This is a genomic window from Paenibacillus xylanexedens (assembly GCF_007676705.1).
Lineage (GTDB): Bacteria > Bacillota > Bacilli > Paenibacillales > Paenibacillaceae > Paenibacillus > Paenibacillus xylanexedens_C.
This window is the reverse complement of sequence record NZ_VEBF01000001.1, coordinates 1382856-2227573: the sequence shown is the minus strand read 5'-3', so window position 1 is coordinate 2227573 and position 844718 is coordinate 1382856. Positions and strand designations below refer to the sequence as shown.

The window sequence follows — 844718 nt, the reverse complement described above, 5'->3', positions numbered from 1 at the left end:
GTGGAGGCAACGTTGGGATACCACCCTGATCGTATCTAGGTTCTAACCTGGTACCGTAATCCGGTGCGGGGACAGTGTCAGGTGGGCAGTTTGACTGGGGCGGTCGCCTCCTAAAGAGTAACGGAGGCGCCCAAAGGTTCCCTCAGAATGGTTGGAAATCATTCGAAGAGTGCAAAGGCATAAGGGAGCTTGACTGCGAGACCTACAAGTCGAGCAGGGACGAAAGTCGGGCTTAGTGATCCGGTGGTACCGCATGGAAGGGCCATCGCTCAACGGATAAAAGCTACCCTGGGGATAACAGGCTTATCTCCCCCAAGAGTCCACATCGACGGGGAGGTTTGGCACCTCGATGTCGGCTCATCGCATCCTGGGGCTGAAGTAGGTCCCAAGGGTTGGGCTGTTCGCCCATTAAAGCGGTACGCGAGCTGGGTTCAGAACGTCGTGAGACAGTTCGGTCCCTATCTGTCGTGGGCGTAGGAAATTTGAGAGGAGCTGTCCTTAGTACGAGAGGACCGGGATGGACGTACCGCTGGTGTACCAGTTGTTCCGCCAGGAGCACCGCTGGGTAGCTATGTACGGAAGGGATAAACGCTGAAAGCATCTAAGCGTGAAGCCCCCCTCAAGATGAGATTTCCCAGTATGTAAGACCCCTTGAAGACGACGAGGTAGATAGGCTGGGGGTGGAAGTGCAGCAATGCATGGAGCTGACCAGTACTAATCGGTCGAGGGCTTATCCAATAGCAAGTTGTAATTCGCATGTTTCGTTTCGAATCTAGTTTTCAGAGAACAACAACTCTGAAATGTAAGCTAAGCTATGCGTTTGGTGGCGATGGCGGAGGGGTTCCACACGTACCCATCCCGAACACGACCGTTAAGCCCTCTAGCGCCGATGGTACTTGGACCGCAGGGTCCTGGGAGAGTAGGACGCCGCCAAGCAACACAGAGACACACTTGAATGATTTCGAGTGTGTCTTTTTTATTTTTATTATATTGTGTATACCGCGTTATTTTAATAGATAGAAACTAATTACGTATGTGACAGAAGGTTTGCAATCGTATTGGTTCCGATTTGACTTGTTTTATACATAAAATACTGGCGTACCAATCCTTAAAGCTGTGATACAATAGGTGAGGTCTATATAGAAACGGAAACACGCATAAGTACGAGGAGGAACAGTGAACACGATGAAATCAGCCCCGTTTATTGCCGTGGAAGGTCCGATCGGAGCGGGGAAAACAACGCTGGCAACGATGCTTTCCCATGAATTGAACCTTCCGCTGGTTAAAGAAATCGTAGAAGAGAACCCATTTCTGGCTTCCTTTTATCAGGATATCGACGAGTGGAGTTTCCAATTGGAAATGTTTTTTCTGTGTAATCGGTTTAAACAACTGGAAGACACGGGGGCTCACTACGTAGAGCAGAATACCCCTGTTATTTCGGACTACCATATCTATAAAAATATGATTTTTGCGGATCGTACCTTAAAGGGAACGAAACGGGATAAATACCGTCAAATCTATCATCTGTTAACGGATGATCTGCCGAAGCCCAATCTGGTGCTCTATATTGAAGCTGAACTCGATACGTTGATGTACCGCATTAACAAGCGTGGACGCTCATTTGAGCAGGATATGGACCCGGCATATATGGAACAACTGATCGTCGATTACAAAACAGGCATGGACTATCTGGCCAAAAGCTCGAATCCGCCAGTAATCATTAAAGTCGACGCGGAGCAACTCGATTTTGTAGAACATCCTGAGCACTTCAGGCAGATTGTTAATCAGGTAAAGGAGTATATCATATGAATAACTATGGCATTCCATCGAATGCATTAATTACGGTAGCAGGTACGGTTGGGGTGGGTAAATCCACGTTAACAGCTGCACTTGCACAGCGTTTGAATTTCAAGACTTCTCTGGAACAAGTTGATCACAATCCTTATTTGGAGAAGTTCTATCATGATTTCGAGCGTTGGAGCTTTCATTTGCAGATTTATTTCCTGGCAGAGCGCTTTAAGGAACAGAAGAAGATTTTTGAACTGGGTGGAGGATTCGTACAGGATCGTTCCATCTATGAAGATACGGGCATATTTGCACAGATGCATGCGGATCAAGGGACCATGTCTGCTACCGATTTTGAGACATACAGCAGTTTGTTTGAAGCGATGGTGATGACACCATATTTCCCACATCCAGACGTACTGATCTATCTGGAAGGCAGCCTGCCGTCGATTTTGAGCCGCATTACAGAACGCGGCCGTGAGATGGAGATTCAAACGGATCGTTCATACTGGGAGCACATGCATGAGCGCTATTCGGTATGGATTAATCAGTTTACGGCCTGCCCTGTGTTGCGCCTGAACATTGATGAGTATGATGTGCATGATCCGGCATCGGTAGATGCCATTTTGGCACAGATTTCAGCTGTCATTCAGCCTTCCAAGGAAGCTCAAATATAAAGATAAGATGCAAACAAAGACAAACATCCCTTTTACGGCTATTAGGCTGCTAAAAGGGATTTTTTTCGTATCATGAGAGTGCCTGGGATGAATGGTCACTAAAAGTAGAAAGTTGTTGAAAAATAGGTCTTTTTGTGGTTTCATAGGAAAGGTGATTTCTGGAAAATTAGCATAAGCATGACTCAGGAGGGAAAGACAACGTGGAAGAGAAACAAGGAATTAAAATCGGTATGCCGATCATTGGTGGCTTAATTGCAGCCATTCTGGGAGGCATTGTATGGGCAGCTATTGCTGCAATGACCGAGTATGAGGTAGGACTCATTGCCATTTTGATTGGAGCGCTCACGGGCTACGCAGTTGTATTGTTCTCGAACAAACAAATTGCGACAGTACATAAGATCATAGCCGTACTTTTTGCTCTCGTAGGCATTTTGCTGGGTAAATATCTGACGGTGGTATACTTTACTTCGGAACTGTTTGGTGATGTAAGTGTAATGGAACTCGTGTTTGATAGCGAGATGATCAGTGCGTTTGTGGAAACCTTCCAGGATTATTTCAGTCAACCGATTGATTTGTTATTCATTGTGCTTGCGATTGTGTCTGCATGGCAGATTCCCGGCCGTATGGCGAGAACCAGCCTGGCTTCGGACGCGTCGTCATCGGATCACGCACCTAGAGCTTAATTCGATAGACGTTGGACGTTGGAAGTGGAAGAAAAACGTAGTAAAGAGCAATCTACTTTATGCTGCCACTTGTCGTTGGCAAGAACAACGGAGAGAGCGTAAAGGTAACAATAGCAGATATTCATAAAGTGCTCAGAGTGAACACCAATATGAGTTGTTCACATTGCGGCTGAGTTACTTGGATACATAAAGGGACGTGACGCCTGAGGGCGTACGTCCCTTTTGTATATATATGTGCGGCAATGTCGGAAATATTGATATCATGTGCATGATTATTGAAACAGCATGAATCAGGACGTCTCCCTTGATGACTATGGAATTGAATATGGACATAGAGATGAATAATACTGCAATGGGCTCAGACAGTCTATATTATTTGTTTTGATCCGCAAATACAGCCATGGCATCTCTCATAAATACTGCCAAACCATCGCCAAACTGATCAATATTGCGTGTGAAGCGTTCATCGTCCACGTACATTTGACCGAGTCCTCTAAAGGCTTCAGGTGAGTAGCTTCCCATTTGGTTCAGCAAAGTGTACCACTCTTTGATGCCAGCCTGTGCTTCCGCAGATGCTGGTTCTGTGTGACGAAGTGCAGCCAGATGTTTGTAGATTTCGTTCATTTGATCGGATAGAGCCTTCTGCTTCTCACCCGACTGACTGTGCAGCTTCTGGTTTGCCTGATCAACGGCATGGTCTCCCCAGCGCTCCCGCGCTTCCTGTTCGTACGGATTCTGGCTAAAATCAAATCCTTCGAATTGTTCTTTGGCTGTCATTTTAATTTCTCCTCTCACGTGTAAAACTGTTTTATCAATGGTAGCAATCATCTGGTCCAAGCGTTGACGCTTTTCCAATAGAATTAATCGATGCATATTTAGCGCTTCCTCCGGATCGAAGGAGGGGTTGTTTATAATTTTTTTGATCTCCTTCAGAGAGAAGTCGAGTTCCTTGAAAAACAAAATCTGCTGCAACCGTTCCAGATTGGCATCTGAATATAATCGATATCCGGCAGAAGTCACTTCGTCCGGGGTTAATAATCCGATCTCATCATAGTGATGCAGTGTGCGCACACTGATCGAGGCAAGTTCGGCAACTTCTTTTACCTTCATGGCCATGTGTAAAACCTCCTTACAACACCGATTGTACAGTGTCACGTTACGTGAGAGTCAACAATTGAAAATGAAAAAACAAGATGCAAGCATGGAGGCTGCATCTTGATCATGGATTAGGGAGCTAGAAGTGACTAGATTATTGTATTAGTCACTTTAGGGGAGCGGATGCGCTTCTGAGTCGAAGACATAGACTGCCGTACCGCAGGGGTGTTGTGAGGCTCCTCTGTTATGGAGAGGAGAGCGAGCAGTTGTGTGGGCTGCACATATGCATTCGGTGCAGCCCACGGGCTGGCAGTGCAGGGAGAGCATGGCTACGCCTGCATCCCGCGCACTGCCGCAGCGAACTGCGCAGCCGCTGCGCGCACATCGGCCGCGCCCGCGATGGCGGAGATGACGGCTACGCCGTCGGCTCCAGCCGCCATCACGGCGGCCGTGGTATCGGGCGTAATGCCGCCGATACCCACAATCGGAACTTCGATGCCTGCGGCGCGCAGTTCCGCCACCCCTGCGGGGCCCAGCACAGCGTGGGCATCCGCTTTGGAGCGCGTCGGGTACATGGGCCCGACGCCAAGATAGTCGGCGCCCGCTTGCACCGCACGGCGCGCCTCATCCACGGAGTGGGCGGATACGCCAAGCATCCGCCCATCTCCAATGCGGGCGCGTACCAGCGCCGCGTCCGCATCTTCTTGGCCGACATGCACGCCGTCGGCCTCCACCGCTACAGCCAGCTCCACATCATCGTTCACGATGAACGGGACCCCGTGCTGGCTGCACACCTCGCGAAGCTGCATCGCAAGCGTGATGCGAGCTTCGCCAACCAGGGCGCCAGTTCCCTTTTCACGGAACTGGAACAGCGTGATGCCGCCAGCAATGGCCTGGCGCAGCACTTCCACCGGGTCTTGCGTCGTATTGACGCTGCCCATCACCAAATACACCTGCATCGCGCGTCGCACGGCTTCTGCATCCCAAGGGCGCATCACTGCTCACCCCGCTGTCTGCGCTGATACGCAAAATGATTCGTCGGCCCATGTCCGGCCCCAATCCCCAGCTCATCTTCGATGGCTGCCTGAATGAAGGCTCGCGCGGTCGTAACGGCAGCCAGAACCGATGAACCCTTAGCTAACTCTGCGGTGATGGCAGCAGAGTACGTACACCCTGTTCCGTGCGTATGACGTGTTACCACACGAACATTTTCCAGATAATGAAAAGACTGTCCATCGTAGAGCACATCCACGATCATGCCACTTCCTTCATCATGACCACCTTTGAGCAAAGCATACGTCGAGCCCATCTGCACGATCTGCTTTGCGGCTTCTTCCCGGGCGCTCAGATTCGTAATGGACATCCCGGTGAGCAGTTCTGCTTCCGGAATATTGGGTGTTGTGATCAGGGCATAGGGCAATAGCTCTGTGACCAGCGCCTGTACAGCTTCCTGCTGAAGGAGAGGAGCACCACCTTTGGCGACCATCACGGGGTCAATGACCAGATTAGACCAACGATATTGTTGCCATTTTTCAGCGACGAGCCGAATAATCTCAGCACTATATAACATGCCGGTCTTCGCCGCAGTTGGCTGAAAGTCTTCCCCGGTCGAGTCCAATTGCTGGGCAATGCCATCATAAGGGATGGGAAAGACGCCCTGTACACCTGTTGTATTTTGGGCAGCAATAGCCGTGATAACGGTCATGCCGTATACCCCAAGCTCCTGGAACGTTTTCAGATCAGCCTGAATGCCTGCGCCGCCCCCGTTATCAGAGCCTGCAATGGTTAGCGCTTGAGCAATGTTCATACTGCACCTCCACGGACCTGACGTATCTGTGCGTGCTCTGCCAAGAGTTCAGGTGTCACTTGTGCCAGTTGATTCAACAACTCAATCTGGAAGCTGCCTGGCCCCTGATGTGCCGTGTGCTCTGCCGCTAGTTCAGCCGCTACGCCATAAAAAGCGAGCGCTTCAACAACGCTGCCAAGAAGATCAGCTTCCGATTCCGCTATGGCTGTAAAAGCGCCAATCACTGAACTTAGCAGACAGCCAGCACCCGTGACCTGAGTGAGCAGGGCATGTCCATTACTCGTGAGGAATGTGGATTGTCCATCGGTAATGATATCTTCTTTCCCCGTAATGACCACGACACAGCCGAGCTTATGCGCTGCCTGCTCCGCAATGCCGATTCGGTCACCCTTACCTGATCCTGCGTCCACACCTTTGATACTCCAGCTCTCACCGATGACATTAGCGACTTCCGCCACATTGCCGCGCAGTACTGTGAGGCGTAGTTCACGAACGAGCATCTGAACGGTTTCTGTACGATAGGCGGTTGCACCTGCACCGACGGGATCAAGCACAACAGGCACGTGATGTGCATTAGCTGATTGACCAGCCAATCGGATCGCCTGAACGACTTTGTCATCGAGTGTACCAATGTTAAGTACCACGGATCCTGACATCTTGGCGACATCGGCAACTTCCTCATGAGCATAGGCCATAAAAGGGGACGCACCAAGTGCGAGCAGACCATTGGCTGTAAAGGGAGCCACGACAAGGTTAGTGATATTGTGTACCAACGGGTTTTGCGTACGAACACGTTCCAAATAAGACATATAATTTCCTCCTTGTTTTGTATGCGTTCCTGAATCCTTTGACCAAAAAGCTGTAAACGGCTGTTTATTCGGATATGCGTGTCTCAGGTTCATGTTCATTAGATTTCTGAGACCGCTTCAAATCCTTCAAATCCTTGATTAGGACGCCTCAGATTCGTTAGCACTCGCTCCATGCTCTATTCCAGACATGTTATGGCGCATATAACTTTGCTTTCATTCCCCTTGCTCTTCTTTAGTTACTCTCCGTGCAGATTAATAAAAGCATCCTCGGCTTTCACTGATTCAGGAATCAATTCGTTTTCAACGAGCCATGCACGTACATTCTCCCACGACTCCATTTCCTGCCGACCAAACGATTGACCTTCTTCATTCATAAGTGGCAGTAAAATAGCCAGACTTTTGGTTTCGATCTCGGCGTCCAGCGGAGACGTTTCATTCTCATGGGCAAGCAGAATATTCAAGGCTTCCTCTGGGTGTTCCGTTACATATTTCTGCCCCTCCTGAATCGCTTTGACGAACCGGGTAAGTTGGTCCTTTTTCGATTCAATGCCAGCTTCACTTGCGGTCAGGACCAATTCATAATAATCAGGCACACCATAATCGACGGGGTTAATCGATTTCATGGCATGTCCTTCTTTCTCCAAAATCAATTGTTCATGGTTAATAAAACCACCCATTATCGCATCCGCCTGTCCGGAAGCCAGCGAAGGAATCAGATCGAACCCGACGTCGACCAGATTCATGTTGTCGGGGTTGCCGCCATCGTGGCTAATCATCGTACGCACCATCGCTTCATACAGGGGAATCGAGGAATAGCCGACAGTCTTTCCTTCAAGATCTTTGGGTGAATTCACGTTACCATTGGCTTCGGTCAACAGATGCACAAGCGGATGCCGAACAACAGCAGCAATGGAACGTACAGGAATGTTCTCACCACGCGCGAGCAAGATTTGGGGCTGGTAGCTTAGAGCCAGATCAATTTTCCCGGCAGCAACAAGTTTGAGTGAATCATTGGTATCCGCAGGCATCTGAATTTCGACATCGAGACCTTGATCTGCAAAGTATCCTTTTTCTTGAGCAACGTAGATGAAGGAATGTACTGCATTCGGGTACCAGTCGAGCATGATGGACAGTTTATCTATGGCGACTGATGCTGGTTCTGTTACAGACGAGTCTGTTTGCTGTGCATGGGTTGCCGAATCTGTTGTTGGCTTGTTTTTGCTAGCACCCGTGGTGCCACATCCGCTAACGATCAGCAACAGGCTTATGAGCATGATAGGAAGCAGGGAGTATATGCCTTTGTTATTCATAAATGAAGTTCCTCATTTCATCGTTTGGATTTGTAGAAAATGGACAGCAGCATGTTAACGGACCATGTGACAATGTACTGATTGAAGTTTGCTGCTGAAATGGTGCATAAGGTATGTTCTGAAAATCGTAACTCTTATTTACATCTAATTTCTCTCTAATTTCTCTCTAATTTCTATCCAGCTATTTTTTCTCTCCATGACGCCGTATGCTAAATCGTTTCTCCAGCCAAGCAATCAGTGCAAACAAAATGATTCCCAGCAGGGATAACAGCACAATAGCGGCGAACATCGCATCCGTATTCATGTTGCTGGACATGCGGCGGCTGAAGTAGCCGAGCCCTTTACTGCCACCAAGCCATTCTCCTATCGTTGCACCAACCACACAGTACACCACAGACATCTTTAGCCCCGAGAAAAAAGAAGGGAGTGCCAGCGGAACCTGGAGTTTTCGAAAAATATCCCATTTGCTAGCGCCCATGGTGAGCAGCAGTTCACGCTGCTCCGGATCGCCTTGGCGGAGTCCATCGTAGGTACTGACCACGATGGGGAAGAACGCGATCAGGAAGACCACGGCGACTTTACTCCACAGCGTGTAGCCGAACCACAGGATGAATACGGGGGACAAGGCAATCAGCGGTATGGTCTGACTAATCACGATGAAGGGATATAAGGCCTTTTCAATCGATCGGTTCATATGCATGCCTGTCGCCAGCATAATTCCGGTCACTATGGACAAGCCAAAACCAACAGCAACCTCCATAAAGGTAGCAGGCAGATGTATGGTCAGCAGCAGACGACGATGCTCAACCAGTGAGCCTGCGATGGCTGTGGGTGCGGGAATGATGAAGGATGGCACCCATCCCATACGTACAATCGTTTCCCAGATCGCCAGTAATAAGAGCATGAGCAGAATGAACAAACCATATTGGGAAAGCCACTTCGAACACCACGTCCAGACGCTAACCTCAGCTCTATCATTTTGCATGCAATTGTTCCTCCAGTTGTTGCCTCATCTGCACGAGAGCCGGTTCGTAGATCAGGTCCGAATGCCTTGGACGTGGCAAAGGAACCGTCATTTCCTGCAGCTGCTGATCTTGCCCCCCTGGAGGTAACAGAATGATGCGGTCACTTAACAGCAGGGCTTCTTCAATGTCATGTGTAATAAATAAGACGGTTTGGCCAAAGTCCTCCCACAGCTCCAACAACCAGCGATGCATTTCTCGTTTGGTTAAGGCGTCGAGTGCACCGAAGGGTTCATCCAGCAACATGAGCTGCCCGCCTGTAAGCAAGGTACGAAGCAGTGCCACCCGCTGCCGCATGCCGCCGGACAATTCATCTGGATAGGCCTGTTCATAACCCGACAGGCCGAATTTTGCTAATCCTGCCATGATATCGGCTCGTAGTTTGTCCATGTCCTGTCGGCCTGGTGCCAGCTCGGCAGGCAGCATGCAGTTCTCCATGACGGTACGCCAGGATAACAGCAGATCTTTCTGCGGCATATAAGCGACTCGTCCGAGCCGTTGTCCTTGCGGTACATCGGCAATGTCGATGGTGCCGACGGTAGGTTCAAGTAAGCCTGCGAGCAGCTTGAAAAGCGTGCTTTTGCCTGATCCGCTGGAGCCGATGAGCGAGACAAATTCTCCTTGTTGAACCTGAAGCGACACATTGGCAAGCACGGGGGAATCCTTTTTTTCGGGAAAAGCGAAGCTTACGTTGTGAATGGTTACATGGTTGTTCATCTGATCCTCACCCCCTTGATGTCAGACTGCTGGAATAACAACGGCATCTTATACTCTGCAAAAAGAAACAAAAAAGACCCACCCATTTCCGGAGAAATGAGTGGGTCTGTAAGTTAGATCCGCAATTTATCTTCACATATACATGATAAAATTCCGCTTACTAAAAGGCCGCTCCACTTCCCTCCGCTGGTATGATCCAGATCAGGTTCAAAGGGTCCGAATAGTCATATTCGTCTCAGCCGCAGGGCTCCCCTAGTGCAAATGTACAAGATATGCAGTTGTGTGTTCAGCATATATCACTTGAACATGAACTGTAAAGAGGCAGCATGATGGAATTCTTGAGGTGAACTTGGAGTCAGATCTGAGAGTGAGGTTGTAATCATACAAATTTCAGTTGGAATGACTTTCTCTTGCCCCTTGTTGTGCTTCGAACAACCGAACAATTTACCTCGGCTCACGAACCCGATATAATAGGGATGGCGCATATTGGCCGGATCACAAATGCAGGTGGGATTGCTCCCTCCGAAGCAGAATGGGGACCCGAGTTGAAAACGTTCAAAAAAGTATATATTGAGATCACAAGTATCTGCAATCTGGCATGCAGTTTCTGTCCGCAGACGCAGCGTGCCAAAGGATTCATTGACCCTGAAGTCTTCAACAATATACTGGATCAAGTTAAACCACATACCAACCATATTTATTTACATGTCAAAGGTGAACCCTTGTTGCATCCCAAAATAGATCTGCTGCTTGATTCCGCACATGAGAAGGGACTCAAGGTGAACATTACAACGAATGGTACGCTGCTGCCCAAGACTCAGCATAAATTGCTTGGCAAACCGGCGCTGCGGCAGATGAACTTCTCCCTGCACAGCTTCGACGGGCATGAAGGTTCAACTGACCGTGACGGATACCTGAGCAACATTCTGTCTTTTGTACACGAAGCGGTGAAGCACAATGTCATCATCTCATTCCGGCTGTGGAATCTGACGCAGGATAACTTCACGAATGCTCAGATGAATCGAAATCGGGAGACCCTTGAAGTGCTGGAACGTGAGTTCAATCTGGACTTCCGCATTGAGGAAAAAGTGGTTCCAGGCAGCGGGGTCAAAATTGCCCCGAATGTATACCTGAACCAGGATCATGAATTCCAGTGGCCGAGTCTGGATGCACCGGAAGATGACGGAAAAGGCTTTTGCCATGCACTACGGGGTCAGGCGGCTGTACTTGTCGATGGAACGGTGGTTCCATGCTGTCTTGATGGTGAGGGTGTCATTAACCTCGGTAATGTGCACGAGAAGTCATTCTCGGAGATTATTGAGGGTGAGCGAGCGAGCAATCTGGTGTATGGTTTTTCCAAGCGGGAAGCTGTGGAAGAGTTGTGCCGGAAGTGCGGTTACCGTCAGCGGTTTGGAGCCTAGAATATATAAATTTACTTAAAAACGAACCTACCGAAAATATTTGTTTCGGTAGGTTCGTTTTGTCTTTATTGCGAAATTACTTAGATAATAAGAATTGAAATCAATTCAGGATAACAACTTTTTTGTAAAATCATAGTTTATTAATCTTGTTTTTATGAATTTGCATGGTATTATTATCCTATTGATTAGGAGGTGTGTTAGTTCTTAAGATTCATAAATTAGTAAATTTACCTACCAGAAGCCTACTGAGGAGTGTGTTTTAGTTTTGAATTCAAAATGGAAAAAGTTTAATCACAAGCTATCGTTAATGCTTTCTACGTCGCTGATTGTCTCTATGTTATCTATCAATTTATCTGTATCGGCAGAATTGGCTACATCTAAAACTTCTTTTACCGATATTGATAATTCGTATGCCAAAACCGAAATCTCCAAATTAGTGGAACAAGGAATACTCACAGGATTTTCAGATGGGACATTTAAACCTTCCGATTCGGTAACACGAGCTCAATTGGCAAAGATTATGGTCGGTGCGCTTAATTTAAAGCCTGATAATGTCGAAGCAAGTCAATTCAAAGATGTAAAGGCAGACCAATGGTATGCCGGATATGTAGGCGCACTTGTCAAATCTGGCATTGCTCAAGGTACTTCCAAAGATAAATTTTCACCTAACAAAAATGTGACAAGAGAAGAGTTAGCTGTATTTTTTGTTAGAGCCTTTGGTTGGGAACATCAAGAAATAACGAGTCAAACTTCCAAACCTCAACTCTCAGATTTGGATCAAGTATCTAACTGGGCGAAAGAATCCGTGTCTCTTGCCTATCAATCTGGTTTTATCAAGGGGTCAGTTCAAAACGATGGAACAGTAAAATTTAATCCATCAGGCATAGCAGATCGACAGGCACTAGCGAGACTTGCATATGAGTTTGTAAATAATAAGTCTACATACGATAGTTACATGATTCCTGTCAAGACAGAGGTTGATACCGAAGATCCTACTGAAGCAAAACCGGAAACAACAAAACCTTCTGAAGGTACCAGTAAGGGAAATAGCGGTAGTACCTCTGGAGATAAAGGGAACGGTAGTAACAATGGTGGAAATAACGGAGGTGGGGAACAAGCTCCTAGTAATAATCTCACATCTCCAGGTACATATACTCTTGGTAATATAACTGGAGATGTAACCATTAGTTCTCAAGGTGTCGTTCTAAAAAATACCAAAGTAAATGGTAAGCTGAAGATACTTGAGTCCGTAGGAAACGGTGACGTGACTCTTGATAATGTTAGTGTTACGGGAACTACTGAGATTCAAGGCGGAGGACCAAATAGTATTCATGCAGTGAACTCAGTTCTTGCAACAGTGATTGTTGACAAAGCGGATGGTAGTATTCGTTTGGTCCTTGAAGGTGGAAGTGATGTCCAACAGATTGAAATTAGATCTGGTGCGATCGTACAGAATGTCTCCACGGGTGATGTCGGACCGATTGAAATAGCAGAGTCGATTCCTCATAATGCTTCGGTAGTACTTAGTGGAAGCTTCGACTCTGTAATGGTTCATGCAGAGCAAGTTTCAGTGGAATTTGGAGATAACTCCACCATTGGTAATCTCGAAGTGTTCCAAGATGCATTGAACACCGTGTTTAAAATTAACCATGGTGCTGTAGTGAATCGGGCCATACTAAATGCAATTGTACAATTTTCTGGAGCTGGAACGTTATCCTCGGCTCTGGTCAATGCAGAAGGCATCGATTTCAGTCAACTTAGTCAACTCCCAACTATTGAGGCAGATCCTACAGTTACTAGTGTAGTTTACGCTCCTCAAGTAACAGAGTTGTCGGCAATTGATTCGACCCGTCAGATCGTATTCACGGGGATCGCTTCCCCAGCGAAGAAAGATATCACTTCCTTTGCAAAATGGGATGTTGAGAATAGCGCCATTGCCATTGTTGACTCAGGAAAGATTCAAGCTAAAAGCAACGGTACGACAGTGGTAAAAGCCAAATACGGAAACTTCGAAATCAATGTTCCAGTAACCGTTGCAGTCTATAACGAAGGAACAGTCTATCCGACACTCAAAGGGATTCAAGTTACAAATGGAAGTGCAAAGTTGAATTTTTCTGAGGGTTTTGATGTTTCTGAACTGACTGCAAATGATTTCATAGTTCGTGCCTATTTTGATGGGGCAGAACAACAATTGAATAACTTGGAGTACCGCAATGGCGAATTTACTTTTGATGCTATTGATAGCTATGGAACTACATTGTACATCACTGTGGAGTCAGATGTTAATAAAACACATTTTGCAGGAAGCCAAAGTGGTGCAATCAAACTTACAGGATTCGGTGGGCACATCAAGGATGTAGCTGGAGCACCGGTTGCAGATTTAAGTATTTCGTTTAGAAAAGGCTTGGATAACAAAATAGGTGAAATCGTTGGATCTGTAACAACGGATACTTATGGAGACTATTATATTAATCTTCCCCCAGGCATCTACACAGGTGAACTTGGAGGTGGAGATACAAAATATATTACAACTTATCTCATTGGTGTCTCAGCAGTAAATGTGGAAAATAAGCGTGAGAATCAAACTGCTATAGAAATACCTACACAAGATGAAACTCGCTTCGTACTAACTTGGGGTAAAGACCCAGTGGATCTGGATTCACACCTCGTAGGACCTGCAGGTGATGAGGGAATGTTCCATACGTTCTACTCTGATAAACAATATTATAATAATGGCGAACTTATGGTCGATTTGGACTTGGATGATGTAACTTCTTATGGACCTGAAACGACAACCATTCGTCACTTACTTCCTGGAACGTATACATTCTATGTTCATCATTTTTCTGGATCAAGCACAATCAAGAAATCTGGTGCAAAAATTGATGTTTTCCATGGTGCTGTAGCTACTCCAAGTGCAACGTATACTGTAGCAGATGCCAGTGGTAATGAAATATACTGGGTCGTTCTCAGAATGATCGTTTCTGAAGAGGGCGTGGTTACTTATGAAACAGTAAATGAATTTACCAATGTTGACCCACTGACTTTACTTCAACCATCGGATGAAATTAACGAAGATGAATTGGAACCTCTAGAATAAATAGAGGATGTAGATTAGTTTTAAATGTATCATGTAGAAACCCTGTCTTTAACAAGACTAAGGGTTTCTTTTTTTTTGTGTCTAAATCATTTGGTGAATGTAAATAGAGCATATCCGAAGTTAATATCGGTACATAACAAGTAAACATGATACTGCAAAGAATGCTTAGACATCAGGTATTATGCTGAAAAATGAAACATGACCTAATGATTATTCTCGTAACATTCCCTTTTTTGGTAGGATCAGGGTAGGTTCTGAACACAGAGATTTCTCTCTAGTGTATATGAAGACAAGTCTCTGCTTGAACCCATTCAATCCAAATAAGGGAGGATGTTTATTGATGAAAAAGATGTTGACGGTAATGTTGTCGGTTGGTCTGCTTGCTTCTGCATTTGGTGCAATTCCGGTGTCTGCGGCTCCCGAGATTGTGAAGACAACAATCATTGTTCCCAAAGGAACAACGTATGATGGTAAAGGCAAGAGTGTTGCCGCAGATCCCAAAACATTAGGAGATGGCAGCCAGGCCGAGAACCAGAAACCCATTTTCCGACTGGAAGCAGGAGCTACGTTAAAAAATGTTGTGATTGAAGCACCAGCGGCGGATGGGGTGCACTGTTATGGCAACTGTAATATTGAAAATGTAACCTGGAAGGATGTTGGTGAGGATGCGCTCACATTGAAATCCGCAGGGACTGTGAACATTACAGGTGGTGCAGCATACAAGGCCTATGACAAAGTGTTCCAGATGAATGCCTCCGGTACGATCAACATCAAAAATTTCAGAGCGGATGATATCGGCAAGCTGGTGCGTCAAAATGGCGGAACATCCTATGCAGTCACAATGAATGTGTCCAATTCGGACATTTCCAATGTGAAGGATTCCATTTTGCGGACAGATAGCAGCTCAACTGTAGGAAAAATCACGAATACGCGGTATTCCAAAGTACCAACGTTGTTCAAGGGGTTTGCTTCAGGGAAAACGAGCCAGTCCGGGAATACGCAATATTAAGGCATTGCCACAAATACCCATCTGATGTACATTAGAAGCAATGAAATAAAGTGAACCGGGAGCTCAATGAAGTTGGGCTGAGAGAGTGGCCTTGTGCCGCTGACCGTACATCTGATCTGGGTAATGCCAGCGTAGAGAACATGGATTTACAATATGTAGGGTGAAATGTGCAAATTAACGGGGGATAACAACAGGACTTCTTTTCAGCTGTGGTGAATTTTTTGCTACAACGGAGAGAGAAGGATTGATATTCCGTCTTTGCGTCAACCATCCAATACATGATTGTGAGAATTGTACACTGTACGTAAGGCCTGCCCGGAACCGGGGAGGCTTTTTTGTTTACTTTTATAAACCCGATGGGGAGCAGAGGAAGGAAGTTGAGAAGATGGCAACAACAGCAGGCAACAAGCGATTGAAACTAACAGATATTCTGGTAACCATCGTGATCGCAGTGGTGTTCGGAGTGATTTACAAGATATGGGGACCTACATATGACCTGATGAAACCATTTGGCGTTCATGCGGAGCAGATGATCTATGGCATGTGGTTTATGGCGGGCACGTTTGCTTTTGTCATCATTCGTAAGCCGGGTGTGGCGATTCTTGCTGAGGTTGCAGCTTCAACGGTGAGTGCTTTTCTGGGCAGTGAATGGGGCATGTCCACACTGGTGTATGGTCTGTTGCAAGGATTGGGAGCCGAGATATTCTTCGCCGCATTTCTGTATCGAAAAACCAGTCTGTTCGTCACCTGTCTTGCAGCCATAGGTGCAGCGGCGGCTTCGCTTGTGCTGGATTACCAGTACGGGTATATTGATTCACTCTCGGCATGGAATTATACGTTATTTATCGGATTCCGCTTCATTGGAAGTATCCTGATCGCCGGAGTGTTCGCTTATTATCTCGCCAAAGCCTTGGAACTGACAGGTGCAACCCGCTCGCTCAGACCGGTATCCAAACAGGATTATGAGGCTCTGGATTAGATGAACGGGGAAGGGAATTCGCAAGTGGTAAGTGTAACGAATCTAAAATGCAAGTTCCCGGGAGAGAAAGCCTTGCTATTTCAAGGCTTGTCTCTCTCTGTGCGTCAAGGGGAGAAAGTGTTGCTGCTTGGTCCGAGCGGCTCCGGTAAATCGACGTTGTTACAAATCCTGAGCGGTCTGATTCCACGTTCGGTTGAGATCCCGATGAAATGTGATGATATTCAGGTTCCTGGCAAAGCCGGAGTGGTCTTTCAAGACCCGGATACCCAGTTCTGTATGTCCTATTCGGACGAAGAGATTGCATTTGTTCTGGAAAACCGAAATATACCGCGTGAAGAGATGGCGGATCTAATTGAATATTATCTGAAACAGGTCGGATTATCCTTTGAGCAGAATCGAACATGGATCCAATCCATGTCTCAGGGCATGAAGCAGCGTCTTGCAATTGCATCGATGTTGGCCATGGACCCGGAGGTGCTATTTCTGGATGAGCCCACGGCATTACTGGATGATGAAGGAACTTCCCAGGTGTGGGATACCGTCAAACGGATTGCCAGTGACAAAACATTAATCATTGTTGAACACAAAATTAATGAGATTGTGGATATGGTCGACCGAATTATTGTGTTATCTCCTGAGGGAAAAATCGTGGCGGATGGCCCATCGCAGCAAGTATTTACGGAGGAAAGAGAAAAGTTGAAGGCTTATGGAATTTGGTATCCAGGCGTGTGGGAAGAGCGGGATCAGGAGCAGGCAACAAAGGAGGAAGAGGGAAGTATTGCTGGAGAACTCCGGGCCTGTGAGGATCAGGGCTTTCTGAGCTTGGAAGTACAGCAAGCGTCTGGTTTATCCGAAACAACGACCACATTCCCCATATCTCACGTATCATCCTTATCCCCTGTATCATCGTCACATCAGCCTGCACTGGCCTTACACCAGTTCACTGGATGGCGTGGGAAAACGCCCTTCATTCAGGTGGAACAGGCCAAGGTGTGGCATGGGGATTGGATTGGTATTGTCGGAGCCAATGGAGCTGGCAAAAGTTCGTTGTTATTATCCCTGATGAATATTCTGAAAACGACAGGTGATTATCAGGTTGATGGTCAGCCCTCCGGTAGGACGGAACAACTCGCAGATCGAATTGCATTTGTATTTCAGAATCCGGAATTTCAATTTGTGACCAATACCGTCGCGGAAGAAGTGGGATTCTCCTTGCTTGGAGGAAGGCTTACAGCGGAAGAAAGACGTATCAAAACGGATCACATGCTGAAGCAATTTGGACTAATCGACCTATCCGAGCGTCATCCCTACCAATTATCCATGGGACAGAAACGCCGCTTGAGTGTGGCTTCCGCACTGGTCAGAGAGCAGCGAATTCTGCTGCTGGATGAGCCTACATTTGGGCAGGATGCCCGCAATACGTTCGCCATGTTAGCACAACTGGAGCAATTGCGGCGTGAAGGAACAGCTATTGTGATGGTTACCCATGACCGTGAGATTGTAAAAAGATATTGCACCCGAATCTGGACGGTGGATGAGGGGAGGTTATCTGATGCAGCTGTCGTTTCCTCATCGTGAAACCTGGCTTCATACCGTCAATCCCGGATTGAAAATGATTATTCTGACGATGATGTTTGTCATCGTTATCCTCATTCATAACCTGAATGTAATGGCCAATGTTGCTGTAGCTATGATTCTGTTACTGTGCTGGACTGGTCACCCGTGGTACAGATTGATGCTGTATGCATCACCATTCATTCTGGTATTTATCTCCACATCTACAGGTATGATGATGTTTGGGAAGGGAGAGACCACATGGTATAAGTGGGGACTGATTCATATTACGGAAGAGAGCTTCTATCGCGGACTGCACTTGGGATTTCGCTCGCTGAGCATGGCAGCGGCTGGCTTGCTGTTCGGACTGACAACGAAGCCGGTAAGACTGTTTTATTCCCTAATGCAGCAGTGGAAGCTTCCCGCCAAATATGCCTACAGCTTTTTGGCCGCGATGCGTATGATCCCGATTCTGCTGGATGAATTCCAGACGCTCCGTTACGCCATTCGTATTCGTGGAACAAGGCAACGCGGCTCACGCTGGAATGTGTATGGTACACTCAAGCGTTACGCTATTCCGCTGCTGGCCCAGAGTATTCGCCGTGCACAACGAATGGCGGTAGCGATGGAAGCGAAGGGGTTCGCGGATGGCGCGCGTCGAACATATTACATTCAGATCGGCTATTCCCGGGCAGATCTGTGGTTCGTATTTTATTATATCCTCACCTTAACAGCTGCTTATTACATGGGGGTCACCTTTCCTTATCATGCTACGATGTTGGATGTAAGGTAATACTGGAATATAGCGAGAAATATATTGAGGTGAGAGGTAACTTTTTCCTGTTTGCGACGTCTATATGGAAATAACTTCTAATGGATGGGGATGAATGAGAGTGAAGACGGGTCCTGACTGGCAGAGAATAGGCTACAAATGGATTACCTTGACTGGAGTATCTGCTGTGCTGTTGACGGGATGGATGCTGCTGGATTCCAAAATGGTCGCCCTTGGAGGACAAGCTTCGGCTACAACGCCACAAACGCTGGGGGCAAGTTCCCAAGCCTTAACTGCAAAGTTGGCTTACAAACAAGGAGATACCGTTACGCTCATGAATGACATCCCTCTGTTCAAAAACAGGAGGGACAGCAGTGTGGCTGCTGACCAGATGAGGGTTGAATATTATACGACGAAAAGCGAAAAGTATACGTTTGCTTCGATTCGTGGCGAGTGGGTACAGCTCCAGTCATCTGAACATGGAGACTTCTGGCTGCCAAGTTGGTATGCACTGAAGGAGAGCAGAAGCATGACGAAAATGGCTCCCCAGAGCTTCACGCTCCAATCAGGCAGTAAACTGTATCTGGCTCCAGACAGTTCTACAACCTGGTCTTTTGAGAAAACGCTAACAGATAAGGCTGTTATTGTTGCGAAGTGGAAAGGATGGTATGGGGTCTCCATTGCCCCGCGAACTTGGAACAAGGAATCCTCCACGTATCGCCCTGTACTGCTCTGGATCAAGGAAAAGGATATAGAACAACGGATGAATGTGGCTGATGGTTGGTTCCAACAGGATGCAGCGCTGCCGACTTCGGCGATTCGGCATTTGACGGATATCAAGTTGAATCCAGGAATCGTCTCCAAACAAGTCGAACAATGGCTTGGTGAACCGGATTGGAAAGAGAATTCGGCCAATTTGAATGACACGGGTTATGCGATGAGTATCGGCCAGACCTGGAGATATGAGCGGGAAGATGCGCAGTATCTGGTCACATTCAACAAGAATGGCAGACTGGTCAGAACACGCTGGAATTTAGCACAGGATAATCGAAATGCTGTCGTTTCCGATTGGAACATCAGTCGGGCGGATGAATATGGGTTCACAACAAAAATCTATGGCACAACACTGCCGACGACAATCCCTTGGAAACCGGTATGGACCAACCAGGGGGATATTAACTACACTTTTTTACAAGCAGCCACGGATGATGTACTCCTGATGAAAGGGGATGACGGTGGATTTAGCGGGGATTACTACGAAGGTTCCATATATGCTCTTGACCGACATTCGGGCCAGAAATTATGGGGGAATAATGGGGGCTTTGGAAGACAGCAGGCGGAGGTAGATACAGGACGCCAATACGTTACAATCTACACCGATTATGACCCTGACAAGAAAAGATACGTGGATCGTATTCGTCATCTGAACTTGAAGAACGGAAAGGTCACGTGGACGTACACCCCTAAGCAAAATTTTAGACTAAATGGCATCACCGCTGCTAAGAACGTTGTGGTTGTGGATAACCCGGTTATTGAGAGCTCAAGCAACAGTTGGTTAACGGTTCTGGACAGCGCAAACGGAAAAACATTGTGGACGCGAAAACTGGCTACGGGTTATGAATTATTGAACAAGAGTGCAGATGAACCTTATGTGTTGTATTGGGAAAAGAATAAGCTGATTGCAGCCGATCCGCAATCAGGCCGAACCGTATGGAGCTTGAAAGCTAAACGATCCACCATAGAACAACTTGGGAATGATCCATATTTTGATGGAATTGAACGCCTTGATCCATTTGCCACCGCGAATACGGAAAGGTGGCTGTCGCTAGATAATCAGTGGCTGCTGCTTGATCTGAACACAGGTAAGAAGCTTGCACAATTCCCTGCTCGTGCAGGGCAGAGATTTGAGGAGCTGAATGATGGCATGCTGTTGATCCGTGAGAACAAAAACGGCGATCATTACGGAAAATATGAAGATTTTACAACCACCCTGTACGATGCCAAGACAGGCAAAACACGCTGGACGCTCAAGGGAAAGATTGAACGAGGGCTGGTGGAAGATGATCAGTTGTATGTGATTAAGAATGGCTACCCGGCGGCTTTGGATTATAAGACGGGGGAGACGCGTTGGAATGCCAAAGATACGATTGCAACTCTGAGGTATCCAACGAATCAGGGAAGTTATCTGGTCATTGATGATCAGTTGCTGCTGCCCATGGATGAGAATCTGCTCGTATTGAACAAAAAGGATGGAGTGCTGCTGGGGCGTGTACATGACGTTGTGATGGGAAGCCCGGAGCACCGGGAGCGTGATGCGAAGAATGGAATGATCAACCGAATCGGAAATGAAGTGTATGTGGGGTCGTCCAACGGACGTTTTCGTCTGTATGAAGCTAGCCATCTGCAGGAGGCAATCTCACCTTAAAAGCTTGTCTCGTATGGAATGTTGATTTATTATAAATGAACAGGCTTGCTCGCGCTCCGGTTATCGGCTGTGCGGGCTTTCTTCATGTGTTCTTGAAGAACCATGCATGATCATTCACGGGAGGACTCTCCATGATCTCATTATATGGTGTAAGCAAATGTTATAACGAGCGCGGTTCCCGTGCAGATCAGGGATTCGAAGCATTAAGCTCGGTGTCCCTTGAAGTGGGACAAGGAGAAATACATGGCATCATAGGATCCAGTGGTGCAGGCAAATCCACGCTTCTGCGGATGCTCAACGGATTGGAAAAGCCGGATGATGGTGAGGTTGTTGTGAATGGGCAGCACCTGACCCAGATGAATGAGCGGAGTCTGCGTCAGGCACGAAGATCCATTGGCATGATTTTTCAACACTTCAACCTTGTCAGTAACCGAACGGTGAGTGGCAATGTCTGCATGCCGCTGGAACTCGCGGGTGTATCCCGTGTGCAGCGAGTCGAACGTGGACTTGAGGTGCTGAGGTTTGTTGGACTGGAAGACAAGGCAGATCAATATCCTGCACAGCTTAGTGGAGGACAGAAGCAGCGTGTGGCCATTGCACGAGCGCTCGCCAGTCGTCCGGATGTGCTGCTCTGTGATGAACCGACGTCTTCGCTTGATCCACAGACCACGAACGGCATACTGGATGTGCTGCGTCATATCAATGAAACGCTGGGCGTGACCATTGTCGTGGTGACACATGAGATGGAAGTGGCTCGCAGACTATGTCACAGGATATCCGTCATGAAGGATGGGAAACTCGTTCGAACATTGTCTGAGGCGGAAGTGAGCAGTATCCCCGCTCCGCAGCCTGATCTGCTGACCTCTTTGCTTGCAGGTGACGAATACGGGATGACAGGTTCATCTCTATCACGTCAGGCAGAACAGGAGGACAAGCCATGAGGTTACCTGAGTCTGTGCTGAAGTATCAGCATGAGATATGGCAGGCGATTGGAGAGACTTTTGTCATGGTGGGCATTTCCATTGCGGCAGCTGTTCTGATTGGGTTACCTCTGGGTACACTGCTGTACCTATTCCGCAAAGGACAACGGTATCAGAATCAAACGCTGTCTTTTATCCTCGGAAGTGTCGTCAACATCGTTCGTTCGTTTCCGTTCTTACTGCTGGTTGTATTCATGATTCCATTCACACGAATCGTCGTGGGAACGTCCATCGGTACACTGGCGGCAACCGTTCCACTCTCGGTCATTGCGATTGCTTACTATGCCAGACTGGTGGAGCAAGCGTTGCTCGATGTACCCAAGGGAGTGGTTGAAGCGGCCGCATCCATGGGAGCATCGACGATGCAGCTTGTCGTGAAATTCCTGTATGTGGAGGCAAGGTCTGGCCTTGTACTGGGACTCACGACAGCGACCATCAGCTTCATCTCTTACTCGACGGTGATGGGCATTGTAGGTGGCGGCGGGGTTGGCGATTTTGCCATTCGCTATGGTTATCAGCGCTTCGAAACGGAGATTATGGTATTTACGATCGTCATTATGATTATCCTGGTACAGATGATCCAATTCACGGGTAGCAGACTGTCCCACTGGCTGGATCGCAGATCCTGAACAGGGCTGAATTCAATCAGGCTAAGTACAGTAGTCGGTAGCAAGACTCAGAAAGACCAATACAGATGACATGATAAGGGGTAGACATGAAATGAAAGCAAAAATGATGCTTATGTTGCTCGCAGTGATGCTGGTTGTAGCTGCTTGTGGCCAAAAAGAAGAAACACCTGCGGCAGAAGGAACAAAGGAAGATACTCAGGCAGGACAAGAAGTTACGTTAAAAGTAGCAACGTTGATTCCACCGATGACAGACGTACTGGATATTGTAAAACCGTTGTTGAAGGAAGATGGCGTCAATCTGGAAGTTGTCGTATTGTCCGATAACGTTCAGCCGAATACGGCACTGGCAAACAAGGAAGTAGATGCAAACTTCTTCCAGCACGTTCCCTACATGACCCAATATAATGAAGCAAACAATGCGAATCTGGTGGCAGTACAACCCATCTATAACGCCATCTATGGAGGTTACTCCAAGAAGTACAAATCCATTGATGAACTACCAGAAGGTGCAACCATTGCGATTGCGAACGATCCTTCCAACATTGGTCGCTCTCTTGTGATGCTGGAGCAAAACGGATTGATTAAGCTGAAAGACGGCGTAGGTTTTAACGCCACACAGGCAGACATCACCGAGAATACGAAGAACTTCAAGTTCGAAGAAGTGGATTTGCTGATGCTGGCTCGCATGATGGACGATGCCGATCTGGTAGCCATGACTCCGGCATATGCCAGTCCGCTCGGTCTTACACCGAAGAAGGATGCACTGCTAACCGAGAAGGATGATTCCCATTTTGCGATCACCATGGTTGCCCGTGAGGATAACAAGGACTCTGAAGCCATTCAGAAGTTGGCTAAACGTATGGCAGGCCCAGAGGTCAAAGCCTTCTTTGAAGAGAAATATGCAGATATTGCTATCCCGGCATTTGAATAGTGTATATGTAGTCCTAATGTGAACAGCTTTTGAGATCTGAGCGATAACGCTTGGATCTTTTTTTTATGGAATCCGCAGGCTATTAACAATTGTTTAGAAAGTTAACAATTTGGTCATACCCCTGGCTTACTTTATTTAATAGTTTTTTCGTATAATTTGTTTGAAAGTAGTTCTTTAGGATTATAAATTAAGAGATTTAAGTAATATTTTTAGCGCGAAAGATGTCTTTTACGAGAGGCAGGACCTACTTTTTAATATCTTGAGGAAGGAGGGCTCTGTACTCTAAGAGAGCTAGAATAAGTAAAACTAAATTAATCTGGAAGAGGTAGAGAAATTTGTTCCGAAAAAATAGCAAATCGAATTGGTACAACAAGCTCCATAATAACTTTAAGACGAAACTGGTCGTGTCCTTTATTGCTTTCTTGGCAATTCCATCGTTCAGTATTGGAGTCTTGTCTTATAACAGTGCGAAGAATGAAGTTGAGAAACAAATTCTACATAGTGCGATGGAAAACGTGAATCTTGCCAGTGCAACCATCGATCTTTCGATTAATGCCAAGCGCGACCACATTGAATACTATGCAAATGCGCTCGCAGAGGAATTGCGTCAAGAAGATGCAGAAGTTCGGGTTGTGAACGAATTGAAGGGGTACGCTGCACAGAACAAAGACATCATCACCATAGGTGTGGGAACAGAAACCGGTGTGTATCTGATGTCCTCTGATGCAGAGATGCCTAAGGATTACGATCCCCGAGTAAGACCATGGTATACCGAAGCAATGGGAGATCCAGAGCAGGTAATTGTTACAGACCCTTATATTTCTGCCGAGACAAACGAGATCACCATCACCATCGCGAAGGCATTGAATGACCAATCTGGTGTAGTCCAGCTGGATCTGAATCTGTCGAATATCAGTACCTTGGTGAGTGGAATTAACGTGGGGGAACAGGGATATCTGATTCTATTGGATGCCAGCGAAAAGTATATCTACCATCCCACGGTAGAACCCGGGACAGATGCAACAGAGGATTTTTGGAAACCGGTGTATGCGAATGAATCGGGCAACTTCAACTATACCTTTGATCAAACGGATAAAGTGATGTATTACGCTACTAATGCATCCACCGGATGGAAGGTCGCTGGCACCATGTTCTCTTCTGAGGTAGACGATGCGGCAGCGCCTATTCTAAATCGAATGATTATTGTTATTGTCTCCTGCCTCGTCGTTGGTATTGTGATTATCTGGCTTGTCATGCGATCCATCATTAGACCCATTCGTCAGTTGAAGGATCAGGCGATCCAGGTGAGTGAAGGGGATCTAACCCAAACGATTACCAGCACAAGCCATGATGAGATTGGTGAACTGAGTGATGCCTTTGGCAAAATGCAGCATAATCTGCGTGTGCTGATTCAAAATGTGGAGAACAGCACAAGCCAGGTTGTCATCTCGTCGGATGAGATGACTCAGAGTGCGGAATCAACCAGTGCGGCCAGTGAGCAGGTCGCGCGAGCCATTCAGGAAATTGCGAGTGGTGCCGAGAAGCAGACCGAGGGTATTGACCACAACCATCAGGCCATGAATGAAATTACGATTGGGATAACACGAATCGCCGAACGTTCCATACAAGTTGCTGATTTGGCTAAACATACAACGGTACAAGCGGAAGAAGGTGGCAACACCGTGAAGCAGACGGTGGGCCAGATGCACTCGATTCAAGAAACGGTAGCTCAGACGAATCAGATGATTCAGGCGTTATATGAACGATCACACCAAATTTCAGCCATCACGGAGTTAATCGGAAATATAGCCAAGCAGACCAATCTGCTCGCGCTGAATGCATCCATTGAAGCTGCTCGTGCAGGTACGCATGGGAATGGATTCGCCGTTGTAGCAGCGGAGGTACGCAAGTTGGCAGAGCAATCAGGGCAATCCGTCAATGAAATTACCGTGCTAACTACGGCGGTACAGGAAGATATGGCTGCTTCCGTTCGCATGATGGAGAAAGTGACCACAGAGGTTGGAGAGGGTATGGAAATCTCAACAGAGGCCATTCGGAAGTTTGAACGCATTCTGGAAAGCATGCGGGAAACGACACCTCAGATAGAAGAAATTGCAGCTACATCGCAAGAAATCACGGCAGGTGTACAGGAAGTATCCGCTGTGTCCAATGAACTGGCAGGTATTGCTTCAGGCAACGCCGCGGCCTCCGAAGAAGTTGCTGCTTCCTCAGAGGAGCAATTGGCAGCCATGGAGCAGATCTCTGCCTCGGCTCGGGGCCTGTCCTCCATGGCTGAACAGCTGCAGCACCTCATTAGACAGTTTAAGTATTAAACGGAATTAAACAGAGATTACCGCACAGAGACGCTTCACATCATGTTTCATCAGAGGGAGTGGACAACCATGCAACTAGAACTCAAGGCCTTCTTATTGCTGACGGATGCGGTCATGATTACAGATGAAGATGGTGTGATTCTGGATGTGAACTCCGTTTATGTAACGAAAACAGGATTTTCACGGGATATCACCATAGGTCAGCCTGCCCGATTGCTGATGGATACCCACTGGAGAGGGAACCAGACCTGGTCCGGCGTAGCCAAACTAATGAAGGCTGATCAGGAAGTATGGGAAGCTCAGGTCACCATAACATCGGTACATTTGGATGATTCTCTCTTTTATATCAGTATATTTAATGATGAACTTTCATGAGAAAAAAACGTAATCTTGCGATAAGTGTATGTTAGCTGAAAGGGTCAGATGTTTTCAAAAAAATGGTCAATATCGTCGATTGAATAAGGGAGCTTGGCATACTATGATTTGAATACTGGGGAACTGCGGCCGTGAATCCGGCAATATTCATTGAATGCATGAATTCCTGAATTCGTAATGTGGACGGTGACCATTTGCTACGGGATCTTGTACTAAATTTTACGCTGATTTTGAGCATTCTTTTCCTGATTCATCACTATCTGAACCAAACAAGTACCACGCGTACATCTTCCATTACGACTCGAATGATTATCGGCATTGCACTGAGCATGCTGGGTACTGCGTTATATTATTTCTCCATTGTGTTAAGTGATGGGACCCTGTTGAATTTCAGAGCCATTGTTTATCTGCTAGCCGCTTATTTTGGTGGATTTATTTCCGTATTTGCTACTTTTGCAGGCATGTGGATTTTCAGGATTGACATGGGGGTTTATCCCTTGTTTGAGAACTGGCAGTACGCATTGTTAGAGCTGATGTTTGTTGTCGCAATAAGCTTGAGTTTTAAGTATATTAGGGGATTTATACTCAAATGGGTATTGGGAGCGTTGCTGCTAATTACTGTTTATGAGTCGATTGTGGTGAAGACATATTCTCCTTCCCTTTCAATCATGGGGATAATTATGCTGTTTCAGTGTATTTGTCTCTTTGTGGTTGTCCTATTTCTGTACTATCTGAATCAAAATCATCGATACAGGCACCTGGTCATTCAAAGGGATCAGGAGATGCTGGAAATGCTTCGTATGCAGCCCGGGTTCACGTTTAAAATCCATAAACAGAATGGAAAATTCGAATATCTTCTGCTTGAAGGGCAGATGCTCTCTCAACTGGGACTAGATATGAGTAGTTTGAAGCAAGATTACACGTTGGGGACGTTGAACATTTTACCTCAGGAGAAGATAGAGTTTCTGCGAAAGCAGTTCGACCGGGCATGGAAAGGGGAGTCTTTTTTTTACGAGATTGAGCATGGAGGTTACTATTCACTGGTAAAGCTTCGTCCGCTGCGAGAAGAAGGTATGGTGAAGTATGTCATAGGATATGGACTTGATATTACGGAACACAGAGCAGTTAAACGAAGGATTCAAGAGAGTGAGGAACGATACCGTACACTTGAACGAGTGTCGACAGACTGGTTTGTCGGTTTGGATGGCAACAGATGTGTGGTGTCAGTTAATCAGAAGTTTCTGGATGTTCTTGATCTCGACAGGCATGAAGTCATGGGCAGTGAGCTTGAAGAATTGATATTCATTGAGCAGTCGGCGAACTGGGTGTTATCTTTTCAAAAAGTCTTACACCACAACGTACCTCAGGATACGGAATTGAGTCTCATTGTTGGGAAGGGGAAAGAACAGCATGTTCGGGTTCACCTATACCCTGTAAAGGCCCCTAACTCGTGCGAGAAAGTCAAGGCAGTTATTCATGACATTTCGGATCAGTACCGACGTGTCAAGGCGGACAAAGCCAGTCAGGCAAAGAGTGAGTTTCTTGCATTCATGAGTCATGAGATTCGTACCCCACTGAGCGGAATTATCAGCTTTTCGTTGTTGCTGCAACGGACAGATCTAACCTCACAACAATTAGATTATTTGAGTAAAATCAATGCGTCCTCACAAACCTTGCTTACTCTGGTGAATGATATTCTTGATTTCTCGAAAATGGAGGCAGGCAAACTGATTTTGGAGAAAGTACCCTTTGCACCAGAGGATGTGTTCAAGCGTGTGGCAGATCAGATCGGTGTGGCCCTCGGGTACAAGGAGATCGAAGTCATCTTCAAGACCGACCCTGATCTGCCATTAACGGTAATTGGTGATCCCTTTCGACTTGAGCAGGTGTTATTGAATCTGCTCAGTAACGCGATTAAATTCACAGAACATGGATATGTTATCTTGCAGGCAGAGGTAATTTCAATGGAGGCCGAGCGAGTACAGGTTCGTTTTGAGATAGAAGACACGGGGATTGGAATTTCACCTGAACAATTGGAGCATATTTTTGTCCCGTTTACGCAAGCAGAACCTTCAACTTATCGAACATATGGTGGCTCTGGACTTGGGCTGGTCATCTGTTACCTTCTGGTAACCTCCTTGGGAGGAAACCTGCGGGTGGACAGCGTGCTTGGAGAGTACAGTCTATTTTCATTCGACTTGATATTTGAACTTTCGGATTCGGAAGAAGAAGAGAGTTTCTCCCTGCAGACACACCCTCTCCTATATGGTGCGAATGATGTGGTTATCATTGAAGATGATGAACGAATGGGCGAAAACCTGAAGCAGCTGCTCTATTCATTCGGGATGAATCCGACGTTGTATACTTCCTTGAACCATATGATGGAGAGTGATGGGTATACTCCTGAAGTCGAAGGGACAAGTTCGATGTTGATCATGTTGGATATGGATATAGAGGACACAGTCAATGGTTCGTTATGGGACAACTTCATGAAGCGATTGGATCGAACGAAAATTCAGGTGTTGGGGTACACACGGGCATTTAGCGAAAATGCGCTGTGGATTGAGGAGAGATCCGTGCACCCTGATATCATGATGGTCAAACCGATTACACGTCTGGGATTATTCGAAGTCATTCTTGCACTTCAGGGTGAAGGGCCGCTGGCAAAAAGTCAGTTGGCTGAAGGCGACGACCCCTATTCGCTTGATCAGAAAGGACATATCCTGATAGCTGAGGATCATGAGATCAATCAACTGGCGATTCGGGCGATGCTGGAACATAAGGGGTTCCAAGTGACGCTGGCAGCCAGTGGCACAGAGGTTCTGAGAAAGTTAGACGAACAAGTATGGGAACTGATTCTAATGGATCTGTACATGCCCGACATGAATGGAGTGGAAGCAACGCGACATATTCGCAAGATGAGGGAATACGATCGTACGCCCATAATCGCGCTTACAGCAAATGCCCTACAAATAGATCATGAGAGATGTATGGAAGCTGGGATGAATGCCATCCTGACCAAACCCATCCATGAACAACAGATCGCAGACATATTGGCAACATGGATTGATCTGAAAGGTATGCGGAAAATTAGCGGAATTGATGCAGATAAGGCGATCAGGCAGATGGACGGCAAGCCACATATTCTGCAATATGCGCTCACGAAATTCAGAATGGAGTATAACTCGTTTCAGAACAAACTGACCACTCAACTTCGCCAGCAGCAGATTGCTGGTGCGATCCGCAGCGTTCATTCTCTCCGAGGCGTAGCTGCCAATCTGCATGCAGTGGAGCTGTTACGTCTGGTTCTTCAACTGGAATCGCTTTTGTCCCGATCGTTATTTGAAGAAGAGGAACTGAGTTCGGTATTGGAGAAGGTGCAAAAGGAGATTGATATCATTACCGGGTCTCTGCCCTGGTGACATGAATGAAACTGATGTGTTAAGGTGTGAACTTATATCCGACCCCCCAGATGGTTTGAATATATTGGGGGTTTTTCGGGTTTTCTTCAATTTTTTTACGAAGCTTGGTAATGTGCACATCGATGGTGCGATCATTAATATAAGCATCAATACCACGAATGGCTTCAATCAAGGCGTAACGACTGTAGACCTTGCCGGGATTGAGGACAAATAGCTTCATGATCTCAAATTCGGAGAATGTCATCTCCACTCGCTGGTTATTCAACAGGATGGATCTCCGAGCCAAATCGAGAGAAATTCCGGAATCCTGTACAGTGACAATGGAGCTGTTCAATATGGAGTAACGACGCAATACAGCCTCAATACGTGCCTTCACTTCCTGCATGCTGAAAGGCTTGCATACATAATCATCAGCTCCATCTATTAATGATCGAATTCGCTCCGAGACTTCGGTTAACGAAGAGATGACGATGATGGGGATTGCCGTATGTTGACGCATAAGAGAGCAGGGATTCTTGCCTTCCGAATCAGGGAGCAACAGGTCAAGAAGCAGGATATCAGGCCGCGCTTGAAGTTGTAGAAGACCATCTCTTACGTTAGCGACACGGATAACATCATACCCCTCACCTTGCAAATATAGGGATAATGTATCTCCTAACATGTTATCGTCCTCAATGATAAGCACTTTGGTCATGATATTCCTTTCTGAATCCACTTCGTGTAGAAGGTCTAGGATCCATGGGTTAGCTTAATATACTTGATCATGTATACCCTGATAAATAAAATATGCAACAAAAGGATGTCAGGATTCTAACAAGATTGGGCAAGACCTGAGAGATTCTGAGTCAATGCTTGCCAAGATGTGAATCTGCTTCACGCTCGATCAGGCGCATCAGTTTACGCTCGGTAGCGGTCTCTGGTGCCGGCGTGTAGACACTGCAACGCAGATCGGAGCTGCCTTGAACCTGCAACGAAGTCAGATCAAACAACATTTTGCCTGCTTTGGAATGTCTGAATTCGATTAAGACATCCGGTGCACTGCTGACACTGCTTTGTTTCCAAAGGGTATGGAAATCGGGATGTTTGTTCATCATGTCATCCAGAAATAAATTATACCACTCATCATCGACATACTGACCATAATAGGCACGGAAAATCGCCAGAAATCCGCTAACAAAATCCTCCCAGTTCACCGCAAGCCTGCGAAATTCCTTTCGATCAAATAATAGACTGATCATATTCCGCTGTTCGGGGGGAATCTGTTCAAAATCCATAAAAACATGTCGGGCTGCGTCATTCCAGCCGACGATGTAACAACGCCGATCCGAAATCACCGTAGGGCAATATTGAAGTTCCTGCAAAATTTTCCGCAAGGAAGGGTGAAGTTGAACAGGTTCTTCTTCCAGCGTAGGGAGCTCCGAATGATGCTCCATGGCGAGCGAAAACAGATATTTTCGTTCATCTGCAGTAAGCCTTAGTGCTGAAGCAATGTTATCCAATACGGAATGGGATACCTGAATATCCCGACCTTGCTCAAGCCAGGTATACCATGTTGTGCTCACCCCTGCCAATTGGGAGACCTCTTCTCTCCTCAGACCAGGCGTTCTGCGCCGACTTCCTGTGGGTAAACCGACCGATTCCGGAGAAATTTTGGAACGCTGTGTTTTCAGAAAAGTGGACAGGGCATGTAACCTGACATCGTAGTTCAATCCATCACCTTCGATCCTCGTTATCATGGTAGTCATTATACTATTATAATTGACAACTTGTAATAGGATATTCGAAAGTGCACTATTAGTAGCAGAGCGTAAGCGTAAGGTAGACAACAGCACTGAAGGAGGATGAAATGGACATGGAACGAGTCGTGATTACGGGAATGGGAGTTATCTCTCCTTTGGGAAATGATGTAGATACATTCTGGAACGGATTGATTGAGGGTAGATCAGGGATATCACATATAGAACATTTTGATACAGCTTCGTACAAAACGAAAATCGCTGGTGTGGTCCGTGACTTTGATGGTGAAGAGCGTTTTGGACGCAAGGAAGCAAGGCGCATGGATCGATTCGTTCAATTTGCTGTTGCTGCTGCGGATCAGGCTGTATCGCAATCAGGCCTTGTGATGGACGAACTGGACCGCGAACGCGTAGGGGTATATATTGGTTCAGGCATAGGCGGCATCCAGACATTGATGGAACAAGGCAAGGTTCTGTCCGATCGGGGACCTGCGCGAGTCAGCCCAACCCTGGTACCCATGATGATATCCAATATGGCTGCAGCTATGGTCAGTATGAGATTCGGCTGTTGGGGGCCGACATTGTCGCCCGTAACGGCTTGTTCCATTGGCAATACAGCCATAGGAGAGGCATTCCGGTTAATCCGTCATGGCGGAGCCGATGTTATTATTGCTGGGGGGACAGAAGCTGCTGTAACAGAGGTGTCACTGGCAAGCTTCGGTAATGCGACAGCGTTGTCTACACGAAATGAAGCGTTCCAAGCAGCAAGCCGTCCATTTGATGCGGGGAGAGACGGTTTTGTCATGGCGGAGGGCGCTGGAATTCTGATCGTTGAGTCACTATCTCATGCACTGGCAAGAGGGGCGAATATTCTTGCCGAAGTGATTGGATATGGTGCCAGTTCAGATGCGTATCATATGGTAGCTACCCATCCGGAAGGCCGGGGTGCATATCTGGCGATGAAAGCATCACTGAGAGAGGCTCAGATTGGACCCGAAGAAGTTGATGTGATTAATGCTCATGCCACCAGTACAGAGGCGGGTGACCTGTCCGAGACGAGAGCGATTAAGCAACTTTTCGGGACAGCTGCCTATGACATACCGGTTACGGCGAATAAATCCATGACGGGACATATGCTTGGTGCAGCAGGCGGTGCGGAAGCTATCTCGCTTATTCAAACCCTGCGGCATGGTATCATTCCTCCAACTATCAATCAAGAGCAGAGGGACCCCGAATGTGATCTGGATTACGTGCCTAACGAGGCAAGAAAAGCAGAGCTGCGGATTGGGATGTCTAATTCCTTTGGATTCGGGGGCCATAATGCCGTTATTGTCCTTCAAAAGTATTCATCTTAAGCAGAAAGACCGCCGTAACCAAAAGAACAGTGCTGCCTGATGGGGCAACGCTGTTCCTTTGGTTACTTATGGATCACCCGTAAACACTGTACCTTGGTTAACAGCCGAGTTGTTGTAAGCCTTACGAAGAGAGGGACGTCGATTCCGCCATGCCTTTGTTGCCTCGACTCAACCAGCTCACACGCCAGCGGGATTGCATGAAGAGAACAAGGATTAGGGAAGCTGCTGCAATCAGGCTAAGAATAACAAAGCCTGGTGTATAGGATTGATAGCTGCTATACAGTTGACCGAGAATCAGCGGCAGTGCATACCCGCCCAATCCGCCAGCGGCACCTACAATGCCTGTCATCAGACCGATCTCGTTGCCAAAGCGTTGGGGAACGAGTTGGAACACGGAACCATTTCCAGCTCCCAGACACATCATGCCGAGGAACAACATGATGACTACAACAGGCAGCGGTGGCATGAAGGATACACCGATTAGCATGATACAGGCTCCTGTGTAAAGAAAAGTCAGCATACGTGTTCCGCCAATTTTGTCCGCCAGATAACCCCCGACAGGCCGGAAGAAACTGCCTGCGATCACACAGAAGGTGGTAATGTCAGCGGCACGAACAGGAGAGAGCCCGTACTGGGTGTTGAAGAAGATGGTGAGATAGTTACATAATCCAACGAAGCCGCCAAAGGTTACACAATAGAAGGCACAGAATACCCAGGCATCTTTTTGTTTAAGCAGACTTCCGTATTGGGACAATTTCTTGGGTTCAGGCCGGTTAGGGCTATTCTTGGCAAAGATAGAAAAGAGAATAAATACGAGAGCGATCGGTATAATAGCAAGTCCGAACACGACTTCCCAGCTGCCAAAATGCGTAGCCAAGCGATTGGCAAACAACGTCGCGAGTACGGTTCCACTGTTACCCGCCCCGGCAATACCCATGGCCAGACCCTGATGCTCCTTGCCATACCATTGACCCGCCAGAGGTAGCGCAGCGGCAAAGGAGGCACCTGCAACACCAAGCAAGAGTGCTACCACGTATAGTTGGCTTAAGGAGTCAACCCATAACCAGCCGAGTAATAAAGGAACCAGCGTGACGAGCATCCCGATCTGTGCGGTCAATTTCGGACCAATATAATCAGACATGAAGCCAAGCACAAGCCGCAGGATGGAGCCACCAAGGATAGGCAACGCGACCAGATTGGCCTTTTCCAGCGGAGTCATCGGATAGTCCAATGCAATGACAACTGCGAGTGGACCAAGCATCCCCCATATCATAAAACTGATGTCAAAATACATAAACGCCCCGAAGAGGGTGGGCTTATGCCCGCTTTTCCAAAAACTTTTGCTCTCCATCATCCATCATCGCTCCTCATCCAATTGAGATCTTCGTGATTTGTCTATGTGCATGTTGAGGCAGAAAAAGGCCGCAATTCGTCCAGATATGAACGATTTGCGGCCCCGTTGCCGACAGGCGGTACACGTCATTGTGTTCCCGCATCTGAGTTGATCACAGCACTGTGATTTTGATTCAAATTATAATCAAGAGAAAATAGAGATGTCAACAAAAATTACACGTAATTTTAAATAATTCATTTTTAAAGCGTGGTTCGGGTTTTTCGTGTTAATTATGTTGACATACGATTGAGATTCCCTTAATCTGAATCTAATATGAATCCACACAATGGCGTGTGGATTCCGGAGGCAACGGTGCCCTTTTCCGAATCATGGAGAAGGGATTTTTCTGTTTATTTTCAGGAGTGAGAGAGATAGGGGGCAGCCCATGAGCAGAAGCAAACTGGTGATTATCGGGAATGGCATGGCTGGAGTGAAGTGTGTCGAAGAGATTATCGCACTGGAGCCTGATACGTATGAGATTGTAATTTACGGCAATGAACCCCGTCCCAACTACAATCGGATCATGCTATCGAAAGTATTGCAGGGTGAGCATTCGTTACAGGATATCATTATCAATGATTGGACCTGGTATGCCGAGCATCATATACGGCTATGTACAGGTGAGACGGTGCACCGCATTGATACCCGTGGAAAATATATAGAGACGGAATCCGGAATAAAAGAAACCTATGATGTTCTGATTCTGGCGACAGGGTCTTCACCGTTTATCCCACCGATTCCGGGAATTGATAAAGAGCGGGTCATGTCCTTCCGAACGATTGATGATTGTTCGCGCATGTCTGATTATTCCAAAGCATATCGCAAGGCCGCCGTTATTGGTGGTGGATTGCTTGGACTGGAGGCTGCGCGTGGGTTGCTGCATCTGGGCATGGAAGCTGTGGTGGTCCATAACGCCCCTTACATTATGAATCGGCAGTTGGATCAGAAGGCTGCCGCGATGCTTCAACAGGAACTCGAAGGGCAGGGCATGTCCTTTCTTTTGGCCAAAAATACGCAGAAAATTACCGGGCGATCACAGGCCCAAGGGTTGCTATTCACAGATGGTTCCAAGCTTGAAGCTCAGGTTGTCATTGTCGCTGTAGGAATTCGGCCGAATGTGGACCTCGCCAGACGAAGTGGAATCGCCACGAATCGGGCAATTATGGTGGATGATTATATGCGCACCAGTATACCGGATATCTACGCTGTTGGAGAATGTGCTGAACATCGGGGAATCAGTTATGGGCTGGTGGCCCCCTTATATGAACAGGGGAAGGTGCTCGCACGTACGCTCTGTGGAAAGGAAACGACTGAATACAAGGGTTCAATTCCTTACTCACAACTGAAGGTATCAGGAGTTGATGTTTTCTCGGCGGGTGAGATTAGCGGAGAAGGCATGCAGACTGCAATTCAACATCTGGATGGCATTCGGGGCACATACAAAAAAGTACTGATGCAGGCTGGCAAAGTACGCGGCGCCATTTTATTTGGAGATACAGCTGAAGGAACGGCATTGCTTGGACTGGTGCAACGGGGTGCAGATGTAGCGGAATTAGCTCCGCGTGAAGGGGCCCCGGACCCAGCTGAGGTGGCTGCTGCGGCATTACCGGCTCAGGAGACCGTATGTGCCTGCAACAATGTGACCAAGGCTGCCATTATGAAGGCTATTCAGGAACAGGATCTTGAGACTACAGATCAGGTGAAGGAGCAGACGAAGGCTTCTGGTTCATGCGGTGGCTGTCGCCCGATGGTGGCTGCTCTGTTGAAACATACGCATAACCTGAAAAAAAGCGGCGGTGGCGCAGTGGCTACACCGGATAAACCTGCTTCATTGCCGGTCTGCAGTTGTACGGAGCTTGGGCATGCAGAGCTAAAGGAAATGCTGGATGACATCGTTGTTATGATAGGGCTACCAGACATATCTTTGATCTTGAAGAAGCTGGGTTGGGGTTCGGAGCTTGGCTGCGCGGTATGTCGTCCTGTGATCCACTATTACTTACAGGTATCCAATCGATCGATTAATGACAGAGAGATCATGAACACGGAATATCGGATAGTTAAACGGAATGGAAATCAGGCTGAACTTTCAAGGGATGTTGAGATCGAAGCTCACTCACAGGTTCAGGTGCGCTGGGATGATCATATCCCATTGTCATTCTATGCAAGGGATGCAGGGAGCTTGGCTGCACAACTTCGTATGCGTTGGATCGGTGCAGCGATGCCGTCATCCGTGAATATAGGCGTCGCACCAGGACCGGGATCCTTGGTGAGTGCACTGGTGCAGGATATCGGCTTGCTGGCTTCACCAGCTGGGTGGGAGATCTATGCAGGCGGTCATGCAGAGCATCCGGTCAAGGAAGGTGGCTTGCTCGGAGTGGCTGAAACGGAGTGGCAAGCGGCTATGCTTGCAACAGCCTGCCTTCAGTGGTATCGCCAAACGGCCTGGTATGATGAGCCGTTATGGGCATGGACGGAGCGATTGGGATTCATGTCGATTCGGGAAACGCTGCTGGATGATCAGTTGCAGAAGGAACTTGCAGCTACACTTCAAGCTGATATATAGATGAAAGGCGGGGATGGAAGATGGGATTATCCGTAAGTTCAGAACCAACAGCCACCAAGCTCTATGTAAAGGAGACCCAGTGTCCGTATTGCAGTGTGCAATGCAAGATGACTGTTGAAGAACTGGCTGCACCTGTTGCAGGGCAGCGTCGTGGTGAGTATACGGTTCAGGGCGTTCCGAATGAAGCCTCTCAGGGCAGGCTGTGTGTCAAGGGTATGAATGCTCATCAGCATGCGTTCAGTGGTCAACGATTAATGCATCCGCTGATTCGTCGCAATGGCGAGCTTGAACCCTGTTCCTGGGATGAGGCCATCCAGACCATCGCAGAGCGGTTTCAGGACTTGAAAGACTCTTATGGAGCAGATACGGTCGGGGTGTACGGAGGCGGATCGTTGACAAATGAGACGGCCTACCTGCTGGGCAAGTTCACGAGGGTTGCGTTGGGGACGAAATATATCGACTATAATGGACGGTTCTGCATGTCCGCTGCGGCTTCTGCCGGAAGTAAAGTATTTGGAATGGACCGCGGATTGACGTTCCGACTGTCTGATATTCCCAAGGCAGGCTGCATTGTACTCGCAGGTACGAATATTGCAGAATGCCAACCTACCCTTCTGCCGTACTTTAATCAGGCGAAGGAGAACGGAGCTTTCATTATTGTTATTGATCCACGCAGGACGGCAACCGCAGCAATTGCCGACCTTCACTTGCAGGTGAAGCCCGGCATGGATGCTCTGCTGGCAGATACCATGTTGAAAGTGATTATGGATGCCGGATTGGTGGACCCTCATTTTATAGGCGAACGAACGCACGGTTACGAGCAATTGATACAAGGGTTGGCTGATCTGCAACTCGAACTGGCGGCACAAGCGTGCGGGGTTGATCTGGCGCTGATTCGTCAGGCAGCGATGGCCTATGGTGAGGCAGAGACAGGCATGATCATGACAGCACGAGGTGTGGAGCAGCAGACGGATGGGCATATGGCCGTAAGGCACTTTCTGAACCTGGTGTTGGCGACTGGAAAAATCGGCAGAGAAGGCTGTGGATATGGCGCCATCACAGGTCAGGGGAACGGGCAGGGCGGACGAGAGCATGGGCAGAAGGCTGATCAGCTGCCAGGCTATCGATCCATTGATAATGAAACCGATCGTGCCTATGTGGCATCCGTCTGGGGTGTGGACCCTGCAAGTCTTCCAGGGAAAGGGGTGTCTGCCTACGAGATGATGGAGAAGGTCCACGATCAGGAGATTCGGGCGTTGCTCGTAATGGGCTCCAACCCGGTCGTATCCAATCCCAATGTGCGTTTGGTGGAAGAGGGTCTGCGCAAGCTGGACTTTCTGATCGTGGCAGATATGTTTCTGTCTGAGACAGCGCGCATGGCGGATCTGGTTCTGCCAGTTACATCTTATATGGAGAATGAAGGCACACTCACCAATCTGGAGGGGCGTGTTCTACTCCGTGAACAGGGGCGACCTGCGCCGGGAGAGACGCTCGATGATTGGGATATATTATGCCGAATTGCTGCAAAAGTGGGCAAAGCCGCTTACTTTCAATATGACACTGCTGAGGATATCTTTAATGAGCTTCGTGTGGCGAGCCGTGGCGGAGTGGCAGATTACTATGGTATTACCTATGATCGTTTGCGTAACGAGAAAGGTGTATACTGGCCGTGTTCTGCCCCGGAGGAGCAGGGAGAAGGACTGCTGTTCAGTGAACGATTCGCCCACCCGGACGGCAGAGCGGCATTCACATTTGAATCCAGCCCGGGATGGGATGGTGTATCTCCGGAATTCCCCTTGATTCTAACCAATGGCCGTGTGCTTCCTCATTATCTTACTGGAGTGCAGACACATCGTAGCCCGGCACTCGCAGCCCGTGAATTGGAGAACTTCGTTGAGCTTCATCCGGCTACCGCTGCCCGTCATCGCATTCACGATGGGGAGTGGGTAGAGATTCAATCGGTGTACGGAAGCTTCACGGTTCGTTCGCGAATCAAGGATTCCATACGGGAGGATACCTTATTCGTGCCGATGCATTGGGGCGGCGTTCAGAATGTGAATCGGGCAACCCGACCGGAACTGGACCCGTTCTGCCGGATGCCTGGGTTCAAGACAGCGGCCGTAACCATTCGACCGTTGCGATTAGCCAAATGAGCTGTTCTAATGGTAGCTTAGCGGCTGCGCAGTCCATATTTATATGAGACTGTGCGGCTTTTTTTTTGCGTATATGTACGCAAGTAGGCCATAGTTCCGTGGTTCCACGTAAACATGAGCATTGGCTCATGAATATGGATTGAATTTTAGTTATGATGTTCATTAGGGGTACATATGTACGTATTTTTTGTTTTATTTTGAGGCAGACCGTCATTTAGAGTTTAGGTTATTCCGCATCGTGGTATAGATATCGGGGCTTATGGAAGCTTCTTCAAATAGGGCAGGACAGAGGGGGCAAGACAATGAACGTATGGATAACGGTAAAAAGTCTGGGTAAGCGCAAGCCGGTACTCGCCAAACAAGCTGTCGAACTTCCGGAAACAACTCATACGCTAAGGCAGCTCATTGAGAATATGGTGGCTCTGCAAGTGAAAGCTCTTCAGGACAAGAAGCAACAAGCAGAATGGCTTGCCTACTTGATGCCGGATGAGATTGAGGCACAGGGAGCGGCAGGGAAAGTCGGATTTAGTACAGTTTACAACGAGGGCGTTCCTGATCTGGTGGTTGCGGTGGAGACAGCGATAACTGCCTATGAGGATGGATTGTACAAAGTGTTTCTCAACGATGAAGAATTGCAGAAGCTGGACGAGTCACTTGTTGTAAAAGATGGCGATAACGTGGTATTTATCCGTTTTACAATGCTTGCCGGACGTCTGTGGTAGAGAGCAATCAAGGAGGAGAACAGGATGAATAAGGAAGAGCAAGTACAGGTGTATATGGATGGATTGCAGGAAAGAGCCAAGTCGTTAACAGGGGTACAGCTTGAGTTGGCAGGCTATGTTGCAGAGATCGCCGGGTCTACGTATTTGCGTGGAGACGAGAAGATGTTTTTGAATACAGAAGGGTTGCTTGGAAGGCTGGCCGCGGAAACGCAAGAACCATTATTCCAGCCACTATTGGATGTACTCCAACATCTGGCGAGCGAGTCATTGGTTGAACGATTCCGTTATATCGCAGAGCGTGCAACACGTTTTCCATACAGTAACAACTATGAACGCAGACCTTTTCGCACATCCGATCCGGAACAGCATGTTGCACAGGTCATCCGCAAACTGATGGGATTGTTCCGAATGGAGATGCAGAATTTCTCCCTGAGTGAATATGTATCACTTCGTGAGTACAAGCTGGATTATCTGCATGAGATCCGTTCGGTACTGCCGGATTGCATTGCATATGAACTGGACCATCCGGGCGGGGATATGAAGCAGGCACTGCACGATATTATCTATGGTGACAATCAGACTGCGCTGTTAACCCATGAAATGATCAAAGGTATATTTATGAGTGATCAGGCAGAGGCATATCAGATGGTAGGTGAGCTGCTCGTTGCAGCAAGGTTGCAGGAAGGGCTTCGCCAAAGCATTGTGGAGCGGATGGATGAAGGAACACTGGAAGCCTATATTTACATATTAAAAATTATCATCGACAACAACCTGATTCGTTTCAGTTCAGTGGTAAGAGCGCTCGCCGTATGGACGGGGATCGGCATAGAAGCAGCCAACCAGCGTGTTGCCGCGCAGCTGATTGAACAGGCCTATGAGGCGCTTGAGCAACCAGAAGTACGCGAGGCCTGGCAGCAGGAAGCGAATGCCAACAAGCTCTTTATCAGTCTGTGGGCGACAGCGGTCATTGAAGAGAATGAATTGAAGAGCAAGATAATCGAGATTATGGATCAAGGTCAAATATATCAGAAGATTGTTGCTCAATACGTACTGGCTAACAGCCAGAACAGAGAGCTTCGATTGGACATTGCGCGTCGTTATCTGGAGGCTCAGGATACCGAGTTGATGCACTGGATTGTAACCAACTATGATGCCATGTATATGTACAACTGGAGTTTCGAGAATGGAGAAAATCAACGTAGCGTCTACGTGTGGCCATTGCCTGCTCTTGGAGATAAGGCCTTGCGGCGTCAGGACTTTGATCGGTTCAAACAGATGCTGGCTGCCATTCCAAAAGGCGGGTCAGGTGGACCATCGGGTGTACTTGAGTATGTTCACTACCGGATTGATACGGATGATGTAGTCAAGAAAATGTTATATCTGGCCGCATATGATATGGACCCGGAATGGATTGGTGAAGTTATCGCAATTAAGGACCGTTTAAGCCCGGAACTGCGCGGAGAACTGCTGTCCCAGTTTGTTCAGCATCCCGAGAATGAGGTGCAAAGACAATTTGTGTTTGAAAGTTTGTCTGATAAAAGCATCAGTAATCGGGAGAGTGCACTCGCCAAGGCGAAGCTGCTCACGTTGACGGTTGAAGAGATGAAACAGATGGAGGCGTTGATGAAGCTCAAGACGGGCTCACTTCGTCAGAAGGTCATCCATGTATTATTACTGCAACCCGTGGACCAGTTGAAGGTCTCACTGAAGCGAGTTTTGCAGGCCAAGAGTGAACTGCAGCGTCTGGGCGCGCTAGAATTGCTGACCGAGATTGCGGCAGATCCAGAACGGATAGTTCAGCAGGAGGCATTGCAGCCATTGGCGCAGCTGATTGAGACACCCACTGCGAAGGAACAGAAACTGTTGGATAAGCTGACAGATCAGGGGAGTCGTTACACAGTCTCTAACGGATTTGGTTTATTCGATCCGAAGCGACGTGAGCCATTGCTGGATGAGAAGCGTGACCTCAAAGGCCATACTCCGAAGGATATCTTTACGCTCTCCCTGGATAAGACCCAACCATTCCTGGAGGGACTCAGTGAATTGGTGCATGAACACAGAGATTATGAGTATGAAGTGGAGTACTACGCTGGCTACAAAGACACGTTGCTAGTTGGAGCGAATCTACGTTCAAGGGTTCCGTATGCAGAGCGGAGTGAAATGAAGCAGTTGGAACAATTCCCGCTACATGATGTATGGGAGAACTATATTCAACAGGGCGGTTTGAGCAGTGTGGAGTTAATGCAGTTGTATATGGGGATACAGCTCCGGGAATTCAATGGTAAATTGAGTGATCATTACAGTTATTTCCGTGAACAGTACGACTATGAAGAACTGCAAAAGATTCCGTTACTGGAAGGCTGGCGCAAGTCATTTGCTGAACAGACCTATCCTCTGGATGATATCGAAAAGCTGCAGCAGTTGCTGGATTCGTTACCGTATAAGGATCAGGTAGTGGCGCTGGTATTGGCGGCATTCCTGGATAGTGACCCGATGGACACGTTTGAGATAGCTGAGAGAACCTGGGCTTCTATCATCGCGAGTATGCCTGCTGATCAACTCGAGAAGGAGTCAGGCATGCTTCATATTCTGACTGGACCTTGGAATTATGTGGTTCGGGGCAAAATCCATGACGATAACAGCTTCAAACGGTTCTTCCAGACGGCTTACCAGTTCACCAGTCTTGTAGAGAGTAGTCAGCCGCTGTCTTTACTGTCAATTGAAGATTTTCTGCGTGCGTACCAGTTGAACCTGATTGATGAACAGGAGATATATCGCCAGCTGCTGGTCGGTGCGAATCGTCTGTTGTTTATTAGAGACATAACATCCACTCGTACAGAAGGGATCGCAAGTGATCCGAAGCTGATTCACTTACGAGATACAGTCGTTAACCGGATTCTGGAGATCGAGCTTACTCGGGGTGAACTATCCACAGAAGTAAGTACACTTGCCATGAAACTGAATCGAATTGAAGGCATGGAACACTGGGTACATCTGGTCTCTGCGATGGATCAGGATACATTTGTCCGTGGATATATCTATAGCTATGGAGACAATACAACACGTAAAGAGACGTTCAGCTATCTGATTCAGAATTGTCATCCACGGGATGGAGAGGACGAGAAGCGGCTTGGGGAGTTGCTCCAGAAGTATCCGGTTAATGAGAAAAAATTGCTGGAAGCAGCCATGTACGCACCACAGTGGATGGAGATTGTTGCAAAGTATCTGGGATGGGAAGGTCTACGCAGTGCAGCCTGGTACTTCCATGCTCATATCAACGAACGCTTCACTGCGGAGAAAGAAACCATCGTGGCCCACTATTCTCCAATCTCGCCACAGGATTTCAATGAAGGTGCGTTTGATATCGCTTGGTTTGAAGAAGCCTATGCTGCTGTCGGGGAGGAACGGTTCAATCTGTTATATGATTGCGCCAAGTACATTTCCGGGGGAGCTAATCACCGCAGATCCCAATTGTTTGCGGATGCTGCACTTGGCAAGCTTCGTCTGGACGACATGCGAGAGTCCGTGTCAGATAAGCGAAACAAGGATCATTTATTAACCTATAGCCTGATTCCATTCGCAGTGAATCGGGAACAGGATCTGCGTGAGCGATACGACTTCATCCAGAGGTTTCTGATGCAGAGCAAGCAATTTGGCGCACAACGCCGCGCCAGTGAAGGTGTGGCAGCGCAGATTGCACTGGGCAACCTTGCCCGTAATGCAGGCTATGCCGATGTTACGCGGCTGATGTGGGACATGGAAGCACGCAAGTTGGATGAGATGAAATCCTTCTTTGAACCTCATGCATTGGGTGCTGACACAACAGCACAATTGGTCCTCGATGAGGAAGGCCAGCCGGATCTTGTTATTATCAGTAAAGGGAAGACACTCAAGTCTGTACCTGCCCGGTTCAAAAAAGATGGATATATCGCTGAACTGAAAGAGCTCAAGTCGGATCTGGTGGATCAGTATCGACGGGCAAGGCAGGAGCTGGAACGTTCGATGACTGCTGGAACATCCTTTACACGTGAGGAAATTGCCAGTCTGATGCAAAATCCGGTTATACATCCACTGGTAAGAACGCTTGTATTCCAGTCAGGTGACAAGACGGGACGATTCGATGTATCATCCAATGGTTTGGTTGCACCAGGACCGGAGGGTACGGTCCATGCACTAGCGGAACAGGATCAACTGTTGATTGCTCATCCACTTCATCTGTATCAGAGCGGAAGCTGGAGTGAATTCCAACGGGATCTGTTCACCCGTCAGGAGCGTCAGCCGTTCAAGCAGGTATTCCGTGAGCTATATCTTCCTAATGAGGACGAATTGGCTAATGGCACGGTGTCCCGCCGCTATGCCGGTTATCAGATTCAACCGAAAAAAGCAGTGGCTCTGCTTAAAGGACGCCAATGGACGGTCAGTTATGAAGAAGGTCTACAGAAGGTTAGCTACGAGCACAATCTGATCGCGAATCTCTATGCCATGGCGGATTGGTTCTCACCTGCAGATACCGAGGCACCAACGCTAGAAACGGTACAGTTCTACGATCGTAAGAGCTACAAACCGGTAGCGCTGCAAGAAGTGCCGCTGACGTTCTTCTCGGAAGTCATGCGTGATATCGATCTGGTGGTCAGCATTGCACATGTGGGTGGCGTAGATCCGGAAGCCAGCCTGACAACAATCGAGATGCGTCACGTTATTGTGAACGAGTCGTTGCGTCTGCTGAAGATCGACAATGTACGTCTGGACGGGAATTACGCACGGATTGATGGTGAATTGGGTGAGTATGCTGTTCATCTGGGTAGTGGCAATGTGCTCAAACAAGCCACAGGTGCACTTCATATCATACCGGTACACAGTCAGCATCGGGGTCGAATCTTCCTGCCATTCCTCGATGAAGATCCGAGAACGGCTGAGATTCTGTCCAAGGTGATGTTGCTCGCCGAAGATAAGAAGATTAAGGACCCGCAGATTCTGGCACAGATACAGAACTAGAAGTGAATCGCCCCTCTTGGGGCGGTTTTTTATTTGTTACTCTGATTTTCAATGTAACTCGGAATCTCAATATAATGAGTGTAGAACAAGAATCAGGGATGAAAATTGAACAATATGGAGAAATCCAAACATAAAGGCAACTGAGGAACCTGTTAAAAGGGACTTCAGTTGCTTTTATATTTTTGGATATTGCAATGGGCCGGATTGGTTCCGGTTTCAAATAGTCTTAGGACCCAAAGCATCTTAAGATATTCCTTAATCTGATAATTAATTGAATTAACTGGTTGATCGGGAGTGGGTCGAACTGACTGTTTTTAAAAGTAAATAATTTGTTCTCAAGTAGTTACGGAAATGTAAATAATTCGTTTTCTTTCTCTGTTATCTGAATTCAACGAGACATGATTCCAAAGAACTAGGCTCGTTCCAATCGAGCTTTTACCAAATTTAAGTGGATGTAATTCATGAACAGGTCGGCTATCGTTAGGAAGCGAAATCTGCTGACTTGCTTGCAGGCTGCAGTTTCCGAAGCCATGTGCAGGACGACCTGAATGCTTGAAAGGCTGGATCAAAACCAGTATGCATTCCCTTGTATACATGTATTCAGGATGTATGCGAGAAAAATGATCAAGAGAGAAGGAGAGCTTACAACATGAACAGAAGACTCAATCTGATTTTCCTCAAACGATGGTTTATGCTATTAATCATCGTGGCGGTTGCGGCTATGCCGCTAAACGCCTTCGCCGCGGAGGCGGAATCCGGGGCCGATCGGCCATGGATGAACACATCTCTATCTGCGGAAGAACGCACCGAGCTGTTGCTCAAGGAGATGACGCTGGAGGAGAAAGTTGGATTCGTAACTGGTAAAGTAAATAACTATTATGGTTTCTATAATGATGGATTGGAGCGCCTCGGCATTCCGGCATTACAGATGGCAGATGGACCTGCAGGGGTACGTGTGGCTAACCCGGATGTGCAGGACAAAAAGTCCACGGCATTGCCTGCCCCCATCGCGCTTGCCGCTTCCTGGGATACCAATCTTGCCAAGAAATATGGCGATCTGATCGGTCAGGAAGCACATGATACAACACATAATGTCGTTCTGGGTCCTGGACTGGATATTGCACGTACGCCATGGGGTTCCCGTAACTTCGAATCCCTTGGGGAAGATCCGCTACTGGCTTCGGGCATGGGTGCAGCCTATGTGAACGGGATTCAAAGTAATCCGGTTATCGCTACAGCGAAACACTATATCCTGAACAACCAGGAGACGGAACGTTTCACGACCAATGCTACAGCGAGTGAACGTGCGATTCAGGAAGTCTATGCTCGTCCGTTCCAGGCGATGGTCGAAAAAGCGGATCTTGGTTCGGCTATGTGTTCATTTAACCAGGTGAACGGTACATATGCTTGTGAGAACAAGGAGATGCTGACCGATGTCCTCAAGGACCAGTTCGGCTTTGAAGGGTTCGTCATGAGTGACTACGGCGCAAACTTCAGCACGGCCAAATCTGCTAATGCGGGTCTGGATCTGGAGACACCTGGAGAGCCTTACGGCAAATGGGGAAGTAAGCTACTGGAAGCCGTGAATAATGGCGAAGTGAGCGAGCAAACCATTGATGAGAAAGTTAGACGCATTTTGCTTCAAATGTTCGATAAAGGGCTGTTCGACAACCCTGTAACCAATACACAAATCAATGCGAAGGCAGATGGGGCTAAAGCACGTGAGTTTGCGGAAGAGAGCATGGTTCTCTTGCAAAATAACGACAACATGCTGCCACTGTCGAGCAAAAATCTGAAGTCCATTGCAGTGATCGGACCCGATGCGGATACCGCATCCGCAGCCGGTGGTGGTAGCAGTCTCGTTAATCCGACCTATACGGTGAGCCCGCTTGAAGGGATTCGTAACCATGCAGGAAACGGTGTAGATGTGCAATATGCAGCCGGAACCGATCCGATCTCGGCAGGAGATGCGTTTAACGGACCGTCCGCGGTACCATCCACGCTCTTGTCTCCAGCGGGTGATAACGAAAGTGGTTCAGACAATTCGAAAAACGGATTGCGTGCCGAATACTGGACAAACAAAGATATGGAAGGCAATCCTTCTCTGGTTCGTACAGATAATCAGGTTAATATGAATCTTGGATTCTACAACTATGAAGGTTTTAACGCACAATCTTCCAAGCTTCCGGTGACACCAACGGAGTTCAATGCCAAGATGTCTGCTCGTTGGACAGGTTCCATTAAGGCACCGAAAACAGGTGATTACAAACTGTCTCTGACCAGTCTGGGTTCTGCAAAACTATACGTGGATGACCAGCTGCTGGTAGACAATCAAGGTACGACACTGAGCACTACAAAGAAAGAAATTACACTTAAAGAAGGCGAGTCTCACAACATTCGGATTGAATATCGTACAGATTTCCCGGTACAATCCAGTAATGACATGGGAGCCCAAGTTCGTTTCGGCTGGGAAGCTCCTGAAGATGCTGTGGATGCCAAAATGCAAAAAGCAGTCGATCTGGCCAAAAAATCAGATGTCGCGGTTGTCGTGACACGTACGTATGACAGTGAAGGTTATGTAGACCGTTCCGATCTGGAACTGCCAAATAACCAGGAGCAGCTGATTCGCGAGGTAGCGGCAGCCAATCCAAAAACGATCGTGGTACAAATGAGTGGTCGTGCTGTTGAAATGGATTCCTGGCAAAAAGAAGTACCATCCATCGTTCAGGCTTGGTATGCAGGTCAGGAACAAGGTAATGCAGTGGCACGTGTGCTATTCGGTGATGTGAATCCATCCGGTAAGTTGCCGGTGACGTTCCCATCAGATGATTCCCAGACCCCGGTATCCACTGCGGAACAATTCCCGGGTGTGAATGGGGTGGGTAACTACTCCGAGGGTATCTTTGTAGGATACAAAGGATATAACAAAGAAGGCATGACACCGGCGTTCGCCTTTGGACACGGGTTGTCATATACCGATTTTAATTATCGTAATCTGCATGTGAAGAACACTGGTAAAGGTGATAAGGAAACCGTAGAAGTATCCCTTAACCTGCGTAATACCGGTAAAGTTTCAGGTGCGGAAGTTGTACAGGTCTATGTCGGCAATCTACCAACCAAAGTTGAAACGCCAGAGAAGCAGCTTGCTGGCTGGGCGAAAGTCGATCTCAAAGCAGGCAAGCAGCAACGGGTCAACATTCAACTGGATCGCAGCGCATTGTCCTATTGGGATGAAGCATCAAATGAATGGGTAATGCCTAAGGGTAAAGTTCAAGTGTATGTCGGCAGTGCATCCGATGATATTCGTCTGACAGGTAGTGTGAATATCGGAAGCAAGTCTGGTAAATAATCTGTGCGAAATGCAGTTTGTTCTAATTCATATATATAGTGAAAATGAGTCGTGGCCTAATGGCCGCGGCTTTTTCCACAATGGAAGGAGAGTGAAGCGTGATGAACATAGGCTGGCGAGAGCATCCCAAACGATGGATCATCTTGTTAATCGCTGTGTGTTGTATCGGTGTAGGAATCTGGCTTAGCCTCAATCGAAGTGAACAACCCGTTCCGCCACCGGTTGCGGAGAAGCAGGCAGAGGCAGAAGCAGAAGTATGGTTAACCACGGGAGATCAGCAAAATCTGCTTACACCACAGAAGCCCATTCCAATTACAGATCAACATGATGCAGACACAAGCTCTTCAGATTCTACAACGCCGGAGTCTGAACCTTCCCCGTCGGAGTTTACCATACAGATTGATTCGGACAAGACCTATCAGACCATGGATGGTTTCGGCGCAGCGATGACGGGTTCATCTGCGCATCTAATCAACCAGCTTCCAGAGGAACAGCAAGAACAACTATTAAAGGACCTGTTCTCGACGGAAGGGTTGAACATGGATATGGTGCGTCATACGATAGGTGCCTCCGATTATTCAGTGGATGAATCAGGTGAGGCTTCAAGTTATACCTATGATGATATCGAGTCCGGCACGGATTATGACATGGAACACTTTTCGATTGAAAAGGATCAGGAAGTTGTGAATATGCTGGAGCGTGTGACTGGGCTGAAACCGGATCTTAAAGTGTTGGGTACCCCGTGGACGGCCCCTGCATGGATGAAATATGGGGAGAAGACGACTAACGGCTGGTATCTGGATTACAACGATCCCCAGGTGTATGAAGCGTACGCGAGATATTTTGTGAAATATATTGAAGCTTATCAGGCGAAGGGCATTCCCATCTACGGAATAACGTTGCAAAATGAACCGGAGTTCACCTCGGATAAATATCCGAGTATGAGTATGGGAGCCGAAGAACAAGCCATGTTCATTCGGGATTATCTTGGCCCGGCGCTACAGGATGCGGGACTGGATACGCGAATCATCGCGTATGACCATAACTGGGATCAGGCGGTCGAATATACCAGCAAGGTGCTCGGTGATGAGCAGGCTGCTGCCTATATCGATGGATCTGCTTTTCACTGTTATGCAGGTGATCCATCTGCCATGTCGGAAGTGCATGAGAGCTTCCCGGACAAAAATATCTATTTTACCGAATGTAGTGGTGGGGAGTGGAGTCCTGATTTTGGCGAGAATCTGAGCTGGCAGATGTCCAATCTCATCATTGGTGCACCTCGCAACTGGGCGAAGAATGTGCTGCTCTGGAACATTGCACTCGATCCGCAAGGTGGACCCACGAACGGCGGCTGCGAGAACTGCCGTGGGGTTGTGACGATTGACCCGGAGAATAATGAAATCACTAGGAATGTCGAGTATTATGCGTTAGGTCACATCAGCCGTTATGTGCGCCCGGGAGCTGTAAGAGTGGATTCCACGCAAGAACAGGGTCAGATCGAGAACGTAGCCTTCCGCAATTCGGATGGAACGATGGTGCTGGTTGCGGCTAACACGGGTGAGGCTGAAGTTTCCTTTGATGTAGTCATGGATGGTGATTCGTTTAGATATGTACTGCCTTCCCAATCGGCAGCAACCTTCCGCTGGAATCCGAAAACGGGGGTAGAGCGTTGACTCAAGATTGGAAATTATGGATACAGATTGAATGATGGACATGGTAAAATATACGTAGAGTTATTTCAAATTTGATGTGTTAAATAAGTCCGATCTCAGGATCGGGCTTGTACATAGCCTTTTACTTTTACTAGAAAAGGGAGAATACATTGGACATGATAATCGTTGCATATCGGGAACAGGATCATGACAAGTTGGTCGAGATCTGGGAGAGTGCTGTTCGGGCAACACATACGTTTTTGGAAGAGCATCACATTCAGTTCTATCAACAAGTGGTGAGCCCTTCAAAATCAAAGGTCGTCACCTCAAGGTAGATGTCAATGAGCAGAATAGTGGAGCAACCCGATTCTATCAAAAGATGGGATTGGTACAGATAGGGCGGTCCGAGTTGGATAGTTCCGGTCATCCGTTTCCGCTATTGCATCTGGAGATCATATAGGAACTGGTTGAGAGAGAGCGTCATTGGTTGACCACAGGATGTTAATGAACACGCAGAGGAGTGTACAGGATGACACAGATCAAGGTGACACCGGAACAACTGGAGAAGGTCAGTGGGCAGTTTGCTCAGGCGCATCAGCAATTATCGGGATTCATGTCCACATTGGATAGCAAGATGAGTGTCATGCGCAGCAACTGGGATGGCATGGAGCGGGAGCGTTTTTACAGCGATTATTCAACGGCTCAAGGCACAATGAAATCTGTTCTGGAACTGGTTCTGTCCATCCAATCAGAGCTAAAGAAGATTGCCGAGCGTTTTCGTACAACAGATGAAGATGCAGTGAGCAAGGCGCTTATGGCGGCTTTGACCGCTGCACAGACGATTACAACCATGGGTAAACAAAAAGGCGATGTTCTAGGCAAAACGTCAGGCCCACCGAAAAACATGGATGAATGGGATGAGAAGGATGCCGAGAAATACCAAAACTATGAGGAAATGCTGAAGAAAGCCAAAGAGATGGGTGACGAAGAACTGGCGCAGCAGATTCAGGCCAGCATGAACATCATTCGGCTTCAGTATGAAGATGTAATCTATCAGACTGACCCCAATACGGGCAAGACGGTGAAAATTACCGAGGATTCCATCGTGGGTACGTATCAGGTGAAAAGCGACAAGGGCGAAACGACCACCATCAGTCTGGATAAACAGGGCAATGTGGTGGACTATAGCAAGGATACGGAAAAGTATAAGTATTCGGAGCAAACGCACACAACCAGTCAAGGCGAGCATCTCTTTGGCAAAGTGGCACAAACGGCTACAGCTTACGGCATTGGTCTGCTGCTCACAAGCAAGACGGGCTCTGCCTTCACCGAACATGCGACAGGACTCGGTTCATCCCTCGTCGCGGACAAGTTCCTGTTCTCTGTGCCGGAAGAAGGCGAGACACGTACGATGATCTACCGTACCAATAAGGAAACGGGCAAAATGGAAAATATGATCGTGGTCACGCGCGGCGACAACGAAATTGAATATACTCCGTGGCGGGATTACTTCTAAGCCACGGATGGGATTGGCATCCGTGAGCCTGCCCGAAGAGAAACACCCCGGCAATCTTCTCCCTGAGATGGGAAGATTGCTGGGGTGTTTATGGTTTGGCTTACCGAGCAGCCACGGTCGATGGACCGGGCTGTAAGGAAATCTTTTTTTGCCAAAGATTAATGTGTCTCTTCATCCAGAAACGGTTTGTTCACCGCATAATACATAAAGCCCATCAGCAGCACACCGCCCACCAGATTACCCAAAGTCACGGGAACCAGGTTATGAATCACGCCTTCAAATGAGATCGTCCCCGGATGGTTCAGCACGAGCGCAATTGCGAACGTACACATATTAGCGATGCTGTGCTCATATCCCGAGATGAAGAAGCAGAACACAAAGAGCATCATGGCAAACATTTTCGCTCCATTCTCCTTCATGAACATCGGCACAAAGAACGCCATACATACGAGCCAGTTACACAATATCCCCCGGAAAAAGAGCTGCATGGTCGGAACTTCCATCTTGTGTTCCACCACGCTTAACAGAAACCCATTCACCTCAGACGAGTCGAACAATCCCGTCAGGTAGATTAACAGGGCAAATACGGCTGCGCCCATCAGGTTACCGCTATAACTCGCAATCCACAGCTTGACCACTTCGAACCAGCGAAGTTTCTTGCGCAGCGCTGCATACGTGTAATAGAACGTATTGCCTGTGAACAGGTCACCGCCACCGTACGCGATCAGAATGATGGCTGCGCCAAACGTAATTGCTGCCATAGGATAGGTGAAAGGGGACTGCTCCATATAAAAGAAGTTACCTGTCTTAAACGCCACGATGACGCCGAATCCGATAAACATACTGGCCAGCATAGAGCGTGCAAGGTACCTGATTAAGCTTTGTTTATAAATCTTGTGTTTCTTCAGGGCTAGTTGTTCCACGTTGCGTAGAGCTTCCGTTTCCATAATTATCCTCCAGTGTGTTATGAGTGAACTAAGTTTTCTACATTATAACTGTATTTTGATTTGAGGGTTTACAGAATTTTGAAAATTGAATATAGTAAAAAATAAAAAAACCTTTTTATGTATAAAAATCTTCTTTATTCCATGTAATTTACATTAAATGTACCGTTGATTTCAAGAACCGATACGACAGAAACTTAACTCCTGCACATCCTGCGTCTATTTACTCTCAAACTCTTCCAATGAATGCAATGAGCTGAATCATTCTAACAGTCACCAGCCCTGAAAGTGAGGTGCTTCAGCATACAAACAAATCACAAGCTCTCTTACCCTTTAACCGTTGAAGTGTTTTCAACCGAAAGATTCTCCGATCAAGCCGAGATTACACGGTCTTGGGCAGCGATTGGTGTTCAGGTTCAGTGGATTTGGAGGTTGATACCGGAACTTCCGTCGATTCGGATTCTAGGCAAGGAAATTCGCATTGACAAAGCAACATTAATCCATTCAAGAGAAGGGGCAGTTCAGATCATTCTTTGCGAAGCCATATCTAACAATGGACAAGCTGTACAAGAAGTCATTCTCGATGAATTTTTTTATGATGCCGAATGGAGAAATCGTATTTTACTAAGTGGAGAACGTATTCTTGAGAATCTCGATAGAAGCGAACTTGGAAATATTTTAGCCCATGTCATTTCAGGAGTGAACTACATGGGTACCCGTACGAATACCGCTGAGCAGCGATACAGCTTGTACAATCCAGGCAAGCTGTTGCTCACCCCATCTCAGCAATTGATGGCGCGTGATCGTATTTTGTTTGAGTTTCAATCTCCGCCAGTTCAGCAACGGGGAAGGATATTATGGATTTTTGCTAATCCATATACGGACCTGATAGCAGGTCCGTATGGTCTGGATATATTGAACGGCATTAGCCGTGAACATGGGTATCAGACGCGGCTGGTGAATCCTTTTTTGGAATATCTTGAACCGGAGCAGGGGTTGAAGGAGATCATCAGGGATTTTGAACCTGATCTGATAGGGCTCTCTCTTCGCAATATGGATGATGCTCTAATCATTCACAGTCTGGATGGAGATTCGAACGCTGTGGATACTCAGGATTTGCTGAGAAGTGTTCGAACATTGGTGGAAGGGGGCATAAGAGGATACGATGGACCTGTAATCATGGGAGGAGCTGCATTCGGCACGGCGCCTAAACTGCTGCTTGACTATTTCGGACTGCATTATGGTGTTATCGGAGCCGCGGATGAGGCGATTGGTCAGTTGTGTTCCATGTGGAGACCCTGTGATGTTCACGAGAAGGAACATCGTTGGCAAGCTGGTTTTCATAATATATGGAGGAATTTACCTGGTGCAGTCTGGACGGAAGGCAACGAATTTCATCATTGTCCTGCGAGTACATCCCGTGTACTCGATCAGTCCTCAAGAATACGCAGAACCTTGCCATATACCCTGATGAATCGAAAAGAATGGATGCCTGAACCGGTAAGAGGTGCTCAGGGCTGTGCGTTAGGCTGCAGCTACTGTTTGGAATCGGTGAATCGTAAAGTCATGAGTTGGCGTAGCGTGGAAGACGTCGTGGATGAAATGGAATTCTCGTTACTGCATTACGGGATACAGGTGTTTCATCTTGCGGATTCTGAAGCGAACCTGCCCTTTCGGAGGCTTACCGATCTTGCCAAGGAGATTCTTCGTCGTGGGCTTGAAAAATATATTCTGTGGACGGCTTATCTAAATGTCAAACCGTTTGATACGTCAGCGATTCCTTTATTGATTTCTGCCGGATTATACCGATTCAAGTTCGCCATTGACCATTTTCACAATAATATGTTAACCAGCTATAACAAAAATTTTCGTGAAAAGGATATTGAAGTGTTGCTTGACAAGTTTCAGCCGTTTTTGAATCAAACGCAGTTTTATGCAGGAATATTGTTGGGTGGACCGGGCGAGAACGAAGAGACTTTGAATTACGCTGCACGCAGAATGCAGGATTATACGGCTAGAGGGTTTACATTCTATTACAACGTAGGTGTGAGAATTTATCCAGGAACCCCTTATGCTGAGCTATGGAAAAAAAGTCGGGATAAGCAGGGCTATTACGGTCCAGGACAAGCGGATGAAGCTTTATCCCCGCTGGTCTACTGTGCCCCTGAAAGTCCTAGAGTGCTGGCAGCAAAACTGGAGAAACGGTTTGAAGATGATCCTAACGTATTTCGCATGAATCAGGAAAGAGTTCCATTGGTTGGCTACGAAGCTTATCGAAAATATCTCGTCGCTTGGCAAGCCTGGCTTGTTGGCAGGGAGGAAGAGGCCGCCTCTATTTTGGACAGTATCCCAAACTTGAGCCTGCTGAAGAAGGGTGAGGCATTGCGCCGATTACTGCGAATGCGTTCTCGTAACCTTAATAAACACCAAATGAACTAGAGGGGAGATACGGATATGAAAGTCTGTCTGGTTAGGCCGCTATTATCGTCAAATGCGTTTAACGGATATCCGCTGAATCTGCTTATTCTGGCTTCAGCCATCCGGGAAAAGGGGCATGTCCCGGTCATATGTGATTATGATTTTTACAAGGAGATCGATCCCAGTTGGATATCTGAGCCGTTTGCAGTCCGGGCTGCGGAAGATATTCTTGCCCATGAGCCGGATATGGTAGGAATTACGGCAATGTGCAGCAATTATGTACTGGCTGTGGAACTCGCTGGTGAGATTAAGCGCAAGGCTCCACATGTACATATTACATTTGGAGGACCCCACGTATCTTTATGTCCCGTCGAGACTCTGGACAGCTTTAAGGCTGTTGACTCTTGTGTCGTTGGAGAAGGAGAGGTAACATTCCCTGAGTTGTTGGATGCACTTGAACATCACGCAGACTTGGAGGGTATACAGGGAGTTCATTATCGCGATGACCAGGGGAACGCAATAAGCAACGGACCCCGCCCACTTATTAAGGATATTATGTTATCGCCTCGTCCTGCTTATGATTTGATTGATATGAGAGCATATATCGAGCATGCTGAAGATATTTACATGCAGGTATACGCAGGTTCGGGTTGTCCTTTCGACTGTTCCTTCTGTTCTACAAGCATCGTATGGGAACGTAAGTATCGTGTCATGGGTGCTGAGCGAGTTGTTAACGAAATTGAGTATCTGCATCGCACGTATGGCGTCACTCATTTTAATCTGGTACACGACAATTTATCTTCCAATAAACCCTATATTCACGGGATAGCGGAACAGATACTCGAACGAGGGCTTGATATTCGTTGGGGATTCTCCTCACGGATTGATACATTGGATGAAAAAACATGCAGGATCGCCAGTGCGGCTGGCTGCAACTATATATTTTTTGGCGTGGAGAGCGCTTCGGAGCATATCCAGCACACGATGGGTAAGCGTCTCAAAATTTCTAAAATTCATCAGACCATCCGAAATTGCCTTGAACATGGCATCATGCCGACGACCTCATTCATTCTCGGCTTTCCAGAGGAACAGCAGGAGGACATTGAAGCTACCATTCGGCTTGCTTTTGCCTGCAAAGTTGTTGGGGCATGGCGTTCGTTCATTAATCTGTTAAGTCCGTACACAGGCACGCGGTTAATGAGAAATTCTGAAAAACTGGTCCTGGACTGGGAAAACGTTAATACGTCGATGGTCATTTTTCTTGAGGATCAGCATAAAAAAGAGATTGAAAAAAATCCGCTTATCTATGCCAACTTTTACTTCCTCGATTACTCCCGTTCCTATATGCAGGAAGGAGGATACTCCAATATCGTTGATTTTTACACCATGTGTCTCTTCAAATATCCGTATACCATCCATTATCTAATTAACGATCTGCAGCTCTCACCACTCGATATCTATGAGTTCTTCCGTGAACAGGTGACGAAGCTTACTCCAGCCCAACGGGACCAACTGGACATTCAGATTACGGAGGAAGATTTGATTGGATTGGCAGGGGAACATTACGCCTACAATCTGGTGAGCTGCCTTAGGTACGATCAATCCATTGTTTTTGCCTCCAAAGCCGGATACGAGGGCCAGGTTTTATATAAAGGTTCGCTGTATTTACCGGATGACATCGCACCAAATCTGCTGGAACAAGAAGTGATTTTGCCAGGTATACGTTACTTTCTTCATGAGAACAAAAAGGGACATTTGGCCACATACGAGCTAACTCCACAGCAATTCGCTGCGTTTGAGCAGAAGGACCTGTCTGTGTATTACCCGGAGAGATGGGAAATGAATGTGGATCTATCCTATCAGGATGGAGGAAAACGTCATGCTTAATCCGGTAATCAATCCGCGCAAGTCTCTGCTCAAATTCGATTTTCAATTACCTGTGTACAACTGGTACTATCCATTTCCAAATGAAGAGGATACCGTGATAGATACTACCGAAGCTTTGGAAGCGATGCCCCCTTCATCCACCCAAGGCCGGAGGGCGCTGTACTTTCATATCCCATTCTGTGACACGCTGTGTACATTCTGTCCTTTCTTTCGGTCAAGTCACTACACAGCCCAGGAAAAGACGGATGCGTATATGGATGCACTCATTCGTGAGATGAAATGGAAGGCGTCTTTTTCCGGTATTGGTCAAGTTCCCGTAGATGTCATATCCGTCGGTGGAGGAACACCATCCGTGTTGACTGTAGAGCAAATTCTGCGCTTCGGAGAGGCGCTGCATGGTCTATTTGACCTGTCCCGGTTACAGGAGTTCACCTTTGAGCTGGAAGTTAAAAGTGTGACAAGGGACAAGCTGCAAGCGATGAAAAGCATTGGTGTGAACCGAGTAAGCTTCGGCATACAAACATTTCATCCGGTGTATCGCCAGGTGTTCAATATAACATCTACCGTGGAGCAGGTGCGCGAGGTTGCCCGGATGGCTATGGATATATTTTCATACGTTAATGTGGATATGATCTTTGGTTTAGCTGGTCAGAGCCTCGATGATTTGCTGAAAGAAGCAGATCAGGCGATGTCGCTGAACACAACAACCATTGATTTTTATCCATTAAACTACATGTCAGCCAGTCTTAAGATGCATCGATTGTTCAAAGAAAACCATTTGCAGCCCTTATCACCAGCGACCAAGATCAGTTACCGAATGTTTCTGGATGAGTATATGCGTGCCAAAGGATATATTCCGATTAACGGGTACAGTTATACGCTCGATCGCAAATCGCACAGTCAACGTGTGTTGATCGATCGTGATCCGATTTTCAAATATCATGATCTGCTCTATGGATATGAAACGGATGAGGTTATCGGTTTTGGAGCCAGTGCTGTAACACAGACCCTTCATTTCAGTTCCTACAACTCAAATACCCTCAAAATTTACATGGAAGAGACGTACCAGGATCCCTTACAGCTGTCTCCACTGACACTTGGCAATAAGGAATGTCCCGAAAAAGGGATCGTTTATTTTCCTTATCGCGGCGTGCTGGATAAATCCAGAATTGACTGGGAACGGGTACCAGGCGAGACGTTGGAGGCACTGTCGCTTGCTGTAGCAGAAGGGTTGGTCGAAGAGACGGATAATCAGTATGAACTGACTCCGGCGGGATGGCTGTCCTATGTCAATTTGGTTTATTACTTAACCCCAGACTCGGGAAAAAGGTGGCTAAATGAGCGTATAGAACAGCGCATTGCCGAAGGTAGAGAGCGGGATGAAGTCCAACTATATGAATCGGTTCAGGAAGGGGTTGTAGCAAAATGAATATGATTTGGTGGGAGGATATGGTACTGGAAGGTGAGCGAAAAACGCTACATTTCCTGACACAGGTACCTCCATTAACGCTGGACCCCATGGAATCTTTTGATATCGTGACACGAAATGTGGTATCCAATCTCCATGAGGGGTTGGTTACACAAGAGCCGCGTACCCTTGAACCGCAGCCTGGCATTGCTTATTCTTGGGATGTCATAGAGCCTGGGGCAAGTTATCTGTTTTATTTACGGACGAACGCACGCTTCTCAGACGGGGAGCCGATTCTGGCGGACGACATCATCTTTTCCATTCAACGCATTGGACAGTTTCAGGGAAGTGAATTGGTCGCTACCCCAGGTGTGAACCCCAGAACGGTGAGGTTGGATATCTCTCCACCAGTGCAAGGGATTTTGGATCATCTAGCAACACCGCCTTTCTCCATTGTTTCACGTTCTGTTGTGGAAAACTATGGTTTTGCTCCAGATCATTTGGTTAGCTCAGGTCCATTCAGACTTAAGAAGGTGGGAGCATCAAGCATCAAGCACCCCTCGATCAAGTTACTGGAACGAAATCCCTACTACTGGGATCAGAAGGCTGTCAGGATTGATCAGGTGGCCTATATTCCAATTATGGATGCCGATGAGAGATTGCGTGTATTTCAAACCCGTTATTCTGCCGCAGGCAAGCGACTATACTATTTTCTTAATCATGGACCTGTGATGCGATATGAAGAATTGAAAAATAACCCTGAGCTTCAACCTGCACCAGTACATGCAACCATTGTGCTTACGCCCAACTTCAGTGTCACGCCTCTAGGGGATGTGCGTGTTAGACGCGCCCTCTCTCTGGCAATTTCCCGTCAGCGGATGTTGACGGTCCTTCCCCATGTACAGGTGGCCGATGCATTAGTACCTCGGGATATGCGTGATTATCCTGAACCAAGAAAAATGCTTCAAGAGGATGAATCTGAGGCAAGACGCCTCATGGCTGAAGCGGGGTACCCGGGAGGGCAACATTTTCCCGAACTCACATTAACATTGTTTGATCATGATTATCAGGAGCGGATGATTTTATATCTAATAGAAGATTTTAAGCGTGTTCTGGGTATTAAGGTGAAGTGCCGCAGGCTTCCTTGGAGTGAATATTTATTGCGACTGGAGTCTAGGGATTACGAATTGCTGTATGAGACGTGGCATGCAGATGTCCCCGATCCTGGTGCCTTCCTGATTCCTTTATCGACAGATCATCCGTTTAATACGCCGGGGTACGCCAATTCAGAATTTGATCACCTGATGTTACTCTCCCTGGACGAGGTGGAAGTTCAACAACGAACAAAGCATTACCTGAAAGCAGAGTGGCTTTTGCTTGATGATATGGCTGTCATTCCATTATTGTACGACTCCCATTTTGTAATGATCGATGAAGGTGTAAAAGGAGCCCATTTAAATAAGGCCGCTGTTCTGCCACTTAAAAATATTGAACTTCTATCATGAAAGGAGGTGAGAACGATATGTCGAAAGTATTAAATACAACTCAAGTAGAAGAGGTTGTGCAACAACCAGTGGAAGAAACGGTAGAAGCTGTACTGGATAGCGAAAAAGTAACCGATACATCTGCACTTACACCTAAACGCCTGACCCGCGTTGTTACAAGCCGAGTTGTATCAGAATGGTAATTATTATGTGTTTGAGCGAGTAAAGCATGGAACGGGCTGTCTTTCACGAGAGAGCCCGTTCTGTTATTACAGCATCCAACACCTTACATAGGAGGCATCACATAGTATGAAAAACAAGACAGGCTTCAGGCAAGTCTTGCGTAATCGGAACTATATGCTGTTATGGATAGGGCAGACCGTCTCCCAGATTGGGGATGCCGTGACGCTGGTGGCGCTGCCCCTGCTGGTCTATGAATTAACACAGTCCGTTATGGGGCTGACGCTGACATTTATTATCGAAGCCATCCCCTGGATTGTGGTGGGGCCAATCGCAGGTGTATTTATAGACCGGATGAACCGTTTTGTTCTGTTGGTAGCAACTGATATCTTGCGTATGCTGCTCATCGGTGTAGTCTTTTTTACCGATCACGTCGGTGTAATCTATGGTATTGCTTTTCTGATGCAGGCCATGGCAGCAATTAATACACCTGTACGTTCCTCGATCATACCGGATTTACTGGATAAGGAGCTGTACGTCAAAGCTATTGGCATGTCTCATACAACTTTTCAGACTGTGCAGGTAATTGGTCCGCTGGTGGCGGCTGCAATTCTGTCGATGACCGGCGGCCCCCGACCAGTATTTCTGTTAGACAGTTTAACCTTCATGCTCTGTGTAGGAGCGGCCATTATGATGAAAATCCCTCCCCGAACCGCTCAGGTCGAGCAGCGGAAAGATGGGCGTACGGCAGAACCCCCTCTGGTTACCTTTGGGCAGATGTTCAAAGTAGGTGCATCGTTTCTTTTTACGAATCGAGTGATGCGCTATGTGACTAGCATTAATCTGCTAAAGTCGGTTGTGCAATCGCTGGTGCTGGTTGGGACACTGCTCTATGTGAAGAGTACGATGGATCTCACTGCGAGCCAAGGAGATCGTATCTACAGTTTGGCGGTTGCAGCGATGGCGATCGGGGTCATCTCGGGCACGATCCTTATTACTGCTTTTGAGAAAAGAGTCCAGCGCCGTTATCTAATTACAGGCGGACTTTTTCTTCAAGGCGTAATACTGATCATGATGCAGTTTCATCCGCAGACTATCTGGTTACTCATCCTGCTGCTAATCGCTGGACTCGGGGCGAGCGGAGCGATGGCTCCTTTATCTGCATACTACGCAGAAACGACGCCGAATGAAATTCGGGGCCGAGTGTATTCTGTGACCAATTCAATGCTTCGTATCGCCGGGATGGCAGCTTATGTGCTCGCCGGTCCTGTAGGGGAATGGTACGGACCAGAAACCTTGTTCCTTGTAGTATCCGTGTTGCTGCTTGTAGGTATGCCGATCTTGACGCTATGGCTGAACGGATTATATGTACTGGCACCGAAGCCGTGCATTCCTGTTGAATCCCCTGTCCGGGATACGCACGCCTCACAGGGATGAAGAGAGGAGGAGCAGTTAATCCACTGGCGTTACTTTTGTATTTCATGAGTCTATTGGAAAAGGGAACAACTCTGCAAAATATCAGCCTTTTGCTCAGCAGACATAAGTATTCGTTTGCCCCTGAATGGAGTTTATAATTGGGTTGGAAGCAGGATGGGACGGGCAGCCAACGCTTCCTCCACAATCTGTTCAGGCGTCAAGTCTCGATCATCCCAGAAGATCAGATTACTGATGTCTGCATGAGGTACCTGCTGCTGTAGCTCCATCAACATGTCATCCAACTCCGCTTCCGTTCCTTCGGAGTCCATTAGTTTGCGAACCAATTCGACCAAATGCAATGGATTGTCCATATCCATACCTCCTGAATGATTAATAGCGTGAACAAAACTAGTCTTTCATGGGCTGATCTAATGGATCATATGTAACCATAATAGGCAATAATTTTGGTTCAAGCATCAGGTGAATGGGTGTTCCGTCTTGATCTGCATAAGAAATGATATAGCTTCCGAAATGAGATTCGTAGATGAAATCATGGAATTGAAAGGAACGTTGGGGATACTTCATCTTCACATATATCGTAGTTACTCCTCGGGCAAAGGTTTCTTTCAACATAGGAATTTGGGCCAAAAGCATAATAGAGACAACTACAATGAGTGTACGTTTAACGATACGGATCAGTTGAATTCACCCCATTCATCTCAGACAGATGTTACTCCATAATTATAGCCAGATTGCCAAACTGTGCACCCTTTTCCATACGCTTGAAAGCTTTCACTGTGTCCTGTAACGGATATACACCATCAATGACAGGATGTATGTTATGTTGCTCTACCCATTGCAGCATCTGGACAAACTCTTCACGGCTGCCCATAGAGGTGCCGATCAGACTTACCTGGGGGAAGAAGATAGAGCGAATCGGAACGGTCAGATCATCCCCTGAGCTTGCACCATACATCACGATACGTCCACCTGGTCTAATTATATCAAAATATTTCGGAAACATGGCTTGTCCGATGCTATCCAAGATCATGTCCACAGGTTCCATATTGCTCTGCAAACTCCAATCGCCATGACTATCCAACGCATGGGAAGCACCCAGGCGCAGCGCCTCTTTTCTTTTGGCTTCACTTCTGGAGGTGACGGTAACCTGGGCACCCGCGGCTACGGCCATGAGCAGGGCATAGGTCGCTACACCGCCGCCAATGCCGGGAATGAGGATGTGTTCACCTTGTTTCAGTTCACCGCGAGTTAACAAAGCGCGATAGGCGGTCAACGCCGAAAGAGACAACACGCCTGCTTCCTCCCAGGATAGATGGGCTGGCTTAGGCAGAGCATTTTCCGCAGGCAACGTAATATATTGTGCGAGCGTTCCATCCGCAGGACCACCCACAATATCAGGAACGATGGGTACGTTATCCGCAAACTCCCAACCGAGCGTAGGATGAATAATAACTTCATCACCTACTGTGAATTCTCTTACGCCTTCGCCAATCTCAACGATGATACCTGCCCCATCCGAACCGGGAATGAGAGGGGCATCCTGACGCGCTCGTTCTGCCATGATGAACAGATCACGATGATTAATTCCAGCAGATTTCAGTTGAATTTTCACTTCCCCTGTCTCAGGTGTGCGAGATGTTGACTCTGTATATCGAAGACCTGCAAGGCCGCTCTGGCCAGAATGGACAATAGCTTTCATGATCAATATTCCTCCTGTCTATGTAGCTGTACTTCACTACTGAGCCTCATTGTACAGATGGAACAGATTCACGTAAAATGAACAAAAATGAATGTCAGTATCATTTAAAATCATAGATATCAAGCAGGTGATCAGGGTATGGATGCAGGTGATCTGAAAATATTTCAGGCGGTTGCCCGCGAAGGTAGCATCAGTAAAGCTGCGCTCTCACTCAATTATGTGCAGTCCAATGTAACAACACGGATTAAACAGTTGGAGACTCAACTGCAAGTACCGCTATTTCATCGTTCCAATCGAGGGATGTCGCTCACACCAGCGGGCGAGAATCTGCTTGGGTATGCGGATAGAATATTGGAATTATTATATGAAGCAGAGCAGGCCACGCAAGTGGGGAACCCACCAGCTGGCCTGCTTCGTCTGGGTGCCATAGAGACAGCAGCTTCCACTTTTCTGACGCCGCTCTTGGCTGAATACAGTTCATGCTACCCGGAAGTACAGCATTCGCTTGTCACGGGTGGGACCCATGAACTGAACCAGAAGGTCATTCAACATGAATTGCATGGTGCCTTAATATATGGCCCAATCGATCATCCTGATCTCAACTATATGAAGATGTATGACGAAGAATTGGTGTTGATCGCCGAACCTGGAGTACATCAATTAAACACGTTATTGTCCAGACCGATGTTGTTCTTTGAGATCGGATGCACACATCGCACTCAGGCGGAATCCTTTTTGAAAGATCAGGGTATCCACACGCTTAACATCATGGAATATGGAACACTGGACACGATTCTGAATGGGGTATCTGCCGGGCTCGGTGTATCATTGCTGCCACGTTCTTCGGTTACCAAAGCAGAATTAAGAGGCGAGATCGCGGTGATGTCTTTGCCTGATCCCTATTGCCGGTTGGAAGTAGGATTTGTGTATTCTCGTGGTGAACATATATCTAGTGCGCTCAGCGCTTTGGTGGAGATCATTACAGAACCAGAACTATAAGAGGTTGTTCAAAAGTCCGTTTACGAACATGCACTATAAGGGAGTGAGTGATTTTGAAAGAAACTGCGTTAACGTTGGCTGATGCCTTTAATCAGGCAGAATTTATTGTAGGGGGTCATGGCAGTCGCCAAGTGAAGGTGCTTCAGAACGTACTGGAGCAGATCGATGGGGAGATGTTCAGTGACCACTACGGTAACGGCCCCATCATTGAAGAATTTCAGCAACAGATGGCTGACGTTCTCGGCAAGGAATCGGCTGTATTTTTCCCGAGTGGAACGATGGCACAGCAGATTGCATTAAGGATCTGGTGTGACCGCAAAGGGATAAAGCGTGTAGCTTACCACCCTCTATGCCATCTGGAAATCCATGAGGAAGACGGACTGAAAGAGTTGCACCAGATTGAATCGATTTTGCTAGCGGACAAGGACCGATTGATTCGATTGGAAGATGTACAGGCGCTTGATCAGGACGTTGCCTGCCTGCTGTTGGAATTGCCGCAACGCGAGATTGGCGGGCAATTGCCGGCGTATGAAGAACTGGAAGCGATCTCGGCCTATTGCCGTGAGCGCGGGATTAAGCTGCATCTGGACGGGGCGCGCCTGTTTGAGATTACTCCCTATTATCAGAAGACACCTGCGGAGATCTGCAGTCTCTTTGATAGCGTGTATGTTTCCTTTTACAAGGGAATCGGAGGCATTGCGGGTGCTATATTGGCGGGTGATCCGGATGTGATGCAAGAATCGAAAGTATGGAAACGTCGGCACGGGGGCGATCTGATCGGTCTGTATCCGTATATTCTGAGTTCCCAGTATTATTACAATGAACGGATTGGCAAAATGGAACTTTATTACGAGCAAGCTCAAGAACTCGCTTCCTTGTTGAATGCCTGTCATGGGATACATACTTTGCCCGAGGTACCGGTATCGAATATGTTCCATGTACACTTTGCGCTCGCTTCTGCCGAAGTAGAACCAATTCTGGTGCAAATGGCTCAGCAGTATGGCATAGGAATGACTTCATATCTAAACAAGACGAGTGGGAACAGCTGTGCCTTTGAATTTTCTGCGGGCGATCGGTATGAGCAAGTTCCTCCAGACAAACTGCGAGCAGCATTGGAATGGCTGGATCAGGAGTTACATAAACAGGTGTGATTATAATGCTCGACCTGAAAGAGGTTGTTCATCACGTATTTAAAGGGGGAGTTCAAGTGAAGTCGATGGAATTGGAACCGATTCGTAATCTTTTGGTGAAAGCTTACGATACGACAATGGGAGAAGGGTGTACTCCTGAGACACAACAGGGCATTGAGGAATTCGAGCAAAAGCATAACGTGAAACTGCCCGCAGCGTATCGTGCGCTTCTACTCGAATTCGGTGCGTGTAACTTCGGCGATCCTGCCCTGTATGCTGTGAAAGAACTGAACTGGGCTTATCCCGAGTTTCTGGAAGTATACCGAGAAGTTGAGAAGGAATACGAACTTTCAGCTGATCTCCAACCGTTCCCGATTGGTGGTTTTGGCGAAGGCAGTATGGCTATACTGGATCAAAGCTCAGGCAAGATAATGATGTTGATCCACGATGCAGGGGAAACGCCTCTGAAGGAGATTGCTGTGGATTTTAATGAATTGATGACGATGCTGGCTGAGTCCGCAATCTGGGTTCAGGAACAGATGAATTAACAGGGTAGACGGAAGGAAGCGCAACAGACTTATGGATATTCGAAAGTTAAGATACTTTATTACCGTGGCGGAAGAACTTCATTTCCACCGTGCAGCGGAGAAATTAAACATGACGCAGCCACCGCTGAGCCAGCAGATTCAGAATCTGGAAGAGGAGCTAGGCGTGAAGTTGTTGGAACGTACGAGAAAAATGGTCCGTCTCACCCCGGCAGGAGCCGTATTTCTGGAACAGGCCAGACTGATCATGGCCCAGCTCGAACGATCCATCCAGCTTACGCAAAAGGCAGATCAGGGCATCATCGGGCATATAGCCGTAGCCTTCGTGGATTCGGCTTCAGGGGGCATCATGGTGGATGTACTGAGAAAATTTCGCGCTGCATACCCGCAGATTGAACTGACGTTACGTGAGATGACTTCGTCGCAACAATTGCAGGCACTGGAAGACGGACAGATCCATATTGGATTTCTGCGATATCAGGAAGATACTCGTCATGTCTTGTTCCGCCCCTGCCAGATGGAAACGTTGATTGCCGTATTGCCAGATTATCACCCGATGTCTTCTCAGACTCAAGTTTCAATTCGAGAACTGGCGGATGAAGATTTTATCTTATTCCCACGGCATCTGGGCTCTCCATTTCATCGACTGGTTCTGGATTATTGCAGAGCACATGGCGTAGACCCCCGAATTACGCAGGAAGCCATCCAGATGTATACGATTGTGAATCTCGTTGCAGCGGGCATGGGGATTTCCATTGTTCCTTCTTCAGTGGATGTGTTTCAGCGGAAGGGTGTTGTGTTCCTTCCATTACAAGAAAATCCGCCACCCGTTACGTTGTATACGGCATGGCGGACGGATATGAATCAGGAAGTGGTATCCCGTTTTATGAGCATTGTTGATGAATGTGTTTAACCCGTCTTGGCTGGATCACGCTCAATCCACGGATTCAGTATTTCATCAATACGAGTCATGATCGCAGGTTCCAGTTTCACACCAGAAGCTTTTACATTCTCCAATACCTGCTCCGGCCTTGATGCCCCAATAATGACGGAACTGACATACGAATGCTGAAGAACCCACGCAACAGCGAGTTGGGGGAGCGTTAGACCGACCTCTTTGGCCACTGGGACAAGCTCTTGCACAGCGGTCAGAACATCTTCACGTAACCATTGTCCCGCTAATTTGTTGAAAAAGGGTGCCCCTGCTTCCCCAGCAGCACGTGAACCGGTGGGCAACGCTTCGTTAGGTGCATACTTGCCTGATAGTATGCCCTGAGCGAGAGGAGACCATGTAATCTGTCCCAGACCTGCTTGGGCACTTGCAGGAACAACTTCTTGCTCAATCACACGCCATAACATCGAATATTGAGGCTGGCTTGCAATCAAAGGTACGTGAAGTTCGCGTGCCAATGCGGCTGCTCGTGCAATCTGATCTGCGTTCCATTCACTTACACCAATATAGTGGACCTTGCCCTGACGGACCAGATCGGCAAATGCCAAAAATGTCTCTTCCAGCGGAGTGTTGTTATCATAACGGTGAGCGTAATAGACATCGATATAATCCGTCTGTAACCGACGTAATGAACCATTACAGGCTTCCATAATGTGTTTACGGGAAAGTCCTCGGTCATTATGACCCGAGCCGGTGGGGTGACAGACTTTGGTGCACAGTTCAATACTCTCTCTGCGTATATCCTTAAGAGCCTGTCCCAGCACGGATTCTGCCTTGGTATTGGAGTACACGTCTGCGGTATCGAATGTGGTAATGCCTGCATCCAATGCGGCTCGTACACAAGCTTCTGCTGTTCCATCATCCACTTGCTCTCCGTGCGTAATCCAGTTGCCGAGTGAAATCTCACTGACGGTTAATCCACTGTTTCCTAATTTGCGATATTCCATTCATGTCGCCTCCCTAAGTCATCTGGACTCCATTGTAGCAATGGCAGATTAATAGGTGAAATATCTTTTAACCCCATATTTGATACGAAAAAGATATCAGTGAATCTTCTCCTGAATATATTTGCGATAGAGGGCGGGCGTAATCTCCTCGAACTTTTTGAATATTTTGATAAAATATCCCGATTCATTGAATCCCAGTTCATCACTGATCTGTGATACAGGCATGTCGGTGACTTCCAGCAATTGCTTGGCCCACTTAACTTTGAGTTTAGCCAGGTAGGTTGTGAAGTTTTCACCCGTTTCCTTGGCAAACAGCCTGCTGAAATAACTCGGACTCAGGTGGCATAGATCGGCCATTTGTTTGAGCGAAACTTGTTCGCTTTTGTGACTGTGAATATATTCAAAAGCAGGCTGAAGCACCGGGCTGGAGCTTTCCATGTCACTTGGGCTATTTTTGAGATAGGCGTCCGCAATCGCATTCGTCATCTCTTTTTTGATCGACTCAATATTACGAATGGAGTAACCCGGCAGAATGGTGGAGAGGTTCAGTGACTCCTGATGACCTGAAGCTTTCTCGAACATTTCGACTAACAGATTTTTGTTGAGCGCTTCTTCTACAATGTAATTGCAGAGCAGGGATAACATGTTGGAGATTTTCACAATCTCTTCATAGGTCATCACAGGCAGCTGGGCGTAATCATCCTTTAATTCCTCCAGCTTGGCTGCATGCAGGGGTACGTTCTTGGACGTAACAATCTGCTCCAGATCACTACCCTTGTCCGGGTCGGCGAGTTTCACTTGTCCTGCCATCACGGCACCGATATATTTGCCATCAATCGTAATCGGAATCGCGATATCAATAATATTGAAATGGCATAGATATACATAGGGCTCATTCAACCGAACCGCTTCCAGACCACCGCGCGAATCACATTTTTGGCAGTAGGGGAGAAGCTCGGGGTCTTTGCGTACATTCTGGCAGAAAGCCTGACAGCTGCTGTGACTGGTTATGGGAATGCCTTTATAGTCAACGGTGAGGATCGCGAGTTTGGTAACTGTAGCAAGAGAATCCTGTAGGCGCTTCCATTTATTAAGATCCAGAATTTTATTGATATGCAGATATTCTTTAATCATTGGATGAGACCTCCATAGCTAACCTGATTCATGATTTAGGCCGTTAAAAGTTAGCAAGTTGTACATATTAAGATGTAATGATGACGGGTAATGTATTATGGGAGGTCAAAATTCAACCATCTCATGACAATAACATACCATGATTGCACTAAAAAGCAAAAAATTACGATTGTAAATTATAATAATTTGTTATCAAAGTCCACTGTAAACCAGCTACTCATGCGTTATATTAAGGTCAATTGCAAGAAATAAAAATTTAATGTATCTACTACACCATTTCATATCCTTAGGAGGCACATATTAATATGAGAAAAGCATTTATCAGCCCAACCAAATATGTACAAGGCGAAGATGAGTTGTTGAACCTGGGGTACTTTGTTAAATCCTTCGGAGAATCTGCCTTGCTGATTGCACATCCGGATGATGTACAGCGTGTCAAAGCAAAGCTTGATGCAACAGCTGAGAAATTCAATATTACGTTTGTTGAAAGCGGTTTTAAAGGGGAATGTTCCCGTGAGGAAGTTGCGCGTCTGCAAGAGATTGCGAAGGAAAAAGGATGTCACTCTACCATCGGTCTTGGTGGCGGTAAAGCGATCGATGCTGCCAAATGTGTAGCTGAAGGCGAAGCATTGATCATCTGCCCAACCATTGCGGCAACGGATGCACCAACAAGTCACTCTGCTGTATTGTACACACCAGAAGGTGCTTTTGATGACTATGCTTACTTCAAACAAAGCCCAAGTGTGGTTCTTGTCGATACAACGGTAATCGCCAATGCACCAACACGTTTCCTCGTATCCGGTATGGGAGATGCGCTCTCTACATACTTCGAAGCAAGAGCAACAGCGAAATCCTATTCCCGTGTAAATGCAAGTCTGCCAATGGGTTCCCGTGAAGGATATACTCCATCTGCAGTAGGGACGAATGCGGCACTTGCACTGGCAAAACTGTGTTATGAAATGCTGCTGACTGACGGTGCAAAAGCGAAAGTAGCGAGTGACAGCAACGTCGTGACGCAAGCGCTGGAAAACATCGTTGAGACCAACATTCTGTTGTCTGGTCTTGGATTCGAAAGTGGCGGTCTGGCCGCAGCACATGCAATCCACAACGGTTTGACTGTTCTGGAGGGAACACATCACTTCTTCCACGGTGAAAAAGTATCCTTCGGTACGATCGCACAACTCGTGCTCGAAAATGCACCAACCGAAGAGCTGCACGAAGTCATGGACTTCTGTCTAGAAGTGGGACTGCCTATCAGCTTGGCGGATATCGGTGTAGACACGATTAGTCAGGAAGAGTTGTTGAAAGTTGCAGAGATCGCTTGTATTCCGGAAGAATCCATTCACGCGATGCCATTCCCGATCACCGTTCCTGAAGTGGCTGCTGCCATTGCAGCGGCTGACCGCATGGGCCGTGAGTACAAAGCAGCTCGTCGGGAGGCAAAATAATGAAGAAAATTATTAACCAAGCAGAACATGTTGTTATGGAAATGTGCAACGGAATCGCGCTCGCGCACCCGGAGCTGGAATTCCTGAAAAAATATAAAGTCATCAAACGCAGAGAGATTCAGGCGGATAAAGTCAGCCTGATCAGTGGCGGCGGCAGTGGACATGAACCGGCTCACGCAGGTTATGTGGGGAAAGGCATGTTGGATGCAGCGGTATGTGGAGATGTGTTCGCATCTCCTTCCCAAATCCAGGTGTACCAAGCGATCAAGGCAACAGCCAGCAACAAGGGAACACTCTTGATCATCAAGAACTACAGCGGCGACATGATGAACTTCAAGAATGCAGCGCATCTGGCTGAAGAAGACGGCATTGACGTACAATATGTGCGTGTTGAGGATGACATCGCTGTACAAGACAGCTTGTATACCGTTGGACGTCGCGGCGTTGCCGGAACTGTACTGGTTCACAAGATTGCCGGAGCAGCAGCTGAAGAGGGCCGGAGTCTGGCAGATGTGAAATCCGTTGCCGAGAAAGCAGCTCAGAACGTACGCAGTATTGGATTTGGATTCACATCCTGTACCGTGCCCGCCAAAGGCACGCCTACATTCGAGATTGCTGAAGATGAAATGGAATTCGGCGTAGGGATTCATGGTGAGCCAGGAATTCGTCGGGAGAAAATCGTATCGGCTGATGAATTGGCAGGGCGTATGATCGAAGCATTGCTTGCCGATATGAAGCTGGATACGGATGCTTCTGCTGAGATTGCCGTGCTGGTGAATGGGTTTGGCGCAACACCTTTGCAAGAACTGTACTTGCTCAACAATTCCGTGCAGCGTGAGCTTGCAGGACATACAGGTCTAAAGGTCGCTACAACGTTTGTCGGCAACTACATGACAAGCATCGATATGGCGGGTGCGTCGGTTACGATCCTGAAACTGGATGATGAGTTGAAAACTCTGTTGTTCAAGGAAAGTGATACACCTGCGTTTAAAGTATCCGGTCCTCCAGTGGCACAAGTAGCGTATTCCGAGGCTCTGGAAGCTGTCGTAGGTGAAGACGCTCCGGTATCTTACGAAGTGGAGACGCCTGCAACATCTGCAGTGATTAGCAACAATCAATTCTCGTTGGACAATATCGTCTATCTGATCGATAAAATGGGCGAGATCATCATCAAGAATGAAGTACCATTCTGTGAACTGGACTCCCATGCAGGTGATGGCGATTTCGGTATGAGTGTGGCGAAAGGCTTCCGTCAGTTGAAACGCGAATGGAATCATATCATTAATGAAGATAAAAAAGATATCGGTTCGTTCCTCGATGTATGTTCCCTGGTTATCATGGAATACTGTGGCGGTGCCTCCGGTCCAATCTGGGGGTCGGCATTCCGTGCGGCTGGCAAAGCAGTAGGGGATAAACAGCAATTGAACGTTGCTGAATTTGCAGAAATGTTACATGCAGCCGTGCAAGGTATTCAGTCTACAGGAGAGCGATCCTTCGGACGTGGTGCCGTTGTAGGCGACAAGACCTTGATCGATGCACTCGTTCCATGTGCCGATTCCTGGACGCAAAGTGCGGAGTCTGGAGATGACTTCAAAACCGCATTTGCCAAAGGTGCGGCAGCAGCCGTTGAAGGTGCGAAGAAAACCGAAGATATCGTGGCACGGATGGGCCGCGCGGGTACCGTTGGCGATCGTAGTCTGGGCTACCCTGACGCTGGCGCATATGCGTTAGGTGTTATTTTCACAGAGCTGTCTGAGTCAATGAAGTAAGAATGTTGTGAAAAATTTAGATCATTTCGATGAGAAATATAAATGTATAAAGTGTTCTTAATGCCAAAGAAGTATCACATAGTGATACTTCTTTTTGTTGTAGAAATGTCGGTTTTTATGCATGAAAATACATAAAATTGAATCTTTGGTTCATAATTTCGCCATGAATTAAAACGATTAGGTTGTTGAAAATACCTGCTAACTTGTTATAATATAAACTATTGATATTGATAATCACTATCATTTGTTGTTTTTGTCACTAGATTACGCCTGAGGAGGTATATGATACTGATTTTATCCAATACAATAGGCTGCGTTTGAGTCAAAATTTTCTAAATTCTAGGGGGATATAAATGAAATGAAAAAGTCTATTTCTTCAAAATTAATGTTAATCATGGTTGCAGCTTTAACTTTGGTGTTGGCAGCATGTTCAAGTAATGAACCTGCTACTTCTGGTACTGCTAATACAGAGGCCGCAACTTCCGATGCTGCTACTACAGCTACAACCGTTGAAATTACGGATGCTCATGGAAAAGTAACTGTACCTGTAAATCCAACGAAAGTCGTTGCTCTGGATAACAGAACATTTGAGACTCTGTCCAATTGGGGAGTCAAACTAGCAGCAGCGCCGAAGGATGTAATGCCAGCAGATTCACCATATGTGGCGGATGAATCGGTACAGAATATTGGAAATCATCGTGAACCAAATCTTGAACTTTTGGCATCTATACAGCCTGACCTTGTCATTGTTGGTCAAAGATTTGCTGGCTTTTATGAAGACATCAAAAAATTAGTGCCTAATGCAGCAGTAATTGACCTTAATATTGAGCTTGAAGAAACAGCAGCACCTGGAGAAAACTTTGTTAATGGTCTTAAAGATGCAACAACCAATCTAGGTAAAATTTTTGAAAAGCAAGAAGAAGCTACTCAATTGATTGCTGATTTTGATAAAGCTATTGAAGAAGCTAAGGCCGCTTATAACGGTGAAGATAAAATTATGAGTGTTGTCGTTTCTGGTGGAAACATTGGTTTCTCGGCTCCTCTTACTGGACGCGTGTGGGGACCATTGTATGACATTTTCGGCTGGGTTCCGGCACTAGAAGTGGACAAATCTTCTTCTGATCATCAAGGTGATGATATTTCTGTTGAAGCGATCGCCCAAAGCAATCCGGATTGGATTTTCGTACTGGATCGTGATGCAGCTGTATCTGCTGAAGAAGGTTCGGTTCCGGCTCAGGACGTTATTGATAACTCACCTGCTCTGCAAAACACCACTGCTATTACTAAAAAGCAAATCGTCTATGCTCCAAACGATACGTACACTAATGAATCTATCGAAACTTTCTTGGAGTTGATTAACAACCTTACGAAAGCTTTAGCTAAACAGTAAAAGGAGCATACTGCAGTGCTGAAAAATTTAATACCCAAAATAGCCGGGGTTGAGAATTCTCAACCCCAGCGTCATAATCACAAAAGGTTATGGACCCTGCCTTTTATCATTGCGATTATAGCCACCATTGTTTTAGGCATTACATCACTGCTTATTGGAGTCTATGACATACGGGGACAAGCGGATGGAATGGAGATGTTCTTCATCACTCGTGTCCCAAGAACTGTTGCATTGATGCTTACCGGTGCCGCAATGGCCATGGCAGGACTGGTCATGCAGCTTATTACACAGAATCGCTTGGTGGAACCTACCACAACAGGAACAATGGAATGGTCAGGTCTGGGGATCATGTTTATTTATCTGGTCTTTCCTGCCCCGAGTCTAACACTAAGAATGACCGGCGCAATCATTTTTTCTTTTATAGGAACGATGATTTTTTTTATGTTTCTAAAGAAAGTTAAACTCCGTTCGTCTTTAGTTGTCCCCATTATTGGGATGATGCTTGGAGCAGTCATTTCTGCATTTTCAACTTTCGTTGGGCTTGTATTCCAAATGACTCAAAATATCGAAAGCTGGTTTGCAGGCTCCTTTTCATCTGTGCAAATTGGCAGGTATGAATATCTCTGGCTCATTGTATTGGTGACTATTCTTATTTTTGTTTTTGCTGATCGGTTGACTTTGGCCGGACTAGGGGAAGATGTGGCTACCAGTCTTGGCGTAAATTATGACAGGATCATTCTTATGGGGACTGCGCTTATTTCACTAGCCGTTGGAATCGTTGCAGCTGTCATTGGGAACCTGCCTTTTCTTGGGTTAATTGTCCCCAATATCGTTTCCATGTTTAGAGGTGACGATCTCAGGAGCAATCTGCCATGGGTGTGCTTATTAGGGATGGGCAGCATTATTGTGTGTGATATCCTGTCTCGAGTCATTATCATGCCTTTTGAAATACCTGTCTCGATGATCCTTGGAACAGTGGGAGCCGTCGTATTTATTGTCATTTTGTTAAGACAAAGGAGGTCAACAAGGAGGGTAAGATGAGCGACTTAGCAAGTAGAAATCCACTAAATATCGAAATCGATTCTAGCCGTCGTCCTAAAAAAAGATCAGCTAGAGCCTTCCGTACCAAGAAAGAAGAAAAGCGTTATTGGATTTTGCTGATAACATTGATTGTTCTGGGCGTTTTTGCATCAATTGGACTACTGGTTTATAACAATCCGGTCCCGGTATCTTCTCCTTCTTTTATACCTGTCGTTACAAGAAGAGTAGTCGCTCTGGTTTCAATGCTTATCGCTGCAATTTGCCAAAGTTTATCTACGGTTGCTTTTCAATCGATTACGAATAACAAAATTATAACTCCGTCCCTTTTAGGTTTTGATGCTATTTATTCAACCATTCATACGAGTACTATATTTTTCCTTGGTGCTACAGTATTTGTGAATTTTAGCGGTGTTGATTCCTTCTTATATCAAGTTGCTGCAATGGTCATCATGTGTTTAATCCTCTATGGATGGTTGCTTTCCGGAAAGTACGGCAATTTACAACTTCTGCTTCTGGTCGGTATTATCATTGGGACCGGGCTGAGGTCTGTATCCTCGTTTATGAGAAGACTTCTTGCACCGTCCGAGTTTGATATTTTGCAGGCAAGAATGTTTGCTTCCGTGAATAATGCGGATTCTGCTTATTTCCCGATTGCGATTCCTATCGTCATCATTGCAGCAATCCTGCTGCTTGCTAATGCCAAGAGGTTAAATGTACTGTCGCTTGGTAAGGATGTCTCGACTTCCTTGGGAACTAAACATCAAAGTAGTGTGATTTATACGCTGGTCCTGGTTTCCATTTTGATGGCCATTTCGACGGCTTTGGTTGGACCCCTTACATTCTATGGATTTTTGGTTGCGATTTTGAGTTATCAGGCAGCGCAAACCTATGATCACAGATATGTTTTCCCAATGGCTCTTGCTATAGGGTTTGTGATCTTAACCGGTGCATACTTTATTATGAATCATGTCTTCAATGCCCAAGGTGTTGTTTCCATCATTATAGAATTGGTTGGCGGACTAACATTTTTAATTGTGATTTTAAGGAAGGGTTCTTTATGATACAGATCAATAATGTCAAAAAGTCCTATGCAGCCGAGGTAGAGATAGGCCCTTTGAATATTCATATACCCAAAGCCGGTCTTACTTCTTTAATTGGACCCAACGGTGCGGGGAAGTCGACGACACTTCTGATGATCGGGAGACTTTTGGATTTGGATGAAGGTCAAATTAAGGTTGCCAATATGGATGTTTCTACGACCAAGTCAAAAGACTTGGCTAAAATAGTAACGGTTTTACGACAAGAAAATCATTTTGTCACAAGGCTTACCGTTAGACAACTTGCTGGGTTTGGACGTTTTCCTTATTCTAAGGGCAGATTAACGGATGAGGATGAAGCTATTATTTCTAAATATATTGATTTTCTAGACTTAACTGCTCTGGAAAATAGATATCTAGATGAACTTTCTGGTGGTCAAAGGCAAAGAGCCTATGTCGCAATGGTGTTGTGCCAAGAGACGGAATATGTACTTTTGGACGAGCCTCTGAACAATCTGGATGTAGCTCGTTCTGTTCGGATGATGGAGCATTTGAGATATGCCGCTAACGAATTTGGAAGAACCATTCTGACGGTTATGCATGATATCAATTTTGCAGCCAAATATTCAGATCGAATATGTGCGATGAAAGACGGACAAATCGCCGCTTTTGGAACCGTAAAAGAAGTGATGGACCCCGAAATTTTAACAGATATTTTTGAAACGAAAATTGAAATTATTGATGGTCCGTACGGACCAATAGCGATCTATTAGATACAGGGCTTCATAAAAAGTTGTTTGTTAAAACAGTTTTCAGAAAGTAGAGTGATTAATCACTCTATTTTTTTTTGATAAAATTCGAGCATCCTCCTGCAACGTTTCTTTCTCGATAAATAGCTATTTTCGCTCACAGAGCGGTCTTTTGGATATGAAGTGCAATCTTCCATGCCATAAATTGGCTTGACGATGCCAGATAGTGTAATCTGGAGATTATATAAATCCATTTGAAACGAGAAGGGATCGGGATCATCAATGACACAAAAATTTTATTATGACTCTGCTTACACCAGAGAGTGGCATACAACGATTACAGGCAGAGTGGACAAGGAAGACGGCGTATATGTCACGCTGGCGGAGACTGCTTTTTACCCGCATGGGGGTGGACAGCCTTGTGATCTGGGACAAATGGGCGGCATCGCTGTTCTGGATGTGAACATTGAAGATGGCGAGGTGTGGCATAAGCTGGAACGCGCGCCTGAACAGACTGAAGTACATTGTGAGCTTGACTGGGAGCGAAGATTCGATCATATGCAGCAGCATACGGGACAGCATTTGTTATCGGCAATCACGCTGAAGCTGACGGAAGCGATGACGCTCAGTTTCCATCTTGGTACGGAGTATGACACGATTGATGTGGCTGCGGCTGAACTGGGAGCGGATCAATTGACCGCCATTGAACAAGAGGTGAATCGTCAGATCTATCGTAACGCTCGGATCAACACTTCATGGGTTACAGCAGAAGAGGCCGCACAATTGCCACTGGTGAAGCAGCCTACGGTAACGGAAGACATTCGCATCGTTGAGATCGAGGGTGTGGAGTATAATGCTTGCGGCGGAACCCATGTGTCGGCGACAGGCGAGATCGGCATCATCAAACTGTTGAAAACCGAAAAAGTGAAGGGTGGCACTCGCATTTATTTCAAATGTGGAACAAGGGCGCTGAATGAATTCACATCCACACAAAACGTGCTCAATCGCATCATGGTTAAATTAAAGACCAGTAAGGATGAGTTATTGGAGCGCATTGAGAAAATGGAAATGGAGCAAAAGCAGCTGCAAACCGAGCTGAATGCAGTGAAAACAACCAATGATGCCTATTATGCGGAGGAACTTCTGGCTGCTCGGCAAGGGTTGGTTATTGCTCAGGTCTTTGAAGACAAGTCGCTCAAGGATATGCAGAGTCTGGCTACCAAGCTGACAGCAGAACATGAGGGGCTTGTACTGTTCGCCAGTATCTCGGAGGCCAAAGTTGTTCTGGCACAGAATGGACAACCGCCTGAATGGGCTTGTGGACCTTTCTTCAAAGGCAATCTTGGAGCCTATCAGGGCAAAGGTGGAGGCAGTGAAAAAATGGCTCAGGCAGGCTTTGCGAGCAGTGAAGATGCGCTTGCCTTTTATGAGTTCACCAAGGACCAGCTGGGACATCACTGATCTTCTTATTTAGATAAGGGACGGGTATCAAGTGTACGATCATGAGACAAGCACGCCACGATGTGGCGTGCTTTTCATGGCATGATGAAGCGAGCAGACAGCAGAGGAGGTGGAGGGATGACAGAACGAATTCCGTGTATACGGGAAGGGTGTACAAATACCATTTTACCAGCAACAGCGGCGAAAACAGGTGGATACTGCATGCCTTGCAAGCAGGAGATGGAGCGCGAAGAGCGTCAGAGATACATTGAAGCCAATCGGCGTGACGTGAACTTGTATGAGGGCATCACAGACCCGGTGGAAGTTTTGAAAATCATGCACGAACCTCAGGTTCGCGATCCATTAATTCGCTATGTGCCATATGAACAATCTAAGGAACAGGTGTATCTGTCTTTGTCAGCTGAACAACAAGATGAGATGAAGGATTATGCGATGCAACGGATTCGTACAGGCGATGAAGATACCGGCAGAGATATCCTGTTGTATCTGGTCTGTTACCATGATGTATCGTTGACTGCCGAAATTCCTGAGTTGTTGGAACAGGAAATCTATTATCCGGCCATTTTGTATAAAAGTGCCTCGGCAAAAGTGCGTAATCATCTTTTGCAGCAGGTGAACACTGATGACGAGAATCGTAACCACATTTTGCTCACGCTGGCCCATATCGGGGACGATGTTGTCGTGCAGCAGTTCCGGCAGTGGAGAGAGACTCTGCCCTCTTGGGCAAGCGAATTGTACGTGACACCAGAGCATTACACCACGGAAGCTGGCTGGGAGCTCACGAAAGACGGGCAGCGCAGAGAATTATTCACCACCCCAAGTTATTCACTCTATAAAGTAAAAGAGAGTGAAACAACTAACGTGGCAATAACCGGAGACTCAATCTCGATGCTGACCTCGAGCACCAATTGCTGTCCATGGTGTGGTAGTTCTTTAACGACCTTAATTAATCTGGATGTTAAGCATCCAGCTCTGCAGGACGTGTCTTGGCATACCCAGCGACTTCACATACAGACTTGTGTGATATGCAGCAGTTACGGTGTGGTTTACATGGAGAAGGATGCAGCGGGGGAACCGCTATGGAGTTCACATAATGTCATGCCCGTGGGAGCGGACGACATTGACCCGGAGGACGATGTAAAACTTACACCAGATGTGGGCCGACAGTTTCGGATTGCAAACGCACCACGTCATGTATTCCATGCCAGTGAGTGGGCGATGGAGCCATCGCTATCTCAGATCGGCGGCCATCCGGGATGGGTTCAGGATGCGGAGTACCCAACATGTCCACACTGTTCCACGAGAATGAAGGCTGTCGCACAACTGGACTGGGGCGAGGTTGAGGAATATGGTGAGGGGATGTACTACATGTTCATATGTGAGCCATGCCAGATGACCGCCGTATCCTACCAGCAATCTTGATGGTTGAAGCAATGAGGCATCCCGTAAGTTCTTGAACTTCATGGGATGCCTTTTTAATGTACGTCAGATTTTCCTACAATTCTGCAGATGCCTGCTTCAGCAGTCCCGCCAGCCATTCATAATCGGGTGTATCTTTTTCCTTGAGCTTGATCGTTTTGCGCTCTTCCGGGCCTTCGAATATCCCATCGGGCAGATCGAGTCCGGTTGCATGGAAGATGGTGAAGGATACGGCCTGTTTGGATGGCGAGATGACCGCAGCGTACTTTCCGTTTTTCAGAAAATGAGGCTTCTTGTATTGCACGCGTTCCTGAACGTCAGGGATGGTATCATGCACCAACTGACGCAGTTGTTCAGCGATTTGTACTTGCCAGGGGATCTGAATCTGTTCAATAAACTCAGTGACTTCTGCATTCTTGGTCATGCTTGTTCACCCTCCGTTTGGATCTGATTGTGTGCTTCCCATTCTGGTCTTAGAATTCCCATCATCAGGCGGTCGTAACGCTTACCATCACGGTATACAGCTGAGCGTGCCCGACCTTCCAACTGAAAACCAGCCTTCTCATAGGAACGGATTGCTTTGGCATTGTAGGCGATGACATCAAGGCCAACCCGGTCCAGATTCATCTCATGGAATGCATATCGTAAAATAAGATTCAACGCTTCGGTGCCATATCCCTTGTTGCGATGTTCGGCAAGGCCGATGCCAATGGCGAGCTGTCCACAGCGGTTATTCCATTCAATGCTATGAATGACGACAAAACCAATCAGGGTATCGTCTTCATGCGTGCGAAGTCTGAAGTACACTTCCTTGTTCTTCGTTTCTCCCTCATCTTCCAACTGTTTCTCCGAATAGGGGATGGCCATATCGGTATCCACATTTCGAAGATATTCCGGGTCTTCGTTCCAGAGCAGCATCGTTTGCACGTCTTCAGGACGTGGTGGCGTCATTTTCAATCGTGTGCTATAGAACAGGTTATCCGTTGTTAGTGTCATAGGGGCTCCTTTTATTGTTATGAATAGCCCCATCATACTGGAAATTATAGGTGAACCACAATAGCGTATTTCAATGGATATAAGTAGCCTCTTGTCATGAAACCTAACACGGTAGTAATATGAAATAATCGATATACTTTCAATGATAGATACAATAAAAATGTCGGCAGGAGTGATACGTTTTGGAGATCAAAGTGGATGATTTGAGTGGAATACAGGTCAAAGCGTTAATTGCAGAGCACTTGCAAGGGATGGCAGCGGATTCGCCTCCAGAGAGTATTCATGCGTTGAATCTGGATGGACTCAAAAAGCCTGAAATTACATTCTGGTGTGCATGGGAAGGGGACGACTTGCTCGGATGCGGGGCTATCAAAGAACTGGATCCAGAGCATGCAGAGTTGAAGTCGATGCGTACCGCTTCGGCTCACTTGAGAAAAGGCGTAGCGAGAAACATTTTGGCCCATATTATAGAGGTTGCCACAGACCGTGGTTATAAGCGAATCAGCCTGGAGACGGGTTCAATGGATTCATTCATCCCAGCACGGAAGCTGTATGAAGATTTCGGATTCGAATATTGCGGACCATTCGCAGATTATATTTTGGACCCGAACAGCGCGTTTATGACAAAGACAATCTAAATGGATTCGCATGAGAAACCGGTATTCTGTTGTTACAGAATGTTGGTTTTTTTATTTGCAACATATCACACATATTGAAGTTTGGAAAAAGAGTAAAATAAACTCAATGATGTAACATGGACCATGCTATGAAAAGGGTGGAGGGAGTCATGCATGATATATTGGTGGTTCGATCATATGAATCCGCTGTTTGCCGTCTTGGTGTTATGTCCAATAATTGCTGTGGTGCTTGGATGACTGTACATAGATTGCTTGATGCCATTGTAGGGTATAAAACATAGGTTATGTCCTTATACGTTTGGGATGAATTGGCCATAAGGAACTTCTGGGCTGATTGATGGACAATAGGGTATACTGGACATTATGTTTATGAGATTGTGCAAAAATATGAAACAAGACAGCATTACAGACGTTTTTTACATCAGGAGGACTTGAATTGGCTCAGACAGAAGGAACACTACAGAAGAAGCTTAAACCAAGACACATCAGTTTTATGGCTATGGGTGGTGTAATTGGAACGGGAATTTTCAAAGGCAGTGCAGAGACGATCGGACTCGCAGGTCCAGGCGTGATCGTCACGTACATTTTTGCCGGATTATTGCTGCTGGTTGTTATGGCCGCGATGGCGGAGATGGCTACGGTGTACAAGAACAAAAATATGAAAGACTTCGTACAAGAAGCATTCGGTAGCAGAGTGTCATTTGTAATGGGATGGATGTACTGTTTCCTATGGTTATCGGTGTGTGTCATTGAGGTGATTGCCGCCGGGAGCTTTTTGCAGTATTGGTTCAGTGAAGTACCGCTGTGGATGTTGAGTCTGGCTTGTGCAGCGTTTATTATACTGGTTAATCTGCTCAGTGTGGGTGTGTTCGGGGAATTTGAATTTTGGCTGGCTGGGATCAAAATCGCCATGATCATTATTTTTATTTTTCTGGGCGCAGGATTGATCTTTGGCATTATTCCAAGTGATAACACTCCTTATCTGCAAAATTATACGCAAGCAGGCGGGTTCTTCCCGAACGGGTGGTCATCGATCTTCTCGGCACTGCTAGTGGTCATGTTCTCTTATGGGGGATCGGAGCTGATTGGTCTGACCCTGACCGAGACGGAAAATGCAGAAAAAGTCATGCCCAAAATCGTAGGCAATTTCATGCTCAGAATTATTCTGTTCTTCACGTTGCCGATTCTCATCATCTGTGGACTCATTCCATGGAATGAGATCGGGCCGGAAAGCAGTCCGTTTGTACAGGTACTCGCATCTACGGGACTACCGGGAGCGGCACACATTATGAACTTTATTTTGGTGACGGCGGTTCTGTCTGCTGCGAATTCAGGTATCTATGGTGCATCCCGGATGATGCACTCCATGGCAGTGGGCGGGGAAGCTCCGAAGGCGTTGTCGCAGACGAATCGCAATGGCAGCCCTGTTAACACACTTCTGGTGTGCTCGGTCGTCCTGCTTGGAGGTTCCTTGCTTGGCCTGTTCGCGCAGGATCAACTGTTCCGCATATTGCTTGCGGTTCCGGGGTTTGTGGTAATCCTTGTGTGGATCTGTATTGCCTCATCGCAGCTAAAACTGCGGAAGAGATATCCGGTTCAACCGACATTCAAAGTCTGGGGATTTCCTTATATAACCGGAGTCGTCGTGTTGTGTCTCAGTGTCATTGCGGTGATGTTTGTGTTTGATGAAGGTAATCGGTTCAGCATTAGCATCTGTCTTGCCGTGCTCGCGTTACTGATGATCTGGTCCCTGATTCGATTCAGGAAGAAGAATTGAGCCGAAACATTTCTCTGAAATTAAGCCTAAGATTTTGGTTGAGAATTGGCGGCTAAAAAATGTCCTCTCCGTTATCGTGTAAATGATTCGTGCAACTTATATAGTTGACATTTATAAACGTAAAACAGACCGTTCATGATGATGAACGGTCTGTTTTTACGTTTCATTCTCTGCTCACGGCTCGCGGGTTGCTGTTAACCTCCACTAGGAATCATAACGGTAGCAGATCGCCTTGCCCCCGCTACTCTCGGAGCTGAATTCTTCATCTTCTTTAAAACCGAAACGCTCATATAAACGAATGGCGTTGACCATCTGACCACCCGTATATAAGTACACCGTATTTTTGCCCATCTCTTTGGCAGAATTTACGCATTGCTGGAGCAATTCTCTGCCGATTCCGTGGCCTCTCCATTGTGGATCGACACCCAACAGCCGAATAAACGGATAATCAATTGGCAATTCAAAGTTTGGATAAGCCTTATGCGCGGTTTCGAACAATTGAACGGTCCCCACAATTTGATCCTCAATCTTGGCAATCCACAATTGTTTGAGATGCGGGTTGTCCAGAGACTCTCTAATGTCTTTCAGGTAGGCTTCCCATCGATCATTTTGTTCAAATGTTTCCCGGTACTCGGCGTAACTTGCAACAAGAATATCAACAATCTCTGGATGGTCAGCTTCTGTGGCAGGTTGAATCGTAACGGCAGCCGTTGTCATCGTATAATTCCTCTTCTCTTATAGGTTAAGTATGGAATATAGTTTTCTTGCATTTTACCATAATTGACTCCATCGGATTAATTCAAATTTTCTATAGTTAACTCAGTCATTTCTATGGATCAGAGCACATCAGCGATTGAGCTGTGTGGAATACAGATGATTGCGATATTCGGTTGGCGTATTACCTTCGTATTGCTTGAACATGCGCAGGAACAGCTTGTAATCGGAGAAGCCGCACTGTCCGGCAATTTCTTTTACACTGGCATTGGTATTCAGCAGCAACTGTTTCGCCCGGCGAATTCGTTCTGTGAGGATATAGGTTTTGAGTCCAGTACCTTTCTCGCGTTTCACCATTTTGGAGATATAGTCTTTGTTAAAATTAAAATTTTCTGCAATCTGACTCACCGTAATGTTCGTATGCAGATGAATATCGACCCACTTGCAGATATGGTCCACAATCGCATTATGGGGGCGATAATCCGCCTCTATATTACGCTCCAGCTCTCTGAACAACAATAGCAAAGCTGCGTCTGCTTCCTCCGGTGAAAAGGAGGACACATGCAGCAATTGCTTGAATAACTGATGGGCCAGGGAAGGCACCTGAATGGTGGCATGTGTCCTAAAGCGATTGAATTCAGCCTGCAAGGCATCATAGTGAACCCAGTAAAAGCTAACGGGTGCGTCGCTAATCCGGTAGCCATAGTGGGTGCGATTTGCGCGCAGAAACAACAGATCGTTGGCACGAACCACATATTGTTCCTCTTCTTCCGCGATGAACATCTCACCTTCCAGCATCAAAATAATCTCGTGAACAGGCATGCTGCGTCTCATGTGGCTCCAGTTCCCTTCGGATATGAACTTGCCGCACAGGTAATGTTCCAGTGGCTTTTGCATAGGACGGATTTATCCACCTTTTCTTGGATTATGAGTCTGATGTAATTGTATTTTATTTGATAATATGAGGATATTCAAGCTCTGCAGTGGATTGATGAGTATTAGTCTTGTATCTAATAAAACGGATTTTACCCCTCAAGAATGAATGGATATCTATATAAGTTGAACTAATCATTTACATGATAACGGAGAGGACAGAAAAAACCTGAAAAAGCGGAGCGTTCGCCTTTATCCCTGGACTTTCCCTTGAGAAAGGGGATCAAAAAAATCTGGGGATAACAGCGATTGGAAGGTTATTCTGTCATCGTAGTGTCAGTGTAAATAATCTTTAGTTCAACTTATGTAGTACATCCCGAGAAGGAGTGAATGTAATGATTGATACGAAAAAAGGATTTCTGGGACCGGAACATGTAGATCTGTTAAATGGTGTTTTTCAAACATCACAAGAGGTTGGGGAGCGTTACCTGTTATCGCTGGATATTGATCGATTCCTGGCTCCGTGCTTCGAAGCCCATGGGTTACCGGCCCGAAAAGAACGCTACGCGGGGTGGGAGGCACGTTCCATCAGCGGGCATTCCCTCGGCCACTATCTGTCAGCGCTCGCTGTAACGTATCAAGCCACCGGAAATATCACATTAAAAGAAACGTTGGATTATGCGGTTACCGAACTGGCGAGAATCCAGCAGACTACGGGGAGCGGATATATCGGCGGTTTGTCCGAAGAGGCATTCCACATCGCATTCCGCGCCGAACATATTGGTGGATTCAACATCGGTGAATACTGGGTTCCCTGGTATAGTGTGCACAAAATCTATCGTGGTCTGATTGACGCCTATAAACTGACTGGCAACGGACAGGCACTTGAGGTGGTTACTCGATTTGCAGATTGGGCAGTAGAAGGTTTGCTCCCGATGACAGAAGAACAGATGCAGACGATGCTTCAAAGTGAACACGGGGGCATGAATGAAGTATTTGCACATTTGTATGGAATCACAGGCAAAGCCTTATACCTTGAGATCGCTAATAAGTTTACCCATCAATTGATTCTCAGACCATTGGAACACAAGCAGGATGATCTTCAAGGCAGACACGCCAATACCCAGATTCCCAAAGTGATCGGTGCAGCCGAGATCTACAACCAGGATCACTCCCATGAGAGTTACCGGACAGCGGCAGAATTTTTCTGGGATACGACCATTCATCATCGTTCCTACGTCTTTGGCGCGACGAGCATATCGGAGCATTATGAAGCGAAGGGTATGGAGAGTCTCGGGATCAAGACAGGAGAGAGCTGCTGTACCCACAACATGATGCATCTGACGAAACAACTTTTCGCCTGGAATCACGATAGCGCCTACATGGACTATTATGAAAACGCCATCTACAATCACCTCCTGGGCACGCAGGACCCGGATACGGGGAACAAAACGTATTTTGCCTCAACGCTGCAAGGTCACTACAAAATCTATGGTACACACGATACGGCTTGGTGGTGCTGTACAGGATCAGGCATGGAGAACCCGGGCAAATATGCCGAGGCCATCTATTTCGAAGACGAGCAAGACCTGTACGTCAACCTGTATATCGCTTCCCAGCTGGATTGGATGTCTCAGGGGATATCCCTGAAGCTCGAAACCGACTTTCCTTATTCGGAAAAGGTAACCCTGACGATCACCGGAGGCAGCGCCTCGGCCCATCTAAGACTACGCGTGCCCTCATGGCTGCAAGAGCCAATGACGGCAACCGTCAACGGGGATACGGAGCATCCGTATACACGGATGGAACCCGGCTATCTTTCCATCGACCGCACATGGACAGCGGGCGATGTCATTACCATCACACTGCCGATGTCGCTCCACCAGTACACTTCCCGGGATGATGCCCACAAAGTGGCCTTCCTGTACGGTCCGATTGTACTCGCCGGTGCACTTGGAAGCGAGGGTCTGCCTGAGGATACGATTGTGGACGAAACAGCACTGAATCCCAAGACTGCACCCGTACCTGTGATCTGGACGGAGCAGAAGGATGTACGGGAGTGGATCAAGGTCGTGGATGCAGGCACGTTAACATTTGAACTTAGCAAGGATGTCACTTCCACGGGCGAAGCCGTGAAGCTTGTTCCCTTCTATGATGTGCATCATGAGTTCTATACGGTGTATTGGCCGTTTAACGATGAAGGTGATGCACTTGAAAAAGAATTAAATGATATTACGATCGACAGGGTTCAGGCGGATGGTCAGCAGGATGAGATCGGACATCAACTGGATAGCAACTGCCGTGGGGAGCATCACAACGGGTCGTATACGGACAGTCGCAACAAGCTGCATATGTGGCGGGAGGCTTTTGGTGTCAGCGGGGCTTATTTCAGTTACCAACTGGCAGTGGATCGAACGGCATCCAATTATCTATGCGTGGCCTATTGGGGCGGAGATCATTCCCCATTTGAGAGGGAAGGTACGTTATATGATAGACGATTCAGCATTACCGTGGATGGAACTGTTATCGGAGAGCAGCGAATTCACATGAACAAAATCGGCGACGTATTTTATGTAACCTATGATATTCCTGAGTCCGTTACATCGGGAAAAGATAGCGTTACAGTGGTGTTCCAAGCGTTGGGTGACAACGGTTGCGCCGGAAAAGTCGTTGAGGTACGCACCACGCGGAGCAAACCGGAATCCATCTTTTCATAATAAGAGGCATGGTGTGAAAAGGCGCAAAACACAATGTTATAATGAAAATAAATTACGGTTAGTTGGAAGAGGAGGATGGAAGTGTGGCAAAACCCGATAATAAAGGTACTTATAACTTTCAGGATTGGTTAACATGGGAAGGATCTTGGGAATTAATTAACGGCAAAGCTTTTAATATGTCGCCAGTACCTACTTCATCGCACCAGTTTATTGTGGGTGAGCTGCACTTCTCCTTGCGGACTTTTTTTCAGAATCGAAAATGTTTCGTGTTTGTAGCCCCTTTCGATGTGTATTTTAGCGAAAACGAACAATATGATGTACCAGATCAAATTGTACAACCTGACCTATCGGTGGTGTGCTCGAAAGACCAGATTTCCAAAAGTGGCTGCCACGGTGCACCTTCTTTAATTATAGAGGTGTTATCGCCTTCTACTGCGTTAAAGGATTTTAACGAAAAATTTAACTTGTATCAGAAATATGGCGTGAACGAATATTGGATTGTTGACCCCGGCAATCAAACTGTCCATGTGTACTCGCTTGAGGATGGCAGTTACCAGACCCGTCATCTGTATACAGAACAGGAAACGATTCAATCCGTCGTGTATCCTGACTTGCGCATTTCGCTGGATTCGTTGTTCAAACTGAGGTAGTAGAACACAAAAAAATGATGAACCAACGCATAAGTGACGAAACGGGATGATCAACGTTTCGTCCCTTTTGCATTGCTCTTTTTTCAGACAAGTCTTATATAAAAAATGACACGCATAGATATTTTCCACGTATTACCTGATAACATTTCTTTTTCCATAAAATTTCCTGCCAAGTTCCACGTTGTCCCTGAAAATATGAAATGGGATAAGCCCAAACCACGTATATTATGAGTATCCGAGTATCCAATGTTATCCACCTGAGAGCGTTAACATCATGTACAATAAGAATAAGTTGAATAGGAAAATTACGACATAAAGAACTAATATATAACATAAAAGGAGGTCGGATGATTGAACATGATCAAGTACATAAAATTATTGGGGCTGATCTTCGGTATTGTGGCTGTGAATGTACTGGCATTCTCACCCGGCTTTATCGGGCTGAATTTCGAGGAGGGTGCATTCACAACTGCGCTATCCGTTACCCTTCTGTTCGGCAGTGCCATGGCACTCTTATATGGCAGTTACACCTTGCTGTTCAGACAGCCGGTAGTCCTGCCTGTGAAGCATATCGAAACACATGAAGATTATGTGGAAGCACTATCTTTCTATAGACGCATCAAAATCCTCGAAGAAGATATCACGCTCGGGCTGTCCCAACTAAGCCGGATGAAAAAGAAAAAAGAAACACTCCTGAACGTGCTTCATCAACGCTTTGATCCAGGGGAACTGAGCTACAAGAAATTCGCTTCGGTCACATTGGAAGTGGAGAAGCTGTTGTACCTGAACATCCGCAGTGTGCTGAACCGGTTGAATGTATTCGATGAAGCCGACTATGCCAACATGATGAAATCCAAGTCCTCCACACTTCCCCAGAAGCTTTTTCAGGAAAAAACCAAGGTATACAACGATTATCTGTCTTATGTGAAAAATTCGCTTCACACCAATGAGGAAATTTTGCTCAAGCTCGATCAGTTGTTATTGGAGATTTCACGCCTCGACAGCTTCGAAGCCGGAGATATTGAACAGATGCCTTGTATGCAGGAGATTGATCAGTTAATCAAGCACACCAAATTATACAGACAGTGAGGGGTTGCTCGTATGGCGAAGAAGGGAAAGTTTTTTTTCATATCGATTGTAATGCTGGTACTCGTATTCGGTCTGGTCTATGCAGGAATTACACTAACATCGAACTTTGGCAAGTCGACCACACAGGTGAGCACAGAGAATGCAGGTAAAGCGCTTGGTAAATTGTACTCGGATATTGCGCCAGCAACGGCGGAACCCGTCAAAGGGCAGATTGATCTCGACCCGGTCGATGTGGCAGAATCACTGCCGGATATCTCGAAATTTCCGATTGCTGTAGAGAATACAACGAATGATTACGTCGAAATCTTCTCTTCCACAGAGAAGTCGGGCAGCGGGGTAGACGGCTGGTTAACCGAGGTGGGTGAGGAGTTCAACCAAGCCAATATTACCGTTGGTGGCAAACAGGTGTCGGTCAAAATCCGCAACATCGCCTCCGGTACGGCTACCGATTATATCAAGTCTGGCAAGTATATGCCGGATGCATTTACACCTTCTAACGAACTATGGGGCGAGATGGTTGAGGCCAGTGGGGTGAAGACAGAGATGGTATCCGAGCGACTGGTCGGGAATGTTCCGGGTATTGTCATCTCCAAAGCCAAATATGATGCACTGGTTGATACGTACGGCTCCGTTAATGTAAAAACCGTAACCGAAGCCATTGCCAACAATGAACTCGCGATGGGATATACCGATCCATTTGCCAGCTCCACAGGACTGAATTTCCTGGTGACCGCACTGAATACGTATGATAGTACCAATCCACTCGGCGAGAAGGCCATTGAAGGATTCGAAAAGTTCCAGACCAATGTACCGTTTACCGCTTCAACAACGATTCAGATGCGAGAAGCTGCCAAGTCAGGCAGACTCGATGCCTTTGTACTCGAATACCAGACGTATGTGAATACCGCTGATCTGAAGAGTGGTTACGTCTTTACGCCATTTGGCGTGAGACATGATAGCCCGCTGTATGCACTCGGTCAATTGCCGCAGAACAAACAGGAGATCATCCAGAAGTTCGCGGAATTCGTCACTCAGGCGAAGTACCAACAATCGGCGGAAGAGTTCGGTTTCAACGGGCTACAGGATTACAAATCCGAGCTGGCTACCGTGGATGGCGGCACGTTGTTGTCTGCGCAGAAAGTATGGAAAGAGAAGAAGAACGGCAGTAAACCCATTGCCGCCGTGTTCGTGACGGACGTATCCGGAAGCATGGACGGTGAGCCGCTTAACCGACTGAAAGAGTCCTTGCGCAAAGGTCAGAAGTACCTGGGCACAGAGAACAGTATTGGATTGGTTTCTTACTCCAGCGGGGTAACTGTGAATCTGCCAATTGCCAAGTATGATACGAACCAGCAGTCCATGTTTGTCGGAACAGTCGATAGTCTGCAAGCTGGTGGCGGTACGGCGACTTTTGATGGGATCGTAGTGGCAATGAAGATGCTGGAAGATTATATGGCTGCTAATCCGAACGTGAAGCCGCTGATTTTTGTCCTGAGTGATGGCGAGACCAACGAAGGTCATACCCTCAAGGATATCCGGGATCTGGTCGAGACGTACAAAGTGCCGATCTATACGATTGGATACAACGCGGACATCAAGGCTTTGGAGAGCATCTCCAGCATTAACGAGGCTGCAAGCATCAATGCCGATACCGACGATGTCGTATACAAGATCGGTAACCTGTTTAACGTACAGATGTAAATTTATTAATACGAAGACGTAGAGTGCAGAACCGATCTGAAGAAGCATAGCGTTCGCCTTTATCACTAGATTTCAACCGATTAAAGAGGAAGATGAAGAAATCTGGGGATAACAGCGATCGGAGGATGGTACTGCAATCGGAGTCACTCGCGTGGCATATCAATCATTTTACAGCACGTATCTAAAGGGGGAACTGCAGATGTCATTTTCAATGGAGATACCGAGCCAGAAAGAAATTCAGAAGGTCATTGAGGAAGAAGTGAAACCCGTGCCCGCCGAGGTCGCGGAGCTTCAACAAGTGGCAAATGCCAACGTAGAGATGATCATGACACTGGATCTTGAATCCCTGGAGAAGCGCAAAGAGATTCTGCAATCCATTGACGGCTTTGGCATGAACACGATGAGATCCTCTTCCGAGAAAAACGCCTTGCTTCAAGTCTCCGTTGGACATCTGTCCAAGACGGGAGACGAGGGCGGTCAGGTCGCCAAAGGCTTGACCGAGCTGCATATGCAACTGAAGGATCTCGACCCGAGCGTGGTCGATTTCGCCAAGACCGGTTTTCTCGGGAAATTGTTCAATCCGCTTCGCGCTTATTTCCTGAAATATCAGAAGGCTGACGCAGTCATCGCTGACATCGTAACCTCCTTGGATAAGGGCAGATCCACACTCCGTAACGATAATACAACGCTGGAGATTGAACAACAGAACCTGAGAGAACTCACCAAGCGACTACAAAAGGAAATCCAGCTTGGTGTGCTCATGGATGAATCCATCGACGCCCAGATTGAAGCGGCGAAGGTCCGCAACGAGGACCCCGAGAAAGTTCGTTTTATCACGGAAGAAGTACTGTTCCCTCTTCGCCAACGGGTCATGGATCTGCAGCAGATGTTGGTTGTGAACCAGCAGGGTATCATGGCGATTGAAGTGGTGATCCGCAACAACAAGGAACTGATCCGAGGGGTAGACCGGGCGAAGAATGTAACGATCTCGGCACTGAAAATTGCCGTTACTGTAGCGAGTGCTTTGTATAACCAGAAGATTGTATTGCAGAAGATTGAATTGTTGAACCAGACAACCAACGATCTGATCGCAGGTACTTCCAAAATGCTCAAAGATCAGGGGATTGCCATCCAAAAGCAGGCGTATGAAGCCAGCATTTCCGTGGATACGATGAAACAGGCGTTCACCGATGTGTTGTCAGCGCTCGATTCAATCAGTCTTTATAAGCAGGAAGCTCTGCCAAGAATGCGCGAGACGATTAACCAGTTCCGTGAACTTGCGGATACCGGAGAGCAGCAAATTCAGCGGTTGGAGAAGGGGCAGAAGCTGGGGCTGTGATCAGGAGAGAGAGAAATAAATACGTATTAGATTGTCCTCTTTATTTATAATTAGAAAAAGCGACCTTTCTCCATTAAGTATGGGGAATGGTCGCTTTTTGGGCTTCTATAAAGATAGGTACTAGTTGTCATACCCCAAACTTCTTGCATAAGCGTATAACTGTTGTTCGCATTGGTTCATTAGAACACCAGCGGTGTTTACTTTGGCATTACCCTGTTTTAGTAACGTGTAATTCACTTTGTTCTTGGATACTGCTTTTTGGTACAAGAGGTACCCTTCGAGCTGAGTGTAACTTGCCTTGATAAATGTGGCGTGGATTTTCTTAAGTTTCGGGTTGGTAGGCTTGATTTGTTTTGCCTTGGATACCAATTTTGTATAATTGGGGATCACCGTATTCGTAAGTTTAAGATACATGGACTTGCGATTCGTTGAAGTTACCTGTGTATCGATGCTTTCCAAAGCGGTAAAAGCTTTGGCCTCATAAGTTTCAAGCGCAAATAACTGAGTAGTGTACTCCTTAAATTCTTCATAACTCTGATCTGAATATGTAGAGGTTGCTACTTTGGCTGCATCGGCAGAAGCGGCTGGAGAGAAAAGCACTCCGCCAAGCAAAACAAAACTGGTAATCAATGATATAATCCACGACTTCTTCAAATGTAATGTCATCCTCCTTTTGTTTGTATTCCATTGGATAATCTAACATATCAATACCAGAAATTACAGGAATGTATTTACATTATTATGGTGATAAACCTTTCTTAAAATCCCTCTCAATGACGATGCTGTATGGTGTATGACGATTTGAATGTTCAGTCTTTCAACACGACATTGTCAGGCCTGTAATGAATGATCTTGAACAATTCCTCAGCCATGTAGGCGGGGCTGTGCTTGAAGTCTTGTCTGATCCACTCCATGATCATGCCGAATATCGCATGAGACTGGTAACTTGCCAGCAGTTCATGGTTAATGTGCTGCGGGAAGATTTGGTTCAGGTCCTGTAAGGAGAGATCTCGAAGAACATCACAGATCATGCGCTGGAAGTTGGAAGAAGCCTCGGATTGCACAACCAGTGTGTAGAATTGTGCGTGTTGGTGAACATGCTCAAATATAGTGATTGCCGAAGAGGGCATCAGACCAACCTCGAACTCTTTCAAGCCTTGATAGGGTTTGCGAAAAGAAGTCACCAGATCCTGAATCACATCATCAATGATCTCGTTGAACAGGTCTTCTTTGTACTGATAATGTCGGTAGAAAGTTCCCCGATTCAGGTCGGCACGCTGCACAATATCCGTAATCGATATTTCTTTAAAGGGATGTTTTTGCATCAAATGGATGAGTGCATCCTTCAGTGCAGCTTTTGATTTTTTAATTCTTCGGTCCATCGAATTCGGAGTTTCAGACATCTATTTTCCTCCTCGCTATATAAGTTGAACTAAAGAATATTTACACTGGCCACTTCGATGACAGAACAACCTTCCGATCGCTGTTATCCCCAGATTTTTTGATTCATTTATAAATGGTAAATCCGGGGATAGCATATGCTTCCGATGCAGCTTTCTTCCAGAAAGCTTTTAGGCGAACGCTTGCGCTTCTTCAGGTTATTTCTGTCCTCTCCGTTTCGTGTAAATGTTTAGTTTAATTTATATAGTTCGCTTTATTAGTTAAAGAACAAAAAGGCTTATTAGTGTTGTTTAACGTACAACTGGACAAGCTTTTACTGATTGAAGTGAAACGCTATGACTTATTATACTAAGGATAGGAGTTAATGAACATTTGTTTGTTAACTTATTGTAAACGAATACACAAAGGAGGATACATGGAATGAAACTTCAAGATAAAGTTGCAGTTGTTACAGGTGCTGGTTCAGGTATGGGGAAAGCAATTGCCACGTTGTATGCTCAAGAAGGCGCGAAAGTCGTCGTATCGGATATTAACGAAGAATCCGCACAAGCGGTAGTCAATGATATTAAAGCACAGGGCGGAGAAGCGATTGTCGTTCTGGCCAATGTAGCCAAAGAAGAAGATGTGCAAAATCTGGTTGATACGACGGTTAGCACATACGGTACAGTAGATATTCTGGTTAACAATGCGGGAATTATGGATGGCATGGAGCCGGCAGCAGATGTAACGGATGAGAAGTGGGAGAGATTGTTCGCTGTGAACACGACCAGTGTGATGCGGACAACGCGTAAAGTATTGCCGATCTTCCTGGAAAAACAAAAAGGTGTTATCGTGAACATTGCTTCGGCAGGGGGCCTACACGGCGGACGTGCAGGAGCAGCGTATACGGCTTCCAAACATGCGGTCGTGGGCTTCACCAAAAATACAGGGTACATGTATGCTGAGCAAGGCATTCGCTGTAATGCGATCGCTCCAGGCGCTGTGGCAACCAATATCAGCTCCTCCATGACAGGTATTAGCCATTTCGGTGCAGGGCGGCAACAGCTTGGGATGGCAATCAACCCACGCATCGGGACGAGCGAAGAGATCGCCAAAGTGGCGTTGTTCCTTGGATCTGACGAGTCCAGCTTCGTGAACGGAACTGTCGTTACAGCAGATGCTGGCTGGAGCTCTTACTAATCCATTCAAGTGCAGTCGAGCATGGAGTACGGAAATAATGTGTAAATTCAGGAAGCCGCATGAGTATATGCGGCTTCTTTTTTTTGCACCTATGCACCTACGTACTGTGGATAACAACTCATAGTTCGTGTAGGACAAACGTTTGCATTACTACACGGATGCTCGAAATGAATCAATCTGAGGGTGGCTTTGGCTTGGAAAAGAGTGAGGATTCACGCACGATCAGACGATGGGGAATAATGACCGGATTATGAGGCTGTGATTCCCCGCTTAGAATTTTCAACAACACCTGAACGGCTGTGTAGCCAAGCTGATAGGTTCCGATATCTATAGAGCTTAGTGGGGGTGAAGCCAGTTCTGATAAAGCAATATTGTTAAAACTGACGACACTGATATCTTCAGGCACCAGATAATGAAGCTCGGCAAGAGCTCTCAATACCCCGAAGGCCACGTTGTCATCAATGACAACAATTGCGGTGGGTCTGTCCGGTAAGGACATGAACAGCGACATGGCTCTGAATCCACTTTCCTGGAGGAATTCGCCTTCCACAATCCAATCACTATTCGCATCCAGCCCGGCTTGGGCGAGCGCTTTTTGGTATCCTAGCATGCGATCATGCGATAACGTAATGTCCGGTGGTCCGCTGACAAATCCAATTCGAGTATGTCCCTGGGCGATCAGATGATGCGTCGCATCATAAGCGGTCTGCACATTATCGTTATCCACCATGGGGGCATTTGGATGAGCTTCACTGCGACCGATTAACACAAAAGGAAACTTTTCCGCTTCCAAAAATGAAATGATAGGATCGTCCCGTTTGGACCCAAGCAGCAGAATGCCATCCACCCTACGACCATGCACGAGGCGGGATATCGCATGCAATTCATTGTCTGATGATGTTTCGGTTGTTAGCAGCAATTCATAATTCATACGGGTGGCATGCGTAATAATACCTCGCAGCAATTCTCCGAAAAAGTAATTTTGAAACAACTCTTCTGCAGGACGCGGAAGCATAATCCCAAGGGTATGTGTTGTTTTAGACACGAGGCTCTTCGCCATGATGTTGGGATGGTAGTTCAATTCTTTCATGATTTGCTTCACTTTGAGAGACGTCTCGGTGCTGATTCTGGGATGGTTGGAAATCACCCGTGACACTGTAGAAGGGGAAACACCCGCCAATTTGGCAATATCCTTGATCGTAATCATGTGAAAAAATCCCTTCTGAACAATCGTATAAATATTCTCCTATGGTAATCCAAAGGATATGAGAAATCAATTGCTAACTGCCGAGTAAGGGATGCACGTGAAGTAAAATTAAGGAAGAAAGAGTCAGAACAAGGAAACAGGAAATTACTGTAGATAGAAGAAAGAAATTGGTTGAAATTGAACAAATATGGCTTGTGCAAACGTTTGTGCAAAGAAAGTGCAGTATTGTATGATGTGATTGTTATTGTAGCGCTTACATCGGTGGAATTACATACTTCTTGACTTGTTTCTCCCTACATATTGAACGGATAGGTAATCTTGTCTTCCATTTGAGCAAACGTTTGTACAACGGTGATTATGGAATGCGAAACCTGACAACATACGCAGACAAAAGGGTGAAAAGCGCGAACTTTGTTGGACCAAGCAGAGGGAAGGGGACATTTTACATGAGAAAATGGCAAGGGGCAACATTGTCCGTCATGATGGCTTTTACACTGGCTGCGTGCTCTACGGGAGGTGGAAGCACATCTCCAACAACGGCAGGTGAGAATCCGGAGGAGGTTGTACAACTGACAGCCGAGAACCTGCAGCCTGAAGAAGGCGCAACCCTGGTGATCTGGGAGGACAAAAATCAAAGCAGCTTTATTGAGCAAAGAGCCAAAAAATTCGAAGAGAAGTATGGGGTAACCGTCAAAATGGAGGAGTTGCCTCCAACCGATCAGGTAACCAAGCTGACCACGGATGGCCCGGCGGGTCTGGCGGCAGATGTTGTCGTTTTCCCACACGATAAGATTGGTAGCGCTTCAGAGGCGGGACTTATTCTGCCCAACGACATATTCGAAGCAGAGACCGTAGAGAACACCAGCGACAACGCACTGAAGGCGGTGACGTTCAAGGATATTCTGTACGGCTATCCGTACAGCGTGGAGACCTATGCCCTTTTCTATAACAAGGCACTCTATCCGGAAGCTCCGAAAAACTTCGATGAGATAATCAGTTTCGCCAAGACGTTCAATAATGTGAAGTCCAATCAGTATGCGTTGATGTGGGAATTGCAGCAATTTTACTATAATTATGCGTTCCTGGCTTCGCAGGGCGGTTATATTTTCGGGGACAACGGGATGGACAGTGCAGATCTCGGTCTGAATAACGAAGGAGCCCAGAAGGGTGGACAGTTCTTGCAGACGCTGAAGTCGGAAGTGCTGCCGCTTAAGATGGGTGACGTGAACTATGATATCAAAAAGGGATTATTCTCCAGCGGCAAGCTGGCTATGGACATTAACGGTCCATGGACCATTGCTGATTATCGCAATGCAGGTATTGATTTTGGCGTTGCTCCGCTTCCTGCAATCGATGGCAAACCGATGACCTCCTTCTCAGGCGTTAAAGCCTATTATGTGAATGCATTTACGCAATATCCGAATGCGTCGAAGCTCTTGGCAGCGTTCCTTTCCAATGAAGAAGCTCAGATGGAGAACTTTGACCTGAACGGTACACTTCCTGCGAACAAGAACGTGGCTGCTGATCCGAAGCTGCAGGAGGACCCAATCAACAAGGCGTTCTTGGAACAGTTCAACAACTCAACACCGATGCCTTCGCTTCCTGCCATGGACAGCGTATGGGGACCGATCACTTCGGCCATTACGGATATATGGGATACCGATAAGGACGTGAAGGCATCACTGGATAACGCTGTGAAACAGATCCAGGAAAGCCTTGCAACCGTCCAATAAGGACGAACGACCAGGTTAGCAATAGGCGGGGAGGAGAGAGCGAATGCAACAGCAGCATGTCCCGGTGCCTGTTGGACCGAACAGGGAAAGACAACATCGGATGACAGCGGCCATATGTTCCATCATACTGCAAGGTCTTGGACAGCTGTACAATCGACAATGGATTAAGGGGATTTGTCTACTGTTACTGGAGGGGGCAGGGCTTGCGTACCTGCTTCCTCGCCTGTCACAGGCCGTATGGGGCATATGGACACTGGGGGAAAATACACAGCGTTTTGTCAAAGTGAATGGTTCCACTGTACTTCAAAGGGGAGACCATTCCATCTTTTTGCTGCTTGATGGCATTATCGTACTGCTGGTGTTTTTTGTGTTTATCCTAATCTACATCCTGAATATTCGGGATGCATACGTCACGGGGCTCGCGAGGGAGGAAGGCAAGCAGACCCTGGGCGCAGCGGCATCGCTTCGGAACATGATGGACAAAAACTTTCCGTATCTGTTCCTGTCCATCCCGGCACTGGGTATTCTTTTCTTCACCGTTATGCCCATCCTGTTTACGATCACGATCGCGTTTACCAACTATTCGGCCCCGGATCATATTCCGCCAGCAAAACTCGTGGACTGGGTAGGCTTCAAGACGTTCAGTGATCTGATCCAACTGAAATCCTGGAGTCAGACATTCTACGGCGTTCTGACCTGGACGGTCATCTGGGCCATCCTTGCGACAGTCACCACCTATTTTGGAGGCGTGTTAGTAGCACTGTTGATTGAACAGCGTGGCATACGCTTCAAGAAGCTGTGGCGGACGATCTTTATTTTGCCTTATGCGATCCCGCAGATCATCTCCTTGCTGCTCATGCGAAATCTGTTCAATGGTCAGTTTGGTCCGATCAATACGTACATGAGAGCGTTTGGGCTCGAGGGATTACCCTGGCTGACAGATCCGTTCTGGGCTAAGGTCACCGTTATTGTCGTCAATATGTGGATCGGTATTCCGGTCAGTATGGTGCTGATTCTGGGTGTATTGACAGCCATCCCTCGTGACCTCTATGAGGCTGCCGAAGTGGACGGAGCATCTGCGTTTCAGAAATTCCGGATCATTACCATGCCGTTCATTCTTTTTGCCACAACCCCGGTACTCATCATGCAATTCGCCGGAAACTTCAACAACTTCAATGTCATCTTCCTGCTGACCAACGGGAATCCGCTGCGGGGAGACTACCAGTACGCAGGGGCAACGGACCTGCTGGTGACCTGGCTCTACAAGCTCACACTCGACAATAACAAATTCAACATGGCTTCAGCAGTAGGTATTATCATCTTCCTTATTATCGCTTCATTCTCTATCTGGAACTTCCGCCGCTCCAAATCATTCAAGGAGGAGGACATGATTCAATGAAGACACGTAATAATCCGCTGCGTTTGGCCCTGAGTTATGTGCTGTTGCTGATCATCGCCGTTGTCTCCATCTATCCGGTACTCTGGATCTTTCTCTCTTCCCTGAGACCCGGTGCGGCATTATTCAGTGAACGGTTATGGCCGGAAGCTTTCACGCTGACCCATTACGGCGAGCTGTTCAATAACCCGTCCTTTATGTACGGCAGATGGTATATGAATACGCTGAAAATCGCCTTTTTCACAATGATCTTCTCCACGTTGATGGTGACACTCGGGATGTATGCCTTGTCCCGCTTCCGCTTTCGTGGACGTAAAACGATTCTCTCCACCATGCTAATCCTCGGCATGTTCCCGAGTTTCATGAGCATGATTGCAATCTATATCATTTTGCTGCAAATTAAATTGCTCGACACCCACGCTGCGCTCATTCTGGTCTATTCATCAGGAGCGGTACTGGGCGGATTTATCGTCAAAGGTTTCTTTGACACCATCCCGCGCAGCCTGGACGAAGCGGCGCGCATGGATGGTGCGAGTCACCTGCGGGTATTCACCAGCATCATCCTGCCCTTATCCAAGCCAATGCTAACTTATGTGGCGCTGACCAGCTTCACGGGTGCGTGGATGGACTTTATTTTTGCTCGATTGGTGCTGCGGACAAAGGAAAACTGGACGCTTGCAGTAGGCATGTGGGATCTGGTCAACCGGTATCAGGACAGTAACTTTACGATGTTCGCTGCGGGTGCAGTTCTGATCGCCATTCCAATTACACTGCTGTTTGTTTTCCTGCAGCGATTCCTTGTTCAGGGTCTGACGGCAGGAGCCTCTAAAGGGTAAACCGTGCCATAACAGCATAGTCAGCCGCGATACTTGCGGCACTCCAACCAGGCACTTCCGTGATGTCATGTCTTTGTCGACTGGCACTGCAGCGGAAGTGCCTGGTTCTGTATGGGCTCGAATCATGATTAGGGAGGAACGTGATGTATGGGCATGAACCCGTCCAGTGAGCCTGAGGTTATGGGATACCAAGATGGACAAGCTGCGTTGCATAATACCAAAGCTCCGCGAACACTATGGCATAATGTCACTTTCCGCAGGATATTGTACGGCTACGGGATCTCGGTCTTTGGGGATTGCTTCAATGGGATTGCGATCAGCCTGTGGGTGCTACAGACCACCGGGAGTGCGAAGAGTATGGCGGCCGTACAGATCTGCAATATGGCCGTCAGCTTTCTGTTTGGATCGGTGGCGGGTACGGTCGCGGACCGATTGGATCGCAGGAAGCTGATGCTGGCCTCGGATGTATTTCGGGGCGTAATGGCTGTACTGATTGCGATTAGCTTGTTCGGTTGGCATGCGCCGTTCCCGGTGGTGCTGCTGTTGCTTTCGCTATCCATGTTTTCAAGTCTTTTTCAGGCACCTGCATTCCACGCCTCTGTAGCAAGTATGGTAGGCAGGGAGCATATTCAACAAGCAACCGGAACCATTCATATGGTAGATAATCTTGCCCGGATCAGTGGATTAGCCGCTGCGGGAGTGGCTGTTGCTGCCTTTGGCGGATTCGTTGCCATATTAATTACAGGGGCAACCTTCCTGTTGTCCGCAGCCTGTGTAGTGATGGCGGGCCGCTTTCCTGAGGTACAGCGATCCATTAATCAGCAGACCACGTTTGCTCAGGAGTGGCGCAGTTCGTTTGGCTACATCTATCGGAACCCTTTGATCCGTTCAATCGTATTGCTCAATCCGGTGCTGATTTTGTTTTTCATGTCGGCCATGATGCTGGTTCAAGTGATGGCGGTCAAGGTATGGGAGGCGAATCCGGTGCAGTTTGGATTAATTGAAACCTGTATTCCACTCGGATACATGATTGGCTCTGCAGTGCTGATTGCTTCAGGAAAACGATTGAAGCGAAGAGGGAGATGGGTGTTTATCGGTCTGATTGTGTTGGGACCAATATATATTCTTCTATCGAACATATCCTCGCCAATGATGGCACTGCCGTTCATCGTGGGCGGAGGCGCGATGTTCGCCTGCTGCACAATGCTCACCCAGATTATGCTGAGGACAGCGGTTCCGGACGAACTGCAAGGAAGAGTCTATGGCGTGGTGGGCACCATTACCAGTACGGCGCCCATTATGGGATTGACGGTGGTCTCCATATTGGCAGATCAATGGGGGGCAGCTTCTGTACTGCAAGGTGTGGGCATACTGCTGCTGGCAACAGGGATTCTGGCAGCGACAACATTGAAGTCGATTCGAACCTATCATTAGAAATGTGAGAAACTTATATAGCTAATCCAATAGCAAAACCCGGAGCATACGCTGTGTTAGCGTAACTCCGGGTTAGCTTATAGACGGATTATCTTATTGCCAGTTTACATTAACTGTGGCTGTACCGCTGGCTGGTGTGGTGAATGTGTGGTTGGAACCACCTTCCCACGTAATGGTCGCACCATTTTTCTTGAAGAATTTGAACTCCAGTTGTTTCCCGGCTGGCACGCTCACATCATAGTACCAAGTTGGGTAGGCATGGATAACCTGATTGAAAGCAGGCCCAATAGCTGTTGCACCTGTACTCCAGTTGCCGAGTTCTGCCACGTTACCTGTCAGATAGATGTTCTGACCCAGTGTGGTGGAAGCATTGTTAATGACAAATCGTACAGTGACCTGATCACCCGTAAGGATGGTGAAGTTGTTATACGCATTGCTGTTGACGCCATTCGCAGCTACTTTTACAGCATAATTGCCTGCGGCAACAGCTGGGATCGTAACTTTAATCTGTGTATCTTCCCAGGATGTAATGGCTGCACCGGTAACGGCTGATGTACCGAAGTATACCGTGCCTTTGGTGGAACCGAATCCGCGTCCGCTAATCGTAACGACATTACCCGGTTTGCCCATGACAGGACCCACATGCCCGATGGTTGGTGTCGTTTCGCTCGTGGTATACTGCCAGACCGCGGTTGCTCCGGCAGCCAGCGTGAATGAAGAGACGTTGCCGTTGGTGGAAGTGATGTTATTACCGTTCAGCGCGCCGCCCAGTACATCGGTGTAGTTGCCTGTTGGAAGTGAAGTACTCAGATTCGTGATACTTGTTGAATTGGAGAGATTGCGATTCACTGCAACCACGGCTACACTGTTACCGAATTTGCGTTCATAGACGTACACATCATTACTGATCCAGCGCTGCTGGGTAGATCCATACGCGATAGCCGGATTCGATTTACGCAGAGGTGCCAGCTTGCTGATCACGTTGAAGGCAGTGGTTGTTTTGGAGAAGGATGGCATTTTGGCCCGATTATCAGGATCCCCGTTACCCGTCAGATACTGTTCGGTACCATAATAGATGGCAGGTACGCCGCGTGAAGTCAGCGTGAAGGCCAGCGCCTGTTCCAGACGACGATTGTTCACGGCACTTGTTTTGAACCGATCCATATCATGGTTGTCGATGAACGTAACTTGATCATTCACCTGATTGTAATCTGCGGCTGTGCCTGTAATCATCGAATCCAGAGCATACATGTTGGATGTGTTATCCCGGAAGACGTTACGTACAGCAGAGTTAAAGCGGAAATCAAGCAGGCTCATTCCGGATTCATTGGCAAATTCCGTGTTATCCGCATCGGATGCAGCAGATCCCAGGAACCATTCACCGAAGGTAAATACAGGTTTATGTGCATAGATGGAGGACATCCAGCTCTTTTGCCAGCCGAGAGGCATATGTTTCACCGCATCAACACGAATGCCGTCCACGCCCATATCAAGCCAGAGCTTGATCGCATCTTTGAAATATTGATCAATGGTACTGTTATTGTGATTCAGGTCAGCCAGGTCATAGAGGTTTTTGTAAATACCATTCTCCAGGGAGGAAAAATCGGAGCCGCCGTTGTGATGGAAATATCCATTCGTATCATTCGTGTATCCGCCAACAAGATTACCGTTATCGTACAACTTGCCATTCTCAGCAAAGGACGTGTCGGTTTCCATGGCAGGAGACGTATGGTTCGGTGCAAAGTCAATTACGATCTTGATACCTTTGGCATGAGCGGTTGTAATCAGATTTTGAAAGTCAGCCATTGTTCCGAAATACGGATTGGTCTTCTTGAAATCACGTGCCCAGTAGCCATGATACGCTGTGTTGATCACGCCGCCGTAGTTGATGGTAGCGAAGATATTTTCAACCGGTTGGGAGATCCACAATGCCGTAACGCCCAAATCGCTAAAATAGTTATCGTTGATTTTGTTGATCAAACCCTGCCAGTCGCCGCCACAATACAGCTTCAGGTTGCTACAAGTGGCATCGTAGGCAGCTCCGCTGGGGTTGTTGGAAGGGTTGCCGTCCAGGAAGCGGTCCGTAAAGATCTGATAGATGACGTCTGTACTAAAGTTCTGCTTGTTGGTAACCGCGGTATCTGCATCGGCATAGATCGCGGAAGCAGGCAGATAGGGAAGTGCGCCCCCTGCAAGTAAACTGAGTGTCAGTGTTGTGCTGAGGAGTACGCGTTTGGCCATTTGAAACATAGTAATCCACCCTTCTCGTGAATGTCGTAGTTTAGATAAACAACCAACCTAGCTCTTGAATAATAGCGCTTTCAATACAACGGGATGATATGCAGTGGATTGCAGACTTCCCTCCTTTTGACACGCCAACAACCCCGGTATCTCCTTCGGGAGTTACCGGGGTTGTCCTAAACCGCTCTGGTTTAAAAGCATGGCCCTCGAGTTATGATCACAACGCTATCGTAAGAAATATTGGATCTTATGTCAATAACTTTTTTGAGAGCATTTATTTTCTATTTTTATGTTTACAAAAGCATGTCCGGGGATTTAAACTATTCGCAGATTCACAATATAAGGGCTATGTATTCCAGGGACATTCACGTGTTCTGGGACAACCCCGTCTCTTCTGAGGCGGGGTTATTTGTCTATGATGCAGTCGAATCGGGAGAAGAAAGGCGGTTGATGATCAGTTGAGTACCCATTCTGTCATTGAATGTTTGGAAGGCGTTCAGGCCTCGCAGCTCGGCAATATTCGCAACATCTATGTGTACCTCCCGCCAGGTTACCATGAGCAGACAGACCGGCAGTATCCTGTGCTGTACGTTCATGCAGGGCAACGGGCTTTTGGTCCATCTGGGCCAGGCAATGAAACGTGGAATATGGATCAGGCAGCGGACGGTCTTATTGCCTCCGGGCAGGTTGAATCACTGATTATTGTCGGTATTGCGCATGTCCGTCCAGTCACGCACAACGAATTCTACCACTTCATCGCTCCTGAGAGAGAGGCCGTGAGTGTGGGGTGCTCAGGCATCGCCTATGAACATTTCATCATTCATGAGCTTAAACCGCTCATTGATCATCGTTACCGTACACTGCCGGACAAGTCGAATACCGGGCTGTTGGGTTCATCTGCCGCGGCACTTTGTACCTTGCACATGGGGATGCGAAATCCGGATGTTTTCGGAAAACTGATCATGATGTCTCCATTCTATGTGGATGTGCAGCTGGACGAAACGTCGGATAGCGGACTGTTGGAAGAAAACATGTACCGTCTGCCAGAGGAGGTACCCGCCGTTCGAATGTGGATGGATATTGGAGATACGGAAGGTTTGTTTCTGCCCTCCCAGGTCAGAAGGGTGGCTCATCAATTGCATGAACGGGGAGTCAGGTCGGGTGAGGAGTTGGCATTTCTCGAACAGCCGAATGCATGTCACCAGGAAGGCGACTGGGGAGCACGCGTTCACCTCCCGTTACTGTACATGTTCGGTCACGTGGGTAAGCCATCTTCGCTCGAACTGCTTGGTAGGGATGTCATCGGGCTACAGGGTGGAATGAATGTCTGCATTAATGCACGTATTCATTACGAAAGCGGATTGGTCCAGAGTCTGTTGCAAGGAAACTATACATCGAGTGCCCCGGATGTACTTCAGGTTCTTGCGAGTGGAGAGTTAATTCCGGTCGGTATTGGAAGTGCATCCATCACTCTGACTGTGGGGGAACTGTCTACTACACGCATCTATACGGTCATTCCTGAATTGTCTACGCACGTAGAGGTGTGCATTCGTGCAGAAGTAGCTCCCGATGAAGATTCGGAGGAAACGATATATGGCGGCATGGGCATGAAACTGGTTCGTTCCGGTAAAGGTCGATATGAAGGTTGTTACCGAGTCCCGCGCGATAGTGGGTTCTCCTTCCGGTTTACACGTGGTTTCCGGCGTTTTGAGACTAATGTGGATGGCAAGCCTATTGCCAATCGGGTATTTCGAGCAGCAGATGATATGTCTGTGCATTACCAAATCCAGTCATGGGGCAGTACGTCTGCCAAAATGGGAACAGGAGGCCAAAAATGATCATTCACTCATTCGCTCCGGTGCTGGACATTCCCTATTATTATCCCTGCAATTTTCCTCTGATTCATGAAGTGCTCCAGCGGCAAGGATCCATCACAAGTCTGGCACTGCTAGCGGCAAGTCGATTGTACAGCCTTCCTTCGTGCGGGGATAACGGACTGGTGAAGCCTTATTTTCACAAGCTCGATTATGTAGAACCGATCTGGGAGATGTATGGTCAGCGGGAGCTGTGCAGCTTCGAAGAGGGGAAGACGCTGATCCGGCAGCATATCGGCGAAGGTGGGCTTTTTTTGGCTACAGGAACCAGTTATCATCTGCCTTACTGTGAGGATTATCAGAATCCCCAGTACATTCGCAAACACGTGAAGCAAGGCTCCCGACTGCATCTGGTAGACCATTGGATTGCCGTGTATGGTATGGAAGATGAGCATGTCCATGTCTATGATCCCGTTCCCTCCAAATATATGGGGAAGGTTGCTCAAGCGGCCTTTCATGACTTCTGGAAAGGTAACCAAAGCATCCCCGAGCTTGCACAGGCCAAGCGCAAAGAAGAACTTCGGACGTATGGCACCATGGACATTCGGGCGACTGTGAAACTGGACTTAGCGGGTTATCGCGAGATGTTGACCCAGGCGCTGACAACACAGATTGAAGAATTTCTGGCAGGCAGGACGATTACACAAGGAGAGCGCAATTATTATTTTGGACATGCGGTATCGCTGCAACTGTTACATGCACTGCATGAGGCGAATGAAGGGGAGCAGGGCAATGAAATGCTGATATCCGGTCTGCTGTTTGATATGCGGTGGAGCCGATATTTCCTCCGGGATTTGCTTGAGGAGTCTGCCTTATGGCTAGGTTCTCCTCTTGATCGATATGCGAGAGAATTTAGCGAAATTATCATCCGGTGGGAGAAGGCATATCATAGGCTTCAGGTCAGTCGGATGAAGCAGCGTGAGCAGTGGAAAGTACAGCTAACAGGTGTAATTAAAATGTTGGTTACCGATGAATGGCAATGGTATGAGTCACTTCGACAGTCCATACCTCAGGCAGATTGCTTCCAACGTCAGACCGTGCCGATGATTGGACAAGAACACAGGGAGGCTTTGCTCCGAATCGTGTTAGATAGTTGCCAGGAGTTGAATGCATACCATAATACATCGATTCCACTTGGTGAGGGTGGTAACGTTCCGCTGTACGGACGAAGTGGGCAATTGGATTCGCTCGAACTCGTGTCATTGCTTGCAGTAGTAGAGCAGGGAATTGAAGATCGATGGGGTACGGGTATGGGAGCCGCTCTGGCGGAGATGGCAGCTGCTTCTTTGCCGGAAAGCCCCTATCAGACCGTAGGTTCCCTGGTTGATTATCTCGCACAGCAATGGTCGCCTGCCCGTGAGGAGGATACAGGATGGTGAACCAATTCTTGCTTGAGCGATTCGCAGAACAGGGAGAGCATCCTGCGCTGATCTGGAAGGATCGGGAGTACAGCTACCGTTGGTTGCTGGAACAGGTTGGCATCATGAGTGCGTGGATTAAGGCAGAAGGGCTGACAGGGCAACTCGTCACGCTGGAGGAAGACTATTCCCCTTATGCCGCGGCAGCTTTGATTGCTTTGCTCGGACAAGGTTGTATCGTGCTTCCGATGGATCGGTATCTGGTTGAAGTCAAACGACAGGAATACATCCTGCTGGCACAAGTGAAGTGGCGTTTGGGTGTTGAAGAAGGCAAGTTGCGCATTCGGCAAACGTGTGACTCCTCTGGAGAAGTTCCTTTGTTGTTATCGTCACTTGAACAGGAAGGCGTAGGGGGACTGGTACTCTTTTCGTCTGGATCAACCGGAGTAAGCAAGGCGACTGTTCATCGTGCAGACCGGCTATTACACGGTTATCGGCGACAGGTTCGGCCTTTGCGAACGATTCCATTCATGATGTTTGATCATATCGGCGGTGTAAATACCATGTTACAGACCCTGTCCAGTGGGGGTTGTCTCTGTATCATTGCGGATCGATCACCTGAAGTAGTGTGCCGGACGATTGAGAAGTTTCGTGTGCAGGCCCTGCCAGTCTCCCCAACATTCATGAATCTGTTGCTGCTGGGCAGAAATGATGAGGGGTACGATCTGTCCAGTCTCGAAGTGGTGTCGTACGGATCGGAAGTGATGCCAGAAGCTGTTCTGACAGCCTGGAACCGGAAATTTCCCCAACTAAGGACGATACAAGCCTATGGCATGTCTGAACTTGGCATTCTGCCGACCCGCTCCAAAGAGCCAGGTTCGTTACTATTCTCCATTCAAGATGATGGGGTCAAGTGCCGGGTCGTGGAAGGAGAATTGCAGATCTATACGGAAACCGCGATGATCGGTTATCTGAATGCACCATCCCCTTTTACAGAGGACGGGTGGTTGCGTACAGGCGATGAAGCCGTGCTGGAGCAGGGATACATTCGTATTCTGGGACGTCGTTCCGAGATCATTAATGTGGGTGGACGGAAAGTGTATCCTGCCGAAGTTGAAGGTGTTCTGGAACAGATGGAATGTATAGAAGCAGCGGTCGTTTCGGGAGATCAGAGCGGTATCACTGGTCAGAGGGTGAAGGTGACCGTACGACTGGCTACAGAGTGTACTCTTACAGATCTGCGGCGATCCATCTGGGCATATTGTCGGGACAAGCTGCCTTCATACAAAATCCCGCAGAAAATCGTGATTACACAAGAGGTGCTCGTAAATTCGAGAATGAAGAAAATACGAAAACCGATGATTCCGGTGCCTTTCTCCTCGTCTGGGGAAGAGGTCGCGGCCACCACTGAACATCAGGCTGGAGAGTAGAGAACCGCATCAATACTTGTAAGACTCCAAATAGGCTGTCCCTGGTCGTCAATATGACCTAGGAGACAGCCTCTTTGGAGTTATATTCCCTTGTTAGCCGTATTCATATCAGGCTTTCGCAGGTTGTTTGATCTCCATTTGCAGTAAGGAGAATCCGTATGCTTCCAGATCGAGAGTCAGTTTATTTTGCCGAGCTTGCACGGCGTTTGATGTGAACAGATTCCGCCAGATGTTACGATCTCCCAAGGGGAGTTCAAGGGTGCATGGTTCATCACCAGCATTAAGTACAAGAAGCATACGCTCGCCCGAATTCGAATCCAATCGTTCGATGGCAAGACAGGGATCTCCGGCTTTCGCATATACGATCTTCAGTTCCGTGCTGCGTAGAGCAGGGTGCTCTTTACGAAGGGCAATGGTATGGGTGAAGAATTCCAGAAGCTCACGATTCTGCTTGGTCTCATCCCACTCCATACACTTGCGGCAACCCGGATCATATCCCCCATCAAGTCCCACTTCGTCTCCATAATAGATACATGGCACGCCTGGATACGTAAGTAGTAACGTAACGGCAAGCTTCATCTTGCGCTCATCTCCATCACACAAGGACAGCAGTCTGGGTGTATCATGACTTCCGAGCAGATTGAAGGCGGCTTCCGTTACAGGCTGTGAATAGGCTGCAAGCAGTTTGCCGATCTCATTTGCGAATCCAAGTCCATCGAGCTTGCCATGCACCGTATAGTCCAATACCGAATTGGTAAAAGGGTAATTCATCACGGCATCGAACTGGTCTCCCTGAAGCCACATGAGCGAATCATGCCAGATCTCACCGAGCAGGTAGGCGTCGGGCTTGATGGCTTTTACCGTCTGACGGAATTCGCGCCAGAACTGATGATCCACCTCGTTGGCTACATCGAGCCTCCATCCGTCAATGTCCATCTCCTCAATCCAGAAACGTCCTACCTCCAGCAGATATGCCTTCACTTCAGGGTGTTCCGTATTTAGCTTCGGCATGAGAGGTTCAAAGGCAAAGGTATCATAAGTCGGTATACCATCCTCCACACGTGGCGGCCAGTCTTTGATATAGAACCAGTCTGCGTAGGGGGAAGAGGCTCCATTCTTCATGACATCGACAAAAGGAGGGAACTCTCTGCCGGAATGATTGAATACTGCATCCAGGACAACGCGTATACCACGCTGATGACAGGTATCCACAAAGGACTTGAACTGTTCATTGGTTCCAAAGTGAGGATCAACTTTCATGTAATCGCCTGTATTGTATTTGTGATTCGTCGTGGCCTCGAACAGCGGACAGAAATAGATGGCATTGATGCCAAGCTGGCTTATATGATCCAGATGATCCAGCACACCTTGGAGGTCGCCGCCGAAGAAGTTCACCGGTGTAGGCTCTCCTCCCCAGGGTTCAGCATTTTTGGGACTGATGGAGGGATCACCATTGGCATAACGTTCAGGGAAAATCTGATAAAACACGGCGTCCTTAACCCAGGCAGGCGGTTCAAAAATGTCGACTGGATTCATAAATGGAAAATCAAAGAATTCAAGTGGATGATCAGGCAGCGCCTGCTCGAATCCGCGCTCCGTCATCCAGACCGATTCCTCTCCCTGAATCAATTGGAAACCATACCGCAATCTGCGATAGGGAGGTGAAGTCTCGGCTTCCCAATAATCGAACATTTCGTCCCGGGCAAAGATGTGCATAGGGATATGTGTGATCGTCCGATCCCAGGCATATTTGTCACCGGTAATGGCAATCACCGCATCCAGGTCCCCGCGTTTGGACCGAAGTCGGAGGTGCATGGTCGAGCGGTCATAAGCATAAGACCAATTGAGTTTTGGGCGATGGTAAACGGCTTCAAGAATCATGTGAATCACTCCTCATTAGATGATGAAATTCAGATAAATGCGGCCATTAAACGCAAAAAAGGCACAACCTCAATTGTTCACGAGGTTGTACCTTTCGGCAGCATAGCCTTTTGATTATAGTGCTATTATACGAACTAACTCAGCAAAAGAAAACACTTTTTTTTCTTAAATTTCAAAATTATTTAAAAAGGATAAAGTGGTGATTCCATTCACACGGTGAACGCCAGAAGGAGTGCAATCTGACGTTATACATGTGTGGCTGTTTTACATTTGGTAGCCGAGTTTTTCGCCGTAGGCTTTGATTTCAGCATGATATTGTTGGATGCTTTTGATTCCTGTTGCAATCTTGTCATTACCTTGTTTAAGGAGATTGCTGTTTACTTTCGTTTTGGCAACAGACTTTTTGAACAATTGATATCCTTCAAGCTGAGCATAGCTGCCTTTGATCAGTTTGGCATGGATTTTTTTCAGTTCAGCGTTCTCCGGTTTGATCTGTTTCAGCATGGAAACATACTTGGTGTAGTTAGGGATGGCTGTATTGTTCAGTTTCAGATAGAAGGATTTGCGATTGGAAGATGTAATGTACGTACTGCCACCTACTGCATCCAATGCTTTCTTCTCGTAAACGGCAGGAGTAGTCAATGCATCCAGATAGTCCAGGAATTCTGCTTCCTCTGCTGTAAGTTCCGGTTCTTCTTCTGTCGTGTCAACTTCATAGTATTCGTCTTCCGAATATGTAGTGGTTGAGTCATCCGCAGCAGAGGCATAGGACCCTGCAGGTGCAAATACCCCGCCAAGCAAGACAAAACTCATAATAAATGATAAAATCCAAGACTTTTTCACGTTATAATTTCCCCTATCTATAGATGTGATTTTATTCCAATGGATAATCTAACATAGTACGACAAGAAATTACAGGAATTGTTTTACAGTAAAAATCGGTTGAGTGTATATGAATGAATAATGATTCATTAGTGGAAAAGGACATGTATTAGATGAAGCTAAAAGTAAGAAGAGAAATGTGCATGTTAAGTTAGAGAGAAAAAATTTACATATATGGTTTATGTGAGAACGTATTGTATCGATATATATTATATTGGTTTAGTTAATATATCTCTATTTATTGTTGTTTTAAGAAGTCACAAGGTTCGACATGGAGTGAGGAGTTTATCCAAATAAAATGCTTGTATATTGAATTCATCTCCATTACAATACAATTGATAATGAGATTCAATATCATTTACATAAAAAAGGGGAGACGGATTTCATGTATAAAGTAAAGAAAAAGCTATACATTTATGCAGCACTTATTCTGATGATTTCACTACTTGCTGGTTGTGCTTCGGGTGGAAGTGCCGAGATAACGAATACGTCCAGCCAAGCTGCAAGCAGCAATGAGAGCAATAATGAAAGTGATACAACCGCCAGTGCGACTGAAGATCAGACCCGAGTGATCAAGCATGCCATGGGCGAAACCACAATCACGGGAACCCCGCAAAAGATCGTGACACTGTTCCAGGGTGCGAATGATGTCGTTGTTGCACTTGGTGTGAAACCGACAGGCGTGGTGGAATCATGGGTTCAGCAGCCAGTATATGAATATCTGAGAGCAGATCTGGATGGAGTCCCACAAGTAGGTCAGGAATCCCAGCCCAATCTGGAAGAGATCAACAAGTTGAAACCCGACTTGATTATTGCTACGAAGATCAGACATGAAGAGATCTATGAGCAATTGTCCCAGATTGCACCAACGGTAGTGACGGAGACGTTGTTTGACTGGAAAGAAACGGTGAAAACTGTTGGTGAAGCGATGAATATGGTTGAGCAATCGGATAAACTGTTGTCTGATTGGGATGGCCGTGTAGCTGATTTCAAAGAGAAAATGGGTGATCGTCTGCCAATTGAAGCAACCATTACGAACTTTAGAGCCGATCAGGTTCGTATTTTCTACATGGGATACGCAGGTAAGATTCTGAATGAACTCGGGTTCACCAGACCTGCCGGACATGACGCAGACACATGGGGAGTTGAATTGACTTCCAAAGAGAACATTCCGGATATGAATGCAGACATGATCTTCAACTTCAACTCAGGCACAGAAACCGATGCCATTCAGAAGAATTATGATGATTGGACCAGCAGTCCACTATGGAAAAATCTTGATGCAGTCAAGAACAACCAATTGGTTCAGGTCGATGAAGTGGCCTGGAACATGGCAGGTGGATACACATCGGCCAACATGATGCTGGACGATCTATATAAGCAGTTCAACCTGAACTAACTAACAAGAGCAGGACCTGCCATGCACCAGGACATTCGTTAACGAAGTGTATGGGCAGGCAGGTCTTTTGTCATTTTACAGATGAAAGAGTGAGAGTATGTTTCCCCTTTTTACAAAGGCAAGCGCCAAGATCTATGGACTGGTTGGTTTATTCATATTACTTCTACTTGCTTGCCTAGCCAGTATGATTCTGGGACGTACGCATATCACGTTTCAGATGGCATGGGAAGCACTGCAATTCTATGACGAGAGTTCTGTGGAACATGTGGTTCTAATGACTGAACGGTTGCCACGTACGGTTATTGCTGCTGTCGTTGGTGCAAGTTTGGCCGTGGCAGGCGGACTGATGCAGGCATTGACACGTAACCCGCTGGCATCACCAAGTGTGTTCGGGATCAATGCGGGTGCAATCTTTTTTATTGTCATTGCCATTGTGGTATTGTCCGTATCTTCGCTCACCACCATGATGTGGTTTGGTTTTGCCGGAGCTGCCGTTGCCGCGGCGATTGTATATGCACTGGGTTCACTCGGTCGTGATGGCCTGACACCGATCAAAATTGTACTGGCGGGGACGGCCATCTCAGCGTTGTTCGCCTCGTTCACACAGGCCATTCTGGTGCTGGATGGAACCGGATTGCAGGATGTATTGTTCTGGCTTGCCGGTTCAGTTAGCGGGCGGACATTGGATATGTTATATCCTGTTCTGCCTTACATGACAGCCGCAGCCATTGTCTCTCTGTTCATGGGCAGAGCCATCAATCTGCTCTTGACGGGTGATGATATCGCCAAAGGCATGGGACAGAATGTAATTCTGGTCAAGGTGCTCATGGGAATTGTTACGGTATTGCTGGCGGGTGGTTCGGTTGCCGTAGCCGGTTCGATCGGGCTCGTTGGTCTGGTTGTCCCACATATCATGCGTGCACTGGTGGGCAATGATTACCGATGGCTCGTTCCTTACTCTATTGTAGGGGGAGCGATTCTGCTGTTGTCTGCGGATGTGGTTGCAAGGCTGGTGATTATGCCGCAGGAAGTTCCACTCGGTGTCATGACTGCACTGATTGGCGGACCCTTCTTCGTGTATATTGCCCGCAAGGGGGTGACGAAGATATGAGGAAGCTGTTGACTTTCCGCAACAAAAAAGACACCGTTTCGGTGCAAATGGAACAAACATCACTGGTTGTCATCGGTATATGTATCCTCTTGTTCCTGATGGCAGGAGTGGTCGGTAGCAGTGTGGGCAGTGACTTTATCTCTCCGCTGGATGTGCTTCGAACGATATTCGGTCTGAATGAAGGGGAGCATGACTTCGTCGTGCTGACCTTAAGACTGCCACGGGTGTTATTATCTCTGCTCGTAGGAGCAGCCCTCGGTATGTCAGGCGCACTTCTGCAAGGCATTATCCGTAATCCGCTGGCCTCACCGGATGTCATCGGCATCACTGGCGGCGCGGCCGTTGCAGCTGTAGGTTTTGTTACGTTGCTGGGTGGAGCGGTAAGCATCAAGTTGTTACCATTGTTCGCCATCGCTGGCGCAATTGTGACGGCATTGATCATCTACGTGCTTGCCTGGAAAAAGGGAGTCAGTCCGATCCGTCTGGTGCTGATCGGAATTGGAGTGTCAGCCATTACGGGGGCCGGGACGACGTTTATGTTAATTCTGAGTCCGTTCTATACGGCAGGTCAAGCCTATATCTGGCTGACTGGAAGTGTGTACGGCGCATCGTGGACCGATGTCCGAACCATTCTCCCGGTTATTATTATCGTTGTACCTCTGGCGATCTGGTTCGCTCGCAGCCTGAATGCACAGGAGTTCGGGGATGATCTGGCTACGGGGTTAGGTGTTACCGTTCAACGGCATCGTTCGGCGTTGTTGTTATGCAGTGTACTGCTGGCGGGAATTGCGGTCGCGGTTGCCGGAACCATTGGTTTTGTAGGCTTGATCGCTCCACATATTGCCCGGAAAATGGTTGGACGCATGTTCGGCAGTATGTTGATCGTGTCAGGTCTGGTCGGTGCTTTGCTTGTATTTGCAGCAGATTTGATTGCCCGCACCGCTTTTCTACCGCTTGATGTTCCCGCAGGGGTATTCACCGCAGGTGTAGGCGCACCATTTTTCTTGTATCTGTTGTTCAAGAATCGAAATCAGTTTTGAGGAGGAGAGAGCCGTGAGTATTCTGGAAGCCAAGGAGCTTACTATCTCCTATGGAGCAGATCCCATTATTGAGAATTTGAACCTGACCATTCCCAAGGGTCAGATCACCGTCCTAATTGGCAGCAACGGCTGTGGCAAATCCACGCTGCTGCGCACGATGGCCCGGTTGTTGAAATCCAGCTCAGGTTCGGTGCTGCTGGATGGTGAAGAGATTGCGAAGCTGCCCACGAAGGAGATTTCAAGAAGGATGTCCATCCTGCCACAGGGTCCTACCGCTCCGGAAGGCCTGACGGTGAATCAACTGGTCAAACAAGGACGTTATCCGCATCAAACATGGCTGAAGCAATGGTCTCGTGAGGATGAGCGCATGGTCAAGCTGGCACTGGAATCCACACATCTGACTGACCTCGCGGATCGGCCTGTGGATGCACTGTCCGGTGGACAGCGTCAGCGTGCCTGGATTGCCATGACACTTGCGCAGGGCACCGAAACGCTGCTGCTGGATGAACCTACAACCTATCTGGATATGACACATCAGATTGATATCCTTGATCTGCTGTTTGAGTTGAACGAACGGGAAGGACGTACCATTGTCATGGTACTTCATGACTTGAATCTGGCATGTCGGTATGCGCATCATATTGTGGCTGTTCACAACAAGTCGATCTACGCGGAAGGTAAACCAGAAGATATCGTTACACAGGAGATGGTCCGTAAAGTTTTCCAGATGGAGTGTGAGATTGCGGTCGATCCGTTGTTCGGTACACCAACTTGCATCCCGCATGGAAGAGGGAGGAAGCTGAATGGGGAACAGCGTTACACACAATTGGCTTGAAGATCAAAAAGTCCGCTCTTGATTCGTTCAATAATTATTCAGAACTCCACATCGACTCCATTGCATGGGCATACAGATAACAAATTAGGCAAGCTATTGGTTAAACCATGTCCCAGGCTTGCCTGGTTTGTTGTGCCTATTAATCGATCCCAAACCACATACGGCGACTCAAACCCACATAAAATACAATCTTATTTTTCCTTAAAAGTTTATTATTGACAATATAACTCAAATTGCCATAAAATAGATTTTGTATGATATTGATAATCATTATCAATATAAAATTACAATAAAAATTGATGAAAGTATGAGCAATATAAGTTGAATTAATCATTTACATGCAACGGAGAGGACAGAAAAAACCTGAAAAAGCGAAGCGTTCGCCTTTATCACCGGATTTCCCCTTTGTATAAGGGATTCAAAAAAAATCTGGGGATAACAGGGATTGGAAGGTTGTTCTGTCATTGTAGTGTCAGCGTAAATAATCTTTAATTCAACTTATATAGGAGCGAGTACCTTCATTCGATCGAGGAGGATTTTCAGTGTTTCCGAAAGGGATTCATAATCTGCAAAACCGACTCATTATAAGCAAAGCGAGAGAAATGGGCATCACTTGTGAGCCCCTTGTCGAAGGATGCGAAGATTTTCTGAAGCTGTCTGTAGGGGACAAGGAGATCATCATTAACAAAACCAGATCTCATCGTCTGCCGTTAATCGCTGGACTGCTCGCGAAGAACAAGCAGGCATGCAATATGTTGCTGCATGAGCAGGGGATGCCTGTACCATCGTTTATCGTGATCCCGGCGATGGGGAGCAATGCAGCAGATTTTCTAAATAGATACGGCTCCATTGTGGTGAAACCGCTGGATGCGAGCAGCAGCATGGGAGTAACGCTGGATGTGCGTACCGAAGATGAACTGGAGGCAGCCATTCATCTTGCGAGTGTCCACGGCAGCAGCATCATGTTGCAACAATATGTGACCGGAATCGATTACAGAGTGCTGATCATCAACGGTGAAGTGGCGGCTGTGAATGAGTATCGGCCTGTCTATGTTGAGGGAGACGGGACTTCAAACGTTCGGGCGTTAATCAAACAGTTGAATCAGGATCGAATTGAGATGACGTCCATTGGCGAGTATGAAGCATTTCCCGAAGTTGATGCAGAAGCTGAACGTCTGCTGGAGGTATTGCGTGCACAAGGGACAACACTGGATGAAGTACCTGCCGCCGGAAAAGAAATCGAGCTATATGATCTTCGTAACTCAGCCGCCGGAAAAATCAGCGAATTCTACAAAGATTGTACCGAAATCATTCATCCCGAGAATGCGCGAATGATCATTCAAGCGGCCAAAACGCTTCAGATTGATGTAGCAGGCATCGATGTTCGTTGTCGTGATATCCGAACTCCGATCTCTGGAGAACAGGGGGGCATTTTGGAAGTTAACGCTTTGCCGGATCTAACCCACCACGTCTTTCCCCATGGTGGAACAACTCGTGATGTAGTTCGGTTATACCTGGAATACCTGTGTCAGGAGCAACTCGAATATAAGACGTATAACAACGGCTAAAAGATGCAGAACAGAGTTACAGGCAGCTGGTTCAGCCTGAATCGATTATAAGGAGCGTTAGAGGGCTATGTCAGTAGAGGTGCAGACGGAATATCTGAAGCTGCAAAATGAGAAGGAATCCAATGCAAGATCGTACCCCAGACATTTCCCGCTAGTCATTAGCAAGGCCCATGGGGTGAAGATTACCGATACGGAAGGCCGCGTATTCTACGACTGCCTGGCTGGTGCAGGAACATTGGCGCTGGGACATAACCATGACACGGTGATCAACGCCATTCGCGATGTCCTGGATCAGCAGATTCCGCTACATACACTGGATTTGGCAACGCCGCTGAAGCTTTCATATATGCAAGAACTGTTCTCCATTCTTCCAGCAGAGATGCGAGATAAAGCCAAAATCCAGTTCTGTGGTCCAACGGGGGCCGATGCAGTAGAAGCAGCCATTAAGCTGGTCAAACATGCAACAGGTGGCAAGTCTATTCTTGCCTTTCAGGGAGGTTATCACGGTTCGACCCAAGCGACGATGTCGATGAGTGGCAACCTGAGCAAGAAACAACATCTGCAAAGCCTGCTGCCGGATGTTCATTTCCTGCCGTTTCCTTATGAATACCGCTGCCCATTTGGTGTTGGTGAAGGCATGACGGCCCGGTTAAGTTCACAGTATATCGAGAACTTGCTCGATGATTGCGAGAGCGGTATTGCTGCACCATGTGGGGTCATTGTGGAGACGGTGCAGGGAGAGGGCGGAGCGATTCCGGCGGATATCGAATGGCTCAAGGAGATGCGCCGAATCACGGCAGAGCGAAGCATTCCGCTCATTATTGACGAAGTGCAGACAGGCATCGGACGGACAGGGCGAATGTTTTCATTTGAACATGCTGGAATTGTACCCGATGTAATCATCTGCTCCAAAGCGGTTGGCGGAAGTCTGCCGATGTCTGTCGTCATCTATAAGGAGGAGCTGGATCAATGGCAGCCTGGTGCACACACCGGTACGTTCCGTGGCAATCAGCTGGCCATGGCAGCGGGACTTGCTACATTTCGTTATATCCGGGAGCAGGATATTCTACACAACGTGCATCTGCGCAGCGAGCAATTCATGAATCAACTGAATGCATTGAAAGAGCGATATGCAGAGATTGGTGATGTACGAGGCAGAGGGTTGATGATTGGCGTTGAGGTGGTTGATCCAACAGGACGCAAGGATCGTCTGGGACATTATCTGCCAAACGGGGCGCTGGCCGAGTCTATTCAACGTGAATGCTTTAAGAATGGCTTGATTGTAGAACTGGGTGGGCGTCATTCAGCTGTTGTTCGTTTTCTGCCGCCATTGAATATTACAGAGCAAGAATCGAGCGCGATCCTGGCCATCTTTGAGAAATCGGTAGCTGAAGCCATTGCCTTAGCAACGGCGGCATGTTGAAGCTGTCACTGATGAAGAGGCATGCAGTATTATTCGCGATTCTGCTCGGTGCCTTTTCGCTGGTGCTGACCAACAGTGCATTTAACCTGCTGCTGCCTTATTTCGTGCAGTACTATCAGATCTCTACGACAGCAGGAGGATGGATCATCGCGCTGTACATGCTCGCCATGACGTTAACGATGCCGCTGGCTTCCCTGATTGTGGACCGACTGGGACGTAAGCAGACGTTTATGCTGGGGATTAGTATCTATGGACTGTTCTCGGTGGCAGGTGCGTTGTTATATCACTCCATCGAAGTCCTCTTGCTGGTTCGTTTCATGCACGGCGTTGCCGCGGGGCTAATGATTCCGTTATCACTTGTGCTGCTGTTTGATGTATACGGACCGGAGGTGCGAGGACGAATTACTGGAGCGTGGGGCTTGCTGCTTATGCTGGCTCCGGCTGCCGGGCCTACTCTGGGTGGATTCATCATTCAGTATGGACGGCTTGAAATGTTGTTCTGGCTCAATGTGCCACTGGCAGTGTTCTCGTTCATTGGGTGCGTTCGAGTCATTCAGCCCTATATCCCTGCCCGCAGGAAAAAATGGCATCCATCCAGTGTGATAATGCTGATCAGTGCTGTAGGTGCTCTTAGTCTGGGGGTACAATTGTACGCGAGTCCTGTTGTGGTGGTATGGGTACCTTGGCTGCTGATTGCACTGGGTGTGCTATTACTCATTCGTTTTATCCAGACAGAGAACGGTCGCAAGGAACCATTGATCCGATACCAGTTGCTGCGGCGTAATGCTGTATTTCCACTGACCGTGCTGATCTCGACGATTCAGGATTGTGTGATGTTTGGCGTGATCTTTGCATTGCCGTTGTTGTTCCAGGATGTCTTCCACTTGTCACCAGCCCTATCCGGTGCGCTGTTCATTCCCTTATCCATCTGCACAAGTCTGTTCATGTGGATTGGCGGCAGCTTGCTGGACCGAGGTCGGTCCATACATTTTATCGCATGGGGCACGTTGCTGGTGTCGATATCCATTCTGTCGTTTGCGGTTCTACCCATGGGAGCATCGATCTGGATCATCGGTATGCTCATGGCGTGCCGGGGAATTGGCGTTGGTCTGTCAGGCATGAGTATCTCTGCTATTGGTTTACAGGCTTTACCGGAGGAAGACATGCATGAAGGCTCGGTGTTATCGACCACAATTGAGCGGCTCGCTTCTTCGTTTGCGGTGATGGGCATGACCTTGTATTACGATATGCGCTGGCAATGGCTTGCCGGGGCAGGAACGTCCATGGAGATGGCCAAATGGGGAGCGCTCAAAGAGATCTGTATCGGCCTTGGATGCGCCATTCTGCTTACACTTCCCCTGGTCTTACTTATAACCCGAAAGAAGGTTGGCATCATTGTTCGAGATGGAAAACAAGCTCCGGTCTGAAGCTGAGCAGCAGGCTCATGAACATTCATGCAAACTGCTGCTGAACTGTTATATCCGTGAGCTTGCGCTAGAGAAGAAAAGCGATCTTCGGATCAATCCGACTACGCTGACGTACGCTGTTGCTTTTCAAGCCAGCGGGGTGACGGTGACAGGACGGCTATCCTATTACTCGGTCATGGGGGAGCATGAATACCTCAGCATGGAATCTGACGGAGAAGCGGTGCATTATCGCGACCTGGTTCGCTGGATCACATGTGAGCTAAGTGGAGATGGGGCACAGGGAGCGAGTTCGGATCAACATGGAATGCTGAAGAGTGCGATAGAGATGAAGAGTTCACTTGAGGTGGATATTGCACATCCATGGGGTGAGAATACGAATCGTGTAAAGGCAGCGTATGCCAGAGATTTTGCACAAAAGGTAGATAACAGTGTGCGTAACCTTACGTTGTATATCGAACAAGCAGCCGGACTCGACATTCACGATTATCGCACATCGGAACAGTCTCTGTTGTATGGTCATCCGTTTCACCCGTTCCCGAAGAATTCCAAAGGCTTCAGCGAGCAGGATGTTCAGAAGTACAGTCCGGAGCTACGCACATCGTTTCAACTCTGTTATATCGCCGTGAGGCAGGACGTCTACGTGCAGGAATGGGTGGATGACGAGGCGGTAATGGATTTGCATGATCTCCTGCGGAGCCATGTGGAGCCTATCTTAAAAGAAAAGAGTGGAATGTATGGGCTGCTGCCCGTCCATCCATGGCAATATGCGTACATATCACAGTTGACCGAGGTACAGTCTTATATTCGAGATCAAAAATTAATTCTGCTCGGCAGTGCGGGGCCAACCGTCTATCCAACTTCTTCGGTCCGTACAGTCTATATTCCGGCATGGAACTGCAATATCAAGCTGTCACTGAACATGCAGATCACCAACATGATCCGCACCAACAGTGCTGAGCAGATGCGCAGAACACTGGATGCCTCCAGATACGTCAGCCAGCATGACTGTTTCGGTGCTGAACCGCACACCCATATTGCGTATGAGACAGGTGTAGCGACTTGTGCTTTTGATGATGAAGAGTTAACCAGTCTGTTTACGATAGCTTATCGTCCCATTGAGTTCGACCCTGCGAATACGTATGTCTTATCCAGTCTGGTTGAAGCACCGCTTCCTGGGATGCGGTCGCGACTGATGACGATGCTGGGTGGTGGACGTGACATAGCTGAGCGCTGGCTGGATCGTTATCTGGCATGTTCTCTGCTGCCGATTGTACGGGCGGCGGGTGAGAAAGGCATTCATTTTGAAGCCCATTTGCAGAATACCCTTGTGACATTGGAGGATGGGTTGCCTGTGGATTTTATCGTCCGCGATCTGGAAGGGGTCAGCGTGGATGAGGAACTTATCCGTGAGCAGGACCGTGAAGCATCCGATCTGTTGTTCTATTCACGAGAGAAAGCCTGGGCGCGGACTTCTTACTATTTTATCGTCAATCATCTGGGTTCTCTGATCCATGCAATGGCGCGAGATGTGAACGTACCGGAGGAGCATTTTTGGAAGCAGGTACGTGAGGTACTTGTAGATGAACTGGAACGAACGAGCAATGATTATGTGCGACATCTGCTGACGACGGATGCATTTCTGGCCAAACAGAATTTGGTGAGTTGTCTAAGAGGTATCAGCCAGACCCCGGCATACGTGCCGGTGAGCAATGTAATGAAACGAATAGGGAGTGAAGTGCGTGGGAGTCGTGGGATACAGGGCTGAAGCAGGCGGCAGGACAGAAGCAGTCTACGTGGGTGTACAGGAACGGATCATGCGGCAGACACTGGAGGCGATGTGGTTCGAAGGCATCTTGGACAGTCATGTAAGCGGGAGCGAATGGCGAACCGAGGGACTTACATCGTCAGGAAAACCTGTGGCGTACACGTGTGAAGCCGAGCGGAAGTTTTCATTTGGCCGGGTGAAGGTGAAGAAGGGAACGATTCAAAGGGAAGGCGTCCGCTGCACCGATCTGGATCTGTTTTTGGAAGAAATTGTGCTGAACGCGTTGAAGGGTGCGAATGTGACGGCTTTTATCCAGGAACTACTCGAAACGATGGCAAAGGACAGCCAGTGCCGGGCTATATTGCCCTTGAACATTCCGAGTAAAGATCGTCATTATGATGCGCTCGAAAGTCACATGACCGACGGTCATCTGTACCACCCGAGCTATAAGTCGAGGTTGGGATTTTCCCTGAAAGATAATCTGGCTTATGGCCCTGAATTTAACTCGGAGGTTGCATTAGTCTGGGTTGCTGTGAAAAAAGAATTCGCTCAGACCGCTGTATCCGCGGGGTATAGCTCTGATGAACTGGTGGGGCAACATCTGACCGCAGAGGATATGCAGCGATTTCAACAGATCCTGCAACAAGATAGCTTAGTAGGCTCTAGCGTTGGTGGCAAAGGCAGCAAGGTTGATGGGGAAATAGGAGGTTCTGACGCGGATGATCGCTATGTATTCATTCCGGTTCATCCATGGCAGTGGGAGCATCAGTTGGAATCGGTATTTGCCCGTCAACGGATGGATGGGGACATCGTGTATCTTGGTCCATCGTCTTCGCCCTATCGTGCGCAGCAGTCGATCCGTTCGCTGTCGAACCGGGTGAACCCGGAAGCCCCATACATCAAGCTGGCACTCAGTATTACCAACACGTCGAGCACACGTATTCTGGCACAGCATACGACCCAGAACGCACCGCTGATCAGCGATTGGCTGGAAGAACTCGTTCGTGAGGATGAGCTGTTGCAGCAGGTGCAGTTTGGCATTTTAAAAGAAATCATGGGACTGTCATTCCGTTATGAGCAGTTGCCTGCAACCCAATATGGACGAGCCTACGGCACACTTGGTGCGATCTGGCGGGAGAATGTATCGGTTCATCTGAAGGAAGGTGAGACGGCGTGGCCGCTCAATGCATTGATGTTGGTGCAGCTGGATGGTGTTCCATTTATTCAGGATGCTGTAGAACGACATGGTGTGGAGAAGTGGAGCGAGGCCCTTGTTCGCACGGTTACACTGCCGATTATACATTTGCTCTACGCACACGGGATTGCGCTGGAATCCCATGCCCAGAATATCATTTTGGTGCTGGAAGGTGAACTGCCGAAACGAATCATGATCAAGGATCTACATGATGGTGTTCGCTATGTGCCGGATCAACTCTTGTACCTGGAAAGAGCACCAAAACTGAATCCAGAGCCGGAAACTCATCGCAAGTTCAATCGGTATTCATTCATCTATGCCGGCGATGTGTCGGAAGTCCGTGACTATACGTATGATGCATTCTTTTTTATCTGCATGACAGATATTGCATTGGCCTTTGAGAAGTTTGGTCTGTCGGAAGAAGCGTTCTGGCAGCTATGTGCAGGTGTGATTGTGGATTATCAGCGAGAGCACCCGGAATACGCAGAGCGGTTCATTGCATTTGACCTTTTTGCCGAAGATGCACTGATCGAAGAGATGACCAAGCGCCGTCTGTATGGGGATGGGGAGTTATATTTTCGCAAGGCGAGCAATCCACTCAAGGTATCAAAGGATGCACTTGAATCAAAGAGAACACCCGAATTAAAGGGAATCGTCGAATGAGAATTAACACGCTGAAGGAAAAAATTGCACGCAAACAGCCCGTATATGGCCTTTTTGTATCCATACCACACCCGGTCATCATCGAGATGATCGGACATGCGGAATATGACTTTGTCATTATTGATCTGGAACATGCCGCAACATCCATGGAGCAGGTGGAAGAGTTGGTTCGTGCGGCGGAACTGGTCGGCCTAACCCCGCTGGTACGTATCTCGAAAGTGGAACGAGCGGAGATTCTGAAGGTGCTGGACTGTGGCGCACAAGGTATCGTCATTCCGCATGTCGAGCAATTGGAGCAGGTGGAGGAAGCGGTTCGTCACGCCTACTATCATCCGGTTGGCACGCGTAGCTTGAATAGCGGTCGTCCCGGTGTATTCGGGAAATATCCGCTCACGGAATACATTGGGGAAGCGAACGAACAAGTGATGGTTGTACCCCTGATCGAAAGTGTGAAGGGCGTTCGGCAAAGTGCACAGATTCTGTCTCACCCTCAGGTGAGTTTTGTATTGGAAGGGGCGGCGGATCTGTCGCAATCCCTCGGTGTGCCATGGCAGACGGAGCACCCGGATGTGAGACGTGCGCTGGATGAATTACATGCTACCGCCCAGCAGTGCGAAGTACCTTATGCTACGGTCACTAGAGGCGTAGAAGACATGTCCCTATGGGCTGAGCGGGGAGTACATATATACGTGCTTGGTGATGATCGGAATACGGCTTTTCGGGCTTATGCCCAAAAACGGAATGACTACAGGAATGCGGGTGGGCAGATATGAAACCTAGTGTATGGCATGCGATTGATGAACTACAACGCGGGATGGAAGAACCGGTATGTGCGTACGTCTATGATCTGGCTGGAATTCAGGAACAGGTGCGTCAGATGTTGGGCAGCATGCCCCGGAACACACAATTGTTCTACGCGATCAAGGCGAATCCAGATCCGCGAATCATTGAGGCGTTGCTTCCATTTGTGAAGGGTTTTGAAGTGGCTTCGATTGGAGAGCTACTCAAGGTTAGAGCTGTAAGCCGAGAGGTTCCGATTCTGTTTGGAGGTCCGGGTAAGAAAGAGAGCGAGCTTCGGCTGGCAATCGAGCATGGCGTGAGCTACATCCATGTGGAGAGTCTTTTGGAGCTGCGGCGCATCATTGCGATTGCGAAAGAGCGAGAGAAGGAGCATGTGCACAAGCAACAACAGGGTCAAGCGCAGGAGGTTCGCATTCTGCTCCGTATCAATCTGCGGAGCAGTACGTTGCCTCGGACGAAGATCGTTATGGGCGGTGGGCCAAGTCCTTTTGGCATCGATGAGGAGGCAGTGGAAGAAGCCATTGAACTCATTCGTGTGGAAGGCGCGGGTGTGGTTCGGCTGAGCGGATTCCATTTTCATTCCTTGTCCAACAATATGGACGCCAGGCTGCATGCCGAGATGATTGAGCTGTATTTGCAAAAGGTGGAGCAGTGGCAGCAGCAGTATGATCTTCCTGTGGAAGTGGTGAATGCAGGAGGCGGATTCGGGGTGACTTACGACGGTAGCCCCGGATTCGACTGGCCATTATTCACTTCCCTGCTGGAGCAAAGTGAAGCCAGACAGCGCCTTGTTTCACGCGGAGGCCAGCTGTATTTTGAATCGGGTCGACTGCTGGTGGCAGACCACGGGTATTATGCAGCAGAGGTTACGGATATCAAAACTTCTCATGAGCAGTATTTTGCCGTGTTAAGGGGAGGTACGCACCATAATCGTCTGCCTGCTTCATGGGGACATAACCACCCGTTTCAGATTATGGCGACAGATCGCTGGAAACACTCGTTTGCCCGGCCAGAGGTAAGAGATCGTCGAGTTCATGTGGTAGGTGAGCTATGCACACCCAAGGATCGCATGCATTCCGATGCGGAGGTAGCACTGCTGCGCGTGGGAGATATTGTTTTGTTTGAAAAGTCTGGAGCTTATTGCTGGACCATCTCGCATCATGATTTTCTGGGGCATCCGCACCCGGCATTCCATTATCTAACGGAGGACAATAATCATGTCAACACTGATGAAGCGTTCCAGTCTGCAAGCCGCTGAACGCCGGATTATGGCGGATCTGATGAATTCTTTCTTGGCGGAGCAATTGCTTCCTCTGGAGGGTTATCCGTTCATTGATTTTGCTACGGCACCTGCACCGTTCCGTCGATTGTATAAAGAATATGACAGCGAAGAGCACAATCATAATGTAGCTTCTCGCTATAGATTATACACTCAAGGCGTGCTGTGTTTGGTTGAAACAGGAGTAAGACAGGAGACTCAATGGGTTCAGGGTTCACCATTCTACGAGGAGAAACCAGATGGAAGCTGGGTTCTTCTTGATTCTCCGGTAGAGGTTGGACGTGCCGTGTTACAGAAGGCTTTGTCGGATGAAGCCTATGCGCAGCCTGGAGTGGCGGAGTTCCTTGCTAGTCTGGACATTGCTGTGGAGCAGTATGCTCTGGGCTGGGAACAAGTCCAGTATCTGTCCACCAACGTCCCAGCTTCTGCTTATGAATGGTTTATCAAGGGTGAACGCGTTGCGGCATTGCGTGATCGTCCATTTCACCCATCGTCCAAAGCCAAAGTGGGATTCAATGCAGAGGATGTCACACAGTATGCAGCAGAGTTCGGGAAGGGAATCTCACTGCGCTGGGTGGCTATACGGCTGGATGCCACGCAGCAAGGTTGTGAAGATGGATTGTCCATTTTGGACGTGTTAGACGATGTTCAGCGTGGAGTAGTGGAAGCCGAGTTTGCCCGCAAAGGGATCACGTTGGACGAATATCTGCCGATGCCTGTTCATCCGTGGCAATTGCAGCATGTGATTCTGCCCCGCTTCACCGGAGAGGTCGAGGAAGGCAGTATCATTGTATTGGATGTAGAAGTGGGAGAGGTACAGGCTACATCCTCTCTACGCTCGATGGCCCCGTCAACCGAGTCCACTCGGATGCTCAAGCTTCCGGTTAGTGTGCTGTCGCTGGGGGCAGCTCGTTATCTTCCGGTAGTGAAGCTGCTGAATGGTCTTGCTGGAGAACGTATGCTAAGGCAAGCTGTAGCTTGTGACGAGACGTTGAAGGACAAGGTGTATATGTGCGAAGAGCAGAACTGGTGGGGTTTCATGCCAGAATCGATGGGACTGTTCGATGATCATCCCCGGCATCTGGCTGCACAGATTCGTGTGTATCCCGCTGAATTGCTGGGTGAAGTCTACAAAGTAATTCCAATGGCCGCACTGGGTGTGAATCTGGAAGGGCATCATCTATTGACGGAGATCCTGGGTGATAACCTGAGCAGCACGGATGTTCTCGACTTCTATACCAGTATAGCTACTACGTTCTATGATATCGTGATGCGTCTGTTCAAGGTAGGCGTTGTGCCTGAGATTCATGGTCAGAACTGCTGTCTGGTGTTACGGGATAATCAGGTAAAGGGTCTTTTGTTCCGCGATCATGATTCGGTGCGTTTGCATCAGCCTTATCTGGACAAGCACGGCATTGCAGACCCTGCCTACCATATTCGACCTGGCTACTCGAACAGCTTGTATAATGAGACGGTTCAGAAGCTGATCTTCTATGTGCAGTCTTTGGGGACGCAGGTGAATCTGGCTGCGATCATGGAGGCATTGAGCGAGGTGTATCACATCCCGGAAACGAAGTTATGGGAGATCACGGAGCAGGCTTGGAAGGAAGCGCTGCAACATGTGCAGCTTCCCGAATCCGATCGGGCCGCGCTCGCTCATGCGATATTTGAGAGCAGGGAGTGGCCCGTGAAGTTAGTTGTCCGTCCGCTGCTTGAAGCGGATGGGGTGCCAGGCGCGATGCCATCGGGCAAAGGCATAGGGTGGAACCCTTTTTACAAGGGATAGAAGTAGAGTATGGTCGGTGTAGGAGTGTAGAGAGAAGAAGTGGCGTGCTAAAGGATCGATATAGAAGGTGACCCGTTTGAGGGGTTGCCTTTTTGCTTTGTTGTTATTGAGTTCGAATGCCAGAAGGGAATAAAATGTTCATCATTATGGCTAAAAAATCTTGCGAAATGGAGGTACAGGGAAGAGACTGGTGGTATAATCGGGTTATGTGTTACAGTCATACTTGAATACTTCCGAAAAGGTTTTCGTAAAAAGCGATATTTAGTGTTGTAACCGTAATCATAATTTACTTGAAGAAAGTGAGAATCTACCATGAATCAGAAGAGGCTTTTTAATAATGGATGGCAATTTGCGAAAAGCAAGCTGGATGTTACGGAACCTGCGGGTCTGGTATATGAACCTGTGGAACTTCCCCATGATTGGCTGATATATAATACGCTTGAACTGTATGAAGACAGCATTGGATGGTACCGTAAGACGTTCCATTACACGAAGGATGAGCAGCAGCTTTTGCTCTGTTTTGATGGCGTATACATGGATTCTTCGGTGTATGTGAACGGGCAGTTGGTTGGGGAGTGGAAGTATGGCTATTCTGCTTTTGAACATGAGATCACGAACGCACTGGTGGAAGGCGACAATGAGATTGTGGTCAAAGTGGTGCATCAGAGCCCGAACAGCAGATGGTATTCCGGAGCCGGAATCTATCGCCATGTGTGGCTGAAAACGAGAGACCGCAACCATATTGTTACGGATGGAACGTATGTATCGATTCAGCAGCAGCCGGATGGCTGGCAGGTGGAAGTGGATACCGAGCTCAACCTGGAACAGAATCAGCAGGCAGAGCTGGTGCATACGATCTTGTATGAAGGTCAGGTGGTGGCATCCAGCCAAGCGAATGTTACGGCTTCGGTGGTTGAAGAAGCGGTTGTAGCGACAGATAGCCAACAGCTTATTGTTGTGAATCCTAACCTGTGGAGCCCGGATGCACCGCATCTGTATGAACTGGTGACGGAGCTGCGATTGACCTCGGATGATCAGGAACATCGGACAGTGGAGTCGGTATCACAGCGCATTGGATTCCGGGATATCAAGCTGGATGCCAATGAAGGGTTCCACCTGAACGGGGTCAAGATGAAGCTGAACGGTGTGTGTGAACACCATGATCTCGGGGCGCTGGGAGCGGCGTTTAACCTGACGGCACTACGCAGAAGATTTGTTTTGCTCAAAGAAATGGGCGTTAACGCCATCCGCACCGCGCATAATATGCCTGCCAAAGAGTTCATGGAACTCGCCGATGAGATGGGTATGCTGGTTGTATCGGAAGCCTTCGATATGTGGGAACGTGCGAAAACGCCATACGATTATGCGAGATTTTTCCCGGAGTGGGTGCATACCGATGTGAAGAGCTGGGTGAAGCGCGACCGTAACCATGCCAGTCTGATCATGTGGAGTATCGGGAACGAAATCTACGATACCCATGCGGATGAGCGTGGACAGGAAGTAACTCGGATGCTGATGGATTATGTGCTGGAATTTGATCCAAAAGGTAATGCTGGCGTGACGATTGGTTCGAACTACATGCCTTGGGAAAATGCACAAAAATGCGCAGATATCGTGAAGCTGGCAGGTTACAACTACGCGGAGAAATATTACGACAAACATCATGAAGAGCATCCAGACTGGATCATCTATGGTAGTGAAACGTCTTCTGTGGTGCAGAGTCGTGGCATTTATCACTTCCCATTCGAACAGCCGATTCTGGCAGATGATGACGAGCAGTGTTCGGCTTTGGGTAACAGTACGACGAGTTGGGGCGCGAAGTCGGCAGAATACTGCATTTTGGCAGAGCGGGATACGCCGTATTCACTGGGTCAGTTCCTGTGGACTGGATTCGATTATATTGGAGAACCGACACCGTATCATACGAAGAATTCGTATTTTGGACAGCTGGATACAGCAACGTTCCCGAAAGACTCCTATTACATCTACCAAGCGGCTTGGACGGATTATAAGAAAAGTCCGATGGTTCACCTGTTCCCTTATTGGGATTTCAGCCCGGGTCAGATCATTGATGTACGCGTGTGCAGCAACGCACCTAAGATTGAGCTGCAACTCAATGGCAAAACCATTGGCACGTACGATATCGATCATGCCAATGGAACACAGCTGTCTGGCTGGTGGAAAGTGCCGTACGAAGAGGGTGAGCTAAAAGCGATCGCTTACGATGAGAACGGGCAGATCATTGCAACCGATGTGCAAAGATCCTATACGGATGCGAAGAAGATTCGTCTGAAAGCGGATCGGGAGCAGCTGCAAGCCAGTGGCACAGACCTGATTTTTGTAGAAATTGATGTGGAAGATGAAGCGGGTAATCCCGTGCACAATGCGAACAACCGCGTGCAAGTTCAGGTGACTGGTGCAGGACGATTACTGGGTCTGGATAACGGAGATAGTACGGACTATGATCCATACAAAGGGTTGAGCAGAAGACTATTCAGCGGCAAACTGATGGCTATCATCGGAGCGACAAATGAACCTGGAACGGTGCGGATTGAAGTTTCTTCCGAAGGGTTGGAAGGAGCTACGGCTGAATTTGAATCTCTAGTTGTGGCGGCTGAACTTAATGATGAGAAAGAAGTACAACCTGTCTTCATGAACAATGAAGAACGTCCGGTGCTAACTGGCAACGCTCAGGAGATTCCTTTGCGGAAAATTGAGATCATCAGTAAAGCAGGACAGTTGCTCGATCCATCTAACCCGGAGCTGGTCGTAACCGCCAAGCTGTATCCGGAGAACACTTCCTACCGAGATATCGAGTGGGCTGTTGTGAATGATGCGGGGATCGAGTCCAACATTGCCAAAGTGGAAGTTGTTCAAGCAGAAACGGGCGACAATGGTGAGCATCAACATGCGGTGAAGGTATCGGCTATAGGTGACGGGGAGTTCCGGCTTCGCGCAACCAGTACCAACGGTACGGATAAAACGAAACTCATCTCCCAGCTGGAATTCAAGGCGGACGGTCTCGGCACAGCGTACAAAGATCCATACGGCTTCATCACGGGCGGACTGTACGATTACACCAAAGGTGAGGTTGGTAACGGCAATGAGCGTGGGGTAGCGACAAGTCGGGATGGGGAAACCCATGTGGGCTTCCGCAATATTGACTTCGGGCCATATGGCTCCGATACGATTACCATTCCAATCTTTACGTTGTCCACGGAGGACTACTTCATTCAGATCTGGGAAGGTATGCCGGATGAAGAAGGAAGTACGATGATCGCGGATGTAGTGTATGACAAAGAGTCCATCTGGAATGTGTACCAGGAAGAGACGTACCAATTATCCAAACGTCTTAGCGGAATTACGTCGATCTGTTTTGTGCTGAAGCAGAAGATTCATATTAAAGGCTTCTCCTTCGAACGTCAGAGTCGTGCCTTTGAACAGAACGCGGCTGCATCCTGTGACCATCTCTATGGAGATACGTTTAAAATTGAGGGTGACCGTGTTGAAGGCATCGGGAACAATGTATCACTGGAGTTTGAAAACATGGACTTTACGGCAGAAGGCACATCGAAGCTCGTGATCTACGGCCATTCACCGATTGATAAGAATACGATTCATATTCGCTTCGCAGGTGCGGACGGACAGAGCAACCAGTTGGTTGAGTTCACACAGTCGAGTGGATACGAAGAACGGGTGTTTGAGCTTGAGCAGGTGAAAGGTGAGCAGAAAGTAAGCTTTATCTTCCTGCCCGGCAGTCAGTTTGACTTCGGTTGGTTCCGATTCGAGAAATAAATGTGATGGAAATATAAAGACCCTTCAAGCAGGCATCAGTTCATGGGAACGTGGATCTGAATCGCTTGCGTGAAGGGTTTTTCTTGTATGTAGATGTAAGAGACAACATCAATGAGACTGCTCAGCTTCAATTGAGAGATCTAAGTGATGACCTATTCTGCTATAGATGTACAACTTAATATCCGTGTCTTGTAATGCAAGCAGATTAATCGTTTTATCACTATTTCTACGGATAGATGTTTCCATGGGTTCACTTACTTCGTTTACATACAACTTCACATATACCTTGTGGTTGCTGTTGTTTTCAATCGATATGTTGGCATGTGTCCCATTGGAAGCCACCATTGTGAAGCTGCCGTCGTATGCGGAACGACCTTCATGTTGAGTTGGGGCAATGAGCAGAACAGGTGTAGATGTTAGGAAGGAGCGCTCCATGTCATGAGCTAGTCCGGTTGATTGCCACTCATTTGTTGAAGTTAGAGCCGCTGTATTTGCAGAATGGGTTGATAGTAGTACAGATAGAGCGAGTGCTACACCGAGCATTGTTTTTAACGTCATTAAATTAACCCCCTGCTGAATGATAAATCACTAAAATTTTGGTTCCTGTTACCTATACATTTCTATGATTCTAAACGTTCGGGACAACGAGGGAGTTACGGATAAATGACAAATTAAGCATAATCATGTAACAAAGGATAGTATTGAACCGTTTCATAGATGAGGTGATAAAATGAAAAGTATGCTTATCCTATCGTTAGCTTTAATGCTATTAACTGCCTGTCAGGCAAATGATCCAACAACGAATGCTTCCGGAATTACGCAAGCTTTTCCAGAAATTATTGAGCCGCATAATCCAGAGCAAGCAGAGCAAAGCGGGGATGTGGTTGTGCTTCATGGAGGCATACGGAACGAAGATAAGTGGAACACATTTATGAAAAATGTGGAGAAAAAACAGCAGGATCAGGTTCGTGTAACGATGTATACCATTGAAGGTGGGCCCATTATCCATGAATTGATCTATGATGGTACAGCTATTCAATCGACTTACGATAACTCAAGGGATGCCTATGGCTCCAAAGAGGGAATGAAGACCGACACCTGCAAAGGGATCGGGACAATGAAGAGTGAGCAGGGACATATTTTTTACGTGTTAACCGGGTGTGAGAAGGAAGAGAACCCTTTTTGGATGCCTAAGCTTTAAATGAGATGTATCCATATTTTAAGCAGAAGTAAGAGTCCAAAAAAACGTGCACGAATATGCAAAATATCTGGCTAATGAATGTTTCCTGACTATTGAATCTTTAACGAGAAAATGAATCCTCCGTTTGATTCCAATCGGACTCTTCACTTGTTAAAATTTAGGTATAACTACTACGGTCAGGTTGGCGGTGATAAGGAAATGCAGCGAATCGAGGTACATCCCGATCTATTGGAGGAAAAGGCCCGGTTGGTCCAGCAGAAGAAACAGGAACTGGAGCGAATGGTCTGGGAACTGGAGAAATCCATCTATATGTTGCAATCCGATTGGTCGGGTGTGACAGGAGAGCGTTTCTTCTGGGATTTTATGCAGGTGAAAGAAGTGTTCCCGACTACACTCGGGCTGTTGGACGAAATCCAGAAAGAGTTTACGTTTATCGCCATGAACTTCAGAACAACGGATGGCACAGGAGAGGTTGCGCTATACATTCCAGAGGAGCTAAAGCGAAATTTCGCTGTAGGGCTGCTTGATAAATCAGTAGGAGAAACAATAACGGGAATGGGCCAGACGGCAGAAGCTTTCTTCGATAACCCGTTCAGTACATTAAGCAGTGTGGCATATGCCATGACAGTGGGCAAAGTTGTAGACGTTGGGCGTGGTATTCAGTTTGCATGGGATACCGCCTGGGGCACGGGAACGGCGAGGTCAGATATAGAGAAATTTGTAGAAGAGCAGAAGAAGCAGATCGATGAGAGTGGAGCAGGGTATTACGGTGGAGCGATGACGGGGCAGGCTCTGGCGTATGTTTTGTTTGGCAAAGCATTTCGTTCGAAGGACGACATTGGATCATCAGGTGGAGGCAAGCCGGAGAAAGGGAAAGGAAATGAGGGGGCAGGACAAGCTTCGAATGTCGGTAGTATAGTTAGGGATGGAAATAAAACAAAATATACGAATATGGCTAATAATGAATTAACTTGGGTTGATCAGCATCCCAAGAATATTAATCGTGATATTGATAGCTTTTTAGATAGCTTGGATGTTGGCAAGGCTACTGAAGCAAAAGTTGCTGATTTCGTAAGAAAAGAGCAGGAGGTTACGGGTTTTGGGCAAAAAGTTCTAAAGGAAAATGGCGAAGCTGCTGGAGATTTAGATGTAGTGACAAAAAATGCAATAATTGAGGTAAAAGCATCAATTAAGGCAGTAAAAGAAGATCAGTTTAATAAATTGGTAAATGAAAATCATGATTTCTTTTTTAATCCAGAACAAAAGAAGGTAATCCTTTACATTGATAAACCATTGATAAATTTGAGACCAGAGAATGCCAAGATGCTAGAAGACATTAGAAAGCAAGGAGTAACAATTGTTAACTCATTAGAAGAGCTAAAGGGGATAATAAATTAATGGGAACTTCAGCATATATCTTAATGGATCACAGAAAATATACAACTGAAAAACTATTGGCTGATTCAATAGTTGCAGCATTTAATGCTGATGCAATGCTCAACTTTTACAACAGTAAAAATTATTCAATGGATGGTCAATTTCTATCTACTACAATGAATATTAGTCATAAATTGGTTAAAGAAAACGGATGTTCATTTATATATTACGTAGATGCAACAGATAATCCGAGTATAGAATTTTACTATAATGAGGATGTTGGATTAGAACAAAATAGAAAAATTTGCAAAGTTGGTTGCATTGAGGAAATATACGGCGTTCAAGAACTTATTTTTAATTTTATTTACGAATATCTCAAGCTAAACCCCGAAGATTATTTTTGGGTCACAGATTATGATTGGGTCTACAGTTGGGAAGATATGAAGAAATTAAAATCGTTACCGTATCACCCAGATTGGTGCTATAAGAACCCAAAGCTTGATTCAAATGAAACGTAACAAACAAAGTTAAGATTAAAGTTATATAGTCATTTCTACCAGACGAAAAGTAGAGTTGCTTGAACTAAAAGGTAGGTTAAACATGAATAAAGATTTTCTTTACACTAAGCCCTATGATCCGGGGATAATAGACGATACACCAGTGGACCTCGAATCGTGGTTTCTAGATGATTCAAGAGAGAGGATGGAAGAGAAATTAAGAAACATTTCTCTGAATGACCTAATCATTGAGTTAATTAATATATTTAAAGACGGCGATCCGAATTATCAAGTTCTCTTAGGGTTAATAGGAGAAAAAGTAGTTAAGGAGGCTAGAGAAGACAATATTGTCTATTATCTAGGTGATATTTTGCGTTCTGACGACGATATAAAGAGAATTGAGATTGAAATTGATGATGAGGATCAGAATATAAAGAAGATGAATATTTTTGTTATGCCAGCCGCGCTTTTGGTACTTCAAAAGGAGATAACTAGCCTGTGTGTTGATATTCAAACTCAAAAAACAAGCAATTACTTATCAATCTCTATTAAAGATAAGATGATAACCTTATTTTCAATTTAAGAGAGAAGACTGTCATACTAACTTATAATCCTAATTGATAAAGTGAAAAGATGGTATGAGTTGCACATATCTATGCATGATTTAAAGTCATATCATTAAGCACTTCTACCAGACCACAAGTAGAGGTGCTTTTTCCTATGAAATCAAACAAATAATGAAATCTTCCACAGATTGGTCGATAATATAGAAGAAGCAATTTTCAGCTCACCATATACATAGAGAACGATCCACAACCATCCTACACCCACACGAGGTACATTCATGAAACAAGGCATATATGAACAGCTTATCAACACCATCACCAGACAAGAGATTTCGGCGCTGGACCCGGATGTGTATCACATTGGGACCGAGAAGCTGGATGCAGAGGAAGCACGCAAACTGTTGTCCACGTATTTGGCGGCGGTGACCCGGCGAGCGCTCAAGATTGTACGGGAACAGACAGAAGATAAGACAGCAGTGTTGGCGCAGATTCGAACGTGTAATGAGATTATTGCTACCCTGAAAGGCACGCTTGGGGAAGAAGAATACAACGAATTGCAACTGGATGAGCAGGGGGAAGTGTTGACCCATGTGTATTCCAAGCTGAACAGCATTCGTGCGGTCCGGGATACCAAAATCGTTCGTCCAGATACGCCGATCTCCCAAAGCTCTTTATTCACAGGTGCGAAGTCCGAGCCGAGTATGTTATTGGAGTTGCAAAAGGAGATCGTGACAGCCGATAGGATCGACTGGCTGGTATCATTTATCAAGTTCAGTGGGCTTCGCCTACTTCTGGAAGCTGGTCTCGGAATTGTAAAATCTCAAGGAAGAAGCCAAACTCAGTCCGGGCTTCTTTTATCTCTGTAAAGATTGGATATAAGAATGATTAAAATACCAATGACCATTATAATAATATTTATTGTTTGGTATGGAGTGAATTCTTCAATAGTAATAAAAGCTAAACCTATAGCAAATACTATAGTCCCAAGAAACATAAGCCATTTTTTTATGGATGATCTGCACATAATTTTCATCGCCTCCTTGCTTGAATATATTGATGTTATAACAATTAATGGAATTTACTTAAATTATAACCTATGATTGGTACACCCAGAAGTGACATGAGGTAATGATATATCCTGAAATGAATTGTTTACTGTTTTTTTAACATTATATTACTGTATATGGAGGATATCGTTTTGAAAAAAATTATCATTGTTACAATGGTAGGAACCTTGTTGTTGTCTGGATGTCGAGTTAATAATCAGTCTTCTAGTCCAGCCAAGATTGAGGAGAACACGTCTAAAGAGAGTGTGTCAACATCAGTTGAATCTACTCCCAATACACTATTATCCGAGACTTCAGATAAGAAAGTCGCTGTTTATGGTATTCAGGAGAAAGGGGACTTGTTCTCGTTACTTGATGTAGTCATAAATGGAGAAACGAAAACATTTGATTGGAGTAATGTAACAAATCCCTCTTTTTATCCTCAAATTTCTGTCACTGATTTAAATGGAGATGGAGAAGATGAGATTGTTATTGATGTAACCAAAGGTACAGGGACTGGAATACACGATTCAGAAGTACATGTCCTTAAAGAAGACTTCACAGAAATCCCTGTAACGGATCCGAAAGAATTCGTTCAAAACAATATTAAAGTTGATCTAAAAACTGATAAAGATATTCGGCAATACACTGTTTCGGTTGATGGACAGGAGTATTCATTTGAATTTAGTGAAAGTGACTCAAGCGAATGGTTTGAACAACCAACGGTTCAAAATATAATACGATACGGAATTAAGGATAATGATCTTATTGCAGAGCTACCTATTCAGATTTCTGCAGGAAACTATTTAGGAGATGCAATCGTTAGATATGCGTTGGTTAATGGAAAGTTAGAACCATCCAAAATAGAGATTTCAAAAGAAGGAAGCTCATTATGAGCTTCCTTTTTGTTGTATTGGATCATTAATATCCTTCTACTCTGTAGAATGAATGGTCACCCAATAATTTCTTTTCAAGAATTTTTTGTTACCTGCTCCAAAGTTCCAATACTCTGGTACCAGACTTGATTAACTTTAGACGCAAAGTAAGTATTCGTGACAAACCACAAGCATTTTCCGATAGGGTAGTAAGACATGAAGAAGCAAGTGCTTGTTCATATGAATCACTCCAAGTGGTACTTGAAGTTTATGGCTGACGGGCATTAATGCTTTGTCATACCTTCAAAACCATTTGTTTTGAGGATAACACCTTTAATTGGAACTGGAGATCGGGAGATTACCATTGTCATGTACCCCAGTGATCCGTGAATGCGATGCTTGTTAAACCAGTTAATGTAGTCGTATAATTCCAATTCCAAATGATGAAGGCTAAGAAATTCCATCTGGTAGATAAACTCCGTTTTCATGACCTTGTAGGTGGCTTCAGCCACGGCGTTATCGTAGGGACATCCTTTCTTGCTGAGTGAACGGTGATACACCTGAATTGCGACAATCTGTCGATAACAGCATAAAGAAACTAAAAAAGAGTTTCCGGATTACAAATTTAGCGCAAATTTCGGAGGGGATTAAGTAATGTCTATCAGTGCTGTAATACTTGAACCACAAAATGATTTTGAAAAGAGTTTTCTTGTTCCAGTTGCAACAGAATCTTTTTTTAAGGATTGCTGGAGACCCGCTGTTGAAGTAATAGATTTAAAATGGATAGATCTCTTTTCAACTGGTGTTGATGTAGAAGAGGAAGATGTGCCGATGATTATTGAGGAACTACTTCTGGTCAAGGAATGGGCTGTAAAGAATTTAAAAGATGAGCAAAGGGATAAAATAGTCGAAAGAATAGAGGGACTTCAAGAAAAGTTGCCACTTGCATTTCAAAGACAGGACGCAATTGTTTTTATAGGGTAGAGGGTCTATATTTTAGGAGTTACTCAATCAACTTTGAAGACGGATTATGAGAGCGGTAAAGCTAATCGACAAGAATTGAAAGAGGGCTGTTTGAGATGAGTTCTTTCATTTTCCTGAAAAAGATAGAAAACTATTCCCCTGAAAAAGCCATTGAGGATTTTAAGAAAGCAGCGCAAAAAGCGAACATGTTCTGTATTTTGATAAAAGATAAATACCGTGATGATCTCTTTATATCTGCTGAAGGAACACTATCAGAAGTTGATGAATTTACTTTTAAAAACATGGATAATAAGGACAACTTAAAGTACTTCACATTTAATGTTAATCAAGTAGAAGAAGACTCGATTGATAGTTTCACTTGGCTTACTCAAGACGAAAATTATTTCTGGGCTTTAGATATTGAAAATATAAATCATGAGTACAAGTTTATATTTAGATTTCTTGTAGAGTATTTCAAAGATAATGGTGAGGATTATTTATGGTTTGATGATGCCGAATGGTATTACACAGCTGACGATATTTTAAAATTAAGTCAGATGCCATATGATCCGAAGTGGTGCAGTGAAAAGGTTATATGAGTTTTAGGTATCTATGAATAAATTTAAATTGAAAGAAAATAGGCACTTCTACCAGATCACAAGTAGAGGTGTTTTTTCTATGAAATCAAGATGACTATATGGATGAATATTGAGATAAAACCTTAGAAAAGAGAAAAAATATGTTTGGTGATTATTACCTTGGAAGTTAATTTGAATACAGTGAATTAAAAAATCCTTTAACAAGGATAGACGGTATCTGGATTGGGACGATAAATATATAAGCAAACAAGCACAGGGATGGAAATAGAGCTTATTTTAAGAAATGATAAGATAATCTCAGCATACCCAATATACTGAATTGGAGATAGATTAGTGATGATAAAATATAATTATAAACTGAAATATTTGGATGAATTTAATATGGTTGTATTGGATTTTGACGAGGAAAAAACAATAGAGTTCGCCAGTATGATAAGTGATCCCTTAGGATCTGATATACCTTGGAGATTTGAAGATTTGAAGAAGGATATTGAGAATTATCTTGATTTGTTAAGGGGGAGGATACCCGAATACAGACATGGAGGTAATGCATCCAGCGTTATATCACATAAAGACTATACAATAATTGAAGATCCATTTTACGATGAGGAAGAAGATGAAGTTGAACCGATCTGTAAGTTAGAGACGGTTGAGTTTGTGAAAATTATATTGCTATGGGCTTATGAAACTTACAAATTTAAAAGTAAAAGGGGAGTAATTGCTCGAGAGGAGGCAGAAATGGTTATGAAATGGGTTGAACAAAAGATGTTAGAAGTTGAGAGTATAGAAAATGGATCTATGCAATAGTTGGTTTAAGTTCATTCCTAATCAAGGTTGGCAAACAGTGAAAAGTTGTATCATCATTATTGTTGGGAGATTTAATTCATGGGGATATCATCTTTTATACTATTTAGACATGGAAAGAGCATGCCGACTTATCTTTTATCGAGTGCTGCTCGGAACATATGTAAAAAAGAGAAACTTTTCTTTGATACTGATGAAGAAACTTACAATAGCGAAGGTGCATTAAAATATACTCGACTATATATAACCGACATGCCATTCAAGGAGAATTACTCAAGGATGCTTAGCTTTAGTGTATATGATGAACCTTATGAATTTCAAACCGTTACTTATGATTGGGATGATACGCAAAATGAATATTTTAAAGCAGTAGTTTCTGATGACTTTGATGATAATGAGGATTTGTTATTTAAATTCTTTTTTGCTTTTCTGAGCGAATTTCCCGATGCAAGAGTATGGATTGAAGAAGATTGGTTTTACAATTTGGAAGATATGAAAAAGATAAAGGCATCCTACAATAATAATTGGTGTTATATAGATCCAAAAACATTTAAGTGAAACACAATAATTAAGATTCAGGCACTTCTACCAGATCACAAGTAGAGGTGTTTTTTCTATAAATTGAAGGATTGTGGCTTTCAAAATGAAGATCTCGCCCATTCACTCGATCTAATGAATCACAGATCACAAAAATGCATGGGTTGGAGAACCCTCACTAATCTTTAACAGAGGAACTGTCGCATTCATATTACAATCCGTCAAAAGGAAAAGGATTTTCGTATGTTGCTTTTTACAATATTTGTTTGTTATGCTTAACTACATAGAAATGCATAGTAGGTGGTGTGTGAAGCTGAGAAATGAAATGATCAAAGGATACATCGATGGAATTGTATTGTCTGTACTGAGTAAGAAGGACGCATATGGATACGAAATATCCAAAACGGTGCAAGATGAGACGAACGGTCAGTTTGATCTGAAAGAAGGTACGCTGTATCCTGCACTGAAACGAATGGAGGCTAACGGATACATAGAAGGTTATTGGGGAGAGCAAGTGGGTGGACCGCGGCGGCGATATTACCGCATCACCCCTGATGGGCAAACTCAACTCGATACATTGCGGTCATCATGGACCGAGAACATCAAGATTATCAATATATTCTTGGGAGGGGATCTTCATGAAAGTCATTGAGCAATATTTGGATAAAGTACTTCGATTTACGTTTTTGACCAAGAGGGAAAAAGCAGAGTGGAGAGAAGAAATGGCTGCTCATCTACATTCCTCGGTGGATTATCTAAAGCGTGAGGGATTGTCTGAAGTTGAGGCCATTGAAAGCTCCATTCAACAATTTGGTTCCATCTCAGAACTGCGCAGAACGATAACTAAAGAAACGTATGGATTCAACATGAAAACGATTATTGGGTATGCCTTGGCAGGTTTGATCCTTTTCATTGTATCACTGGTTGGTGGACTAATCGCGAATCAATATGTTGTGCATAACCGTTATATCGAACTGATACCTATTCTTTGGATTACGGTGTGTGCATTAATTGCCTGTCTTGTGTTTACACGCAAAAGAGTGGATCGTCTCTGCCTGTTATCTGTGCCCCTGTTCTTCACTTTAGGGTATCTGCAAGCTTATTTTCAGGTGATGTACTATTATTGGGGTGAAGGATTTACATTTAACATGTTTGAAAAATTGTTTTTTAGTGGCGTGTTTCATACGTCAGGTGGAATTGAGTTCACATTGATCGCCGCTGTGTTCTTGGCTGCACAGGCACTCATCATTTTTGTGATAAGTAAAAATAAGTATATATCCATTCTTCCATTTGTCTTTTCCATCTTATATACCTTTGTTCATATGCTGATGTTTAGTCTCTATTATGCATGTTTTGGGTCAGATCAGTTTAGTTCCTCGGTCACTCAGGGGTACAGCGTTTTCCTGGAAGGGAATGTGCAGCGTGTGATGGAGATGGGGATGAATTTGGCTATGGCTGCATTGTTATTTGTATTATTCAAAGCTTGGGGTTATTGGGCGGCAAAAAGGAAGTTGAGCTCTGCGTCATAAGTCAGTGGATGCAGAGATGATGGCGGATGAACATGATAGAGTTAACATTATGCAGGCACTTCTACCAAATGAAAAGCAGAGGTGCTTTTTCCTATGAAATCAAACAACTAATGAAATCTTCCACAGATTGGTCGATAATATAGAAGAAGCAATTTTCAGCTAAGCATATACATAGAGAACTATCCACAACCATCCTACACCCACACGAGGTATATTCATGAAACAAGGTATATATGAACAGCTTATCAACACCATCACCAGACAGGAGATTTCGGCGCTGGACCCGGATGTGTATAACATTGGGACCGAGAAGCTGGATGCAGAAGAAGCGCGTAAACTGCTGTCCACGTATTTGGCGTTAGTGACCCGGCGAGCGCTCAAGATTGTGCGGGAACAGACGGAAGATAAGACGGCAGTGTTGGCGCAGATTCGAACGTGTAATGAGATTATTGCTACTCTGAAAGGCACACTGGGGGAAGAAGAGTACAACGAATTGCAACTGGATGAGCAGGGGGAAGTGTTGACCCATGTGTATTCCAAGCTGAACAGCATTCGTGCGGTCCGGGATACCAAAATCGTTCGTCCAGATACGCCGATCTCCCAAAGCTCTTTATTCACAGGTGCCAAGTCCGAGCCGAGTATGTTATTGGAGCTGCAAAAGGAGATCGTGACCGCCGATCGGATCGACTGGCTGGTTTCGTTTATCAAATTCAGCGGACTTCGCCTGCTTCTGGAACAGCTTCAACAGTTCACGGCTGGTGGCGGGAAGTTGCGGATCATCACGACCACCTATATGGAAGCGACCGACCTCAAAGCCATTACTGAACTCAGCAAACTACCTAACACGGAGATTCAGATTTCCTATGATACCAAAGTGACTCGGCTGCACGCCAAAACGTACATTTTTCACCGGGATACTGGATTCACTACAGCCTATGTCGGCTCTTCCAACCTATCCAACCCGGCGCTGACCAGTGGTATGGAGTGGAACCTCAAGGTGACGGAGAAGGATTCACTCGACGTGCTGCGCAAGATTGAAGCGACCTTCGAAAGTTACTGGAATGATCGCGAATTTACGCGGTATGTGGCTGAGGATGAGGGAAATGAGGCACAGTTGAAGGCGGCTCTGAATCGCAAAAAAGATCAGTCCAACCACTTTCACCTCGACATCCAGCCTTACGATTATCAAAAAGAAGTACTGGAACAGCTTCACGCCGAGCGTACGCTGTATGGACGAACCCGTAATCTGATCGTTGCCGCCACAGGCGTTGGCAAAACGGTCATTTCTGCCTTTGACTACAAGCGATTCCGGGCAAGCCATGCGGGAGCAAAGCTGCTTTTTGTTGCCCATCGGGAAGAAATCTTGAAGCAAAGCCGGGACACGTTCCGGTATATCCTGAAGGATATGAACTTTGGCGAGCTGCATGTCGGGAATCACCGAGCGGAGGCGCTGGACCACTTGTTTGTTAGCATTCAGAGTCTTAACTCCATGAAGCTGACGGAGATCACCAGCCCAGACTATTACGATTACATCATTGTGGATGAATTCCACCATGCCGCAGCGCCTTCGTACCAGAAGCTGTTGTCCCACTATGAACCGAAGATTTTGCTGGGACTCACCGCGACGCCTGAACGGATGGATGGCAAAGACATTACCGCCTACTTCGATCATACGATTGCCGCCGAGATCCGTTTAACCGATGCAATTGACCGGAAGCTGCTGAGTCCTTTTCAATATTTTGGCGTCACCGATACTGTCGATCTATCTCAGGTGAAGTGGTCGCGTAAAGGCTACGACCTGAATGAACTAGAGAAGCTCTATACCCATAACAAAATCCGTGCTAACCAGATCATCCAAAGTCTGAACAAATACGTAACCGATCTGGATGATGTGAAGGGACTCGGTTTCTGCGTCGGGGTGGATCATGCGATGTATATGGCAAAAATATTTAACGATGCCGGCATTCCATCCATGGCCCTGCACGGTGGGTCGAGCGAACAGGAACGCCATTCTGCGAAAGGACAGCTGGTGAACGGGGAACTGCGCGTGATCTTTGTCGTTGATCTGTACAATGAGGGCGTGGATATCCCTGAGGTGAACACCATTCTGTTCCTGCGTCCTACCGAGAGTCTGACCGTATTCCTGCAACAGTTGGGACGTGGACTACGGATGGCGGAGGGCAAAGAGTGCCTGACCGTGCTCGACTTCATCGGACAAGCGCATCAGGAGTACAGGTTCCAAGATAAGTTCCGTGCTCTGATTGGCGCCACTAAACATTCCATCTCATACTACGTCGAGAACGGCTTCTCGAACCTGCCACGCGGCACGTTCATTCAATTGGAAAAGCAAGCGAAAGAATACATTATGCGCAACTTAAAGCAAATGAGTCGTAATCGCAGAGCGTTGATCCAGAAGCTTCAAACGTTCCAGCAAGACACCGGACTGCCGCTGATCTTGGCTCATTTTGTGGAGCATCACGGGATGACACTATATGAATTGTATGGTGGACGTACGGGGAAAAGGTATTTCCGCGGCATGTTGGCCGAAGCTGGATTAACAGCACCCATTGAAGATGAACACGAGGAGTACATCCGCAGACTACCGTCTGTGCTGACGATTAACTCCCGAAGCTGGCTGACGTTCCTGATTGACTATATCGAAAAAGGCAAAGAACCTACTACCGCCGATGAACGGCGCATGTTCATGATGTTCTATTACACTTTCCACCGGGCCGCACCTGAGAAACTAGGGTTGAGCAGCATTGAAGAGGGTGTGCAGCGTGTGCTGTCTTGTGAGGCATTCCGAGCAGAGCTTGTGGATATTTTCAAATATAATCTGGCTCATCTACGCTTTGTGGATAAAAGCAATTCGTTCCCATACACTTGTCCACTGGATATCCACTGTATGTACTCTATTGACCAAGTGCTTGCCGCCTTCGGCTACTGGAACGCTGAGCAATCACCCGCCTTCCGTGAAGGCGTGAAGTATTTTGCAGATGAACAGACGGATATCTTCTTCATTACACTGAACAAATCGGACAAAGATTTCTCACCATCTACGCTGTATGAGGATTATGCGATCAACGAGCGTCTCTTCCATTGGCAGACTCAGAGTCGGGTGTCGGAGCGCACCGCTACCGCGCAGCGGTATATTCATCACCGGGAGACAGGTAACCGGATTGCCTTGTTCGTGAGGGAGTATAAAGAGGAACATAACTATACGTCTCCATTTGTTTTCCTGGGTGAAGCCGATTATGTGAGTCATGAGGGGAACAAACCGATGAGCTTTGTGTGGCGACTGCGGGAAGAGATGCCTGCGAAGATGGTGGCGGTGGCGAATAAGTGTATTGTTTAAAAACTAGTAGTATCAGAATATGTATGGAGGCAAGGTCATGTGGGATAGAATTTTGGATGGACAATTTATATCTAAATTAGGGGGAGTTGGCGGGATTGTTGCTCTTCTTAGCTTTATGTGGACTTTTTTTAAGAAAAATCAGGTAATTACTTCGTTAACTTCTTCCAAGTTCGAGTAGAGAGAAACCCTATCAATCCATAAATGGACGGATAGGGTTTGCCATTTTCACATCAATATTCCTTTAATAACATTTTTGGCTACACGAATATTATCAGGAGAAGAATCTCTTAGCAGTTGTACAATTTCTTTGATTTGTTTCTCATCTTCAGTTACCTCAAACTCTTCTTCTATATAAGCAAATAATTGAATCAAATTAACATCCAGTGACTCAGCGATCTTTGCCAAGTTCACCAAAGAAACATTCTTTTCTCCACGTTCGATCTGTCCTATGTATGAAAAATGAAATCCACCTTTTTCTCCGAGGGATTCCTGTGAATACCCTCTTTCTTTGCGTAGTGCGCGAATTCTGGCTCCGACTAGCTTCAAAACTTCTCTGTCCTCGTTCATGGTATTCACCTCTCTATGTTCAAAAGTGTAGACAAGTTTCCTCAAGGTAAACACCAAACGAAGAATACAAATATTTTATTTGATTACTATATGTATCATTTTATTGTATAATACTGGTATTAACTCTTTGGAGGGATGACAATGGCAAGAAATTGGTCCATAACCGAAGCACATTGTAATCACCAAGTAGATTTTACCCCACGTTTGCAAGACCATGATATCTCCACACAACCTAGGTCCAAACATATTCCTGCTTATCATATGCTACGTACCAAAATAATGGACTATCACCAACATGCTAAGTATCATCTCAAACTTGCCGCAATCATGCGTAATCACAATCAGTTCAAAGCCTGCCTGATTCTATGTGATTGGGCTCTAGCCTCCATGATTAAGGCGCTTTATATCCATAAGTATCATTCGGTTCATCCACCCAAGGAACTCACCATGAATGAAATCTTGCCTTTAGTGCATACGGACACTGAACCCGGATTGGATATCGCTTTGTTCATCTGCACGATGCAACATATGTCATCTTTTGAGGAATACCAAGAGAATCAATATTTAGACCTTGATAACATCGAAAAGCTTCATCAACGAACGGAAGACATATTGGAGGAGTTAGCCACTCGATTGAATGATAATTCAACAAAGTTTTCCTGATATAAGGCATGCCATGATGATCTGGAGGTTCCTTTCCCAGGAATGGGACTGGAGGATTATAAGTACTGAAAGGTACTCATTTGAAGAAAGGGAAAATCAGGATAATGGGTGGATGTATTGGCTACAAACTTCTGCTAACATTGTAAAATCCTAATTCTAACGGCGGAGAATGATATGAGTACAATTAAAGTAACACCGGAGGAGCTGCTGCATGTATCTAAACAGATTGAGCAGGGCAGGCAGCAGTTGGAAGGTATACGTAATGACCTGACTGCAAGGATCGGATTCATCCAGTCTCAGTGGGCGGGAGCAACGCAGGAACGATTTTTCTTTGATTTTCAGCAGTCACGTTCAGTACTTGATCGAGCACTGGAAAGTATGTTTAAGTCGTCCCAAGATCTGTTCTCGATTGCCGAGAGATTCGAACAAGCAGATCAGGAACAGGTGAGCTTGGGAGCCGTTGCTGGACAGATTGCTGCCCATACAATGATGAACCATAATATAGGTAACACAGAAGAACAAAGACGATTGGTATATAATCCTTTGTTTGGAGTTAACATGCCTGCCAGTGAAGCAGAGGATGGAATGCCAGGGCAAAAGCAGTTTGTTAAGTATTGGGAAAATGGTGGCACCTATGAAGAAATGAGAGCCGGACCGAAGCAACCGGAGTCTGGTGGTGAGGATATATATGATGAACAGATTAGTGCATTTAAGGAAGGTCATCATCCCATAACTGGAGAATCTATACCAGCATGGCAAGCAGCAGTTTCTATTGGAGGTTTACAGACTGCTAAGCTCGTGTTGGCTTTTACAGGAACGTATAATAGGGGTTATAAGGTTCCGAAAGAAGGATTAGGAATCCCAAAAGGTATGATCGGTGGAAAAATTACAGTAAGTAATGAAAGAATTCACCATGCTTCACTTGGAGACTTCAATTCTAAAAATAGATTGATCAATGGTGGTCACGGTCAAGATAATATTAATTACTTACTTAAAAATAAGATCGCATTTAACATTGCTAAAGAATATGAAAACGGTGTACGGGTTGGTAATATACCTAATCACAAAAATAAAGCAAAGAGAAGTGGAGAGGGCCAAGCATGGTTCCCTAAGGAGTGGACATCGGAAGATATCAAAAAGTCAGGTGAGTACGTAGCAAATCTTCCCAAGAACAGAGTTAAAGGTGACGGTGAATGGATGTTTGGAAACTATAATAACGTTAGAGTAGGAGTGATCAAGAACGATGGACAGATCGGAACGATTACTCCAGATAACTCAAGACAACCGTGAGGAGAGCGAACCATGATAGACTACAGTGAAAAAGTTATCTCATTAGTAAAGAAGAGAAAAGATTTACATCCCGACGATCCAACTATTCAAACGATATGGAAAGAGATGGTAGACATTCTAAAAGAGAATGAGCAGAGTGCCATATCATTTCTAAATCAATGCGGAGAAGAAGATTTGTATTGGCTCAGTGAGATATTTGAAGATCTATCTTCTGAATTCCAAAGTCGAGCATTTATAGATTGTCTTCTTCAATTGCAAAAGAAGTATCCTGATCTGGATATGGAGCAGGATATAGAATATGCGATTCAATCCATTGAGGAATAATGTTAAAAACATAAGCCTATTTCAACTCCTGTACGGAGTAGTCATGGGCTATTTTTATCTCCTCAATCCAATCCACTACTTTACAAAATCAACCCATCCCTCCCCATAGCAAATGGTATAATGGCAAAAAGGGAGATTCTTGCGCAAGGCTCGAAGGCTCTCACAGCAGAAAGGATGTTATACCACATGCCTACATACAACAAATTGGTGCGGGACAAGATTCCGCATATTATCACATCCAGTGGTAAGGAATGCCGGACGCGCATTCTGGACCCGGAGGAATATAAGCAAGAATTACGAACGAAGCTGAGTGAAGAATCGGAAGAATACATGAGTGCAGGAAGCGATCAGGAAGCGTTGGAGGAACTGGCCGACATGTTGGAAGTGATCCGGGCGCTAGCAGAGGTACACGGTGCGAATGCGGCGCAGCTCGATAAGCTGCGGTCAGACAAAGCGGAGGCGCGTGGTGGATTCCAAGAACGGGTGTATCTGATCGATGTCGACGAAGCTTAACGTTAAACTCATTACAGTTAACTTGGCAGACGAACTGATTACCCGGATATTTTGAGCGGGGTATAGAAGCATAGAACAGAGAAGAGAAGCTGCAGCGATACCCACTTGGGGATCGGGCAGCTTTTTTTGCAGTGCGGGTAGTTAGGGTGGATCTCTCGGAGCAAGGGAATCCTTCCCAATAAAATTGCGTTTAATGGTTGATTACGGACAGGAATTTTAAATTATTCTGGTCTATGTTTATTGGTCAGATGTAATTTTAGATATTTCTAATGCGATTTCCTCCAGACTATAATTTCTATTCAAGCCTTTAATACTAGAGGGGAATTTTCCATCCGATTCTTCGAGTAATAAGTTTTCAGATTTTTGGGTGTAGTAAGAACCTGTATTATCTAAAAACATCACATATTTGGACCCGGATTTCACATAGTAGTCGGGATCAGAAAGATTTATGTGGGTAGCTGAAGACATATGTAAGGCCCTAAATTATAAGGATACCAAGCAAGCGATGGATAAGCTCTATTATGAGAAAAATTCTCATTGTGGTGACTGTCATTGGGGAAATCAAGAGTTGATGACAATTGTTAACGAGATAGGGCTGTACTCACTAATTTCGATGACAACAAGGAAAGCTGAAGCTAGGGCATTTATGCGGTGGTTGAATAAAGTTTTAATACCTTCCATTCTTGAACAAGGTGGTTATATAATACGAGAAAAAATTGAAAAGGAGTTAGAAAATGAAAAAGCAATAAGACGGCTTATTATTGAACTCGTCTTAAAGAACGAGATGTAAGGATCTTTTGAAGTAAGACCACTGCAAAAGTCGATTTTTAAGAAAATGAAAATGACCAAAGAACACGAGCCTCTAGAATCACTGAAGGCTCGTGTTAATTATGTGCACAACAGTACGAAAACGATTGTTTATGAAACGTTTTTTTAGATGCTATTTCTATGGAGAATAACCCATTGAATTCAGTACGAAACTCGTTTCGAAATCATATTTACGAAAAGGTATGTTTTTGGTAGAGTGTAAATATTGAAATGACAAAGGGGAACATCAATGAAAATAGCTTAAGCAAGAGTACCAACCGCTACCAGTCGCTCATTTCACAAATGGATGCACTAGAAAAGTTCGGGTTTGACAAAATTTATTATGAGAAGGCGAGCGGTGGCAAAGACGACCGCCCCGAACTAGAGAGGGTTTTAGATACGCTTGTGAAGGTGATACTTTCATTGTATTCAAACTTGACCGCTTGGTACGTTCGACATTAAAGCTAATAATAACACTTGATCTAGTGAAAAGAAGGGCTTTGAGTTCGTTAGCCTCTCTGATAACATTGATACCTCTACGGCCGCAGGTAAGGCAATGTTCGGCATGATGACTGTATTTGCAGAGTTTGAGAAGTCAATCATCCATGAACGAACTGTAGCAGGGCTAGAAGCGGGTAGGCGCGTGGACGGAAGGGTGGTCGTTCCATGACAGATAAGAAGAAGCTAGACAAGGCAGTTAAGCTATACGAGAGCGGAGAATTTACAATAGCGTAGATTCAAGAAATGACTGACGTAAGCAAGGGTTCACTTTACTGTGAACTAAATCGGAGGAAGCTAGAAGCAACTAAAGCGGGTGAGAGTAATATTGAGCCATTTAAGACCGTTAGCACAGTCTGAGAGCGCTGAGAGGCTATATAAGTGGATGTTAAGACAGAGCCATCCCATGATAATGGTCAGGATGGCTCATTTCTATGCCTTAGAAGGCTTAGGCTTATATGGTTTTGTGATTAGATCCACCCAGTGCCGAATGAATCGCATTATGTTGTCAAGGTAAAGTTTACCCTCGTTTGTTCCGTACCATATTTCTTGAAATGATTGTACGCACAGGTGCAGACCTAGGATACAGATATTATTCTACGAATTTATGAAGTGAGTTTTGATGTCTTTTCGGGTAAAAAACAAAAACTCAATATCTTTGATACTTTGATATAATGATTAGGGAAAGAATAAGGACAACTAATAAGGTAGTTGCATAAATGGAATAGGGCAAAGATTTATTCGAAATGTAATCTACAGTGATGAAGAGGTGTAGTAAAAATGGCAAGAAGTCAACATAATGCGAAAACATCAAAACAAGACGAATTTTATACTCAATTAACTGATATTGAACGGGAACTAAAACATTACAAAAGCCACTTTAAAGATAAAGTTGTTTACTGCAATTGTGATGACCCACGAGTAAGTAATTTCTTCCATTATTTTTCATACAATTTTAATAAGTTAGGTCTGAAAAAATTAATTGCAACTTGTTATAAAAATCAAGAAATGGACTTGTTTAGCCAAAATGAATCCGAACAAGCCATTTATTTAGAATATGAAGGTGATAAAAGCGGAAAGAATGTACCTGACCCAGAGGATATAGGCATTAAGTACTTAAACGGTGACGGAGATTTTCGTAGTGAAGAAACTATCGAACTTCTAAAACAAGCTGATATTGTCGTAACAAATCCACCATTTTCATTATTCAGAGAATATATAGCGCAACTTATGGAATATGATAAAAAGTTTTTAATTATTGGAAATCAAAATGCAATAACATATAAAGAGATATTTGCTTTACTAAAGGAAAATAAAGTATGGCTTGGTAATAACAGCGGTGATATGGAATTTAAAGTTCCTGATTATTATGAACCAAGGGAAACACGGTTTAGAATTGGTGAAGATGGAATTAAATATCGTAGTTTAGGAAGTATATGCTGGTTTACAAATATGGATTTATCAAAGCGACACGAGGATTTAATACTTTATAAGCAATACAATCCCGAAGAATATCCAAAGTATGAAAACTTCAATGCCATCAATGTAAATAAGGTTAAAGATATACCGATGGATTATGAAGGTGTTATGGGAGTACCTATTACCTTTTTAGATAAACACAATCAAAACCAATTTGAAATTATTGGTCTAGGCATATCTAATTCAGGTTTAGAAGTTGGTGTTCAACCATACAAAGAAGAACATAAAAGATATCGGAAAGAAATTCAAAAAAGGGGTGCAGTTGATGGTGATTTATATATGATTACAGATGGAGTTGTTGATGTTCCTTACGCTAGAATACTTGTCAGAAATAAGAGAGTGGGAAATTAATATGAATATAGAACTTAAAGAAATTACAGTCCGTGAGTTGACAAATGGCTATCAAGATAACGAAGAACATGGAGTTGTTGGCTATGAGGGCAAATTGGATATTCGTCCACCATACCAAAGAGAATTTATCTATAAGGATAAACAAAGAGATGCTGTTATTGATACCATCACAAAGGATTTTCCACTTAATGTAATGTATTGGGCTGTACGTGAAGAGGAAAACTTTGAGGTTATTGATGGACAACAACGTACCATATCAATTAGTCAGTTTGTAGAAGGTGATTTTGCCTATCAAAACAGATACTTTCATAATCTACAAAAAGATGAACAAGAACAAATTTTGGACTATAAACTAATGGTATATTTGTGTAGCGGAACGGATAGCGAAAAATTGGAATGGTTCAAAACAATTAACATCGCTGGTGAAAAACTAACAGACCAAGAATTAAGAAATGCAGTTTATTCTGGTTCGTGGGTTTCTGATGCTAAAAGATATTTTAGTAAGAACAGTTGTCCAGCCTACGGTATTGGAAGCGATCATTTAAGTGGAACACCAATTAGGCAGGATTATTTAGAAACCACGATAAAATGGATAAGTAATGATTCCATTGAGCGATATATGGCTGAACACCAACACGAGCCTAATGCTAATGAATTGTGGCTATATTTTCAAAGTGTAATTAATTGGGTAAAAGCTGTATTTCCAAAGTACCGCAAAGAAATGAAAGGTATTCCATGGGGGTTTCTGTATAATGAATTAAAAAGTAAAAATTTTGATTCTGCTAAACTTGAAAAAGAAATTTCTGAATTAATGCAAGACGAAGATATAACAAATAAAAGAGGTATTTATACTTACGTCTTAACTCGAGAAGAGAAACACTTAAACATCCGTGCCTTCACCGACAACCAAAAGCGAGAAGCATACGAAAGACAACAAGGAGTCTGCGTTAAGTGTGGAAAGCATTTTGAACTTAATGAAATGGAAGCAGACCATATAACCCCTTGGCATGGAGGTGGTAAAACGACTGCTAATAATTGTCAAATGCTATGTAAAGATGATAATAGGAGAAAATCAGGAATTTAAAAAAAGCCTTGATTAAATTACAGAGAAAATACCCTCTACATAAACATAAAGCAGCACGAAGAATAAACAGTTGTAGCCCTCTAGGATTCGTTCTAAGGGTTTTCTGTTTAGCTAAGTTCAGATGCTAATTCAACATAGTAAGAGAAAAGTTCTTAGCGAATACTGTCACATCAGAAATTGTCCATTTTACGCAACCCACACATCTCCTTTATATAAGTTTGATAATAGAAAACAAAGTGGAAGAAGTAGGTGATATCAACTACTTCTCCATTTGAAAATTAATTCTAACTAGATTGTTCACTATCAAAAGCTGATTCAAAAGCTTTTAATTCTGTGAAACTTCCTTTGAAATTTGGGATGTTACTAGTATATAGACCGTCTACTTCTTTGATGACTATGTGTTCCCTTTTTCAACATAATCTAGAGCTTGATCCAAAACAATTTTATCATGTGAGTGTCCCTTGATTGTATCAAGAATTTCCAATGTAGCCAGTTGTGCTTGTGGCTGCCCATCAACATGTGGTTTCGCTTGTGTATCTGAACTTTTACATGTACTACGATATCCGATTGTTCTGTAACTAAATCCTCAAAATTGAATTCTGGCCAATCAGCATGTGATATTGGATTATAGAGGTCGGATTCAGATGTTGATGATGCACTATTTCTATATGATTTTATATCGTTGATATCATGGGCTTGCGGAGTGGGGCGAAGGGCAGTATGGCGCGGTTCGAGGATGGCGTGTTCTCGCTGAATGTGCAGGTGCAGGATGCAGAGGAACGGGCGTTGCTGTATCGTTGGACGAAGGAGATTTGTTTGTATCGGTTGCATGCGTATTTTGAGCGAGGGACAGGGAAGTAGAGAAGAAGCTGCAGCGATTCCAATTTGGGCTGCTACAGCTTTTTTTGAGTACATTTAGACCTTCAAATTGAGTCTTTTCAATAATAATAATTGTTTTAATCATTTTGTCACTGTGAAATAACTTCCCTTGCCGGAAATAATAGTGAGTTCATCAATCCTTACATAAAAGTTCCAGTGAAATGGGGTGTTATCTGGATAGACAATAATATATTGTGGATCATTGAAGGAGTAACGTTGTTGCAAAGAATAACTTATTATTGCATTAGAAATTCCTAAGCTTACAACAAATGAAGCCGCTAGTACTAATGAGACTATTGCAATGGGTTTAACCTTTTTATAGATTAATGTGATTGTAGTGGCGATGGCTAACAAAGCAGAAATGATGAGTTCATTATTTGATCCTAAGATTGCGAAATTCTGTTCTTGGTTCGTAAAAGGATAGAACAAATTAATTCCATTACCAAGAAGGTCTATAAGAAGATGCCCGATGAATAATGTGGCCATCGTACTTATCCATGCCCAGAAGAACCGAACGTTTAAGGTTTTATAGATGATCCAGCCATATGCAGCTCCAATTAAGGGAACCATAGCAAGAGAATGTAACAATATATCACCAAAGTACTTAGTGATGTCAGGAGTGATAGCAATAATAGATCCCAAAACAATAGTGATTATATAGTCTTTAGTAAGAGATAACCGCTTATTTAGAAAAAGTAATAGAATCGTTCCGCCCGTAATCAAGTGTATAGCCATATGAAGAAACATTTGCATCAAGTTACCTCCTCACTCTCCACATAAACCATAATCGCTTCATACAAAAAACTCAAAAAATCCTCATCACCAAACTGATCAAAATAACCCACGTAGCGACGATCTGTCGTATAGGTCTCCGCGATACATCTCAGAATCTCTGTATCACAGACCATAAACTGCTCCAGGCAACCCTTCCATTCACACACTAACGCTTGTACCTCACCAGAAGCAGGAGACAGATCCTGGTGCTTCGCCAATTCTCGAAATACCTGCTCCATGTTGACCGAGAACTGCTGGTAGGCTTTTTCTTGCTCTTCCACAGACAGCTCGCTCACATTAGCTTCAAATTCCTGATATTTCTCGGTATCTCCATATACAAACTTCGCCTCGGATTCATATTGTTCTTGAATGGACAGAATGGAAGAGTCGTCAAACAGATGAAGATGAGAGATATCCGTCCCATCCACATACTCGTCCAACTGGTCGATGATGGTTTCGAGCTTTTGTTTGCGTTGAACGAGTGTACTGCGATGCTCTCTCAGGATATCTTTCTGTTCTTCTTTGGAGAGTTGCATCATGGCTGCAATGTCTTTCAATGTGAAATTCATTTCTTTGAACAAAAGAATCATTTGCAGATTCCCCAGTGCCTCTTGATCGTAATAGCGATAGCCGTTGTCCTCAACTTTGCTTGGTTTTAATAGATCCGTTTTATCGTAATAATGTAATGCGCGTTTGGTGATGCCTGTAATCTGAATGATATCTTTAACGGTGAAATAGGGTGTCTTCATTCCAAAAGTCCTTTGTTTCAGCAAGGATAACACTTGCCGGAGTGATGGTTGCTTCGGTGATCGGTGTACCTGTTTTGTTCAGGTAATATTGGATTAAGTGATAGCCGCAGGCATAGCCAGCCGCATAGGGCATACCTACAGGCGTGAAGTTTTGCATTATGGCAAGTTCATCGCCGTATAGATACGGATTAATCTGGTCAAAACCGGTGACATGCAGCTGGTCTTTAATCTTGGGTTTGATTAAGGTATTCAATGTCTCCATGTCCGTTTTGGCTACCCAGGGGCCTAGCAACTTTTCTCCATACAGGGATGTCGCAAAACTCTCGGCCAGCCCCTCGCTAACAACCATCTCGCCAAGCGTAATCTGAGGATTCCACTGGATATATTGATACCTCACGTTATGATTGCATTCATGGGCCAACACGGATTGCATACGAGGTAGAGTATACCTATTGGGGATCAGGTTCGCAATAATGTAACCCGGGATTCCACCATCTCCGCTGATGCCTTCGTTCATATTGAGTGAAGGGCTATTCTTGTCGCCTAACAAAATCGTATATAGATATTCGGAGACCGATAGCTCAATTCCGTGATCTGTGAAGGTGGATAGACTCGTACGAACAGCTTCATGACACTGTTGCCAAAATGATTCAGAAGAAATCGCTGCTAACGATTCGTTAATTTCAGGTGTAATATCTGCTGGAGCGATATTCATAAAGTTATTCATCATGATCACATCGAAGCCGTGAGGCTCTTGAGATTGAAACGGGATTTGTTGTATGTTCCATTTGTTCATGAATGGACTCATCATAAGCTCGCGGTATAACTCTAATTTCTCATCGATTGCAGCCTGGATGATCTCCTCATAGATTTGATCTGAGCGTAACGCGGTAATTTTCATCCTTAATCTCTCCTTCTTATAAGCTTGAGATCATTATCAAGTATGACCTAACGTAACAGTCAAGCGTTGATGTTACGCTGCTGGCTATCTGAATGATTCTGCATCTTCATAGCGAATATCAGACCAGACAGGATATAGATCAGGCTTAACAAGAGATAAGGAAGTTGGAGCGAGAATACACGATCAAAAGTCGTTTCACTAACCCGCACCAATAATCCGCCAAGAAGCGTACCAATGGCACTGATGCCAAAGGATAGAAAGCGAAACACGCTTCCGACTCTGCCAAGCATCTCATTAGGAACGGAACGTTGCAGAATGGATGAACGGGTAACATTGTAGACAATGATGAAAAATGCAGCACAGAAGTACAGTCCGCCTACCATATACGCATTTGTAGTAAAACCCACCACACCGTAGATGATTCCCATGCACAAAATGGAGGAGATAATCAATTGTTTTGTGCTCCATTTGTTACGCATATAAGCAACAGCTTGGCTCCCCACAATGCTGCCGATCGTTGCAATGGAGATGAGGATACCGAATGCAAAAGCATCCAACTGAAGCACATCTCGTACAAAGAAGATCTGAGTAGCCAGGATGATCGAATACATCAGCGTAATGGTGACTGACAGAATCGCTAGTCCGCGGAGAAAACGATCACGATAGACATATTGAATACCGGACCACATCTCTCGTTTCCAATTCTTCATCGGGCGAGTTTCCTTCTTGGTTGTTTCCGTATCCCCGGGGTAGAAGTTTCCCTTCAAACTGATCAAAAAAAGCAGAGCAACTACAGCCGTTACAGCGTCTATGGCAAAAGGAAAAACAATATGCAGGGTTATAATGAACCCTCCCAGAGCAACGCCCAGAATATCACTTGTGATTAACTGTCCCGCGGTGAATTGCCCATTGGCTTTTTCTAATTTACTTTCATCTACAAGTTGAGGGATGATCGTCTGCACCGTGCTGTCGAATACGACTCGGCTCAGGCCAATACCAAACATGAACAGAGCCAGAATCGGAATACTCACCCATCCTCCCCAGATACATAACGTCAGTCCAAGGAGAAGGATCATTCGCGTAAAGCCAGCCCCAATCAGCATATGTTTGCGTGAGTATCGGTCGATGAGAACACCCACGGGCAGACTGAAGAGAAGCCATGGTAAACGAAGTGCCGTCATAGTGACAGAGGCATACAGCGTATCGCTCGTTAGTGTGGAAATTAACCAAGGGACCGCTGCAAGTGTAAGTCCATCCCCCAGAAATGTAAGCGAAAATGCACCGAATAACTTGGTATAGTTCGACTTCATTTTCATCGTTCCCTCCACCAATAAGATGTAATGTATGGCGACATTAGGGTTGGAAAATAATGTGTTTTTACTTAATGCAACTTTAAGTTATTGTAAAATGGTTTTCAATCCTATTTTTACAACAAATAACTTCACAAAACGCTTACAAACTTTTAATTCTACCCTACCTTTTCCGCTACGAAGCTGAGATAATGGGAGAGGAATAAGGCGTGAAACAGACGCGACAACCATGTTCACCGACAGTCTAAAAATAAAAGCTGCATATCCATAGGAGGATTATTAATGACGACACAACCATTGAATCTGATCCAATCCACGGAGGGCCAAGCGTTGCTTGCCCAAATGTATGGACAATCACAAGTAGAGGAACAGACTGCACGGTACACGAAGCTGAACGCAACGTTCGAAGAGCACTTTGGCGCGCAAGAAGGAAGCGAGTTGTTCAGCGCTGCAGGACGCAGCGAGATTGGTGGCAATCACACGGATCATAACCATGGTAAAGTGCTGGCGGGCAGCATTACGCTGGATACGATTGCAGTGGCAGCACCAACTGCGGAGTCGGTTATTACGTTTTACTCAGAAGGCTATGACAAGAAATATGTAATCGATCTCACAGATCTCACGCCAAATACGGAAGACGATGGCACAACAGCATTGATTCGCGGTATGGCTGCAGGATTTGGAGAATTCGGATATAAGGTAGGCGGCTTCCAGGCGTACCTCTCAAGTAACGTGTTCTCGGCATCAGGGGTGAGTTCCTCGGCGTCATTTGAGATGCTGATCTGTACGATTTTGAATCACTTCTATAATGATGGAGCATTGGATGTTGTAACCTTGGCCAAAATCGGTCAGTATGCGGAGAATCACTACTGGAACAAACCTTCCGGTCTGTTGGATCAGATGGCTTGTGCGTACGGAGGACTGATTGCCATTGATTTTGAGAATCCTGCACAGCCGGTTATCGAGCCTGTTCAATGGGATTTCCAACAGAACGGTTACTCATTGGTCATTGTGAATACAGGTGGCAACCACGCCGATCTGACGGAAGATTACGCTGCTGTGCCATATGAGATGAGAGCGGTTGCTCAGGCACTGGGCAGCGAGTATGTTCGGGAAATTACAGCTGACGCAATCTATGCCAACCTCAAGAAGGTTCGTGAAGCTGCTGGGGATCGTGCCGTGCTGCGTGCACTTCATTTCCTGGAAGAAAATAATCGTGTCGATGGTCAGGTTCAGGCGTTGCGGGATGGACGTTTTGCTGATTTCCTGAAACTGATTACAGCGTCTGGTAACTCCTCATGGAAGTGGCTGCAGAATGTATATCAGAGTGGTGCTGTGAAGGAGCAAGAGATTGGCATTGCGCTGGCTGTGACGGAGAATTATCTGCAAAACCTGGGTGATGGCGCTTGTCGGATTCATGGTGGCGGATTCGCTGGGGTTATTCTGACGATCCTTCCGAATGAAAAAGTAGAAGAGTATATGTCCTGGATGCACGACATGTTGGACACGCCGATTATCGTCGTTAATGTGCGTGCACAAGGCGCAGTATGTCTGAATGCTTTGATCCCTAACGCGGGCTAAAAAGCACCTAGATAAATAGTTCTAACATGATTCAACGAAGTCCGGGCCATGCCCGGGCTTTTTGGGTTTTTCATTTTTTGATAAACTCCAAACTTTGAAGGTCCTTACCGTGTTAATTAAATAGTGGCTGTATCTCAATAATGTTCTCATGGGAGGAAGGATCAGATGACTATACCTACAGCGGCTGGGCAGGAAGAGGCTCAATTATACGAGGAGTTGCGGCGTGCGATCAATGAATTCGAAGAGGGTGAGCAGCGGCAAATAGTTCTCAATCGGATGATCAGACAACTCAGGTTCGCCAAGTGGCGCAAAGATCGGATGCGCAAGGTCGATGCATACTGCCAAAGGATCAAGCCCGCGACACTTTGGATCATCCTAACCACAGGTGCACTTACGCCGGTCTTGTTATTTAGCGTGTTCATCTGGGTGTCGTTGTGGGTGGGATGAAGCTGTAGCGAAGGGGTATAACATTATGATATTAATAAAAAAGAACCGCTAATCATCGGATTTTAACGTTCCGACTTTCACGATTCTTTGAACTATTTTAGATTAGTTGGACATTTGCATAGATTTACGGTCTAAAGATTGTACTTGTCCCTGGACGTACTGGTGGTAATCGCGGAAGCTGCTGATGTGATGCAAAGAATCGGAGTTCTCAGACTGGATCTTAATTTTACCGTCCTGAGGCAAATTTTTCATCTCAGCAATGACGGATTTGGAACCTTGGATATCACCGGACATCTCCTGAATTCGCTGTAATAGTGCTGGATGCCCTTCATGCTGGAGCATCTCAGCGAGGGGTCTCATTTCCTCCAACTTTTGGCTCGACCGTTCAAGCGTAGTCATCACTTTGTCTCCATCTATACTTGCGCTAAGCGAAACCATCCGGTGAATATGATCTTTCTCCATACGCTCAAGCGCCTCAAGGTGGGAAGCTTCCAGTCGTTTGGGATCGTTCCAACTTTCAGACCGAACAGTGTCATTTTGCTGCTGGGATACATTACTCGCAGTGCCGTTACCACATCCCCATAACAAAGTTGAGCAAGTTAACACGGCTCCAACGGCGATGATACTTTTTAACCTCATGCTGTCACTCCTTCGATAATTTACTTATGGTAGTATGAGCCGTAAATTGGTAATTATGCATGTAAATAAAGCGAAGAGTAGTGACTAACATTAAGGATTATTAATTCTTAGGGGAGTATTAAGGCCAATGGTTGGAGGTCTTTTTAATAATCAATAAGGAACGAAGGATTTATATTTCCATATATATACTGTAAAATCTTCTGATAAAGCTTATTAAGCTGAGCGATACGATCAGGAAATCAGGAGGGTACATGAGTAAGAGGAAGAATGAGAAGCTGTTCAATTATTTATTGTTATTTTTAGTTTTGTATGGAATTAGTTTGTTAATTTGGCCTATAGCTCTTTTCGGACTGGGTATGTCTCTAGCTGCACCGTTTCCGCATACATACGATACTTCCCGTGATTTATTAGGTAAAATTCTTTTTACATATCCTTTGGGCGTATTATTTGCAATTTTCTATTGTGGGATTAGTTACGAGAACGGACGATTCAAAGCACCTTACTGGGTTGTTCATGTTCCATTACTTTGGCCTGCTACGTGGATCATAGTCGAATATTTAGGATTAACATTTGGTTTTTAAAGAAAAATGGATTTTTCTCTTATCAAAAATTAAAAACACAAACACCCCTTATCCGGCTCCAGACGGACAAGGGGTGTTTCGCGTTCTTGTTACACTTTTCTTTTATATTTCCCTGTATACGGGATGGTGAGATGGATTTTCAGATCCTGGATCGAGTCTTCGGTAAGCATCATCTTGCTCCCATTGTTTGATAACTTGCGCCAGAGCTTTGGATTTTTGCGATACAACTTCTCCTGAAGGCCATAGATATCCACACCACGCTCAAGGCCGTGACGATAGGTCTGCATGATCTGCTCGCGCAACTTCACTTCACTAATCTGGATCATCTCTTCATAAGAGGTGGGTACCAGATATTCGTACAGGGCAGTTAGATATTTGGCGTCAATGTTGAACTTAACCTCTTCACCCTGAATGACAGGTTTGATTTTGATCTTCGGCAATCCTACACTGAGTGCTCCATAGATCGTTCCATCCTTCTGCACAAGCAAGGGGGCACGCCGCATGTCCTTAATTAGCCAGTGATAACCGGGGAGCTGACTGCGTGGCAGGAACTCAAAGTCAACACTTGTCCTTTCAAAAAAGGCCCCTTCGATCAGAAACAAATCATGTTTCTTCTGGTTCTCTGACCACTGGGTATTGTTCAATGCAATACTTGGCAGATATGTCGTGCTAGCTGGATCATTATGCGTTGCAATAAGCTTGAAGCTAAGCACGGGCGGATACAACGATTCTTCCATATAAGTCGGGAGCGGATTGTGAAGAATGCTATCCAGCGGCGACATATTATAGATGGACGTCGCGCTCAGAATTTTCTCCAGTGGTTCGCGGGTTCCGTACACCCAGGTTGTATAACGGGATTCTGGGAACCGTCCCAGCATGTCGAAGACTTCTTTGATATGTTTGCTGGTGAGCACCCCTTCGGCCATGACGATGGCGGTAACATGCCCCCAAGCCATGTGCAGTTGAGCCGTACGGAACAGTTCGTTCAGCGCCAGACTCATGGTTTTCCCTTCGGCATGTCCGACCCATACAGGCGGCGTATCTGCACTTTTGGTAGAACTCTCACTTTTGGCAACACTCGCAAAATCCAGTGTTTGTACATACAGATGATACATGCCATCTTTGTAATCAATGCCAAAGGCTTTGGCGTAGTCCACCTGTTGAATCTCAAAAGCACTCCAGCATCCGCTCGTCATCACACACATCGATAGGCTTAACACACCCAGTATACATCGCCGCCACAAACGCTTCATCGTCCGTTCCCTTTCTTGCGAGGCTCCTGGGTTTCGAGATAGACGGGTCTACGTTTACCGAGTCCTTTTGGCAGTTTGAATAATGAAGCTATCGCTTGTTTGAAATGAAGGGGTGTTAACGGCGTGAGATACGGAATGCCAAATGATTTGAGATCGGTCAGGTAGATGAGGAACAGAATCAACGACAGGATGAACCCAAAGATGCCGAGGGAAGCTCCCAGGACAAAACAAAGGAAGCGCAGGATCAGCACGGAACTGGTCATCACCTGGTTTACAATGGTTGCTCCCGCTACAACAGTGACTGCGATGATGACAATCATGAGTGGAGAGACCATCCCGGCTCGAATGGCGGCATCTCCGATAATGAGACCTCCAACGACAGTCAGTGTCTGGCCGATGGCACTTGGTAAACGTACCCCTGCCTCACGAAATAGCTCCATCAGCAGCATAATGAGAAACATCTCCATCCCCGATTCCATCGGAAGTCCCATGCGTCCAACCGATATCGTTGCAACCAGAGGAAAGGGGATCTGATCCATATGAAAAGATGTCAGCGCAATATAGAATCCGGGCAGGAACACGGTGATTATCAGACCCAGAAAGCGGAGCATCCGCCCCACGTTCACAGGGAGGAACGGAAAGCTGGCATCCTCCGGTGATTTGAGTAAAAGAAACAAATTGACTGGCCCAATAATGGCGCTGGGATTGCCGTCCACAATAAGAATGAAACGTCCGTTCAGTAGACATTCCGCAGCAAAGTCAGGTCTGCCCGTATAATGGGTGACCGGAAACAAAGTAATCTTCGAAGGCGACAGCAATTCTTCCAGTTCATTGGCAGTCAAGATGCGTTCGGTCTCTATCTTGCGCAACCGGTCCTGGACATCTTCGATCAGCTCCGGATTGGCGATATTCTTGATATACATCAGGGCTACTTTGGTTGCGGAACGTGAACCGATCAGTTCGATATTGCAGGCAAGCTGGTTCGTACGCAGACGTGTGCGTATCAGAGCGATATTCACGGCAAGCGGTTCAATGAACCCGTCTCTCGCTCCGCGAATCGAAACCTCGGTGGTCGATTCCTCCGGCGTTCGAGTGGGGATGTTGGAAATATCAATACTCCACATGGCTTGAAGGGAAGGAATACAGATCAACATATGACCTTCAAAAACACGGAGAGACATCAGCTCGGTTCCGAATGCCGGATCTTGCAGATCCATCCGGGTCCATTGCAGGCTGATGCATTTCTCAATGTCGGACGTACGGAAAAAGTGTGTGTGCTCATACGTTCGTTTGAGTTCCGGGAGAATAATATCATAGATCGCTTCACTATCCACCATACCGCTGCAATATACCATAAGGATCTGCATCGGAGATTCTCCGATCATGTGACTATTAATGATGACGTCGTCAGATCCGGCAAAAAAGGTGTTCAGGTTATGCTCGTTCATTCGGAACGGTTCAACGTCAGGATTATTCTTGGGCTGGGTTGAGATCGGCATGATCGGGAGCCTCCTTGTCCTTTTTATGGATTAATGCGGCAATGGTCAATATTACGGTAACGATGGAGACATAGGCGAGCATGACCGGGAACTGAATATGATCCACATAATAATCCACATAATCAATGCGCCACCATTGCATCGCCATGAAGCTCATGATGACAGTGATGGTGAGAATAGCGATATATCGTTTCTTCGGCCTGCGGAAATTCAGCAGATCCACGATGAGATACATAGATATGGCCACTCTTGCGAAAGAACCACTAAGCCACTGATAGATGGACAAAAAATCAACGTGTTGCAGCAGCTTGCCGAGATTCACAAGTTTCCATTGCTCATAGGGACTGTTTCGTTGTTTTGCTGCTTCTTCAGGACCGAATTCCACAATGGCTCCGATGGTTGGTCCGATAGCCATACTGAGCATGAAAATGCCGAGGATCAGAATATACCACCACCGAATTTTGCCTCTGACTTCATGTTGGAACAACATGAGAATCCAGATTTCCATAAGTCCGGCAAGAGAATAGATCATGCCCCGCCAGACGGGCCCCATGCCGTTCTCCATGATCGGGAACAATAGGCTGTAGTCTTTATATTTCATATTGGCGGACATTACAAAATAACCGAGCAGAACTACAAAAGGCAGTAGAAGACTGGAAGTCATCGCAATGGAGCGTATACCTTTAGCTGCCGCCCACGCGGCAACCAGTGCTCCGCCACCGGCCAGAACGTAGGGAGGCGTGAATTGAAGATATGTAGACACGGTCCAGTTAGTTGTCTCATACAACGTATGTGTGCCAAGCGTGAACAGTAGAATGGAAGCGGAGATCCGGAAGATCCAGGAAGGAACAGCACCGAATTCTCGCGTAATCCAATCTGTTAATCGCTGTCCACGTACACGCCGAATAATGATGTACATCATACCTAGAAACAACATGAAAAAGGGGCCAGCCGCCACAACAGATAACCATCCATCCCTGCCTGCAGCTTCGAGAATCGCTGGAACAGACAAGACATGAGAGACGAGCCCGGCACTTAATAAAATGATGGAAAAGGACAACCAAATGGTAATTTGACCTTTTTCACGACTCATGGGAATCCTCCTTTCCAATGAAGGAAGTTTCCGTTAGGTTGTACAGCATATAGGAAGTTGATTCCTTTTTCAGTTTTTTTGAATCAAAAAACTGAGCAAAGTAGCAACCGGACAATTATTGTCTGCCATATCTGGCGTGTATGCCTTCATACTGTTCATTGGCTCTGTAGAACAGACATATATTTCCTAACCGATTTCTGCAAAAAATGTCCCTACTGTGCCTGTCATCCAAGGTATACGGTTAAAGTACATCGCAGACAAGAGGAGGACGATGCGAATGAACTGGTGGTCTTCAAACCGGCTTCGCCTGATTCAGAACAATCTCCGTGAGATCGATGCGGGGATGAATGTGGACCTGTTGATGAAAGAACTTCAGGAGTTTCAAGCCAATGTGTTGATGATGAATGCGGGAGGCATCTTTGCCTTCTATCCTTCCACATTGGAGCACCAATACGTCACACCTTATCTTCATGCGGATGTGCTTCAGGAAGCCGTCACCAAGGCACATGAGCTGGATATGAAGTTTGTTGCCCGCTTTGATTTCAGCAAAGCCCATGAATCGCTTTTTGAAGCACATCCGGAATGGTTTTATCGTGATCGTGAAGGACAAGAAGTGAATTATTTTGGCATAGTGCACACATGTCTGAACGGTGCGTATCAGCAGGAAAAATCGCTCGAAACCATCACGGAAGTATTGGAGAAGTATCCGGTGGATGGCATTTTCTTCAATATGTTTGGTTATCAGCACTGGGATTACAGTGGTAACTATTATGGTCCTTGTTACTGTGACAATTGTCAGCGTCGTTTCAAAGAGATCTGCGGGAGTGAGCTACTGGACTATACAGGCCCTGAGCATGAGCTGCATGCAGCGTATCTTCAATTTCAGGAGTTCACTTCCAGAGAGATTCTCAGCAAAATCCATGACTTGGTCAAATCCCGCTGGCCTCATGTGGCAATCAGCACCTACCATCCTCACCAGGTCGATATCATTCGTAAGGAATCCAACACATCACTTACTCGTGCCTTGCCTTTATGGCAGTACTCTGCTTCTGAAAATGTATCTTCTGTCGTACAGAGTTGGGATAACAAGCTGATCAGCAATTGCAGCATCAATGCCATCGACCTGACCTACCGGTTTACAGGTGTTTCTCCGTATGAGACTGAAGTGCGGTTACTTCAGAATATCGCGAACGGATCAGGGCTGGACTTCTGTATCATTGGGGCATTTGAGGGATATCCGGATCGAAGGAACTTTGCCGTGGCACAGCGTATCTTCCGCTATCATGCAGACCATGAACATATCTATGGGCCTCTCGCTTCCATGGCAGAAGTCATTTTGATCAAACCGTCAGCGGCTGGGGCGGGAAGGGAATATCTAGGACTTTTCAAAATGTTAAAAGAAGCCCACATACTGTTTGATGTCATCGTGGAAGAACAGATTGCAGCCATGGCGCATAAACTCGCCGCAGTGAAAGTAGTGATCTTGCCCGGGTTGCAACGTCCTGAGCCACTAACATTAGAAGCATTGAAAGAAGTGCAAAGTCAGGGAGTAGCGCTGCTTGCTACAGGCAATGCCTTCAAGAATGATGCGCAATGTTTGCAGGAATGGTTTGGGGCTGTCCACTCAGGGGATGTTGATATGCTGCCTGCCGCCTACTTGCATGTAGGTGACAACGATCTCTTTCCCAGTCTGAAGGATCGGGAGTGGATTACGGTCAGCGGCGGTTTTTCGCGGATACAGTTCAATCCATCGCATACGGAGCGATATATGCCTTATATCGAACCAGCCTCTTTTGGTCCACCGGAGCGGGCCTATGGTCATCAGATGGGAGAGAGCTACGGATTGGGGATCACCCAATATGTAGATCGTGGGGCAGGCATCTATTACGGTTGGAATCCAGGTGCGTTGTATTACAAACACGGTTTCGAAGATCACAAACATGCAGTGACGGATATCCTCGATCGGTTCATTGGAGAACGCTCATTGAGAACAGACCTTCCAGCCAGTGTAGAGCTGTTCCTGAACCAAATGGAAGATGGCAACCTGTTGGTTCAGCTATTGAACTTGTCCGGTTTCAATGGCACGACATATATGGAAGCGTTACCGCTATACGACCTTGTAATTGAACTTAACAACATCGGCACATCCATACATGCGTACTCCCTATGTTCGTCCAAGGCTGTTCCCATCAAGCAAGAGGCAAGTGTAACAAGGATTAGCCTCCCTATGTTGGCACGGTATGAGGCCATTGTAATGGACATGGATCATGCCTCGAAGAGAGAGGTGACGTAGACCGATGAACACCCAGTTAAAGACAATAAGACGCTCAAGTGGCAAGTTGGAATCCGGCAGTCTGCTATCGCGCATGTACAAACACCGGATGATTTATTTACTTATTCTACCGGGGCTGTTGTACTTCTTATTATTCAAAGTCGTTCCCCTCTGGGGACTGCTTCTCGCCTTTCAGGATTACAATCCATTCCTTGGATTTACGAGCAGTGAATGGGTGGGATTTAAGCATTTCAATGAACTGTTTGGCAGTTCCAACTTCTATATCATGCTGCGCAATACACTCGCCATCAATCTGATCGCGCTGGTGTTCCATTTCCCACTGCCGATCCTGATGGCACTGATGCTGAATGAAATCCGTCATGAGACGTTCAAACGCATTAATCAATCCATTGTATATTTACCGCATTTTCTGTCATGGGTCGTTGTTGCAAGCATGACGTTTTTCCTGCTCTCCACCGACGTGGGCATTGTGAACAAACTGATTGCGCAGAGTGGGAAAGACACGATTTCGTTTTTATCCGAACCTAATTATTTTTGGGGTTTACTTACCGCCCAGAGCATGTGGAAGGAAGCCGGTTGGGGGACGATCATTTTCCTTGCTGCGATGGCGGGGGTCGACCCTCAGCGTTACGAAGCTGCGGTTGTGGATGGCGCCGGACGTTTTCGGCAGATCTGGCATATTACCTTGCCGGCCATTCGGCCTACGATTATCATTTTGCTCATTCTACGCCTTGGGAGCATGGCGGATACCGGTTTTGAACAGATCCTGCTGATGATGAACCCTTTGGTGCGCCCGGTAGGGGAGGTATTCGATACGTATTCCTACACGTATGGCATTTTGCAAGGCAAGATCAGCATCGGAGTTACCGTAGGACTGTTCAAAGGGCTGGTCGGATTGTTCCTGATTGTGGCTGCCAACAAAATTGTGAAAAGACTTGGACATGAGGGAATCTATTAACCCGGAGGGTCGTTGTTCTTTTTGGACAGGAGGATAAGAAATGAGCTTTGTTGTGCAGAAAAAAGGTCTGACACTCTTTGACTGGATCAATTACAGCCTGGTTGCCTTGATCTCGCTAGCCTGCATTTTCCCGTTTCTGTACGTGTTCAGCGTATCGTTTACCGATCCGAAAGTGTATGTGCCGCTGAAGTTTTATCTTTTTCCGGAAAAATGGTCGCTGGAGTCGTATCGTTACATTTTATCAACGAATAGCTTCCTGAACGCTTTCAAAAGCACGTTGTTTATTACGGTGGTTGGCACCATACTGAATATTATCGTATCCTTCACGATGGCCTATGGTTTAACGAAGAAGTCGTTGCCCGGTCATAAGTGGATCATGGGGCTGGTCATTTTCACCTTGGTGTTCAGTGCCGGCATTATTCCCAACTACTTGCTTGTGAAGGAATTGGGGCTGTTGAACTCATATTGGTCCATGATTCTGCCTGGACTGACGAATGCATGGAGCCTGATTGTGATTAAAAGCTTTCTGGAATCGCTACCCTCCGAATTGGAGGATGCGGCACAGATTGACGGATGCAGTGACCTGACGGCGTTCATCCGCATCATAATCCCGTTATCGATGCCAGCCATCGCGACGTTTACGCTGTTCTTCGCAGTGGGGCACTGGAACGCCTATTTCAATGCACTGATCTATCTATCCGATTCTAGCAAATGGACACTTCAGCTGCTTATCAAAACTCTTGTAATCGATTCGAATTCGGTCGCCGTGGCTCAGGCGGGAGCCAGTGACGAAAGTGTTGTGCCGCAGGAGACGATTCGAATGGCTTCCATTGTACTGGCGATGGTACCGATCCTGATCGTATATCCATTTTTGCAGAAGCACTTTGCCAAAGGGGTCATGATTGGTTCGGTCAAAGGGTGACGGTTACAAAGTGAATAAACAAAATGTTTATCAATAAATATGCAAACGCTTACTAAAGGATTTTAGGGGAGGAAAATAACAATGCACAAGCTCAATAAACGATGGACGACTTGGCTCTGCATTCTTTTGACCGTTTCCATGCTTGCCGGGTGCAGCGGGAGCAGTGGATCGGGAGAAGCCACTAATCCAGGTACAGGGGAATCTGGGGGAGATCAGACGCTGAATATCAAGATGTTTGCAGGCTTATACAATGAGATTCCCGATATGGACAATGAATATTGGACCGAATGGGAGAAACGAACGAACGCCAAGTTGGACATCGAATGGGTACCGTCGGGAGATCTGGATACGAAGCTGGATCTGCTGCTCGCTTCGGGTGATCTGCCCGAAGTGGTGGCCTACCAGAATCAGATTCGTCCAACTCTGATTACTGCCATTCAAAATGGTGCGTTCTGGGATTTGAAGCCGTTCCTTGGAGATCTCAGCGAATATCCGAATCTGAAGGAGAATCTGGCACCCGATGCCCTGAAGTATCTGACAGTCGATGGAGGAATCTATGCGGTGCCGCGTTCCCGCTCTCGTATTGATGGAGGGCTGAAGATTCGGGAGGACTGGCTGAAGAAGCTGAATCTGCCGATTCCCAAGACATTCGAAGAGTACAGGGAAGTCCTGAAAAAGATCGTGGATAGTGATATGGACGGCAACGGAAATAAGGATACCGTCGGCTTATTGTTCATCAACAATCCACCAGCAATGTTCCAGGCGGGATTCGGAGCTTATAATCCCACCTATGATAATGACGGCGGGCTGATGAGCCCCGGCTTAACACCTCAGTATATCGAGATGATTGAGTGGTTCCGTGAACTGTATGCGGATGGATTGTTATCAAAAGAGTATGCCGTCATGAAAGAAAGCCAGGCTGAGGAACTTTTCAAGACCAACCGGGCCGCTTCCTACGGACGTCCAATCTGGTGGGATCACGAATGGGAGCAGGCCATGAAGAAATCCGGCCAACCGGATGCGAAGATTCTGAATCTGTCCCTGACGGGTCCTCATGGAGATGCGGCAGTCGGGCTGGAAACCGGCGTAGCTGGTGGATTCTATATTTCGAAAAAGGTGCCGGAAGAGAAGGTGAAGCAGCTTCTGAAGTATTTTGACATGACGGCTTCTCAGGAGATGACGGATTTCTCTTACTATGGAATTGAAGGTGTTCATTATACAGAACAGGACGGTCAGAAGGTTCTGACGGAACAGGGAGTTAAGGAAGTGAATACGACCAGCAAAGGGGCGGGTGTGCTCGCTTACGCCAAATGGGGCAAGGTGATCAGTGCTTCTGGTGACAAGGCTTATAATGATGCCAAAATCAAGGAAGTCGAGAACTTTGATGAGATAGGCAAGATTGATTTCTATCGAGTCATCACTTCAGAAGCATGGAGAGAAACATGGCCTAAATACGCAGACGAATACAGTTCCATGCTAACCCGGACGATTGTCGGTCAAACCAGTGTGGAACAACTCAGAGCCTATGTAGACCAATTGAATAATCAGCCTGACATCAAGCAGGCGTACCAGGAAATGGCCAAAGCGTACGATCAATTCAATCAACCTACAATAACGGAATAGAGGAGAAGCGATGAAGAGCCCAATAACTGAGCAGGAACATCGTCCCTGGTGGCAGCAGCCGCTACGTATCATCCAGCCGAATATGCAGGTCAAGGATACGGCTAAGATTAATCCCGAAAAGCTTGCAGATCAGATCATGGAGATGGGCGCCAATGCGATGGTGTTCAATACCGGTGGGATCTATGCCTGGTATTCATCCCAAGTGAAATATCATGTGCATAATGACTATTTGCCCCGAGACAGTGATCTGCTGCGGGAGTTGATCGACAGTTGTCATCAGCGGGGAATTCGATTTATCGCCCGCTTTGATTTCAGCAAGGCAGAGGACTCCGTCTATCTGCAGCGGCCCCAATGGTTTGCACGTAAGGAAGGAGGGCAACCGGATATTATTGGGGCTACACGCCCGGGTGCTTGGCCGCTTCTCATGTCGACCTGCATTAACGGGGGTTATCGGAACGAGGAATTGGCTGTTCCAGTCATTCGGGAGGCGCTGGAACGTTATGAGATTGACGGTGTTTTCTTTAACGCCCCCGGTTATGTCTTCTGCCAATGCTCCAAATGTCAGGAGAAATACAAAGGTCTATATGGTGCGGACCTGCCTGGAACATCTGCCGAGCTCGAGCACGATTTTGCTGCACGTTGCTTCGATGATAATCTGGGACGGATGTATCAGGAGATTAAGGAGATCCGTCCAGAGATACCAATGATTCTGTACTATAATCTGCACCGGGATCATCTGGAGAAGAGGGTTTCCATTACGGATATGCTCTGCACGGAGCCCCAGGATGTTCTGTCACTGGGACATACGCGCATACCGGAATTTTGGCAGCCGGCGCTTAGTATCAAAGTAGGGCGCTCCGTTCCTGGACGTCCGGATCCCTTCGGAATCATTCATTCCTGTCCGGGGATGGACTGGCGCCACACGGGGCTTCCACCAGCCGAGTACCGGTTCTGGCTCTCACAGATTCCGGCCAATGGAGGCCAACTCTGGCACTCCCTGACCGGGATTCCGGATACGATTACGGATAAGCGAATCTTGCGTACGGTGAGAGAAGTCAACACGGATGCAGCAAAACTTGCTTCATATATGGACGGTGCACAGCCAATATGTCAGGTAGCATTACTATGGAATGCGGATCGTTCTGCGGAAGGTCTGGCTGAAGCGCTGATTCATAAGCAAATTCCGTTTGAGATAATTCTGCCGGAACAGTTGGCAAGCGTGGATCTGCATCGGTACCAGGTCATTCTTTTGCCTGAAGGATGCACGTATCCGCCTGATTTTGCAAAATCATTACATGAATATGTGAGTCAAGGAGGGAGTGTGTTTGCAGAAGGGCAGTTGCCCATGGAAGAAAAGCAGAGCAAGTCCCTTTTGGCTGATCTGTTCGGTATTACCGGGGAAATGCAGGAAAGCGAGTATTTATTCGCTTCTTACTTGCGCTTCGAATCTTCGGCACCTGTAGGCAAAGACATACCTAAGGGTACGAACCCATTGCAGCGTGAACTGGAAGAGACTGAACTTATCCCCCATCGCGGCAAGGTAATGTACTGCCAACCGATCGATACAAATGTACAGGTGTTGGCAACATTGGTGCCTCCATTTTCTCCCTTGGAAAGTGTCGGCGCACCTCCTGAACGGGCTTCACTGGCTGTGAAGCAGACGGATCTGCCGCTGGCACTGCTTCGTACACTTGGAGGGGGGAAGGCGTGTTATCTCCCTTTTTCGCTTAGCAGTCTAATCCAGGAATTTAAGCTGGAGGAACATTTCAGACTCTTCGCTAACGCCGTAGACCTTCTGCTGGATGGAAAGGCATTGGTATCCGTAACAGCCATTCCGGGACTACAATTAACGGTTTTTCGCAAAGATGACGAGCTGCTTATTCATCTGGTCAACGGAGCAGGACGCAGACCATTGTCTTCCGTCCTTCCGCTCCATGATATTGGGATTACGGTGGGCTCTGGTGAGGGGAGACCTGCAGGAGAAGCGGAAGCCCTAATTACCGGAAATCTTCTGAAAACGCAATGGGTTGAAGGTGAATTGAAAATAAACGTTCCCCGATTGGATGTTTGGGAGTGTATCCGCATACCGCTCTTGATATAATGAACCCTAATAGTTGAGGGTAATGAGCATAAGGCAGCACACGGGGGTGATTCCATGAGACGTATCATGCATACCGTCCAATCCATATTGGATCGCTGGTTCGCAACGAATGGGTATTTGAAAAGGCTGATCTGGCTGGGCTGCATGTCGGTGGTCATTCCGGTGGTGCTTGCCGGAAGTGCGTATTATCATTTCTCCATGATCAAGTTGACCGGGCAGTTTCAGGATAACAACATGGCCTCTCTTAATTTGCTCAAAGACCGGGTCGAGAATATTCTGACCAATATTGAGCATGAATCAATGCAGCTCGCCAGTGGTCCCTTGATGCGTAATGCACTGGGGAATGCCAATTATGAGAGCGATTACTTTCTGCATCTGGATCTGCTGGAGTTGTTTCAACTTCACAAAAACACCAATAATCTGATTGAAGAAATGATCTATTTTGACGGCAGAACGGATATGGTTTTATCCCATTACTATGGATTGGTCCCGTTGGTAGATTACCGAGAGAAGCAGGATATGAAGGTCGCGCTTGAAGGAAGCCAAGGGGCAGGATGGATGTATCTGCCTGGGTCCGGAGAGGCGGGTTATATCTCCTATGTGAGACAACTGCCGATCATGGGTCAGGGGCCACCCAGTGGTGTGATCATTCTGCAGATGAAAGAACAGGCATTGCGAAGTCTGCTACGAAGTTATTCCGTTAGTCTGGAAGATCAGTCCCTGGCGATCTTGAATTCAGAACAACGAATTATTTTGCATACAGACGGACCCAAGGCAATTGGTACAGCGGCGTCTGATGATGCCATATTACAGCAGATTGCGTATCTGGAGGGGAGGGAAAGGTCAGGGCATGACGTACTGAAGGGAGAGCAGGGTAATGAACTTGTGGCTTATGTGGGAGCATCCATGGGAAGAACCTATGTGTCCCAGTTGCCCGAGCGGGAGATGATTGCCCAGTTGAACTGGATTCGCGTATTAATCCTGATCTGTGTGTCCATCTTTGTGTTCGTTGGATTATTGCTTACCTGGTTCAGCTCACGGCTAGCCTATAATCCAATTCAACAGTTGCTGCGTTACGGAGAACATCTGCGCAGAAATGGGCAGGAGTCAGCTCCCCAAGGGAACGAAATTGAATATATCAGGTCTTCACTTAGTTATCTCAACGACCAGACGGAGAAGCTTAACCGTTATATTGAGGGCATACAACCTGATTTGCGTGATCGTTTCTTTCAGAAGCTCTTGCAATTCAGCGGTTCATGGAGAGGCACTCCGTTTGCTGAGGAATGCGCCAGACATGATGTTTCAACCGAAGGACAGTACATTGTGCTGGTGGTGAAAGTAGAGAATCTGGTGAAGAAGAAACGTTTTTTACCAAGTGAAGGTCCCGTCATTGTTTTCGCTTTGAAAAATGTAATGGATGAACTGCTCAGTCAGAATGATGATCTTAGAGGATACGTGGTGGATAAAAATGATAGTGACTCCGTAGCAATATTACACTTTGATGCAGAGATGTCTTCTGTTGATATAAGGCAAAGGGTATGTCGCTATGCAGAGGATATTCATGACGCTCTGAATCAGTACCTCTCCTTCTCTGCTACGGTTGGTGTGGGCCGGTCAGTTCAACTTGAAACTGTAGCAGAGTCGTTCAGGGAAGCACAGCTTGCGCTGCAATACCGATTATTTGACGATGCGGAGAATGTACTGTTCTACGAAGATATTGTAGCGATCGAGCGAAATCCGGTGTTTATGTATCCGCGAGAGATGGAGACGGAGATGATGGAGTCATTATGGAATGGCACCCTTTCCGAAGCTGAAGATGTACTTCACAGGTTTTCCAAAAGGGTCCGTGGTTCCGAATCGTATACAATCATGATCCAGGGCTACCACATGCTGTTGTCGGCCATTATTCAATATATGGAAACCAAAGGACCAGGCATGCTTGAACGGCTTGGTGGGAATCTGTTCGATCAGTTGCAGGAGAATCAGACGTCACGAGAGATGCATGATTGGTTTATCGGTGTGTTGTTTCCGCTATGCATAGAGATCAGTCAAGATCTCCGTACACATTCATCCCGTCATATTGTGCAGCGTGTATGCGAGCACCTTAACCTTCAGCCTGAAGGTGTTCAATCCCTCTCGGATTGTGCGGAACTCGTGAACGTCAGCCCCTCCTATCTGAGCAGGCTCTTCAAGAAGGAGATGGGAGTATCCTTTATCGAATATCTGATGAATATGAAAGTGCAAAAAGCAAAGCAACTGCTAAAGGACACCGATTGTACCATTACGGAAATTGCCGAAAAGGTAGGCTATTCTGAACGTAATTTGAACCGTGCGTTTCAACGTTTCGTTCATATGTCCCCGAACCAATACCGCATGTCAGTTCGCTAGATTTGGAGACAAAAGATAGACGGCGGGGTACGAAAGCTTTAACATACAGATATAGCTATCGATCTCAGAACAAACACCTCACAAAACTTAGAGAAATAGGGAGGAAACCTGCGATGACAAATACAACGAAGGCACCTGGAGAGACGAAAGTTGGCTTTATTGGTACAGGCGTGATGGGTAAAAGCATGGCTGGGCACATCCAGCAAGCAGGATACCCGCTGCATGTCTACACGCGAACCGCTGCCAAAGCGGAAGCGTTGGTGAAGGAAGGTGCCGTATGGCATGACACACCAGGCAAACTGGCTGCCGCGTGTGATGTCATCATCACAATGGTGGGTTATCCAAAAGATGTGGAGGAGATTTATCTCGGGGAGGATGGTCTCGTAGCCAATGCCAAACCGGGTTCATATCTGATTGATATGACGACATCCAGTCCGCTACTGGCTGCACGAATCTTTGAAGCTGCTGAAGCCAGAGGATTGCATGCACTTGACGCGCCTGTGTCGGGCGGCGATATCGGAGCGCAGAACGCCAAGTTATCCATTATGGTTGGTGGTAGTTCGGAGGCCTTTGAAGCCGTTCATCCGTTGTTTGAGCAGATGGGCACCAACATTGTGCTGCAAGGCAAGGCAGGAGCCGGGCAGCATACCAAAATGTGCAACCAGATTGCCATTGCCTCTGGCATGATGGGCGTATGCGAAGCACTCGCCTATGCCAAGACGTCTGGTCTGGACGCAGAGACCGTGCTGAAGAGCATTGCTACCGGTGCAGCCGGAAGCTGGTCGCTCAGCAATCTCGGTCCGCGCATGATCGCAGGCGATTATGAGCCTGGATTCTATGTGAAACATTTTATCAAAGACATGGGAATTGCACTGGAGTCTGCAAAAGCGATGGGCATGAAAACGCCTGGGCTGGCTCTGGCCGAATCCCTATATCAGGAAATAGCGAATAATGGTCTGGATGAGAAAGGTACACAGGTACTCTACACCTATTATCTTCAGGCTTAACATCCAAGAGAACAGCAGCGTAATTCTTTTTCGATTCAGAAAAGATTGCGCTGTTTTTTTTCAATTTCCGGCCTGTTTATGCGTCTAAAGTCACAAAATTGGTTAAATGTTCATATGTACTTTGCATAATGGAGAGATTTTGATCGTTTTCCCTTTATTTTTCCCCCTCTTTATCCGACATAAGTAATAGAAGTTTACATAATGAATGTGTCAAAGGATGTTATTCCTCCTGTAATGGTCACCCGTAACCCACACTACAATAGAACGGAGCTTGCCCATGTTCAAGAAAATCCTGTCTCTGTTCAAGACACAGCCAGAGCTTGCGAACCAGATTACAGCCTCCGCTTCAGCGTTACCATCGACGACAACCATTCCCCCGCGTATGGTCCGTAGTAAGCGCAAGAAAAAAGCGGAGGGGGAATGGACACGCCAGCCGGAGGAGCCTAGTACATCAGATCAGCTGATTGGTCTCCCAAGTGAATATAAAGTGTTGAACGACTTACTTGTTACCAATCCGAAGTCACGCTCCGGTTATTCGCAGATTGATCATGTCGTGATCGGTCCGCGGGCAATCTTCGTCATCGAAACCCGGAATCTGACGACAGGTGAGATCCGCGGCGGCCGAAGAGAAGCCAATTGGTCGGTCAGCAGCAGCCGGGTCAAAATGTACAATCCGCTCATGCAGCATCGTGCCCATGTTGAAGCGATTCATGCACATCTCGGAGATTACAAAAGAGTACGTCTCGTCTCCATGGTCACCTTCACGAACCGTTGCCGTATCAGTGTTGATCCTGCTGTGAGATATGTGAATTCGGATGAATTGATCATCTACGACCATGAATTGGTAGAGACCATTCAGCGTAAGACAGAACGACTTGAGACTGAAGTTCCCGAAACAGTCTTTCAAGAGAAGGATATTCAGGCGATCTACGCTCTGCTCTCATCGGTCAATTCCACGGACCCTCAGATTCGGTCAGAACACATGGAGAAGGCCAAAGGTATCAAATAATCTTGCTTCACGAACACTGTTGTCCATATGGGCGACAGTGTTTTTGTGTTGCGGTGGTAGTTAATATAGGGATAGTAAAAGGCTTTAGACACAGGTATATCGTCGTATACAACCGATTTTCTACTTGTGATAGAATGTAGACCATGTCCAGTTGTGAATCAAGCATGTTATCTGAAAGGATATTGTTGTAAGTTATACAACCGATAAGGGGAAGATCATACGATGAAATGGAATGATATGATAAAGACACTCACTGTCATGGTCAGTTTGGCAGCGATTTTGACAGCTTGTGGTGGTGGAGCTAAAGAGACGTCATCGCCAGAGTCTGCTTCGGGTACAGAAGTTACTTCGTCGGAGACAAGCAGCTCGAATGCTACTGTAACAGAAACCGCAGCAACTGGTTCGAGTGGGAGTGAGGAGACAGGTTCAACTACAGAAAAATCTTCTTCAGCTGACGACGGCAAGATTGGAAAGGACTCCACACTGGAAGAGTTGAAGCAGCAGTATGCCGATAAGCTTGGTTATATCCGTATCCCGCTTACGGATCATCCGGTGCGTCGGGTCAGTGAGGAAGGTTCCAAAAATATTAATGTGGCCAACTATAGCGATGCCGTTGTGGACATGAATGCGGGGGTACCGATTCATTCCGATTCGCAGCGATTGATTGATGATGCCTTTCCTTTTTTCACAACCGTACAAGCACCTGACGAATCTTATGTAACCTGGGAAGAAGCAACGAATCTGGAACGTGCCATGGTGAAAACGCTATTTATCGCCCGTGAAGGTCTGCTGATTACCGAAGATGCGATGAAAAATAAGGATTACAGCAGTACATCGTTCCAGGATTCCAAGGATTTCTTCAGCATTACCGCGAAATTTGAATCCATGGCACCTGTTGCACAGCATCCTTATGACATCACATTGACTACCCTATACGATAAGGCTCGCACTTCGTGGGGCAAGCTTGCTGAGATGGACCCGGAGCAGGATGAAGCGGCGTTTGCTGAGATGTACAAGACTACGAGGACTGATGCCAATAATGTCATGGGGTTGCTTAATGTTGTGTTGTCTACAAATGAGGAAGAACGGATCAAAGAGATTTACGGGGAATAAAAATGCCATGATCCAGAGTTAATCTGGATCATCCCGGGAACATGTCTGGATCACATGCCTTCAAACTCTGACTACCGATTGAAGCGGGGTCAGGGTTTTTCTGGTTTTTTCCAATAGGTGTATGATATGTTTTTAGGAGTAAGACATGTACGGAATATAGGTGAGGTGCGTGAAAGATGTGGTGGATGAACTTTTGTAAACGCTTTAAATTTAAAACAAAGCTAATCTTGTTTTTATCTACCGCAACGGTCTTAATCTCCGGAATCACAGGGTTGATCACCTATCGCATCCATATCGACCTGTTCAATGAAGAGGTCAGTCGCCAGTATAGTCTTACCGCAGAGCAGATTCTTGCACGTCTGGATTCCAGGGTACACGACATGTACAAAGTCACCGATTATATCACACTGAATCCCTCCGTGAAAAATGCCATCAAAGCACAGACCTCAGGCATCTCGTCCTATGATCAGATGAAGCTGGAAGATGAACTGGATGATCAGTTGTATCAGGTAAGGCTGGATGCACCGGAGATCATGGGGCTCCGCATATATGATCTGAAGGAAAACATATTTAATCTCGGCGCCTTTGCTGGCTCGTTTCAACAGATGGACCCTTCCTATCTTGCAGAAATGGTTCATAGACTGGAAGGAACGGGCGGCGAATATGGTTGGAATCGTTTGGGGCCGGATGCCTTCTTGCAGGAGGAACAATCCAATTGGATTCTGGCGGGACGATTAATGCGGTCTGTTGATCTGGAGACCTATGGCGTCATGTTAATTCTGTTTAACACCTCGTTGTTCGAATCTTATCTCAAAGATCTGCGACTGAATGAGGAAGTGGCTGTCTACTTGTTTGACGCAGATGGTGAGCTTCTTTATGCCTTTCATAATCAGGATGCAGATCCACCACCGCTTACCGAGCTAAGCCTAGGGGCGACCGAGATCAGGGACGAGCTGGGAACAACCCACTTGTATACGAAACAAACGTCAGACAAAGCGGGCTTTACGTTGGTCAGCAAGGTCTCACTCGCTCAGATTCAGAACAAGGGAAAGATCATTGTAAAAGTTGCCGTGTTCTCTGCGGTAGCGAGCGTATTATGCTCATGGCTTATCATTACCGTAATTAGCGGCAGACTGTTGCGTCCACTGGCGAGTCTGGTCAATGCGATGAAAAGAGTCCGTGATGGACAGTTTGATACACGGGTAAGGATTGAGACCCGGGATGAGCTCGGCTTCATCGGTGAACGATTCAATGCGATGGCGTCCCGGATTGATACGCTGATCCATGAAGTGTATGAACGGGAACTCAGTGAAAAAGAAGCCGAACTCAAAGCCATTCAGGCCCAGCTGAATCCCCATTTTCTGTATAACACACTCAGCATGTTTTTCTGGAAGTTCTATATGCTTGGCGATGAAAAATCGGCTCGCCTGGTCACTGCATTGTCGGAGATGCTGCAGTATACGCTGGAGCCCGTGCAGCGACTAACGACCGTACAGGATGAGATGAAGCAAATTGATCATTACCTGCAGATTCAGCAGGCTCGGTATCAGGAAGCTTTGTCGATAGAAATTACCGTTCCTAATGAATTGCTTCGCTGTCAGGTGATCCGACTGTTGCTTCAGCCCATCGTGGAGAATGTTTTTGTTCATGCCTTCTCGGACAAAAGGAACAACCGTCATCTGGCAATTCGTTGCTCGCGGCAAAACGGGCATGAGGGAGAACCGGATCTGCTCATCATTGAGATCTCAGATAACGGCTGTGGCATGTATGTATCGGTCATTGAAAACATTATGACGCCAGTGGCACATGTGGATGACGAACGCCAGCACATTGGTATGCGGAGTGTACTTCGAAGAATTGAGTTGATTCATGGCGAACCCTACGGTGTACAGATCGAGTCGACTGTGGGTGAGGGTACGCTGGTGCGTCTACGTTTGCCTTATCAGATTGGTGAGGGACTCATGCCGGGAAATTCAGGTGACTGAGAGGAGTAGGTTCTGTGAATGGACGTATGCTTGTGGTGGATGATGAAGTATTATTTCGTCAGGGGTTGATTCATCTGGTTTGCAATAACCCCCTCGGCTGGGAGGTCGTTGGGGAAGCGGCCGATGGAGAAGAAGCGATACAGGCTGTACACAGCTGCACACCTGACCTGATCATTACGGACATCAATATGCCTGTGATGGATGGTCTGGACCTTGCCGAACGCATATACGAGAGCGGACTGGACATCATGATTATCATTTTGACCGGATATCGTGAGTTCGAATATGCACAACGTGCCATCCGTTATGGGGCGATTGAATTTTTGTTGAAGCCGTTCTCGCTCGATGAAGTATGTCAGGTGTTGCAAAAGGCACATGAACGATATCGCCGGAAACAGTCTGACATTCGGATCAGGGAACAATACAGCCAGGTGGACCGTACCGAGAGACTGCGAGAGGAACTGACTTCACTGGTGCTTCATCATCAATTCGGAGAGATAATGAATCGGATCGAGATATTGCTGGAAGAAGTGTCCGGGATGAGCTTGTCGCAAGGCAAAGCGGAGATTCATATGCTTATGAAGGTCATCATGGACTTGATGGTACAACAGCTTCAGCCTCAGGAATCCGGTGGGATGGACTCAACTGCCCCAGATCCACTACTTTGGATTCATACCATTCCTGAAGTCATCGCTTGGGCCCGTTGCAAGAGTGAAGAGTGGGTGGATATGCTGATGCGGCTAACTCAGGAACAGCAGGATCATGTCGTTACACGAGTCATGCAGTATATTGAAATGAACTATTCCAGCACCTGCACTTTGCAGGCCGTGGCTGCCCATGTTCATGTGACACCCAACTACTTGAGCCATTTGTTTAAAAAAGAGACAGGACAAGGCTTCAGCCAATATGTCAGTAAGCGCCGAATTGATAAGGCTAAGCTGCTACTGCACAGCACTCGGCAGAGCATGGCAGATATAGCGGAACTGACCGGGTTCGATAACTCCAGTTATTTTACAACCGTATTCAAACAGATGACGGGGGTATCGCCCCGCGAATATCGCAAGCAAGTAGCCAAGTGAAGTGCCTGGATTAGTGATGTAGCAATCCCTCTTGAACTGCTGCAGGGTCAACCCCACCATGTGGGGTTATTTTTGCGTAGAAAATTATAAAAGGATCGTTAAATAACAAATGTTTACGCTTACATTTTTATCTAAAATACAACTATAGTACATCAACAGCAGAGAGGAGTGATGGATGTGAAGGGGGAACTGACCGCAGGTCCGCCGTCTGGATTGCAACCGCCGGACAGTGAGATGAAGCATCGGATTCGGCAACAGCGACTGCGACGATTCAAGATGAATATTCCGTTAATCTTGATGTTTGTGCCAGTGATTATGTTCTATCTTACCTTTCGTTATGCACCCATCGGAGGTCTGGTCATGGCCTTCAAGGATTACAACTTCTATGACGGTCTATGGGATAGTCCATGGGTGGGCTTTCAGCATTTTCAGACACTGTTCAGCGATCCGCGCACGGTGGAGATTATTCGCAACACCTTGTTCCTCAGTCTCTTAAGCATTATTATCGGATTTCCCATTCCGATCATTCTGGCCATCATGCTCAATGAAGTGCGAAACATGGCATTCAAGCGAACGGTACAGACGGTAGTCTATATGCCACATTTCTTCTCCTGGGTCATCATTGCGATGATGATCATGACGGTCTTCTCTTTGGAAAATGGGATCGTAAACCGCTGGGTTGAGGCCTGGACGGGAGCGCCTTATCCCTTCATGTACAACAAGGGCTCATGGGTTGCGGTATTTGTCGGCTCAGGGATCTGGAAAGACATGGGCTTCAATGCCATCATTTTTCTCGCGGCACTAACGACCATTGATCCGAGCCAGTATGAGGCTGCACAGATGGATGGAGCCAGCAAAATGCGTCAGATCTGGCATGTCACCCTGCCCGGTATACGCTCCACCATTATTCTCCTGCTGATCCTGTCGATGGGAAGAGTGATGGAGGTCGGATTCGATCAGGTATACATGCTTCAGAATTCCAATGTCAACGAAATAGCGGATGTCATCAGTACGTATATCTACCGCACGGGTCTTCAGGGAGCACAGTTCAGCCTGACGACGGCGATGGGATTGTTCGAATCCCTGGTTGCATTTATTCTCATTTTCAGTGCCAATTATATCGCACGTCGATTTAACGAAGGTTTGTGGTAGGGAGGGAGAGCAACATGAGAAAAACCAAAGGTGAAAAAGTCTTTTACCTAATCAATTATGTATTGTTGTCACTGGTTGCCATCAGCTGTATCCTGCCCTTACTGAACATCGTTGCCTTGTCATTTAGTGATGCGAGAGCGGTCGTTTCAGGTCAAGTGGGGTTATGGCCCGTCGATTTCACCTGGTTCTCCTACCACAGCCTAATTACGGGAACACCAATTCTGAATGCATTCTGGAATAGTGTGGAGATCACATTGATCGGTACAGGGCTGAGCATGGCGGTGACGATTATGGCGGCATATCCCCTGTCACGCAGACATTTTTACCACCGGCGCTTTTTTACGATGGCGATGGTATTCACGATGATTTTTAACGGTGGACTCATTCCAACGTACTTGGTCGTGCAAAATCTCGGTCTTGTGAACAGTTACGGTGCGCTTTGGCTACCGGGCCTGGTGAGCACGTATAACATGCTGATCATGCGATCTTATTTTGAAAATCTCCCGGGAGAAGTAGACGAGGCCGCGCGCATCGATGGTTGTGGTGAACTGGGGCTTTTGTTCCGAATCGTGTTGCCATTATCCAAACCTTTACTGGCGACTATTGCCCTCTTTTACGGCGTAGGTTACTGGAATTCGTTCATGAGTGTGATGATTTATATCAATGATACGTCCAAATACAACATGACCGTGCTCGTCCAGAATATGATTATGTCCAATCTGAATGTACAGGATTTTACCGATCCAACGATGATATCGAATCTGACCCCGGAAGGCATCCGGGCAGCGGCTGTCATTGTGATGGTCATACCCATTTTGGCGGTGTATCCATTCTTGCAGAAGTACTTCGTTAAAGGGGTCATGCTTGGATCAATTAAAGGTTAAGGCAGGCTGCAGGTTAACCCGCATGGGTTCATATTACAGGAGAGAAAGAGGGTCTTATCTATGGCGTTAACGATGAAGGCATGGATGAAGTCGGGTCTCGTTCTGGGCTTGATCGGTGGTTTACTGGCGGGATGTACAGGAGATAACGGTAGCGAACAGGCGGAAGGCGAAGGCAACAGGGGGAACATCACGTCAACGATCTATGATCGGGGCGCGGTCCCAAGCGGCATGGGTACGATCGAAGATAACATGTGGTCCAAGTGGATCAACGAGAATGGGCCGGCTAATGTAAAATATACAGCAGTTCCCCGCTGGGAATCCCAGTCCAAACTTAACGTATTATTCGCTTCTGGCAGTGCACCGGATATTATTTTTGAATTCGGTACGCCCATCCGTAACACACTGTTTAATCAAAAACAACTGATGCCGCTGGATGAGTTGATCGAGAACTCGAGCGTGGAGTACAAAGCCTTGATGGAGAAATATCCCCAGCTCAAGAAGGCCGGCATCAAAAGCGATGGTAAGCTCTATGAAGTGGGACGTATGAACGAGGTGTTTCCACTGACGAGCTTTTTCATACGGGAAGACTGGCTGGAAAAGTTGAATCTGGAGGTACCGACCAATGAGGAAGAGATGCTGGCGGTAGCCAAGGCCTTCACGGAAAATGATCCCGATGGAAACGGAGCTAAGGATACATACGGCATCGGTGGATTTCAGTTCGGCGATACAGCGGGTCTATTCCGCTATATGTACAACGCCAACTGGGTCAATGTGGAGGACGGGGAGATGGTAGTCGGTCCCAATAACATGAAAGAAGCCACAGCATTCAAACGTGCATTGTATGAAGCAGGCGTGGTGGATAAGGACTTACTGACCGACAAGGATGGGGCCAAGGCGAAGCAGGATTTCCTGAATGGAAAAATCGGTATGTACGCGGCCATGACTTCGGATTATACCGGGTTTGCAGCGAAGGAACTGGATACACTGATGCAAAATGTTCCTGAGGCTAAATTAAAGGTCATCGCTCTGCCAACCACGTCCGTAGGGCAACACACGATGGTGTGGAATAACCCGGTTCAGATGACTGCAGCTGTGAATGCGCGAGCCAAAAATCCGGAAGCAGTCATGCAATATATCGATTTTCTGACCAAAACAGAGTCAGGCCGTACCTTCAAAAATGGATATGAAGGCACGCATTATACGTTGAACGATCAAGGCTGTCCGCGTATCTCGGATCAGGAGAAATACAAGCAGGAGATCAGCTGGGCAGGCGATTACGCCATGCTGTATAGTCGCTTGGAGGAAGGCAAATGTGGGTACACTGAAATGTTGTTCAGCGAAGAGATTCCGTCGCAGAAGGAAGGACTTCGACTTTTTAAGGAAGCGCGTGAGGTATACATGACGGATCTTCCGGTGGGAGAGGGCGTTACCCATTCGGAACATATGCCGCAATTGCCGAAGGAACTCCAGGTGAAGCTGACCAATGTGACGACAGCCATTAACGATATCTTTACCCGTTCCATCATTGGCGGAAGCAAATATACAGTGGAACAGGCTGCTGCCGAAGCACAGCAGAAGTGGGAACAGGGCGGTGGCCCGGAGATTGAAGCATGGTACAAAGACTGGTGGAGCAAGGAAAAGGATAATGTACTGGTCTGGGACGATTTCTATGAAATCTATGAACAGCAACAGGCTGATTTTGAAAAATCGAAGTGAATTCAAGAATTCAAATCATTCATAAGATTTATAATTTTGGTGTTGGTAGAAATAAGCGCTCTGATCCCTTGATCAGAGCCTTTTTACGTGAATATTTGCCTGAAAAATGAAGTGAATAGGAAGTTCTCGCATCTTCCTTGAAACTATATCCAGAACGATGCGTATCATAAGGTATTAATTGTTTTTTAATGTAGAATATTGCCGTATTTCAGAGTATAGTTAAGGAATAATTTAACTTATATTCAATCATGATGTAGGGATGAAAATTACTGAAAATCATGAAAAGGTGGAAAGAACAGCATGTATGAAACTATTGGAGGTTGAGTATGAGTTCATTTAAAGGCTGGTTAAATTCAACAAAACAAGGACTTGAAGAGCAAGTCAAAAAGTTTAAAAATAAAGATTTTATGGACGCCGTAGTTGCAGGTTGTGCACTGGTTGCTTTTGCGGATGGTTCCATTGATGAAGCCGAGAAAAACAAGATGGCCGGCTATATTAAACTGAGTCAGGAATTGAAAGTATTCGACATGGGAGAAGTGATTACACGCTTCAATCATTACGTGGCGAACTTTGAATTCTCTCCGGAGATCGGGAAGCAGGAAGCGCTGAAAGCTATTGGGAAATTCAAATCCAAGCCGGATGTAGGCCGCGTTATTGTAGGCGTGTGCAGTGCGATTGGTTCAGCTGATGGCAACTTTGATGATCAGGAGAAAAGAGTCGTTGCCGAGATATGCAATGTGCTTGGTCTGAACCCGGGTGAATTCAATCTCTAAGTAGCTATTTTACATGTGAAGGGAGGTGAAAATCAGTGGCAAGCATTAATTTGGTCAAAGGACAGAAGATTGATTTAACCAAAGGCAATGCAGGACTTACTGAGGTGATTGCTGGTCTCGGTTGGGACCCGGTAACTGCCAAAGGGTTCTTCGGAAGAAAGAAACAAGCGGATGTCGATTGTGATGCATCGGCGATCATGTTGAATGAAGAAGGCAAGTTGGTGAAGGACTCCAACCTGGTTTGCTTCCACAACAAGCAAAGTGCATGTCGTTCGGTTATCCATTCAGGTGACAATCTAACAGGTCAGGGAGACGGTGACGACGAACAGATCAAAATGGATCTGTCCCGTATTCCTGCTGATGTTCATAAAGTATTAATCGTTGTTAATATCTACGATTGCGTCAATCGCAAACAAGATTTTGGCATGATTGAGAAGGCTTATATTCGTATTCTGGATGGTAAAAATTCCAGTGAGCTGGTGAAGTTCAATCTATCCGATAACTACACAGGTTCAACAGCGTTGATCTGTGGTGAATTGTATCGTCATGGAGGTGAATGGAAATTCTCGGCAATTGGAGAGGGTTCCCATGCGGTACATATCAACGAACTCGCTCGTAAGTACTCCTAAGTACAAGATTTAATCTAATTCGACAATAATCCTAATATTCATATGTAACGATAACTACAATAAATTATAAATAAGCGAGGATGATCAACGATGGCAATTAATCTCTCCAAAGGTCAAAAGATCGATCTGACTAAAACGAATCCAGGTCTGACTAAAATTACAGTAGGTTTGGGCTGGGATACCAACAAGTATGATGGCGGAAAAGACTTTGACCTGGACGTATCGGTATTCTGTGCCAATGCAAACGGTAAAGTAGAAGGCGAGAAAAACTTCATCTTCTTCAACAATCCACAAAATGAAAATGGTTCTGTTGTTCACACCGGTGACAACCGTACAGGAGATGGCGATGGTGATGATGAGCAGATCAATATCGACCTACCTAACGTACCCGCCAATGTAGAGAAAATTGCATTCGCCATTACGATCTACGAAGCTACGGAACGTAGCCAGAACTTCGGACAAGTCTCCCGTGCTTATGTGCGAATCGTCAACGAAGCAAACAACGAAGAATTGATTCGTTTCGATCTGGGAGAAGACTTCTCCATTGAAACGGGTGTAGTTGTTGGTGAATTGTATCGTCATAGCGGCGAATGGAAGTTCAGTGCCATCGGTAGTGGTTACCAGGATGGATTGGTTGGATTGACACGCGACTACGGTTTGCAATAGGACGTACAGTACGACTTACAGGATGGGAAGAACCGTCTCCTGGACGGTTCTCCTTTTCATTTAATCACATATCTTGGAAAGGTGGAAAAACAAATGACGATCAGTCTTGCCAAAGGACAACGTATTGACCTGACTAAGACGAATCCGGGCCTTACCCGTGTCGTGGTTGGGTTAGGTTGGGATACGAACAAATATCGTGGTGGAGTCGATTTTGACCTGGACGCTTCGGCTTTTTTGCTGTACGAAGATGGCAAAGCCAAAGGTACGGATGATTTTGTTTTTTACAACAATCCAAGCGGTGGTGCGGGTTCGGTCACACATACCGGTGACAATCGTACGGGTGAGGGTGACGGCGACGATGAGCAAGTTGTCGTTGACTTCAGCAAAATCCCTGCGCACATTCACCGGATCGGGATTACGGTAACGATCTATGATGGAGATGGACGAGGGCAGAATTTCGGACAAGTCTCCAACGCTTTTGTTCGTGTTGTTGATGCTGCAAGCGATCGGGAAGTGCTTCGTTTCGACCTGGGAGAAGACTACTCCACGGAAACAGCTGTGGTGTTCTGTGAATTTTACCGTGCAGGTGCGGACTGGAAATTCCAAGCGGTAGGCAGCGGCTTTACAGGCGGACTATCTGCTTTATGCAAACATTACGGACTGGATGCACAATAACTTGGCATAAGAAAGGTGAGTCTGCTATGGCGATTTCTGTCGTGAAAGGCCAGAAGAGTGATCTGACCAAAACCAATCCGGGCTTGTCTCGTTTAACCGTAGGCATTGGTTGGGAGGCAGCTTCCGGAGTGGAACTGGACACATCGGCATTCCTTCTGGGTTCAGACAATAAAGTAGCTGGAGATGAGGATTTTATCTTCTATAACCAACCTACTACCTCGTTCATCACGTATATGGATGGTGGGCAGGTAGGTGGCGAAAAGAAACAGTTCGCCATTGATCTTGGCAAAATCCCTGCCCGAATTGAGAAAATCGCCTTCAGCCTGACGATTCATGACGGTGAAGCACGACGCCATGATTTTGGACAGGTACAGCATGGTTTTCTACGGTTTGCCGATGCAGCTACAGGTCAGGAAGTGATGAGATATGATCTGGGAAGCGGTTTTACAGTGGAGACCGCGATTGTCATCGGTGAATTGTATCGCCATAACGGAGAATGGAAGTTTAATGCTATAGGATCGGGTTTTGCAGGTGGCTTGAATGCACTATGCGCCAACTTTGGTGTGGATGTGGATGGTGGATCAGATTCTGCGCCAAGCACATCAACCATTCCCCCGACAGCTGCCCCGACTCCACCACCCCCGGTACCCGTACCTGAGCCGACGCCTGCTCCTGTGAATTCGATCAATTTCAGCAAAATTGAATTGAAGAAGAAAGGTGACACCATTAACCTCAAGAAAAATGCAGGGGGACTTGGTGAAATCCTGATTAACCTGAACTGGAATCAACAGGGTGGCAAAGGGTTATTTGGTCGTAACAAGAGTATTGATCTGGATTTGGGTTGCCTGTTCGAGATGAAGGATGGTACAAGGGATGTGATCCAGGCCTTGGGACAAACATTTGGTTCGCTGAACCGTTTTCCTTATATTGCTCTGGATGGGGATGACCGGACGGGATCAGTTAAGACGGGAGAGAATCTACGGATTAATGGTGGCCGTATCTCGGAAATTGAGCGCATCCTGGTATTTACCTACATTTATGGCGGCGTGGCCAACTGGTCTCAAGTAGACGGTGTGGTAACCATCCAACAGAAGGATGGTCCAGATATCATTGTCCGAATGAATGAATACGGAAGTCCACTCGGCATGTGTGGCATTGCCATGTTACGCAATGTGAACAATGAGACATTCAGTATTGAACGAATTGTGCAGTTCTATAATGGGCATCAGGCGTTAGACGAGGCCCATGATTGGGGAATGCAGTGGGTTGCTGGAAGAAAATAATCATTCGTATTTATTCAATCCCTCCAGATTAAGGAGGGATTGGTTTTTATGCCCCGACAGCTTGAATCAATTCATGCAGATTGGCTATTGCCAAAGGTGCGAGGAGGAGACAATCCTGAAATATTTTAACTTTTTGAGTCTGGAAGAAGAAGATACTTTATTTTTCTCTTCACCCGTCTCGTTCAATCACCGGACTTCCAAAGATTTACTGGCATATGCTGTTGGGGCTGCTTTATATATGCCCGCGACGCGCACACATATCGCGGACGACATTATAAATGGTAAGCATGAAGGTCTGACGACCATTATTATTGATCTGGAGGACGCTGTGGGTGACGACCAAGTGGAGTTTGCCGAACAGTGTCTGGCACAGCATCTAACTCAACTGATGACTTATATGGAGACAGGCATGCTCAGTCAGGATCGAATGCCTCTTCTGTTTGCTCGTGTACGTTCACCCCAACAGTTGGAACGTCTGATTGATGCGTTGGGAGAACTGGTATCCATGCTGACAGGCGTGGCATTGCCTAAGTTCTGTGTGGGGAATGGAAGAGCCTATTTCGACCAGATCCGCAAGTATAATCAACTGAAACCGGATCATTATCCTGTTCTTTATGGAATGCCTATATTGGAGACTGCTTCGATAATCTATCGTGAGACACGTTGGGCGACCCTGCTGGACCTTCGAAACATCCTCGATGAGAGTTATGAATATGTCCTCAATGTACGCATTGGTGCGACCGATTTCTCCAGCCTGTTTGGACTACGCCGCAGCCCGGAATTGACCATATACGATATCGCCACGATCCGTGACTGCATCTCGGATATTATTAATCTGTTCGGTCGGATGGACAAGCCGTACGTGATCTCGGGTCCAGTCTGGGAATATTTTAGCCAGCGGGAGCGCGTGTTCAAGCCACAATTACGACAGACTCCATTCGAAGAAACTCTCGGCAAATCAGGGTTGCATCTGAGAATGAAATATATTACGAACACAATGGATGGATTGATGCGTGAAGTCATGATGGACAAGGAAAATGGAATTGTAGGCAAAACGATCATTCATCCTTCTCATATCAAGCCAGTACAAGCGATGTACGTTGTTACACATGAGGAATATTCTGATGCCCAAGACATCATCGCTCGTAATGACGGTAGCCTGGGTGTGTTCAAAAGTAATTACTATAACAAAATGAATGAGATTAAACCACACTTGAGTTGGGCAAATCGAATTCTAATCCGATCACAAATATATGGGGTGTTACATGAACAGCAGCATTTTGTCGGGCTCTTGCCCAAGCACGAACAACAAGACAACTACGTTCCCAATTCTTGATCAATTCAGTCTGCACGTTCAGGTCACACATAATCCGCTGCAACTGCCACTGGAATCATTATTTTCAATGGCTGCACGAATCAATAAGAAACGTTCTTTTCTGTTTGTAAGCAGACTGCTGGGCAAGCATATCCCGGTTAACCCGTATACCTCGCTTCTGAGCGGTGCTGCATTGGCTGTTCTGTTATATGAGCACCTGACTGAAAAGACGGAAGAGACCAAAGATCAGATCACCGAGTGGAAACGGGAAATGGTCGAAGGATTGATTGATCCCAAGCAAGCCCGGCAAGTGTACAACATGTTGTTGCAAGAAAAATTGAGTTTGCCAGAAACGATTCGTTTTGTTGGTTTTGCCGAGACAGCGACAGCGCTGGGCCACAGTATGTACGAGATGTTTGCTGATCATGCTTCCTACATTCACACCACTCGCGAATATGTCCCAGCGATGCGTCCGGATATCCAATTTGAAGAAGAACATTCCCACGCGATGGCTCATCGCTGTTATGCGTTGGATCACGAAGCTTTTGCAGGAGAGGGTCCTATTGTTCTGGTGGACGATGAGATTACGACGGGCAAAACGACGTTGAATATCATTCGGGATATTCAGGCCCGATATCCCCGGAAGCAATATGTGATTGCTTCACTGCTGGACTGGCGTACGGAAGCGGACGAGAATCGATTTGCCGAACTGGAAGTTGAGCTTGGGATTACCATTACACCATTAAGCCTGTTGAAGGGCCGCATTGAAGTGGTGGGTACTCCACAGTTGGAAGCAACACAGCAAGATGAGCAGCTGTCCCATACTGCCGTAACATTTCAGACATCTACCGTTGCCGATGCCTTCGATCAGCTTCATGCAACTTCGGAGGATGGTGAAGGTAAACGTAGCACAGCGAGCTACGTCAAGCATACGGGCAGGTTTGGCATGCAATCCCGGCATAATGGCGTATTACGTCAGGAGATTAGCAGGATTGCAGAACGACTTCGCTCGCAGCGTACGGGAGAACGGACTTTGGTGATGGGAACAGGGGAGTTCATGTATATTCCGATGCGTATTGCTGCCGAGATGGGAGAAGGCGTGTTCTATCAATCCACTACCCGCAGTCCAATCCATACACATCCGGCTCCAGGATATGCTGTTGTTAGTGGTGCCGGATATGCCTCACCGGAAGACGCATCTGTTCGTAACTTTATCTACAATATCGCCCCGGGACAATATGACGAGATTTTTGTTCTGCTGGAGAGACAGATGTCCGAAGAACGAATGGAACCGATGGTGAAGGTACTGGAGCAGCTGGGATGCGGACACATTCATATCGTATATTGCGGCTTGCCAGAGAAGACAGGGGACAACGAGCAATGAACTTAACTACACTGAAGCTAATCAGACAACGTGAGATTCAGTCTCCCGAGCCGATGGGCAGTTATGCTGCATCCGACGTTGTTTTCCTATTGAAGGATATCAGCCATGTGGATCTGGAAAAGGGAACAGGTGAACGGGAGCAGGCGATCCAATCGGGGGTTCATTATTCGGAGATGTTACCTGTGGAATATCAGCCCACAGCCGAATACATCGGGCTGTTTCACCAGACGTTGGAACAATCCGCTGCAAGAATAGCACTTCATACCGCCATCGTGGCCGAGAAGATCGTAGAGCGCAGAGGCCTGAATCTTGTGCTGGTATCATTGGCTCGAGCGGGAACCCCTGTTGGCATCCTGATCAAGCGTTATATTGAATTGAAATACAAGGTGACGATTCCGCATTATAGCATTTCCATTATTCGTGGCAAAGGTATGGACGAGAACGCAATTTTATATATTTTACAGCAGCATGGGCTGGAAACAGCCATTCAGTTTGTAGACGGTTGGACCGGCAAAGGGGCTATTCGCAAAGTGCTGAAAGAATCCTGTGACCAAATGGAACGGACTTATGGCGTAAACCTCGATGATGATCTTGCCGTGTTGGCCGATCCGGGGCAATGTTCAGGCACATTTGGGACAAGAGAAGATTATCTCATTCCTAGCGCTTGTCTGAATTCCACCGTCTCCGGACTGGTGAGTCGTACAGTGCTTCGGGATGATCTGATTGGGCCGACAGATTTTCACGGAGCCAAATGGTATCGTGAATGGTCCTCTGACGATGTGTCGAACCAATACGTGGATACCATCGCTCAGCATTTTCCACAGGTGATGAACCAAGCGGAACTTCGTACGGACACCAATGCTATCGGTACTTCGGAAATCACCTGGAAAGGCTGGCAGGATATTGAGTCCATTCAGCAATCCTTTGGCATTGCCAACATCAATCTGATCAAACCTGGAATCGGAGAAACAACCCGGGTGCTACTGCGCCGGGTCCCTTGGAAGATTCTTGTGGACCGTCTGGATAATCCGGATTTGCAACATATCATGATGCTCGCCAGAGACAGAAATGTGCCGGTTGAGGTATATCCGGGATTAACCTATTCCTGTTGCGGCATTATTCAATCCCTGGGAGGTGGCGGAGAATGATGATCTACGCAAGTGATCTGGACCAGACGTTGGTGTACTCCCGTCGTGCGCTCCGTATTCCCGAAGATACACCGGGACTTGTTCCCGCAGAGTGGATTAACGGCAAGTTGTCCGCTTTTATGTCAGCATATGCACTGGAGCGGTTGCAGTCTTTGCCACAAGACATTGTATTTATGCCTGTGACGACACGTACTGTGGAGCAGTACCGACGCATTCATATTTTTCAGACCGAATGTATTCCGAAATATGCGGTGACGAGCAATGGTGGCAACATCATTGTCGACGGTCAGGTAGACGATGAATGGAACCTGCATATTCGTTCTTTGCTTCGTCAGCAGGCAGCCACTCCCGAAGAGGTCCTGGATTTATTTGACGACGTACTCAGCCCGGAATGGGTGATTAATCAGCGATTGTGTGATGAGCTGTTCTATGCACTGCTAATCGAACGTGACAAGCTTCCGATGGAACGCATTGCTGAGAAGATTCGGGTGTTAGAGACGCTGGGATGGGAGAGCTCGATTCAGGGTCGGAAGCTCTATCTGGTGCCTTCGGCCGTGAACAAACGAGCTGCAGTGGAGCACATTAGGCAGCGCATTGGCGATGTGCCTGTGATTGCTTCGGGCGATTCCTTGCTGGATCGCTGTTTGCTGGACTTTGCGCAGCATGCCATTGCTCCATCTCATGGGGAGCTGCATGTGGAGAGACAGCGTGTACCCGAGCAGGTACCGTATCAATTTACGGAACAATTCGGTGCTTTTGCAGCAGATGAGATTCTCGATTACGTTCACCGTATCCATAACGATCAACAGATCCAGATAGACCATGCCGAGATAAGGGAGACCGTATAAATGAAAAAAATGAAGATTTACTTCAACCGTTGGTTCTCTGTAACGTATCATTATATGAATGCAATTCGGGACAATGAGGATGGGTTGGAATTTGAGATCTACGGTACTCATCCTGATCCGGGACACATGGCATTACAGGGATGTGATGTTGCAGAAGTTGAACCGCGTGTAACGGGCCGGGAATATGTTGATTTTTGCCTCGACTTTTGCCGTCGTCATCAGATTGATGTCTTTATTCCGCGCTGGAACATGCTGGACATCAGCAGACATATCTCCTTGTTCGAAGAGATCGGTACACGGGTTATCGTATGCTCGGATACGGAATTGCTGGAACAATTGATGGAGAAAGATCGCTTCTATGAATCAGTGCGTGAGAAGGGCATTATGGAGATTCCGGATTATTTCACGGTCAGTAATGCTGCACAATTCCAGCAAGCCTATGAGGCGCTGCGTGCACGTGGACACGATGTATGCTTCAAACCATGTAATGGGGAGGGCGGCATGGGATTCCGGGTGATTAACAATGAACGTGATCCGTTGCAGGAGTTGTTCGGGTATGCGCTTAACTCGATTTCATATGAAGATGCCCTGCGTGCGTTCTCTTCTGCTCCGTCCTTTCCCAATGTCATGGTGATGGAGGTGCTGGAAGGATATGAATACAGCATTGATTGTCTTTCGGACCGCGATGGGAAACTATTAACGGCTATTCCGCGTAGAAAAGAAAGAGGACGCTTACGCTTGCTCGAAGAAAACGAGGAATTACTGGCAATTGCCCGTAATGTGGCAGAGGTATATCGGATTCCTTATAATTTTAATATTCAGATGAAATATCGCAAGGATACACCGAAGCTGCTTGAGATCAATCCGCGTATGTCGGGTGGGTTGCACATGTCTTGTCTGTCCGGCGTGAACTTCCCTTATCTGGCGGTCAAGTCTGCACTTGGCCATGATATTGGACCACTTCATCCGAAGTTTGGCATACTGGGAAGTCATATTGAACAGCCATTTATAATCGACGTTCAGAAGGTAAGCGGAGTACATCACGTCTAGCTGAGAATTTCCCTCAACATTGACACCTTCTGGATGGTTTTTTTACAATACGGATAAGTGTTGTTACAGGCAGGAGGATAAGTAATGTTACGGAAAACGAAGATAGGTATAGGCGCACTGGTCGGTTATGGTCTCGCGGCGATCTCGAGTCCCTTTCTACCGGATGTCATCACGTGGGCGATTCCGGCACTGGCAACTGTGGTGGGGGGACTGATTCCTTCACGTTCCACGCCACGTACACAGGTCCAGGGTTCGTCATCAGCACCTGTGCCCATTACAGACATTGGAAATGAAACATCTCGCTTGAACCGTGGACAAGCGCCGAGCGCAGTGCCAGCAGGGACTATAGAAGCTTCTCCGGCACAGCCTCATTTGAGTTCCGCTCCGGCTCAACATGCGAACTCAGAACAAGCGAAGCCTTCCCGGACTGAACCAGATCCTGTATTTGATCCGGTGATTGAGTACCTGGAAGTTCTGGAGGACATGATCATCTCCGAAGGTCAGAAGAACGAGCTGGATAATGAGATCGTGGAGAAATCACTGGCGTTGTTTGCCCGTCTGCAGCGTGTGATTCCTTCCCTTCAGGAACTGAACAACGGGGATATCAACCATACGGTGCGCAGACTGATTTTGAAAGACCTGAACGGTTTTATTAATCCATTTCTACGTTTAAGCGGAGAAGCCAAACGTAACAATCGGCGTATGCTTCTGAATGGTCTTCGAGACGTGGATTCCAAGATATCGGATATTGTATCAACGATTGAACATAAAGACTTAATGGAGCTCCAGAACAAAGCGGAACTGATACATCAACGGTATAACAGCTCTGAATTATAGGAGGGATTGGCATGGCAACGGAATGGGCTCAGTTGAAGCAGGAAGATGAGCAACGGATTAACCAGGAAGCAACGCAGCTTATTCAGAAAGTGTCCCAAAGTGATCCGGCTCACCTGGATACCTTAATGGATGATATCGGCAAGTTGGGTGTGAAAACACAAGAGAGAGCAGGACAGACCCTCAAGCTGCTTGATCGTCCAGTCAATGAACTGATGTCGGGGAATCGGGCTGAGGTATCGAACATGATCCTGAAGCTCCGTGATGAATGTGAGAGTCTGCAGCAGAGTAAAAATGTGAGTTTTGTCGGGAAGTTGTTACGTAAAAGCCCGCTGAAAAACTACGTGTACCGTTATCAATCCGTTCGCACGAACATTGATGCCATCATTAACGGGTTGCGCGACGGTAAGGATAACCTGGAAGAAAGTATCGTGAACATGCGTCAGCTGAAACGTTCTTCGATTCAGGAGATCTACAACCTGCAGACCAAAATCTCCTTTGGTAATCAGTTAAAAGCATTGTTTGAAACCGAGATCGCCAAGCCTGAGAACGAGAATCGCAAAGCACATCTGGAGCGTGGGTTGCGCAAAGTGGTAACACGTACCCAATCCATGACAGAGATGATCATGCTGTACAATCAAGCGATTGCAGCTACCGACATCATTAATGATAACAATGACAAGTTGATTGATTCAGTGAATAACGCCATTGATAAAACAGCGAATCTGATCACCGTTTCGGCCATGATTGCGATGGCACTTAATGATCAGGAGAAGGTCATTTCTGCTGTGGAAGCTACGAATAAGACGATTGAAGATCAATTCAAGGAGAACGCCAGATTGTTGAAGACAACGACAGAGAAAACGAATGAGCTGTTGTCCAAACCGGCCATGTCCCTTGAAGCGGTCAATCAGGCGATGGGTGATCTGATGTCTGCGCTGGATCTGTCCGAGCAGTCCAATCGCCGGATTATCGAGAGCTGTAATGACTATACCAACAAGATGACAACACTTAACGCCAAAATGAGCGATCGACTGGGTCTGGAAGGGCCGAAAGCTGCTGCCATTCCGGAGAAAAACAAACCGGATTCCAGTGCATTAGGATCTTTCCTGGATTAGGGTAAGACTCGCTGCATATCGTATCGAGATTGCTACATGTATTTATTTTCTACGAGGGACGCTGAGTGCGTCTCTTTGTTTCATTTATTTGATAGAATGAGGGTAAAATCTGGGGTTGTGCGAAGGAGCTTGCTGAACATGCTGGACTTTTCATTCGAGATTATTGATGAGACCAAGATTAATATTCAATACAAATATGGCAGTGAGTTCTTTAACTTTAACCTGTATTATGCGAACGGGAATTGGACACTGCATCCTTTTGACGGCATACTGATCCAAAATCGTGAAATGTGCAGTCTGATTGTATCGGAGCTGCTTCGTAACAAAGATTTTCATGTCATGTTGGCCAAAGAGAAAATCATCTTATCTCAACTCCGCACCAGTGTTAACCTCCAGTCCAATGAGCCGGATGAATGGGTTGCAGATCGAAGAAACGCAGATTATTCCAGTCCTGATGATGAGTTGATGGATTACATAGGGAACCATAGCTTCGAGGAAGTATTGAAGCTTGAGCAAGAACAGATGGAGGCCAGAGTACAGTTCTTCCAACAGATCATTCAGAGAATGTTTATGGAGGGGCTTGGGCCAGACGATGCCGATTTTATCAAAGTTCAGGCTGTGATTCGCATATATAAGGAGACATACGATCGTCTGGGCGAGTTGAATGATCACAATCAGGGTGATCGTGGACGCAAAAGATGGTAGAGAAAATCCCACTCGGTATGTAAACGGATAACTATATTTCTGCGAAGTTAGGCAGATCATCCTGATTTGCAGGTGTCATGAATGCTTTTACAGAGAAGCGGATTGTACCCTTGGTGAATCGGTTGTACAATGACATTCGTGAAGATCAGCTATAAGTACCTAACTAGCGTGTGGAAGGGAGACCTTCCTTTTTTTACTGTCAAAATGTTGATAAGTTTATTGTAATGGGAAAAGTAGGGTAATAAGAATAGAAGCGGGATTGTAAAATACGCTATAATAACCATATGTGTACATAGAAATGATTACATATTGGACGAAGTGGAGAAATCAACATGTCTAATGGAGACTCTGAGCTGGAACGTGCAATCGGTTTAGGGGGCTCCGAGCCGGAGGAATGCTTATGATCAAGCTGTTGTATCACCTGAAGAAGTACCGAGTTGCCGCAATTGCAGCCTTGGTCATGATGTTAATTGAGCTGACGGTGGAGTTGGCTCAGCCTTACTTGATCTCCAAGATCATTGATAACGGCATTCAGCAGGGAGACCTGTCCGTCGTCTGGTTGTGGGGCGGCGTGCTCGTGGGCAGTGCTGTGGTGGCTTTTGCTGCCGGAATTGCAAGTTCGTTCTTTGCATCCCATGCGAGTTTGGGGTTCGGATACGATCTGCGCGAGAAGTTATATGAGAAAGTGCAAACGTTCTCTTATGCCGTATTCAATCGTTTTGCAACGTCGTCTCTGATTACGCGATTAACGGGGGATGTGACCCAGGTACAGGACACCGTCTTCATGAGTCTGCGCTTCATGACGCGTGTACCGCTGGTGGTGATTGGTAGCATGATTATGGCAGTGATCGTGAACCCGAGGTTGGGTCTGCTGCTGGTTGTCATGGTGCCTGTACTGCTCATTGTTGTGGTGTGGATGATCAAAAAGGCAGCGCTGCTGTTCCGCAATGTGCAGCTCAGACTGGATGCCGTCAACGGAGTCATCCAGGAGAATCTGACAGGCATTCGGCTGATCCGTGTCTTTGTACGGATGGGCCACGAGATTGAACGCTTTGCCGGTTTCAGCGGCAAGCTGATGAAAGGCACGATCTCCGCGCTACGCCTGACGGAGACGACGATGCCGTTCATGCTGCTGATGATGAACGTTTGTATCATCGCCGTGCTATGGTTTGGACGAGTAGACATCGCCTCTGGTAATGCTACTGTAGGTGAAGTGGTTGCCGTCATTAACTATCTGCTTCGCACAATTGGTGCCATGTCTGCGTTGTCATGGATTTTGGTAACCTTTTCCAGAGCAAGCGCTTCAGCGCAACGACTGAATGAGGTGTTTAATACGGAGGACACATCGGAGACTGAACAGACGAAGGCGTTATCAACGTCTGCACCATCTGCTGGATCTGTGAAATCTACGCACTCTCCGCAATCGGTATACTCAGTGAAGAAACAGCGCGCTGTGCAGGGAGCGGTTGAATTCCGTAGTGTAGGCTTTAGTTATCCGAATAGTGATATTACAGTACTGGATAACATCACCTTCACTGCAAAAGCGGGGGAGCGCATTGCCATTATGGGAGCAACAGGCTCAGGCAAATCCTCGCTGGTACAGCTCATTCCGCGGTTATATACAGAGGATCAAGGAAAGGTACGGATTGATGGTGCCGATGCATCAGAGCTGGATCTGTCCATGCTGCGTGGTTCGATTGGTTATGTGCCGCAGGAGGTCATCCTGTTTACGGGTTCTGTACGGGAGAATATTGCCTGGGGCCGGGAAGATGCGACATTGGAGGAAATCGTGGAGGCCGCGAAGCGTGCGCAGATCCATGAAACCATTGAAAATTTACCAAACGGTTATGATACATTGCTGGGTCAACGGGGAGTTAATCTCTCCGGTGGACAGAAACAGCGACTTTCCATTGCACGAGCACTGGTACGTAGACCAAGAATTCTGATTTTGGACGATAGCACGAGTGCGCTGGATGTAGCTACGGAAGGCAGATTGCTGGATGCACTGGAAGAATTGTCGTGTACCACGTTTATCATCACCCAGAAGATCAGTTCGACGACATCGGCGGACCTGATTCTGCTGCTTGATGATGGACAACTCATCGGACAGGGAAAACATGAAGACCTGATGGAATCGTCAGAGTTGTATCGTCGAATCCATGAATCACAATACGGGGAGGGTGCACAGCATGTTCAAAGCATTCATTGAGCCTTTCCGTCAGCCACCGCCACCGATTGATCCTGAGACGTTACGGTCAGGTGGTGGCCGCAAACCCAAGGCAAGAGCGAAGAACTGGTCCGGTACATTAGGCCGGATCTGGACCTATCTGGCAAGGCGTAAGGTCAAGCTGTCCATGGTACTGTTGATGGTGTTTGCCAGCTCTGCACTCGCTTTGCTTGGCCCCTACATGGTGGGGGTGGCCGTGGATGATTTCATCGCGGGCGAAGCCGGCTCAAGCTGGACTCGGTTTCTGATTGCATTAACGGCCGTTTATGTCTTATTCTCACTCACATCCTGGCTCCAGAATATATGGATGATCGAAATTGCACAGGAAACCGTATACCGCATGCGGTATGATCTATTCTCCCATCTGCACAAATTGCCGATTCCATTCTTCGGTAAACGCCAGCAGGGTGAGATTATGAGTCGGGTGACCAATGATATCGAGAATGTCAGCGGTACGCTGAACAGCTCGGCCATCCAGATTTTTTCGAGTGTATTGACCCTGCTTGGGACATTTGGCGTTATGCTGTGGCTCAGCCCACTACTGACCCTGCTTACCTTTATCGTTGTACCTTTGATGGCCATCGGCATGCGTTGGATTACGCGGAGAACCGGACCGCTCTTCAAGGAACGGCAACGCAATCTGGGTGAACTCAACGGTTATATCGAAGAGACGTTATCCGGGCAGCGGATCATTAAGGCATTCTCCCAAGAGGAGCGTGTGATTCGCGGTTTTGAGGAACGCAATACCCGCATCCGGATTTCCGGTTTCTGGGCACAGACGATCTCTGGTTTTATTCCGAAACTGATGAATGGATTGAATAACCTGAGCTTTGCGATTGTTGCGGGCATCGGTGGTATTCTGGCTATTCAGGGTTCGGTTACGGTTGGGGTGATTATTATCTTTGTGGAATATGCCCGTCAATTCACACGTCCGCTGAATGATCTGGCGAACCAGTGGAACACGTTATTGTCCGCGATTGCGGGGGCTGAGCGTGTATTCGAGGTACTGGACGAAGATGAGGAAGCGAAGGATGAAGGGGCAGCGGTATCTCTGGATAAGGTGGAGGGATCTGTTCGTTTTGACAAAGTATCCTTTGGATACGATGAAGGACGTAACATTTTGCATGAAATCAGCTTTGAAGCCAAACCGGGGGAGATGATTGCCCTTGTAGGACCAACCGGAGCGGGGAAAACGACCCTGATCCAGTTGTTATCCCGTTTTTATGATCCGACGGGTGGCACGTTAACGGTAGATGGACGCGATATGACCACCATTCGGCGTGAGAATCTGCGGTCCCATATGGCGTTTGTACTGCAGGATTCATTTCTGTTTCAGGGCACGATTCGGGAAAATATTCGGTTTGGCCGTCTGGACGCGACGGATGAAGAGGTGGAAGCAGCCTCCCGGCTGGCAAATGCTCACTCCTTCATCGTGCGGATGAAGGACGGGTACGACAAAGTGCTCCAGGCCGACGGAAGCGGCATTAGTCAGGGGCAGAAGCAGCTGCTCGCCATTGCCCGGGCAATTCTGGCCGACCCTTCGATCCTCGTTTTGGATGAAGCAACCAGCAGTATTGATACCGTCACAGAGATCAAAATCCAGGAAGGGCTGCAACGTCTGATGCAGGGGCGAACCAGCTTTGTCATTGCCCACAGACTGAATACGATCCGTCAGGCGGATCGAATTCTGGTACTGAAGGATGGGCATCTTCTGGAGCAAGGCTCGCACGATGCCTTGCTGGAACAAGGCGGTTTCTACAGCGAGTTGTATTACAGTCAGCTGCGTAAAAAGGCTCAGTAGTCATTTTGGATAATATGTGACATGTATTAGAAAGCTTTGTAGGTATGTAAAAAGAGCAGGGATGAGGGCACGATGCTCCTCACTTCTGCTCTTTTTGCATATATTATTGAGGAAACGTGGGAAATGGAACTGTGATTGTGTGTTAAAATATGGATATAATGGAATGGGTTCGTTTTTGGAAGGTTGCCAGACGTATGCCTTTAGTCAGTCAAGTGATGTATTAAAAGAGAGGAGGGCCATGCAGAATGGAATTCAGATTTGGGAATGGTGCTATTCTTCTACCCCCTGTTCACATTACGATTATCGCAATAATTATTCTTTTCTTTCTGGTAAGGTGGAGCAAGCAATTAGAAACAAGGCGTTTTACGGTTTTCTTTTACTTTTTGATTAGTACGTTCAATACTCCAATTTATTCTCAAAGTACAACAAAAGGTGTCTTTGAGTTATGGATCCCTGCAGGGTTTATGGTGGTTTTCTTTTATTTGTTTCGCAGCGAAAGAAATCATCCATCTAAAATGAAAGCAAGTATTTTAGGGTTTTCCATAGCCTTATATCAGTTAATTCTTCAGTATGTCGGATAACGGGACAGATAGAGATAGTTCAATAAGAACAAGTAAGCAGCCGGTCAACCAACCGGTTTCTGATTTCAAGTACATTTACTTCATGATTAGAAGTTACTGTTTACAATACGATAAATATTGAATATAGTTATAAAAGAGTCTTTATATCTTTTATTGAGAGGTGAATTGATATGAATCCAAAATTGCAGAAAAAAATTAACAACCTAGAGAATATTGAGAGATTTCCAGCAGAAGAATTATTTGAGTTCTTACCTGTCAAGAAAGACGACAATGTATTGGATCTTGGAGCGGGTACCGGCTATATTTCACTTTCGATTGCGGAACGAGTCAAAACCGTATATGCATTCGATTATGACAAAGATATCCTTGAATACCTTGAATCACTTGCGAAGGAAAGAAACATGGCAAACATCAAATCCGTTGTAGGACACTTTAATGATATTCCGTTAGATAACCAGTCTATTGATATAGCTATTGCTTCAATTTCCTTACATGAAGTTCAACCACTTACAACAGCTTTGAAAGAGCTCAACAGAGTTATGAAAGACAGAGGCTTGTTCTTATGTATAGAGTTAGAAAAGACGGAGACTTCTACTGGTCCAAGAGTTTCTTCGACAGATATGGAAGTTGCAATACTGGATGCTGGATTTTCCATTGTGAATAAAATCTACCCATCAACCAAAGTTGCTAACCAGTCTGTCTATATGATCCTCGCCGAGAAGTAAAAAACGAAATATATAGGTTAAAAACAAAAGAGCAGATCTTGTGTTCAGGATCTGCTCTTTCTCATTTAACCGCCAACAACCTTCCAATTATCCGCCTGCTCCACTGTAAGTGGTTGATGTCTGCGAATATAATCCTCCACCAGTGCGGCCATGTCCGTAGCACCCTCGTGCAGTACCTTTTTGCCTGGATACATCGCATAATCCCCGCCGCCAGCAGCGCGGTAGCTGTTCATTACTACAGAGTACGTGCCATTCATGTCCATGGGTTTGCCTTCACGTTCCAACTTCACAACTCGACTGCCCACAGGTTGGGAGATATCCAGTTCGTACTCTAGGCCAGCCCACATATCGTAATTATAATGCTGCGGTTTGGGCTCCATATAGGCAGGATTCACGGCGACTTCACCAGAAGCATTCACTTCAAAGTAACGAGCCGTTTGTTCCAGCGCTTCCCGGATATCTTGACCGCTCAGCTCCAGTACTGTAAGCGTGTTGGGATAGATGAAGTTGGATAACACGTCCCGAACAGTGATATGGCGTCCGAATCCCCGAGCTTCTTCACTCAGCATCGCGGTATTGGACAGCTCAGCCCCGGTCGCTTCCATCTGCACTTGATGTACAAAAGCAATGAATGGATGTGCCTTGAGTCGCAGGGACGTAGCATTGGTGATCGACAAATCCCCAGCCACCTCGCCAATGGGTTGATCAAGCCATGCTTGTGCCTCAGTTTCCAGCTCATCCGTAAGTTTCAAGACTGTCGCATCAGGCTCAACTTCACTATGTTCATCCAGAAGTAACAATCGAGCCTTCTTATCGGTAATCTGCCACTTCCCGCCCGATGATTGTTCCAACTGAACAGATACATGCCCCGCACCGTTACCACTGAATCCCGGCTGAATGACGGTTACGCCATGAATATTAGCGGTAAGCTGACGATGTTGATGTCCGGTAAGCAGCACATCGATGCCTTCGATGTCCCGGCAGATGGCATAGCCTTGATTTTCTCCAGTTAACCGTTCAGCAGGTTCTCCTGTCTCCAGATCACTCTCAAATCCGCCATGATAACTCACTACCATGACATCGGGTTGTTCATGCTCGCGTATATAGTTAACCCATGTACGAATGGTCTCCAAGGCATCAAGGAACTGTAAACCCTCAATATTCTTGGGGTGCTCCCAGTTCGGTATGTAATGCGTGGTTGCGCCCAACAGTGCGATTTTGACGCCAGAAGATAGGGTTTTGATTAGATATGGAGGACCGAAGGCAGGTACGTCTGGATGCTCATCTTTTACAATATTGGCAGACAGCCAAGGAAAGTCGGAAGCTTCAACCGCCCCGCGTAACAGATGCTGACCATAGTTAAACTCATGATTGCCCATTACGGCAGCATCATAACCCAGTTCATTCAGAACGGTTATAAATGGATGCACTTCGTTTTTGGAAACTTGTGAAGCTGCATAAGAGGCCAAGGGTGATCCTTGCAACAGATCCCCGTTATCCACCAGTATCAGTTCAGATGAACGTTCGCGTTCCTTACGAATCAGCGAAGCGAGCAGGGCAAGTCCTGCCGGGCGGTATGCATTGGTATTGTAGTGAATGGGGCGGATCGCACCGTGCAGATCACTGGTGAACAGGATGTCGAAGCTTGCCGTATGGGGGGTTATGGATGTCATTTTACAATCTCCTCTAATATATAAGTTCAGATATATGGAATTACTATAAAACGGAGAAGACAGATTAGCATGAAGAATCGAAATATACGCTGTTATCCCCGATATTCTCCCTATATCTTCAACCATAATGAGCCTATTCTAACAGATACAAGTCGCGCTGACAGCCTGACAGGAAACTTTACAAAACTCCAAATTCCGTTTCACATCGCGCTAATATTTGGCAACTATAGTAGATAAGTACTGAAAAATAGAAACTCTTTGGAGGGTGTTCGTTTGAAGAAGTCTGCTTTATTTTTACCATTGTTGATTTTGGTTATGTTTCTGAGTGCTTGTGGGTCTAGTAGTACAACTGGTTCGGCTAACGGGGATAATACGAGTTCCAATGCATCCGGTACGTCTACGACAGAGACAGAGAAACCTGTCGAAGGTTATGTGCCAACTGAACTGACGGTTCAATTCGTACCTTCCCAGAATGCAGACACGCTTGAAGCTAAAGCGAAACCGCTTGAGAAGTTGCTTGGTGACAAACTGGGCATTCCGGTAAAAGTCAGCGTATCCACCGACTACAACACGATTATTGAAGCAATGGCTTCCAACAAAGTGGACGTTGGTTTCTTGCCTCCGACAGCTTATGTACTGGCAAAAGAAAAAGGCGCTGCACAAGTTATTTTGCAAGCACAACGTTTTGGTGTAAATGATGAGACAGGTGCTCCAACCGAAGAGTTGGCGGATTCCTATAAATCCATGTTCATTGTAAAAAAAGATTCTCCGATTCAATCCATCGAAGAACTTAAAGGTAAAAAGGTTGCTTATCAAAACGTAACGTCTTCCGCAGGTTATGTATGGCCAGCAGGTCTGTTGCTGGACAGAGGCATTGATCCATTGAAAGATGTATCACCTGTAACGTTGAAAGGCCATGACCAGGGTGTTATCGCTGTATTGAACGGTGACGTTGACGCAGCAGCTATTTTCCAAGATGCCCGCAATACGGTAGCGAAAGACTATCCGACTGTATTTGAAGATACACGAGTACTGGCGTTTACTGAGCCTATTCCTAACGATACCATCGCCGTTCGTACAGACATGAATGCAGATTGGACTGCGAAGATCAAACAAGCCTTCATCGATATCGGTAAAGATACTGAAGGTCACCAGATCATCAAAGAAATCTATACGCATGAAGGTTATGTAGAGTCCGATGATAGCAAGTTCGAGATCGTTCGTCAGTATGGCGAAAAAGTGAAAGGTGAGTAAATAAGATCCAAACGTAGTTCGGGATCTGTTCACTTTGTAATAACTCTCTTGGATGGGAACAGCTTAATCGTAGCAATGGACAGGCCAGTTCAGCGTGATCTACGCTGCGCTGGCTTGTGCCATTATAGCAAGGACTTAGGTATGTATGATCATTATGAATGAAAGAAGGATTATTGCCATGATTGAGCTTCATAACGTTACCAAAACTTACGCTAACGGCACCAAGGGCCTGGATAATATTAATCTGAAATTTGAGGAGGGTGAATTCATTGCTGTAGTGGGTCTGTCCGGTGCGGGTAAATCCACCCTCCTGCGCTCCATTAACCGACTGCACGACATTAGTGAGGGCGAGATTCTGATTAACGGAAGCTCCATTACGAAGGCACAAGGCAAACGACTGCGCATGATCAGACGCGACATCGGCATGATTTTCCAGAGCTTCAACCTCGTGAAACGGTCCAGTGTACTCCGTAATGTACTCGCTGGACGAGTTGGATACCATTCCACCATGCGTACCATTCTCGGGCGTTTTCCAAAAGAGGATATTGAGCTGGCATTCACTGCGCTAGATCGGGTTAACATCTCCGAGAAAGCCTATTCCCGTGCAGATCAGCTGTCCGGTGGACAACAACAGCGTGTGGCTATTGCCCGTGTACTGGCACAGGAAGCGAAAATCATTTTGGCCGACGAACCGGTTGCTTCACTTGACCCGCTTACAACGAAGCAGGTTATGGATGACCTGAAACGTATTAATCAGGAACTTGGTATTACGACCATCGTCAACCTTCACTTTATTGATCTGGCCAGAGAGTATGCGACCCGTATTGTCGGATTACGAGCAGGTGAGGTGGTCTTCGACGGCCCGGTGGAAGAGGCAACGGATGAACGCTTTGCAGAGATATACGGCAGACCGATTCTGGCTGACGAATTGCTGGACAAGCAGGCTGTGCATGAGCAGGGAGAAGTTGTGGTATGAAGGGGCAGTCCAACGTTCCACTTCAGAATTCAGGCGGAGTGGGGAAGGAACCTGGTTCCAGCCCGGCTCAGGTTGTAAATCGCCCAAAACCGCCTGGGCGTACGAAACATCTGCTCACTTTAGTTATCATTCTGCTCCTTCTATGGGCGAGTGCCAAGCAGACCGATGCCGGCTTCACAGAGTTATTTCAGGGATTCCCTGAAATGTGGAAATTGTTAAAGGATATGTTCCCACCCCGGTGGAGTTACTTTGATAATATCGTTCAAGGCATGCTGGAGACGATCCGAATGGCCTTGATTGGAACAACGATTGGTGCCATTATTGCCATTCCAGTCTCGATCATCTGTGCCGGTAACTTGATGCCGAGTCGCTGGATCTACTATCCGGCACGCTTTCTGCTGAACCTGATTCGGACCGTGCCGGATCTGCTGCTTGCTGCTTTGTTCGTTGCCGTATTTGGTCTGGGACCTATTCCCGGAATCTTGGCACTGGCTGTATTCTCCGTAGGTCTGATTGCGAAGCTGACGTATGAGACGCTAGAAACCATTGATCAGGGGCCGCTGGAAGCGATGACGGCTGTCGGTATGAACCGAATTCAGCTGATTGTGTATGGCGTGGTGCCGCAACTGGCTGCCCAGTTCACATCCTATGTGCTGTATGCCTTCGAAATTAATATACGTGCTGCTGCCATTCTGGGATTGGTCGGAGCCGGAGGGATTGGACTCTACTATGAGGCTACACTTGGATTCCTGGAGTATGACAAGACCAGCGTAATCATTCTGTTTACCCTCGTCATTGTTCTGGTCATTGATTATGTAAGTACTAAGCTGCGGGAGAAATTGCTATGATGAAAAATGAAACAAGCCGCATTCGGCCAAAACCACGGAAGAACCCGCTACGCTGGGTTATTGTGTTACTGCTGATCCTTGTGTATGCCTGGGCCCTTGCTGGTGTACCGTTTACTGGTTTCAAGGAAACCGCTGCTCAGATTATGAAGGCTATTGTAGCCGGGATTTTCTCACCGGACTGGGATTTTGTATATCTGCCTGAGGGAGAAGACTTGCTGCGAGGTCTCCTGGACACGTTGGCAATCTCTGTGCTAGGTACTGTAATCTCAGCTGTGCTCTGTATCCCGTTTGCATTCTGGTCTGCCCGCAATATGAGTGGACATCGCTCCATCTCGGGTGCAGGTAAAATGGTACTCAGTTTCATCCGTACGTTCCCCGAGATTATCATGGCTTTGATGTTCATCAAGGCAGTGGGCCCCGGATCGTTCGCAGGGGTACTCGCCCTTGGATTGCACTCCATCGGCATGTTAGGCAAATTGTACGCGGATGAAGTTGAAAATATCGACTATGGCCCATCTGAGGCGTTGCTTGCCTCTGGAGCCAATCGCATGCAGCAGTTGTGGTTCGCCATCCTGCCGCAGGTTATGCCTGGATTCCTGAACTATACGTTGTATCGTTTCGAGATTAATGTACGTTCTGCGACCATACTGGGTGTAATCGGAGCAGGGGGGATTGGTACCCCGCTGATCTTTGCACTTAGTACACGGAACTGGCCGCGAGTAGGTATTATCCTGCTGGGTATTATCGTGATGATCACGATTATTGACTTGATCTCGGGGTATATTCGTAAGAAGTTGGTGTAGAGTTAATGTGGAGCTGCGATTATATTAGATGATAGAGTAAGAGGAGAGGGGCTATTCGGTGCCAGAATATTGGCAGGGATAGTCTTTTTTTTGTGTGTCAGACAATAAACAAAGTAGCGTTCTTGATGGTCTGCTAACGGCTGAGGAATAAGAGTATTCCAAGAATATGTATAATAATGATTGAATAATTTTCCAATTACATATAAGATTAATATGTTTCTATATAAAGGGAATTAAGGATATTAATTAATACTCTTTATAGATACCGATACAAGAAGTGAGCTTTAAAAGGAAGGTGACCTATGGAATTATTTTATTTTATATGGATTGGGTTTATGGTACTCCTATTGCTATACAGAATGGTCTTTCAGAAGTTTAAAAAACATAACAGAGAAAATATTGGACTCAGTGCAGTCCTGATCATATTCACGGGAAGCGGTTATACATTTACACAGATGAACTTGATTTTTGTCATTAGTGTCATCGCCATGGCCGCCTATTCTGCTGTATGGAACAGCATTCTATTTACAAGAAATGGATATGTGCCGGAACGTTTGAAATGAATGAAAAAACCGAAACCATGTTGCCCTGTGAATCACGCAATGTTGGTTTCGGTTTTTTATATGTTTGGTTAAACGTTAGGCTTCTTTACTGAGACTTAGCTAGCCAAAGGCAACGCTTTGGTCACTTGAACCGTAATTGTCTCGGTGCTGGTTACGCCTGCGGCGTTGATCAGCTCAGCACGGTACGTGTACGTGCCGTTAGCGCGACCCGATAAGTCCGTTGTAGCGCTTTGAGAAGCTGGTGTTGCTGCGTTCAACGCTTGTGTATCAATCAATACATCATTCTCATAGAGACGGTATTCAGTTGCGTTCGTACCCCACCAGAGGTTCATGGATACGTTGTAGTTGCCATCACCATCCCAGTTGTTTTGGGACAACGTAGCTTTGCCTGGAGCGGCATTGGTTACTTGTACGGTCAGCACGTCGCTGCGTGTTGTGCCTTTGTCATTGGTCAGCTCGGCTATATACGTATACGTGCCGTTGGCTTTGCCTGTAATAGCCGTTTTGGAGGACTGAGCCGATGGTGAAGCAGCAGTCAACTTCTGCGTATCGATTAGAACGCCGTTTTCATACAGTTTGTACTCGGAACCATTTTCGCCCCACCAGAGGTTCATGCTTACGTTATACGAACCTTCGAACAGGCCAGTTGTATATCCATTATCAGAAGAAAGCACCGGTTTACCCGGTGCCCCCGCAGCTGGAGTGGAAGGCACTTCGCCTCCACCTTGATCTTCAGCAGGTACAAAATCATTCAAACTTCTTGGTTTCAATTGATATACATCTTTGAAAATAGCGGAAATGCCTGTGATACTGATCTTGTCCCCTGCAACATAAGGGAAGGAAGTATCTGTCACACCTGTACGGGTGTCTACACGGATATGCGTGCTTGTTCCGTCTGCTGCTACCGCGTCGAATTCAAATGATCCAACTGGTGTAGCACTGATGATATTCTCGATTGTTACATCCTTCAATTGAACCAGTTGACCTTGGTTCGCATCTGTAATTGCTGTAACTTCGATTGGAGCAGGTACGGAAGCTGTACCTGTTTTCTCAATCGCAACGATATCGGTAAGCTCGAACTCGCTGTTATAGATGGTTGTTGCTGCCGTTACTTTAACCTTGTCACCAGCATGGAAGCCGCTAGTATGCTGGAACACGTAGATTCCGGCAGTTTCATCTTGAAGATAGAAGGCTTGTCCACCAAATGCACCCGGCTCTGTCGTCACAACACCTTCAATCGTTACGGTAGTACCAACCGCTTTGGTGCGTGCTTCAGCCACTGTAATAGCTGCTGGGATCGGTCCTTCTTCTTCCGGAAGCTGTTCTGCTGGCACATTGCCAACGGTCACGGCATTGGTGATCAGGTTGCTACCATTCAGACGCAGACGCAAGCTGGCAGCGCCAGTTGTACCTGGTTTGATGCGTACGTTCAGGTCTTTGATCGCGCGACCTTTGCTGTCTGAAGTTACACTGAATGTGGAGCTGTAGCCGTACGAAGTCGGCCAAGTACCACTTTCATTCTGGATCATGGCGACCTGTGTTCCGCCAGTCAGATAGATACCGGCACTATAACCGGATACGGTTGTGTTGGGTGGCATGTTCTCCACAACTACACGAACCTGGAAGTCTTCTGCATTTGGGAGAGTATCTTGTTTCACGAAGCTGTAGGCAGCATTTGCACTGGATGCAGGGCCGCCGTAAGAACCAGCCTTGAACGTGGAACGATCATACCACTTGTATCCGGCAGCAGGTGCGGACCAAGGTTCAGCCTGTGGTTCTGTGGAAACAGCCGGCTCTTCGAATGGCAACAACGCTGTAGCTGTGTCCAGTTCAAGTCCGTTCACTTCAGTCAGGCTTGTGTAGTTCTCTTGCGTAGCGAGCCAGTTCACGGTATTCACGAGCAGCACCGCATCATCGGCTTCTTTGAAACCGTCATAAGTCGTTTTGCGTGTGCCAGTCTCTTCACGCAAGTATTTTGGTGATGCATCTTCTACTGGAGAGGAGTCGCCGATGAAAGCAGCCTTACCTGCACCCAGCTTGGATACGGCTACGTAAGGACCTTCTTCGATCCCGCCACCGTTGTAGACGCCTTGGTCCACTGCGTTATTCCATTTTGCATTGGTTTTTGGCAGGTACACAATGCCTTTTGCTTTTTCCGGATCGGTGATTGCGAGTGTTGAACCGGCGTGCATGGCTACAGCCGATACCCCTTCTGTGATGCCGAAGGCTTGATCTGCCGGTACTACGATATTGGCGTTGATATCGCCAAGTGCGTTATAGCGGAATCGTACGCCAAAGTTATCGGACAACCAGTCCGAGCCGGTTACATTTTGCATGGCTTCAGAATTACGCTCATCGGTGCTCATACCTTTGGCCGGATCTTCAAAAGCTCCCCGACGATAGCCGTTGATGACTTCAGAGCCATCCCAGCGGTTTTTATTACGGTCGGCATTATAGTGATCTCCAACGAAGAAGATACTGCCGCCAGTTTCAACATATTGTTTCAGTGCTGCCTGTTCGGATGTTTTGAAAGGAATTTGAGGCTCTGCAATAACGAATACGTTATACTCTTTCAGATCATCATAGGTAAATGGTGTCGTCTTGCGAAGTTCTTTGACATAATAACCATCATTCGCGAGTGCATTACCGAAGTCGGAGAAACCTCCATCAATGACCCAGTCTGCGGCTCCAGCCGTCTGGCCGTGAGAGTTGTCGAACAATACTTTCTTACCTGCATTTTGGTTCACAACCTTGGCCTGGATGAACGGCGCCGGGTCTGTCGGTCCTTCCGCATGAACCGATGCATCTCCGTTCCATAATCCGATCTGAAGCGGCAAAGCCATGGACAATGCGAGGAGTGATTTTAATAATACTCCTCGCATACCTGTTAATTTACCCAACCAAATCCCTCCCAAATATTAGTTGATTCATAAGTTCGTCCATATTCTACCACATGAAAATCTCACATAGTCATAACAATTTGTAAAAATTAACTCGATATTTGTAAAATTGGGTCTTATGACATATCCATAGGTGTTTCGGTCTGGCTTCATTTAATTTTTTTTGCCATCGCATATCGATTTTGCGTAAACAAAAAGCCACCTCTTATGAGATGACTTTGGCCCGAATTCGATTGACGGCATGGAAGACAGAGGATTTAATCATACCTTCACTGCGATTCACCAGTTCTGCCGTTTCCTTGATGGAGTATCCGTGGATGAGACGCAGCTCCAATATTTTACGATGTTCGGTGTTGTTAATATGGGAGACCAGATCATGAACGCCTTCATTAATTTCAAGATGGGGTGTATCGAGGTGATGGGTAGGTACTTCCAGACGACTGTCTCGTCTGAGTGTACGGGTCCGCCTACGGAAACTGTCCATGGCAAGGTTACGGGCAATGCGTTTGAGATAATAGAGAAGCCGATCTTCAGGGATATCCACGGTGACGTTCATTAGTCGAATGAAACAATCCTGAGCCAGATCTTCTGCGTCTTGCGGTTGTTTGACGATATGGGATAGATACCTTGTGATTTCTGATTTATAGTTGATATAAGCTTCATTAATTCGTGTGCTGTTCATATGATGTGAATCCCCCTTGGATACAGATCAGGCTTGGGTCCGGTCTGGTATGAGTCTCTTATGATCCAAGTATATCGGGAGGTTGTTTCCAAAAGGTTCAGAGTTGTATCGGAGTTGTAACATTTCGTGCTTCCCTCTATTCAAGCATACGGCTTGGGATACAAAATATAGGCAGATGAAATTCATAGAGCAGGGAGATTACGAGGGTATCATGAGACAAAAAGAGATTTTGATTATTGAGGACGAGGAGTCCATTCGCGATATTTTATCCTATTCGTTACGTAAAGAAGGATTCGGGATCAAGGAAGCAGCTACGGGTAAAGAGGGTCTGAATCTGCTTCGGGATTCGAAGCCGGATCTGATCCTGCTGGATCTGATGCTGCCAGACATGAGCGGTTTTGATGTGTGCAGACAATTATCTGTGAACTCCAAGATACCCGTCATTATGATCACGGCCAAGTCAGACATGCTGGATAAAGTACTTGGCATGGAACTGGGGGCGGATGACTATATCACGAAGCCTTTTGATATCCGTGAGGTGGTTGCGCGCATTCGGGCGATCTTTCGCCGGATTGATCTCATCAGCGAGACACTGGAGAATCAGTCCTATGAGGTGGTCAGGCTCGGCAAGCATATTGAGATCCGCAAGGATGAACGGGAAGTGTGGAAGGACGGGGAACGTGCAGGACTCACGAATAAGGAATATGATCTGTTGTTATTCCTCGTGACCCATCATCGGAAGGTGCATACACGTTCTGAATTGCTGGACAAGGTGTGGGGATTTGATTTTGCAGGGGATACCCGAACCGTGGACATTCACGTGCAACGGATTCGCAAGAAATTGGATAGTGGTGTGCAAGGCATTTCGATGATCGAAACCGTATTTGGTGTGGGGTACAAGCTGAATATTCAGGTGCAGACATGAAGTGGACGATCCAGTTCAAAATGGTGGTGTTATTCTCGGTCATCGTCTTTATTGGATTCTCGGCTCTGCTGATTCTGTCCAATAAGGTGGCACAGGAGAATATGTACCGGGAAGTGCATGAGGACATGGTGCAATCCAAAAGAAATCTGGACATCGCACTGAACCAGTACTTCCTGATTCATAACAAACGTATGAGCAGAGACTCGCTTGAAGCAGGGAGCCGAGAGCTTGCGGAGCAGATTGGTTCAGCCGTTGGCGGGGAGGTTACAGTATATCGTCCTGATGCTTCGTCATACGGATCGGTCGGGAACGAGGTTAACGTGACTAAGCGTTCTGACCATCCTGATATGGAAGAAGCCAAACACTCCCGAATCGCGTACACCACAGTTGTGGATAAAGGCCAGGTCACGGCCAGTCTGTCCTTCCCGCTTCAGATGGATCAACAATTGATTGGAATCGTACAGATGGAGAAGGATTATACGGATTTGTTCAAACGCAACCTTCGTTTTCAGAATACGATCAAGCTGTTTGCAGCGGTTATTTTCGTATTTGTATTTATCGCATCCATCTTTATTTCCCGGAAAATTACACAACCCATCCGTGTACTGACAAAACGTTCTGCGGAAGTGGCCCAGGGAAGTTTGAATGCGGACATTCAGATTACAACCAAGGATGAGATCGGTGAATTGGCTTCAAGCTTCACCGTCATGATTGATCGGGTTCGGGAGCAGATTGATGTGATTGAGCGAGAGCGGGACGAAGTGAAGCAAGTACAGGCGAGAAGTAAAGTCTTTTTTGACAATGTGACGCATGAATTGAAGACACCCTTAACGACGATTCTGGGATACGCCCAGATTTTACGGGATAACGGGTTTACCGACCAGGACTTTTTTGACAAGGGCATGAATTATATCATCAAGGAAAGCCAGCGTCTCAACACGATGGTTGCGGATATTCTGGAGGTCTCGGTCTCCTCTGCGGTCATTCAGGCGTACCGGTTTGAACGTATTGATATATCAGATATTATTCGTGAAGCTTGTGAGGACATGTCGATTAAGGCGGGCAAGTACAATATAGGCATCCACTATGAGCTGGAAGAACACCAGTATCTACAGGGGGATCGGGATAAGTTGAAGGAGGTCTTCCTTAACGTTCTGGATAACTCGGTCAAGTACAGTGATGTGAATTCCATCATCGAGGTGCAATCTTTTCGATTGGCTGATGTCATAGCTATCGTAATTCGTGATCAGGGAGAGGGAATTGGTGCCGAAGCACTTCAGCATGTATTTGAACCTTTTTACCAGGATAAAGAGATCAATAGGGCGGAGAAAGGCAGCGCGGGGCTCGGCTTGTCTATTGTGAAGAACATCGTTGAACGTCACGGAGGAACAGTGGAGATGAAGAGTATCATGCGTCAAGGGACACAGGTAAATATCAGTCTTCCGGGGGAAATGAACGCATGAGACATCCCGGATTTTGGCGTAAAAACCGCGACAGATTGATGCTGTCAGGGCTGTTAATCGCATTTGTCAGCGGAATCTTCGGGATTGGCAGCCTGTTCAGTATCGCGAACCTCAAACCAAGAACCGTAATTTTGCCAGGTGAGCAATTCAACAGCCGTCTGGCGCCGCCACCGAGCAGTACAATTCAGATCGAGTCAGCTACCAAGATTCCAAATGACTTTCCGATCTTTGATTTTGAAGTGGTAGACCGGAACACGATTATATTAAATCAACTGGAATCTTCCTATTCCAGGCTTCAACTGTCTCTCTTGCATCTGGATGATAATGAAGTGAAGAGTATTGCGAGTAATACGGATTACGGTGTAGCGATCAGCCCGGATCACAAGAAAATCATTTACTCCCAGTACCGGGCGGGTCAGACGCAGAAGACGACGTATGAGTATGTGATTGAGAGTGGGGAACGTCGCAAGCTTCCGAACGACAACTCCTATTATAGAGTGTTTGTAGGGAACGAATCCTACATCGGTCAGGATGATCTCTTATTCAAACAAGTAGATCTGAACCAGGGGACGAGTCAAGTCATCTACACATATGATGAGCTGATGGACATGTTCACAGGACCAAGACAAGGGAAAGGTTCGAATGATACGTTTATCGTTATGGATGTCTTGCAGGTCAGTGAAGACCTGAAGCAGTTTTATATGCTGGTGATGCTCAAAGACAATTATGCCATCTATCGTGTATCGCTTGAGGACGAGCATGAAGTGAAGGCATATGCTGCAATGGAAGACATTCAACAATTCAAGTTACTGAAAAGTGGTGACATGCTCATCCAGGGAACGATGAATAAGGTACAGGGGCTGTATCGGTATCGTGCAGCACAGGAGCAGTATGATCTGGTATTAAAAGGTTCCATCTGGAACTTCGAACTGGATGCAGAGGAATCTCGAATTGCTTACTTTTATCCGATGGATAATCAGAATCAGAAGAATGAGTTGCATATTGCCTACCTGAATGACAGCAAGCTTTCGTCGGATACGGTGATCTACCGCAATATTGATAACTTCATCAATCTGAAATGGAATGATGATGAGCTATTTGCAGTGGGCAGCACGATGGATAAAAGTGAGATGTACCGCTTTAGTTTTAGAGCCTGGTAAGCCGCGAAAGGTATACGAATATAGGACCTCGGTCTGGATGGAGCTGGCGACAGCTACTCTGCAGACAAGGTCTTTTTGTTATGACATTTTACAAGTTGGATACAACTCCGGCCAGCCCGGATACATCTCCACCCTATAATAAAAGGGAATGTGCGACGCGAATCCATACGTACAAGTTCAAAAAAGACCGGTTTTCAGTACCGAGAAGATGGGATGAAGCTAGAAATGGAGTAGCAGAGCGTAGGGAAAACTACGTGAGCAACCGCAATGTTTCCGAAGGAAACATACTTCGTAAGCCCCCACTTATTTCGGCTGAATTCTATATTCGATGTTGATGATGTCATTAGACATCCTTCGTAATCAAAAGCGGACTTTTTGAACAACCTCTGTACATATTTAGCAAGTAGAAAGGAAGACATGCAGTAATGCTTCAAGTTGAACAATTATCTCACTCGTTCCGCAATGGCCAGGGAACCGTGCCGGTTCTTCAAGATATCAACCTGACGATTGGAGAAGGCAAGATGGTGGCCCTGCTGGGCAGTTCGGGTTCAGGCAAGTCTACACTGCTTAATCTGATGGCAGGGCTGATGAAACCGGATCAGGGCAAGATTCTAATCGCGGGACAAGATATTGTACGTTTCAGTGAGAACCGCCTGGCTGAGTTCAGGCGCAGTCATATCGGGTTTATTTTTCAATCCTATGAGCTGCTGTCTAATCTTACGATCCGGGAAAATGTAGAGTTACCCTTGGTGTTCATGGGCATAAGCCCTTCGAAACGCAAAGCAAAAGCATTGAAGCTGTTGGAGCAGGTTGGACTGGGTGAAAAAGCAAACTTGTTCCCGTCTCAGTTGTCGGGCGGTCAACAACAACGTGTCAGTATTGCACGCTCGCTCATTACCGAACCCTCGGTTATCTTTGCAGATGAGCCGACAGGAAATTTGGATACCGAGACGGAGGAAGAGATTATTGCGATTTTGCAGCAGCTTAACCGGGATATGAATACAACCTTCGTCATTGTGACACATGAAGCAGAGGTCGCCGAGCAGATGCAGGTTGTGCTTACCCTGCAACATGGAATATTGGTTGAAGAGGCGTAAGGGAAGTTTGAGGCAAAAGGAGAGGAAATGTGAGAATACGGGATGTAGCGCGTATGGCTTGGGGACAGATCATTCGCAGGAAAATGGTCACACTGCTGTGCATGATGGGGCTGTCCATCGGCTCTGCCGCCATGATCATTGCACTTAGTGTGGGGCAGTCCGTGCAGACCTATAGCGAGAGAACATTAAACGATAATTACAAGATGGATGAGATTACGATTACGCCCAACGAAGGCATTCGTACGGGCAACGGCAAGGGGAGCGGTCAGACATCGAAGTTTGAACGGGGCGCGTTGACGTTGGAAAAGATTCAGATTATCCAAAGGCTTCCCCATGTGATTGCCGTGGCTCCCATGTTAAAGCTGGATTCGCTGGAAATGGTGCTTCCAGATGGTCGCAGTACTTATGTTGAAGTCATTGGTACACAGCTTGAGACCCTGGGCGGGTTTGGATACAAGTATGCTGAGGGGCGTGGTGCGGAAGATGGTCGTATGGCAGTGACCAGTTATGGGGCCGCATTCGGACTCGTAGATCCCAAAGTAACTCAGAAGTTATTCGAGCAGTTGAATGCTGATCCATATAACAATGCGCTTTTGGAAGAGTATATGGCGATTGCATCGAAGCAAGATCAGCTCGTCCAGCAGCATGTTCAGTTTCGATATGAAGACTTTGTGAATGCGGGCAAAACCAGAATGAGCGGCTCCATACGTGTATCTGGAGAACTAATGAAACCTTCCAATATGGATGATATGACTGCTCAGGGTGACAAAAAAGTATATCTGCCACTCGATACAGCTCGTGCATTGCAGGATGAGCTTGGATTGCAACAGGCAGACAATAGTTCGGCCAAACATCTTAACTCGGCCTTGGTCAAGGTAGAGGATAAACGCTATGTATCTCAGGTGGAAGAACAGATCCAAAAGCTAACGTTAAACACACAGAGCAATCTGTTCCAGGAGGAAGCGATGGCAGGCCAACTGGCGATGTACCAAAAAGCGGCATTGGGCATCGGTGGTTTTATCATGCTGCTGGCCTCGTTGTCCATTATTGTGGCAATGATTATGTCTACGCATCAGCGGCGTAAGCAGATTGGTGTGATGAAGGTGCTGGGTGCGAATCTGTGGCAGATCCGCCAGATGTTTATTACGGAAGCAGCGATGCTCGGATTGATGGGTGGCGTGGCTGGTGTCGGTATTGCCTTTGCTGCCCTCGGCGGGGTAAACAGCCTGTTGGCGAGTCAGATGGCAGACCAGATGAATGGTACGATGACCGTCGTTATTCAGCAGTCTGCTCTGCCACTGGGTATCGTTTTTGCTGTTTTAGTCGGTATTATCTCTGGGATCTATCCGGCAATCAGCGCATCCCGAACCAATGCATTAACTGTGATCAAATCGATGTAATTTTATCAGTGAAAGGGAAATTGGGCACATGAAGAAATGGATTAAAATCATCATCACCGTTGTACTTTTGGCAGGTGCGGGGTACTGGCTGTATGAAAAGTACAAGCCCAAACCGGAGGCACCTGTTGAGATCCCGCCCCCGATTACCTTTGATGTCACACAGGAAACGATGACGCAAACGATACAGGTGAAGGGGAAATCCGTATACACCGATCAGACGGATATCTTCGCTCCGTATGCTTCCAACATCAAGCAGTGGCACGTGAAAAGTGGTGAGTCAGTGAGCAAAGGCGATATCCTGTTTACCCTTGATACTTCCACGTTACAAACAGAAGTAGAACAGTTGCAGAGTGATCTGGAGAAAGCTCAACTGGAAAATAAGATGAATCAGGTTAGCCTGGATCAGGCGAATATGAGCGAGTCGCTTGGCGTGACAGAAGAAGAGCGCAAGAAGGCATTTGCAGACCGGGAAGGCAAACGGCTGACGAATGAGTTGAATCAGAAAGCGCTGGTCCTCAAGGAGAAAGAGATACAGAAAAAGCAGGCAGTAATAAGCAAGTCTATTGTCTATGCTGCTGCTTCCGGTATATTTCAGATGAATGAAGAGGACAGCAAGACACGTGCGGTGACGGAAGGACAGCTAATTGGGTCTATTACGAACATCAGCAAACTGAAATTCATGACGATTGTTGGCGAAGAAGAGATGTTCAGGCTCAAGGTGGGAATGCCGGTTAAGGTGCGAATGACAGCGCAGAAAGACCTGCAATTCACCGGGAAGGTGAGTAAGGTGTCCAAATTCGCGCGCAAGAGTACCGATGCGGACCTCAAGCAGGCTTCCCAGTTTGACGTGGTCATTGATCTGAAGCCGGATGCCAGAATGTATGGAGGCGTGAGTCTGGAAGGGGATATCGAGACGATGCGGAAGGATAAAGTGACGGTTGTGTCCAGCCTGGCGATTATGCGGGATCAGACTGAACCTTATGTTTTATTGGACAAAGGGAACGGACAGGCAGAGCCACTGACCATCCAGGCTGGAATGGAGTCGGGGGACAAGACGGAGGTGGTTAGCGGGTTGAAACCGGGAGACATTGTCGTTCTACCCTAGACGTAGGAATTTAAGAACAAGGCATTATATGTAATGACTATCTAGACGAACGGTCGATTCGACCTTGAAAAACACGAGGTTCATTGTGGCATATAGCCATGATGAGCCTTTGGTGTGGTTAGGGGCAAGGGATGTCCAGATTCCTGCCTGAATTATGGAAAAAAATATAATTAAATTTATATAATTCAATTTACAGTAATATTTACATGTCGTATAATCAGAACATAAGGAGGTGACACCGAACATCATGTTTGTAGATGGATAGGCGAAGACCTTTTTTTTAACTGCTTAAAGAAAGCGCTTACCGAATTTAGGATTCAGACATCCCGTAAGTCATTTTTCACACTTCTTCATGTCTAACACACGTTCAATCACACCCACCATATTATACTCATTCACATGATTCGCCCTCACACACAATTTGTTTGCTCAAGATTCCAGCTACACAACCATTTCTTTTGGAGGTGATACAACCAACTCATCCGAACGTTCTCTTCGTGCTAAGCATCATAATGACACAGAGGATCAGACATGAGTACAACCCAATCTAACTAAAGGAAAGGTGGAACTATGAAGACTAAATTGAAAACCAAATCGAGAGGTAAGAAGATCCTGCGCAAAGGTGTAAAACAAATGCTGGCAGCAACGCTGCTCGCGGCGGGGATTTTCCCGGGAATGTCTCCAGGTCTGACTCAGGCTGCTGAAGCACATGTGGATAATCCATTTGTGGGAGCGACGGCTTATCTGAACCAGGATTATTCGGCTCTCGTGGATACGTCCATTGCGCTTACGAATGATACATCGCTGAAGGCAAAGATGGAGACGGTCAAATCGTATCCAACGGCAGTGTGGATTGACCGTATAGCTGCGATCTATGGCGGCGCAGACAATGCTGGTCGCAAAAGCGTTGAGCAGCATCTTGATGCCGTTCTCGCCCAAAAGAAACCTGGGACACCAATAACCGCTTCATTTGTTATCTATAACCTGCCAGGTCGGGATTGTCATGCACTTGCATCCAATGGTGAACTTCCACTAACACAGGCTGCGCTGCAGACCTACAAAACGGATTATATTGATGTCATTGCAGATATCTTCGCAGATCCGAAGTATCAGGATATTCGTATTGTAACGATCATTGAGCCGGACAGCCTGCCTAACCTTGTGACCAATTTGAGTACTCCCGCCTGTGCGCAAGCTAGCTCAACAGGTATCTATGAAGCTGGGGTCAAGTATGCTCTGGACAAGCTGCATGCCATTCCCAATGTGTACAACTACCTGGATATCGGCCACTCCGGCTGGCTCGGATGGGACAACAACCGTAGCGGTGCGATTGCCCTGTATACTGACGTGGTAAATGATACAGCAGCAGGCTTGCAGAGCGCAGATGGTTTTATCACCAACACTGCAAATACGACGCCTACCCATGAACCGAATCTGCCTAACCCTGATCTTAATATCGGTGGACAACCGATTAAATCTGCCAAGTTTTATGAGTGGAATCCTTATTTTGACGAAACCGATTTCACCGCTGCGCTGTATGCCGATTTCGTACAAGCTGGCTGGCCAAGCAGCACAGGTTTCCTGATTGATACTAGCCGGAATGGGTGGGGCGGGGTAGACCGTCCAGCATCTGCTACGGGCAGCAACATCAATGATTATGTGAATTCTGGACGTGTAGATCGCCGGGAGCATCGGGGGAACTGGTGTAATGCCAGTGGCGCAGGTATTGGTGAAGCACCTAAGGCTGCACCAGGACCAGCGCATCTGGATGCTTATGTATGGGTGAAACCTCCGGGTGAATCCGATGGATCCAGCTCCGAAATTCCGAATAACGAAGGCAAAGGTTTCGACCGGATGTGTGATCCAACCTTCATCACTCGGGATGGTGTATTAACAGGTGCATTGCCTAATGCTCCGGTATCGGGTCACTGGTTCCATGATCAATTCGTGGCACTGGTGAAAAACTCATTCCCTGTACTGCCTGCCAGTAACGGTGGAGGCAATCCTCCGGGGGGAACAACAGCTCCGGCAGCACCAGCAGCATTGACGGCTTCTGCCGGTAACGCCCAGGTCTCCTTGACGTGGACTGCTTCTACAGGGGCTACAAGTTATAGTGTTAAGCGGGCACTGAGTGCATCAGGTCCATTCACAACGATTGCAGCCAATGTAAGTGGAACATCTTACAGCAACACCGGCCTGATCAATGGTACAACCTATTATTATGTGGTAACGGCAACGAATGCAGTAGGTGAAAGTGTTAACTCTGCAACAGCAACAGCTACACCCGTTGCAGGTGTAACGGCGCCAGCTGCACCGACTGCTCTCACAGCAACCGCAGGCAATGCACAGGTGAGCCTGACGTGGACCGCTTCTACAGGTGCGACAAGTTATAATGTGAAACGGGCGCTGATTGCATCAGGTCCGTTCACAACGATCGCGGCGAATGTGAGTGGTACGTCCTACACCAACACTGCCCTCACGAACGGCACAACGTATCATTATGTGGTAAGTGCAGTGAATACAGCAGGGCAAAGTGCCAATTCCGCTGTAGCTTCCGCGACACCTCAAAGTGTCGTTGTACCGACCAGTGATCTTGTCCTGCAATATCGTGCTGGAGATACCAATGCTCAGGATAGCCAGATCAAACCGTATTTCAACATCAAAAATCTGGGCAGTACTGCTGTGAATCTGAGTGATCTGAAGATCAGATATTACTTCTCCAAAGAAGGCTCGGCTGCGATGGATTCTGCCATCGATTACGCTCAAGTTGGCGGAGCCAATATCCAGCGTACCTTCACAGACTCGTATGTGGAGTTGAGCTTCACATCTGGCGCTGGCAGCATTCAGGCTGATGGACAGACTGGAGACATCCAGCTTCGCATGTACAAAACAGACTGGTCCAACTTTGACGAGAGTAACGACTACTCCTTCGATCCAACCAAAACATCCTATCAGGATTGGAACAAGGTAACGCTCTACCAAGGTGGAAACCTGGTATGGGGCATTGAGCCTTAAACTTTACTTGTAATTGTCTTAACCGCAATCCTCAGTCTCTTAGAGGGTTGCGGTTTTTTGCTATTCATTACAAGAGTCATTCACTCCTAAAAACACTGATTATTGATCGTTTTAGACGGATATTTGCCTAGGGTCTGGCAGGCAGGATGTCTATAATAGAACCCGATGGGCGGGATCGCCTCGCTCGGATTGGAAAGAGAATGGAAGGGGGACCGTGCTCTGGTAGTCGGGCAAGCTGATTTCTCTTTTTTAATTTTGTAAGCGTAATCATTGTGAGTTTGAACCTTCTTTCGAAGAAGGTCTGTGTGAATTATCGAACGTCCAATCATCATCGATGTGTATATGCGTCACCTATTCTGTCTCAAGGAGCGTGAAGGTGGATGAACTCAGAAACAACAGCGCCGGTACATAAGGGATCGGTGTCAGGTCGGCAATCAGGTCGCAGGAAGGCAAGTATGCCACTTGCAGCCAAGGTGCTCTCTTCGGCACTCAGCGTAGCTCTTCTCATTGGAGGAACGGCTGGTGTTACGGGAGCAGCAGCTTCGAACGGTAATGGGTCGACGGAGGCCAGCCTGCAATCACATAAGGGAGGCGGTCACGTGAAAGAGATTCAACTGGAATATCTGGATCGGGGACTGGTGGCTGCTTCGACATCTGAAGGGGTGTTTCTCAGCTGGAGATTGCTTGGTGACGAGGCCACAGGGTACAGCGACAAAGGGCTGACAGGTACGGACTTTAATGTCTATCGTGATGGCAAAAAGATCGCAACCGTCACGGACAGCACCAACTATGTAGATGCCACAGGCAAATCATCGTCTCGTTATGAAGTGGCAACGGTGAACAAGAAGGGCAAGGAGAGCAAACGCAGTGCATCTGTCAAACCATGGGCGAACGGCTACGTGGACATTCCACTGCAAAAACCGGCTGATGGCGTGACGCCAGCAGGAGAGGCCTATACGTATTCCGCCAATGACATGAGCGTGGGCGATGTAGACGGGGATGGCCAGTATGAGTTTTTCGTGAAATGGGACCCATCTAACGCCAAGGACGTATCTCAAAAAGGGTACACCGGTAAAACCTACATTGATGCTTACACCCTGGATGGACAATTGCTGTATCGGATCGATCTTGGGGTTAACATCCGGGCGGGTGCTCATTATACTCAGATGCTCGTTTACGATTTTGACGGGGATGGCAAGGCCGAGATGATGTTCAAGACCGCTCCCGGTACGAAGATTATTAAATACAACAAAAAAGGAAAAGTGACATCCGAGAAATATATCACGCTTCCCAAGCAGGATCGCAAGGCAGGGTACTCGAACGAAGATGATTATCGTTTGAGTGCGGATGGTTACTACGATCACGTGGTGGATATGTTCAGGAACTGGGATAAACACGACGAGGTTGTGAAGGGCAACTGGCCTGCGACATTGGAAGAGGCTTTTGGAATGGAGAAAAAATATAACTACCCATTATCTCAGCAGGATGCCGAGAGCCTGGCCGACTACTTCATTGATGTATATGCGGTAGAACGCAGCAACCGAAATGAGCTGCGCAAGTTTGAAGGTTTTATCGTGGATGGACCCGAGTACGTTACGGTATTTGAAGGTAAATCAGGTAAAGAGCTGGAGACTATCCCATACGAACCTGAACGTCATGATGACGGTCTGATGTGGGGCGATTATGCCATGGCACGGATTGAACCGGGCAATCGGGTGGACCGTTTCCTGGCAGGCGTGGCGTATCTGGATGGCAAGAAACCGTCTGCTATCTTTGCACGCGGATATTATACACGTTCGACGATGGTTGCCTACAATTGGGACGGCAAGAAGCTGAAGAAGGAATGGAAAGTGGACAGCGGCTGGACACCGATGAAGAACCCGTTCAATGACGGGCCGCATGGTGTAGATGGTACAGATCCAGAGTACGGCTCCATTACCACTCAAGGTGCGCACTATTTCAGTGTGGCGGATGTGGATGGAGACGGCAAACAGGAGATTATCTATGGTTCCGCTACGATTGATCATGACGGTAGCGTGCTTTACAGCTCCACAGACCTGATGCCTGCCGAGAGTGCTGCACCGGGAACCATTGCTCGTCTGGGTCATGGGGACGCACTTCATGTGGCAGATATCGACCCGGATCGTCCGGGACTGGAGATTTTCATGGTTCACGAGGGTGGTCCGTGGGCGCCATACGGTTATTCCCTGCGTGATGCGAAGACCGGAGAAGTCATCTATGGTGGGTACACGGGGAAAGATACCGGTCGCGGCATGGTGGGGGATGTCGATCCGACTCGTCGTGGGCTGGAGACATGGGCTGTAGGATTATGGACAGCTAAGGGTGAGAAAATCAGTGATCAGATGCCGGGTACAAATATGAATATCCGTTGGGCTGCCGATATGACGACACAGATCGTTGATGGTGCGATTGATGTTACTCCAACCATCAAGGATTGGAGTCGTGGCACGTTGCTGACCGCAACAGGCACATTGACCAACAATCACACGAAAGGCACGCCGTCTCTCGTAGCTGATATCTTCGGGGATTGGCGGGAAGAGATGCTGGTGAGAACCACCGACAGCTCAGCGATCCGGATCTATCTGAGTATCGAGAAGACAGACCGCAAGCTGTACACGCTCATGCATGATGCGATGTATCGTGTGGGCATTGCCGGACAGAACAGTGGATACAACCAGCCTTCCTATCCGTCCTTCTACATGGCATCGGATATCGACTGGTCCAAAGTAACGCTGCCTAAGTTCTACACGCCAGGTAAGGGCGGAAAGTAAGCAGGCCGGGTTAGCGACAGTAACAACATAACAACATCACATCGGATCAACCTGTAACGTAAAGCAGCACCAGTTCTTAAGTGTTGGTATCGAAGCTTAGAAGCTCTGGAATCCCAATGTGTCTCGGCACATGGAGGTTTCAGAGCTTTTTTCACATTAGGATCTGCGGATAGAGCTTGGCGTGTTCCCAGCGATCCATGTTACGTCATTCTTTTACATCGTTGGAGTCCAGATCTCGGTAGCATTTATCTAATTTAATAATGCAATGATGGTTTTAACGAAGACAGTTTATATTCAACCTACAGAATTGCTACAATGGAGAAAAGTGAGGATCGATCGTTGTAGGAATGGAGGTATGGATATGAGTGTCATGAAGCGCTGGACAGGAAGCCTGTATCAGGAGGGACTACGAACGGAGGACTGTGGACCGCGTTTCTATGCTTACTATTACAAGCAATGGGACAACTACCGTATGTCCTATCACCAACATGATTCCACGGAGATCATGTACATTATTTCGGGAATGTGCCGGGTGGATGTGCAGATGCCAGATGGGAGTTCAGAGCAGACTATTTTGAAAAAAGGACAGTTCATCATGCTCGACGCAGGTGTCCCGCACCGTTTGCTGGTGGTAGATGGTGTCCCTTGCCGTATGCTCAATGTGGAGTTTGGATTCTCAGGCTCGCCTCCCGGACAGCTATCCATCCGTCAGCTCGCGTTGGAAGAGGAAGAAGTCCATACTCTACTCACTAATGCTTCGCCATATTTGGTACTGCCTGATCCGGAAGAGGTGTACCACATTATGAAGAGTCTGGTGCTGGAACTCGATCAACGCGGTCTGCTGGAGCAAGGAAGATCGACTGTGCCGATGAAGATCATTCCATCAGAGGAAAGGTCGCATCACCGCGAAGCCCGGAATCTGACGTCCCCGGAACAGGGCATGCTGGTACGTACACTGTTTATCCAGTTGCTGGTCCGTGTTGCACGTCTGCGCGGAGAAATGAGCCGGAGTGCGCCAGATCAGGCGGAGCTGTATGTCAAACGAACCATTGAATTCATGCATCACAATATGGATCGCAACATTCAGATGAAGGATATCGCAGCAGCCGTTAATCTGCATCCGGGCTATTTACATCGTATTTTTCGTCAGCACACGCAGCGAACACCTACCGACTACCTGACGATGCTTCGAATGGAGAAAGCCAAGATGCTGCTTCAGCAGACGAATATTCCGATCTCGGAGATCTCCGACTATGTTGGAGTAGGCAGTCGTCAGTATTTTCATATGTTATTCAAGAAATATACAGGCTCGACGCCAGTTGAATTTCGCTCCTCTATGGAACGGCATGTTAGTCAGTACCCGTCGGATGAATGAGCCGATTGCAGTTATTTTCGAATACATATCGATTAGTGGAGCTGGCGTGTAAAAGTTAGGATTTTTGACAACAAGATCTTGAACAGGTCATGATTTTGATAACGCTTCCCCTTTTGCCGTTGGTACAATGATTTCATGAAGAGAGTCATTAACCGAAGTGAAATATTCGGATTAGGGGAGGATATATGCATGTCGTTTAAAGTGGCATTTATCGGGGCAGGAAGTATCGGATTTACAAGAGGGTTACTGCGGGATTTGCTAACCGTACCAGAATTCAACAACATCGAGATTGCGTTCTGCGATATTAACCAACACAACTTGGATATGGTGACTGAGCTGTGTCAGCGGGATATCCGTGAGAATGGATTAAATATTCAAATTCAGCCAACGACGGATCGTAAAGAAGCGTTGAAAGATGCGAAGTACGTACTGTGTACGATTCGTGTCGGGGGACTGGAAGCATTTGCAACCGATGTGGATATTCCACTGAAATATGGGGTAGACCAATGTGTTGGCGATACGCTGTGTGCAGGCGGCATTATGTATGGACAACGCGGAGTCGCCGAGATGCTGGATATCTGTAAAGATATTCGTGAACAGAGTGCACCGGATGTGCTGCTCCTGAATTACTCTAATCCGATGGCAATGCTGACTTGGGCCTGCAATAAGTATGGCGGTGTGCGGACGATCGGACTGTGTCATGGCGTACAGCATGGTCATCATCAGATTGCGGAAGCTTTTGGCTTGAAAAAGAGTGAAGTGGATATTGTCTGTGCCGGCATCAACCATCAGACCTGGTATATCCAGGCTTCTCATGAAGGTAAGGACCTTACAGGTGACCTGCTCGAAGCCTTCGAGAAACATCCGGAGTACAGCCGTACTGAGAAAGTGCGGATCGATATGCTGCGCCGCTTTGGGTATTACAGTACAGAATCGAATGGTCATCTGAGTGAATATGTGCCGTGGTACCGCAAACGTCCGGAAGAGATCAACGAATGGATCGACCTGGGCAACTGGATCAACGGAGAGACGGGTGGATATTTGCGGGTGTGTACCGAGGGGCGCAACTGGTTTGAGACTGATTTTCCTAACTGGATGAAGGATGAACCGATGCAATTCATTCCGGAGAAACGCGGCGAGGAGCACGGTTCGTACATTATTGAAGGGCTGGAGACGGGACGTGTCTATCGTGGACATTTCAATACCGTTAATAATGGAGTAATCTCGAACCTGCCGGATGATGCGATTATTGAGGCACCGGGATATGTGGATCGCAACGGGATCTCCATGCCGCATGTAGGTGATCTGCCCCTTGGCCCGGCTGCCGTATGTAATGTGAGTATTTCCGTGCAACGTCTTGCGGTTGAAGCAGCGGTCAACGGAGATGATAAATTACTTCGTCAGGCGTTCATGATGGACCCGCTCGTGGGTGCCGTGTGTAATCCAAAGGAGATCTGGCAGATAGTCGACGAGATGTTGGTTGCCCAGGCCCAATGGTTACCGCAGTATGGTGAAGCCATTGCTGCCGCAGAAGCGAGACTTGCTGCAGGTGATCTGATTCCGACGAAGGAATATGAAGGAGCGGCACGCCTCAAAGTGAAAACGGTGGAAGAGATGCGGCAGGATCGGGATGCCGCCAACAAAAACGCGGGTGAATCCGATAAAGGCAAAGATCGCGAGAAAGTGCAGCAATAGATAAAAGTGAGTAAGGGCTTCTCCAATGGAGGGGCCCTGTTTGTTTTTTATTTTTCCGTCGACACCACTGATAACAAAGACTCCATATCTTCCAGACGAAAAGCGAGAGAGGAATATTGCTCATTGCAATACATCATTACCATATGATACACATTACCTTTACAGACATAGTAATATGTCTTATAGTATACACAGGACGGAAGAAAGTCGGTGAAACTCGTAGATGGATGTGCAAGTGATTAATAGTGATCTGATTCGGGGCAACATTGACCCCATCATTCTAAGTGTACTTATACCAGCCGATAACTATGGCTACAGCATTATTAAGGAAATCTATCGCAAGAGCGGAGAACAGTTTGAACTGAAGGAACCTACGCTTTATTCCAGTTTGAAGAGGCTGGAGAAGAGTGGATATGTGGAGTCCTACTGGGGGGAAGAGACGCAGGGAGGACGACGCAAATATTACCGAATTACAACGCAAGGCCTCGAAGCCTATAGAGAGCAGGTTCATGCTTGGCAAGCAGCCAAGGCACTGATTGATTGCATGATTGTCACTGGAGAAAAAGGAGATGAAGACCTATGAGATTGGAAGCTCGCATCACCCGTCATGTGAATCGTTTGTTCGCTCACGCACAAGATACATTAGACAATCGAGAATTAAAAGAAGAGATTCACAGCAATCTCGCTGCGCGGATTGACGATTATATCTCGCAGGGGATGAGTGAAGAGAAGGCGTTCCATACCGCCATTAAGCATATCGCTGGTATGGATGAAGTGATGAGTGACCATCGAAGGGTACAACGTGTTCCTTACTGGACAGCGTTGTTGCAGTCTGCTCTGATTTATAGCCTCATAGCCTGGATCATTACCATTCCAATGAGAGTGCTGATGCAAGGCTCCGCCATAAACAATCTGCTTATGATCGTGAGTCTCATTGTTGGTGGCACGTATGTATTGTATCTGTTGATCAACAAGACGAACGATTCTGCAACTTCCGTGAAAACCACGGTTATTCGAATCCCTGCCTTAGTGCAGTGGAATCGCAGAATATGGTGGTTGTGGGCGGCATTAATACTCGTACTATGGGGAATGCAGGCAGCGTTGCGATTCGGAAGCAACATCTGGTTTAATCGGCCCATTCAGGTGGATGGACCCTATCAGTTTGCTGTGATCGTCATTGCCTTTGCCATCCCATTACTGAGTGTTATTATTCCTTTGGTTGTGCATCGGGCGTATCGGATCGTTAGTAAGTATGAAGTGAGTGGTGCGTTATGAGAATTAGAAACATATGGATTATAACACTTGTTGTGTTGGGCATCATTGGCTTAGTGATTGTTGAAGGCTTCGTTAATCCGAAGATCGAGGCGAAACAGGCTCGGTACGAGGAAGAGCAGAAGAATCCGCTGACACATGATTTTGCCGCTTTAGCCAAATATCGCAGTCCCTACATGGGTGATAATTCAAACCTTAGTCATCTGAATCAGGCTTTACCTTTACGTGAAAGATTGAATGGTTACCAACTGTACCCGGAGACGTTCACGGTCCAAGTGAATTATAGCTTGGATACGCGTGAGATGGATGCAGAGGAACTTGAGCGGATACTTGTATATAATGCGGTTGCGAACTTTGTTATGATCGATAATCTGGAGCAGATCGTCTACCAGTTTGAGAATACCAGCCATACCTTACGTCGTGAATCTGCCCAACAATGGACAGGTACGGAATTAAAGGAGCTTCAGAACACGGAGCTATGGAATTCGATTGTACGCGAGAAGCTGGTAGAACCGGCACAAGTGAAAGAGGCTTTTTCACAGATTGTTGACAATTAAGCTGTATGAAATAGAAGGAAATAGGCAAGATACTCGACTCTTCTCCCATGCTATGTTATTATAAGTCTCTGATAACGTGGTAACGAACTAAAGCGTTTGGGTTTTGGTTATAGACATGGAGGGGTTCGAGAGATGAGAAAAAAAGCGATTCTACTATTATTCATCAGTATATGTGTGTTGATTGTTGCTGGTTGTTCCAGTTCCGCAAGCAAAGACGATAACACGATTGTTGTAGGAATTGATGATAAGTTTGCTCCAATGGGCTTCCGAGACGAGCAGAATGAAATTGTAGGTTTTGATATTGATTATGCAAGAGCTGCAGCGGAGAAAATGGGTAAAGAAATCACATTCCAGCCGATCGACTGGTCTTCCAAAGAATCAGAGCTGAACAGTGGTCGGATCGACATGATCTGGAACGGGTACACCATTACAGATGAGCGTAAAGAGAAGGTGCTTTTCACGAAGCCGTATCTGGAAAACAGTCAGGTAGCCATTACATTGGCAGACTCACCAATTACGAAGCTGGATGAACTCGATGGCAAAAATGTGGGATTGCAGGCATTGTCCTCTGCGGCAGATGCACTGGCAGCGAGTCCCCTGAAGGATAAAGTAAAAGCTTCCGAATTCAAGGATAACGTGCTTGCACTGACGGACTTGAAAACGAAACGTCTGGATGCGGTCATCATTGATGAAGTGGTAGCGAGATACTACATGTCCAAAGAAGAGGGAACATTCAAACTGCTGGATGAATCTCTTGCACCGGAACAATATGGCATTGGTATCAAAAAAGGCAATGAAGAGCTTCTGAATCAGCTGCAAAAAGCACTGGATGAGCTGAGTGCAGATGGAACAGCAGCTAAAATCTCCACCCAATGGTTGGGTGAAGACAAGGTTCTGAAATAGGCAGGTTACACACCTGATATATAGTTTGAAACAAAACGGACCCCGTATTCCATGCTGGAGCGATTCATGCCCCAGAGGAATGCGGGGTTAACAGATTAGAGGAGACAAAATAATGAGTTGGGATTATCTATCGACCATTTTAAAACCTATGCTAGAAGGTGCACAGACCACGATTTTCATGTTCTTGCTCGCCATCGTGCTCTCTGTACCGCTTGGATTTGCGGTAACGCTCGCCATGAGAAGCCAGATTAAACCGCTGGCATGGATTGCTCATACCTATGTATATGTGATGCGAGGAACACCGCTACTGCTCCAAATTCTATTCTTCTGCTTCGGTTTACCGTTGCTTCCGGTGATTGGAGAGTATCTGGTGTTTGATCGCTTTGTAGCAGCGGGAATTGCGTTCATCCTGAACTATGCGGCGTACTTTGCTGAAATCTTCAGGGGCGGACTGCTGTCCATTGATAAAGGGCAACATGAGGCAGCAAAGGTACTTGGATTAACGAAATGGCAGACGATGACCAAAGTCATCATTCCGCAGATGATTCGTGTAGTATTGCCCGCAACGGCCAATGAATCCATTACGCTCATCAAGGATACAGCGCTGCTCTATGCCGTAGCTGTACCTGAGCTGTTGTATTACGCCCAAGCGGCGGTGAATCGCGACTTGCAGCTGACCCCTTTCTTTGTGGCAGCGATTATGTATCTGCTCATGACACTTGTACTTACGTTGTTGTTCAAGGCACTGGAGAAGCGGTTTTCATTTGAATAAATTAAATCTGATCAATCAAAGGACTGTCTGCATATGACACATATAATAGAAGTAAATCAGTTGAGAAAATCATTCGGTACACTTGATGTGCTGAAGCAGGTATCCTTCAACGTGGAACCAGGCGAGGTGATTGCGGTGATTGGGCCTTCCGGTTCGGGGAAAAGTACGATGCTGCGCAGCCTGATTCATCTGGAGGATATTTCGGGCGGAACGATTCGCATTCAGGATCAGACGTTGGTCGATAATGGCCGCTACGCAGGTGCTTCGGATATTCGCAAGATGACGGATCGTATGGGTATGGTGTTCCAGCATTTCAACTTGTTCCCGCATCTGACCGTACAAGCTAATCTGGAACTCGCACCGAAGACTTTGAAAAAAGAAAGCTCAAGCGCCATTAGGCATCGCAGTCTGGAATTACTCGGCAAAGTAGGGCTGTCGGACAAGGCCGATGCCTATCCGGCCAATCTGTCCGGTGGACAGAAACAGCGTGTTGCCATTGCTCGGGCACTGATGATGCAGCCGGACATTCTCCTGTTCGATGAGCCAACATCGGCACTCGACCCGGAGCTGACCGGGGAAGTACTACGCGTAATCAAACAACTTGCACAGGAAAATATGACGATGATGATTGTTACGCATGAGATGGGCTTCGCCCGTGACGTTGCGGATCGCGTATTCTTCATGGATAACGGCGAGATCGCTGAGGCAGGTCCACCAGAACAGATCTTCGGGAATCCGAAGCTTGCACGTACCCGGACATTTTTGCAGCGGGTGGAAGTGGAGAGATAGAAGGTAGACATTCCAAATCTAAGAAATGTCGAAAGAACGCAATCCTATGAGAATAAGGGACTGCGTTCTTTTTTCTTTTTAAAATAATGGCTTATGTCCACAGATATATGTTCCAGACAATCAATACTAGCGTCAACACGATATAAGTGATTACATTCCAAAGGGTTCGAATTCGAAAAGTCGTATAACTCATGATTCCAAACAGAACAATGCTAAAACATAGTACAGCTACATTATTTCGATAAACAGCGATGACCACAAGCATCAAAATCATAAGTATATTCAGTACCTTATCTATTTTCATAAATGTCGATCCCCCTAATATGATCCAGAAAGATATTACTACTATAATAGTATCTGTATGTTAGAAGAATTATCTGATTGGATCATTGTAGTGATAAATGGATTCTAAACTACATACTCTTGTGGAAACTTATACTTCAATTTTTGTGTACAGATGATGAAAATAAAATAAAACTAATAATAATTCATAGTTTACAAATTATGGAGGTGACTATTTCTATTAAACTATTATAATGAAATTACTTAATAAATAGGGAGGATTTACCTTGGAACATCGCGAGAATGAGGTGAATCGTTATTATAACGATTCACCACCACCACCTTATGTAGTACCAAAAACCAATAGCAAATCGATTGCAGCTCTTGTCTTGGGCATACTGTCCATCATGATTCCATACGTGGGATTATTGATTGGTATTGTTGCTATCATCATTGCCTCCGTATCGCTCAAAGAAATTAAGAACCGCATGGAGCAGGGGAGAGGATTAGCCATTGCTGGCCTTGTCTGTGGAATCATCAGTGTAGCGTTATACTTATTACTGATTGCGTTCGTGCTGTTATTTACTTTCGCTATCTCGAGTTCTGATATGTACTCTACATACTAGGAAAAGGAATAGGAATAATATCGATGCTATTCATCACTAGAAAATCTATAGAACGTTTAACGAATTCTTTTTATCAATGCATTTTCCTCCAAAGTTGTAGAAACGGTTGATTTTGCTTTAGCTGATCTGCAACATCAAAAATTAAAATCTGGAATGCTGCTCTCCGCTATATGGTCGTTCCAAATCAACGGTACCCATTGGCGATTTAGCATTATCAAGAAAATGCTTACCCTTGGCTCCATGCAAGGTGATTTTCTTAGATTTTTAAACTAACAAAAGCACAAAGGCATATCTCTTTACGCCAGACTTGCTGTCATTCAGCGAGTCAGGGCAGGGGATATGCCTTTACCTATTTTAATTTATCTGTATCCGTACTATGCGTGAAGCGCGACTTCACTGCTGACGTTTGCGTTCTCCGTGGTGCGATGCATCAGGAAATACGTTAAGGTTCCTCCGAGACCAATCACGGCGAAGATACACAGAATGCCGATCTGATCCCAAGCCACGCCGAACTGTCCACTTGAGATGACTGCTTTATACCCCGTTACCGAATAGGTCATAGGCAGCCATGGGTTGAATACTTTCAGCCAATTTGGAATTAGTTCGAGCGGGAAGGTGCCCGCGCTGGTAGTAAGCTGGAAGATCAACATCAGAATCGCGAGGAATCGTCCCGGGTTCTCCAGCCAAGTCACCAACGCCTGAATGATGTACATGAAGCTTAGACTGGTAACAAAGCTGAACAAGAGGAACAATGGAACGCTCTGAACATCCAGACCCAAACCGGATAAGACCAGCCATGAAGCAAGCAGGGACTGTACAGCACTCATCAGTGTGAAAGCCAGCGTTTTACTCACAAAGCGATTCCAGCCACTTGCCTCGCTAACCGTACTACCGCGTGTGGGTACAACTAACGTAGCAATCAATGCGCCGACAAACAGCCCGAGTGACAGAAAGTATGGCGAGAATCCTGTACCATAATTAGGAACCTCGTTATATTTATGCTCATCGACCTGAACAGGCTCTGCATACATGGTTACCAGTTCATCGGTCTTTTTCACACTACCCGTCTGCTCAGCCGTCTCATTCAGCTTGGTGGCAAGTTCGCCAGAGCCGTCTGTAAGCTTGAGCGTACCTTCTTTAAACTGACCAGCACCGTCATCCAGCTTATGTGAGCCATCTGCAAGGGTTGAGATTCCGTCTGTAAGTTGGCTTACACCGGCAACCAGCTTGCCTGCACCAGCATTCAATTGACCTGAACCATCCGCAAGTTTGGCTCCTCCAACGGCTGCTTCGGATAATTTGGAATTGAATTGTTGTAAACCAGTCGCAAGCTTTTCATGTCCGGCGGATAACTGCGTAGCTCCTTGTACCAGTTGTTGTTCACCCTGTACCAACTGACTGCTGCCTTGATGCAGTTGCTGTTGTGCTGCGTATAGGTTTTGACTGCCAGCGACCAATTGCTGCCCGCCCTGATACACCTGTTCGCTGCCTGCCGCTACGGCCTGACTGGCTGCCAGGAGCTGCTGCACAGCCGGACTTGCGGCAAGTTCCGGACTGGCTTCAGCTAATTGGGCGAGGCCTTGTGCAACCGCTTTGGCACCTTCGCTTACTTTGCCACTGCCCTCAACAGAACTTTGCAGCCCAGCAGTCAGCTTCGCACTGCCTTCCTCGGAAGCCGCCAGTCCTGCATCCAGCTTAGCTGCGCCTTCCTGAGCAGATTGAAGACCAGCCTGTAGCTGTTTGCTACCTGTCTCAGCCTGGGTTGCTCCATCACTCAGCTTCGTGCCTGCTGCTGCCAATTGGGATAGTCCACTGGACAGGGCGCTTGCACCAGTATGAAGATCACCTATGCCTTGGGCGAGAGTGGACGTACCTTCTTTTAACGGAACTACGCCCGTTTCGAGCTTGTCTGTGCCTGCGGCCAGTTTGGACAGATTCTCTTTTAATTTAGCAGCACCCTCATCCAGCTTGATCGCACCATCATGAATCTGACCTGCGCCATCCCCGGCATCCGCCAATCCTCCAGAGATTTTTTCTACCTGATCCAATAGCGTTTCGGTATATGATTCTGTGACTTTGGCAGCGACTTTGGAGCGAATTTGTTTGACTGCTGTCCCGCCAATCTGACCTGCAAGGAAGTTGTATCCTTCATTGGGTTCATAGATCAGATCTGCCGGCTCAGGGTGTTCATCCATCAGGGTCGTTGCTTTGGCGGAAAAGTCCTCCGGAATCACAATGGTCATATAATACGTGTTGTCTTCCATACCTTGTTCTGCTTGTTCGCGAGTGACGAATTGCCAGTTGAAATCATCACTTTTTTTCAATTCATCGACCAGATTCTGACCGACCTCCAGTGATTTGTCGTTGTAGACTGCGCCCTGATCCGTGTTGACCACGGCTACAGGTAATTCATTCATTTTGCCATAGGGGTCCCAGAATGCATTCAGGAACAGGCCGCTATACAGTACCGGTATGAACAGTACGACAAGAATCGGAATAAATACTTTTGGTTTTTTGAAGGCGGACTTCAGATCCTGCCCAAATACGTGGAATGATTTCATCATGTTCTCTCCCTATCCTTACGCTAATCCGTTTGTTCTATCTCTATTATGTTTTGAATCTAGTGGCATGCCTTTCTCTACGTGGGGGATAAGCCATTCTTGAGAAAGAGGCCCACAAAATCCTTGATCTGATCTTTGTGCAGTGTAGGATGCGCTTTGTTCCAATCCGAGGTTAAGGTGACATACAGCTTCAGCAGGACAAAAGAAACCAACTTGGGATCATCCCTGCGAATCTGCTCTAGCTCCATGGCACGGCTCACTTGACGCTCCAAATATTCGAGAATGGCTGTCTCCACTTTCTGCAAACCTTCCTTGGCCTGCGGCGTGCCGAACTCGTTGACCTCCTGAAAGAGCTTGATTAACAGCTCATGTTCCTCCCGGTACTCCAGTAAAGAATCCATGCTCATATGCACGTTATCCAGAAAGGAGTTCTCTTCCTTCACTGTCTGCTCCGTAATCTGTCTCATATCCTCAATGATCGAACGCAAAATCTCACTGAATAATTCTTCTTTATTCTCGAAAAAGGTATAGATCGTTCCCTTGCCTACATTGGCAAGTCTCGCAACCTGCTCCATCGTTGTGGCTTTGTAGCCAAACAGGGCAAAGGATTTCTCGGCAGAGTCCATCACTTGTTGCCTTCGATCTATCGTTTTCATGACATATACACCTCCTTGTAGGTTGAAAGACTAATAGTAGGGTAAACTCTTTGGTGACCGATTTACCATTACGGTCAGTCGGTCGTTGATAACTGTAGCACTTGAGGAGGGGAGGTGGATGTGATCATTGTCATAAACGGATGGGGCTTAGAAATCAAAACAATAAATGAGTAAAAAAAGTACGGATGAGAATTTACTATAATATGGAAAAGTGTTTAAATATATCAGTTACAGAGTTGAATAGCTATAATAGCAAAGGGGTAGCGAAGAAACAGTGAATTATAAAATTCAACAAAGAATGAGGAATATGTATGGAACACGTTTTATGGACGATCTATCTTGGGTTGCTGGGCACAGCATCACTCTCGTATTTTTTAAAAGGGATGTACGAGTCAAAACTTAGCAAAATAGATTTTGTCGTATCCGTCATTACATGGATAGGGCTGCTAGGATATGTTACGGAAACGGCTATTCTAAATCCTGCTGTGTGGAAATTTATTACCGTGGCAGCTTTGTTATGGGATTTATTATTCGCGATGCTTTTAAAGGATTACGAAGGGATAGAAATTTTGGGTGGATTACCGATTATGATGAGGAGAGTTTTGATGTTGATAACATTAGTTATCGGGATTGGACCTTTATACTATGGGCTGTTTAGATATGCTTTCTCTTAAGGGAAGAATTTTCTATATTTTCTGAACAATGTAACTTGTTGGTACGATTCTACGTCCAAAATCTAAGAGCCAAATTCTTAATCAGAATGAAAGGAGGTCTAACCTTGAAACATTTCTCCTATATCCTTATGATGTGTCTTGTCCTACTCGGTTGTTCAGATGCCTCACTGGAAAGCAACGATACAGCACCAGACCAAATTCAAAGAGAAGGACAGACGATGACGGCAACCAGACAACTGGGTGAATATGAACTTCAGTTAATCGTCCAACAACAAGGCGAACCTACCTTAACATTTCAACCGGGAATAAAATATATAGGCCAAGATGCCATCAATGAGATATATCATTCCAAAGAAGTGTTTGATATAAATCTGCAAATGAATGGAAAGACGATTCTCCCGCCGAGGTCGAGCACCAGTGAAGAATTGGTAACAGAATTAACGAAAGATCGTTGGTATTCGGAAGAATTTGAAATAACACTCACACCAGAGCAGGTTCAATATATATCGAATGGTGAGGTCGATCTTGTTCTTAATGCCGGATTTCGATCCGAACATTCCGGCTACAGTGACGAGAAGAAGATGACGATAAATGCAGAAGAAATACTGTCATTTAAATGATACCGGGAAAGTACAGAACTTACTCTGGTAACAACAAAAAAACCAAGGCTTTGAGTTCAGTTACTCATGAGCCTTGGTTTTTTAATGTATCTATGACTTTTATCTGTGTCCTATTAATTCTATTCTGCTCGTACTTTAAAGAACGAAATCAGTTCTTGCAGTTGTTCGGATACAACCGAGAGCTCGTCAGAGGCACTTACAATGGCTGCCATGGAGGCTTCCTGCTCTTCAATTGATTGCTCAATTTGTTTGCTGCTGTTGGCTGCCTTGCTGACATTGGCAGAGAGCTCATCGGCCGTGGCAGACATTTCTTGGGTGCTTGCAGAGATCTCTTCAGTAGAGCTGGAGATATCCTGAATCTGGTTTGCAACTTTGTTCGTAGCATTCAGAATGTTTTCGAAGAATACGCCAGTCTCTTGCGTAACTTCCAAGCCTTTGGTTACTTCCTTGGAACCTAGCTGCATCGCCTCGGAAGACTGGATGATATCCCGCTGAATTTCCTCAATTAACTGTCGAATTTGCTTCGCTGATTCCTGAGATTGCTCTGCCAGGTTACGTACCTCGCCTGCAACCACGGCAAAACCTCTTCCTTCTTCACCTGCACGGGCGGCCTCGATCGAAGCGTTGAGCGCCAGCAAGTTGGTTTGTCCGGCAATCTCCGTGATCAGATTGACAATGTTGCTAATCTGGTTCGAGTTATTCTCCAAAGACTGGATGGAGTTTGATGTATTTTGCACCGCACCGGAGATCAGGCGCATCTGCTCAATAACTTGCTGCATTACCACATTACCCGTACTTGAGCGCTGCTCCATGCTGAGGGCTTCGTCTGCCACATCAGCTGAACTGCTGGCGATCGTCTGCACTACCGTTGACATCTCTGTCATGGCGCGTGCATTCTCCACAGTGGCTTTGTCCTGTGATATCAGTCCGGTGGATATTTCCCGGATGTTGTGGCTGATGGATTGAATGTTCACATTATTTTTCTCGGAAATGCCCAGTAGTTGTTTGGAAGATTCCGAGAGGTGATGAGAAGTATTCTGTACTTTGTAGATGGTTGTATTGAAACGATGAATCATGGCATTGAACTTATCGTTAATGACACCCAGATCATCTCGTCCTGTATCAATGGTGACATCCAGATTGCCTGTGCTGACTTCCTCGATTCCCTTCATCAGGTTGCGAATCGGCAGCAACGTTCTTTTTAGCAAAATGAATTGCAACACCATGAACAGGATCAGGAAACCGACAAGGAACATCAATCCGTACGTAAGTAATTCATTTAGTCCTTTTGGAACCGCACTTGCATCGACATCGAAGAAAAGAGCAGCGTACATGGAGCCATCTGCGTTATTAATCGGATAGATTAGTGTAGTCCAAGTTCCGTAGTCATCGGTATAGAAATCACTGAAGGCCGGCTTTCCGTCCTTCTTCATCTGTTCCAGCACTACAACGTTATTCTCGGGCAGCGAGTACATGGCACCTGCGAGCAGATTGTCTTGCTCGAATGGCTCCAACAAGTTCGTTGGAATCGCGATGATGGACGTTCCGTTTCCTTGCTCCAGTTCTGAACCGAAAATGTACGCTTGCGCGATGTTTGGATAGAACTCATGGATGGAATCGAGATAAGCCTTCATTTCCTGCTGTACAGGACCGGCGTAGCTTTTTTCACTGGCGGCTTGGGCGACTTTGGCGATGTCCAGATCGTTATATGATTTCTGGGTGATGACAGTGGCTTGGTCATGCAACTGTTCTACCAGAATGTTCTTTTGCAGCTGGTAAGCCGCGGTAATCAGGATAATACCAATCAAGGTGATGCTACCGAACGAGATCACCAGATTTTTAACAAAGAAAGGCATGGTACTCCAGCGAAGCTTATTAAACAAGGTTGTTCACTCCTTCTAAATTATGAAAATGTACTTGACCTGGACGTTGTGTACACTATGTAATCTAACGTCAATATGGTGGTTAATAGAAATCGTTCTGTTTCTAAAATGTTGGGTTCTCCTATTTTTGCGAATGGCATATCTCCGATTCATGATCCTTCTTCATGGTTCTACAAAGGTTTTTCTACTTCACGCATAGGAAATCCAGGTAAGTTACTTCCTAAAATATATCGTTATAAAGTCATATTAATGTTAGCTTTACAACCAAAAATGGTTCTTAGGTACCGGTTCCTTGGGCTGGTTTTTCGTTTTTCCTTCATTATCTCGTTTATTGGTGCAATAGCTTACTCCAGCGAAACGGATGACAGGCCAGCTTATCCATGCAAGGAATTGCTGTATATCTTCAAGCCCCTATTTCGACCTAAAGAAAACACAAGTGAACGAAAAGACAGTCCATTGTTACCCTTCAGAGGGAAGGATAAGATAAAGACGTTAAAGCGTTTACATTATGTGGTGAAGGGAGCTTAACTCGGATGCCAGAAATTACGATCAGGCTGTATGAAGGCAGGACGGATGAGCAAAAGCAGGAGATAGTGGAGGTGTTCACGCGCGAGCTCTCGCGTATTATCGACCGTGAGCCGGAGTACATTTCCGTTTCCTTCAATGAGATCCCATGGGACGAGAACGTTCCTGATAATTTGAGAATCATGCAATCACAGAAGCAGGGAGGGGAGAAGACGTGAAGCCCGCGGACATCGTTCCGTCAAGCCGGAGCTCAACCGAAGTGCACCACTCGTCCAGCCTGAGCGCTCGGCTCGGGGATGCGGGGCGTTACTTATGGCGATACCGGATACTTTATCTGCTCTCGGTACCGGGCATACTGTATTTTTTCCTCTTCAAGTACGTGCCCCTGTTCGGTTCAGTCATTGCTTTTCAGAACTACAACATTTTTAAAGGCATCACCGGAAGTGATTGGGTAGGTCTGGAGCATTTCCAGAAGATGTTCAGCCATTATGATTTTTTGCGAATTCTCAATAACACCCTTCTGCTCGGACTATATGATCTGGTGATTGCATTCCCGGTACCAATCGTGCTGGCGATTCTGCTAAATGAAGTGCGGATGATTGTGTTCAAGCGAATGCTGCAAACGATCGTATACATGCCTCACTTTTTGTCCTGGGTCGTCATTAGTGGTATCTTCATGGGCATTTTCTCGATGGATGCCGGGGTGGTGAACAAGGCGCTCGGATTTTTGGGGATGCAGCCGATCTACTTCCTTGGAGAAGACTCGTATATTCGTTCCATTTTGATTGGTTCCGGGATCTGGCGCGACTCCGGATACGGCACAATCATTTTTCTGGCTGCTATTGCGGGCATCAATCCCGATCTGTATGAAGCGGCAGAGGTGGATGGAGCCGGGCGTCTGAAGCAAATATGGTCGATCACGCTGCCATCATTGCTGCCAACGATTATGATCCTGCTGCTGCTGCACATCGGGAAGTTTCTGGATCTGGGCTTTGAGCGTGTGTTTGTATTCCTGAATCCGCTCAATCTGGATTCTGGTGAAATCCTGGATACGTATATTTACAAAGCCGGGCTGCTCTCGCAGCAGTACAGCTATACAACGGCCATCGGGTTGTTCAAGTCTGTAGTCGGATTGGCACTGATTGTACTCGGTAATTTTATCAGCAAAAAAACAACCGGCGAAAGCCTGTATTAGGAGGCGAGATCATGCGTACCCCCAGTGTCCGCTACCGTATATTCCGCATTGGAAATCTCGTGTTTCTTACGCTGCTTTCGTTGACGATGATTCTGCCATTCATTAATGTCCTGGCCCAATCGCTCAGCAGCTCGGAAGCGATAATGGGCGGTAAGGTCAGCTTCTGGCCCGTTGCTTTTACCTGGATCAACTATGAATATGTATTCGGAGATGCAGCATTCTGGCGGGCATTCGCAGTATCGGTTGGCGTGACGCTGTTCGGCACGTTGGTCAATCTCGCCGCAACGGCATCGCTGGCTTATCCGGTTTCCCGTCCAGAGTACAAAGGGCGTTCCCTGGTCGTCATGTTTGTCCTTGTGACCGTCGTATTCTCGGCACCCTTGATTCCGAACTTTATCTTGATGAAGGAGCTTCATCTCGTAAACAATCCGCTGGTTCTAATTGTTCCGGGAGCCATTAACGCATTTAACTTTTTCGTCATGCGCTCGTTCTTCGCACAGCTGCCGGGTGAATTGATTGACGCCGCCCGCATCGATGGCTGCGGGGAATTCGGCATCATCTGGCGGATCGTCATCCCGCTGTCCAAACCGGCTATGGCATCACTCGGCATTTTCTATGCGGTGGGGCACTGGAACGCTTATTCCACTGCGCTCTATTATCTGAATGATCCGGCCTGGTGGCCGATCCAGGTGACGCTCAAGAAGCTGTTTGAGAGCGACGATATTTCCGTCGATCCCGGTTCCGCCGTCTACAGCACCCTTGCACACACCTCGCCGGAAGGCATCAAAATGGCGACCATCATCATCGCCACTTTACCGATCATTATCATTTACCCTTTCCTGCAACGGCATTTTGTAAAAGGAATCATGGTTGGTTCCGTCAAATCTTAAGTACAAGAAGCACACAGATCTGACGGAAACGGGGGATGGCGATGTTCAGAATCTTGATTACGGATGATGAACCGATGATTCGGATGGGTCTGGCGAAAATGATTGAGCAAGCGGGACTGTTGGACTGCGAGATCCGGCAGGCTGCGCATGGGGAAGAGGCCCTTCAGGTGGTGGAGGCATTTCAGCCGCACATCCTGTTTACGGATATTCGCATGCCAACGATGGACGGCATCGAATTGTGCCGACGCTTATCCGAGCAAGGCAGTGCAATCCGCATTATTGTTGTCTCGGGTTATTCAGACTTTGAATACGCAAGAGCCTGTATGGATTATGGTGTAAAGCGTTATCTGTTGAAGCCTGTAGGGCGCCAGGAGCTTCATGAGCTTCTTCTTAAATTGCGGGCATCGGATGATGACAAGCCTACCGTATCGCTTGTACCCGTGAGGGAGCTGAATGATTGGGCTATGCGTCTGGAAGATGCCATATGGGAGCTAAGACAGTCTGATGTGGCGGAACTGATGGAAGCATGGTTAAGAAGGTATCCGGCGTTTTCCCTGATGCCTGAGCAGACCGCAGAGCTTTTTCAGGAATTGCTGGAACTGATTGTGGTCCGAATGAATGCACGTGGCAACGGAATGGTGAATCTGTCTCACGACACAGTTGTAAGCGCTTCCCCTGAGGGGTGTTTCGATGCCCTGGTCAGTGCCGTCGACTTGTTGATGAATAGGATCAAGGAGCGGCGCAGCGGCAAGCGGAAGCATCCGGTAGAAGAAGCAAAAGCCTATTTGGAGGAGCATTTGCGCCGCGAAGTGTCACTGGACGAGATCGCTGCCAAACTGGGGCTTAACCCGTCCTATTTCAGCCAACTGTTCAAGCAGACGACAGGTCAGACCTTTATTCAATACCGGATACGCAGCAAAATGGAACTGGCCAAGCGAATGCTGGAACAGCCGGGAAACCGGATTACGGATATCTCCTACGAGGTGGGGTATGCGGATCATCCCCATTTTACGAAGACGTTCAAGAAAATCACCGGACTGACACCGTCCGAGTACCGCAATCGGTTAGGCATTGAATAATGAAGCGCAGCCTGTCGATCCGCCTGTTCTTTCATTTTGCTGTGGTGATTACACTGTCGTTGTCAGCCATTGGCTTGTTTACCTATACCTATGCCTCTACGGAGATGAATGACCAGCTTGCGGGCAACATTGCCCAGACGATGCGCAACACCGCGTACCAGACAGATCTGTATTTGCAAAATTATGATCGGGCAACCTACTCCATTCTCTCGAACGGAAGCGTCAAGCATTTTCTCGACATGAATTCGGAGGATAGTTATGCCTATTACGAGTACAGCCGTCAGATTAAAAGGAACGTGTTCCCGCCCGTTTTTATGTTATATCCGCAGATTAAGTTCCTGTATATTATTGGAGAAAATGGGCGCGTTGTTGTCGATGACAGCCAGAATTCCGCCGGTATACCGGATATCGACGCGCCGCAACAATATAAGGAACTGCTGTCCGCAACGCCTGCAAACGGTGAATCGGTGCTGCTTACCCGCAGTATTCGCGGTGGACAGAGTGCAAACGTGATTACGATCGGCCGCCGGATCAGGGGATTGTCCTCCTATACGCCAAGCGGAGTACTGGCGATGGAGGTTAATGTGCTTGAACTTGACAACATCTGGGGAGAACTCGACCTGGGTCAGGGCGGCTATCAGTATGTGATGGACCAGAACGGAACTGTAATCTACACACCCGGACAGGAAGAGGCACAGGCAGCCATGCCGTCCAGTACCGTAAGCAGGCTTATGCATATGGATGCGGGATCACTGGAGCTGAATACGGATGGCACCAAGCGGCTGTTCATTTCTGAGCTTTCTGAGTATTCGGGCTGGCGCTTTGTCGCTTCCGTGCCGCTGTCGGAGTTACAACGGCCGATTGCGACGATCCGCTCGGCTACGCTATGGGTTGGCGCAGGAACTTTGCTCGCTGCACTTATCGTGGCCTACCGGATTGGAGCATCTCAAGTGGAGCCGATTCGGGTGCTGATGAACGGGATGAGACAGACCGAGAAGGGAATCTGGAACAAGGTGGAGATGAAGGAAAGGCGCGATGAAATTGGTGTGCTGATCCGCAGTTATAATCTGATGGTCAGCCGCTTGTCGGACATGATTGAGAGTGTATACGAGTCGGAACTGCGCCGCCAGAAGTCGGAGATCGAGCTTCAGCAGGAGGCGCTGGAACGGCACCGTGCGGAATTTCAGGCACTTCAATTGCAGATCAATCCGCATTTTCTCTATAACACACTGGAGACGATCAAATGTTACGCAGTCGTACAGGATTCGGAAGAAATTACGCAGATGGTGGAATCCATGGCGCATATGCTTCGTTATTCCATTCAGACGAATCTGGAAGAAATTACGGTGGCCAATGAGCTGAAACATGTGCTGGCCTACCTTTCGATCATGAAACATCGCATGGATCGGGAACTCGAGGTTGAGGTGATTATTGCGCCGGATCTGCTGCTTGAAAAAATGGTTCGACTGACACTTCAGCCGCTTGTGGAAAATGTGATCCAACATGCGTTTCCGCAGGGCATGGAGCCCGGCCACTTCATCCGCATCGATGCAAGGCGGATTCAAGATCGCTTTCTTGTCATTGTCCAGGATAATGGCATGGGCATGAGCGAGGGACGGCTGGAGAAGCTGCGCCGCCGTCTTGAACTGAATCGCCTTGCGGGCGGGGATCAGGATAATGTCTATCATCGCGGGGGTATTGGACTCATGAATGTCCATCGCCGGATTCAGCTTGTGTTTGGAGAAACGTATGGCTTGATGATTGAGAGTGAGGAAGGCATGGGAACCACTATTACGATGGCGCTTCCGGCGGATCAGCACAGCAAGCGAATTTAACTCGGGTTACAGGGAGGAAGATTGAAGATGAATATTAATTTGCAGAACAAAATTGCGCTGGTGACGGGCTCAAGTGGAGGCATTGGCGCTGCCATTGCTGGGGGATTGGCTCGCTGCGGGGCCAGGGTGGCCGTGAATGGCCTGCATAATATGGAGCGGGCCGAGGAGGTCGTGGCCGCGATCCGTGCTTCCGGGGGTGAAGCAGCGGCGTTCCGGGCAGATGTGACGGATACGGCGGCCATTGAGTCGATGATTGGGGATATCACTTCCCACTTTGGTGGACCGATTGAGCTGTTGGTCAATAATGCGGGTCATCTGGTGGAGCGAAGTCCGATTGAAAGAATGAGCGAGGAGCTTTACAGCCGTATTATGGATGTCAATCTGAAGAGCGCCGTGTTTGTCTCCAAAGCGGTCATTCCAGGCATGAAAGCGGGCGGAAGTGGCCGAATTATCAATTTGACCTCGGTAGCGGCTCATAATGGAGGCGGTCCGGGTGCGGCGATATATGCTGCCTCCAAAGCGGCAATCATTGCGTTAACCAAAGGCCTGGCCAAGGAACTGGCTCCTTCTGGTGTTACGGTCAATGCCCTCTCGCCGGGCTTCATCGGCCAGACGGCATTCCATGCTACGTTTACCTCGGAGGAAGGACGATCTTCTGCCGTAAGCAGCATCCCCCTCGGACGGGAAGGGAATCCGGATGATGTGGCTGGGGCGGCGCTGTATCTCTGTTCCGAGCTGGGCGCTTTTATTACCGGAGAAACGATTGAAATCAATGGCGGAATGTATATGCGTTGATGCCACACCACTTGCGAAAAGGAAGGGGACGATACGATGGAAGTTAAGCGGATACCCGCAGAAAGACCGTTATACCAACCGATGAGCGGGCCGTTCCATGTTGACTATGCACCTGACGAACACTCCGTTCTGCAAGAGAATCCGCCGAGATTTACATGGATGGAGGCACAGCAGGAGGATGAGAATGCTTATATGCTGCAAGTGTCGGCTGGGCCTTCTTTTCAGGAAGAAGAGACGATGACGTTTGCCCCGCTCCCCTATAACTTTTTCACACCGGACCGGGTATTTGAAAAAGGGGATTATTACTGGCGTTATGCCTTGCTTTTGGAGCATCCGGTGCAGGAAGGAACGGAAGTTGAAGCGGATGCCTTGGAGGGCAAGCAGAGGGAAAAGTCGGCATGGAGTGAGGTGCGAAGCTTCACGGTGCCTCCCGGCCTGCCGGAGACGCCATTACCGTCACGGTCGCAGCGTTACGCATCCACAGATACGGCCCATCCCCGGCTGTGGCTTGGAGAGACTGGACTGAAGGCACTTGCGGAAGGTGTGGCGTCCGACTCCACGTATTGCGGCTGGGATGCATTTATGTCGAATTCCGTGGAACCGTGGGCAGCCCGCGACCCGATCGGCGAACCGCTGCCTTATCCGGATAACCAACGTGTCGCTGTGTTATGGCGGCAAATGTATATTGACTGTCAGGAAGTATTATATGCCATTCGTCATCTCAGTATCGCCGGACGAGTGCTTGGTGACGCGCGGCTGCTTGAAGCCGGGAAAAGCTGGCTGCTGCATGTCGCGGGTTGGGATACAGAGGGAGCGACATCCCGCGATTATAACGACGAGGCAGCCTTTCGGGTTGCTGCCGGGCTGGCTTGGGGCTACGACTGGCTGTATGACGAGTTGAACAGCGAAGAGCGAGATGTGGTAAGACGCAGTTTGCTTCGCCGGACGGAGCAGGTGGCACAGCATGTTATGGTCCGCTCCAAGATCCATCATGTGCCCTACGACAGCCATGCGGTGCGTTCATTGTCCTCCGTGCTAGTACCTTGCTGTATTGCCTTGTTGCATGAGGAACAGCAGGCGGCGCAATGGCTGGATTATGCCGTCGACTATTACGCCTGTCTATACTCTCCGTGGGGAGGCAGTGATGGCGGCTGGGCGGAGGGCCCGATGTACTGGACGACAGGCATGGCGTATGTGACCGAGGCGATGAATTTGTTGCGAAACTATGCGGGTATCGACTTCTTCCGTCGTCCGTTCTTCCAGCGTACCGGGGATTTTCCGCTCTATGTGTACCCACCTGATGCACGGCGGGCCAGCTTCGGTGATCAGTCTACCCTGGGCGACCCGGTAAACTTGAAAACCGGTTATCTTGTCCGCCAGCTCGCCGGTGTGACGGGCAACGGTTGGTACCAGTGGTACTTTGAAAATGTGCGGCGCAACGACCCAGGGACCGAGGGTGCTTTCTATAACTACGGCTGGTGGGACTTTCGTTTTGACGATCTGGTATACCGCCACGATTATCCGCAGGTGGAGGAGGAGCCCCCTGTAGGCATCGAGCCGCTCAAGTGGTTCCGGGATGTGGGATGGGTGGCCATGCATCACCGGATGGATGATCCGAAAGAGCATATTATGCTGCTGCTCAAGTCGAGCCGTTATGGTTCCATCAGCCATAGCCATGCGGATCAAAACAGCTTCACACTGCATGCGTTCGGCGAGCCGCTTGCGGCCGATACCGGCTATTATATCGCCCACGGCAGCTCTTTCCACCGGGAATGGAGAAGGCAGACACGTTCCAAAAACAATGTGCTGATCGGCGGAGCAGGGCAGTATGCCGAGAACAACAAGGTGCTGAACATGGCCGCAACCGGGCAGATCGAAGAAGCCTATTGGCGGGACGGCGATGGTTATGTACGTGCGGTAGCGACCGATGCCTACGCCAGCACTGTACCGCATGTACAGCGGGTTGTGCGGGAAATCCATTTTCTGCAATCGTCATACGTTGTCATTGTGGATCACATTGACCTGGAAAAGCCGGACAGCATTCAGTGGTTGTTCCATGCATTGCACCCGTTACAGCTGAAAGGACAGAGTTTCCGTGTAAACGGAAGCAAGGCGGGGCTAGAGGGTACGTTTGTCTACGCTTCCTCCGGCGAGCTGTCGCTCAGCCAGACGGATCAATTCGCAGGTGTGGACCCGGCAGAGTACGAAGGACTGGCGAGGCACTATCATCTGAGCGCGGAAACAAGGCCTGCCTCAAGCCACAGGATTGTAACGCTGCTTGTGCCGTACCGGAGTGAGGAGCCGAAGTATGTGCCCTATTTCATTGATGACCAGGACCACGGCATCCATCTCTACTTTACCGACAACGGTGTAACGAAGAAGATTGAGGTATCCAAAGCGTACTAGTACTCTACCTAAAGAAAACGCAATCTTATCTAAAACATCCCCATTGTTGCAGGCGGTGGGGATGTTTTAACATCTATTTGAAAGCGCTTCACAAACGGGTGGTACCTAAATCTAAATCAGGATGAAAAGAGGGGTAGCATGAAAAAGTGGATGGTCTCAGGTTTGGCGCTATTGCTGGCGGCAGCCGTCATGACGGGATGCAACAATGGGAGCGGAGCGGCATCTGGTAAGGGTGGGGGAGACGGCAAAACGAAATTCTCCATGTCACTGCGTACGCTGGCGTATACGTATGTGGAGAAGTCGCCGGACATCAACCAGGATAAATGGGTGAAAAAGCTGGAGGATCTGACCAATACCGATCTGAAAATCGTCTTGGTGCCTCATAAGGAATATGAGCAGAAAATGGTCCAGATGTTTGCCACCAATGATATTCCTGATGTTGTACAGGGCGATGGCGGCGTCAACGGCAAGGAGATGGCCGGCTCGGTCGAAGCTGGTGTATTCCAGCCGCTGGATGATCTGCTGAAGCAGTATGGGCCAGACTTGCTCAAGACCGTGCCGAAGGAAGCCTGGGATCAAGTGACCCATGACGGCCAAATTTACGCCATCCCTGAATATTTATCGAATCCATCTCGCCGGGCCACCTGGATTCGCAAGGATTTGCTGGAGAAAACCGGATTGCCGGTGCCCACAACGGTAGAGGAAACACTGGAGGTTCTGCGCGCCTTCAAGAAACTTGGGGTGGAGAATCCCTATATGGGGCGCGAAGATTTCAAATATGCAGATACGTTCTTCGGAGCCTATGACGTGCAGCAGTTCCTGTCCATGATGGAGCAGCAGGGCGATCAGATTGTACCCAAATTCATGGATAACGAGAATATGCAGCAAGCGCTGACTGTATACAAGACGATGTACGACGAAGGGCTGATCAACAAAGAGTTCGCGACTATCAATTCAACGGTATTCAAAAATACGATTCTTTCCGGCAAGGCGGGCATGTGGTCCATGAACGCAAACGAACTGATCCAGTGGGAGAAGCAGATTAAAGCGTCGGTTCCGGATGCAGAGATCGAGATTATCCCTTCGCCCGTCGGTCCGGACGGTAAGGGTGGTTATTACCTGTACGGTCCGGTGACACGTGCCTACTTTATTAATAAGGATGCGGCTGACCCGGCTTCAATCATCCGTTTTTTTAACTGGATGGTATCAGATGAAGCGGAGAAATTTTTCACGTACGGCACGGAAGGGGAGACATACACGGAGGATAATGGCGAGATTTCGTACACCGCCCCGACGGACTCCGCTGGTGTGGACGAAGAGCGTTACCGCCAGTCATTCTTGTGGCTCGTACAGGACACAACGTACAACAAAGGCTCGTTATCGCTGACGGAGGAAGGCAGGAAGCTGATGAACATTTACGACACCATTTTGGCCAAAGAGGGCCGGGATGGCATCACCTTTGACCCGCGTCTGGAAGCCTTTGTACAGAATCCAGATATTGCGCCCAATTCGGATACACCTCCCCAGGTACTGCTCACACACATGATCAAGATGGTTTACGGTAAAGAGCCGATTTCCGACTGGCCTAAGGTGGTTGAGGAATGGAAAGCCAAAGGTGGCGATCGTGCAATTGAGGAAGCTACGCAGAAATTCAAGGATGGCGAAGGGGTATCGGCACCGCGTCGCTAGATTGGCGGGATGTAAGGGTAGCAGTGCAGTCAGGTGAATATGGAGGGGATACAGGTGAATGACTTGTTCAAAACGTGGAAGAAGCGGGTTGTACTTGTTGCCATGTCTGTAATGCTTATTAGCGGTACTACCATTCCCGTGAATGAAGTCCAGGCGATGGAAGACACTGTTTCTCATCCGATCCTAAGCGCAGCGCAGGAAGGGAATATCGCAGATCCGGAGGGGCCTGAGCTGGAAATTTACGCGGAAAACTTCGATGACCCGGACAATTTTGGCTCTACTGGCGGAATTGCGCTGAAGGCTCCATGGATACAGGAAGGAGAAGGAGGAAGCAAGGCCAAAACGTCTTCCTCGACAACCGCACCATCGCTGCCCAATATGATCAAGATTGATGGAACGGATGCACTTGCGCTGCCGCTTGACCTGACGGGATACGGAAACATCCGGCTGAGCTATTACACCCGTGCCTCTTCCTATATAAGCGGAAGCGTCATTATGGAATGGTCCAAGGACGGTGGCACTTCCTGGACGACGCTGGAGACCTTTGAACTTCCTCCAGGCACCCCGGACCTGAAAAACAAGGAAGGCAATACGCTTAAAAGCTGGCTGCTGGGTTCGGAAGCGAACAATAACAGCACGGTTAAAATTCGTTTTCGGACGGGAGATGCCATGCAGGCCAACATGTATATCGACAATGTCGCCATCTTCGGTCAGGCAATTCCCGGAATAACCCCGCCTCCGTCCCCTGTGCCACCTGCAGAGGAGAACACTGAATTTACGCCTCCACAGGGGGTGACCTTATATGAGGATGTGGAGATTGGCACGGCCGGCGGACGGGCGATGTATTCATCCATTGCCGTTCCCGAGACGCCCGCGTCTGAACCGATGCCAGTCATGGTCTACATCCATGGTGGTGGCTGGAACCACGGGGATCGGAAGCAGGCACTTGGCTCAATCTGCAATTATGTACTCAAACGTGGTTACATCGGCGTGTCTCTGGACTACCGACTGACACCTGAAGCGCCGTTCCCTGCGCAGATTCAGGATGTGAAGCTCGCTATCCGGTATTTGCGGGCGAATGCGGCCCAGTACAATCTGGACCCGAGCCGTATCGGAGTTTGGGGGTCGTCCGCAGGCGGCCATTTGGCTGCATTGCTCGGAACAACAGGGGACATGGTTGCCGGCGACACCGTGGAGCTGGATACAGGAGCAACCGTACAAGTACCTGATCTTGAAGGCTCCGGTGGATGGCCTGAGTATTCCGACAAGGTGCAGGCGGTAGCCGACTGGTATGGTCCAGCCGATTTTACGACTGCATTTGCCAATAACTATAGCTCTGTTACCGCCCTGCTTGGGGGTAATCGAGCATGGGATGTACCGGAACAGGCCAGACTTGCGATGCCGGGCACGTACGCTTCACCAGATGATCCGCCGATCTGGATTCGGCATGGTGATGCCGACGCCACTATTCCCTATACGGACAGCGTTACATTGGCGAGCCAGCTTCAATCCGCGGGTGTACCGGTTGTGGATCTGAAAATCGTAACCGGTCAGGGTCACGGATTTACGGGAACTGCTTCCGAGATTGCCAATGCAGAGGCGTGGGCGTTTCTTGATGAGCATGTGAAGAACCGGGTCGTAACTGAGCCGATTATATTCAAAAGTGATCGGGAAGACACTACATCTGGCGAGGAAGAGGATGAAGAAGATCCGCAATGGATTGAGAAGGTTATATCCAGCGAGCTGCCAAGTGACGATGCGGCAATAGACAGTGGCAAGCCGGATCTTAATTTCAATCAGGCCACGGGCTCCAGCACCGGATTGCTCAGCATTTCCTCCACTTCGTCCACCAAGAAATATGTATATTTCAAGTTCGATATGACCGGAAATGAGAGCGAAGGAGATCGATACCGACTGCAAATTGCCGCCAAAAAAGGCACGTCGAATACAGACACGGAACTGTCCCTGTACGGTTTGGAAGCAACCGACTGGAACGAATCATCGTTAACCTGGTCAAATGCCCCAGTCACGACCCTCAGCGAGAGTGCGCTTCTTGACACATTCCAGGTCACGGCGGATCGCAGCGGTAGCCCGGCGGTCTATGAAGTCGATGTGACCGATTATGTGAAGAGCCGTCCGGATTCCACGCAGGTGGCGTTTCTGCTCGGAGACGCCGCGGATACAGGTGTCTCTGTAAATGTGTATACCAAGGAAGCTAACGGAACGAGCAATCCTCGCCCACAGTTATCTGTCATTGCTTTAACTGAAGCTGGCAGCGATACGAAGGCGCCGGAATGGGAGCCGGGAGCCGAGCTGGAGGTTCGCAATTGGGGAACGGATTTTGCGGAACTGAAATGGCCTGCTGCAAGCGACGATACGGCTGTAGAAGCATACCGGATATACCGGGATGGCACATTGCTGACTGAACAGGAGAAGCTGTCGTTCCGGGACAGCGGACTTGCAGCCGGAACGCCCTATACGTTTCAAGTAAAGGCGATTGACAAGGCAGGCAACGTGAGCAGTGAGTTAACGACCGATCTTACCACGCTTGCCGTTCCCGTATCGCCGCTGTCGGTTGTTTCGGTCTCGGCCAGCGGCAGCGACGGCAATCTGGCGACCAATACAATCGACAATAACAGCTATACACGCTGGTCAGCTGCCGGAGATGGGCAATGGATTGCCTTTGATCTGGGCGAGGAACAACAAGTCGGATATGTTGGCATCGGCTTTTACAAAGGGGATGTGAGGCAGACCTTCTTTGAGGTGGAAACGTCTGTTGACGGCGAGCTGTGGACACAGGTGTTCAGCGGGGAAAGCAGTGGGGATACCACAGATATCCAGGCGTTTGATATCCCGGATACTTCTGCACGTCATGTCCGGATCACCGGGCACGGCAATTCGGATTCCAGTATCTATACAAGTTTGACCGATGTCCATCTGTATGCGCCCTTTGCAGGAGGCGGAACCCCTGTTGCCCTGATTCCCTACGTCGAGCCGCAAGCGCCGGAGGGTACGGTGCCATTTATCGCTCCCGGCCTGACCGAGACAGATGGAACGCCGCATGCGGTCCATTCTCCACATGCCGTAACCGGACGTACGATTGATGTACGGGATTACGGGGCAAATCCGACTGACAATACGAGCGATGACCGACCCGCTATACAGGCAGCCATCAATGGGGCAAGTGAAGGAGATGAAGTGTTTTTGCCTGACGGTGTGTACAATTTGTTATCCGGACCGGATGAGATCACCAACCTGATGCTCAAGTCAGGGGTAAACCTTAGAGGAGAGAGCAGCGAAGGAACCGTGCTCAAGACATCGCTGGATCAGGTTAAGGGCAGCGCTGTCCTGAAAGCCTCGGCTCAGCATAACATTCTGGTGTCCAATATGACGGTTACTTCATCCTGGTCAGGCAGTTACACAACCGATCACAAATCCAATAATCCCACCGCGGGGGGACCGGATAGCATGATCCACATCGCCAACTACGGCGAGGCCCCATCCTATGAGATTACAATTGACGGAGTGATTGTGGAAAAGTTTAAACGGATGGCTATCCGTATTGAGCATAGCCGGGATGTCGTTGTAAAACATGCAACGTTCCGTAACGCGACTGACCTGGGGCCTGGAGGTTCAGGCTATGGTATTTCCATTCAGGGGACGGCCAAAACGGACCGGCTCGGCTTTGACAACGATACGTTATGGAATGTGGTGGAGGACAGTACATTTGAGGGTCCTTATCTCCGGCACGGGGCGCTGATCCAGTTTGTGGCCCACAACAACGTGCTGCGTGGGAATACATTTAACGGGACAAAGCTGGATGCCATCGATCTTCATGGCGAACTGGAATATTTCAATGAAATCTCAGGCAATGTGATAAGGGATGTACTAGTAGGAGCTGGGATTGGACTCGGCAATACAGGAGGTTCAGCACCCAGCAACCACAGCAAGTCTGGCAAAGGAAACTATATCCATGACAATATCATCATGAACAGCCAAACCGGGATTTCGGTGATCATGGGTACGCCAGATACATTAATTGAGGATAATCTCATAGAGAACACAACGACAATCGCGGATGCGGCAGGAATTAAGGTACTGAACGGACCTGGCACGGTGATTCGTGGCAATGTGATCCGCAACAATACTGCCAGCGGTTACTGGGCCGTGCGGCTTGATCACGACAACGGTGATGCCGGAGCGGGCAATGTCGGCCAAGGTGACCCCGAGAACGTCCAGATTGAGAATAACCGAATTGAAGGTAATACGAACGGGATCGGTCTATTTGCCGGCGTCGGCATTTTGCTGAAGGCCAATATACTGAGCAACTTGAATGAGGATTATTACAAGGCGGCGGGTGTGACCGTAACCGAACTGTAACATTCGGAAAAGTAGCCTGTCAGGTGTCTGGCCTGACGGGCTACTTTTTGTTGGTCTGCTATTCCACATGTTCCATACCATCGTCTAAATTTCGTCCATGTATCCCAGTGAGGGCCAATCAGGCCGATTGCACTTTCAGCAAAATTCGGCCACGTCCATGTCTGGACTCACTTTTGGCATGCGCTTGATTCGCTTCACTTAAAGGAAAGATGGAATCAATCTCTGAACGGAGGGAGCCGTTAGCGATAAGCTGAGCGATTGTGTACAGATCCTCTGATGTCGGAAATTTGGAATTAAACTTGGCGGTAACGCCATACTGCTCTGCTTTTTCGGCAGAAGGCAGTTGAGTTAACGATACCAGCTTGCCTCCAGGTTTCAGAACACCCCATGAGCGGTCTTCGATCTCTCCACCAACAGCGTCAACAACCAGATCGACATGACTTACCAGCTCTTCAAACAAGGCTGTCTTGTAATCAATCACTTGATCAGCACCCAAGGAAGCAACAAAATCAACATTGGCACCAGACGCGGTAGCAATAACGTGAGCGCCTTTCCATTTTGCGAGCTGCACCGCGAATTGTCCGACACCACCGGCAGCCGCATGGATCAGTACCGTTTGTCCTGCTTCCAGCTCACCTTCGGTGAACAGCACCTTCCATGCAGATTCAGCTCCGCCTTTAATGGTCGCAGCATCCTCAAAACGTAGGTCGTTCGGCATATGAACCAAATCTGTAGCAGGAGCAATGCCATATTCAGCATAACTTCCGTTCACATTACCGAAGACGCGATCTCCTGGCTGGAAGGTACCGACACCTTCTCCCACGGATTCAACGATACCTGACATGGCCGTTCCGGGTGTATAAGGCAGCTCTTTGACAAACACGTTCTGCAACCAGCCATTACGAATCTTCCAGTCCAGCGGAATGGCTCCTGCATACTGAATGCGTACCAGAACTTCTCCGGCAGCTGGATGGGGCATATGGACTTCCTGTTCGAACTGTAATGTCTCTGGGCCTCCGTATTGATGAACTTGGATAGCTTTCATACTAGTTGTATGCATTATCTACACGCTCCAGTCGTTAAGGGAATAGGTTGAAGATGAATCTATCTTTTCGTCTTTATTCTTCTGTAGATGTCATACTGTGCTCAAACTTTCTTAATTATGTTGTCGGCAACTAAAATATATCATTATTTTATGTGGTTGGCAACATAATATAGATATTTATATACCGATAGTCGTTTTAAATTTCCAAACCGAAGGACATTCTCACATGATTATGGAGAAAACGTAAAAGATTAGATCTTAAGAGGGTTTTTTTGTGACAAAAGTCACTGCATCATTATAAATTATGTGATCTGTCCTACCGATAAGACTATATGTGATATTCGAAACGGCATCGAAATCGGCTTGAATATCCCCACAATTACATAGGGAAAAGGGTGGCTCACACACATGCGAAGCATGAGCATCGGTACCAAAATTAGTTTGATCGTTATCAGTATATTTGTCGTCTTCTCCTCAGCTGTGGCGGTAAGTGTAATCCTGGAGATGAGACAGGGGATTACGACATTTGCTACAGAGAAGGCGAAGCGAGATCTGGCGATGGCGAATCATATCATTACATATAAGCATCCAGGAGACTGGGCCATTAAGGAAGGACAATTATTCAAGGGAGATACCGCGCTGGAAGGCAACTTTGAACTGGTGGATGAGATTGGAGAAGCTTCTGGTGACACCGTGACGATCTTTCGAGGTGATGAACGTGTCGCAACGAATGTCATGGTGGATGGAAAGCGTGCTGTAGGCACGAAGGTGTCCGAAGAGGTCGCTCAGACCGTTTTGCAGCAAGGGGAAAGATACTTTGGTGAAGCAGTGGTTGTAGGTCAGAAATATCAGACGGCCTATGAACCAATCAAGAACGCATCGGGAGAGATTATCGGAATTTTCTATGTAGGCGCTTCTCAGTCGTTAATTGATGTGATTATCTCCTCGTTCCTCAAGACGTTCCTGATTGTATTCCTGCTCGCGATGTTGGTCGCGATTACCCTGATCCTGTTGTACGTTCGCAGGGTAAGAGTAAGGATCGAACGGGTATCCATGGCGATTAAGCGTGCGGGCACGGGCGATTTCACACAGCCGGTTGTGGACGACGTCCAAGACGAGATCGGATTGCTGGGCACGGGATACAATGAGATGAGAAGTAATCTGCAGGTCATCATTCAAGGTGGACTTCAGGCTGCGGAGAAAGCAGAACATTCGACTGGGCTGCTACTGAAGATTGCGGACCAGACAGCCAATGAATCGGCCCAGATTGCATCTTCCGTTGAACAAGTGGCTCAAGGAGCCGAGAGTCAGACGATTAGTACGGAAGAGAATCTGCAGGCGATGGAAGAAGTAGCTATAGGTGTACAACGTATGGCAGACAAGGCCTCGAGCATCTCCGATTCAGCATTGTATTCCCGCAAACAGGCAGAAACCGGAGGAGAAGCTGTGCAACTGACCGTTCAGCAGATGTCTACAATCGAATCCTCCGTTACCACAACGGATGAAGTCATTCGTATGCTGGAAGGGAAGTCGGCACAGATTAGCCAGATGGTTTCCACGATTCATGAGATCGCGAATCAAACGAATCTGCTTGCGCTCAATGCATCCATTGAAGCGGCAAGAGCAGGGGAGCATGGCAGAGGATTCGCCGTGGTGTCTACGGAGGTACGCAAGCTTGCTGAACAAGCTGGAGACTCTTCGGATCGTATTGAAGAATTGGTTCAAGCCATGGAACAAGACATGAAGCAATCCCTATCGGCCATGTCGAGAGTGAAGGACGAAGTGCAAGAAGGGCTACGTTTGACCCGCGAAACTGAACAAAACTTCAGCCTGATCCGGGATACGAACCTGCGCATGGCCGTAGAGATTGAGGACATGGCTGCGACGAGTGAAGAGATGTCCGCAGGCGTGGAGCAGATCGTTGCTTCCGTACATGAGATCGCTCGCCATGCGCAGACGGCTAGTACCAATTCACAACAGGCAGCTGGATCTGTCCATGAACAGCTTAAGTCGGTAGAACAGATCAAGGCATCTGCGGCTATTTTGTCCGATGTGTCGACAGAGCTGCAGACCTCACTTAGTCCGTTTAAGATTTAATATCTGTTACAATAGGGAAAAGGAGGGACTGCCTATGGCCCCTGATAAAACAAAACTTTTCCCGAACGAGAATATCCGCACCGTATGTTACATTCAAAACCTGCCGCCTCGTTCCAACGTGGACATTGGTGATTATACGTATTATAGCGATAACACGAATCCGCCAGAGCAATTTTATGACCGGATACAGCATCATTATGACTTTATTGGTGATCGTTTGGTCATCGGCAATTTTTGTGCGATAGCAGAAGGAGTGACATTCATCATGAATGGCGCCAATCACCGGATGGAGGGTATGACGACGTATCCTTTCAACATATTCGGTGGGGGATGGGAGCGCGTGACACCCACTCTGGAGCAACTTCCATATAAGGGTGACACGGTGCTTGGGAATGATGTCTGGCTTGGACAACATGTGACGATCATGCCTGGTGTAACCATTGGAGATGGCGCCATTGTCGCTTCCAATTCGACCGTTGTTAAGGACGTTGAACCTTATACGATTGTTGGCGGTAATCCAGCCAAGACTGTCAAAAAGCGCTTTGACGAAGAAACAATTGCGCTGCTGCTCGAACTAAAGTGGTGGGAGAAGGATGAGGTATGGTTGGATACTTATCTGGAACGCCTTGTCTCTACCTATGATTCACAGACATTGCGCGAACTTCTGAACAGCAAGTAGCACAGGTGTGAAAGAAGACAAGAAAATGGCTGATTCCTGAAGGAGCCATTTTCAAGCAAATCAGGCCCTGGACCGTTTTGAGCGGATCAGGGCCTCTTGTTGTCCAAGATGAAATGTTAATTTAGCGGGTGGGTGGTCGTAGGGTACAATCGGCCTTTGTTGATGATGGGGACTTAGAGTGAGTGTGATCTTCTGTATGATCCGGGTTCGTCTGCTTACCTGAATAAAAGTTAATGATATCATCAACGGTAGAAAAGACGACATTTACATCCATATTATCATTGTGTGTTTGAATAAAAACCTCTTTTCAATGGGTTGTTGCGTTGTTTAATTTAAAGCTTCTTTCATGCTTAAGCCTGCTGTGAATACAGGAACTTTACCTGCAGGTAATTGAATTTCTTTGCCTGTTTTCCGGCTTCTTCCGGTTCTTGCTTCACGCTTCTGCACTTCAAATTTCCCGAATCCAACCAGTTGAACTTCTTTACCTTCTTTGAGAGCTTCGAGAATCGAGTCCAGTACAACGGTTACAGCCTTTTCAGCATTCTTCTTGGAGAAACCGCCAGCCTTAGCTACTTCTGTGATCAATTGTTCTTTATCCATGGGGAATACCTCGCTTTCATTCTTGGGATGTGGAATCTTTACTGTGCAAAATATGAGTAAATAAAAAGCTGCCTTATTAATAAGGCAGCTTTCATATAATTAAAGTTTAGTAACGTTCTCAGCTTGTGGTCCACGGTTGCCTTGAGTTACTTCAAATTGAACGCGTTGACCTTCGTCCAAAGATTTGTAACCTTCACCTTGAATTGCACTGAAATGAACGAATACGTCTGTTCCTTCTTCAGTTTCGATAAAGCCGAATCCTTTATCCGCGTTGAACCATTTCACTGTACCTGTTTGCATGTGATTCCTCCAAAAAATAAGTTTTTAGCCGATCATTATGAGACGAGTATAAATTAAAAATTGACACTCACCTGGTGCATTTAAACCACAGACTTGATGTCCGCTAATGTATCGATTAATATGATAATACCATGTCCGCTAATATAAGTCAAGATTTGGAGGTATTTTCTAATGAATCATTCATCAGTGCTATCGGTGCAGCGGAAACCGACGATAGAAGAATTCGTACATGTGCTTGCCAATGAGGGAGATTTGCATCCCAAAACCGTGAAGGAATACGCAAGTGATCTGAAGCACTTTATCGAATGGTATAAGGAAAGCACCACGCTCGGCGAAGAATTCACATTGCGAATTGAAGACGTGAACACATCCACTTTAGTCAATTATCGTGAAGATTCACATAAAGTTATGCTTTTGAAGCCGGCTACCATTAACCGGAGATTGATTACGTTGAAGCGTTTTTTCAAATGGGCTGTCTTGGAAGCCGGGCTCCGCAGCGATCCTTCCAAGGCATTGAAATTCATTCCGGAAGACAAAGTCAGTCCACGCCGAATGACAGTCGAAGAAGAACAAGCATTCATCTTCGCGGTGGAGTGCAGCAACTCCCTTCGGGATCAGACCATTCTTACCCTTATGTTTCACACAGGCTTGCGCACGATGGAGGTATGCAACCTCACGCCTTATGATATCGAGCTTGGTCAACGGAGTGGTCACCTGACAGTAAGAGCTGACAAGCGCAATGGACAACGAAAGATCCCTTTGAATATGCAGTGTATCGTAATATTGACTCAGTACTTATCCGGACTTGCTAGCGACAGTTCTTACCTGTTCCCTTCCGAGAAGACAAATGATCGTTTAACGGAGAGAGCACTGCGCCACCTCATTAAAAAAGTCATGATTGCAGCAGGGCTGGAAGGACTGAGTTCCCATGATCTGCGCCATCGTTTTGGTTATGCCATGGCAGAACATACGCCGTTGCACCTTCTGGCGGACATGATGGGACACACCAATCCCGATACGACAATGGTTTATGTTAAAGCTTTAAATGCGAATCATCATTGAAATCAGAATGAAGGATCAACATTTTAGGTAGAAACAAAACTCCTCTTATTAGAAGTACTTCGAAATTTACCGTGTTTGTATTACTTTAACCTACCCTTAGCATTCATATACTACCCTTAACATGTCACAGAGGCACTGCCCGTCAGGGTTGCCTTACCTCTAATGAAGAAAGCGATTACATATTCCCGATAATATTGTATATTATGATGGCAACCCTGGAACGTATCAACATGAGCATTTTGCATAAGTCCCGTGAGCGATGAATATCAAATGATGCAAAAGCTGAGATCTATATTATTAATCGGGTGTTGGGCCCGTCATATAAAAGGGAGGAATCCGCACATGTACCGGGTACTGCTGGTGGATGATGAAGAAGATGTGCGCGAAGGGTTAGTGGTGGAGGTCGATTGGGAAGCGCTCGATCTGCGGATTGTCGGTTTGGCTGAAAATGGGCGGGAAGCATTGGAGATGGCGGAGCGGGTAGAGCCGGACATTGTGGTGACCGATATCAGCATGCCGTTCATGAATGGTTTGGAACTCGCACAAAGATTGCGGAAGCGAAATCCACTCGTGAAAGTGGTCATTTTGACCGGATATGATGAATTTGATTATGCCCGGCAAGCCATCTCGCTAAGTGTGGATGAATATCTGCTGAAGCCATTCTCGGCAGGGCATCTCACCGAATTGCTGACAAGGCTGCGTGCCCAGATGGCGGCAGAAGTAGCTGAGCGTGAAGATGTACAGCAGCTGCGTGAGCATTATCATACCAGCTTGCCGTTACTACAGGCAGATCTGATGGCGACCTTGCTCCACCGACAGAAGTCTTCCACATACATTCATAGTAAAGCCAAACAATGTGGGTTGGATCTGACAGGAGAACGCTATGGCGTATCTGTATTGACACTGCACATGGACGAAGATGCTGAACTGAAACGGTTTGCTGCACTTAACATTGCAACAGAAGTATGGGCGGAACACAGCGCTGGTCATGCGTTTATGCATCAGGAGACGATCGTCCTGCTCTATGTGGACCGATGGGGAGGTACAGATGGAGCGAAGCGACAACAGAAGGCATTGGAAAATGTCATGCGAAGCATCAACCACTATTTGCGCATCCCGGCGACGGTGGGATCTGGGCAGATCGTGAATACACTTGCAGATGTGAATCATGCCTATGAAGATGCCATGCTGGCACTGGATTACCGTCTTGTACCCGGAACGGATTCTATTATATATATTGCGGATGTGGAGCGTCAGACGGCTGGCAAGCTGCGGTTCGACGAGTTGAAGCAGCAGACGCTGACACGTTGTCTGAAGGCAGGTACGCAGGCGGAGCTGGAGGAAGGGCTAGAGATCATTTTCCGGGAAATTACGGTCGAACATAGTCGAAGTGATATTCAACTGTATCTGATTGAAGTGTTAACGACGGTATGGAAGGCAGCGCAGGCATCAGGAGAAGAGATGGAAGATATCTTCGGTGCAGGGTTCCAGTTATATGCGGATCTGTTCCGACTACCGGGACTTGCTGAGGCACAGAGGAAGGTGCGTGAGGTCTGTCTGCTTGTACAACATCGCATTGCGAGCGGACGCCAGCATGTATATAAGGATATTGTCGAACAGGCGTTAGTCTTCACGAAAGAGCATTATGCTGACCCGGATCTGTCCATTCAGAAAGTGTGCGGACATCTGCACATCAGCTCCGGTTATTTTTGTGGCATTTTCAAAAAAGAAGTGCAGCTTACCTTCCTGCAATACCTGATGCAGATCCGGATGGAGGCAGCCCGGGAACTGCTTCGCTCGACAGAGCTGAAGTCGTTTCAGATTGCGGAGCAGGTTGGCTTCGCCGAACCGAATTATTTCAGTTTTTGTTTCAAAAAACATATCGGTGTCTCGCCCAAAGAATATCGTAAACAGGCTTCTCTGGCAGCAAGTGAAGGTTCAATCCGATGAGATCAGTTGTCAGATGGGTGAAGTCTATCGGACTTCAGTTACGCTCTCGTCTGCGTTCATCCAGGGTCAGCAGTATCCGGTTTATTATTACATGGTCCTTCTCCGTCTTCATCGTCTTGGTGCTGACCATCATGGCGTTGCTTCTGCATGACAAGTTCACTCAGACTGCCGAGCGAAGTGCGGAACTGACGACGAGACAGATTGTGGATCAGGTTAGCTATAATCTGGAGGATTACGTCCGCAGCATGTCGCATCTGTACCGTGCCATTGAGGAACACATGCTGCGTGATGGGACATGGGAAGGGGAGCAGGTAGATAAACAGCTCGACACACTACTCAGCAGTCGTGAGGATATCATCTCCATAACGCTGCTTGATTCCAAGGGGCAATTGCTGAAGAACAGACCTACAGCTGAATTAAAAACCAGTGCCCATGTGACACAGCAAGGGTGGTTTCAGTCTGCGCTCCGCGTGCCAGATCATCTTAGTTTCTCGTTACCTCATATTCAGAACATGTACACAGGCCCATACAAATGGGTCGTTTCCATGAGTAAAGGTATAACCATACGGCAAAATGGTCAGGACCGACAGGTCATCCTGCTGGTCGATATCAATTTCAAACAGATGGATGAACTGAGCCGCAGGGTCAGTCTGGGACAACGGGGATATGTCTATATCATCGATGAGAGCGCAGGCAATATTGTGTATCATCCGCAGCAGCAATTGATGTATATGGGGCTCAAAAGTGAGAATATCGAACAGGCTTTGGTGGCTACCGGCAGTTATGAAGATGAGGCAGATGGGCAGAAAAGGTTGAATACCGTGAAGTCCGTTGCCAATATTGGGTGGAAAATCGTGGGTGTCGCCTATCTGGATGAGATTATGACCACCCGTCAGGAAGTGAACGGATACCTCATTCGTGTCCTGGTCGTTGTCCTGGTGTTGGTTATTATCGTGTCCCTGTTTCTATCCTCCAGTCTGACTCGCCCAATCCGGCGAATGGAACGTAAGATGAAGGCCGTAGAGCGTGGGGATTTTAACGTAGAGTTGCCTATTGAAGGACCGCTGGAGGTGGAACGTCTATCCCGTCGCTTTAATCTGATGGTCAATAAAATCCGAACCCTAATGGATGAGATCATCCATGAACAGGAGCAGAAGCGGCGTCTGGAGCTGGAGGCTTTGCAGGCTCAGATTAATCCACATTTCCTATACAACACCCTGAATTCTGTGGTGCGCATGGTAGGCATGAGCCGTAATGAGGAAGTGATTACGATGATCACGTCACTCTCGCGCCTGTTCCGCATCAGTCTTAGTCAAGGCAAAACAATTATAACAATCAGGGAAGAGCTGGAGCATGCGCAGCATTATTTGACGATTCAGCAGATGAGATTCAAGCGCAAATTCAACTTTACGATTAAGGCCGATGATACACTTCTGGATTGCCTGACATTGAAGCTGGTGCTTCAGCCCTTGATTGAGAATGCTATTGTTCACGGTATCGAGTACCACATGGATGAGGGATGTATTGAGGTCGATGTCTATCGTGAGGATAACAAGCTGGTGTTTCGCATTACAGATAATGGGGTTGGCATGACGGAAGAGCAGATGTCGGGATTATTAAGTGGTAGTCCGGTTGTCAAAAGCGGTGCAGGATCAGGCGTAGCTGTCCGCAACGTACATGATCGAATTCGGCTCTATTACGGGGAGGCATATGGCCTTGAATTTGCAAGTGAGTTGGAAGAAGGCACCACGGTCTGGATGCGGATTCCCATTCAATTGCAGCAGAAGGAGGGCGAGCCTGATGATCGACAGCCAAGTGAATAGGAACGATGCCCATAGCGTTGAAGGATTGAACTTCCGTACGTTTTTGAAAAAGATTGGTGCGAGCTTCCGGCGAATTCGGAAACGTCGGTTGGTAATCCTGACAGCTGCAATCTGCTGTCTGCTACTATGCGCGGCCTGTGGCATACCGAGTCCCGATGACCGTACATTACCGCCACGTATCGCGCTAATTACGCCAGCTGGGACAGGGGAACTTGCGGAAGCCATCCGGCTTGGAGCCGAGGCGGCTGCCAAAGAGAGCGGGGCAGAACTAATGACCGTGGAAGCCTACCCTTCCGACGGTAATGTGTACACGCCCTCCATTCCAGACTCCGTTGGCAGTCAGATACAGTTTAAGCAGGCCCATGCAGACCGCCGAACGTTGTCTCGTAGTGCGCGAGAGCAGGCTCAGGTGGAAGCCGCCGCCTTGGCTCTGAAGCAGGGAGCATCAGCTCTGTTAGTCGATCCCCTGAGCGAGACGGCGCTCAGCGACATTATTCAGGAGGCGCAGACAACGAATTCCGATGGAGCCATCGTTCCCGTCATTGTGCTTAACGATGAATTTCCCGTGAAAGGCATAACCAGTGTCATCTCCATGGATAATGTGGAGGCTGGACGGCAAGCAGGGCGGGCCATGGCGGAGCTGCTGGAAGGACGAGGGCATGTGGCTTTATTGGGTCCAGATCCTCTTAATTCCGGTCTGATTCACAGAGAGCAGGGTGTGATGGAAGTCCTGGAACAGTATCCTGACATCCAAGTGGAACCCAAATCGGTATGCAATACCCGGGACGGGTGTTGGCAATCGGCGAAGCAGCTGCTGGACCAACAGCAGGTAGACGGCTTCATTGCCCTTCAAGAACCGGCTTCTCTGGGAGCAGCCGATGAACTGCATCGACGCAAGTCTGCGGATAAGGTAAAGATTGTTGGATTCGGCAGTGAACAACAGCAATTGGAGCAGCTGCAGGAAGGGGTCTTTGAGCATCTCATCGTCCAGAATGGATACAGTGCAGGTTATCTGGGATTGAATCAAGCCGTTGCGCGGCTGAACAATCAACAGGTACAGGCGAGAGTGTTACTTGAGACAAAGCTGGTTAGTACCGAAAACATGTTCTGGATGGATAACCAGAAGCTGCTGTTTCCTTTTGTACAATGACGAATACGGAATGATGAAATGAATCCATTTCTTAACTTGAGGAAGATTTCGATAGAACAGGTGAAGATATTGTATTCGAATTTAATGTAAACCCTTTCATAATAAAGACATCGGTGAAGCCGAATGAACTTGGGGGAGGTCATTAGGATATGAAGAAGACATGGATGACACTGTTGATTACGGCATGTATGGTTGTGGCGGCGGGTTGTAGCAGCGGCGGAGACAGTGCAGGTGGAAGTACGGGAACAGATACAGGCGGTCAGACAGCAGCCGGGACAGAAACACCGAAGATTGGTGTCGCTATCTACAAATTCGATGATACATTCATGACGGGTGTACGTAATGCGATGAACGCAGCAGCAGAAGGTATTGCAACCCTGGATATCGTGGATAGTCAGAATGCACAGCCCACCCAGAATGAGAAAGTCGATCTGTTTGTATCCAAGAAATATAATGCAATGGCTGTGAATCCGGTAGATCGCACGGCGGCGGGCGTCATCATTGACAAGGCCAAGGCAGCGAACATTCCAGTCGTGTTTCTTAACCGTGAGCCAGTGGCGGAAGACATGAACAAGTGGGATAAAGTGTACTATGTAGGAGCAAAAGCGGAAGAGTCTGGTACGATCTCCGGACAGCTGATTGTGGATTACTGGAAAGCACATCCGGAAGCAGACAAAAATGGCGATGGCAAACTGCAATACGTCATGCTGAAAGGGGAACCGGGTCACCAGGATGCAGAGCTTCGAACCAAATATTCGGTTCAGGCGATCCAGGATGCCGATATCGAAGTGGAAGCACTGGCGGAAGACACGGCGATGTGGGACCGCGTGAAAGGTCAGGAGAAAATGCAGGCGTTCCTTGCTTCCCATGGCGACAAGATTGAAGCCGTTCTCGCAAACAATGATGACATGGCGCTTGGAGCCATTGAGGCATTGAAAGCAGCTGGATACTTCAAGGATGGCAAATCAATGCCGGTGGTAGGTGTGGATGCAACAGCTCCTGCCATTCAGGCTCTACAGGATGGTACGATGCTGGGCACGGTACTTAATGATGCCAAGAATCAGGGTGCTGCCACAGTTGCTCTGGCTTCTGTCCTTGCCAAAGGGGAGACACCGACGAAGGAAAATACCAAATATGATATTACAGATGGGAAATACGTCTGGATTGCATACAAAAAAATTACGAAAGACAACATCGCCGACGCCCAATAACAGCAGTAGACAGGGACGTCCGTCATTCGGGTAGCGTCCCTTTTTTGCCGGTCATATGGAAGGGGAGGATACAAGATGGAATCACCTTACCTGCTGGAGATGAATGGAGTTTCCAAAGCATTTCCGGGTGTGCAGGCACTAAGTCAAGTCACGTTGAAGGTGAAGCCGGGAACGGTTCACGCCTTGATGGGAGAGAATGGAGCGGGCAAATCCACGCTGATGAAATGTCTGTTCGGCATGTATCGACCAGATGAAGGAACGATACGCATCGAAGGAAGGGACGTGGATATTCCCAATTCCAAAGCGGCACTTCAGCAAGGGATATCCATGATTCATCAGGAGCTGAATCCGGTCCCGCATCGTCCGGTGATGGAGAATATCTGGCTGGGTCGTTTTCCGATGAGGGGAATACTCGTGGACGAGAAAAGGATGTATACCGATACACTGGCTCTGTTCAAGGACTTGAACCTGGATATTGATCCGAAGGCTCAAGCTGGAACACTGTCTGTATCCAAGATTCAATCGATGGAAATCGCCAAGGCCGTCTCTTTTCAATCCAAAGTCATCGTCATGGATGAGCCCACTTCTTCCCTGACAGGCAAGGAAGTGGACCAGCTCTTCGCCATTATTAATGAACTACGCAGTCGCGGTGTATCCATTATCTACATTTCCCACAAAATGGAGGAGATCCTGACGATCTCGGATGAAGTCACGATCATGCGTGATGGCTTCGTTGTTGGTACATGGGACGCCGCGGATTTAACAACAGATCTGATCATCACACGCATGGTGGGTCGTGACATGGACGAACGATTCCCGGAACGGACGAACGTACCCGGTGAAGTCATACTGAAGGCAGAGGGTCTGACATCGAATCAGTCGAAATCGTTTCGGGACGTATCCTTTGAGCTGCGAAAAGGCGAAGTGCTCGGCATTGGCGGCCTGGTTGGAGCACAGCGGACAGAATTGATTGAGTCTTTGTTCGGACTGCGAGGTCTCGCTTCAGGTCAGATTTCAATCCATGGACGCAGAGTAAAGATTAATTCTCCAGCTGCCGCAAAGCGTCACAACATTGCGTTGCTCACGGAAGAACGAAGGGTAACAGGGATATTTCCTGTGTTGTCGGTGTATGAGAATACCATTATCGCAAGTCTTGGCCGTTACAAAAATCGCATAGGTTTGTTGAATGAGAAAAAGGGCCGCGAGGAAGCAAGGGAGCAGACAGAAAAGTTTAGAACCAAAACGCCTTCGGTTAACACGCTAATTCGAAACCTGTCCGGTGGTAATCAACAGAAAGTTCTACTGGCTCGCTGGTTGCTGACCGACCCGGAGATTCTGCTGCTGGACGAACCGACGCGTGGAATCGATGTAGGGGCTAAGTTCGAGATTTACACCATTATTACGGAACTGGCTCGTCAGGGCAAAAGCATTATCATGATTAGCTCAGAGATGCCTGAGCTTCTGGGCATGTCGGATCGCATCATGGTGATGAGCGAAGGACGTCTCACCGGAATCGTGGACGGAGCCGAGGCAACCGAGCAGGATATTATGAGGCTGGCCGCGCAGCAGCGGATGGCTTAGTCAGGAGGGAAACAGATGAACACACAGGTAATCAATCAAGTGAAACAATATGTAACACAGCGAGCCATCTTTATCGTACTGATTCTGCTCATTATTGGTATTGCCATCGCTGATCCGAACTTCCTTGCATTCTCCACACTACGGGATATTTTACAGCAGTCCTCCACAAGAGCCATTATTGCACTCGGTGCAGCCTTCATCCTGGTTACAGGAGGGGTCGATCTGTCCGCTGGTCGGGTTGTCGGGCTGACGGCTGTCGTATCGGCCTCCATGCTTCAGATTGACGAGTATGCGAACCGCTTCTTCCCTGATCTGCCACATCTGCCGGTGTTACTGCCGATTCTGGTTGGAATCACAGTTGGCCTGTTCGTGGGATTGGTGAATGGTCTCATTATCGCCAAATTGCATGTGCCTCCTTTTATCGCAACGCTGGGTACGATGGTTGCCGTGTACGGACTAAACTCCATTTATTTTGATACGGAACCCAATCAGTCGCAGCCAATCGGAGGATTGAGACCCGACTTCACCGTCATTGGTTCTGGATACATTGATCTGGGCGGTGGATATTCCATTCCGTATATCGTCCTGATTGCTATTGCGGTGGCGTTAATCTGCTGGGTGATCTTTAACAAAACCCGTCTCGGCAAAAACATGTACGCCATTGGTGGTAATATTCAGGCAGCGCATGTATCCGGAATTCATGTTGCACGTAATCTGGTTGCCCTGTATGCCATTGCGGGTGCATTGTATGGTCTGGGTGGTGTGCTTGAAGCGGCTCGGACAGGTGGAGCTACGAACAATTACGGTAACATGTATGAGTTGGATGCGATTGCTGCATGTGTGGTAGGCGGTGTATCAACGGCTGGTGGTATTGGAACGGTACCTGGTGTTATGGCGGGGGTACTGATCTTCGGCGTCATTAATTATGGTCTAACGTTTATTGGTGTGAGTCCATACTGGCAGTTGATTATCAAAGGATTGATCATTGTTGCTGCGGTGGCTTTTGATATCCGTAAGTATATGGCGAAGAAATAAAAAGGATATGAGATGAACGTGAAAAGGTTACACCGTTGTACTCCGAGTGCAGTACCATCTTCCGATCGCTGTTATCCCCGGATTTTTTGATTCCCTTCTAAAGAAGTGAAAATCCGGGGATAAAGGCGAGGTGTATGCTTCCGAAGTAGCTTTCTTTCAGAAAGCTTTTAGCTCCGCTTCTTCAGATTGGTTCTGCACTCTACGTTATGGTGTAAATAATTTGTTATCTTATATGGAAGAGCAGCAAAGAAGCCAGCCCTCGGATATAGAGAGCTGGCTTTAAGCGTTATGCATTTACAAACCAATCTACAACAGTAATAATAGGGCCAATAATACAAAATACCAGCATAAATGCGGCCACATTACGGGCAACACTTGTGCCATAATGTGAACGATTTTTTTGGGCTATCCAGAGGGTAGGGATCCAGAAGAGGGCTGCTACCACAAAAGGAATGTGAAGTCCTTGAGTTCCATTGCTATAAATAGGTATGTTTAATACGTTGAAAAGGTAATGACTGATCATAAAATCTGCTTTTCCCCATGGGAAGTTAAAGGCGAATCCCATCGCCAGTACGAGTAGAGAGAGCGTACCGAGGCCCAGTTGTTTTCGTTGTATTGTCATGTGTTTTCCTCCATAACCAAGATTTTATTCTAAATTAATCCATAAATGTATTGTAGCATAATAGTGATTCTTGCGTAGAGGAATTGTTTCACTTTTGCGTTTACAATTCATGCATATGTCCTATTGCCTTCATAAATTATACATTCGTGCGAATTTGACGAGCCTCCACTAATCGACAACATCAGCTAATCATAATCGATATAATACATGTACATAAGTTGTTAGATGTGAGTTTTGTCAAAGGGGGCGAGGCTATTTGCTAAGTTACACGATGAAAATGGTGATATTCCCGCTGGGCTGTCTGCTTGTCATTTTGTCCTCTTATGTTCTAAGGCTTACCCCCAATCTGGCATTATTGTTGATTTCAGGTGCCCTGTTGGTTGCAAGTATCTATGGGGAGAAAAGATATCCTGTGCTGCGAAATGTTCATTGGATTTTTCTCGGAATATTCCATTACTTCAGTCAACTGAACTGGTGTAACATGTTGTATTATATGCTGATCATTTCAATGATTCAGGACAAACAACGTGTGGCACAAACATTACCGATCTCACTACTGTTCATGCTGCAATATACAGTGATTCGACTCTCCTACGTGCCCATAGATACATATACTTTGCTGGTTTCGTTATTCGATCTGTTAACCTCGGTTGTCATTATTTTCTTGTATCATACCTTGATTAACAGTGAGGTTGAGAAGCGCAGACTTCGGGAAAAAAATCATCTCCTTACTCTTCACGACCCGCTTACCGGGTTACTGAATTACGAGGGATATATGAACGTATTGAAGGAAACGGCGGACGAGCAACGATCATTTTTACTGATTATCTTGAACATTCAGAACTTCAATGGGTTTGACAAAGAGGTTGAAGACAACTGGAGTAATATAATCAAAGCCACAGGCGAGAGTGTGTCGAAACAGTTTGCAGATGCGTATGGTGTATCCCGATATGCGGGGGATCGGTATGCTGTGGTTTTGCCTGAAATACAAAATATCGAAGAGCGTATGGCGTCACTGTTGACCGGGGAGTTAAGGGGGCTGCAGGTAAACTACATTATTTCCTTATATCCGGGAATGTCCGAGACGTTGCAGCACTTTATTACGGTGGCAGAGGACAGGTTGTTTCAGCAGCAACGCAGGAAATGGTTAAAAAACGGAGAGGAGGTCTTCCGTTCCGAAAGACTCCGGGCTGTTGGTGAGCTGGCCGCGGGCATGGCTCATGAAATTCGCAATCCCCTGACTGCCATTCGAGGCTTCCTGCAGCTTTCTCGGGGACAGGATTTCAATATCGCTCCGTGGTATGAGGTCATTATGGGTGAGGTAACACGGGTAACGGATCTAACGGCCGAGTTTTTACAGTTTTCCAAACCGCAGGCCAATCACATGAAGCCCGAACGAGTGGGGCATTGTCTTGAACGAGTCATGTCGTTAACTGAATCGGATGCGGCATCGCGCGGGCATCGGATTACACTTAAAATTACTGGTGAGCCAGTTGTGGTCAACATGGATCGTGACAAGATCGTGCAGGTTCTAATTAACCTGATCCGCAATGCTTTTGAAGCGATGGCAGAACCCGGTGAGGTGCATATTGATCTGTTGCAAGATGGAGACCAGGCGCTTATCTCCATTACCGATACGGGCATCGGCATTCCAGAGAATTCGCTGGCAACGATCTTTAATCCTTTTTATACAACCAAGGAAGAAGGTACTGGACTTGGGCTCGCACTCTGTCAGAAAATTGCCCAGGATCATCATGGCAAAATTACCGTTCATAGTGAAATGGGAATTGGCTCTACATTCACCCTTCATTTACCCATGGGGGCATAATTCCAACAAACAAAAACGCTGAACTTCTCCCCGTCAAGTAGACAGTTTTTAAAGAAAAGTTTTGTTTAGAAACCTTAGCTCGGGTGACGTGCTGAGGTTTCTTGTTATGCTGCTCTTCGGTATTCGTTCGGAGACAGACAGATCAAACACTCCGTATAGCGCCTATTATTGTACTTTTGGTTCAACTATCGATTGAATTGGTTGCACGTGCCTCCAAATATCGACAACATCAGCTAATCATAATCGATATAATACATGTAAATAGGCTCCGGATGTGAGAAATATGTCAAAGGGGGCGAGACTGTTTGGTGAGTTACACGATAAACAGGGTGGCCTGTTCCATTATTTCAGTAGAATAATATTCAATTAAAACGGAGGAGATGCTATGTACCAAAAAACGATTCGTAATAGTTTTACATTAGACGGCATTGCTATACATAGTGGTAATTTGTCAGAGATAACTCTGCATTCTGCACAACCAAACACAGGTATTGTTTTTAGAAGAGTGGATGTACATCCATATGAAATTATTGAAGCTAAAATCGATAGTGTATCCAATACGGAACGTTGCACACAACTTAAAAACATGCATGGATACGTTGTATCTATGGTTGAACATACACTGTCTGCTGTCCGAGGGATGGGCATCGATAACGTGATTATTGATGTTAATGGTGAAGAATTACCTATTTTTGATGGCAGCGCTACCGATATTGCAGCCAAGATTTTAGAAGTTGGCCATGTACAGCAAGAAGTCAAAAAAACGTACCTTCATATACAACAAAAAGTTAGAGTTGAGCACGGTAATTCTTTTCTTGAAGCTCATCCCTCCTCCATGATCTCCTATAGTGTGTGTTTTAAAAATGAACATAAAATGGCCTATCTCTCGGATCAGACCTCCAATTTTAATTTTATAGAAAACGATTACATCACTGATATTGCGCCAGCTAGGACCTTTTGTTTTGAAGAAGAAGTGATGTACCTAAAAAGCAAAGGTTTAATCCAAGGAGCATCTTTAGATCATGGAATAGTCATTGGTAAACAGAAAATTTATCCCAACTTACGTTTTCAGGATGAATTGTCTCGTCACAAGCTGCTGGATCTTATTGGTGATTTAGCTTTGATTCCTTCTTTTCATGCAACAATCATAGGATCGGGAACCTCTCATTACTTGAACACTCTTTTTGCTAGAGAACTATTAAATAATCTAATCTAAATAGAAAAGGAGACGGTATTATGCCATGTAATTTAAATGAAATTTCTGAACAGTTAAATGGGATTCTAATAGGTGACGGTAATGTCGTTATAACAGGTGTAGGCTCAATATATGCTGCTAAAGAGGGAGAAATCGCTTTTGTTACGGATAAAAATCTAAATAAATTAGATCAATGTTATGCTTCAGCTTTCATTGTGCCAGAAACGACAATAAAAGAATTCAAAGTACCTGTTATTAAGGTGAAAAACCCCAGACTCGATTTTATTCGTTTAATTGAAATGTTTAGTGAGAAAACCAAAAGTAGTGGCGTAGTATCGTCAGCAACAATTGAGCCTTCGGTAACATTAGGCTACCATGTTCAGATCGACAAGTTCGCGGTAATCAAAGAAGATGTTTCGATTGGGGATCATACCATTATTTCCACGCATTCATTTATTGGTAGAAATGTGACCATTGGAAAGAATTGCGTGATACACCCTAATGTCACTGTTTTACATGATACTATCATTGGAGATCATGTCATCATTCACTCTGGCGCAGTGATTGGCGCTGATGGGTTTGGTTTTGAGTGGGATGGGCAAAAACAAGTGAAAATCCCCCATATTGGAAATGTCATTATTTTTGATGATGTTGAAATTGGGGCAAATACCACTATTGATCGCGGAACGATTGATTCAACAACCATTGGTAGAGGAACCAAAATGGACAACCTTATTCAAATTGGTCATAATGTCCAGATTGGTGAGCACTGCATTATCGCAGGTACAAGTGCAATCGGGGGATCATCGAAAATTGGTAATCGCGTCATAATGGCTGGTGGAAGTGCGGTTATTAATAATATTACCATTGGAGACAGCTGCGTTGTTTTAGCTAGAGCCATGGTGACTAAAAACATGCCCGAGAACTCAATGGTTTCGGGATATACAGCTCGTTCACATAAGAGACAACTACGAGAATCGGCTGCACTTTCCAGACTCCCAAAAACGATAAAAAAACTAAATGAAAAACTGGATGAACTTTCCAAAACAAAGGAAGGTGCTAAATGATACATCACACAGCGATTATTCATCCTACTGCAATAATTGGGAACGATGTCGAAGTCGGACCTTTCAGTATCATTGAAGAGAATTCAAAAATAGGTAGCGGGTGTAGGATTGGAAGTCACGTTATCATAGGGGCTAACACGATATTGGGGGGGAATAACTATATTTCACATGGTGCCATTATCGGTTCGGATCCACAAGATAAAAGTTACCAAGGCGAAGAGTCGTATCTCATTATTGGAGATAATAATACCTTGAGAGAGTATGTCACCATATGTAGAGGCACATCAAAAGGAGATGGTTTCACGCGAGTAGGCAGTAACAACTTTATTATGAATTATGCTCATATCGCACATGATGTATTGATGGGAGATCACAACGTTATCGTCAATAATGTTCAAATTGGCGGACATGTTCATATTGAAGACTATATCACTTTTGGTTGTGGTTCTGGTGTACACCAATCATGTAACATCGGAAGATTTGCAATGATCGGAGCGGGAAGTAAAGTTTCCCAAGATATTGTTCCATATTCTTTAGCAGATGGTGCACGTTCGTACATACATGGTATTAATACCATTGGTCTGAGAAGAAATGGATTTTCAAATGAAGAATTAAGCATGATAAAAAAGATTAATACCATTTTATTTCGCCAAAAACGAACTCTCGATCAATCTATTGAAGAAATAAACAACTTACCTCCTTCTGAATTTAAAGAACACACATTGAATTTTTTAAATAAATCTACACGCGGAATTGTACGAATGAAACGATAAAATGGAAACGCCGCAATCGGGTTCCGGAAAACCGTTTGCGGCGTTTTCGTCTTGTCTTCAAGGGCAGGGAGGGTTAATTTTGTTGTCCCTGATGTAACTGATAGTAGAAACCTTGCTGCTGCATCAACTCGTCATGGCTTCCCCGTTCAGCGATCTGTCCATCATCAATGACGAGAATCTGATCGGCCTCACGGATTGTGCTTAGCCTGTGGGCGATGACAAAGCTGGTACGGTCTTTCATCAAGGTGCGCATCGCTTCCTGAATCTGCATTTCGGTCCGTGTATCTATGCTGCTGGTCGCTTCATCCAGAATAAGAATGGCTGGATCGGCAAGAATTGCCCGGGCAATGGTTAACAGTTGCCGCTGTCCCTGACTCAGATTGCTTCCCCCGGAAATGATGGGCGTATCGTAGCCTTGGGACAGTTTGCGGATGAACGAATGTGCATTCGCAAGTATAGCTGCTTGCCTGATCTGTTCATCGGTTGCGTCAGGCTTGCCGTAGGCAAGATTGTCGCGAATGGTACCCGAGAACAAGTAGGCATCCTGAAGCACAATGCCAAGTTGCCGCCGTAACGGGTCCTTCTCCAGTTCCGAGATGTCACATCCATCGATGGTAATCCGTCCGCCTGTAATCTCGTAGAAACGAGGTAATAAGTTGATAATGGTCGTTTTACCTGCACCGGTCGGTCCAACAAGTGCAATCATCTCGCCAGGTTTGGCGGTAAAGCTGACCTTCTTCAGAATATCTCTCTCGGCACTGTACCCGAAGGAGACGTCTTCAAATACGACTTTACCCTGAATCTGATCCAGCTGTTTTTTCTGTTCCTCCACATATTCACCAGGTGTATCCATGATGTGAAACACGCGTTCAGCACCTGCAATGGCAGCCTGAATCAGATTGTATTGATTGGCCAGATCGTTGAGCGGCCGTTCAATCTGGCGGGAGTATGCGAGAAAACTGACGATTAGTCCGATAGACGTCAGATCATGATAAGCCATCCATCCACCTACTGAGGCGAGTATGGCAAACCCGATATTATTCATCACGTTCATTGTAGGGCCAACCAGACCCGAAACGGTCTGGGCTTGTGTGCTGGATGTGCGTAGTTTCTCGTTCAGGTTCTCAAAATGTTGATGTGCCTGATCCTGTCGGTTATAGGCCGCCACGACTTTCTGTCCAGCAATGGTCTCCTGAGCATATCCATTAAGTTCACCAAGTAACTTCTGCTGAGCAGTGAAGTGTTTGCGGGTTCTCGAAGCGATCAGGCGAGTGGCGATGGTGATTAAGGGTACCGTCACCAGACTGAGCAATGTAAGGCGAACATCGAGCGCAAACATGATTGACAAGGAGCCGACGAGCAGGATGGCACTGGACATCAATTGGGTTACACTTTGATTCAGCGTTGTGGATACATTATCGATATCATTGGTGGCCCGGCTCATCAGGTCCCCGCTTTGATTTTTATCGAAAAAGCTTACAGGCAGCTCTTGCAGCCGCGAGAACAATGCATGTCGCAGATCCTTGACGGTCAGTTGGGACACACCAATCATGACATAGGATTGAGCCCACATCAGGAGCGAGCCAAAGACATAAACACTCAGCAAGAGGAGACATTCCTTCAGCAAGCCCGCTGTTACTTTGGGAACGATATGTTCGTTAACGGCACGTCCGAGAAGGTAAGGTCCTGCCAGATTGAGCAGTGTTCCGAGAGCAGTCAGCACCAATGCAGCAATAACTCCTTTGCGATGACGTCCCATGTACGACCATACCCGAATCAGGGCATGGCGAGCATTTTTGGCTCTGACTTTGGGGACAGGTCCTCTGCCCGCTGGTCCGGGTCTTCCAATCGGAGGAACGACGGTTTGCTGAGGGGAGGAAGATGCAGGTTTAGCCAAATTGAACATCCTCCTTCCGTTGCTGCGAATAATAGATGGCTTGATAGTGTGATGAATGAGCCATGAGATGATCATGTGTACCGCTGGCAACGATCTGCCCTTCATCAATGACATATATGCAGTCGGCATCCCTCACGGAAGAGATCCGCTGTGCAATCAAAAAGGTCGTGCTGTCTTTCATCAAGGACTGCAAAGCCTTCTGAATGCTGGCTTCCGTACGCAGATCGACCGCACTGGTGCTATCATCCAGAATCAGCACTTCCGGCCGCATGAGCAGGGCGCGTGCAATGGATATACGCTGTTTCTGTCCACCGGACAGATTGACCCCGCGCTGACCCAGCTCCGTGTCATAGCCATCCTTCAGTTTCATAATAAAATCATCCGCCGCCGCAGCTTGAGCCGCAGCACGCAATTCAGCATCCGTTGCACCGGGCCGGCCGAAGCAAATGTTATCCCGGATGGTGCCGCTGAACAGGATGGATTCCTGCAGCACAATGGATACACGGCTGCGAAGATTCTGAAGATCCCAGTGACGGACGTCCACTCCGTTCACGAGCACTTCACCCTGCGAAGCATCATACAGACGGGGAATCAGCTGCACCAGCGATGTTTTGCCTGATCCTGTTGAACCGAGCAAAGCCACTTTTTCGCCGGGTCGAGCGATCAGGTTAATTCCGGTGAGAGTGTGTTCTCCGTCATAACGGAAATATACGTCTCTGAACTCCACTTGACCCATGGCGTCTGAGTGAAGGGAAGACGGATGGTATGGAGAAGGATCAAGGGTAGTCTGGTGTGACTGTACATTCTCGGAGTTATCGGTTCCCGATCCCGATTGAATATCCGGCTGTGTATGTAGCACCTCGTTGATCCGGGCAGCAGATACCTTGGCACGGGAGAAGCTCATCATCATCATGCCAATTGATGTGAGGGACGAGAGTACAACCGTGACATAGTTGATAAAAGCAATCAGATCCCCGGCGGCAATATCGCCTCCCACTACCTGGAAACCTCCGAACCACAACACCGCTACAATAGTAGCGTTCAGCATAAGGCTGAGCACGGGTGCATTCAGTGTGACGATCCGCCATGCTTTCACGGCAGTTGAGGTGTAATCTTCATTGGATTGTTTGAACCGTTTTTTCTCCAGACGCGCACGTGCAAATGCCTTGACGACACGGATGCCGGCAAGATTCTCCTGAAGAACGGCATTGACCTGATCAAGCTTGCTCTGCACGCTGGCGAACAGTGGATAGGAAGCTTTTATCAGGATAAATAAAATAATAAACAGTACCGGCACAGTCGCAATAAGAATCAAAGCCAGCTTCACACTGATCGTAAACGCCATGATGATACTACCGATGATCAGCATCGGCGAACGGATAAACATCCGCAGCAGCATCTGCACAAAGGTCTGCATCTGGGTAATATCACTGGTTAGACGAGTAATCAGAGAACCTTCCTGGAACGTATCGAGATTACGGAAGGAGAAGGTTTGAATATGGTCAAACAACTCCTGGCGCAGGTCCGTGCCGTATCCAACGGCAGCCTTGCTTGAATAGAGTGTACAGCCTGCGCCGCCAACCCAGCCGATTAACGCAACAAGTAGCATGATCAGACCTGTAGTTACGATATGGGACAGGTTCCCTGCAAGCACACCATTATCCACGATGCTGGACATCAGCTTGGGCTGAAGCAGGTCCATGGCAACCTCAAGTACCATGAGCAGCGGGGCGAGGATCGCCGCCGACTTATACGGGGTCAAGAATCGTTTTAACGTCCACAATAGGAAATCACCTCAGTTTTAATTGCATAAGCAAGTTGTTGTTAGCAAGGTCGAGAGTCTGCATCGCCTCAGGCTTCACGCAGGTTTTGAAGCATACGCTGTGCGAGTGCAGACATGATCCGGGATTCTTCCGGGGTAAAATCTTTCTGGGCCTGCTGTTCCAACTCCTGAACCACTTCTCTCAATTCTTTTAGCGCGGAGCGCCCCTGATCTGTCAGGTATACCCGCAGACTGCGCAGATCCTTCGGGTCGGCTTCGCGTCTAATATAACCGGATGTTTCCATACGCTTGAGCATCACCGTTACCGTTGCGGGACTGCGCTGAAGTTGTTCGGCCAGCTTTTTCTGGGATTGACCATCTTCCCGTTCAAGCTCAAACAGCAAAGGGGGCTGCCCTGGGTATAACTCGGGGTGGTTCACAAGTTTCTCATGAACCTTGTAGCGTTTTAGCTTCACAAGTTCGGATAATTGTCCCATTAACCGATCATTCTGGACTGGGTTCATATATTCCGCTCCGTTCATATCCTTTTAGTTAGTCGACTAACTAAATCATAAGTTTGATATGACATATCGTCAAGCAAAACGATGTATTTATTTCTGTTCAGATGTAGGACGAAAACGTTTTCTGACGTGAGCGTTTCTTTTTGGTAAAATAAAGGGGATACCATGTTGGTCTGATCTGAATCATAACCTTTTAACTCAATTTGCAGTAGGGAGGCTTTAATATGACAGCAGTAGAAGGACGGAACAAAGTACGTTGGGGCATTATGGGCACGGGATGGATTGCATCCCAGTTCGCAAGAGATTTGGAGCATGCAGGGAACGCGGAGAAGGCAGCGGTAGGTTCGCGGACAGCGGGAAGCGCGGAGAAGTTTGCAGCTGAATATGGTTTTGCACGCGCTTACGGCTCGTATGATGAAATGCTGCAAGACCCTGAGGTGGATATTATCTATGTGGCAACACCTCATCCTGTACATAAAGAGAATGTGATGGCTTGTCTGGAGGCAGGGAAAGCGGTTCTCTGTGAGAAGCCATTTACGATGAATGCGCGTCAGTTGGAGCAGCTGGTGGAGACTGCGCGAGAGCGCAAGCTATTTCTGATGGAGGGCATGTGGACACGCTTCTTGCCGCCAATTGCCCAAGCCAGAGCATGGATTGAAGAAGGGCGAATTGGTGAAGTCCGTTTGGTCCAGGCAGACTTTGGATTCCGTATCGGCTGGGAGCCGGAAGGTCGCTTGCTTAACCCGGATCTGGGTGGGGGTGCTTTGCTGGATGCAGGGGTGTACCCGATCTCCTTTGCTTCGATGATCTTTGGCGAACAGCCCCAGCATGTATGGAGCACAGCCAATATCGGTGAGACGGGTGTGGACGAGCAATTTTCCGTATTGTTGTCCTATTCCGAGGGGCGTTCTGCATCACTGAGTGCTGCTATTCGTCTGAACCTCAGCAATGAAGCGGTCATATACGGTACAGAAGGCAAGATTCGTCTACCTTTATTCCTGGCGGGTAAAGAAGCCTATCTGCATGTGAATGGTCAGGATGAGCCCGAGAAGTTCATGGATGATCGAACATGTATTGGTTATGCTTTTGAGGCAGAAGAAGCGGGACGCTGTATCTTGGAAGGCCGGACGGAGAGCAATACCATTAAACTGGACGAATCCCTGGAAATCATGAAGCTGATGGACACGATTCGGGGGCAGTGGGGCTTGCGTTACAAATCGGAGTAATCAGACAGGAGTGGACGTGTGATGGTGAAGATTCTGATATCCGGGTTTGAACCGTTTGGCGGGGATGTGGTGAATCCAACGGGAGCGTTAATGGAAGCTCTTGCGAACGAAGTGATGGAGGGTGCTGAGCTAAAAACAGTACTGTTGCCTGTGCACTTCAATGAATGTGCAGACCTGCTGATCGCAGAGCTGGAAGCTTATCGGCCCGATGTGGTCATCGCCTGTGGGCTAGCCAAGGGCAGAACTTCCATCACGCCGGAGCGTATTGCCGTTAATGTTAAAGACATTCCTCCTGGCTCCTACGCGGATAACCAGGGGCAACGCCCGGTGGACGAGCCGATTGTGGAAGGAGGTCCGGACGGCCTGTTCTCCACCTTGCCCATACGTGCCATGGTGAATGACATGTCCGCTGCAGGTATTCCGGCTACGGTGTCCAATACAGCAGGCACGTATATATGCAACAACACGATGTACCGGGTGCTGGATCACATTCGAGTAGGACAGCTCCCGATCCGTGCCGGATTTGTACACTTTCCAGCCTCAACAGAGATGGCGGTGCTGCAACCCTCCGTTCCGTCGCTGCCTATTCCCATGATGCTGGATGCGCTGTGTATAATGATTCGCGCGGTTGTGGCAGATTCGTAGGGGATGATTGCGAGAGTAGACACAGTTGTGCTGAATTGTAGGTGACGGTTGGATTCGTAGACCACAGTTGTGAAAGGGAGAGCAGTGGATTGGGAAGGAGTGAAGTAGATAGGTTTCTTTCTGCTTCGATCTTGGGTTGGGTAAAGTGATAGATATGAGTATAAATATGAAGTTGAAATATGAAGTAAAAAAGAGCTGTCCTCTCGTCATGAGTCTGACGTTAGGGGACAGCTCTTTCTATTTCGTGTGTCGTGTGTAGTCCAAAATGGTTAGTGAGATTACTAGTTTGCAGAAAGTATCTAGATGCAAGTATTTCGTCTAGTTAAAAATTAGACTCTAAAATTCTAAACTCTAAAACGCTGAACCGCAAACCGTAGACTAGGTAAGGTTCAGAGATTTTGTTGGAAAGTAGAGATCGGTGAAATAGGGTGTGGTCGGTTTAGCGGGCAAACTCCGATTCGTGAATATCCTGAGTACGACCGTTACTAACCTTAAATCCCAAGCCCCCTAAAAAACAAGACGCAAGGACACTACGATCATCCTGGCTAGCTAAGAAATTTCTATCCCCGAAGGCACCCTATGCAGGACTCTAACGAACCGAGCACACGCTATTCGCTGACAATGCGCACATACCAATTTCTAACGAATCGTAGAAGCGTTATTGTATGGAATTAAGCGAGTTGGTCGGCGATATGGCCCATTTCCAGCTGAATAGAGTGTCTGGGATTCGTTAGAATTTTTGTAGCATGATATTCGGCTGAATAAGGTGCATTAGGTTCGTTAGATTTAGAGCGTACGGACTTAGCTGAAAAAAATTAAATGTTTTAAATAAATACATGTTAGATCCGCAACAAATCAAGATCGAACTCGGGAACGAGTCCTTCTTTCATCGCACGCCCAAGCAGTGCAGTAATCGCACCATAACCATCATCACCCAGGTTGGCGCTGAATTCATTGACGTACAGGCCGATATGCTGTGCAGCTACGTCAGGGTCCATTTCTTGTGCGTGTTCCATAACGTATGCTCTCGACTCATCCGGGTGCGCCCATGCATATTCAACGGAGGCACGTGCCCAGCCGGCGAGGGCGTGAGCATCCATGTTGCGACGTGCGATGATCGCTCCAAGCGGGATCGGAAGACCTGTGTCACTTTCCCACCAGTTCCCGAGATCTGTCATCAGCTTAAGATTATAGTTCTGGTACGTGAAGCGTGCTTCATGGATGACAAGTCCGGCATCGATCTTGCCGTCTCGAACAGCAGGCATGATCTGGTCGAATGGCATGACAACAATTTCGCCTACACCGCCAGGAACATTTTGTGCTGCCCACAGACGGAATAATAGATAAGCTGTTGAGCGCTCGCTCGGCACAGCAACCCGCCGTCCAGACAGATAGCTGGGATCCGTGGTACCGTTAGCAGTCAGAACCAGCGGACCACATCCTCTGCCGAGTGCGCCTCCAGCGGGTAGCAGAGCATAGTCAGACAGCACGTATGGCAATGCTGCATAAGATATTTTCATCACTTCAGGTGTATCTGGTCCATCCGGATTCGCCGCCAGGCCATTGGTAATATCAATATCAGCATAACGGACATCCAGCTCAGGTGCGCCCGGGATCAATCCGTGCACCCACGCGTGAAAGATAAATGTATCATTTGGACAAGGGGAAAATGCAATTTTCATGATGTAATAACCTCCCGTAAAATGGAACTTGCAGCCTGAAGCGCATCGAGGGCATCCTTGATGCGCCAAGCGTCGCGGTCGCGTGGACCGACCGCGTTGGAGATGGCCCTCAGTTCGAGTGCTGGCACGCCGAACTGCTGGGCAGCCGTTGCCACGCCGAAGCCTTCCATACCTTCGGCGGCAGCATCCGGCACGCGGCGCAATAGCTCCGCTGCCGTCTCCGCGGTTCCGGTCGCCGTGGATACGGTGACCGCAGTGCCTCCGCTGACAGCGAGCCCGGCCCGCTGCAGCTCATGGCGCAGGCGAGCGGCAAGCTCCGCGTCCGCCGCCACAATGGACGAGCCGAATCCGAGCTCGTCCACACGAAGGAAGCCGTCTGGCGTCTGCGAGCCCAGATCGGCGGCAACCATGGCGTCGGCTACCACGAGGGAGCCGACGTCTGCCCGGCCGGGGAACCCGCCGCCGATGCCGGCACTGATCACCAGCATGTAGGCTGGTGAAGATCCGGCTCCGGCAAGGGGCCCCGGCCTTGAAGATGTGGCAGATGTCTGTGCCACATCGGATGTGCTTGGCGCGGTGGCACCCTGCGCCAACGCACTCGTGCTTGCAGCCGCTACGGCATATGCCAATGTAGCGGCTGTACCCGCTGCGGCCGAGGCTGGGCCAACGCCCGCAGCAATGACGTCAAATCGTTCCGCGCCCGTGTCTCCCAAACCACGGAGGACCGCATCTTTCTCCGCATCAACCGCGGTTACAATTAACACACGTTGTGACGAACTTGCTTGGACTAGACTAGTATCTGAAATTGTTGCCCCGCTTAATTCTTCCTGTTGTTCACTAGTTTCAAGTGATACGTTTGATTTGTTATTCTGCTCTTTATCCTGTATATGTTCATTCATCTCGGATTCTCCTTATGAGGTATTAGAGGCGTAGCGGATGCTTCCGAAGCATCTTGCTTGAAGAAAGTTGTTGCTCCGCATCTTTCGCTTAGTTAAGCCTCATACATTTCGTGAATAGTTTAACTTATATGAATTAAATTCGATAATATAATGTCCTTGTGAAAAGGACATTTCTCGCAATTTTGTCTTTCAAAGAGTGGACACTTTTTTCTAAAAAGGCACTATCTCCATTCAAGAAAATGAAACACTATATATAGAGAATATATGGTTATAACGTTATGAATGATCTATATGTAGAATATCAATTCCAGGTTGAGTTCTCATGTCCGTGTCCACCTTTTGAAAGACATATCTACAATATGTATGCTCAGTGCGGACAGTAAGAGCTTGCACTTCAAACGAAACGAACAGATTAACGATTGAAAAGGCTGAGGACTGCCTCGACGCCATCAACGCTAATCATATATCGGCCATCGGATTTTTTACCTACAAACCAAATGAATAACGGGCCGAGTCTTTCACCCGATCCCTGCAGAGTAGCTCGTTTGTGCCCCGAACTTAAAGCCAGTGATTATCGAACAATATTCCATCTCCATCATAACGGAAGGGGAAAGACCTGAACAACCTTTGTGTGTAATCCTGTCAAAAGCGGTAAAGCAGCAAAGGTTTCGGGTAGACGTATCACTTCAAGTAACCGCATCGCTTCAAATACCCCGTTTTGCCTCATCTGATGTGAATACGACCCTGATCATGATCATCCCCCGGCCTTAGCCGAAATGAATCTAATCCAACTAGCTCGATATGTCTAATTAACCATATGTTCTATCTCTCTTTAACGTACTCCGAATAAAACCAGAAGTCAAAGTCAACTGTTGACAATCTGATTTAACTGTATTAATAATAATAGTACAGTTAATACACCTTGAAGTTGGCTACACAGATCTTGGCTATTACCTTATTACTCTACACCTCAGATATTTGCACATACACCTCAGATACAGTCATTTAAACCCATAGGTTATTTCACACATGTACAGAAAGGAGGTGCGGGATGTTCGAATTAGATGTACGCAGCCGTAAGGCGATCTACGAGCAACTGGTGGACAAAGTCAAAGAAATGATCGTATACGGAATTCTCAAGCCCGATGAGCAGCTTCCTTCCGTTCGTGCATTATCTACGCAGCTGACTGTGAATCCGAATACGATTCAGAAGGCATATCGTGAGCTTGAACGTGAAGGTTACATCTATTCTTTGCAGGGAAAAGGGAGCTTCGTATCATCATCTGTGGAACATCCGAATGAAGCTATGAGAGATGAGATCAGAGAATCTCTGGTGAAGCTGATTGCAGAAGCTTCGTATTCCGGTTTGACCAAGGCGGATATGATGCTTTTGTTTGAGGAAGCGATGGCCCGTATAGAGAAGGAGGAGCCTCATGATTGAGCTGAATCAAGTCGTCAAAGCGTTTGAACAGGAGAAGGCAGTGGATGGCGTAACGATGCACATACATAAGGGATCGATCTATGGTTTGCTCGGTTCCAACGGGGCAGGCAAGACATCGCTGCTCAAAATGATAGCTGGTATTTACCGTCAGGACAGCGGAACTGTTCGTATCGAGGATACTGAAATTTATGAAAATATGGATCTCAAAGGCCGCACAATTTTTATGGCAGATTCGCCCTACTTTTTCCCGCAATCCTCAATTACTCAGATGGCTGCATTTTATCGTTCTGTATATCCGCGCTGGAATGAGGAACGGTTCAAACAACTGGCTACCGTGTTCAAACTCGATGTGAAACGCAAGCTGCATCGCATGTCCAAAGGCATGCGCCGTCAGGCAGCCGTATGGCTGGGACTTAGCTGTATGCCTGAAGTGCTGCTGATGGATGAGCCGATAGATGGCCTTGACCCTGTCATGCGCCAGCAGATTAAAAACTTGCTGTTCCAGGAAGCGGCTGAGCGTCAAGTAACCATTGTCATCTCGTCGCACAACTTGCGTGAGATCGAAGATCTATGTGACCATGTGGCGATTATGCATAAAGGCCGAATTATAGTAGAGAAGGATCTCGATGATCTGAAGGCGGATACGCATAAAATCCAGGTTGCTTTCCGCCACCCGGACCATGCCAAAGCCATGGAGGAGCAGATTGATATTTTGCATGAAGAGAAACGGGGAAGCGTATCCCTGTACATTGTCAAAGGCAACCGACAACAGGTAACGGATCAATTCCGTATACATGATCCGTACCTGCTGGATGTACTGCCTCTGACGCTCGAAGAAATCTTTATCTATGAAATGGAGGACGCAGGGTATGATATTCAACCGATTGTTCTGTAACCGGGGCATCCTGATCCAAAATTTCAGACAGCATGGATGGATAGGCATTTTATATCTCATCACATTGTTGTTCTCACTTCCGTTATATATCGCTACCGAGTACAGGGATGTGCCACAACAGATTACAAGTTTGTTTCAGGCTAATGGTGAAGTGCAGATTTTGTTCGCCATTACACTGCCGGTAGCTGCGGGTATCTTTCTTTTCCGCTATGTTCAATCTGGTGCACCTTCGGATCTGTTCCATAGTTTGCCGTTACGTCGTAAACATCTGTTAACGGTGAATCTGTTGACCGGATTTGCCATGATCCTGATTCCAATCTGGATTACAACTGCGATTACCGGCTTGGTATGGGCGGTACTGGATCAACCTGCGTTTCTGTTCGATGGCAGTACAATCTGGATGTGGGGCTTGAGCATGAGTATCTACTCGCTGTTTATGTTCATGCTAACTGTGGCGGTCGGCATGTGTATTGGTCAATCTGTATTGCAGGGACTCACCGTGTACGCGCTCGTCTTGTTACCTGTTGTCGTGTGGTTCATTATGTCACTTCATCTCCAGCATTATTTGCTCGGATATGCTTTTGAAGAAGTGGGCTTTAATGCGGAGAAACTCTCACTTGTCCTGCGCGTGGGTTCGATCAGTATCCTCCCTGTAATCCGTCAGGAGTTAATTATCTATGCGATATTTGCAATCCTGTTTATTCCGCTGACTTATGTGCTCTATGCGAGAAGACAGGTTGAATCTGCTACGCAAGCAGTTACGTTTAAGCTTATAAAACCTATATTCCGCTTTGGATTGATGTTTACATTGGTTCTGATTGGCGGAGGTTACTTTACAAAGATTGCTCCAAAAGGATCAGCTGGATGGGGAACCTTCGGATATATCCTCGGCGGAATTGTAGGTTATATCGTTGCCGAGATGATTATTCGCAAAACATGGCTGATCTGGAGCAGCAGGCTGCTGCCCAAGCTGATTCTATATGGTATCATCGCTGGTCTGATACTGTACGTACCTATTGCCGACTGGAATGGATACGCCGCTCGAGTGCCTGAAATGAGCAAGGTGAACAGCATCAAGCTTGGTGGGGAAAGTTATACCTACAGTAACGGTGTCAGTCAGAAAAAGGGCGATGCTCACCTCTATTCTAATGATCCGGAATACATGGGGGCAGTTATCGCTCTTCATCAAAAAATTGTGGATTCCGATCTTCCTTTACTGAATGATCCGATCAATACAGGTATGCGTAATGATGAGTATATATTTATTAACTACAAGCTGGATAACGGCAAAGTGATGAAACGTAAATACTATATTCCAGAAGCCGAATTCCATCAGGAATTAATGGCTCTGAAACAGTCCCAGGATTACAAAAGAGTCGCCTTTGAAACGTATAAGCTGGATGAAGATGCATTAAGTTTCGGCATTCGCTCTGCCATAAGTTCATACCGGAAGGTTTATATTAGCAATCCGGAGCAAGTCCGTGAGTTCAAAGCATTGTTGAAACAGGACATTTTGGATCAGACCTATGAAGAACAGCGCTCCCCGTGGCAGTCGTTTGCCTACGCGGAGATGAATCAGGATTCGTCTTCAAAAGATCCATTTCAACCGAAAGAGATGTGGAATTTTGAGATCAAACCTAGCTATGATCGGGTGTTGGCTTGGCTGAAGGAGAACAAATTATACGATCAGTTGCTTGTCCAGGCAGACGAGATTGTCTCCGCTCAGTTTGTGAAGCAAGAGATCAACAGTCCGGGTTCGCTTCAGTGGGCCACTCCGCAGTCAGAATATATCGATGGGAGTCTTAGCATCAAGAAGCAGGTCGCGACCAAAAACAAAAAAATCATTAGCGATCTACTCAATCGTCAACGTTCTGGTTATCTAACAGAGAAAGATACCATCTATCAGATCAAGTTGAATGTAACTCGTGGCGAGAACATCTATATGATGCTGAAAGAAGAGGATCTGACCGAGGAAATGAAAGCTATTTTGGTCAATCAATAAGTTGAGCTGTATCAGTTGTTAACTATAAGCGGAAAGGGTTCTCCCGTTAATCGAAGGTGGATATTCAACCAGTGAGACCAGTACGACTTGACCAGATACAGCGAATGGAATATATTAGAAAAAGGAAAGGTTCGAGCGACTCGTTCAATCGAATCTCATATGGAACGGCTTATGAGGGAAGCACCCGTAAGAGCAGGCAAATGCCTGACTTGCGGGTGCTTTTTTGTCGTTCGCTAATTTCGATAGCTATTTCTGCTGCAAGGAAATGGACGTGGAATTGCTCGAAATGCACAGCACAGAGGATCAGACGGCTTAATATCTTCCAAATATTTTGAAGAAAGGGTGTAGGAATGCATGCAAACAAAAGTGTGGAAGGGAACGATAAATGATCAGGAGGGAAAAGCATGTTGCCATTCTTCCCTATTAGCACGAGCTGGAGGACATGACTTCATCCCATCCTCATCCACTTCTCCAGTAGCAGCTAGCCATAGTGACATGTTGGATCATAGGAAAGGCAAACATGGTAAGCGATCATTCACCCATCTTATAGTGAGGTCACGCTTTCTCCTAGGGCTTGTGATTCTGTTCAGCGCAGGCACGGTGTATTTTGCTTCGGCAGCCGAGGCTGCGAGCATTGATCTTGGGGTAACAGCGCAGAAAGCATGGGATACCGTTCTGAACAAAGCCGATACACAGACCAAGTTAACTCTGCAACGAGCGTACGAGAAAGTAGGGAACTGGAAGACACAAGAGCAGGCTTGGGAGCAAAAAATAAAGACACTTCATGCCGGCAATACCGCGGAATTGGAGCGATTACGTGTAGAAATAAGACAAACCGATGACGCGAAGGTCGCAGCTCTAGCTGAAAAGGTAAAGCAAACACAAGCCCGATATGAACCACTATTCGCCCTCTATAGTTCAGTCAATAGACAGTTGGATGCAGCCAAAGCCATCAAAAATAAGGAATGGAGTGCAGCGATCCGCACACAAGCAGAGACGTTGAGACCGGTTGTGAAGCTTGCCAGAGAAGACATCCGAATCAAGAAAAAGGAACTTGCTGAAGCACGTAAACGGAAGAGCACTGAAATAAAACGTTTACGAGCTATGCTAGCAGGGGCCGACTCCGCGAAGAAACAGATTCAAACGGCTAAAAAACAGGCGAGTCTGGCTAAAGAACGATATTCCAACGCTCTACAACAGTTCAAACAGAGCACGAAGCAAGGCCAAACGTCACGTGTACTCAGCTCATTGAACGCCTTGGCTTCTGCAGCGGAGAAGTGGGCAGGCTCAAAACAACATATCCACACACTGGAGCAAAAAGTATCCACTACATACATGAAAGTCAGACAGGAAATCGCCAAGAGACCCAAATAATAGGAAACCCGGTTCAATCCCTAACGTACACCACTTTAGATGTGAAGACGCTTCAATGATGATGAAATGAGGTGAAGCTATTGCAGCCAAAGTTGGAAAAGAAACGTGCGGGGACGAGAGGTTTTATACGTAAACGGTACTGGATTCCCAGCGTTGTACTAATCTTGATCATAGGTTTTATTGGAGTTGGTACACAGTGGACACCGAAAATAACGGTATTTTTACTAAAATCATTCATTGAGACTGCTAGTCGGGACACGAACCGCAAGGACGCTATGATCTCGGATGGAATAACTCATGTTGCGGATCTACCCTATGCAGACGAAGGTCGTAATGACAGTACGCTGGATATCTATTATCCTTCCGTAACAACGGAAACTTTGCCTGTAGTGCTGTGGGTTCATGGCGGTGGATGGGTCTTGGGTGACAAGGAGGACATTACAGATTATGCGATACAACTAGCCAAACAGGGTTATGTTGTCGTCAGTATGAATTATGCGCTCGCACCGGATACGAAATATCCCATTCCCGTCATTCAGACGAATCAGGCTTTGACTTACGTGAAGAACCATGCCGATGAGTTTCAGGGTGACCCGGAGAACATATTTCTCGCAGGTAATTCGGCCGGTGCCCAGATTGCAAGTCAGACCGCAGCCGTGGTGACAAATCCATCTCTGGCTAAGCTGATGAATATAACGCCAACCGTTGATCCGGAAGAGTTACGCGGGGTTCTTCTATTCTGTGGTCCCTATAATCTGAGTACCGTAGCCAATACAGGTTTTCCGCTCATACGGACCTTTCTCTGGTCATATACAGGAATCAAAACATTTGAAGACTATCCACGTTTGGATGAAATGTCGACGGTGCTTCAAGCCACAACAGAGTACCCGCCTGCATTTATTACCTCAGGTAATGATGACCCGTTGACCAGTCAATCGGTTGAACTGGCGCAAGTCTTGAAGCGCCTTGATGTCGATGCGGAAACCTTGTTTTTCTCAACCTCTTCGGAGAAGCTGGGACATGATTATCAATTTGATCTGGAGAGTGAAGCTGGACAACAGGCAATGCAATCGGCTGTACGTTTTATGCAACAGTATAGTCGATGAGCAGACAAGTCTGTGGTACACTCGAAGCAAATGAGGGCGCAGGAGGAGAGGCATGGCAGACAAAGAAGATTTGACCCGGTTCGGGGTGGCGTTTCCTACACCTCTGATTGAGCAGTTTGACCAGTATATTGAGGAACAGGGATACAAAAACCGATCTGAGGCTTTCCGTGATCTTGTTCGCAAAACTTTACTGCAACCTTCTGCATTACAATCCGACCAGGATGTGGCAGGCACCATTGTGATGGTCTACGATCACCATATCAGTGATCTTCCCATTCGTTTGATGGAGCTGCAGCACGAGGCGCATCATGATATTATTTCCAATATGCATGTGCATCTGAATCATGACCAGTGTCTGGAAGTTATTGCTGTACGGGGAAACCTGGGAAGGCTGCGTCATCTTCATCAACAGATTCAGGTGCAAAAAGGTGTTCTGTATGCGGAACTGTCCGTGACTTATGTGGATGAACTCAATAAACTGGCTCATGCTCATAATCACGGTCAGGACCCTAATCCGGGTCAGCACGGTCATAATCACAATCATCATCATAATCGATCTGCAGATTAGGAAAATTACGAGTACGATTTTCAAAAAAATAGCGAATGTAATCAAAACAGACGGTTGGTTAGATACCAACCGTCTGTTTTTTGCTATTTGTTATAATACCTGACTTTAGAGGGTGATTAAGATCCTTAATAATATATATATTAGGTTTTTCATCTGAAATATGAAAATATATGGATTATGAAGTGAACTTTGTTGACATACGGTTTGTGTTTTGTGCTACAATTTCTGTAAAAAGTAACACGAAATGAATGAGGGCAGCACAAATGTAGAGGGGGAACGACCCGTATGGGCGGATTTTCATGGAGATGGGGAGAACGAAAAGTTAGAACAGGATTAGGTATCCTGCTTATATGTTCCATTGGATTATCTGGTTGTGCACAGGGGACAGCGCCAACAACTTCATCAGCAGTGAATGGAGAACCTGGGAATACCCCGACCAAAGACGAATTGGTACTTGCTGTAGGTACGGAGCCGGAAGGCGGGTTTGATCCGACAACTGGATGGGGGCAATATGGTTCGCCGCTTTTCCAGAGTACTTTGCTCAAGAGGGATGCCAAGCTGCAACTGGTTAACGATCTGGCAACTACATATTCTGTTAGTGAAGATGGTCTGGAATGGACAGTTACGCTTCGAGATGATGTGAAGTTCTCTGATGGCGAGCCACTCACAGCAGAGGATGTTGAATTTACGTTTGATACAGCTGCCAAGAGTGGGTCTGTTATTGATTTAACGAATATGGCTGATGTGCAGGCACCCGATGATCGAACGGTCGTATTTACACTGAAGTCGCCGCAGTCCACGTTTATTAGTCTGCTGACGACCCTTGGCATTGTGCCTGAGCACGCCTATGGTGCCGATTATGCGGAACATCCGATCGGTTCGGGACCGTACAAGCTGGTTCAGTGGGACAGGGGACAACAGGCCATTGTTGAGGCCAATGAAGAATATTACGGAAACAAGTCCATGTTCCACAAACTTACGTTCCTGTACCTGGATGAAGATGCAGCCTACGCCGCTGCGCAGGCAGGTACGGTGGATATTGCTGCTATTCCGGCAGCGTTTAGCAAGCAACAGGTGAATGGTATGACATTGGAGGCCGTGAAGACTGTAGATAACCGGGGCATCATGTTCCCCATGCAGCCTGCTGGTGCCAAATCGGGCGAGGGTCTTCCCGCAGGGAATGATGTGACGTCCGATCTGGCGATTCGCCAAGCGGTGAATGTCGTGATTGATCGCAAGGCTTTGGTTGAGGGCGTACTGGAGGGATACGGTCGTCCAGCCTATTCCGTCAGTGATGATCTGCCCTGGAGCAATGCGGAAGCTGTATTTACGGATGCGAACCTCGAAGAAGCGAAGCGAATTTTGGCGGCTGGCGGCTGGGTAGATACGGACGGTGACGGTATCGTCGAGAAAAACGGCGTCAAGGCTGAATTCAATCTGCTTTATTTTGCAGGTGATCTAACAAGACAATCTCTGGCGCTGGCTGCTGCGGATATGGTTGCCCAAGCGGGAATTAAAATCAATGTTGAGGGCAAAAGCCGTGAAGACACGAAAAAGATGGCATACTCCAACGCTGTATTATTTGGCTGGGGCAGCCATGATCCCTTGGAGACCTATAACCTTTATAGCAGCACCCACAAGGGAGAAGGATATTACAATGTGGGACTGTACAGTAATCCTGTCGTGGATTCATGGATGGAGAAGGCCCTTCAGGCAACCACTGAAGAAGAGGCATTCCCGTTCTGGCAGAAAGCGGAATGGGATGGAACAACAGGTTTCAGTTATCAGGGGGATGCGCCATGGGCGTGGCTCGTGAACATAGATCATCTGTATCTGGTTACGAATGGCCTGAACATTGGTGAGCAACAGATCCATCCCCATGGTCACGGCTGGCCGGTGACAACCAATCTGGAGGAATGGTCGTGGGATAACAGTACGAAGTAGGAAACGATGCGGTGAGCTTTAGCCTGAATTGGGGAGAGATTGGGATGACGGGCAGGGATGGATGGGCCAGATTTATTGGTTTTAAAATGTTGCGACTCTTATCTCTATTGGTTGGAGTCAGTGTATTGTCTTTTATATTAATGCAATTCTCTCCTGTGGATCCGATCGAGGCCTACATTGGTGGAGACATGATCCGGGTAAGCGCCGAACAGCGCAGTCTTATCGAAGAACGATGGGGATTGAATGAATCCCCTACAGAACGATTGCTAACTTGGGGACAAGCGCTGATTCAGGGAGATCTGGGAACATCAATGATTTACAGACAACCTGTAGCAGATATCATTCAGGAGCGATTCATGAATTCTGTAGCGCTTATGGCTGTAGCCTGGCTACTATCCGGCATCATTGGGTTCACTCTTGGCGTAGTTGCTGCCATGAGACGGGATTCGAAGCTGGATCGCCTGATCTGCTGGTATTGTTATACACTGGCCTCCACGCCGGTATTCTGGATTGCGCTGTTGCTGCTCATGGTATTTGGAGTATGGCTCGGATGGCTTCCGGTAGGGCTTGGAGTACCCGCAGGGATGTCGGCTGATCAGGTGACATGGGGAGATCGGGCTATTCATATGATTCTGCCAGCGTTGACCCTTAGTTTGACCGGGGTAGCTTCCATCGCTTTGCATACCCGGCAGAAGCTCACCGATGTGCTCGAGTCAGATTATATTCTGTTCGCGAGAGCACGGGGTGAGCATGGATTTCAGCTGTTCCGTCGACATGGGTTCAGACATGTTGTTTTGCCGGCTATCACACTGCAGTTTGCTTCGTTCAGTGAATTGTTCGGGGGAGCTGTGCTTGCAGAACAGGTATTCTCTTACCCCGGACTGGGTCAGGCAACGGTCCAGGCGGGGTTGCGCGGTGACGTACCACTGCTGCTCGGACTTGTGATGTGCAGTGCAATCTTTGTTTTTACAGGTAATATGGTGGCCGATATTCTGTATCGTATGATCGATCCACGGATGAAGGAGGAGCTGATGTCATGAAGCAGACGGTAGAACGCTTCTCCGAGCAGACGGCAGAAACAGCCGAAGCACAGAAAGTGAAAAAGGCGAATCAAGAGGTACGGTACAACATTAATCCGGAGTTGTTGCAAGCGGGGGCTGAAAAAGAAACAAGCCAAACAAGAAAAGGTTATGCGGGTATCAGCAACCAACCTTTTCGCAATTCTCGCCAAAGGGCTGTGATTTGGGGTAGCTTTGCCTTGATCTGGATTGTCATCGTGTGGTTGACGGGCAGGCTGCTCCCCGCTGGTTCTACCCTAACCTCATTAATGGATCGGAACCTGTCTCCTGCCTGGGCACATCCCTTTGGGACAGACTGGCTCGGAAGAGATATGTTCATGCGCACGTTAAAAGGATTGGCAACCAGCATTCAAGTGGGATTGCTTGCAGCTTGTGGTGGCGGACTGATCGCACTACTGCTGGGTCTGGGGGCGGCTTCTAGTAAGGCTGCTGACCGGGTAATCTCATGGATCATTGACCTGTTCCTGAGTGTGCCACATCTGGTATCGCTGGTCATGCTGGCCTTTGTATTCGGTGGAGGTCTGGCAGGAGTGGCGGCAGCGATCGCGTTGACGCACTGGCCAAATCTGGCTCGGATTGTCCGAGCGGAGATGATTCAACTGAAATCCGCAGAATATATTCAGATTTCACATAAGTTGGGCCGATCTCGATTACGCATTGCCATGCAGCATATGCTGCCGCATTTAGTTCCGCAGCTGTTCGTGGGCGTGCTGTTAATTTTCCCTCATGCGATTCTGCATGAGGCAGCCATTACGTTTCTGGGGCTGGGGTTGTCCCCGCAACAACCGGCCATCGGAATTATTTTGTCAGAGTCGATGAGATATTTATCTGCTGGCATGTGGTGGCTTGCCTTTTTCCCGGGACTCGCGCTGTTGCTGGTTGTTCGTGCGTTTGATGTATTGGGCAATAGTCTGAAGACATTAACGGGTACGGGTAGTTCAAGGGAGGTGAGGTAAAAATGGCTCTGCTTGATATTGAGGGAGTGTCGGTGTCATTTCGGCGTGCTCGTGGATGGTTTGGGCATGAACAGACGTATGTCATTCAGAATCTGGATCTTTCCGTACATGAGGGAGAGATTATGGCTGTTGTAGGCGCAAGCGGATCAGGCAAAAGTGTGCTGGCGCAGGCCATTATGGGCATTCTGCCTGCCAATGCCGGGTTGGATGGGAGAATTAGCTATAGTGGCGAGCCCTTGTCCCCAGAGCGGCAGCTTCAACTGTGTGGTGATGAACTGGTGTTAATTCCGCAATCCGTCAGTTATTTGGACCCGTTGATGAAGGTAGGAAGGCAAGTTCAGCCGGTAACCCGAGATTCGGGACGGAAGCGCAGATTCATGACTCGATCCCACTTGAAAAAGTCGGAGCAGGAGCTGACCGAGCGGTATCGTCTTCCTCAAGGAACAGCCGGGAAATACCCGTTTGAGTTGTCCGGAGGTATGGCAAGGCGTGTGCTGATGGCGACAGCGACCACGGGTCAGCCCAAGCTGATCATTGCCGATGAGCCGACACCAGGCATTCATCCCGAAGTGCTGGCCGAGACAATGAAGCAATTTCGCGAACTTGCAGATCAAGGTGTAGGCATTCTGTGGATTACTCATGATATCACGACGGCCCTGACGGCAGCGGATCGCATCGCTGTGTTTTACGCGGGGGCCAATGTAGAGACGGCGCAAGTAGATGATTTTACGGGGAATGGAGAACGTCTGCGTCATCCATATACGAAAGCGCTGTGGAATGCACTGCCGCAGAATGGATTTCAGCCGCTTCCAGGCTCTCAGCCGTTGGCAGGTCAAGAGATCACAGCAGGCTGTTCATTTGTTCCCCGATGCAACGCAGCAACCGCTGCATGTACTCGCGAACGTCCAGAGCTTCGTAAGATACGAGGCGGAGAAGTGAGGTGTTTCCATGTCACTTGAAGCACGGGAGGCGAGTTATCGTTACGATCAGAAATCATGGGTATTCCAACAGATGAACATGCAGGTGCAACAGGGAGAAGCGGTTGGCTTGTGGGGACCTAGTGGTTGTGGCAAAACAAGCCTTGGACGCATCCTTGCAGGATATGCCGAACCTGTGGCAGGACAAGTGCTACTGGATGGGAAACCACTCCCTCGCACGGGAGCGTGTCCGGTTCAACTGGTATTTCAGCATCCGGAGAAGGCGGTGAACCCACGCTGGCGAATGCGCCGCGTGCTTCAGGAGGCGGCTGTGCAGGATGAGCATTTGCTCGAAGCTTTGGGTATTCAGCAAACCTGGCTGGATCGCAGGCCGGGTGAATTATCCGGTGGAGAACTGCAACGTTTCTGTGTGGCGCGGGCACTCGGCACAGCGACACGTTACGTGATCGCAGATGAGATGACGACGATGCTGGATGCGATCACTCAGGCACAGATCTGGCATACCGTGATGGGGGTGGCTCGACAGCGTAATCTGGGGCTATTGATCATAAGCCATGATCGGGATTTACTGGACAGGCTGTGTGACAGAATTGTTCCGATGCCCACGTCACTGTAGCTTTTTGAGTCTATACAGTCATTCAATACAAAAAAAGGGTGTCCCTGAAGTCATTAACCATGAAGATAAACATGGATATGACTATGGGGGCACCCTATTTCCCATTCATGAGCGCTGTACATAGATATGACGTACAGCTTAATTGTCCGACAGATTGCTAACCAGCACAGATAATCTCCGCATCGCCTCTTCAACCGTAGAACGTGGACAGGCTACATTAATGCGCATGAATCCTGTCCCTTCTGTTCCGAAGAAGCTTCCGTCATTGAAAGCAAGCCCCGCTTCATGAAGCAGCATGTTGCATAGTTGTGCATGTGGGATATTCAGCTCCCGGAAATCCATCCATAACAGATAGGTCGCTTCGGGCAGATGCATTTTGATCTGTGGCATGTGTTCTGTAACATACTGTTGTACATACTCCATATTTCCACGGATATAGGCAAGACACTCATCCAGCCAGTCCTCGGCACCGTTGTATGCAGCTTCGGTTGCGACGGCGCCCAGCGTACTGATACTGGCAAGTCCCATCGTTTTCACACCCTGCGCGAATGATTCACGCAACTTGGCATTAGGGATGATGATATTGGATGTGCAGAGGCCAGGAATGTTGAACGTTTTGCTTGGAGCCGTACAGATGATGCTTAGATCAGAGACGGCGTCCGAGATCAGGGTCAGCGGTGTATGAGCTCCGCGCTGATGAACAAGATCAGCATGGATTTCATCTGAAACGATCAGTACGTTATATTGCAGACACAGTGCTGTAAGTCCTTCGAGTTCCTCACGAGTCCATACACGTCCAACCGGATTATGAGGACTGCACAGAATTAGCATCTTGACCCGACCCGTCTGCAAGCTGGACTCCAGTTGCTCCAGATCCATCGTATAATGACCATCATTCTCTATCAAAGGATTTGTGATCAGTTCACGGCCTTGACCACGTACCACCTCATAGAAGGGAGCATACACCGGAGTTTGGATCACCACGGCATCTCCCGGATCCGTGAATCGTTGTACAGCAATGCTGAGTGCTGGCACAATACCTGGAGTGAATACGATCCAATCATCGTTAATTTTCCAGTTATGGCGCCGTTCCATCCAACCTGCAACGGCTGCATGATATGCCCCTGTCCGCACCGTATAACCAAAGATTCCATGCCCCATACGTGTTTGCAGGGCCTGAATGACTGACGGTGGAGCAGCAAAATCCATATCGGCAACCCACATCGGAAGCGCATTAGCAGCGCCGAAAATATCCTCAAGTGCATCCCATTTCTCAGATCCGGTAGAAATCCGGTTAATAGACTGGTCAAATGTACTGTTATTGTTGTTCATCGTATGAATCCCCCTTGAATTTCCGTTCCTTCGACCACAATCGACAAATAATTATCTAATACATTGGTAATTTTCGCAACTCATGAACGTGCATGTTTAGCTTCATATGTATGATCCGAAATTCGGGACTTTATTCATATAAGAACAACTTAACGAGCGAGAGAACTGCGGGAATACGACAAAGACTAATTTTGTACGCCCCTGGGCCTGTTTTGCCCATTTATCGTTTACAACCTCTCACCAGATGCTATTATATTGCTAACATTTGATGGAACAACGGGCTGTTATCCGAATAGGCTCGTACCCATACATGATGAGCATAACACTACACTGGGTCTTTTGCATAAATCGAAAGAGCGTCTTGAACGGTATTATGCAAAAAGCCGACATTTGAATTCAGGAGGCGTATAGGGATGAAAAGCAAAAAGTGGTTGATTGCTGCTGGGGTGTTTGGCATGGTGTTGACGGGGGCGGCAGGTGTATATGCAGGAACTCAACTGGAGACGATCAAAGCTTACCTAAACCATGGGCTCGCCATCGAAGTGAACGGACAGAAATTCACACCGACAGGTGACCAGGGCAAACTTGCACCAATTACGTATCAGGGCAGTACATATCTCCCCGTTCGCTCCATTGCCGATGCGCTGAAGACCGAAGTGAAGTATGATTCCCAAAACAATAAAGTAAGCATCGGTTCCTCAAGCTCCTCCGGTGGGTCAACATCCACAGGTAACAGCGGATCAACATCGCCATCTACAGGCACGAACACACAAGCGGCAGGCGTGAAGTCCAAGTATCTTCCGGCTGATTTCCCATTACCGAAGGATGCGAAGGCAATCAGTCTCATTGAGAGCAATGTAGACGGCGACAATAAAAAAGTAGTGCTCACGTACACCACCAAAGAAACGTTGCTAACGATTGGAACATCCTACAAAGACTATTATCAGACCAAAAATCTGAGCCAAAACAGTCAGGATATCCAGGCAGACGGCTTCAGCATCGTAGGTCGTGAAGATGGGAAATATGCCGTGACGATCACAGGTGCTGTGTCTGCAACCAACAAGGATCTGAATGAAATCACCGTGGTATGGGGCGAAGAGTAATCTTCCCTTCTATAAAAAGTGAACAGCAAAAGCCGCCCAATGAAATCGTAACAGATTTCATTGGGCGGCTTTTAGGGTTGAATCCATATCTGGTTCTATACTTTGAATTAATAGTCCGTTACAGGTACTCGTTAAACCATCCGGCAATATGCTCCAGGCGGCGTACTCTCAGGTGAGGATGACCTCCACGGGACAACTCATGGTTGGCGCCTGGGAAACGAACGAGCCTTGTGGTCTGCTTACGCCGTTTCAACGCAATGAACAACTGCTCGGCCTGTTCAATCGGGCACCGCAGATCCTGTTCGCCATGCAAAATGAGCAGCGGCGTGTTCACGTTGCCGACATAAGCGAGCGGAGAGTGCTTCCACAGTTTTTCCGTGTCATCCCACGCGTTGCCGCCAATCTGGTCTTCCGTGAAGAAATACCCAATGTCACTTACGCCATAGAAGGATAGCCAGTTGGAGATGGAACGCTGGGTAACAGCGGCCTTGAAGCGATCGGTGTGCCCAACAATCCAGTTGGTCATGAATCCGCCATAGCTGCCCCCTGTTACGCCCAGTCTGGATTCATCGATAAACTTATACTGGGACAGGGCATAATCCACACTCTCCATGAGATCGCGATAATCGCCGCCGCCATAATCTCCGCGACAGGCGTTTACGAATTGCTGCCCGTATCCTAGCCCTCCGCGTGGATTAATGTACACAACAGCGTAGCCTTGTGCAGCGAGAATCTGGAACTCGTGCATAAATGTAAAACCATACATCATGTGTGGGCCGCCATGAATCTCCAGAATGGTCGGGATTTTAACTCCGTCGACCATGCCATGAGGTTTCATGATCCACCCTTGCAGCCGCAGGCCATCCGAGGAATTAAACCAGAAGGTTTCCGGTGTACTAAGGTGGATCTCATCCTCAAGCTGTGGATTGCTGCGGGTGAGCTGAATTGGCTCTACGCCGGAATCACCCGGTTGTTCATACACATAGAGGTCACCGGGGCTTCGCGTATCGGCAACTGCGGCAACGATCTGCCCGTTTTCCAACTCGGCAAATTGATAAATCTCCCGTTCGTCAGGCAATATATACTCGGAACCGCTGCCGTCTCGTGCGAATTTGGCGATGCGTACACTACCATGGATAGTCGCCAGACAGAAGATTGAAGTACCATCCCTGCTGAATACAGGCCCCGTAGTTGTCAGATGTGATCGCATGTCGCCCACAATGCTGTGATTCAACTGTACATCCCAATCCGTGCTCAGACATACGGGTTCACCATCTGATATAGGAAGGGTATATAGCTTCACAAGTGTGGCATTTCCATAAGAACGGTCACTGGCGAGCAGTGCAAGAGATTGTCCATCCGGTGCAAATGTAAGTCGGCTGAACGTATATCCTTCCGGGGTCAACTGCTGCAGATCCGATCCGTCTGCTTTGGCAAGGTACACATGATTAGTCAGGGTGTAATCATTATGGTCCTCGCCTTCTTCGGGCATCTGCGCAATCCAAGCGATGGATGTTCCGTCCGGGGACCAGGCGTAGTCTCCAACGTCATAATGACCTGTAGTTACAGGAAGTGCTTCCGCATCGATCGGTGCGAGAGCGAAGAGGTGGGAACGTCGACCGTTCCATAATCCACTGGCATCTGACTTCATGCGAATCCGGTCCACGACATGTTCTTGCAGCAGTTTGGGTTTATCGTCTATAGGATCTGTATGTTCTGATTCTTCATCTCCGCTCATATCCACGGATGATTTCACAAGTATGGTATGACCCTCTGGTGACCAAAGCAGGGAACTGACGCCATGTTTCAGGTGACTGATTTGCTGTGCTTCTCCGCCATCTGATGCGATGATCCACACTTGGGATTTCCCATCAACCTCTCTTAAAAAGGCCAGCTGGGACCCATCGGGTGACCAGGCAGGGGAATGATCCTTCTCACCAGAGGTAAAAGGTCTGTCCTTTCGACTCCCTAGATGCAACAGTCTCAGGTGAGAACAATAACCGTCACGTGCTTCATTCGTTTTCCGGCTTACATAGACCAGTTGTCCGCCTTGAGGGGACGGAGTTGGATCGTTAACCCATGTAATCTGATAAAGATCTTCCGATGTTATGCCGCGCAGACTGTTCATTGTTTGTCCTCCCACCATGAATTAGAATTGCTTAATTTCCTAACCTTTCCATTTATATTAACGGAAAGCAAGGGACAGGACAATAAGCGTAATAAAGGAGAGGCAATACTTTCTAACAATGTATATAAATTAAATTAAACATTTGCACGTAACGGAGAGGACAGAAATAACCTGAAGAAGCGGAGCGTTCGCCTAAAAGCTTTCTGAAAGAAAGCTGCATCGGAAGCATAGGCTATCCCCGGATTTTCACTTTGAAAAAGTGGAATCAAAAAAATCTGGGGATAACAGCGATCGAAAGGTTGTTCTGTCATCGGAGTGGCCCGTGTAAATATACTTAGTTCAATTCATATAGGTATGTTAAAAGGATTTGCTCGAAGGATGACGAATCCTAATGTTGAATAACCGCTGAAATGACGAAAAATGGTCTTTATCTAATGTTTAACACAGGTGAATTTTGTTTAATGTACAATGCTATTCCTGTTGTACATTCAGGTATTCGATTCATAGCATTTCGTTTATATATAACGCTTATCATTCAGTCGCAATGAAGGAGGAACGTCACGTTGAGCACATCCTATGACCAGCATGTGGAATATCCAAACCGGAAACGAATGGCGTGGCTTACGGCAGGGGCTGCACTTTTTGTGGGAGCCGGATTTTTTTTGATTTTTGATGGTTCCTCAGTTACGGATGATTCCATCCTTTCGGGTGTGATTGGACTTCTTTCTATTTTGTTTTTCGGGCTATGTTTCTGCTACAGTCTGGTAAAGATGATTAAGAAGGAGCCTTCTTTTGTAGTCGACGAGCGTGGGTTTGTAGATTCATCTTCTTATACTGCAGGAGGAGCAGTGGCATGGAGAGACGTTGAGAATATTTTTATGTATGAATTAATGGGACAGAAAATGATCGGGATCAAATTGCGGGATGAGAAAGCTTTTTTGGATCGCCAGAACGGGATGAAACGCAAGTTGATGACGGTTAACAGCAATATGGTCGATGCGACGATTAGTGTTGCCCAAAGTAGCCTGACTTTGCCACTGGATCAATTGTATATCATGATGATGAGCCACTGGAGACATGTGAGCGATAACATGATTCATGATTCGTATAGTCGTCGTTAGAGAGGTCGCAATGTCCATAAAGTCTTCAGAATGGAGGAATATAGATGATGCATGGTAATCAGACACGCACAATTCTGCTTCCAGATGGAACGGCCTTGCCTGCGATAGGACAAGGTACATGGAACATGGGAGAGAAGCAATCCAGTCGGGAAGAAGAAGTAAGGGCACTGCGTTCCGGTATTGAACTGGGAATGACCGTGATTGATACGGCGGAGATGTATGCAGAAGGCGGGGCGGAAGTCGTTACGGGGAAGGCCATCTCGGGCTGTCGTGACGAAGTATTTCTCGTATCCAAAGTGTATCCCCATCATGCGGATCGCAAGCAGATGATTACGGCCTGTGAGCGTAGTCTCACGCGTCTTGGTACAGATCGTCTGGATCTGTACTTGCTCCACTGGCGTGGAGGAGTACCGCTCGAAGAGACGGTTCAGGCCTTGGAACAATTGAAGCAATCCGGTAAAATTTTGCGGTGGGGTGTCTCGAACCTGGACACAAGGGATATGCAGGAGTTATGGAGCTTGCCGGAAGGTTCGCATTGTATGGTGAATCAGGTGTTGTACCATGCAGCTTCTCGTGGTATTGAACACGATCTACTTCCTTGGATGCGGGAACGACGTGTTCCGATCATGGCGTATTGTCCACTGGCCCAGGGTGGCAGACTTCGAAATGAATTGTTGGAGCATCCGGTTATTCGAGAGATTGCACAGGACCGAGGGGTCACAACTTCCCAGATCGCATTAGCCTGGGTGATTAGGGACGGAGACGTGCTGGCGATTCCCAAAGCGGTACAGCTGAATCATGTGGCTGACAATGCGGCAGCAGTGAATACCGTTTTGACACAAGAGGAGTTAACCCGGTTGAATGAGGTATTCCCTGCACCTAAAGGCAAGGTACCTTTAGATATCGTGTAGAATAAGACGGAAATACGAATAGTAAGTCATGCGGAGCAGATCTACACGATCTGTTCTTTTTTTGTCCATGCTTATATGCAAAGTTAATCAAATTAACAGATAGCCGAAGTTTCCGCATGACCGAAGAAAAAATATGTTTAAACAAATGGGCTTTACAATGCTATTTCACTAGTGTACTATGTAACTAACACACCAGTACAGAGAGGAGCGAGAGCTTTGTGACTATGGAATTTGATAATAACTTACCGATTTATCTGCAGATCATGCAGTACATCAAAAGACAGATTGTGACCGGAACACTTCAGGCGGGTGACAAAATTCCTTCGGTTCGTGAACTGGCGGCCGAACTACAGATCAATCCCAATACAGTACAACGGACATTTCAGGAGCTTGAGCGGGAAGAAGTGGTTGAAACCAAACGGGGCTTGGGCAGATACGTGACCAGTGAGGAGCGGAAGATTATGACGATCAAAAAAGAGATGGCCGGTGAATTGCTGAAACGCTTTCTGACCGGAATGCAGGAGCTGGGGATCGAAGAGAAGGATATCTTATCCATCGTAGCCGATGCCGTTGCGGAAGGAAAGGGAGGAACAACGCATGAGTAACATCCTTGAACTGAATCAGATTAACAAGACATATGGCAATAAGAAAGCGCTCAGTAATATTACATTGGATATTGCTCCTGGCCGAATCGTAGGTCTGCTGGGTAGCAACGGCAGTGGCAAGAGTACCCTGATGAAGCTGGTTGCAGGTTTGTTGCATCCTAGCAGCGGAACGATTCAAGTCACAGGCAAGCCTGTCGGTCTGGAGACGAAGGCACTGGTTTCATTCATGCCGGATCGTCCATTGACCGAGAAGTGGATGAAAGTGCGGGATGCGATTGCGTACTACCGCGATTTCTATGCTGATTTTGATGAAGAGAAGGCACGGGAGATGCTGGACTTTATGAACCTTGTCGAGAGTGACCGGGTACGGCATCTGTCCAAAGGCATGAATGAACGACTACAACTAACACTGGCGCTATCACGTAAGGCTCGTCTATATTTGCTGGATGAACCTATTGGCGGAGTAGACCCGGTTGCGCGTGGCAAGATTCTGGATGCGATCGTCAAATTCTATGATGAAAACAGCAGTCTAATCATTTCCACACATCTGGTGAATGATATCGAACGAATTTTTGATGAAGTGGTCTTCATTCGTGAAGGTCAACTGGTGATGCGGGAAGAAGTGGAAACGCTCCGTCTGAAATATGGAAAAAGTGTGGATGAGATGTTCAAGGAGGTCTATGCGGAATGATGACATTATTGAAGTATGACTTTAGAAGAAATTGGAATGTGCTGCTGGCTGGGCTAGTCATATTGATTATTGCTCAAGTGGGAATATCCCTTTTCATGTCTGAGGTCACAGGGCTTGTGATTGGCATCATGGGTTATGTTGGAGTAGGTGTGGCTATTTATGTGAAAATGATCAAAACATATTCGTCCAATATTCGCTCGTATAATCGCCGCTTATTACCCGTAACAGGCCTGTCACATGTGTTGTCTCCTTTGATCTTTGGAGCCCTCTGCGGGTTGGGGCTAGTCATTGTATGTGCAATTCATGCCTACATCTATATCTCAATGAAGCTCGGAATAAACATGGCCACCTATATTGATTTCTCACGCATACATGTTTCGGATGTTCTTACTTTGTTGCTGTTTAGCGCATGGGTTATGGTATTCATGACCGTCATCATCTTCCTTTCGATCTCGATTGCAGGCAGCTTCCGTTGGAAAACTGGGCCATGGATCGGAATCGTTGCATTCTTGGTCCTCGTTAATCTGATTGGCTGGTTGGAGAATATTATTATGACAGGGCGCTTTAATCCAAACGAGGTATTCCAGTACACGGAAGAAAGTACAGGGATCTCGATCACAGCCAATGGTGTATTATGGTCGGACGGCATGTGGGGAAGTACTATATTTGAAATCATCGTAGCCGTTATCTTGGTGTGGGCTACCATCTACCTGAACAACAAAAAAGTTGAAGTCTAATAAAAGGGTCACATGATGCGAGCAACCAGGGTTGCTCGTTTTTTACATCCAATGATAGTTCACTTTTTGATGAATCGAATCCCGCTAATTATACGTAAGTTTAGATATAATGTGTGTGAAAGTACGATTGAATAGTTATGTTTAGGGAAAGGATCATTGAACTGGGAAAGGAGAAATCGTTATGGAATTATACTTCAGGGATAACTTTTTTAATGCCGGTTACACCGAGATTATGAATCCGAATCAGGAACAGGCAGGGCATCTGGATTTGAAAAGTGTCTTTGGCTCTTCGCTCGATGTATCAGATAACTCGGGATTGGTTTGCAGCGGCAAATTCCGCATGTTAACCAATCGCTGGGACATCACTGCAGCAGATGGGCGACATCTGGGTGTGCTTCGGGCGAGGTTCAGTTTCTTTAGCAAAAAGTATGAATATGACGCAGGATCACGTGGAATGTATGATGTGTCTGCTCCAACATTTTCGCAGGAATATGATATAAGCGGCAGTGGTGGCCGCATCATGGCCAGTTTCCGTCGCACCAGCGGCTGGTTTAGTTCCGGGGCATTCGTATTAGACAACCAGTCGGAACAACTGGACACGTATGAATTAATTGCGGTGGTCATGGGCGTACACGCGATTAATAAAAGACGGAATTCGGCTGCCAGCAGTGGTGGAACGTAATGCAGAATCATGGGGTTCACGGCAGTTAGGTAGTTCTACAGGAATAGAGGAATAAGGTCTGGATGATATCATCCAGACCCTATTTGCATAGATGGGTTTGCTTTTGACCAATAGGCGTAGTTAACCCACTCTAATAAAATCAATGGCCATCAGCGTTCACGCGAGGTTCTTCATCATGCTGGTGCGATATGATGCCTCGTGTGCGTTCAGAATGCTGATCAGGTTCAGCTTGCGCATAACGGGCTAGTGCCTTTGCAGCGGTCTCGGACATGCGCTCACGCAGTACCGTGTGGTCCGCGATTCGAACCCGTTTGCCCAGAAAACGCATCTTGGATAAGACATAGTCCATCTCATTCCGCGGGACGGTCAGCTCGATCCGATATGTCTGCTGGGCTTCCATGTACTCGACCTGCTTCTCAAAGCAGGAGAAGGCATAGAGGATTCGGGACAGCTCCTGATTGAATTCGGGCAGGACTTCAATGGTGATGGTCGTTTTACGCTTCTCCGTTATCGCAGCAATTCGGGCAGTATAGCCAGAAGCGGTATCCGGCTCAACCTGCTGGGCTTCCACGGTAACGATGCTGTGCAGCTTGGTAGACATGAGTTTGTCGAAGCGAGGGGCATACCAGAGCACATACCATTCTTTTTTGACCATGGAATACTCCAGTTTATACGGGAAGCCGAATTCATCCTGACTCGTGCGTCCATTGCGGACGCGACCGATCAGTCGAAATCCCTGGTGATGGAGAATAATTAGCCGTAACTGTCTAAGCAGTGGGTGAGAGACGCTGTTTTCTTCGCTTTTGGCTTTTTCGGTCAGGTAATCCTGAAGGTTCAGGTCCTGCTCACCATTCAGCATGTTGTGCATTTTATCCAACGTTACAGGGCTCAGCGCTTCTCTCGCAGCAGGGTGATTCAGCATCATGCGAAGCCAGGCCCTTTCCTGTGAGGTCCAGGTGAACAGTCCGGTTTCATTCAATCGCGTCATCATCTGGTAATTGAACATCTTCTCGAACAGGTTCATAATATTCTGCAATCTCCTTCCATTCCTTGATCATCTCCTGGCGTAGTCTCTGGGGCGCGATTATCTCGCAGCTTGAGCCAAAACTCCGCAACCACGGTTTGATCTCGGTGGTACCGTTGACCTGAATTTCGTAGAGAAAGGTATGGTCTGTTTCGGGCATAATCTTGCCCCATTGACCTTGCAGACGAACCCGATCCAGGATGAAATTGCGCTGACCACGCTCCGGGTGGAAAAAGCGAGCTTGAACCGTCACGGTATTGCCCGTATCCACGAGCCAACTGTAGCGACTGATGTCAGTCCATTGTTGCTTCAATTCGAGCATATATTCTTCTTCTATTGAATCTTGTTCCTCCAGCTGTGTGATGCCTTCCATGCGGAATTTCACAAAGCCGCGGCGGCCCTGATATCCAATCACATACCAACGACCATACTGATGGTCATAGACCACTTCAAGGGGCACGATCAGGTTGGATCGTCCGCCTGCTTCCCGTTCAAAACGTGGATTCGTATTTTGTGAACTGTAGCTGGATGGTTTTTTGGGTGAAAAGTACAAGAACTGCACACGTTTGCGCTGGCGAATCGCACCAAGCAGCGTGTAGAGATGAGCTTCATCCAGGATACGAGAATAATAGTGATACTTATAGATAAAGGGTTCGGTAGCTTCTTCTTGCGGATAACTTGCCGTAATGGCTTTCTTCAGACTATCCCGCAATAAGTACCCCTGTACGGAAGGCACCTGAGTGTTCGCCATCATATCCACAAAATCATATAACTCCAGCTGTTCCTCCACCGTTAATTCGGTAAGGACGTCCTGTTGCAAGGCATAGCGATACGGTCTGCCACCGGGCTCTTTTCGAATAACTCCAACCTCTTCCAGATACTTCAGATCAGAGCGAATGGTTTTCTCGTCAGGTAACGCCAGATCTTCCGGCAGATCAGCACAGCAGGCATCCAGCAGCTCCATAGCGGTCAGGGCTTTATCTTGTAAGGTATGCAAAAGCACAGAGAGTCGCTGAACTTCAGTCTCTTTCATCGACTTAGCGCGGAAGAGGAAGAGCAGCATCGGTTCAGCGGATTCTCCATACTGGAAGCGGACGAGGTCCGCCATTTCCCGGCTAGCTTCAGCACCTGAACGTTGATCAGCGACGCTCTGCATGATTTCTTTTAATCTGCGATTGGTTTTATCAAAGGTATGTACGGATATGCCAAGCCGCTCGGCATACTGTTTGCGGTTATACGCACCGCTTGTTAGGGATAACATGCGTAAGAACTGAATTTCTTTGTCAAAACTCTCTCTTGCCATGAACATTCACTCCTTGTTATCCCTTCATTGTAGCAGGAAGAGTGGCCGGTTTCATTTAAACTTATGAAGGTAAACGATAATTTAATGAGTTATGAAAGTGATTCGTCGCCATACTTCTGCCATGTTCGTATGATCATGCTTGGGTCATAATGAGGGTATGAGCGAGGCAGGGACACGCGTTTAATCGATCTGGTGAACAATGCGAGAAGGGAATAGGAATCCGTGATACATAATGAAATTTTCTAAAAGGAGGCGACTGACATGACTCATGTTCATGAAGAAATGAGAGATACGATTAGACAACAGCTAAAGCAGATTGAACAGGAGGAGCAGGTACGGATTATCTATGCCTGTGAATCCGGCAGTCGGGCGTGGGGGTTTCCTTCACAGGACAGTGATTATGATGTGCGTTTCATATATGTAAGACCGCTGGAATGGTATTTGTCGATTGAGGATAAAAGGGATGTGATCGAACGCCCAATCAGTGATCAGCTCGACATCAATGGTTGGGATCTGCGCAAGGCCTTGAAGCTGTTTCGCAAATCCAATCCACCGCTGCTGGAGTGGTTGCAATCACCCATTCAGTATGATGAACAGTATAGCGTGGCACAGCATATTCGTGCACTGTCGCCTTTGACCTTCTCGCCCAAATCCTGCATGCATCATTATCTGAATATGGCAAAGGGCAATTTACGAGATTATTTACAAGGTGAGCAGGTGAAGATCAAAAAGTATTTCTACGTGCTGCGCCCCTTGCTGGCCTGTGGCTGGATCGAACGTTACGATGCGATGCCACCGATGGCATTCGAAGAGCTGGTGCAAGAACTTGTACCTGTGACTACACCGCTGTATACGGAGATTCATGAATTGCTGCGCCGGAAAAAGGCGGGCGAGGAACTGGATCTGGAGCCGCAGTTGCCAGCAATACAGGCTTTTTTGGTAGAGAAGATCGAGCATGTTGAACGACTGGCCGGCCAGATGGAGAATGAGCAAATAATTCAATTTGAAGAATTGGACCGGATTTTTCGCTCTGCATTGCAAGAGGTGTGGGGAACTAATTAGGGCTTGATGACAACGGAAATCGTGAAAGAGAATGGAATTGATCCGAAGGAGGAGAACCGATGCATCTAATCTTGAAAGCAAGCGGCGCTGACGCGGGAGTTGTATCCCATCTGTTAGCGAAGAATCCGCTGAATATATATGACCGCGTAGACAAAGGTGTGCGTGTAAGAATGGTGTACACTGCGGCTACAGAGAACGAAACAGAAGTACTGATTCATGCCGAGCCTGATCCTGTGGATCTGGTCAGAGGTACACCTGATGGATATGACATTACGCAATATATTAACGATCGTGAGTTCGTGACCAGCAGTCTGTTCTGCTCCTACATACGTGCGGCGCTCGGGACGGCCCTGAATGGTAAGCCGAAGGAAGACTATGTGCAGTGGGTGAATCATGCCTTCGAACTGGAACTGAAATTTGGCCCAGTGGCTTCCGATCTGCCCGATAAGGTTGTGGAGGAATTATTCTCGCCATTAGGATACTCCGTTTCGGTGGAACGTGGAGAGCTTTCGTATTCATTTGATCTGAAAAATAGAAGCACGGTTCGCCATATCATCCTGCGTGGTCGTAACACGGTACAACATGCGCTGCGTCAGCTTTTTCTGCTGATTCCAGTGCTGGATAATTACAAACATTATTTCATCAGTGAAGATGAGATCGATAAAATCAAACGATATGGTGAAGGGTGGCTGGATGCTCACCCACTGAAAGAACTCATTGTGAAGCGTACGTTGCGTTTTGCCGAACTGATCCGACAGTATGAGCGACAAGAGGGTGCTTTGTCTGCGTCTTTTGGACAGGAGAGAGGAATAGGTCACATCTCGGAGGCGGTTATTCAGGAGGTTAACGTGGAACATCGAGAAGACGGAGAACAAGAGCAACGTGGGTCCGAGTCTGTTAGCGATGGCAGCCAGTCAGAACCTCCTGTGAGGTTAAACGAGTTGCGTTATCGTGCAATCACAGATGTGGTTGCAGCGTTACCAGTGAAACGGAGCATTGTAGATATGGGAGCCGGGGAAGGCAAGCTGTCTGCCCGGTTGGCGTACATTCCTGGTGTGGAGGCCATTCTGGCCGTTGAACCTTCCGGTCAGTCACGACTTCGGGCCATGGAGCGCTTCGCGAAGCTGGAGGGTCGTTCTGGACTAGTGGCTATGCCGGAGCCGATCATCGGTTCATTGTTTTATTTTGACGAGCAGCTGCAAAACCAGGACGTTATGATTCTGTGCGAAGTGATTGAGCATATTGAGGAATATCGGCTGAATGGAATTATGGATACGATCATGAACGAATATCAGCCAGAAGTGCTGCTGATCACTACACCGAACAAGGAATATAACGAAGTGTACGCTATGGAGCAGGAAAGTTTCCGTCACCATGATCATCGCTTTGAGTGGACCCGTGCGGAGCTGGCTTCCCGGTGTGAGGAATGGACGCAGCAGGAGAACTATGGCTATGAAATTAAGGGTATCGGTGAGCAAATAGAAGGCTATGGACAACCTACCCAACTGGTCATTTTTGAGCGAAGAAAGGAGAGTCATTCATGAGGAGAAAAATAAGACCTAACGAAATATCGGATACAGGCAGGGGACAGCAGGATCGGGAAATGGGGACGGATGAAAGACAGCGTGAGATTCATCTGCCACATGCAGGTATTGTCGTTCTCGTCGGCCCGTCCAACAGTGGCAAAAGTACGTTACTGGATCGTCTTGTTGCTGAAAGCGTCATTCGCCGCACGGAAGCAGTCTCGTCCGATCAATTCCGCATGTTGGTTGGGGATGATGAGTATGTGGATTGGAAACATCGACCCCGCAGCGAAGCGGATGTGATCTATGCGGAGTATCAGCAAGTATCGGCTAAAGCATTTGAAGCGATGGAGGCGATGCTGGCAACCCGCTGCCGTCTGAACAAGTTGACCTGGGTGGATGCGACACATCTGTATCCCGAGGATCGCGAGCGCCTGATTCAGGTGGCAAGAAAAGCTCATGTGCCTGTAATTGCTGTGGTACTGGATATCCCTGAAAAAGAACTGCTGGAACGTGATGCCCAACGGGAGTATCCGCGTGGACGTCAACGGGTGAAGCAGCAGGTGCAGCAGTTCAAGCGTACATTACGCTCCATCCGTGAGGATGGCTTCGATGCCAGCTATGTGCTGAAGCAGCCGGATGAGATTACATTTGTCCGCACATCCAATCCGCTGGTGATTGATATGGGTACAGGTATTGATATCATCGGAGATATTCATGGTTGTTACGATGAAATGATGGAATTAATCGTCCGTCTAGGGTATGTGGACGAGGATGGAACTGGTCTGTACCGTCACCCCGAAGGACGCAAATTGGTCTCCGTTGGTGACGTAACGAGCCGTGGGCCAGAATCGTTAAAATGTCTGTTGTTCTGGCAACGACATTGTGCCGCCGAGCTTGCCTATATGATTGACAGCAATCACGGCTGGAAGATTGCACGTTATCTGGATGGTCGAGACGTGTCGCTGAGTCACGGTGACGAACGGGTGGAGATGGAACTACTGCAGCTTGAGCAGGAGCAAGGTCAGGAGACAGCAAAGCGAGTACGTGCAGAGCTAAGGACCTTTCTGCTTGATGCACCATCTCATCTGGTCTTTTCCCGCAACGGGGTAAGACAAGTGGTTGTTGCACACGCAGGGATTCGAGATCATTTTATCGGAAAACATTCCAAACGTATTCAGGATTACTGCCGGTATGGCGATGTGGAAGGAACGGATGAGCAGGGGCGGCCTGTGCGCAAAGATTGGTACGTGGATCACAATTCGGGTGAATGCATTGTCTGGGGACATGATCCCCGTCCATACCCTACGATTGTGAATGATACGGTCAATATTGATCAAGGCGTCGTTTTTGGTGGCATGCTCACTGCATGGCGAATGCCAGAACGTGAGGCAGTCAGTGTTCCGGCCAAGCAGGATTATGCGGGAGATCCAGATAGCCCATTAAAGCGCTGGGAACAGCGGCGTTTTGCTCCACCCAACATACGTAAGTTCAAGGAGGGCTTCACGGTTCAGACAGCATCCAAACTTGATGTATCTGTGCACGGTGAGGTGGCGAAGACGGCGATTGATACGTTTTCCCATTATACTGTGCCGCTGGAAGAACTGATCTACATCCCGCCTACAATGAGTCCTCCGCCGGGTGTATGCTCCGTAGAGGGATACCTGGAGCATCCACAGGATGCGTTCCAATATTATCGCTCACAGGGCGTTACCCGTATGGTTGCCGAGAAGAAACACATGGGCAGCCGGGCCATTTTGCTTCTTTTCCGCGATGAGCAAGCTGCGGTGCAGCGAGTGGGCCGACCGATGGTGGGTAACATTGTGACCCGGACGGGCAGATCCTTTTTTGACCCTTCGACAGAGCAAGATGTGCTTTCCAGATTACATGCGGACTTGACCACAGATGGTTATTTTGACCGTCATCAGACAGAGTTCGTACTGCTCGATGCGGAGATTGTTCCTTGGAATCTAAAAGCGCGTGAGCTGATTGCTTCACAGTATGCACACGTGGCCGAAGCCTCGCTCATGGATCGCTCTACGGTGCTGGACAAACTGCGTGAAGCTGAAGCGGCAGGCCGGAATGTAGATGAGTGGTTACAGGAAACAGCAGGTAAACTCGCTAATGCCGAGACATTCCGCGATGTATTCCAAAAATACTGCTGGGATGTGGAGGATATCGGGGACATACGGATTGCACCGTTCCACACACTGGCACATAGCACGGGAGCATTTTGGGAGCAAACACATGAATGGCATATGGAACAAAACCGTGAGTTCGCTCGCATGTCGACCATGATGATGGAGACAGAATATCGCGTAATCGCAAGTGAGGCAGATGAAGCGGATGTCATTCGTTGGTGGGATGAGATTACGGCGGAAGGACACGAGGGTATTGTGATCAAGCCCGAAACGTTCCGCACCTGGAACGGAAATAAAATCATCCAGCCTGCGATTAAAGTACGAGGACGTGCATATTTGCACATCATCTATGGGATGGATTACCTTGCACCCGAGAATCTGTCCCGACTTCGTAAACGCAAAACGTCCAAAAAAGAACGCCACGCCTTAATGGAGAGTGCCTTGGGCTTGGAGGGGATTGAGCGCTTTATACGCAGGGAGCCAGTGGAACGAATTCACGAATGTGTGCTTGCAACGCTATCGCTGGAGTCGGAGCGGGTAGACCCGCGTTTGTAAATTGTTAAATAAAAGAATAAATGATGAAGCAGGTTCGGAGTTTATCCGACCCTGCTTTTTTTTGTATATGAACTTCGTTATAGTGAGTAATTTATCAGGTCGTTTTTCTTAGTGCTGGAGCGTTAGGGATTTTCCGAATCAGTTGGTATGTGCAACAGCGCGAATCTCAATCAGTTGATGAGGGAAGGCGAGCCCCGATGTGCCAACCATCGTAACAGCCGGACGATGAGTACCAATATACTCTTTATACACAGCAACACATGGCTCAAGATGCTCCTGTGGATGAACCAGGAAAATCTCCAGTTCCGCAATGTTCGACTTGGTCACATCGAATGCGGCGAGCACGCGATCCAAGTTATCGAGTGTCTGGCGAACTTGTGCTTCAATATCACCCTCACCGATAAACGTTCCCTGCATATCATGCGAAAATTGTCCTGCAATGTAGATCGTACCGTTAACGCTGTATCCCTGAGCCACGCTGAATGCTTCTTCCCACGGGACACCGTGGCTATAGATTTGAGCTTTAGACATATGTATCTCTCCTTTGGAATTCAAGATAAACGGAGAAAAATAACTTGGGCAGTACGCACTTTCATGACAGTGACTATCTATAAGGATAGTGTGAACACGGTGTTTGTGAGCCTAACGACTCATTTCAGAGAATCTTTATATCAGGATATTTAATTTTGGTATAACTAACTTAAGTCCTATATCCTTCCACTAGAATGTGGGTAATAATTATAGTAGGCAAGCGATTACTGGAATCTCATAACGTAACGATAGGGGGTAACCTGTATGGCATCTATGATTCTTCTGGTGAAACAGACGGAGGACGATGAGAAGGTTATTTATCGATTCGGACCGAATGAGCGCAAGATGGGGCTCATTGAGATGAATAAGATCAAGGAAAGTGTGAGGGAACTGGAACCTGTCCAGGTGGATGGGGTAAGTCCGAGTTTTTTCTTTAACCGAGCCGCGCAGCGACTGGTACGATGTTTATTCAGGGAAGGCGGCAAGTTCCCGGAACGAACGACGTTTGAATCATAGTTTTAGCACTTCAAAAAACAAGCCCACAACCCTGTTCATGGGTCATGGACTTGTTTTTTTATGTTCAGAACGTTTTGGCATAAGAGATCAGTGCCGTAATCGTAATGATATTGAGCAACGTTGAGATCAGTACTGTCTGGGCTGCAAAATCGGGTTCATTATCGTATTCTTCCGCCAGGATGGATGCATTAACACCAGTAGGCATACCTGAAGCGATAATGAGTGCCTGTGCAGCGATACCTTCCAATCCAAGCAGAAGCACAATCGAAATCCCGATAGCCGGGCCAATCAGAAGACGCAAAAATGTGCTAATATACACATCAAGACGATACAATCTGATGGGATATTTAACAATCTGTGCTCCGAGTGTCAGAAGCGCCACGGCAACCATACTTTGCTGCGCATAGGTCAGCGGCATGGACAGGAACGTAGGCAAGGGAACCTTCCACATGTGGAACAGAATCCCCAGCAAGAGTGCATACGGAACGGGCATTTTAAGAAATCCAATAATCACCGCACGGTAATTGCCCTTGAGCTTCGCTCCCTGTATGGACAATACGCCATAGGTGAAGGTCAGTAATGCCTGCAAAGACATCACCAATGCCTGAATGGAAGAGGCCAGTGGATCACCGCGGAATACGAGTGCATTGATGGGCAGACCATAGTTGCCTGCGTTATCCAGCATAATACTGTTGTTGAAGGCAGCCTTCATGCCTTTATTCATCCGAAGTGAACGCGCAAATATAGAACCTACAATATAAAGAATCAATACATATATTGCGTAAAAGAGTGTCACGGTCCCGAGCAGTTCGCCCGACATATCCGAGTGATACATGCTCATAAAGACGGCTGCGGGGGTAATACAATAGAAATTGATTTTGGCGAGTGTGTACAAGTCCAGCTTGAACACTTTTTGCATCCAGGACCCTACGGCGATCAGGAGAAAGACGGGCAGGACGACTTCTAGCATGATGTCTGCAATCATCAGTTTCAGCTTCCTTTTTCATGAAAATTTCAATCCGGTTTCGAAAATGCTTTGCTCATTATATCATTTTATAGACGAGCATTTTGCATAAATCCAAAGAGTGACTTTCAATCAGCAAGATATCGATCGAAATGCTAAAAAAGATAAGGGGGTCTCCCATTATGATTCCAGATCATCTGGATATTGGTTTATCCATTCTGTTTATCGGATTTAATCCGAGCATTACGTCAGGTGAAACCGGACACCACTATGCCTACAAGGGCAATCGCTTCTGGCGCATTCTTGAACGGTCGGGATTGACCCCGCGTTTATACGATGCACAGGAGGACGGCGAACTGCTGAAGCTGGGATATGGATTTACTAATATCGTGGCCCGGCCCACCAGAGGCATGGAGGATATTACGAAGGGAGAGTACGCAGAAGGACGACAGATTTTACGGCAAAAGCTGGAGAAATATCGACCGGATATCGCCTGTTTTGTTGGGAAAGGGGTATACACCCAGTACAGCAAGCGCGCCAAAGTGCAATGGGGATTCCAGGATGAACCGGTCGTCAAGGAGATCCAGGAGTTCGTCGCTCCGTCGTCCAGTGGACTCGTGCGCATGTCGATGGATGAGATTGTGGCTATCTATTCACAGCTTGCTGATTTTGTTGCGGAGAAGAACAGGGAAGATTAAAGGCAAGAACAAGTGCAGCTCCAAGGTCATCTATAGAGAGAATCGTGCTTCGGAATTAACATATGTGTATTCAGAGTTCACCCAGTCGGCTTCGCCGATAAGGGCGAATTCTTTTTTTTGGATAAAGTGAGAGGTTTCGGGAACGGCTTCCGTCTATATAGTACAGAACCATGCATGGAAGCTGTAGAGAAGGGGGATTACATGACTCAACAGATACCGGAGGAGGAGCTTATTCAGCGCATTGTTGCAGGGGATAAGCAGTTGTTCTCCGTGCTTGTGGATCGATATAAAAATAAAGTCTACGGCATCATGCGCGGAATGGGCGCGAGTCATCCGGATGCACAGGATCTCGCTCAGGATACGTTTATTCGCATCTATCGCTATCTCCCGTCGCGGCGGGAGGGAAGTCGTTTCTCGTCGTGGGTGTACACCATTGCGGTGAATCGGATGCGGGATTTTATACGGGAAAAGAAACCCGTCATGTCTCCGGTCGATCAAGGGATCGAACCTGTCAGTAATGAAACACCGGAAAAACGTGTGCTGCATAAAGAGATGCAGCGTGAAATATATCGACAGCTCGAACAGTTACCTGAATCGTATCGCCTGGTGTTATTACTGAAGTACACAAACGAGTTGAGCTATGAAGAGATTGCAGACATTACAGGCATGAGTTCAACCAAAGTGCGCAACGCCCTTTATCGCGGAAAAAAAACGCTGAGGAAGCAAATGGAACGCAAAGGAGGTTTAGCTACGTATGAAGCCTATTTCAAAGGATGAAGATCGGTTGTGGGAAGAGCATTTGTATCGAGAGGAGCCGGATGCGGATTTTACGCTTAAGGTCATGCAGAAGCTGGATGGCGTGTCTATGGAAAGTGGAGAAGATCAGTATCCATTCGTGAAAAAATCCATGAGAGCGCATTGGATGCGCCGGACTGGAATCGCCGCAGCGGCAGTTGTGATTCTTGCGGGAGGGGCCTGGTTTGCTTTTGACCTTACGACAGAGCCATCCTCCCCCTCAGTGAGCGCTGTGGATCGTCCCCCGCTACCGAACATGCCTGTGCCGGAAGAGTTGAAATATTCCTATTTTGCAGATGATTATAAACGTCTTAAACCTCTCGGACTTGTGGTTAATCCGGATATCAATATCAATGACCAGGGCTACACGCTTAAAATTGAAGACGTGCTTGTAGACCGATCTCATATGGTAATGACCATGCAACAAACAACACCTGATGGATTAGGGTTATCACGGTCACTGTCTGCGATGGGGAGAATTCATGTTACGGATGAAGAGGGGCGACAGGTTGCTACTCTTGCAAGAGATACCAGAACTAAGGGTTCCGTAACTGAACGATTGTTATTCCAGTTCCATGATGAAATTCCGGATCAAGTGGTCGTGCGGGGTGAACTTCGTAATTTAAATGTGGGCAGATATTATGATTACGAGAAGAAATCCTACGAAGATAGAGATGTTACGGTGGATTGGAGCTTCAAATTCAATATCGATATGACCAAAGCCAAATCATTGGCTGTTGAAAATTCTATGGATAACACATATACGACGCCAGAAGGGCTAAAGCTCGATATGACCCAGCTTGTACGCACGCCAAACGGAACCCGGCTTGACCTGAATGTGAGTCTGGATGATGAACTTCGTGCCAAAGTTGATGAGGATTGGGCGAACTATATGAGCATCATCTACCATCTTGAGGTTCCTGAAACAAATGAATACCGAATTTTCAATGGGATAAGACCAGATGCCCGTCAAGCCAAGTTTCGGCTCCAAGATCTGAGTGAATTAAGGAATGGTGGGCCGTTGAAGTTGTCGGAGACATGGGACCCTGCATTAGTAACGGTAGATGCGAAGGATATTCGCTTTGTTTTGGACGGTTACACGATTCCTGTGAGGGAAGAGAAATCAGTGGAAGTTGATTTGGGAAAACTGGAAAAAAGGCGTAAGGACGACACTAAATTTTATACTTTTGTAGCATTTGAACAGCTTGGAGATAAAATATTAATCTATGATTTTGATTACGAGCCAGTGATGGAATCATATGATCCTCCGAAGATTGATGTAAAGAAAGGGTATTCACTAGTTCTAAAGGGAAGTGGGACGTTCCGAAATGCCTTCATGGGTGATCGCTGGATGGCAGTAGATTCGGAAGGAAAAGAGTATCCTGTTGAAGTGATCGGTCATCCGGATCAGCCTAATAATAACGGTGAATACGTTGAAGATGACCTGCAATTGAAAATTCGGGGTTTTAACGAAGAAAAGGGTACAAAATTCACTTTGAAAAGAACGGTGGTTAATCGAGAGTATCGGGATGTGAATTGGGAAGTGGATCTTCCGTCGTACAGTAGTCTGCCTTGGTTGAAATAGCAATTAGTACTTTTTAATCCTCAGCCATGAGGTAAATGAAGCCTTGAATGAATGGCATAAGTATGGATCAATAGATTGGATTCTGGAAGTTTAGATAGACATATAAAGTATACGAAAAAGGCTCTGCAAAATGATATGCGGGGCCTCTTTCGTATGGTTCAGATTGAGGAAGGAAAGGAAGTATCCAATGAATATGTCCATCCAAAGAGAGCTTTTATCCTCTCCAGTTAAGCCGATTCCCTTGGAATCAACGTGGTCGATAACATGACGGTTTCCTTCGGCGTTCCCGGGCGTTCGATCCGACGTTGTAAAGCCTCGACGGCGCGCTGTCCGAGTTCCTCTTTGCACAGATTAACTGTGGTCAGAGGCGGGGAGGACGTAACTGCAGAATGTACATTGTCGATACCGATGACAAGGCAATCTTTAGGCGTGGAGATGCCCATCTCCTGTAATTTGTGCATCCACTGCAAGGCAATATCATCATTAACACCGATCCAGGCATCAGGGCGCTCGTCATCTGGCATATTTTGAATTGTAGTAGCCAACGGGTTAACCCATTCTCCGTTCTCATAAGGAATATTCCATTCCCTGAAGCTGGTAGTGTGACTGGTGTCCACATGAAAATGGTTCAGAGCCAGTTCAATGCCGATCTTCCGCTGCGCGAAGCTGGCAGCACGACCATCATCTGTGATTAGGCCAATTCGTCGGCAATTCATAGACATTAGATATCTCGCCACGGTGATGCCAGCTTCCAGATTATCATGGCTGATCGTATCACAATTCAGCAGTGGTTCCTGATGATCTACCAGAATAATAGGACGGCCGGTCTGAGAGAGTCGTTGCAGAACCGGATGAGGAAAAGCGCCCATGACAATAATGCCGGCACAACGTTCCCAGTCCAAATGTGGAGCAATAGCTTTTTCGGGAGAGGTGTTCTCATCCGTCACTCCGAGTGAGGGAGATACAATCGCATGATGCCAACCGCGTTCATTACAGGCGGAGATCATGCCTGACAGAACACGCTGCCAGTAGTGGGGTTCACCACGGTTGAGCTGATTCATGCATATGAGAGCGAACGGTGGATCGGACGGATCTGCATGGTTTGCAGCAGCAGGACTATTGCTAGTACCTGGAGTGCTTTGGCGATACCCCAGAGCCCGAGCGAGTTCCAGTACCCGTGCGCGTGTCGCTTCACTGACGCCCGTCTTGCCGCTGAGTGCACGGGAGACGGCATATTTGGATAATCCGAGCTGGTCAGCCAGCGTCTGAATGGATACTTTACGTGACATATCATTACTCCTTTGTATGTAAGCAATTTGCATAAATCGAATGAGCGGCTTGATGAATGATGCAAAATGCAGATATAAAAAATGGATTGAATTGTTCATTGAGATGACCTTTATGAATTGACGATCATCTTCTGACACAGTACACTTACAAATAATAATGTTATTATAAATTATCATAACAAAAATAACAATAGAGTTAGGGTCATATAGTCAATCTAAACCAATCTATATAAGTTGAACTAATCATTTACACGATAACGGAGAGGACAGAAAAAAATTGAAAAAGCGAAGCTAAAAGCTTTCTGCAAGAAAGCTACTTCGGAAGCATACGCTGCGCCTTTATCACCGGATTTCCCCTTTTCAAATGGGAATCAAGAAATCTGGGGATAACAGCGATCGGAAGGTTATTCTGCAATCGGAGTGCTGGTGTAAAAAATTATTAGTTGAACTTAAATAAACCAATTCAAAGGAGACGACATCCATGGAACAGTTCAGATTACCGAAGATCGCCATGCCGCATCTGGAATTGCCGCAAGCTGTGCAGGATATTCTGACTGAGGCAGACGAGCGTTTGCAACATAGGCCGAGATTGCTGGCCCAGTTTCGAAATTGTTTCCCCAATACGCTGGAAACGACCACGAAGCTGCTCGATGATGGGACAACATTTGTGATTACAGGAGATATCCCTGCCATGTGGTTAAGGGATTCAGTAGAGCAGGTTATGCATTATGTTCCGCTTGCGAAGGATGATGAGAAGTTGCAGCGTATTATCGGAGGCCTGATCAAACGGCATACATTCTACGCTGAGATGGATATCTATGCAAATGCGTTCAATGAAACAGCGAATGGATGGCATTGGGATGCCAATGATGAGACGGAGATGTCACCTTGGGTGTGGGAGCGAAAGTTTGAGCTGGATTCCCTTTGTTTCTCCATGAAGCTGGCTTATACATATTGGCGGGAGACGGAACTGACGGATATATTTGACGAGCGCTTCAAGAAAGTGATGGAGAATATCTTACACCTGTGGGAGACGGAACAGCATCACGCAGAGCGTTCACCTTACCGGTTCATGCGCCGTAATTGTCCAGCCCATGATACGCTGCGTAATGAAGGATTGGGTATGCCTGTGAATTATACGGGCATGATCTGGTCCGGTTTTCGTCCGAGTGATGATGCCTGTGATTTTCATTATAATATTCCGGCGAACATGTTTGCTGCGGTAACATTGCGCCAGATGGGAGAGATCGCGAAGTGGGTGTTCAGAGATGAACAGTTGGTGAGTCGAATGGCTCGTTTGGAAGAAGAGATACGACACGGTATTTCTCTGTACGGTACATACCGTCATCCAGAGTATGGGCAGATTTATGCTTATGAGACGGACGGTTACGGTAACTTTTGTCTGATGGATGATGCGGGCACGCCTGGGCTAATGTCCATTCCGTATATGGAGTATGCTTCGATCGAAGACATGGTGTATCAGAACACGCGTCGATTCATTTTGAGCAAGGAGAATCCGTTCTACTATGAAGGGCAGGTAGCCAAAGGCATTGGCAGTCCGCATACCCCTCCGGGATACATCTGGCACATGGCGCTATCCATGCAGGGCTTAACCGCAGACAATGACGAGGAAATGCTGGCCATGATTGAGCTGCTGGAAAACACGGACGCAGGTACCGGATATATGCATGAGGGCTTCCACGCCGATGATCCCAATACGTTCACCAGACCATGGTTTGCTTGGTCCAACAGCCTGTTCTCGCAACTGGTGTACAAGGCAATGAAAAAAGGAATTCTATAAAATGATGAAAGTTCAAAAAAATTGCTCACTGCTCGCGAAGCAGCCGTTCCGGTTACGAATCGTTCTTTCGATCGCTGTTATTCCCGGATTTCCTGATCGACTTTTGTAAAGTCGAAATCCGGTGATAAAGGCGAGCACTTCGTTTCTTCAGAATCGATTTCGTCCCCTGCACTACTTCGCTTTTTATCAGAAACTTTTTTAGAACCTTGTATAGGAAAGGGAAGTGGGTAAAAAACAAGAAAGCCCAAACTGCTGAACTTTGCAGTTTGGGCTTTGTTTATACCGAAAAACACATGTGCTTCGCTATGTGTTTTTCAGCAGATCGGCGATGAACACTTTCTGTCCTGTACGGGCGCTTTCGAGTGATGCGAGGACCATGGCCATACTAAACTGGTTATCACTGCAATCGGTCTCAGGCAATCGCCCGGATTCCAACGCAGCGAACATGTCTTCGAGACAGCCGTGATGTCCTGTTTTGTCCATGACAGGCAGTTCCGCTTCAATCCGCTCACTTGGCTGGAAAAAGGATGGTTTGCCGTCGGCATCCAGGTGTTGCGCAGCAACCACCTCAGCATAGATATCATCATGACCATCCCAGATGGCGGTTCCTTTTTCACCCGTTACGCGCCAGCTTGCTTCCCATGATGTGGGTACGCCCTCTGCGCACCATGAGCCACGATAGTTGAACACGGACCCGTCAGACATCTCAAATATGCATAATGCCATTGCATTGCCCTGATACCAGGAACCTGGAGGGTTGAACTCATGGCAGTAAACCGATACCGGATTGGCTCCGAGAATGTACCGTGCCTGATCGAACGTATGTATCGCCATATCGAGTAGCAACGGACTATCCATCAGATCCCGGAATCCGCCGAAGTGTGGCCCGAGGAAAAAGTCAGCCCCGGCATAACCTACCTGCCCTATAGCTCCGCCGGAAATGAGATGCTGATAGGCACGGATACGCGGATCGAACCGGCGATTTTGCATCACGGCTTGAATGCGTCCTGTGCTGTGAGCGGTTTGCACAATATCTGTGCAGTCGGAGAAGGACTCCGCAAGGGGTTTCTCGCCAAAGACATGACACCCTTCCTTCAGCGCTGTCATGGCAATGCCGTAATGACTCGCCGGAATCGTGACATCGAATACGATATTCGCACCGGTCGCTTGAATGGCCTCACGGATATCGGTGAACGTAGGACAGGTGAGACCATGTCTTGCAGCGAAAGCAGTGGCTGTCTGTTCATACAGATCAACCAGCCCAACGATTTCCGTATCCGGTCTTTGCAAAGCATAGTCTGCCCACGTATTGGCCATGGCGCCACAGCCAGCGATAATTACCTGATAAGCATGACTCATCGTCTCATCTCCTTCGTATGGATTGTGTTTATACAACTTGAATCGTGCATTACAAGGAGTGTTCAGTGAGATTTCCTACACTGGGTTTGGCACAAAATCGCCACCACGGCATTGCTTCAAATATCGTAATGCATGCACCTGTCCGGTCATTTCGAGTTCATCTTTGTACACCGGATCATGCCAGCCTTCAATATCAATCGTGCCCTGGTAGCCGTTCTGACGCAGAATGGTGATAATGTCTGCCCAGTTACTATCCCCGAAGCCCGGAGTGCGGTGCCAGACAAATTCACGTGGTCCATGTACTCCATATTCCTTGACGATATCCCAAGCAATCGTGGCATCTTTACCATGTACGTGGAACACTTTGTGAGCCCATTTACGCAGCTGTGGAAGAGGATCGATCAGGCTGGACATTTGATGGCAAGGCTCCCATTCCAGACCCACATTTTCATCCGGAACAGCGTCGAACATCATCTCCCAGGTTGTCGGGTTATGGGCAATGTTCCAGTCGCCCGTCTGCCAAGTTCCACCCATATCACAGTTTTCAAAAGCAATGCGTACACCCCGGTCTGCTGCCCGGCGCGCCAGTTCACCAAATACTTCTTTGAAACGGGGGATGGACTCGTTAATGGGTTGATCGGTCAGACGTCCGGTGAACCCGGAGACGATATCTGCACCGAAGAGCTGTGCGTGGTCGATGACTCGCTCCCAGCTCGCCAGTGTATCGGCATTGTCCCCAGCTCCAGTTAGCGGGTTACCAAACACACTCACCGCGGAGATGACAATGCCTTGTTCATCGACGATTTCACGAACACGTTTCGCTGTCTCGGCCAGATCCAGATCGCGTGTCGTTTGCCAGAAAGTCAGATTGAATGATTCGAAACCGTGTTGCATGATCTGCGGGATCACTCGGACGGCATCCTGCCCGCCTACAAGGGTACCGATGCGTAATGGATTTTTCATGGTTGTAATTCACTCCAATATTGGCTTATAGTACTTCGTGACACTCATTATAGACGGGGATTAACGGGATGGCTCTAAACAATCTTGTGTAATATTAGTCGGATCTTGTGAAGAGGGGGAAGAAGTCGTGCTGGATCTGAAAGCGCTTCACGAAAATACCCGAATTGATCATAAATCGCACCCGTTTCAGTTGTTCCGAAATCGGTGTTCGGATATGAAAGCCGAAGAATGCATTCTGTATTTGCATTGGCATGAACATTTTGAACTGATTGTCATGCGAAGGGGCAGTGCGTTATTTCATATCGATAGCAAACCTTATGTCGTTCGAGCGGGTGAGGTCATCATCATTCCCGGAGGTGCGTTGCATGTCGGGTATGCCCTGGATGATGGGGATGTGCATTATGATTCCGTCGTGGTTAACCGTGCACTGTTTTATGATTTCACCCATGATCCCGTGCATGAGCAATATGTCGCACCGTATCTGGAAGGCAGGGTGAGATTTCCGGTCAAACCGGCAGAGGAAAACGTAGCCTGTGTAGGCTATTATTCTTTGCTGAATGAAGCTGTAGAGGAAATGGCATCACAGCCCCCGGCTTATCAGCTGGTAGTGAAGTCCAAGCTGCATGCTTTGTTCACTCTGCTTGCTCGTACCTTTATGCCACAGCAGTTGCCGGATAGATCGGTTGGGTCGTATTTTCCTAATCGTGAACGTTTCAAACAGTTGATTGCGCAGATCGAAGCGGACCCCACCGGAAAGATGTCCGTTACGGAAGCGGCAAGCCATGTGGGACTGAATGCGTATCACTTCTGCAAAATGTTCAAAAAGCTGACCGGACGTACCTTTGTAGAATACGTGAACGGGTGCAGGATGAGTGAGGCGGAAAAACTACTGCAAGGCAGCAGTCTGACCATTACGGAGATCGCCGCCAGAGTCGGCTGTGAAAACGCCAATTATTTTACGAAACTGTATAAACAATACAAGGGCATGACTCCCTCCGAGGGGCGGTTGAAGAAGGAAGGTTGAGTCACAAAAATGCTCCGTTCATCGTCATGTATGCATCAAGCGGAAGGGATTGATATACATGATACAGAATCACAATAAGCCGATATGGGATGTTGTCATCGTGGGAGCAGGCATTGCCGGATTAACCGCCTCGATATATCTGGCACGGGCGGGCCAGACTGTACTGTTGCTCGACAAAGGAAAACATCCCGGAGGCCGGGCTATTTCGACTGAGATCGCAGCCGCACGCGTAAACTTGGGAGCCCATGCTCTCAGTAAGAGTGCGCTTCCCATTCTGCAAGAGGTAGGCGTCACACCTACCGGAGCAGTACCGAAACCGCCAGGCACATTGGTGTTCGAAGGAACAAACGGCGGTTATAGGGCGATTCCTCTAGCTCAGCTCTTGCTCGGATCGTTCTTGAAGTGGCAGGAGAAGTCCCAACTCCTTCGGTTCTACACTTCCCTAAGCAAGACAGACACATCTGCTCTGTGTAAAGTTAGTCTGCAGGCTCACTTGGAAGCCCAGATTTCCAGTCCACGTGTGCGCAGTGTCGTGCTTGGTCTCGTTCGTTTGAGCACGTACTGTGATGCTCCCGACCAGCTAAGTGCTGGCGCTGTCATCAAGCAGCTCAAGCAGAGCCAAGTGCTGTATATAGATGAAGGCTGGCAATTCCTCGTCAGCCGGCTAACAGAACAAGCTCAGCAGGCTAACGTGTTAATCCGCACGAGCTCGGTTGTACTGGGCATTGCCGGGAGTTATCCGCAAATGATGGTCACTTTAAAAGATGGATCACAGTTGACGACTCGTCACGTGATATCCACTGCCGGTCCAATGGATACGCTAGCTCTCCTCAATCCCGCTCTTACACCCATGGAAGCGGAAGCCTATAAAAAGTTAACTCCTGTTCGTGCCGCGTGCCTGGATCTCGTCGTATCGGGGATGCCTCAACCAAAGACGAAATTTGTTTTAGGCGCCGATTACCCGTTGTACTACTCCAACCATTCTGCCGCGGCTTCCTTATCAGAGAACCCGGCAAACGAGGTTGTGCATGTCATGAAGTATTTGTCGGCTTCAATCCATTCGGACCCCAGGCAGGATGAACACGAGCTTAAAGGCTTTCTTGATTTCATTCAGCCGGGGTGGCGCAAGCACGTCATTCAGCAGCGGTTCCTTCCGCGAATGCTTGTCTCGCATGGCATCGTCACCGCGGCGAACGGTGGCCTCCCGGGCAGGCCTGGACCTGCGGTCAAAGGAAGACCCGGACTCTATGTTGCTGGCGATTGGGTAGGAGCTGAGGGGATGTTGATTAACGCATCCTTAGCGAGCGCGAAAGAGGCTGCTCAAATGATAATAGCAGGTAGAGAAAAAGATAAGGAAGGGATGTATCATGGAGCTTGACTTGGTATACAGAACGTACAGACCTCTTCTTCTTTCCATCGCATATCGTATGTTAGGATCTGTCACTCATGCTGAGGATTTGGTGCAGGATGCATTTGTAACGGTACAACAGCAGGATATCCATAAGGAGGGTGGCCCTGTTCGTAACCTAAAAGCGTACTTATGCAAAATGGTTACGAACCGTTGTCTGGATTACTTGAAATCAACACGTAAAAAAAGAGAGGTATATATCGGGCCATGGCTGCCGGAACCTCTGGTGCAAGACTATATGGTCGCTCCAGGATCGACTTCAGCAGCGGGACAGGACCCACTCCAAACGATTGAACTGGAAGATACGATCTCGTACGCCTTTCTTGTCATGCTGGATCGGCTAACTCCTATTGAGCGCGCGGTATTCGTTCTACGAGAAGCCTTCGAATTTGATTATTGCGATATTGCAAACTTCGTGAACAAGACGGAGCTGGGATGCCGCAAGATTTACAGTCGTCTCAAACGTAAAATCCAAGACGAGCCGGAAGTCGAGTTGACCCCCAGCGCACAGTCTGAGCAGCTTGCACTTCGTTTCCTCCAGGCCACCTCTACTGGTGATATGGAAGGGCTCTTCAGAATGCTTTCGGACGATATCGTGCTATATAGTGATGGTGGGGGTAAAGTCATGGCAGCAATTAAACCCGTTACATCAAGCCAGCGAGTTCTTGCGTTCATTCAAGGGCTTGTATCCAAAAGTGACAGCACGGGGGCTGTGCGGCTCGTCAAGATCAACGGACAACTTGGATTTGTATTAAGCAGCCCCTCCGAGGCATTCCCAACTGTTGTCAGTCTTGCGTTCAGAAACGACCGCGTTCAACGGATTTATCTCATGCGTAATCCAGATAAGCTGCGGCATTTGAATTTAGGGTAAGATTAATTTGGGAGAGATGGTATTAGACAAACAAAACCCGGATGATCGCCAATCTCTGGCGATCATCCGGGTTATTTTATTGAAGTGAGTTTGCAACATGCTTATTTCATAAATCTGGAGAACAATCTATTCGCCTTTTTGGAGAGGTCGTCTATTTTGACATTGGCATGATCGAGTTGATTGTATCCCCATTTGATCGTTTGCAGCATGCGTGGAGATATAGGGGTTCCTTTGATCCGCGGATAGATATTGTGATAAGCCCAGACAAGATGTTCCCAGCGATTGTCATTGCCGTCCTGAATGTACTCGGATACGTCGAGCACTTTCCCGCGTCCGTTCTGGAGAAGGACATTCTTCAAATGAATGTCGCGAGGGTTCAGCCCGCGGCTGCGAACGGCCTCTCGTGCTGCGTCCACATCGAGCATCACCTGCTCGGGGACGGGGATTCCTTTTTCCAAACACTCCAGCAGGGTATCTCCGGGTTCAAAACTGATCACGAGGACGTTCCGGCCGCTGCCGTAATAGGTAGGGAAGTATGGCAGGCCTTTAAGCTGCTCGTATACCTGCTTTTCATTTTCGAGTTTGTCCAAGGCATGATCCGAGTACATCTTGAAGGCATACTGCGGCAAGCCGTCATACTTAAATACAGCCGCGTCCGTACCCGTGCCAATGCAATTCAATCCTTCTACATCGCCGATGATGTTCACGAGCTCATTCCGGTCGCTTCCGATGACTTGGATCTGTTGTAATGCCTCTTCCGCCTGGAACCAATCCGGTCGATTCATGGGTGGTGCCTCCTTTTAGGATATGCCTGTACAATTTTTTTATAAAATAATTACGTTCTACAACCCCAAAAAAGACTAATTAGCGTGTCTGGAGATCGTTAGATTTAATAAAACCGCATTATGCACGTGGATAAGGTGTGTAAGATACGTTAGTTCCGGTCCCGCCCTGGCACATACCAGCATCCCGGATTCTTTGTCCTCTATGAAGTATATTAAGCGTTCTGCTCCGCAATTTCATCTTTTGGTGATGTTACTATATAAACGATACGGATTGAATCGGAAACGGTTGCGTCAGAAGAAAATAACGGAAGCATGCTTGCGGCGAGGTTGCCCTGGCTTTATACTGTGAGCAATAAGGGATCTCAAGCAGATCCGGCATATAGAAAGGCAGAAGTTCTTATGGCACAATACCCGCAGTGGTCTTATTCGCAGTCGCGGGCGAGTATGTTCGATGAGTGCCTGCGCAAATATTATTATCATTATTACGGTGCCCATAATGGCTGGAAGACAGACGCTGCGGATGAGATGCAGGTTCGTCTGTACCGTCTGAAACAGCTTAGCAATCTGTACCTTGTCTTCGGGGACCTCGCGCATCGGATGTGTGAGTCGGCGGTACGCAGCAGGGAAGAGGGCAAGAATAAACCGCGTGAACACTTTCTGGAACAGACGATACGCAAGCTGCTGAATCAGGCGTATGTGGAATCCATGGATGCGGATCAGTGGCGGCTGAACCCCAAGAATCGAACGATGCTGTCCGAGATTTATTACGGGGATGATACGTTGAATGACCGGATTGCCACGATTAAGGAACGTGCTTCGGCCTGTGTCGGTAACCTGTACCAGACGCTTACGTGGGAGGATTTGTCTCGGGCAAGCACGGACATTCTGGAGATTGAGAAATGGGATACCATGATGCTGCACGATACGCGCGTGTATGTGAAGATGGACTTATTGTATCGACGCAGTAACGGCAACATTGTCATTGTGGACTGGAAGACGGGCAAGGAAGATGACTTCTCGGATCAGTTAATGTTGTACGCATCCTATGTGAGAGAGCACTACCGAATTCCTTTGGAGCAGATTGAGCTGCGAGTGGAGTATCTGTTAACCGGAAAGCACCGAGAGTTTACCGCAACGGAAGAGGATATACAGAAGGTAGAAGAGAACGTAGGGCGTTACATCGAGGAGATGCGATCCTGCGTGGAGGATGAGTATTACAACCGTCCCAAGGACGTCACCTACTTTACGGCGATGCCTTCGCACCGGTCCTGCAGGGACTGCAACTTCCGCGAAGTGTGCAGCGAACGTGCGGTCTAGAGCACCAAAACCAGAGGAACATCAGGCCTTATACCAACGAGTTATTTCATATGTGAAAAAAATCAAGAAGCGCAAGCCGGGAACATCATCTCACCGACTTGCGCTTCTATTGCGTTCCACAGGCCTGGCGACAAGGCGCCGGGTGGAACGATCATATCAAGATCACTGGACAGCGGCGGTATTCTCCAGCGCCTGTCCCGCAGGAACGTAGGCATGCCCGAGGTCCCGGGCAACCGCCTCATACGTGATGTGTCCATTCAGCACGTTGACCGCGCTGCGAATGGACGAACTGCCGCGAATCGCGGCGGCTGCACCGTGGTTCGCCAGCTGCAGCGCATAAGGCATGGTGGCGTTGGTCAGCGCCACCGTGGACGTACGCGGCACGGCGCCCGGCATGTTCGCCACCGCGTAATGCACGACGCCATGTTTCACATAGGTCGGTTCATCGTGGGTCGTGATATGATCAATGGTCTCAACGATCCCGCCCTGATCAATCGCCACATCCACAATGACCGAGCCCGGTGCCATGGTCTTCACCACCTGCTCGCTGACAAGGGTTGGCGCCTTGGCGCCCGGAATCAGCACCGCACAGATCAACAGATCTGCCGCCGCAACAGCTGTTGCAATGTTGGACGGGCTGGATACCAGCGTGTGGATCTGATTGCCGAAGATATCATCCAACTGGCGTAGACGGTTCAGATTCAGATCAAGGATGGTCACATCGGCGCCAAGACCAATAGCAATTTTGGCTGCATTCGTTCCGACTGTACCGCCACCAATAATGACGACTTTTCCCCGACTGACACCCGGTACACCGGACAACAGGATGCCCTTGCCACCTTCCGTCTTCTCCAGTAACTGTGCTCCAATCTGAGATGCCATGCGTCCTGCGACTTCACTCATAGGGGTGAGCAGTGGCAGGGTATTGTTGACCTCCAGCGTCTCATACGCAATGGCCGTTACCCGACTTTCAATAAGAGCTTTTGCAAGCTCTGGTTCCGCTGCGAGGTGCAGGTAGGTGAACAGGATCAGCCCCGGACGAAAATATCCGTATTCACTGGCAAGTGGTTCTTTCACCTTAATGATCATTTCGGCCTCTGTCCAAACGGACTTGGCATCATTCCGAATCTCAGCACCCGCAGCTTGATATTCATCATCCGTGAATCCACTGCCGATGCCTGCGCCTTGTTCGATCATTACTTGGTGACCGGCTCTGATGAAATCAGCAGCCCCGGCCGGAGTCATTGCTACACGATTTTCATTATTTTTGATTTCTTTGGGAATTCCGATTCTCATCGCCATGCACCTCGTCCATTTATTGGTTGTTAGCTTATACTACAAGTTTATGACCTGGATAATCGTTTTGCACCTTACCTGATGTCTAATTTTTAGGAATACAACTCAACATAATGTCGAAAAAGACTGTTCAGGACATTTGTCCATGGATTATAATGTAAGAAAAAATAACACGAAGAGGGATCGCCATTGCAAAATGATCGCGTGTTTACCATCAGAGATATCCTAGCACGTCCGGTATTTGGCCGCGCAAGGCTTGCGGCAGGGAAGGATGGAGTGAACCGGCAGGTTGGCTGGGTTCATGTTCTGGAGATTACGAATGTATCTCCATTCGTAAGCCCCCATGATCTTATTTTATCCACTGGGCTGTGGCTTCAATCGGAAGAAGGGCGTGAAGAGTATCTGCTCCAGCTCATTGGCAGTGAGGCTGCGGGGCTGTGTGTGGAGTTTGGTACCAGCATCAACGGAATTCCCGAAGAACTGATTGAACTGGCGGATAGACACCAGTTTCCGCTAATCGTGTTTGAACAACCGGTCCGTTTTGTCGAGATCACACAGGATATTCACTCTCTGCTTATTAATCATCAGCATCAACTGCTGAAAAGTCTGGAAGCTTACTCCCGTCAGCTTCAGCAGCGAACATTACAGAGTACGGATATGTCTGCAGTGCTCAACCTGCTGCATGAGTACGCTGCTAAACCGGTGGTGTATATCTCGTCCATGGAACCCGGCAGATTTGTACCTGAACTGGCTCCAGAGATGGAACAAACGATCTATACCTGGTATGAACAAGAGGTAGAGCACCTGGATCTGAATGATTCTGACACCGAATTATGGTTCCACATGGATGAAGAGAAGGTTCTGCTATGCCACCCGGTCGTCTGTTTCGGGCAGGTGTTCTCCGCTGTAGGCATGATCGTGCATCCGTCCGCTCCTGTGGAGTATCTCAAGCTGTTGCTCGATTATACAGCGAAGGCAGCGGCAGCCCTCACACTTCGTTCCCAGTTCCTTGAAGAGAAGATGGTCCGCAATCAGAACGAGTTGATCCAGGATCTAATGAATGGCAACATTCATCAGGAGGAGCAAGCTCAGACCAGAATGGGACTTCGTTTATTGGTGAAGGGACAGTATTGGTTTGCTGGAGGGGTTATAGAGATTGAGCATCGGTTGAAGGGTACAGGCCGGGAGCGGATGGAAGCCAATCATCAGGATATTCTTGTCCTGCTTCGATCTTTGCTCAAGAAGAATAATCTGCCCAGCCTGATCATGCTGAAGAACAATCAGGTGTACCTGTGCTGTGCGAAGGAAGCCGTAACTGCTAATGCGCGTCATCAACTGCTGCGCTTGCTGGAAGGAATCACGCTGGATGTGAACCGGTTTGCCAGCCGTAACTTGAAACAAGTCACCATCCATGCGGGATTTGGCAAGTTACGCAGCCGTTTGACCAGCTTGCCGGAGAGTCTTCAGGAGGCCCATCAGGTGATTGAAGTTTCGAGATCGGTAGATCAGATGGGAAATGTTCACTTTTACGAACGTATGGGTATATATCAAATGTTAAAAGCCTTACCCCAATCCTTCCTGCAACCCTTTGTCCAGGATCACTTGGGTGTGCTGATTGAACATGACCAGACGAATCACCTGCGATTGGTAGAAACGCTGGATGCCTATCTGCAGAATTTTGGTTCCAAACGGGATGCTGCTGCCCAGCTGTTTGTTCATCGGCAAACGTTGTACAACAGACTCGAGAAGCTGGAAGAGCTGATGGGACCTGATTACATGGACCAGGAGAGAAGAATCTGTCTGGAGATGGCGCTACTCGCGCATGCGATGATTGAGAATGGACAGTGGCAATCCTCTTGATGGGGTGTTGTGAGATGTAAGACAGACTGTGCATCGTTACACTACCTCGTGCACAGTCTAGCAGTTTTTGCTGATCCGCCGAGTACGTTGTAACGAGGCGGGCAGGTGTTGCAGGGTGGGAGTAGAACGGCGTCCTCGATATAGTTTCGTTTGACCGGAGGATGGTGCCAGTGATAAAGAAGAAGGAGCAGCCAGCCGATATGGGGGTGTTGACCGGTCGGAGCGCTCTCCCGGTTCAGCCTCATTGGCTGCCATTGAAATACCGCTTTGGAGCAGCCATTCATTAAGTCGTTTGGGATTGATTCCGAGTTGTCCGCTCAGATTACAGATATCGAGGTTTTTTCTCACACAAATCCGCCTTTCCTGGAATATCGGGCTGGTAGTAAGGACTGAAAGGGAAGCATGAATTCGAGATCGGTAAATGCTCATGTACATGTTGATTGTAGCTTGATCGGCGGAATGATCCATTATGATAAGAAATAGTGCGGAGGCGTTTATGTATACCTTGTTATACGTTTCCATGTCCGCTGTTTTGAATATTTCCATTAAATTGGCTTTTAACAAGATTCTATCACTTCACATGCAATTGCGCGTCTCAATATAGTCTCATTTTTGAGAGGGCATATTGTATATTAAAAGTACCAGTATCTAGTACGGAGGACATATATGGGAAACAGTAGTGAGGCGAAATACGACAAATATGCTAAGGATGGGAAACGTTTCGTTGGTCGAGCCAAGGAACTAACGGCACTGGAGGCGTGGTTCAATCATCCGGAAGCCCCATTGACCATATTTTCAATTACGGGTATGGGGGGCATCGGTAAATCCTCCTTACTATCAGAGATGTTATCCATATCTCGAGATCAAGGTGCAACGGCAATATGGATGGACGGCCGAGCATGCGGTGCGACCCCTTCCGTCTTTATGGAATATTTGTCCTCTACACTGGGGCTAGAGATACTGGATGGTGAAGGATACCCACGACCACTGAGCCTGCTGAGGAACACTTCAATCGAGAAGCGAATAGTCCTGGCGGTGGATAATTATGAAGAACTCGCTCTGTTGGAAAGTTGGTTCATGGAAGTCTTCATATCCAAACTTCCGTTAAGAGGGATACTTGTCATTCTTGCCTCACGTCCGGAACTGGCATCCGCCTGGCGGACACATCCCCGATTGTATCAGCGGTTTGTACCGATGAGGCTTCAACATTTCACAACGAATGAGATCACGGAGTATATCACGGTGGCGGGTTTACTGAATCGGGGCATGGCAGGCACTATTACGAGAATGACCGATGGACATCCGCTCGGCCTGGCTCTTGCGGTGGAGGCTGCGGATCAGAGACGGAATCTTCCTCAGGCCGAATGGGCTGAGCTATCACACATGATCAGTGCACGATTATTATTGGAACTGACGAATCTCCGTCTACATCCCATGGTGGAGGTACTGACACTGATTGAGACAGCCAATCAGGAATTGTTATCATCTGTACTGGACATGACTGTGACGCAAGAAGACTACCACATGCTGAGACAGATGTCGTTTATCCGTTCCGGCCCAGATGGTCTTGGACTGCATGACATGGCCAGGGTGCATCTGTTGCGGGATTTTCGCCAGCGTGAGCCACATCGGTTGCAGACGATGCGTATCAAGATCGCGAAGTTGCTGAAACCGCTGCATGAACAGGCAGGGGCTCATGAGCGTCGCCAAATCGCCCGAAAGATGCTGCTGCTCTGTCAGGAATCGATGCTTCAATACCGCAAGTACGCAGATGTGTCTCGTGATTCCTTGTTCTCGTCTCTTGAGACGATGAGAAAAGAGGATCTGCCCGCTCTGCACAGCTTGTTACAGCAATGGTGCGAGTACAGCGTGGAACCATGGCAGGCTGTGTCCTATGGCCCCTTTCTGGATGAATTGGCACATCGTTATCCCGAAGGAATCGTATTGATGCGTGACAAGCTTGGGGAGACGATCGCCATGTTCATTACGGTACTTGTGGTAGTAGTGAGCTACTTTTGAAATATTTCCCGAATGAGATGCATGAATGCTTCACTCCACAGGAGCTTGAGAATGACCCGGATCAGAGTGATACTCACTTTGCATTGCTGGCTGCGGCAAGAAACGACGTGCCTGGTTACACACGAGAAGAACTGGTGGGATACATGGCACTGGACCGACTCTCTCTGTTGGGTGATGGCGCGAGAGCGATACTGGTAGCAACGAATCCTCATCTGAAATTGTTCTTGCAGAGCATTGGGTTTCGAATGCGAGGAACACGTACTCGTGTCTGTGACAGATATGAAGATCAGGCTCATGTGCTTGATTTGGATTTGCGTAGTGGGCAGTTCGGAGCCTGGGTCATGTCCCTGCTTGATCCCGAAACCCAAGAGGAACTAATACGGACAGAAACATCGGAGGCAGATCGTGAAGTTTGGACTGAACAGGATGTTCGCAAGATGTTGGGGCATCTTCGTTCTCCGGGAGAATTGCATGAATATGCTAACAGGATCACAGGAGTGAATGATGGTATCCAGTTACAATTGTACATACTGGACTTGCTGGAAGGCAGAGTGCATGGTGTGTCACCGCAGGATCAGATGCTGCTCCATGCAGCCTATTGGACACATGCTGGCAATCCAACTGCCGCAGCCCAGACATGTTCGATGAGTCGGGCGACATTTTATCGCCATCTACGAACAGCGCTGATCCGCCTAGCACGGATTTTGTAGTTTTTTCGATCCATTATAATGACAAGAAGAGGCTGGTCATAGACCAAGCCTCTTCATGCGATTATAGAGCGTTGCCCTGGAGATGCCGAGTTGTTTCGCAAGTGTTCGTTTGTTGCCACCTGCGGCTTCCAGATATTGAATTAGAAGTTGCGCTTCATAGGTGTCCATTTTTTGCTGGTAGGTATCATCCGAATCTCCCACATTCGCAGCAATTCGAGAGTCTTGTTCCGTTTCCGTTGAATATTCCCGTTCCTCGTGTTCGCTGTTGGGATGTAAATGAATTCTCGATGTCAACTGCACTTCGGGCTGTTCTTGCAGGTCGATGGAAGTGAGGGTATCAGGCAGGTATTCCGACTTGACCTCCCCATCTGTGGTCAGAATGGTCAGGCGTTCAATTACATTTCTTAATTCTCGTACATTGCCCGGCCAATCATACTGGAACAACAGCTTGAACACTTCGGGTGGAACCAGTTCAATATGGCGGTTATAGAGCAACGAGAACTCTTGTAGGAAAGTCTGGGTTAATTCGTATATATCTTCCTTGCGCATACGCAGGGGAGGGATGATGAGATTGATGACGTTAAGCCGATAATACAGATCCTCACGAAATTGATTACGGGCAATCATGCTGAGCAGGTTCTGATTGGTTGCTGCAATAATACGGCAGTCAGCCTGCTTCATACGTGTTCCCCCCACAGGAAAGTAACTTTTCTCCTGCAATACCCGAAGTAGCTTCACTTGTAGTTCCAATGGCATCTCACCGATCTCATCCAGAAAAAGGGTCCCCCCTTCGGCAAGCTCGATCTTTCCCTTTTTGCCTTTGGGATCAGCGCCAGAGAATGCGCCTTTCTCATAGCCAAATAACTCACTTTCGAACAAGGAAGCGGGAATTGCTCCGCAATTAATCGCGATAAATGGTGCCGTCTGCAATTCACGAAGATCATGAATAGCTTTGGCGAATAACTCCTTGCCTGTGCCGCTCTCTCCGAGAATGAGTACGGTTGCTGAGGTGGTGCTAATCTTGCGGATGGTATCCAAACACTGATGAATCACCGGGCTGCTGCCTTTGATGCGAGCAAATGGATCTGTGTCAGGGCGTAGTCTGGCAACGGCTTTCTCCAGATGTTGAACTTTGGATGTCATATGTAATAATTCCTGATGCAGTCGAATCTCCGTTGTAATATCCACTTCTGCAGCTACTGCGCCCACAATGCGTCCATCCAGTTGAACCGGGCGGGCATTGATCAGAGCGAACAGATCCGGTCTCGGCTGATGTTGTTTGCGATAGACCGTTTCACCGGTATATAACGTCTTGAGGGACTGAAGTCGGTCGGGCGGAAAAAAGTTTGCGGCAGGCTGTCCGATAATATCATGTTTGCTGATTGAAAATACATGCTCCGCACCAGATGTCCAGTAGGCCACCTTAGCTTCTTCATCGATTAAGGTCAGGGCTGAACCTGCAGTTTCCAATGTAGTCTCAAAATAGGCTTCCATCAGCTGATGCGCATGCATCATGGCATGCAGGACATCGGACACCACGATATATCCCAGTATGGGTCCTTCATCCTGAATGAGCAGATAAGAAGATGTGTCGAATAAGGAGAGGGCATCTACCAGCGATGTTGATGAAGGGATGCAGGGCGTGGGGAGACCTGTATCCAGAGTACCCATATCTGTACGCAATAAAGACATTAAATCTGGAAGTAGATGTTTCATCGGTATCACCTCAGTTTGAGCATGACTTTCAGAACTATATCTGTTACAGGGAATTCTTACGATATGAGTAAATGGAAATATCTGAGTGAGATAGTTATCCATATTATAGCTTTCAAAGTGAAGAGTGTATAGATTTTTTGACATGAATCATACATAATGCAATCGAAAATAGTGGTTGATTTTGTTTTGTACAACTAGAATGCGCTTTCAATTTTATTATATGAGTTTATTTTATGAATGATAATAAGTAAATGGGATTACGAGTCAGGTATGAGTTGTTAAATCTGACATTCAATTTGAAGCGAAAAGTTACTTTTTTTCAAGATTATAAGTACAGGACTAAAACATTCATGAACGTGACAACATCAGTTCGTTAATCTCATCTCGTTTACTGGGTAGGAATAAGTGATTCACGTATTGCCCCTCAATTTGTCCACACCATTAGTAATCGTCTGAATAATACTATTTAATAAATGAATTCAATCAAAGGAGAGTGAATTATGGCTATTCTCTCAACTGGACCCATTGAGAATAATATTTCAGGGATAACGGGTATCCGACCGACTCAATTCGTTACAGTCAAAATCGATAATCGGAATGCGACAGATGTCTTCACAGTACTTCTTTTGGGCTATTACCTTAATGGGGTCAGGACGTTATATGTAGAAGAAATGCTCACTGTATTGCCTAACCAGGTCATAACCAAAGACTATGCTGGGAATTTTGACGCTTTCGAGTTTGTATTTTCAACCGCAGATGCGGCTGCTCTGGAAGCGCAAATTTCCGTTTGGGGCAAGAATTCCGAAGGCGAGTTGGTGACCGCTCACCGATTGGTTTCGCAGGAGTTGCTGGGTGAAACTATAGGGGCGGTAGGCGTAACTGGTGCTACCGGAGCAAGAGGTGTCACCGGAGTTACAGGAACGACAGGCGTCAGTGGAATAACGGGATCAACGGGCGCTACTGGAGTAACGGGAACGACAGGTGTCACTGGAGTAACAGGACCGACAGGTGTCACTGGAGTAATGGGACCGACAGGTGATACCGGGGTGACTGGACCGACAGGTGTCACTGGAGTAACGGGACCGACAGGTGATACCGGGGTTACCGGAGCAACAGGGGTCACTGGAGTAACGGGAGCGACAGGTGATACCGGAGTTACCGGAACGACAGGTGCCAGTGGAGTAACAGGAGCGACAGGTGATACCGGAGTTACCGGAGTGACAGGTGTCACTGGAGTAACAGGAGCAACAGGTGTCACTGGAGTAACGGGACCGACAGGTGATACCGGGGTGACTGGACCGACAGGTGTCACTGGAGTAACGGGACCGACAGGTGATACCGGGGTTACCGGAGCAACAGGTGTCACTGGAGTAACGGGAGCGACAGGTGATACCGGGGTGACTGGACCGACAGGTGTCACTGGAGTAACAGGAGCAACAGGCGTTACTGGAGTAACAGGGCCGACAGGTGAAACCGGGGTTACCGGAGCAACAGGCGTCACTGGAGTAACAGGAACAACAGGTGATACCGGGGTTACCGGAGCAACAGGCGTCACTGGAGTAACAGGGCCGACAGGTGATACCGGGGTTACAGGAGTGACAGGTGTCACTGGAGTAACAGGAGCAACAGGCGTTACTGGAGTAACAGGGCCGACAGGTGATACCGGGGTTACCGGAGCAACAGGCGTCACTGGAGTAACAGGGCCGACAGGTGATACCGGGGTTACCGGAGCAACAGGGGTCACTGGAGTAACAGGAACAACAGGTGATACCGGGGTTACCGGAGCAACAGGTGTCACTGGAGTAACAGGACCGACAGGTGATACCGGGGTTACCGGAGCAACAGGGGTCACTGGAGTAACGGGACCGACAGGTGATACCGGGGTGACTGGACCGACAGGTGTCAGTGGAGTAACGGGAACGACAGGGGTCACTGGAGCAACCGGAGCAACAGGTGTCATTGGAGTAACGGGAACAACAGGTGATACCGGGGTGACTGGACCGACAGGTGTCAGTGGAGTAACAGGAGCGACAGGTGATACCGGGGTTACCGGAGCAACAGGGGTCACTGGAGTAACAGGAGCGACAGGTGATACCGGGGTTACCGGAGCAACAGGCGTCACTGGAGTAACAGGGCCGACAGGTGATACCGGAGTTACCGGAACGACAGGTGCCAGTGGAGTAACAGGAGCGACAGGTGATACCGGGGTTACCGGACCGACAGGTGTCACTGGAGTAACAGGGCCGACAGGTGATACCGGGGTTACCGGAGCAACAGGCGTCACTGGAGTAACAGGACCGACAGGTGATACCGGGGTTACCGGAGCAACAGGTGTCACTGGAGCAACCGGTACAGCTGGGCAAGGGTTGTCCTCGTACGCCTATATTTTTAATACTTCAGCTCAAACTGTAGCTATTGAAGCGGATGTAATCTTCGACAGCAACACAAATCTTACGGGTATTACTCATACGCCCAATACCGCTGGAATTATTATTGGCAATGCTGGGGACTATGCGGTGTTTTTCAATGTTGCAGGTGTGCAGGCAAACCAGTTCACCCTTTATCAAAACGGAGTCCCTTTAGGTGGTAGTGTCTACGGTTCAGGAGCTGGCACTCAGCCGAATCCAGGAATGATCATTATCACTGCCGCTCCAGGCGATATCCTGACATTACGGAATCATTCCAGTGCATCAGCTGTTGGTCTGCAAACACTAGCAGGTGGAACACAGACCAATGCTAATGCTTCTATTCTTATTCAACAGTTAAGCAGTTAAATCAATCGGTTTATCTATGAAGCAGAACAAGGAATTGACTGCCTGAAGGAGGGGGTTATATGGCTGTTCTATCAACGGAACCTATTGACAATAATCCGGTCCTTGGTGTGTATCCATCGACGGTGAGGAATGTGAATAGGGACTTGGTTAATAGCTCAGATCCTTCAAATATTCGGCTATATTTTGAATGGCGGTAGAACGTTGTATGTAAATGAGTTAATCGAAGTTTTGCCTAACCAAGTAGTCACCAGGAATTATACTACAAACTTCGTTGCCTATGAGTTCTTATTCAACGTCAGTGGTCTAGCTGCCAATGTGACTGAGATTTCGGTATGGGGGAAGACATCTTCCGGTGAACTGGTAGATGCGCATCGATTCGTATCTGCGGAGCCATCAGGTTCGGGAGGATGAGAGATTAAGAACGTTGGCGAGACAGCTCAATGGAAAGTGATTCCATGTAGCAAGGGGATTCCGAGCTTCCAATTGAAGTGTCCAGAAAAATAGACATTCAAATTAAGGATGCTTATTTTTTAGACATTAGTAAATCGTAGTGCGAGAGGGGACATTCCTCTGGACTGCTGTATGGACAGTAAAAACCATGTTGCCGAAAATGGCAGCATGGTTTTATTTTTATCGTTGTAAGTTAGTTATATTAATACACACCGCAATTAGCGGAACATGTTCTTAACGACCATCCAGAGATTAGCCGGTTTCTCGGCCAAACGGCGGGTGTAGTACGGATACCACATGGTGCCATAAGGTACGTAACAGCGAATGCGATAACCTTCTTTGGCGAGACGTTCCTGTTCACTCATACGCAGACCGTATAACATCTGAAATTCAAAGGCTTCCGGCGAAATTCCCCGATCCTTGGCGTATTGTTTCGTCCAGTTAATGATGTGATCGTCATGCGAGGCAACCGCTGTGTAGACGCCCTGATCGAGATGATGGCGAATCATCGTTTTGAATTGATGAATGACTTCAGAAGCATTCTGATAGGCAACAGATCCAGGTTCCTTATAAGCTCCCTTGACCAGACGCAACCGGATGCCTTCCCGAATCATATCACGCGTATCTTCCTCCGTACGATGAAGGTAAGCTTGCAATACTGTGCCTGTATTGTGAAGTCCTTCGGCGTGCAGTCTGCGCACAATGTCCAGAGTCGCTTGAGTAAATGGACTGTCTTCCATATCGATTCGGACAAACAGATCATGCAGCTTGGCTTGTGCAGCTACCGTACGGATATTTCGATAACCCTCTTCAGGGTCGAGTGCGAGGCCCATTTGGGTAGGTTTCAGCGAGACGTTGGAGTCGGCCTTCTCACGTGCAATGCCTTCGACCAGTCGTACATACTCGTCTCTGTATAATGCCGCTTCGCTTAAACGGGTAATGCCTTCGCCCAGATGATCGAGCGTAGCCATAATGCCTTTGTGGTTGAGTATGCGGATCTCTTCGAGAGCTTCCTCCAAGGTATTGCCTGCGATGAACTTGCCTGCCAGCTTTTTGCCGTATTTGATGGACAGGTTCTCCACAGCTTTGTTGCCTGCCACAGTCAACAAGGTTTTACGATATATTTCCGTTCCTACACTCATCTTTGTTTCCTCCTTGTGCATTGTGCATCATTCGATTCAACTCGGTTGAATTCTGCTTTTTGTATTTCTTTATAGAAGCAAGAAGCGTGCCAGAACAGCGAAGATCCCATTTTTATTTTCCAAAGAAAATATTTCAGTTCCAAACGGAGTTGGCACGGATTTTGCTACATATATTTGATGATGAGTAACATGCATATCAATTCAGGCGAGCAGCCAGTGAACCCAACATCCTGAAGGAGGAATCATTTATGAATATCCCTTTTGTTAACGAACCATTCACACCCTTTGCGATCCCGGCGAACCGGGAAGCATTCGAAGACGCACTTCGTCAGGTAGAAGCTGAACTTGGGCAGGAATATCCAATTATTATTGGGGGGCAAAAAATAACAAGTAGCCGCACGTTAACGTCCGTGAACCCGGCAGCCAAGAATCAGGTTGTCGGAACCATTCACCAGGCCGATCAGGAATTGGCTGAAAAGGCCATCCAGACCGCGGCGGAGACATTCCACACCTGGAAACATACTGACCCGAATGAACGGGCCCGTTATCTGTACAAAGCAGCTGCTATTATGCGTCGTCGCAAGCATGAGTTCTCGGCATGGATGGTCTATGAAGCTGGCAAGACCTGGCCTGAAGCAGATGCGGATACAGCCGAAGCCATTGATTTTATGGAATTCTATGCACGGGATATGCAGCGACTGAGTGAACCGCAGCCCCTCGTGCGGATTGCAGGGGAAGATAACGAGCTGAGTTATATACCTCTGGGCGTTGGTGTTGTCATTCCACCTTGGAACTTCCCGCTGGCCATTATGGCAGGCATGACTTCGGCTGCACTGGTATCTGGCAACACGGTGGTCTTGAAGCCTGCCAGCACAACGCCGGTGATTGCGGCAAAATTCATGGAACTGCTCGCAGAAGTTGGCTTGCCGGATGGTGTAGTGAACTTTTTACCTGGACCAGGCAGTGAAGTTGGCGATTATCTTGTGGATCATGCGCTTACCCGATTTATCAGCTTCACCGGTTCCAGAGATGTAGGACTGCGAATTAATGAACGTGCAGCCCGTACTGCTCCGGGTCAGAAATGGATCAAGCGAGTTATTGCAGAGATGGGTGGCAAAGATTCCATCGTTGTAGACAGCGACAGCGATCTGGAACTGGCTGCAGAGTCCATTACCGCTTCGGCATTTGGTTTCTCAGGACAGAAATGTTCGGCGTGTTCCCGTGCCATTATTCATAAGGATGTATATGATGAAGTATTGCAAAAAGTGATTGTACGGACACAGAAACTGACGATGGGCAGTCCACTTGAAGTTGGCAGTCAGGTCGGGCCGGTTATCGATGACAAGGCATATGCGAAGATCACGGAATATATTGAAATTGGCAAGGGTGAGGGGCGTCTTGTGCATGGTGGCGGTACAGGGAACGTTGAAGGGTATTTCATTGAGCCAACCATTATTGCGGATGTGGACCCGAAAGCACGAATTGCTCAAGATGAGATTTTTGGACCGGTACTTGCTTTCATCAAAGCAGAATCCTTCCAGGATGCACTGGATATAGCCAATAATACGGATTATGGCCTAACTGGCGCGGTGATCTCACGTAATCGTGAACATCTGGAACAGGCAAGACGCGAGTACTTCGCGGGTAATCTGTACTTCAACCGGAAATGTACCGGGGCACTGGTAGGCACGCATCCATTCGGCGGGTTTAACATGTCGGGCACGGATTCCAAGGCAGGTGGAAGAGACTATCTGCTGTTGTTTACACAAGCGAAGCTGGTATCGGAGAAATATTAGAAAGATTATTATAATTCAGCTAAAAGAGTGCTTACAATCGCTTGAATAGTATGCTATTATCCCTGCAAATACTTTTGTGTTCGTATAAGAAAAACAGAGGTTTATTGCCCAGCAATGCTTAAGGAGGGACACGGATGTTAGGTGTTCAGTTGGTACAGGAACAACGTATTCGGCTGTCCATCACGCCGGAGATGAAACAATCCTTTCATTTGCTAACCATGTCTGGTCAGGATCTGACCCGTTATTTGCAGGATGCCGCAGATGAAAATCCAGTGCTTGAACTGGAAGAACAAGCGGCGCCCCTTGCCAGGATCCCGCGGCGAATGGATCAGCGTAGTTATGCTTCCTATGATCCGTTGCTTCAGGCCAAAGGTGCCGAACCTACACTGGAACAATTGCTGATTGCACAGATTCGGATGATGACCATCCCAGATAAATTGGAAAATATATCAATATACTTGGCAGGGTGTGTTAATGATGATGGGTATCTGACGGTTGAGCTGTCAGAGGTGCAAGCAGCGTTTGGACTGCCTATGAATGAAATTACAGCGGGACTAGAACTTCTCCAGTCGCTGGACCCCGCAGGTGTAGGGGCGCGGAACCTGCAGGAATGTCTGCTGCTCCAGATCAGGCGTGATCCATCGGCTGTTCTGTACGCTGAACACATGGTAGAAGCGGGATTGGGATCACTGGTTCCTTTTCACCCAGGTAGAACAGGAAATCGATTAGGAATGACTTCACGTGAAGCCCAGGCTGCCTATGACTATATTACACGTCTCGACCCCAAGCCTTGCCGATCCATCGGATGTACGGAACGACCGCATTACATTATTCCGGATGCCATTGTTGGATTGCGTAATGGTGAGGCCCATTTCAGTCTGCATGCGGCAGGTAACCCTCGTGTATCCATGAATGAAGCCTGCACCCGCTGGATCAGGGATGAGGCACCGGACGAAATCTGGTCTACCCGTGCGGCAGAGGCGAGGGCGATCATTCGTAGTGTGCACCTGCGGCGCAGAACATTAATGCGTGTGCTGGCAGCCGTGATGGAAGAGCAGAAGCGCTTTTTGACCAGTGGACCTTCCGCGATAAGACCGCTTAATCTGGCTGTTATTGCCGAGAAGATTGGCATGCATGAATCAACGGTAAGTCGTGCGGTCAATGGTAAATACATTGACACTCCGCATGGTGTATATGAACTCAGAGCTTTTTTTGCCTCGGGAATCGGCACAACGTCAGGGGATAAAACATCTGCCTCAGCGGTGAAACGGAGATTAAAAGAAATCATTCGCACGGAACAGACGCAGCGGCCGTACTCGGATCGTCATTTGGCCACACTGCTCGCCGAGGAGGGAATTGTCATCTCCCGCAGAACGGTTGCCAAGTACAGGGAGGAGCTTCAGATTCTGCCTTCCCTTGAGCGTAAACGATGGGATTAATGGAGTAGCTGGCGTCATATCATCTCTGAATACAAGAACCCCCGCGAACCGGATGAACGGTTTGCGGGGGTTCTTGTTATATTATCGCTATTCAGGTTCCTGTATTAGATTATCTAATTTCCTACAAGCGTTCCATATTACGCAGGAAGTGTTCTCCGGCAATACCTGGTGTCGTCATCTGTTCCGGATGAAGGATCTCTTCCAGTTCATCCAGAGTCAGCAGTCCGCGTTCCAAAATAATCTCCTGCAAGGAAAGTCCAGTCTTGAGCGCTTCCTTTACGATGGATGCTGCCACATTATAACCTAAGTGCGGGTTCAACGCCGTAACCACACTGAAACTTTGCTTCATGATTAATTCACAGCGCTCACGGTTAGCTTCCATCTCTTCTACGGCATAACGTGTGAAGACATCAATGCCGTTATTCATAATTTTCAGCGATTGCAGCAGATTGAATGCAATAACCGGGCCCATAACATTCAGCTCGAATTGGCCAGCTTCACACGCCATGCAGATCGTATGGTCATTACCCATCACCTGGAAAGATACCTGGTTAATGACTTCCGCCATAACAGGGTTAACTTTGCCCGGCATAATGGACGATCCTGGCTGACGCGGTGGCAGACGTAATTCATTAAATCCTGCACGCGGACCTGAAGCCATCATGCGAATATCATTACAGATTTTGGACAGGCTGACCGCACATACCTTCAACGCCGCCGAAAGTTCCAGATAGGCATCCGTATTCTGCGTTGCATCCACGAGATCTTCAGCCGTTTGTAATGGTAGTCCGGTAACGTCGGACAGATGTTCCGTAACTTTGACGATATATTCGGGTTTGGCATTAAGTCCTGTGCCGACCGCAGTTGCACCCATGTTAATGGTAAGCAGGCGGCGATTAGCGAATTCAAGACGCTCGATATCCCGTCCAATTACGCGGGCATAAGCTCCGAATTCTTGTCCAAGGCGAATAGGCACCGCATCCTGAAGATGGGTACGGCCAACCTTCACCACATCGTTGAATTCCACTTCTTTTTTACGGAACGCATCCTGTAGTCTTTTCATCGTTGCCAGTAACGTCTCGGACAGTCGGTACGCCGCAATACGCAGTGCTGTGGGCACCACGTCATTAGTCGATTGGGACATGTTCACATGATTATTGGGATTGCAGTGGAAGTAATCTCCCTTATTCTGCAATAACAGTTCGAGTCCGCGATTGGCCAAAATTTCGTTCATATTCATATTCATGGAGGTGCCTGCACCGCCCTGAATGGAGTCTACAATAAAATGATCATGATGATGGCCTTTCATCATTTCTTCAGCTGCCATGACAATCACATCGCCAATTTTGCTTGGTAGCATTTTCAGTTCCATATTCGTAACTGCCGCTGCTTTTTTCACCGCAGCCAAAGCTGTGATCAGCTCCCGGTGTACCGGCACGCCGGTAATTGGGAAGTTTTCCACGGCCCGTACCGTCTGAATTCCGTAATAAGCATAAGCCGGGATTTCTTTTTCACCGATAAAATCTTTCTCCGTCCTTGTGGACATTGTAGACATTTCGTTCGCCTCCAGTGGCATCCAATAAATAGGTCAGCTCCGGCTATGCCGAAGCGCACTCAGTATATCATTTAAGCAAAATGGATGCCAAGCTAAATCATTTTGTCTGATTTGCCGATAATAATTTAAATTAGGGATTTACTTTACACGCAGTCATCATTAAAGGGGGCTGAAAAGCTTGTCTTATCCATTATGCACTACATGGTAGAGAAGTCATGCATGGACCATAAGCAAGGCGTAGATAGAACGTTTTCAGTGATGTATGTCACATGATATTTGGTACATGATTGGTAAAATAGGAAAAAAGGACTACGGGGTGTGAATATGAAATGGACTTTAGGCGCAAAGACAGTCGCGGGTTTGGTACTGATCTCAATTATTACGTACGGAACTAGCGGCTTTTTTATATTTTTCCTCCAGGACTGGCTCTCATTCAACATGCCAAGCTGGTTGTATATCTCCATCATCCTTGTTATGGGGGTGTGTTGGAACGGAATTCTCGGGTGGTTCGCCTCTCGCTGGCTGACTCGCCCGATTGTTCAGCTTTCTCGTGCGGCACAACAAGTTTCATCCGGGGATCTCACAACCGAGATTCCGCAGCGACGTGCGCAGGATGAACTTACTGTATTATATGATGCTTTTCGCGTAATGGTTTCTAATCTCAGAAGTATTGTAAACGATATTGCGGACAGTACACGGACCACATCACAGAATGCCCAGTCCCTTAGTGAAGCGATTACCCAAGCTGCCGAGCAGATCGAGATGATGTCGGAAGCGGTAGATCATATTGCGGTGGGAGTAGAAGAGCAGAAAGTCACTTCCCATCAGTCCCTGATCACTGCGGATGAGATGTTGAACGATTTCCAGCGTATGCACAGCCAATCCATGGGGATGACAGAGATGTCTGGTCAAATGGAACGATCGGTGGATCATACGAAGCAGACCTTTTCATCACTGATGAAAGGAATGGACGAGCTGGCCGAATCTCACAATCGTTCCCGCGACATTATGCTGTTGCTGGAAAAGGAAGCTTCCGATATCGAAGTGATTACCCAATCTGTCAAAAACATTGCTGAGGAAACAGGACTGCTTGCCCTGAATGCTTCCATTGAGGCAGCACGAGCCGGCGAAGAAGGTTCAGGTTTTGCAGTCGTGGCACAGCAGATCCGTAAGCTGGCAGACGAGAGTAAGGAATCGGTGCATCGTATTAATGAGCTGATCAGTCGTGTGCAGCAGCGGATCAGGGAGACGGCACAACTGTCTCATGAGCAGCATGGTCTGGTGGTTAATGAATCGGAGCGGACCATCTCTGTGGATCAGACGTTGCATGAACTGACAGGTACGGTGGAAGTATTCATGAAGGGTGCACATGATATTGGTTCCAAGATTGCAGAACAGACAGGCCGGGTGGAACAAACGCATGGTCATGTGAAGAAGATCCAGGGTAAAGCCGGATCGTTCTCGGATGAGGCAAGACGAATCATGGATGCCGCACACGAAGAGACAGCCATCATGGAGGAGATTTCATCCTCGGCTGAAGAACTAAGACAGTTAACCGATCGATTAATGGACAAAACCAAAGCATTCCGGATGCAGCCTTGAGCTGTGTTCGGAATTTTTTTTGCTTTGTGAGAACCATTTTGACTTAGGAATTTGCTTATTCTGGTTAAAGCCGAACGTTCTTTCGTGAAAACAGAAATTTGTAAAGATTTTTTTTTGAAAGATTAACAAATTCGCAACTTGCAGGCGATAAATGAAGATATAATAAGATTATCACAACAGAAGAAGGAGCCCAGTATATTGAAAACTTGGACAGGTATCCTGCTGATGATTATTTTGGCGGTAGCTACGATTAGTACAACTTCAGCTGCCAGAACCATGAATGAATCACAAAAACAGCTTAACATAGATGATCAATCCAGCCAGACCGAAGTGGTCGAGGCTTCTAATATAGATAATATGCATGACACAGCGAAGACAACGAAGGAATCAATTCCCGTGAAAGAGGAGAACGTTTCGGTTGCACCTGAGAATGAAAATGTCAGATTATACCCTATGAAAGTTGAGGGTTCAGGATATATATATAACGGAATGATTTTGGAAGTGGACGGCAAGACGCGAGAATTCAGTGATTGGCAGGGAGAAGGTGGGTCTTACAAACCCGAAGTACACGAGCTGGATCTGAATGGAGACGGCCAGAAAGAGATTGTTGTTTTGTACACGGAAGGTCATGGAACAGGTATTTATTTGGGACAAGCACGTATTGTTGATCCGGTGACGCTGGATGAGATGGAGATGCAATCTCTGGATGAGATTGTGAAGGAGCATGTGAATTCGAGAATTAATGTTACATCCAATCGGATCGACATTGACGTTACCGTTGACGGAGTTCCGGCAGAACCCTCTTCGATGGAGGAAGACACGAGTGACGGCGTGTATAACGAAGAACTTAAGTTTGGTGGAGTAACGTATTATAGTCTGGAGAATGGCAAGCTTGTTGTATCGGCATCGGGTGCTTACGGTATGGGGCTGTATGCCGGTGATCTCACATTCGCTTATGAATATAGAGATGGCGAGTGGAAGGCTGTAGATTTGAACTACAGTATGGAAATGTACGAAGAAGAATATTATGAATCCTTTGATTGATATCGCAGTATAGACACCTAGTGTGGCGGGGATTGGCAGTTCTCGTGGTGAAAGTGAAGTATTGCCAGTAAGCAAGTGAAAAAAATATCTCCCTTTCTGTTTTGACGGACAGAGAGGACAGGGCGAGGCTGAAAAAAATCGAGACATACAGCCTCGTTTTGTGCTGCCCAGAGAAAATATAAAATAGATCAAATCAAAACGATTACCGGCTCTGCCTTACCCGGATCATCTCCGGAATGCATAAGCGATAATCGTTTTTATTTGCTTGTACAGATGTATAGAGAACGCTAGTCAGATTCGCTTAGCGGATGACGGTGTCCAGCGGTTTGAGATTGGCTTCAATCTCGGCACGGCGACCTTCAAGGAATGGTGGCAAGGCAAGCGATTCTCCCAGATGTGCCAATTCTTCGTCTGTATCGAATCCCGGACCATCGGTGGCCAGTTCGAACAGTATACCGTTTGCTTCACGGAAATACAGGGAACGGAAGTAGAAGCGGTCTACAAAACCGGAGTTAGGGAATTGGAAGTTATGAACCCGTTCCACCCATTGTTTGAGTTCTTCCTCATTATCCACGCGGAAAGCAACATGGTGCACACTGCCACGTCCAGGACGTTCTTGGGCAAGGTCATTTCGTTCTTCAACATGTACTTCGGAGCCGCTGCCACCTTCGCCCGATTCAAAGACCAGTACATCAGGTTGACCTGGAGTAAAGGCAGGGTAGCTTCCTTTCGCTCTGAAACCAAGCAGTTCGGTAAGAACCGGAGCGGTAAGGGAGGCGTCTTTTACCGTAAGATGGATGGGGCCCAAGCCTACAATGCCATATTCAGCAGGTACAGGGCTCTGATCCCACGGTTTGCCACCAGCAACACCTGTATTGTGCTCATCCGAGACCAGAATCAGACGTTGTCCTTCAAAGTCTGTGAATGAGAGCGTGGCACGGCCGCCCCGTTGAACAATCTCTCCATGATCAACTTCGAATTCGTCAAAACGCTGTTGCCAGTACGTAAGAGCCTTATCATTAGGAACACGGAGTGACGTTCCTGATATACTGTTCACGCCTTCACGAGTCTGTCCGGCCATCGGAATCTCGAAGAAGGTAAGCTCGGTACCCGGATTGCCTTTCTCATCACCATAGAAGAGATGGTATACGGACACATCGTCCTGGTTGACTGTTTTCTTAATGAGGCGAAGCCCCATGATATTAGTGTAGAAATGATAGTTCTGATCGGCGTGTGCGGTTAGTGCTGATACGTGGTGAAGTCCTTTGATTTGCATATAAATTCCTCCTGGATGAAATGATTTAGTGTAAACGTGTAGCTGAACATCATGTGAGTGTGTTTTTAATTTATTGTCTATTGAGAAAGTTACTAACTTTTAGTGTGTTTTGTTCCTGAATTTATCTTAACATAAAGATATTTAAATTACAATCCTTATTTAGAATTCCAACTGGACAGTAATTTCATTCAATGGCAAAATGAAAAAGTTAACATTAAAGAGAGATAATGTTGGTGAGATGATTACAAAGGAGAGAAGAGATGCATGACGTATCCACCATGGCTGGACCCGTATGATGCTGAGCTGTTTATTCTGTTCTCCACTTCACATATCGTAACCATTAGCTTAATTGCAGTACTGATTGCGCTGTTGTTTTTACTTCGACACCGGCTTCGATTGTGGTCAGAGAGGGCACGCCTTACACTGCGGATTGTTCTCGCTTGTATCATGTTGGGTTGTGAAATCGTGCTGCAACTCTGGTACATATATGGCGGTGTGTGGAGCCTGCAGACATCACTGCCACTCGAACTATGCAGTTTGTCTTTGTTATTATCGGGGGTGTTATTACTCACACGCAGTCGTTGGTTATATTCGGCACTGTTGTTCGCAGGCATCGCAGGAGCCCTTATGGCCATTCTTACTCCTAATTTGGGCTATGCGTTTGCACATTTTAGATTCATTCAATTTTTCGTCGCTCATGCCTGCATCATTCTCGCTTTACTCTACATGACGTGGGTGGAACAGCTGCGACCTAGCTGGAGATCTGTAGCGGGATCGATGATATTTATGAACGTAGCAGCACTGTTCGTATATATTGTAGATATTCTGCTCAATGCGAATTATATGTTCCTGAGATACAAGCCGAGTACACCTTCGGTCCTGGATATGCTGGGGCCTTATCCCATGTACATCCTTGGGGAAGAGGTTCTGGCACTGGTGTTGTTTTCGCTGATGTATGTTCTGCTTTTTGCCATTCCGGACCGGTTGAATCATCGTATGAAAAAGGGGAAAAGCCCCGCGGTTTAGAGATAATCCTTGTAGTTGCGCCTGCTCCGTATGATTACTAACTGTGCATAAATAAAACATCCCGCAGTAATCTGATTCGTTCAGATCGCTTGCGGGATGTTCTGCTGTTGTCCCTGAAACGGGACAACTTTATGTTGATGTTAACCGCGGAGCAAAGATTCTGCACCATCCACGTAGATTCGTGTACCTGTAACATGGGAAGCTTCATCGGAAGCGAGGAACAGTACCAGGTTAGCCACTTGCTTCGATGTTCCAGGTTCGCCCTTGAGCGGATGTTCATGTCCTTCAGGGAATTCAACAGGAATCTGTACTTCTTTCAGATCATCCGACGGATAGGTGTTATCATCGATGTTGGTATCGATAGCTCCTGGGCAGACGGCGTTTACGCGAATCTTATAACGAGCCAGTTCCAGTGCAGCCATCTTCGTAAATGCGGTTTGCCCTGCTTTGCTGGAAGCGTATGCAGAGAATCCGATCCCTGAGAAGACCCGATTACCGTTAATGGAACTGGTGATAATGATGCTGCCGCCATGTTCTTTCAGATGGGGAATTGCATATTTGACGGTTGCGAAGGTTCCGCGCATATTGATCTCCATCGTCTGGTCCCAGTCCTCAATTTCCATCGTTTCGATTGGGGCCATCGTGCCGTTAATGCCGGCATTTGCAAATATGATATCCAGTTTACCCGCTTCAGCAGCGGCCTGATTGATCGCCTTCTGTACATTGTCCGGTTTGGAGATGTCACACTCGATCACATAAGCTTCTCCACCAGCTTTTTCAATCGTCTGCTTGGTTTCCTCTGCATTTTCGGGTGTACGATCCAGCATGTACACTTTGGCCCCATGCTCGGCGAAACGAATAGCGGTAGCCTGACCAATACCCGATCCACCTCCGGTTACAATCGCCACTTTGCCTTCCAAACGTTGTTCTGTCATCTCTGATCCCTCCATGAGTTAGATTATCGTTGTACGCTCTACTTCTAACATACCCGGCTCAAGACGCGTGAATCATATGTGTATATATCAAAAAGAACAGGACCGCAACGCGGCCCTGTTCTGGAACAGATCATCTTCATCATCTGTCTGCTGTGAACTTATTTTGGCATGTGAATGGTGGGAAACTCATTGAGGTCATGCCCGATACTTACTTATGTTTCTTCCAGTCCATTGCGCTGTTATTGAGCAAATATTCGAAATCGTTATCCCGGCGCTTCTGCTCCGCTTGGCGAGCTTCTTCTGCCTGCTGACGTTCCTGCTCTTTAAGAGCCGCTTCGGCAGCCTTGGCTTCATCCGCCTGAGCTTTCAGCTTCTCCAGCACATCACTGCTAAGCAGATCCTTCAGTGTTGTGGGTTTATCCTGTGCTACTGCTGCTTTGGGAGCAGGCGTGCGTTTTTTGGATTTTGCCATAGGAAAATCTCCTTTCCAAACATGAATCAGGTTCCATTTATCGTACAGTAGTCATAGTATATCAGGTTCCCGTAAAGCATTCCATGAATCTGCGGAACAAAAGCAGGAAAACGAGGGTTGCGTGACGAATGAAAACGGGTATAAAATCATATACTATTACCGATACTGCGACTATTCCCTGGAGAAAGGAGTCGTTGTTCGTGGAAGTAAACCGTGGTTTACTGAAAGGGCTTGCATGGGGCGTTGCCTTCAGCTGCCCGTTATGGATTGCGATTATCGGCTGGTTGCGTTTGATGGGATGGATGTATTGAGGATGATGCCGGAAGAGGTCATTTTTTATAAAGTCAATTATGTAACCGTTATCATTAAATAAAGCTCTGCCTTGCGACATTCGCATAGGACAGAGCTTTTGTTTGTTTGAACAGTTCAAAGCAAGCTTTGGGCCTTGGATTTTTATCCAATAGGTAGGGATGTTGATTAAGGCATTTTTACCGGCTCTGGATACTCCAGACCATGGGTATCTACCGTAACTTTTTTCATAACTTGATCGGTATCGGGTTTGTCTTTTATATTGCCTATTTTCTGAGCTGCAATACCATCAACGACTTCCATGCCTTCCGTTACTTTACCGAAGGAAGCATAGGCATTATCCAGATGATCCGCGTCAGCTAACATGATGAAGAACTGGGAGCCTGCCGAGTCCAAATTATCTGTACGCGCCATGGAAATAACTCCGCGAGTATGATTCAGGTGGTTTTTGTGACCGTTGGATGTAAATTCACCCTTAATCGTGTATCCCGGGCCGCCCGAACCTTTCCCATCTGGATCACCACCCTGAATCATGAAGCCCGGAATGACACGGTGAAAGATCAGGCCGTCATAGAAACCCTGATTCGCTAGTGAAATAAAATTGTTCACCGTATTGGGTGCAATTTCCGGATATAGCTCAATGACGATCTTCTGTCCATCTGCCATTTCAATAGTAGCTACCGGATTGGGACCTGTTGGTTCAACTGGAGCTGGTGTTTCCGTAGCCCCGCTCGAAGGGCGTCCACAACCACTAATGACGATAAGCAGCATCGCGAGTACCAGCGAAACTACTGTGTTTTTTTTCCACCGTAAAGACATGAAAATGTTCCCCCTTGCATCTCTGCATGATATATTTTCTCCAAATCTTATTTGGATATTTACCCAACTATCATACCGTTTTTGTGGACAGGATGGCAATGCAGTACATGTGGTTGTGGTGAACAAGGGATGGTCTTCATGGAATCATGGGTGTAAAATAAGGAAAATGCTTCCGCATCGGGGACGTACGGGTCTGTTCCGTCCGCTCCAATACACGGCAGTCCCGGCGTCAGTAACGGAAAGGACGTGTGGGCATGAACTTCTCGTGGAAGCGCAATTTGGTGATATTGTGGATTGGTGTATTTTTTTGCAGCACCGCTTATTCGATCTCGATTCCTTTTTTGCCCCTGTTTCTAAGTGCTGATCTGGGGGTTCGTGATCATTTGGAGTTATGGTCAGGATTGGCCTTCGGTATTACGTTTCTGGCGAGTGCTCTCGTGTCTCCTTTCTGGGGGTCACTGGCTGACAAATACGGACGTAAGCCCATGCTCATCCGGTCGGGATATAGTCTTGCCGTCTTGTATTTAATTAATTACTTCGTGCAGGACCCCTATTCACTGATTGTTGTTCGATTGTTCCAGGGTCTGCTTGCAGGGTTTGTTCCAGCAGCGATTGCCCTGGTAGGCACGAATACACCGGAAGAGAAGACAGGGTATGCACTGGGCATTATGTCTACTGCGGGAGCTACAGGTGGTATTATTGGACCGTTAATCGGTGGCGTGGTGAGCCACTATTATGGCAACCGGAATGCATTTTTGTTTTCGGCCATTGTGGTGCTGGTCTCTGCGATCATTGCAACCTTCTGGGTGAAAGAGGAAAACTTTAACCGGAACAAGGCACGTTCCCACGTCATGGATGATATACGTGAAGCGCGAGCGAATCGGTTGTTTATGACTGTGCTTGGCATGATGGGCATATGTACATTCTCGGTCATGATTCTGGAGCCATTATTGACGGTCTATGTGATGGAGATGGGTGTGCAACCTGATCGTGCCTCACTCAGCTCGGGTATTATTTTCTCGGCGGTAGGTGTAGCAACAGTCATCATGGCACCGCGCTGGGGCAAGATTGGTTCAAGGATTGGATATGGTAAAGTGCTGATCATTGGACTGGTTGGCGGGGCTGTAGGGAACCTTCTGCAGTTCTTCACAACAGGGTATATCGGATTTGGCATATTGCGGTTTGTGTATGGTTTATTTTTTGCAGCTGTATTTCCGGCAATTAACGCCATGATTGTGCAGGCTACCGCATCGAGTTTCAGGGGAAGGGCATTTAGCTTGAATCAGTCTGCTGCCCAAATTGGGACGATGGCGGGGCCGATCATTGGTGGTGTTCTCGGTGGTTGGCTGCCGATTCGCTGGATTTTTATCATTAACGGAGTTGCATTGTTAATCACTGCAATTGTAGCGAAGTGGTCTGGATTGGATCACAAGCTGCCTGGAACAGGTAAGGTTGCTGCAAAGCGGTGACGCTGAATTGCGTACAGAAAGTGGACTGAAGGGTAACGAAAAAAGATGACGCTGTGAAGTTACAGACGTCATCTTTTTTAAGTCTACTAGGGATGGTCATCCGAAGAGGGCCTACGGGAAGTCTTCTCTTTGGGAATGGCATGTTCAACAGCATCACGCTGATCCTCGTCCTCAAGCGCATCTGGAAAAGAATCTTCTGTGAAGAGCCCGAAGTCTGGATCAATATCCCGTTCCGTTACCAGATTATCCGGTTCGTGCTCATGCTCTTTGCGTTCATCTTTCATCGTGTATGCACCTCCTTGTTCAGGATGTCATTACAACTATTAGCGTCGTGGTGGAATGTCGTTCTCCGGTTTGGCGTCTGCACCAGCGCCATTGAGCAGATCCGTACCATGCAATGCATCTGGATCAGGTGCAGCAGGATCAACCGGGCTGTTCGGTTGCAGCAGATCTGCATCGGGTACGGATTCCAGCGGCGTCTCAGCCAAACGTGAATCCAATTCCGGCTCGTCCACAGCCGTTGCTGCTACCGGTGGCAGATTCGAATCTTCCGTGACAATCCGTCTGCCGGAAACCTCGTCAAATGTATCCATATCACCTTTCGGAACTTCCGTCTCTGGTGGAATATCGCGGGACCTCTGATAACGGTCGTAGTAGCGGTCACTTTCTTCGTTACTGATTGGTTTGTCAGACATGAGTAACACTTCCTTTCATTTTGAGTTGCCCAAAAGCTTATTACCCCGTAGTTACCCAAAGCGCTGTATTGTAATCTTGCAAAGGTTATTATCTCCGGGTGTCCACTACGATATGAATGCCTTAGAATTTGGGAAATACATACTTGACCAAGAAGTATAAAAATCCAAAAAAGATAATGATATACGCGGCATATTTAATAAATGTGGAAGCGACCTTACTTGAATCCGATTTATGCTGGACATCCTTATGTTCTACCTCAACTGTACGATGTGGCTCATTCATTGAAATCATCTCCTTAGGGTGTGTGATTGCTTTGAGAAACCATTACACCCGAAGGAAAGGATTGAATCGCAGCGACCGTTTTTGCAGCTTTTCATGTTTTGCCTATGTTATGATGAAGCATGAATATGTAAGGGAGGGATTCATGTGGACTGGTTCACATTGGGCAATATGATCACACGTATTCGTATCGGGCAAAAGGCGTCCACACCCGGGTTCTCCCGTACCGTTATCCGTCGTCCGGATGGTTTGTTTTGGGTAGGCGGTATATGGTCTGGACAAGTTGTCCAGCTGCGTGATTTCCTTTTTTTCGATATATGGACCATCTATGATGATGAGGAAACAGAGCAGTGGCTTGAATTCCGCAGTCAAGTTGAACAAAAAGAACGTGAAATGATAGTGAATCAGTTCGAAGATCTCCGCGATTAACCGGATGATTTTAACAATAAAATGGAAATAAGACTATAAATCGACTTAAATGTGAAATTTCATTTTATCTCAAGAAGGTGACGTGACAAAGTGTGGCGAATGATAGATGAGAGATTCTAATATAAGGAAAATAAACACTTTGAGGTGCTGTGAATGAAAAATGTGCCCAAAGCTATCATCATCTTATGGATGAGTGTAATGATTATTCTATGCATGCCGCATGGGATAGTTTTTGCAACTACAGGAGAGGTTCAGCAGCCTGTATCCATTACAGGATGGGAAGTAAAGTGGGGGAATGTTGACGATCAAGGGTTCATCAGTGAGGTTAAGGGAGCAGACGAGATATGGGAAAAGCAAGGCGTCGATAAGTTAGAGTACAGCAATACAGATCGATCGAGTTCCTTATGGACTCGCCTGACCATCCCTGAATTGAGTGAGGAAAGCTCAGCCATTCGATTTGAGAACATCAAAGGCAATCATATTGTTATCTATCTGGAGTACCGCAAGGTCTACGAGAACTACCATTACAATTATGATAATAATGCTGTGTTGCTGCCCTTATCCAACGAAAATTCAGGTGACACGCTCTATGTATGGTCGCAAAATGAAAAAGGCCGTCTGGGCGTACAAGGCACCATTCAGGTTGGGCCTTATGTCATGTTACAGGAGAAATATATTCATAATGGGCTTATTGATGTAATCTTGGGCGCGACCTTTGTCTTCACAGCCCTTACGATGCTGAGTTGTACGTTCTTTCTAGGCAAATTCCACAAGGGATTGTGGATCTCACTATGCATCGTGATGGGGTCCATCGGCACGATGATCATCACGTACTCGCAATTTTTGTATACGTTCTATCAGGTGAATGGTGACCTGTATTCCGTAGTCTTTGATCTGGCAATGCTGTTGGGTATGCCAGCGCTCTGTTATTTCTTCGAACAGATTATAGGGCCAGGACTGCATGGAATCTTCACCAAACTGCGAAAAATACTATTCATATATTCAGTTGTCGCCGTATTCTCTCTATTTATCTATGTTATTTCAGGCGGGCAATGGGATGTGCTCTACAATCTGCTCGTACAGCGTGTAGTTGGCATGGTGCTGGTCATTCTGCTGACGATCCTGTTAGTGGGCACTATCGCCAAAGCGCTACAACGAAACCGGGAAGCGATGCTGCTTGCGACAGGATTCGGTACATTTGCCCTGATTAGTGTGGCTGAACTGTTATGGTACTATCAGCGGAATGGTTCGTATCATCTGTTATGGTGGAAATGGTCGATGGTTGCATTTGTGATCTCGTTAATTGCCATTCTCGGAAGTCGCTTTGCCGAAAAACATACCAAAGTTCTAGAGTACTCCAAGGAACTGGAATTATTTAACAATGAGTTGCAGCGATCCGAGAAGATGGAGATTATTAGTGAACTGGCTGCTTCCGTTGCCCATGAAGTGCGTAATCCGCTTCAGGTGACAAGAGGGTTCTTGCAGCTTATGACAGAACAGGAAGATAACAAAAATAAGGGATATGTTCGAATTGCACTGGAGGAACTTGATCGGGCTTCCGGCATCATAACGGACTTTCTTACCTTTGCCAAACCTGAGTTTGACCATATCATCTCGCTCAATATCTCGGATGAATTCAATCATATTGAAGGTATTCTTGTACCGATGGCTAATCTGGAGGGTGGCAAGATCACAACGGACATTCCGCCAGATCTGTATATTCGGGGCAATTCCTCGAAGTTCAAACAGGCTTTTATCAATATTATCAAGAACAGTATCGAAGCCCTGCAAGGACAAGGCCAGATTGATATCTGGGCGTATAAGCAGGATGGGATCATCAAAGTGCATGTCAGGGATAACGGAGAAGGGATGGACGAGGAAGCACTCTCCCGGTTGGGCGAGCCTTATTTCTCCAATAAAATTAAAGGCACAGGTCTGGGCATGATGGTTACTTTTCGAATTGTAGAAGCGATGCAAGGGCAGATCAGTTTTACAAGCACCAAAGGGGTAGGAACAGAAGCGGTTGTATCTTTTGCCGAGTTCGTCGAATGACGAACTCACAGAAGGATACAGCGGCTTTTTTTTGTTCCTACCCCTGACTTCTTGCACTACAAAGTTAACTTACCCGATTTAGCTTCTCCAAGGTCCACAATTCACATCATAATTTACCTTGGAAGGATTGGGAGGTATGACAAGAACATAGTCATTCTGCTGTTCCTCAACGGTACGTACCTTAATGTGTTCCGGGATTACGATGCCGAATGCTTCACGAAGCGCTTGCTTCGGATTGGAGTGCAATTGTTGTCTGAAGTGCTCGTCGCTCCAAGCCTTTTCAATAATATCCTCATGCAACGTTTTCTCTGATACCATCATCGTCAACATTCCCTTCATATTTAAAATTAAACCGAATCAGCTTCATCCCTGATGCTCAGGATTCCAGCTGTTGATCGCTGATCCAGTAATGAAACCCGCCTTGGAGGAGCCTTTTTTTTCGTTGTGTAATCTCCTGAACAGCTTGTACCAAAGTGCTGCATAAATAAGAATTGAACGCTTCAAGGTGCGATATGCCCAAGTTAGAAGATGTTAATGTACGATTATAGTGATTAGCAATGTCTACGTATGAGTTCATGAGTTGTGTATTGTATACATTGTCATGTATACGTTCACTTAGAGGATGATCTGGATAGTTATGATTCAGTGCTGCGGATATGTGGGAGAGGTAGCTGTTGTAGTTTCCATGCACAGCATCTTGTTGCGTGTCTGTGAAGTCATCAGTCATCTGGAGTGTCATGAGTGTAATGTTGATGGCAGAGCACACCGGGTTCATCTGGTCTGATTGTTCCAGCAGAAGGAGTGCACCAGTAGCGCCAATGAGCAGAGGGGCAGCTTTCTGCGCAATCAGCAAGGGATTATGTTGAAAATAGTCAATGAAATGCTCACCCGTAACGCTAACAGCCCAATCCACGACGTATTGTCTGAAATAGATCCAAAATGTGGAGGTGGGTTCGAATAACTCCGAGTAGGATTGAAGTGCATCCATGTAGTATAGATTACCCAGGGATAACTTCCGTGTGGCATTCTCAGGCTGTTCATCCATCACATCGTCCTGATTCAGGAAATATAACATGTGAATGAGGCAGGCTGTACTCAATTGGTGTGCGTGCTCACGGGATAGTCCATCCGAATGTTGCATCCAGAGTGGAATGATATACCCGATATAACTGTGCCCCGAATCTCGTAACAGGGGATTGACCGAATGGAGTTGTTCCAATCCATATCCTGATAGGGGCTCGGGATATTTTCGTACGAGTTCTTCCGCTGAAGCGAACACGGCCTCCAGATCGGATCTAAACGGATCTAACCATTCTCTTCGCATCGTTACATATCGTCCTTCCTGCGACTAAGGTAAATCCAGGACTGTTCAACTATATTAGTTGAATTAATCATTTACATGATTACGGAGAGGACAGAAAGAACCTGAAAAAGCGAAGCGTTCGCCTTTATCACCGGATTTTTCCCTTGAGAAAAGGGAATCAAAAAAATCTGGGGATAACAGCGATTGGAAGGTTGTTCTGTCAGCGTAGTGTCAGTGTAAATAATATGTAGTTCAACTGATATAGATCATGAAGTTACATTCAGTATAGCGGAAACGAACTGAAAAAAATAGGATTTTTTGTGATCATTTGTGAGAAAAATGATGACTTTTTGTATTTTATGGCATAAAAAAGTGGATTTTAGGCTCAAACTAGGAAGGCACAGGATTTCGACATTGGAAAGGCGGCAGAAAAATGCAAATGAAATGGAAAACATGGATGGCAGCCGGATTGGCAGCCGTAGTTATAACAGCAACAACAGGGCATGTGTCATTCGCTGATCCAGCCGTTCGGGCTGAGGAACATGAGGATGGGTCTAAAGCTTCTTCTTCCGGCAAACAAGCGAAGCCATGCGTGCAGGCAGGACATGGCCTGTTTATGATTGGTGAAACGGCAGACTTGCTTGGGATTGGGCTTAGGGATCTAAAAGAACAGATGGAACTGGGCAAGACATTGTCTCAAATTGCCAAAGATCGTAAGGGACTCAGTGAGGAACAGTTGTTGCAGAAGTTAAAGCCTACACTTGCGCAGCGTCTGGATCAAGCTGTAGATGAGGGTTGTCTCACCAAGGAACAAGCAGCAGCTACGAAGGCAGACATGGATACCAAGTTGAAAAAAGTCATCAATACCCCGCTTCGTGATTTGCGGCGTGAGTTTGCTCACCATGGCAAACGTCCCATGGTAGATAAGGGAGCCATTGCCCGGTTCATTGGAGTCACACCTGCTCAACTGCACGAGCAGCTTCAGGGAGGAAAATCCTTGGCTGAGATTGCTCAGGCAAAAGGCATTAGTGAAACGCAGCTGGTGGACAAGCTGAAGGAACAATTGACGGGTGATCTGAAGAGGTTTGTGAATCAGAAGGGCAACGCACATCCAGCCCCAGGTTCCCAGGAGCCTGTCCCTGGAAGATCCACTTCGACTGAAGTGAAATAAAAGAAGAGCGTCTCCATAAGGGGGACGCTCTTCTTGCTTCATCATGTCTCACTCGTTCCCCGACTGCGGATGGGAATAGGTGATGGGCTTGGCTGTGTGGAATTTCTCTTGTCCGCCGTAACAGATGGATTAGGTCTGGTGCTTGATTTGCGCATTAACCCTACCGTGAAGCGGGAGCCAGGAAGCTTGGACAGCGCCCAACTGATCGCAAGAGCCATAACAACCGTTACAAGGAACGAGAGCAAGGTTATCGGCAGATGCCATCCACTGAGTTGAAGCGGTCTGGTGACGTAAGCGATCGCGTAGATCACCAGTGCATGAACCAGATATCCACCAAATGAGTAGCGGCCTATCCAGGATAAAAGGTGCTGAAACTTCGTGTCTTTGCCTTGCATTAGTACAAGGAAACCGTAGAACATAAGCATCTGAGCCATAATGATCAGGAATGTGGTCGGCTTCAGATAGGTCGAGATATTCAGATTAACAACATCCCCGGACCCGCGCAGCACATCGTATCCAAGCCAAATATACATGCCTATGAACAGACAGATCGTCCAAGGCAGGATCTTGGTAGTCAGGCTCCGCCAGTTATCCACTGACCATGCACACACGGCACCCAGCAAAAAGTAGAACCAGTACATGATCCATGAATAGGATCGATATTGCAGTAACGTTGACCAAGGCTCAGACAGTAATTCTGTCCAACCACCCATATTATAGTAGGACCATTTCATAAGCAGGGCATACAACGCTGCTGCAAGAAGAATGAGCCCCATCATGACTTGCATGGGCGTGAAACGTGAGGCGTTCTGGATACGTCTCTGAATGGCTTTCGCTCCTGCCAAAAACAGGGGGAACAAGATATAGAACTGAAACACCATAATGACAAACCAGAGATGATATCCCGTCTGCGGGAAGAACAGTTCACGAATTAGACTGCGAAAATCGGGTATGCCTGCAGACCAGAACGCGGGGGTGAAGATACGGACAGCAAGCCAGTAGATCAGTGTCCATACGACAAATGGCATATAAATATCACCAAATCGTTTCCGAATGAAGCGAGGATAATCCGGTTTGGTGCTACGATGATGGTAAAACAACATTACACCCGATAGAAATACAAACGTTGGCGTACCGAACCGGGTCAGATGATAAATCATGGTCAGCATAATGGAATCCGGTTGTTCAATATCGGCGCGATAGATATATTCAGCGATAGTATGCTGCATAACGATCGCCAGAAAAGCAATGCCTCGAAGCGCGGTCCATTCCGCTATGCGTGGTTTTTTCACATGTAGTCCTCCCTCCAGGAACCGGAGTTCATCATATAAGGGTACCTGTTAAACATTAAGGCTGCATTAAATGGAGAAAATAGGTACTAAAAAAGACGGCTTCGGCCGTCTTTTCTGTTGATATATCACTCAGGCATATCTTGTTCAATCAATGCTCCATTGGGTCTCCGAGGACAAGGTATCTTCTTCAAACAGTTTCTGAATGTAGGACTGGAGTTTCGTTACATCGACACCCAGTACCTGTGCTGAGCCCACGAGTTCATTGGTGAGCAGCTTGTTCGGGGGAATCTGCTGCTGATCGATATCGTTCACATGGATATCGAAGCCAAGTGATGCGAGTTTTAACATCTGGGTTGGACTAAGGTCCGTCTCAATATAGGGAGCGATGGCTTCCAGGATATCCGGGATTTTGAAGAGCGATGTGGTGCTCTGCGTTTTCTTGGCCAGTTCGGTCATGAAGATCCGCTGCCGTTCGGTGCGTGTGAAATCCGAGGTGGCATCATGACGGAACCGAACATATTGCAGGGCGGTCTTGCCGTCCATATGTTGCAGACCTTTTTTCAAGTCAATGTCGTACATATGTTTATCTGCTTTACTGGTGTAGTACATGTCTTTCTCCACGTCGATTTCAATGCCGCCTACAGCATCAACGAGTGCCATGAAGCCCGTAAAGTCCGTGTAGACATAATGCTGAATGGGAATACCGAGCAGATCACTGACGGTTTGTTTGGTCAGCTCCGCACCCCCGTAGGAAAAGGCTGCATTAAGCCTGCTCTTGCCATGCCCGGGAATTGCAACATAGGTATCTCGCAGTACAGAGAATAGATGCGCTTTCTTGGTGACCGGATCAATGGAAGCCACCATGACAGAGTCCGAACGCCCTGCATCATCGCCTCTGGAGTCTCCACCAAGTAACAGAATGTTCACCCGTTCTTGGCCCTCCCACCTGGGGATCGTTGTAGTCGGTTTGTCTGAATCGCTGTCTGTGCCGGAAGAGGACGAGTTGGATGAAGTCCCGGAAGGAGTGGAGATGCTATTGGCAAAATGAACAATCGAATATCCGTAATAGACAATGACACCTGTAACTGCAAGTGCCAAGGTCAGGGCTGTACCCCATAACCATTTTTTTAGCATAATCTTCACCTTTCTATGATTGAACTGATATGTAACCCAAACTAGTTTAACAAAAAGAAAGAAAAATGTCCTCTTTGATTTCGTAACTTCGGTCAAATGGCAGATTGTTTGACAAATAGTTAGTGTATATTTATTATGTAAAAAATAATCTTGTTTTGTGTAAGGGGGGGATGAAAAGGCGGTATGAATCAATCAATATTTAATTGGATTAATCAGTTTGCAGACCGAATTCCATTTCTGGACTGGTTTATGATTACATCATCCGAGTATGCAGTCTGGATTATGATAGCACTGCTCGTTATCGTATGGTTTCTCGGCGATCCATCGAAACAGCGAATTGTTTTCTATGCATGTGTGGCTTCCATTGTAGCGCTAGTTCTGGCCAAATGGGGGATATCACCAGCGGTCGGTCATCCAAGACCTTTTGTGGAAGGGACTGTACATCAGCTGGTTGCCCATGTACCTGATCCTTCTTTTCCAAGTAAGCATGCTTCCTTTGTATTTGCTCTAGCGGCTGCTTCATTCTTTATTGGACGTCGCTTCGGGTTATGGATGCTGTTACTCGCTGTGTTGACAGGGGTGTCTCGTGTATATGTTGGTGTGCATTATCCTGGAGATATCCTGGGAGGATTCATTCTCGGAAGTCTGCTTAGTGTAGTTCTGATTACAACCCGCAATTATACCAAGTCGATTCCAGACTTCTTCATTAACATACACCGACGTGTTTTCCGATAGAATCTGAATGTGATGTCTAGTGAAGTAGTGATAGTTTCGTTTAATGAAAGAAGTCTCTTATCTCTGGTTCTGCCAAAGATGGGAGACTTCTTTTGCGTTATATTCGAAGTTACATGAAATTTCTAGAAATTGAATTCTAGCATCTACAATTCATGACGATAGGTGACGATATACTATAAATATGTATTATTTGAGGAGTGGGACACATGGAAGACACGCGGGGAAACAGGTTGGGGAAATTGAAGTTAACGATTCGAGGCAAGTTACTGACTGGTTTTCTCATAGTCGTGGCTCTGTTAATTATTGTAAGCAGCTATGCGCTAATTCAGATCCATGAAATGTCAGGCAAGGCCAATGATGTAGATCAGACTTGGATGCCGAGTGTAAGCCTCCTGGGCTTGATGAATGGCGATGTTTCGGATGTAGAGCGGTTGGCGCTGGCGATTATCGTTGAACAAGACGAAGAAGAAAATGTCAAGGTGAATGAAGCGTTAAAGTTGCTCCTCACGAAGATTGAGGATGAGCGTAAAAAGTTGCTTACATACATTGAGAGCAATGATGAAGCGATGAAGCTCTACAATGATTTCAGTACGAATTATGATGCTTATCTGGAGAAAATGCCTACATTCATAGAATTCGGTATGGCAAATAACTATGAAGAAGCAAGTAGACTGCACACTGAAGCCTACCCAATGTGGTACACAGCAAACGACTCTATCACCAAGTTAATCACTTTAGGTAATGAAGGATCGGACGCGGCAACAAATGAATCGGTTGAGATGGCGGAGAATACATTTAATGTGATTTTGGCAGTGACGATTTTTGCATTCCTGATCGCCGTGTTCATTGCATTCTTCATTGCAAGCATCATCTCACGTCCAATCAAAAAGATGAATGAAGCAGCCATGGCCATTGCCAATGGCGATCTGACGGGTGAGACGATTGTACTGAAGAACAAGGATGAATTGGGAACACTGGCAGCTTCCTTCAATACCATGAGTGGTAATTTGCGCTCGATGATTGAATCGGTATCAGTAACCTCTGAGCAGGTAGCGGCTTCATCGGAAGAGCTTCTTGCAAGTGCCGAGCAGAATACTCAAGCCTCGGAACAGATTTCTGAAACGGTTGAGGAACTGGCTGTGGGCACGTCGGATCAGGTGGATATTGTGAAGCGATCTTCACAGGCGATGAATGAGATGGCTCTCGGATCAGAACAGATTGCCGAGCTTGCTCAGAGTGTATCGGTATCGGCTGTAGATGCGGCGAATCAATCTTCTGAAGGAAACATGATTATCCAACAAGCGGTTGAACAGATGGGTTCTGTTCGCAATTCCATTGCTTCGCTGACAGAGCTGGTTACAGGGCTGGGGGAACGTTCAGCAGAGATTGGCACGATTACCGAGGTGATCAACAACATTGCCCGGCAGACCAATCTGCTTGCATTGAATGCAGCCATTGAAGCCGCACGAGCAGGAGAGCATGGACGTGGTTTCGCCGTAGTTGCGGGAGAAGTGCGGAAGCTGGCTGAAGAATCTTCCACATCTGCGCAAAGAATTACGGATCTTGTTCAATTGATTCAGAAAGATACGGATCATGCCGTGCAGGCCGTCAAAGTGAACAGCAGTGAGACGGAAGCCGGAATCGAGATGGTTACTGCGGCAGGACAAGCGTTCGAACAGATCTCGGATGCAGTCAACAAGGTAGCGGGTGAGATTCAGGAAGTATCTGCTGGTTCAGAGGAAATGTCTGCGAGTACAACTGAGGTTGTAGGGTATGTGAGTCAGATCTCCAACATTGCCGGAGAAGCAGCAGGCGGAGTGCATAATGTATCTGCCGCAACTCAGCAGCAGCTGGCTTCAATGGAAGAGATTGCATCATCCGCAGGTTCACTATCCAAGATGGCGGAAGAATTGCAGGAGCAAATTAACAAATTCAAAGTATAACCAATGAAACGTCCTGACACATTATGATGTGCAGGAACACACAGGCTGGATGGTCAGAAATGCCATTCAGTTTGGGATTGGTTATAGCCTAAACAAAAAGCTGCTTCTCTAACGCGCATATGCGTCAGAGGAGCAGCTTTTTTTTGTCGCATGATGCCGAGCAGGTCACAACAATGTTATTTTAGAAGTCACCAACGCTTATATTGCAAGTTAAACAAAAGACTATAATGGTAATTAATGGTGGAAGTTACACGGAGTTACACCATGGGGAGGAGCGGGTTCAATTCGCAGTCCAGAGGAATGCATACGAAACACTTATGAAGAGGAGATGAATAGTTGATCATGAAGGGGAGCTGGTGGAGACGAGTCGCCATGATTGCGTTATCGACAGGACTACTGGCAGGGAGTTTATCGATGGGTACAGGAATTCGTAAGGCGGATGCGGCCGCCGGAAACCAGAACTATGCTGAAGCACTGCAAAAGGCCATCTATTTCTATGAGGCGCAGCGTTCGGGTCCATTGCCAGAGAGCAATCGGGTCGAATGGCGCGGCGATTCGGGTATGCAGGATGGGGCGGATGTAGGCGTTGATCTGACCGGGGGATGGTATGATGCCGGAGATCATGTGAAATTTGGATTACCCATGGCTTATTCTGCGACCATGCTTGCCTGGTCCGTCGTGGAATACCGGGAAGGCTATGAGCAGGCAGGACAGCTGGAAGAGATTATGGATAATATCAAGTGGGCCACAGACTACTTTATGAAAGCGCATACGAAACCAAATGAATTATGGGGACAAGTCGGAGCCGGGAATGTGGATCACGCCTGGTGGGGCCCGGCTGAAGTAATGCAGATGAACCGTCCTGCATTTAAGATTGATGCTTCCTGTCCAGGCAGCGATCTTGCGGGAGAAACTGCCGCATCACTTGCAGCTGCCTCCATTGTATTTGCCGATGATGATCCTGAGTATTCTGCGAAGCTGCTCCAACATGCGAAGGAATTGTATCACTTTGCAGATACATATCGGGGGAAGTACTCCGATTGTATCACTGATGCACAATCATTCTATAACTCGTGGTCCGGATACTATGATGAGCTGGCATGGGGTGGGGCATGGCTTTATTTAGCCACTAATGATAGCGCTTACTTGTCCAAAGCCATTGCGGCCACCAATCAGTGGTCTTCCAGTGGAGGTGCTGCCAATTGGCCTTATACCTGGACACAAGGCTGGGATACCAAAAACTATGGTGCCCAGATTTTGCTGGCGCGTATTACGTCCAGTCTGAACATGCCAGAAGCCGCGAGGTTTATTCAATCTACCGAGCGTAACCTGGATTATTGGTCTGTTGGGACGAATGGACAGAGAGTCAGATACACACCGGGAGGTCTGGCGTGGCTGGATCAATGGGGTTCGCTCCGATATGCAGCGAATGCGTCTTTTATCTCGTTTGTGTATTCCGATTGGGTCAGTGACCCTGTGAAAAAAGCAAGATATCAGGATTTTGCCGTCTCACAAATGGACTATATTCTAGGCGATAACCCGCGTCAGAGCAGTTATGTTGTCGGATACGGGCAAAATGCACCCCAACATCCGCATCATCGGACTGCTCACGGTTCATGGCTGAATAACGAAGATATCCCGGCTAACCATCGCCACGTTCTGTACGGTGCCATGGTCGGTGGACCAGACGCATCGGATGGCTATACCGATGATATCGGAGATTATGTGAGCAATGAGGTGGCGACCGATTACAATGCTGGCTTTACAGGTGCACTGGCGAAGATGAATCTGTTGTATGGGCAGAATCATCAGCCCCTTTCGAACTTTCCTGCACCTGAGGTGAAGGGTGATGAGTTCTTTGTTGAGGCTGCCATCAAATCATCGGGTTCCAATTATACGGAAATCAGGGCACAACTTAATAATCGTTCCGCTTGGCCTGCTCGAATGGGGGATCAATTGTCCTTCAGGTATTTCCTTGATCTGAGTGAAGTGTATGCTGCCGGACGTACTGTCTCGGACGTGCAGGTTACGACCTCCTATACGGAGGGAGCGACAGTGTCCCAACCGGTTGTAGTGAATGCGGCTGACTACATCTATGCGATCACTGCAAATTTCAGCAATACGAAGATTTATCCAGGTGGGGAAGGGAATTATCGCAAAGAAGTACAGTTCCGTATTACCGGCCCGCAGGGGGCATGGAATGCAAGCAATGATCACTCGTCCCAGACGCTGACCACAGGCAATCCTGTGAAGAGCGTGTACCTTCCAGTCTATGATGCAGGGGTAAAGGTGTATGGACAGGAGCCTGATGTTACGCCGGTCACAGTTCCGGGCATACCTGCTGGTGTGCAGGCTATAGCCGGAAGCAATCAGGTTAACCTGACCTGGGCAGCTGTATCCGGGGCCGAATCATACACGGTGAAGCGTTCCGAGGTGAGCGGAGGACCGTACACATCTGTCGCAACAGGTGTGAATGGACTGTCCTATACGAACACGGGACTTGTGAATGGCAAGACCTATTATTATGTCGTGACTGCTGTGAATTCAGCTGGGGAGTCGGCAGGTTCTGTGCAGGTGTCGGCTACACCGCAAGCAGTAACGACAGTTCCGGGGGCACTGACTTTAAGTGGGACAGCTGGCAATGCACAGTCGGTCCTCAACTGGACAGCAGCTTCGGGCGCTACTAGTTACAAGGTGCAACGTTCGGCTGCAGGCGGAGCATATGCGGATGTGGCAACCGGATTGTCTGTGCTGACTTATACGGATACAACAGCTGTGAATGGCACCACGTACAATTACCGGATTGCAGCAGTAAATGCGAATGGACAGACACTTTCCAATGTCCTGGCCCTAACGCCTTCTGCACCTCCGGTGACTAGCGACACACTTGAAGTGCAGTACCGCAGTGTAGGGTCCAGTAATTCAAGTAATGCGCTAACCCCGCAGTTCAACGTGAAGAATACGGGAACACAGCCGATTGATCTCAGTACCATAAAGATCCGTTATTACTTCACCAAGGATGGCACGGAGAATATGACCTTCTGGTGCGATTATGCCCAGGTTGGCGCAGCTAATATAGAAGGGACATTTGGCACAGTAAGTCCGGCGAAGGGTACAGCTGACACGTATCTGGAGATTAGCTTCAAGTCGGGGGCGGGCAGTTTGGCCGCTGGAGCAGAGACCGGCGTGATCCAGGGACGCTTTTCCAAAACAAATTGGAGCAATTTCGATCAAGGTAACGACTATTCCTATGATGCATCCAAGACGGCTCTTACCGCTTGGAACAAGGTAACCGGGTATCAGGGAAACACCAAAGTATGGGGCTTGGAGCCGTAACTGACGGAATGTCGGAAGCCGAAAAATCAGCATGGGCAGACCAACAGCGTTTATAGAGGTTGTTCAAAAAGTTCGCTTTTGATTACGAAGAATGCCTAGTGGCATCATCAGCATCGAATATGGAATTCAGCCGAAATGTCCGTTGCTCACGTAGTTTTCCCTACGCTGCGCTACTCCATTTCTAGCTTCATCCCATCTTCTCGGTACTGAAAATCGCTCTTTTTGAACACGCACTTATATGCAATTTCCACTATTCCAGGGAGGTATATATCAATGTTGAAATCAGCTGCGAAAAAAAGTTTAACAGCCATGCTGGCGGGAACCGTCATATTGACCGGATACACCGGTCTCTGGGCAGGACCGCAAACGGCACATGCCGCCGATCAGGCCATCGAGATTCAGTCAGACAGCATTAATGAAGCCCGGTTTTTGCAATTGTACGATCAGTTGAAAGATCCGGCGAACGGATATTTTTCTCCAGAGGGCATTCCGTATCATTCCATTGAAACACTGCTCAGCGAGGCTCCGGATCATGGGCATATGACGACTTCCGAGGCTTACAGTTACTGGTTATGGCTGGAGACGATGTATGGGCACTATACGGGGGATTGGTCCCAATTGGAAGCGGCATGGGACAGCATGGAAAAATACATTATCCCGGTCAATGAAGGCGATGGCAAGGAAGAGCAGCCTACCATGAGTTTTTACAATCCGAATAGCCCTGCCACGTATGCAGCCGAGAAACCTTTCCCGGATCAATATCCGTCAGCCATTAATGGACAATATGCAGCAGGAAAGGACCCGCTTGATGCGGAATTCAAGGCCGCTTATGGCAACAATCAGACCTACCTAATGCACTGGTTAGTGGATGTGGATAATTGGTACGGATATGGAAACCTGTTGAATCCATCCCATACTGCTGCCTATGTGAATACGTTCCAACGTGGGGAGCAGGAGTCCGTGTGGGAAGCCATTCCGCATCCTTCCCAGGATAATAAAACATTTGGAAAGCCAAACGAAGGATTCATGAGCCTGTTTACGAAAGAAACGCAGGCACCATCAGCGCAGTGGCGTTATACGAACGCAACGGATGCCGATGCACGTGCAGTACAAGTGCTGTATTGGGCGAAGGAGATGGGATACACCAATACGGCGTATCTGGATAAGGCGAAGAAGATGGGTGACTATCTGCGTTATGGAATGCACGACAAGTACTTCCAGAAGATCGGCAGTGCGAAGAATGGTACGCCAACGCCGGGTACAGGTAAAGATTCAAACATGTATCTCATGGCCTGGTATACGTCATGGGGCGGTGGCTTGGGTCAAGGTGGGGATTGGGCTTGGCGGATTGGTGCGAGTCATACCCATCAGGCCTATCAGAATCCGGTCGCGGCATATGCACTGTCTGATCCGGCAGGTGGCTTGATTCCAAAATCAGCTACAGCCAAGGCAGACTGGAATGCATCATTGAAGCGTCAATTGGAGTTCTACACATGGTTGCAATCCCATGAAGGAGCGATTGGCGGAGGTGCAACGAACAGCCTGGACGGTTCATACAAAGCCTATCCGGCTGGGGTAAGTACCTTCTATGACATGGCTTATCAGGAGGCACCTGTGTATCGTGATCCGGATTCCAACACCTGGTTTGGATTCCAGGCATGGTCGCTGGAACGTGTAGCCGAGATGTATTATATTCTCGCCGAGAGTGGAGATCTGAGTTCCGAGAACTTCCAGATGGCCAAAAAAGTCATTACCAAATGGATCGACTGGTCCAAGGATTATGTATTTGTAGATGAGCGTCCGGTCACGGATGCCCAAGGGTACTATCTGAACGCGGCAGGTCAACGTATTCTTGGCGGTACCAATGCCCAGGTAGCAACAACTTCAGCCCCGGGAGAGTTCTGGATTCCAGGCAGTCAGGAGTGGCAAGGCCAACCGGACAAATGGAATGGTTTCAGTTCCTTTACGGAAAATCCAAACTTCCGTGTGGTAACGAAAGATCCTGCGCAGGACACAGGGGTACTGGGAAGTTACATTAAAGCGCTGACCTTCTTTGCCGCAGGAACTCAGGCAGAGAATGGAACGCTCAGTGCCAAAGGACAGGAAGCGAAAGATCTGGCCGAGACACTACTGGATACGGCTTGGGATTACAATGATGGCGTGGGGATTGTAACGGAAGAAGTACGTAAGGACTACTTCCGCTTCTTCGCGAAAGAGATCTACATCCCGGCAAACTGGTCAGGAACCTTCGGTCAGGGTAACACGATTCCAGGTACAGCTGGTGTACCTTCCGATCCGGCGAAAGGTGGCAATGGCGTCTACATTGGATACTCTGACCTGCGTCCAGCCATCAAACAAGACCCGGCATGGGCTTACCTGGATAATCTGTACAAAACGTCTTATAACCCGACCACGAAGCAGTGGGAAAATGGTGCTCCAACCTTTACGTATCACCGTTTCTGGTCACAGGTGGATATGGCTACAGCGTATGGAGAGTATGATCGTCTCCTCGGAGATCCCGATAGTCCGGAAGTGGAAGTGCCCGCTGCTCCCGTTGGCGTAACAGCAACTGGAGGAAGTGAGCAAGTGGTTCTCAATTGGAACGCAACCCCTGGAGCAGCCTCGTATACCGTGAAACGTGCAGAAGTGAACGGTGGCCCTTATACGTCTGTAGCGACAGGAGTCACAGGATCGACATTCACGGACACAGGCTTGACCAACGGCACAACGTATTATTATGTCATCACTGCGGTGAATGCCGTAGGTGAGTCTGCTCCGTCAACACAGGCATCAGCAACACCGCTGGCAGGTATCGTTGTGCCAGGCGCGCTCACTCTTACAGGAACGGCTGGTAATGCTCAGGCGGTACTGACATGGACAGCATCGACTGGAGCAGCGACTTACAAAGTACAACGTTCGGTGGGTAGCGGGGCATATGCTGATCTGGCAACAGGTTTGACCGCACTGACGTATACCGATCCTACGGCGGTGAATGGTACGGCTTACAATTACAGAGTCGTAGCGATGAATACGAGTGGTCAGACGATATCCAATGTATTGGTGCTAACACCATTGGTCCCTCCAGTCACAACGGGCACGCTTGAAGTGCAGTATCGCAGTGGTGGTTCAGGAACTTCGGGCAATGCGATTACTCCGCAGTTCAATGTGAAGAATACAGGTACAACGGCTGTGGACTTGAGCAAAGTGAAGATCCGGTATTATTTTACGAAGGACAGTGCCGCTGATCTGACCTTCTGGTGTGATTATGCACAGATTGGCAGCGGTAATGTGGAAGGACATTTTGTTTCGGTAGATCCGGCCAAGGGCACGGCAGATACCTATCTGGAGATTGGATTCAAACCGGGTGCTGGCAGCTTGGCTGCGGGTGCCGAGACCGGAGTCATCCAGGGACGTTTCTCCAAAAACAACTGGACTACTTTTGACCAAACGAACGATTATTCCTTTGATTCCACCAATACGGCCTTCAGTGCCTGGACTAAAGTGACAGCGTATCAGGATGGCGCCAAGGTATGGGGAATTGAACCTTAAAAACCTGTTCGAAGAGCTGTAGGGTAATGATATTAATGAGGCAGGCTAGCCGGGGAGAAATCCCTGGCTTTTTCTTATTTTGTGAAAATACTTCAAATTTGAATGGTTATAACCGAAGAATATAACTTCATCAAGCAACAATGTAATTCGAAATAATGTCACGGACACCGCTGGTATATCGATCAGTATCGAGGGTGGAAGCAAAAATGTGAATACGTGGAACCGTAATCGGTAAATAAAACATAGTAATATTTACCATATTTGCGATTATAAACATTAAAACCTAGGTCATATGGCGCATGTCCTGGATGAGAAACGACCTAACTCCTGTAGCGTGGAAAAATGAAGCACATCAAATAGTTACAATAATTTAACCTTTGAAAAAGAAGGAATCAGCAGTGAATTTTGCCAGCAGATGATGGACAGACCCTGATACTTAGTGCTCAAGTGTGCCTATATCAATACAGGACTTTCGACTGATGAACGTTATGGATAGCCCGTTTACAATGGGGCAAGCCGGGGAGAACCATGCCAGGTTAAAATTCTGTAACATCAGGGGGAACTCGACATCATGAACTGGAAGAAAACCATTATAACGGCAAGTGTCACAGCAACGATGCTGATGGGAAGTCTGACGACAGGAGCACTAACGGCACAGGTATCAGCAGCTGCTGTTGACAATTCACAAGTAAAAGTAATCTGGGGCGTTAACCTTCGCACATCACCTACTTCTTCTGCGAAGATTGTTCGTATGGTCGCTAAAGGGGAAACGGTAACAGTGCTTCAGCAATCCGGTTCGGATTGGTATAAAATTAAGGATTCTGCTAATCGGACAGGCTACATATCTTCTTCATCCAAATACACACAAGCAGTGAGTGGCAGCACAAGTGGATCAGGTTCGAGTGGTACAACGGTAACCGGTAATGCAGCTGTGGAGAAAGTGATTGCTGCAGGGATGAAATATTGGGGTACACCTTATGAATTCGGAGCCAGTCGCAGCAGCACAGCGACGTTTGACTGTTCCAGCTTTGTGCGTCAAGCCTTCATCGATGCATTGGGCATCAAACTTCCAGCGGATTCCCGCAAACAGGGAGCCTATGTAAAAGCGAAGGGTTCGGTTCAGACGAATTGGAAAAACCTGAAACGTGGAGATCTGATGTATTTCATGTCTTATAAAGGCAGCTCTGCATCATCGTATTCGGGCGTGAATAAATCTAGCGCAACCATTACACACACAGGGATTTACCTGGGCGACGGAAAAGTATTACACACATATTCCAACGCAGGCGGTGGTGTAACAACTAGTGATATCTCCGGCAAACACTGGGAGTATCGCTTCCTGTTTGGTGGCAGTGCACTGTAGGTTAGAACAAGAATCTTTTTAGATATTCTACACATGTTCATATGCATAATTAAACACCTTCCATATGCCTTTAAAAGGCGAGTGGAAGGTGTTTTTGTGTTATTTGTTATTCCGATGGACTCAATCCTGATAGTGCAGTCGGAACAGGATATCCTGATTGTAGTTGCCGAATCCCTCACCGTATAAGGTAAGACCGCCTACATGCTGAGCATCTTCTTCCACCGAAAGACGAAGGGTCCACTGGTTGCGTTCCACCGGGATATCTGCGAGTGTAATTTCGGATAGATGTTGTCCATCGATAAACGTACCTTCATTCGTAATTCGCAGCACCTTGAGCATGCCATATTGATTAATACTGTCACTCCACCATTCCGGGGTGAACATGCCGCGTCCGTTGCCTGAATCTCCAGGGCTTGTCCATTCCCCCAATCGGATGCCATTAAGCATAAATGTAATATCCGAGGGCCAATTCGGATTCACCGAAGGGGCTTCTGATCCAATCTCCAGAGATAATTCAATGGCATTGATCTGCTGTCCGGATAAGATATAGTTTGGAATTTTGTACTCCACAAATCCACGGCCAAACCACAGAATATGGGCATGCATCCGCTCGGGGTCTAGAAAATAACGAGGGTCATCGTACTGTCCAATGACCTGAGTGGATGTAGCCAGACCACATGTCGGATAGACGTCAAAGTGAGTATAGTGTCCCACAGGGACGGAAACCTCGTGCAGCTTGCGGGCTGTCCCGCTTTCCTGGGGCATGGAGATGCCAATCCAATCTACAGCAAGACTGTTCATTTTATGGGTGCCGCCGTCTTTGCGTATCATTTTGGACTGGATAATGCCCACATCCTGAAGTTTGCGGACATGCATGGTCACGATGGCACTACTCAGACCCAGTGAAGCAGCGAGGTCCTTCACATTCATGGGTGTCTCTGCAACCAGGCGGATGATCTGTAAACGGACTTCACTGGCGAGTGCTTCATATAGGGGGAGCCATTCGGCATCGGTATTTGCTCTAATCACAATTGTTCCTCCAATTTTCGTGTATAGAATTAAGTTAAACATAAATCCAGTAAAAATAATAACATTTTGCAAAGTTCCTGTTGAAATTAAGGCTATAATCGATTTTAATATAAATATGAACGTTGATCCATAGAATATCAATTAATTTTTATATTAATCTAAGGGAGTTGAAATTCTTTATGGAAAAAGCAAAAATGACGGTAGACAAGGATTTTACAATTGGCGTAATTGATAAGCGTTTATACGGTTCGTTCATTGAGCATCTCGGACGTGCCGTGTACGGTGGAATATATGAGCCAGGACATCCATCGGCGAACGAACAGGGTTTTCGCACAGATGTGCTGGAGATGGTCAAGGAGCTTCAAGTACCGATTGTACGTTACCCTGGGGGTAACTTTGTATCCGGTTACAATTGGGAAGATTCGGTTGGACCTGTGTCTGAGCGCAAACGCAGACTTGAACTGGCTTGGAGAACGATTGAAACCAATGAATTTGGCTTCAACGAATTCGTGGATTGGGCGAAACAGGCCAATTCCGAAGTGATGATGGCTGTCAATCTGGGAACACGGGGTACGGATGCAGCTCGTAATATTGTGGAATACAGCAACCATCCGGAAGGTTCATATTATAGTGATCTTCGAATCAAGCATGGTTATAAAGAGCCTCATGCGATCAAAACATGGTGTCTGGGCAACGAGATGGATGGCCCTTGGCAGATTGGTCACAAAACGGCAGAAGAGTATGGACGGTTAGCGGTTGAAGCGGCAAAGGTCATGAAGTGGACGGACCCGACGATTGAGCTGGTAGCCTGCGGAAGTTCGAACCTGAACATGCCATCGTTCCCGGAATGGGAAGCAACGGTACTGGATCATACGTATGATCACGTGGAGTATCTGTCGCTGCATCAGTATTACGGCAATCAAGAGCAAGATACGCCAACGTTCCTCGCACGCTCGCTTGAAATGGATCGTTTTATCGATACGGTGAAGGCGACCTGTGATTATATCAAAGCGAAGAAGCGCAGCAAGAAGACGATGTATCTGTCCTTTGACGAGTGGAATGTATGGTATCACTCCAATGAAAATGATTCGAAGATGGACCCATGGCAGATTGCTCCGCCACAGCTTGAGGATATCTACAATCACGAGGATGCACTGCTTGTCGGCTGTATGCTTATCAGTATGCTGAAACATGCGGATCGGGTCAAAATGGCATGTCTGGCACAACTCGTTAACGTGATTGCACCGATCATGACAGATACGGGCGGTGGTTCATGGAGACAGACGATCTTCTATCCATTCATGCATACGTCTCTCTTCGGACGTGGAACAGCATTGGTGCCATTGATCCAGTCTCCGAAATACGATACAAAACAAATCACAGATGTACCTTATCTGGAAGCTATTGCAGTGCATAACGAAGAGCAGGGTGAAGTGACTGTATTTGCAGTCAACCGCCATCTGGAAGAATCCCTTCCGCTCGAAGTGGACCTGCGCAGCTTCGGGAAGTGTACCGTGATCGAGCACATCGTGCTGGAAAGTGATGATCTCAAAGCATCTAATACGGCAGCACAACCGAATCGTGTGGCTCCTCATAATCGTGGGGGTGCAGTCATCTCCGATACCCTGATTACGGCGAGCTTGGCGAAAGCATCATGGAACGTGATTCGTTTGAAAGTCCAGTAATGGATCAGCGTACTTCTGGAATCAAAAAAAGCTGGGTGCGAGTTCATCGCATCCAGCTTTTTTTGTCATGTGCTACGGTCTCACTTACGCTTCGAACTCAAAACTTTCGCCATCGCGTGGAATGAGCACCTGACCATCCAACTGCTCGGATGCCAGATAAGTGGCGAGATCCGTGCGAGACACCACACAATGGTTAATCGCATCCATGTGCACAGCGATGACATGAGCAGATGGTGCATGGCGCTTCACGGCTGCAACATCTGGCCCGTCCATTGTAATGGGATCACCCTCTACGAAGCGAGCTCCTCCGGTGTTTAGGACAATGACTTCAGGGCTGTATTGGCGAATAGCCTCGGCGGGTTCTTCACACCAGATGGTATCCCCGGCAATGTACGTGACAGGTTCTCCATTTGCTTCGAGTACAAAGCCGGACACCTTGCCCATACGTTCGCCGATTTCACCCGTACCATGACGCCCGGAAGTACGGGCGAATCGGACAGAGTGATGCTCATGCTTCTCATCTACAGCTGTTACATCCGTGAATCCAGCCTCCAGAAATACGTTCTCGTCCCCAGGCTGGCAGATCAGCGGGATGTCCTTGCGAAATTGCTTCGCTGCTGCCTCATCCCAGTGGTCCAGATGGGTGTGTGTGATAATCAACAGATCCGGATTCAGATAATTTGTTTCGATTTCAGGCAGACCGACTCTCGGGTTACGTAGCTCATTCGGTGTGTTTGGAAATGCAGGCATGACTTCAGCGTCCATCAACATCGGATCAACGAGGATATTCAGCCCTCCGAATTCCAGCCAGAGTGTAGCATGGCGAATCAATTGAATTTTCATTATATTTGCACTCCTTCCGGTTGTTTAATAGTATTACCCTATATGGTATACAACCCGTTTGACGTCGTACATAACTTGATGAATGGAAACAGGTTGCACTAATTTCACGGTGAAAGGATTGCTGAAGCTAAATGAATGAAACGATAGATCACACAGATATACGCATTCTGCAGATCCTGATCCGGGATGCCAAGCGTTCTCACAAAGAGATTGGTGAAGAGGTGCATCTTACAGGGCAGGCTGTCGGTGCAAGGGTGCGTAAGTTGCAAGATCTGGGTGTAATCGAAGGGTACACGGTAAAATGGAACCCCGAACGTGTAGGCCTCGGCCTACAGGCTTTTGTCACGGTTTTTCTGAACTCCGGCGACAGACATACCGCCTTTCGTGCATTTACTGCCGAACGTGAGGACATCGTTGAAGTCCACCGTGTCAGCGGAGAAGGCTGTTATCTGATGAGAGTGCAGACCAGTAACACAGAGCAGCTGGGTCAACTGCTAGAAGCGTTGCTGCCTTACGGCAATTACAAAGTCAGCCTGTCCATTGGTGTAGAGAAATCACAGTGATGTGTGGGAAGCTTGTCCTCATCCATCCCGATGCTCAAAGAGCTTGCTGCTGTTCCTGTAAAGCCTGCTGAAGCAAAGTCACTGCCTGATTCAGCTCTTTTTTGCTGAGCAGGTGATCGGTCTGAACGTGAGATCGTGTGCCGTCCTTCAGGTACAGGACGAACATGGGTGAGGTGGATAGTAGCCATTTACTACGGGCGGGTGAGGCGAGTTCAACTTTGCGAATCTGGCTCCAAGGAATCTTTCGTTTGCCAGTACGTATAGACTCATCATCCCAAGACAACAAAACAGCAGGGGTTCTGGTTAGTCGTGACAGGAACATGAAGAACAGCGGTCCGATCAACCACATGCCCAGTACGGCTGCGATGGAATAGTATATCGTCTCCAGTCTTTCGGCTTGTCCATCTACGATGATCCACAACAGGATCACGCACAAGAGAAGGAACAACAAGCATAGACTCCCTTTCCAGAGAGCCGTGCTGCGACGGTAACGAATCTGTTGACCGTCATGCATGGGTGTTTCAGGTTGTTGCATAGATACTCCTCCTCAAGAACATTGCCTGATCGATATGTCAAACGTGCCGCCTGCATGAGCAGAGCGGCATGTTCAACGTTCTTTGTACAATATAACTCAGGTTCATTACCCTGATATAGCTGAATTTTTACCTGCATCACGCGCATGGGTGTACAAATCGGCATACACGCCTTTGGCAGCGATCAGTTCCTTGTGCGGGCCTTCCTCCACAATTTCCCCATTCTCCATCACCAGAATTCGATCGGCGTGCATCACGGTGGACAGACGATGGGCAATGACGATGGTTGTGCGTCCTTGGGATACCGATTCCAGCGCTTGCTGTACGAGCTGTTCGGTATGTGAGTCCAGATTGGCGGTTGCTTCATCCAGAATGAGCACGCGAGGCTGAAACACCACGATCCGGGCAAACGAGATCAACTGCCGCTCCCCGGCAGACAGACCGCTTCCCCGTTCGGATAGATGCGTATCATACCCTTGAGGCAAACGTGAAATCATCGCATGTGCTCCGACAAACTGACAGGCTTCAATCGCCTGCTCTCTCGTAATATCCTCACGAAACATTCTCACATTATCAATAATGGAGCCAGAGAACAGGAAGGGTTCCTGTTGAATCAGACCCACGATACGATGAAGCTTAGCCTGCGGCAGGTGCCGGATATCGGTACCATCAATCTCGATACTGCCCTTATCTACATCATAGAAGCGATTGAGCAGGGAGATCAGTGTACTTTTGCCAGCACCTGTTGTCCCAACGATACCTACCATTTCACCCGGATAGAGGTGCAGGTTCATCTGCTGGATCAAGGGCCGATCTGCCCGATAACCGAACGATACATCATTAAAATCAATCTGCCCCATCACGTTCCGAGGTTCGAGTGACGAAGCCTGTTGAGGTTCGGGATCGGCCACTTCAGGCCGCGTATTCAGAATGTTCCAGATGCGATCCATCGACACAGTGGTCGATTGGAATGTATTCCATTGCATCGTAATCTGGTTAATCGGTTGAAAGAACTGACGAATATAGCTGATAAACGCATACAATACCCCGACTTGCAGGGACTCACCCAATACGGCGCGACCTCCAAGCCAGACCATCATGACCAGTGCCGCATTACCAAGGATATCAAACGTGCGGTTGAATATGACATTGGAACGGGCTTGTGCAATGTTGGCTTTCAGATGGAGTGCATTCTGTTCCGAGAAACGTCTCTTCTGTTCTTCTTCCTGGTGAAAAGCTTGAATCAGGAACATACCGGACAAGTTCTCTGCCGTAAATGCGATCAAACGGGAAAGACGCGTACGAGCATTTTGATAAGCTTTCCGCAGTCGACTACGGAATAATACCGCAACCACCGCAATGACAGGCAGCACGATCAGGGAGTAACTTGCCAGTACAGGATCAAGCTGGAACATAAAGACGATAATGAGCACCAGCATCATGCCATCTCGAATCAGACTGAGCAGTACTTGAGTGAAAAAGCTGCTGATGGTTTCCGTATCACTGGATACGTTCGTAACCAGACTGCCGATATGAAAACGGTCAAAGAAGGACATGGACATTTTGGAGATATGCTTGAACAGGTCCTTTCTGATCCGGGATACAATGTTCTGTCCCACATGCTGCAACAGATTATTCTGGATATAGGTAAAAATAAAACTGATGACAGCCAGCCCGAGAAAAATAGCTGCGAGTTGAACGAGAAAGCCCACACTGGTCTGGCCTATGGCCAGATGATCATCAATGGCGATCTTCACCAGATAGGGTTGCAGCAGATCTGCCGATATGCCAAGCAGTGAACAGAAGAAGATACCGGCAAAGGCCCATTTATGAGGTTTGGCGTATGCCATCATGGCCTTGAACGAAGTTCGTTTACTCTGATCGGCCTCTGGATCTGGGCGAAGTTCAGCGTTAGCGTTAGACATGATGCAATCCCTCCTCCTGCAAACGATAGGTTGCCGCATATAATCCCTTGGCAGCCATCAGCTGAGCGTGTGTTCCCTGTTCAGCAACTCGCCCTTCATCCAGAACGATAATATCGTCGGCATGACGGACTGCGCTGATGCGGTGAGAGATGATTAATGTGGTTTTGCCTTTGCTGATCTCACGCAGGCTGCGTAGAATACCACTCTCTGTGACAGCATCAACCGCGCTCATGCTGTCATCCAGAATAAGTAACTGTGCTTGCTTGATCAGTCCTCTTGCGAGGCTCGTTCGTTGACGTTGTCCGCCAGATAGCGTGAGCCCACGTTCGCCAAGTCGTGTATCGAAGCGGTCAGGAAATCGGACAATATTGTCATAGATCATGGCTTGGCGCGCACTATGCTCCACCGTATCCAGCGATACTTCCCGGTCGCTAAATGCAATGTTGTCGCGGATGGTTGTGCTAAACAGGAATCCATCCTGAGGGACATAGGCGATGCGGGATCTAAGGCTTTCGAGCGATAACTGCCGAATATCTGTACCATTGATGCGGATCGATCCTTCAGGTGGTTCATATGTACGCAGCAATAGCTTAACGAGGGTGCTTTTACCAGAACCTGTTTTGCCTACAATACCGACGGTTCGCCCGGCGCGGATATTCAGTTGAATGTTTTGGAGAGCAGGAGATGAACTGCCAGGATAGGAGAAGGTTAGATTCTCCATGGTGATATCTTGTACGGTATGGAGCGCTGTGGCTTCAGGAAGTTCACGTACATCAGCTACTTCGCTCAGCAGGTCATTCACTCGCTCCAGTGATGCCCCGGAGCGCTGGACAGTATTAATGACATTGCCGATCTGTTGAAGCGGTCCCATGATAATGCGCAGATATAACGTCAAGGCGACAAAACTTCCAAGTGTAATGGAATTCTGCATGGTCATAATTCCTCCAACAAGAAGGGAAACAACCAATGAGATCGCTCCGAGCAGCGGGAGCAAAGCCTGAAACAGGGAAGAAAGGCGAACAAGCCGCAGCTGCTTGCTCTTGATTGCATCGACGGTAGTTCCAAAGCGTGCACGAGCACTGTCTTCGATGGCAAATGTCTTGGTTACGCGAATGCCACCCAGCTGTTCTTCTGCGGACTCCGTCATGGTCGCAAGGGCCTCTTGTACGTCACGAGAGCGCTTGCGAATCCGGGGACCGAAAAACACGACCAGAAATGGAATCGCCAGCAAGGGCACAACACTGATCAGAATGAGCGTCAGTGGAATCCCGCTAAGCAGCATCATGACAATGCAGGATAACAGCAGGAAAGTAGCATTGGTCATGAGCGTTACGCCATTGGATATCGCTTCACGGACGGAAGTCACGTCATTCATGACATAACTGAGCAGCTTTCCGTTTCCCTGTTTGGAGAAATAGTGCTCACTAAGTTCGGAAAACTTACTGAAGATCCGCTCACGCGTCATGAACTCGAAACGTCGACCGAGCTTCATAATCATGAATTGCCCGGTACCGAAGAGCAGATTATACCCGATGGCAATAGCCAGAAGGGAAAGGCTGTACCTTACGACTGTCTGCATCTGAAGTGTATTCTGCATCAACTGGTCGGTGAAACTGCCCAGTATGCGGGGGAGGGATGCCTGCCCGACATTGGAGGCAATAATCAGAAGAACAGCAATCAGATATACAGGCCAGTTCGACACAACATAACCGCGAAGTAATCCTTTCTTGGACATAATCATTGTTCTCCTTTGGTATAGGTGAAGTCAGTTCAACAGGTGGAGTCAAGAAAAGGGCCGACACCTGGTTATTAGCGCGTCGTGCCCTCTTACTGTATGCGATCCGGTTTGGTGTTTATCCGTCATCCAATGGATTTCTCTATTCTTATTTTTGCGCTAATCCGAAAGGATGTCAACGAAGCCAGTTAGGTGATTTAGATTATCGGCGTTGGAGAAGAGTTGTATGCAGTGTTCCCGTGTTGTATTCACCAGATGTCGAAATGACTGAAACATTTTCTAAGGGTATCCCGTCTGTAGGAATGAAGAGGTAAAAAATAGGTTTTACTAATCATATGGAGGTGCCAGGAAATGAAACATAAAAAAGGATTGGCTGCAACGCTTGCGCTCTGCGTTTCTTTGACAGCAGGAGGTGCATCGGTACTCGCGTTTTCAGATGTGAAAGATGAAGGGCAGAAGTCGGTTGTCGATTCTTTGAAATCAAAAGGTATTGTTAACGGAGTGACAGCGGATCTGTTCCGTCCAGATCTTGCATTGTCCGAGCCTCAGGGTGTTCAACTGATTGTGAATGCATTTGGTCTGAAAAATGCATATGCTGCGTCTTCTGCGCAGGATAAAATTAGTCCGGACACTTGGTATGCTGACGCTGTTCAAGCGGCTACGCAAAACGGATTGTCTGTTCCGGTAGAAGTAAACCCGCAGGGTAAGATGACACGCGAGCAATTTGTTATTTTGCTTCATGAAGGGATTAACACAACCGGGAATTATCCGGTCATCATGAAGTATAATCTTGTTAAGGACGAAAATAAAATCGGTAAGGACGCCATATCTGCAGTCCAGAACCTGCTGAACATGAACATCATTGAACTGGATAAGGACGGTAATTTCCGTCCAGATCAGTCGCTTACCCGTATGGAGGCTGCAAGCATGATCTTCAATGCACTTGAATTTGTGGATAAACACGGCAATGGCGGCTCAGCAGAGCCAACTCCAACCACCCCAGGTGAAGGCCAGCAAGCGATTGTGCCTGAAGTGACAACGACGAAGGTTGATGACAAAACAACCAAAGTTAAACTCAGTGCTGAAATGCCTCACCCTGGTTATGGATTGAAGATTGATGATGTAAAATTGGAGAAGGATGGACGCGCTATCGTGCTCTATTCCATTATTCAACCTGATCCAGACATGATGTATCCGATGGTCATTACGAATGTGACTGCTGAAACGGATATCCCAACTGGATATACGGCAGAAGCTCAACCTTCTGGCAAGTAAATTCACTGCAAACCATATAAACTAAATGCTGTTAAACGGATATGTATCCTCAAACCCACCTTCCATATATGTATGGAGGGTGGGTTTTTCATTTGAGTTGAAGCTGTACATAGGCTTTTAACCGCTAAGAATACGGATTACATCCTGATGATGGAAAAGGGAAGAATGTTGAATTGATTCATCTCAGTCAAGTTACAGGACAACTATTCTTTGGATGATAATTTGAATTACATTTTGTGAAATTTTATTGTTCGTTTGTGTTATGTTAATTAACATAAAATCTCTAATCTATAAAATATATAATGGATATTTGTTAAGGTTATACAGCTAATTTGTGTTATTGTAGTGGCTTACACTATGGTCTTTTTCTAAAAAACCACAAGACTCAGTTTCCAAGTCTTGTGCAAAATCTACATATACGACTCGATATTCCCAGTGTTTAAAAGCATTTATGTATCCTGTAGGCAGAGATAAAAACAACATATATACGAAAGAGGGAGGAGAATTATAGAATAAGGGCAAGCCAATTACAGGCATGTAATATGCGATAGGTATATGGTAGATAATATGACACTTCTATTCAACATTTAAGTGGCTTTTCCTGGAGTATGATGCGTTTAGACATGAATACCATGGTCGGATAAGTATGTGGGTTTTGACTTTAAAGCCTGTTTTCTAATCTCCGTTTAGATCCAACATCTTTCCAAGTTCGTATGATACAACTCCAAATGACATCTAAAGGAGGGAAAAGGGTCAAATTCTACATGTTTTACTTCCCCAAAATGACAATGACAAGCTGATAACAAAAGTGTAAACCCCCGTTGTAACAGTATATTCCGTGATTTTAAGAGTGAAGATGGAAATGGCATATTTACGGATTCGGAAATGATCCATAAACTCAGTATGTAAGCGTTACCAATTAAGGAGGGAACAAAGCCGCTCGTCATGGAAACGCGGTTCGGAACTTCTTCCTTATATTTAAACAGGAGTGCTTGGCTCTTCCTCACAAACGGCCGGATTTTCATTAGAAAAGGAGGAAACAAACTGATGCAGCTAAATGGGGAGTCTCCCTCGACGCAAAACTTAGCGGTAAACACGATTCCGAACAGCAAGAAAAATAAATTATGGAGAAGGATGATTCGAAACTGGGAGTTGTATCTGTTTATCGCGCCAGCATTTCTATACTTTCTGATATTCCATTACGGTCCGATGTACGGTATACAGATCGCATTCAAAAACTTTATCCCGACACTTGGTGTCACGGGAAGCCCGTGGGTCGGATTCGATCATTTCATCCGTTTCTTCAATTCTTATTATTTCTGGGATTTACTATGGAATACCCTTAGCATCAGCTTGTATGAGCTGGCTATAGGTTTTCCGTTGCCGATTATTCTGGCGTTAGCGTTCAATGAAGTAAAGGACTCCTTTTTCAAACGTACCGTGCAGACCGTCACGTATGCACCGCATTTTATTTCGGTCGTCGTGATGTCGGGGATGATCATTACCTTTTTATCACCCTCGTCAGGCATGATTGTCAATTTGGTGGAGGCCCTTGGATTTCAGGCGCCTCAATTCCTGACGGACCCTGCGTGGTTCAAGACAGTGTATGTGCTGTCAGGAGTCTGGCAAAGTGCAGGCTGGGGGACCATTATTTATCTTGCTGCTCTCTCGGGTGTGGATCCGCAACTGCATGAAGCAGCTGTGGTGGATGGTGCAAGCCGCTTCAAGCGGATTCTGCATATTAACATTCCAGCGATTATCCCTACGATCACCATTTTGTTAATTCTGAATATGGGCAGTATTCTGGGCGTCGGATTTGAGAAAATTCTACTGCTGCAAAATCCGTTGAACATGGGTTCATCCGATGTCATCTCGACATTTGTCTATAGGTCTGGTCTGGTCGATGCGCAGTACAGTTTCTCTACGGCCGTTGGATTGTTCAACTCCGTGGTTAATGCGATTCTGCTCATTACCGTGAATCAGATTGCACGTCGCACCAGTGAAAACAGCCTGTGGTAAAAGGAGGGGGAAACACATGTCAACCGCAGTGAAAGAAAGCAGAAGCGATAAATTGTTCTTATTGTGCAATTACATCTATCTGACGGTAGCGCTCGTCATTGTGTTGTATCCGCTGCTATACATCATCAGTGCTTCAATCAGTGATCCCAAATACGTAAGCTCCGGTGAGATGTGGCTGCTTCCGAAAGGCATTACGTTTGAAGGCTATGCCCGGGTGTTTGAGAACACCAACATCTGGATTGGGTACAAAAATACGATCATCTATACCGTTGTAGGCACCATCGTCAACCTGATTGTCACGCTACCGGCAGCCTACGCGCTCAGTCGCTCGGATTTTGTGGGACGAGGATTCTTCATGGCTATGTTTATGGTAACGATGTTCTTCAGCGGAGGGCTTGTCCCAAGTTACCTGCTGGTTAAGGATCTTGGTATGGTGAACAGCATGTGGGCACTTATACTGCCAGGAGCTGCATCCATCTGGAATATTATCGTATGCCGTACGTTCTTCCAATCGACCATTCCCAAGGAGCTGCAGGAAGCGGCGCATATTGATGGGTGTACCAACACCCGGTTGTTCATCAAAATCGTGCTTCCGCTTTCCATGCCAATCATTGCAGTGATGGCACTCTTCTACGGAGTTGGACACTGGAACAGCTATTTCAGTGCCATGATCTATCTGAATGATTCCTCCAAGTACCCGTTGCAGCTCTTTCTGCGCCAGATTCTGGTGCTTCAGGAGATGGCGGCTCAAGGGGGTGGAGCGATTGATACCTCTTCAGCAACGGCGATGAATACCAAAGCGGAGATCGCTGCGCTAGTTAAATATGCCGTCATTATTGTTGCCACCCTTCCGGTTATTGCAGTCTATCCGTTCCTACAGCGTTACTTTGTGCAGGGTGTTATGATCGGTTCCGTTAAGGGATGATCTTAATCCATATACCACATTAAACAAGGGGAGTTGTTGTCATGAAAAAGCTTCGCAAGGCTTCATCCATTACACTCTGTCTCACCTTATTAGCAACATTGCTTGCAGCTTGTGGTTCAACCAATGAAGACGGGAGCACAACCTCTAATGTTGAAGGGGTCAAAAAAGAAGGCTTCCCGATTGTAGACGAAACGCTAACGTTGAAGGTTATGTCTCAGGATGCGGGTGTAGCTGACTGGAGCACGATGCCTGTGCTGCAAGAAATGGAGAAACTGTCGGGCATCAAGCTGGAATATCAGCTTTCACCGATCGACAGCTTTGAAACGAAGAAGAATCTGGTTTTCGCGAGCGGGGACTTGCCAGATATGTTCTACGCTGCAGATCTCAAGCCAGCTGAGCAGGTGACTTATGGAAGCCAGGGTATTCTGATCCCATTGGAAAAATACATTGACGAAGGTTATGCACCCAATATCAAAAAGATCCTCGATGAGAACCCGGATGTTCGTAAATCATTTACAACGCCTGACGGGCATATGTATGCACTCCCCTTCATCGACACGGCAGCTGTGTGGTACAGAGGCCCGATGTGGTACAACGGGGAATTCCTAAAGGCCCTTAACGTAGAAGAGCCCAAGACTACCGAAGAATTGTATACGTATCTTAAACGTGTAAAAGAAGAAGACCCTAATGGCAATGGCCAGCAAGATGAAATACCGCTTACTTCTGTAAAATTGGATGATCTCCGCATGTTCTTCTTCGGCTTCTGGGGAATGTACAACGAAGGCATCTATTCCGATAAAGACGGAAAAGTTCACTATCCATATCAAGAAGAAGGCTACAAAGGTTATCTGACATTCATGAACCGCTTGTGGAAGGAAGACTTGCTGGATCATGAGACCTTCTCACAAACAGGCGATCAGAAAAAAGCAAAAGGTGAAAGTAACAAACTTGCACTATTCAACGATTACCATCCATACTTCACGCTCGGTGGTGAACCTAGCACGGATCATCCGCTGATGACGCCAGTGAAGAGCGAGGTTGCAGACTCTCCTGTGTACGGCAAGCATCCGGGCATGTCAGCTCGTGGTACCTTTGCTATTACGAGCAGCAACCCGTCTCCTGAGGCGACGATGCGCTGGATCGACTATATATACAGTTACGAAGGTGCGACCCTGTTCAATCAAGGTCCTGAAGGCGTTCTGTGGAAATTCAAAGACAAGGAAAACCACGTGAAAGAGTGGCTCCCTGTTCCTGGCGGCGGTGATCGTGAGGAATACCGGGGTAAAATCACGCCAAACTTTGGTATCCTGACACCGGGCATTAATGATCCGGATGTAGCGAAAGGGCTTCGCACCGAATTTGATGAGTGGATTGACCAGCAGAATCAAGAGAAGTTGGTACCTATCGGAAAAGCCCCATTTCCTAACGTTTATCTGACGAATGAAGAGCAAAGCGAAGCAACCGCTCTATTGTCTGACCTGGATACGTACGTCAAGCAGATGGAAGCGAAGTTCGTGACCGGCCAGGAACCGCTTGATAACTGGGATAAGTATATTGCGCAGATGAAGAAAATGGGCAGCGACCGTATCGTCGAACTGTATCAGGGGGCATATGACCGCTGGAATACTGGAGAATGACCTAAAGATTTTTCACAGATAAGGACTCTCGAAAGAGGTGTGGACAGATATGCAGAAATGGTTTGAAGAAGCCAAGCTGGGGATATTCATCCACTATGGCATCTATGCTGTAGACGGGGTTGCGGAATCCTGGTCCTTCTATAATGGAAGGGTGTCCTATGAAGATTATATGAAACAGTTGGACGGTTTTACGGCATCGGAATTCAACGCGGAGAAGTGGGCCGACTTGATTGAAAAGTCTGGAGCCCGGTATGCCGTGCTGACAACCAAGCATCATGATGGCGTTGCATTGTGGGATACGCAGTATAGTGACCTCAATGTCGTCAAACAGACACCCGCGAATCGGGACATCGTGAGGGAGTATGCGGAAGCGATTCGGGAGAAGGGCATTCATCTGGGGATGTATTTCTCGCTAATCGATTGGTCGCACCCGGATTATCCTAGCGTGTATGAAGGTGGAAAAGTACCGGAGGATCTCAGTAGTGTTAACCGGCATTCAAGTCCTGTGGACGGCGTTCAAGATCAGGCAAAGTGGCAGAAGTTCCTGCAATTCAATAACCAGCAGCTGGAAGAGATTTTGACGAATTACGGAAAGGTGGATCTGCTGTGGTTCGATGGGGACTGGGAACGGAGTGCCCAGCAGTGGAATCTGCCGGAGTTCAAGCATTACCTGCAATCTTTCAATCCGGATATCATCATTAACTCCCGTCTGCAGGGTTATGGGGATTACAAGACACCAGAGCAGGGCATTCCGATTACAAGACCGGAGGGGCCCTGGGAGTTCTGCACCACAATCAACACATCTTGGGGTTATGTGCCGACAGATCATAAATATAAATCTCTGAATCAGATCATTCGAATGTTCTGTGACTGTATTTCGATGGGCGGCAATATGTTGCTGGATATCGGTCCCCGTGAAGATGGCACCATCGATAAGAGGCAGGAGGACATCCTGCTTGGGCTGGGAGCATGGATTCGAACCCATGAGGAGGCTGTCTTTGGAACGAGTGAAGGTATTATGCCCCGCTATTATCTGGGGGGAAGCACTATATCTGAGGACAGAAAGATATTGTACCTATTCGTGTATGACGATCCAAAAGAGAATGTGTGCATCAAGGGTCTCTGCAATCCGATCAAGAAGATAACCGTGCTGCATTCGGGCAAAGAGCTTAATCATGAGATTCATGGGGGTGTGCCTTGGTTCCATATCCCGGGGACAACGTGGATCAAGATGACCCCCGAGGACACGCATGAACAGGTGACCGTTCTTAAGCTCGAATTCGATGAGGAGCTGGAAATGTACGGCGGCTCTGGAGCCGTTGTCACCCATAACTAACCATTACGGGGAGGGCATATGCCGATAGATGCATGCCCTCCCTTACGAATTGGAGAGAGAGACATGAACAGAAGTGGAGTGCCGGAACCCAGGATTGAGTATGCTCCCAAACATTATATATGCAAGCGTGCGCAGGAACCGCTGGTGTTAGACGGCCGTGTGGATAAGGTATTTTGGGATGCGGCCCATTGGACGGATGATTTCGTTGATATCGAGGGTGATCTTCGTCCGAAGCCTGGGAAACAGACACGGGTAAAAATGCTGTGGGATGACGACTATTTCTACTTTGCTGCTGAGCTGATTGAAGATCAGATCTGGGCTACGTTGACTGAGCATGATTCCGTTATTTTCTATGACAACGACTTTGAGATTTTTATCGACCCCGACGGGGATTCCCATCAATATTATGAGTTCGAGATCAATGCGCTCAATACGGTATGGGACCTGCTATTGGTGAAGCCGTATCGGGATGGTGGACCTCCGGTCAACGGTTGGGATATCAGCGGTCTCAAGACGGCCGTATATATCGATGGGGAATTGAATAAACCTGGGGCTGATAACCGGAAATGGAGCGTGGAAGTCGCAATTCCCTGGACCAGTCTAAAGGAGTGCGCCGAAGGAAACCGTCCGCCTGCGCCGGGTGAGTTCTGGCGCGTCAACTTCTCGCGCGTGGAGTGGCAGACCGAGGTACAGGACGGTCAGTACCGCAAGGTGCTGAATCCAGATACGGGCAAACCTTATCCTGAGGACAACTGGGTTTGGTCACCCATGGGCATTATCAACATGCATTACCCGGAGTTGTGGGGCTATGTCGTATTTTCGGATGACGGAACAGATCAGTCCTTTGAGTTGCCGGAAGACGAACGAATCAAATGGGAGCTTCGCAGGCTCTATTACCGTGAACGCAATTATTATGAAACCCATGGTGAATTTACACAGGATGTGAAGCTGCTTATGGGTGAGGAATCGTGGAGCTGTGAGCCTGTAATTGAGACGACTCGCAGCCTGTTCCAGATTACTGTGCCTTCGTCGGATGGCACGGCCTTAATCTGTATTCGGGAAGACGGCAAGCTGTGGAAGGAGTGAGAGCACAATGACCAGCCAAACTTTGGTATTTTCCCTTGACGCACAGTCATTGGAGAGGATCGAGCAGAATTTCCAAGAGAAGGTACGTTTTGCAGAGGCTCGCAAATCGGAGTTGTTTCATATTTTTCAACAGGACCTGACGGAAGAAGAAGCATGGGCATTGAAGTATATGTATGCTTACATGCCTGTAAACGACTTGGCTGATTATAATGGGAACCTGTTCTTGAACCATGTGCGACGGGCATTGGATATCCGCAAACGTGTGCCTTGGGGAGATCGTGTCCCGGATCATCTGTTCCTTCATTTTGTGTTGCCTTACCGGATAAATACGGAAAATATTGAAGATTTCCGCGGTTTGATATATGACGATTTAGCCGAGCGGACAACGAAGTTATCCATGGCGGATGCCATTCTAGAGACCAATTACTGGTGTCATGAGAAAGCGACCTATATTGGCAGCAATCTGCGCACGATATCGCCGCTGACGATGATCCGGAATGCTCGCGGACGATGCGGCGAAGAGTCCACGCTGGCGGTGGCCGCTCTTCGCAGCATTGGCATACCCGCCCGTCAGGTCTACACACCTCGCTGGGCTCACTGTGACAGTAATCATGCCTGGGTAGAAGCCTGGGCAGATGGTCAATGGTACTACATCGGGGCATGCGAGCCGGAAGCCCGTCTGAATCAAGGGTGGTTCAGTCCGCCAGCCCGCAGGGCCATGCTGATTAATACGAGGATCTATGCCGACTATCCCGGACCGGAGGATATAACGCTCTCCGAGAAGGGATTTACGGAAATTAATTTGCTTGAGAACTATGCACCGGCGCGGGTCATTGATGTGAAGGTGAAAAATGAGCAGGGAGAGCCCGTACCGGAAGCGAGCGTCCGCTTTGAGCTGTACAATTCGGCTGAATTCTATCCGATTGCCGAAATCAGGACGGACGCACAAGGGGAAGCTGCTTTTAAGACAGGTTATGGCGACCTTTTGATTCGTGCGGTCAGCGGCGGCAAGTGGAGTGAAATCCTATTCAAGGCTCAGGAAAACGAGCTTGTAGAGCTTGTGCTGAACTCGTCAGAGCAGCCCACAGGGATCGCAGATTTCGATATGGTTCCTCCGCCGGAAGGGGAGGGGGAGGCCGTGATTGCGTTACCGGAAGAGAAGATCCAGATTCACAATCGTCGGCTGGAGGAAGGAGCGCAGACCCGGAGCGGGTATGAGGACACTTTCCTGAGTGAAGAGGAGGCTGTTTCACTGGCTAAATTGGTTGGACTTCCCCCGGTGCGTGTATGGGATATTCTTCAGAAGGCACGGGGGAACAGCCGTGAAATTGCAGATTTCCTGAAGGAACGTTCCAATGCATACGGTGAGTGGCCGCTCCGGTTGTTGGAGTCAATGAATGAAAAAGATTTGATTGATACCTTTCGCCAGACGCTGGACGATCATCTGATCGGTGCGCTCTCGCAGCAAGGATCATGGGCGGAAGATACGTTCGTGAGCTACATCTTGTGCCCGCGGATTTCCTATGAAATGCTGGTCCCTTATCGAGGCGTATTCCAGAATGAATTTTCGGCGGACGAGGCAGCGGCGTTTAGGGAAAATCCTGCGACGCTTGCCCGAATGCTGGAACAGGACTACGAATACTATGAAGATCTTCCTAATCTAAAAGGCAAGGGTAATCCGATCGGGACATTTAGTCTGATGAAAGGGGACACTCAGTCACTGGATATTTTGTTTGTGGCTGTATGTCGCAGTTTAGGTATTCCTGCACGATTACATCCGAGTGCGCAGAAACCACAGTATCTGAGTGACAGAGGCTGGAAGGATGCGGTGTTCAGTCTCACCTCACCTCAAACTCAGGAGAGCACAAGCTGGGGAATGCTCCAACTTCATAGGGATATAAAGGCTCCGCAGGATACACCTGCAGCATCCTATTTCGAGAACTTCTCGTTTGCCCGTCTGGAGGATGGCGTCTACAAGACGTTGATATATCCTTATGGCAGCACGAATGTCTATAGCGAGCCATACGAGATTGAAGCAGGAGCTTATCGCTTAACGACAGGCATTCGTCTGAAAGATGGAACGGCAAAAGTACGCTTTGTTTACTTTACCGTGAGCGCCGGAGATACCACTGAGGTTGTATTGTCTTATCGCGAGACTGAGGTTGATATTCCTGTACTTGGTAAACTGGCACCAGGCAGTGTACTGACCCGTCTGGATGGTACAGAGGTAGAAATGAAGGAACTTCTGGGATCGGAGGGTGCCATTGCTGCCTGGATTGAACCGGAGCGAGAACCGACCAAACATCTGATTCGGGAACTGTGCGAGCTCGCTGAGCCGCTGAATAAGCTGGATGTGCCAATCGTACTCATAATCGGAGATGCAGAATGGAACGCTTCCTTTGATCCTGTTGGTTATCCGAAGCTGCCTGTGCGCACGGTTTTTGTACGAGATTCCAGTTATGCTTCCTTGTCCGGTTACATTTCAAAGGCTGCAGCTCACGAAGCGGGCTATCCGCATCTCTTTGTGCTGGATGACCAGGATCAAATTCGGTATTTGGCTTCCGGGTACAAGATCGGTACCGGGAAGGAAGCCCTGCAGATTGCTGCTGGGTTATCTCAATCATCGAACGGATCGGAGTGAAGAGAGTGACGAAATATATTGCTGCGGGTTATGCCGTTGATTCAGTTCTTCCCGATATGGCATATGACGATCTGTCGAAGTTAACACATCTGAACGTAGCCTTCGGACATGTCAAAAACGATGAAATCACCACCGAGCATTTAAAAAACGGTCACGTTATCCAGACTATGAAGCGGGAGCATCCGAATCTTACGGTGCTGCTATCTGTTGGCGGATGGAGCGCTGGCGGTTTCTCCGAGGCCGCCTCAACCCAGGCGGGGAGGGACACCATGGCCGCATCGGCAGTCCGGGTGTTGGAGGAATACCCTTTTGACGGGATTGATCTGGACTGGGAGTATCCATGTTATGGTGAAGCTGGTATCGCATCCAGTCCTGATGATAAACGGAATTTCACCTTGCTACTCAAGACGATCCGGGAGACACTGGATGCCAAGGGAGCCGAGGATGGCCGTCATTATCTGCTCACCATTGCGGCAGGGGCTGACCAATACTACGTAGACGGTACAGAGATGGGTGACGTGCAGCAGTATCTGGACTATATCCAGTTGATGACCTATGATATGCGCGGCGGTTTTCAGGTTCTAACCGGACATCACACGAATCTGTACACGTCAACAGGGGATCTGTTTCGAATTAGTGTGGATGCATCCGTGGACCTGTTTGTTCGAGCCGGCGTTCCGAAGGAGAAAATTGTGATTGGTGCCGCATTCTATTCCCGCATATGGACTGAGGTTCCTGACCGAAACCACGGGCTCCATCAAATGGCTGGCAGCACAGGCGGCTACGGTCCGTCATTTGCAGAGCTGGAAGCGAAGTACATCAACAAGAATGGATACATCCGCTATTGGGATGAGGAAGCCTGTGCACCGTTTCTGTTTAATGGGTCCAGCCTCATATCTTATGATGATGAAGAATCGATCCAATGCAAATGTGATTACGTAAAGGAACAAGGTCTGGCCGGAATCATGTTCTGGGAGTACGCCTGTGATCCGACCCGCCGTTTGCTGGGTGCAATACATCAAGGGCTGCGGGATATTCCGGCTGGGAAAATAGGATAAACCCGTCAGGGAGCCGACGGGTCAGATGATGGATATGGACTAAAAACATACGAAGGGGCCGTCCTACAAGTCATGAGCATGACTTATAGGACGGCCCCTTGTTTGCGATATTTAGGTCTAACGAATCTTGCACGATATCTCCATTTATCCAATACATTCCTCGTCGTCATCTTCTGGGGAATCGGGGGAGCCGTTAGGACGGTGCATTTTGCGATACTGTCCGGGTGTGTATCCTGTCTCTTTCTTAAACTTGCGGATGAAGTTCGGTGTATCCAGGTAACCGACCCGTGTAATGATGTCTTTTAACGGATCGGTTGTATGCAGCAACAGTCGAATAACCTCATCCATCCGTTTCTGCCAGATGTATTGGGTGAAATTCATGCCGATCTTTTCTTTGAAGGAACGACTGAAATACGATGAAGAGATTGTGAATTGAGATGAGATCGTACCCAGGCTGAGGTCATAATTCGAGAAATTGGCATCGATATAAGCAACGATTTCATCCATCAGGGAACTTTCTTCCGTCTCGCTCTTCGCCTCGACGTGGGCGCAGATTTCGGCGGCAAGCCCTGTCAGTTTCTTCTCCAAATCTTCCAGCGAGTCATAGGATGTGATTCTTGGGAGTTGATTAACGACATGATGAATCCCAAGCTCCGATGCGGTTTTTAGCATGGTATTCAGAATATCAAAGCAGATGCAACGCAGCAGTGGTACGGACGGCATTTCGGCTTTCAGGTTGTTTAACGCGGTCGACACCATCTGAACCGCCACATCATAGCTACCCTGTTTTAAGCTTTGAACCAGCTTCAACAGTACATCCTTAGGGACCCAGAAGGAAGCATCCTGTGCACTGGAACCGGAAAGGGCGTTGAAGAAGGTACTGCTGCCCTGTCCATGCAGCATCGATGCTTCAAGAGCGGTCGATGCCTCGATGTAGGACTGATTCAGTTGCTCTGGATAACTGTATCGATTACCTATCCCGATTGCGGGCGCGACGCCGGTGTGCTCCGTCACCATCCCTTGCAGTTTTTCAATGATAGGCTCCATACGGTTGTTCAGACTGCCTTCATGCCCGATCTCGGCATCAAATCCGACGATGAGAGCCAATTGGTCTGCCTGTGGAAGCTCCACGCCGTAAGCATAAGCAGATAACTCCGACAGTTCCACATCGTTCATCAGCTGCATTATGGTTATTTGCACAGCGTTATCGTTATCAACGATAGGAAAAGCATGCATTTCCCAGCCCATGATCATGACAAAATAATGAGATCGGTTGAATCGTATGCCGAGCTTGTCCGTAAACTCAGAGGGGAAATCTCCGGTATGGCCGTACTTTAGCAACATAAGCAAAATATGATTGCGAGCGTAGGGTTCCTGAAGATCTACGCGCTGACTATAATCGTGCAGTGTTTTCTTGATCCATTCCAGCTCGTTGGTCGTTGAGGATGTATCAGGATCATTCTTCAACCGAATGAACTCCATTAGATCTGAAATGGGGTGATATTGTCTCCGGGCCAACATAATGGCAAGGAAAGTACCCATAACCACCATGAAGGAGAAAACAAGAATAATAAAGGTACGAATATGAACGATTCGGCTAAAAAATTGATTGCTTGGCATAGCAGTTACATAGGTCCAGCCTGCATCCGATTTAACGGATACAACCGAATGTGGTTCTTGATTTAAGGAGATGCTGTGCGTTCCGGGCTCGAGTGCAAACAGAGCGCTGACTTCCTGATCAGTAATAATTTCTCCCTTGTAATTGGCTGCCAGAACTTGCCCGTAATTATCGAAAATGTAGGTCATCCCGTGATAGTCACTGAGGATGGAGTCAATCAAGCCGGTCAGATTAGATTCATGAATCAGGTACATGACGGTTCCGTGGGCGGGCGTATTGTTAGGCGCAATCGGTACAAGGTACGCCAGCATGGAATTGGGTATTTTGGTTCCTTGAACGACCTGCTCCGCCGGTCGTATCGTGGGGAACTGCACGTTATTCAAATCCCGGATCATGTCTGTTTTGTTCCAAGTATTAAATTTGTAGCGGCCTGTGAATACATCCAGATTCTCAGAACCTTGAGAAGAGTAGATGCTGTCATCTCCACGGAAGAACAGGAATAGTTCATCGATAATGGAACTGGTGGCTTTATATTTGACCAATGCTCCAATCGATTCTCGGCTATAGTACGGATGGTGGGTCCAATACCGCGTTAACTGCTCATCGTAGGCGATGCGAAACGCGATGTCTTGTAGTTCCTTCATGCGATCATCAATGACAGTTTTGGCTTGAGTGAGCTGGTTGACATTGGTCTGTTCAATCTCTGAACGGAGCGTGTCCACAGCATTGTGGTAAATAATGATGGTTAAAATAACAAGAGGTATAAGGAAAATGGAGATATAGGATAAGGTGTACTTGAGCAGAAGCTTGGACTTAAAGTGATTCCATTTCATATCTGCAACCTCCCATTTTTCTATAGTGCTGCAGCGATAGCGCTCTCATATGGATGGGGAAGCTATTGCCATGATGCGAGCTACTGGGTGTTCTTACTAAAAATACTAGGAGAACTTCTCTAATAAAGCAAGAAAGATATGACGATAGCAAAATCCCCTCGAAGTATACTCATTTCCTTATGCTACCACATAAGGCTTTTCAAAGAGTATCTACTTTAAGGGGATAATTATAGTCGAACATATATTAAGTTTAGGAGTTAAAACGATTATTCATCCAGAGGTTCATAGTCGAACCAGTCGAAACCTGCAGGGGGGCGTTCCCCCGATGGATCATAGGCATACATGGCTATAATGACACCTGTAAAACCACTTGCCACTTCAGTAGACAACAGATGGGTTTCACCCGAACCTACTTCGATAGCATCGGATGAGCCTTGCTGGTAGAGGAACGTAAAGTGATTCCGGTCGGCCTTGATCTGTAAAACAATCGGACCCTGCTCACAGTCAAGAATCTGTTCAGTTCGTAGAGAGCCGACCGTTCGCCGCAGCATGATTTTCTTCTGACCGTCGATCTGTGTTACAGCCAAGTCATAATGATATTTATTATTCATAAATACGGTTAATCCAGCTTCACCGCCGCTCGCACCTGGCTCATAATGCAGCTCGGCTGCCATGTTGCATAGGAAATGGCTCAAGCGACGCCCGACAAAGGCTGGATTTCTTCCATCATCGAGAGAAATCGGGTTACCCCGCAGGATGAGTTGCCCGGGATTTTCTGTGAGCGTCCAACTATCTGGATCTGGGTTCCGCAAGAAGATCCAGTTCATGTCCAATGTTGGTTCGTCAAAATGATCCCGGATAGCCTGAGGTGACCAAGGGTGCTCAGGCAACGAAGGTCCGGCCATCTCCGGCTCAATATGTCCGTCCACACCGATCATCGGCCAACCGTCATTCGTCCAAGTGACAGGTGCCAGGAAGGTTTCGCGTCCCAGATGGTGTCGCATAGGGTAACCTGCTGGACGAAGGCCAAGACATACGGCCCACCAGCTTCCATCCTGAATCTGGACAAGGTCTGCATGACCGGTTGCATGGATACTGGATTTCATGCTTCGATTGGACAGAATCGGATTATGAGGACACGGATCAAATGGTCCGTATGGATCTGTACTCCGAGCAATGGTCTCCATATGACCATACTCGGTTCCACCTTCGGCGATCATCAAATAGTAGAAGTCGTTTATTTTGTACAGGTGGGGAGCTTCGGGGGCTGCTCCTCCGGTTCCGTTCCAGATCAATCGGCTATTGGTTAGTTTGGCTCCGGTCTTGATATCTATCTCACACTGATAGATGCCCTCGCCTTCATTTCCATTACAGGCAGTTTGAAAATACACACGACCATCTTCGTCAAATAGAAAAGAGGGATCTATACCATCTTGATCAACAAAGATGGGAGCAGACCATGGCCCTTCGGGTTGGGTGCTGCGTACATATAGATTTCCACCGCCGCTTACATTGGTTGTTGTCATATAGAACCAGCCATCATGATACCTGAGTGTTGGAGCATAAATACCGCCAGAGCTGCCTGCATTCGCTAGAGGAAGTTGTTCTGGGGTAGTAAGGACATGACCGATCTGTCGCCAGTTCACGAGGTCTTTGCTGTGAAAGAGCGGTACACCCGGAAAATATTCAAATGTACTCGTCACCAGGTAATAGTCTTCATCTACACGGCAGATACTTGGATCTGGATAAAAACCCGGAATCACCGGATTGGTATATTTCATCATGTTATACTCCTATTCATTGAGAGAGTTTAGTACGAATCTGGACACATTGAAAATCCCTGCTACAAGGCGAATTATAACGTTTTTAAGTATATTGCACCTTGATTTTTCGGTCTTGGAATAGCATGATATAGACATTCAACCCAACAATGTTCGTGGAGGGGAATGCTTTGAGTAATGCATATTTGAGATGGTTTACTTCAGATCATCAACAGTTTCCGTTTTTTATTCAGTACGGTGGACACGTTGAGGACATGGAGCTTCATAATCATATGGATTTTACGGAACTTGTGATTGTCCTGAATGGTCATGCAACTCATGTGGTGAACACCGAAGAATTTTTTATCAAAAAAGGAAACGCGTTTGTGATCAATGGCGACACCCATCATGCGTATAAAGACCCTCATGATTTTAGGATCTGTAACGTTATGTTCAGTCCCGAGATGCTTGCTTCGGCTGGGCCAGATCTGAGGAAATCCAATGGCTTCCAGGCACTGTTTGTTTTGGAACCGTTTTATCGTAATACCCACTCATTTCCCAGTAAACTGGCGTTATCCATTGCAAGTCTGGAGTATGTAGAATCACTGATATCGTTCATGATTGAGGAATATCACAATAAACAGCAAGGGTATCAGACGATGTTGATCTCACGTCTTACGGAGATGGTTGTATATTTGTCGAGGCAATATGATACGCAGGAAAAGGGTATAGAGGGCAACAATCTGATGCATTTGGCGAATGCCATTTCATATATTGAAGATCATTATCTGGAGCCATTGTCGCTGGAGGACATTGCGGGGAAGTCGAATATTTCAATTAGGCATCTGAATCGGATTTTTCGATCCTATTATCAGATGACTCCGATCTCTTATCTGCAGAAGTTGCGTCTGGAAAAGGCTTGTCATCTGCTGAAAAACGGGAACCTGTCCATTACGGAAATTTCGTATGAATGCGGGTTTAACGATAGTAATTATTTCACCCGTCAGTTTAAGAAAGCTTTTGGCGAGTCTCCCAAAACATACAGGCAGAATCATTAAATATGGGAAACATCAAAACAGGGCCTCCTCAAAGGAGGTCCTGTTTGCTGTCTCAGGGACACTTTAATCATCCAGAAGGCGTCCGTTGTCATGCCATTGACCGTACATTTTATTTTCCTTCGTGTTGGTTATGAATTTATCCAATCTGCTCTGGAATAATGCTGGCTGATCTTTTACACTTTGGATCGTATCAATCCGAACGTTTTTATACAGGGCAGGGAAGGCCATGAAGTTCGCATACACCTGTTGGTCCTCTTTCAGCCTTTGTTCGATCACACCATCGATAATGAAAGCATTCGGGTCCATCACAGGAAGAACCTTTCTACCTTCGTCATGCATTAAGCCCAACTTTTCAAGACGACGGACACGTTCCTTGTTCAATTCAGTCCATGAACTACGTTTGCTTCGAGGAGATAATCTCTGTGCCAATTGGGTCTCGGATATTTTCTTTTTGACACCATCGATCCAGCCGAAGCATAGCGACTCCTCAACCACGTCCAAGTACAGCAGGGTATCAGGAGTAGGTTTCATGCTTACAATGACCCAGCAAGAACGCTGGAATTTTCCGTGCTCCTGTAACCAATTTCTCAATTCCTCCCTCGATGTCACGGGGATACAATGTACATTTTCCATCGAATCGTTGCCTATACTTGAGCCGGTTCTTGATACCAGAAGAGAGAATAGTCGTTCATGATGGAGACGTGCCCCAATTGACGCAGCATAGTAGACACATTGCCTCGGTGGTAGGTCCCGTGATTCACCAGATGGAATACCATTTCCGATAAGCTGGTTTCGCGGACTCCGGCAAATGGATTATCGAGCAGAACGGTTTTTTCCAGATCCGTCTGGCCTTGGAGCCACTCCCTGTATTGTACCGACAAGTCGGCAAAACATTGGATGTACTCATCTATTGAACCGTGTATCTCACTATTGAGAGGTATGCATGCTTGCAGTGCCTCGGGCATGCCGGTGTCCGTTAACACCAGATACCACATCTTATCCACGGCATAGATATGGCTGAGGGCATGAGCGATGGTTGGGAACGAACTATTCACTTCCTGACTCAGTACGGAAGAGGGCAGTTCCTTGATTCTGCTCAGGATGGTTTGAGTGGCCCATGTGTGGTAGTTATACATTTGCTCCGGTTGACTCATTAATGATCGTCTCCTTTGATTTGGCGAGGGATTTGGTTACTTACTGAGATCATTATAAAAAAAGAAGTATGACAACAGCGTGTCATACTTCTTCATAGAGGTTAAGCGCGTTACGAAGTTGTTCTTTCAGGATGCTGCGTAATTCAATCGGTTCAAACACCTCGGCGCCGCTGCCCAAACTAAGCAGAAACGACCATAACCACTTGGCTTGTAACGGCCGATGGACCTGAATACGCATCGTCATACTTCCATCCTCGTGAAATTGCTTATCCGCCTGTTGAAAATGATCCAGAGCTTCCGCGAGCGCTTCCGGTTTCACCCGAAATACAACATCACTAATCTGATCTTGCCATGACGGATCTGACACCACAGTCGCCTGAGGAAGCTCAAGATGTGGTTGAAAGTGTTCCGATGTCAGGCTCACATTCATCATCCGGGATAGTCGAAACTCTCGATAATCCTGCCTTGTCTGGCAAAATCCATAAACGTACCAATTACGATATTTAAAATGAAGTTTTACCGGTTCCAGATGGCGCGTTATATGTTCATTTTTCGTATTGATGTAGTCAAAACGCACAACTTGATGCTTCGTAATCCCTGTACGGAGATGAGGAAGCGCATCAGGCTCTGTTCGGCGAGTCTCCAAATCCACGGATAGACTTGGATTCTGATGCTCGGATCCAATCGTCTGCAGACGTTCAATGGTTCCCTGTGCACGTGCATCTTCGAATACCGTCGATAGACTGCTAAGGACCGTAATCAGGGCATCAACATCATAAGAACCGAGCAGGCTCTTATCCATTTTATATCCGTCCATCATGCCATATCCGCCTTTAAGTCCCTGATGGGAGACGACCGGAAAGCCGGCTGCGCAGATCACATCAATATCCCGATAGATCGTTCTTGGGGACACCTGAAACTCTTCCGCCAGAGTGGAAGCCGACAACACTTCGTGATTCAGCAGTTTATATATGATTGAGATTAATCGCTCCAATTTCAAAAGCTATCCCCGCCCGTTTTTCCATATTGTCATTCCAGGCCATTATTATATCACGACACAGTGAACAAGATGGATGACTACAGCTGGTCAATATAATCTACTATGTTTTGTTCCAGCCTGAATGAACAAGGGATTGGTCGGGATGAAACAACAAAAAAAGAGTGCTGGATCGCACTCTTTCTAAGGCACATTATTGTTGTGTAGAAGAGCAGGTATCTTAGGTATCTTGGCAGTTCTGTTGAGCTTTTATTTCGGGCATTTAGTCAGAGTGGGCTCTATTCCTCTTGCACGTTATAGAGAACGCGGGCGAGCAGGTTCTGTCCGTAATTGCCAAAGTTTTTGCCGAAGATCGTTAAACCGCGTTTGTTAAGAGGTCCATCGGTAACCGCAATGCGGAAGTGAATATCGCTTTTGTAATCCAGCCCGATCTGGTCAAGCGTTACATCCGAGATACGACACCCATCAATATAACTGCCTTCCTGCGTGATTCGGATCAGCTTCAGCATGCCGTACTGATTCAGATGGGGAGGCCACCATTCCGGATTGAAGGTACCGCGTGTATTGCCAAAATCCCCCGGACTCGTCCAGCAGCCAATCTCAATCCCATTGACATAGAAATAAATATCCGAAGGGTAATTGTCACAAAAGCCAGGCGCTTCCGAACCCAGTTCCATCGACAACTGAATTTCGCTAAACGACTGATTAGGCTTGAGATAGTTGGGAATTCGATACTCCAGATAACCTTCAGCCAGCCAGATCATCTCCGCATCAATCCGCAGTGGATCAGCAAAGTACCGCGGATCATCGAATTCTCCAACAATACTGTCTCGGGTAGCGAGACCACATGTAGGTGCAGCCTGATAATCGCTGTAATGCCCTACCTGAATCTCCACCTCGTAACGATTGTTAATCTCCTGTGAACGCAGATCAACCATCAATTTTTCCTCATTGAGATAACATATTTTCTGAATTCCATGCTTGCCAACAGCGGTGTTGATTTCGATCAATCCGCTTTCTTCGAGCTTCTTGATATGCATCGTGATGGCACCATTGCTGAGTCCGAGTTTGGTTGCAAGATCATTGAGATTAAGACTTTGGTTCTTGGCCAGCAGCTCAATGATCTGAATCCGGATTTCCGAACTGAGCGCTTTGAAGATATTCACACCCGACATCAGATCTTTAATATAAATCATAGGTGGATTTCCTTTCCCCGTTCTGAACAAAGTCTCTTCGAAACAGACATTTGCACATTTATATGTTTTATTTCAGATAATTATAAATCATTCCCTCATGGAAGGGAAGGGTGGAGAAATAGAAGCCAAAACCCTTGTGTATAGCGCAAATACGAAAATATAATCTATATTTTGTTCACTATTCCGGTCAAAATAAGTGTTAATCAGTTCACATATATTTGAAATATACCATTGAAATGTCATGTAACCGCTTTTATAATCCTATTATACCTAAATTGATTCATTACTTCATGAACCTAATTAACCATTTGATCAGGAAAGGTGGAGTTCGGTTTGGAAAAGTTAAGCAATGTGAAGAGGTTTAAGTGGAAACGCATGGCGTTACCGGCATTCCTTGTGATGGTATTACTGCTGGCAGGTCAGTCAAAAGCTTTGGCGGCGTTCTGGAATCTGACCGGAGATATCGCGGTTCATGATCCGTCAATTATCAAAGAGGGCAGTTCCTGGTATACCTTCTCAACCGGCCCGGGCATTCAAGTATTGAAATCGGATAATGGATCGTCCTGGTATCGTGTTCCACAAATCTTCTTAAGTAAGCCATCCTGGTGGGCTTCTGCTGTTCCAGGACAAAGCGGATTGGATGTATGGGCACCAGACATAGAACAGTACAACGGCAAAGTGTGGCTTTATTATTCAATATCCACCTTTGGTTCCAATCGGTCTGCGATTGGTCTTGCGTCTGCGAACAGCATTGGAGCAGGGCAGTGGAAGGATGAAGGATTGGTACTTCAGTCCACGACCGCCAATAATTATAATGCGATTGATCCGAATCTGGTCATTGATGCTTCAGGTAATCCGTGGCTGGCCTTTGGTTCTTTCTGGAGCGGTCTGAAGATTGTCAAGCTGGACAAAAACACGATGAAACCGACGGGAAGTATAACTTCCATTGCTGCACGTCCGAATAACGGGGGTGCTATTGAAGGGCCAAGTGTCGTATATCGTGGCGGATACTATTACCTGTTTGCTTCAATCGATTCTTGCTGCCAAGGGGTGAACAGTACCTACAAAATGGTCTATGGACGTTCTACCAGTATTACAGGCCCTTATGTGGATAAAAACGGAGTGAATATGCTGAATGGCGGCGGAACGGTACTGGATACAGGCAATGTGAAATGGAAAGGTCCAGGTGGTCAGGACGTGTATAACGGGAATGTCATTGCACGACACGCCTATGATGCAGAGGATAATGGCAATCCAAAATTGCTGATTAATGACTTGTTGTGGGACGCTAATGGATGGCCGAAGTATTGATTTATTTTAGATAAATATAAAATGTTTTATAAAAGTGTTGACTAAAGTGATCTGGATTTGATAAATTAACAACAGAAATCTTATTTCATCCAATTGAATACGGTTACAAATCCAGATCAGGAGGGGTTCAGATGGTAAAGAAAAAGAATTGGGTCACATTTATGCTTCTTATGCTGGTAAGTGCACTGGTACTTGCGGGCTGCGGAGGAGGAAGCAGCGGTGCAAGTGGGGACAAGGAGTTAACGTTTATGTTCCGCGGGGGCACAGATGAGCAGAAAGCATACCAGGCGGTGGTCAAGAAATTCGAAGAAGACCATCCGGGTGTGAAAGTCAAAATTATTGTAACGGCTGCAGATCAATATGCAACCAAGCTGAGAGCGGCAATTACAGGCAACAGCTTGCCTGACGTATTTTATTTTAACCCAGGCGATATTAAGGCCTATGTGAACAGCAATGTTCTCATGAATCTTACACCTTACATTGAAAAAAATGCGGATGTTGATTTGAATAACATCTGGAAATATGGAGTGGATCTATACCGTTATGATGGCAAGATGGCAGGACAGGGTGATATCTACGGCATGCCGAAGGACCTCGGGCCATTTGCACTAGGCTACAACAAGACTTTGTTTGAAAAAGAAGGCATTCCACTCCCTGACAAGGATAAACCATATACATGGGAAGAGTTCATTAAGGTGAATCAGCAAGCGACCAAGGATACCAACGGGGACGGTAAACCGGATGTATTCGGTACAGGTTTCAACGTACAGTGGGCACTGCAATCCTTTGTATGGAGCAATGGCGGGGACTGGCTGGATGAGAGCAAAACGAAGGTAACCATTGATGATCCGAAATTCGCAGAAGCTTTGCAATTCTTCGCGGATATGCAGAACGTATACAACATTACACCTTCCATTGAGGAAGCGCAAACATTGGATACGTACCAACGCTGGATGAAAGGCGAAATGGCCTTCTTCCCTGTAGGTCCTTGGGATATGAGTACATTCGAGAAATTGCCTTTCGAGTATGATTTGTTACCTTTCCCTGCGGGATCGACTGGCAAGTCGGCTACGTGGATTGGTTCCCTGGGAATCGGGGTATCTGCGAAATCGAAACATCCGGAAGAAGCGGCAGCATTGGTGAACTACCTAACCGCTTCGAAAGAAAGTATGCAGCAACTGGTAGATGCCAAGGTACAGATTCCGAATCTGCTTGATATGGCAGACGAGTGGGCCAAAGATACATCCACGAAACCATCCAACAAGCAGGAATTCATTGATATCGTAGAGGATTACGGACGTTCTTTGCCAGGTAACTACACGTACAATGCGGAGTGGTATGACCTCTTCTTCACAGACATCCAGCCGGTATTGGATGGCAAGATTACAGCCGCAGATTATGTGAAGCAGCAACAGCCAAAAATGCAGAAGCTGCTCGACAAAGCGGTTGAACAGGAACAGAAATCTCAGAAATAGTAGATAGGAAAGGGTGATGCCGGCAGCCTGCAATCATGCTGCTGGCATCATTCGTATTGGGTATTATTGGATTCCATACGGGCATGTGGCATTCGTTGATCGGCAAGGTTCAATCGAAGAATGCCACATGCTGATACTAGAAACAGGGGTGAACGCCGTGATTACGAAATCGAGTTTGTATCGCAAAGAGATGCTGTACGGATATCTGTTTATCTTACCTCCGATTCTTGGGTTGCTGATCTTTGTCATGTTCCCATTCCTCTACTCCTTCTATGGTTCCTTTACCGACTGGGATGGACTGGGGCAGATGAACTTTATCGGATTGGCCAACTTCAAGGACTTGCTAACGGATGACTTATTTTACAAAGCGATGTTTAATACATTCTTCCTGATGCTCGGGATCCCGATTGGCCTTTTGCTGGCATTGTTGCTGGCTATGGGTTTGAATCGTAAAATTCCCGGGACTACGACCTTCCGTGTCATTTATTATATTCCGGTCATCTCCTCCCTGGCTGCGGTGTCCATCATGTGGAACTGGGCGTATAACGGGGATTACGGTCTGGTGAACCAGTTCCTCGGCCTGTTTGGCATTGAGGGTCCCAACTGGCTCGCGAACAAAGACACAGTCAAACCAGCACTGATTATTATGACGGTATGGAAAGGTTTGGGATACACCATGTTATTGTACCTGGCAGCGCTGCAAAGTGTATCACGTACATATTATGAGGCGGCTGAACTGGATGGAGCCAATGGGTTCCAGATTTTCCGCAATATCACCTGGCCGATGGTGAAGCCTGTTACCTTTTTCCTCGTCGTTACGAATATCATTGGCGGTTCCCAGATCTTTACCGAGATGAACATTATGACGCCTACAGGTGGTCCTGAATATTCATCGGCTTCGATTGTCTTCTACATTTGGCAGAAAGCCTTCAGTAACCTTCAGATGGGTTATGCGTCAGCCATGGCTATGATTCTTGGTATTTTCATTTTTGTCATTACCTTGGTGCAATTCAAAATGAACGAAAAATCAGCTTATGATGGGGATTAATTGTCAAGGGAAGGAGTGAATCGGAGATGTCTTACAGTCAAAAAAGGAATTTAACGAACACGATCATTTTTATCGTACTCGCGATCGGTGCCATTGCGATGGTTGCACCACTGATCTGGATGCTATCCACTTCATTGAAGGAGAAGCAGGATGTATTCGCGCTTCCACCTGTGTGGATACCTGAAGTGTTTCAATTTGGAAAGTATAAGGAAATATGGGAAGCAGGCCCTCTGCTAAGCGGGATCAAAAACAGCCTCATTGTCGCGGTGAGTGTAACGATCGTCGGTACGTTTACATCCAGTATCGCTGCGTTTGCTTTTGCCAAATTGAGGTTTCCACATAAAAACAAACTGTTTCTTGCTTTGCTTGCTTCCATGATGATTCCGTATCCAACAGTCATGATTCCACAATTCATGATGTTCTCAAAACTTGGCTGGACAGATACATTATTGCCGCTTATTGTACCGGGGTTGTTCGGTAATGTGATTATGATCTTCTTCCTCCGGCAATATCTGCTTAGTGTGCCAGATGCCATTATTGAAGCAGCCAAAATTGATGGAAGTTCCTATTTCCGTCTCTATTCCAGTATTACATTCCCGTTGATTAAACCTGCCGTTGCTGCACAGTTAATTCTGTGGTTCATGGGGATCTGGAACGATTATCTCGCACCGATTATCTATCTGAACTCACCGGAGAAGCAGACGCTGCAGCTGGTTATAGCGAACTTCAATGCCACGTATGCAATCCAGACGGATTATCCACTTATTATGGCAGCGTCGATTGTGGCTCTGTTACCGGTATTAATCATCTTCCTGATCTTCCAGAAACAGATTATTGAATCGGTTGCCATTTCGGGAGTTAAGGGATGAATCAGCGGAAGAGATTCCGAGGGTGGACATTTTCGAAGAGAGGGGTTGTTGCTTCCATGTTGCTGTTGTTGATTACTGGGGCTACGGGTTGTGCTGGAGAAGGGGCGGGAGAAACGGTGCCCCGTCCGGACTTTCCTGAAGCTCCCCAAGATACTCAGCTGTATGACACTTCCATACTGGATGATGAATCCCGTTGGACGGTGAACAATGCGCATGATCCGGCCATTATCAAAACCGATCAGGGATACTACGTCTATTCCACAGACGTTCGTGTAGCAGGAGAAGCGAAACCCGGCGTCATGGTACGCAAATCAGATGATCTGATCCACTGGAAGTGGGTAGGTCAGGCTCTGCCGGGCATTCCGCAAGAAGCGCTGGATTGGACAGGTGCACTTAATCTATGGGCACCCGATGTGATCCAGGCTGGCGATACCTATCGGATGTATTATTCGGCTTCTACTTTTGGCAGTACCCAGTCGGCTATTGGTCTTCAGACATCGTCATCTCCCGAAGGGCCTTGGACAGATGAAGGACTGGTAGTGCAAACTTCTGCCAATGAACAAGACAAACTGAATGCGATAGATGCCAATCCCATTGTGGATGCCGAGGGCAATTCGTGGATGGTATACGGTTCGTTTTTTGACGGTATCTATATTGCGCCGCTGGATCCGGACACGGGGAAATTCAAGGACGAGGGTTATGGTACCCGTATTGCCGCTCGGGATCGTGCTACCGAAGAAGGTGCAGTCGAAGGTCCGTACATTGTGTATAACCCGGAGTTCAAAAAGTATTATCTGTTTGTCTCCTATGATTCCTTATTCGAGGACTATAACGTGAGGGTTGCGCGTGCTGATTCAATCACAGGCCCGTACACGGACATAAACGGCAATAACATGCTGGATACGGAGCATCTGCCGCAATATGAGATTGGCACCAAAATTCTCGGCGGTTATCGCTTCACAGAAGGCGAGGGCTGGGTTGCGCCCGGACATAACTCCGTTCTGAAGGACGGAGACGATTATTACATCGTGCATCATGCACGGGGCGAGACGGATAAAAACTGGCCATATCTGCATGTACGCAAAATGTTATGGACCAAGGACGGCTGGCCTGTCGTTTCACCGGAGCGTTACGCCGGTGAGACTGTACAGGACATTCCGAAGTCCATGATTGCCGGGGAGTGGGAAGGCATGGCGCTTGATCCGTCCGTGGACGGGCAGATTCAAGCCGTGCCTTATACCCTAACGGACAACGGTAAAATTCAAAGCGAAAACGGTTCAGGAACCTGGACGTTTGATGGTAAACAAACATTGACACTAAAGTGGAAAGAAAGCCCATGGGGCGGAGCTTCCATAGAAGAGCTGAAGCTGCTGCCGTCTTGGGACTGGGAGCGAAGCCAATCTGCGCTCGTAGTGACAGGACTCAATGACCACGGCGTGGCGATCTGGGGCAAGCAAATCAGCGCAGCTGAGGAATAAGGGGCGAGCTGCTGCGCCAATGGTGCACAAGCAGTGAGTGGGAGGAAGGAGCCGCAGGAGCGAGTTTGGCATCCGATTTCAACCGCCAGGAGCGGTGAAAAAAGAAATCGGAGGACAAGAGAGCACCAAGTCCCTACCACCCTCGAACGTCCGCTGTGCACCCAAAGCTGGCCTATAGCTCTGCGGCCAGCCCTGCATTACACGGGGAGAGTTGACCCTGCGAACGGTCAACCCCATAAGACCGAGCCACAAAAAAGGCTCGAAGTGAGGTTGTAACCCAGCGAGCGCGGTAAGAGCGAGCTGCCGCTCCAAAGGTGCACAAGCAGTGAGGGGAGGAAGGAGCCGCAGGAGCGAGTTTGGCATCCGATTTCAACCGCCAGAAGCGGTGGAAAAAGAAATCGGAGGACAAGAGAGCACCCAGGGCCTACCACCCCCGAACGTCCGCTGTGCACCATGTCTTGCCTTTTCTTTTCACGTATGCGTTACATTCCTAACTCCGAGCCATCACACACATTTGAAAGGGGAGCATTCCCATGACTGATTCCATTACCTTTACTAATCCTATCCTGGAGCAGCGTGCTGATCCGTGGGTGTACCGTCATACAGACGGTTACTATTATTTTTCCGCATCAGTACCAGCCTTTGACCGGATTGAGATCCGACGAGCAGAGACGTTGGAAGAGTTGAGAAATGCTGAGCCGGTAACGGCTTGGACGAAGCGTGACACAGGGCCAATGAGTGCCAACATCTGGGCACCGGAGATTCATTTTATCGATGGCAAATGGTACATACACTACGCTGCGGCTCACACCAGTGAGACCAACGAAGGTCTGTTCGATCATCGGATGTATGTTTTGGAGAACGATTCTGCGAATCCACTTGAAGGAGAGTGGGTAGAGAAGGGGCAGATTTACACCCGGTGGGAATCATTCGCGCTGGATGCAACGACCTTTGAACATAAGGGAATCCGCTATCTGGTCTGGGCGCAGAAAGATCCCGATATTGTGGGCAACTCGAACCTGTACATTGCCGAAATGGAAAACCCATGGACGATACGCGGTGAACAGGTCATGATCTCTACGCCAGAGTACGATTGGGAGATCATCGGCTTTAAGGTCAATGAAGGAGCAGCCGTGATGCATCGGAATGGGCGGTTGTTTATCGGCTACTCGGCCAGCGCGACCGATTATAATTATTGCATGGGTCTGCTCACCGCAGATGAAAATGCCGATTTGCTTGATCCGGCAAGCTGGGTGAAATCACCCAAACCGGTATTCCAGACTTGTGAAGCGAACGGCCAATACGGTCCGGGGCATAACAGCTTTACGGTGTCACCGGATGGCAAGACCGATATTCTGATTTATCATGCGCGTAATTACAAAGACATCGAGGGTGATCCCTTGTATGATCCGAACCGTCACGCCCGTGCTCAAGTGATTCAATGGCGTGAAGATGGCACACCTGACTTCGGTGTTCCGGTTCCAGATGGAAAAGCAGTAGCAGAAACGAAATAAGAGGTAGTGAAACCTTAAATACGAGAGCCCTTAGTTAGCGAGTGATGCTGATTAAGGGCTCTTCCGTATGTGAACGATAAGATAGAAAGGCCTGAACATATGTGTCCTGGAAATAAAACAAAGCAACCACAACGATGATTTCTGCGTATGAGAAAGATACAGATTACGATACACAACCTATTAGGAGGATCACATATGGATTCACGCGAGACGTTGGACAAGGAACTTGAACAGATTTTGAAATGGGAGAAACAGCAGAAAGACTTGTTTATTTGGGATAAAATCGGGCGTTTGCCCTTTGCGATGTTGGATAAAGTGATGCCTAAAGCGCTAAAACAGAAGATCGGAGATTCCCTGAACGACGTCGGTCAGTATGTGCAGAATGGGGGCAAATTTCTCGTACAGAAGAAAAAAATAGCCAAATTGCTGCAAGAGGAAGCTGAGAAGTCTGGTTATTCCATGATGGATACGACCGATCGTCTGGAGCAGGAAGCAGAAGCTGAGGGCACAGCCAAGATTCATAGTGTAGAGAATCTGCCACTTCAGGTGCTGGACCAGGTGGCTGATAATATTACCGAGAGTCGAACGAAGTTTGCCGCGGCTCAGGGAGCAGCTACAGGGTTTGGTGGCATAGTAACCATTGCAGCAGATATTCCGATGGTGATGGGGCTTTCTCTGAAGGTACTTCAGGAGATGGCACTATGTTACGGATATGATCCGGATGAGCCGCTGGAGCGCATCTTTATTGTCAAATGTCTGCAATTCTCTTCCGCTGATATTGTAGGCAAGAAAGCGATTATTGAAGAACTCGCAGCTTACGATGATCCGGACAAGCCCATTGAAGTGGTATCGCAGATGCAGGGCTGGCGGGAAGTTTTTAACTCCTACAGTGAATCCTTTGGCTGGAAGAAGCTGTTCCAACTCGTTCCGATTGCCGGCATGGTATTCGGTTCGGTGAGCAACAAAAATACGATTCGTGATGTAGCCGAAGCAGGTAAAATGCTGTACAAAAAACGGCTGATCCTTCAGCGTTTGAAATAATGTACAGAAGAATACTTAAATGAAAGAGATGAATTTTACATGTTAAACAAACAGGGTTTCTATGATCTTTTGGATCGCAATAATATCGTTTACGAGAGCATTGAACATCCCGCAGTATACACGATGGAGGAAATATTCTCTTATCAAATTCCACATACAGAACATATCGTTAAAAATCTATTTCTGCGTGATGACAAGAAGCGCAACTATTATCTGGTGACGATTGCTGGAACGAAGTCCGTTGATTTGAGAAGTTTAAGCGAAAAGATACCTAGCCGCAAACTCAGTTTTGCCAGCGAGAAGGATTTGTTGGAATTCCTCAGATTGGAAAAAGGGCATGTCAATCCAATGGGGGTTCTCAATAATATTCAGAAAAACGTAACCGTAGTCTTTGACAAAGATCTAGTCGGTCAAAAAATTGGAATTCATCCCATGGAAAATACGGCGACGGTATTCCTTGAATTTGAAGATGTTCAGGCACTGATCACAGCTCATGGCAGCAGTGTTGTCATGTGTGATGTTGAATAGAACGTTTGTAGCTAATTACGAGAAAACAAATATAACAAAAAGGTTCCTGCCGGTCTGTAAATACAGAGTTGGCGGGAACCTTTTTGTTATGGTTCAATTTTTATTCAGGCTGCAAATGTAGGTTACTCTTCACTACCATTTTCTTTCGCCCAGATATTCAGTAATTTATCGGATGGAAGCAGGAATGTGAAGATCCCGAGCAGTGGCAGGAAGCTGCACATCTGCATTACCGGTGATACGTCGAAGACATCAATCCAGTTGCCCAGAACAAGTGCACCCAGACCTCCCATACCAAATGCCAGACCAGTGATCAGGCCAGAGACCGTTCCGATTTTGCCTGGAATCAGCATTTGTGCATAGACAACGGTAACCGAGAAGCTGGATAACATGATAAAACCAATAATGGTTAGCAGTACACCTGTCCAGAACAGATTCGCATAGGGCAACAACAGCGCCAGTGGAGCAGCTCCGGCCATGGACAGGAAGATCAGGTTGCGTTTGCCGAATCGATCCGCCAGTGGGCCTCCGAAGAACGTACCCAGTGCTCCGGCAGCCAGGAACAAGAAGATATAGATCTGCGCGTCCTCTGTGGACAATCCAAAGGTATCTTTCAGATTAAACGCATAGAAGCTGCCGATGGAAGCGATATACCAGGAACGAACAAAGACGAGCAAGATTAATATCGTAATGGCGGCAGTAATCTTTTTGCGCAAAGCAGGATTGGGTGCACGACGAGCAGCAGCCTGTCTACGCAGGTATCCACCCGATTGCAGCATGCGTCCATACCAACGGGCTATGTAGATCTGGACTGCAATCCCCATGGCAGCAATGCCTGTAAATCCAATAGCTCCGAACAGTCCAAACGGGATAAAGATCCAGCGTGTAAGCAATGGGGCAAGGGATTGCCCAGCGTTACCACCAACCTGGAAGATGGACTGTGCCAGTCCACGGCGTTGACCAGCAGCCATGTGCGATACACGCGAACCTTCCGGATGGAAAGCAGCGGAACCCAGACCGACAAAAATAACGGAGATCAGGACAGCCATATAACTGTCAGCAAAGGCGAGCAGCAACATGCCGGTAAACGTAAAACCCATACCGATGGGCAGAATGGACGGCGTCGGTTTTTTATCAGCAAACCAGCCTACGACAGGCTGCATAATGGAAGCGGTAAAGTTGATAGCAAATGAGATCCATCCGATTTGAGTATAGGTGAGATGCATGGAGTCTTTCAGAATCGGAAAAATGGCGGGAATGACCGACTGGATCGAATCATTGAACAGATGAACCAGACTGATCGCAATGAGTATCCGGTAAACGGTGCTTTGGGCATCCAATCCGGGTGGGGCTTTCGAACGCGCTGTGGCGTCCTTGGTTAATGAGGTTTGTGTAGACATGTACAATTCTCCTTTGGTCGCGGTCACGAGGGATCAGCGCCTGATGTTGTAATATATGCGTGTAAGCATATTATTACATAATAGGATAGATTGATTGGACCGACAAGGGGAACAAGAGAAAACGTACATTTACAACAGAAACGTATTGCTTTAGCATCTACTGTAAGAAGATCCATATTTATGTGTAAGAAGGCCAGAGGAGGGATGGATATGAAATCGCTATCACCTTATGTTTCTGCCAAACGTGAGCTGGTGATGACCATTGTATATATGACTGTAATAACGTTTCAGGCATCGAGAGACTGAGGTTCTACGGGTTTAAACTAAACAAAGAAAAAGCCGGACTTCTTCAGGTTTGAAGAGTTCGGCTTTCCTGTGTCCTATAATTTGATTTTATTTATAGCAGAATTGATTTACACACCAGTTTAACGATTATCAATCGTTTCCGGATACATATCATGATTCATCATACGATGCTCAGCCATCTGCTCATACTTCGTTCCCGGCTTACCATAGTTCGTATAAGGGTCAATGGAAATGCCGCCACGCGGTGTGAATTTGCCCCATACTTCAATGAAGCGCGGGTCCATCAGCTTGATTAGGTCGTTCATGATGATATTCACACAATCTTCGTGGAAATCACCATGGTTGCGGAAGCTGAACAGGTATAGTTTGAGCGATTTGCTCTCGACCATTTTCACATCCGGAATATAGCTGATATAGATCGTCGCAAAGTCCGGCTGACCCGTGATTGGGCACAGACTAGTGAACTCCGGGCAGTTGAATTTTACAAAATAATCACGGTACGGATGTTTGTTATCAAAGTTCTCCAGGATTCCCGGATCATATTCAAACGTATATTTTACGTTCTGGTTGCCCAGCAACGTCACATCTTGCATCTCATCAGGTTGTCTCATCGGTTCGTAAACGCTCCTTGTTTCCGTCAAAGCCCGAAGCCTCGCGGTATATATAAATAGGCATTTTTGCCTGTTTAACTCTCTTATTGTCTCCACCCATAGAGCCCATTAGACGCCGCGTTTGTTGCCCCATACCAGCGTGTGAAGCTGTGGAAGCACACGAACGTTGTTAAGCTCATCGGAAGCACTGACTTGGTCAATCAGCCACTCATAACGTGCAAGCAGCGAGGATGCCAGATCTGGCGTGTCGGCGGAAGTCACATCCGGGTTCCCGGTTTGTAAAAATAAATCCGTGCCCGGATACCGTGCATGCACACGGCGGGCATAATCCAAGTCTGTCTCATCGAAGATCACGATCTTCAGACTATGACTTCGTTCCACCGGGCCAGCGGCGAGCCGTTCGATCAGATCATCCAGCACGGCCCAATCGGTGTCCATGCCGGAGCTGGGTGGCTTGGGCGAGACGGTGACTTCGTCAATGTCCGCCAGCCAAGGCTGCCAGCGGGAGCCCTGTGTCTCCACCGCGGTGCGGATGTCGTTCTCCCGCAGCAGGGCAACCAATCCGCCCAGCGAAGCGAGCAGGGCGGGATTACCGCCGGAGATGGTGACATGGGAGAAACGCGTGCCGCCAACGCGGCGCAATTCTGCCCATACGTCCTCCGGCGTAATCATCCGAATCTGGTCCTTGCCACTGCCGTCCCAGGTAAAGGCCGAGTCGCACCAGGAGCAGCGATAATCGCAGCCCGCGGTGCGAACAAACATCGTTTTTTGCCCGATGACCATGCCTTCGCCTTGAACCGTCGGACCAAAAATCTCCATCACAGGGATACGAGCTTCCTGGTTGCGTTCGCGCGACTGCCTCTGTTCTACAACACTACTCATCGATCATCCACTCCCTTCTCGCCTCAGCGTAACTGGTGGGTGTCTCGAAGAGTCGGACAAACTCTGTCCGCCCACCATCTGTCAGCCCGACATAGGGCTCCGTCTGTAGCGCATGTTCCATCTGTTCGAACAGCCAAACGACCATATTTTCAGCCGTTGTATTCATTAAAGGAAGTGTCTCGTTGAGGTACTGATGATCCAGATATCCCTCAATCTGAGTTTTCCATATATCTTTGATATGTCCAAAATCAACCGTCAGCCCGGTTTCACCCGGATAACCGCTGATACCAAAAATAACTTTATACGTATGACCGTGCAGGTTCTTGCACTTGCCTTCATAACAATGCAGATGATGTGCCGCGTCAAAAGTAAACTCTTTGCTGACCAGTACACGCTTACGGTGATATCTCAGTTGTGTAGGCAGGATGTCCTCGTCAATTCGCTGCAATCGCTCAACAATACGGAACGTTCCAGGCTCTCTCATCGCACATCCACTCCCGCCGATTCAGCAGCAGTACGCTGCTGTACATAGCGATCCAGTCCAGCTTTGCGCAGTTTGCAGGCAGGGCATTCTCCGCAGCCATCGCCAATCACACCGTTATAACAGGTCAGGGTACGCTCGCGTACATAATCAAAGGCACCGAGATCGTCCGCCATCTTCCACGTTTGAGCTTTGTCCAGCCACATGAGCGGCGTATGAATGACGAATGGATAGTCCATCGACAGGTTAAGTGTCACATTCATCGATTTCACAAATGAATCCCGGCAATCCGGGTATCCGCTGAAATCCGTCTCGCATACACCTGTAACCAGGTGACGTGCTCCTTTTTGCTTCGCCATAATGGCTGCAAAACTGAGGAACAGCAGATTCCGTCCATCCACAAATGTGCTCGGCAGTTCGCCTTCTTCATGGGTAATCTCTACATCCGTGCGAGTGAGCGCATTGGGTGCAAGTTGGTTTAACAAGCTCATATCCAGCACCGTTTGCTGTACGCCCAGATCGCGAGCGATCTCTGATGCACACTCAATCTCCAGCTTGTGGCGCTGACCATAATCGAACGTAACGACCTCAACTTCGGCAAACTGTTGTTTGGCCCAGAACAGACAAGTTGTACTATCCTGACCGCCGCTGAATACAACGACTGCTTTTTCTTCGTTCAACATAAAAAAACCTCTCCATCTTCTTGAGATCAAACTATGCGCATAGGCACAGAGTGTCGGAAGAACAGAGAAGTTCATGAACTGGCATCCATCAAAAAACACACCTTCTCCATAACCGCTTCAAAAAAGCAGGCAAGAGTAAGTGTCCTTAGTTTTTTACGTACATGATTGCATGGTGACTGCAACGTGTACGCAAGACTTATACTGACCATCGCATGGTCAAGTCTTATAGAGGGAGTTCGCGAACCTCTCCCATGCCACAGGCATGGATTTTCTTCTTCAATTGTCTGAACCATTATAACATGAAACCGCGTGGTGACCACCCCACTGGAGCATAGTGGCAGCTAATCGGTCGGATTCATCCTACAACAGCTTACTTGATCAGTACATTACCGAAAGGGATCACTTCTTTCAGAATTCGTTTGAACAGTCCCTCGTCGTTGAGATCCTGTTCCAAACGGTGATTCTCACGTCCAGCCTGAAAGAGTACAGATCCATGTCCTGTCATCTTCCAATGATAATTCATATGCTGACTGGCAAGGTTGTTACCATATACGGTGAGTTCCAGATGTGCATTTTCGGGATAGGCAATAATGCTGCCAGCATCCACATAGAGCGGGGCAGTCGGATGCAGTTCCTGCTGGCAGACTTGACCTTGGGTAAGCAATCCGATTTTGCCTTTGCCGGAAAATTTCATTTTCACTGCATCACGGGTGATCAGCATGTTTTTGATTTTCTGAATTTTGGTATGCATGGTTACACCATCAGAGTAGAAGAACAGGTGGCGGAAGTCATAGAGCAGATCACTATCCTCCGTGAGCTCCACTTCCTTCATGGTGAATCCGGGAGGCAGGGCGGCCACAAATTGGCAAGGTCCGGTGATTTCGGATTTAATCAGCTTTTTTTTGCGATATATGCCCGTGATATTCATGAATTTATCATTGCGACTACCACTCGGACCTCGGAAGGCCACAATCTGCTGCGGATGCAAAATATGAAGGCGGTCATCTTGAATCAGTGAGAACGTAACAACTTGTCCCGCTCCGCCTGCTTCAGCATTGTTCAGGTGTATGTTCATGCAGTTGCTCCTGTTCTTTTATACTCGGCCCGAACGGCGACGCATTCCCCAACGCATCACACGAATCAGAATAAAGTAACCCAATATGAGTGATACGACAGTGATAATCATTGTCTGAATTCGTTTGCTGGCAGCAGCTTTGGCATTCTGATCATCCTGCAGTTTACTTACCATTTCAGTGAGTTTCTGGTTCTGGGCCAGCAGCTGTTCATTCTGGGTCTTGAATGCTTCGACATTAGCCTGGGCTTGTCCCAATTGGGCAGAGGTTTGATTTAGTTGCTCCATCGTTTGCTTATAACTTTCCTGTAGAGCGTTCACTTCTCCGGGCAGTTCGGAGACTCGCTCCCATCCGCTATATATATCAGTAAAAATATTGGCACTGGCTGCACTTACTGAGGATGCTATTGAAACGGTAAATAGAATGCATGTGGTGAATAACACCCGAATGAAATAACCCTGAGTGGATTTTGGCATCGTTAACACCTCTTTCTTCGGTTAGATATGTCGATTGCCGAATTCGTCGTCTAATGTTGAAATACGGCTCTTACATTATACGTCAAAACCGGGACGATGGGTTCAAGATGATATCGTTTTATTACCCGAAATATTTAAAATTATTTATAGTAAGAGCTGTTTAGCTTATAAATCTGTGGGGTAATAGTAGGATAGGCAGCACACCGGACCGTTTTAACACATCTTATACTTCAGTTCCGGGTGCATGCTATTCACAAATACGCAATTTAATGAACGATACCAATATATCCGATTGAATATAAGATCGTGAACATGAAGGAGTAGAAACATATGTATACAGCAGATCAGAACACATCAACCAAAACAATTATGATCACTGTTAACGGAGAGCCAGTGGGACGTAAGCTGGTCATTGACAGTGTCACCTATGCTCCGGTAACCGAAGCAGATAGCGCACAATATTTACACAAAATGGGAATCGATCATCCTACTGTTTAATTTGGGACTTGTCATAGATAAGTGATTGAAAAGCTTGGCATAGCGCCAGGCTTTTTCGTCGTTTATTGTCGTATTGAGACGGATTTAGGGATATAAAACTAATATATTGGAAAAATTTAATGAGAACATTTGTTCCGTGACAATATAGTGTCCATTCACCCTGATAACTTAGAAGATAATACATATAAATCGGGGGAGAGACTACCAGTGAACTCAGTCTTTGAAGTATCTTATTCGTGGAATAAAGAGGCCATACCGACAGGGGGAGCCGACCCCGTATATATGATGGTAGAGTGGCGTAACGGTGCCCCTGCCAAAAGACTTAGGAAAATAGCACCCAAAATTGTATCAAGAGATTTGGAACTTTTGCTCAAACCGGAATTTGGAGTACAGCTAAAAGGTATCTATGGATGTCGTTCCAAAGAAACGGATATTGGCTGGGTACTGAGGCTTGGCGATATGTACAAGGGGGAAAGCAAGCAAATTTTGCTTGAATTCGTCATGGGACCCCGTGTATCAGGAAAAGCTGCCGTATGTTCAGCCTATTGGAGCACAAGGAAGTTGAAGCAAAGTCAACGCGTATTGTTACGAAGAGAACAGTTGTATATTCAATACACCAGTCATCTGGGCATGTTGCGACAGCCGGAAGATCCCAAGGTGGAGAAGACGATCAAATTAAGTGAAACGGTGCCCTTGATCAAACAAGCCCTGCGCGCCTACGAAAGAGGCCGGGTTCAAGAGGGAAGTAATATGTTGCGTCGTCATGCAGATGCGCTGTTAATTGAAGCTGCGCGGAAACAGGATCTGGACTATTACGCGGAAGCCGAGATCGTTGAAAAGCTGCGTTATCACTACGGGATCACGTTTACAACCGGATATCATGATCGTGAAAAAAAGATATTAGGAGAATAGGGTTGATTTCAGATGGTAACGGTATAGAGAGAGTCTACATATTTGAAGGTGAAGTTTAGGAAAAGGTCGAATGTATGTATCAATATCATATTAAACAATGGATGGAGTTGTATCAAATTTATTGAAACAACATCGTGGAGGGTCCGGCAAAATGACAGACCGACTAATCCGATTAATGCGCATTATAACGCTGGTACAGGCCAAGCCGGGCATTCTGGCACGTGAGCTTGCCGAGCGATGCGAGACGACGGAAAGGACGATATACCGCGACATGGAGGCCCTCAGTGCAATGCATATCCCGATCGCCAATATGGGACACGGGCAAGGGTACATGTTTATCAGCCAGTTTGCCATGTATCCGCTAAATTGGTCTGATGAAGAAGCCCAAGCTTTCATGCATCTTGCTGAAGTTATGGAGAATATTCGTCCTTTGCTGAAACCTGCTTTTGAGAGCGCTTATGAGAAAGTAGTTGCTGCGAGTCAGAAAAACAAAACAGAACGAGTGGAATGGTCGGAGCATATTAGTAGATTGTTTAAACTGGGATTGCCTGCATGGCAAGATGAGAGAAATGATCCGCAGAATCAATCTCTAATTACCCTGCTTCATGCCGGCATTTCACAGAACACCATTGAAGGGGAATATCTGTCTCAAGGTAAAAAAGGGATCGTACGCATAGATCCTTACTGTCTTATCCCTCGCGAGTACAGATTTGAGCTGTTAGCGTATTGTCACCTGTCGGAGAAACTTCGAATTTTTCAGGTAAGCCGGCTGCAGAGGATACGAATATTGCCACGCACGTTTCGCAAAGAGGATCATCTCATACAATCGCACTTCCGCATTCCTTGGGCATACGAGGGAAGTACGGAGTGGACAGCGTTCAAAATTCGATTTGCACCCCATGCTGTGGAGCGTGTGATGCAGGAGCAATTCTGCATAAGCCCCATCTTAACCATTGAACCGGAAGGCAGCCTGTTATTTGAAGCTATATTAAGTGATGTTGAGGAAATTCTCGTATGGGTATCTAAATATGGACCTGATGCGGAGATCATCGAACCTGAGATCTGCCGCATCAGGATGAAAGAACGCCTGAACAGTTGGCAACAAATGTACGACAGAAATTGAGATTTGCATGCAATCTGAAGCAATAACACAGATGTTAGAACACCAATAAATTCAGAGCTGTGGCTGGCTACTCTTTGGTTTTGAATAGGCTTGCCAGATTGCCAAAAGGTGATTCTTTCTCTTCATCTTCTGTGGAGCTGGAATAGACGACCTTGGATGTAATTCCCTCATCATCCGCTGCACAATTGTTTTCCAGCGTGAAGCGATCAAATTGATGCATGAACACCTTGGCTGTGTTGATGGCATCATCCAATGCGCGGTGCTGGGTACCATCGAATTCGATGCCGCAGATTTCAAGAGCCTGCGCGAGTCCGAGTTGACGGAACTTGCCTTCTTTGCGAACGGTGCGGGACCATTGCTGCTGGAGATCGTTATGATTAGTAATCCAGGCCACATCGAGCTGGTGGGTGCGACAATGAGAGATTAGTTTGCTGCGGTCATCCGGTCCCCAGGAACACATGTAATAGGGTTCGCTTCCCATCCATGCGATGAATTGATTCAGTGCTGCTGGAAAAAGAGGAGCTGCATCAATATCCTTCTGCGTGATGCCTGTGAACTGGATCGTGTCGGTAGACAGGACGGATTTGTTGGAAGGACGAACGTACGTATGGAATGTATCTGTAACGGCCAATCCATCCGCACTCTCCGTAACTTTGACGGCACCGATATCAATAATTTCAGAAGAATAGCGAGTATTACGGCTTACTGTGAATTCAAGATCATATATAATATATGGCATAGGACAAGCTCCTTTATCAATTAATACCCAGGGTATATTTCTATTCCTCTATATTACAGGGAACGTGCTGTCATGTCAGCCATCGATGTGGAATTCATTGTACTTTATGTTAACGTGGTATGGTTGACAATTTCTTGTAAATGAACTAATGTGGTCAAAAATGATAACAGCGTTATAACGAGGACATGATTGTGCAAGCCAGCTTCAACAGAGAGGGAACAGTGTGGTGCAAGGTTCCTGTAGCTGCTTCATAATTCCTACCTCGCGAGCTGCGGAAGAGAATGCCCATACAGGGTTGCAACCTCCGCCGGCAGGGCCCGTTATGCCCCGTAGGACTGCATGCTACAGATCGCATAGATTGCGAGCAAACGGTTTAATGTGCAGTTAAACAAGGGTGGTACCACGACACATTCGTCCCTTGACGGATGTGTCTTTTTGCTGTTTATAACTTTAGATAACCAATAACAATAAGAAAAACTAGGAGTGTGTTCAGATGCGTCAAAGTGAAATGCTTGTTCCAACATTACGTGAAGCGCCAGCGGAGGCAGATGCGGCAGGACATCGCTGGTTACTGCGTTCCGGTATGATTCGCCAACTGGCGGCGGGAATTTACAGTTATCTGCCCCTCGGACGGCGCATATTGCTGAACGTTGAACGGATCGTTCGAGAAGAGATGGATCGTGCGGGGTGTCAGGAAGTATTGCTGCCGATTATGCAGCCTGCCGAGTTATGGGAAGAATCCGGAAGGTACACACAGTATGGTCCTGAATTGATGCGTCTGAAGGATCGTCATGCACGAGAATTTGCCCTTGGACCAACACATGAGGAAGTCGTAACTGCTTTAGCGCGGGACGAGGTGAGCTCGTATCGCAAGCTGCCATTCACCCTGTACCAGATCGGAACCAAGTTCCGGGATGAACGTCGTCCTCGATTTGGATTACTGCGCGGACGAGAATTCATCATGAAGGATGCGTACTCTTTTGCTTCGGATTGGGAAGAGCTTGATCGTACCTATCAGGCGATGAATACAGCTTACAGTCGCATTCTGGAGCGTTGCGGTCTTGACTATATCCGTGTTGAGGCGGACGCGGGAACGATTGGCGGTCAAGGAGAAACACACGAGTTCATGGCTCTGGCTGACGTAGGTGAAGACACGATTGTAACCTGCAAGCATTGTGGATATGCTGCAAACTTGGAGAAAGCTGATTATCAGACTTTCGGAGATATTGGGAAAAAAGAAGCAAGCTCAGAAATTCCAGAAGTCTCTGCGAGTGCAGATTCCACGCTTCAGACGGATGAGCATTCAGGAGAGGAAACCGTGGTACGTATCTCAACACCTGGCGTTCGTACGATTGCAGAGTTAAGTTCCTTTATAGGTGAAGGTGCTGAACAGATGATCAAGACGCTGCTTTATGTTGCAGATGGTCAGCTTGTCGCTGCGCTGGTGCGTGGAGACCATGAACTGAATGACATCGCACTAAAGCAGGTGTTGGGTGCAGAGGAACTGATCCTTGCAGACGATGCAGCCATTGCGGCACATCCGAACCTGAAGGTAGGTTTTCTGGGTCCGATTGGACTGAATCTGCCGATGGTGCTGGACGCTGACGTGGCAGTGATGAAGAGCGCAATTACAGGAGCCAATGAAGTGGATATGCATGTTTCTGGCGTACGCCCAGGCATTGATTTTGCATTGGAGCGAGTAGAACGAATTCGCTTTGCTGCTGAAGGGGATGCTTGCCCAACGTGTGCATCGCCACTTGTGTTTACCAAAGGTATCGAGGTTGGACACATATTCAAATTGGGAACGAAATACAGTGATGCCATGGGGGCCTCCTTCCTGGATCGTAATGGTCGCCAGTGCGCGCCAGTTATGGGATGTTACGGAATTGGCGTATCCCGCCTGATGGCTGCGATAGCTGAACAATATGCAGGAGATGAAGGCATAAGATGGCCTGCCGCTGTGGCGCCATATGATGTGCATCTGATTACAGTGAGCTGGAAGGATGAGCAGCAACGTCAGCTCACCCTTGAACTGGAACAACAATTGGTCGAGGGCGGTTACACGGTATTGGTGGATGACCGGGATGAACGTCCAGGTGTGAAATTCAAGGATGCAGAGTTGATTGGCTTACCTGTGCAGATCGTTATTGGTCGAGGGGCAGCCGAAGGGCAAGTTGAACTTGGATCACATGCGCTTGCAGCATTAGGTGAATCGAAACGAATGGGGATGACGGCACAGGAGGCTGTGCTTTATGTGAAAGAACAGCTCACTTCCTAGATAAGTTGAACTAATCATATACACAGAAACGTAGAGGACAGAAAAAAACTGAAAAAGCGAAGCGTTCGCCTTTATCTCCGGATTTTTCCCTTCAGAAAAGGGAATCAAAAAAATCTGGGGATAACAGCGATTGGAAGGTTATTCTGTCATCGGAGTGTCCGTGTGAATATATCTATAGTTCAACTTATATAGATCTATGGGATTTGCTAATTATATGAGTTCACATAATAGTACCGATTATCATGCGGTAGATGATTTTGATTGCTAAATTTCCAATGAGAGCAAGAAAAAGAGGGCCATAGGCATACAAATAGGCAGGATTCCAACTATCGTATCATACGAAATAACTATATTCGGATAGTTGTATTCAGTGTATACAAATGATTTTATGATTAAGGGTTTAAAGATGATCGTACTCAGGCAGATTGATGTGCAAGTATGCAATACTGAGAAGACAGAGATGTCGAAATTAAATGTGCAATAACCGCATGAACACGGTAATTCTGGAGAGTTTTTATATAGTTCGTTGTCGAAGGCACATGATAAAGTTGCTCCATGAAGTCCTCACTGGGATTTATTTTTATCTCAGATGATTGCCAAGATCAGCAGGATATGTCCACAGGGAATGTTCCTTTACCCGATGTGGGTGGATGTTATGAACTAATTACAAAAGGGTGTCCCTTTAACCAGTAATCTGGCTACAGGGACACCCTTTTTGTTATGACAAGATAGATCCGTTATGCTGCTGCTCTGTATTAATCTTAAGAAGCTGCAGGCAATTTCAATTGTTGACCCGGATAGATCCAGTGTGGATTTTTGATATTGTTCAGCTTTTGCAATGCCTGCCAAGTTGTGCCGTATTGTTTGGAGATGGAATACAGGGAATCTCCGGATTTCACAACATGCAGTTTGGCTGGAGCTGGTTTGCTTGGCGTCGGTTTAGACGGTTTTTCCGGTTTTGGTGTTTCTGGTTTTGGCTTGGTTGGAGCTGGTGTTTCTGTTGCCGGAGTTTCCGGCTCTACTGCAGGTTTTTTCGCTTCACTGATCCGACCATCTGTTTTGATGTCTACAGCGCCAAGCTTCTGCATGTAGTTGATCAACGCTTCATCCAATGCGCCGTACATACCTGTTGTAGCATATTTGGTGAACATGGTGTACTCGTCACCGCCAACAGCAGTGAAATCATTGGTTGCCAGCGTGTATGTTGCTTCCGGATCAAGGGCTTTATCGCCAACAGTCACGGAATGTACACGGCTACCTTCTGCAGCGGAAGTGTCGATTTTGAACTTGATTCCAGATACTTGCGGAAATCCACCACTTGGCTCCGGATAGGAAGCTACACCGACTTCAAGGGCTGCCAGAATATCGGACCCTTTCACTTCAAGAGTGACCACTTGATTACCAAAAGGAAGCACTGTGATGATATCACCTTTGGTTACGATACCTTTTTCAATGGAAGCACGGATACCCCCACCGTTAGTCAGTGCGATATCGGCGTTGCTGACATCACGAATTGCATCTGCAAGCAGGTCACCCAGGTTGGTTTCACCTGCACGTACCTGTTCACGTTTACCATCCAGCAGAATGTCTGTATTGGCTACTTCTTCTTTCAAAATAGGCTCTTGTTCTTTTTGAATGGAGTTCACGAGAGCCGCAACTTTCTCATTCGGTTTGATGTCTTTTGCTTCAGTTTCATCAATTAATGTTGCTTGTTTCTTCGTTACTTTACCACCGTCTACCCACAGGTCGATGACACCTACGTAGTTAGTGTATTCTCCTGCACTTGCGATCAATGTTCCGTTATCGGATACAAGACCGTCCTGCAGTATTGTGTGGCTGTGACCATCGATGAATACATCGATGCCAGGAACTTCTTTAACGACTTTAAAGCTAGTATCCGTGCTGGACGTGTCTTGCCCAAGATGTCCCAATACCACAACAACATCTACTTTGCTGCGGATCTCGTTCACCAGAACTTTAGCTTCGGCAGATGGATCTGTAATATCAAGACCTTCTACGTTTTTCGGATTCGTTTTGTACAATGTTTCCGGTGTAGTCAAGGCGATGATACCGATCTTCACGCCGTCAACTTCTTTAATGAGATAAGGATCGAAGAGACGTGTTCCGTCCTTTTTCTTCACGTTGGCACTCAGCATTGGGAAGTTCATCATGTCTGCCAGTTCGATCAAGCGATCCGAACCATAGTTGAATTCGTGGTTACCCGGTACGATGGCCTGGTAGCCCATTTCATTCATGACTTTCACGATGCTCTCACCATTAACAAGAGTGGCAAAAGTTGTACCATGCACAGCATCTCCAGCATCGAGCAAGAGTGTGTTCGGGTTGTCGCTACGATATTTGTCAGCGATTCCAGCTACTTTGGCAAAACCCATAGCAGGTGAAGATTCAACTGCACGGGCATGTGTATCATTAGTATGTAGAATGGTAATGTGTTTGCCTGTGCCCGGAGTGGTGTCCGTTGCAGCTGCGGCAATACCTACACTGCCAAACAGCAAACAGACCGTTAGCAGAAGTGAAACGTAATTCTTCCAGATTTTCATATGAATCCGAAACCTCCCAAAATAATAATCTAATTGAGCGTTTACACAGCTCATGTTGTATTTTAACAGACTAGTATGTGGAAATCTCGCGATTTACGTAAAAATAAGTAACCTGAAAGTGACATGTAAATCTTTGAATGGAAAATAGAGAAAAAATAATCCCGAGAAAGAACATATGTTCTTAAATAGTGTAAAAAAAATGCTGCGCTTCACGCGGCAGTCCGGTACGTAAACAGAATTTCTCCAAAGATTCATCCGGTTCAGGCATCACGCCGGACGTTAACAATTGAATGGCAAAACGGTTAGCCTGTCGTTCCAGCTTGCCTGGAGCAAAATAGGAATGCTCCTCCAGAAAGAATCGATTGATTCCTTTATGAAGCCGATCATGACCAAGCTCATGGGCACATACGAACCGCTGCCATTCCGGCGGCAAATCATTGTGTATGACGATAAACCTGCGCCGGAGCTTCCGAAAGTACAGTCCTTTGGTGGACTTCCCCAAATTGGTGAAACGAATCTGTATTCCAACCGCGCGGGCAATGCTGAAAGGGCAGTTGGTCCGGTGTTTTCGAATCAGCTTTGTTACGATGTCATCCATATGATCTCACCTGCTGCCTCATTAAATTCAGTTTGTCGTGCCTCATGGGCGCTTGTCCGATTCATCTGTCTTCTTGCGTTTGTTCATTTGTTTGGCTTCCCAGAACAGACCTGTCAGCACATCCTTAATTCGTTTCTTGTCATCTTCATCAAGTGGAATGCCGTCAAACATCAGATCATCATCGTCTTCCAGCATCTTTTTGAAATCACGACGGTCTTTGTATGTAGCCCATTCCGGCACATCCTGAAGTTCAGTGGAACTCCCTGGTTCAATATAGCCAGCCTGTTTCATCATCTCTGTATAGGGAACCGAGAGTGCATCTGAAATCTTGCGAATAGTCGCAGGTTTGGGCACACCCCGGACTCCATTCTCAATGCGTGAAATCTGTGAGTTGCTTATTCCGGCTGCTTCGGCGAGCTGATTGATGCTGTATCCCTGTTGCTCGCGCAGTTGTTTCATATAAGGACCAAAAGCGTGCTCCACAATTCATGCCACTCCTTCGATTCGTACAAGTGCTTGGATTATAAAGAAGACAGTTGGATGGGGAGGTAGATGTGCGTTCTATGCCCGTTCCGGATTCGGATCGTTCTTCTGATCGCTGTTATCCCCAGATTTCCTGTTTCCCTTTCCAAAGGGAGAAATCCGGGGATAAAGGCGAACGCTTCGCTTCTTCAGAATCGATTCCGTCTCCTTCACTACGTATGCGCGTGATACACATCTAAGTCCCTTCCCGAAAAATCTCGGTGGCTTCTTTATAAAAATCAAATGACTTATACGGAAGTTCATTAATTAAACAGTACTATAACGTATATATACCATTAGGTAAAGAGATATGAAACAATTATGCCAAAAGGCATAGGAAATGAGAGCGAAGGTTTTATTTTATCGTCAAAACGAACCAAAATGAAGGTTTACTCCGATCTCCAGAAAGTGGTATCCTCAAATAGAAATACGAACACTATACGAACAAAATGTAAACTTGATACAGGTTGGAGTTTTAGAGATTACATTCTGAACAATGGAATTCCCCGGATTATAGGGTTTGGATTGATTCCAAAAGGCAACAGGGGAAATTGAAGAAATGTCGTTACTTTTTTGGAAAACTGGACAACTCTATGAATAAGAGCCTTTTGCTATCGTTCAAAAAACGATGGCAAAGCAATATCATGTGAACGATAGAGTGACTTAATTGATTAATGAGAAGAAGTGCGGGAGATGAGATGGTTGCATGTTTAACTGGATTGTTCTGTCATCGGAGTGATCATACGAAACTATTAGGAATTTATTTTATAAAGAACACTAAAGGAGGAAAATGATTATGGAATTAATGCTGCCCGAATTGGACCGACGCAAAACGCAAACAGCTGTTGAAGCTGCGCTGGAAAAATACCGAATCTATAAAACCATTGCATTTGAAGAACGAGAGGTTATGGTGACGGCAAGTTATGCCGAGCGTTTCCACGGTGCAACCAATGTGACGGGGGATTCCACGGCGAGAACCGCGATCTTCAATGTGGACGTGCAGCGCGCGCGTCAGGCATACTGCGATACGATTGATTTTATTGTGTCCCGGTTGAGTGAGAAGGAACGTGTACTCGTATGTGAACGGTACTTGAAGGACGATGATGTGTTTGATTATAAAGTGTATAACCATGTGTTTGATCCACCTGTCAGCAAGGATACGTATACGAAGATTCGTACGCGTGCTTTCTACAAAATGGCGCTGGCACTGTCAGATCGCGGACTGATTAATATGGAGCCACTGTCAGTGTCCCGGAAAGAGCGGCAGAAGCTGGGCTAAGTGAAACAGGTAAGAAGTTGATCCTTTAATATCCAAGATGGATTGGTTACAATAGTTGAACAAACCACAGTTGGCATCAGTCAAAGGAGAGAAGTCTGCCATGTCGGAAGAACTCGGAATGCAGGAAATGATCACGCTGAAGACAATCGCGGAAACGCTCAATACATCTAATGACTTGAGTTTAATGCTGGATACCGTGGTCGGCAAGTTGCTGGAGTTAACCGGATTAACTGCTGGCTGGGTATTTCTCATTAATGAACGCGGAGATTATACCTGTGTTTCGGATTATAACCTGCCCCCTGCATTACTGCGGAACGATAAAGAGCCCATGCGAACGAGCACTTGCTGGTGTGTGAACCGTTTCAAGGACGGTCGACTGAATCATGCGGTCAACATCATTAACTGTAAGCGGCTGGTGGATGCAGTGGAATTCCAATGGGGAGATACCCAAGATATAACCCATCATGCGACCGTTCCACTGCGATCGGGTGAGAAGATGCTTGGCCTGCTCAACGTTGCCGCACCCGCTAAGGAACATTTCAGCGACACCGAACTGGCATTGTTACAGGGCGTTGCCTATCAGATCGGTAGTGCGATGGAGCGGATGCGATTGTATCGCGCAGAGCAGCGACGGGCTGATCTGTATGCCAAGCTGGGGGAGTTCAGCGCCGCCTTGGGTCTGGCAGTCAACAAATGTAGTAATTCAGAGGCTTTGTCTTTAAAAGTTGTGCAGCTGCTGGGACAACATTATGACTGGCCTTTGGCAGCAATTATTCAGCAGAAAAATGGCGTATATACGGTGCAGGCAGCTTATGCAGGTGGCATCGTTCGGACGTTACCAAGTACGACTCTATCTTCGGAAGCAGCAAACCACATGAACCGAGTGATCAATAGTCACCGTGCTGCATCCCTGTCTGCAATAGAAATGACTGAGATTTTCACGGTGTGCGAGCCGGAGAAAACGATAAATCTCCTTACTTCGGGAATTGCTGCTCCGCTTCCGTATCATACGCCAGGGGAAACAGGAATTCTGGTGATTGGGGTAGGAACACCAGGTCCTATTCAGGCAGACCGTGAAGTGCTGGAGGCTTTGGCCGAGCATATTACGGCCTCGTGGGAGAGTCTGAAGCTGACGGAGAATCGCCGGGAACTGGCACGACTGGAAGAACGTAACCGATTAGCTCGCGATCTGCATGATTCGGTTAATCAGATCTTATTTTCACTATCATTAACTGCTAAAGGTGCGGAAAGTATGTTGTCCGGCTCCGAGCAGATGTACCCGGTAGCGGAAGCGATGAAGGATATTCGGGCTTTGTCTCAGGAGGCCCTTAAGGAAATGCGCGCATTGATTATGCAGCTTCGGCCCGCGGGACTGGAGGCAGGACTGCTCCGTGCTTTGCAGGAATACGGTACCAGCCAGGGTCTTCAAGTGGTGGTGGATCGAGCGGGAATGCGGTCTTTACCGCGTAATATAGAAGAAGCATTGTGGCGAATCGGACAGGAGGCATTGAATAACGTCCGCAAACATGCGGGTGTTTCATCTGCTGAGGTCATCCTCAACTTAAATGATCATGAAGTGATGCTCACCGTAACGGATCATGGAATAGGCGGTACGAACAGGCCGAAAGCATCGTCTGGAAGCTCACTGGGCCTGTCCATTATGAAGGAACGGGCGGAATCACTCGGGGGTAGGTTAGAGATAGTTAGCTCTTCCCGTAAGGGAACGACAGTAACGGCGGTCATTCCGCTTCCGTTCGAATCTGTATAAAGTCTGGGGGAAGAAGAGATGCCGATTACCATTTTGCTCGCAGATGATCATGCGATGGTGAGACGAGGGCTGCACGTTTTTTTGAAAACGCAGCAAGACATGAAGGTTGTTGGAGAAGCCTCGAACGGGCAGGAAGCACTGGAGCAGGCGGAAGCGTTAAAACCCAACGTGGTATTAATGGATCTGCATATGCCTGTCATGGACGGAATCGAAACAGCCAGACATATGCGTACGTTAATGCCAGAAACGCGAATCATTGTGCTCACATCGTTTTCCGATCAGGATCATGTGGTTCCCGCTGTTCGTGCAGGAGTGAAAGGGTATCTGCTCAAGGATATTGAACCGGAGGATCTGGCCGTAGCCATTCGCAATGTGCATGCGGGTCAGGTGGAACTCCATCCTGCGGCGGCAGGGCAATTGATGCATGTGATGGCTTCATCCGATTGGTCCATTAATGAACAGCAACCACAGCATATACCGACAGATCGATCAGTAGACAGTCAACATCAGGAGCCAAAGCAGGCTGGAAAATCAACTGAAACGTCCTTTGGTGGTCCGGATATGCTCACTCGTCGTGAACAAGAGGTCTTGGGACTGATTGCTCAAGGGCTGAGCAACAAGGAAATTGCGGTTCAATTGGTGATCACAGAAAAAACGGTCAAAACCCATGTCAGTCATCTGCTGGACAAACTGGGTCTGGCGGATCGGACGCAAGCAGCTCTTCATGCGGTAAGAAACGGCTGGGTCGTCTGAGCAATTTCGACATATTTTCAACCTTAAGTCGTATAAACTCAACCTAAAGGTTGAGTTTTTTGGTATTTCAAGTTAAGTCTATCTGCTGACGAATTAGCAGAGGAAGAAAGGTAAGATAAGAGTAGAAATAACAGATCGGTTGGAACATGAGAGTTTGAAGTATTAAAAACAAGGAGAGTGACTTTGATGAATATCGTCATTTTGGCAGGCAGTAATCGGAACAATGCAACCAGTACACGTTTGGGAGAGTATGCTGTGGAAATTATTCGGGGACAGGGACACCAGGCCAGCCTGTTTGATCTGTATCAGACGCCCCTTCCATTTTACGCACCAGATGAGAAACAAGCAGACCATGAACATCTGGCAGACCTGAATACACGTATGCTCGCGGCAGATGCCATCATCCTGTCTACACCAGAGTACCATGGGAGTATTAGCGGTGTGCTCAAAAATGCACTGGATCACCTGAGCCAGGCTCATTTCAGTGGCAAGCCCGTCCTGTCCATCAGCTCCTCTGGTGGAGCGGTGGGAGTAAGTTCGCTTTTACAACTGCAAGCGATTGTTCGCAATCTGCATGGTATCAATGCCCAAGAGTGGATTTCCATTGGTGGTGCACAACGCAGACGATTCGAAGCGACATTTGACGGATACGAAGAGTACGAAGGCAGTCAGGATATAGAGGATCGGGTGCAGCGGGTCGTTGGATCGTTTTTGAATCTGGCCCAGACGTTAACGAATGCGCGGAATTCAACCATGAGTTGAGAACGGAGGAAGATGAAAATGGGAAAAGGAAAAGAGGTTGAGCATTATGATTACAGGCATATTTGAAACACATCTAAACGTGACGGATCTGGAGAGATCTCATCATTTCTATGAAACGGTCCTGGGTTTACCTCATGCCTACGGGCAGAAAGAACGTGGAAACTCCTTCTACTGGATTGGTGGAAAAGGCAATGCCATGCTGGGATTGTGGCAAAAGGAACCTTCCGAGGTGAAACGTCAGCACTTTGCTTTTCATGTATCTCTGGAGGATATGAAACATGCGGTGGCTCACTTGGAGAACAAAGGGATCAAGACACAGAACTTCCTGGATGATGATATCGGTGAACTGTACGTCTTCGGCTGGATGCCTGCGGTATCTGTATATTTTAACGATCCAGATGGTCATTTGCTTGAATTCATCGCCATGCTCCCGGATGAAGCGAAGCCTGAGCTTGGTATGGTGCCATGGAGTCAGTGGGAGGAGATGCAGGAGAAGACCGTATGATGATCGAAGAATTACAGTTATATACAGCACGGCTGGAGGGCCTCAAGCATTTTTATTGCGATACGTTGGGAATGGAGGTGTCCAGTGAGACGGATCAGGGCTTCAACCTGCAGGTTGGAAGCACAAAGATAATTTTCAAGCAGTGCGAAACAGATCATGAGCCCTTCTATCATGTGGCCTGGTTGATTCCGACAAATCGGTTCAAGGAAGCGAAGCAGTGGGCTGTATCACGTGTTGTTTTAAGTAGGGAAGACGATCGGGATGAGACGTACTCAGCTAATTGGGACTCTCATTCTGTCTATTTCGAAGATCCGGCAGGCAATATTATCGAGCTGATTGCTCATCATCGTATTCAGAACGAGAGTGACCATGACTTCTCCACTAAAGATATATTACAGGTGTGTGAGATTGGCCTGGTGACGGATGATGTTATGTCTACGGTGAACGAGCTTCAGCAGATTGGACTTGAGCGCTGGGGTGAGGTTAGTGATACCTTTGCCCCTGTTGGGGATGTGCATGGTCTGTTTATTGTGGTCAAGAAGGAACGGACGTGGTTTTTCTCTACGCAAAAAGCACAGATCTATCCGCTGGAGGTGTCCATTCGTGACGTGGGCAGGCTTCGAATGGGCTAAACTTTGCATTCCGGGGCAAAACGGGCATATGTGGAGCATTTCCGTCATGTTATAGAAGTAAACGCTTTATTTATAAATTAGGATATATAAGTTGAACTAAATTTACATGAAGGTTGTTCTGTCATCGTAGTGTCAGTGTAAATAATCTTTGTTCAACTTATATAGTTTCTCTGATGGGCTTACATATGATGAAGGGTGGTGGCAAGCTTGGATCGACGCTTGTTGGAAGAAGGACTTGCGATTATTGTTTCCAGTCGGGAACGTACAGGAGATCTGTGGCACGCCCATTATGGGGCGGGTGCGATTGCGGCATATTTTTGGGTACGGGAAAATCGTCTCACTGCCCTTGCCGCCGGCAGTGTTACCGCCGAAGCAAAAGCCATGCTTCGCCAGCATGGATTGAGCCCTGGTCAGACCTCTCCGATAGGTGAGATGATGCCCATGGAAGATGCCGAAGCGCGTATTACGGACGCATTGCATCGAACCATTGGAGAGCTGCACTGGGTTGGACATCAGGCCATCTACGGGGCAATCAGCCTGAAAGCTATTCGCGAATTGGATGGATGGGGTACGGCGGAAGACATTGGCCGACTGGTTGAACTGATCGATTCGTTCGATCGAACCATCCCGGGGAGATCCTGGATGAATACAACCGTGAAAGAAATTCGCAGTCTGAAGCCGGAAAAGAGCGATGGTTTCCCTGAGATCGAAGATCCAACGCAGTTGTCACGCTTGATTCTGGATGAGCTCGGTGCGTTCCAGACCATCTATCACGCGGAAGCACATCATGATCTAATCGGTCATATGCTGACTTACGGACATGCGCTTAACATATTATATGAATTGGGTTATCCGGCATTATTCCATAAAGGCATTCCGCCTTTCCTTACTATGGTGAAGGCGCTACGCTTAAGCCGAGATGTGGACAGCGAACAGAAGATGCCAACACTGCAATCCCCTGTAGATCTGCTGCCACTAGCACGAGCGGAAAGGTCGGTGGCGCTTCCCCATGAACTGGAATACTGGCTCACCGATAGACGTTCCCGTGACTGGTACGGAGGTCATGTATTCAAATTCCCGTTCAGCTTCTATCATCATGCGAAGAACGGGGAGCCTGTACCGGAAACATGGGAGAAATTTCGTTATATCATCGCGTGAGATAAAACATACATTTCAGAAGGGGTGTCCGTCAGTCATGAGTTTGACGGAGGACATCCCTTTTTGGCATTATTCTGGTCTACCGAATCGTGGGCAGCCTGCATCTTTTTAACGGGGCCAAATTTCAAGGATAAACAGGATCAAAATGACTCTGGACACCAGCATGTATGGTGATTTTCGTATAGGCTGACGCGCTGCCCATATTCCCCAGGAACTCATAAGTGCAATACTCCCCCAGAACATCCATAAGGAAACGCCATCGGGTGTAAATGGAAAGGATAGCTTGGGCAGTCCTGTGTTGCCAGCCCCAAGAAGAACAGTGGTCATATAGACGAGCGCAAGGAAAAGCAGCTCGAAGAGCAGGGTTTGCAGCCAGAAATAATAGATGTTTAACACTCGAAGCATGATGACTGTGATCAGGATAAACAGGATGCCAACGGATAAGAATGTTGCTGCGGTCCATCCAATGAGTGATGTCGTTACAACATCTGTTTCCTGATATAAGATGTACATTGTTAAAGCATACATAGCGGGACCCGCCATATAACTGGTCATAGCAATCCAAAGATAGAAGAAATGCCTTTTATTCATGATCATACCCATCCTTTATTGTACATAGGATTGGAAAAGCTGCTTATATCATATAAACATCATCAGGAATGGTTTGGTTGGATTATCCGGAGGAGTTTCTCGCAAGAAACCGACTTTTAACCGCTGTGAAGGCGTCAGCAAATAGACTTTATCCGTACGGATTACCGTCAGCGCGAGTGGGAAAAGGCGGTAAAATGGTATTATCGGATCAGCAGCAAGGAAGACACACCGACAGCTCATACGCTAAAGTACGGACCGGCCATGGGGCCGGTTTTTTAATTCGGTGATTGCCTCCTTGCCCTGATCGGGTATTAAAGACTAGATATATAAGTTGAACTAACGATTTACACGAGAACGAAGAGGACAGAAATAACCTGAAGAAGCGGAGCTAAAAGCTTTCTACAAGAAAGCTACTTCGGAAGCATACACTGCGCCTTTATCCACGGATTTCTACCTTTATATAAGTGGATCAAGAAAATCCGGGGATAACAGCGATCGGAAGGTTGTTCTGTCATCGAAGTGGCAAGTGTAAATATTCTGTAGTTCAACTTATATAGATAACAGGAGGCTACGTGATATGAAAACAGTATTGTATGTTCCACTGGATGATCGTCCAGCGAATCTGGATGATGTGATTGTGCAAGGGAAAGCAGCCGGTATCCATATCGTTACACCGAACCTGAGTGATATTAAGAATCGTCTGGACTCGGAGAAAACCGTAGATGGCACAACGCTGCTCGGCACCTCCACGTCGGTGTATGGTAAACCGTCCAACATTCATGATTTTATTCTGAAACATGCTGCCAAAGTCGATGGATTTATTATTTCATCCGATATGCTCGCCTATGGCGGTCTGATTGGCAGTCGTCAGCTCCGCGAAGATGGAGGAGGCGCCTATCCGGAATACGATGATGAGACTACTCGTTTGCTGGATGTGATCCGGGTGATCAAGCAGAAATATCCACGTAAACCCGTGTACGTGATGGATACGATTATGCGTCTTGCCACGACCTCATTCGCAGATGGTTTGGCGCTCGATGCATATAATGAGTCCCGTGCGTTAATGCAGCAGCCACGTCAGACGTACACCGAGTTTGAGGATATTATTCAAGGGTATAACCTGTCTCCGGATGGGGTGGAATATGGAACAACGACCTATTTTAATAAAGAACAGTATTACAACACAAGACAACATAAATTCAAAACAAATCTGTACATTCTGGATCAGCTGGCTCGCACAGGTTATATCGATTTCCTCGCAGTTGGAGTCGACGATGCCAACACGCAGGGTGTTCAGATCAATGAAATCAAATATGTAGAAGCGCGGATCAATGAATGGTTGGGTGGAACCAATGGACAAAATCCGGATCGTGCTATCATCTTGCCGGATGCAGATGGTCTGGGGCACGCTTTGGTTGCTCGCATGGCTAACCAGTTGTTCCGAGGCGGGGCGAGGACACGTTACGCAGTGAAATATTTTGGTCCTCACGGCAATTCCATCATTAACACGTATGAATACATGGATGTACACGAGAATGTGGTTCGTCATGTGGATATTGTAGGTGGTGTGCTTGTAGCGGATTCGGCATATCCTGAACCGGAGGTAGTGATGGATGCGAGTGATGGCTTGGAAAATGAACAGCTAGTGGCTGTAGCAGCCGATCAAGTTGTCCCGTTTGACATGGCCTCCGAACTGGATCGTATGACGAAGGGTCACCCGGGTAATTCCGGGGAGAACACGGGCATCGACATTGAGATTATTGCCATTACGGCTTTGGATCAGGTGCAGGCTGCGTTGGAGCAATTGACGCTGAATGGGGAACAAGGTCTGCCTTCGGTATTGATTGATTTTGTGGGTAAAGGACCAGCCAATGTTGATGTTGCTGAAGCGTTGCTAAATAGTCCATATACCGGACGGGTTCTGGGTTATAGTGCCTGGAATACGCCGGGCAACAAGATCGGTATTGCTGTAGGTATGGGGCAGTCCAGGTACGCGTTGATCACAACAGAGAAGCATGAGCATAAGTTGCAAGATGCGATGAACGCGCATGGCTCGTTGTTGTTTAAGCGTTTCCTGAAGGATTACTACTACAAAGCGGTAGCGATTGCTGAGATCCGCACATATTCCCGAGCCCATGCGCTCTATACCAACGTGGCTACCCTTTCGGATCAGAATATGTTGCTGTTCAACTCTGAGGAAGACTATGCCCATTTGCAAACATTGCTGCGTGATTTGATGCAGACTTATACCACGGCGCTTGCAAATAAGACAGCTTTCCAGACAGGCAATGTAGCGATCAAGCAGATCTGTGATGGCGAATTGTCTTATGGGACGTATGACAGTGCGCTGCTGGAATATGCGAATCCCGATTTCATCTGGGGCCGTGCGTTTGAGATTACGTTGAACCCGAAGGTTACTTTGAACTAAACTGCTATCTCACCATGGGCTCCTCATGTTTAGGGTGATCACTGGTATGACTGTACTGCTTAATCTCTCCATTGTTAAAAATGATGTATTGATACTTCGCTTCCAGTTCATCCGCGAATGTTACTGAGGCACCGTAAGGTGCTTCAGAGCTTTTTGAAGAGTAGGTACCTTTTACTTCGATAAGCTGTTCGGGTGAGTAACCTTTCTGTTCAATCAGGTAAGTGGTTACCTGTTGTTCAGCATCATTTATCTTAAGTGGATTACCAAGCAGTCCGAAGTAGGCCCAGCAGGATATTCCGAGTATAAATGATAAGACGACAAGTGAAGTGATCTTGAAAGTTTTACTCATAGGTATTCCTCTCTCTTTTAAGTAAGCGACAACGAATTTGATAATGAAATATTAATATATTTGGATAAATTTATCAATTTGTTGATCTTGATCTTAATGCTTACTTAGGTATCCTTTAAAAGGATGATTCCAGAATCGTCTTTTTTCCACCCCAACGACTCCCTTAATCGCACCGAAGTCGTACGGAACACCATCCGCGCTAGGGATGAAAGGGTGTAAGATTGTATTATCGGATCAATAGCAAGGGACGCACCGAAAGCACATACGCTAATGTACAGACCGGCCAAGAGGCCGGTCTTTTTGATGCGGTGAAGTAGTCCCTGCAAGGGTTCGGTAGTCATTCAGACGCTGAGTAAAAGGGGGAGTCTACAGCTGCTGCATTGTCGCTGCACGGTGTGGGCAGATATTAAGCTTGCAGCCAAAGGGGGCGAAATGAATGTGTCTATGAGAAATGAGATTAGCACTGCCATGAGCACCAGTACATTGAGTACGCTCATTAAAAAAACGCTGAAACAAAAGCTCGCTGTACTTGTTCCAGATTGGGACGGTCGTGTGCTGGATGTACCTGCGTCAGGCGAAGTGTTAGCCGGGCCTTGTGCAGTCGTTGCGTTTGCCGAAGAGGTGCCGAAGTCTGCCTGGGCAGGATATCGACGGATCATTAAAATCTCACCATACGCTCGTCCGGAAGATGGGTGCGCTGAAAAGGTAGAAGCTTGGTCAGCTGATCTAATCGAAGGGTTGCACCAGGTAAGGCTGGTGGATGAAGCAGGTGGGGCATTCACATGTATCTATCTGGGTTCTTCAGATAGTGATCGGGTGGATTCCGGGTCTGGCATGGTTACGCGGAGTCTGCGGTTTGGGGTGTATGTTCCCGAAGGCTCTGGAGATTCTCTCGCTGAAACGGGAGATGGATGGCTAGCTGCGCTTCAAGGCTGGACACAGCAGGAACTTGGCTCGAATTGGTCGGTGTATGGGGATGTCTGGCCTGGTGGGTACAAAAAGCCGTCTGTGTTATGGCGATTGGCCGGATGCAGCACGTCTGTGGCAGGGACTTCGGCATTGGAGGTTCGACAACAGTGGATTGGGCATGTGCTCACCGATTATCCAGTGCTAACACGCCATACGGTTAATCGGTTGATCGAGCAACTTGCGGTGCAAGCTCGTATTGCCGTAACTGAAATGGGGAGCGAAGAGCACGAAGGTAAAACACGCTATGTAACGGTGGATGAAGTCACCGCAGATCTACAGACGGATGCGTATCTGAATGGTCAGATTCGCCTGACGTTGCAACAGCGAATTCGTCGTCCGGGTACGAATGTACCTTTGATTCGAGAGATTCATCATAGCAAGGGCATGGAGTAAACGTTAGTCGAGAGGAACTTTCTATATAAGGGTGGTTCCAGATTATAGCTTTGAAATGATGGATGTAGATTCAACACTATAGCTTCAAATTCATAGGTCAAGATTAAGGATCAAATTCCAAGATTGAATTTAAAAATTTTGCTTCAAGCTTGTAGCTCATAGCTCGGTAGCTAGGAAATCATAGCGATAAGATCATCGTTTCAAGAAATCAGTAGTCCAACAATGAGGTGAGATGGCAATGGCAAGCTCAGTGAAAAAAAGCAAACAGACAGCCCCGCGGTATACACGGGCAGAACTGATGAATCATGCAGAAGCCCTCTTCGCCGTTAAGGCAGAGGTGCTGTACGGTGCGCTGTACGAAGCGGCGCAAGAGACGTTTTCCATTGAAGAAACGCAGGAACGAATTAACCAATTTATGAAAGCGAAGGTGAAGGGATAATGGCAGGCGGAACTTGGGAGCAAACGAATCGTCCGGTCCTTCCGGGCTTATATATGAATTTTCAGGCGGCAGCATCTTCGGCCATTCAGGCCGGAACACGGGGAACGGTCGTTGTGCCAATTAAGGCCAACTGGGGTCCGGTAGGGACTTTTGTTGAGGTAGGGAGCGAGACGGCTATTGAACGTATCTATGCGGCGAATGTGCTGGATAACGGCACGGCCTATACGTCCTTGAAACTCGCCCTGTTGGGTGGACCGAAGAAGCTGCTCGCTTATCGGGTAGCAAGTGCTGCGGCCAAAACAGCCACGCTTACCTTGAAGGACGGAAGTGACGCCAATGTGCTGCAACTGGATGCGAAGTATCCGGGGGATCGTGCGAATGGATTCTACGTTACCATCCAGCCGGGTGTGATTGATAATACGAAGCATGAAGTGCGCCTTTTTGAAGGTAACCGCATGTTGTATGCGCTCCTGACAGCGGATATTACAGCAGCTTCTCTGGCAAAAGAGATTAACGCGGATGAACAAAATGTCTGGGTAACGGCGCAGGCGATTGGCGATGGTACTGGCGTGGTTGCTACCGTTGCGGGTGCGGCATTCAAAGGCGGCGTAAGTGGCAACGATGACCTGACCAATGCAGAGTACATTGCAGTACAGGGTGCGCTGGAAGGGGAGCAATTCGACGTCTTGGCTTTGGATCAGGCGGCTGATGCGCCTCTGCTTGCGAGTTTTGCGGCATGGGTGAAACGTGTGCGTAGTGAAGGCAAACCGGTGGTGGCTGTATTTGGCGGTTCCACAGCGGATGATACCTCTGCTACAGCAGCACAAAAAGCGGCAGCACGTTCGCTTACGCTCAACCATGAAGGTGTGATTAATGTCGGTACAGGCGTGCGCCTTGGGGATGCATTCTACAGCTCGGCGGAAACATCCGCCTATGTTGCAGGTCTGATCGCCGGACAACGCCTGAACCTATCTACAACCTATGCAGCTACTCCGTTCGATGACGTGACACGTCGCTGGACGCGGGCAGAACAGGAGCAGGCAGTACAGAATGGCGTATTTATTTTCTTCCACGATGGACGTCAGGTGAAGGCACTTCGCGGTGTAAACACACTGGTAACTCCGGCCGCTGGACAGAATAATGCGTGGAAAAAAATCCGTTCCATTCGTGTATTGGACGCGATCAACACGGATTTACAGCGCTCCGCGGAAGATACGTATATCGGTAAAGTGAACAATACTGAAGAGGGTCGTCAGGCACTGATTAGTGCCATGAAGGCCTATTTGGCATTGCTCGCACAGAGCAATGTGATTGAAGCAGACGGTTATGATGTCATTCTTGACCCGGCGTATTACGGCGCGGCACCAGTTCTCAAACCGGAAGCAGATCAGGTATTCCTGCAATGGAATGTGAAGCTGACCGATGTGATGGAGCAGTTGTTTGGTACATTTTACGTGCAATAAGGTTGTGTGGAAGGAAAGAACTGTTTTTCTAAAATAATTACTATACGTTGAACTGATGGTTTACACGATAACAGCGATCGGAAGATTGTTCTGACTGCGGAGTTATACCGTGTAATATTTATTAGTTCAACGAACCCAAGGAGGAAAATATATGTTGGATGCGTCAAGAGTAATTCTCGGTACCCATGGTCAGCTGCATATCGATGGTGTGTGGCAGACGAACATTAACAAGTTGGAAGCGAGTGTGGAGATTGAAAAACGTGAGCTGAATCTGGTCGGTAACGACTGGAAAGTGCACAAAAATGGCGCGAAAAAAGGAACAGGCACGATGACCGGCTACAAAGTCACTTCGGATATGATCCAGCGCGGCTTCACCAAATTCGAGATTATTTCCAAGCTGAACGACCCTGAATCGTATGGACATGAGAGTGTATTGCTGAGAGGTTGCATGGTGGACAAAATCCAGCTTGCCAACTGGACAGCGGGTGAGGAAGTACCGGAGGAAACGGGCTTTACGTTTGAAGGATTTGAATTGCTGAATCCGATTGTGGCGAACTAAGCTTTTGAATAGGCACGTTATTGAGCTGGTTTGCTCAAGCGTGATTGCATAGTTACTTCGTATAATATGGACACCAATGCGGGCCGAGATGATCTCGGTCTCTTTGTTGTCTCTACAGGCTTGGAAGCTGGCATAGATAAACCCATTTGTGAAATAAGAAGGAGATAACGCCCGATGAGTATGAATGAAAATATGTCCGAAGAACAGATTTTGGATCAGTTGTTTGAAGCAGCAGAACGTTTGCCAGAGGAGAATGTACGCATTCAGCGTCTGGATCTGCTGTTGACCTTGCGTGGATTGACGTCCTCCAAAGTGGATCACATTCGCGAACGCTGTACGATTAGAAAAACGACCAAAGGCCGCACCGAGGAAAAGGTGGATACCGAAACGTTTAACGCGCTGCTCATTTCTGAAGCAACGGTGAAATTGAAAGTCCGCAGCCTGGAATTGTCTGGCTGGGGGGACACCCGTATTACCGGTCGTATGAAGTTGTCCGGTGGGGAACAGGCGGTTCGCCGCATGCTGCTTGCTGGTGAGTTGGATGCCGTAGGTGATAAAGTGCTGGAGTTGTCCGGCTTCGGTGTGGAGATTGAAGACCTAAAAAACTGATTCACTCCGGCGGGATGACCACGTTCCTGTATCACATGTGGGTGCGTCATCATCTCCGGCCCGGAGAGTTCTGGTCTTTGCCACGCGGGGAGCGCTCGCTGTTAATTGCGTTCTCGGAAGAGGAAATGTCAGCGATAACTTCGCAAATGAATCGATAACAAAATAGGGCAGGAGGTGAAAAAATGGCAGAAATGATTGTAGGTTTGTCCAAATCCAATGCGGAAATGCGGACAACCCTTCGATACCTGGATCAGATCCAACGCTCAACCGAACGTCTGGGCAGAGTTCGTTATCAGAGTCTGATCAAGGTGAACAATGAACTGAGAACGACTGGACGCAGGTTGGAGCATATTTATAGTATGGCTGTGCGAATAAGCAGGCTGCGAATTACACCGACGATTGGGTTGATTGATAAGCTGAGTCCGGCACTGGATCGCGCATGGGTTAAACTGAATAGATTCAGGGACCAGATGGTTACGGCTTCGGGAACAGTATCCCTTGAGGTTCGACAGAAGATCGAAGTGGAGATGGGCAAAGGAGGAGCTTCGGGTCCTACTATGGCTGTCATGATCCAGAACAACAAAAACATTACTAACAATGCGAAGGAAGAAGAACCAAAAAAATGGTGGGAAAACATCCTTGCAGGAGTTCAAGCATTCAATGATTTGAAGGATGCAGCCTTTAATGTAGTAGATATTTTTAATAAATTTAAAAAGAAAAAAGAAGAAAGTCCTGCATCTGATCCAACCAGAAGTCCAGCATCCAAATGCTGCTGTTGCACAGGTGGAAAGATGGGCAAAAACCGCAGAGTGCGTTCACCGAATGCAGATGGCGGTGGCTCAGATCGTGGCAGACGAAATTATCGAAGTGGTAGAAGGTCAAGTAACCGTTCGAATCGAGGCCCATCTCCAGTACCCAATCCTGTACCTGATACTCCAACTCCTCCGCCCGATCGCAACCGTAATAGGGGAGGAGGAAGAAGAATACGAGGAAGCGGTCGTTTAGGATTTGCGGATGGTGGATTGGGATCTTTAACCGACATGCTGGCTGGTAATGGATTGATGGATAATTTAAGTGGTGGCTTTGCCAAAGGAGCCAAAAGGTTGCTCGGACCCATCAGCATGCTTGCTGATGTGGCGAATGTAGCGACAGCACCTCCGGAAGAACGTGGCCGAGCTGTGGGTTCGATGATTGGCGGCACAGCAGGTACTGCGATTGGTAGCGCCATCGGTAGCGTTCTTTTGCCTGGCATCGGGACATGGGTAGGTGGTGCAGTAGGTGGTTGGGCCGGAAGTGAAGCAGGCGGTTGGATTGGAGACAAAGCGAAGGATATTGGAAACTTTATGTCTAGTGCTACCGAAGGTGTAGGTGATGCATTGTCGGGTGCAGCGGATTACGTCTCTGAGAAAACAAAAAATATCACCGATGGTATATCCAGCTTCTTTGGATTTGGTTCCAAAAAAGAAGAGAAGACGGTCTCGGCAGCAACGGTGACTGCACCGTCTCCAGTTGCAACAGGCCCGCAGATGGCACCTGCCTATATGCCACCGGCACTGACCATGACAGGCCCAGCCGCATATATGAACAGCAAGGTCGGCCAGCCTACCTCTGCTGGATTCACGGGAACAAGCATGATGCAGAACCAAGCAATGGCACTTGGTAACGGTGCGCAGACGAATGGAAAGTCGTCTACAATGACGGTACAAATATCCGAAGAACAGATGAGCAGTCTGTCCGGATACTTGAAGGATTTCAAAACCGAAACTACCAATCAGATTGCAATAAATATTCCACCAGGTGCGGTGCAGGTGACTGTGCGCGAAAATGCGATTGATTACGATGCTTTCACCAAGCAGGTCGGACAACGGATTACGGGCGAGTTCCGCCGTGCGATGGAAAACCGAAAAACGATTATGGCCTAAGCAGAAAGGAGGCCGTGTATGTCTGTACTTAAAGATGAAGTAGGTCCTAACAAAATGACATTTACGCTGAAGGATGGCGGCACTTCATTTCAATTCCCGGTGAACCCGGAAGAGGTGAGTATTTCTAGGTCCAAAGGGTATGAAACGATTAATATGCTGGAGCATGGCGAGTTTGATTTTGCGCAAGGGGAGAAGGTGAAGGAGATCACCTTCTCTTCTTTTTTCCCCAAAGAGTATGATGCCTTCTATTGCATGTACGAAGATTTGCCTGATCCGCGTGTGGCGATGAATGTCCTGAACACGTTTCTGATCTCCAAAAAGCCACTGCGTTTCATCATTTCAGGGACGGGCGTGAACGTGCCTGTTTTTATTGTTTCGCTTAATTCCAGCTTTCGTGGGGGGGAGACAGGAGATATTTACTTCGACATTACCCTGCGCACATGGCGGGATTCCAAGGTGGAGAAGGTGGGCTCTGCGGCATCCGGGAGCAAGTCAGGTTCGCGTACGGATTTGAAAAAGAGCAGCAAGACCTACACCGTCAAATCTGGCGACTCCCTGTCCAAAATAGCAAAGCTGGAGCTGGGCAGTAGTTCCAAATGGAACGAGATCTACAAGCTCAACGCAAAGATCATCGGCAGTGATCCGAACCGGATCAAACCCGGACAAAAGCTGGTGATGCCATGACCTACAAGGTCATTGTCGACGACAAATATGACATCACCAAGCTGGTGGAGACGATTACGCTGAAGGATTCGCTCGACCAGATTGCCTATCAGGCGAACATCCGGCTGGCGGTGTCTGCATCTTCCGGTCTGCCTTCGATCTCACCGGGCATGGCAGTGCGGATTAGCGGGGTTCCTTTTGGCGAAAAATCCATGGTTCACTTGTTACATCCTGCGGTCATCTGGGAGGTAGAAAGCTCGAACAGCGGCACCAAGCGGCTGTCCCTCACGGTGTACGACCGGATGATTTATCTGGAAAAATCAGAGGACGAGTTCCTGCTGCCGAAGGATCAGACCGCTACGCAGCGACTTAAAACCTACGCCAAAGAGTGGAAGATTCCATACGCCACGCTGCCGGATACCAAGACAAAACTGGGAAAAGCCGTCTATCGGTCACAGACGATCTTTTCGATGATGTTTGCCGATCTGAAGGAAACGGCGAAGTCCGGCGGGGACATGTACCATCCACGGATGACACCCGGCGGGTTGCAGCTTTTCCAGGTCGGAAGTAATGCGAAGGTGTATGAGCTGGATCGACTGATTGATCTGACTCAGATGCGTACGCTTGAAGGGGCGGTTACCAAAGTTAAAGTGATGGCAGCGTCGGAGTCTACGAGTGGCAAAGAAGTTCCTTCCAAAGTGCTCGCGATTGAGCAGAATGGTGTGGAAGAACTGGGCACATTGCAAAAGCTGATTGAAGATGATCAGGTTAAATCGACAACCGCCGCGAAAAAACTGGCGAAAAGTCATCTGACGGGTATTCAGGAGACCTTTACGATATCCGCACCAGATGTGAATACGATTCGCGCTGGGGATGCAGTTTTGTTAAAAGGACTGAAGCTAATCGTCATGTCGGTAAGCCGTGATCTGTCTGCCGGACCTGGAACGATGACGTTGGAACTGGGGACGGCTGAGATGGTGAAAAGGAGGTATTACCTTGAATAAAGATGATCCATATGGGCATTTTGCCGACGTCATGCGGGGTGCGATGAGTACACATTCCCGTCAGGCCGTGAGCGGTCTGGGAGCAGTACTGGGTACGATGACCTCATCCGGTGTGAAGCTGGATGATTTCAAGCACGAAGTGCAGGATTATCTCGTGGCCGAGTTGCCGGGCACACTTGGACTGCCGGAGCGCGAGGCTGCTGGCGCGATTTCCGGTATACCTGACGTGGCAAACGGCGGAACGACGGGAACGGGACGGTTTCTTTTGCAAGAAGAGGAAGTGGAAGAAGCGGTGTGGTCTCTTGGTAAGGGACTAAAAGCGGGAGATCGCGTACTGGCGATGCGTGTGAATGGCGGTAATGACATTGTGGTGCTGTGTAAGGTGGTGAGTGCGCATGCCTAGTTTGTTCCCGGAAACGGGTGTGGTATGGGGAGATGAGGAGGATCTGTCTGGGGCGGCTTCGGAAGAGGTAAGCTTTGGGCGGAGCTGGCGATTCGATTACGATGCTGGGGATTTTGTAATGACCCCAAGTGGTAAAGTTGCTGCGGCTGGTGGGCATGAAGCTTGGGTGCAGTGGTGCATTAAGGCCGTGAAAACGCCACGTTACAGACATGTGATCTATTCTCGGAACTATGGTTCGGAACTGGAAGATCTGGTGGGGCAGGGTGATAGCCGAGGTGTGATGGAAAGTGAAATTACCCGGATGGTGACGGAGACGTTGCTGGCTGCTCCACGGACGGATTCGGTAGACCAGTTTACGTTTGATTGGAATCGGGAGCAGTGCATGTTCTCATGCCGTGTGGCGAGTGTGCAGGAAGAGATGTTTATTCTGGAAAGTGAGGTGATCTGACGGGATGGCTGAGATTCCGCGTTATTTGGAGGACCAGACGGAGGAACAGATTATGCAGCGGTTGCTGGATCGTCTGCCCGCGGATCTGGATAAGTCGGAGGGTTCGTTTCTGTGGGATGCGGAGGCTCCAGTTGCATTTATGCTGTCTGAGGCGGCATTGTGGGCGCAGGAATTACTTCGGCGAGGGTTTGCAAGTACGGCTGCGAGCAGTGATCCGAATTTTCGTTCGGAAGAGCTGGATCTGCGGGCAGGGGAGCACGGCATCACGCGGCGAGCTGCGGTGGCGGCACAAGGTGCGGTGAGGTTCGTAGGTGCGCCGGGTAAAGTGGTACCTGCTGGAACGGTCGTGGCTACGCTTGCGGATGAAGTATCTGCCGAAGCTTCGCTCGAATATGAGACGGTGGGGCGTGTGGAACTGGATGCAGATGGTACCGGGATGGTAGGCGTGCGAGCGCTTGTTGCCGGAAAAGAGAGCAATGTGCCTGCGGGCACGGTAACTGTGCTGTCTACACCTGTAAGTGGCGTAACTTCTGTCACGAACATTGATGTGATCAAAGGCGGTGCAGATATTGAGTCCGATACGGCGCTGCTGGAACGCTTTTATGCCAAAGTCCGCAACCAAGGAACCAGTGGCAACAAGTCGCAATATGTGCAGTGGGCGAGTGAGGTGCCCGGTGTTGGTGCAACGCGTGTTATTCCGTTGTGGCAGGGTCCGGGCACGGTGGGATTGTATCTGCTGGACACGGACAAACGTGCTGCGGGCACCGATCTGGTGGCGGCGGTGCAGAAGTATGTTGATCCAACGCAGGATGGACAGGGTGAAGGTGTTGCTCCGGCGGGCCCAGTGGTGTCTGTGATGCCAGCGGAGGAAGTACCGATGAACATTCAGGTGAAGCTGACGTTGGCAAGTGATGCGACGTTGGCCGATGTACGAGCATTGATCGAACGCGGGGTGACCGCGTATTTGAAACAGCTTGCTTTTGCCGATCCGCTCGTGCGTTACACCCGTATTGCCGCGATCCTGTTGGACATTCCGCCCATTATCGACTATTCGGAGCTTACCGTGAACGGTGTGAGCGACCAGAATATCGAGATGACCGCGAGTCAGGTCGCCGTGCTGGGGACGGTGGAAGTGTATGAGTAGTGTTGGGCAGATGGTGGATGAGGAAGTAGTTTGGGAGTACGGAGACCAAGGAAGATTGGGAGAAGTACGCCGATCCGGGTTGGATCTGGTGAGCGAGACGCTCCATGTTGATGTGAAAGGAAGGGAGGGGACAGGGCATGAGTGCTCCTTCTATTGTAGATGTTGGACTGACGAGTGAGAAAGGGCGGGAGTTGTTCTCGTATTTGCCAAGGTATTATGAGACTTCGCGCGTCATGCAGGCCGATATGCAGGCTAAGGGCACCGAGATGGATCTGCTGTACCAGGCGCTGGATGAGACGTTGGAGCAGTTTTTTGTCCGTACAGCGACGTGGGGGCTTGACTTCTGGGAACAGGAGCTTGGCATTGAGACGGATCGTCTCAAACCTGTGGAGCAGCGGCGTGCCGTGGTGGAATCGAAGCTACGTGGTGCCGGGAAATTCTCCGGCAGGTTGGTTGCAAACGTGGCTGAGGCGTATGCCGGGGGTAAAGTGGATGTAACTTTTCAGCCGGAAGCGTGGAGTTTTACGGTGAGCTTTGTGGATACGATGGGCATCCCGCCCAATATCGATGATCTCAAACGGGCGATTGAAGAACTGAAACCGGCCCACATGGCCGTAGAGTATGAGTATCGCTATCTGGTGTGGGATGATTTGGACAAGAAACAGAAAACATGGGATGAACTGGACGCTGCGTCGTTGACGTGGAATGAACTGGAGGTGTGGGCGTAATGCCACAGGAAACAGATCGACTGAAATTGCCTCTTCCCTTGGGCAACGAGAATGTAACCAGGGAGAGTATTAACGGGATTTTTGAGAAGATTGATGCAGGTGTTGCGACGCAGGCGGATTTGGATGCGCTTCGTGAAGCGGTGAGCAAGATGGATATTCCCGATGCGTCTTTGACGCAGAAAGGGAAGGTGCAGTTGTCGAGCAAGACGGATGGAACGTCCGAGACGGTGGCGGCGACGGAGAAGGCGGTAAATGATGCGAGGGTTGCGGCCGAGACGAATGCCAAGAATGCGAGTCTGCCAAGGTCTGGAGGATCTATAGCAGGTGATGCGGGGGTATTACACCTCGTTGGGTCAACCCATGTTTATCAAGGTTTTTTGCCTGCTGGGGCGAACGCAGGTAGAAAGGGTTACCTGGGATTCGGCACTCCCGGTGGGATCGATTTCACAATCGCGAACGAATATGGTGGTGAATTGGTTTTTAGGGATAAGAATGGGGCTACGACCCTTTCAGATTTAAAGTCATCTGTCAGTAACGGGAAAGCAAGTATTGCTGCCGCCATTACTGACAAAGGAGTAGAAGCATCAGGCAGTGATACGTTTTCTGTTTTATCTAGTAAGATCAAACAGATTTTCAAGGGAGGCTCTACCGCTTGGATAAATGGTCCGTCTATAGTTGGATCTACTCCCTCAACTACAGAAACTACTAAAGTAGTAATCGGGATAATTCCTGGGTTTAAAACAACACTATATTTAAGATCATCTAGTGATACTGCTACTTCAGTAAGAAGTGATGGGGGTGGTGTATCGGGAGGTTATTCTTCAGCTTATATTGTTTTAAGAGATTCTGATGGAAGAACAATTACTCTTGCTTCTGCATCTAGTATGTTTTTGGGGAATCCTAGCTGGTGTTTTGTGAATGCCAACATTCTTGCAATATCGCCAGGGAAGGTTAATGTTAATTCCCTAAGGTATTATCCAAGGTATGATAATTCGAGTAATGTGATTCATTCTTATATACCAAGTAGTACAAGTGTTGATTTTAATACTGAAGGCCCGATAGAAGTTGTAACAATTTTTAATAAAACATTAGCTGGTTATACAGGTGATAAGTATCAGGTGATGTCTGCATCTATATCCTTGAATTATACTTATCAATAAATACTTATTGGTATGTTTATTTACAATCGTTATACTCTGTTTTTCTATTAATAGGAGGTGAACCATGACCGCAAATCATCTAACCACAGCAATTGTGAGCACGCTCACAAAGCACTTCCCTAACAGTCCGATCTACCCTGCAACTGGCAACACAAGCTCCACCCCAGACGCCAAAGGCCTCACATACCGCCTGCTGTCTGCCCAACTTACCCGGGAACGCAGCGATCGCTTCGTACAATCTCACACCTTTGAAATCCGTTGGCTCGAAGCAGACAATATCCCAGTGACCTTAGCGGACGAGCTCTTCGAAGCGCTAGAGACAATCGAAGTAGAGGGCACACTCTACCGCGCAACTGAGCTGCGTTGGGAGACGGAAAACGATATGCCGCGAATGCTGGTGTACTACACCATGCGAACGACCAAAATGTCGGAGCCCGCCAGTACCATGCAACAACTGGAACAGCGACCCACTGCACTTAAAGCTGCTAAAGAATAACTATATAAATTGAACTAACATTTACACGAAAACGGAGAGAACAGAAATAACCTGAAGAAGCGGAGTGTGCGCCTTTATCCCCAGATTTTCCCCTTTAAAAAGGGAATCAAAAAAATCTAGGGATAACAGCGATCGGAAGGTTGTTCTGTCATCGGAGTGGCAAATGTAACTATTCTTTAATTGAACTTAAATAACCAAATGAGGGGATCAGTATGAAAGGAATAGGAGGCGCATTGGCAATGTTTACGAAAAAAGAACCGGATCCTAAAAAAACGGAAACTCAACAGAAAAACAATCAAAAATACAGCAAAGCCCAGTTCGCCGGATCACGGCAACTCAACCGGATCGAGAAAGATATTTTGGCAGCAGTTCTGCTGGAACAACAAACATACACATTGGAAGAAGCACAGCAACACATCCAACAATTCATGAATGGGGAGGCACAATAATGGCTGGAGGAACATGGACGACACAAAACAAGGTACGCCCCGGCGTATATATGAATTTTGCATCAGAGGGCTCATTGCTGGGTACGGTAGGGGAGCGGGGAACGGTGGCTTTGGCGCTTCCATTGTCATGGGGGCAAGCAGGTACAATCCTGACGGTACAAGCAGGTGAAGATGTTCAAGCCAAATTGGGCTATGACTGGACAGCACCGCAATTGCTGCTGATCCGCGAGGCATTGAAACGGGCGCAGACCTTGCTTCTTTACCGACTCAATGTTGGGACCAAAGCCAAGGTAACCTTGGACAAGCTGACAGTGACGGCCCGACACGGCGGCGTACGTGGTAATGATCTGGCTGTTGTAATCTCCACCAATATCAATGATCCAGAACAACTGGACGTTTCCACTTTACTGGCAGGTAAAGAAGTGGACAAACAAACTTCATCCACCATCGAAGCTCTGGAATCCAACGCATACGTCACATTTACTGGTGAAGGTGCACTCACAGCTACAGCGTCACTTCCACTAACAGGTGGATTGGATGGTACAGCAACTAACCAAGAGCATGCTGATTTCCTGACCAAGCTGGAAGTACTGGATTTTAACACGGTCGGTCTGATTTCAGACGATGCCACACTCAAGTCAGTCTACACAGCTTACATCAAGCGCTTGCGTGATACCGAGGGCAAGAAGGTGCAACTGGTTCTGTCCGATTATCCGGCTGCAGATCATGAAGGCATTATCAGTGTCAAAAATGGTGTTGTGCTCGCAGACGGTACCGTTCTTACGCCGAAACAAACCGTAGCATGGACTGCCGGTGCAACAGCGGGAGCTAACCTAAATGAATCCCTGACGTTCCGCGCCTATGACGATGCTGTGGATGTGAACGGACGACTGACACATAGCGAGACAGAAGCGGCATTGCGTAATGGCGAGTTTGTATTCACGGCGAGCAGCAACCGCGCGGTGGTGGAGCAGGATGTAAATACGTTCCGTTCGGTGACACCGGATAAGGCACGTCATTTTGCCAAAAACCGTGTTGTCCGTGTTCTCGATGGCATTGCTAATGATATGAAACGGATTTTCGAGTCCTATTACATCGGCAAAGTGAACAACAACGAAGATGGGCGCAGCCTGTTCCGTTCCCAATGTGTCACTTATCTGAAGCAGCTTCAGGATATTGGGGCGATTCAAAATTTTGATTCCAAAACAGATATCACTGTTGCTCCAGGCAATGAAACCGACAGCATTCTGATCGAGATTCAGGTCCAACCAGTAGATTCCGTTGAAAAAGTATATATGAAAGTGAAGGTGGTTTAAGATGGCATTTTTGAAAGCAAGTGACACAATCTCCGGCCAGGAAGGCCGCGCATACGCAACGATTAACGGACAGACGGAAGAAATGTTCTATGTGAAGACGCTGGAAGCAACGGTGGAGAAACAAAAAGCAGAGGTAAAAACGTTGGGCCGTCGCGGCGTACAGCATAAAGCAACCGGTTGGTCCGGTTCGGGTTCCATGACAATCTTCTATACCACATCCCGTTTCCGCGAGCTGATGCTCCAGTACATGCAAAATGGTGTGGACACGTACTTCGACATTGAAGTGACCAACGAAGATCCTTCGTCCACGATTGGCAAACAGACCGTGACCCTCAAAGGCGTCAACCTCGACAGTGTGATCATGGCATCCCTGGATACCGAATCCGAGGCGTTGGAGGAAGAAGTGAGCTTTACCTTTGAAGATGTCGATATGCCTGTATCGTTCAATCTGCCGAAGTAATGTAGCGTGGAAGACATAATGATCGAGATATAAAGAGTTTAAATTAGCAATGGGTTTGTAAAAGAAACCTGTTCAACTTGCCTGTGTTACGGGCTATTTGGCTTGTCAAAATTCTGCTCTTCGCCGCTTCTTGCGGCGGGGAGCCTAACTTTAGAGGAGGAACAATACATGAGTGGATTGAGTATGTTTTTTGCCCAAAATGCAGCAACAGATACAACGGAGGAGTTTATCGTATCCCCCCGATTCAAAGATGAGAAAGGCGAGCCCGTTGCTTGGAAACTGCGCAGCATGACCGAGGACGAAAACCAGGAATGCCGCAAAGCGGCTACCCGCAAAATTAAGGGTAAGAACGGTGTCTACACACCCGACATTGATGCGAATGATTACATGGCTCGCCTGATGAGCGCAAGTGTAGTATTTCCCGATTTGAAAAACGCAGAACTCCAGCGTTCATATGGCGTGATGGGGGCGGAATCGCTTTTGCGGAAAATGCTGTTGCCTGGGGAATTTGCTTCGCTTGGCGAACAAGTCCAGAAGCTGAACGGTTTCAATCAGGATATGAACGAACTGGTGGATGACGTAAAAAACTAATTAAAGAGGGCGATTCCGAAGCCAATCTGGCTTATTACGCTCTCCATGAATTGAACATATTGCCGCATGAGCTAATGGCCTTCTCCATGCGAGAACGAGCGGCCATCTATGCGATGATCTCCATCCGGGTAGAGGAAGAGAAGAAAGAACGGTCCAAGAGCCGTGCCCGGAAGAAATAAAAAGGAAAGGAGGGAGAAATGAATGTATGCCATGTTTGCAAGACTGTATATCATGTCAAATAATATGGTTCAGCAATTTCAAAATCTGCCTACCGTAATCAATTCGGTATTCAACCCTGGAAATCTGAGCCGAATTCAGTTGGCAGGCAACTTACTCCAAGGTGTGTCAGAAGAACAGGCTAAGGTAAATGCTGCCTTTACAGAAGGTGCCCAGCGAGTGCGAGCCTGGATCAGCGTGATCAAGTCAGCAGGACAAGCTGTTCTCGTACCAGCTGCGCAGGAAGAGGATTTGAAGCAGCGATATATAGCTGCTACTGGTGAGGATGCTCAGGGTGAGACGATCTTTAATCGCTACCGTGCGGAAGCTTTCAAGAGTGGACAGAATGTTACGGATGCTTTGAAAGGTACACTATCTCTCATCCCGTATGCACAGAATACGGACCAAGTTGATCAACTGAGGGATATGGCTAAGCGGTTGAGCATGCTATCTCCAGATGGAAAAAACATGTCAGATGCATCGAGTGCCTTGGTCGCTGCCATGAACGGAGACAATGGTCAGCTTGCCAAGTCTTTTAACATTCCTGCTGAAGCTCTAAGCGGAGCAGGTCTGCAACAAACCATTGATTCATCCAATCTGGATGGATTTATCCAAAAGTTGGATGTCATATTGCAAAAGCAAGGCTATACCCAACATGCTTTTGACACCATGCTGGATTCACCGTTACAGAAGTGGAATGCACTGGTGAATCAGTTTAATGGGGTTCTCGGTCAGATTGGACAGGCAGCCCTCATTGCCTTAACACCTTTACTGGATCGATTAAATGAAGCCTTTGCAAATGGGGAGTTCACGGTCATTATTGAGTGGATTAGAAATGCGTTTACGGTTGCGGCAAACGCGTTGACGATGCTGGTAAACGGTATTTTATACATTGCAGCCGTGATTCAGCAGAACTGGGATATCATTCAGCCTATCCTGATGGCATTGGCGATTGTTGTACTGGCACTGGTTATCGCACAAGTCTATAGTCTCGTTGCCGCCTGGTTATTACTAAATTGGCCAATCCTGCTCGCCATTGCTGCAATTGCAGCAGTTATTGGAATTTTGAACATGATGGGAATGTCAGGTACAGAGATTTTGGGAGTCATCATAGGTTCATTTATGATGCTTGGAGAAATCGTACGAGTAGTAGTGGCCACGGTATGGAATGTATTTGCTTCATTAGCGGATTTCTTAATTAATTTCTTTACTAATGCAGTGTATGCAGTCCAAAAGTTGTTCTACGATCTAGGGATGTTTATTTTGCAGACCCTATACAATGTGATGTTAGGTATAGAGGATTTTCTTAATAGAGCTGTAAGTGCAATAGCAAGTGTTGCCTCCTTTATCAATGACACATTTGGTACGAACTTGACCGTGATGTCCGAATCAGATATCACCATTGGTAGCAAAACCATTAAGGGATGGATGGACACTTTAGAATCATGGGAGCCGCAAAGTGATACAAATTCATTCAAGTCGATGAGAATGGATGGACAGTACAATGCCAATGCGTATGGGAAAGGACCGGAGATGGCAGAGAAATTGCTTTCCGGTTTTTCAACGGGGGCAAAAGCAGATTCCAAAGATAAAGATTTACCAGGTAAATTTGGCAAAGACTTCACACCCGAAATACCCAAAACCCCTTCAATGCCATCGATGCCAACTGCACCTGCTCCCACCGTTGTTCCCAATAGCAACATGAGTAACATCAACAAAATCAACAATATCGGACAGGTGGACAAGATCGGTGACGTGGACGGCACAGTGGATGTGACGAGCGAGGATCTAAAATTGATGCGTGAGCTTGCAGAGATGCAGGCGATTCAGCGATTTGTCAGCCTGACGCCAACCGTTCAGGTCACCACGGGTGATATTAACAGTGGACATGACGTGGACAGCATCATCAGCAAAATCACCGATGGACTGAACAGTCAGATCGTTTCCAGTGCCCAGGGGGTGTATGGATAAGTGGAATATTATATTCAACTAAGCTTCAATAACCGCTCCGAATACATGTTTTTCCCGGTGACACCAGAGAGCATTGAATTCTCGGATTCGGGAGACGGCAGTACGTTTAACGTTAGTGCTTTGGGTGAGATTAACGTTATTAAGTCGCCGAAGCTGCGTGAAGTCAGTTTCAGCGGGATTTTTCCGGCAGACTACAGCCCGTATCATCTGAACTACGATGCAAGACATCCGGCAATTCAGAAGCAGTTTTACCGTGATCCCTATGAATATGTGAAAAAGATTATCCGTTGGATGCAGACGGGCAGACCCGTCAGACTGTTCTTTTCCAGTGCAAGGTACACCATTAATATGGCGGTTTCCATTGAGAGCTTCGACTGGAAGGAGACAGCGGGTACGGTGGGGGATATCCAGTATGATATCAAGCTGAAGCAGTTCATTTTCTATGCCGCCAAAAAAGTAGTGCCACTCAAGGACAGCAAGGATACGGCTGCTTCAAAAACAAAAACCAAAGCCTCTCGGCCCAATGAAAAAATCCAGCCAAAGATTGTCACACTCAAAGCCGGAGACTCCTTGTGGTCTGTAGCTAAAGCCCATCTGGGAGATGGATCTCGCTGGAAAGAGCTGCAGAAGCTAAATAGCATCAAAGATGCACAACTGAAGAAGCTGCCGATTGGACTTGTGATCAAGCTTCCGTGAAAGGAGAGGGAATATGCAAGAGCAGATCAGGCTGGATGATAAGCTGGCAAACATGAAGGAACGGGTATTACTGGATGACAAGCAGGGCAACATCTGGGACATTAGCGAAATTGCCGGTGACATTACGTACAAAACCTCCCGTATCGGCAAGCCTTCCTCTCTGGAATTCACGTTGATCAAGGGCAGTCTGTACCAGAATAAGAAATTCACATATGAGAATGGATATGTCGTGAAATATATCAGCAACGAGGTAGGCATATTTTACGGATATATCTTCTCGGTGGATAGCGGCAAGGACGAAAGTGTCAAAATCAAAGCCTACGACCAGACTCGTTATCTGACCGCGAATCAGACGTACAAGTTCGTTAACGCAACCGCTACGGATGTGATCAAACGAATTGCTACTGACTTTCAGTTGAAGGTGGGCGAGCTGATCCAGCCGAAATATGTTATTCCGCGTATGTTATTTGATAACAAAAAGCTGATCGACATGATCTGTGAGGCGTTGGATCGAACACTGATTTATGGCGGTAAAAACTACATCTTCTACGATGATTTCGGCAAGCTTGTGCTTCGGGATGTGGAAGAGATGCCTTACGGCTTTGTCATTGGGGATAACAGTCTGCTCACGGATTACAGCTATACGCGGTCGATTGACGACCAGACGTATAACAAGATCAAGCTGTATCGGGATAACAAGGATACTGGAAAAAGAGAAACATATGTTCATCAGGATTCAGGCAGCATCCGTCAATGGGGGCTGCTTTTTTTGTACCAAAAAGCGGATGACGGCCTGAATGAAGGCCAGATTGATGCCATGCTGAAGACCCTGATGACCCTTCGTAATCGAGAGACGCAGACGTTGAAAGTGGATGCGCTTGGCGATTTCAAGGTGAGGGCAGGCAGTTATGTCAACATTCAGATCGATGAACTCAAGATTAATCAATATTTTCTGGTAGACGAATGCACGCATAAGGTACAGGGGGGCGTGCATACGATGTCGCTGGATTTGAAGGTGGTGTAACGATAAATGATGCTGGACGTGATTAAAAAGGCAGCGGTGGCCGCTGTAGATGCCAAGTCTCCCGTTCAGATAATGTACGGAAGCGTGACAAACACCCAGCCTCTGGAGATCACCGTTGAACAACGGCTGGCGTTGGCTGAGCCTTTTCTGGTACTGCCGGAATCTGTAGCGAACAAAGCTTGGACCGTGGGAGACCATGTCTTGTTGTTACGTGTGCAGGGCGGAGACAGCTTTGTCGTGCTGGATCGGCTGGTGAATCCATGATTCCACAGGGTGCGCAGATTAGCGCAGAAGATCAGGAAGAAGCTGCTGTGCTTCCAAGTCTGACGTATGTGTTTCAAGCTTCAGGACAGCGAATTGGAAGACTGCAACTGGATGGAAAAGATGCGGTAAAACAGGCGGTGTATAAAACGTTGTCTACACGCCGCTACGAGCATCTAATCTATTCCTCGGATTACGGCATGGAATGGTCCTGGGAAGGAATGGCCGGGAGATCCATGGTTGAATCTGAACTGGAACGCTGGATTCGCGAAGCGTTGCTTCCAGATGATCGCATTTCGGATGTAACCGAGTTCGAGTTTGTCCACGAGGCTGACGGGGTACGTGTTTCTTTTACCGTGGAAACGGATTTTGGCAGCTTCAGGGAAGAGACGGAGGTGAACATGAATGTATGATGAGCAGACGTTTGAAGTCATTTTAAACCGAATGCTGGACAGAGTGCCGGATGGTGTGGATAAACGTGAAGGCAGCATTATCTATGATGCGCTTGCGCCAGCGGCAGTGGAAATGGCTCAGATGTATATCGAGCTGGATGTGAACGCCAATCTGAAGTTTGCAGATACAGCTTCTGGAGAGTATCTGGATCGCGCGGTGGCTTGGTCTGGCATTAGTCGGAAAGCGGCCACGAAGGCACGTTGGGTTGGGAGTTTTCGGGATAACGAAGGTAAGCCTGTTGAAGTTCCTTTGGATAGTCGTTTTTCAACGGGGGATCGGGTATATGTTGTTGTGGAACGCATCGCGGCAGGGCGATATGTGTTGGAATGTGAGGTCGCGGGAGCGGAAGGAAATGAATATACGGGGGCGCTGCTGCCCATCGATTATATTGCTGGCCTAACGACAGCTGAATTGACAAATTTGCTGGTTCCTGGCGAAGACGAAGAAACGGATCAGGCCTTGGTTGACCGCTATCAGGACAAAGTTTCCCGTCCGGTTACGAGTGCCAACAAATATCAGTATGAGCTATGGGCACGGGAAAACTCCGGTGTGGGCAAAGCGAAGGCTTTTCCACTGTGGGACGGTCCCGGTACAGTTAAAGTGGCATTGCTGAATAATGAAATGCAAACACCTGCTGAGGCGGTCATTGAGGCTGTACAGGAGTTTATCGATCCAACTCAGGATGGAATGGGTGAGGGTGCTGCTCCAATCGGGCCCGTGGTCACAGTGGTGGGGGCGGAAGAGGTACCTATTGATGTGGAGGTACAGGTCACGCTTTCTTCCGGTTCAACGTACGAGGGCGTGAAAACACTGATTGAAACGGGAGTTACGGCGTATCTGAAAGAACTGGCTTTTGCCGATCCGTTAGTTCGTTGGACACGTATTGCCAATGTCATTCTGGATATTCCGCCCGTGATCGATTATAGCGATCTGCTGGTGAATGGTGGTATGTCCAATCTGGAGATCGCCCCCGGCGCAGTAGCCGTTCTCGGGACGGTGAAGGTGACATGAGTAAAGCAGAGGTATTAATGACTCTTTTGCCCCCGTTGTATGAAAATGTGCTGGAGATGCAGCTTCTTACGGAGACCGAAGGTGTTGAGCTGGACAAGCTTACGGTGGGTTTGGAAAGTGCGTTGGACCAATTCTACCCGGAGTCTGCGACCTGGGCATTGGAACGTTATGAGCGGGATTTACAGATTCCGACGAATCAAGCTAAGCCAGAGGACCAGCGGAGATCCGTGATTATTTCCAAAATGCGTGGGAGTGGTAAAGTCTCCGGTTCCATGCTCAAGAATGTGGCGCAGGCCTATGAAAGTGGCGGGATTGATGTATCGGTTGAGCCGAGCGAATACCGGATTATGATCCGTTTTGTGGATACTTATGGCCTGCCACCCAATTTGCACGATCTCAAGGCTGCGATTGAAGATATCAAACCGGCACATATGACTGTGGAATACCGTCTGCGGTATTTGACGATTGTGGAGGTCGAAAGCATGACGCTGGATGAGATTGAACAGACTCGGCAGGATAAATTTGCAGGAGGTGGAGCTTAAATGAATGAACCGAAAACACCGAATTTGGGATTGAATAAGATTGACCGTTCCTCGCCATCGACGACCTATTTTGATCTGGATAAGTATCTGGATCAGAACTGGGAGAAGGTTGATGAGGGTGTGGGGCAAGTCGAAGAAAAGGCTGAGGAAACCGCGGCACAGGTGAGTAGTATTCAAGAGCGGCTGGATACAGAGAAGCGTAGATCTGTGACGTTGGAACCGGGATTACAGATTGTTAATGCTGAACGTGCCTCGGCGTTTAAGTTGGAAGGGATAAAGGGACGCACGCTTGTGAATTTGTTGGGGCGTGATGGTGGGTGTGAGAATACAAGTAGCTGGTTTACAACTGTTGGAGTATTGGCTGAATTGGATTCGTCGCACAAAACACAAGGTAGTCAAAGCATTAAAATTTCATTGAAGGGAGGAAGTACTGGGGGAAGTTTATACAAACAGTTAGGACAAACCCTGTCTAACAGTAAAAACTACCTTGCAATTGCAGATTTGAAAAGAGGCACATCTACGAGTGTAGCTCTATCTCTGTGGAACGGTACGGCAAACGTTTCAGGAACGGTAGTTACAGCGGATAAATTCTCAACTGCTATTCTGTTGATTCCTGCATCTAGTTTGGGTACAGTGACTAATAATTTGCAAATTTCTATAGTGGGAAGTGAAATAGCTCAATTTAGCCATGTTGATGCTGTACGTTTGTATGAAATCACCAGTTCAGAGTTAACGTCACTTTCCAATATGACAACGGAGCGAATTGCAGTGAAATATCCTTATGTAGATAACATTCAGCCTGTTCGAAATCCTTATGTTATAAGGTATGGAGAGAATTTATTGCCTCCCTTTCATGAATGGACACCTACAGGAAGTGCAAAGGCAACATCGTGGTACAAAGTAACGATAACGTCAACTACGAACGATGTTGCGGCACTTTCGTATGACGCTCATGTTATTCCAAACAATTATTATACATTAAGCATTGATCAAAACGATGCCACAATATCTGTTACTGGCGGCACGGATGGAGCGATCATAGTAGCTAATACTTCGGCTACTTCGGTAACATTTAATAGTGGAAACAGAAAGATTGTTCGTGTATATGTATCAAATTATGCAGCAGGACAAGGTACCCCAGGTATCGGTGATTTTGTGTTTAAAAATCCAATGCTCTCGCTTGGAAAAACGACCAAACGATTTGAACCTCGCGAAGATGCAGTGCTTGCTCTGCAAACGGATCTATACGCTAATCCAATAACCGGAACGAATGTTGAAGAATTGTACGAGAAAGATGGCCAGTATTTCAAACTGACGAAGTGGAACAAAGTTTCGTTGGATGGAACACTACCCTGGATTCCTGATTCTAGTGGATCTGGGTATAAAACAGTGACTCTTTCATATGACAATTTTGTAGCCGGCAATACTGGTCTATTTCCTTACACAGTAAAATATGATGGTTCCTTACTTAAAACATGGGCGCCTGTCATAGATAATGCTGATTATGCTTGGCTCAGAGAAGGAGGATCGAATCTTTATATAACAGTATCTAATTCAGACAGCGGTTGGGGAGACTCATATACGCCAACAGTTGACGATATTAAGGCTTATTTTATGGGTTGGCGAATGCGTAATTGGAACGATTTAATGCCATATAATGGTTCAGGAGAGAAAGCGTGGGGGACCGTAGTAAGTGGAGGCGCTGCACATTGGACAGCAATACTGCCAACGACAGAGGCAGTAGATTATAAAAACCCATACCAACTCATATACCAGCTTGCAACACCAACTATTGAACCGATCACGTCAGAGGGTCAATTGACGTTTATTGAGGGAGATAATTTGGTAGAAGTAGGTACGGGAATGATAATTAGAGAGAATGTTAAACCAGTATATACTTCTGATGTGCATAAATCATATAACATTAATAACTATAATTTGTCAGCCAAATTAAATAGTAAGGTTAAAAAAATACTGTCCGTTTATAAAAATGATGTCAGAGATTACTGGGATATAATACGATTTAATCCGGAGTCAGAAGTTTATGGGTTAGAGTTAGCTTCCTTACCAGCCTCTCAATATGATCCATCGGCTTATTATAGTGTAACATATCAGGTTCAGGATCAATTTTCACCAATATCGATTAACGGAACGATAGGAGTGAGTGAGAAATCTATTATAGAACAATTTATAAACGATTCTTCCAATATTTCGAGGCAGCTATCTGTAATGGAAAGCAAAAATAAAGAAATGGAATTTCAGCAGTATGCTGACAAAAACTATCTCAAAAAATCATCTAGCATTAATGAAAATGAAGATCTAAATAACTTGGTATTTGAGGGAGAATTTTATTGTCAACTTAGTCTAACTGCTGAAACACTTAAAAATTGTCCTGTTAGAGTGGCATTCAGTCTTAAAGTTAGTAAAAATGGAACGCAAAATAAAGAGTCAACTCCAGGGGTAACACAAACTTTAATTACATTTCTTCCAGTAGGATTTACGACATGGCAGCGAAATCTTTATGATACTTGGGGAGCGTGGGTCAAAGTTCCATCAAGAGAGGAATTTGAGAGTTTAAAGTCCTCTGTCAGTGATGGGAAATCGGCTATCGCTGCCGCCATTACTGGCAAGGGGGTAGCGGCATCAGGCAGCGATACATTTAGTCAATTAACAAATAAGATAAAGCAGATAGAAATATCAAATGCTAATATGACCCAAGTAAATCTAAAAAAATCTTATACTAGTGGAAGAAATGCTGAGGATTTCATTATAGGAACAATTCCACAAAAATCGGTTTATTTTCAGTTTTCTTCAAATTGGACCAATACTACCTATTTTACACTTAGTGTTTCTGGGTCTGCATACACTGACGGTGTATTCTTTGCTTTGAAAGATAGGTTGGGTATTACTGCTCAGATAGGCCCTAAAGTAGATTATTTTAATTACTCTGCAATGTACTTGATTTCTACAATTACTTGGGATTTAAGGACTCTTCAAGGATACTACAGTGGTAAAAATACTACCAACCTCGGACAAGGGGAAGATATTAGAGCTAGTTTCACTATTCCTGCTAATTTTGATCGTGAAGGTCCAATTAACTTCATAATAGTTCCTAAGTTGAATGGGCAGCAAAGTGTCGACTGTTACTTAGGGGCGCAGGGAACCTTTATCACGGCAAACTAACTAGCTAAAAATCTTTCAAAAAGGAGGTGAAACTATGGAACGATGGGACACCCTATGGAAATGGGGGATTGCGCTCATGAGCAGCTCAGCAACCTACTTCTTCGGTGGCTGGTCAGGCGTGCTCGGCGTACTACTCGTATTCGTCATCCTCGATTACCTAACCGGCATCGCGGCTGCGGGTATGAGTGGCAAGTTAGAGAGTAATGTCGGCATGTTCGGCATCGCCAGAAAGGTGTTTATATTTGCGATGGTATCGGTGGCTCATCTGGTGGACGGTGTTCTGGGAGACGGACATTTGTTCAGGGATGCGGTCGCCTTTTTTTATATCGCAAATGAGTTGTTGTCCATTATCGAAAATGGGGGCAAGTTGGGTGCACCTATCCCGCCAGTGATTCGGCAAGCTATTGAAGTGCTCAAGGGCAAAGGGGGAACCGGGGAACTCCCCGGTAACTTCTCTCCAAGTGCCAAAGACTCTTTTTCACAGGCAGATCAGGATGACATAGATTCACAGGCTGGAGATAGTAAGAAGTAATGCGACTATAGCAAGCTAGCACTTGAAACTACACAAACTCAACACATCAGGGACACGCACACAAGCAACTCTTAATCCAACCGCATTAACTATATACAAACGGCAATTTGCCGCATAAAGGGTGTGAGAAACATGCAAACGAGAAGTCCGGGCAACACACAGGGCATTGACGTCTCCCGATACCAGGGCAATATTGACTGGGCAAAGGTGAAGGCAAGTGGTATGACATTTGTGTTCATTAAAGCAACGGAGGGACAGACATATACCGATCCCAATTATCAGAAGAATGTAACTGGCGCACTAGCGGCAGGCATGCTGGTCGGAACGTACCATTTCTTCCGCGCGACATCCACCGATGGTGCCAAGGCAGAAGCGGCGCATTATGCCAACACACTTAACAAAGTTGGAGGAACTAAAGCGCTACAACTGCCACCCGTTATGGATTACGAGAACAACCCTGGCAACCTGAGCAAAGCGCAGATGAATACGGTTGCTAAAGCTTTTTTAACCGAATTACAACGTCTGACAGGTGTAAAACCGATCATATACACGGGCAATTCATTTGCCGGGAATTTTGACTCATCACTTAGCTCATACGATCTGTGGATCGCGCGTTACAGCAACACCCGTGTACCGGACGACCAGCCGGCATGGAAGCGTTGGACGTTCTGGCAGTATACGGATTCGGGCAAGGTGAATGGCATTAGCGGCAACGTGGATATGAATGAATTCGAGGGAACAGCGGCACAGCTCAGAGCAAGATACGCAGCAGCCAATCCGAATCCACCAACCGAACCACCGAAAGGGGGCGAACCGATGACAGCCGAAGAGAAAGCAGCGTTTGATGCGCTTAAATCCCAGGTCGATAAACTGCAGGCACGTCAGCAGATGGAAGTTCCAGTATGGGCGAAAGCAGCTGTGGATGCAGCACTAGCATATGACACCAAAAATCCATTGTTCAGCATCGATAATGGGGCGAGTTATGATTTTTACCGTTTTATTACCGTGATGCATCGCAGAGGTTTGTTTAAAAAGTGAGTTGATTCTTCGCAAATGACAATTTGATCTTATCTGAATGTGGAGTGAGTGAAGAAGGGACACGGGACGCTTTTTGTCGAACTGTGTTCCTTTTTATGGTTTGTGTAAGTAATATTAACACATATAATAAAGTTGCAGACTTATGTCTGTAAATCTCTTGTCTAATTGATTAATGTGATGTAAAGTAAGTTACACGAAATTGTTTTTCACTACGGTTTATAACCAAAATCCTCCTCATCATGACAAAACCATAACATAAGAAGTTATTGTAATGTCTCCCTGTTGTACAATCCAATATTTCAAGTTGACTCGCTCATACGTTTTACACATCCAATCTGCAAGAGAAAAAGCCACCGTATTCAACAACTTACACGATCTAAACAACCTAGCTTATGTTGAGTTTCTTTCATCCGTATTGCGAACGAACGATAACGATACCTAATCCGGTCTCCACACTCCATGCTCAAGACGACACGCTTAAGGAACAGGCTTTATAGCGTAGCCAGCGGTGTAGTTCCCACACCCATGGGTATTATCAATCTACCGACTTAAACTTGCTTTTACCAGTCCGTACCCATTCGCAGTTGCTTATTGACCTAAGTTCAAATAAAACGAAACAATCAAACACAGCAATCTCATAGGTTTATCTCACAAGATGCTTTGTCGAACCTTTTTTATTTTGTTTATAAAGTGATCAATTCACATCCTCACCTATGTACATCATCTAACATTCACATCTATCCATGCTGTTTTTACATTTCATATACATGCCGTACTTTTCCCAGAACCTTAATACAGGTATCGCAGGCATCTAAAGCCTTTTATATGATACAGAGCACCAAACCGATTGCCAACATTGGAGATCTTTCATGCCAGCATCACACACATTATGAGACAGGGAAGGGTGTTGTACGTATGCGAATGAGAAAAAAATGGATGTCCGGTGTTCTAACCATGGCCTTGAGTACCGTATTGGTGTTGTCCGGTTGCTCCAGTAACGAGAGTGGAGAGGCTACGCCTGCTCCGGCGGAAGGAACCGATCCTCCAACCGAAACAGTAGCGCAGGATACGATGATTATGGGGCGTGGTGGGGATTCCGTTGCGCTCGACCCGGCGATTGTGACAGATGGGGAGTCGCTGAAGATTGGACATCAGGTGTTTGATTCGTTGCTGGACTATAAGGAAGGTGGAACAGAGGTCGTTCCTGGACTAGCAGAGAGCTGGGAGATTTCGGCGGATGGACTCAAGTATATTTTTAAGCTGAAGTCGGGTGTGAAATTCCATGATGGAACTGACTTCAACGCGGAGGCTGTCGTGTTCAACTTCAATCGCTGGGGCGATCCGGCGAGTGAATATAAATTTGAAGGAGATTCCTTCGATTATTACGATTCCATGTTTGGCCCAGAGGACGGACGTGTGATTAAGGAAGTGAAGGCGACGGACGAGACTACGGTGGAGTTCACATTGAACCAGCCACAAGCGCCTTTCCTGCAAAATATTGCGATGACGCCATTTGGCATTGCCAGCCCAACCGCGATCCAGGAGAAAAAAGAAAACTTCAAGAGCGAGCCTGTGGGCACCGGCCCATTTGTATTCAAAGAGTGGAAGCGTAACGACTCCATCACCCTGGAGAAAAACGCAGATTATTGGAAAGAAGGACTGCCGAAGCTGAACAAAGTGATCGTGCGTTCGATTCCGGATAATACCGCTCGCTTCAATGCCCTGCAAAACGGTGAGATTGATGTCATGGAAGACCTGAACCCGGACGATCTGTCCATCCTTGAAGGCAACAGCGAGTTGCAGAAGATCGAGCGACCACCCTTCAACGTGGCGTATATCGGCTTTAACTTCAAGAAGAAACCATTTGATAATGTCAAAGTCAGACAAGCCCTCAACCATGCGGTGAACAAGCAGGCCCTTATCGATGCGTTCTTTGCTGGACAAGCTGAGCCTGCCGTGAACCCGATGCCGCCAACGCTGTGGGGGTACAACGATACCATTGAGGATTATCCATATGATCTGGAAAAAGCAAAAGCTTTACTGGCCGAAGCTGGCTTCCCTGACGGATTGCCTGATCCGGTAACCTTCTATGCAATGCCGGTATCCCGCCCGTATATGCCGGATGGCAAGAAGGTAGCGGAAGCAATCCAGGCTGATTTTGAGAAAATTGGTGTGACCACAAACATCGAATCCCCAGAGTGGGCGACGTATCTGGATGATGCCAAAGCCGGGGAGAAAGACGATATCTACATGCTCGGCTGGACGGGGGACAACGGGGACCCGGATAACTTCCTCTACACGTTGCTGGACAAAGACGCCATTCCGGGTAACAACCGCAGCTTCTATGTCAACGAAGAATTGCATGTGCTGTTGACGGATGCGCAGAAAGAAACAGATCAGGAGAAACGTGCCGAGCTGTACAAACAAGCGCAGGTGATTATCAAGGAAGACGCACCATGGATTCCACTCGTGCACACCACGCCAATTCTGGCGGGTAAATCGAACCTGAAAGGTTTCGTACCATCCCCGCTGGGCAGCGAATCCTATGCCGGTGCCTACTTTGAGTAACGTATAGGCAAGCTGAATCTTCTTCTAACGCATTAACTTTTCTTTCTATTAAAGCGCTGGTGAGACGCAATGCTTGGCAGAACCCACATCCGGACGTAACTATCCAAAGCATGCGTTTCTGCCGGCGCTTTTTATTTTTGCACGATATGTCGAAGGCAGGTGAACAGGATTGAACAGCTATATTGTCAAACGTGTGCTTGTGTTGCTGCCCGTGCTGCTGGGCATGACCCTGATCGTCTTTTCCATCATCCATGCGATTCCGGGTGACCCGGCTGAGACCATACTTGGGCAAAAGGCAACCGAACAATCCAAGCAGGCCCTTCGTGACCAGCTCGGACTGGATAAACCCTGGTTCCAGCAATATTTCGCCTACTTGGGCGATTTGCTCAAAGGTGACCTGGGAACATCCATCCGCACCAAGGTGCCTATTGCCCAGGAAATTGTGCCTTATCTGACAGCAACCCTTGAATTAACGATGGCGAGTATGTTGTTTGCTGTCATTATTGGGGTGAATGCCGGAATTGTCAGTGCATGGAAGCACAACTCCTGGTTTGATTATTGCTGCATGGTTATTGCTTTGGTGGGTGTATCCATGCCAATCTTCTGGCTCGGTCTGATGGAGCAATGGTTGTTCGCGAACAAGTTACAGTGGCTGCCATCCATTGGACGAATGAATGCACGTGATCCAGTGGAAGCCATTACGGGCTTGTATGTGCTGGATACGATGATTGCCGGACAATGGAATCAGTTGTGGACCGTAACGAAACATTTGATTCTGCCAAGTGTTGCACTGGGAACGATTCCGATGGCCGTTATTGCCCGGATGACCCGTTCCAGCATGCTGGAAGTGATGAGTTCCGATTACATTCGTACAGCGAAGGCGAAGGGACTGGGTCCGTTTTTTGTCGTATATGGACATGCCCTCAAAAATGCGTTTATTCCCGTGCTCACCGTGATCGGTATCCAGACCGGATCATTACTCGGGGGTGCGGTATTGACCGAAACGATCTTCGCGTGGCCGGGCGTGGGACGCTATATATATGAAGCGATTAGTTCACGGGACTATCCGGTGATCCAGAGTGGCATTCTGATCGTGGCGTTCTTTTTCGTGGTGATCAACCTGATTGTGGACCTGCTCTACGCCGTGTTTGATCCTCGTATCAGCTATAAATAGGGGATTTATCATTCATTCATATCCAAGAAAGGAGACGCCGCATGGCCAAATTATCGACCAATACCGGACCATACATTGATGCTGCAGCAGCGAGCAAATCCGGTCCATGGCGGGAAGTGTGGAGAACGTTTCGGAAAAATCGGCTTGCGCTTGCGGGCTTGATTATCATTGTATTTTTCATCCTCTTAGCCTTCCTGGCGCCATACATCGCTCCTTACGATTACAAGGAACAGGTGCTGGTGGATCGGCTCCAGGCCCCTTCGGCAGAGCATTGGTTTGGTACCGATGATCTGGGACGTGATGTGTTTTCCAGAGTGCTCCATGGGGCGCGTATTTCCTTGTGGGTCGGCTTCTTCTCCGTCATTGGTTCCATTATCGCGGGCACGTTGCTTGGTCTGATTGCCGGATTTTATGGCAAATGGGCGGACATGCTCATCTCTCGTCTATTTGATATCTTGCTCGCCTTTCCGGGGATATTACTGGCCATCGCCATTGTAGCGATATTAGGCCCGTCGTTGCAAAATGCACTGCTCGCCATCGCCATCGTGAACATCCCGACCTACGGAAGATTGGTGCGTTCACGGGTACTCAGCTTGAGACAGGAGGAATTCATTACGTCGGCGCGGACACTTGGAGCGGGCAACGGGCGAATCTTGTTTCGTCACATTTTGCCCAATAGCCTTACTCCGCTGATCGTGCAAGGTACACTCGGGATTGGTACGGCGATCATCGAGGCCGCTGCACTCGGATTTCTAGGCATGGGTGCGCAACCACCCGACCCGGAATGGGGTAAAATGTTGTCGGACTCCCGTCAGTTTATACAAAAAGCACCCTGGACATTGATCTTCCCCGGCGTTTCCATCATGTTGACCGTGCTTGGCTTCAACCTAATGGGTGATGGACTGCGCGATACCCTTGATCCGAAAATGGCGAAAAAGTAAAAATTTCTAACCCTAACCGTAAGTATCTTTCCCCGTGCCGGTTCGAACTTTGGTTCGAGTCGGCTTTTGTATTGCCTGCGGGATTACGTTAAAATGATTGGTGATGTGCAAAAGTTGAAGGGTTATTCGATCTTTTTGTTAAAATAACCGCCTTCGTATTGACACCCAATTTTCCCATATGTTATATAAAAGGAAGGGTTTAGCACTCCGATCATTAGAGTGCTAACAAATGATGTTTTACTACACGACTACATATGGAATGATTCTGTTTTTGATAAGTAGGTAAAGTTCACCTTGGGATATGACATGCGTGTGAAGTGGCTAGAAAAGTTTTTCTGAAATCGAAATGCGTCCCTAACGTTTTTCCATTTGTAAATGTCTCGCATCATTAAGTTGTTTGTTGGAACACTTCGGTAGTGAAGGGGACGGAATCGATTCTGAAGAAGCGAAGCGTTCGCCTTTATTTCCGAATTTCTCCCTTTTTAAAGGGAATCAAAGAAATTTGGGAATAACAGCGATCAAAAGAACGATCCGTAACCGGAACGGCCATTAGATAGCAAAAATAACTGAGGTGCTGAGTTCTGAAATAGGGATTTAAAAATGATGAGAACAATTTGATTGGAATATTTTCTAGCGTAACATTGTGCATGTGAGTTCAGAGGTTTGCTTCCTATTGTTCAACTGAATCATTCGATATCCAATTTGAAAGGAGTCCAACCACTCATGGCTAAGAAAGAATTCCAGGCAGAATCCAAACGTTTGCTGGATATGATGATCAATTCCATTTACACCCAAAGAGAAATCTTTTTGAGAGAATTGATCTCCAACTCCAGTGACGCCATTGATAAAATTTATTACAGAGCACTTACGGACGAGGCGCTCGTTTTCAACAAAGAGGACTACTTCATCAAGCTCACGATCGACAAAGAAAACCGCACGCTCACACTGACGGATACCGGAATCGGGATGACGCAGGAAGAGCTGGAGAACAATCTGGGGGTTATCGCGAAGAGTGGTTCCCTGGCATTCAAGAAGGAAAATGAAGCCAAAGACGGCCACAACATCATCGGACAATTCGGGGTTGGTTTCTACTCAGCATTTATGGTGGCGGACAAGCTGACCGTAACGAGTAAAACGCTGGGCAGCGACGAGGCTTGGAAATGGGAGTCCGAAGGTGCGGATGGTTACACAATCACGCCAGCTGAGAAAGATTCCGTAGGTACAGAGATCGTCCTGACAATTAAAGAAAATACCGAAGAAGATTCGTACGACGAATTTTTGGAAGAGTACCGCCTGAGATCCATCATCAAGAAATACTCCGACTTCATTCGCTACCCGATCAAGATGGATGTAACGGGTCAACGTCCGAAAGAGGGCACAGAGAACGAGTTCGAAGAGTACCAAGAAGAACAAACCGTGAACAGCATGGTGCCGATCTGGCGTAAAAATAAAAGCGAATTGACTGAAGAAGATTACACTAACTTCTATATGGAAAAACGCTACGGTTTTGACAAACCGCTCAAACACCTGCACATCAGCGCAGATGGCGCAGTAGTTTACAATGCAATCCTGTTTATCCCGGAGAACACGCCGTTTGACTACTACACAAAAGAGTATGAAAAAGGCCTTGAACTCTACTCCAACGGTGTATTGATCATGGATAAATGCGGGGATCTGTTGCCAGATTACTTCGGATTTGTTAAAGGTATGGTGGATTCCGAAGATCTGTCCCTGAACATCTCCCGTGAGATGTTGCAACATGACCGTCAGCTGAGCCTGATCGCGAAGAACATCAAGAACAAAATTAAGAGCCAACTGCAAAGCCTGCTGAAGGACGAGCGTGAGAACTACGAGAAGTTCTACCAAGCGTTTGGCCGTCAGTTGAAATATGGTGTATACAGCGACTATGGTGTGAACAAGGATACATTGCAGGATCTGCTGTTGTTCACGTCTTCCAAAGAGAACAAGCTGGTGAGTCTGGACGAATACGTCTCCAGAATGCCGGAAGATCAGAAGTACATCTACTATGCATCCGGTGAGTCAATCAGCCGTATTGAGAAGCTGCCACAGATCGAGGGTGTTCTTGAGAAAGGGTACGAAGTATTGTACTTTACCGATGACATCGACGAGTTTGCAATCAAGATGATCACGAACTACAAGGAGAAAGAATTCAAATCTATCTCCAGTGGTGACTTGGGTATCGAAGATAGCACGGATAAAGAAGAAACGGACGCTCAGGACAACGACAACAAAGAGTTGTTTGAAGCGATGCAAGCTCAATTGGCAGGTAAAGTCAAAGCAGTTAAAGCTTCCAAACGTCTCAGAAGCCACCCGGTATGTTTGTCCACCGAAGGTGAGCTGACGATTGAAATGGAGAAAATCCTGAAGGCTATGCCGAACAGTGAAAATGTACAGGCTGATAAAGTGCTGGAAATCAACGTGAATCACGATGTCTTCAAATCACTGCAAGATGCTTTCGCACAGGATCAGGAAAAGCTGAACCTTTACACAAGCCTGCTGTACCATCAAGCATTGCTGATTGAGGGATTGCCAATTCAGGATCCAGTAGAGTTCACCAACGATATCTGCAAGGTAATGGTGTAACATCGTTGCACCGACTATCTCCATTCCGACAGGGCATCTCCGTCCTGTCGGTTTTTTTGTTTTTTACCCATACCGGGCAGGGTGTGGGGGAGGCAGACTATCATTGTAGTGATGGATGATATTATTATTAGTTGAACTTGATCTTCACTCGATTTGCGAGAGAAATGATGAATAACATTATTGTATTTAAAAGACAGCAAAAGTAGTGAAGGGAACGGAATCGATTCTGAAGAAGCGAAGCGTTCGCCTAAAAGCTTTCTGTAAGAAAGCTGCATCGGAAGCATACGCTATTCCCGAATTTCTCCCTTTTTAAAGGGGATCAAAGAAATTTGGGAATAACAGCGATCAAAAGAACGATCCGTAACCGGAAAGGCCACGCAAGCTGTATAAATCACTTCTTTCATCATTAGTCACAATAGTGTAATTCAATATTAATCATTATCATTTAGATGCACGGATGATAGTCTGGCAGGGTATAATAAGAGAAGATGACTGTTCATCACAAGTTGATGTAAGAAGAGATGACAATCACAGACAGGTTTTACTTTTCGAAACCACAGATGTTGTGTATAATCACTCAAAATAGAGACAGTCGGCTAGGAGTGATCCCCATGCAATGGAACGATCTGAGAGAACATAGACAATATCCCGAACTAACCAAATTGGATGGATCTCGTGCAGCGTACGAACGGGACTATTCCAGACTCATTCATTCACCGACCTTCCGTCGGTTACAAGGTAAATCGCAGGTGTTTGGCGCGGGAACGGGCGATTATTATCGTACTCGCTTAACCCATTCCCTGGAGGTAGCACAGATTGCACGAGAGGCGGCCCGAAGCCTGATTCGTCGCTTTCCCGAGGTAGACTGGGACCGGGCGGACAGCCCCGGCCTCATTATTGATTCAGAAGTGGTGGAGTGCGCTGCAATCGCACATGACTTCGGTCACCCGCCTTTTGGACATAAAGGTGAAGAAGTGCTGGATGGTATTCTGGATGACCTGATCAACACCGAGACGAAGAAAATCATGAAGAAAAGTCGCGGCGCCAAAGTTCCCAAGGCGGAATCCGAGGTGCGTGCAGGGCTTAAGCGAAAATACGAGCATTTTGAAGGCAATGCGCACAACTTCCGTCTCATTATGCACTTGGAAAAACGTGAAGATATCGACGGGCTGAACCTGTCTGATGCAGTATTGCTGGGAATTAACAAATATCCGTACCCTGGCACGGAGAGCAAGAAAGGCATGTATCATCATGAATGGCAATATATCCGTGAGATCCGTGATCGCTGGAACGTACCGGCAGGCAAGAAGACGCTGGAAGCGCAGCTGATGGACCTTTGCGACGATATTGCGTACTCCTCTCATGACCTGGAGGATGGCATCAAAGCAGGCAAAATCGAGGTACATGAGCATTTCCTGCAAGATCCGCATGTCAATCGACTGATTGTGGATAAGATTACAACGCTGGAGGATATGTTCTGGAACGGATGGACCCGAGAAGCCATTGGGCAAAAGGTAGAAGAGGTGCTCGCTTCGTTCCTGCGCATCTGGAATGAGAAGATGCCGTTCTGTGAGCATGATTACTCGCGTACCCGCCGTGAGGTGAAAGCCTACTGGGTGAGCTTTTTTGTAGGCAGTTTGGGCGTTATTGATGATGGCGACTGGAAGAAGGTAACCTTTGTCCGTGAAGGGGCTGAAGACCTCGACATGCTGCGTACGGTAAGTGTGCTCAAGAGCTTTGCCTGGGTGACCATGATTCGAGATCTGCGTGTGCTGCGTCTTCAGAAGCGTAGCGAGTGGATGATTAAACGATTATGGGATGCATTCCTCGATCCGGAAACGTCCAAATCCATTATTCCATCCGACTGGCTACAGCGGTATGAGAAGGATCAAGCCAAAGCCCAGCCGATCTGGACTTGGGAACACATGGTGATTGATTATATCGCAGGAATGACGGATGCATTTGCCGAGAAAATATACAATGAACTCTACGGTCTGAAGGTGGGTTCCATCTACGATCTGGATTAGAATTCATCGAGACAAAGGGAGATGAGACGCTTGGCTACCAAAATGAGTGAGAAGTTCAATCTGGGCGTACTTGACCTTGTTCCAAGGTTAAACGATGCCACAGCGGAACAGGCTCTTCAGCAATCGGTGATACTTGCTCAGTGTGCTGAGGCGTGGGGATACAGCCGATACTGGACGTCAGAGCACCATGATATGGCTGAACTGGCATCCGCATCTCCCGAAGTGTTACTTTCCCATATCGGAGCAAGGACGACAACGATTCAACTTGGCTCTGGCGCGGTCCTGTTGCCGCATTACAGCCCGCTGAAGGTGGCAGAATCCTTCCGTCTGCTTGCTGCGCTCTATCCAGGGCGCATAGAACTGGGGCTCGGACGAGCTCCAGGAGGTGGACCACATGCCACGATGGCACTCAGTGGCAATTACTTGCAGCATGTGTCCAAGCTGCCTGAATCGCTCGCAGCATTGACGGAACTGCTTGAAGACCGATACACCTACGAGGAACATCCCGTGACAGCTCGTCCGATACCCGAGCTCCCGTTATCGCTCTGGATGCTGGGGACCAACGTGAAGAGCGCAGAATTTGCGGCACGGTTTGGGATGGGTTATGTTTTTGGTCAATTCATGAGTGATGCCGATGGTACAGAGGCTGTAAGGCGGTACCGGGAAGGTTTCATCCCCAGTGCAACCATGAAGGAGCCTGAGGTTATGGTGGCCGTTAGTGTATTGTGTGCCAAGTCAGAGGCGGATGCTCTGGCTTGGAGTCGTGATATGGCGGAGAGACGCAAGGCGGATGGAAAAGAACATTCGACCGAGCCGAATCCCAGCGCGGACTCGGTCTCACGCACGAAGGATTCAGCTAGTTCTGATCATCTTAAGGAAGCGGCGCGGCACTATGCAGGCACACCTGAGCAAGTATGGAGTCAATTGCAACAAGTGAGTCAAAGACTGGATACGGAACGGTTGCTTCTCGTTACGGCGGGACCAGACTATGAGCGCAGGCTGGACTCTTATCAATTGCTGGCTGAGTATGAAACAGCAATTGTGTAGTAGCTTATTACGTTAGGATGCCTACGCCTGCCTGCTGAAATCTAAACAAACCGAAGAGCTGCAAAACGGGATTTTGCCGTATGCTGCAGCTCTTTTTGTAATTTGCTAAAATTCAACAATCTTTTACAAAACAAAGCATCTTAATAACAAAATAATGTTATAATACTTTACGTCTATTTTCCTATCGATATAATATAGATAAGTGCTTTTGGCAAGAGGTCAAAAGAAGGGGAAAACAATGACAAAACACCTGAATTCGGGATGGCCGAAGAGGTCAAGGGGGAAATCATATGTTCAGCAGATTCAAGATCAAAAGTATCGGTCTGCGTATCAGCATCGCGTTCTACTTGTTAATCCTCTGTTTAATTCTTTTAAGTGTTACAATTGTCACCCGGATGAATTCAATAGAATCCAACACCAATGAAATTACTACCAATTGGATGCCCTCAATCCAGCAAATTAATCGGTTGAACTATACCACAGAGCACGTTCTTTCGCTAAGTTATCGTCATTTTGACGCGGATGAAACGGACAAGGCATCCTTGTCAGAAGAGCGTACCAAGTATATTCGTGAAACGACGCAGGCGATTAAAATCTATGACCAGCAGAAGAAGTCTCCAGATGAGCTCGAACACTGGACTGCGTTCAAGAATAAATGGGCAGCGTATCTCAAGATTAACACGCAATCGATCAAGCTGAGCGATGAGGGGCAGGCACAGCTGGCGAAGGAAGTGGCTGAAAAAGGGGCTGATTCCTTTGACGCCATGCAAGTCGATCTGGATTATCTTGTGGAATACAATCAGGAACAGTCCAATCTTGCTTCCGCCCAAACGATCAGATCTGTGCAGGATGGCAGATTGTTCATCATCTTCGGTGTTCTGGTCATGATTATCATTACAGCGATCAGCATTCCTGTTATTCGTTCACAGGTCGTGAAACCGCTGTTGCGTGTTATCAGTGCGGTGAAACTGATTGCAGAAGGCCAATTGAACGTTCAAGACATACATACCAAACATGAGGATGAAGTCGGTGTTCTGGCCAAAGCAGTGAATGATATGAAAGGTAACCTGACTTCCATGGTGCTCAATGTCAGACGAATTGCGGAAGATGTCAATCGTCAGAGCGGGGAACTTGCGATCTCCTCCGAAGAAGTTAAGATTGGCAGTCGCCAAATCGCTGTAACGATGGAAGAGTCAGCCAAGGCTGCAGAGAGCCAAGCAGAGACAGCCGTGGAATCGGCCCGTACTGTTGAAGGCCTGAATGATCACATTCAGAAGCATACGGAACAAGGCAGCCAGTTGCGCGTCATGTCGGATCTTGTGCTGGAGCAAGGGTTGAATGGTCGCAAGGCGATGGAACAGTCGGTGCAGCAGATGCAACAGATTGCCGGTTCGGTCTCGGCTTCCATGAACAAGATGGAGCAGTTGAATCGTAAAAATGAAGATATTTCCAAGCTGGTGCAGGTCATTCATGACATTGCACGCCAAACGAATCTGCTGGCATTGAATGCCTCCATTGAGGCAGCGCGTGCGGGAGAGAGTGGACGCGGCTTCGCCGTAGTGGCATCAGAAGTCCGGAAGTTATCTGAGGCTGTACAGACCTCGGTGGAAGAGATTACGACGATTACCGAGGATATTCAGCAGGATTCACAAGGGGTGGTTGCAGAATTACGCACGGGCGTTCAGGAGACCGAACTGGGTCAGGAACATGTGCTTGCTTCAGGTCAACTGTTCCGTACGATTAATGAATCGGTGGAAGGCATGGTTAGTGTCATCAATACCATGACGGATGGTCTCGCAGGCATGCAGGAAGCAAGTGGACGCATGAATGATTTCAGTCAGCAGATTTCCGCTGTTTCAGAACAATCGGCAGCCAGTGTGGAGGAAGTTTCCGCATCGGCGGAGGAGCAGGTAAGTTCCATGGAAACGATTAGCGGCAACATTCAAAGCCTGAAAGAATTATCGGAAGATCTGCTTACATCCATTGAAAAATTAAAAATATAACCTTCTTCTTATAATAGAAGAAACTGGACTCACACAGGCAGCGATTGGTGGGAAATTAGCATGAGTTTTGAAGGAAGGGGAGGAGAATTTTGCCTGATGAATCACCTGATACTCACCCTACTTACGGCATCCACCTCTACACCTTTGCTTGCCACGAGAACGAACGCGAATTATGCATGCTGGAGCTGAACACACTGCTCGAACCGAGTTCAGAGATCCGTACAGACGGGAGTTCATATGTATGGTCTGATATAAATATACCGCCAGGACGAAGTCCGTTTATTCATGGCAGACTGGATGTGATCGGTGAAGGAGACACAGTGAAAGATCTGCTTCCTTTTGCCAAGGACATCCAGCTATTGCCAGAAGAGACCTTTAAGGTGGTATGTCTGAAAGAAGGGGATCATGCACCTGATTATGCGCAGTCTCGTCAATTGGAAAAAGAAGTTGGCATGTGTATTAAAGGCAAGGCACAGATGAAACAGCCTAAGGTGACTTTCGGCCTAATCCGAACAGGAGAAAAATGGATCTTGGGCCAGTGGACAGAAGCAGATCGATCTTGGCAAATTCACCGGCAGAAACCGCAAAACTACTCGACCGGATTCGGTATTACGCTGGCCAGAGCGCTGGTTAATATTGCTGTCCCGAGGATAGAAAACCATCGGTTACTGGATCCGTGCTGTGGTATGGGGACGGTTGTTATTGAGGCTTTATCGATGGGAATTGATGCAAAAGGTAACGATCTGAATCCGCTGGCTGTCCGAGGTGCACGTATTAATCTGCCGCATTATGGATATGATTCGGATCGAATCACACTGGGAGATATGAATGAACTGGAAGGTTTGTATGATGCAGTAATTCTGGACATGCCCTATAACCTGTGTTCTGTACTTCCTGATGATGAGCAACGAGCCATGCTGGCAAGCTTGCGCAGATTGGCAAATCGGGCAGTTGTTGTTTCCACAGAGTGGGTGGAAGAGCACTTGCTGGAAGCAGGCTGGGTAGTAAAAGAGTATCGAACAGTACAAAAAGGCACGTTTATACGTCATATTTGGTTATGTATGTAAGCGAAGATAACAAAAAAACTCCAATCTGGAAGGAATTACACTTTCCGGAGATGGAGTTTTTTGCTTTTTATTTGGAATCATAGTAGATGTAATTTGCACAATATTGCATGGGAACGGGTGTTTGTGTTAGTATTTATGACTATAATCTACAAGGTTAAGCGGCAGGGTGTCGCCAGCGATGTAAGCTTCCAGATTTTTGACGAAAATATCGAGTGCTCGCTCCGTATATTGTTCCGTACTTCCTGCAATATGAGGGGTAATTAACACGTTATCCATGCCCCACAGCGGGTGGTCTGCCGGAAGGGGCTCTTCTTCGAATACATCCAGTGCAGCGAAGGCAATCTGCCCCCTTTGGAGTGCATCCAGCAATGCTTCCGTTTTCACGCTGGGGCCACGTCCCACATTGACGAAACAAGCACCAGATTTGAAATGCTGAAATGCAGTTTGATCATATATATGCTTGGTTTCATCGGTCAGCGGTAAAATGTTAATCACGTAATCTCCTTTGCTCAAGGCTTCGTGCAGACCGGTCATATCGTACATTTGATCCACGTTCGGGACATCTTTACCTGAACGGCGAACTCCGATCGTGTGCATGCCGAGTGCTTTGAGGATGCGGGCTGTTTCCGTGCCGATTTCACCCACACCAACGATGACCGCTGTTTTGCCATGCAGTTCCGGCAGTGGTTTGGCTGGAGTTTTCCATTCGGACTGCTGTTGATGCAACATGGCTTGTCTCAGCCAGCGACTGTGGGATAACATCATGCCCAGAATAATTTCCGTGATTGGAATCGCGTGAACCCCATTTGCACTCGTGATCTGAATGTTTTTTTGTTGCAGATCTGCGAAGGGGAGATTGTCCACACCTGCGGACCAGACTTGGACCCATTTTAACAGACTGTCCTGTTTCAATGCATGCTCAGTGACGAGTGGCGACCAGCCCAAAATAATCTCAGCCTCTTTCAATTCACTAGGGTCCAATTCCTTGGCCTTTCCGAATTTCAGGGTGTACCCCGGTGCAGCATTCTGAATGCGTTGTTGCTGTTCTTCGGATAGAGATGGAAAACATACAATTTTACCCATAATGTGTGGTCCTCCTGAGATAAATAGTTTGATGAGTTTTGATAAGTAAAGTGTATCAGATTTGATGTTGGATGTGCATTGAGGTGGAAAATGCAGGAATCTAGCCTTATTTGCAAATTCTTATCTTTGTGTCACTCTATACTTACCCAACTTGAAACGATATGTATAATTATGAAATAATAGAGCGAACTTTAGAGAGGTGTATGCAATGAATAACCAATCACATCAGGATCATGCATCCCGGCGGGAAAGACTGTTTGTAGCGATCCGTCTCCCTGCAGCTGTTCAGCAGTCTCTTCAGATGGATGCGAGGCTTGTTCAGAACAAGCTTGATTTTCGTAAATGGACAGATCATAGGGATTACCATATAACCTTGCAATTTCTGGGGGATACGTTAGTTAGTGACATCGGACACCTGCGAAAAGCATTGCGCTCAGCAACAAGCGGATTTCAGCCATTTGAACTTCAGCTTTCGAACTGGGGTACATTTGGACTTGAAGAAGCCCCTAAAGTACTTTGGAAAGGTGTTAGCGGAGAGGTAGAGCGATTGTTTTCATTGCAAAAACAAATCGTACAGGCAACTTCGACCCTTGGATATGAAGCTGAATTAAGACCTTATTCTCCCCACATTACCATCGCCAGAAAATATCTGGGCAAAGTCCCAGGTAATGAAAATAAAGGGGTGGCTAGTATGCTTCTAGAACATTCCACAGGTGCTAATTCATGGATGGTGGAGGACTTTGTGCTTTATGTGACAAGGCTGGGACAATCCCCAATGTATGAGGTCGTGGATACGTTCTCTTTTTCCTGAAAATCATTTTTATGCCATAAAATCACATTGACATTACGTTTATCCCTATGTAATATTAGCCATCGTTATTCAAATTCTTTTTTTTGGGTTACTTAGATTAGGGAATTGTTTCGACAGGAGGAATCTTCGAATGAACATTATAAGCAAGAATCGTTGGGTAGCACCGATGTTATCAGTGCTGCTTGTATGTATAGTTGGGGTGAATGTCGTTCAAGCGACGGGGAAGTGGAACGAAGCTAGTGATAGTAAACAGATGACCGAACTTGCGGCTTCTGTGCAAAATAACCAAACATCTACGCAAGAAGAGAGGCGTATGATGCAAGATGGGACAAGTCTGTCCTCTAATCTGTCTGTCCAAACCGTAACTTGGACTGAATCTTTGCCAGCGAAGAACTGGCTTACGACTGCTCAAGAGGAGCAGGAACTGCAAGAAGCCAAGGCCAAGAACAAAGCTAGAGCTGTAGCTGCGGCCAAAGCCAAAAAAGAAGCTGCACTGAAATTGGCCAAAGTGGAACGTGCCAAAGAAGTTGCTGCTGTAACAACTCCTCCCCAAAAACTATACTTTACCCGGACCAAGCTTTTGAACCAGGAAGACTCGAAACTCGCAACCTGGTCATACAGTGTGTCCGATAAAGAACTGCATCTGCTGCAAAAAATCGTCATGGCAGAGGCAGAAGGTGAACCGTACGAAGGCAAAGTGGCAGTTGCCAATGTTGTCTTAAACCGGCTGCGGTCAGCCAATTTTCCCGATACCATTTACAAGGTGATCTATCAGAAATCCCAGTTCAGTCCTGTAGCGAACGGACGTTTGAAACGTGTGGTTCCCAACGAGGACAGTATCAAAGCAGTGAATGCTGCGCTGAATGGGAAGAAGGAAGTTGCCGATGATACGTATTATTTCTTATCATTGACACTTGCCGACGATCTGACAGTTGCCCGCTCGCAGAAAAAAGTAAAAACGATCGGTCATCATACTTTTTACAAGTAATCGACCCGTAAATTCTGCAAACAGGCAGGGTAGTTAACTGTGTGTGCATCACACGGTCCTTCAAAACGCCTGAATCGTAGTTTTATTTCGTTATTTTCAAATATCGTTATACTCTAAATTACCCTTTTTTCTGCCAAATCATACGGTGGATCCAGTGAAAATAAAAGAAGGTTCCCTTCCAAAAATTCGGAAGGGAACCTTCTTTTATTATCGTGGGCACTTGTCTTGTCCCCTAGAACTCCTCATGAGAGCTGTTCTATAGGGCCATAGAGACGTCAGAATGGTATTCTGGTACCTGACAAGGATGTGGCAGCAATTCCGGCTGTGAAGCGCTCCACGGACGTTTTTGTAACTTCGGCTGTGGTCGGGAACAATAAGTCATGAACAGCCTGGGCACAACATGTCGGATCATAGACTGAACGGTTACCTGAGTTGAGCGCCACGTTCAGCGGGCTTTCAGCTTGAGCAGATGCCTGCTCACATAGTTGTCTGAAACGATTGGTGATCACATCGGCTGAGTGAATGACCTGACCATATCCGGCTTGTACAAAGTATTCACAATTCTCTTCCTCTTGACCGGCAAGTGGAGGTATGAACAACATCGGTAACCGCTTAGCCAGCGCTTCGGTGCATGTCATGCCACCAGGCTTCGTGATCAGCACATCGGATACATCCATCAGTTTGCTTACTTCCCGTGTATACCCCAGAATACGAATATTAGGGTGCTGGAAGCAAGGCATTTCCTTCATCTTCGCGATCATTTTCTCATTGCTTCCGAGACAGAACACCAATTGAACACGATCTGCCCAGGACGTGAGAGCTTTCATATGATCCTCATCAAACGAAAGCCCCCATCCACCACCCATAAGCAGCGCGGTAGGCATGTTCTGAAGCCCCATCTCTTCCCTTAGCTTCACTTTGTCTCCTGCTTCCCAGAAGTCCGGATGCACAGGGATTCCCGTGATCTGAATGTGGGATGGATCGACACCACGGATCTCAAGCAATGCTTTGACCTGAGGGGTGGAGACCAGATATTTGTTCACTTCCGGATTAATCCAGGTTCCGTGTACGTCATAATCCGTTACGACGGTATAGAGCGGAATATTCAGACCCTGGCGTTTGAGCCTGGAGATCACTGCATTCGGAAAAGGATGAGTACAGATCACCGCATCCGGTTTCAGTTGGGATACGACCTGCGCCGTCTGTGTATAGAAAATCCGGTGCAACGCCAGCTTGGTAAAGCCATTTAATGATTTGTTGTACTGTGTGCGGTACAACAGGCTGACCAGTTTGGGTTGGACCGATAGTGTCTTTCGATATGCAGAAAAAATTAGTGGAGCTACCGTTGGGTTCAAAAATTTGCCTAGTTCAATGACACGACTGTGAACATGTGGACTGACTTTTTTGATGCCATGTGCCAGCGCATGAGCGGCCTGAGTGTGACCGGTACCGAAACCTTCCGATAATAAGAGCACTCTTGGTTTTCGCATGAGTTCACCTTTATTCATAAGTTTAAATTTAAAATGAAGATATTCATCGATTATTCTGCTATAGAAAGCAATTACTACATGAATATACATTGAAGCACAGAATCATGTTTCTTCTATGAATATTTACACCATATATCTTGCGATGAGACAGCCTAACTTCATTTATATGCGTATTGTTTGAGTCATCTTACACTATAGACGACGACAGAGGGAGTTTCCACTGCATTTAGGTTAAAAAATATTAACACAATTTTTTCATTGTTAGGGTTGCAATCTTAATTCGAAGGTGGTATTGTAGGTTTTGACCGAATGACTGAATTGTATTTTTGGTCATTTATATGGAACGTTTGAACAATGAATCAGGATAAAGGAGGGATTAGATGGCTCCGATTGACAGGAGACAGCAGGTTATTCATGCAGCAGCCCAGTCGTTTGCCATGTTTGGATACAAGGCAACCACGATGGATCAGGTCGCCAAGATTGCGAACGTTGGCAAAGGAACGATCTATACATTTTTCACGAATAAAGAACAATTGTTTGATCAGATCCTGGTAGAAGTGATTCAGGAAATGAAGAACATCGCGCATCGTGAAGTACATCAGGAAAGTGCATTTTTTGATAATCTGTTTCGGGTACTGGATGAATTGTTAGAGTTCCGTCGTGATCACGATCTGTTGGTTAAGTTATCACAGGAGTTGAAGGACTTTGGAACGCTGCAGGCCAAGGAAGGTCTGGACAAAGTCGAGAAGGTTATTTCCGACTTTTTGGCTAAGGAGCTTGAGAGAGCAAAAGACAATGGAGAAATACGAGATTGTGATCCGCAAGTTGTTGCTTTTATGATGATTCGCCTGTACATTGCACTCACCTCAGACTGGAGCAAGCAACATCAACCGCTGAGCAAAGAGGAAATTAAGACGTACTTTCGCCTTTTCTTAATGGAAGGAATTGCTGCTGTAACGTAATCCGAATTTAATCTACTACAATAAAGGGTTTTTACGTGTATCAAGCAGTGAGGCTTGTCGGAAGACAGGTTGTTTTTTTGCTTTAAATTGACCGTTTGAGGAAAGTGGTCAGTTCGTGTTTCAGTATGTTTTCTGGAATGCGGCATTGTATTTCATTTAAGGTTATTCCTGCTCATAGAGCAGAGAGATTAAGGGGAGAAAATGACATGAAATCTTTATCCGTGTTTTTCAAGGATGTGGGATCGGCCGTGAGAAACCCGAAGGTGTTGATCCCTGTTATTGCAATTATGTTTATACCGATCCTGTATAGTGGCATCTATCTGGCGGCCTATTGGGACCCGTATGGTCATGTGGATGAGATGCCGGTTGCCGTTGTCAATCTGGATAAAGGCGCTGAGCTGGAGGGGAAAACACTCCATGTAGGTAGTGATCTGGTGAATGAGCTGAAGAAAAATGCAGATTTCAAATGGGATTTTGTCAGTGCCAGTCAAGCCAAAGAAGGCATGAGTAATGACAAATATTATATGCAAATTACAATTCCGGAGAACTTCTCATCCCAAGCAACAACATTGCTCGATGACAAGCCGGAGCCGGCTGATCTAATCTATGAACCCAATGGCAATTACAGCTTTGTCGGTGCACAGATCGGTAAGACTGCTATTAAGGACCTGAAAGCGAAGGTCTCGGCCAAAGTGACAGAATCCTATGCGGAGACGTTGCTCGACAAGTTCTCCGAGGTATCCGATGGTTTGGCTGAGGCAGGCGACGGAGCAGGGGAACTGAATACGGGTGCAGGCAAACTGGATGATGGTGCAGTGAAGCTCAAGGATAACCTGGCGAAGCTCGCATCCGGAACGCTTGAACTTCAGGAAGGACTTTCTCCATTAAGTGATGGCGTTAATGCATTGCATACGGGGGCGACCAAGCTTGAGAGTGGTACAACGAATCTCGTCTCCGGTCTGCAACAGCTTCAGGCAGCCGCTTCGAGCCAGCTTCAGAGCGGAGCAGATCAGTTGAAAGATGGCAGCGCCAAACTGGAAACCGGACTACAGTCCTCACTGGATGGCACAGGCAAGCTGCAGGCTGGCCTGCAATCGTCCGAACAGGGTAGCGCGAAGCTGTCTGAAGGTCTGCAAAGTGCAGTCCAGGGCAGCGGCACATTGGCAACTGGCTTGCAATCGGCCGTAGATGGCAGCAGCAAGGTTGCTGATGGTGCAAAAGGCGTAGCTGCCGGATTGAAACAGCTTGCTGAATCGAACCCGGAACTGGCCGAAAATGCTGATGTACAGAAACTGCTTGCGGCGAGTGAAGCTGTTGCCGATGGTAGTGCACAGTTGCATGAGAGCGAGCAGAAGCTGGCACAGGGTGCAGATCAGCTGCATCAGGGTAACCAGCAGCTGGCTGCGGGTGCAGCCGAGCTTCATGGAGGCCAGAAGCAACTTCTGGCTGGTGCGAACCAGCTGGTGGATGGTCAGCAGCAATTATTGGCTGGTGCCGGACAGCTTAGTCAAGGAGGAGCACAGCTCTCCGATGGTCTGAAGCAATTCAGTGGCAAACTGGGTGATGCTGCAAGTGGCGGTACATTGCTTGCGGATGGTGCCAAGCAGCTGGGCTCAGGTACAACAGCTCTGCAAACGGGTGTAGGCAAACTCAGTGGTGGTGTTCATTCACTTACCGATGGTTCCAAGCAATTGGGCGATGGTGCAGGCAAACTGGCTGACGGCCTTACCGAGTTAAAAGATGGCTCAAGTGAACTGGCAAGCAAGCTGAATGATGCCGCGCAAAAAACATCCGAAGTCAAGAAAACGGATGATGTGGTGAACATGTTCGCTGAACCTGTGAACTCTTCGGAGAACACAGCAGAGAACGTGAGCAATTATGGTACTGGATTAACACCGTTCTTCCTGTCAATCGGTCTGTTCGTGGGATCGTTGATATCGACGATTGTATTGAAAATGCGGGAAACGTCTGTACCTGGTGCAACAGGCTGGAATCGTTTTGTCAGCCGTACACTGGTATTTGGCTCCGTGAGTATTTTCCAATCGGTTATCGTGGCAAGCTTCATGTTATACGGTCTTGGACTGGAGACGCACAGCGTAGGGCTGTTCTACCTGTTCACCATTATTACAGGGCTGACCTTCATGTTGATTGTTCAGGCACTTGTGACTTGGCTGGATCTGCCTGGACGTTATGTTGTCATTCTGCTGCTGGTCTTCCAACTTGCGGCTAGTGCAGGTACTTTCCCGGTAGAACTGATTCCATCGTGGCTTCAAGCATTTAGCCCTTGGCTGCCAATGACACACAGCATTATGGGCTTCAAGGCGGTTGTATCGAGTGGCAATCTGGATGTAATGTGGCATCAGGCAGGAATTCTCAGCATATATGCTGGTGTGTCCATCGTGCTGACGCTGGCCTACTTCCTTTGGAATGGCAGACGTCCGAAAAAAGAAGCGGAACTCGCTGATTCTGGTCAAGTTGTGACAGCATAAGTCGAACCTGATCATCAGCAACGTGATATTTACGAAAAAAAACTTTATTTTCATGTAGCGAAATTATGCAATATAGTAGTCAAATAGTGCAAATAGCCTGTGGCCCTAAAAAGGGGCTGCAGGCTATTTTGTATACAAATGCATAGAGAAGTAAAGATTCGCTGGATCAAGCAGCAACAATTTGGTGGAATTATGGATAAACACAGGCCACATATGGAACGATTTTCTTCTGTCAGCAATTTAATTCAGTTGTACTCTGACTTAAAAAGTGTATAATTATTCGAAAAAGAGATGAATTTAAACGTCATTACAGTAAAGCTGTACTGCAAAACATTTCTTATCAGAGGTATTAAAAAGTTTAAATTGCGCTGATGTTAGGTCGGTGTTAAAATAATAGAACTATATCAAAAAAACGTCGCTCCATTTCAGTAGCCGTGCCAGCGGCTGCGTGTTGATTTATACATGCTGTTTGCCGGATCGTCCGGATCAGCTCATCTCATTTAATGGCTTCTGCCCAATAGCAGGCATATATTTTTGACAGTCTCATGCTGTCGCCTCTTCTATCTAGCAGGCTCTATCGCAAGCGAAAGGCCAGCTCCTCCCGTTTCATTGTTGCCTGTTGCCTATGTTCTTGATCTTTCCGAAATACTTCATTATAGAAAGGTTGCGTTCCATGAGACACATCGGATTACCTCCAAAACAGGGTCTGTATGACCCGCAGTTCGAAAAAGACGCATGCGGAATGGGTTTTGTTGCCAACATCAAAGGAGTACCTTCACACGATATCGTTAGTCAGGCACTGACCATGCTCAGTAACATGGAACACCGTGGAGGACAGGGAAGTGAACCGAATTCCGGTGACGGAGCAGGTATCCTGATTCAGATTCCACATCGCTATTTTGCACAGGAAGCGGAACGTCTTGGTTTTGCTTTGCCAGAACAGGGCTTCTATGGCGTAGGTATGTTGTTCCTTTCCCAGGACCCTGCCATTCGCAGTGCACATGAAGAGAGCCTTAAGAAGATTATTGAAGAAGAAGGACAGACTTTCTTGGGTTTCCGGGATGTTCCTACTTTTGATGAAATGCTTGGCCGTTCTGCCCTTGCAGCGAAACCTTATGTACGTCAGGTGTTCATTGGAAGATCCGCAGATGTGAAGGATGAGCTTGGATTTGAGCGTAAGCTGTATGTTATTCGCAGACGCGCTGAGCTGGCTATTCGTTATTCGGCAGATGAGGCAGAAGGCGGTTCATTCTACCTTCCGAGCTTGTCTTGTCGCAAAATTGTATATAAAGGCATGCTCACAACGGAGCAGGTCGGAGAGTTCTATCTGGATCTGCAGCAAGATCTCGTTGAATCGGCTATTGCACTTGTGCATTCCCGTTTCAGTACGAACACCTTCCCAAGCTGGGAACGTGCCCACCCGTATCGCTTCATGATCCACAACGGTGAGATCAACACGATGCGTGGTAACGTGAACTGGATGCATGCTAGGCAGTCCTTGTTCGAGAGCGAGTTGTTCGGTAACGACATCGCGAAAGTAAAACCGGTCATCAATCCGGACGGTTCGGATACAGCCATGTTCGATAACACACTGGAGTTCCTGTATCTGAGTGGACGTTCCCTGCCACACGTGGCCATGATGATGGTTCCTGAACCTTGGAGCACAGATGAGGGAATGGACCCTGCCAAAAAGGCATTTTATGAGTATCACAGCACAATGATGGAGCCTTGGGATGGACCAGCAGCAATGGCCTTTACAGATGGTTTGCAAATTGGTGCAACACTTGACCGTAATGGTTTGCGTCCAGCTCGTTATTATGTAACCAAAGATGACCGTATTATCCTGTCCTCTGAAGTTGGGGTACTGGATATCGCACCGGAAGAGATTCTCTACAAAGATCGTCTTCGTCCAGGTCGGATGTTGCTTGTGGACACACAACAAGGCCGTATCATTGCGGATGAGGAAGTAAAAGCAATTATTGCAGCCGAGAATCCGTATCAGGATTGGCTTGATGAGCATTTGATGGATCTGAGCGAGTTGCCGGAAGCACCGGAACTTCCTGATCCAAAACATGATAACGTGACCCAGCTTCAGCTGGCATATGGTTATACATTTGAGGAACTTCGTAAAATCCTGGAGCCCATGGCGACAACAGGTATGGAAGCTACGGGTTCGATGGGTTATGATGCACCACTGGCTGTGCTGTCGGATCGTCCACAGCGCCTGTACAACTACTTTAAACAGATGTTCGCCCAGGTAACCAACCCGCCGATCGATGCAATCCGTGAAGAGATTGTAACGTCTACGGCAACAACCATTGGTCCAGAGCGCAACCTGTTGAATCCTGAACCGGAGAGCTGTCGCCAGATTCGTCTGGATACACCGGTCTTGTCCAATGAAGACTTTGCGAAGATTCGTCATGTACGTCGCCCAGGCTTCCGCTCCATGACGATTCCAATCTTCTTCACCGCTGCGGAAGGAGCGGAAGGACTTCGCAAAGCGATGGAACTTCTCTTCGAAGCTGCAGACCGTGTCATCGACAAAGGTCATAACATTCTGATCCTGTCTGACCGTGGAGTGGATGCCGAGAATGCTGCGATTCCTGCGTTGCTTGCTGTAGCAGGTCTGCATCACCATCTGATTCGTCAAGGAACCCGAACAAAAGTCAGCATTATGCTCGAATCGGCAGAACCGCGTGATATTCACCACTACGCGTTGCTGCTCGGATACGGTGTAAGTGCCGTGAACCCTTATCTGGCCTTTGAAACGCTGGATGACATGATTCAGCAAGGCTTACTGCGTGGTATCTCGCATGAGAAAGCAGTGAAAAATTACATTAAAGCAGCTACCAAAGGCGTTACTAAAGTGTTGTCCAAAATGGGGATTTCTACGATTCAATCGTATCGTGGAGCTCAAATCTTCGAAGCGGTAGGTCTGAAATCAGACTTCGTTGACCGTTACTTTACCTGGACACCTTCCCGTATTGGTGGAATTGGGTTGGAAGAAGTGGCAGCCGAAGCGTTGACACATCATAACCGTGCCTTTACGGAAAAAGACGGTAACGATAAAGTATTGGATTCCGGTGGGGATTATCAATGGCGTAACGACGGAGAAGAGCATCTGTTCAATCCGCAAACCATTCATACCCTGCAACACGCAGTACGTACTGGGGATTACAAGCTGTATAAAAAATATTCCAAGCTCGTGCAAGGTGAGAATGATCAATTGTTGACCATTCGCTCCATGCTGAAGCTGAAACCGGTGGGAGCTTCCATTCCACTCGAAGAAGTTGAATCTGTAGAAGATATCATGCGTCGTTTCAAAACGGGTGCGATGTCCTTTGGTTCGATCAGTAAAGAAGCGCATGAAGATCTTGCGATTGCAATGAACCGTGTGGGTGGTAAATCCAATACGGGTGAAGGCGGAGAAGATCCGGCTCGCTTCATTAAAGATAGCAACGGGGATTCCCGTCGCAGTGCGATCAAACAGGTAGCATCCGGACGTTTCGGAGTAACATCCAACTACCTGGTTAATGCTGATGAGATTCAGATCAAAATGGCACAGGGAGCAAAACCGGGTGAAGGCGGACAGTTGCCAGGACGTAAAGTGTACCCTTGGGTTGCTGAAGTTCGTGGTTCTACACCGGGTGTAGGTCTGATCTCACCACCACCGCATCACGATATTTACTCGATTGAGGATTTGGCGGAGCTGATTTATGACTTGAAAAATGCCAATCCGCGTGCAGAGATCAATGTGAAGCTCGTATCGGAAGTTGGTGTGGGTACGATTGCGGCAGGTGTAGCCAAAGGCCGTGCTGATATTATCCTCGTCAGCGGTTATGACGGTGGTACAGGTGCATCACCGCAAGGTTCGATTCGTCACGCAGGTATGCCTTGGGAACTGGGTCTTGCAGAGACACATCAAACGTTGATGCTGAACAATCTGCGTGACCGTGTCGTTCTGGAGACAGACGGCAAAATGCTGAACGGCCGTGACCTGGCGATCGCAGCCTTGCTTGGAGCCGAAGAGTATGGTTTCTCTACAGCACCACTCGTTGCACTTGGCTGTATCATGATGCGTGTCTGTCAAATGGATACCTGTCCAGTTGGTGTAGCGACACAGAATCCGGAGTTGCGTAAAAATTACATGGGTGATCCAGCTCATGTGGTTAACTTCATGCGATTTGTCGCTGAAGATATGCGTGAGATCATGGCTGATCTTGGTTTCCGTACCATTCAGGAAATGGTCGGACGTACAGATTGCCTCGAAACGGTAGAAGCTGTAGATCACTGGAAGAAAAAAGGTGTGGATCTGTCTGTATTGCTGCACGTGCCTGAAATGCCGGAAGGCTCTGCACGTTACCGCACACAACATCAGAACCACCAATTGGAAGAAACGCTGGATATGCAGCAATTGCTGCCACTGGCACAACCTGCGATTGAATCCGGTCAACCGGTTGAAGCGGTACTTCCAATTACGAACGTTAACCGTGCAGTGGGTACCATTTTGGGTAGTGAGATCACACGCAAATATGGACTCGCAGGATTGCCTGAAGATACAGTTAAATTCAAATTTGTCGGCTCTGCCGGACAAAGCTTTGGGGCCTTTGTACCTAAAGGCATGACCTTGACCGTTGAAGGCGACTCCAATGACTATGTAGGTAAAGGACTGTCAGGAGGTAAACTGATCGTGATGCCTTCTCCGAAAGCAACATTCGAGGCGGAAGATAACATCATTATCGGTAACACGGCACTCTATGGAGCAACAAGTGGTGAAGCGTATATCCGTGGTATTGCGGGTGAGCGATTTGCTGTACGTAACTCGGGCGCCAAAGTAGTCGTTGAAGGTGTCGGCGACCATGGTTGCGAATATATGACGGGTGGACGTGTCGTTGTACTCGGCGATACAGGTCGTAACTTTGCAGCAGGGATGTCCGGAGGTATTGCCTATGTGTATGATCCGGAAGGCACATTCTTGCAACGTTGTAATCTGGAAATGGTTCTTTTGGAGCGTATCGAAGACGTAGCCGAAAGTGCAGATCTTCGAGGCATGATTCAACGTCACGTTGCCAACACAGGAAGTGCTGCCGGTCAGCGCGTTCTGGATAACTGGCAAGATGCCTTGAATCAGTTCGTTCGGGTTATTCCGAAAGACTTCAAGCGGATGACAGAACAGATTGAACGGATTCAGGCGACAGGTCTGACTGGAGAAGCAGCATTGCTCGCAGCGTTTGAAGCGAACATGCGTGAACTTGCGCGTGCGGGAGGTTAATAACTTCCTTGTTCAAGTGTAAGTGCGTGAACAGGTTGTATTAAGAATAATAGGAGCTATCTGGTTGCCATGCTGGCGCCAGATAGCTCCTATTTTGCTTTCGACAAAATTAGAACCCCTTCAAAAAACGTTATCGCCATGAGACGACAACATTGAGGAAGTTTCTCAAGTATAATAAGGCTAGTTTTGGAGTGCAGGGAAAGTATAAAGATAAGAGAGGTTAGCGGAATGAATATGAAGCATCCAAACAGGGGCGATCGTAAGCCGACAGGTAAACAAGTCGAAGCAACTCAGATGGACATCATGAAAGTTTTACTGCAATGCGGAATCGACCCGGAGCGTTGGAACCAATTCGTATCCTCCGTCAACAACAAGCGTCCTTGACAGGATAGACAACCATGGAATGGAGGGAATTCAAGACACAAAAAAAGCCCAGAAGCCAGAGAGTGTATCTCTCGGGAACTGGGTCCTCTTTTCGGGTTTAATCCATGCTGCGTTCCATTCGGACAAAAGCGATAAAACGACGTGCCTCTTCCTCCGTTAAGGATTTACCATCAATCATCAGATCGAAGCGCTCCAGCACTTCCTTGTCTGATAACTCCAGAGTGTCAACGAATTCACGTACGTCCTCATCCATCGCGACATCACTTTGCTTCGTACGTCCAATGAGGTAATCAATAGACACGTCAAAGATGTCAGCAAGTCTCGTTAACACTTCGAAATCCGGTTTACGTCGGTTCTTCTCGTAGTGGGAGAGAGCAGCTCTTGTAATATGAATGGAGCTCGCAAGTTCTTCTTGAGTTAGTCCCCGCTGTTCCCTTAATTCAGCAATGCGATTTCCGTAGCTCATAAGCTATTTCCCCCTGAACGACATCAAATATATATTGAAACAATCCTGAGCCAAGTTTTTGATCAGGGCAGCTTTCCTGCAAAAAAGTATCTCCTCGTGCGTTTCCTACAACCGTTTCCATTTGTAAATAGGTCTGTCTAAGGACATCTCATATTGTCGTAAATCAAAAGAACCATGTCCAAATACCGCTTGACATGATACGTATTGTATCGTAAATTGGACGTATGGAGTTACAAAATGTATCATTTGGAATATTTTAAGTATCTCCTTGTTGCCTTAACCATATACCTGTGAGAAGGAAGTAAAGGCAGTCCATGTAGGCTAATCCATTCTAAAGGAATGAAACCATGCATTCAATAATTCAGGAATGGGCTGATATGAAATTAAATGTCCATATGTACATTCAGGAGTTTCATGGGAAAATGGTAGAACGCAAAAGACGCCCCGTTCTGTTAGTTGGAATGGACACTCAAACGATCACCTTCCTGAGCGACCTGAACTTGCCAGTATCATCAGAAATGCTCATTGGTTTGGATGTTGAAGATCATCATGTATGTGTAAGACTTCACGCAAGGTTGCAATGGAAACAGCCCTTCGGAGAGCTCACAATGTATCATTCAAACTTGCATATTCAGCACGAACAGAAACTATATATAACTGGACAGTTAAACACAATGCTTACTGAAGTTCAGTTTCCCACGGTTTCCCGTTTTCAGTACGAAAAGGCAACAGAGCAAAAGTCCCTGCAACAACCCTATCATTACATTGATTTCACCATATAATTCCAAGTCGATTCTTAACAATTTCTGAACAAAACATGTACTTAACGCCATTTTACTATATTTCATAGCGTTATGCATTAGTTCTTTAACACCAAAAGCATTTGCGCAATGAATAAAGGGGCAAGGGGGATCATACATTGAGGAAGTTTGGATATGGTTGAAATGCACTGCCACATATTATCCGGTCTGGATGATGGTCCTGTTCGAATGGAGCAGTCCGTTGCGATGGCTGAGAAGGCGGCAGCCTCAGGAATTACCTCCATTATTGCTACTCCGCATCACCTGAACGGGCAATACAACAATGAACCGATGGTGGTCAATCAGGCCGTGAACCTGCTTCACGCAGAACTTCGCATACGTAACATTCGCCTGGAGATCCGTCCCGGACAGGAGATCAGGGTGCATGACAACCTGATTGGAGACTTATATGCAGGAAAGTGCTGCACACTCGCCGGAAGTCGTTACATGTTGCTGGAACTGCCCTTTGGTCATATTCCCTCACAGTTCCCCAGGATACTGCATGAACTACGAATAGCGGGAATTACCCCTATTATTGCTCATCCGGAACGCAATCGTGCCATTTTGAAGAAGCCAAAGCTGTTGGCTGATTACTTGAGTCAAGGTGGGCTATGCCAGCTTACGGCTCAATCTTTCACCGGGCTTTTCGGACGAAAAGTTCAGAAGTGGTGTTTTCATTTTTGCAAAGAAAACGGGTTTCATTTCATTTCATCAGATGCACATGATACGTGCAAAAGGACGTTCGCCATTAGTGAGGGGGAGCGTGTCATTGAACGTCGCTTCGGAGCCGAAGCCGTTAGAAAACTGGCAGAGAATGCATCCCACATTCTATCGAATTCGAGCCTGGTCACAGAACGCTGGAAACCTCGCAAATGGTTGCTGTCCATCTGGTAGTTACATAGGTTTGATCACAACGTATAGGAGGAATGAAAGTGGAACTGAAAGGATATTTTCGACTCTTACAAAAGAAAATCTGGTTGATTGTTGCAATTGCTTTGATAGCGGGCGTGGGTGCAGGGGTCAAAAGTATTTTCTTCACCCAGCCGATCTATGAGGCAAGTTCCAAGCTCATCGTGAATCAGACATCAACGGTTGAAGGTCAGGCCATGATGGATTTCAGCATGATCCAAACCAATATCAAACTTATTAACTCTTACAGAGAAATTATTAAATCTTCTGCCATTATGGATAAAGTAGCTACGACGTATCCAGACTTGGGCTTAACTTCTGCCCAGCTCATGAATAGCACCTCCGTCTCTACAGCAAGCGAGTCCCAAGTGATGAGCATAACTGTACAAGGGACTTCCTACGAAAAAGCCGCAAAAACAGTCAATGCCATCTCCAGCGTGTTTCAATCTCAAATCCCCCTAATCATGAAAATTGATAATGTGGCTATTCTCAGTGAAGCAAAAGTGGATAGTAACGCATCTCCAATTAATATGAAAACCACATTAAGCATCATTGTCAGCCTGTTCGCAGGTCTAGTGCTCGCGATTGCACTCGTATTTCTGCTGGACTACCTGGACGATACATTCAAATCCGAAACTGAACTGGAAAAAGAGCTGGGGCTGCCTGTGCTTACGGTGATATCCAAAATGAAAAAAGACGATCTGAAAAATACGAAAAATTACATATCTCAACAGAAAGTGGGGGATGGCAAATATGTCGCGGCAAACCAATGAAAATAACAGTCTGGTGACCTATTTTAACTCCAAATCTCAAATCTCGGAGGGATACCGTAAATTACGGACGAACATCCAGTTCTCCTCGATCGACAGTCACATCAGTAAAATCATGGTGGCTTCAGCTGAAGCCGGCGAAGGCAAGACCACAACCATTAGCAACCTTGCGGTGACCTATGCCCAGGAAGGCAAGAAGGTTCTGCTGATTGATGCGGATCTGCGTAATCCTTCCTTGCACCAAGTGTTTTCCGTACCCAATCATATCGGTCTTAGCAGTGTGCTGTCTAATCAGTACAGTGTGGATGAGGTGCTCAGAGAAAGTTATATCGACAACCTCCAGCTGTTCACGTCTGGGCCTATTCCGCCGAACCCTTCCGAGATGATCGGTTCCAATCGGATGAAAAAGCTGATTGAAGAGTTAGAGGATCAATATGATGTCATCATGTTTGATACGCCGCCGGTGCTGGCGGTAACAGATGCCCTCATTGTAAGTTCGCTGTGCGATGGGGTGCTGCTGGTCGTGAACTCAGGCAAGGTCAAGAAGGAATTGGTGAAGAAGACCAAGGCTGCTCTGGAGCATGTCAATGCGCGAATCCTGGGCGCGATCCTGAACAATATCAAAAACGCTGCAGTTCCCGTGGGCTACGGAGAAAAGTAAAAGTTCTACCCTATGTTTCCAAATAAACAGGTAATGTCTACTGCACCTTTATCACTGTAGGCACTCGGTCATGCTGTGGGTTCAATGAACCTTAGACGTTAATCGTCGAAGGTATGACGTGAGGACGGGTTAGATGCCCTGGTTCAACTTTTATAAAACTAAAAAAAGAGGATAGGGTGGTATTTATGAAAAAAGTGAGAAAAGCGATCATTCCTGCAGCTGGACTGGGTACACGTTTTTTGCCAGCCACAAAAGCGATGCCTAAAGAAATGCTCCCTATAGTGGACAAACCAACTATACAGTATATCGTTGAGGAAGCCATTGCCTCTGGAATTGAAGACATTATCATCGTAACAGGTAAAGGGAAACGGGCGATTGAAGATCATTTCGACAACGCTTTTGAACTGGAACACAACTTGCTGGAAAAAGGCAAACTAGGCCTGCTTGAAGAGGTCCGCAAATCTTCTAATGTGGATATCCACTACATAAGACAAAAAGAGGCCAAAGGACTTGGTCATGCTGTCTGGTGTGCACGTAACTTTATCGGTGACGAACCTTTTGCCGTGTTGCTCGGAGATGATATCGTCGTATCGGAAGTGCCATGCACCAAACAACTGATTGATCAATATGATCAGGTTCAACATTCCATTGTTGGCGTACAAACCGTACTTGCTGAACAAACAGACAGATACGGCATTGTGGACCCGCTTCAATCGGATGGTCGTTTGACAGAGGTTCTCAGGTTCGTAGAGAAACCTGCCCAAGGCACAGCGCCTTCCAACCTGGCGATTATGGGGAGATACGTACTGAGTCCAGAGATTTTTGAACATCTGGAGCAACAGGAGATTGGTCAAGGGGGAGAGATTCAATTAACGGATGCGATTCAGCGTTTAAATGAGACACAAGGAGTGTATGCTTACGATTTCGAAGGAGTACGTTATGACGTGGGCGAGAAACTGGGATTCATTTTGACGACCATCGACTTCGCTCTGCAAAAACAGGAGCTTAGAATTCCAATGCTGCAGGCTCTGCAACAAATCCTGGAAAAAGAGTCGGTAGAACATGTAGCCGGGGGGGAGTTTGAATGAGTCCATCTCCCCAAACGAAGGAAGCGGAGATTGTTATGGACCCAAGTCTGGGGTACAATGCATCAACGATGACAGGGCAAAATGCGGATAAAGTGTATCTATTTATGAAAAGAATGCTCGATTTGCTGGGTTCTTTCATAGGTTTGATCATTTTGTGCCCCTTGTTTGCCGTCATCGGATTACTGATCAAAATCGAGGCCCCGCAGGGGTCTGTTTTTTTTCGTCAGGTACGGGTCGGACAGAATGGGAAAGAGTTCCATATGTACAAATTCAGGTCGATGGTTGCGAATGCAGAAGATCTGCTAGAACAGCTGATTGACCAGAATGAAGTGAACGGGAACATGTTCAAAATGAAGAACGATCCTCGCATTACCCGAATTGGCAAGTTTATTCGAAAAACCAGTCTGGATGAGCTGCCTCAGTTATGGAACGTGTTCCGTGGAGAGATGAGTCTCGTTGGACCCAGACCGGCCCTGCCCAGAGAAGTGGAGAACTACACTTCTTATGATAGACAGCGCCTGCAGATGATTCCGGGATGTACGGGATTATGGCAAGTTAGCGGTCGAAATAGTGTGGGCTTTAATGAAATGGTAGAGCTGGATCTGACGTATGCCCGTGAGCGCAATTTGATGGTGGATATCAAAATTATCTTCAGAACGTTCAGGGTGTTGCTTGGTTCGAAGGATGCGTTTTGAAACACGATTCTGGCTTTGAGGTGGCATAGCAGATATGCAAAAGACCGGTATACTTGCTGCATGGAACATGAAGTCGTTTAATATCATTCTCTTTTCACTTGTCATTGTCTTCGCAGCAATCTATCTTCCGCTAATCTCGGTTGTTGCACTCCTATCTGTGATTCTGCTGGGCGTTTACATTAAACAGCCCAGCTGGATCTTTATGATTCTCATTGTAAGTTTTTCATTGTCCATTGATAAGATATTTACCATTCATCTGGCAGGGCTGGATTCGCTTTCCTTCTATAAGCTGGCGATCCTGGGTTTTGTCATCTCTCTTTTTTTACGCTTTGGTATTCGCAAAGATCTGATATATCCTGCACTGGCAATCGGCTTTTTATTTGTGGAGAGTTATTTTCTATCGGATCTGCCCAGTAAGGTTAGTCCGCTCGATCCATTCAAGGCGTTTCTGGGAGTCATTGTTCCATTTTTGCTGCTGATGCCTCACTTTTCTCGTGAGATCAGTCAACGAATCATACGTGTGCTCGCATGGCTGCCGCTGTTCAGTCTTGCTGGTGGTTATGTCCTGCAGCTGGCTGGCATATTGTCCATAACTAATCTGGAGATGTCGGGAGTAACCCGATTACAGGGAGCTAACATCGCCGCGCATCTGGCCATGTTGTGTTTTATCTCGATCTGCGTCTGTCTGATTCAGATCAAGCAAGGCCATCAGGTTGTTCTGTATTACATGCTTACCTTGACACATCTGGTCATTCTGGTCCAGACGGGAACTCGGGGACCGCTTATCGCGTTGATTCCGATTATTCTGGTCTATCTATTTGATCAATTGAAAGCCTTCATTAAAGGCAGAGTCAGTGCCATCATTCCTCTCATTTTGTTCGTTGTCGCTGTGGCCTATATGGTCATTGCGCAGTGGGACAATTATGAGATGAGGTCAGAGAGCAAGGGCTTGTCGGGAAGAGATGTAGCCTGGAATTATTTTATTGGCAAAGCGAATGAGTATCCGATATTTGGACGTGGCCTCGGCTCAACGCTCGTAGCGAATGATGGAAGTATCTTTTCTGGCTTCGTCGTTCCGCATAACGAATACATTCGTTTTTATTACGATGGCGGGTTAGTTGGAGCCATCCTGTTGTTTCTTTCGCTGCTTCTGGTGTTCCGAGCTGTATACCTCCGATTGGGCGGCATGATCCGGTTGTATTTTGCCGGTATGATTATCGGTTTCCTGACCTATTCCTTTTTTGACAATACCTTGTCCACGGTTCATCTGATTGCTCCATTCTGTATCTTCCTGAACGCGTTATATGCTACGGGAAATGGAGTCCATACCAAGTCAGGGGCCGAAGCAAAAGTGGATATACAGGCACAGCGAGCGAAGGACGTATCCTTTTCAAAGGAGATTAGAACATGAAGGTCTGTTTGATCAGTTCTACAGGCGGTCATTTTGATGAATTAACCAAAATTATTCCTGCGGTTGAAGAACATGATTATTTCCTGATTACCGAGAAGAACAAAAGCAGAAAAGTCGATTCGGCACAGGGCAAAGTATACTTCTTGATGCAGCAAGAGCGGAAGAATGCGATGTTCTTGCTAATCTTTGTGGCTAATATTATTAAATCGTTCTTTCTATATCTGCGTGAGCGTCCAAAGGTGATTATTACGACAGGGGCGGGAGCCACATACCCTTTTTGCCTCATCGGTAAAATCTTCGGTGCCAAGCTGATCTATATCGAAAGTTATGCCAAAATCTATTCCTCCAGCGCTACCGGAAGATTGATGTACAAAATCTCGGATGAGTTCTTCATCCAATGGGAAACGTTGCAGGATAGCTATCCCAATGCGAAGTACAGGGGGGCTTTATTTTGATATTTGCTATCGTTGGAACTCAGCGTTTTTCCTTCAATCGGATGTTTGAGCTTATTGATGAAGCGATTGAGGCAGGAATTATTGAAGATGAGGTTGTTGCCCAATCCGGATATACCGAGTATCAGCCGCGAAATTTCACAGCGATTCCTTTCCTTACCCAGGAAGAGATGAATGAATATGTGGAGCGCAGCAGATGCATTATTTCTCATGCCGGTGTGGGTTCCATTACGAATTGTCTCGAACGTGGCAAGCCGGTTATCGTCATTCCGCGCCGGAAAGAATGGGGTGAGCATGTGGATGACCATCAGCTTGAGATCTCCAAGGTTTTTCAGGATAACGGATACGTGGCCGTCGCGGAGAGTCAGGCTGATTTGCAAAAGCTGGTTCCTTGCATAGAGGAGCTGACGTTCCAACCCTATGTGAGAAAACAGTCTGATCTGATCTCATCCATCAAAAATTATGTGAACAGTCTATAAGAGGTATGAAGATTAACCATAAAAAAAGGAGTCTATCATGAAACCAAAAGTATTGGTTGTTGGATCATCCTTGAAGGATATGGGCGGAATTGTGAGTGTCATCAAAAACATAGAGGATTCCTCCATCTCGGAAATGTATCCCATGCAGCGGGTCGAAACGTATATCACAGGCAGCGTGTTCTCACGGCTGCTTATTTTTATACGGGGATTCATTCAATTTTGGATGAAGCTGTACACGTTCAAGCCGGATATCGTGCATATTCATATGGCGAACAACGGGAGCTTTTATCGGAAGTCTCTATTTCTGCTAACGGCACGAAAGTTGTTTCGAAAGTCAGTCATTCTGCATGTTCATGCAGCGAGCTTTGATGATTTCTACAATCGATTCGCCCTGCAGCGCAAGTATTGTCACTACATTTTGAATCAGGCCGATAAATTGATTGTCTTATCCCAGACGTGGAAAGAATACTTTGTCACGATTGTGCCGGAGACAGCTATTGAGGTGCTCTATAACGGAGTCTTTGTGAAAGAGCCCTTTGCGAAAGAGCAGAAAGCGTCAGTTAATGCTCTCTTCATGGGAAGACTGGGTGAGCGAAAAGGAGTCTACGATCTGCTTCAGTCCATTCAACAATTGAAGACGCGGGGAGTTAAAGCCACGTTCAATCTGGCAGGGGATGGCGAAGTCGATGAAGTCAAAGCGCTCGTGCAGCAATATGGAATTCAGGATTGTGTCAACGTACTCGGCTGGATTAACGGAGAACAAAAGGAAAAGCTGATGCAGGAAGCGGATCTACTGGTCCTGCCTTCTTATCATGAGGGATTACCTATGGCCATACTCGAAGCAATGAATTGTGGCTTGCCCATTATATCGACCAACGTCGGAGGCATTCCCGAAGTGATTACATCCGGTCATAATGGGCTGTTAATCGAGCCGGGAGATGTGCACGAACTGACATCGGCACTGGAGTATCTCATCACGGATGAAGAGCTTAGAGCAAGAATGGGTTCACATAACAGAGAGATTATAACGAATAGATTCGATATGAATCTTCTCGTGGGCAGATTGTCGGGAATATATGATGCACTTCAAGTGAAGGTATCCTAGTGAACAGGAAAAGGTGATGAAATGAACCCCTTGGTATCTTGCATCATTACGACCCATAATCGGGCGGAGTTATTGAAAAATGCGTTGAGAAGTGTACGTGAGCAGACACACCCGTATCTGGAGATTTTCATTGTGGATGATGGTTCAGAAGATCAGACACCAGAAATCTGTCAGGCTTGGGCCCGGGAAGATTCACGGATTCGGTACATCCGTGTTCCGTATCCCAAAGGAGCCAACCATGCACGGAATGTAGGGATATCCCAAGCCAATGGCAAGTACATTGCCTTCCTGGATGATGATGATGAATGGATGGCTGACAAAATAAAAACCCAGGCGGAAGTGCTGGAGCGTACACAGGAATCATTCACCTTTTGCAGCAAGTATCTCGCATACACGAATGAGCAGCATCAGGTGGTCAAACGGAAATTGTCGGTGGAACCTCGTGATGTTGTTCGGTATGAGGATCTGCTTACATTCAACTGGATCGGGGAAACGTCCAAAATCATGGTACTTACCTCACTCGCCCGTGAAGTTCGATTCGATGAGAACCTGACATCCGCTCAGGATTATGACTTTTATCTGCGCATATTGAAGCGAGGCTACATCGCCGTGAATGTGAAAGAACCGCTGGTGGATATCAACATCCATAGTGGTCCACGAATTTCAACCTCTACAACGGCCAAGTACAAGGGCCAACGCAAGATTATTTTGAAATACTATAATGATATGTCCAAGGAACAGAAGCGTCGTCAATTACACCACTATCGAATGCTCGAATGGTCGAGAAATACACTTCGCAATAATGTTTATTTGAAAAAAGCACTGTCGCTGTATCCCTGGTGGAAAGATTGGGTGCTGCTCAAGCGTAATACCAAAATTATGATACAAGGATTTCTAATGAGATTTCATGCAAGACGCGCAGTTGGTACGTATACAGAGGAACCTGTGCGAATGAAACTAAAGTAAGAGGTGTCTGGATGGGAAATCCGACGGTGTATATGCTGCCCAAGATGATTGAGAACAATAAATTCAACGAGCTGTTATCCGATTCCATTGAGAACAAGGGATGGGAAGTAAAGCAGTTTACCAAAAAAGATCTAGTCAAACTGAAAAAAAATGATGTGCTGCATTTTCATTGGCCCAGCTTCTATTACAGAGGTTCATCCTTGCTGGCAACAGTGATCAAATCTATTCTGTATGTATTGATGATTTGTTTTGCACGATTGCGCGGGGCCAAATTGTTCTGGACCGTGCATAACATCTGGCCTCACAACAGCGGCAAGACGCGGTTCGATTATTGGATGAGAAAAATACTAATCCAAAATTGCTCCAAGCTGATTGTCATGGGTAAACCTCTGATCTCTGAGATCTGTTCGACGTTCGGGATTGATTCCAGCCGGATCGAGGTTATTCCGCATGGACATTACAAGGGAGTGTATCAGGGGAAAGGCGTGAATATCCGATCCCGGTTTGGCATCCCGGAGGATAGTTATGTGTATGCGTTCTTCGGTCAGGTCTCGCCGTATAAGGGCGTGGATGATTTGCTGGAGGCATTCAAGGATCTGAAATCGGATCAAGCCCATCTGTTGATTGCCGGTAAAAAAGTGAAAGACTACGATCTGGGTGAAGAATTCCTCGAGAGCGGTCATATTCATACCCATTTTCATTTTATTGAAGATGATGAATATTCGGACTATTTCGATGCGGTGGATTCGATCATTCTTCCATACAAGCAAATTGCGACTTCTGGCAGTGCAATTCTGGCATTGACCTTCTGCAAACCGGTGGTGGCACCACGGATTGGCTTGTTGGAGGAATATCTGCCTGAAGATTGTGCGGTACTCTATGAACCTTCGGATCCGGATGGATTGCTCAAAGCGATGAATATGATCCGATTAAAACAATCGGAGTTTCAGGAAGGCAGTGGTTTTGTCAAAGCATTAGAGCGGCTGGATTGGCCAGTGATTGCCCAAAGGACACTTACTCTGTACTCCAGTTAGTGCAGATCAAAGGGTGGACCTAATTGAAGAATATGGGGATGAAATGATGAAAGTAACCGTCGCGATCTGTACGTATAACCGTGCACAGGATGCGGTAGAGGCTATACGAAGTGCCATACAACAGAATTACGCAAGCAGCGACTATGAGATCATACTCATTGATAACAATTCGAAAGACAACACGCGGGAAATCGTACTTCAAACCATTTTGCAGTATGAGAACTATTCGATCCGGTATGTGTTGGAAGAAAAGCAAGGCTTGTCTGTCGCCCGCAATCGGGCCATTCATGAGGCGAGAGGCGAGTATATCCTGTTCCTTGACGATGATGCCTTTGCTTGCAGGGACTGGATTCGCCAGATCGTCAGTGTGTTTGAGATGAGCGAGAGTATCGGTTGTGTCGGTGGCAAGATTGATCCGATCTGGGAAGTACCCGAGCCGATGTGGATTCCACCGGAGAACAGGTCACTGTTCACGATTCTCGATTTTGCAGATGAAGTCACTGAAATGAAGAGTCCCTATATTCCATTTGGCGCCAATGTGGCTTTTCGTTTATCCGTCTTCGATCAACTGGCTCCCTTCCGTGAGGACCTTGGAAGAGTGGGGAACAATCTTCTCTCCAGTGAAGAGAGTGAGTTAATTGCAAGAATCCGAACGAAGTTCAAGGTATATTACACGCCGTATGGCGCGGTACAACATAAAGTAGCCAAAGAGCGAACGACGAAGAACTGGTTTCTGCGCCGAATCTATTGGCAGGGTGTGAGTGATGCCATTCGGGATCAGGATCGTGGTGTTGTGCGTACGGCCAAACATGGCATTAAGCTGGCACAAGGGATTACGACGGCATTGATCTACATCTATAATGCAGATCGGTTCACACGTCAGCTTGCCAAAGTATGTTACAGAAACGGCATGATCGTTGGGTCGCTTCGTCAAAACAGTAAGGGATGAGGATCGCTATGGCGCAAGTTGCACTTCGCAAAGTATTCAGAGGAAACGGCTTAATGAGTGCCATATTTCAGACAAGTGGAACCAATCTGCTCGTCATGACACTGACGATGCTGTCTTCCATTTTGACGTCACGCATGTTCGGTGTAGAGGGAAAGGGCGCATTCTCGGCCATCTTGTTCTGGCCAGCGCTTTTAACCGGATTGGTCGGTTTCGGACTGCCAACTTCTATCATTTATAACATCAAACAGAGCGCAACCGAGAAGAGTGCACAGTATGTTCGATTAAGCTTTCTTTTTCAAGTTCCGGTGTGCATCATCATTGGTATTGTGGCCTGGTTTGGATTACCGTTCTGGCTCTCCAGCTTTCCGCCGGAGGTTGTGCAGATATCCAGATGGTATACGATTGCTACGGTTCCTGTACTCATTGTCATCAATCTCATATCAGCCCTCTCGCAGAGTCGAGAGAAATTCGCTGTATATAATGGTATCCGGTTAATGATCCCCCTGTTTAATGTAGGCGGGCTTTTTGTGTTATGGGGCCTGGGTATGCTGAGCATTCAGCTCGCGGCTGCGATCTATTTTGTAACCAGCTTCTCAGTGGTGGCATGGGCTATCTATGCCAACCGTAATGAATTAAGACTGAGATGGTTCAAGGATCGGGTGGACCAGAGTTCGGCCAAGAAGCTTTTTGGTTATGGCAGCAAGGTGTATGGCGTTGAATTACTAGGAACATTGTATACCCAGTTCGATAAAATCATTATCTTGGCTTTGCTCACCCCGCGTGATTTTGGATTGTATTCCGTTGTATTTGCGCTGTCCCGAATCTACAATGCAGTTCAAACGGCGATCAGTAACGTTGTTTTCCCAAAAGTGACCGGATTACCCCAAGAGCAGATTATTCGAACGGTCGGCAGAGCCTTCCGCATCTCGCTCATGGTCATGATGATCATCGTTATACCGACCATGTTTGTGGGGAACTACCTGATGGGTCTTCTGTTTGGCTCCGAATTTCTGGAAGCGAGCGTCGCATTTTATATTTTGGCAGTTGAATGCATCATTGGTGGTGGCTCCTGGATTCTGGCATCCGCCTTCAATGCACTTGGTCGACCAGGGCTAGTGATGATCAGACAACTTATTGCACTCTCGGTGACGGTGGCCTTGTTCTTCGTGTTCACCCCGCTGTGGGGGCTCAACGGAATTGCGTTTGCCTTATTGATCGGGTCCATTGTACGAATGGTGGTCACTGTGGCCGCGATGAAGATTGTATTTAAGGTGAAGTTTGCCGCCATGTTCTATGACAAGGAAGATCTGCCGTTTCTCTATGAAAGGTTAAACAAAAAAAGAAGAAGAGTCACCCAAGGAGGAGATGGAGATGCTGGGCACTAACAATATTCATCCAATGGAAGAGTTGAAGGGACATTTACGTCAGATTTTGAAGGTCATTCCACCGCGTACCGAGATCTATTATCTGGATTACCCGGTGCACAGTAATGGTGGAGACTTGTTGATCATGAAAGGTACTGAAGCGTTCTTCCGAGATCATGATATTCAAGTGCGTGCCAGATACAGCATTCTGGATTGCCCTTTGTCTCTTAAGGTTCCGGAAGGTATCACGATTGTGTTGCACGGGGGAGGTAACTTTGGTGATCTGTACCCTGCCCATCAGAAATTGAGAGAACGAATGATTGCCCAGCATCCGAATCACCGGATTGTCATTCTGCCTCAGACGATGTTTTACAAGAGTGATATTGAATTGAAAAAGACAGCCCAAGTATTCAATCGTCATAAGGATGTGCACTTTTTTGTCAGGGACACCTTATCTTATGAGATAGCGAGTAAAGAGTTTCAACAAACGAATGTGTACCTTTCTCCGGATATGGCGCATCAGTTGTGGCCTCTTAAGTCCAAGAGCCAGCCTAGTGCAGAGATGTTGTATTTCTTCCGTAAAGACATTGAGAAGACTCAGAATCAGGTGCATTACGAATCCGTCAGTGGACCCAAGGCCACGTTTAAAGACTGGGAGACATTGTACAACCGCGTAGACCGCAAGATCATTCGCATGATTACATCCCGGTTGAAGTCAGGGAAAGGCAGCTCTTTTGCCCGCTGGTTGTGGTACAAATACTCTGATCGGATGGTACATACGGCCATTAAGGAATTCAATAAATACCAGACCATCACGACATCTCGTCTGCATGGACATATTCTGGCCTGTCTCCTGGATCAACCGAACATTCTGCTGGATAATTCGTATGGCAAGAACTCGAATTATTATGCGGCCTGGACGAAGAACAATCCGGCAGGCAGACTCGAGTCCAATCAGACCAGCACATATAACAAGCCAACCGAGACCGGCAAGGGAGCGAGTACGGTTGTGCTCTCGGATGGTGCAGCCCTATGAGAAGTATTCTGTTATCCGGCGGTTCTGGCAAGCGTCTCTGGCCGTTATCCAACGATTCCAGATCCAAGCAATTTCTTAAAGTACTCCATGGGCCTGAGGGGAATCCGGAATCCATGGTGCAGCGGGTATGGCGACAGCTGAATCATGCCGGACTTGCATCACAGGCGCTTATCGCGACCAGTTTGCCACAGGTGGAGATTTTGACTTCACAGCTAGGAGACGATGTAAGACTGGTCGTGGAACCTGAGCGCAGAGATACGTTTCCTGCGATTGCACTCGCAGCATCCTATCTGTATTCCGTAGAGAGTGTGAGTCTGAATGAGACCATTGCCGTCTTGCCAGTAGATCCTTTTGTTGAAAAAGAGTTCTTTGAGGTTCTGGCGACCTTGCCGGAGATGCTTGATAAGTCTGGTGCTGATCTGGCCTTGATGGGGGTCGTGCCGACGTATCCGTCTGAGAAGTACGGATATATCATTCCGCAGCCCGTATCTTCCAAAGAAAATAACAATGAATACGTGAACGTAGCGAAGTTCCAGGAGAAACCCTGCGAATCCGATGCGGCCCTCATGATTGAGCAGGCCGCATTATGGAATTGCGGGGTTTTTGCCTTTAAGCTGGGTTATTTGATTAATCTGCTCATTGAGATGGAACTGCCCATACAGTATGACGAAATGCTGAAGCAATACGGAAGATTGAACAAGATCAGCTTCGATTACCAGGTTGTCGAGAAGGCGAATCAGATTATCGCTATTCCATATAACGGTTTTTGGAAGGATCTAGGGACATGGAACACGCTCACGGAAGAGATGGGAACCTCGGTTGTAGGAAAAGGGTGGATTACGGGAGATTCCCTGAATACTCACCTGGTCAATGAATTGAACATTCCGGTTGCCATATTGGGGTTGTCGGATGTGGTGGTAGCCGTGAGTCCGGATGGCATTTTGGTCAGTGACAAAGAAGCCAGCCCACGGATCAAGGAAATCTTGAAGAACGAGGATCAACGCCCCATGTATGAGGAGCGCAGGTGGGGTTGCTACCGAGTGCTGGATTATACAAGAAACGAAGCCGGCGGCGAGGTTCTTACCAAACGAATCTGCATCAGTGCCGGGAAAAACCTGAGTTATCAATATCATCTGCTCCGCAATGAGGTATGGACGGTTGTATCGGGAACAGGGGAATTGATTCTGGATGGGCAGAGCCGAATGATCGGGCAGGGAGATACGGTGATCATTGACCGGAGTATGCTTCATTCCGTCAGAGCAGTTACAGAACTTGAGATCATTGAAGTACAGATCGGCAGCCAGCTGATTGAGGAAGATATCGTTAGAGTGTCCACCGAATGGCAGGACATTGTTCAGACATATGTGAAGCACGCGTAACCAACACATTAGGACATGGGGGAGATTATGGAATGAATATTACGGTGATTGGCACAGGGTATGTGGGTTTGGTATCGGGCGTATGCTTCTCGGAACTGGGAAATAACGTGATCTGTGTCGACAATAATGTGGAAAAAGTGAATATGCTGACGGACGGTCATGTTCCAATCTATGAACCGGGTCTGAAAGACATCATGAATGCGAATATGAAAGCAGGAAGGCTATCCTTCACCACGAACATTCAGGATGCCATCAGTCGTTCGGATATCATCATTATCGCGGTCGGAACGCCATCCCTGCCGAATGGCGAAGCGAATCTGAGTTTTATTGAGCTTGTCGCGCGAGAAATTGGTTCTTATATGGATAATTATAAAATAATAATGACTAAAAGCACTGTTCCTGTCGGAACCAACGATCGCATTCAGGAATGGATCAGCAGTTTGACGAATCATCCATTCGACATGGCATCGGTACCTGAGTTCCTGCGAGAAGGTACCGCTGTGCAGGATACGCTCTATCCTGACCGGATAGTCATTGGGACACATAGCGAACGGGCGGTTGCCACACTGAAGGAGCTGCATCAGCCATTAACCGATCAGATTATTGTTACGGATATTCGCTCGGCAGAAATGATTAAATATGCATCCAATGCTTTCCTGGCGACCAAGATCTCATTTATCAACGAAATCTCTAACATCTGTGAAAAAGTAGGTGCAGATGTCAGTCGCGTTGCCGAAGGCATGGGATATGACAGACGAATCGGTGCTTCCTTTCTCAAGGCAGGCATTGGTTATGGAGGTTCCTGTTTCCCTAAGGATACACAGGCTCTGATTCAAATTGCAGGTAATGTGGATTATGACTTCAAACTGCTGAAGTCCGTGGTGGAAGTGAATAAAGATCAACGCTTCAACGTAATTCGCAAACTGGAAGACGCGCTAGGCTCACTCGAAGGGAAGGAGATTGCCATCTGGGGGCTCGCTTTCAAACCGGATACCGATGACGTTCGTGATGCTCCAGCGATTGAGATCATTCAGCGTTTGCTTGAGCAGGGGGCAGTGATTCGGGCGTATGACCCCATCGCTACCGAGAACTTCCGCAAAGAGGTGGATTCCCCATCCATTACGTGGGAAGAGCGTGCCATGAACGCGGCGGAAGGCGCAGATGCACTGTGTGTTCTGACCGAGTGGAAAGAGTTCATGGAGGTTAATCTGACAGAGTTGGCAGCGCATATGAATCAACCCATCCTGATTGATGGAAGAAACATCTACGGAGAAGATCAGATCAAAGATACGTCCTTCCAATACTACTCTGTTGGTCGCCCAGGTCTAACCAATATTGATGGAAGAAAAACGGCAGTCATCTGACGGAGGCCTATACCATGAGACGCGGGATCAAAATAACATTAGGTGCCATTTCCCTTATTGCAGTCGTCATGATTGGATATTCTGTGTATCTGTATCTGCATGTTAAATCAGCGGCGGATCAAATGTATGAACCCCGGGAACCTATCAAACAGGTATCCATTGTCGATCAGAGGGGCGGGGGAGATTTTCCTGTGGATATGGAGAATGAAGAGCCTTTTAATGCTTTGATCCTGGGTGTGGATGAGCGTTCCAATGATCGGGGGCGCTCCGACACCATGATTGTATTGAGTGTCAACCCTGCGAAACAATCTGTACTCATGTTTAACATCCCCCGGGATACCAGAACAAGTATTGTAGGACATGGTACAGAGGATAAGATCAATCATGCTTACGCTTTTGGTGGTGTTAACATGGCTGTGCAAACCGTGGAACAATTGCTCAACGTCCCCATACACTACTACATGAAAGTGAATATGGAGGGCTTTGCACAAGTCATCGACATGGTGGGTGGAGTGAATGTGAATAACCCGTTTGCATTTGACTATGAGGATTATCGGTTCGAGCAAGGGAATATTCATCTGGATGGTGAAGCTGCTTTGGGATTTTCGCGGATGCGTTATGATGATCCGAAGGGAGATCTCGGGCGGAATGACCGCCAGCGGGAGATCATCAAACAAGTGCTGAAGAATACGGTCCAGGTATCCAACGTGTTGCAACTGGAGACGTTGCTGGACGAAGTCAGTGCTCACGTCAGAACCGACGTTACATTTGATGAGATGAAGCAGATGTTCTCCAATTATCGTTCGGTACTGGATCATATTGAATCCGTTGAGATTAAAGGCGCGGGCAAGAAAATAGACGGAGTGTATTACTATATCGTGGAACAGTCGGAACGAGACAGGATACATCAGATGATTGAAGAACATTCAAAATGATCGGATAGGGCGGTGAACCAGATGCGTATCTCCAGGCTAATGAAATTGTCCCTGATTGTGCTACTAATGTATATGCTCATGATACCGGCAAGTACCAATTATGTTCAATCAGCTCAAAACTATCAGTGGAATAATATACCTATTGGTGGCGGGGGGTACGTTACGGGGGTGGTCATTCATCCGACTGAGCCTGATCTGGTTTACGCTCGAACTGACGTTGGAGGAGCTTACCGACTGGATGTAACTTCGGGAGATTGGGTTCCACTACTGGATCATTTTGGAGATGAGGACAGCAATCTGTACGGCGTGGATGGAATTGCGCTGGATCAGCAAAACCCCAATGTCGTGTATATCGCTGCTGGGAAGTATGGGAACGTGGGGCCGAGCGATATTCTGAAATCCACAGATCGGGGAGAAACCTGGATTCGAACCGGACTTAATCTTCGGAATGAATCGAATGGAAATATCCATCGAGCTATGGGAGAGAGCATCGCCGTCAATCCCACGAACTCCAATTACCTGCACGTGGGTACACGATATGATGGATTGTACACTTCCAGTGATGGTGCAGCAACGTGGAGCAAGGTATGGGATGTACCGAGCGGGCTGTCCGGTGAGGGAATTCGGAGTGTAGCTTATGGATTGAATCCCGTGACGAAGCAAGGTCAAGTTGTGTATGCGGGGGTTCGCGGCGTTGGTGTGTATAGCAAAGCACCAAGAAGCAATGGGCAGACCACCTGGCAGCTTACCGGGAGAAGTCCCGAATATCCTGCACGTATGACTGTGGCGAAGAACGGGACGTTGTATGTGACCACGGATAATCAAGGCGTTTACAAGTTCAATGGTGTGCAGTGGACGAATATAACACCCAGCTCCAGTTACTCATCTTATTATGGAATCACGATTGATCCCAATAATGATAATCACATCCTGGCAGCCGTTCGAACAGGTGGGGATAATCTGCCCCTGTATCGTTCCGTTAATGGCGGACAGAGTTGGACAACAGTGAGCAAAACGCTGGTATCCAAACCATCATGGTGGACACCCAACATGTTTTTCTCAGCGACATCCAGTATCAAGTTTGATCCACATAATCCGGGCACCGTATACGCTACAGACTGGTTTGGCGTGTACAAGACAGACAACATTAATGGTACAAATGGATTGACTGGAAGTACTGCGAGTACCTGGGAAGCCATTACCGATGGTCATGAAGAAGTCGTTGCGCTGACTGCATCCACACCCCCTCAAGGTGTTTCATTTTTTAGCGGTTTAACAGATCAGATCGGATTTAGACATGAGAATGTATCCGATGTTCCTCTCAATAAAATCCCGCTCGCGGGTATGCGAGAAATTGTAAGTATTGACTATCATGAAGCAAATCCGAATTACATGATATTTCTGGGAAGCAGCGACTGGTATGGTACGACCACACGTTTATTTGTCTCTTCCAATAACGGAGTTACCGTAACTCCAATGAATGTTCCGGCTGGCTCCAAACTGGGGAGGGTCGCCTACTCGGCCATTAATCCGAATGTAATTGTTTATTACCCCCAGACCGGTAATCCGGTCAGAAGCACGAATCGTGGCGCAACATGGCAAAATATGAACGGTGCCCCTTTTCAGGCTATCGGGGGGAATATGGTCTTCGCCTATAATCATCCACTGGCTGCCGATCGCATCAATGGATATAAATTTTATATGTATGCTGCTGGTTATCTGTATCGCTCAACAGATGCAGGTGCCAACTGGTCCAAAGCCAATGCGGTTCGCCTTCCTGTTAATACGGATATCAATACGAGCTCCATTAAAGTCGAGGCTGCACCTGGTGTGGCGAATGCCGTATGGGTAAGTTTGGGAACTGATGGACTATATGCATCGACGAACTCAGGAAATACATTTTCCAAGATCCAGAGCGTACAGAATTCCAAATTATTTGCCTTTGGAAAGGCTCAGCCAGGCAAATTGGTTCCAGCCGTCTATGTATATGGGACCGTAAATAATGTGAATGGATTCTTCCGTTCAGATGATATGGGGGTAACCTGGAACAATATAGGTCCTTTAGGTGCTGGAATTGGGCTTGGTAATGAACCGCAAATTATGGCGGCAGACCGTCAAATCTATGGTCAGGTATATGTAGGTACGAATGGCAGAGGAATGTATGTAGGTTCATTAGAATAAAGAAAGAGATATGAAAGTGGTGATGAATCATATGATGGAGGAGGGTTCCGGGCGCACGAGACAAAGGCATGTTCGAAGAACGTACGGGTTTCTTATAGCTCTGTTGCTGATTGTGATCTGGATTCTGGTCATCTGGTCCATGTCGACCCAATCCTCTCAGCAGCAGGACATTCAGCCCTGGCTTCATAAATGGTCCCAGAAAGTGCAGATTGGCTTCGTACTTCCTGATATTCAATTCACATATGGGGAGTATCAGTATTCACTAAAGCAAAGGCCGTATGATTTTGCAGAGTTCATCTTTCGCAAAAGTGCGCATCTATTTGTATACGCTGTGCTCGCCATGCTTGTGTATGGCGGGCTGCGATACAGGAGAATTCGCATCATGACTTGTATTGTAGCTGCTCTGGCTGTGGTACTTATCATCGCATCCATTGATGAGTATATTCAGCAGTTCAGCCCGAATCGGACAAGCTCGATACGTGATGTTGGATTGGACTTGCTTGGTGGTTGCTGTGGGATTGCCGTATATGCATGGCTTCTGTCCATCACCCGCAGAATCAGAAAAGGAAGGCGTGATTCAGTTCACGATAAGTGATTTCCCAGGAAATGCTGCCTTCAGAACCCGCTTCTAGCTTCTACTTGTCTGCTATCCATCATAAAGTGTATGGAGTAGGACAAGGAGGGGTGTGAGACATGCTGCGAAGAAGGAATAGGAATGCTTTGCTCAAGAAGATAGGCTTCATAGCAATCATTTTGATATTGCTATGGTTGATCGGCAGAACCATTCCGTATTTATTTCGGGCAGATACACCGGATGAAGCTGCTGCTATTGCCGAAGAGTTTTACAAATACGAGCAGTCGGGTGACTTTGGCAGTTCGTGGGAATTGTTTCATCCCCTGATGAAAGAGCGGTTTCCCAAGAGCGCATATGTACAGAACCGAGCACATATATTCATGCAGCATTTTGGCGTGGAGACCTTTGAACTGGAGATGGAAGAGCCGGAGCGTGAGTTTGATGTAACGGTAGTGGATGGCGTGAAGCCATTCTCCGAAGCCTACAGAATCCGGGTTACTCAGACGTACTCAGGAACCTTTGGGCAATTCGATATTGTGCAAACATGTTATCTGGTAGAGGATGGGCATGAGTGGACCTTACTCTGGTATTATCCAGATTCAAAGAATGAGGATAACCCGAAGGAAAATGACAGTGAATGATGAAGCATTGTCGTGAAAGCAACTGGAACTATGGGATAATAATATTTACACATACATTGAACCGAATTGTATCATTTACCTAACATCAAGCTCTGTAAATGCGAGACTTTTGTCGCATTTATGGAGCTTTTTTTGTATTTTACATTATTTCATGGCTCTAAAGCCTTGACATTAGTCCCGGTGTCAAGTAAATTACGAGGTAGATACAAAATGTATCAATTTTCAGCGTCTAACGACAAATAACAGGGACTTCTAAGCTCCTTGTGAGGGGAAGGAATATCATTGATCGAAACGGGCCGCTTTTACTGTGTCAGTTGTGGGATGATTGTGTCGGTCACTAGAAGCTCTGTCGAAATGAAGGAAGAGGGCAATGGAGGCAATCACGTATTTCGCACCGGATTCTACCGGAGTGAGATGCCGCTTGGATGCTGTGAAGCGTGTGTAGTTGAAGCGAAACGTCAGGGGAAATCCCAGTTTGCGGGACAATATACTAAAGATTATGATACACTATGTTCATATGAGAAACGGGCATGAAGTATATGCTCGTCCATGAAGGAGGGGATTGAATGCAGCAGGAGCCGGTCGTCCGGATTCAGGGCGTCAGCAAAATCATATCCTCCCGATCATTGGTCAGTGACCTGACTCTGGATATTTCTCCGGGGCAGGTTTTTGGTTTTTTAGGACCTAATGGCGCGGGGAAAACAACGACGATTCGAATGATGGTTGGACTGATGTCCATTAGTAAAGGCGACATTTTGATCTCGGGACACAGTGTGAAGGATGAGTTTGAACAGGCGGTGGCCCAGGTAGGAGCCATTGTGGAAAATCCGGAGATGTACAAGTTTCTGACCGGGTACCAGAATCTCGTTCACTTTGCCCGCATGTCGCCGGGAGTTACGAAAGAACGGATTGCGGAAACGATTGAACGTGTGGGGCTTACGGCTCGGATTCACGATAAGGTCAAAACCTACTCACTGGGTATGCGCCAGCGTCTGGGTGTTGCACAAGCGATATTACATAAACCGAAGCTGCTTGTTCTGGATGAGCCGACCAATGGTCTGGATCCCCAAGGCATACGGGAACTGAGAGATTATTTGCGTCAGCTTACCCAAGAGGAAGGCATTACGGTCTTCGTATCCAGCCATCTGTTGTCGGAGATGGAACTGATGTGTGATACCGTGGCCATCATCCAGAACGGCAAGTTGATTGATGTAAGAAACCTTCGGGCTGAAGCTGGTTCGGATGCATTAATTGAAGTTGCTTTTGAGCTGAATGATGCTGACCGCGCTGCGGATCTGATTCAGGGTGCTACCGTACAGGGCAATGTCCTGGTGATGCGGGTGTCTCGTGAGCAGATTCCGGATATCAATGCCAAACTGGTTAGCGAAGGGTTTCAGGTATACGGTATTCGTAACGTGACTCACACTCTGGAAGAACAATTCTTGCAAGTAACTGGGGGTGGAGGCATTGGGTAGTTTCGGTAATCTGATATTGAATGAAAATATGAAAATTTTCCGTCGTCCCCGTACCTGGATCATGTTATCGATTCTGGCGCTGATCTCGCTGTTAATGCCAGTGTTACTTCGAGAAGGAATGGGGTCCAATGAAGTCTTGTACTGGGAAGCGGCTGTGACGACCATCCAGATTACGTTTTTCCTGAACACGATCTTCTGTGTCGTGATTGCAGCGGAATCGGTCGCAGGCGAATTCACCTGGGGAACCATTAAGCTATTGCTGATCCGTCCATGGTCACGAAGCAAAGTGCTAGCTTCCAAATACCTGACTGTAGTTGGCTTTAGCATTTTGAGTACATTGCTGGTCATCGTGATGGCGATGTTAACGTCCTATATTCTTTTCTCGCATGATGCTCCGGGTGGAAGCAGTAGTCCGGCTACGAATGCTCTGACGCTATGGGGATATCTGTACGTCGATCTGTTCATTACGCTTGCGATTGCCTTCATGGTATCCTCCGTATTTCGTTCAGGCGCACTTGCGATTGGATTATCCTTGTTCATTATGTTCTCGCAAAGTATCTTCTCACTCATATTCAACCCGGACCGTTATGAGTGGGCCAAGTATGTTCTATTCAACAACATGGATCTTAGCAAATACATGACCTCCGGGGAGGATTTTGCGCTAATGGGTGGTCCGAGTGCAGGAATGACGCTTGGTTTCTCCATTGCAGTTCTCGCCGTGTATTATATTATTTTCATGGTGATTTCCTGGGTAGTATTCAGCAAAAGAGATGTGGCAGGCTAACGCCTGCTTCTTTTTTTTTTGCTCCAATTCTGCTTTGAGAAGAAAAAAGTGTATATTCAGCATCGGCTGTGGCATGACTGTCATTTAAGGGTACTTAGTATCAGTAGCGTTTTTCATAATTCGAATTTCACCGCTCACGGGTACAAGATATAGACGAATAGGATCATTTCGATCTCTATCTTGCTGATTGGAAGACGCTCAGGGGATTTATGAAAAAAGCTCTCATAACTAGATATACATATCACCGCCGCAGTCACTTTGGCAGAGCAGCGCATGGAGGGATCACGTTTCTTGATAAACAACAAGTTCTACCGCATATGCACAGCGATTATTCTGCTGCTGCTCATCGTGTATCTGGGGGATAAAGTGAATTTTATTTTCAGACCCCTGACCTCACTGATTCATATCATCATCATTCCGCTACTGATTGCTGGTTTTTTCTATTATCTGCTGCGCCCGCTCGTCGATTATATGGAAAGGCATAAGATCAAGCGTGCACTGTCGGTTCTGATTATTTATGTCGTGATTGCATTAATGCTTGCAGGTTTCAGTGTGCTCGTATGGCCTTCCCTGCGTGAACAACTGATGAACTTTGTGGAGAATGCTCCAGCGTTGATTGCTTCGCTCAGCGAGCAGTTGGCTGGACTTGAGAATAATCGTTTCATCGCCAAGTATCTGCCGGAGGACTCCGATCTGTTCGCGCGATTATCAGATTATCTGAGCCAAGGAATCACTCAGGTCACTGATTATGTCTCCGGGTTATTCTCGGTGGTATCCAATCTGGTTATTATTTTGGCAACGTTCCCGATCATGCTCTATTACATGCTCAAGGAGGGAAGCAAGTTTGGGACGAATCTAACCTTGTTATTGCCAAGACATTATCGCAAGGATGGAGAAGAAACCGTCCATGAGATCGATGAAGCACTAAGCAGTTATATCGTCGGCCGGGTTATTGTTAATGTAGCCTTGGGGATTCTGATGTACATCGGTTTTCTCATCTTAGGTTTGCCTTATGCATTGCTGCTGACCGTCGTATCCATTATCCTAAACTTTATTCCTTATGTGGGGGCTTTGCTGGCAGCGATCCCGGTCGTTATTGTCGCGTTTATTGAATCACCTTCGATGGCGATCTGGTCACTGGTTATTATTGTGATCGCACAGCAAATTCAGGATAACCTGATCTCACCTTACGTATATGGCAAGCAGCTCGATATACATCCACTGACTACCGTTATCTTGCTTCTCGTAGGTGCCGATCTGGGAAATATCTTGGGCATGATTATCGTGATTCCGTTATATATGATCCTGAAAATTGTAGTTCGCAAAATCCATTATCGGATTGTCGAGGATAAGACGGAACTCTGAATGGAATGTGTAATACAACTCTGTCATGTGTCTCCACTAATGTTTGCTCTTGAATCACATAATATATAATAAGAAGAGCACTTACCCATGTAGGTAAGTGCTCTTCTTATTATATATAAGGTCGCTTTATTTAGCCCGATTAGGCCTTCTTCTCATCTTCGTCAGTGTAATCAGACATGGTCAGTGGTTCCTTGGGAACAACGGCCACTTTGTAGAACCGATTCTTGTCTTTTTCCAGCAAAACAAAAATCAGATTTTCGAAATCATATTCTTCCTGTTCATTCATCTCGGGACGATGGCTGTAGAGCCATCCACCAATGGTGTCCCACTCATCTGCATCCAGGCTGGACATGAACATGTCATTCACCTTCGATAAGGAAACCTTGCCATCCATAATGACATAGTTCTCATTGATGACCTGGATATCCTCTACTTCGTCTGCGTCGAACTCGTCTCGAATCTCACCAACAATCTGCTCAAGTACATCCTCGATAGTTACAATTCCGGAAGTACCTCCATATTCGTCCACCAGCACGGCGATGTGAACGCCATCTTTCTGCATTTTCTTGAGCAAGTCCTTTACAGGAGTTGTTTCGTGAACAGCTGATACAGGCTGAATCAGAGAGGACAGATCGACAGGTTCATCATTTCCGTAAAGTTCCAGGAAGAATTGCTTCGTATTAATGATACCGATGATATCGTCCTTACTCTCATTAACTACTGGAAAACGGGTATATTGCTCTTCACGAATGATCTCCAGGTTTTCCTCGTTTGTTCTATTCACATAAAGGCAGACCATATCGGTCCGGGGTACCATGATTTCTTTGGCTAACATTTCATCAAAAGCAAAGATCCGGCTTACATAACCGAACTCAGCTTGGTTGATTTTACCACTTTCAAAGCTTTCATTAATAATGATCTGCAACTCTTCTTCGGAGTGTGCATCTTCATGCTCGGAAGCAGGTTTGATTCCGAACAGTTTCACCAGTTGGTTCGCTGAGCCGTTTAACAGCCAGATAAAAGGATACATAATTCGGTTAAACCAGATGATAGGTGTAGACGTCAGCAGTGCAACAGTTTCGGCTTTCCGGATTGCAATCGTTTTTGGAGCGAGTTCACCAACCACAACATGCAGATACGTGATGGAAGCAAACGCGATAACAAACGATAAGAATGAAGAAACCGCCTCAGGAATTTGCAAGCTTTCAAACACAGGGTGGAGAATCTTCTCTACCGTCGGTTCACCCAGCCAGCCCAGTCCCAGAGATGTGATCGTGATTCCAAGCTGGCAGGCAGACAAATATCCGTCCAGATTGGCAACGGCTTGTTTAACAGCCAGCGCACGCTTGTTTCCTTCTGCAATCATTTGGTCGATCCGGCTCGGTCGAACCCGCACCAGAGCGAATTCCACTGCAACAAAAAACGCCGAAAGTCCTATCAAAAAAGCAACCATTACTAAATTTAACGCATACCTCTCACTTTCCATTCACTGCTCTTCTCCTTTAGGTAATAAGTTTTTAACGAGTATTATATCTAATTTTACGTAAGAAGACCACCTCCCGACAAAGAAAAGAGGAAGAGTCTGGAAGCGAAAGGGAGCAGATTGCTGTTACCATGCGGTTCTGTTCCATCATTAATTTGATATGTAGAAGGGAACACAGTCAGAATATACACCCAAGGATCAGAAATTACGATTACCAGAAACAAGTATTCTGCATGCTTATGTAAAGTTTTATCTAAGTAAACGTTACGAACAGGGCTGACATTGGGTATCTATGATTAGCTGTAGGCTTAATCGTCAAAGCTGTGTAAGTGAGGAAAACGAAGAGATTGTCACCAAGGGGGAAGCCGGATGTTTTGGCTGGTCATGATATTAATCATATTCATTTTTCAGGCAGCCACCATTTTAATCCTGGAGTTCAGGAATCCGTCAAAAGCGGTGGCTTGGCTATTTATATTGTTTTGTGTACCTCCAATTGGTTTTGTTGTGTATTACTTTGTGGCACAGGACTTTAACAAACGGAAAAAGGTTCGTAAAGCAGGGTCGAGAATTTTCAGAGAAATTCGGGAAACGATTTGGGAACAGGCTTACATTGTGGAAAAGGCAACAGACATGCCGGAGAATCGCTTTATGCACCAACAGCGGTTATTCAACCTGTTGTCTCATCTGTCGGAGAGTCCTATAACGGGATGTAGCAGAAGTCGAGTGCTAACCAATGGCAGAGAGGCCTTCCCGGCCATGCTGAAGGAGATGGAGAAGGCGAAACATCATTTGCATGTGGAATTTTACATCTTTCGGGATGATGCCATCAGTACCAAGTTTCAGGAAGTTATGATCCGCAAGGCACAGGAGGGAGTCAGGGTTCGGTTTATCTGTGATGGATTGGGGAGCCACAAAATGAGCAGGGGGTTTATCCGTGAACTCCAGGACGCTGGCGTCGAATTCCATTACTTTCTTCCTCCACTGATTGCCACTATTGATCGAAGGGTGAATTACCGGAATCACCGTAAAATTATTGTCGTGGATGGAAGGGTAGGATTCGTTGGCGGCATTAATGTGGGGGATGATTACCTTGGGAAATACCCGAAGATAGGGTTCTGGCGGGATACACATGTGCAGCTTGAAGGGGACGCCGTATATTTCCTGCAAAACACATTTCTGAACGACTGGAAGCTGGCTTCAGGTGAGCAGATCACTAAATCTCAATTGATAGATCTCTTTCCACCCCATATATGCAGTGGTCAGGAGCGAATTCAGATCCTGGCCAGTGGGCCTGATCAGGACTGGGATGCCATTCAGGAAATGTGTTTCGGTGCCATCTCCGTAGCCTGTGATCGCATCTATATTACGAGCCCTTATTTTATTCCGGATCCAGCACTGTACGAAGCACTCAAAACCGCCGCTGTCAGCGGTGTTGACGTTAAAATTATTATTCCATACCAGTCTGATTCACGTCTTGTTCATCTCGCATCCGTCTCCTACGTGGAGGAATTGCTTCTGGCTGGGGTAGAGTTTTATCAGTATCGAAAAGGATTCATACACGCCAAGGTCATGATTGTGGATGAACTACTCGCCACTGTAGGGACAGCCAATATGGATATGCGCAGTTTTTTCTGCAACTTTGAACTGACAGCCGTGCTGTTTGAGTCCTCCTCGATGGATCGGCTGGTGGCGGATTTTGAACGTGATCTTTCAGTATCCAGCAAGATCGACCTAAAGGTTTTTCAGGGCCGTTCACGACGGCAAAAAGGGGCAGAAATACTTTCTCGGATGCTTTCTCCGCTTCTTTAGCCGATTTAGGCCAGATTTCTGAAGATAAGTTCACTTTTTGTGAATTTATCTTCTTTTTGCTAACTATTTTGCTCAAATTTGATCTTTTATGATATAATAGATATATAAATCATGTCTTGGCGAAGGAGGGGAGTCTGCGGGAAAACAGGCTCCCTTTTGCTCTCTTTTGAAAGTGTAAACCGGAATTAAGACAATCTTGAATCCATTTCATATAGCCTTTAGGTGCTTGTGCTCGTACTGACAGGGTATGTATAGAATCCATTTTTTGTTCTCTATATGTAAGTTCCCCGTGGAGTATTTAAATGATTTATGAAATGGATTCACATACTGATCCAACGGGGGGGATACCATGTCCAATGTAACGGTTAAAGAACTGACATCCAAGCCTGACCGGGGCGTCAAAAGCTCGGTGTTTACATTAAAGTTGCTGCAACGTATTATAATGATTCTGATTGGTGCTGCACTGATGGCTGTATCACTTGAAATATTCCTTGTGCCCAATGGCGTCATTGATGGGGGAATTACAGGGATTTCGATTATGGTGTCAGAGCTAACGAATCTGCCACTCGGACTATTCCTGACCTTGCTCAACCTGCCATTCCTGATCCTGGGTTACAAGCAGATTGGTAAAACATTTGCGTTATCCACATTGCTGGGGATCGTGGTCATGTCCATCGGGACTTCATTATTGCACCATGTTCCTGCATTAACACCAGGAGAGCCATTGCTCGGAGCTGTATTTGGCGGATTGATCCTGGGTGTGGGGGTTGGACTCGTGATTCGTTCAGGTGGTTCACTGGACGGCACGGAGATTGTGGCCATCCTGCTGAGTGAGAAGTCACCGTTGTCTGTAGGACAGATCGTATTGTTTATTAACGTATTTATTTTCGCTGGAGCAGGATTTGTATTCGGCTGGCCGAATGCCCTGTATTCCATGATTGCATATTACATTGCGATGAAGATGATTGATATCGTGAATGAAGGACTTGACCAGTCCAAATCGGTATGGATCATTAGTGAGAAGTATCGTGATATCGGTTCAGCCCTGACAGACCGTCTTGGTCGTGGTGTAACTTTCCTCGATGGAGAGGGCGGATTCAGCGGGGACGAGAAGAAGATCATTTTTGTCGTGATTACCCGACTGGAAGAAGCGAAGCTGAAGACCATCGTTGAAGACTGGGACCCGCAAGCCTTTGTGGCTATCGGTAACATTCATGATGTGAAGGGCGGACGTTTCAAGAAAAAAGGCATCCATTAGCGATCCTCATACGCGTGAATAATAATAGCCGACACCCTTGTAATGAGGGAGTCGGCTATTTTTTTTTCAAGTGCTTGAGAATATGCTCAACGGGTTGGGGGTCAACGGCTGCGATCAAATCACCTGTTGTATTCAGTCGTTCAATAATGTTCATCAGATGATAATCCTGAATGGAGACATTCTTACGAACCTCATCCCAGGTCAGTGGAGTAGAGACAGTGGCGCCGGATTTGGCACGTGGCGTATAAGGAGCTGCCAGGGTTTTGCCACCGTAATGCTGAAGGTAGTCAAAATAAATCCGGTCTCCACGGTCTTTTTTGAGTCGTTCCAGTGTGAACAGATCCGGGTGCTTCTGAGTGACATATTTGCCTACAAAATATCCGATATCCCGCAATTCATCAAAGGTTACACCCTGAACAATCGGAACGATAATCTGAACGCCTGTGGCGCCTGAAGTTTTGGGAATGGACCGCAGACCAAGGGAAGTTAGGGTTTCGCCAACGATGAGTGCAGCTTGCATGATCCGGGGTTCATGTTCCTGAGAGGGGTCCAGATCAATCATCCATTCACAGGGCAGAGTGCTTCCGATCGCATGCAGGGAAGGATGGAATTCAAGTGCAGCCAGATTGCCAAGCCATAACAATTCGGGTAGACCATTCATGACCACATAGCGGATACCGTCATGTACTTCAGTCCGAACGTAATCCGGGACAGGTTCAGGAGCATTTTTTTGATAGAAAAATGTCCCTCCAGCGCCGTGAGGATACCTTATGGTGGTGAGCAGTCGATTGCTTGTATACGTGAGCAGATACGGAGCCAGGGCAGCCAGCTTTTGCAGATAGATGGCTTTGGTGACACCCGCATCCGGCCATAACAGCTTGTCCGGGTTCGTGACCGTTAGCTCAGTGCCTTCTATTATGATGGTTCCTTGGATCTTGGGGGCCATAACAGAACACCTCCTATATGCTTAATGAATTATTGAAACATGGGCTGAAACACGAGTGCAGCGAACTCTTCATCATGGAAGAAGCTGGTTCGCCAGGCAATCCTCGCGGGTTACATCCGCGAAGGTCTGAATACTGGGGTGACGCAATGTGCGATGATGTGTCAGTTCCATATATTGAACTTTTACACCTATTCGTGGTTCAACCCAGGTGGTCTCCGCACTGCGCTCAGGTATATTATGAAATGGCCTGTCCTGCCTGATCAGAGGTTCGATCTGATGCGTAAGTTCCCGCCATGTATTGGAATTGAGCTTGCCAGTCCCGACATGACCAATATAGACAAAATCAGGCCCATCATATACACCAATCGCGACGGCATTCACGATACCGCTCCGGTAAGTGACACCCCCGATCATGGCATATACATCATGCATGATTTTGACCTTCTGCCAGCGCTGATCCTTGCCCTGAATGCCATAGCTGCTTGTTAGATCCTTGCAGACGATTCCTTCCATTTGGTGCTGTCTCATGACCGTAAGCAGGGAAGCCGCATCAAGGGTATTTGTTACCTCTTGAACGTGTGGAGCCGTGTTGAGAACCTCGTGCAACAGACGTTGTCGATCGGCCAATGGCTGATCTGTGACCCATTTCCCCTCATAGAACAGGATATCAAATACCATATAAGTAACCGGAATCTGGTGTACAGCTTGGGCGATACCTTCGGGCCTGCTCATACGATCCCGCCGCAGAACGTGATAAAACGAAGGTTTTCCGGTGTTAGGGTCCAGTGCAATCACTTCTCCATCCAGAATATACGAGGAACCAGAGCATAGATTACGTGGTGTTACCAGCTCGGGATATTGAGCGGTTCGTTCATGTAATCTGCGATTCACGAGGCGCAGCTCCTGCCCATCCTCATAGGCAAGCATGCGAACGCCATCCCACTTCACTTGAGCAATCCATTGCGGTCCTGTGGGTAAGGTATCCCGGGATATGGGTTCGAACGGAATCAACGGTTTGAACATGGAGAACTCCTTTCTCGTACTAACCCGTTGGCACAGGTTAATTGGAAAGCTTGTTATATTTTCTGAAACGGGACTTCATATGATGTACCAGAATGAGCACTAACGGAAGCGCAATGCCACAGGTCAGATCCCAGTCAATCCAGTATGGGATGACCACTTTGAGATAAAAGATCTCGTTCGGAGCAATCAGAATGGACATGGCGAGAATAAGCATGGAGCTCGGCAGGATCAGTGAACGATAACTGGACAAGCGAAACAGGTGAGCGATGCCCAGAACAAAACTGTAGAAGAACAGCGCGGTTTTGAAGAACACGGCTATAATCCAGACCGATGCCATAAAGGCCTCAATCCGTTGCATGAAGTTTCCGATATTGATCTTCTGTGAAAGGTTGAATGAGGCGAACCAGTGATGCTGTGTCATCCATGGTCCCATAACAAGCAGACACATACTCAGCGTGAGTGTGAGTAACAATCCGCCAATCGTACCCGCTAACAGGATGTCCTTCTCCAGATGGGGTTCATTTTTGGTGTAGGGAAAGAGCATCATGAAGATGCAAAGCTCACAGTAGGGATATGTGAGTACAGCGACAAAACCTTTGAGTGGATCAAGCAAGCCACGTGAAAGCACAGGTTGGATGTTGGCCAAATGTATACGGGGGATTAGACACACCGTCAGAATAAGCAGAAACAACACGACCAGAGGAAGAAAGACCTCCGCACTCTTGCCGATGCTCTCCAGACCCGTTAGAAGTCCCCAGACAAGCGCACACATAAAAGCCAAATGCAGAACCATCAGTGGAGATTCCGGCAAGATATGGGTAGACATAAAATCGCCAATTTCCCTAATGAACGTTGAGGTGCTGATCAGGAAATAAAAGAGATAAAAAGAGCTGAACAAGGCCCCAATCCAAGGTCCCAGTGTACGAAGGGCATTCTGGATCAGATTCAATCGGGGATGCAGTTTGTAGGTAACAAGCATAATGAAGAGTATGCCGAAGCCGCCTGCGACTCCCAACAAGGCTGATAACCAGGCATCCTGCTGTGCGTAGGATGTAATCATGGAAGGAAAGACCAGAATTTGCTCGCCAATCGTGCACAGGAACATTAGTGAAGCGAGCTGCCTAACAGTTAAGCGCCCCTTTTCAATCATAAGGTATCTCCTTAACGTATCTTGTCTGTGTATATGGATAGGATGCGCCAATTGTGCCATTTTTATAAATAGGCAACCAAAAAGCCCGGATAGCCGATCTCTCTGTGATGTAGAGAAAACAGCTATCCGGGCTTGCTCATGTGACCCGTGAGCGATTGGAATCGAATGATGAAGAATACTGGATGTTAGTTAAATTAACTGTAACGCGCAAACAAGATCAGTTTGCAGTGGTTAGACGTACACGGATGTTCTGTGGGTCTACCGTAAACCAGGTACCCTCCACTTGTGTAACGGCTGCGCCGGATTGACGCAATTGCTCAAGTGCCTGTTCAACTTCTTCCTTTGTGGCGTAAACAATGGTGAAGTAGTCGATTCCAGTAGCGTTATCTGGATTGACAGGTGCGTTCGAACCTGCCCAGATATTAAGTCCCAGATGGTGATGATAACCGCCTGCGGAAACAAACAGCGCAGACATGTTGGCGAAGTTGCCCACGATATCGAAACCAAGTATACCGGTGTAGAAGTTGCGAGACTCTTCCAGGCTACGGACATGGAAATGTACGTGACCAATGACTGTGCCAGCAGGCAGCCCCTGCCAAGGTTCATTCTCCGATAAGGCAAACAGACTTTCTACATCCACAGGATCACTTGCCATCACGTAATTATTGTCGCGATCCCGTTTCCAGGTATCACGTGCCCGGTCAGCATAGATCTCAATCCCGTTCTGATCGGGATCGGCGATATAGAAGGCTTCACTGACGAGGTGATCGCCTTGTCCGATTTCGATACCGGATGCGGCCAGATTACGAAGAGCAAGACCCAGGGACTTGCGGTCCGGCAACAGGATGGCGAAATGATACAAGCCGGCGTGTGAGCGTTCAGGCAGGGTAATTCCATCCGTCAACTCTTCCAATCGCAGCAGGGACTGTTTTCCGTCGGCTGTTAATGTAGCTACTTTTCCACTCCGTTCCAGTAATCTCAGGCCAACCACATCGGTATAAAACTGGATCGAACGGTCAAGGTTCATAATTCGTAGACTCACTTCACCCAGATGGGTTGTGGCAGGGATTTGATACGTCGTATTCATGATTGTTTCCTCCTGATTATTCGATAATATGGCTAATTCTTTGGTTCGTATATGAGTTGGAATTGGATTGTTGGATTGCACTTGGCTGAAGTGAAAGTGCAGGTTAACTGTATATTCATAAATAAGTTACTTTTCATAAGTTAATATAAAATATAAATCACCTTTCGTCAATCGTATTCGCAAATATAGCTGATGTTTTATTGACAAGAATTGTTCCAATTCGTTCTGTAAAACAAAAAAATCCGACTGCGAAGCCGGACCTGAGTTGAACTCATTACATGGCATATAACGGAATCGTTCTTGCCTAACCGACAATCAAACCTTTGGTTTGGGTGTGGCCTTTTTTCTTTTGGCTGGAGCAGGTGCATCGGATTCTCCCCCGGCAACAGCTTGAGCGGGCGCTTTACGTGGTGCACGTTTCTTGGGCTTGGCGGTTGTTGTCCCGGGGTCCGTTGGGATGGGCTTCACAGCCTCGATGCTTGCCTGCAATGCAGCCATCAAATCCATCACATTGGCTTCAGGTTTGGCTGGAGCAATCTTGATTTCTTCGCCTGCCACTTTGTGCTGGATAAGATCTAGCAATTTGCTGCGATAGTCATCGTTGTATTTACCGGGCTCAAAAGGCGTAGACAGTTGGTCAATCAGCAGCTTTGCCATCGTGAGTTCTTTCTCGTTCACGTTCTGCACCTCTGGCAGGTTAGGAACCTGGGAGACAGGACGAATCTCGTCCGGATAGAAAATCGTCTCCATGGAGAGGCAGTCTTCCAGTACACGTATGGCAGCGAGACTGCTCTTCGAGCGGATGGAGATTTTGGCGATGCCGATCTTGCCGGTATCCCGCATCGCATTCATCAACAGCTGGTAGGCATTACCCCCGGCCTGATCGGGCGAAAGGTAATACGTTTTCTGAAAATAGATCGGGTCGATTTCAGTCAAGTCGACAAAATCCAGTATGGTAATGGTTTTGCTGGTGGAATCATTTAACGCTTCCAATTCTTCTTTCTCGAATAGTACGAACTTTCCCTTTTCATATTCATAGCCTTTGGTGATCTCTTCCCACTTCACATCCACTTCACAGGAGGGACATTGACGAACATAAGCGAGCGGACTGCCGCAGACTTTATGGATGTAGCGCATGGAGATGTCTTTGTCTTCGGTAGCCGAGAACATTTTGACAGGGACATGCACAAGGCCAAAACTGATTGCGCCTTTCCAGACGGTATGCATAGAACGGCTCCTTTCGAAAGGTTGTTCAAAAATTCCGCTTTTGATTACGAATCATGCCTGACGGCATGATCAGCATCGAATATGAAATTCAGCCGAAATAAGCGGGAGGCTTACGAAGTATGTTTCCTTTGGAAACATTGTAGCTGCTCACGTAGTTTGCTTACGCTCCGCTGCTCCATTTCTAGCTTTATTCCATCTTCTCGGTACTGAAAACCGGACTTTTTGAACACGGATTTATATTCAATAGTATGGGCATCTGGCGCGAGGGATAATCGTCTTCTGAACGAATGAATTCGTATGCTTCGGCGAGACTCGGGGATGATAACAGAAACATGCTTGAATTCCGACAGGAAGATGGGCATGGGATAGGTAGTCATTCTCACAGCAGATATGCCGGGAGGTGCAATATGAAGAACAGACGGGATGAGGAAGAAGCTCACAAGCATGCATTTTCTCCATATCCTCTTGCCGAAGCCGAAAGCGCTGAAGAATTCTATACACCTGCTACAGCTGTGAATTGGGAAGCGGTCACTTCGGAAGAATTACCTCTCGACCGGGAGTCGTTCATGCTCGACATTGACCGGATGGTGAATGAAGGGTTAGGGGGGGGACAAGTTACGGAAGATAACGGTTATATTGGTGATAGCACAACAGACACCATGATTAGGGAAGACCACGAAGATCCGGAAGGGGAGTATGAATAAAATGATGGATGCGAAGCGCGCCAAGGCGATCTATGATTCGAAGGATACCATTGCTGTTACGCTGGAAGGTGATCCAGTCTGGATCGAGAGTGTGGATGAAGCCAATGGCATGGCAACCGTTCAGGTGGGCAGTAACCCGGGAAATACCCATACGGTACGTGTGGATCGTTTGGAGGAGTAGTGACAGGTAGCGTGCAGTCATGGAGAAATCGTTGAATCAATGTTAGCCAAAAGAAACGAATCACCTGGCCGGTACCGAGAGGTGCCGGTTTTTTTGTTGTACCCGTTAATGAACGTTTGTCATCCGCTTGGTTCCTTCGATGTTGCGGGGGAAGAAAGGGACCGATATAATAAGGTTCAAAGTGATATCAGGCGGCTGGACCGCCAAAGGTGGGGCGTATATTGAATCAGACGCACGAGCAGTGGGTGTATCAATCCCATGGCATTGCAGATACAGAATTGCTCGCGTCCGCACTCGCCAGACTGGCAAACGCCGGTATGGTGATTGCTCTGGATGGTGATCTGGGCGCGGGAAAAACGGCATTTTCACAGAAATTTGCCTGGCATTTGGGTGTACGTGATGTGGTGAGCAGTCCCACATTTACGTTAATTAAGGAATATGAAGGGCGTCTGCCCTTGTATCACATGGATGTATATCGCATTTCGCTGGAAGAAGCGGATGAGCTTGGACTTGATGAATATTTCTATGGAGCTGGAGTGAGTCTCGTGGAATGGTCGAGTATCATTCCCGAATTGCTGCCGCATGAGCACTTGCATGTGCAGATTGAAACAACGGGCCTAGAGGATCGAACGATTACACTGGATGGGTACGGCGAGACTTATGCAGCCATGTGCCGACAGTTCAGACAGAATGGAGTCAAATGATGATGGAAGATTTACAAAAAGAGCCGCGTCAGCGGTTTTTGGCGTTGGATACGTCCACCGCAGTGATGGCAGCTGCGATGATGGAGGATCATGCGCTTCTGGAAGAACGCAATGAACGGGCCGAGCGTAACCATTCGGTACACGTTGTACCGGTGATGGAGCAGCTGCTGGCCGCCAGCAGCACACAGCCAGGTCAGCTGGACGGCATTGCTGTCGGCATCGGCCCAGGCTCGTACACGGGCATCCGCATTGCGGTGACCGCGGCGAAGACGCTTGCCTGGGCGTGGGACATCCCCGTAGCCGGGGTGTCCAGCCTTCAGGCCATCGCCTGGGGCGGCTGGCACAGCGGCCTCGCTGCCAAGGCGGAAGCTGCGGCAGAGGATGCCGCAGCAGGGGCTGGCGGAACGCCATCCGCGGACCAGGGCAGCACAGGTGCTACCCCTGTCCACTGGATCGTTCCGCTCGTGGATGCACGGCGCGGTCAAGCATATACCGCGCTGTTTGCCTCCGCCGGGAGCGATGCTCCCCGGCGTCTGGCGCCTGATGCCATCCGCAAGATGGACGGATGGCTGGAAGCCCTCGCCGCCCGCATGGCGGAGGCGGCGCCGGAAGAGCGGCCCGCAGCCGTCTGGATCGTCGGCGAGACGGGCCCGCATGCTGCGGCAGCGGCGGAGCTTCGCTGCCCCGCAGGAACGGCGCTCCAGCTCGTACCTTATGAGCTGGAAGGCCGCTGGGTTGGGCGCCTTGGCGCCGCCGCGCTGCTTGCAGGTCAGCGTGATGACGTGCATGCGCTGGTGCCGAACTACACCCAGCTGTCTGAAGCGGAAGCCAATCTGCTGCGCAAAGACTAAAAGAGGTTGTTCAAAAAGTCCGCTTTTGATTACGAAGGATGCCTGGTGGCATCATCAGCATCGAATATGGAATTCAGCCGAAATGTCCGTTGCTCACGTAGTTTTCCCTACGCTCCGCTACTCCATTTCTAGCTTCATCCCATCTTCTCGGTACTGAAAATCGGTCTTTTTGAACACGCATTAAAGGGGAGGGGAAGCAGATGGACAACGTGGCGAATAACAAGCAGGAAGCAGCGCTTCAGTTCAGGTTCATGACACTCGCGGATATTCCCGATGTGATGGAGATTGAACATGAAGCCTTCACCCTGCCCTGGACGGAAGAAGCATTTCAAAATGAGTTGACACATAATCATTTTGCTAAATATATGGTGATGGAATTGGAAGGCAAGGCCATTGGTTATGCCGGAATGTGGACGATTATGGATGAAGCCCACATTACCAATATTGCAGTCAGGGGAGCTTACCGTGGACGCAAGCTTGGTGAAAAGTTACTGGACGAAATCATGAGTACAGCAGCTTATCTCGGCATGGAACGAATGACGCTGGAGGTCAGAGTCTCGAACATCATTGCCCAGCGTTTGTATCAGAAAAAAGGGTTTGAATCGGCGGGTCTTCGTAAAGGGTATTACTCCGATAATGGGGAAGATGCGATGATTATGTGGGCGAACTTGCCACCTGCAGGCCGGAGCGGCGAAGAGGAAGGAAGCGTACTGGATTCATGAACGAACTCAACGAAAAAATAAATTCTGCACCATCCTATATTTTGGCGGTGGAGACAAGCTGTGATGAAACATCGGTAGCTGTAGTTAAGGATGGGCGGGAAGTGCTGTCCAATCTGATCTCAAGTCAGATCGAGACCCATAAGGCATTCGGCGGCGTTGTACCTGAAGTGGCTTCACGCAAGCATGTTGAAGTCATTACACTGATGCTGGAACAGGCTATTGAGCAGTCTGGCATTCGTCCGCGTGATCTAAGTGCAATTGCCGTAACACAGGGGCCTGGGCTGGTCGGAGCACTGCTGGTGGGTATCGTTGCGGCCAAAACGATGGCGATGGCCCTGGGCAAACCGCTCATTGGTACACATCATATTGCCGGGCATATCTATGCCAACCGACTTACCCATGAACTGCAATATCCGGCGATGGCACTGGTCGTGTCAGGTGGACACACGGAACTCGTGCATATGGAATCCGAGGGTAAGTTCAAACTGATTGGTCGTACACGAGATGATGCTGTAGGCGAAGCGTATGACAAAGTAGCGCGTGCATTGGGCTGTCCATATCCGGGAGGTCCGCATGTGGACCGGATGGCGTCGGAAGCGGAGAATGTGGTGCCATTACCACGGGTATGGCTGGAAGCGGGTTCGTACGATTTTAGTCTCAGTGGTCTGAAGTCTGCTGTACTGAATGCGCTCAATCAGGCTAAAATGCGCGGCGAAACATTAGAGCCATCTGCGGTTGCACGTGGTTTTCAGGAAGCTGTCGTTGAAGTATTGGTGGAAAAAGCCGTGAGAGCAGTTCGTGAGTATGGTTCACGTCAACTGTTATTATGCGGTGGTGTAGCAGCTAATCGGGGATTGCGCTCGGCATTACAGGAGCGGTGCACGAAGGAAGGGCTTGAACTGTTAATCCCGCCAATGGAATATTGTACGGATAATGCGGCCATGATTGGAGCTGCTGCTTATCTGAAATGGCAGCGGGGAGAAATCTCGGAATTTGATGCCAAAGCAGATCCGGGACTTTCCCTGGAGGAATGGTCCGTTAAGTCCATATAAACAGGCAGTTTGAGATTAAGAGTTGACAGCTTGGATGTGAAGAATGTATATTAGTTACAAATTTAAACAGGAATTCAGATTCCTGAACTGATAAACGCAATGAACAGGAACAGTAAGGTCATTCCCGGTCTTAGAGAGCTGCGGTGTGGTGCAACGCAGTCGAAGGAAACCTGAAACTCACCTGGAAGCGGAACGATGGAACACGGTGACTCCCCGGGAGAATCCGAAGGCCGATCATGGCCCAAAGTACATGGTTACGGGTTGCCTCCGTGAATGGGCCTTTGTCGGTAGGACTGTTATTACAAGGATTGACCGACAATAACTGAGGGGGCTTTCAGGCTGCTTCAAGTGGATCCGGATGTGCGAAAGCATTCAGGGGTCTCTTGAATGAACAGGAAGAAAGTCAACAAGAGTGGTACCGCGAAGGTGAACAGCCTGTCGTCTCTTGCATTATTGCATGAGGTGGCAGGCTTTTTTGATATCTAAAAGGCTGAAGAAAGTTAGGTTCATAACATAAATGTGATGAACGGGAGCAGTAGAACGATAAAGCGCTCAGAGAGCTGCGGGGTGGTGCGACGCAGTGGCTGGAATCATTCGAATCTCGCCCGGGAACAGGGTTGTGGAAGCATGGGGACGATATTACTCGTCCAGTTGTTCTAATGGACAACGTCATGTGATTACATAGCAACGGTTAACCCCCGTTATAGGGTGTTTCTCCGAATTCCAGTGGTGTTGTGCTTGCAACACAATCCAGCGGATCTCGGAGACGACGAGGTGGATGGAGTCCGGCGCAAGCCTGGCACATCAAGCGAGAGTGGTACCGCGGAGGGGATAATAACCCGCCGTCTCTTATATGAGATGGCGGGTTATTTGTGTTTGCTGCCAGCAGCAGGGTGGGCAATGGAATGAACCATATGGAGCTTAAAAAGTCAGAAGGTCAGGGTGTAAGTCGACGTACACTCTGTTGTAATGAGGAACAGGATGAACATTTTACAATTTGATGGAGGTTGATGAATATGACAACGACTAATAATAAACGCATGATTGAAATTTTTGATACAACGCTGCGTGATGGAGAACAGGCACCGGGAGCAAGTCTGCAACCTGAGCAAAAGATCGAACTGGCTCACCAACTGGCTTCTCTGGGTATCGACGTCATTGAGCCTGGATTCCCGATCTCTAGTCCGGGTGAGTTCGCGGCGGTTCAGGCGATTTCGAGACAATTGCAGAATGTGGAGATCTGTGGATTCGCACGTGCAGTCAAAGGCGATATTGATGCAGCGGTTCAAGCAACAGCGGATGCAGAACGGCGCCGAATTCACCTGTTTATCTCTTCTTCGGATATTCATATTGAGCATCAGCTGCGTCGTCCGCGCAGTGAAGTGGTGGCTACGGCCCGTGAGATGGTGTCTTATGCACGACAGTTCACGGACATTGTAGAGTTCACCGCGATGGATGCGGCTCGGACGAAGATGGATGATCTGATCGAGATGGTCGAAGTAGCGATTGAAGCAGGGGCAAGCATTATCAATCTGCCGGATACCGTGGGTTATGCTCTGCCACATGAGTATGGAGAGATGTTCCGCCGTGTACGTGAGGGTGCAAGAGGCGGCGATCAGGTTCGCTATAGTGCCCACTGTCATAATGATCTGGGCCTGGCCGTAGCGAATAGCCTAGCTGCCATTGCCAATGGTGCTTCGCAGATTGAAGTGACCATTAATGGTATCGGAGAGCGGACAGGGAACTGTGCGCTGGAAGAACTGATCATGGCGCTGGAGACTCGGGGAGATGCGATTGGGGCGACATCCAACATTAAGCTGAACCAACTGTATGAGACCTCTCGTCAGATCAGTCGGGCAATGCACTTTCCGATTGCTTACAACAAGCCTGTGGTGGGGCGTAATGCATTCCAGCATGAATCCGGCATCCATCAGGATGGTCTGTTGAAGAATCGGAACACCTATGAGATTATGGACCCGGAAGCGCTGGGGATTCCGCGCAGCATGATTATTCTGGGCAAACACTCTGGTCGTCATGCCCTGAAGGATCGGGTTCGCAAATACGGTTTTGAGCCGGATGAGCAACAGATGGAGCAATTGTATGAGGTGTTCAAAGAAACCGCAGACCAGCAAAAAGTGGTCAGTGACGACCAGTTATTGCAGATGGTTAGCCAGACCATGAATATTCCTGCACAGGATTACGAGCTGGTTGAATTGCAGGTGACCGCAGGCAGCATGACGGATCGAATGGCCGCCGTTCGCATTCGCACAAGCGCTGGAGAACAGTCTTACTCTGCCGTTGGCGGGGGCCCGGTGGATGCGACCATTCGTGCGATTGGTCAGAGCATTTCCGATGATATTGCATTTGTTGATATGGAGATGCATGCCTTGAGTGGTGGAGAGGGTGCAAGCGCAGAGGCGGTAGTTACTGTGGAACGTGCAGGACGTGAGTTCCGTGGAACGGCAACACATAATGATATCGTCATGGCTGCCGGACTTGCTTATGTAGCGGCTTGTAATGCTGCCGGGCTGAAAGCTGAGTCTTCCGAACATCATGAAAAAGAAGCACATGCGTAAAACATCTTTGCCAGATCGCATTTGCATCAGCAATAGCAGCAATCGTGATTCGATGTAAATATGCATGGCATATAGTAAATAAATGACGGGCAGGCCTTGGACGACAGGGTCTGCTTTTGTCTTTTTATGGAGGAACAATGAGGAGGGGCTGAATGCGTTTGTCAAGGTGTGATTATAGTTATCCACATATCCAGTGTGAATTGTGGGTAACTACCGCAAAGTCAAACCAGTAATGTTTTCGAAACGAAAAGGGTTTAGGGGATAGAATGGTACCCTGCTATCCACAAAGTTGTGGATAACGTGGATAACTTGGTGGATAAATATGGTTTTTGTGTGTAAAAGGCTATTCTACCGCTGTATAATTAAGCTTATTAATGTGCTTGCTATCTTGCTTTGCTGTGGATAAATGTGGAGGGGAAACCTATAAAAATATTTTACGTCATTCGAGTGAATTTGACAAATTCCAAAACGAGTTACCTGATGCACCCTGTATGAGTGTCCATTCCTAATGAACATAAGGAACATAGCAATTAATATATTCTTTCAATGTCAACAAAAAAGCTGATCCCAAAAAGGAATCAGCTGGTGGTATGGCTATGCTTGTCAGAACAGACTCAACCATGGCTTAGCCTGTACTACTCCATGGCTAGTTCTTCCCATTCTTCGTACGCCTTGGTGAGCTGTGTCTTGTGTTCCTCCGACTGTTGCTGGAGTTCTTGCAGCTTCATATAATCCTGATAGATTTCAGGCAGGGCCATCTGTGCCTCAAGTTCTGTAATTTTCGTTTCCAGCTCTGCAATCTGTTGTTCCAGAGCTTCCTGCTTGCGCTGCCGGTTACGCTCTTCACGCTTCGCCTGTTTTTCTGCTTCGAATGAAGCCGCTCCGGATTTTTCGGTTGTGGCTGTACTTGAATCCGATTTGGGTGAATTCTTGGACGAAGCCTGGCGTGCTTCGGCAGCTTCACGTGCAATGTCCTCAAGTTCCTGTTTTTTCTCCACATAATCATCATAATTACCGAGATAGTGTTCCGTGCCGCCTGGATGAAGCTCGACAATGCGTTCAGCCATTTTGTTGAGGAAGTACCGGTCATGGGAGATGAACAGCAGGGTGCCTTCATAATCCATTAATGCCGCTTCCAGCACTTCTTTGGCAAACAGGTCGAGATGGTTCGTAGGCTCATCCAGGATGAGCATGTTGGCTTCCTTCAGCATCAGCTTGGAGAGAGAGACACGTGCTTTCTCGCCGCCGCTGAGGGAGGAAATCTTCTTGAGCACATCGTCACCGCTAAATAAAAAGTTCCCCAGTACGGTCCGAATGCGTGCTTCTTCCATCCCAGGGTAGGCACTCCACAGCTCTTCGAGAACCGTATTGGAAGGATTGAGCCCAGTCTGTTCCTGATCATAATAGCCAATCTGCACTTTTGTTCCCCATTGGATCTCCCCGGTTACCGGACGTAAACTTCCGGTGAGGCACTTCAGCATGGTGGATTTACCAATACCGTTTGGACCAATTAGAGCAACCGTTTCCCCGCGCCGCAGATCGAAGGATACATTGCGGAACAATGGAGAGGCCTCGTCATAAGCGACAGACAGCTGATCCACACGGAGTACTTCCTTGCCGGACATAACGGCTGTTTCGAAGGAAAAGTGGGCTTTTTTCAAATCTCCCATCGGTTTATCAAGTCGCTCCATTTTGTCGAGGGCTTTACGACGGCTTTGCGCCCGTTTGGTCGTCGAAGCTCGTACGATGTTTTTCTGAACAAAATCTTCCATCTTGGAGATTTCGCCTTGCTGTTTCTCATATTGCTTCATCTGAGTTTCATACTCGGCAGCTTTGAGTTCCATATAACGGCTGTAATTGCCGGTATATTTTTTGGAGCGGTGCCGTTCGATCTCGACGATGGTCGTTACGAGCCGATCAAGGAAGTACCGGTCATGAGATACCACGAGCAGTGCGCCTGAATACCCTCTTAGATAATCTTCAAGCCATGTAAGAGTGGCAATATCGAGATAGTTGGTAGGCTCGTCCAGCATGAGCAGATCAGGTGCCTGAAGCAAAATACGAGCAAGCGCAAGGCGTGTCTTCTGCCCGCCACTCAGGGTAGCAATGGGGGTGTCTGGCGAGAATTCGCCGAATCCCATTCCGTGCAGGACGCTGCGAATGCGAGTTTCCATCTCGTAACCGCCGTGGTCCTTGAACCAGTCGGAGCGTTTCGCATAACGTTCCAACAGGTCCGCATATTTTTTCTCGTCTTCCATTAGGGCAGGGTCGGCAATGTCGCGTTCCATCTGACGAAGGTCTGCTTCAGCCTGTGTCAGGTGAGCGAATACATTCATCATTTCTTCCCAGATGCTGCGGTCGGACTGCAGTCCGCTGTTCTGAGCCAGGTAACCGAGCGTCGTTTCTTTGGATTTGAAAATCTGTCCTCCGTCATAGGACATTTCCCCTGCCACAATTTTGAGCAAAGTGGATTTTCCTGCACCGTTTACACCAACGAGGCCGATGCGCTCGCGTTCTAATATTTGTAAGTTCACGCCGTCCAGGATTGGATCGACACCAAAACGTTTGATAATTCCGGATACTTGCAGCAGCATAAAATTAAGTTCCTCCATAGGTCCAGTTCTTGATTTGACAACTACATCTCAGTTTACATGAAATACAGAGCAATTGCACCGATTGGGAACGCATGGGGCATGTAGTCTTTTTGATCAATCAATGATAAACTGAAAGAAGGCATGTTATTACATGAGGATTTTGCAGAAAATGAATCATTTAACCATTTCAACAAGATGACACCTGGTCATAACATATACATTGTTTTTCAATGAAAGCTTTTTTCTACCTTCCCTATCAACAGGAGGTTATTCAAGGATATGCAGGATCATGCGGAACTGAAAAGCCAGCTTCGATCCAGACTGAGACAGAGCCGTGATCTGATGGATGCGAGTATGCATCAGCAGGCGATGACTAAGATTAATGCCGGAATGAAGCGGGAACTGGAGCGCCTTAGACAGGCCAAAGGCAAGGACGTGAACAGACCACTCGTCATATTCAGTTATTTGTCCTATGGAAGCGAGGCATCCACAGCTGTTCTGTTTCAAGAAGGCTGGAATCATGGAGATGTGATGTTAGCACCGAAAGTTTTGGCGAATCCACCTCGAATGGAACTGCGGCAAGTAACCGGGGAACAGGATCTGGAGCCAGGCATATGGGGGATACCGGAACCCAAAGATTCCTGTGAAGTTCTGTCAGCTGAAGATTGGCCGGATATCGATCTCGTATTGGTACCGGGACTTGGTTATGACATTCATGGTGGACGCATTGGCTATGGTGGCGGTTATTATGATCGTTTTGCCGAGACGCTTGCAGCACAATGTGCGATGACGGAAAGGAAACCGTTGATGGCTGCGATGGTATTACCGGGTCAGCTACAGGATGAGATTCCGATGGACCTGCTCGATCTGCGGATTGATCTGTTGATAACAACCGAAGGTATATTACATATCGAATAAAGGGTTGTGATGTGATTGAGTTCAGAAGCGAACAACGGCCAGCCTTCCCGTGGCAAACTGACCCACTTTAATGAACAGGGACGGGCCCGAATGGTTGATATTTCGGGTAAGGAAATTACTGTGCGTACGGCTGTGGCTGTAACGAAAGTGACGATGAACCCGGATACGCTGGAAGCGATTCGGGAGGGCCGGATCGGCAAGGGTGACGTTCTGGCTGTGGCTCAGATTGCCGGAATTCAAGGCGCGAAGAAAACGTCGGACTGGATTCCAATGTGCCATCCTTTGTCATTGACGGGTGTGGATATTCGTTTTCATGATAACGGAGTGGATGAATTACACATTGAAGTCACTGTCAAAACCGAAGGCAAAACGGGTGTTGAGATGGAGGCACTCACGGCGGCTTCGGCTGCAGCACTGACGGTCTATGATATGTGCAAGGCGATGCAAAAAGATATGATTATCGGTCCAACCATGCTGAATTCCAAAAGTGGTGGCAAAAACGGCGATTACAGCCGATAAGCAATATTTATTTTCATAGAGGAGAAGGGTGATCTTTATGGTGTGGAGAACAGCAATCCTGACAGCCAGCGACAAAGGAGCCCGCGGGGAACGTGAGGATACCAGTGCACAAGTCATTCGGGAACTGGTGGAAGAAGAGCTGGGTGGTCAAATCGTGGAGTACCGCATCGTTCCGGATGAACCCGATGAGATTATTGCAGCTTTGATTGAGATGACGGATTATTTTCACGCCGATCTGGTGTTGACTACAGGTGGCACGGAGCTTGCCATTCGTGATATTACTCCGGAGGCGACCCGGCGCGTGATTGAACGGGAAGTTCCCGGGATGGCAGAGGCCATGCGATATAGTGTAATGAGCAAAAACCGTTCTGCAATGCTGTTCCGTGGTGTATGCGGTATTCGTGGACGGACATTGATCGTCAATCTGCCGGGTACACCGAAGGGTGTACATGAACATCTGGCTGCCATTATGGATCAGCTTCCAGAAGCGTTGCTGATGGTGACGGGTCAGTTCAAGCAATAAGCGGGTACGGACTCTCGGGCCTGATATCCGATAAGACTTAAACCGTTGTTGTTTGTTAAGGTGATATCTCTTATTTGTGAATATTACGGGTTATGTAAGTGGTTACATCTGTGGTATGATGGGCTTAAATTAAGAACGCAGCAGAGACATCTATGAACATATAGCCGAATATGCGCATCTTTGAAGCTTGAGACGAGGAGGAATATCAATGTTAAGTTCCATTGGACCAACGGGTTTTATTTTGCTGGCCGTGATTGCATTGTTGTTGTTTGGACCCAACAAACTTCCGGAACTGGGACGTGCAGTTGGGCGTACCTTCCGTGAATTCAAAGAGGGCGCTCGCGATATTATCTCTGATGATGACTCGTCCAATCGCAAAGAGCAGGAGAAGGCAAAACCGCTGGCAGCTGAGAGCACACCTGCAGACAAGCCTGCTGATAAACGCCTGCCGGAATAATCTTGACGGCAATGAAAGAGAAATCCCTTCCTGCCGGAAGGGTTTTGTATTTTAAGCTGGCAATAATGGGGGGCAGGCATGACGCAGCAAATGGAAGAAATGTCGATTACGGAACATCTGAGCGAGCTGCGGAAGCGGCTGATTTATGTACTAAGCATTTTTGTGCTGGGGCTGATTGCAGGATTTTTTGTGGCGGACCCGGTATACCAATATCTGACCAAGGCAGAGTCGGCAAAAGGTTTTGTATTACATGCCTTCTCGTTCTGGGACGGGATTGGCATCTACATGAAGATTGCAGGGCTGTTTTCACTTATAATTACACTGCCATTTACGGTGTATCAGATCTGGAAGTTTGTTAGTCCAGGGTTAAAGCCGAGAGAGCGAAAAGCAACGCTGAAGTATGTGCCCTATGTGTTTCTCTTATTTCTGACAGGTATGGCTTTCTCGTATTATGTTATTTTTCCAATGGCACTTGCCTTCACGACAGCGATAACGGAGAAGATGGGACTTGTGGAGACTTACGGGATGAAGCAGTATTTCAGCTTCCTGTTTGGCATTGTGCTGCCTGTGTCCCTGTTATTTGAACTTCCTTTACTTATTATGTTTCTGACAGGACTGCGGATTCTGAATCCAATTCGTCTTCGCAAGATGCGCAGAGTCTCTTATTTTGTTCTGATCTTCATTGCAGTGGTTATCACACCTCCAGACTTCATATCCGATCTTCTGGTGATGATTCCCTTGCTCCTGTTATATGAGATCAGTGTGCTTCTATCCGCAGTCGTATACCGCAAGCAGCTTGCGGCCGATGAAGAGATTGAATCCCGCTACGTTCGTGCCGAGGATAAGAAGCATGTGGGCTAGAACATAAGTTGATATGAAAATGGAACAGAGGATATCTCATTCATTGCTGGTGTATGACTGGTATGTGTGTGGATGAGGATGATCTGTAATGTGCCCGGAAAAGACGGTCTGTTCTTATCCGGGCTATTGTTGTAGATTGTTCCCCTGTAAGCAAGGACAAGCAGGCATATTATGTTCAACAATGGATACAATGGGAAAGGGGCTGTCTGCTAAGCGTTGCAGAAGGGCTGAAGATTTTCGTAGAATAAGAGTAGCGAGTTGCAACATTTATCCAGGCATACCGGGTGTTATTTGGTTGTGATGATGTAAATTCAACGTAAATTCTCGCAGGAATTCGTCAAAAGGACTTGAAATCATGCTTCAAGTTGAGTATCATAAAGTTGGTTGTTAGCACTGAACACTGTCGAGTGCTAATACATATGGCTACAACCTACAAAGCAACGTTATATAATTTCAAAAGGAGGCTATTTTTCATGATCAGACCTTTAGGTGAACGCGTATTGGTAGAACCACTGGAGCAAGAGCAAACAACTTCTTTCGGGATCGTACTCCCGGACTCCGCCAAAGAAAAACCGCAAGAGGGTAGAATCATTGCAGTTGGTGCAGGAGTATTGAAAGACGGCGTACGTGTGGCTCTGGAAGTGAAAGAAGGAGATCGCGTTATTTTCTCCAAATATGCCGGTACTGAAATCAAATTCGAAGGTAAAGAATATTTGATTATGAAAGAAAGCGATATTCACGCGATTCTCGACTAATTCAAATTTAATCGGTTAACCGAACCATATAGCAGTACCATTTTCCAACAAAAACTAGGGAGGTTTTCTTAACATGGCTAAAGACATTAAATTCAGTGAAGACGCTCGTCGCTCCATGCTTCGTGGTGTGGACGCATTGGCTAATGCAGTAAAAGTAACACTTGGTCCTAAAGGTCGTAACGTGGTTCTGGAGAAAAAATTCGGAAGCCCGCTTATCACCAATGACGGTGTAACCATTGCTAAAGAAATCGAACTGGAAGATGCATTCGAGAACATGGGTGCTCAACTGGTTAAAGAAGTAGCAACCAAAACCAACGATGTTGCCGGTGACGGTACTACAACAGCAACTGTATTGGCGCAAGCGCTGATCACAGAAGGTCTGAAAAACGTTACTGCAGGCGCTAGCCCAATTGGTATCCGCAAAGGGATCGACAAAGCGGTTAAAGCTGCGGTTGCTGAATTGCAATCCATCTCCAAACCAATTGATTCCAAACAATCCATCGCACAGGTTGCAGCAATCTCTGCAGCTGACGAAGAAGTAGGCGAACTGATCGCTGAAGCTATGGAAAAAGTAGGTAAAGATGGCGTAATCACAGTAGAAGAATCCAAAGGATTCGCTACAGAGCTTGAAGTGGTTGAAGGTATGCAATTCGACCGTGGATACATCTCTCCTTACATGATTACAGATACGGACAAAATGGAAGCTGTTTTGGACAATCCGTACATCTTGATCACAGACAAAAAAATCTCCAGCACGCAAGACATCTTGCCATTGCTTGAAAAAATCGTTCAACAAGGCAAACCGCTGGTATTGATCGCTGAAGATATCGAAGGCGAAGCACTGGCTATGCTGGTTGTGAACAAATTGCGTGGTACATTCAATGCTGTAGCTGTTAAAGCTCCAGGATTCGGTGACCGTCGTAAAGCAATGCTGCAAGATATCGCTGCCCTCACTGGTGGCCAATTGATCACGGAAGAACTGGGTCTGGACCTGAAATCCGCTGTTGTGGAACAACTGGGTACAGCTCGCCAAATCCGTGTAACGAAAGAAAACACAATCATCGTTGACGGTGCTGGTAACAAATCCGATATCGATGCACGTGTTAGCCAAATCCGTACACAACTGGAAGAAACAACTTCCGAGTTCGACAAAGAGAAACTGCAAGAGCGTCTGGCTAAATTGTCCGGTGGCGTAGCAGTAATCAAAGTTGGTGCGGCTACTGAAACAGAATTGAAAGAACGCAAACTTCGCATCGAAGATGCCCTGAACGCAACTCGCGCTGCGGTTGAAGAAGGTATCGTATCCGGTGGTGGTACAGCGCTCATGAACGTATATAACGCGGTTGCAGCTGTAAGTCTGTCCGGTGACGAGCAAACAGGCGTAAACATCGTCCTGCGCGCTCTGGAAGCACCAATCCGCACAATCGCAGCTAACGCTGGCGAAGAAGGTTCCGTAATCGTGGAACGTCTGAAAAAAGAACAAACAGGAATTGGCTTCAACGCTGCAACTGGCGAGTGGGTTAACATGATCGAAGCAGGTATCGTTGACCCTGCGAAAGTAACACGTTATGCATTGCAAAACGCTGCTTCTGTAGCGGCAATGTTCCTGACTACTGAAGCAGTTATCGCTGACAAACCAGAACCTGCAGGTGCTGGTGGCGGAATGCCTGACATGGGCGGTATGGGTGGAATGGGCGGCATGATGTAATAAAGGTGTAAAAACCTTTGTAATGCCGATTAGATGAAAGGCTCCCGAGAGGGAGCCTTTTTTATATAATTAGATATAGTGCTCTAAATAGGAAGCCCTAAGATTGAAACTTTGCTTCTATGATTTCGTATGTACCGTGATACATAGAGAGCTTATCAGCAATGACTTGAGGAGGAAATGAATTGAGAAAGGGTACAAAGTGGACATTATGGATTCTGGGCCTGATGCTCGCTGCAATTTTTATTAACTTTTATATGAATCTATATAGCTTCGCTTATGCACTGATTACCGTGCTTTTACTGGCTTTTATGGGTTGGGGATTCTTAGCAAAGTTAAAGAACGACGTCCGTCAGCATGAGGATCATCATAGAAGAGAGCATCAGTCTGCGATCGATGATATCGATCAATACACAAGATAGGTCACACATGATTTAACACACGTAACGTGGCGTAGCTCTGATCTGATAATCTAGCCAATTGGTGTATCAGCCGATTATCGAGATTGATTTTTCAATTTTTGGTTATTTTATTATATCGGAGGGATTTTATGAAATTATTTAAACTGCCATTGATTCTTTGTGTTATAGTACTTTTATCTATTCTCTCAGCTTGTGGTGCGGATGATAGGCTACACGGAAAGAGCGATAACTGGGATGTTTCTCTACAGAGATCAACGGGGAACTATAGTATTACTTATATAGGTGATGAAAAGCGTATAAAGGATTTTGTGTTTGACCTTACCGGCAATAATATAAAACAACAGGGGAAAGCGCTTGAGGAACAAGGGGTACCGTTCAGTATGTCGGGAACGGTTACTGAGGCGGAGAAAACGAAAGACCCGATTACCTTTAAAATGAGTTGGAACAATCAAAGCGAGACTGTAACTTTTGAGTAACTCTCGCATGGTGGAGGTGTTCATCATTGGTTTGGTGGCAACTATTAATTGCGTGGATATGCATTATTTGTTTGATGATCACGTTTAAAGACAGGATCAGTAAATGGATGTTGTACCCTGTATCGCTTTTTTGTATCGTGGTTACTTTGATATTGGGGATCTTTAATCCCTAAAAAGAGGAGATCACAAGTAAAATTACTGAATCATTTCTATAAGTACATATCACACGTTAGGCCGTTCCTTCATGGAGCGGCCTTTTTACAATAGAGCCTCACTTTGCAACAGTTATTTCAAAAGTAGAGTGATCAGGATCCTGTACGCTGAAGCGATATTCTAATCCATTTCGAACTGTGGCCCCATTAAAATCAGGTTGATTCACATCGCGATTTAATAGACCGATATCCTGGATGACATCTTGTGCGTCGTTATACGTATACTCACTATTGGTTGTGAGAATGAGCGTGGCGATAGCAGTCAAAAAAATTCCACCCGTTGGTTTGCTCGTATCACCAGTTCCGTATAACCTGACTTCCTGTACGCTTTCGTCTGCATTCACTGCACCAACCAAGCGCAATTCGTCATTGAATACATACTCGAAAGTGCCAATACCCTGCTCGGAAGTGTCTTTCATATTTAAGTGGGTGATACTCAAACCATTCAGTCGATATTTGCCTACGGCGCCATTAAACTTGTTTTTAAATTCTTCGGTAGTCATGTGGAGGCCAGAAAGTTTAATCTGTGGGGAAGGAGTCTGATCTATTGCAGGCTGAGTAGAGTTCGAGGATAAATTCAACATGCCATACAATCCTATTGAAGCGATCGCAAAACAGGCCGTCGTTAGAAAAATATACCTGATTGGCAACCTATTGCCTTTGCGAATAGATAAGATCATTAGAACAAGAAATCCCAAGAAAGCGATAAAACCAAGAATGAAGAGAGCGGTAAACAGATATTGCAAATTCTCACCTCGTAATCAGATTCAATTCATCATTCTAGCACCCCATTTATTATAATGTTCCCTTGGAAAACTTCAAACTCAAACTACGCACCACTCAACAAAAAAGCACTGCCGGCATACTGCCAGCAGTGCTTGCTTGATATTACATAGGTCTTACTGTAAAGGTGAAGTGATACGCGCGATTGGCTGGCAAAGTGTATTCAGCGTGGGTACGTGCGCCCCAGCTGTCATCTCCACCGACACCCATTTGTTTGTAATTGATACGCGCCACAGTCTGTGTGCTCTGAGGTAATTTGTACACATGATCGTTTGCTTCCAATTCCTCAGGTGTCCACGGCAACGCATTGATTTCAAATGGTATGGTGGCTTCAACATGAAGGCCGAGCTGACCATCCGTTGACGTAATTTCAGCGAAGCGTACATCCGTTTTGTTACCACACTCTTGTGGTTTCAGATAAGGGACGAATTGATCACGAACCGCGCCTGTGTAATAGCCGAGACGTGCACTGGTTAGACGATCTGCATAATTGTCATGCGGCCCTCTGCCGTACCAAGAAATGGTATCCAAGCTGTTATTCAGTTGCAGCAGCATACCAAATTCCGGTAGATCAGGTAAGCCCACGCCTGGAATAAGGGTTTGACTGATTTCCAATACACCATCCGCATCAATTCGGTATGTGATGGACAGCGTACATCCCGGATGAGAATCCCACGTATAATCGGTCGTTACGAGAATGCCTTGCTCGTCTGCAAGGTGCTCAAAGCGAATTAATCTACTGGTAGCGTGAGCATCTCTCCAGAAGGCAGAGCGCTCGTTCAGGCGGTTCCCCATATCATTGTCTGTCATGGCTCTCCAGAAATTCGGCCGGACAGGTGCGAGCAATTGCTCCTGATTGTTAATCTGATAGGACGTGAGTGCGCCAGTAGCTGGATTGAAGCTCAACGTGACTTGGCCTGTAGCCACTTTCAATTCATTTTGTAGATCCTGTACCTGCGGCGCCTTGCCTTGCCCTTGGTTCACCGGTTGGATTGGACGCAAACGTGGAGATACCACGAACTGATCCCAGGCAATTTCATGACCTGTTCCTGCCCATTTGGTTGCAACTTTCGTAACCAGAGATACAGTCAGCAGCGCTTCCTTGAATAGATCGGACGATGACGTGTAAGGGATGCGGACTTCAGCCGATTCACCAGGAGGTACCGCGATATCCAACGAGCCGTTCTCTACGGATACGCCATCGTGTGTTACTGTCCATACGAGCGAATATTCGCTCAGATCTGTGAACAGGAACTGGTTTCGGATGCGCAGCAGGCCTTCTTTTACATCAATAGCTTGCATACGAACGTTTTGATAACATTTCTTCACTTCTTCAAGCTTCGGTGTAACTGTCTTATCCGCCAGAATCAGTCCGTTTCCGCAGAAATTGCCATCATGAGGAGATTCACCGAAATCGCCGCCATAAGCGAAATATTCTACACCGTCTGCCGTAGTGCTACGAATGGATTGATCAACCCAATCCCAAATGAAAGCACCTTGCAACACATCATATTTATCAAATAAATCCCAGTACAGATGCAGACCGCCGCAGGAGTTACCCATGGCATGGCTGTACTCGCAGATAATATAAGGCTTCTTGGGTCCCTGCATGCGAGCATAGTTCTCCACATTTTCAGGGCTGATATACATTGTGGATTCAATGTCGCTTGCCGAATCGGAAGGGCGATAATGGAAAGTCCCTTCATAATGAACGAGACGGGTTGGATCGACTTGTTTCAGATAATCGTACATGGCGATGAAGTTATCGCCGCCGAAGGACTCATTACCCAGAGACCAGATTATAACGGACGCATGGTTTTTGTCCCGCTGGAACATCGAGTTGCAGCGATCTATTACGTTGTTACGCCATTCAGGCTTACTCGCGGGAATGTTGTTCTCGTTCATTTCCTTTTGCCCGTAGTACCAGGTGCCGTGAGTCTCCAGATTCGTCTCGTCAATGACATACAGGCCATATTCATCACACAGTTCGTACCAGAGTGACTGATTCGGATAATGGGATGTGCGCACGGCGTTAACGTTATAGGACTTCATCAGCTCGATGTCACGGATCATGTCTTCCCGACTAATGGCTCGACCAGTGTCCGGTGAAAATTCATGACGATTCACGCCTTTGAACACAATGCGTTTGCCATTGATCTGCATCAGGCCGTCCTTCAGTTCAAACTTGCGGAATCCGATCCGGCTGCGAACAGCCTCCAGCGTTTCGCCCGATTCATTCTGAATGGAAAGCACGAGCGTATATAGATGAGGGGACTCGGCGCTCCATAAGAGCGGTTGGATAACCTCTGCTGACAAATTGAATGAAAGTTCATCCTCACCCTGGAAAGTAACGGCCGCAGTAAGGGGTTGCTTCAATACAGTCTGTTGCTGTGCATCATAGAGCTGTGCCTGAACGGATAATCCGGCAGTGGTCTGCGCGGCATTATGATTAAATAACTTCAAATCCAGCAATAGCTCAGCATCCTGGTAAGCGTCATCCAATTCGGTACGAACAAAGAAATCGGAAATCTGAACCGGCGAAGGTGAGTGCAGGTATACACCACGGAAGATGCCGCTTAACCGCCAGAAATCCTGATTCTCCAGCCAGCTCGCATCACACCAACGATATACCTCCACTGCCAGTTTGTTCTCACCTTCGGTCAGATACGGAGTGATATCAAATTCTGCCGGTGTGAACGTGTCTTCGCTATAACCGACGAGCTCCCCGTTGACCCATACATAGAAGGCGGATTCAACACCCTCAAAGTGCAGCAGGACAGGCCGGTCTTTCCAATCTGCAGGAACAGTAAACGTACGGATGTACGAACCCACCGGATTATAAGTTGTTGGTGCAAATGGTGGCTTCAATTCAGGCTCACGCTCGACCCACGGATACGTCATATTTGTATAGTGGGGATAATCGTAACCTTGCAGCTGCCAGTTGGAAGGAACGGCGATCTCGTCCCAGTCACTGGCATCATAGTTGTTCTCATAAAAGGATGTAATCCGTTGCTCCGGTGTCTCCGCAAAGGCAAACTTCCACGGACCATTCAGTGATTCGTACCAGGGTGATGCGTTGGATTCACTCGACAATGCTTCTGAGATGGATGGAAACGCTATCATAGAAGCGTGAGCCGGTAGACGGCCCAGTTGAAAAATCTCGGGATTGTTGTTCCATTCCGGGTAACCATTAGCCGGAGGGGTATGTATAAGTTTGTTTCGCATAACAGCAGCTCCTTCTGTAATGTTATAATATTGACATTATAGAATTGAATTGGGACATAGAGAATAAAGAATATTGCCCAAATATATCACAATATGAAACCAACGATGGAGAAAGTGGTGTGCTGGATGGATACTCGGATCTTTTTTGGTAAAACAGAAGAAGCTGCTCGCCTGCCGATCTATATGACCACAGTTGGTTACTGGGAACACCAATATGAAACCGAGCGTCCAGAAGGATTCCCGGATTATCAGATCCATCAGATTATTCATGGCCAGGGGAGGCTGATTATACAAGAAGACGAGTATATCGTCGGACCGGGTGACGTTTTCTTTCTGTATCCTGATGTTCCGCATCGATACATGCCCATAAGTGACCGCTGGGAGCTGGCATGGGTGTCGTTCCAGGGCAGAGAGGCCAGCCAGTTATTATCTTATGCGGGGATAACCGGTTCACGCGTATGCAGGCTTAGAAACCCCACACTGATGGAAGGATTGGAGCGACTTCTGGTTCGGGGGGAGAACACAGGCAATACGGCGTATGCAGATTACGATATTGAATGCTCCAAACAATTATATGCACTGCTATTAGATCTCAAGCCATTACTCATCGTATCTGCCAATTATAATGATGAACTGGAGCGCTTGAAGCCTGTGTTGCGTTACATCTCAGAGCATCTGGACCGTTCGCTGTCGCTGAAGGAGCTGGCCGAAGTGGCTGTCGTGTCTCCTCAATATCTGTGCAGGCTGTTTCAGAAGGCACTTCATACCAGACCTGTGTTTTACGTGAACCAGGAACGGATCAATCGGAGCAAACAACTCATGTTCAGTGAGAGAGAGCTGCGAATCTATGAAGTGGCTGATCGGGTGGGTTACGAGAACGCCAGTTATTTCTGTGCAATGTTCAAAAGACACACAGGCATTAGTCCGGAACGTTTTCGAAAATTGCATGGGCTGAGTTAAAAAAAATAGTAATTTTGATCTGTTATTCATCCCAATTTCAGTTTCCATTAAGGTTGTGAAGGTAAGATAAGTCTTGTAAACCCCTTCTCGTGTTAAATAGATGTGTGACTGGCCCTATCGGATTGTCCTCCGGTAGGGCACTTTTTTTTCTCCATTTGTTCGGTTGATGGTATGATAGATGAATACATAGCGTACAACAACTCTAGTGATCGGAGGGAAGAATTGTGGATCACAGCCTGCATCCGTTGTTTAAGCCTATTCAGATAAATGGGACATACCCTAACAGTTATTATGTTGAGAAAATACCTGCTGCCGGCTTGATGGCTTATGTGGCCTGTTATTGGGAATCGGGTTCTCTTCCGAACACGCATGCAGATGTTGCTTCGGGAGAAGGTCGAGAGCGATCGGTGATGACTGTCCCTTCCCGGGTATTGCCGGATGGTTGCACGGACATGCTGATAACATACGACCCGGTCTGTTCAGTACATTCCTATGCCTACTGCGGCAACTATACACAGCCCTTCGCTGTACCGGAGTCATCTGACGATGATGCTCCTGCTGGAGATTATACCTTTGGTGTGCGGTTCTTTCCGGGTGGGGCACATGTCTTCCATGGGATGCCTCTGGAATGGTTTACGGATAAGCGAATTGCACTTCAGGAATGTTGGCCCGAGAAGCTGAACGAGCTTCAGGAGCGGATGGCTGAAACGAATCGTTTTGCAGAACGAGTAGAGGTTATGGATGCGTACTTGAGTCCGTTGTCGGTGCAGGCAAGTACATATGAGAACGATCTGATGAAAAATGTGCTGCACCGCATCTTCAAGGATGGGGGACGTATGAGTGTACAGGAGCTTGCGATGCGTGAGGTGGTCAGTGAGCGGCAGCTGCATCGCAAGTTCTCCGAATGGATTGGAATCAGTCCCAAACGATTCAGTGAGGTGGTTCGTTTTCATCGTGTGCTGGGCAGCATTCATCAGGGGCATACGGCAGATTGGGCAATGCTCGCCCAGAATCATGGATTTTTTGACCAAGCCCATCTGATTCGGCAATTTCGCAAGTTTTATGGAGAGACTCCGTTGACAGCGGCCAGGGAGCATGGCAGAATGTTGTCCGATTTGTACAATAGATCGGTAGCACCTTCGGTTATACTGAAGTCGTGAGAATAAAAGATAAGGGAGACATCATATATGAATGGAACATTGCAGATTCGGGATCATTTGTTGAATGAATTGGAAACAGGCGTACGGACGGGGGCTTCGTTAATTCGCTTGATCCGTTCGGAGGATTGGTCTTATCGTCCACAGGAGAATATGCGTTCATTGGTGGAGTTAGTGCATCATTTTATCCAGATTACCGCATCCGATCTTGCCATCATGCAGGAAAAAGGTGAAGCTGAGGTTGGGTTGGTGGAGAATAGCTTGTCCGGGATTCAGGATATCGAGAAGTTGGAAGCAACGTTGTGGAGCAATTTCGAATCCTACAAAGCATATATCACGGGATTGAGCGAAGATGACTTTTTGAATCGTTCGACGAAAGCTTTCTATATGGAACATGGACATCTGCAGGTTCAATGGCAGATTGAAACGGTAACGCATGTATTCCATCACCGTTCGCAATTGTACAACTATCTTAAGCAGCAGGGACATGAATTGAACTTTTTCATGCTGTATGCCTAAAGCGTTTCAACGATAAGGGTGACACGATATGTGTCGCCTTTTTTGTTTTGCATGGATGTCTATCCCATTTGACAGATCACGATAAGCATCGCTATAATTGAGAATTATTATCATTTAAAACGAGCGGACGTATTTTAAAGGGGTTATGTAATGAATATAGACAGATATATTGAGCTATGGAATCAGGCTGGGGTTCAGGTCGTGGATGTTCAGCATCATCTGCTGCCATACGGACACGACTCCATAATACATGAAATGACGACCAGCGGACTGATCTACACGGTTCGTGGTGGTGGCTTGATTCATGTGGATTACAACCGGTACAGGACGGACCGCTATCATCTGATTCATGGCGGGAAAGGGAGCCTTCTGCAGATTGATGTAATCGAAGATCAGTTGGAGTATTATTTAATTTTGTATCGAGCACACATCTTGTTATCTGCTGGAACAACTGCTCGACTACTACCGGATGAGAGCCCGTTGTTAGAGAGTCAATACGACCTGAAGCCCATACACCCGGTGCTGTTACAAGATAAAATAAGTCAGCTTAGACAGATGTGGACATCTCCACACCGTTTACAGGAAATGCAGGTACGTTCCATCTTCTTGCAGATCATGATGGAGATTCTGGAACAGCTGCAGTCCGCACCAATATCGTCTGAACCCACTGATCTGGTGGCTCAGGCGATGAGCTATATTCAGGAACACTACCACCTTCCAATGACAATTGATTCATTGGCTGCCAAGCTGGAATGCAGTCCAAGACACCTGGGACGCTTGTTCCGCAATAGTGAGATTGGCCAGAGCCCATCGGATTATCTTGTGCAATTCCGGATGAGCAAAGCACGTGAATTGCTTGTGCAGACCGATCTTGCACTGAAGGATGTAGCGAGAAGCATCGGTTATGAGGATGTCTATCATTTTAGCCGTATGTTCAAAAAGTACTCTGGTTTATCTCCGATTCACTATCGTAATCAGTATCATCAACCGCCAACAGGTCTGAATACGACATCTGCTATGTCCGATATATCCATTGTTGAGTCGCTGATACCCCGTTATATTGATAATGGTTCTCAAAACAAACAAGTAAGCGGGGGTTCTTTCATGATGTACAATTGGTCCAGACGTTCAACGGTAATGATGCTGTTGCTGAGTTTTAGTCTTTTAATGAGTGCGTGCGCGAGTCCATCTCCATCCACCAATGCTCCGGCAGTATCAAGTGGAAGTGAACAGGCAACCGCAGATACTGCTTCTTCACGCACGATCAATCATGATCTGGGAAGCACGAAGGTACCGGTTGAGCCTACAAGGATCGTAGTGTTGGAACAAGGATTCACACAGACTCTTGCAGCGCTCGAAGTGAAGCCTGTTGGAGTTGCTGATGATAACAAACCTGAGCGTTTCCCCAAGGACACGCTTGCTTATATTGAGGGATACACCTCGGTGGGTACCCGTTCTGAGCCGAATCTGGAAGTGATTCGCACACTCAAACCGGATCTGATTATTGCGGATACGAGCCGTCATAGCAATGTCTATGATGAGTTGTCAGCCATTGCACCAACGATTGTGTTCAAGAATGATACAGCTAACTACGAGGATATCCTGGCGTCGACTCAGAACATTGGTGAAGCGTTGGGCAAATCCGAAGCTACAACCGCTATGCTGGAAGAGCATCAGAAGCGATTGAATGAATTGAAGCAAACGATCAATCCTCAGCAGTCAGTTCTGATCGTGGCTGCGGATGAAGATGAAACGCAATCGTTTCAGGTTCGGACGGATCAGGCCTTTCATTCTTCTTTCTTGTCTGCGGCAGGTCTGAATTATGCCCTGAAGGACGAGAAAGAGGTCAATCAATTGATGACGACAGAGCAGCTGCTCACCATGGATTCGGATCAGATGCTGATTCTGATTAATGAAGATGGGCCATCCGTGCTCGAAGGTCAGAAGGATAATCTGCTCTGGAATCAATTGAAGGCAGTACAGAATGGCAATGCACATGAAGTTGAGTTGGCAACATGGTCAAGACAACGCAGTATACCTGCACTGAACCATATTATGGATGAAGCGGCTGCATATTTTAAATGAAAAGAACGTTGACCGCGGCCTTGATTGGCATAATCGGATTGGTTGTGCTTTTGATGGGCTCGCTGATGATCGGTACTTCATGGATACCCTTATCCACTGTGCTGAATTATATGTTCGACTATTCTCCAACGGTCAAAGAACATGTCATTCTGCATATACTGCGAATGCCACGTGCCTTGGCTGTGCTGTGTATTGGCGCTAATCTGAGTATTGCTGGGTGCATTATGCAGGTGCTGACCCGTAATCCGCTTGCATCTCCGAGCATATTCGGGATCAATGCAGGTGCTTCCTTTATGATCGTCCTGTGCACGATTGTTTTCCCGACAGTTAGTGGCCTGACGCTGGCAGGCGCGGGCTTTGCAGGGGGATTGCTGACGGTGAGCATTGTCCTGTTGATGAGTTTTGCCATACGCGGAGGTCAAGCTGAAGTTCGGATGGCACTCATCGGTGTGGTGGTACAGGCATTGTTATCTTCATTTACGCAGGGACTGCTGATCTTTAATGAAGAGTCCGCTGGCAAAATCATTTTCTGGCTTGCAGGCTCAGCCGCCGGGGTCAAATGGGAAGAGATTAACCTTTTGCTAATATTCAGTCTGACGGGTCTCTTCATGGCTTTGTTAATTAGTAAATCCTTGTCTTTATTGAGCCTCGGCGAAGACATTGCCCGCGGACTCGGTCAGAAGATCTGGACGGTTCGGGTGGTTGGCAGTGTGATTGTCATCATTCTGGCAGGTATATCCGTGTCCGTTGTGGGGCCGATCGGATTCGTAGGATTAATCGTGCCACATATCACCCGCTATCTGTTGGGGACGGACTATCGGCTGCTGGTCCCGTTCTCCGCCTTATTCGGAGCGATTCTGTTAACTCTGGCAGATATTGCTTCCCGGTTTGTTCATTTTCCATCAGAGACACCAGTAGGCATCATCACGGCCCTGATTGGCGCGCCTTATTTCGTATATCTCGCAAGACGACAGAGCAGGAGTGTATCATGATGGGCATACCTAAGAATCGGAATCTTATGGTGATTATGGCGCTTGTCATTCTATTGGGCCTGTTCATGATGGCGAATATTCAGGCTGGAGCGGTAGGGATTAGCTGGCAGGAGATTTGGTTTTCTTTTATGGGTGAGGGAGATCCGGACCTATCTTATATTATTCTGAATTATCGACTCCCGCGTATTGTGCTGGCCATGCTTGTCGGTTGTGGTCTGGCTGTATCAGGTCTGGTCTCGCAGAGCATTCTTCGCAACCCGTTAGCGGCACCCGATACGTTGGGAATTTCGGCGGGAGCTGCGCTGGGAGCCGTATCTACGGTTCTGTTATTACCTGTAGAGATGCAAAGTGCATGGCTCACTTCACTGACTGCTTTTGCCGGAGGCGGCGCTGGGGCGCTGCTTGTGTATGGGTTCTCTTACCGAAATGGGGTAGATCCGGTCCGGCTGGCACTGGTTGGTGTAGCGGTTAGCGCTTGTGGGAGCACCTTGGTGCAACTGCTGATTACACAATCGTCGGCGAACATCAATACCGTCTTGCTCTGGCTCAACGGTTCATTGTGGGGACGTAACTGGGACCAGGTGTTCCAGTTGGCACCCATTATTGTTCTGGTTATTCCTGTAGTATGGATACTGGGCAAGGTCATGGATCTCTTCGGCCTGGGCGAACAGTCTGTCAAAGGTTTGGGTCTGCGCGTGGAGAGGATGCGTGCTGTACTGCTTCTGTTGGCCGTTCTTCTTGCTAGCGGTTCGGTGGCCGTGGTTGGTATGATTGGTTTCGTAGGTCTGGTCAGTCCACATATCGCTCGCCGCCTTGTATCAGGAGGACATCGGTATTATGTGCCTGTTGCCGGACTCATAGGGGCAATCATGATGTTATTGGGGGATTATATTGGACGTGTGCTGGCACCGCCACTGGAGTTCCCCGTCGGGCTGGTAACATCCGTCATCGGCGCACCGTACTTTCTATTTTTGTTATGGCACGAATATCGGACCAAAAGTAGACGGGATTAGAATATCGCTTGCTATTCATAGGGTCTCGCATTTTATAGGCTGTACTGGCTCCGTCGGACTGTTCCGATGGGGCTTTTTTGCGTACACTTGTCTATCAATCTACGAAGTCTATTAAAAATGGACGTTATAACACGGTCGTTTCACCGTGGCTTTACTAGTTTTCCAACATAGAATACCGTATCAAAGCAAAAGGAGGTGATTTCAATGGCCATCCTTTTACCACAACAGTTTTACAATTTGGCAGCAGGCGTGGGCAAATCCTACTATGAGAATTTGGCTGGGGGCACTAATGCCAGCATCACGGTTAACAACTTTGGTCCGTTTGCAGTCGAATTGGTTGTTACTCGCGTGAATGCACCTGTCATCACGTATTTAATTCCTGCCGGCAACAGCCTTACACTGTCTGTACACTTGCTGCTCGTAGCTGCCTTATTGACTAGTGCAGCTGGTGCTTCAACAGGTACGATTCAAGTGGCAACATCTGATTTCTAATTGTTGTTACGGGTCTAATTGACCCCTGCCGGACATGTTGTCGGCAGGGGTCTTTCTTTTTTTAGTAGAACCTTCTGGATTGAAAGTGATATTATACTAGAGTCTTTATTAATTAATAGGTTGTTATAAAAATGGATTTCTTGTACAGCGAGAAAGAAAGGAAGATTAGATGTTGAGAAGAATGTTCATCTGTATGTTAGGGGTAACCTTCGGATGGTCTGTAATCCTGTCACCACATGTTGCTCAGGCGGCGACTGAGATGACCACCCTGGAGTATGGCAATGGGGCTACATATTATGGAGAGACCAAAAATGGAAAACCTCACGGGAATGGAACCATGACCTGGGGGAAAACCAAAACTTACAAAGGAAGCTGGACACAGGGCAAACGTTCAGGACATGGTGTTTATAAAGTTATAACACGCGGTGAGGACAGAATTACAGAGTCCAAGTATGATGGGAACTGGAAGAATGACAAGAAGGATGGTAAAGGTAAACTTCAGGTTAATGAAATAGCGTTGACTGGAGAAATGTTGGAATCACGAATCCAAACGGGGACATTTGCAAAAGATCAGTGGATCGCAGGCTATGATATACGAAATGGAGAATATGATCCGCCATATTATTTTGCTTACAAAGATTCGAAAATGAGTTTTAAAATCTTGGGGTATGCCGGAGACATTTGGAATGATTTGAAGAATGGTTATATATTCTCGTTTACATATCAGAAGGGAAAAGTGTATAAAAGTGTTGGTGTTGGAGATGAGTATAACCCCAAACAGTTTAGTTCCTTTATAAAAAGTGTAGAAAAAGAGATCAAGCCTCACATCAATCAATTTGAGAAATTGGCTAAGCAATTATAAGTGTCATTAGAAGGAATGAACATGAACAGATTATGAACTTTGTTTACCGTGATGGTTATTCGATTAATTTAAGGTATAGGCGGCACGCAGACTTGTGTTGGCATACAGGAGGTTAGTCGATGATGAACAGAACCATTTTATTTGAAACCGAACGGCTGGAATGTGCGACGTGGAACGAAGGGGATCGTGCGCTGGCGTTTGCGCTGTGGGGCGATCATGAGATTTCGAAGTGGATTAGCAGCAAGGGATTTCTAAGCGAAGATGAAGTAGAAGCGAGATTAACACAGGAGATTCAAAGACAGAAGGAAGCGGGGGTGCAATATTGGCCCCTTTTTGAGAAAGAGTCCGAGGTGTTTGTGGGCTGTTGTGGCCTGCGTCCGTATTCTTCAGAAAAGAATATGTATGAACTGGGATTCCATCTAACCCGGGATCACTGGGGCAAAGGGTATGCCCAGGAAGCAGCGCGTGCGGTGATTGCGTATGCCTTTGATGAAATGAAGGCGAAGGCACTGTTTGCGGAGCATCATCCGGATAATGAAGTGTCACGACACATCTTGATCAAGCTCGGATTCGAATACACAGGTGACGAACAGTATGAACCGACAGGATTAATGCATCCGTCCTATGTGCTGAAAAAAACCGTAAATATGCTTCGAACAGGGACAGGCCATAGGCTATCCTAATGAAGTGAATTCATTTATATGAGAATGTGGTCTACGGTATATCAACCTGGTTTTCATGCTTTTTTTATTTCGCTTTCAGCTTCTATTAAGGTAGCAGAGATATGATAATTCTTGTAAACCCCTTCTCGTGTTAAATAGATGTGTGACTGACCCTGCCGGGCGCCGGTAGGGTATTTTTTTGTTTTATTTTCAAATAAACAAAACTAAACAAAAATAAATAAAAGAATATATCTGTGTTTATTATTGATCATCAAAGATAAACAAAGGTATAATGAATGTGAAATAAAGAACTTACTATGTACGTGGCAAGCCATTTGATTTTCAATATAAGGAGAGATTGATCATGAACGTGACCCTTACAAACGAAACAACACAGGCCGCCGGTTTCCATATTCCATTTGTCCGTGAGATGGCTGAAATTACTCAACATATGTGGAAAAATGGCTGGGATGAGCGCAATGGTGGTAACGTCAGCTATCTGCTGGAGGAAGAGGAAGTAGCCCAATATATCGATATCCATCATGTGCTTCGCAAGATCAAACCGGCATTTTCGGTGCAAGAGCTGGCAGGCAAGTATTTTATCGTGACTGCATCGGGCAAATATTTCAAAAATGTACTCGCTGATCCCGAAAGCAACCTGGGGTTGCTGCGTGTATCGCAAGATGGTCAGGAGCTGGAAGTGCTCTGGGGATTGGAGTCGGGGGCGAATCCAACAAGTGAATTACCTACGCATTTCATGAGCCATATTGAACGTCTGAAATTGGACCCGAACCACCGTGTTGTTATGCACAATCATGCGACTCATGTGCTGGCGATGACGTTTATCCACGAATTGGATGAAGCAAAATTCACGAAGACCCTCTGGCAGATGTGCACGGAGTGTGTGGTTGTATTCCCGGATGGGATCGGCATTATTCCTTGGATGATCCCTGGATCGAATAAGATTGGGCGCGAAACGGCTGAGAAAATGAAAGAATACCACGCGGTGATCTGGCCGCAACATGGCATCTTCGGAACGGGCACAACGATTGACGAGGCATTTGGTCTGATTGAAACCATCGAGAAGGCAGCCCAAGTGTATATGCTGGTTGCTGGTCACGAGATCCGGCAGAGAATTACGGATGAACAGCTGACTACACTGGCGCAAGCGTTCGGCGTTACCCCTCGTCCCGGCATTCTGGGTAGTTAAAGGATGTTTTATTGCAATACAGTCAACGCATAGATCAAGGAAGTGGTCTTTGGTTCATTGAACCGAAGGTCATTTCCTTTTTTTTGACGAACAAACGTCGTTTTGGTTCAAAAAAGTTCAAATTGCTGAACAAGAATGGCTTTGTTATCGATTATTGAATCGTAGAATGCATTATCACGCGCTGGCGAATTTCGGGTGAAATGACGTATTGTCAATGGCTCTGCGATTTTGCATAATAACAATGCTTCACAGATGAGAGACGGAAGGAAGTTATGATCATGCTTGGCAAAATGAAGAGAATCTTAATAGGCAAGCCCATGAAATCGGCTGAATTGGATGGAGAAAAATTGGGGAAATGGAAGGCGCTCGCCATCCTGTCCTCGGATGCCCTATCGTCCGTTGCCTACGGTACGGAACAGATATTGCTGGTGCTCGTTGCGGCCGGATTCGCCGCCCTGTGGTACTCTATTCCGATTTCCATCGCCGTGCTGGGATTACTCGTCATTTTAATTTTTTCCTATCGTCAGACGATATTTGCTTATCCAACAGGGGGCGGCGCTTATATCGTAGCCAAGGATAATCTGGGTACCACCTCCAGTCTGATTGCCGGAGGATCTCTGCTCGTCGATTATATTCTGACTGTTGCCGTAAGTTCGTCCGCAGGCACGGATGCAATAACGTCGGCGTTTCCAATGCTGCATGACTACAGTGTCGTGATTGCACTCATTATGATTGTGTTTCTAACGATTATGAATTTGCGGGGAGTGACGGAGTCAGCGTCTGTGCTGGCGATCCCCATCTATCTGTTTATCTTTTCGATTGCAGTTCTGATCATCTCGGGCGGAATCAAATTTCTTGCCGGGGGGATGGAAGCAGCTGCACCTGAATTCGGAACTAGTCTATCCCATGTGAGTATGTTTCTGCTGTTGAAAGCATTCAGCTCCGGCTGTTCGGCTCTGACTGGCGTGGAAGCGGTAAGTAACGCGATCCCGAACTTCAAGCAGCCTGCCGAGAAAAATGCCGCAGGTACGTTACTGCTCATGGGTTGTATATTGGGAGCCATGTTCATTGGCATCACGTTGCTGGCCTTCGGTTATGGGGTGAAGCCTGATCCCCATGCCACGGTCATATCCCAGATTGCCGAAGCTACATTTGGCAGAGGATGGATGTATTTTATCATCCAGGGTGTGACGGCACTGATCCTGTTCCTGGCAGCGAATACGGCGTATTCTGCCTTCCCGCTGTTGTCCTTCATGATGGCCAAAGACAAATATATGCCTCATATGTTCATGGTCCGAGGAGATCGGCTTGGCTTCTCGAACGGTATTATTTTTCTCAGTGTCATGTCTGCGCTGCTGGTGGTTGGGTTCAAAGGAAATACCGAAAGCCTGATTCCGCTCTATGCGGTAGGGGTGTTCATTCCATTTACGCTATCGCAGCTCGGCATGATGATTCGCTGGATCAAAGTCAAGCCGTCTGGCTGGCAGATGAAACTGCTGGTTAATACAGTCGGTATGCTGACTACGCTATCGATAACCCTGATCTTTATTTTCACCAAGTTCACGCAGACATGGGTCATCTTTATCTTTTTGCCGCTCGTTGTCTATGTGTTCATGCGTATTCACCGTCACTATTGCAACATTGCGGATGAGCTGCGGATTGATATTCAGGTCGATAAGCCAGCGCAAAAAGGTAATACGATTGTGATACCTGTTGCAGGCATTACGCGGGTCGTCATGAACACGATCAGTTACGCCCAGACGATGTCGGATCACGTGGTCGCACTCTACATTGGCTTCGATGATGAGGCCATACGCAAGATGGAGCAGAAGTGGGAGGAGTGGAACCCAGGGGTCCGTCTGGTCGTGATCAAATCGAGGTACCGCAGTATTATGGGGCCGCTCAAGAAATTCATTGATACCGTAGAGTGGAAAACGGCCGAGACCGATCACATCACCATTCTGATTCCGCAATTCATCACCAAGCATTGGTGGCAAAATGTACTGCACAACCAGACCAGCTTCATGATTCGGGCTTATCTGATCAATTACAAAGACGTGATTGTCACCACGGTGCCATATCATCTTAATCGTTAAGTCGAACGGTTAATCGCTTAACCGGGGTTGGAAGATTTACAGATTATTGTAAAATGAGTCACTTTCATTAATAGACAAACGTTCATATTCCATTTACACATCGAACCGCAGGGACATCTCCAAACAGGGGAGTTCTTGTGGTTTTTTGTCGTGAGATCTAATTCTAATTCCGGCGTAGAGTTGATCCCTGATTTCGTAAAGCCCCTTGTCCATGATTAACGTTACGTTGATTCAGAAAAGATTTTGCTGTGACATTCGACTCTTACACTAGATAACGTGGTGCTGAAGTTGATGCAGCATTTCACACACACTGAATGCGTGAATCAAGGGGGAAGAAAATCCGATGAGTGAGCTTGATAACCGGATCAGCTTGCCCGCCGCCAAACGGCGCGTATCAGGTACGAGTGAGCGTCGTACAGCCTCGCTGCGTGTGCAGCGAATGCGGGAGAATATGCTGGCCTATGGTTTCCTGGCACCATCGCTGCTTTTGTTTGCAGTGTTTCTGTTTTACCCGATGTTTAAGTCCGTGTATCTGAGTCTTCATTCCACAGATCCGACGGGACAGATTGCGGCTTACGTGGGGCTGGATAATTTCAAGGCGGTGTTCCAATCAGGGCTGTTTATGCAAGGGATGAAAGTGACGTTACTATTTGTCCTGTTTACGGTGCCTACGGGTATGCTGGCTGCTCTGATTCTGGCTGCACTGACTCACAACCGGTTCAAGGGAATGCGTGTGTTCCAATTTGTATTCTCTCTGCCCGTGGTGTTATCCGTCGGTTCGTCAGCGGTGATCTGGAAGTTTCTATTCCATCCGACCTTGGGCATGCTGAATTATCTGCTTGGCAAAGTAGGTATTGATCCAATTCCTTGGCTTACCAGCCCGGATTGGGCGTTAATCTCGATCTCCATCATGACGATCTGGATGAACCTCGGATTCAACTACATTATTCTATCCAGTGGTCTGGCAGGCATCCCGGATGAGATCTACGAGAGTGCCAAGATTGATGGCGCAGGACCATTACTGACGTTTCGTAAAATCTCAATGCCGCTCCTGTCACCAACGTTATTCTTTGTTACGGTCGTATCGATCATTGGCGCTTTTCAATCGTTCGGTCAGATCAACATTCTAACCCGGGGTGGCCCAATGGATAGTACGAATGTTTTCGTCTATTCCATCTATCAGGAAGCCTTCGTTAATTTCCGCTTTGGTACAGGTAGTGCACAGGCACTGATCCTGTTCGTGGTGATTATGCTGCTGACCCTGATCCAGTTCAAATGGGTAGAAAGGAAAGTGCATTACCAATGAGTGCGACATGGACCAAAACACTGTTATATGTATTACTGACGATCTGTGCAGCACTTGTGTTGTATCCGGTGATGTACACCTTTTTCATGGCCGTCATGACGCCGGAAGATGCGAGCGCTTATCCACCGCATATCATTCCGGATTCAATCGATCTGTCCAATTTTAGCGAAGTATTCGATATTGTTCCGATTGGTCGATTTATCGGCAATACCTTCCTTGTCGCAGGCCTAACGACGCTTGGTCAATTGATTACAGCGAGTATGGCAGCCTATGCTTTTGCGAAAATGCAGTTCAAAGGCAAAAACTTCATCTTCAGCATGTTTGTCGCAACGATGATGATTCCGTGGGAAGTGACGATGATCCCCAACTACCTGACGGTTCGCAGCTGGGGCTGGCTGGATAGTTACCAGGGGCTTACCGTGCCGTTTCTGGCAACGGCGTTTGGTACATTCCTGCTAAGACAGTTCTTCATGCAGCTGCCCAAGGAATTGTTCGAGGCGGCGAAGATCGACGGTTGTGGCCATATCCGCTATTTTATATCGCACGTCATGCCTTTGTCCCGTCCGGCACTTGGAACACTGGCAATCTATTCATTCTTAAGTATGTACAATTCGTATCTCTGGCCGCTGCTAGTGACGAACACACCAGAAATGAGAACCGCACAGATCGGGATCTCGATGCTGGAGTTCCAGGAATCCACGGCGTGGAATCTGGTATTTGCCGGAACAGCGATGGTCATTCTACCATCCTTACTGTTATTGATTTTCGGGTTGAAACAGCTTGTCCGCGGTATGGCCGCAGGCGCGCTGAAGGGGTAAGGAGAGTAAGGTTTACAACTATTAAATTGAAATTGAAATTCTGAAGGTTTTGATCTAAAGATTTGATTTAGAGGTTTTGAATTAAACCTTGTATCTTCGTACAAGGTCTACGATTTGAATACCAGGAGCGAATAAAATGAGGCTCGTGCTTCAAATAAGATGTTGAAATGAACGACGGTAGTAGTGAAGGAGAAGAATCGATTCTGAAGAAGCGAAGCTACAAGCTTTCTGCAAGAAAGCTACTTCGTAAGCATTAACTCGCCTTTATCCCCGGATTTTCCCCTTAGAGAGGGGGAATGAGAAAAATCCGGGGATAACAGCGATCAAAAGAACGATTCGTAACCGTAACGGCCACACCGCGTCATCCCCAAGATTTTATTGTAAGCGAGCCATATAAAAGGAGAGCGATTATGAACGGATTTCGGTTGAAAAAAAGAGGTACATTCGCATTAATGCTGGCTGCTCTAATGTTGGTCATTTCCGCTTGCGGAACGAAAGCAGAAACAAGCAGCCCGGCAAGTGGAGCTCCAGCAGAAGCGGCCGCAGCTGAAACAACACAATTGACTTGGTGGCATTCCATGTCGGGTGCAGGGGAAAAAGCGATAAACCAGCTCGCTTCCGACTTTAACGCAAGTCATCCAGACATTCAGGTGAAGCCCATCTATCAAGGGAAGTACGATGAAAGTCTGAACAAACTCAAAGCATCCATGGGCTCAGACAGCGGTCCAGACATTATCCAGGTCTACGAGATTGGTAGCAAGTTCATGATCGATTCAGGCATGATTACGCCAGTACAGCAGTTCATCGACAAGGATCAGTTCGACCTGTCCCAACTGGAGCCAAACATTATCCGGTATTACACCATTGATGGCAAGTTGAACGCGATGCCGTTTAACACATCGAACCCGATCCTTTACTACAACAAGGATATGTTCAAAGCAGCAGGTTTGGACCCGGAGAACCCGCCGAAGACATATGAAGAGTTTGAACAAGCAGCGAAAGCATTGGCGAAAGACGGTAAGCCAGGAGCATCCATGGCGATCTACGGCTGGTTCATGGAACAATTCTTTGCGAACCAGAATGCAGATTATGTAAACAATGGAAACGGAAGAACCGAAGCCGCTACAGAGTCTCTGTTGAACTCCGAAGCTGGAGTGAAGACATTAACATGGTGGAAAAAGATGATCGACGAGAAAACCCTCTCCAATCTGGGACGTAGCACAGACGATACAACAGCAGCATTTACCGCTCAGCAAATCGGTATGACCCTGGATTCCACGGCTGGCCTGCGTAAAATCGTAGAAGGTTCAGGTGGCAAGTTTGAACTGGGAACAGGCTTCCTGCCTCGTCCAGCGGATGCCAAAGAAGGCGGCGTTGTGGTGGGTGGAGCGAGCTTGTACATCATGAACAACAAATCGGAAGCACAACAGCAAGCGGCTTGGGAGTTCATCAAGTACTTGGCTACACCAGAGGTGCAAGCGAACTGGAGCGTTGCGACAGGATACTTCCCAATTACGACAGCAGCTTACGAAGAGCAAGTATTAAAGGATAATATGGCGAAGTACCCGCAATTCCAGACAGCAGTCGACCAATTGCACGCTTCCGCGGATTCGACAGCAACATCCGGGGCATTAATGGGTGTATTCCCTGAAGCGAGACAACTTGTCGAAGGAGCGATTGAAACGGTCCTGAATGGACAAGGTACACCACAGGAAGCATTGGATGCAGCAGCTAAACAAATTACAGACAAGATTGCGCAATATAATAGCACGGTGAAGAAGTAATTTAATTCATATGAATGTTGAATGCAGTGATTAAGCTGCATTCAATTTTTTTTGTTTACTAAAGAGAAAGACTAACATTTTTTGTTAATGATTACGAAAATAGAATAGGAAGCTGAAAGGGGTATCCCAATACATAGATTCATGAAGAGAAATAGACATAATAAAAATAAGAAGGAGTACAAGTGAATGAAAAGAATAACGGTTCTAATGATGGTATTTATGTTGTTGTTTGTCTCAAGTGTTTATGGGGAGGAACTTAAAGTTAAAAATATTGAACTCATCCCTAATACTACAGTTTCGGTCGGTGGTAAGATTAATCTTAATATAGTTGTTGTGTATGATGACGAATTCTCAATACATAGCGATAACGATCCATATTACAGAAGAAATACGGGTCTTTCGAAAACAGATTATACGATCAGTGAACCTCATATACTTCAAGTGCTGAGCACTGGGATGGTAAAGGTAACAGGTGTAGGTTCTTCAACAATTACTGTTAAAGTCGAAAATGTTGAAAGATCAGTTACCATCTCAGGTAGCTTGGATGAAGCGATTGATGGGGGATACATAAAAAATGGTGTGACTCTTGTTCCGATGAAAGAGGTATTCAAGGCACTGGGGGGGAGTGTTAATTACATTGCTCAACAGGGCACCTTCGAGATTAAAGTTGGTTCTACCAGACTAACTCTCCCGAAAACTGGAACAAAGGCAACTTTAAATGGAGAGCCATTAACTCTCAAGTCACCACTACTTGTTCAAAATGGCGTAACTTTGTTTCCTGCTTCTGTTCTCTCAGATGCTTTGGATGGAGTATTGACTTATAACTCTAAAGCTAAGCAGATGCAAATATCCATTGGTAAAGGAAAAATGACTATTAATATTGAACAACCTCAAAAACAAAACAGTGTAACAGCAACAACTCCAACAAAAGGAAAACTTTATGCTGTACCAGCTACTGGAGAGATGACAGGGTGGAGCATTCTCAAGGGTCATCCTTACGTAAAAAGCATCCGTGTGTACTTTAAAGTTAATGGGTCAATCGTACAAATATATACTAAGGATATAAGGAAGGTAGATCTGAATAAAAAAGTAACATGGACCGATTTAGAGGGTAAAAAACACACGAATACGGTAAAACAGTTATATACTGTTTTTGGGGAATTAAGTAATGAATATACTAGTGACATACTATATAAAATGTTTGGAAAAACATATTCAGACTGGATCGGGTCAACTTCACTGAATGCAGATCGATACGTTGACCAGTACTTGGAGCAACAAGGATTAATTGAACCATATGGAAGTAATATTACATTGACACCTGACACAGAAGTGTATTGAAAACCGTCTGTAACATTTCGAAAAAGTGGAATTAGTATCATTTTCCATATTTTATATTATCCCACAAGAAAGTCTCTGAAAGTATTTGGAGATGTTCTTGTGGTTTTTTTTGATGTGGTTACATGTCTATATTTATTATCAGGTAATATTTAACATTCTATTAACTTATACTGATTTTACGCATAATAGTTCTCTTTTATACTCAGTTAATGTGGTGATCTAATGTGATCCGTCCATATCGTTTTATCATGTGAAAATGTATGTCTCAAGACTCAGGTTTAGTGGGTTTAAAGAAATGAGGACTGTCACTAAATGTCGAATTCGTATTTATATTTATTATATATGTAAATTTAATTGACATCAAATAACTATATACCTAACAATTATATGACTTTAATGTTCTTCATAACGTGTTTTTAGTCAAAAAGTAGTACTAATTATTCATTATATAGAGATTAGTTTAGGGTGTGTAATATTGGTGTTCTATTTTATTTCATTTGATAGAAATATTGTTTACACAACTCTGTTATTCAGTTATCTTATATTTGAACTAATGTACAAGCTGTCTGAACAAATGATTGCCAAGTTGAAAACATGGGGGTAGGACGAATGAACAACACGCAAGTGAAACGTTGGGCACAAGGGTTTCTGGTTTTCGTTCTTGTCGTTACAGGTGCGGCACCAATCGGTGGATTAAGTAGCACCGTATATGCTGATGAGGAAAATGTAGTAACGGAACAGCCGCAAACAAGTGATCAGGAGACCTCCATACCGGATGCTGTCCCAACTGAAGAATCGTCAGACCTAGAGTCACCGACTAACGAAGATGATGATTTGGATGGAACTGAAAATGAGGAACCAGCTGAGACGGATAACTCAGAAGTGCAGGAAGCAGACGGGGCTGGAATCATACCCATTGCTGATGCGCGAGTACTTGCACCAAATACAAATGTAGCCGTTTCAGGTGTCGTAACGTACAGTGAACTCTCCGGAGAATTCACGAATTATTATATTCAAGACGAAGAAGCTGGCATTGTAGTCCGAGCGAAGAATCAAGTTGACGTGGGGGATCGCATTGAAGTATATGGTCCAATTACCCACTACAGCGGACTCGTCCAGATCGAGAAGGATAAGTCGGGTTTTACCGAAGGATACATGAAGGTAACTGAGCAAAATGTAACAATCCCCGGACCCAAAAATATGGTGTCCACAGACTTTGTCAGACCAGCAGACCAAAGTAACAAGGGTCCGGGCGAAAAGTATGAGGGAATGTTTGTCGAAGTAAGAGATATTCAGGTAACACGGGGCAGTAGTTCGACGTTCTACGCTACGGATAGTCATGGTGCTGAGATGACGATCTATGCCAAAAACTCCCCTAACGCGCTAACTGTCGGCAAAACCTACGAATATGTGCAAGGTGTTCTCACGTTCAACAGTAATTACGGATTAGAGATTTTACCTAGAACAGCCGCAGATGTTGTAGAAAATAGCCTGTCTGTGATGGCAAGTGTTCCGTCCGGCGGGATTCCCCGAAACAATGAAGTCACATTAACCTCTCCAGCAAAGGGTGCAGTCGTACATTACACAACGGATGGAACCGAACCTACTACTTCTTCTGCCGTGTATAACAACCCATTGGTGATTGATCAAGACATCGTAATCAAAGCTGTTGCCATTCTTAATGGACAATCCAGTGAAGTGTACACCTTTACGTATCAAGTACTTCCTGATAAAGAAAACTTGCGTATCCATGATATTCAAGGTGCAGGACATACCTCTGTTTTTAACGGATATGATGTTAAAGATATCGAAGGTATTGTTACCTCAGTCAGTACAAGCAGTTTTTACATGCAAGAGCTTCCGGATGAGATTGACGATGATCATCGGACCTCCGAAGCCATTCAGGTATATAAACCGAGTCATGGAGTTATCGTTGGCAACCAGGTGAAGGTATCTGGGAAAGTTACGGAATATGGGGCGGTTAACGAATTAACCACCACGCAAATTACGGGGAGTACCATTGTAAAAGTGTTAGATCAAGTCGAACTACCTGCACCTGTAAAGTTGGGTGTTAATGGACGAATCATTCCAACAGTCATTGACTCGGACTCTTTTGGAGAGTTTAACCCAGAGAAGGATGCCATAGACTTCTATGAAAGTCTCGAAGGCATGCGCGTTGAATTGGAAAAGCCTGAGATTATAGGTCCTTACTCCAGTCAACCGGGTCTGGCCGTTGTCGTGGATAATGGTGAGAACAATCCACTTCGCACGCCTAATGGTGGTGTTATTTTGACCGATAACAAGAAAGGTATGAATGAGAGTGATCTCAATCCGCAGCGTCTATTTATCAGTAAGAAACCTTCCAAAGCAGTAAAAACAGGCGATAAGTTGGATGGTAGTGTAATTGGAGTAATGACATATTCTAGCGGCAATTTCAAGGTGAGTCCTGAAGGGAGTTTGCCAGCAGTCATCCCAGGAGAAGCGAAACAAGCGACTACTTCCATTGAGAAAGCAGCAGATAAACTGACCATTGCCACGTTTAATGTGGAGAACTTCAGCAAAAAGGATGCAACACGAGCCAATAAAATCGGCAAAATCATCGTGGATAATCTGAACACGCCAGACATCATTGGCATTATGGAAGTTCAGGATAACGATGGTGATGCCGATACAGGTACAACAGCGGCCAATGAGAGTTTTCAGACTCTAATTGATGCAATCAAAGCGAATAATGGACCAACATATCGATACAGTGAGATTTCTCCGGAAAATAACAAGGATGGCGGGGCGCCGGGTGCCAACATTCGGGTAGGATTTCTATACCAGCCGAACCGTGTAACGTTGGCTACTGGTATCGGAAAAGGAAATGCTATGACAGCAATCACAGTCAAAGCAGACGGCAGTCTCTCCAATAATCCGGGACGTATTGCACCAGAGGACGAGGCATTCGCCAGCTCTCGCAAACCGCTCGCAGCGGAATTTGAATTCAATGGTGAACGTGTAGTCGTGATTGCCAACCATTTCAATTCCAAAGGTGGAGACTTGAAACCTTTTGGAAGCATACAGCCTGCGACTCGAAGCAGTGAAGTTCAACGTGCGAAGCAAGCTGCGCTGGTCAATGGCTTTGTGAAAGAGTTACTGAACAAAGACCCTGACGTAAATGTCGCTGTACTTGGCGATTTTAACGACTTCCAATTCTCGAATACCTTGAACATTGTTGAAGGTAATGAACTGGACAACTTGGTAAACCAACTGCCAGAGAATCAGCGATACTCCTACATCTATGATGGAAACTCTCAGACACTGGATCACATTCTGGTGAGTAAAAACCTGACTGAGACGGCAGCCATCGAAGTGGTACATGTGAATGCCGATTTTGAGACAGCGGATGGACGGGTGAGCGACCATGATCCATTACTCGCACAATTAAGTATTGGAGATCCAGTGGAAGAAGGGGACTTCAACCTGCGCGTACTTCACACGAATGATACGCATGCGCATCTGGATAACATCCCGCGCCGAGTAACGGCAATTAAGGAAGCGCGCAATGATAACACTTTGGTGCTGGATGCAGGGGACGTTTTCTCAGGCACATTGTACTTCAATCTGTTTAACGGTCTGGCTGATCTGGAATTCATGAACATGATCGGATACGATGCCATGACTTTTGGTAACCATGAGTTTGATAAAGGTCCAAGCGTACTGAAAGCATTCATTGAAAAAGCAGAGTTCCCGTTCGTGAGTGCCAATATTGATTATTCAAAAGATGCGAGCTTGAGTGGTTTATACAACAATAGCATCGGTGATCCGGGTGAGAAAGCCGAAATCTATCCAGCGATTATTACGGAAGTGAATGGTGAGCGAGTCGGTATTTTCGGACTGACGACACCGGACACAGTATCTCTTTCTTCACCGGGAGATGACTTGAAGTTTGTAGATTATAAGGCAAGTGCACAAGCAACTGTACAGATGCTGCAAAATGAAGGTATCAATAAAATCATTGCTTTGACTCACCTTGGCTACTCAGAGGATCTAAAATTGGCTGAAGCCGTAGAAGGAATCGATATTGTGGTAGGTGGTCATTCACACACCATTCTGAAGGAACCTATGGTTGTAGGCAGCCAAGATGAGCCAACATTGGTTGTACAAACCGGGGAATATGACGTTTCTCTTGGTCAATTGGATGTTACGTTTGATGAAGCGGGTATATTGAAGAAGTGGAACGGCAAATTGTTGAGTCTGGATGCGAAAGATGCTGCCAACCAATTCATCTATGCTGATGATGTGGAAGCCGCGAACAAGTTGAAAGAATATGCCCCTCAGTTGGAACAGTTCAAGAAAACGGTTATTGGTAAAACGAATGTCTTCCTGGATGGAGAACGTGGCACTGTGCGGAAACAGGAAACCAATTTAGGAAACCTGATGACAGACGGTATGCTGGAGAAAGTGAAATCCATTGTGCAGGAAAACGACGTCAAAGGATACGTGGCGATCCAGAATGGCGGTGGCATTCGAGCTTCATTCCAGACAGGTGATATTACGCTGGGCAATCTCCTGACTGTGATGCCATTTGGTAATAACCTGTCTGCGCTGAAAATGACAGGCAAGGAAATCACAGCCGCGCTGGAAAATGGCGTTAGTGGTGTGGAAACGGGAGAAGGACGCTTCCCGCAAGTGGCAGGCATGCGGTTCTACTACGATTCTACGAAGCCAGGCGAGAAAATGGATGCAACGACCAACACCGTGACCCAAGTCGGTCAACGTGTGGTCAAAGTTCAGATTAAGAATGCAGATGGAACGTACACGGATATCGATCCGAACGGGTACTATATCGTCGCTACCAATTCATTCATGGCTAACGGTGGAGATTTCTATCGTGCTATGAGAACGGCAAAAGATGATAATCGATTCTACGAATTGAATCTGGTCGATTATGAAATCTTCCATGAACATCTGGACCGTGTAGGTACAGTGAACCAAGAGACGGAAGGACGTAGTACCGATTTGAAAGGAACGCCACTTCCAGGAGACGGAAATGGCAGCAACCCTGGTAATGGTGGCGGGAATAATGGAAGTGATCCGGGCAGTGGTAACAGTGGTGGAGGTTCTACAACACCTACCACGCCTGTAACTCCAACCACACCGACTACACCAACCAATCCTACGAATCCAACTACGCCAACCGTTCCGGGTAATGGAGGAGGCGCTACTCCAACCATACCAGTTGTAGACCTGAAAGATATCGGGAATCACTGGGCCGCTGCTGCCATTGAACAGGCCATTTCCCGGGGAATTGTGAACGGGTATCAGGATGGTAATTTCCGTCCGAATGCACCTGCCACACGCGCCGAATTCATTGTTATGCTGGCAAGAGCATTTGAACTCCCAGCCAGCAACAAGGCATTGACGTTTAAGGATGCTGCTGGCATACCGGCGTGGGCGCAATCCTTTATTGCTCAGGCAGTGGAGCAAGGCATCATTAGCGGGTATACGGATGATACTTTCCGTTCATCTGGCAAAGTATCGCGGGTAGAGATGACGGTTATGCTCGTAAGAGCACTCGGTCTTCCGGTACATTCCAATCCTGCACTGAGCTTTGCGGATGCAGATAAAGTACCCGCTTGGGCTGTTCCATATATCGCTGCTGCATATGATGCAGGACTGGTGAAAGGAACAGGGCAGAATAGGTTTAACCCACTCGCAGAAGCAACACGTGCTGAAGTGGTGACCCTGCTATTGTCGGCAAGCGAGTGGCAAAAGCAGTAAAGACGCATGATACAGACGGTTTAGAACAGCTTGCAGACTTCCATCTGCAAGCTGTTTTTTTACTAGGGCGTGTCTGAAAACTCCGAAGGAAGCAGATTTTGCCGAATTTTCGTTCCAAGCAAGGAAGGACAAAGGTAAGAGAGAATCGTGTAATTTCACGTAGCTCAAGATAGCCAGAGGAAGACATAAGATAAAAGATGACAGAAAAAGGCCACCGAATAATTTCGGTGGCCTTTCTACCAAATTCAGGTTTATTCATCTCAATCTGGTTTAATTAACTTTTAAGTCTTCAACAGAGTTGATATCCATGTAAGTCGGAACTACCAGTCCTTGTTTGACTCCAGTCATGCTGACAGCTATATCAACAATCTGATCTCCATACGTCTCCCAATAGTCCCCGTGTGTAAGCGGGAGCCAAACGGCTGGAGAAGCATCGATATCACCTGCTGCTAAGCCTGCCCACATTGGACCAGCTTCGACTTGTAGGGCTTTGACGGTGTAACCCAGATCCGTCTCCAGCACATACTTCATCAGATTGGTACTCGCAATTTCAGAGTCCCATGCAACATAACCGAGACGTAAATTGTCACCTTTAACAGGGGTTAACCCCTTGGTCCACTCTTCAATTTGGTCCGGATGTTTTTCTGCATAAGTCTTGGCAGCTTCTTCAGGCGAAACGCCCTTTTGAATGTCTACCATGATTTCACTCATTTGATCCGCAGTCCAATTAAAGCGAGAGAAGAACTCATAGGCAACGGGATGATCTTCTTTGATTCCCTTACGTCCAACCGTGTGAACTTCCTCTGCATCGCCGAAAATTAAGTCGGGATCGTCCAGATACTTCAGATCATACTGATTGAACATCCAGTGTGGAGTCCAACCCGTAACGATGATGGGCTCCTCATTCTTATAAGCTTTGTCGAGCGATGCAGTCATCGCGGCTCCAGAACCTTCAATCAGATTCCAGTTAGACAATTCATAATGCTCAATCGCATTTGCCGTAGCTTTCATGAGACCTGCACCTGGATCAATACCAACGATTTGGTGATTAACCTCTTCGCCCACATTGGCACTTGCCGATGGAGTGGAAGAAGCAGCACCTGTCTCCAGATCTTCAATCGAATTTACTTCAGTCATGTAACTAGGAACCACGAGTCCTGTACGTACACCCGTCATGTTGGCACCCAGATCGTCCACCTGGTCTTTGTAACGTTCCCAGTAGTCAGCGTGTGTCAATGGCAGCCAAGCTGCTGGAGAGGCATCTACGTCGCCTGAGGCAACACCCGTCCACATTGGTCCGGCTTCGACTTGCAGAGCGTTAACTTTATAACCCAAGTTGTTTTCCATCACATATTTCAGCAAGTTGGTACTTGCGATTTCGGAATCCCAAGCCACATAGCTCAGTTTGAATGCATCACCGTTCACTGGAGTCAGACCTTTGGTCCACTCAGCAATCTGATCGGCATGTTTCTCCGCATAAGCTTTAGCTGCTTCTTCTGCGGATGTGCCATCCTGGATAGCAGTCATCATTTCACCCATTTCATCCGAGGTCCATTGGAAACGGGACAGGAATTCAAACGCAACAGGGTGATCTTCTTTCAGACCTTTACGGGCGATGGTGTGAATTTCTTCAGCATCACCGAAAGATTTCTCTGGATCTTCCAGATATTTCAGATCATATTTGTTGAACATCCAGTGTGGAGTCCAACCTGTAATAATGATTGGGTCTTCATTTTTGATCGCTTTGTCCAGCGTGGCCGTCATGGCTGCACCAGAGCCTTCAATCAGAGTCCAGTCAGTCAGGTTATAGTCTTCGATCGCTTTTGCTGCGGACTTCATGATACCAGCCCCTGGATCGATACCAATAATCTGATAGTTCACTTCTTCACCTACAGCATTGGCTCCTGAGTTGTTGCCGCCAGCGGAAGTCGTGCCACCAACGAAGTATTGTGAGAAACCAGCTACTAGCACAAGGAATGTTGCGGCAGCAGTGATCCACGCTTTTTGCTTGGTTGTAATGCGTGAGTTCTTTTTCCGACCTGGCATAAACACATTTTGTGTAAAACGGTCCAGAACAATCGCGAGTACAACAACGGCCAGACCGGCTTCGAAACCTTTACCGATTTGAAGTTGTGTTACGGCACGATAGACTTCCGCACCAATACCTTGTGCACCGATCATGGATGCAATAACAACCATGGACAGTGACAGCATGATGGTCTGGTTAATACCGGACATCACGGTAGGCAAAGCGAGTGGAAGCTGTACTTTGAACAATTTTTGCATGGAAGTTGAGCCGAATGCATCGGCTGCTTCAACCAATTCGCCAGATACCTGTCTGATACCCAGGTGAGTCAGACGAATCGTTGGCGGAATCGCAAATATAACGGACGCGATAACACCTGGAACGACACCAAGGCTAAAGAACGTAACCGCAGGCAGCAAGTAGACAAATGCAGGCATCGTCTGCATGAAGTCAAGCAGCGGTGTAATGATACGCGCCGCAGTTTTACTGTATGCGAGCCAGATTCCAACAGGCACACCAAGCAGGATCGAAACCAATCCTGAAGTGATAACCAGACCGAGTGTGTCCATCGATTGGGACCAGTATCCCAAGTTATCTACGAGCAAGAACCCGATAACCGTAAATAGTGTCAGTGGGAGTCGACCTACGAGGAACGCAAGAACACCCAATATGGCAATGAACAGGAGTGGATGGGGCAGCATGAACAGCCCGGAGAAGAATCCGACTACTGCCTGAATAACAACAGAGATTACATTAAACAATCCGGAGAGCGAGGAGCTCATCCAGTCAACGATGGATTCAATCCACGATGCTAGTGGTATTTTGGGAATCATTCACAAGTTCCTCCTTTACTGCAACTTCACCGCTAAGTGCACCCAGCAGGGCACCGCGGACGATAACACCTTGCAGACGGCCATTCTCACCAACAACAGCGAGAGGCACATGGGCAGAACTTACAATTTCGAACAATTCATGAATCAGGGTCTCAGGCGACACTGTCGGCCCGTCCGTGATCAGAATGTCGTTCAATACTTTGTTTTCGCGCATGGCACGGGTTGCATCTTCAGCTGTAATAACACCAAGCAGTTTCTTCGAACGGTCAATGACAAACAGGTTGGAAATACCACGTTCGCGCATTAATTCGAGGGCAACACGAGGACCACGGTCAAGCGTAATTGTTTCAGGGCGACGCATCACATGGGATGCAGTAAGAACCTTGGACAGATCCACGTCTTCGACGAAGCGGGCCACATATGAGTTGGCCGGTTGAATCATGATTTCTTCCGGTGTACCGATCTGCACGACTGCGCCGTCTTTCATGAGGGCAATACGATCGCCGATGCGCAGCGCTTCGTCCAAGTCATGGGTAATGAAAATAATCGTCTTTTTCATTTTATCTTGAAGCTCAATCAGCTCATCCTGCATATCACGGCGAATCAATGGATCAAGTGCACTGAAGGCTTCATCCATTAATAGTACTTCGGGGTCATTGGCAAGCGCACGGGCTAAGCCGACACGTTGCTGCATCCCGCCACTGAGTTCATCTGGCATTTTGTCTTCCCAGCCTTTAAGGCCAACCAGCTCAAGTGAAGTTTTCGCTTTCTCACGGCGTACGTCTTTGTCTACTTTCTGTATTTCCAATCCATACTCCACATTATCAAGAACGGTACGGTGCGGGAATAACGCAAACTTCTGGAAGACCATGCTGATCGTTTTCCGGCGCACTTCGCGCAATTGTTCTTTGTTCATCTTGCGAAGATCCTTACCATGGACCAGAATTTCTCCGGATGTTGGTTCAATCAGGCGATTGAACATCCGTACTAATGTGGATTTACCACTCCCGGACAGCCCCATAATAACGAAAATTTCGCCTTCCTTAATCTCCATGTTGACCCGGTTGACACCAACCGTTATCTGTTTTTCTTTGGCCAACTTTTCTTTACCCCAACCTTGCTCCAGTAATTGCAGACCTTGCTCGGTTTGGGGTCCAAACAATTTACTTACGTTTTTCACTTCAAGTATGGTCATGTTTTCACCCCTTCTGATGTGTTGTGCACTTCGAACGGCTTTTAGCATCCACAAGCCCATACACTTGTGCGCCCAGCCACGAAATCCGGTAATTGTTGCTTCGCTTCCCGTCTTTCTGGGTAACGTTTTTTATTCTAACAATACTTAACCAGTATATCAACCGAATAAACAGTACATAATGTTTGTACAGTAAAAACTGTACAAAGTTTTCCTTCCATATGCTCCGCCATTCTCCTTATTCTGCCTAATGAGGTTCCTTTACATTTGATAACGCTTTTCCTACAATAGAAAATGAGCTGAATTGAAGCTAGATTTTTTGGTTAAAAGAAAGTCATAGGCAATTGTAGCCTGGTAAAGTTCCCATTTTCATACATTGGGTGAAAGAAAGCCCTCTGGCATATAGGATGTCCGGCCGGATGCTTTCCCATGTAAGCAGGACTTTTAAAGTGTTGCAATTATTTTGCCAAGACTGTGGAATGTTCAGAATGGAGGTTGCAAGCATGGGCTTGGACCATTTACAAGAGGAACAGCAGGCAACCGTGCTGAAGATTCGTAAACGCGTCATTGAAGCCATTGGACGTAATATGGATCTTTACGGCGTTACGCTGTCAACGGGACACTTATATGGATTGCTATTTTTTGCAGACAAGCCAATGACCCTTGACGATATGGGACGGGAAATGGAAATGAGCAAAACGAGTATGAGTACAGGTGTACGAACACTGCTGGATTTGAAAATGGTGAATAAAGTATGGAGCAAGGGCTCCAGGAAAGACCTATATGAAGTGGAGTATGACTGGCATCAGACGTTTACGGATTATTTTGCTATCAAATGGAGAAAAGCTGTGGAGAGTAACCTTCAGATTCTACGGAAATCCATTGACGAACTGAATCGCTTAGTCGAAGATCTGGATGAGCAGGCAGATGCTGAACTTATCCACATCCTGATGGAAGACAAACACAAGGTTTTGCAAGCGGAAGCATATTACAAATGGTTGGATCGGTTAATTGATACCATGGAAGATGAAGAGATATATAAGTTGGTTCCGAAGGAAGAGATTAAGGAACACTCATAATTACATGCAAAGGGCCCTTTCCGTTATAGGAGAGGGCCCTTTGGCCTGTGCAATATCTTACTGAATTATAATTGAAGGAACACGATGTAAAAGAAACCTTGCCCAACGTATCAACTTATGTTCAGTGTCTAATGTCCGATCAGACCTGCATGAGAAAAGACCACAGACTGCTGGGCAATCTGTTCCAGTTCATTTAGAATCTGCAGCCGTCCAGCCGGAGTCCAGCATAACCGTTGCCAATTCGAAATATCGTGAACGTTACCTTGCAACACGGCAGGGGAACGATTCCACGATGCCGTTTGTTTCATGCGTCGGAACACCTTTTCACTGGCAGGATGAAGCGTAGCACGATGAATAAATAGGTAATCCGTGTCCAGCACGGGGATGCTATCTGCTGCATACTCATTTCTGTAGATTTCGGGAGATACAAGCTGGGCAGGATGGAGCTCCAGTTCATCATACAACAACTGATTTAACGGGTCCTCGCCTGATCCCTGCAAGCGGATGGACTGGTTCGTAATGTGCATCAGAGCAATACGTCCCTGTTCGAAATACGGTTGTAGGCTTTGGCTTGCCTCAAGCTTGCGAAACTCAAGTTCCTTGAAATTCAGCAACGCCTGCTTCTCACGTCCAACCAGTTCGGCTATGCGAATATGGTTCTTTTTCCAGTCATTTGTTGATTCTAAAATGATGGTAGGTGCAATGCTTTTTAGCCGATCGTAATAGGGCTGGTGGTAAAAGTCACCGATGATCAAGTCTGGCTTCGCCTGCCGAAGTTGATCTAATTGCCTGGTTAATCGGCGTTCTTGTTCATAATCATCGGCATCGCGATCAAGGGCTCCTTCCAGCACAGCTACCGGATGCAGTCCAAGCGAGGCCAGGTTCTCGTGGAATCCCATAATGGATGCCGTGGCAACTCGAAGTTGATCTCTTTTCATATATACACTGGGTGCAATCCCCAAGGTTTGTTTGAATTTGCGGCTAAAATAATACTCGTTGCCATACCCGACAGATATCGCGACGTCTTTGAAGTTACACGTTTCCGCTGTCAGGTGTTTTTTGGCTTCGTCTATACGTAAACGGTTCAGGTAATCGGTGGGGGACATGCCCTTGGCTTTCTTGAAACTGCGAGAATAAGAGCTGGGTGTAAGTCCAGCAATCTTGGCGAGTTGATCCATGCTAATTCCTTCACTCATGTAACGTCGCATATACATAATGCTGCGTTCCAAGGCAGGGTCTACTTTCTCATGATTGGCTTCCAGCCGATTCTCCGAGAGAAACTGCAGCAGTTCGTGCAGCTGGCTATGTATACTGATAAAGTGATCCGGTTGAAGACCGCGATAGGTTTCATACAGTTGTTCCAAACGTGATACAGCCTGCTGTTCGTGACGAACCAGCAATCTGCCTGTCTGCCAATCCAGCGGGAAGCCAGGAGTAGGGGTCATTTTCCATTCACCACGGACTTGCTGCAAACGAACAGTATCCATGCTTAGCAATATACATTCGGTCACATTCGAGCGTGCAGCGGCCTCAATGGTTGTACCTGGATTCAAAACGAACAAGCTGCCGGCTTGAGCCGTATAGACTGTATCATTCAGGACCAGAACACCGTCTCCTTGCAAAATAAGACAGAGCATGGGCCGGGACACCGTCTTGCCTTGCACACGGAAGTTCTCCCCACGACGCACACGGCACATGGAGGAGAGGAGCGGTAGAGATGAGGTTTCAGCAATGAAAGGAAACTGTTCAGTCATACGGACCATCCTTTTGTCTTATTTTCTTAATGATAACAATTATCATTCTCATATGGAAGATGTTTTTGAAAAATAGTTTTCGACACCAAAAAGGACTACCAAGAGCCAATATGGCTGCAAGGTAATCCTCATTGTTATGGACAAGGCTGTTAAATAGGCTATGTGCCTGAATCCACAGTATAGGTTAGTACGGTGTTACCAATAGAATATTGTCGAGGAAAACGTCACTCATTACTTTTTTACCAGTTCCCCCCGTTTGCACGTGATACAGGCGATACTGATCTTTGGCATTGATGTAGAACAGGCCGGCAACATCATCTCTGATATGGAATGCATCCCATTCGTCACTGGTAAGTTTGGTTACCTTGAGAGCTGTGTTGACTGAATAGAGACCGTTGTTGCCCGAGATGTATGCAGCCGTCGGTGTGCCATTGGTCAATTGATTCGCAACATACGTTACATTGTTCAGGTTCAGGTTGGCGGACTTGGTCACTTTGTTGCCGGAGACCGTTTTGGCATAAGCCTTTTTGTCTGCATCAATAATTACAACCTTGTCTGTACCGAGTGCACTTACTTCCCGGACGCTCTTGTTATGAAGCTGAAGCGTTTTGGCTGAAGTCGTTAACGCAAACGCTTTGCCTTTGGCGTAATTGTAATCCTTGTTACTATCCAGCGCGATTCCTTTGTTATACACGTAAAGATTGTTCCCCCAACCACCGGAATATACAGCATTCACATCCAGCTTGGCTTTTGGGTTAACTGCAGTGGCCTTGCCAGTGTTGTAATTAACCTTATACATAACGACAGCATTGGTTGAGTAAAACTGCTCGTAAGGGTCTGTATTGACCATCAGTTGCATTTCTTTTTTGGCTTGATTGGTAAAATAACGACTTTCCACTGCGCCTGCGGCAATCCGCTGTACAGCTCCAGAGCCGTTGGACGTTTTGGAGACGATCCATGTGTTTCCATTAACTAATGCATTATAGTAGGCACGCCCTTTGGCGACCACGAGAAATGGAAAATCGGTATCGGCCTTGTCGGCAATCTTGGTGGCAGTGGAAGCATCACTATTGCCATTAGCGCGATAGATCGTGCCTGTTGCGTCCAGATAATAAATGAACCCGTTATCCGTATAATAGCTGAGTACATCTGTAGCAAATGTCTCTGCTGCATCGCTGGACCCGTCATTCGGAACCCGAAGCAAGGTTGTGGAAGAAGCAGTCTGAGTGTAGTAGAGATAAGAGCCTGCTGCGAGCAAGTCCACACCTTGGAAATCAATTAATACTTCCGTTGTGTTACTGCCATCAGCGGATACTTTGTACAAGACTCCGTCGGACTCATAATACACTGTGGATTGGCTGAGTGTAGCTGCTTGGGCTGCGCTTCCGCCTCCCAATGTCATTGCTGCAAGCAGTGTAATGAGCAGCAATGTACAGATGGTTCGTTGTAAGTATGTATACCCTGTTTTCATTCTTTCATCGTCCCCTTCGTTCTATATGTATGTAATTAACGCCTTATGTTATATCGGTAAACAATGGAAGATATGTTAGATCTCGAATGTGAAAAAAGGAGAGAATGAAATTGAATTTCATGCATATTCAAACCTGAAATCGAATTGCGCATGTTGCTGCCAATCCTGTCCCAAAGCATTCTCCGCTTGACTTGATCGTGATAACATAGCACTCAACCCGAGCAGAGGAGTGAGCGATCATGTTATTGAATATGGCGATCATCGGATTTGGGAATGCAGTGGTGAATTATCACCTGCCTTATCTGGACGAGAAAGAGAACATCAAGGTGAAGGCGATCTATCGTCGGGAGGAAGACCGAATTGGCGATACAGAGCGTGAATCACTCTATCCCGAGATTACATTTACAACGAACATCGAAGACCTATTGCAGGATGATGAGATTGAGTTGATTGTTGTTGCTACCCATGTGGATAGCCATGTTGAATATGCCAAGCTGGCATTGGAACATGGGAAACATGTGCTGGTGGAGAAACCTTTTGCTCCCACTTCTGCGGAAGCCAAGGATATTTTTGAACTAGCCACCCGCAACAATCTCATCGCCATGGCGAATCAAAATCGCAGATTTGATGGTGACTTTCTGACATTGAAAAAAGTGATCGAGAGTGGCAAACTGGGGAACATTGTTGAAATCCAGTCCCATTATGATTATTTTATCCCACAGTATGCGAGAAGCGGATTTGGATTGCTGCATGGCTTGGCCGTGCATACCATCGATCAATTGATCTCCATATATGGCGTAGCCGATGGAATTGTTTATGATGTTCGGAGTTTGATTGCGCCGGGTGAATCTGATGATTATATTGATATTGATTTTCGTTATGGAAGAATGAAGGCCACCATCAAGTGCAGCCTTCTCGTGAAGATCGAGCATCCCAAATTCATTGTACACGGGGATCGGGGAAGCTTTGTCAAATATAGCAGCGGACATCAAACGAAAAGTGGGGATGGACGAACCCGGGTATCTATTGAATCTGAATCGGAGGATAACTGGGGTACGATCAGTTATGTTGATGAGGATGGAACATCACATACGGAGAAAGTTCCTTCGGAAGCAACGGACTATGGCATGTTATATGATCAACTGCTTCAAGCCATTCGACATCACGGTGATAAACCGGTCAAGGATGAAGAGGTTTTGTATGTATTGGATATTTTACATGACGGAATCGAAGCGGCGAAGAAAGTCGACTGAAAAACAACCAACGACAGGAGCGAAACGATATGATGAATATAGCAACGATTGGTACAGGGTCCATTGTGGATGCCATTTTGTCCGCGATCAATGAACTGGAAGATGTTACGTGTACAGCGATGTACTCCCGGAAGAGAGAGACAGCACAGGAGCTTGCGGGAAAATATGCTGTAGGTACAATCTATACGGACCTGGAATCCCTATTCTCAGATGTGAGTGTAGATCTCATCTACATTGCTTCACCGAATAGCATGCATTACGAACAGGCCTATCAGGCACTTCAACACGGCAAGCATGTCGTCTGTGAAAAACCGTTCACGTCCACGCTTCAGGAAGCAGAAACGTTGATTGCACTTGCGAAGGAAAAAAATCTGTTGCTGTTTGAAGCGATCTCCAACATTCATCTACCTAATATTAAAATCATACAGGTGCAACTGCCCAAGCTCGGTCGAATCAAACTCATCCAGTGTAACTACAGTCAATACTCGCGCAAATACAATGATCTGCTGGCAGGGGAGACACCGAACGTATTTAATCCACAATTTTCTGGTGGGGCGCTGATGGATATTAATATTTATAATCTGCATCTGGTCATGAATCTGTTTGGCAGGCCGAATTCCGTATCGTATACCGCGAATCAGCATGCGAACGGCATTGATACATCAGGTGTGGTGGTTCTTAAATATCCGGAGTTTATTGCGGAATGTGTAGGTGCCAAAGACACAAGCAGCATGAACTTTGTCCTTATTCAGGGAGAGAAGGGGTATCTTCAGGTTGTGGGAGGAGCAAATGGTTGCCGGGAGATCAAGCTTCAGATCGGAAATGAGCCTGCTGAGTCGTATAATGCGCAGACCAAATCCAATTGGCTGTACTATGAGTGGGAAGCGTTCAGGGACATCTATGCAAGTGGAGATCTCAAACGGTCTTACGAACTACTGGAACACAGCCAGTCTGTGATGAGTGTGCTCATGAGTGCGCGTAAGGATGCTGGAATTCAATTCGCAGCAGATCAACGGTAATCGTTAATACGTGTCGCTAATGCTTCCCATGTACAACATGTCGAAAATATAAAGTACAGAGACCATCGAAGACATTTTGGACAGCCTTAATTGTTCATTGTATCCATAAGCCAGCAGCGTCTCGTCACAATGCTTGGACAGTGTTGAATGGTTGTTGCCCGTGACCGCGATGACTTTCATTTGTTTGTTGCTCAGCACTTTGGCGGCTTCAATCATGGATTGGTTCTCTCCTGTGTGCGAAATAACAAAAGACAGCGTCAGGCTATTGGGGTTTATCGTGTTCAAATAATGCATGTTGGGACTATTGTGAGCAATCGCAGATATGCCGAGTTCATTCCACTTGGCACAAGCCTGTTGCGCCAGGTAATAATTCATATCACTGCCATAGATATCGATGCGTCCGGATTGTTTGACCCAGCCCGCGATTCGTTGCAAAACAGGAGCGTTTAACATCCGGCGGGTATCTTCCAGCGCCTGCTGATACAGGTAAGGAACCGAGTCGATGGCAGCCAGCACGTTGCCTTGTTCTGCAATTGCATGATCCTGCGTCTGCATGGCGGAAGGCATCTGTTGATATTCAAGAGCAAGCTTTAACTGAAAGTCTGGGTACCCCTTGGTACCCAGCTTTTTGCATAAGCGAACAATGGTGGATGAGCTTGTATAGGTCTGCTGAGCCAGTTCATGGGCTGTAGAATCGAACACAACTTCGGGATTGTTCAGGATATAGTCCACAATATGCTTCTCCTGTGCCGTTAATTGGGGAGCATATTTTAATTTTTGAAGTAGTTTGGATTCCATGCGGTTATTCCATTCCTCTCTATTACCATCCGAAAGTATATGTCTCCACATCATAACCTGCGTTTATTTATTTCTCAATCTACATCACTCAGATCTGACTTTCCGCCAGTTGCTGACGACTATTCCATAGCGTTACGAAACGAAGGAGAACCACACTAATGAGCATGAGCACAGCTCCAATCATGAGTAACATCCAAGGACCGATCAGCAGCATGCCACTGGCCTGACCAGCGACTAAGGCGATTAGGGGAATGACAACCAATCCTCCAAGCTGATAGGCTTCCTGGAACCCACGAACCTTGGCCGAGATCAGCACGTTTAACAAAATGACCATAAGACTGCAAGCAGGAACAACCCACAGGACCAGAATCATCCAGTTCAGATTGGGAAACATCAACGTTCCAAACATGGGGTACATCAGAATATTGGCAATCAATCCGTAGATCAGGAAAGTAACCCAGGATAATAGAATGGATGGGATCAGGGCAGCCAGTACTTTGCCTTTAAAAAGAGTGTCCATGCTGATCGGTGCAAATAACAATCCTTCCAGCGTTTTACGTTCCTTTTCTCCAGCGAAACTATTGGCCGTCAGAATACTGGAGGCCATCACCGGAATGATGAGAAACAAGGGAGCGAACATATACATGGCCAAATAATAGACAATACGATGATTATCTGTAGGCATGGAAGCAAGCTGAGGAATCTGTCCACTATGGGTTAACGAATCCAATGATTCGAGCAGAAAGCTGATGTTGCCCAGAGAACGAAGTTCCATTCTGGAGGCCGCCCACAGGAGCGCAGAGGGCATGATAATTCCGATGATCAGTGGAACGATTAACATGGGCAACCAGAGCTGAACACTGGCGGTGACGGACCGAATATCTTTGCGTACCAGTGCGCGTATGGCTTGGCGGTTATTCATGATGGTGTGCCTCCCTTATGGCAAAATAGATACTTTCCAGATCACTGCCCGTGATGCGGGCCTGATAGACTTGGCCATGCTCCGTTAATTGCCGTAACAGCACTGGAATATCCTCACGGGATGGAAGCTGATACGTCGCTTGATATGCGGATGTCGCCTCAGGTGTATAATCGGTTGAATTGTGCCATCCATTGGGCATGTTGGCTTCTACTTCGAGCTTTGGTGTGGACAGGTACCGGCTAACAATCTCCTGTTCCGTACCCTCCTCAACAATGCGGCCCTTTTCCATGAAAATATAACGATCACAGACAGCTGACAGTTGGGACAGCACGTGAGACGAGACCAGAATCGTCATCTTTTCTTCCTTATTTAACTGACGGATGATGCGAAGCACCATCTGAATTCCATCCGGATCCAGGCCATTGGTTGGCTCATCCAGAAACAGGATGGAAGGACGGTGCAAGAGCACTCGTGCAAGGCCCAAGCGTTTCTTCATGCCTGTGCTATAGGTGCCGACTTTGCGATGCTGATATTCCTGCAACTCGAACAGGTTCACAAGCTCATCAATTCGTTCTCTGGCTTGCTTCAGACCAAAAGCATCAGCGAAGAAAGTCAGATTGTCACGCCCGCTCATATTTTCATATAATCCACTTTGTTCGGTAAGGGTGCCACACATGGCTAGCACTTTCTCCGCCTCACGAGCCGCGTCCAATCCGTTAATGGTTACCTGTCCACCTGAGGCACCCAAGACACCGTTCATGATACGGATCAGTGTGGTTTTGCCCGAACCGTTGGGGCCAATCAACCCAGTGACGCTGCCTTGCTTAACTGTGAAGCTGACATCATTCAGTGCTTGATGCACCTTGAATTGCTTGGATATATTGCGTACTTCGATCATGTACATTCACCGTCCGATCTGAGTTTGGAGATTATACGTCCGGTAGGAGCATATCGTTCAAATGGATGACAAAAAAAGATAAATCTCTCCGTCAATAGTCCCGGATGGAGGGTGCACACATATCCCCAATTCCCCTTCAAATCGGGTCTCAGGTTTGTTTTCACTATGACTTGTACCATGTATCCTTATTGTAAGGATCGAATATCCGTTTCATTGCTAATGTTGACGTGGTAATGAAATATAACGGCTAACATCTCAGGCATGCCTGAAATATGCATCTAACGCCGGTCTTGGTTACCCAGGGCCGGCTTCACGTCATGCCTTGGCGTGCCTGTCGGGGAACGTCAGTTTTTAACAATTACATAATGAATTCGTCTAACACATTTATATGTATACATTGTATGGGGACATATGGTGTTCGGACGTAGAGGAAGAGGAAGGTGAGTGAATCATGACAGCATCCAATGAGTATCGTTTTCAAGTGAATCTGAGCGGTATGATCCAGATTTTGTCCAACCATCTATATAGCAGTCCGAAAGTGTTCTTGCGTGAACTGATGCAGAATGCGACGGATGCGATTACTGCACGAACAGAGGCAGAGCCCGGATATCAGGGTACAGTGCGTGTAGAACTGACAGGAACAGGTGAGCAGCTGACCATGATGGTGGAGGACAACGGCATCGGCTTGACTGAAGCTGATATCCATGAATTCCTGGCCATGATCGGACAATCCTCGAAGCGCGGACAGCAAGCGCTGCTGGATGGAGAGTCTTCGTTTATCGGGCGTTTCGGGATCGGGTTGTTATCCTGTTTCATGGTGAGTCACGAAATCGTCATGCTGACGCAATCCGCCAAGGGTGGCCCTTCGATGGAATGGCGGGGTAAGCCGGATGGCACATATACGATCCGTCAGCTGGATACACAACTGTCCCCAGGGACCAAAGTATATCTACGCTGCACACCAGACGCAGCTCACTACTTTGAAGCAGATTATGTGAAAGAAGCTCTGTTCTATTATGGAGCGTTATTGCCGTATCCGGTCACGCTGCATCATGATGGTATGCAACATGTGGTGAATAGCGAGACGCCGATCTGGCTGATGGACCCTGCACTCGCACGTTCACGCAGAGCAGAGGTATTGGCTTTTGGTGAACGTCTGCTTGGCGAGAAGTTCCAGGACTTTATTCCTTTAACGACGGCTTCAGGCCGTACGGGAGGCATTGCTTTTGTGCTGCCACACGCAGTCAATCTGAATGCCAAGCGTTCTCACCGGGTGTATCTGAAGCGAATGCTGATTTCGGAGAAAGCAGAGAACATTTTGCCAGAGTGGGCTTTCTTCGTGAAATGTCTGATCTGGACAGATGAGCTTCAACCGACGGCTTCGCGGGAACATTTCTATGAAAATGAAAAGCTGGAGGAAGTTCGCTCCGAACTCGGCGACGCACTTCGCAAGGGACTGGCCGACATGGCTGAGAGCCAGACGGAACGGCTGCAGAAGCTGATTCGCCTGCATGCCCTGTCCATGAAGGCGCTGGCTGTACAGGATCAGGCATTCTACGCGATGATTCACCGCTGGCTGCCATTTGAGAGCACCAGGGGCCACCGGGAACTCGGTGAGCTAATGGATGAAGGGGAGACGCTGTATTTCACGTCCTCTGTAGACGAGTACCGTCAGATCCATCATGTGGCTTCCGCACAATCGATGCTGGTTATTAACGGTGGCTACATCTATGACAGCGAGTTGATGGCGACACTGCCTTTGGCTGTGCACAATGTCCACACGGAGCGGCTCCAGCCGGATCAGGTCTCGATGAGCTTCACCGATGTGCCACCCGCTGATCGTAATCAGTATTATGATGCGTTGCGACTGGCTGATTCCGCTTTGCAGCGTTTCAGATGTCGGGCTGAGGTCAAAGGTTTCAAGCCATCGGATCTGCCGGTGTTGTTCACGCTGTCTCAGGAATCCTCTACCCTGCGTGCGCTGGAAAAAGCGAGCGAAGAGAGCACTGAATTATTTTCATCTGTGCTTGGCTCCTTATCCTCTGGCATTAGTTCGGCAGGATATTCAACCTTGTACTTGAATGTGAACAATCCGGTTATTCAGCGTGTGTTAACGTCACCGGATGCCCAGATGACGCCGATTGCCATTGAGATGCTGTATGTCAATGCACTGATGATGGGGCATTATGCCATGAGCAAGCAAGAGCTTGAAGTGTTAAATCAGGGAATTGTCCGTTTTATAGATTGGGGTTTACGTGCAAATACAGATCGTAAGGGAGATGCCTGATGAAGACAGAGATGGACTTTGAGGAATTGATGGACGAGGCCTATGGCTTGCCTAATGGCCCGGCGAAGCTGGGGATGCTGGAAGAAGCAGCTAGAGTGGCCGATGTGAACGGCATGGAGGAAGAGGCATACGAAGCAAGATCGGAGATTGTGGAGACAGCAACATTCTGTGGTTATCCGATGAAAGCACTGATTGCTTTTTCCTGGCAGCTGGGCAAGTTCGACCAACAGCCAGAAGAATATGATGAAGAAACGTTAATGTGGTCTTACAAATGGATTCTAGGCAAACTATCCAGTTTCCCGGAAGTGTCTCGCGATAAAATGATGGAGCTGCTTGAGGACTTCGGACAGCGTTTCAAGTCATTCGGATACAGCGAACGGTCGTATTGGTATTATCGGTTCCGTATCTCCATGGATCTTGGGGAACTGGAGGAGGCAGGAAGCAGCTACGCCAAGTTCAGAACCATGGATCGAGACTTTATGAGTGATTGTGAAGCCTGTGAACAGGATGAGATTATGCGTTATTTCATCCTTACGGGTGATGACGAGAAGGTGCTTGAAGTGGCAAAACCGATCCTGAAAGGGCGGATGAGCTGTGCGGAGATTCCACATCTTACGTTATCGGAGATCTTGATGCCGCTCTACAGATTGGGGCGGACTGCGGAAGCAGACAAACATCAACAAAAGGGCTACCGGATGATCAAGGGACAAAATGATTTTGTGAGGAGCTTTGCCGAGCAAATGGATTACCTTGTACGCACCAATCCGGCGAAGGGGATCGATGTGCTGGAAGAAAGTCTGGTGTACGCGATGGATAATGAAGATCCATTTGCCAAAATGATGTTCTATGCCAGAACTGCACCCTTGTTACGTCGCTGGGCGGACGAATCCCCAGGATACCGACTTCGTCTACCTGCGTCCTTCCCTTATGAGGGAGATCCGGGAGATTTGCATAAACTGGCGGATTATTTTGCGGGATATGCCCAAGCAGCGGCAGACAAGTACGACCAGCGTAATGGCAATCGTCATGTCTCTTCCTTGCTGGCGTAGAAACGGATATCACTCTGTAACAGATAGATATAATAAGTTATGAAAAGTAAAGAAACAGGCTTGTTCAAGAAGGATTGTACCCTTCTGAACAAGCCTGTTTGTCTTACATCATGAGCATGATAAATCTAATCGCTATGAAGATGTATTATTTCTATTGTGCCGATGCTGGAGAAGGGACCAGTGTTGGCGCTGGAACCGGAGCAGTTTCTGCCTCATCACCCTCAGGCGCTGCTTCATCCGTTGGTTCCGCTGTCGGCTGCTGAGCAGCCATCAGTTCAGCGACGATTTGATCTGTTGGTTGTGTAAGCAGCGCATACATAATCGCAGCCTCTTCCTGACGAATCAGAGGTTTGCGGGAAAGTAAATCAACGGATCCATCTTCCAGCACTTTTACCTCAGGTCCATGGATACCAAGCTTTGCCATCATCTGAACGGCTGGTACAGCCCATGGGTCCGTGTGTCCTGCAAGTTGGACATCCTTGAACAGTTCATTAGGATATTGCAGTTGAAGAGATCTCCATATCATTACCATCGCTTCCTGTCTGGTGATAACTTGATCTGGTTTAAACTGTTGTTGATCCGTGCCTGTAATCATGCCAGATTCATACCCAAGCTGAATATATCCAGCTGCAGCATGATCGGCCCAATCGGTACCCGTAGGTGGTGTCGTTTTGCTGGCTTTCAATCCGCTCAATTTAAGGACATTCTCAATAAATTCAGCTCGAGTCACTGCCGTTTTTGGTTGAAAGGATTCGCTTGCATCATTCTCGTAATATCCAAGAGATTGTATTGCGTAGATTGCTTCAGCATAAGGACTGTTCTCACGAACATCCCGGAAGCCCATAGGCTTTTGACCTTTTTTCTCATAACCCATAGGGTTGAGGTAAGGTTCTTTCAGGTATGTGGTACCATCTGCATATTCTTTGAATGCTGTGAATTGACCAGTCAATTCATCTTTGAAGAGATTATCTTCCACTTGAATCAGGTTGCGTTGACCCAGGAATACATCGTTAATGCTCAATTGTCCTGGCTTATCCCCGCCACCTTTCAGAGAACTTACAATCGTGCTAAGTCGAAGATCTGCGTACAATCCGGTGAAGCGTTGCAGCTCAGCTGCTGATTGTGGCGTGTATTCCTTGAATTGCACAGGCTCTGCATATTGCGGGAAGAAATTCTGAATGAATGCCGGGTAGAACAGATTACGAAGTGCTCCATTCTGATTATACGTCAGGAAGACGCCTGTATTTTGCTCGGGAATAAGGAAGAGATAAGAGCTGAATCCGGTCAGGTCGCCTGCTTTCGTAATAACTTTTGGACTACTTCCTGCACCGGGAATCTGAAATGCTGCTTCGAATCCATAGGTGGTGTCCGGCAACAATGGGTGAATGGAAGAACGGTATTGTTCCATGCTTTTCACCGTGGATTCCTTGAGAATCCGCTCGTTGTCCTTCACGCCATCATTCAGGAAAGCAATCATGAACTTCCCAATGTCCTCTGTGGTAGACAACATGCCGCCTTGAGGCATAGGTGTTGGAGCGATGGTGTACAGATCAAGCGGATTGTGTGCCGCATCATAGCCTGTAGCCAGCTGCTTTTGGAACTTTTTGTCCAGCATGAAACTGCTGTTATCCATTCCTAGCGGTTTGAAGATATGTTGTTGCATGTAGGATTCAAAGGGTTCACCGCTTACATTCTCGACAATCATGCCAAGCAGCAAAAACGAAAAATTATCGTACATGTAGGCGCTACCAGGCTCTCGAACGACAGGAGGCATGTGTTGCTGTGCGTAATCCTCCATCGCTATGTACTTGTCGAAATCAGTATGGATGTCTTCCTGCTGAGGATCACGAATCTCGAATCCGGTCGTATGGGTGAGAAGATGTTCCACAGTTACAGGTTTGTCAAAAGGATTATCGAATTCGAGCCCTTTCACATAGGTCTGAAAATCAGCTTTCAGATCAACCTTGCCTTGCTCGACCAGCTGCATTACAGCTGCTGACGTGAAAGTTTTGGAGACAGAGGCTACACGGAAGGCAGTCTTTTTCGGATCGATTGGTGTTTTGCTCTCCACATCGGAGAAGCCATATCCTTTTTCCGCCAGTACTTTGCCATCTTTCACAACCACCACGGAGGCTCCGACATAATGGGGCTTTGCCTCAGGTGAATCGAAAAATGAATCCAGAAATGCTGTAGCCGATTCAGTTGTCAGCGCTTTCGTCTTACCCTGTTCAGCAGCTACAGAAGTCGGGGTCTCCGCCTGAACTGCGGGTACCCACAGACTGAGAGACAGAACCACGGCCATGAAAGCTCCTGTTAGGGAGGTGAACCTGAAGCGGGTGTTTCGTTTGGATAAATGCATGCAAACACTCCTTTATGAAAATATTTACAAAATAGTTACCTACCCATGTATTACTGATTACTCGCCCGATAGGTTTCACGATAATAGATTCCAATGTTGGCAATCCAGATCACAGAGAGCACTACAATCGGGAATGGAGCAAAGGTAAAGAGTATGGAATATAGAACCATAGAGACCATTCCGACACCAAGCAGCACGTTCATCATCTGGAAAGAACGATAGGCTGCGCGATACACGATCCATTTCTCGCCTTCATCCAGCTTCTCAAAATGATCCTTCTTCATATTGCGCGAGTTCAGATCCAGAGTGCGCTCAGGATAATAACGGTTGTATCGCTTCACAGTCAGAGTTTGCACTACCACGACGATGATAATGGAGATACATGAAGCAACGAGATTCAAGAGGTTAAACAGTTCTGGAGAATTCGGCATGGTTCGGTTGGATGCATACAAGGACAAGGCAAGTGCTGCCCAGGTAAACGTAAGAATAACGCTGAATCCGCTGAGTATCATCGCTTTTCCGAGGGAGCGCTCTGCGGGAGAGATGAGTGAATCGGAATCTCTATAAGCATCATCTTCCATGGGAGGGACAGATGGCGTGCGGGAGAGACTGAAGATGTTCCACACCGTCATAACTACCACAAGAGCCGCCAGGATTGCGAATAAAAGATCATAGTCATAGTACACGGACAACGTCCAGTTCAAGTCAGAAGGGACTTTACTGACTCCGCTAGCTCCGAGAAAACCAACTACAGCGCCACCAGCTGCATACAAGGGAAGACGCAACCGCTTTTTGATGGACGAAGATGATGAATTTTTCATTCTAATCCACCTTTCAATTCAAATATTTTTTCAACTGGTTCACGAAATACATGGGCTATTTTTAATGCCAGGACGACCGATGGAGAGTAGTCTCCGCGTTCAATCAGGGCAATGGTTTGGCGGGATGCGCCGATGAACTTGGCTAGTTCCGCTTGGGACAGCCGGTCTCTGGCTCTTAACTCCCGAACGTGATTGTGTAATTCTTCCACTTACTCACCTCCATGAACCTAATGTACATGATATTTGACTAAATGTAAACTATAATATACAAAATGTTTATGATCATTTACTTTTAAACATTGATATGACATGGAAAAGAGAGCCTGTTGGGCTCCCTTGGATGATTATTTTGTTGCCGGAAAAGTGAAATCAGGATGCATCTGTATATGTCAGATGTTCATTCTGTGTATCTGCCTTCCGAAGTGACATTCGGAAATAGACGAGCGCTCCAAGCCCCATTAGGCCATAGAGTACAGCCATTGCGTATGAAGGCAGAAAGGCCCCGATGCTTAACCCGAGACTTCCGAGGAGTGCAGCCACGTTATAGCTTAACCCATCAGCAGCCATGTAGGCAGCACGGTTCGAATCGGGAATCATACCAGCGAGCATGACCTGACGAACAGGGGCGTACATTAGTTCTCCAATGGTCAGGAGTATAGCAGATGAGATGAGTAACCAGGCCCAGTTGCTGAAAGCAAGCACGGCGAAGCCTGCGGTATACAGGCACATACCGACAGTCATGATGGACCTGAATTGGAAACGACCCATCCACCTGGAGAATGGAATGGCAAGCAAGGCAACCAAGACGGTGTTGATGACCATGATCAGGCTGAACATATGAAGACCAGAAAGATCCAAACCGAACAGTTGTGAGGTGAATTCACTTTTTAGACGAACAGCGATGTATTTATCCAGCTGGAATTCTAGGGAAACGGCAAGCACAGTTGCTGTGAAAAATATCATGAAACGTTTGTCTTGAAAGACCGCCCAGTATGTTTTCAGTATGTTCCTCTGGATTGGATTATCGGCTTCCATTAGTCTGGTGGATGGACCGGAACCATTGAATTGATTGTCAGAACCAAATGCACGATTGCCCATTGTTTCACGAATCATAAAGACCAGGATGAACAGGGTAATCATACTTTCTATACATACCAGACTAAACAATAGAAAACGAAAAGATTCGAAAAATAGCCCGCCCATCAGGGCACCAAAGGTCACAGCGATGTTCGTTGTCCAATATTGCAATCCGTACACATAATGACGTTCATGTTCACTGCTTACGTCGACGATCATGGCATTGGCAATCGGAACCGTGATTCCTGAACTGAGACTGCTGAGAAGAAACATGAGACAAGTGACGATAATCGAATCCATCCACGGCGAGTTGGCGATAGCCAAGCCAAGTAGAGCAAGGACCTGCAGACTTTGTGCGATCACCATTAATTTCTTTCTTCCAATTCGGTCAGACCAATATCCTGCCCACAATCCTATAATCATGGAAGCCACAATATTAACGGTCAGCAATAAGCCCGCCACTCCGGCGCCAATCTGAACACTCAAATAGATCGCCATGAATGGGATGATGGATTTCTGGGTCAGATCGGTGAAAAAATCAGTAATGATGCGTATTCTGATGTTCGGGTGCAAATCGGCGTATTTCATAAGTGTTCTTCTTCCTTCCCACTGGTCATGTAGCTGTTACTGAGTATAATGGAGGAAAACCTGAAGAAAAACTGTAGAAGCAATCGAATGGATTTCGTATTTTAGCAGATAGACGCAGAAAGATGAAAGATAAAAGATAGAAGAAGGAAGGACATATATGGACGTTTCAGAACATTACATTCAACTGCGGTTGAACTTTCTACATGTACATGAGGAACAAGAAATACATACTACAGTGGGTGAACTTGCCCATCATTTGTGTTGTACCATGCGTAATATGAACCTGATTATGAACAAATTTATGGATAACGGATGGGTAAGGTGGAACCCGCAACGCGGTAGGGGTAAAACATCGTTGCTTGTCTTTTGTGTGCCGCTGCTTGAAGTGGCACGTGAGCGGTTTGAACATCTCCTGAATACGAACAGAATGGAAGACGCATATGAATTGACTTCAATACTGCCATTCACAATGCGAGAACAATTGATGCGGGAGTTACAGAACCAATTCGGGCTGCGTTCGAATGAAGGAGTCAGAGGCAGAGTGGACACCTTGCGAATTCCACAGAATACCCCTTTTAAGACATTGGACCCCACGCAGACGGCCATGTGGGGAGAAGTTTTTATTATTGCGGAGGTTTTTGATCGTTTGGTTCGCTATAATGCTGAACACCAGGTCTGTGAACCGAGTCTTGCTGTGGCATGGGAGAGTCATTTGGAGGGGAGGGAGTGGACTTTTTATCTGCACAAAGGTATACCATTTCATCATGGCAGGGTATTGGATTCAGAGGACGTGAAGTTTACCTTTGATCGCATTCTCTCTGATAATAGTAACCCGTGCAGGCCTCTGTTTGGATCTATTGAGAGGATAGTGACGTTGGACGAATTGACTGTACGTTTTGTGTTAAACAAGCCAAACTTCATGTTCCCGGATCTGATGAGCAGTATGTCTGCATCGATCTTGCCGAGAGATGTGGAGATGAATCCGCTCCATCCGATTGGAACAGGACCTTATCGGTTGACGCGTCATGATTCCAAGCTGCTTGTGTTGGAAGTATTCCCATCCTACTTCCGAGGCCGAGCCTATATTGACCGCGTTGAAGTATGGCAACTTCCCCACTCTGGGAGGGTGGAGTCCGTCATCAAGCATAATTTATTTCCGGATGCGGAGCCTCGTGCCGTGCAGCATGAGATGCAGGGTGGCATGTATATGACGTTTAATATGCAAAAGGAAGGGCCACAGCATGATGTGAATTTTCGCCGGGCTGTTCAACAGTTATTGAATGCAGATGAGTTGTCGGAGGCGCTCGGGAATTCGAATACGCAGGCTGCCTTTAGTTTGATTCGAGGACGAGCACAGAAGCAGCATTTAACGGAGAATTTGGACCAAGGGGAGCTGTGGAAACCGCAATCGGAACATTCCGAAGGTTCTGCTGAACCAGCTCCTTCCGTGGAGTCCTCACTGGCACGGGCCGCAGCATTATTACGACGTAGCTCTTACCAAGGACAGACCTTATCTCTGTGGGTGGAAGAAGGCGAGAAAATGGAGGAAGATATGATCTGGTTTGCAGAGAGGTGTACACAAATCGGCTTACATATAACCATTATCCCGGGAGACCCGGTCCACGCAGTCTATCAAGATGGATTCAGGGGGTGTGATTTAATCTATACAGGAGAAGTGTTCGATCAACATGTCATGCTGAGTCTTGTGACCATGTATACCTTCCAGAATACTCTATTTCTGATTGCAATGAATGATTTTTGGAGACATGAACTGGAACAGGAATGCGGACGAATTGTCATGATCCGTGAACCTGCTGAACGGTTGAATAGATTGATTCAACTGGAAGATCGACTTATTCACGAGGCACTGCTTCTGCCCACATATAGCTTCAGGGAAGAACACGCTCATCATGCTTCTCTTCGTAATTATTGTGTCGCGGGACATAGCCTGCCTGATCTGCGCCAATTGTGGGTGAAGAGAATTCCAGGTGCCGAGGAAGAGGATACGAGTTATCCGGTGTATATTCCGTTGTGGTAGGTAGGATCGGCTACCACAACGGAAATGCATCAGGTGTTCACTAGGTGCAGATCATCTACGAAACTCTGGTGAATTCAATAGGCTTCGTACCCGGCTCAAGGAGCAGAGGAATGGAGATGGATTGAGCAACTTCTGATGATTCATTCACGTTAAACGTAAACATAACCTTCAGGCCGAATAACACAAACTCGACGGAGAAGGTATCTTTTCCGGTGTATTCCATCGGCATTTCAATCGCGTTGAGGGTTACCAGTAATCCCTCGGTTGTGCCCTGAATCAACATCTCACCGTACCCAGGATGGGTGTAGACACCGACATAGGTATGTACTGGACTATCATAAGACTGAACTTGAGACCCTACTGTTCCTTCATCCACAGTGGGTTCAGGTATAGAGGGGGACTCAGAAGGAACTTCCGGCTCTTCGGGGAACTCCTTGCCTATTAAACGAGCAAATCTGGAGCTCCAATCGACTGGTTCCAATTCAAGCAGTTGGTCCATGATATGAAAAGCAACGGTATACGGAATAACACTCCCGTTGGTATTGCTCAGTACTACGATCCCAATCTGTTCATTCGGCAAAAAGGCAACCTGTGATGCGAAGCCATCAATAGCCCCACCATGATGAATCATGGCATGTCCACGATAAGGCTCAATCATCCAGCCCAGACCATATGTACTCACAGGCAGTTCTTGGCTTGTGAACGGCGAATCACTAGGCATTTGAGGACTATGCATAATCTTCATCTGTTCCTTAGATATCAGCGATGTTCCTTCCCATTGTCCCTGATGCAACTGGAACTGAAGCCATGCAATCATATCGACTAGATTACTGTTAATGGAACCAGCTGGTCCTACGGCATCAATGGCTCGAAAAGGGGTTCTGGTATTCTGACCATCTTTCTCTATATAAGGACAGGCATAGTCTGGCTGAAGTTGCATTTTATCGACAGAGAACAGGCTGGAGTTCATACCCAGCGGATTAAATAGGGACTTCTGAACAACCTGTTCCCATGAAGTTTCATTAAGCAGTCCAACCAGATAACCTGCCGTCATGTACATCAGGTTCTGATACTGCCATTTGTTTCGGAAATCCTGATTCGGCTCCAGATACCGTAAAGTACGAACAAGTTCTTCTCTTGTACGTGGGGAGTTGTACCATACCAACTCATGCCTTGGGAGACCGGAACGATGACACAGCATGTCGCGAATAGTTAGACGTTCTGTTGCGACCGGATCGAACATCTGGAATTCTTTCATATACGTCTTCACAGGTGCATCCCAGTCCAGTATCCCCTGATCCACAAGCAGAGCAGCAGTTGCTGCGGTAAAGGCTTTGGTACTTGAACCGATAGCAAACAATGTATTGGGAGTAACTTCAAGCTTGGACTCCAGGTCACGGTAACCGTAGCCTTTTTGCCAGATGACTTCATCCTTATGGATTACAGCTACCGCTGTACCGACACCTTTCCATAGTTGAAGTTGATCGTCGATGAATTCATCCAGTCCTTCCAGTGAAGCGCGAAGCTTAGTTGCCGTCATACCTTCCCCTCCGATATTCAATGAAATGGATAGTTTCCTACAACCACTATGCCTTTTCTGGATAAAGTTAACATCCTCCCCGAGACTGATTTTGCGTAGCAATGCCGTATTAACTGACTTCACTGAAAGCTTGTCAAACTAGTCCGCATATATCGAACAAGTCCCTCATAGACATGTACTAATCAAGTAGGGGTTCTGCTGCAAGCAAAATCCTGAAGTGAAAACATGTGCTAAAGGGGATGATGTCATGCGCCGAATATCATGGATGCTTGCCATGGTATTGGTCTTATCGGTCTTGCTTGCCGCCTGCGGGAAGAAGGATGCGGCAGCTGTGGTCAAAGATCTGAACGAAGTCGTAGGAGAGATGGAAAGTTACCAGGGGGCAGGCGTGATGACGCTGCATACCGGAGATGCGCCGCAGCAGTACAAGGTCGAGGTATGGCATCAGAAGCCTTCCTATTATCGTATTGCGTTAACTAATGCAAAAAAAGATGTAACGCAGATTGTATTGCGTAATGATGAGGGTGTGTTTGTTCTGACGCCGAGTCAGAACAAAAGCTTCCGTTTTCAGAGCAATTGGCCAGACAACCAAGGACAGGTATACCTCTATGAAACATTGATCCGGAGTATTACAGGGGATACAACCCGTCAGTTTGCGGATGAGAAGGAGAGCTATGTTTTTGATGTAGCTGCCAATTATAATACACATGCACTGGTCAGACAGAAAATCTGGCTGAACAAATCGGATTACGCACCTAAACAGGTGGAGGTATCCGACTCCAATGCCAATGTTGTCGTGGATGTGAAGTTTGACTCCTTCAAATTCGGTGCTGAATTTGAAAAGGATGCCTTTGATATGCAACGTAACATGACTGCTGCTACAGAAAAAGGCGGCCAAACAGGAACGGATTCTGGTGTGGCTCCTGCGGAGCAAACAGGTGAGGACGGCAGCAAAGAACCAGCCAATCCTCAGACTGCGCCCGAACCTGACGGAACTGTCAGTGATGGACAGACGGGTGTGAGTGGTGAAACAGAGCAGCAAGGTACAGAGGGTGCTGCAACTGGTCAGGAAGGCGAAGAACCAACGCTTGCAGAGCCGGAAGGTGCAGACAGTTTCGGTGTAATTCAGCCGACGTATGCGCCGGAAGGAGTCCAGCTTAAGGATGATCAGATTTTGGAAGAAGCAGGAGACTATTCCGTCATGCTTCGTTATGAAGGAACATACAATTACACGATATTCGAAGCCAGACCACAGGATCGAGCTGTTTCGCTTGCCCCATCCCGTGTACTGGATCTGGGATTCACACTGGGCATGGTCAGCGGAGATGCACTGCAGACACTGACATGGACGACTGATGGCATAGAATATCGTATCACCAGTGCCGACCTGCCTGATAACGAAATGGTACGCATTGCAACATCCATGCAGGAAGAGTCAGGCAAATGATTTTTGAACAAATGAACGAATAGTAGCATAAACATAAGGAATGCTAAGAAGCATCGGAGACCCGTTCTCCGGTGCTTTGCTTGTTGTAAAGGATGTACATCCTTGGAGCGTGTTTTTCTTATCCAGAACAAGACCGGAACGTCTGTCCAACGTGCGACAAATAGACTGAAGAGGCATGCATCGTATCCAAAGATCAACCAATAATGCAAAACGCGCTTCTATGTAGAGGGAACCGGGTAAATAATCGATATAAGCAGATATTCGCTGGGATGGAGAGTGAAATTTTGCCCTGACAATCTTGCTTATCGGTCTTCTTCTGTGTTCGCATCTATTCCTCAAACGGCGCACCTTGCATGTGTTTTGGAATGCGAAACTTCGGTTCATTTGACAGTCACATGCTGGAGCATTACGATGGAGTCTGACGTGAGCCGGATTAAGATGATTAGAGAAGGTGACTTAACGTGCAAGGACAATATCGGCCGACCCAAGCGGAGATCAATTTGGATCATTTGTGCACTAACGTAGAAGCTTTCCGCGAGGCACTGCCTCAGGGCATGAAATTCCTCGCCTGTGTGAAGGCTAATGCCTATGGACACGGAGCGGTGGAGACGGCCAGAGAACTGGAACGAGTGGGTGTGGATTACTTAAGTGTGGCTTTTCTTGACGAAGCTCTGGAACTGCGACAACATGGGATTACAATTCCAATCCTGGTATTGGGATATACGCCGCCTGAAGGGATTGCTGTTGCATGGAAACATGATGTGACCGTCACGCTGTTCAGTAAGGAAGTGCTTGACGCTATTCGACATCTGGATGCAGGCACATATGCTAACAAGCTGAAGGTTCATATCAAAATCGACAGCGGCATGGGCCGATTAGGTCTATTGCCTGGCGATGAGGCACTGGCTTTCATACAGGAAGTGGCTTCGCTCGAACAGGTGATGCTGGAAGGCATGTTTACCCATTTTGCCAAAGCGGATGAAGAAGACAAAACCTATACACTGGAGCAGTATCGACGGTTTCAAAGCGTAGTTCATGCGCTCAGGGATCAGGGATGTGTCATCCCGATTATACATACGGCGAACAGCGCAGCTGCCATTGATACACCGGAATTATCCTATGATATGGTACGTGTGGGAATTAGCCTGTACGGATTGTATCCTTCGGCTGAGGTGAATCATCAGGTGGTGAAGCTGTCCCCGGTATTGACGTTGAAGACAAAGGCGGTTCTGGTCAAAACACTGCCACCCCATTGGGGGATCAGTTACGGAACCCGTTATGTTACGCAAGGGTATGAACGAATAGCGACCCTGCCGATCGGTTATGCAGACGGATTCTCAAGAATGTTAACAGGTAAAGCGCAAGTGCTTGTGCGCGGCCGCCGCGTTCCTGTCGTCGGTACGATCTGCATGGATCAGTGTATGGTGTCGTTACAATCTTTCGCAGAAGAAGCGGAAGAAATTCAAGTCGGCGAGGAGGTTGTCCTCATCGGTCATCAGTCTGGTGGCGTTATAACCGCAGACGAGGTGGCAACCCAGCTCGGTACGATTGCTTATGAAGTGATCTGCATGATGGCGCACCGCATTCCCCGGGTCTATACCCGTGGGGGAGCAGAAGTCGCCAGAATAAATCCACTTTTGACATCCTGACAGGTGAACTGGACACCATTACCAGTAAACTTTTTTTCAGAACAGAAGGAAAACTGTCGGAGCATCTCGAATTATGTATGATGGTAAGGATTTAAAATCCTGAAATGAGATGTTTGGTCTGTACGAATATTGTTCCCCGTGTTTATAATGGAGTACAGCATACTTGATATACTCGGGGCATATATATTCCTTTGTATAAAAGTTCTGGAAAAACGTAATACTGGTTCACAATGGCGAAAGGTTTGTGGGGGTGGAAGAAAGGTGGCCAACTTGCAGAACACCAAGCGGATCATGATCAGTTTACCTGATTATCTTTTGCAGGAAGTGGATGGCATCGTAGCGCTGGAGAATTCCAACCGCAGCGAATTGATTAGGCAGGCTATGAAGCTGTATTTGACGGAGCGTAAGAAACGTTACATCCGTGAAACGATGCAGCGCGGATACATGGAGATGGCTAAAATTAATCTGACCATGGCATCCGAAGCCTTTCATGCGGAGGAAGATGCGGACAGCACTCTGGACCGCTTAGTTAGCGGGGTGTAGACATTGATCGTAAAACGTGGTGACGTTTTTTTTGCGGATCTTTCTCCCGTTGTCGGTTCCGAGCAAGGTGGAGTCAGGCCGGTTCTGGTTATTCAGAATGATATCGGCAACCGGTTCAGTCCAACTTGTATTGTGGCGGCTATCACCGCCCAGATCCAGAAGGCAAAGCTGCCAACGCATGTGGAAATTGATGCGGCGGCACACGGCTTTGACCGGGACTCGGTTATTTTGCTCGAACAAATACGGACAATTGATAAGCAGAGGCTGACTGACAAGATTACCCATCTGGATGAGGAGACCATGAAATTGGTCAACGAAGCCTTACAGATCAGCCTTGGTTTAATCGATTTTTAAGGCATCAGGTAGCGTCTTGTACATTACTCTGCCATCCGTAGGCAATGGATGTTCCTGTAAGGGAACACACTAATTTCAGACTGTAATCAAAAGAGCGTATGGCATCCTTCGGGCTGTTGTGCGCTCTTTTGATTAAAGCTTGATGAAAGCGTAGAACATTTTCAATCTTTTCGTTATAATGAAACCTGAGAAACCGTTTACCGAAAAGACTTTTATATATAGAGGTGGAGGAGACATATGAGCATTTACATCAATCAGGAGAAACTTCAGTTTCATTTACAGACCCGTGAGGCCAGTTACGTATTTCAGGTACTGCCTTCAGGATATTTGGTGCACTTGTATTATGGCAAAAAATTACGCGACACCGATCTGAGCTGGTTGCATGTACGGACAGAACGAGCATCTTTCAGTCCGAACCCGGTACCAGAGGACCGTACGATTTCATTTGATACATTGGCAGCGGAACTACCCGTGTATGGCACAAGTGATTTCCGTAATCCGGCTATCCAACTGGAACTTGAGAATGGCTCGACGGTTTCGGAGTTTACGTATACAGGCCATCGATTGGCCAAAGGAAAAGCAGCACTTACAGGACTGCCAGCAACGTATGTTGAATCCGATGACGAGGCAGAGACGCTGGTTATTGAGTTGGAAGACAAAGTCGCAGGTATCAAGATCGAACTTTCCTATACAGCCTTTACGGCATTTAATGCGATTACACGCTCCATGCGTATCGTTAATGAGAGCGCTACCTCAGTGAATGTGGTGCGTGCGCTCAGTTCTTCTGTTGATTTCCCGCATGCAGATTATGAATTGTTGCAATTGTCCGGGGCTTGGACACGGGAACGGGATATCGTTCGCAGACCGCTTGCTTCTGGACTACAAGGTATTGAGAGCCGTCGTGGCTCAAGCAGCCACCAGCAGAATCCATTTATTGCCTTGATGACACCGGGAACGGATGAAGATCAGGGTGAAGTCTACGGATTCAGTCTCGTCTATAGCGGTAGCTTCGCCGCACAGGCGGAAGTGGATCAGTTCCACACTACCCGTGTGTCACTCGGGATCAACCCGTTCGAGTTCAGCTGGAAGCTGGAGCCACAGGAAGCATTCCAGACACCTGAGACCGTTATGGTGTACTCGGATGCAGGGCTGGATGGCATGTCTCAGTCCTATCATGAACTGTACCGGGAACGTCTTGCGCGTGGTCAGTTCCGTAATGCGGAACGTCCTGTTCTGGTCAACAACTGGGAAGCTACCTATTTTGGTTTCAACGCAGACAAGATCGAACAGATCGCTCGCGCCGGACAGAAGCTGGGTATTGAGCTGTTTGTCCTGGATGATGGCTGGTTTGGACACCGGGACAGCGACAACTCCTCGCTGGGTGACTGGATTGTAGATAAGAATAAATTGCCACAGGGCCTCGATGACCTGGCAAATCGTGTGACAAGTCTGGACATGCAGTTCGGATTGTGGTTCGAGCCTGAGATGATCTCACCAGACAGTGAGCTGTACCGTGCACACCCAGACTGGTGTCTGCATGTGCCTGATCGCCGCCGCACAGAAGGTCGTCAACAACTGGTACTGGACTTCTCACGTCAAGATGTACGTGATGAGATTGTACGGATGTTAATAGATGTACTTGGCTCTGCCCCAATCACTTATGTGAAATGGGACATGAACCGGAATATGACGGAAGTGGGTTCTGCATTGCTTCCGGCAGACAGACAGCGTGAGACTGCGCATCGTTACATGCTGGGGCTGTATGACGTTATGGAACGAATCACTTCGGCGTTCCCGAACATTCTGTTCGAGAGCTGTTCAGGTGGTGGTGGCCGCTTCGATCCAGGTATGCTGTATTACATGCCACAGACGTGGACAAGTGATAACACGGATGCCATATCCCGCCTGCGGATTCAATACGGTACGAGTCTTGTGTACCCGGTAAGTTCGATGGGATCGCATATCTCAGCGGTACCGAATCATCAGGTCAACCGGATAACTTCACTTGAGATTCGGGGACATGTTGCGATGTCTGGCAACTTCGGGTATGAGCTGGATCTGACGAAATTCACTGAGGAAGAGAACGAGATCGTGAAAGCACAGGTAGAGCTGTACAAGGAGATCCGGGGAACGGTTCAGTATGGAACATTCCGCCGTTTGCTCAGTCCATTTGAAGGTAATGAGACAGCATGGATGTTTATTGCACCAGACGGAAGCGAAGCCGTTGTATTCTACTTCCGCGTGCTCTCTGAACCGAATGCACCACTGCAGCGTCTGAAGCTGAAAGGATTGGACCCTAATGCGGATTACCGTCTGAAAGGCGGCTCGGAGACCTTTACCGGCGATGCCCTCATGTATGGCGGTATTTCGGTAGGCAGTGCATCAGGAGACTATCTGAGCGAGATGTTCCGGTTTGAGCGCGTCTAGATTGCAATAACATATAAAGTTCTAAACGGAAAGACCGAGGAGCGTCGTGTTGACGTTTTTCGGTCTTTTTATGGCGGAATGGGGAAGGCTGGAGAATGACATCATTCTGTCAGAACTTGTATGCTATCGGATTGATGGAAAACTGGACGTGATTTTGTGATAATATAAGGTAGAGTGGATGAATCTGATGATTCAACCATACTGTAATTACAGCAGCAGAGCTGCCCTGAAATGATTGTAACGAACGATTCAGGAAGGAAAGAGGGATTTATTTTGTCTGAACAGGAAACGGTTCTGGAACCCAATGAAGAAACAATAAAGGCAGAACGCCATGAACGAATCATCAAACAGGTAGCCAAGGAACTGTCACTGTCCTTGAAGCAGGTCCGCACCACGTCGGAGCTTCTGGACGAAGGCAATACGATTCCATTTATCGCGCGCTACCGTAAAGAAATGACTGGAGAGCTGGATGAGAACCAGCTGCGATCGATTGAAGAACGCATTGTGTATCTGCGCAACCTCGAGGATCGCAAATTGGAAGTCATCCGTATTATAGAGGAACAGGGCAAGCTGACCGGAGAACTGCAGAAATCCATTACCCAGGCTGTGAAGCTGCAGGAAGTGGAAGACCTGTATCGACCTTACCGTCAGAAGCGGAAAACGCGTGCCAGCGTAGCCAAGGAAAAAGGTCTTGAACCCCTTGCTGTATGGATCTGGGGTCAACCGAAACAAGGAGATGCGCTCCAGGAAGCTGCGCGTTATATCAATGCTGAACTGGGCGTAGAAGATGCGGAGTCGGCGCTTCAGGGAGCCAAAGATATCCTCGCGGAGAACATTGCAGACGATGCTGCCATTCGTGCATGGATTCGTCGGTACACCTTGGATCACGGCATGCTGACTTCTGAGGCGAAGGATGCTCAAGAGGAGTCCGTATACGAGAATTATTATGATTACCGCGAATTAGCCAAGAAAATGCCTCCACATCGTATTCTCGCGATTAATCGTGGTGAACGGGAGAATATTCTGAAAGTCGGTCTCGAAGTACAGGCAGAGCCAGCCCATCGCCACATGGAAGGACAAATCATTCGTGGTGCTTCTGCCGTACAGGACGTCCTGCGTGCTGTAATTGAAGATGCCTACAAGCGGCTTATTGCGCCTTCCATCGAGCGTGAAGTTCGTGGAGAACTTACGGAAAAAGGTGAGAATCAGGCTATATCGGTATTCTCGGCTAACCTGCGTAATCTGTTGCTTCAGCCGCCGATTCATGGCAAACGTGTGCTGGGTGTCGATCCGGCCTATCGTACTGGTTGTAAATTGGCTGTAGTGGATGATACAGGCAAGCTACTGGAAGTGGCTGTCACCTATCCGACGCCACCGCACAACAAGAAACGTGAAGCAGCCGAAGTATTCCACCGGATGATCAAGCAATATGATATTGGTCTGATCGTTATCGGTAACGGTACCGGATCACGTGAAACGGAGCAGTTTGTAGCCGAGATCATTCAGGAGAACGGTGACGAAAGTCTCGTGTATCTAATCGTTAACGAAGCTGGAGCGAGTGTCTATTCTGCATCCAAGCTTGCCCAGGACGAATTCCCGGATCTCGATGTAGCTGAACGCAGTGCGGCTTCGATTGCTCGCCGGGTGCAAGATCCGCTGGCTGAGTTGGTTAAGATTGATCCGAAAGCCATTGGCGTGGGTCAATATCAACATGACGTTTCCCAGAAGATTCTGGAAGAAAGCCTGAAGGCTGTCGTGGAATCTGCAGTTAACCATGTGGGTGTGGACGTGAATACAGCTTCGCCTTCATTGCTGTCCTATGTTGCTGGAGTTAACGCTACGATTGCCAAAAACATTGTGAAGTACCGTGAAGAAAATGGTCGGTTCACGAACCGCCGCCAGTTGCAGAAGGTACCACGTCTAGGCGCCAAAACGTATGAGCAGTGTGTAGGCTTTATGCGTATCGGTGAGGGTGAGAACCCGCTGGACCGTACACCGATTCACCCTGAGTCCTACAAGGTCGTGGATCAGTTGTTCAAGGAGCTTCAGGTTGCACTGGACAAGCTGGGTACCAAGGAACTGTCGGTATTGCTGTCTGAGCAACAGCCAGAGCAGCTGGCTGTGAAACTGGACGTGGGTGTGCCTACATTGCGTGATATTTTGGACAGCTTGCAGCGTCCGGGCCGTGACCCGCGTGAAGAGATGCCATTGCCAATCTTCCGTACGGATGTATTGAAAATTGAGGATCTGGTGGAAGGCATGGAACTGCAGGGTACCGTTCGGAACGTTATTGATTTCGGTGCATTTGTCGATATTGGAATCAAGAGTGATGGGCTTGTCCATATTTCACAATTGAGCAACGGATATGTTAAACATCCGATGGACGTGGTGTCTGTTGGGGATAACGTAACGGTGTGGGTCATGAATGTAGATACCAAAAAAGGCCGTGTCGGCCTTACGATGAAGAAGCCTGCTTCTGCGCAACAGTCTTCTTAGTAATAGGATTGGAGAACAGCCTTCCTGAGTAGGAAGGCTGTTTGTTGTCGACAATAATGGTCCCGTTATCGGTTCTAATTCCTCTGGTAAGTACGGTGGGCTATGATCATGGGCTTTTTCTTAAAGTTCGTTCTCCGCGCTGCGCGGTGTGCCGCTTGCTGGTTTGTTACGATAAAAGAACCAGCATTCGTTCAGCAGCTTGATTTGCCGGCTGTCCTTTTTGTGAAATGCACGCATCAGTTGATTGCAAAGCCATTGAGGCAAGGGTATCTCCTCCTCTTGCATAATTCATCTGTACGTTAGCATATGTGGCAATAGCCTGGACTGTGCGGGATAAGTGAAGGACCCCGGCAAATCAATGTCTCGTTGACTCAAAAAAAAGCACAAATCCCAATTCAGGGAAATGTGCTTTTCGTTCTCATCATTATAAAATGATACCAGCGGTGAATTAGAGAGCTTCCATCTCTTCTTCATACCATTGTTCCAATTGGGCCTGAAGAGCCCGGATTTCGGTAAGCAGAGAAATCAAAGGATAATGGCTTTCACGTAGTGCTGCAAAAGATTCTTCAAGCGCATTGATATAATCAAGGCCGCCGATGATAGTAAGATTTTCGTTTAGGAGATCGAGGCTGTCACATTCGGCGATCGCCCAAGGCAGGACAGGGACATCTGCTGCAGTGAGTTTATCAATTTCCTTGTGCAGGCGCAGGTTGAGCGCACTGAGTTGATAGGCGTAATCTGCGGGCATTTCCACGAACTGCAATTGTTGTTCCTGCTGCAGGATGACATAGCGCATTGTAGGCATAACGAGTAATAATCTCCCCTCATACATTCTACTTGACAGTGTAGCCTACGAAACGGTTAAAATTCAAGTATTATACCGGAAAAACAAATGCTCCGAGGGGGTGCAAGGAGAGGATACCGATGGAAAATGAGGAATTGCAACAATGGATTGAACAGGTATCACTGGATCATTTCGGAGTGCCGTTCACCCATGAAGCGTTGTTTAACAGTCGACTGACCACGACGGGTGGGCGTTATATGCTCAAAAGTCACCGGATTGAGATCAATCCGCATCAGCTCGAAGCCTACGGGCGAGATGAGGTTGAGAAAATCATCAAGCATGAGCTGTGTCACTATCATCTGCATATTCGTGGGCGCGGCTATCAGCATCGTGACCCGGAATTCAAAGCTTTATTGCAGAAGGTAGGTGGTTCGCGTTACTGCCAATCGCTTCCTGACGGCAAAGGCAGAAAGCCGCTGCCATATCGTTATAAGCTGGTGTGCAAGAGCTGTGGTACGGAATATTTGCGCAAGCGGAAAATAGATCCGAAGCGTTACCGTTGTGGCCGTTGCGCGGGAAAACTGGGCCTTCACGACATATAGTAATTTTGTTTTGGAGTATAGAGCGGATGGATCTTAAGAAATTTGTAAATCTTTTGTTGGATTTCCTGTCATTTATCTGATGTAAACTGTTCATCAGTCCACATAATCCAGTTTAAATGAAAAGGAGGAGTGACCCTTTGAAGGCCCACAGTGTATTGGTTGTTGATGATGATCCCGATATCAGCAATGCGATCGAAATTTTTTTGCGTAGTGAAGGAATCGGGGTCTACAAGGCGTCGAATGGGGAAGAGGCATTGCAAAAGCTCCAGGCTCATTCTGTTCAGCTCATTATTATGGATATTATGATGCCTGGATTGGATGGACTGCAGACGACACTGGAAATTCGTGAAACCTGTAATGTTCCGATTATTATGTTATCTGCCAGAACAGAGGATTATGATAAAATCGTAGGTTTGAACATCGGAGCGGATGATTACATAGCCAAGCCATTCAACCCATTGGAACTTATGGCAAGGGTAAAGTCCCAGTTACGACGTTTCACCGGCCTCGGTGCGCAGATACATCAAAGTTCCAAAGACGCAGAACACGAGATTGAGGTTCGTGGCTTAGTATATAACAAACAGAAGAAAACAATGACCTTGGAAGGAGAAGATGTTAGGCTGACGCCAACCGAATTTCACATACTTAGGCTTTTTATGGAGAATAAGGGCCGGATCTTTGCTATTGATGAAATCTATGAACGTGTATGGAAAGAGCCTGCCTTTCAACCGGAAAATACAGTCGCTGTTCACATCCGCAGAATCCGTGAGAAGATTGAATTCAATCCCAGAGAACCCAAATATATAAAGGTGGTGTGGGGTATTGGTTACAAACTGGAAGAATAATATGCTGGCTTACGGAGTTCGGATAGCGGCGATGATTTGTTTTACACTGGTGTTTATGAAGCTTGCTTCATTGAGGTATGAGATGCGATTCATTTATAAAGATTGGAATGTATCTGGTGTTATACCTTTGATCCTGCTCATAGTCATTGGTACGGCGTTACTTGTGACTGCAAATCGTATTCCTTTGCCTGAGAATAGCAAATATCGGAAGGTGACAATCTGGTGGAGTGAAAAACTTTCCTTGGATGCACATTTTATTACCTTATGTATAGGGTCCTTTCTACTGTTAAAAGTACTAAACGGGGTGACTTCAGATTATGGGATAACTCCTTACTTTTTCACTCGTCGATGGATAAATGATATTTTTGTTTATTTTATAGGCATGTTCATCGCTGGTCTCGGAGTGTGGTTTGTTGGTGTGCATGTAAGGGGGGCTGTCCGGTATATCGGGAATATGTCCAGCCATAGGCCAATACGAAACGAGACATGGGTATGGAAATGGTACAGTTTGGTGAAAAAGATTTTGGAGCAAGGTGAGCCGACTGACAAAAAAAGAATTCAGCGTTTAATCTTATTATGTATGGTGCAATGTCTTATGCAATTAGCGGTTATTTCTCTCGCGTCCATTAAGTCTTCAATGGTCACTCCATTTGTGTTTTTGACAGTTCTGATTAGTGTTTTCTTGGTATATAGTATGTTTCAACTGATTCATGTGGCGCAGCAACTTACGCAAGCGGCTAAGGAAATGGGAGAAGGCCGGTTCAATGTGCAGTTCCCAGAGCATGTAACAGGCATAATGCAACCATTGGTGACACAGATGAGCGGAATGAGACAAGGGCTCCAGAATGCAATTAAAGAACAGGTTACGAGCCAGCGTATGAAATCCGAGTTGATCGCTAACGTTTCTCATGATCTGAAAACACCTGTAACCTCTTTGGTTAGTTATATCGATCTGCTTAAGCGCGATGAGGGCACAAAGGAGGAGAAGGCTGGATACATTCAAGTTCTGGAGCGGAAAACGCAGCGTCTGTGTTTGTTGGTGGAGGACTTATTTGAAGCAGCGAAAATGGCGAGCGGAGATGTGGAACTTCATTTAAAACAGATAGACATGGGGGAGTTACTTCGACAGGCTGTAGCAGAATATAGTGATTCGTTCGAGCAGGCAAAGTTACAGATAAGGATTCGAGAGGAGACTGAGCCTGTATACGCAATGGTGGACGGCAGCCGGATGTGGCGTGTTATGGAGAATATGTTGGGAAACGTTTTGAAATATGGTCTGCCCCAATCCAGGGTCTATATTGAACTGATCGAACAAGGAAATCAACTGGAGTTTACGATCAAAAATGTATCCGCATACGAGATGGAGTTCTCATCGGATGAGATTTTTGAACGTTTTAAGCGTGGGGACCGTTCCCGTTCAACGGAGGGTTCAGGTCTAGGCTTGTCCATCGCCAGAAGCATTGTTGAATTGCATGAAGGTTCTATGGGAATACAAGTGGACGGAGACGTATTCAAAGTAAGTGTTTGCCTTCCACGAGCAGACAGGGACATGATCCAAAATACTACCCAACTGGCGATGACCTCTTCCTTCTGAGAGGAAGAAAGCAATACAATTAGGAAATCTTGACAGGTCTGTTGACTTGGATTATTAATCATGATAAATTAATCTTATTCAAGTTAATTTTCCCTGATAGCTCAGTTGGTAGAGCACTCGACTGTTAATCGAGTTGTCACAGGTTCGAGCCCTGTTCGGGGAGCCATTTCTTGGAGAGATACCCAAGTGGCTATAAGGGGACCCTCTGCTAAGGGGTTAGACTGCGTAAGCGGTGCGAGGGTTCGAATCCCTCTCTCTCCGTTCTGAATTAAACTTCCCTGCAAAGGGATGAGAACCCTAAAGGTTCGTCGGAGCATAAGCTTCGTTAGCAATACTTCGCAGTCTCGAACGAAGTGAGAGAACCCCTCTTTCTCCGTCCAGATTGACAAAAAATCCTCTTCACATTAGATCGATTAACGGTCAGTGTGAAGGGGATTTTTTGCGTTTACTGATCTTTGGTTATTCCTTGTATACGCTTCTGTTTAAAGTGAAATGCTCAACACCTCGTATAAACCTTTCTTGCCTGCTTCCGTTACTTCGACAGAGCGACTTCCTGTTTTTTGACGAATCCAGTCCAGTTCCGCTAATCGATGTCTGAGTTGTTCCCCAAGCATACCTGAGAGATGATGACGGCGTTCGCTCCAATCCAGACATTTGCGAGCGATGGCCCGGCGTGATCCTGGCTTCATCTGAAGATTAATTCCAAACGTAGTGAACCACTGCATTCCTTTCTCTGTAACTTGATAATCCTTGCTGTGTGCCTCTTCGGGCTCTGCAAGATAACCCTTCTGTACTAAGGCTTCACAGAGTGAGATTCCCAATTTCCCGGCCAGATGACCATAACAGGTCCGTGCATAGCTCAATTGTTGAAGCTGATCGGATTGTTTGAGAGAGCGGATCTGTACCGGCGGTGCGATACTGGCCATCGTTTCAATCAGATAAGCAATTTCTTTGCTTGCAAGACGGTAGTATCGGTGACGGCCCTGCTGTTCAACTTCAAGTAATCCTCCCTCGACGAGTTTGGCGAGATGGCTGCTTGCCGTCTGGGGAGTGACACCTGCCATATGAGCAAGCTCTCCTGCGGGCAATGCCCGCCCATCCAGCAAAGATGACAGAAAAATAGAGCGGCTTGGATCAGCGATTAACGACGCAATAACAGTAATATTCGGATATACATTCATACTTCGATGATATATGAACTATTGCTGTATTACAATTCTGTTGTATCGACCCATAGGGGTCAGATTGAGATAATAAAACCAATGGAATTGGAACAGGAGAGGTACTGGATGAACAAAATAACGAAACAGGATTTTGCTACAGAGCAATTGTCCCAAAGTCCAGAATGGATTCAACATGAAACGATTAATCCCAGTATTTTATATTATGGTACGCCTGTATTGCTGCTAAGCACATTAAACAAGGATGGGTCAACGAACCTGTCTCCACTGTCCTCATCTTGGGCGCTGGGAGACTGTCTGGTTCTCGGTCTAGGTACACAGGGCAAAGCCTATGAAAATCTGATTCGACATCCGGAGTGTGTGATTAATTTGCCGGATGTATCTATGTGGAAACAGGTTGAAGCATTGGGTCGTTATACGGGAGTTACCCCGGTTCCTGAGGAGAAAAGGCAGATGGGCTATACGTTTTGCCATGATAAATTCACTGTAGCTGGACTGACATCTGAATGCTCGGTTCAAGTGGTTCCAGATAAAATAGCTGAATGTCCGCTCCAGATTGAAGCGTCTGTACAACACATACGTGTTCCCGAACATACACCGTTCATGGCGATTGTGGAAGTGAAAGCGTTGAAGGTGCACGCGCACACACGCCTGATATCTGGTCCGAACAAGATTAATCCGGAGGAATGGCATCCTCTGATATATAATTTCAGACATTATTACGGATTGGGAGAGAGACAAGGGGGCAATTTTCGGGCAGAGAATTGACCTGAGTGGAAGCTTTTTAGTGTATAAGATGAATTAATCATTTACACGATAACGGAGAGGACAGAAAAAACCTGAAAAAGCGAAGCGTTCGCCTAAAAGCTTTCTTAAAGAAAGCTACATCGGAAGCATACGCTATCACCGGATTTTCCCTTGAGAAAGGGAATCGAAAAAATCTGGGGATAACAGCGATTGGAAGGTTGTTCTGTCATCGTAGTGCCAGTGTAAATAATCTTTAGTTCAACTTATTAGTGAGAGAAAGATTGGGTAATAGTAAAGAAAGACACATGTAAGCATATACATAACGAAAGAGGTGATGTGCATGGAAGTGGAATACTTGATGCGTGTACTCATAGCTGGAATATGTGGTGTGCTGATTGGATATGAGCGCAAAAACCGAATGAAAGAGGCGGGAATTCGTACTCATTTTGTGGTCGCTGTCGGTGCTGCCCTGATGATGATTGTGTCCAAGTACGGATTCCAGGACCAAGCTGGCTGGGACAATCTGTCTCTTGATCCATCGAGGATCGCAGCACAGGTGGTAAGCGGTGTAGGTTTCATTGGAGCAGGCATGATCTTCACGCAGCGTCACACGGTCAGAGGATTGACCACAGCGGCTGGTATATGGGCTACCGCAGGCATGGGACTTGCGGTGGGTTCAGGTCTGTATTGGACAGGTGCAGGCGTGACACTGCTTATTGTAGTGGCACAGATGCTACTGCATAGACCCACACGCTGGCTGGTATCGGCACGAACAGAGACGTTAACCATTCACCTGCAAAAGGAAGGGGAAGCCCTGCAGACTGTTTTGGCACTTCTGGGACAGGAGAAGATCTCGGTCATCGGGTTTAAAACAGAACAGCAAACAAGCACAGACTCCGTGGAAGAGACTGTGCTTGAGTTCACGTTGCAGCTGCCGGGTTCATACCGGGGCGAGCAACTGATTATTTTGTTACAGGACGTGCCTCACGTTCGATCTGCTGAGTTAAAATGAAGCGAAGCTGCATGGATTGATAGAGAGCCATGCGGGTACAGCGGTTGATTGTGGTACAGAGTCAGTTATTGACCTTCTCCGACAATCGTTTCCGGACGAGAGACTGGTTTGCCTTCAAGCAGGCACTCAATGGCATGTGCGACACCGTGCTCGACATTCGTCAGCGTTATGGCTTTGGCTAATGCTTGAATTTCGGGTTCGCCATTCCCCATGGCGATGCCGAGTCCAGCCATTTTTAACATGGAGACATCGTTGAAGTTATCGCCGATCGCTACTGTATCTTCCATGGAGATGTTCAGGTGAGCCGCCAGTTTGGTGAGGGCATTACCTTTGGATACGTCCGGGTGCTGCATTTCGAAGTTATGCTCAAAGGATACAACCATTGCGACATCGGATCGGGAAGCGAAGTATTCTCGTCCTGTCTTTACTTTGTCCGGATTCATGGAGAAGGCCATAATATTATAGATGTAGGCTTCTGCCGGAATCTCGAGGTGGCTGTTAACGCGGTGGTAGTCTTTTTTGTCATAGTGTTTCTTGATGGAGCGAATCATGCGTGCAATGTCCTCACCAGGGTTCGAACCAAGAACACGTTCCATCTCGGCGAGCAAGGTCTCATGACTGCTACGCGGGGCATAAATGCCTTGTTGCGTTGAAGCCTCATAATAGACATCATGATCTTCCAGCCACTGCATGACGGAAGCTGCTGTGTCACGCTCGAGCGGAAGATGGAATAAACGTTCACCGTCTGCGTCATGAATTGTCGCTCCATTGGAGCCGATAATTGGGGTTTTGATTCCGCCTTCGCGGCTGATGGTCACAACATCGGAATAGACGCGGCCTGTAGCGATTGTAACCTTCATACCTGATTGCTGTGCTTTTTGAATGGCTGCTGCGTTCTCCGGGCTAATCTGGCTGTCTCTGTTCAATAATGTTCCATCTAAATCTGTGGCAAATAATTTCATATACTTACAACTCCTTATCATCTGTAGGTTCGGGAATGAGAATCTCAACTTGCTGTTCGGCTAGAAAAACAAGCCATTCTTTAGTTGGCCATTGATCCGTAATCAATACATCCACCAATGACCAGTCGGCAAAACGATAACCATAACGTCTATCAAACTTGGATTGATCTGCAAGAACAACAACTTTCTTGGCAGCCTTCATCATTTGGTGTTTAATTTTCCCTTCCTCTTCGGAAGCACTGAAGCCATCCATGGTGATACCGCCAATTCCGATAAAGGCTTTATCTACATAATAGTGGGAGAGGGTCTCGATAACAGAAGTACCGTAGACATAACGTTGTTCCTTATCGACTTTGCCGCCGAGTAAACGAATCTGGACAGCCGTGTGATTGGAGAGAAGATCAGCGGAATGAATTGAATTGGTAATGACAGTACAGGATTTGCCGTTCAAGTTCTCGGCACACGCCTGCACGGTCGTGGAAGAATCCAGAATAATGATCTCGCCTTGTCTTACAATGGCCGCAGCGAGCTTGCCGATAGCCCTCTTTTCCTCAGAAACATCGAGTAGACGGTCTTTGTAGGATCTGAATTCTTGCGGAGGAGGGGGGAGAATGGCACCGCCACGTGTTCGAATGATGGCATCCTGTTCCTCAAGCTTGATCAGATCCCTGCGAGCAGTATCCCGTGATACATCAAACAAGGTGACAATATCATCAGCTGAGATGCGATTGTGTTTGCGTAGATGTTCAACAATGAGCTGCATTCGTTCTTCTTGAAACAAATATGTCACCTCCGGGTGTATGGATGACCGTACTTATACTGATACTTTAATTATAAGTATTCTTAATGTACTTTGCAATATTATAAGTGAATGTAAGTTTTTATAAGTGTTTTGATGAATGGTTTACATTTTTCCTGTACGGGAATGACATTAGCATGAATGGGGAGAGGGCAAATAACGTGTCTCTGAAGAGTGATATACAATGGACAAAAAAGACTTGAAAATTAGATTTTAAAAAAAGTGTTGCAAGTTCAAATTCTCCTGTGGTATACTCATTCTTGTCGCCAAGAAAGACAACTTGTTATTAAGGCCCGTTGGTCAAGGGGTTAAGACACCTCCCTTTCACGGAGGTAACAGGGGTTCGAATCCCCTACGGGTCATATCTTCACCACCTCATGAGGTCTATATTCCTGATGAGAAATCCTCAAAGTCATTGCTCTTAGAGACTAGAATGAAGCATGGCACATCCGGTGAAGTTTACAGCAAGAGCCATTAGCTCAGTTGGTAGAGCACCTGACTTTTAATCAGGGTGTCGAAGGTTCGAGCCCTTCATGGCTCACCATTTTTACAATTGAATATGCGGTCGTGGTGGAATGGCAGACACGCTATCTTGAGGGGGTAGTGGGTGTATACCCGTGGAGGTTCGAGTCCTCTCGACCGCATCACAGTAACAACGTTATAAGATAGACTCTCATGGTTACTCATGGGAGTCTATCTTTGTGTTATGCGATATAGTGGTGACATGCCAGGCATTTAAAGGCTGAGCATTCAGGAATAATGTGGTATAATTCAAGCAGATGAGTTGATTATTACGGTTGGAAGGCGGTTCTTGTATGCAGTCGATCTATGAGCGAATTGAACACCTGATTGCCGAACGAGGAATGACCAAGAAGGCTTTCTGCCAACAGCTGAAGATTAGCACAGGCAATCTGGGTGATTGGAAACGTGGCAAGTCTATTCCGAGTACGAATAAATTAATTGAGATTGCTTCGTTTTTTGATGTGAGCCTCGACTGGCTCATGATTGGACGTCCATCGAAGGAAGCGATGGTTCGGGAAAAACGGGAGGATTATTTTTTTGACGTTTTGCGGCAATTGAATTGCCAGGAAAGTGAATTATCGACTGTGGAACAGTCTTTTATCAGCGAATATATTGAGTTCACCCGTTACCGAAAATCCAAGGAAAGTAAGGATGCAGGCGACTATCGCTATAAACCTGAGAACAAATCAGAGAACGATTCTGAGGAAAACGAAGCGTAAGTGATATGAGCAGCATCCATAGACTGAATGTACAAAAACCTCTGGACTAATCCGAACACACTCGGAGACAGTTCAGAGGTTTTTTGTATTAACCATGCATGCTTCATGCCCTTATTTACGAAAGACAAGAGTTTCTTTGCCCAGCAGATGTGGGCGGAGTGTGTTCCAGATCTGAAGACATTGCTCCTGAAGCTCCCAAGCTGCCATGCCAAGGAGTCGAACGCCGATGCCTCCGGTTGCCAGCAAACTCGCACCTGCGAGCATTCGTCCATCTGGTGGCAGAGCGGATCTGACCTGTTCCAACTCCGTAGTGCCCAGTCTTGGCGCGATCATCCATAACGCAGCGGTATGGGTATAGTGAAGGAGAGACGCCGAGTGTTTGGGATCATCGGTATCCGGTTCGAGTCCGAATCGATCCCAGACAGCCAGTTGCTCTCCTTGCCATATCTCCGTCAAGCTACGGTAACGCTCGAATTGGAAAGCTTCTCCCCGATGAATCCGTCCGGCAGACCAGATATCTGCATAAGCCAGAATAGCCTGCTCTTCCAGCTCAAAGGTTACAGCGAGTGAAGAAGAACTTCCCTTGAAGGGAATAACGCATTCAGGGAAATATTCCAGTGTGGCTCCTTTGCCCAACCGAAAATGATGATTGACGGAAGAAGGGAGCGATGGTGTGGGATGAAGCCTGGTAGCTGACGTACTGCTCAGCATCACATGGGTTCCTTCGCCTAATTCCCACTCGGAATGATAATGATCCCCGTTAAGAACGCCAGGAGAGACGTCTGACGTGTACACACATAATTCAGTTCCGCCTCCGGGAGGTCGAAAGGATCGGCTAAACCGGAGAGGCGCACTGTAATAACGATCGGTCATGACAGTCCGCTCACCTTGAAAGGCAAAGGTGGCCCGAAGCTCGCTGCGGCGTGTGACGGGCTCACCTGCACTTTCGTTCCGATTCATCTCTGTTCCCTTGGGTACGGAAGATGAATTAATGCGAGTGAGTGCCATGCTCATGGCTGTGTGAATGCAGATGTGCAGCGGAAGCATCGTCATCCATATATTGATGTTCAAGCCAGTGGATAATCTCTGACACACCTTCACCGCTCATTAGGTTAGACATGACATAAGGACGGCCTTCGCGTACCCGCTCTGTATCATTTTTCATGACTTCCAGGCTTGCTCCGACATACGGGGCAAGGTCAGTTTTGTTGATTAGCAACAGATCTGAGCGTGTGATGCCGGGACCGCCTTTGCGGGGGAGTTTCTCTCCTTGAGCAACGTCGATAATGTAGATGAACACATCAGCGAGTTCCGGACTGAATGCGGCAGAGAGATTGTCGCCGCCGCTCTCGATAAAGATCAGTTGCAGATCCGGGAAACGTTCAATTAACTCGTCAACTGCTTCGAAATTCATGGAGGCATCCTCGCGAATAGCGGTGTGCGGGCATCCGCCTGTCTCTACGCCGATAATACGCTCTGGTGCCAATGCATTCTGACGCAGCAAGATTTCGGCATCTTCCTTGGTGTATATGTCATTGGTGATGACAGCAAGACTATAACGTGTACGCAGTGCCTTGGATAGCTTCTCCACAAGGGCTGTTTTACCTGAACCTACCGGTCCGCCAATTCCAATTCGCATCGGACGACTCCGATCAAATGCCTTGCGTTCCCACTCCGGATGATGCGTATGATTAGCTCCTCCACACATAACAATTCCTCCTTGGTTAGGACGTGTCTCAAAACTCGCTGAAGTGCACCTTTTACCGCCTTTTCGCCCCCTGCTGCGTCACTTTCCCTTGACGTGCCCCGGCACGCCTGCGGAAAACTTCCTTGCTTGGAACGAAAATTCGGCAAAATCTGCTTCCTTCGGAGTTTTCAGACACGCCCTATATAAAAGTTGTAGTTAAGACATAAACAGCCGCGCGGGTAAGCTCTCGTGCCGCATGGCGTAGATTTCCTGGGCAATTCCGAAGCTGTGCATATCTTCCGGGTCATTTTCCCGAATGAGAGCCCATTCCGCTTCAATATCATCAAGCAGTTTCTGAACCAACATCTGCGCTTCGGTTTGTCCGATGGGCAGCAGGCGAAGTGCACTGTTTACATAAGCGTTAACTGAAGTATACAGATGCCCGGTGACGGCTTCATCCAATCCAATCTCCAATTGATAGTTGATATAACCGTGAATGGTAGTAATACCACAATACGCGCCGTATTCCCGGATGGCCTCATCAATCAGGGAAAAGTCCATCCATGGATAAAGTGAGCGGGCGAGCTTAAGCAGTCGCTTTCCCATTTTGTGGCCGCTTTCCCTGAGTTCCCGAGGGGAACGCTGGGCGTGGACGCGCTTGTCATATAGAGCAAGTAGAGCGGCATCTTGCTGTTTTATCGCCTGATAGACTCCTTTGATGGCAAGGCCATCTAGTCGAACAAGACTGGAATGAAGCTGGCTGCGAATAAACTGTTCAAGCTGCGCGGTATTTCGCACGGTGCCATCATGCGTATAAGCCTCCAGACCGAAGGAATGGGAGAACCCGCCGATGGGCAGCGCTGAATCCAGCAGTTGAACGTAACGAAGTAGCTTCGTGCCACTATTCATCATGCGTTGCCCCCTTATCAGCTAATCCATATTCATATCAAAACATAAAGTACCGCTGTGCCATAGGCAACTCGTCTGCGGGTTCACAGGTGAGAAGCTCGCCGTCGGCACGCACCTCATAGGTTTCGGGATCGACTTCAATGACAGGGGTTACGTCGTTATGAATCATGTCTTTTTTGCTGACCGAGCGGCAGCCTTTGACGGGTTCAACCCGTTTTTTCAGGCCCAATGTCTCTTTGATTCCTGCATCTGCTGCGGCTTGGGAGACAAAGGTGATCGATCCGCTGGCAATGGCGCTGCCATAGGCTCCGAACATCGGTCTGCCAAATACGGGCTGAGGTGTCGGGATGGAAGCATTGGGATCGCCCATCTGGGCGAACGTGATCATGCCACCTTTGATGACGATCTCGGGTTTAACTCCGAAGTAGGCTGGTTTCCATACCACTAGATCGGCCAGCTTACCGACTTCCACCGAACCGACGAGATGGCCGATTCCGTGTGCGATAGCTGGATTAATCGTGTATTTGGCGATATATCTCTTGATCCGATCGTTATCGGACGGAGAATCCGGGTTGAGATCGAGTTTGCCGCGCTGTTTTTTCATCTTGTCGGCTGTCTGCCAAGTGCGGATAATGACTTCGCCCACTCGGCCCATGGCCTGTGAATCGGAACTGATAATGCTGAACACGCCAAGATCATGCAAAATATCTTCGGCTGCGATTGTTTCGGGACGAATCCGCGAATCGGCAAAAGCCACATCTTCCGGGATGGATGGGTCCAGATGGTGACACACCATCAACATATCGAGATGTTCTTCTACAGTGTTGCGTGTGTACGGTCGTGTTGGGTTGGTTGACGAGGGGATGACGTAGGACTCCCCAGCGGCCCGGATAATATCCGGTGCGTGTCCGCCACCAGCGCCTTCCGTGTGGTACGTGTGGATCGTCCGGCCGTTGATTGCTGCCAGTGTATTTTCGAGAAATCCGGTTTCGTTCAGTGTATCGGTATGGATAGCGACTTGAACATCATGTTCTCCGGCGGCAGTCAGGCAGGCATCGATAGCGCTCGGGGTAGTACCCCAATCCTCATGCAGCTTCAGGCCGATTACACCAGCTTCAATCTGTTCGATTAAAGGTGGAGTACTGGAACTGTTGCCTTTACCGAGGTAACCGATGTTCATGGGAAAAGCCTCTGCGGACTCCAGCATCCGGTGGATGTGCCAGGCTCCCGGGGTGCAGGTGGTGGCTTTGGTACCTGTTGCCGGTCCTGTTCCGCCGCCGATCATGGTCGTTACCCCAGAGGATAACGCGGTCTGAATCTGCTGTGGGCAGATGAAATGAATATGGGTATCAATGCCGCCGGCAGTAACAATCATGCCTTCCCCAGCAATGATCTCGGTGGAAGCACCGATAACCAGTGCGGGATGCACACCATCCATTGTATCCGGGTTGCCGGATTTGCCGATGGCGCAGATGTGACCATCCCGAATGCCGATATCCGCTTTTACAATACCCCAATGATCGATAATGATGGCGTTGGTGATAACAGTATCAGGAGTGCCGTCACTTCGCAGAGCAGAGGTGGACTGGCCCATCCCGTCGCGGATAACCTTGCCACCCCCGAACTTGCTCTCATCTCCATATACGGCATAATCATGTTCAATCTCTGCCCATAGTTCGGTATCCGCAAGTCTTACGGCATCACCGGTTGTGGGTCCGAACATCGACGCGTATTGTTCGCGGCTCATTCGTTTCATGAAGGCTCACCTCCATCTTGTATGGGAGGGGAGAACGTCTTCAGGAATGCCTCCAGTTTCTGTGGGTCAGGAGCTTGATCCGCAGGGCCTTCGGTTAATCCGTTAAACCCGTGAATCTGGCGTTTGCCACCAAAGGTCGTGAGATCGACAGGTTTCTCTTCACCGGGTTCGAAGCGGACTGCGGTGCCTGCTGGAATGTGCAGGCGATGTCCGAAAGCTGAAGTACGATCGAAGTCCAGTGCTGCATTAACTTCATAGAAGTGAACGTGAGAGCCGACCTGGACGGGGCGGTCGCCGCGGTTAAGGACAATCAGGCGTAGGGTTGAACGATCCGGATGACAGATGATGTCGTCATCTGGCTTCAAGCGGTATTCACCAGGAATCATGGCTTCTCCTGCCTTTCTCAGCGTATAGGTTCATGTACGGTGACCAGTTTCGTACCGTCAGGAAATGTGGCTTCTACCTGTACTTCAGGAATCATATCGGCAACACCATCCATACAGTCTTCGCGTGTCAGGATGGTGCCTCCGTATCTCATTAATTCTGCGACACTCATTCCATCCCTAGCCCGCTCCATAAGTTCGGAGGTCAACAAGGCGATGGCTTCGGGGACATTCAACTTAAGTCCGCGTGCTCTTCGTTCGCGGGCGAGGTTAGCGGCCACGGTAATCAGGAGTTTTTCCTTTTCCTGCTCAGTCCAGTGCAAGGCAATCCGACCTTTCGCTTATAGTGTCTGATATGTTCATGGATCATGTTATATGTTAAATATACTCACACAGGGTGAATCCTTTGTCAATAAGCTTCAAAGCTTATTAGCACTATGCATGAAACGAGTAGGCATGAAATAAAATTATGTAAGCTATATTGACATGAAGAGTGTAACGCTCCATAATTTGGATCAACGAACATTTCGGATGTAAATGACCTTAATGTTCGTCAATAGACTAAAAAAAGGGAGTGTAGGCTATTGAAGAAGAGGTCGGTCAAGTTATGGGGTATTTTGCTCGGTGCGGTCATTGTGATGACAGGATGTGTGGATGGCGCTGCGCCGCCTGAAGCTTCGGGTTCAGGTGGTACAGGAGAGCCGGCTGCCTCCGGGGATACGATTAAAGTTGGCATTCTTCACTCCCTCAGCGGAACAATGGCGATCAGTGAGGTATCCGTTAAGGATGCCGAGATGTTAGCTATTGAAGAGATCAACGCCGCGGGTGGAGTTCTGGGTAAACAGATTGAGCCTGTGGTTGAGGATGGCGCTTCAGATTGGCCTACTTTTGCAGAGAAGGCTGGGAAGTTGCTGCAACAGGATAAGGTCGCTGCTGTATTTGGCGGATGGACCTCTGCAAGTCGGAAGGCTATGCTCCCGGTGTTCGAACAGAACAAGGGTCTATTGTTTTACCCGGTGCAATATGAAGGATTGGAATCATCGCCAAACATTTTTTATACAGGAGCAACAACGAATCAGCAGATCGTTCCATCCGTAACCTGGTTACTGGAGAACAGGGGCAAGACGTTTTATCTGCTTGGATCAGACTATGTATTCCCGAAAACGGCTAACCAGGTCATTAAAGCGCAACTCGCGGCAGAGGGCGGCGAAGTGGTGGGTGAGGAATATACACCGCTGGGACATACCGATTACAGTACCATCATTAGCAAAATCAAGGCTGCAAAGCCGGATATTGTATACAATACGCTGAACGGAGACAGTAATGTAGCCTTCTTCAAACAATTGAAGGATGCTGGAATCTCCTCCGATCAGATGACAACCCTGTCGGTTAGTGTGGCGGAGGAAGAAATCCGTGGTATCGGCGCAGACGTTTTGAAGGGGCATCTGGCTTCGTGGAATTATTATCAGACAACGGATACGCCTGAGAATGCAACATTTGTTGCCAAGTATAAAGAAAAATATGGTGCTGATCGAGTGACAGCAGATCCGATTGAAGCGGGATATGTGGCGGTTTATCTCTGGAAGGCGGCGGTGGAAAAAGCGGGATCAACCGACGTGGAGAAGGTGAAGGCGGCTGCCAAGGGTCTGGAGTTTGATGCCCCAGAAGGTAAGGTAACTGTCGATGGAGAGAATCAGCATATCTACAAAACCGTACGGATCGGTGAGGTGCAGGAGGATGGCCAGTTCAAGGAATTGTGGAATTCGGGTGCGCCTGTCAAGCCGGACCCTTACCTGAAAACGTATGAATGGGGAGCTTCCCTTAGCGCCAAATAACATAGAAACCTCGCAAATAAACACAGGCAACTCGCTTCAAAGCAGCTAAATCATAGACGAGGGTGTGATAACACACCCTCTCACCGCATCACGGTAAAGCGTTACTGCGACGTGAAGTGTGGAGCTGGTGCGAATTGAGGTCAATTGAAATATCGAGAGTCACGGTATGGAGGAGGGGATAGCGATGGATATGTTTATCCTGCAGATGTTCAATGGTCTGAGTATCAGTTCGATTCTGCTGTTGATAGCATTGGGGCTTGCAGTAACGTTTGGGCTGATGAATGTCATCAATATGGCTCACGGTGAACTGATCATGATCGGTGCATATGCAACGTATGTAACACAAAATCTGTTCATGTCCTATGCTCCGGCTGCGTGGTTTGGTGCCTACTTTGTTGTGGCTCTGCCAATTGCGTTCATTGTAGCTGCTCTGATTGGTTGGTTGCTTGAAGTGGTTCTGATCAGGCATCTGTATGGCAGGCCGCTTGATAGTCTGCTTGCGACATGGGGCGTAGGAATGATGTTGCAGCAACTGGCCCGTACGATATTCGGAGCACCGAATGTGGGGGTATCCAGTCCAGCTTGGCTCAATGGGGGATTGGCGATCTCGGATGGCATTGTATTTCCGTACAAGCGAATTTTCATTATCGCATTGGTTGCGGTTGTACTGCTGTGCATGTATCTCTATATCTATCGAACATCTTCCGGAAGACGAATGAGGGCTGTGATGCAGAATCGGAGCATGGCGGGGTGTCTTGGGATTTCGACCCGGCGGGTGGATGGTATGACCTTTGCCATTGGTTCCGGAATCGCCGGAATCGCTGGTTGTGCGTTAACGCTCATTGGACCGATTGGTCCTTCGCTTGGGACGTATTATATTGTGGATGCGTTCATGGTCGTTGTTCTGGGTGGCGTGGGGAAATTGGTCGGAACCGTGTGTGGTGCACTGGGGATCGGCATGTTCAATACGCTGTTCGAAACCTATACCTCTGCCTCCATTGGCAAGGTGCTCGTGTTCGTATGTATCGTTGCTTTCCTGCAATGGAAACCACGCGGCTTGGTCGCGATGCGCACACGGAGTCTCGATTAACGTGAAAAAGGGGGTTAGTTCATGTCCGCTTTACTCAAGACTGGCAGTTTGAAAATGAGGATCATCTGGGCAGTTGTACTGATTATGATGTGTCTTGCTCCACTAATCTCCACGGAGTTTCGTTTGAGTCTGTTAGCCAAGTTTTTGGCACTGGCAATCCTGGCCATCGGCCTCGATCTGATCTGGGGTTATGGGGGTGTGCTGAGTCTTGGACATGGGGTGTTCTTCGGTCTGGGTGGGTACGCGATGGCGATGTATCTGAAGCTCCAGGCCAGTGGAGCGACGCTTCCTGATTTCATGGGATGGAGTGGTCTCAGCGGTCTGCCCTGGTTCTGGGAACCCTTTCGCTCTTTCCCGATGGCGCTGCTCTTGGGGATAGCCCTTCCGGCATTGCTTGCCTTTGCCCTGGGGTGGTTTACGTTCCGTAACCGGATCACCGGTGTATATTTTACTATTCTAACACAAGCCTTGGTTCTCATTACGGTGACATTGTTTGTTGGCAAACAGGAGTGGACGGGCGGAACGAATGGCATTACCGGGTATAATTCGATCTTTGGTTTTACACTTCATTCCGCAGGAACGACGATTGCTCTCTACTATATAACGCTTGCTGTTCTGGTGATCGCTTATGTGCTGTGCCGTCGAATGGTGAATAGTCGGTTCGGTCAGGTGCTCGAAGCTGCGCGGGATGGGGAGAATCGGGTGCGATTCCTCGGATATGATCCGGCGGGATATAAAACGCTGGCTTTTGCTTTTTCCGGTGCACTTGCAGGCATCGCGGGCATGCTGTTTGTTCTTCAGGTCGGTATTATCTCGCCATCGATGATGGGGATTGTGCCTTCCATTGAGATGGTCCTGTGGGTTGCATTGGGTGGTCGCGGTACGCTTATTGGAGCGGTCATCGGAGCGGTGGTACTGAATGCAGCTAAAACGGGCATAAGTGAGGCTTACCCCGAGGGGTGGTTGTTCGTCATCGGTGGGCTCTTTGTAACAGTAGTCTTGTTCATGCCAAACGGTATTGTAGGTGTATATCGTCATGTCGTTCGCTTGCTGAAGCGGAGAGGAGAGAGTGCGCATGTCCAAGTCACTCGGGAAAAACCTAAAGTCTACTGAGGAGTCAGCGGTGTTGGTAGCCGAGGACATTACGGTGGCCTTTGGTGGGTTCGTTGCTGTCAAAGGCATGAATCTGAAGCTTCATGAACATGACCTGCATTTCCTGATCGGACCCAATGGTGCAGGGAAAACGACGATGCTGGATGTGATCTGCGGCAAAACAAAACCCGTGTCCGGATCGGTGAAGACGGCGGATGGTACGGAATTAACACGACTGAAGGAGCACCAGATTGTCCGCAAAGGTGTGGGACGCAAATTTCAGGCGCCATCGATCTTTGCGGGTCTGACGGTACAGGAGAATCTGACGCTGGCGGCCGAGACTCGCCGTTCTCCTCTGCAGGCCATCGGTATTCGGAGATTTGGGAAGATGAGCGCAGCCATGGAGGTTGTTATCCTCCAGGTTGGTTTGCAAGATCGCATTAACACCCGTGCAGGAGCCTTGTCGCATGGTGAGAAGCAATGGCTGGAGATTGGCATGTTGCTTCTGCAAGAGCCGCGTGTGTTGTTACTGGACGAACCAGCCGCGGGCATGACGGATGAAGAAACACACAAGACGGGGCGACTTCTGCAAGAGATTGCAGGTGAGCGCTCGGTTGTGGTGGTGGAGCATGATATGGAATTTGTGCGAGAGTTTGCCGCGAAGGTAACGGTGATGCATGAAGGGAAGCTGCTGAAGGAAGGTACGATGGCTGAAGTACAGGCAGATCCGAAGGTAGCGGAAGTGTATCTGGGCAAAAGGAGGGGTGACCATGCTGTCGCTGCAACGAATTGAATCCGGCTACGGGGAAAGTAATGTGCTTCGTGGTGTGAGCCTGGACGTACAGCCTGGGCAGGTGGTGTGTCTGATGGGTCGTAATGGTGTGGGTAAAACGACGTTGATGAAGACATTAATGGGACTACTGAAAACGCGCAAGGGCAATATTCAGTGGAAAAATCAGGAGTTATCCACCTTGGACTCAGCCAAGCGGGCGAGGGCGGGGGTTGGTTATGTACCGCAAGGGCGGGAGATTTTCCCGCAGCTTACGGTGAAAGAAAACTTGTTACTTGGCCTTGAGACAAGTGCCCCAGGTGTAAAGACGTTCCCGGAGGATGTGCTTGCGATGTTCCCGGTGCTTGCGACGATGTATGGACGGCAGGGCGGGGATCTGAGTGGTGGGCAGCAGCAGCAGTTGGCGTTCGCCCGGGCGCTGGCTTCGCGTCCGGGGTTGTTGCTGCTTGATGAGCCAACAGAAGGTATCCAGCCTTCCATTGTGGAGGACATTCGGCAAGTCATTTTGCAGCTCAAGGCGAAGGGGGATCTCTCTGTTCTGCTGGTGGAGCAGAGTATTGATTTTGTACGCAATGCCGCAGATTACATCTATATCATGGATAAAGGTGCCATTACCCTGCACGGGACACCGCAAGAACTGGATATGTCCCAGTTTGAACATCATCTGTCCGTTTAGTTGGAGCTGCAGTTTCGGGTGGAGAGTGGGTTCAGGAGCGCTTGTCCAGGATGTTCGAGTATTTCGGATATAATCGTCGAATGCATTCCGGGCAGATATCATGGGTGAATTCGGCGTGGGTATGCTTCTCCAGATAACTTTCGACGGAGTTCCAATGTTCTTCTTCATCCTTGATCTGTTTGCAGACGGCGCAGATAGGCAGCAGTCCACGTAATGTACGCACTTCAGACAGAGCCTTCTTTAATTGGCGTTCTGTCTTTTTCTGTTCGGTAATATCCACGTGTGCGATCAAAGCCAGATGAGTATCCGGAATGGGCTCAGTATGAACTAGAGGGGTGAGTTCCGTACGGAACCACCTTTCTTCGTTATATATCGTATACACGCAGATGTCATATGTATGATTTCGATTAAAGGGTGTTCCGCTTTCTTTCAAATTCTGTGCGACAAGTGCCGTAGCGGCATTCCTGCCTCGTAACGCCCAAGCTTCCAACAGATGCAGGTAATGTCTATGATTATTGTTCGCATCCGAGCTTGGTGGAAATTGACCCAGTCCCTGTTGCCAAGCGCGGTTGCAGCTGTGGATAACCCAGTGGTGGTCAACGATGATGAGTTGGTGACGTATGGATTGGAACGTAAGGCTTTCCAGGTCGGATGTAACATGTCTCATGAATGAGGTCCTCCTTTGACGGAAATCTTATCTCAGTTCATCTGGAATATCCAAAATATCAGCGACCAGATGCCTGAAGCGGGTTGCTTTGCGTGTGCCGTGAATGAGATTGGACAAACGATAGGGCGGGATACCGTACTGTTCACAAAAGGTCTTCTGGTCCACTTGAAGCTCGGTTAGCCGTCGTTTGATGGCCCATCCGAACGGAGTCACTGGTTTTTTCTTGTTCAAAAGGGTTCACCCCTGGTTAGATTGTAGTATTCAGTCGCCATCTCTTCATGTAGAATATATAGAAATGCGAGCTGTATATTTTATTATATACGTAAATGCGTCATCTAACAATTAAAAAAGACGGAAAAAAGTGTATTTTGTGATGTTAAATGGCGTAAATACGTTAAATAAACAAATAAAATGACAAAAAACACGTCGGCAAGGAGGTTGCCGCGTGTTTTTTGTTTGTCCTAATGAAGGCAAGTGGAGCTGAGGAGAAAGAGGATTAGGCCCTGTAGGCATGAAGTCCAGCTCCAAGCATATGGAAACTGGGGAAAAACGATTTCATGGACATCGAGGTTGGCTGTGCCAGTCCATCCGCAGCCGAGGCGCTGACGGTGTTCCATTCATTCTCCAGATCTGCGGCCAGGCGGACCATCAGATCTTTGGTTATATCGTTGTTCAGGGGAATAACTTTGGAGGCTTCGGTTATGCAGGCATTCATGGCTGAATGCAGATAACCAAGGACCGCCTCCTCGACCGGGATATCGAGGTGGTGGTTAATCCAGGCATGAACAGTGGAGAGGCAGCCAACCGAATCATATTTGGCGAAGATCTGTTCGAGCTGGCTGAAATCAATCCAGGGGTGCAGAGCACGTGCGAGTCTGATCAATCGTTTGCCCATAACAGCAGCTTGTTCTCTGAGATCTCCAGGAGTTCGCTGAACATGGACGAGCTTGTCGATCAGAGCTATCCGCCATGTATCCTTGTGATCTGCTGCGGTATAGATGCCTTTGATGGCCATGCCTTCAAGACGAACGATGCTGGGATGCAACTGACAACGCATGAATGATTCGAGATCTTCAGCATTACGAATGGTACCCTCCTTGATATGGATATCCATGCCGAAGGAATGGGTGAACCCTCCGACCTGAATAGAGGAATCAAGCAGTTTGACATAATCGAGCAGCTTATTCCCACGGTTCACAATCATTCGCCTCCTGTGTTCGTTGAATGTCACTTAAAGTAACATTTATATTCCTTTTTGTTTGCTTTTTGTTTGAAAATCCGAATTATATGATAGTTATCATCCCATAAATGTCCGCTTTTTGTCAATAGAATCCTTGGAATTTATTGTTTTAAATTGATTAATCATATGTAGTGTTATATAATATATCATTAAACGTAAGGTGTTAGTGGAGTGTAGGGGAGGACTATATATTACTATATATAAATGATTACACAGATCGGCTCTATCCGGAAAAGAGGGGATCAAAACTAATGATATGCAGTTCATGACTGAACATGACGAGAATATGCGATTTTTGAGGAAAATGCCTGGCTGATAAAGAAGTATTAAAAAGTGCTTTACTTTTAGATCTAAAGCCGGTATAATCAATTCTGTTGCCGATTATTTACGACATGCGGTCGTGGTGGAATGGCAGACACGCTATCTTGAGGGGGTAGTGGGCGTATGCCCGTGGAGGTTCGAGTCCTCTCGACCGCATCATATGAACGATTAAGAAGAAGCTTTCCTTTATTGGAAAGCTTCTTCTTTTTGTATTTTCGGCCAGTAGAACCTCAGGTCAGAAAAAGGCCATCCATTACCGGGGCGATCGTCCGGTTGCGGGTGGCCTGTGTGTTATTTTTGAAGCAAGTTCTTGATATCTTCTTCAATCTTGTCGGGTGTTGTTTTGGGAGCGTAACGTTTCAGTACCTGTCCGTTCTGATCCACAAGGAATTTGGTGAAATTCCATTTGATTGCTTTGGAGCCGAGCAGGCCAGGAGCTTCTTTGCTTAGATGCTGGAAGAGAGGATGAGCGCTTGAGCCGTTCACATCAATTTTCTCGAACATTGGGAAGCTCACGCCATAGTTCATCTGACAGAACTCTGCAATGTCGTCGGAAGATCCTTTTTCCTGTGCAAACTGGTTGCTTGGAAAACCCAGAACTGCAAAAGGGGCATCCTGAAACTTGTCTTGCAGTTCTTGCAGACCTTTGAATTGAGGAGTAAGGCCACATGAGCTTGCCGTATTCACAATCAGTAGCACTTTGTCACGGTAGTCGGACATTTCAACTTCTTGACCGCGAAGGGTATTCACTTTGTAATCGTAGACTGTCATCTAAATCGCCTCCATGATCTAATCTTATACCTCTTATTATATTGGTTGCAATTAAATATTGCAAAACTAATATGGTGTTAAAAGAATCAAAACAGGCAAGTTGTGCAGAATACGTGAATGAATATCGATGTGATTTTCGTCAGAGTGAGAATTAGATAGCCTTGAAGAGATGGATAGAGTATAACCTTATTGTAAGCGTTATTATGGATGGGTATTGGCAAAAATCTGCCGATTCGGTGATCTGGGCGGACTTTACACCGTCATGTCGCGGGTGTATGATTCATAACGTAATTTCAATTTAAACTAAATTGTACTTGAAAAACGAAACAAACGATAATATCGCTCGATCTTACTTTAAGATATACGAACGATGTTTTAATCGCTGAGTTTCCATTCATTGATGAGTGGGAAACGGGGGAACCAACGGAATGCGCTGTCCAGGACAGTGGTATTCATGGGGTGAATTTTCCGGTGACAGCCGGAAATAGGGCGACTCTCGCGCCCGAATCCGTCAGCTAACCTCGTAAGCGTTAAAGGGAGAGGCAACAAGCCGTACGCTGGTTCATGGTGTTTTCGCCATGGGTTATTTAAGAAGCGTTCGGGAGGCCTTGGTCCCCCACGCTTCTTTTTTGTTGTCTTTTCACGCCAAGGGAGGAACGAATGATGGATACTGAGATGATCTTAGTGACTGCTCCGAATGAAGCAGGACGCAAATTTATCAAATTGCTGATGTACAAAAAAATGCCGTTTGCCGTTCTAACCAACAGTGCAGGGGAAGAGCGTAGACTCCGTAGAATCGGGGTAGAGCATGTCATTCGAATGAACACGGCTGCAGCTCAAAAATGGTTTTTGCCGCAGGGTAGCGTAGGAAACGTGTTTATTTTCGAGAACAGCCTGAATCTGACCTGTCGATATTTGCAGATCTGCCGTTCGTGGACATCGAAGTCCCTATGCGTCATTACGGAGCAGAGTCATCCAAAGGGCATTTATCGAGGAATGGGTGCAGACCGGATTGTGTATTCACTTAATGGAGAAGTCGGCTTTCTCCTGAATGGTTAGTGCGCTAGCTTGTTAGCTTGTGATTGCTCCGGTGTAAGGGGCCTGTTATAATTGAATATATCAATAAACGGAAATTTGAGGAGACTCATGCTTGATGGTGGGTCTTCTTTTTTATGGTTTTAAAGGTAGTTCAAAAAGTCCGCATTTGATTACGAAGGATGCCTAGCGGCATCATCAGCATCGAATATGAAATTCAGCCGAAATGTCCGTTGCTCACGTAGTTTTCCCTACGCTCCGCTACTCCATTTCTAGCTTCATTCCATCTTCTCGGTACTGAAAACCAGACTTTTTGAACACGAACTTTTAAATTAGGATCAGGAATCGCCTGTGGCTGACAAGGAGGAATTGGCGTGCCGGATGTAGGTGGAATAAAGTGGTTGTTTTTTGATGTTGGAGATACGCTGGTGGATGAATGGGAGCCGGTTGATGATATTATCGGACAGTTCGTCCGCGAAGCCTGTGCTTTGGGATATCCGGTGAAGATTGAGGCGGTACGCGAACTGTTCGCGAACTGTTACCGAAAATATGAGCAATGGCCTATGAGAGTGGCTATTCGCACATTCATTGGAGACGAGAAGCACCAGAAACAGATTCAGGACAAGCTGAAGTTTCAAAAAGATCTTGAACATCCTTTTCCTTCAGCGGACTCGGTTCTTCAGCACTTGTCGAAGCATTATCGCATTGGCATTATTGCCAATCAGAGTCCTGGAACGGAAGAGAGACTGGAGAGCTACGGGTTGCGAAAGTATGTTGATGTTCTGGCCTGTTCGGCTGAAGAAGGGGTGTCCAAGCCAGACCCTGAGTTATACGCTGTGGCCTTGAAGCAGGCCGGTTGTGAACCAAAGGAAGCCGTCATGATCGGCGATCGGATCGATAATGACATTATTCCTGCTCGGAAGCTGGGCATGCGTACGATACGGATTATGCAGGGCTACGGGAGATTCCAGCCGGAACTATCGGATGACGAACGTGCAGATTGGACCGTTGATTCATTGGATCAGCTCCTGTCGTTATTGGCGCCAAACCAGAATTAGATGATTGCGTACGAGAGTTTCTACTATAAATGAAGACACGTTGCTGCAGAGCAACAATAAAGGCTGATCAACTTGGGTATCGCATACCGGAGTCGATCAGCCTTTTTATTATTTAGTCAATTAGAATGAATTAGAACAAGCGGATCGTCTGAATGATCAGATATACATTTAGCACAACGATAACAGCGGCAATGACCCATGAGATGATTTTGAGCCATAATTTGTTGGCGAACGCACCCATGCTTTTTTTATCACTCGTGAACATCACCAAGGGGATTACAGCAAAAGGTAATTGAAGAGACAGCACGACCTGGCTCAAAATGAGCAGTTCTTCTGTGCCATGTTCTCCAGCGATGGCTGTAACAATTACAGCAGGGATGATGGCGATCAGACGTGTGACCAGTCTACGCAGCCATGCTGGAATTCGAATATTCAGGAATCCTTCCATGACAATCTGCCCAGCGAGTGTACCTGTAAGAGTAGAGTTCTGACCTGACGCCAACAGCGCCACACCGAACAGGATACTTGCAACAGTAGTACCTAATAGAGGCGTCAGCAGATGATAGGCATCAGCGATCTCCGCAACCTGCGTCATGCCGGCACTGTGGAATACAGCGGCAGATACAATCAGAATGGCCGCATTGATAAACAGAGCCAGTGTCAGCGCGATTGTAGAATCCATGGTCGAGTACCGAATGGCTTCTTTTTTACCCTGTGGTGTCTGTTCGATCTGACGGGTCTGTACAATGGAAGAATGCAGATATAGATTATGCGGCATCACGGTTGCTCCGATAATACCGATGGCGATATAGAGCATAGCCGGGTTTTGCAAAATTTCTACATTGGGTACAAAACCATGGAGAACGCCGCCCATATCCGGTTTTGCCAGGAACAGGTCAATCCCGAAGCAGAGGGCGATGGTCGCCATCAGCACAATGACGAGAGTTTCCAAAGCTCGGAAGCCTTTGTTCTGCAGTACAAGGATCAATAGTACATCGACTGCGGTGATAATAACGCCGTATAACATAGGGATGTTAAATAACAGCTTTAACGCGATGGCAGAGCCAATGACTTCTGCCAGATCCGTGGCTGCAATGGCAAGCTCACACAGAATCCATAACATCATGACGACAGGCATGCTGAAGCGTTCGCGACAGGCTTGAGCCAGATCCCGTCCGGTGACGATGCCGAGCTTGCCAGCCAATGATTGAAGTACAACGGCCATCAGGTTCGAGAGCAGGATGACGGATAACAAGGTATACCCAAACTGTGAACCGCCTGCAATATCTGTTGCCCAGTTGCCGGGGTCCATGTAACCTACGGCAACGAGGTATCCTGGTCCTACAAAAGCGAGGAATTTCTTCCACCATGCAGCATTCTGCGGGACTTTCATCGAGCTATGTGCTTCTCCAAGAGAAGGGGCCATGCCCGCAGTAGACAATGATTCTCTTGAAGGCGCGTTGAACGGATTTTTTTTACTCATACGATAATCACCTGACTTTGAATGATTGATTTTGAGATATTGATGCGGGACAAACCGCTCATGATATATCTAAATTTTTATGTTTATTGTTACATTGTACTCCTTCAATTATTTTTGTCTAGTGCAACTTTTATGTATAAGGACAAAATCTGGACTGAAGCTTAAAAACGCCCCTTCGTATATTACCCAACCTCAGGAAAAATACAGCGATGGAAGCTGATATGCATGAAAATGATAAAGATGTAAAAGCTGATAAAGATATAAAATGCGTTTCAAAATGAGCCAGAAGTTTAAATTGAAATGAAGGCAGTTAAAACTATATGGATAAGGGAGAGATTCTTAATGGAAGCTTTATATACAGCAGTAGCGACAGTTAAAGGTGGACGTACAGGTTCGGTAACTTCTTCGGATGGCGTGCTCAAGCATGATCTGAAAATGCCAAAAGAGCTTGGTGGTTCCGGTGGTGAAGGTACCAACCCTGAGCAACTCTTTGCCGCTGGATATGGAGCATGTTATGAAAGTGCCCTTGCCAATGTAGCACGCAAAGCAGGTGTGAAATTGGAGGATGTGGTCGTTACAAGTAACGTATCCATTGGTAAAGACCCTGCGGATGACGGTTTCCAGCTGTCTGTTCGTCTGGACGTGAGCATGCCTGGTGTGGATCACAGTCAAGCAGAGGATCTGGCTCGCAAGGCACATGAATTCTGCCCGTATTCCAAAGCAACACGCGGTAACATTGATGTTGTATTAAACGTAGTCTAAGACCTGACTCCCGGTAGTAACGGGGAAGATATAGAACAGGGTATCCTGGATACCTGATGTTCAAGTACAAAGCCCTGCTGGCAACCGGCAGGGCTTTGTATTGGTTATAATATATGAATATGATGCAGGAGATTACACGCAAGATCGCGTACTATTTTACATAATTGCACTCCCACTTGATGCTACACATTCCATAAAGGGGGAACGAAGATGAGTATTGAAGAGATGATCGAGCGGCGATTTGTATGTACGAAATGCAGGGGGACGGATTGTAACATTAAGGAAGTTTCCATGTCAGGAGCGGGCCTGAGCAAGGTGTTCGATATTCAGCATAATCACTACCTGTTCGTGGGTTGTACCTCCTGCGGGTATGTTGAAGTTTTCGATCCGGATGTCTTGAAAGGGAAAAAACAGGGGCAGGTGGGCACGATTCTGGATATTCTGTTTGGCGGGTAGACATGCGCGAGTTGACATTGACCTGAATTTTCTTTAATATAACTTAGTACTGAGTAGTGTCATTGCATGAACCAAATTTGAATTAAACAGGTGATATCCATGTCTTATAGACCGCGTATTGCAGATTTAGAATTAGCTTATGGTAACAAGGAAGACGGATTGTATGAATTCAAAATGAATTTGGTAGACGGTACTAAATGCCGTGTATTCTACTCCCGTTCTCCGGAATGGAAGATGACCAATATCAGCCGTCTGCAGAAAACGCCTTGTCCAGTATGTCGCAAAGATTTCATTTGCAAATGTATGGACCAATGGGCAACTGACCTGCATCAACAGATGATCGATGACCAATGGATGGAAAAGGCAGTTACGGAGTAATTGTCGGACAGATACGAGCGTGGGCACAATGCCTGCGCTCTTTTTCTTTTTATCTCCCATAAAATAAAATTTAGGATTAGTGAACAAGATGGCTCAAAGTGGGTAAGTTACTCTAACCGCAACAATAGGAGGCAGCCAATATGACAGCAAATCAAACGGATGTGCATCAGGAACATCCCATCGTACTGGTGGATGGCGTCTGCCACTTCTGTCAGGGATTAACCAAGTGGATTATCAAGCGTGACCCGGAAGGGAAATATCATTTTGCTTCGCTCCAATCCGATATAGCCAAGGAATTGTTGGAGAAAGGCAATCTGTCGACAGACAGTATGGACACCTTTGTGCTGATCGAAAATGGAAAATACTATACACGTTCGACTGCCGCGCTGCGATTGGCCAAAGGTCTGAAGTTCCCTTATCCGTTGTTATATGTGTTCATTATCGTTCCGAAATTTATTCGTAATGCAGTCTACAACTGGGTTGCGCGTAACCGATATCGCTGGTTTGGTAAGGACGAAGCGTGCATGTTGCCTACCCCAGAGATCAAAGATCGATTTTTGTGATTAATAACGGAAATAATTGGGTAATGACAATAGATCATATCTATTTTGGGAGGACAACAACTTGAAGAAGTGGACTACATTATTTATCGGGGCATTATTAGCAGTAAGCTTGGCAGCATGCGGTAACGACACAGATAATACGGCAACGCCGCCAGCAACTAACAACGAAACGACTAACGAGGGCAATACACATGCAGAGCAGGAGACAAAGATCCCTACCCTGGACGAGTTGATTACCAAAACCAATGCAGCTACGAAAGAAATGAAAAGCTTCACAACTGAAGCAAACATTGATCAGAATCTGAAACTGGATGCTGGTGAGCAGTCCCAGGATCAACAGGTTAAAACATCGCTCAAGATGGATATTATCAAAGATCCAATGATGATTTATCAAGAGATGAATATGGAAATGTCAGGACAGGAAGCTCAGAACGTGAAGCAGTATATCACTTCGGATAAAATCTACTCTCAAGTTGGGGATCAATGGGTTGCGATTCCTGAAGCTCAAACGAGTGAATTGATTGAGCAGATGAAAGCAAGCATGAATCCCGAAGGTGAATTGGAGCAATTCAAAAAGATCGAAGAAGATACTGAAGTGACTGAAGAAGGCGACAATTATGTGATTAACGCTGACGTATCCGGTGATAACGTGAAGGAACTGGCCAAAGCCGTGATGGAGCAAAACGGATCGGATGCCCAGATGCAAGCCATGCTTGATCAGATGAATATCACCAGCATGAAGATGAAATACATGATTAACAAAGAAACCTACCTCCCTGCAAGTACGGACGTAACCATGGTCATGGAGATGGAACAGAATGGACAGAAAATGACGATGGACATGAAGATGAACAGTGCATTTTCTAACCACGATCAAGTGGAAGAGATTAAGATCCCACAAGAAGCATTGGATAGCGCAAAATAATTTGGTTATGCCAAAGCTTATGTTGAAGATGATTTAATGCGGTAAGCGAGCATTGATGTATGCCGTTTGCAGGGCGCCTCTGAACTAGATCTGTGTGAGCCGAAAGGTTTACCGGATTGGAATCAGAGGTGCTTTTCTTTTTGGTGGAGATTATGGTCAGGGTTCACGGTGATATAGTATAGTCATGTATAATTAGGGAGGGGATATCAAACATGATTGAATATGCACACATCCACCACGTTAGTCTGGCTGTACGTGATCTGGAAATCGCGAAAAAGTTCTATTCGGGGTTGCTCGGAATGCAGGAGATTGAGCGTCCTGCTTTTCGCTCCACAGGCACATGGTACGCTATCGGAAGTCAGCAACTTCATCTGCTCCAACACCCGGAGGGTCACACGCTGCGCGAGGCTGGTATTGATACAACAGACGGTCACTTTGCGATCTGGGTCACCAGTTATTCAGGGACTATAGCCTGGCTGGAGCAGCAGGGAATTGAGTATGAAGCGAGACCTGAGAGTGTGGCTGGATTCGCACAGATTTTTGTACTTGATCCTGACCGTAACATTATTGAGTTCGATTCACCGTATCACTCTTAAGGAAAAAAGGGTTAGAATAAATCCCTTGCTCCACCAGAAATTGTATGCTATATTATCCATACATTCATAGCACGTGACGGAAGCACCGTCCATATACTGCATGTTCATGCGGTTATTGGACGGTGCTTTTTTGTGCTTTTTTTGCAGGGAGGGAAGGAGAAATTGATTGTACTGAAGGCAGTATTGGTTTCCAAAGACAGAGATTACATTAGTGCCTGGCTTGATTATGTACAGGGAAGTTCGTCAGGTTTCCAAGTGCGTTTTACGGCCTTCTCCCAATGGGATTCGTTCAGAGATCACATGAACGAGCAGCAGGAAGGTCGGGAGATGCCGGATCTGGTCGTTGCGGAACCGGAATTTCTGAACAACTGGCTGAGCAACGGTGGAGAAGCATCGGGTGTACCTTGGCTAATGCTGAGTGAAGGGCTGGATGAGGTGGACGAGGCGAAACGGCTGATGAAATACCAACCCTTGCCAACGTTATTGGAGGCTGTGATGAATGCTTGCCGGCAGCCGCGCCGCAAGAAAATGCATCGTCCGGGGCAGGAGACTCTCTCCATCGGTGTAGTGTCCGCTTCGGGCGGGAGTGGCAAAACGGCAGTGGCCTTGCATATGGCAAAGCAATTGGGACTTGCGGGTTATGCTGTACTCTATCTGAATCTGGAGACGCTGGACAGTACGCTCCCGTTTCTGGAAAAGGGACTTTCCAGAAGTGGGCAACGCAACCCGGATGCGGAGACGGGGTTGTCACGCCTGCTTTACGATCTGAAGGTGGGCAGGAAGGAATCGGGCAAGCAGTTACAGGTGCAATCGAAGGCTGTGGATGGATATGTGATTCGGCACGAAGCGTTGAAGTCAGATGTATTCTGGCCGTTATCGAATCGGAAGGAAATGCTGCAGATGACCCGTGAGGATACGTCGAATCTGCTTCGTTATTTGACCGAATGCGGACAATATGATGTGCTCATTCTGGATGGTGATTCCGGCTGGGATGGACGCAGCGAAGGGGTGCTGGATGCAGCAGATGCCTTTGTCTGGCTAGTTGAAGATGATGTATCTGCCATGCATCGATGGGGACAGTGGTTACAGCATGTCGAGCGTACCAAGCCAGATGTGTACGAGAACGTGTTGAATCGTTCATGCTTCGTGGTCAATAAATATCGGGACAATGTCGTTAATGCACTTCCGCGATCTGATCTGCATCTGGATGCAGTGTTGCCATATATCCCTTCATGGAAGCAGCTTAGTCAGGAAGAAGTCATGCTTAGTTCTCCGATCTTCCAGCGCGAAGTGAAAAGATTATGTGCCATGCTGGTACAAGATGGAGAAGAAGAATTGAAGCAGACAGGACGAATTCAGAAGCAGGATCGGTGGGCGTTATGACGGACTCATCCAATCGAATACTGGATCGTGAAGAACAGTTTCAGATCATGCGCAGGGAGGTCAGGGCTGGCCTCGATTTAACCTCTTCCGCAGGAGATGATGAACTATGGCAAGGGATAGAACGCAAAGTTCTCACTGATCCGAAGCTGGATGATCTGACGTCTGGAGAGCGTCATACGCTGGTACAGCGATTATTTGACTCCTTTCGCGGATTGGATATTCTGCAGCCACTCGTGGATCATCCCGATATTACGGAAATTATGATCAACAGTCACAAGGAGATTTTTGTGGAGCAAGAAGGTGAGGTCAGTCAGATCACCCTTGAATTTGAGTCCAATGAACGGCTGGAGGACATTATTCAGATGATTGTGTCCGGGATGAACCGGATTGTGAATGAGTCTTCTCCGATCGTGGATGCCCGGTTAAAGGATGGTTCACGGGTCAATATCGTATTGCCTCCCATTGCTCTGAAAGGCCCCACGATGACCATTCGTAAATTCCCGAGTGAGCCGATGAAGATGTCTGATCTGATTGAAAAGGGAGCCTTGCATGAAGAAGCTGCAGAACTGCTGCAACAGTTGGTACGGAGCAAATACAATATTTTCATTGGAGGTGGTACTGGTTCGGGAAAAACGACCTTTCTGAATGCGCTATCCCAGTTCATCCCCGCCGATGAGCGGATTATTACAATTGAGGATTCGGCTGAGTTACAGATTGTAACGGTACCGAATCTGGTGTCACTGGAGACACGGAATGCGAATACCGAGGGCAAAGGGCAAATCTCCATTCGTGATCTGATCAAGTCTTCCTTACGGATGCGTCCGAACCGGATTGTCATTGGCGAAGTAAGGGGCGCGGAAGCGTTGGATATGTTACAGGCCATGAACACAGGGCACGATGGGAGCTTGTCTACAGGGCATGCGAATACCATTTCGGATATGATCAGCAGACTCGAAACGATGGTGCTCAGCGGTGCGGATCTTCCCATTGCGGTTGTACGACAACAGATTAGTTCCGCAATCGATATATTTGTACATTTATCCCGGTTAAGGGACCGCTCACGGCGGGTGACAGAAATCAGTGAAGTGATCGGTATGCAGAACGGTGAGGTTTTGCTGAATCCACTGTTTCGTTTCCAGGAACATGAAGAGCGGGAAGGCAGAATTATAGGCGGGTTAGAACAGGTTGGGAAGTTGAATCAGGTCGACAAAATTCAGATGGCTGGGCTCGGGCAATGGCTGAATGAATACATAGGAAAATATAATATTGAATCGGATTCATCAGATAACAACGTGAATTAAAGTTATTGGAAGGTGATTAATGTTGGGTGAAGCCAGACAGATGTTAACGGATTACACCGTATATACGCTTTCCCGAAGACAACGAATGGTCTCTATGCTGATTAGCGGTCTGCTGTTCTTTGGAGTCGGACTTCTGTTCTATCACCACTGGTTGGCTGGAGCGATTCTGGCTGCAGGCTGCATATGGGTACCAAAACACTGGACTAAGGTACTGCTGGAACGAAGAAGAATGACGCTCAGTTTACATTTTAAGCAAGCATTATATGCATTGTCATCTGCACTGGCCGCAGGAAAATCAGTGGAGAATGGATTCAAGGAATCGGTGGAGGATTTGCGGATGCTGAACCCGGAAGCGGATACCGACCTGATTCGTGAGTTCACGATATTACGGACACGGTTGGAGTATGGACAACCGATTGAAGAGGCGCTACAGGATTTTTCGGATCGGGCGCAGATTGAGGAAATAACGAATTTTGCAGACGTGTTCATTACTTGTAAACGAACTGGCGGGGATCTGGTTGAGGTCGTGCGTCGTACCTCTGCGGTCATTGGCGAGAAGCTGGACATTCAGCAGGATATTATGGTCGCAGTATCACAGAAAAAGTTCGAATCAAAGGTGATGTTTGCAGCTCCGTTTATTTTTCTGATATTTCTGAATCTGACCGCCAAGGATTTTATGGAGCCGTTATATAGCGGGATGGGATACCTCATCTCTAGTGGTGCCTTGGCAGTACTCGCCTGCTGTTATCTGTGGATTACTCGCATTATGGATATCAAAGTATAAGGAGCTGAAATGATGCTGCTTCCCGTGATAGTCGGAGGGGTGCTCGGAGCGGGATGGCTGGTGCTGGATCAAACCCGGGGGCGGACTTATCGCCATCTGCGCAAGCTGGATATGGAAGGATTGCGACTGAAGAAACTGCATGGTCCCTTCCTGTTTATCCTGGAAAAGTTTGAAATCGGACGCAGATTGCCTGTAGTCATGTTTCGGATGCAACATGCCATTCAAAAAATGTATGGCATACAGCACAGTGGGGAGAAAACAATGCTCTATTGCGCTGAAATGCTGACCTACACATGGCTCATGTTACTGGTAGGATGTCTGTTAACACTCGTTGGAGATATGGGCATCGGAGGCATGGTGGGTGGACTCGCGCTAGGAATCGCTTTACCTTTTGCACTCTATAAAGACCTCAATACGAAGGTGCAGCGAAGAGATCAGGATATCCTTATGGAGCTGCCTGAGCTGCTGAACCGGATTGTTCTGCTGGTTGGCGCAGGCGAGACCGTGCAACGTGCCATCGTTCACTGTGTGACAAGCCAGGGGGAACGGAATCATCCGCTGTACAACGAACTCAGAAAGACGGTGGGAGATTGGAATAATGGTTATTCGTTTCAACAATCATTTGAACAGTTCAGCCGCCGCTGCGGTGTGCAGGAAGTGACGATTTTTACAACAACGGTACTACTGAATTTCCGGCGTGGAGGAGGTGACTTTGTATTGGCGCTGCGGGATCTGTCACATGTGTTGTGGGAGAAACGCAAGGCTGTCAGTCGGGCGAAGGGAGAACAGGCTTCTTCCAAACTGGTGTTTCCGATGGTGCTAATCTTTTTTACGATCGTGGTCATGATCGGGGCACCTGCTTTTATGATGATGAATATGTAGGAGGAATAGGGATGATGGACGTGTTGAAAAACAAGGTAAACGCATTTTGGATGGAAGAGGACGGACTCGGCACATTGGAACTGATTCTGATTATCGGGGTTATTATCATTATTGCTTTGATTTTTAAAGACCAAATAACGGCACTAATCAAGTCTCTTCTTAGCAAAGTGGATACAAAAAGTAATGAATTTTTCCCGAGTTAACAGGCTGAAGAAGGAAGAAGGGAGCTTCACCGTTGAAGCCTCCCTGATCTTCCCTGTCGTGCTGTTTATTCTTGTGTTGTTGCTCTTTTTTACCATGTACATGTATCAAAAGACATTTCTGAATCAACATGCCTATGCGGCTTCCGAACGTGCAGCTTATAGCTGGGACAACAGCTACAAGCAGGCAATGACTGGTGAATTTGTCGCTGGAGAACATGACAATCTGTACTGGAGACTGTCGGATGATCGTATGCTGGGTGCACTGTTTGGTTGGGTGGGAGCGGATAGTCATGTTCGCGTTTCTGTACCTGCTGGTGAAGGTGGAAGTCTCTCGGAACAGAAATTAGCACAAGCGGTGCAGCATATGCCTTCGGCCATGAAAGGAACAATTGAATATCAGAATTCTCTGATTCAGAGGAAGATAACGACCAAGCTGGATCAGGTAATTTCTCTGCCTCTTCCTTCTTTTTTGTTCGATTCAGGTAACCGTGTGCAGACTCAGGGATCATCCGCAGTTGTTGAACCGGTTGAATTCATTCGAACGGTAGATCTGGTCCGTTATTACGCAGCCAAGTTTAAAGGCAAGGGCGGAACAGCGACCAATACGGCTGCAGAAGCCGGACAGGTTGTGCAGCATTTTGGCAAAAGCAAAAAGTGAACAAAGGAGGAGGGCAGATCTGTTTAGGAAAAAAGACGGTGAGTCGGGGGCTGTAACCCTTTTTTTGATATTAATATTGGCTGGAGTCTATATGTTTGTAGCTATATTTATTGATTACGCTCGTATAGCGGCATTCAAAGTGCAGACCGAACGAATGACACATGCTGCAATGAGATCCGTCATGTCGGCTTATGACACATCACTCCGGGAGTATGGTTTATTCGGGTATGGCGACAGCAGTGGGGATGCGATCATGGCTAAAGTGCTGAACGATAGTGTGAAGCCTTCATCCGTAAAAGATGGATTCCCCATTCTGGATATCCAGTGGGATACAACTTCGCTGAGCATGGAGCGTGAACTGGGCAGATACGATATATTTAATCGCCAGATTCAGGAGGATATGAAGTATCGGGCTCCGGTTGATTTTACCCTCGAAGTGATCAATCGTTTCAAACCGATGTCGGACGAGATGAAGGAAGCCGCGCACACGGTAGACTTGCTGAAAAAATTACAGAAATTATATGACAAGCGTGAAGCATTACTGGACGAGGCCATTGCCAATCAGACGGAATCTGCGGAGAAGCTGAAGAATCTTCCGAAGTTGATCATGGACCCGCCTTCACAAGCCATCTATGAAGAGATGCTGGAAGAAACACCAGAGACAGCTGCGGAAGCAGCGGCACGTTATGCAGATTATCTAAACAAGAAACGGGCAGATGAGGGACTGCCATTCAGAGAGCAACAATACATATTGGAGCTGACGCGTTATCGGACTGGTGTGAGTAATGTGGTGACAGGCATCAGCATGATCATACAGCCCGCGTTACAGGCCCATCAAACGAAGCTGGAAGAAGCGCAGTCCAAGATCGAAGAAGCACGCAAGATGAATGAGGAAATGAAACGTGTGATTGCAGAGGGGGAGAACCGTTCACAGAATGCCAGCTATGATAACGTGGGAAACTCAAATCTGCCTGGAACGAGTCCTGCATCTACAGGATCAGGGAGTGAAGCCAAAAGCACACGTTCCCTCGCTTCTGAGCTTGTGAGGACGGATAGTTTGTTTGATCAGTTGAAGGCACGTGTGGATTCACAAAATTCGGACTTCTCTAACGTCAGAAGAGACAACATGGAGTTGAATACTCAGCTTCGCAACGTTAGGGACATGAGTGGGGTTCCGATTAAACCCGCGGTCAGACAGGCAAGTCAGATCACGGAACGTTATATGGATACCTATGTGCGTAATGGTCCTGCCAACCTCATCCTCCAGAGTAAGCAACAGCTGGAGAGTGGTCGAGGTTCGGATGCCCAGCGCAAAGCAAATGACAAAGAATCCAAAGGGAAGTTGAAGGAAGTTAAACGGATCTTGTCGCAGATTGAAAAAGGAAGTTCTGGTTCCATGGACGATTTCAAACAGCTGGAGGAGTATTACAACGCTAATATTGCTTTTAACGAGGCTAGTCGTGAGGAAGCCCAAAAGGCAGAGATTGCTGCTGATCCCTATGACTCTGGTGGGGATGCCATGAAGGGAATGGACAGTTTGTTCGGCGGGATGTCCGGTTTGCTGGATAGCCTTGGCGATGAATTATTTCAGAATGAGTATGCCCTTGCCTATTTCAACTCAATGGATTTTGGTCAGTTAATTACCTGGACTGAAGGTGGAGATGCCGGTGATGTCTTCAAATTGGAGAATCAGGAACTGGAGTATATCGTATACGGGTTTCACAATCCTTCGGGTAACATTGCTGCGGCATATGCGGAGATCTTTGGGATGCGGCTGGCTATTCGGACAGCAGAAGGGTTAATTGAGCACAGTAAACTGGGGAATCCACTTCTGGTGTTATCGGCGGCCATCTTGCACGGAATTACAAACGCCATTGCCGATATGGTGAAACTTGCGAAAGAAGGCAGTGTGGAATTGTCCAAGTATATCAAAGTTAAACTGACGTACAGGGATCATCTGCGATTGTTCCTTTTAATGCATAGCAACAATGAACGCAAAATGTCGAGAATGCTGGCTCTGATCCGATTGAATACCGGCGTAAATCCAGATGAGAAACAGACGTATGCTTCAGGTAACATGCGAAGTAGCGTTAAACTGTGGTTTTTGCCAGGGGTGGTTAGAAGCATAGGTGCAGTTATGGGGAGTGCGGATCAGGTTGAAGATGGCAGATTTTTCATTGAGCGGAAGGCGGATTATTCCTATTGAATGATCGGGATCGTTTCGGTGGAGGGATTATGGATAAGCAGCAACGATATGAAAAAGAAAACGCACAATTACAGATTCGTTTAACACGAATATGCAGAATGGCACGTTTGAAGTCTTTGAAAAAGCAGATGTGTTTTCCGAAAAAGGAACAGGGCAGCATGGTTCTGGAAGCCTCACTGGTTTTGCCTGTCTTTCTGTTCTTTATCATGTTTCTCATTTTCATTGTGCAGATGACTCTAATCTCCACAGCGCTACAGAGTACGGCGGGGGAAGCGGTAAAGCAGTTATCAACGAAAATATATCCGGTATCCCTCGTGTTCACACCTTCTGATTCTGCAGGCGGTGAGGGCTCGGCAGGGGGCTGGAAGATACCAGAGTTGTCTCTGACAGAATGGGCAGAAGGATATGCTTCTTCACTGCCTGAGCCATTAAGTGATTGGGTACGATCAGCAGCGGCTAGTGGTGAACAGCCCTTACAGGAAATCAAGACATCCGTACTGGAAACGGTGCTTGATCCCACAGTAAAACCGCTGCTTGAACCATTTATCGAGCCAACTCTGCTAGATATTGAACGTGTTCATGTGAATGGCATTTCCATACCTGATCTCAAGAACAAAACGAATCCATATTTCCGACTTGAACTGAGTTATGAATTACCTATAAAGGTACCCTTCCTTAGCAAACCGCTACGGATTCAGGCTGCTGCGGCAGAACGGGTATGGATTGGAGATACAGGAGAAGGAGCTGATGGTAGCGGAGGAGACGGGCATACTGCGGGCTCTGCAACGGTACTGTCGAAGCCTGACCCGGCTTACATAGGCAACAATTCAACGATCAAGGTGAAGGTAGAACCAGGAGCGACAGCCAACTTAACGATATTTTACAAGTCAGGTGAAAGCTCTGCAAAGCACATCGGCTGGGCCACCGCAGATGAGAATGGAATTATTGAATGGAATTGGTTTGTTGGTACTCGGACAACAGAAGGTTCATGGAGTTTTGTGGTCGAGACTGCGGATGGTGCCAAAACGGAGACTTCGTTCAACGTGGCCTCCAGAAAATAAGAAAGGAGATGATGGAGGTGGAGTGGTTTTTCATTGTCTGTGGCATATACGTTATTGCCGCTTTTATTACAGATATTCGTTCCATGAAAATTCCCAATCGATTGACTTTACCTGTGACTGTAGCTGGCGTACTAGCTCATATCATATGGGGAGGATGGAATGGCTTCTTGTTCTCAGCCGCCGGATTTGCCGCTGGTTTTGGTATCTTGTTCCTGATGTATGCGATTGGAGCGGTAGGAGCAGGAGATGTGAAATTGTTTGGTGGTATTGGTGTATGGACGGGACTCGCTTTTGGCATTCATGTGATTATTTATTCGGTTTTGTATGCGGGAGCCGTTGGTTTAGTGATTCTTCTGTTCCGTAAGAACTCAGCGAAACGGATTCGAGGCATGGCAGGCAATCTTGCAGGGTTCTTCATGCTTGGTTCGCTCAAGCTGGTGAACAAGGAGAAGACATTGAAGTTTCCATTTATGCTGGCGGTGTTACCTGCGTATATCACGGTCCTTATCCCCGCACTTTTCCCTTGATATCAGGGGTCTGGAAAACGTTAGGATAACAGTGATCGAAGATGGCACTGCGATTGGAGTGGAAAAGTGTAGTGTATTGTAACTCAACTCATATCAACTAAACTTTTTACACGAGAACGGAGAGGACGGAAAAAACCTGAAGAAGCGGAGCCAAAAGCTTTCTGAAAGAAAGCTACCTCGTGAGCATAAGCTTCGCCTTTATCCCCGGATTTTCCTCTTTACAAAGGGAATCAAGAAATCTGGGGATAACAGCCATCGGAAGGTTGTTCCGTCATCGAAGTTTCAGTGTAAACATTCTTTAGTTGACCTAAATAGCAATGGAAAGAGAGGATTGGCATGTATGGATTAACGAGAGATTTTATTCGAAATGGCGGAGCGTTCATGGTTTTGGAAAAAGCAGAAGGGTTACGAATGGAGGAATTGAGCCGGGTGCAAATGGGGATGTTGTCCTCCAATCAGATCCCGCGACTTCTGCCTGTACATATTCGGGAAGTCGATCGAAATGTAACTTTGCAATACGATATATCGGGCTACAAGATGTTATCCCAAATGTTAAAGTCAAGCAAAATCCAATTGCGTGTTCTGTATGGTCTGTTGTTCCAACTGGCAGATGCCTTCACGGAATGCCGACAATATATGCTGGAACCTCGTAAATTATTGATTCAGGAGGAGTACTTGTTCATCAATGGTTCATTCGAACAGGGTGAACTTGGGATGGTATATGTACCGATCATGGATAAGGCTGAAGATGATTCGACGCCTCAGCAATTCCGTGAGCTGGTGATCAGGCTGATGGCCCATGTTCAGGAACTGCAGGGAGTAGGCATTCAGCGTGTTCTGCAGTTATGCGACAATGAACGCTGGGACGTTAGACAATTACGAGAGCTACTGCTGGAGTTATACGCTGACGAGCAAGAGAGTGGAGGAAGTGCAGCATTTCTCTCGTCCAGAAAGTCGGAAACGGGCGATGCTCCAAGAGTAAGAAGTGCCTCACATTCGATTTCCGAGCGAGATAGTAGTCTATTTGCTGGTAATTCCGGGCCATATCAGTATAGTGGTCCCACTCAAAATGATTCTGTGGAGTCCCCACTAAATTTTCGTCAGCAGCAGAAAATGAGTGCTTCGGGGGTTAAAGACATTCCGCTGAGATCTCGAACCTCTTCAGGCAGTCACTCATCTGGACACTCTTCATTGGAGGACTCAAGGAGCGTGGATCAAGTATCGGGTAACCCATATCATTCGCCAGAGCATGCTGATATGGAAGTGGAGGAGAAGTCCGGATCGTCCAAAGTAACCTATATCATACTGGGGTGCATGGTTGCCATGGCATTGGTATGGAGATTCATATACATGGAGCAACCTGGACAGACTCAGATGATCCTATCCGCGGTACTAAGTCTAGGCTTGCTTGGCGTGGCAGGATGGACGTGGAAGCGCAAGGGGAACCCTCAGAATGGCTCAGAGAATAAACATTTTTTTTCATTCAACCTGGGTAAGAACAAACGGAAGAAGACTGAAGATGAAGAGGAACTATTTCAGGAAAGTTGGCGCTGGAATGCAGCTGATAAGCCGGAGGAACGTATAAACCAAGCTGCTGAATCAGCTTCAGAAGCAATGGAGCGTCCCCGTTTTCAAAATCTGCACATGGCAGCTGAACCTTCCGAACCACCGTTTGTACAAGATCAGGCGCAAGTTGCAGCTTTAACTTCGGAGTTAAACCGACATGATACAGTTGCTGAGGCAACTGTGAACTTGCAAAATCTGACTGGAAGCAAAGTTACAGGGGCAGGCCCTATAGTGCCGTCATTTTATCTTGAGCGAAGATCGGGAAGCAGCGATCAACATGAACGACATGAACGAATGGATGTTCAAGGCGCATCTTTTGTGATCGGAAGATCAGCAGACATGGTTCAGTGGGTAGACACAGCGACCGGCGTGTCCCGTGCTCATGTGGAATTGAGCCGGAACAAATCGGGCTATGTGATTAAGGACTTGGGTTCGGTAAATGGAACCGTTCTTCAGGGCAATATTCTTGCTCCCTACAAAGAGTATCCATTGGAGGATGGGGATACATTTACACTTGCCGAATCTGTTTATACCTATCGGGCTGTTGGATAAGCTGTGGTTCAATTAGTCGGATAAGCCACGGTGCTTCAGATCTTCCAATGCCTGGGTTAAGGTAGGGAAGGTGAACTGGAATCCGTGATCAAGCGCCTTTTGTGGAATAACTCTCTGTCCCTGAAGCAGAACAACGGATAGCTCTCCAACTACGGTTTTGATCAAAAATCCGGGTACGGGGAACCAGTGTGGGCGATGATAGACCTTGCCGACTGTACGACCAAATTCATCATTGGTAACCGGATTCGGTGAGGAAGCATTGACCGGACCTGACACTTGTTTATTTTGAATGCTAAAGTCAATCAGCCTTACGATATCCATAATGTGAATCCAGCTGGTCCATTGCTTGCCACTGCCGATCTTGCCCCCAACACCGAGCATATAAGGAAGTTTCATTAATGGAAAGGCCCCTTTTTTATGGCCAAGAACCAGGCTAACCCTGATTTTGACGAGTCTGACATGCTTGATGGCATCTGCAGCTATTTCCCATTGTTCTGAGACCCGGGATGGGAAATTCATTGACTTTTGCGGACTACTTTCATCAAAGGTTTCGGAAGGGGAGGTTCCATAGATGGCCATGGCAGAAGCCTGAACGACCACTTCGGGCTTTTGTTGCAGTGAATCCACCAAACGGGCTACCCGGGCAACAGTTGTTACTCTGGATTGTACAATCTCCAGCTTTGCCTTGGTTGTCCATCGTTGGTTCAATGTTTCTCCGGCAAGATTGACGAGAGCATCCATGCCTTCAAGTAGTTGAGGGTGCTCTTCAACTTGTTCCCATGATATATATGTAAGATTCTTGCTTGGATTATGCAAGTCAGGCAGTTTGCGTGTGATGATTTTCACGTGGTGTCCGGCTTGCAGCCAATAATCCACAAGCGCTCCTCCCACAAATCCAGTACCTCCACAAATGGCAATTTTCATAATGAACATCCTCCCTGTAATTTTCACTGCGCTGACATGTATCCGTGAATCGACAAATAGCCCCGGACGGTAAGCAATGCCTGTTGGGAACGACTTACCTGACGGAGCTTGTAATATGAGCCTTTCGCCTAAATCCCAAGTACGTTTCAATGAAGATCTCATAGACCAAGCGATCCTGTAACAAATTGATACAAGGTGCTGGTGCTGGTGCTGGTGCTGGTGCTGGTGCTGATGCTGATGTATCTTAATTAACCAATTCGATATAGGGCTTAACTCATCTTGTTATTTTATTTAATCAAATGTTGATAAGGGGAATAATCGATTTTGTTTTTCTCCAAGAATTTTACCAAAAACTTATTATCCCGCTTCGGTGTGGCTATAATGTATCCTTTGATGCAGTGATCTCTCGATACTTCCGTGGCGTTGTCTTCAACTGCAATTTTACCGATCTCTGCAGCGATGGAATGTTTGGCTATGTCACGAAATGGCCCAGGTACAGGCTCCACGAGTTGGTCCAAAAAAGCCTTGGCTTCATCTGTCCATAAGTGACGGCTGGCTTCAACCCAATAATTCTGCCAATCCAGTTTGGACTTTCCGTCTGCTTTTGGTAGCACTTTCAAAAACTTGCGCATCATAAAAAATCCACCGACACACATGCTGCCAAGTAATAAAAAAGTCCAGAATGCGATCGTATTCATAAACCAATTGCTGGGGGAACTGCTCGTCAGTATCATCACGTAGGAGTCGAAAATCATTGCGGAGTCACCTCGGTTCATTGATTTTCACGGAAAGACGGATTCCGCCTACCCATGTTCCACATATTAGCTGTCAAAAATAGCCTCTATCCCGAATTATAGCGCATTTCTAGATTTATTTCGATAATCGCGTTAGAATAAGGGATAATTCAGATTAAGGGGGATCAATAATGCTGAAAATCGGCTCCCACGTGTCCTTTTCGGACAAGGGATTATTGAGTGCAACGAAGGAAGCGTCCTCGTACGGTTCCAGTTCGTTTATGATATATACGGGTGCACCACAGAATACACGTCGCAAGCCAATTGAATCCATGTATATTGAGGAAGGCAAGCTTGCTATGCAAGCAGGTGGAATGGAAGATATCGTTGTCCATGCACCGTACATTATTAATCTTGGCTCATACAAAGATAATACGTACAGACTGGCTGTAGATTTCCTTCAGGAAGAGATTCGTCGTACACATGCCATTGGTGTGAAGAACATCGTATTGCATCCCGGCGCATTCACTGACAAAGATGCTCACTATGGGATCGGACGGATCGCAGAAGGGCTGAATGAAGTGCTGGAGGGTGTGAAAGAGACGGATGTGAACATCGCTCTGGAGACCATGGCTGGCAAAGGTACCGAGATGGGTCGCAGTTTCGAAGAAATCGCTCAGATTATCGAGAAAGTAACGTATAACGAGCGCCTGACTGTGTGTATGGATACATGTCACATTCATGATGCCGGATACGATATCGTTAATGATTTTGACGGCGTACTTGAACAATTCGATCGTACGGTAGGACTTGACCGCATTGCCGTAATGCATATTAATGATAGTAAGAATGCTGTGGGTGCGCACAAGGACCGTCATACACCGATTGGCTCTGGCTGGATTGGCTTTGAGGCGATTAACCGCATCGTTAACCATGAGAAGCTTCAAGGACGTCCATTTATCCTGGAGACACCTTGGATTGGCAAAGAGGCCAAGACACAGCGTCCAATGTATGAGGTGGAGATTGCGTTGCTGCGTGGGGACGTTGCCGGTCGATTCGGCCAGGAATTCCTGACAGAAGTAGAACAGCTGCAACACTTTTTCAAAGGTAAAGAGATTGAGTCCCGTTCGTATATTCTGGATGTATGGACATTGCTCAAAAATGATGCCAAAGCCAAAAAGGCTGATCCGCGCGAACCGCTGGAACGTCTCTATGACATGGTGACAGAAGCTGCATTGTTCCCTCATTTGAATGAAGAACAACTGAATCATCGCTTGATTGCCTGGCTTGCGGGTTAACCCCCGCAGGTCATGGCTTAATTGAAGGAGGAAGAATAACCCGATGGAGATCCATGCTAAACAAGTACGCCCTGATTCTAAAAACCGCGCCGATCGCGCGCGCATGCTCATTTCCTGTCCGGATGGTCCAGGAATTGTTGCGGCCGTGTCTCACTTCTTGCACCAGCATGGTGCAAACATTGTTCAGTCGGACCAATACACAATGGACCCTGCTGGCGGCATGTTCTTTATGCGGATTGAGTTCGATCTTCCGCAATTGTTGGTCAATTTGCCGAAACTGGAAGCTGATTTTGCAGAAGTAGCAAGCCGTTTCCAAATGGAATGGACGTTATCTGCGGTTAGCCGCAAGAAGAAACTGGCTATCTTTGTATCCAAAGAAGATCACTGCCTGGTTGAATTGTTATGGCAATGGCAGGCAGGCGACCTGGATGCCGATATTGCTCTTGTGGTCAGCAACCATCTGGACATGAAGGACTATGTAGAATCATTTGGCATTCCATATCATCATATTCCGGTAACAGCAGATACGAAGAAAGAAGCGGAACAGCGCCAGCTGGACGTCATCGGCAATGATGTGGATGTGATCATTCTGGCTCGTTACATGCAGATCATTTCTCCAATGTTCATTGAGCACTACCGCAATCGAATTATTAATATCCACCATTCCTTCCTTCCAGCCTTTGTGGGTGGTAAACCATATGCTCAAGCGTATAACCGTGGTGTCAAAATCATCGGTGCGACAGCGCACTATGTTACGGAAGAACTGGATGGCGGCCCGATTATTGAACAGGATGTGCAGCGTGTAAGCCACGGAGATGACGTAACTGAACTGAAGCGTATTGGACGTACCATTGAGCGTGTTGTGCTTGCGCGTGCCGTGAAATGGCATGTCGAAGACCGTGTTCTCGTTCATGAAAATAAAACCGTCGTATTTTAAGCTCTCGCTTTAATACTGTGCAAGGTTGATTCGGAACCACGTAATAGACTAACAAAAAGGCGACCCCATTCGTTTACGAAACGGGAGTCGCTTTTTTCGCGTTCATATACTTTCCGCACAAGCCGAGCACAATACCAAACAGCAGATGTCCTGCAATCCAGTAGAGGATAGCTGACACATCGTACAAGTCTGGCACACGCAAAGATAGTTGAGAGAGTGGGATATAGAGCAGGGACGAGACAATACCAAGCAAAATGCCTTTTAGCATAGGGCGGCCTGAATATCGTACCCACCACAGGTAGAAGATGCCGATAACAACGGACACAACCAGATGTAAAGCAAATTCTAGGAATTCAGGTAAGGTTGGTGGAAGACCAGGCACAAAATCGATATTCAGAAGCAGCGTATATACTTGTTCGCCGGTGCAGGCCTGAATCACTTTGAGGAAAAATCCCAGAACAACTCCCGAGAGAATACCTGTTAAAAGACCTGATATCCAGGGTAATGAGTGCTTTATCGATGTGGGTGGGTGAACAATATGATCTGGCATAGATGCATCCTCCCTTTATTTTGGGGTACAACTGGTAGTAAACCGCAGCACGATTTTCGAATCCATATTCAGGAACATTATATGTGAATTGAGGAATGATATCTAAAAAATGCATTTTTTTCAGGTTAAAGGTTATACTTCATGCGATGGATTTGCGAGGCTCGTTAAGTCTGTTTTTGGATTCAAGTGCCTTGTTCAGTACGATTTTTGCTTGATAGGCAAAGGATTATTCATCACAAACAACCGATTTTTCAGAACTTCTAAAAGAAGGTTATGGAAAAGCTTCACGCCAAGTGATACAATACAAAAGTGAATAAGTCAAAATGAAACACTCAAGCGGATTCACTTATTGTGAAATTCGGTTTGCTTGTATGATGAGAGGGATTCGCTTGCGCACCCGACTTATCTAAAGACATGAGGAGGACAAACCATGACTGACAAGAACGAAGCGATTCAAAAGGACGAGAACACTACAATCGACAACCTGTCGATTACTACCGTACGTACTTTGGCGATTGATGCAATTGAGAAGGCAAATTCCGGACATCCGGGTATGCCTATGGGCTCCGCTCCAATGGGGTACCAACTTTTTGCAAAAACGATGACTCATAACCCGGACCACCCAACTTGGGTTAACCGGGACCGTTTTGTCCTGTCTGCAGGACATGGCTCCATGTTGCTGTACAGCTTGCTGCACCTGAGCGGATATGATCTTCCAATGGAAGAACTGAAACAGTTCCGTCAATGGGGAAGCAAAACACCGGGTCACCCGGAATTCGGACATACTGCAGGTGTTGATGCAACAACCGGCCCACTGGGTCAAGGTATTGCAATGGCTGTAGGTATGGCGATGGCTGAAGCTCAATTGGGCGCAACATACAATAAAGACAAATTCAACGTAGTTGACCACTACACTTACGCAATCTGTGGTGATGGTGACTTGATGGAAGGCGTATCCCATGAATCAGCTTCCCTCGCTGGACGTTTGCACCTGGGCAAACTGATCATGTTGTTCGACTCCAATGACATCACGTTGGATGGTAAATTGGATCTGTCTTCTTCCGAAAGCATCGCGAAGCGTTTTGAAGCTTATGGCTGGCAAGTGCTGCGCGTTGAAGATGGTAACGATCTGCCTGCAATCGAAAAAGCAATTCAGGAAGGTCAAGCAGATACACTGCGTCCTACACTGATCGAAGTTAAAACGGTTATCGGTTATGGTAGCCCGAACAAACAAGGTAAAGGCGGCCACGGCGGTACTCACGGATCACCACTGGGTGCAGACGAAGCCAAATTGACTAAAGAGTATTACAAATGGGTTTACGAAGAAAACTTCCACGTACCAGCTGAAGTTCGCGATCACTTTGCACAAGTGAAAGATCGTGGTATCTCTGCTAACAAAGCTTGGGACGAGAAATTTGCCGAGTACAAAAAAGCATTCCCTGAGTTGGCAGCTCAATTCGAAACAGCGATTAACGGCGACCTTCCAGAAGGTTGGGACCGTGATCTTCCTAAATATGCAGCAACAGACAAAGCTCTTTCCACTCGTGTAGCATCCGGTAACGCTCTGAACGGTCTGGCGCACAACGTGCCACAACTGACAGGTGGATCTGCTGACTTGGAAAGCTCCACAATGACTCACCTGAACAACCTGGAGAACTTCACACCAGAAGATTACTCCGGCCGTAACATCTACTTCGGTATCCGTGAATTCGGTATGGCTGGAGCAATGAACGGTATGGCACTGCACAGCGGTGTGAAAGTATTCGGCGGTACGTTCTTCGTATTTACCGATTACCTGCGTCCGGCTGTTCGTCTGGCTGCCCTGATGGGATTGCCTGTAACGTATGTTCTGACTCACGATAGTATCGCTGTTGGTGAAGATGGTCCTACGCACGAACCAATCGAGCAACTGGCATCCCTGCGTATCATTCCTAACCTGACGGTTATTCGTCCGGCTGATGGTAATGAAACTTCGGCTGCTTGGGCTTATGCGCTTGAGAACAAGAGCAACCCGGTTGCACTCGTACTCACTCGTCAAAACCTGCCGATCCTGGAAGGTACGGTTGAAGGTTCACGTGAGAACGTGAAACGTGGTGCTTATGTTGTCTCTGATGCAAAAGATGGCAAAGCGGTAGCACAAATCATCGCTACAGGTTCCGAAGTGCAATTGGCTGTTAAAGCTCAAGCAGCACTTGCTGAACAAGGCATCCAAGTTCGCGTAATCAGCATGCCAAGCTGGGATCTGTTCGAGAAACAAGACAAAGCTTACAAAGAGTCCGTTCTTCTTCCGGATGTCAAAGCTCGTCTTGCGATTGAAATGGCTTATCCAATGGGCTGGGAGAAATATGTTGGAGATCAAGGTGACATTCTCGGAATCAGCACATTCGGTGCATCCGCGCCTGGCGACCGTGTTATCCAAGAATATGGCTTTACAGTGGACAACGTGGTTAGCCGCGTAAAAGCATTGCTGTAATAGCTTCATAAGCGCTGCTATGGTCGGGAGAGCTTCATGCTGTCCTGATTTATGGCGGTAAGTTATTTCCGCAGAGCATGGGCGGTAACCTCGTTATCGCCCTGATCTGTTTTGCCTTTTGTTTTCATTAACTTCAGGGGAGCGGGTACGCATGTCACAATTCGATCAAGTCAGTGTAGTGAAAGAGGCCAACATTTATTATGATGGTCAGGTAACCAGCAGAACGGTTATTTTGGGGGATGGCAGCAAAGTGACTCTGGGCATCATGCTTCCAGGCAGTTATGAGTTCGGTACGGATTCCCGTGAAATTATGGAGATTCTGTCCGGAGATCTGAAAGTGTTGCTTCCCGGAGAAGAAGAGTGGCAAGAGATTCAAGGCCAAGCTACGTTCCACGTGCCTGCCGAATCCAAATTTAAACTGGAGATACGCAGCGTTACTGACTACGTCTGCTCGTACCCGGCGGAATAACATAAGAAGGGTAAGCAGAACCGCAACCCGCGGATTCGGTTTACCCTTTTTGCTTCTTGAATTCTAACGACAAAGTTCGAGCTGCAAGCTTGTCAGCCCCGTGGATTTGAAGTATCCTTATGCTAAGTTGTTTAGAATGGAATACGGAAATAATATAAGAGGTTGTTCAAAAAGTCCGCTTTTGATTACAAAGGATGCCTGGTGGCATCATCAGCATCGAATATGGAATTCAGCCGAAATGTCCGTTGCTCACGTAGTTTTCCTACGCTCCGCTACTCCATTTCTAGCTTCATCCCATCTTCTCGGTACTGAAAACCGATCTTTTTGAACACGCACTATAACCGAAATCAGGAGGTTTTTGAGATCATGGCAAAAAAAGTGACATTTGACTATAGCACGGCATTGCAATTTGTAAATCAGCACGAAGTGGACTATTTCGCTGAACCGATTCGTTTGGCTCACGAACAGCTTCACAACGGAACAGGAACAGGCTCCGACTATCTGGGTTGGATTGACCTGCCAACGGCTTATGACAAAGAAGAGTTCGCACGCATTCAAAAAGCAGCTGCCAAAATCCAAAGTGACTCCGAAGTACTGATCGTTATCGGTATCGGTGGATCATACCTGGGTGCACGTGCAGCAATTGAAATGCTGACACACTCGTTCTATAACAATCTGCCAAAAGACAAACGCAAAACGCCTGAAATCTATTTTGCAGGAAACAATATCAGTTCCACATATGTAACGCACTTGCTGGATCTGGTTGAAGGCAAAGATTTCTCCGTCAACGTTATCTCCAAATCAGGTACAACAACAGAGCCGGCAATTGCATTCCGTATCTTCCGTGCAGCACTGGAAGAAAAATACGGTAAAGAAGAAGCTCGCAAACGCATCTACGCTACAACAGACAAAGCGCGCGGTGCATTGAAAGAACTGGCGAATGCAGAAGGGTACGAATCTTTCATTATCCCGGATGATGTAGGTGGACGTTACTCCGTTCTGACGGCAGTAGGTTTGCTGCCAATCGCAGCAGCTGGTATCAGCATCGAAGAAATGATGCAAGGTGCGGCTGACGCTTCCAAAGAATACAGCAACCCGAACGTAGCTGAGAATGAAGCATATCAATATGCGGCTGTTCGTAACGCTTTGTATCGCAAAGGTAAAGGCACGGAGATCCTTGTAAACTATGAGCCATCCCTGCACTTCGTATCCGAGTGGTGGAAACAATTGTTCGGAGAGAGTGAAGGTAAAGACTACAAAGGGATCTATCCTGCATCCGTTGATTTCTCTACAGACTTGCACTCCATGGGTCAATTCATCCAGGAAGGTAGCCGGAATATCTTCGAAACTGTTATCCAGGTTACAGAAGTGGCTGAGCATATCTCGATCAAATCCGATCCGGACGATCTGGATGGACTGAACTTCCTTGAAGGCAAAACAATGGACTTTGTTAACAAAAAAGCGTTCCAGGGAACACTGCTTGCACATACAGATGGTCAAGTACCAAACCTGATTGTGAACATTCCAGATATGACTCCATATTCTTTCGGATATCTGGTATACTTCTTTGAAAAAGCATGCGGCATCAGTGGCTACCTGCTGGGTGTCAATCCATTTGACCAACCAGGCGTGGAAGCATACAAGAAAAATATGTTCGCATTGTTGGGCAAACCAGGCTTTGAAGAAGAGAAAGCAGCGCTCGAAGCGAGACTTTCCGAATAATTCATCGGTCTGCTCATATCGTTAAATAAGGTAATGTAAATCTATCGGGGAATTACTGCTCGTGTAAGATGCAGGGTTCCCGGATGTAGATAACCAGGGCAGTTCGTCCGCGTTCGCGCGGGGAACTGCTTTCTTGTAAAATGGACTCAGGAAAAGATCAGAAAGTTGGATTTGCAATGATTGAACGTTATCGCACGGTTCGAGGACCGGGCAATCTGGAAATTGTAATCAAGAAGTCGCGATTTATCGGTCATATTATGCCGGTCACGACAGAGGAAGAGGCCGTTGCCTTTATCGATGAGATCAAGAAAAAACATTGGAATGCGACTCACAACTGCTCTGCGTACATGATTGGGGAGCGGGATGAGATCCAGAAGCAATCCGATGACGGGGAACCAAGCGGAACAGCAGGGAAACCCATTCTTGAAGTGATCAAAAATCAGAAATTAAAAAATGTGGCGATTGTGGTTACGCGATACTTCGGGGGAATTATGCTTGGAGCCGGTGGGTTAATTCGCGCTTATACGGACGGGGCTGTAGCAGCCATTGAAGCCGGAGAAGCCATTACCAACGTCCTGCATCGTGAAGTATTTGTTGAACTGGATTATACGTGGCTGGGTAAAGTGGAAAATGAGTTAAGAAGCCGGGAAGTCCGTACAGGTGAAACTGGATTCACCGATAAGGTTACGTTGACTTGTCTTCCGCCGGATAGTGAAACCGAGGCTTTTGTAGCCTGGATCACGGATTTGACGCAAGGGCAATCCCGGATCACGGAGGGACAGCGGCTTTATTTTATTGAAGGGGAATAAAATATATGGCTAGAAGAGCAGTCGAACAGGAGTTGTCGAGGGAGCGGATACTGGAGGCGGCGAGGCACCTTTTTATTACCAAAGGATACCGCGCCATTTCGATGCGAAGCATCGGCCAGCATCTGGGCTATAGTCATGGGTCGCTGTATTATCACTTTAAGGAAAAGGCAGAGCTGTTCTATGCCATCGTGGTTGAAGATTTCAATCATCTGGGGCATTTGCTGCTGCAAGCCATGGTCAGGCCGGTTCGTGATGATGTGAGCAAGGTAGAGCACATTATGATGGAGTTTATTCGCTTTGGTCTGGAGAATCCATATCAATACGAAATTATGTTTATGATTAGGGACGAAGAACTGTTGTCTTATTGTCGTACCGAACAGGGACGTTGTTTCGAATTGTTTGCATCGATTATAAGGCAGTACATGAATGAAGAGAACTGTACGGAAGAGGATATTCAAAGGGTACCGCGTACGCTATTTTTGGCTATGCACGGATTCATTTCTTATTACATTCAGGACCGTTTAACGTTTGTGGAGATTGAATCGTCTGCGCTATCTCATGTCAAAGTGCTGTGCCGCAATCTGGGTCAGCAGCCTGGCGTCCAATAATGGCGCTATTGTTGCACCCCTACACTTCAGGGCGGTGATTTGTCATAACTTTAATTCTTTATAACGTTGTCTCGCGAAAGTCATTATATGCCAAAGACCAAGTCAGGCGGCTCCGACCCGATATGAGGGTGGACCGCCTTTTTGTGTTTGCAAAATATATGAGCAGCAGTTAGGCCAGTTGGGCTGACTCTAGCCTTCCATGATTTTGAGGAAGTACTCCCGCTCACGTGGTCCATCGAATTCACAAAAGTAAATGCCTTGCCATCGGCCAAGCAGCAGCCTGCCCTCATGAATAATCACCGTCTGGGATGGCCCCGTTGTGATCGATTTGAGGTGAGAGGCTGTATTGCCTTCGGCGTGTCGATACTCCGGGTGCTCCCAAGGGTACACTTCGTCCAAACGCAACAATACATCGTGTTTTACATCCGGGTCTGCATTTTCGTTGATGGCAATACCTGCTGTCGTATGAGGACAATAGATGAGCACCGTCCCATTCTGCACCCCGCTACTCTGGACAACCTGCTTCACGTCCCGTGTGATATCTTTCATTTCATCTCGTGTGGAAGTGGATATATTCTTCGTATATAACATGTTAGATCGCTCCTTATCATCTCATTTCTTACCCTCGATTGTACCTTAACCACTACATACCAAACAAACCACATATGCAAGGTGAAAAAAGCAAATCGCATCATAACGGAGAGGACAGAAATAACCTGAAGAAGCGGAAGCTAAAAGCTTTCTGTAAGAAAGCTGCTTCGGAAGCATAAGCTTCGCCTTTATCACCGGATTTCCCCTTAGAAAAGGGGATCAAAGAAATCTGGGGATAACAGTGATCGGAAGGTTGTTCTGGCCTCGCAGTGTGCAGGTGCGATTTTTATTAATCGATCTCATATGTGTCCCAATTATATTCAATAAAAGCATTGACGATTAGCACTGCAAACTGGTAAAGTATCAGAAAAGCAAAACCAAGTAGACTAATGGGAATAATATTAAAGTAATATAATCCAACTTAGGAAAAATGTCGTATTGAAGCAGGGAGACTGCCGACCGGAATTATAGCCGGAGGCTGGGAGGGAACGCAGCAATGAATACCGTTCTTCGTCATAAGGGATGGACTTGGGGATTTCGCAGTACCGTATTGTTATATTTTATCGTACTTATTGTACTTCCAATCATCGGTGTGTACGTCAATTCCTTCTCCGAAGGATGGAGCAACTTTGTTCAGAGCATTATGGACCCGATCGCGTGGAAAGCCGTCCTGCTGACCATTCGGCTGGCCGTGATAGCCACGTTGATTAATGTGGTGCTGGGCACGATGATCGCCTGGGTGCTGACGCGGTATCGTTTTGTCGGCAGATCGTTTCTCAACAGTCTGGTCGACCTTCCGTTTGCACTGCCAACAGCGGTGGGCGGCTTAATGATTATGCTGCTTTTGGGTCCGGTCAGTGCCATCGGTAAGTTGGCAGAGTCAATGGGATTCGAGATTGTGTTTCATCAGCCCGCAATCGTTATCGCGATGACCTTTGTCACGTTTCCGTTTGTGATTCGTGCGGTGCAGCCATTGCTTGAAGAAATTGATCCTTCCGAGGAAGAGGCCTCGTACACGATGGGGGCATCCAAGGCTCGCACGTTCATGCAGGTGATTCTGCCGTCTATGGCTCCTGGCATGATCAGCGGTGGGATGTTGGCTTTCTCCAGAGGACTCGCTGAATTCGGGGCTGTCGTGCTGGTGGCTGGTAACATCCCGGGAAGAACACTGACCGCTTCCGTATTTATCTACGGGGAGATTGAAAGTGATAATCCAACAGGAGCGGCTGCTGTATCCGTAATACTTCTGACGCTCTCCTTCCTGATCCTCTGGCTGATCAATCTGGTGCAGATGCGGGGGAGAAGACGATGAGAAGACTATTAATCGGACTGACGTTTGCGGTATTTATTGTCCTGCTGATCATCCCGCTCGGACGCATTTTTATTGGCGCATTTGAAGATGGAGCAGGTGGATTCCTGAAAGGGCTGATGCGTCCTGAGGCGCTACATGCCTTGATGATGACCGGACTGGTGGTCCTGGTGGTCACCCTTTTAAATACATTGTTTGGCATCATGATGGCCCTGTATCTGGTTCGTGCCGGGTGGCTGAGTGAACGGGTAAAGGGGCTGCTGAACAGTATCGTAGACCTGCCTTATGCCGTATCTCCTGTCATTGGCGGCTTGATGATTGTTTTGATGCTGGGACCTAACAGCATTATGGGCGCTTTTTTTGAAGGGATTGGATTCAATGTGGTCTATGCCTTCCCGGGTATGGTGATCGCAACGTTATTTGTTACCTTTCCACTGATGGTCAGAGAGGTCATGCCTGTCCTGCAGGAACTTGGTTCTCAGCAAGAGGAGGCCGCATCTACATTGGGCGCCTACGGTTGGAGAACGTTCTGGAGTGTGACCTGGCCTTCGATCCGCTGGGCGGTGGTGTACGGTCTTGTCTTGACGGTTGCGCGTTCACTCGGGGAATTCGGTGCAGTGCTGGTTGTATCCGGTAATATCATGAACAAAACGCAGACAGCAACAACGCTGGTGTATCAGGATGTAGAGAATTTTAATGTAGCAGCCGCAAATGGTGTGGCATTGGTGCTGGTCACCTTCTCCGTCGGGCTGCTGCTCATGATGGAATGGGCCAAGAAGCGAAAGGAAGTGCATTGATATGCATGTAGAAGTCCGTGACTTGAACAAACATTTCGGTGATTTTCATGCGGTAAAAGATGTCTCGTTCGATATTGCCAAAGGCCATCTGATCGGTCTGCTTGGACCCAGCGGAGGCGGGAAAACGTCCATTCTGCGAATGCTTGCGGGTCTTGAGAATCCGGGTTCCGGGGAGATTCGCTTTCACGGAAAAGTCGTGAACCATCTGCCTCCACAGGAGCGGGGCATCGGATTTGTATTCCAGAACTATGCCTTGTTCAAACATATGACGGTATTTGAGAATATCGCCTTTGGACTCAAGGTCAAGAAGACGCCAAAAGCCCAGATCCGTGATCGGGTTATGGAACTGGTTGAATTGACTGGGTTAAAAGGTTTCGAACAGCGCTATCCGCATCAGCTGTCTGGTGGGCAGCGTCAGCGTGTGGCTTTTGCCAGAGCACTTGCTCCTGAGCCGCAGCTGTTATTGCTGGATGAACCGTTCGCAGCCATTGATGCCAAGATCCGTCAGGAACTGCGTTCATGGTTGCGGGAGCTAATCGAGCGTGTAGGGATTACTTCGATATTTGTAACGCATGACCAGGATGAAGCGATTGAAGTGGCGGACGAAATCATGATCATCAGTCAGGGGCGTCTCGAACAGAAGGGCACACCTTGGGATATATACAAAAACCCTCAGACCCCTTTTGTCGCTACATTTATTGGGGAGTCAACGGTTGTGGAGGATGCTTCACAGCTGAAAGGGTTTGAACATGCGGTTGATGGTGAAGGTACACGAGCGCTGATCCGACCGGAGTATATTGAGATCGGTTTGAAAAACGAGTTCACCATGCTGTCTGCAACGGAAAAAGGTACAGTCAAACATCTTCATTTCCGCGGAAGTGAGTGGATGGTAGAGGTGGAAGTGCAGGGTCACAAGTTAATTACGTATCGTTCCTTGGAGAAGACGACACTGGAGATCGGCCAATCAATTCGGGTCCTTGTGCATCGTGCCTATCTGTTCAATGATTCCAACAGTTGGGTCGTTGAGAACCGACTGAAGGAAGATCCGATGCCGGTAATGATATAGACGAGTGAAAGAAAGGGGCTGCCCATGCAGACGAGGAAGAAGAAAGTCATACTTTTATACGTTGCCCTCATGCTTCTGCTCGTCTGCATGACCGCTGGATGCAGCAAGCAGGAGGAGTCAAGCGAACAGAACGAGCTCTCTGGTAACGATTCATCCAATACACTGGTGATCGGTGCTTATAGTGTAGCCAAAGACGCTGTAGGCGAGTTGCTACCCAAATTCCAGGAGGAGTGGAAAGCGAAGACTGGACAGACGATTAACTTCCAGGAATCGTATGAAGCTTCGGGTACACAGGCAAGAGCCATCGTTGGTGGATTCGAGGCTGATGTAGCCCTGCTCGCGATGGAGAGCGATATCGACAAGCTGGTCAAGGCTGATCTGGTTAGCTCCGATTGGAAACAGACCCCTAATGAGGGCATGATCACCCGTTCAATTGTTGTTCTGGGCACAAGAGCAGGCAACCCGCTGGGTATTCGTGATTTTCAGGACTTAACCAAGCCGGGAGTGAAGGTACTCTACCCTAATCCAAAGACATCCGGGGGCGCACAATGGGATATCAATGCCATTTATGGTGCCGGATTGAAACTGTCGGAGGAGCAAGAGGGTAAGAAAGATCCTGCCGCAGCCAAGGTTTTTCTCGAACAGGTACATCGCAACGTGGAATCATTGGACAAGAGTGGTCGTTCTTCCATGGCGGCATTCGAGTATGGAGTCGGTGATGTAATCGTCACGTACGAAAATGAATTGCTTGCCCGGATCGCCAAAGGTGTAGATTATGATATCGTCGTTCCGAAGAATACGATCCTGATTGAGAACCCGGCAGTCGTGGTGAATAAATATGCCGACAAACATGGAAATCGTGAACTGGCAGAAGCTTTTGTCGCATATCTGCGTACACTGGAAGCACAGCACATTTTTGCGAAACATGGTTTTCGTTCAGTAGATCCGGATGTATTTGCACAGACGGAGTCCACATTCCCAACGCCAGAAGGACTATTTGATATCAATTATCTAGGGGGATGGGACGAGGTTCGCAGTACGTTGTACTCCAAGCGCGGCGTGTGGTATCAGGTGCTCGCGGGAATATGAGTATTGCTGATGCAATCGAATAGGTAACTGAGCATATGGATACTAAACCTTCATTTCAATGGAAGTAGAGATGGAGGTTTTTTACTGCCAAAAGGTTATAATAGAGGTATACTGAATCATGATTGTTACATAGTGCAGGAAGGTGTGAGTTGGATGAGTTCAGAGATCAAATTATCCCAAAGTACAGCAATTCGACTGGAGCAGGCCCGCGGTAAGGGGATGCCTGAGGAAGAACTATTGAAAGCCATTCAAGCCAAAGATGTTTCCGCTTTTGACGCCGTGTCTGAAGAGGAATACCGATATAACGAATTTTTCTCGTATGCGGACGAGCATGGTGAGAATCTGGAGGCAGCAGTAAAAGATGGGTACCGGATTACCTTTAATACGCGTGGTGGACTCGGAATCTGGTTGGAAAAGGCCTTTAAGGTACAGCCGGAGAAAGACTTCACGGTAGGTGAAGGTGTAGTAACCGGATTACAATTGAAACAGGAACAGGCAGAGGTGCTGGCGAAGCGGCTTGCGTCGAACTGGGTCATTACGGATTCGAAGGATGTACCTGCGGGTCAGGAACTGACGTTGAAGCTGCGGGCGCTGGTGTAATTCCAGCGCTGGGTTAATGTGACTTGAATCAATTGGTCATGGCCTGGCAAAAGGTAAAGCCTGATCTTCATACGGGCGACCCAGGTATAAAGGGGCGCTCAGATGTGGATGAACGTAAGCTCCTATGGAGCGAAGCATAGAGATGAAGTCTGACGGTGAACGGTCAGACGACAGACTGTCCCGAATTGCAGTGTAGAACTGCAGCGGGATGGTCTTTTTTTTTGCAAAAACAGGGGTGGGCGATTACAATTTACATATCATTAATTCAGGGGGAATGCGGATTGAATCAGCTAACATTTCTGGGCACTGGCGATGCGATGGGCGTTCCACGTGTGTATTGTAATTGCGACGTATGTACAGAGGCGAGGTTTACAGGAGAGAATAGACGGAAACGCTCTTCTGTTCTGATTGACGGTGATGGTGATGGTGCTAACGAACAGTTCATGATTGACTGCGGACCAGACTGGAGATCACAGATGGAGGATCAGGGGTTGCGTATGGTGCATACGCTACTTGTCACTCATGCGCATTTTGACCATATTGGAGGATTGCCGGAATGGGCGGATGCGTGTCGCTGGCTGGGTGTGAAGGGGCGTTTATATGCGCCACGTGAAGTAATTGTTACGATTCAGGGACAGTTTCCCTGGTTGGGGCGTCATATGGACTTTCTGGAAACGGATGATGATATTCAGCTTGGAGGATGGAAGGTGCATTCATGGAAGGTCTGCCACGGTAAAAACGGTTATTCCTATGCGTATCGACTCGAACGGGAAGGGTATAGCTGGGCGTACTGTTCAGATGCCATTGACCTGAAAGCAACCGAGAAAGAGCCGTTGCACGGACTGGATCTGCTGGTGCTCGGAACGAGCTTTGTGCATGAGCTTGCGGAATTCTCGACACGTTCCGTATACGATATGCGCGAGGCGCAGGATCTGCTGTGGGAACTGAAGCCAGGTCATACCTATTTTACACATATGTCTCATGACGTCGATGTACGGCAGAATTATAATCTGGATCAAGGCATTACGATTGCCCTTACCGGGATGAAGGTAACGCTTGGAACCGTATATCCGGACGCGAACGCGTAACTCAGCTTAACGAGCGTAACAAAAATAAATTCAGAAGAGCGTATCCTTTACAAGGGGTTCTTCGTTTACATAGTGTAAGTCAAAATCAATCAGGAACCAGCAAAGGGGGGCCCCCAAGATGGCCTTTGTGAAGTCCGTGGATTGCAGAATCAACAGACCACATGATGATGGTAAAAAAGATCAATCTAATATTGAATCCGGTGGCAACGCCGGACAAAATCAAATGAACCGAAGCATCCATGCCGTGTTACCTGACCTGATGGGTTCGTTGTATGCGTACTGTTTATCTTTGACGAAATCAGTTCCAGAGACGGAAGATCTGGTTCAGGAGACCTGTCTCAAAGTGTTGTCGTCGAGTGTAATTGGAACTTCCGGGATGAATAAAGATATAAACTGGGAAGCTTATCTGATCCGTATTGCGCGCAACAGCTGGATCGATATCTTACGCCAGCGTGAAAGAATGGCCTATAAACTGGACAGCTTGAAGCCACTCCTGCACGAAATAGAGGAAGAAAGGCAATTCGAGGAATTGGAATCTGCCGTTCAACTCCTTATAGATAAGCTACCACCGTGGCAGCGAGCGATATATGTATTACGTGAATTAATGGGTTATAAGGCGGCAGAGACTGCGGAAATGTTGGATACGACAGAGGGCGCAGTGAAAGCAGCGTTAAGTCGAGCCCGCTCTGCCATAGCCGAAGTGAGGCACAGGTTGGAGCAATCGGATACTGAATTGCAGTATGATGAAGGCATAGTGGCAAACAATCGGGAGGAACTGCGCAGCTATCTGCTGGCATTTCGTAATGGTGATACAGCCCGAATTATTGATCTGTGCCTGAATCGGACTGATGATCCGATGGCTGTGGCGGGTACGATTTTGCAGCAGGCTTTGCCGTCTCCATCCATGCAGCCAATGATGTACGGGTACTCCACTTCTGGCACGAATTCGATGTCGTATGGAGGAGGATACACGGTCACCATGGTTGCCTAAACCGAGGAGGCGACATACATGAATGTAGTGCCATATGTAGTGGAACAGACAGCTCGCGGAGAACGGAGCTATGATATTTATTCACGTTTGCTCAAAGACCGGATCATTATGGTGTCCGGGGAGATCGAGGATCAGATGGCGAATGCCATTGTGGCCCAGTTGTTATTTTTGACTGCGGAGGACCCGGAGAAGGATATCCAAATGTACATTAACAGTCCTGGTGGATCGGTGACTGCGGGATTCTCGATCTATGACACGATGCAATTCGTGAAGCCGGATATCTCCACGATCTGTACAGGTATGGCGGCGAGCTTTGGCACGATCTTGCTGGTGGGTGGAACAAAAGGCAAGCGTATGGCGCTGCCGAACAGTGAGATCATGATCCATCAGCCGCATGGCGGTACACGAGGGCAGGCGTCGGATATGCTGATTCATGCTAACCGCATCATTCAACACCGTCAACGTCTTAACAAGCTGTTAGCCGACCATACAGGACAGTCGATTGAGCGGATTGAGAAGGACTCGGATCGAGACTATTTCCTGACTGCTGCTGAAGCAGTCGAATATGGATTGGTGGATAAGGTAATATCCAGCACATAAAATAAGCCCGGAAGGCCATGTGACCTTTCGGGCTTGATTAATCAAGAGGACGAACAGGAAACTGACGTCCTCTTTTTGTCATCCAGATTAGCTAACCCGTGTCTATGGATCGAATCAGAATGAGAATAATGTGAAATAAAGATTGACCATCAGTAGGTATAGTGTATATATTATATATATACACTATACCTACTGAAAATTATCTAACATCAATGGGGTGAGGAAAGATTAACATTTTAATATCGAACGCTTCGAGCGATCCGATCTATATGCAGATTTTAACTCAGATCAGACAAAGCATCTTGAGCGGAGAATTGGTTGCTGGAGATAGTCTTCCCTCCATTCGGCAGCTCGCCAAGGATCTGCAAGTCAGTGTTATTACAACTAAACGTGTCTATGAAGAGCTGGAGAAAGAGAAACTGATCGATTCAGTTGTAGGCAAAGGGAGCTTTGTATCCGGAGCCAATCAGGATTTTATTCGAGAGCGGCGGATGAAACAATTGGAAGAGAAGATGCTCGAAGTGATTCGTGAGAGCAGAGAACTGGGCATGAGTTCACAGGATGTAATCCATCATCTTACATTGTTGGTTGAGGAGGAATAAGCATAATGAACGCGATCGAATTACGTAATGTAACCAAAACGTATCCTTTATTTAAAGTAGATAATGTATCTCTGGATGTGAAAAAAGGATATATCACGGGACTTATTGGTCCGAATGGTGCGGGAAAGAGTACTTTGATCAAAATGATCACGGGTCTGATCCATCCCGATAAGGGGAGCCTCAAGACATTGGGCAGCCAGATGCCCAATCAGGAAGTTGACATCAAGCAACGCCTGGGCATTGTGTCCGATGAATGCTTTTATTATGAGCATCTGACGATCCGTGAGATGACACAAATGATCGCTCCTTTTTACACCAAATGGGACAATAAAGCGTTCAATGACTACTTGGATCAGTTCGAACTGTCTCCCAAAAAGAAAATCCAGGATCTGTCCAAAGGCATGAAGATCAAGTATTCTCTCGCCGTAGCTTTGTCGCATGAAGCAGATTTGCTGATTATGGATGAACCAACATCCGGGCTTGATCCTGTATTTAGGCGGGAACTGCTCGATCTGCTTGCAGATATGATACAGGACGAAACAAGGTCCATTATTTTCTCGACGCATATTACGACCGATCTGGAACGTATTGCAGACTACATTACGTTTATTCATCAAGGAAAACTGGTGTTCAATGAAGCCAAAGATGATGTGCTGGAAAGGTATACGATTGTAAAAGGGGATATGGATCTGCTTGATTCCGACATTCGGAAACATTTCATCGGAATACGCGAGACAGCCGTTGGTTTTGAAGCATTGTCGGATCATAAGGCAGAGGCCGAACAGTTATTTGGCAGGCTTGCTCTTTTACAAAGACCTACGTTGGAAGACCTCATTTATTTTACGGCGAAGGGAGGACGCAAATATGCTTAACTTGCTTCGTAAAGATTTCATTGTACTGAAAAGTTCACTGTGGACGATTGGGTTATACCTGGTGGTATTTAGTCTCGCCTTTATACCCCAGAGTGAAATGTCAATGTATTTTGTAGGCATCTACACAGCCTTTGGTTCGGTCATGCTGGCAACCATGATTGATATCAAGAACCATAATCACAATTTCCTGGTCACACTCCCCGTTAGCCGCAAACAGATTGTAAAAGCCAAGTACCTCTCTGCTATAGTCTATACCCTGTTCGGGGTGCTCGCGTCGTTTGGAATTCACCAGCTTGTGAACCTGAATTATCCTGAACTGAACAAGCCGAATTATTCACTTAGGGATATTGTCATTGCCGTAGGCATGGTGCTTGTATTAGTTTCCATATACATGCCTCTTTTCTACGGACTTAGCAAAAAAGGTGCTGGCATCATCAATGCGATATTCATGGTCTGCATGATTATTTTGGCGCAACCCGTTGCGTACCTCATGAGTATGGCCAACGAGAACGGCATAATTACCACGACGACAATGACGTTGGTTTCCGTAGGCATTATAGGTTTGTTTTTTGCGTCCTATCTCATCACCATTCGCTTGTTTGCAAGAAAAGACCTTTGAGCACAGAGCGGGTTGCAGGTAAAGAGTAAAGAGTAAAGAACATCAAAAGTAAAGTCGCCACAAGGCGACTTTTTTTGATGTAGCAGGGTGAGAGGGCAATTGCACTTGATATTCTTCGGAGTGACGTCAGTTCCAGGGAATCCAAACGTTACATTTCTTTCGCAAGCGTAATAAGTCTGCTCATGCCTTCCCGAATCTGCTGCTCATGTGCATAAGAGAAGGACAGGCGCAGCTTGCGACTGGCGGAATTATCCGAAGAATCAAATACGGTTCCGGGTACAAAGGCAACGGATTGTTCCATGCATCGGTGAAGCAGTTTTCCGGTATCCACGCCTTCAGGAAGCTCCGCCCAAAAGTTGAGTCCGCCCTCAGGCCGGGTCCACGTCCAGTCCGTTTCCAGCAGACACTGTTCCATTACTTCCATCCGTAGCTGGATGGCGGTCCGCAGCTTGGACAGATGTTGATGCATACGTTCTGATTGAAAATAACGGAGAAAAAGCTTCTGGTTCAGAAGGGGCGATCCGTTATCTGTCAGTGATTTCACAGCCTGTAGTCCTGGCATGAATCGCTGGCGGCATATGATGGCTGCAATCCTTAGCCCGGGTGCAACATACTTGCTGTAACTACGGATGTACAGGGTGTGTCCAGTGGTGTCGTAGGTGAAAATGGGTGCAGGAGGTTTCTCTTTAAAATAGATATCATAGGTGCTATCGTCTTCGAGCAGAAAACAACCATACTGTTCTGCAAGTTCGGGTAACTGCTTACGCTGTTCTACTGGAACATTAACGCCGGTCGGATTATGATAGGTTGGCGTCGTGTAGAATAAGCGTGGTTTCTCCGTTTTCATCAGATGCTCAATCTGCTCCAAATCATACCCATCCGAATGAATATCCGTAAAGATCAGACGAGCACCCTGCTTTCGGAAAATTTCCATTGCAGGCCCATACGTGGGCCTATCCATCAGAACACGATCACCGGGTTTGACCAAGCTGCGGGAGATCACATCAATGGCCTGCTGGGCCCCCGAAGTAATGAGCACTTCGTCTGCGGAGAGATAGAAGCGTTCTTTTTTCGTTAGATGGGTTGCCAGCGCACTTCGCAATTCCAGATCTCCCTGAATCGTGGAATACGTTCCGAGCAAACGGGGATATTGATCCAGCAGATCACGCATCAGTTCTCCCCAATACCGGTTGGGCAGCAGAGAGGGATCGATTAACGATTTGGAAAATTGGTATTCTGCTTCTAGAGACTGTACCCGCGCTAGTGAATCCCAATGCAGCCAAGCAGACACAGCAGGATCATCCGCCTGATCCGTTACAGAGAATGGGGTCGCTGGACTGACATAATAGCCAGACTTATCCTTTACATACACATTTCCACGTTCCTTTAACTCCTGATAGGCTTTGAAAACGGTCAAGCGATGTACGCCGAGTAGCTCGGACAGGCTTCGTACAGATGGCAGTTTTTCATGTTCAGCCCACTCTCCCGCTTCTATACGCACAACGAGATAATGGATTACTTGCTCATATAGTTTCAGGCTGTTATCTGTCATCATCATGGTTTTGCCCACCCGGCTCACGCTCCTTTTGAATTCTATTGTAACAGTAAACGGAAGATATCTGTTCTGTTTTGTTCATTCTGTTCTGTAGACAGTGCTATATGATGGAGAACAGATGAAGGAGGGGCTAGCATGGTTGGGATCGCATTTACCGTAATGTGTCTTATTTTTGGAACAACGTTTCTGGCAATCAAAATTGGAGTGGAGGCAGGCATGCCGCCTTTTCTGTCCGCTGGGCTCCGTTTTATCGTTGCAGGGGCTTTGATGTTTACATGGATGTGGATGAAGGGAAAGGTCAATATTTCCCTGCTATGGCGTAAAGAAATGCTCATTACAGGTGCAGGACTGACGTTTGGTACATTTGCGACCTTATATTGGGCTGAACAATATGTGAGTTCGGGCGTTGGTGCGATTTTGTCAGCCACAGGTCCACTCATGATTATGCTGATGCAGACAGCTTTGTTGCGACAAAAAACATCTGCACGCATGATTATGGGATGTCTGATCGGCTTTGCCGGAGTTGTGCTTGTCGTTCTGCCGGGTGTGTCCATTGGTGGAAGTCCACTATGGCTATGGGGCTGTATTGCCGTTCTGGTGGGAGAAGTGTGTTATTCAGCAGGCGCACTATACTCCAAGAAGGTTATCAATCAGTTCAAAGAAGCAAACCCCGTAGCGATTAACGCAGTACAGATGATGTATGGAGGACTATTGTTAACCTTGCTCTCAGCGGTGACAGAATCCTGGAATATGTCCGCTCTGGATTGGGTGCCTGCTGTCTCGTCCGTCATTTATTTGACGGTAGTTGGTTCAATGGTAGGTCACAGCCTGTTCTACTGGATCATGTCTCGCACGAATCCGCTGTTCCCGGCAACCTGGCTGTACATCTCCCCGCCGATTGCGGTTGGTCTGGGTGCCGTTGTCTATAATGAACATGTCAGTGGGATTACATGGATCGGTGTGGCACTGGTCGTTACAGGTTTGCTAGCGATGAACGAGAAAGTGATGGGGTGGTTAAAACGAGGTGGGCGCACAAATCCACTGGTTCAGACTTCCAAAACTGTGGTGAAATAATTTGCGATTGCGGCTATTTGGGACGAAAAGGTGAATTCGATGAAAAGTATGGGGATAAGAGTAAATAAGTCTTACTTATTTCAGATTCGTAATTAAGTGACAATAAGATTGGTTTGAAAATAAGAACAGCCCTGCACAAGGAGTTAACGTTGTGCAGGGCTGTTTGTTTTTTGTGTTTTAATCAAAACACATTTTGTGCAAAAATGCTTTGCTTGAACCTTACTCTGCGTTCAGTACAAACTTCTCGATAACCTCTTTCACGCCATCTTCGTTATTGCTCGCCGTAATGTAATCAGCCAGCTCTTTAAGAGCAGGGATTGCATTGCCCATCGCTACACCAAGTCCTGCAACTTCCAGCATCTCATGGTCATTCCAAGAGTCGCCAATGGCAATGCACTCGCTCAATTGGTGACCAAAGTGGTCTGCGAGGAATGTAAGGGCGTGGCCTTTAGTTCCTTCATTGTGCATGATCTCCAGGAAGTAAGGTTTGGACTTCGTAATATGCACTTGTGGTCCAAGCAATTCACGCAGGTCAACGGCAACCTTATCCAAGTAGTCCGGCTCATCGATGATGAGCAGTTTCGGTGTTTGTTGTTCAATTACTTTGATGAAATCAGATTCGATGTAATATTGTGTGCCGTTCAATTTGGCATAATCACGCAGTTTGTCGTTTTCTTCACGAGCATACAACTTGTCATCGATATACGTTTGAAGGTGGAGATTGTTCTCCAAGCAATAATCGTACAATTTGCGGGAAGCCTCCTGCGGAACGTAACGCTCATAGAGTACTTTTTCGTCCAGCAAGTTTTTCACCAATGCACCTTGATACGTAATGATCGGTACGTTAAGACCAGTTTGACGAGCAAGCGCTTGTGCAGAAGCATAAGCACGTCCAGTCGCTAGCGTTACAGTTACACCATGGGCAACGGCTTGTTCCAATGCAGTCTGCGTAGCAGGGGTTACTTCCTTATTGTCGTTGATCAGAGTGTCATCAATATCAATTGCGATTAATTTGTAGGTCATATAAGTTTCTCTCCTTTTTATCTGTATCTATACTAACGAACGAAAAAATAAGGTTTACACGAGGCCACTTCGAATACAGATTCATCTTTCGATCGCTGTTATCCCCGGATTTTTTTTGATTCCATTCCCCCAAGGGGGAAATCCGTTGATAAAGGCGAACGCTTCGCTTCTCCCGATGAATTCTGTCTTCTCCGTTAACGTGTAAAGTTAGGCTTCGTTCTAAAACTATGCTTACATCTAAAACCTACTCCTCCAGGAAAACAAGGCCGATAAAGTCTTCCAGCTCCAGGTTGCCGAAGTAGTGTTTTACATCCAGGCCCTCAAGTGCAGTCCGCACCTCGGATTCCTCATAACGCTTGCCGCGCAGCATATCTTCGATATCCGCCACATCGCCTACGCCGAAGAAGTCGCCGAAGATTTTGATATCTTCAATTCGTCCATCCTTGATGTTCATGCGCAGGTCAATAATGCCGACAGGGAATTTCCGGGTATGCTTCACATTGCTTTCTGGAGACAGACCATAGTTCCAGTCCCAGTTGCTATAACGCTCGGCAGAGATTTCTTTGATCTTGTCCCAGTCTTTCTCTGTGAGTGTATATTGCGGGACATCCTGTGGCTCCATCCGGAAAATGTGACGTAACAGCTCATCGCGGAATTGCTCAATCGTTAGGTTACTATCGATCAGGTCACGAATGTTGGCGACCCGGCTGCGCACGGATTTGGTACTCTTGGATTTGAATTTCTCGGGATTCACGTTCAGGGATGCCTGTACATGATCCAGATTCAGGTTAAACATCAATGTGCCGTGACTGAACATGCGTCCGCGGGTGGAGAATTGGGCATTGCCCGAAATTTTCTTTTCTCCCACTTGCAGATCGTTGCGCCCGGTTAGTTCAGCATTAACCCCAAGTTCCTGCAAGGCTTCAACCACAGGCTGGGTGAATTTGCGGAAGTTGTGGAAGGATTGACCGTCATCGGCTGTAATGAAACTAAAATTCAGGTTGCCGAGGTCGTGATATACTGCTCCGCCTCCCGAGAGACGACGGACAACCTGTACACCGTTATCTTGCACGTATTCGATATTAATCTCTTCAATGGTATTCTGGTGCTTTCCGATAATAATGGACGGGCGATTGATGTAGAACAGCAGGTAGCTGTCATCCTCCATCGGCAGATGCTTCAGAATATACTCCTCAATCGCGAGGTTTACAGACGGATCTGTAATGCCCTGGTTATCAACAAACAGCATGGTCATTCCTCCATTAATATATGTGAGGGATTGAGATCCCTTATGTAGTGATGCTGTACAGACTGAAATTCCTTCTCTATTGTAAACGAATTGTGGATGGGACACAAAGGAATTAGGACAAGTTTGCCGGGATTGGAAGGAACACACCTAAAACGGGATTGACCCGTACCTCCCACGCCATCCATAATAAAAAGGACATGTAGAAAGGGTGACGGAAGAATGACCGGTTATATCGAAGTTTTCGGACATGGCGGTGACGTGGAGACGGCCGCATCCCGGTTTGGGGGGAGCGCTGCAGATTTTATCGATTTTAGCGCAAATATCAATCCATTGGGCCCACCAATGGAAGTCTTGGAGGCTTTGGAGCAAGGATTGCTGTCGGTTCTTCGTTATCCTGATCCGGGTCATCGTGAGTTCAAATCATTACTGAGTGAACGTTTAGGTGTGCCACAGAACCATATTTCGGTGGGCAATGGCGCTGCCGAAAGCATGGCGCTGATCTTGCTCGGACTTGCTCCGCGGAAGGTCGGCACAGTAGAACCCGGATTTTCGGAATATCGTTCTTTAGCGCGACAATTCGGTGCGGAAGTCCAGCATGTTGAGGGACGAGAAGAGCTGGAGTGGCGTGCTGAACCTGAGGACATTGAACGACTAATGGAACAGGTAGACCTGCTGTTCCTCGGTCAGCCGAACAATCCGAATGGCGTACAGTATCCGGTGGAGGTACTGGATCGTCTTGCCCGCAAAGCAGAGAAAACAGGTACTGTCCTGGTCATCGATGAGGCGTTTATGGATTTCATACCTGAATCAAGGCGACAATCCCTTGCACCCAGATTGGACGAATATCCACAGGTGATCATCATCCGATCGATGACGAAGTTTTATGCCATTCCGGGTCTGCGTCTGGGGTATGCCTTGGGGCGTCCTGAATGGATTCGTGCCATGACGGAGAAACAAGTGACCTGGAGTGTGAATGGATTGGCGTTGATTGCAGGTGAAGCCTGTCTGCGCAGCGGAGAACGGTTCGAACAGGACACACTGGCACAGATCGCACGGGAACGTGCGCGTTTAACGAAAGGATTGGAGTCGTATGGTTGTGTGGTAACGCCGGGAGAAGCCAATTTTATTCTGATCCAACTGTCTGAGCCCTGGACAGCGGCATCCATGCAGGCGGCTTTGGGTAAGCGTGGGATTCTGATCCGTAGCTGTGCCATGTATCCAGGACTTGGTGAGCGACATGTTCGCTTGGCAGTAAAGGACGCAGAGGCCAACGAGCGCTTACTCGAAGTGTTAGGAAGTGTAATGGAGCAGCCATACCACAAGCGACACATGATTGGAGCAGGGGGAACGTGGGATGACACTGGCGTTTTATAATTACTACAAGAATGCACAGGCAGACGAGAACGAATATCGTTCCTCTTCGTGGCCCGGGCTGAAGATTACTGCACATGATCAACATATCAGAGCTGCAAGTCCTTCTGTTGCAAGTGCGCTTTCCAGTGCGGTGTATGGCGGCGGGATGCTCGAACTGGATCGGATATTTAACATCTATGTGGATCGGCATTATCGCTGTGATGATCCTCCTCGCGATATCGAACGTTCTCTGAATGAATGGCAGGAGCAGCTTGATCAATGTGCGGGACTGTTGACTGCGGTTAGACTGGAGCATACCTCCATTCAGGAATACGCCAGTGAGGAATTCGGAATTCTGTGTTGTACAACAGCCGGGGTGTCCAATGCTGCGCGGGCAGGTTCCGTAAGAACCGTATTTGATACGGAGGGAAACGAGACTGTTGCTGTAAGACCTTTAAAATCAACAACCCAATCTCAAATCATGAAACCTTACGTCCCGGGCACGATTAACGTCATGTTATGGTTGAACGGACGCATGACATCTGGAGCCATGGTGAATGCCGTCCAGACTGCGGTGGAAGCCAAAGCAGCGGCGCTGGCTGATTACGGTGTTGCGGACTCGGAGAACGGGCTGCTGGCCACAGGAACGACAACGGATGCTATTGTACTTGCGGTGAGTCAGGTGGACGAGCATAAGCCGCTAATTGCTTACACAGGAACGGCGACGGTTATTGGTGCGACCATTGGCAGGTTGGTGTATGACACGATCATGGAAAGCCTGCAAGCGGGACAGCAGTGGAAAGAGAGGAACAGGGTAAAATGATATTACAGATAGGGCAACTGGTCTCCTGGCCGTTCTGGACGGGAATGGCGGGTGCCTGGATTATGATAGGGGCATACATACTTGATCGATGCATCGGTGATCCACGCTGGATTCCTCATCCGGTGATCGGCATGGGGAAAGCGATCTCTGCGCTAGAGCGTAGCATTCGTTCCCGTGTGAGCACAGATTCCGGGCTGAAGAGAGCCGGTCTATTATTTCCACTGCTGATTGCGGGTGGGGCGTTTATAATCACTTGGGCATTCGTATATGTGCTGGGTCTCATTCATCCTGTCGTAGCGGTAGTGGCTGAAATCGTGCTTATTGCGACGACGATTGCTTCCAAAGGCTTGAAGGATGCAGGCATGGAGGTGTATCGCCATCTGATTCAGAAGGATTGGCCTGCTGCAAGACGTTCACTTGGCATGATTGTTGGACGTGATACAGCTCATCTGGATGAACCGGAGGTCGTGCGAGGAACGGTGGAGACGGTAGCCGAGAATATTGTGGACGCCATCGTGTCCCCTTTGTTCTATGCGTTAATTGGTGGCGCTCCACTTGCGATGGCCTATCGTGCCGTGAATACATTGGATTCCATGGTTGGTTATAAAAATGAGAAGTATCTGCATCTCGGCTGGGCTTCCGCCCGTCTGGATGATTGGGCAAACTGGATTCCCGCACGGCTCACCGCCATCCTGCTGATCGTGGGTGCATGGGTCATGAAACTGGATGCCAAAGGCGCAGCACGTATGGTGACCCGGGATGCCAGATTGCATCCAAGTCCGAATAGTGGTTTTCCCGAATCGGCTGTGGCCGGAGCACTGGGGATCAGACTCGGGGGACACAACGTGTACCATGGCGTAGCTTCTTTTCGTGCCTATATGGGTGAGGCAACACGTCCTATGGCAGCAGAGGATATTGTGCGAACGACACGTCTCATGTTCTGGTCGGCGGGTTCTTTTGTAGTTCTGTGTACATTGGTGACGCTGGGAATATGGCTTGCTGGAGGTACGTTGCTATGGAAGTAATTGTAGGACAGAATGGATCACAGCAGCGGAAAAATATTCTGTTTATACGTCATGGCACAACCGCGTGGAATGTGGAAAAAAGATATCTGGGGCATACCGATATCGCTTTGCTGCCTGATGCAGAAAGAGAACTGGCTTCGCTACGCGAGCAATTAAGCAACGTCTCGTGGGATACGGTATATTGCAGTGATCTGCTCCGTTGTCAGCAGACGCTTGCACAGATCAGGCCTTATCCAATGGAGCAGGTCAAGCTGGACCCGCGCCTGCGAGAGGTTGATTTTGGTCAATGGGAAGGATTAACGTACGATCAACTCAAGGACAACCCACAGTACCGGGATTGGATCGATACTCCACAGGGCGTCACCCCGCCCGAAGGGGAGTCATGGCAGGCATTTACTGCGCGCATCGATTCATTTCTGCAGGAGTGCATATGGTCGTATTCTCCGTCCATGCTCTCTCGTGAGGGTGGAGTGCCAACGATCATTGTTGTTACTCACGGCGGTGTAATCCGGTATGCATTATCTCGTCTCATTGCCAATCTGGGATTCTGGGATACACAGGTGATTCCCGGGCAAGCGATACAGGTACGGCTGGAACAACATGGAGATCAGTGGGTTGGCACGAGGGTGGCTTTTCCGGGAATCGGGTTGTAAGGATGTGCAATATAACCTATAATCACAACAGAAGTGTGACAGTACTGTAGTTTCGTGTGACAGGCAATAATGCCTGCATATGAATGCAGATTGCTCACTTGAATGGTTAATCCATATCAGCGACCAAGGGTCCCGCGTGCGTGCAGTAATGGTTTATGGCTCTATATAGTCATGGATGGCATGCGGGTGAAATAGGGAAGCCGGTGTAAGTCCGGCACGGTCCCGCCACTGTAAATCAGGAACAATTCCTGTAAGTCAGGTTACCTGCCCTGGACGTTCAAACCGGTGTTCCTTCGAGGAAAGGACAGCGTTTCGGGCAGTTCTATGTGCATGCACAACAATACGTTGGACATGTACAGATCGCCATATGCGAGACGTCATCCCTGATCCTGACGTAAGGATTGGGGATTTTTTATTGTTCATGTAAGATGAACCGAACTTTTACACGAGGTCACTCCGATTGCAGTACCATCTTCCGATCGCTGTTATCCCCAGATTTTTTGATTCCCTTTTTGAAAGGGAAAATCCGGTGATAGCGTATGCTTCCGATGAAGCTTTCTTGTAGAAAGCTTTAGGCGAACACTTCGTTTCTTCAGATCGGTTCTGCACTCTCCGTTAGCGTGTAAATATTGCAGTTCAAACCTTATAGAGGAACACCAAGGCAAGGGTAGTAAGAGTTCAAGCATGATGCAAGAAAATAGTACAAATAGAGAAGGGGAGAATAACAGAATGAATTTCAAGAATTGGAAAAGCGTAGCGTCACTGCTGAGTGCAGCGGCACTCGCACTGGCTTTGGCCGGATGTGGCAATGCAACAACGAACGAGGGCACAGGTACCTCACAGCAGCCAGCACAGGAGCAGTCCCAAGGCCAGGCGCAGACAGATCTCAAAACACAATATCCACTTACAATTACCGATGCAACAGGTGAGTCGTTCACATTTGACAAGGCACCGGCCAAAATCGTATCCGTGTCTCCAGCTGAGACCGAAACGTTATTCGCACTTGGATTGGACGAGCAGATTGTAGGGGTATCCGACTATGATGATTATCCTGAAGCTGCAACAACCAAAGCGAAAATGGGTGGCATAACCAAGCCAAATGAAGAGTCCATCATTGCCGCAGAAGCCGATATCGTATTCACAGGTATCTCGATGAGCGAAGATGCAGTGAAGAAACTGCGTGATCTGGGCATTACCATTTTCAAAACCGATCCAAAATCGATCGATGATGTAATGAACAATATCGAAACATTCGGTAAAATCACGGATCATCAAGAAAAAGCTCAGGAGATCATCACACAGATGAAACAGGATGTGACGGATGTAACTGAAGCGGTGAGTGCAGTTAAGCCGGAAGAGAAGAAAAATGTATATGTTGAGTTCTCCCCAGGTTGGTCGGTAGGTAAAGGTGAGTTCATGGACGAACTGATCACGGTAGCCGGCGGAACCAATATTGCTTCGGACAAAGAAGGCTGGTACCAGATCAATGAAGAAAATGTGATTGCCTCCAACCCGGATGTGATTCTGTATGCAAATGATGTCATTGATGAAAACTCCAAAACACTGGATCAGATCATTAAAGCTCGCAGTGGCTGGGATCAAATCACGGCTGTGAAGAACGATGCAGTCATTGGCCTTGATGCCAACCTGCTCAGCCGTCCAGGACCTCGTGTAACCGAAGGACTGAAAGAAGTAGCCAAAGCGATCTATCCTGACCTGTTCCAATGAGTAAAAAACTGGCCGTGTACGCATCGGCAGGAATCATACTGCTTGTGTTAACCGTGCTCATCTGCACGGGTATCGGTTCGGTTTCCTTGCCTATTCGTGACATTGCAGGTATTCTGCTTCATCACTTGCCATGGATCGGAGACTGGATCACGCCGGACTGGAGTGCAGCAGCCGAACAGATTATATGGAAAGTCAGATTCCCACGTGTACTGCTTGCCGTGCTCGTGGGGGCATCGCTGGCGATTGCCGGTGCGGGATTTCAGGGGGTTCTTCGGAACCCGCTGGCAGATCCGTTCACCCTGGGCGTATCATCCGGTGCTTCGGTGGGTGCAGCTTTTCTGATCTTCTTCGGATTGCAGTATGCACTGATCGGAATCTGGACGTTGCCACTGGTGGCGTTTTTGACGGGTGTATTAACATTATGGTTTGTCATGTCCCTGGCTCGTGAAGGACGCAAAATACCAACGCACAGCCTGATTCTGGCTGGTGTAGTGATGCAAAGTTTCTTGGGAGCGGTGGTTTCCTTCCTGTCGACGATGTCGAAACAGACCATTAATGAAATTATATACTGGACGATGGGAAGTCTGGCTCTGCGTGGGTGGTCGTATACGGCCATCCTTTTCCCGTATTTTCTGCTCGGCCTGATCTTTCTCTGGAGCCGGGCACGTTCCTTGAATGTTCTGGCGCTCGGAGAACGTCAAGCTGCGCATATCGGGGTTGGCGTCGATCGGCTGAAGCTGTCCGTGCTTGCTGTGGGAACACTGCTTACCGCAGGAGCGGTCTCCGTATCCGGCGTGATTGGATTCGTTGGATTGGTTATTCCGCATATTCTTCGGTTGCTTGTTGGGCCTGACTATCGATTGCTGGTCCCACTGTCTGCTATTGGCGGCGCCATCTTCATGGTCTGGGCAGACACAATTGCTCGATCCTTACTGGCGCCGACCGAAATTCCGCTCGGTGTGGTGACGGCATTTGTAGGTGCACCATTCTTCGCTTATCTGCTACACCGGAATAAGAAACTGCGGAAGGGGATGATGCCATGAGTGCTGGTTTGGGCGAAGCTCTGATCGCGGTTAGTGAGGCAGGTAAATTGTATGGCAGTCATCAAGCCCTGGACGCGGTAGACTGGCAGGTTACGGAGGGGGACTGGTGGGGTGTCGTCGGTCCAAACGGCAGTGGCAAGTCTACCCTGCTCCAGCTCCTTGCCGGAACGGAACAGTCAAGCGCAGGCAGTATACATATTGATGGCCGGGATATTGCCTCATTCAGTCGGAAAGATCTGTCACGCATGATCGCTGTGTTACAACAGGATGGTTTGCCTGCAATTTCTTATCCTGTGAGGGATGTTGTGGAGATGGGGCGTTATCCATACCAGAATTGGCTTGGGCGAGAATCAGCAGATGGAGCGGCTGTGGTTGACCGGGTACTGGAGGAGCTGGGACTGACGGATATGGCTGAAAGGCCATTGGATGCACTTAGTGGAGGACAGCGTCAGCGGGTGGCACTTGCCAAGGTCATGGCTCAGGAGCCCAGGTTATTATTGCTGGATGAACCTACTACGTTTCTGGATATCAAATATCAATTGCAATTTATGGAGTTATTATCGACGTGGCGGCAAAAGAACCGAATTACGATTGTGGCTGTGCTGCATGATCTGAATCTGGCTGCGCAGTTCTGCGATCACATTCTGGCGCTGCGAGAAGGCAAAGTGGTGGGGAATGGAACGCCCCACACCTTGATGACCGAGGACATTATTCAGGACATCTTTCGCGTGAAACCTGCGATGGTGATTCATCCTGATAATGGAATACCTCAGCTCTTGCTGCGGCGGGAGAAGGAATGAATGAAGCGGGGCAACCCATATTTTGAAGAAGGAAGTGCTGGCTGTATGAATAATGAACAGGTGTTGGAACAGTTACTGGGTCGGATCGTGGGTCCTAATGAAGAAGTTGCGGCGGAAGCCTCCGCACATGTGGATGCATTGACGAAACCACCCGGCAGTCTGGGTAAGCTGGAACAGCTGGTTATTCGTCTTGCAGGAATCACTGGCAAGGCTCGTCCACATTTGGATCGCAGAGCAGTCATTATCATGGCCGCAGATCACGGCGTGGTGGCGGAAGGTATCAGTGCTTTCCCAGCTGAGGTAACGCCGCAGATGGTCCTTAATTTCCTGGCTGGAGGGGCTGCAGTTAATGTGCTTGCCCGTCACGCTGGAGCCGATGTAATCTGTGTGGATATCGGGGTTAATGCCGATCTGGAACATCCTGACCTGCTTTCCCGCAAAGTACGTAAAGGTACGGCCAACATGGCAAAGGGTGCCGCAATGACTCGCGACGAAGCGATTCAAGCCATTCTTGCAGGGGTTGACGTCGTATCGGCAGAGGTGGCAAAGGGAACACAATTGTTCGTTACCGGGGAAATGGGGATTGGCAATACAACCGCAAGTGCAGCGGTGATGTGTGCATTAACGGGGATCGCACCAGCTTCAGCGGTTGGGCGAGGAACGGGTATTGATGATGCGGGATTGCAGCGGAAAGCCGCCGTGGTTAGCCAGGCGCTTAGCGTGAATTCCCCAAATAGGGAAGATGCACTGGACGTACTTTGCAAGGTGGGTGGCCTGGAGATTGCCGGACTGACGGGTGTCATTCTTGCTGCAGCTGCAAACGGATGTCCTGTTGTCGTGGATGGATTCATCTCCACTGCTGCTGCCTTGATTGCAAGACAGCTTGCTCCCGTGAGCACAGCCTATATGATTGCTTCTCATACCTCGCATGAAAGTGGACATGCAACCCTGCTTCGCGAGCTCGACCTGAAACCGATGCTGGATCTGGATATGCGACTGGGTGAAGGAACCGGAGGTGTGCTCAGTCTTCATCTGATTGATGCAGCCTGTCTACTTTTGAACGAGATGGCGACTTTTGCAAGTGCAGGAGTATCCGATGGAACGAATAAGGCTTCGGGTGCCGACACGGGTGCACGCAAGGGTGATGTAGCGGACACTGATGTTACAGGTGCTTCGACGGTTCAAGGAGAGGTATCGCTATGAGTGTGTTGGTGACGGGTGGGGCGCGTAGTGGTAAAAGTTCATTTGCCGAGCGTCTCTGTATGCAGCGTTCCTCGGAGGCTTGGTATGTGGCCACGGCTCAGGCGTATGATGATGAGATGCGCGAGCGTATAAGTCTGCACCAGAATCAGCGCGAGGCATCAGGTTATCTATGGCACACGTTGGAGGAACCACTCGCATTACCGGCACTCATTACACGCATGGGAGGAGACCATACGGGTACTTCTGCACCGACGATTCTGGTCGATTGTCTGACGCTCTGGTTGACCAATGTTTTGCTTGCACATGAACACGAAGATGAGCAGGTTTTGCAAGATCACATGGATGCACTGGTAGAAGCAATCAGGTCGTATCCGGGGCTGCTCGTGCTTGTCACGAATGAAGTGGGCGACGGTATTGTCCCGGAGTATGCGCTTGGCAGAAAATATCGGGATCTGGCAGGCATATTGAATCAGCGAATCGCTGCCATATGCCGTGAAGTGTTCCTGGTGACTGTAGGCATTGCGATTGAGCTGAAAAGCAAGGAGTATCGTTTATGACAGATCGCACTCATCAACGTAAACATGCGGCTGCGGCCGCTTTTCAATTTTTATCCCGATTTCCGGTAAAAACGCAGATTGACTTCGTCCCGCCGCTACTGCGGGAAAGTGTCGTGTATTATCCACTGGTGGGTGCAGCGATTGGACTATGCGTTTGGCTCGCAGGGGCCTTAACGGGTGCGGTACTTCCCGCCTTTCCCGCTGCCGTATTAACCTTAACATTATGGGTATGGCTCACTGGAGGCCTTCATCTGGATGGCTGGATGGATACGGCGGATGGACTGCTCAGCTATCGTACCCGTGAGCGGATGCTGGAAATCATGAAGGACAGCCGTGTAGGAGCGATGGGCGTGATCGCCTGCGTCCTGCTGCTGATGATGAAAGCAGCCTTGATCGCAGATTTTATCGCACGTGGTAACTGGATGTATGGTGCGCTGTTGATCCTGCCCATGATCTGGAGTCGCTGGTTCATGGTGTATGCCATCTCAGCCTGGCCGAATGCACGTGGAGATGACGGACTTGCCGTCTTATTCAAAGGATTGGGTGAGCGGAGGGAAGTCCAGCGTGCGCGCAGCTCTGCGGTCGGGCTGACCCTTCTTGCAGGTGTAATTACGTTTGCTGCTGTATGGATATTTCGGCCGGATATAGGCACCGCAGATGCCATGATGAGTAGCCTGGGAACTTTGCCATGGTGGTTGTATCCTGTGTCCGCTGTCATTGTTGTACCTTTTGCGTGTTACATCATTGGTAAATTCATGGCTGCACGCATCAGTGAAAGGCTGGGCGGACTTACAGGAGACACGTACGGAGCGATGAATGAGCTGCTGGAAGCGGCTTTGCTCACGGTGCTGAGTGTGCTTCAGGGACTCTTTTGGCTGTGAATAAAGCACGGAATGAGTAAGGTGAGACATAACAGGAGACTGAGGTGATGGTGCATGGAAGATACGCCTGTACAACAACCGGCGGCAGTACTCATGCTGCAAGGGACGGCATCGGATGTGGGGAAAAGCGTGATTACAACGGCGCTGTGCCGTATATTCAAGCAGGATGGCTTCAAGCCAGCCCCGTTCAAGTCACAGAACATGGCACTGAATTCCTACGTAACAGAAGACGGCAAGGAGATTGGCCGGGCCCAAGGAGCTCAGGCTGAAGCCTGCGGTATTGAAGCGACGACGGATATGAATCCGATTCTGATCAAGCCGGTGCGGGACATGCATTCGCAGATCGTGGTACATGGTGTGCCTTTTGCCCAGATGAGTGCATCAGATTACCGGCAGAAGTTCCTGCCTGAAGCGAAGCAGACGGTGATGGATGCGCTGAATCGGCTGCGGGACACATACGATGTGGTACTGATGGAAGGAGCAGGCAGTCCTGCGGAGATTAATCTGAAGGACCGGGATATCGTGAACATGAATCTGGCAGGTTGGGCGGATGCACCGGTGATTCTGATCTCCGATATTGATCGGGGCGGCGTTTTTGCTTCTATTGTCGGTACACTGGAGTTGCTAGAACCACATGAGGTCGAGCGAGTGAAAGGTTTTATCATCAACAAGTTTCGCGGCGATCTGTCTCTGTTGCAGCCGGGACTCGACTGGCTCGAAGAACGGACAGGCATTCCAGTATTGGGTGTATTGCCTTACATAAGAGATATTCAGATTGAAGCGGAGGATTCCGTCGTGCTGGACTCCATGCGTCATGGGAAATCCGGCAAGACAGATCTGGATCTGGCGGTGATCCGATATCCGAGAATTTCCAACTTTACAGACTTTGACGCACTTTCCCGTGAACCGGATGTGAATGTGCGTTACGTGACCTCGCCAGAGGAATTGGGTAGTCCGGATGCCATTCTTCTACCTGGTACGAAGGATACGATAGGGGATCTGGCGTTTCTGCGTGAGTCAGGACTGGAGCAAGCGATTGCCAGCCAGACCGAACGTGAGAACGTTCAGCTCGTTGGGATATGTGGCGGATACCAGATGCTTGGACGACATTTAAAGGACCCGTTTGCTGTGGAGGCGAATCAGATCCAGGAAGCGAAGGGACTGGGCTGGCTTCCTTTATCCACAACGTTTCTACAGAACAAGCAGACAGTCAGGGCTTCCGGACGAGTGCAACCTCAGAATCCGATTCGGCTGTATGGTGAACCAGATGTGGAGGTATCTCCATTACCCATTAACGGATATGAGATTCATATGGGCGTTACGGAGTGCCATGAGCCTGAACGGGTAACCGCACTATTTGAAATCTCCCATCCAGGTGGTGAACCATTCCATGAAGGCTGGGGCACAGTGGATGGCAGTGTGTGGGGGACCTATCTGCATGGTTTGTTTGAAAGTGATCCATTCCGACGTTCGTGGCTGAATGCCTTACGCGCAGGAAAAGGAATGCCTCCGCTTCAGGAGACATACAATGCGCATGAACGTAAGGAGATGGAGTTCGATCGGGTAGCTGAATCGTTGCGTTCGTCATTGGATATGAAGCGTGTGTATGAGATTATGGGTGTTCAAGCACCAGAGTGAACAGGATTAGTACAGCTCAGGCAATGATTATGAAATAGCATGTATTATCCTTATGACACATATGTTATACAAGAATACCCCCATGTCTGACAACCCGTTCTCTAGAAACGGAATGTTAGCGGCATGGGGGTATTGTATATCCTATGATTAAATGAGGTTTGAATCAGGGAATGATGGGTTAATGGTATACCTGTTAGTTTATTTTGAAATTCTTCATGGCGGATTGCAGTTCTACCGCTTGCTCATGCAGATGACGAACCGTATTCGAATGTGAATCCATCTCGCTGAGCTGAAGATCTGCTGTTGAAGCAATCTGTAGCATGCTCTCACGGGATTTAGACGTAATCTGAGCCGTTTCTTCAACGGATGCACTCACTTCTTCTGCACCAGCGGATACTTGTTGTGTAGAAGCAGAGACGGTCTGGATCGTCAGATTGACGTTTTGGATCAATTCATTCAGTTGTTGGAACGCTGAACCTGCCTGTTGAACAACAGTGGTGCCTGAACCAATCTCCTGGGTTACGCGGTTCATGGCGTCAACCGAACGTTCAGCGTCTTCACGAATGGTACCCAGATAATCCGAAATTTCCTCAGTGGCTGTCTTGGATTGCTCGGCAAGTTTGCGAACTTCTCCGGCAACAACAGCGAATCCGCGGCCATGCTCTCCGGCACGTGCTGCTTCAATGGAGGCGTTGAGTGACAGCATGTTAATCTGTTTGGTGATTTCAAAAATGGAAGTAACAATGGTACCGATAGCTACCGAACGTTCATTCATGGTTTCCACATAACGCAACGATTCGCTTGCTGTCTGGCCTACACGCTCCATCTGCTCAATGGCATTCTGAGCCAGTCGATTACCGTTAACTGCCTCGTTGGCTGCTTCACCAATCTGCTCAGACACTTCAGCGGAAGAAGAAGCAATATGCATGATACCTTGCGTAATTTCTTCCATAGCTCTGGCGTTCTCGGATGCGCTAGACGCAATGCTGATGCTACCTTTTTCTGCATCTTCTGCGGAGCGGCTGGAGTTTCGAACCATACCGGACATCGATTCAACTCGCTGAAGCAGGTCATTGGAGCCTGATACAACTTCATTGGACGTGGACAAGGCACGGCTAATCATTTCTTTCAAGTTATGCGTCATCGTCTGGAAGCTTGCGGCAAGTTGGGCAATTTCATCTTTACCTTTGATCTCTAGTTCAGCGGTCAGATCACCTTGGGATATTTGTTTGCTATGTTGGACGAGCTTGATGATCGGTTTGGTAACTCTTTTGATCATACTAGTGGAGATAAGCCAGCCGAGCACGAACACTAATGCAGTAATCCCAAGACACAACCAGAAAATTTGAGTAATCTTGTCTTGAATGAACTGGGCATCCATGCTCACAGCCATAATCATGTTACTTCCTGCAATGGGGATAAAGGCTGCTTTATGTACACCAAAGGAATCGGAGTAGACCTCGCTGATTACCATTTCTTTGTTCTCAATAGCTGCATTCATTGCTGGTTCTACACTAATCTCATCCTGGGCTTTCATGCCTGAGGAAGAGTTGGCAACAACCACTTTGGCTGAGCCATCTTGAATAGCAACAATGTAAGCTGCATCCAAATTATGTTCTTTTGCTTTATCGGCCAGATACGATTCCACGGTCATGGCAGCACCTTCAGAACCGGCTCCGCCGCTCTGCACCTGTAGAATTTTGGAAGCTGAGGTATTCTTGTATATATCCTGAATGGACGTGTTTAGGACTTTATCGAACTGTGGGAGCACGTAACTTTGAATAATATTCATCGATACGGCGTAAAAACTGATACTGAACAACAGGGAAGCAACCAGCAAGACGAGGAACAAAGTGCCTCTGATTTTACCGGCAACGGTGCGATTACGAAACATATGATCATCCTTTCACGTCATGTTCATTAACATTATCGCTTTTCCGTAATCATTAGACCTATCTACCAATGAAGAAAGACCTAAATTAAACGTTGAGAAAACTTGGGAATAAGCGGATATACCTATATTACAAAATTAACCGGGGGTTGAATAGAACAATTTTCACGATCTGGTGTATTTTTTTCAGAAATAGATGAATCTGTTACATGCATATTACATAATATCAATTAATACCTACCAGAATAGTTTGTTATATGATATATTGTAAAATATCGCTTTGAGCGAAGAAGAGAAAGCCGGATAAATTCCGGTTATGCACACATATGAGGAGGATTTAAAGTAATGAATACTTTTCTAGTCATTTTGAATGTAGTGGTCATACTCGCGTTGCTGGGTGTGCTCTACTGGATGCAGAAGAAACACATTTCCTTTACGAAACGCGTATTTGCGGGTCTGGGTATGGGGGTTGTGTACGGTGTAATTCTTCAATTGATCTACACATCCGATTCGGATGTCATCACGAAGTCGGTCGATTGGTTTAATCTGGTCGGTTCAGGATATGTTCGTTTGTTACAAATGGTCGTGATTCCATTGATTATGGTGTCGATCATCTCGGCTATTATGAATCTGAAAGGCAAGCAAAACCTCGGTAAAATGAGTGTCTCCATTATTGCGATCCTGTTGATTACAACGGCGATTGCGGCAGGGGTCAGCATTGTAACGAGCCTCAGCTTCAACCTGACTTCTATTGAAATTGAAGGTGGAGATCGGGAGCTAGAGCAAGGACAGCGCATGGAGGAACGTCTTGTTGATGTGCAGGATCAGACGATCCCACAGCAGGTGCTGGAATTCATTCCTTCGAATCCATTTGCAGACATGACAGGAGAACGTCGTACTTCCACATTGGCGGTTGTTATCTTCTCCGCGTTCATCGGTGTAGCTGTACTGGGACTGGATCGCAAAAAACCACAGCAGGCGGAAACGTTCCGAGGCATGGTTAATGCGGTATATGCGGTGGTTATGCGGATTGTAACTTTAGTGCTTCGATTGACACCATACGGTATTTTGGCCCTGATTACGAAGGTAACAGCGACCACAAATCCGGATGAGATTCTGAAGTTAATCAAATTCGTTGTCGCATCCTACGTGGCGTTGCTCGTCATGTTCATCATTCACTTGATTATCATCTCGCTCTCTGGCTTCAACCCGATTACGTATCTGAAAAAGGTTCTGCCAACACTGGTATTTGCCTTTACGTCCCGTTCAAGTGCGGCAGCTATTCCATTGAACGTGGAGACACAGACGAAGAAGCTGGGTGTATCGGATGGAATTGCGAATCTGTCTGCTAGCTTTGGGGCTACCATTGGGCAAAACGGCTGCGCCGGGATCTATCCGGCCATGCTGGCGGTTATGATTGCTCCAACGGTCGGCATCGATCCGCTGAGCTGGGACTTCATTGTGACATTGATCCTCGTAGTCATGATCAGTTCATTCGGCGTAGCCGGAGTCGGCGGCGGGGCAACCTTCGCTTCCCTGATCGTATTGTCCACCATGAACCTGCCTGTAGCTTTGGCAGGATTGCTGATCTCCGTTGAACCGCTGATTGACATGGGTCGTACAGCATTGAACGTGAACGGGTCCATGACTTCTGGACTTGTAACCAGCAAAATTTTGAAAGAAAACGATCAAGACACATTCAATGATCAGAGCCGTGAACTGGATTCAGCCGTTCAGGCGTAATACAGAATGGATAGGCAGAGGCTCATATTAAGATAGCTAGAGCCGTCTATTAGCCAAGTGAGAAAAGCCGTCCTTCGGAGGAATCCGGAGGGCGGTTTTTCTGCGGCAATCAAACTATACTGTGTACGCTGGTGAAGCAGTCTCCTTTTTCGATACACGGTGCAAGACAAGGAAGTACAAAAACAGTCGTATGGTCGAGAGGACACGGGAGGAATATAGGTGGGAGCGTAGTCACTCAGGCAGACTTGGAGTTATTTAGTTCTGTTCATGGGACGAGAAATGTGATAGAGTATTCATGTTTTGGCCCTGAGCCAAACCGCGGTTCGTAACCATCCCGCGTAATCAAAACTAGGAAGGCAGTGTATGTATTTATGTTTAACTTAGGGTGGGGAGCAGTTTTTGTTCTCGTAACTTATGGATTTTTCCTGTTGTGTTACCGCTTGTTCGGTAAAAAAGGTCTCTATGCCTGGATTGGTGTGGCTACGGTTATAGCCAACATTCAGGTGACCAAAACGATAGATATCATGGGAATCGTGCTGACGTTAGGCAACACGATGTATGTCAGCATGTATCTGACCAGTGACCTTCTCAATGAGAAGTATGGATCGGGTGAAGCGCGGAAGGCCGTATGGTTCGGATTCTTCACGTTGATCATGACAACGGTTCTGATGCAGATGGTGTTGTTCTTTGAACCGGCACCGACGGACTTTGCACAAGATTCGATGAAAACGTTGTTCGGGTTGCTGCCACGTCTGGCACTCGGAAGTCTGACTGCTTATTTCATCAGTCAGTTCCTGGATGTGCGACTGTTCAGCTGGCTGCGCAAGGTAGCTCCCGGACGCAATCAGTTATGGATACGCACGAATGGTAGTTCGATCATCAGCTCCTTTGTAGATACACTGGTGTTCTGCACGATCGCGTTTGCGTTCATCTACCCTTGGGACATCTGGCTGGAAATCTTCCTGACCACTTACGTCATCAAATTCGTATTGACTGCGGTTGGAACACCGTTTCTGTATGCTGCACGTAGCTTTAAGTTTAAGGATGAGGCTTAGACAATATTCAAAGAGTATCACTTAAAATCACCCTTTGCGCAGTCAATTGTAATTCGGACTCTGCAAGGGGGTTTTTTCATAGAAAAAAGACCCGAAACAAGAAAAATCCTTTTTACATTTTTATGAAAAAGTTATAATATAAACGATCTGTCGTTATGAGCGTGTATCATCAGCAACAATGATTTCATACAAAGGGGAATCGCACATGTACTCTACACTGCGTTATACACTGGAAAGCAATGGCACAACCTACGAGGATGATAGCATTAATGCCTCGTTATTGGTGGAGTTGATCTCCAATCTGGAATTGCATGAATACGTAGTACTTAAACCTTCGGAGCTGGTGGAGGGAAGTATGTATATGCAGGCTGCTGCGCTTGAGGAACTAGGGCAAATGGTGGCGGAGATTCGTTTGCAGGAAGGCGAGGACGGTTTCCGGCATTACAGCTGCAGCACAACAGATACGACTGGGATTATTCAATGGTTTTTGGATTACTGGGGGAAGCAACAGCTGCCACAGCTGGAGTCTTGGCAGGATATCACGCATGAGTTTGGTTAATGGTAAATGAGTGAGCAGGAATAAGATTACGTAGAATGCAGACGGAGTAATCTAGGATATGCTTCGTATTAATTACAATCCCGCAACCCATGATATTCATGGATTTGCGGGATTTTTGCGTTCGCGTGTGTACTTGCTACTTTTTCTGTATACAGGCCTGAGGCGTACGCGAAAGGAGTATATTATTTAGAAGATACAGTTCAGCACAGTTTCGTGCAGTTTAGTTCATGATGCATAAATATCGGCTGAGCATTAATGTATCTGGGCTGTTTTTGACATAGATCCAATTGCATTAGTCGGTAAGGATTTGCAGTTCTTTGGGATATGTCGTCAGAACTTCTACACCCGTCTCGGTCACGATGACATCATCCTCAATACGGACGCCGCCTGCTGCGGTATATATGCCCGGTTCAATTGTGAACACGGTACCTTCATTCAGGATGTCCATATTTTCTCCATGGAGAGAAGGATACTCATGTACGTCGATACCCAAGCCATGGCCTACTCTGTGCATGAAGCGTTCGCCGTATCCCGCTACTTCCGTCACCTGACGTGCTGCACGATCCACTTCCGCGCAGGTAATGCCTGGTTTCACCACTTGGATGGCAGCTTCGTTCGCTGCGAGCACGGTGTTATAGATGGTTTTGAGTTCAGGTGAGATGTCACCGAAAGCGAATGTACGCGTGATATCCGAGGCATATCCGCCAGCATAGACACCCATGTCGAACATCAACAGGTCACCATGTTGCAGTTTTCGTTCACCTGGTGTACCATGCGGCAGACCTGTTTTGGGTCCCGTGAGCACCATGGTGTCAAAGGATGGGCCATCAGCGCCCAGTTTCTTCATCTGATACTCCATCTCGGCAACAAGCTCGATCTCGGTTACGCCTGTACGAACGTGAGAGAGGCCTTGACGCAATGTTTCTTCAATTAGATGAATGGCGTGGCGAATGCGGGCTACCTCATCGGGTGTTTTTTTCACACGTAATGTGCGAAGCAGTGGGCCAACATCTTCAAAGCTGGCAGCACCCAGTGCGGCGGTCAGTTGCTCATAACGTGCGACCGTCACGTACTCTTTTTCGAGACCTACTCGGCCCAAGCGCCCTTGATAACGTTCGAACAAAGCGTATGGATTATCCGTATCCGTATGAGTGGCAATGTTGGATACCGAGGAAGCGGCAGCGGCAGCTTCAGCATCGAGTGCAGGAACGATTAACAAAGGTTCTTCTCCGCGTGCCAGAACCAGACCAAGGAAACGTTCATGCGGATTGCTTGCAAATCCAGTCAAATAGTAGATATGTTTCGGATCTGTAATGAGCATGGCGTCCAATCCTTGCCCGGACAGACCGGCTTCAAGACGAGATAAAGGGTTTTGATTCATGAGAGTATATGTCCACCTTTCCATTCCTTCTATCCTTCTATTATAAAAGATTATGGAGGAATTCCAAACTGCAGTAATTCCATATCCTTTGAATCCCTATAATTCTCCGTTTAGGTGGCGAGCGTGAAGGGTAATACAGGGCGAAACCGCTTTACACATGAATAAAAACACTACAATTATAGATAAAAATCAAATTTGAAGGGAGATGTAATCATGAATAATCGAGTAACCGTTCCGCTGTATGCTTCATTATTAAGTGTGGCACTGTTAACCGCGTCATGCTCTTCAGGCGAACCCTCAACGGGAGGAGTAGAGCAGACGTCTCAGGGGCAGGGAACCGGTCAGGGGCAGACAGCCAATGGAGGCAATACCGGTGCAAGTGGAAATGAGAGTGGAGCGCAGGGAGAGACGGTTATTCCGTATCAAGCATCCGTTCTGGTTGAAGGATTGAATGCACCATGGGAGATTGTGAGTGTGCCTGATGGCCGGATGTTTGTAACGGAACGCCCTGGTGCGATTCGGGTCATTGAGGATGGAAAACTAGCCCCTGAACCACTGATTGAATTCTCAGCCCCGTTTAATGAAGAAGGTGAAGGAGGTCTGTTGGGTCTTGCAGCTGATCCGGACTTCGAGGATAACGGTTATCTGTATGCATACCACTCCTACCTGGAAGGCGACGACATTGCCAATCGGGTGTTACGCCTCAAGGTGAATGATGGCAAAGCCGTCATAGATCAAGAGTTGCTTGGTAACATTCCAGGCGGAACGAATCATAACGGTGGGCGGATCAAGATTGGTCCGGACAAGTTGCTCTATATCACGACAGGTGAGCGGTATGAACCGGAACTGTCACAGAACGAAGATAGCCTTGGGGGTAAAATATTGCGGATTGGTCTCGATGGATCGATCCCGGCAGACAACCCATGGCCGAATTCTCCTGTATACAGTATGGGGCACCGTAACGCACAAGGACTTGCCTGGAACCCGGACAACGGCTATCTGTATTCTACCGAGCATGGGCAGCGGAATCACGATGAGATTAACCGGATTGTAGCCGGTGAGAATTATGGCTGGCCCGAGGTAGAAGGAGATGACGATGACAACGGCGCATATCAGGCTCCGCTTGCACATAGTGGGAACGACACTTGGGCTCCGTCTGGTGTAGCTTTTGTCGAGGAAGGACCATGGGCCGGATCGCTGATTGTCGCAAATCTGCGTGGAGAGCAGTTGCTGAAGGTCACTCTTTCGGAAGATGGTACACAGGTAGAGCAGGTGGAACCCATCTTCGAAGAGGAGTGGGGCCGGATTCGCAATGTGAGTGCGGGTGAGGACGGGAAATTGTACGTGCTTACGAACAATCGGGATGGAAGGGGATCGCCACGTGATGGGGATGACAAGCTAATTGTGCTTACTCCGGAGAGTTAAGTCTGGAGTAAGGGAAGATAAACCAGTGTTGCAGGACAGCGTCGAACCGAATTGTCTCGCTGTAAAAGCCCTGAATCGCTCTCTATAATTTTTCTGACGAACCTGACACACCTTATATAGAGGTTTAGAGGTCTATGAATAACGTAACGAACCTCAGCCACGTTATATCGCCAGAATTCCTCGAAACCTGCGGGAAAACCAGTGAAACTCGTGAATAAGGTGGCTGAAGTTCGTTAGAAAATCTTAATGCTCAAAATATAGCATATAGGGTGTCTGAGATTCGTTAGAGGACACCGTGTGCACATGCAGTGGGGCGATATAAGATACTGCGTACATATCGTGTGCAATAGACGATACCATATGCATCCCAGTGCAGTAGTAAAAATGTATATGGTTAATTAATCAAAGGAGCTGTCCCGTCAAATTAATGACATTTGGGACAGCTCCTTAATTTTAATGTAGATGTCATTCTAATCTTGAATGAGCTATAACGCACAATGCCACACCAAGATAAAAAGTTTTAACATGATGTGTTGTCGTTCCAAACACTCACAAGTCTGCGTTTTTTGCTTACTCTGCGCTCTCCGCAAGTGTGGCAATGCGCTGAGCTGGATCATTCGTGTACTCTCCACCGTGATAACAGAGAACCTTATTAAGTTTGAGCACTGTCAGTTTCTTCAGGCTTCGCAGCGCTTCAGGCATGTCGGGTGTCGCGGGTGGTGCAGGACCAACCAGTTCATCATCGACTACACGAAGTTCATCGGCAGCGAGCAGGAATTGCTGCTCCCCGAAATACAGGCAGATATGGCCTGGCGTATGTCCCGGTGTATGAATGACCTGTGTACCGCCTTGAAAAGGTAACAAGTCTCCGTCTGCCAGCGTTCTGCTAATGTTCACTTCGGGCAGCTGCAAGAGCAGTTGGTCTGCCAGTGCCAAAACGGGAGCGGGCAGCAGAGCACGACGTTCTGGAGTAAATTTGATCAAAGGCTTCTCACCGGTTAGATACGGAATTTCATCGGCATGTGCCCAGATTTCCAGATCAGGTATGGCATCCAGAAGAGCGCCTAAGTTACCGATATGATCGATGTCCTGATGAGTAATAATCACCCGTTTGACGTCCGAGAGCTGTATGCCCTCTTGTTCCAATGCGGATTGAAGTTCGGCAAATTGTCCAATCATGCCCGTATCCACCAGGGTAACGCCATCTTCGTCACGAAGCATGACGGGAAATATGGGGTTTTTCCCTGAAGGTGTAGGAATATGAAGATGTAGCACAGTAATCGAAGTTGTTGGATGGCTCATGGTGATCCGGACCTTAGTCCGGTACACCTCCTTTTCTTTTTAAGCGATAATTGTTGTTATTCAGGACGATTATATTTCAAGTGTTTTCTATATTTTTTAACGGTATGGAGCAGTGCTTCGAACGTTTCTTCTTCATTACTGCCATCTTTAACGATGGTGACAAATGAGAAATTATCATGAACAAGTTTGTTTCTCGTCTGAAACACCTGACTAAGGGCTTCGGCAAAGTGTTCCTTTTCGGATTCCAGGGCAATGAATTCTTTACTCAGTTCGGCCTGAATAATCTCCATATTGGAACGTGCACGGTAGGCAGGAGTTTTCATCAGCTGGGTCGAATTAAACTTTTTCTGATATACGTGTCTGTACAGTTGATTTAACATTTGTTCAATAATGGCGCATAGTTCAATGACGAGTGAAGCATATCTTCGGTTTTTGCGTTTACGGGTGAGCTCACGTGATTCTTCGTCGTCCAAGATACCGTATTTTTCATACAGCGTGGAATCGACGCTCTGCAAGATATCCTCATATTCCTGTTCGAGTAGTGCGATTTCGAGTTTGGCTTGTTTTTTAACTTTTTTAAAATCTTCTTTGGTCAGCATACTTGTCCTCCCATGGAAACCGAGATGTGATCCTATCATTATCTCATATTGTACGCCGTCGCGCCTCTAATTTCGGAACCTCAGGTTCAGAAGGGAAGTACCTCATGTCCAATCAGACAGCAATTGTAACAGGAGCTAACTCAGGTATGGGGTTGGCAACGACCATTGAACTTGCAAGGCAAGGATATCGCGTAATTATGGCATGCCGCAGTGAGAAGCGCGGACAGGAGGCTCTTCAGGAAGCTGTGCGTCAGTCCGGCTCTTCTGCGATTGAATTGATGTTGTGTGACCTCGGTTCACTCGACAGCATACGCCAGTTTGCCCGAACATTCCGCGAGTGCCATGACAGCCTTGACGTTCTGGTTAATAATGCGGGGGTAGTGATGGTTAAGCGGAAGGAAACCTCAGATGGGTTCGAACAAAGTATCGGTATTAACCATCTGGGGCATTTCCTGCTGACCTTACTTTTGATAGAACCTCTGAAAGCCGCGAAGCAGGGACGGGTTGTGAACGTTTCGTCAGGTGCGTACAAGGCCGGCAAAATCCACTTCGAAGATCCACATCTGCACAAAGGTTATAATCCGATCAAAAGCTATGCTCAATCCAAATTGGCTAACGTGCTGTTCACTCGTGCACTGGCTCGCAAACTGTCGGGTACGTCTGTCACAGTGAACTGTCTGCACCCTGGTGCGGTGGGAACGAGTATTGGCGTAGATCGCAATACCGGATTTGGCACACGCATTATGGCGTTTGTAGGCAAGCTTCCATTCTTCCTGTCGCCTGAAGAAGGGGCGCGAACGGCTGTCTATCTGGCCACAAGTCCTGAAGTTGTCGGGATCACCGGAGGTTACTTCTATCAACAGAAAGAGCAGCAGCTGAAGGCACATGCCGTTGATGATGCTTCAGCTGAGCGTTTCTGGATGTGGAGCGAAGAACAGGTTGGGCTGAAGCCTGACGAGAAGTTGTGATGCGGATGTGGATCAGGCTTTAGCTTTCACCGCTTGTTGGATCATTTCAATAAAAGCTTCAATAGGTTGGATGCCTTGATCTCCCTGACCGTATGCACGGACAGATGCGGATGAGGCATTTTTCTCATTCTCACCAAGTACGAGCGAATAAGGTACTTTTTCCATCTGAGCTTCACGGATTTTGTACCCGAGCTTCTCGCTGCGCAGATCTGTTTCTACCCGGATGCCTGCAGCCCGGAGCTGGCTTTGTACTTGAAGCGCGTAATCGGCGTAATGATCCGATACAGGCAGCAGCTTCACTTGCACAGGTGCGAGCCAGAGTGGGAACGCACCTGCATAGTGCTCAGTCAGGATGCCGATGAAACGATCGATGGAACCGTAGATGGCACGGTGGATTACGACCGGACGGTGTTTTAGGCTATCCTCGCCAATGTAAGTGAGGTCGAACTTCTCCGGCATTTGAAAATCAAGCTGGATTGTTCCGCATTGCCAGCTACGCTTCAGCGCATCGAGGATGTGAAAGTCAATTTTCGGTCCATAAAAGGCACCGTCTCCTTCGTTAATGCGATATTCCACGCCCCGACGATCCAGAACATTTTGCAATGCGCGTTCCGCCTGATCCCACAGTTCTTCCGATCCCATGGAATCTTCCGGACGAGTGGACAACTCAATCTTATATTCGAATCCAAAGATATCGTACATACGTCCGATCAGTGAGATCGCCTGATTGATCTCGTCCTCAATCTGCTCTGGCATGACGTAGAGATGAGCATCATCCTGGCAGAATGTCCGCACGCGCATCATACCGTTCAGGGCACCTGAGAATTCATGACGGTGAACCTGACCGAATTCCATCATGCGAATCGGCAATTCGCGGTAGGAATGGAGTGTATTTTTGAAGATCAGCATGTGCCCGGGGCAGTTCATCGGTTTGAGTGCAAAAGTCGCATCGTCCACTTCCGAAAAATACATATTGTCCTTGTAATGCTCCCAGTGGCCGGATTGCTCCCACAGCCGGTTGTTCATCATGAGAGGAGTCCGGACTTCCTGATATCCCTCTTGCAATTGCAGCTCACGGGAGAACTGCTCCAGTTCAGTGCGAACAGTCATGCCTTTGGGCAGATAGAAGGGCATGCCGGGAGCTTCTTCAGAGAACATGAACAGTTCAAGCTCTTTGCCGAGTTTACGATGATCCCGTTTTTTCGCTTCTTCGAGCATGTGCAGATGTTCATCCAGTTGGGCTTTGTTCGGAAAAGCAGTGCCGTAGATGCGTTGCAGCATCTTATTATCCGAGTTCCCCCGCCAGTACGCACCAGCCACATTCAAGAGCTTGAATGCTTTAATCCGACCAGTGGATGGAAGATGGGGACCGCGGCATAGATCGAAGAACTCTCCTTGATCATAAATTGAAAGTTCTGCTTCCTCTGGCAAATCCCGAATAAGTTCAAGCTTGTACGGGTCCTGGATCTCTCCGAATATACGAAGGGCTTCCTCCCGGTTAACCACCCGGCGACTGATCTTATGATTCTCCTGAATGATTTTGTTCATTTCCCGCTCAATGGCGGCCAGATCACTGATGGACAAGGCATGCTCCAGATCAACATCGTAATAGAATCCATCTTCAATGACGGGGCCGATGCCCAGTTTTACTTGTTCTGCACCGTAGATACGTTTGAGCGCCTGTGCCAGCACATGTGCTGCGCTGTGACGATAACGATATAGACCTTCCGCACTGTCCAAAGTAACGATGACTAGTTCGCAATCCTGTTCCAGCATCCACTCCAGATCAACGTTCTTGCCATCTACAATACCGCCAATGGCCTGTTTGCCCAGGCTTGTGCTGATGGATGAGGCGACCGCACCCACAGTGACGCCTGCTTCGTAGGAACGTACCGCGCCGCCTTGCAGACGGACCTCAATGGAATGGCTGGATTTTTGCAGATCATTTGCTTGGTTGTTAATTTCGTTACCTGATTTGTTGCTTGCTGAGTTACTGTTTTCCTGTTTGCTCATGTGAACCACTCTCCATTTCTTAAAATGAAAGCGCAAAAAACACCCGTCCCGGAAAAGGGACGAGTGCGCTTGGCTCGTGGTTCCACCCTAATTTGGTTATGGTGCATCCTGATCTCGGCCAGCCGCCGTGAACAGGAAACATCATAACCCTCATTGGAATCCGTTATCGGGGATCAGGCGGTGAACTCTACTGGCAACATGCCGAACATCCGAAGGAAGTCCGAAATGCTGAGGTTCGAGGTCACGGCTGCAGAGGGGTAATTCCGGTCCGTTCGCTGAAGAAGGTTTCACCAATCCCCTCTCTCTCTGGGCAGCACGCAAACGAAATCATGTCTCTGGTCATCGCCAAATATGTTAGATCAACTCATTAGAATTATTCTGAAATATGTTGCATTCAATATCAATATATTGGAACAGGTGTTGTTGAGTGTCGATTATATAGACTGAAAATGGAAAGGTCAAGTGGAACATTTTAATTGGTTTGGGACGGCTCATCCCATATTAAGCGAATGAGTGTTCCTTCACCAGGCGTGGATTGTACCTCAATACGACCTTTCATGGCTTCGATCAAACCTTTGGTTACCGCCATACCCAGACCTGATCCAACATCCGATGTACCTGTATCTGTACCGCGATAGTATCGTTCAAATAACTTCCATACCGTCTCGGAGTCCATGCCTCGTCCATTATCTGCAAACTGAATGCTGAATTGATCTGCTTGCTTACCTGAATGAACACTAACGACCAGGGTGGACTCCAGTGGATTATGAAGAAGGGCGTTGGCGGTCAGATTATCCACGATTCGTTCAAATGACGGAATATGCACAAGGCCATATACTGGCACTTCGGAAGCTTGGAAGATAATACGACCTTCCCCATATGCCGGATTCCGTTCAGCGCGCTGAATCAGATCACGAAGCAACGTATTTACGTCAGTCTCTTCCACCACAGGTTGATATCCTCCACTGCGTAATCGATAGGTCATGGCAAGGTCGTTGACAAGCCTGTCCATATACATGGATTTATCGAGCATTATGCCTGCGAATTCCCTGACTTCTTCCTCGGTCCAGCTATATTTGTCCGCCTCAAGCATATGGGCGTATCCCTGAATGGAGGACAGGGGCGTCTTAAGATCATGTGTTATGCCAGCAATCCATTCCTCGCGTAGTGAATCGGTCTGTTTCCGAAGTTCTTCATCTTGTTTCAACGTGTGAGACAAGGCTTGCATGGAGCGGAGCACCTCAGCATACACGTGATATTTCCGTTTCCATTTTCCGTTACGACGCTGGCTGCGAGGTACTCCTAACGTTCCGGTGGGTTCCTCGTAATGCCCTCGCTCCAGACGCTGTAACCATTGGAGCATATGCAGCATGGGCGAGCCGAAGCGGTTGGCATACCAGAAGGCGAGCAAGATGAGCAGAATGATGATGCTCACGATCAATATAACCAATGCCGGTTCCAGAATAAAACTGTAGGGGTTCTCATTCCCGGTGGCGGATGGGTCACTAGGAATGCTAATCAGCCAAGTGGTTTCATTCTGTTCGTCGTACCACGTTGCAACAGACAGGCCATATCGACTCGGATAGCGAACTTGCAGAACGAGTTCCTGAATGGTGTATTCGGTCGGTACGTCCATGGCTGGTTTGTTGAAGGAGGAGATTTCACGTCCTGACGGGTCCAATACTTGAAGGTAGGCATTGGCGGCACGAATGGCTTCTTGTTGCTCAGGTTGAAGAGCGAATTTTCCACTGGTGGGACCTCGATCCGAACGAATTTGATCTATTAGGACCCTGGCTGGGTTGCGCTCACCATATAACAAGGTAAAATCCTTTCCGTTCTTCTCCCGGATCAGCATGACAATCTGATAAGGGAACGGCTTCTGGCTTTCCCAGTATGCAATCAATTCCCCCGGTTTATAGTGAGTAGGAACATCGGCAGGTGTGTGATATTCATCAATGGCGTAACCTTGTTCATCCAGAACCTGGAGCCAGCCTTGATTTTTATCCACTTGTTTCAGCAATTCGGGGTCATATCGGATGGTATCATCCGGCATGATCTCTGCTGTATTAATTAATTGGTCCAGACCGTTGGTGGCAAAATCATCTACCAGATTCACTTCATTGATCTTCTGCACGACCCAGTAGGTGGCTACAGACCCAAGCAGGATAATAAGAACAACTGCACCGGCGAGCATCCCGATAAACCGGGTCATTAACCTGCGACGAATACTCATGGGCGTGACACATGTTCCGGCTGAATCAGTTTGTATCCCAGACCCCGGACGTTAACCAGAAACACTGGATTGGAAGGATCGGCTTCAATGCGCTCCCGAATGCGGTGAATATGGACCATCACGGTATTGTCATCACTAATGGCTTCAGAGCCCCATACCCGCTCATATAGATCTGATTTGGTGAATATGCGATTGGGATGCTTGCAGAAAAAGAGCAGCAGTTGAAACACAAGTGCCGGACAGGTTACGGATTCTCCTTCAACTCGAAGCTCACCAGCCCATTCCAATACCTGGAATCGTCCAAAGTCGTACACACCCTCCGGGATGCTGGAAGATGACGTATTTACGTTAGATGAGACGTGGTCCGAGATCGCTGCTGTTTTTGTAGGTAAATAACGCTTCAGTAATGATTTAATTCGAGCAACGACTTCGAGAGGATTAAAGGGTTTGGCAACATAATCGTCGCCACCAACGGCGAACCCGGTTAATTTGTCATAATCCGTTGTTTTGGCCGTCAGAAACAGGATAGGAGCATCGGTGACCTGCCGTAGGAAAGGACAGATTTCCAGTCCGCTTTTGCCAGGAAGCATGATGTCGAGCACGATGCAATGATACGTCTTGTTGTTGCAGGCCTCAATGGCAGCTTCACCTGTTGTAACGGTGTCAATATCGAGAAACTGCTCTTTGAGCAGCACGGTTTTGAGCATATGCAGAATAGCCTGTTCATCATCCACAAGCAGTAATGAGACGTGATCCATAGTTTAAAAATGACCTCCTGATACTTCCTTTGTGTTTATTGTTAATCATACCATCCAAGAGGGCTGTATAGCGTACGAGCTATCTTAACGGAATCTTAATTATGCAGCGTCAGAAGGCATGGCGAGTTTAACTACATGTAAGTTGGGGTTAGACGAAGGATAAGACTCATTCTGTACACTTAACTGGAAAGTATAACGATCAGTAGAAGGGATGTTGAGAATGAACAGGAAAGGTCATCTGAACTCAGAACAAAACACATATTTGAAATTACAGCATAGAAAGGGCTGGAAGGTCCTTGCGATTACCCTTGGAGCTTGCGTGATATTGTCTGCTTGCGGCAATGGCAACTCGATTACTTCCGACCAGGCTGAGCAGCAGTCAGCCGAACAGGCGTCCAATAATGAAGCAAGTGAGAACTCTAATCAGGAGCAGAACTCAAGTGCGGAGGGGAGCACGATGGTTACACCGGACAATTTCATAGATACGTTGATGAACGGTTCAAAGGATGCAATCTATAGTCAGTTTTCTCCCGAATTGAAGGAAACGTTAACGCTTGAGCAGTTTAAAACGACCGCCGATCCTTTTCTGGAGGGCGTTGAATCGTGGGAGCAAGTGGTAAACGTCGAAATGAATCAATTATCAGAGGTTGCTTGGAAGGATGAGACAGGAACGAAAGGGATTCGAGCCTATTTTTCCGAAGAAAATCAGATCGAAGGTCTGCTGATTCAACCACTGCAAGCTCATGAAGACACGGATGCCAAATTCACCAAAACCGAATTTCAATTCCCGTTGAAGGGGGAATGGTACGTATTCTGGGGAGGCAATGATGCCCTGTCGAACTATCATTATGAGCATGAGACGCAGCGGTATGCGCTAGACATCGTCCGGACGAAAGATAATTCCAGTTATCAAGGTGATGCAACGTCAAATGAAAACTACTATGCTTTTGGTGAACCGCTCTATGCAGCTGCCGATGGTACTGTCGTCGACATCAAGAACGACATTCCGGACAACGTACCGGGGGTCATGAATCCGGAAGAACCAGCGGGTAACTATGTGGTGATCGACCATGGAAATGGGGAGTACAGCATCACAGGACATATTAAGGAAGGCAGTGTTGCGGTCAAAAAAGGAGATAAGCTCAAGCAGGGAGACCTCATCGGTGAGCTTGGTAATTCGGGGAACTCCAGTGAAGCTCATCTGCATTTCCAGGTATCGGACGGCCCGGATCTGTTCACATCTCGCTCAATCAACATTCGTTGGGCAGACCAGAGCCAGCAGTTAACGCGTGGGAACACAATTCAGGGACTTCCAGAGTAATGCTATATATAAGTTAAAGCATTGAATTTACACTGGACCACTACGCGGTCAGAACCATCTTCCGATCGCTGTTATCCCCAGATTTTATCGATTCCCTTATATAAAGGGGAAAATCCGGGGATAAAGGCGGCGCGTATGCTTCCGATGCAGCTTTCTTTCAGAAAGCTTTTAGCTTCGCTTCTTCTGATTGGTTCTGTCCTCTCCGTTGTCGTGTAAATATTTACTTAAACATATACTGATTTCTCTGTCAGAATGTTAGAGGTGACGAAGGCTTCTATTTTCCATTATAATATCCTCTATGATAATAGAACGATCTGGAATGATGGAGGAGTAGCCATGAAGTTGGAAGATGTGCAGATTGAATATGCGCGCCTGGAGGACTTGCCGAGAATAGTGGAGATATATAACTCTACCATTGAGAGCCGCATGGTCACAGCGGATCTGGAGCCGGTGACGGTGGAGCAACGTGTTCCGTGGTTTGAGGAGCATTCGCCGGATTATCGTCCGCTCTGGGTGATGAAGCACGCGGGACAAGTTGTAGCTTGGGCGAGTCTCAGCTCGTTCTATGGACGCCCTGCGTATAACGGAACGGTGGAAGTTAGTGTATACGTGGATCAACAATGCCGAGGAATTGGGGCGGGTGGACGTTTGCTCAATACCGTATTTGCGGCATGTCCTGCGCTGGGCATTACAACGATTCTCGGATTTGTCTTTGGACATAACGAACCGAGTCTGGGGTTATTGCGCAAGCATGGTTTTGAGCAGTGGGGATATTATCCCGAAGTGGCTGTGCTGGATGGTGTGAATAGAGATCTGGCGATTTTGGGCAAAAAAATATAAGTGCTCTGCTTATTTGTGATATGAGCATGGGGATGTCTGAATGTATTAACACTATATTGGAACGTTGAAACCTCCAACCTAAATTTTAGGATTGGAGGTTTTTTTGTTGTTCTAATATAGAACTCCAGTATGTGAAGACGTTTATACGCCAAACTGATGCTTAATGCTCTGAATCTGTCCCAAGTGACGCTCCTCATGATAACTTGCGAAGTCAATCCATTGTGTAAGATCCAACTCACCGAATACGGGATGAGGAAAGGACTTGCTGCGCAGCAGGTCAGGGTCATGATCCAATGCAAAGTTGTTTAGCGCCTGGTGGGATTCCTCCAGATCACTCCGTACATCTGCGAGTGCTTCGCGTGCTGCTGGAGGCTGAAGATGGGGCGGTGCCTCAATGGAGCGGCTACGGTCCAGTGTTAATTCATACGGCTTTTTGTCCACAGACACGGTCTGGTCCTTCACAAGTGCAAGGCGGGCTTGCTGTCCGATTACATGTTCCATTAGATTCAGATGACGCAGTACTTGCAGGATACTCCATTGTTCGGGTGAAGGTTTCCGGTTCAATTGGTCTTCTTCAAGCCCCGAGACGCTTTCCCAGATTTGGTTACGTATATCGTCATTACGAGTAAACATCGTGCAAACCTCTCCTTATGTGGGTTCTATGATGATGGTAGTCTGTGAATGTCCATTACCCAAAATGTGGATGTTTATTCTATAAGCCTAGACAATTGAATGATTGAATGCGAATAACTATAGCAATTAACCTTGTTAGGTGCAGTTGAGTTGAAATAAAAAAAGCCGTTCTCCACGAACGATCATTTTCAAACGGTAACATCCCCAAAAAAAGATTGACGGGCAGACCCCGGCAAACTATAATCGGTAACAAGTAACTTGATATGTAAGGAGTCCTGACATGATATGTTAGTAATCGACGAGGTGTATCACCATACAGCATTGCAAATATCATCGTCCGATTTATTGTACCTTATCGAACGGCTGAAGGTCAAAAAAGAAAATGAGATCGAAACGCTCAAACAGAAGATCGAACAGTTCGAACAGAAGCGTCGAGCGGAAGAGGTTGCTTATCAATCGTTGTCGCCCGTACGCAAATGGTTCGCGGGACGCCCCGCATCCCATCATCAGGCGGTAGAGTATATGGTGCAGGTAAAGGAACGTTTTCGCAAGATGGAACAGATTCGCAGACGCATACGTGAATTGGATCAGATCGCAGAACGAATTAAGCATCCGGACAGCATTGAGCGGGACGAGATTGAGCTTGCGCCCGATACAATCCGTGAGCTCAGACAGCTTAGTGAAACGGAGGATGTACAAGCATGACTTTGGAGACGTTAAGCACCGGGATTGATACGGTCTGGGTCGTACTGAGTGCAGCCATGATTTTATTGATGGAGGGTGGATTCGCCCTGCTTGAGGCTGGATTTGTACGTTATAAAAATAGTGTGAACATTATTATGAAGGTTTTTGCTGATATCACCATTGGAACGTTGCTATTTTATGCGATCGGATTTGGACTGATGTATGGTTCGGACGTTGGCGGTTTTGCTGGAGTAACGGGCTTCTTCCTGAATGGTGACTTGTCCCATCTGGACGTACCGGTATCGCTGGAGACATTCTGGTTGTTCCAGGCTGCCTTTACCATTGCCGTAATTTCCATCGTCTCAGGAGCAGTGGCAGAGCGCATCAACTTCCGTGCCTATCTTCTGTATATCATATTGATGACGGCGATCATCTATCCGATTGGTGGACACTGGGCATGGGGCGGTGGCTGGCTTAGTCAGCTGGGGATGCAGGACTTCGCCGGTTCTGCTGTCATCCATGCACTCGGGGGATTCTCGGCACTGGCTGCTGCGATTATCATTGGTCCGCGTAAAGGGAAGTACACGCCGCTTGGCGTAAGTGCTATTGCACTTCCGAGCAATCTGCCACTGGCATCTGTAGGTGCATTTCTACTATGGTTTGGCTGGTTTGGCTTTAATGCCGGCAGTACGCTGAGCGCAACGGATGTAAGAATTGGTCACATTGCTATTGTTACGATGTTATCCGCGGCTTCAGGTGGTGCGGTTACGCTGTTGTATACGCTATTCCGCTTCAATCGTTCGGATGCACCATCGGTCATTAACGGTTCGCTTGCGGGGTTGGTCGGCATTACGGCAGGCTGTGCATTTGTTGACGATGTAGCTGCCATATTCATTGGGGCGGTATCCGGTTTATTGATGATGGCTGCCACCAACTGGCTGGACCGTCGGCAGATTGATGATCCGGTCGGTGCGTTCCCGGTGCATGCTGCATCTGGTATGTGGGGAACGATTGCTGTAGGTCTATTCGCTACGGATGGTGGATTATTCATGGGCGGCGGCTGGAGGTTGCTGGGAGTTCAGGCACTTGGCCTTACAGCCCTGGTCATCTGGGGATTCGCCATGACCTGGATCGGTTTGAAGCTGATTGGCAAAATTGTACCTGTTCGTTCGACTGAGGAAGAGGAAGATCTGGGTCTGGATATCAGCTATCATGGTGTGATGGCTGCCCATCAGGCTCATGAATTCCTGGACGGTGAGGAGCATATGCGTGCTTACCAGGAAAAGCCTTCTGATCCGAATCGTTGAAATGGAATAAAGGATAAAGAAGTAGACTGACAAGGAATGTCAGTCTCTTTTTTCTATATAAATGGAACTACACATCTACACGAGAATGTATAGGACAGAAAGAACCTGAAGAAGCGGAGTTAAAAGCTTTCTGCAAGAATGCTACTCCGGAAGCATACACTTCGCCTTTATCCCCGGATTTTTACCTTTGCAAAGGTGAATCTAAAAAATCTGGGATCACAGCGATCGGAAGGTTGTTTTGTCATCGGAGTGGTAAGTGTAAAATATTCTTAAGTTCAATTTATGTAGAAGCAGGGAAAGACGTCAGGACGGAAGAATATACAGGGGTGAACCTGAATATGTCTCAGCATAGGTGTATTGCCTGAAGGGGAGGATCTATATGATTAAGCCAGAACAATGTGAACGTCTGACCAGAAAAGCTCGTAAAACACTTGAGGAATATGGTTTGGGAGTCGCTGCCGATCTGTTGTTATCTTCAAGCCGCTGGGGTATTCGCCTCGATGTATCCACATTGGACGAATATCGCAGAACAGGGAATTCACGTGTAGGTGGACATCCGGATTTACCAAGTCGCATGGAGTGGCCGGTAACACAAGAAGGAGTTCCAATGACTTTCCTGGCCCAGTTGAACCTAGTGGATTTATCACCATATACGCCGAATGATGGACGCGGGACTTTGCCTGAACGGGGCATGTTATACTTTTTCGTTGGTAAGGATGAATCTGCTTGTCCGATTGAGCATCGTGTGATCTTTGAGCCGAGTTCTCATAACCTGATAAGGCGAGAGCCAGAAGGTAATACCGCGCTGGATGGAGCTCCTTTTGTTGCACATTCGGTGACTGTGCTGCCTAATCTTGAGTTTCCTACATATGCTTATATAGATGCCAACGCGCTGAACGAGCTCTCGCCTTCGCAGCCTGAGACCGATGAGACCGAGGCGGAAATAGATCTGTATGACCGATACCTTGAATTCGAGTCGAACTGGAATCATCCAAGTACACTGAATTGGGGTGGGATGTTTGGATACCCTGATGGACAGCATCCGGATGCCGAGCACCGGGCCCTGTTACAGATTGTGCTGGGAGAAGAGTATGGTTATAACGAGCAGGAATGTGAGAAGAAGCTCACCTCGCATTACGGCGGTGATGAGGATCGGACATGGCAGGAACTATCCGATACGTTGCTGCTGTTGAAGATAGATACACATGACGCCATCGGTTTCCAATGGTGGGATTGCGGGGAATTGCAATTTTTCATTCGCAAGTCTGACCTGGAGGCTGGACGATTCGAGCAAACGTATTGTTCGTTATATTCCAGTTGAGCGAAGATTTGAAATCAAATAAGCAACAAAATGTCCTGAATCCCGTCTGTAAGAAGGAGGAAGGACTTTTTTGTTCGTAGCCCACTCCGATGACAGAACAACCTTCCGATCGCTGTTATCCCCAGATTTTTTTGATTCCTTTTATAAAGGGGAAATCCGGGGATAAAGGCGAAGTGTATGCTTCCGAAGCAGCTTTCTTGCAGAAAGCTTTTAGCTCCGCTTATTCAGGTCCTTTCTGTCCTCTCCGTTTTGTGTAAATGTTTAGTTCAATTTATATAGATTTGGGGTATAGCTTGTTTATATATTAGGGAGGGATATTTTGGTTGATAACCGATCATACGTTCTGTATAATGGGATAAAAAGGAAGTGTGCCTGTTGATTCAATCTGCGTTCAAACATATTGATGTGGCAGTAACATCATTAATTGATATATGTGATCAGCTGTCAGAAGAAGATTTGGCTTTGACTCCAATTGAGGGCAAACGGCCTGTTGGGGAACTGCTGTCCCATCTGTCTGTGATCTGCCGAGCGGATGTTTATATTTCGGAAGGTGCATCGGAAGAAGAGATGGCTCTATTCTATGCAGAGAATCAGGTTCATTCACTCAGTCAGATCAAGCAGGCTCTGATTGATAACCAGATGTATCTGTACCAACGCTACAGGCAGTTTAATACCGAAGAATTACTGCATGTGACGGATTCATACTGGGGAGCTTCCTATAGTCGGCTGGAGTGGTTGCTTGAGATTATGGGGCATGTGTATCATCACAGGGGGCAATTGTATACGATGCTGACCCTGACAGGCAAAGAACCCAAATCCGTGCTTTTTAAATAGGAAGATTTTATTCACTACGAGACATATGGTAATGATAGGAATGGATAGAATACATATGAGAGTGTTACAGGATATAATAAGCACTAAAGTGAGAATAGAACGACGATACTACACGCTATATGTGACACAACGGAGGATTCAGGACTTGGACCAATACAATACATGGAATGCATCGATGGACAATGCGTTGATTGACAGGTTAAAACAGATTCCTGAACTTGGTCAGGCCAGTCGGATTGAACCTGTCAGGAAGGGTTATTCAGCGGATGCTAAATTCAAAATTTTGGTCCCCGGCCAAGGCCATGTGCTGGTAAGGGTATATGATGTTGCTGAGGAATGGATGAAACAAAGGGAATATCAATGCATGAAGAGCATGCAACAATTAGGTGTACTGTGCCCATCAACGTTAGGCACAGGTAGATTGGATGAGAAGAGCGGTTATATGATTCTTAGCTACATCGAAGGCGAAGATGCTTCCGAGAGACTGCCTCAACTGAATGAACAGCAACAGTGGGCGGTTGGCTTGGAAGCAGGAGCACAGTTACAGCTGATTCACCGGTTGCCGATAGAGCAACAGATCGAATCCTGGTACATACGCAAGAGCACGAAGCATCAACGTTACGTTGAGCGGTATAAACAGTGCCCAATCGTGATGAACAAGGATCATGCTATTCTAACGTTTATTGAAGACCATCTCGGTTGGATGAAAAATCGTCCAGATGGATTCCAGCATGATGACTTTCACCCGAGCAATCTGATCGTGAATCAGGATAAGCTCGCAGGAGTGATCGATTTTAATCGTTATGATCAAGGTGACCCCATTCATGAGTTTTTGAAGCTGGGTTTATTCGCTTCGGAGATCAGTATTCCATATTCTATGGGTCAGATTCAGGGATATTTCGGTGGCAATGAACCGGATGAGTCATTCTGGAGATTGTATTCACTGTATATGGCTATGGCGCTGGTGTCTTCTGTGGTGTGGATTCAGCAGGTGAAGCCGGAAGAGACACATGAGATGATGACCAAGATCGAACGTGTCCGTGAAGATCACGATGATTTTCGCAGTTTCATCCCTCGGTGGTATACTTTGAACAGATCATGAATTATGGAAGGGAAAGGAATAGTGCCATGGCACAGCCAACAGATTATGCTAAAGGATACCCGGATCAGAAGAATGTTAAGGCTAGGCAACGAAGTGGAACTTAGGCACAAGCGGGTTATTACTGGAGACGTTTAATATTCGGTATGAGGAGGATGAAATGAACAATAGACACATGAATTCGGATGGAGAGCTGCCTGGCATCTCGGGATTAGGCGGCTGGCTTATTTTAATTCAAATGGGCCTATTTATTTCGCTCGTGCTTCTCATCGCGGATCTCTCGCAGGTGGCTGAGATTATGGATCCGGCAAGGTGGGAAGGCGTCCGTGGTGTTGATCCGGAACTGTATGCTGAAGGGATACGCCCGCTCCTCTGGTTCGGCGTCATAAGCAGCGTCATGTTACTCATGCTCGTTATCGTGAATCTCGTACTGCTGTATAAGAAAAAAAGGCAATTTCCGCGCATGATGATTATGCTGTACATTGCAAATGTATTGATTGGAATCGTGACATGGATCTTGATCGCACGAATCGAAGTTCCAAGAGAGCAGCATGTGCTCGATCCAACATCAGCATTTAATTTAACGATCCGATCACTTCTGACATGTTGTATCTTTATCCCGTATTTCCTGAAGTCGGTGCGTGTGAAGAATACGTTTGTGAAGTAAACAGAATATTGATTGATCAGCTGCTCTACAATGCTCTAGAGGAAAGCTATACGGAAGGCCCGTTAGTATACAAGATTTCATCCTGTATGCCTAACGGGCCTTCCACGTGTTGAATATATGAGAAGAACGATCATTTCGATGATGATTTTGTTCGTATCGAGCCTGGAATTCGGCGTATCATCTGGTTCAATACCTCGGATAACACCAGGCCTACGGCAATGGCGCCGGATAACATGAGTGCTTTGGCGGCCATCTCCATGGCTGCACTGTAGTCATTTTGCACAAAACTTCGCATCGCATTGTAAGCCAGTCCCCCAGGAACCAGAGGAATGATGCCTGCAACGCTGAAGATGATGACAGGTGCACGAAACATGCGAGAGAATACCTGGCTGATGACCCCTACGGCTATAGTCGCTGCAAGTGTAGCAGGAACCGCATCTGCTGCATATTCGAGCACGACATAGATAATCCAGCCGATCATGCCGACAAATCCACCGTGGAGCAGCATGCGCCGTGGTGCGTTGAAGATGATCCCGAACGCGGCTGAAGCGACAAAGCTGGTCAAGGCTTGTTCAATAAAATGGAGCATATCCTGCATTCCTCCGTCTTACATAAAAAGTGAAAATACAACCGCAATGCCGGTTCCTATGGCAAAGGCAGTCAGAAAGGCCTCGGCTCCCTTGGATAATCCGGACACCAGATGTCCGGCCATCAAATCGCGAACTGCATTGGTAATTAACAATCCCGGTACCAGTGGCATAACCGAACCAATAATGATTTTGTCCCGTTCATGTCCTGCTCCCATGTAGACCAGGAAAAAAGCGAGCAAGCCAATAACGAAGGACGCCGTAAGCTCGGCGAAGAATTTGACCCGTACCAATCGGTGAAAGGCAATAACGGCTGCATAACCTATGCCGCCGCAGATTAACGCCGGAAGAAAGTCGCTCCAACCCCCACCGAACATAATAGTAAAACAACCACTGGATAACGCTGCGGCTGTAAGCTGCACAGTCGTTGAATAGGAGGAGGGCTTGCCTTCAATCTGTACCAACAGGTCATGGGCTTCCTGAACGGATAGTTCCCCTTGTCCGATGCGTCGGGAGACCGCGTTCACTTCGGACACCTTGTCCAGATCTGTCGTACGCTCAGAGATGCGAATCAGCTTGGCAGGTTCAGTTGCATCGACAGAGAAGAAAATACCTGTTGGCACAACATAACTGTGCGAATGGGGTAAACCCATCGCTGCGGCCATACGTTTCATCGTATCTTCCACACGGTAGGTCTCACCACCGCTTTGCAGCATGATTTTCCCTGCGAGCAGACAGATTGCAATCACGCGGGATTGTTCAGTAGGGGTGTTGCCAATCATACCCGTCTCGGTCTGCGATACAGGTGATGAATCGTGACGTATGTATTCCAACCGGATCAAGCTCCGTTTCATATGAGATAAGGCGTGGTGCCGACACCATTGTATCATATTTCACACGCTCGCAAGATATCATACCGCACTAGCACCATGACGATTAAAAAAGCTTCGTTCCCAAGACCTGAAGGTCACAGGAGCGAAGCTTCTTGAAGCGGTTCGGATATCGTGGCATGTTACCAGCTACATCAACAGTGTAATAACCAACAGTTCATACAGCACAAGCGGCAAAATCGTCGGTCCAAACAAGGCACGTGGCTCAGGGTATCCATGCATCGGGGTAACCTGGAGATACAGAATTCCCCGGTCTGCACTAATAATGACGCCTTCCCATACCTGCCCATCGATATTCTGCACTTGTACCTTCTTACCTACATGCTGCCGGGCTGTATGATGAAGCATATTCCGCACACTTTGCACGGATTGAAGCATCGGTTGATTGGCTTGATACACGACACGCGTGGACGGCGTGGATGTGGATTCAGACATGATGCACAACCCTTCCTCAAAATAAGTTCTTACTTCAAGGTATGCATCTGCCTACAAAAGGTGATTACACGAACGCCATCTCAAGGCTCCCGCGTCCATTTTCATAAGCCACTTTGCCCAGTGCTCCATTCACAAAGGTTAACTGAGGCGGAATATGACCAAGATCCACATCGTACAGTACAGGGACATCCAGGTCCCTCAGTGCAGCGGAGAGGGCATCGGTGAAATTAAAATCGGCTGTATCGGAATAACCCGCAGGTCGTCCAATCAAGAAGCCTTTCACACCTGCAAACCAGCCTGCCTGTTTCATCTGCCACAGATGACGGTAGATATCTCCAGCGTTCATCTCACAGCTCTCCAGATACCAGATGGTTCCTTCGACTGCACAGTATTGCTCCAGATAGGATGCAACAGGTGCATATGGCGTGCCAATCAGACAGGAGATCGTATCCATACAGCCCCCAATCAGCCGACCGGAGAAAGCTACAGAGGTATCTGCATCTTCCGAGTGGCCGAGCTGTTTCCAGCGGGAGGGTGTATCCAAATTGAATCCAGGTAGATCCGGTTTCCATTCGGACTGGTAATGTGTAGAAGACAATTGAATGATCTGTCCGCCGTATTTGGTCTGTAACACATCAATCCAGCGCGCAGTCACGGGATCGAGGGCGTTTGATCTTAGATCCACATAATTGGTGCCATGTGCTGATGCTGTTCCGGTGATCAGGGTATATGCGAATAAAAAGGTGCTGATATCCGAATATCCCATAACCCATTTGGGCGGTAATGTTTTCAAAGCTTCCCAATCCAGCAGGGGGAGGATATCCATGAGAAACTCCCCACCCCATGGAGGAATGATGGCCTGAATACTAGAGTCACGGAAAAAAGCATTCATCTCTTCGGCGCGATCCTCTTTGGAGGCACTCACACATTTGGTGTTATGACGGAGCGAAGGGCTTTCTTGTACGGCAAAGCCCAGGCGCTCCATGTTTCGTTTACTCTCTTCAAGATAATGGTGCAGGGATTCGCCTACACCGCTGGAGGGTGCTGCCACACCGACAATACCCCCTTGCGAGAGTGGCTGTGGATAACGAATGGTACGTTGATTCATGTCTAAACACACCTTCCCTGTTAACATCTTTGCTCATCTTCACGAATGTTTCCATTATATAGAATATTCGCGATAAACACAGCCTGCTGACGTAAGATTAACGGTTCACAGGAATATCCAATGAGAATGGCAAGTTAACTTTCATTGGATAGGTAGAGATTTGCATCTGTATTTTCCCATTCATCTGGGCTCCATTTTCGACAGTAGAGGAAACAATGGAATGACTATCATCTGTCCCCTCCCCGCTACTCCAACTGAAGCTAGGAACTTCATATGACTTCCCTGCACTGTCTGTAACTTTTCCAAAAGCGAGAACGAATCCGCCGTCCATACTGCCAGCAACAGAGAAGTCAATAATTAGATCTTTGCCTTCAACCTTGCTGCCAACCATCTTCAATCCAGGGGGGCCACCTGTAATCTGACGTGATTGTAGATCAAGAACAAGATCCAATTCATCTTTATCCAATCCGGAGAAGCCAGATCCTTGCAATGTGAGCTTTTTCGGTATGGAGAAGTACATGCTTTCAAAGTAAATAGATCGCTCATCCTCACCTGTCGTGGTATCTGTTCTCCATGCACGACCTTGTTCATCGACCAGTTGAAGATCGCTGAACCCAAATATCTTTTTGGTGTTGTTTGGATCGAATGTCACATCAAGTACGAGACGAGTTGGATAGAGGGTCGCCTGTTTCACATCAATACGCTGTCCATCCACTGTTAACGTCTGATTCACGGGAATGACTTTTTTCATGCCTTTGGTAAGATTTTTGTCTACCGGGAACGTCATTTTCCACTCTTTGGAACTGGTGATATCTCTGGACTTAAACACAACGCTTAGCTCTTCGGGAGGAGAGGCTCCATCCGTAAAGATGACATCAATCATATTTTCATACACATTCTCGTTTGAGGTCGGTTTAGGTGAGGAGTATCCAAATCCAACAGGAAGATCTTTACCGTTCTCATCCAGCAAATCGATGTCATAGTTGAATTTCTCCGGATCTTTCATGCCTTTCATTGTGTAAAAAATAACCATGCGTGACTCGTCTGTGATAATGCCTTCAACGGTCACGGAAGCACCATCATGCTCATCGGTGATACCGACCTTCTGTAAGAGGGACTGATCGATTGCCATCATCAATCCTTTGTCCTGACGAATCATGCTTACAACCCCCTCCATACCAGGCAATTGCTCCACGAAGGACGCAAAGGCGGGAGAGACGCGGATACATCCGGTAAACAGCAGGATGAGGGCCGCAGCCGAGATGGAACTCATATACCAGCGCAGCCGGGACTTGCGCTTACGGGCAGCCTGGCGGATGCCGGACTGTACAGCCTGATAGGCCGCGGCATCGGGCACAGGCATTGTTTCGTATTCCGTCTTGCGAGCATTCAGTCGTTCTTCCAATACATCGAATGATTTATGTTCATCCGTCATGAGATGCATCTCCTTTCGTTTCAAGTTGATCACGGAGTTGTCCGAGTGCCCGATGTAATCGGGATTTTACGGTTCCGGTTGGGATTTCTAGAATGTCGGCGACTTCAGTTAAGGAGAAACCTTCGAAATAACTCAGGATAATAATCTGTTTGCAATCCCGGTCAAGGGTGGATACGGCGGCAGCAAGATCGGGGTCCGCAGGACGATCCCAGCTGCTGGATTCATGAATCTCCGTGACGGGACTGAACCGACTCTTTCGCTTGCGTTCGTCCGCACAGTAGTTGAGCAGAATGCGGATGAGCCAAGTGCCGAAGTAGGAGGGCTCTTTTAATTTTTTGAGTTTACGGAATGCCCTGAAGGTTGATTCCTGGATCGCTTCGAGCGCATCACCTTCGTTGTGCAAATAGGCATAGGCGATACGGTATAGTCGGCTCTGATGCAATTCCATTAAGGCTGCAAAAGCCTCGGCATCCCCTTTTTGTGCGGCGATGGTGAGCTGGGTAGGGGTCACGTGGCTCCTCCTTTCATGGATATGTTGAGTATTAGACCGTCTAAGGCGTCAAACGGTTCTTATATTCTGAAAAAAATGATATATTGCGTTTTCTATATAAGTTGAACGAAGTATTTACACGAGAACGTAGAGGACAGAAATAACCTGAAGAAGCGGAGCTAAAAGCTTTCTGAAAGAAAGCTCCTTCGGAAGCATACACTTCGCCTTTATCGCCAGATTTTCACCTTTGTAGAAGTAAATAAAAAAATCTGGGGATAACAGCGATCGGAAGGTTGTTCTGTCATCGGAGTGGCAAGTTTAAATATCTTTTGCCCAACTTATATAGCCTCACCGATAGAGGTATGTAAACGAAAAACAAATAACCGTCAGACCTTCTTTTTGTACTTCAAAAAGAGTTCTGGCGGTTACTTATCTATTGCTCATGCTTATCTGATCATTATTGCTACTGAGCTGCAACGGCTGATCGCAGGCAGGCAGCTGTAGAAGTGTTACCACGTTCTAGTGCAATGTCCAGTGCGGTTTGGCCTGATGAGTTCGCCGCATTTGGATCAGCCCCGTGCTGGAGCAACTTCTCAATAAGCTCGGTCTGGTCGGTATGAAATGCTGCCGAGTGCAGCGCACATTGTCCATCACTGTCCAAAATACTCGTGGATGCTCCATGTTCAAGTAAAAGGCGGATAACTTCTGGCGAACGTTCTCCGGCAAGAGCAGCATGTAGTGCAGTATTGGACGGAATAAAGGAGATACGGGAATGGGAAAGTGCGTCAACATCGGCTCCGTGCTCAAGAAGAACACGTACTGCTCCTGCTTGTCCAAAATGAGAGGCATATCCCAACGGAGTCAACCCATCCTGATTTTCAGTATTGGCGAGTTCCGGGTCAGTATCAAGCAGGGACTTCAGTTTCTCAACGTGGCCTTCCTGTAACAACTGGAATAGATGATTCATCTGTTCTGCGTGATTCATAGCGAATACCTCCATCGGATGGAATATTTGAATTACAGGGAGTCCTTATATAGCTTCTTCACAGCTTCCAGGCCAGGTACGGCAAAGCAGGCGAGTGGGGACGGCAGATCATAGAGCGGGAACCATCCGATCTCACCAATGGCTCCGCCTTCTTCCAGATTACGAGCATGGCCGCCGATCACCTTGGTGGAATAGAGAACGGATATCCAGTGTTCCTTCTGTTGCGGCTGGATCGTCTCCGCAGTGCAGAGCAGACTGTCGATGGCGATATCTAGATCCACTTCTTCCTTGATTTCACGGATAACAGCGGCTTCCAGTGATTCATAGGGGTCGACTTTCCCGCCAGGAATACTCCAGGTGTGCTGTTCGGGCTGACGATTCCGCCAAGCAAGAAGCACTTCGCCCCGTTCATTCAGGATCACCGCGCCTACGCCGATGCGGGGCGAAATTTCAGATTCGCCTACAGGATCTGAACTTAACTCCGATATGGACAACGCAGCTTGTTCGTTCGCATGACGCTGCAAAAGACCATCCACTGCCATTTTCTCGGATTCAGCAGTACGAGTTGATTGGAACGACAATGGAAGATGTGTTTGGGCCGACCATTCTTCCGCAAGGATACTCATCGAGATTAGGTCATAATGCCTGCCATCTCGCAGAACTGCAGAACGCTGGCGCCCCTCTTCCTTAAATCCAGCATTCTGGTACGCGCGGCGGGCGGCTTCGTTGTATTCGATGACTTCCAGCGCAATCCGGTTCAGGTTCAATTCGTGGAAGCCATACCGAAGAATCAGAGCCAAGGCATCGCTTCCGTATCCTTTACCTCGATCATTTTCTTCGCCGATGCCAATCGCCAGACGAGCCGACCGATTGTTCCATTCAATCCGGTAGAGCGCGGTGAAGCCAATGAATCGATTGCCCTCCAGCGTACGTAACGCAAATTCAAAACCGTTGTCTCGGCGGACAGAGGAGGAACCTGTCTCATCCGGCGTTAACGGAATAGCGATATCGGTATCCATATTGCGCAAATATTCGTAATCGTCTGTGAAGCGGGAGAGACGCATGCAATCTTCCGGGCATGGAGCCGCGAGCCTCACTTTGGAACCTTGAAAACCATTTAAATGACGTGGAGCCATGTTGCACCTCTTTTGTTCATGATGAAATTATTAGCTTCTCCCCATTATACTACGAACAGCAGAGGATACCGAAAAATGGAATCAAACAAGGGGCGCTCAGGGAAAAAGAGATAAAAAAAAGCAGCCATCGCGGGCTGCTGTACATACTTTATTTCAAATCATTCAGTAAATTTTTCATTTTTTTGTAGTGTCCACTGACCCGATCAACCATGTAGTTATACATAAGTTGATTCTCCGAGAGGTTCGCCATTTCCTTGTCAATGTCAACGTTATTGTTGTTGTTGTTCATGGCTGTTTCGTTGTTCTCGACAATTCGGTACTGCACAATGGAAGAATGGGGATCACTGATAGGGAAGTGTTTTTCATGAGTCCGCTTCATGGAGAGCTGATCTGATTTGCCATTCTCCACGATCCGTCTAAGCTCTTCCTGAAACTCTACCGTTTTCTTTTTGTAGTTAGGCGTGTCTGCATTGGCGATGTTGTTGGTGATGGCATTATGCTGAGCAGTCAGCGCTTGTAACAGTGATTCGTTACGTCTTGTCGTATTTGTTTCGATCACGGGCTCAGTCTCCTTCACTGCAAAATGATACAGTTACTCCTATAATAAAAAATAAAGTTGCACACTGTCAACGTTATCAAAGAAAAAGACAAGCACATGACGCAGGTTCCTCTGAAAAGAAGGACCTTACCTTCATGATAGCTCGTCTTAAATCTTGCCTTATGAATACATCGTTGAACAACCTCTTAAGAGGGACGATTGATGTTTTTGCCGTAATAGATCTCATCCATCTCCAGCTTCAACCACTCCGTAATTTCCTGTTGTTCCTTCTTGCTCAGCTTATCCTTGGTGTATCCGAACAGATAATTATCCAGATCAAATTCCCTCAGTTTACATTTGGTATGGAAAATGTTCTCTTGATAGACGTTGACGTCAATCATATCGAAGCTGCTCTTGATCTCGTCCGGAATATAATTCTGAATCGAGCCGATCTCATGGTCAATGAACAGTTTGCGTCCGCTCGTATCCCGCGTGAATCCACGTACCCGGTAATCCATCGTCATAATGTCCGTATCGAACGAGTGGATGAGATAATTCAGTGCCTTGAGCGGAGAGATCTCACCGCAGGTGGAGACATCGATGTCGGCACGGAAGGTACTGATGCCTTCACTGGGGTGAAATTCAGGATAGGTGTGCACAGTGATATGGCTTTTGTCGAGTTGCATGACCACATTATCGGGCAAAGGACCAGGAGACTCATCCAGTGATTCCTCGGGGATCTCCACGATTGGACCTTCCGAGACCAGCATCGTCACACTTGCACCTTGAGGCACATAATCCTGCTGAGCGACATTCAGGACGTGGGCTCCGATGATATCAGAGACGTTGTTCAGAATTTTACTCAGCCGGGCGGCGTTATACTGTTCATCAATATATTCAATGTAAGCTTCGCGTTCGTCTTTGGTTTTAGTGTAACAGATATCGTACATATTAAAGCTCAGCGACTTGGTCAGGTTGTTAAATCCATGCAGTTGAATGCGCTGCTCTGGCGTAATTGTCATGGTTGCAGTTCCCCTTATCCCATACGACATATCATCGCAGTTATAATACTACTTATACCCAACCTGCCTCGAAAAAAAACATATGTACGTCAATCTGGGCTCCTTCAACCGTGGTTGCAACCACGTAAACGTCAGAAGGGAGAGTCCTCATCGTAGCCAATATCGTTCATGCGTTCATCCTCGGCTACAGACTGGATATCTTCCGAAGTCACACTGATGATTGTATAGTCCTCGTTCTGTTGTTTCTTCACGGCTTTTTCCTTGATAAAACGGGGACTACCATCCCCGGCATCTTCATCATAGACGAGCAGAAGCCCGTCGCTTTTGCGCAGCAACAGGTCATCCCGTGCAGTGAACTGCCACGGTCCAATATAGGGTTGATTGCTAATCGCACCGTAATAGTCCACACCCGAGAGGATGGAACGGTAATACTCCTGCTTGTCTTCTTTCCATTGCTCCTCGGGGTTCTGAAAGGCAGTGATGATCGACAGTTTCAGATGCGGGTACAGCTTCTTCAGATCAATCACCACTTCGCAGGCCCACAGGTCCACACCATATTGTCCCGGTGTAAGCACCCACTCCAGACCATCCTCGACAAGAGGCGTGAGGCGTGAGGCAATGGCCTTCTTGATAAATGGAATACCTTCATGCTTCTGTCCAAAAATCTGCAGTTCATGTGCACGGTAACCGGTAATTAACAAGTTTTTCAGTGTCCGTTCCTCCTTTCAGACATGATCAATCGATCAGTCGATTCTTATCAAGATGCAGTTATTTCGCGGGTGGAGTTTCTGCACGGAAAGGGTACAGGAATGGCTTCGGAATATCCGTCTCGAATGACATCAGTTCATCGGTTGTCGGATGAATAAACGAGAGTATGCGTGCATGAAGTCCGAGACGGCCAAGGTCTCTTGTGCGTGCGCCGTATTTTCTGTCACCAGCAATCGGATGTCCGAGATCTTCCATATGCACACGAATCTGGTTTTTACGGCCTGTCTCCAGACGCACTTCCAGCAGGGAGAACTCGCGGTTCGACTTCAGACGTTTGTAATGTGTAATCGCATGTTGTCCGTCATTGGGACGAGAGCTGGAGTACATTTTCAGCGTTTTGGTTTCCTTCAGCCAGGAAGAGATGGTGCCTTCTTCTTTGGCTACCGAACCTTCAACAAGGGCAACGTAGACGCGGTCCTGTACATTTTCTTTCCAGTTGTTTTGCAGCTTCTGTTGTACCTCTTCACTTTTGGCAAACATCATGACACCCGACGTATCCCGATCCAGACGGTGTACGACAAAAATCCGGTTCAGCGGGTTGGTGCGGCGCACATGCTCTGTCAGTTGGCGATAAGCTGTGAGGTCGTCCGTCTTGTCAGCGGCGATGGACAACAGTCCAGCTTCTTTGCGGATCACAATGATGTCATCGTCTTCATGCAAAATGTTAATGCCTGTTAAGGAAGGAGCAGCTACAGCACCCTCTTTACGGATGTATACAATCTGACCTGGCGTCAGCGCCTCATTAAACTTCGTCACGACCTTCTGATCCACGGATACCTGTCCACGACCCAGAATAGACTTCACCGCGTTCCGTCCCGATTTCAGATGTTGCAGCAAGAAATTCAACAGTTCATCCGGTTCAGTTACTTTGTACTGGCGTGGTGGTTCCTGCTTGCGATAGTAGGAGTTGCCTGGTCGTTTGGATGCGCTGGCATTTTTGGGTTTGTTGCCTCCAGCTTTCTTGGGTGCACCCGACGATTTCGCGGCTATTGGCTTCTTATTCTCCTCCGTATTGCGTGATGCGGAAGCACCTGATGTTTTGGCAGATGAGAAGTTGGACTTGCCGGACCGTGCTGAAGATGAATCTGCATAAGATTTCCCCTTGGCCGAGGCCGATGTCTTGCCTGTTGGACGTTTGCGTTTATTCATGAATAGTAATCTCCTTCTGAACAGCCTGTACCGCTTGTGTGCATACGATCCGTTCATTTTCGTTATGCAGTTCAATATACCATTAACAGTCGACAAATAAAAATAGGTTCAACCAAACTGCTATGCATCCAATCATAAGAGTAGTGAGATTCATAGGATAGGGTATCCCATAGCATTGGAGGTGTTACTCATGGGCGTGTTTCTCGATATGAGAACTTCGATGAACTCGGGAACCGTTGGACAGCCCGGTTTGTCGCTATCAGAATCCCCGTCAGCGTTCGGCACCATTGGTCTTCAGACGCAGGGTGTGGTGAACCCCATTATTACGTTGAACGGGACAGTAGGTGTTACGGGAGAACTGGGGGATACCTTTGTTGTGGAGCTTGTGCGGGGTTTTTTATATGATCCTTTCTATATCATCTACCGTGCTGAAGGTACAATCGGACAGAACGGAGGTGCAGAATTTCATTCGTTCACAGCTCAGGATCTGTCTGCACCACCAGCACTGGAAAGTGTGTATACTTCGTTCATCTCGGGGGTGTCCACAGCAGTAAGAACCGGGCCGGAGATGTTATACGGTATTGCAGCCATCGGCTAGTAGTGAAGGGCGTATTATGACAGGCAGAGTGCTTCGTCATCACTTCTGTTGACGGCAGAGTTCGCTTCATACCCCAGACAACCCAGACGTACAAAGTAATGCAGCGACCAGTTTCGACTAGCGCTCAGCATGAAACCCCCGACTCAAAGAGCCGGGGGTTTTTTGTCATACAACCATATGCAAGTTTCGCTGCAACTCACTGATTCGAGGTTGGAGGTGCCTGAAAATCAGTTGGCACGGCCTTTCAGAATGATGTTGTTGGCTTTGCCAAAGTCGATGGCGACTTTACCTGCGAGTGCGGCTGTTCGCTCAGCAAGAACAACCGCGTTGACGCCGCAGGAGAAGAGAGCGACATCAAAGGTATGTTGATTCGTCTGAATCCACTCAAGCGTGTCCTGCATTTGATCATAGCTGTCGAAGGGAAGTGCAGTCACAATGTTGAGTTGATATGGCTCACGTTCGAGCGTGGCACGCAGTGCCTCGGTCTCACGGGTAACGAGAAGCACCCGCCTGCCTGCAAGCATCTGCCAGAAACGAGGATTCTGCGCGAGCTCTCGATTCACACAGGCATGACAGGTCAGTGGGGGGGAGATGCCATAGTGTGCAAACAGCATATCGGTCAGGGGTCTTTTGAGATAATCCGGAGCTTTGATGGTATTGTCACCACGGGGAAGAACCCCAACGATACTTGCACGTTGCAGGGAAGCGGCGACTTCGTCACGCAGCTGCATGTTTGGAAGGCGAAGTCCCTTCTGACCGAGATTGGCCTTAATGGCCCAACGCTCCTGAAGAACCTGTTCCGTAGTCCACACCGTTTCCTGGGACATAACGATATTCTCTCCATCGCCAACGCGTACAAGAGACAGCGGTCGCTCTTCGAGCAGTGCGGCTTCAAGCTGATCAAGCACACCATCCATTTCAAGATAGATCGAATTCATTCGAGTGATTGCCTCCTTTGAAAATTGAACTGCTCTATTCTATGTTGCGGCTGCAGAAATGATATGTACGTTCGACTCGCAGGGCACCATCTTCAGCTGTATATCAATCTATTTCGTTGAGAATCAGTGCATTCGTCCGTACCGCTTCTATTAACATTTCATACCTTATAGAGTCGGCAGGATTGGCAAGCGAGACCTGGATGGACTGTCAGTTACCAGACAGCCGGAAGTTGTGTTTCGTTCCAAACGACTGTTGAAACTATGAAAATGGTCGTTATCCGCTGAAATAATGGCAGAGTTTATGAGGAGGAATGTTATGTCCAGGAAAGTGGTTATTGAAATTAACTTCAACAATTATGGGCTCGACCCTCAGCGATTGACGAGAGAATGGCTGGAGCGTCGGATGAGCATTTTTCGCACATTTACATTGCACTGCCTTAAAGCTCAGACGAATCAGGATTTCCTGACGGTAGTGAAGTTATCCAAGGAATCGGGAGAAGTGATGCAGGAGATTCTCGCGGAACAGGAGCCGCTGCCTGCCAACATTCGTTTTGGAACCCATATTGAGAGTGTGCGAGCGATTTTGGCATTTGCTGAAGGGGCGGAGCACATCTATATTGCCCGTCTGGATTCGGATGACCTGTATCACCGGACCTTTGTACAGCAGCTATATGACGTGCAGCCACAGCCACAGACGATGGCCCTAATCAACCAGAACGGTTATTTGTGGGATAGCGTGAACAACGAGATGGCACCTGCGTTTCATCGTTCTCCGCAATTCTACGTCTACCTGTATAAAACAGCGGAGTACGCATCCGGGTATCGGGTGAAGCTGCCGGGCAGAGGTACACATGGCAATGTCATCGATTTGCCGCATGAGCTGCTGACGCCGCGTAACTATGTCAACATCGTGCATTCGAGCAATACGTCAGTCAAAAAGGTACCACCCAAAGACCGATTAAGCCGCGAAGAGATGGCACAGGTATTACGCGAATTCATGATCTGATCAGGGAGGGGTATATGCATGATTAAAGGACAAACGATTCTGGTTACCGGGGGCACAGGCTCCTGGGGTCAAAAGCTGACCGAGGTGCTGCTGGAACAGGACCCGGCAGAGATTCGCCTTCTGTCTCGTAACGAATATGCCCAGATTGCGATGCAGCGTGAATTCAATCATGACCCGCGTTTGCGATTCGTCATTGGGGATATCCGGGATTATCGGGCAGTGGAGGACGCTTGCAAGGATGTGGACGTACTCTTCCATCTGGCTGCGTTGAAGCATGTTCCGGTGTGCGAGGACCAGCCGGATGAAGCGTTCAAGACGAATGTGATCGGGACGCAGAATATTATTCGGGCTGCGATCCGCATGCAGGTTCCCAAAGTCATTGATGTGTCCACCGATAAGGCTGTAGATCCGATTAACGTATACGGCATGACGAAGGCCCTGGGTGAGAAAATGATGATCCGTGCCAATTGGCTGAGTGAAGGTACGCGGTTTGTCTGCATCCGAGGGGGCAATGTGCTCGGAACCAGTGGTAGCGTGGTGCCTTTATTCCGGCGTCAGATTGATGAAGGCAAGAGCCTGACCATTACGGACAAAGGCATGACCCGCTTTTTCCTGACTCGTACCGAAGCTATACATCTACTGCTTAAAGCGGCTGAGGCGGCCGTGGGCGGAGAGACATTTGTGATGAAAATGAAAGCTTGCAAGATGACGGAATTGGCATCTGTCATGTTGGAACAGGCAGGTCGTCCATCCTTCGATTATAAGGTGACGGGCATACGTCCAGGCGAGAAATTGCATGAAGTGCTGATCTCGCCCTTTGAAGCACCGCGCACTCGTCAATACGATGCACAGTATTACGTGATCCTGCCGGAGCACCCGGACAAGGGGCTGACAGATCAGTACAGCAACCTGCCTCGTGTGAACTTCTCCGAGTATCGTTCGGACAGTGCCATGATGAACAAGCCAGCGATTGCCAATTTTTTGCGTGCAGGCGGCTATATCGATTAATTGAAGGGAGGCGGAGCGTTTGGGGGTGGAAGGGATGGAAGAGAAAGATCAGCACGAGCAGCACGAAGGAAAAGAAGAGCCGCAGCAACATAATACACTTCAACACATCAATGACCGCTCCCTGAAGGCTGTTGTCATCGGTCTCGGCTATGTGGGTTTACCTATGGCCGTGGAGATGGCACAGGCAGGTTATCAGGTTCACGGGATCGACATCGATACCTCCAAGATAGCCAAGCTGAACGCCGGGCAGTCGTATGTCATCGGTATTGAAGATGATATCCTGCAGTCGCTTATGCAGACAGGACTGTTCACGGCAAGTGACGATTATGCAGCAGTGGCGCAAGCCCATGTCATTGTCATCTGTGTGCCCACTCCGCTGACTGCCGAGCATCAACCGGATATCTCTTATATCTCGGCAGCGGTGGATGGTATGACTCCTTATCTGGTGGAGGGCAGTCTCGTCATATTGGAGAGTACGACTTATCCAGGAACGACCGAGGAACGTGTGAAGCAACCGATTGAAGCAGCAAACGGCTGGCGAGCTGGAGAGCAGTTCTATGTCTGTTATTCTCCAGAGCGTGTAGATCCGGGCAGTGTACATTATGGTGTGAAAAATACCCCAAAAATCATTGGCGGCTCCACACCGGCTTGTCTGACCTATGGCAAACAGTTCTACGGTTCATTCCTCAACGAAGTTGTTCCGGTCAGTTCAACAACCGTAGCGGAAACGGCAAAACTGTTCGAAAATACATTTCGCAGTGTGAACATTGCACTGGTGAATGAGTTGACTCCGGCCTGTGAACAGATGGGTGTAAACATATGGGAGGTGCTGGGTGCGGCGGCCACCAAGCCGTTTGGTTATATGCCATTCTATCCCGGTCCCGGCATCGGCGGACACTGTATCCCGATCGATCCGATCTATCTGTCCTGGGCCGCAAGCCGTCAGGGATCGGAGCTGCAATTCATCCAGCTGGCGGATACAACCAATCGGCAGATGCCAGAGCGAGTGGTGAAGCGTGCAGCGGAGCTGCTGGAGCAGAATGGTGTATCTGTTCGGGGAGCGCGCGTTGTTCTGGCGGGTATGGCATATAAAAAAGACATCGACGACCTGCGCGAATCGCCAGCATTGGATGTCTTCCGGCTGCTGAGCGCAGCGGGTGCAGAAGTCGTTTTCACTGATCCAATGGTGCCTCTCTTCCGTAAGGATGACGGTACGTTGCTTCAATCCCGGCCTGCTACGCCGGAATTGTGGACATGGGCTGATCTGGTGATCATCACGACGGATCATTCGGCATTCGATTATCAGGAGATGGCGGATCAAGCGAAGCTGATTTTCGATACACGCAATGCAACAGCCGGATGTCACGGGGGAAATATTGTGGTGCTGGGCCAGCCAGTTCGGCGAGGAAAAACGGGAGATACCTATGGCGAATCATGATCGGGTGAGTGAACGCTATTATGGCGAGATTAATTCGGAAGATTCTCATGAGGCGACAAGAGCCCGTATCCACTGGATGTGCCGTGAGGCGACAGGCAAACGCATTCTGGACGTCGGTTGCAGTCAGGGTATTACATCCATTTTGCTGGCACGTGAAGGATTTCGTGTAACAGGCATTGATCTGGAGGAAGACAGCATCCGGTATGCCCAAGCCGAGCTTGCCAAAGAGTCCAAGCCAGTGAGGAACAATGTGGATTTTCGGATGCTTGACATTACGCAATGGAAAGTAAGAACTACCTTTGACACTGTGCTGCTTGGAGAAGTGCTTGAGCATTTTGCTCATCCGGAGATGTTGTTGGTCCAGATTCATCGGCTGCTGCAAGAGGATGGGACGCTGGTTGTCACTGTGCCGTATGGATATCATCCGTTCTATGACCACAAGCAGACATTCTATGCAGGAAGCCTGGCGATGTGTCTAATGCCGTATTTTGAAGTCTTGAAACTCGAAGTTCATCATAAATATCTATGTTGTGTGGCCCGCAAACGGCGGAGAACTCAGGTGCATATGTCGCCGACTTTGAATCAACTGATGGAGTGGATGGCGCTGGATCATACCCATTTTGCCGAGGTGGAACAACAGCATCTCCGCGTAATGAAGCAGCGCAAGAAGGTGCTGGACAGTGCGGTGGAGCAGGTGAAAAGGCTTCGCCGTCAGGAGAGTGGAGAAGTGTAACATGGGATACGAGTGTAACAGGATAGGATATAAGAAGGCATGTGCCTGAGAGATTAAAATTACTGCAGGTACACCGGAACTATGGACTTGAGTTAGTTAGAAAATAGGGGAACTTGCATGATCGACAGTTCGCAATACGCGTACGACAGGAAGGGGCTCAAAACGTGATCACCATCAGTCTGTGCATGATTGTGAAGAACGAGGAACGCACGCTGGCGCGCTGTCTTGATTCGGTTGCCGGCATCGCGGACGAAATCATCATTGTAGATACCGGTTCATCGGATCGTACGATGAAGATCGCTGCGCAGTATACCGACCAGGTCTACACGTATGAGTGGAAGGAAGATTTTGCCGCAGCGCGGAATGAGTCATTCGCCAAGGCCACGCAGGAGTACATCCTGTGGCTGGATGCGGACGATGTGCTGCTGCCTGTGGAACGGGCGAAGCTTGCGGTGTTGAAGCAGCAGCTGCCGTCCGAGGGGGAGACAGCGGCTGTGATCTTGAACTACACGCTGGCCGAGGGCCCGGAGGGAAGTCCGCTCGTGACGGACCGACGGCTTCGCCTGGTCAAGCGGGATGCCGGGTGCCGCTGGCATGGCCGGCTGCACGAGCAGCTCAGCTTCCCGCCGGGCGAGGTTATTACGGCAGACATTGCCGTCACGCACCGCCGCGAAGCAGGGCATCATTCGGCGCGAAACGTGCGCATCCTGCGCAAATGGATCGCCGAAGAGGGCGTTGCCCAAGGTCGCCTGCTGTTCTATTATGCAGGCGAATGTTATGACCGCAAGCGTTATGCAGCGGCGGCACGCGGGTATGCGAAGCTGCTGGAGCAGCCAAGCGGTTACCGCGAGGATCGCCTGATTGCCTGCGCGCGGCTGGCGGAATGTCATGAACGGCTTGGCGAGCCGGGCCGTAAGCTCGGCGCATTGCTGCAGTCATTCCAGTATGACCTGCCGCATGCCGATTTCTGCTGCGCCATTGCGGCCTGCTTCCATGAACGGCAGGAACCCGTCTCTGCGATCTATTGGTATATGCAGGCGGTGGACGTGAGCAGCCGCGATCCGGGTCTTCGTCCGGTGCCCGCGGCCTGCCGCACTTGGCTACCACATGCCCGACTATCTCTCTGTTATGCCCATCTGGGCAATTGGGAGCAGGCACTGATGCATAACACCAAAGCCCGGGAGTATCTGCCAGACGATCCGGGACTGCTTGCCAATCGGCAGAAGCTGGAAGTGGTAGTGCGCAAGGAGATGAAGGAACGGGAAGAACGCGGTGAGGTTTCACCTCGTAAGTAGGAAGACAAACTGGGACAGATGAGCACGAATGAGGACAGAAGAGTTTGAAGCGGTAGTATAGATAGATAAAATAGATTGAAGTAGAAGTGAAAGGACAACAAAAGCTAATTGTTGCTGAAGGGTGCGATAGGACGGATCAGTGAAAATAAGGGTTGGGTGGAAATAGAGTGTAAAGGACAATTGCCAGCAGAAGCAGAAGGTGCGCAAGATTAAGAGTTAAATAGATATGATAGATAAAGTATGAGGTTGTCATGTGTTTTAAGTCCGATAGCTACGATATGGTTAGGAACGATGATATTTAGAACAAGAGCAGCCCCGTTTGACCGAGGTAATCGGTGAGCGGGGCTTGCTTTGTGTTTATACTTCACACCGAGTGCAACGCGCACATCTTCTAACGTAAGGTGCAGTGAACCAAGCATCACGATGATCAGCCATGTAGCCAGAAGGTCGTTTTTGGTGCTGGGAATTTTACTTCTCGGGTGCCAAGCATCGCACATACTGGTCTTTCATCCGCAAGCTTTTGCACGCCCAGCCCCGTCCATCATAGATTTCATCATCAATCTTGAGGGTAATGGTCTCATCCGTGTATTCATTCCAGTTTTCAATTCGGAGTGTGTTTTCATTTTCCCATTCCAGATGGTTATTCCCGCGGTGCTCAGCACGATATATCGTTTGGGATGTGTAGTCCTCAGGGGCATTCGTCTTCTTCACATCGACCCACATCGTAACCCCGCCTGCCGCACCACCATAGGGCACACCATAAATCTCGGCAGTATACTCACCATTCTGTGAAGGCATGGAGTAGCTCAATTCTCCTTTCTCAGAACGGTCAAACGTGGAGAAGTATGGACGGAGCCAAAAATACAGAAATACGGCGGTAAACAGCACAAGCATCAATAATGTAAATGTAGTGAAAATCGGGTGTCTACGTATCCAAGATTTGCGAGAATCTGTATGGGATGAACTTGAATTCGTTTGAGTATTTTGATTCATCGGATCGAACCTCCATTGACAGCTTACAGTGAAATTTGCTTTGCAGGGATATATATGTCCATCTCTCCGTAGTGGTCCTGAGCCAGACTGCCATCAATTCTTTCGAAATAGTATGGATCACTCTTCTCATACCCCGAATGGCTTTGCCAATATTCATCAATAAATGTCCAGACACTGTCCAGGTGGTCGATGTTGATCAGACTTGGGTGGAAATCACAGACGAATTTGAATACAGCATACTGGTTGGCCGGCACTTCGATTCCATCCAGTTCGTTGGGGATATCATCCAGGTGGGTGACTTCCACAGAAGGTTGATATGTACTGTAATCCTCGTTAATCTCATTGGTGAATCCGATGTATACGTTGGGCTGCAACACGTTAGGAATTGAATGAAAGTGTTTACCAAAAAAGTCGTTGCCTGCTGCATTGGCCTCGTAGTGCTCTTCATTATCTGTATATCGAATATGGGATCGCTGTCCGACGAGTTTCATGGCTGGTTTTCGCACATACGTTGGTTTGAATATATATCCGTACGGAAGCATCGTAATCATGGACGAAGTCATACGGGCTGTGAATTCAAGCTCTCCAGCTCCCTGTTTGCGGTATTGCAGGGGAGTGATCCCGAAGGCTTGCTTGAAAGCACGTATGTAAGATTGTTCATGTTCAAAAGCATAATGCCCGCTGATATCGATAATCTTCCAGTTCAGGTTCACCAATTGTTCCAGGCTACGTGCCAATTTGCGTGAACGAATATATTCCCCGGGCAATTGTCCACTTACATGTTTGAACATGCGATGCAGGTGGAACTTCGATATATGAGTAACAGATGCCAGATGATCCAGTGTTAATTTGTCTTGAATATGGTCTTCTATGTAGTCGAATAGCTTATCCAATGTGTTCAGCAAATCATGTTGCATAGTAATCTCCCTTACTTCTGATCGTACTTACAGCAAGAAATGTTCATTTTTTCCTTATCCACGATGATATCATAACCAAGTACATAATTTAATGACAAGATTGGAGAAACCATCCATGTTAGCTGACAAAAGAACTTATACGACGACAGGCATGCTAACTCGATTATGGACATTAACAGGTAAGTACCGAATGTTCATTATTCTATTGCTTTTCGCCGCATTTATGGTCTCCCTGATTGAGGTCGGATATCTGGAATCGATCCGAAGATTAGTCAAAGGAGCTACGGAATCAAAGTTTTCGTTACTCTACTCAGGTTTGATGATAGGCGTGTCCATTGTAGTATTACGATTGATTGTAACCGCATTCATGACGTGGGTTGAGACGTTATTCCAGCAAAAAACATTATTGTCTGTGCAGTCCCTGTTGCTTGAATCCCTTGGCAACACAGAAACACGGGATCTGGCAAACTATCATACGGGGGATATATCTTCCAGAGTTTGGACTTCTGCCAAGGAAGCACAGAAAGGGATAAACCAACACGGCATTGAACTTGCAAAAAATGTGATACAACTGATCTTTGCTTTTGCTTATTTCAGCTGGGTGAACCTGCCATTGTCATTGGCTATTATTGCATTCACGTTGATCTATCCTCTTGTAACGGTAGGACTGGGTAGACGTCTGCAACGACGACATGATCAGTTGAATGCCAGTGCGGCGTCAAGAGATGAGATGCTGACTGAAATCATTCAAGCCCCTGTGGAGATCCGGAGCTACGGACTCGCGGGTTATGTGCACCAACATTTTAAAGATCGAATGGATCGAGTGTTCAGACATACGATGTCCGTATCTGTGTTACAACGTCTGTCGGAGGCAGCTGGACGGGTCTCGACGTATGGTGGGATGATTCTGATTCTCTATCTAGGCGGCATGCAGGTGTTGAACGGACATATGGATGTGGGAGGATTGGCGGCTTTTCTGGTGGCGAGCAGTCAGTTAACTCGTCCGATTGAGTCACTATCCGGGTTGTGGAATAATTTTATCGGTTCAGCTTCTCATGCGTCCAGAATCTTTGAAGTTCTGGATCTGGAGAAAAAGAACACGGTTGCTCATACCGGTACCAATGCATATGTACGATCCGAACCGGGTTCAGTGGAACATGAAAAGCAATCTAAACCGACCGGTATTAAGGTACAGCATGTGTCTTACAGGTATGCGGAACAAGAAGAAGTGCTAACGGATATTTCTTTTGTAGCGACGAAAGGAAAGCTCACTGTAATCACGGGTCCAAGTGGATGCGGGAAGACCACGTTATTGAAATTAATAGCCGGATTAGATACGCCTGTCACGGGTTCGATCCAGATAATGAAGCAGAACAATTCATTACATGATATGCATGAAGCTCAGACAGAACATGTCAACCAGGTGTATGTTCCGCAACAAGCCTTTATTTTCACAGGTACGGTAGAAGAGAATATTGTTTTTGGATTAGAAGGGATATCACCTGATCAAGTAGAAGTTGCAGCCCAATTGACTCATGCGCATGATGCCATTATGCGTCAATCGCTTGGCTATGGGACAGAACTTCAGCCACAGGGTGGGACAATGTCGGGTGGTGAGCTTCAGCGTATCAGTTTGGCCAGAGCAATGCTGAGGAATCCCGATATTGTATTGCTGGATGAACCGACGTCATCCCAAGATCCGTTGCACGAGCAGCGGTTGAATGATCTGTTTGCCCGTGTCACTACTGACCAAGGCACAACGATTATTGCAGTTACCCATCGATTATCGCTGATCGAACGAGCGGATCAGGTCATCTACATGCAGAAGGGACGCGTCCAAGATACAGGAACTCATTGTGAATTGCTGGATCGTCCGAACGGATATCGAAGCTATATTGCGGAGCAGGATGCGGAAGTGGAGGGACAGCATGAGTAACAAGAGTGAAGATACAGCTTTTGCAGATGACGTTGAAATGAAGAGCAGCCATGAGAAGCGTGGAGCAAACGAGGTGAAGGAAGATCGTGAAATAGATGCTGGATATAAATTGGACGAAAGTTATGTTTCAGATGATCCAAAGCAAGTTGTATCACTGGCAACGGTATGGCCTGTTATTGTGCGCTGGATGAAGCCTTATGGAATAGCTGTAGCGATCCTGCTCATTTTTATTGCAGCAGATGCGGTCTTCGATTGGGGACTTGCCTTCGTACAGGGGTTCTTCGTGGATGCCATTCATGATGGGGGACAGGAACAGCTTAATGCTACCGCGATGATTTTCATCGCTATATTGGCAGGATTTATCGTGTTGCTTGCGATGCATCGCTACGTGTTGGTATGGCTCAAAGAGTCCATGTACAGAGATATGTCTATGGACTTGCTGAAGTTATTAAACAGGATGCCGTATGCGTGGGTTCGCAGACAGAAGTCCGGAGATGTGATGCTTCGCATCAAGGAAGATACCAAGCATGGTGCAGAAGTGGTAGAAGCCATTGCAGAGGGTGTTACGGTTGTATTCATCATCGTATTATCACTGGGATACTTGTACAGAGCAGATGCGTGGGTTGCGCTCATCGCCTTAGTGAGTGCAGGGGTGATTTGGTTCACGGCAAGGCTGTATGATCAGCGAATTGTACATCTGTCCGATGAGGTCGAATCCAGGGAAGGTGAGTCGCAACAGCAGATTCAACAGTATGTTGAAGGAATACCTGTGATTCAAACCTATAATGCATCACCGTGGTTTCTCACACGATTTCGAACACAACAGCAATCCTTGAACCGTGTTGAGGCGAAGTTGCAGATGACTTTGAGCATGTCCGATAACGTAGCGATGGCAGTATTTGGTCTGGCTCAATTGGCAGCATTGTTCCTTATTGCTTTGTCAGCGGCTAGAGGAACCTTGTCTCCGGGTATGGTTGTTGCAAGTAGTTTGCTGTTTGAACTGGTGGTGTGGCCAGTGCTCGGTTTGTCCAGTCAGTGGAGTCAGATGCAAGCCAGCGTGGGTGCATTTGGACGTATCTCTGCATGGTTGAAATTGGCGGACAACAAGAATACAGACTCATCCAATCTCAAGCATGAGGAGCTTGCACAGGGTAGTTATGAACAAGATCAAAGGCACTCACACCAAACAACATACCAAGAGAACGAACTTGCTATGCTGCGTCTTCAACAGGTTACAGTAACCGATGAGGCCAGTGGTCGGAGGATTCTGGATCAGATTACGCTTAATCTGGTTCCTGGTGAATGGGTTGCGGTAGTTGGCGCCAGCGGTGCTGGCAAATCTACACTGTGCCAAGTGTGTGCAGGGTTGATCGAGCCAACGAACGGAAGCGTATTGCTGGGCAATAAACATGTTGCAGCGTATATGAAAAGGGATAATCAATCCAGACTGACGTATATGCCGCAGACACCAACTTTTTTTACAGGAACGATAGAAGACAATATCCGTCTGAGCCTTGACGCTACCTCGGACAAGGTAAAGCTTGCGGCAGAGCAGGCAGGTTTGCATGAATTTATTGAGGCCCAGGAGGAGCAATACGCTGCGATATTGCAAGAGAAAGGGGCCAATCTATCTGGAGGCCAACAACAGCGACTGTCGCTTGCCAGGCTATTCATGAGATCATCCGACCTGTATATTCTGGACGAACCAACGTCATCACTGGATATTCAGACAGAACAGCATGTGATGAATCACTTGCTGAATTTTATGAAAGACAGAATAGGGTTGCTCGTCACACATCGAATGGAGGTCGCTCGTCAGTGCTCTCGTATCCTTGTGATGGAGCATGGCCGAATTGCCGAAGATGGAACGCATGAACAGCTGATGCAGAGGAAAGGATTGTATTATCGTATGAATGTCAGAGGCGTTGCTGCCAATGAATGAACCTACACTGAAGAAGGCGATGGATACGCTGGAGTTCTTGAGTCAGGATCGGGAGGCACGTCGCCTGTATGAAGAGCGTCAGAAGTATTTGCATGATGAAGATTCCATGATTGAGTGGGCTACGGAAAAGGGAATAGCCAAGGGGATAGAAAAGGGATTAGTAGAAGGGGAAAAAAGAAAGGCGATTGAGATAGCAAAAAACATGCTCTCATTTGGGATTGAAGTTTCAGTTATTGCCAAAACAAGTGGTCTAACTGTGTCTGAAGTTGAGGCGTTGAAAGATTAGAAGCGTATCCATTACAAAACAGTCGCTGGATGGCTTAGGGTTTGTCAAGATTAATGCAATCGTTTTGTCCAACTAGGGCAGGACGGTTGTTTTTATTTTGGTGAAGAAGCTTCAAACATTTACAGTAAAACGCGGTTGCTCATTCGGAGCTGGGCCGTTAAACTAAAGGGAGCGGCGTTTGCTTGACGGACAAGTCATGAGAACGCCATTTTGTTGTCGAGGATGCGGCATATGAGCCGCTTTCGGATGTCAGAATCGGATCGGACCAAGCTGGTGGAGTAACACCGGTGATAAGTAAGGAGTCTTTACATGAGTGTGCAAACACCTACATTAGAAGAAGCGCAGGGTCTCCTGCAAAAATATTATGGCTACCCCGACTTCCGTGAGGGACAGAAAAAGATCGTAGCCAGCCTGCTGGAACGCGAAGATACGCTTGGCATTATGCCAACCGGGGGCGGTAAGTCGATCTGTTATCAGATCCCCGCTCTGTTATATTCGGGACTGACGCTTGTCGTCTCCCCGTTAATCTCATTAATGAAAGATCAGGTCGATGCGTTGACGACCGCCGGAATTGCTGCCGCGTATATTAATAGTACACTTAGCGGCAAAGAAGTGAATGATCGCATCCGCGCGGCGCAGCGCGGTGAGCTGAAGCTGCTCTATGTCGCGCCTGAGCGACTGGAGCTGGATTGGTTCCGCGAGGAGATGGGCTATTTGCCGATCTCTTGCGTTGCCGTGGATGAGGCCCACTGTGTATCGCAGTGGGGGCATGATTTTCGGACAAGCTACCTCGCGGTAGCGCCGTTTGTGGATAGTTTGCCGGAGCGGCCGGTGGTTGCGGCCTTTACGGCGACAGCGACGCCCGAGGTCATGGGCGATATTCTGCGGTTGCTGCGTTTGCAGGACCCGCAGACGTATGTGACCGGACTGGGGCGAGATAATCTGGCGTTTAGTGTGCTGCGCGGCGAGAGCAAGAAGGACTTTGTCCTGAATTATGCGCGCGAGCATGCCAGCGAGCCGGGGATTGTGTACGCCGCGACCCGTAAGGACGTGGACGATCTGCATCAGCGTTTGTTGCAGGCGGGATTGCCCGCAGGACGCTATCATGCCGGGATGACGGACGATGAACGGTCCCAGAGCCAGGAAGCTTTTTTGTACGATGATATCCGAGTGATGGTGGCGACCAATGCCTTCGGCATGGGGATTGATAAATCGAACGTGCGGTACGTGATTCATAACAGCATGCCGAAGAACATGGAGGCATACGTGCAGGAAGCCGGGCGTGCGGGACGGGACGGAGAGCCAAGTCAGTGCATTTTGCTATTCGGCGCACAGGACATTATCACTCAAAAGTTCCTGATTGAGCAGAATCCGATGGAGGGTGATCGGAAACAGAACGATTACCGGAAGCTGCAGCAGATGGTGGATTACTGTTATACGACCCGCTGTCTGCGCAGTGCGCAGCTGGATTATTTCGGTGAAGTGCATGACGATAAACCGTGCGGTACGTGCAGTTCCTGTACGGACGACCGTGAGCTGGTAGACATGACAATTGATGCGCAGAAAATATTCAGCTGTATTCATCGCATGCGTGAACGGTACGGTGTATCCTTGGTTGCTTCGGTACTCAAAGGTTCTCGTGCCAAAAAAGTGCTTGATTACGGCTTCAACTCTCTGCCAACCTATGGTGTGATGGGGAATCGGACGGAGCGCGAGATTTCAGAGATCATCAACGTGATGGTATCCGAAGGATATCTGATGCTGTCCGAGGGACAGTATCCGGTCGTTCGTTTGCAGCCACTGGCGGTGGAAGTACTTAAAGGCCAGCGTGAAGTGATGCAGCGTGTGGTCCGCAAGACAGCAGCAACAGCTTCGGGTACGAACTACGGCGGACGTCGTGGTCGCGATGCGATGCCATCAGCGGTCAACGAGACCGTATTCGAACAGCTGCGTCTGATCCGGCGTGATCTGGCAGCGAAAGAGCATGTGCCATCGTACATTATTTTCAATGATGCAACCCTGCGCGAGATGAGTGTGGTATGTCCACAGACAGAACGTGACATGCTGGATATCAAAGGGGTCGGTGAGGTCAAGTACCGCAAATACGGACTACCGTTCTTAGAGTTCTTCCAGAAGCAATCGGGCGAAGAAGTGGATACGGACGACGATGCATTTTACGAGTATGAGTAGGTATGAAAAGGTATTAGTAAGTATGAGTGAGTATGATCAATTATGAGCGAGTGTGGCTGGTTGGGATGAAGTGAGAATTGTTGTTACATTCGCGCTTTCAGGTCTTTGAAGTTCATGACTCGTAAAGCTTAATTGATTAAAAAGTTGATAGATATGCTTCGTGCTATTCGATGGTTCGTCCATAATATGGGGAAAGTGATTGGCATAGGTTTGAGGCAAAGCCTCAAAGCTCATGACAGTAAGATGTGGATATCGAGGATATCGAATTATGGATGGAATGCGAATGAGGTCTTTTACAAGTTGAAGTTGAGTTTGAAGTGAGTTTGAAGTTGATTATGGTGTCTCTGTGGTGTGGACATAAGATGGTGGATTGTCTTTCAAAAGGTGGACATGGACGTTAGAATTGGCCGACAGTAGACTGCACAACATGTGGTTTGGTTGTATGTGTTTTATACTGTATGTTGTGGTTTGGGTTTGGCGGGGTGTATATGTCTGTTTAAGAAGAGTGTCCACTCTTTGAAAGACAAAAGTTGGATATGTCCATAATGAGTGGAATGGCTATAACAAAAGAGGTTTAGATGAACAGCATCCGAGGTAGGATGGCTGTGCAGCTTTCCTTTTACCAAAAAAATATGGTCTGGGTGTCCAGGCAAAGGTTGTGAACCATGAAGGTTATTCTTTCTACATTAAATGCAAAGTACATCCATACCTCCTTGGCCTTGCGTTGTCTGAAGGCGTACAGTGAGAAGGATTTTGATATTGACCTGGCGGAGTATACGATCAAGGACCCGGTGATGAATATTGTGTCTGATCTGTACCAGCGAGGGGCGGACGTGATTGGGTTCTCGTGTTACATCTGGAACATTGAAGAGACGATCAAGGTCATTGATAATCTGAAAAAGGTTATGCCTGACGTGAAAATCTTGTTGGGCGGGCCGGAAGTGTCCTATGACACGGAATATTGGATGAACCGGATTCCCAATGTCGATTTCATCGTGATGGGTGAAGGGGAAGAGACGCTGCATCAGCTTTTGACGGAGCTGGAAGGAAGCAAGAAGTTCCACTTTGTCTATGGACTGGCGTATCGCAAAGGGGAAGAGATCATTCTCATGCCAGGACGGCCGAAAGCGGATCTAAATGATCTGCCGTCACCGCATCGATTTGAAGAGGATATCCCGGAGCTTGGGAAACGGGTTGTTTATTTTGAGACCAGTCGGGGCTGTCCGTTCAGTTGTCAGTTCTGTCTGTCCAGTATCGAGGTCGGCGTGCGGTATTACGATATTGAGCGGACGAAGTCGGACATTCTGTACCTGATTGAGAAGGGTGCGAAGCTGATCAAGTTCGTGGACCGGACGTTCAACATCAAGCGGGATTATGCGCTCGAAATGTTCAAATTCCTGATCGAGAATCATCAGGGGACGGTATTTCAGTTTGAAATTACGGCGGATATTATGCGTCCTGAAGTACTGGATTATCTGGCAGAGAATGCGCCGCCGGGCACATTCCGCTTCGAGATCGGGGTTCAGTCCACGAATGATCCAACGAATGAACTGGTAAAACGCCGTCAGAACTTTACCAAGCTGAGCCGTACGGTGAACAAAGTCAAAGCCAGCGGCAAAATCGACCAGCATCTGGATCTCATCGCCGGACTGCCGGAGGAAGATTACAATACGTTCCGCAAGACGTTTAACGATGTGTTTGCCTTAGGGCCAGAAGAGCTTCAGCTCGGGTTCCTTAAAATGCTGCGTGGTACGGGTCTGCGTCTGGATGCGGAGAAGTACAACTACACGTACATGGATCACGCGCCGTATGAGATTCTGGGCAGTGATGTGCTGCCGTTCAGCGACATTGTACGCTTGAAGCGGCTGGAGGATGTGCTGGAGAAATACTGGAACGCACACCGGATGGACCATACGCTGAAGTATCTGATGGAGCAGGAGTTCAACTCACCGTTTGATTTCTTCCAGGCGTTCGGGGATTACTGGGAAGGTCAGGGTTGGCAGAAGATTGGTCACCAATTGGAGGATCTGTTCACTCGTCTGCACAGCTTCCTGGAGTCGCGGAACACGCCGCATATGGATATCGTGCTCGGCCTGATGAAGCTCGACTATTTCCTCGGCCACAAATACAAACCACGTAAAATCTGGTGGGAAGATCCGCTCCAGAAAGACCAGTGGGCGGGTTATATGAAAACGTTGGCTGAACGTCCGGAAGACGTTCGTCTGCCACGTGTTGCCGGTGCCTCAGGCACGGCATGGCTGGAAAGCAGCGGCACGGGTCCGAGTGCCGCTGTGGGAAGTTCGGCTGCTGCCGGGGAAGACTCTGCCGCAGATGCGGCGGGTGTAATCGGCAGCGAAGCCGGGGATGCAGCGTCGCATGCTTCGAGCGACGCAACAGGGTCCGCCGCGGATGGAGCGGCGGACATGGTGGACGGCAACGCTTCGCGTGCGTTGCCGATGACCTCGGCCATGACCGCGCAGACGGTCATGGGTGCCCGTGCTTTCGCCGACCTTGGTCTCGGCGAAAAGGAACTGCAGAAGCACACCGTATTGGATGTGCTTCCGTTCCGGCTTGAGCGTGTGCTAGCTGGCGCCAGCCCGCTTGCCGCGAAAGGTCGGACGCTGCTGGTCGTTGTATACCAGCAGCATGAAGGGCAGCAGGCGCAGTATTACACGCTGCCGCTGGGAGAAGAAGCCGCTGCCATGTAGGTGCAGCGGCATTGGGGGAGCACAGCGATATTCCCGCTGTGCATCTCCGATAGGGTGCTGCGTCCATCGAGATGCAGCACCCTAACACAATTTGCATGGCAGATTGGCATTATGCAACAGGAAGAAGTGCCACGGCTTTGCGGTCGCGGCACTTTTTGGGCAGGCATCATGGCTATGCGCGGGTGATGCCTCCCTTGATGAGCACCGCGCTCCGTTCTACTTTTTACAACAGCATATATGTTCCGAAAGCATCGGAAGGTCATCTGATTCCCTAGGGGATCAGATGACCTTCCTTTTTGTTTTTCAGAATTTTAGCAAAAACATAATCCATCCAATCGAAGGAGAGTTTCCTATGAATGAACATGCTACTACCAAAGAGGCGATTACCATAACAAAAGGTTCCACTGGATTACTGCAAGGGAAACAATCCATGGAGCAAAGAGCCGTTACAGAAGGCATTAAAATTACGAGGATACAGCCGCAAAACGATCAAAGCATATTGTAATCAGGTCGAACGTTTTCTGAGTAGCTGTCATCTTGAAAGTACAAATGTGACTACTTCCAACGTTCAGATGTATTGTTTAGATTTGCTTGAGCGAGGGATCTCCCATTCAAGCGTGAATCAGACGATCAGCGCGATTCTGCTGAAATTCAATATATACGTCCCAAAAAGCAGACTAAGTTACCTAAAGTCATGTCTGAAAAAGAAGTTGCTCAATTGCTCAAATCCGTAACCAACCTCAAGCATAAGACGATTCTGTTTCTCACTTATTCGTCTGGCCCTTCGTGTAGGCGAAGTCGTTCGTCTTCGATGCAGCGATCTGGATATTGAGCGTCAGACACTTATTGTAAAGCAGGGAAAAGGTCAGAAGGATCGGAGAACTCTCCTCTCCAATCTTGCTTGGGAAATTGTGCAGGAATACATTACTGAGTATAGACCCAATCGTTAGTTATTTCCGGGACAATCTTTGGATCGGCATCTGACCGAGCGTAGCGTGCAAAAGGTTTTTGAAGAAGCCAGACAACGCGCAGGCATTGTAAAAAAGGTTAGTATTCATGCCTTAAGGCACTCTTTCGCTACGCATTTACTTGAAAACGGAACAGACCTGCGCTATATTCAGGAGCTGCTTGGTCACACGAGTGCACGAACAACCCAGCGATATACGCATGTGAGTACGAGGAATATCCAGCGTATTCAGAGCCCGCTGGATCGTTTGGATCTTGGAGATTGAGTGTTTCTATAAATCTCCCTTTTTCACCAAATTCTTCTTCGCAAATACCACTGCTTAGGTTATCATATACGTAGTTCAGATATCATGCAGGATCTATGGTATTTACGAAGTACATAAATTAGATGTTATGTGAAATCAGCGCAAATAAGAAAAATACAAATTTCTATTAAGAGACATAATGGGGACTCCCAGAGAATATTAACCTGACTCAAAGATGAAAGGAGAATTTGAGTGCGTAATAATCATGAAATAGACGATTTTATCTATCAAGCAGATGTTTCCGTTCCATCAGTAGTAATGATGTGTGGTGTGGCTGGATCGGGAAAAACAACATTTGCTCAACGATTAGAGCAGAGGGGCTTTGTACGTCTCTCTATTGATGAAGAAATTTGGGCTACAAATGGCCGTTACGGAATTGATTATCCAGTTGAAATCTATGAGCAACTAAAAATTAAAGCCGAGTTAAAGCTGCGTAATGAACTAGTAAATCTTTTGAATGAATAGCGCAATGTGGTTATTGATTTCAGTTTTTGGCAGCGGAATAGACGAAATGAATATAAGAAGCTAATTGAAGATGGAGGAGGAGAGTGGAAACTGGTTTATTTGAAAGTTCATCCTAATGATTTGCGTGAACGACTTCGCATTCGGAGCCAGCGATTCGATGCAAATGCTGCGTTTACAATAACAGAAGAAATTTTATCTTCTTTCCTCAAGGGTTTTGAAGTGCCTTCTGGAGAAGGGGAAATTATCATAGAAGCTAAAGAATAATCAAAGTGACTAATGTGTAGAGGTTTCAATGAAGGGCTGACATCATATAACATCATATTCACGCTTCGTGCTTGTCGGCCCTCGGTCCGCGAGAAGTGATCGGCAGGGAAGCAGAATCATCGGACACATCCGTACTGACTAACCGCATCGCGGCCGCTCCCGTTGGTCGCTTAAGTCAGTGGGACGTCGTGAATACAGGAACGTTATCTGTAATAGCCTAAACATGAAGGTAGGGAGATATAGAATGAATAGTAAAGTTCAACTAAGTGATGTGAAGCAGAGGGTAGATAAAGCAATTACAAAACTTTTTGAACGCGATCTATATTTATTGATTAATGACTTAAATGAAAGAACAATTGTCCATAAATATGCTATCTACCTTCAAGAACAGTTTAGTGAATATGATGTTGACTGTGAATATAACAAAAACGCTGATGAGGATAAAAACAAAAAGATGATTTACATCGTAGAAAAAGAGTATCGAAAAATTAAAAGGATTAAAAGAGAATTCTCTGCCGATATCATCCAAGACGATATAGAGTATATGGCATTATCAATTTTTCCAGATATTATAGTACATAAAAGAGGAGAGAATTTAAGAAATCATTTGATTGTGGAAATAAAGAAATCAACAAATAACAATCTTCACGAAAAAGCTTTTGACCTGAAAAAACTTGAATGTTATACGGATAAATTAAGACATAACAAGCTTGCATATGAATTCGGAGTGTTTATTGAGTTTGATACAGGAGTTCAAAACCCAGCCAAGCCTGTGCTGACCTGGTTTTAAGTTTATGAATGATCATTCTAAGAAGCGGCTACAACAGATAACATAATATTCACGCTGCGGACATACGTCCTTGACCCGGCAGTCGCCGAACACCCGAAATGCGTCGGGTCGTGAATACAGGAACGTTAGCTGAAATCAGAATAAAGAAGGAGACGTCATATGATTATAAACTCACTAAAAGCAGCCGCAAAAAAATGATGATAGATTTTGAAGAAGTGACCTCTCAGATAGAACATAAAGGTGAGCGTGGAAGCAGTAGAGAAGAAATATTTTCTACATATTTTCGCAAGTACATCCCTCTTAAATACGAGTTTTCAAGGGGAGCAATAATAGATTTGAGTGGTAGGCAGAGCAAACAACAAGACCTTATTATTCATGATGCTTTTAGTAGTCCTATACTTATGAATATGGATAGCACAAAAATAATACCGATTGAAAGTGTATTTGCTACAATCGAAATTAAATCATCCTTAAACAAAAGCCGACTCAATGAGTGCGTGGAAAATATTAAAAGTGTTAGAGGCTTACCCAAACATCCTATAACTCCATTTGTGTCGCCAACAGCAGGATTTGTATTTGCTTATACATCTGATACAAGCTTAGAAACACTTTTGGATAACTTAGTCGATTTGAATCTACAAATAGATCCGAATCATCAAATTTCAGTTGTTTGTGTACTTGATAAAGGGATGATTATAAATGTAGATAAACGAGGTTTCGACAAGATAGAATTACTGCCTTCAATTAATACAACAAGAGCTATTATTCGAAATTCTATGGGAGATAATCTCATTATGTTTTATTTAATTTTAATGCAGTTTCTAAATTCTAGTGTAATAACACCTCCAGATTTATTCAAATATGTTGAGAAGGAAAATTTAGCTAAAGTTCAATATACTATACCGAAAAAGCATGTGCCTATGGACGGTACCTATAATTTTGATGGGCAAGAAATAAGTATGCAGGCGATTACATCTCTTATCGATGATATGGATAGGTTTAAACGGATTCAGACAAAAAAGGCCACATCTACAGAAATCATGGAGTATTTCAGTGATAACTTTGATTCAATATTATCTATGGGTGAATTTTCGTCAGATAGTATATTTAATTTTTTTGGGAAGGAATATTTTATAGGACAACTTAAAACAGCTTTCCAACTGTACAAAAAAATAAAGAATGGTGAAAAGACTACCGAACAAGAAAAAGCATATTGCATTGAAATCGAAAAGGACTTATTTAAGCAATATCAAGAAGGATCTGACATCAGCTAACAAAATATTCACGCTGCGGACATTCGACCTGGGTCCGGCGTTTGCCGGACACCCAGCATACGATGGGTCGTGAATACAGGAACGTTAGCAGAAATTGCCTAGTACATTTAAACTAAAGGAGATAAAAATGACTGATAACTATGAAATTACGCTAAAAACGAATTTTTCTTTTAACCAGATACAGTCTGCAGTATTTTTGGCAAGGAATGCTTTACAAGTGGAGAAAAATAAAAACAATAGTAATGATGTAGTTACTCGAATTCAATATGAATCTTATGTTACAGGCGCGCTATTGTGTACAGTTGGTTATTTAGAAGCTACAATAAATGAATTTTTCTCCAATATAAAAGATGAGAATTATAATAACAATAAGAGATTGAAACCGAAGAAGAGAGAATTAATTAACTCAATGTGGGAACTGGGTATACCAAAGTCAGCTAAATACAGTATTTTAGAGAAATATCAAATCGCTCTTACATTAGCTGATAAAAATCTTTTTAAAAAGGGAGTTAGCCCTTATCAAGATGTATATTTATTAATTCAAGTTAGAAATGCAATTACTCACTATGAGCCAGAATGGGTTACAACTGAATCGGAATTCCCAGAAAAAATAACTGAGCAGGCTTTAGAAAAGAAACTGAAAAATAAATTTGGTTTAAATCCTTTTGCTAATTCGCCTGATCCATTTTTTCCTGATAAATGTTTAAGTTACGAGTTTATCAAATGGGGTATACATTCTTCCATGAAGCTTACAGAAGTATTTTTTGAGGAACTAGATTTGAATTATCCTATATCATGGCTTTTAAATAATGAAATTTATAATTTAAATCTTGAGTAATTTAATAAGGCAAGCAACATCAGCTAACATAATATTCACGCATCGGACATTCGTCCTCGGTCCGGCATTCGCCGAACACCCGACATGTGTCGGGTCGTGAATACAGGAACGTTATCTGGAATTAATATACAAACACTTTATTTAAGGAGAATTCAATGAAGGATAAACAGTTAAGTGACCATAATAAATTTGAAATTACTGATAAAACCTCAGTGGCCGAGCTTTATACTTCGAGTGGTATTATACGTGCATTGGTTCAAACTATACCAAACTTTGGAGTAGTGCTGGACGCCTTTTTAGCAAAGCCAGGCACTAAATATAGAGAACAAAGATTAGAAACATTTGTGAATTACCTGTATCAAAGTCTAAAAGAACTAGAGTTTAAAATTAACTATGTAGAGGCACAATCTGAAGAATTTCATGATGCTATTTGGACGGCAATTGAATCATCAATGAATTCCAGAGTAAGAGAACAGGTAATAATGAATGTAATGATTATATCTAATATCTTAACAGTAGAGAATGAAGAGAATCACAGACCCGAAGAATATTTAAAGATACTTTCCGATCTTTCCCCAATGGAGTCTAAAATAATAGCTATATTTTATAAAGTATATGAAAGTTATGAAGACGACCCATTCTCAGAAGACAACGAATTACTACGAGCGAATAAAATTCAAGCTCAAGAGATTGTTTCTGAAACCTTGAAAATTACGGATAAAGATGAATTGCTGTTCTTACTAAAAAGATTAGAAAGAACAGGATTGATTCGTGAAATAACTGGTAGCTTTTTGGGTTACGGTGGTGGACGGTACACTGCTTCTAAAGTTTTAATAATGTTAATGGATTATTTGAAAAAACATCCATTTCCAAAAATTGACTTATAGATAATTTGTTGAGCGGATTCAATGAAGATATTGACATCCGATAACATATTATTCACGCTGCGGACATACGCCCTTGGTCCGGCATTCGCCGGACACCTCAGCATACGCTGAGGTCGTGAATACAGGAACGTTATGGGAAATCCCGGTAATATGAAAGGAGCATTGAATGATAAGCATTGTAGATTTAGAAGATGAAGGTCAAATCTATTCTGTCTCTAGACAAATTGAGTTTTTAATGTTTTATGATCGAATAAAGTATTTGGTTGATTTCTATAATTACTCAATGAAGTGTTATTATGATTTTCTTGAACAGAAACATAGAGATAGAAAGAAAATTGAAGATAATATTGATGAAATTCTAAAATCTGCTGAAGATCAAAAAATTTATGTAACTGAACATGAAGTATTTATTTCAATTGATGAAGAGATTTTGGGAATAGAGATGAATTATTTAGAATATCAGAAAATGACATTACTAATAATTATGTATTCAGAAGTTGAAAAACTTATCGATAATTTGATTAATTTAAATCAACCTGCAGGAAATATTAAAACTTTGAATGATAAATTACGGAGTTTGTGCTTAAATAAAGGGCTAAATGTAGCTGAAATATCTTACATGCTTGAAAATTTTAATACTCTAAGATTGATAAGAAATAAATTAGTTCATAGATATGACTATTGGGATGATGAAATAGTGATTGATGGACGAAGTTACATTGGAATTAAACAGTTGACTGATTCAATATTAGAGCATCTAGTAAATAGTATTACCAATTCAATCAAGAAGTTAGAAGAGTGTTATTGATAATGGATCTTTGTATGTTAAGCTTCGAAGCCGGGACTTCACATAACATTATATCCACGCTTCGGAGCCTGGTGGCTCCTCGGTCCGCCCGAAGGGGATTAGCGGGGAAGAAGAATCAGGCGGACACATCCGCACCCACCAACCGCATCGCGGCCGGTTAAGTCGGTGGGACGTCGTGGATACAGGAACGTTATGTGAAATCGGTATAACCAATAAAATTTATTAATGAATGGAGATGTAAGTATGGCAACATGGCTAGAAGACATAATCCAAGCTTTTCATAATTTAAATGGCTTAGCGCCTTATCCAGTATTATATGAAGAAGTTCAAAAAATAAGAGACACACCCATGCCGAAAAGTTGGAAAGCTATAATTAGAAGAACAATAGAAACAAATTCATCAGATTCAAAAGTCTTTTCAGGGAATCAAAAGGATGACTTATTTTATTCTGTCGAAGGTTTAGGAAGTGGTACATGGGGATTGAGAAAGTTAAAGCAAGAAACAATATATGCGATTGATATTTCGGAACCAATGGGTACAGTTCGAGAAGAAACAGCAGTATATAGAATATTAAGGGATACCTATTTAGCAAGAAGCTTGAAACAGTTACATAATAATGAATGTCAGATTTGTGGTGAGCGTATAGAACTGAGTGATCAAAATTTTTATTCTGAAGCTCATCACATCAAACCATTAGGGAAATCGCATAATGGACCTGACATAGCAGGGAATATTTTAGTGCTTTGTCCTAACCATCATGTCCAGTGTGATTATGGAGCAATAGATTTAAATATAAATGTTCTTAGGACTGTAAAGGGACATGAAATATCAAATGAATTTATTGAATACCACAATACTAAGGTTTATAAGAAGGATAATTTCCAAGTGTTTCAGGAAGATACCGACATCACATAACATAATATTCACGCTGCGGACATACGTCCTTGGCCCGGCATTCGCCGGACACCCGACATGCGTCGGGTCGTGAATACAAGAACGTTAGACGAAATACCTGAAGGAAGTGAAAACCATCGAAATACAAATCATGAACACAGATCAATCAAATACTATGATCCTACATAGTAATGGTACCATTGGATATTGGGTTGATTTTCGAAACTCTTTGGTTGAAGGAAGTTGTTATTTTATTCCGTATAAAGACCGAACAATAGAGTTATTGAAGAATTATTCAGTAGAAGCATCTCAAGAAAAAGTAATCAATATTGCAAATTCATATGCTATGAAATACTTAGTTCAATACAATGCTGAGTTAGATTCATATAAAGCAATTGGTAATGTTACTTTAATTAGTGATGATGGAGAGTTAATAATAATTTCAGTTCAAGACATGGATTTCAGTATTAGTAACGAGAACTATGACATTAGAAATATAAGAATGAATGATTGGGTAACGATCGAGATTAAGGGATTAACATTATGGGATGAGGGTATTTTCTAGGAAGTCAGGTACTTCGTCTAACAACGTATTCACGAATAATCGATAACGCACCTTGGTTGTCAAGAAGTATAATCATGGAAGAATCAACAACAAACGCCCTAACCTAAGATAAGAGCTATCTAAGGGAGATCGACGTCGTGAATACAAGAATATTATACGACAGATCGGCACCAAAGACTTGTAAGTGATCAACCGCACGTCCTGTTGCTAGATGTTCGACATAATTCTGAAAGGGGATTCTAAAATGTATCTTTCTGAATTAGAAGAGGGTATTTTATCAAAAGACCAAATACATAAAATTTTGTTCAAGTAACACAAGTAATAAATATAGAACTCTAAGATAAACGGGAAGCGGCTGTCGACTAAGGGCCGGTTATTTCATGCCCCTACCATGGGGCCTAACTGTAAGAAGAGGTCTGACATTGTAGACTTGGAAAATTCCATGCCACAGAAGTTCATCGGTATTCTCAGTAACTTTGCGAATTACTTCTTGTGTAATATACTTAGTATATTAATATTATGATGTCAGGGTGGTTTTGTGGAATTGCATTTATACGAGCAGATCTATATCTATATTGTACAAGAGATTAAAGAAGGTCGATTAAAAGAAGGAGACCGAGTCTCTTCTGAAAAAGAGTTGGCTGAACAATTTGGCGTCAGTCGTATTACATCTAAAAAGGCTCTGGAGAAATTGGCAGATTCTGGGGTTATCAAACGAATACAAGGAAAAGGTTCATATGTGGCCGATGGTATAATTGGAGGACAAGAACCGAAGCATTATTCAGAGGTAAGAACGACCTTGGTTCCTGAGGATGATAAGCGGTTGATCGGGTTTATTATACCGAATTTTTCTGACGAGTTTGGCCTACAACTTCTTAGATCGATGGAAAAGCGGAGTGCTGAGCATAATTATCAACTTATTATCAAGCGAACTTGCGGGGATCGGGATGAGGAAAAACGCGCGATCGACTTATTTATTCGTTTAGGCATCAAAGGATTAATCGTGACCCCCATTCATGGTCAACACTATAATTCGGAGCTGCTTCGACTTGTATTGGATCGGTTTCCAATTGTTTTGGTCGATAGATACCTAAAAGGAATTCCGGTTTGTTCGGTGTACACAGACAATAAGAAAGCAGCCATGGATCTTACGCGTCATCTGATTAGCAAAGGTCATAAAAAAATTGCCTTTTTATCTCCGCCGGAAGAGAACACTTCAACATTGGAGGAAAGGCTGCTCGGGTATACGTTTGCCTTCACCCAAGAAGGAATGAACTTGAACAAAGATTATGTATTGACGAACTTGAAGGGAACCCTTCCCATGAACATAAACGGAACAGCGATTGAAAGTGATAAAGAAACAGTAAAGCATTTTTTGAAACAACACCCTGATGTAAAGGCGTTTGTCGCGTCGGAATTTCTAATAGCTACGATGCTGGCTCAGGTCATCAACTCGATGGGGAAATCTTTGGAGGAATTCGAGATTGTTTGTTTCGACTCCCTGAACGATTACCTGGGTCAACCCATCTTCACTCATATTAAGCAGGATGAGAAGCAGATGGGTGAATTGGCAGTGGATATGCTCATCTCTCAGTTGCATGGAACAGCAGTTCCCGAGCTAAACATTATTGATCATCGTATGGTCATTAAAAATAACAGGTAGGGTTAATACAAGCACAGCTCAACAAAAGCTAGGATATTGTTCAATGTGTCGAGAAGTCTCCAGGGGCTTTTCGGCACTTTTTTTGATATCAGAAAGTATAAACTTCGAAGCATGGACCTTCCTGATCTCGCTAGAAAAACGTCTTCTAAACGCATTCTGTCTTCTGTGAAGTAGCCATACATCAATGTCGTAATATTGCAATTGACACGCTACACGACGTCATATTAACATACTTAGTATAACTAGTGGATTCCTTATAACAAATTCACTTCGTTCATCATTTTCTGTTTTTAATAGTTCATGTCACCAATATTGTTAGCGCTTACATAAAATGTGGATTTATCAGAAAATGAAGTGGATCTTATAGGAATCCAAGTTAAACTAATGAATTTAACTTAAGGGGGACTTTGAATGAGGAGATCCAAAAAATTCGCATTTCCAATTCTTGTTTACTTTCTGGTTATGTTACTACTTGTAACCGCTTGCTCAACGAAGGGAGGCTCAAACGATCAGGCCGGAGAGGGGATTACAACGGTTACGCTGTGGCATGGTCTTACCTCAATTGATTTAGATAATATGAATAAAGTCGTGAAGGCATTTGAGGAGAAAAACCCTACCATCAAAATGAAATTGGTTTATACAGAATCCAACGAGGGATCCGATCAGAAGCTGCTGACTGCAGTCGCAGGCGGCAATCCTCCTGACGTTGCACTTTTCGATCGGTTTAAGGTCGGTACTTGGGCTGCGCAAGGTTCTCTGACTGACTTATCCTCGATGGCAGCAGAATCCGGAATTCGTAAGGAAATGTATTATCCATTTGCATGGGAGGAGTCCAGTTATCAAGGAAAGCTTTATGCAATGCCGATGGATACGGACTCTCGCCTGCTATTTTACAATAAGGATCATTTCAAAGAAGTAGGGCTGGATCCCAACAAACCACCACAAACGATCGCCGAGCTTGAAGCGGCCGCCGATAAGTTAACCATCAAGGAAGGTAAACGTTTCAAACGGATCGGGTTCATCCCATGGTATTCGCAAGGCTGGCTGTATACTTGGGGATGGGCATTTGGAGGAGAATTCCAGGACGCTGCCACCGGCAAAATTACCGCAAATGATCCTAAAGTCGTTGAAGCATTACAATGGATGACCGACTTCGGCAAAAAATACAATGTCGAGGATATTGCCGGATTCACAAGCGCAGCTGGCTCGGAGGAAATGGATCCGTTCATTTCCGGTCAAGTCAGCATGAAGATAAGTGGAAACTTCACAGTGAAGGGTATCGAAAAATTTAAGCCGGATTTAAACTACGGTGTTGCACCAATACCGACCCCAACAGGTACTAATTTTACGACATGGTCGGGAGGCGGGTCCGCTATTATCCCTAAAGGCGCCAAGAACGTCGCTTCTGCTTGGGAATTCCTCGAATTCTTAGGGAAAGAAGAGGGGCAAACGTTATTAAACGCTGACTCTCAAATTTCCGTTATCGATTCGGTTAACAACAAATACGGTTACAAGGACGATCCGATTATGAAGGAATTTATTAATATTTTGCCCAATTCACATAACCGCCCAGTTATTCCTGAAGGACAACTGCTGTGGAATGAGTTAGCTTCCGCTACGGAAAAGGCTACCCGCGGTAACGGTACTCCGAAAGAGAACCTGGATAGAGTAACAGAGACTGTTAATAAGGCTTTAGAAAAATACGACAAATAGGGTGCTCGGTAGGCAGGGAGCGAACTCTCTCCTTGCCTATTCATGAATGACAATTGGAAGGAGAATGTACATGGCGAAACTGGCCGATCCAGTTCAAGTAAAAGCAATTCCATCGGCAAGGAAACGAGCACTTCACAGAACTAACGTGATTGGGTGGCTGTTTGCTTCACCTTGGGCTATAGGGCTGCTATGCTTTTATGCAATTCCCATGCTAATGTCCATCTACTTCAGCTTCACTACTTACAGCATTCTGCAGCCTGGTGAATTTGTCGGAATGAATAATTATAGAGATCTTTTCCATGATCCTCTGTTTTGGAAATCCATATACAACACGCTTTATTTTACCGTATTTTTTGTTCCCTTAAGTATATTTATTGGTGTGGCACTCGCTATGATGTTGAATATGAAGGTCAAGGGTATGGCTGTATTCAGAACGATCTTTTTCTTACCTACTCTCGTGCCACAAGTGGCTCTGGCTGTTCTGTGGATGTGGCTGTTACATCCAAACTTCGGATTGGTGAACGGGATGTTAGCGAATATCGGTATCGATGGGCCCGCTTGGCTTGGTGGTGAGTCGTGGTCCAAGCCCTCTCTCATTCTGATGTCACTTTGGGGTATTGGGCAAGCTGTCGTTATCTACCTTGCTGGATTAGGAGACATCCCTGAGGAGTACTATGAAGCGGCGCAAATCGATGGAGCTAACTGGTTTCAGAAAACGAGAAAGGTAACCCTGCCTTTGCTCACTCCCGTTATTTTCTACAACCTTGTCATGGGAATGATTGGTGCATTCCAACAGTTTACTCTTCCCTATACATTGACCAAAGGGCAAGGAACTCCTGCAAATTCCATGACTTTCTACGTCATGTATTTATATGAGAATGGATTCAGGTATTTCAAAATGGGTTATGCCTCCGCAATGGCCTGGATCTTATTTATTATCGTTATGGCATTAACCGGAATTATTTTTATTACGTCTAAACGCTGGGTTCATTATCAAGGGAAATAAGGAGGAAGTAAGGGATGAATCCTACCGCTATCAAAAGAATCAATCGTGCGTTAGCCTATTTATGTCTAATTGTTGCTTCTGCATTTTTCATGATTCCGTTCATATGGCTGCTTTCGACTTCTCTTAAACCACTCACACAAATCTTTACATTCCCACCAGAGTGGATTCCGCGTCCAATTCTGTGGAGTAATTATTCCCGTGCTGTTGAGTATATCCCTTTCTGGACATATCTGAAAAACACGGCGATTATAACTATCGTTAGTACGCTTGGTGTGATCATATCCTGTCCCTTGGTTGCATATAGTTTTGCCAAGTTAGAGTACCGTGGGAGAGGTTTACTTTTCTTTGTTACCCTTGCTGTTATGATGATCCCCGGACAGGTGACGATGATTCCTCTATTCCTGTTGTTTACTAAATTAGGTTGGGTAGGAACATCTCTTCCACTGATTGTACCCCAATTTTTCGGAGTGCCCATTTACATTTTTCTATTGCGGCAGTTTTTCATGGGACTGCCTGATGCCCTGCGCGAAGCGGCCCGCTTAGACGGCGCTAGTGAGTTCCGCATATATTTACAGATCATGTTCCCACTAGCCAAATCCGCCGTTTTAGCCGTGGCATTGTTTCAATTTATGGGGAGCTGGACTGATTTCATGGGCCCCTTGCTCTATTTAACCAATGAACCATCTTACACGGTTTCGCTCGGATTGCAGCAATTTCAGAGTCAAAAGGGGTCCGAATGGGGGCTATTAATGGCCGTATCCACCTTGATGACATTACCTATTATCGTTTTGTTCTTTTTTCTTCAAAAGACGTTTATTAGCGGCATTACATTTAGCGGTATAAAAGGTTGAACATCATTTGTATGAATTAAGCTCCAGCGATGCGGAACCCCAGGGATGTTAGGACGACCATTCCGCGACATGGATCGGCTGTTATGGACCCACAGGCATCAATGGCATTATCGATCAGATCGCTCAGGCTCTGTTGGCTTGAGAGGCAGCTTTTAGATGAGGAGAAACATCCAGCTCGTGGTCTGTTCCCTAAGTCGTAAATGATTAGCATAGCCCCATTGTTAAAATTGTAAAATCGAAAGAAAACGTTATGCTGCACCTATGGGACGCAGTAGCGTAACAAAAGCTACATGGCCGATTGGCTTATGCAGCAGGAGGAAGCGCCACGACGATGAAGTCGCGGCGCTTTTTTGCGGGCATCACGGCGTAGCTATCGTGAAGAACCAAGTGTTGCCATCATGAAAGTGTGCTCGTGATGGCAGCATGAGCACCGCACTAATGCACGCGGTGCAACCCCATGAGGTACTGCCCCATTGGGTGCAGCAACTCATCCTGACGCGGCTTGCCATTGCATAAGCCGCGCTCCGTTTCACCTTTTACAACACTAAAAGCATCATTTAAATCGGAGAGAACAACATGATATAATCAAAGCAAAACGGATCAAGGCAGGAGAGTTAGAGAGCATGGATGATTTTACGAAGAAACGCATTCAAAAGATTATGGACCATTACACCGAAAATGCTGTACCCGAGCATGTGAAAAGTTAGATAAAGATTAGTTATAAAATCAGAGGAAAACATGTGACGTTGATTGAAGAAAGACAAGCCTTTCGAAGCGAGCAAAGAATGTCAAACCGGAAACCATTGAAGAGACCGATTCATTCTCTTTTAGCTGGCATTCATCTTTAAAGAGAATTTGGAGGCCACAGAATGGACCTGAAGACGTACCTAGCAGAGCATTTTCCAAACCTGACCTTAGAACCGCCTCTTTTCTATGATTGGGATGTTGCAATACGATTCGAACTTGGCAATCCTTTGATGTTTGGGATAAATACGGAGCATTACATGGAACGAGTATATCATCGTTCGCTTGATTTATTTAAGGCTCTCCATGGTCAAGAAGATGAGGTCCTATTAATAACTCAAGCTTATTTTGCAGATAAGCCTAAACACAAAGTGAAGAAGTTGAACCTGTATAGTAAATATATCAAGAAGAAAGAGCCGATTAGAGCCTTGAGACTTGAGATACTTTCAGGTTTGGATTGTGAACTGGATGAATTCCCAGACCCAAGGAACAACATGTATAGGTACTGGACTAAATGTAGAGTTGAGAACTTGAAATATAATCAGTTAATCAAAGCTATATGTAATCATGATGTTGGAATAAAGCCAATGATTTATCATAGGGTGTATTTCATTAATATAAGTAAGAAAACGATATTTCATATCTATAATGATAGAGGTTGCGATGTTATTTCAGCATCAAGAGAAGAGCTAATGGATATTTATAAAGAATTTAATGATTGGATTTTAGATTATGATCGAGACAGAATTAACAATGTATTTCTAGGATAATGCGGGAAAACCTGAAATTAAATTGATCATAATCCCTAATGGAATGGATGGTCGATGATCCAAGAAAGTTTTCAGATGTTGATCCCGCAGGGGTAATGTATTATTTGAAACACAGGTTTGGAAAAAACTTTAAGAGTGTTCCGATGTAAGGAGTAAGGAGTAAGGATTATGGATAAAAAAGAAAAGAAGTTTATCATTGCTATGATTGTACTTGCTGTAGTTGTATTAGGAGTTATATGGTACCTGAAAGTAGGCTATCTATTAAAGAAACCGGAGATGCCCGAAGCAAATATTGCTATTCAGACTCAAATGGTGGATGGTGGTGCGATCAGTTTACGAAATGCTGATTACACGGAAAATCAAATCAAGGTTGGATATGAAGTGAAAGGGTACAGTTTGGAGGAATACAACATTGCTTGTGAGCTTTATCGTGACGGGAATCTGATTTCAACTTCTGGCTCAACAGGTGGAGGTTTGATAGAACTGGACGAAAAGCATTATTACTTCATCGGTTATGAGAATATAACTCAAATGAATTTGCCTGAATCTATACATCTAAACGTGGAGATTAAAGTGATACCTAATGATTTTAGACAAAAATCGATAACTTCATCATTTGACGTAAGCCTTGATAAAGAAGTGAAATAGATTAAAGAGGGCAGCTATGTCCGCAAAGGTCACCGTTGTATGATAAAACCTTAATTCAAATGGTACTTCTCCATGACGGAGTTATGGAAAGTTTCGTATTCTGATAACTCTTGTACAGTGGAGGATTGAGGTACACTATATTGAGTTATCCCTTCAAGGCTGAATTTACCTAAGTTATCATTGATTAATCCATAATCACCAAAGGAGTTTTTCATCAAAAAGAGCACACTTTTATCACCCTTCTGCAGTTCTACATAGTCATCAACTGTATATTTGACGTCTCCTTCCAGGCTAACGGGTTCAATGATTGTCAATTCGTTCTGATCTGAAGGGAAGTCTTTGGGTTTCTTCAATATCTTTTCAATCTTGATGTTTGTATTGGTGTGAAAGGATTGCATGGTCCCATCATTAAATGCAGTAATGACATGCTCTCGATCTCTGAAATCTTCTGTTGCATAGCCAATGACGATCAGTTCAGCGAACGCATCCAGCTTATCTATTTCATGAAAGGTTAAGGAGTTGGCTGAAAGGTTGACGACTTTATGAATGGCCACGTCCGGTTTCGATTGACCACTTACGTAAGCGATTGCACCAGCGGAGATAGCTGATACGATTAATACGTAGACTAGTACAACCTTCCTTTTGTAAAAAGACATGATCTCATCCTCTCCGTTAGATTTAACTTCTTTTAAAAGCATCTTGCTTCATTTCTACTATACACATATCTGAAAATTATTGTAAATTAAATGTCTAGCAAAATATCAATCCTGAATTCAGAATCTAAAATATGGTGGCACCATGTAATTGATTTTGGAACAGAAAGACAAAATATGTTGAAGGACCTAAAGTGTGACCATAAATTTTGATAGAAGAAATTCAAGGAGGGTCTTATGAAAACCATCGTTTATATGGTAAGGCATGCGGAGTCACCGTATACGGAAGGAACGGAAAGAACGAGGGGGCTTACTCTAAAGGGCAAGATGAATGCAGAACGAATAACGGAAATATTAACGAATGAAGGAATACATTCCATTGTCTCAAGTCCTTATTCCAGGGCGATTCTAACCTTAGAAGGTGTGGCAGCAGCGTTAGAATTAGATATTCAGATCATGGAGGATCTTCGGGAAAGACATTTTTCAGATGATATGATTGCAGATGAAGAGTTCGAGCCTGCTTCGAAGAAGATGTTTGATGACCCTGATTATGCATTGCCAGGAGGCGAGTCGAACACGGTTTGCCAGAATAGGGCAGTGGGCGTGTTGAAACAGATCTTAGAAGAATACAAGGGTAAAAAAGTGGCGATCGGCACACACGGACATGTAATGACGTTGATGATGAATTACTTTGATTCGAGTTACGGATTGGATTTTATGAATCGAACCAAGAAACCGGACATTTATCGATTACAATTTGACGAGATGGAATTAGAGAACGTGACAAGGCTATGGAGCGAATAGGGTGAAAGTGAATAGACGAGAACGCTTGTTCATAATTTTGGTTACAGGTAAAATATAGATATTATTAAATATGGAAGGGATTGATTCCATTGACATTACAAAACTTGTTTCATGAAAAACCAACGAAACTATGGAAGGAGAGAATGGTTGAACACGGAGATGAGCTTTTTACAGAAGAGAGATTACTGATGTCTGATCAAGCCCTGGATACATATTTGCACCAATTAATAGCAGTACAAGAAACGCAAGATTCTGAGCGCATGATGAAGGCTGTAGAAGAAGTTGTGCTTAGGTTTAATGAAATGAATGAGGCCAATGGTTACTTTATTGAAACGATGGAACGTGAAGAATTTGCTGATTTTATAGACAAGGCGGCTAGGCTAGCTGGGTTAGACATCCAGGATGAAGATATTACGGAAGAATGGAGAGAGTGGTAATTCGGCAGAAAAGTGTTTTCCAATTTAATGATAAGGGTGATCAATATGGAACGAGGACTCATTATATTTTTGAATGGAACGTCAAGTTCGGGGAAGACAAGCATTGCGATGGAAATGAAAAATCAGGGAGACATTCCGTTTCATCATCTATCTGTAGATCAATTTCTGCATAACTATGATCAATTCATCGATACTACATATCCAGATATGAAACCAACTAGAGAAGTAGAGCACCATGTCATGACAGATATCCTGTTCGACCCCATCAATTCGTTGTACTGTGCAACCATTAAACTGTTTTCGGAAATGGGTTTGAATGTCATCGTGGATACGGTCATCAGCAATGACGAGTGGTTTAACGGTTTTTATGATTTACTATCGGATTATCCGATATTATTTGTAGGCGTGCATTGCTCGAAAGAAGAACTTACCAGAAGAGAGCAGAGCAGGGGAGATCGTGAGATTGGACTTGCCCATTCCCAGTTCGACTACATCTACTCCTATGATGAATATGACCTAGAAGTGAATACGGAAGAGCTTAGCTCAGCTGCATGTGCGGAAAAAATATTAAGTTATATGAAGTCTGATCAAGAATACTCGGCTTTTAAGAAATTAAGTAGAAGAGACTGAGACGGAAGAATGGCCTTTCTTTTTTTCACAGTTGAAATGGGGTGAACGCTATGAATCCAGAAGATCATATCCAACACATGTTACACGCGATCATCGAACAAACACAATCCATTATCAACGATAGTCATAAACAATCCTTCGGATCTCTGGAGTATTTCTTGGAGCACATTATAGCGTACCGGGATGAAAAGCAATACAAACGAGTGGCATATCCGCACACCGCGCTGGTTAGGGGAGTATGGAAATACGCCGGAGGAAGAAGAGCTTCTTTCAGACCTTTACCGACTGCAAGCATATATCACTGAAACATTAAAGGGCGGATAAGCGGCTTACGATGTCGCATTAGTCCGGCTTAAATGTCGCAAAAGTACATGGTAACGCGATGCGGAGATCGTATATACTCTCTTTATGTTTCGATAATGAAAATCATTATCAGTATTATACATAAGGGGGATTCATCATGAATCAAGGAACAAAGGGGCAAGCGGCCGGAAGCAAGGCTTATGCTGCCCACAAATCACGATTATTCATGGGCTTGATGTTAGCCCTTATTCTTGTCCTGACGGCTTGCGGTGCCGGAGCAGGTACAGATAGCGGTAATCCGTCTGCGGCTATGCCAGCGGAGACACCTGCGAATGCAGAAACACAGACAGACGGAGCTTTTCCCGTAACGATCACACACATGAAGGGTGAGCTGACGCTAAACGAAAAACCGAAGAAAATTGCGGTGTTGGATGTTAAGTTTCTGGATCAGATGTTAGCGGTTGGCGAGAAGCCGGCTGGCAGTGTTATCGCTGGAGGCAACACCGATTTTCCAGAGTACTTAGGCGATCAGCCGAGTGACGTACAGGTTCTGGGTACACGGGACGAGCCTAAACTGGAAGCGATTGTTGCGTTGGATCCTGATCTGATTATCATGACGGACTTCCAGGAAAAACAGTATGAGAGTGTAAGCAAAATTGCACCTACCCTGGTACTTGATTTTTACGAAGATTGGCGTGATACGTTAGCCACAGTTGCTAAGATTACAGACAAGCAGGACGAGGCGGAGACAGTGCGCACAGCCTATGAGGAAAAAGTTGCTGGAATGAAGACCAAGCTGGCGGAGAAAATGGGTGATGAAACGGTAGCTCTTATTCGTCCGAGAAAAGAAGGCATTCGTGTTCATGGTATCGAGCATCGCACAGGCGGCATTCTGTATCAGGATTTAGGCTTAAAAATGCCTGCACTTGTTGAGGGAATCAAGGATGATACCTCTGTTGAAATCTCAATGGAGAAGGTTCCTGACATTGGGGCAGATCGTTATTTTGTGCTGTCGGATGAGCTGTTTGCGGCAGAGGCAGAGGCGATGGTGAGTAATCCCGTGTGGAAGTCCCTTGATGCTGTGAAGAATAACCGGACGTATGACGTAAACTCAACATTGTGGATTGCATATTACGGACCTCTTGCGATTAATCTTATTGTAGATCAGGCATCGGAAGCCCTGCTCGGATCGAATTAATATGGACTCATATCTCTCGACAGACTTATGGAAAGAGACAGTGGAGGATTATTCGATTTTATTTGGTGAGCCGCCTGAACATAGTGTCCGTACCATTGCTCTAAGTGAGTTGCATGACGAAGCGGCATGCCGAGAGTATATCGGTTGGTTTCAGGAGTACATCGATGCGCCTGACATGAAGGTTGCCGCGTCGATGTTAGCCAAACGGATTGGTTATCTGTGGACCGCTCCACTGGTGACCGCGATGACTTTTCATCATCAGCATGTTTCATTTCAGCTGGAGAACAGCTTTCTCTATCATCCGGCGCTCTCAGATCATGAGGGCGGTACACGATTTCCTTTTCTAGCGGTGAATGGACTTCAGGCTGAAGGACTAACGGGAGACAGGGCAGTGTGGCGGGAAAAGGTGGTCGAGGAGATGTTTGCGGTACAGCTTACACCCCTGTTAAAGACGCTTGCTGCAATTGCACCACTTTCGATGAGTATTCTCTGGGAGAATATCATGGTACGTATCGGCCGATTATTCGCTCCTGATGAAGCCGAGACTGAGCAGGAAAGTAAGATCATTCGAGAGGACTTTTCATATCTGACGCAGGTGGCATCAGGGGAAGTGTTTGGCGAGAGGAAGAATCCGTTAACCCGCTTCACCGATTGTAAGGACAATGTTCATGTTGCCAAAAGCGAGCGAATTACCTGCTGTTTCTATTACCAGATGTCAGGCGAATATTGTCTCAAATGTCCGAAAATTGACAATGAGAAAGAATCTCAACTAAAATGACAACAGCAACAACTTTACCTTTGCTATTGTCAGGAGATGAGAAAAATGCCGCTACAAGAACAGACAAGTCTATGGAGTGATACGACGATCAAGATGCTTGACGGGTATAGCGGTACTTTGCAGACAGGCAGTGTTCTTAGCGAAACTGAATTAACTTCAAATGTGTTGCTGCTGGCATATGGAGGGGAAGGGGAGCTTGCAATGGATGGCGAGGGTTGCCACATTGGAGCTTCTTTTGCTGGTCATGTGGTGAAGGGATCATCCTTTACGCTGACGGCCAGATCAGACGAACTTTATTATATCGTAATCATGTACGAGGCTTCTTCTATGGAAGGAGCCTCTCATGCTATGCCCTCGTATCGCAAACATCCGCTGCAAAATTCATTTATTCAGAACCCTGTGACTCAAGCCGAATGGATTCAGAATGCGGAAAAAATCGTTGCCAAATGGCGTCGTGGAGAAGGACTGGAGCGGTTTCATGCCAATGCGTTGCTTCAGGTGATGATCTACGAACTGATCATGGAGTATGAACGTGGTCAAGGCGGAGCAGAGTCAGACATGGTGGATGTAGTCGTGTCATATATATCATCGCATTATCGGCAGAATCTGGAGCTTAAAGATCTGGCAGCCCTCGCTGGATGCAGCGTAAGACAGTTGCAGCGACGATTCAAACAAGAGAAGCAGCTTGGACCGATGGAGTACGTCATCCAGCTACGGATGGAGAATGCATCGCGGATGCTGCATCATACGGATGCTCCCATTGGAGAAATTGCTGACAAAATGGGCTACCGTGATATGTATTATTTCAGTAGGGCATTTAAGAAATATTATGGCGTTCCTCCGCTACGTTATCGGCTTGCTGCTGCTTCGGAAACCGATGCAAACTATACTCAATCCTTGCTGCGGAACCGCATGGCTTCTTCGTACGAGTCGGACCAAGGCCCGGTGATATGCCATATGCGAGGTGAATATCCTGTCACCCGTTCTCCACAGCGTATCGCTGTACTTGATGTGCAATATGCGGATCATCTGCTTGCGCTTGGGTTATCTCCAGCAGGAAGTGTGGGACTAGGAAGTGCAACGTTCCATTTCCCGCAATATATCAGGGCAGGACTTCAGGATACCGAGTTACTCGGAACGTATGAGTACCCCGATCTGCTTGGTGTGGAACAACTGTCCCCGGATCTGATTATTTGCACCGAGGTACATGATCAGCACTATGAACGGCTATGTGGGATCGCTCCAGTTCTCATGTTTAAGCGCAATGAAAGCTGGCAGACCATTCTAAGCCTGTTTGGTGAACTGACAGGTAAACGAGCAGAGGCAAAACGTATACTTGCGGATTATCATCGACGAACCACATTGCTGTCCGAAGAACTTGCTCCAGTACTGGCAGGTAAGAGTGTGGCCCTGATTCGTCCGCTGGATTCTCTGGTTCGCGTACATTCTGCCTCTCATCGTACTGGTGCTGTGCTGTACCGTGATCTGGGTCTGCCTGTTCCGTTATTTGTGGCAGATACCGCCGACACGGCGTATCATATCTCCGTTGAGAGACTACCGGCTGTGCATGCGAGCCACTACTTTTTGCTTAGCAATGAGATCATGCAGGAGGGTATATCCGCGACAGAGCAACGTGTCTGGGGGATGCTCGATACGGATGAGCGACAGCAAATACACTCCGTAGATGCCGCAACATGGATCGGTTGTTATGGGCCAACAGGCATCAATGGCATTGTGGATCAGATCGCTCAGGCTTTGTTGGCTTGAGCAGGTGGTTGCCTTCGCCAGTCCGTTTGCAGCGAAAGGTGGTACGCTCTACCTTTTAAAAAGTGGATAGGTTCCAAAGCATCAGAAGGTCGTCGGATTCCCTACGGGATGAAGAGGGCCTTTTTGTTTTATTACTATAACGAAAGGTTCCACTGCATACTCGCATCCTGTACAACCCTCCATATATTCAGCGTATTCAAAGCCCATTGGAGCGTATGGATAAGGGTATCAGAAAACTAATAAATATCCCTTATTAGCCAACTCACCTTCGCAAATGTAACAATATGGGTTAATATATACGTAGTTCAAGTGCTATTAGATGGGATATTTTTTCATTTTTTAAATACAAAGATTAGATATTATATGAATTCAATTATACAATTACGAGGTGATTCAATGAAAAAGAATATAGCAATAATCACACTAATAGTTGGATTGATAATAAGCATGTACTTCAACTATCAATTCAAAGCGTACAAAGACAATCAAGAAGTTGATTACACGGTTAAACTGAATCATGGAACTGAAATTGGTATAAAAGAATCCATCTACAATTTAGATGATGTGATAAAAAGCTTAGAGGACGGCTCTTCGAAGGAAACAGTCATACACGCATTAGGAAGTGTGGCGGTATCTTTGAAAGTGGGTGAAGAATCATTCGTCTTTCTGAATTCCGACTTCAGCGAAGATCAATTATCATCAACTGATTTAATCTATAATGTGTTTAGAGATATGTATACGTATATAAGAGTAGAAATCATAGACGACATTTTATCAAATAAGGTATCGCTAGAGAAAGAATCGAGAAATCAACTGATTAAGGATATAGGAGTGCTTAAACAAGATTTGGAGTATATTGATAGTCAATTTAACGAGGATATTCTGAAAGAACAAAGTCCTAAGTGGATTGAAAACAAATGGAAAGAGTTAATTGGAGAGATTGTAAATAGAAATGCGGATTATAAGTTATATGAAAGAATGAAAATGAAATACAATCTATAAGTAGTTTGTGGAAGGTAATTTACATCTAAATAACAACATATCTACGCTTGTTGCTTTCACTTCTTGGTTTGCCGAGGGTATTCGAAGAAGTGGAGTCAGCAGGTAACCCTGCACTACCTTACTGAATTGCAACAAATAACTGCACTCTTAAGGTAGTGAGAGTTTACATAAAAATAGAGGATATATCTTGATATACGTCTAAGGTAGAAGGAGAGAATGTAAATGAACAACATAAATTCTCATCATTGCAACCTAAATATAAGGTATGATCTGCCTGATGAGGTATGGGATAAAGTTTCTAAAGTATATGAGAATATGCCAGGCTGGATTGGTTATAAAAGTGGAATTCCATATTGGTTTGGAACTGACGAGGATGATGTTTTTATTGAAGCATCCGTTGAACCAAGTGGATTATCATTTTATGCACAGATGAATAACGATGATTGGACTTCTTGGATAGAAACGTTCAAATTAGAAGTGTCAAAAGTGTTGGGTTTTGATGTTGGTGAATCTGAAGATGGATATATGTGATGAAATAAGGAGGATCTCATGATGAGTGAATATGGTACATTACATGAGTCAAACGGTCGTTATGCTTTGAGGTTTGAACGATTTCTTCATCATAATCCAGAAGATGTTTTCCTTATGATCACGAAGCCTAGTTCCTTCGCCCAATGGTATCCTTTCGCAACAGGAGAGATGGATCTCAGACTTGGTGGCAAGATTGCCTTCGATGATGGTGAAGGAACGACATATGAGGGGACCATTACAGAGTTAGAAAAGCCATATGTATTTGGTTTCCGTGAAGTTGATGATCTGATTAACATTTCATTGCAGGCAGAAGATAAAGGTTGTCGAATGATCTTTACCCATACGTTTAACGATAATTCATGGGCAGTGAATACCGCTGCAGGATGGCATAGATGTCTGGATGTATTGGTTCGAATTATCAATGGTACAACCATTCAGTGGCATGATAACTCCACTAAGCTGCGTGAAATCTATAGTGAAGCATTTAATATGGAAGGTTAACAGAATAAAAAAGTTATTCCAATATAACAACCCACCCAATGTTGACCGCCATAGGTGGGTTGTTGTCGTGACTAAGGGTTTGTGAATACAGATAAGTTATCTGAAACCGACAAGATTGGGGGAGAAGAATATAAAACGTCTTATCATCCATACCTCAGAAATCTAGCATTTCGACTTAGTTATGAAGATCTTAAAAACAGTGTAAGCTGGCTTCAAACAATCGAAATAGATCCTGTTCCATTTGGAAAACACGATTCAATACATCCATCCATTTATCAGACCAAAGCATTAAAAGTAGGACCTGCAGAATATAAATTGAAGTCGGCATCAATCAAAAACAAATTCGAACGGTAAAAACAGGCTCAATTGTATGGACTGCAGATGTATTAACAACGATCATGGAACCAGGCAGTGAAACACTAAGAAATAGGAGGGTTCATATGAAAGCTGTGATTTGCACAAATTACGGACCGCCAGAAGTGCTACAGATGAAAGAGATGGAAAAGCCTAAACCGAAAGACCATGAGGTTTTAATTAAAGTTTTTGCAGCCACTGCACATATTGGTGATACCCGTATTCGAAGAGCTGATCCATTCTTGGTGAGACTTGTATTCGGCATGCTCAAGCCCAGGAAAAATTTAATACTTGGCCTGGAAATATCCGGTGTGATTGAGTCGGTAGGGAAAAACGTACAATCCTTTAAGGAAGGAGACAAGGTCTTTGGGCTTACAGGGTTTTGTGGGGGTTATGCCGAATACATTTGTTTACCTGAAAAAGTGAAAAACGGAACCGGTGAAAAAAAAGGAATGGTTGCAATAAAGCCCAACCATTTATCCTACGAAGAAGCTGCGGTCGTTCCATCGGGAGGGCTTACAGCTTTGAAAAATTTGCAAAAAGCAAAAATAAAGCCAGGTCAGAAAATTTTGATCAATGGAGCATCCGGCAGTCTTGGGACGTATGCAATTCAACTTGCGAAATACTATGGGGCAGAAGTCACAGCGGTGTGCAGTAAAAGTAATTTTGGATTGGTAGAATCTATAGGAGCAGATAAACTAATCGATTATACCGAAGAAGACTTTACAGCCTCAGAAACCAAATACGATATTGTTTATGATGCCGTAATAAAAGCCAAACCCTCACAATGCCAAAAAATCCTAACGCCAAATGGTGTCTTTCTAAACAACAGTCGACTTCCGAAAATGGAAGTAGCCGATTTACTCTTTCTCAAAGAGTTGATCGAGGAAAACAAACTAAAACCGATCATCGATCGAACCTATGCTCTTGATGAAATTGCGGAGGCCCACAGATATGTGGATACCGGGCGCAAGAAAGGAAATGTGGCAATAACGGTAAGATAGAATGAAGGGTTTATAGAAATACTGCTTTACGCTGACGGAGGTTATTGCGATCAATACGGACAAGATTCATCACATTAATCGTTCCTATTGGGATACAAGAGGAAATGAGTTTTTAGGCGCGATCGTGCTTCCTCTGTACGGAGCGTTTGTCTCGGAAGCGAAATACCGTCTATTTGGAGATGTCTCTGGGACAAAGGTACTGGAGATCGGCTGTGGAAACGGTCAATCCTTGCAGTATCAAGGTGAGCGGCAGGCAGCTGAACTATGGGGCATCGATTTATCCGCGCAGCAGATCGAGAAGGCACGGCAGCATCTGGCGGAGCGCGTGGCGGAGCGCGGAATTTCGGCGAGGCTGATCTGCTCACCCATGGAAGAAGAATGCGGTATACCGAAGGAATACTTTGACTATGTTTACTCCATCTATGCGATAGGCTGGACCACCGACCTCGAAGGAACGTTCAGCCGGATTGCTTCCTATCTCAAAAAAGACTGTATCTTCATTTTCAGCTGGTCTCATCCCATTCATAGATGCGTCATCGAAGAGAACGGAAAGTTCGTGTTCAGCAAAAGTTATTTTGATGAATCCTGGTGCGCCGTGGCTCCCGAGTTTATCCAAGGTGAACTCACTTTATCCGACCGCAAGATGTCCGCCTACATCAATGCATTGGCAAAAGCCGGGTTCGCAATCGAGCAGATGGTGGAGGAAACCGACGAAGAAATCATGAGGCTGCAGGGCGAGGACAATGATCTTACCCAAAGAGCGAAGATGTTTCCCGTCACTTTTGTGATCAAAGCAAGAAAGTTGTAGGCTTAATGGTAAAAGGATGGGTTGCCCCCGAAATAACTGCAATCTGAATATCCGGTATGATCTGCCTGACGAAGATGGAATAAAGTAGGCCCATAAGGGAGTGTAAGGGGAATGTCATAGAGGTGAAAACTCATTGGTATTATCCCCTCATGGTAGACAGTGAAAAAAGAGATCATGTTACTCAAACACTTGAAACCGGAGGGGATTATTGTTATGCCAGCGAAAAAAGGATTTTTCTTTTAACCATATACAGTCTGCCAAAGACAGCTAAATACAGTATTTTAGAGAAATATCAAATCGCTCTTACATTAGCTGATAAAAATCTTTTTAAAAAGGGAGTTAGCCCTTATCAAGATGTATATTTATTAATTCAAGTTAGAAATGCAATTACTCACTATGAGCCAGAATGGGTTACAACTGAATCGGAATTTCCAGAAAAAATAACTGAGCAAGCTTTAGAAAAGAAACTGAAACATAAATTTGGTTTAAATCCTTTTGCTTCTGATTGCCATTTTCTTTCCTAGAGCGCTTTTTGATGACAAGTATCTGAGTGATTTAAGTCAATTTGTTAAGCAAATGGCTCCGAAATCCATTCCTTAATTTTTTCTTAGCAGTAAATCTTAACTTAAAAAAACGTTAACGGATGTGAATTCATCTGGCTAACGTCTTTTTTTATTGAACGGTCAGGAATAAATACTTACACTAACTTAACATTTACTTATAATAACTTGCAAACACTCAAAATTACGCTTATAATTACTTAAAGGAGGTGCATGTATTGTGTATCAAGAGGAAAGATTGTTAAAAATACTCGAATACTTGAAACAACACCAATCGATGAGTGTTACAGATATATGTACGCTGTTTGAAGTATCAAGGGATACTGCACGAAGGGATATTGTTAGATTAGTACAAGAAGGCGTTGTGATTCGAACTCATGGGGGGCTATCGTTACCTGAGTTACAGAAAGAAATGCTCTCTTATCAGGATCGTTTGATTGATGAATCCGAGAGTAAGAAAAAAATAGGGAAGTTTGGGGCAAAACTTATCCAAGACCATGAGACTGTGATTTTAGACGTATCAACCACGGTGCAATTTGTAGCGGAACAAATTAGCGCAAAAAATTGCACGGTGGTCACGCACTCCATTGATAACGTAGGGATCTTGTCCAATCGAGAGGATCTCCAAATCTATATACTCGGTGGTTACTTGAATGTAAAGCACCGCTTTTTATATGGCTCTTCCATTATCGATAAACTAAGTGAAATTCGTGCTGATAAAGCCTTCATTGGAGCATCGGCGATCCGGTCTGATGGACTCTATTATCCATATGAAGAAGATGCCCGGGTAAAGAAAGAAATGGCCAGAAGATCTGATCAGGTTATCGTAGTAGCCGATCACACAAAATTTATTGGCAAATCTATTCATCGGCTGGACTTTGATTTCGTTGACATTTTAGTCACAAATCAGGAACTCCCGAGTGAGATCAGAGAAGTTCTGGATCAGAAGAACATCACTGTTATTGAGTGTCAGGAAGAAAATGAAGAGGTTCGAAAGCAAGACTGATAACCATAGGGAAGAGGAGGGTTTTTATGTATTATATTTTGCATAATGTACAAATGGCACTTCGCAACCGTATCGTTCCATCAGCCAATGTGTGGATTTCTGAAGGGAAAATCATGAGGATAGACACAGGTGATCTTCCTACGCTAGAAGGAGAGTATGAACGGATTGATGGGAGAGGACATTTGCTAGTACCTGGGATGATAGATGTTCATATCCACGGTGCCAATGGCTTTGATATGATGGACGGTACTGAAGAGAGTATTCAAGAAGTTTCACGCCAATGTGCTTTAACGGGGTGTACCTCATTTCTGGCTACATCTGTTAGTTCTACGATGGAGGATCTTCTGGAAATGATTCGTAGTGTCAAGCGTGTAATAGGACAAGAAGTGGGAGCAAAGATCGCAGGGATTCACTTAGAGGGACCGTATCTGAACCCGAAGCGAAAAGGAATGCAGAATGAAAAGTATTTGCGGCATCCCAACATAGAAGAAATGAAGATCATTTTCCAGGAAGCAGGGTCACTCATTAAGATGGTTACTATTGCGCCCGAGCTGCCGGGAGGAATGGACTTGATTTCCTTTTTGAAAGAAAAGGGAGTAGTTATAGCGATCGCTCATTCGGATGCCACATATGAGGAAGCCAAACAAGCCTTTACATCAGGTGCGAGTCATGTTACGCATTGTTTTAATGGCATGCGGCCGATCCATCATCGAGATCCGGGTCTGATCGTGGCTGCTTTTGAAGAGAAACATGTAAGTCTTCAAGCTATTGTGGATAATGTCCATCTGCATCCTGCTATTATTCGACTGATACATAACCTGAAAGGACCGGAAGGAATGGTCTTGATCACAGATGCTTTACAAGCAATGGGTATGGGCGATGGGAATTATCTATTTGGAGGCCATCATGTCACGGTATCGGGTGGCATTGCAAGACTGGAGGATGGAACACTGGCCTCCAGTACAGTTACCATGAATGAAGCCTTACGTTATACTGTCGAAACCGGAATTCCCTTGATAGATGCCGTACAGATGGCTTCAACTACGCCGGCCAATATTCTTGGATTTCAACAAAAGGGGGAAATTTCCTCTGGTTTCGATGCCGACCTGGTCCTATTGGATGATGAATTTCAGGTTCTCTGGACGATGGTGGGCGGTCAAATTCTATAAATCACTATTATTTGCGATTCCACAGCGAAAGCCCATTAGATAAGTCTAGTGGGCTTATTTTTTATTTTCTTCACATTCCGACCCATACAGGATAATAATCGTCAAATATATAAACAATAATAATGGTATCATGATAAAAATATTACACCGACTGTGGGGTAATATGATGTACATTGTAGTTGTGGAGGTGATACCATGGTCGATCATAAAATCTCATCGGATTTACTCAGAGGACATACGGATGGCGAATAAGCACATTACTTCGTCAGGACAAGCTCCCTCACTAGTTGGTTCTCTTGGATTGAATTTATTTTCCTACATACTCATCCAGAAAGCGATCTACTCTTTGGAAATATTCAGTGGGGTAATGGTTGACGGTATCGATGTGCTCCGTTTTTTTTACACGAACGTTAAATGTCAGATCGGGTTGTAATGATGTTTGACTCATTCAGACTCCTCCAGTTTTTTTTCTTTAGGTTGTATGGGTGCGAACAAATAAAAGGCATGCCCCTTCAGATTTTCCCACTCGGGATGATGAATAATACTTTCTCCAAGAGTTAAGCCCACTCCATTAAAGAAAGAGATATAGGCACGATAGATCATTGCTGGAGAAGAGCTTTTGTTGAATTCTCCCATTAACTGTCCCTTGGCATAGACGCATTCGATCGCATCTGTCATTACCTTTATACACGGAGTCATGCGCTTCGCCTCCAGTCAAGTCGTAGCGAAGTGGATTCCCTAACGCGTCAACTACCGCATGAATTTTCGTGCTTAATCCACCTCGGGAACGTCCGATCGCTTGCTTTGCCCCCTTTTGCGCCTGATCCATGCTGGTGAACTCGCACAATCGTAGCGTCAATCATCACGCTTTCCTCGTCAGGATCTAGGGAAACCTGCTTTAACACTTCATCCCAAATGCCCGCTTTCTGCCAGCGTCGAAAGCGGGTGTAGACGGATTTCCAATTAGGGAAATGGCCTGGTAGACACGCTAAGGGGCGCCTGAACGAGCCAGGTAAATTCTAATATAATTACCTCGGAGGGGGGAGGATATTTTCAATCCGCACGACGGGCAGCCGCTAGTATTACTAATTTATTTACGGCACTTGATATAACGAAATATACAAAAGCTGATTTAGCAAAATCTTATAATGTTGTCGAGCATAATGGTGTTGTTGAGAAAATTTCCGTCACTCCTTACATTGATTACTTGCCTGTATCGAATGTAAAGGTAAACTTGATTAAGATATCTCTTATTCCTGCTGTGCTTGCCCCCCTTTTCAGTTTATGTGCTTTGCTCGGCTATGTAATCCGGATGCTTCTTAACAAACTATATAAACGAGGAAATCCTACTACCAATTTTAATAAATATCATCTTGCAATTAACTTTACAGGTGTGGCACTCCTTCTTAATCTTTTCATCATACAAACGAAGTTGAGGTTTCCAAATTATCCTGCTTATTCTTCGTTGCGCATCAATTTATTGTTTAACCTACTATATGTTGTTTTAGCAGTGGCGTATCTTGGCTTGCTTATTTACAAACTGCGGAAGAGCAGTTACAGCAAAAAGCAAAAGGTGATGTACATCATGTCTGGCATCTCGGCTTTCATATTGGCTGTTTTTATTATGGGGTGGCATTTGTATGTTTAGAAGGGCAGAAGCTAAATGGATAACTTAAGCATTATTGATAGATGCCATGGTTAGACTTCGTAATGCCGATCTCAGGGTAAGAGATGTCAAAGGTGAACTATTCATAGATCAGAGATAAGGTGGTCACAGAATGGAAGCTAAAATGCTGTTTGGCGTTGGCTTAGTCTTCGATACACCCGAATTCGGAACCATCGTTATGGGGGCCAATGAAGAGTTGGATGAACTACTTCCTTCAACAATCAAAGAGATGATCGGTGACCAGATTATCATCAAAAAAACGGATGGGAAAGAGCAAGTATTTGAAGTTGTTTCTACTCAAATTAACCATTCTATAGCTGGGAAGAAGAATATCGGTATATGTTTGGGAAAAGGGATCTCCCCAAACAAAACACCAGCTGGTTCAATCGTCTACTGTTATCCATCAGGACAAATTGATCAGTAGTGTATGCTTTGGTAAGTTACATGGAGTGGCGATGTGCTATTAAACTTGCTATGCTCATCTCTACTTTTAAACATCATAAATGTTCCGAAAGCATCGGAAGGTCGTCTGATTCCCTATGGGATGAAGAAGGGCCTTCCTTTTTTCTTTTTCAAAATTGCGGAGAAAGACATAGACTCAAACAAAGGAGAGTTTCCTATGAACGATGATACTACAACCGAAGAAAAGATCACCATAACTAAAGGCTCCACTGAGTCCTTTCACATTCATATCCCATATAACCCTGCATACATTCAGCGTATTCGCCAGATTACGTGCAGAAAGTGGGAACCCAAACAGAAAATGTGGATCATACCCTACACTTTTGCGGCCATCCAGGAGTTTACGAGACAGTTTGATCCAGATGAAGTTCAGATTACCCCGGAGTTGTGGGTTGAGAATGAAGAACTGCAGCAATGGAAAGTCAGTAGGGGAAACAACCAATGGAGCAAAGAACCGTTACAGAAGGCGCTAAAGTTACGAGGATACAGCCGCAAAACAATCAAAGCGTATTGTAATCAGGTCGAGCGTTTTCTGAGCAGCCTTCGCCTTAAAAATACGGATGTCACTACTTCCAATGTTCAGATGTATTGTTTAGGTTTGCTGGAGCGAGGGATTTCCCATTCAAGCGTGAATCAGACGATTAGCGCGCTCCGCTTTTATTGCAAACATGTACTCCATCATCCTACGGATATCCAGTATATTCGTCCCAAGAAGCAGACCAAGCTTCCGCGAGTGTTGTCCGAAAAGGAAGTTGCTCAATTACTTTAATCCGTAATCAACCCTAAACATAAGGCCATATTATTTCTGACTTATTCTTCCGGGCTTCGTGTAGGTGAAGTTGTACGTCTGCGTTGCAGCGATCTCGATATTGAAAGGCAGACACTCATTGTAAGACAGGGGAAGGGTCAGAAGGATCGGAGGACGCTTTTTTCAAATCTCGCCTGGGATATCGTGTAGAAAATGCATAGCTGAATATAGACCAAATCGTTGGCTGTTTCCGGGGCAATCTTCTGATCGACATCTTACCGAGCGGAGCGTGCAGAAGGTTTTTGAAGAAGCAAGACGACGTGCAGGAATTGAGAAAAAGGTAAGTATTCATGCTCTGAGACACTCCTTCGCCACTCATTTGCTGGAAAACGGGACAGATCTACGATACATTCAGGAGCTACTCGGTCATACGAGTGCACGAACAACTCAGCGTTATACGCATGTTAGTGCTAAAAATATCCAGCGTATTCAAAGCCCGCTGGATCGGATGGATTTGGGAGATTGAGTAGCCTAATATATCTCCCTTTTTCACCAAATTTTTCTTCGCAAATATCACTGCATAGGTTATCATATACGTAGTTCAGATATCAGGCAGGATGTGTGGTATTTACGAAGTACATAGATTAGATGTTATGCGTAATATCTGGAAAATGAAAATTATATTAGAATGAGAGATACTTAATGAATGTATTTTCTATAGATATGCAGACAAGTAAATATGTCAATGTAGAACATCCTGTAATAACGATTGATGGAATTCCGTTTGATTTATATCTTCACAATTTGTATCCAGATAATTTATATTTAGGTTTAATTCCGACAATTACTGATTGGATTGGACTGAAGGAAGAAGCAGAGTTAGTACTAAGACGTTTTATTTCAGAAGAAGAGATTTTTATTTTACCAATATTAATGTGTCCAGATGATTGCGATTTAACATGTACACTAATTGTTGCTGAAGTTTTAAAATCAGATGATCAAGTGATTTGGAGACGGATTGGAGTGGATTCTAGTAATCTAGGAATACCATATAATTATGAGCTAGTCGGGAAAGAAGTTACCTGGTTAGATTTAGTGCCCGAAATGAAATTTAGCAAGGATAAATATATTGAGAATCTTAAAACCATTTATAAACCAATAGAATGATTTTAAGAGTATTTAGTATCTCGTAGAAGTCAGGTACTACGCATAACAAAATATTCACGCTTTGGCTCCGTTGGAGCCTTGGTCTGCGAGATGGATTTCGGAGAGTTATTTCAGCAGACAACCCTTTCGGGGTTCGTGAATACAGAAACGTTAGGCGAAACCCTTGAAAGGCCGTGAAAACATCATCTAAAAATCGAAGGGAGTTCAAATGAAACACCAACCTTATATATTTGCTGTTTCTGCGGTTTCTGGTGGTGGAAAAACAACAATGACCAACCGCTTGTCGGAACTGATGAAAAATTCGAAGGCACTATATTTTGATGATTATGAATTTGAGGGTGAGCCGGAAGATATTTGTAAGTGGGTTGAGGATGGATCTGATAGTAACCAGTGGAATCTGCTTCCATTGATTAGAGATATCCAATCCTTAATGAATGAACCAGAACTAGATTATATCATTCTTGATTACCCATTTGCTTATTCTCATAATGAAATGAGTAACTATATTAATCTTTCGATTTTTGTTGATACTCCTTTAGATATTGCGATGGCTAGAAGAATTCTTAGGGATTATACAGAACATAATATTGAAGAGATTAAGAATGACATGATGAATTATATTAACAGTGGGAGATTAGCATACTTAGGTATGTTACAGACAACGAAGCCGAATTCAGACATTATAATTGACGGTACATTAGGATTAGAAGAGAGTGTCAAAAGAATCATAAAGTCAGTAGAAGAGAGAAGGGCATTTTAAGCATAATCGAAGGGGTTAAGTGCATCGCCTAACACCATATTCAAGCTTCGGCTCCTTTGGAGCCTTGGTCTGCTGGATGGATTTAGGGGAGGAATTTCAGCAGACAACCCCTTCGGGGTTCATGAATACAAGGAACGTTATGTGAAAGTCAGGTAAGTCTGGATAAAACCATATTTAAAATCGTAAAAAATATTATATTTGGGGGATTACAAGATGTATAAAATAAGAGAAATGACGATTAACGATTATGAGATGTCAATAGAATTATGGCAACGCACAGAGGGCATGGCATTAAGTGAAGCTGACTCTAAAGAATCAATAAATTACTATTTAAACAGAAACACTGGTATGAGTTTTGTATGTGTAGATAAGGAGCAAGTAATAGGGACAATATTGTGTGGACATGACGGTAGAAGAGGATATATTTACCATGTAGCGGTTGATCCAGAATATCGAGGTAAATCTCTGGGAAAGAAATTAGTGGTAAGTAGTTTAGAGAAACTTAGATTGGAAGGAATTGGTAAGTGTCATATCATGGTGATAGCAGATAATGAAATAGGCAATGAATTTTGGACAAGAACAGAATGGACTAAAAGAGATGGGATTTTACTATATTCAAGCAATACATAACAAGAAATTAGAAATAATAAATCCTAACAAGGGCATTTTTGTAAGTAATTTCAAAGATGACCTGCCAATCACATAACAACGTGTTCCCACTGCGGGGCATACGCTCCTTGGTCTGCAAGAGGAATTTCGAGGAAGTGATTCAGCAGACACACCTGCACTGACTAACCGCGTCGCGGCCGTCCCTACGGGGCTTAAGTCAGTGAGGCGTCGGGAACACAACAACGTTATGAGAAAGTGATGTAGACATTGTATGGAGGGAGATTATTCTAGATGATTCGAAATACAGTAAGAGCATTGATTATCAAGAATGACAATCTTCTATTAATAAAGAAAAGGAGAGCAAATATAGGTATTTATTATGTACTGCCTGGAGGAGCTCAAGAAGAGAACGAAACATTGGAACAGGCTTTAAGTCGCGAGTGTATGGAAGAACTGGGTATTGAAATATTGAGTAGTAGGTTAGTTTGTGTAAGAGAATACATGTCGCGCAATCATGAATACTCTTTCATAATGAAGGAAGTTCATTCTATTGATTTTATTTATGAGTGTAGCACTCAATTCCTAAATAATGAATTAAGAAGCCTACAAGCTGATGTTGGACAGGTTGGGATTGAATGGTTACCCATTAATGAAATTAAGAGGACAGTGTATAGGCTAGAAGAATCTTTAGAACATTATAAATTTCCTAGAACAACCAATGAATTCTTTAAAGAATATTTTTCGGATCAAGTAATAAAACCATATTCTAGCGTAATATTTGAAAGTAGTCTATAGAAGACATCACCATCTCATAACACCATATTCACGCATCGGACATTTTCCCTCGGTCGCCAGGAGGGATTTCGGGGAAGCTGAATCAGGCGTACAACTCTGTACTGGCTAAGTCCGTCTGATCCGCGCTTACGCGCTTAAGCCAGTGAGGGTTCGTGAATACACAACGTTATCCGAAATTAACAAATAACTATTAAAAATAAAATTCTATCATTGGAGTGAATTCTTTGATTGAAACCAATATTCAAATTCGAAGAGCAGGAGCAAAAGATGCAAAATACCTTGCTCAACTTAATGATGAGTTTAATGGAGTAGGGATTTCTAAAGAAGAAATTATTGAAAGTCTATCTTATTCAAATGAGATTGTTGTAATTGCTTTAATTAATGATCGGCCCGTTGGATTCGCATGTGCTCAATATTTTAAATCAATTTGTTATTCAGAACCGTATGCAGAAGTAACTGAATTGTATATTACGGGTGACGCTAGAAGGCAGGGAATGGCTACAAAGGTCTTAGACTTTATTGAGAATGAACTTATATTAAAAGGCGTTAGATCAGTGAAAGTGCTAACAGGTAAAAAGAATGAAACTGCGATAAAAACCTATGAAAACTCAAATTATATAAAGAAAGAAGAGCAAGTCCTACAAAAGAAATTATAAATCAAAATCGAATAATAAGCATGCATAGAACCTATAGACTACAAAGAAATGTGAATGTAAGTCGAGAGGTCGTTAACATCGGATAACATAATATTCACGCTCCGGACATTCGTCCTTGGTCCGGCATGCGCCGGACACCCAGCATACGCTGGGTCGTGAATACAGGAACGTTATACGAAACCCTAAAAACTGAAAAGGACATTAAAATATATGGATGAAGATTTAAGACCTAATTTAGCAGAACGTGAATTTTTAAATCTAGCTTACAACAGTTTTTATGACATTTTTGAAGAGATATTTGAAGATTCATTTTGGAATAAAGATACTTACTATCGTTTCTCAAAAGTTAGAGATGCTTTTGCGATCTATGTTGAAGTATTGAATTATGAACCAATAAAATATGTTATTGAAGAAATGAAGAAACAAAGACCTCCTATGGAATCTGAAATTGGAAGTGAGTTATTTAAATTTGTACGAAACTTATTAGCTCATTTTCCATTCTTTAATAGCTGGGATGAAGTATGGGTAAGTGAGACGTTATGTAATTGGTTTAAACAAGGCCAGTCAATTGATCGATTCCTTAAAAAATATGTTGGTCACAATGAGATTAAGTACAGATTATGGGAAGCAAGTAAAAAGAAAATGACATATTTGAGTATTAACTTTCCAGTTCAATACACCGGGAATACTAAGATATATTTGAAAGATATTTTAACTGAAACTGAAGGAATTAAATTTTCTTTAGTACTAATGAAACAGATAATGGACACCCAGATAAGTAAAGAGTGAATGATTAGAAATTTCAAAGAAGTTAGGGATTCGTATAACATAATATTCACGCTGTGGGCAGATGCCCTTGAGCCGGCATTGGCCGGACACCCAGCATACGCTGGGTCGTGAATACAACAACGTTAGCCGAAATTATTGCGATAGTAAAAAAAGAAAGAGGGATTATTATGGGGAAATATGGTGAAGCAGCAGTGAAAACTGTCAATTATCTTAATGAACATAAACATGATGATCCAATTAAAGCATGGAATGAAGTGACAATTAAAATATTCGGTGAAGGTAAAGCTTCGCAGAAAAAAAGGATGTCCGAAAAACACCTTTTTAGGATTATTCGAAGAAGGTTTACTCAAAGGTATTCCAAGCGGCAATTATACCAATTCAATAAAGAATAAAGGATACGGATTAAAGGCAGTAAAAATATTATTTGAAAGCAATACAGAGAAGGATATAAAGCAAAGAACATTGTGGAAAGAAGTAATTGGAGATCAAAAAATTAAGTATAATTCACAAATGGACGTAGTTTTGGCTTTATGGGATGAAGGGATGATAAGGCGGAGTAGTTAAATCGAAGAGGGGAATAACCTCGGCTAACATAATATTCAAGCACGGCTCCTTTGGAGCCTTGGTCTGTGGACGGATTTCGGAGAGGGATTTCAGCAGACAACCCCTTCGGGGTTCGTGAATACAGTAACGTTAGCTGAAATAACCGAAACATTAAAAAGGTGAGATAAAATGAAGTTCACTTATACTTTAAATAATATTGGTTGGGCAGATGTTTATCTACAAATTGGAGATTCAGAAATATATATTTTTCCAAGCTATCTCTCAGAACCATTAGTTGACTTAGTAAGGTCAGTTGAATTATTACTACCTGAATGTACCCCTCAAGATGAAATTAAAAATATAGTTTACTTTGATTGGGATTCGGAGCCCGCTATTCATAACTGGAAAATTGAAATGAAATCACAAGAAAAGATACAAATTAATATTATGGTATATGATGGTGGGATAAAGACACTGCCAGGGAAATTAGAGTTCAGTGAGGAATGTAATCTAAATGAATTCATATCAGAAGTTGTACAATTTATGGAGGCATTACTGAGGGATCATGGGATATTGGGATATAGAAAACAATGGTATGCCCAAGACTTCCCAATTAGTAGTTATCTTCAATTGAAGTATTATCTTTTGAATAAAAGAAGCTTTCCAATACAGATTAGAAATCCAAATAATGAATGGATTGAAAAAATAGAAACAAGTCTAAAAGATGAACTAGATATTTTAAAGGAATTCATAATATAAGTAATTCAAGCAGTCAGTTACATCAGCTAACATAATATTCAAGCAGCGTCTCCTTCGGAGCCTTGGTCTGCGGGAAGGATTTCGGAGGGGAATTTCAGCAGACAACCCCTTCGGGGTTCGTGAATACAGGAACGTTATCTGAAACTGCTTAAATGCTAATAAGGAGTAATAATTATGTCGTATTATACAGACGATTTCATGTTTGATGTGATGGGAATTGAAGAAATTCCAGATTATTTATTTCATTACACTTCATTAGAAACCCTTGCATGCATACTAAAGTATAAAACATTGAGATTTACTAGACTTGATAAAGTTAACGATAAGAATGAGGCGACTTCTAAAGATTTAGCACATGCCAATACTCTTGTTTTTGTTTCTTGTTGGATGGGAAATGATAGCGAATCTATACCAATGTGGAATATGTACACTTCCGGAATGAATGGTGTGCGCATAAAAGCTCCAACTAATTTGTTTCCAGGACGAAAGAAGCCGGTTGTCTTTGAACGAGGAGGTGCAAGATTAAGTTATAACGGTGATCCATATGTAATTCCACGTGTTGAACCCGCATTCGGCCTGATAGGTAGAAGTATAGTTGGGCCTAATAAAGTTCATTATTCAAATGATCCTAGATACCTGCACGTAACTTGTAAGACTAATTATCAAGATAGGATTGTCTTAGACTTTAGCGATCTTGGGATGTTTAAGGATCTTAGTTGGTCATATGAAGAAGAATGGAGATACAGAATACTCGGAATGCTTGATGCAGATTTCCCAAATGATAAATTTCTTAATGAAGTAACTCTTGATTTAAGAAGGTACCCAGTAACGCCAGAACATATCGATATAAAACTAGATGAAAATATATTCAACGAAATAGAAATAACAACCGGACCTAAAATGACGGATTCACAATTCATTTTATTAGAGGCGTTGATTGAAAAATACGCTTCGAACACAGTTATAAATAAAAGCAATATAAATATAAGGTGAATGTATCTCAGGATGCAGCAGATTCAGATAACAATATACTCATGCATCGGGCACATGCCCTTGGCCCGGCAGAGGAATTTCGGGGAAGCAGGGGCAGTCGGACACATCCGACTTCGTCGGACACATCCGACTTCGTCGGACACATCCGACTTCGTCGGACGTCGTGAATACAGGAACGTTAGTCGAAATTACTGTGAGAGTAGGAGATTTAGTGGAGGAAAATCAAATTATAAAAACATTGATAGGTGAAATGAAATTATCGAATTCAGCAGTCGGCAATCTCTTGGAAGAAGGTATAGAATGGGTTCCATATGCAGGGAAAATATATCAAGGGATTAAGCTTAATAGACTACAAAAAAGATTTAACGAACATCAAGCTAAATTCAATGAAATTGGGAAGTTATTATCTGAAACTTCAATGTCGGCAACTTATATTAGTGAAAGAATATTCCCAATTGTTTTATCAGATCTTATTGAAGAACATGAAGACGCAAAAATCAATCTCATTTTGACTGGATTCGAAAATGTATTCATTGAAGAAAAGACAGAAGAGTCAGTAGTAATTAACTACTTTGATTCATTAAGAGAATTGAGATATGCAGATATTATGCGTTTTTATTATTTATCAAATGTAGTGCAAACGTATAAAGTGCATGCTGTAGGTAGCGATGAGCATGCGCTTATTCGAAATATTGATAAAAAGCTTGAAAATAGAGGATTAATATCAATCAAAAAAACATACGGAGCTATAGCTGGTCAAGAGGCTGATATATATAGCGATAATGTGCAATTGACTTTGTATGGGAGGAAATTTCTCGATTTTATTTTGGATAGTAACACTTCTGTATGAAGCTGTTTCATGGAAGACAGCAACTTCAACTAACATAATATTCACGCTGCGGACATTCGTCCTTGATCCGGCATTCGCCGGATACCCGACATGCGTCGGGTCGTAAATACAGGAACGTTATCTGAAATTAAGTTTACTACAAAGCCATATTATATGTTGGTAATTGTGGTGTTAATATGTGGATTCTCGTTGTTCTACTCAACCGGGTATATCTATGATCTTGTCTCGGGCCAACAAGAAAATTCCATAAAGCGAATAGAAGGACTAAAAAAATAATGTGAAGTAGGAATTGTGATAACTCTGAATAACGTTTATGAGTCATCACAATTTTTAATTTAATTATAAAGATTGGAAAAAGTAAATATCTTGGATAGATACTATTTAGGAAAACGGTTGCACTTAACCTTAGTGTAGCTGTTTTTTATAGACTTATTCGATATCCGCATTAAAACGATCATAATTTCTCGTACAATTAGGATGAAACAAGAAATCTAGCCTACTAAAGAGAAAATCTATTGCTCTAAACTGACCATGTCTAGCATTAACAAGACATGTCGCAGTTTAAACCCATCTGAGAGGTGGATGTATGAGCCGGTTGCTTGACTTATTGGAAGAGGAACGGCGCAAGCTCAATCAGCTTGGAGAGGCATCCTTGAAGCAAGCGATTCCGTTGTGGGACAATCCTGAGGTTCAGGAACAGAGCCGAAGAGTAGATGAACTGGTGTCACGAGTTAGTGAAATGAAGGCGAGACATAATCGAGTTGTACGATGATGAGTGAGAGTACATAATGCGTAGGGGAGGAGAAGCTATGGATTTTCCACCGTGGATGCAACGAGCGATTCAGGCAAGGCTGGATGAGGTATCTGCTCTAATCGAACATGATCCTGGACTTAGTCGTGTACGTGGGGAAACAGACGAAGCGTTCGAAGCTTTGTTTACAGGTGATGATGTCAAGAATACACCTGAATTTACCGAGTGGGAGAATCGTTACTTTGTCACCAAAGGAATAGAGAATGAGCGGTTGTACATGCAAGGACTGAGGGACGGCATTCAGCTCACAGTTTCCTTGCTGGGGCAGTCAATGTTGAATGACAGGGATAATGACAGACAGGATGCCTGAATGCTTGAAAATATGTCTCATAAGAAGTGAGAAGAGTGGAGAATAGTAAAACGTAATCATTGAGTTTTTAAAAGTTTTAAACCTTTTAATGCGAACCCATAAGACAGGGGAAGCGACCTCAATCTCTACCTAAAAAAACAGCCGAAGCGTGTAACTATCGCTTCGGCTGTTTTTATAATCTCTACTTTTCCAAAATCCAAATCTTACTTCGCGCTTACTGACTTAAACCATTCATTCACTTCTTGCGTGATCTGATCTCCGCCATTGGATTTCCAGTTGGCGACGAATTGGTCAAAGGCATCAACTGGCAGTTTGCCGTAGATGATTTTGTTGAAGGTTTCCATTTCGGACTGGCGGAGCAGGTTCCATTTGGATACCATGGTTGGTGTTGCAGCGCCAGTGAAGTAGTTTTGTTTACGAATGTCGATCTGGGACATAACGACTTTACCTGCATACCAGTTTTCCGGTTTGCGGAATTCGGCCATTTGTTTCTCGTAAGGTGTTTCAGGCTTCTCGCCGTTGGCCAGCTTCACGAGTGTTTTCATGTACAGATCCGGGATACGTGCTGGGCCGGTCAGGAAAGGGAATTCGTTGGAGAAGTCTTTGATCTTCTCTTTGTCACTGGTCGGTTGTCCGTCAATGATATCCCAGTCGTAACCTTTGGCGAAGCCGTATTCATACTCACTGCCCGCTTTCGGGTTAGCCAGGTTATCGAGCAAGTAGTTGTAGTACAGGAAGATGGCTTCTGGATGCTTCGCATCCTTGTTGATCATGATACTTGCGTTGACACCAGAGTTCTGCCACTTCGTACCGATCTTGCCGTCTGGGCCAGCTGGAACAGGGTAAGCTTTATACTTTGAGCCAGGTACGTTCTTCAGCAGGTCAGGTGCAGGCCAGTCCGGTACCCAGTTTGCGCCAGGCAGAATGCCCGCTTTGCCAGCTGTCCAGCTTTCAGCGGATTTGCCTTCGTCCCACAGCGCGGAGTCAGCGTGGATATAACCTTTATCCATCCATTCAGCCAGCTTGGCAAGAGCTTGTTTGGCACCCGGGTTAACGGAGCCGTACTCGAGGTTGCCATTTGCGTCTTTGTTCCATTGCTCCTCGATTGTGCCGTATGCACCGAACAACCAGTCGAGCTGACCCATCCAGGTGTTGGTGTTATTTTTCAGCGAGATTGCTAGCGGGAATACTTTGTCTGGAGACAAACCGTCCGGGTTTTCGTTCTTGAATTTGTCCATGATGTTCTCAAGGTCTGCGATGGTTTTCGGAGCTTCCAGGTTCAGCTTCTCCATCCAGTCCTCGCGGAGCCAGAGCAGTGTATCGTCGTTATCGGTGTACTCCATGATCGGCATGTTATATTTCTTGCCGTCCTTGGTGAACGGATACCACAGTTCAGGATGTGCTGCTGCGTGATCTTTCAGGGTCTGACTCGCGTACTTGTCGAACAACTCATCGATGGCGATGAATTGACCGGAGTCGATCAGCTGATTAGTCAGTACCGCATTGGTGGGTACGGTAACGAAATCAGGCAGTTTCTCGCCAGAGGCGATTGCCAGTTGCAGCTTTTGTCTGTATTGATCGTCATTGGCCGGATACCAAGTATCTTTATGCTTCATACCCAGCGTTTCGAGCATCCAGCGATCGTGCACGTTATTTTCTTTGGTATCTCCTTGCACGTATTTCTTCGGCATCAATACCGAACTGAACTCGATGGGTGGGTCATATTTTCCTTTAGCAAAAGCAGCTTCTGCTTCAGCTGAGCCGACAGTTCCCGGCGTATTATTACCATTGTCACTGCCTGTCTCGCCACTGCCGCACGCAGTGATCGTGATGAGCGCGATAACCATGAGCAGTGACCACCATGTTTTTTTGAATTTGATCATTGTTCAATCCCCCTACGGTGTATGATCTTTACAGTGTAACTGTACCAATTTGTGCGGGAGTGCATCTATATGAGTTTTTTAGTTTTGATAGGACTCTATTAGTGAATGTTCAAAAAGATCGGTTTTCAGTACCGAGAAGATGGGATACAGCTAGAAATGGAGTAGCGGAGCGTAGGAAAACTACGTGAGCAACGGACATTTCGGCTGAATTCCATATTCGATGCTGATGATGCCGTGAGGCATCCTTCGTAATCAAAAGCGGATTTTTTGAACAACCTCTAAGATGTTATTTATGCTGGTCTCTGTATTCTTGCGGCGTAACGCCGAATTGACGCTTGAACACTTTGATAAAATAAGCCGGGTCCATATAGCCAATCTCCATGCTGATTTCGTACACTTTTTTGGTGGTCGTGACCAGCTTGTGGCAGGCCCGATCCATGCGCAGGCGCGAGATATAATCACTGATGCCTTCGCCGGTTTCGATCTTATAGATTTTGGACAAATGGGTCGGGTGCAGATTGACATGGTCAGCGAGCACACGTAAAGATACATCCAGATGCAGGTTCTTATCTGTAAAATCCTGAATCTTCTTCACATACTCGGAACGGATGTCTTTGATCTCGTTGGACGTACCTTCCTTGAGTTTGCCCAGCACGCTGAGCGACCATTTCCGCAATTTGCTGATGGTAGCGAAAACTTCGCCACTTTGCAAATCCTCAACATCATTGCCCATTAAAGTGGTCAGAGTCAGTTTGTTCCGGTGGGCAATATTGGTGAACGAAGCTGTAATAAGAAAACCAGCCTCCATGCAATGCTCCCAGGATTCCGACCATTTCTCATCCAGCTCGGCACAGACAGCGAGGATTTTCTCTTCGGCGGCATCCCACTGTCCACTTTCCAACAGGCTAATGAAGGTGGGCGGGGTATACAGCACGTCCAAGGGACCTTGTGTCGCAGGTGTCTCGACATCGCTGACACGCATGACGAATTCGCGTTCGTCTCCAACAATCTGCCGGAAATAGGCGGAAGCCTGACGGAAACGATCGTAAAGCTGATCCGGAAAGGTGAACCACTCGGTGATAACGATGGAGAGGGAGCCTTTCAGAAACTGTTTTACTTTGGATTGAAGCTGAATCGATAGCTTCTCCAGAATGGTTTCTTTGCCAATATCGCCTTTCCGTTCTTTCAATTGAAGCAAAAACACCAGATATCCGTGCTCCTCCTTCACGCCCCACACTTCCATAAACTCACCCATAATCTCTTCCGCCATATTGATGATTGCATATTCGATCAGGGTCTGATCATTGCTGTCATAGTGTCCGAATTCTTCTTCCAAACGAACCAACATTAATGCGGCATCCCCGGTATGAAAGGGGAGAGCGTAATTAGCGAGCTTACGCTCCCATTCGGCAGCGGCGATTCGTTGTCCCTGTAAAGCTCCTAGGAGCAGTCGTCCCCGCAAATGGGGGAGATTCTCTCGCAACGTAAACTGGGTTCGTGTCAGTGAACTGACAAGTTCCCATTCGTTATTTAATTGATCGATGGCCTTCTGAACAGCACCCATTAATTCATCGTCAGTCGGCGGCTTCAGCAGATAGTCCACGGCTTCGAACTGGATGGCTTTTTTGGCGTAATCAAATTCGGAATACCCGGATAACAGAATACATTTTATTTTTTTGTCCCGGATGCGGATGCGTTCGATTAGTTCAATGCCTGTCATTTCAGGCATCTGAATGTCCGAGATCACGATATCGATGGGGTGGGTGTCGATCATTTGTAGTGCTTCGTGTGCCGAGTATGCTTTATGCACATGTTCGATCCCCAGCGTGTGCCAGGGCTTGGTCATGGACAGGTTATCGACCCAGTGTGCTTCATCGTCTACGATCATCATTTGCATTGTGTTTGTCTCCTTGGTGGTATATAAGTCTTAAAAGTTAAAATCAATGGATGCTTCTTGTGAACGAGGTCGCTACGGATTTGAAGGGTTCTTTCGATCGCTGTTCAAGCCCCATTTTCTGAATTAGATGTTCGATGGTTAAAATGATGCTTGAAAGGCGAACGCTTTGCTTCTCCAGAATCCCTTCAATCCTTCACTTTGGTTCACACAAAGTCTAACCCTATATTTTAAAACAAAGCCTTATATAAAGGTTGAATTTGCAACAAAAGCGAAGCGTATGCTCCGATGCAGCATTCTTTCGAGATTGGTTTCCAGGGGAACACTTCCGAACTTCGCTTTTACAGGTTTTTTCTGTCCTCTGCGTTCACGTGTAAATGGTTCGTTCAAAATCAAATGTCAACTTATCGTTAGTAACAATATCAATTCGTATCGGTAGTTCCTTTATCGGAATCGGCGTCCTCTTTCGGTAACTCCCAGATGAGCTCGGTTCGGAATCCGCCAAGTGGGGATGGGCCGAATAGGAGGTAGGAATGGCTGCCGAACAGGTGCATGATGCGTTGGTTCGTGTTCCAGAGGCCGCAGCCCATTTCTTCCTGTAATGGTTCTTGCATCTTCAAGTTGAGTGCTTCGTACTGTTCCGAACTGAGGCCGGGGCCGTCGTCATCGATGTATATTCTGCCAAAACCGTTCAAGCGCTCCCCGGTAATTCGAATTTCCCCGGAAGAGTAGGACTTCGATACACCATGGATGACGGAATTCTCGACCATCGGCTGAAGCATTAATCGCGGCACCGACTGGGCAAGCATGTCCTCAGGGATATCAATGTGATATTCAATCCGACCATTGCGCAGCTTCTGGATATCCAGATAGTTGATGAGCAGCTTGATCTCTTCCTGAAGCGAAGATGTCTCCCGTTCCACACGGGTGGTATAGCGATAATATGCACTCAGGTTATGCGCCATGGAGACCACAGCTTTCTCGTCCTTCATCTGGGCCATGTTGATGATATAGCCAAGACAATTATATAAGAAATGCGGATTGATCTGCGCCTGCAATTGCTTCAGCGTAGCTTCCTTGGCTCTAATTTTCTCATGGAACACATTCTCGATCAGATCCTGAATCTGATGGGACATATCGTTGAAACGGCGGAACAGGAATGAGAACTCATTCTGGTTTTTGCTATGCAATCGGACAGAATAATCACCCTGCTCTACGCGGCGTAAGCCTTTGATCAGTTTTTTGATCGGGTATTGAACATTCCGGTACAGCAGGATCGAAGCAGAGATGCCCACCACCAGCAGCAATATCATACAGGTGTAAAACAGATTCTGACTCAGCGAGATGGGTTTCAAAATCTGATACAGTGGGATCACGTCAACCAGATGCCAATCCAGATAAGTGGACTTTACCGAACTAACCAGATAGTTCTTCCCGTTCAGCTTTACGACATCCTGCGTGGTATCTTCCGGAGAATGCGTATCCAGATACTGAATGAGTTCTGCGGATAACTGCTTGTCCGCGCTGCGATTGAGAATGGGTGAATTTCCTTTGTGATATAAGAAAGGATCGCCTTGTCCGCCGGCCTTATACGTATCCAGCATATTTTGAATGTTCTCGTAGCTGAAGCTGGCTTCAATCACCAGATTACTTCCCGTGAGCATCCCCGGCTGTGCCAATGAATCCGTATAGAACCAATAGAAGGAGTTCAGTTCGTCCTGTGATGCGGTACTCTGATCTCCATAGGTCCATCTTCCACTCATGTTGTTTTTCAAATAATCCTCATCATACCCTGTGGCTCGGTTGTAGTTGGCGATGACATCTTCATTCTGCTGTGAATGCACCGCATATCGAGTGGGCCATATATCCGTAACGCCGGTTTGCAGCATCATCTTCTCTTGAATGACATAGCGGGTCTGCATCCGGTCATACCGATCATCCCACATATTAAGGCCATTGAATGCTCTGACATTTGGGTCTCGGGAGAGGATCAGACTAAAATCCATCATCTGATTGATGCGGGAGTCGATCTGACTGGACAGAAACGTGAGTTGTTTCGTGTTGGAGATCTGCAGTTCTTTGCTGACGACATCATAGGTGACGTTATTCGAGTAGGTGTACATGATTAGAATGGGGATAAACAAGACCACAATTAACAAGTTTATTTTGGCAAAAAGACTGAATGGGGATCGAGTCTTGCCTGGAAATAGGTTTAAGCGCTTCCATATATGCATAAAAAGTCTCCTTCAAATTCGTGTGTAAACAACCTCTTCCGAGGATATCCCTAACAAAACACTATCAAGCCTAACAATGTTATATAGCAGACCTCAGAATGGCTTGATACTATTTATATCAGAGAACCCGATCACACACAAAAACTTTTTTTGGGAACAGGAGAAGCGCTATGGAGGCTAAATTGGAGGGTAAGCGGATCCCGCAGGCAAACGTTGGGAACAAGCTGGATAAAAAGAGAAAAAAACGCTACAAACAGCCATGGATTCTGCACTTCATGGTGTTGCCGGCGGCCATTATGGTCTTTATATTTTCATACATTCCGATGTCCGGAATTTTGATGGCATTTCAAGATTATAAACCTGCACTGGGATTTTTCAATTCCGAATGGGTAGGACTGAAGCACTTCAGATACATGTGGGAAAATGATTATTTCCTGCAAATTACGTGGAACACGTTGTTCTTTGCCTGTTCCAAGATTGTCATGAACCTGATCATTCCGTTTGTCTTCGCCTTATTGCTAAACGAGGTACGGAAGATGGCGCTGAAAAGAACGATTCAAACGCTCGTGTATCTACCACACTTTCTGTCATGGGTAACGTTATCCGGTATCCTGATCGATATTCTGGCCCAGACGGGTATTGTCAATCAGTTCCTGGTCTCGGTATTCGGTATCAAGCCGATCTTCTTCCTGGGGGATGGCAGCTGGTTCCGATTCACGATTATTGCGAGTGATGTCTGGAAAGAGTTTGGATTCAACACGATCATCTTCCTTGCGGCATTGTCCGGCATTAACCCGGCACTTTATGAAGCGGCTGAGGTGGACGGCGCAGGACGCTGGAAGCAAACGATGTATATTACCATCCCGGCTCTTATTCCGATTGGGATCGTCATTGCAACCTTGGCACTGGGGAATGTGCTTAACGCCAACTTTGACCAGATCTTTAACTTATATAGTCCGTTGATTTACCAACAAGGAGATATTATCGATACGTTTGTGTATAGAGAAGGTCTGCTTAGTGGACAGTTCAGTTTCGCTACCGCTGTGAATCTGTTCAAATCGGTCATCAGCCTGATCCTGATTGTGATCTCGTACCGACTGGCTTACCGATTCGCCGGATACCGAATTTTCTAGAGAGGAGGACGAACAAATGTATCATAAAACGATGCCTTACCGCATATTTAGCATATTCAACAATGTATTTCTGACCATTCTTTCACTGCTCTGCTTGCTGCCTTTGTATCACTTGCTCATGGTATCTCTTAGCGCATCTGCACCTGCGAATGCAGGTCTCGTCACGTTCTGGCCGATTGGATTTACACTGGAGGCGTATGCGAAAACATTTGCCAATACCAACTTCCTCTCCTCCTTATGGGTATCCGTGGAGCGGACGGTACTGGGTACAGGACTTGCGTTAATCGTTAATACGATTGCAGCCTATGCGCTCTCCAAGGAGACGCGGGTGTTCCGTGCACGTAACATCTATCTGTGGTATTTTGTCATCACGATGTTGTTCAGCGGTGGCCTCATTCCGGGGTATATCCTGATTCTGAAGCTGGGACTGATGAACACATTGCTGGCTTTGATCCTGCCAGGATTGGTTGCGGTGTTCAACATCATTCTGTTGCTGAATTTCTTCCGTACCGTTCCGAAGGATCTGGAAGAAGCGGCATTCATCGATGGCGCAGGGCACTTTAAGACGTTTATCAAAATCTATCTGCCCGTCTCCGTACCTGTTATTGCAACGGTTTCGCTCTTCATGATGGTTGGGCATTGGAATGCGTACTTTGACGGGATTATCTACATCCGTGATGCAGAAAAACTTCCACTTGCCACATTCATGCAGACGATCATCGTGCAGGCCGATATGTCGAAGCTTGATCCAGAAGCGGTGAAGAACCTGTCCCAACGGACGATTCGTGCTTCGCAGATCTTTATCAGCGCACTTCCGATCCTGCTTGTGTACCCGTTCCTGCAACGTTATTTCGTGACTGGGATCGTGGTTGGGGCTGTTAAGGAGTAGTTGAATGTAGGGAATGAATAGGATTGTAAAATGGAGTCACTGAACTGGGGAAGGCCAGGGAGGTGGCTTTTTTTTGTTTCCATGTACATGAATGGATAGGGTGCTAAACTTTATTTCAATGAATAGTTTAAATTGGTGGCATCCATACAATGGAGAATGATGCATTATCGAAAGGGATCTCTTTTAGGGACTATTTAACTAAATAGAGATTTGAAGACAGCGTTATTCATCGAGACATTTCCCTTCCCTAAACGACATAGCTTAAGTAATAGTAAATCATAGCCTATTCCCAAGAACGTCATGAGTTATGTAAAGGAGTGAAATCCTATCAAACCAAAACTTGATAAAAACGTGCGGCGATTTATTACTAATTTTATCCGTGAATTTAATCATAATGTATCAAAATACGACTCAAATAAGGATAGATTAGTTAATGAAAATGAAATAACCAACACAATAAATTATATAAATTCAATAAATAAAGAGAACCTTAAAGAGGTGCATAAAAATCTAAATGAAGATATAACACTTGCGTTAGTTGGACTAACCTATACTACTTATTTCAGTTTTGCTGTAAATCAAGACGAGCACGAAAACCCAATGCATAAAGATTTTTTTGATGAAACATTTGAGAACGTGACACCAAGTTTATTGTATCAAAATATGATAACTATAATTAGTAATCATGTATTATCCATCATAAAATTAGTAGAGGCTGGACTGGACACCTCGGCAAGAGCGTTAATCAGAGTATTAGCAGAAACGGTGTTTATCTTTATCATAGTATTTTCTAGTAAGGACCATTTTGTTAATTATTGTAATGGAATGAACGATGAAGATGCTAGTACTGTATGGTATAGGTTCTTTTCTCACAAAAAAACACAAGTAGAACTTAAGAAGATTGAAAAAAGAATTGGCTTGCCTGAAGAGATTGTCAGTGAGATAAATAAAATTAGAACATCAATATATAAGGAATTTCCGAGTGTGGTACATTCGTCGGCTTATACAAGTATCTTAGGTTCTTATGCGTTTGATTTTAATAAGGATCAATTACAAATAGGCGTCGGAGGAAAAGCATCAAAAGCCTCTAAAAACACTCTATCTACGTTGAATTGGTTATTATTCTACTTTTCAATAATGACTAAAGGGATATTAACCAACCTTTTCGAATTTAAGCCTCGTTCAGATAACGAGATGTGGAGAGTTGTTTTTCCTATAAGAGAATGTTTTATTGAATTGTATCTTAAAATCACATATAAAGATGATTATGAGAGCATTTCGACTAGGATCACATAGGATCGTGACATAATGAATTTGTATTTGATATTAATTAAGATCTCTTAACAATATATTTAAGAGACGGAAAGTGAAACTTCAATGATTGGTGTATGTTTACTAAGTGGTATAATATCATCAAACGATAGGAGGAATGACTATGAAATGGCAAGAGGTTCAACAAATTTTCCCGAATCAATTCGTGAAGTTTGAAGTTCTTCATTCTGAAGAGACAGAAAATCAAGAAGTTATAGATGAGGTCGCTGTGATCGGTCCTGTAAGCGATGAAAAAGCAACCCAAGAATTACTAAATAGCCGGGACAATACCTTGGTCTATCATACTTCCAAAGATCAAGTCATTGTTAAGGTACGGAAGAATGTAGGTTTAAGGAGAAAATTATAAATGAAAATTGAATATAGAGAAGGACTGTTATTCACTGAACTAACAATCCTTTTTAACGGGAATAGAAAAAGGATCAATAACATAGTTATTGATACGGGAGCAAGTCATACCTTGATTTCACAGGATGAAGTAGACGATATTGGCATTCTAGTTGGGGTAGAGGATGAGATTATAACAAGTTACGGAATTGGCGGTAAGGAACATGCTTTTAGTAAGCGTGTCGAGGGAATACAGGTGGGAGATTTTGTTTTAAAGGATATTCCAATAGATTTTACTTCATTTAAATATCATAATATTAACGGTTTATTAGGACTGGACATACTTATAGAAGGCAAATTCAATGTAGATCTAGAAAAATTTAAACTATATCATCTATAAATCTAAGATAAAAGTATATTTTTATAAATGGAAATTGAAACGAAGCCCGTTGCCTACACTATGCTGCCCTGCTATAATTTCGATATATCTATCGTATTGGGGGTTATGACGTGGCAATATGGATGATGCCGGATTGCTCGTTCGCTAGAAAGCCTTACGCAAAGCCTGAATAGGGGCGGACTTTGTGTAGGGCGCGACAAAATGAAATTGTTTGCCCTGAAATCAACATCAACATAATGGTTCAACCCGCAGGCTTTGCACCTTATTTGTTCTTCCAATAAAAATAAGGGGCTGAACGCCATGCAAACACCATTTATTCACAATCATCAATTCAATTACATTCAAAAACAAGCTGATTTCCTGCTCAAAACGCTACGCTCGGTTGTGGATCGAAAAGTATTGGAAACCGTCCGTTATACGGTTGGCACGAATGCGGTGGGCATCTTCGATGAATTGACTTCGGAACAGAAGCAACTGCTGGAGCAGTTATCGACGTATGAGACGGCACATGAACTCCAGACCTATCTGAACCGGATTGAATCATATCTGATTCCATATCCGCAGATATCGGCAAAGCAGATCCAAAAGCTTTTCCCGAAGGCCAAGAAACTCAAAGTGCCCGATCTCGAATCCATCGATTACGCACATACAACCTATCTGAGATGGACCGACATTGCGACGAGCCGTTTGTTCATCGTGTACCCATACGAAGGCAGATTCCTCGGTATTGAGGGACGGATTACACCCACGAACAAAAAAGGGTACTGCATGTTCTGTCATCGTCATCAGGAACTCGGATTCTTCAACGTGAAGACCAAGGCTCATTCGCCGGACAACTTTTCTTCCATTGCCCAGTACGTATGCATGGATAACATAGCTTGCAACCATAACATTACCGATATCACCATGCTGGAGAAGTTTCTTCTCTCTACAGTAAAATAATGCAAGACACACAGGCAGGGTCGCTCTTCGGAGCGACCTTTTTGCCGTGTTCAAGCGTAGTTGTTCTCATACCATTACAGCGTCGGAATATCGTTGGCATAGTTCAGTCCCAAGTGATGCGCATGGTTCAGCAGTGCCTCATAATGCTCAGGCTTGGATTCCAACGTTTCATATAAAAACTCAACCCTCGATTGGGACACGCCGCAATAATCGGCAATACCCACATTGAGCAGATTGGCGATCGATTGACCATAGTTGCGCTTCTGCATCTGTTCTTCCGTCACACCTGAAAGAGCGATCCACAACATCTGCTGATGAGGGAGCATGTTCGCGCCGTAGGCAAAGCCGTTGTTCATGACACGATCCACATAACCTTTCAACATGGCTGGCAGATGCCACCACCAGAGAGGAAACACAAAAGCCACAGCGTCGTGCTTCTTCAATCGCTCCATCTCCGTTTCAACCTCAGGCGAGAACACCTGATTTTCTTGGGTATAGTCTGGTTCATCCATCTCTCGGAGAATTGGGTCGAAACCAATCCCATGCAAATCCAATATCTCATAACCGTGACCAGCCTCGGCAAGCCCTTGTACAAAACGTTCAGCTACCTGGAAGGTCAGGGAATCCTTTCGCGGGTGGGACACAACAACGAGTACGTTCATCTTAACTTTCACTACCTTTCTACATTGCGGTCTTGTAGCCATAAATCAATGGCTGATGCTATTATAAACAGGTATGAAAACATCTGGAAGTACGCACTTTGATGTTCTATAGGAAGAATGAAGTGCCATAGGAACATCAAAGTACCCTAAATGGATGCCTCGAAATGGGCTTAAATAATTGAAAAAGGACAAGCAAGAAGATTACGATTTTACCTTGGATACAGCCTAAATTATGGAGGGGTTCGGAATGACGGAACATCAAGACACAAGCACTCCCAAGAAATATAAAGTTGGCGTTGAGGCAGCCTTGGAAGTAATGGGCGGGAAATGGAAGCCTTTAATTATTTACCACTTGATGACAGGACGGAAACGTACATCGGAGCTTCGGCGGTTAATACCGGATATTACGCAGAAGATGCTGACAACGCAGCTCAGAGGACTGGAAAAGGATGAGATCGTACAGCGCAAGGTATATTCGGAAGTACCTCCCAAAGTGGAATATGAGTTAACGGACTACGGTTGGGGATTAAAACCTGCTCTTGACCATTTGTGCTATTGGGGAGAGGAGCATCTGGAGAAGGTTCACGGGGATAAGTTCAAAGTATTGGAGGACTTCGATTCTGAAGAAAAGGGGGTGAGAAATTGAATGGTGCAGAGCACGTGAAACAGGCAGTTCCCATTCGTTGTGAAGGCGTGGCTGTAGTTCTATTGAAGAAAAGCCTCGATCAATACCGTGTACTGATGCTAAAGCGGGCTGGTCGTATGTTGCATAACGAGTGGTGTTATGTTGGCGGCGGGATAGAAAAGGGCGAGAAGGCATGGGAAGCTGCACTCAGAGAAGTTCATGAGGAAACAGGTATTACGGAAGTCCGGTTGTATTCTGCCAATCAATTCGAACAATATTATTCACCCATGGGGGAGTATATCTATACCGCTCCCGTATTCGTAGGATATGTGGATGAAAGCCAGGTTGTCCGGTTAAATCATGAACATATCGAGTACCAATGGATGACGTTTGACGAAGCTAAAGAAAATGCGGCATTGCCCGGAATTGATGATATTTTGGATTTTGTTGAAAAGCATTTTGTCAGAAAAGCCCCTTCCGAGTGGCTTCGGATTAATGGTTAGAATAATTAGGAGGTGGAACTCATCACATACAAGACGATTTATCCAAGAGCATGGTTGAGCCTATTATGTATGTTGGTCATTGAAGCTATGTTTTTCAGAAATATTATTTATGATGAAAATGGTATTATGAAGTACTTCCTGATCGTTATATTGACCTTTATTCTCGGTTATATCGTTTTTCTGCTCTGGCGTTTGTTTTTCACTAAACCCAGTATTACGCTGGAAAGCGATCATGTGATTTCTATGAAACATCAGAGATATGACGCATCTCAGATTGAGTGTATTTATATGAATTACAGACGGATTGGCATCAAACTCTATGGTAAACGGTTAGTGCCGATGGATCTATGTTTTTATTTTCAACGAGGTCAGGAGTCTGCAGGCGTAGAAGCTGTGCATGGATGGGCGACGAAAAACAACAAAGAGATCAAACATAAATTGTTTCAAACCGTGGGATAGAACAGTGCGTTTGTGAATATAAGGAATCGTTAGGGCTGAAGATTTTGGAGGAGTAGCGATGAAACATTAGATCAATTTCTAGCGAGATCGATCTGAAGTGGTCGAGGTGTTAGGATTTACGAAATCTGTTATCGCTAACACGATCATTGAATATGATATTGTCAAAAATCATCCTAAACAATTAACAGCTTATTTTAAATGCACACGAATTCCAGATGCAGCTAAATTCTCGTCACAAATTAAAGCTCTATGCTTCAATAGCATAGTAGATTCTAAAAATTAGCAGGAGAGATGCATATGAGATATCTAACGAAAGAATGGTATGAGATGTGTCAGCAGACACATCTTCATTTTGGTATAAGAGTACATAACGGAGCTTACGAGTTAGATGAGAATCTATTTATAAGGCTGTTTAAAAGAAAGGAAAAAGCGCATGTGAAGCAGGAGCGAGAGCTGTATAACTTGGACCCACGTTTCATGCTGGAGCATGATGGTCAAGTGCTTACTCGCGTAGACAAAGCTTTCGGTGGGGAAAAAGTGACAGATGAGGATCAAATGGTATTTTACATGCCGCCCGAACAAAGAGCGCATATCGAGAAACTCATTGCAGAATATGATGTACGTCCTCCGTTTGATGAGAAAAAATGTAAGGAAGAGTACAAAGAATCAATGGAGTGGAATGTCCAATACAAGGCGGAGAATTTGCCACAGGAAATCGTTGAACAAATTGCGGATATTCGTGTGTTTACGCTGGGATATTGCACGAGAGAAGTTATGCTCCAGCTGAAGAAACAGAGTGCGGAAAATAGGAGATATGTGGTTCACACATCGAAAGAATTTAGAGAAGTGATGATGGCACAGGATATCCCCGATGAAATACATAGCCGGGTTAAATATCATGATTGTACAGTGACGGAACTACTGACGGGAGATGAAGTGGTCATTCGTTTTGACACTCGTGGGGGCTTCACCAATATAAATAGACTTACGCTGGTTGCACCCGAAATCATCAAGCAAGAGGGTGATATTGTAGGCAGTTACTGGCTGTATCAAGAGTTGTATCGAATCGATAACGGATATGAACTTCATGTTCTATTTGGTGGGGAGAATATGCCTGAGCTGATTGTTCGCTGTGCTGATATTCTGGTGGAGGAAGAATGAGAGAGAGGATGATGTTGTGATCTGGAGAGACTTCCTATTGAATGACAAGGAATTACAGGTAGGCCCGTTTTATTTTGGGTGGGAAAATTATAAACAGGTGATTGAAAATACGTTTGGTACGGCGGGAATTCAGTAAGGAAAAAGGGGTTGGACAACAATATGGAATTTATCTGGGCTTTAGTCATATCACTTATATGTTTAATTTTCGTTCTTATCTTTGCTGCAATTGTACGTTATGCGATAGATTCATCTAAAACATCGCAAAAGCTGGATGTACTAATCAAAGAAGTACACTATCTGAAAACTGAAATTAAAAAATTGCAACACCATAAGCAGCAAGATGGTAGCAAGCATATTATTGATGAGAAAGTTTAGATGAACGACACGACTTGAAATTTTTCTAAGAAGGGAACAGACCATGATGAAACCACAGGGAAACGTACAAGCTGTTTTTATAGACAGAGATGGAACAATTGGTGGTACAGGTCATTTTATTCATCCGAGAGATTTCAGATTATACCCAAGTGCTCAAGAAGCAATTATGCGTTTGAAACGAGAAGGAATTATGGTGCTGGCTTTTACGAATCAATACCGAATCTCGCGTGGAGAAGCAAGTGTTGCGGATTTTGAAGAGCAATTTCGCGAGTACGGATTCGATCACTCCTATATATGTCCGCATGAGCAAGAATGCAGTTGCAGAAAGCCTAAACCCGGAATGTTATTACAGGCCTCAGAGGAACACGGTCTGGATTTATCCAAATGCATCGTTATTGGAGATGTAGGAGATACAGACATGCTTGCTGCCCATGCCGTAGGAGCGACCAAGATCATGGTGAGAACAGGTTGGGGGGAATCTTCATTAACCAAATTCAGAGACAAATGGATGGAGACCGAACCTGATTATATCGCAGAGGATATTTGGGATGCCGTACAATGGATCATTCATGGAAGAGAATTCAGTAATTAAAAGACAGGAGGTAACTGTGTATGGGCATGTCAGACTATTACAAAAACCTCAGGGAAAAGATCGGAACCGAGCTTATTTTTATGCCGGGGGTAGCTGGGATTATCCGAAATGAACAAGGGGAGATCCTGTTCGGTCGTAAACATAACGAATCAACCTGGGGGCTGATAGCTGGAGCAATTGAGCTTGGTGAGACACCGGCTCAAGCGATGGTGAGAGAGGCACTGGAAGAGACAGGTCTAGTTGTAGAACCGGAGAAGATTATCGGAGTATACGGGGGTGAAGCAAGACGGTTTACATACAGTAATGGTCATCAGGTCGAATATTTGACTATCGTATTTGAATGCAGGATCAAATCTGGGCAGCTCACGCCCGATAATGAAGAGATGAAGGATCTACAGTTTTTCCCCGAGGATCAGCTTCCACCCATGGCAAACCAGTATCCAGATTATATTTTTAGTTCAAATCAGGAAGAACGAGCCCATTTTGAAAGATAAGCCACTGTGCAACTTGAATCTAAAACTTAACTTATGTTTACCAAATGAATCAAGATCCAAGTTATATAAGGAGAAACCATATGTTAATCAATCCAACGATAAATGAGATCAATAACGTATTCAAGATGCATCATATCAACGAAGAAATATCTGAAATTCAAAGTTTGTCAGGTACCACCGCTGGACGTGTTTATCGGTTGAGTACAAGTCTGAATAAGCACTATATTCTGAAATCAGATGAACCCGAACAGATTCACATCGCCCAGCAGTTTTTGGATACGTATAAGAATTCTTCGTTACTGCCTGAAGTTTTGTTGACTGATCTGGATAACACTTATTTTATCTATACGTATATGGAAGGCACGACCCATTTCAATCGGGGACAAAAAAGAGACTGGTTAACTCGTCTGGTGAAAGAGCTGTTCAATACATATGTGCGTTCTTCAGATACGAAATCATGGGGCAGAATAGAGTTCCCACAGAGGACCTGGAAAGAATTCAATCAGATTAGTATTCAAGAAGCAAAGATGAATACCGGAAGTATTTTAACAACAGATGATTATAATTTGGTTCAATCCAAAGTGGATCGTCTTTTTCGTGAGGAAGAAGAAAAGTTTCTTTTACATGGCGATACGGGGGTTCATAATTTTGTATATGATCAAAATGAACTCATCGGTGTTATTGACCCATCTCCAATGGTTGGACCTATCCTCTATGATTTCTTGTATGCTTTTAGCTCCTCGCCAGATGATATCAACACCGAAACATTATTTGCTACATTCGAACTTCTGGAACAAGTGGAAATGGAAAAATCCAGATTAATAGAGGAAGCTCTGGTCCATCTATATTGCCGAATTGGGCTGAGTAACAAGCATCATCCTGATGATCTGCCTGAATACTTGAAGGCATGGCAGGAATGGAAGCGATTATGTCAGGAGCTTTGATCTAGCAAAGCCTTCACCCTAACGCGAATGCCTTAGATCAGACTATACAAGACAGGAGAGATATCACAAGTTGGATAACAAAAATAGTTTGAATCGTCCGAATGTTTGGACGACCTCCGATATACTTCATGGCGACTTACTTGCCAGTAAAGAACTTATCTATGACAAGTGTGGCTTTGAGTGCTCTCAACCGCATGAAGAAGCACAAAATGCTGAATATGGGGCATATGTGTTCACCTTAAATTCTCTCTCCATTCGATTTCGCGTTGCCAAAACCACACCAACCAAGATTGGACAATTTGTTACCCTGTGGCAGCGGGGTGAGGATGGAACGACACAGCCATATGATGGATCAGATTCAGTAGATGTGTATGTCATTAGTACGCGCATAGGTAGCTACTTTGGTCAATTTGTATTTCCGAAGCATGTATTGTTACAGCGAGATATCCTATCGGATCAAGGCAAAGGTGGCAAGCGTGCCATACGTGTATATCCGCCTTGGGATAAGCCAACAAGTAAGCAGGCTCTAAAAACGCAGCAATGGCAGCTGGAATACTTCTTGGAAGTACCTTTTACCGAACCGTTGAACTGTGATCAAGCTCGGGTACTTTATGGCCCTAGCGATTAAAGTAAGCGAAACAGTAGCCCAGCATCTCCAAACTCTTTTCCTCTGAATATCAGCTTTTCACCGATCTTTCGACATAATCTCCTCTATTCGTTATTTCTCAGTACTGAACCGTGTGCGATGTCCTCCATTTGTTAAAAATAGTGAACGTCAGTTCATTTAATTTTTTTGAAATTTGTGCTTGCCTTAATGTGAACATTAAGCCTTAGGATGTAAAAGAACCGGCCAAATGCATCCAAAAATGAACATAAAGGAGGAGTCAGTATTATGGCTTTCTCGATAAAAGAAGCTTCGGAGCGGCTGGGTTGTCCTGCACATAAAATTCGTTACTACGAGAAGGAGGGACTGCTCCCTTACATTCAACGGGATCAACATGGAAATCGGATGTTCGAGGAAGAACATCTGGATTGGATGCGACTGATGTCTTGTTTCCGGGCAACGGGTATGAAAGTATCTACACTGAAACATATGGTTAGTCTGGCGCTAGATGGTGATTCAACGATTCCACAACGGAAAGCGATCCTTCACGAATATAAAGAGGAATTACATCGCCGCCAACTTGAAATTGCCGAAGCACTTGTAGCGGTGAATAACAAATTGACCATCTATGAAGACATAGAAACAGGAAAGCTTCCTTCAGAAAGCAAGCTGCTAGACCAAATGGAAAGCATCGGTAAAGACTAATATTAACGGGAACGGATGGAGAGATGGAGAAATGAAGCAAAGAGTGCTGGGAAATAGCGATATCGTCGTATCTTCGATTGGATTGGGAATTATGGGGATGTCTCCGGGAATGTATGGGGAAACCAATGATGAGGATTCAATGAAGACCATCCATCACGCGCTGGAGATTGGCGTTACACTGCTAGATACAGCTGATGTGTATGGTAATGGTCATAATGAAGAACTACTGGGGAAAGCGCTGAAGGGACGTCGCGATCAGGCCATTATTGCTACCAAATTCGCGTATACCCCAAACTATGAGACGTTGAATGGTCATCCGGATTACGTGAAAAAGGCTGTAGAAGCAAGCCTTCGCAGGCTGGACACCGACTATATTGATCTGTACTACCAACACAGGGTAGATCCTCAGATTCCGATTGAGGAAACGGTTGGCGCGATGGCTGACTTGGTTAAAGAGGGGAAAGTCCGCTGTCTTGGCTTGTCGGAAGCATCGGATTCCACTTTACGCCGTGCACACGCCGTTCATCCAATCTCTGCGTTGCAGAGCGAATATTCCCTGTGGAGCCGGGATATTGAGGACGAGATTCTACCGACTGCGAGAGAACTGAATATTACCCATATTGCATACAGTCCATTAAGCAGAGGGTTTATCACAGGTGAGATACGGAAATTCGAAGATTTGGATGTTAATGATCTGCGCAGATATATGCCGAGGTTCCAAGGAGACAATTTCGCCAAAAATATAGAAGTTGTGGATAAAATCAAAGAGATTGCAATGGAGAAGAGTTGCACGCCTGCACAATTGGCTTTAGCTTGGACAATGGCTAATAACGCATTGCCGATTCCGGGAACGAAACGAATCAAATATTTGGAGGAAAACGCGAAGGCTGCAACGATTGGACTGACACCTGATGACTTAGCTCGCATTGAAAAGGTAAGTCCTCAAAATGAGGTTCATGGAACACGTTATATGAAAGAAATGATGACTCAGCTTAATGGGTAAAAATGTACTTATAACTTGTTATTAGTGTGGATTCCATAGATCATATGAGGATGCTACGATGTTTGCGAGGATGGGCTTCGCTATTACAAACTTAATAGCGGACAGGCAGGGAGTCGAAAGGCAAAAAAGAAAGTATGATTTAGTGGAATATCCTGTATAATTTAGAGAACAATCAGGTTTGCATTTCTGTAGAGAATGAAGGATCTACGATTGGAAAATAAGGTATCCCTATTATGGGAGTGTTTCTACTGCCACTTTGAATAATGGAGTGTGGTCATGATCGTTTTAACGTCAGCAATCGTATTCACCGTCTTGATTCTGATCGTGATTCTCTTTCAAATTGCATTGGCTGCTGGGTTGCCGTGGGGAGAGTACGCCATGGGTGGGAAGTTTCCCGGGAAATACCCCGTATCCATGCGTTTTGCCTGCATAATTCAGATTGCAATATTGGCATTCATGGGGATCGTTGTTCTGAGCAAATCAAGATCTCTTGTACGTGAATGGTCTGCATTTGCAGATATCGCAATTTGGTTTATCGTTGGGTATTTGGTGTTGGGAACCATATTGAATCTGATCACGAGAAGTGTATGGGAACGAAGAATCTGGGCGCCTGTAACGTTGTTGATGCTGGTAAGTAGTATAATAGTTGCTATCTCATAACATAGAATTCAAATATCAATTACAGATTGAAAGAGGTGATTCCATTGGTAAATCCATAAACGGAGAAAAACCCATGTATTAGCTTGAATAAGCATGCGGTTTTTCTCTGCCTATGATATGAAAATAATCATATAGAGGAGAAGAATTGACATGTTAAATCAATTAAGCGATTCCATTTATTATATGTCCAACGATAATGATAGAGAAAGACCGGTACTAGGCTTGGTATGTGGGGAAAAATATAGTTTGGTGATCGATGGTGGAAATTCGGTCCAACATGCCAGAGACTTTATCGAGGAGATTCGAAGCTTAGATGTGCCGCCCGTTCAGTATGTGGTTATTACGCATGCGCATTGGGATCATTTTTTGGGAATGAATGAATTCGGTGCAACTATCATCGTTAATCGGTTGACAGAACAGCGGTTGAACGAATGGAGAGATTATTCATTTGATGATGCTACACTATGTAAGTATGTAGAGGCCAAAAAGATTAGTGCACACTGTATGGCGGTTATACAGAATGAGATACCTGAAAGGGAGTCTTTTGTGTTGGGTAGATCGGGTATCGTCTTTGAACAATACCTCCAGATCGATCTAGGAAACAAGGTCTGCATGCTGGATCAGATTCGAAGTACGCATACGGACGATTCAACCATTGTATATATTCCGGATGAAAAGACAATTTTCCTTGGAGACAGTCCGTATTCTACAACGACTCGTTCGTTATTTCATTATAAGCAGGATTTGTTATTCCCGATGATACAGGATATCGAGCGATATGATGCGGAGCACTTCTTGTTAGGGCACGAGTCCATATGTGATTCTGAAGAGATGAAAATGTTCTTCGAACAGCTAATCGCTTGCAGTAAATCAGTGAAAAATGCATCCTTGGAGGAGGCCATAAGTTTGTTTGAAAGAGAACAGCGGCGTGTTCCGGTGGGGGATGAGCTCTTTTTTCTAAAAGCAATGGTTAATGATCGAACTTTGCAGGTCCAAAAAGATTAGATAGTCCTTATATTGTTATCATAGTAATGGTTTAGACAGGCAGCTGGCTATATAGTCAGCTGTTTTTTTGTAATACAGGGCGGCTCATCTTTGAAGAGCTAATGGACTTAATGAAGTAAACTATAGTGAATATGTATTGCTTTTATAGGGAGGAGAGATAGCTTAATGACAAATTCCTACGAGATACCCCATTTGCTGAAAGAAATCATCACATGGGAGCAAGAGATTAAACAGGAAGTTCCTTATTTGGAGACACCAACAGGTTATTTTCTGCAATTTGATCCACATGATAATGGCGGGTATATGAGTTCTCCAGTTGACGCAATCATGTTTGCACGTACCGGAATGGGTGGTATTCATTTCTCCTTCTTGACTGATTTTGGAAATGTTACTGATTTGAGTGTAGTGCCTATTGTTCGGGTTGATCCCATGGCTTTTGGAAGTTATGCGAGGATTGTGGCTAGAAATATTAGAGATTTTTTTGCCTTTGGATTCTCGGGACATGAGGGACTTCTGCTGAATGAATTTGAATCGAAACAACAATATTTGGACTACGTGAAAGAGCAAGAGGACAACACGAGCGAAAGTGAGTACTTTGACAAGAAAAAGTGGGACCGAGAACAACAGAAGGTGAGAGATTTGGCTGTGCAACGTTTTGGATTTCAGCTTATCCATGACGGATACTCCTATAGTGAGGAAGTTCGGCAAACAAGGCGAAATGAAGTTGTTTTAGATACCTTAGATGGTCTTGGTGTTGGAGTGGGAGATGCATTGGTGGATTACTCCAAGAGAGCAGTTCCTCATCCGTGGCATGAGAAGGAAATTTCGTATGATCAAGCTGAACAGCTTATATCCTATATCTCCAGTGCAGAGCAGGTAGGACTGTTTAGTTTATTACGAGATGTTCAGGCACAAGGATTCGATAATAGTGATGTGTTTCGGGCGATCCACAACCGACTTGTTTCGCTTGGATTGTCTTTGGAGGAACAGATGCTGGCACGTTATTTACACAAGTTATATTGAATGTAAATATAATTTTGGTGGCAGGCAGTCGGTTTGCAGAGAAGTGCTTACTAAATAAATAACAGGGCAAAGTTCCATCTTACGGAGCTTTGCCCTGTTTTCGTGTGCACTATCAGTAACGTGAAATTAATTAATGGTGATGATGCGCATGAGCATCTGGTGCGTCACCTTTGACCGTACATAATACCGAGGTATCGTGCAGATGTTTTTCGGACTCCACTTGGAGCGTCACATGTTTGATTTCTTTATGTTCCAGCATATGTTCAATCTTCTGAACCAGGATCTCGGATGCATAAACATCCATCGTTCCATCCACCACAATATGAGCGGTCAGCGCATTCAGGTTACTGGTAATGGACCAGACATGCATATCGTGTACACCTTTGACGCCATCGACTTGTTTGATGGTCTGCACCAGTTCATTCACATCGACATTGGCTGGAGTGCCTTCCATCAAGATATGCAGTGAGGATTTGGTGACATAGAAGCCACTTCGCAATACCAATGCCGCGACAATCACACTCGCAAGTGGATCGGCCCAACCCCAGCCAAAAAACATCATGAGCAGCGCCGCCGCAATAGCCCCGATCGATCCCAGCATGTCGCTGATGACATGGAGATAAGCACCGCGCATATTCAAGTTATTCTCCGTATCGCTACCACGCATCATGATCCAGGCAACAAGAATGTTCACAAGCAGTCCAATGATGCTGATAATTAACATACCTACGGTTGCGACTTCAGGCGGGTTGATGAAACGACCAATCGCTTCGTAGAAAATGTAGAGCGCAATGGCGATTAACGTAATTCCGTTTAACGTAGCGGCCAAAATTTCAAATCTTCTGTACCCGTACGTTTTGCCGGTATTTACGGCTTTTTCACCAAAGGTAAACGCCAGTAAAGCGATCCCGAGTGCAATGGAGTCAGACAGCATATGGCCTGCATCCGAGATAAGTGCGAGACTGTTGGTGATGAATCCACCAATGGCTTCGACGATCATATAGATGGTAATAATAATGAAGGAAAACAACAGTACTTTCTTGTTATTGGTGGTGTGAGCGTGGTTGTGTCCATGATCGTGCCCATGGTTGTGACTGTGATGATGTCCGGACATTTAAATCCTCTCCTTTGGAGCGAGGCTCCGTTATGTAATATGATTTCTAGTGTGGTTATAAATGATCCTTAACAATAGTTGATCTCCTACAAATGAATATATGAGCGTTCGTTCATATGTTATGAATTTATTATAGTTGTGCCTCATAGTAGTGTCAACCAGATTTAAGAAAATATAAACATGTCCAAGGTGTGTCTCCGTGCATGTGCTGGCGAATGAGATTGCTTTTATGCTACCATCTGTGCAGGATCAAAGTGAGATGCACTCGCTACATAGAAGGGCGGACAACGATATGAAACATCTGCTGCTGGCAGACGATGATGCCAATATTCGAGCACTCCTGCGGCATGTCATGACCAAGGAAGGGTATCGGGTTCATGAAGCGCAGGATGGATTGGAAGCGGTCAGACTGATGCAAGAAACGCCGATTGATCTGGCGATCCTCGATGTGATGATGCCCGGAATGGACGGACTGGAGTTATGTGATTTCATTCGGCAGCATTACGACATTCCTATCATGCTACTGACGGCACGAGATCAGCTATCCGACAAAAGAGATGGTTATTTGAAAGGAACAGATGAGTATGTGACCAAACCATTTGAACCGGAAGAGTTAGTCTATCGGGTAAAGGCGTTATTTCGTCGGTACCATCGCACATCCAGCGATATCATCCGTATGAACCGGATCGTCATTGACCGTAACAATGTGGAGGTTACGGACGGACAATCCATTCTCTTTTTGCCAATGAAGGAGTTTGAATTACTCTCACAGCTTGCGCAGTTTCCAGGCCGTTTGTTCTCGCGGGATGAGCTCATTCGACTCGTCTGGGGAGCAGATTATGAAGGAGATGACCGTACCGTTGATGTACATATCAAGCGACTCCGTGATCGGTTTGCCGATTATACGGACGATTTCGTGATACAGACTGTGCGGGGCATTGGCTACAAGATGGAGGTGAAAGCACCTTGAGGACCTTGTACGTCCGGGTATTTCTTATTACGGTTGCGGTGATTATGGTCAGTGGCATATTGGGTTTTCTTATGTCGAATATCTACTATCATACGAAGCTCAAGGATTTCAATGACGAGAAGCTGGTGGGCATCGCGACGCAAATGAAGCAATTTGTGGAACAGCAACCTGGCACGATGGAGGATTATCTGAACAATGCCGCCGCACTCGGGTACGAAATCTATGTGACGGATGGAAAAGGCAGCGACCGATTCTATGGCCGCGAATTCCGTGAGAAAGATCTGGACAAGCAAGCTGTAGAACTGGTGCTGAATGGTGAGGTATACCATGGTGTTGCCCAGTTCCCAAGTAAACCGTTCATTACCGGGTTCTTCGATAATCAATTAAGCAATACCGTGGGTGTTCATCTACAGATGAGCAATGCGAATTATGCCCTCTTTATGCGCCCTGATGTAATTCTGCAATTTGGTGAACTGCGTATATTCTTCGCGCTGATTGGAGCATTGACGGTGGGCATTAGTATCCTGATCTTTCTGATTAGTACCCGCTATCTGGTTAGTCCCATTGAACGTCTGTCCGAGGCGACCAAGCGCATTGCGCAAGGAAAATATAATCTGAAATTGCCCACGGCAAGGCGGGATGAGATTGGACAATTAGCCCATCATTTCATGACCATGAGTCGTGAATTGGAGAGGGTAGATCAGGCGCGACAGCAGTTTGTATCCAACGTATCCCATGAGATTCAATCGCCGCTGACCTCGATTCGGGGGTTTGCCCAATTGGTGGCGGATCGGGATCTGCCTGAACAGGAACGGGAGCGCTATGCATCGATTATTGAGGAGGAGAGCCGTCATCTCTCCTTGCTCAGCAAACAACTGCTTCTCCTGTCCTCCCTTGAACAAGGCAACGAAGATCTGTCCAAAGTGAAGTTCTCTCTGCGAGATCAATTCCGGCAAGCGGTTCAGGTGCTGCAATGGCAACTCGAAGAAAAAGAACTGCTGCTTCGGATTTCGGTCCCGGAATCCATCCAGCTGGTGAGCAATGAAGTGCTGCTCATGCAGGTATGGATGAATCTGCTGGGTAATGCAGTGAATCACCTGCCACAGGGAAGAAGCATCGAGATTCATGCCGAGCAGACGGATAACCAGTGTGTGATTCAGATTCGGGATACAGGAGACGGGATTGCTGCGGAGCATCTACCTTTCCTGTTCGATCGATTCTATCGGGTGGACCGTGCGCGGGAACGTTCTTCCGGACGAACCGGGCTTGGACTTGCCATTGTGCAGAAAATTATCCGAATTCATGACGGTACAATTGAGGTTTCCAGTTCGCCTGAGGGCACGGTCTTTACCGTGTCACTTCCGCAGATGTAATCTGTTATTCATTTGCCGTTCATTTTCGCCTCCTATACTTGGGTTATCAAGAGGGAGGTCACAGAACATGTACTTGGCTATTCGGGAAATGAGGTATGCCAAAGGGCGGTATGCCTTAATTGCTACAATCATGGTACTGGTTTCATTTCTGGTACTGTTTGTTACAGGTCTTGCACAGGGGCTGGCGTATGACAACGCAGCTTCGATCAAAAATATGGCAGCAACCCACTTTGTATTGGAGCAGGATTCGAATCATCGTTTTACCCGGTCACAAGTGGATCAGAATCAGCTTGATCAAGCACGCTCGGTGGTAGGGCAAGAGAACGCTGAGCCACTCGGTGTGAAAATGACAACCGTCAGTCCAACCGGCGACACGAAAAAGATCGATGTCACGCTGTTCATGGTGAACCCGGAGGGCTGGCTTGCTCCAACGGTGACCGAAGGGTCTCCGATTACGGATCAGACAAACGGGCAGGTTGTGGTGGACCAAAAGTTGTCTGACTCTGGTGTCACAATTGGCACCGTCTTGGTCGATCAAGCTTCGGGAACGGAGTGGACCGTTGGTGGATTTGTCCAAAATGAGTCCTTCAGTCACTCCCCAGTGGTGTTCCTAAATGAACAGGAATGGCTTACGCTTCAAGGAGGTTCACGAACTTCGCAAGGTTCAGCCGACACCAATGCTCATGCTCCGGTGTACAATGCCATTGCGATTAAGGGTGCAGGCGAGCAGGTCGACGGCCTGAGTGCTGCATTGCCAAATACAGAAATCATTACGAAGTCGGATGCCGTATCGGCCATCCCTGGATATAAGGAAGAGCAGGGATCGTTGCTCATGATGATCGCTTTTCTATATGTTATTTCGGCGTTTGTGCTTGCGGTATTCTTCTATGTCATTACAATTCAGAAAACGAGTCAATTCGGTATATTGAAAGCGATTGGAACGCGGAATGGTTATCTGGCGGGCAGTGTTTCGTTACAAGTCTTGATCCTGTCGGTTGGTAGTCTGGTGATTAGCGTGCTGTTGGTTCGACTGTTCGAGTCTATCTTGCCAGCATCAATGCCGTTTCAATTAGGCTTGTCCACCCTCGCTCTGACCTGTGTATTATTCATACTCATGTCTGTGGCGGGTTCATTATTCTCGGTGTGGAAGGTTACCAAAATTGATGCACTTGATGCGATTGGGAGGACAGCAGCATGAGAAATCGATTGGTATTGCGGGGAGTTACACAGACTTTTGAAGATGGCGGCAGCAAACGCACGATTCTGGACAAGTTGGACCTTGAGGTAACAGAAGGGGAACTTGTGGCTGTGATGGGGCCTTCCGGCTCGGGTAAAAGCACATTCCTGTCCATTGCTGGCGCACTGCTCGAACCGACCGAAGGGCAGGTTCTACTGGACGGGGCCTCTATTATGGGCAAAAGCAAACAGGATATATCCGATATGCGGCTTCAGCAGCTTGGCTTTATTTTTCAAAGTGCCAACCTTATTCCGTATCTGAAAGTAGAAGAACAACTGATGGTGGTCGCGAAGCTCGCCGCAACGGATAAAAACAAGGCGGAGAAGCGAGTGGATGAGCTGCTGGATACGGTAGGTTTGACTCATCGGCGGAAGGCGTATGCGGAGAAACTGTCTGGCGGGGAACGTCAGCGGGTCGCTATTGCACGGGCGTTGATGAATGATCCCGCTGTCCTGCTCGCGGATGAACCGACAGCTAGCCTGGATGCGGAGCGTGGGCTGGATATTGTGGGCATGATTGCACAGCTCGTAAAAGAGCAGGGCAAAAGTGCAGTGATGGTTACGCATGATGAGCGGATTTTGCCGCTCTGTAGCCGGGTTCTTTTTTTGGAAAATGGGAAGCTGGTGCAGCATTAGAAGGAGCATGGTCTGAAAGTCTGGAGAGAACACTGATCCAAGGCTTAAGGGCAGAGAGTATAAGATGAGGGTCACGTATTCCCGGTGGGAAGGTGGCCTTCTTTCTGTGTTTTCGACTATAATTGGAAGAATAGTGGAATTAGATAGAGAGGATCGGGTGCGGATGAGTAGCTTGAGTGCGGAACTATTCCCGGTGCTATGTACGTCAATTCATTGGGGGATTATTGAGGCAGAGTTCAGATTAAACGACATCGTGGATGAAAAGCTGGTGAGCAATATTAGCATCATTCCGTTTGTCGGGGATCAATGTGTTGTCTTCCAACTGGATAATGGAGACTGGGAGCTGCCAGGAGGGACGCTTGAAGCAGGTGAGCATTACATGGATGGACTGAAGCGCGAACTGATGGAGGAACTTGGGGCAGAAATGCGGTCCTATCAGATTTTTGGCCAATTCTATTGTACATCAGGTGCTTTGGAGCCTTATAGACCACATATCCCGCATCCGAATTTCGTGCGAATCATCGGATATGGTGATGTTGAACTTGTCGATGATCCGCTGAATCCGGAGGATGGTGAGCAGGTGGTTGCGGTGGAAGTGGTAGAGATTGATGAGGCAATCCGAAGATTCCAGGAACAGAACAGACATGACATTGCGGAGATGTACAAACTGGCTTATGTACTGCGAGAAGAAGCTAAACAGTGAGAGACAATGGTTAGGTATTCTAATGCCAGATAGCCTACGGAGGTAATGATGGTTCGAGATAAAATCAATGAGTTGCTGGATACTTTACCCGAATTGGAACTGAACCGAGCATATTGGGGGATTGAGCGTATACATCAGGAATATATGTTTAAGAAGAATAATTTTTATGATAGTAGAGAATAATATATATCGATGGAAGAACTCTGCTTTACTTACGGAGTTCGTATCTAATGAAAAAAGCTTAAATCGGTATGCTATCCGATATAAGCTTTTTTCATTATTTTATTATTTAGGGAATAACACAACATTATCTAGGCCATTTTCTCCAAAGAAACGTCCTGGTACATTGAATTGCTTTCCGTCTAGGGTGATTTTGCTGATTAACCAGCCAGACTTCCAACCACTACCATCTGACTTTAAAGCTATAGCTTGCACTTGTCCAACATCTTCACTACTGAAGTTGATGACGTCTGTTTTTCCTCTTTCAAAGTTGTCAATATTATAATTATTAAGTAATATTTCACTGGACTTTCCATTACTTCCGATAATGCTTATCCAAATTAAAGAATCAGTACCTGCATCAGCTTCATTAGAAGTTACAAAAGTAATCAGATGGTCTTTAAATGCTGCTTTAAGATTACTCTGATTAGTTTCAATGTTATTACTCGGTAATGTGTTGTTACTCGTAGCATCTACGGTTTCTGCGAAAACTGAAGCAGGTAACAATAAAGATGAACCTAATAACAGTGAAGAGCCGAGCATTGATAGTTTTTTTCTCATTTTGTAAACTCACCATCCATTTTTTTGATATTTACACCAAATATGTAATTTGATATATTACATTTTCTATTATATATGAAAATCCTATATTTATATACATAATAATACAATTTGATTATAAAGTAGGAGGATTTGAAGTGTAAATATAGAATAGTCTAGTAGTATAGAACTATTCTAAAGTGACACATGTAGCACAAATGAAAAGCTAATAGAGAGTTTGTATTTGTTGTATTTTTTACACAACAAAATATAAAGTGGCTTTTCAAGTGATGTTAATCATTCATATTCTTGAATTGGAGTGATATCTAATGCAGGAACTTTTTAAGAAGATCATCAATACAGACGTCAAACCCTTATTTGCCGAACACGGCTATTCCAAGAAAAATCTGAATTTCTACAAAGCGGATGGAAACCTCATATATAAGTTCAACATTCAAAGAGCAAAGTATAACACCAGTAGTCAAGTCCAGTTTTATGTTAATTGTGGTGTTCATTCCACCGAACTTGCGGAGTTGCATTCCGTTGGATTGAATGGAGACATATTGGAGTACGTATCTCATTTTACCTGCCGAATCAGAGCAATAGCGCCTTCCGCTCCGGCCCACTATACCTTAACGGCTGATATCGATCCAGACGCTTTATCGAAAGAACTGGTGTCACATTTGGAAGATGGCATGTCATTCCTACACTTGCTAACTGGGGCCAGAGATATAGTCCATTATTATATGGATAAGACAGCGCTACATTTAAGCGAAGTAACCTTCCGCTTCCTGCTAAAAGCCGGCGATACGGAAGAAGCCAAGCATTATTTACAGCAACTGCACGCCAAATACGGAGCCGAAAAGCGCTGGACGATATTAGAAAAGAAATATGCAGCCGTTTTTGCCGAGTACGGAATGTAATCTTTGATTCAGACAAATAGCCAAAATGAGGATGTTCAAGGCCAGGGATACGATCACTATCACTACAAAATGAAAGGGGATTACATATGAACGATACTCAATATAATTTAAATTTTGAGAAACTGTGTAATGAATTACAGCTTGGTGATTTGATTAGTTCGCCCAAACCTATTTCAGGTGGTCTTCTTCATCGAATGTACGCCATTGAAACCACGCAAGCTAATTATGCAGTTAAGGCATTGAATCCCCAGATAATGATAAGACCTACTGCTGTGCAAAATTATATTGATTCAGAAAAAATAGCAAACGTGGCAGCTGAACATATCCATGCTCAACCTGCAAAATGGTTAAAGGGTGCTTCTATGCATAACATTGATAATCAATTCTATCTAATATTTGATTGGATTGAGGGTCAACGTTTGGAACAAGATGAGGTTACTATCAATAACAGTTCTCTGATGGGAACGATCCTTGCAGATATCCACAAAACGGATTTTAGACAACTAGAATTGGATAGTTCACAGGTGACTAATTCTAAAAAAATAGATTGGATGTTTTATCTGAACAAAGGAAAAAATGAGAATTCGGAATGGATTGAGATTTTGGATTCCAATATGGATAAGCTGTATGAGTGGAGCATGAAGGCTAAGAATTCATCTTCAATGCTAGCATCCGATAATGTTATTAGTCACAGAGATCTGGAGCCTAAGAATGTGATGTGGAGAGAAGACATACCTATTATTATAGATTGGGAATCGGCAGGTTATATTAATCCAATGCATGATCTGGTAGAAACAGCTGTGCATTGGTCAGTAGATAGCTCTGGAAGTTTAAACAAGGGGAAGTTCTTGGCTTTTATAGCTGGATATGAGAAGAGAGTGGGTAGTCTAACAGCCAATTGGGAAGTGGTTCTGGATAATGGTTTTGCTGGTAAGTTGGACTGGCTCGAATATAGTCTAAAACGGTCACTGTGGATTGAATGTACGGACGTAGATGAACAGTTAGTAGGTACATCACAAGTCATTTGGACTTTAGAGGCTTTAAAACAATACGAAAATATGATTTCAGATATTAAGAACTGGTTGAATACTTAATTCAGGAGGGGATGCCCACATGGCAAACGATAAAGGAACACTCAGAACATGCGAACAAGGACATTCGTATTATAAAAAAAGTGATTGCCCAACCTGTCCGACCTGCGAAGCTGAACGTAAACCGACAGAGGGATTTCTAGCCTTGTTGTCAGCTCCCGCCAGACGTGTCTTGGAGAATGAAGGCATTACGACACTACTGCAACTTGCGGAATACTCGGAAAAAGAGGTCCTGAAGCTGCACGGAATCGGACCATCTGCCATGCCTAAACTGCGAAGCGCGTTGGAAGAAGAGGGATTGTCTTTTAAGAAATAACCCTCTTCACTCCTTTCCTTAATCCAAAACGGAAGTAATCTCCTCCATTGTTACCCGATACAACAAGTTACCTTCACTAAGTAGCAGACGATGTTGGCGAAAATCCTGTCGTGCCTGCTTGAAGGGCTGATCATCTTCATTTAGCAAATCAATCTTCTGCCCTTTGCTCAATCTTCCGGGTTTCTCCATTTTCTTAAGCACAAACATCCCATGTTTACCGTACCCGGCATCGAACAAGTAATGATAACCATCTGTACTGAAGCCGGAGGAACCAGAGATGTTTGGATTCATAAATGTCACTTTGGGTTCACTGGTGCCCCCTGAGATACAACCGAGTTCGAAATCGGTGTAGAAGTAGAACCAGACCTGGTTATCATTTACGACATTGAGTGCGTAACAATCCGCAATGTCTGCTGCGTGGTTTTCGTACAGCTTATTACCGTGTCCATCCCAGGCCAGCAGACCGTATGATCCAATTGGATCGCTCCATCCGTAGTTACCAAATATCCCTTCATCGAAGTAGCTGGTCCAAATCGTTCCCTTCTCTGTGACCTGTACACTCTGAATACCGTCTCCCAGCAGAAACTCGTGAATTGTATTTCCGTCTAAGTCAGACACTTTGGCGTTTAGATCATACTTTTCATTCCCGTAATTGGCACACCGTGCTCCGACGAGCAGCAGATGATCATGTAACGGTTGTACATAATGATAATTGAACGTCTGTCCCCAAATGACAACTTCCTCGATAGTTTGATCTGTCACAATGAGCACTTTGTACGTATAGGTTTGGTTTAATGTGGTCTGAACGAACATACCTCGTTCTCTTTCGGGAATCTGATTCATCAGCAGCACATAGACAAGACCATCACCGCCCCACTGGGTGGAAATGATATCGAACCCTTCGACATAGTTCGAAATGTCGGCGAAAGGCAAAAGTTTTACTTTCGGATCGGACATATCCCTAACCTCCTTCGTACTCGAATGCAGAGTCACCACTCGCATCTGTATAAGAGAATTATGACGTACGCGTACATTGCTGAACATGGCGGAAGTATAGCGAAGGTCTTCTTTGGCCTTTACAGCGAATGAGTATGATGTTATGAAATGGATGCTTTGCCCTTGACACTCGTAGTACAATAAGGAAGTTGTGTAAAATTCTGTATAAGAGGAGGGCGGAGAGATCGCTATAAGGAGAGTGTGAAAATACATACAACGCACGTGAAGTAAGGGTAAGAATCACCCGTAGATTCAATTTGCAATATTAAGATGAAGACTCATCTCAGAAAAACAAAACTGGTTAAGGAAGTGTTACAAGGTGGAACCACATATTCAAGAGCAAAAGACAGACTACCGTTCACTAGGCGTATCGGGTTTAGGTGGTTGGCTGATTCTCGTCCAGATTGGATTATTTCTTACGTTGATTTTCCTGGCGCTCCAATTGGTTCTGTATTGTTTGCCCATGCTTACAACAGAGACTTGGGAGTTGCTAACTTCGGAGCAATCTGAATATTATCACCCGCTATGGGGACCGGTCGTTATTTTTGAAACGGTATATAACGCACTGTTTTTAGTGTTTAGCATATATACTATCATTGCTTTGTATAGTAAAAAATCGATCTTTCCTCGTCTTATGATCATGTTTTATAGTGTCAGTCTAGCCGTTAGTATCATTGATTATTTATTGTTGCTTCAAATTCCGATGGCGAGAGAACTTGAGGATGGAAGCTCGTTAAGAGATATTGGCAAGTCGGTACTTACTTGCGCCATCTGGATTCCTTACTTTATAAAATCCGAGCGAGTTCATAACACATTTGTAAGATAAATGGTAAGCAGGAAATACCCGATCTTGGATAGAAGCTATCTGAGGTCGGGTTTATTTTATATATGCCGGGCTGTCATATAGTGTAAAGGATATTGTTCATTATAGAAGTGAAAAGGAGGAGAGATCTTGAAAATTTACCTGGTAAGGCATGGGGTGGATGAGGAAGGGTATCGAGGCGGATGGAGTGATCGTGGACTTACGGAACAGGGAATCAATCAATCCAGGAAACTGGGAGAGCATTTGCATCATCATGCTGAGGAGTACAACATACATACGATTATTAGCAGTGATCTTCCTCGTGCAGTGCAGACAACACGGGAAATTGAGAAGAAATTAAACATGCAGGCTAGCTTAATGAAAGATTGGCGGGAGATGAATAACGGAAATTTGGCAGGTATGCTCCATAAGGATGCTGAAGTGAACTACCCAGGGGTTTATTTCAACACTCTTGAGATGGACTCCCCGTTTCCGGGAGGAGAAAGTCCAAGGGATTTTTATAGCCGGATAAGCACAGCTTTCGAGAGTCTTTTCAGAGGTCTAGAGGAGCAGACAATCAAATCCAATGTTCTCTTAATTACTCACGGCGGAGTGATTAACATCCTATATTATCTGCTTGAATATAGGGAATGGAGCAATAAGTCGAGCTTTTATCCCATGGACAACACCAGTGTACATACCGTTGAAAAAGGAAGGCATGGTTGGAAACTTAGCAACGCAAATGGCTTGAGTCATCTAGATTAGTTGTTTTACCTTGGAGTTAGAAAATATTGACCGAGCTGCCAGTGTGTGTTTGTCCTACTAATTCTCAAGGAGGGTAAATCTATGAAAACGATTGAAAGCTTCTTCGAACCATTTCCGATATTAGAAACCGAACGAACGCTGCTCCGGCCCCTTAGCTATGATGATCTGGAGGATATGTACAGCTACTGCGCTGTACCTGCTGTCTCGGAGTTCACCACCTGGGACGCGCATCAGAGCAAAGAAGACACAAAAGGGTTTTTAGATTTTGTCATGAGTCGGTATGAGGCGGATCTAATAGGCCCATGGGGGATTGAAGATAAACAAACGAAGAGGCTGATTGGTAGTTGTAACTATTTAGGGTGCGATAGCGATAACAGGAGAGTCGAGCTGGGATATGTGTTATCTGACCAATATTGGAATCAAGGCATCATGACCGAAGTCGTGAAACGAATCATCCAATTTGGGTTTGACGAAGTGGGGCTTGAGCGGATCCAAGCTAGATGTTTGGTGAATAACACAGGCTCTGCCAAAGTGATGGAGAAGGCAGGTATGCAATTCGAAGGTGTGCTGAGGAAGTACATGAGGGTGAAAAATGAACTTCAGGATCTCAAGATGTATGCTATTTTAAAAGAAGACTTCTACTCTCAATAGGGACATACAATAAAGGAGGAAATAAGATGAGTTTGATTGGACAATATCTGGCTTTGCCTCAGGAAGTGATCTCAGAGCTAAGTGAAGGAACCCTTTTATTCAAAGATATCGACAGGAATGCATATGGCATGTTAGATATCGACCGATCATGGGAAGGCATTCACTTTCTTTTATGTGATACAGATTACAATGGCACACCCCCGGAGGGTTATGTTGTACCCTTGTTGAATGATCAGTCTCTGAAAATTCCCGATTTCAGTACGTTCTATCTAAAGGATGACCAGGTACAGGAGGCAGCGGCCTATCTGGACACATTGACCACGGAACAACTTCGAGCCAAATATTCGAGCGAACGGTTTGTGAAAGAGAAGATCTACCCACTTTTCGAAGGGGCAGATGCTGAGGGATTCTGGGATTACCTTATATCTCACCTTACTGAGATTCAGAAGTTCTACCGTATTGCTGCATCGAAAGGTCAAGGTATCGTATTTTATATTGTCTAATTCAATAAACATATACCAAGCTTTGGCCCATTCCCGATCGTTGAGGAAATGGGTTTTTATTTTGTTTTCCGGCATGAAACGTACATAATGTCATATCGTCAACTAGGCTCCTTCCGCTATAATCTTCAAGTTATCCAAATGTGGAATGAATGAAGGAACCAGGAGGTACAACGAATTGATAGCCAAAAACAGATATAAATCACTCGAACTGGAGACACCCGGCGTATATGAGCTGGAAGGGCTTGAGGTGGGAGTGACATCGAACTGCAACTATAAATGCGACTATTGCTGCGCCTACAATCGGGATGATGGAGCGTGCATTGATAGTCAGGAAGTGATCCGTATTATTAGTGAGCTTCCTCGTCTCAAGCGAGTGCGATTGTCCGGGGGTGAAGTAACCCTGAAATATCAGGATTGTTTGGAGATCGTGACGTACTGCGCGGCACATGGCATCGATACACAATTGAACAGTAATGCCAGTCTGCTGACAGAAGAACGGATCATTGCATTGCGAGATGCAGGCTTGTCCAACATTCATATCTCGTTCAATTATACGGATGCGGAGGCCTATGCTGCGTACTACCGTGTGCATCCTCGCATGTATGAGAGACTGGAGCAGAATATCCGTTTGTGTACGGGAGCGGGCCTGGAGACGGTACTTGAAACGTTACTATTTGAAGGTAACCAAGCGAACATGCAGGCCATTAGCGATAAGGTGTATGATCTGGGGGTGCGCATCCATGAGATCCAGAACAGCATTAAGATGCCACATACGGATTGGAGTCAGATTGTCTCGAGAGAGTCCCTTGTTCGATCTGTAACGGAGCTGATTGAACATAAAAAGCCGGATACAACGCTCTATTTTACCTGTATGGATCGGTTTGCTGAACAGTTGAATTTGCGCGAACAACCTGGGGTGTATTTCTCTAATTGTGTGGATGGCACGAAACAGCTGCACTTACACGGCAACGGGGATATTCTTATCTGTGAGTTATGCCACCCTGTTGTGATTGGTAACATCTATAATGGAACGTCGTTGAAGGATATCTACGCTCAGCAGCCACCGGCGTTAACAGAATTCCTGGAGAAGCGGCCTTGTCCCGCGTACGATGCTCTTTTTGCAGACGCATAACAGGAAGACCTGTTGAAGATATGTGTGTTAAATAAAATATGCACTACGATAGAAGTGACCTTTAGGGTTCTATAGATTGAAAATCAAGGTGATCTTATTTCCTCAATGGGAAAACGGATGGCCTTTTTTGATTGAACTATTCATTTACACAATAACGGAGAGGACAGAAAAAACCTGAAAAAGCGAAGCTAAAAGCTTTCTGCAAGAAAGCTAACTTCGGAAGCATAGCGTTCGCCTTTATCTCCGGATTTTACCCTTTAGAAAAGGGAATCAAAAAAATCTGGGGGTAACAGCGATTGGAAGATTGTTCTGTCAACGTAGTGTCAGTGTAAATAATCTTTAGTTCATTGATATGGTTTCAGATTCATTTAAGCTACCCGGCCTAATATGGCCTTAAGAACTTAGATGAAGAGGTGAGCTTCACATGATGAAGATTGATGAGAAACCAACCCGGAAAAACCCACATAAACGACCGATCTCTCCAAGAAAGCGCCGATGGCTCATTATTACACTTGTCATCGTGCTCGGGGTAGGTGGAATCCTGTACAGCCTGGCGGACCGTTACCTGATCCGGCATGTACAGGTGGTCGTAGCAGATGAGAACACGGCAACGGCAGCAACGGGCAACACCAATGATTCCAGCAGTACTTCGACCATTACGACTGAAGTGAACGCAACGTCAGATGATTGGAATTACTCGAGTGATGATATGAAGGTCAGTATTGAAAAGGTACAGACCGGTTCTGGCTCGGATCAGATTACGTATTATGTTGCTGATGTTCAGCTAACGGATGCAAGCAGCCTGCGAACCGCGCTGGCGGACAATAGTTTTGGAACGAACATTACCGAAAATACGTCAGAGATTGCTGCTGCAAATCATGCGATCTTTGCCATTAATGGTGACTACTACGGATTCCGTGAAGATGGTGTTATTATCCGAAATGGGACTTTGTATCGAGACAGTCCGACGCGGGACGCACTTGCCCTGTTCAACGACGGTACGATGAAAACATATAACGAGAATGAGATTTCTTCCTCGGAACTGCTGGCCGAAGGTGCAACCAATACACTATCCTTTGGACCGATTCTGATTCAGAATGGCGAGATCGTCAGTGATTTTAGCAGTGTAAAAATCGATAACAACTTCGGAAACCGATCCATCCAGGATGCGAATCCAAGAACAGCGATCGGCATGATTGCTCCGAATCATTATGTCTTCATGGTGGTGGACGGACGGCAGGATGACAGCCGTGGCATGACCTTGGCAGAACTGGCCGATGTCATGAAAGGCCTCGGAGCAACCGAAGCCTACAATCTGGACGGTGGCGGTTCATCCACGATGTATTTTATGGGCAGAGTCGTCAATAACCCGCTGGGGCGTAGCCAGGAACGTGGCGTAAGTGACATTCTATATCTGACGGAGGGACAAGGATCATGACGATATTAATTCCATCATATGAACCCGATGTGCGTTTACTGAATCTCGTTCTGCAACTGCAAACATATAAACTTGGTCCCATTGTGATTGTGGATGATGGCAGTGGCCCCGGGTACCGTGGAATTTTTGAAACGGCAGAAGCCTACGGCTGTACAGTCCTGACACATCCCGTCAATCTGGGCAAGGGAAGGGCCTTGAAGACAGGCTTTCAGTATATTAAGGAGTATGGACCTCAGGGTGGTGTGGTGTGCGCAGACAGTGACGGACAGCATCTGCCACATGATATTAAGCGTATCTTCGAAGTGCTGCTCGCACAAACGACACCAGGAATTGTACTCGGTAGCCGTCGCTTCAGCGGGAAAATCCCAGCACGCAGCCGTTTTGGCAACACAGTCACCCGGGCGGTCTTTTCCCTCACAACAGGTACCAAAGTATATGACACGCAGACGGGTCTACGAGGTTTTCCCTACTCCATGCTAGACTGGCTGAACCAGATTCCGGGGGATCGGTTTGAATACGAGATGAACATGCTGTTAACAGCACACAAGGAAGGATATGAGATTACGGAGGAGTTTATAGATACGGTGTATCTGGATCACAATGAGTCCTCCCATTTCCGCCCGTTGGTTGATTCGTTCCGGATCTATATGCCAATCCTGATGTTCAGCACATCTTCGGTGCTGTCCGCACTGATTGATTTTGGATTACTGTTCATTATCCAGTATTTCACGCATAATTTATTTCTGTCGGTTGTCGCAGCAAGACTGTGCAGCTCCATCTTCAACTATACGATTAATCGGAAGTACGTATTCTCTGCTGGAAAGGCCTCGAAGGTTCGTCAGTCTTTGCCCAAATATTTCTCACTCGTCCTACTGGTGTTGCTATTAAACTACGGTTTACTGTATTTTTATAATGAAAAACTGATTATTCCGCTGCTCGCAGCCAAGCTGTTGACCGAGGTATCCATCTTCCTGTTCAGCTATTGGGCGCAGCGCAGATTTGTCTATTAACACAGAGAGAGTGGGCATATAGCTTGCTCTCTTTTTTTCAATCAAAACCGTTTCAAAAGAATATCCTGTACTTCTTGGTTAACAAAAAAGGTCGAGAACAGGGGTAAGCATACCCTTGTTCTCGGCCTTTTAAACTCACAGGAGGACGAGCGTTACATCAGCTTCTTAATCTCATCCTTCAGGATTTCGGACTGGGTGCCGAAGATGACCTGCACAGCTCCACCACCGAGCCTCATGACGCCGGAAGCGCCAAGCTGTTTGAGCGCCCGATCGTTGACGGCTTTGTCGTCCCTAACAACTAGCCGGAGGCGAGTGATGCATGCGTCAATGCTCTCGATATTATCTGTTCCCCCGATCTCGGCGAGCACTTTGCCAGCCTTGGTGTCGGCAGACGCTGCCACTGCTGAAGTATCAGTGGGGGTATCGGCATCATAAGTGTCATCCTCGCGCCCCGGCGTTTTCAGGTTGAACTTGATAATCATGAACCGGAACAGGAAATAATAGACGACCGCAAATGCGAGTCCGACCGGGATCATGAGCAGCGGATTGGTCGACAGCTTCATGTTCACGAGGTAATCGATCAGACCTGCAGAGAAGGCGAAGCCCAGCTTAACATTTAGCAGGTACATGATCAGGGCCGCTGCACCGGTAAGAATAGCGTGCACCACATACAGCAGAGGCGCCGCGAACATGAAGGAGAACTCGAGCGGCTCGGTAATACCCGTTAAGAACGAAGCCACCGCTGCGCCGATAAAGATCGAAGCGACCATTTTACGCTTTTCAGGCCGGGCTGTATGAATCAAGGCTAGCGCCGCCGCCGGAAGAGCGAACATCATAATCGGGAAGAAGCCAGACATGAACATGCCTGCCGTAGGGTCTCCGTTGAAGAAGCGGGTCAGGTCGCCGTGCACGACTTCCCCGGCTGCATTGGTATAATCTCCGATCTGGAACCAGGCGATGGAGTTGAGGACATGATGCAGACCGAGCGGGATGAGCAGGCGGTTGGCGATCATGAACACCATGGAGCCAACGCCTCCAAAGCCTACAATCCAGGCGCCGAAAGCGCCGATGGCATCCTGAATCGGGCTCCAGACCATGCCGAACAGGATGGCCAACACCAGCATGGAGCCGGCGGTGACCATCGGCACAAAGCGTTTGCCGGAGAAGAAGCCGAGCCAGTCAGGAAGCTTGATATTATGGTATTTTTTATACATATAGGCTGCAAGCAGTCCGGCAAATATCCCGCCCAATACGCCCATATCCAGCTTGACATCGTCAGGAATATAGCCGAATACACCTGGAACGGCTCCCAGAATCCGCGTCAGCACCATATAAGCGATCAGGGCGGAAAGCGCGGCGACCGCATCCCCCGCCAGTCCGATTGCCACCCCAATGGCGAAGATGAGCGCAAGGTTGCCGAAGATCGCCCCCGCTCCCTCATTCAAGAATGGAACTACATACTGATTAAGAAATCCCCCGATCACGGGACCGAGCGGAATGTCCTTTTCGTAATTAAGAAGACCGAGGCCTTGAAGAATTCCTGCCGCAGGCAGGGTTGCTACAGGAAGCATCAGGGATCTTCCCAGCTTTTGCAGTGCTTTCAGCATATTGTTCTTCCTTTCTTTTTTTGATTTAGGTTATTTGGACAAGCTGACTTTCATGATAGTTCCCATGCCTGCTTCTACGCTGCCATACTCCGGGTGCGACTCCCACGGCTGTTCAGCCGCATTCGCAACGATGACAGGGGTGATGACCGGATAACCGGCCGAAGCGATCGCATTCAGGTCAAATTCAATCAGGGTCTGACCGATAGTGACCTGATCCCCGGTCTGCACTTGGGGGGTGAAGCCATGTCCTTTCAGGCTGACAGTATTCATACCGATATGCAGCAGCAGCTGCAGCCCGGAAGCATGCTCAATCATTACGGCATGGTGCGATTTGATCAGGTGCACCACAGTGCCGTCGATAGGGGCGACCAGCCTGCCCTCCTGGGGAATCATTGCAACTCCCGGTCCCATAAGTCCTTGCGCGAACGCTTCGTCAGGCACTTCTTCCAAACTGACGCAGGTTCCGGTGAGGGGAGAGGCGACGGATATTGTTTCAGATGTTTTGGCAGATTTGTTGTTTTTCCATTTCCAGATCATTGTGTGTGGTCCTTTCTGTTGTTGGTTTTGGCATGGGTTTGAAAAAGCCGGTATAAATGCATGGCGAGAAAAGCCGTTTCTTCCTCGGGTACCTCTGTACCCAAATCCTCGGCCATTACAGCGCTCAGTTTTCTGGCCAGCTGGTATTCGGACGGATATTCATTTTTCACATATTGTGCGAAGGTGGGGGCCGTCATCGACTGCTGATACAGGCGTTCCATGGAGAAGCGCAGGTGTATCATGAGTCTTGCCTGGCTAAGGCTGCCCTGATCAAAGCGAACGCCACCCTCCTCTTCAATAATGGACTGAAGCTTGCTGATCACATTGGATACCTTAACCAACTGTCCGACAGGGACGTGATTTACGGAGGAGTACACATGGTATGTCAGGAACCCGGCCTCATCCTCCGGTACCTCTACGCCAAAGGCCTCTCCGATCATGGCCGCCGCTTCCGAGGCGATTTCGAATTCTTTCGGAAAGCTGAGCTTTGTCTCCGTAAGGAAGGGATTCAGAATCTCCATCCCGTTGCGGATACGATATAAGGTGAACTGAATATGACTCGGAAGAGCAAGGTAGATCTTGTCATTCAGCTTGCCGGGAAATTGATCAGCGATGAGACGGATAATTCGGTCAGAGATGTCGATGACATTGGGGTCCAAGTCTTTCATCAGCTCCTGGGCCTGCCCCCACTCCTCCCGGTCTTCCAGCCGGAACCTTTTCTCAATTCGCGGATCATCGGACTGAATGGTGCTTTCCACCTTGAACGCAAATCCCAACCCTTTGCCGATCAGTACGTACTCCTTGGTATTCTGGTGCGACCGGGCCAGAACAATATTGCTGCCGACGACCCGCTCCACCTGCAGAATCATTCCTTTACTCACGGTTCACCGCCTCCTCGTTTCTAAAGTTAACGCTTTCAGGCCGCCGGAACGCAAAAAGAGCCAAGAAGCGAGTATAGTCTCATGTTCGCTTCTTGGCTCATGCCCTCTGGGGTGGTAACACGCCAATTCATTTTATGTTTTTATCAGAACGTTCTTCCTACATAATATAGAAGGTGATCTGCCACCGTCAACCATAATTTTGTCATCCATCTGTTCGTCGTTTAATATAGGGAATGTGTAAACGAAAAGGTACCTGCCGTAGATGGAGCCAAATCTAACATGAATAGGAGTATGCCTATGTATCTTCGAAGTGTGGAACTCTTGTTGTCCAAGATCGAGAATCGGGACCAATATCCTTTTGACATCCCCTCGATCCGGTCCTTGGAACGGTTGGAGCTCACGAATAACGTTACTTTTTTTGTAGGTGAAAATGGTTCAGGGAAATCTACGCTGCTGGAAGGCATCGCTCATCAATGTGGATTCAATACCGCAGGGGGCGGCAGGAATAATACCTATGAGACACATGCTTCGGAATCCTCGCTCGGGAGTTATCTCAGACTGGCATGGTTGCCCAAAATAACGAATGGCTTCTTCATGCGCTCTGAATCGTTCTATCAATTCGCATCGCATGTCGATGAGATGCCGGCATCGCTTCCATATTATGGCGGGCGTTCATTGCATGAACAATCGCATGGGGAGTCTTTTCTCAGTCTGTTCGTCAACCGCTTCAGTTCCAAAGGCATCTACCTGCTCGACGAGCCCGAAGCCGCATTGTCCCCAGCAAGGCAGCTCTCTTTATTGCGGATTCTCCATGATCTGTCAGGCACTTCACAATTCATTATTGCGACGCATTCACCGATTTTGCTGGGATATCCGGGGGCAGAGATTTTAAGTTTTGACGATAGCCATATTCAAGAGGTAACCTATGAGGAGACCGATCACTATCAGATTACCCGCAGCTTTCTCGAGAACCGTGACCGGATGCTGAATGAATTGTTTAAAGACTAAATTGAATTTTGTGATACCAAGATTAAAACTACATTTTGTATGAGGAGAGATTGGATGAAAGTAGGATTCATAATCATTGATATGCAAGAGAGTATTGTGCGGAAAAAGATGGATCAGAGCTCGATAGACCATGCTTGCGAGTACATTAACCATGTAGCTAACGTGCTGCGCTCGAATGATCATGTGGTCGTTCACGTGCAGGATGTGGAGGGCATGGAGGAGACACCACCGGAAGAATATCGTATTATTCCCGAGGTGGATGTGAATGAGAAGGATATCACAGTTACCAAAGAAGCTTCCAATGCTTTCTGGCAAACTGATCTGGAGCAGGTGTTGAAGAGTCACGGAATTGAATTGGTGATTATTGCCGGGTTTGCCGCAGAGGAATGTGTTCTATTCACATACAACGGTGCGATGGAGCGAGGTTTCCGTCCGGTGATGTTGCAAAACGGAATTCTCAGCACTCATCATGAAGCGGTAACTTCAACGTACAGAGATCGCAATGTGATCTCATATCCTGTGGTTGATTATCTAATCCATTAAGTGTCGGTTATATCCAAAATGGAGGTGATGGTGATGAACGTGCTTCACATTGCTTTTGTCCTTGTGATCTCATTGGCAGGCGTTGTTTTCGGTGTTCAGGGGTTGAAGAAAAAATCTCCAGTCATGATGTATATCAGTGTAATATTTATTTTCGTTCCTATACTTCTTTTCATGGATTGGTTGACATTCTTACCTTTTATCGCTCCCGCAGCGCTTGCCAGTGGATACTTGGTGAAAAATAAAGACAAGACCAATAATCGGACTCTGTAGGGAGTCTTTTTTTTTTGCACAAATGTACACTTCCACTACGACAGTTAAGGTTACTCCATGGTTTAAACCAAACTTTGCCTATATCTGCTGTGGTTGAAAGGATATATTGAGAACAGGGCACAGCAAACTCGTTGTGGACATCGGTAATGTCATGTATGGACCACTAACCAACTCATTAACTAAGGGAGATGTGCAATGAAGATGAATGTGCAAATTACGAGTATTTTGGCAGAACAAAAGGAATTGTTTCTCAACCTGTACAACTTGTATTTATATGATCTGTCTGAATTTTCTGGCGAGGATCTACTCGAAGAGGGGAAATATGATCCAACGAACACCTATCTATATCTGGAATGCGATGAATTACATCCGTTTTTGATTCAGTATGAAGGAAAGGTTATTGGATTCGTACTGGTGTGCTCACCTCCATATGTGCCGGAAGGTGTGGATTATACCGTGCAAGAGCTGTTCCTGGTTAAAAAGTATCGCGGACAGGGGCTAGCAGCACAAGCGGTTGACATGGTTTTTGCTCAATTTGAGGGTACATTCAAAGTAGAACAGCTCGCTAATAATGCGGCAGCAGTTTCATTCTGGAAAAAATATTATGAGCAGCATCAGATTGAACATACTGAGTCTGAATATAACATTGAGATTGACAACATCGCTGGCAGCCACCGAATTTTGTCCCAGACTTTTGTGCGTGGAATATAGATATCCTAATTAAAATTAGAAGGTGATTCGTTTGTTTATTATCGTAGCAACCAAGGGGGATTTGAAGTGGATTTCAGGTGTATTTCAGGCAGAAAATGTAGCTAGACAGTACATGGATCTAATACCTGATGAGCTTAAGGCATACCAGAAATTCATTCAGATAGAAAACCTCACATATCCTTTTTGTATTATAGAGCGTCAGGAATCTCCATTTAGGTTTCTCGGTAAAGATGAAGTGATTTCACTTTTCGATCATACGAATGTATCACAGGACGAAGATGAGGTGCACTTCAATATCTACACGGTGGATTCAGATTATAGACCAAAGAACCCTGGAACAGATTATATGGGAGTACTGAGGCATGATCATGTAACCAATGAATTTATAGAGATGTACCGAGAAGAAAGAACATCGTTTCTGAGTAGACGAAGGATTTTATGAATGTAAGGAAGTTTTTATCACGGTCCTATTTTACTTCTCCTGATTTGGGAGGTAGATAGGATCTTTTTCAATTTCCATTTACCAATACATGGGTTATGATGAATTAAGAGGAGTCTATGGGAGTGACGTGTAAGGAGGAAGTACGCAGGAATGCCGAAGCATCATTTTGTTATCGAAAACAAAGAGCAAGTAAACGGGAATATTCATACTTCGTACTCATGGGATTCAAAAGGGAGAATACATGGAAGTGGATTAACCACAGAGAATCATGCGACCTTGGAAGACGAATTCATTGCGTACATCTATGATTCCCTTCTTTGGTTGGATACATGGAATCCATCTACCTGCATGAGATGTAGTGGACTGAACAACTATGGAATAACCGTTATTGAAGAGCCAGATGTTTTGGTGAAGTTTCATCAACTGATTCGGGCTTGGATGGATCTATTCAGCCATGCGGCGGATCCGATTGTGCTGACAGGGAATTACAGCATTGCTGGAGGCGAACAGAAGGGCTACTACGAGAAACTGGTGTACAACAAAGTCGAATTAATCAACGAATTAAACAAGCTTGCGAACATGGCAAAGTTTGCTGAGGTAAATGGGAAATGCATTGTGCATTTTGGGATATGAATCAATAGAAAAGGTTCCTGATTAAAATTGTAAGCTGTTGAGAAGCAACCCAACAGAGAGGAGCAAGAGTAATGACTAGTCGTATTGTAGTTACGGGTGGAGCTATTATTCGAGATCATATGGGGAGGGTTCTGCTGCAAAAGAGATCAGATTATGGAGATTGGGGGTTACCCGGTGGAGGTATGGAGCCAGGTGAACGAATTGAAGAAACCATGATTAGAGAAGTGAAAGAGGAAACAGGGCTTGAGGTGAGTTCTTATGAATTGGCCTCCATATACACGGGCGAGAGGATGCACTATACGTATCCGGATGGAAATGAAGTAGTATTTGTAATGTTTTTATTTGACGTTATTGCGGAGTTGGAAGGAAAACTCTGTGATGATCAGGTAACTCTTTTATTTGAAGATGAACAAAAGGAGTCATTACAGCTTGTTTTTAAAAGTCTGGATGAGATTGATATTTCCACAATTAACAATGTGCAGAAGCCTATATTTGTAGACTTGAAGCAAGGAGAGTCTAAATTGCTACGCGAGTGACAGCATTAATAGAATAGCTCAAAATGAATAGAGGTAGATCATGATGAAAAACATGGACTTAATTCAACCTTTTATTCCAGCATTTTCTGTTCAAAATTTGGAGTGGGTTGCTGGGTTGAATCTGTATATAAAACAAGACAAATATTATGAAAATATTTCGATAGCAGATATTACATTTTTAATGAAATTCTCCAATGTTACATATGAATTACTTTTTAGATTCACTAATATTGAAAATTTTCATTATAAGCCTCATGGTGTTCTAGTTCAGATAAGTGGGTTTAATATTAAAGATCTGAAAGACCACGGATATCATCCGATGAAATATTTCGTTGAGGACTACGAGAACGGAATATTAGGATTTTATTGTGAGGATATTGAATTGATACATGTACAAGAGAGTGAGCACTTAGCTTTGTAAATCATAGAACATCATAGTTGAGCCTTTTAATAAAGAAAGGAGTTTGTAAATGCCTTGGCCGATGGTTCATTTTGCAATTGCATCCGAATTGATATCCAAGCCATCCCCTGAGTTGTTACTGGGAAGCCTCGCTCCTGATTCCATTCACGTAAGAACTAATATTCGTACTGAGAAGGCAAAAACCCACCTCATGCCAGAGGCAGGAAGGTTCGCAACAGACGAAGAACTTAAAGGATTTTTTGAGTCCAATAAGAAGTTAGCTTATAGGGATCCCAAATTCATGCAATATTTGTGCGGATACATCGCCCATATCTATACGGATCGCGTGTGGACTTTCGATATTTATCCTGCATATGAAGTCCACCCCAATGGAAGAAGCGTGTATACACAGGATGTCACGAAGCTGGAGTTTATGATTCTACAGAATTGGAACGGGGCCCTTGAATGGTTAAATGAGCTGAACGTGGGAAAAGCATTTGAGATAGGTGGATTACTGGAATCTGAGGTGTATCAGTATAGGGAAGAGAAGCTTGAGTTTTTAGCTAATCCTGACAACGAAACCTTGGGTGAGTTAAATATTTTATCCATGGAAGCTATGGACAAGTTCATACATACAACAGGATTAGCGCTAAAACAATTGTATACAAAATGGAATGTATATAAAGATTTACGCAGCAGTGTGTAAGTAAGGGAGGGATTTACCTGAAGGTATACAGGAAACAAGTCTGCAAAATTGTAGTGAATGAAACACTGTTCTTATATGTTGTGGATGAGCAGGCATACGATATTGTTATTCGGATTTATTCCAATACACATAAATCTACATTTATAGAGTTCGATGTTGCTTGGGAAGATACATGGGATATATTTGTCTATGAACCCGAACTGATATCCAACCTTATTCAATATGCAATAAGACATGGTTGGGACCACCAACAGAAGAATAACAGAATGAAATTCAAAAATGCGACAAGCATCGTAAGAGTTTTAATAGCAGAGAAACAAACATAATACAAGGGGCATGAACACAATCATTGTGTTAAATTTGGTGTATGCCGTTGGTAAGGATATCGGGGCATGGCTTTACCACCTGACTCATTAGAAGATAACTGTAATGAAAGGCATGGTCTTCAGTTAATTCTGCATCATAGAATCGCATAAAGGAGGATGGCTATGGACATCGTTATGACGCTTGAACCATACGGATGGATGGATATTACGATCCAACCTAATCAAGGAGAACAGATTGAGATTCCGGTTTCTTTTTTGTCGGATGCGGTTGATGAGGTGGCACGCCATATCGTTGCATTGCACAGAGGAGCAGCTGAGGTAACCATGACCATGCAGACCGAACCTGGAGAATAACGATTCCGGATCAAGAAACGTTCACAGGTAATCGTTCAATTTATGGTGTATGAGATGAGTGATAACTTTAGCCCAGAAGACGTCACAAAGGGTCGGTTACTCATGTCTGAAGAGCTAACGCTGGTTAAGTTGACCAAGCTGTTTTACAGAGAACTAAGCAAATTGAAGGAAATGGGACCGGAGGAATATCGCAAAAGGTGGAGTTTTGATTTCCCATTGGAAGCCTATGAGCGGATTGGAAGGGTTGTCCAGATCCGTTGAATCCGAATGAATTTGACGAGAAGGAGGAGTGACGTGGCGAACGTACATAAGGGAAGATATTCAGCTCAGATCGAGGGAGAATTTGTTGTTTTTATTATCGGAATGAGGATCAATCGTTTGTGGGCTATACACAAATGGCTGCCTGTCTTTAAGTCCATGGGCCCGATGATCAAAGAACTGTATACGAATCCGGAGACCGGATTTCTGAGTACAGAGTATTTTATAAGCTGGCGCGGGGTGACGCTACTACAATATTGGCGCTCTTACGATGAATTGGAGCAATACGCACGAGGTGGACTGCACTTGGAAGCTTGGAAAAGATTCAACCGCTCCATTGGTTCCGATGGAACTGTGGGGATCTACCATGAAACATACAAAGCTCAGTCAGGTTCCTTCGAGACCATATATGCCAATCTGCCAAAATTCGGATTAGCTAAAGCGTCTGAACATGTGCCAGCGACAGGCAGGATGGAGACATCCAGACGCAGAATGGGCGGAGAGAATGACCCAGCAGTGGAAGCACCAGATAATCCTTGAAGCGCTGAATAGAGAGGAGAATGTTATGAAGGCTAGAGTGCGAGCAGAAGATGTACATTCAAAGCAACTTAGCTGGTTGTGTATTAAACCGATGCTTGTGTCTGTACGGGGCAAAGATATGGCAGCCAAAACAGAGATATACCGACAGTTACACGAAGGGCAACAAGCCTTATTTCTGTTCTATTCCTATCACAATCACACGAAAAGTCTGGCAGAATTTTATTGGTTTTCGGCGTATAACATCATCGAGATCAAGAGTTGGAATGGGATCAAAAAAGGGATGCACTTTTTTCATTTAGATGAGATGGTAACTGTACTGGACCAGATAGAAATTCTCATTACGGACAAAAATAGGGTAGATGATGAGTGGCGTGAGGTGCTGCCAACGGATCTGGAGAAGGACCCAATCCTGCTCCAGAGAACAGAGGCATTATATGCTGCATATCAGACTGTGGCAGAAGCAGCTATAACACACATGAACAAGATGATTCTGCAAAATCAGGAGATGTATCTGGAGGTCGAGTAGGTTAAGGCAGCACCTTGATAAAAAAGAATAGCTCATGCCTTGAATACTCAGGATGAGTACATAGAAGAACTGCTCCTACGGAGTGGTTTTTTTATTGTCTACGTCGTGCCGATGCAACAAACCTGCAAAATCATGCAACAAAACGCAATACAGTGGGATAGTCATAACCATGCTAGTAATATGAGTTGTGAGAGGAGGGCAACACGTGAAAGTCATTTTTGAAGAGAATACAGCAATTGAAAAAAGGATGGTTAAGGTCATAACTCATCCTGAGGAGAGGTCGAAGTGGGATCGTATTGAAAAAGCGATCGGTCAATCGGAAACCCAACTAACGGTCATCCATGCCAAGAACAATCGCAACGTACAGATTCAATTGAGCTCGGTGGTCGCGATTGAGTCAGAGGATCGGATGTGTTGTGTACGTGTGATTACAGGCGAGAGATACCTGCATAACAAACGCTTGAAATTTGTGGAAGAAGACCTGGATGACGTTCATTTTGTGAAAATTAATAATCAAACGATCATCAACACACGGTATATCACCGCATTCTCTGCAACAGACCATGCTCGGATTAAGGTAGATCTGACCGATAGCTCCAGTTACTTTGTCAGTCGATTTTATATTAAAAACTTTAGGGGGAAATTATCATGATGATGCAGCTTAGGCTTTCCTTTTTTCAAGTATTCACCGTTACTTCACTCTGGGTGACCTTGCTATTGACCCTATTCTATAATGATCAACCCATCGAAATGGGCTATTTGTGGAATATTGCCGGCATTTCAGCAATTGCCGCTGTATTATTTGGTGTGATGTACAACGTACTTTGGAACTATTTTACGTTGAAACCGATGTGGAATATTGTTATATCTTCTACCTTTAGCATTACAGGAGGCATGGGGATCGTATGGTTATTCTCCACGGATATGTTCCATTTGATTGCTCCCTGGTTCCCCGGCATGTGGTTGTTATCCATTGTGCTGCACATCATCGCTTTCTATTTTTATGCTAGAATGGATAGCAGGAAAAAAGCGGAAGAGTTAAATAACATTCTCAAGTAGGTAAGGAGAGCAAGTATGAACGAGGAAGAACTGCTGCAGTTGTACGGATTGGAGCCTAATGGCATCCATCGAGAGTCGATCCGTGAACTGCTTCAACTAGAGATTGAGAACCGAAAGTCAGAGGATAACGAGGTTCTGAAACTGTTGTGCATCATGCTGTTCTGTATTGGAAATGTGGAGGACACCGGGCTTATCTGGCAGGCCAAACGAAAGAATCAGGACACGGGCAGTTATATTGATGTGCAGTTATTATGTGGTGCGGGATATGAAGAGACTTTATCCTATCTGGAAGATACGGACGGGGAACAGGCGCATGAGGAGTTGCAGTACCTTAGACAGTGCGAGCCATATGATTTTATTGATTTCTCCAAAGAGGGATGGGTCTCAGATTATAAACAATATTACGGTGTTTGATATATGAGCATACGGCATATGGGGATCTTTTCAACATATGATTACCTTTTTACGGATAATAAAAAAAGCGAGATCCAGATTGAAGCCATCGGTATAACGAACATGATATTTCATAGATAGATAGCTAGATTGATGTTAGACAGTTAAAAAATTTGGATGAAAGTTCAGCTCATATCCACGCGCTTTGCATGATGTACCTCGTGCAGGGCAGCGTGTTTTTTTGTGAGAAGTATTATATAAACAGAGTGCCTTATTCGTTGTTCGCAAATCCCACATTATGGGTTATGATGGATTTGAAAGAAATAGATGGAATCCAGCGTCCAACGCAGCTCATGATTTTGAGAGGTTTGGAAGAGTAGATGAATGCTGATTGGAGGACTGAATATGAAGAAACTAACGTTGTTTTCATTATTGTTTCTACTTCTGGTTGCCTGTCAGAACAAGGAAAACACTGAAAATGTACAGCAATCAATAGCCCAAGAGAAGGAAGACATCCCACCAGAGTATCTCGATGAAACAAACTATACAGGGGACAAACTGGAAATCGTCAAACTTATGAATGCCCGAATGCGTTACTTATACGAAAAGGATGAAAAGGCATATATGAGTTTGATTGATCCTGAATCACCCGTCTCAGGCATGGCAGGTTCTAAAGTTCGAAAAGTCATCTCAATGGGTGAGATCATTATACAAGAGCAAAAAAAGCTCTATCAGGGAGTCGTGACGATTACAGAATTAAGAGAGAATGAAGAGGAAGCTAGCCATATCATGGTGTTTTGGAAAAAGAAAGCGGATGGCGATAACGCGCAATGGATTTTTGCAGACATAGATTAAGAACATCGTCTTAATCATGCTATACACATAATTTTCATGAAAAAAAGGGAGATGTAATGATGGCAAGGCGATTAATACTCATTGAAGGATTGCCAGGTTCGGGCAAGTCGACGACTGCCAAGATGGTATCCAAAATCCTGATAGGACAAGGCAAGAAGGTGCAACTATTCCAGGAAGGAAACCTGGATCACCCTGCAGATTACGAAGGCGTTGCTTTTTATCATGCTGAAGACTTCGAGGCCCTACTAACCACGTATGAAGATTACAGAGAGATTCTGGAAAGTAATGCGATTGCCTATGATCAAGGTGTTCTGATCCCATACGGTAAGATGAAAGAACAACGGGGAATAGAGCTTCCCGATCAGGTGGTGGGGGATATATTTAGCCGAGATATTTACGAAATTTCTTTTGCACAAAATGTTAAACTGATCACCGAGAAGTGGCAGAATTTCACCAAGAACGTGTTAAGCACGAATGATGACTCCATTACGATATTTGAATGTTGTTTTATCCAGAATCCACTGACCATGGGTCTTGTCAAATGTAATCAATCCAAAGAGCAGAACGTGCAGTATGTATTGGGACTGGGGCGTATCATTCATGCTCTGAATCCGCTTCTCATCTATATCGATCAGAAGGATATATCATATACCTTTGATAAGGCGATCAGTGAAAGACCAAAAGAATGGTCAGAGGGCTTCATTAATTATTATACGAATCAGGGCTTTGGGCAAGCGCAGGGTTATCAGGGTGTTCAGGGTACGGTACAGGTTTTGCAGGAAAGAAAGAAGCTGGAGTCCGAAATCTATGGCTTACTTGAGATGGATAAGGTATGGCTGGATAATTCGGATTATGACCTCGAGGCTTGTAGGCGCAAACTAGAAAAGATTCTGGAGTAACCATACGAAGCTAGGCTAATTGAAAGCAGGTGAACAAAACAACATGGAAAAAACGTTATTTGAGCTTGTAAATGAAGTCGAAGATGAAGTGACCTTTATGGCTTTCCTGCAACAATTAAGCAAGGATCGGAAAGATTATGCAGATGAATGGCAAAATGATTCAATAGCGTCATTTTTGGAAGCAGCAGCGGAGTGGGGGCGGGAGTCGGTGGATGGATTACTCCATTACGAGAAGCCGGATAACCCGTGGAAGAGATGTGCTCAGATCATGTATATGGGTAAGATTTATGAGTAACATCAGACAAGATAATGAAATACGAATACATACCGGAGGTTAGTTTTATGACATTTTATGAAGTAGCCCTAATTGCAACAACTGCAAGCTTAATTATTATAGGTGTTCGAAGCAAACGGAAAGTAATTCTTAGATGGGGCATAGCCAGTTTGATTTTATTGCTCGTACTCATCATTCCGTCATTCATCATGGGATTCATGGATGGATTGTCCGATGGATGGTCAGCGAGATGAGTAATTCAGAAAACAAAAATATATCGTATGAGCAGCAAAACAATAAATTCAACTTTCGTGTGGCAGGTATTGTGATAGACAAAGGAAGAGTTCTTTTGCATACGACTGAACAGGACGATTTCTGGAATCTGCCCGGAGGGCGGGTGGAATTGCACGAGACAACAGAAGCGGCTATTGTGCGAGAGATGGCGGAGGAACTGGGTGTTCATGTAGAAGCGCAAAGGCTCGCATATGTTAGTGAAGATTTCTTTGAATATGATGGCCTGAAATATCATGAAGTTGGTTTTTATTATATCATCACATTGCCGGAAGCCCATAAGCTATATAGTGAAATTGAATTCAAAGGTCTAGAAGATAACGGTAAGTTAATTTTCAAATGGTTTTCTTTGGACGAACTAGAGCAGATGGAAGTCTACCCTGTGTTTTTGAAAAAGGAACTGAGTAACCTTCTTGATGCAAAAGGCATCAGACACTTCATTCAGAAATAGAGGGCTTATGAACATTACATTTATTCGTCATGGTCATGGTGAACACTTGATAGATTACCCTAACCGATTAAATTGCCTGCACCCTGGCCTCACTGAATTGGGAAAAAGTCAGGTTATAGCATTGCGTAAACAAGTCGTTTTTGCGCCTGAAGACGTCATTTTGGTTAGTCCAACGAAACGTACGATCGAAACAGCACTCCTTCTAATCCCTAACAAAAATCTTGCATTCTTCAGTCCGCTGGTTGGGCCAAGAATGTTTCCTCAGAATCCGGAGTTTGTTCCTTTCGTCTGCGATCAGATCTATACGAAGGAAGAACTCAGCAATCAGTATACTGACATAAGAATGGTTGAATTGGGATTGGACTGTTGGGAAGAAAGTATTAATCAGATGAATGCACAACGATTCGGGATATTAGCTGAACAGCTTCTTGAATGGTGCAGGAAACAGAGTGGCAATACGTTTATCATTTCACATGACGGTACGATATCGAACTACAGGATTTTACTCGGAGAAAAAGGGTTAACCAAAAGTGATTTTCTTGGTGAAGCAGGACAGTACACGATCAGGAACTTTTAATGATTAAAGGAGATCCCGTCATGACTCATTTTCCTAATGTAGAGACTGAACGATTGTACCTCAGAGAGTTAACCCTAGCAGATCGTCAGGTTGTTTTTGAGCATTTCGCTGAACCAGATGTAACCCGGTTTATGGATATTGAGCCTTGTCGTGACGTAAAAGAAGCAGAAGAAATCTGTTTTGTAAGTGGTCTATAACTGTACTAAGGGGGACTTTCAATGAAGTTATCGGATTATGAATATTTAACTTTGGCTCTGGAAGAAGCAGAACAATCATTTATTGAAGGGACTTATCCGATTGGTGCGATAATTGTGGATGTGGATGGGAATGTCGTGAGTAAAGGCAGAAACCGAGTTTTCTCGGATTGCGACCCCACCGCACATGCAGAGGTGGATGCTATTCGTCAGGCAGGAAAACATTTGCTGGATGTAGACAACAAGAAGAGATTCGCGAAGAAAGACCTGACGCTCTATACTACCTGTGAACCTTGTCCCATGTGTTCGTGCACCATACTAATGTCGGGGATTAAAAAGATTGTATGGGCAGCAGATGATGAAGAATATGGCGGACTTCGACGTTTCAAGGAAGGGCCTCATTTTATCCATATGTTTGACAAGTTATCCTGTGTTGCAGCACCCTTTCTTGATTTGGAAAACAGACAGAGAGCTTTGCTCGCCAAATGGAATATTGGTAGAGGATTGCATGATACAGAGTGGGAGATTCCTAAACAATGAAATCTATTCCGTTTTCCATACTTTTAGCCAGTGTCATTTTGGGTATCTCGTTTATTATTGGCTGTATATTGTTAACGACTCAGGAGAGTAATAGTGAACTGACTCAGGCAGCAGAGCAAAAAGTACCTAATGATAAAGCATTAATGACGATTCAAGAAACTGCCGAGTATCTGAGTATGACTGAAGAACAGGTGATGAGTATTATTAAGGCTGAACAAGGGAGTTTTACGGTGTCAGGTTTCTTTGATGGGAGAATGTTTCCGTTCATTAAGGTTCAGGATAAATTTTTTGTTAGTAGAGTGGAGTTGGATTTGTGGGTTCAGGAAGCATCTGCAAGTCACAGAAGATATATTAATGGGCAAATGCAGTAGTTTATGGGAACGATGGCATAATCCAAAGGAGATGAATCCACATGGAATTCGTGGGACAGAAAATTAAAATAACAACAGTCACAGAGCAAGACCTCGACTTCATATGTCAACTTGAATGTGACACAAGCATATGGAGCTTTGAGGAAACTGTTGAGACGGATGAGGAGAAGGTTCGCGAGAAATATCGGAGTCATTTTGCTGTTGCAGATGAGAAAACGTATGCCTATGATTTCGTTATACGCCGCTTGAGCGATCCGGAAAATACACCGATTGGTATCGTTCAAATGTGGAGTTATGTGGATTACCGAAAAAGCTGGGAACTTGGATTCGCAGTACTTTCCGAATATGCAGGGAGAGGATACGGGAGTGAAGCCACCCGACTTTTATTACAATTTGCGTTTCAAGAATTACAAGCTCATAAGGTCGTCGGCATGTGCAATTCACAAAACGTTCGCTCAGCCGGACTGATGCAGCATGTGGGTATGACACGGGAGGCTGTCTTCAGTGAAGAACTATGGTGGAACAACCAGTGGATAGACCAGTATTTTTTCTCGATTTTGGATAAAGAGTTTAAGCTAGTCTGACATATACGGAGGAAATAAGATGACTACGTTGGTTCTGCTAAGTGATTTGGTTTTCCAATCTAACGAAAAATTAGATCAGAGAATACGAAGCTTATTCGACCGTGACCAGCCTTCAATTGGATATGTACCTTCGTGTTCCGACCCGAATCGTAAGTATTTTGAACATACCCGACTCTACTATAATCAACTAGGAATAGATACAATTCAATATTATGATCTCGATATGGAGTATGAGGAGAGTAAGTTTGGTTCTATTTTCGAATGTGATGCGATTCATCTATCCGGAGGAAATACGTTTTATTTTCTAAGTATATTACAGAAGAGAAATGTGCTTGATCTGCTACGTTCCTATGTGAAGAGTGGCGGCATTCTCATCGGGGTCAGCGCAGGTAGTATTCTGACGACACCTACGATAGATATAGCCGGGTATGGGGAAGATGCAGATGAAAACGAAGTGGGTTTGAATGATATGAAAGCATTGGGGCTTGTTGAATTTGAGTTTGCACCGCACTGGGATGGTTTGGAAGACACCCTGAATTCATTAAGAGAATACACGCTCGTTAACAGTAAGGCGGTCTATGCGTGCCAAGATGGTGGCGGGATTGTAATTGACGGTGAAAGTGTAGAGTTATATGGAAATGTGCATCTCGTAGATTACAAAGAAAGTGGGCCTTTTGATGAGTGATATTACGGTATATCATTATGATGCTTTCTCTACAGTTCCCGGCCAAGGTAACCCGGCAGGAGTGGTTTTTAATGCTGATCATTTCAGTGAGACGGCGATGCAGCAGATCGCTTATCAAGTTGGATTTAATGAGACGGTATTTGTGTTGAACTCTGAAATAGCTGACGTCAGATTACGTTATTTTACGCCAGGACACGAGATTAATCTGTGTGGTCATGCCACAATGGCATCACTGTATGGTTTGAAGACACGTGGTATGTTGGGTGACAAAGAGTTAATCGCGATTGAAACCAATGTAGGCGTATTACCTATTCAATTTGAGCGAAATGGCGACACCATTTACATGGAGATGAAGCAAGATCAGCCGCGGTTTAACCCGTTCCAGGGTGATATCGAGAAGCTGCTAAGTACAATAAACTTAACTCTGGATGATGTGGATCTCTCTATTCCGATCGTTTATGGAAGCACAGGAACCTGGACGCTATTAATACCAATCCGTGAACTGAACTCTTTTGTTGAAATGAAACCGGATTCTTCCCTATTCCCTGGTGTTTTGCTTGAGAATCCTAAAGCTTCGCTACATCCCTTTTGTTTTGAAACCCGTGATACCAATGCGATGATGCATGCTAGACATTTCTCCTCACCATATTCAGGTACTACGGAAGATCCAGTGACTGGAACAGCTTCGGGGGTGATGGGTGCATATTATTTAACCTATGTGAAACCGGAGATGGATGAGGTACAGTTTGTGGTAGAACAAGGGCATGAGATTGGAAGAGATGGAAAAGTTCAAGTGAGTGTGATTCGGGATGGTGAGGATATGGATGTCAGAATTAAGGGGACAGCTGTTTTTGTGCGTGAAATGAACGTTGCATTGGCGACCTGATCTTCTACATAAAGGAGAGACTCTTGTTGAATGAAAAAACTGTTTTAGATAGCGTTACTCGTATGTTGAAAGAAGAGTTAACGGATGCCTTGGTGGGAATCTATTTACACGGTTCTATGGCCATGGGATGCTTTCATCCGAATCAGAGCGATATCGATATATTGGTCGTTAGCCGGGAAAAGCGATCTGCCGATACCTATCGAAGGATTGCAAAAAAGCTAATGCATATTGAAGATGAGATGCACATTACGAAAGGCTTTGAACTCAGTATTGTACTGGAATCTACGATTGTTGCCATGGCATACCCTACTCCTTTCGAATTTCATTACTCTGCGTATCATCGGGAGAAATATCGAACGGATGAGCAATATCTATGTGGTGGATATGAAGATCCGGATCTGGTAGCACACATGGCGGTCATCTATGATCGAGGTATTGTGCTGGATGGTAAACCAATTAAGGACCTGTTCCAACCGGAAAATCGTGAACATATGATTGCCTCAATTACATCGGATACGAGTTCAGCTATAGACGAAATTGTGGACAACCCAGTCTACTATGTATTGAATCTGTCCCGGGTTCTCTTGTATGTGAAAGATTCAGTCATTCACTCCAAGCGAGAAGCAGGAGCATGGGCGCTCACAGAGCTACCCGCTAAATACACGGACGTCATCTCACAATGTCTTGCAAAGTACAATGGTGAACTGGAGAATGTGAATTTGAGTGAAGCATTACTTCTGGATTATGCGGAATATATGTTGAATCAGATCCAAGTGAAGGGAGAATAACATTTTGCAAATTATTGATATTCGGCAGAAGCCGGACGTGCTGCAAGAAGCAGTACAGTATTTCTGGAAACAATGGGGCTCAGAATCAAGCTTCCATTTCTATCGGGATTGTATAGAGCGTTCTGTGGATACAGAGAGTGATGTGCCAAGATTTTATGTGATGCTGGACGGAGACCGAATTATCGGTGGGTACGCTTTGTTGCGAAGCGATCTGAATAGCAGGCAGGATCTCTTTCCCTGGTTTGCATGTCTTCATGTTGATCCAGAATATCGGGGCCAGAATCTAGGTGGACAACTTCAGACCCATGCGATGAATGAGGTGAAAGCGAAAGGGTATGACAAGCTGTACCTATGTACTGATCTGAACGATTATTATGAAAAAAGTAATTGGACTTATATCGGTAAAGGATACCTGCTTGATGATGAAGAGACGAGAATATATGAATATAAGATTTGATTGAGATCATCCATGCTGTAGGGCTCTGTCTCGAATTTGGGAGGAATGAACCAATGATAACCGAGATTGATAAACATGACTTCCACAAAGTAAAGCATCTCACGGATTCGTGTCAGAATATTGAAGTTAAGGCTGTGGTATCTGGCTTGAATCCGGGACGGATCTATGTGGATGATGCAGAGAATATCACAGCAGCTCTAATTTGGGTACATGGACAATCTGGTTTTCAGTTGATCGGAGACTCTCGAAGTGGCCCCTTTCTGAATGAATTGAAAGAGTTCATGCATGAACGTATTGAACCTGAATTATTGAGCTTACATATTCATGCTGTTGAGATTGGTGTGGTGGACGATGCCTGGGAAGATGTTCTTCAGCATATCTCCGGGAGAAGAGAGATCTCCAGTGATATTCAGCATGTATTCCAATTGAATCCAGATCCTATAAATCATCAAGTACCTATCGACATATGTGCTTTTCAGGACGAGGAAGTCAGAATTCTCAGAATAGATCAAGTGCTATCAGGAGAGAAAAGGTATAACAATTCCACTTTTCTGAAAGATAAAATCTCTCACTTTTGGACGACAATAGATGATTTTTTACAACATGGCTTTGGCTACATTGCAGTGCATAACGATGAAATCACGAGTGTTTGCTTTTCGGCATTTATTGCAGATCAGACACATGCGGTTGATATTGAAACGGTTGAAGTCTACAGAAGAAGAAATTATGGTGGGATGGTGGCAAAAGCGTTTGTAGAAGAATGCAGTCGTGTAGACGTACATCCATATTGGGATTGTTCTCCGGACAATGCAGGCTCAATTCGTCTGGCACAGAGTGTGGGAATGTCACTGGACTTTAACTATAAAGTCTACTGGTATGACCTCTCTATATAGATTGGGTATCGGATATGAAGGAGGATGTACTGTTGAACGACTCATTACAGGATCAGATTCACTTTCTCATTGAAATTGATAAACTAAAAACGATTGAACGGAGAACAAGAATCATCCATGGGGATAGACTTGAAAATGATGCGGAGCATTCCTGGCATCTGGCGATGATGGCTTTGGTTCTACAGAGTCACGCCAACAAGGATGTGGATATCCTCAAAGTCATTAAGATGCTTCTTGTTCATGATCTGGTCGAGATTGATGCCGGAGATACATTCGCTTACGATACGGTGGGACACACGGATAAATATGATCGTGAAATCAAAGCGGCTCATCGGCTGTTTGGTATGTTGCCTAAGGAACAGGCTGAAGAACTACTCCAATTATGGTTGGAGTTTGAATCAAAGCAGACGCCTGAAGCACAATTTGCTTCATCTCTCGACCGGTTGCAGCCTCTAATCCACAATCATCAGAATGAGGGAGATACATGGCAGAAATATAACATTACAAGTGATCAGGTATTAAACAGAAACCGTGAGATTGCGAACGGTTCCGAAACATTGTGGGAGTATGCGCAGCAACTTATTCAGAAATCTGTGGACCAGGGAATCTTGACCAAATCATAAAGATACGTTTTAACGTACGTACTTTGAAGATGGGGGAGAAGCATGTATGGGATATATCATGGAGCTAAGAAAACTGGTGGGCCCGCGTCCTCTAATTATGGCGGGCTCATGTGTACTCGTGTTCAATGAGGAAGGTCACCTGCTGCTGCAAAAACGTACAGATAGCTTGGATTGGGGGACACTTGGGGGATCAATGGAACCCGGGGAGTCGCTGGAGGAAGCAGCTGCGCGGGAATTGTATGAAGAAGCCGGACTGAGAGCGGAATCGTACAAACTCATTAGCGTTTTTTCTGGTGAGGACATGTACTATCAGTATCCACACGGTGATGAAGTTTACAACGTCATGGCTGTTTATGAAGCTGCAGGCATCAAGGGTAGCCCAACCATTATGGATGATGAAGGGCTAGAACTCCGATATTTTGATCTGAATCAGCCAATCCCTGAGATCAATCCGTTTACGGAATATGTGTTGAAGAAGGCGGGGTACATCAGAACTCACTAGTAAGAGGAGGGTATGTTATGACGCAGGACTTCTATTGTGATGAGGTGCTGAGTGGTAAAACGCAAGTCAACGTTGTCATGGAAACAAATAACGTTATGGCTTATCATCACACTAGGCCTTACTACACGCATCACATCGTGGTGATTCCCAAGATTCATATCCAATCCTTCATTTCAGAAGAAGAAGAGAATAATGATGAGCTACTCTTAGAAATGATGCAGGTCATTAAAAAAGTAGCTGCTGACTTGTTAGCTCAGACAGGCTCATCGAAGATTGTAACTAACTTGGGCAACTATCAAGACTCGAAGCATCAACATTGGCATATAGTCAGTGGTGAACGAACTTAGGAAACTGTATACCGGATTATAAATCTTCCACCTTTCTCGTACGGGTGTGGAAGATTTTTCGTTTTTCGACCAATAAGCACGCTAAATCATCCTTACATCTACCAGAAAAGTTAATTGAGGAAAAATATGCTAGAATAGGGAGTGATAATTTAAAAGGTTCAATTAGGAGGAATAATGATGATGTTTGGTTCTATCATTACAATATTAGCAATGTTGATTAATGTATTGTTATATGGACTGGGTGTGTATGCGCTGATCCTGTTTATTAAGTTAGCTCAACGTGGGATTCAGGCACTGGATATCTACCTGTATGAGAAACGCGGAGAGCGATTCTAACGTTCACCATCTCATACTCGAACAGAATTATCATTTTTCTCTCAGTGTTTTATCTTTACTGTTCTAGTATGATTAACGTATCATTCCCAGTAAAGAGAGGGTTAATAACATGGAAGCTTTTTTAGAGCAAATTAACGAGTTAAACGAGCTTCAGAAAGATTTGGTAAGCATACATCCTTTATTTGCAGAACATTATCCAGTGGTTGTAGCCTATGAGGCTTTATTATATATCTATGATTATTCGTCCAAAACACAGCAATATGAGTGGGTGAAGACGGTTCCGGATGATTTATATATTCCAGATGAATGCCTTGCTGCGATGCCTGTGCATCATATGGATGGACGAATGTGCGCGATTGTAACGGATGCAGCTTTTAAAGATCTGGAGCAGAAAGTCTATCTATTCCACGAATATGTTCATTGTTATGTATATGAGAAATATGATGAACGGATCGTGAACCGTCTCCAGATTAAGCATAAAATGGACCAACTGAAGCGTGTAACATGGGAACTGGATTATGAGTTTCCGTATGAAGATGAAATCGTTGTGGAGCGGATTAACTCATTGTTGTCTGCGTTGAAGAGTAAAGACCTAACGAAAGTGCAGAGAGCTAGAAGGGCACTGTTCAGTTCATTAAATGAAGAGCAAGCCGAGTACTGGAGCTGGCTGGAGTGGAACGAAGGTTTCGCAAGGTATGTTGAGAATTTGATTCGGGCAAAATTTGGACAGGAAAGCAATCATTTTGGAGATACAGCTCCGTTTAATCGTCTGGTATTCTATGAATGTGGGTCGGAATATATTAGTCTGCTCGCACAGGAACAGCCGGAGTACCATACGGATCTGGAGCAGCTGTTTGACCGGATGCAATTGGAGAGAATCAAGGGTTAATCACTTTTTCCTAAGTATAGTAGAATATTCCCGATAAAAGGAGATCATCTCTATGCCGCTACCTATGGTTCATCTCAATATTGCTATTCGAATTGCAGACTCTCTGCAAGTGCAGACTGATCGAGGTTCATTCTATCTGGGGAATATCGCCCCGGATTCCATACATATGCGTGAAGGTACAACCAGAGACGATAAGGAGTACACCCATTTCAATCCAAAGGATGAAGGGGATCACGTTGGTCGACTGCAGGAACTCTACTCATCCTATATGCAACATCTCACCGATGAAGGATGGAAGTGGTTTGTGCGTGGGTACTTTATGCATGTGCTGACAGACTATTACTGGTTCCGGAGTGTGCATCCTGAATTCGTAGAGCGGGTCAATAAGGCAGACCAACACACAGGCATTAGCAGATCGAAGGATGAACTGGCGCGATTATATTACCAGGAGACGGACCAGATCGACTTCAATCTCTACCAAGGTTCCAGTTGGAGTGAAGAGGTATGGCAGGTGCTCAACAGTTCACCAAGCTATGACATGGCGGATCGTTTAACTGCTGACGAGATTATTCGATGGCGGGACCACACGTTTTCTTTTCTGAATGGGGAAGAACCGGGAATTACTCCTGAGTTCATTACAGGTGATAGGATTCAAGTGTTTGTGGAAGAGACCGTACAGCGTTTGATTGCTCTGTTGTCTTCGTGGGACCCAGAGTTACGTAACTTGATATGACTACGGATAAATAGTTCAGTTTAGTCACTAGATGCGCTGTAATCATTAAAACGTCTCTATCCAGTACGTCTCTATTCATTACGAAGTCAGGGAGGCAGGTGGTATGGTGAAATATGTAGGTTTCTTGATGGTACTCGTCATTGCTACGTTCATGACAGGATGCAGTCAACCGAATGAACCGGAATCGGAAGAAGGGCTTCCTGTGCTGATCACCTTAACCTGTAATCCAGACTTCACTTTTGAACCATGTCAAGATGTTAAGTTTGATCGAGCTGACGAGATACGGAACATGATGGAGGCCATACATAAGGCAGAGCGTTTGCCGGGCAATCTGAATTATGGCACACAGTACAAGATGAGCATAACGAATGCGGATGGCTCGGTAACGCGGTACGATTTTTCATTAGGAATGGACTCCGAGATGCAGGGCCTGTTAGTAAACCAGGAAGACACCTCAACGGGATATAGCATATCTCTTGAGGATTCGAACCAATTAAGAAGATTGATCCAGCGACGTACAGATTAAGAAGGTATATGGAATGGAGAAGAACCTGTGGATGACAAAATTATCATTGAACCTTTGACACAATCGGATGCTGAGGGAGCGTATCAGGTATTCGAGACAACCATCCCTGCGGCATTCGAACAGGAGGGTATTGGCTCGCTTTTGGATGATATCCAGGATGAAATAGCGCATAAGAGAGCATTGATTCACACTGCATTGCAGTCAGATTACAACAATGAAGCAAGGGTATTTTTCCTCGTGGCCAAAATGGGTAAGTCCATTGTAGGCACAATCTCATATGGACCTTGTGGTGAGGAGATTCGAGAATGTACAGATCACCGGCTGAACGATATCGGAGAACTGGGTAGCTTGTACGTTTTGCCCGAGGTTCAAGGTCAGGGGATTGGTTCGGCGCTTATTCTCGCACTGGTTACTGAACTGCAGCGGCTGGGAATCCAGCAATTCTGCCTGGATAGCGGCTATCGAATCGCACAGAAGAAGTGGCAACGCAAATTCGGTGAACCCTATGTCGTGGCGAAGAACTATTGGGGTGAAGGAACAGACCATATGGTATGGTTATGTGAAGTACAGAATTTTACAGTAAAATAAACAAAAGAGATGACGACCTGTATCACACAGGGGTCATCTCTTTTACTAACTAAGGGAATCTTTCTGCATCGATCGTGGACGATTGTTCGTACAGTGTATCATGTGTGTTTTTATGTACCCGAGGAAAAAAGGAGTGAACATATGTCAATCCAGTGGAATACACCCGAGCAACGGCTCTCCCCTCATGCGGTAAACTTGTGGAGAATTAGCGCCATCATATGGAATGTGATAGGTTTTCTGATACTTGCCGTACTGTTAATACTCGACTCCATCTATGGATGGAAGACGTGGATTGGTTGGATTTTGTGGGGCGTTACGGCCATATCTGTGCCTTATGCGGTGTGGGATATCTTCATCCAGCCTTCATGGTTATACAAGCATTGGTACTATGATGTGAATGAGGAGTTCCTGCAACTGAAGCATGGGGCGCTAACCAAGGTACATCAGATCATCCCCATGGCGAAAGTGCAATCGGTTACAACGAATCAGGGACTTTTGATGCGAAAATATGGACTCTATTCCGTATCGGTGGGCACGATGGGGTCATCGCATGACATCCCGGCATTGCCAGAGGAAGTAGCGCTCGCACTCCGTCATCAGATTGCGTCCTATGCGCGGATTAATGAGGTGGATGAATGATCGATATGAAGCGACATCATCCATTAACCATGCTGTGGAGTTTATGGAAACTGGTGAAGAATTCGTTCGCCATCGTCCTGTTTTTGTTTGTTTTCCGTCAGGGCTCAGAGTCCCAATGGGTTTTCTATGGAAGAATCACCTTTTACATCGGGATATCCATCAGTATTATTTCGATTATCTTGAAGTGGTTTACCTCTCGTTACACAGCAGACGATACAGCCTTTCATATCTATAGTGGTGTGTTCAACCGTACCCGAAGAACGATACCATACACGAAGGTCCAGAATGTGAATCGTCATACGACGCTGTTTCATCGTTTGTTCCGGGTGACGTCAATTCGATTCGAGACCGGAATTAAGGGAGAAGATGCTACCTTTCAGTTACACGTTGTTTCACTTTCCGAAGGGGAACAGCTGGAGAAAATTGTAGCAGGTCACATGGTTGAAGAAGCAGAAGAGGAACATGTTACGTTAGATGTAGATGGGTCCATCGAAGAGGGAGAGGAGCAATCTGAACCTGTTGTAACGGATGAAGTCATGTCACTACCTGCAAAAGAAAAACAGGAACGGGTTGTTCATTATCATTCCACTCGCAGGGACATATTGAAAGCATCCTTTACGTCGCTTAGTTTTCTCGTACTGATTCCGGTTCTGGGCACGCTCTATTCGTGGGTGAAAGACTTCTTCCCAGATGAAGAAGTAACGGAAAGTTTGTTATTAACCTGGCTCGATTCCTGGTGGATTGCCGGTTTAATGATTGTAGTTTTATTGATCATATCTATTGCTCTGGGCATTGTCAGAACGTTTGTGAAATATGGAAACTTCCAGATTACCTCGGATGCCAAGCGGATCTATATTACGAAGGGCATGATGGAGCAAACGTCATTTTCAATCCTGAAAGAGCGAGTCCAAGCCGTGAAAATTACACAGTCTCCGATGAAAAGGCTGCTTGGATTAGCCGAAGTAGAATTGACTACTGCAGGTAGTTTGGGAGAATCCGATCATGAGGTGAACTCGCTCTATCCATTCTTGCCTGTGAAGCAAGCCTACACCATGATAGAGGAGATTCTACCGTCTTATCGGGTCACACAGGAGATGGAAAAACTTCCGAGTATATCATTATGGCTGCGCCTGCTCAAACCAAGTTGGGGATGGATCATTATCACGGGTTTACTGTGGTATTTCAAACCATTTGTGTTTGGACAGAAGCATGCCTGGTGGATGATTTCGGCGATTCTGTTAGTATGGATTGCAACATGCAGAGTGGTGGACTTTTTCCATACCAGATACACTCTGAATCAGAATTTCATTCAACTTCGGAGCGGCGCGCTCACGTCAACCCTCTTCATCTCCAAACGTGAGAAAGTCATCGAAGTGCAGATCACCCGTAATGTGTTACAGCGTTGGTTCGGTGTTGCGTCCATTCATACGGTAAACCGCGCCAAACCTGTTCTGCATCATCGTGCACATGACATCCCCCTAGATACGGCGGAGTCATTTCAATTATGGTACATGGGACGTACCCAAGATGTTCAGACCCGTTAAACGTAAGAGCAAGTGCAGGAAGACCGCATCAGGTTATTCTGTACTTGCTCTTTTTACTTGAGGTATTTTTATAAAATGGAGGGCCAACGTGGGTAAAAGGAAAAAGATCATATCCCTGATAATTTTGATCACTCTAGCAATCTTAGTTGCTACGCCGTTTGTGTATGTAAAAGTGAATAAGATGATCTACGCTCATCGAGTGACCGAATATTTAATCGAAGAAAAGAAATATACACCGGCTGAAATAGAATCCGTGCAAGGCGTATGGTCAATCAAGCTGCCGCCATTCCTTGCCATAGTCAAATTCAAGGATGAGCCTGATGTCGAATATATCTATTTTGCCCATAATGATGTTCTGCAAGTTAGTCACCGCATTTCGGAAGAAGCACAGAAGAAGGGCAAGACGAAGTCAAAATTGAAACATTTCGTACCCATGAGCGACCAGGAGTAAAGGAGGAAGAATATTTTGATTAAAGCTGTGTTCTTTGATGTGGACGGTACATTGCTGAGCGAAGTGGATCGGAGTTTATCACCTCATACAGCAGAGTCGATCAAGGACTTGATTCGTAATGGCATTCAAGTCGTACTCGTCACAGGTAGACCCCTTAATTTATGTGAAGAATTCCAGAGTCTTGGAATCGATACAATCATTTCGGCCAACGGAGCATTGATCAAAACAGGTGATGAAGTGATACATAAGTCTGTACTTACTGCACAGATGGTTAGAGAATTTAGCGAGTTTGCCGAGTTGCAAGGGCGTAGTATTTCATATTTTACCGAGTCCTTCGAGATGAACGGGTTGTGTACAGCAGATGGGCGTGTTGCTAATGCATTGAGAGATACGCTTGGACTGGCGGATTCCCCACAGAAAATCAGTACGTTGGAACAGGATGTATATTGCATCTGCTTATATGCGGATGAGGCAGAGACGGAGAAATTTCAATCCAGATTTCCTTCCTTACGATTCGTGAGGTTCCATCCGTATGTAGTGAATGTGCTGGAAGCGAGCGAAGTCAGCAAATCTACAGCCGCAGAGAAAGTTCTCGACTATCTGAAGATAACCAGAGATGAGACGATGGCCTTTGGCGACGGGGAGAATGATGTGGATCTGCTAGCATATGCGGGGATCGGAATTGCGATGGGAAATGGCGGAGTGCGGATTAAACAAAGCGCCGATTATGTTACCCTGCGGGCAAGTGAAGACGGAGTCACCCATGCGTTGAAGCAATTTAAGATTTTATGAGAATGTACAGATAAAAAAAGATGAAGGATATCCCAATTGTGGATTTTCATGTAGAATGATATAGCACGTATTAAGCCCTAAAGCATAGGGTGTTTATCGAAGGGTGACTTATGAAAAAGATTGTTATCGTAATCCTGTCTCTTGTCGTACTTGTGGGTGTATCCTCTTCCGCTTATGCTCATCCAGGCAGACTGGATAAGAACGGTGGACATAACTGTTCAGCCAAATCCAAGCAAAAGGGTCTATGCACGGGTTATCACTATCACAAAAAGAAAAAATAAGCACGGCTTTTCATTATTGGACTGGGGGAAAGAAGCGATGGATCATATTAAAGCGGTTATTTTTGATTTGGACAATACGATTCTGAACAGAACGATGACCTTTGGCACATTTACGCAGAGCTTAATTAAGACTTATTTTGGTCATCTAGAATCAACCGAAGATATCAGCAAGCGGATTATTGAACTCGACCAGGATGGTTATAAGGACAAACCCCTTCTTTTCAACGAGTTGCTGCATGAACTACCTTGGGCAGAGCATCCGCCACATGCAGAACTGATGGAGTTCTATGGCAGAGAGTATGTGCGAAGTTCAGTTCTGATGGAACAGGCGCGAGAAGTTGTTCAGCATCTCAGAGGGAAATATCGTACCGGGTTAATCACCAATGGGCAGACCGATATTCAGTATGGGAAAATCGATCAACTCGGTATCCGGGATGATTACGACCATATTATTGTTTCAGAAAAGGCTGGAGTCAAGAAGCCCGATCCTCGGATCTTTCAGCTTGCACTCGATCATTTCGGTCTCACTCCCGAGGAGTGTATCTACATTGGCGATCATCCCGTGAACGATATTCAAGGAGCAGCAAATGTTGGCATGAGTACGATCTGGATGAAGGTCAATCAGCCTTGGCAGGACACCATTACGAATGGTCCGTTACATACGATTGAGCATCTAAGTGAGCTAAAAAGACTGCTTTAGAAGCGGTTATATAAATTGAATATAACATTTACACCAAACGGAGAGGACAGAAAGAACCTGAAGAAGCGGAGCTAAAAGCTTTCTGAAAGAAAGCTACTTCGGAAGCATACCCTCGCCTTTATCCCCGGATTTTACCCTTTAGGAAAGGAATCAAAAAAATCTGGGGATAACAGTGATCGGAAGGTTGTTCTGTCATCGGAGTGTCTAGTGTAAATATTCTTTAGTTCAGTTTATATAGACAAGTAGATTCATATAATTACAGTTTGGAAAGCGAGGTACATATGGAGATTAGACAGATGGCTACAGCATTTTTGAGCAATGGCTCAGACATGCTGATGATGAAGAAGGCGGGTAGCAGATTGTTTGATTTTGAATTCTGGGGTGGCATTGGCGGACATTTGGAACAAGGGGAACTGAACACGCCCATGACCGCCAGCTATCGGGAGATTGAAGAAGAGACCGGATTCAAGCAAGCGGATGTCGAACACTTTCGGCTTCGATATATTCTGTTAGAGGTTAACGGTGGTGAGATTTGGCAGCAGTTTGTATATTTCGGAGAGACGAGTCATCGACGGTTTGTACCCTCGGATGAAGGGGAGTTGTTCTGGATACCGCTGGATGAGGTGCTGGATTTGCATGCGTCTATTCTGGTCAAAGCGACGCTCAGGCACTATTTACAACATCCGGGAGCAGAGGACATCTGTATTGGCAACGTTCAGAACAGAGCAGACCTAAAGGGTACTCCACAGGTAATATGGAACAGAATGCAAGAAACGATATCATTTGAGCCAAAGGGGTTTGTTGGTAATGTGGGAGTATAGAACTGGAATAAAAAAATTCAGATGGATAAATTACCTTATGCTCACTGTACTGATTGCTATAAGTCTTCCGAGTAGTCATGTAGAGGCAGGCAGTACGATTACAGTGAAAACGAAGGTCGAATATTACAAAGGACAGCCATACATACATCTAACAGGTGGTAATAAATCTGTGACGGATAAGCTGAACAAGACATTTAAACTCCACGCAGTGAAAGCAGCTCGCCTGGACAAAGAAGAAAAGAAATCAAACAAAAATTATTTCTACATTACCATGGCCAGTGTAAAATACAATGCAAAAGAAAAGTTATCTGTGGTATATGAAGATCACGTATACACTGGCGGAGCACATGGAATGGATGCAACAAAATCATATAACTATGATTTAAGAACGGGGAAAGAACTGAAGCTAAGCGAGTATGTTAAAGATGATATACAGATAAAGAAGGTAGAGAAATCAATCTCAAATAGTCTATTAGCCATGTATAATGCAGGAGAGTCTATTTTTGAAGAAAATATTTATGATTTTCAGCTTGATCAAACATCTGAATTCTTTTTATATGATAAAGGGATTGTCATCCGATTCCACCCTTATGAGGTTGCACCCTACGCTAAAGGATTTGTAGATATCAAAGTCCCGTTCAGTAAATTCAACACATAGATCGTATGCAATAAAAGGCATGATTCAGTTTAAGGAGTCATGTCTTTTTTCTATATACAATCATTCAAAATATTTTAAATAATTCCAATAACTGCGGTTCTATGTGTCTGCATACCGTGTAATAGCTCAACCCATTCCAAGATGCAGGTTTTGTTATGAAGTGTATTGGAAACATGTTTCAGGCCGACTGTAGTAGCGTGCACATGCTGCTACGGTCGGCCTGAACGGGCGAACCGTTTTAACTTAACAGAGGGCAGAGGCGGTTATTATGGGTTGTTGGAAGAAGCTGATTTCATCAGACTACGCTGTAATAATTCGATCTTTCGTTCGTCTGTTCCGATGTTCGATAGCCTCCTCATAATCCCCGATCAGTGTATCAAAAATATGCTCCCACGACCGCTGCTCAGCAAGCTTTCTGCCTTCCAATCCCATCATTCTCAATTGGTTCCCGTGATCTCCCCAGAGACAGATCTCCCGAATCAATGCGTCGGCCTGACCTGGCTCAAATAACACACCATTACGGTGGTGGGCTACCAGATCTTTTACACCTCCGGCATTGGCCGCCACCACAGGAAGTCCTGAAGCCATCGCTTCCAGCACCACATTTCCAAATGTCTCCGTAGAGGAAGGAAACACAAACAGATCTGCCGAAGCATACATAACAGCAAGTTCTTCGCCATGCATATACCCTGTAAAGGTGACATTCGGTGGGGATTGCAGACGCATTTTGGGGAGAGAGGGACCGTCGCCAACAATAATCCAGTGTACACGGGACTGCATTTCCTGTGGCAATTGCTGCATGGTAGTCGTGAGCGTAGCGATATCTTTTTCCGGGGCAATGCGTCCAACGTAGAGTAGAATAAGGGGAGCAGTGATGTGGTATCGTTCACGGATATCGGAGCTGCGTTTATCAGGAGAGTACAGGTTGCAATCAATCCCGCGAGACCAGAGCTTCAGACGCTGAATGCCTTGGGCTTGCAGTGTGTTTAACGTTTCCTGCGAAGGGGTCAGTGTTGCATCACAGGCACGGTGGAACCATTGGATATATTTCCAGTAGAGCGGAATCATGCTTTTCAACCGGTAATATTCGAGATAACGATCGAAGTGGGTATGGTAGGAGACAACATGCGGAAGATGATGTTTGAGCGCATACCTCAGGCCAAGCAGCCCCATATTAAAAGGCGTAGCGATGTGCAGCAGATCGGGCTGAAAGGCTTGTAGCTGTTTGTGTGTGTTTGCTCTGTTGGGTAGAGCAATGCGGCATTCGGGATACAGAAAAAAAGGAATGTTAGCAACCGATCTGACTTGAGTCTCATGGCTTCCTTCAATGACGGAGTTCGGAGTAAACAGCAGATGTTCAATTCTTCTGCGGTTCAGATGGTTACTCAAGCGGTGGAGCGTGCCAGCAACGCCATTGGTTTCAGGAAGATAGGTGTCTGTGAACAAGGCCAGGCGCATCATTACCCCTCCCAAGACTCGTGATGCCAAGATCATAACAGCGGAACATTTTCCAGAGGTCAAGTGCACGTTAACTTGACGATATTCCCTGTAAATTTGCTGACAAGATAAACAATACAAACTTCTATAAGTTCAACTTATATAGCGTATTCTGCTATGATGTAATAACGTGTCGGCGTAGTGAACTGGAAATTTACACGATAACGGAGAGGGCAGAAAAAAACTGAAGAAGCGAAGCTAAAAGCTTTCTGCAATAAAGCTGCTTCGGAAGCATACACTTCGCCTTTATCACCGGATTTTCCCCTTTAATAAAGGGATTGAAAAAATCTGGGGATAACAGCGATCGGAAGTTTATTCT

General features: G+C 46.6%; 768 protein-coding genes, 6 tRNA genes, 2 rRNA genes, 8 pseudogenes, 3 riboswitches and 1 other annotated feature. Of the genes and pseudogenes, 595 read left to right on the top strand and 189 right to left on the bottom strand.

Features of this window, described 5'->3' with window-relative positions:
* From FS628_RS09930 to FS628_RS09910, 5 genes are all read left to right on the top strand, one after another.
* Window positions 1-738, top strand: a 23S ribosomal RNA gene (locus FS628_RS09930); the annotation flags it as partial.
* 81 nt (window positions 739-819) lie between these two features.
* A 5S ribosomal RNA gene (gene rrf, locus FS628_RS09925) occupies window positions 820-936 on the top strand.
* A gap of 249 nt (window positions 937-1185) precedes the next feature.
* Window positions 1186-1809, top strand: coding sequence for a deoxynucleoside kinase (locus FS628_RS09920; RefSeq protein ID WP_145321277.1), 624 nt, complete (start codon window positions 1186-1188; stop codon window positions 1807-1809).
* Window positions 1806-2462, top strand: a complete 657-nt coding sequence (locus FS628_RS09915) for a deoxynucleoside kinase (protein WP_145321275.1) — start codon at window positions 1806-1808, stop codon at window positions 2460-2462. Before FS628_RS09920 ends, FS628_RS09915 begins: the two co-directional genes overlap by 4 nt.
* A gap of 200 nt (window positions 2463-2662) precedes the next feature.
* Complete coding sequence (locus tag FS628_RS09910; RefSeq protein ID WP_260870971.1) at window positions 2663-3145, top strand: hypothetical protein; 483 nt, start codon at window positions 2663-2665, stop codon at window positions 3143-3145.
* Window positions 3146-3517: 372 nt separating this feature from the next.
* Here the strand turns inward: FS628_RS09910 and FS628_RS09905 are convergent, their stop codons facing one another.
* From FS628_RS09905 to FS628_RS09875, 7 genes are all read right to left on the bottom strand, one after another.
* Window positions 3518-4261: a MerR family transcriptional regulator gene (locus FS628_RS09905; protein ID WP_145321273.1), complete on the bottom strand. Its 744-nt coding sequence runs from the start codon at window positions 4259-4261 to the stop codon at window positions 3518-3520.
* Window positions 4262-4569: 308 nt separating this feature from the next.
* On the bottom strand, window positions 4570-5235 hold the full coding sequence (gene thiE, locus FS628_RS09900; RefSeq protein WP_145321272.1) for a thiamine phosphate synthase: 666 nt from the start codon (window positions 5233-5235) through the stop codon (window positions 4570-4572).
* Window positions 5235-6047: a bifunctional hydroxymethylpyrimidine kinase/phosphomethylpyrimidine kinase gene (gene thiD, locus FS628_RS09895; RefSeq protein WP_145321270.1), complete on the bottom strand. Its 813-nt coding sequence runs from the start codon at window positions 6045-6047 to the stop codon at window positions 5235-5237. The genes thiE and thiD overlap by 1 nt, the downstream gene beginning before the upstream one ends.
* Window positions 6044-6856, bottom strand: coding sequence for a hydroxyethylthiazole kinase (thiM, locus tag FS628_RS09890; protein ID WP_145321268.1), 813 nt, complete (start codon window positions 6854-6856; stop codon window positions 6044-6046). The genes thiD and thiM overlap by 4 nt, the downstream gene beginning before the upstream one ends.
* 236 nt (window positions 6857-7092) lie before the next feature.
* A complete protein-coding gene (locus FS628_RS09885) occupies window positions 7093-8166 on the bottom strand; it encodes an ABC transporter substrate-binding protein (RefSeq protein ID WP_145321266.1) in 1074 nt (357 codons plus the stop codon).
* A 181-nt stretch (window positions 8167-8347) separates the two neighbouring features.
* Window positions 8348-9151, bottom strand: coding sequence for an ABC transporter permease (locus tag FS628_RS09880; RefSeq protein ID WP_145321264.1), 804 nt, complete (start codon window positions 9149-9151; stop codon window positions 8348-8350).
* Window positions 9141-9905 (bottom strand): ABC transporter ATP-binding protein, encoded by a 765-nt coding sequence (locus FS628_RS09875; protein WP_145321262.1) that lies wholly within the window; start codon window positions 9903-9905, stop codon window positions 9141-9143. Before FS628_RS09875 ends, FS628_RS09880 begins: the two co-directional genes overlap by 11 nt.
* Before the next feature lie 161 nt (window positions 9906-10066).
* Window positions 10067-10169: riboswitch (TPP riboswitch) on the bottom strand.
* A gap of 281 nt (window positions 10170-10450) precedes the next feature.
* Here FS628_RS09875 and FS628_RS09870 point away from each other — a divergent pair.
* The 13 genes from FS628_RS09870 to FS628_RS09810 all read left to right on the top strand — a co-directional run bounded on the left by FS628_RS09870 (window position 10451) and on the right by FS628_RS09810 (window position 29835).
* Window positions 10451-11326 (top strand): radical SAM/SPASM domain-containing protein, encoded by an 876-nt coding sequence (locus FS628_RS09870; RefSeq protein WP_145321260.1) that lies wholly within the window; start codon window positions 10451-10453, stop codon window positions 11324-11326.
* Window positions 11327-11591: 265 nt separating this feature from the next.
* On the top strand, window positions 11592-14426 hold the full coding sequence (locus FS628_RS09865) for an S-layer homology domain-containing protein (protein ID WP_145321257.1): 2835 nt from the start codon (window positions 11592-11594) through the stop codon (window positions 14424-14426).
* A gap of 340 nt (window positions 14427-14766) precedes the next feature.
* Entirely contained in the window at window positions 14767-15435 is a 669-nt protein-coding gene (locus FS628_RS09860) for a pectate lyase (protein WP_145321255.1), read from the top strand.
* 385 nt (window positions 15436-15820) lie between these two features.
* Window positions 15821-16414, top strand: coding sequence for an ECF transporter S component (locus FS628_RS09855; protein WP_145321253.1), 594 nt, complete (start codon window positions 15821-15823; stop codon window positions 16412-16414).
* Window positions 16415-17992 carry an ABC transporter ATP-binding protein gene (locus FS628_RS09850; RefSeq protein ID WP_145321251.1) on the top strand — a complete coding sequence of 526 codons (1578 nt, stop codon included), beginning with the start codon at window positions 16415-16417 and terminating at the stop codon, window positions 17990-17992.
* Complete coding sequence (locus FS628_RS09845) at window positions 17967-18761, top strand: energy-coupling factor transporter transmembrane component T family protein (protein ID WP_145321249.1); 795 nt, start codon at window positions 17967-17969, stop codon at window positions 18759-18761. The genes FS628_RS09850 and FS628_RS09845 overlap by 26 nt, the downstream gene beginning before the upstream one ends.
* A gap of 94 nt (window positions 18762-18855) precedes the next feature.
* Entirely contained in the window at window positions 18856-21165 is a 2310-nt protein-coding gene (locus tag FS628_RS09840; RefSeq protein WP_145321247.1) for an outer membrane protein assembly factor BamB family protein, read from the top strand.
* A gap of 131 nt (window positions 21166-21296) precedes the next feature.
* The gene (locus FS628_RS09835; protein ID WP_145321245.1) at window positions 21297-22106 is read left to right on the top strand and encodes a methionine ABC transporter ATP-binding protein; all 810 of its coding nucleotides are present in this window, start codon (window positions 21297-21299) and stop codon (window positions 22104-22106) included.
* Window positions 22103-22774 carry a methionine ABC transporter permease gene (locus FS628_RS09830; RefSeq protein WP_145321244.1) on the top strand — a complete coding sequence of 224 codons (672 nt, stop codon included), beginning with the start codon at window positions 22103-22105 and terminating at the stop codon, window positions 22772-22774. The genes FS628_RS09835 and FS628_RS09830 overlap by 4 nt, the downstream gene beginning before the upstream one ends.
* 91 nt (window positions 22775-22865) lie before the next feature.
* On the top strand, window positions 22866-23705 hold the full coding sequence (locus FS628_RS09825) for a MetQ/NlpA family ABC transporter substrate-binding protein (protein WP_145321242.1): 840 nt from the start codon (window positions 22866-22868) through the stop codon (window positions 23703-23705).
* Window positions 23706-24040: 335 nt separating this feature from the next.
* Entirely contained in the window at window positions 24041-26038 is a 1998-nt protein-coding gene (locus FS628_RS09820; protein ID WP_145321240.1) for a methyl-accepting chemotaxis protein, read from the top strand.
* 69 nt (window positions 26039-26107) lie between these two features.
* Window positions 26108-26413: a PAS domain-containing protein gene (locus FS628_RS09815; RefSeq protein WP_145321238.1), complete on the top strand. Its 306-nt coding sequence runs from the start codon at window positions 26108-26110 to the stop codon at window positions 26411-26413.
* A 179-nt stretch (window positions 26414-26592) separates the two neighbouring features.
* Window positions 26593-29835 (top strand): response regulator, encoded by a 3243-nt coding sequence (locus FS628_RS09810; protein WP_222125206.1) that lies wholly within the window; start codon window positions 26593-26595, stop codon window positions 29833-29835.
* Between the two features lie 19 nt (window positions 29836-29854).
* On the opposite strand, the gene FS628_RS09805 is transcribed toward FS628_RS09810, so the two are convergent.
* Both FS628_RS09805 and FS628_RS09800 read right to left on the bottom strand, forming a co-directional pair.
* Entirely contained in the window at window positions 29855-30529 is a 675-nt protein-coding gene (locus tag FS628_RS09805; RefSeq protein WP_145321234.1) for a response regulator transcription factor, read from the bottom strand.
* 151 nt (window positions 30530-30680) lie between these two features.
* Window positions 30681-31544: a helix-turn-helix transcriptional regulator gene (locus FS628_RS09800; protein ID WP_145321231.1), complete on the bottom strand. Its 864-nt coding sequence runs from the start codon at window positions 31542-31544 to the stop codon at window positions 30681-30683.
* 143 nt (window positions 31545-31687) lie between these two features.
* Between FS628_RS09800 and fabF the strand changes: the two genes are divergently transcribed.
* Window positions 31688-32926 (top strand): beta-ketoacyl-ACP synthase II, encoded by a 1239-nt coding sequence (gene fabF, locus FS628_RS09795; protein ID WP_145321229.1) that lies wholly within the window; start codon window positions 31688-31690, stop codon window positions 32924-32926.
* A 121-nt stretch (window positions 32927-33047) separates the two neighbouring features.
* Here the strand turns inward: fabF and FS628_RS09790 are convergent, their stop codons facing one another.
* Window positions 33048-34277 carry a nitrate/nitrite transporter gene (locus FS628_RS09790; protein WP_145321515.1) on the bottom strand — a complete coding sequence of 410 codons (1230 nt, stop codon included), beginning with the start codon at window positions 34275-34277 and terminating at the stop codon, window positions 33048-33050.
* A gap of 427 nt (window positions 34278-34704) precedes the next feature.
* On the opposite strand from FS628_RS09790, the gene nirB reads away from it, so the two are divergent.
* The 8 genes from nirB (at window position 34705) to FS628_RS09750 (ending at window position 51269) form a co-directional block, all read left to right on the top strand.
* Window positions 34705-36882 carry a nitrite reductase large subunit NirB gene (gene nirB, locus FS628_RS09785; protein WP_145321227.1) on the top strand — a complete coding sequence of 726 codons (2178 nt, stop codon included), beginning with the start codon at window positions 34705-34707 and terminating at the stop codon, window positions 36880-36882.
* A 20-nt stretch (window positions 36883-36902) separates the two neighbouring features.
* On the top strand, window positions 36903-39035 hold the full coding sequence (gene nasC / locus FS628_RS09780; protein ID WP_145321225.1) for an assimilatory nitrate reductase catalytic subunit NasC: 2133 nt from the start codon (window positions 36903-36905) through the stop codon (window positions 39033-39035).
* A gap of 302 nt (window positions 39036-39337) precedes the next feature.
* Complete coding sequence (locus FS628_RS09775; RefSeq protein WP_145321223.1) at window positions 39338-39757, top strand: hypothetical protein; 420 nt, start codon at window positions 39338-39340, stop codon at window positions 39755-39757.
* 24 nt (window positions 39758-39781) lie between these two features.
* A complete protein-coding gene (locus FS628_RS09770) occupies window positions 39782-44752 on the top strand; it encodes a DUF4132 domain-containing protein (protein WP_145321221.1) in 4971 nt (1656 codons plus the stop codon).
* 649 nt (window positions 44753-45401) lie between these two features.
* A complete protein-coding gene (locus FS628_RS09765; protein WP_145321219.1) occupies window positions 45402-48101 on the top strand; it encodes a beta-glucosidase H in 2700 nt (899 codons plus the stop codon).
* 101 nt (window positions 48102-48202) lie between these two features.
* Window positions 48203-49774: a glycoside hydrolase family 30 protein gene (locus FS628_RS09760; protein WP_145321513.1), complete on the top strand. Its 1572-nt coding sequence runs from the start codon at window positions 48203-48205 to the stop codon at window positions 49772-49774.
* A gap of 155 nt (window positions 49775-49929) precedes the next feature.
* Window positions 49930-50088 (top strand): hypothetical protein, encoded by a 159-nt coding sequence (locus FS628_RS33450; protein ID WP_440131254.1) that lies wholly within the window; start codon window positions 49930-49932, stop codon window positions 50086-50088.
* 194 nt (window positions 50089-50282) lie between these two features.
* Window positions 50283-51269, top strand: coding sequence for a WXG100 family type VII secretion target (locus FS628_RS09750; RefSeq protein WP_145321217.1), 987 nt, complete (start codon window positions 50283-50285; stop codon window positions 51267-51269).
* A 158-nt stretch (window positions 51270-51427) separates the two neighbouring features.
* On the opposite strand, the gene FS628_RS09745 is transcribed toward FS628_RS09750, so the two are convergent.
* The gene (locus tag FS628_RS09745; protein WP_145321215.1) at window positions 51428-52216 is read right to left on the bottom strand and encodes a formate/nitrite transporter family protein; all 789 of its coding nucleotides are present in this window, start codon (window positions 52214-52216) and stop codon (window positions 51428-51430) included.
* A gap of 342 nt (window positions 52217-52558) precedes the next feature.
* Between FS628_RS09745 and FS628_RS09740 the strand changes: the two genes are divergently transcribed.
* The 6 genes from FS628_RS09740 to FS628_RS09720 all read left to right on the top strand — a co-directional run bounded on the left by FS628_RS09740 (window position 52559) and on the right by FS628_RS09720 (window position 61027).
* Entirely contained in the window at window positions 52559-54652 is a 2094-nt protein-coding gene (locus tag FS628_RS09740; protein ID WP_222125205.1) for a B12-binding domain-containing radical SAM protein, read from the top strand.
* A 15-nt stretch (window positions 54653-54667) separates the two neighbouring features.
* Window positions 54668-56518 (top strand): B12-binding domain-containing radical SAM protein, encoded by a 1851-nt coding sequence (locus tag FS628_RS09735; RefSeq protein WP_145321212.1) that lies wholly within the window; start codon window positions 54668-54670, stop codon window positions 56516-56518.
* Complete coding sequence (locus tag FS628_RS09730) at window positions 56511-57947, top strand: coproporphyrinogen-III oxidase family protein (RefSeq protein WP_186327759.1); 1437 nt, start codon at window positions 56511-56513, stop codon at window positions 57945-57947. Before FS628_RS09735 ends, FS628_RS09730 begins: the two co-directional genes overlap by 8 nt.
* Window positions 57944-59431, top strand: a complete 1488-nt coding sequence (locus FS628_RS09725; RefSeq protein ID WP_145321209.1) for a peptide ABC transporter substrate-binding protein — start codon at window positions 57944-57946, stop codon at window positions 59429-59431. Before FS628_RS09730 ends, FS628_RS09725 begins: the two co-directional genes overlap by 4 nt.
* Before the next feature lie 17 nt (window positions 59432-59448).
* Window positions 59449-59613: a hypothetical protein gene (locus FS628_RS31325; protein WP_186327758.1), complete on the top strand. Its 165-nt coding sequence runs from the start codon at window positions 59449-59451 to the stop codon at window positions 59611-59613.
* Window positions 59614-59719: 106 nt separating this feature from the next.
* Complete coding sequence (locus FS628_RS09720) at window positions 59720-61027, top strand: MFS transporter (RefSeq protein WP_145321207.1); 1308 nt, start codon at window positions 59720-59722, stop codon at window positions 61025-61027.
* A 131-nt stretch (window positions 61028-61158) separates the two neighbouring features.
* Here FS628_RS09720 and FS628_RS09715 read toward each other — a convergent pair whose 3' ends face one another.
* Together FS628_RS09715 and FS628_RS09710 are read right to left on the bottom strand one after the other, a co-directional pair.
* Window positions 61159-61377: a hypothetical protein gene (locus FS628_RS09715; RefSeq protein WP_260870970.1), complete on the bottom strand. Its 219-nt coding sequence runs from the start codon at window positions 61375-61377 to the stop codon at window positions 61159-61161.
* Between the two features lie 359 nt (window positions 61378-61736).
* Complete coding sequence (locus FS628_RS09710; protein WP_145321204.1) at window positions 61737-62726, bottom strand: quinone oxidoreductase family protein; 990 nt, start codon at window positions 62724-62726, stop codon at window positions 61737-61739.
* Between the two features lie 138 nt (window positions 62727-62864).
* Here FS628_RS09710 and FS628_RS09705 point away from each other — a divergent pair, with 138 nt between their 5' ends.
* The 4 genes from FS628_RS09705 (at window position 62865) to FS628_RS09690 (ending at window position 66313) form a co-directional block, all read left to right on the top strand.
* Window positions 62865-63725: a LysR family transcriptional regulator gene (locus FS628_RS09705; protein ID WP_145321202.1), complete on the top strand. Its 861-nt coding sequence runs from the start codon at window positions 62865-62867 to the stop codon at window positions 63723-63725.
* A gap of 53 nt (window positions 63726-63778) precedes the next feature.
* A complete protein-coding gene (locus FS628_RS09700) occupies window positions 63779-64876 on the top strand; it encodes a threonine aldolase family protein (RefSeq protein ID WP_145321200.1) in 1098 nt (365 codons plus the stop codon).
* Between the two features lie 65 nt (window positions 64877-64941).
* Window positions 64942-65403, top strand: a complete 462-nt coding sequence (locus FS628_RS09695) for an SMI1/KNR4 family protein (RefSeq protein WP_260870993.1) — start codon at window positions 64942-64944, stop codon at window positions 65401-65403.
* 31 nt (window positions 65404-65434) lie between these two features.
* A complete protein-coding gene (locus tag FS628_RS09690; protein ID WP_145321196.1) occupies window positions 65435-66313 on the top strand; it encodes a LysR family transcriptional regulator in 879 nt (292 codons plus the stop codon).
* On the opposite strand, the gene FS628_RS09685 is transcribed toward FS628_RS09690, so the two are convergent.
* Together FS628_RS09685 and FS628_RS09680 are read right to left on the bottom strand one after the other, a co-directional pair.
* The gene (locus FS628_RS09685) at window positions 66310-67299 is read right to left on the bottom strand and encodes an aldo/keto reductase family protein (protein WP_145321194.1); all 990 of its coding nucleotides are present in this window, start codon (window positions 67297-67299) and stop codon (window positions 66310-66312) included. The genes FS628_RS09690 and FS628_RS09685 overlap by 4 nt on opposite strands.
* 96 nt (window positions 67300-67395) lie before the next feature.
* Window positions 67396-68433 (bottom strand): PocR ligand-binding domain-containing protein, encoded by a 1038-nt coding sequence (locus FS628_RS09680; RefSeq protein ID WP_145321192.1) that lies wholly within the window; start codon window positions 68431-68433, stop codon window positions 67396-67398.
* Between the two features lie 305 nt (window positions 68434-68738).
* On the opposite strand from FS628_RS09680, the gene FS628_RS09675 reads away from it, so the two are divergent.
* The 8 genes from FS628_RS09675 to FS628_RS09640 all read left to right on the top strand — a co-directional run bounded on the left by FS628_RS09675 (window position 68739) and on the right by FS628_RS09640 (window position 78750).
* Complete coding sequence (locus FS628_RS09675; RefSeq protein WP_145321190.1) at window positions 68739-69881, top strand: glycerol dehydrogenase; 1143 nt, start codon at window positions 68739-68741, stop codon at window positions 69879-69881.
* Window positions 69881-71650, top strand: a complete 1770-nt coding sequence (dhaK, locus tag FS628_RS09670; RefSeq protein ID WP_145321188.1) for a dihydroxyacetone kinase subunit DhaK — start codon at window positions 69881-69883, stop codon at window positions 71648-71650. The genes FS628_RS09675 and dhaK overlap by 1 nt, the downstream gene beginning before the upstream one ends.
* Before the next feature lie 358 nt (window positions 71651-72008).
* Complete coding sequence (locus FS628_RS09665; RefSeq protein WP_145321186.1) at window positions 72009-73040, top strand: siderophore ABC transporter substrate-binding protein; 1032 nt, start codon at window positions 72009-72011, stop codon at window positions 73038-73040.
* 30 nt (window positions 73041-73070) lie between these two features.
* A complete protein-coding gene (locus FS628_RS09660; RefSeq protein WP_440131274.1) occupies window positions 73071-74081 on the top strand; it encodes an ABC transporter permease in 1011 nt (336 codons plus the stop codon).
* A complete protein-coding gene (locus FS628_RS09655; protein WP_145321182.1) occupies window positions 74078-75142 on the top strand; it encodes an iron chelate uptake ABC transporter family permease subunit in 1065 nt (354 codons plus the stop codon). Before FS628_RS09660 ends, FS628_RS09655 begins: the two co-directional genes overlap by 4 nt.
* Window positions 75139-75891, top strand: a complete 753-nt coding sequence (locus FS628_RS09650) for an iron ABC transporter ATP-binding protein (RefSeq protein ID WP_145321180.1) — start codon at window positions 75139-75141, stop codon at window positions 75889-75891. Before FS628_RS09655 ends, FS628_RS09650 begins: the two co-directional genes overlap by 4 nt.
* 258 nt (window positions 75892-76149) lie before the next feature.
* Window positions 76150-77328, top strand: coding sequence for an alanyl-tRNA editing protein (locus tag FS628_RS09645; protein ID WP_145321178.1), 1179 nt, complete (start codon window positions 76150-76152; stop codon window positions 77326-77328).
* A 117-nt stretch (window positions 77329-77445) separates the two neighbouring features.
* Window positions 77446-78750 (top strand): DUF1963 domain-containing protein, encoded by a 1305-nt coding sequence (locus FS628_RS09640; protein WP_145321176.1) that lies wholly within the window; start codon window positions 77446-77448, stop codon window positions 78748-78750.
* 73 nt (window positions 78751-78823) lie between these two features.
* Here FS628_RS09640 and FS628_RS09635 read toward each other — a convergent pair whose 3' ends face one another.
* Window positions 78824-79171, bottom strand: coding sequence for a DUF1801 domain-containing protein (locus FS628_RS09635; protein ID WP_145321174.1), 348 nt, complete (start codon window positions 79169-79171; stop codon window positions 78824-78826).
* Window positions 79168-79743, bottom strand: a complete 576-nt coding sequence (locus FS628_RS09630) for a GNAT family N-acetyltransferase (RefSeq protein WP_186327757.1) — start codon at window positions 79741-79743, stop codon at window positions 79168-79170. Before FS628_RS09630 ends, FS628_RS09635 begins: the two co-directional genes overlap by 4 nt.
* 182 nt (window positions 79744-79925) lie before the next feature.
* Between FS628_RS09630 and FS628_RS09625 the strand changes: the two genes are divergently transcribed.
* Window positions 79926-80381: a GNAT family N-acetyltransferase gene (locus FS628_RS09625; RefSeq protein WP_145321172.1), complete on the top strand. Its 456-nt coding sequence runs from the start codon at window positions 79926-79928 to the stop codon at window positions 80379-80381.
* Window positions 80382-80817: 436 nt separating this feature from the next.
* Window positions 80818-82158, top strand: a complete 1341-nt coding sequence (locus tag FS628_RS09620; protein ID WP_145321170.1) for an amino acid permease — start codon at window positions 80818-80820, stop codon at window positions 82156-82158.
* A gap of 204 nt (window positions 82159-82362) precedes the next feature.
* Here the strand turns inward: FS628_RS09620 and FS628_RS09615 are convergent, their stop codons facing one another.
* Together FS628_RS09615 and FS628_RS09610 are read right to left on the bottom strand one after the other, a co-directional pair.
* Window positions 82363-82875, bottom strand: a complete 513-nt coding sequence (locus FS628_RS09615) for a GNAT family N-acetyltransferase (protein WP_145321168.1) — start codon at window positions 82873-82875, stop codon at window positions 82363-82365.
* Between the two features lie 129 nt (window positions 82876-83004).
* On the bottom strand, window positions 83005-83769 hold the full coding sequence (locus tag FS628_RS09610; protein ID WP_145321166.1) for a helix-turn-helix transcriptional regulator: 765 nt from the start codon (window positions 83767-83769) through the stop codon (window positions 83005-83007).
* 371 nt (window positions 83770-84140) lie between these two features.
* On the opposite strand from FS628_RS09610, the gene FS628_RS09605 reads away from it, so the two are divergent.
* The 5 genes from FS628_RS09605 (at window position 84141) to FS628_RS09585 (ending at window position 91241) form a co-directional block, all read left to right on the top strand.
* Entirely contained in the window at window positions 84141-86462 is a 2322-nt protein-coding gene (locus FS628_RS09605; RefSeq protein ID WP_145321164.1) for a beta-L-arabinofuranosidase domain-containing protein, read from the top strand.
* Window positions 86463-86545: 83 nt separating this feature from the next.
* Complete coding sequence (locus FS628_RS09600; protein WP_145321162.1) at window positions 86546-87112, top strand: Uma2 family endonuclease; 567 nt, start codon at window positions 86546-86548, stop codon at window positions 87110-87112.
* Between the two features lie 357 nt (window positions 87113-87469).
* Window positions 87470-88201, top strand: a complete 732-nt coding sequence (locus FS628_RS09595) for a hypothetical protein (protein ID WP_145321509.1) — start codon at window positions 87470-87472, stop codon at window positions 88199-88201.
* A 12-nt stretch (window positions 88202-88213) separates the two neighbouring features.
* On the top strand, window positions 88214-89902 hold the full coding sequence (locus FS628_RS09590; protein ID WP_145321160.1) for a vWA domain-containing protein: 1689 nt from the start codon (window positions 88214-88216) through the stop codon (window positions 89900-89902).
* 199 nt (window positions 89903-90101) lie between these two features.
* Complete coding sequence (locus tag FS628_RS09585) at window positions 90102-91241, top strand: toxic anion resistance protein (protein WP_017690481.1); 1140 nt, start codon at window positions 90102-90104, stop codon at window positions 91239-91241.
* Window positions 91242-91361: 120 nt separating this feature from the next.
* Here FS628_RS09585 and FS628_RS09580 read toward each other — a convergent pair whose 3' ends face one another.
* Together FS628_RS09580 and FS628_RS09575 are read right to left on the bottom strand one after the other, a co-directional pair.
* A complete protein-coding gene (locus FS628_RS09580; protein ID WP_222125204.1) occupies window positions 91362-91907 on the bottom strand; it encodes a hypothetical protein in 546 nt (181 codons plus the stop codon).
* A 143-nt stretch (window positions 91908-92050) separates the two neighbouring features.
* Window positions 92051-92644, bottom strand: a complete 594-nt coding sequence (locus FS628_RS09575; RefSeq protein WP_145321156.1) for a TetR/AcrR family transcriptional regulator — start codon at window positions 92642-92644, stop codon at window positions 92051-92053.
* A gap of 418 nt (window positions 92645-93062) precedes the next feature.
* On the opposite strand from FS628_RS09575, the gene FS628_RS09570 reads away from it, so the two are divergent.
* A complete protein-coding gene (locus FS628_RS09570) occupies window positions 93063-93821 on the top strand; it encodes an SDR family oxidoreductase (protein ID WP_145321154.1) in 759 nt (252 codons plus the stop codon).
* A gap of 172 nt (window positions 93822-93993) precedes the next feature.
* Here FS628_RS09570 and FS628_RS09565 read toward each other — a convergent pair whose 3' ends face one another.
* Window positions 93994-95028, bottom strand: a complete 1035-nt coding sequence (locus FS628_RS09565; RefSeq protein ID WP_145321152.1) for a LacI family DNA-binding transcriptional regulator — start codon at window positions 95026-95028, stop codon at window positions 93994-93996.
* Window positions 95029-95474: 446 nt separating this feature from the next.
* On the opposite strand from FS628_RS09565, the gene FS628_RS09560 reads away from it, so the two are divergent.
* From FS628_RS09560 to FS628_RS09545, 4 genes are all read left to right on the top strand, one after another.
* Window positions 95475-96761, top strand: coding sequence for a sugar ABC transporter substrate-binding protein (locus tag FS628_RS09560; protein WP_145321150.1), 1287 nt, complete (start codon window positions 95475-95477; stop codon window positions 96759-96761).
* A gap of 43 nt (window positions 96762-96804) precedes the next feature.
* On the top strand, window positions 96805-98160 hold the full coding sequence (locus FS628_RS09555) for a sugar ABC transporter permease (RefSeq protein ID WP_047841752.1): 1356 nt from the start codon (window positions 96805-96807) through the stop codon (window positions 98158-98160).
* Entirely contained in the window at window positions 98157-98993 is an 837-nt protein-coding gene (locus FS628_RS09550) for a sugar ABC transporter permease (RefSeq protein WP_017690474.1), read from the top strand. The genes FS628_RS09555 and FS628_RS09550 overlap by 4 nt, the downstream gene beginning before the upstream one ends.
* A 147-nt stretch (window positions 98994-99140) precedes the next feature.
* A complete protein-coding gene (locus FS628_RS09545; RefSeq protein ID WP_145321149.1) occupies window positions 99141-100427 on the top strand; it encodes an MFS transporter in 1287 nt (428 codons plus the stop codon).
* Window positions 100428-100520: 93 nt separating this feature from the next.
* Here the strand turns inward: FS628_RS09545 and FS628_RS09540 are convergent, their stop codons facing one another.
* Window positions 100521-102677, bottom strand: coding sequence for an alpha-amylase family glycosyl hydrolase (locus tag FS628_RS09540; protein WP_145321147.1), 2157 nt, complete (start codon window positions 102675-102677; stop codon window positions 100521-100523).
* A 449-nt stretch (window positions 102678-103126) separates the two neighbouring features.
* Here FS628_RS09540 and FS628_RS09535 point away from each other — a divergent pair, with 449 nt between their 5' ends.
* The 3 genes from FS628_RS09535 to FS628_RS09525 are packed head-to-tail and all read left to right on the top strand — an operon-like array spanning window position 103127 to window position 107330.
* Window positions 103127-104506 (top strand): alpha/beta hydrolase, encoded by a 1380-nt coding sequence (locus FS628_RS09535; protein WP_145321145.1) that lies wholly within the window; start codon window positions 103127-103129, stop codon window positions 104504-104506.
* Window positions 104503-105921, top strand: a complete 1419-nt coding sequence (locus tag FS628_RS09530; RefSeq protein WP_145321143.1) for a hypothetical protein — start codon at window positions 104503-104505, stop codon at window positions 105919-105921. The genes FS628_RS09535 and FS628_RS09530 overlap by 4 nt, the downstream gene beginning before the upstream one ends.
* Window positions 105915-107330: an ANL family adenylate-forming protein gene (locus FS628_RS09525; protein ID WP_145321141.1), complete on the top strand. Its 1416-nt coding sequence runs from the start codon at window positions 105915-105917 to the stop codon at window positions 107328-107330. Before FS628_RS09530 ends, FS628_RS09525 begins: the two co-directional genes overlap by 7 nt.
* A 108-nt stretch (window positions 107331-107438) precedes the next feature.
* Here FS628_RS09525 and FS628_RS09520 read toward each other — a convergent pair whose 3' ends face one another.
* Both FS628_RS09520 and FS628_RS09515 read right to left on the bottom strand, forming a co-directional pair.
* Window positions 107439-109211, bottom strand: a complete 1773-nt coding sequence (locus tag FS628_RS09520; protein ID WP_145321139.1) for an alpha-glycosidase — start codon at window positions 109209-109211, stop codon at window positions 107439-107441.
* A 264-nt stretch (window positions 109212-109475) separates the two neighbouring features.
* The gene (locus FS628_RS09515; protein ID WP_145321137.1) at window positions 109476-110054 is read right to left on the bottom strand and encodes a hypothetical protein; all 579 of its coding nucleotides are present in this window, start codon (window positions 110052-110054) and stop codon (window positions 109476-109478) included.
* Window positions 110055-110478: 424 nt separating this feature from the next.
* Between FS628_RS09515 and FS628_RS09510 the strand changes: the two genes are divergently transcribed.
* From FS628_RS09510 to FS628_RS09450, 13 genes are all read left to right on the top strand, one after another.
* Window positions 110479-111492 carry an ABC transporter substrate-binding protein gene (locus FS628_RS09510; RefSeq protein WP_145321135.1) on the top strand — a complete coding sequence of 338 codons (1014 nt, stop codon included), beginning with the start codon at window positions 110479-110481 and terminating at the stop codon, window positions 111490-111492.
* A gap of 97 nt (window positions 111493-111589) precedes the next feature.
* Window positions 111590-112603: a FecCD family ABC transporter permease gene (locus tag FS628_RS09505; protein WP_145321133.1), complete on the top strand. Its 1014-nt coding sequence runs from the start codon at window positions 111590-111592 to the stop codon at window positions 112601-112603.
* Window positions 112600-113643, top strand: coding sequence for a FecCD family ABC transporter permease (locus FS628_RS09500; RefSeq protein WP_145321131.1), 1044 nt, complete (start codon window positions 112600-112602; stop codon window positions 113641-113643). Before FS628_RS09505 ends, FS628_RS09500 begins: the two co-directional genes overlap by 4 nt.
* Before the next feature lie 13 nt (window positions 113644-113656).
* Window positions 113657-114478 carry an ABC transporter ATP-binding protein gene (locus FS628_RS09495; RefSeq protein ID WP_145321129.1) on the top strand — a complete coding sequence of 274 codons (822 nt, stop codon included), beginning with the start codon at window positions 113657-113659 and terminating at the stop codon, window positions 114476-114478.
* A 542-nt stretch (window positions 114479-115020) separates the two neighbouring features.
* Window positions 115021-116046, top strand: a complete 1026-nt coding sequence (locus FS628_RS09490) for a hypothetical protein (RefSeq protein WP_145321127.1) — start codon at window positions 115021-115023, stop codon at window positions 116044-116046.
* Between the two features lie 67 nt (window positions 116047-116113).
* On the top strand, window positions 116114-117469 hold the full coding sequence (locus FS628_RS09485) for a diaminobutyrate--2-oxoglutarate transaminase (RefSeq protein WP_145321125.1): 1356 nt from the start codon (window positions 116114-116116) through the stop codon (window positions 117467-117469).
* On the top strand, window positions 117463-118896 hold the full coding sequence (locus tag FS628_RS09480) for an MFS transporter (protein ID WP_260870969.1): 1434 nt from the start codon (window positions 117463-117465) through the stop codon (window positions 118894-118896). Before FS628_RS09485 ends, FS628_RS09480 begins: the two co-directional genes overlap by 7 nt.
* Window positions 118874-120661: an IucA/IucC family protein gene (locus FS628_RS09475; protein WP_260870968.1), complete on the top strand. Its 1788-nt coding sequence runs from the start codon at window positions 118874-118876 to the stop codon at window positions 120659-120661. The genes FS628_RS09480 and FS628_RS09475 overlap by 23 nt, the downstream gene beginning before the upstream one ends.
* Window positions 120627-122519, top strand: coding sequence for an IucA/IucC family protein (locus FS628_RS09470; protein WP_260870967.1), 1893 nt, complete (start codon window positions 120627-120629; stop codon window positions 122517-122519). Before FS628_RS09475 ends, FS628_RS09470 begins: the two co-directional genes overlap by 35 nt.
* The gene (locus FS628_RS09465) at window positions 122516-123292 is read left to right on the top strand and encodes an HpcH/HpaI aldolase family protein (protein ID WP_145321118.1); all 777 of its coding nucleotides are present in this window, start codon (window positions 122516-122518) and stop codon (window positions 123290-123292) included. The genes FS628_RS09470 and FS628_RS09465 overlap by 4 nt, the downstream gene beginning before the upstream one ends.
* Window positions 123289-124578: a type III PLP-dependent enzyme gene (locus FS628_RS09460; RefSeq protein WP_145321116.1), complete on the top strand. Its 1290-nt coding sequence runs from the start codon at window positions 123289-123291 to the stop codon at window positions 124576-124578. The genes FS628_RS09465 and FS628_RS09460 overlap by 4 nt, the downstream gene beginning before the upstream one ends.
* On the top strand, window positions 124538-126385 hold the full coding sequence (locus tag FS628_RS09455) for an IucA/IucC family protein (RefSeq protein ID WP_145321114.1): 1848 nt from the start codon (window positions 124538-124540) through the stop codon (window positions 126383-126385). Before FS628_RS09460 ends, FS628_RS09455 begins: the two co-directional genes overlap by 41 nt.
* A gap of 312 nt (window positions 126386-126697) precedes the next feature.
* Window positions 126698-130180: a glycoside hydrolase family 2 TIM barrel-domain containing protein gene (locus tag FS628_RS09450; RefSeq protein WP_145321112.1), complete on the top strand. Its 3483-nt coding sequence runs from the start codon at window positions 126698-126700 to the stop codon at window positions 130178-130180.
* 108 nt (window positions 130181-130288) lie between these two features.
* Here FS628_RS09450 and FS628_RS09445 read toward each other — a convergent pair whose 3' ends face one another.
* Window positions 130289-130738, bottom strand: a complete 450-nt coding sequence (locus FS628_RS09445; protein ID WP_145321110.1) for a hypothetical protein — start codon at window positions 130736-130738, stop codon at window positions 130289-130291.
* Window positions 130739-130910: 172 nt separating this feature from the next.
* Here FS628_RS09445 and FS628_RS09440 point away from each other — a divergent pair, with 172 nt between their 5' ends.
* The 6 genes and pseudogenes from FS628_RS09440 to FS628_RS09415 all read left to right on the top strand — a co-directional run bounded on the left by FS628_RS09440 (window position 130911) and on the right by FS628_RS09415 (window position 135763).
* Entirely contained in the window at window positions 130911-131381 is a 471-nt protein-coding gene (locus tag FS628_RS09440) for a DUF4362 domain-containing protein (RefSeq protein ID WP_145321108.1), read from the top strand.
* Window positions 131382-131579: 198 nt separating this feature from the next.
* The gene (locus tag FS628_RS09435) at window positions 131580-132779 is read left to right on the top strand and encodes a WXG100 family type VII secretion target (RefSeq protein WP_186327755.1); all 1200 of its coding nucleotides are present in this window, start codon (window positions 131580-131582) and stop codon (window positions 132777-132779) included.
* Entirely contained in the window at window positions 132779-133276 is a 498-nt protein-coding gene (locus tag FS628_RS09430) for a hypothetical protein (protein ID WP_133386535.1), read from the top strand. The genes FS628_RS09435 and FS628_RS09430 overlap by 1 nt, the downstream gene beginning before the upstream one ends.
* 82 nt (window positions 133277-133358) lie before the next feature.
* Window positions 133359-133838, top strand: coding sequence for a hypothetical protein (locus tag FS628_RS09425; RefSeq protein ID WP_145321104.1), 480 nt, complete (start codon window positions 133359-133361; stop codon window positions 133836-133838).
* 261 nt (window positions 133839-134099) lie between these two features.
* Window positions 134100-134618 (top strand): annotated as a pseudogene (locus tag FS628_RS09420) (NgoFVII family restriction endonuclease); the annotation flags it as partial.
* 401 nt (window positions 134619-135019) lie between these two features.
* Entirely contained in the window at window positions 135020-135763 is a 744-nt protein-coding gene (locus tag FS628_RS09415) for a hypothetical protein (RefSeq protein ID WP_145321102.1), read from the top strand.
* Between the two features lie 263 nt (window positions 135764-136026).
* Here FS628_RS09415 and FS628_RS09410 read toward each other — a convergent pair.
* A pseudogene (locus FS628_RS09410) lies at window positions 136027-136293 on the bottom strand (IS3 family transposase); the annotation flags it as partial.
* Between the two features lie 103 nt (window positions 136294-136396).
* Between FS628_RS09410 and FS628_RS09405 the strand changes: the two are divergent.
* From FS628_RS09405 to FS628_RS09375, 7 genes are all read left to right on the top strand, one after another.
* Window positions 136397-136726, top strand: a complete 330-nt coding sequence (locus FS628_RS09405; RefSeq protein WP_145321100.1) for a hypothetical protein — start codon at window positions 136397-136399, stop codon at window positions 136724-136726.
* Between the two features lie 95 nt (window positions 136727-136821).
* A complete protein-coding gene (locus FS628_RS09400) occupies window positions 136822-137304 on the top strand; it encodes a hypothetical protein (RefSeq protein WP_145321098.1) in 483 nt (160 codons plus the stop codon).
* A 336-nt stretch (window positions 137305-137640) separates the two neighbouring features.
* Window positions 137641-138111, top strand: coding sequence for a hypothetical protein (locus FS628_RS09395; protein ID WP_145321096.1), 471 nt, complete (start codon window positions 137641-137643; stop codon window positions 138109-138111).
* A gap of 78 nt (window positions 138112-138189) precedes the next feature.
* Complete coding sequence (locus FS628_RS09390; protein ID WP_145321094.1) at window positions 138190-138666, top strand: hypothetical protein; 477 nt, start codon at window positions 138190-138192, stop codon at window positions 138664-138666.
* Window positions 138667-138952: 286 nt separating this feature from the next.
* On the top strand, window positions 138953-139297 hold the full coding sequence (locus tag FS628_RS09385) for a PadR family transcriptional regulator (protein ID WP_260870966.1): 345 nt from the start codon (window positions 138953-138955) through the stop codon (window positions 139295-139297).
* Window positions 139284-140174: a permease prefix domain 1-containing protein gene (locus FS628_RS09380; RefSeq protein ID WP_145321092.1), complete on the top strand. Its 891-nt coding sequence runs from the start codon at window positions 139284-139286 to the stop codon at window positions 140172-140174. Before FS628_RS09385 ends, FS628_RS09380 begins: the two co-directional genes overlap by 14 nt.
* Before the next feature lie 217 nt (window positions 140175-140391).
* Window positions 140392-143529 (top strand): DUF3427 domain-containing protein, encoded by a 3138-nt coding sequence (locus FS628_RS09375; protein WP_145321090.1) that lies wholly within the window; start codon window positions 140392-140394, stop codon window positions 143527-143529.
* 225 nt (window positions 143530-143754) lie between these two features.
* Here FS628_RS09375 and FS628_RS09370 read toward each other — a convergent pair whose 3' ends face one another.
* Window positions 143755-144096 carry a helix-turn-helix domain-containing protein gene (locus tag FS628_RS09370; protein ID WP_036606225.1) on the bottom strand — a complete coding sequence of 114 codons (342 nt, stop codon included), beginning with the start codon at window positions 144094-144096 and terminating at the stop codon, window positions 143755-143757.
* 141 nt (window positions 144097-144237) lie between these two features.
* On the opposite strand from FS628_RS09370, the gene FS628_RS09365 reads away from it, so the two are divergent.
* The 10 genes from FS628_RS09365 to FS628_RS09325 all read left to right on the top strand — a co-directional run bounded on the left by FS628_RS09365 (window position 144238) and on the right by FS628_RS09325 (window position 151966).
* The gene (locus FS628_RS09365; RefSeq protein WP_145321088.1) at window positions 144238-144759 is read left to right on the top strand and encodes a hypothetical protein; all 522 of its coding nucleotides are present in this window, start codon (window positions 144238-144240) and stop codon (window positions 144757-144759) included.
* A gap of 174 nt (window positions 144760-144933) precedes the next feature.
* Window positions 144934-146049, top strand: coding sequence for a WXG100 family type VII secretion target (locus FS628_RS09360; RefSeq protein WP_145321086.1), 1116 nt, complete (start codon window positions 144934-144936; stop codon window positions 146047-146049).
* Between the two features lie 12 nt (window positions 146050-146061).
* On the top strand, window positions 146062-146373 hold the full coding sequence (locus FS628_RS09355) for a hypothetical protein (RefSeq protein WP_145321084.1): 312 nt from the start codon (window positions 146062-146064) through the stop codon (window positions 146371-146373).
* Between the two features lie 186 nt (window positions 146374-146559).
* Complete coding sequence (locus FS628_RS09350) at window positions 146560-146886, top strand: nucleoside triphosphate pyrophosphohydrolase (RefSeq protein ID WP_145321082.1); 327 nt, start codon at window positions 146560-146562, stop codon at window positions 146884-146886.
* A gap of 448 nt (window positions 146887-147334) precedes the next feature.
* The gene (locus tag FS628_RS09345; protein WP_145321080.1) at window positions 147335-147676 is read left to right on the top strand and encodes a BRO-N domain-containing protein; all 342 of its coding nucleotides are present in this window, start codon (window positions 147335-147337) and stop codon (window positions 147674-147676) included.
* A 248-nt stretch (window positions 147677-147924) separates the two neighbouring features.
* A complete protein-coding gene (locus tag FS628_RS33015) occupies window positions 147925-148155 on the top strand; it encodes a recombinase family protein (protein ID WP_313958560.1) in 231 nt (76 codons plus the stop codon).
* 64 nt (window positions 148156-148219) lie between these two features.
* Window positions 148220-148363: a recombinase family protein gene (locus tag FS628_RS33010; protein WP_313958576.1), complete on the top strand. Its 144-nt coding sequence runs from the start codon at window positions 148220-148222 to the stop codon at window positions 148361-148363.
* A gap of 608 nt (window positions 148364-148971) precedes the next feature.
* On the top strand, window positions 148972-150021 hold the full coding sequence (locus FS628_RS09335) for an adenine-specific methyltransferase EcoRI family protein (RefSeq protein WP_145321078.1): 1050 nt from the start codon (window positions 148972-148974) through the stop codon (window positions 150019-150021).
* 1 nt (window position 150022) lies between these two features.
* Window positions 150023-151105 carry a GmrSD restriction endonuclease domain-containing protein gene (locus FS628_RS09330; RefSeq protein WP_145321076.1) on the top strand — a complete coding sequence of 361 codons (1083 nt, stop codon included), beginning with the start codon at window positions 150023-150025 and terminating at the stop codon, window positions 151103-151105.
* A gap of 690 nt (window positions 151106-151795) precedes the next feature.
* On the top strand, window positions 151796-151966 hold the full coding sequence (locus FS628_RS09325) for a hypothetical protein (protein WP_222125202.1): 171 nt from the start codon (window positions 151796-151798) through the stop codon (window positions 151964-151966).
* A gap of 99 nt (window positions 151967-152065) precedes the next feature.
* Here FS628_RS09325 and FS628_RS09320 read toward each other — a convergent pair whose 3' ends face one another.
* The 4 genes from FS628_RS09320 to FS628_RS09305 are packed head-to-tail and all read right to left on the bottom strand — an operon-like array spanning window position 152066 to window position 155724.
* Complete coding sequence (locus FS628_RS09320; RefSeq protein ID WP_145321073.1) at window positions 152066-152737, bottom strand: metal-dependent hydrolase; 672 nt, start codon at window positions 152735-152737, stop codon at window positions 152066-152068.
* Window positions 152737-153507, bottom strand: a complete 771-nt coding sequence (locus tag FS628_RS09315; RefSeq protein WP_145321071.1) for a MerR family transcriptional regulator — start codon at window positions 153505-153507, stop codon at window positions 152737-152739. Before FS628_RS09315 ends, FS628_RS09320 begins: the two co-directional genes overlap by 1 nt.
* Window positions 153482-154408, bottom strand: coding sequence for a DUF2268 domain-containing protein (locus tag FS628_RS09310; protein ID WP_145321069.1), 927 nt, complete (start codon window positions 154406-154408; stop codon window positions 153482-153484). The genes FS628_RS09315 and FS628_RS09310 overlap by 26 nt, the downstream gene beginning before the upstream one ends.
* A gap of 59 nt (window positions 154409-154467) precedes the next feature.
* On the bottom strand, window positions 154468-155724 hold the full coding sequence (locus tag FS628_RS09305; RefSeq protein WP_145321067.1) for an MFS transporter: 1257 nt from the start codon (window positions 155722-155724) through the stop codon (window positions 154468-154470).
* A gap of 276 nt (window positions 155725-156000) precedes the next feature.
* On the opposite strand from FS628_RS09305, the gene FS628_RS09300 reads away from it, so the two are divergent.
* Together FS628_RS09300 and FS628_RS09295 are read left to right on the top strand one after the other, a co-directional pair.
* Complete coding sequence (locus tag FS628_RS09300) at window positions 156001-157299, top strand: galactokinase (protein ID WP_145321065.1); 1299 nt, start codon at window positions 156001-156003, stop codon at window positions 157297-157299.
* Between the two features lie 165 nt (window positions 157300-157464).
* Window positions 157465-157746, top strand: a complete 282-nt coding sequence (locus FS628_RS09295) for a hypothetical protein (protein ID WP_145321063.1) — start codon at window positions 157465-157467, stop codon at window positions 157744-157746.
* A gap of 102 nt (window positions 157747-157848) precedes the next feature.
* On the opposite strand, the gene FS628_RS09290 is transcribed toward FS628_RS09295, so the two are convergent.
* Window positions 157849-158385 carry a hypothetical protein gene (locus FS628_RS09290; RefSeq protein ID WP_145321061.1) on the bottom strand — a complete coding sequence of 179 codons (537 nt, stop codon included), beginning with the start codon at window positions 158383-158385 and terminating at the stop codon, window positions 157849-157851.
* A 251-nt stretch (window positions 158386-158636) separates the two neighbouring features.
* Between FS628_RS09290 and FS628_RS09285 the strand changes: the two genes are divergently transcribed.
* Entirely contained in the window at window positions 158637-158966 is a 330-nt protein-coding gene (locus FS628_RS09285; RefSeq protein WP_145321059.1) for a hypothetical protein, read from the top strand.
* A gap of 89 nt (window positions 158967-159055) precedes the next feature.
* Here the strand turns inward: FS628_RS09285 and FS628_RS09280 are convergent, their stop codons facing one another.
* From FS628_RS09280 to FS628_RS09270, 3 genes are read right to left on the bottom strand one after another with little or no spacing between them, the layout of a single operon-like run.
* Window positions 159056-160219, bottom strand: a complete 1164-nt coding sequence (locus tag FS628_RS09280; protein ID WP_145321058.1) for a Ger(x)C family spore germination protein — start codon at window positions 160217-160219, stop codon at window positions 159056-159058.
* Window positions 160216-161718 carry a spore germination protein gene (locus FS628_RS09275; protein ID WP_145321056.1) on the bottom strand — a complete coding sequence of 501 codons (1503 nt, stop codon included), beginning with the start codon at window positions 161716-161718 and terminating at the stop codon, window positions 160216-160218. The genes FS628_RS09280 and FS628_RS09275 overlap by 4 nt, the downstream gene beginning before the upstream one ends.
* Entirely contained in the window at window positions 161690-162811 is a 1122-nt protein-coding gene (locus FS628_RS09270) for a GerAB/ArcD/ProY family transporter (protein ID WP_145321054.1), read from the bottom strand. The genes FS628_RS09275 and FS628_RS09270 overlap by 29 nt, the downstream gene beginning before the upstream one ends.
* A gap of 277 nt (window positions 162812-163088) precedes the next feature.
* On the opposite strand from FS628_RS09270, the gene FS628_RS09265 reads away from it, so the two are divergent.
* The 31 genes from FS628_RS09265 to FS628_RS09115 all read left to right on the top strand — a co-directional run bounded on the left by FS628_RS09265 (window position 163089) and on the right by FS628_RS09115 (window position 200803).
* Window positions 163089-165104 carry an alpha-amylase family protein gene (locus FS628_RS09265; protein WP_186327751.1) on the top strand — a complete coding sequence of 672 codons (2016 nt, stop codon included), beginning with the start codon at window positions 163089-163091 and terminating at the stop codon, window positions 165102-165104.
* A gap of 4 nt (window positions 165105-165108) precedes the next feature.
* Entirely contained in the window at window positions 165109-166062 is a 954-nt protein-coding gene (locus FS628_RS09260) for an ABC transporter permease (protein WP_145321050.1), read from the top strand.
* 40 nt (window positions 166063-166102) lie between these two features.
* Window positions 166103-166984 (top strand): carbohydrate ABC transporter permease, encoded by an 882-nt coding sequence (locus FS628_RS09255; protein ID WP_076332971.1) that lies wholly within the window; start codon window positions 166103-166105, stop codon window positions 166982-166984.
* Between the two features lie 81 nt (window positions 166985-167065).
* On the top strand, window positions 167066-168607 hold the full coding sequence (locus FS628_RS09250; RefSeq protein WP_145321048.1) for an extracellular solute-binding protein: 1542 nt from the start codon (window positions 167066-167068) through the stop codon (window positions 168605-168607).
* A gap of 10 nt (window positions 168608-168617) precedes the next feature.
* Window positions 168618-170708 (top strand): alpha-amylase family protein, encoded by a 2091-nt coding sequence (locus FS628_RS09245; protein ID WP_145321045.1) that lies wholly within the window; start codon window positions 168618-168620, stop codon window positions 170706-170708.
* Between the two features lie 54 nt (window positions 170709-170762).
* Window positions 170763-173096 (top strand): helix-turn-helix domain-containing protein, encoded by a 2334-nt coding sequence (locus FS628_RS09240; protein ID WP_145321043.1) that lies wholly within the window; start codon window positions 170763-170765, stop codon window positions 173094-173096.
* Window positions 173097-173209: 113 nt separating this feature from the next.
* Window positions 173210-174103: an NAD(P)-dependent oxidoreductase gene (locus FS628_RS09235; protein WP_145321041.1), complete on the top strand. Its 894-nt coding sequence runs from the start codon at window positions 173210-173212 to the stop codon at window positions 174101-174103.
* Window positions 174104-174380: 277 nt separating this feature from the next.
* On the top strand, window positions 174381-175112 hold the full coding sequence (locus FS628_RS09230) for a nuclease-related domain-containing protein (RefSeq protein WP_145321039.1): 732 nt from the start codon (window positions 174381-174383) through the stop codon (window positions 175110-175112).
* A 222-nt stretch (window positions 175113-175334) separates the two neighbouring features.
* The gene (locus FS628_RS09225; protein WP_145321037.1) at window positions 175335-176225 is read left to right on the top strand and encodes a hypothetical protein; all 891 of its coding nucleotides are present in this window, start codon (window positions 175335-175337) and stop codon (window positions 176223-176225) included.
* 272 nt (window positions 176226-176497) lie between these two features.
* Window positions 176498-178210 (top strand): cache domain-containing sensor histidine kinase, encoded by a 1713-nt coding sequence (locus tag FS628_RS09220; protein WP_186327750.1) that lies wholly within the window; start codon window positions 176498-176500, stop codon window positions 178208-178210.
* A 14-nt stretch (window positions 178211-178224) separates the two neighbouring features.
* On the top strand, window positions 178225-179289 hold the full coding sequence (locus FS628_RS09215; protein WP_145321033.1) for a response regulator transcription factor: 1065 nt from the start codon (window positions 178225-178227) through the stop codon (window positions 179287-179289).
* 234 nt (window positions 179290-179523) lie between these two features.
* A complete protein-coding gene (locus FS628_RS09210) occupies window positions 179524-180441 on the top strand; it encodes an ABC transporter permease (RefSeq protein ID WP_260870992.1) in 918 nt (305 codons plus the stop codon).
* Window positions 180442-180455: 14 nt separating this feature from the next.
* Entirely contained in the window at window positions 180456-181325 is an 870-nt protein-coding gene (locus FS628_RS09205; protein ID WP_145321031.1) for a carbohydrate ABC transporter permease, read from the top strand.
* Between the two features lie 60 nt (window positions 181326-181385).
* Window positions 181386-183041 (top strand): extracellular solute-binding protein, encoded by a 1656-nt coding sequence (locus FS628_RS09200; RefSeq protein ID WP_145321029.1) that lies wholly within the window; start codon window positions 181386-181388, stop codon window positions 183039-183041.
* Window positions 183042-183367: 326 nt separating this feature from the next.
* On the top strand, window positions 183368-183814 hold the full coding sequence (locus FS628_RS09195; RefSeq protein WP_145321028.1) for a tellurite resistance TerB family protein: 447 nt from the start codon (window positions 183368-183370) through the stop codon (window positions 183812-183814).
* A 35-nt stretch (window positions 183815-183849) separates the two neighbouring features.
* A complete protein-coding gene (locus FS628_RS09190) occupies window positions 183850-184443 on the top strand; it encodes a TerD family protein (protein WP_145321026.1) in 594 nt (197 codons plus the stop codon).
* A 90-nt stretch (window positions 184444-184533) separates the two neighbouring features.
* Window positions 184534-185109 carry a TerD family protein gene (locus tag FS628_RS09185; RefSeq protein ID WP_145321024.1) on the top strand — a complete coding sequence of 192 codons (576 nt, stop codon included), beginning with the start codon at window positions 184534-184536 and terminating at the stop codon, window positions 185107-185109.
* A 93-nt stretch (window positions 185110-185202) separates the two neighbouring features.
* Window positions 185203-185784 carry a TerD family protein gene (locus tag FS628_RS09180; protein ID WP_145321022.1) on the top strand — a complete coding sequence of 194 codons (582 nt, stop codon included), beginning with the start codon at window positions 185203-185205 and terminating at the stop codon, window positions 185782-185784.
* Between the two features lie 26 nt (window positions 185785-185810).
* Entirely contained in the window at window positions 185811-187067 is a 1257-nt protein-coding gene (locus tag FS628_RS09175; protein ID WP_145321020.1) for a TerD family protein, read from the top strand.
* 115 nt (window positions 187068-187182) lie between these two features.
* Window positions 187183-188403, top strand: a complete 1221-nt coding sequence (locus tag FS628_RS09170) for an HpcH/HpaI aldolase/citrate lyase family protein (RefSeq protein WP_440131273.1) — start codon at window positions 187183-187185, stop codon at window positions 188401-188403.
* A complete protein-coding gene (locus FS628_RS09165; protein WP_145321018.1) occupies window positions 188333-189766 on the top strand; it encodes a phosphoribosyltransferase family protein in 1434 nt (477 codons plus the stop codon). Before FS628_RS09170 ends, FS628_RS09165 begins: the two co-directional genes overlap by 71 nt.
* The gene (locus FS628_RS09160; RefSeq protein WP_145321016.1) at window positions 189763-190914 is read left to right on the top strand and encodes a cysteine protease StiP family protein; all 1152 of its coding nucleotides are present in this window, start codon (window positions 189763-189765) and stop codon (window positions 190912-190914) included. The genes FS628_RS09165 and FS628_RS09160 overlap by 4 nt, the downstream gene beginning before the upstream one ends.
* Window positions 190914-191762: a hydrolase gene (locus tag FS628_RS09155; protein ID WP_145321499.1), complete on the top strand. Its 849-nt coding sequence runs from the start codon at window positions 190914-190916 to the stop codon at window positions 191760-191762. The genes FS628_RS09160 and FS628_RS09155 overlap by 1 nt, the downstream gene beginning before the upstream one ends.
* Window positions 191763-192812, top strand: a complete 1050-nt coding sequence (locus tag FS628_RS09150) for an ATP-grasp domain-containing protein (RefSeq protein ID WP_145321014.1) — start codon at window positions 191763-191765, stop codon at window positions 192810-192812.
* An 84-nt stretch (window positions 192813-192896) separates the two neighbouring features.
* The gene (locus FS628_RS09145) at window positions 192897-193649 is read left to right on the top strand and encodes a hypothetical protein (protein WP_145321012.1); all 753 of its coding nucleotides are present in this window, start codon (window positions 192897-192899) and stop codon (window positions 193647-193649) included.
* 11 nt (window positions 193650-193660) lie between these two features.
* Window positions 193661-194764 carry a toxic anion resistance protein gene (locus FS628_RS09140; protein WP_036606281.1) on the top strand — a complete coding sequence of 368 codons (1104 nt, stop codon included), beginning with the start codon at window positions 193661-193663 and terminating at the stop codon, window positions 194762-194764.
* Between the two features lie 138 nt (window positions 194765-194902).
* Window positions 194903-195469, top strand: coding sequence for a hypothetical protein (locus tag FS628_RS09135; protein WP_145321010.1), 567 nt, complete (start codon window positions 194903-194905; stop codon window positions 195467-195469).
* 400 nt (window positions 195470-195869) lie between these two features.
* Window positions 195870-197678 (top strand): ABC transporter ATP-binding protein, encoded by a 1809-nt coding sequence (locus FS628_RS09130; protein ID WP_145321008.1) that lies wholly within the window; start codon window positions 195870-195872, stop codon window positions 197676-197678.
* Window positions 197659-199497, top strand: coding sequence for an ABC transporter ATP-binding protein (locus tag FS628_RS09125; RefSeq protein WP_145321006.1), 1839 nt, complete (start codon window positions 197659-197661; stop codon window positions 199495-199497). The genes FS628_RS09130 and FS628_RS09125 overlap by 20 nt, the downstream gene beginning before the upstream one ends.
* A gap of 245 nt (window positions 199498-199742) precedes the next feature.
* Entirely contained in the window at window positions 199743-200078 is a 336-nt protein-coding gene (locus FS628_RS09120; RefSeq protein WP_145321004.1) for a hypothetical protein, read from the top strand.
* A 170-nt stretch (window positions 200079-200248) separates the two neighbouring features.
* Window positions 200249-200803 (top strand): class I SAM-dependent methyltransferase, encoded by a 555-nt coding sequence (locus tag FS628_RS09115; protein ID WP_145321002.1) that lies wholly within the window; start codon window positions 200249-200251, stop codon window positions 200801-200803.
* Between the two features lie 65 nt (window positions 200804-200868).
* On the opposite strand, the gene FS628_RS09110 is transcribed toward FS628_RS09115, so the two are convergent.
* Window positions 200869-202476, bottom strand: coding sequence for a bifunctional metallophosphatase/5'-nucleotidase (locus FS628_RS09110; protein WP_145321000.1), 1608 nt, complete (start codon window positions 202474-202476; stop codon window positions 200869-200871).
* A 258-nt stretch (window positions 202477-202734) separates the two neighbouring features.
* Here FS628_RS09110 and FS628_RS09105 point away from each other — a divergent pair, with 258 nt between their 5' ends.
* The 5 genes from FS628_RS09105 (at window position 202735) to FS628_RS09085 (ending at window position 206920) form a co-directional block, all read left to right on the top strand.
* Complete coding sequence (locus FS628_RS09105) at window positions 202735-203730, top strand: phosphate/phosphite/phosphonate ABC transporter substrate-binding protein (protein WP_440131253.1); 996 nt, start codon at window positions 202735-202737, stop codon at window positions 203728-203730.
* A gap of 178 nt (window positions 203731-203908) precedes the next feature.
* Window positions 203909-204706 carry a phosphonate ABC transporter ATP-binding protein gene (gene phnC, locus FS628_RS09100; RefSeq protein ID WP_145320996.1) on the top strand — a complete coding sequence of 266 codons (798 nt, stop codon included), beginning with the start codon at window positions 203909-203911 and terminating at the stop codon, window positions 204704-204706.
* A complete protein-coding gene (gene phnE, locus FS628_RS09095; protein ID WP_083657224.1) occupies window positions 204703-205554 on the top strand; it encodes a phosphonate ABC transporter, permease protein PhnE in 852 nt (283 codons plus the stop codon). The genes phnC and phnE (FS628_RS09095) overlap by 4 nt, the downstream gene beginning before the upstream one ends.
* Window positions 205551-206357, top strand: a complete 807-nt coding sequence (phnE, locus tag FS628_RS09090) for a phosphonate ABC transporter, permease protein PhnE (protein ID WP_139331943.1) — start codon at window positions 205551-205553, stop codon at window positions 206355-206357. Before phnE (FS628_RS09095) ends, phnE (FS628_RS09090) begins: the two co-directional genes overlap by 4 nt.
* A gap of 302 nt (window positions 206358-206659) precedes the next feature.
* Window positions 206660-206920: a hypothetical protein gene (locus FS628_RS09085; RefSeq protein ID WP_145320994.1), complete on the top strand. Its 261-nt coding sequence runs from the start codon at window positions 206660-206662 to the stop codon at window positions 206918-206920.
* A 95-nt stretch (window positions 206921-207015) separates the two neighbouring features.
* Here the strand turns inward: FS628_RS09085 and FS628_RS09080 are convergent, their stop codons facing one another.
* Both FS628_RS09080 and FS628_RS09075 read right to left on the bottom strand, forming a co-directional pair.
* On the bottom strand, window positions 207016-209802 hold the full coding sequence (locus FS628_RS09080; RefSeq protein ID WP_440131272.1) for a DUF5689 domain-containing protein: 2787 nt from the start codon (window positions 209800-209802) through the stop codon (window positions 207016-207018).
* Window positions 209803-210025: 223 nt separating this feature from the next.
* A complete protein-coding gene (locus FS628_RS09075) occupies window positions 210026-210502 on the bottom strand; it encodes an RNA polymerase sigma factor (RefSeq protein WP_145320990.1) in 477 nt (158 codons plus the stop codon).
* 211 nt (window positions 210503-210713) lie between these two features.
* Here FS628_RS09075 and FS628_RS09070 point away from each other — a divergent pair, with 211 nt between their 5' ends.
* The 16 genes from FS628_RS09070 to FS628_RS08995 all read left to right on the top strand — a co-directional run bounded on the left by FS628_RS09070 (window position 210714) and on the right by FS628_RS08995 (window position 230822).
* Entirely contained in the window at window positions 210714-211427 is a 714-nt protein-coding gene (locus FS628_RS09070; RefSeq protein ID WP_145320987.1) for a response regulator transcription factor, read from the top strand.
* Window positions 211424-212890, top strand: coding sequence for a sensor histidine kinase (locus FS628_RS09065; RefSeq protein ID WP_145320985.1), 1467 nt, complete (start codon window positions 211424-211426; stop codon window positions 212888-212890). The genes FS628_RS09070 and FS628_RS09065 overlap by 4 nt, the downstream gene beginning before the upstream one ends.
* The gene (locus FS628_RS09060) at window positions 212887-214050 is read left to right on the top strand and encodes a hypothetical protein (RefSeq protein ID WP_145320983.1); all 1164 of its coding nucleotides are present in this window, start codon (window positions 212887-212889) and stop codon (window positions 214048-214050) included. Before FS628_RS09065 ends, FS628_RS09060 begins: the two co-directional genes overlap by 4 nt.
* Window positions 214051-214475: 425 nt before the next feature.
* On the top strand, window positions 214476-215147 hold the full coding sequence (locus tag FS628_RS09055; protein ID WP_145320982.1) for an ABC transporter ATP-binding protein: 672 nt from the start codon (window positions 214476-214478) through the stop codon (window positions 215145-215147).
* 29 nt (window positions 215148-215176) lie between these two features.
* Window positions 215177-216547, top strand: coding sequence for an ABC transporter permease (locus tag FS628_RS09050; RefSeq protein ID WP_145320980.1), 1371 nt, complete (start codon window positions 215177-215179; stop codon window positions 216545-216547).
* A gap of 28 nt (window positions 216548-216575) precedes the next feature.
* Window positions 216576-217652, top strand: a complete 1077-nt coding sequence (locus FS628_RS09045) for an efflux RND transporter periplasmic adaptor subunit (protein ID WP_145320979.1) — start codon at window positions 216576-216578, stop codon at window positions 217650-217652.
* Between the two features lie 570 nt (window positions 217653-218222).
* Window positions 218223-220667 (top strand): glycoside hydrolase family 6 protein, encoded by a 2445-nt coding sequence (locus tag FS628_RS09040; RefSeq protein WP_145320977.1) that lies wholly within the window; start codon window positions 218223-218225, stop codon window positions 220665-220667.
* Between the two features lie 455 nt (window positions 220668-221122).
* On the top strand, window positions 221123-223459 hold the full coding sequence (locus FS628_RS09035) for a rhamnogalacturonan lyase (protein ID WP_145321497.1): 2337 nt from the start codon (window positions 221123-221125) through the stop codon (window positions 223457-223459).
* Window positions 223460-223820: 361 nt separating this feature from the next.
* The gene (locus tag FS628_RS09030; RefSeq protein ID WP_145320975.1) at window positions 223821-224834 is read left to right on the top strand and encodes an AraC family transcriptional regulator; all 1014 of its coding nucleotides are present in this window, start codon (window positions 223821-223823) and stop codon (window positions 224832-224834) included.
* A 189-nt stretch (window positions 224835-225023) separates the two neighbouring features.
* Window positions 225024-226529, top strand: a complete 1506-nt coding sequence (locus FS628_RS09025) for an alpha-glucosidase/alpha-galactosidase (protein ID WP_145320973.1) — start codon at window positions 225024-225026, stop codon at window positions 226527-226529.
* A gap of 223 nt (window positions 226530-226752) precedes the next feature.
* On the top strand, window positions 226753-227112 hold the full coding sequence (locus FS628_RS09020) for a PadR family transcriptional regulator (protein ID WP_047841826.1): 360 nt from the start codon (window positions 226753-226755) through the stop codon (window positions 227110-227112).
* Window positions 227109-227804, top strand: a complete 696-nt coding sequence (locus FS628_RS09015) for a permease prefix domain 1-containing protein (RefSeq protein ID WP_145320971.1) — start codon at window positions 227109-227111, stop codon at window positions 227802-227804. Before FS628_RS09020 ends, FS628_RS09015 begins: the two co-directional genes overlap by 4 nt.
* Entirely contained in the window at window positions 227801-228358 is a 558-nt protein-coding gene (locus tag FS628_RS09010; protein WP_145320969.1) for a DUF4825 domain-containing protein, read from the top strand. Before FS628_RS09015 ends, FS628_RS09010 begins: the two co-directional genes overlap by 4 nt.
* Window positions 228359-228490: 132 nt before the next feature.
* Window positions 228491-229261 (top strand): amino acid ABC transporter substrate-binding protein, encoded by a 771-nt coding sequence (locus tag FS628_RS09005; RefSeq protein ID WP_145320967.1) that lies wholly within the window; start codon window positions 228491-228493, stop codon window positions 229259-229261.
* 112 nt (window positions 229262-229373) lie between these two features.
* Window positions 229374-230033 carry an amino acid ABC transporter permease gene (locus FS628_RS09000; protein ID WP_145320965.1) on the top strand — a complete coding sequence of 220 codons (660 nt, stop codon included), beginning with the start codon at window positions 229374-229376 and terminating at the stop codon, window positions 230031-230033.
* A 33-nt stretch (window positions 230034-230066) separates the two neighbouring features.
* Entirely contained in the window at window positions 230067-230822 is a 756-nt protein-coding gene (locus tag FS628_RS08995) for an amino acid ABC transporter ATP-binding protein (RefSeq protein ID WP_145320963.1), read from the top strand.
* A 91-nt stretch (window positions 230823-230913) separates the two neighbouring features.
* Here the strand turns inward: FS628_RS08995 and FS628_RS08990 are convergent, their stop codons facing one another.
* A complete protein-coding gene (locus FS628_RS08990; RefSeq protein WP_145320961.1) occupies window positions 230914-231126 on the bottom strand; it encodes a hypothetical protein in 213 nt (70 codons plus the stop codon).
* Window positions 231127-231391: 265 nt separating this feature from the next.
* Between FS628_RS08990 and FS628_RS08985 the strand changes: the two genes are divergently transcribed.
* Entirely contained in the window at window positions 231392-231730 is a 339-nt protein-coding gene (locus FS628_RS08985) for a DUF4190 domain-containing protein (protein ID WP_145320959.1), read from the top strand.
* A 374-nt stretch (window positions 231731-232104) separates the two neighbouring features.
* On the opposite strand, the gene FS628_RS08980 is transcribed toward FS628_RS08985, so the two are convergent.
* On the bottom strand, window positions 232105-234291 hold the full coding sequence (locus tag FS628_RS08980; protein WP_145320957.1) for a YhgE/Pip domain-containing protein: 2187 nt from the start codon (window positions 234289-234291) through the stop codon (window positions 232105-232107).
* A 77-nt stretch (window positions 234292-234368) separates the two neighbouring features.
* On the bottom strand, window positions 234369-234947 hold the full coding sequence (locus FS628_RS08975) for a TetR/AcrR family transcriptional regulator (protein ID WP_145320955.1): 579 nt from the start codon (window positions 234945-234947) through the stop codon (window positions 234369-234371).
* A gap of 311 nt (window positions 234948-235258) precedes the next feature.
* Between FS628_RS08975 and FS628_RS08970 the strand changes: the two genes are divergently transcribed.
* Window positions 235259-235621: a hypothetical protein gene (locus FS628_RS08970; protein ID WP_145320953.1), complete on the top strand. Its 363-nt coding sequence runs from the start codon at window positions 235259-235261 to the stop codon at window positions 235619-235621.
* Window positions 235622-235725: 104 nt separating this feature from the next.
* Window positions 235726-236241 (top strand): hypothetical protein, encoded by a 516-nt coding sequence (locus tag FS628_RS08965; RefSeq protein WP_145320951.1) that lies wholly within the window; start codon window positions 235726-235728, stop codon window positions 236239-236241.
* A 119-nt stretch (window positions 236242-236360) separates the two neighbouring features.
* Here FS628_RS08965 and FS628_RS08960 read toward each other — a convergent pair whose 3' ends face one another.
* Window positions 236361-238097, bottom strand: a complete 1737-nt coding sequence (locus FS628_RS08960) for a methyl-accepting chemotaxis protein (protein WP_145321495.1) — start codon at window positions 238095-238097, stop codon at window positions 236361-236363.
* A gap of 560 nt (window positions 238098-238657) precedes the next feature.
* Here FS628_RS08960 and FS628_RS08955 point away from each other — a divergent pair.
* From FS628_RS08955 to FS628_RS08915, 9 genes are all read left to right on the top strand, one after another.
* Window positions 238658-238867: a tautomerase family protein gene (locus FS628_RS08955; RefSeq protein ID WP_145320949.1), complete on the top strand. Its 210-nt coding sequence runs from the start codon at window positions 238658-238660 to the stop codon at window positions 238865-238867.
* Between the two features lie 41 nt (window positions 238868-238908).
* Complete coding sequence (locus FS628_RS08950) at window positions 238909-239844, top strand: ABC transporter permease (protein ID WP_260870988.1); 936 nt, start codon at window positions 238909-238911, stop codon at window positions 239842-239844.
* An 11-nt stretch (window positions 239845-239855) separates the two neighbouring features.
* Window positions 239856-240734 carry a carbohydrate ABC transporter permease gene (locus FS628_RS08945; protein WP_145320945.1) on the top strand — a complete coding sequence of 293 codons (879 nt, stop codon included), beginning with the start codon at window positions 239856-239858 and terminating at the stop codon, window positions 240732-240734.
* 41 nt (window positions 240735-240775) lie between these two features.
* A complete protein-coding gene (locus FS628_RS08940) occupies window positions 240776-241813 on the top strand; it encodes a response regulator (protein ID WP_145320943.1) in 1038 nt (345 codons plus the stop codon).
* Window positions 241813-243648, top strand: coding sequence for a cache domain-containing sensor histidine kinase (locus FS628_RS08935; protein WP_260870965.1), 1836 nt, complete (start codon window positions 241813-241815; stop codon window positions 243646-243648). The genes FS628_RS08940 and FS628_RS08935 overlap by 1 nt, the downstream gene beginning before the upstream one ends.
* Before the next feature lie 27 nt (window positions 243649-243675).
* Window positions 243676-244443 (top strand): glucose 1-dehydrogenase, encoded by a 768-nt coding sequence (locus FS628_RS08930; RefSeq protein WP_145320939.1) that lies wholly within the window; start codon window positions 243676-243678, stop codon window positions 244441-244443.
* A gap of 36 nt (window positions 244444-244479) precedes the next feature.
* Window positions 244480-246849 (top strand): DUF4962 domain-containing protein, encoded by a 2370-nt coding sequence (locus FS628_RS08925; RefSeq protein WP_145320938.1) that lies wholly within the window; start codon window positions 244480-244482, stop codon window positions 246847-246849.
* A 138-nt stretch (window positions 246850-246987) separates the two neighbouring features.
* Window positions 246988-248538, top strand: coding sequence for an extracellular solute-binding protein (locus FS628_RS08920; protein ID WP_186327749.1), 1551 nt, complete (start codon window positions 246988-246990; stop codon window positions 248536-248538).
* A gap of 39 nt (window positions 248539-248577) precedes the next feature.
* Complete coding sequence (locus FS628_RS08915; protein WP_260870964.1) at window positions 248578-252918, top strand: alpha/beta hydrolase fold domain-containing protein; 4341 nt, start codon at window positions 248578-248580, stop codon at window positions 252916-252918.
* 118 nt (window positions 252919-253036) lie between these two features.
* On the opposite strand, the gene FS628_RS08910 is transcribed toward FS628_RS08915, so the two are convergent.
* Window positions 253037-253978: an NADP-dependent oxidoreductase gene (locus FS628_RS08910; protein ID WP_145320934.1), complete on the bottom strand. Its 942-nt coding sequence runs from the start codon at window positions 253976-253978 to the stop codon at window positions 253037-253039.
* 393 nt (window positions 253979-254371) lie between these two features.
* Here FS628_RS08910 and FS628_RS08905 point away from each other — a divergent pair, with 393 nt between their 5' ends.
* Together FS628_RS08905 and FS628_RS08900 are read left to right on the top strand one after the other, a co-directional pair.
* Entirely contained in the window at window positions 254372-256060 is a 1689-nt protein-coding gene (locus FS628_RS08905; RefSeq protein WP_145320932.1) for a methyl-accepting chemotaxis protein, read from the top strand.
* Window positions 256061-256094: 34 nt separating this feature from the next.
* A complete protein-coding gene (locus FS628_RS08900) occupies window positions 256095-256739 on the top strand; it encodes a CatB-related O-acetyltransferase (RefSeq protein ID WP_145320931.1) in 645 nt (214 codons plus the stop codon).
* A gap of 327 nt (window positions 256740-257066) precedes the next feature.
* On the opposite strand, the gene FS628_RS08895 is transcribed toward FS628_RS08900, so the two are convergent.
* Both FS628_RS08895 and FS628_RS08890 read right to left on the bottom strand, forming a co-directional pair.
* Window positions 257067-257339 carry an HU family DNA-binding protein gene (locus FS628_RS08895; protein ID WP_036606368.1) on the bottom strand — a complete coding sequence of 91 codons (273 nt, stop codon included), beginning with the start codon at window positions 257337-257339 and terminating at the stop codon, window positions 257067-257069.
* Between the two features lie 99 nt (window positions 257340-257438).
* Window positions 257439-257639 carry a cold-shock protein gene (locus FS628_RS08890; RefSeq protein WP_017690333.1) on the bottom strand — a complete coding sequence of 67 codons (201 nt, stop codon included), beginning with the start codon at window positions 257637-257639 and terminating at the stop codon, window positions 257439-257441.
* A 171-nt stretch (window positions 257640-257810) separates the two neighbouring features.
* Here FS628_RS08890 and FS628_RS08885 point away from each other — a divergent pair, with 171 nt between their 5' ends.
* From FS628_RS08885 to mglC, 7 genes are all read left to right on the top strand, one after another.
* Window positions 257811-258701, top strand: coding sequence for a tyrosine-type recombinase/integrase (locus tag FS628_RS08885; RefSeq protein ID WP_145320929.1), 891 nt, complete (start codon window positions 257811-257813; stop codon window positions 258699-258701).
* Window positions 258702-259043: 342 nt separating this feature from the next.
* Window positions 259044-260651: a response regulator gene (locus tag FS628_RS08880; RefSeq protein WP_145320927.1), complete on the top strand. Its 1608-nt coding sequence runs from the start codon at window positions 259044-259046 to the stop codon at window positions 260649-260651.
* Complete coding sequence (locus FS628_RS08875; RefSeq protein ID WP_145320924.1) at window positions 260648-262474, top strand: cache domain-containing sensor histidine kinase; 1827 nt, start codon at window positions 260648-260650, stop codon at window positions 262472-262474. The genes FS628_RS08880 and FS628_RS08875 overlap by 4 nt, the downstream gene beginning before the upstream one ends.
* Window positions 262452-263624 (top strand): substrate-binding domain-containing protein, encoded by a 1173-nt coding sequence (locus FS628_RS08870; RefSeq protein WP_145320922.1) that lies wholly within the window; start codon window positions 262452-262454, stop codon window positions 263622-263624. Before FS628_RS08875 ends, FS628_RS08870 begins: the two co-directional genes overlap by 23 nt.
* Window positions 263625-263773: 149 nt before the next feature.
* Window positions 263774-264835, top strand: coding sequence for a galactose ABC transporter substrate-binding protein (locus FS628_RS08865; protein ID WP_145320920.1), 1062 nt, complete (start codon window positions 263774-263776; stop codon window positions 264833-264835).
* 75 nt (window positions 264836-264910) lie between these two features.
* Entirely contained in the window at window positions 264911-266416 is a 1506-nt protein-coding gene (locus FS628_RS08860) for a sugar ABC transporter ATP-binding protein (protein ID WP_145320918.1), read from the top strand.
* Between the two features lie 15 nt (window positions 266417-266431).
* Window positions 266432-267451, top strand: a complete 1020-nt coding sequence (gene mglC / locus FS628_RS08855; RefSeq protein WP_145320916.1) for a galactose/methyl galactoside ABC transporter permease MglC — start codon at window positions 266432-266434, stop codon at window positions 267449-267451.
* A gap of 286 nt (window positions 267452-267737) precedes the next feature.
* On the opposite strand, the gene FS628_RS08850 is transcribed toward mglC, so the two are convergent.
* Window positions 267738-268073 (bottom strand): hypothetical protein, encoded by a 336-nt coding sequence (locus FS628_RS08850; RefSeq protein ID WP_145320914.1) that lies wholly within the window; start codon window positions 268071-268073, stop codon window positions 267738-267740.
* A 256-nt stretch (window positions 268074-268329) separates the two neighbouring features.
* Between FS628_RS08850 and FS628_RS08845 the strand changes: the two genes are divergently transcribed.
* From FS628_RS08845 to lpxA, 4 genes are all read left to right on the top strand, one after another.
* Window positions 268330-269901, top strand: a complete 1572-nt coding sequence (locus FS628_RS08845) for an ATP-binding protein (protein WP_260870963.1) — start codon at window positions 268330-268332, stop codon at window positions 269899-269901.
* 385 nt (window positions 269902-270286) lie between these two features.
* Window positions 270287-271117, top strand: a complete 831-nt coding sequence (lpxC, locus tag FS628_RS08840) for a UDP-3-O-acyl-N-acetylglucosamine deacetylase (RefSeq protein WP_145320912.1) — start codon at window positions 270287-270289, stop codon at window positions 271115-271117.
* Between the two features lie 20 nt (window positions 271118-271137).
* Complete coding sequence (gene lpxD, locus FS628_RS08835) at window positions 271138-272163, top strand: UDP-3-O-(3-hydroxymyristoyl)glucosamine N-acyltransferase (RefSeq protein WP_145320910.1); 1026 nt, start codon at window positions 271138-271140, stop codon at window positions 272161-272163.
* Window positions 272160-272936 (top strand): acyl-ACP--UDP-N-acetylglucosamine O-acyltransferase, encoded by a 777-nt coding sequence (gene lpxA / locus FS628_RS08830; RefSeq protein ID WP_145320908.1) that lies wholly within the window; start codon window positions 272160-272162, stop codon window positions 272934-272936. Before lpxD ends, lpxA begins: the two co-directional genes overlap by 4 nt.
* 73 nt (window positions 272937-273009) lie before the next feature.
* Here the strand turns inward: lpxA and FS628_RS08825 are convergent, their stop codons facing one another.
* The 3 genes from FS628_RS08825 to FS628_RS08815 all read right to left on the bottom strand — a co-directional run bounded on the left by FS628_RS08825 (window position 273010) and on the right by FS628_RS08815 (window position 277119).
* Window positions 273010-274833: an ABC transporter ATP-binding protein gene (locus FS628_RS08825; protein WP_145320906.1), complete on the bottom strand. Its 1824-nt coding sequence runs from the start codon at window positions 274831-274833 to the stop codon at window positions 273010-273012.
* Window positions 274826-276616 carry an ABC transporter ATP-binding protein gene (locus tag FS628_RS08820; protein WP_145320904.1) on the bottom strand — a complete coding sequence of 597 codons (1791 nt, stop codon included), beginning with the start codon at window positions 276614-276616 and terminating at the stop codon, window positions 274826-274828. The genes FS628_RS08825 and FS628_RS08820 overlap by 8 nt, the downstream gene beginning before the upstream one ends.
* A 68-nt stretch (window positions 276617-276684) precedes the next feature.
* Window positions 276685-277119, bottom strand: a complete 435-nt coding sequence (locus FS628_RS08815) for a MarR family winged helix-turn-helix transcriptional regulator (RefSeq protein WP_186327748.1) — start codon at window positions 277117-277119, stop codon at window positions 276685-276687.
* Between the two features lie 221 nt (window positions 277120-277340).
* Here FS628_RS08815 and FS628_RS08810 point away from each other — a divergent pair, with 221 nt between their 5' ends.
* Window positions 277341-278342, top strand: coding sequence for a Gfo/Idh/MocA family protein (locus tag FS628_RS08810; protein WP_145320900.1), 1002 nt, complete (start codon window positions 277341-277343; stop codon window positions 278340-278342).
* 21 nt (window positions 278343-278363) lie between these two features.
* Entirely contained in the window at window positions 278364-278987 is a 624-nt protein-coding gene (gene pcp, locus FS628_RS08805; protein ID WP_186327747.1) for a pyroglutamyl-peptidase I, read from the top strand.
* 839 nt (window positions 278988-279826) lie between these two features.
* On the opposite strand, the gene FS628_RS08800 is transcribed toward pcp, so the two are convergent.
* Entirely contained in the window at window positions 279827-280669 is an 843-nt protein-coding gene (locus FS628_RS08800; RefSeq protein ID WP_145320898.1) for a 1,4-dihydroxy-6-naphthoate synthase, read from the bottom strand.
* Complete coding sequence (locus tag FS628_RS08795; protein ID WP_145320896.1) at window positions 280666-281568, bottom strand: futalosine hydrolase; 903 nt, start codon at window positions 281566-281568, stop codon at window positions 280666-280668. The genes FS628_RS08800 and FS628_RS08795 overlap by 4 nt, the downstream gene beginning before the upstream one ends.
* Window positions 281569-282619: 1051 nt before the next feature.
* Here FS628_RS08795 and FS628_RS08790 point away from each other — a divergent pair.
* From FS628_RS08790 to FS628_RS08740, 11 genes are all read left to right on the top strand, one after another.
* Window positions 282620-283009 carry a GntR family transcriptional regulator gene (locus tag FS628_RS08790; protein WP_145320894.1) on the top strand — a complete coding sequence of 130 codons (390 nt, stop codon included), beginning with the start codon at window positions 282620-282622 and terminating at the stop codon, window positions 283007-283009.
* A complete protein-coding gene (locus tag FS628_RS08785; protein ID WP_145320892.1) occupies window positions 283002-283904 on the top strand; it encodes an ABC transporter ATP-binding protein in 903 nt (300 codons plus the stop codon). The genes FS628_RS08790 and FS628_RS08785 overlap by 8 nt, the downstream gene beginning before the upstream one ends.
* Window positions 283879-285906 (top strand): MFS transporter, encoded by a 2028-nt coding sequence (locus FS628_RS08780; protein ID WP_145320890.1) that lies wholly within the window; start codon window positions 283879-283881, stop codon window positions 285904-285906. Before FS628_RS08785 ends, FS628_RS08780 begins: the two co-directional genes overlap by 26 nt.
* Window positions 285907-286482: 576 nt before the next feature.
* Complete coding sequence (locus FS628_RS08775; protein WP_222125201.1) at window positions 286483-287280, top strand: hypothetical protein; 798 nt, start codon at window positions 286483-286485, stop codon at window positions 287278-287280.
* 80 nt (window positions 287281-287360) lie between these two features.
* Complete coding sequence (locus FS628_RS08770) at window positions 287361-288386, top strand: alpha/beta hydrolase (protein ID WP_145320885.1); 1026 nt, start codon at window positions 287361-287363, stop codon at window positions 288384-288386.
* Window positions 288387-288438: 52 nt separating this feature from the next.
* The gene (gene nikR, locus FS628_RS08765) at window positions 288439-288954 is read left to right on the top strand and encodes a nickel-responsive transcriptional regulator NikR (protein WP_145320883.1); all 516 of its coding nucleotides are present in this window, start codon (window positions 288439-288441) and stop codon (window positions 288952-288954) included.
* Window positions 288955-289239: 285 nt separating this feature from the next.
* The gene (locus tag FS628_RS08760; protein ID WP_145320881.1) at window positions 289240-290898 is read left to right on the top strand and encodes an ABC transporter substrate-binding protein; all 1659 of its coding nucleotides are present in this window, start codon (window positions 289240-289242) and stop codon (window positions 290896-290898) included.
* Window positions 290899-290942: 44 nt separating this feature from the next.
* Window positions 290943-291938, top strand: a complete 996-nt coding sequence (locus FS628_RS08755) for an ABC transporter permease (RefSeq protein WP_145320879.1) — start codon at window positions 290943-290945, stop codon at window positions 291936-291938.
* The gene (locus FS628_RS08750) at window positions 291935-292933 is read left to right on the top strand and encodes an ABC transporter permease (RefSeq protein WP_186327746.1); all 999 of its coding nucleotides are present in this window, start codon (window positions 291935-291937) and stop codon (window positions 292931-292933) included. Before FS628_RS08755 ends, FS628_RS08750 begins: the two co-directional genes overlap by 4 nt.
* A 2-nt stretch (window positions 292934-292935) precedes the next feature.
* The gene (locus tag FS628_RS08745) at window positions 292936-293892 is read left to right on the top strand and encodes an ABC transporter ATP-binding protein (RefSeq protein ID WP_145320876.1); all 957 of its coding nucleotides are present in this window, start codon (window positions 292936-292938) and stop codon (window positions 293890-293892) included.
* On the top strand, window positions 293882-294487 hold the full coding sequence (locus FS628_RS08740) for an ABC transporter ATP-binding protein (RefSeq protein WP_145320874.1): 606 nt from the start codon (window positions 293882-293884) through the stop codon (window positions 294485-294487). The genes FS628_RS08745 and FS628_RS08740 overlap by 11 nt, the downstream gene beginning before the upstream one ends.
* 138 nt (window positions 294488-294625) lie before the next feature.
* Here the strand turns inward: FS628_RS08740 and FS628_RS08735 are convergent, their stop codons facing one another.
* Window positions 294626-295819: a MalY/PatB family protein gene (locus tag FS628_RS08735; protein WP_145320872.1), complete on the bottom strand. Its 1194-nt coding sequence runs from the start codon at window positions 295817-295819 to the stop codon at window positions 294626-294628.
* A 413-nt stretch (window positions 295820-296232) separates the two neighbouring features.
* Here FS628_RS08735 and FS628_RS08730 point away from each other — a divergent pair, with 413 nt between their 5' ends.
* The gene (locus FS628_RS08730; RefSeq protein WP_145320870.1) at window positions 296233-296922 is read left to right on the top strand and encodes a stalk domain-containing protein; all 690 of its coding nucleotides are present in this window, start codon (window positions 296233-296235) and stop codon (window positions 296920-296922) included.
* A gap of 118 nt (window positions 296923-297040) precedes the next feature.
* Here the strand turns inward: FS628_RS08730 and FS628_RS08725 are convergent, their stop codons facing one another.
* Complete coding sequence (locus FS628_RS08725; protein ID WP_145320868.1) at window positions 297041-299050, bottom strand: S9 family peptidase; 2010 nt, start codon at window positions 299048-299050, stop codon at window positions 297041-297043.
* Between the two features lie 563 nt (window positions 299051-299613).
* Here FS628_RS08725 and FS628_RS08720 point away from each other — a divergent pair.
* From FS628_RS08720 to FS628_RS08695, 6 genes are all read left to right on the top strand, one after another.
* Window positions 299614-300171 carry an STM3941 family protein gene (locus FS628_RS08720; protein WP_145320866.1) on the top strand — a complete coding sequence of 186 codons (558 nt, stop codon included), beginning with the start codon at window positions 299614-299616 and terminating at the stop codon, window positions 300169-300171.
* Between the two features lie 47 nt (window positions 300172-300218).
* Window positions 300219-301082, top strand: a complete 864-nt coding sequence (locus tag FS628_RS08715; RefSeq protein ID WP_440131271.1) for an aldo/keto reductase — start codon at window positions 300219-300221, stop codon at window positions 301080-301082.
* Between the two features lie 218 nt (window positions 301083-301300).
* Window positions 301301-301687: a GntR family transcriptional regulator gene (locus tag FS628_RS08710; protein WP_145320862.1), complete on the top strand. Its 387-nt coding sequence runs from the start codon at window positions 301301-301303 to the stop codon at window positions 301685-301687.
* Window positions 301680-302378: an ABC transporter ATP-binding protein gene (locus tag FS628_RS08705; protein WP_145320860.1), complete on the top strand. Its 699-nt coding sequence runs from the start codon at window positions 301680-301682 to the stop codon at window positions 302376-302378. The genes FS628_RS08710 and FS628_RS08705 overlap by 8 nt, the downstream gene beginning before the upstream one ends.
* A complete protein-coding gene (locus FS628_RS08700) occupies window positions 302375-303115 on the top strand; it encodes a hypothetical protein (RefSeq protein WP_145320858.1) in 741 nt (246 codons plus the stop codon). Before FS628_RS08705 ends, FS628_RS08700 begins: the two co-directional genes overlap by 4 nt.
* A gap of 181 nt (window positions 303116-303296) precedes the next feature.
* The gene (locus FS628_RS08695; protein ID WP_145320856.1) at window positions 303297-303797 is read left to right on the top strand and encodes a hypothetical protein; all 501 of its coding nucleotides are present in this window, start codon (window positions 303297-303299) and stop codon (window positions 303795-303797) included.
* A 139-nt stretch (window positions 303798-303936) separates the two neighbouring features.
* Here FS628_RS08695 and FS628_RS08690 read toward each other — a convergent pair whose 3' ends face one another.
* Both FS628_RS08690 and FS628_RS08685 read right to left on the bottom strand, forming a co-directional pair.
* On the bottom strand, window positions 303937-304821 hold the full coding sequence (locus FS628_RS08690) for a WYL domain-containing protein (RefSeq protein WP_260870986.1): 885 nt from the start codon (window positions 304819-304821) through the stop codon (window positions 303937-303939).
* Complete coding sequence (locus FS628_RS08685; protein WP_145320854.1) at window positions 304769-306124, bottom strand: helix-turn-helix transcriptional regulator; 1356 nt, start codon at window positions 306122-306124, stop codon at window positions 304769-304771. The genes FS628_RS08690 and FS628_RS08685 overlap by 53 nt, the downstream gene beginning before the upstream one ends.
* Before the next feature lie 261 nt (window positions 306125-306385).
* Between FS628_RS08685 and FS628_RS08680 the strand changes: the two genes are divergently transcribed.
* From FS628_RS08680 to FS628_RS08670, 3 genes are read left to right on the top strand one after another with little or no spacing between them, the layout of a single operon-like run.
* Entirely contained in the window at window positions 306386-307186 is an 801-nt protein-coding gene (locus tag FS628_RS08680; RefSeq protein WP_145320852.1) for a nucleotidyltransferase domain-containing protein, read from the top strand.
* A gap of 59 nt (window positions 307187-307245) precedes the next feature.
* Complete coding sequence (locus FS628_RS08675) at window positions 307246-308730, top strand: 3' terminal RNA ribose 2'-O-methyltransferase Hen1 (protein WP_145320850.1); 1485 nt, start codon at window positions 307246-307248, stop codon at window positions 308728-308730.
* Between the two features lie 59 nt (window positions 308731-308789).
* Window positions 308790-311405: a polynucleotide kinase-phosphatase gene (locus FS628_RS08670; RefSeq protein ID WP_145321485.1), complete on the top strand. Its 2616-nt coding sequence runs from the start codon at window positions 308790-308792 to the stop codon at window positions 311403-311405.
* A gap of 138 nt (window positions 311406-311543) precedes the next feature.
* Here FS628_RS08670 and FS628_RS08665 read toward each other — a convergent pair whose 3' ends face one another.
* A complete protein-coding gene (locus FS628_RS08665) occupies window positions 311544-311936 on the bottom strand; it encodes a RidA family protein (RefSeq protein ID WP_145320848.1) in 393 nt (130 codons plus the stop codon).
* Window positions 311937-312200: 264 nt separating this feature from the next.
* Here FS628_RS08665 and FS628_RS08660 point away from each other — a divergent pair, with 264 nt between their 5' ends.
* The gene (locus tag FS628_RS08660) at window positions 312201-312452 is read left to right on the top strand and encodes a hypothetical protein (protein ID WP_145320846.1); all 252 of its coding nucleotides are present in this window, start codon (window positions 312201-312203) and stop codon (window positions 312450-312452) included.
* Between the two features lie 64 nt (window positions 312453-312516).
* Here FS628_RS08660 and FS628_RS08655 read toward each other — a convergent pair whose 3' ends face one another.
* Window positions 312517-313437 (bottom strand): AEC family transporter, encoded by a 921-nt coding sequence (locus tag FS628_RS08655; protein ID WP_145320844.1) that lies wholly within the window; start codon window positions 313435-313437, stop codon window positions 312517-312519.
* A 161-nt stretch (window positions 313438-313598) separates the two neighbouring features.
* Here FS628_RS08655 and FS628_RS08650 point away from each other — a divergent pair, with 161 nt between their 5' ends.
* From FS628_RS08650 to FS628_RS08640, 3 genes are all read left to right on the top strand, one after another.
* Entirely contained in the window at window positions 313599-314114 is a 516-nt protein-coding gene (locus FS628_RS08650) for a mismatch-specific DNA-glycosylase (protein WP_145320842.1), read from the top strand.
* Between the two features lie 201 nt (window positions 314115-314315).
* Window positions 314316-314891, top strand: a complete 576-nt coding sequence (locus FS628_RS08645; protein WP_145320840.1) for an RNA polymerase sigma factor — start codon at window positions 314316-314318, stop codon at window positions 314889-314891.
* Window positions 314869-316494: a hypothetical protein gene (locus FS628_RS08640; RefSeq protein ID WP_145320837.1), complete on the top strand. Its 1626-nt coding sequence runs from the start codon at window positions 314869-314871 to the stop codon at window positions 316492-316494. The genes FS628_RS08645 and FS628_RS08640 overlap by 23 nt, the downstream gene beginning before the upstream one ends.
* 227 nt (window positions 316495-316721) lie before the next feature.
* Here the strand turns inward: FS628_RS08640 and FS628_RS08635 are convergent, their stop codons facing one another.
* Window positions 316722-317783: a LacI family DNA-binding transcriptional regulator gene (locus FS628_RS08635; RefSeq protein ID WP_186327745.1), complete on the bottom strand. Its 1062-nt coding sequence runs from the start codon at window positions 317781-317783 to the stop codon at window positions 316722-316724.
* A 481-nt stretch (window positions 317784-318264) separates the two neighbouring features.
* Between FS628_RS08635 and FS628_RS08630 the strand changes: the two genes are divergently transcribed.
* Window positions 318265-319584, top strand: coding sequence for a glycoside hydrolase family 125 protein (locus tag FS628_RS08630; protein WP_145320833.1), 1320 nt, complete (start codon window positions 318265-318267; stop codon window positions 319582-319584).
* 303 nt (window positions 319585-319887) lie between these two features.
* Here the strand turns inward: FS628_RS08630 and FS628_RS08625 are convergent, their stop codons facing one another.
* Both FS628_RS08625 and FS628_RS08620 read right to left on the bottom strand, forming a co-directional pair.
* The gene (locus tag FS628_RS08625) at window positions 319888-320943 is read right to left on the bottom strand and encodes a Gfo/Idh/MocA family protein (RefSeq protein WP_145320831.1); all 1056 of its coding nucleotides are present in this window, start codon (window positions 320941-320943) and stop codon (window positions 319888-319890) included.
* 75 nt (window positions 320944-321018) lie between these two features.
* Window positions 321019-321906 carry a sugar phosphate isomerase/epimerase family protein gene (locus tag FS628_RS08620; protein ID WP_145320829.1) on the bottom strand — a complete coding sequence of 296 codons (888 nt, stop codon included), beginning with the start codon at window positions 321904-321906 and terminating at the stop codon, window positions 321019-321021.
* 127 nt (window positions 321907-322033) lie between these two features.
* On the opposite strand from FS628_RS08620, the gene FS628_RS08615 reads away from it, so the two are divergent.
* Genes FS628_RS08615 through sigJ form a run of 3 tightly spaced genes read left to right on the top strand, consistent with a single transcriptional unit; the run spans window position 322034 to window position 325209 of the window.
* Window positions 322034-322930 carry a helix-turn-helix transcriptional regulator gene (locus FS628_RS08615; protein WP_145320827.1) on the top strand — a complete coding sequence of 299 codons (897 nt, stop codon included), beginning with the start codon at window positions 322034-322036 and terminating at the stop codon, window positions 322928-322930.
* A 58-nt stretch (window positions 322931-322988) separates the two neighbouring features.
* Window positions 322989-324308: a phytoene desaturase family protein gene (locus FS628_RS08610; RefSeq protein WP_145320825.1), complete on the top strand. Its 1320-nt coding sequence runs from the start codon at window positions 322989-322991 to the stop codon at window positions 324306-324308.
* The gene (gene sigJ / locus FS628_RS08605; RefSeq protein ID WP_145320823.1) at window positions 324298-325209 is read left to right on the top strand and encodes an RNA polymerase sigma factor SigJ; all 912 of its coding nucleotides are present in this window, start codon (window positions 324298-324300) and stop codon (window positions 325207-325209) included. Before FS628_RS08610 ends, sigJ begins: the two co-directional genes overlap by 11 nt.
* A gap of 101 nt (window positions 325210-325310) precedes the next feature.
* Here the strand turns inward: sigJ and FS628_RS08600 are convergent, their stop codons facing one another.
* A complete protein-coding gene (locus FS628_RS08600; RefSeq protein WP_145320821.1) occupies window positions 325311-325994 on the bottom strand; it encodes a serine/threonine protein kinase in 684 nt (227 codons plus the stop codon).
* A gap of 399 nt (window positions 325995-326393) precedes the next feature.
* Here FS628_RS08600 and FS628_RS08595 point away from each other — a divergent pair, with 399 nt between their 5' ends.
* A complete protein-coding gene (locus FS628_RS08595; RefSeq protein ID WP_145320819.1) occupies window positions 326394-327311 on the top strand; it encodes a PD-(D/E)XK nuclease family protein in 918 nt (305 codons plus the stop codon).
* A gap of 162 nt (window positions 327312-327473) precedes the next feature.
* Here FS628_RS08595 and ald read toward each other — a convergent pair whose 3' ends face one another.
* A complete protein-coding gene (gene ald / locus FS628_RS08590) occupies window positions 327474-328607 on the bottom strand; it encodes an alanine dehydrogenase (RefSeq protein WP_145320817.1) in 1134 nt (377 codons plus the stop codon).
* Between the two features lie 189 nt (window positions 328608-328796).
* On the opposite strand from ald, the gene FS628_RS08585 reads away from it, so the two are divergent.
* Complete coding sequence (locus FS628_RS08585; protein ID WP_145320815.1) at window positions 328797-330467, top strand: PucR family transcriptional regulator; 1671 nt, start codon at window positions 328797-328799, stop codon at window positions 330465-330467.
* Between the two features lie 57 nt (window positions 330468-330524).
* Here FS628_RS08585 and FS628_RS08580 read toward each other — a convergent pair whose 3' ends face one another.
* Complete coding sequence (locus tag FS628_RS08580) at window positions 330525-330815, bottom strand: hypothetical protein (protein WP_145320813.1); 291 nt, start codon at window positions 330813-330815, stop codon at window positions 330525-330527.
* Between the two features lie 318 nt (window positions 330816-331133).
* On the opposite strand from FS628_RS08580, the gene FS628_RS08575 reads away from it, so the two are divergent.
* Both FS628_RS08575 and FS628_RS08570 read left to right on the top strand, forming a co-directional pair.
* Window positions 331134-332486, top strand: a complete 1353-nt coding sequence (locus tag FS628_RS08575) for an ATP-binding protein (protein WP_145320812.1) — start codon at window positions 331134-331136, stop codon at window positions 332484-332486.
* The gene (locus FS628_RS08570; protein ID WP_145320811.1) at window positions 332483-333196 is read left to right on the top strand and encodes a hypothetical protein; all 714 of its coding nucleotides are present in this window, start codon (window positions 332483-332485) and stop codon (window positions 333194-333196) included. The genes FS628_RS08575 and FS628_RS08570 overlap by 4 nt, the downstream gene beginning before the upstream one ends.
* A gap of 36 nt (window positions 333197-333232) precedes the next feature.
* Here FS628_RS08570 and FS628_RS08565 read toward each other — a convergent pair whose 3' ends face one another.
* Window positions 333233-334888, bottom strand: a complete 1656-nt coding sequence (locus FS628_RS08565) for a sigma-54 interaction domain-containing protein (protein ID WP_260870962.1) — start codon at window positions 334886-334888, stop codon at window positions 333233-333235.
* 524 nt (window positions 334889-335412) lie between these two features.
* Here FS628_RS08565 and FS628_RS08560 point away from each other — a divergent pair.
* Both FS628_RS08560 and FS628_RS32590 read left to right on the top strand, forming a co-directional pair.
* A complete protein-coding gene (locus FS628_RS08560) occupies window positions 335413-337686 on the top strand; it encodes a beta strand repeat-containing protein (RefSeq protein WP_186327744.1) in 2274 nt (757 codons plus the stop codon).
* A gap of 183 nt (window positions 337687-337869) precedes the next feature.
* Window positions 337870-338097 carry a hypothetical protein gene (locus tag FS628_RS32590; protein WP_260870961.1) on the top strand — a complete coding sequence of 76 codons (228 nt, stop codon included), beginning with the start codon at window positions 337870-337872 and terminating at the stop codon, window positions 338095-338097.
* Between the two features lie 257 nt (window positions 338098-338354).
* Here FS628_RS32590 and FS628_RS08550 read toward each other — a convergent pair whose 3' ends face one another.
* Entirely contained in the window at window positions 338355-339278 is a 924-nt protein-coding gene (locus FS628_RS08550) for a proline dehydrogenase family protein (protein ID WP_145320808.1), read from the bottom strand.
* Window positions 339279-339526: 248 nt separating this feature from the next.
* Here FS628_RS08550 and pruA point away from each other — a divergent pair, with 248 nt between their 5' ends.
* Window positions 339527-341074, top strand: a complete 1548-nt coding sequence (pruA, locus tag FS628_RS08545) for an L-glutamate gamma-semialdehyde dehydrogenase (RefSeq protein ID WP_145320806.1) — start codon at window positions 339527-339529, stop codon at window positions 341072-341074.
* Window positions 341075-341208: 134 nt separating this feature from the next.
* The gene (gene rpoN, locus FS628_RS08540) at window positions 341209-342513 is read left to right on the top strand and encodes an RNA polymerase factor sigma-54 (protein ID WP_145320804.1); all 1305 of its coding nucleotides are present in this window, start codon (window positions 341209-341211) and stop codon (window positions 342511-342513) included.
* A gap of 121 nt (window positions 342514-342634) precedes the next feature.
* Here the strand turns inward: rpoN and FS628_RS08535 are convergent, their stop codons facing one another.
* Complete coding sequence (locus FS628_RS08535; RefSeq protein ID WP_145320802.1) at window positions 342635-344068, bottom strand: aspartate ammonia-lyase; 1434 nt, start codon at window positions 344066-344068, stop codon at window positions 342635-342637.
* A gap of 324 nt (window positions 344069-344392) precedes the next feature.
* Between FS628_RS08535 and FS628_RS08530 the strand changes: the two genes are divergently transcribed.
* Entirely contained in the window at window positions 344393-345670 is a 1278-nt protein-coding gene (locus FS628_RS08530) for a methyl-accepting chemotaxis protein (RefSeq protein WP_062832946.1), read from the top strand.
* A 198-nt stretch (window positions 345671-345868) separates the two neighbouring features.
* Complete coding sequence (locus FS628_RS08525) at window positions 345869-346714, top strand: hypothetical protein (RefSeq protein ID WP_145320800.1); 846 nt, start codon at window positions 345869-345871, stop codon at window positions 346712-346714.
* Between the two features lie 301 nt (window positions 346715-347015).
* Here the strand turns inward: FS628_RS08525 and FS628_RS08520 are convergent, their stop codons facing one another.
* On the bottom strand, window positions 347016-347990 hold the full coding sequence (locus FS628_RS08520; protein ID WP_145320798.1) for a ring-cleaving dioxygenase: 975 nt from the start codon (window positions 347988-347990) through the stop codon (window positions 347016-347018).
* A gap of 264 nt (window positions 347991-348254) precedes the next feature.
* On the opposite strand from FS628_RS08520, the gene FS628_RS08515 reads away from it, so the two are divergent.
* Complete coding sequence (locus FS628_RS08515; protein WP_145320796.1) at window positions 348255-349016, top strand: YwaF family protein; 762 nt, start codon at window positions 348255-348257, stop codon at window positions 349014-349016.
* A 140-nt stretch (window positions 349017-349156) separates the two neighbouring features.
* Here FS628_RS08515 and FS628_RS08510 read toward each other — a convergent pair whose 3' ends face one another.
* The 3 genes from FS628_RS08510 to FS628_RS08500 all read right to left on the bottom strand — a co-directional run bounded on the left by FS628_RS08510 (window position 349157) and on the right by FS628_RS08500 (window position 351551).
* Window positions 349157-349951, bottom strand: a complete 795-nt coding sequence (locus FS628_RS08510) for an SDR family oxidoreductase (RefSeq protein WP_036612094.1) — start codon at window positions 349949-349951, stop codon at window positions 349157-349159.
* Between the two features lie 208 nt (window positions 349952-350159).
* Complete coding sequence (locus FS628_RS08505; protein ID WP_036612099.1) at window positions 350160-350423, bottom strand: YqkE family protein; 264 nt, start codon at window positions 350421-350423, stop codon at window positions 350160-350162.
* 477 nt (window positions 350424-350900) lie between these two features.
* Window positions 350901-351551 (bottom strand): peptidylprolyl isomerase, encoded by a 651-nt coding sequence (locus FS628_RS08500; protein WP_145320794.1) that lies wholly within the window; start codon window positions 351549-351551, stop codon window positions 350901-350903.
* 254 nt (window positions 351552-351805) lie between these two features.
* Between FS628_RS08500 and FS628_RS08495 the strand changes: the two genes are divergently transcribed.
* Entirely contained in the window at window positions 351806-353020 is a 1215-nt protein-coding gene (locus FS628_RS08495; protein WP_145320792.1) for an MFS transporter, read from the top strand.
* Window positions 353021-353106: 86 nt separating this feature from the next.
* Here the strand turns inward: FS628_RS08495 and FS628_RS08490 are convergent, their stop codons facing one another.
* From FS628_RS08490 to FS628_RS31320, 3 genes are all read right to left on the bottom strand, one after another.
* Complete coding sequence (locus tag FS628_RS08490) at window positions 353107-353304, bottom strand: hypothetical protein (RefSeq protein ID WP_145320790.1); 198 nt, start codon at window positions 353302-353304, stop codon at window positions 353107-353109.
* 39 nt (window positions 353305-353343) lie between these two features.
* Complete coding sequence (locus tag FS628_RS08485) at window positions 353344-353715, bottom strand: hypothetical protein (RefSeq protein WP_145320788.1); 372 nt, start codon at window positions 353713-353715, stop codon at window positions 353344-353346.
* A gap of 121 nt (window positions 353716-353836) precedes the next feature.
* Window positions 353837-353998 (bottom strand): hypothetical protein, encoded by a 162-nt coding sequence (locus FS628_RS31320; protein WP_167483752.1) that lies wholly within the window; start codon window positions 353996-353998, stop codon window positions 353837-353839.
* A gap of 144 nt (window positions 353999-354142) precedes the next feature.
* On the opposite strand from FS628_RS31320, the gene FS628_RS08480 reads away from it, so the two are divergent.
* Window positions 354143-354424, top strand: coding sequence for a hypothetical protein (locus FS628_RS08480; RefSeq protein ID WP_145320786.1), 282 nt, complete (start codon window positions 354143-354145; stop codon window positions 354422-354424).
* Window positions 354425-354637: 213 nt separating this feature from the next.
* Window positions 354638-356476: a sensor histidine kinase gene (locus tag FS628_RS08475; protein WP_260870960.1), complete on the top strand. Its 1839-nt coding sequence runs from the start codon at window positions 354638-354640 to the stop codon at window positions 356474-356476.
* Window positions 356477-356554: 78 nt separating this feature from the next.
* Here the strand turns inward: FS628_RS08475 and FS628_RS08470 are convergent, their stop codons facing one another.
* Together FS628_RS08470 and FS628_RS08465 are read right to left on the bottom strand one after the other, a co-directional pair.
* Window positions 356555-356815: an NHLP leader peptide family RiPP precursor gene (locus tag FS628_RS08470; protein ID WP_260870959.1), complete on the bottom strand. Its 261-nt coding sequence runs from the start codon at window positions 356813-356815 to the stop codon at window positions 356555-356557.
* A gap of 37 nt (window positions 356816-356852) precedes the next feature.
* The gene (locus tag FS628_RS08465) at window positions 356853-357800 is read right to left on the bottom strand and encodes a hypothetical protein (protein WP_145320780.1); all 948 of its coding nucleotides are present in this window, start codon (window positions 357798-357800) and stop codon (window positions 356853-356855) included.
* Between the two features lie 412 nt (window positions 357801-358212).
* On the opposite strand from FS628_RS08465, the gene FS628_RS08460 reads away from it, so the two are divergent.
* On the top strand, window positions 358213-358950 hold the full coding sequence (locus FS628_RS08460; protein WP_145320778.1) for a hypothetical protein: 738 nt from the start codon (window positions 358213-358215) through the stop codon (window positions 358948-358950).
* 41 nt (window positions 358951-358991) lie between these two features.
* On the opposite strand, the gene FS628_RS08455 is transcribed toward FS628_RS08460, so the two are convergent.
* Together FS628_RS08455 and FS628_RS08450 are read right to left on the bottom strand one after the other, a co-directional pair.
* Window positions 358992-360242, bottom strand: a complete 1251-nt coding sequence (locus FS628_RS08455; protein ID WP_145320776.1) for an acyltransferase — start codon at window positions 360240-360242, stop codon at window positions 358992-358994.
* A 144-nt stretch (window positions 360243-360386) separates the two neighbouring features.
* Entirely contained in the window at window positions 360387-361376 is a 990-nt protein-coding gene (locus FS628_RS08450; protein ID WP_145320774.1) for an LCP family protein, read from the bottom strand.
* A gap of 183 nt (window positions 361377-361559) precedes the next feature.
* Between FS628_RS08450 and FS628_RS08445 the strand changes: the two genes are divergently transcribed.
* The 5 genes from FS628_RS08445 (at window position 361560) to FS628_RS08425 (ending at window position 372302) form a co-directional block, all read left to right on the top strand.
* Window positions 361560-362111: an undecaprenyl-diphosphatase gene (locus FS628_RS08445; RefSeq protein ID WP_145320772.1), complete on the top strand. Its 552-nt coding sequence runs from the start codon at window positions 361560-361562 to the stop codon at window positions 362109-362111.
* Window positions 362112-362317: 206 nt separating this feature from the next.
* Entirely contained in the window at window positions 362318-364054 is a 1737-nt protein-coding gene (locus FS628_RS08440; RefSeq protein ID WP_260870958.1) for a methyl-accepting chemotaxis protein, read from the top strand.
* Between the two features lie 414 nt (window positions 364055-364468).
* Window positions 364469-367390: a glycoside hydrolase family 9 protein gene (locus FS628_RS08435; protein WP_440131270.1), complete on the top strand. Its 2922-nt coding sequence runs from the start codon at window positions 364469-364471 to the stop codon at window positions 367388-367390.
* A 273-nt stretch (window positions 367391-367663) separates the two neighbouring features.
* A complete protein-coding gene (locus FS628_RS08430; RefSeq protein WP_145320770.1) occupies window positions 367664-370939 on the top strand; it encodes a glycoside hydrolase family 48 protein in 3276 nt (1091 codons plus the stop codon).
* 571 nt (window positions 370940-371510) lie between these two features.
* The gene (locus FS628_RS08425) at window positions 371511-372302 is read left to right on the top strand and encodes a C40 family peptidase (RefSeq protein WP_145320768.1); all 792 of its coding nucleotides are present in this window, start codon (window positions 371511-371513) and stop codon (window positions 372300-372302) included.
* Window positions 372303-372422: 120 nt separating this feature from the next.
* On the opposite strand, the gene FS628_RS08420 is transcribed toward FS628_RS08425, so the two are convergent.
* Window positions 372423-373328, bottom strand: coding sequence for an ArsR/SmtB family transcription factor (locus FS628_RS08420; RefSeq protein ID WP_440131269.1), 906 nt, complete (start codon window positions 373326-373328; stop codon window positions 372423-372425).
* Window positions 373329-373510: 182 nt separating this feature from the next.
* Between FS628_RS08420 and arfA the strand changes: the two genes are divergently transcribed.
* A complete protein-coding gene (arfA, locus tag FS628_RS08415; RefSeq protein WP_145320764.1) occupies window positions 373511-375016 on the top strand; it encodes an arabinosylfuranosidase ArfA in 1506 nt (501 codons plus the stop codon).
* An 84-nt stretch (window positions 375017-375100) separates the two neighbouring features.
* Here arfA and FS628_RS08410 read toward each other — a convergent pair whose 3' ends face one another.
* Window positions 375101-375859: an MBL fold metallo-hydrolase gene (locus tag FS628_RS08410; RefSeq protein WP_145320761.1), complete on the bottom strand. Its 759-nt coding sequence runs from the start codon at window positions 375857-375859 to the stop codon at window positions 375101-375103.
* A 131-nt stretch (window positions 375860-375990) separates the two neighbouring features.
* Between FS628_RS08410 and FS628_RS08405 the strand changes: the two genes are divergently transcribed.
* Entirely contained in the window at window positions 375991-376422 is a 432-nt protein-coding gene (locus FS628_RS08405; RefSeq protein WP_145320759.1) for an Lrp/AsnC family transcriptional regulator, read from the top strand.
* A gap of 34 nt (window positions 376423-376456) precedes the next feature.
* On the opposite strand, the gene FS628_RS08400 is transcribed toward FS628_RS08405, so the two are convergent.
* From FS628_RS08400 to FS628_RS08390, 3 genes are all read right to left on the bottom strand, one after another.
* Window positions 376457-376957: a hypothetical protein gene (locus tag FS628_RS08400; RefSeq protein WP_145320757.1), complete on the bottom strand. Its 501-nt coding sequence runs from the start codon at window positions 376955-376957 to the stop codon at window positions 376457-376459.
* Window positions 376958-377062: 105 nt separating this feature from the next.
* Window positions 377063-378880: an ABC transporter ATP-binding protein gene (locus FS628_RS08395; protein ID WP_145320755.1), complete on the bottom strand. Its 1818-nt coding sequence runs from the start codon at window positions 378878-378880 to the stop codon at window positions 377063-377065.
* Window positions 378873-380615, bottom strand: coding sequence for an ABC transporter ATP-binding protein (locus FS628_RS08390; RefSeq protein WP_145320753.1), 1743 nt, complete (start codon window positions 380613-380615; stop codon window positions 378873-378875). Before FS628_RS08390 ends, FS628_RS08395 begins: the two co-directional genes overlap by 8 nt.
* 351 nt (window positions 380616-380966) lie before the next feature.
* On the opposite strand from FS628_RS08390, the gene FS628_RS08385 reads away from it, so the two are divergent.
* From FS628_RS08385 to FS628_RS08350, 8 genes are all read left to right on the top strand, one after another.
* Window positions 380967-381890 carry an S-layer homology domain-containing protein gene (locus FS628_RS08385; protein WP_145320751.1) on the top strand — a complete coding sequence of 308 codons (924 nt, stop codon included), beginning with the start codon at window positions 380967-380969 and terminating at the stop codon, window positions 381888-381890.
* Between the two features lie 1047 nt (window positions 381891-382937).
* Window positions 382938-383909, top strand: coding sequence for an ABC transporter permease (locus FS628_RS08380; protein ID WP_145320749.1), 972 nt, complete (start codon window positions 382938-382940; stop codon window positions 383907-383909).
* Between the two features lie 16 nt (window positions 383910-383925).
* Window positions 383926-384834 carry a carbohydrate ABC transporter permease gene (locus FS628_RS08375; protein ID WP_145320747.1) on the top strand — a complete coding sequence of 303 codons (909 nt, stop codon included), beginning with the start codon at window positions 383926-383928 and terminating at the stop codon, window positions 384832-384834.
* Between the two features lie 41 nt (window positions 384835-384875).
* On the top strand, window positions 384876-386471 hold the full coding sequence (locus FS628_RS08370) for an extracellular solute-binding protein (RefSeq protein WP_145320745.1): 1596 nt from the start codon (window positions 384876-384878) through the stop codon (window positions 386469-386471).
* A gap of 49 nt (window positions 386472-386520) precedes the next feature.
* Window positions 386521-387807: an alpha-L-fucosidase gene (locus FS628_RS08365; RefSeq protein ID WP_145320743.1), complete on the top strand. Its 1287-nt coding sequence runs from the start codon at window positions 386521-386523 to the stop codon at window positions 387805-387807.
* A 63-nt stretch (window positions 387808-387870) separates the two neighbouring features.
* On the top strand, window positions 387871-388893 hold the full coding sequence (locus FS628_RS08360) for a carbohydrate-binding family 9-like protein (protein ID WP_145320741.1): 1023 nt from the start codon (window positions 387871-387873) through the stop codon (window positions 388891-388893).
* 7 nt (window positions 388894-388900) lie between these two features.
* Window positions 388901-391534 carry a transglutaminase domain-containing protein gene (locus tag FS628_RS08355; RefSeq protein ID WP_145320739.1) on the top strand — a complete coding sequence of 878 codons (2634 nt, stop codon included), beginning with the start codon at window positions 388901-388903 and terminating at the stop codon, window positions 391532-391534.
* A 5-nt stretch (window positions 391535-391539) separates the two neighbouring features.
* Window positions 391540-392592, top strand: coding sequence for a glycoside hydrolase family 18 protein (locus FS628_RS08350; protein WP_145320737.1), 1053 nt, complete (start codon window positions 391540-391542; stop codon window positions 392590-392592).
* A gap of 144 nt (window positions 392593-392736) precedes the next feature.
* On the opposite strand, the gene FS628_RS08345 is transcribed toward FS628_RS08350, so the two are convergent.
* Both FS628_RS08345 and FS628_RS08340 read right to left on the bottom strand, forming a co-directional pair.
* Window positions 392737-395043: a helix-turn-helix domain-containing protein gene (locus tag FS628_RS08345; RefSeq protein ID WP_145320735.1), complete on the bottom strand. Its 2307-nt coding sequence runs from the start codon at window positions 395041-395043 to the stop codon at window positions 392737-392739.
* A gap of 266 nt (window positions 395044-395309) precedes the next feature.
* A complete protein-coding gene (locus FS628_RS08340; RefSeq protein WP_145320733.1) occupies window positions 395310-396824 on the bottom strand; it encodes a glycoside hydrolase family 43 protein in 1515 nt (504 codons plus the stop codon).
* 170 nt (window positions 396825-396994) lie between these two features.
* Here FS628_RS08340 and FS628_RS08335 point away from each other — a divergent pair, with 170 nt between their 5' ends.
* Window positions 396995-397861, top strand: a complete 867-nt coding sequence (locus tag FS628_RS08335; RefSeq protein WP_145320730.1) for a helix-turn-helix domain-containing protein — start codon at window positions 396995-396997, stop codon at window positions 397859-397861.
* Window positions 397862-397924: 63 nt separating this feature from the next.
* Here FS628_RS08335 and FS628_RS08330 read toward each other — a convergent pair whose 3' ends face one another.
* From FS628_RS08330 to FS628_RS08315, 4 genes are all read right to left on the bottom strand, one after another.
* Entirely contained in the window at window positions 397925-398494 is a 570-nt protein-coding gene (locus tag FS628_RS08330) for a YdeI/OmpD-associated family protein (protein WP_145320728.1), read from the bottom strand.
* 11 nt (window positions 398495-398505) lie between these two features.
* A complete protein-coding gene (locus FS628_RS08325; RefSeq protein ID WP_145320726.1) occupies window positions 398506-399015 on the bottom strand; it encodes a DinB family protein in 510 nt (169 codons plus the stop codon).
* An 82-nt stretch (window positions 399016-399097) separates the two neighbouring features.
* The gene (locus tag FS628_RS08320) at window positions 399098-400015 is read right to left on the bottom strand and encodes a helix-turn-helix transcriptional regulator (protein WP_145320724.1); all 918 of its coding nucleotides are present in this window, start codon (window positions 400013-400015) and stop codon (window positions 399098-399100) included.
* A 275-nt stretch (window positions 400016-400290) separates the two neighbouring features.
* Complete coding sequence (locus FS628_RS08315) at window positions 400291-401208, bottom strand: ArsR/SmtB family transcription factor (RefSeq protein WP_017690213.1); 918 nt, start codon at window positions 401206-401208, stop codon at window positions 400291-400293.
* Between the two features lie 375 nt (window positions 401209-401583).
* Here FS628_RS08315 and FS628_RS08310 point away from each other — a divergent pair, with 375 nt between their 5' ends.
* The 8 genes from FS628_RS08310 to FS628_RS08275 all read left to right on the top strand — a co-directional run bounded on the left by FS628_RS08310 (window position 401584) and on the right by FS628_RS08275 (window position 410472).
* Window positions 401584-402519, top strand: coding sequence for a glycoside hydrolase family 43 protein (locus FS628_RS08310; protein WP_440131268.1), 936 nt, complete (start codon window positions 401584-401586; stop codon window positions 402517-402519).
* Window positions 402520-402650: 131 nt separating this feature from the next.
* On the top strand, window positions 402651-403994 hold the full coding sequence (locus FS628_RS08305) for an ABC transporter substrate-binding protein (protein WP_145320720.1): 1344 nt from the start codon (window positions 402651-402653) through the stop codon (window positions 403992-403994).
* 157 nt (window positions 403995-404151) lie between these two features.
* A complete protein-coding gene (locus FS628_RS08300; protein WP_145321477.1) occupies window positions 404152-405042 on the top strand; it encodes a carbohydrate ABC transporter permease in 891 nt (296 codons plus the stop codon).
* 26 nt (window positions 405043-405068) lie between these two features.
* Complete coding sequence (locus tag FS628_RS08295) at window positions 405069-405911, top strand: carbohydrate ABC transporter permease (protein WP_124117106.1); 843 nt, start codon at window positions 405069-405071, stop codon at window positions 405909-405911.
* A 56-nt stretch (window positions 405912-405967) separates the two neighbouring features.
* Window positions 405968-407389: an arabinan endo-1,5-alpha-L-arabinosidase gene (locus tag FS628_RS08290; RefSeq protein ID WP_145321475.1), complete on the top strand. Its 1422-nt coding sequence runs from the start codon at window positions 405968-405970 to the stop codon at window positions 407387-407389.
* A 533-nt stretch (window positions 407390-407922) separates the two neighbouring features.
* Entirely contained in the window at window positions 407923-408903 is a 981-nt protein-coding gene (locus FS628_RS08285) for a glycoside hydrolase family 43 protein (protein ID WP_145320718.1), read from the top strand.
* A 195-nt stretch (window positions 408904-409098) separates the two neighbouring features.
* Window positions 409099-409944 carry an EcsC family protein gene (locus tag FS628_RS08280; RefSeq protein WP_145320716.1) on the top strand — a complete coding sequence of 282 codons (846 nt, stop codon included), beginning with the start codon at window positions 409099-409101 and terminating at the stop codon, window positions 409942-409944.
* Between the two features lie 39 nt (window positions 409945-409983).
* Window positions 409984-410472 (top strand): prolyl-tRNA synthetase associated domain-containing protein, encoded by a 489-nt coding sequence (locus FS628_RS08275; protein ID WP_145320714.1) that lies wholly within the window; start codon window positions 409984-409986, stop codon window positions 410470-410472.
* 122 nt (window positions 410473-410594) lie between these two features.
* Here the strand turns inward: FS628_RS08275 and FS628_RS08270 are convergent, their stop codons facing one another.
* The 7 genes from FS628_RS08270 to FS628_RS08240 form a co-directional block, all read right to left on the bottom strand.
* On the bottom strand, window positions 410595-411869 hold the full coding sequence (locus FS628_RS08270) for an MFS transporter (protein ID WP_145320712.1): 1275 nt from the start codon (window positions 411867-411869) through the stop codon (window positions 410595-410597).
* Window positions 411870-412294: 425 nt separating this feature from the next.
* Window positions 412295-412786, bottom strand: a complete 492-nt coding sequence (gene queF / locus FS628_RS08265) for a preQ(1) synthase (RefSeq protein WP_145320710.1) — start codon at window positions 412784-412786, stop codon at window positions 412295-412297.
* 108 nt (window positions 412787-412894) lie between these two features.
* The gene (gene queE / locus FS628_RS08260) at window positions 412895-413668 is read right to left on the bottom strand and encodes a 7-carboxy-7-deazaguanine synthase QueE (RefSeq protein WP_145320708.1); all 774 of its coding nucleotides are present in this window, start codon (window positions 413666-413668) and stop codon (window positions 412895-412897) included.
* Window positions 413661-414152, bottom strand: coding sequence for a 6-carboxytetrahydropterin synthase QueD (gene queD, locus FS628_RS08255; RefSeq protein WP_145320706.1), 492 nt, complete (start codon window positions 414150-414152; stop codon window positions 413661-413663). The genes queE and queD overlap by 8 nt, the downstream gene beginning before the upstream one ends.
* The gene (gene queC, locus FS628_RS08250; protein WP_145321473.1) at window positions 414149-414829 is read right to left on the bottom strand and encodes a 7-cyano-7-deazaguanine synthase QueC; all 681 of its coding nucleotides are present in this window, start codon (window positions 414827-414829) and stop codon (window positions 414149-414151) included. Before queC ends, queD begins: the two co-directional genes overlap by 4 nt.
* A gap of 373 nt (window positions 414830-415202) precedes the next feature.
* The gene (locus tag FS628_RS08245; RefSeq protein ID WP_145320704.1) at window positions 415203-415907 is read right to left on the bottom strand and encodes an AIM24 family protein; all 705 of its coding nucleotides are present in this window, start codon (window positions 415905-415907) and stop codon (window positions 415203-415205) included.
* Window positions 415908-415925: 18 nt separating this feature from the next.
* Window positions 415926-416381 (bottom strand): hypothetical protein, encoded by a 456-nt coding sequence (locus FS628_RS08240; RefSeq protein ID WP_145320702.1) that lies wholly within the window; start codon window positions 416379-416381, stop codon window positions 415926-415928.
* Window positions 416382-416711: 330 nt separating this feature from the next.
* Between FS628_RS08240 and FS628_RS31315 the strand changes: the two genes are divergently transcribed.
* From FS628_RS31315 to FS628_RS08230, 3 genes are all read left to right on the top strand, one after another.
* A complete protein-coding gene (locus FS628_RS31315) occupies window positions 416712-416879 on the top strand; it encodes a hypothetical protein (RefSeq protein WP_186327743.1) in 168 nt (55 codons plus the stop codon).
* Window positions 416880-417086: 207 nt separating this feature from the next.
* The gene (locus FS628_RS08235) at window positions 417087-417791 is read left to right on the top strand and encodes a hypothetical protein (protein ID WP_145320700.1); all 705 of its coding nucleotides are present in this window, start codon (window positions 417087-417089) and stop codon (window positions 417789-417791) included.
* A gap of 151 nt (window positions 417792-417942) precedes the next feature.
* Window positions 417943-418914 carry a helix-turn-helix transcriptional regulator gene (locus tag FS628_RS08230; RefSeq protein ID WP_145320698.1) on the top strand — a complete coding sequence of 324 codons (972 nt, stop codon included), beginning with the start codon at window positions 417943-417945 and terminating at the stop codon, window positions 418912-418914.
* A gap of 67 nt (window positions 418915-418981) precedes the next feature.
* Here FS628_RS08230 and FS628_RS08225 read toward each other — a convergent pair whose 3' ends face one another.
* Window positions 418982-419653: a 3'-5' exonuclease gene (locus tag FS628_RS08225; protein WP_145320696.1), complete on the bottom strand. Its 672-nt coding sequence runs from the start codon at window positions 419651-419653 to the stop codon at window positions 418982-418984.
* 493 nt (window positions 419654-420146) lie between these two features.
* Between FS628_RS08225 and FS628_RS08220 the strand changes: the two genes are divergently transcribed.
* Window positions 420147-421931: a proline--tRNA ligase gene (locus tag FS628_RS08220; protein WP_145320693.1), complete on the top strand. Its 1785-nt coding sequence runs from the start codon at window positions 420147-420149 to the stop codon at window positions 421929-421931.
* Window positions 421932-422692: 761 nt separating this feature from the next.
* Here the strand turns inward: FS628_RS08220 and FS628_RS08215 are convergent.
* The 3 genes from FS628_RS08215 to FS628_RS08205 form a co-directional block, all read right to left on the bottom strand.
* Window positions 422693-424492 (bottom strand): 5'-nucleotidase C-terminal domain-containing protein, encoded by a 1800-nt coding sequence (locus tag FS628_RS08215; RefSeq protein WP_145320690.1) that lies wholly within the window; start codon window positions 424490-424492, stop codon window positions 422693-422695.
* Window positions 424493-424673: 181 nt separating this feature from the next.
* Window positions 424674-425090, bottom strand: a complete 417-nt coding sequence (locus FS628_RS08210; protein WP_101314157.1) for an ImmA/IrrE family metallo-endopeptidase — start codon at window positions 425088-425090, stop codon at window positions 424674-424676.
* 42 nt (window positions 425091-425132) lie between these two features.
* Window positions 425133-425576, bottom strand: coding sequence for a helix-turn-helix domain-containing protein (locus tag FS628_RS08205; protein WP_145320688.1), 444 nt, complete (start codon window positions 425574-425576; stop codon window positions 425133-425135).
* 832 nt (window positions 425577-426408) lie between these two features.
* Between FS628_RS08205 and FS628_RS08200 the strand changes: the two genes are divergently transcribed.
* From FS628_RS08200 to FS628_RS08170, 7 genes are all read left to right on the top strand, one after another.
* Entirely contained in the window at window positions 426409-426891 is a 483-nt protein-coding gene (locus FS628_RS08200) for an ArpU family phage packaging/lysis transcriptional regulator (protein ID WP_145320686.1), read from the top strand.
* Between the two features lie 70 nt (window positions 426892-426961).
* A complete protein-coding gene (locus FS628_RS08195) occupies window positions 426962-428659 on the top strand; it encodes a GAF domain-containing sensor histidine kinase (RefSeq protein WP_260870956.1) in 1698 nt (565 codons plus the stop codon).
* Between the two features lie 18 nt (window positions 428660-428677).
* Window positions 428678-429412, top strand: a complete 735-nt coding sequence (locus FS628_RS08190) for a response regulator (protein WP_145320682.1) — start codon at window positions 428678-428680, stop codon at window positions 429410-429412.
* A gap of 186 nt (window positions 429413-429598) precedes the next feature.
* Window positions 429599-430174 carry an NADPH-dependent FMN reductase gene (locus tag FS628_RS08185; RefSeq protein WP_145320680.1) on the top strand — a complete coding sequence of 192 codons (576 nt, stop codon included), beginning with the start codon at window positions 429599-429601 and terminating at the stop codon, window positions 430172-430174.
* Window positions 430175-430220: 46 nt separating this feature from the next.
* Window positions 430221-430679, top strand: coding sequence for a VOC family protein (locus FS628_RS08180; protein WP_145320678.1), 459 nt, complete (start codon window positions 430221-430223; stop codon window positions 430677-430679).
* Window positions 430676-431311, top strand: a complete 636-nt coding sequence (locus FS628_RS08175) for a VOC family protein (protein ID WP_145320676.1) — start codon at window positions 430676-430678, stop codon at window positions 431309-431311. Before FS628_RS08180 ends, FS628_RS08175 begins: the two co-directional genes overlap by 4 nt.
* A 198-nt stretch (window positions 431312-431509) precedes the next feature.
* Window positions 431510-432469, top strand: coding sequence for a hypothetical protein (locus FS628_RS08170; RefSeq protein ID WP_440131252.1), 960 nt, complete (start codon window positions 431510-431512; stop codon window positions 432467-432469).
* A gap of 108 nt (window positions 432470-432577) precedes the next feature.
* Here the strand turns inward: FS628_RS08170 and FS628_RS08165 are convergent, their stop codons facing one another.
* Window positions 432578-433060, bottom strand: coding sequence for a hypothetical protein (locus tag FS628_RS08165; protein WP_145320672.1), 483 nt, complete (start codon window positions 433058-433060; stop codon window positions 432578-432580).
* Between the two features lie 48 nt (window positions 433061-433108).
* Window positions 433109-433300, bottom strand: a complete 192-nt coding sequence (locus FS628_RS31950) for a hypothetical protein (RefSeq protein WP_222125200.1) — start codon at window positions 433298-433300, stop codon at window positions 433109-433111.
* A 337-nt stretch (window positions 433301-433637) separates the two neighbouring features.
* Here FS628_RS31950 and FS628_RS08160 point away from each other — a divergent pair, with 337 nt between their 5' ends.
* On the top strand, window positions 433638-435488 hold the full coding sequence (locus FS628_RS08160; protein WP_145320670.1) for a DUF4127 family protein: 1851 nt from the start codon (window positions 433638-433640) through the stop codon (window positions 435486-435488).
* 4 nt (window positions 435489-435492) lie between these two features.
* On the opposite strand, the gene FS628_RS08155 is transcribed toward FS628_RS08160, so the two are convergent.
* On the bottom strand, window positions 435493-435837 hold the full coding sequence (locus FS628_RS08155; RefSeq protein ID WP_145320668.1) for a DUF3139 domain-containing protein: 345 nt from the start codon (window positions 435835-435837) through the stop codon (window positions 435493-435495).
* Window positions 435838-436281: 444 nt separating this feature from the next.
* On the opposite strand from FS628_RS08155, the gene FS628_RS08150 reads away from it, so the two are divergent.
* The 38 genes from FS628_RS08150 to FS628_RS07975 all read left to right on the top strand — a co-directional run bounded on the left by FS628_RS08150 (window position 436282) and on the right by FS628_RS07975 (window position 475411).
* Window positions 436282-437199 carry a hypothetical protein gene (locus FS628_RS08150; protein ID WP_222125199.1) on the top strand — a complete coding sequence of 306 codons (918 nt, stop codon included), beginning with the start codon at window positions 436282-436284 and terminating at the stop codon, window positions 437197-437199.
* Between the two features lie 238 nt (window positions 437200-437437).
* Window positions 437438-437638 (top strand): hypothetical protein, encoded by a 201-nt coding sequence (locus tag FS628_RS08145; RefSeq protein ID WP_017690177.1) that lies wholly within the window; start codon window positions 437438-437440, stop codon window positions 437636-437638.
* The gene (locus FS628_RS08140; protein ID WP_145320664.1) at window positions 437638-439101 is read left to right on the top strand and encodes a phage tail sheath subtilisin-like domain-containing protein; all 1464 of its coding nucleotides are present in this window, start codon (window positions 437638-437640) and stop codon (window positions 439099-439101) included. The genes FS628_RS08145 and FS628_RS08140 overlap by 1 nt, the downstream gene beginning before the upstream one ends.
* A 151-nt stretch (window positions 439102-439252) precedes the next feature.
* Entirely contained in the window at window positions 439253-439660 is a 408-nt protein-coding gene (locus tag FS628_RS08135; protein WP_036611426.1) for a phage tail tube protein, read from the top strand.
* A 174-nt stretch (window positions 439661-439834) separates the two neighbouring features.
* A complete protein-coding gene (locus tag FS628_RS08130; RefSeq protein ID WP_017690174.1) occupies window positions 439835-440269 on the top strand; it encodes a phage tail assembly chaperone in 435 nt (144 codons plus the stop codon).
* Between the two features lie 35 nt (window positions 440270-440304).
* Window positions 440305-440427: a hypothetical protein gene (locus FS628_RS32585; protein ID WP_255319811.1), complete on the top strand. Its 123-nt coding sequence runs from the start codon at window positions 440305-440307 to the stop codon at window positions 440425-440427.
* Between the two features lie 24 nt (window positions 440428-440451).
* Window positions 440452-442191 carry a hypothetical protein gene (locus tag FS628_RS08125; protein WP_145320662.1) on the top strand — a complete coding sequence of 580 codons (1740 nt, stop codon included), beginning with the start codon at window positions 440452-440454 and terminating at the stop codon, window positions 442189-442191.
* Between the two features lie 54 nt (window positions 442192-442245).
* The gene (locus FS628_RS08120; protein ID WP_145321471.1) at window positions 442246-442875 is read left to right on the top strand and encodes a LysM peptidoglycan-binding domain-containing protein; all 630 of its coding nucleotides are present in this window, start codon (window positions 442246-442248) and stop codon (window positions 442873-442875) included.
* Window positions 442872-443858, top strand: a complete 987-nt coding sequence (locus FS628_RS08115) for an XkdQ/YqbQ family protein (protein ID WP_145320660.1) — start codon at window positions 442872-442874, stop codon at window positions 443856-443858. The genes FS628_RS08120 and FS628_RS08115 overlap by 4 nt, the downstream gene beginning before the upstream one ends.
* Window positions 443851-444261: a hypothetical protein gene (locus FS628_RS08110; protein ID WP_145320658.1), complete on the top strand. Its 411-nt coding sequence runs from the start codon at window positions 443851-443853 to the stop codon at window positions 444259-444261. Before FS628_RS08115 ends, FS628_RS08110 begins: the two co-directional genes overlap by 8 nt.
* Window positions 444254-444709 carry a DUF2634 domain-containing protein gene (locus FS628_RS08105; protein WP_145320656.1) on the top strand — a complete coding sequence of 152 codons (456 nt, stop codon included), beginning with the start codon at window positions 444254-444256 and terminating at the stop codon, window positions 444707-444709. Before FS628_RS08110 ends, FS628_RS08105 begins: the two co-directional genes overlap by 8 nt.
* 4 nt (window positions 444710-444713) lie before the next feature.
* Entirely contained in the window at window positions 444714-445853 is a 1140-nt protein-coding gene (locus FS628_RS08100) for a baseplate J/gp47 family protein (protein ID WP_145320654.1), read from the top strand.
* 137 nt (window positions 445854-445990) lie between these two features.
* The gene (locus tag FS628_RS08095) at window positions 445991-446581 is read left to right on the top strand and encodes a YmfQ family protein (protein WP_047841942.1); all 591 of its coding nucleotides are present in this window, start codon (window positions 445991-445993) and stop codon (window positions 446579-446581) included.
* Window positions 446581-447741, top strand: coding sequence for a tail fiber protein (locus FS628_RS08090; protein ID WP_145320652.1), 1161 nt, complete (start codon window positions 446581-446583; stop codon window positions 447739-447741). The genes FS628_RS08095 and FS628_RS08090 overlap by 1 nt, the downstream gene beginning before the upstream one ends.
* Window positions 447742-447805: 64 nt before the next feature.
* Window positions 447806-448237, top strand: a complete 432-nt coding sequence (locus FS628_RS33100) for a phage tail terminator family protein (RefSeq protein WP_186327742.1) — start codon at window positions 447806-447808, stop codon at window positions 448235-448237.
* 239 nt (window positions 448238-448476) lie between these two features.
* Complete coding sequence (locus tag FS628_RS08080) at window positions 448477-448686, top strand: hypothetical protein (protein WP_145320649.1); 210 nt, start codon at window positions 448477-448479, stop codon at window positions 448684-448686.
* Window positions 448686-450002, top strand: coding sequence for a phage tail sheath family protein (locus FS628_RS08075; RefSeq protein ID WP_145320647.1), 1317 nt, complete (start codon window positions 448686-448688; stop codon window positions 450000-450002). The genes FS628_RS08080 and FS628_RS08075 overlap by 1 nt, the downstream gene beginning before the upstream one ends.
* 1 nt (window position 450003) lies before the next feature.
* On the top strand, window positions 450004-450462 hold the full coding sequence (locus FS628_RS08070) for a phage tail tube protein (protein WP_145320645.1): 459 nt from the start codon (window positions 450004-450006) through the stop codon (window positions 450460-450462).
* Window positions 450463-450630: 168 nt separating this feature from the next.
* On the top strand, window positions 450631-451053 hold the full coding sequence (locus FS628_RS08065) for a phage tail assembly chaperone (protein ID WP_111620520.1): 423 nt from the start codon (window positions 450631-450633) through the stop codon (window positions 451051-451053).
* 50 nt (window positions 451054-451103) lie between these two features.
* The gene (locus tag FS628_RS32580; protein ID WP_258166368.1) at window positions 451104-451232 is read left to right on the top strand and encodes a hypothetical protein; all 129 of its coding nucleotides are present in this window, start codon (window positions 451104-451106) and stop codon (window positions 451230-451232) included.
* 52 nt (window positions 451233-451284) lie between these two features.
* Window positions 451285-453240 carry a hypothetical protein gene (locus FS628_RS08060; RefSeq protein WP_222125197.1) on the top strand — a complete coding sequence of 652 codons (1956 nt, stop codon included), beginning with the start codon at window positions 451285-451287 and terminating at the stop codon, window positions 453238-453240.
* Window positions 453241-453936 (top strand): LysM peptidoglycan-binding domain-containing protein, encoded by a 696-nt coding sequence (locus FS628_RS08055; protein ID WP_145320641.1) that lies wholly within the window; start codon window positions 453241-453243, stop codon window positions 453934-453936.
* 13 nt (window positions 453937-453949) lie between these two features.
* Window positions 453950-454960 carry an XkdQ/YqbQ family protein gene (locus FS628_RS08050; protein WP_145320639.1) on the top strand — a complete coding sequence of 337 codons (1011 nt, stop codon included), beginning with the start codon at window positions 453950-453952 and terminating at the stop codon, window positions 454958-454960.
* A 6-nt stretch (window positions 454961-454966) separates the two neighbouring features.
* Window positions 454967-455224, top strand: a complete 258-nt coding sequence (locus FS628_RS08045) for a DUF2577 family protein (protein ID WP_145320637.1) — start codon at window positions 454967-454969, stop codon at window positions 455222-455224.
* Window positions 455221-455634 (top strand): DUF2634 domain-containing protein, encoded by a 414-nt coding sequence (locus tag FS628_RS08040; RefSeq protein WP_145320635.1) that lies wholly within the window; start codon window positions 455221-455223, stop codon window positions 455632-455634. The genes FS628_RS08045 and FS628_RS08040 overlap by 4 nt, the downstream gene beginning before the upstream one ends.
* The gene (locus FS628_RS08035; RefSeq protein WP_145320633.1) at window positions 455627-456685 is read left to right on the top strand and encodes a baseplate J/gp47 family protein; all 1059 of its coding nucleotides are present in this window, start codon (window positions 455627-455629) and stop codon (window positions 456683-456685) included. Before FS628_RS08040 ends, FS628_RS08035 begins: the two co-directional genes overlap by 8 nt.
* Entirely contained in the window at window positions 456682-457227 is a 546-nt protein-coding gene (locus FS628_RS08030) for a putative phage tail protein (RefSeq protein ID WP_145320631.1), read from the top strand. The genes FS628_RS08035 and FS628_RS08030 overlap by 4 nt, the downstream gene beginning before the upstream one ends.
* Entirely contained in the window at window positions 457228-460410 is a 3183-nt protein-coding gene (locus FS628_RS08025; protein WP_145320623.1) for a pyocin knob domain-containing protein, read from the top strand. It begins immediately after the preceding gene.
* Between the two features lie 34 nt (window positions 460411-460444).
* Window positions 460445-460942 (top strand): phage holin family protein, encoded by a 498-nt coding sequence (locus tag FS628_RS08020; protein WP_145320622.1) that lies wholly within the window; start codon window positions 460445-460447, stop codon window positions 460940-460942.
* A 132-nt stretch (window positions 460943-461074) separates the two neighbouring features.
* A complete protein-coding gene (locus FS628_RS08015; protein WP_145320620.1) occupies window positions 461075-461980 on the top strand; it encodes a glycoside hydrolase family 25 protein in 906 nt (301 codons plus the stop codon).
* Window positions 461981-462901: 921 nt separating this feature from the next.
* Window positions 462902-464548, top strand: a complete 1647-nt coding sequence (locus FS628_RS08010; protein ID WP_145321469.1) for an ABC transporter substrate-binding protein — start codon at window positions 462902-462904, stop codon at window positions 464546-464548.
* A 169-nt stretch (window positions 464549-464717) separates the two neighbouring features.
* Complete coding sequence (locus FS628_RS08005; protein WP_017690144.1) at window positions 464718-465722, top strand: ABC transporter permease; 1005 nt, start codon at window positions 464718-464720, stop codon at window positions 465720-465722.
* Between the two features lie 41 nt (window positions 465723-465763).
* Window positions 465764-466663, top strand: a complete 900-nt coding sequence (gene nikC, locus FS628_RS08000) for a nickel transporter permease (RefSeq protein WP_145320618.1) — start codon at window positions 465764-465766, stop codon at window positions 466661-466663.
* Window positions 466664-467386: 723 nt separating this feature from the next.
* The gene (gene htpG / locus FS628_RS07995) at window positions 467387-469267 is read left to right on the top strand and encodes a molecular chaperone HtpG (RefSeq protein WP_145320616.1); all 1881 of its coding nucleotides are present in this window, start codon (window positions 467387-467389) and stop codon (window positions 469265-469267) included.
* 611 nt (window positions 469268-469878) lie between these two features.
* Window positions 469879-471294 (top strand): deoxyguanosinetriphosphate triphosphohydrolase family protein, encoded by a 1416-nt coding sequence (locus tag FS628_RS07990; RefSeq protein ID WP_145320614.1) that lies wholly within the window; start codon window positions 469879-469881, stop codon window positions 471292-471294.
* Between the two features lie 21 nt (window positions 471295-471315).
* Window positions 471316-472341, top strand: a complete 1026-nt coding sequence (locus FS628_RS07985; RefSeq protein WP_440131251.1) for an MsnO8 family LLM class oxidoreductase — start codon at window positions 471316-471318, stop codon at window positions 472339-472341.
* A 290-nt stretch (window positions 472342-472631) separates the two neighbouring features.
* A complete protein-coding gene (locus FS628_RS07980; protein ID WP_145320612.1) occupies window positions 472632-474344 on the top strand; it encodes a HAMP domain-containing methyl-accepting chemotaxis protein in 1713 nt (570 codons plus the stop codon).
* Window positions 474345-474520: 176 nt separating this feature from the next.
* Entirely contained in the window at window positions 474521-475411 is an 891-nt protein-coding gene (locus FS628_RS07975; RefSeq protein ID WP_440131267.1) for a TRM11 family SAM-dependent methyltransferase, read from the top strand.
* A gap of 126 nt (window positions 475412-475537) precedes the next feature.
* Here FS628_RS07975 and FS628_RS07970 read toward each other — a convergent pair whose 3' ends face one another.
* On the bottom strand, window positions 475538-476494 hold the full coding sequence (locus FS628_RS07970) for a D-2-hydroxyacid dehydrogenase (RefSeq protein ID WP_145320608.1): 957 nt from the start codon (window positions 476492-476494) through the stop codon (window positions 475538-475540).
* Between the two features lie 208 nt (window positions 476495-476702).
* On the opposite strand from FS628_RS07970, the gene thpR reads away from it, so the two are divergent.
* Both thpR and FS628_RS07960 read left to right on the top strand, forming a co-directional pair.
* Window positions 476703-477305: an RNA 2',3'-cyclic phosphodiesterase gene (gene thpR, locus FS628_RS07965; protein ID WP_145320606.1), complete on the top strand. Its 603-nt coding sequence runs from the start codon at window positions 476703-476705 to the stop codon at window positions 477303-477305.
* A gap of 130 nt (window positions 477306-477435) precedes the next feature.
* Window positions 477436-478293, top strand: a complete 858-nt coding sequence (locus tag FS628_RS07960; protein ID WP_145320604.1) for a cell wall hydrolase — start codon at window positions 477436-477438, stop codon at window positions 478291-478293.
* Between the two features lie 275 nt (window positions 478294-478568).
* Here FS628_RS07960 and FS628_RS07955 read toward each other — a convergent pair whose 3' ends face one another.
* Window positions 478569-479783 carry an MGDG synthase family glycosyltransferase gene (locus FS628_RS07955; RefSeq protein WP_145320602.1) on the bottom strand — a complete coding sequence of 405 codons (1215 nt, stop codon included), beginning with the start codon at window positions 479781-479783 and terminating at the stop codon, window positions 478569-478571.
* Window positions 479784-480163: 380 nt separating this feature from the next.
* Between FS628_RS07955 and FS628_RS07950 the strand changes: the two genes are divergently transcribed.
* From FS628_RS07950 to FS628_RS31305, 4 genes are all read left to right on the top strand, one after another.
* Window positions 480164-480745, top strand: a complete 582-nt coding sequence (locus tag FS628_RS07950) for a TetR/AcrR family transcriptional regulator (protein ID WP_145320600.1) — start codon at window positions 480164-480166, stop codon at window positions 480743-480745.
* Window positions 480746-480951: 206 nt separating this feature from the next.
* Window positions 480952-483234, top strand: coding sequence for a YhgE/Pip domain-containing protein (locus FS628_RS07945; protein WP_145320598.1), 2283 nt, complete (start codon window positions 480952-480954; stop codon window positions 483232-483234).
* Between the two features lie 673 nt (window positions 483235-483907).
* Complete coding sequence (gltB, locus tag FS628_RS07940; RefSeq protein WP_145320596.1) at window positions 483908-488506, top strand: glutamate synthase large subunit; 4599 nt, start codon at window positions 483908-483910, stop codon at window positions 488504-488506.
* Between the two features lie 228 nt (window positions 488507-488734).
* The gene (locus FS628_RS31305; RefSeq protein ID WP_167350832.1) at window positions 488735-488890 is read left to right on the top strand and encodes a hypothetical protein; all 156 of its coding nucleotides are present in this window, start codon (window positions 488735-488737) and stop codon (window positions 488888-488890) included.
* A 97-nt stretch (window positions 488891-488987) separates the two neighbouring features.
* Here FS628_RS31305 and FS628_RS07935 read toward each other — a convergent pair whose 3' ends face one another.
* On the bottom strand, window positions 488988-489356 hold the full coding sequence (locus FS628_RS07935) for a helix-turn-helix domain-containing protein (RefSeq protein WP_145320594.1): 369 nt from the start codon (window positions 489354-489356) through the stop codon (window positions 488988-488990).
* Window positions 489357-489733: 377 nt separating this feature from the next.
* On the opposite strand from FS628_RS07935, the gene FS628_RS07930 reads away from it, so the two are divergent.
* From FS628_RS07930 to FS628_RS07810, 25 genes are all read left to right on the top strand, one after another.
* Complete coding sequence (locus tag FS628_RS07930; protein WP_145320592.1) at window positions 489734-490138, top strand: hypothetical protein; 405 nt, start codon at window positions 489734-489736, stop codon at window positions 490136-490138.
* Between the two features lie 153 nt (window positions 490139-490291).
* Complete coding sequence (locus FS628_RS07925; RefSeq protein WP_145320591.1) at window positions 490292-491050, top strand: tyrosine-protein phosphatase; 759 nt, start codon at window positions 490292-490294, stop codon at window positions 491048-491050.
* A gap of 38 nt (window positions 491051-491088) precedes the next feature.
* On the top strand, window positions 491089-491838 hold the full coding sequence (locus FS628_RS07920; RefSeq protein WP_145320588.1) for a YveK family protein: 750 nt from the start codon (window positions 491089-491091) through the stop codon (window positions 491836-491838).
* Window positions 491819-492496 (top strand): CpsD/CapB family tyrosine-protein kinase, encoded by a 678-nt coding sequence (locus tag FS628_RS07915; protein ID WP_145320586.1) that lies wholly within the window; start codon window positions 491819-491821, stop codon window positions 492494-492496. Before FS628_RS07920 ends, FS628_RS07915 begins: the two co-directional genes overlap by 20 nt.
* Before the next feature lie 185 nt (window positions 492497-492681).
* Window positions 492682-493584, top strand: coding sequence for a UTP--glucose-1-phosphate uridylyltransferase GalU (gene galU / locus FS628_RS07910; RefSeq protein ID WP_036611572.1), 903 nt, complete (start codon window positions 492682-492684; stop codon window positions 493582-493584).
* 35 nt (window positions 493585-493619) lie between these two features.
* On the top strand, window positions 493620-494279 hold the full coding sequence (locus FS628_RS07905; RefSeq protein ID WP_260870984.1) for a sugar transferase: 660 nt from the start codon (window positions 493620-493622) through the stop codon (window positions 494277-494279).
* A gap of 34 nt (window positions 494280-494313) precedes the next feature.
* A complete protein-coding gene (locus tag FS628_RS07900) occupies window positions 494314-495690 on the top strand; it encodes an O-antigen ligase family protein (RefSeq protein ID WP_145320582.1) in 1377 nt (458 codons plus the stop codon).
* Window positions 495687-496145, top strand: a complete 459-nt coding sequence (gene pssD, locus FS628_RS07895) for a PssD/Cps14F family polysaccharide biosynthesis glycosyltransferase (protein WP_036611329.1) — start codon at window positions 495687-495689, stop codon at window positions 496143-496145. Before FS628_RS07900 ends, pssD begins: the two co-directional genes overlap by 4 nt.
* Complete coding sequence (pssE, locus tag FS628_RS07890) at window positions 496142-496621, top strand: PssE/Cps14G family polysaccharide biosynthesis glycosyltransferase (protein ID WP_145320580.1); 480 nt, start codon at window positions 496142-496144, stop codon at window positions 496619-496621. The genes pssD and pssE overlap by 4 nt, the downstream gene beginning before the upstream one ends.
* Before the next feature lie 37 nt (window positions 496622-496658).
* The gene (locus FS628_RS07885) at window positions 496659-497726 is read left to right on the top strand and encodes a glycosyltransferase family 4 protein (RefSeq protein ID WP_145320578.1); all 1068 of its coding nucleotides are present in this window, start codon (window positions 496659-496661) and stop codon (window positions 497724-497726) included.
* 30 nt (window positions 497727-497756) lie between these two features.
* Window positions 497757-498692, top strand: coding sequence for a glycosyltransferase family 2 protein (locus tag FS628_RS07880; RefSeq protein ID WP_222125196.1), 936 nt, complete (start codon window positions 497757-497759; stop codon window positions 498690-498692).
* An 11-nt stretch (window positions 498693-498703) separates the two neighbouring features.
* Window positions 498704-499726, top strand: coding sequence for a glycosyltransferase (locus FS628_RS07875; RefSeq protein ID WP_145320574.1), 1023 nt, complete (start codon window positions 498704-498706; stop codon window positions 499724-499726).
* Window positions 499727-499772: 46 nt separating this feature from the next.
* A complete protein-coding gene (locus FS628_RS07870) occupies window positions 499773-500675 on the top strand; it encodes a glycosyltransferase (RefSeq protein ID WP_145320572.1) in 903 nt (300 codons plus the stop codon).
* Window positions 500676-500683: 8 nt separating this feature from the next.
* Window positions 500684-502060, top strand: coding sequence for a lipopolysaccharide biosynthesis protein (locus tag FS628_RS07865; RefSeq protein WP_145320570.1), 1377 nt, complete (start codon window positions 500684-500686; stop codon window positions 502058-502060).
* Window positions 502047-503075 carry a polysaccharide pyruvyl transferase family protein gene (locus tag FS628_RS07860; RefSeq protein ID WP_145320568.1) on the top strand — a complete coding sequence of 343 codons (1029 nt, stop codon included), beginning with the start codon at window positions 502047-502049 and terminating at the stop codon, window positions 503073-503075. The genes FS628_RS07865 and FS628_RS07860 overlap by 14 nt, the downstream gene beginning before the upstream one ends.
* Window positions 503072-504454: a sugar phosphate nucleotidyltransferase gene (locus FS628_RS07855; protein ID WP_145320566.1), complete on the top strand. Its 1383-nt coding sequence runs from the start codon at window positions 503072-503074 to the stop codon at window positions 504452-504454. Before FS628_RS07860 ends, FS628_RS07855 begins: the two co-directional genes overlap by 4 nt.
* Before the next feature lie 32 nt (window positions 504455-504486).
* Window positions 504487-505818 carry a UDP-glucose dehydrogenase family protein gene (locus FS628_RS07850; RefSeq protein WP_145320564.1) on the top strand — a complete coding sequence of 444 codons (1332 nt, stop codon included), beginning with the start codon at window positions 504487-504489 and terminating at the stop codon, window positions 505816-505818.
* A gap of 14 nt (window positions 505819-505832) precedes the next feature.
* Window positions 505833-506753: an LCP family glycopolymer transferase gene (locus tag FS628_RS07845; protein WP_145320562.1), complete on the top strand. Its 921-nt coding sequence runs from the start codon at window positions 505833-505835 to the stop codon at window positions 506751-506753.
* Window positions 506754-506792: 39 nt separating this feature from the next.
* A complete protein-coding gene (locus FS628_RS07840) occupies window positions 506793-508934 on the top strand; it encodes a WD40/YVTN/BNR-like repeat-containing protein (protein WP_222125195.1) in 2142 nt (713 codons plus the stop codon).
* Between the two features lie 10 nt (window positions 508935-508944).
* A complete protein-coding gene (locus FS628_RS07835) occupies window positions 508945-509529 on the top strand; it encodes a VanZ family protein (protein ID WP_145320558.1) in 585 nt (194 codons plus the stop codon).
* Between the two features lie 98 nt (window positions 509530-509627).
* Entirely contained in the window at window positions 509628-510149 is a 522-nt protein-coding gene (locus FS628_RS07830; protein WP_145320556.1) for a hypothetical protein, read from the top strand.
* Between the two features lie 282 nt (window positions 510150-510431).
* Entirely contained in the window at window positions 510432-510683 is a 252-nt protein-coding gene (locus FS628_RS07825; RefSeq protein WP_143760279.1) for a hypothetical protein, read from the top strand.
* Window positions 510684-510715: 32 nt separating this feature from the next.
* Window positions 510716-511624, top strand: coding sequence for an ABC transporter ATP-binding protein (locus tag FS628_RS07820; RefSeq protein ID WP_145320554.1), 909 nt, complete (start codon window positions 510716-510718; stop codon window positions 511622-511624).
* On the top strand, window positions 511617-512408 hold the full coding sequence (locus FS628_RS07815) for an ABC transporter permease (protein ID WP_145320552.1): 792 nt from the start codon (window positions 511617-511619) through the stop codon (window positions 512406-512408). The genes FS628_RS07820 and FS628_RS07815 overlap by 8 nt, the downstream gene beginning before the upstream one ends.
* A 291-nt stretch (window positions 512409-512699) precedes the next feature.
* Window positions 512700-513773: an AI-2E family transporter gene (locus FS628_RS07810; protein WP_260870955.1), complete on the top strand. Its 1074-nt coding sequence runs from the start codon at window positions 512700-512702 to the stop codon at window positions 513771-513773.
* 139 nt (window positions 513774-513912) lie between these two features.
* On the opposite strand, the gene FS628_RS07805 is transcribed toward FS628_RS07810, so the two are convergent.
* Window positions 513913-515259 (bottom strand): hemolysin family protein, encoded by a 1347-nt coding sequence (locus FS628_RS07805; protein WP_145320548.1) that lies wholly within the window; start codon window positions 515257-515259, stop codon window positions 513913-513915.
* 366 nt (window positions 515260-515625) lie between these two features.
* On the opposite strand from FS628_RS07805, the gene cls reads away from it, so the two are divergent.
* Both cls and FS628_RS07795 read left to right on the top strand, forming a co-directional pair.
* Window positions 515626-517065 carry a cardiolipin synthase gene (gene cls / locus FS628_RS07800; protein ID WP_145320547.1) on the top strand — a complete coding sequence of 480 codons (1440 nt, stop codon included), beginning with the start codon at window positions 515626-515628 and terminating at the stop codon, window positions 517063-517065.
* Window positions 517066-517414: 349 nt separating this feature from the next.
* Entirely contained in the window at window positions 517415-518323 is a 909-nt protein-coding gene (locus FS628_RS07795; RefSeq protein ID WP_145320545.1) for a YitT family protein, read from the top strand.
* A gap of 55 nt (window positions 518324-518378) precedes the next feature.
* On the opposite strand, the gene ligD is transcribed toward FS628_RS07795, so the two are convergent.
* From ligD to ku, 5 genes are all read right to left on the bottom strand, one after another.
* On the bottom strand, window positions 518379-519269 hold the full coding sequence (ligD, locus tag FS628_RS07790) for a non-homologous end-joining DNA ligase (protein WP_145320543.1): 891 nt from the start codon (window positions 519267-519269) through the stop codon (window positions 518379-518381).
* Window positions 519270-519341: 72 nt separating this feature from the next.
* Window positions 519342-520292, bottom strand: a complete 951-nt coding sequence (locus tag FS628_RS07785) for an ATP-dependent DNA ligase (RefSeq protein WP_145320541.1) — start codon at window positions 520290-520292, stop codon at window positions 519342-519344.
* Between the two features lie 37 nt (window positions 520293-520329).
* Window positions 520330-521442: a GerAB/ArcD/ProY family transporter gene (locus FS628_RS07780; protein ID WP_186327740.1), complete on the bottom strand. Its 1113-nt coding sequence runs from the start codon at window positions 521440-521442 to the stop codon at window positions 520330-520332.
* Between the two features lie 217 nt (window positions 521443-521659).
* On the bottom strand, window positions 521660-522529 hold the full coding sequence (locus tag FS628_RS07775) for a VOC family protein (RefSeq protein ID WP_145320537.1): 870 nt from the start codon (window positions 522527-522529) through the stop codon (window positions 521660-521662).
* A 315-nt stretch (window positions 522530-522844) separates the two neighbouring features.
* On the bottom strand, window positions 522845-523756 hold the full coding sequence (gene ku / locus FS628_RS07770; RefSeq protein ID WP_145320534.1) for a non-homologous end joining protein Ku: 912 nt from the start codon (window positions 523754-523756) through the stop codon (window positions 522845-522847).
* Window positions 523757-524163: 407 nt separating this feature from the next.
* Here ku and FS628_RS31300 point away from each other — a divergent pair, with 407 nt between their 5' ends.
* The 7 genes from FS628_RS31300 (at window position 524164) to FS628_RS07735 (ending at window position 530546) form a co-directional block, all read left to right on the top strand.
* Window positions 524164-524460, top strand: coding sequence for a hypothetical protein (locus FS628_RS31300; protein WP_186327780.1), 297 nt, complete (start codon window positions 524164-524166; stop codon window positions 524458-524460).
* Between the two features lie 4 nt (window positions 524461-524464).
* The gene (locus tag FS628_RS07760; protein WP_145321463.1) at window positions 524465-524641 is read left to right on the top strand and encodes an H-type small acid-soluble spore protein; all 177 of its coding nucleotides are present in this window, start codon (window positions 524465-524467) and stop codon (window positions 524639-524641) included.
* Window positions 524642-524862: 221 nt separating this feature from the next.
* The gene (gene tsaE / locus FS628_RS07755) at window positions 524863-525345 is read left to right on the top strand and encodes a tRNA (adenosine(37)-N6)-threonylcarbamoyltransferase complex ATPase subunit type 1 TsaE (protein ID WP_145320532.1); all 483 of its coding nucleotides are present in this window, start codon (window positions 524863-524865) and stop codon (window positions 525343-525345) included.
* Between the two features lie 2 nt (window positions 525346-525347).
* Window positions 525348-526196: a tRNA (adenosine(37)-N6)-threonylcarbamoyltransferase complex dimerization subunit type 1 TsaB gene (gene tsaB, locus FS628_RS07750; RefSeq protein WP_145320530.1), complete on the top strand. Its 849-nt coding sequence runs from the start codon at window positions 525348-525350 to the stop codon at window positions 526194-526196.
* Between the two features lie 200 nt (window positions 526197-526396).
* On the top strand, window positions 526397-526918 hold the full coding sequence (gene rimI, locus FS628_RS07745) for a ribosomal protein S18-alanine N-acetyltransferase (protein WP_145320528.1): 522 nt from the start codon (window positions 526397-526399) through the stop codon (window positions 526916-526918).
* Window positions 526915-527970: a tRNA (adenosine(37)-N6)-threonylcarbamoyltransferase complex transferase subunit TsaD gene (tsaD, locus tag FS628_RS07740; protein WP_145320526.1), complete on the top strand. Its 1056-nt coding sequence runs from the start codon at window positions 526915-526917 to the stop codon at window positions 527968-527970. Before rimI ends, tsaD begins: the two co-directional genes overlap by 4 nt.
* A 513-nt stretch (window positions 527971-528483) precedes the next feature.
* Window positions 528484-528823: a binding site (T-box leader), on the top strand.
* A 163-nt stretch (window positions 528824-528986) separates the two neighbouring features.
* On the top strand, window positions 528987-530546 hold the full coding sequence (locus FS628_RS07735; RefSeq protein WP_145320525.1) for a 2-isopropylmalate synthase: 1560 nt from the start codon (window positions 528987-528989) through the stop codon (window positions 530544-530546).
* Between the two features lie 635 nt (window positions 530547-531181).
* Here the strand turns inward: FS628_RS07735 and FS628_RS07730 are convergent.
* Window positions 531182-533140 (bottom strand): ABC-F family ATP-binding cassette domain-containing protein, encoded by a 1959-nt coding sequence (locus tag FS628_RS07730; protein ID WP_145320523.1) that lies wholly within the window; start codon window positions 533138-533140, stop codon window positions 531182-531184.
* Between the two features lie 279 nt (window positions 533141-533419).
* Between FS628_RS07730 and FS628_RS07725 the strand changes: the two genes are divergently transcribed.
* The 9 genes from FS628_RS07725 (at window position 533420) to FS628_RS07685 (ending at window position 539776) form a co-directional block, all read left to right on the top strand.
* Window positions 533420-534058 carry a 5-formyltetrahydrofolate cyclo-ligase gene (locus FS628_RS07725; protein ID WP_145320521.1) on the top strand — a complete coding sequence of 213 codons (639 nt, stop codon included), beginning with the start codon at window positions 533420-533422 and terminating at the stop codon, window positions 534056-534058.
* Window positions 534059-534073: 15 nt separating this feature from the next.
* Window positions 534074-534577 (top strand): cyclic pyranopterin monophosphate synthase MoaC, encoded by a 504-nt coding sequence (gene moaC / locus FS628_RS07720; protein ID WP_313958541.1) that lies wholly within the window; start codon window positions 534074-534076, stop codon window positions 534575-534577.
* A 37-nt stretch (window positions 534578-534614) separates the two neighbouring features.
* Window positions 534615-535100 (top strand): MogA/MoaB family molybdenum cofactor biosynthesis protein, encoded by a 486-nt coding sequence (locus FS628_RS07715; protein ID WP_017690080.1) that lies wholly within the window; start codon window positions 534615-534617, stop codon window positions 535098-535100.
* A 208-nt stretch (window positions 535101-535308) separates the two neighbouring features.
* On the top strand, window positions 535309-535557 hold the full coding sequence (gene tatA / locus FS628_RS07710) for a twin-arginine translocase TatA/TatE family subunit (RefSeq protein WP_145320519.1): 249 nt from the start codon (window positions 535309-535311) through the stop codon (window positions 535555-535557).
* Between the two features lie 78 nt (window positions 535558-535635).
* Window positions 535636-536418 (top strand): twin-arginine translocase subunit TatC, encoded by a 783-nt coding sequence (gene tatC, locus FS628_RS07705; protein ID WP_145320517.1) that lies wholly within the window; start codon window positions 535636-535638, stop codon window positions 536416-536418.
* 473 nt (window positions 536419-536891) lie between these two features.
* Complete coding sequence (gene groES, locus FS628_RS07700) at window positions 536892-537173, top strand: co-chaperone GroES (protein WP_017690077.1); 282 nt, start codon at window positions 536892-536894, stop codon at window positions 537171-537173.
* Between the two features lie 73 nt (window positions 537174-537246).
* A complete protein-coding gene (gene groL, locus FS628_RS07695) occupies window positions 537247-538881 on the top strand; it encodes a chaperonin GroEL (protein WP_145320515.1) in 1635 nt (544 codons plus the stop codon).
* A gap of 182 nt (window positions 538882-539063) precedes the next feature.
* Window positions 539064-539300 carry a hypothetical protein gene (locus tag FS628_RS07690; RefSeq protein ID WP_145320513.1) on the top strand — a complete coding sequence of 79 codons (237 nt, stop codon included), beginning with the start codon at window positions 539064-539066 and terminating at the stop codon, window positions 539298-539300.
* A gap of 128 nt (window positions 539301-539428) precedes the next feature.
* Window positions 539429-539776, top strand: coding sequence for a hypothetical protein (locus tag FS628_RS07685; RefSeq protein ID WP_145320511.1), 348 nt, complete (start codon window positions 539429-539431; stop codon window positions 539774-539776).
* A 271-nt stretch (window positions 539777-540047) separates the two neighbouring features.
* Here the strand turns inward: FS628_RS07685 and FS628_RS07680 are convergent, their stop codons facing one another.
* Together FS628_RS07680 and FS628_RS07675 are read right to left on the bottom strand one after the other, a co-directional pair.
* The gene (locus tag FS628_RS07680) at window positions 540048-540734 is read right to left on the bottom strand and encodes a hypothetical protein (RefSeq protein WP_145320509.1); all 687 of its coding nucleotides are present in this window, start codon (window positions 540732-540734) and stop codon (window positions 540048-540050) included.
* Between the two features lie 142 nt (window positions 540735-540876).
* Window positions 540877-543996 carry a glycoside hydrolase family 2 TIM barrel-domain containing protein gene (locus tag FS628_RS07675; protein WP_145320507.1) on the bottom strand — a complete coding sequence of 1040 codons (3120 nt, stop codon included), beginning with the start codon at window positions 543994-543996 and terminating at the stop codon, window positions 540877-540879.
* A 93-nt stretch (window positions 543997-544089) separates the two neighbouring features.
* Here FS628_RS07675 and FS628_RS07670 point away from each other — a divergent pair, with 93 nt between their 5' ends.
* The 16 genes from FS628_RS07670 to FS628_RS07595 all read left to right on the top strand — a co-directional run bounded on the left by FS628_RS07670 (window position 544090) and on the right by FS628_RS07595 (window position 567059).
* Complete coding sequence (locus tag FS628_RS07670) at window positions 544090-544956, top strand: AraC family transcriptional regulator (protein WP_260870954.1); 867 nt, start codon at window positions 544090-544092, stop codon at window positions 544954-544956.
* Window positions 544957-545180: 224 nt separating this feature from the next.
* Window positions 545181-546116 carry a helix-turn-helix domain-containing protein gene (locus tag FS628_RS07665; protein WP_145320503.1) on the top strand — a complete coding sequence of 312 codons (936 nt, stop codon included), beginning with the start codon at window positions 545181-545183 and terminating at the stop codon, window positions 546114-546116.
* Window positions 546117-546143: 27 nt separating this feature from the next.
* Complete coding sequence (locus FS628_RS07660; RefSeq protein WP_076216923.1) at window positions 546144-546632, top strand: DinB family protein; 489 nt, start codon at window positions 546144-546146, stop codon at window positions 546630-546632.
* Window positions 546633-546782: 150 nt separating this feature from the next.
* Window positions 546783-548717, top strand: coding sequence for an ABC transporter substrate-binding protein (locus FS628_RS07655; protein ID WP_145320501.1), 1935 nt, complete (start codon window positions 546783-546785; stop codon window positions 548715-548717).
* The gene (locus FS628_RS07650; RefSeq protein WP_145320499.1) at window positions 548714-549709 is read left to right on the top strand and encodes a FecCD family ABC transporter permease; all 996 of its coding nucleotides are present in this window, start codon (window positions 548714-548716) and stop codon (window positions 549707-549709) included. Before FS628_RS07655 ends, FS628_RS07650 begins: the two co-directional genes overlap by 4 nt.
* Window positions 549709-550722: a FecCD family ABC transporter permease gene (locus FS628_RS07645; RefSeq protein WP_260870953.1), complete on the top strand. Its 1014-nt coding sequence runs from the start codon at window positions 549709-549711 to the stop codon at window positions 550720-550722. The genes FS628_RS07650 and FS628_RS07645 overlap by 1 nt, the downstream gene beginning before the upstream one ends.
* A gap of 204 nt (window positions 550723-550926) precedes the next feature.
* Window positions 550927-551214, top strand: coding sequence for a hypothetical protein (locus FS628_RS07640; RefSeq protein ID WP_091015368.1), 288 nt, complete (start codon window positions 550927-550929; stop codon window positions 551212-551214).
* Between the two features lie 169 nt (window positions 551215-551383).
* Entirely contained in the window at window positions 551384-552076 is a 693-nt protein-coding gene (locus tag FS628_RS07635; RefSeq protein ID WP_145320496.1) for a hypothetical protein, read from the top strand.
* Between the two features lie 122 nt (window positions 552077-552198).
* The gene (locus FS628_RS07630) at window positions 552199-552759 is read left to right on the top strand and encodes a GNAT family N-acetyltransferase (protein WP_260870951.1); all 561 of its coding nucleotides are present in this window, start codon (window positions 552199-552201) and stop codon (window positions 552757-552759) included.
* Between the two features lie 343 nt (window positions 552760-553102).
* Window positions 553103-553948, top strand: coding sequence for a rhamnulose-1-phosphate aldolase (gene rhaD, locus FS628_RS07625; protein WP_145320491.1), 846 nt, complete (start codon window positions 553103-553105; stop codon window positions 553946-553948).
* Window positions 553949-554226: 278 nt separating this feature from the next.
* Window positions 554227-556044, top strand: coding sequence for an APC family permease (locus tag FS628_RS07620; RefSeq protein ID WP_145320489.1), 1818 nt, complete (start codon window positions 554227-554229; stop codon window positions 556042-556044).
* 343 nt (window positions 556045-556387) lie between these two features.
* Entirely contained in the window at window positions 556388-557350 is a 963-nt protein-coding gene (locus FS628_RS07615; protein WP_091033725.1) for a carbohydrate ABC transporter permease, read from the top strand.
* Window positions 557347-558168 carry a carbohydrate ABC transporter permease gene (locus FS628_RS07610; protein ID WP_145320487.1) on the top strand — a complete coding sequence of 274 codons (822 nt, stop codon included), beginning with the start codon at window positions 557347-557349 and terminating at the stop codon, window positions 558166-558168. Before FS628_RS07615 ends, FS628_RS07610 begins: the two co-directional genes overlap by 4 nt.
* 410 nt (window positions 558169-558578) lie before the next feature.
* Window positions 558579-559952 carry an ABC transporter substrate-binding protein gene (locus FS628_RS07605; RefSeq protein WP_186327739.1) on the top strand — a complete coding sequence of 458 codons (1374 nt, stop codon included), beginning with the start codon at window positions 558579-558581 and terminating at the stop codon, window positions 559950-559952.
* A gap of 186 nt (window positions 559953-560138) precedes the next feature.
* The gene (locus tag FS628_RS07600; protein ID WP_145320485.1) at window positions 560139-561293 is read left to right on the top strand and encodes a copper amine oxidase N-terminal domain-containing protein; all 1155 of its coding nucleotides are present in this window, start codon (window positions 560139-560141) and stop codon (window positions 561291-561293) included.
* A gap of 609 nt (window positions 561294-561902) precedes the next feature.
* On the top strand, window positions 561903-567059 hold the full coding sequence (locus FS628_RS07595) for an S-layer homology domain-containing protein (RefSeq protein WP_186327738.1): 5157 nt from the start codon (window positions 561903-561905) through the stop codon (window positions 567057-567059).
* A 270-nt stretch (window positions 567060-567329) separates the two neighbouring features.
* Here FS628_RS07595 and FS628_RS07590 read toward each other — a convergent pair whose 3' ends face one another.
* Both FS628_RS07590 and FS628_RS07585 read right to left on the bottom strand, forming a co-directional pair.
* A complete protein-coding gene (locus FS628_RS07590; protein WP_145320481.1) occupies window positions 567330-569918 on the bottom strand; it encodes a glycine betaine ABC transporter substrate-binding protein in 2589 nt (862 codons plus the stop codon).
* Complete coding sequence (locus tag FS628_RS07585) at window positions 569884-571113, bottom strand: quaternary amine ABC transporter ATP-binding protein (RefSeq protein WP_145320479.1); 1230 nt, start codon at window positions 571111-571113, stop codon at window positions 569884-569886. Before FS628_RS07585 ends, FS628_RS07590 begins: the two co-directional genes overlap by 35 nt.
* Before the next feature lie 500 nt (window positions 571114-571613).
* Between FS628_RS07585 and FS628_RS07580 the strand changes: the two genes are divergently transcribed.
* Window positions 571614-572189, top strand: a complete 576-nt coding sequence (locus FS628_RS07580; RefSeq protein WP_145320478.1) for a GbsR/MarR family transcriptional regulator — start codon at window positions 571614-571616, stop codon at window positions 572187-572189.
* A 128-nt stretch (window positions 572190-572317) separates the two neighbouring features.
* Here the strand turns inward: FS628_RS07580 and FS628_RS07575 are convergent, their stop codons facing one another.
* Both FS628_RS07575 and FS628_RS07570 read right to left on the bottom strand, forming a co-directional pair.
* Window positions 572318-573943: a helix-turn-helix domain-containing protein gene (locus tag FS628_RS07575; RefSeq protein ID WP_186327737.1), complete on the bottom strand. Its 1626-nt coding sequence runs from the start codon at window positions 573941-573943 to the stop codon at window positions 572318-572320.
* Window positions 573944-574127: 184 nt separating this feature from the next.
* Window positions 574128-575414: a DUF5050 domain-containing protein gene (locus FS628_RS07570; RefSeq protein ID WP_145320474.1), complete on the bottom strand. Its 1287-nt coding sequence runs from the start codon at window positions 575412-575414 to the stop codon at window positions 574128-574130.
* 239 nt (window positions 575415-575653) lie between these two features.
* Here FS628_RS07570 and FS628_RS07565 point away from each other — a divergent pair, with 239 nt between their 5' ends.
* Window positions 575654-576667 (top strand): Gfo/Idh/MocA family oxidoreductase, encoded by a 1014-nt coding sequence (locus FS628_RS07565; RefSeq protein WP_145320472.1) that lies wholly within the window; start codon window positions 575654-575656, stop codon window positions 576665-576667.
* 32 nt (window positions 576668-576699) lie between these two features.
* Window positions 576700-577686 (top strand): Gfo/Idh/MocA family protein, encoded by a 987-nt coding sequence (locus tag FS628_RS07560; RefSeq protein ID WP_145321457.1) that lies wholly within the window; start codon window positions 576700-576702, stop codon window positions 577684-577686.
* 3 nt (window positions 577687-577689) lie between these two features.
* Here FS628_RS07560 and FS628_RS07555 read toward each other — a convergent pair whose 3' ends face one another.
* The 3 genes from FS628_RS07555 to FS628_RS07545 all read right to left on the bottom strand — a co-directional run bounded on the left by FS628_RS07555 (window position 577690) and on the right by FS628_RS07545 (window position 580304).
* Window positions 577690-578484, bottom strand: a complete 795-nt coding sequence (locus FS628_RS07555; RefSeq protein WP_186327736.1) for a MurR/RpiR family transcriptional regulator — start codon at window positions 578482-578484, stop codon at window positions 577690-577692.
* Between the two features lie 88 nt (window positions 578485-578572).
* Window positions 578573-579406: an ABC transporter permease gene (locus tag FS628_RS07550; RefSeq protein ID WP_145320468.1), complete on the bottom strand. Its 834-nt coding sequence runs from the start codon at window positions 579404-579406 to the stop codon at window positions 578573-578575.
* Window positions 579399-580304 carry an ABC transporter ATP-binding protein gene (locus FS628_RS07545; RefSeq protein ID WP_186327735.1) on the bottom strand — a complete coding sequence of 302 codons (906 nt, stop codon included), beginning with the start codon at window positions 580302-580304 and terminating at the stop codon, window positions 579399-579401. The genes FS628_RS07550 and FS628_RS07545 overlap by 8 nt, the downstream gene beginning before the upstream one ends.
* A 451-nt stretch (window positions 580305-580755) precedes the next feature.
* Here FS628_RS07545 and FS628_RS07540 point away from each other — a divergent pair, with 451 nt between their 5' ends.
* Window positions 580756-582591 carry an HSP90 family protein gene (locus tag FS628_RS07540; RefSeq protein WP_145320464.1) on the top strand — a complete coding sequence of 612 codons (1836 nt, stop codon included), beginning with the start codon at window positions 580756-580758 and terminating at the stop codon, window positions 582589-582591.
* On the top strand, window positions 582591-583640 hold the full coding sequence (locus FS628_RS07535) for a hypothetical protein (RefSeq protein ID WP_145320462.1): 1050 nt from the start codon (window positions 582591-582593) through the stop codon (window positions 583638-583640). Before FS628_RS07540 ends, FS628_RS07535 begins: the two co-directional genes overlap by 1 nt.
* Before the next feature lie 151 nt (window positions 583641-583791).
* Here the strand turns inward: FS628_RS07535 and FS628_RS07530 are convergent, their stop codons facing one another.
* The 4 genes from FS628_RS07530 to FS628_RS07515 form a co-directional block, all read right to left on the bottom strand.
* Window positions 583792-585999 carry a serine hydrolase gene (locus tag FS628_RS07530; protein ID WP_145320460.1) on the bottom strand — a complete coding sequence of 736 codons (2208 nt, stop codon included), beginning with the start codon at window positions 585997-585999 and terminating at the stop codon, window positions 583792-583794.
* Window positions 586000-586049: 50 nt separating this feature from the next.
* Window positions 586050-586820: a DUF3169 family protein gene (locus FS628_RS07525; RefSeq protein ID WP_145320458.1), complete on the bottom strand. Its 771-nt coding sequence runs from the start codon at window positions 586818-586820 to the stop codon at window positions 586050-586052.
* Window positions 586817-587029 carry a helix-turn-helix transcriptional regulator gene (locus FS628_RS07520; RefSeq protein WP_145320456.1) on the bottom strand — a complete coding sequence of 71 codons (213 nt, stop codon included), beginning with the start codon at window positions 587027-587029 and terminating at the stop codon, window positions 586817-586819. Before FS628_RS07520 ends, FS628_RS07525 begins: the two co-directional genes overlap by 4 nt.
* Window positions 587030-587189: 160 nt before the next feature.
* A complete protein-coding gene (locus FS628_RS07515) occupies window positions 587190-588485 on the bottom strand; it encodes an MDR family MFS transporter (protein WP_145320454.1) in 1296 nt (431 codons plus the stop codon).
* A 157-nt stretch (window positions 588486-588642) separates the two neighbouring features.
* Here FS628_RS07515 and FS628_RS07510 point away from each other — a divergent pair, with 157 nt between their 5' ends.
* A complete protein-coding gene (locus tag FS628_RS07510) occupies window positions 588643-590523 on the top strand; it encodes an ABC transporter substrate-binding protein (protein WP_145320453.1) in 1881 nt (626 codons plus the stop codon).
* 55 nt (window positions 590524-590578) lie between these two features.
* Here the strand turns inward: FS628_RS07510 and FS628_RS07505 are convergent, their stop codons facing one another.
* On the bottom strand, window positions 590579-592063 hold the full coding sequence (locus tag FS628_RS07505; RefSeq protein ID WP_145320451.1) for a serine hydrolase: 1485 nt from the start codon (window positions 592061-592063) through the stop codon (window positions 590579-590581).
* A gap of 247 nt (window positions 592064-592310) precedes the next feature.
* Between FS628_RS07505 and FS628_RS07500 the strand changes: the two genes are divergently transcribed.
* The 6 genes from FS628_RS07500 (at window position 592311) to FS628_RS07475 (ending at window position 600979) form a co-directional block, all read left to right on the top strand.
* Window positions 592311-593510, top strand: coding sequence for an outer membrane lipoprotein-sorting protein (locus FS628_RS07500; RefSeq protein ID WP_145320449.1), 1200 nt, complete (start codon window positions 592311-592313; stop codon window positions 593508-593510).
* A 461-nt stretch (window positions 593511-593971) separates the two neighbouring features.
* Window positions 593972-595159 carry an alanine racemase gene (gene alr, locus FS628_RS07495; RefSeq protein ID WP_145320447.1) on the top strand — a complete coding sequence of 396 codons (1188 nt, stop codon included), beginning with the start codon at window positions 593972-593974 and terminating at the stop codon, window positions 595157-595159.
* A 261-nt stretch (window positions 595160-595420) separates the two neighbouring features.
* On the top strand, window positions 595421-595702 hold the full coding sequence (locus FS628_RS07490) for a CopG family ribbon-helix-helix protein (protein ID WP_017690037.1): 282 nt from the start codon (window positions 595421-595423) through the stop codon (window positions 595700-595702).
* Window positions 595703-595705: 3 nt separating this feature from the next.
* Window positions 595706-596056, top strand: a complete 351-nt coding sequence (locus FS628_RS07485) for a type II toxin-antitoxin system PemK/MazF family toxin (RefSeq protein WP_024630714.1) — start codon at window positions 595706-595708, stop codon at window positions 596054-596056.
* 237 nt (window positions 596057-596293) lie between these two features.
* On the top strand, window positions 596294-598483 hold the full coding sequence (locus FS628_RS07480) for an alpha-galactosidase (RefSeq protein WP_145320445.1): 2190 nt from the start codon (window positions 596294-596296) through the stop codon (window positions 598481-598483).
* A 273-nt stretch (window positions 598484-598756) separates the two neighbouring features.
* Entirely contained in the window at window positions 598757-600979 is a 2223-nt protein-coding gene (locus tag FS628_RS07475; RefSeq protein ID WP_260870950.1) for a Tex family protein, read from the top strand.
* A 120-nt stretch (window positions 600980-601099) separates the two neighbouring features.
* Here the strand turns inward: FS628_RS07475 and cmpA are convergent, their stop codons facing one another.
* Together cmpA and FS628_RS07465 are read right to left on the bottom strand one after the other, a co-directional pair.
* A complete protein-coding gene (gene cmpA / locus FS628_RS07470; protein ID WP_105408244.1) occupies window positions 601100-601243 on the bottom strand; it encodes a cortex morphogenetic protein CmpA in 144 nt (47 codons plus the stop codon).
* A gap of 184 nt (window positions 601244-601427) precedes the next feature.
* Entirely contained in the window at window positions 601428-601784 is a 357-nt protein-coding gene (locus tag FS628_RS07465; protein ID WP_017690032.1) for a hypothetical protein, read from the bottom strand.
* A 119-nt stretch (window positions 601785-601903) separates the two neighbouring features.
* Here FS628_RS07465 and FS628_RS07460 point away from each other — a divergent pair, with 119 nt between their 5' ends.
* The 5 genes from FS628_RS07460 (at window position 601904) to FS628_RS07440 (ending at window position 605065) form a co-directional block, all read left to right on the top strand.
* Complete coding sequence (locus FS628_RS07460) at window positions 601904-602365, top strand: SprT family protein (RefSeq protein ID WP_017690031.1); 462 nt, start codon at window positions 601904-601906, stop codon at window positions 602363-602365.
* 137 nt (window positions 602366-602502) lie between these two features.
* Window positions 602503-603210: a response regulator transcription factor gene (locus FS628_RS07455; protein WP_145320444.1), complete on the top strand. Its 708-nt coding sequence runs from the start codon at window positions 602503-602505 to the stop codon at window positions 603208-603210.
* Entirely contained in the window at window positions 603188-604804 is a 1617-nt protein-coding gene (locus tag FS628_RS07450; protein ID WP_145320443.1) for a sensor histidine kinase, read from the top strand. Before FS628_RS07455 ends, FS628_RS07450 begins: the two co-directional genes overlap by 23 nt.
* A 90-nt stretch (window positions 604805-604894) precedes the next feature.
* Window positions 604895-604970 (top strand) — tRNA-Asn (locus FS628_RS07445).
* A 6-nt stretch (window positions 604971-604976) separates the two neighbouring features.
* Window positions 604977-605065 (top strand) — tRNA-Ser (locus tag FS628_RS07440).
* Window positions 605066-605286: 221 nt separating this feature from the next.
* On the opposite strand, the gene FS628_RS07435 is transcribed toward FS628_RS07440, so the two are convergent.
* Entirely contained in the window at window positions 605287-605985 is a 699-nt protein-coding gene (locus FS628_RS07435; RefSeq protein ID WP_145320441.1) for an ArsR/SmtB family transcription factor, read from the bottom strand.
* Window positions 605986-606093: 108 nt separating this feature from the next.
* Between FS628_RS07435 and FS628_RS07430 the strand changes: the two genes are divergently transcribed.
* Both FS628_RS07430 and FS628_RS07425 read left to right on the top strand, forming a co-directional pair.
* Window positions 606094-606753 (top strand): flavin reductase family protein, encoded by a 660-nt coding sequence (locus tag FS628_RS07430; RefSeq protein ID WP_145320439.1) that lies wholly within the window; start codon window positions 606094-606096, stop codon window positions 606751-606753.
* 319 nt (window positions 606754-607072) lie between these two features.
* Window positions 607073-607744: an MgtC/SapB family protein gene (locus FS628_RS07425; RefSeq protein WP_145320437.1), complete on the top strand. Its 672-nt coding sequence runs from the start codon at window positions 607073-607075 to the stop codon at window positions 607742-607744.
* 65 nt (window positions 607745-607809) lie between these two features.
* On the opposite strand, the gene FS628_RS07420 is transcribed toward FS628_RS07425, so the two are convergent.
* Together FS628_RS07420 and FS628_RS07415 are read right to left on the bottom strand one after the other, a co-directional pair.
* Window positions 607810-608706 (bottom strand): Cof-type HAD-IIB family hydrolase, encoded by an 897-nt coding sequence (locus tag FS628_RS07420; protein ID WP_145320435.1) that lies wholly within the window; start codon window positions 608704-608706, stop codon window positions 607810-607812.
* A gap of 4 nt (window positions 608707-608710) precedes the next feature.
* Window positions 608711-609487: a DeoR/GlpR family DNA-binding transcription regulator gene (locus tag FS628_RS07415; protein WP_062833114.1), complete on the bottom strand. Its 777-nt coding sequence runs from the start codon at window positions 609485-609487 to the stop codon at window positions 608711-608713.
* A 308-nt stretch (window positions 609488-609795) separates the two neighbouring features.
* Between FS628_RS07415 and FS628_RS07410 the strand changes: the two genes are divergently transcribed.
* The 4 genes from FS628_RS07410 to FS628_RS07395 all read left to right on the top strand — a co-directional run bounded on the left by FS628_RS07410 (window position 609796) and on the right by FS628_RS07395 (window position 610746).
* Window positions 609796-609867, top strand: a tRNA-Glu gene (locus tag FS628_RS07410).
* A 106-nt stretch (window positions 609868-609973) separates the two neighbouring features.
* Window positions 609974-610049: transfer RNA gene (locus FS628_RS07405), tRNA-Lys, on the top strand.
* Window positions 610050-610066: 17 nt separating this feature from the next.
* A tRNA-Leu gene (locus FS628_RS07400) sits at window positions 610067-610149 on the top strand.
* A 171-nt stretch (window positions 610150-610320) separates the two neighbouring features.
* Window positions 610321-610746, top strand: coding sequence for a helix-turn-helix domain-containing protein (locus tag FS628_RS07395; protein ID WP_036610863.1), 426 nt, complete (start codon window positions 610321-610323; stop codon window positions 610744-610746).
* 111 nt (window positions 610747-610857) lie between these two features.
* Here FS628_RS07395 and FS628_RS07390 read toward each other — a convergent pair whose 3' ends face one another.
* The 6 genes from FS628_RS07390 to FS628_RS07365 all read right to left on the bottom strand — a co-directional run bounded on the left by FS628_RS07390 (window position 610858) and on the right by FS628_RS07365 (window position 615804).
* The gene (locus FS628_RS07390; protein ID WP_222125194.1) at window positions 610858-611754 is read right to left on the bottom strand and encodes an urease accessory protein UreD; all 897 of its coding nucleotides are present in this window, start codon (window positions 611752-611754) and stop codon (window positions 610858-610860) included.
* Entirely contained in the window at window positions 611735-612454 is a 720-nt protein-coding gene (gene ureG / locus FS628_RS07385) for an urease accessory protein UreG (RefSeq protein ID WP_145320431.1), read from the bottom strand. The genes FS628_RS07390 and ureG overlap by 20 nt, the downstream gene beginning before the upstream one ends.
* A 195-nt stretch (window positions 612455-612649) precedes the next feature.
* Complete coding sequence (locus FS628_RS07380; protein WP_186327733.1) at window positions 612650-613342, bottom strand: urease accessory protein UreF; 693 nt, start codon at window positions 613340-613342, stop codon at window positions 612650-612652.
* Window positions 613343-613379: 37 nt separating this feature from the next.
* Window positions 613380-615098: an urease subunit alpha gene (gene ureC, locus FS628_RS07375; protein WP_145320427.1), complete on the bottom strand. Its 1719-nt coding sequence runs from the start codon at window positions 615096-615098 to the stop codon at window positions 613380-613382.
* Window positions 615095-615484, bottom strand: coding sequence for an urease subunit beta (locus FS628_RS07370; protein WP_145320426.1), 390 nt, complete (start codon window positions 615482-615484; stop codon window positions 615095-615097). The genes ureC and FS628_RS07370 overlap by 4 nt, the downstream gene beginning before the upstream one ends.
* 17 nt (window positions 615485-615501) lie before the next feature.
* Window positions 615502-615804, bottom strand: a complete 303-nt coding sequence (locus FS628_RS07365; protein WP_062833121.1) for an urease subunit gamma — start codon at window positions 615802-615804, stop codon at window positions 615502-615504.
* A 261-nt stretch (window positions 615805-616065) separates the two neighbouring features.
* Between FS628_RS07365 and urtA the strand changes: the two genes are divergently transcribed.
* The 5 genes from urtA to urtE all read left to right on the top strand — a co-directional run bounded on the left by urtA (window position 616066) and on the right by urtE (window position 620964).
* The gene (gene urtA, locus FS628_RS07360) at window positions 616066-617316 is read left to right on the top strand and encodes an urea ABC transporter substrate-binding protein (RefSeq protein ID WP_145320424.1); all 1251 of its coding nucleotides are present in this window, start codon (window positions 616066-616068) and stop codon (window positions 617314-617316) included.
* Window positions 617317-617500: 184 nt separating this feature from the next.
* The gene (urtB, locus tag FS628_RS07355) at window positions 617501-618406 is read left to right on the top strand and encodes an urea ABC transporter permease subunit UrtB (RefSeq protein WP_036610830.1); all 906 of its coding nucleotides are present in this window, start codon (window positions 617501-617503) and stop codon (window positions 618404-618406) included.
* A 21-nt stretch (window positions 618407-618427) separates the two neighbouring features.
* Window positions 618428-619519: an urea ABC transporter permease subunit UrtC gene (urtC, locus tag FS628_RS07350; RefSeq protein WP_145320422.1), complete on the top strand. Its 1092-nt coding sequence runs from the start codon at window positions 618428-618430 to the stop codon at window positions 619517-619519.
* The gene (gene urtD, locus FS628_RS07345) at window positions 619482-620291 is read left to right on the top strand and encodes an urea ABC transporter ATP-binding protein UrtD (RefSeq protein ID WP_145320420.1); all 810 of its coding nucleotides are present in this window, start codon (window positions 619482-619484) and stop codon (window positions 620289-620291) included. Before urtC ends, urtD begins: the two co-directional genes overlap by 38 nt.
* The gene (gene urtE, locus FS628_RS07340) at window positions 620269-620964 is read left to right on the top strand and encodes an urea ABC transporter ATP-binding subunit UrtE (protein ID WP_145320418.1); all 696 of its coding nucleotides are present in this window, start codon (window positions 620269-620271) and stop codon (window positions 620962-620964) included. Before urtD ends, urtE begins: the two co-directional genes overlap by 23 nt.
* Window positions 620965-620995: 31 nt before the next feature.
* Here urtE and FS628_RS07335 read toward each other — a convergent pair whose 3' ends face one another.
* From FS628_RS07335 to FS628_RS07325, 3 genes are all read right to left on the bottom strand, one after another.
* Window positions 620996-621631, bottom strand: a complete 636-nt coding sequence (locus FS628_RS07335) for a hypothetical protein (protein WP_145320416.1) — start codon at window positions 621629-621631, stop codon at window positions 620996-620998.
* Window positions 621632-621658: 27 nt separating this feature from the next.
* Window positions 621659-621862 carry an XRE family transcriptional regulator gene (locus FS628_RS07330; protein WP_145320414.1) on the bottom strand — a complete coding sequence of 68 codons (204 nt, stop codon included), beginning with the start codon at window positions 621860-621862 and terminating at the stop codon, window positions 621659-621661.
* A gap of 265 nt (window positions 621863-622127) precedes the next feature.
* Window positions 622128-622829 (bottom strand): urease accessory protein UreF, encoded by a 702-nt coding sequence (locus tag FS628_RS07325; protein WP_186327732.1) that lies wholly within the window; start codon window positions 622827-622829, stop codon window positions 622128-622130.
* 436 nt (window positions 622830-623265) lie between these two features.
* On the opposite strand from FS628_RS07325, the gene FS628_RS07320 reads away from it, so the two are divergent.
* A tRNA-Leu gene (locus FS628_RS07320) sits at window positions 623266-623348 on the top strand.
* Between the two features lie 135 nt (window positions 623349-623483).
* Here FS628_RS07320 and FS628_RS07315 read toward each other — a convergent pair.
* Window positions 623484-623963, bottom strand: a complete 480-nt coding sequence (locus FS628_RS07315; protein WP_145320411.1) for a glutathione peroxidase — start codon at window positions 623961-623963, stop codon at window positions 623484-623486.
* A gap of 370 nt (window positions 623964-624333) precedes the next feature.
* Window positions 624334-624508: riboswitch (cyclic di-AMP (ydaO/yuaA leader) on the top strand.
* A 118-nt stretch (window positions 624509-624626) separates the two neighbouring features.
* On the opposite strand from FS628_RS07315, the gene FS628_RS07310 reads away from it, so the two are divergent.
* Both FS628_RS07310 and FS628_RS07305 read left to right on the top strand, forming a co-directional pair.
* Window positions 624627-625022 (top strand): hypothetical protein, encoded by a 396-nt coding sequence (locus FS628_RS07310; protein WP_017690008.1) that lies wholly within the window; start codon window positions 624627-624629, stop codon window positions 625020-625022.
* A 350-nt stretch (window positions 625023-625372) separates the two neighbouring features.
* A complete protein-coding gene (locus FS628_RS07305) occupies window positions 625373-626056 on the top strand; it encodes an HAD family hydrolase (protein WP_186327731.1) in 684 nt (227 codons plus the stop codon).
* Between the two features lie 130 nt (window positions 626057-626186).
* Here the strand turns inward: FS628_RS07305 and FS628_RS07300 are convergent, their stop codons facing one another.
* Window positions 626187-627482: an Nramp family divalent metal transporter gene (locus tag FS628_RS07300; protein WP_145149016.1), complete on the bottom strand. Its 1296-nt coding sequence runs from the start codon at window positions 627480-627482 to the stop codon at window positions 626187-626189.
* Between the two features lie 399 nt (window positions 627483-627881).
* Between FS628_RS07300 and FS628_RS07295 the strand changes: the two genes are divergently transcribed.
* The 16 genes from FS628_RS07295 to FS628_RS07220 all read left to right on the top strand — a co-directional run bounded on the left by FS628_RS07295 (window position 627882) and on the right by FS628_RS07220 (window position 642342).
* Complete coding sequence (locus FS628_RS07295) at window positions 627882-628301, top strand: organic hydroperoxide resistance protein (protein ID WP_145320408.1); 420 nt, start codon at window positions 627882-627884, stop codon at window positions 628299-628301.
* 210 nt (window positions 628302-628511) lie between these two features.
* Window positions 628512-628757 carry a zinc ribbon domain-containing protein gene (locus FS628_RS07290; RefSeq protein WP_145320406.1) on the top strand — a complete coding sequence of 82 codons (246 nt, stop codon included), beginning with the start codon at window positions 628512-628514 and terminating at the stop codon, window positions 628755-628757.
* A 99-nt stretch (window positions 628758-628856) separates the two neighbouring features.
* Window positions 628857-629135, top strand: a complete 279-nt coding sequence (locus FS628_RS07285) for a hypothetical protein (RefSeq protein WP_145320405.1) — start codon at window positions 628857-628859, stop codon at window positions 629133-629135.
* A 140-nt stretch (window positions 629136-629275) separates the two neighbouring features.
* Window positions 629276-629698: a thiol-disulfide oxidoreductase DCC family protein gene (locus FS628_RS07280; protein ID WP_145320403.1), complete on the top strand. Its 423-nt coding sequence runs from the start codon at window positions 629276-629278 to the stop codon at window positions 629696-629698.
* A 61-nt stretch (window positions 629699-629759) separates the two neighbouring features.
* Entirely contained in the window at window positions 629760-630623 is an 864-nt protein-coding gene (locus FS628_RS07275) for a DUF6612 family protein (protein ID WP_145320401.1), read from the top strand.
* A gap of 212 nt (window positions 630624-630835) precedes the next feature.
* Entirely contained in the window at window positions 630836-631219 is a 384-nt protein-coding gene (locus FS628_RS07270; protein ID WP_145320399.1) for a VOC family protein, read from the top strand.
* Window positions 631220-631381: 162 nt separating this feature from the next.
* Window positions 631382-632602: a nucleotide-binding protein gene (locus FS628_RS07265; protein ID WP_145320398.1), complete on the top strand. Its 1221-nt coding sequence runs from the start codon at window positions 631382-631384 to the stop codon at window positions 632600-632602.
* On the top strand, window positions 632599-633903 hold the full coding sequence (locus FS628_RS07260; RefSeq protein ID WP_145320396.1) for a CpaF family protein: 1305 nt from the start codon (window positions 632599-632601) through the stop codon (window positions 633901-633903). Before FS628_RS07265 ends, FS628_RS07260 begins: the two co-directional genes overlap by 4 nt.
* 19 nt (window positions 633904-633922) lie before the next feature.
* Window positions 633923-634687, top strand: coding sequence for a type II secretion system F family protein (locus tag FS628_RS07255; protein WP_145320394.1), 765 nt, complete (start codon window positions 633923-633925; stop codon window positions 634685-634687).
* 12 nt (window positions 634688-634699) lie between these two features.
* Entirely contained in the window at window positions 634700-635569 is an 870-nt protein-coding gene (locus FS628_RS07250; RefSeq protein ID WP_440131250.1) for a type II secretion system F family protein, read from the top strand.
* Window positions 635570-635580: 11 nt separating this feature from the next.
* On the top strand, window positions 635581-635772 hold the full coding sequence (locus FS628_RS07245) for a Flp1 family type IVb pilin (protein WP_145320390.1): 192 nt from the start codon (window positions 635581-635583) through the stop codon (window positions 635770-635772).
* On the top strand, window positions 635753-636430 hold the full coding sequence (locus tag FS628_RS07240) for a TadE/TadG family type IV pilus assembly protein (RefSeq protein ID WP_145320388.1): 678 nt from the start codon (window positions 635753-635755) through the stop codon (window positions 636428-636430). The genes FS628_RS07245 and FS628_RS07240 overlap by 20 nt, the downstream gene beginning before the upstream one ends.
* Entirely contained in the window at window positions 636411-638636 is a 2226-nt protein-coding gene (locus tag FS628_RS07235) for a hypothetical protein (RefSeq protein ID WP_260870949.1), read from the top strand. Before FS628_RS07240 ends, FS628_RS07235 begins: the two co-directional genes overlap by 20 nt.
* Window positions 638637-638665: 29 nt before the next feature.
* Window positions 638666-639697, top strand: coding sequence for a pilus assembly protein (locus FS628_RS07230; RefSeq protein WP_145321451.1), 1032 nt, complete (start codon window positions 638666-638668; stop codon window positions 639695-639697).
* 11 nt (window positions 639698-639708) lie between these two features.
* Window positions 639709-640224 (top strand): A24 family peptidase, encoded by a 516-nt coding sequence (locus FS628_RS07225; RefSeq protein WP_440131249.1) that lies wholly within the window; start codon window positions 639709-639711, stop codon window positions 640222-640224.
* Between the two features lie 336 nt (window positions 640225-640560).
* Window positions 640561-642342, top strand: coding sequence for a DUF6382 domain-containing protein (locus tag FS628_RS07220; RefSeq protein ID WP_145320385.1), 1782 nt, complete (start codon window positions 640561-640563; stop codon window positions 642340-642342).
* A gap of 12 nt (window positions 642343-642354) precedes the next feature.
* Here the strand turns inward: FS628_RS07220 and FS628_RS07215 are convergent, their stop codons facing one another.
* Both FS628_RS07215 and FS628_RS07210 read right to left on the bottom strand, forming a co-directional pair.
* Complete coding sequence (locus tag FS628_RS07215) at window positions 642355-643266, bottom strand: TIGR01777 family oxidoreductase (RefSeq protein WP_145320383.1); 912 nt, start codon at window positions 643264-643266, stop codon at window positions 642355-642357.
* 287 nt (window positions 643267-643553) lie between these two features.
* The gene (locus tag FS628_RS07210) at window positions 643554-644021 is read right to left on the bottom strand and encodes a DUF2621 domain-containing protein (RefSeq protein ID WP_145320381.1); all 468 of its coding nucleotides are present in this window, start codon (window positions 644019-644021) and stop codon (window positions 643554-643556) included.
* A 170-nt stretch (window positions 644022-644191) separates the two neighbouring features.
* Here FS628_RS07210 and FS628_RS07205 point away from each other — a divergent pair, with 170 nt between their 5' ends.
* Together FS628_RS07205 and purU are read left to right on the top strand one after the other, a co-directional pair.
* On the top strand, window positions 644192-645298 hold the full coding sequence (locus FS628_RS07205; RefSeq protein ID WP_145320379.1) for a deoxyribonuclease IV: 1107 nt from the start codon (window positions 644192-644194) through the stop codon (window positions 645296-645298).
* A gap of 43 nt (window positions 645299-645341) precedes the next feature.
* On the top strand, window positions 645342-646235 hold the full coding sequence (purU, locus tag FS628_RS07200; protein ID WP_017689986.1) for a formyltetrahydrofolate deformylase: 894 nt from the start codon (window positions 645342-645344) through the stop codon (window positions 646233-646235).
* A gap of 73 nt (window positions 646236-646308) precedes the next feature.
* Here purU and FS628_RS07195 read toward each other — a convergent pair whose 3' ends face one another.
* Complete coding sequence (locus FS628_RS07195) at window positions 646309-646785, bottom strand: hypothetical protein (RefSeq protein ID WP_145320377.1); 477 nt, start codon at window positions 646783-646785, stop codon at window positions 646309-646311.
* Window positions 646786-647215: 430 nt separating this feature from the next.
* On the opposite strand from FS628_RS07195, the gene tkt reads away from it, so the two are divergent.
* From tkt to FS628_RS07170, 5 genes are all read left to right on the top strand, one after another.
* On the top strand, window positions 647216-649258 hold the full coding sequence (gene tkt / locus FS628_RS07190) for a transketolase (protein WP_036610788.1): 2043 nt from the start codon (window positions 647216-647218) through the stop codon (window positions 649256-649258).
* Window positions 649259-649409: 151 nt separating this feature from the next.
* Window positions 649410-649727: a pyrimidine/purine nucleoside phosphorylase gene (locus tag FS628_RS07185; protein WP_017689983.1), complete on the top strand. Its 318-nt coding sequence runs from the start codon at window positions 649410-649412 to the stop codon at window positions 649725-649727.
* A gap of 366 nt (window positions 649728-650093) precedes the next feature.
* Window positions 650094-651449, top strand: a complete 1356-nt coding sequence (locus tag FS628_RS07180; protein ID WP_017689982.1) for a glucose-6-phosphate isomerase — start codon at window positions 650094-650096, stop codon at window positions 651447-651449.
* Window positions 651450-651625: 176 nt separating this feature from the next.
* The gene (locus FS628_RS07175) at window positions 651626-652258 is read left to right on the top strand and encodes a YigZ family protein (RefSeq protein ID WP_036610785.1); all 633 of its coding nucleotides are present in this window, start codon (window positions 651626-651628) and stop codon (window positions 652256-652258) included.
* A gap of 5 nt (window positions 652259-652263) precedes the next feature.
* The gene (locus tag FS628_RS07170) at window positions 652264-652866 is read left to right on the top strand and encodes a TetR/AcrR family transcriptional regulator (RefSeq protein ID WP_017689980.1); all 603 of its coding nucleotides are present in this window, start codon (window positions 652264-652266) and stop codon (window positions 652864-652866) included.
* Between the two features lie 189 nt (window positions 652867-653055).
* On the opposite strand, the gene FS628_RS07165 is transcribed toward FS628_RS07170, so the two are convergent.
* Window positions 653056-653457 carry a secondary thiamine-phosphate synthase enzyme YjbQ gene (locus tag FS628_RS07165; RefSeq protein ID WP_145320375.1) on the bottom strand — a complete coding sequence of 134 codons (402 nt, stop codon included), beginning with the start codon at window positions 653455-653457 and terminating at the stop codon, window positions 653056-653058.
* Between the two features lie 496 nt (window positions 653458-653953).
* Between FS628_RS07165 and cysT the strand changes: the two genes are divergently transcribed.
* From cysT to FS628_RS07110, 11 genes are all read left to right on the top strand, one after another.
* Complete coding sequence (gene cysT / locus FS628_RS07160; protein WP_145320373.1) at window positions 653954-654769, top strand: sulfate ABC transporter permease subunit CysT; 816 nt, start codon at window positions 653954-653956, stop codon at window positions 654767-654769.
* A complete protein-coding gene (locus tag FS628_RS07155; RefSeq protein ID WP_145320371.1) occupies window positions 654766-655563 on the top strand; it encodes a sulfate ABC transporter permease subunit in 798 nt (265 codons plus the stop codon). The genes cysT and FS628_RS07155 overlap by 4 nt, the downstream gene beginning before the upstream one ends.
* A 1-nt stretch (window position 655564) precedes the next feature.
* Entirely contained in the window at window positions 655565-656629 is a 1065-nt protein-coding gene (locus FS628_RS07150) for a sulfate/molybdate ABC transporter ATP-binding protein (RefSeq protein ID WP_145320369.1), read from the top strand.
* A gap of 24 nt (window positions 656630-656653) precedes the next feature.
* Complete coding sequence (locus FS628_RS07145; protein ID WP_145320367.1) at window positions 656654-657718, top strand: sulfate ABC transporter substrate-binding protein; 1065 nt, start codon at window positions 656654-656656, stop codon at window positions 657716-657718.
* Window positions 657719-657871: 153 nt separating this feature from the next.
* Window positions 657872-658318: a hypothetical protein gene (locus FS628_RS07140; RefSeq protein ID WP_145320364.1), complete on the top strand. Its 447-nt coding sequence runs from the start codon at window positions 657872-657874 to the stop codon at window positions 658316-658318.
* Window positions 658319-658599: 281 nt separating this feature from the next.
* Window positions 658600-659406 carry an MBL fold metallo-hydrolase gene (locus FS628_RS07135; RefSeq protein WP_145320362.1) on the top strand — a complete coding sequence of 269 codons (807 nt, stop codon included), beginning with the start codon at window positions 658600-658602 and terminating at the stop codon, window positions 659404-659406.
* A gap of 118 nt (window positions 659407-659524) precedes the next feature.
* Window positions 659525-660397 (top strand): RNA polymerase sigma factor, encoded by an 873-nt coding sequence (locus tag FS628_RS07130; protein WP_145320360.1) that lies wholly within the window; start codon window positions 659525-659527, stop codon window positions 660395-660397.
* Between the two features lie 18 nt (window positions 660398-660415).
* Window positions 660416-660997, top strand: a complete 582-nt coding sequence (clpP, locus tag FS628_RS07125; RefSeq protein WP_036610761.1) for an ATP-dependent Clp endopeptidase proteolytic subunit ClpP — start codon at window positions 660416-660418, stop codon at window positions 660995-660997.
* A gap of 227 nt (window positions 660998-661224) precedes the next feature.
* Window positions 661225-661599, top strand: a complete 375-nt coding sequence (locus FS628_RS07120) for a GntR family transcriptional regulator (RefSeq protein ID WP_036610760.1) — start codon at window positions 661225-661227, stop codon at window positions 661597-661599.
* 5 nt (window positions 661600-661604) lie between these two features.
* Window positions 661605-662471 carry an ABC transporter ATP-binding protein gene (locus tag FS628_RS07115; protein WP_145320357.1) on the top strand — a complete coding sequence of 289 codons (867 nt, stop codon included), beginning with the start codon at window positions 661605-661607 and terminating at the stop codon, window positions 662469-662471.
* A complete protein-coding gene (locus FS628_RS07110; protein WP_145320356.1) occupies window positions 662464-663090 on the top strand; it encodes an ABC-2 transporter permease in 627 nt (208 codons plus the stop codon). Before FS628_RS07115 ends, FS628_RS07110 begins: the two co-directional genes overlap by 8 nt.
* Window positions 663091-663238: 148 nt before the next feature.
* Here the strand turns inward: FS628_RS07110 and FS628_RS07105 are convergent, their stop codons facing one another.
* On the bottom strand, window positions 663239-664660 hold the full coding sequence (locus FS628_RS07105; protein ID WP_260870947.1) for an aminotransferase-like domain-containing protein: 1422 nt from the start codon (window positions 664658-664660) through the stop codon (window positions 663239-663241).
* Between the two features lie 120 nt (window positions 664661-664780).
* On the opposite strand from FS628_RS07105, the gene FS628_RS07100 reads away from it, so the two are divergent.
* Window positions 664781-665719: a DMT family transporter gene (locus tag FS628_RS07100; RefSeq protein WP_145320354.1), complete on the top strand. Its 939-nt coding sequence runs from the start codon at window positions 664781-664783 to the stop codon at window positions 665717-665719.
* Window positions 665720-665938: 219 nt separating this feature from the next.
* On the opposite strand, the gene FS628_RS07095 is transcribed toward FS628_RS07100, so the two are convergent.
* Complete coding sequence (locus tag FS628_RS07095; protein WP_145320352.1) at window positions 665939-666742, bottom strand: Cof-type HAD-IIB family hydrolase; 804 nt, start codon at window positions 666740-666742, stop codon at window positions 665939-665941.
* Between the two features lie 244 nt (window positions 666743-666986).
* Window positions 666987-667991 (bottom strand): lipoate--protein ligase, encoded by a 1005-nt coding sequence (locus tag FS628_RS07090; protein WP_062833160.1) that lies wholly within the window; start codon window positions 667989-667991, stop codon window positions 666987-666989.
* Window positions 667992-668210: 219 nt separating this feature from the next.
* On the opposite strand from FS628_RS07090, the gene cobD reads away from it, so the two are divergent.
* From cobD to FS628_RS07035, 11 genes are all read left to right on the top strand, one after another.
* Window positions 668211-669365, top strand: a complete 1155-nt coding sequence (gene cobD, locus FS628_RS07085; RefSeq protein WP_145320350.1) for a threonine-phosphate decarboxylase CobD — start codon at window positions 668211-668213, stop codon at window positions 669363-669365.
* Window positions 669346-670167 carry an adenosylcobinamide amidohydrolase gene (locus FS628_RS07080; protein WP_145320348.1) on the top strand — a complete coding sequence of 274 codons (822 nt, stop codon included), beginning with the start codon at window positions 669346-669348 and terminating at the stop codon, window positions 670165-670167. The genes cobD and FS628_RS07080 overlap by 20 nt, the downstream gene beginning before the upstream one ends.
* 44 nt (window positions 670168-670211) lie before the next feature.
* Window positions 670212-671192: an adenosylcobinamide-phosphate synthase CbiB gene (cbiB, locus tag FS628_RS07075; RefSeq protein ID WP_145321447.1), complete on the top strand. Its 981-nt coding sequence runs from the start codon at window positions 670212-670214 to the stop codon at window positions 671190-671192.
* Window positions 671183-671845, top strand: coding sequence for a histidine phosphatase family protein (locus tag FS628_RS07070; protein WP_145320346.1), 663 nt, complete (start codon window positions 671183-671185; stop codon window positions 671843-671845). The genes cbiB and FS628_RS07070 overlap by 10 nt, the downstream gene beginning before the upstream one ends.
* A gap of 139 nt (window positions 671846-671984) precedes the next feature.
* Window positions 671985-672131, top strand: a riboswitch (cobalamin riboswitch).
* A 443-nt stretch (window positions 672132-672574) separates the two neighbouring features.
* Window positions 672575-673573, top strand: a complete 999-nt coding sequence (locus tag FS628_RS07065; RefSeq protein WP_145320344.1) for an ABC transporter substrate-binding protein — start codon at window positions 672575-672577, stop codon at window positions 673571-673573.
* Window positions 673570-674616 (top strand): FecCD family ABC transporter permease, encoded by a 1047-nt coding sequence (locus FS628_RS07060; protein ID WP_145320342.1) that lies wholly within the window; start codon window positions 673570-673572, stop codon window positions 674614-674616. Before FS628_RS07065 ends, FS628_RS07060 begins: the two co-directional genes overlap by 4 nt.
* The gene (locus FS628_RS07055; protein ID WP_145320340.1) at window positions 674613-675416 is read left to right on the top strand and encodes an ABC transporter ATP-binding protein; all 804 of its coding nucleotides are present in this window, start codon (window positions 674613-674615) and stop codon (window positions 675414-675416) included. The genes FS628_RS07060 and FS628_RS07055 overlap by 4 nt, the downstream gene beginning before the upstream one ends.
* 45 nt (window positions 675417-675461) lie before the next feature.
* Window positions 675462-676619 carry a nicotinate-nucleotide--dimethylbenzimidazole phosphoribosyltransferase gene (gene cobT / locus FS628_RS07050; protein ID WP_145321446.1) on the top strand — a complete coding sequence of 386 codons (1158 nt, stop codon included), beginning with the start codon at window positions 675462-675464 and terminating at the stop codon, window positions 676617-676619.
* Window positions 676616-677176 (top strand): bifunctional adenosylcobinamide kinase/adenosylcobinamide-phosphate guanylyltransferase, encoded by a 561-nt coding sequence (gene cobU, locus FS628_RS07045; protein WP_145320338.1) that lies wholly within the window; start codon window positions 676616-676618, stop codon window positions 677174-677176. The genes cobT and cobU overlap by 4 nt, the downstream gene beginning before the upstream one ends.
* Window positions 677173-678057 carry an adenosylcobinamide-GDP ribazoletransferase gene (gene cobS / locus FS628_RS07040; RefSeq protein WP_145320336.1) on the top strand — a complete coding sequence of 295 codons (885 nt, stop codon included), beginning with the start codon at window positions 677173-677175 and terminating at the stop codon, window positions 678055-678057. The genes cobU and cobS overlap by 4 nt, the downstream gene beginning before the upstream one ends.
* A 54-nt stretch (window positions 678058-678111) precedes the next feature.
* A complete protein-coding gene (locus FS628_RS07035) occupies window positions 678112-679695 on the top strand; it encodes a cobyric acid synthase (protein WP_145320334.1) in 1584 nt (527 codons plus the stop codon).
* Window positions 679696-679888: 193 nt separating this feature from the next.
* Here FS628_RS07035 and FS628_RS07030 read toward each other — a convergent pair whose 3' ends face one another.
* A complete protein-coding gene (locus tag FS628_RS07030) occupies window positions 679889-681589 on the bottom strand; it encodes a methyl-accepting chemotaxis protein (RefSeq protein WP_145320332.1) in 1701 nt (566 codons plus the stop codon).
* A 342-nt stretch (window positions 681590-681931) separates the two neighbouring features.
* Here FS628_RS07030 and FS628_RS07025 point away from each other — a divergent pair, with 342 nt between their 5' ends.
* The 3 genes from FS628_RS07025 to FS628_RS07015 all read left to right on the top strand — a co-directional run bounded on the left by FS628_RS07025 (window position 681932) and on the right by FS628_RS07015 (window position 684943).
* Window positions 681932-683329, top strand: coding sequence for an L-cystine transporter (locus FS628_RS07025; protein WP_145320330.1), 1398 nt, complete (start codon window positions 681932-681934; stop codon window positions 683327-683329).
* 371 nt (window positions 683330-683700) lie between these two features.
* Entirely contained in the window at window positions 683701-684384 is a 684-nt protein-coding gene (locus FS628_RS07020; RefSeq protein WP_145320328.1) for a queuosine precursor transporter, read from the top strand.
* A gap of 205 nt (window positions 684385-684589) precedes the next feature.
* Window positions 684590-684943 carry a hypothetical protein gene (locus FS628_RS07015; RefSeq protein WP_145320326.1) on the top strand — a complete coding sequence of 118 codons (354 nt, stop codon included), beginning with the start codon at window positions 684590-684592 and terminating at the stop codon, window positions 684941-684943.
* Window positions 684944-685235: 292 nt separating this feature from the next.
* Here FS628_RS07015 and FS628_RS07010 read toward each other — a convergent pair whose 3' ends face one another.
* A complete protein-coding gene (locus tag FS628_RS07010) occupies window positions 685236-686324 on the bottom strand; it encodes a M24 family metallopeptidase (RefSeq protein ID WP_145320324.1) in 1089 nt (362 codons plus the stop codon).
* 213 nt (window positions 686325-686537) lie between these two features.
* Between FS628_RS07010 and FS628_RS07005 the strand changes: the two genes are divergently transcribed.
* Window positions 686538-687749, top strand: coding sequence for a PQQ-dependent sugar dehydrogenase (locus FS628_RS07005; RefSeq protein ID WP_145320322.1), 1212 nt, complete (start codon window positions 686538-686540; stop codon window positions 687747-687749).
* 570 nt (window positions 687750-688319) lie between these two features.
* Here the strand turns inward: FS628_RS07005 and FS628_RS07000 are convergent.
* Together FS628_RS07000 and FS628_RS06995 are read right to left on the bottom strand one after the other, a co-directional pair.
* Entirely contained in the window at window positions 688320-689051 is a 732-nt protein-coding gene (locus FS628_RS07000) for an MBL fold metallo-hydrolase (protein ID WP_145320320.1), read from the bottom strand.
* Window positions 689052-689107: 56 nt separating this feature from the next.
* Window positions 689108-689650, bottom strand: a complete 543-nt coding sequence (locus FS628_RS06995; protein ID WP_145320318.1) for a hypothetical protein — start codon at window positions 689648-689650, stop codon at window positions 689108-689110.
* 104 nt (window positions 689651-689754) lie between these two features.
* Between FS628_RS06995 and FS628_RS06990 the strand changes: the two genes are divergently transcribed.
* Window positions 689755-690618 (top strand): SDR family oxidoreductase, encoded by an 864-nt coding sequence (locus FS628_RS06990; protein ID WP_145320317.1) that lies wholly within the window; start codon window positions 689755-689757, stop codon window positions 690616-690618.
* Between the two features lie 12 nt (window positions 690619-690630).
* Here FS628_RS06990 and thrS read toward each other — a convergent pair whose 3' ends face one another.
* The 3 genes from thrS to FS628_RS06975 form a co-directional block, all read right to left on the bottom strand.
* Complete coding sequence (gene thrS, locus FS628_RS06985) at window positions 690631-692631, bottom strand: threonine--tRNA ligase (protein ID WP_260870946.1); 2001 nt, start codon at window positions 692629-692631, stop codon at window positions 690631-690633.
* Window positions 692632-693103: 472 nt separating this feature from the next.
* Window positions 693104-694864: a sensor histidine kinase gene (locus tag FS628_RS06980; RefSeq protein WP_145320315.1), complete on the bottom strand. Its 1761-nt coding sequence runs from the start codon at window positions 694862-694864 to the stop codon at window positions 693104-693106.
* Complete coding sequence (locus FS628_RS06975) at window positions 694861-695622, bottom strand: response regulator transcription factor (RefSeq protein WP_145320313.1); 762 nt, start codon at window positions 695620-695622, stop codon at window positions 694861-694863. The genes FS628_RS06980 and FS628_RS06975 overlap by 4 nt, the downstream gene beginning before the upstream one ends.
* A gap of 262 nt (window positions 695623-695884) precedes the next feature.
* Here FS628_RS06975 and FS628_RS06970 point away from each other — a divergent pair, with 262 nt between their 5' ends.
* Together FS628_RS06970 and FS628_RS06965 are read left to right on the top strand one after the other, a co-directional pair.
* Complete coding sequence (locus FS628_RS06970) at window positions 695885-696943, top strand: peptidoglycan DD-metalloendopeptidase family protein (RefSeq protein ID WP_222125193.1); 1059 nt, start codon at window positions 695885-695887, stop codon at window positions 696941-696943.
* A gap of 336 nt (window positions 696944-697279) precedes the next feature.
* On the top strand, window positions 697280-697783 hold the full coding sequence (locus tag FS628_RS06965) for a GNAT family N-acetyltransferase (RefSeq protein WP_145320309.1): 504 nt from the start codon (window positions 697280-697282) through the stop codon (window positions 697781-697783).
* 141 nt (window positions 697784-697924) lie between these two features.
* On the opposite strand, the gene FS628_RS06960 is transcribed toward FS628_RS06965, so the two are convergent.
* A complete protein-coding gene (locus FS628_RS06960) occupies window positions 697925-698416 on the bottom strand; it encodes a DinB family protein (protein WP_145320307.1) in 492 nt (163 codons plus the stop codon).
* Between the two features lie 285 nt (window positions 698417-698701).
* On the opposite strand from FS628_RS06960, the gene FS628_RS06955 reads away from it, so the two are divergent.
* From FS628_RS06955 to FS628_RS06930, 6 genes are all read left to right on the top strand, one after another.
* On the top strand, window positions 698702-699121 hold the full coding sequence (locus FS628_RS06955) for a hypothetical protein (RefSeq protein WP_145320305.1): 420 nt from the start codon (window positions 698702-698704) through the stop codon (window positions 699119-699121).
* A complete protein-coding gene (locus FS628_RS06950) occupies window positions 699118-700407 on the top strand; it encodes an ammonium transporter (protein ID WP_145320303.1) in 1290 nt (429 codons plus the stop codon). The genes FS628_RS06955 and FS628_RS06950 overlap by 4 nt, the downstream gene beginning before the upstream one ends.
* 379 nt (window positions 700408-700786) lie before the next feature.
* Window positions 700787-701728, top strand: coding sequence for a DUF1963 domain-containing protein (locus FS628_RS06945; RefSeq protein ID WP_145320302.1), 942 nt, complete (start codon window positions 700787-700789; stop codon window positions 701726-701728).
* Between the two features lie 375 nt (window positions 701729-702103).
* Window positions 702104-702562 (top strand): DinB family protein, encoded by a 459-nt coding sequence (locus FS628_RS06940; RefSeq protein WP_145320301.1) that lies wholly within the window; start codon window positions 702104-702106, stop codon window positions 702560-702562.
* A 145-nt stretch (window positions 702563-702707) separates the two neighbouring features.
* A complete protein-coding gene (locus FS628_RS06935; protein ID WP_186327729.1) occupies window positions 702708-703664 on the top strand; it encodes an aminoglycoside phosphotransferase family protein in 957 nt (318 codons plus the stop codon).
* Window positions 703665-703821: 157 nt separating this feature from the next.
* The gene (locus tag FS628_RS06930) at window positions 703822-704328 is read left to right on the top strand and encodes a DUF2569 domain-containing protein (RefSeq protein ID WP_145320299.1); all 507 of its coding nucleotides are present in this window, start codon (window positions 703822-703824) and stop codon (window positions 704326-704328) included.
* Between the two features lie 130 nt (window positions 704329-704458).
* On the opposite strand, the gene FS628_RS06925 is transcribed toward FS628_RS06930, so the two are convergent.
* The 13 genes and pseudogenes from FS628_RS06925 to FS628_RS06865 all read right to left on the bottom strand — a co-directional run bounded on the left by FS628_RS06925 (window position 704459) and on the right by FS628_RS06865 (window position 714871).
* On the bottom strand, window positions 704459-704917 hold the full coding sequence (locus FS628_RS06925; protein ID WP_145320297.1) for a threonine/serine exporter family protein: 459 nt from the start codon (window positions 704915-704917) through the stop codon (window positions 704459-704461).
* A gap of 18 nt (window positions 704918-704935) precedes the next feature.
* The gene (locus FS628_RS06920; protein WP_145321442.1) at window positions 704936-705697 is read right to left on the bottom strand and encodes a threonine/serine exporter family protein; all 762 of its coding nucleotides are present in this window, start codon (window positions 705695-705697) and stop codon (window positions 704936-704938) included.
* A gap of 237 nt (window positions 705698-705934) precedes the next feature.
* Complete coding sequence (locus FS628_RS06915; RefSeq protein ID WP_047842070.1) at window positions 705935-706240, bottom strand: hypothetical protein; 306 nt, start codon at window positions 706238-706240, stop codon at window positions 705935-705937.
* Window positions 706241-706304: 64 nt separating this feature from the next.
* Window positions 706305-707348, bottom strand: coding sequence for a S66 family peptidase (locus tag FS628_RS06910; RefSeq protein WP_145320295.1), 1044 nt, complete (start codon window positions 707346-707348; stop codon window positions 706305-706307).
* A gap of 97 nt (window positions 707349-707445) precedes the next feature.
* Entirely contained in the window at window positions 707446-708783 is a 1338-nt protein-coding gene (locus FS628_RS06905) for a DUF4179 domain-containing protein (RefSeq protein ID WP_186327728.1), read from the bottom strand.
* Entirely contained in the window at window positions 708773-709294 is a 522-nt protein-coding gene (locus FS628_RS06900; protein ID WP_145320291.1) for a sigma-70 family RNA polymerase sigma factor, read from the bottom strand. Before FS628_RS06900 ends, FS628_RS06905 begins: the two co-directional genes overlap by 11 nt.
* Window positions 709295-709736: 442 nt before the next feature.
* Entirely contained in the window at window positions 709737-710258 is a 522-nt protein-coding gene (locus FS628_RS06895) for an ankyrin repeat domain-containing protein (protein ID WP_145320289.1), read from the bottom strand.
* A gap of 32 nt (window positions 710259-710290) precedes the next feature.
* A complete protein-coding gene (locus tag FS628_RS33445) occupies window positions 710291-710695 on the bottom strand; it encodes an NUDIX domain-containing protein (RefSeq protein WP_440131266.1) in 405 nt (134 codons plus the stop codon).
* 207 nt (window positions 710696-710902) lie between these two features.
* A pseudogene (locus tag FS628_RS33440) lies at window positions 710903-711394 on the bottom strand (GNAT family N-acetyltransferase); the annotation flags it as partial.
* A gap of 148 nt (window positions 711395-711542) precedes the next feature.
* Entirely contained in the window at window positions 711543-711953 is a 411-nt protein-coding gene (flgB, locus tag FS628_RS06880; RefSeq protein WP_145320286.1) for a flagellar basal body rod protein FlgB, read from the bottom strand.
* A gap of 185 nt (window positions 711954-712138) precedes the next feature.
* Window positions 712139-712954: an adenosylmethionine decarboxylase gene (gene speD / locus FS628_RS06875; RefSeq protein WP_036610662.1), complete on the bottom strand. Its 816-nt coding sequence runs from the start codon at window positions 712952-712954 to the stop codon at window positions 712139-712141.
* 131 nt (window positions 712955-713085) lie between these two features.
* A complete protein-coding gene (locus FS628_RS06870; protein ID WP_145320284.1) occupies window positions 713086-713664 on the bottom strand; it encodes a DUF1273 domain-containing protein in 579 nt (192 codons plus the stop codon).
* 58 nt (window positions 713665-713722) lie between these two features.
* Complete coding sequence (locus tag FS628_RS06865; protein WP_145320282.1) at window positions 713723-714871, bottom strand: RluA family pseudouridine synthase; 1149 nt, start codon at window positions 714869-714871, stop codon at window positions 713723-713725.
* A 190-nt stretch (window positions 714872-715061) separates the two neighbouring features.
* On the opposite strand from FS628_RS06865, the gene FS628_RS06860 reads away from it, so the two are divergent.
* Complete coding sequence (locus FS628_RS06860) at window positions 715062-715469, top strand: hypothetical protein (RefSeq protein WP_145320280.1); 408 nt, start codon at window positions 715062-715064, stop codon at window positions 715467-715469.
* Window positions 715470-715696: 227 nt separating this feature from the next.
* On the opposite strand, the gene FS628_RS06855 is transcribed toward FS628_RS06860, so the two are convergent.
* The gene (locus FS628_RS06855; RefSeq protein WP_145320278.1) at window positions 715697-716407 is read right to left on the bottom strand and encodes a GT-D fold domain-containing glycosyltransferase; all 711 of its coding nucleotides are present in this window, start codon (window positions 716405-716407) and stop codon (window positions 715697-715699) included.
* Window positions 716408-716723: 316 nt separating this feature from the next.
* Here FS628_RS06855 and FS628_RS06850 point away from each other — a divergent pair, with 316 nt between their 5' ends.
* From FS628_RS06850 to FS628_RS06830, 5 genes are all read left to right on the top strand, one after another.
* Window positions 716724-717413, top strand: coding sequence for a glycosyltransferase (locus FS628_RS06850; protein ID WP_145320276.1), 690 nt, complete (start codon window positions 716724-716726; stop codon window positions 717411-717413).
* Window positions 717414-717431: 18 nt separating this feature from the next.
* Window positions 717432-718421 carry an SDR family NAD(P)-dependent oxidoreductase gene (locus FS628_RS06845; RefSeq protein WP_145320274.1) on the top strand — a complete coding sequence of 330 codons (990 nt, stop codon included), beginning with the start codon at window positions 717432-717434 and terminating at the stop codon, window positions 718419-718421.
* Window positions 718422-718455: 34 nt separating this feature from the next.
* Entirely contained in the window at window positions 718456-719859 is a 1404-nt protein-coding gene (locus tag FS628_RS06840) for a nucleotide sugar dehydrogenase (protein ID WP_260870945.1), read from the top strand.
* Window positions 719846-720592 carry a class I SAM-dependent methyltransferase gene (locus FS628_RS06835; RefSeq protein WP_145320272.1) on the top strand — a complete coding sequence of 249 codons (747 nt, stop codon included), beginning with the start codon at window positions 719846-719848 and terminating at the stop codon, window positions 720590-720592. Before FS628_RS06840 ends, FS628_RS06835 begins: the two co-directional genes overlap by 14 nt.
* Window positions 720593-720756: 164 nt before the next feature.
* Window positions 720757-721887 (top strand): glycosyltransferase family 2 protein, encoded by a 1131-nt coding sequence (locus FS628_RS06830; protein ID WP_145320270.1) that lies wholly within the window; start codon window positions 720757-720759, stop codon window positions 721885-721887.
* A gap of 468 nt (window positions 721888-722355) precedes the next feature.
* Here FS628_RS06830 and FS628_RS06825 read toward each other — a convergent pair whose 3' ends face one another.
* Both FS628_RS06825 and FS628_RS06820 read right to left on the bottom strand, forming a co-directional pair.
* On the bottom strand, window positions 722356-722880 hold the full coding sequence (locus FS628_RS06825) for a DUF5412 family protein (protein WP_145320268.1): 525 nt from the start codon (window positions 722878-722880) through the stop codon (window positions 722356-722358).
* Window positions 722881-722903: 23 nt separating this feature from the next.
* Window positions 722904-723797, bottom strand: coding sequence for an AraC family transcriptional regulator (locus tag FS628_RS06820; RefSeq protein ID WP_145320266.1), 894 nt, complete (start codon window positions 723795-723797; stop codon window positions 722904-722906).
* A gap of 115 nt (window positions 723798-723912) precedes the next feature.
* Here FS628_RS06820 and FS628_RS06815 point away from each other — a divergent pair, with 115 nt between their 5' ends.
* The 22 genes and pseudogenes from FS628_RS06815 (at window position 723913) to FS628_RS06715 (ending at window position 748310) form a co-directional block, all read left to right on the top strand.
* On the top strand, window positions 723913-725733 hold the full coding sequence (locus FS628_RS06815; RefSeq protein WP_186327727.1) for an ABC transporter ATP-binding protein: 1821 nt from the start codon (window positions 723913-723915) through the stop codon (window positions 725731-725733).
* Complete coding sequence (locus FS628_RS06810; RefSeq protein ID WP_145320262.1) at window positions 725705-727675, top strand: ABC transporter ATP-binding protein; 1971 nt, start codon at window positions 725705-725707, stop codon at window positions 727673-727675. The genes FS628_RS06815 and FS628_RS06810 overlap by 29 nt, the downstream gene beginning before the upstream one ends.
* Window positions 727659-727961, top strand: a pseudogene (locus tag FS628_RS06805) (Rpn family recombination-promoting nuclease/putative transposase); the annotation flags it as partial. The gene FS628_RS06810 and the pseudogene FS628_RS06805, both read left to right, overlap by 17 nt.
* Before the next feature lie 309 nt (window positions 727962-728270).
* Window positions 728271-730151, top strand: a complete 1881-nt coding sequence (gene recQ, locus FS628_RS06800) for a DNA helicase RecQ (RefSeq protein WP_145320258.1) — start codon at window positions 728271-728273, stop codon at window positions 730149-730151.
* 665 nt (window positions 730152-730816) lie between these two features.
* Window positions 730817-732859, top strand: coding sequence for a DUF4080 domain-containing protein (locus FS628_RS06795; RefSeq protein ID WP_145320256.1), 2043 nt, complete (start codon window positions 730817-730819; stop codon window positions 732857-732859).
* Window positions 732860-733211: 352 nt separating this feature from the next.
* Window positions 733212-733364, top strand: a complete 153-nt coding sequence (locus FS628_RS32575) for a hypothetical protein (protein ID WP_260870943.1) — start codon at window positions 733212-733214, stop codon at window positions 733362-733364.
* Window positions 733348-733593 carry a phage integrase N-terminal SAM-like domain-containing protein gene (locus FS628_RS31935; RefSeq protein ID WP_260870982.1) on the top strand — a complete coding sequence of 82 codons (246 nt, stop codon included), beginning with the start codon at window positions 733348-733350 and terminating at the stop codon, window positions 733591-733593. Before FS628_RS32575 ends, FS628_RS31935 begins: the two co-directional genes overlap by 17 nt.
* A 12-nt stretch (window positions 733594-733605) precedes the next feature.
* Window positions 733606-734091, top strand: a pseudogene (locus FS628_RS31930) (tyrosine-type recombinase/integrase).
* Between the two features lie 297 nt (window positions 734092-734388).
* Window positions 734389-734859: pseudogene (locus tag FS628_RS33000) on the top strand (AAA family ATPase).
* Window positions 734860-735103: 244 nt separating this feature from the next.
* The gene (locus tag FS628_RS06775; protein ID WP_145320254.1) at window positions 735104-735649 is read left to right on the top strand and encodes a hypothetical protein; all 546 of its coding nucleotides are present in this window, start codon (window positions 735104-735106) and stop codon (window positions 735647-735649) included.
* Between the two features lie 110 nt (window positions 735650-735759).
* Window positions 735760-736923 carry a DUF6602 domain-containing protein gene (locus FS628_RS06770; protein ID WP_145320252.1) on the top strand — a complete coding sequence of 388 codons (1164 nt, stop codon included), beginning with the start codon at window positions 735760-735762 and terminating at the stop codon, window positions 736921-736923.
* A gap of 127 nt (window positions 736924-737050) precedes the next feature.
* Window positions 737051-737761 (top strand): hypothetical protein, encoded by a 711-nt coding sequence (locus FS628_RS06765; RefSeq protein ID WP_145320250.1) that lies wholly within the window; start codon window positions 737051-737053, stop codon window positions 737759-737761.
* Window positions 737762-737916: 155 nt separating this feature from the next.
* A complete protein-coding gene (locus tag FS628_RS06760; RefSeq protein WP_145320248.1) occupies window positions 737917-738648 on the top strand; it encodes a hypothetical protein in 732 nt (243 codons plus the stop codon).
* 166 nt (window positions 738649-738814) lie between these two features.
* The gene (locus tag FS628_RS06755) at window positions 738815-739456 is read left to right on the top strand and encodes a hypothetical protein (RefSeq protein WP_145320246.1); all 642 of its coding nucleotides are present in this window, start codon (window positions 738815-738817) and stop codon (window positions 739454-739456) included.
* A gap of 243 nt (window positions 739457-739699) precedes the next feature.
* Window positions 739700-740371: an HNH endonuclease gene (locus tag FS628_RS06750; protein WP_145320244.1), complete on the top strand. Its 672-nt coding sequence runs from the start codon at window positions 739700-739702 to the stop codon at window positions 740369-740371.
* Between the two features lie 130 nt (window positions 740372-740501).
* On the top strand, window positions 740502-740915 hold the full coding sequence (locus FS628_RS06745; protein ID WP_145320242.1) for a hypothetical protein: 414 nt from the start codon (window positions 740502-740504) through the stop codon (window positions 740913-740915).
* 538 nt (window positions 740916-741453) lie between these two features.
* Window positions 741454-742578 (top strand): GntR family transcriptional regulator, encoded by a 1125-nt coding sequence (locus FS628_RS06740; protein ID WP_145320240.1) that lies wholly within the window; start codon window positions 741454-741456, stop codon window positions 742576-742578.
* A 411-nt stretch (window positions 742579-742989) separates the two neighbouring features.
* Entirely contained in the window at window positions 742990-744291 is a 1302-nt protein-coding gene (locus FS628_RS06735) for an ABC transporter substrate-binding protein (protein WP_145320238.1), read from the top strand.
* Window positions 744292-744361: 70 nt separating this feature from the next.
* Entirely contained in the window at window positions 744362-745297 is a 936-nt protein-coding gene (locus tag FS628_RS06730; RefSeq protein ID WP_145320236.1) for a carbohydrate ABC transporter permease, read from the top strand.
* Between the two features lie 14 nt (window positions 745298-745311).
* Window positions 745312-746148 (top strand): carbohydrate ABC transporter permease, encoded by an 837-nt coding sequence (locus FS628_RS06725; RefSeq protein ID WP_145320234.1) that lies wholly within the window; start codon window positions 745312-745314, stop codon window positions 746146-746148.
* Between the two features lie 869 nt (window positions 746149-747017).
* Window positions 747018-747662: a DUF3885 domain-containing protein gene (locus FS628_RS06720; protein WP_145320233.1), complete on the top strand. Its 645-nt coding sequence runs from the start codon at window positions 747018-747020 to the stop codon at window positions 747660-747662.
* Between the two features lie 168 nt (window positions 747663-747830).
* Window positions 747831-748310 carry a hypothetical protein gene (locus tag FS628_RS06715; protein ID WP_145320231.1) on the top strand — a complete coding sequence of 160 codons (480 nt, stop codon included), beginning with the start codon at window positions 747831-747833 and terminating at the stop codon, window positions 748308-748310.
* 50 nt (window positions 748311-748360) lie between these two features.
* Here the strand turns inward: FS628_RS06715 and FS628_RS06710 are convergent, their stop codons facing one another.
* Window positions 748361-748966 carry a hypothetical protein gene (locus FS628_RS06710; protein ID WP_145320229.1) on the bottom strand — a complete coding sequence of 202 codons (606 nt, stop codon included), beginning with the start codon at window positions 748964-748966 and terminating at the stop codon, window positions 748361-748363.
* 234 nt (window positions 748967-749200) lie between these two features.
* On the opposite strand from FS628_RS06710, the gene FS628_RS06705 reads away from it, so the two are divergent.
* From FS628_RS06705 to nagA, 16 genes are all read left to right on the top strand, one after another.
* Window positions 749201-749767, top strand: coding sequence for a histidine phosphatase family protein (locus tag FS628_RS06705; protein WP_145320227.1), 567 nt, complete (start codon window positions 749201-749203; stop codon window positions 749765-749767).
* Window positions 749768-749856: 89 nt separating this feature from the next.
* Window positions 749857-750204, top strand: coding sequence for a hypothetical protein (locus FS628_RS06700; protein WP_145320225.1), 348 nt, complete (start codon window positions 749857-749859; stop codon window positions 750202-750204).
* A gap of 45 nt (window positions 750205-750249) precedes the next feature.
* Window positions 750250-750834, top strand: coding sequence for a chloramphenicol phosphotransferase CPT family protein (locus tag FS628_RS06695; protein ID WP_145320223.1), 585 nt, complete (start codon window positions 750250-750252; stop codon window positions 750832-750834).
* 77 nt (window positions 750835-750911) lie between these two features.
* Window positions 750912-751139, top strand: coding sequence for a hypothetical protein (locus FS628_RS06690; RefSeq protein WP_222125192.1), 228 nt, complete (start codon window positions 750912-750914; stop codon window positions 751137-751139).
* Window positions 751140-751294: 155 nt separating this feature from the next.
* Entirely contained in the window at window positions 751295-752335 is a 1041-nt protein-coding gene (locus FS628_RS06685; protein WP_145320219.1) for an ABC transporter substrate-binding protein, read from the top strand.
* Between the two features lies 1 nt (window position 752336).
* Entirely contained in the window at window positions 752337-753113 is a 777-nt protein-coding gene (locus FS628_RS06680) for an IucA/IucC family C-terminal-domain containing protein (protein ID WP_145320217.1), read from the top strand.
* Window positions 753114-753158: 45 nt separating this feature from the next.
* Window positions 753159-754880 carry a helix-turn-helix domain-containing protein gene (locus tag FS628_RS06675; RefSeq protein ID WP_145320215.1) on the top strand — a complete coding sequence of 574 codons (1722 nt, stop codon included), beginning with the start codon at window positions 753159-753161 and terminating at the stop codon, window positions 754878-754880.
* 396 nt (window positions 754881-755276) lie between these two features.
* On the top strand, window positions 755277-755882 hold the full coding sequence (locus tag FS628_RS06670; protein ID WP_145320213.1) for an oxidoreductase: 606 nt from the start codon (window positions 755277-755279) through the stop codon (window positions 755880-755882).
* A 222-nt stretch (window positions 755883-756104) separates the two neighbouring features.
* The gene (locus FS628_RS06665) at window positions 756105-756413 is read left to right on the top strand and encodes a hypothetical protein (RefSeq protein WP_145320211.1); all 309 of its coding nucleotides are present in this window, start codon (window positions 756105-756107) and stop codon (window positions 756411-756413) included.
* Between the two features lie 21 nt (window positions 756414-756434).
* Window positions 756435-756914 carry an SRPBCC family protein gene (locus tag FS628_RS06660; protein ID WP_145320209.1) on the top strand — a complete coding sequence of 160 codons (480 nt, stop codon included), beginning with the start codon at window positions 756435-756437 and terminating at the stop codon, window positions 756912-756914.
* Between the two features lie 81 nt (window positions 756915-756995).
* On the top strand, window positions 756996-757268 hold the full coding sequence (locus tag FS628_RS31925; RefSeq protein WP_222125191.1) for a hypothetical protein: 273 nt from the start codon (window positions 756996-756998) through the stop codon (window positions 757266-757268).
* An 86-nt stretch (window positions 757269-757354) separates the two neighbouring features.
* Window positions 757355-758272 (top strand): NAD(P)-dependent alcohol dehydrogenase, encoded by a 918-nt coding sequence (locus FS628_RS06650; protein WP_145320207.1) that lies wholly within the window; start codon window positions 757355-757357, stop codon window positions 758270-758272.
* 31 nt (window positions 758273-758303) lie between these two features.
* A complete protein-coding gene (locus FS628_RS06645) occupies window positions 758304-759080 on the top strand; it encodes a class I SAM-dependent methyltransferase (protein ID WP_260870981.1) in 777 nt (258 codons plus the stop codon).
* A gap of 149 nt (window positions 759081-759229) precedes the next feature.
* Window positions 759230-759604 carry a hypothetical protein gene (locus FS628_RS06640; protein WP_222125190.1) on the top strand — a complete coding sequence of 125 codons (375 nt, stop codon included), beginning with the start codon at window positions 759230-759232 and terminating at the stop codon, window positions 759602-759604.
* Window positions 759605-759860: 256 nt separating this feature from the next.
* Window positions 759861-760646: a DeoR/GlpR family DNA-binding transcription regulator gene (locus FS628_RS06635; RefSeq protein ID WP_186327725.1), complete on the top strand. Its 786-nt coding sequence runs from the start codon at window positions 759861-759863 to the stop codon at window positions 760644-760646.
* A gap of 26 nt (window positions 760647-760672) precedes the next feature.
* On the top strand, window positions 760673-761815 hold the full coding sequence (gene nagA / locus FS628_RS06630) for an N-acetylglucosamine-6-phosphate deacetylase (RefSeq protein ID WP_145320199.1): 1143 nt from the start codon (window positions 760673-760675) through the stop codon (window positions 761813-761815).
* Window positions 761816-762122: 307 nt separating this feature from the next.
* Here the strand turns inward: nagA and FS628_RS31290 are convergent, their stop codons facing one another.
* From FS628_RS31290 to FS628_RS06620, 3 genes and pseudogenes are all read right to left on the bottom strand, one after another.
* Window positions 762123-762263, bottom strand: a complete 141-nt coding sequence (locus tag FS628_RS31290) for a hypothetical protein (RefSeq protein ID WP_186327779.1) — start codon at window positions 762261-762263, stop codon at window positions 762123-762125.
* Window positions 762260-762514, bottom strand: coding sequence for a hypothetical protein (locus FS628_RS06625; RefSeq protein ID WP_260870940.1), 255 nt, complete (start codon window positions 762512-762514; stop codon window positions 762260-762262). Before FS628_RS06625 ends, FS628_RS31290 begins: the two co-directional genes overlap by 4 nt.
* Window positions 762504-762810 (bottom strand): annotated as a pseudogene (locus FS628_RS06620) (IS5 family transposase); the annotation flags it as partial. The gene FS628_RS06625 and the pseudogene FS628_RS06620, both read right to left, overlap by 11 nt.
* Before the next feature lie 783 nt (window positions 762811-763593).
* Between FS628_RS06620 and FS628_RS06615 the strand changes: the two are divergent.
* The 18 genes and pseudogenes from FS628_RS06615 to FS628_RS06545 all read left to right on the top strand — a co-directional run bounded on the left by FS628_RS06615 (window position 763594) and on the right by FS628_RS06545 (window position 773733).
* Window positions 763594-763905, top strand: coding sequence for a hypothetical protein (locus FS628_RS06615; RefSeq protein WP_249911414.1), 312 nt, complete (start codon window positions 763594-763596; stop codon window positions 763903-763905).
* Between the two features lie 195 nt (window positions 763906-764100).
* Complete coding sequence (locus FS628_RS31920; protein ID WP_222125189.1) at window positions 764101-764712, top strand: phage integrase N-terminal SAM-like domain-containing protein; 612 nt, start codon at window positions 764101-764103, stop codon at window positions 764710-764712.
* 6 nt (window positions 764713-764718) lie between these two features.
* Window positions 764719-764901: a tyrosine-type recombinase/integrase gene (locus FS628_RS31915; protein ID WP_222125211.1), complete on the top strand. Its 183-nt coding sequence runs from the start codon at window positions 764719-764721 to the stop codon at window positions 764899-764901.
* Window positions 764858-765217, top strand: a complete 360-nt coding sequence (locus FS628_RS31910) for a tyrosine-type recombinase/integrase (RefSeq protein ID WP_313958572.1) — start codon at window positions 764858-764860, stop codon at window positions 765215-765217. The genes FS628_RS31915 and FS628_RS31910 overlap by 44 nt, the downstream gene beginning before the upstream one ends.
* 176 nt (window positions 765218-765393) lie before the next feature.
* Window positions 765394-765858, top strand: a complete 465-nt coding sequence (locus tag FS628_RS06600) for a hypothetical protein (RefSeq protein ID WP_145320195.1) — start codon at window positions 765394-765396, stop codon at window positions 765856-765858.
* 208 nt (window positions 765859-766066) lie between these two features.
* On the top strand, window positions 766067-766618 hold the full coding sequence (locus tag FS628_RS06595; RefSeq protein ID WP_145320193.1) for an AAA family ATPase: 552 nt from the start codon (window positions 766067-766069) through the stop codon (window positions 766616-766618).
* Window positions 766619-766831: 213 nt separating this feature from the next.
* Window positions 766832-767248 (top strand): GNAT family N-acetyltransferase, encoded by a 417-nt coding sequence (locus tag FS628_RS06590; RefSeq protein ID WP_145320191.1) that lies wholly within the window; start codon window positions 766832-766834, stop codon window positions 767246-767248.
* A gap of 270 nt (window positions 767249-767518) precedes the next feature.
* On the top strand, window positions 767519-768022 hold the full coding sequence (locus tag FS628_RS06585; RefSeq protein ID WP_145320189.1) for an NUDIX domain-containing protein: 504 nt from the start codon (window positions 767519-767521) through the stop codon (window positions 768020-768022).
* A gap of 224 nt (window positions 768023-768246) precedes the next feature.
* Window positions 768247-768678 (top strand): GNAT family N-acetyltransferase, encoded by a 432-nt coding sequence (locus FS628_RS06580; protein WP_260870939.1) that lies wholly within the window; start codon window positions 768247-768249, stop codon window positions 768676-768678.
* Between the two features lie 210 nt (window positions 768679-768888).
* Complete coding sequence (locus FS628_RS06575) at window positions 768889-769467, top strand: hypothetical protein (RefSeq protein ID WP_145320187.1); 579 nt, start codon at window positions 768889-768891, stop codon at window positions 769465-769467.
* 167 nt (window positions 769468-769634) lie between these two features.
* Window positions 769635-769706: pseudogene (locus FS628_RS33435) on the top strand (hypothetical protein); the annotation flags it as partial.
* A 34-nt stretch (window positions 769707-769740) separates the two neighbouring features.
* A complete protein-coding gene (locus FS628_RS31905) occupies window positions 769741-770031 on the top strand; it encodes a DUF6979 family protein (protein WP_222125188.1) in 291 nt (96 codons plus the stop codon).
* 168 nt (window positions 770032-770199) lie between these two features.
* The gene (locus tag FS628_RS06565) at window positions 770200-770769 is read left to right on the top strand and encodes a hypothetical protein (RefSeq protein ID WP_145320183.1); all 570 of its coding nucleotides are present in this window, start codon (window positions 770200-770202) and stop codon (window positions 770767-770769) included.
* A 174-nt stretch (window positions 770770-770943) separates the two neighbouring features.
* Window positions 770944-771762, top strand: a complete 819-nt coding sequence (locus FS628_RS06560) for a DUF2971 domain-containing protein (RefSeq protein ID WP_145320181.1) — start codon at window positions 770944-770946, stop codon at window positions 771760-771762.
* The gene (locus tag FS628_RS31900; RefSeq protein ID WP_222125187.1) at window positions 771759-771929 is read left to right on the top strand and encodes a hypothetical protein; all 171 of its coding nucleotides are present in this window, start codon (window positions 771759-771761) and stop codon (window positions 771927-771929) included. The genes FS628_RS06560 and FS628_RS31900 overlap by 4 nt, the downstream gene beginning before the upstream one ends.
* Complete coding sequence (locus FS628_RS06555; RefSeq protein WP_222125186.1) at window positions 771926-772612, top strand: hypothetical protein; 687 nt, start codon at window positions 771926-771928, stop codon at window positions 772610-772612. Before FS628_RS31900 ends, FS628_RS06555 begins: the two co-directional genes overlap by 4 nt.
* 586 nt (window positions 772613-773198) lie before the next feature.
* Window positions 773199-773384: an aspartyl-phosphate phosphatase Spo0E family protein gene (locus tag FS628_RS06550; protein WP_145320177.1), complete on the top strand. Its 186-nt coding sequence runs from the start codon at window positions 773199-773201 to the stop codon at window positions 773382-773384.
* A 37-nt stretch (window positions 773385-773421) separates the two neighbouring features.
* Window positions 773422-773733 (top strand): hypothetical protein, encoded by a 312-nt coding sequence (locus tag FS628_RS06545; protein ID WP_145320175.1) that lies wholly within the window; start codon window positions 773422-773424, stop codon window positions 773731-773733.
* Window positions 773734-773936: 203 nt separating this feature from the next.
* Here the strand turns inward: FS628_RS06545 and FS628_RS06540 are convergent, their stop codons facing one another.
* The 3 genes from FS628_RS06540 to FS628_RS06530 all read right to left on the bottom strand — a co-directional run bounded on the left by FS628_RS06540 (window position 773937) and on the right by FS628_RS06530 (window position 779744).
* Entirely contained in the window at window positions 773937-775616 is a 1680-nt protein-coding gene (locus tag FS628_RS06540) for an ABC transporter substrate-binding protein (protein WP_145320173.1), read from the bottom strand.
* A 286-nt stretch (window positions 775617-775902) separates the two neighbouring features.
* Complete coding sequence (locus tag FS628_RS06535; RefSeq protein ID WP_145320171.1) at window positions 775903-777513, bottom strand: response regulator transcription factor; 1611 nt, start codon at window positions 777511-777513, stop codon at window positions 775903-775905.
* Between the two features lie 419 nt (window positions 777514-777932).
* Window positions 777933-779744, bottom strand: a complete 1812-nt coding sequence (locus tag FS628_RS06530) for a sensor histidine kinase (RefSeq protein ID WP_145320169.1) — start codon at window positions 779742-779744, stop codon at window positions 777933-777935.
* Between the two features lie 170 nt (window positions 779745-779914).
* Between FS628_RS06530 and FS628_RS06525 the strand changes: the two genes are divergently transcribed.
* From FS628_RS06525 to FS628_RS06500, 6 genes are all read left to right on the top strand, one after another.
* Window positions 779915-780877 carry an ABC transporter permease gene (locus FS628_RS06525; RefSeq protein WP_372238352.1) on the top strand — a complete coding sequence of 321 codons (963 nt, stop codon included), beginning with the start codon at window positions 779915-779917 and terminating at the stop codon, window positions 780875-780877.
* 16 nt (window positions 780878-780893) lie between these two features.
* Window positions 780894-781766, top strand: coding sequence for a carbohydrate ABC transporter permease (locus tag FS628_RS06520; RefSeq protein ID WP_036610522.1), 873 nt, complete (start codon window positions 780894-780896; stop codon window positions 781764-781766).
* 351 nt (window positions 781767-782117) lie between these two features.
* Complete coding sequence (locus FS628_RS06515; RefSeq protein ID WP_222125185.1) at window positions 782118-783062, top strand: hypothetical protein; 945 nt, start codon at window positions 782118-782120, stop codon at window positions 783060-783062.
* Window positions 783063-783201: 139 nt separating this feature from the next.
* On the top strand, window positions 783202-783444 hold the full coding sequence (locus tag FS628_RS06510; protein WP_145320166.1) for a hypothetical protein: 243 nt from the start codon (window positions 783202-783204) through the stop codon (window positions 783442-783444).
* Window positions 783445-783822, top strand: a complete 378-nt coding sequence (locus tag FS628_RS06505; protein ID WP_145320164.1) for a retropepsin-like aspartic protease — start codon at window positions 783445-783447, stop codon at window positions 783820-783822.
* Window positions 783823-784122: 300 nt separating this feature from the next.
* The gene (locus FS628_RS06500) at window positions 784123-784764 is read left to right on the top strand and encodes a FusB/FusC family EF-G-binding protein (protein ID WP_145320162.1); all 642 of its coding nucleotides are present in this window, start codon (window positions 784123-784125) and stop codon (window positions 784762-784764) included.
* Window positions 784765-784838: 74 nt separating this feature from the next.
* On the opposite strand, the gene FS628_RS06495 is transcribed toward FS628_RS06500, so the two are convergent.
* Window positions 784839-785426, bottom strand: coding sequence for an NAD(P)H oxidoreductase (locus FS628_RS06495; RefSeq protein WP_145320160.1), 588 nt, complete (start codon window positions 785424-785426; stop codon window positions 784839-784841).
* 247 nt (window positions 785427-785673) lie between these two features.
* Here FS628_RS06495 and FS628_RS06490 point away from each other — a divergent pair, with 247 nt between their 5' ends.
* From FS628_RS06490 to FS628_RS06425, 14 genes are all read left to right on the top strand, one after another.
* Complete coding sequence (locus tag FS628_RS06490) at window positions 785674-786072, top strand: winged helix-turn-helix transcriptional regulator (RefSeq protein WP_145320158.1); 399 nt, start codon at window positions 785674-785676, stop codon at window positions 786070-786072.
* Window positions 786069-786554, top strand: coding sequence for an NUDIX hydrolase (locus FS628_RS06485; protein ID WP_145320156.1), 486 nt, complete (start codon window positions 786069-786071; stop codon window positions 786552-786554). Before FS628_RS06490 ends, FS628_RS06485 begins: the two co-directional genes overlap by 4 nt.
* Window positions 786555-786623: 69 nt before the next feature.
* Window positions 786624-787013: a hypothetical protein gene (locus FS628_RS06480; RefSeq protein WP_145320154.1), complete on the top strand. Its 390-nt coding sequence runs from the start codon at window positions 786624-786626 to the stop codon at window positions 787011-787013.
* A gap of 297 nt (window positions 787014-787310) precedes the next feature.
* A complete protein-coding gene (locus tag FS628_RS06475; RefSeq protein ID WP_260870938.1) occupies window positions 787311-788174 on the top strand; it encodes a DUF4085 domain-containing protein in 864 nt (287 codons plus the stop codon).
* A gap of 159 nt (window positions 788175-788333) precedes the next feature.
* Complete coding sequence (locus tag FS628_RS06470; protein ID WP_145320152.1) at window positions 788334-788549, top strand: hypothetical protein; 216 nt, start codon at window positions 788334-788336, stop codon at window positions 788547-788549.
* 43 nt (window positions 788550-788592) lie between these two features.
* Complete coding sequence (locus tag FS628_RS06465) at window positions 788593-789141, top strand: HAD-IIIA family hydrolase (RefSeq protein ID WP_145320150.1); 549 nt, start codon at window positions 788593-788595, stop codon at window positions 789139-789141.
* A 20-nt stretch (window positions 789142-789161) separates the two neighbouring features.
* Window positions 789162-789635 carry an NUDIX domain-containing protein gene (locus FS628_RS06460; RefSeq protein WP_145320148.1) on the top strand — a complete coding sequence of 158 codons (474 nt, stop codon included), beginning with the start codon at window positions 789162-789164 and terminating at the stop codon, window positions 789633-789635.
* An 80-nt stretch (window positions 789636-789715) separates the two neighbouring features.
* Complete coding sequence (locus FS628_RS06455) at window positions 789716-790579, top strand: aminoglycoside phosphotransferase family protein (RefSeq protein WP_145320146.1); 864 nt, start codon at window positions 789716-789718, stop codon at window positions 790577-790579.
* 70 nt (window positions 790580-790649) lie between these two features.
* On the top strand, window positions 790650-791207 hold the full coding sequence (locus FS628_RS06450; protein WP_145320144.1) for a MepB family protein: 558 nt from the start codon (window positions 790650-790652) through the stop codon (window positions 791205-791207).
* 264 nt (window positions 791208-791471) lie between these two features.
* Entirely contained in the window at window positions 791472-791888 is a 417-nt protein-coding gene (locus FS628_RS06445) for a MerR family transcriptional regulator (protein WP_145320142.1), read from the top strand.
* 31 nt (window positions 791889-791919) lie between these two features.
* A complete protein-coding gene (locus FS628_RS06440) occupies window positions 791920-792891 on the top strand; it encodes an aldo/keto reductase (protein ID WP_145320140.1) in 972 nt (323 codons plus the stop codon).
* A gap of 276 nt (window positions 792892-793167) precedes the next feature.
* Window positions 793168-793551 carry a hypothetical protein gene (locus FS628_RS06435; RefSeq protein ID WP_145320138.1) on the top strand — a complete coding sequence of 128 codons (384 nt, stop codon included), beginning with the start codon at window positions 793168-793170 and terminating at the stop codon, window positions 793549-793551.
* A 150-nt stretch (window positions 793552-793701) separates the two neighbouring features.
* Window positions 793702-794556 carry an MBL fold metallo-hydrolase gene (locus FS628_RS06430; RefSeq protein ID WP_145320136.1) on the top strand — a complete coding sequence of 285 codons (855 nt, stop codon included), beginning with the start codon at window positions 793702-793704 and terminating at the stop codon, window positions 794554-794556.
* 165 nt (window positions 794557-794721) lie between these two features.
* The gene (locus FS628_RS06425) at window positions 794722-795579 is read left to right on the top strand and encodes a hypothetical protein (protein ID WP_145320134.1); all 858 of its coding nucleotides are present in this window, start codon (window positions 794722-794724) and stop codon (window positions 795577-795579) included.
* 130 nt (window positions 795580-795709) lie between these two features.
* Here FS628_RS06425 and FS628_RS06420 read toward each other — a convergent pair whose 3' ends face one another.
* Complete coding sequence (locus FS628_RS06420; protein WP_145320132.1) at window positions 795710-796693, bottom strand: cation diffusion facilitator family transporter; 984 nt, start codon at window positions 796691-796693, stop codon at window positions 795710-795712.
* Window positions 796694-796985: 292 nt separating this feature from the next.
* Between FS628_RS06420 and FS628_RS06415 the strand changes: the two genes are divergently transcribed.
* The 5 genes from FS628_RS06415 (at window position 796986) to FS628_RS06395 (ending at window position 801611) form a co-directional block, all read left to right on the top strand.
* A complete protein-coding gene (locus FS628_RS06415) occupies window positions 796986-797663 on the top strand; it encodes a response regulator transcription factor (protein ID WP_145320130.1) in 678 nt (225 codons plus the stop codon).
* Entirely contained in the window at window positions 797660-799036 is a 1377-nt protein-coding gene (locus tag FS628_RS06410; protein WP_145320128.1) for a sensor histidine kinase, read from the top strand. Before FS628_RS06415 ends, FS628_RS06410 begins: the two co-directional genes overlap by 4 nt.
* A gap of 67 nt (window positions 799037-799103) precedes the next feature.
* A complete protein-coding gene (locus tag FS628_RS06405) occupies window positions 799104-800234 on the top strand; it encodes an ABC transporter permease (RefSeq protein WP_145320126.1) in 1131 nt (376 codons plus the stop codon).
* Window positions 800231-800908, top strand: coding sequence for an ABC transporter ATP-binding protein (locus FS628_RS06400; RefSeq protein ID WP_145320124.1), 678 nt, complete (start codon window positions 800231-800233; stop codon window positions 800906-800908). The genes FS628_RS06405 and FS628_RS06400 overlap by 4 nt, the downstream gene beginning before the upstream one ends.
* 163 nt (window positions 800909-801071) lie before the next feature.
* On the top strand, window positions 801072-801611 hold the full coding sequence (locus FS628_RS06395) for an NUDIX hydrolase (protein WP_145320122.1): 540 nt from the start codon (window positions 801072-801074) through the stop codon (window positions 801609-801611).
* Window positions 801612-801896: 285 nt separating this feature from the next.
* Here the strand turns inward: FS628_RS06395 and FS628_RS06390 are convergent, their stop codons facing one another.
* Complete coding sequence (locus tag FS628_RS06390) at window positions 801897-802391, bottom strand: PLAT/LH2 domain-containing protein (protein WP_145320120.1); 495 nt, start codon at window positions 802389-802391, stop codon at window positions 801897-801899.
* Window positions 802392-802699: 308 nt separating this feature from the next.
* Here FS628_RS06390 and FS628_RS06385 point away from each other — a divergent pair, with 308 nt between their 5' ends.
* The 3 genes from FS628_RS06385 (at window position 802700) to FS628_RS06375 (ending at window position 804700) form a co-directional block, all read left to right on the top strand.
* The gene (locus tag FS628_RS06385) at window positions 802700-803293 is read left to right on the top strand and encodes a DUF4304 domain-containing protein (protein ID WP_145320118.1); all 594 of its coding nucleotides are present in this window, start codon (window positions 802700-802702) and stop codon (window positions 803291-803293) included.
* 86 nt (window positions 803294-803379) lie between these two features.
* On the top strand, window positions 803380-804387 hold the full coding sequence (locus FS628_RS06380; RefSeq protein WP_145320116.1) for a phosphotransferase: 1008 nt from the start codon (window positions 803380-803382) through the stop codon (window positions 804385-804387).
* 19 nt (window positions 804388-804406) lie between these two features.
* A complete protein-coding gene (locus FS628_RS06375; protein ID WP_145320114.1) occupies window positions 804407-804700 on the top strand; it encodes an RNA polymerase alpha subunit C-terminal domain-containing protein in 294 nt (97 codons plus the stop codon).
* A gap of 18 nt (window positions 804701-804718) precedes the next feature.
* On the opposite strand, the gene FS628_RS06370 is transcribed toward FS628_RS06375, so the two are convergent.
* A complete protein-coding gene (locus FS628_RS06370; protein WP_145320112.1) occupies window positions 804719-805657 on the bottom strand; it encodes a hypothetical protein in 939 nt (312 codons plus the stop codon).
* A gap of 358 nt (window positions 805658-806015) precedes the next feature.
* Here FS628_RS06370 and FS628_RS06365 point away from each other — a divergent pair, with 358 nt between their 5' ends.
* From FS628_RS06365 to FS628_RS06335, 7 genes are all read left to right on the top strand, one after another.
* Window positions 806016-806522, top strand: a complete 507-nt coding sequence (locus tag FS628_RS06365; protein ID WP_186327724.1) for a DUF2569 domain-containing protein — start codon at window positions 806016-806018, stop codon at window positions 806520-806522.
* A 126-nt stretch (window positions 806523-806648) separates the two neighbouring features.
* Window positions 806649-807263, top strand: coding sequence for a histidine phosphatase family protein (locus tag FS628_RS06360; protein ID WP_145320108.1), 615 nt, complete (start codon window positions 806649-806651; stop codon window positions 807261-807263).
* Window positions 807264-807344: 81 nt separating this feature from the next.
* The gene (locus tag FS628_RS06355) at window positions 807345-807914 is read left to right on the top strand and encodes a GNAT family N-acetyltransferase (RefSeq protein ID WP_145320106.1); all 570 of its coding nucleotides are present in this window, start codon (window positions 807345-807347) and stop codon (window positions 807912-807914) included.
* A 26-nt stretch (window positions 807915-807940) separates the two neighbouring features.
* Window positions 807941-808417, top strand: coding sequence for a YfbM family protein (locus FS628_RS06350; protein WP_145320104.1), 477 nt, complete (start codon window positions 807941-807943; stop codon window positions 808415-808417).
* A gap of 175 nt (window positions 808418-808592) precedes the next feature.
* Entirely contained in the window at window positions 808593-809549 is a 957-nt protein-coding gene (locus tag FS628_RS06345) for a radical SAM protein (RefSeq protein ID WP_145320102.1), read from the top strand.
* 424 nt (window positions 809550-809973) lie between these two features.
* A complete protein-coding gene (locus FS628_RS06340; RefSeq protein WP_145320100.1) occupies window positions 809974-810987 on the top strand; it encodes a phosphodiester glycosidase family protein in 1014 nt (337 codons plus the stop codon).
* Window positions 810984-811997: a bifunctional glycosyltransferase family 2/GtrA family protein gene (locus tag FS628_RS06335; protein ID WP_145320098.1), complete on the top strand. Its 1014-nt coding sequence runs from the start codon at window positions 810984-810986 to the stop codon at window positions 811995-811997. The genes FS628_RS06340 and FS628_RS06335 overlap by 4 nt, the downstream gene beginning before the upstream one ends.
* Window positions 811998-812149: 152 nt before the next feature.
* Here the strand turns inward: FS628_RS06335 and FS628_RS06330 are convergent, their stop codons facing one another.
* From FS628_RS06330 to FS628_RS06320, 3 genes are read right to left on the bottom strand one after another with little or no spacing between them, the layout of a single operon-like run.
* Complete coding sequence (locus tag FS628_RS06330; protein WP_145320096.1) at window positions 812150-813604, bottom strand: PTS transporter subunit EIIC; 1455 nt, start codon at window positions 813602-813604, stop codon at window positions 812150-812152.
* Window positions 813605-813634: 30 nt separating this feature from the next.
* Complete coding sequence (locus FS628_RS06325) at window positions 813635-814093, bottom strand: PTS sugar transporter subunit IIA (RefSeq protein ID WP_440131265.1); 459 nt, start codon at window positions 814091-814093, stop codon at window positions 813635-813637.
* Window positions 814094-814137: 44 nt separating this feature from the next.
* Window positions 814138-815022, bottom strand: a complete 885-nt coding sequence (locus FS628_RS06320; protein ID WP_260870937.1) for a PRD domain-containing protein — start codon at window positions 815020-815022, stop codon at window positions 814138-814140.
* 297 nt (window positions 815023-815319) lie between these two features.
* On the opposite strand from FS628_RS06320, the gene FS628_RS06315 reads away from it, so the two are divergent.
* From FS628_RS06315 to FS628_RS06100, 47 genes are all read left to right on the top strand, one after another.
* The gene (locus FS628_RS06315; protein WP_145320092.1) at window positions 815320-816030 is read left to right on the top strand and encodes an AAA family ATPase; all 711 of its coding nucleotides are present in this window, start codon (window positions 815320-815322) and stop codon (window positions 816028-816030) included.
* A gap of 54 nt (window positions 816031-816084) precedes the next feature.
* Window positions 816085-816573 carry a cysteine hydrolase family protein gene (locus tag FS628_RS06310; protein ID WP_145320090.1) on the top strand — a complete coding sequence of 163 codons (489 nt, stop codon included), beginning with the start codon at window positions 816085-816087 and terminating at the stop codon, window positions 816571-816573.
* 33 nt (window positions 816574-816606) lie between these two features.
* Window positions 816607-816843, top strand: a complete 237-nt coding sequence (locus tag FS628_RS06305) for a hypothetical protein (RefSeq protein WP_145320088.1) — start codon at window positions 816607-816609, stop codon at window positions 816841-816843.
* A gap of 195 nt (window positions 816844-817038) precedes the next feature.
* Window positions 817039-817554: a GNAT family N-acetyltransferase gene (locus FS628_RS06300; RefSeq protein ID WP_260870936.1), complete on the top strand. Its 516-nt coding sequence runs from the start codon at window positions 817039-817041 to the stop codon at window positions 817552-817554.
* 31 nt (window positions 817555-817585) lie between these two features.
* Window positions 817586-817996, top strand: a complete 411-nt coding sequence (locus tag FS628_RS06295) for a hypothetical protein (protein WP_145320086.1) — start codon at window positions 817586-817588, stop codon at window positions 817994-817996.
* 150 nt (window positions 817997-818146) lie between these two features.
* Entirely contained in the window at window positions 818147-818629 is a 483-nt protein-coding gene (locus tag FS628_RS06290) for a hypothetical protein (protein WP_145320084.1), read from the top strand.
* Between the two features lie 71 nt (window positions 818630-818700).
* Window positions 818701-819165 carry an NUDIX domain-containing protein gene (locus FS628_RS06285; protein ID WP_145320082.1) on the top strand — a complete coding sequence of 155 codons (465 nt, stop codon included), beginning with the start codon at window positions 818701-818703 and terminating at the stop codon, window positions 819163-819165.
* 43 nt (window positions 819166-819208) lie between these two features.
* Window positions 819209-819586 (top strand): hypothetical protein, encoded by a 378-nt coding sequence (locus FS628_RS06280; protein ID WP_222125184.1) that lies wholly within the window; start codon window positions 819209-819211, stop codon window positions 819584-819586.
* 49 nt (window positions 819587-819635) lie between these two features.
* Window positions 819636-820271 carry a hypothetical protein gene (locus FS628_RS06275; RefSeq protein WP_145320078.1) on the top strand — a complete coding sequence of 212 codons (636 nt, stop codon included), beginning with the start codon at window positions 819636-819638 and terminating at the stop codon, window positions 820269-820271.
* Window positions 820272-820759: 488 nt separating this feature from the next.
* Window positions 820760-820951, top strand: coding sequence for a hypothetical protein (locus tag FS628_RS06270; RefSeq protein ID WP_145320076.1), 192 nt, complete (start codon window positions 820760-820762; stop codon window positions 820949-820951).
* A 102-nt stretch (window positions 820952-821053) separates the two neighbouring features.
* Entirely contained in the window at window positions 821054-821212 is a 159-nt protein-coding gene (locus FS628_RS31280) for a hypothetical protein (protein ID WP_186327723.1), read from the top strand.
* Between the two features lie 33 nt (window positions 821213-821245).
* A complete protein-coding gene (locus FS628_RS06265; RefSeq protein WP_145320074.1) occupies window positions 821246-821749 on the top strand; it encodes a DUF4188 domain-containing protein in 504 nt (167 codons plus the stop codon).
* Window positions 821750-821774: 25 nt separating this feature from the next.
* The gene (locus tag FS628_RS06260; protein ID WP_145320071.1) at window positions 821775-822275 is read left to right on the top strand and encodes a hypothetical protein; all 501 of its coding nucleotides are present in this window, start codon (window positions 821775-821777) and stop codon (window positions 822273-822275) included.
* 205 nt (window positions 822276-822480) lie between these two features.
* The gene (locus FS628_RS06255; RefSeq protein WP_145320069.1) at window positions 822481-822927 is read left to right on the top strand and encodes a LytTR family DNA-binding domain-containing protein; all 447 of its coding nucleotides are present in this window, start codon (window positions 822481-822483) and stop codon (window positions 822925-822927) included.
* Complete coding sequence (locus tag FS628_RS06250; protein ID WP_145320067.1) at window positions 822924-823334, top strand: hypothetical protein; 411 nt, start codon at window positions 822924-822926, stop codon at window positions 823332-823334. Before FS628_RS06255 ends, FS628_RS06250 begins: the two co-directional genes overlap by 4 nt.
* A gap of 15 nt (window positions 823335-823349) precedes the next feature.
* Window positions 823350-823748, top strand: coding sequence for a hypothetical protein (locus FS628_RS06245; protein ID WP_145320065.1), 399 nt, complete (start codon window positions 823350-823352; stop codon window positions 823746-823748).
* 384 nt (window positions 823749-824132) lie between these two features.
* Entirely contained in the window at window positions 824133-824582 is a 450-nt protein-coding gene (locus FS628_RS06240; RefSeq protein ID WP_145320063.1) for a hypothetical protein, read from the top strand.
* Window positions 824583-824641: 59 nt separating this feature from the next.
* Window positions 824642-825481, top strand: coding sequence for a hypothetical protein (locus tag FS628_RS06235; protein ID WP_145320062.1), 840 nt, complete (start codon window positions 824642-824644; stop codon window positions 825479-825481).
* Window positions 825482-825524: 43 nt separating this feature from the next.
* Complete coding sequence (locus FS628_RS06230) at window positions 825525-825776, top strand: DUF7660 family protein (protein WP_145320061.1); 252 nt, start codon at window positions 825525-825527, stop codon at window positions 825774-825776.
* Window positions 825777-825823: 47 nt separating this feature from the next.
* Window positions 825824-826009 (top strand): hypothetical protein, encoded by a 186-nt coding sequence (locus tag FS628_RS06225; RefSeq protein ID WP_145320060.1) that lies wholly within the window; start codon window positions 825824-825826, stop codon window positions 826007-826009.
* Entirely contained in the window at window positions 826006-826497 is a 492-nt protein-coding gene (locus FS628_RS06220) for an NUDIX hydrolase (RefSeq protein ID WP_145320058.1), read from the top strand. Before FS628_RS06225 ends, FS628_RS06220 begins: the two co-directional genes overlap by 4 nt.
* A 7-nt stretch (window positions 826498-826504) precedes the next feature.
* Window positions 826505-827074: a phosphoglycerate mutase family protein gene (locus FS628_RS06215; RefSeq protein ID WP_145320056.1), complete on the top strand. Its 570-nt coding sequence runs from the start codon at window positions 826505-826507 to the stop codon at window positions 827072-827074.
* A 20-nt stretch (window positions 827075-827094) separates the two neighbouring features.
* Entirely contained in the window at window positions 827095-827271 is a 177-nt protein-coding gene (locus FS628_RS31275) for a hypothetical protein (RefSeq protein WP_186327722.1), read from the top strand.
* Window positions 827272-827292: 21 nt separating this feature from the next.
* Window positions 827293-827808, top strand: coding sequence for a nucleoside deaminase (locus tag FS628_RS06210; RefSeq protein ID WP_145320054.1), 516 nt, complete (start codon window positions 827293-827295; stop codon window positions 827806-827808).
* Window positions 827805-828179 (top strand): hypothetical protein, encoded by a 375-nt coding sequence (locus FS628_RS06205; protein WP_145320052.1) that lies wholly within the window; start codon window positions 827805-827807, stop codon window positions 828177-828179. The genes FS628_RS06210 and FS628_RS06205 overlap by 4 nt, the downstream gene beginning before the upstream one ends.
* A gap of 41 nt (window positions 828180-828220) precedes the next feature.
* Window positions 828221-828763 carry a GNAT family N-acetyltransferase gene (locus FS628_RS06200; RefSeq protein ID WP_145320050.1) on the top strand — a complete coding sequence of 181 codons (543 nt, stop codon included), beginning with the start codon at window positions 828221-828223 and terminating at the stop codon, window positions 828761-828763.
* A 19-nt stretch (window positions 828764-828782) separates the two neighbouring features.
* Complete coding sequence (locus tag FS628_RS06195; protein WP_145320048.1) at window positions 828783-829448, top strand: Type 1 glutamine amidotransferase-like domain-containing protein; 666 nt, start codon at window positions 828783-828785, stop codon at window positions 829446-829448.
* Entirely contained in the window at window positions 829441-830334 is an 894-nt protein-coding gene (locus tag FS628_RS06190) for a PhzF family phenazine biosynthesis protein (protein WP_145320046.1), read from the top strand. Before FS628_RS06195 ends, FS628_RS06190 begins: the two co-directional genes overlap by 8 nt.
* A 26-nt stretch (window positions 830335-830360) precedes the next feature.
* Entirely contained in the window at window positions 830361-831122 is a 762-nt protein-coding gene (locus FS628_RS06185; RefSeq protein ID WP_222125183.1) for an aminoglycoside adenylyltransferase domain-containing protein, read from the top strand.
* Window positions 831123-831126: 4 nt separating this feature from the next.
* Window positions 831127-831579 carry a GNAT family N-acetyltransferase gene (locus tag FS628_RS06180; RefSeq protein WP_260870935.1) on the top strand — a complete coding sequence of 151 codons (453 nt, stop codon included), beginning with the start codon at window positions 831127-831129 and terminating at the stop codon, window positions 831577-831579.
* A 53-nt stretch (window positions 831580-831632) separates the two neighbouring features.
* The gene (locus tag FS628_RS06175) at window positions 831633-832472 is read left to right on the top strand and encodes a GNAT family N-acetyltransferase (RefSeq protein ID WP_145320042.1); all 840 of its coding nucleotides are present in this window, start codon (window positions 831633-831635) and stop codon (window positions 832470-832472) included.
* Between the two features lie 32 nt (window positions 832473-832504).
* Window positions 832505-833095: an HD domain-containing protein gene (locus FS628_RS06170; RefSeq protein ID WP_145320040.1), complete on the top strand. Its 591-nt coding sequence runs from the start codon at window positions 832505-832507 to the stop codon at window positions 833093-833095.
* A gap of 46 nt (window positions 833096-833141) precedes the next feature.
* A complete protein-coding gene (locus FS628_RS06165; RefSeq protein ID WP_145320038.1) occupies window positions 833142-833597 on the top strand; it encodes an NUDIX hydrolase in 456 nt (151 codons plus the stop codon).
* Window positions 833598-833614: 17 nt separating this feature from the next.
* Window positions 833615-833944: an HIT domain-containing protein gene (locus tag FS628_RS06160; RefSeq protein ID WP_145320036.1), complete on the top strand. Its 330-nt coding sequence runs from the start codon at window positions 833615-833617 to the stop codon at window positions 833942-833944.
* A gap of 177 nt (window positions 833945-834121) precedes the next feature.
* Window positions 834122-834280, top strand: a complete 159-nt coding sequence (locus FS628_RS31270; protein WP_186327778.1) for a hypothetical protein — start codon at window positions 834122-834124, stop codon at window positions 834278-834280.
* Between the two features lie 109 nt (window positions 834281-834389).
* Window positions 834390-835169 (top strand): hypothetical protein, encoded by a 780-nt coding sequence (locus FS628_RS06155; RefSeq protein ID WP_145320034.1) that lies wholly within the window; start codon window positions 834390-834392, stop codon window positions 835167-835169.
* Between the two features lie 52 nt (window positions 835170-835221).
* Complete coding sequence (locus FS628_RS06150; RefSeq protein WP_145320032.1) at window positions 835222-835902, top strand: zinc dependent phospholipase C family protein; 681 nt, start codon at window positions 835222-835224, stop codon at window positions 835900-835902.
* A 103-nt stretch (window positions 835903-836005) separates the two neighbouring features.
* Entirely contained in the window at window positions 836006-836428 is a 423-nt protein-coding gene (locus FS628_RS06145; protein WP_145320030.1) for a hypothetical protein, read from the top strand.
* Window positions 836429-836455: 27 nt separating this feature from the next.
* Window positions 836456-837016 (top strand): GNAT family N-acetyltransferase, encoded by a 561-nt coding sequence (locus tag FS628_RS06140; protein WP_145320028.1) that lies wholly within the window; start codon window positions 836456-836458, stop codon window positions 837014-837016.
* A gap of 141 nt (window positions 837017-837157) precedes the next feature.
* Window positions 837158-837655: a PH domain-containing protein gene (locus FS628_RS06135; protein ID WP_145320026.1), complete on the top strand. Its 498-nt coding sequence runs from the start codon at window positions 837158-837160 to the stop codon at window positions 837653-837655.
* Window positions 837652-839199, top strand: coding sequence for a PH domain-containing protein (locus tag FS628_RS06130; RefSeq protein ID WP_145320024.1), 1548 nt, complete (start codon window positions 837652-837654; stop codon window positions 839197-839199). The genes FS628_RS06135 and FS628_RS06130 overlap by 4 nt, the downstream gene beginning before the upstream one ends.
* Before the next feature lie 88 nt (window positions 839200-839287).
* Window positions 839288-839650: a DUF3139 domain-containing protein gene (locus FS628_RS06125; protein WP_145320022.1), complete on the top strand. Its 363-nt coding sequence runs from the start codon at window positions 839288-839290 to the stop codon at window positions 839648-839650.
* A gap of 15 nt (window positions 839651-839665) precedes the next feature.
* Window positions 839666-840442: a Cof-type HAD-IIB family hydrolase gene (locus FS628_RS06120; RefSeq protein ID WP_145320020.1), complete on the top strand. Its 777-nt coding sequence runs from the start codon at window positions 839666-839668 to the stop codon at window positions 840440-840442.
* A gap of 110 nt (window positions 840443-840552) precedes the next feature.
* On the top strand, window positions 840553-840723 hold the full coding sequence (locus FS628_RS06115; RefSeq protein WP_145146644.1) for a YHYH domain-containing protein: 171 nt from the start codon (window positions 840553-840555) through the stop codon (window positions 840721-840723).
* A 37-nt stretch (window positions 840724-840760) separates the two neighbouring features.
* Window positions 840761-841423: an HAD family hydrolase gene (locus tag FS628_RS06110; protein ID WP_145320018.1), complete on the top strand. Its 663-nt coding sequence runs from the start codon at window positions 840761-840763 to the stop codon at window positions 841421-841423.
* Between the two features lie 296 nt (window positions 841424-841719).
* The gene (locus FS628_RS06105) at window positions 841720-842244 is read left to right on the top strand and encodes an NUDIX domain-containing protein (RefSeq protein WP_145320016.1); all 525 of its coding nucleotides are present in this window, start codon (window positions 841720-841722) and stop codon (window positions 842242-842244) included.
* Window positions 842231-842902: a DUF3298 and DUF4163 domain-containing protein gene (locus tag FS628_RS06100; RefSeq protein ID WP_145320015.1), complete on the top strand. Its 672-nt coding sequence runs from the start codon at window positions 842231-842233 to the stop codon at window positions 842900-842902. The genes FS628_RS06105 and FS628_RS06100 overlap by 14 nt, the downstream gene beginning before the upstream one ends.
* A gap of 300 nt (window positions 842903-843202) precedes the next feature.
* On the opposite strand, the gene FS628_RS06095 is transcribed toward FS628_RS06100, so the two are convergent.
* A complete protein-coding gene (locus FS628_RS06095) occupies window positions 843203-844360 on the bottom strand; it encodes a glycosyltransferase family 4 protein (RefSeq protein ID WP_145320013.1) in 1158 nt (385 codons plus the stop codon).
* Window positions 844361-844718 lie beyond the last annotated feature (358 nt).

Excerpts from the sequence above, each read along its gene's own strand:
- FS628_RS08680 (WP_145320852.1), top strand. The coding sequence starts at position 306,386 with ATGACTCATGTTCATGAAGAAATGAGAGATACGATTAGACAACAGCTA.
- FS628_RS06725 (WP_145320234.1), top strand. The coding sequence starts at position 745,312 with ATGAATCCTACCGCTATCAAAAGAATCAATCGTGCGTTAGCCTATTTA.
- FS628_RS06505 (WP_145320164.1), top strand. The coding sequence starts at position 783,445 with ATGAAAATTGAATATAGAGAAGGACTGTTATTCACTGAACTAACAATC.
- FS628_RS09275 (WP_145321056.1), bottom strand. The coding sequence starts at position 161,718 with ATGCCGATCTCAACCCAGCCCAAGAATAATCCTGACGTTGAACCGTTC.
- FS628_RS08410 (WP_145320761.1), bottom strand. The coding sequence starts at position 375,859 with ATGAAAATTCAATTGATTCGCCATGCTACACTCTGGCTGGAATTCGGA.
- FS628_RS07015 (WP_145320326.1), top strand. The coding sequence starts at position 684,590 with ATGTACTCTACACTGCGTTATACACTGGAAAGCAATGGCACAACCTAC.
- FS628_RS09775 (WP_145321223.1), top strand. The coding sequence starts at position 39,338 with ATGAACGTATGGATAACGGTAAAAAGTCTGGGTAAGCGCAAGCCGGTA.
- FS628_RS08535 (WP_145320802.1), bottom strand. The coding sequence starts at position 344,068 with ATGTCTACAATGTCCACAAGGACGGAGAAAGATTTTATCGGTGAAAAA.
- FS628_RS08445 (WP_145320772.1), top strand. The coding sequence starts at position 361,560 with ATGAATCAATCAATATTTAATTGGATTAATCAGTTTGCAGACCGAATT.
- FS628_RS08460 (WP_145320778.1), top strand. The coding sequence starts at position 358,213 with ATGCAAATGAAATGGAAAACATGGATGGCAGCCGGATTGGCAGCCGTA.
- FS628_RS06710 (WP_145320229.1), bottom strand. The coding sequence starts at position 748,966 with ATGTCTTTTTACAAAAGGAAGGTTGTACTAGTCTACGTATTAATCGTA.
- FS628_RS07535 (WP_145320462.1), top strand. The coding sequence starts at position 582,591 with ATGAAGACAGAGATGGACTTTGAGGAATTGATGGACGAGGCCTATGGC.
- FS628_RS08390 (WP_145320753.1), bottom strand. The coding sequence starts at position 380,615 with ATGTCCAAGAAAGGATTACTTCGCGGTTATGTTGTGTCGAACTGGCCT.
- ureG (WP_145320431.1), bottom strand. The coding sequence starts at position 612,454 with ATGTGTGGAGGAGCTAATCATACGCATCATCCGGAGTGGGAACGCAAG.
- FS628_RS08905 (WP_145320932.1), top strand. The coding sequence starts at position 254,372 with ATGCGAAGCATGAGCATCGGTACCAAAATTAGTTTGATCGTTATCAGT.
- sigJ (WP_145320823.1), top strand. The coding sequence starts at position 324,298 with ATGGAGCTTGACTTGGTATACAGAACGTACAGACCTCTTCTTCTTTCC.
- FS628_RS06470 (WP_145320152.1), top strand. The coding sequence starts at position 788,334 with ATGGAATTTATCTGGGCTTTAGTCATATCACTTATATGTTTAATTTTC.
- FS628_RS09845 (WP_145321249.1), top strand. The coding sequence starts at position 17,967 with ATGCAGCTGTCGTTTCCTCATCGTGAAACCTGGCTTCATACCGTCAAT.
- FS628_RS07985 (WP_440131251.1), top strand. The coding sequence starts at position 471,316 with ATGAGACGCTTGGCTACCAAAATGAGTGAGAAGTTCAATCTGGGCGTA.
- FS628_RS06230 (WP_145320061.1), top strand. The coding sequence starts at position 825,525 with ATGGAAAAAACGTTATTTGAGCTTGTAAATGAAGTCGAAGATGAAGTG.
- FS628_RS07060 (WP_145320342.1), top strand. The coding sequence starts at position 673,570 with ATGAGTAAAAAACTGGCCGTGTACGCATCGGCAGGAATCATACTGCTT.
- FS628_RS31305 (WP_167350832.1), top strand. The coding sequence starts at position 488,735 with ATGAATATGAAGCATCCAAACAGGGGCGATCGTAAGCCGACAGGTAAA.
- FS628_RS08280 (WP_145320716.1), top strand. The coding sequence starts at position 409,099 with ATGGATTCACGCGAGACGTTGGACAAGGAACTTGAACAGATTTTGAAA.
- FS628_RS09635 (WP_145321174.1), bottom strand. The coding sequence starts at position 79,171 with ATGACCAAGAATGCAGAAGTCACTGAGTTTATTGAACAGATTCAGATC.
- FS628_RS08375 (WP_145320747.1), top strand. The coding sequence starts at position 383,926 with ATGTCAACCGCAGTGAAAGAAAGCAGAAGCGATAAATTGTTCTTATTG.
- FS628_RS09540 (WP_145321147.1), bottom strand. The coding sequence starts at position 102,677 with ATGTTTCAAATGGCCAAACGCGTACTCCTCAGCACAACACTGACACTC.
- FS628_RS07575 (WP_186327737.1), bottom strand. The coding sequence starts at position 573,943 with ATGACTGAACAGTTTCCTTTCATTGCTGAAACCTCATCTCTACCGCTC.
- FS628_RS08800 (WP_145320898.1), bottom strand. The coding sequence starts at position 280,669 with ATGAAAATTGCATTTTCCCCTTGTCCAAATGATACATTTATCTTTCAC.
- cobS (WP_145320336.1), top strand. The coding sequence starts at position 677,173 with ATGACAGATCGCACTCATCAACGTAAACATGCGGCTGCGGCCGCTTTT.
- FS628_RS08850 (WP_145320914.1), bottom strand. The coding sequence starts at position 268,073 with ATGACAATACAACGAAAACAACTGGGCCTCGGTACGCTCTCTCTACTC.
- FS628_RS08515 (WP_145320796.1), top strand. The coding sequence starts at position 348,255 with ATGACGTATCCACCATGGCTGGACCCGTATGATGCTGAGCTGTTTATT.
- FS628_RS08440 (WP_260870958.1), top strand. The coding sequence starts at position 362,318 with ATGGAAGACACGCGGGGAAACAGGTTGGGGAAATTGAAGTTAACGATT.
- FS628_RS09080 (WP_440131272.1), bottom strand. The coding sequence starts at position 209,802 with ATGCGAGGAGTATTATTAAAATCACTCCTCGCATTGTCCATGGCTTTG.
- FS628_RS08220 (WP_145320693.1), top strand. The coding sequence starts at position 420,147 with ATGCGTCAAAGTGAAATGCTTGTTCCAACATTACGTGAAGCGCCAGCG.
- FS628_RS06525 (WP_372238352.1), top strand. The coding sequence starts at position 779,915 with ATGGAGGCTAAATTGGAGGGTAAGCGGATCCCGCAGGCAAACGTTGGG.
- nirB (WP_145321227.1), top strand. The coding sequence starts at position 34,705 with ATGAGCAGAAGCAAACTGGTGATTATCGGGAATGGCATGGCTGGAGTG.
- FS628_RS08520 (WP_145320798.1), bottom strand. The coding sequence starts at position 347,990 with ATGCAAATCAAAGGACTTCACCACGTATCAGCACTAACCGCACACGCC.
- FS628_RS06400 (WP_145320124.1), top strand. The coding sequence starts at position 800,231 with ATGAGAAATCGATTGGTATTGCGGGGAGTTACACAGACTTTTGAAGAT.
- FS628_RS09685 (WP_145321194.1), bottom strand. The coding sequence starts at position 67,299 with ATGGAATATCGCAAATTAGGAAACAGTGGATTAACCGTCAGTGAGATT.
- FS628_RS08860 (WP_145320918.1), top strand. The coding sequence starts at position 264,911 with ATGGAATCACCTTACCTGCTGGAGATGAATGGAGTTTCCAAAGCATTT.
- FS628_RS06820 (WP_145320266.1), bottom strand. The coding sequence starts at position 723,797 with ATGCAACATGATTTGCTGAACACATTGGATAAGCTATTCGACTACATA.
- FS628_RS06200 (WP_145320050.1), top strand. The coding sequence starts at position 828,221 with ATGGAATTCGTGGGACAGAAAATTAAAATAACAACAGTCACAGAGCAA.
- FS628_RS07670 (WP_260870954.1), top strand. The coding sequence starts at position 544,090 with ATGAAACCAACGATGGAGAAAGTGGTGTGCTGGATGGATACTCGGATC.
- FS628_RS08600 (WP_145320821.1), bottom strand. The coding sequence starts at position 325,994 with ATGAATCGACCGGATTGGTTCCAGGCGGAAGAGGCATTACAACAGATC.
- FS628_RS06435 (WP_145320138.1), top strand. The coding sequence starts at position 793,168 with ATGATCGTTTTAACGTCAGCAATCGTATTCACCGTCTTGATTCTGATC.
- FS628_RS06355 (WP_145320106.1), top strand. The coding sequence starts at position 807,345 with ATGAAAACGATTGAAAGCTTCTTCGAACCATTTCCGATATTAGAAACC.
- FS628_RS06455 (WP_145320146.1), top strand. The coding sequence starts at position 789,716 with ATGTTAATCAATCCAACGATAAATGAGATCAATAACGTATTCAAGATG.
- FS628_RS32575 (WP_260870943.1), top strand. The coding sequence starts at position 733,212 with ATGAATGAACATGCTACTACCAAAGAGGCGATTACCATAACAAAAGGT.
- FS628_RS09705 (WP_145321202.1), top strand. The coding sequence starts at position 62,865 with ATGGATGCAGGTGATCTGAAAATATTTCAGGCGGTTGCCCGCGAAGGT.
- FS628_RS06385 (WP_145320118.1), top strand. The coding sequence starts at position 802,700 with ATGCAGGAACTTTTTAAGAAGATCATCAATACAGACGTCAAACCCTTA.
- FS628_RS09530 (WP_145321143.1), top strand. The coding sequence starts at position 104,503 with ATGATCATTCACTCATTCGCTCCGGTGCTGGACATTCCCTATTATTAT.
- FS628_RS07195 (WP_145320377.1), bottom strand. The coding sequence starts at position 646,785 with ATGCCAGATCATATTGTTCACCCACCCACATCGATAAAGCACTCATTA.
- FS628_RS06415 (WP_145320130.1), top strand. The coding sequence starts at position 796,986 with ATGAAACATCTGCTGCTGGCAGACGATGATGCCAATATTCGAGCACTC.
- FS628_RS06765 (WP_145320250.1), top strand. The coding sequence starts at position 737,051 with ATGACTGATAACTATGAAATTACGCTAAAAACGAATTTTTCTTTTAAC.
- FS628_RS06600 (WP_145320195.1), top strand. The coding sequence starts at position 765,394 with ATGAATGTATTTTCTATAGATATGCAGACAAGTAAATATGTCAATGTA.
- FS628_RS09085 (WP_145320994.1), top strand. The coding sequence starts at position 206,660 with ATGGAATTATTTTATTTTATATGGATTGGGTTTATGGTACTCCTATTG.
- FS628_RS09250 (WP_145321048.1), top strand. The coding sequence starts at position 167,066 with ATGCACAAGCTCAATAAACGATGGACGACTTGGCTCTGCATTCTTTTG.
- FS628_RS07675 (WP_145320507.1), bottom strand. The coding sequence starts at position 543,996 with ATGCGAAACAAACTTATACATACCCCTCCGGCTAATGGTTACCCGGAA.
- FS628_RS07230 (WP_145321451.1), top strand. The coding sequence starts at position 638,666 with ATGGATAAGCAGCAACGATATGAAAAAGAAAACGCACAATTACAGATT.
- urtC (WP_145320422.1), top strand. The coding sequence starts at position 618,428 with ATGTCCGCTTTACTCAAGACTGGCAGTTTGAAAATGAGGATCATCTGG.
- FS628_RS09425 (WP_145321104.1), top strand. The coding sequence starts at position 133,359 with ATGAATAAAGATTTTCTTTACACTAAGCCCTATGATCCGGGGATAATA.
- thiM (WP_145321268.1), bottom strand. The coding sequence starts at position 6,856 with ATGTCTTATTTGGAACGTGTTCGTACGCAAAACCCGTTGGTACACAAT.
- FS628_RS07915 (WP_145320586.1), top strand. The coding sequence starts at position 491,819 with ATGTCGCGGCAAACCAATGAAAATAACAGTCTGGTGACCTATTTTAAC.
- FS628_RS09300 (WP_145321065.1), top strand. The coding sequence starts at position 156,001 with ATGACGACACAACCATTGAATCTGATCCAATCCACGGAGGGCCAAGCG.
- FS628_RS09505 (WP_145321133.1), top strand. The coding sequence starts at position 111,590 with ATGTTTCCCCTTTTTACAAAGGCAAGCGCCAAGATCTATGGACTGGTT.
- fabF (WP_145321229.1), top strand. The coding sequence starts at position 31,688 with ATGGAACGAGTCGTGATTACGGGAATGGGAGTTATCTCTCCTTTGGGA.
- FS628_RS06480 (WP_145320154.1), top strand. The coding sequence starts at position 786,624 with ATGTTGGTCATTGAAGCTATGTTTTTCAGAAATATTATTTATGATGAA.
- FS628_RS07165 (WP_145320375.1), bottom strand. The coding sequence starts at position 653,457 with ATGTTATATACGAAGAATATATCCACTTCCACACGAGATGAAATGAAA.
- FS628_RS08020 (WP_145320622.1), top strand. The coding sequence starts at position 460,445 with ATGGAACGATGGGACACCCTATGGAAATGGGGGATTGCGCTCATGAGC.
- FS628_RS06335 (WP_145320098.1), top strand. The coding sequence starts at position 810,984 with ATGACGATATTAATTCCATCATATGAACCCGATGTGCGTTTACTGAAT.
- FS628_RS09710 (WP_145321204.1), bottom strand. The coding sequence starts at position 62,726 with ATGAAAGCTATTGTCCATTCTGGCCAGAGCGGCCTTGCAGGTCTTCGA.
- FS628_RS08230 (WP_145320698.1), top strand. The coding sequence starts at position 417,943 with ATGACAGACCGACTAATCCGATTAATGCGCATTATAACGCTGGTACAG.
- FS628_RS06750 (WP_145320244.1), top strand. The coding sequence starts at position 739,700 with ATGGCAACATGGCTAGAAGACATAATCCAAGCTTTTCATAATTTAAAT.
- FS628_RS07155 (WP_145320371.1), top strand. The coding sequence starts at position 654,766 with ATGAGAAGACTATTAATCGGACTGACGTTTGCGGTATTTATTGTCCTG.
- FS628_RS07630 (WP_260870951.1), top strand. The coding sequence starts at position 552,199 with ATGAACAGAACCATTTTATTTGAAACCGAACGGCTGGAATGTGCGACG.
- FS628_RS06235 (WP_145320062.1), top strand. The coding sequence starts at position 824,642 with ATGGCAAGGCGATTAATACTCATTGAAGGATTGCCAGGTTCGGGCAAG.
- FS628_RS08500 (WP_145320794.1), bottom strand. The coding sequence starts at position 351,551 with ATGTCTTTACGGTGGAAAAAAAACACAGTAGTTTCGCTGGTACTCGCG.
- thiD (WP_145321270.1), bottom strand. The coding sequence starts at position 6,047 with ATGAACATTGCTCAAGCGCTAACCATTGCAGGCTCTGATAACGGGGGC.
- FS628_RS07645 (WP_260870953.1), top strand. The coding sequence starts at position 549,709 with ATGGGCATACCTAAGAATCGGAATCTTATGGTGATTATGGCGCTTGTC.
- FS628_RS07185 (WP_017689983.1), top strand. The coding sequence starts at position 649,410 with ATGTCACAATTCGATCAAGTCAGTGTAGTGAAAGAGGCCAACATTTAT.
- FS628_RS07480 (WP_145320445.1), top strand. The coding sequence starts at position 596,294 with ATGAGCATTTACATCAATCAGGAGAAACTTCAGTTTCATTTACAGACC.
- FS628_RS06575 (WP_145320187.1), top strand. The coding sequence starts at position 768,889 with ATGGATGAAGATTTAAGACCTAATTTAGCAGAACGTGAATTTTTAAAT.
- FS628_RS09815 (WP_145321238.1), top strand. The coding sequence starts at position 26,108 with ATGCAACTAGAACTCAAGGCCTTCTTATTGCTGACGGATGCGGTCATG.
- FS628_RS07870 (WP_145320572.1), top strand. The coding sequence starts at position 499,773 with ATGAAAGTAACCGTCGCGATCTGTACGTATAACCGTGCACAGGATGCG.
- FS628_RS06530 (WP_145320169.1), bottom strand. The coding sequence starts at position 779,744 with ATGCATATATGGAAGCGCTTAAACCTATTTCCAGGCAAGACTCGATCC.
- FS628_RS06425 (WP_145320134.1), top strand. The coding sequence starts at position 794,722 with ATGACAAATTCCTACGAGATACCCCATTTGCTGAAAGAAATCATCACA.
- FS628_RS07240 (WP_145320388.1), top strand. The coding sequence starts at position 635,753 with ATGAATTTTTCCCGAGTTAACAGGCTGAAGAAGGAAGAAGGGAGCTTC.
- FS628_RS07565 (WP_145320472.1), top strand. The coding sequence starts at position 575,654 with ATGTTATTGAATATGGCGATCATCGGATTTGGGAATGCAGTGGTGAAT.
- FS628_RS08890 (WP_017690333.1), bottom strand. The coding sequence starts at position 257,639 with ATGCAAACAGGTACAGTGAAATGGTTCAACGCGGATAAAGGATTCGGC.
- FS628_RS08725 (WP_145320868.1), bottom strand. The coding sequence starts at position 299,050 with ATGAACAGTCTGCGCGGCATAACATCGGAAGATCTTTATCAGATTACA.
- FS628_RS09305 (WP_145321067.1), bottom strand. The coding sequence starts at position 155,724 with ATGAAAATGAAGTCGAACTATACCAAGTTATTCGGTGCATTTTCGCTT.
- FS628_RS08755 (WP_145320879.1), top strand. The coding sequence starts at position 290,943 with ATGACGGGCAGGGATGGATGGGCCAGATTTATTGGTTTTAAAATGTTG.
- FS628_RS07130 (WP_145320360.1), top strand. The coding sequence starts at position 659,525 with ATGGCCTTTGTGAAGTCCGTGGATTGCAGAATCAACAGACCACATGAT.
- FS628_RS07580 (WP_145320478.1), top strand. The coding sequence starts at position 571,614 with ATGGGCTTGGACCATTTACAAGAGGAACAGCAGGCAACCGTGCTGAAG.
- FS628_RS07930 (WP_145320592.1), top strand. The coding sequence starts at position 489,734 with ATGAAATTAAATGTCCATATGTACATTCAGGAGTTTCATGGGAAAATG.
- FS628_RS06330 (WP_145320096.1), bottom strand. The coding sequence starts at position 813,604 with ATGCTGAAAGCACTGCAAAAGCTGGGAAGATCCCTGATGCTTCCTGTA.
- FS628_RS09365 (WP_145321088.1), top strand. The coding sequence starts at position 144,238 with ATGGCAAGAAATTGGTCCATAACCGAAGCACATTGTAATCACCAAGTA.
- FS628_RS07170 (WP_017689980.1), top strand. The coding sequence starts at position 652,264 with ATGGCTAGAAGAGCAGTCGAACAGGAGTTGTCGAGGGAGCGGATACTG.
- FS628_RS08640 (WP_145320837.1), top strand. The coding sequence starts at position 314,869 with ATGAAGCCTATTTCAAAGGATGAAGATCGGTTGTGGGAAGAGCATTTG.
- FS628_RS06160 (WP_145320036.1), top strand. The coding sequence starts at position 833,615 with ATGACGCAGGACTTCTATTGTGATGAGGTGCTGAGTGGTAAAACGCAA.
- FS628_RS06945 (WP_145320302.1), top strand. The coding sequence starts at position 700,787 with ATGATTAAGCCAGAACAATGTGAACGTCTGACCAGAAAAGCTCGTAAA.
- FS628_RS08035 (WP_145320633.1), top strand. The coding sequence starts at position 455,627 with ATGTATGATGAGCAGACGTTTGAAGTCATTTTAAACCGAATGCTGGAC.
- FS628_RS09630 (WP_186327757.1), bottom strand. The coding sequence starts at position 79,743 with ATGACACTAACAACGGATAACCTGTTCTATAGCACACGATTGAAAATG.
- FS628_RS09575 (WP_145321156.1), bottom strand. The coding sequence starts at position 92,644 with ATGTCTGAAACTCCGAATTCGATGGACCGAAGAATTAAAAAATCAAAA.
- FS628_RS09715 (WP_260870970.1), bottom strand. The coding sequence starts at position 61,377 with ATGGACAATCCATTGCATTTGGTCGAATTGGTTCGCAAACTAATGGAC.
- FS628_RS08400 (WP_145320757.1), bottom strand. The coding sequence starts at position 376,957 with ATGCAACAACCTGAAACACCCATGCATGACGGTCAACAGATTCGTTAC.
- FS628_RS07950 (WP_145320600.1), top strand. The coding sequence starts at position 480,164 with ATGGCTCCGATTGACAGGAGACAGCAGGTTATTCATGCAGCAGCCCAG.
- FS628_RS08915 (WP_260870964.1), top strand. The coding sequence starts at position 248,578 with ATGGAGGGGATACAGGTGAATGACTTGTTCAAAACGTGGAAGAAGCGG.
- FS628_RS09855 (WP_145321253.1), top strand. The coding sequence starts at position 15,821 with ATGGCAACAACAGCAGGCAACAAGCGATTGAAACTAACAGATATTCTG.
- gltB (WP_145320596.1), top strand. The coding sequence starts at position 483,908 with ATGAGACACATCGGATTACCTCCAAAACAGGGTCTGTATGACCCGCAG.
- FS628_RS07510 (WP_145320453.1), top strand. The coding sequence starts at position 588,643 with ATGGACGTTTCAGAACATTACATTCAACTGCGGTTGAACTTTCTACAT.
- FS628_RS06675 (WP_145320215.1), top strand. The coding sequence starts at position 753,159 with ATGCCGCTACAAGAACAGACAAGTCTATGGAGTGATACGACGATCAAG.
- FS628_RS06825 (WP_145320268.1), bottom strand. The coding sequence starts at position 722,880 with ATGAATCAAAATACTCAAACGAATTCAAGTTCATCCCATACAGATTCT.
- FS628_RS07760 (WP_145321463.1), top strand. The coding sequence starts at position 524,465 with ATGGATGCGAAGCGCGCCAAGGCGATCTATGATTCGAAGGATACCATT.
- FS628_RS06395 (WP_145320122.1), top strand. The coding sequence starts at position 801,072 with ATGAGTAGCTTGAGTGCGGAACTATTCCCGGTGCTATGTACGTCAATT.
- FS628_RS08125 (WP_145320662.1), top strand. The coding sequence starts at position 440,452 with ATGGCAGAAATGATTGTAGGTTTGTCCAAATCCAATGCGGAAATGCGG.
- FS628_RS08345 (WP_145320735.1), bottom strand. The coding sequence starts at position 395,043 with ATGAAATGGAATCACTTTAAGTCCAAGCTTCTGCTCAAGTACACCTTA.
- rimI (WP_145320528.1), top strand. The coding sequence starts at position 526,397 with ATGGACAACGTGGCGAATAACAAGCAGGAAGCAGCGCTTCAGTTCAGG.
- FS628_RS07025 (WP_145320330.1), top strand. The coding sequence starts at position 681,932 with ATGAATACTTTTCTAGTCATTTTGAATGTAGTGGTCATACTCGCGTTG.
- FS628_RS31270 (WP_186327778.1), top strand. The coding sequence starts at position 834,122 with ATGATGTTTGGTTCTATCATTACAATATTAGCAATGTTGATTAATGTA.
- FS628_RS31920 (WP_222125189.1), top strand. The coding sequence starts at position 764,101 with ATGAACGATGATACTACAACCGAAGAAAAGATCACCATAACTAAAGGC.
- FS628_RS07250 (WP_440131250.1), top strand. The coding sequence starts at position 634,700 with ATGCTGCTTCCCGTGATAGTCGGAGGGGTGCTCGGAGCGGGATGGCTG.
- FS628_RS09380 (WP_145321092.1), top strand. The coding sequence starts at position 139,284 with ATGAAAGTCATTGAGCAATATTTGGATAAAGTACTTCGATTTACGTTT.
- FS628_RS07610 (WP_145320487.1), top strand. The coding sequence starts at position 557,347 with ATGAGTGCGACATGGACCAAAACACTGTTATATGTATTACTGACGATC.
- FS628_RS07990 (WP_145320614.1), top strand. The coding sequence starts at position 469,879 with ATGCAATGGAACGATCTGAGAGAACATAGACAATATCCCGAACTAACC.
- FS628_RS09440 (WP_145321108.1), top strand. The coding sequence starts at position 130,911 with ATGAAAAGTATGCTTATCCTATCGTTAGCTTTAATGCTATTAACTGCC.
- FS628_RS08665 (WP_145320848.1), bottom strand. The coding sequence starts at position 311,936 with ATGTCTAAAGCTCAAATCTATAGCCACGGTGTCCCGTGGGAAGAAGCA.
- FS628_RS09330 (WP_145321076.1), top strand. The coding sequence starts at position 150,023 with ATGAATATAGAACTTAAAGAAATTACAGTCCGTGAGTTGACAAATGGC.
- FS628_RS06465 (WP_145320150.1), top strand. The coding sequence starts at position 788,593 with ATGATGAAACCACAGGGAAACGTACAAGCTGTTTTTATAGACAGAGAT.
- FS628_RS09760 (WP_145321513.1), top strand. The coding sequence starts at position 48,203 with ATGAACATAGGCTGGCGAGAGCATCCCAAACGATGGATCATCTTGTTA.
- FS628_RS09770 (WP_145321221.1), top strand. The coding sequence starts at position 39,782 with ATGAATAAGGAAGAGCAAGTACAGGTGTATATGGATGGATTGCAGGAA.
- FS628_RS33100 (WP_186327742.1), top strand. The coding sequence starts at position 447,806 with ATGACCGCAAATCATCTAACCACAGCAATTGTGAGCACGCTCACAAAG.
- FS628_RS06955 (WP_145320305.1), top strand. The coding sequence starts at position 698,702 with ATGTTAGTAATCGACGAGGTGTATCACCATACAGCATTGCAAATATCA.
- nagA (WP_145320199.1), top strand. The coding sequence starts at position 760,673 with ATGTATTATATTTTGCATAATGTACAAATGGCACTTCGCAACCGTATC.
- FS628_RS06350 (WP_145320104.1), top strand. The coding sequence starts at position 807,941 with ATGAGTTTGATTGGACAATATCTGGCTTTGCCTCAGGAAGTGATCTCA.
- FS628_RS06685 (WP_145320219.1), top strand. The coding sequence starts at position 751,295 with ATGAATCAAGGAACAAAGGGGCAAGCGGCCGGAAGCAAGGCTTATGCT.
- rhaD (WP_145320491.1), top strand. The coding sequence starts at position 553,103 with ATGAACGTGACCCTTACAAACGAAACAACACAGGCCGCCGGTTTCCAT.
- FS628_RS09450 (WP_145321112.1), top strand. The coding sequence starts at position 126,698 with ATGAATCAGAAGAGGCTTTTTAATAATGGATGGCAATTTGCGAAAAGC.
- tkt (WP_036610788.1), top strand. The coding sequence starts at position 647,216 with ATGACTGACAAGAACGAAGCGATTCAAAAGGACGAGAACACTACAATC.
- FS628_RS08560 (WP_186327744.1), top strand. The coding sequence starts at position 335,413 with ATGGCTATTCTCTCAACTGGACCCATTGAGAATAATATTTCAGGGATA.
- FS628_RS06735 (WP_145320238.1), top strand. The coding sequence starts at position 742,990 with ATGAGGAGATCCAAAAAATTCGCATTTCCAATTCTTGTTTACTTTCTG.
- FS628_RS08360 (WP_145320741.1), top strand. The coding sequence starts at position 387,871 with ATGAACAGAAGTGGAGTGCCGGAACCCAGGATTGAGTATGCTCCCAAA.
- FS628_RS09180 (WP_145321022.1), top strand. The coding sequence starts at position 185,203 with ATGACGATCAGTCTTGCCAAAGGACAACGTATTGACCTGACTAAGACG.
- FS628_RS07030 (WP_145320332.1), bottom strand. The coding sequence starts at position 681,589 with ATGTTTCGTAATCGCACCGTTGCCGGTAAAATCAGAGGCACTTTGTTC.
- FS628_RS08670 (WP_145321485.1), top strand. The coding sequence starts at position 308,790 with ATGGGGACGGATGAAAGACAGCGTGAGATTCATCTGCCACATGCAGGT.
- FS628_RS09075 (WP_145320990.1), bottom strand. The coding sequence starts at position 210,502 with ATGAACAGCACACGAATTAATGAAGCTTATATCAACTATAAATCAGAA.
- FS628_RS07960 (WP_145320604.1), top strand. The coding sequence starts at position 477,436 with ATGAACATTATAAGCAAGAATCGTTGGGTAGCACCGATGTTATCAGTG.
- FS628_RS07280 (WP_145320403.1), top strand. The coding sequence starts at position 629,276 with ATGACAGCAAATCAAACGGATGTGCATCAGGAACATCCCATCGTACTG.
- FS628_RS06615 (WP_249911414.1), top strand. The coding sequence starts at position 763,594 with ATGGAAGCTAAAATGCTGTTTGGCGTTGGCTTAGTCTTCGATACACCC.
- groL (WP_145320515.1), top strand. The coding sequence starts at position 537,247 with ATGGCTAAAGACATTAAATTCAGTGAAGACGCTCGTCGCTCCATGCTT.
- FS628_RS08885 (WP_145320929.1), top strand. The coding sequence starts at position 257,811 with ATGAATCATTCATCAGTGCTATCGGTGCAGCGGAAACCGACGATAGAA.
- FS628_RS09480 (WP_260870969.1), top strand. The coding sequence starts at position 117,463 with ATGTTGAAGCTGTCACTGATGAAGAGGCATGCAGTATTATTCGCGATT.
- FS628_RS07465 (WP_017690032.1), bottom strand. The coding sequence starts at position 601,784 with ATGCCTACAATGCGCTATGTCATCCTGCAGCAGGAACAACAATTGCAG.
- FS628_RS06260 (WP_145320071.1), top strand. The coding sequence starts at position 821,775 with ATGAAGGCTAGAGTGCGAGCAGAAGATGTACATTCAAAGCAACTTAGC.
- FS628_RS06550 (WP_145320177.1), top strand. The coding sequence starts at position 773,199 with ATGAGCCGGTTGCTTGACTTATTGGAAGAGGAACGGCGCAAGCTCAAT.
- FS628_RS09160 (WP_145321016.1), top strand. The coding sequence starts at position 189,763 with ATGAACTTAACTACACTGAAGCTAATCAGACAACGTGAGATTCAGTCT.
- FS628_RS06850 (WP_145320276.1), top strand. The coding sequence starts at position 716,724 with ATGTCCAGGAAAGTGGTTATTGAAATTAACTTCAACAATTATGGGCTC.
- FS628_RS06980 (WP_145320315.1), bottom strand. The coding sequence starts at position 694,864 with ATGAGTATTCGTCGCAGGTTAATGACCCGGTTTATCGGGATGCTCGCC.
- FS628_RS09645 (WP_145321178.1), top strand. The coding sequence starts at position 76,150 with ATGACACAAAAATTTTATTATGACTCTGCTTACACCAGAGAGTGGCAT.
- urtE (WP_145320418.1), top strand. The coding sequence starts at position 620,269 with ATGCTGTCGCTGCAACGAATTGAATCCGGCTACGGGGAAAGTAATGTG.
- FS628_RS06225 (WP_145320060.1), top strand. The coding sequence starts at position 825,824 with ATGACATTTTATGAAGTAGCCCTAATTGCAACAACTGCAAGCTTAATT.
- FS628_RS07605 (WP_186327739.1), top strand. The coding sequence starts at position 558,579 with ATGAACGGATTTCGGTTGAAAAAAAGAGGTACATTCGCATTAATGCTG.
- FS628_RS06680 (WP_145320217.1), top strand. The coding sequence starts at position 752,337 with ATGGACTCATATCTCTCGACAGACTTATGGAAAGAGACAGTGGAGGAT.
- FS628_RS07245 (WP_145320390.1), top strand. The coding sequence starts at position 635,581 with ATGATGGACGTGTTGAAAAACAAGGTAAACGCATTTTGGATGGAAGAG.
- FS628_RS06795 (WP_145320256.1), top strand. The coding sequence starts at position 730,817 with ATGAAGGTTATTCTTTCTACATTAAATGCAAAGTACATCCATACCTCC.
- FS628_RS08080 (WP_145320649.1), top strand. The coding sequence starts at position 448,477 with ATGTTTACGAAAAAAGAACCGGATCCTAAAAAAACGGAAACTCAACAG.
- FS628_RS31950 (WP_222125200.1), bottom strand. The coding sequence starts at position 433,300 with ATGAGCTGTCGGTGTGTCTTCCTTGCTGCTGATCCGATAATACCATTT.
- FS628_RS07335 (WP_145320416.1), bottom strand. The coding sequence starts at position 621,631 with ATGAGACATGTTACATCCGACCTGGAAAGCCTTACGTTCCAATCCATA.
- FS628_RS06705 (WP_145320227.1), top strand. The coding sequence starts at position 749,201 with ATGAAAACCATCGTTTATATGGTAAGGCATGCGGAGTCACCGTATACG.
- FS628_RS09830 (WP_145321244.1), top strand. The coding sequence starts at position 22,103 with ATGAGGTTACCTGAGTCTGTGCTGAAGTATCAGCATGAGATATGGCAG.
- FS628_RS07515 (WP_145320454.1), bottom strand. The coding sequence starts at position 588,485 with ATGAAATACGCCGATTTGCACCCGAACATCAGAATACGCATCATTACT.
- FS628_RS06625 (WP_260870940.1), bottom strand. The coding sequence starts at position 762,514 with ATGACTCCGTGTATAAAGGTAATGACAGATGCGATCGAATGCGTCTAT.
- FS628_RS09115 (WP_145321002.1), top strand. The coding sequence starts at position 200,249 with ATGAATCCAAAATTGCAGAAAAAAATTAACAACCTAGAGAATATTGAG.
- nasC (WP_145321225.1), top strand. The coding sequence starts at position 36,903 with ATGGGATTATCCGTAAGTTCAGAACCAACAGCCACCAAGCTCTATGTA.
- FS628_RS09235 (WP_145321041.1), top strand. The coding sequence starts at position 173,210 with ATGACAAATACAACGAAGGCACCTGGAGAGACGAAAGTTGGCTTTATT.
- FS628_RS08040 (WP_145320635.1), top strand. The coding sequence starts at position 455,221 with ATGATTCCACAGGGTGCGCAGATTAGCGCAGAAGATCAGGAAGAAGCT.
- FS628_RS06215 (WP_145320056.1), top strand. The coding sequence starts at position 826,505 with ATGAACATTACATTTATTCGTCATGGTCATGGTGAACACTTGATAGAT.
- FS628_RS09135 (WP_145321010.1), top strand. The coding sequence starts at position 194,903 with ATGCTGGACTTTTCATTCGAGATTATTGATGAGACCAAGATTAATATT.
- FS628_RS06660 (WP_145320209.1), top strand. The coding sequence starts at position 756,435 with ATGAGTGAATATGGTACATTACATGAGTCAAACGGTCGTTATGCTTTG.
- FS628_RS06690 (WP_222125192.1), top strand. The coding sequence starts at position 750,912 with ATGTTACACGCGATCATCGAACAAACACAATCCATTATCAACGATAGT.
- FS628_RS09360 (WP_145321086.1), top strand. The coding sequence starts at position 144,934 with ATGAGTACAATTAAAGTAACACCGGAGGAGCTGCTGCATGTATCTAAA.
- FS628_RS06380 (WP_145320116.1), top strand. The coding sequence starts at position 803,380 with ATGAACGATACTCAATATAATTTAAATTTTGAGAAACTGTGTAATGAA.
- FS628_RS08795 (WP_145320896.1), bottom strand. The coding sequence starts at position 281,568 with ATGAATGAACATATACAGGATAAAGAGCAGAATAACAAATCAAACGTA.
- FS628_RS08295 (WP_124117106.1), top strand. The coding sequence starts at position 405,069 with ATGTCTTACAGTCAAAAAAGGAATTTAACGAACACGATCATTTTTATC.
- FS628_RS06665 (WP_145320211.1), top strand. The coding sequence starts at position 756,105 with ATGAACAACATAAATTCTCATCATTGCAACCTAAATATAAGGTATGAT.
- FS628_RS08715 (WP_440131271.1), top strand. The coding sequence starts at position 300,219 with ATGCATGGTAATCAGACACGCACAATTCTGCTTCCAGATGGAACGGCC.
- FS628_RS08175 (WP_145320676.1), top strand. The coding sequence starts at position 430,676 with ATGATGATCGAAGAATTACAGTTATATACAGCACGGCTGGAGGGCCTC.
- FS628_RS08105 (WP_145320656.1), top strand. The coding sequence starts at position 444,254 with ATGCCTAGTTTGTTCCCGGAAACGGGTGTGGTATGGGGAGATGAGGAG.
- FS628_RS09640 (WP_145321176.1), top strand. The coding sequence starts at position 77,446 with ATGACAGAACGAATTCCGTGTATACGGGAAGGGTGTACAAATACCATT.
- FS628_RS08190 (WP_145320682.1), top strand. The coding sequence starts at position 428,678 with ATGCCGATTACCATTTTGCTCGCAGATGATCATGCGATGGTGAGACGA.
- FS628_RS09325 (WP_222125202.1), top strand. The coding sequence starts at position 151,796 with ATGGGCTTGCGGAGTGGGGCGAAGGGCAGTATGGCGCGGTTCGAGGAT.
- FS628_RS07420 (WP_145320435.1), bottom strand. The coding sequence starts at position 608,706 with ATGAAATTATTTGCCACAGATTTAGATGGAACATTATTGAACAGAGAC.
- galU (WP_036611572.1), top strand. The coding sequence starts at position 492,682 with ATGAAAAAAGTGAGAAAAGCGATCATTCCTGCAGCTGGACTGGGTACA.
- FS628_RS08760 (WP_145320881.1), top strand. The coding sequence starts at position 289,240 with ATGGGCGGATTTTCATGGAGATGGGGAGAACGAAAAGTTAGAACAGGA.
- FS628_RS09725 (WP_145321209.1), top strand. The coding sequence starts at position 57,944 with ATGAATATGATTTGGTGGGAGGATATGGTACTGGAAGGTGAGCGAAAA.
- FS628_RS09730 (WP_186327759.1), top strand. The coding sequence starts at position 56,511 with ATGCTTAATCCGGTAATCAATCCGCGCAAGTCTCTGCTCAAATTCGAT.
- FS628_RS06590 (WP_145320191.1), top strand. The coding sequence starts at position 766,832 with ATGTATAAAATAAGAGAAATGACGATTAACGATTATGAGATGTCAATA.
- clpP (WP_036610761.1), top strand. The coding sequence starts at position 660,416 with ATGAATGTAGTGCCATATGTAGTGGAACAGACAGCTCGCGGAGAACGG.
- FS628_RS09825 (WP_145321242.1), top strand. The coding sequence starts at position 22,866 with ATGAAAGCAAAAATGATGCTTATGTTGCTCGCAGTGATGCTGGTTGTA.
- FS628_RS06960 (WP_145320307.1), bottom strand. The coding sequence starts at position 698,416 with ATGTTTACTCGTAATGACGATATACGTAACCAAATCTGGGAAAGCGTC.
- FS628_RS06190 (WP_145320046.1), top strand. The coding sequence starts at position 829,441 with ATGAGTGATATTACGGTATATCATTATGATGCTTTCTCTACAGTTCCC.
- FS628_RS08650 (WP_145320842.1), top strand. The coding sequence starts at position 313,599 with ATGATTCCAGATCATCTGGATATTGGTTTATCCATTCTGTTTATCGGA.
- FS628_RS09560 (WP_145321150.1), top strand. The coding sequence starts at position 95,475 with ATGAGAAAATGGCAAGGGGCAACATTGTCCGTCATGATGGCTTTTACA.
- FS628_RS06745 (WP_145320242.1), top strand. The coding sequence starts at position 740,502 with ATGAACACAGATCAATCAAATACTATGATCCTACATAGTAATGGTACC.
- FS628_RS09840 (WP_145321247.1), top strand. The coding sequence starts at position 18,856 with ATGAGAGTGAAGACGGGTCCTGACTGGCAGAGAATAGGCTACAAATGG.
- FS628_RS07595 (WP_186327738.1), top strand. The coding sequence starts at position 561,903 with ATGAACAACACGCAAGTGAAACGTTGGGCACAAGGGTTTCTGGTTTTC.
- FS628_RS09045 (WP_145320979.1), top strand. The coding sequence starts at position 216,576 with ATGAAGAAATGGATTAAAATCATCATCACCGTTGTACTTTTGGCAGGT.
- FS628_RS07980 (WP_145320612.1), top strand. The coding sequence starts at position 472,632 with ATGTTCAGCAGATTCAAGATCAAAAGTATCGGTCTGCGTATCAGCATC.
- FS628_RS06730 (WP_145320236.1), top strand. The coding sequence starts at position 744,362 with ATGGCGAAACTGGCCGATCCAGTTCAAGTAAAAGCAATTCCATCGGCA.
- FS628_RS08995 (WP_145320963.1), top strand. The coding sequence starts at position 230,067 with ATGACACATATAATAGAAGTAAATCAGTTGAGAAAATCATTCGGTACA.
- FS628_RS09025 (WP_145320973.1), top strand. The coding sequence starts at position 225,024 with ATGTCGTTTAAAGTGGCATTTATCGGGGCAGGAAGTATCGGATTTACA.
- FS628_RS09720 (WP_145321207.1), top strand. The coding sequence starts at position 59,720 with ATGAAAAACAAGACAGGCTTCAGGCAAGTCTTGCGTAATCGGAACTAT.
- FS628_RS06305 (WP_145320088.1), top strand. The coding sequence starts at position 816,607 with ATGAACGTGCTTCACATTGCTTTTGTCCTTGTGATCTCATTGGCAGGC.
- FS628_RS08215 (WP_145320690.1), bottom strand. The coding sequence starts at position 424,492 with ATGAAAATCTGGAAGAATTACGTTTCACTTCTGCTAACGGTCTGTTTG.
- FS628_RS07140 (WP_145320364.1), top strand. The coding sequence starts at position 657,872 with ATGAGTTCAGAGATCAAATTATCCCAAAGTACAGCAATTCGACTGGAG.
- FS628_RS09605 (WP_145321164.1), top strand. The coding sequence starts at position 84,141 with ATGATTGATACGAAAAAAGGATTTCTGGGACCGGAACATGTAGATCTG.
- queE (WP_145320708.1), bottom strand. The coding sequence starts at position 413,668 with ATGAGTAGTGTTGTAGAACAGAGGCAGTCGCGCGAACGCAACCAGGAA.
- FS628_RS33450 (WP_440131254.1), top strand. The coding sequence starts at position 49,930 with ATGATAATCGTTGCATATCGGGAACAGGATCATGACAAGTTGGTCGAG.
- FS628_RS08270 (WP_145320712.1), bottom strand. The coding sequence starts at position 411,869 with ATGTCTACACAAACCTCATTAACCAAGGACGCCACAGCGCGTTCGAAA.
- FS628_RS07295 (WP_145320408.1), top strand. The coding sequence starts at position 627,882 with ATGGAAGCTTTATATACAGCAGTAGCGACAGTTAAAGGTGGACGTACA.
- FS628_RS07655 (WP_145320501.1), top strand. The coding sequence starts at position 546,783 with ATGAATATAGACAGATATATTGAGCTATGGAATCAGGCTGGGGTTCAG.
- FS628_RS09125 (WP_145321006.1), top strand. The coding sequence starts at position 197,659 with ATGTTCAAAGCATTCATTGAGCCTTTCCGTCAGCCACCGCCACCGATT.
- FS628_RS07100 (WP_145320354.1), top strand. The coding sequence starts at position 664,781 with ATGGTTGGGATCGCATTTACCGTAATGTGTCTTATTTTTGGAACAACG.
- FS628_RS09205 (WP_145321031.1), top strand. The coding sequence starts at position 180,456 with ATGAGAAAAACCAAAGGTGAAAAAGTCTTTTACCTAATCAATTATGTA.
- FS628_RS06500 (WP_145320162.1), top strand. The coding sequence starts at position 784,123 with ATGCAAACACCATTTATTCACAATCATCAATTCAATTACATTCAAAAA.
- ligD (WP_145320543.1), bottom strand. The coding sequence starts at position 519,269 with ATGGCCCCCAAGATCCAAGGAACCATCATAATAGAAGGCACTGAGCTA.
- FS628_RS07585 (WP_145320479.1), bottom strand. The coding sequence starts at position 571,113 with ATGACCATACTTGAAGTGAAAAACGTAAGTAAATTGTTTGGACCCCAA.
- FS628_RS08060 (WP_222125197.1), top strand. The coding sequence starts at position 451,285 with ATGTCAAATAATATGGTTCAGCAATTTCAAAATCTGCCTACCGTAATC.
- FS628_RS08955 (WP_145320949.1), top strand. The coding sequence starts at position 238,658 with ATGCCAGAAATTACGATCAGGCTGTATGAAGGCAGGACGGATGAGCAA.
- FS628_RS07820 (WP_145320554.1), top strand. The coding sequence starts at position 510,716 with ATGCAGCAGGAGCCGGTCGTCCGGATTCAGGGCGTCAGCAAAATCATA.
- FS628_RS09525 (WP_145321141.1), top strand. The coding sequence starts at position 105,915 with ATGGTGAACCAATTCTTGCTTGAGCGATTCGCAGAACAGGGAGAGCAT.
- FS628_RS06430 (WP_145320136.1), top strand. The coding sequence starts at position 793,702 with ATGTTAAATCAATTAAGCGATTCCATTTATTATATGTCCAACGATAAT.
- lpxA (WP_145320908.1), top strand. The coding sequence starts at position 272,160 with ATGATACATCACACAGCGATTATTCATCCTACTGCAATAATTGGGAAC.
- FS628_RS07425 (WP_145320437.1), top strand. The coding sequence starts at position 607,073 with ATGGAAGTGGAATACTTGATGCGTGTACTCATAGCTGGAATATGTGGT.
- FS628_RS08990 (WP_145320961.1), bottom strand. The coding sequence starts at position 231,126 with ATGAAAATAGATAAGGTACTGAATATACTTATGATTTTGATGCTTGTG.
- FS628_RS08015 (WP_145320620.1), top strand. The coding sequence starts at position 461,075 with ATGCAAACGAGAAGTCCGGGCAACACACAGGGCATTGACGTCTCCCGA.
- FS628_RS09875 (WP_145321262.1), bottom strand. The coding sequence starts at position 9,905 with ATGAACAACCATGTAACCATTCACAACGTAAGCTTCGCTTTTCCCGAA.
- FS628_RS07065 (WP_145320344.1), top strand. The coding sequence starts at position 672,575 with ATGAATTTCAAGAATTGGAAAAGCGTAGCGTCACTGCTGAGTGCAGCG.
- FS628_RS06175 (WP_145320042.1), top strand. The coding sequence starts at position 831,633 with ATGATAACCGAGATTGATAAACATGACTTCCACAAAGTAAAGCATCTC.
- FS628_RS06585 (WP_145320189.1), top strand. The coding sequence starts at position 767,519 with ATGATTCGAAATACAGTAAGAGCATTGATTATCAAGAATGACAATCTT.
- FS628_RS09040 (WP_145320977.1), top strand. The coding sequence starts at position 218,223 with ATGAAGACTAAATTGAAAACCAAATCGAGAGGTAAGAAGATCCTGCGC.
- FS628_RS09280 (WP_145321058.1), bottom strand. The coding sequence starts at position 160,219 with ATGAAGCGTTTGTGGCGGCGATGTATACTGGGTGTGTTAAGCCTATCG.
- FS628_RS06520 (WP_036610522.1), top strand. The coding sequence starts at position 780,894 with ATGTATCATAAAACGATGCCTTACCGCATATTTAGCATATTCAACAAT.
- FS628_RS06165 (WP_145320038.1), top strand. The coding sequence starts at position 833,142 with ATGGGATATATCATGGAGCTAAGAAAACTGGTGGGCCCGCGTCCTCTA.
- FS628_RS08880 (WP_145320927.1), top strand. The coding sequence starts at position 259,044 with ATGTACCGGGTACTGCTGGTGGATGATGAAGAAGATGTGCGCGAAGGG.
- FS628_RS07555 (WP_186327736.1), bottom strand. The coding sequence starts at position 578,484 with ATGGAATCCAAACTACTTCAAAAATTAAAATATGCTCCCCAATTAACG.
- FS628_RS08875 (WP_145320924.1), top strand. The coding sequence starts at position 260,648 with ATGAGATCAGTTGTCAGATGGGTGAAGTCTATCGGACTTCAGTTACGC.
- tatA (WP_145320519.1), top strand. The coding sequence starts at position 535,309 with ATGTTAAGTTCCATTGGACCAACGGGTTTTATTTTGCTGGCCGTGATT.
- FS628_RS08490 (WP_145320790.1), bottom strand. The coding sequence starts at position 353,304 with ATGAAAGATGAACGCAAAGAGCATGAGCACGAACCGGATAATCTGGTA.
- FS628_RS07660 (WP_076216923.1), top strand. The coding sequence starts at position 546,144 with ATGAATGGAACATTGCAGATTCGGGATCATTTGTTGAATGAATTGGAA.
- FS628_RS08705 (WP_145320860.1), top strand. The coding sequence starts at position 301,680 with ATGAGTAACATCCTTGAACTGAATCAGATTAACAAGACATATGGCAAT.
- FS628_RS08785 (WP_145320892.1), top strand. The coding sequence starts at position 283,002 with ATGATTGAGCTGAATCAAGTCGTCAAAGCGTTTGAACAGGAGAAGGCA.
- FS628_RS09155 (WP_145321499.1), top strand. The coding sequence starts at position 190,914 with ATGATCTACGCAAGTGATCTGGACCAGACGTTGGTGTACTCCCGTCGT.
- FS628_RS07210 (WP_145320381.1), bottom strand. The coding sequence starts at position 644,021 with ATGATTTTCGACTCCTACGTGATGATACTGACGAGCAGTTCCCCCAGC.
- FS628_RS08700 (WP_145320858.1), top strand. The coding sequence starts at position 302,375 with ATGATGACATTATTGAAGTATGACTTTAGAAGAAATTGGAATGTGCTG.
- FS628_RS07785 (WP_145320541.1), bottom strand. The coding sequence starts at position 520,292 with ATGTTCAAACCGTTGATTCCGTTCGAACCCATATCCCGGGATACCTTA.
- FS628_RS31280 (WP_186327723.1), top strand. The coding sequence starts at position 821,054 with ATGTCTGAAGAGCTAACGCTGGTTAAGTTGACCAAGCTGTTTTACAGA.
- FS628_RS09590 (WP_145321160.1), top strand. The coding sequence starts at position 88,214 with ATGGCGAAGAAGGGAAAGTTTTTTTTCATATCGATTGTAATGCTGGTA.
- FS628_RS07715 (WP_017690080.1), top strand. The coding sequence starts at position 534,615 with ATGGTGTGGAGAACAGCAATCCTGACAGCCAGCGACAAAGGAGCCCGC.
- FS628_RS09110 (WP_145321000.1), bottom strand. The coding sequence starts at position 202,476 with ATGACATCCATAACCCCCCATACGGCAAGCTTCGACATCCTGTTCACC.
- FS628_RS09735 (WP_145321212.1), top strand. The coding sequence starts at position 54,668 with ATGAAAGTCTGTCTGGTTAGGCCGCTATTATCGTCAAATGCGTTTAAC.
- FS628_RS06495 (WP_145320160.1), bottom strand. The coding sequence starts at position 785,426 with ATGAACGTACTCGTTGTTGTGTCCCACCCGCGAAAGGATTCCCTGACC.
- FS628_RS07685 (WP_145320511.1), top strand. The coding sequence starts at position 539,429 with ATGAAATTATTTAAACTGCCATTGATTCTTTGTGTTATAGTACTTTTA.
- FS628_RS07150 (WP_145320369.1), top strand. The coding sequence starts at position 655,565 with ATGCATGTAGAAGTCCGTGACTTGAACAAACATTTCGGTGATTTTCAT.
- FS628_RS07080 (WP_145320348.1), top strand. The coding sequence starts at position 669,346 with ATGACACTGGCGTTTTATAATTACTACAAGAATGCACAGGCAGACGAG.
- FS628_RS06930 (WP_145320299.1), top strand. The coding sequence starts at position 703,822 with ATGAACAATAGACACATGAATTCGGATGGAGAGCTGCCTGGCATCTCG.
- FS628_RS08750 (WP_186327746.1), top strand. The coding sequence starts at position 291,935 with ATGAAGCAGACGGTAGAACGCTTCTCCGAGCAGACGGCAGAAACAGCC.
- FS628_RS07905 (WP_260870984.1), top strand. The coding sequence starts at position 493,620 with ATGGACCCAAGTCTGGGGTACAATGCATCAACGATGACAGGGCAAAAT.
- FS628_RS09265 (WP_186327751.1), top strand. The coding sequence starts at position 163,089 with ATGAACTGGTGGTCTTCAAACCGGCTTCGCCTGATTCAGAACAATCTC.
- cobD (WP_145320350.1), top strand. The coding sequence starts at position 668,211 with ATGACCGGTTATATCGAAGTTTTCGGACATGGCGGTGACGTGGAGACG.
- FS628_RS06670 (WP_145320213.1), top strand. The coding sequence starts at position 755,277 with ATGAAAAAGAATATAGCAATAATCACACTAATAGTTGGATTGATAATA.
- FS628_RS07500 (WP_145320449.1), top strand. The coding sequence starts at position 592,311 with ATGCGCCGAATATCATGGATGCTTGCCATGGTATTGGTCTTATCGGTC.
- FS628_RS07855 (WP_145320566.1), top strand. The coding sequence starts at position 503,072 with ATGAGAAGTATTCTGTTATCCGGCGGTTCTGGCAAGCGTCTCTGGCCG.
- FS628_RS07430 (WP_145320439.1), top strand. The coding sequence starts at position 606,094 with ATGAACAAAATAACGAAACAGGATTTTGCTACAGAGCAATTGTCCCAA.
- FS628_RS07115 (WP_145320357.1), top strand. The coding sequence starts at position 661,605 with ATGAACGCGATCGAATTACGTAATGTAACCAAAACGTATCCTTTATTT.
- FS628_RS07070 (WP_145320346.1), top strand. The coding sequence starts at position 671,183 with ATGGAAGTAATTGTAGGACAGAATGGATCACAGCAGCGGAAAAATATT.
- FS628_RS09230 (WP_145321039.1), top strand. The coding sequence starts at position 174,381 with ATGTTCAAGAAAATCCTGTCTCTGTTCAAGACACAGCCAGAGCTTGCG.
- FS628_RS09375 (WP_145321090.1), top strand. The coding sequence starts at position 140,392 with ATGAAACAAGGTATATATGAACAGCTTATCAACACCATCACCAGACAG.
- FS628_RS07020 (WP_145320328.1), top strand. The coding sequence starts at position 683,701 with ATGTTTAACTTAGGGTGGGGAGCAGTTTTTGTTCTCGTAACTTATGGA.
- FS628_RS06715 (WP_145320231.1), top strand. The coding sequence starts at position 747,831 with ATGGATAAAAAAGAAAAGAAGTTTATCATTGCTATGATTGTACTTGCT.
- FS628_RS09790 (WP_145321515.1), bottom strand. The coding sequence starts at position 34,277 with ATGGAGAGCAAAAGTTTTTGGAAAAGCGGGCATAAGCCCACCCTCTTC.
- FS628_RS08550 (WP_145320808.1), bottom strand. The coding sequence starts at position 339,278 with ATGAGTGTAGGAACGGAAATATATCGTAAAACCTTGTTGACTGTGGCA.
- FS628_RS08075 (WP_145320647.1), top strand. The coding sequence starts at position 448,686 with ATGGCTGGAGGAACATGGACGACACAAAACAAGGTACGCCCCGGCGTA.
- FS628_RS06810 (WP_145320262.1), top strand. The coding sequence starts at position 725,705 with ATGCGGAAGTGGAGGGACAGCATGAGTAACAAGAGTGAAGATACAGCT.
- FS628_RS08120 (WP_145321471.1), top strand. The coding sequence starts at position 442,246 with ATGACATTTACGCTGAAGGATGGCGGCACTTCATTTCAATTCCCGGTG.
- FS628_RS09055 (WP_145320982.1), top strand. The coding sequence starts at position 214,476 with ATGCTTCAAGTTGAACAATTATCTCACTCGTTCCGCAATGGCCAGGGA.
- FS628_RS06110 (WP_145320018.1), top strand. The coding sequence starts at position 840,761 with ATGGATCATATTAAAGCGGTTATTTTTGATTTGGACAATACGATTCTG.
- FS628_RS07000 (WP_145320320.1), bottom strand. The coding sequence starts at position 689,051 with ATGAGCCATCCAACAACTTCGATTACTGTGCTACATCTTCATATTCCT.
- FS628_RS09695 (WP_260870993.1), top strand. The coding sequence starts at position 64,942 with ATGGAATTGGAACCGATTCGTAATCTTTTGGTGAAAGCTTACGATACG.
- FS628_RS08130 (WP_017690174.1), top strand. The coding sequence starts at position 439,835 with ATGAGTATGAATGAAAATATGTCCGAAGAACAGATTTTGGATCAGTTG.
- FS628_RS09065 (WP_145320985.1), top strand. The coding sequence starts at position 211,424 with ATGAAGTGGACGATCCAGTTCAAAATGGTGGTGTTATTCTCGGTCATC.
- FS628_RS08435 (WP_440131270.1), top strand. The coding sequence starts at position 364,469 with ATGGGTACAGGAATTCGTAAGGCGGATGCGGCCGCCGGAAACCAGAAC.
- FS628_RS07370 (WP_145320426.1), bottom strand. The coding sequence starts at position 615,484 with ATGATTCCTGGTGAATACCGCTTGAAGCCAGATGACGACATCATCTGT.
- FS628_RS06950 (WP_145320303.1), top strand. The coding sequence starts at position 699,118 with ATGACTTTGGAGACGTTAAGCACCGGGATTGATACGGTCTGGGTCGTA.
- FS628_RS08340 (WP_145320733.1), bottom strand. The coding sequence starts at position 396,824 with ATGAAATATACCAATCCGGTGATTCCGGGTTTTTATCCAGATCCAAGT.
- FS628_RS31290 (WP_186327779.1), bottom strand. The coding sequence starts at position 762,263 with ATGAGTCAAACATCATTACAACCCGATCTGACATTTAACGTTCGTGTA.
- FS628_RS06205 (WP_145320052.1), top strand. The coding sequence starts at position 827,805 with ATGAAATCTATTCCGTTTTCCATACTTTTAGCCAGTGTCATTTTGGGT.
- FS628_RS09315 (WP_145321071.1), bottom strand. The coding sequence starts at position 153,507 with ATGAAGACACCCTATTTCACCGTTAAAGATATCATTCAGATTACAGGC.
- ald (WP_145320817.1), bottom strand. The coding sequence starts at position 328,607 with ATGAGAATCGGAATTCCCAAAGAAATCAAAAATAATGAAAATCGTGTA.
- FS628_RS06420 (WP_145320132.1), bottom strand. The coding sequence starts at position 796,693 with ATGTCCGGACATCATCACAGTCACAACCATGGGCACGATCATGGACAC.
- FS628_RS08325 (WP_145320726.1), bottom strand. The coding sequence starts at position 399,015 with ATGAGTCAACCGGAGCAAATGTATAACTACCACACATGGGCCACTCAA.
- FS628_RS09035 (WP_145321497.1), top strand. The coding sequence starts at position 221,123 with ATGCCACTTGCAGCCAAGGTGCTCTCTTCGGCACTCAGCGTAGCTCTT.
- FS628_RS07290 (WP_145320406.1), top strand. The coding sequence starts at position 628,512 with ATGAGTATTGAAGAGATGATCGAGCGGCGATTTGTATGTACGAAATGC.
- thrS (WP_260870946.1), bottom strand. The coding sequence starts at position 692,631 with ATGAGCAAACAGGAAAACAGTAACTCAGCAAGCAACAAATCAGGTAAC.
- mglC (WP_145320916.1), top strand. The coding sequence starts at position 266,432 with ATGAACACACAGGTAATCAATCAAGTGAAACAATATGTAACACAGCGA.
- FS628_RS09455 (WP_145321114.1), top strand. The coding sequence starts at position 124,538 with ATGTCAACACTGATGAAGCGTTCCAGTCTGCAAGCCGCTGAACGCCGG.
- FS628_RS08180 (WP_145320678.1), top strand. The coding sequence starts at position 430,221 with ATGATTACAGGCATATTTGAAACACATCTAAACGTGACGGATCTGGAG.
- FS628_RS06210 (WP_145320054.1), top strand. The coding sequence starts at position 827,293 with ATGAAGTTATCGGATTATGAATATTTAACTTTGGCTCTGGAAGAAGCA.
- FS628_RS07545 (WP_186327735.1), bottom strand. The coding sequence starts at position 580,304 with ATGATCGAAGTACGCAATATATCCAAGCAATTCAAGGTGCATCAAGCA.
- FS628_RS08245 (WP_145320704.1), bottom strand. The coding sequence starts at position 415,907 with ATGAACATACACCTGAACAATGCTGAAGCAGGCGGAGCGGGACAAGTT.
- FS628_RS06250 (WP_145320067.1), top strand. The coding sequence starts at position 822,924 with ATGATGATGCAGCTTAGGCTTTCCTTTTTTCAAGTATTCACCGTTACT.
- FS628_RS06855 (WP_145320278.1), bottom strand. The coding sequence starts at position 716,407 with ATGAATTCGATCTATCTTGAAATGGATGGTGTGCTTGATCAGCTTGAA.
- FS628_RS08660 (WP_145320846.1), top strand. The coding sequence starts at position 312,201 with ATGGCATCTATGATTCTTCTGGTGAAACAGACGGAGGACGATGAGAAG.
- FS628_RS06375 (WP_145320114.1), top strand. The coding sequence starts at position 804,407 with ATGGCAAACGATAAAGGAACACTCAGAACATGCGAACAAGGACATTCG.
- FS628_RS08165 (WP_145320672.1), bottom strand. The coding sequence starts at position 433,060 with ATGAATAAAAGGCATTTCTTCTATCTTTGGATTGCTATGACCAGTTAT.
- FS628_RS07220 (WP_145320385.1), top strand. The coding sequence starts at position 640,561 with ATGTATGGATTAACGAGAGATTTTATTCGAAATGGCGGAGCGTTCATG.
- FS628_RS09000 (WP_145320965.1), top strand. The coding sequence starts at position 229,374 with ATGAGTTGGGATTATCTATCGACCATTTTAAAACCTATGCTAGAAGGT.
- FS628_RS08620 (WP_145320829.1), bottom strand. The coding sequence starts at position 321,906 with ATGAAAAATCCATTACGCATCGGTACCCTTGTAGGCGGGCAGGATGCC.
- FS628_RS09335 (WP_145321078.1), top strand. The coding sequence starts at position 148,972 with ATGGCAAGAAGTCAACATAATGCGAAAACATCAAAACAAGACGAATTT.
- FS628_RS07935 (WP_145320594.1), bottom strand. The coding sequence starts at position 489,356 with ATGAGCTACGGAAATCGCATTGCTGAATTAAGGGAACAGCGGGGACTA.
- FS628_RS06565 (WP_145320183.1), top strand. The coding sequence starts at position 770,200 with ATGAAGTTCACTTATACTTTAAATAATATTGGTTGGGCAGATGTTTAT.
- FS628_RS06135 (WP_145320026.1), top strand. The coding sequence starts at position 837,158 with ATGTCAATCCAGTGGAATACACCCGAGCAACGGCTCTCCCCTCATGCG.
- FS628_RS09460 (WP_145321116.1), top strand. The coding sequence starts at position 123,289 with ATGAAACCTAGTGTATGGCATGCGATTGATGAACTACAACGCGGGATG.
- FS628_RS09405 (WP_145321100.1), top strand. The coding sequence starts at position 136,397 with ATGTCTATCAGTGCTGTAATACTTGAACCACAAAATGATTTTGAAAAG.
- FS628_RS07390 (WP_222125194.1), bottom strand. The coding sequence starts at position 611,754 with ATGGCACTCACTCGCATTAATTCATCTTCCGTACCCAAGGGAACAGAG.
- FS628_RS06290 (WP_145320084.1), top strand. The coding sequence starts at position 818,147 with ATGCCGAAGCATCATTTTGTTATCGAAAACAAAGAGCAAGTAAACGGG.
- FS628_RS07260 (WP_145320396.1), top strand. The coding sequence starts at position 632,599 with ATGACGGACTCATCCAATCGAATACTGGATCGTGAAGAACAGTTTCAG.
- FS628_RS07865 (WP_145320570.1), top strand. The coding sequence starts at position 500,684 with ATGGCGCAAGTTGCACTTCGCAAAGTATTCAGAGGAAACGGCTTAATG.
- FS628_RS06095 (WP_145320013.1), bottom strand. The coding sequence starts at position 844,360 with ATGCGCCTGGCCTTGTTCACAGACACCTATCTTCCTGAAACCAATGGC.
- nikR (WP_145320883.1), top strand. The coding sequence starts at position 288,439 with ATGGCAGACAAAGAAGATTTGACCCGGTTCGGGGTGGCGTTTCCTACA.
- FS628_RS06755 (WP_145320246.1), top strand. The coding sequence starts at position 738,815 with ATGATAAGCATTGTAGATTTAGAAGATGAAGGTCAAATCTATTCTGTC.
- queD (WP_145320706.1), bottom strand. The coding sequence starts at position 414,152 with ATGAGAGAGCCTGGAACGTTCCGTATTGTTGAGCGATTGCAGCGAATT.
- FS628_RS07735 (WP_145320525.1), top strand. The coding sequence starts at position 528,987 with ATGACAACGACTAATAATAAACGCATGATTGAAATTTTTGATACAACG.
- cobU (WP_145320338.1), top strand. The coding sequence starts at position 676,616 with ATGAGTGTGTTGGTGACGGGTGGGGCGCGTAGTGGTAAAAGTTCATTT.
- FS628_RS07570 (WP_145320474.1), bottom strand. The coding sequence starts at position 575,414 with ATGAAAACAGGGTATACATACTTACAACGAACCATCTGTACATTGCTG.
- FS628_RS09070 (WP_145320987.1), top strand. The coding sequence starts at position 210,714 with ATGAGACAAAAAGAGATTTTGATTATTGAGGACGAGGAGTCCATTCGC.
- FS628_RS09655 (WP_145321182.1), top strand. The coding sequence starts at position 74,078 with ATGAGCGACTTAGCAAGTAGAAATCCACTAAATATCGAAATCGATTCT.
- FS628_RS06105 (WP_145320016.1), top strand. The coding sequence starts at position 841,720 with ATGGCTACAGCATTTTTGAGCAATGGCTCAGACATGCTGATGATGAAG.
- FS628_RS08630 (WP_145320833.1), top strand. The coding sequence starts at position 318,265 with ATGGAACAGTTCAGATTACCGAAGATCGCCATGCCGCATCTGGAATTG.
- ku (WP_145320534.1), bottom strand. The coding sequence starts at position 523,756 with ATGCATACCGTCTGGAAAGGCGCAATCAGTTTTGGCCTTGTGCATGTC.
- FS628_RS09860 (WP_145321255.1), top strand. The coding sequence starts at position 14,767 with ATGAAAAAGATGTTGACGGTAATGTTGTCGGTTGGTCTGCTTGCTTCT.
- FS628_RS09580 (WP_222125204.1), bottom strand. The coding sequence starts at position 91,907 with ATGACATTACATTTGAAGAAGTCGTGGATTATATCATTGATTACCAGT.
- FS628_RS07090 (WP_062833160.1), bottom strand. The coding sequence starts at position 667,991 with ATGCTGTTTGTTGATAACCAGGGCATTACAGATCCGTCTGTAAACCTC.
- FS628_RS09345 (WP_145321080.1), top strand. The coding sequence starts at position 147,335 with ATGTGGGTAGCTGAAGACATATGTAAGGCCCTAAATTATAAGGATACC.
- FS628_RS08450 (WP_145320774.1), bottom strand. The coding sequence starts at position 361,376 with ATGCTAAAAAAATGGTTATGGGGTACAGCCCTGACCTTGGCACTTGCA.
- purU (WP_017689986.1), top strand. The coding sequence starts at position 645,342 with ATGGAGATCCATGCTAAACAAGTACGCCCTGATTCTAAAAACCGCGCC.
- FS628_RS06115 (WP_145146644.1), top strand. The coding sequence starts at position 840,553 with ATGAAAAAGATTGTTATCGTAATCCTGTCTCTTGTCGTACTTGTGGGT.
- phnE (WP_083657224.1), top strand. The coding sequence starts at position 204,703 with ATGAAGGGGCAGTCCAACGTTCCACTTCAGAATTCAGGCGGAGTGGGG.
- FS628_RS08960 (WP_145321495.1), bottom strand. The coding sequence starts at position 238,097 with ATGCCTTTCTTTGTTAAAAATCTGGTGATCTCGTTCGGTAGCATCACC.
- FS628_RS06270 (WP_145320076.1), top strand. The coding sequence starts at position 820,760 with ATGGACATCGTTATGACGCTTGAACCATACGGATGGATGGATATTACG.
- FS628_RS08045 (WP_145320637.1), top strand. The coding sequence starts at position 454,967 with ATGATGCTGGACGTGATTAAAAAGGCAGCGGTGGCCGCTGTAGATGCC.
- FS628_RS08655 (WP_145320844.1), bottom strand. The coding sequence starts at position 313,437 with ATGATTGCAGACATCATGCTAGAAGTCGTCCTGCCCGTCTTTCTCCTG.
- FS628_RS09680 (WP_145321192.1), bottom strand. The coding sequence starts at position 68,433 with ATGATTAAAGAATATCTGCATATCAATAAAATTCTGGATCTTAATAAA.
- FS628_RS06300 (WP_260870936.1), top strand. The coding sequence starts at position 817,039 with ATGAAGATGAATGTGCAAATTACGAGTATTTTGGCAGAACAAAAGGAA.
- dhaK (WP_145321188.1), top strand. The coding sequence starts at position 69,881 with ATGAAGAAAATTATTAACCAAGCAGAACATGTTGTTATGGAAATGTGC.
- FS628_RS08975 (WP_145320955.1), bottom strand. The coding sequence starts at position 234,947 with ATGAAAACGATAGATCGAAGGCAACAAGTGATGGACTCTGCCGAGAAA.
- FS628_RS08610 (WP_145320825.1), top strand. The coding sequence starts at position 322,989 with ATGATACAGAATCACAATAAGCCGATATGGGATGTTGTCATCGTGGGA.
- FS628_RS06595 (WP_145320193.1), top strand. The coding sequence starts at position 766,067 with ATGAAACACCAACCTTATATATTTGCTGTTTCTGCGGTTTCTGGTGGT.
- FS628_RS06975 (WP_145320313.1), bottom strand. The coding sequence starts at position 695,622 with ATGGATCACGTCTCATTACTGCTTGTGGATGATGAACAGGCTATTCTG.
- FS628_RS08430 (WP_145320770.1), top strand. The coding sequence starts at position 367,664 with ATGTTGAAATCAGCTGCGAAAAAAAGTTTAACAGCCATGCTGGCGGGA.
- FS628_RS06475 (WP_260870938.1), top strand. The coding sequence starts at position 787,311 with ATGAGATATCTAACGAAAGAATGGTATGAGATGTGTCAGCAGACACAT.
- FS628_RS09145 (WP_145321012.1), top strand. The coding sequence starts at position 192,897 with ATGTTACGGAAAACGAAGATAGGTATAGGCGCACTGGTCGGTTATGGT.
- FS628_RS07860 (WP_145320568.1), top strand. The coding sequence starts at position 502,047 with ATGCTGGGCACTAACAATATTCATCCAATGGAAGAGTTGAAGGGACAT.
- FS628_RS09370 (WP_036606225.1), bottom strand. The coding sequence starts at position 144,096 with ATGAACGAGGACAGAGAAGTTTTGAAGCTAGTCGGAGCCAGAATTCGC.
- FS628_RS07055 (WP_145320340.1), top strand. The coding sequence starts at position 674,613 with ATGAGTGCTGGTTTGGGCGAAGCTCTGATCGCGGTTAGTGAGGCAGGT.
- FS628_RS31320 (WP_167483752.1), bottom strand. The coding sequence starts at position 353,998 with ATGAATGAGCCACATCGTACAGTTGAGGTAGAACATAAGGATGTCCAG.
- FS628_RS09835 (WP_145321245.1), top strand. The coding sequence starts at position 21,297 with ATGATCTCATTATATGGTGTAAGCAAATGTTATAACGAGCGCGGTTCC.
- FS628_RS08405 (WP_145320759.1), top strand. The coding sequence starts at position 375,991 with ATGAATGAAACGATAGATCACACAGATATACGCATTCTGCAGATCCTG.
- FS628_RS08210 (WP_101314157.1), bottom strand. The coding sequence starts at position 425,090 with ATGGATGACATCGTAACAAAGCTGATTCGAAAACACCGGACCAACTGC.
- FS628_RS31315 (WP_186327743.1), top strand. The coding sequence starts at position 416,712 with ATGTATACAGCAGATCAGAACACATCAACCAAAACAATTATGATCACT.
- FS628_RS07640 (WP_091015368.1), top strand. The coding sequence starts at position 550,927 with ATGGCCATCCTTTTACCACAACAGTTTTACAATTTGGCAGCAGGCGTG.
- htpG (WP_145320616.1), top strand. The coding sequence starts at position 467,387 with ATGGCTAAGAAAGAATTCCAGGCAGAATCCAAACGTTTGCTGGATATG.
- queF (WP_145320710.1), bottom strand. The coding sequence starts at position 412,786 with ATGAGACAACCTGATGAGATGCAAGATGTGACGTTGCTGGGCAACCAG.
- FS628_RS07460 (WP_017690031.1), top strand. The coding sequence starts at position 601,904 with ATGGAAAATGAGGAATTGCAACAATGGATTGAACAGGTATCACTGGAT.
- FS628_RS07525 (WP_145320458.1), bottom strand. The coding sequence starts at position 586,820 with ATGAAAAATTCATCATCTTCGTCCATCAAAAAGCGGTTGCGTCTTCCC.
- FS628_RS09005 (WP_145320967.1), top strand. The coding sequence starts at position 228,491 with ATGAGAAAAAAAGCGATTCTACTATTATTCATCAGTATATGTGTGTTG.
- FS628_RS07035 (WP_145320334.1), top strand. The coding sequence starts at position 678,112 with ATGGAAGATACGCCTGTACAACAACCGGCGGCAGTACTCATGCTGCAA.
- rpoN (WP_145320804.1), top strand. The coding sequence starts at position 341,209 with ATGTTAGGTGTTCAGTTGGTACAGGAACAACGTATTCGGCTGTCCATC.
- FS628_RS09850 (WP_145321251.1), top strand. The coding sequence starts at position 16,415 with ATGAACGGGGAAGGGAATTCGCAAGTGGTAAGTGTAACGAATCTAAAA.
- FS628_RS08740 (WP_145320874.1), top strand. The coding sequence starts at position 293,882 with ATGTCACTTGAAGCACGGGAGGCGAGTTATCGTTACGATCAGAAATCA.
- FS628_RS08900 (WP_145320931.1), top strand. The coding sequence starts at position 256,095 with ATGGCCCCTGATAAAACAAAACTTTTCCCGAACGAGAATATCCGCACC.
- FS628_RS09475 (WP_260870968.1), top strand. The coding sequence starts at position 118,874 with ATGGAAAACAAGCTCCGGTCTGAAGCTGAGCAGCAGGCTCATGAACAT.
- FS628_RS09295 (WP_145321063.1), top strand. The coding sequence starts at position 157,465 with ATGACTATACCTACAGCGGCTGGGCAGGAAGAGGCTCAATTATACGAG.
- FS628_RS09290 (WP_145321061.1), bottom strand. The coding sequence starts at position 158,385 with ATGAGGTTAAAAAGTATCATCGCCGTTGGAGCCGTGTTAACTTGCTCA.
- FS628_RS09200 (WP_145321029.1), top strand. The coding sequence starts at position 181,386 with ATGGCGTTAACGATGAAGGCATGGATGAAGTCGGGTCTCGTTCTGGGC.
- FS628_RS09390 (WP_145321094.1), top strand. The coding sequence starts at position 138,190 with ATGGGGATATCATCTTTTATACTATTTAGACATGGAAAGAGCATGCCG.
- FS628_RS06195 (WP_145320048.1), top strand. The coding sequence starts at position 828,783 with ATGACTACGTTGGTTCTGCTAAGTGATTTGGTTTTCCAATCTAACGAA.
- FS628_RS09210 (WP_260870992.1), top strand. The coding sequence starts at position 179,524 with ATGAAGCATCGGATTCGGCAACAGCGACTGCGACGATTCAAGATGAAT.
- FS628_RS32585 (WP_255319811.1), top strand. The coding sequence starts at position 440,305 with ATGTGGGTGCGTCATCATCTCCGGCCCGGAGAGTTCTGGTCTTTGCCA.
- FS628_RS08685 (WP_145320854.1), bottom strand. The coding sequence starts at position 306,124 with ATGGCAAGAGAGAGTTTTGACAAAGAAATTCAGTTCTTACGCATGTTA.
- FS628_RS06640 (WP_222125190.1), top strand. The coding sequence starts at position 759,230 with ATGGTAGACAGTGAAAAAAGAGATCATGTTACTCAAACACTTGAAACC.
- FS628_RS07380 (WP_186327733.1), bottom strand. The coding sequence starts at position 613,342 with ATGAATAGTGGCACGAAGCTACTTCGTTACGTTCAACTGCTGGATTCA.
- urtB (WP_036610830.1), top strand. The coding sequence starts at position 617,501 with ATGGATATGTTTATCCTGCAGATGTTCAATGGTCTGAGTATCAGTTCG.
- FS628_RS08870 (WP_145320922.1), top strand. The coding sequence starts at position 262,452 with ATGATCGACAGCCAAGTGAATAGGAACGATGCCCATAGCGTTGAAGGA.
- FS628_RS07725 (WP_145320521.1), top strand. The coding sequence starts at position 533,420 with ATGCAGGATCATGCGGAACTGAAAAGCCAGCTTCGATCCAGACTGAGA.
- FS628_RS06910 (WP_145320295.1), bottom strand. The coding sequence starts at position 707,348 with ATGAATCAACGTACCATTCGTTATCCACAGCCACTCTCGCAAGGGGGT.
- FS628_RS09750 (WP_145321217.1), top strand. The coding sequence starts at position 50,283 with ATGACACAGATCAAGGTGACACCGGAACAACTGGAGAAGGTCAGTGGG.
- FS628_RS09920 (WP_145321277.1), top strand. The coding sequence starts at position 1,186 with ATGAAATCAGCCCCGTTTATTGCCGTGGAAGGTCCGATCGGAGCGGGG.
- FS628_RS09150 (WP_145321014.1), top strand. The coding sequence starts at position 191,763 with ATGAAAAAAATGAAGATTTACTTCAACCGTTGGTTCTCTGTAACGTAT.
- FS628_RS07435 (WP_145320441.1), bottom strand. The coding sequence starts at position 605,985 with ATGAATGTATATCCGAATATTACTGTTATTGCGTCGTTAATCGCTGAT.
- FS628_RS09255 (WP_076332971.1), top strand. The coding sequence starts at position 166,103 with ATGAGCTTTGTTGTGCAGAAAAAAGGTCTGACACTCTTTGACTGGATC.
- FS628_RS08595 (WP_145320819.1), top strand. The coding sequence starts at position 326,394 with ATGGCACAATACCCGCAGTGGTCTTATTCGCAGTCGCGGGCGAGTATG.
- arfA (WP_145320764.1), top strand. The coding sequence starts at position 373,511 with ATGGAAAAAGCAAAAATGACGGTAGACAAGGATTTTACAATTGGCGTA.
- FS628_RS08100 (WP_145320654.1), top strand. The coding sequence starts at position 444,714 with ATGGCTGAGATTCCGCGTTATTTGGAGGACCAGACGGAGGAACAGATT.
- FS628_RS09310 (WP_145321069.1), bottom strand. The coding sequence starts at position 154,408 with ATGAAAATTACCGCGTTACGCTCAGATCAAATCTATGAGGAGATCATC.
- FS628_RS09120 (WP_145321004.1), top strand. The coding sequence starts at position 199,743 with ATGGAATTCAGATTTGGGAATGGTGCTATTCTTCTACCCCCTGTTCAC.
- FS628_RS09915 (WP_145321275.1), top strand. The coding sequence starts at position 1,806 with ATGAATAACTATGGCATTCCATCGAATGCATTAATTACGGTAGCAGGT.
- FS628_RS08730 (WP_145320870.1), top strand. The coding sequence starts at position 296,233 with ATGAAAAGCAAAAAGTGGTTGATTGCTGCTGGGGTGTTTGGCATGGTG.
- FS628_RS09260 (WP_145321050.1), top strand. The coding sequence starts at position 165,109 with ATGAACACCCAGTTAAAGACAATAAGACGCTCAAGTGGCAAGTTGGAA.
- FS628_RS06390 (WP_145320120.1), bottom strand. The coding sequence starts at position 802,391 with ATGAGAAAAAAACTATCAATGCTCGGCTCTTCACTGTTATTAGGTTCA.
- FS628_RS08115 (WP_145320660.1), top strand. The coding sequence starts at position 442,872 with ATGACCTACAAGGTCATTGTCGACGACAAATATGACATCACCAAGCTG.
- FS628_RS08305 (WP_145320720.1), top strand. The coding sequence starts at position 402,651 with ATGGTAAAGAAAAAGAATTGGGTCACATTTATGCTTCTTATGCTGGTA.
- FS628_RS06895 (WP_145320289.1), bottom strand. The coding sequence starts at position 710,258 with ATGAATCACGCAGAACAGATGAATCATCTATTCCAGTTGTTACAGGAA.
- FS628_RS08135 (WP_036611426.1), top strand. The coding sequence starts at position 439,253 with ATGTTGGATGCGTCAAGAGTAATTCTCGGTACCCATGGTCAGCTGCAT.
- FS628_RS06490 (WP_145320158.1), top strand. The coding sequence starts at position 785,674 with ATGACGGAACATCAAGACACAAGCACTCCCAAGAAATATAAAGTTGGC.
- FS628_RS09765 (WP_145321219.1), top strand. The coding sequence starts at position 45,402 with ATGAACAGAAGACTCAATCTGATTTTCCTCAAACGATGGTTTATGCTA.
- FS628_RS09520 (WP_145321139.1), bottom strand. The coding sequence starts at position 109,211 with ATGATTCTTGAAGCCGTTTACCATCGCCCAAAACTCAATTGGTCTTAT.
- FS628_RS08485 (WP_145320788.1), bottom strand. The coding sequence starts at position 353,715 with ATGTCTGACAAACCAATCAGTAACGAAGAAAGTGACCGCTACTACGAC.
- FS628_RS06695 (WP_145320223.1), top strand. The coding sequence starts at position 750,250 with ATGGAACGAGGACTCATTATATTTTTGAATGGAACGTCAAGTTCGGGG.
- FS628_RS09130 (WP_145321008.1), top strand. The coding sequence starts at position 195,870 with ATGATCAAGCTGTTGTATCACCTGAAGAAGTACCGAGTTGCCGCAATT.
- FS628_RS06220 (WP_145320058.1), top strand. The coding sequence starts at position 826,006 with ATGAGTAATTCAGAAAACAAAAATATATCGTATGAGCAGCAAAACAAT.
- FS628_RS08945 (WP_145320945.1), top strand. The coding sequence starts at position 239,856 with ATGCGTACCCCCAGTGTCCGCTACCGTATATTCCGCATTGGAAATCTC.
- FS628_RS09355 (WP_145321084.1), top strand. The coding sequence starts at position 146,062 with ATGATAGACTACAGTGAAAAAGTTATCTCATTAGTAAAGAAGAGAAAA.
- nikC (WP_145320618.1), top strand. The coding sequence starts at position 465,764 with ATGGCCAAATTATCGACCAATACCGGACCATACATTGATGCTGCAGCA.
- FS628_RS07620 (WP_145320489.1), top strand. The coding sequence starts at position 554,227 with ATGCTTGGCAAAATGAAGAGAATCTTAATAGGCAAGCCCATGAAATCG.
- FS628_RS06540 (WP_145320173.1), bottom strand. The coding sequence starts at position 775,616 with ATGATCAAATTCAAAAAAACATGGTGGTCACTGCTCATGGTTATCGCG.
- FS628_RS09585 (WP_017690481.1), top strand. The coding sequence starts at position 90,102 with ATGTCATTTTCAATGGAGATACCGAGCCAGAAAGAAATTCAGAAGGTC.
- FS628_RS06285 (WP_145320082.1), top strand. The coding sequence starts at position 818,701 with ATGACTAGTCGTATTGTAGTTACGGGTGGAGCTATTATTCGAGATCAT.
- FS628_RS09225 (WP_145321037.1), top strand. The coding sequence starts at position 175,335 with ATGAAATGGAATGATATGATAAAGACACTCACTGTCATGGTCAGTTTG.
- FS628_RS08690 (WP_260870986.1), bottom strand. The coding sequence starts at position 304,821 with ATGAACCTGTTCGAGAAGATGTTCAATTACCAGATGATGACGCGATTG.
- FS628_RS06965 (WP_145320309.1), top strand. The coding sequence starts at position 697,280 with ATGAAGTTGGAAGATGTGCAGATTGAATATGCGCGCCTGGAGGACTTG.
- FS628_RS08565 (WP_260870962.1), bottom strand. The coding sequence starts at position 334,888 with ATGTCTTTATTGCGTACAGATATGGGTACTCTGGATACAGGTCTCCCC.
- FS628_RS08030 (WP_145320631.1), top strand. The coding sequence starts at position 456,682 with ATGAGTAAAGCAGAGGTATTAATGACTCTTTTGCCCCCGTTGTATGAA.
- FS628_RS08495 (WP_145320792.1), top strand. The coding sequence starts at position 351,806 with ATGAACTTCTCGTGGAAGCGCAATTTGGTGATATTGTGGATTGGTGTA.
- FS628_RS07830 (WP_145320556.1), top strand. The coding sequence starts at position 509,628 with ATGCTGCGAAGAAGGAATAGGAATGCTTTGCTCAAGAAGATAGGCTTC.
- FS628_RS08940 (WP_145320943.1), top strand. The coding sequence starts at position 240,776 with ATGTTCAGAATCTTGATTACGGATGATGAACCGATGATTCGGATGGGT.
- FS628_RS06130 (WP_145320024.1), top strand. The coding sequence starts at position 837,652 with ATGATCGATATGAAGCGACATCATCCATTAACCATGCTGTGGAGTTTA.
- FS628_RS07145 (WP_145320367.1), top strand. The coding sequence starts at position 656,654 with ATGCAGACGAGGAAGAAGAAAGTCATACTTTTATACGTTGCCCTCATG.
- FS628_RS06925 (WP_145320297.1), bottom strand. The coding sequence starts at position 704,917 with ATGCTCCATTTTATTGAACAAGCCTTGACCAGCTTTGTCGCTTCAGCC.
- FS628_RS09030 (WP_145320975.1), top strand. The coding sequence starts at position 223,821 with ATGAGTGTCATGAAGCGCTGGACAGGAAGCCTGTATCAGGAGGGACTA.
- recQ (WP_145320258.1), top strand. The coding sequence starts at position 728,271 with ATGAGTGTGCAAACACCTACATTAGAAGAAGCGCAGGGTCTCCTGCAA.
- FS628_RS07780 (WP_186327740.1), bottom strand. The coding sequence starts at position 521,442 with ATGATTGAAAAGGGGCGCTTAACTGTTAGGCAGCTCGCTTCACTAATG.
- FS628_RS09690 (WP_145321196.1), top strand. The coding sequence starts at position 65,435 with ATGGATATTCGAAAGTTAAGATACTTTATTACCGTGGCGGAAGAACTT.
- FS628_RS08935 (WP_260870965.1), top strand. The coding sequence starts at position 241,813 with ATGAAGCGCAGCCTGTCGATCCGCCTGTTCTTTCATTTTGCTGTGGTG.
- cbiB (WP_145321447.1), top strand. The coding sequence starts at position 670,212 with ATGGCGGGTGCCTGGATTATGATAGGGGCATACATACTTGATCGATGC.
- FS628_RS09500 (WP_145321131.1), top strand. The coding sequence starts at position 112,600 with ATGAGGAAGCTGTTGACTTTCCGCAACAAAAAAGACACCGTTTCGGTG.
- FS628_RS08380 (WP_145320749.1), top strand. The coding sequence starts at position 382,938 with ATGCAGCTAAATGGGGAGTCTCCCTCGACGCAAAACTTAGCGGTAAAC.
- FS628_RS08140 (WP_145320664.1), top strand. The coding sequence starts at position 437,638 with ATGGCAGGCGGAACTTGGGAGCAAACGAATCGTCCGGTCCTTCCGGGC.
- FS628_RS07900 (WP_145320582.1), top strand. The coding sequence starts at position 494,314 with ATGCAAAAGACCGGTATACTTGCTGCATGGAACATGAAGTCGTTTAAT.
- FS628_RS08065 (WP_111620520.1), top strand. The coding sequence starts at position 450,631 with ATGAGTGGATTGAGTATGTTTTTTGCCCAAAATGCAGCAACAGATACA.
- FS628_RS09675 (WP_145321190.1), top strand. The coding sequence starts at position 68,739 with ATGAGAAAAGCATTTATCAGCCCAACCAAATATGTACAAGGCGAAGAT.
- lpxD (WP_145320910.1), top strand. The coding sequence starts at position 271,138 with ATGCCATGTAATTTAAATGAAATTTCTGAACAGTTAAATGGGATTCTA.
- FS628_RS09745 (WP_145321215.1), bottom strand. The coding sequence starts at position 52,216 with ATGGAAACGGAAGCTCTACGCAACGTGGAACAACTAGCCCTGAAGAAA.
- FS628_RS09615 (WP_145321168.1), bottom strand. The coding sequence starts at position 82,875 with ATGACAACGGCTGCCGTTACGATTCAACCTGCCACAGAAGCTGACCAT.
- ureC (WP_145320427.1), bottom strand. The coding sequence starts at position 615,098 with ATGAAACGAATGAGCCGCGAACAATACGCGTCGATGTTCGGACCCACA.
- cls (WP_145320547.1), top strand. The coding sequence starts at position 515,626 with ATGTTTTGGCTGGTCATGATATTAATCATATTCATTTTTCAGGCAGCC.
- FS628_RS08185 (WP_145320680.1), top strand. The coding sequence starts at position 429,599 with ATGAATATCGTCATTTTGGCAGGCAGTAATCGGAACAATGCAACCAGT.
- FS628_RS06840 (WP_260870945.1), top strand. The coding sequence starts at position 718,456 with ATGGAAGAGAAAGATCAGCACGAGCAGCACGAAGGAAAAGAAGAGCCG.
- tsaD (WP_145320526.1), top strand. The coding sequence starts at position 526,915 with ATGAACGAACTCAACGAAAAAATAAATTCTGCACCATCCTATATTTTG.
- FS628_RS07875 (WP_145320574.1), top strand. The coding sequence starts at position 498,704 with ATGGGAAATCCGACGGTGTATATGCTGCCCAAGATGATTGAGAACAAT.
- FS628_RS07805 (WP_145320548.1), bottom strand. The coding sequence starts at position 515,259 with ATGGAAAGTGAGAGGTATGCGTTAAATTTAGTAATGGTTGCTTTTTTG.
- cobT (WP_145321446.1), top strand. The coding sequence starts at position 675,462 with ATGAATAATGAACAGGTGTTGGAACAGTTACTGGGTCGGATCGTGGGT.
- phnC (WP_145320996.1), top strand. The coding sequence starts at position 203,909 with ATGATTGAGCTTCATAACGTTACCAAAACTTACGCTAACGGCACCAAG.
- FS628_RS08330 (WP_145320728.1), bottom strand. The coding sequence starts at position 398,494 with ATGGAAAATGTACATTGTATCCCCGTGACATCGAGGGAGGAATTGAGA.
- FS628_RS06995 (WP_145320318.1), bottom strand. The coding sequence starts at position 689,650 with ATGCTGACCAAAGAAGATTTTAAAAAAGTTAAAAAACAAGCCAAACTC.
- FS628_RS31325 (WP_186327758.1), top strand. The coding sequence starts at position 59,449 with ATGTCGAAAGTATTAAATACAACTCAAGTAGAAGAGGTTGTGCAACAA.
- FS628_RS06835 (WP_145320272.1), top strand. The coding sequence starts at position 719,846 with ATGGCGAATCATGATCGGGTGAGTGAACGCTATTATGGCGAGATTAAT.
- FS628_RS07005 (WP_145320322.1), top strand. The coding sequence starts at position 686,538 with ATGAATAATCGAGTAACCGTTCCGCTGTATGCTTCATTATTAAGTGTG.
- FS628_RS09175 (WP_145321020.1), top strand. The coding sequence starts at position 185,811 with ATGGCGATTTCTGTCGTGAAAGGCCAGAAGAGTGATCTGACCAAAACC.
- FS628_RS07955 (WP_145320602.1), bottom strand. The coding sequence starts at position 479,783 with ATGCGAAAACCAAGAGTGCTCTTATTATCGGAAGGTTTCGGTACCGGT.
- FS628_RS07730 (WP_145320523.1), bottom strand. The coding sequence starts at position 533,140 with ATGCTGCTGCAAGTATCCGGAATTATCAAACGTTTTGGTGTCGATCCA.
- FS628_RS09465 (WP_145321118.1), top strand. The coding sequence starts at position 122,516 with ATGAGAATTAACACGCTGAAGGAAAAAATTGCACGCAAACAGCCCGTA.
- FS628_RS07795 (WP_145320545.1), top strand. The coding sequence starts at position 517,415 with ATGTCCAATGTAACGGTTAAAGAACTGACATCCAAGCCTGACCGGGGC.
- lpxC (WP_145320912.1), top strand. The coding sequence starts at position 270,287 with ATGTACCAAAAAACGATTCGTAATAGTTTTACATTAGACGGCATTGCT.
- FS628_RS08465 (WP_145320780.1), bottom strand. The coding sequence starts at position 357,800 with ATGCGAAGAGAATGGTTAGATCCGTTTAGATCCGATCTGGAGGCCGTG.
- FS628_RS08505 (WP_036612099.1), bottom strand. The coding sequence starts at position 350,423 with ATGGCAAAATCCAAAAAACGCACGCCTGCTCCCAAAGCAGCAGTAGCA.
- FS628_RS09285 (WP_145321059.1), top strand. The coding sequence starts at position 158,637 with ATGAGTAAGAGGAAGAATGAGAAGCTGTTCAATTATTTATTGTTATTT.
- FS628_RS06145 (WP_145320030.1), top strand. The coding sequence starts at position 836,006 with ATGGTGAAATATGTAGGTTTCTTGATGGTACTCGTCATTGCTACGTTC.
- FS628_RS07650 (WP_145320499.1), top strand. The coding sequence starts at position 548,714 with ATGAAAAGAACGTTGACCGCGGCCTTGATTGGCATAATCGGATTGGTT.
- FS628_RS09570 (WP_145321154.1), top strand. The coding sequence starts at position 93,063 with ATGAAACTTCAAGATAAAGTTGCAGTTGTTACAGGTGCTGGTTCAGGT.
- FS628_RS07395 (WP_036610863.1), top strand. The coding sequence starts at position 610,321 with ATGCAGTCGATCTATGAGCGAATTGAACACCTGATTGCCGAACGAGGA.
- FS628_RS07270 (WP_145320399.1), top strand. The coding sequence starts at position 630,836 with ATGATTGAATATGCACACATCCACCACGTTAGTCTGGCTGTACGTGAT.
- FS628_RS09445 (WP_145321110.1), bottom strand. The coding sequence starts at position 130,738 with ATGACGTTAAAAACAATGCTCGGTGTAGCACTCGCTCTATCTGTACTA.
- groES (WP_017690077.1), top strand. The coding sequence starts at position 536,892 with ATGATCAGACCTTTAGGTGAACGCGTATTGGTAGAACCACTGGAGCAA.
- FS628_RS08635 (WP_186327745.1), bottom strand. The coding sequence starts at position 317,783 with ATGTCACGTAAAGTATCCATTCAGACGCTGGCTGACCAGCTCGGATTA.
- FS628_RS06535 (WP_145320171.1), bottom strand. The coding sequence starts at position 777,513 with ATGCAAATGATGATCGTAGACGATGAAGCACACTGGGTCGATAACCTG.
- FS628_RS08095 (WP_047841942.1), top strand. The coding sequence starts at position 445,991 with ATGAGTGCTCCTTCTATTGTAGATGTTGGACTGACGAGTGAGAAAGGG.
- FS628_RS06815 (WP_186327727.1), top strand. The coding sequence starts at position 723,913 with ATGTTAGCTGACAAAAGAACTTATACGACGACAGGCATGCTAACTCGA.
- FS628_RS06650 (WP_145320207.1), top strand. The coding sequence starts at position 757,355 with ATGAAAGCTGTGATTTGCACAAATTACGGACCGCCAGAAGTGCTACAG.
- FS628_RS08025 (WP_145320623.1), top strand. The coding sequence starts at position 457,228 with ATGAATGAACCGAAAACACCGAATTTGGGATTGAATAAGATTGACCGT.
- FS628_RS09395 (WP_145321096.1), top strand. The coding sequence starts at position 137,641 with ATGATAAAATATAATTATAAACTGAAATATTTGGATGAATTTAATATG.
- FS628_RS07225 (WP_440131249.1), top strand. The coding sequence starts at position 639,709 with ATGGAGGTGGAGTGGTTTTTCATTGTCTGTGGCATATACGTTATTGCC.
- FS628_RS08745 (WP_145320876.1), top strand. The coding sequence starts at position 292,936 with ATGGCTCTGCTTGATATTGAGGGAGTGTCGGTGTCATTTCGGCGTGCT.
- pruA (WP_145320806.1), top strand. The coding sequence starts at position 339,527 with ATGAATATCCCTTTTGTTAACGAACCATTCACACCCTTTGCGATCCCG.
- thpR (WP_145320606.1), top strand. The coding sequence starts at position 476,703 with ATGAATAACCAATCACATCAGGATCATGCATCCCGGCGGGAAAGACTG.
- speD (WP_036610662.1), bottom strand. The coding sequence starts at position 712,954 with ATGACAATTACGCCAGAGCAGCGCATTCAACTGCATGGATTTAACAAC.
- FS628_RS06150 (WP_145320032.1), top strand. The coding sequence starts at position 835,222 with ATGCCGCTACCTATGGTTCATCTCAATATTGCTATTCGAATTGCAGAC.
- FS628_RS09905 (WP_145321273.1), bottom strand. The coding sequence starts at position 4,261 with ATGGCCATGAAGGTAAAAGAAGTTGCCGAACTTGCCTCGATCAGTGTG.
- FS628_RS08815 (WP_186327748.1), bottom strand. The coding sequence starts at position 277,119 with ATGAACCCAGTCCAGAATGATCGGTTAATGGGACAATTATCCGAACTT.
- phnE (WP_139331943.1), top strand. The coding sequence starts at position 205,551 with ATGATGAAAAATGAAACAAGCCGCATTCGGCCAAAACCACGGAAGAAC.
- FS628_RS08425 (WP_145320768.1), top strand. The coding sequence starts at position 371,511 with ATGAACTGGAAGAAAACCATTATAACGGCAAGTGTCACAGCAACGATG.
- FS628_RS08910 (WP_145320934.1), bottom strand. The coding sequence starts at position 253,978 with ATGCATACAACTAGTATGAAAGCTATCCAAGTTCATCAATACGGAGGC.
- FS628_RS08010 (WP_145321469.1), top strand. The coding sequence starts at position 462,902 with ATGAGAAAAAAATGGATGTCCGGTGTTCTAACCATGGCCTTGAGTACC.
- FS628_RS09015 (WP_145320971.1), top strand. The coding sequence starts at position 227,109 with ATGAGATTGGAAGCTCGCATCACCCGTCATGTGAATCGTTTGTTCGCT.
- FS628_RS09485 (WP_145321125.1), top strand. The coding sequence starts at position 116,114 with ATGTCAGTAGAGGTGCAGACGGAATATCTGAAGCTGCAAAATGAGAAG.
- FS628_RS09060 (WP_145320983.1), top strand. The coding sequence starts at position 212,887 with ATGAGACATCCCGGATTTTGGCGTAAAAACCGCGACAGATTGATGCTG.
- FS628_RS08970 (WP_145320953.1), top strand. The coding sequence starts at position 235,259 with ATGGAACACGTTTTATGGACGATCTATCTTGGGTTGCTGGGCACAGCA.
- FS628_RS06720 (WP_145320233.1), top strand. The coding sequence starts at position 747,018 with ATGGACCTGAAGACGTACCTAGCAGAGCATTTTCCAAACCTGACCTTA.
- FS628_RS08160 (WP_145320670.1), top strand. The coding sequence starts at position 433,638 with ATGAAAACAGTATTGTATGTTCCACTGGATGATCGTCCAGCGAATCTG.
- FS628_RS08780 (WP_145320890.1), top strand. The coding sequence starts at position 283,879 with ATGATATTCAACCGATTGTTCTGTAACCGGGGCATCCTGATCCAAAAT.
- FS628_RS08275 (WP_145320714.1), top strand. The coding sequence starts at position 409,984 with ATGTTAAACAAACAGGGTTTCTATGATCTTTTGGATCGCAATAATATC.
- FS628_RS08735 (WP_145320872.1), bottom strand. The coding sequence starts at position 295,819 with ATGAACAACAATAACAGTACATTTGACCAGTCTATTAACCGGATTTCT.
- FS628_RS09880 (WP_145321264.1), bottom strand. The coding sequence starts at position 9,151 with ATGCAAAATGATAGAGCTGAGGTTAGCGTCTGGACGTGGTGTTCGAAG.
- FS628_RS07970 (WP_145320608.1), bottom strand. The coding sequence starts at position 476,494 with ATGGGTAAAATTGTATGTTTTCCATCTCTATCCGAAGAACAGCAACAA.
- FS628_RS07840 (WP_222125195.1), top strand. The coding sequence starts at position 506,793 with ATGAAATTGTCCCTGATTGTGCTACTAATGTATATGCTCATGATACCG.
- FS628_RS06905 (WP_186327728.1), bottom strand. The coding sequence starts at position 708,783 with ATGACGGATGAACATAAATCATTCGATGTATTGGAAGAACGACTGAAT.
- FS628_RS07530 (WP_145320460.1), bottom strand. The coding sequence starts at position 585,999 with ATGCATTTATCCAAACGAAACACCCGCTTCAGGTTCACCTCCCTAACA.
- FS628_RS07775 (WP_145320537.1), bottom strand. The coding sequence starts at position 522,529 with ATGAATACGACGTATCAAATCCCTGCCACAACCCATCTGGGTGAAGTG.
- FS628_RS07285 (WP_145320405.1), top strand. The coding sequence starts at position 628,857 with ATGTCTTATAGACCGCGTATTGCAGATTTAGAATTAGCTTATGGTAAC.
- FS628_RS06510 (WP_145320166.1), top strand. The coding sequence starts at position 783,202 with ATGAAATGGCAAGAGGTTCAACAAATTTTCCCGAATCAATTCGTGAAG.
- FS628_RS33015 (WP_313958560.1), top strand. The coding sequence starts at position 147,925 with ATGACAAAGGGGAACATCAATGAAAATAGCTTAAGCAAGAGTACCAAC.
- FS628_RS07560 (WP_145321457.1), top strand. The coding sequence starts at position 576,700 with ATGAATATAGCAACGATTGGTACAGGGTCCATTGTGGATGCCATTTTG.
- FS628_RS06915 (WP_047842070.1), bottom strand. The coding sequence starts at position 706,240 with ATGTCTGAATCCACATCCACGCCGTCCACGCGTGTCGTGTATCAAGCC.
- FS628_RS08285 (WP_145320718.1), top strand. The coding sequence starts at position 407,923 with ATGACTGATTCCATTACCTTTACTAATCCTATCCTGGAGCAGCGTGCT.
- FS628_RS09510 (WP_145321135.1), top strand. The coding sequence starts at position 110,479 with ATGTATAAAGTAAAGAAAAAGCTATACATTTATGCAGCACTTATTCTG.
- FS628_RS09240 (WP_145321043.1), top strand. The coding sequence starts at position 170,763 with ATGAGACGTATCATGCATACCGTCCAATCCATATTGGATCGCTGGTTC.
- FS628_RS09185 (WP_145321024.1), top strand. The coding sequence starts at position 184,534 with ATGGCAATTAATCTCTCCAAAGGTCAAAAGATCGATCTGACTAAAACG.
- FS628_RS08365 (WP_145320743.1), top strand. The coding sequence starts at position 386,521 with ATGCAGAAATGGTTTGAAGAAGCCAAGCTGGGGATATTCATCCACTAT.
- FS628_RS06155 (WP_145320034.1), top strand. The coding sequence starts at position 834,390 with ATGGAAGCTTTTTTAGAGCAAATTAACGAGTTAAACGAGCTTCAGAAA.
- FS628_RS08920 (WP_186327749.1), top strand. The coding sequence starts at position 246,988 with ATGAAAAAGTGGATGGTCTCAGGTTTGGCGCTATTGCTGGCGGCAGCC.
- tatC (WP_145320517.1), top strand. The coding sequence starts at position 535,636 with ATGACGCAGCAAATGGAAGAAATGTCGATTACGGAACATCTGAGCGAG.
- FS628_RS08625 (WP_145320831.1), bottom strand. The coding sequence starts at position 320,943 with ATGAGTCATGCTTATCAGGTAATTATCGCTGGCTGTGGCGCCATGGCC.
- FS628_RS08470 (WP_260870959.1), bottom strand. The coding sequence starts at position 356,815 with ATGAAGGGAATGTTGACGATGATGGTATCAGAGAAAACGTTGCATGAG.
- FS628_RS09010 (WP_145320969.1), top strand. The coding sequence starts at position 227,801 with ATGAGAATTAGAAACATATGGATTATAACACTTGTTGTGTTGGGCATC.
- FS628_RS08385 (WP_145320751.1), top strand. The coding sequence starts at position 380,967 with ATGAAACATAAAAAAGGATTGGCTGCAACGCTTGCGCTCTGCGTTTCT.
- FS628_RS07885 (WP_145320578.1), top strand. The coding sequence starts at position 496,659 with ATGAAACCAAAAGTATTGGTTGTTGGATCATCCTTGAAGGATATGGGC.
- FS628_RS06275 (WP_145320078.1), top strand. The coding sequence starts at position 819,636 with ATGCCTTGGCCGATGGTTCATTTTGCAATTGCATCCGAATTGATATCC.
- FS628_RS07300 (WP_145149016.1), bottom strand. The coding sequence starts at position 627,482 with ATGGCCCCTTCTCTTGGAGAAGCACATAGCTCGATGAAAGTCCCGCAG.
- FS628_RS06775 (WP_145320254.1), top strand. The coding sequence starts at position 735,104 with ATGAATAGTAAAGTTCAACTAAGTGATGTGAAGCAGAGGGTAGATAAA.
- FS628_RS08980 (WP_145320957.1), bottom strand. The coding sequence starts at position 234,291 with ATGAAATCATTCCACGTATTTGGGCAGGATCTGAAGTCCGCCTTCAAA.
- FS628_RS09195 (WP_145321028.1), top strand. The coding sequence starts at position 183,368 with ATGAGTTCATTTAAAGGCTGGTTAAATTCAACAAAACAAGGACTTGAA.
- FS628_RS07845 (WP_145320562.1), top strand. The coding sequence starts at position 505,833 with ATGAGACGCGGGATCAAAATAACATTAGGTGCCATTTCCCTTATTGCA.
- FS628_RS09565 (WP_145321152.1), bottom strand. The coding sequence starts at position 95,028 with ATGATTACGATCAAGGATATTGCCAAATTGGCGGGTGTTTCCCCTTCT.
- FS628_RS09885 (WP_145321266.1), bottom strand. The coding sequence starts at position 8,166 with ATGAATAACAAAGGCATATACTCCCTGCTTCCTATCATGCTCATAAGC.
- FS628_RS06440 (WP_145320140.1), top strand. The coding sequence starts at position 791,920 with ATGAAGCAAAGAGTGCTGGGAAATAGCGATATCGTCGTATCTTCGATT.
- FS628_RS08645 (WP_145320840.1), top strand. The coding sequence starts at position 314,316 with ATGACTCAACAGATACCGGAGGAGGAGCTTATTCAGCGCATTGTTGCA.
- FS628_RS07635 (WP_145320496.1), top strand. The coding sequence starts at position 551,384 with ATGTTGAGAAGAATGTTCATCTGTATGTTAGGGGTAACCTTCGGATGG.
- FS628_RS08200 (WP_145320686.1), top strand. The coding sequence starts at position 426,409 with ATGGAATTAATGCTGCCCGAATTGGACCGACGCAAAACGCAAACAGCT.
- FS628_RS09550 (WP_017690474.1), top strand. The coding sequence starts at position 98,157 with ATGAAGACACGTAATAATCCGCTGCGTTTGGCCCTGAGTTATGTGCTG.
- FS628_RS06100 (WP_145320015.1), top strand. The coding sequence starts at position 842,231 with ATGTGGGAGTATAGAACTGGAATAAAAAAATTCAGATGGATAAATTAC.
- FS628_RS08895 (WP_036606368.1), bottom strand. The coding sequence starts at position 257,339 with ATGGATAAAGAACAATTGATCACAGAAGTAGCTAAGGCTGGCGGTTTC.
- FS628_RS08240 (WP_145320702.1), bottom strand. The coding sequence starts at position 416,381 with ATGCCAAAATCCACTCAGGGTTATTTCATTCGGGTGTTATTCACCACA.
- FS628_RS08530 (WP_062832946.1), top strand. The coding sequence starts at position 344,393 with ATGAAATGGACTTTAGGCGCAAAGACAGTCGCGGGTTTGGTACTGATC.
- FS628_RS06460 (WP_145320148.1), top strand. The coding sequence starts at position 789,162 with ATGGGCATGTCAGACTATTACAAAAACCTCAGGGAAAAGATCGGAACC.
- FS628_RS08050 (WP_145320639.1), top strand. The coding sequence starts at position 453,950 with ATGCAAGAGCAGATCAGGCTGGATGATAAGCTGGCAAACATGAAGGAA.
- FS628_RS06240 (WP_145320063.1), top strand. The coding sequence starts at position 824,133 with ATGAAGAAACTAACGTTGTTTTCATTATTGTTTCTACTTCTGGTTGCC.
- FS628_RS07850 (WP_145320564.1), top strand. The coding sequence starts at position 504,487 with ATGAATATTACGGTGATTGGCACAGGGTATGTGGGTTTGGTATCGGGC.
- FS628_RS08090 (WP_145320652.1), top strand. The coding sequence starts at position 446,581 with ATGCCACAGGAAACAGATCGACTGAAATTGCCTCTTCCCTTGGGCAAC.
- FS628_RS06760 (WP_145320248.1), top strand. The coding sequence starts at position 737,917 with ATGAAGGATAAACAGTTAAGTGACCATAATAAATTTGAAATTACTGAT.
- FS628_RS08865 (WP_145320920.1), top strand. The coding sequence starts at position 263,774 with ATGAAGAAGACATGGATGACACTGTTGATTACGGCATGTATGGTTGTG.
- FS628_RS09650 (WP_145321180.1), top strand. The coding sequence starts at position 75,139 with ATGATACAGATCAATAATGTCAAAAAGTCCTATGCAGCCGAGGTAGAG.
- FS628_RS09270 (WP_145321054.1), bottom strand. The coding sequence starts at position 162,811 with ATGAGTCGTGAAAAAGGTCAAATTACCATTTGGTTGTCCTTTTCCATC.
- FS628_RS08225 (WP_145320696.1), bottom strand. The coding sequence starts at position 419,653 with ATGCCATATATTATATATGATCTTGAATTCACAGTAAGCCGTAATACT.
- FS628_RS07315 (WP_145320411.1), bottom strand. The coding sequence starts at position 623,963 with ATGACAGTCTACGATTACAAAGTGAATACCCTTCGCGGTCAAGAAGTT.
- FS628_RS07180 (WP_017689982.1), top strand. The coding sequence starts at position 650,094 with ATGGCAAAAAAAGTGACATTTGACTATAGCACGGCATTGCAATTTGTA.
- FS628_RS06560 (WP_145320181.1), top strand. The coding sequence starts at position 770,944 with ATGTCGTATTATACAGACGATTTCATGTTTGATGTGATGGGAATTGAA.
- FS628_RS06315 (WP_145320092.1), top strand. The coding sequence starts at position 815,320 with ATGTATCTTCGAAGTGTGGAACTCTTGTTGTCCAAGATCGAGAATCGG.
- FS628_RS08315 (WP_017690213.1), bottom strand. The coding sequence starts at position 401,208 with ATGATTTATATTAAAGATCTGATGTCGGGTGTGAATATCTTCAAAGCG.
- FS628_RS09545 (WP_145321149.1), top strand. The coding sequence starts at position 99,141 with ATGGGCATGAACCCGTCCAGTGAGCCTGAGGTTATGGGATACCAAGAT.
- FS628_RS07615 (WP_091033725.1), top strand. The coding sequence starts at position 556,388 with ATGAGTGAGCTTGATAACCGGATCAGCTTGCCCGCCGCCAAACGGCGC.
- FS628_RS09320 (WP_145321073.1), bottom strand. The coding sequence starts at position 152,737 with ATGCAAATGTTTCTTCATATGGCTATACACTTGATTACGGGCGGAACG.
- FS628_RS07255 (WP_145320394.1), top strand. The coding sequence starts at position 633,923 with ATGTTGGGTGAAGCCAGACAGATGTTAACGGATTACACCGTATATACG.
- FS628_RS07925 (WP_145320591.1), top strand. The coding sequence starts at position 490,292 with ATGGTTGAAATGCACTGCCACATATTATCCGGTCTGGATGATGGTCCT.
- tsaB (WP_145320530.1), top strand. The coding sequence starts at position 525,348 with ATGGAAGATTTACAAAAAGAGCCGCGTCAGCGGTTTTTGGCGTTGGAT.
- urtD (WP_145320420.1), top strand. The coding sequence starts at position 619,482 with ATGTCCAAGTCACTCGGGAAAAACCTAAAGTCTACTGAGGAGTCAGCG.
- FS628_RS09595 (WP_145321509.1), top strand. The coding sequence starts at position 87,470 with ATGATCAAGTACATAAAATTATTGGGGCTGATCTTCGGTATTGTGGCT.
- FS628_RS08355 (WP_145320739.1), top strand. The coding sequence starts at position 388,901 with ATGACCAGCCAAACTTTGGTATTTTCCCTTGACGCACAGTCATTGGAG.
- FS628_RS09430 (WP_133386535.1), top strand. The coding sequence starts at position 132,779 with ATGGGAACTTCAGCATATATCTTAATGGATCACAGAAAATATACAACT.
- FS628_RS07590 (WP_145320481.1), bottom strand. The coding sequence starts at position 569,918 with ATGATTCCCAAAATACCACTAGCATCGTGGATTGAATCCATCGTTGAC.
- FS628_RS07205 (WP_145320379.1), top strand. The coding sequence starts at position 644,192 with ATGCTGAAAATCGGCTCCCACGTGTCCTTTTCGGACAAGGGATTATTG.
- FS628_RS08155 (WP_145320668.1), bottom strand. The coding sequence starts at position 435,837 with ATGAGTAAAACTTTCAAGATCACTTCACTTGTCGTCTTATCATTTATA.
- FS628_RS08070 (WP_145320645.1), top strand. The coding sequence starts at position 450,004 with ATGGCATTTTTGAAAGCAAGTGACACAATCTCCGGCCAGGAAGGCCGC.
- FS628_RS07600 (WP_145320485.1), top strand. The coding sequence starts at position 560,139 with ATGAAAAGAATAACGGTTCTAATGATGGTATTTATGTTGTTGTTTGTC.
- FS628_RS08810 (WP_145320900.1), top strand. The coding sequence starts at position 277,341 with ATGACAGCAGTAGAAGGACGGAACAAAGTACGTTGGGGCATTATGGGC.
- FS628_RS06340 (WP_145320100.1), top strand. The coding sequence starts at position 809,974 with ATGATGAAGATTGATGAGAAACCAACCCGGAAAAACCCACATAAACGA.
- FS628_RS09610 (WP_145321166.1), bottom strand. The coding sequence starts at position 83,769 with ATGCAAAAGCCACTGGAACATTACCTGTGCGGCAAGTTCATATCCGAA.
- FS628_RS07550 (WP_145320468.1), bottom strand. The coding sequence starts at position 579,406 with ATGAATAACCGCCAAGCCATACGCGCACTGGTACGCAAAGATATTCGG.
- FS628_RS07175 (WP_036610785.1), top strand. The coding sequence starts at position 651,626 with ATGATTGAACGTTATCGCACGGTTCGAGGACCGGGCAATCTGGAAATT.
- FS628_RS08370 (WP_145320745.1), top strand. The coding sequence starts at position 384,876 with ATGAAAAAGCTTCGCAAGGCTTCATCCATTACACTCTGTCTCACCTTA.
- pssD (WP_036611329.1), top strand. The coding sequence starts at position 495,687 with ATGAAGGTCTGTTTGATCAGTTCTACAGGCGGTCATTTTGATGAATTA.
- FS628_RS07945 (WP_145320598.1), top strand. The coding sequence starts at position 480,952 with ATGAAATCTTTATCCGTGTTTTTCAAGGATGTGGGATCGGCCGTGAGA.
- FS628_RS07215 (WP_145320383.1), bottom strand. The coding sequence starts at position 643,266 with ATGAAAATTGCCATTTGTGGAGGTACTGGATTTGTGGGAGGAGCGCTT.
- FS628_RS09020 (WP_047841826.1), top strand. The coding sequence starts at position 226,753 with ATGGATGTGCAAGTGATTAATAGTGATCTGATTCGGGGCAACATTGAC.
- FS628_RS07835 (WP_145320558.1), top strand. The coding sequence starts at position 508,945 with ATGAAAGTGGTGATGAATCATATGATGGAGGAGGGTTCCGGGCGCACG.
- FS628_RS06445 (WP_145320142.1), top strand. The coding sequence starts at position 791,472 with ATGGCTTTCTCGATAAAAGAAGCTTCGGAGCGGCTGGGTTGTCCTGCA.
- FS628_RS08395 (WP_145320755.1), bottom strand. The coding sequence starts at position 378,880 with ATGTCTAACGCTAACGCTGAACTTCGCCCAGATCCAGAGGCCGATCAG.
- FS628_RS09435 (WP_186327755.1), top strand. The coding sequence starts at position 131,580 with ATGCAGCGAATCGAGGTACATCCCGATCTATTGGAGGAAAAGGCCCGG.
- FS628_RS06545 (WP_145320175.1), top strand. The coding sequence starts at position 773,422 with ATGGATTTTCCACCGTGGATGCAACGAGCGATTCAGGCAAGGCTGGAT.
- FS628_RS06245 (WP_145320065.1), top strand. The coding sequence starts at position 823,350 with ATGAACGAGGAAGAACTGCTGCAGTTGTACGGATTGGAGCCTAATGGC.
- FS628_RS08675 (WP_145320850.1), top strand. The coding sequence starts at position 307,246 with ATGCATCTAATCTTGAAAGCAAGCGGCGCTGACGCGGGAGTTGTATCC.
- FS628_RS08150 (WP_222125199.1), top strand. The coding sequence starts at position 436,282 with ATGAGAAATGAGATTAGCACTGCCATGAGCACCAGTACATTGAGTACG.
- FS628_RS08145 (WP_017690177.1), top strand. The coding sequence starts at position 437,438 with ATGGCAAGCTCAGTGAAAAAAAGCAAACAGACAGCCCCGCGGTATACA.
- FS628_RS06280 (WP_222125184.1), top strand. The coding sequence starts at position 819,209 with ATGAAAAACATGGACTTAATTCAACCTTTTATTCCAGCATTTTCTGTT.
- FS628_RS07310 (WP_017690008.1), top strand. The coding sequence starts at position 624,627 with ATGGATACTGAGATGATCTTAGTGACTGCTCCGAATGAAGCAGGACGC.
- pcp (WP_186327747.1), top strand. The coding sequence starts at position 278,364 with ATGGTGAAGATTCTGATATCCGGGTTTGAACCGTTTGGCGGGGATGTG.
- FS628_RS09350 (WP_145321082.1), top strand. The coding sequence starts at position 146,560 with ATGCCTACATACAACAAATTGGTGCGGGACAAGATTCCGCATATTATC.
- FS628_RS09245 (WP_145321045.1), top strand. The coding sequence starts at position 168,618 with ATGAAGAGCCCAATAACTGAGCAGGAACATCGTCCCTGGTGGCAGCAG.
- FS628_RS06865 (WP_145320282.1), bottom strand. The coding sequence starts at position 714,871 with ATGAATAAACGCAAACGTCCAACAGGCAAGACATCGGCCTCGGCCAAG.
- FS628_RS08510 (WP_036612094.1), bottom strand. The coding sequence starts at position 349,951 with ATGACAGAACAACGTTTGGAAGGCAAAGTGGCGATTGTAACCGGAGGT.
- FS628_RS08930 (WP_145320939.1), top strand. The coding sequence starts at position 243,676 with ATGAATATTAATTTGCAGAACAAAATTGCGCTGGTGACGGGCTCAAGT.
- FS628_RS07110 (WP_145320356.1), top strand. The coding sequence starts at position 662,464 with ATGCTTAACTTGCTTCGTAAAGATTTCATTGTACTGAAAAGTTCACTG.
- FS628_RS09165 (WP_145321018.1), top strand. The coding sequence starts at position 188,333 with ATGAACAGCAGCATTTTGTCGGGCTCTTGCCCAAGCACGAACAACAAG.
- FS628_RS06920 (WP_145321442.1), bottom strand. The coding sequence starts at position 705,697 with ATGATTGGCAACACCCCTACTGAACAATCCCGCGTGATTGCAATCTGT.
- FS628_RS09140 (WP_036606281.1), top strand. The coding sequence starts at position 193,661 with ATGGCAACGGAATGGGCTCAGTTGAAGCAGGAAGATGAGCAACGGATT.
- FS628_RS08790 (WP_145320894.1), top strand. The coding sequence starts at position 282,620 with ATGTTCGAATTAGATGTACGCAGCCGTAAGGCGATCTACGAGCAACTG.
- FS628_RS06860 (WP_145320280.1), top strand. The coding sequence starts at position 715,062 with ATGGGCGTGTTTCTCGATATGAGAACTTCGATGAACTCGGGAACCGTT.
- FS628_RS09805 (WP_145321234.1), bottom strand. The coding sequence starts at position 30,529 with ATGACCAAAGTGCTTATCATTGAGGACGATAACATGTTAGGAGATACA.
- FS628_RS07010 (WP_145320324.1), bottom strand. The coding sequence starts at position 686,324 with ATGAATCAAAACCCTTTATCTCGTCTTGAAGCCGGTCTGTCCGGGCAA.
- FS628_RS31300 (WP_186327780.1), top strand. The coding sequence starts at position 524,164 with ATGAAGAACAGACGGGATGAGGAAGAAGCTCACAAGCATGCATTTTCT.
- FS628_RS31275 (WP_186327722.1), top strand. The coding sequence starts at position 827,095 with ATGACTCATTTTCCTAATGTAGAGACTGAACGATTGTACCTCAGAGAG.
- FS628_RS06405 (WP_145320126.1), top strand. The coding sequence starts at position 799,104 with ATGTACTTGGCTATTCGGGAAATGAGGTATGCCAAAGGGCGGTATGCC.
- FS628_RS06310 (WP_145320090.1), top strand. The coding sequence starts at position 816,085 with ATGAAAGTAGGATTCATAATCATTGATATGCAAGAGAGTATTGTGCGG.
- FS628_RS09555 (WP_047841752.1), top strand. The coding sequence starts at position 96,805 with ATGCAACAGCAGCATGTCCCGGTGCCTGTTGGACCGAACAGGGAAAGA.
- FS628_RS07975 (WP_440131267.1), top strand. The coding sequence starts at position 474,521 with ATGCTGGAGCTGAACACACTGCTCGAACCGAGTTCAGAGATCCGTACA.
- FS628_RS09400 (WP_145321098.1), top strand. The coding sequence starts at position 136,822 with ATGAGTTCTTTCATTTTCCTGAAAAAGATAGAAAACTATTCCCCTGAA.
- FS628_RS08310 (WP_440131268.1), top strand. The coding sequence starts at position 401,584 with ATGGCGTTACCGGCATTCCTTGTGATGGTATTACTGCTGGCAGGTCAG.
- FS628_RS08695 (WP_145320856.1), top strand. The coding sequence starts at position 303,297 with ATGGAATTATACTTCAGGGATAACTTTTTTAATGCCGGTTACACCGAG.
- thiE (WP_145321272.1), bottom strand. The coding sequence starts at position 5,235 with ATGCGCCCTTGGGATGCAGAAGCCGTGCGACGCGCGATGCAGGTGTAT.
- FS628_RS08925 (WP_145320938.1), top strand. The coding sequence starts at position 244,480 with ATGGAAGTTAAGCGGATACCCGCAGAAAGACCGTTATACCAACCGATG.
- FS628_RS09665 (WP_145321186.1), top strand. The coding sequence starts at position 72,009 with ATGAAAAAGTCTATTTCTTCAAAATTAATGTTAATCATGGTTGCAGCT.
- FS628_RS07540 (WP_145320464.1), top strand. The coding sequence starts at position 580,756 with ATGACAGCATCCAATGAGTATCGTTTTCAAGTGAATCTGAGCGGTATG.
- FS628_RS08290 (WP_145321475.1), top strand. The coding sequence starts at position 405,968 with ATGTTGCTGTTGTTGATTACTGGGGCTACGGGTTGTGCTGGAGAAGGG.
- FS628_RS06845 (WP_145320274.1), top strand. The coding sequence starts at position 717,432 with ATGATTAAAGGACAAACGATTCTGGTTACCGGGGGCACAGGCTCCTGG.
- FS628_RS07095 (WP_145320352.1), bottom strand. The coding sequence starts at position 666,742 with ATGACCTACAAATTAATCGCAATTGATATTGATGACACTCTGATCAAC.
- cysT (WP_145320373.1), top strand. The coding sequence starts at position 653,954 with ATGAATACCGTTCTTCGTCATAAGGGATGGACTTGGGGATTTCGCAGT.
- FS628_RS08475 (WP_260870960.1), top strand. The coding sequence starts at position 354,638 with ATGCCGCATGGGATAGTTTTTGCAACTACAGGAGAGGTTCAGCAGCCT.
- FS628_RS07505 (WP_145320451.1), bottom strand. The coding sequence starts at position 592,063 with ATGACGGCAACTAAGCTTCGCGCTTCACTGGAAGGACTGGATGAATTC.
- FS628_RS06990 (WP_145320317.1), top strand. The coding sequence starts at position 689,755 with ATGTCCAATCAGACAGCAATTGTAACAGGAGCTAACTCAGGTATGGGG.
- FS628_RS08575 (WP_145320812.1), top strand. The coding sequence starts at position 331,134 with ATGGGAAACAGTAGTGAGGCGAAATACGACAAATATGCTAAGGATGGG.
- FS628_RS06370 (WP_145320112.1), bottom strand. The coding sequence starts at position 805,657 with ATGTCCGATCCGAAAGTAAAACTTTTGCCTTTCGCCGACATTTCGAAC.